The following is a 907,855-nucleotide window of genomic DNA, read 5'->3' as shown; positions in this document are numbered from 1 at the left end:
AGGTCCTGCACGGCGATGTCGCCGAGCACCGCAGGATCCAGCGCCCGCTCCAGCAGCTCGCCGCGCACGTGCGGGATCTCCAGGAGATCGGTGAGCAGCTCCGTCAGCTCGAGCACCTCGACGCCCTCGGCCCGCAGCAGGTCGGAGAACTCCTGGTGCTGGGCCTCGGCACGCCCGCGCCAGAGCACCTCGTCGAAGAGGAACTCCTCCCGCGAGTCCGGGGTGAGGCGTTCGAGCTCCGGGCCGGGCCGATGGACGATCACCCGGCGCAGATCAGAGATCTCGTCGTGCACTCCGGAGGGCGCGGTGGGCGCAGCGGACATAGAAGACTCTCCTCCTCGAGACGTCTGGGGGGTCCGCACGCTAACAGAGACCACCACCTGCTCCTCCCCCGGCTCTGATCGCTACGCTGGTGGTGTCCGCTCCCGACCTTCGCAGGAGGCCTCCATGAGCCCGCAGTCCGTTCCCGCTCTGTCCATCCCCACCACGTCTCTGGCCGACGGCTCCTCGTTCCCGCTGATCGGCTTCGGCACCAGCAGCATGAAGGGCCGCGGCGCGGTCGACGGGATCGCTGCGGCGCTGGGGGCGGGCTACCGCCTGCTCGACACCGCCGCGCAGTACGGCAACGAGGCGTCCGTCGGCGAGGCCGTGCGCGTCAGCGGCGTCGATCCCGACGAGGTGCTCGTGACCACCAAGATCGCCGGCGGGGACCAGGGTCGCGAGGCCGCCCGCACCGGGTACCTCGAGTCCCTGCGCCGCCTCGGGCTCGAGCGCGCCGCCCTGGTGCTGATCCACTGGCCCAATCCCTCGCGCGGACTGGCCCTGGAGACCTGGCGGACGCTGATCGACCTCAAGGAGGAGGGAAGGGCCCTGCACATCGGGGTCTCGAACTTCCGTCCCGAGCAGCTCCAGGAGCTGTTCGACGCCACCGGCATGTGGCCCGAGGTGAATCAGGTCCAGCTCTCCCCCGCGCTGCAGCGTCCCGAGGCGGTGGACTTCCACCGCGAGCACGGGATCCTCACCGAGGCCTGGGGCCCGCTCGGAGGCCGGGAGGGCCTGGATGCGCAGTTCGCGCTGCGTCGGGTCGCCGAGAAGCACGGCGCGAGCGCCTCCCAGATCTCGCTGCGCTGGGCGGTGGACCAGGGCATCGTGGTGATCCCGAAGTCCTCGGACCCGCAGCGTCAGCGGGACAATGCGACCCTGGACCACGTGCGTCTCGACGATGCCGACCGTGAACTGCTGGCCACGCTCGACCTCGGCGAGGACGCGGCCTGGGACTCGCGCGAGCACGAGGAGTGGTGAGGCCGACGGGCCGCTTCTCCCCCGGCCCGGAGCACCAGGAGATCGTCTTCCTCACCGGCTCGGGGATCAGCGCCCGCACCGGGCTGGGGACCTTCCGCGGGCCCGACGGGCTGTGGGCCCTGGAACCCGAGACGGAAGAGGCGATGCACGCCGAGCTGCTGCCGGGGTCGCTGCCGCAGCTGTGGAGTGTCTGGGGCCGGATGGCGCAGATCGCCGCGGAGCACGGCCCCACCCCGGGGCACCGGGCGATCGCCCGCCTGGGCGCGCCGGTGATCACGCAGAACATCGATGGTCTGCACCAGGCGGCCGGCAGCGAGGTCGTCGCCGAGCTGCACGGCAGTGCCCTGCACGCGGTGTGCCTCGACCCGGACTGCCGCTGGCGGGATCATCTGGTGCCGGGCACCGGGCCCCGCCCGGAGGATCACGGGGTGCCCGCTGCCTGCCCCAGGTGCGGCGCGCCCACCCGGCCGGACGTGGTGCTGTTCGACGAGATGCTGCCCCCGGACGCCCTCGAGCTGGGGATGCGCCTGGCGCAGCGGGCGGACCTGTTCGTCGCCGTCGGCACCAGCGGGACGGTCTTCCCGGCGGCGCAGCTGGCGCCCCTGGCCAAGGCCCACGGGGCGACGACCGTGCTGGTGGACGTCGCGCCGCCGCTCGATCCCTCCCTGCGCGCGGCCTTCGACCACGTGATCGCCGAGGACGCCCACGAGGTGCTGCCCGACTGGGAGCGCAGCCTGCACCACGTCGGCGGGACCTCCTTCCTCGACCCCTTCTGAGGGACTCAGATCCAGATCGCAGGATCCATCTGCTCCTCGGGATGGGCGGCCTCGATACGCACCGTCGCCGGGATCCCGACCGCGGTGGCGAGCGCCGGGACGTCCTTGACGACCACGGCATTGGCACCGATCTGGGCGCCCTGGCCGATCACGACGGGTCCGATCACGCGCGCGCCGGCACCGATCGTCGCCCCGTCCTCGACCGTGGGGTGGCGTTTGGTGCGCTCCATGGAACGGCCCCCGAGGGTCACGCCGTGGTACAGCATCACGTCGTCACCGATCTCGGCGGTCTCGCCGATCACCACGCCCATGCCGTGATCGATGAAGAAGCGGCGTCCGATGGTGGCGCCGGGGTGGATCTCGACCCCGGTGATCGACCGTGCCCCCTGCGCGATGACCAGCGCAGGGCGGGTCGCTCCACGCGCCCAGAGCCGGTGGGCGAGGCGGTAGGTCCAGATCGCGTGCATCCCCGGCGAGGTCAGCAGCAGCGCGAGGTCATCGGTGGCTGCCGGGTCGCGTCTGTGGGCCGCCGCGACGTCCTCCCGGAGCGTCGCGACGGTGCCCAGCACACGATCGGCGAGCGCGCCGATCAGCCCGCTCATCGCCGCGTTCAGTCCGCGTACTCGGCGAACAGCGGGGTGGAGAGGTAACGCTCGCCGAAGTCCGGCAGCACCACCACGATGGTCTTGCCGGCGAACTCCTCCCGGGCGCCGACCCGGGCGGCGGCCTCGATCGCGGCGCCGGAGGAGATCCCCACCAGCAGGCCCTCGCTGCGGGCCACGGAGCGGGCCCGCTCCATCGAGGTCTCGGCGTCGATGTCGACGACCTCGTCATAGATCTCGCGGTCCAGGATGGAGGGCACGAAGTTCGCGCCCAGGCCCTGGATCTTGTGCGGGCCCGGAGCCCCGCCGGTCAGGATCGCGGACTCCTCGGGCTCGACCGCGATGATCTTCACCTCGCCCTTGCGCTCCTTGAGCACCTGGCCGACGCCGGAAATGGTGCCGCCGGTGCCGATGCCGGCGACCACGACGTCTACCGCGCCTTCGGTGTCGTTCCAGATCTCCTCGGCGGTGGTGCGGCGGTGCACGTCCACATTGGCCGGGTTGTCGAACTGCTTGACCTGGACCGCTCCGGTCTCGGCGGCGATCTCCTCGGCCTTCTCGACCGCACCCTTCATGCCCTGGGCGGGCTCGGTGAGGACCAGTTCGGCACCGAAGGCGCGCAGCAGCATGCGGCGCTCCTTCGACATCGAGGAGGGCATCGCGAGGACGACCTTGTACCCACGGGAACTGCCGATCATGGCCAGGGCGATCCCGGTGTTGCCGCTGGTGGCCTCGACGATGGTGCCGCCCGGCTGCAGCTGCCCGGACTCCTCGGCGGCGTCGATCATCGCCGCGCCGATGCGGTCCTTGACGGAGTTGGCGGGGTTGTAGAACTCGAGCTTGGCCAGCACCGTGGCCTTGACCTCGTCGCCCAGCCGGTTGAGTCGGACCAGCGGGGTGCCGCCGACCAGCTCGGAGACGTTCTCGTACACAGGCATGCTTCCTCCTCGAAGGGCGGATCACGATCGGCGTGACCCAAAAGGTGCGCTTGGGATGATCATAACCGGCCCGGTCCGAGGGTCGTCCAATCGGGGTTCTCCCCCCGGACACCCGCCGACACGCCACCCAACTCTCGACGGAGGTCGAAGGGCTCCGGGCCACCTCCACCCTAGTCTCGGGGGTATGGCGTCCTCCCTCGTGACCCGCACCCCGCCGCTCGATCGGCTCCTCCAGCGATCGGGCGCGCTGCTCGCGCTGATCCTGGCCCTGGTGCTCGCGCTGCAGGTGATGCCGCCGCAGCCGGCGCACGCCGTCCCGCCGAGCTCGGTGACCGTCACCGACACCACCGGCGAGGTCGACCCCGAACTGCTCCAGGCACGCCTGAAGGAGATCGACTTCCGTGAGGACGTGCAGCTCGCGGTCGTGGTGCTCGACGTCACCGAGTACGACTCGGATCCCGCCCAGGACACCGCGCTGAACGATGCGGTGCTGGCCCATGCCCGTGACACCGCCCCCGAGCTGCTCTCCGAGGACGGCGAGCACTGGGCGGAGGGGACCGTGCTCCTCGCCCTGGATCCGACGCATCGGTTCCTGGGCACCTACGGCGGCGAGGAAGTGGCCCTCGACGAGGGTGGGTTCGAAGCCGTCCAGGATGCCATGCGCGACGACGCGGCCGACGGGAGATGGGCCGACGCCCTCGAGGCGGGGACCCAGAAGTACGCCGGTCTGCTGGATCGGCCGTGGTGGCGGCATCCCGCCGTGATGACGGTCGCCGCCGTGGTGGTCGGGGTCGTCCTGGTCCTCGGCGGCGGCGCCCTGGCCGGTCGGCGCACGGCCCGGCGCCGGGCCGACTCCGCGCTGGCCCGCTACGAGGACGTCCAGCAGCGGCGCGTGCAGACCGATGCCGCCGCCCGGTCGCTGCCGACGACCTCTCCCTATGCCCACGCGGTGCTGGTGGCCCACCAGGACTTCCAGCAGCGCCTGGAGAAGGTCGAGGAGATGCACGACCACCTCCCCGCACCTCAGCAGCGCGGATGGGCCTGGGGACTGGCAGGGACGGAGCGGAAGCTGGCCCGCAGCTTCGAGGGGACGGTCCGCCATCTCGATGAGGCCGACGACGACATCATCGCCACCAGCGACCTGCTGCGGCGCAGCGGTGGCTGGCGCACGGCCTGGGAGCGCGAGCTGCGCCCGCTGCGGGACTCCCTCAGCGCCCTCGATGGCGCGCTAGCCGGCGAACTGGCCGGGGAAGAGGTCACGGAGGACGAAGGGGGCGTCTCCGAGCAGGAGGCCGCTGCCGCCTCCGAGGTGCGCGAGCTCGGCGGGGACATCGCCGTCGAACTGGACTCGCTGACCGGCCAGCTGGAGGCGGACCGGATCGACCCCGACTCCGCCCTGGAGCGCCTCGACACCCTGACCCGGGAGCTCTCGGCGGCCGTCACCCGCCTGCGCAGCGGGCGCATCTCCCGGATGGCGTCCGACGACGAGGAGCGGGAGCTGCTGGAGGGGGCCGCGGCGGACGTCGAGGAGCGCGGCTACCGCTCGGTGCGCGGGCGGCGCCATGCGCTCGAGCACGAGGCGAGCGATTCCGCGGACGTCTTCTGGACCCTCAGCCCGCTGCTGTGGTATTCGAACTGGTCCACGCAGTCCGCGACGGCGCTGGAGACGCACCGCAATCCGTCGGCCGCGAGCGGCGGCGGCAGCACCGCGGGCTACTCGGCCGCCGCCGGCGGCTTCTCGGGGGCCGGCAGCTCGAGCCGGTTCTGAGGCCTGTCCCTGCCCGCCCCGCCGCACGGTCGGCACGCGTCAGCGGGTCAGTAGACCATCCCCATCACCTCGCGCACCCGTGCGAGCGTGGCATCGGCGACCTCGTTGGCCCGCTCGTTGCCCGCCCGCAGCACGGAGAACAGGTACCCGGGGTCCTGCTCGAGCTCGCGGCGACGCGCGCGGATCGGTGCCAGATGCTCGTTGAGCACCTCGGCCGTCATCACCTTCAAGGTGCCCGAACCCTTGTCGCCGATCTCCTCGGCGATCTCCTCGGGTGAGCGGCCCCGGCACTGGGCGGCGATGGTCAGCAGGTTCGCGACCTCCGGACGACCCTCCGGGTCGTAGGTGATCACGCGCTCGGAGTCCGTCTTGGCCTTCTTGATCTTCTTGGCGGTCTCCGCCTCGTCCATCCGCAGCATCACGGTGTTGCCACGGGACTTGCTCATCTTGCTCTCGCCGTCCAGGCCCAGGATCGTCGGGGCGTCGGACAGCAGCGCGTCGGGCTCGGCGAAGACCTCCTCGCCGCCCCCGTAGCGCTCGTTGAAGCGCCGGGCGATGACTCGCGTCTGCTCGAGGTGGGGCAGCTGGTCCCGTCCCACCGGCACCACATTGCCCCCGCAGAACAGGATGTCGGCGGCCTGGTGGACGGGATAGGTCAGCAGCAGCCCGCCCATGGCGGACTTCCCGGCCGCGGCGAGCTCCGCCTTCACGGTGGGGTTGCGCTCCAGCTCGGGCTGGGTGACCAGCGAGAGGAAGGGCAGCATCAGCTGGTTCAGCGCGGGCACCGCGGAGTGCGCGAAGAAGGTGGACCGCTCGGGGTCGAGGCCCACGGCGAGATAGTCGGTCAGCAGCTCGCGCACGGAGCCCGTGATGTCCCCGACCACCTCACGGTCGGTGATGACCTGGTAGTCGGCGACCAGCACCCAGGTCTCGATGCCGGCGTCCTGGAGGTGGACCCGGTTGCGCAGCGAGCCGAAGTAGTGCCCGATGTGCAGCGCGCCGGTGGGACGGTCGCCGGTGAGCATGCGCAGACCCGAGGGGTCGGAGGCGATCTTCGCCCAGACCGCGTCGCTGCGGGTCCTGGCGGTGTCATAGCTGCTGCGGGAGATGATCGGTTCGCTCACCCGTCCATGCTAGCGGCCGCGCGTCAGCGCTCGGCCGTCCGCGGCGTCGGACCGGTCACGCCGGAGCGCGGAGGGCGGGCTTCCTCTGCGGCCTCGCCGGGTCGCGCCGCTAGGATCTCGACCATGCGCTCGCCCTCCTCACCGGTCGACCCGGGGTTCGACGTCGTCGTCCTCGGTGCCGGGCTGAACTCCCTGAACCTCACCATCGCCTTCCACCAGCAGTACGGCATGCGGTGCACCACGGTGGTGCGGGTCCCGGTGGCGATGAACGAGCACACGGTCACCAGCGATCAGCTGGTGCTCGGGGCGGAGGCCTCCGACGAGGAGATGCGCGACGCCCTGCTGACGCTGGCGGCCCAGCGTCCCGCGGGACGGCCGGCACTGCTGCTGACCAATGCCGATTCCCTGATCGAGTTCATCGACCGTTTCCGCGGCGAGCTCGAGGAGCACTACGTGCTCGCTCAGGTGGACGGTGCGCTCCTCGCCCGCCTCGCCGACAAGGCGGACTTCGCGCAGCTCTGCGAGGAGCTGGGAATCGGCACGGTGCCCACCGTGACCGTCGACTTCTCCCGGGCCGAGGAGCCGGACTGGAACGGGGAGCGGGAGCTGCCCTGGTCCTATCCGGTGGTCGGCAAGGCCGCGAACACCGCCGAGTACCACCACGTGCATTTCGACGGCAAGCGCAAGGTGTTCTTTCTGGAGACCCCCGAGGAGCACCTCGACCTGGTGCGTCGCCTGCACGGGGCCGGCTTCACCGGCCGGTTCTTGTTCCAGGAGCTGATCCCGGGCGACGACACCGCCGAACGCTCGATCACCGCCTACCGCTCCTCGCGGGGGAAAGTCACCCTGCTGTGCGCCGCACAGGTGCTGCTGGGCGAGCACACGCCCGATGCGCTGGGGCGGCCCGCCGCGATGGTCACCGGTGATTTCCCGAGCCTCACCGCGGCCGCGGAACGGTTCCTGGACGCCGTGGACTACGTCGGCTTCGCCAACTTCGACGTGAAGGTCGACCCCCGCACCGGCCGGGAGTGCTTCTTCGAGATCAACCCGCGGATCGGCCGCAACAACTACTACGTGACGGCGGCCGGGGAGAGCGTGGCCCGTCATGTCGTCGCCGACCGCCTGGAGGAGCGGGACCTCGACCAGGTGGTGGTCACTCGTGAGATCCTCTACTCGATCCTGCCGGTGCGCCTGGTGCTGCGGTATCTGCGCGATCCCGCCCTGCGCGAGCACATCCGCCGCGTGGCGCGCACGGGGCTGCGCAACCCCTTCCGGTACCGTCCGGAGGGACTGTGGATGCGCGCGTACTCCGTCGTCTCCGGGGTGAATTTCGTGCGCAAGTACCGCACCGTCTATCCCCGCCCCACCGATACCGGCTTCTGAGCCCGGGAAGGATCCTGCCCGATGCCCGACACCCCCTCCCACCCCTTCGCCGCCGTCCCCACCCCGGGGGTGGACCTGGTGCTGCTCGGCGGGGACATCGGGATCTACGCCCTCGCCCGTGCCTTCCACGAGAAGTACGGCACGACTGCCACGGTCGTGACCCGCAAGGTCGCCGGCCCCGTCGCCCACTCCACGATCCTGCGCACCCACGAGCTCGGCATGGCCGCCACCGAGGGGCAGATGATCGAGGCGCTCGTGCAGATCGGGGCCGACAAGGCCTCCCGGCCCGGCGGCGCCCGCCCGGTGCTGCTGGCCAACGCCGACTTCCTGGTCGCCCTGCTGGCCGCGCACCGCGAGCGCCTCGGCGAGTACTACCACCTGCCCCTGCTCGGCGATGACGTGCTGCGCGCAGTCGCCGACAAGGCGATCTTCTCCGAGCGGTGCACCGAGATCGGCGTGCCCACCCCGCGCACCGTCGTGCTCGACTTCGGCGACGGCTCCGCACCGGAGGTCCCGGAGCTGGACCTGGGCTGGCCGCTGGTCGCGAAGGCCTCCCGCTCCTCGGCGTACAACGCGGTCTCCTTCCCGGGCAAGCGCAAGGTCTTCGAGATCGCGGACCGACCCCAGCTGGTGGACCTGATCGAGCGGCTGACCGCGGCCGGGTACCGCGACCGCTTCGTGCTCCAGGAGATGATCCCGGGGGATGACACGGCGATGCTGTCGGTGACCGCGTACGTGGACACCCGTGGCGAGGTGACCCTGCTGGGCGGGGCGCAGGTGCTGCTCGAGGAGCACACCCCCGGAGCCCTCGGGAACCCGGCCGCGATGTACACCACCGATCTGCCCGAGGTGTTCGAGCAGTCGGTGCGCTTCCTCGAGCACACGGGGTACCGGGGCTACGCGAACTTCGACGTGAAGATCGACCCGCGCGACGGCACGGCGAAGTTCTTCGAGGTCAACCCCCGCATCGGTCGTAACAACCACTACATGACCGCGGCCGGCGCGAACGTCGCCGAGCCCGTGGTCGCCGATCTCGTCGAGGACCGCGGGATCACCCGGATGGTGCCGCGCGAGGAGGTCCTCTACTCGATCGTGCCGTGGTTCCTGCTGCGCCGTTATCTCATCGACCCGGACCTGCGCGCGCGGGTCCGGGAGATCGGTCGTCGCCGTACCGTCAACCCGCTCGCCTATTCCGTCGAGGGGATCAGGCGCCGTCTCTACGTGCTCGCGGCGAAGGCCAACCAGGTCAAGAAGTTCCTGCAGCACTACCCGCGGCCGTCGGCCGACGGCTTCTGAGCCGCCGCACCCGGACCGTGCCGATCCCCGCGGCGGTCGACATCCTCCGGTGACGTCCCTACCCTGACCGGTATGAGCACAGCGACGTTCACCCTGACCTCGTCCGCGACCCCCGACGGCAGCGTGGTCGCTCCCCAGCAGCTGGTGGAGAACCTCGGCGGCGAGAACCTCTCCCCCGACCTCACCTGGTCCGGCGCCCCGGAGGGCACGCGCTCCTACGCGCTCACGCTCTTCGACCCGGACGCCCCCACCGGCTCCGGGTTCTGGCACTGGATCGCCTGGGACCTCCCCGCGGACACCACCTCCCTGCCGCTGGGGGTGGACCGCGACGAACCCGGCCTCCAGCAGGCCGTCAACGACTTCGGGAAGGTCGGCTACGACGGCCCCGAGCCGCCCGCCGGCCCCTCGCACCGCTACGTGTTCACCGTGCACGCCCTGCCGGTCGAGAGCCTCGGCGCCGACCCGGAGGCCCCGCACGTCGGCACCCGCTTCGCCCTGTTCACCCAGCAGCTGGCCTCCGCGTCGCTCACAGCCCATTACCAGGTGAAGGGCTGAAACACCAGGGGGGAACACTCCGCGACCTGTCGGGCGCGCCCCGTCGCCCCGCCCGACCTGCAGTCGTAATCTCGAACCATGAGGTCGACGACAATCCGCACGGAGTGCGTGGAGCGAGGATCAGACCGGAGGCTGACCCCGTTCATCCGCTCGGAGGACGCCGTGAGCGTCCACGGGTGCGAGTCTTCAGGGGTGAACCTGACCAGGATGCGCCCCGCCGAGCGGACCGGCACCCCGCAGCGCCCCGTGCGCGTGCTGCTGACCACCGATTGGTGGGAACCCGTCGTCAACGGCGTCGTGGCCTCCGTGGCGACGCTGCGGCGTGAGCTGCTCGCCCTCGGCTGCGACGTCCGTGTGCTGACCCTCTCGCAGGGGATGCGCACCCGCAGCGAGGAGGGCGTCTACCGGATCGGCTCCGTCTCGGCGGGGCTGTTCTACGACCGGGCGCGCATCGGGATGCCGGGCAGCCGCCGGGTGCTGCGCGAGATCGTGCGCTGGGGACCGGACGTCATCCATTCCCAGTGCGAGTTCTCCACGCACGTGTGGGCACGGCGGATCGCCAGGACCCTCGGGGCGCCGCTGGTGCACACGTACCACACGATCTACGAGGACTACACCCATTACTACTCCCCCAGCCGCACCGTCGGCCGGAAGGTCGTCGCGACCTTCTCGCGCCGCGTGCTGGCGGGGACCGACGCCGTCATCGCGCCGACCGCGAAGGTGGCGCGACTGCTGGACGGGTACGGGGTGCATCGTCCCCTCCACGTCGTCCCCACCGGGCTCGACCTGCAGCGCTTCCGCCCCGCCCGCTCCGCGGCCGAGCGCGCCGACGTCGCCGCGCTGCGCGAGCGCCTCTGCATCACCGCCGAGCAGAAGGTGCTGGTCTCCGTGTGCCGCCTGGCCAAGGAGAAGAACCTCGACGAGGTGCTGGACCTGGTCGCGGCCGCCGACCGTGAGGACACCGTGCTGGTGCTGGTGGGCGAGGGGCCGTATCGCGAGGAGCTCGAGGCCCACGCCGAGGCGCTCGGGATCGCCGATCGCGTCCGCTTCGCCGGGGTGGTCGATCCCGCCGAGGTGCAGCGCTGGTACCGCATCGGCGACGCCTTCGTCAGCGCCTCGCGCAGCGAGACCCAGGGCCTGACCTTCATCGAGGCCCTGGCCAGCGGCCTGCCGCTGCTGTGCCGTCGGGATCCCTCCCTGGCCAGCGTCGTGATCGCGGGACGCACCGGCTGGCAGTACGAGACCTCGGCCGAGTTCTCGGCCCGGCTCGAGACCTTGCTGGATGATCCGGCCCTGCGGCGCACGATGTCCGCGGAGGCCGCCGAGCACGCACGTGCCACCTGCGGCGCCTCGGAGTTCGGGCGCGCCGTGCTCGCGGTGTACCAGCAGGTCCTGCGGCGCCGCTCGCCGCAGATCATCGCCACGAAGGCCGTGGCGGCATGAGCACCCTGACCGGCTCCGTGCCCGTCGTGTCCGCTCCGCACCGCTCGGTGCAGGAGGCGCCCACCCGCACCACGCCGCGCGTCCCCGCGGAGCACGCTGCGCCGCCGCGTCGCGACCCCCTGCGCTTCGCGGCCAAGCTGTCGCCGCTGCTGGGCCTCGCCGTCAGCATCGGCCTGGTGGCCTGGGGTCTGCAGACCGGGGTGCTGCAATCGCTGGAGAACCTGCAGGCGTTCATCGATTCGCTGGGTGCCTGGGGCCCGATCGTCTTCCTCGTCGTCTCCGCCGCCTCGGTGGTGTTCCCCATCGTCCCCGGCGGCCTGCTGGTCATCGCCGGTCCCGTCCTGTTCGGCGCGGTCGAGGGGACGCTGTACAACTATCTCGCCGTGTGCGCCGGCTCCCTGCTGAACTTCCTCATCGCCCGCCACGTCGGGCTCGCCCTGATCGAGCGGATCTTCCCCACCAGGACGGTCGAGAAGTTCCTGGGCTGGACCCGCAACGCCCACTTCACGCGGGCCTTCGCGCTCGCGATCGCCCTGCCGATCGCCCCGGACGACCTGCTCTGCTACATCGCTGGCACCACCCGTATGCGCTGGCGCACCTATGCCCTGATCATCCTGCTGTGCAAGCCGTGGGCCCTGATCGCGTACGGCCTCGGGGTCAGCGCAGTCATCCTGCGCTTCCTGCCCTGGTGAACGGAGAACCACCATGTACATGAAGACCCGCGCCGTCAGGCGCCCCCGTCGGCCCTGGGAGCGTGCCGCGCGCCGGCTCGAGAAGACGCTCCATTCGGTGCTGCCGGGCCGCCAGCCGCGCCGCAACGTGCGCGCCGGCGAGCCGCTGCGGGTGCTGATGCCCCGCGGCCTGTCGAGCCTCGCCCGCGAGTCCGGCATCGGTGCCGCGATGCGCCATCAGGAGACCGCGGTGCTCTCCCTGGGGCACCGAGTGGTCACCAACCCCCTGCGCCCCTTCGACGTCGTACACCTGAACACCCCGTTCCCGGACACGCCGCTGATCGCGCGGTGGGCCCGAGTGTGGCGTCGCCCGGTGCTGATGTGGGCGCACTCGACCGAGGACGACTTCCGCGACTCCTTCCCGGGCGCCAATGCCCTCGCCCCCACCTTCCGCCGCTGGATCGCGCATCTGTACCGCCGAGGGGACGCCGTGGTGACCCCCAGCGAGTACTCCCGCGAGCTGATCGCGGCGCCGAAGTACGGCATCTCCGCGCCGGTCCACGTGCTCTCCAACGGGGTCGACACCACGTTCTTCCGCCCCGATCCCTCCGCCCGCGCGAGGCTGCGGGAGTCCCTGGGCCTCCCCGAGGACGCCACGGTGGTGCTCAGCGTGGGCATGCAGCTGGTGCGCAAGGGGATCCTGGACTGGGTGGAGGTCGCCCGCCGACTGCCCGAGGTGACCTTCGTCTGGTACGGGCGCACCGATGAACGGCTGCTGACGGCCGACGTCCAGCGCGCGCTGGCCACCGCGCCCGCCAACGCCCTGTTCCCCGGGTACGTCAGCGCGGAGCAACTGCGGGAGTCCTACTGCGGCGCCGACGCCTTCTGCTTCCTGACCAAGGAGGAGACCGAGGGGATCGTGCTGTGGGAGGCGCTGGCCTGCGAGGTGCCCGCGCTGGTGCGCGCGATCCCCCTGTACCGCGACCGGATGCCCGACGGGGTGCTCACGCACCAGGTCGCCGGGGACGGCCCGGGATTCGCCGGGGACGTCGCCGCCCACCTGTCGGCGCTGCTGGCCGGTGAGCTGAAGGATCTCACCGCCGCGGGGCGCCGGGCCGCCCAGGACGTGGACCTCGGTCAGGTCGCCCGGGATCTGCAGGAGATCTACCGGGTCACGGGAGTGCGCCCGCACCGGCGGACGCGGACCCTCAGCGCCGACGCTGGGGGCGCCACAGCACGAGCGCTCCCGCCTCGCGCCGCCGGGGACGCTCGCCCCGACGCAGTGCGCTGATCTCCCCGTCGCGGTCCGCGGCGAAGACGCGCCGTTGGGCGGGGGTCAGGGAGTCGAGGGACTCCTGGACGCTCTCGAGCTGCTCGGCGAGGTCGCTGACCTCGTCCTGCAGCTCGAGGATCCGCTTGATCCCGGCGAGGTTGATGCCCTCGTCCTGGGAGAGCCGCTGCACCTCGCGCAGTGCGGCCACGTCGCGCGCGCTGTAGCGGCGACCGCGGCCACGGGTGCGCTGCGGGGAGACCAGTCCGATGCGGTCGTACTGGCGCAGGGTCTGGGGGTGCATCCCCGAGAGCTCGGCCGCCACGGAGATGACGAACACGGGAGCTCGCTCGTCGATGCGGTGCTGGGCTGCCATGTCCGGTGCTCCTTCCTGCGTGTCGTGCGACCGCTGCCTGCGCCTTCCACTCTCCCACGTCGCGGGCCGCGGCCCGGTGAGATGACCGGGCCGCGCGTTGCGGAGCTCAGTGCGCCGCGGCCTCGGCGAGCCCGGCGCGCGGGTCCTCGTCGGCCAGCGCCTCGCGCAGGTCCTCGACGGCCTGCTTGGCCTTGCCCTCGACGTGTGTGGGGACGGCGACCTGCACGGTGACCAGGAGGTCGCCGGTGGTCTTCTTGGTGACCAGTCCCTTCCCGCGCACCCGCAGGGTGCGGCCGGAGGGGGTGCCCGCCGGCACCTTGAGGGTCACGGTGCCTCCGTCGAGCAGGGGCACGGAGACCTTCGTGCCGAGCACCGCCTCGTCGAAGGAGACCGGCAGCGTCAGGTGCAGGTTCGCACCCTCGCTGCTGAACACGGGATGCTCGTCGACGTCGAGGGTCAGCAGCAGGTCGCCCGCGGGGGCGCCACCCGGTCCGGGGCGGCCCTTGCCGCGCAGGCGGATCTTCTGCCCGTCGTGCACGCCGGCGGGGATCCGGGTGGTCACGGAGCGTCCGTCGACGTTCAGCCGGATCTCGGTGCCCAGCGCGGCGTCGCGGAAGCTGATGCGGGTGCGGGCCGAGAGGTCGGAACCCTTCGCGGGGGCGCCGCCGGAGCCGCCCGGGAAGCCGCCGCCCGCGAAACCGGCCGTGCCGCCGCCCTGGCCGAACATGCGCAGGATGTCGTCCAGGTCCGGGTTCGCCGCGCCGCCGGCCCCTCCGGGACCGGGCCGCGCGCCGCCCGGGAAACCTCCGCCCTGGCCTCCGAACATGGAGGAGAAGACGTCTTCGAAGCCGGCGCCGCCGGGGCCTCCCTGGCCCGCGGAGAAGCGGGCGCCGCCGGAGCCCATGGCGCGGATGGCGTCGTACTGCTCGCGCTGCTCGGCGTCGTTGAGCACCGAGTACGCCTCGCCGATCTCCTTGAACTTCTCCTCGGCCTTCGGGTCGTCGGCGTGATGGTCGGGGTGGTACTTCCTGGCCTGTGTGCGGTAGGCCTTCTTGATCTCCTGCGCGCTCGCGTCCTTCGAGACGCCGAGGACCGCGTAGAAGTCCTTGTCGAGCCAGTCCTGTGAGGACATGCGCGTCTCCTTCCGGGAGCGTCAGGTACTTCGTGGGGTCGTGGGGTTCAGCGGGTGCGGGGCCTGCCGGCCGGTCATCGGCCGGCAGGCCCCGCACCGCCTTGAGGGTGGTCGCGCTCGGACCGGGTGGATCAGGCGGGGCCGCGGGTCCCGACGCGGGCCGGGCGCAGCACCCGGTCGTTCATCGAGTATCCCGGCTGGATGACCAGCGAGATGGTCGCCGTCTCGACGTCCTCGGCCTCCTCGTGCATGAGCGCCTCGTGGAGGTTCGGATCGAACTCCTCCCCGACGGCGCCGAAGCGCTTGAGACCGTGGGTGGCGAGGGTGTCCTCGAGCTTCTGGGCGATCGCCTGGAAGGGGGTGCCCTCGGCGATGTCGCCGTGCTGGCGGCCCGCCTCGACGTCGTCCAGGACGCTGATGAGCGAGGTCAGGACACGGCCGACGGCCGCCTCCTTGCCGGACTCCGCCTGGGCCTCGATACGTCGACGGGAGTTGACGTACTCGGCCTGCTCGCGCTTGAGCTCCTCGGAGAGCTCGGTGACCTTGCCCTCCAGCTCGGCGACGCGCCCGGCATCGGCCGGGACGGGGTCCTGGCCGCCCTCGGCCGCCTGCTCGTAGAGCGATGCGGCCTCGGCGTCGATCGGATCCACCGGCTGCGCCGGATCGGCGGGGGTGTCCCCGGAGGGACGGACGGTGCCGTCCTCCGGGTTCACCTTCCGCTTGTCGGTGAAGGAGAACCTCGGCTCGTCCTCGGGGCGCTCGGCGTCATCCGGGGTGCTTCGGTCCTCGGTCATCACTTCTTCTCCTCGTCCTCGTCCACGATCTCCGCGTCGACCACGTCATCGTCGTCCGACGACGCGCCGGCCTCGCCCTCGGGAGCACCCTCGGCGCCCTCGGCACCGTCCTCGGCCTGCGAGTAGATCGCGGTGCCGACGGCCTGCAGGGCCTCGTTCAGGGTGTCGCGCTTGGCCTCGAGGTCGCTGGTCTCGGACTCCTCCTTGGCCAGCTCGTCCTTGGCCTCCTTGATCGCGTCCTCGGCCTTCGTCCTGTCGGCGTCGGCGATCTTGTCCTCGTTGTCCTTGAGCAGCTTCTCGCCCTGGTAGACCAGCTGCTCGAGGGTGTTGCGGGCGTCGGCGTTCTTGCGGCGCTCCTCGTCCTCGGCGGCGTGGGCCTCGGCGTCCTTCACCATGCGGTCGATGTCCTCGTCGGACAGGGCGGAGCCGCCGGTGATCTGGATGGACTGCTCGTTGTTCGTGCCGCGGTCCTTCGCGGTCACGTGCACGATGCCGTTGGAGTCGATGTCGAAGGTGACCTCGACCTGCGGGATGCCGCGCGGGGCCGGGGCGATGCCGGTCAGCTCGAAGGTGCCGAGCATCTTGTTGTCCCGGGTGAACTGACGCTCGCCCTGGAACACCTGGATCGCCACGGAGGGCTGGTTGTCCTCGGCGGTGGAGAAGACCTCGGAGGTCTTGGTCGGGATGGCCGCGTTGCGCTCGATGAGCTTGGTCATCACGCCACCCTTGGTCTCGATGCCGAGGGACAGCGGGGTGACGTCCATGAGCAGGACGTCCTTGCGCTCGCCCTTGATGACGGCGGCCTGCAGCGCGGCGCCGACGGCGACGACCTCATCGGGGTTGACCGACTTGTTCGGCTCCTTGCCGCCGGTCAGCGACTTCACGACCTCGGTGACGGCCGGCATGCGGGTCGAGCCGCCCACCAGGACCACGTGGTCGATGTCGGCGACCTTGATGCCGGCGTCCTTGATCACCTGGTGGAAGGGCGCCTTGGTGCGCTCGAGCAGATCCGAGGTCATGTCCTCGAACTGGGCGCGCGAGAGCTTCTCGTCCAGGTGCAGCGGGCCGTTCTCGGTCATCGACAGGTACTGCAGCGAGATGCTGGTGGAGGTCGAGGAGCTCAGCTCCTTCTTGGCCTGCTCGGCGGCCTCCTTGAGGCGCTGCAGAGCGATGCGGTCCTTGGACAGGTCCACACCCTCCTTGTTCTTGACCTGGGAGATCAGCCAGTCGACGACCTTCTGGTCCCAGTCGTCGCCGCCGAGACGGTTGTCGCCGGCGGTGGCCTGGACCTGGACGGTCGAGCCCTCGTCGTCCTTGCTCACCTCGAGCAGGGAGACGTCGAAGGTGCCGCCGCCGAGGTCGAAGACCAGGATCTGCTCGTCGTCGTTGCCCTTCTCGAGGCCGTAGGCGAGAGCCGCGGCGGTGGGCTCGTTGATGATGCGCAGCACGTTGAGGCCGGCGATGGTGCCGGCGTCCTTCGTGGCCTGGCGCTCGGAGTCGGAGAAGTACGCGGGGACCGTGACGACCGCGTCGGTCACGGACTCACCCAGGTAGGACTCGGCGTCCTTCTTGAGCTTGCCGAGGATGCGCGCGGAGACCTCCTGCGCGGTGTACTTCTTGTCGTCGATCTCCGTGCTCCAGTCCGTGCCCATGTGGCGCTTGACGGAGGCGATCGTGCGATCGACGTTGGTGACGGCCTGACGCTTGGCGACCTCACCGACCAGGACCTCGCCCTGCTTGGAGAAGGCGACGACCGACGGCGTGGTGCGCGAGCCCTCGGCGTTGGCGATCACCGTGGGCTGGCCGCCCTCGAGGACGGAGACGGCGGAGTTGGTGGTACCGAGGTCGATTCCGACGACACGGGACATGGGTGCCTGCCTTTCTGCGACTCAGGGGCCGCACGGTTTCCTGCGATGCCCGCCGACCCGGAGGCCGACGGCAAGACTTGAGCTGTACGCACTCAAGTAGAGAACTCGCGGCGAGCGTTGTCAATCCGAGGGCCCTCGAACTTGAGTACACCAGACTCAACCTTGCCGGGGCCAGGTTCATTCCCGGCCTCGCGCCGTGTGAGCGACGCCACGTGTACGCGTGTGGGTTCCGACCCCCGGACGGCCCCGCCCCGTCGTCGACCACGCACCCCGAGCCCTCCTGACTCGCCCCGATATCTTCCCGGTGGGTGTCTCCGGGCGACCACACCTCCGAGGATCGAGACCGCCCGCACGGCGGTGGGTGCTGAATCACAGAGCATCGTGCTCCTCGCGCTTGACCCCGACGTGACGTCAGGGCCTTCGCTGAACGCATGCCACTCGTCGCACTCGCCTATTACGCCTCTCATCTGCTGAGCCTGCTCGGCAACGGCATCGCCTCCGTGGCGCTGCCGCTGATCGTCCTGCAGACCACGGGCAGCCCGCTGGGCATGTCCGCCCTGGCCACCGCGACCGCGATCCCCTCCGTCGTGGTCGGCCTCCTCAGCGGGGTGATCATCGACCGGATCAACAGGCGCACGGCCTCGGTGGTCTCGGACGTCATCTCCGCCGTGGCGATCGCGGCGCTGCCGCTCGTGGACATGCTGTGGGGACTCGACCTGGTGTGGTTCATCCTGCTCGGCATCCTGGGCGCGTTCGGTGACGTGCCCGGCATGACCGCCCGTGAGGTCCTCGCTCCCATGGTGGCCCGGCACACCGGTCTGGATCTGCGGCGCGTGGTGGGCATGCGGCAGACCCTGACCTCCGTCGCCTTGGTGATCGGCCCCGCTGCCGCCGGCGTGCTGCTGGCCGCCGTCGACGCCATGGCCGTTCTGTGGATCACGGCGGCGACCTCCGCCCTCGCCGCGCTGCTGACCCGGATGCTGCCGCGTCGCCTCGGGAAGGTCGACTCCTCCCGCGGCGTGCGTCGGCCCCTGATGCGGGAGCTCGTCGATGGCCTGCTGTTCGTGGGCAGGAGCCGCTTCCTGCTGGGCACGACAGTCCTGGTCCTGGGTCTGGCCGTCGCTCTCGGAGGACTGCAGGGACTGGTGATGCCGGTGTACTTCGACCTCATCTCCCGCCCCGACCTGCTGGGCCTCGTCCTCACCGCCCTCGCAGCCGGGATGCTGCTCGGAGCAACGGTCTACAGCGCCCTCGGAGCCCGGTTGTCGTCGCGGGCATGGCTGTCGGCGGGTTTCGTCGTCACCTCCGTGGGGTTCGCGCTGATGGCCTCGCTCCTCTCCCCGGCGGTAGTGTTCGCCGGGGCGGCGGCCCTGGGGCTCGGCAATGCCGTGGTCGGTGCGGTCACCGGTGTCCTGCAGGTCCAGCACACCCCTGCTGCTCTCCTCGGACGGGTGCTCAGCGTCAAGACGGCACTGCTGACGGTTGCCGCGCCGGCGGGGATCGCTCTGGCGGGTGTGCTCGCCGAGCTCGGCTCGCCGCTGCTGGCCGGGGTCGGTGTGACCGGGGTGTGGATCGTGGTCCTGCTGGCCGTGATCGGTTCGCGTACCCTGCACGATCTGGATCCGAAGGAGATGGCCGATGCTCAGCAGTGAACTCGCCGACCTGGCCGGCGTCACCGTGCGCACGCTGCGCCACTATCACCAGATCGGGCTGCTGCCCGAGCCGCCGCGAACATCCGGGGACTACCGGCAGTACGACGTCGGCCATCTCGTGCGCGTCCTGCGCATCACACGGCTGACGGCTCTGGGCGTCCCCCTGTCCGCTCTCCCCGAGGTGCTGGACGATCCCACGACAGCCGAGACGCTGCTCGAGCAGCTCGATCGCCAGGCCGCGGCCGAGATCGAACGCCTCACCGCCCGCCGAGCCAGCATCGGCGTGCTGCGCAGCACCGGGGCCCCTCCAGACCTGCCGCCGGAGCTCTCCGCCTCGCAGGCGGCACCCGGTCCGGGCGTGCCCGATCACATGGTCAGGTACGAGCGTGAGCAGCTCATCCTGATCGCTCATCTGCTCGGGGAGAAGGGGACAGCAGGTCTGGCCGCCCTGCTCGATGTCCCGGACGACTCCAGAGCGGCCTTGGCCGCGCTGACCGAGCGTTTCTACGCCCTCGATGCGGACACCTCGGACCACGAGGTCGAGGCACTGATCGAGGAATGGGTCGAGCAGATCCGGCCGCTCCTGGAGACCGCAAAGGACTTGTCGTCCCCCGACCCTCTCGCCACCGAGCTGCTCGACCAGCTGGGCGCCCGCGACCTCCGCCCGGTGCAGCACCGCGCAGTGCGCGCCCTCCAGCAACGTCTGGCACCGGAACAGCCCCGCGCACAGGGGCTGCCGCGTCCATAGGCGAGGTCTGACTGGAAACCAGGCCATAGGTCAGGTCAAGCCGTCTCCGACCCGTGCGGCAGTCCCGCCCTCGAACTTCACCAGTCCCCGGATAACGTGTGGCCATGGGACGGAAGCAGTCGAATCCAGCCGAATTGCACGTATACGACCCCGAGTGGCCACGCCAGGCTCAACGTCGTCTCGACGTAGTACGCGAACGACTGGCAGACATTCCGGGCGCCGCCGACGCGCGCTACGACCACATCGGTTCCACCGCCGTGCCTGGACTTGCAGCCAAGCCGAACCTTGATCTCCAGATCCGCATCCTTCCATTGCCCGCGGACGACGCCTTGTCCGAACGTCTCGGAGACCTGGGATACGTGCGGGCTCGAGGGGCGCGCCCGGACTCCCCGGGCGTCTACCGCGACATCCCGCGCGGATCGGAGGTCGTAGACGATGCTGTCTGGGAGAAATCGATCTTCGTGCACCGGCCCGACCGAGTCATCGTGCACGTGCGGCGCTCTGATTCTCCCTGGGGGCGATACGCCGTCTGGTTCCGGGACTGGCTACGGGCACATCCCGGCCAGCGCGACAGGTACGAAGCGACGAAGAGACGTCTCAGCGAAGAGAATGCCGGCAAAGACGACTACGACGTTTACACCCGTGCGAAGACTGAGTTCTTCGACGAGGTCCAAGCAGAGTTCGAGCGTTGGGCACACCGTACTCGGGACGCCGAGGGATGAACAGAGGAGCGGCCCGGAACGGCGAAGTGACACGCTGGGCCGGTATGGACGGCATCGCACTGCAGGACATCGCCCGCACGCGCGCCGAGGAGCTGCCTGCCGCCGAGATCAGCCAACCCTTCGGGCCGGAGTACGACGTGGCGAAGGTGGTCGGCCGGATGTTCCTGCTGCTCACCGAGGTGCGAGGAGTCCCGGTGGTGGTGCTGAAAGCGGAACCGCGAGACTCCGAGGCGCTGCGCCAGAACCATCCGGACATCACTCCCGGCTATCACATGAACAAGCGCCACTGGATCACCCTCGAACCTGGCGGAGGCCTCGACGCGGAGTTCGTGCGGGAGCTCGTCACCGACTCATACCTGCTCGTCGTCGACGGCCTGCCCCGTGCGAAGCGACCCGTGGATCCGGACGCCTTCCTCGCCTCGGGTAGCGGCCCCGGATGACCTGACGAGACCGTCGTCGTGATCGCGTGCGCGATTCCGATCGTGCTGATCCCGAGAGAGCGTAGGTCCTGGCTGAAGAGGCCGTTATCGACTTCTCCGCCGCGCTCCCGGATCTCGTTCGTCCTGACGAGCGGCACTCACCGACCAGCAGGCGTCGTCCCCTCGGACATCGCCCGTGACCGGGCCCGTTCGAACAGCTGGTTCAGATCATGCTGATACCGGGCGATCAGATCCGGATCAGCCGCTTCGACCTGCTGACCGATCCGGTCCAGCGCCTCATCCAGCTCTTGCGAAAGTCCGTCGTGCCCGTGCGGAAAGATGGAGCCGACGGCCCGGTAGGCGGGCTCGGTGGCAGATGCTCCGTCCCAGTGGCCCACTGTGAGGCCGAGGGCCGCGAGTGCCGGGTCGTGGGTCGCATCGACCAGGAGCCATTGGCCCCCGAGAAGCACCTGGACGGCCGTGTGGACATCGGAATCGACGGACAGATCATGCTGCACTGCCACCAGGACGGGCAGTTCGTACTCCCAGGAAACCAGCCGGCACTCGATGCCGACATCGCTCAGCTCCTCGGCGAGCAAGTCAGCCTTGGCGACGCAGTTCCCTCTCCCCCGCTCGCGCAAGCTGGCTGCGTCGTGCGCGGCGGCCGTGTCATACGGCAAGTTGCGCACGGTCTCGTAGATCTCGACACGCTGAGCTTCATTGGTCACCACGCCATCCTGCCTCGCCTGCCCGGCGCCCGTGGGAAGCACTGTGATGCCTCGGGATACAGGCGACATGCAGCCCGATCGGATCCCGTCGTGTGAGCCTCCGACCAGCCGCAGTAGGGTGGCGCGATGACTCGGCTGCTCGCAGTGACCGCCTCCTCTCCCGGTGCGGGGAAATCCACCCTGTGCGACGGCCTGGTCGCTTGGCTGCGGGCGCAGGGCCTTCGCGTGGACCATTTCCGAGAGGAGGAGGTCCTCACGCGGGAGGCTTTCGCGCCCTTGGCGCAGGAGTTCAGTGCCGGTGGCGAGGTGCAGCTGTCCACGCTCCTCGACACCACGGAAGACTATTTGGGCCGACTCGATGCCCAAGGGGTCGATGTCGCGGTCACCGACGCGCTCGTGCCGTTCATCCCCTCACTGCGAGGGTGGGGCCACGACGAATCGGGGATCGCGGATTTCCTCCGTGACCTGGAGGCTCGCCTGATGGGATCAGATCCGATCGTGGTGTATCTCGACGAGGAACCGCCCCGTGCCCTGGCCCGCGCGATCGAGCGCGAAGGGCCTGCCTGGCAGGACTGGTTCCTGACCAAGCTCGGCTCCTATCCCGTCGAACCGCCGGTACGTGACCTCGAGGGCGCCCACGCCTACTTCCGGTACGAACGCACGGTGACACTGCGACTGCTGGAGGATCTCCCGTGGCAGGTGATCGTGGTCCCACAGTCGGATCCGCCGTCGGCGGCCGACGTGCTGCACACCGCCCGCCGACAGCTCGAGCCCCTTCTCGTGCCGCCGGCGAACCCTGGACCGTGATCCACGCGGCGCCGCTCTCCGACCGGCTCCGTCGGGAAGTCGCCGCCCGGGTCGGCCCGGACGGTCACGTGCTGGTGCTGGATCGTTCCGAGGTCGGGATCCGGCGGACTCGAGCCACCTGCGACGACGAGATCGCCGCCGGGATGCTCTCCACCTTGTGCGCTCCCGTCGAGGATTTCGAGCTCGACGCGTCCACTGCATCATTCGATCTCGCCTTCGCCTGTCGGGTCGGCGCGCTCGACGGTCGCCATCCGCATCTGCGTGCCCGTGCTCTCGCGAACATCGCACGTGCCCTCGTCCCAGGTGGCAGCTTGTATCTCGACACCGGGTCTCCGCTGAGGGCGATCACGCTCGGCTGAGTCGCACCGTCCGTCGCCCGGCGACGGCGTCTCCGCCGGCGCGCCCCCGGCGGACCATCTCGTCGATCCACAGCGGAGCGAACGGTGAGGTGCAGTTCGGCGGTGTCGGGTAGTCCTTGAGCACCTCGAGCCGTTCGCCGATGCCGCGGGCCCGCTCCCGCAGCTCGGGGTTCGTGATCCCGATCTGGGCGAGGCAGGTGTTCATCGCCCACTGCAACCGCTCGGGGGCGTCCTTCATCCTGGCCTCGATGAGGTCGAGCAGAGCGGACTGGTCGATGCCCTCGGGATTCTTCACCACGCGGTCGCTCGTCAGCGCCCAGCCGGCACTGGCCACCACGGGGTGGTCGTCGGCGAACCAGGCCTCGCGCAGCTCCTCGCGGTGAGGGCCCTTCAGGACGAGATAGTTGACGAGCTAGTCGTGCACCTTGGGGGACCCAGCGTCGCGGAGCATCCCATCGAGCTCGTCGCGGTCGTAATGCTTCGGGCGGGAGATCAGGATCGCAAGCAGCTTCGCCGCCGTGTCCTCGGTCGCCCACAGCTCGCGCGCCAGGTCTGGCCGGGCCTTCAGCCGCTTGGCCACGGCACGGAGCTTCGTGAGATTCACGCCGTGATCCTCGCCGTGCCGCTCGTTGACCGCGCGGACCTTCGGGTCCTCGAGCGCGGCCAGCTCTGCCATCACCCCGTCCCGTGACGTGGTGACGTCGGTGGTCTCCTGCGTCGTCGGCGCCATCGGGGCTCCTCCCCCTGGGTGTTTCCCAGTGTAGGCCGCCGGCTGCCTCCGGGCCCGGGAGGCGCTCCGCGCCGACGCGCCCCCGCGTGCCCTCAGCTCCACCCGGTGAGCTGGGCGAACATCAGGAAGCCGAGCGAGATCAGCACCCAGAGGCCCAGCAGCGGCGCGTAGAACCGCACCCAGCGGTTCCACGGCACCCGACCCACGGCGAGCGCCGCCATGAAGTACCCGGAGGTGGGGTAGATCAGGTTCGTCATGCCGTCGCCGGTCTGGTAGGCGAGCACGGCGCTCTGCCGCGTCACGCCCAGGAGGTCGGACAGCGGCGCGAGCACCGGGAGGGTCACCAGCGCCTGCCCCGAGCCGGAAGGGACGATCAGGTTGAAGACCGCCTGCACGAGGAACATCCCGACGACGAACAGCACCGGCGGCAGGAACCCGACCGATTCGCCGAGCCCGAACACGAGGGTGTCGAGGATGTTGCCGTCCTCGAGGACGATCGCGACGCCGCGGGCGACACCGACGATGATCGCCCCGGCGAGGACGTCGCGCAGGCCCTGGTCGAAGGCCTCGGCCATGTCGCTGGTTCTCATGCCGGCGACCAGGCCCACGACGATGGCGATCAGGATGAACATCCCCGCGAACTCGGGGAAGAACCATCCCTGGGTGATGATGCCCCACACCAGCACGCCCGCGAGCAGGAGCAGGGCGATGCCGGCGGCCTTCTGCCGGGTGGAGAACTGCGGGACGGCGTCGAGATCGAGCCGGTCCCGCTCCCGCACGGTGGTGTCGGCATGGCCGTGCAGCACGGATCGCGTCGGATCCGCGGCGACTCGCCGCGCATACCAGATGATGTAGCCGACGGCGGTGGCGAGATAGGCGAGGTACAGCGCGATGCGCAGGCCGATGCCGGAGAACGGCTCGAGACCGGCGATCTGCTGGCCCAGCCCGGTGTTGATGGGGTTGAGGAAGCCCGCTGCGAAACCGGCGCCGGTGCCGAGCAGCGCGACGGCGACCGCGACCACCCGGTCGTAGCCGAGGCTGAGGATCAGCGGCAGGATCGCCGGGATGTACACGAGCGAGAGCTCGGGCACCCCGATGAAGCTCGCGATCAGCGAGAAGACGACCATCAGCGCGGGAATGACCGCCACGCCGCGGCCGGCGAAGAGGCGGGCGACGGCCGCGAGGGCGACGTCGATCAGGCCGGTGCGCCGCACCACCTCGAACATGCCGCCGATGGTGAAGACGAAGAAGACGATCGCCCCGGCGTCGACGAGCCCGCGCGGGATCGCGGTGAGCAGCTCGATCGCGCTCACAGGTGACTGTTCGACGAAGGAGAAGCTGTCGGGATCGACCACCTCTTGGCCGTCCGGACCGGGGACGCGCTCGTACAGACCTGCCGGGACGATCCAGCTCAGCACCGCGGCGAGCAGGGCGAACAGGACGAGGATGACGTAGACGTGGGGGAAGCGATCCTTCGGCGCGGTCTCGTCGGTGACGGGCGCGTCGGCTGCGGGGGTGCTCATGATGCTCCGGTGGTGATCGACGTCGGTCAGGCGCTGGAGGGGTCGCCCGGCACGGTGCCCACAGCCCTCACCCATAAGGTGCGATACATGCTCACACAAGCACGAATGAGGGGTCAGGACACATGCTCCGCCGGCGACCGGATCACAGCGGGAGCTTGAACCCCACGTGGCTCGCGCGATAGCCGAGCCGTTCGTAGAAGCGGTGCGCATCAGCGCGCGACGTGTCGGTGGTCAATTGCGCGAGGGCCGCTCCGTGCTCCCGGCCCCAGTCGTGCGCCCAGGCGAACAGGGCGGCACCCAGTCCCTCACCGCGCATCGAGGCGTCGACCCGCACGGCCTCGATCTGGAGTCGGGTGGCACCGCCGCGCGAGAGAGAAGGGATCAGCGTGAGCTGCATCGTGGCGACGGCGCGCCCCTCACCGTCCCGAGCGACGATCAGGGATTGGCTGTCGTCACGGTCGATCCGCGCGAAGGCGCTCTCGTAGGGCTCCATCCGTCCGCTCTCCCGATCGCGCCCCAGGACGTCGTCGGCGAGGAGGGCGATGATCTCCGGCAGGTCGTCCACGGCGGCGCGGGCGATCGTGACGCGCCGTCCGGCGAGCTCCAGGGTGTGCATGCGAACCATTGTCCCCGGCGAGAGCGGTTCGGCGCGGGCGAACCTCGAGGACAATGATCCCATGTCCTCCACCGACCTCCCTCCTGCCTCGCGTCGCAGCGCGCAGCTGAGCGTCTCCGACCAGCCCGCGTGGATCGTCAAGGACGAGGTCGACGGCGGGTGGGTGCTGCAGATCGGTGGGGTCGAGCAGTCGCACGTGGACCTCGCCGACCCCACGCACATCGTCCACGAGTACCTGCGACGGATGGCGAACGTGCTGGATGCTGCATGGCCGACCCGTCGGCCGCTGCGTATCGCGCACCTGGGCGCGGGGGCGCTCACGCTGGCGCGGTACGTGCAGGTCACCCGACCCGCCTCGCAGCAGGTGGTGATCGAGATCGAGCGGGAGCTGCCCACGCTGGTGACCTCGGCGCTGCCGATGCCGGCCGGGACCGAGCTGGAGATCGTGATCGGGGATGCCCGGGAGCAGCTGGCGGCGATGGGAGCGCGTCGTTTCGAGGCGATCGTGGTGGACGTGTTCTCCGGCGAGTCCTCGCCCGCGCACCTCGCGACCCAGGACTTCTATCGCGAGGCGCTCGGCCAGCTGGAAGCCGACGGGATGCTGCTGGTCAACGTCGGTGACGACGCCGGGCAGCGATTCCTGGCCCGGCAGGTGCGCGAGCTCGAGGACGCTGCGGCCGAGGAGTGCCTGTCGGGGGTGTGGACGCTGACGCACGCCTCGCTGCTGACGCGGCCGGCCGACGGGAACATGGTGCTGCTGGCCGGCGGCGCGCTCTCCTCCCCCGACATCGACGAGTGGCGCCGGGCCTGGATGCAGGCGGGGCCGCATCCGGCCGCGGTGCTGGATCCGGCGGAGACGCTCGAGGCGTTCCGGGAGATCGGCGGGGGCCGCCCGCGGTGAGAAGAGTCTGACGCCCGCCCTCGTTGTATACAGACTGGGCCGAAATCGCCGCTCACCTGAGGGCACTCCCTCCACCTCCCGACGCGTGTGCATACACTGGCGGCATGCGAGCCAGCGACCGGGCCTACCTCTGCCTGCGGGAGGAGATCATCGACGGCACCCTCGCACCTGGCAGCGTCCTCGGCGAGGTGGAGCAGTCGGCCCGACTGGGCCTGTCCCGCACCCCGCTGCGCGAGGCGCTGAGCAGACTGGTCGCCGACGGGCTGGCCACCCCCTCCGGCCGCGGGATGGTGGTCACCGCGGTCTCCCTCGCCGAGGCGGCGCAGCTGTTCGACCTGCGGATCGCCCTGGAAGTTCTGGCTGCCCGACGCTGCGCGGAGAAGGCCGACACCGCCGAGGTGACCAACCGTTTCACCGAGCTCGCCGACCGTTTCACCGCAGCCGCTGCTCCGCTGGCCGAGGGCGCCGATCCCACCGGGTACTACGCGCTGACCCAGGAGCTGGACGCCGCCGTCGACTCGACCAGCGGCAACGACTATCTGGCCGACGCGCTGCGCGGCGTGCGGGTGCACCTGGCCCGCCTCCGTCGGCTCTCGCGCCACTCCCCCGCGCGCCTGGCCGATTCCGCCCGTGAGCACGCCGCGATCGCCCGCGCCGTGGCCGCCGGCGACCCGGAGCTCGCGGCGGCCACGACCGTCGTGCACCTGCAGCAGGCCCTCGCCCATCTGCGCTCCGACCCCACCACCGGCTCGAAGGAGACCACCGCATGAGAGACCACGACATCCGCGTCCACCGCTCCGAGGAGCACCTCCCCCGCACCGACCAGCTCGCCTGGGCGATGGCCGAAGTCGCCACCGACCCCGTCGAGGTCGGGCCCGAGGTCCAGGAGATGATCATCAACCGGATCATCGACAACGCCTCCGTCGCGATCGCGTCCCTGAACCGGGGCCCGATCGTCTCCGCCCGCGCCCAGGCGCTCAGCCATCCCGTCTCCACCGGTGGCCTCGGCGCGAGCATCTACGGGATCACGGAGAAGAGCTCGCCGGAGTGGGCGGCCTGGGCCAACGGGGTCGCCGTGCGCGAGCTGGACTTCCACGACACCTTCCTCGCCGCCGAGTACTCCCACCCCGGCGACAACATCCCGCCCCTGCTCGCCGTCGCCGAGCACACCGGCCGTTCCGGGCACGACCTGATCCGCGCCGTCGCCACCGGCTACGAGCTGCAGGTCGACCTGGTACGCGCGATCTCCCTGCACGCCCACAAGATCGACCATGTCGCCCATCTGGGCCCCTCGGCCGCCGCCGGGATCGGAACCCTCCTGGGGCTGGACACCGAGACGGTGTTCCAGGCGATCGGGCAGGCCCTGCACACCACCACCGCCACCCGCCAGTCCCGCAAGGGCGAGATCTCCACCTGGAAGGCCCACGCCCCCGCCTTCGCCGGGAAGATGGCCGTCGAGGCCGCCGACCGGGCGATGCGCGGGCAGACCTCCCCGGTGCCGATCTACGAGGGCGAGGACGGCGTGATCGCCTGGCTGCTGGACGGACCCGAGGCCCGTTACACGGTGTCGCTGCCCGGGCCGGGGGAGGCCAAGCGGGCCATCCTGGAGACCTACACCAAGGAGCACTCCGCCGAGTACCAGGCCCAGGCCTGGATCGACCTGGCCCGCAAGCTGCACCGAGAGCATCCCGAGGCCGCCGACCCCGCGCAGGTCGCCTCGATCCTGATCCGCACCTCGCACCACACCCACTACGTGATCGGCTCCGGGGCGAACGATCCCCAGAAGTACGACCCCACCGCTTCCCGCGAGACGCTCGACCACTCGATCCCCTATATCTTCACCGTCGCACTGCAGGACGGGACCTGGCACCACGTCGACTCCTACGCCCCCGAGCGCGCCGGCCGCCCCGACACCGTGGCGCTGTGGCGCAAGGTCACCACCGAGGAGGACCCGGAGTGGACCCGCCGCTACCACTCGCTGGATCTGCGCGAGAAGGCCTTCGGCGGCGCCGTGACGATCACCCTGGCCGACGGCACCGTGATCGAGGACGAGATCGCCGTGGCCGATGCCCACCCCCAGGGCGCCCGGCCCTTCGCCCGCGCCCAGTACGTCGACAAGTTCCGCTCCCTGGCCACCGGAGAGGTGGAGGAATCCGAGATAGAGCGCTTCCTGGAGACCGCGGCGAATCTGCCGGACCTGCCCGCCGGGGAGCTGGGCCGCCTGAACATCCGCGCCGCGACCGGCGTCGTCGACCTGACCGCCGGCCCGAAGGGACTGCTGTGATGCTGTACTCCACGAAGACCCCCGCCCAGAAGCGCCGCGCCCTCCGCACGCTGCTCACGCCCGGGGCCGCCCAGCCGTTCCCGGGCGCCTTCACCCCGCTGTCGGTCACCCTCATCGAGGAGAAGGGCTTCCCCGGGGTGTACATCTCCGGGGCGGTGCTCGCCAATGAGCTGGGCCTGCCCGACGTCGGCCTGACCAGCCTCACCGAGGTCGCGGCCCGCGGCGGCCAGATCGCCCGCTCCACCGATCTTCCCTGCCTGATCGACGCCGACACCGGGTTCGGCGAGGCGATGAACGTCGCCCGCACCGTCCAGGAGCTCGAGGACGCAGGCCTGGCCGGCTGCCACATCGAGGACCAGATCAATCCCAAGCGCTGCGGCCACCTCGACGGCAAGACCATGGTGGATCTGGATACCGCCACGCAGCGCATCCGGGCCGCTGCCGACGCCCGCCGCGATCCGGACTTCCTGGTGATGGCCCGCACGGACCTGCGCGCCACCTCGGGGCTGGACGCCGCGATCGACCGGATGAAGGCCCTGGTCGATGCCGGCGCCGATGCGGTCTTCCCCGAAGCGCTCGCGGACCTCACCGAGTTCGAGCAGGTCTGCGCGGCCCTGGACGTGCCGGTGCTGGCGAACATGACCGAGTTCGGCAAGTCCGAGCTCTTCACCCGCGCCCAGCTGGCCGAGGCCGGGGTCGCGATGGTGATCTACCCGGTCACGCTGCTGCGCACGGCGATGGGCGCGGCCGAGCGAATGCTGGAGACGATCCTTTCGGAGGGTACCCAGGCCCCGCGGGTGGATGAGATGCTCACACGCGCCCGGCTCTACGAGCTGGTGGACTACGAGGGCTACAACCGCTTCGATGCCTCGGTCTTCGATGTCGAGGTCCCCACCGCCCACCACACCCACACCGGCTCCGATCCCAGGAGGGACACATGAGCGAGACCAGCGAGATCCGCAAGGGTCTGAACGGTGTCGTCGCCGACGTCACCGCCATCTCCAAGGTCAACCCGGAGACCAACTCCCTGCTCTACCGCGGTTATCCGGTCCCGGAGCTGGCCGCTTCCCAGTCGTTCGAGGCGGTGGCGCACCTGCTGTGGACCGGGGAGCTGCCCACCGAGGAGGAGCTGGAGGCGACCGTCCGCCACGAACGCTCCCATCGCGCGCTGGCCCCCGAGGTGAGGACGGCGATGGATGCGCTGCCGCCCGACTGCCACCCGATGGACTCGGTGCGCACCGCCGTCTCCGTGCTCGGCGCACTGGATCCCGCCGCCGAGGACTCCTCCCCGGAGGCGGAGCTGGAGAAGGCCCGGCGCCTGTTCGCGCAGCTGCCGGCCGTGGTCGCCTACGAGCAGCGCCGCCGCCGGGCCGGCGGCCCCACCGAGCCGATCCCGCCGCGGGAGGACCTCGACTACGCGCGGAACGTCCTGTGGATGACCTTCGGCGAGGAGGCGGCCGACGAGGTGGTCGAGGCCTTCCGTGTCTCGATGGTGCTGTACGCCGAGCACTCCTTCAACGCCTCCACCTTCACCGCCCGCGTGATCACCTCGACCCTCGCGGACCTGCACTCGGCCGTGACCGGTGCGATCGGAGCGCTCAAGGGCGCCCTGCACGGCGGGGCGAACGAGGCCGTGATGCACACCTTCGAGGAGATCGGGATCCGTCCCGAGGAGACCGAGGCCGAGGCGAAGGACCGGGCGAAGGCCTGGATGGAGGACGCCCTGGCGCAGAAGAAGAAGGTCATGGGCTTCGGTCACCGCGTCTACAAGCACGGCGATTCCCGCGTGCCCACCATGAAGAATGCGATGGACGCGATGATCGCGTACGCGGACCGCGGCGAGATCCTCGGTCTGTATCACGGCCTGGAGCAGGCGATGGACGAGGCCAAGGGGATCAAGCCGAACCTGGACTACCCGGCCGGGCCCACCTACCACCTGATGGGCTTCGACACCGAGATGTTCACCCCGCTGTTCATCGCTGCCCGCGTGACCGGTTGGACTGCGCACATCAGGGAGCAGCGCGCCGACAACGCGCTGATCCGTCCGCTGTCGCAGTACGACGGGCACGACGAGCGGACGGTGCCCACGGACTGAGCCCGGACCTGCTTCCCTGGTGGGTCCGGCGGATTCCGCTACGCGCCCGGCAGGTCCGGGAGCGCGGCGGAGGCATCCCGGATGTGCTCGGCGGTGAGCTCCCCGGCCCGCTCGACCTGCCCGGCGGAGATCGCCGCCAGGATCCCGTGATGCTGCGCGCGCAGCATCGTCGCCATCGTCTCCCAGTCCGTGACCTTGGTGAAGGCCTCCAGGATGGGCGCGCGCAGGGACGCGCGGATCGCCCCGGTCATGTCGGAGAACAGGGTGTTGCCGCCCGCCTCGGCGATCGCGACGTGGAAGGCGGTGTCGGCGTCGTTGAACGCTTCGCGGCTCACACCCGGGTCGTCCATGACCGCCACCAGGTGCTCCAGCTCGGCCACGGCGTCGCGGTCGGCGCGTTCGGCCGCGAGGGAGGCGCTCGCGCGCTCCAGGATCACGCGCGCCTCGACCACCTCCTGGATCCGGAAGTTCGACAGGGCCACGTGGAGGCGGAGGAACCTCGCCAGGGCGGCGCTCGGCAGTGCGGCGACGAAGGTGCCGGCTCCCCGCCCGGAGCCGACGTCGGAGCGCAGCACCCCGTGGCCCTCGAGGACCCGGATGGCCTCACGCACCCCGGCACGGCTGACGTGCAGCCGGGTGGCGAGCTCGCGCTCCGGGGGCAGGAGGTCGCCGACGACGAGGGCTCCGGTCATGATCTGGTCCTCGATCGCCTCGATGACCAGCTCGTGCGTGCTGCTGCGGGTCACTGGCCGCCACGTCGCCTCGGACCCCGCGGGCCGTTGCACCTGCGGTCGGACCTCTTCATCGTCTGCGCTGTCGACCATTGCCCTGTTCTAGCACAGCGCACCTCCGAGCCCCCGGCGATCTTGCTCCCGACCGCTCGAGGGCCTAGTATCCCTCTGTGGTCAGACCACACGATGGTCTTCCACTCTTTCCTCACCGACTCACGAGGCACGACATCGACGGCGATGCTGTGCAGCACCGCGGCTGATGTGTGTCGGAGGTCCCCATGTACACCGCAGAACTCGCACCGCTGGCAGGCAGCCTGCTGTGGTCCTCGCTCATCGCCCTGCTGCCCCTGCTGACGATCTTCCTCACCCTGGGGGTGCTGCGGTGGAAAGCGCACTGGGCAGGGCTGTCCGCGCTCGGCGTCGCCATCGCGGTCGCCGTGCTGGCCTACGGCATGCCGGTGGATCTCGTGGCTCTCTCGGCCACCCAGGGGTTCGCCTTCGGCCTCTTCCCGATCATGTGGATCGTGCTCACGGCGATCTGGCTCTACGAGCTGACCGTCCGCAGCGGCCGGTTCGAGGATCTGCGGCTGGTCATCAACGCGATCTCGGACGATCCGCGGGTCCAGGCGATCATCATCGCCTTCTGCTTCGGGGGACTGCTCGAGGCGCTCGCCGGCTTCGGCGCGCCCGTCGCGATCACCGGGGTGATGCTGATGGCGATCGGCTTCACCGCGATGCGTGCCGCCACGGTGGTCCTCATCGCCAACACCGCACCCGTGGCCTTCGGTGCCATCGCCATCCCCATCATCACCGCCGGCAACCTCACCGGGATCCCCTACCAGCACATCGGCGCCATCATCGGACACCAGACGCCCTTCCTCGCCGCGATCGTCCCGCTGTTCCTGATCTTCCTCGTCGACGGCCGGCGCGGGGTGCGCCAGCTGTGGCCGCTCGCCCTCGTGGTCGGCGTCGTCTTCGGCATCAGCCAGTTCGTCTCCTCGAACTTCGTCTCCGTCGAGCTCACCGACATCATCGCTTCCCTGGCCGGCCTCGCCGCCGCCGTGATCATGCTGCAGGTGTGGAAGCCGCTCGGCGGCCAGGACGCGCTGGAGAACATGCGCCACGAGCGCGAGCACGAAGGGACCGGTGCCCCGGATGCCGGCGAGGGCACGGGATCCGTCGCCGTCGCCTCCCCGCCGCGCACCGAGACCCGCCTGACCCCCGGCCGCGTCGTCATGGCGCTGTTCCCCTACCTCCTGGTGATCGTGATCTTCTCGGCCTCCAAACTGGTGCCGGCGCTGAGCTCCTTCCTCGAGGCCACCGACGTCACGATCCCGTGGCCGGGGCTCGACGGCAACGTGCTCACCGCCGAGGGCCAGGTCTCCGCCAGCACCGTCTACGCCTTCCAATGGCTCTCCTCCCCCGGCACACTGCTGCTGATCACCGGCATCATCGTCGCGCTGGTGTACCGGATGTCGCTGCGCGACGCCGTGGACGTCTTCGTCACCAATGTCGTGAAGATGCGCTTCTCGATCCTCACGGTCGCCTCGGTTCTCGCCCTCGCCTACGTCATGAACCAGTCGGGCCAGACCATCACCATCGGCACCTGGATCGCCGGCACCGGAGCGGCCTTCGCCTTCCTCTCCCCGATCCTCGGCTGGCTGGGCACGGCGGTCACCGGCTCCGACACCAGCGCCAACGCCCTGTTCGCCACGCTGCAGCAGACCGCTGCCGAGGAGGCCGGTCTGGATCCGGCCCTCCTGGTCGCGGCGAACACCTCCGGTGGTGTGGTCGGCAAGATGATCAGCCCGCAGAACCTCACGATCGCCGCCACCGCCGTCGGCCTGCTCGGTCAGGAATCGGCCATCTTCCGCAAGGTGATCTGGTGGAGCCTCGGCATGCTCGTGGCCCTGTGCCTGCTCGTCGGCCTCCAGTCCACGGTGCTGTCGTGGATGATCCCCGCGCTCTGACCCGAGACCACCACCCACCCACCCATCCGCCCCTCACGCCGCACGACCCGACGAAGGAGACCCCATGGTCCAGCGACAGATCCCCCAGCCGGCCGAGCTCCTCGAGCTCATGACGTTCAAGAAGTTCGACCTCGACGCCAGGCGCCGCCGCCTCGGCTCGGCGCTGACGATCGATGACCTGCGCACGATCGCCAAGCGCCGCACGCCGGCGGCGGCCTTCGACTACACCGACGGCGCCGCCGAGGGTGAGATCTCGATGCGCCGCTCCGAGCAGGCCTTCGAGGACATCGAGTTCCACCCCTCGATCCTGCACGACGTCTCCCGGGTGGACACCACCGCCCAGATCCTCGGCGGCAGCTCCGCGCTGCCCTTCGGCATCGCCCCGACGGGCTTCACCCGCCTGATGCAGACCGAGGGCGAGACCGCGGGTGCCGGCGCGGCCGGCGCCGCCGGTATCCCCTTCACCCTCTCCACGCTCGGCACCACCTCGATCGAGGACGTCAAGGCCGCGAACCCGCTGGGCCGCAACTGGTTCCAGCTGTACGTGATGCGGCAGCGCGAGGTCTCCTACGGTCTCGTCGAGCGGGCGGCAAAAGCCGGCTACGACACCCTGTTCTTCACGGTCGACACCCCGGTGGGCGGGGCGCGCCTGCGCGATACGCGCAACGGATTCTCGATCCCTCCCCAGCTGAGCCTGGGCACCGTGCTCGACGCCCTCCCCCGGCCCTGGTGGTGGTGGGACTTCCTGACCACGGCGAAGCTCGAGTTCGCCTCCCTCTCCTCCACCGGCGGCACCGTCGGCGAGTTGATCGACTCCGCGATGGACCCGACGATCAGCTTCGAGGATCTCGCGGAGATCCGTGCGATGTGGCCGGGCAAGCTGGCCGTCAAGGGGGTCCAGACCGTCGAGGACGCGAAGAGGCTCGCCGACCTCGGGGTGGACGCGATCGGGCTGTCCAACCATGGCGGTCGTCAGCTCGACCGGGCACCGGTTCCCTTCCACCTGCTGCCGGAGGTGTCTCGCGAGGTCGGCAAGGACGTCGAGATCATCCTGGACACCGGCATCCGCAGCGGGGCCGACATCGTCGCCGCGATCGCCCTGGGCGCCGACTTCACCCTCATCGGCCGGGCCTATCTCTACGGCCTGATGGCCGGTGGCCGGGCCGGCGTCGACCGGGCGATCCGTATCCTCGCCGAGCAGGTGGAGCGGACCATGAAGCTGCTGCAGGTCCCGACCCTCCAGGATCTCGGTCCGGAGCACGTCACCCAGCTCAGCCGCTACGTCCGTCTCGGCACGGGGCACGACCGGTCCGTGCTCTGAACGGCGCAGTCCCTTCCACCCGTGCGAGGTCGAGGCATAGGGTCGGGCCATGAACGACGACACCTCCGCCCCTGCTCCTGGACCCGACATCAAGCCGCGCAGCCGCCAGGTCACCGACGGCCTCGGGGCCACCGCCTCCCGCGGGATGCTGCGCGCGGTGGGCATGGGGGACGAGGACTGGGCCAAGCCCCAGATCGGGATCGCGAGCTCGTGGAACGAGATCACGCCGTGCAACCTCTCGCTGGATCGGCTGGCCCAGGCGGCGAAGGACGGCGTCCATGCCGGCGGTGGGTACCCCCTGCAGTTCGGCACCATCTCGGTCTCCGACGGAATCTCCATGGGTCACGACGGCATGCACTACTCGCTGGTCTCCCGCGATCTCATCGCCGACAGCGTCGAGACCGTGATCCAGGCGGAGCGGCTCGACGGCTCGGTGCTGCTGGCCGGCTGCGACAAGTCCCTGCCGGGCATGCTCATGGCTGCCGCCCGCCTGGACCTGGCCAGCGTGTTCGTCTATGCGGGCACGATCATGCCGGGCCGCGTCACCCTCACCGACGGCTCCGAGAAGGACGTCACCCTCATCGACGGCTTCGAAGCGGTCGGGGCGTGCGCCCGCGGGCTGATGAGCCGGGAGGACGTGGGCCGCATCGAGCGCTCGATCTGCCCGGGAGAGGGTGCCTGCGGCGGGTACTACACCGCCAACACCATGTCGACCGTGGCGGAGGCGATGGGGATGTCGATCCCCGGCTCGGCCACTCCCCCGTCGGCTGATCGCCGCCGCGATGCCGACTCCCGCCGCGCCGGGGAGGCGGTGGTGGGCATGCTCCGCCAGGGGATCACCACGCACGACGTCATGACCAAGGCGGCCTTCGAGAACGCGATCGCCGTGGTGCAGGCCTTCGGCGGCTCCACCAACGCCGTGCTCCACCTCCTCGCCATCGCCCACGAGGCCGACGTCGACCTCACCCTCGAGGACTTCGCGCGCATCGGCGCGAAGGTCCCCCACCTCGCCGATCTCAAGCCGTACGGCCGGTACGTCATGAACGACGTCGACCACGTCGGCGGCATCCAGGTGGTGATGAAGACGCTGCTGGACGAGGGGTTGCTGGACGGGGACTGCCTGACCGTCACCGGGCGCACGGTCGCAGAGAACCTCGAGGTGCTGGCGCCGCGCCCGGCCGACGGGTCCGTGCTGCGGCCGGCCTCCGCGCCGATCGCCCCCACCGGCGGGATCACCATCCTGCGCGGGTCCCTCGCCCCCGAGGGTGCCGTGGTGAAGTCCGCAGGCTTCGAGGAGGACGTCTTCGAGGGCACCGCGCGCGTGTTCGAGCGGGAGCAGCACGCGATGGAGGCCCTCAACGACGGCACCATCACCCACGGCGACGTGGTCGTGATCCGCTACGAGGGCCCCAAGGGCGGGCCCGGCATGCGCGAGATGCTCTCGATCACCGGCGCGATCAAGGGCGCGGGCCTGGGCAAGGACGTGCTGCTGATGACCGACGGCCGCTTCTCCGGCGGCACCACGGGACTGTGCGTCGGCCACATCGCCCCGGAGGCGGTCGACGGCGGACCCATCGCCCTCGTGCGCGACGGCGATCGGATCCGGCTGGACGTGGGCAGCGGCGCCCTGGACCTGCTGGTCGACGAGGAGGAGTTCGCCGCCCGGCGCGAGGGCTGGGAACCTCTGCCGCCGAAGTTCACCAAGGGCGTGCTGGGCAAGTACGTGAAGCTCGTGAAGTCCGCATCCACCGGCGCCGTCCTCGGGGACTGAGATCGGCCGAGCAGGCGTTCCAGCCCCGGATCGCCCGCGAGAGGCCGGGGCCCGACGTCGAGGAGATCCTCGGCCGCCACTGCGTGGCGCTCAGCCGTCCCCGGCAGCTGGCCGCGGCGCTGCTGCCTCCTCTCCGCTGAGCAGGCCTCGCACCTGCCGCAGGACGTCCTCCCGGCTTCCCCGCGCGTCGATGCGCCGCGCGTGTGGACGCTGCGTGAGGACCTGCTCGATCGCTGCCGCGAGCTCGGCCGCGTCCTCGGGGCCGACGAAGCGGTCGTTGGCCGCTTGCTCGGCACGGTCGGGCGTCTGTCGCCGTGTGCGGAGGCGCTCGGCGAGGGTGTGCGCATCGAGGATCAGGGCGACCTCGACGAAGCGTGCCCCGCACTCCGCGGTGAGCAGTTCGAGCTCCTCGAGGAAGGGCGTGCGCGCGAGGTACTGGCCGACGACGACGTCGTGCCCGTCGCCCAGGTGCTGTCGGATCGTCGCGAGGGCCAGGCGGCGAGCCTGCAGCCCGGATTCCTGCAGGTCCTGCTCCCACCCGCCGAGCGCATGCTTGATCATGTCGATGTCCAGCGCGAGGGCGAGCGGTCGCTCGGCGGCGAGCAGCGCGGCGAGGGTGGATTTCCCGCTGCCCGGGGCTCCGTTGAGCAGCAGGAAGGTGGGCGCCGCGTCCGCTGCGGGTCTCATCGGGGCTCCGAGAGCACGAGCACCAGTGATCCCTCGTACTCGGGCCGGCCGCGCAGGTGCCCGTGACGCCTGTCCCAGGCCCCGGAGTCGAGATCCGCGGTCAGATCCCGCACGAACCGCTCCCGGACCCTGTCCTCGACGAAGCTCCAGGCGGAGCAGGACAGCCGCGCATCCGGGTCCAGCAGCAACTCGGGCCTGCCGTAATAGGCCTCATGGAAGCCGTCGCTGCAATCCAGCGGGATCAGGACGGGGCGGCTCACGGTGCCGCCGCCGAGGCCCGCATCGAGCACGTCGAGCCCCGGGTAGCGGCGCGCCTCGGTGGCCGTCACCTCGGGGGCGTAGTCAGTGAGCCAGAAGCGCTCCACCAGCGCAGGATCGCAGGTGAGGATCACGACCGGACCGCGCGTCACCCGACGCAGCTCACGCAGGCCGGCGGTGACGTCCTGCCACTGGTGCACGCTGAAGGTGGTCATCGCGGCATCGAAGGAATCATCCGCGAAGGGCAGCTGCTCGGCGGTCGCCTCCACGGCGGAGGGGAGATGCGAGGGGCGCTGTGCGCGCATGGCGGCCGAGGGCTCCACGGCGGTCACAGCGCGGGTCGAGGGTTCGTAGGAGCCGGCCCCCGCGCCGACGTTCAGCACGGTGCGCGCGTCCCCGAGCGCCTCGGTGAGCGCGCCGGCGATCCTCGGATCGGGGCGCCGGTATCTCGAGTACGAACCGCCGATCTCCCCGTAGTCCGCGTCACCTGCGCTGCCGTCGGATGTGCGCTGCACCATGGTCGTCAGCCTAGTCACCGCGCCACTCGCGCCGGGGTCAGGTCAACAGCGGCGGGCGGCGATGGCGGCATGGGGCCTGGCGCCGGGGTCCTGTCGATGCTCGACCTCGAGCCGCTCGAAGCCGGCCTGCTCGAGCAGTGTCACCATCTCACCCGACGGCCAGAACCGGGCGGGGGCGACGGCGTGGTCGAACTCTTCGTGGCGAGGACCGTCGAAGAACCCGAGCAGCAGTGTTCCCGTCGGCCGCAGCGCACCGTGCAGCACCGCGAGCGCGCCCGGGACCTCCGCGGGCGGCAGGTGGATCAGCGAGTACCAGGCGAGGATGCCTCCGTAGGAGTCCCGGCGACGACGCAGGCCCTCGAGGGCCCCGAGGTGGTACCGGACCTCGGGATACCGGCGGCGGGCGATCGCCACGAACTCCTCCACCGGATCCACGCCGTGGACGTCGTGCCCGAGTGAGGCCAGGTGCGCCGTCCAGTGGCCCGGCCCGCAGCCGAGGTCCAGGAGGGGCCCGTCGGCTCCGTCGGCCCAGGTCTCGATCCGACGCCGATCCGCGGGGGTCGTCGCCTCGAGCGTCCCGAGCAGCTCGGCGTACTCCTGGGCGCGGGTGGCGTAGGCCGCGGTGACCGTCATGGTGTTCAGACTACGCAGGCGGCTACTGTCTGAGCATGATGTCGAAGCCCGAGCAGCACCTGACCGGTGGCAACGCGACCGCCGGCGTGGTCCGCGTCGGGAACACGGTGCGCAAGCCGTGGGAGCCGACGACGCCTGCGGTGCACGAGCTGATGCGCGCGGTGGCCGCGGCCGGGGTCGACGTGCCCGAGCCTCTGGGCCGCGACGACCGGGGGCGTCAGGTCCTCGAGTTCGTCCCCGGGCCGCTGGCCATGGACTCCCCTGCCCTGAGCCTCGACGAGCTCGCGCGGGTGGGCGCGCTGATCCGCGGGATCCACGAGGCCTGCGAGGGCTTCACGCCGTCGGCCCCGGCGCCATGGGATCCGCTGATCCCGACGCCGGATGGCGCCGGGGATCTCGTGTGCCACGGGGACCTGGCCCCCTGGAACCTGCTCCTCGGCGAGCGCTGGGTGTTCATCGACTGGGACGGAGCCGGGCCGAGCAGTCGCTCGTGGGACCTCGCCTACTCCGCGCAGTCCTTCACGCTCAACGACGCCGAGGCCGAGCCGGAAGAGTCGGCCGTGCGACTGGCGGCGCTCGTGGACGGGTACGACGCCGACGCCGCGCTGCGGGCGCAGCTGCCGGAGGCGATGACGGCGCGCACCGAGGCGATGCACTCCCTGCTGGAGAGCTCCCACCGCAGCGGCCGGGAACCGTGGGGGACGATGTTCCTCGAAGGCCACGGCGCCCACTGGCGACGCGCGGCCGATCACGTCGCCCGCCATGAGTCACTCTGGCGGCGAGCCCTGCACCCCGCCTCCCCCGCCTGAACCGCCGGTGGTCCTGCTCGTCCGTCGGGACCCCTTCCTATCGTCGGGGCATGACTCCCACCGGATCGCTGATCGCACGCTCGGCCTCGGGCGACCCCGCCCTGCTCGAGCGCGAGCGGATCCGCGCGCTCCTGGTCCAGGGACGCCCCGAGCTGGAGGGACGGATGCAGCTCGGGCCCAGCGGGGCGCTGGTGATCCCGCTGCCGACGGGCCGCAGCATCGAGATCGGCCGGATGCGACGGCGCGGCTCCGCCCGCTGGGTGGTCGTGACCCCGCTCGGCGACCGTGCCCGACTCCGGGAACCGGCGACGCTGCACTCGGTCGCCCGCACCGCCCTGGCGGCACTCGAGGGGGACGAGGTGCGTCGCTGACAGCTGGCTCAGCGGGCTGTGATCAGATCCGCGAGCAGCGGCAGCTGACCCGCCAAGAGGTCCTCGCCGACGGCGACCGCGTCGGGTCCGAGCTGACCGAAGACGTGGGCGCTGATGATGCCGACCAGGCTGCTCCAGACCGCCAGGGCCCGCATCGCGGTGAGGGGATCGGTGTCCACGTCGAACTCGGGGAGGTTCTCCTCGAGCAGCGCAGTCACGGCGGGGGCCGGCGTGAGGTCAGCGCCGGAGGAGGGGCCCGTCCCCGTCGCGGCGGCATCGGCCGCGAGGGTGAGCACGTGCCCGATCACGCGGATCCCGGGGGCGATCGTGGTCTCGGCCGGTGCGTCGTACCCGCGCACCGGGGTTCCGTACAGCAGCGTCCACCGCTCCGGATGCTCGAGCGCCCAGCGCGTCATCGCCGCGCCGAGGGCGAGGAACTTCTCGCGCGGTGGGTCCCCGGCCCCCGCCACGGCGTCCTCCACGGTATCGGCGAGGTCCTCGTAGGCGTCGACGATCAGCAGGGTCAGCAGCTCGTCGCGGCTGCGCACGTAGCGGTAGATCGCCGAGGAGACCATGCCCAGGCCCCTGGCGACCTCGCGCACGCTGAGCTCGGCGGCGCCGTGCTCGGCGAGCTGCGCGTTCCCCAGCTCGACGATGCGGTGCATGGTCTGCTCACGGGCGAGGGCTCGCGGCGTGGACGGGCACTTCCCGGTCTCTCCTGGGCTCATGCCGCCATCCTCCCACAGAAGAGAGCACTGCTCTTGACGCACGGGCGAGAGCGGTGTTCACTGCTCCCACAACTGAGAGCACTGCTCACCTTTTGGAGGGTCCCCATGCATCACCTGGTCATCGGCGAAGGACAGATCGGTCGCGCCCTCATAGAGCGCACCCTGGCGGACGGCGACACCGTCACCGTGCTGCGCCGCACGCCCCAGCAGCTCGCCCCGGGCGTCCGACGCGTCACCGGTGACGTCCTGGACCCCTCCGCGCTCGCCGAGGCGTCCGAGGGGGCCGAAGCGATCCACGCCGGCTTCCACTCGGTCTACGACGCCCGCGTCTGGCGCCGAGAGCTCCCTCCGCGGGAGAGGGCCGTGCTGGATGTCGCCGCGGAGCGCGGTGTCCCCGTGGTCTTCCCGGAGTCGCTGTACGGATTCCAGGGCGAGGCCTCCGACCTGACCGAGGGCGCCGCGCCGTCCCCGCGGGATGCGAAGGGCGAGGTCCGCATCGACCTGCTCGCCCAACGTCGGGCGCATCCCGCACGCACCCTCAGCGTCGTCGCCTCGGACCTCATCGGCCCCACCGCCGTCGGCACCGGCTCGGCGGTCGCCAGCGCCCTGCTGATCGAGCCGGCCCTCGCCCGCTCCCGGCCGATCATCTTCGGCGATCCGGCCGCACCGCACACCCTGACCCACATCCCGGACCTCGCCGCCGCGATGCTCCACACCGCGCGTCACGCCGAAAGGCTGACCGCAGCTGCCGGTGACGCCGTGCTCCACGCCCCGTCGGCCCCGGCCCGGACCCAGCGGGAGCTGCTCACCGAGATCGCCGCGCTGACCGGGCATCGGCCCCGCCGGCCGCTGCGGGTCCCCCGCCTCGCGGTGCGAGCGGCCGCGAGCGTCAACACCTTCGCCCGCGAGCTCCACGGGATCTCCGGGCTCTGGTATGCGCCGTGCGTGATGCGCCCCGGGATCCTCGAGCTCGAGGAGTCCCTGGTGCCGACGAACTGGGAGGAGGCCGTCCGACAGACCGTCGAGCGAGCCCGGTCCGCGCAGGAGGCCGACGTGCAGAAGGGATCCGGGGCCGCACCTGTTAGCGTCCAGCCATGAGCGACTCCGCGGATCCCACGGACATCGGCGCCGTCACCGGCGCATCCCGCCACCTCGACGTCGTCATCGAGCGCCCCTGGCGCGCGGTGTACGACTACGCGGCCGACCCGCGCAACCTCCCTCACTGGGCGGCGGGTCTCGCGGGCGGCGAGGTCCAGCGCGAGGTCTCGCAGTGGTCGATGAGCTCCCCGATGGGGCGGGTGCTGGTCAGCTTCGTCCCGGAGAACCCCTACGGGGTCCTCGACCACACGGTCACGCTCCCCTCCGGTGAGGCGGTGCTGAACCCGGTACGGGTGATGCCTCTGGAGGAGGAGCGCTGCGAGGTGGTCTTCACGCTGCGTCGCGGCACCATGACCGAGGCCGAGTTCGAGGAGGATGCGGCGGCCGTCGCCGAGGACCTCGCGACGCTGAAGGCGCAGTGCGAGTCGGCGTGAGCCCTCAGCCACCGCGGCCCCGGCTCAGGCGCACTGCGCGAGAAGCCCCTCGAGCACGTCGTGGTCGGCCGGGGAGATGCTGAGGTCGTACTTCGCGGAGACCGACACGTAGGACGAGGCGTACTGGCAGGTGACGTCCTCGTTCTCGGGCATCCACTCCCCGATCGTGGCGTCGGACTTCGAACGGTTGTCCGAGGAGTTCACCGCCGCGAGCACCTCGGGGTCGTTCGCATAGGCGAGGCGCTCCTCATCGGTCCACTCCGAGGCCCCGGCGTCCCAGGCGGCCCCGAGGGGCACGATGTGGTCGATGTCGATCTGCGAGGAGCCCTCGGACTTCTCGAACTCGATGACGTCGCCGGAGTACGGGTCGTTCAGGACGCCGACGATGACCTCGCAGTCTCCGGTGCCCGGTTCGTACTCCTCGCTGCTGAGGTCGCGCGTGAGGATGTCGTTGCGGGTTATCTGCACTCTGACCATCATGCCAAGGCACATGAGGCACGACCCATGCGACACTCCGTGCCTCGGCGTTATCCCACAGTGGCGAGGCACAGGGCCCTAAGGTTTGCTTGTGCCTTGGCGTGTAGAACGTGCCGACTTCGAGGACGGTCGTAATGGCCACCTCATCATCGACGACGAGTCGTTCCAACCACACCCTGAAGCGATCGAGTTTGTCGCCGCGATGTACGCGACCGATCGCTCGCCCAACACAGTCCGGACGTACCTGCGCCCTGTTGCCGAGTTCCTGAACTGGGGCGAGTCGCAGGGCGTGGACTGGCGGCGCGTGACGATTCTCGACATGGCTCGCTTCAAGCGGTCCCTGGAGACGACCGCGACGCGTACCGGTCGGGTTCGGGCGCCGTCGACGGTCTCGGTTCACCTGACAGCCGTGTGCGAGTTCCTGAGGTACTGCGCCGCCGCCGAGTTGATCGCTTCTGAGGTGCCGATGCAGCTCGTGGAGCGCAAGTGGATGCCACGCGCTGCCGGGCACGGGCCAAAGATGGAATCTGGGTACGTTCGTCACGTCCGAGCCAGTGCGCTGCGGGTGCGACCTGTGGAGCACGCGCCGGAAACGCTGTCCAAAGACCAGCAGCAGGCGATGATCGACGGCACGTCCACCGCCCGAGACCTGTTCCTGTTTCGCTTGCTGCTCGACGCCGGATTGCGCATCGGCGAGGCTCTCGGGCTGCGCTGGGAGGACATGCACTTTCTGCCTGACTCCAGCTCACTGGGATGCCCGCTCCCAGACGCGCACGTCCACGTTCTGCGGCGTCCAGAGAACATCAATGGGGCCCTCGCGAAAAGCCCCAGGTCCCGCGCCGTGCCGGTCCACGACTCGCTCGTGCGTCTCTACCGCGACTACCGATTCGAGCGCGACGAGAAGCTGACCGAGATAGAGGTGTGCGGCTTCGTGTTCGTCAACTACACGGGGCCCCGAACCGGCCAGGCGATGTCGTACTCGAACGTCTATCAGTTCGTGAAGCGGCACGCCGCACGCCAAGGTTTCCGGGCAACCCCACACATGTTCCGGCACACCGCCGCGACCGGTTGGGTCGAGAGCGGTGTCAAAGCCGATGTCGTCCAAGAGCTGCTCGGGCATGCGCAGGCGAGCTCGACGAAGGTCTACCTGCACCCTTCACACGAGCGGATGCGGGAAGCTGTAAATGCGGTGTCAGGGAGTCGATGATGAGCTCGGTTGTCGCACTTGCCGGATGGCGAAGCCCGGCTGACGAGCCGCGGGTGCCATGGCCGCAGTTCCTTGAATCGAACCTTGACTTCGTCTGGCGCGAAGATGAGTGGGACCCAGAGGCGCTTGAGTTCACGGGCAACCCGACCAACCCGATGACCGGTGTGAACGTCTGCGCCACGCCCCGATGCACGACGTTGATCGACGGCAGCAAGGTCGGCCGGTGCCTCAAGTGCCGTCGGGAACGTCGGATCTGGACCGGCGGCGACTTCGACGCAGAATACGTCCCGGTCAGACAGCGAGTGGGCGGAGCTCCCGCAACCCCGCATACGTTCACGCTGGCCGACCTGACCTCGACAGCCCGCAACGAGGTGCTCGCCGGGTTGCAGTTCCGCGACCGTGAAGGCATCGAGCTGCAACCGGTCGTAGCGCGCTCCGTCGTGCGGATGGTCGAGGGGGCCGAGTCGGTGCTCGATGTCCGTGACGAGGGCGCGCCTGCCAGGACCCTCGGCCTATTGCGAGCGATCCAGGCCAACGCCAGGCGTCTCCGCGCCCGTCATGCGGGGCGCGACGGCACCGAAGGCGAGGTCTGGGATTGCGCGTTGGTCGGACTGCGTTCGGCACGCGATCGCCCGTACACCGCTGCCACGGGGTTCCTCGATTTCACCGTGGTGCGCCAGACGTGGTTGCGGCACATTCTCTTGGAGACGACTCGCGCGCTGAGACCGTCCGTCGCCGAGGTGCGCCACACCTTGCAGGCCGCATCTATCGCCTCCCTGTCGCTGGCGGGTAGACCCAACGGCGAGACCCCCTCGGCCTTGTCGATGGGCGACATGACGGCAATCTTCGATGCGTTCAGGCACGCAGTTAATCCCGCGACCACGAAGACCTATTCATCATCGCACCGTGTGTCGCTGTGGGGCGCGTGGCGGCGTCTGATCGAGACCGGCCGCCGAGCGGGTCTCATGGACGAGGTGCCTGGCACGTTCGCGATCCCGGACGACAAACGGATGCCAGTCCCGGCAGCGCGCGAGGACGAGCTCGGCTCGGCGATCCCCGAAGCTTGGATCGCGCACCTCGACGCCCATCTCGACGCACTTGGCACGTCGACTACATACACCGCCAATGAGTGGAGCGCCGGCGACTTCGCGCTGCTGTACCAGGCGATCTACCAGCTGCTGCGCGACACAGGGCGGCGGCCCAGCGAAATCACAGGATTGCGACGCGACCCCCTGGAGTTCAGCGGTGCCGAAGCATCGCTGATCTACGACAACCGCAAGGCCGGGCGACATGGCCGACGGCTACCGATCACCTCAAGCACCGTCGACGTCGTTCGTGCCTGGAGTAACCATCTGGGCACGCTCCAGGTTCCGGACGCGTGCGCTGACTTCCTGTTCCCCGCACCCGGTCCACGAAACCGTGCGCGGCGCGGGCACTTGTCTAGCGCCCAGTTCAGCAAGGTCTTCCGCTCCTGGGTGGAGGCGTTGGACACGCCTGTCGACCTGCCTCCTGAAGCGCGGGCCTTTGCGAAGACCGAGATCGGACCCTACGGGCTGCGCCACGCCTATGCGCAGCGTCACGCCGACAATGGCACCCCCGTCGACGTCCTGCGCGAGCTCATGGACCACGTCAGCATCGAGACGACGATGGGCTACTTCACTGTTTCGCTTCGGCGAAAGCAGGAGGCAGTGCGCCTCATGTCGCAGTACTCGATTGACAGATTCGGGCACCCGGCTCCGTTCGCGAACGACCTCGCCTACGAGCGCTCTAGCGTAGCTGTCCCCTTCGGTAACTGCACCGAGCCAACCAATGTCGCTGCTGGCGGCAAGTCGTGCCCGATCAGGTTCCAGTGCGCCGGATGCGGCTACTACCGGCCCGACCCGTCTTACCTGGACGCGGTCGCGAAGCAAATACGCAACCTACGTACCGACCGCGAGCTCGCCATCGGGGCCGACGCGGCACAGTGGGTCGTGACGAATCTCGACGAGCAAATAGCTGCGTTCGTCGGCGTAGCCGAGTCGTTGCAGGCGATGATCGCGGCCATGCCGCCGCAGGAACTGGCCAATCTCGACGAGGCGGGAGCAACGATGCGCAAGGTACGCCAAACGCAAGTGTTCATTCCCTTGGATGACGTGGGGCACCGAGAATGAGCACCCGCGAGGAACGGGTCGAGAGGTTGACCGAAACACGACGACTCGACAGCGCCTACAAGCGAACCGCTGCCCTGGATGCGGTCAAAGAGCTCATCCGGGCAGGCCAGCCGGTGACTTTCGCGGCCGTCGGGCGCGCTGCCAGCGTCTCGTCCTGGTTTGTCTACAACAACGTCACAGTCCGGGCCGCCATCGAAGCTGCCAGGTCGCGCCCCGAGACTCGATCAGCCCAGACGGCGTCCGCCACGCCAGCGGGTCTGCGCGCCGACCTGACTTTAGCTCGCGCAGAAATCAAGCAGTTGCGCGAAGAGCGCGACCGGCTCCTCGCACAGGTCCGTCGAGGCCTGGGCAGCGCTCTGGAAAGCCGTGACCGCGATGCACTCCTGGAGCAGGTGCGCGATCTGGAGCGACAGCGCAACCAACTCAACTCCGAGCTGTTCGCGGCACGGGCCGAACTAGCGAAATCGCAGGAAAGTGTCCAGCTCCTCGCCGAAGAACTCGACGCGGCACGCGGCGCGGTGCGCCGCATGATGCGCGACTCCGCAAAGACGCCACCTACCTAAGTTCCAGCGCGCAGCTGCTTACAGGCAGGCGGCTGTAGAGCTGGGGGTAGTTTTCAGGCCGGAAGGCGTCGCGAGTGATGACGAGGCCGAACAAATCGATCACTCGTGGATCTTAGGTCATCCATAGGTTGTTCATGTTTCGGCTCTGGGCAGCTGGCGGAGTGTTCGCAGCGGACTGAGCAGTGCGAACCCTGTGCCGGTCAGCATGACCAGGCTGCTGATTATCAACGTGCCGCGGAGCCCGACCACGGCGCCGAGCGTGCCACCCAGAATGGCCCCGATCGGCTGCATCCCGAAGACCAGAAAGCGCCAAGTAGCTTGTGTCCGGGCGAGAAGCGCAGATGGGACCAGGACCTGGCGAATGGTCTGCTGATTGATCCCATACAGCGTGGGTCCCCAGCCGCGCAGGAGCTGCGCAATGACCAGAACCAAGAGCACAAGGACTACTGGCCCTCCCGCAGTAGCCATCACGAGCCCGGCCAGACTCGACAGCGTCATGCCGAGGATGAAGGTGGGTCCGTTGCCGAGTCGCCCGGTGATCTGTACCCCGATGGCGGCTCCGACGATTCCAGCAACACCGGCAACAGCGATAGTCGCACCGACCAACCCGGCCGATAGGTCAAGTTCTCGGACCAGGAACAGCACCACGATCACCGCCTGCATCTGGCCACCCAGTGCGCCGACGGTGGCAGCGATCGTGGTCGCTCGCAGCGCCGGATGTCCAAAGAGGGCGACCCTTAGTCCAACCCGGATCCCCTTGAGCATCGAATCCTTCGGCGGCTCCGTGCCAGCCGATCGTCCCGTGACGGTGATTCGCGCCTTCGAAAGGGCGGACACGACAAGCATGACAGCATCGACCGCAATCGCTATCGGCGCAGTGAGCAGCTGGACCAGGGCACCGCCGATGGCATTGCCGCTGGTGGCGACGACGGAGCTGCTGAGCGCGAACGTGCTGTTGGCTGCTAGAAGTGCTCGCTGTGGGACCAGGCGCGGCATGAACGACTGGGACGCGATCGCGGCGAACAGACCGCAGGTCCCGGTGATCACGACGACGACGTACAGCTGCCACATCTGCAGCAACCCTGTCGCAGCGAGAATAGGCACGGCTGCCAAAGCGGCGGCGGCCAGCAGGTCGGCACTTACGATGACCCCACGGTATGAAGTTCGGTCCACCCATACTCCGGCCGGAAGGCCTAGGACGAGGTGAGGCAGGAATGAGGCCGCTCCCAGCAGACCCATCTGCATCGGCGATGCACCGAGGACCAGAACTGCGGTCAAGGGCAGGGCGACGGTGGTGACGCTTGAACCCAAGAGAGAGATTGAGCTGCCCCCGAACAGCCGCCGGAAATCGGGGTAGTCAGCGAGTACGCGCAACTGCACTCTCAACGCGCTCTACCCACCCTTAGATCGATGAACTTCAACAAGGAAGCCCGGCGGAGACGACCGGAGACGACTGTCCCGACTCCAATTGGCCGGCGTGAGGCATGACCGCGCCTGACGCTGATCCCTGGGATGGGCAAGTGGAGCTCCTCTGCTCTTCGATGGCACCGCTGCGCAAAAGGTTACGTGGCTCGGCCTCCACATTTGCGGACCCGCCGCCAATGCACCGAGAACCGCCAGCGCCCACTTTCACATGCTCAGCCGTCCCCGACTTCTCCGGTGGAGCTTTATGCGCGATGTACGACCCAAGGTCAACGCAGCTGCAAGAGGCCGAGGGAACGCCTCCAATGGCCCGTGCCACTCGTGCCAGCCACTTGCTCTCCGTGCTCGCCTTAGACGTCAGCGCAGGTCACATGCTCCGTTGGCCCGCCAGAGCCCGACTCAACTCAAGATAATGCGGGTATCGCAGTCGTTCCCGTCGAAGTCCTCCCAGGCCGAGCCGAATTCGTCGCGGTCGTACTCCTCGGAGGCACCGGGCTCGCGCACCTCGAGCCCCTCGAACTCAGCCTGGTCGATGGTCGCGGGCGTCTCGGCCGACCACGAACCGGTGGGAGCGTCGGGGTCGGCGGCCGACGCCGGCAGGACGGCGGCCCCCAGGAAGCCCGTCAGGAGCAGAGCGACGAGCAGGGTGCGGCGGAGGAGATCGAGGCGGAGCACGTCGCATCGGAGCAGGGCAGAGTGCATCTGGTGGTCACCTTCGGGTCAGGGGGATCGACCTCCACGACCCTAGCCAGTGCGAGCTGGCTCACACCAGTGCCGCGTCCGACCGCGCACAAGGCGTCACCGAGCGGAAACCTTCCCGCCACGAAGCACCGGAGCCCGTCTCTGCTTCTGTGCGCGCGGCAGGGCCACCGAGTCGGGTCGGGCTGAGATGTCGGTGGCGCGGCTGCGACCCCCGCTCTATGGTGGAGAGCTTTGCTCAGCCACCGAGGAGGCCCCGATGACGCTGCCCCATCCCGACTACCCCGCCGAGGTCATCCGTCGTCACGTCGACGGGGACGAGGTCGGACGCGCCGCTTTCGTCCGGGACGACTGGCCGCCGACCACGCCGATCGAGATCGTCGCCCCGGACCCGGCGTGGCCCGCACACTTCGAGCACCTGCGCGCGCGCCTCGAGGGTGCGCTCGGCGCGGTCGCCCGACGGATCGAGCACGTCGGCTCCACGTCCGTGGCCGGGCTGCCCGCGAAGCCGATCCTCGACGTGGACGTGCACGTCCAGGACACGGACGCCGAGGGGACCTACGTGCCCTCCCTCGAACGGATCGGGGCCACGCTGGTCATCCGGGAACCCTGGTGGAACGGGCACCGCATGTTCATCATGCCCGGCGGCGCAGCCAACGTGCACGTCTTCCCCGCCGATGCTCCCGAGCCCCTGCGGCACCTGCTGTTCCGGGACTGGCTGCGAACGCATCCGGCAGACCGTGAGCTGTATGCGCGCGCGAAGCGCGACCTCGCCGCGAGCACCGCCGAGAGCCCCGTGGACTACAACCTCGCCAAGAACGAGGTCATCGACGACATCTACACGCGAGTGTTCGCCGTGGAGCCCGCATCCCACCCGGCATGGCCCGACGGACCCCTGGTGCTCCGCTCCCCGCAGGGATAACGTGTCGAGCCAGGATGAGCCGCCCCCGATGAAGGAAGCCGCCATGTCCGATCCGTCCCCGCAGACCCCGGACCGTCCCGCATCCCCCAAGGCCCACCAGCCCTCCGCCGCCCCGCCGGTCGTCGACCGGGAGGACTTCGAGCGCGCCCTGGCCCAGCAGGTCGTCCTCGACAAGGAGGTCACCCGGGCGGGCGATCGCGCGGCCGCCGCGCGCCGGCGACTGCCGATGGTGGAGGTCCCCGACTACGAGTTCGCCGGGGAGGAGGGCCCGGTGCACCTGTCGGAGCTGTTCGGCGACCGCTACCTGCTGCTGGTCCAGAACGTCATGTTCGGCCCCGACTGGGACGAGGGCTGCCCCAGCTGCACCTGGGCGGTCGACAACCTGCCCACCCAGGGCGGCCGGCTGGGCGAGGAGGGCATCGCCTTCGCGATGATCTCCCAGGCCCCGATCGAGAAGCTGCGCGCGTGGCGCCTGCACCGCGGCTGGCCGCACACCTGGGTCTCCTCGGCCGGGACCACGTATCACGACGACTGGGGCTGGACCCTCCGCGGCGAGGACGGCGGTTACTCCGGGCCGATCCCCGGCTACTCGTACTATCTGCTGCGCGAGGGGCGAGTGTTCCTCACCTACGCCACGACGGCGCGCGGCACGGAGGCGATCCTGCCGATCGCCCAGATCATGGACCGCACCGTCTACGGCCGCCAACAGGACTGGGAGGACTCCCCCGAGGGCTGGCCGCAGCACCCCACGTACGGCTAGACCGGCCGGTTCGCCACGACGAGATGTCGGGCCAGCCCGACACCGTCCGACCCGGTGGCAGGATGGGGCCGACGAGAAGACGGCGCCACAGTGGGGACATGACCACCATGACCATGCCCGAGACGGCAGAGACCACAGCCCCGCAGCGCTGGTCCGTCGGCCGCTGGGCCGCCCGGATCGGACGCTTCCTCGCCTACGGGCTGATCGCTCTCGTGCTCGGCGCCGTCGGCTTCTCCCTCACGCTCGCCCTGCTCGCCGCGGGGGCGGGCACCGCCATCGTCTGGATCGGTCTGCCGATCCTGGTGCTCGGCGCGCTGGTCGCCCGCGGATTCGCGGCTGCCGAGCGCGCTCTCCAGCCCACCCTCCTCGGCGGTGAGCTGCCGACTCCGGCCGCGAAGCGCGCCCCGGAGGGTGCGGGGCGGATGCGGCGGCTCCTGGTACCGCTGACGGATCCGCAGACCTGGCTCGACGCCCTGTGGATACTCGTGAACTTCCTGCTGGTCCTGCTCACGTTCCCACTGGCACTGGCCTGGACGGTCGGTGCGATCGCCACCATCGGCGGACCGCTGGCCACCGTCGTCCTCGCGCAGGTGCTCCCGGGGGCGGACATGAACGGTCTGGGCGAGCTGCTGGGCTTCACCGGCTCCCTCGCCTGGGTCGTCGACATCGGCCTGCAGGTCGCGGGCGGACTGGTCTTCCTGCTCACCGTGGGGCCGCTGGTGCGCGGGCTCACCTCAGCGCACCGGGCGGTGGCCCGCGGGCTGCTGAGCTCGCGCTACGAGGACCAGCAGCGCCTGCTGCGCACCCAGGAGTCGCGCGCCGCGGGTCGCAGCGCCGAGTCCGCCGCACTGCGCCGTCTCGAGCGGGATCTGCACGACGGGCCGCAGCAGCGTCTGGTGCGCGCCTCCATGGATCTCGCGCGGGTCGAGGCACTGGCGGCTTCCGATCCCGAGAAGGCGCAGACGGTGCTGCGCGGGACCCGGGAACAGCTCGGCCTCACCCTCGATGACCTGCGTCGGCTCTCCCGTGGCATCGCCCCGCCGATCCTCGTCGACCGGGGGCTGGCCGCCGCCCTCACCGAGCTCGCCGCCATCGCCCCCCTGCCCACCACCGTGCACTGCCCGGATCTGGACCTGCCCGAGCACGTCGAGATCGGGATCTACTACGTGGTCTCGGAGTCCCTGACCAACGCCGCCAAGCACGCCCAGGCCGGGTCGGTACGGGTGGAGGTCGCCCGGATCGGGGATGATGCCCAGGTGAGGATCGAGGACGATGGGCGCGGCGGCGCCGAGATGCGCACCGGCGGGGGTCTCGCCGGTCTCGCCGGACGCGTCGCCTCCCTCGAGGGCAGGCTGGACGTGCTCTCGCCGAGCGGCGGGGGAACACGGATCGAGGCGGTGATCCCGTGCAGGTCCTGATCGCCGACGACTCCGCCCTGCTGCGGGAGGGGCTGCGCCTCCTGCTCGAGGACGCGGGGCACACCGTGGTCGGTTCCGCCGCTTCGGGCACCGAGCTGGTGGTGCGCGCCCTCGAGCTGCGCCCGGACCTCGTGATCTCCGACATCCGCATGCCGCCCAGCCACACCGACGAGGGCCTGCGGGCCGCGCAGGAGATCCGCGCGACCTGGCCGGAGGCGCCGATCCTGCTGCTCAGCCAGTACGTCGTGGTCGGGTACGCGACCGAGCTGATCGAGTCCGGCGAGCGCGCCACCGGTTACCTGCTGAAGGACCGCGTGTTCGACATCCGCGCCTTCCTGGAGTCGATCGAGCGGGTCGCAGGCGGCGGTGTGGCCATCGACCCGGACGTGGTGGGCCAGGTGATCGCCTCCCGGCGTCGGTCTCCGCTGGACGAGCTGACTCACCGCGAGCGAGAGGTCCTGGAGCTGATGGGAGAGGGGCTGACGAACGCCGGGATCTCGCAGCGGCTGTACATCAGCGGCGGCGCGGTGGAGAAGCACACACAGCGCCTGTTCGCGAAGCTCGGGTTGAGCGAGGACGCGAGCGTGCACCGTCGGGTCACCGCGGTGCTGACGCTGCTGGGGCGTTGAGGGTCGCAGCACCAGAAATTCACCGTTCCTCCCCACCGCATTTTTTCCACAGAATCGCGGGCGGGCTTGACACAGCATTCCGCACGCCCCCGGAGTCTGGTCCAGCACCCACACTTCCGGCATCTCGCGCGAACGGGCCCCTCTCACCCTTCAAGCAGCTCATGGCCTCGCGCGCCCCGAGCAGGCCTCGAGCTCGACGCGTCCACTCGCCTGGATTATTCCTCGCCATCCTTCCTCCACACAGGTGACCTTTCCACCATTCCATCCACACCTTCCAAGGTATCCACATAATCATCCCCGGGCCTTCCGCTTTGTTTCGAACGCGCGTACGCTCGAAGAATGGACACGACGCACAGCGGGGCCCGCCCCGACGAGGAGGACCCCCATCCCGGGGTCCCCACGTCGGCGGACGATCCCCTGTGCGCCGTCGCCGAACGATTCGCCGAGTTGGACGGCAGCCCCGAGGCCCGGATGGTGCTCGCCGAGCTCCTCGCCGCCACTCTCCAGGGCTTCACGAGGACGGTCTCCGTACGGGATCCTCTGCCCGAGACCGCTCCGGGCACAGCGCAGGAGGCGCTGGCCGTGCTCGGCGGTCTGGATCACCTGCGATCGGCCATGGCGTCGCTCGACGCCGTCTGGCAGGTCAGGGCGGAGCAGCGGATCCGTGAGTCCGACAGGCAGCGGGAGGCAGGTGCCGCAGAGCAGGGACAGGGCGCTGCGCACGAGATCGGGCTGGCCCGCCGTGTCTCCACGTCGTCTTCCTCCTTCTCCCTCGCCTCGGCGCGACGGCTGGTCCAGCAGATGCCGGTCGTCCACGACCTCCTCCGTGACGGACGGATGCCCCCATGGAAGGCGTCCACCCTGGCGCGCGCACTGTCCGACGCGGATGCGGACACCATCGCCCGCATCGATGAGCTCGTCGGTGCCGACCCGCTCTCCCTCAAGGGCACCGGCGATCGCAGACTCCGCGACGAGATCCAGCAGCTGGTCCAGCAGCTCGAGCCCGAGAAGTCCCGCGACCGGGCCGAACGAGCCGCCCGCAGGCGGCATGTGACGTTGACGCCCTTGGCCGACGGAATGGCCCGCGTGAGCGCCGTGCTGCGCGGGATCGATGCGGCCGGGGTGATGCGGACCCTCCACCGGGGCGCCGAGTCGCTGCGCGCCGCCGGCGCGAAGGACTCCGTCCCCGCGCTCGAGGCGGATCTTCTCGTGGAAGGCGCACTGGCCGGCGGCGCGCGCGACGATGGCGAGACGACACGCCCGCGCACGACGCCCGGCCTGGACGTCGGCATCGTCATCTCCGACACGGCGCTGCTCGGTCGCGGCGACGATGCCGAATGCGCTCGCCTCGAGGGCTACGGCGCGATCCCCGCCCATGTCGTCACCGACACCCTGCGCGGTACCCCGCCGGGCTTCCTGCGCACCTCCGAGGACTCCCACGCCGACGAGGAGGTGAGCGCCTTCTATCGGCGGTTGTACATGCAGCCGAGCACCGGTGAGCTGGTCGGCATGGAGTCCCGTGCTCGTGCCTTCCCCGCCGGTCTCGCCCGGATGATCCGCTGGCGGGACGTCACGTGCCGCACGCCGTGGTGCAACGCGGTCATCCGCCAGATCGACCATGTGGAACCGCATCATCGCGGCGGGCCGACCAGCTACGCCAACGGACAGGGACTGTGCGTGCGCTGCAACCTGCTCAAGGAGCTCGGCCTGTGGGACCTCGCGCCGCTGGGAGCGGAGGAGACCGCCGACGGCTCCGAGGGCGCGGAACCCTCACCCCGGGGCATCTCGCGGCCACGCGGCTAGGCATGGACCAGCCCTCACGGCGCCTACGGCGTCTCCCTCACTCCACGTCTGCTCGGCCCCACGATGACTTTTCTCGACCCGCCGGGCCCCGCAGTAGGGTCGGACGGGCCGGGGTCGCCGCCCGATCCGCAGTCCCCGTCCGCCCCGAGCGAGGAAGGAGCGACGTCCTATGAGCCGGTCTCTGAGGATCCGCGTCCTCGGCGCGGGCGTGGCCGGTCTCGCGGCGTCGATCGCCCTCGCCGCCGATGGCCACGACGTCGAGCTGATCGACGAACACTTCGAGGTCCCGTCCGTGGGGACGGCTCTGGGGATGTTCCGCTCGGCCCAGCAGGTGCTACGCCGGCTCGAGGTGCTGGACGCAGTGCGGGAGGTCTCGGCCGCTCCGCGTTCCGGCTCCCTGCGCGGGATCGATGGACGCGTGATCGTCACCGTTCCGGCGGGGGACACGCTCCTCGTCGCGCGCTCCGATCTGGTGCGGATCCTCCAGGAGGCGGTGCCCGGCACGGTCCGGACCAGCAGTCGTCGGGTCGATGACGTGCGCCCGCTGCGCGAGGACGCTGACCTGCTCCTCGGCGCCGATGGCGTGCACTCCTTGGTGCGCCGCTCCGGGTGGCCCGGTGCCGTCGCCCGGAGTCACGGGCTGACCGTGCTGCGCGGGACCGCCGACATCGAACCGCCCGAGGTGACAGAGACCTGGGGAGGCGGCTGGCTGGTGGGCATCACCCCGCTGGCCGGCACCGAGGGGGCCGGCACCAACTGGTTCGCCTGCGTCCCAGAGCACCGCACCTCATCGGTGACGGAGGATCTGGCCCACCTGCGTGCGGTCATCGGCGATCGCCGGGGCCCGATCGGCGCCCTCCTGGAGGCAGTGCGCCCGGAGACCACCCTCGTCCACGGCATCCACACCGCTCCGCCGGTGCTTCCGGTTCGGCAGGACGTGGCACTGCTCGGGGACGCCGCCCACGCGATGGCCCCCCATCTCGGGCACGGGGCGAACACGGCGCTCGAGGACGCCGACGCGCTCGCGGCGGCGCTCCGGGATCGTGGAAGTGTTCCGGCCGCCCTGCGCACCTATGCCCGGCGTCGCGCGCCGGTGGATCAGGCCTGGCGGCTCGGCTCGGCCGCCATGATGTCGCTGGCGATGGCGGACGAGCGCGCCGGTCTGCGCGACCGGGTGCTCAGGGGGTTCGCGCGTCTCAGCCCGCTGTGATCAGCGCAGTTTGCGCGCGAGGGTCGTGATGACGTGCCAGTGCTTCTTGTCCGCCAGGAAGCGGCCGTCCTCGTCCCGCACCGTGCGATCGATGATCTGGAAGCCCTGGAACATCTCGTCGATCTCGTGGAGCGGCAGCGTGGCGATGTCCGCGCGGCCCGCCCAGGTGTCGTTCGTCCCGAACATGTCGACCGCCATCACCCCGCCGCGCGGCAGTGCGGCGACCAGCTTCGCCCAGGTCTCGGGCAGAGCCGTCGGCCCGAGCAGACCCAGGGTGTAGGTCGAGTACACGATCTGCGCCGGAGGGAACTGTTCGACCTCGGCGATGTCGACGTGGTGGAACTCCACCGCACCGGGCATCCGCTCGTTCTCGACGAGCCGGGCGGCGAGGGTGTCGTCGGTGTCATAGGCGTGCACCGTCCACCCGCGGCGCGCGAACTGCAGGGAATCGGCACCGGCGCCGGCGCCGAGATCGAGGACGACGCCCGGTTGGCGGTCACCACCGGCCGCCGCGATCGCCTTCCCCACGAGGCGACGGGCAGGGCGGCCCGCCGCATGGGCGTTCAATGCCGCCCAATCCACCTTCTCGGCCGTATCCATGCAAATCAGGCTCTATGACACACCTGCGCCATTTCAACTTCCCGTGACACAGGACGCCCTCTGTTTCGTCACGGGCGAACAACTGCCCCCGGATCCGCCCGCCTAGGATGGCGGGTATGCCTGCCGCCGCTCTGCGCATCGCCGCGATCTCCCTGCACACCTCACCTCTCGAGGAGCCCGGCGGCGCCGATGCCGGCGGCATGAACGTCGTCGTCCTGGAGCAGTCCCGGGCACTGGCCCGCCTGGGGCACCAGGTGGACCTGTTCACCCGTCGTCACCACGCCGACGCCCCCGCCGTCGTCGAGATCGCCGAGGGGCTGCGCCTGCACCATCTCGACGCGGGCCCGGCCGAGCCGCTCGCCAAGAGCGACATGGAGCAGGCGATCACCCCGTTCCGGGACGCCCTCCACCCCCACCTGGCCGACGGCTCCTACGACCTCGTCCACTCCCACCACTGGTTCAGCGGCGTCGCGGCGCTCCCCCTCGCCCGCGAGCTGCACCTGCCCCACCTGCAGTCCTTCCACTCCGTCGCCGCACCGGAGAACGCCGAGGGCCTCGATGCCGGGGAGCCCGCAGAATCCTCCGGACGCATCCCCGGCGAGCAGTTCGTCGCCGCCGGCTCCGATCTGGTCGTCGCCGTCTCCGAGGCGGAGGCCCGCACGGTCTCCGAGCGCTACGGCATCCCCGGCGAGCGGCTCAGCGTCGTACGCCCCGGCGTGGACGTGGACCGCTTCCGTCCCTGCACCGACATCGGCACCCGGCGGCATCGCCCGACGCTGCTGTTCACCGCTCGGTTGCAGCCGCTCAAGGCCCCCGACCTCGCGCTCGAGGTCCTCGCCCATCTGGACCCTGCGCTCGGTGCCCGTCTGGTGCTCGCCGGCGGGGTCTCGCAGGACTTCGTGGACTACCTCACCGAGCTCCGGGACCGGGCGGAGCAGCTCGGGGTCGCCGATCTCGTGGAGTTCGTCGGCTCGCTGGGCCGGGACGAGCTCGCCGAGGAGATGCGCTGCGCCGGTGTGCTGCTGCTGACCAGCTGGTCCGAGACCTTCGGGCTGGTCGCCCTCGAGGCGCAGGCCAGCGGCACCCCCGTCGTCGCCTGGCGCTGCGCCGGCGGTGTGCAGGAGGCCATCGACCCCGGCGAGGGCGTGGTGCTGACCAGCCGCGATCCTGACGTGTGGGCCGAGTCCGTGCAGTCGCTGCTCGAGGATGCCGACCGCTACGACGCCGCCGTCCGCTCCGCCCGGGAGTTCGCCGCCACCCGGACCTGGGAGGCCGCCGCGGAGTCCCTCGCCGCGCTCTACGCACGCCGGCTCGAGGCCCACGGGAGCACCGACGGAGCCACCGCATGAGCACAGATCCCTGGCAGCTGCTCGACGACGCCGGAAAGGTGCTCGTCGTCCACGCCCATCCCGACGACGAGTCGCTCTCGACCGGTGCCCTGCTGGCCTCGCTCACCGCCGCCGGTGCCCATGTCGAGCTGGTGACCGCGACCCGCGGCGAGGAGGGCGAGATCGTCCCCGGGGCCATCGCCGAGGACGAGGATCGCCCGCTCGAACTGATCCGCGAGGCGGAGATCGACGCCGCCACTGCGCGCCTGGGCCTCGCCGCCCGCCACGTGCTCGGCACGCCGCCAGCCCTGGCCCCGGGCGCCGCGCCCCGCACCTACCGCGACTCCGGCATGCAGTGGATCCGCGAGGGCCTCGCCGGGCCCTCCGCGAGCGCCGGCTCCGACAGCTTCACCCACAGGCCGCTCGAGGAGGCGACCGAGGACCTGATCGCGCTGCTCGAGCACGTGCGTCCCGACGTCGTGATCGGCTACGACGACGAGGGCACCTACGGGCACCCCGATCACGTCCGTGCCCATCACGTGACCGCTGCGGCCTGCGCCCGCGCCGGCACCGTCATGCTCGAGGTCTCCAGCGCCCCCGAGCCCGCGGCCTCCGCCGGGTTCCACCGGCGCGACCATCCCGGCACGGCCGAGGCGGTCCGCGCGGCGGTGGACTCCTATCGCACGCAGCTCACCGTTCTCGGCACGGACGCCGAGGGGATCAGGATCCGGCACGTCGGCGGGCAGGACGACCTCGTGGCCCTGCGGACGGGACTGCGCGTCAGGGCGTGAGCAGCGACGTCACAGCGTGACGTCCAGCAGCGTCGGCAGATGATCCGACGCCTCGGCCAGGCGCTCCACCGGGACCCGGTCGCTCGAGGTCACTGCGTGCGCTGCTCGCACCCGGACGTCCTCGGTGGTCAGCACCGCGTCGATGCGGCGCACCGGGCCGCTCGCGGGGAAGGTGTGCTCGGTCTGCGCGGCGGGGTCGCTCAGCAGCGGCTCGAGCGCCTGCCGCGCCGCTCCGTCCGCGGTCTCGTTCAGGTCCCCGCCGATGATGGCCGGCGCCCCGGCCCCGCGCACCAGCTCGGCCAGCTGCGCGGCGTGGACCAGGCGGTTGTCCTCCTGCAGCGCCAGATGGGTCGAGGCGACGACGGCCGCCCCGCCACCGGGCACCGAGAGCCGGACCGCGGCGATCCCGCGCGGGTAGGTCGAGTTCAGGTCCGTGATCCGCTGAGGCACCGGCTGCAGACGGCGACGGATCACCTGGGCGGCGACGTCGTCAGTGGTGAGGACCGCCAGCCCCCGCCCGGCGAGGCCGCCGAGGAGCACCCTCCGGTCGATCTGCCGGGCGAGCCAGCTCAGCCGTGTCGTCGGCAGCACGAACCGGGGCGACTCCTGCAGCAGCAGCACGTCGGGCCGCAGGTCCTGGAGCGTCTCGACGACGGCGTGCAGGTCGCCCCGCAGCTCCCACAGGTTCCAGGCCATGATCCGCAGATCCCAGCCGCCGGTCTCGTCCATCGCGCTCAGCGCCCCTCGTCCTCGGGTGCGGCCATCGGCTCGAGCATCCGCTCCACCAGGCCCATCAGTTCGTCGATCTCGTAGCTCGGCCAGCCGAACAGCACGCGCCGCCACTCCGGGGGCACGGCCTTGGGACCGAGCGCGGCCCCGATCAGGGCGCCGGTGATGCAGGCGACGGTGTCGGTGTCGTACCCGGCGCGGGCCGCGGACTCCAGCGCCGCGACCAGGGTGTCGCGCTGGGCGAACTTCCCCTCCGGGATCGGGCCGACGCCGGTCACGGCGGCCCAGGCGGCCTGGAAGGCGCCGACCACCCAGCCGTTGCGGCGGAACAGCGCGGGGGTGCCGGTCTCCGCCTCCGCGATCCGCTCGGTCCACAGCTCCCGACGGTCCTCGGGCAGCCGGGACAGCCCGCGGCGGACGTCGATCCCCCCGGTGAGGATGGCGTGCCTCACCGCGAAGCCCCACAGCATGCAGGCCTCGGTGGTGTCGGGATGCACGTGTGTCAGACGGCACACCACGTCGATGCCCTCGGCCGCGTCGTCGTCCGAGGACAGCAGGTAGGGCAGCACCGCGGCGTGGGTGCGCATCAGCGATCCGTTGCCGGCATTGGCCGGGAGCTCCTCGTGCGCGGCGATCGCGGCGGCCCGGAAATCGGCCGCCCGCGGCGCGTAGTGGCCGGTGTCCCGGGCGAGGTCCGAGGCGCGACGGATCACGTGGGAGGTGAGCGTGCCGATGTCGGGAGTGCCCAGCGACCAGGAGTACCACTCGCGCGCGATCTGATCCTGCGCGGTCTCCATCCGCAGGTCATGGCGGTTCGACGTGGAGATCGCCGCCTCCAGCACGACGATCGCCATGGCGGTGTCGTCCGTCCACTCCCCCGGCTGCCAGCCGAGGACCCCGCCACCGATCATGTCGATGTCCTCGGAATCGACCACCGGGGCCTGGAACTCGTAGGGGGCGCCGAGGGCATCACCGGTCGCGGCCGCGACCACCGATCCGGCCGCACGTCGGCGCTGCTCGGGGGTCAGCCCCGTCTCCGTCGTCGTCGCAGCGTCTGTCGTCACGTGATCATCGTTCCACACCTGCGTCCGCACTCCCTGACCCCAGTACCCTGGTGACGACTTCGAAGGAGCCCCATGACCGACACCCCCGGCAGGTCCACGGACCAGCCCGCCGATCCCCACTGCGGGGACCCGCACGACCACAGCGATCACGAGCATCCGCCGACGGGCTCCGACCTGGTCCAGGACCTGGTCAAGGGCCTGTCGATCCTCACCCTGGTCCTCCCCGTGCTCGGCGTGGTCCTGCTGCTGGCGATCCTGCCGCTGGCCCCCACCAGCCCCACCGTGCTGCTGCTGGGCATCGGCCTGGGTGCGACGCACCTCGTGGCTCTCGTGCTGACCAGCCTGTTCGTCGCCCGCACCCGGAAGCAGCTGGCCGTGAACCCGGGTCTGCTCGCGGTGCGCAGTGCACTCGAGGAGGTGCTGCGCGTCGCCGCGACACTGCTGGCGCTGCTGCTGTGGCCCGGCGACATCCGCGCCGAGCTCGGCGTGTGGGTCGGAGCGGGTGCCGCCCTGGTGTGGCTGGCCCTGGCGACCGCGCAGACCGTCTCCACCCGGCGCCGGATCGCGCGTCCCTCGGGCTGGTCCCAGGACGCCGTCGCCACGCTGCTGGCCGAACGGGTCGGCGCCCGCTCCACCGTGGTGATGCGCCTGCTGGACGTCGTGGGCACGCTCACCTTCCAGGTCGGCGCGACCGTCCTGGTGATCCTCTCCCCGGTCCTGGTGATCGGCACCGCGGTGCTGTCCATCGGTTCCGGCCTGTCCACGCTGGTCCTCCAGCGCCGCGCCCCCGCGGAACGCTCCCGCTCGCCGTGGGCCTACGCACCTCTGGCGATCGGCCTGCTCACGCTGGCCCTCGCCTCGCTCGGGCTGCTCGCCCTCTGACCCGCCCCGAGCTCTCCGACCCCCTCCGATCACCCTGCAGGAGCCGACGATGACCACTGCCCCCTCCGCCACGTCCCCCTCGACAGCCCGATCCGGCCTCGCGCTGACCGAGGTCGATCCCGCCCTCCGGCTCCAGGACGACCTCTTCGGTCACGTCAACGGCGCCTGGCTGGACTCCCACGAGATCCCCGCGGACCGCTCCAGCGACGGCGCCTTCCACCAGCTGCGGGACCTCTCCGAGCAGCGGGTGCGCGAGATCGTCGAGGAGGCCGCGGCCGAGGTCGCGTCCCAGGGCCCCGGCCTCGCCCCCACCACCGACCACGGCCGTGTCGGCGCTCTCTACCGGATGTTCATGGACACCGAGGCGATCGAGCGCGCCGGCACCGCCCCGCTCGAGGACCTCCTGGCCACCGTCACCGCGAGCGAGGACCTCGCCGCGATCACCCGCACCATGGCCGCCCCCGATTCCGGCGCCAGCGCGCTGCTGGCCTACGTCTGGACCGACGACCACGACTCCACCAGCTATCAGGTCAAGCTCCACCAGGGCGGCCTGGGACTGCCCGACGAGTCCTACTACCGCGAGGACCACTACGCCGAGATCCGCGAGGCCTATACCGGCCACCTCGCGAACCTCGCCCGTCTCGCGCAGCTGCCCGGTCGCGCGGGGCTGCTGTCCGGAGACGCCGAGGCCCTGGCGGGCGCGGTGATGGACTTCGAGACCCGCCTGGCCGCCTGCCACGTCGACGTCGTGCGGCTGCGCGACCGCGAGAAGTCCTACAACCCGATGGACGCGGCCCAGCGTCGGGAGCTCGCCCCGTCCTTCTGCTGGGACGCCTACCTCGAGGGCTCCGGTGCGCCCGCCCGGGCCGTGGAGGTGGTCTCCGTCGGCCAGCCGGAGTTCGTCGCCGCCGCCGCCGGGCTGCTGGCCGGCGAGGACCTCGCGGTGCTGCGCACCTGGCTCGCCCTCCACACGGTCGCCGCCTACGCCCCGTACCTCCCCGCGGCCCTCGTCGAGGAGGACTTCGCCTTCTCCGGGAAGGTGCTCTCCGGTGCCGAAGAGCTGCGCGAGCGGTGGAAGCGCGCCGTCGCCTTCGTCGAGGGCGCCGTGGGCTTCGCCGTCGGCCGCGAGTACGTCTCCCGTCACTTCCCGCCGTCCCACAAGGCGCGCATGACCGACCTGGTCGACGCCCTCATGGTCGCCTACCGCCGCTCCATCACCTCCCTGGAGTGGATGACCCCGGCCACCCGCGAGAAGGCGCTGGCGAAGCTGGAGAAGTTCACCGCGAAGATCGGCTACCCCGAGAGCTGGCGGACCTACGACGGCCTGGAGATCGTCCCCGACGACCTGGTCGCCACCGTGCGCGCCTCCCGCCGCTTCGACGCCGACTTCGAGTACGCGAAGGTCGGTGGCCCGATCGACGAGACCGAGTGGCACATGACCCCGCAGACGGTCAACGCTTACTACAACCCCGGTCGCAACGAGATCGTCTTCCCCGCCGCCATCCTCCAACCCCCGTTCTTCGACGCCGAGGCCGAGGACGCCGTGAACTTCGGCGGCATCGGCGCGGTCATCGGTCACGAGGTCGGCCACGGCTTCGACGACCAGGGCTCGAAGTACGACGGTGACGGCAACCTCGTCTCCTGGTGGACCGACGAGGACCGGGAGGCCTTCGAGGAGCGCGCGGCGATGCTGATCGCCCAGTACTCCGAGCTCTCCCCGCGCGATCTCGACGACTCCCATCGCGTCAACGGCGCCCTCACCATCGGGGAGAACATCGGCGACCTCGGCGGGCTCTCCATCGCGCTGAAGGCCTACCGCGGCAGCCGTGCGCAGGACGAGGCCGATGCGGTCCTGGACGGCTTCAACGGCCTGCAGCGGGTGTTCCTGTCGTGGGCGACGGTGTGGCGGGGCAAGAACCGCCCCCAGGAGGGGATCCGCCGCCTCGCCGTGGATCCGCACGCCCCGATGGAGTTCCGCTGCAACACGGTGGTCTCGAACCTCGAGGAGTTCCACCACGCCTTCGACGTGCGCGAGGGCGACGGGATGTACCGCGCCCCCGAGCAGCGTGTGACGATCTGGTGAGACCGGAGGCCCCCTTCTACGTCGGCACCACCCGGCCCTCCGGGGTCGGGTGGACCCGCATCGGGCTGACCGCCCTGGCCGGGGTGATCGTCACCCTCCTGATGGCCAGCCGAAGCAGTCTGCTGGCAGGGCTCGTGATCGCGGGCCTGTTCGCCCTGCTGACGCTGTGGACCTGGATGGGCCAGCACTCCCGCTTCGTCGTCGACGAGCGCGGGGTGACCGTCTCCCTCGGCGGTTTCCTGCCGCGCCCCAGCTGGCCCCTGGAGGACTTCCGCACCGTGCAGTACCGCACGCTGGCGGCCAACACGGTCGGCGTGACCCTGGGCGGCTACGGCTGGCGTCGCGGCAGGGTCGCCCCCTCGACCCCCGCCGAGCTGACCCCCGTCGGGGACCGGAAGATCTTCACCACCGGCGAGCGGCAGCAGCCCCACCGGATGATGGTCACCCGGGCCGGCACCCTGGTCGAGATCATCGGCCGCTCCGGCACCAACTACGTGCTCTCCCCCGTGGACGTGGAGGGCACGGCGGAGGCGATCGATCAGGCGATCCGGGCCCGCCGCTGACGGGCTAGACTGGCGGGCGGTCATCCACTGACAGGGGAGCACCTCCACGGTGCTGAGAGTGCGCGATCCGGCGCAGACCCTCGAACCTGATCCGGCTCACACCGGCGTAGGGAGTCGGGATTTCCGTGGGGTGCCGTCGGCGTCCCGCGCCCCTTCCGCTCGTGGAAGGAGAAGTGATGACGCGTTTTCGCACCCTCGACCTGCTGGTCACCGTACTGATCGGGGCGGCCTTCGGGGTCGCCTTCCTGGGGTACGGCCAGCTGTACACCCTCATCGGGCCGCTGACGGCCGCGTTCAAGCCCGCCGAGGGCCTGCTGGCGGGGATCTGGTTCCTGCCGGCGGTGCTGGCGGCCCTGATCGTCCGCCGGCCGGGCGCGGCCCTGCTCGCCGAGATGGTCGCCTCGCTGCTGGAGATGCTGCTGGGCGGCCAATGGGGTTGGGGCACCGCGATCTCGGGCCTGCTGCAGGGCGGTGGGGTCGAGCTGGCCTTCGCCCTGTTCCGCTACCGTCGCTTCACCCTGCCCGTCGCGGTCCTCGGCGGAATCCTCTCCGGGGCCCTGGAATGGGTCTGGGAGCGCTTCGCCTACTACCCGGAGATGAGCTGGCCGTACGCCCTGATCCTGCTGGTCCTCTTCCTGCTCTCCGGCGCCGTGCTGGCCGGTGGCCTGGGCTGGGCGGCCTCCCGGGCGCTGGCGGCGACCGGCGCCGTGGACTCCCTGCCGTCGGGACGTGAGCATGTCCGCGCCACCGAGGCCTGAGGTGGCCGGGGAGCTCATCCTCTCCGGCCTCACCTGGCGGCCCTACACGCGGGCCGAGCCGACGGTCGCCGCTCTGGAGCTCGCGATCCCTGCCGGTCAGAGGGTGCTGCTGGCCGGGGCCAGCGGCAGCGGGAAGTCGACCGTGCTGCGCGCTCTCGCCGGTCTGCTCGAGGAGGAGGCCGGCGAGGGCACCGGCCTCCTGAACGCCCCCGAGCGACCCGGGGAGCGCGCTCTGCTGCTGCAGAACCCCGCCCACGCCCTGGTCTCGGCCACGGTCGCGCGGGATGTCGCCTTCGGGCCCGAGAACGCCGCTCTGCCCCGCCCCGTGATCCACGACCGGGTCGCGGCCGCCCTGCCGGCGGCGCGGGCGGACCTGGACCCCGGTCGGGCACCGCTCGAGGCCAGCGGTGGCCAGCAGCAGCGCGTCGCCCTGGCGGGATCGCTCGCGCTGAGTCCGGACGTGCTGCTGCTCGACGAGCCGACGAGCATGCTCGATGCGGCGACCGCCGCGCAGGTGCGGGAGGCGATCCTCGCCGCCGCCGAGGAGCGCACCCTGGTGGTCGCCGAGCACCGGATCGAGCCCTGGCTCCCTCGGGTCGACCGACTCGTGGTGCTCGGACCGCAGGCCCGCGTCCTGCTCGACGTCGATGCCGCCACCGCCCTGGACGCGCACCGTGCGGCGCTGATCGAGGCCGGGATCCTCGAGGGTCCCGTCGACGAGCCGCCCGCGCCGGTGGCTCCGCCCTCGAGCTCTCCGGGCCGCGCCGCGGAGGTGGTCGCCGCGCTGGACGGGGTCACCGTGCCCGAGCGGGGGATCACCCGGGCGGTCGACCTCGAGGCCCGCGCGGGCCGCCTGAGCGTCCTCACCGGTCCCAGCGGCGCGGGCAAGACCACCCTGCTGCGCGTCCTGACCGGGACGGCACGGCCCGCCCTCGGCACCGCCCGGGGCCCGGCACCCGACCATCTCGCGGTCGTGCCCCAGGACCCCGAGCACTCCTTCGTCGCCCCGACCGTGCGTGAGGAGCTGCTGGCCTCCCCCTGGGCCGAGGACGAGCAGCTGGCCGATCGGCTGCTCGAGCGCGCCGGGCTCTCCGCCCTGGCGCGGGCGAATCCCCACCGTCTCTCGGGCGGCGAGCAGCGCCGGGTCGCGATCGCCGCGGCCCTGGCGCAGGAGCCCGAACTGCTGGTGCTCGACGAGCCCACCGTCGGCCTCGACGCCCGGCGGCGCGCGGAGGTCCTGGACCTGGTGGGGGACGCCGCCGCGCGCGGCTGCGCGGTGCTGGCCGCCTCGCATGATCCCGCGCTGATCGCCCGAGCCGCCGAGCGCGTCGAGCTGCCGTCGCCCCCACCGGAGGATCCGGCGCCGCCCCGTCCGCGGCGGAGGATCCCGGCCGACGCTCTGAATCCGCTGACCCTGTGCCTGATCGGGATCCTCGCCGCGATCGGCTCCTTCGCGGTCCAGACCTGGCAGGGCGGCCTGCTCGCGCTCCTTCCCCTGGTGCTGCTGGGACCGCTCGCCGTCCGCTCCGTACGCGGAGGCCTGCTCCGCCTGGCACCGATCCTGCTGTCTGCCGCGTCCCTCGCCTGGACCACCGCGCTGCTGGGTGAGGCGCCGCCGCTGTCGGGCGCGGCCTGGCTGCTGGGCCTCAAGGAGGCCGCGCGGATCACCGTCTTCGTCGCCCCCGGCGTGCTGGCGCTGGGCAGCGTGTCCCCGACCGCCCTCGGCGATGCGCTCGGCGGCCGGCTCCACCTGCCCGCACGCCCGGTCGTCGCCGTGGTCCTCGCCCTGGTCAGAGTGGGTCATCTGGGGCGGCAATGGGAGATCATCACCCGTACCCGGATCCAGCGCGGGCTGGGCACAGCCCGGTCGCCGCGGCTGCTGGCGGGCGCGACCCTCGCCCTCCTCGTGGACACCCTGCGGGGCGCGGAGCAGCAGGCGCTGGCCATGGACGCCCGCGGCTTCGCCGCTGCCACGCACCGCACCTGGGCCGAGCCCAGCGAGTTCGGTCGGGCCGACGTGCTCGGTGTGCTGCTGGGGATCGCCCTTCTGGTCTGGCCCGCCGTCGCGGCCGTGCTGGTGGCGTGAGCAGACGCACGGGTGCATCCCCGGGAGCTGCGTCGTAGCCTGGGACCGTGAACGAGGACACCCGGCCCCAGCCCACCGCCGCCGAGGACGAAGCAGTGATCGCCCTGGCCACGACGATGCTCGAGGCGGCCCGCAGCGGCGACGCCGACACCCTGCTGTCACTGATCGACCAGGGCGCCCCGGTGAACCTGCGCGACGGCGGCGGCAACTCCTCGCTCATGCTCGCCGCCTACCACGGGCACGCGACCCTGGTGCGCGAGCTCGCCGCGCGCGGCGGTGACGTGGACCTGACCAACGACCGCGGGCAGTCACCGCTGGCCGGGGTCGCCTTCAAGGGCACCGCCGACGTCGCGCGGGAGCTGCTCGAAGCGGGGGCCGACCCGGATCTGGGCACCCCGAGCGCGGCCGAGACCGCGCAGTACTTCGAGCGCGAGGAGATCACCGCCCTCATCGCGCAGGCCCGACGCACCGAAGGCTGATCGCGGCCGGTTCAGTCGGACCGCGGGCGCAGCACCATCGGCACGTGCTCGATGCCCGCCTCGAGGAACAGCGCCCCGACCGGCTCGAAGCCGAGCCCCTGGTACCACCGCTCGAGGTATGCCTGGGCGTCGACGTGCACCTCCGCCTGCGGATCGATCTCGCGCGCGAGGGCGAGGCTCTCCCGCATCACGCGCCCGCCGAACCCGTGACGGCGCTCGGCGGCGCGCACCGCGACCCGGCCGATGCGCAGCGTGCCGTCGGCCTCGCGCAGCACCCGGGTGTGGGCGGCGGGCTCGCGCTCCAGCCCGGCCGCCTCCGCTCCCGGTCCCGCCACCTCGATCCACACCAGCGTGGTGGTCCCCTCCAGATCCCGCCCGTCGAGGTCCGGGTCGGTGGCGCCCTGCTCGAGGGAGAAGACGTCCTGGCGGAGCTTGGCGAGCAGGTAGAGGGTGCGGGGGTCGAGGTCGGCCACGGGGCCGCGTCGCAGCACCGCCTCGGAGTGGGTCACGGGGTCAGGCATGAGCGCCAGGGTACTCATCCACGGGAGGTGGCGGCCGCCTCGACCATCCGTGCCAGGGAGGTCCTCCACTGCGCGACCATGCCCGCACCACCGTGGCCCTCGTCCTCGAGGATGACCAGCTCGCTGCCCGGCCAGGCCCGGTGCAGCTCCCAGGCGGTGAGCGCGGGGCCCGAGACGTCCCGTCGGCCGTGGATCAGCGCGCCCGGGATCCCGGCGAGGCGGCCCATCCCGCCCAGCAGCCCGCTGCCCGGCGCGGCTCCCCACGGCGTGGCCCAGTCCGCGACGAAGCCGTCATGGGCCCAGTAGTGGGTGGCCAGCCGCACGAAGCCCCGCGCGTACTCGGTGACCTCCTGGTCCGCGGGCACCGCATGGGTGCCGGCGGCCCCGGGCGCTCCGAGGCGGATGTGTTCGTCCTCCCACGTCATCCACGCCCGCACGGCCCCGTCCTCGAGGGCAGGATCGCCCGAGGTGACCATCCGCCGGTAGGACTCGACCAGGCGCAGCCTGCCCGGTGACCGGTCGTGTCGGTCGTAGCCGTCGTGGGTCTCGGCGAAGCGCGCGAAGATGTCCCAGGCTTCGGGGTACAGAACCCCGACGCCCTCGGTGATCCAGTCGACCTCGCGGCGCGAGGTGCTGGTCACGGCGAACAGCAGCACGCCGAGCGTGCGTCGGGGATGCGCCTGGGCGTAGGCGAGGGCCAGCGTGCTCCCCCAGGAGGCGCCCTGGAGGATCCACGCCTCGATCCCGAGGTGCTCGCGCAGGACCTCGAGATCGGCGACCAGGTGCGCCGTGGTGTTCCTCCGGAGGTCCACCGGCCCGGGGGCACCGGCCGGCGGTGTGGAGCGACCGGCCCCGCGCTGGGACAGACCGATGAGCCGACTCTGCCCGGCCGGGGCATGGAGGCGGTATCCGGCGCCGAGCCGGCCCCCTGGCCCGCCGTGGAGGTACAGGACGGGCACGCCGTCCGCAGCGCCGCTGTGCTCCCAGTAGATCTCCTGGTCCTCGCCGACGGCGAGCAGGCCGCTGCGGGTCACGGCGGGCGGCTGGGTCGAGGTCATCGCTGGAGCTCCTCACGCAGCCCGCGCAGGGCGATGCGGTCGTCGGCGGTGCCGGTGTGAGGGGCGCGGAACCATCGCAGGTATTCCTCCACCTCGCTGAGCGTCCACTCGAGCGCGAACAGCTCGAGCATCCCCGGGTCGGCGCCCTCGGCGCGCTGGACGGCCTCCGGCAGCGCGGCGAGGTCGCGCTCCCGCGGGGCCGCGGCGAGGGTCTCCCAGTCCACCAGGATCAGCGTGCCGGCGTCCGTGAGCATCTGGTTGGCCCAGTGCGGTTCGCCGTGGGTCGGCACCCGGTGCGCGGACCGCGCCTCCTCGCGTGCCCGGAGCTCGCGGTAGCGCCGCTCCGCCTGCCCTATCCGTGCGAGACCGGCACGGAGCAGCCCTCGCGCCTCTTCGCCCAGCGGGCCCGACGTCCAGGGGCCGTCCGTCACGGCCTCGACCCGGCGTGCGAGATCGCCTCCGACGCGGGGCGCCCAGCGCTGCAGGGCACCGGGCGGCGGGGCGCCGTGGAGGGCCCTCAGCAGCTCGAGGGTGCGGGCCACGTGGGCCCCGCCGCGGGCCTCCCGTTCGGTGGGGGTGCGCCCGCTGTGCCACGAGGTCACGCTGAGCAGCCCGATCCCGACCTCCGTCAGGACCCGGCCGTCGACCGACTCCCGCGGTGCCAGGACACCGGCCAGGCCGGTGTCCTGGAGCGCCCGCGCCGCTTCGTAGGCGGCCTCGAAGGAGGCCGCCGAGCGGGTGGGCGAGGGCTCGTCGAGGGTGGCGAACAGCGCGGGTCCGCCCGCGGCCTCGATCCGCCAGTGGTGGGCGCCGAACCCCACGGGCAGGTGCACGGCCGTCTCCGCGCCCGGGAGCCAGTGCCGCCGCACCGCGTCCAGCACCTCGGTGGCCGACGGGGAGCGGGGCGGGGTGCGCATCGTCCTACGCTCTCACGAGGACAGCGCCCACGCGGCGGCGGGGTGCTCGCGGGTCCAGTTCGAGCGCCGGCTGCGCACACGCTGGCAGCGCGGGCACCAGAAGACGGTACGGGCGGCCAGGTCCTGCGAGCGCACCGTGGTGCCGCACAGGCGACAGGGCAGCGTCTGGCGGTGGTAGACGTAGAACGACTTCTCGCGCGGCACGACGCCGGCGTCCTCGTCACCGTTCTGCCGGGTGCCGCGCGAGCGCTCGAGGATCCGGGCCTCGAGATCACGGTGCTCGGGCTCGGTGGTGACGATCCGCCCGGTGCGGGCGCCGTAGGCCAGCAGCGCGACCAGGTCCTCCCATAGGTCCTCGAGCAGGAAGGCGCTGAGGTCCGTGCCCGGCACCTGAGGATCCAGCCGGGCGCGGAACAGGGCCTCGGCCCGGTAGATGTTCCCGATCCCGGCGATCACCTGCTGGTTCATCAACAGAGCACCGATCGTGGTGCGGGAGCGGCGCACCCTCTCCGCGAAGCGTCGCCGCCCCGCCCCGTCGGGATCGGGGCGCAGCGGGTCCGGGCCCAGCCGGTCCAGCACCGCCTGCCGGCCCACGGCGTCGAGCACCTCGCAGGTGGCGGGTCCGGTGAGGTCCGCGAGCCCGCTCGGCCCGGCGAGGCGCAGGCGCACCGTCGGGCGCGGCACCAGGCGGCGCCAGTCCGCACCGACCGCCTCCTCCTGCTCGCCCACGCGCAGGCGCGGTGCTCCGATCGCGTGGGCGTCGGCGAAGCCCGGGTCCCCGGCGAAGGTCCACGACCCGTACAGACCGAGGTGGATGTGCACGTGAAGCACCACCGGGGAGTCCGCTGCGACGTCGGCCGACGGCGCCAGCGGGAGGAACAGATGCTTGCCGACCGCCTCGGCGCCCAGCAGCACCAGTCCGTCCAGCTCGGCCGCGTCCGAGAAGCGGCCCTGGGGACTCGAGGCGCGCACCCGCTGTCCGCCGAAGCTGCGTTCGAGGGCCGCGGCGAGCCGGTGGACGGTGTGGCCCTCCGGCATTACGGCTGCGTGGGCGAGGCGGACCCGCCGTAGCCGCCCGTCTCCTCGTACCGGGCCATCAGGTCGATGCGGCGCTGGTGGCGCTCCTCGCCGGAGAACGGCTCGGCGAGGAACAGGTCGATGAGGTTCTCCAGCTCCTCCTCCGAATGCTGGCGTGCGCCGACGGAGATCACGTTGGCATCGTTGTGCTGGCGGGCGAGGCGGGCGGTGTCCTCGTTCCACACCAGGGCGGCGCGCACCCCCGTCACCTTGTTCGCGGCGATCTGCTCGCCGTTGCCGGAGCCGCCGATGACCACTCCGAAGGATCCCGGCCCGGCCACCACGGCCTCGCCCACGTCGGTGCAGAACGGCGGGTAGTCGTCGAGGGCGTCGTAGTGGTGGGCACCGTGGTCGGTGACCTCATGGCCCTTCTTCTGCAATGCCGCGACCAGCCGGTTCTTCAGCTCGAAGCCGGCGTGGTCGGTGCCGATGTGCACGCGCATGTCGGGGTGTCTCTCTCTGTGGTGGGGCGGGGACCGGGGCGGCGTCAGCTGAGGTCGACGCCGTCGGCCCGGGTGCGCTTGAGCTCGTAGAAGCCGTCGATCTCGGCCATGGTGGCCAGTGCGTCGAGCAGACGGCCGGCCTCCTCCCCCTTCGGGGCCGGGGAGACCACGGGGCCGAAGTAGGCCGTGCCCCCGCCGAAGGAGATCACCGGGGTGCCGACGTCCTCGCCGACGCGGGAGATCGCCCCGTCGTGCGAGGCGCGCAGCGCCACGTCGAGGACATCGCCCGCGACGGGCTCGTAGGCCTCGATCAGGGAGGCGGGCAGTTCGGCGGCGGCGAGGGCCTGCTCGGCGACGGCGCGACGATCCTCCTGTTGTCCGCCCACGTGATAACGCTCGCCCCAGGCGCTGTACCAGCGGGCGAAGGCCTCCGCGCCCTCCTGGCGGTGGATGGCGATCGACAGCCGCGCCGGGCCCCAGGCGTCATCGAGCATCCGGCGGTAGCCCTCATCGAGGTCGCGCCCCTCGTTGAGCACGGACAGGGACATCACCGAGAACGTCGGCGTGATGTCCCGGACCGCGGCGGCGTGCAGCAGCCATCGGCTGGTCATCCAGGCGAAGGGGCAGACGGGGTCGACGAACAGCTCGACGGATCTCTCGCTCATGGCAGCTCCTCGGGTCGGGGTCGGTCCGCTCATTCTGTCACCGTCGAGCGCTGCGGGGATCGGGGAGGAAAACACGTTGCACCTGGACCCCCGTCAGGGTTGGATCTATCAGGTGTCCGATACCTCGACCCTCGTGGAGCCGTCCACGGCAGCCGACCCTGCCTCCGAGTCCCGCACCCCTGCCGCGCGCCGGCCCGGGGTGCTGGCCTCCGTCGTGCGCAATCACCCCCGGATGCTCGCGGTCGTGCTGCCCCTGGCAGCAGTGTCCGAGGCCGCCGAGATGGTCATGCCGATCCTGCTGGGCATGGTCATCGACCGCGGGATCGTCGCCGGGGACCTCGCCGTCACGCTGATCGGTGCGGCGGTCCTCATCGGGGTGCGCCTGATCGGGATGCTGCTGTGGATCTACACCTTCGTCGAGAGCCAGAAGGCCTGCATGTACGAGCGCCACCGGCTGCGCGTGGGCCTGACCGGCGCGGTGCTCGACCCCCGCTCACGTCTGGTCCGGCGCCCTGCCGGCGAAGTGCTCTCGATCGCCACCTCGGACGCCGACAAGGCCTCCGACGTGCTGGACATGCTGCCGTGGCTCTTCCCCTCCGGCCTGGTCATCCTCGGGGCGACGGGCTGGATGGCCCTGCAGGACGTGTGGCTCGGTGCCGCGATGCTGGCCGGCATCGTGGTGATGGTCCTCGTGGTCCGCGTAATCACCCCGACCCTGTCCCGGCGCTACGACGCCCAGCAGAGCGAGGCAGCCGAGGCCGCCGCCACGGCCACCGACCTGGTCCACGGCCTGCGGGTGCTGCAGGGCCTCGGCGTGCAGTCGCGGGCCCGCGCGCACTACCGCCGCCGCTCCCGGGTGGCCCTCGAGGCGGCGCTGGTCAACGCCCGCTACTCCGGCATCTCCTCGGGTCTCACCACCCTGGTGACCGGGGCGATGCTCGCCGCCGTGGTGCTGATCGCCACCCTCCGCGGTCTGCAGGGAGAGCTCGGCATCGGAGCGCTGATCGCCGTGGTCGGCGTGGCCCGTCAGGTCATGGGGTCGCTCCAGGGACTGTCGAACATCCCGGTGTGGTGGGCGAGCATGTCCACCTCCGCCCGGCGTGTGCGCGACCTGTTCACTGATCTCGGGCGCGACGTGGACGACCCGGGCCTCACCCTGGACGCGCTCTCCGTCGCCCGCGACGACCGCGGGGACGGCGCCGGCGCCCCGCAGCAGCGCCGGGGCGGTGCCGGCGGACTGCACCTGCCCGAGTACGGCCTCAGCGTGCCCGACGGCTCGTTCGTGGCCGTGGCCTGCTCCGATGTACGTGACGGTGAGGCGATCATCGATGCCGTCAGCGGGCACCACGACGCCGGCGCCCTCGTGGGCACGACCGCGATCTCCCCGGTCGAGCGCGCGGGACTGCGCAGCGACCTGCTGGTCGAACCGCACGTGGTGGACCTCTTCGACGGCACCCTGCGCGAGCAGCTGGCCACTCGTGCCCCGGACGGCACGGCGACCGACGGCAGCGACGACGCCTGGGCCGACGCCGCCCTGCGCGCCGCGGGCGCGGAGGACATGCTGCGGATCCTGCCCGAGGGGTACGACTCGCGCATCCTCGATCGCGGCTCCAACCTCTCCGGCGGTCAGCGCCAGCGGATCGCCCTGGCCCGCGCCGTCGCGGCGGACACCCCCGTGATGGTGCTGCAGGACCCCACCACCGCGGTCGACGCGGTCACCGAGCAGGCCATCGCCGAGGCGCTGGTCGCAGCCCGCCGTCGCACCGACCGGGCCACGCTCGTGGTCACCCGCTCCCCCGCCCTGCTGCGGGCGGCGGACCGGGTGGTGCATCTGCGCGACGGCGGGATCGCCGCCGAGGGCGGTCACCTCGACCTCATGGAGCACGACGACTACCGGGAGATGGTGCAGCGATGAGCGACATCGACTGGAAGCGCCCGCTCGAGGAGGTCCTGGCCCAGGACGCCACCGCTCGGCGCCAGCTCGCCGAGCATGCGCAGCTGCTGCCCATCGCCGGCGCCGGGGCCACCCTCACCTTCATGCTCGGCAAGCTCCGCGAGCACTGGGGCGCCGCCCTGGTGACCGGCCTGGTCACCATCGGCGGTGCCGCCGCCGCGGCGATCCTCCCCCGGCTCATCGGCGCGGCGGTCGACGTGGTGGCGGGCGGGGGCGGCACCACCGCGGACGCCTGGCGGCTGGGCGCACAGATCCTGGGCGTGGGCCTGGTGCAGGCGGTGCTGGCCGCGGCAGGCTGGTCGATGGTCTCCGCCCTGGGCCAGCGGATCCTGGCGGGGATGCGCGAAGACGTCATCGACCGCGCCCTCGACCTGCCTGCGCAGACCATGGAGCGCACCGGCATCGGCGACGCCCTCTCCCGGGTGGCCGACGACGTCGACGTGGCCGCACGCGCGGTGAACAACCTGGTCCCCTCGCTTATCCAGATGGGCTTCTACGTCGTGGTGACGATGATCGGCATGGCGACGCTGTCGCCGTGGCTGCTGATCCTGGTGGTCACCGTGGTTCCTCTGTATGCGATCGCGACCGTCTGGTACCTGCGCCGCACCGCGCCCCTGTACCGCCGGGAACGGATCGCGATGGGCGCCCGCGCCCAGGGCCTGCTCTCGGCGATCCACGGCATCCCCACCGTCCACGCCTACGGCATCGAGCGGCGCGAGACCCGCCACGTCGCGGTGCTCTCGGAGACCGCCTCGGTGCTGAACATGCGGGTGATGTACCTGGTGGGCCGCCTGGTCGGGCTCATCAACATCCCCGAGAACCTCGCCCTGCTGCTGGTGCTGGTGCTCGGCTTCGTGATGGTGCACGTGGCGGGTGCGCCCATCGGTGTGGTCACCGCGGCCGGCATCTACCTGATCAGCCTGTTCTGGCCGATGATGGCCGTCATCTTCAACCTCGACGAGGTGCAGTCGGCGGTCGCGAGCGTCTCGCGCATGGTCGGGGTGATCTCCTCGATCGATCCGGCCGCCTCTCCCGGCGACGAGCGTCCCTCGGACTCCTCGATCCGTCTCGAGGAGGTCTCCCACGCCTACCGCACCGACGAGGACGGCGTGGAGCGCACCGTGCTGCACCCGATGGGGCTGGACATCGCTCCGGGCGAGGTGATCTCGCTGGTGGGGGCCTCCGGAGCCGGCAAGTCGACGCTCGCGGCGATCCTGGCCGGCACCCTCGTCCCCCGCCACGGGCGGGTGCTGCACGGCGGTGTCGATCTGGCCCACGCGGACATCGAGGCGATCCGTGCCCATGCCTCGATCGTCAGCCAGGACGTGCACGTCTTCCGCGGCACCCTGCGGGAGGACCTGCGCCTGGCCAGCCCCCGCTCCACCGACGAGGAGCTGTGGGCCGCTCTGCGCCGGGTCGATGCCGAGGTGTGGGCGCAGCGCCTGCCCCTCGGACTGGACACCGAAGTCGGGGAGAAGGGCGAGCGGCTCACGGCCGAGCAGTCCCAGCAGCTCGCGCTCGCCCGCGTCGCGCTGCGGGAACCGGCGGTGCTGGTGCTCGACGAGGCCACGGCCGACGAGGGCTCCTCCGGGGCCCGCGTGCTCGAGCGGGCCGCGCTCGAGATCGCCCGTGGCCGCACCACGATCATCGTCGCCCATCGGCTCTCGCAGGCGATGGTCGCCGACCGCATCCTGGTGATGGCCGACGGCCGCGTGGTCGAGCAGGGCACCCATGACCAGCTGGTCGCCCGCGGCGCCGTCTATGCCCGGTTGTGGGAGGCCTGGAGCGGATGAGCGCGGGTGAGCCTCAGCCCCGGCGCAGCCGCAGCACCAGCACGCCGGCGGTGCCGGTCGTCAGCGCCATCAGGGTGAGCAGGCCCGCCCCGACGAACAGGGCGATGCGGCCCAGGCCGCCGTCGATCCCGAGCAGGCCTGCCCGGTCCCCCGCCCCGGAGGTGGTCTCCCCGAGCTCGAGCACGGGGCTCTCCGCGGCGTCCTCGGCGACCTCTCCCTCGACCTCGAGGGTGAGGATGAGCGTGACGGGCTCGTTGCCCGCCGGGTCGGCGTCGGCCGCGCGCTGCAGGCGCTGGAGCTGGATGGTGTGGGTGCCCGGCACCCACGCGGTCTGCACCGCCTCGAGCTCGGAGCTGCGATTGCCGAGGTCGACCGGAGCACCCATGCCCCCGCCCGCGACCCGGTCGGAGCCGCTGAGCGGCATGGTGCCCTCACCGACCCACACCGGTGCGCGGGCGGCGTTGAAGGTGCGCAGCGAGAGCGTGCCCGCCTCCTGCTCCGGCGCGGAGGTCACCTCGGTGCGCCATCGCAGGCGCTGGCCCTCCTGCACCTCGATCCTGACCAGTCCGGTCTCGCCGGGCACCAGCTCGACCACGTACGAGCCGGGCTCGAGCGGGGCGGCCCCGGCGAAGGAGCGCCCCAGCGTGATCGGTGCGGAGTCCGCGGGAGCGACCGGGGAGGCCCCGGCGTCCTCGATCTCCTCGTCCACCACGGGACTGCCGCCGCCGAGCCCGGAGGGCTGGACGGCGACCTGGATCTCGATCGGCAGCGGCACCTCGGCCGACCTCGTACCGGCCCTGGTGACCTGCACGAACAGTTCGTCGCCCGAGCATCCGTCGGACCCGACGGTGGAGGAGACGGCCGTCGTGGTGATCGGGCCGTCCCCGGTGAAGGCCTCGCCCACGTCGTCGGTGCCGCTCTCCTCGCAGGCCTCTCCTCCCGCGGTGACGAAGGAGACCCCGGCGGCCAGCGGGCTGTCCTGTTCGGGCAGGCCCTCGGGGTACGGCGGCGCGGCGATGGTCGCTGCGGCGTGGACGCGCTGCCCGTCCTCGACGGCGACCCGGTAGTACTTCGTCGTCCCCTCGCCGAACTGCTCCTCGCCGCCGCGATCGAAGGTGTCGCGATGGATCCCGGGGACGATCGGCGCGGCCTGTGCGAGCGAGTCCCCACCGGCGATCTCCTGACCCTCGGCGGCATAGGCGTGCTGAGGAGGATCGCCCTGATCGGTGGTGGGGTCGGCGAGGGCGGCCGGGGCGACGCCGAAGAGCGCCAGGGCGGCCGCCAGCACCAGGGACAGTGGTGTCCACCGTGGTCGTCGGGTCATGCGCGCTCCTGGGGTGATGGGACCGTGCCCTAGCATGACCACCATCATGTCCGATGTCATCGCCGGCCGCATCGAGCTGCTCGATCCCCTCGCCCGGGGCGCCTCGGGGTCCCTGTGGCGTGCGATCGACCGTCGGTACGGAGCGGTCTGCGCGGCCAAGGTGATGCGTCAGCGCGACGGCGCCGAGGTGCTGCGCTTCGTGCGTGAGCAGACGGTCGGCTCGGCCCAGGGTCTGGGCGCGCACCCCCACCTCCTGCCGCCCTACACCTGGGTCGCGGAGGACGACACGATCGTGCTGGTGATGCCCCTCGTCCACGGTGGCACCCTGGCCGGGGCGCTCGCCGACCACGGGGCGCTCTCGCCCTCGCTGGTGGCCCAGCTGCTGCGGCAGCTGCTCGACGCCCTCGCCGCGATGCACGCGTCCCGCTGGTTCCACCGCGACGTCAAGCCCGCCAACCTGCTGCTGGAGGTCACCGGCGAGGACTCCCCGCACCTGCTGCTGGCCGATTTCGGCATCGCACTGCACGAGTCCGACGTGCGATTGACGGAGACCGGTTTCGTGCACGGGACCCCCGGCTTCATGGCCCCGGAGATCCTCGAGGGGCTCGGGACCTCCGCCGCCCAGGACGTCTGGGCTGCCGCGGCCTGCGCCCTCGAGGCCCTCGCCCCGCTGCCCCCACGGGAGCGCCTGGAGCCCGCCCAGCTCCCCCGGCGCGTCAGCGAGGTGCTCACCGGCGGCGCCGACCCGGCCATGGGGCCGCTGGGCGAGCTGCTGCAGGCGATGCTCGAGGCCGACCCGGCGGGCCGGCCCACCGCGGCGGAAGCCCGGGACCGGATCCCGCCGCCGACCGCCCCGGCCTCGGCATGGGCTCGCACCGCCGACGGCCGAGCCTTCGAGGTCCCCGACCGGGTCGAGGCGACGGACGCCCTGCCCCAGGTGCCGCTGGACGGCCCCGCCTCGCTCACCGGCCTCGCCCCGGGCCTCCACGAGCGGCTCACGGCCCTGTCCCGCTCGGCGAGCTCTCCCACCGAGCGCGCCGTCCCCGACCCGCCGGCCTCGCAACCGGCGCGTCGGACGGGAGGGACCTGGATCGGCGTGCTCCTGCTGCTGATCGCGCTGCTGTGCCTCGCCGGCGCCGCCGCCCTGCTGTGGGCGGCCCTGGCGTGAGCGCCCGTGACTGAGGGTCACTCCCCCGCGCGCACCAGCCCCGATTCATAGGCGGCCACCACCAGCTGCGTGCGATCGCGCAGGGACAGTTTGGTGAGCATGCGGGAGACATGGGACTTCACGGTCTGTTCGGCCATCACCAGCTCCTCGGCGATCTCCCGGTTCGCCAGACCCTGCGCCACCAGACGCAGCACGTCGAGCTCGCGGTCGGTGAGCGCGCTGAGACTGGCGTCGGGCCGCGGGGACCGCTCGGGACGGGCCACGAAATCGGCGATCAGGGCGCGGGTCACGCGCGGTGCCAGCAGCGAGTCACCCCCGGCGACCACGCGCACCGCCTGGACCAGCTCCTCGGGTGTGGAATCCTTGAGCAGGAACCCGCTCGCCCCCGCACGGAGGGCGGCGAACACGTACTCGTCGGCGTCGAAGGTGGTCAGCATGATGATCTTCGGTGGGGTGCCGGGCATCGCCAGCACCGTCCGGGTCGCATCGAGTCCGCCCACCTGGGGCATGCGGATGTCCATCAGCACCACGTCGGGGCGCAGCCGGCGGACGATCTCGGTGATGCCCGCACCGTCCGCGGCAGTGCCGACGACCTGGAGCCCTTCCTGGGCGTCCAGCAGCGCTTCGAAGCCCCCGCGGATCATCGACTGGTCGTCGACGATCAGCACGCGGATGTCGGCCTGCTCGGGTGGACTCATGGCGACACCGTATCCCTGCTTCCCGAGAGGTCGCCCCGGTGTTCCTCGTCCCTGACCGCCACAGTCTGCGCCGCCTCGGCCACGACCTCGCCCTGCTGCTGCCCGGGCTGGGCCTGACGCTGGTGGCGACGCTGGTGCTGCTGCCCTTGGCAGCTGTCTCGGCGGTGCTCGCGATCGCCTGGGTGGGTGTGCTGCTGTTCCCACTCACCCTGGCCCTGGCCTCGGGCTTCGCCCGGCTGGACCGTACCCGGCTGCGACATTGGGGACTCGAGGTGAAACGCCCCGCCTACCGGCCGCGCGGCCACGGTGCGGTCGGGCTGCTGCGCCTGATCACCGACGCACGACGCTGGCTCGACCTCGCGTTCGAGGCCCTGATCGCGCTCCCGGTCCGGGTGATCACGGTCTCGGTCACCCTCGCCTGGGCGGGCCTCGCGCTCGGCGGGCTGAGCTACTGGGCATGGGGGCGCCTGCTCCCGCCGGAGGACGCCCTGGTGCCCGGGCAGTGGTCGCTCGCCCTGGTCATCGGTCTCGCGCTCACCCTCTCCCTGCCCGCCATGGTCCATGCGCTCGCCCTGCTGGACGTCGTGGTGACCGCTCCGCTGCTGGGCGGGGCCGTGCCCGGCTCGCGGCGCACCGGCCGGCCCGCGCCGGCAGCCGCACCGACGATCGATGCCCGCCTGCGCGAGAGTGCCTGGATCAGGATGACGGTCGCCTTCGTCGGCTTCGTGCTGGCCGTCGTGGGATGGCCCGTGACCGCCTCCCTCTACGCGGTGCACCCGTCCCTGGCCATGGCCGTGGCGATCGCCGCCCCCGTCGCGGGTCTGCTCGCGGTGCGCTGGCCCTGGGCCGGTCTCTCGCTGACCGTCCTCGCCGCCCTCGGCACGATGCTGGCCACCGTCGGGGCCCATGCCGAGCTCCCCTGGCCCTGGCCGGTCACCGCCCTGCTCGCCCACTGCCTCACCCTGACCGTCCTGGCGGTCCTGCACCGCTGGTTCTGGGCGGTCTCCGCCTGGTCCGGCGGTGCCCTGCTGACCCTGGTTGCCCTGGTGATCGCCGAGCCCGCGGCGCGGGCCGACGAGTCCCTGCGGGCGGTCACCACCAACGGAGTGGTGCTGGTCGCGATCAGCGGCGGCGTGGTGCTGATGGGGCTCACGGTGCGGCAGTGGCTCCTGGTCAGCGGCCAGGTGGAGCAGGCGCAGACCCTCAGCGCCGATCAGGTGCGACGGCGCCACGAGCTCGAGGAGCGCAGCCGCATCGCCCGCGAGCTGCATGACGTGGTGGCTCACTCGATGTCCGTGATCACGGTGCAGGCCGGCACCGCGAAGTTCCGCCTGCCGGACCTGGACGACCGCACCGAGCAGGAGTTCGAGGACATCGCCGCCTCCTCCCGGCAGGCCCTCGGGGAGATGCGCGCCCTGCTGGCGACCCTGCGCACCGACGACACCCTCGAGGAGATGCCCATGCCCGGCCTCGCCGACGTCGCCGAGCTGGTCGCGGCCAGCCGGGCCGCGGGGGCCACGATCAGCACCGAGCTCGCTCCGGCCGAGGTGCCGCCCACCGTCGGACTGACCGGCTACCGCGTCGTCCAGGAGGCGCTGAGCAACGCCCTGCGCCATGCCCGCGGAGCAGCGATCGAGGTACGGATCGCCGTGGTCGAGGGCTCCCTGGCGGTTCAGGTCACCAACGCCCCTCCCGACACCGGACACGAGGCGATCCCCGGCTCCGGAATGGGGTTGGCGGGCGCCCGGGAACGGGTCACCGCGCTCGGCGGCACCGTGGAGAGCGGGCCGACGCCCGACGGCGGCTTCGTCGTCACCGCCCGGATCCCGGTCGCGGACCCCCTACCCCGGTAGGGGGTGGAGGTTCGCTCCGGCGGGGGACGCCGCACCGCACATCGTCCCCCTAGCGTCAGCGGCATGACGACCACTGCTGCTCCCCGCCCTGTCCGGCCTCGTGCGGCCGCGCAGACCAGGGACTACTTCGAACTCTCGCAGCGGGTGAAGGACGCCGGCCTCATGGGCCGCAACGTCCGCTCGTACATGCTGCGCACCGCACTGCTCGCGCTCGCCTTCGTCGGCGCGTTCGTCCTGCTGCTGACACTGGGGAGCACCTGGCGGCAGCTCGCCGTGGCGGCCCTGTTCGGGATCCTGTTCACGCAGGCCGCATTCCTCGGGCACGATGCCGCGCACCAGCAGGTCTTCTCCTCGGGGCGCCGCAACGAGTGGTTCGCCCGCATCATCGGGAACCTCGTGGTGGGGCTGAGCATCGCCTGGTGGACCCGCAAGCACAACAAGCACCATGCGAATCCCAACACGATCGGCCGCGACGGCGACATCGCCGGCGGCGTGCTGGTCTTCGTCCCCGGCGACGAGAAGGGCCGCACCGGGTTCATGGGCTGGCTCGCCAAGCGGCAGGGCTGGGCGTTCGTCCCGCTGCTCAGCCTCTTCGCCTTCGTCCTGCACTACGAGGCGATCTCCGCCGTGTTCACCAACGAGCGGGTCAAGCACCGCCGGGCCGAGGCGATCCTGGTGCTGACCCGCATCATCGGCTTCCCGCTGGTCGTCTTCGCCACCCTGGGCCTCGGCATGGGGGCGGCGTTCCTCGCGGTGCAGCTGGCGGTCTTCGGGATCTACATGGGGGGCTCCTTCGCCCCCAACCACAAGGGCATGCCGCTGATCGAGAAGGACCTCGAGGTCGACTTCCTGCGCCGGCAGGTGCTCACCAGCCGCAACATCACCGGCGGCCGCGCCATGAACTGGGCGATGGGCGGGCTGGACCTGCAGATCGAGCATCACCTGTTCCCACGCATGCCCTCGGCGAACCTGCGCAAGGTCCGCCCGATCGTCAAGGAGTTCTGCGCCGAGCGCGGGATCACGTACACCGAGACGAACCTGATCTCCTCCTACGGCATCATCATCCGGTACCTCAACCGGGTCGGGCTCGGCCATGCCGACCCCATGGAGTGCCCGCTGTCCGCACAGCTGCGCGGAGCCTCGATCGGCGCCTGAGCCGCGGGCACCGGCGGCGCGCCGCCCGCGCGAGGGGGTGGGAGGCGGTATGGTCGCCCCATACGCCTACCCCCTCACGGGCAGCGCAGCCCCGGCCCGGTGGCCGGACGGTACGGGGCGTCCGTGGAGGCCGATCCGGCCGGGATCACCACCATGTCTTCCTCCCCGCACTGGTCGCCCGGCGACCAGGTGACCTGGACCTACTACACGCAGCAGCACCCCACCCGCACCGTCCGCCCCGGCACCGTCGTGCTGGACGACGAGCGCGGCGTGGTGGTCTGGATCGCTCCCGGCACGGAGGTTCTGCTGCCCGTCCTCTCCTCCGGTGCGGCCCTGCGCCGTGCCGGTGACGAGGGCATGTTCACCGCACCCCGGTTGCAGTCCAAGCAGTTGTGGACCGGCAACGGCATCCTCATGATCGCGCTGCCGGAGAAGCCGTACTCGGTGTGGCTGTTCTACAAGGACGACGGTTCGCTGGGCTGTTACTACATCAACCTCGAGACGCCCTATGAGCGCACGGAGGAGGGGGTGTGCACCCGCGACCTGGTGCTGGACCTGGTGGTGCTGCCGCGCCGCGACTGGCACTACAAGGACGAGGACGAGCTCGAGGGCGCCGAGCGCACCGGCTACTTCTCCCCCGAGGAGATCGTCTCGATCCGTGCGGCGGGCCAGGAGGCTGAGCAGCACATCGCCGAGTGGACTTACCCCTTCTCCGCCGGCTACGAGTACTTCTTCCCGGACCCGAAGTGGCCGCTGCCGAGGCTTCCCGAGCACTACCGCTGGGATCTCGACCTCACGCGGCGGTGACCGGGATCAGGGGGCGCTGTAGGCCCGCACGAAGGTCTCGACGCCACGGTCGACGGCGCGACGCAGCGCCGCCTCGGAGACGTCGACCGTCTCCATCTCCGTGAGATCCTCGACCTCCGCGGTCGTCAGCGCGAGGAACTGCCGGGCCGCGACGATGGGATCCTCGATGGCCAGCAGCCCCGCGCTGCCCAGCATCGCCAGGCGCCCGGCGAGCGCCTCGATCAGCGGTGCGCGCGCGGCCCTGCGCACGGCCGCCACCGCCTCCGGATCTCGCGCGACCTCGGCATGGACGAGTCGGTCCAGACGTCGCGCGCAGTCGTCACGCCGGCACGCGGTCAGCGCCATGGCGACCTTGGTCAGGCTCCTGCGCCAGGAGCGCTCGCTGATGACCAGCTGCCGGATCACCTCCCCGCTGTCCTCGTTGAGCCGCCGGGCGGAGTCCGTGACGGAGGCGCGGAAGAGACCCTCCTTGCTGCCGAAGTGGGTGTAGACGGTCGGCTTGGAGACCCCGGCCGCCAGGGCGATCGCCTCGACGCTCGCCCTCTCGTAGCCCTGCTCGCCGAACACCGGCGCCGCAGCCTCGAGGATGTCCCGCTTCTTGTCCCGTCGGCCCGCCGGTGCGACCGCATCGCTCACTGTCATGGCCCGAGCATACCGCTGCGGACCTTACTCGATCCATCCTTGACATTTACTACACGGTGTAGTTTAGATTCTCGCCATGACAGTTCAGACCACGAACCCGAGCGGAGCCCCGACCTCATGGCGCCCGCGCCTCGTGCTGGGCGGGATGGCGCTCGCCGCGTTCCTCTCGGTCCTCAACGGCACCACGGTGACCGCATCGCTGGAGCCCTTGAGACTCGCGCTGGGCGGCAGCGTGGCCGCGATCGTCTGGATCACGACCGTCTATCTCGTCGCGGCCGCCGTCTCCCTGCCGCTCGTGGGCTGGCTGACCGACAGATTCGGGGCGAGGACGGTCATGCTGCTCGCCGTCGGGGGCTTCACCGCCGGCTCCCTGCTCTGCTCCCTGGCCTGGGACGTACCCAGCCTGACGGCGTTCCGCGTGGTCCAGGGACTGGCCGGCGGCATGCTCGAACCGGTCGCCATGTCGATCGCCGCGCTCTCGACCCCGGCGGAGCGGATGGGCCGCGTCATGGGCTTCATCTCGATGGTCATCAATCTCGGCCCGGTGGTCGGACCGGTCCTCGGCAGCGGGATGATCGCCGCCGGCGGATGGCAGTGGATCTTCCTCCTCAACCTCCCGCTCGGAGCGCTGGTGGCCTGGGTCGCATGGCGCCACCTCCCCCGGGGCTCCGGAGCGCGCGAGGGTGCACGCGTCGACGGCGTCGGTCTGGCGCTGCTGCCGCTGGGCTTCGTGCTGGTGCTGCTGGGGATCAATCGATGGGGTGCCCAGGCACACTGGATGCTGACGTGGCCGCTGGTGCTGACCGGAGGTGTGCTGGTGGCGCTGTACGTCCGGCACGCGCTCCGCAGCTCCGTCCCGCCGCTGCTGGACATCCGGCTCCTCACCATCCGCCCCTTCGCCGCGGGGATCGGCGTGATGTCCACGGTGGGGCTGACGATGTACATGCAGCTGACGATGCTTCCGCTCTTCGGTGCCCGCGAGCTCGCGGGCGGCGTGCTGGGGTCGGACCTGGGGCGCGCCGTGCCGGTGAGCGTGCTCGGAGTCGGCATGCTGCTCTCGATGCTGTGGGCGGCCCGGGCGAGCGACCGCCTGGGCACCCGCCCGATCGTGCGCGCCGGAGCGGCCGGCACCCTGAGCGTCGGGGTGCTGATCGCCGCCGCCCACACCTGGCTGCCCGGCGACCTCTCCCGCTGGCTCGTCCTGCTCCTGGTGCTCCTGATCGGACTGACGTTCGGCGCGATCGCCGCCCCGACGTTCGCCGGTCTGTACCGGGTGCTGCCCGCCGGATCCGTGGCACAGGGCAACACCTCGATGTTCGTGGTGGTCCAGCTCTTCGCCTCTGCCGGCGTGACGGTGATCGGCGTGCTGAGCGGCCTCGGCACGGCGGCGCTGGCGGCGACCTACCTGGTGATCGCCGCGCTTGCGGGAGTCACCCTGCTGCTCAGCGCCGCCCTGCCGGGGCGGGTCGAGGCCTGAGACGAAGGGGCCACGGCTGTTCCGAGTCAGCTGAGCTGTTGCGCGAAGATCTCCGAGAAGCGGGTCCCCGGAGCCGCCAGCTCCTCGAAGTCGCCGCTCTCCACGATGCGACCCTCGTCCAGGAGATGGATCCGATCCATGCCGCGCAGGGTCCATGCGCGGTGCGAGACGACGACGGTGATGTGTCCGGCGGCGGTCTCCCGCAGCTGCGCGAACACCTCCTGCTCGGCCTCGGCATCGATCGCCGACGTGGGCTCGTCCAGCACCCGGATCCCGGCACCGCGCAGATGGATGCGTGCCAGGGCGATCCGCTGCCACTGCCCGCCCGAGAGTCCGACCCCGTCGAACTGGGGGCCGAGCATCGTGTCGAGGCCGCCCGGGAGGCGGCGCACGAGCTCCCCCGCACGCGCAGCGTCCAGGGCCGCCCAGATCTCCTCGTCGGCGATGTCGGTGCGGGTGCTGCCGAGCGCCACGGCGTCGCGCACGGTCATCTCGTAGCGACCGAACTCCTGGGTGACCAGGCTGAAGCGGCTGAACCGCTGCGCCGCGGTGAGCGCACTCGCGTCGGATCCGTCGATCTCGACGGTCCCGTGGTCGAGATCGATGACGCCCAGCAGGGCGGAGACCAGCGTGGTCTTGCCGGCACCGTTGATCCCGACCAGGGCGATCGTCTCGCCCGCCGTGGCGTGGAGGGTGGCGTCCTGGAGAGCAGGTCTCTCCTGCCCGGGATAGGTGACGGACAGGGACGTGGCCTCCAGCCGTCGTACCTCGGCGACGACGTCCTGCTGCGGCGCTCCCGTCGGGATCTCCTCGAGCTCGCGGAATCTCGCGATGCGGGGAGCCAGGGAGATCACGTCCCCGAGGGCGTAACCGGCGCTGCGGGTGGACTGCAGGCCCGCGATCACTCCGAGCACGCCCGCGCTCAGTCCCGCCGCTCCCCCACCCTCGGCGAGGACGGCGAGAAGGGCGCCGCCCAGAAGCACGGCGGTGACCGCACCTCCGATGATGTCCCCGCGCAGCAGTGCCGCGTAGATCTGGTCGTTGATCCGGCTGAAGCGCGCGTGGGCGGCTCCGGCGTCGTCCGCGACCTTCGTCGCCGTCCCCAGCGTGGCCAGCTCGGTGGCCGTGCGTGCTCCCACCAGCTGATCGAGCAGATATCGGAAGCGGGCGCCGTGCGTCGCACCCTCCTCGAAGCGGGCGTCCTGCATTCCTGCCGCCCAGGCGAAGTTGACCAGGTTCGGAACCAGGGCCAGCACCACGAGCCCTGCGGCCAGTGGTGAGAACGGCCAGATCGCGGCACCGAGTGCGACGGCCGCCACGAGGGAGCAGACGGCATTGATGACGCCCCCGGGGCCTCGGGAGAGCAGGAACGTGCTCTCGCGGGAGCCCTCGAGCAGGGCATGGGTGCGCGGATCGGTGATCTGCCGGGCGTCCATCGCCGCAGCGGTCCGCGCCAGCCGATCGTTCATCCCGTGCATCAGGCGCACGCTCGCCCGCTGGCCCACGAGGTTCTCCGCGCTGCCCACGACCAGTCCGGCACCGACGAGCGCCGTGAGCACGAGGAGAGGGAGCGCTGCGGCGCGCACGCCGTCGTCCGCAGTCCCCACCAGCCATGCCACGGCGCGCACCTGTCCCGCGGGGACGAGAGCGAGCAGCAGGGAGGCGAGGAGCGAGAGCGCGAGCCAGCGAGGGTTCGATCGCGCGGCCTCGCACAGGCTCCAGACCGCTCCGCCGAGGATGCTCCGCAGACCGGTGGATCGCGGTGGAGCAGCGTCGGCCCCGGCCTTGGTCATGGCCGGACCCTATCGGGGCCCGGACATGATGTCCCGTCCTTTCTCCCCGCACGCAGCGGAATCTGTGGGGCCCGACCGGTCTCTGCGCGCCGTGGAGCCGCTCGGCAGCCGCGGTGGCAGGATGGGGCCCATGGCATCCGAGAATCTCACTCGCGACGAGGCCCGCCGCCGCGCTTCGTTCCTGTCCACCGACTCCTACGACATCCGTCTGGACCTCACGACGGGCCCGGAGACGTTCCGCACCGAGACCACGATCGTCGTCTCCTCCTCGACCGCGCAGGAGACCTTCGTCGACCTCATCGCCCGGTCGGTGCAGGAGATCGAGCTCAACGGCGAGCTGCTCCCGGATCCCGCCTCGCGCTTCGACGGCGCGCGCGTGCGCCTGCCCGCCCTGCTCGAGGGCGAGAACGTGGTGCGGATCGTCGCCGACGGGGTCTACATGAACACCGGCGAGGGGCTGCACCGCTTCGTCGACCCGGTCGACGACGAGGTGTACCTGTACACCCAGTTCGAGGTCTCCGACGCCCGCCGCATGTTCGCCTGCTTCGAGCAGCCCGACCTCAAGGCCACCTTCCGCCTGACGGTCACCGCCCCGGACCACTGGCGGCTCATCTCCAACGCCCCCACCCCGCAGCCGGTGCCGTTCGAGCACCGTCCCGACGTCGCCACCTGGGCGTTCGAGCCCACCGAGCGCATCTCCACCTATCTCGTCGCGCTGATCGCCGGCAACTACCAGGGCGGCACCGGGGAGATCACCGCCCGGGACGGCCGCACCGTGCCGATGGGCGTGTTCGCCCGCGCCTCGCTCGCCGAGCACGTCGACGCCCAGAACGTCATCGACGTGACGAAGCTCGGCATCGACTTCTACGAGGAGGCCTTCGACCAGGACTTCCCGTTCCGCAAGTACGACCAGGTGTTCGTGCCGGAGTACAACATGGGGGCGATGGAGAATCCCGGGGCGATCACCTACGTGGAGTCCTACGTGTTCCGCTCGGAGGTCTCCGACGCGATCCGCGAGCGTCGCGACCTCACGATCCTGCACGAGCTCGCCCACATGTGGTTCGGTGACCTGGTCACCATGCGGTGGTGGGACGATCTGTGGCTGAACGAGTCCTTCGCCGAGTACGCCTCGACGCTCGCCAGCGCCGAGGTCACCCAGTGGACCGACTCCTGGACCACCTTCGCCCTGTCCGAGAAGGGCTGGGCCTATCAGCAGGATCAGCTGCCTTCGACCCACCCGGTCGTGGCGGACATGGTCGATCTCGAGGCGGTCGAGACCAACTTCGACGGCATCACCTACGCCAAGGGCGCCTCCGTGCTGCGTCAGCTGGTCGCCTATGTCGGTCGTGACGAGTTCTTCGCCGGGGTCCGCGCCTACTTCGCGAAGCATGCCTGGGGCAACACGGAGCTCACGGACCTGCTGGTCGAGCTCGAGGCCACCAGCGGTCGCGACCTGGGCACCTGGGCCGAACGGTGGCTGCGGACCGCCGGGGTCAACACCCTGCGCCCGCTCATCGAGCGCGACGCCGACGGCGCGGTGACCCGCTTCGCCATCGAGCAGACCGCCCCGCAGGAGCACCCCACCCTGCGCCCGCACCGGCTGCAGGTAGGCGGTTTCACCGTGCGCGGCGGACGGCTGGAGCGCACGGAGTCGGTCGAGATCGACGTCGAGGAGTCGCTGACCGAGGTGCCGGAGCTGACGGGCAGGCGCGCGGACCTGTGGCTGGTCAACGACGGCGACCTCGCCTTCGCGAAGGTCCGCCTGGACGAGGCCTCGCTCTCCGTCGCCATGGAGCATCTGCGCCACCTCGAGGATCCGCTGGCCCGCACCCTGGTGTGGTCCTCCGCCTGGGACATGGTGCGCGACGGCGAGCTGCCCAGCCGCCGCTACCAGGAGCTCGTGTTGGCCCACCTCACCGGGGAGGGCTCCTCCTCCATCGTCCGCACCCTCCTGCAGCAGCTGGAGACCGTCGCCGGGCCCTACGCCGCCCCGGATCAGCGCCTGCTGCGCACCGAGACCGCGGCCGACGCCGTCTGGGCGCTGGCCGCATCGGCCGCCGCGGGATCGGACGCCCAGCTGCAGTTCGTGGAGACCTTCGCGCGCCTGGCCCGCACGGAGGCGCACCGGGAGACCCTCGAGGGCCTGCTGGGTGGCTCGGTCACCCTGGCCGGGCGCCCGATCGACACCGATCTGCGCTGGAAGCTCGTGATCTCGTTGGCGGTCCTCGGCGGGATCGACGTCGCCGGCATCGACGAGCAGCTCGCCTCCGACGACACCCAGTCCGGCCGCAAGAGCGCGCTGACCGCGAAGGCCGCCCTGCCCACGGAGGTGGCCAAGGCGAAGGCCTGGCGTCGCACGGTCGAGAAGGACACCCTGGCCAACGAGTCGATCACCGCGGTGATCCTCGGCTTCCGACGCGTCGTCGACGACTCGCTGATCGCGCCCTACCGCCAGCGGTACTTCGCCGCGATCTCGCAGGTCTGGCAGGAGCGCTCGACCGAGATCGCCAATCGCATCGTGGCCGGTTACTTCCCCTCGCACTTCGGTGGGCAGAGCGTGCTCGACGACGCCGACGCCTGGCTCGCCGATGCGGAGGAGGCCCCCTTCGGTCTGCGCCGCATCATCATCGAGGGGCGCGCCACGGTGGCGCGCCAGGAGCGGGTCCGCGCCGCTGACCTCCCGTGATCCGGGCGGGCGCTCAGGCCCCGAGCGCTCCCTCGATCAGCGGCACCATCTTCTCCACGGCGTACTCGGTCGCCAGCACCGAGCCGAGCGAGTAGGCCGAGGACAGGTCCCCGTCCATGACGATGGCCCGACCGTCGGCGACGGCGGGGATCTGCTGCCACTGCGGGTCCTCGGTGATCTCGGTGGTCTCCAGGAAGATGGGGAAGGCCACCAGGAGATCGGCGTCCAGCAAGTCCAGCTGCTCGGCGGAGATGTCCACCGAGAAACCGGAGGCGGAAGCCTCCAGCTCGGCGATCTCGGGCGATGGCGTGAAGCCGAGACGCTCGAGGAACTCCACGCGCTCGGTGCCGTCGATGTAGGCACCCCACCCCTCGGAGGTGCGGGTCGCCGCGGTCACGGTCAGCCCCTCCCAGTCGGGGTGCGCGGAGGCGGCCTGCACGAAGTGCCCGTCGATCTCGCGCTGCAGGGCGGTGGCGGCGTCGGCCGCTCCGAGCGCCGTGGCGATCATCTGCAGCTGCTGATCGGGCGTGGTGAGGTAGTTCTCGCCGCCCTCGGGCACCCCCACCGTGGTGGCGATCTGGCTGAGCCGGTCGTGACGTTCCTGGTCTCCGGAGCTCTTGACGTCCAGGATCAGATCGGGTTGCAGCGCCGCGATCGCCTCGTAGGAGGGCTCGAGGGTCTCGATCAGCGTCGGCGGCTCGTCGTACAGCCCCTCGGCCCAGGGCCCGACGCCCTCCCCACCGAAGTCGAGCCAGTCGGAGGCGCCCACGGGCTGGACTCCGAGCGCGAGCGCCGTCTCCGCATCGCCCCAGCCCAGTGCCACCACCCGGGCGGGGGCGGCCTCGACCGTGACGGTGCCGGCGGCGGTGTCGATCTCGGCGGGGAACGCCCCGCTGTCGGAGGCGCCGTCGGAGGCGCCCGAGGAGTCCTCCGCTCCGGAACCGCCGCCGCAGGCGGCGAGCGCGGACGTGGCGGATCCCGCGGCGAGGACCGCGAGCAGGCTGCGACGAGAGTTCATGGGGTGCTCCGTGTGAACCAAGAGGTGAGAGGCGGTCCCGAGCGGACCACAGGGAAGGCTACCCTTACCTTGCACGGGGCGAGAAGGCCCCACCACCTCTCGGAAGCAGACTGTGACCGGACGCTCACCCACCTCGACGACGGGCCGCCCTCGCCGGGCGGTCGCACTCTCCCTGGCGCTGCTCGCCCTCCTCGTGCTGAGCGCTCTCAGCCTCTACCTCGGCTCGCGCCTGGTGGCTCCGAGCACGGTCAGCCGCATCCTGCTGGACGCCGCCACCCATTTGGGATCGGGACAGGGGCCGCAGCAGCGGGCCGACGCCCTCGGGATCCCCGTCGCGGACTACTCGAGCGTGATCGGTCTGCGCCTTCCGCGCACGGTGATCGCCCTCGCGGCGGGAGCGGCACTGGGGCTGGCCGGGGCGCTGATGCAGGTCCTCACCCGCAACCCCCTGGCCGAGCCCGGTCTGCTCGGGGTCAATGCCGGGGCCGCCTTCGCCGTCGTCCTCGCGATCGTGCTGCTGGGAGCCTCCTCGCCCGCCGCCTTCGTCGTGGCCTGCCTGGTCGGAGCCTTCCTCGCGACCTTGGCCGTCTTCCTCATCGGCACCCTGGGTGCCGGGGTGATCACGCCCGAGCGGCTCACCCTGGCGGGGGTCGCGCTCGGGGCGGTCCTGGCCGGGATCACCTCCGCCCTCCGCCTGTCGAACCCGCGGGAGTACTCGATCCTGCTGATCTGGGAGAGCGGTGACCTCTCCCAGCGCGGCTGGGAGACGGCGCTGCCCGCCCTGCCGGTGGCCGTCCTCGGCGTGCTGCTCGCCCTGGTGCTGTCGGGGCCGATGAACGCGCTGACCCTCGGGGAGGACATGGCCGCCGCGCTCGGGGCGCACGTCCAGCGCACCCGCTTCCTGCTGGTGCTCGCGATCACGCTGCTGGCCGGTTCCGCCACGGCGCTGGCCGGCCCGATCGTCTTCCTGGGCCTGATGGCCTCGCACGTCGCCCGGTGGGTGGTCGGCCCCGACCAGACGCGGCTGCTGCCGCTGGCCGCTCTGCTCTCGGCGGTGATCATGGTGGCGGCAGACGTCATCGCGCGGCTGGTGATGTGGCCCGGTGAGGTGCCCGTCGGCATCGTCGGCGCCCTGCTGGGCGCGCCGGTGCTGATCATCCTGGTCCGTCGGCGACGGGCGAGCGGCATATGAGCGCCCCGACCACCGCCGACCCCACGACGAGGACGCGGCGGAGGCGCGGCGGCTTCGTCGTCGGCGTCCTGGTGGCCCTCGCCGTCGCCGTGACCCTCGTCTCCCTCTCCCGCGGCGACTACCCGATGGGCCCCGGGGAGCTGCTGCAGGCCCTGCTGGGCCGGGGCGAGTTCACCAGCACCATCGTCCTGCAGTGGCGCCTGCCCAGGGCCCTGGCCGCCGTCGTGTTCGGTGCGGCCCTCGCGCTCTCCGGCGCGATCTTCCAGACCCTCACCCGCAATCCGCTGGGCTCGCCCGACGTGCTCGGCTTCTCCACCGGTGCCTACACCGGCGTGCTGCTGCTGACCCTGGTGGCGCCCCCGGCGCTCGCCGGGGCACTGGGCGGTGCGGCCACCACCGTCGGGGCGCTGGCCGGAGGCCTGGGCGCCGCTGTCGTGGTGTACCTGCTGGCGCGGCGCGACGGGGTGCAGGGATTCCGGCTGATCGTGGTGGGCATCGCGATCGCGGCGATGCTCCATGCGCTGAACGTCTGGATCCTGCTGCAGGCCCAGGACGAGGTCGCGATGGCCGCGAGCATGTGGGGCGCCGGGACGCTGTCCCTGGTCGACTGGGCCGGGATGCTGCCGGTGCTGGTCCTGCTGCTCCTCGCCGTGCCCGCCCTGCTGGTCTGCATCCCCCTGCTGCGCCAGCTCGAGCTCGGCGATGACGTCGCCACGGTGCACGGCCTCGCGGTGGAGCGCACCCGGCGGCGGATCCTGCTGCTGGCGGTGGTGCTGGTCGCGGCGGTGACCGCGCTGTCCGGGCCGATCGCCTTCGTCGCGCTGTCGGCGCCGCAGCTGGCCAAGCGGCTGGTCGCCGGCACCGGCATCCCGCTCGGGGCGAGCGCCGCCATGGGGGCGGTGCTGCTGGGCGGGGCCGATCTCGTGGCCCAGCACCTGCTGCCCGCGTCGCTGCCCGTCGGGGTGGTCACGATCGTGCTCGGTGGGCTCTATCTCGTCGGCCTCCTGCTGGCCCCCGCTCTGAAGACACTGCGCACCGGTGGGCGTTAGGGTCGGGGCCATGCCTGAGGACCTCTTCGACCCCGGAACCCTTCTCGCCGACCCTGGCAGCGACCAGGCGCTCAGTCTGATGGACTCCCTGGTGCGCTGGCTGACCAGCGACGGTCTGATGATCGTGGTGATCCTGGTGGCCGCCGCCCTGGCCAGCATGGTGGCCAGCTGGCTGCTGCGACGCTTCTTCCGCACCATGGCGGAGTCCGGCACGAAGCTCTCGAGCGTGGCCGGTGCCGTCGTCAAGCGCGACGCCCGCTCCCAGAAGGTCGCCCAGACCCGCCGTGAGCAGCGCGCCGAGACCCTCTCGAACGTCGCCCGCAATGTGGCGCACATGCTGATCTGGGCAGTGGCGGCGGTGATGATCCTCGACAAGATCGGGGTGAACATCGCTCCCGTGATCGCCTCCCTCGGCGTGATCGGCCTGGCCGCCGGTATCGGCGCTCAGACGATCATCAAGGACGTGGTCGCCGGCATCGTCATGCTCTTCGAGGACATCATCGCCGTGGGCGACTACGTCGACGCCGAGTACGCCGAGGGCACCGTGGTGGGCATCAACCTGCGGGTGACCCAGGTCCGCGGCATCGACGGCGTGCTGTGGACCGTCCGCAACGGCGAGATCATCCGCGTGGGCAACTACTCCCGCGGCTACTCCAACGCCGTGGTGGTCCTGGACATCGACGCCGAGGCGGACGACGACGTGGTCACCACGGTGCTCAGGAAGGTCACCCTGGAGCTGGCGAAGGATCCCCACTGGTCGGAGATCATCCAGTCCCCGGCAGACATCAGCGGGATGCTGGACGTCGACGCCAACCGCTACCAGCGCCGCGTGATCATCCAGACCGCTCCCGGCGAGCAGTGGGGCCTGGAGCGGGAGCTGCGCGGTCGCGTCCGCGACGCCTTCGCCGAGACCGACATCTCCTTCGCCCTGCCCCGCTTCGCCGACTCCCTGCAGTCCTGACCCGAGGAGACCACGTGCCCTCCAGTGAGCAGATCTCCTTCTTCGAGGCCGTCGGCGGCCACGCGACCTTCGTGGCGCTCGTGGACCGCTTCTACGAAGGCGTCGCCGAGGACCCGCTGCTGCGCCCGCTGTACCCGCAGGAGGATCTCACCGGGGCCAAGGAGCGTCTGTGCACCTTCCTCGAGCAGTACTGGGGCGGGCCGAAGACGTACGGGGAGACCCGCGGGCATCCGCGACTGCGGATGCGCCACGCGGTCTTCCCCGTCTCCCCCGCCGCCCGCGACGCCTGGCTGCGGCACATGCACGACGCGGTCCGGACGCTGGATCTGGCGCCGCTGCACGCCCAGACCCTGTGGGACTACCTGGAGCGCGCGGCGCACTCGCTGGTGAACACGGTCGACGGCGGTCAGGCCCCGGCGGCCGGAGGGACCGTCCCGGACCACCTGACCTGATCAGCCGCGGAAGCTCAGCGGGTCCCCGGTGAACTGCTGGAGGTGGCCACGGGTCTCCCCGTCCAGCCGGATCGGGGCGCCGGTGGCGGCGTCGACCATGACCACCACGGTGCGGGCCCGCGCATAGGGCGCGTCCCCGGCGGGATCGTCGCGGGTGAGCACCAGGTAGTCCACGCTGAGGCTCGCTCCTCCGAGCCTCGAGAGCCACAGCCGCACCACTGCCCCGTCCCGGCGGTGGCCCATCGAGCGCACGTACTCGATGCGCTGGGAGGCGATCACGGTGGAGACCGGTGAGCCCGTCCCTCCGCCGGGGAGAGCGGCGGCGGGGGCCGGGGCACCGAGCGCGATCTGCTCCTCCGGCGCCTTCCAGAAGGCGCCGATGCGGGCCTCCTCCAGCAGCCGCACGATGGCGGCGTTGTTCACGTGCCCGTAGGCGTCCAGGTCGGTCCAGCGGACGGGCACGTCGATGTCAAGGTGGTGCGGCTGATCCATGCCGCCCATCGTAAGTCCCCGCATGACCAGTACGATCAACGACATGATGAGCCCCAGCCCTGACCCCTCCCAGATCGCGGCCGGTCTGATCGACCTGCTCGACCTGCGCGAGATCGAGACCGCCGCGGACTTCGCCACGCCCGCGACCGTCGCCGCCTTCGAGGGCGATTCCTCCCCGCATCCGGGCGGGCACGTGTTCGGCGGCCAGGTGATGGGCCAGGCCGTGACCGCGGTGGGCCGCACCACCCCCGCGGGACGGCGGATCCACTCGATGTACTCCTACTTCCTGGCTCCGGGGGATCCCTCCCATCCGATCCGCTTCCAGGTCGATGCCCTGCGCGACGGCGGCTCCTTCTCGGTGCGGCGCGTGCTGGCCACCCAGCCGGCCCGCTCGGCCGACGAGCCCGAGCGCACCATCCTGGCGATGACCGCGTCGTTCCAGGAACAGCAGGACGGACTCGAGCACCAGGAGCGCGCGCCGCAGGCACCGGACCCCGAAGGGCTGCCGACGACCGCCGAGGTGCTGCGCGGGATCGATCATCCGGTGGCCCGGTACTGGGCCACGCAGCGCCCCATCGACATCCGTCACGTCACGGACCCCATCTACCTCCGGCCCGACCCCGCTTCGGACACGGCCGACACGCAGATGGTGTGGATGCGCACCCTCGCCCCGGTCCGGGCCGACCCGCTGCTGCACGACGCGATCCTGGCCTTCGCGAGCGACTACACGCCTTTCGAGCCGATCCTGCGCCGGCAGGGGCTGAGCTGGATCACGCCCGGGCTGCGGATGGCCACGGTGGACCACGCGATCTGGTGGCACCGGCACGTCGACGCCAACGAATGGCTGTTGTACGTCCAGCGCTCCCCCTCCGCCTCCGGCGGGCGCGGGCTGACCCACGGCCAGCTGTTCGACCGCGCCGGGGACCTGGTGGCGACCGTCACCCAGGAGGGCATGATCCGGGTCAAACCTGCAGAGTGAGTGACGGGAGTCAGTGCTGCTCCGTGCGTGCCGCCTGCTGGGCTCGCGGGAGCGCCTCCTCGGCCGTCGCCTTCCCCTGGAAGATCGTCGCGATGACCGGCAGCGCGGCGCCGGTGCCCTCCGCCGAGCGGTTCCCGATCTCGGGCAGCGCGGGCTCGTCGGGGGCCGTGGTGAGCGCCGAGACGTCCACGCCCTCCGTCTCCCAGGCCTTCTGCCAGGTGGCGAGCAGCTCGCGGTGCGCGGGGATGCCCAGACGGCTCTCGGCCAGCGGCCGCTGGCCGTCGACGCCGCCGAGGAAGGTCAGCAGCTTCCCGATCGCGGCGGCACGGTCCTCGTCGTCCGGGTCGACACCGACCGCCGCGATCGCGTGCACCAGGGGGTGGGCGCCCTCGGGCCCGGCGACCACCGGATGCACCGACCACGGGAAGGAGTCCTCGACCGCACCGGCGATCGCGTGCAGGTCGTAGGTGCCCGTCTGCAGCAGTCCGAGCTTGCCTTCGAGGAAGAGGTTCTGGCACAGCGTGTCGTCGGCCACCGTCTCGGCGCCCGCGGGGGCGAGGTGCGCCGCGGCGAGGTCGGCGAGGTACTGGACGGCGGCCGTGCCCTTCGCGGAGGCGAAGGAGAAGGTTCCCTCCTCGTCCTGCCACGCGCCGCCCTGGCCGGCGATGAAGGGGCCCAGCACGGCGGTGCGGTCCGGGTGGGCGCTGAAGCCGAAGGTGGCGCGGTTCTCCGCCGCGAAGCCGTCGTCACCGGGGTGGAGGCCGCCACTGTCCGTCGTCAGGGCCCGGGCGAGGTCCCGCAGGGGGTCGCTCGGCGCCTCGGGATCGGCCGTCAGGGCGGAGGGGTCGCCGTCGGCCTCGGCGATCAGCTCGTCCTGGGCGACGAGCATGGACTGGTCCCACATCTGCGGCACGCCCCACAGCTCGCCGCCCACCCGGTACAGGTCCGTGGCGGCCTCCTCCCACTGGGTGGCCACGTCCCCGATGAGCGGGCCGACCTCGAGCAGCCGGCCGCTGGCGCGGGTGCCGGCGAGGTTCGCGGTGTTCATCCACAGCACGTCGGGCAGCGCCTCGTCGGCGATGTCCAGGGGGAGCTGCTTCCAGTAGTCGTCCCAGACCATCACCTCGACGTCGACATCGATGCCGGTGGAGCGGGTGAAGGCCGCGAGCGCGTCCTCGTAGGCCGCCGCGGCGGCGTCGTCCCAGACCCGCATCCGCAGGGTGTCGGAGGGTGCGGTGCCCTCGGGGCCGCCGCGGGTGCAGCCGGCGAGGGTCCCGGCCCCGGCCAGTCCCATCGCAGCGGTGGACAGCAGGATCTGACGACGGGTCGGCACAGGGAGGGGACCTTCCGGACGCTGCAGGGGGATCGGACGAGCGTCGATGGTCTCATCCTCCGCACCGATCGGACCCAGCGGCCGCGCGGGCGGCGGTGATCTGTGGGACGATCGTCACCTGCGAGGAGCGACAATGGTCGCCACCGCGTGGGGTACGGGAGGCGGGGAACTGCTCAGCACGCACGGAGGCGCCCGATGGGGAGCGACACACGGACGGGGGGCCCGTCGGGGATCCCGGAGGACACCGTCGATCTCGGGAACGAGCTCGATCCGACCCGCACCCTGCTGTCTCGCGCCTCCGCGGGCGACCGGAGCGCGGCGGCGGCCCTGGTCGACGTGCTCGGCCCGCGGATCCACGGACTCGCGGTGCATGTCACCGATTCCTCGGCGACCGCGGGACGACTGACGGTGTCGGTCCTGCGCTCCTGCCTGCGGGATGCGGCCGATCTCGCCGCGAGCGCGCTGCCCGGGGAGGCGGCGGTGCTTCACCGGGCCCGTCGCGCGGCCGTGGCCACTCGTCCCCGCGGGGACGTCCGCTCCCTGATCGCCCCCGATGCGACGCTCGATCGCACCAGTGACCGGCGGGAGGTGGAGGTGGTGCGCACCCTGCTGGAGCTGCCGTCCGCGCAGCGCGCCCTCGTCGAATCCGCCGCCCAGGGTCGGTTCGATGCCACCGGTCCCCAGCGCGGCGAGGCGGCCGGGGTGCTCGCCCGCGTGCTCGACCAGCTGGTGGCCTTCGGCGGGCCCCAGGACCCCGATCTCCGTGCCCTGGCCGCCCTGGATGCCCTGGCCCTGGCCGGCGAGCAGGAGCGTCATCGGCTGCGCGAGCTCACCGTCGATCCCGGGACGGCGGGCGTGCACCGCCACGCCCTCGAGGCCGCCGCCTCCCTGACGCTGCTGACCGCCGTCCCGCCCTCGCGCGATCTGCACCTCGCGGTGCTCGAGGGCTTCGGCGCCGCCCCCGAGGCCCTCTATCACGGCACCTATTCCACCCCGGTCCTGGGCACCGATTCACAGCGCCGGATGGTCGGCCCGCCCGCGGTGGCCGGCGCCGTCCACAGCGCCGCGACCCCCGTCTCCTCCTCGCCCTCCGCCGACGTCCCGCAGGGCGAGACCGGCCCGGCACCCTCGCCGGCCTTCGCCTTCCGCGCCGTGGACGAGAAGCGCAGCTCACGTCACGAGCGCCGCAAAGGGCGGCCCTGGATCTCCCGCTCCCTCGCGGTCCTCGCCCTGATCGGGGTCCTGGTGCTGGGCGGGCTCCTGATCGACGCGCGGCGGGAGCGGGCCGCCTCGGAGGCTTTCGCGAGCACCTGGGCGCAGTACAGCGTCGCTGCCGACGCCGAGCTCATCGACGGACTCAGCGACAACGGGGACTGGGCCGCGGTGATCACCCCCGACGGTCTCGCCGTACGGGCCGAGGGCGTGGTGGCCTACGAGGGGGAGGTGCTGCAGCTGTGGGGGACTTCCGACGGGGCCCGGACCGACCTCGGCGTCCTGGAGATGTCCCGGGACGGCCTGCTCCGCTTCACGTCCCCCGAGACGGCCGACTCCCTCGTCGTGACCCGTGAGATGGCGCCGCAGAACGTCTCCGGCACGCCGTCCTCCCGCATCGTGGCAAGCCTGGATCCCGCGCTCTCGGACACCCGGGCGGCCGGCTGAGCCGGGGCGCGCGATGCGCCCCGGCTCGTTCGCTCAGTCGCGGGTGAGGCGACGGTAGGTCACGCGATGCGGGCGAGCGGCGTCCTCGCCCAGGCGCGCGACCTTGTTCTCCTGGTACGCCTCGAAGTTGCCCTCGAACCAGTACCAGTTCGCCGGGTTCTCCTCGGTCCCCTCGTAGGCCAGGATGTGGGTGGCCACACGGTCGAGGAACCAGCGGTCGTGGGAGACGACCACGGCGCAGCCCGGGAAGTTCAGCAGGGCGTTCTCCAGGGAGCCGAGGGTCTGCACGTCCAGGTCGTTCGTCGGCTCGTCCAGCAGCAGCAGGTTGCCGCCCTGCTTGAGAGTGAGCGCCAGGTTCAGGCGGTTGCGCTCGCCGCCGGAGAGGACACCGGCCTTCTTCTGCTGGTCGGGGCCCTTGAAGCCGAACTGCGAGACGTAGGCGCGCGAGGGGATCTCGACCTTGCCCACCTGGATGAAGTCCAACCCGTCGGAGACGACCTCCCAGAGGTTCTTGTCCGGGTCGATGTTCTCGCGGTTCTGATCCACGTAGCTGATCTTGACGCTCTGGCCGACCTTCAGCTCCCCGCCGTCGAGCGGCTCGAGGCCGACGATGGTCTTGAACAGCGTGGTCTTGCCGACGCCGTTGGGGCCGATGACGCCGACGATGCCGTTCGGGGGCAGCGAGAAGGAGAGCCCGTCGATGAGCACCCGCTGGCCGAAGCCTTTCTCGATGTCGGACGCCTCGATCACCTGGTTGCCCAGGCGCGGCCCCGGCGGGATGGTGATCTCCTCGAAGTCGAGCTTGCGGGTGCGCTCGGCCTCCGCGGCCATCTCCTCGTAGCGGTTCAGTCGCGACTTGGACTTCGCCTGGCGACCCTTGGCGTTGGAGCGGACCCACTCCAGCTCCTCCTTGAGGCGCTTGGCGAGCTTGACGTCCTTCTTGCCCTGGACGGCCAGACGCTCCTCCTTCTTCTCCAGGTAGGTGGAGTAGTTGCCCTCGTAGCCGATGAGATGGCCGCGATCGACCTCGGCGATCCACTGGGCGACATGATCGAGGAAGTAGCGGTCGTGGGTGACGGCGATGACGGCGCCCTCGTACTGCTGGAGATGCTGCTCCAGCCAGAGCACGCTCTCGGCGTCGAGGTGGTTGGTGGGCTCGTCCAGCAGCAGCAGGTCGGGCTTCTCCAGCAGCAGCTTGCACAGCGCCACGCGGCGCTTCTCGCCGCCGGAGAGGTGGGTGACCTTCTCGTCGCCGGGCGGGCAGCGCAGGGCATCCATCGCCTGCTCGAGCTGGGAGTCGAGGTCCCAGCCGCCCGCGGCGTCGATGTCGGTCTGGAGCTTGCCCATCTCCTCCATCAGCGCATCGAAGTCGGCATCGGGCTCGGCCATCTCCTCGCCGATGGCATTGAAGCGCTGCACCTTCGTGAACAGCTCGCCCAGGCCCTCCTGGACGTTCTCCAGGACGGTCTTGGACTCGTCCAGCGGGGGCTCCTGCAGCAGGATGCCGACGCTGTAGCCGGGGCTGAGGCGGGCCTCGCCGTTGCTGGGCTGATCCAGCCCGGCCATGATCTTCAGGATCGTCGACTTGCCGGCGCCGTTGGGGCCGACCATGCCGATCTTCGCGCCCGGGTAGAAGCTCATGGTGACGTCATCGAGGATGACCTTGTCTCCCACGGCCTTGCGGGCCTTGTACATGGTGTAGATGAACTCTGCCAACTCGTGTTCCTGTTCAAAGGGGTGTCGGGGGATCTCACCGGCGTGCCTCTGACCGGCACCGCACGGGACGTCTCGCGATGTCCGACTCTACCCGCATCGGATCAGTCGAGCTCGACTCCCCGCTCGGCGAGGATCCGGCGGGCCGCCCGGGCCCCGTGCTCGAGGCCGTCGGCGCCCTCCTGCCCGTTGCGGGGCCACAGGTGCGCATCGATCCCCAGCGCCCGCGCGGCCTCGACGTTGTCCTCGCGGTCGTCGAAGAACAGCACGGCGGAGGGGATCGACACTCCCCCGGTCTCGTGGGCGAGGGCGCTCAGCAGGATCTCGTAGATCTCCCGCTCCGGCTTGACCACGCGCTCCTCGCCGGAGATCACGGCGAAGCTGAACGCCTCGAACCAGTCGGCCCGGCGCACCGCCTCGCCGAAGGCGACCGAGGCGTTGGAGAGCAGGACCAGGCGCACCCGGTGGCGGGCGAGGTCATGCAGCAGGGAGCGGGACGCCGGGTCCAGCTGCAGGAAGTAGCGGTTGTCCGCGTTCTGGAGCTCGGTGACCTCGAGCTCGCTGAGATGGTCGACACCGACGGCGGCGGCGACGGCCCCCCAGTACTCGGACGCGCTCAGCGCGCCGGCGTCGTAGGCGGGCCGCTGCGCCCACACGGCCTCGGTGAGCACGTCGGCATCCCCGCCGAGCAGCTCGTGCAGGTCGGGGACCGGGTCGTGCCCGGCACTGAGCACGCCGCCGAAATCGAGGGCCACGGTGGGCCGCGGCGGCGTACGGCGCGATCGGCGCTTGCTCATGAGTTCTCCTCCGTCTGGTCCGTCTGGTCCACGACCTCGTCACAGCTCGGCAGCCCCTCGGTGTCGCCGTCCTGGGCGATGGACTCGGTCGCCTCGACGGCGCCCTCGAAGTCGCTCACGGCGACCACGTCCAGCCCTTCGGGCTCGTAGCCCACGACCTCGTCGCAGTTCTCGCTCGGGGCCAGGAAGTACTCCGCGCCGGACTCGTGCGCCCCGACCATCTTCTGGCGGATCCCGCCGATGGGGCCGACCGCGCCGTCCGCGTCGATGGTGCCGGTGCCCGCGATCTGCCGGCCCTCGGTCAGGGCGCCCGGCGTCAGCTCGTCGTACACGGACAGGGAGAACATCATCCCGGCGCTGGGGCCGCCGATCTCGCCGACGGAGAGGTGCACGTCCATCGGGAAGTCGTAGCCCGGGGAGAGCACGACCCCCATGCGCGAGGAGCCGTCGACCGTCTCGGCGGGCACCTCGAGGTCGATCTCCTCGTCACCGCGGCGCACCCGCACGTCCACGTCCTGGCCGTCCTCGGTGCCGCGCACGAGCTCCTGGTAGCCGGCGACGTCGGTGGCGGTGGAGCCGTTCACGGAGAGGATCACGTCGCCGCCCTCGAGGGTGCCGTCCGCCGGGCCGTCCTGCTCGACGCCGGAGACCATCACCACGGGCTCGTACTCGATGCCGAGCTCGTCGAGGGCCACGGCCACCGCCCCCTGCTGCGAGGTGCTCATCGCGACGGAGTTCGTCAGGACGGTCTCCTGGCGCGTCTGCCCCTCGGGGAAGACGGCCTCGCGGGGCATGACGGCCTGGGTGCGGTCGAACCAGGAGGCGACCACCTCGACGGGGGTGACCCGGTAGCCGGGCCCGCCGTCGACCGAGACGGTGGTCATCATGAGCTCGCCGTCGGTGGGGTGGGTCTCGGCACCGTCGATCGTGAGGATCTGCTCGTCCTCGTACTCGCCGAGCACGTCGATCGCAGGGCCGGGCCGCTCGATGACGTACGGCACCGGCATCAGCGAGCCACCCAGGATCATCAGGCACAGCAGCACCATGGAGCCCAGGGCGAGCCGCGGGCGGGCGAGCTGCGCGTCCTCGACGGTCCGCGAGACCAGTGCACGGGCCCGCTGCGCGCGGGTGGGCGGGGACTGGTCGTCTATCACCCCGACATTGTGCCCCACATGCCTCGTTCCGCCCGTCATCCAGGCGCGCTCGGTACGCTGGAGGGCTCACGGACTGCTGGAGGTGGCCATGACCCATGATCCGATCCCGGGCGGACCCGGCGACATGGACGAGGAGGCGCTCAAGCGCTTCCTGAAGGAGACCTTCGGGGACGCCCTCCCCGAGGGCGCCCTCGACGGGCTGGACCTGTCCGCGCTCGCCGGGCAGGCGAATCTGCCGCAGGACCCGGCACAGCTGCGGGCCGCGGCCGCGCAGATGCAGCACATGTTCGCCGCCCAGGGGGACAACCCCGTGAACTGGGACATGGCCGAGGACATCGCCCGTCGCACGGCCGCCGGGACAGCCATCCCCGGCGCCCCGGAGCCGACCGGCTCCCCCGGCGACCCGGGCCCCACGAACGACCAGGTCGAGGAGCTGCGTCAGGCCGCCCAGGTGGCGCGCCTGTGGCTGGAGCCGGTGATCGCGGTCGACGTGCCCTCCACCGAGCTGGGCGTGTTCGGCCGCGGCACCTGGCTGCACCGCACGCTGCCGCACTGGAAGACCATCGTCGAGCCGGTCGCGAAGTACATGGCCGGGGCGATCGGCGAGGCCATCAGCTCGCAGATGGGCGAGCTCAGCGGGCTGGATCAGGACGCCATGGGCATGGCGGGTGATCCGGCCGCGATGATGGAGCGGATCGGCGGGACCATGTTCGGCGTGCAGTTCGGGCACGCGATCGGCTCGCTGGCGCGCGAGGTCTCCGGCACCACGGATCTGTCGTTGCCGCTGGGCCGCGACGGCGAGCCGGCGCTGGTCGCCGCCAACGTCGAGGACCTGATCTCCGCGCACTCGCTGGATCCCGGTGCCGCCCGCATCTTCCTGGCCGCCCGCGAGATCGCCCACACCGCGCTGTTCAGCGCCGCCCCGTGGCTGGGCAGGGCGCTGTTCTCCGCGATCGAGGACTACGCCCGGGGCATCACCCTGGACCTCGATGCGCTCGACGAGATGGTGCGCGGACTCGACCTCTCGGATCCGCAGGCGCTGCAGGCGCGGCGGCCGGAGGAGATGTTCGTCTTCACCCGGCGGGCCGCGCAGGAGCGTGCCCTCGAGGAGCTGGCCACGACCCTGGCGCTGATCGAGTCGTGGGTCGATCACGTCACCACGCAGGCGCTCGAGGGCAAGCTCCCCGAGCTCGAGGCGATGCGCGAGGTGCTGCGTCGCCGTCGCGCCGCGGGCGGACCGGCCGAGCAGATGCTCGCGGGCACCGTCGGCATCGAGCTGCGTCCGCGCCGTGTGCGCGAGGCCCTCGCCTGGTGGGACAGCGTACTGGCCACCGAGGGCGAGGAGGGCCGCGAGGCCAAGTGGGAGCATCCGGACCTGCTCCCCACGGCGGAGGTCCTCACCGGGCGCCCGCAGGCACCGCGGACCACCACGGAGGATCCGGACGACGCCCTGGCCGACGTCGAGATCCCCACCGACTTCGACGCCGAGCTGGAACGGCTGCTGCGCGGCGCCGAGAGCGACGAGAGCGATGACGGTGACGAGGACGGCCGGAGCGAGGACAGCGGGCCCGGTGACCGCTGAGGCCCCGGCCCCGGCGCTCGCGGAGCTGCGGGCGGCGGCCACCGCCGCCACCGGGCCGGGGGCTGCCGAGGACTACCTCGAGCTGCTGCGCGGCTCCCCCGGCGCCCTGTACCGCGGCGGCGGGCCGCACCATCTCACCGCCAGCGCGGTGGTGATCGACGCCCCGGCCGAGCACGTCGCCCTGGTGTGGCATCGCAAGGGTCGCTTCTGGGTCCAGCCCGGGGGTCATCTCGAGCAGGGCGAGACGAGCTTCGAACGGGCCGCCCGCCGGGAGGTCGCGGAGGAGATCGGTGTGACCGCCCTGGAACGTCTCGGTCCCGGACCCGCCGTGCTGCACCGGCACCTGCTGGATACCGCCTTCGGGGCCTGCGCCGAGCACTGGGACGTGCAGTACCTGCTGCGCGCCGACTCCCCGGCCGCCGCGCTGCCGCTGCATGCCAGCGAGGAGTCCCCCGAGGTGCGGTGGGTGCCGTGGCCGCTGCGCGGGGCGGGACCGGAGCGCTCGACCGATGCGCTGCCGGAGGGCACGGTGGCCGACATGCCGGGCAAGCTCGACGCACTCGCCCCTTATCTCATGCGCTACTCCGCCTGATCCGCCTGGTCCTCGTCGAGCCCTCCCTCCGGCAGGTTCTTCGCGAAGGAGACCCCGTCGAGGAATCCCTTCGCCTTCTCCGCCTGCGGGTAGCGGGCCATCAGCGCCTGGAACTCCGGTCCGTGACCGGACACCAGGAGATGGACCAGCTCGTGCATCATCACGGCGCGCACCACGTAGTCGGGCATGTCCTGGAGCTGGTGCGAGAGGCGGATGGTGCCGTCGGCCGGCGTGCAGGATCCCCAGCGCTGGTTCTGGCGGGTGGACCAGGTCACGGACGCAGGGCGGGCGCGGCCGTCCAGATGGGTCCGACTGATCTCGCGCGCCATCGCGGCGAGGGCGGTGTCGCTGCGTCGCCGCGGTGAGTTCTTCGCCTCCTTGCTGACCAGCTGGTCGACCATCTTGGACACCCAATCGCGCTCCTCGCGGGCGCTGAACGTCGCGGGGATGGCGATCACCAGGTCGCCCTCGCGCCGGGTGATCGAGACCGTGCGACGTCGCCGGGCGGAGCGGCGCACGAGCACCCGCTCGCCGCGGGGCCCGGCGACGTTCTCGTGGTGGACCAGATCTGTCATGACGGCAAGCCTGGCACGATCCGAGGTCAAAAAACTTCATCCACAGAGCCGGGACGCAGCGGCGTTCGTTACACCCCCGTGACCTGGGCTGACGAACTGCCCTCCACAGAGCTTGAGAGCACATCCCGAACCTGTCCACAGCCTGGGGCGAGTTGTCCACAGCCGGTCCCCGGGCACCCTTTGACCGGCCCGCCACCCAGGCGCTAGGTTTCCCTAGAACGTGGGACCCCGGGATAACTAGCAGGACGCACACGGGGAAGGTGCGCGTGGTGCTGAGCGCCCCCGGGGTCCCACGGCCCTTCAAGGCCTCACGACGCCTACGGGGCCTCCGATGTCGGCTCGTCGTGCGCACTTCCTCGGCCCCTCGCAGGGCCTCCTGATCCCGAAGCGTGCGACGGGCCGCCCCGGTCGGAGCACCGATCCCGATTCGGCACCTCGGCCGCTCCCCGCTACAGTGGCACGGTCCCTGACTCGCGGCACGAGCTGCGCGTCCGGAGAAGCGATCACCACCATCGATTCCCACAAGGAGCGGATATGGCCGACGAGACCTATGCCGGAGAGTTCTACTGCGTCAAGTGCCGCGAGAAGCGGGAGGCCGAGGGGGACGTCGTCGTCTCCAACGGCCGCCGCATGGCGAAGGCCGTGTGCCCGGAGTGCGGCACCAAGCTGAACCGGATCCTCGGTAAGGCCTGACGGTCTGCCCGACGCACGACGAGGGGCGGGGCACCATCGAGGTGCCCCGCCCCTCGTGCGTCCGGTCTCGGGCCGGCGGGGGTCATGCGGCGTTCTGGTCGCGGTTCTTCCGGGGACGGCCACGGCCGCGCTTGACGGCGATGATGCGGCCGGACTCGAAGATCGCACCGCCCCAGACGCCCCAGGGCTCCCCGCGGTCGAGGGCGCCCTGACGGCACTCCTGGATCAGGGGGCAGTCGGCGCAGAGCGACTTGGCCTGCTCCAGCTCGGCGGGGCGCTCGGAGAAGAACAGATCGGCCACGCCGGCGTCGTGGCAGGGCAGCATGTGACCCGCGGTCTCGGCGGGGTTCAGGAATGTGGTGAGTAGAGAAGTCATCGTCTCGCTGCTTCGAAGATCGTCGGGGGGACGAGCCCGTACGGGCGGAGGTGCGGCGGCGGTGCCGCACCAGCAGCGAGGTGGTCCTCGTCAGCTCGGGATGGGCACCGCGGGGGCATTGCCCCGTTCGCGCGGCAGAAGGGAGGGCGCGCCAAGGGGGCGCAGGCCTGCTCCTGCGAGATTCCTGATATCGATCACTGAGGCCACCCCCTTTCTCATGCGCGCGTCCCGGCTTCCCGGTCCACGACGTGGACGATTGACGCAGATGAGTCTACACACCATCCGCAGAACGCACATCTATTTTTTGACCTGCAGTTTCACTGCTCGACGCGGTGCCGGGCGAGAAGCTCGAGGAGCGCGGGGCCGAACCGCTCGGCCTTGCCCGGGCCGATGCCCGGGACCGCCAGCAGCTCCTGCTCGGTGCGGGGGCCCCGTTCGGCGAGCGCCTCGAGCGCCGCGTCGGTGAGCACCGCGTAGGCCGGGACCCCGTTCTGCCCCGACCGCTCCCGTCGCCAGTCGCGCAGCTCCTCCAGCAGGGCGGCGTCGGCCAGTGGCGGGCAGCCCTCGTGGCGGCCGCGTCGCTGGTCGCGCGGGGAGACCAGTCCCTGCCCGCACACACGGCATTCGGCGTACACGGTGGCGCTGCGGCGACCGGTGCGGCGAGGGCCGGCGCCCGGGCCGGTCCCCGGGGCGTCCGGATGCTCGAGCACCCCGTCCAGGAAGCGGGAGGCCTTGCGGCTGCCGCGGGCGCCCGGGGTGCGGGCGGCGGACCAGCTCACGGTGAGCAGGTCCTTCGCCCGGGTGAGGGCGACGTAGAGGAGCCGACGCTCCTCCTCGACCTCGGCGGCGGTGGTGGCCATCGAGATCGGCAGCAGTCCGTCGCTGGCACCGACCACGTACACGACCGGCCACTCGAGACCCTTGGCGGCGTGCACGGAGGCGAGGGTGACGCCGTCGACGACGGGGGCGGACTGCGCCTCGGCGCGCTCCTCCAGCTCGCGCACCAGATCGACCATGGTGGCAGCCGGCCGGGCGGTGACCGTGTCGGCCAGGCTCACCAGAGCGTTCAGCGAGTCCCAGCGGTCCCGGATCGCCCCCGTGGTCTCCGGGGGCTCCGAGGACCATCCCTGCTGGGCGAGGATGTCGCGGACGGCGCGGGCCGGGTCGAGCTGCTCGACCCGGGTGGCGGCCCGCAGCGACACCATCGCCCGGCGCACCTCCTGGCGCTCGAAGAAGCGATCGCCGCCGCGCACCAGGTAGCCGATGCCGCGTGCGGTCAGGGCCTGCTCGAAGGCCTCGGACTGGCCGTTGGTGCGGAACAGGATGGCGACGTCCGCGGCCGGCCTCCCCTCGGCGACCAGGTCCCGGATGCGATCGGCGATGCCGTCGGCCTCGGCGGGGTCGTCCGCGAAGGACTCCACCAGCGGGGGCGGGCCGTCCTCGCGCTGGGAGACCAGGGTGAGCCGGCTGGTCCTGGTCCGGCCGCGGGCGCCGTCCAGGACGGTGTTGGCCATCCGCACGATCTGCGGGGTGGAGCGGTAGTTGCGCTCGAGCCGGATGGTGCGGGCGCGGGCGAACTCCTTGCGGAAGTCGAGCAGGTAGGAGGCCCGCGCGCCGGCGAAGGTGTAGATGGTCTGGGCGGCGTCGCCGACCACGCAGACGTCGTCGGAGGTGCCCAGCCACAGCCGCAGCAGCGTGTGCTGGAGGGCGGAGACGTCCTGGTACTCGTCGACGAGGAAGTGCTTGTACTGGCCGCGGACCTCGCGGGCGACGTCGGCCCGCTCGGTGAGGAAGCCCACCAGGTGCAGCAGCACGTCCTCGAAGTCGATGACGCCGCGCTCCTTCTTGACCTCCTCGTACTGGGTGAGGATGCGGGAGACGGAGCGGGCGTCGAAGCCCGCGACGCCGGGGCGGCGGGCCTTCTCGGCCGCCTCCGGATAGGACTCGGGGGTGAGCATCGTCACCCGGGACCACTCGACCTCGGCGACGAGGTCGCGCAGCGCCGCCCGGTCCACGCTCATGTGCAGGCGCTGGCAGGCCTCGCCGACGCCCGGGAACTTGTTCGCCATGATCTCGGGCATCGCCCCGCCGACCACGCGCGGCCAGAAGTGGCGCAGCTGGCGCAGGGCGGCGGCGTGGAAGGTGCGCGCCTGCACGGCGGGCACCCCGAGGTCCCTCAGTCTCGAGCGCATCTCGGCGGCGGCCTTCGCGGTGAAGGTCACCGCGAGCACGTGGCGAGGGTTCAGCTGGCCGGTGGCGACGCCGTAGGCGATGCGGTGGGTCAGCGCGCGGGTCTTGCCGGTGCCGGCGCCCGCGAGCACGCAGAGGGGGGCGCCGAAGGTGCGCGCGACCTCCCGCTGCTCCGGGTCGAGGGCGTCGAGCATGCTCTCGGCATCGACGGGCTGGGCGGGGGTCTCAGGGTTGGCGGCGGTCATCACGACCCATCCTGCCAGCGACCCCCGACGGACCGAGGGGCGCTGTGGACGGCGGGGGCCTCACGCCTCGGCGGGTCCGCCGTACCAGTCGTCGATCAGGGCCCGGCCGAGCGAGGCGTTGTTCGGCAGCTCGACCTCCTCGGCGGCGAGCGCCGCCGCGAGCTCCTCCCGCGTGAACCAGCGGGCCTCGGCGATCTCGTCCTCCTGCAGCGTGAGCTCCACGGCGCCCGGGACCCAGGCGCGGTAGCCGATCATCAGCGAACGGGGGAAGGGCCAGGGCTGGCTGCCGACGTACTCGACCTCCTCGACCTTCAGCCCGACCTCCTCCGCGACCTCGCGGGCCACCGCGGACTCGAGGCTCTCCCCCGGTTCGACGAAGCCGGCCAGGACCGAGTGGAAGCGGCCGCGGAAGTTCGCGTTGCGGGCCAGCAGCAGCCGGTCCTCGCCGTCGCGCACGGCCATGATCACGGCGGCGTCGGTGCGCGGGAAGTGCTCGCTGCCGTCCTCCCGGCAGCGCAGCACCCAGCCTCCCACCTCGGCCTCGAGCCCCTGCCCGCACAGCGGGCAGTAGCGCATGGAGCGGTGCCAGGCGCCCATCGCCACCGCCGTCAGGGCGAGATCGGAGTCCGCGGGTTCGAGCATCTCCGCGACGCGCCGCAGGTCGCGCAGATCACGCCCGGGATCGTCGAGCTCGGCGCTGGGTTCGGTGACCTCGACGCCCAGGATCCGCAGGCCGTCCCGTCGGCCCAGCAGCACGAGCGGCTCGTGCGCGCCGCGCCGCGGGTCCTCGGTCTCCAGAGCGAGCCGGAGCGACCCGTCCTCGCCCTCGTCCAGGGCGGCCTCCCCGGCGCGGGTGATCAGGTAGCGGGCGTCCTCGCCGGGCGCGATCATCGCCGGGTCGATGCGACTGAGCGCGTCACGGTCGGAGCCGAGCAGGGTCAGGGGGGTGTGCAGATGCGGGCCGCGGAGCTTCGCCATGCCCTGAAGCCTACGCGGATCAGGAGGGTCCGCCGGGTACGGTGGACGGGTGCATCGCAACTCCTATTCCCTGGCTGCTCTGGCCGCGGCGGCGGTCCCCGGACTCGTCCCGGTGCGGACCACGCCGATCGCGACCCCGACCGAGGACCTCGACGTCGCCGGCGTCGTCGGTGAACAGGGCCGTCGCGTCATGGTGCTCTCGCCCTCCTCGACGGCCTCCGGGGTCCGTCTCGAGAAGGATCTGAAGGTGGCCGACGCCCTCACCGGCACCCCGCTGCACGGGGTGATCCCGCCGGTGTTGGGCTTCGTGAAGCTCTCCGAGGGTGGCCGCGCCGCCGTCACGGAGGCGCCCGTCGGTCGCCCGCTGATGCTCGAGGACCTGCAGGAGAGCCCGGATCTGGCCCGCTCGATGGGTCAGGTCCTGGCCCGCATCCACACCGTCCCGCGGTACGCCGCCGAGGCGGCCGGGGTCGAGTCGTTCACCCCGGAGGCCCTGCTCGCGGAGCATCGCGAGCGGGTCCTCGAAGCGAAGGAGGGCGGGCACCTGCCCGCGGCCGTGGCGCAGCGCTGGGAGGCCCTGCTCGAGGACGAGGAGCTGTGGCACGTCACCCCGCAGTTCATCCACGGGGACCTGTCCGAGGAGAGCATGTTCCACGCCGAGGAACGGATCAGCGCGCTGCGGGACTGGTCCTCCTCCCGGGTCGCGGACGCCGCGACGGACCTCGCCTGGCTGATCTCCACGCTCGAACCGGAGCGCTTCGACGAGCTCTACGCGGCCTACCGTCAGGAGCTGCCCACCGAGGTGCATCCGCGCCTGGTGGAGCGGGCGCAGGCGCTCGGCGAGTTCGCCGTGGCCGAGTGGCTCGCCCACGGGCTGGAGACCGGCGACGAGTCGATCGTCTCCGACGCGCGCGGCATGATCGCCGACCTCGACGCCGACCTCGCGCAGCTGGCGCGGGACGAGGCCGAGCGCACCTACGACGCGCTGAGCTCGCGCGACGAGCAGCCCTGAGCCCTCACCCCTGCAGCATCTGCGCCATCCGTTCGCGGGAGGGATGACGGCGCACCTCGTGGGTCACCCCGTCGGCCACGAAGTGGAAGGCGGTGCGGATCCGCGACAGCGGGAGCCCGGTGCTCTCGTGCCAGGCCAGACGGTACAGCGACAGCTGGAGGGAGCGCTCGCGCAGCTGGGCGGGGCGGGGCACGCGCCCGGTCTTCCAGTCCACGATGAGCACGCCGTCGCTGCCGTCGCCGCCCTCGGGGTCGGCGAAGACCGCGTCGATCACGCCGCGCACTGCGATCTCCCCCACCCGGGTCTGCACCGGCTGCTCGACGGCGAGCGGGATGCGATCGGCCCATGCGGAGGCGACGAAGGCCTCGCGCAGGGCGAGCTCCTCGGCCCGGTCACCGTCCTCCTCGGCCAGGTCCGCGAGGTCCGCGACGTCTTCCAGGTCCAGCAGCGTCGCGCTGTCGTAGCGGGACTCGAGCCAGGCGTGGAAGGCGGTGCCGCGGGCGGCGGCCGGGGACGGCCGGCGCGGCAGCGGCCGGAGCAGCTCGATCGCCGCGCCGCGGGGGTCGCGAGCCTGGTGGACCACCTGGGAGGCGGACAGTCGCGGAGGTGAGTGCACGGCCGGGGGCGCGGCCTGCTGCTCGAGGTCGCTGAGGGTCCGTCGCACGATCTCGGCGAGCGCGGGGTCGCTGCCCGCGAGCTCCTCGCCGTCCGGAGGGTTCTCCCCCACCGCCGCCAGGGTCTCGGCGGCGCGACGCCGTGCCGACTCCGCCTCCCCCTGCGCAGGCGGCCACTGGGCCCGGGGCCGCTCGGCCTCCAGCGGATTGGTCTCGGGCACCTCCTGCACGGTGCGGAAGCGGTCAGGGACCAGCGGCCCGGCCTCGACGAGGTAGCGGGAGCGCGGTCGGGCCGTCGTCAGTCCGGTGCGCCAGGCGGCGGAGGTCAGCAGCAGGCGCCGGCGGGCCCGGGTGACGGCGACGTACATGAGCCGACGGTCCTCGCGCAGCGACTCCTCCCCCTGGGCGAAGCGGTACTCCTCGACCAGGGACTCGGCGTCGACCTGCGTGTCCGCCTCGGCCCAGGCCAGCTCCGGCAGGGTGTCCGCATCGCCGCGCAGCGCGGTGGGCACCGCGGCCGAGGCCAGCGAGGACAGCCACCCGTTGTCGGGCACGCGCACCCGCCCGCTCTCATCGGTCTTCGCCCGCCGCAGGTCGTAGGAGGGCACGGAGCCCTCGGTGAGCCCGGCGACGGCCACCAGGTCCCACTCCAGACCCTTCGCGGAGTGCATGGTCACGATCGTCACCGCGGCGTCGGCGTCCTCCTGCGCGTCGGGCTCCGGCGCGGCGGTGACGGCGAGGCCCGCCTCCTCGTCCTCGCTGATCTCGAGCAGGTCGAGATAGGCGCCCAGTCCGCCGCGGCGGGCGGTGCGCTCGAAGGCGGCCGCGTGGTCCCGCAGCGCCTCGAGGTCCGCCAGCGCCCGTGAGGTCGGGTCCCGGGCGAGCAGGGTCAGGTCGACGTCCAGCAGTCGCACGGCGGCGGTCACGAGGTCCGGCAGCGGCAGCGGCAGCAGGCGCCGCATCTCGCGCAGCATCTGCTGGACCTGCTCGAGCCGGGCACGACCGGTGGCGGACAGGGAGCGCCCCGAGGGATCGGTCCAGTCCGTCGGCGGCAGGTCGTCGACGGCGTCGACGAGGGAGACGGTCTCGGCCTCGTCCTCGCCGCCGGGGGCGTCGGTGCGACGCCGCAGACGTGATCCCATGCGGTCCCGCCACCGTCCCAGCACGGACAGGTCGCGGGCACCGAGGCGGACTCGGGGCCCGGTCAGCAGACGCATCAGCGCATCGCCCCGACCCGGGTCGTGGGCGCATTCGAGGACGGCCCGGACGTCGGCCACCTCGGGGCGGTGCAGGAGACCGCCAAGCCCCACGACGTGCACCGGCAGGCCCGCCGCCTCGAGCCCCTCGACCAGGGCCGGGATCTGGCGGCGCGCACGCACCAGCACCGCGGCCGACGCCGGGGCGTCGGCGTGGACGTCCTCGGCGCGGCGGGCCCGGATCCACGCGGCGATGGCCCGGGCCTCGGCCCGTTCGTCGGAGGCCTCGAGGATCTCGGCGGCCCCCTCCCCCGCACCGGGTCGGGCCTGCAGCTCGGGGATGCTGAGACCGGCGTCCGCCTCCCGCAGCGGGGCGGCGAGGCGGTTCGCGACGGCCAGGACGGCCTCGTCGTTGCGCCAGGAGGTGGACAGGGTGCGCTGCAGGACGTCCTGCTCGGGGGTCGCGAAGGCCTCGGCGAAGCCGGCCAGCGAGGCGGCCGAGGCGCCGCGCCAGCCGTAGATCGCCTGCTGCGGGTCGCCCACGGCGCAGGCCGCGTGCCCGGGGCCGAAGAGGTCGGTGAGCATCCTCAGCTGCGCGACGGAGGTGTCCTGGAACTCGTCGAGCAGCACCACGCGATGCATGCGCCGGGCGAGGCGACCGGCGGCAGGCACCTCGCGCGCGACCCGCGCGGCGAGGGAGACCTGGTCGGCGAAGTCGAGGGCGGAGCTGTCGGTGCGGACCTGGGCGAAGCGCTCGAGCAGCGGGATCAGGGCGAGCCGGGACTCCAGCGCCCCCAGCACGGAGGAGACGGCCTTGGGGGTGGTGCGGCGCCTGCCCTCGACCTGGAGCGGGATCCCGGCGAGGTGGTCGCGGATCTCGGTGAGATGGGTGCGCAGCTGCTCGGGGGTGACGAGGTGGTCGGCGAGGGAGGAGGTCAGCGAGAGCAGGGCGGCGGTGAGGGTGGCCGGGGACGCCTCGAGGTCCAGGGAGTCGTCCCAGCCCTCGACGATCTCGTGCGCGAGCTGCCAGGTGGCGGAGGTGGACATCATGGTCAGCTCGGGATCGATGCCGACGGCGAGGGCGTGCTCGCGCACCAGGTCGAGGGCGAAGCCGTTGTAGGTGTGCACGAGGGGCCGCTGGCCGACCAGCTCGTCGCCGCCGCGCTCCAGCCCCGGCGGCAGGGTGAGGCCCTCGGTGCGCAGCGCCTCGGCGAGGGCGCCCAGGCGCGCGGTGATCCGGGCGGACAGCTCGTGTGCCGCCTTGCGGGTGAAGGTCAGCCCGAGCACCTGCCGGGGTTCGACGATCGCGTTGGCGATCAGCCACACGACGCGGGAGGCCATGGTCTCGGTCTTGCCGGAGCCGGCGCCGGCGACCACCAGCATCGGGGCCAGCGGCGCCTCGATGACGGCGGTCTGCTCGGCCGTCGGCGGGGGCTGCTCGAGCAGGGCCGCGAGGTGTGCGGCGCCGAGCGGGGTGGGATTCTTCGTCACAGCTGGTCTCCTTCGGGCTGCAGCGGGCAGCTGCTGCGCACCGCGCAGTGGGAGCAGTGGGCGTTCAGTCGCGCGGTGACCTGCCGGCCGGAGACCTCCTGGGAGACCTGGGTGACGAGGTCGTCGAACCAGGCGGGGTCCTCGGCGCGCGACAGGGCGCCCTGGCTGCGCACGGCCGCCTTCTTCGCGCCGGTGCCGACGTACACCAGCTGGGCGCCGCCCAGCCGCTCCGGGGCGTCCTCGCCGAGCTCCTCGCTCAGCGCGCCCTCCCGCACGGCGGCCTGATAGGCGGCCAGCTGCAGGTCGCCCTCGGCCGCGGCCGCGGACTTCGGCGTCCTGCCGGACTTGAGGTCCACCACCCGCAGGCCGGTCGCGTCGCCCTCGATCCGGTCGATGCTGCCGCGCAGCCGCACCCGGCCGAGGTCGACCTCGAAAGGTGCCTCGACGGCGAGCGGCTCGCCGGTGGTGCGCAGGTGCTCGGCCAGCAGAAGGGTCGCGTCCTCGGCGCGCCGCACCCGGCGGCGCCCGGACCAGGTGTCGGTGCCCGGGACCGAGCGCAGCAGTGTGTGCAGCTCGCCGAGCAGGTCCTCGGGGTCACCCTCGGGGCCGTGCGGATGGATCTGGGCGAGGTGATGCAGGGCGGTGCCGATGAGCTGGGCGGGGCCGCCGGTGCGGGTGCCCCCGGCGCGCTCCATCAGCCAGGACTGCGGGCAGTCCACGGCACGTTCGAGGGCCGACGGGGACAGGGCGATGGTCGCGCCCGCGTCGTGGAGAGGCTCGGTGCTGCTGGGGTCCTGGTGGTACCAGCGCTCCGGGTCGGTGCCCGGAGCGTCGGCCCGGGCCAGCGCGTCCAGGGCGAGGGCGGCCTCGCGGGAGCGGCGGGGGTCGTCCTCGCGCAGGCGGCGGCGCAGCGCGGCGACCAGGCGTCGCACGTCGGGTGCGGGACCCGGGTCCTGCCGGAGGGCCTCCAGGGTGATCCACGGCTCCCCCGCCCCCTCGGCGAGCGCGGCGAGCGCCTCGTGCAGCGCGGAGGGCTCGAGCTGCTCGTCCTCGACGGCGGTCACCAGCACGCGGGTGCGGGCGCGCGCCAGGGCACTCACGGCGAGGCGCAGCTCGTCGGCGATCACCTGCTCGCGCTGCAGCGCCCGCAGCGACTCGGGGTCGGCGGGCAGCTCGGTGCCGGAGCGGGCGCCGCCGAGCAGCGAGAGCTCGGCGGCACCGAACAGCGTCGAGCGCAGCCGCAGGTCCGGCCAGGTCCCCTCCTGGAGACGGGCGAGCACGACGGTGTCGCGCTGCTCACCGGCGAGCTGCGCGGGGGTCAGCACGGCGAGACGTCCGCGGGGCGCCGCGGCCGGGGCGAGCGTGTCCTCGACGACGGCCTGGGCACGGGTCTGCTCCACGAGGTCCAGTGCCCCGGCACCGGGGCGGCGGTCGGTGAGGCGCTCTGCCGCCGCGAACAGCTCGAGCAGGGCGTCCAGCCGGGTGCCGGCCAGCCGCGAGCGGGCCCCGTCGACGTCCCCGGGGGCACCGAGGGCGGCGCGTCGCCAGCCCCCGGCGAGCCCGGAGGCGTCCCAGGCGTGCCAGAGCACCTGTTCGGCATCGTCCTCGCGGTGCTCCCGCACGGACCGGATCATGGCCCGCAGCCGGTGCACGGGGGCGGCGGCGCGGTCGCGCGCGCCCTCCGGGGGCAGTCCGGGGACCTCCTCGTCCACCAGCGCACGGGCGAGCAGCTGTTCGCTGGGCGTCTCCGTGTCCGGATCAGCCGCGCGACGGGCACCCAGCAGCAGGCGGCGGATGCGGCGCAGGCGAAGGGTGTCGGCGTCGCCGAAGGGGCCCCGCAGCAGCTCGGAGGCGACCTGCGGATCCACCATCTCACCCTCCTCGGCACAGCCCAGCTCGAGGATCGTCAGCAGGTCGGCGATCGCGGGGACCTCGCGCAGCGGCTGCGGCCGACGGGGCGTGCGCACGGGCAGACCGGTGCGGGAGAGCAGGTCGGCCACGTCCGCGACGGCGGCGCCGGAGCGGCATACCACCGCCATGTCGTCATAGGCCACGCCCTCGCGGTGGTGGAGGTCGCGCAGGGCGGAGCCGATCAGGCGGGCCTCGTCGAGGGGGTCCTCCGCCCGCAGCACCGCCAGTCCCGGGCCCGCCTCGGTGCGCGGACGGCGCGAGTCGATGCTCGATCCCGCCAGCGGGAGCCGTCCGCGCAGGGCGTCGACGGCTGCGATGATCCCCGGGGCGGCGGCGGGGGCGCCGTCCAGGGTCACCTCGGAGACGGGGCGGCGCAGCAGTGTGCGCAGCCGGTCCGCCGCGTCCGGGAGGGCACCGCGGAAGGTGTCGACGGCGGCGTCGGGGCAGCTGCAGATCATCACCGTCGCCCCGGAGGCGGCGAGCGCGGCCACCAGCGCGATGCCTGCGGAGGTGAGGTCCTGGGCATCGTCGACCACCACGGTGCGGAAGGGGGCCGGGGTGCGGGGGTCCTCAAGCAGGCGGGCCGCGCGGCGGACCAGGCCCCCGGAGTCGAGGCGGGGACCGGCGTCGAGGGCGGCGGAGGCCTCGAGGTCCAGCACTCCGAGATAGTCGCGCAGGATCGCGGCGGCATCGTGCCAGGCGGGCCGGGCCCGCTCGCGACCCAGCTCCTCGAGGTCGCCCGGGGTCAGGCCCAGCTCCGTGGCACGGGTGACGAGGTCGCGCAGCTCGGTGCGGAAGCCGGGCAGGGTGCGGGCGCCGGGGTCGACCTCGAGTGCCCAGGTCTCCCGGTCGGCGATCAGCTCGGCGAGCAGGGCGTCCTGTTCCGCGCCGGTGACCAGGGTGGGCTCGCCGAGCCCGCGGGAGAGGGCGTCGGCGCGCAGCAGGGCATGCCCCAGGGCCGGCGGCGTCATCGCCCGGACCTCGCCGGCGCCGTGGACGGCGAGGGCGTCGCGCAGGCGTCCGGCGGCCGGCCGGCGCGGGGCCAGCAGCAGCGTGCCGGGCCCGGCACCGGCCGCGGCAGCGAGGGCCAACGCGGTGCGTCCGCTGCCCGGTCCGCCGTGCACGAGCACGTCCGACCCGGCCATGACCAGGTCCCGCGCCGTGCGCTGGCGGAGATCCAGCGTGTCCGGCTCCAGCACCGGCGGCAGCGCGGCGAGGTCGGGTCCGAGCAGACGGATCCCCTCGCCCGTTCCGGTCCCGTCGCCTCGCATACCCCTATTGCACCTCACCGGGGAGACGGGCGAAGCCGGGAGCGCGGCGGAGACGGGGCGGTAGAGTGCGGGGGATCACAGCGCCCCGTCATCTGCGAGGAGGCCGACGCCATGTCGCCGTCACCCACCCCCCGGATGCCCCGTGCGCAGCGACGCTCCCAGCTGCTCGAGCTCGCCACCCGGGTCTTCACCGAGAAGGGCTTCCAGGGGACGAGCATGGATGACATCGCCTCCGCCGCCGGGGTCACCAAACCGGTGCTCTACCAGCACTTCTCCTCCAAGGAGACGCTCTACGTCGAGGTCATCGACATCATCGCCGAGCGGATGCTGGGCGAGGTGCGCGAGATCGGCTCCTTCGAGGGGGACACGCCCCAGCGCGTGCGCCACGGGCTCGAGCGCTTCTACCAGCTGGTCTCGCTCGAGAACGCGCTGCGCCTGTTCACGGGGCACGAGTCGGTCTCCGAGGCCGTCCAGAAACGGGTCGACGCGGTGCTCGACAAGATGGCGATCGAGCTGTCCGGGGTGCTCGCCGCCTCCCGGCAGATGAGCAGCGACCAGGCGCGGATCATCGGCCGCGGGCTGATCGCCGACACCCAGACCACCGCCCGCCTGCTGCACGAGGCCGGCGGCGACGCCGAGCGCGAGGAGGTCCTCGAGGTCATGACGACCTTCATGGTGCACGGGCTGACCGGCTTTGCACCGCGTCGCAGACCCCGGGTCGCGGGCACCGTGCTGGGAGCGGACGGGACCGCACGGCCCGGATCCGACGGGTAGACTTCCCTCGCCCCGCACTGCTCGTCCCGCCTGTTCGGCGGAGGGAAGGACATCGCCATGGAGATCCGCATCGGCATCCAGCACTCGCCCCGTGAGATCGTCATCGAGTCCGAGGAGAAGACCGACGAGCTGCTCGAGCGTCTCGGCGCCGCGGTCGCCGACGGCTCGCCCGTCACCCTCGTCGACGACAAGGGCCGCACCGTGCTCGTCCCCGGCGCGAAGCTCGCCTTCGCGGAGATCTCCACCGAGGAGCCCCGACGCGTCGGCTTCCTCGGCTGATGCTCCGTGAGCGCCGTCGCCGGATCCGGCGGGTGCAGGCGCTCCACGTCACCACCACCGCCGTGGTCGCGATCCTGGGTGCGATCGTCGGCGTGCTGCTGGTCCCCGCGACCCGGGTCGACGTCGGCCCCCTGACCGCGAGCGTGCACCTGCGCCCTGCCCTCTCCTCGCAGACGGTGCTGCTGCTGCCGCCGGTGGGTGAGGTCGCGTTCGACACCCACGTCGCCCCGATGCGGATCGAGGCGCGCGTGCAGGGCGTGGACATCGACAAGGCCGAGGCGCTCTTCTACTCCGACGCGGGTCTCGGCGAGCTCACGCAGACGGCGCCCGAGGCGCTCACCACGGCCGCTGCCAAGAACGCGGTGCTCAACGCCCTGTTCGCGGCCGCCGGGGCGGGACTCGCGGTCGGGCTCACCTTCCGTCGCCTCCGTCGCGCCCTGGTCGCGGGCGGCAGCGCCGTCGCGCTGATGGGGGTGTCGGTCGTGGTGACCTCGGTGACCTTCCGACCCGACGCCCTGTATCAGCCGAAGTTCGACGGCCTGCTCTCCCAGGCGGCCTACGTCGCCGACATCGGGCAGGCCACGGTCGCCGACTACCGCGGCTACCGCGACACCCTGGCGGAGTTCGTCGGCCAGGTCTCCGCGCTGTACATCGCGGCGGACTCGCTGCCGGTGGGTCTCAGCGAGGAGAACCTGGTCACGGTCCTGCACGTCTCCGACATCCACGACAACCCACAGGCCTACGACGTCATCGAGCAGCTGCACACGCAGTTCGCGATCGACCTGGTCATCGACACCGGGGACATCGTCTCCTGGGGGACTCCCCTGGAGAACGAGCTGCTCGGCGCGATCGGTGAGCTGGACGTGCCCTACGTGTACATCAGCGGCAACCACGACGGCTCCGCGGCCGCGGCGACCATCGCCGCCCAGCCCAATGCGACCGTCCTGGACAACCAGGTCGTCGAGAGGGAAGGCCTCACCATCGCGGGCATCGGCGACCCGCGATTCGCGGCCGACGACGACTCCGACGCCGGTGGCTGGCAGGAGGGCAAGGACGCCGTGGCCTCGAGCGCCTTCCAGCTCGGCGACACCATTACCGACCACGACCGGGCGCATCCCGACTCCCCGGTCGACCTCGCCCTCATCCACGACCCGACCCAGCCGGAAGGGCTCGAGGGGCGCGTGCCGCTGGTGCTCTCGGGCCACATGCACACCTCGAACGTCGAGCTCGACCGTGACGGCTCCGGCACCGACTGGCTGACCGTCGGCTCCACCGGCGGGGCACTCGCCTCGGGCGGCGTCGCCCCGGTGCTGCAGGGCGACTCCCCGCTCGATCTGACCGCGCGGATGCTCTACATCGACCGCACCACGGGGGACCTCGTCGCCTACGACGACATCGTCATGGGTGGCCTGGGCCTGGTGTCGGTCTCGATCCAACGCACGCAGACGGACCCGGAGGAGGCCGCGCTCGAGGTTCCCGAGGGGGCCGAGACGCCCGAGGCCCCGATCCCCTCCGAGCAGGAGGTCGAACCCGGTGAGGGCCTGCCGGACGAGGATCGCGTCACCCCGACCGCCCCGAGCAGCCCGATCCCCGAGGTCAGCGACGGCGGCGCGGACTGACCTCGGGGGGCCGGGCGGCATGGGGGCTACGATGGAAGGGCATATCCGACATCAGAGAGTTGAACGGTGCCTGAAACCATCCCGCACACCGAAGAGGCCGTGTCGGCCTCCCCCGCCGTCGAGCAGAGCTCCGGCACCCCCGAGACGACAGCGACGCCCGAGCAGACCTTCGCGGATTTCGACGTCCGCGACGACATCGTCGAAGCCCTCGCGTCCAAGGGGATCATCCATCCGTTCCCGATCCAGTCGATGACCCTGCCGGTCGCCCTGCGCGGCCGCGACATCATCGGCCAGGCCAAGACCGGCACCGGCAAGACGCTGGGCTTCGGCATCCCGCTGCTGCAGGCCGCGGTCGCCCCCGGAGAGGACAACCCCGACGGCCGGCCCGTCGGCAAGCCCCAGGCCCTCGTGGTCCTGCCCACCCGTGAGCTCGCGGTACAGGTCGCCACGGACCTCGAGGCCGCTTCGGCGGGACGCCCCGTGCGCATCCTGACCGTCTACGGCGGCCGTGCGTACGAGCCGCAGATCGAGGCCCTCGAGAAGGGCGTCGAGGTGGTCGTGGGCACCCCCGGACGCCTGATCGACCTCATGCGTCAGAAGTACCTGGACCTGTCCCAGGTGCGCACCGCGGTGCTCGACGAGGCCGACGAGATGCTCGACCTCGGCTTCCTCGAGGACATCGAGAAGCTGCTGCAGGCGGTTCCGACCTCGCGCCAGACCATGCTGTTCTCCGCGACGATGCCCGGCCCCATCATGGCCCTGGCCCGCCGCTTCATGAGCCGGCCCACCCATATCCGGGCGCACGACCCGAACGACGGCGCACGCACCAAGGCCGACATCAAGCAGGTCGTCTACCGGGCCCACCAGCTCGACAAGATCGAGGTCATGGCCCGGGTGCTGCAGGCCCGCGGGCGAGGTCTGACGATCATCTTCATGCGCACCAAGCGCCAGGCGGACCGCGTCGCGGGTGACCTCGCCGATCGCGGCTTCGCGGCCGCGCCGCTGCACGGCGACCTCGGTCAGGGCGCCCGCGAGCAGGCGCTGCGCGCCTTCCGCAACGGCAAGATCGACGTGCTGGTCGCGACCGACGTCGCCGCCCGCGGCATCGACGTGACCGACGTCACCCACGTGGTGAACTGGAACTGCCCGGACGACGACAAGACGTACCTGCACCGCACCGGCCGCACCGGTCGGGCGGGCAAGAAGGGCACCGCGGTCACCTTCGTGGACTGGGAGGACCTGGCGCGCTGGGGGCTCATCGCCCGTCAGCTGGGGCTGGAGTCGACCGAGGCCGAGGAGACGTACTCGACCTCGGATCACCTCTTCACCGATCTCGACATCCCCACCGGGTCCAAGGGGACCCTGCCCAAGGACAAGCGCACCCGCGACGGTCTGGACGCCGAGAAGATCGAGGACCTCGGCGGCCCCGACCATTCCGGGCGCGGAGGTCGCGAGGACAGCCGCGGTGGTCGCGGCGGCCGCAGCAAGGACCGCGGGGAGCGCCAGGACCGCGGCGAGCGCGGCGAGGCCGCCCCCGAGCGTCCCCGGCGCAGCCGCAGCCGGTCCCGCACCCGCCGGGTCAACGGTGAGGTGGTCAGCGAGGGGACGACGCCCGAGGGCGGTGCCTCCTCACAGCGACGCCGCCGTTCCCGCCGGGGCCGCAGCGGCGGCAGCCAGGCAGGCGGCTCCTCGCAGGAGAGCTGATCCCCCACGCCCGCGGACCTCGGGTCGACCAGGTTCACTCAACGGATGACCTCGGTGGTGCTCGTCGCGCGGTGGGTGATCGCGGCCAGGACGTCCGGCTGCGTGAGGTTCTCCCCGAGCCGGTTGGGTTTGCCGGCGCCGTGGTAGTCGCTGCCGCCCGTGATCAGGAGGTCATGGGTCGTGGCGAACTCCCGCAGCCGCGTGCGTTCCGCCTCGTCGTGCTCGCGGTGACCGACCTCGATCCCGGCCAAGCCCGCCTCCACCATCTCCTCCAGCAGGTCCACCGGCAGATCGGCGTCACGGGTCACGGACCCGGGGTGCGCCACCACCGCCACGCCGCCGGCCGCCCGGATCGCACGTACGGCGCGGACCGGGGACGGCGCGTAGTAGGGCACGTAGTAGGGGCCCGAGGGGCTCAGGATCTCCTGGAAGGCGGCCGAGCGGTCGGGGATGGCGCCGCGGGCGACGAGCGCGTCGGCGATGTGCGGGCGGCCGATCACGGTCGAGTCCCCCGCGGCCTGCGCCCGCACGTCCTCCCAGGAGATCGGGTGGTCCCGTGAGATCAGCTCGACCATCGACCGGGCCCGCTCGATGCGCGAGGAGCGGGCCCGCGCCATCTCCTCGGCCAGCTCGGTGTCCTCGTCGGGGTCCACCAGCAGCGCCAGGACGTGGACGCTGAGGTTCTCGTGCTCGGCGGAGACCTCGATGCCGGGGACCGCGGCCACGCCGCTGGCGGCGACCGCACGGGGCAGCTCCGCCCAGCCCGCGACCGTGTCGTGGTCCGTCAGGGCCAGCACGTCCAGCTGCGCCCGGGCCGCGCGGCGCAGCAGCTCGTCGACACCGCACGTGCCGTCCGACCAGGACGAGTGGGTGTGCAGGTCGATGCGCTCACTCATACGCCCAGGGTAGACCGCGGCGTGAGACCATCGAGGGGTGAGCACCGAGAACACCGACGCCAGCCCCAAGGACCTCAGCAAGGACCTCGCCTCGCGCGGGGACTCCCGCAGTCAGCGCCCCACCAATGCGGCGTTCCGCGAGTTCATCGCCTCCGGCTGGGACGAGACGGTCCCCGACGCGGAGCGCCGCGCGGCTGCTGACGTCACCCCGGCCCGCCGTGACGCGCTCGTGCGGTCCCTGCCGGCGACACGCCTGGTGCTGCCCGCCGGTGTGCTCAAGGTGCGCTCGAACGACACCGACTACCCCTTCCGTCCCGACACCGCCTTCGCGTACTACGCGGGACTGGGCACCGACGAGGAGCCCGACAGCGTGCTGGTCGTCGAGCCGACGGCCGAGGATCCCGAGGTCGCGCGGGCGACCTACTTCTTCCGTCCCCGCGCGGGCTTCGACACCGCCGAGTTCTACGCCGACGCCCGCTACGGCGAGATGTGGGTGGGGCGCCGCCCGACCGTGGCCGAGGCCTCCCAGCGCCTGGGCATCGAGGTGCGCCACATCGACGAGCTGCGCGACCACCTCGCCAAGGACGTCGGCGCCCAGCTGTCGCTGTCGATCATGCCGGGAGTGGACGCCTCCGTGGAGTCGATGGTCGAGGAGATCCGGGGCCAGAACGGCCTGCCCGGCGGGGACGAGGCCGCCGCGGAGCACGCGGCGCTGAAGGAGGCGACCAGCGAGCAGCGGCTGGTCAAGGACGACTACGAGATCGGCCAGATGCGCGAGGCGGTCGCCGCCACCCTCCGCGGCTTCGAGGACGTCATCGCCCGCCTGCCGGAGGCCGTGGGCCACGCCCGCGGCGAGCGTGTCATCGAGGGCGTCTTCGCCGCCGCCGCCCGCGCGGAGGGCAACGGGGTCGGCTACGACACCATCGCCGCCGCCGGCGACCACGCCTGCACGCTGCACTGGACGCGCAACGACGGCGTCGTGCGAGAGGACGAGCTGGTGCTGATCGACGCCGGCGTCGAGGTCGACTCCCTGTACACCGCGGACGTCACCCGTACCCTGCCGGTCTCGGGCACCTTCTCCCCCACCCAGCGCACGGTCTACGAGGCCGTGCTCGAGGCCGCCGACGCCGCCTTCGCCGTGGCCCGCCCCGGACTGCGCTTCCGTGAGCTGCACGCTGCCGCGATGGAGGTCCTCGCCGGCCGGCTGGAGGAGTGGGGCCTGCTGCCGGGCACCGCCGAGGAGTCGCTGTCCCCCGAGGGGCAGTGGCACCGGCGCTGGATGCCGCACGGCACCAGTCATCACCTGGGCATGGACGTGCACGACTGCGCGCAGGCCCGTCGCGAGATGTACCTCGACGCGGAGCTCGCCGAAGGCATGGTCTTCACCATCGAGCCGGGCCTGTACTTCAAGGAGAACGACCTGCTGGTGCCCGAGGAGCTGCGCGGGATCGGGGTGCGGATCGAGGACGACGTCCTGGTGACCGCCGACGGGGTGGAGAACCTCTCGGCCGCCGCGCCCCGCCGCGTGGAGGACGTCGAGGCCTGGATGGCTGGACTGCGGCGGTGAGCTCCACGGTCCCGCCGCGTTTCTACGTCGCGCGTCTCGTCGGCACCACGGTCTTCGACCCGCTCGGGGACGTGGTGGCCAAGGTGCGCGACGTCGTCGTGGTGCCGCGGGCGCGGGAGGCGGCGCGGGCCGTGGGGCTGGTGGTGGAGGTCGCGGCCAAGCGTCGCGTGTTCCTGCCCGTCACCCGGGTCACCGCGATCTCCCCGGGGCAGGTCATCTCCACCGGCGTGCTGAACGTGCGCCGCTTCGAGAAGCGCACCGGCGAGCTGCTGGTGATCGGCGACCTGCTGGATCGCGCGGTCACCCTCGAGGACGGCTCCGGCGAGGCGACGGTGCTGGACATCGCCCTGGACCAGGACCGGCACAGGGACTGGAACATCTCCCGGCTGCATCTGCGCCGTCGCCGTCGCGGCAGCCCGCTCGGCCGCCTGGTCTCCCGTGGGGAGACGCTCACGGTCCCGGTCTCGGAAGTCGGCGGGCTGTACGGCACCCAGGCGGAGCAGTCCGCGCACCTCCTGGCCGCCTCCTACCAGGATCTCAACCCCGCCGATCTCGGCGAGATCATCCAGGAGCTGGACGCCAAGCGGCGGATCGAGCTGGCCGGCGAGCTGGCCGACGAGCGCCTGGCGGACGTCCTCGGAGAGCTGCCGGAGGACATCCGGGTCGAGGTCGTCACCGGGCTGGACGCGGCCCGGGCCGCGGACGTGCTGGACGTGATGGATCCCGATGACGCGGCCGACATCGTCGGCGAGCTGCCCGAGCAGGTCGCCGGCGAGCTGCTGGACCTCATGCGGCCGGAGGAGGCGGAGGACGTCCGCCGCCTGCTCGCCTACGACGAGTACACCGCCGGCGGCATGATGACCACGGAGCCGCTGATCGTCGCCCCGGAGACCCCGGTGGCGCACTGCCTGGCGATGATCAGCCGGGAGGCGCTGCACGCGGCGCTGGCCTCGACGGTGCACGTCTGCCGCTCCCCGCTCGAGACGCCGACCGGCCGCCTGCTGGGCATCGTCCACTTCCAGCAGCTGCTGCGGGAGCGTCCGGACCGTCCCGTCGGCGAGATCCTCGACGCGGACAAGGTCGCCGTGGCGCCGACGGCCCCGCTGTCCGGGGTGACGCGGGAGATGGCGACCTACAACCTGGTCTCGATCCCGGTGATCGACGACGACGGACGCCTGCTGGGCGCGGTCACCGTCGACGACGTGCTCGACCACATGCTGCCGGACGACTGGCGCGAGCAGGACGAGCCGGTGCCCACCACCGGGCAGATCGACCTGTCCCAGATCGCCCGGGCCACCGCCCGTGACGGTGCGAAGGAGGGCTGAGGATGGCCGAGCACAATCCGCCTCCGCTCGACGACCCTGCGCCCCGGCGGCGGTCGAGGTGGCGCAATCCGCTGCGCGGCGACGCCTTCGGCCGCGGCGCCGAGGGATTCGCCCGGATGATGGGCACCCCGGCCTTCCTGGTCGGGATGACGCTGTTCTGCGCGATCTGGCTGACCTGGAACTCGCTGGCCCCGGTCTCGGCGCAGTTCGACCCCCGCGCGCTGAACTTCACCCTGCTGACGCTGATCCTGTCGCTGCAGGCCTCCTACGCCGCGCCGCTGCTGCTGCTGGCCCAGAACCGCCAGGACGACCGCGACCGGGTCCAGGCCGAGCAGGACCGCCAGTCCAATGAGCGCAACCATGCCACCACCGACTTCATCACCCGCGAGATCGCTTCGCTGCGTCTCGCGCTGAACGACGTCGCCACCCGCGACTTCGTGCGCGGCGAGCTGCGCGATCTGCTCGAGGAGATCGAGCGCCCCGCCGGGGCAGGGGCCGCCGACGAGGCGCCCGCCGATCTCCGCACGATCCTGCGCGAGGAGATCGACGCGGTGCTGACCGAGCGCGAACACGCCGGCGCCCCCGACCGCCCGAAGGAGCAGGACACGCCGTGAGCTTCACCGACCACACAGAGCACGCAGAGCACACCGCCGCCGACGACCGCGTCGCCCGGATCCACGAGGCCCTGGAGACGGTGATCGACCCCGAGATCCACCGGCCGATCACCGAGCTGGGGATGGTCGAGGACGTGAGCGTCGACGCGGAGGGCATCGCCCGGGTCCGCGTCCTGCTGACCATCGAGGGCTGCCCCATGCGCGACCGGATCGAGCGCGACACCGCCGAGGCGACCGCGACCGTGCCGGGCCTGTCCCGGGTCGAGGTCGAGACCGGGGCGATGAACGAGGAGCAGCGCCGCGAGCTCACCGCGCGCCTGCGGCAGGGGCGCCGCCAGATCCCCTTCAACCAGCCCGGCTCGCTGACCCGCATCTTCGCGATCTCCTCCGGCAAGGGCGGCGTCGGCAAGTCCACCGTGACCGCGAACCTCGCCGCTGCTATGGCGGCCGACGGCCTGCGCGTGGGCGTCATCGATGCCGACATCCACGGCTTCTCGATGCCCGGCATGTTCGGGATCACCGATCAGCCCACCAAGGTCTCCGACCTGCTGATGCCGCCGACCGGTCACGGCGTGGCCGTGATGAGCATCGGCATGTTCGTCCCCGAGGGCCAGGCCGTGGTGTGGCGCGGCCCCAAGATGCATCGGGCGATCGAACAGTTCGCCTCGGACGTGTTCTGGGGCGACCTCGACGTGCTGCTGCTGGACCTGCCGCCCGGCACCGGGGACGTGGCGATCTCGGTGGCCCAGCTGCTCCCGAGCGCCCGGATGGTCGTGGTGACCACTCCGCAGCAGTCGGCGGCCACGGTCGCCGAGCGGGTCGGTTCGCTCGCCACCTCGACCGAGCAGGAGATCGCCGGGGTGGTCGAGAACATGGCGGGACTGACGCTGCCGGACGGCTCCGTGATGGACGTCTTCGGCTCCGGCGGCGGGGACCGGGTCGCGGCGACGCTCGGCGAGGCCGTCGGGCACAACGTGCCGGTGCTGGGGCGGGTCGGCCTGGATCCGGCGCTGCGCGAGGGCGCCGATCAGGGGGTGCCGCTGGTGCTGTCGGACCCCCGCTCCCCCACGGCGACGGCGCTGCAGGGCATCGCCCGCTCGCTCGTGCGCACGCCGCGCGGTCTCGGAGGGATGAAGCTCCCGCTCTCCGTCGCCAAGCACTGAGCCGGCAGGGGCTCAGGTGGCCTCGGGGTCGAAGGGCGCCCGCTTCGGGCCCTCGTCCTTGGCACCGCTCCTGCCGGCGGACTTCTTCGACGCCTTCGCGGCTCCGGCGCCCGCCCCGGTGGCGACGGCGAGGGACTCCTTGTCGGGCAGGATCTCCTCGAGGTCCGTGTCGCCCCAGGCCTCACGGATGATGCGACGCGGGTCGTACTGCCGCGGATCGTACTTGCGCAGATCCTCCATGGCGATGCCCATCTCGTCCTCGACCGTGGCCCGCGAGTCGTCGACCCATCGTCGGGCCTGACGCACCCACTGCACGAGCTGCCTGGTGAGATCGGGGAGGCGCTGGGGGCCGACGATCACGAGGAACACGACGAGCAGGATGACGAATTCCCACCCGCCGAGACCCATGAATCCGGTGCCGCCCATGTCCCACCTGTACGTGTCGTCGACTGATCTGCAGAGCCATTATTGCATCGCGGGCGCCAGGCGGTTCCCAGTCCCGGCGGCTTCCTGGCATAGTCTGGGCGCATTCGCACGGGCCGATCGGAAGGATGTACTCATGTCGTCGGGAAAGGTGGCCAGCTGGGCCCATGGTGAGGAGTTCGTCGACGAGGCGACCCTCTTCTCCGACGACGGCGTCCTGGCCCGCGCCCGGGAGCGGGGCAACGAGCTCGGCACCACGCCGGTCCTGCCGGGCGCCGGTGCGCTGATGCGTGTGCTCGCCGCCGCGGTGCAGGCCCGGGCGGCCGTCGAGATCGGCACCGGCAGCGGCGTCGGCTCCCTCTACCTGCTCTCGGGCATGCACCCCGACGGGGTGCTGACCACGATCGATCCGGAGGTGGAGAACCAGCGCGCCGCCCGCCTGTCCTTCGCCGAGGCGCAGATCCGCTCCCCGCGAGTGCGGACCATCGCCGGCAGCCCGCGCGAGGTCGTCGTCCGCCTCACGGACCACGCCTACGATCTGGTGAGCTTCCCCGCGCAGGTCCCGCACGCCCTGGACCTGCTCGAGCACGCCCGGCGCCTGCTGCGCCCCGGCGGGGTGCTGGTGATCCCCCATGCGCTGTACCACGACCGGGTCGCCGACCCCACGGCGCGGGATGAGCGGACCCGCTCGGTGCGCGAGGTGCTGAGGGCCGTCTCGGAGGCGGAGGACCTGGTCCCGGCGCTCTCCGGCGGCGGTGACGGGGTGCTGGCCGCCGTGCTGCGCCCGTCCCGGCGCTGAGGACACGAGGACAGCCCCGCACCACCGGGGTGCGAGGCTGTCGACGTGAGCCGCTCAGCAGGTCAGGAGGGGATCACGCCCTCCAGGGCGTCTCGAAGCTCCACGGCCTCCGACGCGGTGATCTCGACGACCAGCCGGCCGCCCCCCTCGAGCGGGACGCGCATGATGATGCTGCGTCCCTCCTCCACGACCTCGAGCGGACCGTCCCCGGTGCGCGGCTTCATAGCAGCCATGGCGTGCCTCCTTGATGGTGTCGCTGTCCCTGAGGGGCTCCCCCGGACGGGGCCTCGGACAGCGCGCGTACGGTGGCCATTATCTCAGGTTCCGCGAGCGGTTCGTACGCCGGCGTCCCGGACGGCGCCGCGGGAGCTCGGTCCCGTCCCCGATCCGTCCTCGGGCGAGCAGCACCATGAGCACCGCCACGACCACCGCGACCAGCAGCAGGAGCAGCACGATCGGGCTGACCGCGGTCATCGGTGCGCAGCCTCCCGGAGCACGTCGAGCGCCTCCTCGGCGGTGTCGACGACACGCAGCAGCTCGACGTCGCCGACGTTGATCGTCCCGCCGTCCAGCACGGCGCTGTTCAGCCAGTCGAGCAGCCCCTGCCAGTACGCGCGCCCCACCAGCACCACCGGGAACATGTCGATCTTGTGGGTCTGCATCAGGCACAGCGCCTCGAACAGCTCGTCGAAGGTCCCGAACCCGCCGGGCATCACCACGAAGCCGCTGGAGTACTTCACGAACATGGTCTTGCGCGCGAAGAAGTACCGGAAATCGACACCGAGGTCGACATATTCGTTCATGCCCTGTTCATGGGGCAGCTCGATCCCGAGGCCCACGGAGACACCGCCCGCCTCCTGGGCGCCGCGGTTGCCGGCCTCCATGATGCCCGGGCCGCCCCCGGTGATCACGGCGTAGCCGAGCTCGACGACACCCTTGGCGATCTCGACCGCGCAGGCGTAGAAGGGGTGGTCCGGGCCGAGACGCGCCGAGCCGAAGATCGACACGGCCGGGCCCAGCTCGGCCAGCGCCCCGAAGCCCTCGACGAACTCGGACTGGATGCGCAGCACCCGCCAGGGATCGGCGTGGACCCAGTCCCCGGGACCGGACTCCTCCAGCAGGCGCTGGTCCGTGGTGCGGGCGGGCCGCTGGTCACCGCGCAGCGTGATGGGTCCTTTGCGGTGGCGATCTCGTTCCTCGGGGGTCATGCTCCGAGCGTATCCGCTGGCGTCATGTGCGGACGTCGCAGGAGCAGGACCACCACGCCCAGGACGGCCCAGATCGCGCCGACGACCAGCGCCACCGGACTGGAGGCGGTCAGCACGGCGATCAGCAGCCCGGCGCCGAGCACGGGGATCACCAGGTGGCGCACGGGCCGGACCGCTCCCCCGCGCCGGCGCAGCACGAAGTAGCCGATCACGGAGGCGTGCACGAGCACGAATCCGGTGATCGCACCGACGTCGACCATCGAGGAGACCAGGTCCAGGCCGTCCCCTCGGGTCGAGGCCCAGCCTGCGACCAGGACGTTGCCGGCGGAGGCCACGAGCACGCCGACGACCGGGACGCCGGTGCGCGCGGAGAGGCGGGAGAACACGCGAGGCAAGGAGCCGGAGCGGCCCATGTCCCACAGGATGCGGCTGGCGGCGGCCTGGCCCACCAGGGCGCTGAAGATCGCCCCGATGCCCTTGGCGAGGGCGAGCAGCGCGTGCAGCAGCGGCGAGATCTGGGAGTCGACCATGGCGTAGTAGGCATCGCCCTGCAGCGAGGGGTCGGCCTGCAGCTCCGCGGTGGTCAGCGGGGACAGCAGCGCGCCCACGTAGGTCTGGGCGATGAACAGGGTGCCGGCGAGGACGAGGCAGATCAGCGTGGCCCGCCCGATGACCTTCACACCCCCGCGGGTCTCCTCGGCGAAGGTGGCGAGCGCGTCGAAGCCGAGGTAGGAGAGCACGGCGACGCTGACGGCCCCGAGCACGAGGCCCGCGTCCAGGCCCGCCGCCCCACCGGTGAGGGGGTCGAGCCAGCCGCGGACCGGGCCGACCCCCGCCAGCACCCAGATCCCGGCGACGAGCACGGCGGCCAGGACGACCACCTCGACCACCACCACCACGGTGGAGACCCACGCGGTCACCGTGACGCCGGCGAGGTTCAGCCCGGTGGAGATCACGACGGCGGCGATCACGTACACCCACACGGGGACCTGCGGGATCAGCGAGTGCAGGGCGATGCCGCTGAAGAGATAGGCGACCGACGGGATGAGCAGGTAGTCCAGCAGCATCATCCAGCCGCCCATGTGGCCCGCGGAGCGTCCGATGCCCTCGGAGGCATAGGCGAAGACGCTGCCGGCACGGGGCACCGCCGCGGACATCAGCGCGTAGCTGGAGGCGGTCAGCGCCATGACGATGGTGGCCACCAGGTAGACCACGGGCACCACGCCGCCGGACTTCGCGTCCAGCGTTCCCCACACGCCCACGGCGGCGGCCGGACCGATGAACACCAGCCCGTAGGCGAGCAGCTGCGGCAGGCCGAGACTGCGGTGGAGGGCGCCGTCGTTCATCGGGGGGTGACCGCCAGCCAGCGCCGCAGTGCCTCGAGGCTCCGGCGGAGGTCCTCGAGCGGCACGTGCTCGTCATCGGTGTGGGCCAGCAGCGCGTCACCGGGCCCGAAGTTGACCGCCGGCGTGCCGAGGGCGGCGAAGCGGGCCACATCGGTCCAGCCCTGCTTGGCGGCGACGCTCACGCCCTCTCCGAGGGCGGCCAGGAAGTCGCGCGCCGCCGGGTCCCCGAGGCCCGGCAGAGCGCCTGGCGAGGAGTCGGTGATCGTGATCTCGAGGTCGAGACCGGTGAGCACCTCGCGCACGTGCGCCTCCGCCTGCTCGACCGACGTGTCGGGGGCGAAACGGTAGTTCACCAGCGCCGAGGCCCGGTCCGGGATCACGTTGCCGGCGATGCCCCCGGAGATCTCCACGACGTTGAGGCACTCGCGGTACTCCAGAGCGTCGATCACGGCGCGGCGGGCCTCGTAGGCGGCCAGGCGCTCGAGGACCGGCGCCAGGTGATGGATCGCGTTCTCGCCCACCCAGTCGCGGGCAGAGTGGGCGGCGATGCCGCGCGTGGTGACCTCGAGCTTCATGGTGCCCTTGCAGCCGCCCTCGACGCCGGCCGAGGTCGGCTCGCCGAGGATCGCGAAGTCCGCGGCGAGCAGCTCGGGACGCTCGGCGGCGAGGCGGGTGAGGGAGTTGTCCGCGGCGGCGACCTCCTCGTGGTCGTAGAAGACCCAGGTGAGATCGACGGGTGCAGCGTCGGCCTCCACGGCGAGCTTGAGGAAGACCGCCACCCCGCCCTTCATGTCGCAGGTGCCGCGCCCGGCGAGCTCCTCGCGGCCCTCGCGGGTGCGGCGGACCGAGGGCAGGTTGCCGGCCAGCGGCACGGTGTCGAGGTGACCTGCCAGCAGCACCCGTCGATCGAGTCCGCGGTGGGTACGGGCGATGACGGTGTCCCCGTCGCGGATCACCTCGAGGTGCTCGGCGTGTCCGCGCAGGGCGGCCTCGACCGCGTCGGCGAGCATCGCCTCGTTCCCGGAGACGGATTCGATGTCGACGATCGCCGCGGTGAGATCGACGATGTCGGCCGAGGGGTCCAGGACGGGAGCTGTGGCGGTGTGCATGCAGCCATCGTGCCACTGACCGGGACCGGCCTGCGTCAGTCGTGAAGCGCCCCTCCGGCGCGGGCCAGGCGCAGTGCGACCGCCTCGGCGTGGCGCAGCAGCTGCGCGGAGGTGCCCGGCTCGGCGGTGATCGCCGAGCCCGGCTGGGCGGTGGACACCGGAACCCCCACCAGGAGGCGCCGCTCGTAGACGGTCTCGTCCACCCCGATCGGGGCGTAGAGCCCGTCCACGGCGATCGAGCCGGTCAGCATCCGGCGGCGGCTGCCACGGGATGCCCAGGAGTCCTTCTGGACCTCGCCGCGCTCCCGCCAGGCCCCGATCAGGGCGCTTCGATAGGCGGGCAGATCCACCGGCGGCAGGTGGGCCTCGAGCACGCCGTCACAGAGAATCGTCGGGCCGTCCGCCCCGCGCACCGCGAAGCGGCCCTCCTCGTCGTCGATGTCCAGGTGCATGCGGGGCCCGGCGAACTCGATCAGACCGGCCTCCTCGAGGGCGAGCAGCTGGCGCACACGCAGCACGGGCGGCCCCGAGGCCCAGGACGCGAAGGCGTTGCGCAGGTGCCCGTCGATGTCGCGGCGCACGGACTCGGTGGTGTACGCGCCCAGGTCGACGAGCCGGCCCACCTGGACCCGCATGGCGATCAGCACGCGGTAGACGAGCACCCAGGCGGGATCCGGGTCGGTGGCCGCGCGCAGCGAGATACGCAGCACGTCACGGGTGCGGCGGTGGGCGTCGGCCGTCTCGCCACCGCGGCGACCGAAGGGGAACAGCAGAGGGATCAGTGCCTCGTCGCTCGCGAGCTCGCCGTACCCGTCCCCGGCGAGCGCGCGCCGCAGCTCGGCGAGGATCAGCGGCATGACCTCACGCTCGTGGTCGACGCCGGCCGAGCGCACGGCCAGCTCGAGCACGCGTTCACCGGTGAGGACCTGTGGCGTGTACGGGGCGGGCAGGTCGTGCCCGAGGTCGGGCTTGGGCCGATAGACCATGCCGGAGCGGGAGCCGACGAGGAGGCGGGGCTCGCCGCCGCCGGGGAGGTACCGCAGCCCGGACGGCGCGTTCCCGTCGGTCACGAAGCGGCCCCCGGCGACGGTGGTGAGCATCCCGATCGCGTCATAGAAGTTCAGGCCCATGCCCTGCACGGCGATCCTCTCGCGGCCCAGCAGCGCGGCGTAGTCCACCTCGAGCGGGTTGGCGGGACCGAGATGGACCAGGTCGTGGCGCGCGGCGGCGTCGGAGAGCTGCTGGGAGCGGGGGCCGAGCGCGGTGGGCAGGTGACCGAGGGCGAGGGCCACCGCATCGGCCCGCAGCACGCGGCTGTCGCTCAGGCGCACGCGCTGGATCCCGTCGGCGGGGCCCGTGACGTCCACCGCCTCGGCGGCGTGCTGGACGATCCGCAGCCGGTCCGGGTCCGCGTCCTGCTCCGCTCGCTGGAGCACACGGGCGAGGTAGCGGCCGTGGGCGGCGCGGGAGGCGAAGTCCCCGGGCCCCAGGCCCTCGGCCGCCAGATGGTCGGCAAGGGTGTCGGTGTGCACGGGCGGCAGCACCGAATGGCAGCTGGGGTCGGGGTACATCGTGGTCTGGCAGGTCGTGGTGTTCATCAGCAGCACATCGGGCTGGTCCTCGCGCCAGACCCTGCCACCGTGGCCGACGTGCGGGTCGACGAGGTGCACCGTCAGCGGCCCGTGCCAGTCAGGGCACCGGGAGGCGGCGACCAGCCGCTCGATGATCGCCGTGCCCCGCGGTCCGGCCCCGATCACGGCGACGGTGCGAGCGAGGTCGGTGGCGGCGGTCATCTCCCCAGTATGGCGCCGTCGACGGCCTGGAACGATGGAGCCATGACGACCACGCCTCCGCCGCCGCGGCATCTTCCCCGGGGGGGGCGGCCGCTGTCCCGAGTGGACTGCTCGGGGCGAGGCAGGCCGCGCGGCTCCGCGCGCTCGCGGACTCGATCGTGATGGCTGCGTGGCTGACCGCCGCCCAGCGTGCGCAGTACGCGATCTCGCTGCGTGCGGGGTCTCAGGTCGAGGACTTCGTGGAGCGGCTCGCGGACGAGCGCCGGGTGGTGCTCGAGGAGGGCGCGGATCCGGTGGCCGACGAGCTCGGGACGGCCGCGGAGGCCGAACGCGCGGCGCGGCAGGTCCCGTTGAGGATCCTCGAGGCCGTGCTGCTGCTGGTGGCGCTGAGTCTCGTCATCGTCCGGGTGGCGCTGGGGCTGCGGACCGACGACCTCAGCCGCTCCTCCTTGCCGCCGTCCTCGGGTCCGTTCCTGATCGCGGTCGCAGTCCTGGTGATCCTCGCGGCGACCGTCGGGGAGGTCGCGACCCGTCGCCGGGACCGCGCGCTGCTGGGTTGGGCCGTCGCCCGGCCAGGTCAGCTCGGACGAGGTCTGCCGGTGCGTCGGGCGCTGCAGGGCCGCTCCGCCGGCCCCGCGATCCTGGGCTCGCTCGGCCCGGCGGTGCTGGTGGGGCTGGGGATCATCGCGATCTGCGTCGGCGCGGCCATCTTGCTGATCACCCTGCTGGTGGTGGGGCGCTCGCCCTGTTGCTCGCGATCCTGGCCGTCCAGCTGCGCGGGCGTCGTCTCGAGCAGATCGTGCGGCGCGCGCGGGCCGCGGAGTGGTTCGGCGTGGACACCGGCGACAAGGACCCACTCGACGGGGCCGGTCAGAACGGCGGTTGATCCTCGGGCGATGGCGCCGGTGCTCGGCGGCCGCGCTCTCTGTCGTCGTCCAGCAGCGGATCCACCGGCCCTTCCTCGCGGGCTAGGCGCTCGAACTCGCCGGCGGCGGCCATCGCGGCGATGTCGCGCTCGAACTCGTACTGCTCCCACCGACCTTGGAGGGCAGCGGCCAGCTCGGGCGTGAGGAGGTCGGTGTTCTGCGGCACCGAGGCGTGGGCACCGGAGCGGGTGGTCCAATGGGTGATCGTCCCGTCGGGCCCGCGCACCGGGTCGATCAGGCCGAGGGTCTTCAGCCGGTGGTGCCTCCAGCACAGCTGGTGGAGGTTCTCCGGGCAGGTCTGCCCGCCCTCATCGGGGTTCTCGTGGTCGTACTCCTGAATGTGGTCCGCCTCCGAGCAGCTCGAGGTGGGGCGGCCGCAGCCGGGCACCGCGCAGACCGGGTCCCGCAACCGCAGGTGCTCGCGCATCGCGACGCTCGGACGGTACTGCGAGGCGGCGACGGGGAGGAAGCTGCCGTCGACCGGATCGGTGAGCACCCGGAACCACACGCTCTCCTCGGCGGCGATCATGCGGGCCATGGAGGCGGGGACGGGGATCGTGCCGTCGAGCAGGGCCGGCGCGTTCGACTCCCCCATCAGGGACATCGCAGGCACCACGATGTTCAGCCGGAACTGCTCGCGAGGGACCTCGATACCGCCGGTGTCCAGGACGGACCGGGTTATCACCGCGTAGCGCAGGGAACGCAGCGGCAGGCGGCGCCCGGTCGTGGAGGCCGCGTCGTCGAGGTCGAAGGGCACCGGGGCACCGGCCTCCAGCGCGTGGCGCTGGGCGGACTGGACAGCACGTGCGGCGGCGTCGAGCCGGCGGGACAGCGCCAGGATCTCGGGGATGGGACCGGTGATGCGCAGGCACGCGGTGCCGTCGGCGACCGGGGACATCTCGACGTCGACGTCACGCCTCTCCTGCGGGCCGATCTCGGTCGCCGCGGAGGCGAACCAGGCCAGCAGCAGGCTCAGCGCGCGCCGGTAGCTGTCCGCGGGGAGCGAGGCGAGGTCCCAGCTCGAGACCCTCTCGTCGATCTGGGCACGCTGGAACGCGGTGAGGTCCCGCAGCTCGCGCAGCAGTCGGTCGAACCATTCGACCGGCATGTCACCCGCCTCGAGGCGGGCGAAGGTGGCCGGCAGACCGGTCAGAGCCAGGTGGGCATCACGCAGGAGGGTCGCGGCACGGGAGGTGGTGGTGCGCAGGGCGATCGCGACCGCGACGTCTGACTCCTCGCGGTCCTCGCGCAGGTCATCGTCGTCCCGCTCCACCCAGAGCTCGGCGATGTCTCGCAGATGACCGGCGTGCTCGCGAGAGGCGCTGCGTCCGCGCTCGAGGAGACGAGTGGCGGCACCGTGCTCGACCGTTCCCTCCTCGAGGTCGGCGCGATCGGCGAGCGACGCCGCGTCGAGCTCTCGCCGTGCGGTGACTCGGGGGCGCGGCGGTTCCACACGACGGGAGCCGGCCTCGGACGCGATCGTCTGCGACATGCTCCGCTCCTCCTCGGGTCCCTCGTCTGCCTCGTTCTCCAACTCTTCTGCCACAGTAGGTCGAAGGTGTGACACACGGCGGACCGTCGCGACGACGGTGGACGGAGCGGCTCTGTGGAGGAAGGATCCCCGCCGAGGACGTGACGGAGCCCCGACCTCACTCCTCGACGGCGAGGCCCTCCTCGCGGGCATGGAGCTCCCACTGCGGAGCGGTCGGGACCCGGCGCAGATCCGGCCCCAGCAGGCCCACCAGCGCACCCAGGGCCAGGACCGCCGCGAAGAGGAGCATGGTGGGCAGGGTGCCGGCGATCTCCAGCCCCCAGCCGGCGACCGCCGGGGCCAGGGGCATCAGCGCGGAGGAGACCAGCCGCATCAGCGAGCTGACCCGTCCCTGCATCGCGATCGGCGTGATGTGGGTGAAGAAGCCCTGGCTGGAGGCGTTGATCGCGGGCAGGCCGACCCCCAGCACCGCGTAGGCCGCGCCGATCCAGAGCATGCCGGGAGCGAACGGGAGGAGCACCCCGACCCCGGCCATCAGGAGGACCGGGACGATCGCGAGGGCCCCCGTCGGCACGGTGTCCACCAGGCGCGGCGCAAGGAGGGCACCGAGCAGTATCGCGCCGGCGAGCACGGTGTTCAGCAGGCCGATGCGCGTGGCCGGCACCCCCGCGGACGCGAGATCCAGCAGCACGGCGAAGATCAGTCCGTTGGCGCCGAGGTTCACGGCGGACGAGATCGCGAGCATCTGCAGACGGATCGGCTGCGAGAGCATCCAGGTGAGCGCTTCGCGCAGGTCCTCCCCCACCTTCGTGCGCTCCGCAGCCTCGGCCCGCGGGAAGTACCGCCGACGCATGGTGATCGTGGCGGCGACCGAGCCGAGGTTGCCCAGCAGATGGGCCAGCGGCGGGAACACGATCGAGAGGCCGAGCAGCGCGCCTCCGAGGGGACCGGAGGCCATCTCCACCGCGGCCTCGCGCCCCTGGTTGATCGAGACGGCTCGCGGCAGCTGCGGCGTCGGCACGATCTGCTTGAGCATGGCGTTCGAGGCGCTGCCCAGCAGGGTCCCGCGCAGCCGGTCCACGAAGGCGATCCCGGCCAGCACCGCCACGCCCGCCCAGCCGGCCAGCAGCACGCCGATCAGCGCCGCCTGGACGAGTGCTCCGATCGCTCCGGCGAGCAGCCGCAATCGGCGCCGCTCGTACCGATCGGCGAGCAGCCCGCCGGGGATCAGCCCGACCAGCGCCCCGAGCCCCTGGACCAGCGCCACCACTCCGGTGGCGCCCAGCGAGTCCGTGACCATGAAGGTCACGAGGGGGAAGGCGAACGCGCCGATCCCGGTGCCGATGTCGAGGAGGAGGTCCCCCAGCAGCCACCTGAGGTACTCCGGGTTGCGGCGCAGTGGCGTCCTCGCCGCAGGGTCGGTCATGTCCGTCGGCCCTCGGGCTCCGATGTGCTGTTCGCCCTGACCATTGGACTGGGCGTGCCATCGCGCCGTCGGGCTTCGTAGACTTCACGTATGACCACGACGACACCTGACTCCCCCGCCACCCAGGCCTGGGGCATCGCGCTCACCACCCTTGGTGCCGACGGCTCCGTCCTCGACGCATGGTATCCCGCGCCGCAGCTCGGCGAGGCGCCTTCTGCGGTCGAATCCCTCCCCCTGCACGCGCAGCTGAGCGCCGCCGCGCAGGCCGACGACGTGCGGGGCACCAGCCAGGAGGTCGTCGTGCGCGCGATCGAGCTCGCCGCCGCCCCGGCCGATGCGGCCGATGCCTACCTCCGCCTCCACCTGCTCTCCCACCGCCTGGTCCAGCCCAACGTGCAGAACCTCGAGGGCCTGTTCGGGACGCTCACCAACGTCGTGTGGACCTCCGAGGGTCCCTGCGCCGTGCCCGGTTTCGAGGAGACCCGACTGCGCCTGATCGCCGCGGGTCGCAAGCCCACGGTGCTCAGCGTCGACAAGTTCCCGCGCATGGTCGACTACGTCCTGCCCACCGGCGTGCGCATCGGTGACGCCGACCGGGTGCGCCTGGGCGCTCATCTGGCCGAGGGCACGACCGTCATGCACGAGGGCTTCGTGAACTACAACTCGGGCACCCTGGGCACCTCCATGGTCGAGGGCCGCATCTCGCAGGGTGTCGTCGTCGAGGACGGCTCCGACGTGGGCGGCGGTGCGTCCACCATGGGCACCCTCTCCGGCGGCGGCACCCAGCGCGTCCGCATCGGGAGGCGGTCCCTCGTGGGCGCCGAGGCCGGAGTCGGCATCGCGCTCGGCGACGACTGCGTGGTCGAAGCCGGGCTGTACATCACCGCCGGCACCAAGGTGATCGTGGTGGGTGAGCAGGGCGACGACCACGCCGCCGGCGAGGAGCCGCACGTGGTCAAGGCCCGCGATCTCTCCGGAGTCTCGAATCTGTTGTTCCGCCGCAACTCGCTGACCGGTGCCGTCGAGGCCGTGGCCCGCGAGGGGCAGACGGTCTCCCTCAACGCCGCGCTCCACGCGAACTGACGACGAGTACAGGGAACGGGCACGCGGTGGCGCGTCGCGGTAAGCGACACGGCTTCGCCCGTCACCTCGTGATCCCCCTGGTCATGGTGCTGCTTTTCGCCGGGATAGCGGGCGGGTCCTATCTCGCCCTGCAGCAGTACGGCTCCCCCGCCCACACGGGCACCTGCACCGCCTCCGGGCTGGGCACGAGCCACCGCTACTCCACCGATCGTGCTGCGAACGCCGCACTGATCAGCGCGGTCGCCGTGGATCGGGGCCTTCCGCCGCGGGCGGCCTCGATCGCGCTGGCGACCGCGTACCAGGAGTCGCAGCTGCGCAACCTCGACCACGGCGATCGCGACTCGATCGGGCTCTTCCAGCAGCGGCCCTCCCAGGACTGGGGCACCGTGGAGCAGATCAGTGACCCGATCTACTCCACCAACGCCTTCTACGACGTGCTCGAGAAGATCGACGGGTACGAATCCGCGGACATCAACGACGTCGCACAGCGGGTCCAGCGCAGCGGCCACCCCGAGGCGTACCGGGATCACGAGACCGAGGGCCGTCTGTACGCCTCGGCGCTGACCGGGCAGAGCGGCGCGAACCTGGTGTGCACGCTGGATCCGGTCGACGCGACCGTCTCTCCCGAGCAGGTGCGCTCCGAACTCGCCCGCCAGTTCCCCCGGCTGACCGGATCGGAGCGCGTGGGCACCACCTTGGCCGACGCGGGCGGCACAGCCCCGCAGCTGCCGGTCGACGCAGGAGCGACCGCCCTGGTCATCGACCCCCAGGGCGACACCGGCCTCGGCTGGGCGCTCGCGAACTGGGCCGTCGCGCGGGCAGCCGACGACGGCGTGGTCCAGGTGTCCTACCAGGGCCGGGTCTGGGACCGCTCGCTGCGCGGCGAGGACGCGAACAGCTGGTCGAGCGTCGAGGGCGGCGACGCCGATCGGGTGGTCGTGCTCGTCAGCGGGTCCTGACCGATCGCGGCGTAGGCTCGTGCCATGAGCGAGGAGGATCGCGAGCCGCCGGTCTGGGACGTCGCCGCGGCCCCGCCGGGCAGCGCCCCCGGGATCACGTCGATGGTCGGCTACCGTGCGCTCGCGGCCCCGGAGCAGCTCCACCGCGGGTTGCCGTCGTCCCGGCTGACCTTCATCCTCGCGCTCGACGACGGGGTGGAGGCCGCCGGCTCCGAGGCCGCGCTGGAGGAGGTGCGCCCCTGCCCCGTCATCATCGGCGGTCTGCACACTGCCGCCAGCTACGTGAAGCAGCGCCGCACCCAGGCCGGCGTCCAGATCGCCCTGCACCCGCTCGCCGCCCGCGCGGTGCTCGGAGCTCCCGCCGCCGAACTGCCCGTGAGCGATTTCGACGGTCGGGACCGTCTCGGCCGCTGGGCGATCGAGCTGCACCAGCAGCTGAGCGAGAGCGAGGACTGGGGAGCGCGGTTCCGCCTCGTGAGGGAGAGGCTGATCCGTCGCCAGGACCGCCACGGTCACCCGTCGTTGCGGCCGGAGCTGCTGGGGGCCTGGAACCTCCTCGAACGCTCACGTGGCCGGGTGCCCGTCGCGGAGGTCGCCACCACTGTGGGCCTCAGCTCCCGTCATCTGGGCACCCTCTTCCGCCAGGAGCTGGGACGCTCCCCCAAGCAGGTCGCCGGGCTGATGCGCTTCGAGAACGCCACGGCCTGCCTGGCGAGCCAGGTGCGCCGTCACGGACGCACCGACCTCTCCCGGATCGCCGCCGATGCCGGGTTCAGCGACCAGGCGCACCTCACCCGCGAGTTCACCCGGTACGCCGGGGTCGGCCCGAGCGCGTGGATCCACGAGGAGTTCCGAAACATTCAAGACGGCGCGTACCGGAGGACCGAGGATGGGGACCATGACTGAACACAGCGCCCCGAGCACCCAGAGCACCGACCGCAACCCCACCGTCTTCGTCACCCTGCAGGCCCGCGACGCCGCCGGCCTCATCGGCTTCCTCACCGACGTCCTCGGATTCGTCCTCACCGCCCGGTACGACGACGGTGACCGCGTCGCCCACGCCGAGCTGGTCCGGCCCGACGGCCGCGGCGGCGTCATGCTCGGCAGCCATACGGGGGACTCGACGTGGTCCCGTGAGCCCGGCAGCGCCGGGTCCTACGTCGTGGTCAGCGACATCGACGCCCTGTACCAGCAGGTCCTGGAGCAGCAGGCCGACGTGGTGATGCCGCTGGAGGGCACGCCCTACGGCAGCCGCGAGTTCGCGGTGCGGGACCCGGAGGGAAACCTCTGGTCCGTCGGCACCTACCCGGGAGAGCCGCTGCCGACGGCCGCCTCGTAAGCACTGCCCCCTGCGCGGAGGAGCATGGGCGGCATGAACGCTCCGCGCCCCCTCGCGCCGCAGTCCCTACGACTGTCCCTGCTCGCCTGGTCCGTGGCGATCGCCGCCGGAATCTTCGAGACAGCACTCTCGCTGACCGCCGAGGTCACCGCCGGAGCGACGGTCCCGGACCTGCTGCCCGCCCTCCTGTCGCGCGTCGCCCTCTACCTGGGCGCGAGCCTGCTCGTCCTCGCGCTGCGAGGAGGACGCCGTTGGGCCAGGACGGTGCTGACCGTCCTGCTGTCCCTCCTCGGCCTCGCTTCGCTCGCGGTGCCGCTGACCCTCGAGGCACTCGCCGGTCAGCTGCCCGCGCTGGAGTTCCTCACCGTGCGCCTGCTCCACATCGCTGCGGTGCTCATCGCGACCGCCTCGATGTACACCTCTGCCGCCACCGCATGGCTACGAGGTCGGTGACGCGGTGCTCAGTGGTCCAGGCGGTGCTCCTTGGCGAGCTGCTCCTGGTGCGCGCGACGCTCCTCCTCGAGCTCGGAGGCGAGCTGCTCGAGCCGCAGCTCGGTGGTACCGGTCCGGGTCTCCATCGGCACGTACTCGCGCTCGGCATGACCGGTGTAGATCTGCCGCGGACGGCCGATCTTCGTCTCCGGGTCGTGGACCATCTCCTGCCACTGCGCGATCCAGCCCGGCAGACGGCCGATGGCGAACAGCACGGTGAACATGTGCGTGGGGAAGCCGATCGCCTTGTAGATCAACCCGGTGTAGAAGTCGACGTTCGGGTAGAGCTTGCGCTCGACGAAGTAGTCGTCCTTCAGGGCGATCTCCTCGAGCTCCATGGCCAGCTCGAGCCGCTCGTCGTGCACCCCGAGGCGCTCGAGGACGTCGTCGGCGATCTTCTTGACGAACTTCGCCCGCGGATCGTAGTTCTTGTAGACCCGGTGGCCGAAGCCCATCAGGCGGATGCCGTCCTCCTTGTTCTTCACCTTCTCCATGAAGGCCTTCGGGTCGAGGTCCCGGGCCTTGATCTCGTCGAGCATCTCCATGACGGCCGCGTTGGCGCCGCCGTGGGCGGGCCCCGACAGGGCGCCGATGCCCGCGGAGATCGAGGTGAACAGGTTCGCCTGGGCGGAGCCGACCAGACGCACCGCAGAGGTGGAGCAGTTCTGCTCGTGGTCGGCATGGAGGATCAGGAGCTGCTCCATGGCGCGGACGACGACCGGGTCCGCCACGTACTCCTCGACCGGGAAGCCGAAGGTCAGCCGCAGGAAGTTCTCGATCAGCGAGAGGCGGTTGTCGGGGTACAGCAGCGCGTGCCCCTGGGCGATGCGATGGGCGTAGGCGGCCATCGTCGGCACCTTCGCCAGCAGGCGCACGGTCGACAGCCGGGTCTGCTCCAGGTCGAAGGGGTCCAGGGAGTCCTGGTAGAAGGTCGATAGTCCCGAGACCCCGGCCTGCAGCACCGCCATCGGGTGGGCGTCGCGCGGGTAGCCGTCGAACATGCGCTTGAAGCGCTCGTCCAGCAGGGTGCGCCGCTCGACCTGGGCCTCGAAGTTCTCCAGCTGACCCTTGGTGGGCAGCTCGCCGTTGATCAGCAGGTAGCTGACCTCGAGGAAGGAGGACTTCTCCGCCAGCTGCTCGATCGGATACCCGCGGTAGCGCAGGATGCCCGCCTCGCCGTCGATGTAGGTGATCGCGGACTTCGAGTTCGCGGTGTTCATGAAGCCGGGGTCGTAGGTGACCTCACCGGTCTCCTTGCGCAGCGGTCCGATCGAGATGCCGGAGTTGCCCTCGACGGCGGGGACGATCGGGAGGTCGAGGGACTTCTCCCCGACCGTGAGCTGTGCAGACGACGTCGCGTGATCCATGGGCTCTCCGTTGTGCAGTGTTCGGATCGGTGGGTGCGCTCGGGGCGCGGTCTCAGGGGCGCTGAAGGCGCCGGGCGGCGGCGGTGATCCGCTCGTCGGTCGCGGTGAGGGCGACGCGGACGACATTCCCGCCCCCCTCACCATAGAACATCCCGGGAGCGACCAGGATCCCGAGGTCGGCGAGACGATCGACCGTGGTCATCGCCTCCTCGTCGAAGCCGGTCCAGAGATACAGGCCGGCCTGGGAACCGTGGATCGTGCCCCCGGCCGCGCGCAGGGCCGGCTCCAGCACGGCCCGGCGGGAACGGTAGACCTCGCGCTGAGCGGCGGCCGCCTCATCGTCCCCGAGCGCGGTCGTCATCGCCTCCTGGACGGGGGCGGGGAGCATCATCCCGGCCTGCTTGCGCACGGCCAGCAGCTCTCCCACCAGCGCCGGGTCACCGGCGACGAAAGCCGCCCGGTAGCCGGCGAGATTGGACTGCTTGGACAGCGAGTACACGCACAGCACGCCCTCCAGCGAGCCGCCGTTCACCCGCGGATCCAGCACGGAGGGGACCTCGTCCACGGTCCACGGCAGCAGCGCGTAGCACTCGTCGGAGGCGACGACGATGCCGCGTCGGCGGGCCCAGGCGACGATCGCGGCCATCTGGCCGACCCCCAGCACCTCGCCGGTGGGGTTCGACGGAGAGTTCAGCCACAGCAGGCGCAGACGGGAGGCGGTGGCCGCATCGGGCAGGGCTGCGTCACCGTGCACCGCGAGCTCGGCCATGTCCAGCCTCAGCGTCTCGGCGCCGACGAACCGCGCGCCGATGTCATAGGTCGGGTAGGCGATGGCGGGGAAGGCGACGGCCTCGCTCGCCCCGATGCCGAGCTGGAAGGGCAGGTGGGCGACGAGCTCCTTGGAGCCGACCGTCGGCAGCACCCCGTCGACGTCGAGCTCGGCGGGAGCGGCGCGGTGGCGGCCGACGAAGTCGACCAGGGCCTCGCGCAGCGCCGGGGTGCCGACGGTGGTCGGGTAGCCGGGGCGGTCCGCTGCGGCGGCGAGGGCCGCCTGGACGGAGGCCGGCGTCGGGTCGACGGGCGTGCCGACGGAGAGGTCGACGATGCCGCCCTCATGCGCGGCGGCGCGCTGCTTCGCCGTCGTGAGGGCGTCCCAGGGGAAGGCGGGGAGACGGGCGGCGAGGCCGCGCCGCGCCGCGGGAACGGAGGTGACGGACATGGCTCAGTCCAGGGGGTTGGGCTGGATCGGCAGGGCCTCGATGATCGGGTGGTCCTTCTCGATCACGCCCATCTTGGCGGCGCCGCCAGGCGCTCCCAGATCGTCGAAGAACTCGACGTTGGCCTGGTAGTACTCGGCCCACTGGTCCGGGGTGTCGTCCTCGTAGAAGATCGCCTCGACGGGGCAGACGGGCTCGCAGGCACCGCAGTCCACGCATTCGTCGGGTTGGATGTACAGCATCCGGCCGCCCTCGTAGATGCAATCCACGGGGCACTCGTCCACGCAGGCACGATCCTTCACGTCGACACAGGGCAGAGCGATGACGTACGTCATGGGCAGCTTCCTTCCGACCGGGGAGACATGCCCATCCTCTCATCCCCTGCGCTGACCGGGCCGCCCTGGACGGGCCCGCGCAGCGGACGTGACGCGAGGAACACCCCGCCCGGGGATAGCCTCGATGCATGACGATGCGCGACGGACACCGGCAGCGTGCCGGGTGGGCTCGGTTCCTCCAGGTCGGCAACCGGGTGGTGCTGCGCTATGCGATCGACCGCGAGACCTCGCCGCACGGTGAATCGATGACCGATGCGCTGGGCACGATCCAGTCCGTCGACGAGGCCGAGCTGTGCGTGATGACTCGACGGGGCCAGGTGCGCGTCCCGCGGATGCTGGTCATCGCCGCGAAGGAGGTCCCTCCCCCGCCGACGCGGCGCGCGGTGCGCGAGACGCCCTGAGGATGTAGTCCGCGCCCGAGAGCACGTGCAGTCCCACCGCGATCCACACCAGCACCCGCCCGGCGCCCACCAGGTCCGGCGCCCAGGCCGCGGTCGCGACCAGCAGGAACACCGAGGTCATGAGCACAGCGGTGCGCACCTTCCCGAGGAAGGAGACCTCGATGCGGCCGCCGAGCGCGGCACCGGTGGCCAGGACGACGGTGGCGAGGTCGACGACGACGATGACCACGAGCGCCGCCCACGGCAGCAGGTCCGCCAGGGCGAGGGTCGCCGCGATCGCCGCGAGCCCCAGCCGGTCCGCGATCGGGTCGAGGATCTCCCCGGCCCGGCTGCGCTGGTCCAGGGCGCGGGCCAGCATCCCGTCGACCCAGTCGGTGCTCGCCCACACCAGCAGCAGGACGACGGCGAGGGTGCCCGGGCCGTCCCACAGCAGCACGCAGACCGGGGCGAGCAGGGCGAAGCGGGCGAGGGTGACCAGATTCGGGATCGTCGCCCACTCGGGCCGCGTCGCGGAGCTCATGGTCGCCGACGCCGCCACAGGGTGATGACCAGCACCGCCACGAAGGGGATGCCGACCCCGAGACCCTGCACGATCCAGCCGCCGAGCTGGAGCCGACCGGCGATCTCGGCGGGCATCAGCACGCCGCCGCCGGCGCCGTGGCCCAGGAACGGGAGGGCGATCAGCCCCCACAGGGACCCGACCACCACCAGGGGCAGCCGGGAGCCGGTCGCCGAGTAGAGGAACACGCAGGTGACGATCTGGAACGCGCCGCCGAAGACCGGGCCGACGGGGAGATCGACGCCGCCGAGAGCCACCTGCATCCGGTGGGTGGTGAGCATCAGCAGCACCGAGATCACGGCCAGCACGACCGCCATGACGCCCTGGGTGATCCGGGCGCTCAGGGAGGTCGTCTCGACCGTGGCCGGACGACGGCGCGTGTCCGTCACGAGATCACTTCCCGGACTTGGCCCTCGAACGGGCACGGTTGCGCTCGTTGGCGTCGAGGATGACCTTGCGGATGCGCACGATCTCCGGGGTGACCTCGACGCACTCGTCCTCGTTGGTGAACTCGAGGGACTCCTCGAGGGTCAGCCGCCGCGGGGGCACGAGGTTCTCGAAGGACTCCGAGGAAGCTGCGCGCATGTTCGTCAGCTTCTTCTCCTTGGTGATGTTCACGTCCATGTCCTCGTTGCGCGAGTTCTCGCCCACGATCTGACCGGCGTAGACCTCGCTGGTCGGCTCGACGAAGAACGAGCCGCGCTCCTGGAGGTTGATCATCGCGAATGGGGTGACGCTGCCGGCGCGGTCGGCGACCAGGGAGCCGGTGGCCCGGAACTCGATCAGCCCCATCCAGGGCTCGAAGCCGTCCGCGAAGGAAGAGGCGATGCCGTTGCCGCGGGTCTCGGTCATGAACCGGGTGCGGAAGCCGATCAGGCCGCGGGCGGGCACGGTGAACTCCATGCGCACCCAGCCGGAGCCGTGGTTGCTCATGGTCTCCATGCGGCCCTTGCGGGAGGCCATCAGCTGGGTGACAGTGCCGAGGTACTCCTCGGGAACGTCGATCGTCATCCGCTCGACCGGCTCGTGGACGGTGCCGTCGATCTCGCGGGTGAGCACCTTGGGCTTGCCGACGGTGAGCTCGAAGCCTTCACGGCGCATCTGCTCGACCAGGATCGACAGCGCCAGCTCGCCGCGGCCCTGCACCTCCCAGGCGTCGGGACGCTCGGTGGGCAGCACCTTGAGCGACACGTTGCCGACGAGCTCGGCGTCGAGGCGGTCCTTGACCTGACGGGCCGTGAGCTTGTGGCCCTTGGCGTTCTTGCCGGCCAGCGGCGAGGTGTTGATGCCGATGGTCATCGAGATCGCCGGATCGTCGATGGTGATCAGGGGCAGCGGGCGCGGATCCGCGACATCGGCGAGGGTCTCGCCGATCATGATGTCGGAGATGCCGGCGACGGCGACGATGTCGCCCGGACGCGCGGGGTGGGTCATCGGCTCGCGGGCCAGACCCTTGGTCTCGAGCAGCTCGGTGATCTTGACCTGCTTGACTCCGCCGTCACGGGTGCACCACGCGACCTGCTGGCCCTTGCTCAGCTCGCCGTTCTTGATCCGCAGCAGTGCGAGACGACCCAGGAACGGGGAGGCGTCGAGGTTGGTCACGTGCGCCTGTAGCGGGACCTCGTCGTCGTAGCTCGGGGCCGGGATCGACTCCAGGATGGTCTTGAACAGCGGCTCGACGGTCTCGTCCTCCGGGAGGGTGCCGTCGGCCGGCTGGGTGGTCGAGGCGCGGCCGGCCTTGCCGGAGGCGTAGACCACCGGGACGTCCAGCACCGCGTCGAGGTCGATGTCGTCGACCTCCTCGGCCAGGTCGGAGGCCAGGCCCAGCAGCAGATCGGTGGCCTCGCCGACGACCTCGTCGATCCGGGCGTCGGGACGGTCGACCTTGTTGACCACGAGGATCACGGGAAGCTTCGCGGCCAGCGCCTTGCGCAGCACGAAGCGGGTCTGCGGCAGCGGACCTTCCGAGGAGTCCACCAGCAGCACGACCCCGTCGACCATGGACAGCCCGCGCTCGACCTCGCCGCCGAAGTCGGCGTGGCCGGGGGTGTCGATGACGTTGATGGTGATGCCGTCCGGCTCCCCCGCCGCGGCCGCCGACGGCCCGGTGTACCGGATCGCCGTGTTCTTCGCGAGGATGGTGATGCCCTTCTCGCGCTCCAGCTCACCGGAGTCCATGGCCCGCTCGTCATGCGTGTCATGGTCGCCGAAGGCGCCGCCCTGGGTGAGCATGGCGTCCACCAGGGTGGTCTTGCCGTGGTCGACATGGGCGACGATGGCGACGTTTCGCAGGTCGGTGCGGAGGCGGGGAGTCATACGCAGGTGCTCGTTTCAGGTTGCGCGGCGGGTCATGGACCGAGCAGCGCCCGGCCGCACGGGGGTGCGGCCCGCTCCAGGGCCTCGCTGAGTCTATCCGTCCCGGCCGCGTCGGTCAGCGGCCCGCCGGTGAGATGTTCGACGCCCCCACCGGCGGCCGGGAGTGTTCGGGCGAGGTCTCAGACGTGCCCGGCCCCGGAGAACGGGTCGACGACGCCGTCATCTCCTCCGGCGGGGCCCCCGACCTCCTCCTCCACGGGCGCCTCGGGCGCCTCGACGTCGATGGTCTCCGAGCCAGCCAGCGGGATGGAGCCGCCGGGGATCGCAGCCAGCAGACGCTTGGTGTAGTCCTGCTGCGGAGCATGGAACACCTCGTCGGTGGTGCCCTGCTCGACGACCTTCCCCTTGTCCATCACCAGGGTGCGGTCGGCGATCTGACGCACCACCGCGAGGTCGTGGGTGATGAAGAGGTAGGACAGCCCCAGCTCGGACTGCAGGTCGTTGAGCAGCTCGAGGACCTGCGCCTGGACCAGCACGTCGAGCGCGGAGACCGCCTCGTCGCAGATCACGACCTCGGGATCCAGGGCCAGGGCCCGCGCGATGGCGATGCGCTGGCGCTGGCCGCCCGAGAGCTCGTTGGGGTACCGGCGCATCATCGCCGAGGGCAGGGCGACCTTGTCGAGCAGGTCCCGGACCTTCGCCTCCCGGCTCTTGGCATCCCCGATGCCGTGCAGACGCAGCGGTTCCTCGATGGTGCTGAAGATCGAGTACATCGGGTCCAGCGTCCCGTAGGGGTTCTGGAAGATCGGCTGGACACGTCGGCGCAGACGCTTCAGCGCGGCGCCGCGGATGTCCGTGATCTCCTCGCCGTCGTACCGCACGGTGCCGCGGGTGGGCGGCAGCAGCTTGAGGACCATCTGCGCGACCGTGGACTTGCCCGACCCCGACTCGCCCACGATCGCCGTGGTGGTGCCGCGGACGAGATCGAAGGAGACGTCGTCGACGGCGAGGAACGGCGTGGAGCGCCAGGGCACACTGCCGCGGATCGGGAACTCCTTGGTGAGGTTCCGGACGCTGATCACCACGTCGTCGGAGGCACCGGTCCCTGCCTCGCTCGAGGCAGAGGCCTCCTTTTCGCCCTCGCCGCCGGAGACGAGACGGCGGGAGGCCAGCGACGGGGCGGCGGCGATGAGTCGCTTCGTGTACGGGTGCTGCGGGTCCTGCAGCAGCTCGAGCGCCGGCCCCGCCTCGACGACTCGCCCCTTGTACATGACGACCAGATGCTGGGCCCGCTCGGCGGCCAGGCCGAGGTCATGGGTGATCAGCAGCACCGCGGCGCCGAGCTCGGCGGTCAGGGAGTCGAGGTGGTCGAGGATCTGCTGCTGCACGGTGACGTCGAGCGCCGAGGTCGGCTCGTCCGCGACCAGCAGCTTCGGGCGCGCGGCCAGGCCCATCGCGATCAGCGCACGCTGCTTCATACCGCCGGAGTACTCGTGCGGGTACTGGTTGGCGCGCCGCTCGGCGTCCGGCAGCCCGGCCTCCTCGAGCAGCTCCACCGCACGACGGGACGCCTCGGAACCCTTCGCCATGTCGTTGGCGGCAAGGGCCTCCTTGATCTGCGAGCCGACCTTCCACAGCGGGTTCAGGTTGCTCATCGGGTCCTGCGGGACCAGGCCGATCTCGTTCCCGCGCAGGGCCATGATCTCCCGGGTGGGGACGGAGGTGATGTCCCGGCCCTCGAAGCGGATCGAGCCGCGGGTGATCGTCCCGTTCGGCGGCAGCAGCCGGGCGACGCTCATGGCGGTGGTGGACTTGCCGGACCCGGACTCGCCGACGATCGCGACCGTCTCGCCCGGGTACACCGAGAGGTTGGCGGAACGAACCCCCTGGACCGGGCCCGAGGAGGTGCTGAAGGTGATCTCCAGGTCCTCGATCTCCAGCAGCGGATGGTTCTGGGAGGTGGCGGTCATCGCTTCTTCGCCTTCGGGTCGAGGGCGTCGCGGGCCGCGTCACCGAGCATGATGAAGCTCAGCACGGTGATCGCGAGGGCGACGGACGGGTAGAAGAGCATCATGGGCTGGGTGCGCAGGGCGCTCTGGGCATCGGAGATGTCCCCGCCCCAGGAGACCGCGGAGGACGGCAGACCCACGCCGAGGAAGGTCAAGGTGGCCTCGGCGACGATGAACACGCCGAGGTTCACGGTCGCGGTGACGATCACCGGGGCGATCGCATTGGGCACGACGTGCTTGACCAGGTTCGTGAAGCTGCTGGCCCCGAGCGCGGTCGAGGCGGTCACGAAGTCCTGGTTCTTCACGGAGATCACGGAGCCGCGCATGATGCGGGCGACGTTCGTCCATCCGAAGACGCCCAGCACCAGCACCACCACCCAGACGGTGACGTCCACGCGGTTGCCGATCACGATCGCGCCCAGGATCAGGGGGATGGCGAAGAACATGTCTGTGATGCGGGAGAAGATGGCGTCGACGATCCCGCCGAGATAGCCCGCGACCGCACCCAGCACGCAGCCGATCAGGGTCGACAGGATCATCGTGAAGAACCCGACGACCACCGAGGTGCGAGCGCCGTAGATGACGCGGGCGTACACGTCGTAGCCGAGTCGGGTGGTGCCGAGCAGATGCCCGTCCCCCGGGGGCTGGCTGGCGTCGGTCAGCTGGGCGTACCGAGGATCCTGGTGGGCGAGCAGGCTGGGGAAGGCCGCGACGAACAGCACCAGCAGGATCAGCAGGCCGGAGATGATGAAGACGGGATTGCGCAGCAGGTTGTGCAGCGCCTCCCCCCACATCGAGCGCGGGGTGGTCGTCGTGTCGACGGCGTCGACCGCCTGCAGCTGGGTCTCCTCCAGCGGGGCGACGAAGTGCTCGTCGCGGGGGCGCAGGGTACGGGCATCACTTGGCATAACGGATCCTCGGATCGAGCACGGCGTAGAGCAGGTCCACGATGAGGTTGGCGAGGAGGAAGATGATCACGAGCAAGGTCACCAGGGACACGATCATCGGGGACTCGCCATCCAGGATGGCCTGGAACAGGAGTGTGCCGACCCCGGGCACGTTGAAGATTCGCTCGGTGACGATGGCCCCGCCCATCAGGGCGCCGAGGTCGGCGCCGATGAAGGTGACGACGGGGATCAGGGAGTTGCGCAGGATGTGCTTGCTGACGACGCCGCCGCGGGTGAGCCCCTTCGCCGTCGCCGTGCGCACGTGGTCGGCGGTCGCGGACTCGATGACGGAGGTGCGGGTCAGTCGGAGCACGTAGGCGAAGGAGACGGCGCCGAGCACGAAACCGGGGGCGAGCAGGTTGATCCAGCTCGGATCCCGACCGACGTTGACGGGGATCAGGTCCAGGCGGACGCCGAAGACGAACTGGACCACGAAGCCCATCACGAAGGTCGGCACCGCGATCACGAGCAGGGAGGTCATCAGCAGGGCGGTGTCGATGACCGTGCCCTTGCGCAGGCCGGAGATGAGGCCGGCGGCGACGCCGAAGATCGTCTCGACGATGATCGCGATGATCGCGAGGCGCGCGGTGACCGGGAAGGCGTCGGCGATCTGGGTCCAGATCGGCCGACCGTTGAAGCCGATCCCGAAGTCCCCCTGCACGATGTTGCCGAGGTAGATCAGCCATTGCGCGAGCACGGGCTGGTCCAGGTTGTACTGGGCCCGCAGCTGCTCCTTGACCGCGGGGGACACGGGTTTCTCCCCCACGATCGCGGCGATCTGCGTCCCCTCCGATGACCAGAAGGCCAACAGGTAGACGATCAGGGTCGCGCCGAGGAAGACGGGGACCATCTGCAGCAGTCGCCGCGCGATGTACCAGAGCACGTCGGTCTCTTTCGGTCGGTGGTTCGGGGCGGGCACATCCGCTCAGGCGTGCGGACGGCCGACAGCGGGAACCGGCAGTGCCGGTTCCCGCTGTCCGAGGTGGTTCAGTGGGTCACTTGGAGACGCCGTAGTACAGCGGGACCGTGTCCCAGCCGTACTGGACGTCCTGGACGAGCTCGGAATAGCCGCCGAAGGTGTTCTGGTACCACAGCGGGATCGCCGGCAGGTCCTCCATGAGGATCGCCTCGGCGGCCTTGAACTTCTCCAGCGCGGCCTCCGAATCGGGAGCCGCCAGACCCTCCTTGAGCAGCTCGTCGAACTCGGGGTTCTTGTAGTCGCCGTCGTTGGAGCCGTTGCCGTCCGCGGCGGCGCTGGAGTAGAGCGGGCCGAGGAAGTTGTAGACCGAGGGATAGTCGGCCTGCCAGCCCGAACGGAAGGCACCCTTCATCGTCCGGTCGGTGATCTGCTTGCGGAACTCGCCGAACGCCGGGAACGCCTTCGGCGTCGCCGCGATGCCGAGGGTGTTCTTCAGGGAGTTGCAGACGGCCTCGACCCAGTCCTTGTGCGGGCTGTCCGCGTTGTAGGAGAGGGTGAACTCGCCCTCGAAGGCCTGGATCCCCTCAGCCTTCTCCCACAGCTCCTTGGCCTTGGCCTCGTCGAACTCGAGCACCTCGGCGCCGGGGATGTCGGTGGCTCCACCGCCCTCGATCACGGGCGCGACGAAATCGGTCGCCGGGGTGCGGGTCCCGTAGAACAGCGAGTCGCAGATCGTCTTGCGATCGATCGCCCGCGAGAGCGCCTGGCGCCGCAGCTTGCCCGCTTCGCCGGAGAAGTTCGGGTCGTTCTGAGCGATCGTGAAGGACTGGAACACGGCGCCCGGTTCGTTGACCGCGCGCTCGCCCAGCTCGTCCTCGAAGGCGGACAGGGCAGAGGTCGGGATCATGTCCACCACGTCGACGTTGCCCGAGACCAGGTCGTTGTACATCGTGTCGTCGGAGGAGTAGATCGTGAAGGTCAGCCCGGTGTTCGCCGCCTTGCGGGGACCGTCGTACTTCTCGTTGGGCACGCAGACGATCTCGCTGTCGTGGGTCCATGATTCGACCATGTAGGGGCCGTTGGAGACCGGCTTCTCCCCGAAGGCCTTCATGTCCTCGAAGGCCGACTCCGGCAGCGGCATGTACGCCGTGTAGCCCAGGCGGTTGGGGAAGTCGGACTGCTCGGAGACGAGCTTGACCTCGAGGGTGGTCTCGTCGACGGCCTTGAGGCCGGACATCGTCGCGTCCTTCGCGGCGCCGTCGGTGGCGACGTCGGCGAAGCCCTCGATCGGCTGGAAGAAGGACTGGCTCTTCTGGGCGTTGTTCACGTTCGCGCCGTAGTTCCACGCGTCCACGAAGCTCTGGGCCGTGACCGGGCTGTCATCGGAGAAGGTCGTATCCGGCGTGATCTTGATGGTCCAGGTGATGTTGTCCTCGGACTCGATCGATTCGGCGAGCTCGTTCTCCACCTTGCCGTCGGCCGTGTAGTACACGAGGCCGGCGAAGACGGAGGTCAGGACGCGACCGCCGCCGACCTCGTTGGTGTTGGTCGGGATCAGGGGGCTCTCGGGCTCGGTGCCGTTGGCCAGGACCGGATCGCCCGAGCCGCCGCCGGAGCCTCCCCCGGAGTCACCGCCGCCACAGGCGGCGAGAGAAAGGGTGGCCGCGCTGGTCGCAGCGGTGCCGAGCAGCATAGAGCGTCGGGTCAGAGCCATGGTGTCTCCTGTGCGGGAGGGGGTACGAATACACGGCGCGTCCTCGCGCCGGTTCCATCCAGTGTGCCCCACGCCTCGTCAAGAGTTGTCCATGTGTCGATAACTATTCTGTTTCGTTGCGTTCCGACCAGGCATTCCTTTCCGCACATCCTCAGCGCGCGTGGAGGTGTCGATGCCGTCGTGGCGGAGATGACGGACCTGCGCTCGGGGTGTTCAATGGTGATATGAGCGCCGCGAACACTGCCCCGATCGATCCGACGACGACCCCGGCCTGGGAGGCCCTCGAGGCGCACGACGCCGCGTTGACCGGGAGCCTGCGCGAGTGGTTCGCCGACGATCCGCAGCGTGCCGAGCACTTCAGCCACCGCGCGGGCGACCTGCACGTGGACCTGTCGAAGAACCTCGTGACCGCCGAGACCCTCGAACTGCTCCAGCAGCTCGCGCGCGAGGTCGGGGTCCTCCAGCGCCGCGACGCGATGCTGGCCGGGAGCCACATCAACACCACCGAGGACCGCGCCGTGCTGCACACGGCGCTGCGCCGCCCGGCGGGCGCCACCCCCGCGCTCGAGGTGGATGGTCAGCAGATCGATGCCGACGTCCAGGAGACCCTGCGCCGCGTGTACGCCTTCGCCCGGAAGGTGCGTTCCGGGGAATGGACGGGCATGACGGGCCGACGGATCGAGACCGTCGTGAACATCGGCATCGGCGGTTCCGACCTCGGTCCCGTGATGGTCTACGAGGCCCTGGAGCCGCTGGCCCAGGACGGGCTCCAGGCGCGCTTCCTGTCGAACATCGACCCCACCGACGCCTACCAGAGCACGAAGGACCTCGACCCCGAGACGACCCTCGTCATCGTCGCCTCCAAGACCTTCACCACGCAGGAGACCCTCACCAATGCGCGACTCGTGCGCGACTGGCTGCTGCAGGGCCTGCGGGAGAACGCGGGACTGACCGTCGAGCAGGAGAAGGAGGCGGTCGCCAAGCACTTCGTGGCCGTCTCCACCGCTCTCGACGAGGTCGCGGACTTCGGCATCGATCCCGCCAACGCCTTCGGCTTCTGGAACTGGGTGGGCGGCCGCTACAGCGTCGACTCCGCGATCGGCACCGTGCTGGCCACCGTGCTCGGCCCGGACGCCTTCGAGGAGCTGCTGGCCGGCTTCCACACGATGGACGAGCACTTCGCCACCGCCCCGGCGGAGGAGAACGTGCCCCTGCTGATGGGCCTGCTGAACGTGTGGAACGTGAACTTCCTGGAGGCGGAGACCCACGCGGTGCTCCCCTACTCCCAGTACCTCCACCGCTTCCCCGCCTACCTCCAGCAGCTGACGATGGAGTCCAACGGGAAGTCGGTGCGCTGGGACGGGACGCTCGCGAGCACCGAGACCGGCGAGGTGTTCTGGGGCGAGCCCGGCACCAACGGCCAGCACGCCTTCTACCAGCTGATCCATCAGGGCACCCGGATCATCCCCGCGGACTTCATCGCCTTCGCCACCCCGAACCACGCCCTGGCCGACGGCGAGCAGGACGTCCATGAGCTGTTCCTGGCGAATTTCTTCGCCCAGACCAAGGCGCTGGCCTTCGGCAAGACCGCCCAGGAGGTGCGGGCCGAGGGCACCGAGGGCGCCCTCGTCGCGGCCCGCGAGTTCTCCGGCGACCGGCCCACCACCTCGATCATGGCCCCGCAACTGACTCCCTCGGTGCTGGGTCAGCTGATCGCGCTGTACGAGCACATCACCTTCGTCCAGGGCGTGGTGTGGGGCATCAACTCCTTCGACCAGTGGGGCGTCGAGCTCGGCAAGCAGCTGGCCAAGGACCTCGCGGGAGCCGTGGCGGGAGACGAGTCCGCGATCGCGGCCGAGGACTCCTCGACCGCGGCGCTGATCCGCTACTACCGCGAGCACCGCGCGCGCTGAGCCCCGACGGACGCGGCGGTGCCCCGACGGACGCGGCGGTGCCCCCACGCGAGCACGCCGCTGCGGAGCCTCGAGATCGACATGGGGACCACTTTCCTGGCGTGAAAGTGGTCCCCATGTCGACCTCAATCAATGCATCGCGGCGGGAGGAGTCCCAGCACGTCGATCAGGCCAGGTAGTCGACCTCGCGGGTCTCGCTGCCGATCAGCAGGGCCACCAGCGTGATCACCGCGGCGAGCGCGAGATAGGCGCCGACCAGCCAGAGGGAGCCGCCGAGCAGCTGCCACAGCGCGATCAGCGCGTAGGGCGCCGGGGCCGCCCCGATCACCGAGGCCAGGTTGTAGCTCACGGCGCTGCCGGTGTAGCGGACATCGGCCCGGAACATCTCCGGCAGGAACGCGGCCATCGGCCCGAAGGTCAGACCCATCAGGGTGAATCCGACGATCAGGGCAGCCATGACGCCGGCGGTGCCGGACTGCATGAGGGGTTCGATCAGCAGGCCGTAGACGGCGATCGCGACGGTGACGACCAGCAGCAGCGGCCGGCGGCCGACGCGGTCCGCGAGCGGACCGGAGACCACGGTGAAGATCCCGAAGAACACGACGCCGATGATCAGCATGGTCAGGAACTGCGGTCGGTCGTAGCCCAGTCCGGGCACGAAGGTGGAGGCGTCGAAGGAGTTGCCGGCCGCCTCGGCGGCGGCGCGCGCGGTCTCGACGTCGGCCGGCCGGGTGCCCACCACCATGAGGAACGCCGTCATCAGGTAGAACAGGACGTAGGTCGCGACCATCGCGAGGGTGGCGAGGATCAGCGGGCGCCAGGCGGTGCGGACGATGCGGGCGATCGGGACCGCGGCCACCCGCTCCTCGTCGATCACCTTCTGGAAGGCCGGGGACTCCATGAGCTTCAGGCGCACCCACAGCCCGACGGCGACCAGGATCGAGGAGAGCAGGAAGGGCAGGCGCCAGCCCCAGGAGGCGAACTGCTCGGGGGTCAGCTGGAGGCTGAGCACCACGAACAGCAGGTTGGACAGGATGAAGCCGAGCGGGGCGCCCAGCTGCGGGAAGGTGCCGTACAGGGCGCGCTTGCCGGGCGGGGCGTTCTCGGTGGCCAGCAGCGCAGCACCGGACCATTCCCCGCCGAGGCCCACTCCCTGGCAGAAGCGCAGCAGCACCAGGATCGCGGGCGCCAGCACGGAGAACCCCGGCGTCGAGGCGCTGGGCAGCACACCGATGAGGAAGGTGGCGATGCCCATCACCAGCAGGCTGGCCACCAGGGTGGTCTTGCGGCCGACGCGGTCCCCGAAGTGCCCGAAGATCAGCGAGCCGAGCGGGCGGGCCACGAAGGCCACCCCGAAGACCGCGAAGGAGCTCAGCAGCTGGTTGGCCGGCGTCTGGGTGGGGAAGAACAACGCCGGGAAGACCAGCGAGGCCGCGGTCGCGTAGGCGTAGAAGTCGAAGAACTCGATCGTCGTGCCGACCATCGAGGCGGTGATGACGCGCCCGCGGGTGTTGGCGGGCGCTGCGGCGGGTGCCGAGGGGGACGGGGTTGGTGCGGTGCTCACGCCGCTCGACCCTAGACCTATCGTCCCGCCATGCGGACATGGGGGACAGATCGTGAGACGGACGGGAAATCGCGGAGGCGTGTCCGACATGACCGAGGGGGCCAGGCCGAGGGTACTCAGCGCTCCATCGTCGAGCGCGTGGCCCCGACCTCACCGAGCAGCATCTTCGCGTACGAGGTGTGCACGGACTCGTCGTCGGAGGGGTGGTACATCCCGGCGCGCACGTCGCGCGAGAGCCGTTCGAGCTCGCTGCGGCGGAAGAACTGGGAGCCACCGCTGGCCCGCAGCACCTGGTCCACGGCAGCGAGAGCGGTCTCCGTCGAGCGGGCCTTCACCCCGGAGAAGTGCAGGAACCAGTGCGCACCGTGGTCGGTGATCCCGGTGCCGCTCTCCCCCAGCCCCAGGGCGTCGAGATCGGCCAGGAGCTTCTCGACCTGCAGCACCGCGCCGTCCACGTTGATCGCGGCCGCGGCGAGCCGACGGCGGGTGGCGGGGTCGTCGGCGTGGACGATCCCCTGGGTGAGGCTGCGCCGCGTGGTCGCGATGTCCACCCCGACGGTGATCGCCCGCTCGGCGATCCCCGTGTACACCGAGGCGATCAGCAGCTCGAAGGTGCCGAAGACCCCCATCACGAAGGGGTCCGGGTTCGGGCCCACCGGGGTCTGGGTCAGCACCCGTCCCGGCTCGATCCGTGCCCGGTGCAGCCTGGTGGTGCGCGACTGGGAGGCGCGCATGCCATGAGTGTCCCAGTCGTCGAGCGTCTCGACGTCCTCGGTGCGCTCGAGCACCCCGAAGACCAGTCGCGGGTCCGCCTCGCTGGGCACGGCGACCCGACCGTGGACCACCAGGCGGTCCCAAACCGGGGCGAGGGAGGTGAAGATCTTCGTCCCGTCGACCCGGTAGCCCCCGTCGTCCTCGACCTCGGCGCTGGTGGCGGAGTCGAACAGCATGGCGTCGTTGCCGGCTTCGGAGATCCCGAAGGCGAACAGGCTCCCGGCGGCGGCGTCCTCGAGGACCGTGCGCACGCTCTGCTCGCCGAGCCGGTGCGCGTGCAGGGCCGCGCCGGTCACCACCAGGTGCATGTTCATCGCCAGGGCGGTCGCGGGGGCGGCCTGGGCGAGGCGGCGCTGGATCCGGCTCGCCTCGAGCAGGCTCGCACCGAGGCCGCCGAGCTCGGTGGGCACCAGCAGGCGCAGGTAGCCCCGCTCGCGCAGATCCTCGAGGTCGGCCGTCGGGAAGGTGTTCTCCCGATCGTGGAGCACGGCGCGCTCGCGGAGGGCGCGCAGCAGCCGCCCGGGGAGGAAGACCTCCGGATCGATCTCGTGGTCGGTGGGATCCGAGTCGCTCATGACCCCACGATAGAGGGCAGGCGGATCGTCGCCACCGTCGGTCGATGATCTGAGGCACGGCTGCGAGGGACCTCGAGGTCCGTCACCTCGAGCGCTCCGCGCACCCAGATCGAGTCGAGGCGTCGCAGCGGCCATCGCGCCGGGAATGTGGCCTGCGACGCCGACGGCCCGACGGGCAGGGCGGCGGCGAGCGCCGAGGTCAGCGGGGAACGGGCGCCGCGGCCCGTCGTCTCGGCGAGCGCCTCGCGCCATCCGGCCTCCGCGAGCGGGGCGAGCTCGGGCGCGAGGGGATCGGCGTTCAGGTCGCCGAGCAGCACCCTGGGGCCGTCGAGTGCGGCGGTGCGGTGGAGGATCCCCCGCACCTGGGCGGCACGGTGGTCACGATGCGCGTGATCCAGGTGGGTGACCAGGACGGTCAGCTCGGGGCCCGGCGTCCGCACCCGGGCGCCGAGCAGCCCGCGGGTTTCGTGCGGTGCCGCGAGGTGCGAGGCCCCGGGCAGGATCTCCGTCCAGTGCTCGAGGATCGCGCCCCGGGTCAGCAGCGCCAGACCATAGCGCGCGCGAGCGCCGTCGTCCGCGGGCCGGTCGATCGTCGCGGCGAAACGGGCCTCGTACCCCAGCAGCTCGGCGAGTCGCGCCGCCTGATCCTCGTGCCCGGAGCGGTCCCCGAAGCCGACGTCGACCTCCTGCAGGCCGATCACCTCCGCATCGAGCGCGGCGAGGGTCGCGGCCGTGCGCGGAAGATCGAGCTGATCGGCGCCGTCGGCCCCGTGGTGGACATTGTAGCTCGCGATCCGCAGCACGGTCATGGGCTCATTGGAGGCAGCCGGGGCCGAGCAGCGTCTTCAGCGAGGCGTACAGTGCCGCCGACGGGGCGACCGAGAGCCGCTTGTCCAGCTGCATGAGCGTGCTGCGGCCCGGCTCCTGCAGGCGCAGACGCACCTCGCTCGACCCCGGGTTGTCCTCGAGCACACCCCGCAGCTGCTGGGCGACCTTGGTGGTGGCGCGCATGGCGGGCAGCGCGATCACCACGGGGCCGTCGGGGCCGCCGCCGGTCTCGGGGATGGTCATGTCCATCACCTTGAGCTCCGGCATGCCCTTGGAGGTGTCCACGCGCCCCTTCATCGAGACGATGAGGTCCTCGGCGAGCTCGGTGGCGACGGTCTGGTAGGTCGAGGGGAACATCAGGCAGTCGATCGAGCCCTCGAGGTCCTCGACGGTCGCGATCGCCCACATGTCGCCCTTCTTGGTGGTCTTGCGCTGCAGGCTCGTGATGAGCCCGGCGATCGTGACCATGGCGCCGTCCTCGACGGCGCCGTCGTCGGCCAGAGCGCTGATCGCGGTCGACGAGTTCTGGGCGATGACGTGCTCAAGCCCGTACAGCGGGTGGTCCGAGACGTACAGCCCCAGCATGTTGCGCTCGAAGGCGAGCTTCTCCTTGCGGTCCCACTCGGGCAGGTCGGGGATCACGATGGTGGCCGCGGACCCGGTGGCGACCTCGTCCTGGCCACCACCGCCGAAGACGTCACCGAAGAGGTCGTACTGGCCCTGGGCCTCCTTGCGCTTGACGTCGACCACGGAGTCGACCGCATCCTCGTGCACGAGGGCGAGGGAGCGGCGGTTCGCCCCGAGGGAGTCGAAGGCACCGCCCTTGATGAGGGACTCGATGGTGCGCTTGTTGCACACGCTCAGCGGCACCTTGTCGAGGAAGTCGGTGAAGGAGGTGAAGGCGCCCTTCTCCTGTCGGGTCGTGATGATCTCCTCGACCACATGGGCGCCGACGTTGCGGATCGCCGAGAGTCCGAAACGGATGTCGTCGCCGACGGCGGAGAAGTACAGGTCGGATTCGTTGACGTCGGGCGGGAGCACGGTGATGCCGCGGTGGCGGCAGTCGCCGAGATAGAGCCCGAGGCGGTCGCGGTTCTCCTGGGTGGAGGTCAGCAGCGCGGCCATGTACTCGGTGGGGTGGTTCGCCTTGAGGTACCCGGTCCAGTAGGAGACCACCCCGTACGCGGCCGAGTGCGACTTGTTGAAGGCGTAATCGGCGAAGGGCAACAGGGTCTCCCACAGCGCCTGGACGGCGGCGTCGGAATAGCCGCTCTCCTTCATGCCGGCCTCGAAGGAGACGTACTGCTTGTCCAGCTCGGCCTTCTTCTTCTTGCCCATGGCGCGGCGCAGGATGTCGGCTTCACCGAGGCTGTACCCGGCGACCTTCTGCGCCGTCTGCATGACCTGCTCCTGGTAGACCAGCACCCCGTAGGTCTCGTCCAGGATCTCCGAGAGCGGCTCCTCGAGCTCGGGATGGATCGGGGTGATCTCCTGCAGCCCGTTCTTGCGCAGCGCGTAGTTGGTGTGCGAGCCCATGCCCATCGGTCCGGGGCGGTAGAGCGCGGAGACGGCGGTGATGTCCCCGAACTGGTCGGGCTTCATCTGGCGCAGGAGGGTGCGCATGCCGGAGCCGTCCAGCTGGAACACGCCCAGGGTGTCACCGCGCTGGAGCAGCTCGTAGGTCTTCTCGTCGTCGAAGGGCAGCGTCTCCAGATCCGGTGGCGTCTTGCCGTTGCGCGCCATGTTGTCGACCGCGTCGGAGAGCACGGTGAGGTTGCGCAGCCCGAGGAAGTCCATCTTCAGCAGGCCCAGGGTCTCGAGCGTGGGGTACTCGAACTGGGTGATGATCTGCCCGTCGGAGGGGCGGCGCATCATCGGGACGATGTCCACCAGCGGGTGGCTGGACATGATGACGGCGCAGGCGTGCACGCCCCAGCCGCGGGTCAGGCCCTCGACGCCCTTGGCGATCTCGACGACCTTCTGCACATCGGGGTCCTCGTCGTGGACCCTGCGGAACTCCCCGGCCTCGGCGTAGCGCTTGTCCTCGGGGTCGAAGATCCCCTTGATCGAGATGTCCTTGCCCATGACCGTGGGCGGCAGCGCCTTGGACAGGCGGTCCCCCATCGCGTACGGGTAGTCCAGCACGCGGGCGGCGTCCTTGAGGGAGTTCTTCGTCTTCATGACCCCGTAGGTGATGACCTGCGCGATGCGGTCGTCGCCGTACTTGCGCTCGACGTACTCGATGACCTCGCCGCGGCGGCGATCATCGAAGTCGACGTCGAAGTCGGGCATGGAGACGCGGTCGGGGTTCAGGAACCGCTCGAACAGCAGCCCGTGCTCGAGAGGGTCGAGGTCGGTGATGCGCATGGCGTAGGCGACCATCGAGCCCGCGCCCGAGCCACGGCCCGGGCCCACGCGGATCCCCTGCTCCTTCGCCCACTTGATGTAGTCGGAGACCACCAGGAAGTAGCCCGGGAAGCCCATCTGCAGGATGATGCCGACCTCGTAGTCGGCCCGCTGCTGGACCGCATCGGGGATGCCGGAGGGGTAGCGGTACTCCAGTCCCCGCTGGATCTCCTTGATGAACCAGGACTCCTCGTCCTCCCCCGCCGGGGTGGGGAAGTTCGGCATGTAGTTGGCGCCTTCGTCGGTGGTGCGGAACTCCACCTCGCACATCTCGGCGATGCGCAGGGTGTTGTCGCAGGCCTCGGGGAACTCGCGGAACAGCTCGCGCATCTGCGCGGCGGACTTCAGGAAGTAGCCGGAGCCGCCGAACTTGAAGCGATCGGGGTCGTTCAGCCGGGAGCCGGAGTTGATGCACAGCAGGACGTCCTGGATGGTGGCGTCTTGCTCGGTGACGTAGTGGAGGTCGTTGGTGGCCACCAGCGGTGCGCCGACGGCCTTGGCGACCTCGAGCAGGTCCTTGGTCACGCGCTTCTCGATGTCGAGCCCGTGGTCCATGAGCTCGATGAAGTAGTTCTCGCGCCCGAACATGTCCTGGTACTCGCCGGCGGCCTTGACGGCCTCGTCGAACTGGCCCAGCCGCAGCCGGGTCTGCACCTCGCCGGAGGGGCAGCCGGAGGTGGCGATCAGGCCGTCCGCGTAGGTCGAGAGGATCTCGCGGTCCATGCGGGGCCACTTGCCCATCTGTCCCTCGAGCGAGGCGGCCGAGCCCAGGCGGAAGAGATTGTGCATGCCCGCCGTCGTGCGCGAGAGCAGCGTCAGGTGGGTGTAGGCGCCGCGGGCCGAGACGTCGTCGCCGGCGAGCTGCTGCTCACGGGTCCCCCACTGCTGGCGGGTGCGGTCGTGGCGGCTGGTCCCCGGAGTCACGTAGGCCTCGATGCCGACGATCGGCTTGATGCCGGCGGCGGTGGCCGTCTTGTAGAACTCGTAGGCGCCGAACAGGTAGCCGTGATCCGTGATGGCCACGGCCTTCTGGCCCTGCCGCACCGTCTCGTCGACCAGTTTGTCGATCTTCGCGGCCCCGTCCAGGAGCGAGTAATCGGTGTGGACGTGGAGGTGCACAAAATCATCGGAGTCCGCGGGAGCCATGCGCTCCAGCGTAGCCAGTCGCAGTGACGGACGCGCCGCGGACCCGGGGTCGAAGAGGTCACCTCGGCGCGTCCGGCGTGTCGGGAATAGGACGGGGCCGGGTCCCGACGCCGGCGCGACCGCGCCGCTCCGCCGAGCCCCGCGTGTCCAGCTACGTCGCGAGACGTTCCACCGCAGCGGCACCTTTCACGGCGCCGGCTCAGTCCCCGTCGCCCTCCGCCTGCTGTTCCCGGCGCATTTCGGCCAGGAGGGTGTTCATGTAGTCGTGGACGTCCTCGTAGCTCAGGGAGCGTTCGTCGCGACGCGGCGGGATGCCGCCGACGAAGGCGCCGCCGTGCCAGGCCATCGACTCATCGGGCAGGGTCGGGTCGTCGTCGCGCCACAGCTGGATCGGGATCGCGTGGGCCGCGAGATCCCGGGCCACCTCATCGGCCTGCGCCGGGCTGCCGGAGCGCTGCAGCACGGAGACCAGCAGCGACTGCGCGGCCCAGGCGACGGCGTCGTCCTCGCTGTCCTCCCCGGGGTCCAAGGACTCCTGGACGAGGGCGATGTAGCTCGCGGCGAGCTCGTCGGCCCCGTCCTCGTAGTGATCCTTGGCCACCCGCAGCGCGACCCGCGGCACGAGGTCGCGCGCGTCCCACAGCACGGCGGCGCCGACCAGCGCCATGCCCACACCGGTCGGGAAGTCGGGGTCGAGCCCGATCGCGGTCCTCGGCGCGCGCCCCGCACGGCGGGCGTCGTCGGCCTCCAGGAACTCGCCCACGGTGCGGGAGATCGCGGCGCGGGCACGCTCATCGTCGCGCAGTGCCATCTCGGCCTCCGCGGGGTCGATGCCGAGCCGGCGGGCGACCCGTGTGAAGGGGAAGTCGGGGCGGGACAGGGCGGCATCGCGGGTCGGTGCCAGCGCGCCGGAGATCTGCTCATCGCTCATGGCTCGACGCTACCGCCTGCAAGACTGTCCTCGTGACGAGCCGCTCTGTGATCCTCCTGCGCCCCCTGAGCCTCGATGATGCCGAGACCATCTCCGACTGGGCGGAGGACCCGCTCTTCGTCGCCCACGCCGGTTGGACCCCCGGCGTGGAGCGGGCGACGGTGCTCGCGTTCTGGACACGCCTCGCCACCGCTCCCCCGCCGGATCTGCTGCGCCTCGCAGCAGTGCACGACGGCGAGATCGTGGGCTGCGTGGACCTGCACGGCAGCGGGCCGACGACGCGGGAGCTGGGCTTCGAGGTGGGCCCGAGCGCGCGCTGGGGCCAAGGGCTCGGCACCGCGCTCGCGCGCGCCGGGCTCGACCACGGCTTCGAGGAGTTGGGGCTCGAGGAGATCTGGGCGGAGGCCCTTCCTGCGAACGCCGCCTCGGTGCGGATCCTCGAGCGGCTGGGCATGCGCCGCACCGGCAGCGGGAACGACGAGGAGTTCCTTGGCGAGCCTGGCCGCTACTCGCTGCATCGGATCACGCAGGAGGAGCATGCACGGCTCAGGGACCGCGGAGCCGCTCCAACGCCTGCTGCAGATCCGCGGGGTACTGCGAGGTGAAGGTGACCTGCTGCCCGGTGGCGGGGTGGACGAAGGCCAGCTCCATCGCGTGCAGCCACTGACGGATCAGTCCGATGCGCTCGGCGAGCGTCGGGTCGGCGCCGTACAGCGGATCGCCGACCAGCGGGTGGTGCAGGGCTGCCATGTGCACGCGGATCTGGTGGGTGCGCCCCGTCTCCAGGCGCACCCTCAGCAGCGTCGCGCCGCGCAGCGACTCGAGGGTCTCGTAATGGGTCACCGAGTGCTTGCCGTCCCGGCGGACGGCGAACTTGTAGTCGTGGTTCGGGGAACGGCCGATCGCCGCCTCGATGGTCCCCCCGGGCTGGTCCGGGGCGCCCTGGCAGACCGCGTGGTAGACCTTGCCCACCTCGCGGGCGCGGAAGGCGTCCTTGAGAGTCGTGTACGCACGCTCGGTGCGAGCCACCACCATCAGCCCGCTGGTGCCGACGTCGAGGCGGCTGACGATGCCCTGGCGGTCCGGGTCGCCGCTGGTGCGGATGCTCACGCCGGCCGCGGCGAGGTGTCCGAGCACGGTGGGGCCCGACCAGCCCGGGCTGGGGTGCGCGGCCACGCCGACGGGCTTGTCGATCACGACGATGTCGTCATCCTGGTGGACCAGGCTCATGCCCGCGGCGATCTGGGGGCGGACCGGCGCGGCGGGCGCCGCATCGGGCAGCTCGACATCGATCGTCGTCCCGGGCTCCAGTCGCGTGGAGCGGGCCGGGACCTGCCCGTCGACCAGCACGTTCCCGGCCATGACGAGGTCCGCCGCGCGGGTCCGGGACAGGCCCAGCATCCGCGAGATCCCGACGTCCACGCGCTCACCGGCCAGCCCGTCGGGGACCATGAGGGTTCGGGAGGAGCTCACCGGGCCTCCCCGTCCTGCTCCTCGGCCTGCGCACCGCGCTCGGCCTCGGCGGGGTCAGGAGCGTGGCCGATCACGCCGAGCAGCACGACGAGGATCGCGCCGCCGACGACGGCCATGTCGGCCAGATTGAACACGGGCCAGTGAGGCAGCTCGAGGAAGTCCACGACCTCGCCGTGGAAGGGGCCCGGCGGGCGCAGCAGACGGTCGTGGATGTTGCCCAGCGCCCCACCCAGGATCAGGCCCAGGGCCAGGGTGTACCAGGGCGAGCGCACCCCACGCACCGCGAACACGATCACGCCGAGCACGATCACGATCTGCAGGCAGGTGACCACAGGAGTGGCGCCGGAGCCCATCCCCCAGGCCGCGCCGGAGTTGTACAACAGGGTCAGCTGCAGGAACTCACCGAGGAAGGGCTGGGGGTCCAGCAGCGGCAGGGACGCCTCGGCCCAGTTCTTGGTGATCTGGTCGAGGACGGCGATCACTGCGCCGACGACGGCCATGCCGCCGAGGACCGTGCCCCGGCTCAGACGGCGGCGAGCGCCGGACCCCGCGGGCCCGGCGCTCGTCGACGAGGGATCAGCGTGGTTCACAGACCGAAGTTCGCCTGCTTGTCCTGCGTCTCGCTCGTGTCGAGGTCGCGGAGCTGGTTCTCGAGGTAGTTGCGCAGCCGGTTGCGGTAGTCGCGCTCGAAGTTGCGCAGACCCTCGATGGTCTTGTCGAGGTCCGCCTTCTTGGTCTCGAGCTCGGCCAGCGTGGTGCGGGACTTCTCCTCGGCCTCGCCGACGATGCGCTTGTGCTCGTCGTTGGCCTCGGTGATGAGGCGGTCGCGCTCGTCCTCACCGTTCTTGACGTACTCGTCGTGCAGACGGTTCGCCAGGGCGATGATGCCGGCCGCGGACTCGTCCGGGGCCTGGGCGGCGGGGGCTGCGGCGGTCTCCTCGGCGGGCGCTTCCTCGACGACGGACTGGGGGGCCGTGGCGTCGGCCTCCTGCTCGGCCTTCGCCGAGACCGGGGTCGCGTCGATGACATCGTCCGACTCGGTCTCCTCCGTCTCGGAGGGGGCGTCCTCGGTGGCAGCGGCGGAGCCCGACTCGACCTCGGCGAGGCGGTTGTGCGCCTCCTCGAGCTCCTTGGTCAGCCGGTTGTTCTCGTCGATCAGCTCTTGGAGGCGCGGCAGGATGTCGTTGTCGAGGTAGTTGTCCACCTCGTCCATGTCATAGCCCTCGGAGAACCGAACCGGGGTGAACCGCTTGGACAGCAGGTCATCGGGCATCAGAGCCATGGGTCACCTTCTCGTCAGTCTGGGATCGAAATGCGCGGTGAGGCGCGGTGACGACAGCCTAGCGGATGCCGGGGGCGCCCCACGACGCGCTGGGGCCACGGTCACGCTCAGGCGGCGAAGGAGGAGAGCACCGAGAGCAGGATCCAGCCCACCACGAGCAGGATCATGAGGCTGAGGTCGAGGGCCACGGCACCCAGGCGCAGCGGCGGGATGATCCGCCGCAGACCCTTCACGGGAGGGTCGGTCAGCGTATAGACGATCTCGAACAGCACCAGGACGAATCCGCTCGGGCGGTATTCACGCGCGAAGGACTGGATCCACTCGAGGACCAGTCGCGCGATCAGCACGATCAGGTACAGCAGCACTGCGAGGTACAGCACTCCTGCGACGAGTTGCACGGAGGCGCTCAGCTCTGGTTGTAGAAGCTGCCCTCGTCGGCAGAGGTGTCTCCGTCGACCTGGACGAACTCCGGGGAGAGCAGGAACACCTTGGAGGTCACCCGCTCGATGCTGCCGCGCAGACCGAAGACCAGACCGGCGCAGAAGTCGACCATGCGCTTGGCATCGCCGTCCTGCATGTCCGAGAGGTTCACGATGACGGGGACCCCGTCACGGAAGGACTCGCCGATCGCCTTGGCGTCGTTGTAGGAACGCGGATGGATGGTGGTGATGCGGTGCATCGACTCCTCCACTGCCGGGGCCATGGCCACGACGTTGGACCGCTGACGGATCGGGGTCACCTGGGCCTCCCGTTCGGGAGCGGGCTCGGGGCCGCGCTCGGTGCGGCGAGCGGGAGCGGCGGCCTCGTCCTGACGGACCCGCTCGTCCTCGTAGTATTCGTCGTCGACCTCGTTGGCGAGGCCGAGTGCGACCATGGCGTTGCGCCAGTTGCCCATCGCAGATCTCCCAGATTGTTGTTCGCGCTGACCTGGGCTCCGGGGAAGCACGGGGAGTGCGCGGGAGCCCTTGCACGTTGAAAGTACCCCAGGCTTTTCCAGGACCCCGGGAGGTCGTCGGCGTGTCGTGCCCGTGTCGCGGCCGCATCGGGGCGGTCAGGCGCGGCGGACCACTCCGGCGAATCGCCCCGTGCTCGTGCTGCGACGGTAGGAGAAGCAGCGTGGGTCCTCGAAGGTGCAGGGGTGGGCGGCATCGATCGCGGCCGACGGGACCCCGGCGGTCTCCAGCACGCTGATCGCGCCGGCCCGCAGGTCCAGGGCGGGCGTGCCCCAGCGGGTGCGGGCGCGGGTGGCGGGCAGGTGGGCCGCGACCCGTTCGCGCATCTGCTCCGGCACCTCGTAGCAGGAGCCGCAGATTGAGGGGCCGATGCTCGCGGTGAGGTCCGCGGGGCGCGAGCCCAGCACGGCCATCTCCGCGATCGTCGCCTCCAGCACCCCGTCCAGCAGGCCGACCCGTCCCGCATGGGCGGCCGCGACCACCCCCGCGACCGGGTCCGCCAGCAGCACCGGCAGGCAGTCGGCGACCATGATCGCCAGCGCCACGTCCGTGCGTCGGGTGACCAGTGCGTCGGCCGTGGCGACGGGGACCGGGCCCTGCTCGTCGAGCACGTGCACCTCGGACGAGTGGACCTGGTCGACGAACACCAGCGAGGCTCCGATCTGCTCGGCGACGCGCTCGCGGTTGCGCTGGACGGCCCCGTTCTCGTCCCCGATGTGCCGGGCGAGGTTCAGCGAGGCGAGCTCACCCGTGCTCACTCCTCCCTCGCGCCCCGTGAACAGGGCACGGGCCCCGCGAAGTCGCGGGGCCCGTGCAGGAGGAGCTGTCGTCACTTGAGGAAGGACGGCAGATCGAGGTCGTCGTCGTCCGACGGCGGCTCCTCGATCCGCGGCGGCCGTGCCGGCTGCTGCTGCTCCGGGGCGCGGGGCGCGGGCTGCGGCGTGAACTGCGCCTGCTGCGGCGCGGCCTGGCCCGGCTGCTCCTGATCGGCTTCGGTCGATTCGAGCACCTCGGTCTCCGGCTCGGCGGATCCCTGCTCCTGGCGGGAGGGCGAGAAGGTCTGCTGCGGCAGACCCCAGGCACCCGGGGCGGCAGCCGCCCCGGAACCGGCCCCGACAGGGCGCTGCTCCGTGGAGGCCGCGCGGGGGGCCGGGGCGGGCTCCGGACGAGCGGCCGGACGCTGCTGCGGGGCGACGTCCTGGCGCGGGGCCGGGCCACCGCCTTCGAAGCCGGCGGCGATGACCGTCACCCGCACCTCGTCGCCGAGGGCGTCGTCGATGACGGAGCCGAAGATGATGTTCGCGTCCGGGTGCGCCGCCTCCTGGACCAGGCGAGCGGCCTCGGAGACCTCGTACAGCCCCAGGTCGCTGCCGCCCTGGATGGACAGCAGCACGCCGTAGGCGCCGTCGATCGACGCCTCCAGCAGCGGGCTGGAGACGGCGAGCTCGGCGGCCTGCAGAGCACGGTCGTCGCCCCGGGCGGAGCCGATGCCCATGAGAGCGCTGCCCGCTCCCTGCATCACGGACTTCACGTCGGCGAAGTCGAGGTTGATCAACCCTGGTGTGGTGATCAGGTCCGTGATGCCCTGGACGCCGGAGAGCAGCACCTGGTCCGCGCTCTTGAAGGCGTCGAGCATGGAGACCTGCTTGTCCGCGATGGACAGCAGGCGGTCGTTGGGGATGACGATGAGCGTGTCGACCTCGGCCTGAAGGCCGGCGATGCCCGACTCCGCCTGCGTGGAGCGACGACGCCCCTCGAAGGTGAACGGGCGGGTGACCACGCCGATGGTCAGCGCGCCGAGGCTGCGGGCGATCTTGGCGACCACCGGGGCACCGCCGGTGCCGGTGCCGCCGCCCTCGCCCGCGGTCACGAAGACCATGTCCGCACCGCGGAGCACCTCTTCGATCTCCTCGGCGTGGTCCTCGGCGGCACGCTTGCCGACCTCGGGGTCGGCGCCGGCTCCGAGACCACGGGTGATCTCCTTGCCGACGTCGAGCTTGACGTCCGCGTCGGACATCAGCAGCGCCTGCGCATCGGTGTTGATCGCGATGAACTCGACGCCCTTCAGGCCGGATTCGATCATGCGGTTGACAGCATTGACACCTCCGCCGCCGACGCCGACGACCTTGATGACTGCGAGTGAGATCTGGGTTCCGGCCACGTTTGGGGTCCTTGCTCTTGTCGTTCAACTGGGACGAGGGGCCTTGCGTCGTGCCTGGTCATCGACTGCCGAAACCCTCAACCTCGAGTTGAGGTTTGGACTTCGGAGCGCCTCTTCTTTCCTTTGACGCTAGGGACGCGGGCACGTCCACGCAAATACAAAGGGCGCGTGTCGGCCCTGAAGCGCGGAGGAAGGGTGGAAAGGTTCACCCACCCACCCTCAGCGGGTCACCGGGGCCACCGGGGAGGAGACGTCGATCTCGGTGCCGGGCTCGGCGACCAGCGCCTGCACGACCTTTCCCTTCAGCTCCGCATCGGCGGCGTCGCCCCACACGACCGTGCGGGTGCCGCCGTCCTCGAGGGAGAGGACGAAGCGCACATCGCTCGCGCTCGTGGCGGTCATCTTCTCCACCGAGCCCCGGAGGGACTCGGGCATGCTCGCCAGGACCTCGCTCATGGCCGCCGCCGCGCCCTCGGGGTCCGCGGCGCCGCCGTCGGCGGTCAGGGGCACCAGCTCCGACCCCGCTGCCTCGGACGCGGCCTCGGGCAGCTCCCGGCCCTGCGCATCGATCACCGCGGTGGAACCGTCGGTCCGGGTCAGCGTCCCCACCGGGGTGGCCTCGGTGACGCTCACGCGGACGCCGTCGGGCCAGGCCCGCTCGACCTTCGCGTCGCGGACCCCCGGCACCTCGGCGACGTCGGCGGCGATGTCGGAGCTGGGCAGCAGCAGCACGCTGTCGCCGCGGTGGGGCTCGATCGCCGCCTGCACGTCGCCCTCCTCGACATAGTCGAGGCCCGAGACCGTGACCTGCTGGACCTGGAGGGCCGGCAGGAAGACCGCGGCGGCGAGACCGGCGACGAGGACCAGGACCGTGGCGGCGACGGTGGCGAGGATCGCGCGGCGACGACGGCGCCAGGGCCGCCCGGCGACCAGCTCGCGGAAGCGGCCGGCGGCCTGGACCACGCGCCCGCCGCCACCGCCGCCGTCCTCACCCGGGTCGGGACCCGCGGCGGCGGGCTCGGACGGGGCGGGTGCCGGGCGCGCGCGACCGACGGGGGCGCCCCGCCGGGGTGCGGGGTCCTGCGGGGCGGGGGCCGACGTCGGGGCGGCCCGACGGGTGCCGGGCCGGGGACGCGGGGCCGTGGGACGACGGGCCATCAGGCCTGCTCCCGCGGGGCGTCCAGGGCGGCCATCACGGCGGGGGTGGTCTCGACGACGTCCCCGGCGCCGAGCATCAGCAGCAGGTCCCCAGGGCGGGCGACCTCGCGCACCGCGGAGGGTACCTGCTCGCGATCGCTCAGGGGGCGGACCCGGTGACCGTCGAGGTGATCGGTGATGGTGCGGGCATCGATGCCCGGGTCGGGATCCTCGCGGGCGGCATAGACCGGCATCACCCAGGCGCGGTCCGCGGTCGCGAGCGCCGCGGCGAAGTCCGCGGCGAAGTCGCGGGTGCGGGAGAACAGGTGGGGCTGGAACACCGCGAGCACGCGCCCTCCGCGCTGCTGCGCCTCGACGATGCCGTGGGCGGCGGCGAGGGTGGCGGAGACTTCCCGCGGATGGTGGGCGTAGTCGTCGACGACGGTGACGTCTCCCGCCACCCCGGCCACGTCGAAGCGACGGGAAGCGCCGCGGAAGGCGGACAGCCCCGCGGCGAGGGCGACGAGCTCAGTCTCCGGGACGGAGACGCTGGTGGCGGCCAGGGCGCCGAGGGCGTTGAGCACGTTGTGGTGACCGGCGACGGACAGTTCGAGGTGCAGGCGGCCGTGCGGGGTCTCCAGCTCGACCTCTGCGCCCCCGGCCCCGCCGCGCTCGCTCAGCACCCGCCAGTCGGCCTCCGCGTCGGCGCCGTAGGTGGCCACGGAGATCCCGTCCCGGGCGGCCCGCTCCCCCAGGCTGCGGGCCCCGGGATCGTCGGCGCACACCACGAGGGTCCCGCCGGGCCGGAGCTGCCGGACCAGCGCGTCGAAGGCGGCGGTGAGGGTGGCCGCGTCGCCGTGGAAGTCGAGGTGGTCGGGCTCGAGGTTGGTGACCACCAGGGCGCGCGGGGCGAAGGCGAGGAAGGAGCCGTCGGATTCGTCGGCCTCGATCACGGCGGTGCCCGCGATCGGGGGCGGCGGTCCGTCCGCTCCCGCCCCGGCGGAGAAACCGGCATTGCGGCCCAGGTCCGGGACTGCCGCGCCGAGAGCCCAGGCGGGGTCTTCCCCGGCTCCGCGCAGCGCCATCACCGCCATCCCGGTGGTGGAGGTCTTGCCGTGCGTGCCGGCGACGGCGACCAGCTCCCGCCCGCCGAGCAGTCCGGCCAGCGCCGCGGCGCGGTGGACGACCGGGATCCCCCGTTCGCGGGCGGCGAGCACCTCGGGGTTGTCCGCCCGCACCGCCGTGGAGACCACGACGACGTCGACGTCCTCGGCCAGCAGCGCGGCGTCGAAGCCGATCCCGATCCGGGCGCCCCCCGCACGCAGCGGGGCGATGAACTGGCCGTCCTGGGAGTCGGACCCGCTCACGGCCAGCCCCGCCTCGAGCGCGAGGCGGGCGACGGCGGACATGCCGGCGCCACCGATCCGGACGACGTGCACGCCGCGGACCTCACGGTCGCTGGGCCAGGCGGCCTGGGTGATGACGGGCCCGGGGCGCAGGATCGTGCGCGGCGTGGACGGGCCGGTCGGGCGGACGGGGGAGGTCATGTGTTCACCGTAGTCGGCAGATCTCGGGGGCCGGGTCAGGCGCGTCGTGCGATGCCGGTCACGACGTCCGCCATCACCTCGGCGGCGTCGGTGATGCCGAAGGCGCGGGCCGCCTCCGCCATGGCCCGGCGGCGCGGTTCGTCCTGGAGCAGCGGGAGCACGGTCTTGCGCAGGTGGTCGGCGTCGAGCTCGCCATCGGGCACCATCAGGGCGCCGTCCGCGGCCACCATCTCCTGACCGTTCAGGGCCTGCTCACCGTTGCCGATCGGCAGCGGGACCAGCACGGCGGGCAGTCCGACGGCCGTGAGCTCGCTGACGGTGCCGGCGCCGGAGCGGGTCAGGGCGAGGTCCGCGGCGGCGTAGGCGTCCTCCATCGCGCTGACGTACTCCACCACCCGGTAACCGGGGTGCTCGCGCACGCCCTCGGCCTTGCCGCGACCGGTGACGTGGAGGATCTGGGCACCGGCGACGGTGAACTCCTCGGCCGCCGCCGAGACGGCGGCGTTCAGCCGCTGAGCGCCGAGGGAGCCACCCGTGGCCAGCAGCACGGGCCGGTCGGGGTCGAGGCCGAAGCCTGCGACGGCGTCACGGCGGCGGGCCCCGCGGTCCAGGTGGGCGATGCCCTCTCGCATCGGCATGCCGATGCGGCGGGCCCCGGGCAGGGAGGAGCCGTCGAAGGCGGTCAGCACCGCGGCGGCCCGCCGAGCGCCGAGCCGGTTCGCCAGTCCCGGCCGGCGGTTGGCCTCATGGACCACCACGGGCCGCCGCGCGGAGAAGGCGGCAAGATAGGCCGGTGGGCACACGTACCCGCCGAAGCCGGCCACCACGTCGATCTCCCGCTCGCGCAGGATCGAGCGGACCTGACCCAGCGTGCCCGCGAACCGCCGCGGGAAGCGCAGCGCGGCCGCGTCCGGTCGCCGGGGGAAGGGGACCTTCTCGATCGTGAGCAGCTCGTACCCGGCGGCGGGCACCAGGTCCACCTCGAGGCCGTCCGGGGTGCCCAGCACGAGCACCTCGGCCTCCGGGGTGCGGCGGGTGATCTGGGCGGCGGTGGCGAGCAGCGGGGACACGTGTCCGGCGCTGCCGCCCCCGGCGAGCAGGATGCGGGGGGCCTCGGCGGTCATCGGGTCCTTCGGGACGAGGAGGGGCGGGTCGAGCGCTGCGCGCGCTTCGTTCTCCGGGCCGGCTTGGGTTTCTTGGCCGGCTTGCGCTTCGTGGCAGGCTTGGGCTTCTTCGCTCTCTTCGCACGCTTCGGCCGGTCCTCAGCAGCGGTGTCGCGGGGCGCGGGCAGGACGCTGATGGAGCGTCGTACGGAGCCCATGCGGGCGCTGATCGCCTCGGGTGCGCCGGGCTCGCGGCGCGCGAAGGAGAGCAGCAGGCCGAGGGCGGTCATCGAGGCGAGCAGGGCGGAGCCGCCGGAGGAGATGAACGGCAGCGGCACCCCGATCACCGGCATCAGCCCGGTGACCACCATCATGTTCACGAAGGCCTGTCCGAGCAGCCAGGCGCTGATGCCGGCGACGGTGATCTGCATGAAGTGGTCGTCGATGCGGGTGATCATGCGGAACATGATCAGGGCGAGCACGGTGAACAGGGCCAGCACGCCCAGGGTGCCGATGAGGCCGAGCTCCTCACCGATGATGGCGAAGATGTAGTCGTCCTCGGCCGCGGGCAGGCGCCCCCACTTCTGGCGGGACTCCCCGAGTCCGACGCCCCACCAGCCGCCCTCGGCCAGGCCCATCAGTCCCTGCTCCGCCTGGTAGCAGGAGTCGCCCTCGCAGGTGCCGTGCATCCAGTTCTCGATGCGGGACATGCGGTTGGAACTGGTGATGGTCAGTGCGATGACCCCGGCGAGGCCGGCGATGCCGGCGGCCATGAACCAGCGGCGCGGCACGCCGGCGACCCACACGGCCGCCGCCACCAGCATGGCCATCACCAAGGTGGTGCCGAGATCGTGCCCGAGGATCACCAGGCCGAGGGAGACCAGCACTCCCGGGAGCAGCGGGACGATCAGATGGAAGGGCTTGTGCAGCAGCGGCCGTTTGGTCGCCAGCAGGGCTCCCAGCCACACCGCCAGGGCGAGCTTGAGGAACTCCGAGGGCTGGAGGGTCTGCCCTCCGACCGAGATCCAGTTGCGGTTTCCGTCGACGGCGACACCGAGCGGGGTGTGCACCAGCGACTGGAGCGCGATGCCGAGCCCGAGCAGCGGCCAGGCGGCCTTGCGATAGAACGACGGGGGGAGGCAGGCGGTGACCACGAGCAGCACCAGCCCCATGGCCGCGAAGGTGCCTTGGCGCAGCAGCCCGGAGTAGCCGGAGTCACCGCGGGAGATGTTCAGCACCGCGGTGGAGGACAGCACCATCACCAGCCCGACGCTGATCAGCAGCGTCCCGATGACGAGGAGTCCGTAGAAGTCCAGCGCCGGTGACCGCAGCCAGCCCCCGACGCCCTCGCGCACGCGGGTGCCGATGTTGCCGAGGGGCTGCTCCTCGTCGGGGCGGACGACGCCGGTGGACCGTCGGGCATCGCGACGGGTCTCCTCGATCGTCATGTGCTCGCTCCTGGCAGTCGGGTGACGGCCGCCGCGAACAGGTCCCCCCGTTCCGCGTAGTCACGGAACTGGTCGATGGAGGCTGCGGCCGGTGCCAGCAGCACCACGTCCCCGGCGGAGGCGAGGGATCGTGCGGCCCGCACCGCGTCCTCCATGAGTCGGGAGCGCCCGGCGACGTCGCCAGTGTCACCCGGATCGATGCGGCGGACGGGGACCTCGGGGGCGTGTCGCGCCAGGGCGGCGGTGAAGGGCCGCTCGTCGGACCCGAGCAGCACCACCCCGACCAGGCGGTCGCGGACCGCCTCCACCAGTTCGTCGAGGTCCGCGCCCTTGGCGTCCCCGCCGGCGATCCACACGATCCGCTCGGCCGCCCGCAGCGAGGCGGCCGCGGCGGCGGGGTTGGTGGCCTTGGTGTCGTCGACGTAGGCGATGGACTCGTGGGTAGCGAGCAGCTGGGCGCGATGACTGCCCATCCGGTAGGCCCGCAGCCCGTCGCGCACGGCCACGGCCCGGACGCCGTGGGCGCGGGCCAGCGCGGCGGCGGCGAGGGCGTCGAGCACGACATGGGGCCCGGCGCCCTGCGGACCCAGGTGCGCGAGGTCCTCGAGGCTGCCGAGCTCGGCGGCGGAAGTGCGACGCTCGGTGAGGAAGGCACGGTCGACCAGCATCCCGTCGACGACCCCGATCTCGGAGAGCCCCGGCGGTCCCAGGGTGAGCCCGACGGCGCGGGCGCCCTCGACGACGTCGGCCTCCTCGACCAGTTCCCGCGTGATGGCGTCGGCGGTGTTGTAGACGCAGGCGGTGCGCACGCCGTCGAAGACTCGGCCCTTGGCACGGGCGTACTCCGCGGCGCCGCCGTGCCAGTCCAGGTGGTCGGCGCTGACGTTCAGCACGACCGCGGCCTCGCAGTCCAGGTGCCGGGTCCAGTGCAGCTGGAAGCTCGACAGCTCGATCGCGAGGACGTCGAAGCCCTCGGGATCCAGCGCGGCCTCGATCACGGGGAGCCCGACGTTGCCGCAGGCGACAGCGCGCAGGCCCGCGTGCTGGAGGATCGATTCGAGCATGGTGACCGCGGTGGTCTTGCCGTTGGTGCCGGTGACGGCGAGCCAGGCGGGGCCGTCGGCGCTCTGCATGCGCCGGGCGAGCTCGATCTCGCTCCACACCGGGATCCCGGCGTCGGCCGCTGCGGCCAGCAGGGGCTGGGCGGGGCGCCAGCCGGGCGAGGTGATCACGAGGTCGATCTCGCGGTCCTCCGGCAGGGCGAGAGTGTGCTCCACGCCCAGGCGCACCTCGACGCCGAGCACCTCGAGGATCTGGGCGCGCTCGCGGATCTCGGGGGTGTCGGCGCCGTCGACGGCGAGCACCCGGGCCCCGCGCTGCATGGTCTGGTCGGCCACCGCGTACCCGGAGACGCCGAACCCGGTGACCAGGATCCGCAGCCCGGAGACGTCGAGCCCGGGCCAGGGTCTGCGCTCGGCGTCCTGGCTGGTCATGAGGTGAGCCTCGGCAGGGCGTCGAGGTAGAAGATGCCCAGGCCGATGCCCGCGAGGATGCCGGCGACGATCCAGAAGCGCACCACGATGGTGACCTCGTTCCAGCCCTTGAGCTCGAAGTGGTGCTGCAGCGGGGCCATCCGGAACACCCGCTTCCCGGTGAGCTTGAAGCTGCCGACCTGGATGATCACCGACGCCGAGATGACCACGAACAGGCCGCCGATGATGGCGCCGAGGATCTCGGTGCGCGAGACGATGGTCAGTCCCGCGATCGCGCCGCCGAGCGCGAGGGAGCCGGTGTCGCCCATGAAGATCTTCGCGGGCGAGGTGTTCCACCACAGGAACCCGACGCAGGCGCCGATGATCGCGGCGCACAGCACCGCCGTGTCCAAGGGGTCCCGGGAGGCGTAGCAGTGCACCACTCCCCCGGCGTCGAGGTCGACGTTGCACACCTGGCGCCACTGCCAGAAGGAGATGACGAGATAGGTGGCCGTGAAGATGATGGTGGCGCCGCTGGCGAGCCCGTCGAGCCCATCGGTGAGGTTCACGCCGTTGGACCAGGCGGCGACCAGGAAGTTCGCCCAGATCGCGAAGAGGATGAAGCCGACCACCGAACCGCCGAAGGCGAGGTCGAGCCAGTCGATGTCGCGGACGAAGGAGAGCTTGGTCGAGGCAGGGGTGTTGCCGGTGCCGTCCGGGAACAGCAGGGCGAGCACCGCGAACGCGGTGGCCACCAGGAACTGGCCGATGAGCTTCGCGCGGGGCCGCAGACCGAGGCTGCGCTGCTGGGAGATCTTGAGGTAGTCGTCGAGGAAGCCGACGACTCCGAGGCCGACCATGAGGAACAGCACCAGCAGCACCGAGACGCTCGGCCAGGTCTGGGTCAGCAGGTGGGAGAGCCCGTAGGCGAGGAGCGTGGCCAGGATGATGGCCACGCCGCCCATGGTCGGCGTGCCGCGCTTGGTGGCGTGGGAGGTGGGGCCGTCGTCACGGACGAACTGGCCGTAGCGCTTCTTCACCAGCAGCCGGATGTACAGCGGGGTGCCGACGATGGACAGGACGAGGGCGGCGGCGCCCGCGATGATGATCGCGATCATGCGTCCTCACCCCGTCCCAGGTGCTCGATCAGGGGGCGTGCGATCTGCCGGAGGCCGGCGTCCCGGGACGACTTCAGGAGCACCACGTCGCCAGGGGCCACGACCCGTTTCAGCACGGCGAGCGCCTCGTCCACCGTGTCGAGGTACTCGGACTCACCGCCGAAGCTCCCCTCGAGGCTGGCGCCGTGGTGGATGGGGGCGGCGCCGTCTCCGACCACGTAGAGCTGGCCGATGTTCAGGCGCACCGCGAGGCGGCCGATCTCGTCGTGCAGGCGGACGGAGTCCGGTCCCATCTCGAGCATCTCGCCGAGCACGGCGATGGTGCGATGGCCGCGCCCGAGGTGAGCGAGGGTCTTCAGCGCCTGGCGCATCGAGTCGGGATTGGCGTTGTAGGCGTCGTCGATGACCAGAGCTCCCCCGGCGCGAAGCGCCTCCATGCGCTGCCCGGTCGCGAGCTTCGCACCGTCCAGGGCGGCCGTCGCGGCAGCGAGGTCGGCGCCCGCGCTGAGCGCGGCGGTCAGAGCGGCCAGGACGTTGGCGGCCTGGTGCTCGCCCAGCAGGTCCGGTCGGACCGGGAAGCTGCCGGCCCCGATCGGCTCGCCGCGCAGGGTCTGCAGGCCCTCGGGCACGACCAGGGTGAAGCTCACCCGGGCGTCGTCGTCGAGGGCGAGGTCCTGACCGCGCACGTCACCGGTGGTGAACCCCCAGGTGAGCACGGGGGCGGCGCTGCGGCCGGCCATGCCGGCCACCAGGCGGTCCTCGGCGTTCAGCACGGCGCGACCCTCGGGGGCGAGCGCCTCGACCAGCTCGCCCTTGGCGCGGGCGATCGCCTCGACGCTGCCGAACTCGCCGAGGTGGGCGCTGCCGACGTTGAGGACCAGGGAGATGTCAGGGCGGGCGATGTCGGTGAGTTGGGCGATGTGGCCGATCCCGCGAGCGCCCATCTCGAGGACGAGGAATCGGGTGCCGGCGCCGAGCCGCAGCACAGTCAGGGGCAGGCCCAGCTCGTTGTTGAAGCTGCCGGCGGGCGCGATCGTCTCCCCCGCGGTGCGCAGGATGGTGCCGAGCAGGTCCTTGGCGCCGGTCTTGCCGGCGCTGCCGGTGATCGCGAGGACCACCAGCTCGGGGTTCTCCTGCCGGGCGCGCTCGAGCTGCGCACGGGCGAGGTCCCACAGCGCGGTGCGGACGTCCGCGACCAGCACCGCGGGGACGGTGGTCTCGCGGGCGACGAGGGCGAGGGCCGCCCCGGCCTCTTGCGCGGCGCCGACGTAGTCGTGCCCGTCGACCCGTTCGCCCAGGAAGGCTGCGAAGAGGTCCCCCCGGGCGACGTCGCGGGAGTCGATGCGGGCCGTCCCGGTGACGAGCTCGTCCCCGGTGGCACCGGCCACCAGTCGACCGCCGGTGATGTCGGCGATCTCCCGTGCCGTGATCTGCAGCATGCTCAGCGTTCTCCGTCCGTGTCGTCGTCGCCCGTGCCGCCGTGGGCAGCCAGCGCGTCGCGCAGGCGGAGGCGGTCATCGAACGGATGGACGATACCGCCGATCTGCTGTCCCGTCTCGGCGCCCTTGCCGGCGACCAGGATGGTGTCGGACACGTCGGCCAGACGGACCGCCAGCTCGATCGCCGCGCCGCGCCCGTCGACCTCGTGGACCTGCGCGTTCGTGGTCGCAGGTATGCCCGAGCGCACGGCACGGCGGATCTCGGCAGGGTCCTCGGAGCGAGGGTTGTCATCCGTGACGACGACCACGTCGGCCAGGCGCGCGGCGACCTCCCCCATGGCGGGCCGCTTGCTGCGGTCGCGGTCCCCGCCGGCCCCCATCACGACGATCAGGTGCCGGGTGCCGGGCACGGCGCGCAGGGTGGTCAGGGCCTGGGCGAGGGCGTCGGCGGTGTGGGAGTAGTCGACCACGCCGCGGATCGGGGAGCGCGCGACCAGTTCCATCCGGCCGGGCACGGTCCCCGCCTCGGCGAGCGCGCGGGTGACCTCCGGGCCGCGCCGGCCGACGGCGGCGAGCAGCAGCTCGGCGGCGAGGGTGTTGGCGACATAGTGGCGGCCGGGCAGGCCGGAGTGCAGCGTGCGCCTCCCCTGCGGGCCCTCGACGGTGAAGGTGCTGCCGTAGCCCTCGGCCACGATCTCGCGGACCACGTGGTCGGCTTCGGCGTCGGGTGCTGTCGCGTAGGTGACCACGGGGACCTCCGCCTCACGGGCGAGGCGCCGGCCCCACTCGTCGTCCACGCAGACGATGCCGCGCGCGGCGTGCGCGGGCGTGAACAGGACGCGTTTGGCCTCGAAGTACGCCTCCATCGTGCCGTGGAAGTCGAGATGGTCCTGGGAGAGGTTGGTGAAGCACGCGACGTCGAAGACGACCTCGTCGGCCCGGTGCAGGACCAGGGCATGGCTCGAGACCTCCATCGAGGCCACCTGGACCCGGTCCTCGAGCATGCGGGCCAGGATGCCGTGCAGCTCGGGCGACTCGGGGGTGGTGCGCACGGTGGCGATCGCGTGGTCGCTCCCCCGCTCATCCCGGTAGGTGGTGCCGCTGGTGCCGATGACTCCGGCGGCGTCCCCGAGGGCGTCCAGGGTGCGGGTGACGACGGTGGTCACGGAGGTCTTCCCGTTGGTGCCGGTCACGCCGATCGTGGCCAGGCGCTCGGCAGGCCGTCCCTGGACCAGGGCAGCGGCGAGCGCGGTCGCCTCCCGCGGGTCGGGGACGACGAGGAGCGCCAGCCCCGCCTCACGGCAGCGCTCGGCACCCGAGGGATCGGTGAGGGCGAGGACCGCGCCGCGGTCTCGCGCCTGGGCGGCGAACTGCGCGCCGTGGGCGTTCGCCCCGGGCAGCGCGCACCACAGGTCCCCGGGGGCGACGCTGCGGGAGTCCAGGGTGACGCCCGTGACGGTGAGGTCCGCGGACGGCGGTTCGGCCCCGAGGGCGACGGCGAGGGCCGCCGCGCCCGCGCCGAGGGGGCGGCGCGGGCGGGCGGGTTCGGGGGTGGGGAGGTGCGGATCGCTCACCGGCTCGTTCACCATTCGTTCTCGAGCTCTCGGCCGGGGGTCCCGGTCGGGGGGATGCCCTGGTTCTGCAGGGTGAAGGTCATCAGCTCGGAGAACGCCGGGGAGGCGGCGCGGCTGCCGGAGATGAAGGTGTCCAGACCGAAGACGAACACGCCGACCACGATGTCCGGGTCGTCCGCCGGGGCGTAGCCGATGAAGGAGGCGGTGTACGTGCCGTCGGACACCTGGGCGGTGCCGGTCTTGCCGGCGGTGGCGTAGCCGGGCACCGCGGCGGGGTCCTTCTCCTCGTCGACGTCGTTGTCCATCATGGCGCGCATGGTCGCAGCGGTGTCGGAGGAGACCACCCGGGTGCTCTCGGGCTGGCCCGTCGGCCGCACCGTGCCGTCGTCCTGCCGGGTGCCGGAGACGAGGGACGGCTGGACGCGCACGCCGTCGTTGGCGAAGGTGCCGACGGCCGAGACCATCTGCAGGGCGTTGACGTTGTAGCCCTGCCCGAAGGCGGTGGTGTACCGCGTGCGGCCGTTCCAGTCCTCGGGCGGGTGCACGGTGCCGGAGGACTCCCCGGGCAGCTGCACCCCCGTGGGCTCCCCGAGGCCGAAGGCCCGCAGGTAGTCGTAGCGGACCTGCGGAGAGAGCTCCTCGGCGATCTGCACCGTGCCGACGTTCGAGCTGTTCTTCAGCACCCCGGCGAGCGTGAGCTTCTGATCCGGGTGGTAGTGGGAGTCCTTGATGCGCTCGCCCTCGAAGTACTGCTCGTAGGGGATCTCGTACTGGGAATCCGTGCTCGCCGTGCCCTCCTCGAGGGCGGAGGCGACGGTGAAGAGCTTTCCGGTCGAGCCCGGCTCGAAGACGTTCGAGATCGAACGGTTGCCGAGGAACTCCCCCTTCTCGTCGCCGGGGGCGTTGGGATCGTAGGAGGGGTACTCGGCCATGGCCAGGACCTCGCCGGTGCGCGAGTTCATGGCGACCGCGCTGCCGCCGTCGGCGCCCCACTTGTTCACGGCCCCGGCGACGATCTGCTGCGCTTTCCACTGCAGGTCGCGGTCGATGGTGAGCATCAGGTCGCTGCCGTCGACCGCGGGGGTCGTGTGCTGCTCGCCGGTCGGGATGATCTGACCGCCGGCGCCGCGCTCGTAGCTGGTCTCGCCGTCGGTGCCGCTGAGCACGTCGTCGAAGGAGTACTCGGTGCCGGCCAGGGCGCTGCCGTCCGCGCCGACGAAGCCGAGGATGTTGCCGCCCACCGAGCCCGAGGGATAGATCCGGTCGGCGACCCGATCGGCGCCGATGCCCGGGATCTTCAGGGCGAGGGCCGCGTCGCGCACCTTGGGCTCGACGCTCTTGGAGAGGTAGACGAAGCCGCGGTCGCCGGTGAGGGCCTTCTTTGTGTCGGTGACGGACCAGCCCAGCACGGGGGCGAGCTCCTGCGCGGCGGCCTCGATGCCCGTGGGGCCCTCGTCCTCCCCCTGGCGGTACTGACCGACCTGCTTCTGGTTGACCCACAGGTCGTAGCGTTCGACCGAGCTGGCCATCGTGGTGCCGTCGCTGTCCAGGATGTCCCCGCGCAGGGCGGGGATGGAGCGCGTCACCGTGCGCTGCTCGATGGCCTCCTGAGCACGGGCGCTGGCGTCCAGCCCCTGGACCCAGACCAGACGTCCGGAGATCATCAGCACCGCCACCAGGATCATGCAGATCAGCAGCCGGTGGCGGACCGCCGGTGCCCCGATCCGGGACGTGCTCCCGGTTCCCCGGGTGGTGCGGGACCGCGCCATGGTCAGGCTCCCTCGTTGCCCATGCCGTGATAGGTCGTGGGCTCGTCGTAGATCTCAGCCGGCGGGACGGCCTTCTCGGCGGGCACGTCCGCGAGCTCCGGATTGACCTCAGTCTGCTGTGCCGGGGATGTCTCGCCGAGGATCTCGCCCGTGTCGAGGTCGATATAGGCCGGATCCGTGACCGGGACCATGCCGATCTCCCTCGCCTCGCGCTCGAGCGACTGCGGGGTGCCCAGGCGCTCGTTGGTCTCGGAGAGCGCCTGCTTCTCCTCGGTCAGCCGCTGGGACTGGCTCTGGAGCCGGGTGATCTCGTAGCTGGTGTCGGACATCTGGATGTTCAGGTACAGCAGGGCCGCCAGGGTCGAGACCACGATCAGGGTGCACAGGAGCGTGAACGGCATCGCCCCGCCGGCGGCCCTCGGCGCCGCCACCAGTGTCAGGCGCGGGCGCGGAAGGGCGGCGGACCGGGACCCGCGGACGGGACGGACCGCGGGGGCGTGAACGGCTGACGTGCTGGCCATATCAGTGACCTCTCCGGGCGGATCGGGTACGGGTGAGTGCGCGCAGACGCACGGAGGCGGCGCGGGAGTTGCTGCCCCGTTCGGCCTCGTCGGCCTGGAGGGCGCCGCGCACGAGCGGGGTGAAGGTCGGCCGGTGCTCCTCGAGCTCGACCGGCAGTCCGGGCGGGGCGGAGGACCGGGTCCGCCGCGTGAAAGCGGTCTTGACCAGACGGTCCTCCCCCGAGTGGTAGGACTCCACGACGATGCGGCCGCCGACGTGGAGGCAGTCGAGGGCGGACTCGATCGCGGAGGCGAGGATCTCGAGCTCCTCGTTGACGGCGATCCGCAGCGCCTGGAAGGTGCGCTTGGCGGGATGGCCGCCGCTGGCCTTCGACGCGGCGGGGATCGCCCGGTCCAGCAGCGCGACCAGGTCACCGCTGCGCTCCAGGGGTGCCGTGGCGCGCTGCTCGACGATGCGGCGGGCGATGCGGCGGGCGAAGCGTTCGTCACCGAGATCGTGGAGGATCCGGGCGATCTCCGACTCCGGCAGGTCGCGCAGCAGGTCCGCGGCGGTGGGGCCGTCGGACGCGCTGTCCATGCGCATGTCGAGCGGGGCGTCGACGGCATAGGAGAAGCCGCGGTCGGAGGTGTCGATCTGGAAGCTGGACAGGCCCAGATCCATCATCACGGCGTGGGCGCCGGGCAGATCGAGATCCTCGAGTACCTCAGGGATCTCGTCGTAGGTGGCGTGGACGAGGGTGGCGCGGTCGCCGACGCCCTCGCGGTCCAGCCGCTGCCGGGCCAGCTCGAGCGCCTGGGGGTCCCGGTCGATGCCCACCAGGTGGGCCTGCGGGGCGGCCCGGAGCACGGCGGTGGCGTGCCCGCCCATGCCGAGCGTGGCGTCGACGTAGATCGAGTCCGGCTCCTGGAGCGCGGGCACGAGCAGCTCGACCGAGGTGGTGAGCAGGACCGGGAGGTGCCGGGCCTCCGCCGGCGCGCCGTCCGTCGTCTCGTCCATGTCACCCCTCCCCTGGGTCTCTCGTGTGCTGTTCCTGGGTGTCGGATCGCTCCGATCCCCTCGGCTCCGCCTCCTGGTCGCGGCGCCGTCCTGCCAGATTCCCCGTCGTTCCCGACCCGCCACCGGGGAAGTTGCATCGGGGCGGGAACGACGAGAGGTCTCACAGGACGGATGTCCGTCGAGCCGAACTCAGAACAAGCCGGGGACCACCTCCTCGGAGGTCTCGGCGAAGCCTTCTTCCTTCTGTTCGAGATAGGTCTCCCAGGCCGGGAGCGACCAGATCTCGAGTCGATCGAGTGCGCCGATGACGGCGCATTCCCGGTCCAGGTCCGCGTAACCGCGCAGATGACCCGGGATGGTGATGCGGCCCTGCTTGTCCGGGATGACGTCCTCCGCTCCGGACAGCAGCACGCGCAGGTAGTCGCGCGTGCGCCGATCGGTGGTGGGCGCCCGACGGGCCTCCTCGAGCTTCTGGCGGAACTCGGCGAGCGGGTACACGGCGATGCAGTGCTCCTGCCCTCGAGTCATGACCAGTCCCGAGGCGAGCTCGTCGCGGAACTTGGCCGGGAAGATCAGGCGCCCCTTCTCGTCGAGCTTGGGCGTGAAGGTGCCGAGGAACATCCAGGCCCTCCTTCACTTGCCGAGACTCGCGATCCGAAACCCATCTCCTCCCAACACGCTCCACTTTACCCCACTAGTCCCCACATCGTGCTACCCAAACACCTGATTCACCCCACATGCCCTCTGTCATCGCAGGTCACGAGGGTGGTGGAAGGTGGGGGAAAAATGGCGCGCGGCGCGTCGGAGAACGGTCCTGAGCACTGCGCAGCGCCGGGCCTCCCCCGCCACTCCGCGCCGTCACCAGAGGAAACATGCAGGTCACATCGCTTCAGTGCTCAGTGACGTCTCGAACGGGGTGAGGGTGGAGCGAAAGGGAGGGACCCGGTGGAGGGAAGTGGGGATTCCCGGGGAGCAGGAGGGGTACGGCGCGTTCGCCGCGTCCCGACGGCACCGAAAGACGGCGCGAACCGCCCGGTCGGCCGCGGGCTACCGTCCTCATCGGCGGCACCGGGGAGCGGACACGAAGAAACCCCGGCTCGCAGGAGCCGGGGCTTCCGGGGTCGTGGTACGCTGCGCGGCGCGGTCTCAGACTCGGGGGTCGTCCCCGGAGCGCTTCTCCCAGCGCGCCTCGAGCTTGCGCATGAAGGTTCCGCCGCCGTCGTCGTTGCGCGGTGTGCTGGGGCCGCTGCCCCCACCACCGCCGCCCGATTCGGACGGGCCCTGCTGCGCGGAGGAGCTCGGGGTGGTGACCGCGAAGACGGCACCGGCGAGCATCCCCAGGAAGGCGATGACGCCCAGCCAGACGGCTGGCAGGGAGACGGCCAGGATCAGGACGCCGAGACCGACGACGACGCCACCGAGGCCGATCGCGATCCGTCGCCCGCTGCGCCGGCGGTTCCTGCCCGGCGCGAAAGCCCGCGCGAGGCGTGGGTCATCAGCGAAGAGCTGACGCTCCATCTCGTCGAGCATCTTCTGTTCATGATCAGACAGCGGCATGATTCCCGCTCCTTGTCCCCGGTCCTCTCGCGCTGGTGAGCGCACCGACCGCCGATCGTGGTCCGGAGCCCCCATCGGCGTTGCCCCCAGTTTAGAGCCACTTCCTGAGTTATGGAAACTCTCGTCGTGACGCATCACGATCGCCGGATGGAGCTCAGGGCCGGTCGTGCTCGGACGGCGACGGGGCGTCGGTCCGCTGCGCCGTTCCCGGGGCTCCCGAGAGGGTCGATCCTCGGCTGAGGCTGGTAGTCCCGAAACGGTCCACGGCGCGGTCCATGGCCGCCTCGAGGTCCCGCCACTGCCCCGACCGCGCGGTCAGTTCGTGCTGGTACGGGGTGGAGGCCTCGGGCTCGAGGTGGGTGGCGCGGACCCCGGCCAGTCGGATCCGTCGGAGCCGGTGCCGTTCCCGCTCCCAGAGCGCCACCACATGCTCGCGCAGCCGCTCCCCGCTCGCGGTGGGCTGGTCCAGGGTGGAGGAGCGAGTGATGGTGGTCCCGTCCGGACTGCGCAGCTTGAGCACCACGGTGCGGGCGACCAGCTCCCCGCGGCGCAGCTGCCGGGCGACGTCGTCGGCCATCACCGTGATGCGGCGGCGCACCTCGTCGGCGTCGGTGAGGTCCTCGTCCCAGGTGCGTTCCGTGCCCAAGGACTTGTCGCGCACCCGGTGCCCCAGTCCGGTGCGGTCGCTGCCGTCGGCGAGGTGCGCGATCTCCGGCGCGCGGGGGCCGAGGGCGCGGGCGAGCGCGGAAGACGGGATCTCGCGGATCTGGCCGATGGTGTGCACACCAAACCGTTCGAGGCCGGCGACGGCCTTGGGGCCGATCCCGGAGACCGCGGAGACCGGCAGCGGCGCCAGGAACTCGGCGGTGCGCGCCGCCGGGACGATCAGCTGGCCGTCGGGTTTGGCCTGCGCCGAGGCGATCTTGGCGACCGCGCGCGAGACCGAGCCGCCCACGGAGCTGGGCAGGTCGAGCTCCTCCCTGATCGTCCGTCGCAGCAGCGCGGCGATCTGCTCGGGCTCGCCGAACAGCCGGCGCGCTCCCCGCACGTCGAGGAAGGCCTCGTCGACGCTGATCTGCTCGACCTCGGCGACGACGGAGCCGAGGATCTCCATCACCTGTGCGGAGATCTCGCGGTAGTGCCCGCCCCGCGGCGGGACGATGACGAGGTCCGGGGCCAGGCGCCGCGCCGTCGCCATCGGCATCGCCGAGCGGATCCCCCGGGTGCGGGCGGGATAGCTGGCAGCCGCCACCACGCCCCGGGCCCCTGCTCCCCCCACGACCACAGGAAGGCCTCGCAGACCCGGGTCGTCGCGCACCTCGACGGAGGCGAAGAAGGCATCCATGTCCAGGTGGAGGATTCCGGGGACCTCCGGTGGGGATCCCGTGCCCGTGCGTGCGTCCATCGGCACCTCCTTCGTGCTGGCACTGTACCTGGCACGGGCTGGCGGGCCGGCGGGCCGAGGAGGTCATCCGGCCAGGGAGGTGACGTGCTCCGGCAGCTCCGCGACCAGACGCCGGGAGACCTCGTCGAGGTGCCGGCCGGTGTCCCGCAGGTGCTCGTCGAGCAGCCGCGGGTCGGGACGCGCCGAGGGGTCGCGGTCCAGTCGCGCGCGCTCGGCCACCAGCGGCGGGAGGGCGCTCGCCCGCTCGGCCTCCTCACCACCGAGCCTCTCCAGCGCGGTCCAGACGTTCAGCGGGAGCCGGCGTCGACGGTCGCGATTGGCCCGGGCGACGAGGATTCCGGCGCCCCTCAGCGCTGCCCGGTGCACGAGCTCGAAGGCCTCGCGGGGATCGCTCGCCGCGACGTCGCTCCCCTGGCGGAGCAGGGTGCGGGCCCGGTCCAGGTCCGCCTGGTCCTGGTCGAGGTGCGCGAGCCGCAGGCGGAGGCCGCGGGCGTCGGCGGGGAGCTCCCGGGCCTGCCCCCGGCGGCGGGACGTCGTCGTGGCCATCGCTGCTCCTCCCTCTGTGGGCCCCGCCGCCCGTCCGGGGGCAGGAACGCCTCGACTGCTGATGCCCGAAACGCTAGGCGCCAGGTCCGACGGACGAACGGGGCGGGGGCCCGCGGTGGACGGGGAGGGGCTGGGGAGGAAGGTCGCGGCCTGGCCTCAGAGAGTCTCCTAGAGTGGGGCGATGCCCCGTCGCGAGCGTGTGCGCCACGCCCCTTTCGAGCACCTCGGTCCGCTCGGTGCCCAGATCCCGATCTCCACAGGGACCGCCCGCCTCACGCTCGAGAACGACGGTTCCGTCCTGCTCGACGTCAACGGCGTGCCCTCCTCGCACCTGCACCCGGACCCCGAGCATCTCGTGTTCGAGTACATGCGGTGGATGCTGCTGGCCATCGACCTCCATCTCGACCTCGAGGAGGGCCGGGCCCCGCAGCTCGCCCATCTGGGCGGCGGCGGATGCTCGCTGCCCCGGGCGATCGCTGCGCGTCATCCGCGCTCCCGGCAGATCGTGGTCGAGCTCGACGAGCTGCTCGCCGACCAGGTGCGGACCTGGTTCGATCTGCCGCGCTCGCCCCAGCTGCGGCTCCGGGTCGACGACGCGATGGACGCACTCGCGTCCTGGCGCGAGGACCGCTTCGACGTGCTGGTGCGCGATGTGTTCGCGGGGGCCACGACGCCCGAGGCGCTGACGTCGCTGCGGGCCGCCGAGCACGCGGCCAGGGTGCTGCGTCCCGGCGGGCTCTACCTCGCCAACTGTGCAGCACCGCCGGGGACCGGGCTGATCGCCGGCGAGGTCGCCACCCTCTCGGCGGCGTTCGCGCACGTCGGGGTCATCGCCGAACCCGCCCATCTGTCGGGCAGGCGCCGCGGGAACTGCGTGCTGCTGGCCTCGGACGGCCCACTGCCCCCGGGGATCGATCGGGCACTGCGCTCCGACGCGGTGTCGGTCCGGCTCGCGCAGCCCGCCCAGGTCCAGGCGCTGGCCCGCGCCGGGCGGGTCCGCGGACAGGGCTGAGCCCTCGACGCGGATCCGCTGCGTCCCGCGGACGACGACGGGCCGGGCAGGAGCTTCTGCTCCTGCCCGGCCCGTGAGATCTCGGGGTCCTCGGGATCAGAGAGGGCGGACCTGCTCGGCCTGCGGCCCCTTGTCACCCTGGCTGACCTCGAACTCCACGCGCTGACCCTCGTCGAGGGCGCGGTAGCCGTCCATGTCGATCTTGCTGTGATGCACGAAGACGTCAGCGCCGCCTCCGTCGATCTCGATGAATCCGTAGCCCTTTTCGGCGTTGAACCACTTGACCGAGCCCTGTGCCATACCTGTCACCTTCTGTGTCGTCCATCAACGATCGCGGTACGCGATCGCGGCGCCGCGTGAAGCCGTCCCCCGCCGAGGCGGGTGGCGTCAGGTGCAAGCCGTACTGCTGTGCCGAGGCACCATCGACGGACTGTCCTGCCGGACCTGCATCACCGCAACGCCGCCATTCTGTCATGACAGTGTCCTCGTTCACACGGAGTTCGGCGATCAGCGATCACGAAGCAGTAACAACTCGGCGCGACCGGCACCGCCGAGAGGTCACAGCTGACGGGGATCGTCCGGCCAGTCGCCGTCGTGATCGGCGAGGAACCGCTCGAAGTGCTCGCCGATCTCGTCCGCCGTCGGCAGATCCATCGTGGTCGCCAGCGAGGAGGCGGCCCCGCCCTCGCTCAGGGAGTCGTACTGCTCCTCGAGGGCGCTGACGATCTGCCGCACCTCCCCGTTCTGCTCGAGCGTCCCCTGCAGGGCGACGGTCGCCGCATCGGTGAGGTCGCCGAGGTGCACCAGCGGCAGGTCGAGCCCGGCGGCATCGCTGACCCGGCGCAGCAGGGCGAGTGCCCCGGCCGGGAAGTCGGTCCGCGTGAGGTAGTGCGGGATCTGGGCCGCGTAGCCCATCGCCGGGTGATCGGCGCGTCCGAGCTGGTGCTCGAGCAGAGCGCCGAACGCCGCCGGCACCACGATCTCGGAGCCCTCCTCGCCGTCGGTCCCCGGGGTGGTGCCGGGCGCCGGCGTCGGCCGCGCCCCGGGCCGCCCCAGCAGGGAGGGGTCGTTCGCATGGGCGATCAGCCCGATCGGACGGGTGTGCGGGACCGCCATGGGCACCGCCTGCATGCCCACCACGCGCTCCACGTCGAAGAACTCGACCAGATCGATGAGCGCCTCGGACAGGCGCCGCCACTGCAGGTCGGGTTCCGGCCCGTCGAGGAAGAGGAACGGACGGTCGGCCTCGTCGTACATGAGGGACAGGGTCAGCTCGGTGATGTCGACGCTCGTGTAGGAAGTGCCGTCGAACACCGCCTGCGGGCGGGAGCCGCGGTAGTCGAGCAGCTCGTCCATGTCGAAGGTGACCAGCCGCAGATGCCGCAGCTCGTCGCGCAGGTAGGTGGAGGCGATCCGGCAGGCGTTGCCGGCGTCGACCAGGCCCGGCAGGGCGTGGACCAGGGTCAGACCGGTGCGCGGCACCGCCGCCAGCACCTCGGCGTCCTCGTACCGGTACAGGTCACGTGGGTCACGCATCGGCGTCTCCTCCCTCGTGGCCGGTTGGGTGCCCCGGATGGCACGTGCATCCAGGCCTGTCCACCATAATGGACCACCGTGCTTCGCCGACCCCGGGAATCTCCTGGGCGGCGGGAGGATCAACCGTCGAAGGGGGCAGGTCCGTGGACGACGCGGAAGAGCAGATCGCCCGGGAGATCGCGCGCGAGCAGGCCTACGCGGACCGGCTCTACGCGCGGCTCGATGAGCTCATCGAACAGGTCGAGGGCAATCTGGAGCGGATCCAGGCCTCGCAGCACGCCTCGACACACCAGAACCGGTCCGAACGGGACTCGTTCATGGCGCTGTACGAGGACCGCCTGGCCCTGCTGCGCTCCGTCGCCCGCAGCGTCGTCTTCGGCCGGCTCGACACGGACGACGCCGCCCGCCGCTACATCGGCCGCATCGGACTGTTCACCGCGGATCGCGAGCAGCTCCTCGTGGACTGGCGCGCACCCGCCGCGGCCGCCTTCTACCAGGCCACCAGCACCGACCGGCTGAACGTCCGGCTGCGCCGCCACCTGATCAGCCGCGGACGCACCGTGATCGGGCTCGAGGACGACGTCCTGGACCAGACGGTGCTCGACGGCGACCACCACGACGTGGTGCTGCAGGGAGAGGGAGCCCTGCTGGCGGCGGTCTCCGGCCAGCGCACCGGGCGCATGGGCGACATCGTCGCGACCATCCAGTCGGAGCAGGACCGCATCATCCGCTCCACCAACCGTGGCGTGCTCGTGGTCCAGGGCGGCCCCGGCACCGGCAAGACGGCCGTCGCCCTGCACCGTGCGGCCTATCTGCTGTACACCCATCGCCGTCGGCTCGAGCACACCGGCGTGCTGATCATGGCCCCGACCCCCGGGTTCCTGCGGTACATCGAGCGAGTGCTGCCGAGCCTCGGGGAGTCCGGCGTGGTCATGCTGACCCCCGGCGAGCTGTTCCCCGGCATCGAGACCTTCCTCCACGACACCGACGAGGTGGCCCGCCTCAAGGGCGACGTGGCGATGGCCGAGCTGCTCGCGCGCGCGGTCAAGCAGCGCCAGATCGTCCCTTCCGCCGACATCGAGCTGCGGATCGACGGCACGCCGATCACTCTGACCCGAGACGCTCTCCGCGCCGCCCGGCGCGAGGCCCGCGCCACGCACAAGCCGCACAACGCCGCCCGCGCCGTGTTCGTGCGCGCCGCGATGGACCGCCTGGTCGAGGCCTATGAGGAGGCACTTGTCGCACGCGGCAGCACCGTCGTCCCCGAGGACCGTCCCGGCCTGTTGTCCGACCTGCGCCACGATCCCGAGGTCAAGCGTCAGCTGAACCTCGCCTGGCTCCCCTACACGCCGCAGGGATTCCTGCGGGTGCTGCTGGCGCGGGAGGACCGCGTGCGCGCCGCGGCGCCACCGGCCCTCGCCGATCGTCTCGATCTGCTGGTCCGCGCCAAGGACGCCCCCTGGACCGTCGAGGACGTCCCCCTGCTCGACGAGGTCGCCGAGCTGCTGGGCGAGGACGCCGCACCGTCCGAGGCCCGGGCGCGCGAGGCCGCCGACCGCCGGGAGGCCGACGTCGACTACGCCCGCAAGGTCATCGAGAACATCGACACCTCGGGCATCGTGCGCGCCGAGGACCTCGCCGACCAGGTCAGCCAGATCCGCGACGGCCGCACCCTCGCCGAGCGCGCCTCGGCCGAGCGCAGCTGGACCTACGGGCACGTCGTGGTCGACGAGGCCCAGGAGCACTCCCCCATGAGCTGGCGCGCCCTGATGCGGCGCGCCCCCACGAAGTCGTTCACCGTGGTCGGGGACGTCGCCCAGACCTCCTCGGCCGGCGGCACCTCGTCCTGGAGCGACGCCCTGGGCCCGTACATCCAGGACCGGCTGCAGGTCGAGCACCTGAGCGTCAACTACCGCACCCCGCGGCGGATCATGGACCGGGCCGTGGCGATGGCCCAGGCGCATCGGCTGCCGGTCACCGAGGTCAGCTCGGTGCGAGAGGGCGACCGCGATCCGCTCATCGAACGGGCCGGGCCGACCGAGCTCGCCGAGCGCACGGCCGAGGCCGTCGCTGCCGCGTACGCGGACAATGTCGGGCGGCTGGCCGTGATCACGATCGCCGAGCGCGTCGAGGCGGTCCTGGCGCAGCTGCACCGTCGCGAGGACGTGCCACGGGCGGGCGCCGGATCCTCCGGCGTGGACGACGAGGTCGCCGTCATGACTGCGCAGGAGGCGAAGGGGCTGGAGTTCGACGGCGTGATCGTCCTCGAACCGGCCGAGCTGCTCGAGGACCACGGCGCCGGCGATCTCTACGTGGCGATGACCAGGACGACCCATCATCTCGGCGTGGTCCATTCCCGCGATCTGCCCGAGGGGATCGCGCCCTCCTGAGACAGGGATCGGCGGCCGCGGCTTCCCCTCCGCGACCGCCGATCGGTCGTGCACTGCGTGAGTGCACGAGGGATATCTTATGCACAGCCGACGGCCCCTTCGAACCGATCTGTGAAGAATCCCGGAAACTATGGTCCTTTAGCCGGAATGCCCGACTCTCAGGCGCGGGCGGACGCCGACTCTGCCCGCAGTCGGGCGATCTCGCTCTCGAAGTCCTCGAGCGAGTCGAAGTCCTGGTAGACGCTCGCGAACCGGAGGTAGGCGACCAGGTCGAGCTCCTGCAGCGGTTGGAGGATCGACAGGCCCACCTGGTGGGCGTCGACCTCCGCCTGGCCGCTGGCGCGGATGGTCTCCTCGACCCGCTGGGCGAGCAGCGCCAGCTCGTCGTCGCTCACGGGACGCCCCTGACACGCCTTGCGCACGCCGGAGATCACCTTCGTCCGACTGAACGGTTCACTGACCCCGGAGCGCTTGAGCACGGACAGGGAGGCCGTCTCGGAGGTCGAGAAGCGCCGCGAGCAGTTCGGGCACTGGCGACGGCGCCGGATGGTCGCGCCGTCGTCGGACGTGCGCGAATCCACGACCCGGGAGTCAGGATGGCGGCAGAACGGGCAGTGCATCCGGTCAGGATACCGGCACGCCCCACGGTCAGCGCGCGAGGGCCTCCACGGCCGGCAGCTCGATCTGCTGACCGGCCGTGACCCGACCGGTGGGCAGCTGGTTGAGACTGCGCACCGCCGCGACGTACTCCTGCTCGCTCATCTGCGCGGGGGCGAACTGCTCGGCATAGCCCCACAGGGTGTCGCCCGCCTCGACCGTCACGGTCACGGGATGCTCCGGTTCGGAACCCGCGAGCGCGGTGGGCACGTCGAGCACCAGCAGCAGCGTGCCGGCGACGAGCAGACCGAGCAGGAATGCGACCAGAGTCAGCAGGGCGCGGCCCCGCCGGGTGGGCTCGAGTCGAACATCCGCTCGAGACGGCTGCGCATCGCGCTGGTCGTGGTGCTGCGGGAAAGGAAGGACCGGGGCGGTTTCCGTAGGCATGTCCGAACTCCTGTTCGATCGAATCTTTGTGCGACTGTAGCCGGAGGGCGGCGCGACACGCAAGAGGAATCTCGAACACCTGTTTGGCATCGGGTGCGCGCCGCCCTAGGCTGGGCGACAGGACAACGGAACCGCGAGGGTCCGACAGACGAAGCCAGGAGGCCCGCACGATGACGCCGAGCACCCCCCAGCCGATCCGGTCGCGGGGCGACGCCCCGGCCGATCCCGCCACCGCGGGACTCACCCGTCGCCAGCGCCTCGTCCTCGAGACCATCAACGATGCGATCGCCGATCACGGGTACCCGCCCACGATGCGGGAGATCGGTGACGCGGTGGGGCTGACCTCCTCGTCCTCGGTCTCGCACCAGCTCCAGGCGCTCGAGCGCAAGGGCTTCCTGCGCCGGGATCCGAAGCGTCCGCGGGCCATGGAGGTCGTGATGCCCGAGGACGACGGCGCCCCCGCGCCCGTGCCGGTGCCCGACATCGCCCCCGAATCCGTCACCGTGCCCGTGGTCGGCCGCATCGCGGCCGGGGTGCCGATCACCGCCGAGGAGCAGGTCGAGGACGTCTTCACCCTCCCCTCGCGTCTGGTCGGCGACGGGAACCTCTTCCTGCTGCAGGTCGTCGGCGACTCGATGATCGACGCGGCCATCTGCGACGGCGACTGGGTCGTGGTGCGCAGTCAGCAGGCGGCCGAGAAGGGCGAGATCGTCGCGGCCATGATCGACGGGGAGGCCACGGTGAAGACCTTCGTCCAGCGCGATGACCACGTGTGGCTCATGCCCCACAACCCCGCCTTCGCGCCCATCCTGGGCGACCACGCCGAGATCCTCGGCAAGGTCGTCGCGGTGCTGCGCGCGGTCTGACGCGTCACCGCGCCGCCGGGTCCCGCGCTCAGTTCCTCGGGCACGTGCGCCTCACGCCTCGGCGAGGCGGCGCAGGGCACCGAGGGCGACCTCGGGATCCGCCGTCGGCCACAGAGGCGGCATCGCCTCCCGCAGGAAGCCCCCGTACCGGGCGGTGGCCAGGCGCGGGTCGAGCACGGCGACCATGCCACGGTCCTCGTCGGTGCGGATCAGGCGGCCCGCCCCCTGCGCCAGCAGCAGGGCGGCGTGCTGCGCGGAGACCGCCATGAAGCCGTTGCCGCCGCGACGGCCGATCCGCTCCTGGCGGGCGGAGGTCAGCGGGTCATCGGGCCGCGGGAACGGGATCCGGTCGATGGTGACCAGGCGCAGGGAGCGACCCGAGACGTCCACCCCCTGCCACAGCGTGAGGGTTCCGAACAGGGAGGCATCCTCGTCATCGCGGAACTTCCGCACCAGGTTCGCCATCGAGTCCTCGCCCTGGACCTCGATCGTGAGGTCGAGACGCGCCCGCACGTGCTCGGCGGCGAGCTCCGCCCCGCGCCGCGAGGAGAACAGGCACAGCGCGCCACCGCGGGAGGCCTCCACGAGATCGGTGAGATGGTCGAGCATCGCCGGCGAGGGCCCGTCCCGGCCGGGCTGCGGGAGATGGCGGGCCATGTAGAGAATCCCCTGGCGGGGGTAGGCGAAGGGGCTGCCCACGTCGAGACCGGCCCAGGCGCCGGCATCGTCTCCCGGCGGCACCTGGTCCTCGCCCGTCCGATCGGCCCGGGCCAGCCCCACCTCGCCCGCCGCGGGTTCGAAATGGCCCCCGAGGGCGAGAGTCGCCGAGGTGAGCACGGCGGTGCGGTCCTCGAGGATCGCACCGCGCATCGCCGCGGCGACGCTGAGCGGGGCCACCTGGATGCTGGAGCGCCCGGTGGCCTGCGAGTGCGAGACGGAGACCACGTCGTCCTCCCCCGGCGCCGTGAGCCGTTCGCAGACGTCGATGATCTCCTGCAGGTTAGCCCGGACCGTCTTGCGGGTGCCGGCGGTGGCCGCGGAGCCGTCCTCGCCGGCGTCCTTCGCGTCGGAGTGGGCGGTTCGCGCCTGTACGCGCAGCTGCCCGATGGCATCGGCGAGGCGCTCGGGCAGGTCGCCGAGCACTCGGCCGTCCGGCGCGAGCTCGAGGGACTCGCGCAGCTCTTCGGAGGCGTCGTCCAGGGCGATCGCCGCGACCCCCAGGCTGCGCAGCTCGCGCACGGTCCCGCGCAGCATCCCCGGGGTGAGGACCTCGGTGACGGCGCCGGTGACGCGTCCGGTGAGGTCGTGCGCCTCGTCGAAGACCACGACGTCGTGGTCCGGGATGATGCCGTGTGAGTCGAAGGCGTCGATGGCCAGAAGGGCGTGGTTGGTCACCACGATGTCGACCTCGCGCGCGATCTCCCGACTGCGCTCGGCGAAGCAGGACTCCACCATCGGACAGGTGCCCCCCAGGCACTGGGATCCGGTGACGGAGACCTGCCGCCAGGCGCGGTCGGCGACGGGGTCCTCGAGGGAGTCGCGGTCGCCGCTTTCGGTCTCCTCCGCCCATTCGCGCAGGCGACGCACCTGGTCCCCCAGGCGTTCACTGCCGCCGCGGGCGGGATCGGCTGCGGCCTCGGCGAACAGCGCCCCGGGATCGATGTCCACCGGGTAACCGCCGTCGAGCTTGTGGCGGCAGAGGTAGTTCGCCCGCCCCTTGAGCAGCGCGAAGGTGGGCGTGCGCGGAAGGTGCGGGGCGAGGGATTCCACCAGGCGCGGCAGGTCCTTGCGCACGATCTGTGTCTGCAGCGCGATCGTGGCGGTGGAGATCACCACGGGCCGACGGCTGACCAGGGCGTGGCGCAGCGCGGGCACCAGGTACCCGAGCGACTTCCCGGTGCCGGTGCCGGCCTGCACGAGCAGGTGACGACCACCGGACATGGCCGTCTCCACCGCTTCGGCCATGGCCTGCTGGCCCGGCCGTCGGGTGCCGCCGATCGCCGAGACCGCCGCGTCCATGAGGGTCGACAGCTGGATGTCGGCGGCCCCCGGGGCGGCCTGGTGAGCGGTGGCGGTGGTCATCGGCTCAGAATATCCGCGCCGTCGCCCCCGCCTAGTCAGGCCGCGCCGTGCAGCTCTGCGGCGAGCGCCTCATCCACGCGGGCATGCAGATGCGTGCCCTCCATGACGTGCTCCTCGGTGATGACCTCGCCGGTGGTGTGCACCCGGGAGACCAGGTCGCCGCGGGAGTAGGGCACCACCAAGTCGATCTCGACCGCGGGCCGCGGCAGGCGCTCCGCGATCAGCTCGCGCAGCTCCTCGACGCCCATGCCCGTGCGGGCGGAGACGACCGCCGACTCCCCGACCTGGCTGCGCAGGCGCGCGAGGGTCTCGGGCTCGGCGAGGTCCGCCTTGTTGAGCACGACGATCTCGGGGACGTCGAAGCCCTCGAGCTCGCCGAGCACGGTGCGCACGGCGAGGATCTGTCCCTCGGGATCAGGATGCGAGGCATCGACCACATGCAGCAGCAGGTCGGCGTCCCCGACCTCCTCGAGGGTGGAGCGGAAGGCCTCCACCAGCTGGGTGGGCAGGTGCCGCACGAAACCGACGGTATCGGCATAGGTGAACTCGCGGCCGTCGGGGGTCTGCGAGCGGCGCACCGTCGGATCGAGGGTCGCGAACAGCGCGTTCTCGACCAGCACGCCGGCACCGGTGAGGCGGTTCAGCAGCGAGGACTTGCCCGCGTTGGTGTACCCGGCGATCGCGACCGCGGGCACCCGGTTGCGCTTGCGATCGGCGCGCTGGGCGTCTCGGCCCGGGGTCATCGCCGTGATCTCGCGGCGCAGCTTGGCCATGCGGTCGCGGATGCGGCGGCGGTCCAGCTCGATCTTGGTCTCACCGGGTCCGCGCGAGCCCATCCCTGCCCCGCCGGCGGCGACCCGGCCGCCGGCCTGTCGCGACATCGACTCGCCCCAGCCGCGCAGCCGCGGCAGCAGGTACTCCAGCTGCGCGAGCTCCACCTGGGCCTTGCCCTCGCGGGACTTGGCGTGCTGGGCGAAGATGTCCAGGATCAGCGCGGTGCGGTCGATGACCTTCACCTTGACGATGTCCTCGAGCGCGCGGCGCTGGCCGGGGCCCAGCTCGCCGTCGGCGATCACGGTGTCGGCGCCGTGCTCGGCGACGACCTCCGCGAGCTCTGCCGCCTTGCCCTTTCCCAGGAACGTGGCGGGATCGGGATGCGCGCGGCGCTGGAGCACACCGGCGAGCACCTGGGAGCCAGCGGTCTCGGCGAGCGCCGCGAGCTCGTGCAGGCTGGTCTCCGCCTGGGCGGTGTCGCCCGAGGTGTACAGGCCGGCGAGCACGACGTTCTCCAGGCGGAGCTGGCGGTACTCGACCTCGGTGACGTCCTCGAGCTCGGTGGACAGCCCCGCCACGCGGCGCAGAGCCTGGCGGTCGGCCAGGTCGTACTGCGCACCGTCGGAGTCGGAGCCGTAGGTGACGGCGGCGACCGAGTCGTCCCCGCGGGCGAGGATCCGCTCGGTCAGCGGGTCCCGTCGACGGGAGGTCGGGGCGGCATCTGCGGGCCGGGCACCGTCGGTGCTGTCGGTGTGCGCCGCGGCCCCGGTTCCTCCCGTGGTGGTCCCGTCGACGTCGGCGTCGGAGTCGGGTTCGGGATGGAAGGCGATGGGCACGATCGGGGCACTCCTTGCGTCGGGGACGAGCGGTTCCTCCACAATCCCACGCCGGGCCCCGGTGGTCGAGTGATTTTGCGCTGGGCGGAGCCGGCGGCGGGGCGGAGGCGACGGTGGGGTCCGTATCCTGCTGAGGTGGACGAGCACTACTTCACCCCTTCCCCGGCGACCGAGGACCGGCGCTTCCCGCTGTCGGTGCGATTGGCAGAGCGCGATCTCGAGCTGACCTCGAGCGCGTCGGTCTTCAGCGGGCACGGACTGGACAAGGCCACCTCCGTGCTGCTGGGGCGGCTCGATGTGCTCACCGAGCCGCCCGCGGGCGGTCGGATCCTGGACCTGGGCTGCGGCTGGGGGCCCATCGCCCTGACCGCGGCGCTCGTGCACCCCGAGGCGGAGGTGTGGGCGGTCGACGTCAGTGCACGGGCCCGGGCGCTGACCGTCGAGAACGCGGCGCGGGCCGGCGTCGCGAACGTGCACGTGGCGGCGCCCGAGGAGGTGCCCGGGGACCTGGAGTTCGAGGCGATCTGGTCGAATCCGCCGATCCGGATCGGCAAGCCGGCCCTGCACGACCTGCTGCTGCGCTGGACGGCGCAGCTGTCACCACAGGGCACCGCGGCCCTGGTGGTGGGGAAGAATCTCGGAGCGGATCCGCTGGCCCGCTGGCTCGGCGAGCAGCTTCCGGACCGGGAAGTGGCCAAGGTGGCCAGCGCCAAGGGCTTCCGCGTGCTGGAGGTCGGGCCCAGGCGCTGAGGCCGGGCGGTCTCGGTCAGGCGAGCAGGACGCCGTCGGCCACGAGCTCGGCCGGACCCGTCAGGGTCACGTCTCCGCCGTCGGTCCAGCCCACCTCCAGCGTGCCGCCGGGCACCTCGACGGTCCAGGGGCGGCCGGTCCGGTCGCCGGCGCGCTCTGCCGCGGCCACCGCGACGGCCGCGACGCCCGTCCCGCAGGAGCGGGTCTCGCCCACGCCGCGCTCGAGCACCCGCATCGCCACGTGACGGTCCCCCCGGGTGGTGACCAGCTCGAGGTTGGTGCCTCCGGCAGGCTCCGGGTCGAGGACGGGTCGGTGCAGCAGGTCGAGCTCCTCGAGCACCAGCTCCGGCGGCAGGAAGGCGACGGCGTGGGGGTTGCCCATGTCGACGTCGGCGGCCTCGAGCACGGTCCCGGCGATCTCGACGGTACGGGCGGCGGGTGTGAGACGGCCGGCCCCCATCCCCACGCGCACCGACCAGGGTGCTCCCTCGGTCGCGGGACGCTCGAGGACCTCGACGGTGCGCACGCCGGCCCGGGTCCAGATCGCGAAGCGGTCCTCCTCCACATGCCCGGCGCGCTGCAGGTGCGCGGCGAGCACCCGCACCCCGTTGCCGCACATCTCGGCGACGGAGCCGTCGGCGTTGCGGTAGTCCATGAACCATTCGGGAGCGTCCGGCGGGGCGTCGATGCCGGCTCGCCGGGTGCGGACGGCACGGATCACGCCGTCGCCACCGATGCCGGCGCGACGGTCGGCGAGCGCGGCGACCTGCTGCGCGTCCAGGTCCAGCAGCCCGTCGGGGTCGTCGAGCAGCACGAAATCGTTCTCGGTGCCGTGACCCTTGGTGAATCGGAAACTCTCGGTCATGGCACGAGCCTAGGACCTGTGCCGTCGCCGGGAGCCTCCGCCGTGACGCCCGCCTCGATCGCCTGCAGGGCCCGCTCGAGCACTCCCCCGTCCTCGCCGTGCACTTCCCCGAGCGCGTCGATCCATCGCACGCGGTGATCGCGGCGGAACCAGGTGTCCTGCTTGCGTACCAGGCGGCGCGTGCCGACGACGGTGGACTCGACGGCATCCTGGCAGCTCATGGCGCCATCGAGCACGGACAGTCCCTGCACGTACCCAATGGCGCGCCGCGCGGTCGGGCCCTGGTCGAGGCCCCGTCCGCGCAGTTCGCGGATCTCCTCGAGCAGCCCGCGGTCCACCATCCGGTGCACACGGTGGGCGATGCGGGAGTGCAGGTCGGCGCGCTCGAGGCGGAGTCCGATCTGGACGGTGCGGTCCTCGACGTAGTGCGGGCGGGGCAGGAAGGCGGTGAAGGGGCGTCCGGTGAGCTCGCCGACCTCGAGGGCGCGCACGATACGACGGGTGTCGCGTGGTCCGATGGTGGCGGCGGCCTCGGGATCGGTGCGGCTGAGCTGCGCGTGCAGCGCCTCGGGGCCCTCCTGCACGGCGCGGGCCTCGAGGCGGGCGCGGGTCACGGCGTCGGTGGGAGGGAACTCGATCGCGTCGAGCACGGCGCGCACGTACAGACCGGAGCCGCCCACCAGGATCGGGGTGCGACCCCGGCCGCGGATGGCGGCGATCGCCGCCCTCGCCGCGCGCTGGTAGGCGGAGACGCTCGCCTCCTCGGTCACCTCGAGCACGTCGAGCAGGTGGTGGGGGACGCCCTCGCGCTCGGCCGGCGTGACCTTGGCGGTGCCGATGTCCATGCCGCGGTAGAGCTGCAGGGCGTCGGCGTTGATCACTTCCCCGTCCAGGCGTCGGGCCAGGGCGAGGGCGAGGTCCGACTTGCCGGTGGCGGTGGCGCCGACGATCGCGACCAGCGGCGTCGGACGGGGCCGCGCACCGCGAGGGGCGGGGTGTTCCTCCATGCAGGCACTCTACCTGCGCGGATACCGAAGGTCAGGCGGATCACTCCTGGTGAGGGGCCGGATGCCAGGTCGAGGGAGTAGGGTGAGCCGCGGCTCGGGTCCTCCGGGTCGTTCTCATCTCCTACTGCGATGCCCGAGGTTGGAAGTGACTGCACCGAACGAGTCCTCTGCGATGCCGGACTCGGCCGATGGTCTGGCCCCGATGTCCCTGGCGAGGGTCGAGGAGAGCCTCACCCGTCATGGGTACGCCTTCGTCGAGGACGACGAGCACCCGGAGATCCTCCGCGCCCGCTTCGACGACTACCGCTTCCAGTTCATGCTCTCCGGCGAGGACCACGCCGTGATGCAGACCCGAGGTCGCTGGAACCACTCCGTGGACATCTCCCGCAAGGTGGAGATGGTCAAGCTGTGCAACGAGTGGAACATGAACCGTATCTGGCCCAAGGTCTATGTGCGCCGTGAGTCCGAGGGCCTGCTGGGCGTCTACGGCGAGCTCGCCGCGGACTTCCGCGCCGGCGCCCTGGACTCCCAGGTCGACAGCGCGATCAAGTGCGGGCTGAGCACGGTCATCGCCTTCTTCCACAGCCTCGAGGAGCGTCTGGGGCCGGAGCTCGACGAGCTCGACGGCTAACGCCTCCGGGCCCGGCCCGGGTCAGCCCCGGGGCAGGCTCGGCATCCCGAGGACGACCGGCCCTCCCGCCGCCGCGCCGCCGTACCCGGTGCCGCAGGCCGATCCTGCCTCCATCCCCTCCACGCCGGCCTCCCAGGCGTCGCCCGAGCGGGTGCGGCGCACCGAGAACTGCTCCGTGGTCGGCGTCGCGCCGGGGGCGGCAGCCAGGGCGCTGTCGGCGATCAGGTAGTGCGGGGCGGCCCGGGTGACGGTCGCGGTCACCAGGTCGCCTGGACGGGGACGCTCGGTCCCCGGCAGGTCACCGGGCAGGGACAGGTGCACCAGACGGTGATCGCGGGCACGCCCGGAGAGGCGCTGGGTGACGTCGTCGCGCTCCCCCTCGCCCTCGGCCACGAGGACCTCGACGACGCTGCCCTCGAGCTTCTGGTTCTCCTCGTACGCGATGCGGTCCTGCAGGGCGATCAGCCGCTCGTAGCGCTCCTGGACCACCTCCTTGGGGATCTGGTCCTCCATGGTCGCCGCCGGGGTGCCCGGGCGGATCGAGTACTGGAAGGTGAAGGCACTGGAGAAGCGGGAGGACTCGACGACGTCGAGGGTGCGCTGGAAGTCCTCCTCGGTCTCCCCGGGGAAGCCGACGATGATGTCGGTGGTGATCGCCGCCTCGGGGATCCGGGCCCGCACCTTGTCGAGGATGCCGAGGAACTTCCTGCCGCGATAGGAGCGCTTCATGCGGCGCAGCACGTCGTCGGAGCCCGACTGCAGCGGCATGTGCAGCTGCGGCATGACGTTGGGGGTCTCGGCCATCGCGTCGATCACGTCGTCGGTGAACATCGCGGGGTGCGGAGAGGTGAAGCGGACCCGCTCGAGCCCGTCGATCTCGCCGCAGGAGCGCAACAGCTTCGCGAAGGCTCCGCGATCGCCGAACTCGACGCCGTAGGAGTTGACGTTCTGCCCCAGCAGGGTGACCTCGTTGGCACCGGAGTCCACGACGTCGCGCACCTCGGCGAGGATCTCGCCGGGGCGGCGGTCCTTCTCCGTGCCACGCAGGGAGGGCACGATGCAGAAGGTGCAGGTGTTGTTGCAACCGACGCTGATCGAGACCCAGGCGGCGTAGACCGATTCGCGCCGGGTGGGCAGCGTGGAGGGGAAGACCTCGAGGGACTCCAGGATCTCGACCTGGGCCTCGGAGTTGTGGCGGGCGCGGTCCAGCAGGACGGGCAGCGAGCCGATGTTGTGGGTGCCGAAGACGACGTCGACCCAGGGGGCGCGCTCGACGATGGCGGCGCGATCCTTCTGGGCGAGGCAGCCGCCCACGGCGATCTGCATACCGGGGTTGGCGTTCTTGCCGGGGCGCAGCCCGCCGAGGGTGCCGTAGAGCTTGTTGTCGGCGTTCTCGCGCACCGCGCAGGTGTTGAACACGATGACGTCGACCTCGCCGTGGCGGGCGTCGGCCTCCGGCGGGGCGGCGACATACCCGGAGTCCTCGAGCAGGCCGGTCAGCCGCTCGGAGTCGTGGACGTTCATCTGGCAGCCGAAGGTGCGCACCTGGTACGTGCCGCGGGGCACGGACCCGCGCGGGGTGGGCGTCACGGGGTCGGTCGTGAGAGAGCTGAGGGACATAGTGCCTCCAGGATACGGCGCGGGCCGAGCTCAGTGCACCGCGGGACGAGCGGCCTCACGCAGCTCGGCGGCGATGACGTGGACCGCCAGGGAGCCCGGATACCCCTTGCGGGTCAGCAGCGCGTCCAACCGCCGGGAGAGGCGGCGACGATGGCTGCCGTCGCGGTCGGTGCGCAGGCGCTCGCGGTCCTGGGGGTCAATCCGGGAGCGGACCAGATCCCGGCAGCGGGCCTCCTCGTCGCTCCGGCCCGCGGCCAGCGCGTCCTCGATGAGCGCGTCGTCCACCGCGCGTGCCTCGAGTTCGCGGCGCAGCGCCTCGTCACCCAGGGAACGCCGCGCGCGGCGCTGCTGGACCCAGTCATGGGCGAAGGCGGCGTCGTCGAGGAGCCCGGCGCGGTCCAGGCGTGCCATGACCTCGTGGGCGATGTCTGCCGACACCTCGCGCCGGGCGAGGCGGGTGCGCATCTCCCCCGCCGAGCGCCGGCGCATCGCCAGCAGGCGCATCAGGTATCGGCACTCGTGCACGACGGCCTTCTCGCGTTCCCGCGCCTGCGGGTCCTCCGCCTCGCGGGGGGCCTCCAGGATCTCCCGGGTGCGTCCGGAGAGGTCGGCGCGGACCTCGGCGGCCGTGCGGAGGTGGCCCCGGACGACGGCAGCGGCAGCGGACGTCGGCGCGCTGCCGCTGTCGGCGGGACGAGGATCCACCATCGGTCAGATGGTGGCGGGGACGTCCTCGTCGAGGAACTCGTCCTCACCGAGCGCGTCCTCGCTCGCCGCGGCCGCCGGGGCCTCCTGCGCCTCCTGGTCGGTCGCGTACTTGCCGACACCGAGGGTGCGCAGGATCTTCTCCTCGATCTCGACGGCCAGGTCGGGATTGTCCTTGAGGAACTGGCGGGCGTTCTCCTTGCCCTGGCCGAGCTGGTCGCCCTCATAGGTGAACCAGGCGCCGGACTTGCGCACGACGCCGTGCTCGATGCCGAGATCGATCAGCCCGCCCTCGCGCGAGATGCCCTCGCCGTACAGGATGTCGAACTCCGCCTGCTTGAAGGGCGGGGCCATCTTGTTCTTGACGACCTTGACGCGCGTGCGGTTGCCGACGGAGTCCGTGCCGGACTTGAGGGTCTCGATGCGGCGGATGTCCATGCGCACCGAGGCGTAGAACTTCAGCGCCTTACCGCCCGTGGTGGTCTCGGGGCTGCCGAAGAAGACGCCGATCTTCTCGCGCAGCTGGTTGATGAAGATCGCGGTGGTGCCCGAGGAGGACAGCGCGCCGGTGAGCTTGCGCAGCGCCTGGGACATGAGGCGGGCCTGGAGGCCGACGTGGGAGTCGCCCATCTCGCCCTCGATCTCGGCCTTGGGCACCAGCGCCGCCACCGAGTCGACCACGACGACGTCGAGGGCGCCGGATCGGATCAGCATGTCGGTGATCTCCAGGGCCTGCTCACCGGTGTCCGGCTGGGAGACCAGGAGGGCGTCGGTGTCCACGCCGAGCTTCTTGGCGTACTCGGGGTCCATCGCGTGCTCGGCGTCGATGAACGCCGCGATCCCACCGTTGCGCTGAGCGTTGGCCACGGCGTGCAGGGCGAGAGTGGTCTTGCCCGAGGACTCGGGACCGTAGATCTCGACGATGCGTCCGCGGGGCAGCCCGCCGACGCCGAGGGCGGCGTCCAGCGCGACGGAGCCGGTGGGGATGACCTCGACGGGCGGGCGGGTCTCGTCGCCCAGCCGCATGATCGAGCCCTTGCCGAACTGGCGGTCGATCTGGGCGAGGGCGTTGTCGAGCGAGGAGCCGCGATCCTTCGAGGTGGTCTTCGGGGCTGAGGACTTCGGTGCAGGCATGTGCTTCGTTCCTTCCAGGGGGCCGGGTGAGCCGACGTGGTGACCGTGCGGCCACACTAAGCCGGGCCCCCGACATTCGCCGCCGCCCCGTCTCCGGTGTGGATGACCGGGGTCTGGGGAGGAACGGCGAGTTGGTGGACGTCGTGCCGGGGAGACCGTCGGCACCCACTATACCGAACACGCGTTCGAACACGCGAGGGAGGGGGCGTCTCACGGCGTGTCGCGGAGGCGGTGCCCCGGCGGCCGGAGGTCAGCGGCGTCGCTGCTCGAGGGGGACTTCCCAGCGTCGTCGCTCGGGCACTTCCATCGCGTCGCAGAGGGCGGTCCACACCGCACGGACCGGGACCCCGCGCTCGAGGGCCTGCTCGGCGGTCAGACCGCCGGCGTCCTCGAGCACGAGGTCCCGGACGTAGGTGCGGGCCAGGATCGGGCCGAACACGTGGTCGGCCAGCTCCGTGAACTCGCTGCGCCGCACCTCAGTGGGCGCCGACCAGCGGGCTCGCGTCGTCGGCGAGGCCCTCGGGCACGGTGTCGGGGATGGTCACGCGCTCCGCGACGGCGATCCGGTCGGACACCTCGCGCAGCACGAAGGACAGCGGGAGACCCAGGGCTTCGGTCACGGAGACCAGCAGCTCGCTGGAGGCCTCCTTCTGGCCCCGTTCGATCTCGCTGAGGTACCCCAGGGACACGCGGGCATCGGAGGACACCTGCCGCAGCGTGCGGCCCTGGGAACGACGCGCGTCGCGCAGCACGTCTCCGAGCTCCTGACGGAACAACACCATGGCCTTGCCTCCCTTCCTCTGGTTGAACTGGTGGAACACCTCGGGGGTGCGGTGCATGGAAGTCATCACGCCTAGGACAACGCCCCGACCCTCGAGAGTGTTCCCCAGAGTCTAGTGGCACGCCTCCCACAGCTGACCGGGAGATGTGCATGACGAGACAGCGGGGCGGAGCAGGGCCCGTCCCGCGAGGACCGGTGCCCCAGGTCAGAGGTCGAGCGCCGCCGCCAGATCATCGATCGCCGCAGCGACCGTCGCGGCCCGGATCCGGGCTCTCCCGCCGGTGAGATGCAGTTCACGCGTGAGCGCGGGGGCGCCGGACCGGGCCAGTCCCAGATGCACCGTCCCCGCGGGCACGCCGCGGGCGTCGGCCCCGGGCCCGGCCACCCCCGTGGTCGAGACCGCGAGGTCCGCGGCGTACAGGTCGAGCGCGCCCTCGGCCATCGCCGCGGCGACCTCCGCCGTGACCGCCCCGGTCTCCTCGAGCAGCGCGGCATCGACCCCCAGCACCCGGGTCTTCGCGGTGTACGAGTAGCAGGCCGCTCCCCCGGCGATCACCGCGCTGGCACCGGGAACGTCCACCAGGCGCGCCACGAGGGCCCCGGCAGTCAGGGACTCGGCCGTCGCGAGCACGAGCCCGCGCTGCGCCGCCCGGGCGATGATCGCCGCGGGGTCGGTGCTCACGAGGCGGGGCCCGCGAGGGCCTCACGGCGCAGACGCAGACCGTCCTTGAGGTTCACCAGGCCCGACCACACGGTCAGGACGACGGCGAGCAGCACCATGGCGAGTCCGATCCAGCGGGCCGGCCCCCACCACAGCTCGACGGGGATCAGGCAGAAGGTGATCGCGATCGTCTGGACCATCGTCTTGGCCTTACCGGCCATGTTCGCCGGCAGCGCCCCGTACTTGAGGATCGTGAAGCGCATGACGGTGATCCCGATCTCGCGCAGCAGGATCAGCACGGTCATCCACCACGGCACGTACTCCCACACGGAGAGCATGATCAGTGCCGCTCCCGTCATCGCCTTGTCGGCGATGGGGTCGACGATCTTGCCGAAGTCGGTGATCAGGTTGCGGCTGCGGGCCAGGTACCCGTCCAGGAAGTCCGTGATCATCGCCAGGACGAACACCCCGGCCACGACCAGCCTGCCGGGGACGGTGTCCGGGTAGAGGGCGGCGAGCACCACCAGCAGCGGAACCATCGCGCACCGCACCAGGGTGAGGATGTTCGCGATGTTCCAGAGCGGGACCGGCTCCGTGCGAGATGTGGTCATCGGTGCTCCTGGGTGGTGCGTGAGGGGTGGTGCCCGACGGGCGGACCTGGGTTCCGGGGTGCTCAGCGGCCGGTGAGGCTCCAGGCGTCCTCGCCGTCCTCGTCGTCGTCCTGGTCGTAGTAGTCGGTGGCGGGCTCGGAGCCGTCCTCGGCCAGCGGATCGGACCCGTACCGGTCCTCGACCTCCTCCCCGCCGCTCTGAGCGGCCGGGGCCTCGTCGAGCTCGACGGCCTGATCCGCGCCGTAGGGCTGGTCCCCCTCGCCGGCGGGGACGTCCTCGCCGCGGATCCGGGCGAGGGCCGAGCCGAGCTCGTCGGGATGCACCAGCACGTCACGGGCCTTGGACCCCTCCGAGGGGCCGACGATCTCGCGGGACTCGAGCAGGTCCATCAGGCGACCGGCCTTCGCGAAGCCGACCCGCAGCTTGCGCTGGAGCATCGAGGTGGAGCCGAACTGCGTGGTGACCACGAGCTCGGTCGCCTGCAGCAGCACGTCGAGATCGTCGCCGATGTCGTCGTCGATCTGCTTCTTGGCCGCGACGACCTGGACGTCCTCGCGGTAGTTGGGCTTCATCTGGCTCTTGACGTGGTCGACGACCTGGTGGATCTCGGACTCGTTGACCCAGGCGCCCTGCACGCGCATCGGCTTCGCCTTGCCCATCGGATGGAACAGGGCGTCGCCCTGGCCGATGAGCTTCTCCGCGCCGACGGAGTCGAGGATGACCCGCGAGTCCTGCAGGGAGGACGTGGAGAAGGCCAGGCGGCTGGGCACATTGGCCTTGATGATGCCGGTGACGACGTCGACCGACGGACGCTGCGTGGCCAGGATCAGGTGGATGCCGGCGGCGCGGGCCAGCTGGGTGATGCGCTGGATCGAGGCCTCGACGTCGCGCGGGGCGACCATCATGAGGTCCGCGAGCTCGTCGACGACGACCAGCAGGTAGGGGTACGGGGCCAGGCGCCGCTCACTGCCCGGGGGTGGGGTGATCTCCCCGGCGCGCACCGCCTTGTTGAAGTCGTCGATGTGCTTGTACCCGAAGGCGGCGAGGTCGTCGTAGCGGGCGTCCATCTCCTTGACCACCCACTCGAGGGCCTCGGCGGCTTTCTTCGGGTTGGTGATGATCGGGGTGATCAGGTGCGGGATGCCCTCGTAGATGGTGAGCTCGACGCGCTTGGGATCGACCAGCACCATGCGCACCTCCTCGGGGGTGGCGCGCATCAGGATCGAGGTGATCATCGAGTTGACGAAGCTCGACTTGCCGGCGCCGGTGGCACCCGCGACCAGCAGGTGCGGCATCTTCGAGAGGTTCGCGACCACATAGCCGCCCTCGACGTCTTTGCCGACGCCCATCACCAGCGGGTGCTCGTTGCGGCGCGCGACCGAGCTGCGCAGCACGTCGCCGAGGACAACGGTCTCGCGGTCGGTGTTGGGGATCTCGATGCCGATCGCCTTCTTGCCGGGGATCGGCGAGAGGATGCGCACGTCGGCGCTGGCCACGGCGTAGGAGATGTTCTTGTCCAGGGCCGTGACCTTCTCGACCTTGGTGCCCGGGGCGAGCTCGATCTCATAGCGGGTGACCGTCGGCCCGCGGGAGAAGCCGACCACCTCGGCGTTGACGTTGAACTGCTCGAAGACCTCGCCCAGTGCCGCGACGACCTGGTCGTTGACCTCGGAGCGGGTCTTGTGGGGCGGACCCTCCAGCAGGAAGGACGACTCGGGCAGGGTGTAGACGACGTCCCCGGCCAGCTCCAGCTGCTCCCCTGCCCGCGGCAGGTCACCCAGCGGCGGCGGCACCAGCTCCTGCTTCTCCTCGGCGGCCGCCTTGGTCGCAGCCGCCTTGGTGGGCGCGGGCCGGGTCGCCCCTGCGCTCTTGGCGGCGGCGGTCGGCATCGGGGTGGTCGCCCCGGCGCCGGCTTCCTCGGCACCCTGGGCACCTTGGGCGCCCTTGCCGGGGAACGTCTTGGCGCGGTTGTTCTCGTCCTCGATCACGTCGAAGACCTCGGTGGAGTCGGAGGGGGCGCCGCGCTGCGGGCTCTTCCTGCGGCTCTTCTTCGTCGCGGCCGTGGCGGCCGCCTCGTCGGCGACGCCCTGCTCGAACGCCTCGTCCCCGGCGTAGCCGAAGCTCTCGTGGTCCCGTCGGGCCGCCTCGTCCTCGGCCTTCTCCTTGCGGCTGCGGCGACGGGGCCGGCCGGCCGGCTGGGCCTCGGTGGCCTGCTCGTGGACCGCGGGATCGGGGCGGCGGGGCCGCAGGCCGAAGGCGACGCGCTCGGCGTCCTCCTCCTCGCTGTTGCCGACCATCACGTCGTAGACGCCGCGCAGGCGCGAGGGGATCGACTCCACGGGGGTCGCCGTCAGCACGAGGATGCCGAAGGCGATCAGCACGGCGTGGAGGACGACCACGGCGACCGGGGGCACGAGGGCTTCGAGCGGGGCGGCGGCGAGGAAGCCGAGCACGCCGCCGCCGCGGGCCAGGGCGTCGATGCCGTCGGCCGGGGCGGGCAGCCGCGCGGAGACGGAGGCGATCGCGGAGATCGCGGTGAGCAGCAGGGCGATGCCGATCGCGATGCGCGAGTTGGCTCGGACCTGGTCGGGCCGACGGAACATGCGCATCGCCCAGCCGGCGGCGAGCAGCGGGATCACCATGGAGGAGATGCCGAAGGTGCCGGCGACCACGGTGTGCACGGCCCCGAAGACGGGCCCGGCGGACTGCCACCACTCCACGACGGCGACGAGGGCCGCGATCAGAAGCAGGAACAGCGCGTAGCCGTCACGCCGCTGATCCTGGGCGACCTCCCAGCGCGCCACGCCGATCGAGCGGACGAGCCCGCCGGCCATGTGGGCGATCGCGAGATAGCCGGAGCGCACTGCGCGCACCGGCAGGGGGAGCGTCGACGGGTCGTGGGCCGCGGAGCCGGCGGTGCGGGATGAGCCGGAAGCCGAGGTCCGCGACGAGCCTTTCGACGCACGTGCGGGGGAAGACGTACGTGTCGCCATGGTTCCCAGGGTACCGCGTGCCCCTTCTCAGACCGAGGAGGCGGCGTGCTGCGGCCCGTCGCACCGGGCGCATCTCACGCCCGCCAGCGGTCGGGCCGCGCTCAGGCCTCGATCACGATCGGGATGATCATCGGGCGCCGGCGCAGGCGCTGCGACACGTAGCGGCCGATCACCCGGCGCATGACCTGCTGCAGCTGGTGGGTGTCGCCGCGGTTGGACTGGTCGGCCACGGCCTGTTCGAGGGCCTCGACGATCTCCGGGCGGATCTTGTCGAAGACCACGTCGTCCTCGGCGACGCCGCGGGCGTGGATCTCGGGACCGGCGATCAGCGCGCCGGTCTCGGAGTTGACCACCGCGAACAGGGAGATGAAGCCTTCGTCGCCCAGGATCCGACGGTCCTTCAGATCCGCCTCGGAGACCTCGCCGACGCTCGAGCCGTCCACGTACACGTATCCGTTGGGCACTTCCCCGACGACCTGCGCCACCCCGTCCCTGAGGTCGACGACGTGACCGTCCTGGGCGAGGAGGACCCGCTCGGGCGGGATCCCGGTGGACTCGGCGATCTTCCCGTTGGCGATGAGGTGGCGCACCTCGCCGTGGATCGGCATCACGTTCTTGGGCCGCACGATGTTGTAGCAGTACAGAAGCTCGCCGGCACTCGCATGGCCCGAGGTGTGGACCTTCGCATTGCCCTTGTGGACCACCTCGGCGCCCAGGGCCATGAGTCCGTTGACCACGCGGAACACGGCGTTCTCGTTGCCCGGGATGAGGGAGGAGGCGAGGACGACGAGGTCGCCCGGTCCTACGCTGACACGGTGATCGCGATTGGCGATGCGGCTCAGCGCGGCCATCGGCTCGCCCTGGCTGCCGGTGCACATGAGCACGACCTGCTCGTCGGGCAGGGAGTCGATCTTCTTGACGTCGATGACGGTGTTCGCGGGGATGTCGAGATAGCCCATCTCGGAGGCGATGCCCATGTTGCGCACCATCGAGCGCCCGACGAAGGCGACCTTGCGTCCATGGGCGGCGGCCGCATCGAGCACCTGCTGGACCCGGTGGACATGGCTCGAGAACGACGCGACCACGATCTTCTGCCTCGCCTTGGCGAAGATCCCGTCCAGCGTCGGACCGATCTCCTGCTCACCGACCGTGAATCCCGGGACCTCCGCGTTGGTGGAGTCGGTCATGAACAGGTCCACGCCGGCCTCGCCGAGACGGGCGAAGGCGCGCAGGTCGGTGATGCGACCGTCGAGGGGCAGCTGGTCCATCTTGAAGTCGCCCGTGTGCAGCACGGTTCCGGCCGGCGTCGACACGTGCACGGCGAGGGCGTCGGGGATCGAGTGGTTGACGGCGACAAATTCGCAGTCGAAGGGGCCGAAGCGCTCCTGCTCTCCCTCCGTGACCGCGTAGGTGTAGGGCTTGATGCGGTGCTCCCGCAGCTTCGCCTCGAGGAAGGCGAGCGTCAGCTGGCTGCCGACCAGCGGGAGGTCCGGCTTCATGCGCAGCAGGTAGGGCACCGCGCCGATGTGGTCCTCGTGCCCGTGGGTCAGCACGATCGCGGCCACGTCGTCGAGGCGGTCCCGGATGAGGTCGAAGTCCGGCAGGATCAGGTCCACGCCGGGCTGGGCGTCCTCGGGGAAGAGCACGCCGCAGTCGATGATCAGCAACCGCCCCTCGAACTCGAGCACGGTCATGTTGCGGCCGACGTCGCCGAGCCCGCCCAGCGGCGTGATCCGCAGGGAGCCGCGGCGCAGCGCCGGCGCCTGGTCGAGCCGGTGGGAATAGGCAGTGGTCACAAGGGCCTCCGGGCGGGATCGCATGAGGGGATGCCGTCGACCTCTTCCAGCGCCGCGGCGAGCGCCCGCAGCTGGTCGGCGTCGGCAGGGACGTGGGGTCCTCGCATGGCGGCGTGGGGAAGCACCCCCTGCAGGGCGAGGGCGGCCTTGGCGGCGACGGCCCCGGGGAGGTGGTTCATGATGGCCTCGACCACGGGGACGAGGCCGTGGTGGGCCTCGCGCGCGGCCACGAGGTCGGACCGGTCCACGGCCTCGACCATCTTGCGCTCCAGGTCACCGGCCACCTGGCCGACCACGGACACCATGCCGGAGGCGCCGATGCTCAGCCATGCCAGGTTCAGCGCGTCCTCGCCGGAGTAGTACGTCAGATCGGTCTTCTCCATCACCAAGGACGCCTGCTGGAGGTTCGCCTTGGCGTCCTTGACCGCGAGCACCTTCTCGTGCTCGCCCAGGCGCAGCAGCGTCTCGTAGGCGAGCGGGGTGCCGGTGCGGCCGGGGATGTCGTATAGCATCACGGGCAGGTCCGTGGAATCGGCGATCGCGGTCGTGTGCGCGATGATCCCGGCCTGGGTGGGCTTGGAGTAGTACGGGGTGACGACCAGCAGGCCGTCGACCCCGAGCTTCGCATGCTCCCGGGCGAGGTCGATCGAGTGCGCCGTGTCGTAGGTGCCCACCCCGGCGATGACCGTGATCTCGGGGCCGACGGCCGCACGGACCGCGCGGGCGAGCTCCAGCTTCTCGACATCGGTGAGGGTGGGGGCCTCGCCCGTGGTGCCGGAGACGACGATCATGTCGTTGCCGTGCTCGGTGACGTGCACCGCGAGCTGCTGGGCGGCGTCGAGGTCGATCCCATGGGCGTCCTCGGTCAGCGGCGTGACCATTGCGGTGCCCACCGTGCCGAAGGGCCGGGCGGGGCGCGGGTCGGTGCTGGTCATGGTCTCCTCCCGGAAAAGGTCTGCTCCCCGGAGCCTAGTCCAGCCCCGGCTGCGCTCAGCGCTGTGACGCGGCGCCGAGATCGACCAGGATCGCCAGCGGGGTGCGCTGGCGGCCCTGACCGAGGGGGTTGTCGGCGAAGGTCGCCTCGAGCCGCTCGTACGGGGTGGACACGTCCGAGCCCAGCACGTTGCGCCCGATGTCGTTGGCATCCATGACGACGGTGCCCACGAAGCTGTCGCGCAGCGCGGCGGGGATGTCAGCCCCGCGGATCGCCGCCGAGAGGGTGGCGGCCACCGCGTCGGGATCCTTCGGGGGCAGCTTCGCGGAGACGTTCGACGGGAACGCCGAGTAGGGCGTCGGTCCGTCGATCGCCCGCACGTTCGCGCCCACGACCTCGTAGAACAGGCCGCGCTTGCCGATGACCTTGCCGGCCGCGCCGGCCGCAGAGGCCGCCACCACCCGCGGCAGGCCGACCTCGCGGATCGCCAGCTCCATGGTGGTGGGATCGCCCAGCCCGATGCCGGCCGGGGTGCGGGTGACGAAGCGGCTGAGGATCTTCGCGGCGGGCCGGGGGCGGATCTCCCAAGTGAACCAGGAACGGCCCTGCGTGATCGCGATGATCTTCTCGCTGATCACGAAGTACCAGGGGGACCCGGTGGGCACGACGTCCGCGGGCAGGGTGGCGGCGAAGCGCTCGACCCGCTCGCGCACCAGGGTCTCGAGATCGTCCTCGCGCGCCACGAGCTCGGTCTGCAGGGGCAGACGGCGCCAGGTGTGGCGGTCCGAGTCCGAGACCAGGTCGAGCTGCTTGTCCGCATTGGCGTCGTAGTCGCTCTTGGGCACCTCGACCTCCGGCTCGGCGACCGGCGGGGCCGAGGCCTCGAGGGCGGCCAGCTCCTCGGCAGCGGCCTCGTCCCCGAGGGACCGCGAGGAGCTCTCGGTGTCGTCGAAGAAGGTGCGCATCCACAGCTCGACGTTCAGCAGGCGCCAGAACATCATCGTGCCGTGGTTGCCGGGATGGGCGATGTAGTCCTCGAACAGCGCGATGACGCTGGGCGCGTCGAAGTAGGGACGGGACGCGAAGGACTCGGAGGTGAAGATCTCCAGCAGCTCCGGGGCGATGGTGCGGAACCACTCCCCCTCCGGGGTGGTGAACCCGATCTTGTTGCGACGCCGGGAGATCGCATCGGGCAGGATCCCGTCCATCGACTCGCGCAGGATCCGCTTGTTCCAGCCGTCATGGATGATCGCGGACTCGTCGAGGGAGAACAGGAACTTCAGCAGCTCCTTGTCGACGAAGGGCACACGGCCCTCGATGCTGAAGCGCATCGTGTTCTTGTCCTCGTAGCGCAGCAGCGAGGGCAGCGAGGAGCGGAAGGTGTCCTCGAGCAGGCGCTCCTTGAGGTCGTCCTGCACGCTGGTGACCTTCTCGGCGCTGTGCTCGGCGACGAAGCCGGAGTTCAGCAGCGCCTCGATCGGCACCGAGGTGCGCCCCGAGTATTTCGTGCGGGCGAGCTTGCGCAGGATGTCGCGGGAGCCGACGAGCTCGCCGGCGAGCTCCTTGAACCGCTTCTGACGGCGCAGCTGGCGCAGGTACACATAGAAGTACGGGTTGTACCCGGCCATCATCTCGTCGGCGCCCTGGCCGTCCAGGAGCACGGTCACGTGGTCACTGGCCTCGCGCATCACCGCGTACTGCGCGTACGGACCGGTGGAGATGATCGGCTCCTCCTGAGTGCGCACGAAGTCGCGCACGTCCTCGAGGAACGAGGTCGGCTGCGGATGGATCTTGTGCGCGGTGATCTGACCGGTGTAGTCCTCCAGCAGCGCGTCGACGTACCGCTCCTCGTCGTTGGAGGAGTTGGGGAAGACCGCCGAGAAGGTGTTCTGGCGGGCGCCCACGGCGCTGAAGCTCTCGTCCTGGGGCTGCTCACGCAGGTGGCGGGCGATGACGGCGGCGACCGCGCTGGAGTCCAGGCCGCCCGAGAGCGAGGTGCCCACGGGCACCTCGGACTGCAGTCGCAGTCGCACGGCATCCTGGAAGCGCTCGCGGTACTCCGTGACGACCTCGGGGCCGTAGGGGCGGCTGGGGCGCCCCGCGATCTCGCGCAGCTCCTCCTGCAAGGAGGTGAAGGGGGTGATCGAGGTGCCCTCGGCGCTGATCTCGAGGACCTGTCCCGGCATCAGGCGGCGCACGCCGTGGAAGAAGGTCTGGGAGTCGTCGTCCTGGACGCGGAACTTCAGGTAGCGGTAGACCGCGCGGTCGTCGGGGGCGGCCTCGAAGCGCTGCGCGGCCAGCAGGGCGCGTATCTCGGAGCCGAACAGGACCTGGGGACGGCCCGCCGCGGCCGCCTCGGTTCTCGGATCGATCCAGTAATAGAGCGGCTTGATGCCGAAGTGGTCGCGGGCGATGGTGACCGTCCCGGTCTCGGCGTCGTGGATCGCGAAGGCGAACATGCCGTTGAAGCGGTCGTAGGCCGCTGTGCCCCATTCGGCGTGCGCCTCGAGGAGCACCTCGGTGTCCGAGGCGGTGCGGAAGGTGTGGCCGAGGGACTCGAGCTCGGCGCGCAGCTCCAGGTAGTTGTACGTCTCGCCGTTGTACACGATGGTGTAGCGGCCGTCGGCGGTGGTCATCGGCTGGGCGCCGCCGGCGACGTCGATGATGGACAGGCGACGGTGCGCCAGGGCCGTCTGACCGTCGACGAACAGTCCTTCGCCGTCCGGGCCGCGGTGGGCGAGGGCGCTGTTCATCCGCCGGGCGATGCCCTCGGAGTCGGCGCCGAATCCGTAGCTGCCGGAGATTCCGCACATGGGACGAGTCCTTTCGAGGGGGACGGCTCCGATCCGCGAGGGCATCGCCACAGGTCGCGCGGCACCGGGATCGGCCGCCCGAGCTTATCAACGCCGCCGCCCCGCGGAGCCCAGGCGCGGCGTGACGTTCAGCTACCGCGGCGGACCAGTAGCAGATCCTCACCGTCGACGAGGATCTCCAGGTCATCGAGCGAGGTGACCAGGGCGTCCGCCAGCGGGCTCAGCTCCGAGGCGGGCGTGGTGCTCGTCACGGCGACGGTGCGGGCCCCGGCATCGGCTCCGGAGCGCAGCCCGCCGACGGAGTCCTCGAGGACGATGCTCGCCATGGGCCGGACCCCCAGTCGCTCGGCCCCGAGCAGGTACGGCGACGGATCCGGCTTGCCGCGCTCCACCTGGTCGGCGGTGACCAGCTGCGCGGGCTCCGGCAGCCCCGTGGTCCCCCAGCGTGCCGCGAACAGCGGGCGGGTGCAGGAGGTGACGATCGCCCAGGTATCGCGGCCCAGCTGCTGGGCCGCGGCATCCAGCTCGCGCAACAGCCGCTGCGTGCCCGGCAGCGTCACGATGGAGTCGACGTCGGCGATCTCGAGCCGCTCGATGCGCGCGTGCGCGTCGTCGAGCTCCGCGGCGCTGAGCGCGGGCATCAACTCGGCGAGCACCTGACGGGCCGGCCGGCCGTGCTGGGCGTGCCCGAACTCGAGGTCGGTGTCGTACTCGTGCAGCAGCGTGTTCCAGGCACGCTCGACCGAGGGACCGGAGTCGATCAGGGTGCCGTCCATGTCCAGCAGGAGGGCCTGGGCGCGCAGCGGGAGCGCATCGGTGGACGAGAGCGCGTCGGAGGTGTCCTCGGGAGCCGTCATGGCCCCACGATCTCACATCGCAGCGCGGACACAGGCTCGGTGTCCGCCCTGGTGACCCGTACAGTATGGACCATCATGACGGCCGCTTCGCATCCCCAGGACCCCCCGGTCCGCGACGCCCCGGACCGGCTCGGCGCCCTGCGCCGCACAGGCTTCTCGATCGGGCTCGCGACGGGTCTGTACGGCATCTCCTACGGAGCCCTCGCCACGGCCTCGGGACTCGACGTCTGGCAGGCGATGGTCCTCTCGGCGGTGATGTTCACCGGCGGCAGCCAGTTCGCCTTCATCGGCGTGCTGGGCGGGGGCGGCTCCGCCTTCGGCGCGGCGCTCGCCTCCCTCCTGCTGGGGGTGCGCAACACCCTCTACGGGCTGATCCTCGCCCCGTCCCTCCCCCGACGGGGTTGGAAGGGGCTGGCCCGGGTGCAGCTGACGATCGACGAGTCCGCGGCGCTCGCGGCGAGCGGCACCGACGACGAGTCCCGGCGCACCGGGTTCTGGGCCGCCGGGGTGTGGGTCTACGTCTTCTGGAACGTGTTCTCCCTGGTGGGCGCCGTCGCGGGGCAGCACATCGCGGATCCGTCGGCCTGGGGGCTCGACGCCGCGGCGGCCGCGGCCTTCCTCGCGCTGCTGTGGCCGCGCCTGCGCTCCCACGACGCGGTCGCGATCGCGGTGGCGGCGGCCTTCGTGGCCCTGGTGACCACTCCGGCGCTTCCCGCCGGGCTGCCGGTGCTGGCTGCGGCGCTGGTCGCGGTCGTGGCCGGCCTGCTCCCGCGCGGAGCGAAGCAGGAGGAGACCCGATGAGCATCGTGTGGATCGCGGTGATCGCCGCGTCCGTGCTGTCCTTCGCCCAGAAGTGGGTGGGCTATCAGGCACCACCCGATGTGCTCGAGCGTCCCCGGATCGCCCGGATCACCACGATGCTCCCGATCGCCCTGCTGGGTGCGCTGGTCGCGACCCAGGCGGCGACCAGCGGCGTCGAGATCGTGCTCGACGCCCGGCTGGCCGCGCTCGGGGTGGCCGTCGTGCTGCTGGCGCTGCGCGCCCCGTTCCTGGTGGTCGTGATCGGGGCGGCCCTCGTCGCGGCCGGCCTGCGCGCCCTCGGGTGGGGCTGAGGCCACGGGGACCGGTCAGCTCTGGTCGGCGTCGATCGCGTGCCGGGTCGCCATCCGCGCCCCCTTGCGGTCGCGCAGGGCGTCATAGGCGAGGGCGAGGCGGAACCATGCCGCCCAGTCCTGGTCGCCGCCGCTCAGGACCGCTCCCCGGGCGGCCTCGAACTCGGCGCGCGGGTCGCCGTCGACGGCCTGGGCCGGCGGGGAGTACCGGCGCGAGAGCCCCGCGGCGCGCAGGCCGAAGAGCACCTCCCGCCAGATCACCCAGAGGGTCAGGGCCAGCAGGATCACGATGCCGAGCGCGAGCCCGTATCCCAGGGCGCCGCCGGCGCGCAGGAAGCCCCAGGCGATCCAGCCCAGGCCCCAGCAGTACGCAGCGCTGATCAGCACCAGCGCGGCGACGAAGATCTTCTGTCGCATCGTCCCGCCCGGCCTCAGCCGAGGTCCATGTAGCCGTCCAGGCCCACGGTGAGGCCAGGGTGCGCCGCGACCTCCCGCACGCCCAGCAGCACCCCGGGCATGAAGCTCGCGCGGTCGAAGGAGTCGTGGCGGAGCTGGAACTGCTCCCCGGGCCCGCCGAACTGGACCACCTCGTGCGCGACCAGGCCGCGCTGGCGCACCGCGTGGACGTGGATCCCGTCGACGACCGCGCCGCGGGCACCGTCCGGATCCTTCGCGGTGGCGTCGGGCACGGGGCCGAGCCCGGCGGCGGCCCGGCCGCGGGCGATGGCGGATGCGGTGTGTCGGGCCGTGCCGGAGGGGGCGTCGAGCTTGTCCGGGTGGTGCATCTCGATCACTTCGGCGCTGTCGTAGTAGCGGGCGGCCGCCCCGGCGAAACGCATGGCGAGCACGGCGCCGATCGCGAAGTTCGGGGCGATCAGCACCCCGACTCCCCCGACCCCCGCCAGCTGACTGCGCAGAGCCTCGAGGGACTCCTCGGTCCACCCCGTCGTGCCGACCACGCAGTGGATGCCGTGGTCGACGAGCCAGCGCACGTTCTCGGCGGTGACGGCGGGGACGGTGAGGTCGACGGCGACCTGCGCATCGGCCTCTGCGATCTTCTCCAGCGGGTCCTCGCGGCCGATCCGCGCCACCAGCTCGAGGTCCTCGGCCTCCTCGACGGCGCGGCAGGCCTCGGAGCCCATGCGGCCTCCGGCGCCGAGCACGGCGACGCGCAGCGGGGTGGGGTCGGTGGGGGTCATGGTGTTCTCCTGGGGTTCGGGGACGAAGGGGGTGCGGGTGCTCTCAGGCGTCGGGCCCGATCTCGACCCGGGTGCTGAAGGACTCACCGAGACGGGCGGCCAGGTCGCGCACGGCCGGTGCGTCGACCTGGGAGATCTTCGCCAGCGTCTCGTCGACGCTCGTGTATCTGCCGTGGACCAGTTCGATCGTGCCCAGGCGGCCCATCCGGCTGCTGGTGTCCTCGAGGCCGAGGGCGAAGGTCCCGGTGATCTGACCCTTCGCCCGGCTCAGCTCGTCCTCGCCGATGCCGTCCGCACCCATCTGCGTGAGCTCGGCGGCGAGCAGGTCGACCACCTGGCCGGTGCGGCCCGGACGGCAGGCGGCGTAGAGGCCGAACAGTCCGACGTCGCGGTACCCGGCGGTGAAGGAGTACACGGAATAGGCCAGTCCGCGCTGCTCACGGATGTGCTGGAACAGGCGCGAGGACATGCCGCCGCCGAGGACGGACATCAGCACCGACAGGGTGTGGCGGTCCTCGCTGACCGCGCTGATCCCGGGGCCGCCGAGGTAGATGTGGTTCTGCTCGGCCGGGCGCACCAGACGGTGCGGGGCGATCGCGCCGACGTCGGCGCCGACGGTGGGGGCGGGCCCGACGGCACCGGCCCCGCTCGGCCGGTGGGTGGGCAGGGACCCGGATTCCAGGGACCAGCCTCCCCGGCGCAGCCCCGCGCCCAACAGCTCGGCGAGCTCGTCGTGATCGATGTCGCCGACGGCGGTGACCACCAGGTTGTCGGGGCGGTAGTGCTCCCGGTAGTGAGCACGCACGTCCTCGATGTCCAGGGAGCTCACGTTCGAGACGGTGCCGCCGACGGGCCGGCCGACGGCGGTGTCGGGGCCCAGCACGTCGGACAGGAAGGTCTCGTAGCCGACGTCGGTGGGATCGTCCTCGGCCATGGCGAGCTCTTCGAGGATCACCTCGCGCTCGGTCTCCAGCGCCTCGGGGGTGAGCAGGCTCGCGGTGATCATGTCGGTGAGCACGTCGATCGCCATCGGGACGTCGGCCGAGCGCACCCGGCCGTAGTAGAGGGTGTGCTCCTTGGCGGTGACGGCGTTGGAGTCACCGCCGACCTCGTCGAAGGCGGTGGCGATGTCCATCGCGGTGCGACGTCCGGTGCCCTTGAACAGCAGGTGCTCGAGGGCGTGCGTGGACCCCGCGTGCTCGGGGCGCTCGTCCCGGGAGCCCACCGGCAGCCAGAGTCCGAGGGAGGCGCTGCGCACGCTGCGATCGGTCTGCGTCAGCAGGCGCACCCCGCCGGGCAGGACGCTGCGCCGCACCCCGGAGGCGGCATCGAGCATCACGTCGGAGGTGGGGTCGTCGAAGGCGAGGTCGGAAGGCATCGATCGATTGTTCCACGCCGGAGGAGATGGTGATCGCGGGGTTCGTCACCGGCGGACACCCACGCAGCAGGACGGGGAGGCACCGCGCGGCGCCTCCCCGTCCTGGGAGGAGAGCGGCCTCAGGCCGCTGCGAGACTCACTCCTGCTCGGAGGTGCCCTCCTCGGAGCTCGTCTCCTCGTCCTCGCTCACGGCCAGCGAGATCTTGCCGCGGGCGTCGATCTCGCGGATCTCGACCTCGAGCTTCTGGCCGACCTTGGCGACGTCCTCGACGTTCTCGACCCGCTTGCCGCCGTTCAGCTTCCGCAGCTGGGTGACGTGGAGCAGGCCGTCCTTGCCCGGGGTGAGGGAGACGAAGGCGCCGAAGTCGACCACGCGCACCACGGTGCCGAGGTAGCGCTCGCCGACCTCGGGGACCATCGGGTTGGCGATGGCGTTGACCGCAGAGCGTGCGGCCTCGGCCGAGGGGCCGTCGGTCGCGCCGATGTACACGGTCCCGTCGTCCTCGATGGTGATGTCGGCGCCCGTGTCGTCCTGGATCTGGTTGATCATCTGGCCCTTGGGGCCGATGACCGCGCCGATCTTGTCGACGGGGACGGTGACCGCGAGCACGCGCGGGGCGTGCGGGCTCATCTCGTCGGGCGCGTCGATCGCCTCGTGCAGCACACCGAGGATCGCCAGGCGAGCCTCCTTGGCCTGCGACAGGGCGCTGCCCAGCACGGAGGCGGGGATGCCGTCGAGCTTGGTGTCCAGCTGGATCGCGGTGATGAACTCGCTGGTACCGGCGACCTTGAAGTCCATGTCGCCGAAGGCGTCCTCGGCACCGAGGATGTCGGTGAGCGCCGCATAACGGGTCTCACCGTCGACCTGGTCGGAGATCAGGCCCATGGCGATGCCCGCGACCGGCGCGCGCAGCGGCACCCCGGCGTTGAGCAGCGCCAGGGTCGAGGCGCACACGGAGCCCATCGAGGTGGAGCCGTTGGACCCGAGGGCCTCGGAGACCTGACGGATCGCGTAGGGGAACTCCTCGCGGCTGGGCAGCACCGGCACCAGGGCCCGCTCGGCGAGCATGCCGTGGCCGACCTCGCGACGCTTCGGGGAGCCGACGCGGCCGGTCTCACCGGTGGAGTAGGGCGGGAAGTTGTAGTGGTGGACGTAGCGCTTGTGCTTGACCGGCGACAGTGCGTCGATCTGCTGCTCCATCTTGAGCATGTTCAGTGTGGTGACGCCCATGATCTGGGTCTCGCCACGCTGGAACAGGGCCGAGCCGTGCACTCGCGGGAGCACCTCGACCTCGGCGGAGAGCGCACGGATGTCGCGCAGGCCGCGGCCGTCGATGCGGACACCGTCCGTGAGCACCTTGCGACGCACGACCTGCTTGGTCAGCGCGCGGAACGCTCCGCTGACCTCCTTCGCGCGACCCTCGAGCTGCTTGTCCGGGCCGGCGAGCTCCTCGGTGACCTCGGCCAGCAGCGTCTCGGTGCGCTCCTCGCGCTCCGTCTTCGCGGCGATCGACATGACCTCGGCGAGCCGGTCGGTGGCGGCGGCGGAGACGACCTCGTAGGCGTCCTCCTGGTGGTCCAGGAACAGCGGGAACTCGCGGACCGGCTTGGCGGCGGCAGTGGCCAGCTCCTGCTGTGCCACGCACAGGCTGCGGATGAACACCTTCGCGGCCTCGAGGCCCTCGGCGACGATCTCCTCGGTGGGGGCGATCGCGCCCTGCTCCTTGACGAGGTTCCAGGAGTTGTCGGTGGCCTCGGCCTCGACCATCATGATCGCGACGTCCTGGTTGCCCTCCGCGTCATCGACGATGCGGCCGGCGACGACCATGGAGAACACGGCCTCGTCGAGCTGGCTGAAGGTCGGGAACGCGACCCACTGACCGCCCTGGGCGGTCGGCACGAGCGCGATGCGCACGGCGCCGATCGGCCCCGAGAAGGGCAGGCCGGAGATCTGGGTGGAGGCGGAGGCGCCGTTGATGCCGACGACATCGTAGGCGTCGTCCGGGCCGTTGGCCAGGACAGTCAGCACGACCTGGACCTCGTTGCGCAGACCCTTGACGAAGGCCGGGCGCAGCGGGCGGTCGGTGAGTCGGGCGGCGAGGATCGCGTCGGTGCCGGGGCGACCCTCACGCCGGAAGAACGAGCCGGGGATGCGGCCCGCGGCGTACATCCGCTCCTCGACGTCGATGGTCAGCGGGAAGAAGTCGAACTGGTCCTTGGGACGGTTCGAGACGGCGGTGGCCGACAGCAGCATGGTGTCGTCGTCGAGGTAGACGGCGACGGCGCCGGCGGCCTGCTGGGCGAGACGCCCAGTCTCGAAGCGGACCTCGCGGCGGCCGAACGAGCCGTTGTCGATGACCGCGGTCGTCGCGGTGATGTCAGGGCCTTCCATGGCCATGGGTGATCTCCTTCGTCAGGGGGTGCCCCTGCCGGTGCGGCCTTCGCCAGTCACGCGCGGTGCGCCGGGGAACCGGGAGCTCCCGGTTGCCGGACCGCAGGTCACTGCCGAGGACCGAACCTGGTCGGGGACGGGGGTCGAATCGCCCGCCGGAGGGCGGGCAGACGCAGCCGCCGCCCGCCCGGAGGGCGAGCGGCGGATGGTGTCAGCGGCGGATGCCGAGGCGCTGGATCAGCGAACGGTACCGCTCGATGTCGTTGCTCTGCAGGTACTTCAGAAGACGCTTGCGCTGACCGACCAGCAGCATCAGACCACGACGCGTGTGATGGTCGTGCTTGTGGGTCTTCAGGTGCTCGGTCAGGTACTTGATGCGGTGGGTCAGGAGCGCGGCCTGGACCTCGGGCGAACCGGTGTCGCCCTCGGCGGTCGCGTACTCCTTGATGATCTCCTGCTTGGTGGCGGTGTCGAAGGCCATGGCTCTCCTGAGGTCGTTGCGCGGCGCACCGGGACCTGCTGTCCCGGGCTCTCTGGACGAGCGTCACCCCGGCCTGCTGAGCACGCACGTCCTCGACGGATGCGGCAGATAGGGGCGGACGAACTCTCCGCGGCCGATTTTCACGGCCTGCGCAGGATATCAGTCGGTCATGGCGGGACGGGAGTGCACCGTCCCGAGAGTGCGGCGGGTCACCTCGACGTCGTGCCGCATCTCCTCGACCAGGGCGTCGACCGATTCGAAGGTGAGGGTGGGGCGCTGGAAGGCCACGAACTCGAGCCGGACCCGATCACCGTAGAGATCGAGGTCATGGGCGCCGTGGACGTAGGCCTCGACGGTCCGCCGCGGCGTGCCGTCGACCTCGAAGGTCGGGTTCGTCCCGATGGAAATGGTCGCGGGCGCCCCGGTCAGCGGCGGGGTCCCGGCATGGGCGGGATCCTGCGCGATGACGGTGAGGTGGCCGGCGTAGACGCCGTCGGCGGGGATCAGGCCGTCTGGCGTCGGTCCCAGGTTCGCGGTCGGGAAGCCGAGCTCGCGGCCGCGCTGGTACCCGTGGCGGACGGTGTCGGTCACGGTGTGGAGGCGGCCCAGGCCCTCCGCCGCGCTCTCGACGTCCCCGGCCAGGAGCTCGGCGCGGATCGCCGAGGAGGAGATGCGACCGCTGCCCTCCCCCTCCGGGCCGAGGTCGGCGACGGTCACGACCTCGAAGCCGTACCGCCGGCCGAGCTCGCGCATGGTCTCGATGTCTCCCGAGTTGCCCCGCCCGAACAGGGCGTCCTCCCCGAGGACCACGCACCGCGCACCGAGTCCCTCGACGAGGAAGATCCGCACGAAGTCCTCGGGCGCGTGCTGGGCGAACTCCAGGGTGTACTCGAGGTCGAGCACTCCCCCGACCCCGGCGAGCAGCAGGAGGCGGTCGCGGTCCGCGTGCCCGGTGATCAGCGGGGGTTCGGCGACACCGCGCATCACATGACGCGGATGCGGCCAGAAGGTGAGGGCGACCGGGGTGAGCGAACGGGCTTCGGCGTGGCGCAGCAGCTGATCGAGGACGAAGCGGTGGCCGCGGTGGATCCCGTCGTAGTTGCCGATCGACACGGCCGTCGCCCCGAGGTCGGCGGGCACGTCCTGGACGGAGTGCCAGATGGGGGTGCGGGTCACGGCGCGGTCATGTCCTTCCAGGGCCGGGTGCGCTCTCGCACCCACGGGCGACGCGCCGGTCGAGCACGCGCATCGGTGCCCGAATATCGCGTGACACCGGCACACACTGTAACGCCCGCCCGCGGGCGCCGTGCCCGCGGGACCGGCCGTCGACCCTCGTCGTGGCGTGATGCGCACGCCACGAGGTCGGCTCCCGCCGCCGTGGCGTGACCGAGCTGTGACGAAGGTCGGTGTCCGAGCCGTGTCTCCGCGCGTGCGCGCTCCGTTATCCTGACGGATAAGGCGGTGCCGGGGAGGGACCCCTGTGCCCTCCCGAGTTTCCTGCGGGGGCTGACACGACGGCCGCTGAGAACGGATCGATTTCCATGACGAACGTGACCGACCCGGCCGCGATGGGCGGCCCGTCCCGACCCACCGACCGCCACGGCCGTCGACGGGCGCTGATCATCCTCGGCGCCGTCATCGCCGTCCTCGCCGTCGTCCTCACCGGCGGCGCACTCGCCTATGCCAAGCAGTTCGAGGGAAAGGCCCTGCCGGGCACCACGGTGCTCGGACAGGACGTGGGCGGGAAGACCCCGGAGGAGATCGCCGCCCTCGTGGCCGAGCAGGGCGAGTCGGTGACCGTGACGGTCACCGCCGGGGACCAGGAGCAGGAGGTCTCCCTCGCGGATCTCGGGGTGAGCGTGGATGCGGAGTCCACCGGGAAGGCCGCGGTCGAGACCGAGGACTCCTTCGGCGAGATCATCTCCTCCACCTGGTCCGGCGAGCATCCCGTGGATCCGGTGGTCACCATCGACGAGGCCGCTGTCGCGGACTTCGCCACCGGGCTCGTTCCCGAGGACAAGACCCAGCCGGTCGACGCCGAGGTCACCTTCGACGAGGATGCGCAGGACTGGAAGGCAGTGCCCGGCACCGCGGGCCAGGGCGTGGATCCTCAGGTCATGGTGGACTCCGTGAAGAAGCAGGCACCCGCGCTGGAGGACTTCAGCGTGGAGCAGCCGATCGAGGACATCGCTCCGACGATCACCACCGCGGACGCCGAGGAGACGGTGGGCAGCCTCTCCTCCCTGCTCGAGCAGCCGATGTCGATCGAGGGTGCCGACGGCACCACCCACGACGTCTCCCCCGAGCGTCGCAGCAGCTGGCTCTCGGTCGCTCCCGACGACTCGGGCAAGGCCCTGGCGGTGTCGGTCGACGAGGACGCGGTGCGCGAGTGGGTCTCCACCCAGGCCGAGCAGGACTCCGTGGAGGTCAAGGACGGCATCGAGCAGGTCGACGAGGACGGCAAGGTCGTCAAGGTCGTCGCCGAGAAGCAGGACGGCCTGAAGATCACCAACTCCGACAAGGTCGCCGAGGAGCTGATCGCGGCGCTGACCGGCAGCTCCCCCCTCGAGGCCGCCTTCGAGACGAAGAAGGTCGAGGCCGAGGTCGAGGAGGTCGACTCCCCGTCGGAGGACAAGGACGGCAAGGACGGCAAGGACGACAAGGGCAAGGACGAGGAGTCCAAGGACGACGAGGACTCCGAGCAGGCCCCCGATCCCACCGGGGAGAAGTGGATCGACGTCGACCTCAGCAACAAGACCGTCACCGCCTACGTCGGCGACACGCCGGTGTGGGGTCCGCGCTCGATGGTCGACGGCAAGGAGGGCAATGAGACGCCCACCGGCTCCTACGAGATCTACCTCCGCCACGACCAGCAGGACATGACCAATGCCGCCTACTACCCCGAGGGGCACCCGAAGTACTACCTGACCGAGGACGTGCCCTGGGTGCAGTACTTCCATCACGGGTACGGCTTCCACGGCGCGCCCTGGCGCTCCTCCTTCGGGTACTCCGGCTCGCACGGCTGCATCAACCTGCCGGTCTCCGATGCCAAGTGGCTGTACGACTGGGCCTCGATGGGCACCCGCGTCGAGGTCCACACCTGAGGCGACCTCGCCCGGACCACCGAGAAGAAGGCCTCCCCCGCTCGTCGGGGGAGGCCTTCTTCTTCGCTGGTCGTCGCTGGTCGCCGCTGGTCGCCGCGGCGGCCGGTCAGCTGCGGGCGTCGGCCGGGACCACCAGCACGGGGCGCCAGTGCTCGCCCTGGGGACGCAGCACGGCGCACAGGATGCCACCGGGACCGAGAGCGGCGACCAGCTCGCCCTCCTCGTCCGCGCTGCGGGGGCCCCTGCGCGTGCCGGTGGGCGGCGGGGCCGGCTCGGCGGTGCGCGGGATGCGCCGGCCGTCGGCGAGATCACGGGCGCCCTGCTCGTCGACGTCGAGGGTGGCCAGCACCCGGGCCGCGCTGTCCCCCAGCCCGTGCAGCGGCAGCTCGACGTCGTCTCCCTCGCCGCGGGCGGGGACGTGCACGGCGTCCCGGGCGGCGAAGGGCCCGATGCGGGTGCGGCGCAGCGCGGTGAGATGCCCGCCGACGCCGAGTGCGGCGCCGAGGTCGCGGGCCAGGGCGCGCACGTAGGTGCCCGAGGAGCACGTGATCACGGCGTCGAGGTCGACGAACGGACCCTCGGTACGGCGGGCGGTGATCTCGAAGCGGGAGATCCGCACGGGCCGTGCGGCGAGCTCCACGTCCTCGCCGGCCCGCGCCCGGGCGTAGGCGCGCCGGCCGTCGACCTTGATGGCACTGACGGTGGAGGGGATCTGCTCGATGTCACCGCGCAGGGGCTCGAGCTGCTCCTGGATCGCGGCGTCGGCGAGTCCGGTCGCATCCCGGACCTCCCCGAGCTCCTCGCCCTCCTGGTCGTCGGTGGTGGTCCCACGGCCCAGCCGGATCGTGGCCACGTAGGTCTTGTCCAGGCCCACGAGATGGGTGAGCAGCCGCGTTCCCTGGCCGATGCCGAGGATCAGCAGACCGGTGGCCATGGGGTCCAGGGTGCCGGCGTGGCCGACCTTCTTGGTGCCCAGCAGCCAGCGCACCCGGGCGACGACGTCATGACTGGTGCGGTCCGGCGCCTTGTCGACCAGCAGGATCCCGTGCGGGGAGCTCACACGTCCTCGCGGCCGGACTCGTCGGAGGTGTCCTCGTCGTCCTCGTCGTGGGGGGTGCGGTAGGGGTCCGCCTCCCCGGCGTAGGCGGCACCCTCCTTCGAGCGGGCGAGCTCGGCGTCGCGGCCCCGGGCCTCGCTGAGGAGGCCCTCGATGACGCGCGCGTTCTCCGGAACCGCGTCCGCGATGAACTCGAGGGACGGGGTGAGGCGGACGCCGGTCTGGCGGCCCACCTCGCGGCGCAGCATCCCGGTGGCGCTGACGAGCGCGGCCGCGGTGCCCTCGCGCTCCTCCTCGGAGCCGAAGACGGTGTAGAAGACGGTGGCGTGCTGGAGGTCGCCGGTGACGCGCACGTCGGTGATGGTCACGAACCCGAGCCGGGGGTCCTTGACCCGGGTGTCGAGCATCGTCGCGACGATGACCTTGATGCGGTCGGCGAGCTTGAGGGCGCGGGGATTGTCGTTCATGGTCGGTCAGCCTCCTGGTCGGCGTCGAGAGCGGCGAGCTGCTCGAGCTGGGGGTGGTCGGTGGGGACCGCGAGCAGGACGTCGCGGTCGATGGAATGGTCCACGCGGTGGCGGAAGGCGCCGTCGTGGCTGAGGAGGCGGAGGCCGGCGTCGGCGAGCACCTCGCGCGCCGCGCCGTGGTCGAGGGTGCGTCGGTTGACGGCGAGGGCCAGGCCTGCTCCGTCGCGCAGCAGGCGGCGCCATCCCGCGGCGGCGGTGCGCAGCACCTCCAGCGGGGAGCGCTGCCAGGAGCCGCCGGCACGGGCGCCGTGCTGGACTCCGTAGGGCAGATCCGCCACGAGCGCGTCGATGCTGCGGTCCGGCAGCAGCTCGCCCAGGCGGGAGGTGTCGCAGCCGAGCACGGTCACCGTCTGGCCCCGCCCTGCCCGCAGGGCCTGCTTGTCGGGCGCGAGCTCGACGTCGAGGCGGGGGCCGAGGTGCTCGCCGTGCACGGTGAGCTTCGTGGCGGACAGGGTGTGCTTGTAACGGTGCTCTCTCAGCCAGGTGGACAGGAAGGCCCGGTAGGCCTCGTGGTCGGTGCGATCGAGGTCAGCTCCGCGCGGGCTGAGGCCGAGCCGCACGGCCCGGTTCAGCGTGGTGCCGCGTCCGCACAGGGGGTCGAGCAGGGACAGGGAGCCGTCGAACAAGCCGGCACGGCGCGTGCTCAGGGCGGCGGCGAGGTTCACCAGCAGTGCGGTGAACTGCTCGTTGGTCTTGCCTGGGTAGCGCAGGATGGTCTCCAGGTCCGCGGGGTGGTGGAGCACCTCGGGCAGGGACCGTGGTCGCAGCAGCGGGGTCTCGGGGTCGTCCTGGGCGACGTCGAGCACCCCGAGCGTCGCCGAGAGGGAGCCCAGCAGAGCATCGGTGACGGCCGCGTCCGCGCCGTCGGGCAGGCGGATCTCCAGGGCGTCCATGCCGCCCACGCATCTCTCCCGCACGTCGGCGACGGTCCCGAGATGAGCACCGAGGACCCAGCGGGTCTCCGCGCGGGCCAGCGGCCCGGCGGCGTCGGTGTAGACACGGTTGGCCGACGGGGCACGGAGGAGGAGGGACGTCGCGTGCATGCGCCTCTCCTCCCCCGCCTCGACTCCCGGGCGAGGTGCTCGCCCGAGAGTCGTCGGATCAGCTTCGGGGCTTCTCCTGCATCTCGTACGTCGTGATGACGTCACCGATCTGCAGGTCGTTGAACGACCCCAGGTTGACACCGCACTCGTAGCCCTCGCGGACCTCGGTCACGTCGTCCTTGTAGCGACGCAGACCGGCGATCTCGAGGTTCTCCGTGACCACGACGCCGTCGCGGGTGATGCGGGCCTTCCCGCCGCGCCGGATGAGGCCGCCGCGCACGATGGAGCCGGCGATGTTGCCGAACTTGGAGGAGCGGAAGACCTCGCGGATCTCCGCCGAGCCCAGCTCGACCTCCTCGTACTCCGGCTTGAGCATGCCCTTGAGGGCCTGCTCCACCTCGTCGATGGCGTTGTAGATGACCGAGTAGTACTTGATCTCCACGCCCTCGCGGTCGGCGTACTCCGCGTTGGGGCCCTCGGCCCGCACGTTGTAGCCGACGATGATCGCGTCCGAGGCGACGGCGAGGTTGATGTTGTTCATCGTGATCGCGCCGACGCCGCGGTCGATGATGCGCAGGTCCACGCCCTCGCCGACCTCGATGCCCAGCAGCGATTCCTCCAGGGCCTCCACGGCACCGGCGGCGTCACCCTTGAGGATGAGGTTGAGGGTCTCGACCTTGCCCTCGGCCATGGACTTGGTGATGTCCTCGAGGCTGACGCGCTTGCGGGCCTTGGACAGCGACGCGGCACGCTTGGCGGCCTCGCGCTTCTCGGCGATCTGGCGGGCGGTGCGCTCGTCCTGGGCGACCAGGAAGGAGTCACCGGCGCCGGGCACCGAGGTCAGGCCGAGCACCTGCACGGGCCGGGAGGGGCCCGCCTCGGTGACGGTGTCGCCGTTCTCGTCGAGCATCGCGCGGACACGGCCGTGGCCGATGCCGCACACGATCGCATCACCCACGTGCAGGGTGCCCTGCTGGACCAGCACCGTGGCGACCGGGCCGCGACCGCGGTCCAGGTTGGCCTCGATGGCCACGCCACGCGCGTCCTTGTCGGCGTTCGCGGTGAGCTCGAGGGCGGCGTCCGCGGTCAGCAGGACCGCCTCCAGCAGCGCCTCGATGTTCTGGTTCTCGCGGGCGGAGACGTCGACGAACATCGTGTCGCCGCCGTACTCCTCGGCGATCAGGTTGTACTCGGTCAGCTGCTGGCGGACCTTCTGCGGGTTCGCCTCGGGCTTGTCGATCTTGTTGACCGCGACCACGATCGGCACGTTCGCCGCCTGGGCGTGGTTGAGCGCCTCGATGGTCTGCGGCATCACGCCGTCATCGGCCGCGACCACGAGGATCGCGATGTCGGTGACGTCGGCGCCACGGGCACGCATGGCGGTGAACGCCTCGTGGCCCGGGGTGTCGATGATGGTCAGCGAACGCTCTACGTCCTCATGCTCCACCGGCACCTGGTAGGCGCCGATGTGCTGGGTGATGCCGCCGGCCTCGCCCGAGCCGACCGTCGCCTTCCGGATCGTGTCCAGCAGACGGGTCTTGCCGTGGTCGACGTGACCCATGACGGTCACGACCGGCGGCCGCGGGATGCGGTCCTCCGCGCTCTCCTCGGCGAGCTCGGCATCGAGGTCGATGTCGAACTGCTCGAGCAGCTCGCGCTCCTCGTCCTCCGGGGAGACGATCTCGATCTTGTATCCCAGCTCGGTGCCGAGCAGGTCGAAGGTGACCTCGTCGAGGGACTGGGTGGCCGTGGCCATCTCGCCCATCGCGAACAGGACCGTGATCAGTGACGCGGGGTTGACGTCGATGCGGTCGGCGAAGTCGGTCAGCGACGCACCGCGGCGCAGACGGATCGGGGTGCTGCCGTCACCGCGCGGGATGGAGACGCCACCGGGCGCGGGCGCCTGGTGCTGCTGCTCGAACTCCTGACGCTTCGCGCGCTTGGACTTGCGCGAGCGCGCGGGCTTCCCGCCGCGGCCGAAGGCACCCTGGGTGCTGCCGCGACCGCCGCGGCCGCGCGGGCCGCCGCCACCGCCGCCGGCAGGAGCGCCGCCACCGGGACGAGCGCCGCCGGGTCCGGGACGTCCGCCGCGACCGCGACCGCCGCCGCCGGCGCCGCCGCCGCCCGGGCGGGCATCGGCGAGACCACCGTGGGAGTGCTGACGCATGATGCCGGGGGTCGGCATCCCGGGACGGGGGCCGTCCGAGCCGGACCCGGCACCCTCGCGGGGCGGACGACCGGCGCCGGCCTGGTCGCCGCCGCGACCCTGACCCTGGCCCTGCGGGCGGGATCCGGGGCGGGGCATGCCCTGCGAGCTGGCGAAGGGGTTGTTGCCGGGGCGGGGACCGCCCGGACGCGGGCCGCCGCCGTCACGCTGCGGGCGTCCGCCGCCCTGGCCCGGCTTGCGGGCGCCGGCGCGGGGCATGCCCTGCGAGCTGGCGAAGGGGTTGTTGCCGGGGCGTGCACCGCCGGGCTTCGGGGCGGCGGGACGCTCGCCTCCGGGCTTCGGGGCGCTCGGACGTTCGCCCCCGGGCTTGGGGGCGCCGGGGGCCAGCTCCTCCGACGCGGGAGCGGACTCGGCGGGGGCCTGTGATGCCGTGGGCTCGGCCGGGGTCTCCGGCTCCTGCGACACGGCGGGCTTCTCGGTGGAGGGCTCCTCGGCGGCGGGGGCCGGGGCAGCGGGTTCCTCGTCGGCCGGCGCAGGGGCCGCGGCGGGCTTCGCGCCGGGCTTCGGCGCACCGCCGGGCTTGGGGGCGCCTCCGGGCTTGCGCGCCGGGGACGGCTTGCCGGAGTTGCCGGCGGACGTATCGTCCCCACCCTTGGCGGGGAGCTCCTCGCGCAGGCGGCGGGCGACGGGGGCCTCGATGGTCGAGGAGGCGGAGCGAACGAATTCGCCCATGTCCTGCAGCTTCGACAGAACGACCTTACTGGGGTGTCCGAGCTCCTTGGCGAGCTCGTGGACGCGGACCTTAGCCACTTTTCTCCTGTCTCGGTCCGGCCGACAAGAGGGCGCGGACCATTAGTTCCTGAGGGTGCTCATGGGTGAGTACTCATCGGATGTCCATGGGTTCTTCTACCTGTTCCACGTTCGGGTGAAATCGGGGCTCTCGAGCTCCCGGGCCAGCGGCCCGGTGTCGACCGCACCGCGGAAGGACCGGGCGAAGCCGCCCCGCCGCAGGGCGAGGTCGAGACATGACGTGTCGGGGTGGAGCCACGCACCGCGGCCGGCGGCCGATCCGGTGGGATCGGGACGGACCCGCGGGGCAGCGCCGCCGGGAGCGGACTCCCGGACCAGACGCACCAGCTGATCGCGCGGGGCCACCTGACGACAGCCCACGCACGTGCGTTCGGGACGGGAGGGGGACGAGTGGGTGACCACGCCTCCACCTCCGTTCCGAGCACCTCCGCCGTGGCGGGTGCAGGACCGCGGACGGTCTGCACGACACCTCGGCGAACAGCCTCCCCAGTGTAGCGGACCCGCTGCGACCCGCCGTCACCCGGGAGGTATGAGCCACACCTCAGGCTCGACCCGACCGCCTGATCGATCAGGCTTCGACCACCGTGCCTGCGGTCGGATCGCCCTCGGGGCGGATGTCGATCTTCCATCCCGTGAGCTTCGCGGCGAGGCGGGCGTTCTGCCCGTCCTTGCCGATCGCGAGCGAGAACTGCCCCTCGGGGACGATCGCACGGACCGCACGGCCCGCCTCGTCGATCACCGTCACGCTGGAGACCTTCGAGGGCGAGAGCGCATTGGCGACGTAGGTCGCGGGATCTTCGTCGAAGTCGACGATGTCGATCTTCTCCCCGGCCAGCTCGTTCATCACGGAGCGCACGCGCGCGCCCATCGGGCCGATGCACGAGCCCTTCGCGTTGACCCCGGGCACGGTCGCGTGCACGGCCATCTTGGTGCGATGCCCGGCCTCGCGGGCCAGGCCCGCGATCTCCACGGTGCCGTCGGCGACCTCCGGCACCTCGAGGGCGAACAGGCGGCGCACCAGGTTCGGATGCGAGCGCGAGAGCGTGATCTGAGGGCCCTTCGGGCCGCGACGCGCCTCGGTGACGTAGGCACGCAGCCGGCGACCGTGGGAGTAGTCCTCCCCCGGCACCCGCTCGTGAGGCGGCAGCACGGCCTCGACCTCGCCGAGATCGACGAGCACCATGCGCGGATCACGGCCCTGCTGGATGATGCCGGAGACGATGTCGTCGGCCCGGTCGGCGTACTCGCCGAGCACCGCGTCGTCCTCGAGGTCGCGGATGCGTTGGAAGATCACCTGGCGCGCCGTGGAGGCGGCCACGCGCCCGAAGTTCTCGGGGGTGTCGTCCCACTGCTCGAGGACGTTGCCCTCCCCGTCACGCTCCCGGGCGAGCACCGCGACCTCGCCGGTGGACTCGTCGATCAGCACCTCAGAGTCCCTCACGGGATGATCGGTGTGCAGGTAGGCGGCGTGCAGAGCCGAGCGGATCGCGTCCAGCAGGACGGGCAGGCGGATGTCCCGCTCGCGCTCGAGGGCCCGCAGGGCACCCATGTCGATGTCCATCTCAGCTCTCCTTCGATGCGGTGTGGTCGGCGTCAGCGATCAGCTGCGCGAGGTCGTCGGGCGGGTCGAACTCGATCTCCACCCGGGCCGAGTCGACCTCGGCACGCGGGATCTCGAGGTGCTCGGCGGTGCCTGCGGGCAGACGGCGCGGACGGCCGCGATCGTCCCGTCCCGGCTCCTGGCGCAGCAGCAGCACGTCGCCGGCGGTGACGCCGAGCAGGCGTGCGCGGTACTGCGTGCCCTCGGCGACGCGCAGGGTCAGCAGGCGGCCCCGGGAGCGACGGAAGTGCCGGGCGGCGGTGAGCTCGCGCTCCACACCGGGGGTGGTGACCTCGAAGACGACGGGATCGGGCCCGAGCAGGGAGTCGTCGGCGTCGATCAGCGCGCCCAGCTCCCGCGAGGCGGTGGTGACGGTGTCGAGATCGGCGCTGCCCAGGCGGTCCTCGGGGAGGTCCACGATCAGTCTCACCTCCGGGCGCGTCCGGGGGCCCGCCACCACGATCTCCTCGAGCACGAGGTCATGGGGCGCCAGGATCCCGGCCGCGGCCTCCCGCAGGGCGGTGTGGTCCTCGGGACCGTCGAGGTCGCTCATCGCTCGCTCACCTCCTCCTGCGTATGGATGCCTGTGCACACCGGGGGCGATGCCTCGGTGTGCTCCCAGGATAGTGGCCGCGAAGCCCCGGTGCCTCCCCGGGAGGTCCCGATGCGAGAATCCTCCTGTGATGCGTCCCGATCGCCCGTCTCGCAGGTTCCCTTCAGCCCGTCGACCGACCCGACGCCGGCTGCTGGCCTCGGGCGCCGTCGGCGCGCTCGCCCTGCCCGCCGTGCTGTCCGGCTGCGGGACGATCCGCCTCGGCGGGCCGGAGCGGTACACGCCCCCGCCCCCGGGGATCGACGACCTCTTCCGGACCGATCTGCTGGCGCTGCTCGACCGGGCCGTCGCCGGGCGTGACGCGCTGGCGGAGGCGACGGGCGGCACCGGCGAGACGGACCCCGCGCTGGCGACGGTGCTCGAGGACCTCGCGTCGGCCCTGCCCGTCCAGCGCACCGCGCTGCTGACCGGGGCTCAGCACGAGCAGGAGCAGCAGAAGGCCACGGATCCCGCGGTGCCGTCCTCGCCCGCTCCCCCGGACTCGCCGCAGGACGCGGCGGGACTGGTCGCCGTCCTCGTCGAGCTGCGGGAGACCGCCGCCGACGCCGCCCGGCAGGTCTCCGGGTCCCTCGCCCGGCCGGTGGCCGCGATCGGCGCCCGGACCGCCTGGAGCGTGCACGGCCTGCAGCGGGCGGCGCAGGCCGGTGAGGTGCCCTCCCTCCGCAACGCCGAGGAGATCACGCCGAGCCGCGAGGTGCCCGAGACGGATCCCCCGTCGATCGGCGCCGAGGTGGACTACCACTCCACGATCGAGCGGGCCCAGCAGCAGGAGTGGTATGCAGGGTACGTCCACGAGGTGCTCGCCGCCCGCACGGGCGGCGCGGAGCGCGAGGAGCACCTGACCCTCAGCGATCGCCATCGCCGGCGGGCCGAGACCCTGGGCGGGATCGCCGAGGAGGACGGTGCCCCGGTCGTGGCGCGGCAGGCGGTCTACGCGCTGCCGGGCGGCGAGCTCGACCAGCAGACGGCCGACTCTCTGCCCGCGCTGCTGGCCCGCGAGCTGCTGGTCGACCATGTCGCCCTGGTGGGGGCGGCTCCCTTCGCCCGCCGCCCCCTGCCCATCCTCGCGGCGATGCAGGAGGCGGAGGTGCTGGTGGGTCGCGTCGAGGAGATGCGGCCGCTGCCGAGCCTGGAGGCCGAGGAGGGCCCGGTCAGCGACGGCGGCTGAGCGACGGCCCGGCCACGGGGGTCAGGCTCCGTGGTCGCTCCCGGAACGGACCGCCGCGAGGACGGCCTCGACCACGTCGGTCGGTGCGACCTCCTCGAGGGACCCGCTCGCGCGGTCGCGGACCTCGACCACCCCGGTGGCCAGCCCTTTGCCGACCACCACGGAGGTGGGCACGCCGAGCAGCTCGGCATCCTTGAACTTCACACCCGGGGAGACCTTCGGACGGTCATCGTAGAGCACCTCGAGGCCTCGGGCCTCGAGCTCGGCACCGATCCGCTCGGCCTCCTCGTACACCTCCTGCCCCTTGCCGGTGGCCATGATGTGCACGTGCGCCGGGGCGATCTGGCGCGGCCACACCAGGCCCTTCTCGTCATGGTGGAGCTCGGCGATCGCCGCCACCGCCCGCGTGACCCCGATCCCGTAGGACCCCATCGTCACGACGACGGACTTGCCGTGCACGTCGAGGACCCGCAGGTCCAGCGCCTCGGCGTACTTGCGTCCGAGCTGGAAGATGTGCCCCATCTCCATGCCGCGGGTCAGGCGCAGCGGGCCGGATCCGTCCGGGGCGGGGTCGCCGTCGCGCACCTCCGCGGCCTCGATGTAGCCGTCCGGGGTGAAGTCGCGTCCGGGCACCACGTCCACGGTGTGCACGTCCGGTGCCAGAGCGCCGACGACCCAGCGGGTCCCCTCGGCCGCGCGCGGGTCGATCAGCACCTTCACGCCCGAGGGGGAATCCTCCCCCAGTCCGACCGGTCCGATGAACCCCTTGGTGAGCACGGGGTGGGCCGCGAAGTCCGCCTCGGTGAAGGGCACCGCTGTGGCCGGCGCGAGCGCCGCCTCGAGCCGCTTGGGATCGGCGTCGCGGTCCCCCGGGATCATCACCAGCAGCGGCTGGCTCGAGCCGCCCGGGTGATGGAGCATGTACACGAGGGCCTTGAGCGTGTCGGACCGCTCCCAGGCTCTCCCGTCCTCGCGCGGCTCCTGGGCGTTGAGGTGCTCCACGAGGCTCGCGATGGTGCCGGTCCCGGGGGTGGTGATGTCGCGCGCGGGCGGCAGCGCGGCCCTCGCCGCGGCGTCCAGCGGCGCGGGGCCGAGCGTGGTGACGGCCTCGACGTTCGCGGCGTAGCCGCCGTCGGAGACCACGAAGGTGTCCTCGCCGACGGTGGTCGGATGGAGGAACTCCTCGGAGCGGGAGCCGCCCATGGCGCCGGCGTCGGCCTGGCAGATCACCGTCGGCAGTCCGAGCCGGTCGAAGGTGCGCTGATAGGCCCCGCGCTGCTTCTCGTAGGAGACGTCCAGACCCGCGTCGTCGATGTCGAAGGAGTAGGCGTCCTTCATCACGAACTCGCGCGTGCGCAGCAGTCCCGCCCGGGGCCGCGCCTCGTCGCGGAACTTGGTCTGGACCTGGTACAGCATGGTCGGCAGGTCCTTGTAGGAGTGGAAGAGGTCCTTCACCGTCAGGGTGAACACCTCCTCGTGGGTGGGGGCGAGCAGGTAGTCGGCCTGCTTGCGGTCCTGCAGCCGGAACAGCGTCTGCCCGTACTCCTCCCACCGCCCGGTCGCCTCATAGGGCTCCCGCGGCTGCAGCGCGGAGAAGACCAGCTCCTGACCACCGATGCGGTCCTGCTCCTCACGCACGATCTGCTCGACCTTGCGCAGCACCTTCAACCCGAGCGGCAGCCAGGTGTACACCCCGGGGGCGCTGCGACGGATGTAGCCGGCGCGCACGAGCAGCCGATGGCTGGCGACCTCGGCGTCGGCCGGGTCCTCCCGCAGGGTGCGGACGAAGGACGACGACAAACGGATCATGGCGGGGCGGCCTCTCCTCGTGGACTGGAAGTCTCCGGAGGATCCTATCGGCGAACCGTCCGGTGCGCGTCCTTCCGCCGGCCGCGCCCCGGTGGCATCGTGGCGCGCATGAGCGAGAACACCACTGCCCTCACCCCTGCCGAGGTCGCCGCGGCCGGCCTCGCCGACTTCACGCCGTCGACCCCCGTGCTCGTGGCCCGCTACCGCACGGACGACTTCGCCTCCACCCTGGCCCTCGTCGAGCGCATCGGTGCGGCTGCCGAGGAGGCGAACCACCATCCCGACCTGACCCTCGGCTACGGGTCCGTGGGCGTCACCCTCACCAGCCATGACGTCGGTGGGATCACGGAGCGCGACCTCGCGATGGCGCGACGGATCAGCGAGCTCGCGGCCGAGGCCGGCGCGGTCGCCGCCGGCGACTGACCAGCTCCCCGGGCACGCCGCCCACCCCGCAGTACCCTGGGGGGATGCACCGGCCAGCAGCCCGGGAGACGCCCTCCCGCCGTCGCGTCCTGCGCGGCGCCGGAGCGCTGGCCGTGCTCGGTGCCGCCGGCGCGGGGGGCTGCACGCTCACGCGGGTGCTCTCGCCCCCCGTCGATCCCCGCACCGTCGTCCCCCTGTTCTCGCAGTCGGTCGCCTACGACGCCTCCGGGACCAGGCAGCTGGTCGGGGTCGAGGGCGCGAAGGCCTCCCTGGACCCCGGGACCCGGCTGCTCACGGCGGTCCCCGAGGACGCGCCGGCCCGGGAGCGGGCCGAGCAGTTCCTGACCGGCACCGCCGCGTGGTCGGAGCGGCTCGCCGCCGCTCACCCCGAGCGGCCCGAGCTGCACGATCTCGCCGGCTCGGCGCCGGCGGACCTGTGGGTGCTCACCGATCAGCTGGCCGCTCCGGTCGCCGGCTGGAGCCGCAACTGGCGCTTCGTCTGGCCGCGGGACGCGGCGTTCGCCGCGGTGGCCCTCGCCCGCATCGGGCACCCGGACCGGGCGGTGGAGATCCTCGCGCATCTGCAGTCCCTGCAGGCCGTGGACGGCTGGTACGAGGCACGCTATGTGCCCGGCACGGATCGCGCGCCGGATGACCGCGCACGCCAGTTCGACGGGACCGGGCTGGTGCTCTGGGCCGTCCAGGAGGTCGCGGGGACGCTGCCCGAGGACCGTCGCGTCGCGGTCACGGACCGTCTGGCGGCGCTGATCGGCACCTCCCAGCGGGTGCTGCTGGCCTCGACCGGGGACGGGGAGGTGATGCCGCCGGTCTCCCCCGACTACTGGGAGGTGCACGAGCGGTCCGTGACGCTCGGGATCATGGCGGCCACGCTCGCAGGCCTGCGGGCGGGGGCGGACCTCACCGGCGAGGGTCGCGCCCGGCGTGCCGCCGACTCCTTCACCACCCTGCTGACGGGGACCTTCGGGGCCCACGGCTACCAGCGCCACCGGCGCGGCGGGGGCGCCGACTCCGCCCTGGCCTTCCTCGACGCCACCGGCTGCCACGGCATCGTCCCGACCGCTCAGCTGCTCTCCCTGCGCGAGGAGCTCGCACGCCCGGCCGGCGGGATCGCCCCCGGCGCGTCCTGGAAGGACGACGGGATCAGCTGGACGCCGTCGACCAGCCTGCTCGCCCTCGCCCTCGCCCGCTCCGGGCGGCCGGCGGAGGCCGGGGACCTGCTGACCTGGCTCGCGCAGCACCGCACCGCAGCCGGCTCACTACCGGAGAAGGTGCTGTTCGACGGGCGACCCGCTGCCGTCGCCCCCTTGGCCTGGACGGCGGCGAACGTGCTGCTGGCGCTCGACGCGCTGGCGGGGAGCTGACCGGGGCGCACAGTCCCCTCAATCAGCGGTCGCGGCCTCGAGGATCCGGGTGACGGCCCCGTCCGGGGTGAGGGTGGTGAGGTCGAGCCCGAGGGCGTCCGCGGGCGCGGGCATCGCCGGCACCTCCAGCAGCTCCCGGAGGATGGCCGGGTCGGTGAGCTTGCTGCGCTCGGCGCGACCCGGTGCGTCGACGCGGCGCAGCAGCGCCTCCGGGGTCGCCGTCAGCCAGACCGGTACGAATCGTGCGCCGCGGCGCCGGGCGAGCGTCCGCAGCCGCTCGACGTGCGCGGCGTTCTCCGGGTCCTCGGGCAGCCAGTTGGTGAACACATGGCTCCGCGGCGCGGGGGCGGCCAGCGTCGCCTCGAGCACCACGTCGAGGACGCGGGCCCGCAGCGCGTCGGTGTCCGCGAGGGCGACGCCGCCGCGACCCAGCCCCATCGGGACGAACACGGCGTTGTTCACCAGATGGTTGTCGACGACGATCGCCCCGATCCGTCGTTCCAGCTCCCGGGCGAGGCGCAGCTTGCCGACGGCGGGCGGTCCGACGAGCAGAAACACCGTCGGGGCCATCGCGTTCCCCGGTCCCGGGTCCTCGTGCGCAGAAGAACTCATCGAGGCATCGTAGGCGCTCGCCGGGGCGTGATCCGCCGGGACCTCAGAACAGGATCGTCGAGAGCTCCCCGATCTGGTGGAAGCCGGAGGCCGCGTAGGCCCGCCGAGCGGGCTCGTTGAAGTCGTTGACGTAGAGCGTGACCTGCGGGGCGTGGTCCCGGCGCACTTGCCCCACCAGGTCCGCCATGGCCGTGCGGCCGAGGCCCTGACCGCGGTGGTCCGGGCGCACCCACACCCCGTGGATCTGGGCGACGGGGCCGAACAGGGAGCCGACGTCGGCCTTGAACAGCACCCGGTCGTCCTCGACCACGACGTAGGTGCGACCGTGCCGGATCAGGTCCCTCACCCGGTTCCGGTAGGACCGTCCACCGTCGCCCTGCAGGGGGTCGACCCCGACCTCCTCCCGGAACATCGCGACCGCTGCCGGGAAGACCAGGTCCGCCTCCTCCGGCATCGCGGGGCGCAGCCGGGACGCCCCGGCCCGGCCGGCCGCGCCCGCCACCAGCAGCGGCTGGCTCCAGCGGTATTCGCGCACGTCCCTGCCCCAGGTCTCCGCCAACGATTCCCAGAACGTCTCGATCGCCCGGCGCTCCCCCACCACCGAGCTGGCGCGGCGGGGGCGGGCGGCCATGTGAGAACCGAAGTCCTCCAGAGCCTCCGCGGTCGCCGACAGCGGTGAGAGGTTCACCCCGTGCCACAACAGCCCCCCGGGCAGCCTCTCGTCCCCGGCATAGGAGAACTCCTGGGAGACGGCAGGACTGCGGCCCACCTCACGCAGCCGGGCGCCCGCGAGCGCATTGGTCACCGGGTCCTTCAGGGCGTGCGTCAGTGCGATGTCGACGCCGCTCGGGCGGACCGGCCGGACCCGGCCCCCGCGCCGGAACATCGCCGCTCAGCCCACGGAGACCGAGAGAGCACCGCAGCCGGCGCCCACCTCGCCCTCCGGGTCGGCGTCGATCCGCCGGGCACCAGCCGGCGACGTCTCGGCAGCGGGAATGCCCGGGCTCACGGAAGTCACCTCTCCATTATGGGCGCCGAGTCCCGGACATGGGCCGCGACGTCAGGGGAACAGCGTGATGGGCTCGACGATGTCGGCGTACAGCAGCAGCACCGTCATCAGCAGGAAGACCAGGGCGACCGCGTTGGTCAGCGGCAGCAGGCGGGACATGTCCACCGGACCCGGATCGGATCTCCCGCGCAGGCGCGCGAGCAGTCGTCGTGCGCCCTCCGCCAGCGCCCCGGCGACGTGGCCGCCGTCCAGCGGCAGCAACGGCACCAGGTTGAACACGAACAGGGCCATGTTCAGCGACGCCAGCATCGAGACCATGGTGCCGACCTTCTCGCGCACCTCGAATCCGGGCTGATCGGCGGCGGCGACCTCCCCGGCCAGCCGCGACACGCCGACCACGCCCAGCGGACCGTCGGGGTCGCGCTCGGTGCTGCCGAAGGCGGCCTGTCCCACCTCGTACAGCCGCACGGGCAGCGTGAGGATCAATTCGCCGGTGCGGGAGAAGGTCGTCCACGCCAGCTCCGGCACGACGGCCGGGGACTGCGGCACCAGGTCGGGCGTGCCCGAGACCCCGAGGAAGCCGACCTGCTCGGTGACCAGCTCCCCCTCCGCGTCCCGCACCGCGGCTCCCTCCTCGTCGAGCACCGGGCGGGCGTCGACGATCGGGGTCGCCTCGAGGTGGAGCGTCTCCCCGTCGCGCTCGACGATGACGGGCACGGTGCGGTCACCGCTGGTGCGGACCGCCTCGGTCACGTCGGACCAGGCCTCGATCTCGTGGCCGTCGATGGATTCGAGGGTGTCCCCGGGCCGGATGCCGGCGGCGAGGGCGGGGGCCTCCTGTTCACCCTCGCAGTCGGCGTCGGCGGGGGCGTCGGCCGGCAGCACGCACTCGGAGACCGCCTGCACCGTCGGGGTGACTGCGGGCATGCCGATGCCGCAGGCCATCACGGTCATCAGCAGGACGGAGATCAGCAGGTTCATGGTCGGCCCGCCGAGCATCACCACGAGCTTCTTGGGCACCGACAGCGCGACGAAGGTGCGATGCGCGTCCTCGGGACCGTACTGGGAGGCCTCGTACGCCTTGGCGTCCGCGGAGATCTGGGACATCTGCTGCACCAGTCCGGTGGAGTCCTCGCGGATCGTGCCCTCGGGCTCGCCCTTGTGCGGCGGGAACATACCGATCATGCGGATGTAGCCGCCGAGCGGGAAGGCTTTGACGCCGTACTCGGTCTCCCCGCGGCGACGGGAGAGGACCGTCGGCCCGAAGCCGATCATGTACTGCGTGACCCGGACGCCGAACAGCTTCGCCGGGACCAGGTGCCCGAGCTCGTGCAGGGCGATCGAGATCGCCAGGCCCGCGGCGACGACCAGGACGCCGAGGACGAACAGCGCCGCGCTCATCGCACCCGCTCGGTCGAGGGTGCGGCGTCGGCGAGGATCACGGCACGGAGGCCATCACGTCCGCGACGTGGTCCAGGTAGACGTCCACCACGGCCTCGCGGTAGCCCTCGGCCCCGCGACGCCGGCGGAAGGCGGCCCGCCGCACGTCGTCGACGCTCATCGGCAGCCCGTCGGTGAAGTAGGCGACCAGCTGATCGCACAGGGCATCGACGTCGACCTTGTCGTAGGAAGGCTCTCCCTGCGCGGCCGGCGCGAAGCGGTCCCCGGCGGGGCGCTCGAGGCGCTCCTTGAGGGTCTCGGCGCGCTCGGTGAGCTGGGCGACCCAGACGTCCTCGCCCTGCTCGGCGATGGCGTCGTCCCGTGACTGCAGGGCGAAGGCGTCGGAGAGACGATCCAGCGCCTCGTCGACCACCCGCATGTCGTAGCCGCCGCGCTCGGTCCCGAAGCTGGCGGAGGTGATGTCGGCGCCGGAGAAGCCGGGGTCGCGTCCTTCGTAGGCGGTGCGGGCGCGGGCGAGGAAGTCGTCGACCTCGCGCATGTCGTATCCGACGCTGAAGCGAGAGACACGCTCGAACGATGTGCTCACCAGTGGATCCTTCCTCGGTGCTGTCAGTGCCCCACTGTAGCGGCGCGGGGGGCGGGGTTCGGGGAGGCGGGCGGCACGCTCACCCGGCGGTGGCTGCGACGGCCTCGACACGGGCGATACGCGCTTCGCGGTCCTCGCGGTGCTCGTCGGTCTCGATGACCTCGGCGGCCAGCTGTCCACAGGCGCCGTCGATGTCGGAGCCGCGGGTGTCGCGGATGGTCGCGGAGAGTCCGGCGTCGCGCAGGGTCTGGACGAACTGCTTCTCCACGAAGGGATCCGAGGCCGTCCACTTCGAGCCCTTGACCGGGTTCAGCGGGATCGGGTTCACGTGCACCCAGTGCGCTCCGCCCTTGGCGATCAGGCGGTCGGCGAGCAGCTGGGCCCGGTGCGCCTGGTCGTTGATGTCCCGGATCAGCGCGTACTCGATGCTCACCCGACGCCCGGTGGCCTCGAAGTACTCCCAGGCGGCATCGAGGATCTCGTCGATGTCGAAGCGGGTGTTGATCGGCACCAGCTCATTGCGCAGCGCGTCGTCGGGGGCGTGCAGGGAGACGGCGAGGGTGAGCGGGATCTTCTCGGCCGTCAGCTTGCGCACGGCGGGGGCGAGCCCGACGGTCGAGACGGTGATGTGACGGGCACCCATGCCGAAGCCCTCGGGGGCGGCGGCGTTCAGCCGCCGGCACACGGTGGCCACGGGCCGGTAGTTCGCCAGCGGTTCGCCCATCCCCATGAACACGATGTTGGAGACGTGGCCTGGGCCGCCGGGGAGGTCCCCGTCGGCGAGCAGCTTGTTCGCGATCCGCACCTGCTCGAGGATCTCTGCGGTGGAGAGGTTGCGGGTCAGGCCCATCTGTCCGGTGGCGCAGAAGGGGCAGTTCATGCCGCAGCCGGCCTCGGAGGAGATGCACAGGGTGACGCGGTCGCTGTAGCGCATCAGGACCGACTCGACCATCGACCCGTCGAACAGCTTCCACAGGAACTTCTGGGTCGCGCCGTGATCCGCGGACTGGCGCGAGACGATCGTGAGCAGCTGTGGGAAGAAGCGGTCCGTGAGCTCCTGGCGACGGTCCTTCGGCAGGTCGGTGAGGTCGTCGGGCTCGGTGGTGAAGTGCTCGAAGTAGTGCACGGACAGCTGCTTGGCACGGTAACCGGGCATCCCCATCTCCTCGACCGCCGCGATGCGCTCGGCGAGGGTGAGATCCGCCAGGTGCGCCGGCGGCTTGCCGCGGCGGGCGGGGCGCAGCTGCAGCTGCCCGGGAGCGAGGGCGACCTTCTGACCGGGCACGGCCTCGCGGGAGAGATCGGGGAGGTCGGCCGCACCGGCGGGTGGGGCCTTCCTGGGTGTCTCGTCGGTGCTGTTCATGGCAGCAGGACCTCCAGCATGATGTAGGTGGTGGGAGCGGCGAGCAGGATGGAGTCCACCCTGTCCAGCACACCCCCGTGGCCGGGCAGCAGATGCCCCATGTCCTTGATCCCCAGGTCCCGTTTCAGGAGCGATTCGGACAGGTCGCCGCAGGTGGAGACGATGACCAGGACGACCCCGAGGACGACCCCCGTCCACCAGGGCAGGTCCAGGGCGAGCATCCCCACCGTCGTCACCGCGCCGACGCCCATGAGCAGGGAGCCGGCGAAGCCCTCCCAGCTCTTCTTGGGGCTGATGCCCGGGGCCATCGGGTGCGAGCCGAACAGCACCCCGGCCACGTAGCCGCCGATGTCGTTGCCCACGGAGCCGAGCACGGCGAGTAGCACCAGCATCGGCCCCTGGTCCAGGCCGAACAGCAGCAGGGTGAAGCATCCCAGGAACGCGACCCACGCCAGGCAGAACACTCCCCCGGCGACGTCCCGCAGGGCGGTCAGCCCCATGGATTCGGAGACCCGCCACAGGATCAGCACGCAGACCGCGACGGCGGTGGCGGCCAGCAGTCCCTCGGCGTCGAAAACGACGGTCGAGACCGCCATGCCGATCACGCCGACCATCAGCGGCACGGGCGGCACCCGCAGCCCGCCCTGGGCCAGGGCCCGGGTGAGCTCGAGCACCGCGAGCACCATCACGACGGAGACCAGAACCGCGAACGCCTGGGGAACCAGGAACAGCGCGCACAGCAGCACGCCGCCCAGGCCCGCTCCCACGGCGATGGCCGCGGGGAGGTTGCGCCCCGGGCCGCGGCGCTTGGCATGCGCCGAGGGGCCCCCACCCGCACCGATGACCGCCTCGGCGGTTCTCGAGGCGGTCGTGGACGAGGAGGGGTCCGGGTCGGTGCTCACGGGCGCGGGCAGGAGTCGATCGGGTCAGATCGTCTCGAGCTCGGTCTCCTTGTGGCCCAGTGACTCGTCGATCTGCTCGATGTAGGACTTGGTCACGGACTCCAGCTCCTTCTCGGCGCGGTTGCCCTCGTCCTCGCCGATCTCCTTGTCCTTGACCAGCTTCTCGAGCGCCTTCTTCGCGTTGCCGCGGGAACCGCGCACGGCGACCCGGCCGTCCTCGGCCTTGGTCCGGGCGAGCTTGACGTAGTCGCGACGACGCTCCTCCGTGAGCGCGGGAAGCACCACCCGGAGGGTGTCGCCGTTGTTGGTGGGGTTCACGCCCAGGTCGGAGTCCCGCAGCGCGGACTCCACCTGCCCCATGGCGGACTTGTCGTAGGGGGTGACGATGACGGTGCGGGCCTCGGGGAACTGGAGCGAGGCCAGCTGGTTCAGCGGCGTCGGCGCCCCGTAGTACTCGACCGTGATGCCCTGGAACATCGCGGCGGTGGCCCGGCCGGTGCGGATGGAGGTGAACTCCTCCCTGGTGACGTCGACGGACTTGGACATCTTGGCCTTGGCGTCCTTCAGGATGCTGGCGGGGTCGTCGCTCACGACTGCTCCTCGGTTCTCGGTGTGTGGTGGATCCATTGTCCCGCACCGTCAAGCCAGGGCGGGCAGGTGGGGCCGGGGTCAGTCGTGCGAGACGACCGTGCCGATCCGCTCCCCGCGCATCGCGCGGGTGATGTTGCCGGGGGTGTCCAGGCCGAAGACCATCATCTGCTGCGCGTTGTCCATGCACAGGCTGAAAGCCGTGGAGTCGACGACCTTCAGACCGCGCTGGAGGGCGTCGTTGTAGGTGAGATGGTCCAGCCTGACGGCCTCGGGGTCCGTGCGCGGGTCGGCGCTGTAGACGCCGTCGACGCCGTTCTTGGCCATCAGGACCTCTTCGCAGCCGATCTCCAGCGCTCGCTGCACGGCGACCGTGTCGGTGGAGAAGTAGGGCATGCCGACGCCCGCCCCGAAGATGACCACGCGGCCCTTCTCCAGGTGCCGCACGGCGCGCAGCGGGATGTAGGGCTCGGCGACCTGACCCATCTCGATGGCGGACTGCACACGGGTGGTGACACCGCGCTGCTCGAGGAAGTCCTGCAGCGCGAGGCAGTTCATGACCGTCCCGAGCATTCCCATGTAGTCGGCGCGGCGGCGGTCCATCCCACGCTGGGAGAGTTCGGCGCCGCGGAAGAAGTTGCCGCCGCCGACGACGATGGCGCACTCGATGCCCTGGGCGACGCCCTCGGCGATCTCGCCCGCGATGCGGGAGACCACGTCGGGATCCACGCCGACGGCACCTCCCCCGAAGGCTTCACCGGAGAGCTTCAGGAGGACTCGACGTCCGTCCTCTTTCTTCGGGAGAATGGGTATCGGTGACGTGAACGTCTGGGTCATGTCGGTCCTTCCGCGCTGGGTCCTCGGCGATGATACCGGCGCGGCCCCGCACCGATGGTGCGGGGCCGCAGGTCGGTGGCCACGCTCACGCGCGACCAGGGAGGGCGCCCGCAGTCATCGAGCGCCGGCTCCCTCGGGGAGTCAGCCGCCGACGCGGAAGCGGACGAAACCGGAGAGCGAGCCGCCGGCCTCCTCGACGATCTTGCCGACGGTCTGCTTCGGGTCCTTGGCGAACGCCTGATCGAGCAGGACGTTCTCCTTGTAGTAACCGTTCAGGCGGCCCTCGACGATCTTCGGGATCGCCTTCTCGGGCTTGCCCTCGTTCTCCGCGGTCTCCTGGGCGATGCGACGCTCGTTCGCGACGATGTCCTCGGGGACCTCCTCACGGCTGAGGTAGGCCGGGGAGAACGCGGCGATGTGCATCGCGACGTCGCGCGCGACCTCGGCGGCGGCCGAGTCGGAGGCGACGAGCACGCCGACCTGCGGGGGCAGGTCCTTGTTGGTGCGGTGCATGTAGGAGGTGACGGCCTCGCCGGAGACGCGGCCGATGCGGCGCACCAGGATCTTCTCACCCATGGAGGCGCCGGCGGTGGTCAGGGCCTCACCGAACTCGGTGCCGGCGAGGTCCTCGGGCTCCTCGGCCCCGGACTCGACGGCCGCGGCCACGGCCTCGTCGCCCAGGGCGACGAACTTGTCGTTCTTGGCGACGAAGTCGGTCTCGCAGTTGAGCTCGACGAGGGTGCCGGTCCGGCCGTCCTCGCTGTCACGGATGTCGACGGCGATGAGGCCCTCGGAGGCGGTGCGGCTCTCGCGCTTGGCGATGCCCTTGAGGCCCTTGACGCGGATGACCTCGATGGCCTTGGCGCGATCGCCGTCGGCCTCGTCGAGAGCCTTCTTGACGTCGAGCATGCCCGCGCCGGTGCTCTCGCGGATCTCCTTGATGTCTGCTGCCGTGTACTTGGCCATGTTCCTCTTCCTTGTGGGAGCTGCGGGAGGGGCGGGAGGCGGAGTGCGCCTCCCCGTGGAGGGGCCCGGGAACGAGGTGTCGTCCCCGGGCCCGCGGGTCACTCGGCGGCGGGGGCCTCGGAGGACTTCTCCTCGGAGGACTTCTCCTCGGCGACCGCCTCGGCGGCGGCGTCCGACGCGGGGGCGTTGTCGGCCGCCTGGGCCGGAGCCTCGGCGGAGATGCCGGCCGGCTCCTCGGCGGTCTCTGCGGCCTCCGCGGCGACCGATTCCTCGGCCGGTGCGTCCTGCTGCTGGACCTCGGACTGCTTCAGCAGCTCCTGCTCCCACTCGGCCAGCGGCTCGGCGGCGACGGCGGAGACGTTCTTCTCCCCGCCCTCGGCGCCGGAGGCCTTGGCGTGGCGCTCCTGCAGACCAGCGGCGACGGCGTCGGCCACCACCCGGGTCAGCAGCGTGACGGAGCGGATCGCGTCGTCGTTGCCGGGGATCGGGTAGGCGATCTCGTCGGGGTCGCAGTTGGTGTCCAGGATCGCGACGACCGGGATGTTGAGCTTCTGCGCCTCGTCGACGGCCAGGTGCTCCTTGTTGGTGTCCACGATCCACACGGCGGACGGAGCCTTGCCCATGTCGCGGATACCGCCCAGGGTCTTCTCCAGCTTGTCCTTCTCGCGGCGCATCATCAGCAGCTCCTTCTTGGTGCGGCCGGAGGCGGCCACATCCTCGAAGTCGATCTGCTCGAGCTCCTTGAGACGGTTCACGCGGGCGGAGACGGTCTGCAGGTTGGTGAGCATGCCGCCCAGCCAACGCTGGTTCACGTAGGGCATGCCCACGCGGGTGGCCTGCTCCTGGATGGACTCCTGAGCCTGCTTCTTGGTGCCGACGAACAGCACGGTGCCGCCGTGGGCGACGGTCTGCTTGACGAATTCGTAGGCCTTGTCGATGTACGACAGGGTCTGCATGAGGTCGACGATGTAGATGCCGTTGCGCTCCGTGAAGATGAAGCGACGGACCTTCGGGTTCCACCGACGGGTCTGGTGACCGAAGTGGACGCCGCTCTCCAGGAGCTGGCGCATGGTGACGACTGCCATGTTGGTGTCCTCTGTTCTGGGCCTGGGCTCGCACGACTCGCCCGGGGGCGTCCGTGGTCGTCGCGCAGGACCTGCATACTCGGTTGTGTCCCCGACACCGGTCGGTGCGGGGCCTGGTGCCCGGGTGCCGGCCGCCTCGGGGATGCCCCGCACGCGAGGTGCGAGACGGCCGAGGACCGATGGCCGGCGAGCCCTGGAGGGCACGCGAAGTCATCCGGACGGACCGGATGCTGGTGGGAGTCTATCCGACGTCGCCGCGTCCGCCGGCGCCGAATACGTCACGCCGGGGTGTCGGCCGGGGTGTCGATCGCCTCCGGCGTCCGGACCGTGCCGGGTCCGGTCGTCCTTCCTCCCCAGCACCCCGTCGTCCACCGCCGCGTCCCGGCCCGGGACGGTCGCGGCACCGCCGGGCGAGGATGCCGCCATGGCTCCTCGTCACCTGTCCGTGAGCGCCCCGCCGACGCCGCGCCCCCTGCTGCGGGCGCTGCGCATCGTACTGATCCTGCTGTGCCTGCTGACCGCCCTCGCGGTCCCGGGTCCGGCAGGTGCCGACACCCCGCGCTGGCAATGGCCGGTCCCGTCGCCGCACCCGGTCATCCATCCCTTCGACCCGCCGGAGGATCCCTACGGCCCGGGCCATCGCGGCATCGATGTCGGCGTGCCCGGCGCCGGCACCGCGGTGCACGCGGTGGAGGCGGGGACGGTGCGATTCAGCGGGACCGTGGCCGGTCGCGGGGTGGTCTCGGTGCTGCACGCCGACGGGCTGATCTCGACCTACGAACCGGTCGCGGGCTCGCTCGAGAAGGGGACGCGGGTGCGCGCCGGTGAGGTGCTGGGAAAGATCGCGGGGCCTGGCGCCTCCCACTGCGAGGAGCAGGTCTGCCTGCACCTGGGGGCACGCAGGGCCCAGGGGTACGTGGATCCTCAGGTGCTGCTCGGGGCCCGGGGTCCCAGCGTGCTGCTGCCGTGGGCTGCAGGTGCGCAAGCGGTGGCCGGGAGCTCGGAGCCGCGAGTCGGGATCGCGTCGGCGGGATCCTCCGCACGCGCGACGACGGGGTCGCCAGTGGGCGAGCGGATCGCACTGCTGACGTGAAGCGCCCGCCGACGTGAGCGACTGCCCGCGGGAGCGGCCTCAAGCGCGGGGGTGGGCCTGGTCGATCGTGCGGCGCAGGCGCTCAGCGCTGACGTGCGTGTAGATCTGCGTGGTCGCCAGTGAGGAGTGCCCGAGGAAGTCCTGGACGCTGCGCAGGTCCGCCCCGCCCTCGACCAGGTGGGTGGCGGCGCTGTGACGCAGGGTGTGCGGGGTGACGTGCTTGGCGATGCCGGCCCGGACCGCGTAGCGATCGATCAGGGTGCGCACGGCACGGTCCCCGAGCCTGCCACCGCGCGCCCCCAGGAACAGCGCTCCTCCCCCGCCGCCGGCCTCCCGATGACGACCTGGATCCTGCGCAGCGGCCGGACGCCTCTCACGGGCGGCGAGGACGGGACGACCATCCTGCTCCCACCGCTGCACGGCATCGAGCGCGGGGATCCCGACCGGCACGATGCGCTCCTTGTCCCCCTTGCCACGGACCCGGACGGTGCCCTGGGAACGGTCGATGCCGGCGCGGTCCAGCGCGACCAGCTCGGAAACGCGCAGGCCCGAGGAGTAGAGCAGCTCGAGCACGGCGGCGTCGCGCAGCACGATCGCCTGCTGGACGGGGTCCTCGGCCGGGTCGGAACCCGCTGCGGGGTCGGGAACACGGCCCGCTGCCGGTCCGGCAGGGGGCTCCCCGGCCGCCTCGGCGTCGCGCTCCGGGGCGCCGGCCGCGTTCACGCCGTCAAGCAGGCCCGCGGCCTGGTCTCCGGAGAGCACGGTGGGCAGATGGCGGCCCCGGCGCGGCGCCTTCAGACGTCCACCGACGTCCTGCTCGATGCGTCCGGTGGTGGCGAGCCAGGTGGTGAAGGTGCGCGCTGCGGCGGCCGAGCGGGCCAGGGTGCTGGATGCGGCGCCGGTCTCCGAACGGGCCGCCAGCCAGGATCGCAGCGCGGCCACGTCGAGCTCCTCCAGGTCGAGGCGTTCGACGGTGCGCAGGTGCTCGAGCAGTCCCGTGGCCTCGCGGCAGTATGCCCGCACGGTGTGCTCCGAGCGGCCCCGTTCGAGACGGAGGTGCTCGGCGAAAGCGGACACCACCGCCGCCGGGGGCGGCTCCGACTCGCGCGTCATGCGGCCCATCCTCCCCCACACCGTCCCCGGGTCCGCGCGTCAGGGGGCCGGACGGGCGCGTCGCGCGCGGTCCCCCGCCGTCACCACCAGTCCCAGCAGAGCGAGGCGTGCCAGGGCTGCGTCGACCTCGGGCTGCGAGAAGCCGACCTCCCGAGCGATCCGGGCGATGCCGAGACTCGAGCGCGGCGGCACGGCGTCCAGGACCCGTCTATCGGACGCGCTGAGCAGTTCGAGCTCGTCCTGGACCGCGAAGCTGCCGTCCCCGGCGGCCGGACCGCCGGGCAGCAGGTCGAGCAGCTCGGACGGCTCGGTGACCAGCACTGCTCCCCGCTCGCGGATCACGCGGTGGCAGCCGGCGCTCGCGGCGGAGGTGATCGGCCCGGGCACCGCGCCGACCGGTCGCGAGAGGTGGTCGGCCAGGCGGGCGGTGGACAGCGCCCCGGAGCGCCAGGACGCTTCGACCACCAGTACGGCCTGGCCGAGCGCCGCGATCAGGCGATTGCGGGCCAGGAAGCGCCACCGGGTGGGGGCGGTCCCCGGAGGCGCCTCGCTGAGGACGAGGTGGCGTTCCCGGATGCGTTCGAGCAGATCGGTGTTCCCTTGCGGGTAGAGCCGGTCGAGCCCGCCGGCCAGCACGGCGACGGTCGCCCCGCCGTCCGCCGCGAGTGCGCCGCGGTGCGCGGCCGCGTCGATCCCGTAGGCGCCTCCGGAGACGACGGTGCCGCCACGGGCGGCGAGCTCCGCCCCGAAGGTCATGGCCGCGTCCTCCCCGTAAGGGGTCGAGGCCCGCGAGCCGACGATCGCGGCGCAGCGGGCGCCGACGAGCTCGTCGAGACGGCCGGGGCCCTGCACCCACAGGCAGTGAGGGCCCGTCTCCTGCAGGTCCTCGAGCGGTGTCGGCCACTCCGCATCCGCCGGGGTGAGGATGCGGATCCGGCGGCGTGCGGCGGCCTCGCTGACGGCATCGACGTCGACCTCGCCCAGGCGGGCTCGCCAGCGGGCCAGGGCCCGGCGCGACCGCTGGTGCGGGGCACCCGGCTCGGCGGCATCGGCGGGGAGATCGCCGCCGAGCCGGGAGGTCAGCTCCGTGTCCGTGCCCTCACGGGCGAGGACCAGGGCTTCGCAGGGGCCGAGCATGCTGCGGGCAAGGAGCGCGACCGGATCGGAGGGTTCGGCGATCAGCGACCAGGTGATCCGGGCCGTGCGGTCCGCCGCATCGTCCTTCGGCGTCGTGGACTTCGAGGGGGTCATCGCGGTTCTCCTTCGCGCAGGGTGAGGGCGTGGCCGATGTGCTCGGCATCAGGGCGGTCGGCTCCGTCGAGGTCGGCGAGGGTCCAGGCCAGGCGCAGCACCCTGTCGTGACCGCGCAGGGTCAGCCGTCCCTGCGCGACGGCATGGTCGAGCAGGCGGCGCTGGGACGGCTCCGGGGCGAAGTCGCGGCGCAGTCGTGGCCCGGGCAGGTGGGCATTGGTGAGCCAGGGCAGGCCCTCGAACCGCAGTCGCTGCCGTTCCCGTGCCGCGGCCACTCGGTCGGCGATCACCGCGGTGGGTTCGGCCTCCACCTCCGCCGTGCGGTGGAGATCCACGGGCCCGACCTGGACCTGCATGTCGACGCGGTCCATCACGGGGCCGGAGAGCCGCCCCCGGTACCGCCGCTTCTGCAGAGCCGTGCAGGAACACCCCGCGCCCTTGCCGACGGCCTGGCCGCAGGGGCACGGGTTGGACGCCAGGACCAGTTGGAACCGTGCCGGGTAGCGGGTCACCGCGCGGGCCCGGTGGAGGGTGATGTCCCCGGTCTCGAGCGGTTCGCGCAGTGCCTCGAGCACCCGGGCCGAGAACTCGGGGGCCTCGTCGAGGAAGAGGACCCCGGCATGAGCGCGGGAGATCGCCCCGGGCAGCGCGAGACCGGATCCTCCACCGACGATCGCGGCGGTGGTGGCGGTGTGGTGCGGGCTCTCGAACGGGGGCGTGCGGCACAGCCCGCCGCCGGCGTCGAAGCGGCCGCTGAGCGAGCGGATCGCCGAGACGGCCAGGGAGTCGTCGACGTCCAGCTCGGGAAGGACCCCGGGGATCCGGGAGGCGATCATGGTCTTCCCGGCCCCGGGCGGCCCGGTCAGCAGCAGATGATGCCCGCCGGCGGCGGCGACCTCGGCGGCCCGACGCGCCTGGGCCTGCCCGATGACATCGGCGAAGTCCGGCGGGGCGGCGGCGCGGGTCCGGTCGTCCTCGCTCGGCGGCACGGCCAGCTGGAGCGCCTGGCGCGCCGGGGAGGGTGGGACGTCGGCCCCGAAGCGGTGCAGCAGGCCGGTGAGGTCCGCGGCGCCGTCGACCTCGATCCCCTCCACGAGCCGTGCCTCCGACAGGTTCTGCTCGGGCACGACGGCGCGGGTGATCCCCAGATCGCGCGCGGCCAGCAGCGCCGGCAGCACCCCCGGGACGGGACGGACGCGCCCGTCGAGACCGAGCTCCCCCAGCAGCACCGTGTCGCCCGGGACGTGGACCAGGAGGTCACCCTGGGCGTCCACGACTGCCATCGCGATGGCGAGATCGAAGCCGGAGCCGCGCTTGGGCTGCCAGGCCGGGGTCATGTTCACCGTGATCCGTCGCTGGGCGAGACGGGCACCGCTGCGCGCGGCGGCGGCCCGCACCCGCTCGCGCGCCTGCAGCGTGGAGGAGTCGGGCAGGCCCACGAGAGAGAACGCCGGCAGTCCCGGGGAGACATCGGCCTCGACCTCGACCAGCGTCCCGTCGAGCCCGGTGAGGCTCACGGAGAGGGTGCGTGCGTGGCCCATCGTCACACCGCTTCGAGATGCTCGAGGGAGAAGGTCCCGTCGAGGTGCGCAAGGACAGCGACGACGTCGATGCGGACATCGCGGTGCGGGGTGGAGCGCTCCATGAGGTACTCCCCCGCGAGCCGTCGCAGCCGTCGCAGCTTCGCGGCGGTGACGGCGGCCTGCGGGACACCCGTGACGAAGGTGCGGCGGGTCTTGACCTCGACGAAGACGAGCGTCGTATGGGCCAGCGCGACGATGTCGAGCTCACCCTGGGACAGCTGCAGGTTGCGCTCGAGGATCTGCCAGCCGCAGGCCACGAGGTGCTCGGCGGCGAGGTCCTCCCCTGCCCGGCCCAGCTCTCTCGTGGTCATCTCGCCGACCCGGCACCGTCGAGGAGGCGCGGAGGGCCCGGCCACCGGTGGATCGGCCGCCGATCCCACCAGGTGCGTCTCCTCGGCAGGCGGGGCCGCCGGCTCGGAAGCCGTCCGGGCACGGCGGCGCGGAGGGCTGGCGGTCGCGGGGCGAGGGGCGTGGGCCGTGGAGTTCATGCCCGTCAGCGTGGCCGGACGCCGGCCTCGGCACAGCCGCGGCGGACGTTCTGGGGACGAGCACCCTCTGGGGAGGAAGGATGATCCCGGCGGATTCCGGCCGCCGCGCTCGGGCCGGCCCGCTGCTCAGGGCAGGGAGATGTCCGGCTTGTTGAGCTCCTCGATGTTGACGTCCTTGAACGTCACCACCCGCACGGAGCGGACGAAGCGGTTGGAGCGGTAGATGTCCCAGACCCAGACGTCGGCCAGCCGCAGCTCGTAGAACACCTCGCCGCCCCCGGAGCGGACCTGCAGGTCCACCTGGTTGGCGAGGTAGAAGCGCCGCTCGGTCTCGACGACGTAGGTGAACAGGCTCACCACGTCGCGGTATTCGCGGAACAGCTGGAGTTCGAGGTCGGACTCGTAGTTCTCGAGATCCTGCGCGCTCACCGGCGCTCCTCCTTCTGCTGCAGCGGCCACTGGTCGCCCCACAGTACGCCAGCGGGGCTGGATGCCGGCTCGACGACGACGGGTGTCGGGGCCGTGCCGCCCAGCCGCCAGCTGCGACGGTGGTGCTCGTGGGCGCCGAGACGCTCGATGGCCTCCCGGTGCGCGGCCGAGCCGTACCCCTTGTTGGACGCCCAGCAGTACTCGGGCGCGAGACCGTCGAGGCCGACCATGTGGGCGTCGCGCGCGACCTTCGCCAGCACGCTGGCGGCGGAGACGCTCGCGCAGTCCCGGTCAGCCGCGACCCGCAGCTCGACCCGCGGGGCCGGCCGGTCCGGGCGGACCAGCGCGGCGGAAAGCACGTCGGCGTCGCCGTCCAGGAGGATCGCATCGGGCTCGACGCCCAGGGACTCGAGGGCCCGCAGGGCGGCCCGGGTCAGGGCCCCGATGATGCCGACCTCGTCGATCTCGGCGGCGCTCGCCCACCCGACCGCACCGGCGTGCACCGCCGCGAGGATCGGTTCCACCAGCGCCTCACGGCGGCGGGCGGTGAGCGACTTCGAGTCGCGCACCCCCTCGGGCAGCGCGGGGGTGCGCCCGTCGACGATCTCGAGGGCACAGGCCCCCATCGCGACGGGACCTGCCAGGGCGCCGCGTCCGACCTCGTCGAGGCCGACGACGACGCGTCGGCCCGGCCCGCAGCGCATGGCCAGCGCGAGCTCGAGGTCGAGGGTGGGGATCGTCGGCGTCACGGCTGATCGGGCACGTCGGCGAAGCTGTCGCGGCCCTCGCCGAGGCCGCTCCACCGTGAGGCGGGCCAGAAGACGGCCTCGGCCTTGCCGGTGATGTTCTCCTCGGGGACGAACCCGTTCTCCCCCTGCGACTCGTGCCACGCGGAGTCCGCGGAGGCATGGCGGTTGTCGCCCATCACCCAGACCCGGTCCTCGGGCACGGTGACGTCGAAGGCGACCTGGCACGGGGAGGTGGCCTGATTGGTGTAGGGCTCGTCGAGCTCGACGCCGTTGACCGTCAGCGCCGCGCCCTGCTCCGCGCACACGACGTGGTCGCCGGGCAGACCGATCAGCCGCTTGACCAGATGGTCCTGTGAGGGATCCGGGGCGAGGCCGACGAGGCTGAGCACCATCATCACCCTCACCCGCGGAGTGGGGTCCTCGGTCGCGTCACCCGGGATCCAGTTGTCCGGGTCCTCGAAGACGACGACGTCGCCGCGATGCAGGTCGAACACCCCCGGGGTCAGCTTGGAGACCAGGATCTTGTCGTCCTCGAGCAGCGTCGGGTTCATCGACGCCGACGGGATGTAGAACGGCTGGATCAGGAAGGTCTTGACCAGCACCGCGATGATCAGCGCGATGACCATGGTGACCACCGTGTCCAGCCACAGCGGCATGCGCGGGCGGCGAGGGCGCTCCGAGCTGCGGTGCCGGCTCGGGGCGTTCTCCTCCGGTGCGGCGTCCTCGGAATCGGACACGGCACGGCGGGAGTCATCGGACGCGTTCATCGCGGCGATACTATCCGCACAACCTGCGTGTCAGAGCGAGCTTCGGCGAGTGAGAGGCCACACGATGCGCTCGACCTCGCCCACCACCCGGTCCACGGGGATCATCCCGCCGCCCGGAGCGCCGAGCAGATGCCGTGAATCGGTGGAGTCGGAGCGATTGTCGCCGAGCACGAACATGCGGCCGTCCGGCACTCGCAGATCGAACTCGATCTCGCTGGGCGTCGTGCCGGGGGCGAGATACGGCTCCTCGAGCGGGACCCCGTCGATCGTGATCGCCCCGTCGTCGTCGCAGCAGCTCACCCGGTCGCCGCCGACGGCGATCACCCGCTTGACCCAGTACCGGTCCCCGTCGGCCGCGGAGGGCGCGAAGTACCCGGTGCCGTCGAAGACGACCACCTCCCCGCGGGTCGCGGCTGCGCGGGTGGAGCGATCGGCCAGGATCACGTCGCCGGCGACGAGGGCCGGCTCCATGGAGGCCGACGGCACGCGGAACGGGCGGACCACGAAGTGCCGCACCGCCCCGGTGCCGACGAGGAGCAGCGCGACGCAGACGGCGGCGGCCACCACCAGGTGGGGCCGCCGCCGTCCGGACTGCGCGTCTCGGGTCATCCCGGGATCAGGAGTGAGTGCGCTTCTCCTTGATGCGGGCCTTCTTGCCCGTGAGGTTGCGCAGGTAGTACAGCTTCGCGCGACGCACGTCGCCACGGGTGACGACCTCGATCTTGTCGACGGTCGGGGCGTGCACGGGGAACACGCGCTCGACGCCGACGCCGAAGGAGATCTTGCGGACGCGGAAGGTCTCGCCGACGCCATGGCCCTGACGGCCGATGACGTAGCCCTGGAAGACCTGGATACGAGAGCGGTTGCCCTCGATGACCTTCACGTGCACCTTGACGTTGTCGCCGGCGCGGAAATCGGGGACGTCCTCGCGCAGGGACGCCTTGTCGAGCTCATCGAGCTTCTGCATGGTGTGTCTCCAGCCCTCCGCCTCAGGTCGGACGGCGTGTTCGTCGGGCGACCCGGGGTGACCGGGGCCCGTCATGAACCGTCGATCCGGCGAGGAGCGGACTCCCCGTACCGGTGTGCTGGGCCTCTGGCGGCGACTCCCGTCGCCACGGACCTGCCCGACCGCTGACTGCGTCCCTCCCCTGAGGCAGAGGCACGCACGGTGTGCACGAGCGCCCATTCTGCCAGCGCAGGAGCGCCTCGGCAAGCGACCGCCCCGATGACGACGCTGGTCAGCGGGTGCTCACGGTGTCGGATCCGTCACGCGGGGCGGCGAGGTCACCGGGTGCTCAGTCCGGGGCACCGTCCCCGTCGGCCGGTCCGAGCAGGTCCGGGCGCCGCCGCCCTGTGCGCAGCACGGACTGCTCGCGGCGCCAGGCGGCGATCCTGCCGTGGTCGCCCGAGAGCAGGATCCCGGGCGCCTCGCGCACGACGCCGACTGGGTCGTGCCAGGCGGCGGGGCGGGTGTACAGGGGGTACTCGAGCATCCCGTCGGAGTGGGACTCCTCGACCAGGGACTCGGCGTTGCCGACGACACCGGGCACCAGGCGCACGACGGCCTCGGTCATCGCGAGGACGGCGACCTCTCCCCCGTTGAGCACGTAGTCGCCCAGCGAGGCGAGAGCGATCTCGTAGCCGGCGTCGGCGAGGTGCTCGTAGACCCGCTCGTCGATGCCCTCGTAGCGGCCACAGGCGAAGACGATCCACTCGCAGTGCGACCACTCCTGGGCGGTGGCCTGCACGAACGGTGTGCCGGCGGGGTTGGGGAAGACGATCAGCGGCTCGACGTCGGCCCCCAGCCCCTCCTGACCCCGGTCGCGCACCGCGGCGAAGGCCTCCGCCCACGGCTCGGGCTTCATCACCATCCCGGCACCGCCGCCCAGCGGAGTGTCGTCGACGGTGCGGTGCCGGTCATGGGTGTGGTCGCGCAGGTCATGGACGACGAGATCCACGAGCCCTTCGCGGCGGGCCTTCCCGATCAGCGACAGCTCGAGCGGGGCGAGGTAGTCCGGGAAGAGGGTGATGACGTCGAGGCGCACGGCGGCCTCACTCCTGAGGCCGCGCGGGCGGCGCGGAGGTCTCGGGTTCGGGCCCCTGCTCGTCCTCCGGCAGCGCCTCGAAGAGCCCGCCGGGAGGATCTGCGACCACGATCCCTTCGGCGAGGTCCACCTCGGGCACCAGCTGCTGGACCAGCGGCAGCTGGACGCGCCTGCGGTCGCGGGTGCGGACCACCAGCAGGTCCTGGGCCGGGTAGTGGTCCACGCCCAGCACGGTGCCGAGCTCGTGGCCGTCGACGTGGCGCACGGTCAGACCCTTGAGCTGGCTGGGGTACCAGGCGTCGGGGTCCTCGTCGGCCTCCTCCGCGGAGTCCACGGCCAGTGCGAGATCCTTCCCGCGCAGCGACTCCGCATCGGTGCGGTCGGTGACCTCGTCGAAGGCGACGTACCAGCGGTCCTGCTGGAGACGGGTGCGCGTCACGGTGAGGGTGCGCGCTCCCCCGTCGGCCGGGACCTCGAAGGTCGTGCCGGGGCGCAGCCTCTCCTCGGGCTGATCGGTGCGCAGGGTCAGTGCGACCTCGCCGCGCAGGCCGTGGGCGCGCCCGATGGTGGCGATCGTGACGTCCAGGGTGTTCATACCAGTCCTCCGTCGTCCTCGGAGCTCTCGCCCTCGTCGAGCTCGCCGAGCTCCGGCGAGGAGTACCCGGCGGCGTCGCAGGCAGTCCCGAGCTCGGTCAGGGGGTCGCGCAGCCCGTCGGAGGTGGTGTCGCCGTCCAGGGCGTCCTGGAACGGGGCGCGCACGTGGGTCAGGGCCTCGCGGACCGCGTCGTCGTCGACCGCAGCGATCTCGGCGCTGAGCAGGTCGGCGGTCTTCTGCACGTCCTCCATGCGGTCGGTGGGGACGGTGCGCGGGCTGAGACCGACGAGCTTGAACATGTTCGAGGTCAGCACGTTGGCATTGGCGAAGTGGGACAGGGTGCCCGGGGTGTCGAAGACGTCCGCGCAGGTCAGAGCCGCGGGCTTGGTGCCGTCCTCGCCGGGGCCGAGGACCCATGAAGCGGCGACCGAGGAGCCCGCACAGGACTCGGCCACGCCGTCCCACGCGGTCGCGAAGGCCTCGAGATCGGCGTCGGTGCCCAGCTCGGGCTCGCTGCGGAACCAGTCCGCCAGGTCGCTCGCTGCGGCGAGCGCGCTCTCGGGGGCGCCCTCGAAGGCGGCCTCGATGTCGTCGCCGGTCATGGCATAGAAGAAGGGGTCCGAGGGGCCCGCCTCGGGGGCGGTGGCCGCCCGGTCGAGCACGACGCGGGACAGCGGCGCGGTGTAGTCGGGGTCGCCCCAGAACTCCTGGCAGGCGGCCGCGAGCTCGGGGGGTGCGGAGGTGGCCTTCTCGGTGGCCTCGGGAGCGGCGGCCGCGCTCTCCTCCGGGTCTCCCCCGCCAGTGGCGGTGCACCCGGCCAGCAGCAGGGTGGCGCCGAGCAGCGCCCCGGCACCGTGCGCACGCCGGCGGGTCGTGGAGAGCCAGGAGCGGCGCTGCACAGTCAGGTCAGCCATGGTGGACATGACTTCCCTGCCGGCAGCGCCGCTCCGGGAGATCGTACGAGGCACCTCAGCGCCGGTCGACGTCGACGATGTCGACGCGCACGTCGTCCTCCGACAGGGCCGCGGTGACCGTGCGCAGGGCACGGGCGGTGCGGCCCGACCGTCCGATGACACGTCCGAGATCGGCGGCGCCGACCCGGACCTCGAGCAGCGGGCCGCGACGCGTCGACTTCTCGGCCACGCTCACGGCCTCGGGATCGTCGACGATGCCGCGGACGAGGTGGTCGAGGGCTTCGGCGCGGGCGCTCATCTCAGGCCTCGTCGGTCGTCGCGGCCTCGGCGTCCTCGGTGGACTCACCCTCGGCGGGGGCTTCCTCGGAACCGGGTGCGACCTCAGCGGCCTCCTCGGACTTGGCCTTCTTGGCGTCGTCGCGGGAGGTGGACGCGGCCTTGTCGGCCTCGGCGATGAGCTCCTCGGCGCTCTTCTGGAGCTCGGAGGCCTTCAGCGTGCCGGCGGGGTCTCCCTCGCCGGTGTGCTTCGCCCAGTCGCCGGTGACCTTCAGCAGCGCGGCGACCTGCTCGGACGGCTGGGCGCCGACGCCGAGCCAGTACTGCGCACGCTCCGAGTCGATCTTGATGTACGAGGGGTTCTCGGTCGGGTGGTACTGACCGAGCTCCTCGATCACGGCACCGTCGCGCTTCTTGCGCGAATCGGCGACGACGACACGGTAGTGCGGTGCACGGATCTTGCCCATGCGCTTCAGGCGGATCTTGACAGCCACGTGGGTGGACTCTCCTTCAGGGATGTTCGGGTGAGTCCCGCCGCAGCCTGTGGGGTGATGCGGGCGCTGACGGTTCTCGAGGTGTCGTGCCCGGGCGGGTAGAGGGCCGGCCCGGACGCATACACCGGTGATTATGCCAGGGAACATCGCTCGGGCACCACCCGGGCCGATGTGCACCGGGGCACAGCGGGTGCGCGGAGTCGTCGGGACCGGGGCGCGGCGCGCTTCAGAGTCCCGCAATCGCTTCGATCAGCTGGTTCACGCCGAGGACCAGGAAGAGCAGCGCGACCACGCCGAGCACCAGGTTCAGCGCCCAGCCGTTGCGCCAGGTGGTCGGCACGTGCCGCGAGTTCAACAGGAACAGCAGGGTCAGTGCCAGGAACGGCATGAAGAAGGAGCCCAGCACGCCGTAGGCGACGATCACCTGCACCGGCTTGCCGAGCAGGAGCAGCAGCATCGGCGGGAACGTCAGCCACAGGATGTAGAACCGGTAGTAGCGCCCGCCGATCCCCCGGTCGCGGTGGCCCTCGGGCAGGCGGCGGGCCGCGCCGAAGAAGTCCGCGAACATGATCGAGACGCCGTTCCACACACCGAGGACGGAGGAGAAGGACGAGGCCCAGAAGCCGAGCAGGAACACCACGGCCATGAACTCGCCGTAGCGGTCGGCGAGCACGTCGGCGAGATCCACCAGGCCCTGGTCGTCCTCCCCGACGGCGATGCCGGCCGAGTACAGCAGCTCTGCCCCGACGATGAGCATGGCGATCACGAAGATCCCGGAGATGACGTAGGCCATCGTGTTGTCCAGCCGCATGACCCTCATCCAGCGCGGAGTGGACCAGCCCTTCTCCGTCAGCCAGTACCCGTAGGCGGCCAGGGTGATGGTGCCGCCCACGCCGCCGGCGATGCTCAGGGTGTACAGGAGCCCACCCTCGGGGATCCGCGGGATCAGTCCCGTGAGGACCTCGCCCAGGTTCGGGAGGGTGACCACGGCCGCCCCGACGACGGTCACGAACATGAGGCCGACGAGGGCGGCGATGATCAGCTCGAGCCGACGGTAGTGGCCCAGCCACACCAGGGCCGCGCCGATCAGCCCGGTCAGCACGGCGAAGACGCCCAGGGGGATCTGGGTGACGATCTCGATGTCCCCGATGACCGGAAGCTTCGGGATCAGCGCGACGATCGGCAGGGCGGAGGCCGACATCGCGGTCGCGCCGTACACGAAGCCCCACACCAGGATGTACGGGCCGAAGTAGAAGGAGGTCCAGCGCCCCAGGCGGCGCCAACCCTCGAAGATGGAGTGCCCGGTGGCGAGGGTCCAGCGTGCCGCGCCCTCCACCAGGAAGATCTTGATAACGACGCCGGCGACCGCGGCCCAGAGCAGGGCGTAGCCGAAGCGGGAGCCGGCGACGAGGGTCGCGACCAGGTCCCCCGCGCCGATGCCGGTCGCGGCGACCAGCAGCCCGGGGCCGATCAGCTTCCACCGGGGCGGGGGCTCCCCGCCGGCAGGGTCGGGTTCGCAGGCGGCACCCGTCGACGGGTTCCGAGCGTCATCGCGGGGATCAGGGCGGGAATCCATGACGGGGATGCTACGGCCCGGAAGGCGCCCTCCGCGCCGCGCGGACGTCGAGGGACGTCGCGGCGGGGTGTCCCCGACGGATCAGCGGCGGCTGATCACCTCTCCGCCCAGCACGATCTGCCGGAGATCGCGCAGCACACGGTGGTCCTGCCGCGGATCCTCGGGGACGACGAGGAGATCCGCCGGGGCACCGTCCTCGAGCCCGGGGACGCCGAGGAAGCGCCGGGGCGCCCAGGCGGCGGCCTCGAGGATCGCGGCGGCGTCGAGCCCGGCGAGAGCCAGCTCGTCGAGCTCGTCGTGGATGATGCCGTGGCCGAGCACTCCTCCGGCATCGGTGCCCACCAGCAGCGGGATCCCGGCGTCGTGGGCGGCGCGGGTGCGCTCGAAGCGGGAGGCCCGCAGCCGACGCATGTGGGCGGCGTAGTCGGGGAACTTGGCCTCGCCCTGGCTCGCGTAGGTCTCGAACTCGTCGACGTTCACCAGCGTGGTGACCACGGGGACGCCGGCGCCGGCGACCCGGCGGATCGTCTCGTCGGTCAGGCCGGTCGCGTGCTCGAGGCAGTCGAAGCCGGCGTCGAGGACGAGCGGGAGCGTCTCCTCGTCGAAGGTGTGCGTGGTGATGCGGGCCCCGGCCGCGTGGGCGGCGTGAGCGGCGGCCGCGAAGTCCGCGCCGGACCAGCAGGGGGTGAGGTCGCCGGCCTCGCGGTCGATCCAGTCGCCGACCAGCTTGACCCAGCCGTCGCCGCGCTGGGCCTCCCGGGTGACGGCGGCGGGAAGGTCCTCGGGCTCGAGCTCGTGGGCGTAGCCGCGCAGGTAGCGGCGGGTACGGGCGAGGTGCCGGCCGCAGCGGACAAGGCGCGGGAGGTCGTGCTGCTGCTGCAACGGGGAGGTGTCGATGATGGAGCCGGCGTCGCGGATCAGCAGCACACCGGTGGCACGGTCGGTCAGCGCCTGCCGGCGGGCCTGTTCGAGGGTGGTGCCCGCGCCGTCGTCGCCGATGCCGAGATGGCAGTGGAGGTCCGCGAGGCCGGGGAGCACGAATCCGTCGAGCTCACGGATCTCGGTCCCGGCGGGCAGCTCAGGCCTCTCGTGGTGCATCCGCCCGCCGACGACCCAGGCCTCGGGGATCTCCTGCTCCGGTCCGAGCAGGATCGGCCCCCTCAGGTGCAGGACGGACGAGGTGGAGCCCTGGGCCGCGCCGTCGTCACGGGTGATCGTCTCGGAGCTCATGACCCGAGCCTAACCTCGGCAGCGCGCCCGCCATCCGCCCGGCTGTGCTGCGATGTCACGGATCGCGATGAGCGGATGGGACATCGTCAGTCCCCGATGGGAGATGACCGGATCCGACGACGGCAGATGCGCGACGAGGAGACCTCCCGAGGTCCTGGCGGCATGTGGGCCCCGGCACTGGAGGGGAGCGCCACCTGCCCAGGTGGGGGCCTTCGGCAGCGGGAACCCGAACAGCTCGGCAGCTGTCTCGTGACTCATGACGGATCCCGGTCTCGCCGTCGTCTGGAGGAACACGGCGAGCTGCTCGAGGGTCACCTGCGCCTCCGCACGTACCCACCTTCCCGGCAGCACACGCCGCATCGCTGACGACGCGCGGTCCCGGCGATGCGTCCCCCGGCGCAGCAGATCGGTACGGCGATACACGGTATCGGTACGCAGGTCACGGGGATGGAGAGCCATAGCCGGATCGTACGAACTCACATGCTCGCAATCACCGGTGCGCACGACGGTGTGGACGGCGCCCCGGTGGGGAGGACGGGTGGTGCGGCGCCTCGTGGCAGAACCCCTAAGCAGCCGCGTCGCAACAGGTACCGGATAGTTGGAACCATTCGCGACGTGATTCCCGCACCATGCGGCCGCCCCCACCCAGCGACGAGAAAGGTACCGGGAAGGCGGCACCATTCGCGACGTGAAGCGACGCGCGTGACGTGGGGCGGCGCGCCTGACGTGAAGCGACGCGCGTGACGCTGCCATGGCGGCACCGCGCCGGGTAGCCCCGGCGCGCAGGCTCACTTCCCGCCGAGGAGCTTCTGCATCTCCGGCGGCAGCTGCTTGGGATCGAAGTCGGCGAGGTCCGGCGTGTCCTGTGCCTTGCCGCCGCCGAAGGCGGAGCCGCCCTGGCTCTGGCCCTCGCCGGCCGCGGCCTTCCGCGCCGCCTCGGCCTGCTCGCGCGCGGCCTTGGCGGGGTTCTTCGAGGACTTGGACTTCTTGCCCTGCTTCGGCGCCTGCTGGCGACCGCGCGACTTCTTGCCCATGCCCATCCCGGGGCCGCCCGGCATGCCCGGCATCCCGCCGCCGCCCATGCCCTGGCCCATGGTCCGCATCATCTGCTGGGCCTGCTTGAAGCGCTCGAGCAGCTGGTTGATCTGCTGGACCGTGGTGCCGGAGCCCTTGGCGATGCGGCCCCGGCGGGAGCCGTTGAGGATCTTGGGGTTGGTGCGCTCCTCGGGCGTCATCGAGCGGATGATCGCCTCGATGCGGCCGATCTCGCCCTCGTCGAAGTTCTCGAGCTGCTCGCGGTACTGGCCCATGTTCGGCAGCATCCCGAGCATCTTCTTGATGTTGCCCATGCCCTTGAGCTGCTGCATCTGGGCGAGGAAGTCCTCGAGGGTGAAGTCCTCGCCGGAGGCGAGCTTCTGCGCCGCCTTCTCGGCTTCCTTCTGGTCGAAGGCCTTCTCGGCCTGCTCGATGAGGGTGAGCACGTCGCCCATGTCGAGGATGCGATTGGCCATGCGGTCCGGGTGGAACCGCTCGAAGTCCTCGAGGCTCTCGCCGGTGGAGGCGAAGAGGATCGGACGCTGGGTGACGCCGGTGATCGACAGCGCGGCGCCGCCGCGGGCGTCGCCGTCGAGCTTGGAGAGCACCACGCCGGTGAAGCCGACGCCGTCGCGGAAGGCCTCGGCGACCCGCGCCGCGTCCTGGCCGATCATCGCGTCGACGACGAACAGGGTCTCGTGAGGATTGACGGCATCGCGGATGTCCCGCGCCTGCTGCATCATCTCCTCGTCGATGCCGAGCCGGCCCGCGGTGTCGACGATGACCACGTCGTGCTGCTGGAACTGCGCGGTGGAGACGCCGTTCATGGCGACCAGCACCGGATTGCCGACGCCGTTGCCGGGCTCGGGGGCGAACACCGGGACGCCGGCGCGTTCGCCGACGATCTGCAGCTGGTTCACGGCGTTGGGGCGCTGGAGGTCCGCGGCGACCAGCAGCGGGGTGTGTCCTTCGGACTTCATCCAGGTCGCGAGCTTGCCGGCGAGGGTGGTCTTGCCGGCACCCTGCAGGCCGGCCAGCATGATGACCGTCGGCGGGTTCTTCGCCCACTGCAGTTCGCCGGTGGCGCCGCCGAGCACCTCGACGAGCTCGTCGTTGACGATCTTGACGACCTGCTGGGCCGGGTTCAGGGCCTTGGAGACCTCTTCGCCCAGCGCGCGCTCTCGCACACGGCCGGTGAAATCGCGCACGACGGAGACGGCGACGTCGGCGTCGAGCAGGGCACGGCGGATCTCGCGGATCGTCTTGTCGACGTCCGCTTCGGTGAGGCGGCCGTGGCCGCGCAGACCCTTGAGCGACGCTGTGATGCGATCGGAGAGATTGTTGAACACGAAGCGCTTCCCCTTGGTCGTATGGACCGCCCCAGTGTAGTGGTCGCCCCCTGGTCCAGCACGCCGAAGCGGGCTCCGGGAGGCGAAGGGCACGCGGTCAGCTCTTCTCGGGCTCGTCCCTCCCGTGGGCGGTCTCCTCGGAGGCGGAATCGTCATGGTCCGCATCACCCTCGCGATCGGAGCCGTCGGGCCGCAGGCGGAGCGTGATCGGCCCGCCGTCGAGGAAGGACGGCTCCGCGCGAGGCTCGACCTGGCTTTCGGCCTGCGCTTCCTGCGCGATCTCGAGGCCCTCGACCTTCTCCTTCTCACCGGGGAAGAGTTCGGGGATCGAGGAGAGCCCTCCGGGCCGCAGCATGTCGCGCCGCCGCTTCTTCGCCATGGGTGTGCCCCTCCTCGGCGCTCCCCCTCACAGGAGCGATGCATCCTGCGACCGTAGCAGCGGCAGCGGTCGGACTCGGCTCCTGCGATATCAGGACGTCATCACGCTCGCCCCGTCCCATGTTCCCGGACACCGAGCGGGCGCGGCGCCGCCGGCTCAGGTCGCGGCGGCGTCCATCAGGGCGCCGACGATCCGGCCCACGGTCGGCGGATCGAGCGCCCGGGCGTGCTGATCGGTCAGGTACAGCACGTCCACGGCGCGCCGACCCAGGGTGATCACGTGGGCGCTGCGCAGCTGGAGGCCGTGCTCGGTGATCACCGCGGCGACGTCCGCCAGCAGGCTGGGACGGTTGCGGGCATTGACCTGGATCACGGTGGCCTCGCGGGAAGCGCCGGGCAGGACCGTGACCACGGGGGTGTCCTCGGTGGTGCGCGGCGGCGGCGCCGGCGGCAGCTCGAGCACCCGGGCGTCGGGGCGGTCCCGGTGGGCGAGCTCCCGGTCCAGCGCGCTGCGCAGCACGGAGGGATGCGGCAGGTCCGACGGCGCGGCCGCGACCCACCACGTGTTCAGGGCGATGCCGTCCCGGGTGAGGACGACCGCGCTGTGCACGTCCAGGCGCAGGCGCACCAGCACCCGGGCCATGGCCGCGAACACGCCGTCGCCGTCGGGGGCTCCCACGCAGATCTGGGAGATGGGCTCGTCCTCGGTGTGCGCCGGATAGATCACCTGGGCGCTGTCGCTGTCGCGCACCGCGGCGAGCACGGCCTCCTGCACCGGGCGCTGCGGGGCCAGCACGATCCGCGGAGCGGGCGCGGTCCCGCTGAGGGCGTCGCGCGCGAGGTCGGTGAGGTGGCCGACGAGATCGGCGCGCCAGGTGGACCAGGCGGCGGGGCCGGCGGCGATCGCATCGGCCTCGGTCAGGGCGCGCAGGAGCTCAAGGGTGTCGGGGTCCTGGTCCACGGCGCGCAGCAGATCCCGCAGGGTCGCGGGGTCGGCGAGGTCCCGTCCGGTGGCCAGACCCACCAGGGTGAGGTGTTCGCGCACCAGGAGCCCGATCGTCAGGACGTCCGCCTCCGCGAAACCGAGATGCCGGGCGGCGTTCTCGGCGAGCGGGGCGCCCTCGGCCGCGTGGTCGCGCCGGTCGGGTCGCTTCCCGAGGTCGTGCAGGAGGGCGGCGACCAGCAGCAGGTCGGGTCTGCTCACGCGGGGCAGGAAGCGCTGGGCCTCGAGCACGGTCTCGACCAGGTGCCGGTCCACGGTGAAGCGATGCACCGCCGAACGCTGGGGACGGTTGCGCACCTCCGCCCATCCCGGGATCCACCGGGCGAAGATGCCGGTGACGTCGAGCGCCTCGTAGACGGCGGCGAAGTGCTCCCCCGCCAGGGCGTCGACGAGCACATCGCGCTGGGCGGGCAACAGTGGTGCGGCCTCGCTCGCGGCCATGCGGGCGAGCGTGGCGTCGGCGAGCGGGAGGCCGGTGGCGGCCGCGTGGCGCACTGCCGCGAGGTCGCGGAGTCGGTCGCGCGAGCTCGGGTCGACCGACACCTCGCCCGAGGCGACGAGCACGCCGTGGGGCAGACGGGTCAGGGCGGGTCGACGCTCGGCGCCGGAGCCCCGGGTGGCGCTGCGGGCGCCGGCGGCCTCGGCGGCGCGGACGGTGCGGTGCAGCTCCCAGGTCACGGCGCGGGACGCCCCGGCGAGCACCGCATGGTGGTCGTCGGCCGTGGCATGGCCGGTCAGGGCCGCCACGGCGTCCTGGTCCGCCCGGCCCAGGCGGGTGCCGGCGGTCCCGGTCACCGCCTGCAGGGCGTCGCGGGCATCGGCCAGCGTGCGGGCGGCGGAGTCGACGATCTCGTGGTCGTGATCGGCCAGCCAGCTCTCGGCGAGGGCACGGATGACGGTGACGTCCCGCAGTCCTCCACGATCGGACTTGAGGTTCGGCTCGGTGGAGTGGGCGAGCGAGCCGTAGCGACGGGAGCGGCCGGTGGCGAGCTCGACCAGGTCCCCGACCCGGCGCCGGGCCTCCCGGCGCCATTGGGCGCGCACGCGCCGGGCCGTGTCCGCGACCAGCTCGGCGTCTCCGGCGACGGGGCGCAAGTCCAGCAGGGAGATCGCCGCCAGCAGATCGTCCCGGGCGACGTCCTCGCACTCGGCCGGGCTGCGCACGGCGTGGTCGAGAGAGGTCCCGGAGTCCCAGATCGGGTACCACAGCGCGCTCGCGAGACGCTGCGACCCCTCCGTGTCGACGGCGTCGGGGTCGAGCAGCAGCACCAGGTCCAGATCGCTGCCCGGTCCGAGGTCGCGTCGGCCCAGCGAGCCGATCGCGGCGAGCGCCGCTCCGGAGGCGGGGGCGTCGGCCGCCTCCCACAGCTCGGTCAGCCAGGCGTCGACGAGGGCTGCCTGGTCGAGGCGGCGTCGGGGTCCGGCCGTGGGGTCCGCGAATCCGTCGTGGAGCACCTGGGTGACCCGACGTGCGGACAGCGGCTCAGAGGGCATCCGCGTCGCGTTCTCCGGTGCGCACCCGCACGACGGTGCCGACGTCCGTGGTCCAGACCTTGCCGTCCCCGATCCGCCCGCTGCGGGAAGTGGCGGCGACGAGCTCGAGGATCGCGGCCTCGTCGGCCTCCTCCGCGAGCACCTCGACCTTGATCTTCGGGATCGTGTCGATGGTGTACTCGGCGCCGCGGTAGACCTCGGTGTGCCCGCCCTGGCGCCCGTACCCGGCGACCTCGGTGATGGTCAGGCCGCTGATCCCGTACTCGCGCAGGGAGTCGGTGACGTCCTGCAGGGCGTGCGGCTGGATGATGGCGGTGATGAGCTTCATCGCGGCTCTCCTGTGGTGACGGGCCGGGTGCCCGCCTCGGTGCTTCGGGCGTCGGACGGGGTCTCGAGGATCGGGGCCGCGTTGCGCGGTTCACTCGCGGCGGAGGCGGTGGAGGCACCTGCGAAGGCGTCGCTCCTCGGGGTGATCGTGCGGTCCCGACGGGCGGACGGGGCCCCGGCCAGATCGTATCCGGCCTCCGCGTGGTGGGTGAGGTCGATGCCGGCGCGCTCGTCGGCCTCGCTGATCCTCCAGCCCATCGTGTACTTCAGCGCCAGGGCGATCACGGCGGTGAGGACACCGGAGAGGATCATCGCCGCGACGGCCACCAGGACCTGGACGATCAGGAGGCTCACCCCGCCGCCGAGCAGCAGACCCCCGTCGGTGGCGAGGAAGCCGATGCCGACCGTGCCGACCAGGCCACCCACGAGGTGGACTCCGACGACGTCGAGGGAGTCGTCGATCCCGAACCGGTACTTCAGGCCGACGGCGAGGGCGCAGGCCGCACCGGCCGCGAGGCCGAGGACGATGGCGGTCAACGGGGAGAGAGCGGCGGCGGCCGGGGTGATGGCGACCAGGCCCGCGACGACGCCGGAGGCCATCCCGAGGGAGGTGACGTGCTGGTCGCGGACTCGTTCGATCACCGCCCAGCCCAGCATCGCCCCGGCGGTGGCGACGGTGGTGTTCACCCAGGCCAGTCCCGCGGTCCCGTCGGCCGTGCCGGCGGACCCGGCGTTGAAGCCGAACCACCCGAACCACAGCAGTGCGGCGCCGAGCATGACCAGCGGCAGGTTGTGCGGCTTCATCGCCTCCTTGCCGTAGCCCTTGCGCGCACCGACCACGAGGGCGAGGACCAGACCGGCGATACCCGCATTGATGTGCACGACGGTGCCGCCGGCGAAGTCGACCGGCTCGGCGATCGCCGCGAAGGGCCCGTCCGCGCCGAGCAGGCCGCCGCCCCAGACCATGTGCGCCAGGGGTGCGTAGACGATGAGGACCCACAGCAGGGAGAAGGCTATCCAGGTGCCGAGCTTGACCCGGTCGGCGATGGCCCCGGAGATCAGGGCGGTGGAGATGATCGCGAAGGTCATCTGGAACCCGGCGGCGACCAGGAAGGGCACGCCGCTGTCGGCGAGGATCGACTGCTCATCGGTGCCGGTGAGTCCGAAATGCTCCAGAGGGTTGCCGAACAGGCCGCCGACGTCGGTGCCGAAGGCGATGGAGTAGCCGGCGACGGTCCAGGCGATCGCGACGACGGCCATGGCGCTGAAGGACATCAGCATCATGTTCAGCACGGTGCGTGCCCGCACCATGCCGCCGTAGAAAAGGGACAGGCCGGGGGTCATCAGCAGCACGAGGGCGGCGCTGATCAGGATCCAGGCGGTCGCCCCCGTGTCGAGGGTGAAGGGCTCCATGGCGTCTCCGAACAGGAAGGGGGCCGACTCCGGCTCGCTCCTGCGATCCGAGGTCCGCACGACCGGGCGGGTCGTGCACCACAGCGTGCGGCCGACGCCCCTGTTCTCCTACGCCACGACGGCGCCGTGATCATTCCGTGACCTGACGTCCCGTCGGATGGACGGCGTCGGTGGCGCGCGCGAGCCCGCCGCCAGGCGTGTTCCGTCAGTCCCCCAGCAGGGCGTCGACGAAGCCGTGGGGGTCGAAGGGGGTGAGGTCGTCCACGCCCTCGCCGAGGCCGACCATCTTGACCGGGACACCGAGCTCGCGCTGGACGTTGACGACGATGCCGCCCTTGGCGGTGCCGTCCAGCTTGGTCAGGACGATGCCGGTGATGTCGACGGCCTCGGAGAACACGCGTGCCTGCTGCATGCCGTTCTGCCCGGTGGTGGCGTCGATGACGAGCAGCACCTCGGCGACCTTGTCGCCGTGCAGGCCCTTCTCCGCGACCCGGCGCACCTTGCCGAGCTCGTCCATCAGGCCCTTCTTGTTCTGCAGGCGGCCGGCGGTGTCGATGATGACCACGTCGACCTCCTGCTCGATGCCCGTGCGCACGGAGTCGAAGGCGACGGCGGCGGGGTCGGCGCCCTCGCGGTCGGAGCGCACGGTGTCGACGCCGACGCGGGACCCCCAGGTGGTCAGCTGCTCGGCGGCGGCGGCGCGGAAGGTGTCGGCCGCACCGAGGACGACGCTGCGCTCGGCGGCGACCAGCACGCGGGCGAGCTTGCCCACGGTGGTGGTCTTGCCGGTGCCGTTGACCCCGACCATCAGGATCACGGAGGGGAGGACGGTGCCGTCGGGGGCGTCGCGGCGGGTGGCGGCGAGGCGACGGTCGAGGGAGGGATCGATGAGGGTCAGCAGCTCCTCGCGGAGCGCTTCGCGGACGGCAGCCGGGTCGTCGGTGCCGAGCACCTGGATGCGCCGGCGGAGGTTCTCCAGCAGCTCGTCGGTCGCATCCGGGCCGAGGTCCGCCATCAGCAGCGTCTCCTCGATCTCGTCCCAGGTCGCCTCGTCGACGCCGCTGCCGCGCGTGAGCAGGCCGAGGATGCCGCGGCCGAGGGCGCCGGAGCGGGAGAGTCGCTCGCGCAGGCGCACCATGCGGTCGCCGGGGGCCTCGGGGGTCTCCAGGGCGGGAGCCCCGGGCTGTTCCGGCTCGGGCTCGACGGCGGGCTCCGCGGGCGCGGGCTGCGCCTCCTCACTCGCCGGGGCAGTGGCCGGCTCCGCGGGCGCCGTGGCGTCGGCCTCCTGCGCGGGGACCTGTTGCGTGGGAGTCTGCTGCGTCGGCTCGACGGCGGGCTCGGTGCTCGGCTCCGTCGGCGCCGCGCTCTCGGCAGGCTGCGAGGAAGGTTTCTCGGGCGGGGCTGCGAGGGTGTCGGCCCAGGTGGGGGCCGCCGGCCGGTCCTTGACAGCGGTCGAGCTCCGCGCCGGGTCGGCGCCGCCGCGCGTCGTGCTGCCAGTGGAATCGGTGGTGTCAGTGGTGTCAGTGGTGTCCTGAGAGGACTTCTTCCCGCCGCGGCTGCGCACATAGGCCCAGGCGCCCGCGCCGATCACGAGAAAAGCGCCGCCGCCTCCGGCGATCACGGCAAGGATGTCATTGGGGTCCACGGGTCACCTCCGGGGTCGGGGAAGCCGACGATGCGGCGCGGCCGTCAGCCAGTCTAGGACGCTCTCCTGCGATGCTCCCGACGGGGTCGGTCCCGGGCAGGGCGGGACGCTCAGCGCCCGGTGCGCGAGCTGTGGCGGCGCGAGCGGGCCGTCTTGCCCTCCTCGTCCTCCCTGTCCGTATCCCTGTCCGTATCGCGCAGGCGCAGGTGCGGCGCCGCGACGAAGACCAGGATGCCGACCGCCACCAGCAGGGCGAGGCCCAGGAAGAGGATGGTGACGAGGGGCAGTGCCATGTCCACATTGTGCACTGGGCAGGTGAGGATACGCTGTATCCGGTACTGCGGCGCGCCTCACGCCCCGGGGAGGGGCCGGGAGCCCCGCGGAGCTCAGCCGAGTTCGGGGAACCAGATGTCGATCTCGCGGGCCGCCGACTCCTCGGAGTCTGAGCCGTGCACGAGGTTCTGGATGACCGGGAGGTCCTTCTCGCAGGCGAGGTCACCGCGGATGGTGCCGGGGGCGGCCTCGGTAGGGTTGGTGGCGCCTGCGAGCGAGCGGAAGCCGCCGATCACGTTCACGCCTTCGGCGACGAGCGCGACCAGCGGCCCGGCGCCCATGTACTCGACGAGGCCGGAGTAGAAGGGCCGGCCCTCGTGCTCGGCGTAGTGCGCGGCGAGCTCCTCGGCGTCGGCGGTGCGCTGGGCCAGGGCGACGATGTCGTACCCCTTGGCCTCGAGACGGCGGATGATCTCCCCGCGCAGGCCGCGCTGGACGGCGTCGGGCTTGAGCAGGACGAGGGTGCGCTGTGCGGTCATGGCACCAGGGTACCCATGACCTGCGGCAGGTCCGAACCGGGATGATCCTGCCGTGCGGTCTCAGGACTCCGTGCTCGGGTCCTCACCGCGTGCCGCCCGCACCCGGGCGTCCACCGTGTCCTTCTCCCGGTCCAGCTGGTGGCCCTTGAAGGCCCCGTAGACGAACAGCGCCGCGAAGGCGATCCCGACCACCCACATCGCGCCGACCCGCAGACCGAGCAAGATGGTGGGGACCTGCAGGGCGATCCCGACCCAGTACGGCCAGGCCCCGCGGCGCAGCATCCCGGAGCATGCCACCAGGGCGAGCGCGGTGAGGATCCCCCAGACCCAGGTGCTGACCCGGGCATCGGGAGCGAGCTGATGGGCCACCAGCACCGCGAAGAACACGACGAAGGCCTCGATGACGAGGGTGGTCGCGGAGAACATCCGCTGGGCCCCGTGGGGGCGCGGGGACGGAGTCAGGTCCGGCGCCATGATCAGTCCTCCCGCGGCACGCCGAGCAGGTCCCGCACCTCGGCGGCGAGCGTTACGGAGCCGGCCACGACCACCCCGCCGAACTGGTCGCCCTCGGTCTCGGAGAGGTCGACGGCGACCTGGATCGCATCGGGCAGGCTGCCCTGCTCGAGCACCCGGTCCTCGTCCTCGAAGACATCGCGGGCGAGATCGGCGAGGACGTCGGTCGGGATCGCACGGGGTGAGGAGGACTGGGTGATCACGACGTGGTCCAGCAGCGGCTCGAGGACCGAGAGGATATCCTCGGCATCCTTCTCCTGGAGGATGCCGACGAGGCCGACGGTGCGGGTGAAGCGGAAGTTCTCGCGGACGGTCCCGACCAGCGCCATGGCTCCGGCAGGATTGTGAGCGGCATCCAGCAGGATGGTCGGCGACTGCCGGACCACCTCCGCGCGTCCCGGGGAGGTGATCGAGGCCAGGGCCGCGCCCAGCATCTCCCCGTCCAGCACGGTGCCCCCGTCACCGAGCAGCGCCTCGGCGGCCGCGACGGCGAGCAGGGCATTGCGCGCCTGATGCTCTCCCAGCAGCGAGAGGAAGACCTCCTCGTACCGTCCGGCGATCCCCTGGAGGGTCAGCATCTGGCCGCCGACGCCGGGAGTGCGGGCGAGCACGCCGATCTGCTGGTCCTCGACCGCGGCCTCGGCGCCGAGCTCGGTGATGCGTTGGCGTAGCACGTCGGCCGCGTCCTCGTACGGCTGGGAGGCGATGACCGCCGTGGCCTCGGCGGTGAGGATCCCGGCCTTCTCCCCCGCGATCTGCGCGATCGTGTCGCCCAGGTAGTCCTGGTGGTCCATCGAGATGGGGGTGACCACGGTGACGTCGGGCGCGGCGACGCCGGTGGCGTCCCAGGTGCCCCCGAGTCCGGTCTCGACCACCGCGATGTCGACCGGGGCGGAGGCGAAGGCCTGGAAGGACATCGCCGTGAGGTACTCGAAGTAGGTCAGGGGCACTCCGCCGGCGGCCTCGGACTCGGCGTCGACGATCGCGGCGAACGGTTCGACGTCCCGGTAGGCCTGGAGGAACCCCTCCTCGTCGATGGGGACACCGTCGATCGCGATCCGCTCGACCGGCGAGTGCAGGTGCGGGCTGGTGGTGCGGCCCGTGCGCAGACCGGCCTCGCGCAGGATCCGTTCGAGGATCCGGGCCGTGGTGGTCTTGCCGTTGGTGCCCGCGATGCGGATGGATCGGTAGGCGCGCTGCGGATCGCCCATCAGCTCCATCACTCGCGTGATGCGCGAGAGGTCCGGCTCGATCCGGTTCTCCGGTGCCCGCTCGAGCAGCGCGGCGTACACCTCTCGCAGCTCGGGAGACAGGGCCGGACGGGACGCGCCCGGGCGGGGAGAACTCAGCACGACGGCTCCTGGGGTGCATGGGGGCGGGCGGGGCGCTGATCAGTGTACGAGGGGCCGCTGGGCGAACGTTCCTCCCCAGGCGGTGATCATCCACATGGGGAGTTGTCCCCATGGGCCGATGACCTCCGCACTCATAGTCTCGGGAACATCACCTGCGCCGGCGGAGCCGGCCCGAGCACGCGAGGAGGACGGTCATGTCGCTGCTGGCCGCGAGCGTGGAGCAGGCGGCCCGCCGGGTCGTCGCGTCCACCCCGCTCCAGGACTGGAACCCGGTGTACCGGGCGCTGGTCCCCGATCCGGCTCACCTCGGTGCCGGAGTGGAGGAGATCGACGCCGACCCCGGCTCCGAGGAGATCCTCCGCCACCAGTTCTCCGCCCGTGCCCTCCTGGTCGCAGCCGTGAGCGAGACGTCCTCGACCGGGCGCCTGCGTCTCGGGCTGCACCCCGCGGGGACGACGGTCGAGTTCTCCCGGGACGACGCCCCGTCGACCTGGTCCGCCGTTTCTGCGGAGCGAGTGCCGACGCTGGTCGAGGAGCTGCTCGCCCCCGCCGGATACACGAGCGCCCCGCCGCGACTGAGCGTGCGGCAGGACGACGAGGGCCTGCGGCTCACGTCGGCGCAGATCGAACAGGTCCGTCAGGAGCTCGCCCGCGGCACCGCCGCGGCAGATGCCTTCGCCGTCGCGGACGATCTGGACCCGCGCCTGCTCGAGGCGTTCACGACGCAGGGGCCGCGGGTCGCGGTGTCCCTGACCCTGCACGACCCCTCGGGGGAGGTCGCGGAAGACCCGGAGACCTGGTCCCGGCTGTGGGTGCGCGGGGGCCGGGGGCTCTACCGCATGGACGGCACGGAAGCGGCCCTCGTCGCCGTCCACCCGGTCGAGGACGGGGACGTGCTGGGTACCGTGCTGCCGATCCTCGAAGAGTGTCTGCGCTTCGCGGCCGCGTGCTCCACCCGGGACGGCTCGCGATGAGCTCCTGGCAGGGGATGGACACGGAGGCGGTGCGGGCGCACGGCGAGCGGCTGCGCACCGTCTCCGGCGACGTCGACGGGCTGCGGGACCGACTCGACGCCTCGGTGCAGGGCGCCGGGTGGACGGGCCCGGACGCGGAGGCCTTCCGCATGCGATGGAACGACTTGGCCGCCTCCACGATCGCCTCGCTGTGTACGCAGCTGCTCGACGTCGGAGCGCACGGGATCGCCGAGGCCGACGAGCAGGACGCGGCCTCCGCGCAGGACGGCGGGCCGGCCCCGAGGAGCGGCGACCGCCACGACGAGGATCCCTGGCTCCCCGTCTGGCTCGAGGGGCACGTGGGCGGGGCCGCGTCCGACCTCGCCGGCCGGGCCTCCGACACCATCGGCTGGGGGTTCGAGACCGGAATCGACCTGCTCGAGGGCGGGCTGGACACCCTCGGGGTGAACACCGAAGGGATCGCGCAGTTCCAGCGCGACGCGGACCATCTCGGCGGGGTGCTCGAGGACTGGGCCACCGGCGAGCGCGTCCCGACCTTCGCCGAGCTCGGTGCCGCCGCGCTGCTGACGGCCGGCTCGGCGGGGGTCGGCGTGTACGAGGCGGTCTCCGGCGAGGACACCGCGCTCCTCGATGACCGCCCCGGGGGCATCGTCCAGGGGGTTCAGACCGTGGAAGGCCCGTCCTCCTCCCCTCAGGACCTGCAGGATCTGATCGCCCGGAACGACGGACTGCGGCGGGACAATCCGGGCCAGACCCCTCTGGAGGCCGGCACCATCGGTATCCAGGAGGTCCGCGGCGCCCACGGCGGGGACCCCGCCTACATCGTGCAGGTCCCTCCCACCGAGGGCGCGGCCGTAACCGAGGTGCCCGAGGCCTACGGGGGCCAGGGCAATTCCCGTGACTGGGGCTCGAACCTGCGCCTGGTGGCCGGGCAGCATCCGGCGGCGATGGACGACGTGCGTGCGGCCCTGGAGGCCGCGGACGTCCCTGCCGGGGCGGACGTCCTGCTCGTCGGCCACAGCCAGGGCGGGATCGTGGGGAACCACCTCGCCGCGGATCCGAGCTTCAACAGCTCCTCCGGGGAGCCCGGAACCTACAACGTCACCCATGCGTTCTCGGTCGGCTCTCCCGTACAGACCGTCGTCCCGGCGCAGGACTCGACCCAGTCCGTGAACGTCAACCACGAGGCCGGCATCGGGACCCGCGGCTTCAGCGGCGACCTCATCGCCGCGACGGATCTCGACGGCGCACAGCCCGGCGGGACGCATCTGAGCGCCCCCAATCGCCACGAGGTGACGCTGGATCCCTATCCCGTCACCGGGGTCGATCCCGTCCCGGTGCTCGAGGCCAACCACGACTCCATGGGGCCGGGCCATGACCCCGCCGGCGGCTACTCCGGATCCGTCGCCCGTGCGACGGCGAGCGATCCCACGCTGTCGACCCTGCAGAACGACCTGACCGGGGTGTATCTCGGGGACGGCACGTACGTCTCCCGGTCACAGGTGGTGACCGTCGGGCGCGGCGAGCCCTGAATCCGCACGAGCCCCAACCCGCACGGGCCCAGGAGCCCGAGGGCCCCTACTCGGCGAAGTCCGAGAGGAGCACCGCATCGAGCCGTCCCGCGGACTGCTCGAGGTCCGGTCGCAGATCCCAGATGCCGTACTCCTCGCCGTCCGAGCTCAGTGCGGTGATCGCCCCCACCACGCGTGACCCTTCGCTGTCCGCATCTGCCTGGGCATAGGCGGCATCGACCAGAGCGGTCATCACCTCACCGAAGATCTCCAGCACCTGCTCGCGCCGGGCGGCGGAGATCTCGACCCGGCCTCGGATCGCCCGCTGGAACTCCGCCCCCGTGACCGTCTCGAGCGCCGAGGAGGTGACGCCGTCGACGTTCCCGGCGGCCTCGTTCAGCGCCTCGTCCAGTGTCCTCCCTCGCAGGCCGCAGCCGCTGAGCACGGAGGCGCCCAGGGCGAGGCCCGCAGCGAGCACAGGTCGCCGTCCCATCATCGTCCCGTCCCTTCCCGACGCGGGTCACGTCTCTCGCCGTCGTGCGCCCGCGTCTCGAGGCAAGCATCCCATCACGGGGCCTGTTCAGGCCTTCGCCACCGACACCGTCACCGCCCCGCCGGAGACCTTCTCGCGCGCCGCGTGCGCGCCCTCGGCGGGTGCGGCGGGCACGGCCAGCTCCACGGCCAGCACCTCTCCGGCGACCAGCTCGCGGTGCGCGGCGACCGCCGCCACGACCAGCTCGTCGCCGTCCACGCTCAGGCGGACCCGGTCCGAGACGTCGAGTCCGGCCTCGCGGCGGGCGGCCTGGATGGCGCGCACGACGTCGCGGGCCGTTCCCTCGGCCTCGAGCTCGGGGCCGACGCGGGTGTCCAGTGCCAGGAAGTCGCCGCCGCGCAGCACGCCCACGGCCCGCCCTTCCATCGCCGCGGACTCCCCCGCCACCAGGTCCAGCGAGTACTCCCCCGCAGCGAGCTCGATGCCACCGGCGGTGACGGCTCCGTCCTCGTCCACCGTCCAGTCGCCGGACTTCGCGCCCTTGATGACGGCCTGGACCTGCTTGCCCAGGCGAGGGCCGGCGGCGCGCGCGTTGACGGTGAGCCGCTGCTCGACGCCCATGCCCTGGGCTTCCGGGCTCGCCACGTCCAGCAGACGCACGGCCTTGACGTTGAGCTCATCGGCGACGAGCGCGGTGAAGGCCTCCAACGAGCGCGGATCGTGGTGGACCACGGTGAGCTCCGCCAGGGGCAGCCGGGCCCGCAGCTGCTCCTTCTTGCGCAGGGAGTTGCCCACGCTCGCGATGGCGCGGACGTCGTCCATCTGCGCGACCAGCGCTGCGTCCTGCGGGAACCGGGCGTCGTCGGGCCAGTCGGTCAGATGCACGGAGCGTCCGCCGGTCAGCTGCCGGAAGATCTCCTCGGTGACCATGGGCAGCAGCGGTGCCGTGACCCGGCACAGGGTCTCGAGGCAGGTCGAGAGCACGTCGATGGCCTGCGTATCGCCCTCCCAGAAGCGGTCGCGGGAGCGTCGCACGTACCAGTTGGTGAGCATGTCGAGGTAGTCCTGGATCAGCTCGGCGGCATCGGCGATCGCCAGGGCGGTCATCCGTTCGCGCACCGCGCGCACCAGGTCACCCGTGCGGGCCAGCAGGTAGCGGTCCATGACGTCGTCGGACTCGTAACGGGGGCGGCCCCGGTATCCGGCCGGGCGACCGTCGGTGTCCTTCTCCCCCGCGGCGTTCGCGTACAGGCCCAGGAAGTACCAGACGTTCCACAGCGGCAGCACCACGTGGCGGGTGGCGTCACGGATCTTCGGCTCGTCGACCACGAGGTTGCCTCCGCGCAGGATCGGCGAACTCATGAGGAACCAGCGCATCGCGTCGGCCCCGTAGGTGTCGAACATCTCGCGCACGTCGGGATAGTTGCGCAGCGACTTGGACATCTTCTGCCCGTCCTCGCCGAGCACGATGCCGTGGCAGATCACCGAGGTGAACGCAGGCCGGTCGAACAGCGCGGTGGACAGCACGTGCATCACGTAGAACCATCCACGGGTCTGTCCGATGTACTCGACGATGAAGTCCGCCGGATTGTGGGACTCGAACCATTCGGTGTTCTCGAACGGGTAGTGCACCTGGGCGAACGGCATCGAGCCGGAGTCGAACCAGACGTCGAACACCTCGGGGATGCGGCGCATGGTCGAGGCCCCGGTGGGATCGTCGGGGTTCGGCCGGGTGAGCTCGTCGATGTAGGGGCGGTGGAGGTTGGCCTCGCCGTGCTCGTCGCGCGGGAGGGTCCCGAAGGCCTCCTCGAGCTCCGCGAGCGAGCCGTACACCTCGACCCGGGGGTGGTTCGGATCATCGCTCTTCCACACCGGGATCGGCGAGCCCCAGTAACGGTTGCGGGAGATCGCCCAGTCGCGGGCACCCTCGAGCCAGCGCCCGAACTGGCCGTCCTTGACGTTCCCGGGCACCCAGTCGATCTGCTCGTTCAGCGCGAGCATGCGCTGACGCTGATCGGCGACCTTCACGTACCAGGAGCTCACGGCCTTGTAGATCAGCGGGTTCCGGCAGCGCCAGCAGTGCGGGTAGGAGTGCACGTAGCTGGCCTCGCGCACGAGCCGGCCGCTGCGCTGGAGATTGCGGATCAGCGGACGGTTCGCCTCGAACACCTGCACCCCGGCGATCTCGTCGAGGTCGGTGCCGGCGAAGTAGTCCAGGAACTGCGCGCCGTCGTCGACGGAGACGATCACCGGGATCCCGTACTCGGCATTGACCTGCTGGTCGATCTCGCCGTAGGCGGTGGCCTGGTGGACCACGCCGGTGCCGTCGTCGGTCGAGACGTAATCGGCGACCGTCACGATCCACGCGTTCTGGGTGCCCCACTTCTCGCGGTCCTCGGAGTAGACCGTCCACAGCGGCTGGTAGGCGACGTGCTCGAGCTCGCGCCCGGCGAAGACGCGCTCCTCGACCGTGGCGAGGACGGCCTCGGCGCTCTCGTAGCCGAGCTCCTTGGCATAGGAGCCGATCAGGGCCGTCGCCATCAGGTACCGCCCCTCTCCTGCGGCGGTGCCGTCGGCCGCGCCGAGCGGTCCGGCCGGCACGACCGCGTACTCGAGCTCGGGGCCGACGGCGAGGGAGAAGTTCGTGGGCAGCGTCCACGGGGTGGTGGTCCAGGCGAGGGCCTTCACGCCCTCCAGCCCCAACTGCTCGGCCTTCTCCCCGGTGAAGGGGAAGGTCACGGTGACGGTCTGGTCCTGACGCTCCTGGTAGACGTCGTCGTCCATGCGCAGCTCGTGCGCGGACAGCGGCGTCTGGTCCTTCCAGCAGTAGGGCAGCACGTAATAGCCCTCGTAGGCCCGCCCCTTGTCGTACAGCGTCTTGAAGGCCCACAGCACGGACTCCATGAAGGTGACGTCGAGGGTCTTGTAATCGTTCTCGAAATCGACCCAGCGGGCCTGGCGGGTGACGTAGTCCTCCCACTCCTTGGTGTACTTCAGCACCGAGTTGCGGGCGGCGTTGTTGAAGGCCTGGAGTCCCATCTCCTCGATCTCCGACTTCTCGGTCATGCCGAGCTCCCGCATCGCCTCGAGCTCGGCGGGCAGGCCGTGGGTGTCCCAGCCGAACCGGCGGTCGACCTTGTTCCCGCACATCGTGCGGAAGCGCGGGATGACGTCCTTGACGAAGCCGGTGAGCAGGTGCCCGTAGTGCGGCAGCCCGTTGGCGAAGGGCGGCCCGTCGTAGAACACGAACTCCTCGGCGCCCTCGCGCTGCGCGATCGAGGCGCGGAAGGTGTCGTCGGTCCGCCAGAACTCCTGGACGGCGTTCTCGAGCGCGGGCAGGTTCGGCGAGGGGACGAGCGGGTCTCCGCTGACCGGGTAGACCATGGGGAGGGACCTCCGAGGGACGGGCGTCGGCACTGCTGCCCGAGGACGTCCGCCGGCACGGGCCGGCGACGCGGTACCACCTCGGTTGACCGCGCTCCCGCTGGCGGGTGCGCCGTCCCCTCGATCCTCAGCTGTGACGGGCTGGTCCCGGCGGGTTCTACTTACGTCCCGCGCCCTCGAGAGGGCGGAGGCGGTTCTTCCCGCGGCTCGCCGGTGATGGCCGGGTCGATGCCGTTGGCGGTCAGTGTACGCGGCGGCCCGGGGACCGTCACGCGCCGACGAGCGGAAGAGACACGGTGAACACGGTACGGCCCGGCCGGGAGGCCAGATCGATGGTGCCGCCGTGGGCCTCGGTGATCGCCCGCGCGATCGAGAGGCCGAGCCCGGTGGTGCCCTCGGCGCCCGAGCGAGCCCGGTCGGCTCGCGTGAAGCGGGAGAAGACCTCGGGCACCAGCCCGGGGTCGATGCCGGGGCCGGCGTCGGCGACCACCAGCTCGGCCCTCCCGTCGGCCTCGCGCAGTCGCACGTCGATCCCGGTCCCCGCCGGGGTGTGCTTGCGCGCGTTGGAGAGCAGGTTGACCAGGATCTGGGTGAGCTGACGGGGATCTCCGGGCACGACGACGGGGTCGTCGGGCACTCGCACGTCCACGGGATGGTCGCCGCCCGCGGCGCGGGCGTCCATGACGGACTCCATGACGATCTCGCCGAGGTCGACGTCCTCCTCGGGACGGGGCTCGTGCTCGTCGAGCCGGGTCAGCAGAAGCAGGTCCTCCACCAGCGCGGTCATCCGGGCGGACTGTACCTCGAGGCGATCGATCGACTGCAGGCCGCGCTCGCCGAGGTCCTCCGTCAGCCGCAGCATCTCGGCGTATCCGCGGATCGCGGTCAGCGGGGTGCGCAGCTCGTGGGAGGCATCGGCGATGAACCGGCGCATCGCCTCCTCGCTGTGCTGGCGCACCTCGATCGCGCCCTCGACGTTGTCGAGCAGATGGTTCAGAGCACGGCCGACGTCGCCGACCTCGGTGCCGGGGACCGTGTGTGCGGCGGGGACGCGGCGCTCGAGGCTGACGCTGCCGTGCTCCAGCGGGGTCCTCGCGACCTCGGAGGCGAGCTGCGCGACCCCGTCGAGAGGGCGCAGGGTGCGTCGGATGATCGACGAGCCTCCGATACCCGTGACGACGAGGGCGGCCGCCCCTGCGCCGAGCAGGGTCAGGTCCAGTCGCAGCAGTGTGGAGCGCATCCGGTCGGTGGGGAGGCCGGTGACGACCAGGGTGCCGTCGCCGAGGTCACGCGCCACCACCCGGTAGGTCCCGATCGACAGCGGGGCCGTGGTGGGAGGTCCGTCCCCCCGCTCGTCCAGCGCCTCCTCGAGGACCGTGACGTCCTCGGCCGACAGCGCGTGCACGGTTCCCTCCGGGTCCCGCCAGACCGCCTTGAGGAGCTCTTCGTCCTCGCCGTGCGCGGTCAGCTCGAACTCACCGCTCTCGGGCTCGGGGGTGGAGGTCCCGTCGCTGGGCGGGCTCGGCAGCGGCTCCGGGGCGCCTGCGGGCCCTCCGTCGGGGGCGGCGTGCTGCACCCGGTCGACGGCGCGGTCGGCGGCGCGGTGCAGTTGGGCGTCGAGCTCGGCGTCGAGCTGGGTGCGCAGGCTCGCGTGGGTGACGATGCCGACGGCCAGACAGACCACGGCGACCGTCGCGACCAGGACCGCGACGAGCGTGGTGCGCAGGTCACGCCGACGGCGGCGGGGCCGGGGGGCGGTCTCCGGGTGGGAGCGGGCCGGGGTGTTCATCGCGATCCGTCAGAGGGCCGGCTTGAGCACGTAGCCGGCGCCGCGCACGGTATGGATCATCGGTTCCCGCCCGACATCGATCCGCTTGCGCAGGTACGAGATGTACAGCTCGACGATGTTGGCCTGACCGCCGAAGTCGTAGTTCCAGACCGCGTCGAGGATCTGCGACTTCGACAGCACCTTCCGGGGGTTCTCCATGAGGTAGTGCAGCAGCTGGTACTGGGTAGCGGTGAGGGCGACCGCCTCGCCGCGCCGGGTGACCTCATGGGTGTCCAGGTTCATCACCAGGTCACCGACCACCAGCTCGTTGCTGCTCTCGGCGACCACCCCCGAGCGCTGGACCAGCCGGTGCAGGCGCAGCAGCACCTCCTCGATGGTGAAGGGCTTGGTCACGTAGTCGTCGGCCCCGGCGGCGAGACCGCCGATCCGGTCGGCGGCCGCATCCATCGCCGTGAGCAGGAGCGCGGGGATCTCCGGGTGCAGAGCGCGGAGGCGACGCAGCACCTCGACCCCATCGATCCCGGGGAGCATCCGATCGAGCACGAGCACGTCCGGGGTGCTCTCCCGCGCCAGCCGCACGGCTTCGAGGCCGTCCCCGCACGTGGTCACCTCCCAGCCGATCATCTCCAGGGGGAAACGCAGCAGGTCCGCGATGGTGGGCTCGTCCTCGACGACGAGCACGCGCACCGGGCTGCCGTCAGGGTGCTGGAGCGGCGGCAGCGCGGCGATGGCGGACTTGTCGGGCACGAAGAACTCCTGGTTCCAGTGGCGGTGTGCGCTCCGAGCGTAGCGCCGCCCGGCGCGTCGCCCCTGGGCGGAACGGCCTGACCGCCCTGATCACAGAGAACCCGATCCGCGTGCACAGCACCAGCACAGCTTCAGGCCCTGGGATGGGGTGCATCGGCAGACCGCCGCTGGTCCCTGAAGGAGGAACCGACATGGACGACGAGACCGACGCAGCGCCCCGCCCCTCGACGGCACCGGACGACGCTGCGCAGCGCGCGCAGCATTCCTCGGCCCTCGCCCCCTCAGCCGTTGCCCCCGTCGAGGAGCGAGGTCTGCGCGACCGCGCCACCGCCGGCGCCGCCGCCTTGGGTGCGGCCGCCCTGCTGGTGATGAGCTTCGGCCCTGCCGCCCTGGCCGTGAGCCCGTCCGGGACCGCCGAACCCTCGCACGACCGGGTCTGGGTCTCCCCGCTCGAGGGCGGGGACACGGAGGTCACTGCGCCGCCGCGGACCGAGGACGAGGACGTCGCGTAGGAGGACGACGCGTAGGAGTTCCGCGGACACGTCGTGCAGCGGGTCCGCGCCGCACCGATCGACCGCGAAGTGAGGCAGGCCTCACCTTCTCCCCGACGCCCCCTCGTGGGAAGCTGGGTGTCCCAGAATCCGCCTGCTCGGGCGGTCGACGCAGAAGGAGCGAGGATGTCGCTGTTCGGAGAGCCCTTCACCGCAAAGTGCCTCAAGTCCGGGATGACGGTCGAGGTCGCGGAAGGGCAATCTCTCCTGCAGGCACTCCTCGACGCCGGCGTCGACATGGACTACTCCTGCGAAGGCGGCGTCTGCGGCACGTGCGTGGTTCCCCTGGTCTCCGGGCAGGTCGAGCACCTGGACGAGTTCCTCATGGAGGACGAACAGGAGGATCAGATGATCACGTGCGTCTCCCGCGGCGAGGGCGAGATCGAGATCGACGTCTGATCAGAGGCGACTGATCAGCGAGGTGTGATCAGCAACGACCGGTCACAGACGCGGACCGGCCACTGCCCAGGCGATCCCGACCAGGCTCAGCAGCCCGCCGGCCGCGGCGACCGCGACCGGCAGCGTGATGCTGGGTCCGGCCACGAGCAGGCCCAGCACGCCGAGCGCGGCGATCGCGAGCAGGACGACGAAGAGCACCGGGCGGCCGACGGAGGGCTTGCGCTCGCGCTGATGCTGCGAGGAGGTGTCGGGGGGCATCGTCGTCATGATGACGTCCTGGAGGCTCGGGTGCGGCGGTGATCGCCCGATCCGCGAGCCGATTGCGCTCGGGCACCGGGTGATGACCCGATCCTCCCTCGGTCCGCGCCGGCGGCACATCGGGCCGCGGGAGGAGATCCGTCTACACCTTTGGTCGTAGACGGGGGCCGGGTCGCACGGCGTCGTCGGGCACGTTCGTCGTTCTCCCGCAGTGCCCCGCACACGACGCGTGACCCGCAGTCCGCGATCCGCGGCGGCCTAGATGTTGCGGGTCATGACGTTGTGGTCACGGCGTATGGGATGAAGGAACGGGCCCCTGGACTGCACGATGGGTGGTGTCTAAGCAACCGTCTCGCAGGAAGAGGCCCGTTCCATGCACCACCGTAATGCGCCGCTGACCGTCGTTGGAAGGCAGCGAGCTGTCGCGCAGGGGCCTGTCAATTTGTTTGTGTAAGCGGGGTGGTCACAGGTAGGGGTTGATTCGGTCGGGGTAGGCCGCGGCGAGTTGGGCGAGGGCTTGATTCCAGTTCGTGACGATCTGGCCCTCGACGAGTCGGCCCTGGGCTTTGCGCTGGCCGGCGGGCTTGCCGTGGTCCCGAGCGCGTTCGGCAGCGCGTTTGTCTTCGATGTTGCAGATCGCTAGCCAGAGCAGCTTCACCGCCGCGTCCGTGGAGGGGAAGTGGCCGCGGTTCTTGGTCACCTTCCGTAGTTGGAAGTTCAGCGACTCGATGCTGTTGGTCGTGTAGATGACCTTGCGGAGCATCGGCGGGAACTGCAGGAACGGAATGAACCGCTCCCACGAGTTTGCCCAGGTCGCAGCGGTTGAGGGGTACTTCTGTCCGAGGTCGGAGGCTTCGAACTCGGCCAGCGCCTGCCGGGCGACGTCCTCGCTGGGCGCGGTGTAGATCGGCTTGAGCGCAGCGGCGACTTTCTTGCGGTCCTGGTAGGCGACGAACCGCATCGAGGCTCGGATCAGGTGGACCACGCAGGTTTGGACCATCGAGTCCGGCCAGGTCGCCTCGATCGCCTCGGGGAGGCCTTTCAGCCCGTCGCAGCACACGATCAGCACGTCCCTCACGCCCCGGTTGGCGAGGTCCGCGCAGACGTGGGCCCAGAACGCCGATCCCTCGGTGTCCTGGACCCAGATCCCCAGCACGTGCTTGATCCCCTCGAGATCCACTCCGACGGCGATGTAGGCGGCGCGGTTGATCACCTGGTTGTTCTCCCGGATCTTGATCCGGATCGCGTCGAGGTAGATCACCGGATAGAACTCCTCCAACGGCCGTGACTGCCAGGCCAGGACCTCCTCGCTGACGGCATCGGTGATGTTGCTGATCGTCTCGTGAGACAGGTCCGTGCCGATCGTGGAGGCAAGGTGGTGCTGGATATCGCGGATCGTCATCCCACCCGCGTAGAGGCTGATGATCATGTCATCGAGCCCACCGAGGCGCCGCTGGCCCGTGGGGACCAGGCGCGGGATGAACGACCCGCCCCGGTCGCGGGGGATGTCCAACTCGATCGGCCCGACCTCGGAGGCGACCGTCTTCGGTGTCTTCCCATTGCGCGAGTTGGCGTGCTCCGACGCCCGCGCGGAGCCCTTCTCATAACCCAGATGGCTGGTCAGCTCTGCCTGGAGGCCCCGCTCGAGCGCGGCCTTGACCAGTGCTGGCACGAATCCACCGTCACCAGTGAGTTCGACATTTCCGTCATCGATCTGCTCGAACAGGGCATCGAGCTGTCCCGAGGCCTTCAGCTGCTCGACCAGGTCCTGGCCCGAGGGCTCGTCACTCGGCTGCTGCTTCTCATCGGTCATGGTCATGATTCTTACCGTTCCTCTCGGTACGGCTTACACAGACCATCTGACACGCCCTCGCGCAGGTCATCGACTCCGGTCGCCCGATCGCCCACGTCGCGGCCGAGTTTCACATCGCTCGCACCACGCTCTCGAAATGGGTCGGCCGCTACCGCGAGCACGGCGACCCAGGCCTGCAAGACCACTCCAGCGCGCCGGCGAACCGCCCCACCCGCCTCCCGATCTGGGTGCTCGAGCTGATCGAGTCCTGGCGGCGGAAGAGGAAGTGGTCCGCGCGCCGGATCGCCCGCGAGCTCGCCGACGGCCACGGGTTCGCGTGCTGCGTGAGGACGGTGACGAGGTGGCTGGACCGCCTCGGCTTGAACCGGATCCGCGATATCACCCCAGACGGTGAGAACCTGCGTTCACCAGGGAAGATCACCGCCCGCTACCCCGGCCACATAGTCCACATGGACGTCAAGAAGGTCGGTCAGATTCCCGACGGCGGCGGCTGGCGGGCCCATGGTCGTGGCAGCGAACTGGCCCTCGCCGGCAAGCGCGCCCACAAGCAAAAGGTCGGCTACACCTACCTCCACTCCATGGAGGACGGCTTCTCCCGCCTGTCCTACACCGAGTCGCTCGAGGACGAGAAAGCGATCACGACCATCGGGTTCTTCCATCGCGCCCGCGTGTTCTTCGCCGCGCACGGCATCACCTGGATCACGCGGCTGGTCACCGACAACGGCAGCAACTACACCGCCTCAGCGTTTCGGCGATCGACCTGCGCTTTCATCTCCCGGCACCAGCGTACGAGGATCTACACACCTCGCCACAACGGCAAGATCGAGCGCTACCAGCGGATCCTGGCCGAGGAGTGCCTCTACGCCCGCCCCTACGGCTCCGAGACCGAGCGGCGCGAAGCGATCGCGATCTGGGTCCATCACTACAATTTCCACCGACCCCACACCGCCTGCGGCGACCAGCCCCCGGCCTCACGACTTCACACCGGCGTCGACAACGTCATGACCAACTACACCTAGACCCCCTGGTGGCGCGCCACGCGATGGGCGGCAGCCTGCGCGAGCGGCCTCACGGTGACCAGATCGAGGTTGAGGTGATGCGGAGCGTTGAGCGCATAGGAGATCACATCGGCGCAGTCCTCCGCCGTCAGCGGGTTCTCGACCCCGTCGTAGACGGCGTCGGCCGCAGCCTGGTCGCCGAGCCGCACGAGGGAGAACTCCTCGGTGCGCACCATGCCGGGGGCGATCTCGATGACGCGGATCCGCTCTCCGTTGAGCTCGAGACGCAGGGCGGCGGCGAGCATGTGCTCCCCGGCCTTGGCCGCGTTGTAGCCGGAACCGCCGGGGTAGGCCTCCTGCCCCGCGACGGAGGTGACGAACAGCAGATCACCACGCCCGCTCTCCCGCAGGGCGGGCAGCAGGGCACGGGTCACCCGCACTGCCCCGAGCACGTTGATGTCGTACATGCGCTGCCATTTGTCGAGGTCGGCCCGGGCCGCGGGCTCGACACCGAGCGCGCCACCAGCGACATGGACCACGGCGTTCAGCGAGCCCTCGAAGAGTTCCTCGGCCCGCGCGACCAGCCGCTCGACGGATTCGTCGGAGGTGACGTCGACACCGAGCACCTCGCAACCGCTCTCCGCCGCGAGCCCGGCCAGGCGGTCCTCGCGACGGGCCACGGCGAGCACACGCCAGCCGTCGGCGACGAGACGGGCTGCGGTCGCGCGACCGATCCCGGAGGAGGCCCCGGTCACCACTGCGGTGAGGGGCGCGACCCCCTCGGCGGACGGTGCGACGGCGGACGGGGACGCGGACGAGTCGGTCATGACCTCAGGGTACGCGGACCGGAGGGCATCCGGTCCGCTCACGGGTTACCCGCACCCCGGCTTCTCAGACACCCTGCACCTGCGGATGTTCCCGATCCTCCAGGTCCCCGGACCCGCGCCGCTTGGACAGTCGCGTCATCAGTGCCGCGATCGCCCCGTCGCCGGTGACGTTGGTGGCCGTACCGAAGGAGTCGATCGCGATGTAGGCGGCGATCATCAGCCCGACCGCCGCCTCGCCGAAGCCGAGGATCGAGGAGAGCACGCCGGCGGCGGCCATGATCGCGCCGCCCGGCACACCGGGCGCTGCGATCATCACGACGCCGAGCATGAACACGAAGCCGACCAGCGCCCCGATGTCCAGCGGCATACCGGTGACGATCATGATCGCGACCGCGAAGGTCGTGATCTTCAGGGTCGAGCCGGCCAGGTGGATCGTCGCGCACAGCGGGATCACGAAGTCGGCGATCGCGTCCGGGATGCCGTTGCGCTTGGCGCACTCGGTGGTCACCGGGATGGTCGCCGCCGATGAGCTGGTGCCCAGTGCGGTCGCGTAGGCCGGAATCATGGTCCACAGCATCTTCAGGGGATTGCGGCCCATGGCCCAGCCGGCCACCCCGTACTGCGCCAGCAGCACCACCACCGTCATCGCGAACACCAGCAGGACCACGGCGAGGAAGGTGCCGATCACGGTCCAGATCTGGCCGTTCAGGGTCAGGCCCAGGAACATGCCGAAGATGTACAGCGGAAGCAGCGGGATGATGATCGCCTCGATGATGCGCACGATGATCGTGCGCAGCTGCTCGAAGGACTCCTGAAGAGCGCCGCGGCGCACGAGGGTGAGCCCGATGCCCAGGCAGAACGACAGGATGAGCGCGGTCATCACGTCGAACACCGGGGGCACGTCGAGCTCGAAGTAGGGCGCGATCGCGGAGTCCTCGGGGTTCTCGAGGGCCCCGATGGACTCACCGCCGAGCATCCGCGGCAGCAGCAGGAGGGAGAGGGCGAGCGCGAAGGCACCGCACAGGACCGTGGAGAGATAGGCGATGCCCGCGGCGGCCGCCAGCATCTTCCCTGCTCCGCGCCCCAGCTCTCCGATCGCAGGGGTGACCAGGCCGACGATGATCAGCGGGATGAGGAAGCCGAGGAACCCCGAGAACAGTCCGTTGAAGGTGGTGAAGACCCGGGCGACCGACTCCGGCATCACCAGGCCCAGCAGGATGCCCAGCACGATGGCGACGACGATGCGGGGCAGCAGGCCGAAGCGGGGGCGACCTGGCCTGGTGGTGCCGGGCGAGTCGGAGGCAGGGGCCACGCCGGAGGTGGCGGTCGCGCCGAGCGCGTCGGTGGCGGCCTGCGGGCCGACGCCATCCGCGGCGTCGGCAGCGTCGCCCGTCCTGTCGGAGGCCACGGAGTGGTCGACGGTGTTCATGAGAGATCCGGTTCTGCTGCGGGGTCGGGACCGGGTCAGAGTAGACGGGACGTCCCGTCCGCCGCGACGCGGCGCGAGCAGGACCTGCGCCACGTCACATCATTGGCCGCTGCACGGGAATCATTGTTCCTCCCCAGTGTGGGTTATCCACAATTTTGGGTGATCCTTGATCGGCTCTTGTGTGGAGCGAATACTGGTTCTAAACTGGTGTGAGTATTCGGGCACCAGTTCGAGTGTGTGGGTCAGAGTTGGACCTCGCACGGACCGGCAACGGGTGGCCGCGTGGGGTGTGTCGAGGGGGACAGGGTGGGTCTGGTGACGGCGAGAACCGAGGAGAACCCGGCCCGGCCTGCTGCTGGCCGGGTGGTGAAGCGCCCTGGGTTCCGTTCCGATCCTGATACGAGGAGGATTGGAACATGCCGAGCAAGTACCCACAGTCGTTCCGCGACCGTGCCATGCGCATGGTCGTGGACCGTATGGAGGCCGATGAAGGCCTGACGCAGTATCAGGCGATCAAGGAGATCGCGCCGAAGCTGAACATCTCGACGGAGTCGCTGCGGCGCTGGATCGAGCAGTCTCAGATCGACGCAGGGGCCAAAACTGGGCTCTCGAGCGAGGCCCAGGCCGAGATTCGCCGGCTCAAGCGTGAGAACGCGGAGCTGCGCAGGGCGAACGAGATCCTGAAGTCAGCGTCAGCGTTTTTCGCCGCGGAGCTCGACCGCCCCTCGACGAGATGATCGCCTACATCGATATGTATCGCGATCAGTTCGGGGTCGAGCTCATCTGCCGCACCCTCGCGGCGACCGAGGGTGGATTCATCACTTCACGCGGCTACCGCGCCGCGAAGACTCGACCGGCAAGCGACCGTGACCTGCGCGATCGCGTGCTTATCGAAGAGATCAGGCGCATCCATGCCGAGAACTACGGGGTCTATGGGGCGCGGAAGATCTGGCACGCGATGCGGCGTGAGGGCTGGGACATCGGTCGTGATCAGTGCGCTCGGCTGATGCGCAAAGCCGGGTTGCACGGTGTGATCCGCGGGCGGACGCCCCGCACCACGCAGCCCTCGCCGCTGCCCGATGGACGGCCGGATCTCGTGGAGAGGAACTTCGAGGCTCCCGCACCGAACCGGCTCTGGGTCGCAGACATCACCTACGTCCGCACGACCAGCGGATTCTGCTACACGGCTTTCGTGATCGATGCGTTCTCCCGCCGGATCGCGGGCTGGGCAACAAGGGCGACGATGCGGACAGAGGACCTCCCGCTCGAGGCCCTCGAACACGCTTTGATCGCAGCAAAAGACCAGGCCATCGGGGGTTTGATCCACCACAGCGACCGTGGCAGTCAGTACGTCAGCGTTCGATACACCGAGCACCTGGCCGAAGCGGGCATCGCTGCCTCTGTCGGCTCCCGCGGCGACAGCTATGACAATGCCCTGGCAGAGACGGTCAACGGGCTCTACAAAGCCGAGCTCATCCACGCCCGGCCCGCTTGGCCGTCGGTCACCGAGGTCGAATTCGCGACGATGAACTGGGTCCACTGGTGGAACCACCAGCGGCTCCACCAGGCCCTGGACTACTCGACTCCGATCGAGGTCGAGAAGGCCTACGCTCAGACCCGGGAGCCCTCAACGGCCCCCACATAGAAGCCGGAACGGAACCCAGGGCGCTTCATGGTGCCGTCTCGGCGGGTGCGGGCGCGGTCGGTGTTGACGGCGGAGTCCGCGGCTCGGCGGGGGAAGCTTGAGGCGGGGTCGGCGGATGCGGCCGCGGTGGGGCGGTTGTTGCAGATGCAGCGTGCTGCGTCGACGGCGCGGGCAGCGTTGTGGGCGCAGGTGGCGATGTTCTGGGTCGATCGGGATGACCCGGATCTGGTCGAGGAACGCCAGGAAGCCGATCTCGCGGTCGCGATCGCGTTACGGACCACGACCAGCAAGGTCGCCTACCTCGTGCGGGATGCGCATCTGGCCGTGACCGATCTGCCCCGGACCTTCGCCCGTTTGGCCGGTGGAGACATGCCGGTGGACTGGTTCGAGAAACTGGTGCGGGCCGTCCGCGATCTCTCGCCCTACCAGCGTGAGCAGATCGATGAGCTCGTCGCGGGCTGGGACCTGGCCTCGATCCCCGCCGACCGGTTCCTCGACGAACTGCGCCTGCTGCGGGCCTGGTTCGATGCCCGCGGTGCCCGGCCGAGTCCCGAAGCTGCCCGCGACGTGGCGGTGGAACTGTCCGGTCATGACGACGGGATCGCGTGCCTGCGGATCACCGGGCCGATCCCCGAGATCCATTCCCTGGCGGCCCGGTTGGAGGCGGCCTCTCGCGCGGTCCAGACCCAGCAGCGTCACGCCCTGGAGACCGGGGCGCCGGTCCGGGCCTGTCAATTTGTTTGTGTAAGCGGGGTGGTCACAGGTAGGGGTTGATTCGGTCGGGGTAGGCCGCGGCGAGTTGGGCGAGGGCTTGATTCCAGTTCGTGACGATCTGGCCCTCGACGAGTCGGCCCTGGGCTTTGCGCTGGCCGGCGGGCTTGCCGTGGTCCCGAGCGCGTTCGGCAGCGCGTTTGTCTTCGATGTTGCAGATCGCTAGCCAGAGCAGCTTCACCGCCGCGTCCGTGGAGGGGAAGTGGCCGCGGTTCTTGGTCACCTTCCGTAGTTGGAAGTTCAGCGACTCGATGCTGTTGGTCGTGTAGATGACCTTGCGGAGCATCGGCGGGAACTGCAGGAACGGAATGAACCGCTCCCACGAGTTTGCCCAGGTCGCAGCGGTTGAGGGGTACTTCTGTCCGAGGTCGGAGGCTTCGAACTCGGCCAGCGCCTGCCGGGCGACGTCCTCGCTGGGCGCGGTGTAGATCGGCTTGAGCGCAGCGGCGACTTTCTTGCGGTCCTGGTAGGCGACGAACCGCATCGAGGCTCGGATCAGGTGGACCACGCAGGTTTGGACCATCGAGTCCGGCCAGGTCGCCTCGATCGCCTCGGGGAGGCCTTTCAGCCCGTCGCAGCACACGATCAGCACGTCCCTCACGCCCCGGTTGGCGAGGTCCGCGCAGACGTGGGCCCAGAACGCCGATCCCTCGGTGTCCTGGACCCAGATCCCCAGCACGTGCTTGATCCCCTCGAGATCCACTCCGACGGCGATGTAGGCGGCGCGGTTGATCACCTGGTTGTTCTCCCGGATCTTGATCCGGATCGCGTCGAGGTAGATCACCGGATAGAACTCCTCCAACGGCCGTGACTGCCAGGCCAGGACCTCCTCGCTGACGGCATCGGTGATGTTGCTGATCGTCTCGTGAGACAGGTCCGTGCCGATCGTGGAGGCAAGGTGGTGCTGGATATCGCGGATCGTCATCCCACCCGCGTAGAGGCTGATGATCATGTCATCGAGCCCACCGAGGCGCCGCTGGCCCGTGGGGACCAGGCGCGGGATGAACGACCCGCCCCGGTCGCGGGGGATGTCCAACTCGATCGGCCCGACCTCGGAGGCGACCGTCTTCGGTGTCTTCCCATTGCGCGAGTTGGCGTGCTCCGACGCCCGCGCGGAGCCCTTCTCATAACCCAGATGGCTGGTCAGCTCTGCCTGGAGGCCCCGCTCGAGCGCGGCCTTGACCAGTGCTGGCACGAATCCACCGTCACCAGTGAGTTCGACATTTCCGTCATCGATCTGCTCGAACAGGGCATCGAGCTGTCCCGAGGCCTTCAGCTGCTCGACCAGGTCCTGGCCCGAGGGCTCGTCACTCGGCTGCTGCTTCTCATCGGTCATGGTCATGATTCTTACCGTTCCTCTCGGTACGGCTTACACAGACCATCTGACACGCCCGCCGGTCCCGTTCGACCTCGACGGCGACGTGGCCCGGAACCACACCACGATGTCGTTGAAAGCTCTGCAGTACGCGATCGTCCACCGCACCCTGCTCGAGACCGGCGGGATCGAGGTCCCGGAACCCGCCCACCGCATCAACGTGGTCGTGCCGGTGTTGACGTTGATGGGCCTCGATGACGCGCCGGCCACCTACGACGGGGTGACACCGCTGCCGGCACAGATGGCTCGCCGCCTCGCGGCCGGACAGAAGACCTGGTACCGGATCCTGACCGACCCCACCAGCGGGCAGTTCCTCCCGGTGCCGGCCGACCAGTACCGCCCCACCGCTGCCATGGTCGAACACCTCAGAGTGCGGGACCCGGTCTGTGCTGCGCCCGGCTGTTCCCGCAGCACCAGTCGTGTCGGGCAGAACGACCATATCGAGGAGTTCGACCACGCCCACCCCGCCCGGGGCGGGCCCACCAGCATCGACAACCTCCACCGCATGGACTTCGGACACCACGAGACCAAGACCGCGAAACAGATCGACCCCGTCCGCCACGCCGATGGTTCGACGACGTGGAGTATCGGGGTGCCCGAACGCGCCCGGATCACTCTCGCGCCCCGCCGCGACCTGCTGACTCCCACCATCGCGAAAGCCTTGAGCGAGGCGTGGGACCACTACCAATGGCTACTGGACATCGACGCCTACGAACGCACCGGCCAGATCGACCAGTTCCTCCGCGAAGGCGGCCCCGAAGACCCCCTCACCACCGGCGAGGACCCCCACCACCACGAGAACAACGCCGACCGGTGCCACCCCACCGACCCACCCTTCTAACCCCACCAGACCCGGCCCGACCAGGCCCGGCCAGACCTGCCCGGCCAGACCTGCCCGGCACATCCCCCGACCCCACGCCGCACAGACCCGGGCACGTCAATGCCGCTCGTCATCTTGTGGCCCGTCCCACATGTCGTTAAGATCGCGCGAGTGCCTACGTACTGGTCGATCGCCACGGCGTCCTTCCGTCAGTACTCGACCTACCGCATGGCGACGGCCGCCGGGGTCTTCACCAACACCATTTTCGGCCTCATCCGCGCGTCCATCATGATCGCTGCGATCACGACCGCCGGCGGCGAACTCAGCGGGTACACCGTCGCCCAGGCCGCGACCTACGTGTGGCTCGGGCAGGCTTTGCTCGCCCCCATCGAGGCCTTCGGCACCCGCGAGGTCTCCCAGCGGGTCCATCAGGGCGACGTGGCTGTCGACCTGCTGCGGCCCACCGCGTTCCTCGGCCTCTACTACGCCCAGAAGCTCGGCCGCTCCAGCTTCCTCCTGATGGGGCGCGGCGTCCCTCCCTTGGCCGTGGGGGCGCTCGTGACGGGCCTCGCCCTGCCCGATGATCCCCTCTCCTACCTGCTGGGCGCCGTCTCGCTCCTGCTGGCGATCACGGTGGCCTTCCTCGGCGACATGATGGTCAATCTCGCCGCTTTCTGGCTGCTGGAGACCCGGGGCCTGACCGTCGTCTACAACGCGGTCATGAACCTGCTCTCGGGTTTCCTGATCCCGATCCTGTGGTTCCCGGACTGGCTGCTGACCATCGCCCGTGCCACCCCGTTCCCCTCGATGATCCAGACCCCCATCGACACCCTCTCGGGCCGCGTCCCTCCGGCCGAAGCCCTCCCCCTGGTCTTCACCCAGGTGGTCTGGCTCGCGGTGCTCACGCTCGCGGCCCAGCTGATGCTGCGGGCGGGCGTGCGGAGCGTGGAGGTGCAGGGTGGCTGACTCCTCCCGCGCCCCGCGCCGCACCGACCGCACCGACCGGGCAGATCGTCCGGTCACGGCTGCCCGCATGGTCGCCACCCTGTACGGTTCGCGGATCCGTTCCCAGGCCACCTTCCGTGCCAGCTTCGCCGCCGACCTCGCAGGGCAGGTGCTCATCGTCGGCACGGAGTTCCTCGAGCTGTGGGTGATCCTCTCGCAGGTCAGCACCCTGGGTGGGATGACCCTTCCTCAGGTCGCGGTGGTCTACGGCCTGGGCGCACTGGCCTTCGGGATGGCGGACCTCTTCTTCGGGGAGATCGACGGGCTCTCGACCGCGATCAAGTCCGGCAAGCTCGAGACCCTCCTGATCCGTCCGGTGCCCGTGCTCCTGCAGATCTCGAGCCTTGACCTGTCGTTGCGGCGCATCGGACGGATCGTCGTCGGGCTGGCGATGTACGTGACCGCTCTCGCAATCGCCGGCTTCCAGCCCACTCCCGCCACGCTGGCGCTCGCGGCCCTCGCCCCGCTCGCGGGTGCTCTGATCTTCGGCGCCCTGTTCACGATGGCCGGTGCCCTCCAGTTCTGGCTCGTCGACGGTCGCGAGTTCGCCAGTGCCTTCACCTACGGCGGCAACTACGTCGCCACCACGCCGGGAGCGGTGTTCGCCCTGCCCCTGCGCGCCTTCTTCACCTTCGTCGTCCCGGCGACGCTGATCGCCTACGCCCCCACTCTCGCGCTGCTCGACCTGCCCGGTCCCCAGCTGGTCCCCGCCTGGGCCGGCTGGTGCGGGCTGCCCGCCGCGGTCCTCGCCTGGATCGTCGCCGGGGCGCTCTGGCGCGCGGGGGTCCGCAGATACACAGGAGCCGGCGGATGACCACGCCCGAAACACGCCCTACGTCCTCGACCGCGTCCGCGGCGGCCATCGAGCTGACCTCCCTGCGCCGCGACTACGTGGTGCGCTCGCCCCTGGCCGGCTCGCGTCGGCGCCGCCGCCAGATCGTGCGAGCGGTGGACGACGTGTCCCTGACCATCTCCCGCGGCGAGACCGTGGGCTTCGTCGGGGCGAACGGCGCCGGCAAGTCCACGACCATCAAGATGATGACGGGCATCCTGCGGCCGACGTCCGGGGGTCTGCGGGTGCTGGGTCGCGACCCCGTCCCGGAACGGCGCCACCTGGCCCGCGAGATCGGAGTCGTCTTCGGTCAGCGCTCCCAGCTGTGGTGGGACCTGCCCCTGCGCGAGAGCTACACGATCCTCGCCGCGATGCACCGCCTCACGCAGCGGCAGCGGGAGGCCCGCCTGGATCGTCTGGTCGACGGCCTCGACCTGAGCAGCTTCCTGGGCCGTCCGGTGCGGCAGCTCTCGCTCGGGCAGCGGATGCGCGGGGAGGTCGCCGCGGCACTCCTGCACTCCCCCGACCTCGTGGTGCTCGACGAGCCGACGATCGGGTTGGACATGGTCTCCAAGGAGGGATTGCGTCGATTCCTGCGCACCGATCGCGCCGAGCGCGGCACCACCCTCTTCCTGACCACGCACGACATGGGAGACGTGGAGCGACTGTGCGACCGGATCGTCGTGGTCAACGCCGGGACGGTCGCCTACGACGGAGAGTTGGACTCGTTCCGCGAGCACCTCGGGGCGCCTCGCGAACTGCTGGTCGACCTCGCCGAACCGGTCGCCGCCCTCACCCTGCCGGGCTCCGCCGAGACTGCGGCCGTGGAGGCCGAGGGGATCCGCCACCGGATCCGCTTCTCGGGAGCGGAGCTGACCGTGCCCGTCCTGCTGGCGGCGATCAACGCCCAGACCACGGTGCGTGACCTCGCACTGAGCGAACCCGCGGTCGAGGACCTGGTGCGGCAGATCTACGCCCGCGGCGGGATCGACTGAGCATGCAGGAGCGGAGCACCCCACCGTGCTCCCCTCCTCCCCGGTGAGCTTCCGCGTGCGAGATGATGAGGACATGGATACGCGCGAGGACAGCACGACGATGCATGGCGAGTACAAGGTCCGCGGCGGCAAACTGGTCTCGGTGGAGCTGACCACCCGGGACGGCCGGATCGCCGCACCCCACGTGTTCGGCGACTTCTTCCTCGAGCCCGACGACGCGCTGGAGGATCTGGGCGCCGCCCTGGAGGGGATGTCGACCGAGGCCACCGCCGCGGAGCTGGCCGCCTCGATCACCGATCGGCTCGAGGCCCGACCGGATCCCGTCGAGATGATCGGTTTCGACGCCGAGGCGATCGCGATCGCGACCCGCCGGGCGCTCGGACACGCCTCCAGCTGGGAGGACCTCACCTTCGACGTGATCCCGGCCGTCACGCTGCCGCCGGTGATGCACGTCGCCCTCGACGAGGTGCTGCCCCTCGAGGTGATCGCCGGCAGGCGCCGCCCCCACTTCCGGATCTGGGACTGGGACTCCTCGCTCGTGGTGATCGGCTCCTACCAGTCGGTGCGCAACGAGATCGATGCCGAGGGCGCGCGGAAGCACGGCATCGGTGTGGTGCGTCGGATCACCGGCGGCGGCGCGATGTTCATGGAGCAGGGCAACTGCATCACCTACTCCCTGGTGGTGCCCACCTCGCTGGTCGAGGGGCTCAGCTTCGAGCAGGCCTACGCCTACCTGGACGACTGGGTGATGGGAGCGCTCGCGGAGATCGGGGTGAAGGCGCGCTACGTGCCGCTGAACGACATCGCCTCCGAGCAGGGGAAGATCGGCGGCGCCGCCCAGCGTCGTTTCGCCGGCGGCGTGCTGCTGCACCACGTGACCATGTCCTACGACATCGACGCGGACAAGATGGGCGAGGTGCTGCGGATCGGCAAGGAGAAGCTCTCGGACAAGGGCACCCGCAGCGCGAACAAGCGCGTGGACCCGATGCGCTCCCAGACGGGATTGGCCCGCGAGCAGATCATCGAGGGATTCCTGGACCACTTCCGCGCCCGGTACGACACCGAGGAGTCGACCTACACCGAGGACGAGCTGTCGATGGCCCGTGAGCTGGTGGAGACGAAGTTCGGGACCGAGGAGTGGACCAACCGGGTGCCATGAGAGGAGACGGGGACTCGCCCTGCCGAGGGCTCCACGCCTGGCCCTCGCGCCGCCAGACTCTCAGCGCAGTCCGAGCGCCTCGTGGCGGCCGCGGTAGATGCCGGTGCGCAGTTCGATCGCCCAGGCCTCGGCCTCGGGCATGCCGAGCTGCCGGGCCACCGCGATCTCGGCCTCGATGTCATAGGGGACGCGCACGAACTGCACCCCGAAGGGGGCGGCGGCCTCCCCACCGGCGACGCCCTCGAGGATCGCGTAGGACGGCGTCGGCTCGTCCAGCGGATTGCCCACGCTGCCGACGTTCACGAGCGTGGCCCCCGGCTGCGCCGCGAGGTAGGAGTCGTGGATGTCGCCGTAGACGACGACATCGGCCCGACCTGCGTCGCCGGTGAAGGGTGTCGGCTCGAACATCATCGCGAAGGTCTCTTCGTCCGGCTCGCGGTGCACGCGGGTGAACTCGTCGATCGGCGAGGCGTGGAGCAGCCGCACGCGTCGGCCGGAGAATTCCAGATCCAGGCTGCCTGGCACGCCGATCAACCACCGGCGGTCCTCGACCGAGAGCTCCGAGCGCCACCAGGCCTGCCCCTCACCGTCGGGCTCGCCCTGGCCGGCGACGAACACCTCCCAGTTCCCGCGCACCGCGGCCTCGCAGCGCTCCCGGGTCAGGGCCGTGCACGCAGCACCGCGCGGCCCCTTTCCCACCACGTCCCCGAGGTTGATCACGCGGGTGATGCCGCGTTCGGCGATGTCGGCGAGCACCGCCTCGTAGGCTGTGAGGTTCCCGTGCACGTCGGAGACGACGGCGAGGCGCTGGCGTTCCATCGCCCCACCGTACGACGCGGCACGGTCGGCGCGAGGGCGCTCACACTGCCGGCGTCCGCATTGCACTGCCGCGCAGACCTGGAACAATGACCCCATGACCGATACCGCACCGCGCCCTGACCACGCCCTCCCCGATCGTCCCTCGCTCGAGGGTCTCGAGGAGAAGTGGGACGGTGTATGGAGCGAGCAGCAGCTCTACGCCTTCGACGACGACACCACGCGCGAGCAGGTCTTCAGCATCGACACCCCGCCCCCGACCGCGTCGGGCTCGCTGCACGTCGGCCACGTGTTCGGCTACTCGCAGGTCGACATGATCGCCCGCTACCAGCGGATGCGCGGCAAGAACGTGTTCTACCCGCTGGGTTGGGACGACAACGGCCTGCCCACCGAGCGCCGGGTGCAGAACTACTTCGGAGTGCGCTGCGACCCGTCGCTGCCCTACGAGGAGGACTTCACGCCCCCACAGGAGGGCGGCGACAACAAGTCCGCCAAGGCTGCGAACCAGAAGCCGATCTCGCGGCGCAACTTCATCGAGCTGTGCGAGCGCCTCACCGAGATCGACGAGAAGTCCTTCGAGGAGGTCTTCCGCACGCTGGGCCTGTCGGTCGATTGGAACCACAGCTACCAGACCATCAACGCGCACTCCCGCGCGACCTCCCAGCGCGCTTTCCTCGAGAACCTCGAGCAGGGACAGGCGTACCAGGCGGAGGCCCCCACGATGTGGGACGTCACCTACCGCACCGCGGTGGCCCAGGCCGAGCAGGAGGATCGCGATCGCGACGCCGCCTACCACCGCCTCGGCTTCACGAAGACCGACGGCACCGGCGAGAAGGTGTTCATCGAGACCACCCGCCCTGAGCTGCTGCCCGCCTGCGTGGCCCTCGTGGCCCACCCCGAGGACGAGCGCTACCAGGACCTGTTCGGCAGCACCGTCACCTCTCCCCTGTTCGGCGTCGAGGTGCCGGTGAAGGCCCACCCCCTCGCCCAGGCCGACAAGGGCGCAGGCATCGCCATGATCTGCACCTTCGGCGACTCGAACGACGTGATCTGGTGGCGCGAGCTGGAGCTGCCCACCCGCTCCGTGGTGGGTCGCGACGGCCGCTTCCTGGCCGAGGCGCCCTGGATCGCCACCGACGAGGGCCGGGCCCACTACGAGGAACTAGTGGGTCTGACCGTGTTCAGCGCGCAGAAGCGCGTGGTGGAGATGGTGACCGAGTCAGGCGACCTGGTCGGGGAGCCCGAGAAGATCTCCCACCCGGTGAAGTTCTACGAGAACGGCGACAAGCCGCTGGAGTTCGTCACCTCGCGCCAGTGGTACCTCACCAACGGCGGCCGCGACCAGTCCGAGGACGGTCTGCGCGACGAGCTCATCGCGCGGGGACGCGAGCTGATCTGGCACCCCGCCTACATGGAGTCCCGCTACCGCAACTGGGTCGAGGGGCTCTCCGGTGACTGGCTGATCTCCCGCCAGCGCTTCTTCGGCGTGCCGTTCCCGCTCTGGTACGCCGTGGACGCCGAGGGCGAGACCGACTACGACACCGTGCTCACCCCGCCCGTCGAGTCCCTCCCGATCGACCCGACGATCGACGTGCCCGCCGGCTACAGCGAGGCCCAGCGCGGGGTGCCCGGTGGCTTCGTCGCCGATCCCGACATCCTCGACACCTGGGGCACGTCCTCGCTGACCCCGCAGCTCGCGGGCGGCTGGAACTCCGAGGCAGAATCGGACGGGCTCTTCTCCAAGGTGTATCCGATGGATCTGCGCCCGCAGGGCCACGACATCATCCGCACCTGGCTGTTCTCCACGATCGTGCGCTCCCACCTGCAGCAGGATTCGCTGCCGTGGAAGCATGCCTCGATCAACGGCTGGATCCTGGATCCGGACCGCAAGAAGATGTCGAAGTCCAAGGGCAACGTGGTCACCCCGATCGGGCTGCTGCACCAGCACGGCTCCGACGGGGTGCGCTACTGGGCGGGCCGGGCCCGCCAGGGCGTGGACACCGCCTTCGACGAGGGGCAGATGAAGATCGGCCGACGGCTGGCGATCAAGATCCTCAACGCCTCGAAGTTCGCCCTCGGTTTCGGCACCGCTCCGGCTGATCCCGCCGGTCGCCTGGCCGCGGACCCGTCGGCCGTCACCGACCCGCTGGACCGTGCCCTGCTGGCGAACCTCGCCCGGGTCGTCGACCAGGCCACGGCCGCCTTCGACGACATGGACTACGCCCGCAGCCTCGAGGTCGCCGAGCCCTTCTTCTGGGCCTTCTGCGACGACTACATCGAGCTGGTCAAGGAACGCGCCCACGGCAACTCGCCGAGCGGCGAGACCGGGGCGGCCTCGGCCCGGGCGGCGCTCGCGATCTCCCTCGAGGTGCTGCTGCGCCTGTTCGCGCCGGTGATCGTGTTCGCCACCGAGGAGGTCTGGTCGTGGTGGCGCGGCGGCAGCGTGCACACCCAGGCCTGGCCCGTCGCGGGGCCGCTGCGCGAGGCCGCCGCCGGCCAGGAAGCATCCCTGCTGGACTCGGTCGCGCAGGCGGCGATCGCGGTGCGGCGCATCAAGTCCGATGCGAAGGTCTCGCAGAAGACCCCGATCCTCCACGTGAGGGTCCTCGCCCCGCAGGCCACGCTCGCCCACCTCGAGGCGGCGTCGGAGGATCTCACCGCACTGGGCCGGATCGAGTCGCTCGAGCTGGGCGCGGGCGAGAGCGAGGACATCCTCACCGAGGACGTCGAGCTCGGCGAACCGCCCGTGAAGAAGCCCCGGAGCCAGGGCTGAGCACGGACCCGAGATCCGGTCCGGGGGCGTTCAGTCGAAGGGGTTCATGCCGCTGACCGCATCGCCGACGGCGTCCTTCGCCCCCTCGAACGCACCCGAGGCGTCGCCGATCGCGTCGTCGAGGTCGTAGTCGCCGGGGGTGATGTCGTTGACGATCTCGTTCGGGTGGACCGAGAACGAGAGGTCCGCGTTGACGCCCAGGGCGGCGGCGACATCGCCGCCGACGGCGACGCCGACCTCATCGGTCGAGACCGTCCCGCCGAAGCTCCCGCCGACGCCCGCGCCCGCTTCCACGCCCGCGGACGCCGACGAGCTGAACCATCCCCCGGGAGAGGTCCCGGAGAAGTCCGCCTCGGCCTTCGCACCAGCGAACGCACCTGCATCGGCACCGAAGGTCCAGCCGTTGACGTCACCGTCCTCGTTGCGGGTGACGTGCGAGTACGCGTTCGCATGGGCTTCAGCACCGGCGTAACCATTCGCTCCGATGGTCTGGCTCGCCCCGTACGGCCCCGCCAGGGTCGCGCTGATGTCCCCGTAGACCCCGGCGCTGCCGGACGCTCCGGCGCTGAACCCGTCCGGGCCGTAGGTCACTCCCGCCTCGCTGTAGGCCTCGGCCCCGAGGCGACCGTCGGATCCCAGCGTGAACCCGCCGGGCAGGTTCAGCTGTTCCTCGTACCCGATCTCGGCGCCGGCCCGGGCTCCGATCGTGCGGGTCGTGTTCCCCTCGGCGTCCGTCGTGGTGTTGGCGCCGTAGCTGGCTCGCGTGTTCGCGTATCCGTCGACGTAGCCGGCATCGTTCTCGATCTCGCGACCGTCCCAGTGGGAGTCCCCGGCCGACTGGGCCCCGACCGGACGGGAGTCCGAGGCGGCGCCACCGGGACCGTATTCCTCATCGCCGTAGAAATACGGCCCCTCGCCGTCTCCGGGGACGGACCCTATGCCGAGCAGGTGCTGGAGAGCATCGATTCGGCTCGGCCCCAGCGGATCACCGGGGAACGCGGGCAGCGGCAGCAGCGGGCCGAACGGACCGCCGGGCAGCAGGTCGGCGATGATGTCGAAGAAGCCGCCGTCGTCACCGCCCGAGGTCTGGTCCTGCTGCTCGGCATGCTGCTCGAGCTCGCGAGCGCGGTGGTCCACGTCCTCGCCCCGCGCGAGCAGGTCGGGCATGACGGTGCCGTGCCAGCGCTCGCGGAAGGCGTCGGCGTCCGGACCCTCCCAGGCGGCGCCGTCGATCGCGGACTGCGCGGTCGAGACTAGGTCCGACAGTCTCTGCGCACCGCGCGTGCACGCCTGGGCGTGCCGGCGCATCTGCTCGGTGTCGCCTCCGTAGAACCCGGCCACGACCGCTCCCCTCGTCCGTTACTCCGCTGCCCCTGACGTGGAGATCAGAGTACGGCGATCGCGCCGTCGTGCCCATGGGGAGGACTACCCATAGGGTGGTCCTCGCGGACCGGTCGCGCAGCGCCTCCGGGTCCCGGATCCCGATTCACCCGTGCACGCGTCGCAGGAGGCCCCATGCAGCAGACCATCCGCGGCACCGGATCGCGCGTCAACACCGTGATCGTCGGGCCGATGGTGATGCTGATCGGCGTCGGAGCGGGGATCACGGCGATCGTGCTGTCGATCGTCCTGCAGGCCCCGGGCTTCCTCGCCCTGTTCCTGCCGGCCCTGCTCGCCCTCGGGGGCGGGGCGTTCGTGCTGTGGGGAGCCAGACGGTCCCGTCTGCGGGTCGACGAACACGGCGCCACCTGGTCCGGCTTCCTCGGCGCGACGCGCTCCCTGCGCTGGGACCAGGTCCATCGGCTGCTCCCTCCTCCCGCGGGTGACCCCCGCTGCGTGGCGATCGTGCAGCTGCGCGACGGATCGCACCGAGAGGTGCACGCGCTGTGGGAATCGCGGACCTCACCGGTCTCGCTGATGGGCGCCCCGGACCATTCCGCGGCGCAGAACGCGCTGCTGGCCGGGCACCGCGCCTGGCTCGACGGGCACCGCTGACCGGACCGCGCAGACGGTCCGGCTCAGCGCACGACCTCCCGGTGCCCCGGGTCGGGACGGCGGGTCCAGCCGCGGGCGTCGAGGTGCTCGAGCAGGGGGATCGCGATGCGCCGGGTGGTGCTCAGCGCCTGGCGGGCCTGCGAGGTCGTGAACGGCTGCGGCAGGCGGGCGAGCTCTCGCATGGCCAGGGCCGGTGCCGTGGGGAGCAGGATCACCTCCCCGGGAAGGCGCAGCAGCCGGCCCTGCCGGGCGGCGGCGGCGAGCTCACGCGGTCCCAGACCCAGGGCGAGGAGGTGATCGGCCTCGGGAGCCTCGAAGGGATGTTCTCCGAGGCTCTGCTCGAGCCGGCGCACCGCGGGCTCGGCCTCGCCCAGGGGACCGGTCTCGGCCGCCTCGCGCACGCGTCCCTCGCCCCGGTGCAGCCCGGCGGCGTCGACGACCGCATCCAGCAGGGCAGGATCGGGGAGGTCGAGGGCGTCGACGGCGGCCTTGCGCGGCAGACCCGGTGACAGCGGGTCGGCCTCCCGATCCGCGACGACGACTTCACGCAGACGACGCGACCAGGCCTGCAGCGCGGAGGTGTCCACGAGCCACTCGCCGCGGCGCTGCACTGGTGACGGGAGCGGGGCGGGGACGGCGATCCCGGCGCGGACCAAGGCGTTCTCGCGCATCGCCCTGCGGCGGGCCACCTCGGTGCGGACGTCTCCCTCCGGTGGCATCGCCTCGAGCGTGAGCGCCCGCCGGTGGCCGTCGCCTCGGCGATCGAGGCTCGGCGGGTCGACGTCGAGGACCAGCGCACCACCGCGCACCGCTCTGCTGCTGGTGGTTCGCAGGACCAGACGATCCCCGACCGCCAGCGGGAGCGGCCGGTCCAGGGTGAGGCGCGCGTGGTCGGCGCCCAGCGGTCGCACCCGCGCCGGGACGGCGGCGGTGCCGACATGGACCATGAGCTGCGCCGGCGTGTCGTCGTACCCCTCCCCGCTCGCGCGGCGCACGTCGAGCACCCCGCAGAGCTCCCACGCCCCCGGGGTGAGCAGAGCATCCCCACGCCCGATGTCCTCGGCGGGGGTCCCTCGCAGGTTCACCGCGGCGCGGCTGACCGGGCCGAGCGAGCCCACCGGCCCGCCGCGGGTCTGCAGGCCGCGCACCACGGCGTCTCGCCCGCGCCGTGCTCCGGCCAGCTCCAGGGGGTCTCCTCGGGTGAGGGTCCCGGCCGGTAGCGTCCCGGTGACCACGGTCCCGGCACCGGCGATGGTGAAGGAGCGGTCCACCCACAGCCGTACCCGCTGTGCAGCGGAGGGCTCCGGGGCGCGGCGCACGACCTCGTCGAGCAGGGCGCACAGCGCCGGGAGCCCGTCACCCGTCACGGCGGAGACGGCGACGGCCGGGGCGTCGGCGAGACCGGTCCCGGCCAGTTCGGCGCGAGCCTCGGCGAGAACGGTGTCCGCTCGCCCGGGGGCGAGGTCGGTGCGGGTGATCACGAGCAGACCCTGGTCGAGGCCGAGAGCGGCGAGAGCGTCACGGTGGTCGCCGGACTGGGCGCACCAGCCCTCGTCGGCCGCGATCACGAAGCACACGAGCGGAGAGGGGCCGAGACCGGCCAGCATGGTGCCCAGGAACCGCTCGTGCCCGGGGACGTCGACGAAGGACACCTCGCCGGACGGCAGCTCCATCCAGGCGAACCCGAGCTCGATGGTCAGCCCCCGCTGCTTCTCCTCGCCCAGACGGTCCGGGTCGGTGCCGGTCAGTGCATGGATCAGGGTGGACTTGCCATGGTCGACGTGCCCGGCGGTCGCGACCACCTGCTTCATCGCGGCGGCTCCGGGCGCGGGGACGCGACGTGGGCGCGGGCCGCTTCGACGGCGGCGATCACGGTGTCGTCCTCCTCCTCGGAGATGCACCGCAGATCGAGCAGGCAGGCGTCCTCGCGCACCGTGGCCACGACCGCGTGCTCGCCCGTGCGCAGCTCTCCGGCGAGCTCGGGCTCGAGGGCGACGGCCCAGCCGGGCAGCGGCACCTCGGCCCCTCCCCCGCCGCCGACGCGACCGTCGTGCTCGACGAGCCGTCCGCCCGTCCGCTCGGCGAGGCGGACGGTGCGCTCGCGCAGCTCCTCCGCGTCGAGGCGCAGGGCCGTGAGCACGGGCGGGGCGGGGCCGGTGACGGTGGCCTCGAGAGCGGCCAGGGTGAGCTTGTCCGCGCGGACCGCGCGGGCCAGAGGATGGCGGGCGAGGCGGGAGATGAGCTCGGAGCTGCCCAGCAGGATGCCGGCCTGGGGCCCGCCGAGGAGCTTGTCGCCGCTGGCGAGGACGAGGTCCGCGCCAGCGCGCAGGGCGGTATCGGCATCGGGTTCCGCGGGCAGGCGCGGCTCGGGGGCGAGCAGGCCGCTGCCGAGATCGGCGACCAGAGGGATGCCCGCGGTGCGGCACGGCCCGGCGAGCTGGGCGAGAGGGACCTCGCTGGTGAAGCCGATGATGCGGTAGTTGCTGGTGTGGATCCGCAGCACGCAGCCGGTGTTGGGCCCGAGCGCCTGCTCGTAGTCGGCCAGGTGCGTGCGGTTGGTGGTGCCGACCTCGTGGAGTACGGCCCCGGTGGAGGTGATGAGATCGGGCAGACGGAACCCGGCCCCGATCTCGATCATCTCGCCGCGGCCGAGCACCACCTCGCCGGTGCCGGCCAGAGCGGTGGTGGCCAGCACGAGGGCGGCGGCGCCGTTGGTGACCACGAGGGCGTCCTCCGCGGCGGGACATGCCGCCAGCAGCGCTGCCCGGGCGCCGGCGCCGCGGCGGGCGCGAGCCCCGGTGGCCAGGTCGAACTCGACGTCGGTGCAGCCCGCGGCGTCCTGCAGCGCGGCCCGGGCAGCGGTGGACAGCGGGGCGCGGCCGAGGTTGGTGTGGACGATGACACCGGTCGCGTTCAGCACCGGGCGCAGCGAGGAGGCGCAGCGCTCCCCGAGGGCGGTGAGGACCTCGTCGAGCACCTGCTCGGGGCTGATCTCGCCGGCCCGGGCGCGGTCCTGTGCGGCATGGACGAGGTCGCGCACGACCCGGTCGCTCAGGGTGCCGCTCGCGCGGGCGACCTGCGGATGGGCGAGCAGGTCATCCGTGCGCGGGATGCGGCGCCGCGGATCCCCGGTCGCGTCCTGGCCCTCCGGTTCCTGGATCACGGCGAACCTCCTCGGGCGGCGCGGAGTCGGCGGAGGCGGACGGGAATCGAACCCGCCAGACCGAGATGCTCGGTCTCACCGGTTTTGAAGACCGGGGCGCCCACCAGGACGCGTACGCCTCCATGCATCAATGGTGCCGGCCATGGCGATCTCGGAAGGAGCACCTCGAACCGGCAACGGTTCCGAGACTATCCGACTGTCCGCCCACATACCACCGTCCCACCTGCGGATTCGGGAAGGACCTCGTAGGCTCGGTCCATGAGCGACTCCCCGATCACCCCGGTCCCGAGCACACCGGCGATCCGTCTGACGACGATGGCCCACGGCGGCGGCTGCGCCTCCAAGATCCCGCCGGGTGAGCTCGAGGAGGTGGTCAGCGCCCTGGCCGGGCAGGAGGACGACTCCGTGATCGTGGGGCTGGAGGACGGGGACGACGCCGCCGCGGTGCGGATCTCCGAGGGCACCGCCGTGCTCTCGACCGCGGACTTCTTCACCCCGGTGGTCGATGACCCGTACGACTGGGGGCGCATCGCCGCCGCCAACGCCCTCTCGGACATCTACGCGATGGGCGGGGATCCGGTCGTGGCGATCAACCTGGTGGGGTGGCCGCGGGGCGTGCTGCCCCTCGAGCTGCTGCGGCAGGTGCTCGCCGGCGGTCTCGCCGTCGCGCAGCAGGCGGGTGTCCCCGTCGTCGGCGGCCATTCCGTCGACGATCCGGAGCCGAAGTACGGCATGGCCGTCACCGGCACCGCGGACCCGGACCGGCTGCTGCGCAACGATGCGGCGCGCCCCGGCCTCCCGCTGACGCTGACCAAGCCGCTCGGGGTGGGACTGCTGAACAACCGGATGAAATCCACCGGTGAGGTCTCGGCAGCCGCCGTGGAGACCATGACCGCGCTGAACCGCGACGCGGCGCGGGCCGCGCTGTCGGCCGGGGCGCGGGCCGCGACCGACGTGACGGGCTTCGGGCTGCTGGGCCACCTGCACAAGATGACCCGGGCCTCCGGGGTCGGTGCGGTCCTCGAGCGCGGGGCCGTGCCGCTGATCGACGGGGCCGCCGAGGCGCTGCGGGACGGGTACGTCTCCGGCGGGACCCGACGGAACCTCGACTGGGTCCGGGACCATGTACGAGCGGGAGCCGGCATCACCCAGGACGATCTGCTGCTGCTGGCCGATGCGCAGACCTCCGGTGGACTGCTGGTGGTCGGCGAGGTCCCCGGTCACCCGATCATCGGCGAGACCGTCGAGGGATCCGGCATCGAAGTGCGCTGAGCGGCCCGCCGCGACCGGTCGCGGTCAGCCGACGGTGGTGATCGAGTCGTCGGTCCGTCCGCCTGCCCGCCGAGCGGCCAGGCGGGCCCTCTGCGGCTCGATGACACGTCGCGGGTCCTTCACGGACTCCAGCCCCGCCTCGAGCACGCCGAAGCGGGTGAGCGCGGAGGCGGTCAGCAGGACGGCCCCGCTCGCCGCGGAGACCACACGGCTGCGCCCGCCGAGCACCGCGCCGATCCCTCCCGCGACGGCCAGCCGCTCCGCCCACCGCAGCAGGGTGCCGGGCCGGCCGATCTCGAGCGGCTCGGCCTCGAGGGGATGCATCGAGGCCTTCATCGCGCGCATCGACGTCACGTCGCCGACCACGCCGGCGGCCGCGAGCAGCCGGGCAGGGCGCGATTCGGCCACCGGGGCGGTGACCATCGCGGCGCCTCCCGCGGCGAGGGAGGCCGAGGAGACGAACAGCGTCGAGAGGTGCTTGCGGGAGGCGGCCCAGGTGGGGACCGCCGTGTCCCCGAGCAGGGCACCGGTGTAGGAGGCGAGGACCGAGCCGAGGGTGGCCTGGGCGAGCGCCGCGGGGGTCTCCGTGGCGCGCAGCAGCGGACGCAGGCGGCCCAGCGGGATCCGCCGGCCCGTGAGGTGGTCGGCCTCCACCGCTGCGACCATGCCCGAGGCGGCCCCGAAGCCGGTGAGGATCCAGGTGCCCAGGCTCATCGGCGAGGTGACCTTGACGGTGCGCATCATGTGCAGGAACCGCTCGGGGCGGCCGAGGTCCTCGATCAGCGCGACGGTGCCGACGCCCAGCGCGCCCAGCGCCACGAACCGGGAGTTGCGCCGCAGCGTCGGCCGACCGGTGAGCTGAGCGCCGGTGGCGAGCATCCCGGATCCGCCCGCGAGGCCGCCGAGGAAGAGGTACACGGCGATCGGGCCGCGCCACGGCGGCGCCTTGACCACGGGCCGGCCGTAGTACGAGTCGTGGGGGTCGACCTCGACGTCCTCGACGACGGCCTGCTCGCGCCCCCCGTCGGTGCTGCCGAGCCGCCCCAGGGTGCGGCGTCGTCGGCGGGTGCGACCGGTGCCGGAACGGGGTCGCCGGGGCTCTTCGGGCGGGCGGTCGGCATCGAAGGGGGTGATGCTCACCGGCGGCCTCCCAGGAAGGCGAGGGCGGTCGCCGCGAGCATGCCGGCCGCCGCGATCCCGGCCCGCGCGAACATCTGGGGCAGCTCCTTGGTGGGCACCTGAGGATCCGGAGGGAGCCCGTAGACCTCCGGCTCGTCCAGCAGCAGGAAGACCGACCCGGTGCCGCCGACGCCGTCCTTCGGATTCGCCCCGTACAGGCGGGCCTCGGTCATGCCCTGGTCGTGGAGGGTCCGCACGCGGTCCTCGGCATCGGCGACCAGGTCCTCGTGGTCCCCGAAGCGGATCGACTGGGTGGGGCAGGTGGCCGAGCAGGCGGGCTCGTCCCCGTCGACCAGGCGGTCGTAGCACAGCGTGCACTTGTTGGCGGTCCCGGCGTGCGGCACCTCCTCGTCACGCTCCACCTTCGCCGAGACGGTGCCGTCGTCGCGCCGCTCGATGACGCCGAAGGGGCAGGCCGCCACGCAGGTGCCGCAGCCGTTGCAGACGTCGTCCTGGACCACGACGGAACCGAACTCGGAGCGGAAGATCGCGCCGGTGGGGCACACGTCGAGGCAGCCGGCGTTGGTGCAGTGCTTGCACACGTCCGAGGACATCAGCCAGCGGAACTCCGGGGTCTGCGGCGGGGTGCGATCGGTGTCGCTGAGGTCCCCTGCGGGCGTCTCGCCGCGCGGGGGCCTCGGCCCGACGGTGGGCATGCCGAGGCTGACCAGCTGACGGCCGGATTCCCGGGCCTGTTCGATACGGTCCTGCTCCTGCTCGACGAAGGCGACGTGACGCCAGGTGTTCGCGCCCAGCGAGCCGGTGTTGTCGTAGCTCGAGCCGAGGATCTCCAGGTCGCCGTCGACGGGATTGCGGTTCCACTCCTTGCACGCCACCTCACAGGCCTTGCAGCCGATGCAGATCGAGGTGTCGGTGAAGAAGCCCTTGCGCTCGTGCTCGTGCTCGGGCCCCCAGCCGGAGGAGGCGGCGGGTCCGTGCGGTCCGGCGAGCAGGCTCATCGGTTCCTCATCTCCTTGATCGACGACTCCCCCGTGGGCATCGCGCTGGCCTCCTCGGGCCCGCGCATCTGGTGAGCGGAGTGCTCCTGGGCCGGACCCGGTCCGGGAGCGCCCAGACCACCATCCACCGGTGCGTCCTGTTCCGGGACCAGCCCCGCCCGTCGCCGGTACTCGGCGACCAGGTCCAGCCGGGCAGCGCCGCGGGGACGGCGCCCGGGGATGATCGCGCAGTCGTTGTTCTTGCTGTTCTGGATCTGCGTGTTCGCATCCAGCATCATGCCGATCAGGTCGTTGGCGCTGTCGCCCTCGACGACGGCGTCCGTGCCGCGGCCGAAGTGGAAGGGCATGCCGACCTGATGGAGGGTGCGGCCGCCGATCCGCAGGGGCTTCATCCGGCGCGTGATGAGCACCTTGGCCTCGATGGCGGAGCGGGCCGAGATGATCGTGGCCCATCCGTACGGGACGAGGCCCACCTCCTCGGCGAGCTCCGGGGACACTTCGACGTACATCTCGGGCTGCAGCTCGGAGAGGTAGGGCAGGAAGCGGCTCATACCGCCCGCGGTGTGGTGCTCGGTGATGCGGTACGTGGTGAACACGTGGGGGTACACCTGGCCCAGTGGCGAGGTGGCACCGGGCGACTGCAGGTTGTTCGGGTCGGTGAAGGTCACCCGCGTGGGGTTGGCTTGGACGGGGTACAGCGGGTTGGGCACCGTGGACTCAGGCCCTTCGTAGTGCGTCGGCAGCGGTCCGTCGACCATGCCGCTGGGGGCGAAGAGCCAGCCGCGGCCGTCGGCCTGCATGGTGAACGCGTCGGTGCCGGCCAGGGCGGCCACGCCACCCCGGGTCGGGTCCCCCGGGTCATCGGGACGTTTGGTCACCGGGAAATCCGGGATGTCGTGCCCCGTCCAGGCCCCCCGGGCCTCGTCCCACCACACGAGCTTCTTGCGCTCGCTCCAGGGCCGGCCCTCGGCGTCGGCCGAGGCCCGGTTGTACAGGATCCGGCGGTTCGCGGGCCAGGCCCATCCCCACTCCGCGGCGATCTCGTCCTGCTCCGCCCCGGGGGTACGGCGCCGGGCCTGGTTCACGCCGTCGGCGTACACCCCGGAGTAGATCCAGCAGCCGCCCGCGGTCGAGCCGTCGCTCTCCATCTCGGCGAAACCGTTCAGCGGCTGCCCGGCCCGCTCTCCGCGGAGGTGATGACCGTTGATCTCGGCGAGCACCGCCTCGGCCTCGACCTCGCCGTCCTCGTCGGCCGGGTAGTCCCAGGTGAGGTCGAGGATCGGGCGGTCCCGTGGATCCGTCGAGTCCGCCAGGCGTTCCCGGACCCGCAGGCCCAGCTCGACGGCGAACTGCAGGTCGCTCTGGGCATCGCCCGGCGGGTCCACCGCCTTGTCACGCCACTGGACCAGGCGCTGGGTCTGGGTGAAGGAGCCCGACTTCTCGGTGTGGTTCGCCGCCGGCAGGAAGAACATCTCGGTGGCGATGTCCTCGCTGCGCAGCTCGCCGGACTCGATCTCGGGGCCGTCCTTCCACCAGGTGGCGGACTCGATCAGCGAGAAGTCACGCACGACCATCCACTTCAGATGCGACATCGCCAGGCGCTGCATGCGTCCGTTCGCCGAGCCCACCGCCGGATTCTGCCCGAACAGGAAAAACCCGTCGACACCGTCCTCGAGCATCCGCATCACCGTCTGGTACGTGCCGTGGGCGCCGGTGAGGCGGGGAAGGTAGTCGTAGAGGAAGTCGTTCTCGGGCGTCGCCGCCTCGCCCCACCACGCCTTGAGCAGGTTCACCGCATAGACCTCCGAATCCGCCCAGAAGCCCTTCTGCTCGGACTTCCCGATCAGTCGCGCGTACTCCCGGAAGTCGTCCTGGCCGACCTTCGGCATCGGCAGGTAGCCGGGCAGGATGTGGTAGAGCGTGGGGATGTCGGTGGAGCCCTGGATGGTGGCGTGCCCGCGCAGCGCCATGACACCGCCGCCCGGGCGGCCGACGTTGCCCAGCAGCAGCTGGAGGACGCCCGCGGTGCGGATCATCTGGGCGCCGCCGACGTGCTGGGTCCAGCCCAGGGCGTAGGCGAAGCAGGTGGTGCGCTCGCGGCCCGAGTTCTCGACGATCGAGGAGGCGAGGTACTCGAACTCCTCGGCGGAGATGCCGCAGGTCTCCTGCACCATCTCCGGCGTGTAGCGCGCGTAGTGACGGCGGAGCACCTGGAACACGGTGCGAGGGTGCCGCAGGGTCTCGTCCCGCTCGGGGAGCCCTCGCGCCAGGTGCTCGGGGTCGCCCGCGTACGCCCAGGTGCCGTCGTCATAGGTGGCGGTCTCCGGGTCGTACCCCGAGAACAGCCCCTCGAGGTCCTCCGGGTCGCCGTACTCCTCGCCCACCAGGGAGGAGGCGTTGGTGAAGAGCTTGACGTACTCCTCGAACCAGAGATCGTTCTCGAGGATGTACCGGATCACGCCGCCGAGCAGGGCGATGTCGGTACCGCCGCGCAGCGCGAGGTGCCGGTCGGCGTTCGCCGAGGTGCGGGTGAATCGCGGGTCCACGTGAATCACGCGGGCACCGCGCTTCTTCGCCTCCATCACCCACTGGAAGCCCACGGGGTGCGCCTCGGCCATGTTCGAGCCCTGGATGACGATGCAGTCGGCGTTGGCCATGTCCTGGAGGGACTGCGTGGCACCGCCGCGTCCGAACGAGGTCCCCAGACCGGGAACCGTGGCGGAGTGTCATATGCGGGCCTGGTTCTCCATCTGGATCGCGCCCGCGGCGGTGAAGAACTTCTTGAGGAGGTAGTTCTCCTCGTTGTCGATGGTGGCGCCGCCGAGGCTGGCGATCCCCATGGTGCGCCGGAGCGGACGGCCGTGCTCATCGGTGTCCTGCCAGTGGTTGCGGCGCGCCTCGAGGAAACGGTCGGCGATCATGTCGAGCGCGGTGTCGAGCTCGAGCGGCTCCCAGTCGGTGCCGTGGGGCCGGCGGTAGAGCACGCTCGTGCGGCGCAGCGGGGTGTTCGCGAGCTGTTCGCTCGCCGCTCCCTTGGGGCACAGGCGCCCGCGCGAGACCGGCGAGTCGGGATCGCCCTCGATGTGGACGACGCGGCCGTCGCGGTGGAAGACGCGCTGGGCGCAGCCGACGGCGCAGTAGGGGCAGATGCTCTGGGCGACGCCGTCGGCGGTGGCGGTGCGCGAGGTGGTCTCGCGGGTCCGCTCGGACGTGACGGCGGTGCCGCGCCCGGTCGGGTCCGCTCCGCGCAGCTGCCGGAGGACCGGCCACTGCAGGAACTGTCCACGTGCCATGTGACGCACCTTACCAGCGCGCCCGGGCCGACGTGGAGGGTCGACCTCCGAGGTCAGGCGCTCTCGGGCCCCTGTTCGCGGATCCGCTCGTGATGACGGATCACCTCGGTGACGATGAAGCGCATGAACGCCTCGGCGAAGACGGGGTCGAGGCCGGCGTCATCGGCGAGGGAGCGCAGCCGGTCGATCTGCTCGTGCTCGCGGGAGGGGTCGGCGGGCGGCAGACCGTGGGTCGCCTTGAGGACGCCGACGCGCTGGGTGTGGGCGAAGCGCTCGGCGAGCAGGTGGACGAGGGCGGCGTCGATGTTGTCGATGCTGCGGCGCTCCTCGAGCAGCAGCTCGCGTGCCCGCTCGACGGCGTCGCGGTCGTCCCCCATCAGGCGGACCGGTCCTGCCGCGAGGGCTCGGACTCGCGGTCGCTGTCCTTGCCGGTGACCATCAGCGGCGCCCTTCCCTCGGCGATGACGCCCTCGGTGATGACCACCTTGACGACGTCGCTGCGCGAGGGGACCTCGAACATGACCTCCTGCAGGGAGTCCTCGAGGATCGCCCGCAGACCGCGCGCGCCGGTGCCGCGCTCGATCGCGCGATCGGCCACCGCCTCGAGGGCGCTGCGCTCGAAGTCGAGCTCGACCCCGTCGAGGGCGAACATCCGCTGGAACTGCTTGACCAGCGCGTTGCGCGGCTCGGTGAGGATCTTGATCAGGGCATCGCGGTCGAGGTTCGACACGCTCGTGATCACGGGCAGGCGTCCGATGAACTCGGGGATCAGGCCGAACTTCAGCAGGTCCTCGGGGACCAGTTTCGAGTACAGGGCCTCCTGCTCGAGCGGGGTGTGCAGCTCGGCGCCGAATCCGATGCCACGTTTGCCGATCCGCGACCCGATGATGTCCTCGATGCCGGCGAAGGCCCCCGCTACGACGAACAGCACGTTCGTGGTGTCGATCTGGATGAACTCCTGATGGGGGTGCTTGCGACCGCCCTGCGGCGGCACCGCGGCCACCGTCCCCTCGAGGATCTTCAGCAGGGCCTGCTGCACACCTTCGCCGGAGACGTCGCGGGTGATCGAAGGGTTCTCCGCCTTGCGGCCGATCTTGTCGACCTCGTCGATGTAGATGATGCCGCGCTCGGCCTTCTTGACGTCGTAGTCAGCGGCCTGCAACAGCTTGAGCAGGATGTTCTCGACGTCCTCGCCGACGTAGCCGGCCTCGGTCAGCGCGGTCGCGTCGGCCATCGCGAAGGGGACGTCGAGCATGCGGGCGAGGGTCTGGGCGAGGTAGGTCTTGCCGCAGCCGGTGGGCCCGACCATCATCACGTTGGACTTCGCGACCTCGATCCCGTCGCGCTCGGCCTCGGCATCCTCGGCCAGGGTCGCGGCGGCGTTCTTGCCCGGGGAGGCGGCGGACCCCTCGTCCTGGGCGCGCACCCGCTTGTAGTGGTTGTAGACGGCGACGGCGAGGGCGCGCTTGGCGGGGTCCTGGCCGATGACGTAGTCCCCGAGGAAGGCGAAGATCTCCTGCGGGGTGGGCAGCGGCGCCTGCTCCTCGGAAGCGGGCTGGGCGGCCTGGATCTCCTCGGCGATGATCTCGTTGCACAGCTCGATGCACTCTTCGCAGATGTACACGCCGGGGCCGGAGATCAGACGCTCGACCTGCTTCTGCGACTTCCCGCAGAACGAGCATTTGAACACGTCGGCCCCATCGCTCGTGCGCGCCATGTCCGTGTCCTTTCGTCGGGCCACCACCAGTGCGTTCGTCGTGCACCGCGGGTCCTCGACCCGCGATGCGCAGACCGTCCCACGGTACCCCGCCGTCCCGGTCGGTCGCGGGAGGCGGGCCCGGCGGTGGGGAGTGCGCCGCGTCCGGGAGCGAGGGACGCTGCCCGGACGCGGCGCGATGTCACTGGGTGATCGCGGCGCGGGGCACCTTGCGGGACTCCAGCACCTGGTCGACGAGCCCGTACTCCACGGCGTCGTGCGCCGTGAGGATCTTGTCGCGCTCGATGTCGGTGCTGACCTGCTCCTTGCTGCGTCCGGAATGATCGGCCAGGGTCTGCTCGAGCCATCCGCGCATGCGCATGATCTCGTTGGCCTGGATCTCCAGGTCGGAGGCCTGGCCGCCGCCGCCCTCGCCGCCCATGGCGGGCTGGTGGATCAGGATGCGGGCGTTCGGGAGCGCGAGCCGCTTGCCCGGGGCTCCTGCCGCGAGCAGCACGGCGGCGGCCGAGGCCGCCTGGCCGAGGCACACCGTGGTGATGTCCGGCTTGATGTACTGCATCGTGTCGTAGATGGCGGTCAGCGCGGTGAACGAGCCGCCGGGGCTGTTGATGTACAGCGTGATGTCACGGTCGGGGTCCTGGGACTCCAGGACCAGCAGCTGTGCCATGACGTCGTCGGCCGAGGCGTCGTCCACCTGCACGCCGAGGAAGATGATGCGGTCCTCGAACAGTTTGGTGTACGGGTCCTGACGCTTCATGCCGTAGGCGGTGCGCTCCTCGTACTGCGGGAGCACGTAGCGCGAGGTGGGCATCGAGCCGGCGTGGGCGGTCGGCAGGGCGCCGATGGTGCGGGGATCGAAGGTCACGGGGTCTCCTTGCTTCGAAGGTGTCTGTGGGGGACGGAAGGGGCGGTCAGTCGTCGGTGCCGCCGCCGCCCGTGACGTCACCTGCACCGGTGACGATCTTGTCGATGAAGCCGTACTCGAGGGCCTCGGAGGCCGTGAACCAGTGGTCGCGGTCCCCGTCGGCGATGATCTGCTCGATGCTCTTGCCGGTCTGCTCGGCGGTCAGCTCGGCCATCTGCTTCTTCATCGACAGGATGAGGTCGGCCTGGATCTTGATGTCCGTGGCGGTGCCGCCCAGACCGCCGAGCGGCTGGTGCATGAGCACGCGCGTGTGCGCTGTCGCGTAGCGCTTGCCCTGCGTGCCCGAGGAGAGCAGGAACTGGCCCATCGACGCGGCCATGCCCATGCCGATCGTCACGACGTCCGGCTGGACGTACTGCATGGTGTCGTAGATGGCCATGCCCGCGGTGATCGAGCCGCCGGGGCTGTTGATGTAGAGGTAGATGTCCTTGTCCGGGTCCTCGGCGGCGAGCAGCAGGATCTTCGCGCAGATCGCGTTGGCGTTCTCGTCACGGACCTCGGAGCCGAGCCACACGATGCGATCGCGCAGCAGGCGCTGGTAGACGTTGTCGTCCAGCCCCATCGGCACGTCGCCGGCCGCGGCGCGGGGCGAGGAGGGCTGGGTGCTCTGAGAAATCTCGGAGGTCACAGAGGTCACAGGGTCTCCTAAGTAGCGGGATTCGTCGATGGAACGACTCTATTGCCTGTCCCGGACACGACGGGGCGCTGTTCGCCGCAGGCGCATAGGACCCGATCCGCGAGCCCCTGGGACCTGGGAGGCCTCAGAGTCCGCGAGAGTCCGCGGAGGCCCCGGGGCCTGGGAGGTCCCGACGTCGGCCCTCACGCCGACCCTCATCGCCTTGACCCGTGTGGTCCAGCTCCCCCTCGCACGTCAAGTTCGACCGGGGTCAGGTCACGGTGACCCGTGCTCTCGCAAAAATAGCGTCAAGTCCCGTGCCGAGCTCTTCCAAGCCCGGGACCTGCAGGGGGACTCGCTCCTACGGTGGTGTCATCGCCCCGACGACGATCGCCCCGACGCGGTGATCACTCACCTAGCAGGAAGTCCCCGGCCCCTGGCGCCGGGAACGGAAGGAACGATTCGCACATCATGGCCAAGCACAACACGCACCGCATCCCCGGACGCGCCCAGAACCCGACCCACAACGCCCAGCGCGCCGCTCGCGGCCTCGGTGGGGCTGCCGTCCTCGGCACCGTCCTGGTCGGCACCGCGTTCGCCGGATCCGCGCAGGCCGCTCCGGCCTCCTCCCCCGCTCCGGCGGCCCCCTCCGCGCAGACCGCACCGGCCGCCCCGGTTCAGACCGCGCCGACCTCTCAGCTGGACACCAGCGAGAAGCTGCGCTGGGGCTCCGAGGGCTCCACGGTGGAGAACCTGCAGTCGACGCTCAACGAGAGCGGTGCCGACCTCTCCGAGGACGGCGTCTTCGGCCCCCGCACGCACGACGCGGTCAAGGATTACCAGGCGAACAACGGCCTGCAGATCGACGGGGTCGTCGGCCCGGAGACCTTCGGCTCGCTCAACGGCGGCTCGGTCCCCTCCGGCGGCACCGCCGTCCCGGCCTCGTCCTCCTCGGAAGGCAGCAGCTCCATCGTGGACGCCGCCCGCTCCGCCATCGGCACCCCCTACAGCTGGGGTGACTCCTCGCTGAGCGGCATGGACTGCTCCGGTCTGGTGAACTACGCCTACGAGGCCGCCGGCATCGACGTCCCGCGCACCAGCGGCGCGATCGCCGACGGCGGCCGCTGGATCTCCGAGTCCGAGGCCCAGCCCGGCGATCTCGTCGCCTGGGACGGCCACATCGCGATCTACGCCGGTGACGGCCAGATCATCGACGCCTCCGGCTCCAAGCAGGAGGTCGTCGAGCGCGGCATCTGGGGCAACCCGATCGGCTTCGTGACCTACCGCTGATCCACGCAAGCTCCCCGACGAGGGCCCGGTCTCCACACGGAGACCGGGCCCTCGTGCATGGGGCCGGTCATGCCAGCCGGCGAGGACGGAAGATCCGACCCCAGGAGGACACGCTGTCCGTGCGGGCCCGGACCAGCTCCCAGTCCACGCGCCGGCCTCCCGGGACGTCGAAGATGCGCGTCCCGTCCCCCAGGAACACCGGCGCCACGAACATCTGCAGCTCGTCGACGAGGTCGTGCTCGAGGGCCTGGCGAGCGATGTCCGCACTGATGATCTGCACGTCCCCCTCCCCGGCGATCTCCTGGGCCCGTCGGACCGCCTCGCGCACGTCGCAGTCCATCGGCACGATCGCGGGGTCCTCGGCGATCTCCTCGGGCCGGTGGGTCAGCACGATCTCGGTCCCCTCCCAGGCCCCGCCGTACGCCTCGGCGGTGAGCTCGCCGCGCTCCTCGGCCTGCGCTCGCGCCGCGTCGTAGCCGGCGCGCCCCGAGATGATGACGCCGACGGCCGCCGCCATCGCCTCGGTGGCCCCGTCGGCCGGCGGTGCGGTCTCCTCGAGCCACCGCATGTCGTGGCGCGGCCCGGCGATGAACCCGTCCAGCGAGGCGGTGAACCCCCACGCGACCTTACCCATGGCTCCTCCTCGAGCTGTCTCGGCACGGTCACGCTTCCACCCCGGCGGCCCCTGCACAAGCCCCGCCCCGGCACGACGACGGGCCGCCGCCCCGTGAAGGGGCGATGGCCCGTCGATGACTCACCCGGCCTCGAAGCCGGGCGGGAGGATCACTTCTCCGTGTCGTCGGCCTTCTCGGCGGCCGGCTCCTCGGAGACGGACTCCTCGGCGGCGGGCTCCTCGGCCTCGGACGTGTCCTCGGCGCCCTCCTCCGCGGCCGGGGTCTCCAGGCCGAGGTCCAGCGTCTCGCCGGCGGTGTTCTTCACGGTCACGTCCGCCAGGACGACCTCGAGCGCCTTGGAGCGCTGCACCTCGCCGAAGATCTGCTCGAGCTGACCGGACTGGGCCAGCATCTGCAGCAGCTGGTTGGACTCGATGCCGTACTGCGCCGACAACTGGGTCATGTAGTTCATGAGGTCGTCCTGCTCGACGCTGACTTCGCGGGTCGCGTTGATCTCGTCCAGCAGGAACTGGGCGCGGACGGCCTTGGTGGTGTCCTCGCGGATCTCCTCGCCGTGCGGGTCGCCCGGCTCCTTGTCCTCGTTCTCGAGATGCGAGTTGATCTCGTCCTCGACCAGCTGCTCGGGCACCGGGATCTCGAGCTCGTCCAGCAGCTTCTCGAGCAGGGCGTTGCGGGCCAGGGCCACGCGGTTGCCCTCGGCGTCGGCGGCGGCCTGAGTGCGCAGGTCCTCCTTGAGCTCGTCGATGGTGTCGAATTCGGAGGCCATCTCGGCGAACTCGTCGTCGGCCTCGGGCAGCTCGCGCACCTTGACGGACTGCGGGGTGACCGTGATCAGGGCCTCCTCGCCGGCGCGGTCGCCTCCGGCGAGCTTCGAGGTGAAGGTGGTGGTCTCCTCGGCAGAAAGGCCGATGAGGGCCTCGTCGAGGCCCTCGAGCATGTTGCCCTCACCGATCTGGTAGGACACGCCCTCGACGGTCTCGACCTCCTCGTCGCCGATGGTGGCGACGAGGTCGAGGGAGACGAAGTCGCGGTCCTCGGCGGGGCGGTCCACGCCCACGAGGGTGCCGAAGCGCTCGCGCAGCTCGGTCAGGCGCACGTCGACGGCGTCGTCGTCGACGGTGGGCTCCTCGATCTCGACCTCGACGGTCGAGAAGTCGGGCAGGTCGAGCTCGGGACGCACGTCCTGCTCGACGACGAAGACGAGGTTCCCCTCCTCGGAGCCGTCGAGGCCCGGGATCTCGCTGACCTCGACCTCGGGACGGCCGACGGGCTTGATCTCCGCCTCGGCGGCGGCCTGCTGGTAGAAGTCGGGAAGCGCGTCGTTGACGGCCTCCTGCATGATCGCGGGGCGACCGAAGCGCTGCTCGACGAGGCGGGAGGGGACCTTGCCCTTGCGGAAGCCGGGGATCTGCACCTGGTCGGCGATCTTCTTCGTGGCGGCCTCGACGGCGGGCTGCAGCTCGTCGAAGGGCACCTCGACGGTGAGCTTCACCCGGGTGGGGCTGAGCTTCTCGGACTCGGTCTTCACTGGTCAGGTCTCCCTGTGGATGGTCGGTCTATGGTCTGTTCTCACGGACGCCTCGGAGCTCGCACGCGGCGGCGACCCGGAGACGGAGTCGGGGTGACAGGATTTGAACCTGCGACTTCCCGCTCCCAAAGCGGGTGCTCTACCAAGCTGAGCTACACCCCGGAGGGCAACCCAGGGGATATTACCCGTTCCCCCTGCCGCCTGCCTGAATCGTCCTGGCGGGCTGTGAGCAGATGCATGTCTCCTGGCCCACGACGGATGTGCCATCGCGCCGGTGATCTGGTTGAATGGAGCGGTCCGCGGGCGTAGCTCAATGGTAGAGCCTCAGTCTTCCAAACTGATTACGCGGGTTCGATTCCCGTCGCCCGCTCCAGCTCGAGAGCCGCGGCCCCTCCCTCGGGGCCGCGGCTCTTCTGCGCCGGGGCTCATCGGGGTGCGGCTCATTCGAGGGCCCCGTCGCGGAGCGCCCGCAGCACCGCCTGAGTGCGGTCGCGCGCCCCGGTCTTCTGCAGGATCGTCGAGGAGTGGTTCTTGACCGTCCCCTCCGCCAGGTGCAGGAGCCCCGCGATCTCCCGATTGCTGTACCCCTCGGCGATCAGACGCAGGACGTCCAGCTCCCGCTCGGTCAGGGGCTGCACCGTCGTGGCGGGAACGTCGGCGGTCGGCTCCGTGGCCCGGACCACGCGCAGCAGACGATCGGTGAGGGACGGGGAGATCAACGTGCCCCCGTCGGCGAGCGTGCGCACGGCCCGGGCCAGCCGGTCGAGGGTGACGTCCTTGAGCAGGTAGCCGCGGGCGCCGGCGCGGAGCGCCCCCAGCACCAGCTCGTCGTCGTCGAAGGTGGTCAGGACCAGCACCGGGATCTCCTCGCCACGCTCGCGCAGCTGCTCCAGGACCCAGATCCCGTCACGGTGCGGCATCCGCAGGTCCAGCAGCACCGCGTCCGCGCGGTGCCGGACGATGGCCTCGATCGCCTCCTCACCGTCGGCCCCCTCGGCGACCACGTCGATCCCCGCCAGCTGCAGCAGGGTGCGAAGGCCCTCACGCACCAGGGCGTGGTCGTCGACCACGATCACGCGGGTCATGCCGCCTCCAGGTGCCCGGTCACGCGGAATCCCTCGTGCCCCTCGACATCGACCCCGCCGCCGAGGCCCTCGAAACGCTCCCGCAGCCCGCGCAGACCGTTGCCGAGCCGCACCTCTCGTGCCCCGACGCCGTCATCGGCCGCACGGAGCTCGACGGCGCCGTCGCGGCGACTGACGTCGATGCTCAGGTGCTCGGCCTGCGCATGCCGGATCGTGTTGGTCAGCGCCTCCTGCGCCAGCCGCACGAGGGCGAGCGCGCGCTCCTGATCGAGCTCGAGGCCCTCCTCGACCGTGATCTCGACCGCCAGTCCGGGCACGCCGTCCACCATGCGGGTCAGCGCGGTCTCGAGGTCCGACCCTTTGTCGCGCAGGGTGTCGACCGTTGAGCGCACGTCCCGCAGCAGTGTGCGCGCGACCTGGTCGGCCCGCTCGACGTGCTCCTCACCCGGCCCTGCCCCGAGATGCCGCGCGGCCTCGAGATTGAGGGTGAGCACGGTCAGCTGGTGGCCGATGAGGTCATGCAGATCGCGGGAGATGCGCAGCCGCTCGGCGGTGCGCGCGGATTCCTCGAGCAGAATGCCCGCGGCCTGGAGATCCACGTGCGCGCGGGCGAGCTCGGTGCGCATCCGTCTCTCCCGCAGCATGGTGGCGGTGCTGAAGATGGTGGCCAGCTGGATCAGCAGGTAGAAGCCGGTCAGGATCAGGACTTCGGAGGAGTCGGCCGATACCAGGCTGTTGTTGATCAGCACGACGACGGTGTTCGTCCCGGCGATGGCGAGGCTCACGGAGAGCGGCACGACATACACGCTCACGGCGGCCGTGATCACCACCAGCACGTGCAGCAGACCCATCGCGGGAACGGTAAGGACGAGGACCCAGACGGTGACCACTGCGGTCGCGAGCACCGCGCGAGAGGCGCGACGACGGGCACTCAGCACTCCCACGGCGACCACGGCCGCGAGCGCCACCACCAGCACCAGTGCCCACAGCGGGCGTGGGATACGCAGCGGGACGTCCCACAGCAGCACGGGAAGGGACACGGCCACGGCGACGATCATCATCGCCACACCCGCCCAGCCCTCCGTACCCAGTCGTCGCATGGGATCACCTTAGAGCTCGGTCACCAGTGCCACCCGTGCCGATGGTCACGGGTGGCACTGGTGACCGTCGGCACTGATCCGTACCCGTTCTCGGTGCCTAGCGTCGAGGTATGAGCAGAGCACCAGCCGTCGAGGTCGAGCACGTCGCCAAGAGGTACGGGAACACGGTCGCCGTGGACGACGTCAGCCTGAGCGTCCAGCACGGCGAGACCCTCGGGATCCTCGGGATCAACGGGGCCGGGAAGTCCACCACCGTCGAGATGATCGCCGGACTGCGGTCCCCCGACGACGGACACGTGCGCGTGCTCGGCCTGGACCCGCGCCGCGACCGCGCCGCGCTGCGGCAGGTCCTCGGGGTCCAGCTCCAGGACGCGCAGCTGCACGGCGCCCTGACCGTCACGGAGCTGATCCGGCTGTACCGCAGCTTCTACCCCGATCCCCGCTCCACCCAGGAGCTGCTCGACCTGGTCGAGCTGGGGCACCAGCGCCACACCCGCTTCGAGCGTCTCTCCGGTGGGCAGCAGCAGCGACTCTCGGTCGCGCTCGCCCTGGCCGGACGGCCCCGCGTGGTGATCCTCGACGAGCTCACCACGGGCCTGGACCCGGCGGCGCGGCGCCGCATGTGGCGCACGCTCGAGCACCTGCGCGAGGACGGAGTCACGATCCTCCTGGTGAGCCACACGATGGAGGAGGTCGAGCAGCTGTGCGACCGCATCGTGCTGCTCGAGGCGGGATGCGTGCTGACCACCGACTCCCCCGCCGAGGTCGTCGCGCGGGCCGGCACCTCGACCCTGGACGAGGCCTTCGTCCAGCTCACCGGACACGACCTGGAGGTCGCAGAATGAGCGCCAACGATGCCCGTGCCTCCGCGCCGCGCCGCAGCCGCAGGCCCGGCCTGCGCTCTTTGGCGGTCCTGGTCCTCAGCGAGGCGAAGATGGTCGTGCGCGACACCGCCGGCCTGATCGTCCCGCTCGGCCTGCCGCTGCTGATCCTGCTGACCAGCGCCGGTTCCAGCGGGGAGCAGGTGATCACCGCCGGCCGCACCGCTCTGGACCTGTTCGTGCTCCCGCTGGTGATCACCATGGTGCTCACGATGGTGGGAGTGCTGAACATGCCCAGCTTCCTCGCCTACTACCGGCGCAGCGGGATCCTGCGCCGGCTCGCCCTCACCCCGGCCTCCCCGGTGACGGTGATGGCGGCGCAGGTGATCGTGAGCATCCTGCAGTCCGTCCTCGGCATCACCCTGGCCCTCGTGGTCGCCCTGACCGTCTTCGGGGCCCGTCCGCCCGTTGACCTGCTTCCCGCGCTCGGGGTGCTGGCCCTGGCCGCCGCGGCGATGTATGCAATGGGGATGATCGTGGCGGCGACCGCCCCCACGCCGAACTCCGCGGTCGCGATCGGCCTGATCGGCTTCCTGCTGCTCGGAGCGACGGGCGGCATGTTCGGAGGACTCCAGTCGCTGCCGGAGCCGATCGCGCGGATCGGTGGCCACCTGCCCTTCGGTGCCACCGTCGAAGCACTCGGCGCCGCGTGGGCGGGGCAGCCCGTCGGCGCCGCACCGCTCCTCTCCCTCGTCGCGGCGATCGTCGTCGGCGTCACGATCGCCTCCTGGCTGTTCCGCTGGGAATGAGCGTAGGAACGGACGATCAGGCGGACTGCTGGATGCGCAGGAGATTGCCGGCGGGGTCGCGGACGGCGCAGTCGCGCAGGCCGTAGTCCTGGTCGATCGGCTCCTGGACGATGTCGGCCCCGGCCGCTACGAGGGCGGCGAAGGTCGCGTCGAGGTCGTCGGCGGCGAGGTTCGCCCCGAAGTAGGAGCCCTTGGCGATGAGCGCGGCCAATGTCGCGTTCTCCTCCGGTGTGATCCCGTTGCCCTCGAACAGCGGGTGCAGCACGATCGCGGTGTCCTGACCGGCCGGACCGACGGTGAGCCAGCGCATCTGGCCACCGCCGACGTCGAGCCGCACCTCGAAGCCGAGCACATCGCGGTAGAAGGCGAGCGAGGCCTCGGCGTCGGTGTGGGGCAGGAAGCTGGAGTGGATCGAGCAGGCGGTGGCGGAGCGGGTCTTCTGTGTCATACCTGGGAATCTAGGCCCCGCTCGGCGGCGGCGCTTCTCGTTTCCTGATCGGTCTGGTCACGCGTCGCGCGATGCAGGGCGGCATGGAGTCGAGCACCTCGACCCCCTGCTCGCGATAGACCGAGGGCGGGATCCCGAGCAGCTCCTTGAAGCGGGTGCTGAAGGTGCCCGGCGAGGAGAAGCCGACGGCCATGCAGATGTCGGTGACGGAACGGTCGGTGTGCCGCAGTAGGGCCATCGCCCGTTCGATCCGACGGGTCATGAGGTAGGAGTAGGGCGATTCCCCGTACTCCTCGCGGAAGCGACGGCTGAGGTGCCCGCCGGAGAGGTGCACCGTGCGCGCGAGCGTCTCGACGTCGAGGGGCTGGGCGTGGTCGCGATCGATCCGGTCCCGCACCCGTCGCAGCAGCACGAGGTCCGGGGCGGGACCGGCCGGCGAGGGGGCGGGCGCCCTGGCCGGCATCGTGGCGCGGAGGAGGGCGGTTTCCCCGTCCTCGCCGTCCACGGTCCCCAACTCTCCATAGGCACCGGTCCCGCGGGCGGCGGCGAGCGCGGAGGGTGCCTGGTCGCGGTGCATCTCGAGCAGCAGCACCCCGCCCGGGGCCAGCCAGTGCGGGGCCTCCTTGAGCAGGCGCCGCACCTCGTCCAGGCCGTCGTGCCCGGCGACGAGGGCGGGGACCGGTTCGTGCTCGCGCGCCTCGCGCGGCATCAGGTCCCACTGCCCGGCGGGGACGTAGGGAGGGACCGCGGCCAGGAGGTCCACCGCGCCCGCGAGCTCCGGCGGCAGGGGCCCCAGGCCGGTGCCGCAGTGCACCTCGGCCCCTGGCGGGAGGTTCTCCCGGGCGTGGACCAGCGGGCACGGATCGTGGTCGGTCACGTGCACCCGGGCGGTGGGCACCCGGCGCCCGATGATCGTGGCGAGGGGGGCGATGCCGCAGCAGGCCTCGACGATGACGGGGCGGCGACGCCGTCGGGCCTCGGCGAGCGCGGTCCCGATCAGCAGTGCGGTGCGCTGGCGCGGCACGAAGCAACCGGATCCGATGGACAGGCGCTCCCCGCAGATCTCGACGGAGCCGACCACGTGCTCGAGGAACTCCCCGGCCTCGCGACGGGCGCAGAGACGTTCCAGCTCGTGCGGATCGCCGGCGGCCTCCTCGAGGACGGCCGCCTCCTGCTCGGCGAAGACGCAGCCGGCGCGGCGCAACCGTGCCACGAGTGCCTCGTGACCCGCCGTCCCCGTCGTCCTTGATGTCCCGAGTGTCCCCATCGTCTCATTCTCGTCCGCGCGGGAGGTCTGCGCCAGGTCGCGGTGCCGTCATCACCACCTGCGCGCCGGCGCCGTCCTGCCGCGCTGTCCGATTTCCGCTGGTGCCCCAGGCCGCGGCGCGGTTCACTGGTGTCATGACCGTGATGACCGACGACGAGCGCTATGCCGCGATCCGTGCCCGGGACACCCGTTTCGACGGGATGTTCTTCACCTGCGTGCGGTCGACGGGCATCTTCTGCCGTCCCTCCTGCCCGGCCCGCACCCCGCAGCGCGGCGGCGTCGAGTTCGCACCCTCGGCCGCGGCCGCGGTGGCCGGCGGCTACCGCGCGTGCAAACGCTGCGGCCCGACGGCCCCGCCCGGCAGCCCCGACGATGATCCGCAGGGGTCGCTCGCCGGGAGAGCGCTGCGCCTGATCGACGCTGGCGTCCTCGACGACGAAGAGACGGTCCCGGAGCTCGCGCGGCGCCTGGCCGTCTCGGAGCGGACGCTGCACCGCGCCCTGCTGGCGGCGACCGGGGCCGGAGCCCTGGCCCACGCCCGGCTGCGACGCGCCCGCCGCTCGCATGAGCTGGTCGTCGGCTCCGACCTCCCTCTGGCGCGGATCGCGCATGCGGCCGGCTTCGGCAGCGAGCGCCAGTTCCACGAGACCTTCACCCAGGTCTTCGGTCACGCACCGTCGGAGGTCCGGGAGCGGGCGCTGCGCCCCCGTCGCTCCGCCGGCCCGCGCGAGGACGTCGCTCCCGCGGGGCGCGACGACGGTGCCGCCGTGGTGACCGGTCGGCTGGCGGTCCGTCGCCCCTTCGACGGGGCCGGCCTCGCCGCCTGGTTCGCCCACCGGGCCGTGCCCGGGGTCGAGGACGTCAGCGGTCCGGTCTGGACCCGGGCGGTGCATCTGCCGCACGGCCCGGGGACGGTGCAGGTCGATCTCGGCGCCGACGGTCCGCTGCCGGTGAGCATGCACCTGGCGGATCTGCGGGACCATGCCGCCGCGATCGCGCTGGTGCGCCGGCTGCTGGACCTCGACGCGGACCCCGTCGGCATCGACGAGGGCCTGATCGCCGCGCTGCCTGCCCTCGCTCCCCTGGTCGCGGCGCGTCCCGGGGTGCGCCTGCCCGGCGCGCCGAGTCTCGCCGAGGCGCTGCTGTGGGCGATCACCGGCCAGCAGATCACCACGACCCAGGCTCGCGAGCAGATCACCCGCGCGACAGACCTGTTGGAGGAGGCTCTGCCGGCGCCGCTCCACCTGGCCGGGGTGCACCGGGCGCCGGTGGATCCTGCCGCCGCGGCGCTCGCGGCGGAGCAGTGGTTCCGTGGGCCCCGCGCTCGCCGGGAGACCCTGAGCTCCGCCGTGCCGGCGATCGCCGAGCACGAGCTGGGACTGCCCCTGGCCGGGAGCGTCGACGAGCTGCGCGAACGCCTGCTCGCCCTGGCCGGCATCGGCCCCTGGACGGCCGACTACGTGCTGCTGCGCGGAGTGCGCGCGGTGGACGTCGCCCCCGACCGGGACGTCGTCCTGCTCGGGGCGGCCCGCGACCTGGGACTGGCCGAGGACCACGCCTCCCTGCGGCGGGTGCTCGCCGACGCCTCCCCCTGGCGCTCCTATGCCGTCGTCCACCTGTGGCAGCACCAGGCAGCGCTCCGCGCCGCCACCAGGTCCCGCTGACCCCTGACCCCGCTCACGACCCCATGGAAGGATCCCTGAGATGACCGACACCCACCCCACCCGACAGCTCCCGGCCGACACGTTTGCACCGGGGCCGCGCCACCGCCGGCTCCCCACCCCGCTGGGCACCTACGTGCTCGCCGCCGAGGGCGGGGCGGTCACCGGGCTCTGGCGTGAGGAGCAGAACCACTTCCCACCCCCGGCACGGCTCGGCGAGCCGGCCGCGGCGACCGATCCCCTGTTGGAGGCGGCCGGGGACCAGCTGCTCGCCTACCTGGCCGGCGAGCGCGAGGACTTCGACCTGCCGCTGGCACCACGCGGCACCGCGTTCCAGCAGGCGGTCTGGGCCCGACTGCAGGAGATCCCTCGCGGCGCGACCACCACCTACGGGCGGATCGCCCAGGATCTCGGCCGCCCCCGCGCCGCCCAGGCCGTGGGCGCGGCCGTCGGCTCCAACCCGCTCTCGATCGTGGTCCCGTGCCACCGCGTGCTCGGCACCAGCGGAGCGATGACCGGCTACGCGGGCGGGATCGAGACCAAACAGGCACTGCTCGTCCTCGAAGGGGCCCTGACCACGTGACACGATGGGGCGATGACCGTGCCCCAGACCTCTGCGCCGTACCGCTTCCCCGTGGCCGCCCGTTACGCGGGCATGGAGTCCTCACCGCTTAAGGACATCTTCGCCCTCGCCGCGCGCGAGGACGTCGTCTCCTTCGCCGGCGGCATCCCGGACCCGGAGCTGTTCGACCTCCAGGCCGTCGCCGCCTGCTACGAGTGGGTGCTGTCCCAGCAGGGCCACCGAGCCCTGCAGTACGGGGTCAGCGAGGGCGAGGTGGAGCTGCGCGAGCAGGCAGCTCGCCGGCTCAGCCGGGACCTGCCCACCGATGCCTCCCAGATCCGGGTCACGTCCGGCTCGCAGGAGGGGCTGTTCGTTCTCGCGCAGGCGCTGCTCGAGCCCGGTGACGTGGTGCTCGTGGAGTCGCCCACCTACCTCGCGGCCGTGCAGGCCTTCGCCGTGCACGGCGCCCGCATGATCGGTGTGGACACCGACGACGACGGGGTCGTGCCCGAGGCGCTCGAGGAAGCGATCCTCACCCACCGTCCGCGGATGGCGTACCTGATCCCCACCTTCCAGAATCCCACCGGGCGCACCATGCCGGTCGCCCGCCGCGAAGCCGTCGCCGACGTGCTGCTGCGCACCGGCGTGCCCCTGGTGGAGGACGACCCGTACGGGGCGCTGAGCTTCACCGGCGGCACCTGGGCCCCGATCGCGTCCCTGCCCGGGATGGGCGAGCGCACCCTGCTGCTGAACTCCATGAGCAAGCTCATGAGCCCGGGGGTGCGCATCGGCTGGATCCGCGCGGAGGGACCGGTGCTGGACACCCTGGCCGTGGCCAAGGCAGCGATCTCCATGCAGTCCTCCGTGGTGGACCAGCTGACCGTGGCCCGCTACCTCGAGACCGCGGACCTCGACGCCCACGTGGCGACGGTCAGCGGCGTCTACCGGGAGCGGCGCGATGCGATGGCGTCCGCCATCGCCCCCGTGCTGCCGCCCGGCGCCCACGTCACCCATCCCGACGGCGGCATGTTCCTGTGGGCCGCGCTCGGTGAGGGATACGACGCCCAGCGCATTCTGGCCGACGCGGTCGAGGCCGGGGTCGCCTACCTGCCGGGCTGGTCCTTCTTCGCCGACCACCCGGACCACTCGACGATGCGTCTGAGCTTCGTGACGCACTCACCCGAGGTCATCGAGGACGCCGTCGGGCGTCTGGGCGAGGTCATCGCCCAGCACCCGCAGCGCTGACCCCCGGGGCTCCGCTCAGGCGGTGAACTCCCCGGCGGCCGGCCGGTCCCAGCGCAAGGTCGCCCGGAAGCCCTCGCGTCGCCGGATCACGGCTCCGGGCAGCTCGAGCGCGGCGCTCTCGCGCAGCACGTCCAGCGACCAGGACGGGTCCCGGACCGGGATCGGGAGGGGCTCTCCCGCCTCGCGCACCGGCCGTGGATGCTTCACCAGGCCGATGATCGGGTTCGTCAGCGCATTCGCGACGTCCCAGACCTGGTCGAAGGCCGTGACCGGGGTGGTGAGGGTGACCACGAGCAGCCTGCCTCCCGGCCGCAGCAGCGAGCGGGCCTGACGCAGTGCTTCCTCGAGGTCCATGTGGTGCAGGGAGGCGACCATCGTGATCGCGTCGTAGGCACCGTCCGGCTCCGCGGCCAGCACCCGCGCGGCGTGCTCGGTGAGCGAGCGTCGGCGGATGCGCACCCGGGGGTCGTCCGCGCAGCGGGACGCGGCGGCGTAGGACATCTCCTGGTCGGGGTCGATCCCGTCGACCCGCCCCGTCCGTGCCGCCAGCTCGACCACCAGGTCGCCGCGGCCGCAGCCGACGTCGAGGACCCGGCTGGCGTCCGGAGGCAGCGAGCGCAGGATCCAGGGATGGAAATGGTGGTTGTGGCTCCAGGGATGGCGCGCGTTGAACTCCCCCAGGCGGCGGCCGGCCCACCGGACCAGGGGGTTCGGCGTGGTGCGGATGTTCATCCTCGGGTTCCTTCCTCTCAGTCCCGCAGGGCGCGCAGGCGCCCCCAGGTCATCAGGATCATCAGGGCGGTCTCAGCGGCGGCGGCGGCGAGCAGCCAGGGCGCGCCGTGCATGCTGACGACCAGCAGCAGGGCCCCGCCGGCCAGGGCGAGCAGCAGGGCGTCGGATTGCCACAGGAGCATCGTCACCACTGACAGGTCGCCCTGCGGGGTGGGCATCGGGGTGCTGAGCGCCAGCGGCATCGGTCCCTTCGCAGCGTCCCGGGCACGACCGGCGACGAGCACCGGAGCCAGGGCGACGGGCAGGAGCACGGTCCCGAGCACGGAGGTGCCCCCGCCGCCGGCGGCGATCCCCACCGCGCCGCCGCCGGCGACCCCGAGCACGATCAGCGCCAGCAGCGGGGCGAGCGAGTGCAGGATCGTCTGCATGCCGGCGGACTGGCCGAACAGCCGCGGAGCCCCGAGCGTGTGCACGCCATGACGCAGACCGTCCACGAAGGAGCTGCTCGCGGCCCACAGGGCGAGGGAGCCGACGAGCACCACGAACCAGGACAACGGCCCTGTGATCAGGGTGGCGCCGGCGAGGGCGGCGGCGGCCAACAGCGTCCCGAGGGCGCCGGTGACCAGGCGCTCCGGGCTGCGCAGCCAGGCGATCACGTCCCGTCGGACGTACTGCAGCGGGAGGGGGCCGGCACCGACCGCGCGCAGCCGGCGCCCGGTGCTGGGCGGGGCACGCAGCAGCCCGGCGGCACCGGCCATGTCCATGCTGGTCGCCGCCATGGTGGCGGAGTCCCATCGGTTCGCCTGCTCGCGGAGCACGGAGCCCCGCAGCCGGTCGAGCAGGGGCACGACCGCCCCGACGGCGAGGACGCCTGCCCCCAGCAATCCGAGGGCCGAGGAGCCCGGGAGCGTGCCTCCGGCCGGATACGCCCCGCCGAGCCCGATGCCGACGGGCAGCAGCAGCGTCCCGACCGCGACAGCGGCGAGCGCGGCGGCGAGGACCCGACGGACCCAGTCGCGGAGCAGCTGGCCGAGGAACCAGGCGACCGCGAGCAGGAGACCTGTCCCCGCGGCGGCGAGCGCGAAGGCGACCACGGCGTCCGTGCCCGCCTGCCCGGCGGTCGCCAGGGTGACGCCGAGCAGAGCGGCTGCCACCGCCATGCCCAGCGCCAGGGCCAGCAGGGAGCGGGCGAAGGGACGCCAGAGCACGGAGCGCCGGCGGATCCCGCTCGCGGCGAGGGTCGCGGTGAAGAACGGGGAGAGCAGAGCGGGACCGCGCACCGCGCCGAGGAGCACCAGTGCCGCTGCCGAGACCAGAGTGACAGCGTCGGTGACCTGCGGGGCCCGGTCCAGGAGCAGCACCGGGAGCACGTCGGGACGGGCCAGGGCCTCGCCGGCCGTCCCGAGCGCGGGGATCCCGACGATCAGCAGGGTGAGCACCACCACGTACACCAGGTAGAGGACATCACCGCGGGTGCGGGCCTCGGCGCGCTGCGCCCAGACCTCCCGGACGGGGCCGAGCGAACCGTTCACCCCTGCTCCTCGAGCAGCAGGCGGGAATCGGCGAGCTCCTCGAGCAGACGCGGACTGTGGCTCGCCAGCACGACGGCGGCACCGGCAGCGGCCCGCGCCCGGATCGCGGCGATCACCAGGGCCAGACGATCGGCGTCCAGGCGCTGCTCGGGCTCGTCCAGCAGCAGCACGCTGCACGGCCGGGCCAGTGTGAGGGCGATGGCGACGAGCTGGGACTGACCGCTGGAGAGCTCGTGCGGGAAGCGACCGCCGAGCGCCCCGATCTGCAGCTCCTCGAGCAGCTCCCCCGCCCGGGTGCGGGCTTCCTCCGCGCCGGTACCCCAGGTCGCGCCGATGAACTGCAGGTGCTCGAGCACCGTGAGATCGCGGGCCGTCTGCGGCGGTCCGATCAGCGCGGCGAGCGCGGCGCGGAAGGTCCGGTCGCGGTCATCAGGTGCGCGGCCGGCGACGCGGACGGTGCCGACGGTGGGGGCGATCAGCCCCGCGAGCACGCGCAGCAGGGTCGTCTTGCCGGAGCCGTTGGCACCCGTCACGGCGAGCACCTCCCCTGCGCGAGCGCGGCCGGTGGCTTCCAGCAGGAGCACGTTCCCGTCGGAGACGACACCGACGTCCTCGAACTCGACAGGCTGCACGGCGGGGGATGCTGCGCTCTTCTCGCGCCCTGCAGTACGACTCATGGGGGCGATCAGACCTCATCGCGACCCACCCGGGCATCCGCCTTCGGTCGACGATCTCGCCACGGTCGTCGACCGTCGTCCCTCCTCTGTCTCCGCCGTCTCCGCGCCCGCGCCTCGCGAGGCGCGTGATGTGACCGAGCCGGAAACGTCACGCTCTGGATATCGTGTCAGATCCATGAGACCATGGGCAAGCGCTGTCGTAGGTGCCGCCATCCTGTTCCCGCAGGTCGAACGGCACTCGAGCCGCCTCGATGCTGCTACTGGAGGGGTCTGACCAGGCCCTTGCACGGTCCCGAGTGCGGCCGCCCTGACCCCGAGGGGTCCGCGGTACCGACGGCGCACAGGTCCACCGAGGAGGTTCCCCCTTGTCCGTCGCCACTGCGTCCGTCGACACCGCTGCCCCGTCCCCCGGCGAGGTGCTCACCCACCCCGTCCACGGTCCGGTGCGCATCGTCTCCACCTGCACCCGCTGCGTCCGCGGGACCGATCGGGAGTACGTCGACATGGAGGTCATCGGCGACGAGATGCGCATCTCGGTGCCGGCCGACGGCAAGGACGTCATCGGGCTCCGGGCGGTGCTCGAGGAGAAGGAGATCGCCGAGCTCGTCGAGCAGCTCTCGGAGCCGATCGAGCCGCCGGCGAAGAAGGCCTCCTGGGCCCACCGCATCAAGTCCCTGACCATGCAGCTGCAGTCGGGCCGGCTCTCCGATCGCATCGACGTCATCCGCGGCATCCTCGGCGACTCGGGCGGCACCCCCTCCTCCCTGGCCGAGCGCAACCTGCTCAAGCAGGCGATCGCCCCGCTGGCCGCGGAGATCGCGATCGCCCGTTCGATCACCCTCGAGGAGGCGGATCAGCTGCTCCAGGACACGGCCGAGCGTGCGGTGGAGCTCGGCGCAACCGGCGACGCCGCCTGATCGACGTACTGGCGAGGAACGAGCCGGTAGGAGACCAGGCGATCCGGCACTGCTGATCGACGTACTGGCGAGGAACGAGCCGGTAGGAGACCAGGCGATCCGGCACTGCTGATCGAGACCCGCCCCCGCCTCAGCGCCCCCGGGTCCCTCCGGAGGGGGTGACGCGGGGCAGGATCCGCGCCATCCACGTCCCCCCGACCAGGCACAGGCCGCCGATCGCGGCCCCCGCCACCGTGATCGGCGCGAACAGGGCGACCCCGGTGACGACCAGCGGCGCCGCGAGGCGACCCGCTCCGAGCATGGTGTTCCACCAGGCGAGGTACCGGGTGCGGTCGTGGACCGGGGACACATCGATACCCAGGGTCATACCGATCCCCGAGCCCAGTCCGTTGCCGAGGCCGATCAGCAGACTGGGCACCAGCAGGGCGAGCACCGCGAGGGTCTCCCCCTGCCCGGCCCAGACCGTCCCCAGGAGCGCCAGCAGCAGGTAGCCGGCGCCCATCAGCACCGCACAGGGCACTGCCACGGCGGCGCGGCCGTGACGGTCCATGAGGGTCCCGGCCGGGAGCACCAGCAGGATCTCGAGCACGGCGCTGATGCCGAACACGATCGAGATCCACACCGAGTCGAGGCCCAGCGCAGCCCCCAGCAGCGGCACGATCACCGGACGGTTGACCCGGGCCATCATCACCGGGGTGAACCCGAGCCCCACCATCACCATCCGCGCCAGCACGGCGCCATGCAGCCGGCGACGCGCCGAGGTGCGGGGCAGGCGCCGGTCACGGGGTCGGGCCGAGCCCTGCCGCATCTCCCCCGGCGGCAGGAACACCGCGATCATCACGGTCCCTGCGCCGGCGGTCACTGCGAACAGCACGAACACCCCGGTGTCGGACCCCGTCGCCATGACCACGGCGCCGAGCAGCGGCCCGACTACCTGCCCGATCCGGATCACCCCGCCGAACAGCGTCATCCCGCGCGCGCGCATCATCGGTGGCAGCGCCGTGCCCAGGTACGCCTGACGGCCCAGCTGCCATACCTGCGTGTTCGTGGCCATCACCAGCAGCAGCACCACCAGGGCTACGCGATGGACGGGGGCGGCCTCGCCCTGGACCGCCGGGGTGAGCACCGCGAAGGCGACCACGTTCGCGATCACCAGCAGGCACCCGGTGGCCACCAGAGCACTGCGCGCCCCGACCCGGGAGATGAGGTGCCCGGCGGGGATCGGCCCGAGGAACGAGGTGAGACCGAAGATCGTCGTCAGCGCCGCCGCCTGCCAGGCGCTGAAGCCGAGGTCGAGGGCGAGCAGCGGGATCACCGGCATCAGGGCCGCCAGCCCGGAGAACTCCAGCAGGCTGGGGATGTACACGGACGGGGCCAGGGACCACAGCACCTGCTTCGACGAGCGGGGCCTCCCCCTCGGGGGCGAGGTCTCGGGGGTGGTCACTGCGCGAGTCTGTCAGCGGGTAGTGAGCCGGGGCAAACACTTCCCAGCCGTCGGGACGGGCCCCGCGGCCGGCTCCGTCCGGGCACGGACTCAGCCCAGGGAGATGCTCGTGGTCGCCCTCTCTCCTCGGCGCGCGGTGTCCTCGTCGACCCCGGCCGCGACGGCCTCGGCCGCCCAGCGCACCGACCAGGCGCGCAGCAGCTCGCGTCCCTCGGCACCGGCCAGCCACTGCGGAGTCGGCGTCGGCACCTCGGTGAGGCAGCTGGTGCGCCAGCCGTCGGTGACGGCGGCGAGCCCCAGCAACGCGATCTCCCAGTCCAGCGCCCGCAGGCCCGGGCCGATCCGGTCGAAGCGTTCGCGCTCGCTCAGGGTGGTGTGCCGCAGGCCCAGGGAGGTGGTGCCGTCGTCCTCGGGATCCAGACGGATCAGCAGCGGATCGACCGCGCCGTCCTGCTCCCAGGTCAGGAAGATCTGATGGGGCGGCTCGACCTGGATCACGCTGCCCTGGGCGCCGTGGGGCGCGGCGAAGCGGCCACCCTCGTGCAGCTCGCCCGTGACGGGACCGAACCATCGGGCGAGGTGCGCGGGGTCGGTCAGCAGCGGCCACAGCTGGGCCGGGGCCCGGGCGATGTTCGTGGTGAGGGTCGCCGTCGTGCGCACCAGAGTGCGTCCGACGTCGGCCTGCTCCTCGATCTCGAGCTCGCGACGTACCGCGTCGACCACGGTCAGTGACTGGGTGAGGGCCATTCTCTCCTCGGCAGGGGTCGGACCGCTCCGCACCGGCGCGCTCGCGCGGGCGCGGACCCTCGAAGACTAGTCGACCGGCGCAGAGGGCGCCACGGAGCGGGAGCGGCTGTGAGCGAACGCGCCCGTGCCCCGGTGTGCCGGGCGGGGCCCGTACGATGGCCGGCGTGACTGCCGAGGCCGCCTTCCGACCGTCCGACTTCTCCGTGCACCTCTTCGACCTCGACGGCGTCATCACGCCGACGGCCGAGGTCCACATGCGGGCCTGGGCCCGCATGTTCAGCGCGTTCCTCACGGGGCGCGGGATCCCGGAGCCCTACACCGATGAGGACTACTTCGCCCACGTCGACGGCCGTCCCCGCTACGACGGGGTGCGCTCCTTCCTCCTCTCCCGCGGTCTCGAGCTGCCGGAGGGGGCCGACGCGGACCCCGGCGACCAGCCGGTGGGCGAGGAGACCGTCCGCGGGCTCGGCAATCGCAAGAACGACCTGGTGCTGACCCTGCTGCGGAGCGAGGGCGTCGCCCCCTACCCGGGGACCCTCGCCTACCTCGAGGCCCTCGGGCCGGATGCCCGGGCCGCGGTCGTGTCCTCCTCCCGCAACGCCGAGGAGGTGCTGCGCGGCGCCGGGCTGCTGGGGCGGTTCTCGCCCCTCGTCGACGGGAACGTCGCCGCGCGCGAGGGCCTTCCCGGCAAGCCCTCCCCCGCCACGTTCCTCCATGCCGCCCACCTGCTGGGCGCAGAGGCCACCGAGGCCGTGGTCTACGAGGACGCCGTCTCCGGGGTGCGCGCCGGGGCCGACGGCGGATTCGGGGCCGTCGTCGGGGTGGACCGCGGGGTGGGGGCCGACGCGCTCACCGCGGCCGGTGCCACCCTCGTCGTGTCCGACCTGGAGGAGATCGCGTGACCCGTCTGCGCTCGCTGCCCGCCGACCCCGTCGACCGCACCCATCTGCCGCTGGACGAGTGGCGCCTCGTGGAGTCCCGCCCGGGCGGGGATCTCGGACTGCTGGAGACCCTGTTCACCACGGCCAACGGCTATCTCGGGATGCGCGGCACCCCCGCGGAGGGCCGCGACGTGGACAGCCACGGCACCTTCCTCAACGGCTTCCACGAGACCTGGCAGATCAACCACGCGGAGTCCGCCTTCGGCTTCGCGCGCACCGGGCAGACCATGATCTCGGTGCCGGACTCGACCGTGATGAAGCTGTACGTCGACGACGAGCCGCTGCTGCTGTCGATCGCGGATCTCGTCGAGTACGAGCGCTGGATCGACTTCCGCGAGGGCGTGCTGCGCCGCGAGCTGATCTGGCGCACCCCGGCCGGCAAGCGGGTGAAGGTCTCCACCTCCCGGATGGTCTCCTTCACCCAACGGCACCTCGCGCTGATGACCCTCCAGGTCACGATGCTCGACGGTTCCGCCCCGATCGCGGTGTCCTCCCAGATCATCAACCGCCAGGACATCACCGACGACTACGGCCGGGGCGTGGACGGGACGCCGCTGACCACCACGGACGACCCGCGCCGGACCACGGACTTCTCCCATCGCGTGCTCGAGCCGCTGCAGGACTGGCACAGCGAGCGGCGGATGCTGCTGGGATACCGGGCGGCCGACTCGGGCATGACCCTCGCCGTCGGTGCGGACCACACCGTCGAGTCCGACGCCGAGGTCGAGCAGCTGGTGGACACCAGCGCCGACCGCGGCCGACAGGTGTTCCGCGCCCACCTCGAGCAGGGGGGTTCGCTGACGGTCCGCAAGGCGGTCGCCTACCACTCCTCCCGCTCCGTGCCCCATCGCGAGCTGTTCGACCGCTGCCGGCGCACCCTGGACCGGGTGCGCGCCGTCGGGTTCGAGGCCCAGTACCGCGATCAGCACGCCTACCTCACCGATTTCTGGGAGCGTTCGGACGTGCAGATGCCGGGCATGCCGGTCGAGCAGCAGGCCACCCGCTGGTGCCTCTTCCAGCTCGCCCAGGCCGCGGCGCGCTCGGACCAGTGGGGTATCCCGGCCAAGGGGCTCACCGGCTCCGGCTACGAGGGCCACTACTTCTGGGACACCGAGATCTACGTCGTCCCCTTCCTGACCTTCACCGAGCCCAGCTGGGCCCGCAACGCCCTGCGCTTCCGCAGCAACCTGCTGCCCAAGGCGCGCGAACGCGCCCGGGAGCTCAACCAGCGCGGGGCGCTGTTCCCCTGGCGCACCATCAACGGGGACGAGGCCTCGGCCTACTACGCGGCGGGCACCGCGCAGTACCACATCAACGCCGATGTGTCCTATGCTTTCTCCCAGTACGTCGACGTCACAGGCGACGTCGACTTCCAGCACCGTGACGGGGTGCGGGTGCTGGTCGAGACGGCCCGGATGTGGGCCGATCTGGGGTTCTGGCGGCTGACCGCCGGGGGCGATGCCAGCTTCCACATCAACGGCGTGACCGGGCCCGACGAGTACACGACGGTGGTCAACAACAACATGTTCACCAACGTCATGGCCCGCCACAACCTGCGGCGGGCGGCCCGGGCCGTGCGCGAGCTGCGGGACGCCGACGAGGGGGCGCACCAGGTGCTGCTGGCGGAGCTCGACCTCGATCCGCTCGAGCTCGAGCAGTGGGACGCCTGCGCCGACGGCATGTTTGTCGCCAAGGACGAGTCCCTGGGCATCCATCTGCAGGAGGATCGCTTCCTCGAACGCGAGGTCTGGGACCTCTCCAGCACCCCACCCGAGGCCTTCCCGCTGCTTCTGAACTTCCACCCGCTGGTGATCTACCGCTTCCAGGTGCTCAAGCAGGCCGATGTGGTGCTCGCCCTCTTCCTGCGCGGCAGCGAGTTCAGCGCCGAGGAGAAGCGCGCCGACTTCGAGTACTACGACCCCATCACCACGGGCGACTCCTCCCTCTCGGCGGTGGTGCAGTCGATCATGGCGGCAGAGGTGGGCCACCAGAAGGCGGCGCTGGACTACTTCCGGGCCGGTCTGTTCGTGGATCTCGCCGACCTGCACGGCAACACCTCCGACGGGGTGCACGTGGCCTCCGCGGGCGGGGTGTGGAACGCTCTGGTGCACGGCTTCGGCGGCATGCGCCACGAGGAGGGGCGGCTCTCCTTCGACCCGCGCCTGCCCGAGGGCTGGCCGGAGCTGTCCTTCCCGCTGACGGTGCGCGGTTCCCGCGTCCGCGTGCGCGTGCTGCCCGAGGAGATCATCCTCACCCTCGAGACGGGTGCGGAGCTCGAGGTCACGGTGCGCGGCCGCAGCGTCGCGGTCACGGCCGCCGGCGCCTCGGTGCCGCTCGCGGACCAGGGCCCCGTGCTCGACGACGCGGTGCTGGCCTCCCCCGTCGGCCTCGGTGACCAGCGCGCCGACGGGACCATCGTGACCTCGTACGTACCCAAGGACCCCGAGGACCCGTGGGAGTACCCCGCGCTCACAGATCCCGATGACATCATCGAGGAGGCCTGAGCCGCGCCCGGGCCCTTCCCCGGCCCGGCATGGTCCCGGCATCCGATGCCCCGGTGGCATAGGCTCCGGGCGTCCTGACCTTCCTCCTCAGCCCGGAGCACGAGCACACGGTGACCGCACCCCGCCCCCGTCGGCCGAAGCCGGTGGTCGAGTACGTCCGACCTCGGCTGAGCATCCTGCATGTCCTGAATCGCGTGCGGATGCGACTGCTGGACATCCAGGTGTGGGACGTGGCAGGCACCATGACCTTCTACGTGGTGCTCTCGGTGTTCCCGGGTGCGGTCGCGGCGGTGTCGATGATGTCGCTGATCGGCATCGAGGCCGAGACCCTCAAGGCGTTCTCCGGGATGTTCCTGGAGATCTTCCCGACACTGGACCCCAGCCCGTTCCTCACCGCCATCCACGCCGTCTCCTCCACCAGCGGCGGGCTGCTGGGGCTGACGCTGGGCACCATCGGCTCGCTGCTGTCCGCCTCCAACGGGGTCGCCGCGTTCCACCGCGCCCTGCACCGCGTCTACGACACCCGCGAGGGCAGACCGTTCCTGTGGTTCCGCACCATCGTGTTCGGCGAGACGGTGCTGATGGTGGCAGTGGTGCTGCTGGCCTTCGGCATGATCATCGTCGGCGGCGAGGCCTCCCAGCGCATCGGTGACTTCATCGGCATCCCCCGCATCGCCTTCAACGCCTGGAACCTGGTGAAGTGGCCGATCCTGCTGGTGATCCTGATTCTCGGGGTGTCGCTGGCCTACTACCTGTTCCCCAACGTGCGCCTGCCCCGCTACCGCCTGATGTCCCTGGGCTCGATCCTGTCGGTGCTGGTGCTCTTCGGCGCCGCTCTGCTCGCCGGCCGGCTGCTGGTGTACGCGACCCGCGTCACGGAGGTGCTGACGGTGCTGAACGGACTGATCGCGATCCTGCTGCTGCTGTGGCTGGCCAACATCGTGATCGTCTCGGGCGCGGCGCTGGACGCCGAGTTCCTCAGGGCCCGGCAGATCGCCAGCGGATTCGACGCCTGGGACAGCATCGTGCTGGACTCCCATGCCACCCACACCCTGGATTTCCTGGCCCGGGACGCTGCCGAGGCCGAGGAGCTGGGCCGGGAGGTCGCCGCCTCGGCGAGGACCGGGGAGAGCCTGCACCGTCCGCGCGGACCGTGGATCGTCGATGCCCGCAATCCGCTGGCCGTGAACCCACCGACCGCATACCGCGTCTCCCCCGATCCCGACTCCACGGATCCTCCCGGGCCGACGGGCCCACCCGATTCCCCGAGCACAGGAGACCGCACCGCATGAGCGTCCGCCCGATCACGATCGTCGGCCACCGCGCCCTGACCCAGCGCACCCGCCGCGTCCGCGAGATCACCGACGACATCCGCGCCCTGGTCGCGGACATGTTCGAGACGAACGACGCGGCCGACGGCGCGGGACTGGCCGCTCCGCAGGTCGGCGCGCGCTGGCGGCTGTTCGTCTACTCCTGTGCGGATGCCGAGGACGTGGTGCGACGGGGCGTCGTCATCAATCCGCGGCTCGAGCGCTTCGGGGGAATCGAGCTGGACGAGGAGACGCTGGAGGGGTGCCTGTCCGTGCCCGGGGAGGGCTTCCCGACGGCCCGTCACCGCGGGGCACGCGTGAGCGGGATCGATCTCTCGGGCCAGGAGGTCACCGTCGAGGACACCGGCGGTGTGCTCGCCCGGGCCCTGCAGCACGAGGTCGACCATCTCGACGGCACCCTCTACCTCGACCGGCTCACCCCCGCCCGCAGGCGCGAGGCGCTCGACGCGGTGACGGCGCGGGGCTGGCGGGCCGAGGGTCTGCGCACCTGGGACCCGCGAGACGTCGAGGCCGCCGACGTGTGAGAGCGGCTCCGCTCAGCAAGGCTCGTTATCCTGGGGGGATGGAACGTCGTCCGTGCCTCTCCCGTCGTCTCGCCCTCCTGCTGCCCGCCTCCGCCGCGGGCCTCGGCACCCTGGCTGCCTGCGGCCCGGAGGGCGAGGGCAGCGACACCCCTGAGCCCGTCCGCGCCGAGGACGGGTCGGTCTCCCTGGACGAGGTCCCGGAGAACGCCTCCACCCTGGTCAACTTCGGCGGCCAGATGCCCTTCGTGCTGCTGGTGCGCGGCAGTGGCGAGGACATCGCCGCCTACTCCGGCTACTGCACCCATAACGGCTGTGCCCTGAGCCAGGTGCAGGAGGAGCTGGACTGCCCGTGCCACGGTTCGAAGTTCGACGCGTCCACCGGCGAGGTGCTGGCCGGCCCGGCGACCCGTCACCTGCCCGAGGTGGACGTGGTCGTCGACAACGGTGCCGTCCGCCGTGCCGGCTGAGGACCGGGCACCGAAGCCCCCTCGCGAGATCGTCTCCTTCGTCCGCCGCGGCGAGCGGCTCTCCCCGAGCCGGCAGAACGCCTGGGACCGGCTGTCCGAGGAGTACGTGCTCGATCCGCCGCGCGGCGAGCGCGACACAGTGCCGGCCCCCGGGGCGACCCTCGACCTCGAGGAGGTCTTCGGCCGTCGCGCGGAACTCGTCGTCGAGGTGGGCAGCGGCCTGGGTGAGAACATCGTCGCGGCCGCCGCCGAGAATCCCCAGCGCGATCACCTCGCCGTCGAGGTCTACCGGCCGGGGCTCGCCCAGACCCTCAGCCGGATCGACCGAGCGGGCCGCCCGCGAAACATCCGCCTGCTCCCGCTGGACGCCCAGCGGGGCCTGCCCGTGCTGCTGCCGGAGGCCTCGATCGCGCAGCTGTGGGTCTACTTCTCCGACCCCTGGCCCAAGTCCCGCCACCACAAGCGCCGCCTGATCAACCCGCCGTTCCTGGATGCGGTGCTCCCGCTGCTGGCCGACGGGGCGAGGTTCCGCCTGGCGACCGACTGGGCGCAGTACGCCCATCACATGCGGGCCCACCTCGATGCCCGTGAGGAGCTCGAGCTCCTGCACCCCGAGGGTCCACGACCCGGTGACCACAGCAGCGACACTCTCCCGGAGGGGATGAACGCCACCGGCTGGGCGCCGCGATTCGAGGGTCGTGTGAAGACCAGCTTCGAGGCCAAGGGACGGCGCGCCGGGCGCTTAGTATGGGACCTCGGGTATATCCGGCTGCCCCGGCATTCCGGACATTCCCCGGCCTAGATTCACAGGACCTCCGTCGCCACGGCGACACCGTGTGAGAGCGAGCCCGTATGAACGTCCCCGATGACGTGGACCTCCCCTCCGACTGGGAGGACGACGACCAGCCCGATCCGCGCCAGCGCCGCGGGCGTCGCTTCGCGCTGCTCGGTCTCGGCCTCGTCGCGGTGCTCGTGGTCGCGGTGGGGCTCGTGGTCGCCAACTATCTCCACGGCATCAACAGCTCCTATCAGAAGCGCACGGTCGTGGAGATCACCCGCGGCGCCTCCGACGGTGATCGACCCGAGGCCATCGAGGGCTCCGGGCGCAACTACCTGCTGCTGGGCTCGGACAAGCGCGCCCCCGAGGACGCCGCCTCGGAGGATGTCAGCGGCCAGCGCTCGGACGCGATGATGCTGGTGCACGTCTCCGACGACAACCAGAGCGTCTACATCATGTCGTTCCCGCGCGATCTCTACATCGACGTACCGGGCCACGGCAAGGATCGCATCAACTCCGCCCTCTCCTACGGCGGGGTGGGGCTCGCGGTGACCGCGGTCGAGAACTATGCAGGGGTCCCCGTCGACCATGTGGCGCTCATCGACTTCGAGGGCATCGAGGGCCTGGTGGACGCGCTCGGCGGCATCGACGTGGACGTCCCGCAGTCCTTCGAGGCGCAGGGCCACCAGTTCACCGAGGGCACCCAGACCCTCGACGGCGAAGAGGCCCTGGCCTTCGCCCGGGAGCGCAAGGAGTTCTCCGAGGGCGACTTCCAGCGCAACCGGAACCAGCAGGCGGTGCTCGAGGGCATCGCGAGCAAGCTGATCAGCGCCGACACGCTGAGCGACCCGGGCAAGCTGGCGAGCACCGTGGAGACGATCTCCCCGTACCTGACCACCGATGCGGGGCTGTCCGGCGGGACCATGGTGGAGCTCGGACTGTCGATGCGCGCGGTGAGCACCAGCGATCTCCACTTCCTCGCGATCCCCCACGGGGACCCCACGACCACCTCCGGCGGGGCGAGCGTCGTGGCCACCGACGAGGAGACGATGGACGTTCTGCGCGAGGCACTGCGCACGGACGACATGGGCACCTATTACGCTCAGTACGCGGGGACCTCCTGACCGGACGCCCCCGCGCCAGCTGCTGACCGACCGCTTGGAGGAATCCCGTGGCCAATCCACTCGTCAAGATCGCCGTGCCGGTGGCAGGAATCATCGCCTCCACGGTCGGGAACAAGGCCGCCAACGCGGGATGGGGCGCCGTCTTCGGGGAGGACGCCCCGACCCTGAAAGCCGCCAAGGCCTCCCAGAAGGAGACCCAGAAGCGCCGCAAACAGGCCAAGAAGGAGGGTCTGCCCGCATCGGAGATCGAGTCGATCAAGGATCCGGTCGATGATCAGCCGATCTGGAAGATGCTGCTGTGGGCGACGGTCTCCGGCGTCCTGCTGCAGGGGCTGCGGATGGCGGCCAAGCGCGGCGCCAAGGCGGGCACGGAGCGCCTGACCGCCCGGCGCCCCCGCGCCAACCGCGGCTGAGCCGCTCCGGGCGGTCTCAGAACTCGGAGACGTCCACGCTCTCGTGCAGCGTGTCCAGGGAGTCCCCGGTGACCAGGAAGCCCACGCGACGCACGAGCGAGACGGCGTGGTCGCCGATCCGCTCGTAGAAGCGGATCAGCAGTGTGAGGTCGACGATCTGGCCGTTGGAATAGCCCTCGCCGCGGGAGATCTCGCGGGAGATCTCCAGCATCAGCTCGTCGATCTCGTCGTCCTCCTCCTCGACCCGAGCCGCCAGCGCCAGGTCGCGCTCAGCGATGACCTGCGAGGCCTCGGCGAGCGCAGCGCCCGCGAGGGACGACATCCTGGCGATCTGCTCACGGTGCTGCTCGGGGACGGCCAGCCCCGGGTGCGTGCGCCGGGCCACCAGGGCCACGTGGGCGCACAGATCGCCCATGCGCTCGAGCGAGGAGCTCATCCGCAGGGCCGCGACCAGCAGACGCAGATCGGTGGCGACGGGGGCCTGCCGGGCGAGCAGCTCGACGGCCTTGGAATCCAGCTCGACCTGCCGCTCGTCGATGTGGGGATCAGCGGCGATCACCCGTTCGGCCAGCCCCAGATCGCCCTCGAGCAGCGACCGGGTCGCGTTCTCGAGCGCCGTCCCGACCAGGTCGGCCATGTCGACCAGGTCATCGACGATGTGCCGCAGGTCGCTCTGGTACGCCTCGCGCATGGTGGTTGCTCCTTCGTCCGACGGAATCCTCATCAGGGAGTATCGCAAGGCCCGGTGAATTCATGCCGCCCGCGGGTGAACACCGAGCGTAGTCCCCGTGAACTCCTCGCCCCCAGTGTCCCAGTCGCGGCGTGGAACGGCCAGGTCGGCGCAGCCCGGGGCCTAGGCTGTGGGGGTGCCCTTGACTGCCCTCCTCCTGCTCGCCGCGGCGATCGGTCTCGTGATCGGCTGCACCGCGACGCTGGCGTTCGTGCGGTCCGACCGTCGGCGCGCCGCGGCGCCGGCGACCGTGCAGCAGGGCGTCCCCGAGGCCACCGCCGAGGTGCTGGCGATCCTCTCCTCGGCCTACGTGGTGCTCGATGCCAGCGGTGACGTGCTGCGGGCGTCCCCGCTGGCGTACTCCTACGGGATCGTGCGCGCCGCCGAGGGCGACTACCCCCGCCTGGCCAGCGCGGAGCTCATGGAGCTCGCGGCCGACGTGGGGCGCAACGGGGGCTTCCGCGATGAACGGCTCACCCTGCGCCGCTCCAGCCAGCGCGACACCGACGCCGTGATCGACGTGCGCATCGGGGCGCTCGGCGAGCACGGCGCCCTGCTGCTGGCCGACGACCTCACCCGCGCCGTCCGCGTCGAGGAGACCCGCCGCGACTTCGTGGCCAATGTGTCCCACGAGCTGAAGACGCCCGTGGGGGCGATCACGCTGCTGGCCGAGACGATGGAGGACGCGGCCGAGGATCCGGACGCCGTGCGGCGCTTCGCCGAGCGGATGCAGACCGAGACCCGTCGGCTCTCCCACCTGGTGCAGGAGATCATCGAGCTCTCGCGGGTCCAGGGCAGCTCCTCCCTGCCGGACGCGAAGCCGGTCGAGATCGACGACGTGATCGCCGACGCCGTGTCCCTGAACCGCAATCTCGCGCTGGGCTCGAGCATCGAGCTGGCCACCGGGGCCCGCAGCGGCCTGCGCGTCTTCGGCTCGGCCTCGATGCTGACCACGGCGCTGTCGAACCTCATCTCCAACGCCATCGCGTACTCGGACCCGAAGACCCGGGTGGGGGTGTCGGTGCGGCGCGAGGGCGGGATGCTCGAGCTGTCCGTGAAGGACGAGGGCATCGGGATCACCAAGGAGCACCTGGAACGGGTCTTCGAACGGTTCTTCCGGGTGGACCGGGCCCGCTCCCGCACCACCGGCGGCTCGGGGCTGGGGCTCGCGATCGTCAAGCACATCGCCACCGATCACGGCGGCGAGGTCACGGCCTGGTCGATGCCCGGACAGGGCTCGACCTTCACGCTCCACCTCCCGGAGATGGGGAACACCGAGACGATCACCGTCCCGGCGTCTCGCTCCGGGGGCGCGGCGGAGTCCACGACACCGGCCGGGACGGGCACCGTACCGTCGGCCGAGAGCACCCCCGGAGCCCCTGGGCCCGGCGGGACGACACGCGCCGTGGCGACCGACCACGCGCCGGGAAAGGGAAGTTGACATGACGCGGATCCTGATCGTGGAGGACGAGGAGTCGTTCTCCGATCCTCTGTCCTACTCGCTGCGCAAGGAGGGGTACGAGGTCGCGGTCGCCGACAACGGCACCGACGGCCTGCGGATCTTCTCGGTGCACGGCGCCGATCTGGTGCTGCTGGACCTCATGCTGCCCGGGATGAGCGGCACGGAGGTGTGCCGGGAGATCCGGCGCACCTCGAGCGTCCCGGTCATCATGCTCACCGCGAAGGACGACGAGTTCGACAAGGTCCTGGGGCTCGAACTGGGCGCCGACGACTACGTCACCAAGCCGTACTCCTCCCGCGAGCTGCTGGCGCGCATCAAGGCCGTGCTGCGTCGCGGGCAGGACGCCGGAGAGGACGAGGAGGACACGACGCTCACCGCCGGCGGGATCATGATGGACGTCGAACGACACGTCGTGCAGGTGCGCGGGGAGGACGTCGCGCTCCCGCTCAAGGAGTTCGAGCTGCTGGAGATGCTGCTGCGCAACGTCGACCGGGTGCTCACGCGCGGCCAGCTGATCGACCGGGTGTGGGGCGCGAACTACGTGGGTGACACCAAGACCCTCGACGTCCACGTCAAGCGACTGCGCGCCAAGATCGAGGACGACCCCAAGAACCCTGTGCACCTGGTGACGGTGCGGGGTCTGGGCTACAAGTTCGAATCCGCCGGAGCGGCCGGCTGAGTCGCCCGGGGCGCCGTGCGTGCGAGCGGCGGCGGCGCGTGCCGTCGGCTCGGTCAGGCGTTCTGCGCCTCGGGGCCGTAGTGCTCCAGGGAGATCGGCATCACGGGCACGTTGACGGTGTTCGTCTCGCCCCCGGCGGTGACCTGGAGGCCGATGAGGTGGCCCGGCGAGGTGGGGATCCCCGTGATAGGGACCTGCTGCCTGCCCTCGGTCCGGCCGAGTTCCACCGACTCACGGGGGCCGACGGAGACGGAGGTCGCGAAGAGGGTGGTGTCCTCGGCGACGCCCTCGAGCTCGACGGTGATGGTCTCGTCGGTGTAGTTCACCACGGTCCCCGAGAACGCCGGGTCTCCCCCGCCCTCCTCCGCGACCACCAGCGCGTTGCGCACCCCGGCGTACAGGGAGCCTGCCTGATGGATGCTGACGTTGTTGCCGTCCCCGGCCTGGTAGAAGTCGTGCGTCTGCACCGGGCTGAAGTACGCGCATCCGGAGGCGGCGAGGGCGAAGCCCAGCGCAGCTGCGGAGAGCACGAGACGGCGAGGACGGCTCACGGAGGACTCCTGTTCGATGCCGCGGGGGACGGCGGGACGTTCTGGGGACGGCCCTGACAGGTTACCCCACCTCGGACGCGGATCCTGCCCTCGCTCGCGGCGGCGGGCACCCGCGGCGCCGGTGCGTTCCTGCAGCGTCCCGAGCGGAATCGAACTCCTCGTATTTCCCCCGTGAACAGCGGATTCTCTGAAGGGTGCGGATCCTAGCACGGCGCAGCGGTGATAGACTCGTCTGCGGAAAGGGGACCCACCACATGAATTTTGCTGTCGGCGAGACCGTCGTCTACCCGCACCACGGTGCCGCGCTCATCGAGGAGGTCAAGACCCGCACCATCAAGGGCGAGGACCGCACCTACCTCAAGCTCAAGGTCGCCCAGGGCGATCTGACCATCGAGGTCCCCGCAGACAATGTCGACCTCGTCGGCGTGCGCGACGTCGTGGACAAGGAGGGCCTCGACGAGGTCTTCGAGGTGCTGCGTCAGCCGTACACCGAGGAGCCCACCAACTGGTCGCGTCGCTACAAGGCGAACGTCGAGAAGCTGGCCTCCGGGGACGTCAAGAAGGTGGCCGAGGTCGTGCGCGACCTCTGGCGCCGTGACCAGGACCGCGGGCTGTCCGCAGGGGAGAAGCGGATGCTGGCCAAGGCGCGCCAGATCCTGGTCTCCGAGCTCGCCCTCGCGGAGAAGACCGACGAGGCCGACGCCGAGTCGATCCTCGACGAGGTCCTCGCCTCCTGAGCATCGCTCACCGACAGGACCCGCCCGCTTCGGGGGTGGGACCGCGGACTCGCCCGGCCACGTGCGGACCGACCCGTCCCCTCGTTCCCGGCCGCCAGGTCATGACAGAATCGACCGTCGCCGGGATGCCGATTCATCCCGCTGATCCGCACGCCCCGGGGCCGTCGACCGTCGCCCCGTCCTCGACCGCCCCAGGAGTTCGCATGCTCACCATCGCCATCGTGTGCGGCGCGGGGATCGCCACCTCCGCGCTGGTCGCGGACCAGGTGCGTGATCACCTCACGTCCCTCGGCCGCGAAGCCCACGTCGTACAGGCCACCGTGATGGACCTGCTCTCGCCCGACTTCCAGGCCGACCTGGTCGTCAGCACCGTCGGCCTGCCCCCCGCGTTGGGCATCCCGCAGATCTCCGGCATGCCCCTGCTGCTGGGCACGAACCCCCAGGTCACCTACGACGACCTCGACCGCGTGCTGGCACAGATCGACGGCGGCACCACGGCATGATCGTCGTCGCCGAGGAGGAACGATGAGCCTCGACGCCGCCGTGACGCCCCTGTCCGCCGAGGACGTGGAGGCCGCCGCCCAGCGGCTGGCCCCGGCGCTGCGGCGCACTCCGCTGCACCGCAGCGAGCGCCTCAGCGAGCTGGCCGGCGTGCCGGTGTGGCTCAAACGCGAGGACCTGCAGTCGGTGCGCTCCTACAAGCTGCGCGGTGCCCAGCTGCTCCTCGACTCGCTGGACCAGGAGGCACGGGAGGCCGGGGTGGTGGCGGCCAGCGCGGGCAACCATGCCCAGGGCGTCGCCCAGGCCTGCCGCACCCTCGGCATCCGCGGGCGGATCTACGTACCCGGCAGCACGCCGCGTCAGAAGCGCGAGCGGATCACTGCCATCGGTGGCGACCTCGTCGAGCTGGTGCTGGTGGGCGACACCTTCGACGACGCGGCGGAGGCCGCGGCCGATGACGTCGAGCGCACCGGCGCCACCCAGGTCCCGCCCTTCGACCACGCGACGGTCATGGCCGGGCAGGGCACCGTCGCCCTCGAGGCCGTCGAGCAGCTGCGCACCGAGCAGGGTCGCGAGGTCGGCACCATGGTGCTCCCGGTCGGAGGCGGCGGCCTGCTGGGCGGTTCCGGCGCCTGGCTGCGCGAGCGCGCCCCGGACGTGCGGATCGTCGGGGTGGAGCCCGCCGGTGCCGTGTCGATGGCGGCCGCGCTGCGGGTCGGGCATCCCGTGACCCTGGACGAGATGGACCGCTTCGTCGACGGCGCCGCGGTGCGTCGGGTCGGTGCGGAGCCGCTGCGCATGGTCCAGGCCATCGAGCCCGAGCTGATCGCGGTCGACGAGGGTGCGGTGTGCACCGAGATGCTGGAGCTCTACCAGATCGACGGCATCATCGCCGAGCCCGCCGGGGCCCTGGCCGCCACCGCCGTCGCCACCGGCGCGATCGAGCACCTGGGTCAGGCGACCGCGGATTCCCCCTCCCCCGAGGCGACGGGCGACATCGTGGTGGTCCTCTCAGGGGGCAACAACGACGTCTCCCGGTATCGCGAGATCGTCGAGCGGTCCCTGGTCCACGAGGGGCTCAAGCACTACTTCCTGGTGACCTTCCCGCAGGAGCCCGGGGCGCTGCGTCGTTTCCTGGACCGGGTGCTGGGCCCGCACGACGACATCGTGCTGTTCGACTACATCAAGCGCAACAATCGCGAGGAGGGGCCCGCGCTGGTGGGCCTCGAGATCAGCGACCGCGCCGACCTCGAGCCGCTGATGTCACGCATGGCGGCCTCGAACATGGAGATCGAGCGCATCGATCCCCACGACCCGATCTACCGCTACCTCACCTGAGCGCCGACCCGAGCCCTCGCACCCGCGGATTCTGTCGCAGGCCGGCGGACGGGTGGGCCGGGGTCGGCCTGATCAGGCCCCGGGGGAAGACACCTCGTCAGGGGCGACCGGCGCCGCGGCGGGCCTCGACGGCGGAGCGGACGATGTCGTCCAGGTCGTGGGTGCCCGTCCAGCCGAGCGCCTCCTCGATGCGGGTCGCGGAGCAGACCAGCCGAGCGGGGTCGCCGGCGCGGCGCGGGCCGATCTCCGGCGTGAGCTCGACGCCCCGGGCGCGGCCGATCGCGTCGAGCACCTCGAGCACACTGGAGCCCGTGCCGGTGCCGACGTTGAAGACCCGATGCGGGCGCTCCTCGCCGCGCAGGTAGTCCAGCGCGGCGACGTGGGCCTCGGCGAGGTCGAGGACATGCACGTAGTCGCGGATGCACGTCCCGTCCGGGGTGTCGTAGTCGTCGCCGAAGACGACCGGGTCCTTCCCCTGCTCGAGCCGGTCCAGGACGATCGGCACCAGGTTCATCACGGCGGTGTCGGCGAGCTCGGGCCAGCCGGCACCGGCGACGTTGAAGTAGCGCAGGGCGACGGTCCGCAGGCCGTGCGCGCGCTCGGCATCGGCCAGCATCCACTCGCCGACGTACTTGGTGGCCCCGTAGGGATTGATCGGCTGCGGGGTGAGCTCCTCGGTCACGAGGTCCACGTCCGGCACGCCGTACACCGCGGCCGAGGAGGAGAAGACCACGTCGCGCACCTCGGCGCTCGCGCAGGCGGCGAGCACGTTGGCCAGCCCCCCGATGTTGTCGTGCCAGTACATCTCGGGCTTCTCGACGGACTCGCCCACCTGCTTGTGGGCGGCGAAGTGGATCACCGAGTCGGCGCCGGCGGCGCGCAGTTGGAAGGCGAGCTTCTCGCTCGCGTCCGGCGCGGTCACGTCGAGCTCGACGAGCTCGGCTCCCGCCGTCCGCTCCTCGATCCCGGTGGAGAGGCTGTCGACGACGACCACCTTCTCCCCCTTCGTCAGGAGGAGTCGCACCACGTGCGACCCGATGTACCCGGCACCACCGATCACGAGAGTCGTCATGGCTCACAGCCTACCGGGACCCGGGCAGCGCTCCGGGACCCGTCCGCCGGGCGCTCAGGTCCAGGAACTGGCCAGCGGGCGGCCCTCGGCGTAGCCCGCGGCGCTCTGGAGGCCGATCACGGCCCGCTCCCGGAACTCGGCGGTGCTGGCGGCGCCGGCATAGGTGAAGGAGGAACGCACCCCGGCGGTGATCTCGTCGAGGAGGTCCTCCACGCCGCCTCCGCTCTCGGCCAGGAACATGCGCGAGGTGGAGATGCCCTCCTCGAACAGGCCCTTGCGGGCGCGGGCGAAGGCGTCCTCGTGGGCGGTGCGGTGGGAGACGGCGCGCTTGGAGGCCATGCCGAAGCTCTCCTTGAAGCGGCGGCCGTTCTCGTCGGTGCGCATCTGACCAGGGGACTCGTAAGTCCCCGCGAACCAGGAGCCGATCATCACGTTGGAGGCCCCGGCGGCGAGCGCGAGTGCGACGTCGCGGGGGTGGCGGACTCCGCCGTCGGCCCACACGTGGCCGCCCAGGCGTCGCGCCTCGGCGGCGCACTCGAGGACGGCGGAGAACTGGGGGCGGCCGACGCCGGTCATCATGCGGGTCGTGCACATCGCTCCGGGGCCGACGCCGACCTTGACGACGTCGGCGCCCGCCTCGATCAGCTCGCGAGTCCCCTCGGCGGTGACGATGTTGCCGGCGACCAGGCGCACCGGCGTGGACTCACGGGGCCCGAGCGCCTCGCGGGCGGTGCGCAGGGCCTCGAGCATCTTGTCCTGGTGACCGTGGGCGGTGTCCAGCACGATCACGTCGGCCCCGGCGGCGACCAGCTCCCGCACGCGGGTGTCGACGTCGGCGTTGATGCCGACGGCGACCGCGATCCGCAGCGCGCCGGTGGCGTCGGTCGCGGGGCGGTAGATGGTCGAGCGCAGCACCCCGGTGGCGGTGAGGACGCCGCGCAGCGCGCCGCCGTCGGCCTCTGCCTCCACCACCACCGCAGCGTCGTGGTGGGTGGCGGCGATGCGGGCGTGCAGCTCGGCGGGAGCGACCTCGAGATCCTCGGGGTGCAGGACGGGCACGTCCGTGCTGAGCACATCTCCGACGGGTGAGAAGGAATCGCGCCCGGCGATCTCCTCGGCGGAGATCGTGCCGAGGGGGCGACGCTGGTCGTCGACCACGACGACGATGCCGTGGGGACGCTTGGGCAGCAGATCGGCCGCCTGTCCGAGGGTGCCGTCGACCGTGAGGGTCAGGGGGTGGTCGACGAGCAGGTCGCGCCGCTTCACGGAGCGGATGATCGAATCGATCCGCTCCGGCGAGAGGTCCTGGGGCAGCACGGCGAGTCCTCCGCGCCGGGCCATGACCTCCGCCATGCGGCGACCGGAGACGGCGGTCATGTTCGCGGCGATCAGCGGGATGGTGGTGCCGGTTCCGTCGTCGCTGCCGAGATCGGCGTCGAAACGGGAGGTGATCGCCGAACGGGCGGGCAGGAAGAAGCAGTCGTCGTAGGTCAGGTCGGTCGACGGGGAGTGGATCAGGCGCATGGGTCCAGGATACGGATCCCCGTCCGTCATATGACCTCCACGATGTTCTCACAGGCTGATGCGGGACGATCCGTCCTCGTGAATCTAGGATGTAGCGCATGATGGACCCCTCCTCGGCCTCCCGGCGCAGGCGTCGTCGATCCGGCAGACACCAGGAGCCGGTCCGACGCCAGGAGTCGTCGCCCCTGCCTCCGGACGAGGCCCGCAGGAATCGCGACGCCGCCTTCGGCGCCCCCAAGAACCCCAAGCGCACGTGGCTCGGCGGGACGGCGGACACGTCCCCCTCCGCGGAGTCCGGCGCGTCCGCGCAGTCCGCCCCTTCGGCGCCCTCCCCCTCGGAAGGGCCCTCGGCCCCCTCGGACGACACCGCCCCTGCTGCAGGCGCCGCAACCGGTGCGGGCGCCACTCCCGCTGCCGGCGCGGGCCCTCCGTCCCGCTCCGCCTCGTCGACCCCGACGCCCGCCTCCACCCCGGCCCCTGCGTCGGACCCGGCACCGTCGCCTGCGTCGGAACCGAGCGGCGACGCCGTATCGACTGATGCGGCGGCCACGCCCACCCCGCGCCCCTCGTCGTCCTCGACCGATACGCCGCCGCGGCGCCCTCGCGGCCGACGGGCCGCCTACCCCCTGGCCGCTGACGGGACTCCCGCGGAGCCGGCCACGAGCGCCTCCACCGCGAGCGGGTCCTCCGCCTCGGAGCCGCAGCACAACGCCTCCTCCCCCTCGCGCCCGCCCCGCGGCAATGCTCCCGTGCACGATGCCTGGTCCCAGGAGCCTTCCCCCGCAGAACCCGACGAGCACGACGTCTGGTCCGGTTCACTCGCCCCGGCCTCCGCAACGGAGCCCGCCGCCCCCGGCGACGGCCCCACGGAGTCCGGCTCCCCGGCGGAGACCAGCTCTGTGGCAGAGACCGGCTCGGCCGGTGCCGCCGACACCCCGGCCGGGACCGACTCCCCCACTGCAGCCGCCCCGATCAGCACGGCCGCAGCCACCGGCACCGCCGCTGCGACCACCACCGCAGCCGCCGCTGGTGCCGGCTCCGGGGCCGGTCACGACAACGGCGACGATGACGGCGGCGACGACGGCGGCGGCGGCGGCGACGGATCGCTGCCGCGGGTGGCGTTCTGGACCGTGCTCACCTCACTGCTGCCGGGCTCGGGCCTGGTCACCACGCCCCTGCGCCGGATCGGCTGGGTACTGCTGGCCCTCCTGGTCCTCGGTGTCGTGGGCGTGACGGCCTTCCTGGTCATCGGCGACCCGCTGCGCAACGGCATGATGCTGCTGACCAATCGCGCCGTGCTGGTCGGGATCCTGATAGCCATCGGGGTCGTCGGCCTCGTCTGGGCGCTGCAGATCGTGGCGACGGCCCTCGCCCACTCGCGCCTCCAGCGTCTCGAGGGGACCAAGCGCTACATCGCCCTCGCCCTCGCCGCCCTCATGGTGGTGTGCGTCGCTCTCCCCTTCGGCCGCGGCGTGCAGTCGCTGTGGGCCGCCCAGGGGCTGCTCGGCTCGACGACGGTGTTCGGCGGGAACCACGAGAGCGGCGGATCCCTCGCGGAGGGCAAGGACGCCTGGGCGAACACCGAGCGCGTGAACATCTTGCTGCTGGGCCAGGACGCCGGGGACGACCGCACCGGCACCCGGCCGGACACGATCATGGTGGCTTCGGTCGACACCGAGACCGGGCAGACCGCCCTGTTCTCCATCCCCCGCAACCTCGAGAAGGTCGAGTTCCCCGAAGGCACCCCCGCGGCGGAGGAGTTCCCGGACGGCTTCGACTACTACGGTGAGAACCAGGACCTCATCAACGCCGTGTGGACGTGGGCGGAGGAGCATCCTGAGCTCTTCCCCGGCGATTCGAACCCGGGCCTGACGGCCACCCGCTGGGCGGTCGAGGAGACCCTCGGCCTGAACACCGACTACTACGCGATGGTCAACCTGAAGGGCTTCGAGGACCTCGTCAACGCCATCGGCGGCGTCGACCTGGTGGTGGAGCGACGCATCCCCATCGGCGGCGGTGCCGGGCCGATCGACGGCTACATCGAGGAGGGCTCGCAGAAGCTCGACGGGTACCACGCCCTGTGGTACGCGCGCTCCCGTGAGGGGTCCAACGACTTCGACCGCAACTGTCGTCAGCAGCGCATCGTGCGGGCCGTGGCCGAGGAGGCCGACCCCACCACGCTGGCCATGTCGGTCCCGCGCCTGGTCTCCGCCACGGAGGCGAACATCCAGACCGACATCCCGGTCTCGAACCTCGACGCCTTCGTCGACCTCGCCCTGCGGATCAAGGACGGCGGCTTCACCTCCTACCCGATCACCCCGGACGTGACGCCCTCGGGCAACCCGGACTACGAGTACCTCGAGTCCTGGGCGCAGGCCTCCATCGAGGACTCCATGAAGCAGGATCCCCCGGAGTCCGTGCTCGGCGAGACCGAGCCCGGTTCGACCGATCCCGCGGAGACCGGAGCCGCCCCTGAGGAGGAGAGCTCCTCCGACGACACCGCGGACTCCGAGGAGACCACCGAGGAGGAGACCACGACCGAGGAGGAGACCACGAGCGGGGACGCCTCCGACTCCGCCGAGGCGACCCCGTCGGACGATCCCGAGATCGATCACGACCCGCTGCAGTCCTGCCTGCCCGGCGCCGACGCCCAGCAGGGCTGAGATCCCGCCCGCCGGGATCGGTCCCGCAGCCGGAGCTCAGTCCAGCAGCTGGATCAGGGCGTTCTCGATCAGCTCCGGCATCGCCGGGTGGATCCAGTACTGGGTGGTGGCGATGTCGCGGGCGGTCTGCCCGGTGCTCATGGCCTGGATCATCAGCTGGACCAAGGTGGTGGCCTCGGGGCCGATGAGGTGGGCGCCGAGGATCTCGGTGGTCCCGGCATCGGCGATGAGCTTCACGAAACCGGTGGTGTCCTCCATCGCCCAGCCGTAGGCGATCGAGGCGTACTCCTGGACGGCGACCTTCACGTCGCGGCCGCTGCGGCGGGCGGTCTCCTCGTCGACCCCCACCCACGCCACCTGCGGGTGGGTGAACACGCCGCTGGGGATCGGCATCGTGTCGGCGCGACGCAGCTGCTCGGGGTGCAGGATGTTGTGCCGCACGATGCGCTGCTCATGGTTGGCGACGTGCTTGAGCTGGTGGGAGCTGGAGAGGTCGCCGAGGGCCCAGAGCCCCTCGAGCACCTCGCCGCCGCCGAGCACCCGCTGGTACGGGTCGACCGCGACGCGGCCGTCGTCGAGGGTGTCGATGCCGGCGGCGGAGACGTCCAGCAGGTCGGAGTTGGGGCGGCGCCCGGTCGCGACCAGCAGCTCCTCGGCATGCAGCACGACCTCGGCGCCGTCGCGCCTGCCGCGCAGCTCGACCCCCTCGACGCTGCGACGCACCGAGGTGGTCGTCAGCTGCGTCTCCAGGTGCAGCCGCTCACCGAGGATCTCGGTCAGCCGCGCCGAGACGTCGGCGTCGGCCACCCGCAGCACCTTCTCGGAGCGGGCGATGACGGTGACCTCGACGCCGAGGGAGGCGAACACGTGCGCCAGCTCCACGGCGATCACGCCGGAGCCGAGGATCGCGAGCGAGGAGGGCAGCTGGTCGATCCGCATGATCGTGTCCGAGGTGTGCGGGGCCGCCTCCGCGAGGCCGTCGATCGGCGGGAGCACGGGGCGGGAGCCGGCGCCGAGCACGAGCGTGTCGGCGCTGACGATGCTCTCGCCCCCGTCGGGTCGGGTCACCCGCAAGGTCTTCTCCCCGGTGAAGGCGGCGGTGCCGCGCAGCAGGGTGAGGTTGGCATTGTCCTCGTGATCACGCCGGTACTCCTCACCGCCGGCGGTGATCGGGTCGATACGGCCGAAGATGCGGTCGCGGATCGCGGGCCAGTCGACGTGGCGCAGCTGCTCGGTGAGACCGAAGCGGCCCGCCTCCGCGGGGGTGGCGGCGAGGTTCGCGGTGTGCACGAACATCTTGGTGGGGATGCAGCCGAGATTCAGACAGGTCCCGCCGAACACGTGGTCGGGGCCCACCCCGCGATCGATCTGCACGATGCGGCGATCGGCGAACTCGGGCCCCGGGAAGGAGTTCACGGAGCCGGAGCCGATCAGGGCGATGTCGAAGTGCGTCTCGTCGGTCACCGCCCCAGGCTAGCCGCCCCGTCCCGGACGTGGTCCGCGAGGGCGGCCGAGGCCTCCAGCAGGGCGATCCCCCGCGCCGTCACCCGCTCCCGCGAGGCCGTCAGGGCGGTGTGCACCGAGGAGTTCTCCCCCATCGTCCGCACCTGTCCGAGGATCTCGGCGATGTCCCCGAGCCGGTGACCGCCTCGGCGCAGCAGATGGACGAGCTCCGCGTCGTGCACGGTGCTCGGCGGGTAGAGACGGTGCCCGCTGACCCTTTCCCGGGACGGGGCGAGCAGGCCGAAGCGCTCCCAGTGCCGGAGGGTCGCCGGGGAGAGGCCCAACCGGGCGGCGAGCTCTCCGATCCACAGCGTTCGCGGTGGTCGTCCCCGGTCCTCCCCCTGCTCGAGGTCGCCGACGGCCCGCTCGACCACGGTGAGGGTGGTGCGGTCGCGCAGGAGCTGCTCATGCGCGCGGCCCAGCAGCGTCAGGGCCCCCTCGAGGTCCCCGCCATGCAGCGTGGACAAGAGGTCGAGAGCCGCTCGGTGCCCGACGGCACGTCGGAGTGAGAGGAAGGCCCGCAGCGCTCTCGCGTGGCGGGCGGTGTAGCGACGATGGCCCGCGCTGGTGCGCTCGGCCGGCGGCAGCGCCCCGGCGCTCTCGTAGTTGCGCACCGCCTGGGCGGACAGGTCGTGCCGGCGGGCCAGATCGACCGGACGCATCTCGACCACCTTTGAGGATTCTTCGGCGATGCAGGCAGGATCGCCTGCGTCAGGGTTCAACGGGAATCTCAAGGATACGATCGAGGACTGCAGCATCCGCTCCCTCTGACCCTGGACGCCCACCTCTGGAGGATCGATGACCACCGCCGCCGACGCCCGCCGCTCTGCCGACGCCCATGACGTGATCCGGGTGCGCGGTGCCCGCGAGAACAACCTCCGCGACCTCAGTCTCGATCTGCCCAAGCGTCGCCTGACCGTGTTCACCGGCGTCTCCGGCTCCGGAAAGAGCTCGCTGGTGTTCGGAACCATCGCTGCCGAGTCCCAGCGGATGATCAACGAGACCTACAGCTCCTTCATTCAGGGCTTCATGCCCTCCCTCGCCCGCCCGGACGTCGATGAGCTGCAGGGGCTGACCACCGCCATCATCGTGGACCAGGAGCGGATGGGCGCGAACGTGCGCTCCACCGTCGGCACCGTCACCGACGCGGGCGCCTACCTGCGCACCCTGTTCTCCAAGCTCGCCGCACCGCACGTCGGCGGGCCCGGGGCCTTCTCCTTCAACGTCCCCAGCGTCACCGCCTCCGGTGCCATGACCGTGCAGAAGGGCGCGAAGACCATCGCCGAGAAGACCACCTTCTCCCGGGTGGGCGGCATGTGCCCGCGCTGCGAGGGGATGGGCGAGGTCTCCGACCTGGACCTCACCGAGCTGTACGACGAGGACAAGTCGCTCGACGAGGGCCCGTTCACGATCCCGAACTACGCCGCCGGTGGCTGGTTCGTGAAGGTCTTCGCCTCCTCGGGCTTCTTCCCCTCCGACAAACCGATCCGCTCCTTCACCAAGCGCCAGCTCCACGACTTCCTGTACAAGGAGCCCACCAAGGTGAAGATCGACGGGGCGAACATGACCTACGAGGGCCTGATCCCCAAGATCCAGAAGTCGATGCTGTCCAAGGACCGCGACTCGATGCAGCCGCACGTGCGGGCGTTCGTGGACCGGGCCGTGAAGTTCATCGTCTGCCCGCAGTGCGAGGGGACGCGCCTGGCGGAGCATGCCCGCAGCGCACGGATCGACGGCGTCTCGATCGCCGACGCCAGCTCGCTGCAGATCACCGACCTGGCGGACTGGGTGGAGTCATTGCGCGCCCTGCACACGGGGCCGACGGTCGCACCGCTGCTGTCGAACCTCTCGGCCCTGCTGGACTCCTTCGTGAAGATCGGGCTGGGCTATCTCTGCCTGGATCGTCCCTCCGGCACCCTCTCCGGTGGCGAGTCCCAGCGCACCAAGATGATCCGGCACCTGGGCTCGGCGCTGACCGACGTCACCTATGTGTTCGACGAGCCCACCATCGGACTGCATCCGCACGACATCGCGACCATGAACCAGCTGCTGCTGGCCCTGCGGGACAAGGGCAACACGGTGCTGGTGGTCGAGCACAAGCCCGAGTCGATCGCGATCGCCGATCACATCGTCGACCTCGGCCCCCGGGCCGGCGTGCACGGCGGAGAGCTGCAGTACGAGGGCGACGTGGAGGGTCTGCGGACCTCCGACACCCTCACCGGGCGCCACCTCGACCGCCGGGCGCGGCTCAAGGACCAGGTGCGCGAGTCGACCGGCGCCCTCGAGATCCGCGGCGCGGATCAGCACAACCTCCGGGACGTCGACGTCGACCTGCCGCTCGGGGTGCTCACCGTGATCACCGGGGTGGCCGGCTCCGGGAAGAGCTCCCTGGTGCACGAGTCCCTGCCCCGCGACGCCGAGGTCACCATGGTCGACCAGGGCGCGATCCGGGGCTCGCGCCGCTCGAACCCCGCGACCTGCACCGGACTGCTCGAACCGATCCGCAAGGCCTTCGCGAAGGCCAACGGCGTCAAGCCGGCCCTGTTCTCCAGCAACTCCGAGGGCGCCTGCCCGGTGTGCAGGGGCGCCGGGATGATCTTCACCGAGCTCGGCTTCATGGAGACCGTCTCGACCCCCTGTGAGGAGTGCGAGGGCAGGAGGTTCCAGGCCGCCGTCCTGGAGTACACGCTCGGCGGGGCGTCCATCGCCGATGTGCTGGAGATGTCCGTCGAGGAGGCGCTGGAGCTGCTGACCTCCCCGGAGGCGAAGGTGCCCGCCGCGGCGAAGCTGCTGCGCCACCTCGACGAGGTCGGTCTCGGCTACCTGACCATCGGCCAGCCGCTGACCACGCTCTCCGGCGGCGAGCGCCAACGACTCAAGCTCGCCACCCACATGGGCGAGAAGGGCGGGATCCTGGTGCTCGACGAACCCACGACGGGCCTGCACCTGGCCGACATCGGCACCCTCCTCGCTCTGCTCGATCGTCTCGTGGACTCCGGCAAGACGGTGATCGTCGTCGAGCACCACCAGGCGGTGATGGCCCATGCCGACTGGATCATCGACCTCGGCCCGGGAGCCGGAGTCGACGGCGGCCGGGTCGTGTTCGAGGGGACCCCGGCCCAGCTGATCGCGGACGCCTCGACCCTGACCGCGACCCATCTGGCGCAGTACGTCGACCGCTGAGCCCACCTCCGCCGTGCGCATCCACCACCTCAACTGCGGCACGTTGCGCCCTCCGGGCGGCGCGATGGTGTGCCACGTGCTGCTGCTCGAGGTCGACGAGCGCCTGGTGCTGGTCGATACCGGGTTCGGGTCGGCCGACGTTCGTGACCCCCGCCGGCTGGGACCCCTGCGGCACGTGCTGAGGACGGCTCTGCGCCACGAGGAGACCGCGATCGCGCAGATCCGCGCGCTGGGCCATGACCCGGCCGCGGTCTCCGACATCGTCCTGACCCACGGCGACCTCGACCACGCCGGCGGGATCAGCGACTTCCCCGCAGCGCACGTTCATCTCACCGCGGAGGAGCGCCTCGCGATCCGCCGCCGACGTGGTCCACGGGAAGCCCTGCGGTACCGCCCGGCCCACTGGCCCCCTCGAGCGGACGTCCACGGCCATGCCCCGGGCGAGGGCCGCTGGTACGGCTTCGAGGGCGTCGTGGACCTCTCGCAGCTCGCCCCGGGCCTGCTGCTGGTGCCGCTCCCGGGCCACACCGCCGGGCACGCGGGCGTCGCGCTCCCCACCGAGGGCGGATGGTTGCTGCACGCCGGGGACGCCGCCCACTCCGCGGCCTCGCTGCTCCCGGGCGGCGCCCGGCCCGGCGTGCACCTCCGTCAGGGCCTGCTCGCCCACGACACGGGGGCACTGCGCCGCACCCAGCGGAGGCTGACCGCCCTCGCGACCGACGCGCAGGAGGTTCGGATCCTCACCGCGCACGACCGCGGCTCGTGGGAGCGCACCCGCGCGGGCGACTGAGCGGCCGCGTCCGGGGCGGGGCCGCGGATATCCTCAGGTGGTGCCCTCCGCTGTCCCCGCTGCCCTGCTCGACGTCCTCGACATCCTGCGCTGCCCGACCTGCGGTGGGCGCCTGGACCTGCGGGATCGGAGCTTGCACTGCCGGAACCGGCACACCTTCGACATCGCGCGCGCCGGCTATGCGTCGATGCTGGGTGGCAGCGGCGCCACCAGCGGCGACGACGACGAGATGGCGCGCGCCAGGGACCGCTTCCTCCGCAGCGGCGCCTATGCCCCGCTGTCCGCGGCGATCGGAGCCCTCGCCTCGGAGGTCGTCCCGAGGCTGAACGGCTCCGACGTACCGGCCCCCTCCCCCACGGCCGGGTCCGACCGTGCGGCGCCGACCGTCCTGGACATGGGCTGTGGCCCCGGCTACTACCTCGCCGGGCTCCTGGACCGCTTCCGGGGTGCCCGCGGGCTCGGCATCGACACCTCCGCGCGGTCCCTGCGCTTCGCCGCCCGTGCCCACGAGCGGGCCGCCGCCTGCTCCGGGGACGTCTTCGCGCCCTTCCCCCTCGCCGATGACTCCGTCGATCTGCTGCTCGACGTGTTCGCCCCGCGCCATCCTGCCGAGTTCGCCCGGGTGCTGCGACCGTCCGGTGCCCTGGTGGTCGCGCGTCCGGCCGCCGACCATCTCGCCGAGCTGCGGGCGGCGATCCCGGGGATGGTGGCGATGGACCCGCGCAAGGAGGAACGGCTGCACGAGGCGCTCGAGCCTCACGTCGAGCAGCTGGATCAGCGCACGGTCCGCTCGGAGCTCTCCCTGGACATCGCGCGGGCCCGTGATCTGGTCTCGATGACGCCGAGCGCGCGCCACGTCGCCGGGGAGGATCTCGACCGCTTGCTGGCCGGCCCCACGCTCCGCCCGGGCGGGCCGGAGCACGAGACCGTCACCGTCACACTCTCGGTGCTGCTCAGCGCGCACCGTCCTCGCTGACCGGGCGCTGCGCACCGAACGTGAAGGGTTCCGAGGGCTGACGAGTACCGCACACGGCGGGGCCCGCAGATCGTGGCGGGCGGCGGGCCACGACATACTGGGGCGGTGGCCGCCGAGGGCGCGCCGTCCCCATCCGAGAAGTCACGGAGGCTCCATGACCCCACGACGCTGCGTGTTCATCGATTTCGACGGCACCCTCGCCGAGCGGGGTGTGGTCCCGCGCGAGCACGCCGAGGCCGTCCAGCGGGCCCGGGCGAACGGTCACCTCGTGCTGCTGTGCACGGGACGTCCCGCCTCGATCGTGGCTCCTGAGGTCGCGGCCCTGTTCGACGGCGTGGTCGCGTCGGCGGGCGGCTATCTGCGCCTCGGTCAGGAGGTGCTCCATGATGAGCGCTTCCCCGCCGAGCTGGGACGGCGCACGGTCGAGGTGCTGGGACGGTACGACCCGGCTTTCGTGCTCGAGTCGCCGGAGGCGCTGTGGTGCACTCCGGCCTCCGCGAGGCGGATCCGCGCCCGGATGGGCGGGGATTCCCCGGCAGGCCCCGCCGGTATCGGGTCCGGGCCCGCCGACATCCTCGCCGCGGTACGAGTGCGCGACGAGCTCGCCGACCGCTCCTTCGCGAAGATCTCGCTCTGGGGCTCGCCGGTGCCGATCGAGCAGCTCGCCGACGAGATCGGACCGGAGGTCGGCGCGCTGCCCAACTCGATCACGACCGAGGACCTCAGCGCCGGGGAGCTGCACCTCAGCACCGTCGACAAGGCGGACGGGATGCGGCGGGTCATCGAGCGCCTCGACATGGGGGCGGGAGAGACCGTCGCGATCGGGGACGGCATGAACGATCTCGGGATGCTGCGGGCGGCCGGGACCGCCATCGCCGTCGAGGGCTCCCCTGCCGAGATCCTGGCCGCCGCGGATCTCGTGGTCCCCGGCCCGGCGGGGCTCGGAATCGTCCGAGCCCTGCAGCGCCTCGGAATGCTCTGAGAAGTCCCCTCGCCTGCGGTCGCCGCGGCCCCCGGGCGACGTCAGCTGCGGCGGTGCAGGCCGACCAGCACCAGCCCGGCGGCCGCGACCAGGGCTCCCACCCCGAGCAGGATCACTCCCTGCGGCATCACGTCGGTCGCGAAGAGCTGCTCGAACTCCCGGACGATGGGGCCGAGGAACGTGGCCTGATCGATCCGATCCGGCACCAGGCTCTCGAGACGCTGGGCGAGGGCCCAGGTCACGAGCCCGGCGATCATGGTGCCCAGGCCCGCCACGGTCAGCATCACGCGGCGATGGCCGGCGATCAGCAGCGCCAGCACCGCCAGGCCCAGCGCGATCGGGCCCGCCCGCTGCGCCCAGGGGTCAAGCACCGTGGCGTGGGTGAGCAGCGGGACGTCGGGGACGGTAGCGACCGTGACGGCGGCGGAGTCCGGGCGCGGGATCTCGAGCAGCGGCACCTGCTCCTCGACGGAGGTCAGCACCGAATCGATCACTGGCTCGAGGTCGACCTCGAGGTCGGAGGAGCCCGGGGTGAACAGTGCCCCGTGCAGCTCGACCATGGCGGCGTCCCACACGGGGGTGAAGGCCTCGCTGTCAGAAGCTCGGGCGGCCTGGTCCTGGACGGCCGGCTCGACCGAGTCGGCGATCCATCCGGGCACGGTCCCCTCGCCCAGGATCTTCTCGACGGCGCCATCGGTCAGGGTGCGCTGGAACGCGGGGTCGTCCGCGAGGGGCTGGGTGATGGCGAGGAAGCCGTCCTGGTCGACGACGTGCGACTCGAACCAGACGGCGGGAAGCCACAGGGAGGCGAGCGCCGTGGAGACGATCAGCAGGAGGACGGCGAAGAGATCACGGGCGGTGGACACGCCGCCCACGGTACCGGGAGCCGGCTTCCGGAGTTCCCAGGCTGCTGGGGAACGGGAACGGCCCCGTCCCACCGGTGTGGGACGGGGCCGTGCAGGCGGTGCGGGAGCGTGTCAGCCGACGCGGACGAAGGTCCAGCTGCCGGAGTAGATGTTGCGCTCGGAGGTGTCCACGCGGGTGTTGCCGGCGTCGACGAACTGGTTGCCACCGGCGTAGATGCCGATGTGGCCGGGCTTGTAGACGAGGTCGCCGGGCTGGGCCTCGGAGCGCGGGATGACGGTGCCGGAAGCTCCCTGGGCGTTGGCGCCGCGCGGGAGATCGATGCCGTGCTGGGCGTAGACCCACTGCACGAAGCCGGAGCAGTCCCAGCCCGACGGCGAGGTCCCGCCGAAGACGTAGGGGGTGCCGATGCCGGAGCGGGCGGTGGAGAGGATCGAGCCGCCCTTCGCAGCGGACGGCGCCGGCGCGGACTCCTGCTCGGCGGACTCCTCGGAGCCCTGGTCGCCGGAACTCTCCTCGGGGGCGTCCTCGCGATCGTTCGAGCGGCTCGAGCCGTCGTCCTCGCGGGTCTCGGTCTGCTGCTCGTCCTGGGCGGACTGCTCGTCCTCGGCGGCTTCCTGCTCCGCGGCCTCCTGCTCGGCGGCCTCCTCAGCGGCGGCAGCCTCGGCGGCGGCGATCTCCTCGGCCGTGGGGCCGACCTCGACGGAGATGTCGGTGGCGGCGGGAGCGATGGAGGGGGCCTCGGCGTCGTCCTCTCCGGTCTCGGCGGCGGGGAGCCCGACGGCGGGGGCGACCACGGGAGCGACGACGGTGGAGGATGCGTCGGCCTGCGGCGCGGCCGGGGCGTCGGCCTGCGGCTCGGACGGCTCGGCGGTCGCGGCGGCGGCACCGCCGAACAGCATCGCGGCGGCCATGGCGGCCCCGGCGGTGGCGCGTCCGGCACGGACGGCGGGGGTCATCGTGCGCATGGCGCGGCGGTGAGTGTTGTTCACAGTCTTCGACACGTTGTGGCTCCCGACCCCTGGGCATCCGCCCTCGCGCTGTGCGTCAGCTCCCTCTCCGGACCCGGTGCGCGGTGGGGTTCTCCAGGCGGAATACCGAGACCAGGACGCCTCGGCACATGCTCGACCCTAGGGGGTGCGACCCCCCGAAATCAGGGCGACAGAAAGCTCTGGGGGAGAGCTTGACGGAGCCTTTACCCGGCCGGAAGCGGGGTGACGTGGAGCTGGGCCGCCACAACCTCCGAGACCGCCACCTCGCCGCCGGAGGGGCCGCGCAGAACGAGGGTCCCCCCGAGGCGCTCAGCCTGCATCTCGGCCTCCGGGACAATGCCCTGACGTGCGAGTTCACCGAGGAGCTGGACATCGCTCTGGACCCGCTCCCCGATGCGCCGCAGCTGCACCCGAGCGGTCTCCCCCTCAGTGAGCACCTCGGTCAGCTCACGGGGCGGATTGGCCCGCCCTTTACCGTCGTCGGTGGTGTGGGTCTCGGTGATGCCGAGGGCCGCCAGCCCGGGGATCGGGTTGCCGTAGGGGTCGACGAAGGGAGGTTCGAGCTTGTCCGCGAGCCGCTGCTCGACCTCGAGGCTCATCACGTGCTCCCAGCGGCAGGCCTCCTCGTGGACGAGGGCGTAGTCCAGCCCGATCACGTCCAGCAGATGACGCTCGGCCAAGCGATGCTTGCGCATCACGTCCGTGGCGACCTCATGACCCTTGCCGGTCAGGCGGATGCGGCGCTGATCGTCGAGATGGAGCAGACCGTCGCGCTCCATGCGGGAGACGGTCTGGGAGACCGTCGGGCCGGAATGCCCCAGGCGCTCCGCGATCCGGGCGCGCATCGGTGCGATGCCCGCTTCATGGAGCTCGAACACCGTCTTCAGATACATCTCGGTGGTGTCGATGAGATCTCCGGTCACGGGTCCCCTCCTAGGTCGGGCGCACGGCAGGCTCCGGCCAGCTTAGTCGTCCGCCCGACAGCCCGCGTCCTCCTCGACCCAGCGGTCCCGTGCGCAGGGGGAACCTGCCGCGACACGTCGGGCGGACCCCGGAACGCACGAATGCGACGTCCGGAACACCTTCCGTCGGGGAAGGCGGTCCGGACGTCGCACTCGATCAGCGTGCGCCGACGGCTCGGCGACGAGACCCGCGCGGGGGTCACCTCGCCAGCTTCACGCCTGAGCCTTGACGATCTCGCGCATGAGATCGGCGGTCTCGGTCGGCGTCTTGCCGACCTTGACACCGGCGGCCTCGAGGGCCTCCTTCTTGGCCTGGGCGGTGCCCGCGGAGCCCGAGACGATGGCGCCGGCGTGGCCCATGGTCTTGCCCTCGGGGGCGGTGAAGCCCGCGACGTAGCCGACGACCGGCTTGGACATGTTGTCCTTGATGTACGCGGCCGCACGCTCCTCGGCGTCACCGCCGATCTCGCCGATCATCACGACGCCGACGGTCTCGGGGTCGTTCTCGAACGCTGCGAGCGCGTCGATGTGGGTGGTGCCGATGACCGGGTCGCCGCCGATGCCGATGGCGGTGGTGAAGCCGATGTCGGCCAGCTCGTACATCATCTGGTAGGTCAGCGTGCCGGACTTGGAGACCAGGCCCAGCTTCCCGGTACCGGTGATGTTCGACGGCGTGATGCCCGCATTGGAGACGCCAGGGGTGATGACGCCGGGGCAGTTCGGCCCGATGATGCGGGTGGTGCCCTTGGACTGGGCGTAGTTGAAGAACTCGGCGGAGTCCTTGACCGGGATGCCCTCGGTGATGATCACCAGGAGCTCGATGGCGGCGTCGATGGCCTCGACCGCCGCGCTCTTGGCGAACTTCGGCGGCACGAAGACCACCGAGACGTTCGCGCCGGTGGCCTCCATGGCCTCGGCGACGGAGCCGAAGACCGGGACCTCCTGGCCGCCCTCGAAGGCGACGGACTGGCCGGCCTTGCGCGGGTTCACGCCGCCGACGATGTCGGTGCCGGAATCGAGCATGCGCTGGGAGTGCTTCATGCCCTCCGAGCCCGTCATGCCCTGGACGATGACCTTGCTGTTCTCATCAAGGAAGATAGACATCTCGGGTGCTGCTCACTTTCCTGCGGCGGCGAGCTCGGCGACCTTCGCGGCGCCGCCGTCCATGGTGTCGGCCTGGGTGACGAGGGGGTGGGCGAAGTCCGCGAGGATCTTGCGGCCCTCCTCGACGTTGTTGCCGTCGAGACGGACCACGAGCGGCTTCGTGGCGGCGTCGCCGAGCTTCTTCAGGGCGCCGACGATGCCGTTGGCCACTGCGTCGCAGGCGGTGATGCCGCCGAAGACGTTGACGAACACGGCGGAGACCTGCTGGTCGCCGAGGATCACGTCGAGGCCATTGGCCATCACCTCGGCGGAGGCGCCACCACCGATGTCGAGGAAGTTGGCGGGCTTGACGCTGTGCTGCTCACCCGCGTAGGCCACCACGTCGAGCGTGGACATGACCAGGCCCGCGCCGTTGCCGATGATGCCGACCTCGCCGTCGAGCTTGACGTAGTTGAGGTCCAGGGCCTTGGCCTTGGTCTCCAGCGGGTCTTCGGAGGCGATGTCGACGAGGACCGCGTGGTCCTCATGGCGGAAGCCCGCGTTCTCGTCGAGGGTGACCTTGCCGTCCAGGGCGACGATCTCCCCGTCACCGGTCTTGACCAGCGGGTTGACCTCGACCAGAGAGGCATCCTCCTCCCGGTAGGCGTCCCACAGCTTCTGCAGCACGGGGGCGACCTTCGCACCGGTCTCGGCGTCGAACTTCGCGGCCTCGACGATCTCCTTCGCCGTCGCCTCGTCGATCCCGACGTTGGGGTCGACGGCCACGCGCGCCAGCGCCTCGGGGCGCTCGACGGCCAGCTGCTCGATCTCCATGCCGCCCTCGACGGAGCACAGGGCGAGGTAGTTGCGGTTCGCGCGGTCCAGCAGCAGCGAGAAGTAGTACTCCTCGGCGATGTCTGCGCCGGCGGCGACCATGACGCGGTGCACGGTGTGTCCCTTGATGTCCATGCCGAGGATCTCGGAGGCCTTCTGCTCCGCCTCCTCGGGGGACTTGGCGATCTTCACGCCACCGGCCTTGCCGCGGCCACCGGTCTTCACCTGGGCCTTGACGACGACGACCGGGGTGCCGAGCTGCTGGGCGGCAGCCTTGGCAGTGGCAGGATCTTCCGCGACGACTCCTCCGAGCACGGGCACGCCGTGCTTCTCGAAGAGATCGCGGGCCTGGTACTCATACAGGTCCACGGGGTGCTTTCCTCTCGATGTCGGCAGAGGGCGGCAGGCCACAGCGGCTACGATGCCACCCCTGGGAACCCAGTCAGCGTATCGCTTCCGACGTCCGTGTAGCGCCGCAGCGGCCGGGGTGCGCGCTGTCTCACGTCGGTGGTCCGCACGGCCCCGTGCACCGTCCGGTGCCCATCTCCCGCGGATAGGATGAGCGGATGAGCCGACGATCCCGCAGCCTGGCCCAGCGCGTGCGAGAGCACCTGGGCTTCAGCATCATCGCCATCGGGGTGCTGTTCGTGGTGCTGCGCCTGGTGGGGGTGCGCTCGACCGTCATGGGCTTCGTGATGTCCGTGGGCATCACCCTGGCTCTGAACGTCGGACTCTCCTACTACAACGACCGTCGCGCCCGGAACCCGCGGCCCCGGGTCGCACCGCGCGGCGGCGGGGACATCCGCTGGCGCGAGGACGATCGTCCGGGCGAGGACCGCTGAGGCGAGGAGACGCCATGGCCGACTGGAAGACCTACGCGAAAGCCGCCCGGAACACTGCCCGCAAGCAGGCGCCCGGCGCTCGCGACGCCGCGCAGCGGGCCACTTCGCGCGCGAGCGGCTACGTCAAGGCCGCCGGCCGTGCCGTCGACGAGGGTCGACGCGGCGACGACGCCCCGCGCCGTGAGGAGGACGCCTCGCGCCGCGAGGACACCGTTCCCCGTCGGCCCGAGACGCGGGCGGACGAGGAGGACCGGACCGCCGGTGACCGGGTGCGCGCCTCCGAGCCCGCGGACGGCGCCCGGCGGCGCCCGAGCGCCGAGGACAGCCGCGGGACCCGCGGCGCGAGCAGCCTGCGCGAGGACGCGAAGATCTACGCGACGGTCGCCGGCCGCACCGCCCAGCGTGCCGGCACCCGGGCCCGTGAGGCCGGGATCGGCGCCCGCATCCTCCGCGCCGTGCGCGATGCCCTCCTGATCGGCGGGTCGCTGTTCGTGATCTGGGGCGTGCTCTACCTGGCCGGGCTGCCGATCCCGTTCAGCGCAGTGCTCATCGCCGCGGCCGTCGTCGTCGCCATCGCCCTCGCCACCAGCCTGTACGCCCAGTTCAGGCGACGCCCGGGGGACGATGACCTCGACCACGAACCGGATGACGCGTGAGGTCGCCGTAGCACCGAGCTCACCGCCCGGCCGCGCCGGCGTACAGCCCGCGCACCCGCCACTGACGGCCGGAGCGGTCTAGAGCTTCGTCAGCGGGGCGTAGCGCAGCAGCAGCCGCTTCGTCCCGTGGGGCGCCTTGAACTGCACCTCGACCTGGGTCTTCTCCCCCTGCCCGGAGACCTCCGTGACCGCGCCCATGCCGAAGGTGTCGTGGGTGACGCGGTCCCCGATGCTGAGCTGAGGCATCGCGGAGGCGGAGACCGGTGCACGACCCGAGCCGAAACTGGGCCGCTTCACGTCGCTGCGACCGCCGCCGATCCCACCGCTGAAGGACGGGCCGTGCCCGCCCCCGGAGCGGGACCCGCCGCCGTATCCACCGCCGCCGTGACCGGCGGCTCCGGAGCCGCCGAAACCCGCCCCGCTGAGGGTGGAGCCGGCCCGCGCCACGTCGAGCACGCCTTCGGGGATCTCGTCGAGGAAGCGGCTGCCGGGCATGAACTGCGACTGACCCCAGGTGGTGCGCATCTGGGCGCGGGTGAGGTAGAGCCGCTCGCGGGCACGGGTGATGCCCACGTAGGCCAGCCGCCGCTCCTCCTGCAGCTCATCGGGATCCGACAAGGTGCGGTTGTGCGGGAAGGTGCCGTCCTCCAACCCGGTGAGGAACACGACCGGGAACTCCAGCCCCTTGGCGGTGTGGAGCGTCATCAGCGTGACGAACTGGTCCTCGCCACCAGGGAGCTGGTCGGCGTCGGCCACCAGGGAGACCTTCTCCAGGAAGCGGTCCACGAGGGACGCCTCGGGATCGTCCGGGGCGCTCAGAGCGGCATCGGGGTCGACGTCGGCGCCGACCGCCTCGGGGACGGCACCGGAGGCAGGAGCTTCGTCAGGCCGCGCGGAATCCGCCTCGTCCCCCGTCGCCACCTCGTCCTCGGCCACGTCGTCACCCGTCGCGTCGTCGTCACCCGTCGCGTCGTCGTCCGCGTCGTCCTCCTCGAACTCGCTGGCGGCGGCGTCGGCGGCCTCGATCTGCGCCTCGAACTCGGCGGCGACGCTGATCAGCTCGGCGAGGTTCTCCAGGCGCGACTCGTCCTGCGGGTCCTCGCTGCCCTGCAGCTCGGCGTAGTAGCCCGAGCGCTGCAGGATCGCCTCGAGCAGCTCGGCGGGGCCGTCGCCACGGGCGGCCATCTCCTGCAGGTCCTCGAGCATCGCCACGAAGCCGCGCACCGCGTTCAGCGAGCGGGTGGCGATCCCCGGTGCCTCCTCCGCCCGCCGCAGCGCCTCACCGAAGCCGATCCGTTCCCGCTCGGCCAGCATCGCGATCGTGGCCTCGGCCCGGTCGCCGATCCCCCGCTTGGGGACGTTGAGGATGCGCCGGAGGTTGATCTCGTCGGCCGGGTTGGCGAGAACCTGCAGGTACGCCATCGCGTCCTTGATCTCACGACGCTCGTAGAAGCGGGTCCCACCGACGACGCGATAGGGCAGCCCCACCCTGATCAGCTGGTCCTCCAGAGCGCGGGACTGCGCATTGGCGCGGTAGAAGATCGCGATGTCCCCGGCGCTGCGGCCGGCATCGACCAGCGCGTCGATCTGCCGGCCGATGTAGCGGGCCTCGGCCTGCTCGTCGTCGGCGACGTACAGGGTGATCTGTTCACCTTCGCCCTGGTCGGTCCACAGATTCTTCTTGCGCCGCCCCTGGTTCTCCTCGATGACGGAGTTCGCGGCGGACAGGATGTTCTGGGTCGAGCGGTAGTTCTGCTCGAGCACGATGGTGTGCGCCGAGGGGAAGTCCTTCTCGAACTCGACGATGTTCCGGATCGTGGCGCCGCGGAAGGCGTAGATCGACTGATCGGAGTCGCCCACCACGGTGAGATCCGCGCGCGGGTCCTCCCCCACCAGCTCCCTCACCAGCTGGTACTGGGCGGTGTTGGTGTCCTGGTACTCGTCGACCAGGAGATGGCGGAAGCGCCGGCGGTAGCCCTCGCGGATCGCCGGGTTCTCCCGCAGCAGCGTCACGGTGAGCCCGATGAGGTCGTCGAAGTCGACGGCGTTCGCCTGGCGCAGACGCTCGGTGTAGTTCGTGTAGATCCGCGCGAGGGTGCTGTCGAAGGGATTCTTCGAGCTCTCCGCCTGGTCGGCGAAATCGATCGGGTCGGTGAGGTCGTTCTTCAGCGAGGAGATCCGCGAGGCCAGTGCCCGCGGGGCGTGCTTCTTGGTGTCGAGCTCGAGGTCCTTGGCGATCGTCGTGATCAGTCGCAGGGAGTCGGCGCTGTCATAGATCGTGAAGGAGCTCTTGAGGCCGGCGGCCTGGGCGTCGCGGCGCAGGATCCGCACGCAGGCGCTGTGGAAGGTGGAGACCCACATGCTGCGGGCGACCGTGCCCACTAGTTCCTCGACGCGTTCACGCATCTCGGCGGCGGCCTTGTTGGTGAAGGTGATCGCGAGGATCTCCCCGGGCAGGGCCTCCCGCGCGCGCAGCAGGTGCGCGATGCGCCGGGTGAGCACCCGGGTCTTGCCGGAGCCGGCGCCGGCGACGATCAGCAGCGGGCTGCCGCGGTGCTCGACGGCCTCGCGCTGGGCCGGGTTCAGCCCGTCGGTGAGCTCGGCCAGGGCGGAATGGTCGACGGCGAACCCGCCGGGACGAGACGGGGCCGTCGGGACCGGTCCGGGCGGCACCTCATCGAACGGCGGCTCCTCGTCGTACGGCGGGGGCTCCTCCTCGGACGGCGGCTCCTCCTCGTGGGGCGGGCGCGGCTCGTCCCGGCCGGCGCCCTCGTGCGCGGGCGCGGAGGGCGACGGGGTGACCGTCACACCGTCCAGGCGGCGGAAGGCGTCGGGCAGGGAGAGGTCGTCGAAGAGTGAGCTCATGAGGTATCCAGGATAGGCACGGGACCCGACAGCGTGAGGGCCGGCGGGTCCCGTGTGGACGAGTGGTCGTGGCGGAGGGCGGCTCGCTCCCCCGGGCGGGTCAGCGACCGATGCCGAAGACCGCGATGATCACGTTGAGCACGATCGCGGTCGGGATGCCGTACCAGATGACCGCCGGAGTCTCCTCGCGGCGGTTGATCGCGACGAAGGAGAAAGCGGTCACGACGAGGGCGATCACCAGCTTCAGGGTGAACCACAGGTGACTGTCCGTCCCCATGGCCATCGACAGCCCCATCATGATGATGCCCAGCACCAGCGCCCCGCCCGCGGCGTGCGCCATGCCCTTCTGGGGCTGCTTGGTGCGGATCGCTGCCACCCACAGGCCGAGGCTGATGGCCCAGCAGAGCAGGTGCAGGACGACGAGGAGGGAGATCACGAAGGACATGCCCCCACGATACGGGCGGGGTCTGGGAGACCTCACTCCGTACCGTGCGAGAATCACCGCATGTCAGCGGCTCCCGACGGCTCTCCCGACTCCCCTGTTCCGGGGCCCGGCGCGACCACCGGCGAGGAGGCCGCCTGGGCGCCGTCGGATCTGGACCTGGAGCGCCGCCCGACCGTCCCGACCGGCAAGATCATCACGGGCGCCGTCTCGCTGCTGCTGGTGGTCGTGGTGCTCACCTGGGGGCTGCCCTGGGTGGTCGGCGCGAGCTGGTCGCAGATCGGCGCCGCGCTCGCAGCGGTCCCGGCCTGGGCGCCGGCGGCGATGGTCCTGCTCGGCCTTCTCGCCCTCGCCCTCGAGACGCTGACCGTGCGTGCCGCCGTGACCGGCTCCCGCTATCCCTCGGCGCTGCTCGGGCACACCGCCTCGACCGGCATGGGGCTCGCCCTGCCGGGCGGCTCCATGCTGGGCCTTGGTCTGCTGGGGTGGATCCTGCGCCGTGCCGGGGTCGCGGTGCCCGTGATCATCACCGGGATCCTCGCTGCTTCCCTGGTCGAGATGGCGATCACCTCGATCCTGGTCCCGGTGCTGGGGCTGGGCGCCTATGCCCTCTCCTCGCTGGTCGCCCCGACCGGCTTCACCCTCCCCGGAGCCCTCTGGGCCGCGCTGGTCGCGATGCTCGGCGCGGTCATCGCCCTGGTGCTGACCGTGATCGCCCTGCGCCGCACGGTGCTCGCGGGACTGCTCCATCAGCTCGGAGGTCTGGTCCCCTCCCACCTCGAGGCCGCGATCCTCACCCAACGGGACTCCCTGGTCCGCCTGCTGCGCCGACGTCCGCTGCCGCTGCTGCTTCCCACTCTGGCGGCCCGGGTGGTGCAGTGGGCGGCGCTGGTGCTGGCCGTCGAGGCGGTCGGCGCCGACGTGCCCCTGCTGCTGTCGACGGCCGTGTTCGCCCTGGGCCGGGTGCTCGCGCTGGTGCCCGTGACCCCGGGCGGGGCAGGTATCGGCGAGACCGTCCTGGCCGCGGCGCTGGTCGCCCTCGGAGTGGCGGCCGCAGATGCCGCGGCGGCGATGATGCTGATGCTGGTGGCCACCCTCGTCGTGCCGCTGCTCGCAGGGGCCCTCAGCATCGCCCTCTCGGCCACGCTGCCCGCCGCCCGGCGGGGTCACTCCGTCTCCGCGTCCTCGTCATAGGTCGGGGTGTCGATGCCGAGCGTGTGCGAGGGGTGAGACAGCAGACCCTCCCCGGCCGACGGGACCAGCGGGAAGCCGCCGATGCTGGCACCACTGGCCGTGCCCACGAACTCCGCGACCTCCCCCACGTGACGGTGGGCGTCGTCGCCGCGTCCCAGGAAGCCGGCACCCTGGTAGCCGCCCAGCCGCCGACCGCTGCTGCGCTCGCCGGCGATGGCGACCTCGTCGAGCCGCGAGGCACTGGTGCGCAGACCGGAGGCGATGCGGCCCAGTTCGGTGTACTGCTGATCCGTCCAGCACTCGCGGACCCGCTCACCGAGCCGCCGCGTGGCGGCGTCCTCGGAGCGGGTGACGTCGACGATGGTGTTGGCCAGGCGCAGACGCAGCAGGGTGAGTCGGTCGGCGCCGTGGCGGAGGGCGACGGCGTGCTCCCTCAGCTGGCGCGGGTCCGAGGTCATCCGGCATCTCCTTCTCACAGGTCCCGGTGCCGGCCGCGGCGCCCGAGGAGCCGACGACGGGCACAGCCATCGTAGGCGTTCACGGGGCGAGCGTCTCCAGCCAGTCGTCCAGGATCCGGATGGCACGGACCCGTGCGTCGGCATCGGAGAGGAACACGTCGTGGCGTGCGCCCTCGATCGGCTCGATGCGCACGTCGGGGCCGAGACGCCGGGCCGCACGGGCGAGGGTGTGCACGTCCAGCACGGAGTCCGCGCGCCGCATGTCCTCGCGGAAGGACGTTCCGAAGCGGCTGCGGGCGGAGTGCATCACGAGCACCGGGATCGTCAGCGGCCCCGCGGCCCGCAGCCGCTTCTGGCCCTCGAGCACGGCGGCGAGGGTCTCGGCCGGGAAGCGGTGCCCGCGGGCCGGCTTGAGAGCGAGGTCGTAGTCGTACATCCCGCCGAAGTCGCGGTGGATGGAGCGGGCGTAGTGCGAGGACCCCGACGGCAGGATGGGGCGGTGGCGCAGATGCTCGGCGAGCAGCCGCACGGGGGCCTGGGCGAGGGTGCGCACGCCCGAGCCCAGATGCATCTCGAGCCACGGCGAGTTCAGGGCGAGGGCGCGGACGGTGCGCGGGCGGCGCTGCGCCCACAGCGTCGCGGTGAGCCCACCGGCGGAGTGGGCCAGCAGCACCGGGGGCCGGTCCGGACCGATGATCCGCAGCGCCGCCTCGATCTCCCGGTCGTAGCGGCTGAGGTGGTCGACGGAGGTGGGCGTCTGGTCCGGCAGCAGGCTACGACCGTACTTGCGCAGGTCGAGCCCCCACACGTCGTGCCCGGCCTCGCCGAGGTGCTCCAGCAGCGCCCGGTCGAAGACGTAGTCGGACCAGCCGTGCATCATGAGGATCGGCGGCTTCTCGCCGCGGCCGGTGTGCTCCGGCATCGCCGGGACGGTCGGCTCCCGGTGCACGAGGGAGGCGACCAGCGGCCCCTCGCCATCGGCTCCCAGCTCGAGTCGACGGACGGAGTACCCCTCGCCGAGCACCGGGTCCGGGATCACGCGTCCTCGGTGCTGTCCCGCAGCAGCTCGACCACCTCGTCGCGACGGTAGCGCCGGTGCCCGCCCAGGGTGCGCATGTACGAGAGCTTCCCCGCCTGGGCCCAGCGCGTGACGGTCTTGGGATCGACATGGAACATCTTCGCGACCTGCGCGGGGGTCATCAGCTCCGCGTCCTGGTCACCGGATTCATGCGGACGATCCGTGGGTCCGTTGTTCATGCAGGGGCCTTTCCAGCGGTACAGCGGGGAGACAGTGCCACGAGCTCACGAGCGGACCCGTGTCCACGGACCGCATCGCCCCGACGAGTCCCGGGACGTCCGTCCCGGGGCCCGCAGCCGTCTCAGACTAGACGGTCGAGTTCGTGTCCCGGTCAACAGTACCCCTGGTTCCGGCCAAGTTCCTAGACGGTATCCTCCGCGCGTCCCGGCCCGACGGAAGGGATATCGAGCACGTCCGCGCCCTCGCGGTTCGCCGGAAGCGAGAGCATGCATGTAGGATCGGGTTCCGACACACTGCCATCTTCCGGGTCGACAAGAAGGCCCGGCAGCCGACGCACAGGGGGTCAGATCCATGGGTCGCGGCCGACAGAAAGCCAAGCACACCAAGGTGGCACGGGACCTCAAGTACTACAGCCCGCCGACGGACCTGTCGGCGCTGCAGCGCGAGCTGCAGACCGAGCGGAGCGAGAGCCCCGCGGAGGGCGACGACTGGGCCGAGGACAGCGACGACTGGGCGGACGAGAACGCACCGTCTGCCCGTCGGCGCTGAGGACCGAGAGACGACCCGCACACCTGTGACGTCCGGTGACGGACGAGCCGGAGGCGGGACGCGCGCACCGCAGCGGGCTCCGGACCGACCGACGCACGCAGGAACCGTGACCATGCACGAGGGCCGACCCAACGGGTCGGCCCTCGTGCTGTGTCAGCGGACATGAGAGGTCAGACCCAGCCCGGATGCTGACCGGCGAGCAGGACCGCTCCGCCCTCGACGCCCTTCGCGCCGATGACGACCTGTTCGAGCGGGGTGCCGGGCTCGGGCAGGTCCTCCTCCCCGACGACGTCGCCGATCACCCGGGCCGCCAGGCCGCGCTCGGAGAGCACTGCGAGGGTCGCATCGGCCTGCTCGGCGCCCACCAGAGCGACCATGCCGATCCCCATGTTCAGCGTGCCCTCGAGGTCGAGCTGCGGGACCGAGCCCCAGCGGGCGACCTGCGAGAACACCGCACCCGGCTCCCAGCTGCCGCGGTCGATGCGGGCCGCGAGGCCGCGGGGCATGACCCGGGCGAGGTTCGCGGCGAGACCGCCGCCGGTGACGTGGCTGAGCGCGTGGACGGCGTCGGTGGTCCGCGCGTCCTCGAGGACGGCCAGCACATCGGCGGAGTAGATGCGGGTGGGCTCCAGCAGCTCCTGGCCGAGGCCGCGGCCGAAGTCCTCGATGTGAGTGTCCAGCGCGATGCCCTGCGCAGCGATCACGGCCCGCACCAGCGAGAAGCCGTTGGAGTGGAGGCCGGAGGCGTCCATCCCGATCACCACGTCACCGCGGCCCACCCGGTCCGGCCCCAGCAGGGCGTCGGCCTCGACGACGCCGACCGCGGCGCCGGCCACGTCGTAGTCCTCGGGGGCCATCAGGCCGGGATGCTCCGCGGTCTCGCCGCCGACCAGCGCGCAACCGGCCTCCTGGCACCCCTCGGCGATGCCGCGGACGATGTCGGCGATCCGCTCGGGCACGACCCTTCCGCAGGCGATGTAGTCGGTCATGGCCAGTGGGGCGGCCCCGGCGACCACGATGTCGTCGACCACCATGCCGACGAGATCGCGGCCGATGGTGTCATGGACGTCCATCTCCCGGGCGAGAGCGATCTTGGTGCCGACACCGTCCGTGGAGGACGCCAGCAGTGGGCGGCGGCAATCCTTCAGCGCGCTGACGTCGACCAGCCCGGCGAACGCACCGATCCCGCCGAGCACCTGCGGTCCGTGGGTCGCGGCCACGGCCTCCTTCATGAGCTCGACGGCACGGTCCCCCGCGGCGGTGTCGACCCCGGAATCGGCGTAGGTGATCGCCTTCGCGGTGTGGCCCGCAGCGGCGGTCGGCTCCGTGGTGTTCATGCGTCCTTCCCGACGGCGATGGCTTCGTGCCCGGCCGAGGTCACGATCCCCTGGGCGCGGGCGACGGGATCGGGCAGCGAGACCGGGTAGACCCCCGAGAAGCAGGCGCTGCACAACGAATCGGGCGGCTGGTCGGTGGCGGCGATCATGCCCTCCTCGGAGATGTAGCCCAGCGAGTCCGCCCCCAGGGACCGGGCGATGTCCTCGATCCCGAGGCCGTTGGCGATCAGCTCGGCCCGGGAGGCGAAGTCGATGCCGTAGAAGCAGGGCCAGCGCACCGGCGGCGAGGAGATCCGGACGTGGACCTCGGCGGCACCTGCCTCCCGGAGCATCCGCACAACGGCGCGCTGGGTGTTGCCACGCACGATCGAGTCGTCGATGACGACCAGTCGCTTGCCGGCGATGACCTCCCGCAGCGGGTTGAGCTTGAGCCGGATCCCGAGCTGACGGATGGTCTGGCTGGGCTGGATGAAGGTGCGGCCGACATAAGCGTTCTTGACCATGCCCTGGCCGTAGGGGATGCCGGACTCCTGGGCGTAACCGATCGCCGCGGGCGTGCCGGATTCCGGGGTGGGGATCACCAGGTCGGCGTCGACGGGGTGCTCGCGGGCGAGCTGGCGGCCCATCTCGGCCCGCGACTCGTTGACGCTGCGTCCGGCGATCCGGGTGTCCGGCCGGGCGAGATAGACGTACTCGAAGACGCAGCCCTTGGGCTTCGGTTCCATGACCTGCTCGCAGCGCAGCCCGCGCTCGTCGATGACGATCATCTCGCCGGGGGCGACCTCGCGCACGAAGCTTGCGCCGCAGATGTCCAGTGCTGCGGTCTCCGAGGCCACCACCCAGCCACGTTCGAGGCGGCCCAGCACCAGGGGACGGATCCCCTGCGGGTCGCGGGCGGCATAGAGCGTCGACTCGTCCATCAGGGTGAAGCAGTAGGCGCCGTGCAGGCGCGGCATGATCTCGCGCAGCGAGTCCTCGAGCGGTCCTTCGACGTCGAGGAGCGCCGTGACCAGCGCCGTGTCGGTGGTGTTGCCACGGGCGAGCTCGCCGGTGCGGGGGGCGCCACGGCGCTGCTCGACGAGCTCCAGCAGCTCCTCGGTGTTGACGAGGTTTCCGTTGTGGGCGAGCGCCACGGTGCCGTCGGGTCGCGGTCCGAGCGTGGGTTGGGCGTTGGACCAGATGGAGCCGCCGGTCGTCGAGTAGCGGGTGTGCCCGATCGCGATGTGTCCCTGCAGCGCTTCGAGGGAGGCCTCGTCGAACACCTGGGAGACCAGTCCCATGTCCTTGTAGACGAGGATCTGCGAGCCGTCGGACGTCGCGATGCCGGCGGACTCCTGCCCGCGGTGCTGCAGAGCGTAGAGACCGTAGTAGGTCAGTTTCGACACGTCCTCACCGGGGGCGAAGACGCCGAAGACGCCGCAGGAATCCTGCGGGCCCTTCTCCCCGGGGAGCAGGTCATGGGTGAGCTTTCCGTCGCCGCGTGCCACGGCACCATGATGACACAGCGCACCCGGGTGCCGCGGCGGCGTCCGAGGTCGTCCGGAGCCCTCGCTCAGCGTCCCCGGGGGCCGCCGCGACGGTGGAGGAAGGCGTCGATCGCGGCGGCCACGGCAGCCAGCGGGACACCCACGAAGACCGCCGCGATCAGCACGAAGGTGACCACGCTGCTGACGTCCTGGAAGTCGAAGAAGGGCGAGATGATCAGGGCGACCACCATGGGCGCCACGAGCAGGACGGTGACCCAGAAGCCCAGCGTGGGCGTCCGGCCGTGACGCACGTACACGCTGGTGTTCCCGGTGTCCTCCGCGGCCTCGGACGGATCCCCGACGGGCGGCTCGGAGCCACCCTCGGAGGGCGCCGCCCCCTCGTGCTCGGAGGAGGCGATACCGGTGATGTTCGACTCGTCCGACGGCTCACCGGCGGGTGGGGCGGCCCGATCGACGCCCCCGGTCTCCGCGGGATGGCGCGGGATGCCTCCGGTGCTCTCCGTGTTCTCGGTGCTTCCGGTGTTCTCGGGATCTTCGGTGGCGTTCACTGCTCTCCTGCGGCGTCGACCGCGGCCGTGACGACGGCCGGGTCGGTCTCGGTGTCGGGGGCGCCCGTTTCGACGGGGGCCCCGGGGCGGCGACGGGCGGACAGGTGCACATCGGTGACGCCGGCCCGGGCGGCGAGGTCGGCGACGTCCGCGGGTCGGACCCCTCCCCCGGCGCACACGTCGAGCAGGCCCTCGGCCGCCTCGACCATCGCGCCGAGATCCTCCGCGCCCTCCAGCGCTCGGGCCGCCCCACCCGAGCTGAGCACCCGGTGGAAGCCGAGCACGAGCAGGTCGCGCACGGCCTGGGCGCGCTGCTCGCGACCGTCGAGGGCGTCCACGGCGCGGTGGAAGGTCAGGTGCACTCCGCGCAGTGCGGACTGCGCAGCCCTCAGCGCGGCGTCACGGACGGTTTCGATCGCGGGGACGTCCAGGTCGCCGTCCGCGGTCAGCGCACCGAGCACGACGCCGGCGGCCCCAGCGGTGACGGTCTCCTCGGCCTGGCGGGCCATCCGGGCGATCTCGTCGGAGGTGTAGGCGAACTCGGCGGGCCGCGCCAGGAAGTCGACCTCCCCGGCCCGGGAGCGGATCAGCACGTGGACGTCGAAGTGGGGCTTGGCGTCCCGGGCGGCGACGAGCCCCGCGGCGCGGACGACGCACTGCTCGACGAGGTCGGGCGGCGGCGTCAGACCCCCGCGGGCGAGGTCGGTGCACAGCTCCACCCGGTCCGCACCGCCCAGCGCCGCGACTTCGAGGCCCGCCACGTCCTGGACGGCGATCTCCACGGCGAGGCTCATCGCTCCCCCTGATCCCGAGCGGTCCGGACGACTCGACGCGGTTCGGGCAGGGGCAGCAGCTCCGCGAGGTCGCTGCGCTCGCCGCTGGCACGGACGCGTCCCGCGGCGAGGGCGTCGGCCCAGTCCAGGGCGCCGGTGACCAGCTCGAGCCAGGTCGCGGCGTCGGTCTCGACCACGGCGGGCGGGGTGCCTCGGGTGTGCCTGCTGCCGGCGATCGCCTGCACGGCCGCGTACGGCGGGACGCGCACCTCGACCGCTCCGCCGGGGAACTCCTCGGCGAAGGCCTCCAGGGTGTGGCGGACGGCAGGGGCGAGCACCGCGCGCTGAGCGGCCTCGGGAGCGCTCGCCCACTCGGCCAGGGCGCTGCGCCCGGCCACGGGATCGGTCCGGCGGGTCACCACGTCAGCGGGTCGTCCCCGGCAGCAGGTCGTGCACGGTGATGGTGTCGGCACGATCGGGACCGACGCCGATCACGCTGATCCGGCAGCCGGCGAGCTCCTCGAGGCGATGCACGTAGGCCCGGGCGTTCTCCGGCAGCTCCTCGAAGGTGCGGGCCCGGGAGAGATCCTCGGACCAACCGGGCAGCGTCTCGTAGACCGGTGTCGCGTGGTGGAACTCGGTCTGGGTCATCGGCATCTCGCCCTGGATGACACCGTCGATGTCGTAACCGGTGCAGATCGGGACCTCGTCGATGCCGGTGAGCACGTCGAGCTTGGTGAGCACGATGTCGGTGAAGCCGTTGATGCGCACGGCGTGGCGGATCATGAGGGCGTCGTACCAGCCGCAGCGTCGGGGGCGCCCGGTGTTCACGCCGACCTCGCCGCCGGTGGTCTGCAGGTACTCCCCCCACTTGTCCTCGAGCTCGGTGGGGAACGGACCGGCGCCCACGCGGGTGGTGTAGGCCTTGACGATGCCGATCACCCGATCGACCCGGGTGGGGCCGATACCGGCTCCCGTGCAGGCCCCACCGGCGGTCGGGTTGGAGCTGGTCACGAACGGGTAGGTGCCGTGGTCGACGTCGAGGTAGGTGGCCTGGCCGCCTTCCATGAGCACGACCTCGTCGCGGTCGAGGGCGGTGTTCAGCAGCTCGACGGTGTCGACCACCATCGGGCGCAGGCGGTCGGCGTAGCCGAGCAGGTCCTGCGTGACCTGCTCGGGGTCGACGTCCCGCCGGTTGTACACCTTGACCAGCAGCTCGTTCTTCTGCCGCAGCGAGCTCTCGACCTTCTGCCGCAGGATCGAGGCGTCGAAGAGATCCTGGACCCGGATGCCGAGACGGCCGATCTTGTCCATGTACGCCGGACCGATGCCGCGGCCCGTGGTGCCGATCGCGCGCTTGCCGAGGAAGCGCTCGGTGACCTTGTCCATGGTCTGGTGGAAGGACGCGACGACATGGGCGTTCGCGCTGATGCGCAGGCGCGAGGTGTCCACGCCACGCTGCTCGAGCATGCCGATCTCCTCGAACAGCGCCTCGAGATTGACCACCACTCCGTTGCCGATCACGGGGGTGACCTGCGGCGAGAGGATGCCGGCGGGCAGCAGCTTGAGCTCGAACTTCTCGCCGTCGACGACCACGGTGTGCCCGGCGTTGTTGCCGCCGTTGGGCTTGACCACGTAATCGACCCGTTCACCGAGGAGATCGGTGGCCTTGCCCTTCCCCTCGTCACCCCACTGGGCTCCGACGATCATGACGGCGGGCATGGCAACTCCTGGAAGCGTGGACGGGCAGGCGAGCGGGACCTGGGGATCCTACCAAGCACCGCCCGGACGCGACCTGGGCGGGGCCCGGCATCAGCCCAGCAGGCTGGGGTCCGCCTCGCGCAGGAACGCGGTCACCCGGTCGGCCTCCTCCTCGTCGCCGAGACGGCGCGAGGTCTCCCCCAGCATCGCCAGGGCACGCAGGAAGCCGCGATTGGGGGCGTGGGACGCCGGGATCGGGCCCTGACCGCGCCAGCCGGCCTTGCGCAGGGCATCGAGACCGCGGTGGTAGCCGGTGCGGGCGTAGGCGTAGGCGGCGACCTCGTCGCCGTCGGTGAGCGCATCCTGCGCCAGGGTGGCCCAGGCCATCGGGGACTCGGGGTGACGGGCCGCGATGTCGCGCGGTTCGCCGTCGGCGAGCTCCGCGGTCACCTGGACGTCGATGAAATCGTCGGGCAGCAGGGTCTCCGGGATGCCCAGAAGATTCCCGCTGGTGAGGTTATCGGTACGATCTGCCATGAAAGCATCGTAGGCGCTGGCGCCCGATGACCTCTCGGACCAGATTGTTACCCCATGTCACGAACGCAGGACGGCTCGGAGCTCCTCACCGGGTCCGGAGCAGGTGGCCTGCTCCGCTCTGCTGTCGGCAACTCCGGCGGCGTGCTGCACAGCTGGCAGCTGGATCATGTCGACCACAGGCCCGGCCGCAGCACGAAGGCGCTCTATCGGACCATGGTGTCCTGGCCCGAGCTCGACGGCCCGCAGGCCCCCGCCCGCGAGGAGCTGTTCGGCGCGAGCGCCCACATCGGCGAACGAGAGAAGAACCTCTACGTCGCCGAGCAGACCCTGGTGATGACCGACGGCGACATCAACGTGCGGGTCTGGCGCTACCCCCATGACCCGTGGCTGCCGATGCTGCCTCTGGTGTGCTATCCCGATGTCGTCGGCCGCACCCTGCACGACCTGGGCGTCTCCCTGGCCGCGGCACCGGAGGACCTCTCCGCTCCGATCGCGATCGACGTCGTCTCCTACCGTCCCGGGCGCCGCGCCGTGCTGCGCGCGAGTCAGGGCGAGAGGGCCGTGTACCTCAAGGTGATGCAGCCCCATCGCAGCGCAGAGATCGTCGACCGCCATGAACGGCTGCTGGCCGCCGGGGTCCCGGTCCCCGCGGTGATCGCCCACCACAACGGGCTGGTGGTGCTCGAGGAGCTGCCCGGTCGTCCGCTGGCCCGCGCCGTCATCGACGAGGGCGTCGAGGCGTGCTCTGCCGAGGATCTCGTCGCGCTGCTGGACCGGCTCCCCGCCTCCATGTACACGCTGCCGCTGCGGCCTCCCTGGACGGATTCCGTGGAGTTCTACGCCGGGATCGTCAGCTCCTCGGTGCCGTCCCTGGGACCCCGGCTCGACGCCCTGGTGCGCACCATCCGGGACGGCCTGGCCGCCCTCGAGCAGCGGATGGACATGCGACCCCACGACGTGGTCCACGGAGACTTCTACGAGGCCCAGGTGTTCGTCGAGAACGGCCGGGTGATGGGTCTGCTGGACATCGACACGGTGGGTCCGGGCCGACGGGCCGACGACCTCGCCTGTCTGCTCGCCCACCTCAGCGTGCTGGCCGACTACGGCAACGCCGGCCGGATCGACCGCGTCATGCAGGAGCGCGTCGAGGAGGCCATCCGCACCTGGCGCACGACCTTCGCGGACCGGGTCGACCTCACCGAGCTCGCCCTGCGCACCGCGGGCGTCGTGCTGTCCCTGGCCACGGGCCCCCACCGCCAGCAGGAGGCGGCCTGGGAGGCGGCGACCGAGGCGATCGTGAGGGTGGCCGAGGAATGGGTCTCCCGGGCTCGCGCCGCCGAGTCCGAGCGTCTCGCCGGGCAGGAGCCGCCGCCCCGTGCCGCCGCTTCGCCCTCGACCTCGGCCTCGGCGAGTGCTCCGAGCGGGCCCGCTCCCTACGGCGCGACGGGGCCGACCACGGTGCCGCCGGGCACGCCGGACACGACGGGTCACCCGCCCACCCAGCCGCGCTCCGTCGCCCCTGCCCGGCCCACCCCCGCCCCGGGGCAGCAGCCGGTAGCTCCCGCCCAGCCGGCAGCCGAGCCGCCCGCACCCGAGCCGCGGCACGACGACGCTCCGCGGCAGTCGCCGGGTCCGCAGCCCTCCGAGTCCCCGCCGGAGTCCCCGGGATCGACCCAGCCGCTGCCGCTGGCGGAACGGCCCGACCGGAGCGGCAGCGGCGACGACTCGCCCACCCAGGAGCGGCGGATCGACTCCATCCTCCCCGGCTGACTCCCCCGCCGGTCGGTGTCGCCCCTCCCCGGCCGGCCCCCGTCGCCGCAGGTGTGCCAGGATCGGGGCATGCGCGCAGTGCTCCAGCGAGTCGACGGTGCCCAGGTCGAGGTCGACGGCGAGGTGGTCGGCGCGATCGAGGGTGAAGGACTGCTGGCGCTGGTCGGCGTCACCCACGACGACGGTCCTGCGCAGGTGGCCACGATCGCGCGGAAGATCTGCGAGCTGCGGATCCTCGAGGGCGAGCGCTCGGTGCTCGAGACCGGCGCTCAGGTCATGGTCGTCTCCCAGTTCACCCTGTACGGCGATGCACGCAAGGGCCGTCGGCCCTCCTGGAGCGCGGCGGCCCCGGGCGCGGTGGCCGAGCCGCTCGTGGACCAGGTCGTCGACGCGCTCCGCGAGCGCGGGGTGGAGGTCTCCTCCGGCCGCTTCGGTGCGCACATGCGGGTCGGCCTCGTGGGCGACGGCCCCGTCACGCTCCTGCTCGAGGCCTGAGGCCCCGAGGTCCTGGGCCCGCCGACCGCCTGCTCTCCGCGCTCCCGCCCCGCGCCTCGAGCCGGGGCCCTCAGCGCAGCAGCATCTCCTCGAGTGCGTCGACGGTCTCCGCGCGCGGCACCTCCGCCTCCTGTTCGACACGGCCCCCGTACCCCCAGCCGACGAGCACCGCGGGCAGCCCGTGCGTCCGTGCGCCCTCGGCATCGTGGAGTCGGTCGCCGATCATCACGGCCGGCGCCCTGCCGGCGACGGCGCTTCCGGTTGCCGAGGAGGACGGCTCCACGCCGAGGCGATGCAGGACGCTTCCGATGACGGCCGCCTTGTCCTCCCTTCCCGTCGCCCGATCGGTGCCCCCGATCAGGGCGAGCTCACCGTCGAGCCCCTGGTGGGCCAGGAGGCGGCGCGCGGTGGTCTCGGGCTTGTTGGTCGCGACGGCGACGGTGCGGCCGGCCCGGGAGAGCCGGCGCAGCAGCTCGGGGATCCCGGGATAGGGCGGGGCCGTGAGGAGCCCGTTCGCGTGGTAGTGCTCGGTGTAGGCGAGCCCGAGCTGCTCAGCACGCTCGGCGCTCAGGCCGAGGGTCCCCTGGAAGGACTCCGCCAGCGGCGGCCCGACGAACGTGCGCAGCACCTCCGGCGAGGGCAGCGTCTCGCCGCGGACGGCGAAGGCGTGCTCGAGCGCGGCGAGGATCCCCGGACCGGAGTCGACGAGGGTGCCGTCGAGGTCGAGCAGGACGACCGGGACGTCGGCGAGGGCGCCGGATGCGACGGTGGACATGCGGTCGAGACTAATGCCGGGGCCCCTGTCTGGCGGGGCCGTGAGCCCGATATGCGCCCCGTCCCGGCTCCCGCGTAGGCTGGCTCCATGACCTACACACTCGTGCTGCTCCGCCACGGCGAGAGCGACTGGAACGCGAAGAACCTGTTCACCGGCTGGGTCGACGTGGCCCTCACCGAGAAGGGACGCCAGGAAGCCGTCGAGGGCGGCGATCTCCTGAAGGAGGCCGGCATCCTCCCCGATGTGGTGCACACCTCGCTGCAGCGTCGCGCGATCATGACCGCGAACCTCTCCCTGGACGCCGCGGACCGTCACTGGATCCCCGTCAAGCGAGACTGGCGCCTCAACGAACGTCACTACGGCGCGCTCCAGGGCATGGACAAGTCCGAGATCCGGGAGAAGTACGGCGAGGAGAAGTTCATGGCCTGGCGCCGCTCCTACGACACCCCGCCCCCGGAGATCGAGTTCGGCACCGAGTTCAGCCAGGACCAGGACCCGCAGTACGCGGACCTCGGCGATCAGCTGCCGAAGTCGGAGTGCCTCAAGGACGTCGTCGAGCGCTTCCTGCCGTACTGGGAGGAGGGCATCAAGCCCGACCTCGCGGACGGCAAGGTCGTGCTGGTCGCCGCCCATGGCAACTCCCTGCGCGCGCTCGTGAAGTACCTCGACGGCATCTCCGACGAGGAGATCTCCGGTCTCAACATCCCCACCGGCCAGCCGCTGGTGTACGAGCTCGACGAGAGCTTCCAGCCGGTCGAGACGGGCGGCCGCTACCTCGATCCGGTCGCCGCGAAGGCCGCCGCCGAGGCCGTCGCGAACCAGGGCAAGAAGTGAGCCCTTCCCAGGGCATCCCGCGGGGCTGACCCCCGGTCACCGTCGAGGGCCTCTCCGGCAGCTGCCGGAGGGGCCCTCGGGCGGTCACGCGTTCCGGCGCTACTGTGTGTACCCATGACGACCCGCCACGACGCACGCCCCCAGGTACTCGGTGACCCGCCGACCTCCGTCCGCTCCATCGACGAGCTCGCAGAGGCCGACGTCGCCACGATGCTGACCGCTCCGTCGGCCCCCGAGCTGCTCGAGCGGCTGGGGATCACGGGCCAGGACCACGAGGAGCTCGCGCCCCTGCTGAGCGCGGCGGTCGCCGACACCGAGATCCTCGCGGAGATCACGCGCACGGCCAATCTGCTGCGGGCCGGCGCAGGCCTCGACGTGCCGGAGGTGGACCTCGGGGCGCTCTCCGCGCGGCACGACGAGCTCCAGCACCGCCTCGTTCCCGGGGAAGGGCTGCTGGGGATCCTCGCCCTCGTGGTGAGCACGAGCACCGTGCGCGCCTGGCACGCGGAGCGCGGGCTGACGACGGAGCTGTCCTGGGAGGTGCTCGCCGATCTCGGCCAGCAGATGCGGGTGCACCGGCGCAGCAGCGGGCGGCTCGGGCTGCACCAGCTGCACTGGATGGTGCTGAACTGGCGCGGACGCCTGGTCCACCTGGGCCGGCTGCAGTTCGACCTCCACCGGGCCGAGAAGGGCACCGACCGGGAGCGCTGGGTGATCGGCACCCACATCCCGGCCCGCGGCCCGCTGACCCCTCGGGCCGTGGAGGACTCCTTCGCCCGGGCCACCGAGTACTTCACCACGCACTACACCGACCTCGGGACCGGTCGACCGCAGGATGCGCCCCGGTTCGGACATGAGTTCGTGTGCGACTCCTGGCTGATGAACCCGGTGCTGGTCCAGGAGCTCGGGACGACATCGAACATCGGAGGATTCGTCGACCGCTGGGAGATCCTCAGCACCTCCCCCGGTGCGGACGGCGCGGCCTTCTTCGTCTTCGGTGAGCGCCCGCCCTACGACGCCGCAGCCCTTCCGCGCAGCACTCGCCTCGAGCGGGTCGTCGCCGAGCGGCTGGCCGACGGGCGCGGCTGGGACAGCGGCCTCGGCCACCTGGAGCGGTAGACCCGCAGCGATGCGGAGCTCGTCGGCCGGAACCTCGAAGGGCGCGGGCCGGCCGGGCCGCGGAACCAGACCGAGATCGACATGGGGACCACTTTCAGGGGCCCAAAGTGGTCCCCATGTCGATCTCGATGACGAGGTCGGCGCGGCTCGCACGCTCACAGCACGTCGATCAGGCTCTGCCGCCCCACCTGATCTCCTGCCGCTCGCACGCTCACAGCACGTCGATCAGGCTCTGCCGCCCCACCTGATCTCCTGCCGCTCGCAAGCTCACAGCACGTCGATCAGGCTTCGATGATTCCCGAGTCGTAGAGGTCGGTGACCTCGTCGAAGGCGGCGAGCAGGTCGACGCCCTTGGCCATGGACAGCGCGAACGCACTGCGGGTCAGGGCGAAGCCCACCTGCACGGCGACCACGGCGCGGGTGCGGGCTTCCTCCCCGTCCAGGAACCCGGCGAGCACCTCGACCATCTCGGCCTGGACCTCGAGGAGACGGCCGGAGGAGATCGAGTGCAGCAGCGGCTCCTTGGCCATCACCTGCTTCTTCAGGTCGCGCAGCTCCGGATCCGCAGGGACCGCGGTCAGTGCGTCGCGCAGCACGGCACGCAGCGCCTCGCGGGGCGAATGCTCCTCGAGCTCGACGCGCAGCCGGCCGCTGATCTCGAGCGAATCGCCCGTGATGACGCCGAGCACCGCCGCGTCCTTGGTGGTCCAGTGGTTGAAGAAGGTCCGGGTGGAGACCCCGGCGCGCCGGGCGATCATCTCGACTGTCACCTGCGCGAAGCCGTGCTCGGCGACGAGCTCGAGCGCGGAGCGGTGCATGGCGATGCGGGTCTGGCGCTTCTTCAGCTCGCGCAGTCCGAGGCCTTCGGTCGCGGGATCGTCGTCATCGCCCGGCTCCGTCAGGGGTCGGGCGGGGGAAGTCTGTGGGTCAGTCACGGCTCCCATCGTAGGTCCGCGAGATCACAGAAACTGCAGTCGATGAAATAGTGCAGTGAACGCAACAGTTGGCTAGAATCGTCCGGTCGAGGCCCGATGACGCGCTGAGACCGTCGGACGAGTCCCTTCCCGCCCGAGAACGTCCGCCCCTCCGCCTTCTCACCGCCCCCGAGGAGCTCCATGAGCACTGCATCGACCTCTGCCTCGGCACCCGGCCCCACCGGTGCCGTCGCACCGTCCTCCACCCCTGAGGCCTTCGTCGGCCTGGACCGACGGAGCAAGCTCGTCTTCGTCGGCCTCATGCTGGGCATGCTCGTCGCCTCCCTCTCACAGACCATCGTCAGCCCCGCCATGCCGGTGATCGTCGCCGACCTGGGTGGGATGGACCACTACAGCTGGATCGCGACCTCCGCGATGCTGGTCTCCGCCGTCACCGTCCCCGTCGTTGGCAAGCTCTCCGACCAGTACGGACGCCGCGGGTTCTACCTGGCCGGCATCGCGATCTTCCTGCTCGGCTCGATCCTGGCCGGCTTCTCCACGAACTTCTGGTTCCTCGTCGCCGCCCGCGCCGTGCAGGGCCTGGGCATGGGCACGCTGATGCCGCTGTCGCAGACGATCATCGGCGACATCATCCCGCCGCGTCAGCGCGGCAAGTACCAGGGCCTGATGGGAGCCATGTTCGGCCTCGCCTCGATCGCCGGGCCGCTGATCGGCGGCACCGTCACCGACCACTTCGGCTGGCGCTACCTGTTCTTCCTCACGCTGCCGCTGGGCGTGGTCGCCTTCGGCTTCGTGCTGCGTTTCCTGCACCTCGACCACGTCCAGCGCCGCACCACCGTGGACGTGCTCGGCATCATGACCCTCACCCCGGGCCTGGTCATCGGCCTGCTGGCGACCTCCTGGGGCGGCACCACCTACGCCTGGGGCTCCCCGACCATCATCGGCATGTACGTCGCGACCGCGCTGCTGCTGGGCCTGTTCGTGCGGGTCGAGATGCGCGCCGAGGACCCGCTGCTGCCGCTGGGCATGCTGGCCCGTCCCGTGGTCGCGCTGTCGATCCTGGCCTCCTTCGCGGTCGCCGTGGCCATGTTCGGCGCGATCATCTACATCCCGGTGTACGCCCAGGCCGTCATGGGCGTCTCCGCGACCGGTTCCGGCGCGATCCTCATCCCGCAGTCGGTGTCCATGATCGGCATGTCGATCATCTCCGGCCTGCTGGTCTCCAAGTTCGGACGCTACAAGGAGATCCTCATCGTCGGCGGGCTCGTGATGCTCACCGGCTACTGGTTGCTCACCCAGGTCTCGTACGGGGACTCGGCCTGGCATCTCACGGTCGCGATGGTGGTGATCGGCCTGGGGCTGGGCATGATGATGCAGATCTTCACCCTCGTGGTGCAGAATGCGGTGCCGCAGTCCGAGCTTGGTGTGGCCACCGCCTCGGTGCAGTTCTTCCGCAACGTCGGCTCGACCGTCGGCATCGCGGTGCTGGGCACCGTCATGACGACGCGCATGCAGCCGGCCATCGAGAGCCACCTGCCGCAGGGAGCCTCCTCGATGATGGACAGCAGCGGCGGAAGCGGTGCCGGCGTCGGGTCGGTGCTCGACCAGAGCACGCTGGAGAAGCTGCCGGCCCCGATCGTCGACGCCATCCGCACCGGCATGGGCGAGGCGATGCACGACGTGTTCTTCACCGCGATCCCCTTCGTGGTCATCGCGATCGTGCTGTCGATCTTCATCCCGCACCTCACTCTGCGCGACACCCTGCAGGCGCACGAGCCGGCCACCAGCACGGGATCGGTCCCGGCGCTCGCGGTCGACGAGGACGAGATCCACGGCGCGGCCGACGCCGAGAGCGTCGACCGCGACGCGGAGCACCTGGCAGGCACCGCCGAGGCGACCGCCGGCGCCTCGGACCCTTCCTCAGCCGATCACCGCCCTCGCGACTGATCCCGGACGCGGGCTCCGTTCCCGGCGGATCACGGTTCCGCCGCCGCCCCGTGCGGCCCTGAGCACGCGTGGCACCATGAACGGGTGCCGCTCATCGATCACTTCCCGCCCCCGCTGCCCGCGTCGCTCGAGGCGACGCTGACCACACGTCTTCCCGTCGAGGCCGACGTCGGAGCGCTGGCGGAGCTGCACGTAGCGGCGCAGCGGGAGCACACGCCGGAGGGCGTCGTCGACGAGGACGCGCTGCGGTCCCAGCTGGTCGGGCTGAAGTCGTGGTCGCGTCGCCAGATCGTCGTCGTCCCCATCGCTGCCGACGGCTCCCCCACCGAAGACCGCGACCCGCTCGCATGGGTCGCCCTCGAGGATCGCGCCCGTGGGCGCTCCGACCTGCAGTTCGTCGTCTCCCAGGACGTGCCCGAGCGCGAGGCGCTGACCGCCGCGCTGCTGGACTGGGCCGTCGAGGTCGGCGGGTCCTTCGCCCGCCATCGCGGCGTGGAGAGCACGCAGCTGTCCTGCGACACGAACGAGCTGGACACCGACCGCGCCCGCGCGCTGGAGGCCGCGGGCTACGAGAAGGTGCGCACCTGGCTGCACATGCGTCGCCCGGTCACGGCCGACGACTCGGGCGCGGGCCCCGGGCCCCGGGAGGGGACGCGGATGCGGCCCGTGCATCGCCACGAGTCCGGGCTGCCCGTCGCCCAGGACGTCCGCACCGTCCACCGGATGCTCGAGGAGTCCTTCGCCGACCACTGGGGGTCCTACCGGGAATCCTTCGCCGAGTTCGTCCAGCGCCTCATCGAGACTCCCGGGGAAGCGGCCTGGGACCACTGGTGGATCGCGGAGATCGACCGCGACGGACTGTGGCTGCCCGCCGGCGGCCTGGTCGCGGCGAGGATGCCCGCGACCCCGACGCTCGGGGAGGGCACCTACCTCGAGTACCTCGGGGTCCATCGCAGCGCTCGCGGCCACGGCATCGCGAAATCCCTGCTGGGGGCGGCGATCCGGGACGCCGCCGGCCGCGGACGCACCCACGTCGACCTCGAGGTCGACGCGGACTCCCCCACCGGCGCCGACGGGCTGTACGGCTCGATGGGCTGGGAGACCTTCGAGCGCACTCGCTCCTGGCACTCCTCGGCGCCGGCGCACTCCTCACGCCTGCTCGAGCCACCGACGGCCTGAGAGCGCCGAGCTCGGCGCACCGAGCTCATGTCGCTCTCACCGGGTCGGGACGGGCTCGGCCTCGGGAAGGCGGCGGCGGATGGCCTCGGGCCACGCGAGCTGCACCCCCAGCTCGTCGGCCAGCAGCGCCTGCAGCTCGCGCGTGAGCTCGCTGCTGCTGTGCACGCCTGCCGGGTCGACGCCGTGACGCCCGCCGATCTCCGACAGCGCTCCCACGGCCTCTCCGATGGACCATTCCACGGGGTGGAGGCGGTAGGCGCCGTTGGAGATGTGGGTGGTCCCGATGTTCTTGTTCGCGGGCACCAGGTTCGCCACGTCCCGCGGGACCAGTGCACCCAGCGGGATTTGGAACGGGAAGCAGTCGATGTCGACGTAGTTCCGCCCCGCGGTCGAAGGGTGCAGGTCGATGCGGTAGTGACCGGTGCCGACCGCATCGGTGAACTCCTCCGAGCCCGCGAACTCGCCGCGCATCTCGCGACCGATGTGCTCTTCGGTGACGGTGAACACTGCGCGGATCCGTCGGGCCTCGCGGATGTACGGCCGGCGCGCCAGCCCGTCGGCGGTGCCGAGCACGTCGCCGCGCAGCCGCAGCTCGGGATATCCCGCTCCCCCGTCGCTGCGCGGCGCCTCGTGCTGCAGCCAGTGGACGAAGGACAGCGTGAGCTGGCGGGCCTCGTCCTCGGCGCGGTCGCGTTGCTCAGCGTCCACGCCGAGCAGCGGCGCGTCCCAGAAGTCGATCTGCGGCCAGTTCACGAGCGTCACGTCGCTGCCCGGAGTCCCCGGCTCCATCAGACGCTGGGCACGGATGCGCCGGTAGTGCCACATGTCGCCGGCCCCGTCGAGCCGTTCATGATCCGTCGGGTCCCCCTCGAAGATCGGCCGGGTGCGGCGCTCGAGAGTGATGGGGTGGACGTCGTCGAAGGACAGCTGCGGTCCCGGCCAGAAGTCCGGCACGACGCTGGCGAAGCGGTCGTACAGCGGGGGCCGGGCCACGAGGTCCCCGTGCCCCGGGGCCCACTCCAGCGCGCAGCACCAGGTGATGGCCTGCTGGTCCAAGGGATCGGGGCCCACGGGGGCGTGCAGCTCACCGTGCTCGGCGCGGCTCTCCGCCCCGATCACATGCTCGAGGTCTCCCAGGGCGAGCAGGTCTCCGAGCTCGGTCGCATCGACGAACAGCGGGGCGAGGAGCCGGCGCTCCGCCCCGGAGGAGGTCTCCCTCACGATCACCGCGGTGACGCGGTCCCCCGCGCGCTCCACGCCGACGGGCTCGTGCTCGCGCAGCCACTGGATGCGTCCGTCCGACAGCAGAGGGGAGAGCATCTCCTCGAGCACCAGGGCACCGATCCGCGGCTCGTGGCAGAGCCGGGAGACGAAGCCGGCTCCCGGGTTGAGGAACGGATCGCTCCGGGCGGCGTCCGTGAGCGGGAAGCTGCGCCGGTAGTGATCGCGCACTCGCTCGCGGAACTCCGTGTAGGAGGCGGAAGTCGGGTGGCTGTCGGCCCAGCGTGACTCGTCCGGGGGCACGGCCTGGACGGTCAACTGACCACCCAGCCAGGCGTCGGTCTCGGTGAGGATCACGTGTCGTCCGAGTCGCGCGGCGGTCAGGGCCGCCGCCACGCCGCCGAGACCGCCGCCGATGACGACGAGATCGGCGGTGGTCTCGGGGAGAGGGGCGGGGGTGCTCGACGTGGTCATGGGGGTCCTTCCTGGGTGGGTGGCCAGTGCGATGCGCCGTGGGAGACCTCATTCGCCGGTCGACGCGATCGTGCCGAGGTGGTGCGGCAGGCAGCGGATCAGTCCGTGGTGGTCCGTCGGGAGCTCCCCGTCGAGGATCGCGGCGAGCGCCCGCACGGTGCGGCTTCCCACCTCGTGCTTGGGAATCACCAGGTGCGACCACCCGGCGGTGCGGCCGCTGCGCAGCGGCCTCTCCAGGCATACGGCGGAGAGGTCGTCCGGGATCCGCAGCCCCGCCCGAGAGACGGCGGCCGCGAGGCTCTCCGCGACGGCCGGATTCTCCGCCACGACCGCGCTCACTCCGTCGCGCACCCAGTGCTCGACCAGCTCGCGGCTCAGCTCGGACGGCGTGACCCGGTGCGTCTCGTCCTCGGCCGTGGCGGCGGCGAAAGCCTCACGTCGGGCCTTCGACGGGAGCCGTTCGTCGTCGCCTCGGACGTAGGCGAGGCGGCGGTGTCCCGCTCCGTGGAGGTCCGCGAGTATCGACCGGACGGCCGCGGCATAGTCGACGGCCACCCAGGCCGCCTCCGGCACCGGGTCGTAGCCGCCCAGGCTCACGAAGGGGTAGCCGTCCGCGGCGAGCCGGCGCAGTTCGTCCTCGTCGCGCCGCTGGCCGAGGACGACGGACCCGTCCGCCACCTGGAGGCGGTTCGTCCCGCGGTCGTAGATGGTTCGGGTCCCGTCGGCCCGCTGCGTCGACGAGAACAGCACGAGGTCCCGCCCGAGCTCGGCGGCGGCGACCTCGATGCCGACCAGGAACTCGTGGAAGTAGTCATCGGGCGTCGCGGGGAAGATCGGCTCGTAGGTGAAGACCCCGATCAGGCCGCTGCGACCGCCTCGCAGCGACTGCGCGACGGGATCGGGCACGTATCCCAGGTCCACCATCGCCGTGCGGACCCGCTCCTGGGTCCGGGGCGAGACCCCGCCGTCGGAGGCGCGGCCGCTGACCACCAGGGACACGGTCGCCTGCGAGACCCCGGCTGCATACGCGATGTCGCGCTGACGTACTCGCACCGGCCACTCCTTGTTCGTATCAGTCCTGGCAACGACTGTAGACGCGGGATGCGCGATCCTCAAGGTCTCGCCCGCATTCCCTCGCCATCCGGGTCCAGGATCCGACTCTCACCTGGTCCAGCATCTGCGAGGACGACGGGCCGGCGCCGACGACTCCCTCGTGAAGCCCAGGAGCCCCCTTGACGGTGATGCACGCCATGCCTAATCTCTGATCAGAAACCTAATACGTAACGCCATCATCGGGACGAGAGCGTGCTCGTCCCGTCGGCCCGGGATCCTCGGACCCCATCGGCCGAACGCGGATGCGCGACGTCCTCGTCGCCGATGAGCGTTGACCATTCCTGCACGGAACGAGAGGTGCCCCTCGTGCTCCCCACCCGCAGACGCACGTTCCTGACGGCCGCGGCCGCCGCGGTCGCCGCGGTCGGTGCCCCAACACTGCTGTCGGGCTGCGACGGCGGCTCCGGCGGAGCCGGCGGTCCCGACGGCGACCTCGTCATCTGGTGGCCCGGCGTCCAGCCCACCGAACAGGACTTCGTCACCGAGATCCTGGTCCCCGCCTTCACGGAGAGGACGGGACGCGGCGCCAAGGTCACGTTCATCGATTGGCCGGACATGTCCCCGCGGCTCAATGCCGGATTCTCCTCGGGGACGGGACCCGATCTCTACGGCCACGGCCCCGCCGCGGTGGCCGATCTGGTGAAATACGGCCGCATCGAGCCCCTCGACGATCGCCTCGAGCAGATGGAGGAGGCCGACCGCGAGGACCTGAAGATCGGTCTCGAGAGCGGTGTCGTCGACGGCGCCCACTACATGTTCCCGATCGCCGCCACGGGACGTCAGGTGGCCTACAACGCCGCCCACTTCGAAGAGGCCGGGCTCGACCCCGACGCGCCACCGACCACCTTCGTCGAGCTGCGCGAGGCCGCCGACGCCCTCGCCGTGCGATCGGGCGGTTCTCTCGAGCGCGCGGGTATCGTGTTCAGCGCCGAACCACCGGGGATGCAGCAGGCCTACACCAGCCTGCTGTGGGCGAACGGCGGTGAGCTGCTGTCCGAGGACGGAACCACGGTGCAGTTCAACGGCCCGGAAGGCCTCGAGGCGCTCGAATGGTACGTGAGCCTCTACCAGGGAGACTCCCCCGTCGACAGCAATCTCGGCGGCACCTGGGACGCCCTGCCGCCCGCCCAGTCGCCGCTGGCCACCGAGGACTCCTCGATGCTCTTCACGGACCCGGCGACGCTCACCCAGATCATGGCCGCCGCCCCGGACCTCGACCTGCGCTTCATGGACGTGCTGCCCTTCGACAGTGAGGACGAGCCCGCCGCATTCGGCGGTGCGGCGACCGGCCTGCTGATCAACCCCGACAGCCAGAAGATGGACCTCGCCTGGGAGTTCATGCAGCTGATCGGCAGCAAGGACTACAACAACAAGTACGCTGAGGAGGTCGGGATCGTCCCGGCGCGCGCCTCCGCCGTCGAGAGCGATTACGTCCAGGAGACCCCGGCGATCGCCTCCACGGTGGAGAACTCCGAGTCCTTCCGCTCCAATCCCAACGTCGCGGGATGGACGCAGATCCGCGACACCCTCGCCGAGTACCTCGAGCAGGCGCTCAACGCCGCGCTGACGCCGCAGGAGGCGCTCGACCAGGCCGCCACCGAGCTCGAGCAGATCATCGCGCAGGAAGGGTGATCGCCATCTCCGACGCCATCTCGTCCTCGACGGGCCGCGCGGCGACGGAGGGCCCGGACGCCGCCGGCACCGGCCCGCGCACGGGGCTCGCGCGGTCTCCTCGACGCCGCGAGCCCTCGCACCGCCCGCTGCGCCGCTCGATGTCCCGGGCCGGCATGCTCTTCGTCGCCCCCGCAGCGGTGTACGTGCTGGTCTTCCAGATCGTTCCGGTGCTGTACGGCCTGGTGCTGAGCTTCACCGAGTACACGCCCCTGCAGCGCGGTGCCCCGACGTTCGTGGGCCTGTCCAACTACGGCGCTCTGATCGCCGACGGCGCCTTCCGCAATGCTCTGTGGGTGACGGCGCGCTACACGCTGCAGGTGCTCCCGCCGACCGTCGTGATCGCCCTCGTGCTGGCGATGCTGGCCAACCGCCCGTTCCGCGGGGTCGGGCTCTTCCGCTCGGCGCTGTACGTCCCGCACATCGTCTCGCTCACCGCCGTGAGCATGATCTGGCTGTGGATGTACTCGCAGAACGGGCTGTTCAACGACGTCCTCGAGGTCCTGAACCTCTCCCCGCAGAAGTGGCTCAACGACCCGGAGACCGCGCTGAACGGCGTCTCCGTCATGCGCATCTGGAAAGCGCTGGGGAGCAACATGGTGCTGCTGCTGGCGGGGCTGCAGACGATTCCGAGGCATCTGTACGAGGCGGCGAGCATCGACGGCGCCGGGCTCTGGCACCGCTTCCGCCACGTCACCCTGCCCGGGCTGCGCCCGATGCTCGTCTACGTGGTGGCGACCGACATCATCTACCTGTCCCAGAGCTTCGCCGAGATCTTCGTGCTGACCTCCGGAGGACCGATGAGCTCGACGACCACCGTGAACTACCTGATCTACACCGAGGCCTTCGAGTACAGCAGCATGGGATCGGCCTCGGCGATGGCGTTCGTCCTGTTCGCCTTCATCGCCGGCCTCACGCTGATCGCCCTGAGAGGAGGGCGCGAACGATGACCGACACCACCGCCGACCGGACGGCCCGGCGACCCCGGGTCTCCCGCAGCGAGCGGAGCAAAGCAGTCAACCTGGTCCTGCTGCTGCTCGCGACGATCGTCGTCCTGTTCCCCTTCCTGTGGATGGTCTCCCTGGCGTTCACCCCGGCGCAGGACGCCTTCCGCGAGGTGAAGCTCTGGCCGGACCGGCCGACGTTCGAGAACTTCATGACCGCGCTGACCGTCGGGAACCTGGGCCGCGCCTTCGTCAACTCCGTCATCGTGGCACTCGCCGCCGTGGCGTCGAACTGCGTGATCGCCGTGGCCGCGGGCTACGCCTTCGCGCACCTGCCGTTCCGGGGCAGCACGGTCGTCTTCTACATCCTGCTCTCCACGGCCGCCATCCCGGTGGCGGTGACCCTGATCCCCTTGTTCCTGATGGTCTCGAACGTGCCCTTCGCCGGAGGGAACGATGCCCTCGGGCGAGGCGGGAGCGGACTGACCGACACCCTCGGCGGCCTCGCCATCCCCTACCTGGTCGGGACGTTGAGCATCTTCCTGGTGCGTCAGTTCTATCTGGGCATGAGCCGCGAGCTGGCGGAGGCCGCCCGCATCGACGGGGCGAGCGAGTTCCGCATCTTCTGGACGGTCTACCTCCCGATCTCGAGGCCCATCATCGCGGTGGTCGCGATCTTCTCCTTCACGGCGGTCTGGGACGACCTGCTGTGGCCGCTGGTCGTCTCCTCCTCGCCCCGGAGCCAGACCGTGCAGCTCGCCCTGACGGGCTTCACCCAGAGCGGCAACATCCAGTACGCGCCGCTGATGGCGGCCGCGATCATCGTGACCCTGCCCGTGCTGCTGGTGTTCCTGTTCAACCAGAGGCACTTCATCTCCGGGCTCTCGGAGGGCGCCGTCAAGGGGTGAGGCGGCAGCGCGGACCCCTCAGCGCCGGCTCAGGACGAGCTCACTCCCACTCGATGGTCCCCGGGGGCTTGGAGGTGATGTCGAGGGTGACGCGATTGATCTCGCTGACCTCGTTCGTGATGCGCGTCGAGATGCGGCTGAGCACGTCGTAGGGCACCTTGGCCCAGTCGGCGGTCATGGCGTCGTCGCTGGTGACGGGACGCAGCACGACGGGGTGGCCGTAGGTGCGGCCATCGCCCTGCACGCCCACAGAGCGGACGTCGGCCAGCAGCACGACGGGGCACTGCCAGATGGTGCGGTCCAGCCCGGCGGCGGTGAGCTCGGCGCGGGCGATGGCGTCGGCGGCCCGCAGGATGTCCAGACGCTCCCTGGTGACCTCGCCGATGATGCGGATGCCCAGGCCGGGGCCCGGGAAGGGCTGGCGCCAGACGATGTCATCAGGCAGGCCCAGCTCGGAGCCGACGGCGCGCACCTCGTCCTTGAACAGGGTGCGCAGCGGCTCGACCAGCTCGAAGGAGAGATCCTCGGGCAGCCCGCCGACGTTGTGGTGGCTCTTGATGTTCGCCGCGCCCTCTCCCCCGCCGGACTCGACGACATCGGGGTACAGGGTGCCCTGGACGAGGAACGCCTTCGCTCCGGAGGTCGCCGTGTGCGTCCCGGCACCGTCTCCCTCCACGACGCCCTGCTCCCGCAGGATGTCCTCCTGCGCCTGCTCGAAGGTGCGGATGAACTCGTGCCCGATGATCTTGCGCTTGGCCTCGGGATCGGTGACCCCGGCGAGCGCGGCGAGGAACTGCTCCTCGGCATCGACCACGACCAGCTTCGCCCCGCCGGTGGACTCGCCGAAGGCCTTCTCGATCTGCGCGGACTCGTCCTGGCGCATCAGGCCGTGATTGACGTACACGCAGGTGAGCCGGTCGCCGATCGCGCGCTGCACGAGCGCGGCGGCCACCGCGGAATCGACGCCGCCGGAGAGGGCGCAGATGGCGGCGCCGTCGCCGACCTGGGCGCGTATCCGCTCGACCTGCTCGTCGATGACGTTGCCGGTGGTCCAGGACGGTTCGATCCCCGCGCCCCGGTACAGGAAGTTCTCCAGCACCTCCTGCCCGCGGTCGGAGTGGCCGACCTCGGGGTGCCATTGCACGCCGTAGAGGCACTTCTCGGGGTGCTCGAAGGCGGCGACGGGGCTCGCGGTGGAGGTCGCGACCACCCGGAACCCCTCGGGGGCGGCGGTCACGGAGTCGCCGTGGCTCATCCACACGTTCTGGTCGACGTCCTGCTCGGCCAGCAGGCGCGAGCTGCCGTCGACGGCCTCGAGACGGGTCGCGCCGTACTCGCGCACACCGTTGGCGGCGACGGTGCCCTCCAGCGCCGCGGCCATGGACTGGAAGCCGTAGCACAGCCCCAGCACCGGCACCCCGGCCTCGAGCAGGGCGCGGTCGAGGCGCGGGGCACCCTCGGCGTAGACGGAGCTGGGCCCGCCGGAGAGGATGATCGCGCGCGGGTCCTTGGCGAGGATCTGCTCCGCGTCCATCGTGTGGGGCACGATCTCGGAGTAGACCCGGGCCTCCCGGACGCGGCGGGCGATGAGCTGGGCGTACTGGGCGCCGAAGTCGACGACGAGGACGGGGCGCTGGTCGGTGTCGGTCACGTGGCCGAGTCTACGGGGGCGCCGGGCCGGACGGAGCCCCCGTCCGGGCGATGAGGGGGCAATCCTCGTCACCCCGGAACGCCACCGAGCACCCGACCCGATCCGCAGGCTCCCGCATCCTCGTGATCGAGGTCGCCGCGCCGTAGAAGGTGCCACCGAACCCGCACCTTTCTCGTCAAGACACCGACGAGTCCGCAGCGGACGGTGCGTTCAGGCGCCCGGCGCCGCCTCCGCCTCGTCCTGGAGGGTGGGTCGCTGCTGCAGGTCCACCTCCACCTGCTGATGGGTCCAGCGCTCCCCGAAGAAGGACAGCACCGGGACCACGCCGAAGAACATCAGCAGGAGCATCCTCGGCAGCGCCCAGCGCATCTTCAGCCACAGGTCGAAGCCGAGGATCACGTAGATCATGTAGATCAGCCCGTGGATCGGCGACCACACCGAGGAGACGTGCTCCCACAGCGGGGAGGTCGAGGTGAACCAGGCGTCGCCGCCGAACACGACGTAGCGCATGATCATGATGGTCACCAGCACGAGCAGCGCGATGCCCTCCACGATCGAGGCCACGCGGAAGCGGGCGAAGGAGGTCCTGCAGGCGACATCGTCCAGGGGGCGGGGGGTGGGCACGGGTCACACGTCCTTGTCGGGGGTCGGAGAAGTGGAAGCGGTGGGAGAGGAGGAGCCGGCGACGGCCGGCTCACGGGGGGTTCCGGACGCGGGGTCAGCAGACTCAGCGGACTCAGCGGGCTCGGCGGGCTCCGAGGACTCTGTCGGCCCGTTGCCCCGCAGGGACTCCTCCATCGCCTCGCGCCGCGCGGCGAGCTCGTCGAGGTACGCGGTGCGCACGGAGCGCCACCACAGGTAGAGGAAGAAGCCGCCGAACAGGACCCACTGGAAGGAGTATCCGATGTTCTGCCAGTTCAGCCCCTTGCTGAAGTCGGACTCGGCCTCCGGCATCGGCTGCAGCCCCGCGTTCGGGTCGACCTGTGCGAGGTAGCCGGAGTACATGGGTGATCCCCACTCGTTGACCAGCATCGGGGTGGCGATCTCCTCGACCACGCCGTTATCGACCCCGCCCGAGGCGGATTCGCTGGCCTCGAGCCGGCCGGTCACCTCGACCTCGCCCGCGGGCACCTCCGGGGCGAGCGTGGGATCGATCTCGCCGTCGGGCCCGGTGAGCTCGTCGGCCGGAACCCAGCCGCGTGCCACCGGCAGGCGGGCGGTGGAGCCGTCGGCGAGGTCGACCTGCAGGGCCGTGACGACGATGGCCGCGTCGGTGCCGTCGATGTTGCGCCCGGGAACGACGACCTGCTCATCCGGGTCGTAGTGCCCCGTCGCGGTGACGATGTCGCCGACGATCGCATTGGTGACCGCCTCGCCGACGTCGAGCACCTCCTCGAGGTCGCCGCGACGCTCGGCGCCGTCGGCCTCGTCGGTGATCGCCTGATGCGCCCGGTCCCACTGCCAGCTGGCGAGCAACCCGCACACGAGAGTCGCCACCACCATCAGGGCGAGCAGCCCGAGGAAGCGCGGGCGGAGGGCGGTGCGGAGCATGACCTCATCGTACGAGTCGCGCCTGGGACCGCACGATGGGCGATCGGTCACGCCGCCACAGTCCGCGGACTGTGACCGATCTGCCCGGGCCGACGGGACGCAGGTCCCGTCGGATCGCGGTGATCACGCCCGCACGCAGGTCCGCTCTGCTCGATCCCCTGTCGCTGAGCCCGGGCGCACCTATGCTGAGTGGCGTGACCCAGAGTGTGTATATCGCCAGTCCGGAGGGACGGACCGGGAAGTCGATGGTGGCTTTCGGTCTGCTCGAAGCCCTCGCCTCCCGCTCCGACCGCGTCGGGGTCTACCGCCCCGTCGTCAAGGCCGACCATGCCCGCGATTACGCGGTCGACCTGCTCACCTCGCACCCCGCCGTCGAGCAGGAGTACTTCGACGCCATCGGGGTGGACCACCAGCTGCTGCTGTCGGACCCGGACGCGGCGCACGAACGCATCCTGAGCCGCTACCGGGACCTGGCCGAGCGCTACTCGATGCTCGTCGTGCTCGGCAGCGACTACGACGACCTGGCCAACCCGACGGAGATGGCGTTCAACGCCGAGGTCGCCGCGAACATGGGCGCCCCCGTCGTCCTCGTGCTGTCCGGCCTGAACCGCAGCCCCGACCAGATCGCGGCCCTGGCCGCGGTCTCCTCCGGCGAGTTCGGCAGCCATCACGCCGCCCCGATCGCGGTGGTCGTCAACCGCGCAGAGGACGAGTCGCTCGAGGCGATCGAGGCTGCCGTCGGCACGAAGGTCGGCGGGGCGCTGGTCGCCGTGATCCCCGAGAATCCCGTGATCATGGCGCCGACCGTGCAGGAGGTGAAGGACGCCGTCGGCGGCACGCTCCTGCAGGGCAACCCGGAATGGATGGACCGCGTGGCCCTCGGCACCGTCATCGCGGCGATGAGCCTGCCCAACGTGCTCAGCCGCCTCACCGAGAACTGCACGGTGATCGCCCCCGGCGACCGCTACGACCTGCTTCCCGGCCTGGTCATGGCGCAGCAGTCCGGCACCTTCCCGTCGCTGTCCTCGATCGTGCTGACCGGCGGCTACGACGTCCCCGAGGAGGTCAGCCGCCTGGTCTCCGGCGTCCAGTAGGACCTGCCGGTCATCGCCACCGACCTCTCGACCTTCGACACCGCCCGGCAGGTCGACCTCACCCGGGGCCGTCTGTTGGCGGGCAGCGCACAGAAGATGGACGCCGCCCGGCGCGCCGTCGCCGAGCACCTGCCCACCTCCGAGGTGCTGGCCGCGCTCGAGGTGACCCGCAGCGAGGTCGTCACCCCGATGATGTTCGAGTTCGAGCTGCTGACCCGTGCCCGCGGCGAGAAGAAGACGATCGTGCTGCCCGAGGGCGAGGAGCCGCGCCTCATCGCGGCCGCCGAGGCGATCCTCGCCCGCGGCGTGGCGGACCTGATCCTGCTGGGCGAGGAGAACCAGATCCGATCCCGTGCCTCGCAGCTGGGTCACGACATCTCCGAGGCCCGGATCGTCTCCCCGCGCGATACGGAGCACGTCGAGCGCTACGCCGCCGAGTACGCCCGGCTGCGGGCGAAGAAGGGTGTCACCCTTGAGCAGGCCCGCGAGCGGGTCCAGGACGTCTCCTACTTCGGCACCATGATGGTGCAGATGGGAGAGGCCGACGGGATGGTCTCCGGCGCGACGCACTCGACGGCCCACACGATCCGTCCCTCCTTCGAGATCATCAAGACCAAACCGGGCGCGCAGATCGTCTCCTCCGTCTTCCTGATGGCCCTGGAGGACAGGGTGCTGGTCTACGGCGACTGCGCCGTGAACCCCGATCCCACCGCCGAGCAGCTGGCCGACATCGCCGCGCAGTCCGCCGAGACCGCTGAGCAGTTCGGCGTCGCCCCGCGGGTGGCGATGCTGTCCTACTCCACCGGCACCTCGGGGACCGGGGCCGACGTCGACAAGGTCCGCGAGGCCACCGCGCTCGTGCGCGCGGCCGCACCGCACCTCGACGTCGAAGGGCCGATCCAGTACGACGCCGCCGTGGACGCCTCGGTGGCCAAGACCAAGCTGCCGGACTCCTCCGTCGCCGGCCGCGCCACCGTGTTCGTGTTCCCCGATCTCAACACGGGCAACAACACCTACAAGGCCGTGCAGCGCTCCGCCGGGGCGATCGCCATCGGCCCCGTGCTGCAGGGCCTGAACAAACCGGTCAACGACCTCTCCCGCGGCGCGCTCGTCGACGACATCATCAACACGGTCGTCATCACCGCCATCCAGGCCCAGGCGGAATCGGCCCGCGCCTCGGCCGCCCCCGCCCGCTGATCCACTTCCAGGAGCTGACCGTCCCATGACCGACACCTCGTCCGACGCCCGCGTCCTCGTCATCAACTCCGGCTCGTCCTCGCTGAAGTTCCAGCTGCTGGCCCCGTCCGACGGGACGGTCGACGCGGCCGGCATCGTCGAGCGGGTGGGTCAGGACCAGGGCACCGCGTCGATCACCGCCGGCGAGCGGGAATCCGACGTCACCGGGCCCGTCCCCGACCACGTCGAGGCGATGAGGATCGTCCAGCAGCTGTTCGAGGACGTGGACCTGGCGCTGAGCGAGGACCGGATCCGCGCCGTCGGCCACCGGGTGGTCCAGGGCGGCGCCCGCTACGCCGAGCCCGTGCTCATCGACGACCAGGTGCGATGGGACATCCACGATCTCGGCAAGCTCGCCCCGCTGCACAACTACGCGGCCGTCGAGGGGATCGACGGGGCGAAGCAGTTGCTGCCGAACGTGCCGCACATCGCGGTCTTCGACACCGCGTTCTTCACGAGCCTGCCCGAGGCCGCCGCGAACTACGCACTGAACCGCGAGATCGCGACGGAGTACAAGGTGCGCCGTTACGGTGCCCACGGCACCAGCCACCAGTACGTCTCGGCCACCGTCTCCGAGCTGCTGGCGGCGCAGGGTCGGGACGTCGAGGGCCTGCGCCAGATCGTGCTGCACCTGGGCAACGGGGCGTCGGCCTCGGCGGTGCGCGGCGACCGGGCGGTGGAGACCTCGATGGGTCTCACCCCGCTGGAGGGCCTGGTGATGGGCACCCGCACCGGCGACATCGACCCGACGATCTACTTCCACCTCCACCGCCGCGCCGGCATCGGCCCCGCGGAGATCGACGACATCCTCAACAAGCGCTCCGGGATGATGGGCATGTGCGGGATGAGCGACTTCCGTGACATCACGGCCGCGGTCGAGGCCGGGGACGAGGCCGCGACCCTGGCCACCGACATCTACGTGCACCGTCTGCGCAAGTACCTGGGCTCCTACACCTTCGTCCTCGGCGGTCTGGACGTGCTGACCTTCACCGCCGGCATCGGCGAGAACGTCCCGATGGTGCGCGAGCGCCTGCTGACCGGCCTCGAGGAGCTCGGCATCGAGCTGGATCCCGCGGCGAACGCCGCCCGCAGCGCGGAGCCGCGCGTGATCTCGACGCCGGACTCGCGGGTGCTGGTGATGATCGTGCCGACCAACGAGGAGCTCTCGATCGCGCAGCAGGCCGCCGCGGTGGCCCGCGAGGGCGCCTGAGCGGCGGCGACGCCCCGTATCCTGCAGGGACCCGACCACGACACTCAGGGGGAACAGGTGGCATACCAGGCGCCCTACGGCACATACCAGGCACCTCGCAGGAAGCGGGGCATGAAGCGGATCGTCTTCGGGGCCCTGGGGATCATCGCCAACGGCATCGGGCTGATCGTGATGCCCTTCGTCGCCGGCCTCGCCGTCGCCGTCGTCGCGCTGCTGTCCGCGACCCCGGTGTCGCTCGGCGGAGCATCGGGCACCTTCGACGCCTCGGCGTCCTCGCTGCACTACGTGTACGTCCCGACGGCGGAGGCGGGCTCGGTCTCCTGCACCGCCGAGGGCGGTGCCGACGCGGTCTGGGAGCCGGAGGGGACCACCGTCCCCACGACGGTCGACGGCGCCGAGTACTCACCGGTCGGCAGCGTCACCGTCACCTCCGATCAGGAGGTCACCCTCTCCTGTGAGGGAGCCTCCGACGTCGCGGTGGCCGATGTCGGCATGATGGGGACGCTCATCGGCCTCGGCGTCGGTCTCGTGATCCCGATCGGGCTGGGCCTGATCGCGGTGATCCTGCTGATCTGGGGGATCATCGCGCGCGTGCGCTCCTGAGACCGCCCCGCGCGGGGTCTCACACCGTGGTGACGACCTCGATGCGCTGGAACTCCTTGAGGTCCGTGTACCCGGTGGTGGCCATCGCGTGGCGCAGGGCGCCGACCAGGTTGGTGGTGCCGTCGGCCCCGAGGGAGGGCCCGAAGAGGATCTGCTCGAGCGGGGCCGCCGTCGTCACGTCGACACGGTGGCCGCGGGTGAGGGTCGGGTGGTGCGCCTCGCTGCCCCAGTGGTGACCGCGGCCGGGCGCCTCCTCGGCGCGGGCGAGCGCCGCCCCCACCATCAACCCGTCGGCGCCGCAGGCGACGGCCTTGACGATGTCGCCCGAGCGACCGAGGCCGCCGTCGGCGATGACGTGCACGTAGCGGCCCCCGGACTCGTCCATGTAGTCGCGGCGGGCGGCGGCGACGTCGGCCACCGCGCTCGCCAGCGGCACCGAGATGCCGAGGGTCTCCTCGGTGGTCTGCGAGGCGCCGCCGCCGAAGCCGACCAGCACACCGGCGGCGCCGGTGCGCATCAGGTGCAGGGCGGCCGTGTAGGTGGCGCAGCCGCCGACGATGACCGGGACGTCGAGCTCGTAGATGAATCTCTTGAGGTTCAGCGGCTCCCGTCCCGTCGAGACGTGCTCGGCGGAGACGGTGGTGCCACGGATGAAGAACAGGTCCACGCCCGCGTCGACGACGGTCCGCCAGTGCTCCTGGGTGCGCTGCGGGGACAGCGACCCGGCGGCGGTGACCCCGGCGTCGCGCAGCTGCTGGATGCGGTCACGGATCAGCTCGGGCTTGATCGGTTCTGCGTAGATCTCCCGCATGACGTCGACGACCTGGTCGTCGGACGCCCCAGCGACCTGGTCGAACTGGGCCGTCGGATCCTCGTAGCGGGTCCACAGACCCTCCAGGTCGAGCACCCCGAGTCCGCCGAGCTGCCCGAGCTCGATCGCGGTCTCCGGGGACATCAGCGAGTCCATGGGGGCGGCGAAGATCGGGATGTCGAAGTGATAGGCGTCCACCTGCCAGGCCGTGGAGACGTCCTCCGGGTCGCGGGTGCGCCGGGAGGGCACCACCGCGACGTCATCGAAGCTGTAGCTGCGGCGTCCGCGCTTGTTCCGGCCGATCTCGATCTCGCTCATCACACGGGGAGTCTACCGTCGGCCACGAGGTCGCACGGCCCGGCTACGGTGAAGCGATGAGCCCCGTGCACGCCCCCGGCGACAGCGATCCGCGGGACGGCGCGCCGGCGAGCCCGTCGCTGGCCCCGCCCGTGCTCGTGGCGGCCCTGGGCGTGGGGGCGATGGTCCTCGAGGTCGTGCGCGTGATCGGGATCGACCCGGCCGACGGTCGGGCCCGACCGATGGCCGGCCTGGTCCTGGCGGCGGCCCTGGCTCTCGGCGGCTTCTCGGCGACGAGGGTGGCGCAGCTGCTGCGCCTGGCCGCCCGCCGCGCCGCCCGCGCGGAGGGCTCGGTCCCGGCGCCGTGGGCCCTCACCGAGGCGCACAGCCTGCACGCGGTCTGGGTGATCGGGGTCGGTGCCTCGGTCGCGCTGATGGGGCTGCTCGGCCTGTGGTCCCTGGCCGACGGGAACCCCTCGGGCCTCGAGCCGGGATGGCCGCTGCTGCTGGTCGGCGCCCTGATGGCGCTGCTGGCCCGGATGGCCTGGCAGCGCACGAGCCGGCTGTGGGCCGTCTCGGGCGACGGGATCTGAGGCGGTCCCGCTCAGAGCGGCCAGGCAGTACTGACGTCCGGCGTCTTGCCCTTCTTCCGGAGGAACTGGTTGAAGTTCTCCGCCCAGCTGAGGTGCCAGCCGATCTGCTCCCGGTGCAGATCCGGCAGGGAGGAGGCGCCGACCTTCGGATGGGCCAGGACGAGGGCGCGCAGCACGTCCAGCGTGGCCGAGACGTCCACGTCGGCCGTGTGCAGCCGGCCGTCCTGCTCGCACCCGTAGTGGGCGATGAGGTCGGTGAGGGTGCGCTTGCCCTTGCGGTAGCGGTCCACGCCGCGGTCGACCACCAGCGGGTCGATCACAGGCGCGATGTCGTGGCCGAGACGCGCGGCGAGGGTGGGGAGGCCGAGGCGGGTCAGCTCGTTCTCGAGGATGGCGAGATCGAAGCTGCCGTTGAAGGCGACCAGCGGGACGTCGAGGTGCAGGGAATCGGCGATCATCGTGACGACCTCCTCGAGGGCGTCGGCCGCCGCCATGCCGTGCACCCGCGCGTGCTCGGTGGTGATGCCGTGGACCCGCTGGGCGGGCTCGGGAATGTCGATCTCCGGGTCGATCAGCCAGGTCGCGACCGTCTCGTTCTCACGGCCCGGCCCGACGGAGTGCACGAGGGCGACCGTCACGATCCGATCGCTCGCCACGTTCGTGCCGGTGGTCTCGGTGTCGAAGCCGAGCAGAGGTCTGTCGATCCAGGTACTGGTCATGGATCCAGCGTATCGGCGCGGGCCGACGTCCGGCCCTCCCCCGTGGACGGCCCGTGCGGGAGCCCTCAGTGCGAGGTGTAGTTCGGGGCCTCCATGATCGCGGCCATGTCGTGGGGATGGGACTCCTTCAGCCCGGCGGGGGTGATCCGCACGAACTGTCCGCGCTCCTTGAGCTGGGTGACGGAGTCGGCGCCGACGTAGAACATCGACTGGTGCAGGCCGCCGACGAGCTGGTGGAGGACGGAGCCGAGCTGGCCCTTGTAGGAGACGCGGCCCTCGATGCCCTCGGGGACGATCTTGTCGTCGGAGTCGACGTCGGCCTGGAAGTAGCGGTCCTTGGAGAAGGACTTCTTGCCGCGCGAGGCCATCGCGCCCAGGGAGCCCATGCCGCGGTAGGCCTTGAACTGCTTGCCTCCCACCAGCACCACCTCGCCCGGCGACTCCTCGGTGCCGGCCAGCAGGGAGCCGACCATGACGGTGTCGGCCCCGGCGACCAGCGCCTTGGCGATGTCGCCGGAGTGCTGCAGGCCGCCGTCGCCGATCAGCGGGACCCCGGCCGGGCCGCAGGCCTTGGCGGCCTCATGGATCGCGGTGACCTGCGGGACGCCGACGCCGGCGACCACGCGGGTGGTGCAGATGGAGCCCGGTCCGATGCCGACCTTGACGGCGTCGGCCCCCGCGTCGACCAGGGCCTGCGCCCCGGCGCGGGTGGCGACGTTGCCGCCGATGACCTGGACGCCCTCGAAGGACGGGTCGTCCTTGATGGTCCGGATCATCTCGAGGGCGAGGCGGGCGTGCCCGTTGGCGGTGTCGACCACCAGGACGTCGACGCCGGCCTCGCGCAGCGCGGCGGCGCGCTCGAGGGAGTCGCCGAAGAAGCCGACGCCCGCGCCGACCAGCAGGCGGCCCTGGCGGTCCTTGGAGGCGTCGGGGAACTGCTCGGACTTCACGAAGTCCTTGACGGTGATGAGCCCGGTGAGGCGGCCGTCGGCGTCGACCAGCGGCAGTCGCTCACGCTTGTTGCGGCGCAGCAGCGCGGTGGCCTGCTCCTGGGTGACGTCGTCGGGGGCGGTGAACAGCTCGGTGGTCATGACGTCGACGATCCGGGTGCCCGACCATTCGGCGACGGGGATGAAGCGGAGGTCGCGGTTGGTGCAGATACCCAGCAGGAGCCCGGTCGGATCGACGACGGGCAGGCCGGAGACGCGGTACTGGCCGCAGAGCTCGTCGAAGTCCTCGAGGGTGGCGTCGGGGCCGATGGTGACGGGATTGGTGATGCGGCCGGTCTGGGTGCGCTTGACGAGGTCGACCTGATGGGCCTGGTCCTCGATCGAGAGATTGCGGTGGAGGATGCCGATGCCGCCGTGACGGGCCATGGCGATGGCCATCCGGGACTCGGTCACGGTGTCCATCGCGGCACTGGCGAGCGGCACCCGGAGACTGATCTCGCGGGTCAGCCGACTGGAGGTGTCCGCCTCGGAGGGGATCACGTCCGTCTCCCCGGGCAGCAGCAGCACGTCGTCGTAGGTGAGTCCGATGAAACCGAAGGGATCCGCGCTCGTCATGTACCGATGGTAGCGGCGCAGCTGCCGCACGCACAGTTCTGCTCGCCACTGTCCCGCCCCCGACCCGCTGCTCTGACCAGCACCGATTGATGAGGTGCGCGGAATCACGCCGCCCGGGGGGTCGCCGGGTGCATCCACCGACCTGCGGTCCGGCGGCCGGCAGCCCGGGCAGGGCCGCGTCGGATGGATGTCCCGGAACCCACCGCTCGTGGCCTACAGTGGCGACGCCCACCCGGAGGCCCGTGCACGGGTTCCGCCTCCGTCCCCGCCATCCCCGGAGCTCGACGATGTCCCGTACGAACCTCCAGACGCCCACTGACCCTCCGGTGACGACCGGGTTCCTGGGCGCTGACCGGAACTGGCACCTCGGTGCCGGCCTGATGACGGCGGCGACCGTGGTCGCCTTCACCATCTGGTCCTTCTCCCACGCCGGGGGTGACGTCAACGCCCTCCTGCTGATCCTCGCGATCGCGTTCGGCCTGTTCATGGCCTTCAACATCGGCGGCAACGACGTCGCCAACTCCTTCGGCACCAGCGTCGGGGCGGGAACCCTCACGATGAAGCAGGCGCTCCTGGTCGCCGCCGTTTTCGAGGTCTCCGGCGCGGTCCTCGCCGGGGGCTCCGTCACGGAGACGGTCCGCAGCGGCATCGTCGACATCGACGGCATGCACATGGACCCGCAGTCCTTCGCCTACATCATGATGTCCGCCCTGCTGGGCGCCGCCGTCTGGCTGCTGCTGGCCACCAAGATGGGCTGGCCCGTCTCGACCACGCACGCGATCATCGGCGGCATCGTCGGCGCCGCCGTCACCACCGGCATCGTGACGGGCACCGGCGGATTCGCGATGGTGCAGTGGAGCGAGATCGGGGCCATCGCGACCTCCTGGATCCTTTCTCCGCTCCTCGGCGGTGTCACGGCCTTCCTGCTCTTCGGCGCGATCAAGCGACACATCCTCGCCCCGGCCTCTCGCGCGATCGCGCTGGGCTCGCGCGGTTTCGACGACGCCGAGGACGATGACGACGAGGACGATGATGACGACGAGGAGGAGAACCGTCACGTACCAGGTTACGAGCGCGTGACCGAGCTCCAGCAGAGCGCCTTCGCCGAATCCGCGGCCCTGGATCTCACGCCCGGCGGGCCAGGCGCCGAGCTCGCCGAGCACGCCGCGACGCTCACGAAGAAGGAGCGCAAGGCCGCCCGCAAGATCGAGCGCAAGGCGGCCTACCACGCGCTCGAGAAGCGGGTCCCGCCGCTGGCCGCGGGCGCTGCCGTCGTGATCGCGGCGATGCTCGTCTTCAAGGGGCTGAAGAACGTCGGGTTCGAGGTCACGATCGGCGGCGGCCTCCTGCTGCTGATGATGATCGCGCTGGCCGTGTGGATGGCGGTGACCGTGTTCGCCCGTGCTCTGAAGAAGCAGTCCATCTCCCGCGCCACCTTCATCATGTTCAGCTGGATGCAGGTTTTCACCGCCTCGGCCTTCGCCTTCAGCCACGGCGCCAACGACATCGCCAATGCCGTGGGGCCCTTCGCGGCCGTGCTGGACGTGGTGAGGACGGGGGCGATCTCCGAGGAGGCCGCGGTCCCCACAGCGGTGCTCGTCGCCTTCGGCATCGCCCTGGTCTCCGGGCTGTGGTTCGTCGGCCGCCGGGTCATCGCCACCGTCGGCACGGGCCTGACCACGATGCACCCGTCCTCGGGCTTCGCGGCCGAGCTCGCGGCCGCAGCGGTCGTGCTGCTGGCCTCCGTGCTGGGCCTGCCGGTCTCCTCCACCCACATCCTGATCGGTGCCGTCCTCGGCGTCGGGATCGTGAACCGGGCGGCGAACTGGAAGCTCATGCGACCGATCGCGCTGGCCTGGATCATCACCCTGCCGGCAGCCGCGAGCATCGGGGCGATCGTCGTCCTGGTGCTGCGCGCCGCCTTCTGAGCCTCTCACCGGGTCTCCTGACCCGTTCAGTGCCCCCGGAGCTCACTGCCTCCCCGGATCACCCGGCCGGGGCCGCTCCTTGCCTCCGAGCACACGGCGGACCCGGTCGAACTCGGCGCGGAAGGCGAGCTCGTCGTGCTCGTACTCGGACCGCCACGGCATGCCGAGCCGCTCGGCCAGTTCGCGGTTGCTCGCCGCGACCCGGCGGCGGCGGTTCTCCCGCACCAGCTCCCGGCGGGGCGGGGCGGGGCGCAGCCCGGCCGCGGCCTGCAGCACGCGCAGGCCGTCGAAGGAGGCCGCGTCCCAGCCGACCTCCGGCACGATCCACTGCCGCAGCGTCCCGGAGCCGTCGTCCCCCCGGCCTCGCAGGCCGATCAGCGCCATGCTCCCCCGTTCCGGCTCCCCCACCGCGTGGTCGACGTCCGCGAGCGCTGCCCGGTCCGTGGTCCGCAGTCCCTTGCGCAGCTCGAGCGACGCCGCGGTCTCGTCGAGACGGATCACGCGATGGGTCAGCAGCAGCGGCACGATCGCCCACAGCGCGAACAGCGCCCACAGCAGCACTGCGCCGAGGAGGAGCTGCACCGCCGCGGGGGCCAGGAGCTGCTCGAGCAGGGTGTCGTGACCCGCTCGCACCCTCCCTGCGCGCCATTGCTGCAGCCCCGCCGCGGCGAAGGGCGACAGCAGCACCGAGATCAGCGGCAGACCGATGAGGGCACCGGGCCGGTAGCGGGCGAGGATCGTCGGCCCGATGAGCACCGCGCCGTCCCGGGTGCGCCGCGGCGCGGGCTCCGGCATGGAGGAGTCGGCGGGCTGCGGGGCGGTCACGGGGAAAGAGTACGGGGCGCCGCTGCACCTCGCCGTGGGATGCCCAGCTCCCGGGCGCTGAGGAATCGGCGCTCCTGCCCGGTCACGGGGTCGGTGAAGGCGAGCGAGCGGGCGAGCAGCTGGAGCGGTATCGGCGTGGCATCGACCGGTTCCGGATAGAGGTCTTCGCCCAGGATCGCCGCGCCTCGGGAGGAGAGCTGGAGGCGCAGCTGATGGGTGCGCCCGGTGAGCGGTCGCAGTCGCAGCAGCGCCGTGCCGTCCGCCTCGACCTCCGCGACCTCCAGGTGCGTCTCGGCGTTCGGCTCTCCCGGCAGCACCAGCGCCCGCAGGTGTCCGTGGCGCTTGCCCAGGCGGTCACGCAGCGTGGCGCGCTCCCCCGGCCTGGTCGGGATGCCCGCTTCCGGGTCGGGGCGCACGCGGGCCTCGTACTCCTTCGCCGCCTCCCCGTGGGCGAACAGCTGCTGGTAGGCGGGGCGATCCTCCGGGCGGATGCCGAAGGCGAGCACCCCGGCGGTGCGGCGGTCCAGGCGGTGCAGCGGCACCAGCGTCTCGATCCCGGTCGCCCTCCGCAGCCGCACCAGCGCGCTGGCCAGCACATGCGCACCGCGGGGCATGGTCGCCATGTCATGGGGCTTGTCGAGCACCAGCAGGTGCTCGTCGCGGTGCAGGATCGACAGCTCGGCCGCAGGGACGTCCTCGTCACGCAGCTCCCGATGGAACCACAGCTCGTCCTCGGGGCCGACGGCGTCACCGGCGTCCCAGGACCGCCCCTCGGGATCGACGACCTCCCCTCGTGCGAAGCGCTCGTGCAGAGGGGTCGCTTCCGGGTCGTCCAGGGCCGGGAATCGTGCACGCAGTGCGTCCAGGGCGGCGTCCTCCGCCGTCCCGGGTGGCACCACCCAGCGCACGGGGTCCAGTCCGTCCCGCTGGGGCAGCGGCGGAGCCCGACGCCGGGCCCGGCGTCGGGCCGCCCGGCCCGGCCTCCGCCCCGGCGGCGTCCCTCCGCCCGTGCTCACAGCCCCCACACGGCGAAGGTCAGCACGTTGTGGGCGATGTAGAAGGCCGCGAGCAGGAGCAGCAGCAGATTGGGGTGACGGTCCACGGAGCTCAGCGCCTGCGGCGCCTGGGCGCGCAGGTCAGCCGTGGTGATCGCGTCGATGTGGTCGATCCGCACTCCGGCCCGTCGAGCCCGGTGCAGGGTCATCTCCTGTGCGCGGGGCCCGAAGAAGCGACTGGAGACCGCGATCATCCGATGTCCCTGCGGGTCCAGCAGGTACACGCCGTCGTAGGCCGTCTCGGCGGCATCCAGCATCTCGGCGGGGGTCACGCCCCGGTCGATGTCGCGCACCGCGATCACCCTGCCCACCTCCTCCCATGAGGCCTTGCGGGTGCGCCGGGCCAGGCTGCGCAGCTCGAACCCCTCCTCGTCGATCTGCAGCCACGCGGTGAGGACCCGCAGGCACAGGAGGGAGGAGGCCACCGCCACCAGGACCCAGAGCAGCGCCGGCGCGGTGAACACGACGTCCCGCAGCAGTGCGGGGTGGTTCCACAGCCGCTGGCCGACGAAGCTGATGATCACCAGGAACTCGAGCACCACGACGAACACGAAGCCGGCCGCGAGGGTGCCGAGCACGACGCCCGCCGGCGGTCCGAAGGTGCGGGTGGGGCGGTCGTCGTGGTCCGGGGACCGCGTGGTATCGGGGCTACTGATCACCACTGCTCCTCCGACCGTCGACATCCAGGGACCTGCCCATATTAGTCCGCTGGTACGACGCTTCGGAGGGCTTCACCCCAGGTCGGCCCACGCGTCGCGGGCACGGGCCGACCCGGGCCTCGGGCACGCTCCCGGATCACTCGGGCGGGGCGGTGGGGAGGGTATCGATCGTGCTCGGGGTGAGCACGCTGGCACCACCCACCTCCGCCGCGTAGCTGAGGTACTGGATGTGGTTCTCGTAGCGGTCCAGGACGTCGTTGATGATCTGCTGGCGGGTCAGCGAGCCCACCTCGTACCCCTCCGCGCCCGTCTGGGTGAACACGTCCAGGCGCTGATAGGTCGTCCGCTCCTGCGCGACGCGGGCACCGAACGTCGGCACCGGGGTCTCGACCGGGGCGACGCGGTACATGAAGTCGCGCTCCTGTCCCATGTGGATGATCAGCGAGTTGATCGAGATGCCGGAGCCCCGTCGGTGACAGACGTCGTCTCCGCGGCGTAGCCCTGCTCGAGGAACTCTCGGCAGACGTCCTCGAGGGCGGGGCCGACGTTCTCCTGCGAGAACTGCACGACCGAGCGGGTGCTGGGGTAGGAGCGCAGGTTCGCCAGGCGCTGGCGCCACGACCTCTCCGGCGCGAATCCGCCGTGGACGGCGACGTCGGCACGACGCAGCACGCGACCCTCGCGTTCCGCTCGCTCCATCCGCAGCGCCTTGGAGAAGCTCACCATCACCAGATAGGCGACCACGGTGACGGGCAGGCCGAAGATCAGCGTGGCGTACTCCATCGTGGTCACGCCCCCCGGCGGTGAGCATGGCGATGGTCAGCAGCGCGGTGAGGATCGCCCAGAAGATGCGCAGCCACTTCGCCCCGTCCTGGCCGGGGTCGGGGATGGTCGAGGAGAAGTTGCTCATCACCAGTGCACCGGAATTGGCGCTGGTGAGGTAGAAGAGCAGCCCGGAGAGCGTGGCCAGACCGATGAGGAACGGGGCGCCGGGGAACATCTCCAGCAGCGCGTACCAGCCCTGCTCGGGGGTGTCGATCGCCAGCCGTGCGAACGCACGGGACGCGGGGGTGTCCTCGAGCACGACGGCCAGCGCGCTGTTACCGAAGACGGTGATCACCAACAGGTCGCACAGCACCGGGGCGGTGATGGCGGCGAGCACGAACTCGCGCAGGGTGCGGCCGCGCGAGATGCGCGCCAGGAACATGCCGACGAACGGGCCCCAGGCGAGCCAGAACGCCCAGAAGAAGAGGGTTGCTCCGGCCATCCAGTCCGAACCGCCCGGTTGGTACGCCATGGTGCGCTCCGGGAGCGTGGCCACGAAGCGGCCCACGTTCTCGACGATGGCGTTGAGGAGGAAGGAGGATTTCCCGGTGATCAGGATGTACAGCAGCATCGCCCCTGCGCTGTAGAGGTTCAGCTCGGAGATCAGGCGGATGCCCCTGTCGACGCCGGACGTGCAGGCGGCGATGGTCACCACGACGGCGACGAGCACCAGGGCGATCTGCAGGCCGAGCCCCTGCGGCAGACCGAACAGCCACGAGAAGCCGACGTTGAGCAGCACCACGCCGATGCCCATCGAGGTCGCCACCCCGAACACGGTGCCCACCAGCGCGAAGATGTCGATGACATCGCCTGCGGCGCCCCGCGCGCGCTTGCCCAGCAGCGGGTAGAGGGCCGCGCGGATGGACAGCGGCATGCCCCAGCGGTAGGCGAAGTAGCCCATCGCCATGCCGAGCAGCGAGTACATCGACCAGCCGGCCACGCCGTAGTGGAACATGGTCCACACCACCGAGTCCTGCAGCGCGGCGGCGGACTCCGGCGGGGCGTCCGGAGGTGTCAGGTAGTGCGAGATCGGCCCGGTGACCAAATAGAACAGCATGTCGATGCCGACGCCGGCCGCGAACAGCATCGCCAGCCAGGTGAAGAACCGGTACTCGGGGCGGGAGTGGTCCGACCCCAGGCGCACCCGGCCTTCCGAGGAGAACGCCACCCACAGCACGAACAGGATCACCAGGGTCACGGTGAGGACGTAGAACCAGCCCAGGTCCTCGGCGATCCATGTGACGACCTCCAGCATCGTGCCGGCCGCCATGTCGGGAGCGAAGATCGTCCACAGCGAGAAGGCCAGGATGATCGCGGAGGAGGTCAGGAACACGACCCAGTTCACCCGCGGTCCGCGAGCGCCGCCGACCTCCGCGGACCCCTTCTGGAGGTCGTCCCTGCTGACCGGGGAACGTCGCGATTCCCGCTCCTCGCGCACCTCGCGGCGCGTCTGCGCGCCGAGCTTCCCGCGAGCGATCTCGGCGGCCTCGCGCTCGCCGGCCCGAGCCGGGGCGCTCTCGTCCGCGCTCGCGTGCTGCTGGGATGGGTGCGAGGTGCGGTGCTCCGTCACGCAGTTCCTCCGATTCGGGTCGACAGGCCGGGAGGAGAACCGGATGAAAGCTCACGACCTCGGGCCCGAAGGGCGAACCCTGAGGATCCGGGTGGCGTGAGAGGCGTCGTCGTCCCACCGGTGCCCGGCGCACCCACCGTAAGTTGAAAACTGTCGCAATACCATCAGTGAGCACGCTGAGAAGGATCACCGCGCCCTGACCTGCGCAATCAAGCCCTTGCGCCGTCTTGCCCCGCGACCACCGGGGCCCGGGTTCGCGGGGCGGCCGGCAGCACGCCGGACATGACGACGGGCGGGCAGCCCGGGTCTCCCCGTGCTGCCCGCCCGTCGCGGACGAACGCTCCCGCTCACGGGCCGCCGTCCACGCTTACCTCGCGGACGGCGACGCGCTCACGGCACGCCGATCACTCAGCTCTCGTCGTCCTCGTCCTTCTTCTCGATCACGAGGGTCTCGGTGGTCAGGACCATGCCGGCGATCGACGCTGCATTGCGTAGCGCGGACCGGGTGACCTTGACCGGATCGATGATGCCCTCGGCCGCGAGGTCGACGTACTCACCGGTCGCGGCGTCCAGGCCGGTGCCGACCGGGGACTCCTTGACCTTCTCGACGACGACGTAGCCCTCTTCGCCGGCGTTCTCCGCGATCCAGCGCAGCGGCTCGACGACCGCCCGGGCCACGGCGCGCACGCCCACGGCCTCGTCACCGGAGAGACCGAGGTCGCCCTCGAGCACGGAGGACGCCTGGACGATGGCGCTGCCGCCACCGGCCACGATGCCCTCCTCGATGGCCGCACGAGTCGCGGAGACCGCGTCCTCGATGCGCATCTTCTTCTCCTTGAGCTCCACCTCGGTGTGAGCCCCGACCTTGATCACGGACACGCCGCCGGCCAGCTTCGCGAGGCGCTCCTGGAGCTTCTCGCGATCCCAGTCGGACTCGGTGTTCTCGATCTCGCCGCGGATCTGGGCCACACGATCGGCCACGGCCTGATCGTCACCGGCGCCGCCCACGATGGTGGTGGAGTCCTTGGTGACGACGACGCGCCCGGCATGGCCGAGCACCTCGGGGCCGACGGTCTTGAGGTCCAAGCCGAGGTCGGCGGTGACGACCTGAGCACCGGTGAGCACCGCGATGTCCTGCAGCATCGCCTTGCGGCGATCACCGAAGGCGGGAGCCTTGACGGCCGCGCCCTTGAAGGCACCGCGGATCTTGTTGACGACCAGCGTGGACAGGGCCTCGCCGTCGACGTCCTCAGCGATCACGAACAGCGGCTTGCTGCCCTCGACGACCTTCTCCAGCAGCGGCAGGATGTCCGCCACGGCCGAGATCTTGCCCTGGTGCAGGAGCACCTGGGCGTCCTCGAGCACGACCTCCTGGCGGTCCGCGTCGGTGACGAAGTGCGGGGAGATGTAGCCCTTGTCGAACTGCATGCCCTCGGTGAAGTCCAGCTCCATCGCCGTGGTGGAGGACTCCTCCACGGTGATGACGCCGTCCTTGCCGACCTTGTCGAACGCCTCGGCGAGCAGCTCGCCGATCTCACGGTCCTGGCTGGAGACGGCCGCGACGGACGCGATCTGCTCCTTGCCGTCGACCGGGTGGGCGATCTGCCCGAGCTTCTCGGACAGCGCCTCCACGGCCTGCTCGATGCCGCGCTTCAGGGCCGCCGGAGCGGCCCCGGAGGCGACGTTGCGCAGACCCTCGTGGACGATGGCCTGGGCGAGGACGGTGGCGGTGGTGGTGCCGTCGCCGGCCACGTCGTTGGTCTTGGTCGCGACCTCCTTCGTGAGCTGGGCGCCGAGGTCCTCGTAGGGATCCTCGAGCTCCACCTCACGGGCGATGGTCACGCCGTCGTTGGTGATCGTGGGGGCGCCCCACTTCTTGTCCAGCACGACGTTGCGGCCCTTGGGGCCCAGCGTGACCTTGACGGTGTTCGCGAGCTTGTCGACACCGCGCTCGAGGGCGCGACGCGCGTCCTCGTTGTAGATGATCTCCTTCGGCATAAGGCTCGTCCGCTCAGTTCTCGAGGATTGCGAGGATGTCGCGGGCGCCGAGAACGAGGTACTCCTCGTTGCCGTACTTCAGCTCGGTGCCGCCGTACTTGGAGAACACGACCTTGTCGCCGAGCTTGACGTCCATGGGGACGCGCTCGCCCTTGTCGTCGAAACGGCCGGCGCCGACGGCGACGACCTCGCCCTCCTGGGGCTTCTCCTTCGCGGTGTCCGGGATGACCAGGCCGGAGGCCGTGGTCTGCTCGGCCTCGAGCGGCTTGACGACGACGCGATCCTCGAGGGGCTTGATGGAGACCGGCATGCGGCTCACTCCTTCATGAAGAGATGACTCTGTATGAGTTCGGGGGTCCAGGGATCCCGATCCCGATCGTCGTCGCGGTGCCGACCGAGGAGGATCCCTCCGCAGCAGCTTCTGGCACTCTCGGCCATCGACTGCCAACGAGGACAACTCTAGGACCACGCTGGCACTCGTGCAAGGCGAGTGCTAAACCGCGGACGACCACCCGCCGGCCGGCGGCGGGGATCGCCCTGGGACCTTCGCCGCACCCGGCTTCTGCGCCCCAGGTCACACCCTTATTGTGAACCCGGCAACCAGAAACGAGCGACGTGCTGACACACGATCCGCGCGAGGGTAGAACGGCTGGTGTCGAACGTGCCGGAGCACCTGCGATCCAGGGCCCGCGCCTCCATCCCGCACCGAGCCGAAGGGGACAGACCGCCATGACCATCCTCCGCACCCTCGACTCCGCCCTGGGCCGCCTCGCGCACCGCTTGCAGGGCCAGGAGATCGAGCGCGAGAACGCGGTCGGCCGTTCCCGCCTCGGCGCCGACTACACCGCCATCATGAAGTCCCGCCAGAGCCAGGGCATCAGCCCCCTCGGCTTCGGCCGCTGAGCCCGCGGTTCAGCGTCCCGCAGCCTCCACGATCGCGGCGACCTGCTCCGGCCCGAAGTCGTAGACCGGGTCCCCCGGGTCACCGTCGGGATCCCCGGCATGGGGGAGCACCGAGGTGATCACCCAGGGAGCCCCCTCGCCGAGCTCCACCACGGAGACGCCGGAGAGCGCGCGGGCCTGCTCCCGCTCCCCCGCGGTGACCGGATCGACGACGTTCGTGACGCCCGGGACGACGTGGACCGGGATCCCGGCGATCTGGCCGGTCATCTCGTGGTGGTAGTGGCCGGACAGCACGAGGCGCACGTCGGAGCCCTCGAGCACCGCAGCGAGCTCCTCGAGGGCGTCCAGGTCGAGGGCCCGCAGCAGCGGAGTGGCCGCGACCAGCGGCGGGTGGTGCACAGCCAGGACGGTGCCTGCCGCGGCCGGTTCGGACAGGACCTCACGCAGCCAGGTCAGCTGCTCGGGATCGAGATGCCCGTACCCGGCACCGGGGACGCTCGAGTCGAGCACGACGGCGCGCCAACCGCCGGCCAGCGGGACCACGCGGTCCTGCACGGCGGTGCCGCGATCACCGAGGGCGATGGTCCCGCCGTAGACCCCGGAGACGTCGTGGTTGCCCATCGCGACGACCAGCTGCGCCCCCTTCGCGGCAGCGAAGGGATCGAGGATCTCGTGCAGCAGGCGGTAGCTCTCCGCGGAGCCGTCCTCCGAGGCGTCCCCGGTGTGGAGGATCGCGTCGAGATCCGTGATGGCCTCACACCGGGCGAGGAGCCCGCGCAGGGCCGCGGTGGTGTCGATGCGGTCGTAGTGCCGCGCCGAGGGATCGCCGTGGAGATGGGTGTCGCTGAGGTGGAGGATACGCATGTGAGCACCGTATCCACCGCAGGTGACGAGGCGGTGACGGGCAGGTGCTCGTCCCCGCCGCGCTCAGCTCTCAGCCCACGACCCCCAGCCCCCGACCCTCAGCCCAGGGCCCCGACCCATTCGCTCTCGCCGTCGTCGAACACCTGGTGCTTCCAGATCGGCAGGCGCTCCTTGACGGTGTCGACGAGGTCGTCGCAGGCGACGAAGGCCTGCTTGCGGTGCGGGGCCGCGACGGCGCAGACCAGCGCGCTGTCCCCGATCCCCAGCGGACCGTGGCGATGGGCGATCGCGACCAGGGTGTCGGGATAGCGCTCAGCGATCTCCCGGGCCACCTCGCCCATCACGCCCGCGGCGCCGGGGTGCGCGGAGTACTCCAGGCGGTCGACGCCGCGACCCCCGTCGTGATCGCGGACCACCCCGTCGAAGGTGACGATCGCCCCGCACCGCGGATCGGCGACTGCCTCGACCATCGCCGCGACGGAGAGGTCGTCCTCGCGCACCTCGGCGCGGCGCACCCGCTCCGCGGAGGGCCCCATCGACGGGTCCCCGGCGACGTGCAGCTGACCGGGCTCGCCGGTCAGCTGCGCCGCGCCGCGGGTCGGGTCGGTGCTCGCATCCGTGCTCGACGACCTGTTCGACGCCCCGCTCGACACCGTGCTCGACTCCTGGCCCGTCGCCCTCTCGTGCCCGCCGCCGTCGCGCTGGTCGAGGAGGTGGTCCAGCACCGGGTCGAGGACGGCGATCCCGTCGCGCACTCCCCCGCGTGATCCCGGCAGAGTGACCACGAAGCTGCGTCCGGCCATCCCGGCGATGCCCCGGCTGAGCAGTGAGGTCGGGGCCTTCTCGGCGCCCACTCGGCGCACTGCCTCGAGCACGCCGGGCATCTCGCGCTCGATCAGCGGCGCGACCTGCTCGGGCGTGACGTCGGTGGGACTGATCCCGGTGCCGCCCGAGGTGATCACGAGATCCGCTCCCGCCGCGATCGCCTCCCGGACGGCCGCGCCGACCTCGGGCCCGTCGGCCACCACCTGCTTCTGCACGGGCTCGAGCCCCCGTCCGCGCAGCCAGTCCTCGAGCAGCGGCCCGGTGCGGTCCTCATAGGTGCCGTCGGCCGCGCGGCTCGAGGCGATGAGGATCCGCGCGCTGCCGCGCAGGACCGGCGCCTGGAGCGGATTCTCGCGCCGGGCGCAGTCCGCGTCGCTGCGCCGGGCGGGCATGTCCTTCACGAGCGCTCCTCCGTCTCCGGACCTGGGGCGCTGCCGCGTTCGGCCGCGGGCATTCCTGTCTCCTCCTCGCGACGCCAGTCTCCGCTCTTGCCGCCGGACTTGGCCAGGACCTGCACCTGCTCGATGGTGGCGAGGTGGTCGACGGCCTTGATCATGTCGTAGACGGTCAGCGCGGCGACGGAGGCCGCGGTGAGCGCCTCCATCTCGACGCCGGTGACGCCCCGGGTGCGCACCCGGGCGATGATCTCGACGTGGTCCTCGCGAGGCGTGAGGTCGAGCTCGACGCCGCTCAGCGGCAGCGGGTGGCACAGCGGGACGAGGTCGCTGGTGCGCTTGGCCCCCATGATCCCCGCGAGGCGCGCGGTCGCGAGCGCTTCCCCCTTGGGCAGGTCACCGTCCGCGATCCGCGCGACGACATCGGGCCGGGTGCGCAGCACGGCGCGGGCGGTGGCCTCACGGGAGGTGGTGGCCTTGTCGGTCACGTCGACCATGTGGGCGGAGCCGTCGGCCCGCACATGGGACAGGTTCTCGGGGCCGTGGGTCATGAGTCTCCTCCGGGGATCAGCAGGGTCTCCAGGACGTCGCCGTCGCGGATCGTGTCGAGGCCGACGGGAACGAGGACCAGGGCGTCGGCGGCGGCGAGCCCTCCGATCAGGTGCGAGGACGCTCCCCCGACCAGTCGCACCCCGCCCGAGGGCAGCACCCGGGCCCGTCGGTACTGCTCGAGCGCCGGCGGCGAGGGCTCGGGCGCCTCCAGCCGCAGGGGCAGGCGCAGGCGGGTGCGGGGCGGGGCGCCGAGGGCCGGGCGGGCGATGAGCTCGCAGCTCAGCAGCGCGGAGACGGGGTTGCCGGGGAACGCGAGCCAGGGCACGCGGCGCTCGGGAAGGTCGAGGGTGCCGATCCCCTGCGGCCCGCCGGGCTGCAGGGCGACCGTGGGGAAGGCCATCGTCACCCCGTCGTCGTCGGCGGCGTGCCGCACCACCTCGAAGGCGCCGGCGCTGACCCCGCCGCTGCTGACGATCAGATCGGCGTCGTGGACGGCGACCTGATCGCGCAGCTGCGCGACCAGCGCCCCCACGTCGTCGGGCACGACACCGCGGGCGACCACCTCGGCCCCGGCCGCGGTGAGAGCGGCGGCGAGACCGGGCCCGTTGGCGTCGAACACCCCAGCGGCCTCGGGCACCGCGCCCCCGGCGGCGATCTCGCTGCCGGTGGACAGCACGATCACCCGCAGCGGGGCCTCGACCTCCACCGCGCCGGTGCCGCACGCGGCGAGGTGGGCGATGCGCGCGGGGGTCAGCGTCTGCCCCACCCGCAGGACGGTGTCCCCGCAGCGGGTGTCGGAGCCGCGGCGGCGCACGAAGCGCCCGGGGTCGAGGGCATCCGGGCTCAGGGTCACCGCTCCCACCTGCTCCGCTCCTGCCGCTCCCGCCTCGAAGCTGCCCGCGGCGCTCTCCTCGACGGGGATCACCAGGTCGGCGCCGGCGGGGATCGGGGCACCGGTCATGATCGGCCGCGCGGTGGCCGGGTCCAGCGTGCCCGGGCGGTCACCGGCCGCGATCGTCGGCCCCAGAGGCAGGGTCGCCGCGGCGCCGTCGCCACCGGCGCGACGTGCTGCGGCGAGGTCGGCGCTCGCGAGGGCGTATCCATCCATCTGGGAGTTGTCATGGCCGGGCACGTCGACGCGAGCGCGAGCCTCGGCGGCCGCCACCCGGCCCACCAGCTCCCGGTCCAGACCCACCGTCTCGCGCCGCCGCACGGGGGCCAGCAGGGCGAGGGCGTCGGCCACGTGATCGGCCAGGGGGATGCGTTCGGCACCGGACATCGTCAGAGGTCTCCCGTCGTCCTGGAGGTCGTGCAGGTCTCATGCGGCGCGGTGTGCGGCCACTCCCAGTATGGCGCGCGGGGCGAGGTCTCGACCCCGTCGCCGCCGGGAGGCCTATCCTGGACGGGCAACCGCGTCGCGTAAGGAGGACAGTGCCATGGCTTCCCGCCGTATCGCCCTGGGCATGCCCAAACCGCGCACGACGGACGAGACCGCCGATGCGCTGCCGGACACCTCCGACCGGCCGGCCACGCCGGATCTCGCGGACCGCTACGGTCGCGCGGCCACGGACCTGCGCCTGTCACTGACCGATTTCTGCAATCTGCGCTGCACCTACTGCATGCCGGCCTCGGGGCTCACCTTCCTGAACAAGGAGCAGATGCTCTCGGCCGAGGAGGTGGTGCACCTGGTGCGGGTTGGGGTCGAGCGCCTGGGCATCGAGCAGGTGCGCTTCACCGGTGGAGAGCCGCTGACGCGACCGGACCTCGAGGAGATCATCGCGGGCGTCGCCGCCCTCTCACCGCGCCCGGACATCTCGCTGACCACGAACGCGATCGGTCTGGACCACCGCGCCGAGCGACTGCGGGACGCGGGCCTGGACCGCATCAACGTCTCGCTGGACTCCGTGGTCTCCGAGACCTTCGAACGACTCAGCCGTCGACCCCTGCTGCACCGGGTGCTGGCCGGCATCGACGGTGCGCGGGAATCCGGCATGGACCCGATCAAGGTCAACTCGGTGCTGCTGCCGGGCGTGAACGACCACGAACTGCCGGAGCTGCTGGACTGGTGCCTGGCCCGTGATCTCCAGCTGCGGGTCATCGAGCAGATGCCGCTGGATGCGGATCACATCTGGGACCGCAGCTCGATGATCACCGCGGCCGACGTCCACGGCCTACTCGCCGAGCGCTACCTCCTGACCCCCGTCGACGAGGAGCGTCACGGCGCTCCCGCCGAGCTGTTCGAGGTGACCGACCGTGCGAACGGAGCCCACCGCGGTCGGGTCGGGATCATCGCCTCGGTCACCCGCCCCTTCTGCGCCGACTGCCGTCGCACCCGTCTGACCGCCGAGGGTCGAGTGCGCACGTGCCTGTTCTCCCGCGAGGAGACCGATCTGCGAGGCGCATTGCGCTCCGGGGGCGACGACGAGGCGATCGCGGAGACCTGGCGCGCCGCCCACTGGGGCAAGAAGGCCGGTCACGGCATGGACCAGGACGACTTCGTCCAGCCCGAGCGCCCGATGAGCGCCATCGGCGGCTGAGCAGGGAGAGACGATGCACGCGAGAACGGGAACTCCCTCAGGGACGGCGGACGCCGCCGGGACGGCAGGCGCTGCCAGGACGACCGACGCCGCCACGACCTCTCGCGACGCCCCTGCCATCGCGGTGCAGCTCTTCGCGGGGGCGGCCGCCGAGTACAGGGCCGACACCACGACCGTGCACGGCACGACGCTGCAAGAGGCGCTCGAGGATCTCCTCTCCGCCGCCTCCCCGCAGGCGGCCCAGGTGATAGGCCGCTCGAGCTTCCTGGTTAATGCGATCGCCTGCACGGACCGCGGCCGGGAGCTGGCCGAGGGCGACCGGCTGGACGTGCTGCCGCCCTTCGCCGGCGGCTGAGGAGCAGGTCCCGACCGCCCGGTAGCAGGCGCCCGGCGAGTCGCGGACAACTGTGCGGAACCTGCCGCATGCACAAGGACGCCGACGGCGCCACTGCTTTCCACGAGGCAAGGCGGCGCCACGGGGTTCCCGCGTGGGAGAGGCTGCATAACGATTAGGACATGGTGGTCCACACACGGTGGGGATGCGACGTGACGTGTCCTACAGTGCACGAACCTACTCGTCGGTCTCGCAACGTCGCCGGCCGTGCATCGATCATGTGAGGAACCCCCGTGCCGAAGTCCCCTCGCCCCTTCGTGCGCCGTCGCCCGGACGTGAAGCCCCCGGGCCGAGCGATGATGCACGGCGCCCTGCCGGTCGCCTCCGCACCCTCCGGGTCCGGAGGGCGTCGATGATCCTGTACGTCCTCCGTCGCTTCGTCAATTATCTGATCCTGACCTGCGTGGCGACGACGTTCTCCTACATGGCGGCGAGCACCTTCCTCAACCCGGCCAAGAAGTACCAGGGGGTGAACCCCCCGGTGCCCGAGGAGTCGATCGCGGCCCTGATGCGCAAGTACGGCGTCTACCGGGAGGACCCGGTCGCCCTGCGCACATGGAACTGGATCGAGAACATCGTCACCGCGCCGTTCCACGAGAAGCTCGGGATGAGCCTGTCGAACAAGTGGGTCATCACGGAGATGCTCGGCAAGCCCGAGAACGCCCTGACCTTCTGGCAGATCGAGTGGCTCGGCCGCGCCGGCGTCAGCCTGCGGCTGCTGCTGATAGGCAGCCTGCTCGGCGCGATCCTGGGCGTCATCCTCGGGGTGTGGGGCGCGGTGCGGCAGTACAAGTTCTCCGATCAGGTCATCTCCTACGCCTCCTTCATCCTCATCTCCACCCCGACCTTCGTCGGCGGCCTGCTGCTGATGATCCTGGCGACGCACCTGAACCGTCTGCTGGGGTTCCAGCTGATCAGATTCTCGGGGGCCTACTCACCGGGGTACGAGGGCTGGGGGGCGATCTGGGACCTCGGGATACACCTGCTGCTGCCGACGATCGCGCTGATGATGTTCGGCGCCGCCGGCTACTCCCGCTACCAGCGCGCGGTCATGCTCGACGTGCTGGGTTCGGACTTCATCCGCACCGCCCGCGCGAAGGGAGCGACCCGCACCCGGGCACTCATCAAGCACGGCGTGCGCGTCGCGCTGATCCCGATGTCCACGTACTTCGCCTACCAGTTCGGCACCCTCATCGCGGGCTCCACCTTCCTGGAGGTCATCTTCTCCTGGGCGGGGATGGGCCAGTACGGCATCCAGGCCGTCCAGACCTCCGACATCAACGCCATGGCGGGCGTCGTCTGCTTCGCCTCCGTCCTGGTCCTGTTCGCCTCGACCCTCTCGGAGATCCTGTACGCCGCCCTCGATCCGCGCGTGAGGATGTGACCCCATGACCATGCAGCAGCCTGCGGACATCGCAGAGGACCTCCCTCAGGACGTCGAACCGACCCAGGGGATCTCTCCGGAGAAGGAGCACAAGCCGATCTCCCGCCTCCAGCTGGTCTGGAGGCGCCTGAGGACCAAGCCCAACTTCTGGATCGGCGCGACGGTGATCGTCCTGATCGTGCTGTTCTCGCTGTTCGGGAACATCCCGAACATCTACCAGTACACGGACACCGATTCCTACAGCCAGAACTCCCCGCCGTCGGGGCAGCACTGGTTCGGCACCGATTCCGTCGGCCGCGACCTGTACGCCGGCATCACCAGCGGCCTGCAGATGTCGCTGCTGATCGGTTTCGTCGCCGCTCCCCTGGCGACCCTGCTGGCCGCGTTCCTCGGCTCACTGGCCGGATACGTGGGCGGTTGGACCGAGACCATCATCAGCTGGTTCATCAACCTGTTCCTGGTGCTGCCCGTCTTCTACATCCTGCTGCTGCTCTCCCCCGCCATCCAGGCGCCCGAGTCGCTCCCGGCCGGACTGCAGCAGCTGGCGAGCATGCCCAGCTGGCTGCTGATCGTGCTGGCCATCGCCTGCTTCGGCTGGATGATCATGGCCCAGATCGTGAAGAACCAGACGAAGTCCCTCAAGGAACGGGAGTTCGTCAAGGCCGCCCGCTACATGGGGGTCGGCACCTTCACGATCCTGCGGCGGCACATCATCCCGAACGTGGCCTCGCTGCTGATCATCGACGCGACCCTCGGTGTCGCCTACGCGATCCTCGCCGAGACCTCGCTGTCGTTCTTCGGGCTCGGCATCCAGTACCCGGACGTCTCCCTCGGCACCCTGCTGCAGAACGGCCAGTCGGGAATCATCTCCCGTCCCTGGTCCTTCTACTTCCCGTCCGTCTTCCTCGTCGCCCTGCTGACCGCTGTCGCCCTGCTCGGCGACGCCCTGCGCGACGCCATCGACCCCACCAGCGAGGTGAACCGTGCCTGAGCCGATCCTCGAGGTCAAGGACCTGACCGTGACCTTCCCGAACGCCACCGGCGGCGTCCGGGCGGTGCGCGGCGTCAACTATTCGGTCGGTGAGGGCGAGTTCCTCGGCATCGTCGGCGAATCCGGCTCCGGCAAGTCGGTCTCCTCCCTGGCGGTGATGGGTCTGCTGCCCTCCTCCGCACAGATCGACGGCGAGATCCTCTACCGCGGCCGGTCCCTGCTGGGGCTCGACGACAGGTCACTGTCCGCACTGCGCGGCAAGGACATGACGATGATCTTCCAGGATCCGCTGTCCGCGCTGACGCCCGTGTACACGATCGGCCAGCAGATCGAGGAGGCGCTGACCCTCCACGACAAGGGCCTCAGCGCCGACAGCGCGAGCAAGCGGGCCATCGAGCTGCTGAAGATCGTCGGGATCCCCGCCCCTGAACGGCGGGCGAAGGCGTTCCCCCACGAGTTCTCCGGAGGTATGCGCCAGCGCGCGATGATCGCCATCGCGATGGCGAACGATCCGACGCTGATCATCGCCGACGAGCCGACCACCGCCCTGGACGTGACCATCCAGGCCCAGATCCTCGAGGTCCTGCAGAAAGCCAAGGAGGTCACGGGCGCCGCCGTCGTGCTGATCACCCATGACCTCGGCGTGGTCGCCGGCAACGTGGACCGGGTGGCCGTGATGTACGCGGGCAAGCTGGTCGAGACCGGCCCCGTCGACGACATCTTCGCGACTCCGCGGATGCCGTACACCATGGGGCTGCTGCGCTCGGTGCCGAACATGCTGCGCGCCGGGAAGGACCGCCTGGTCCCCCTCGAGGGCCGTCCGCCGGTGCTCTCCGAACTGCCCCCGGGCTGCCCCTTTGCTCCGCGCTGCCCCGCCGTGCAGGACAGATGTCGCCGGACCGAGCCCGAGCTCGAGGTGGTCCTGGACACCGATCGTCGCGTCGCCTGCCATCGGGCCGACGAGATCGCCGCAGGCACCCTGTCGACCTCGGACATCTTCCCCCGCCCGCCGTTCGAGCCGCGCGAGGTCGGCGACCGCTCCACGCAGGAGCCGGTCGTCGCGGCACAGGGGCTGGTGCGGCACTTCCCATTGTTCAAGGGCGCGGTGTTTCGCCGGGAGATCGGCACCGTCCGCGCGGTCGACGGGGTCGACTTCGAGATCCGTCCCGGGGAGACCCTCGGCCTGGTGGGCGAGTCCGGCTCCGGGAAGTCCACCACCGCGCTGGAGATCATGGAGCTGATCGCGCCCCAGGCCGGCACGTTGAAGGTCTCCGGCAAGGACGTCGGCTCGCTGTCCACGCGCGACCGGCTCTCGCTGCGCAACGACGTCCAGATCGTCTTCCAGGATCCGATGGCCGCGGTCGACCCGCGGCTTCCCGTCGGCGACATCGTCGGCGAGCCGCTGACGGTCCACAAGGTCCCCAAGGGCGAGCGCGACGCCCTGATCAAGGAGAAGCTCGCCCTGGTGGGTCTGGACCCGCGGATGACCGACCGTTATCCGCACGAGTTCTCGGGCGGCCAGCGTCAGCGCATCGGGGTGGCCCGCGCCCTGATGACCGATCCCAAGCTGCTGGTCCTGGACGAGCCGGTCTCGGCCCTGGACGTGTCCGTGCAGGCGGGCGTCATGAACCTGCTGGCCGACCTGCGCGACCAGCTGGGGCTGTCCTACCTGTTCGTCGCCCACGACCTCGCGATCGTCCGCGAGATCTCGGATCAGATCGCCGTCATGTACCTCGGGCGCATCGTCGAGTACGGCCCGGTCGCGGAGGTCTTCGCCTCGCCCCGCCACCCGTACACCAGGGCCCTGATGTCCGCGGTGCCCGTCCCCGACCCGACGATCGAGCGCGAGCGCAACCAGATCATCCTCAAGGGGGACCTCCCGAGCCCCACCGAGGACATCCAGGGGTGCTCCTTCGCGTCCCGCTGCCCCCTGTACCTGCTCCTCGACGAGGACCGGCAGGCGCTCTGCCGCGCCGAGGACCCGACCCCCCGCACCCACGGTGCATCCCGCGTGGCCTGCCACCACGTGGACGCGATCGGCCGGCTCGATGCCATCGACGTCGGAACCAGCACGTCCGTCACCAGCGCGTGACGGCGGGCCCACGAAGAAGAGGGAGAACATCATGACCATCACCAGCACCCGACGCCTGTTCCTGGGTGGCACGGCCGTCGTCGGATCCGCCGCCGCGCTGTCCGCCTGCGGAGGTCAGAAGTCCGCCGAGGAGCAGCAGAAGGCCGCCGAGGAGGAGAACCAGAAGGCTGCCGACGAGCAGTCCCAGCTCCCCAGCACCGCGTGGGAGGTCGCCGAGTACGACGCCGTCGCCGACGGCGGCAGCCTCACCCTCGCGGTCTCCCAGCTGCCCAACAACTGGAACTCTGCGCAGACGGACGGCAACCTGGCCGATCTCACCGACATCCGCTCGCCGATGGGTTACGGCCACGAGATCCTGTACTCGGAGAAGGGCGAGAAGACGCTCAACCCGGATTACATCGAGAGCGCCGAGCTCACCAGCGAGGATCCGCAGATCGTGACGTTCACGTACAACAAGAACGCGGTCTGGGACAACGGCGACCCCATCGTCGTCGAGGACCTCATCTCCCTGTGGAAGGCCACCAACGGGAAGAACGAGGAGTTCCTCATCGTCTCCCCGATCGGCTGGGACCAGATCAAGGAGATCCGTCAGACCGATGACGAGTTCTCCGGCGAGATCGAGTTCGCCAGCCCGTTCGCGGACTGGATCACCGTGCTCTACCCGAGCATCCCGGCTGCGGTCTCCTCCGACCCGAAGACGTTCAACGAGGGCTTCACCTCCGAGCCCACCCCGTCGTACGGCCCGTACGTGGTCAGTGACATCGACTCCAGCGGCGGCGTCATCACGCAGAAGCGCAACGAGAAGTGGTGGGGTCGCGCGCCGAAGCTGGAGACGATCGTCTGGAAGGTGGTCGACCAGTCGCAGGCCCCGGCGGCCTTCGCCAACGGCGAGCTCGATGCCTACGAGATCGCCAACGGTGACGAGCTGGCGCAGGCGAAGGGTCGCCAGGACGCCACGATCCAGGTCACCAACGGGCTGACCTGGACCCACCTGACGATGAATGTCGAAGGCGGCGGTGGCGTCCTCAAGGACGTCAAGGTGCGCGAGGCGATCGCCCGCGGCATCGACCGCAACGCGATCGGCAATGCCGTGGTGGGCCCCCTCGAGGCCCCCATCGTGCTGGTGAACAACTTCGTGTACATGCCGGGGCAGGAGGGCTACGAGGACTCCTACGAGCCCCTCGGCAGCCTCGAGTTCGATCCGGAGGCCGCGAAGAAGCTGCTCGACGACGCCGGGTGGGCGGCCGCGAGCGAGGGCGAGGTCCGCGAGAAGGACGGCACGCAGCTCGCCTTCGAGATCATCGTCCCGGCCGACACCAAGTCGAACGAGGACCGCGCCGCCCAGGTGCTCACCAACCTCAACGCGATCGGCTTCAAGGTGGGCGTCAAGACGGTCCCCTCGGACGCGTACTTCGATGAGTACATCACTCCGAAGAACTTCGACGCCGTGACGTTCTCGTGGGTGGGTGGCCAGTTCCCGGAGTCCAACTCGGTGAACCTGGTCTACCCCAAGGACTCCGGCCAAAACCACACGAACTTCGAGGACGAGCGCCTGGCCGATCTCGACAACCAGCTCAAGGCCGCGTTCGACGAGGACGAGAAGCACAAGCTCGCCAACGAGGTCTCGACGATGATCGCCGAGTCCTTCGCGATCATCCCGTTCTACGCGACCCCGAACATCGTGGGCGTCAAGGACGGGATCGTGAACTACGGCGCCTCGCAGTTCCAGAGCTTCGACTGGACCACGGTGGGTGTGAAGGCCTGATCGACGTGCTGTGAGGAACGAACGGCAGGAGACCAGGCGATTCGACAAGGCCTGAGCCTGAGCTCCGGCACCGCTACACGACGGGAGGGCCCGATCGCCTCGAGGCGGTCGGGCCCTCCCGTGCGTCAGGACGCCCCGATCCCGCTCCTCGGCGCCCTCACAGCACGAGGGTGAGGACGTTGACGACGATCAGCACGCCGAGCACGAGGAGCACGGGCGTGTTCAGGGTGCGCTCGTACCGCACGTCGCGCCCCGGGGTCGCCGTCGACGCGGAGGCCTCGTCCCAGGCCTCCCAGCGCTCGCGCACGACGGCCGAGCGGCTGGCGCTCTGGTCCCGCCGCAGCCGCTCCCCCTGGGAGAGGGCGCGTCGTCGCTGGGTGCCCGTCGTCGGCCGCTGCTGGTCCGCCCCGCCGGACCTGCCGCCGGTGCGGCCCAGCGCTCCGACGTCCCTGCGGATGCCGGGCGCGTTCCAGGCGGTGAGGGTGCGAGGGCTGTCCGGGCCGTCGGTGAACTCGAAGCGGAGCATCGCTCCCAGTCGCACCGCTCTGATGAGCGGGAACGGGAGCCGGTAGGTGTGCAGGAGGTTGCGCACCTCGACCTCCTGGGCGTGCAGCACGACCCGCGGTGCCCAGAGCACAGCCCAGATCAGCGCGGAGATCAGCGCGAGCCCCGGGAGCACGACGAGGCCTCGCGCGCCGGCGGCGAGCACCGCCTCGAGCGCCATCGCCCCGAGGATGCACCAGACGAGGATGCTCAGGACGGTCGCACCGCGGGGGCGCAGGACGAGGGTGTTCCCGGCATCGGTCTCGGGGCTGTGCATGGCGGCCACCATATCGGCGGGGGCTCAGAGCCCGAGGACGAGCACGGTTCCGTCCGGCCCTTCCTCGGACTCGTCGGCCTCGCGCAGCACCATCGCGTCGGCCCGCCCGTACGGCGCGAGACGGCAGCCGGGCAGCAGCTCGACCCGCTCGGAGCCGTCTGCGTCCCGGCCCAGTCGGCCGGGCACCACGTGCAGGCCGCCCCGGTGCGCGTGACCCGCTCCCGGGTCGGCGTCCCCGAGACGGATCCGGCGCGGAGCGGCCTCGGCGCCGGGCAGCAGCGGGCGGACGAACAGGTGGTACCCGACCAGTGCACCGACCGGGGTGCCGGGGAGGTGGATGACGGGGGTGCCGTCCGGGAGACGACCGGCGCCCTGCGGACCGCCGGGGCGCAGGGCGAGGTGCTCGAAGCGGGAGGTGGCGCTGCCGCGCTCCCCCAACAGGGTCTTGACCACGTCGAAGGCGCCGTGGCCGATCCCGCCGGTGGTGAGCACCAGGTCGGACCGCTCTGCGGCCGTCTCGAGGGTGCTGCGCAGCTGGGAGTGGTCATCGCCGCTGTGCAGGGCGCTGGCCTCGACGCCGTCGCCGGCCAGCGCGGCCCCGAGCATCGTCCCGTTGGACTCCCGCACGGTGCCCGGGGCGGCGTCGTCACCCGCGAGCTCGTCCCCGGTGACGACGACCGCGACCCGCAGGGGTCGGAGGATCGGCAGCGTCCCCAGACCCAGCGCGCGGACCAGACCGATCAGTCCGCCGCCGACCCGGTCCCCGGACCGGGCGAGCACGTCGCCGCGCGCGACCTCCTCCCCCACGTCCCGGACATGGCGGCGCGGAGCTGGCACCTCCTGAAGGCGGAGGGCGACCGTGGCGGGGGCGGGGCCGTAGGGGTCGGCGTCGGTGGCCTCGACCTCGATCACCGCGTCGGCACCGGTGGGTATCGGCGCACCGGTCATGATGCGGGCGGCGGTGCCGGGGGCGAGGGCCGCGATCTCCCCGGGCCCGGCGGGGATCTCGGAGCTCACCGGCAGCGTCGTCGTTCCTGAGGCGAGATCCGCACGGCGCACGGCGAAACCGTCCATGGCGGCGATCGCCACGGCCGGGAAGGACTCGGGGCTGTGCACGTCGGCGCCCAGCACGGCCCCTGCGGCCTCGTGCACCGGGACCTCCGGGACCTCGCGCGGCAGCGTGATCTCCTGCTGCAGGAGGCTCCGCCACTGCCAGGGGTCGACACGGGTGACGGTCATGGTCCTCCTCGGGGTCCGCGCGGACGGGGCGCCCGCCCATGATCCCCCATCCACAGTGCGCGGAGCACCTGCCCACCGGCGGGTCCGCGGGTGCATGATGGGAGCATGCGCGAGATCCGTTTCGACCGCTTCGGCGGCTCCGAGGTCCTGACCCTGCACTCCGATGCCCCGACACCGGAGCCGGGGCCCGACGAGGTCCTGGTCCGGGTCTCCTACGTGGGCCTGAACCCGCTGGACTACAAGATCCGCGACGGCTCCTCCGGTCGGGCGGAGGATCTGGGGCTCCCGGCGGGCACCGGACGGGAGATGGCCGGCACGGTGCTCGGCGCGGGCTCGGCCCTGGACGACGCCGAGCTCGGATCGCGCGGCCTCACCGCCGGCACGCGGGTGTTCGGCATGCGGGCCCCGGCCGATTCGCGCGGCGTGGCCGCCGAGATCATCGCGATCGGCGCCGATGAGCTCGCCCCCATCCCGGACGAGATCCCCGAGGAGGATCTCCCCCGCTGGGCGGGCCTGGCCCTGGTGGGGCTGACCGCGATCGCCACCATCGAGGACACGGCGCGGATCGCTCCCGGGCAGACCGTGCTCGTCCATGGCGGCAGCGGCGGGGTGGGACAGCTGCTGATCCCGATGGCCCTCGAGGCCGGGGCGGCTCAGGTCTGGGCGACCGGCCGCGCGGCCAATGCCGACCGGATCCGCGACCTGGGGGCGACCCCGATCGCCTACGACACCGAGGACTGGCAGGCGGAGATCCTGCGCGAGACCGATGATCGCGGCGTCGACGTCGTCCTCGACACCCACTACCACTCGACGTTCCTGCCCAGCCTCGACATCGTCGCCGAGAACGGACTCGTGGTCACCCTGCCGACGCTGGCGGACCTCACCCCGGCGCACGAACGGGGGGTCGAGGCGCGTGTGCCGCGCATCCGTCCCGGGCGGGACCGCCTGGACCGCCTGGTGCAGGGGATCCGGGCGGGCCGCTACCCCCTCGAGGTCTCCCAGGTGCTGCCGCTGGCGGAGATCGCCCAGGCCCATCGTCTGCTCGAGGACGGCCACACCCGCGGCAAGCTCGTGCTCGACGCCGGGGCCTGAGCGGACCAGCAGGCCTCCTGCGCCCCCACTCGCCCGAACGGTGACGCCGGACACATGTCCAGCGGGTAGCCTGGTCGGCATGGTTCCGCGCCCCCTCGATGATCCCGATGCCGCGGTCCGTGCTCTCGAGCCGGTCCTGCAGAGCTCCGGCTGGGAGCTGCTGAACTCGCTGCCTCCCTATCGCGAGCAGGACGCCCTGCGCCAGGGCGCCCGACTGCGCGAGGCCGGTCATTCCCCGGAGCTGGTCTCCGCGGTGATGACGCAGTCGCGTCTGCGGGCCAGGGCGGCCGACAAGTTCGGCGAGTTCGCCTCGTCGATGCTGTTCACGCCGCACGGCCTCGAGCAGGCGACCCGCCTGCCGGTCGCGGCGATGCACGCGGAGCGCTTCCAGCGCGCCGACGTGGCCTCGGTCGCGGATCTCGGGTGCGGTATCGGGGGCGATGCGATGGCGCTGGCCGGCCTGGGCCTTCGGGTGCAGGCGGTGGATCGCGACCCGCTCGCCGTCGCCGTCGCCACCATGAACCTGCGCTCGTTCCCCGCGGCCACGGTGCAGCTGGGCCGGGCCGAGGGCCACGATCCCACCGAAACCGAGGGCGTCTGGCTGGACCCGGCGCGGCGGTCGCCCGCCCGGGGAGGCACCCGGCGGCTGCACGATCCCGAGGAGTACGAGCCGCCGCTGTCGACCGTCATCGATCTCGCTCACCGCCTCGGCCGTGACGGCGGGGCAGGACCGCTGGGGGCGAAGCTCGGCCCCGGCATCGACCGCGCCGCCCTGCCGAGGGGCGTCGAGACCCAGTGGCTCTCCTTCCACGGGCAGGTCCTCGAGGCCACGGCCTGGTTCGGTCCGCTCGCGAGGGAGGGCGTCACCTCCACGGCCGTGCTCATCGACCGCACGGGCGCGCACCGTCTGGACCGGGGTGAGGACGCCCCCGGCGACCCGGACCCCGGCCCCGTGGGCGATCACCTCTACGAACCCGACGGCGCGGTGATCCGCGCGGACCTCATCGGGCGCCTGGCCGAGGAACTGGGGGCGCACACGCTCGATCCGACCATCGCCTACCTCACCGGGGACCGTCGGCTCGACACGGCCTTCGCCCGCGGGTACACGGTGCGCGACGTGATGCCCTTCGGCCTCAAGCGCCTCACCGCGTATCTGCGCGAGCACCGCCTGGGAGTGCTCGAGATCAAGAAGCGCGGGACCGCGGTGGAGCCCGAGGAGCTGCGCCGCAAGCTGCGTCCGCGCCGATTCGGCGACGAGGCGGCGACCCTGATCCTCACCCGCGTCGCCGGCGAGCAGTCCATCATCATCGCGTCCCCGCACGGTGACCTCGGGACCCCCGACGGGGCGACCCCGTGAGCGGCAGAGAGCCCCGCGGCGGGAGCGCCGAGGCCGCAGTGGCGTCCGGCGGGGCGCACCGCCGGGTGCTCGCCGTGCTCCTGCTGGTCGCGGCCCTCGGCGGTATCGGTCTGGCCACCCTCGGCGCCTCCGCCGAGCGTGCCGGGGAACCCGTCTACGTCGGCGAGGCCACGCAGGAGCTGCCCAGCTTCGTCCAGCGCGAGCAGTACGAGGAGCCGGTGTGGGCCACTCCCAGCGCCCAGGAGCAGCCCCCGCGCCCGGACGGTCCGAACACCGGGGTGATCGCCACCCTCGTGGTGCTCGGGGTGATCCTCGCGATCCTCACCGCTTGGGTGGTGTACCGGATGCGCAGGCTCGCCCGCCCCGGACAGGAGATCGCGGGGGAGGCCGACGAGGACGAGCTCACCGTCACCCAGGCCCGTGCCGCCTTCGACGACGCCCGGGCCCACTTGTCGACGGTGGTCGATGCCCACGACGCGGTGATCGCGGCCTGGCTGGCTCTCGAGCGGGCCATCGCCGCGGCCGGAGTGCCTCGCCGGCCCTCTCAGACCACCCTCGAGTTCGTCGTGGCGGTGCTGGCGACCCTGCAGCTCGATCGGTCCGCGCTGGACCGGCTCGCCCATCTGTACCGTCGGGCGCTGTTCGACGCCCAGCCGCTCGCGGAGCCCGATCGCGAGGAGGCGATCGCGCTGCTCGACCGGCTCACCGCCGGCCTCGACGCCCGGATAGACGAGGACGCGCGATGATCCGGGACCTGCTGCCCCTGCTGTGGCGCCTGGGGGTCTGCGTCGGCATCGCCCTCGCAGCGGTCGGGGGCTTCGCCCTGTTCGATCTGCTGATCCCGCTGCCGGTGCCGATCGTCCTGGGCCTGGTGGGCGGGACGATCTGGTGGATCACCCGCTCCGGCGCGGCGCGCGCCGACCAGCTGGACGCCCCCGAGCTGGACCTGGACGTCGACTATGCCCTCCCCCACTCCCGGGACATGCGGGTGCGCCGCCTCGAGGACCTCCTGCACGGAGCTCAGCCGTCGCGCCGCATGACCTCGCGCGCCCTGGCCCGCACCCTCGGCGACATCGCCGACGAACGCGCCCACGACACCGGTGCGCCACCGCTCAGCGACGGATTGACCCGGGTGATCGGCCAGGCCCGCCACCCCGACGCCGAGGGTCATCCCGTCGGCCCCATCGACCGACGCACCCTGCACCGCTATCTAGGAGAGCTCGCCGCCGGCGAGGAGAGGGATCGATGAACCAGCCCACGCCCATGTCCCCTGCCGAGGCCACCGCCGCCGCCCGCCGCGTCCTCGACGCCGTCGAGACCGCCGTGGTCGGCAAGCGCGAGTCCCTCGAGATGGTGCTGACCGGGATCCTCGCCGGAGGCCACGTGCTGCTCGAGGACCTGCCGGGGCTCGGCAAGACCCTCGCCGCGCGGTCCTTCGCCCAGGCGCTCGGCCTGCCCTTCACCCGCGCCCAGTTCACCCCGGACCTGCTGCCGTCGGATCTCACCGGCGCCGAGGTGTTCGACCAGCGCACGGGCGAGTTCGTGTTCCGTCCCGGCCCGGTGTTCACGGGGCTGCTGCTGGCCGACGAGATCAACCGCACGCCCCCGAAGACCCAGTCGGCCCTGCTGGAGGCGATGCAGGAGCACCAGGTGTCCGTCGAGGGCACCACGCGCCGGCTGCCGCGGCCGTTCCACGTCCTGGCCACTGCGAATCCCATCGAGCACGAGGGCACCTACCCGCTGCCGGAGGCCCAGCTGGACCGCTTCCTGCTGCGGCTGTCCTTCGGCTACCCGACCGCGGAGCAGGAGTGGGACGTGGTCGCCCGCCGGATCGATCGCCGCCGGGAGGAACAGACGGTGGCCGAGGTGCTCGACGCCGAAGGGTTGCTCGGGGTCCAGGCCGCCGTCGAGGACGTGCACGTCGAGGACTCGGTGGGCCATTACGCCGTCGAACTCGTCGCCGCTACCCGCAGCCACCAGCACGCCCTGGTCGGGGCCTCCCCGCGTGGCACCCTCGCCCTGATCACCTGCGCGCGGGCGCTCGCCCTCATCCGAGGCCGCGGCTATGTGGTGCCCGAGGACGTCAAGTCCCTCGCGCATCCGGCGCTTGATCACCGCGTGACGGTCAAGCCTGAGCTCTGGCTGCAGAACGCCTCCGGGTCCGGCGTCGTCGATTCCGTGCTGGACCAGGTCCCGGTGCCGGCCGCCGCGGACGCCGCGCAGTCCCCGTCGGGCGCCCCGGCGTGAGCTCCTCCCCGGACCAGCAGCGGTCGGCGCCGACGGCCCCCACCGCGGCCCTGGTGCGTGCGGCGGTGATCGGCTGCGCCGCCCTCGCCCTGGCGGTGCTGACGGGGCGGCCGCTGATCATTCTGGCCGGGCTGCCGCTGCTGATGTGGACGCTGGTCGCCGTCGCCCGCCGCGTGGCGCGCGGCGAGGAGCACGGTTCGCCCTCACCTGCCGTGGTCTCCAACCGGCGCTCCCTCGAGGAGGGCGGCACCGCAGCCGTCTCGGTCACCACTGCGCCGGGTGTGCTCACGGCGGCCACGATCCCGCTGCAGCCCCATTCGCGCTTCTCGCCCCGGCACGGCTCCGCGGCGGGCGACGGGACACTGCGGCTGCGCGTCAGTGCCCAGCGCTGGGGCCGGATCCGGGTGGGTCCCGTGCATGTGCTGGTCGCCGACTCCCTCGGGGCGTTCCGGGCCCAGCACCGGCTGCCTCCGCTGGACGTGCAGGTGGTGCCGTCCTCGACGGTGCTGGAGGCGCCCGTCGAGGTGCCGACTCCGATCGGTGTCAGCGGCGTGCACCTCTCGCGTCGGCGCGGTGACGGCACCGCGCTGTCGGAAGTGCGGGCGTTCCGGCCCGGCGACCGGCTGCACCGCATCAACTGGCGCGTCTCGAACCGCACAGGGGTGCTGCACACCAATGCGACCTTCACCGAGCAGGACACCGACGTCCTCCTCGTCACCGACACCATCGCCGACGTCGCCGCGGCCCCGTGGAGCGGCGAGGACGCTCCCACCAGCCTGGACATGACGATCCGGGCGACCTCCGCCGTGGCCCGGCACTACCTGACCGCCGGGGACCGGGTCTCCGTGTTCGACATCGGGCACCTGATCGGCCCCATCCCGCCCGGCACCGGCCCGCGCCAGCTGCGCGTGCTCACCGACGCCCTCTCCCGGGCCACGCGGGAGGACGGTCGCGCCCGGCCCGCCCGCCGGCTGCGCACGATCCGGCCCGGCACACTCACCGTGGTGTGCTCCCCGCTGCTGCACGCCGAGTCCGTCACGCAGATAGGAGCGCTGGTGGCGCACGGGGCCGACGTCATCGTCGTGGACACCCTCCCGCCGAGCATCGGTGACGTGTCCGTGCTGAACGGGAAGCCACTGCGCCTGGAGGGCAAGGTCTCGGACCGTTTCTGGCCGGAGGCGTGGGCCATGCGCCGGATGCTGCGGCAGACGACCGTGCGGGAGCTGCGCGAGTCCGGGGTGCCGGTGACGCCCTGGGAGGGCCCCTCCTCGCTGGCGCCGGTGCTGCTGTCGCTGTCGGCCGCGCGGTCCGCGCCGCGGATGCGGAGGTCCTGATGCGACTGGGAAGTCTGGTCGACCCGATCGCGGGACGGCTGCTGGAGCTGCAGAAGGTCAGCGGCACGCAGTGGCTGCTGCGCCTGCTGGGCGCGGCCGCGACGCTGCTCGCCCTGTCCGTGACACTGCCGGGCGGTCTGGTACAGAATTTCGGTGCCGTGTTCGTGCTGCTGGCCGTCGCGATCTCGGTGTGCGTGCAGATGTTCCGTCCGGACAGCGATGTGGGGCTGCTGGCACCGGCGGTGATCCTCCTGGTCCTCGCCGGGCAGGGTGACCTGACCGCCCTGCGCGCCGCGGTGGTGGGGCTGGCACTGCTGGTGTCCCATTCCGCGTACGCCCTGGCCGCCACGATCCCGGTGCACGGAGTGTTCGAGCGCTCGGCGTGGCGGCTCAGCGGGCGCGGGCTGCTCATGGTGCTCGCGGCCAGCATCGTGGCGGGCCTGCTCGTCGTGGTGCTCTCGGGGATCCGGTTCGGGCCGTGGATGCTGGTCGTCGGCGCCCTCGCCGCGCTCGCGCTGTTCTACACGGTGCTTCCGCGGGCCCGGTGAGGGCGGCGCGGGCCCCGTGGAAGCGCGGCGCCCTTCACCGCCCCCAGTGCGGGCGCGGCGTCTGCGGCCCCTCGTAGGGCAGGTCCCCCACCTCGGTCTGCAGCTGGGCGAGGCGCCGCTCGAGGTTCGCGCGAGTCGCGGCATGGGCGGGGTCGTCTGCGATGTTGGTGAGCTCGGCAGGGTCGGCGGCCAGGTCGTACATCTCCCATTCCGGCTCCCGGAGTGCGTCGGAGGATCCGGGTGCCCCCATGCCGTCACCGTAGTAGTGGATCAACTTGTGGGTCTCGGTGCGGATGCCGTAATGGGCCGGCGCATCGTGGGAGGGGTCCTCGTGCTCCCAGTAGCGGTAGTACATGGCGTCGGGCCAGGACTCGCGGGTGGCGTCGTCCGCCGTCCCGTCCAGCAAGGGGAGCAGGCTGCGTCCCTGCTGGTCCGGGAGCGATGCCTCCGGGTCGAGGCCGCAGGCATCGAGCAGCGTGGCGGCCAGGTCGACGTTGGTGGCGAGCTCGTCGACGACGGATCCGGGAGCGATCTGCGCCGGCCAGCGCACCATCATCGGCATCTGCAGGGACTGGTCGAACATGAGTCGCTTGTCGAACCAGCCGTGGTCGCCGAGGAAGAAGCCCTGGTCGGAGGTGTACACCACGATCGTGTTCTCGGCGAGCCCGCGTGATTCGAGGTCGGCGAGAACCCGGCCGGTGGAGTCGTCGATCGCCTGGATGGTCTGGAGATAGTCGCGCATGTACAGCTGGTAGTTGCGGCGGGTGCGCGCCTCGCGGCGCTCCTCGCCCACGAGCTCGGGCGGCAGCGGCTGCTTGAGATCGTCCTCGGTGAGGTCGTCTGCGATGCTCATGCGCACGTCACGGACGGCGCGGCTCATGGTCGAGTGGTCGTCGAACAGGGTGTCCGGCTCGGGGATCGATCCGAGCGGGTACAGATCCGAGTGCCGGGGATGGGGGATCCAGTTGCGGTGGGGGGCCTTGTGGTGCAGCAGCAGGCAGAACGGGGCGTCGGGGTCCTTGTCCTGGGTGCGCTCGAGCCAGCCCAGTGCGAGGTCGGTGACGGTGTCTGTCGCGTAGCCGGGAACCGCCTCGTCCACGCGGTCTCCGGCGGCGTCGATCCCGTACATGACCGGGTCGTTGTACTCGCCCTGACCACGGTAGATCCGCCACTCGTCGAAGCCCTGCGGGTCGTTGCGCGTCTCGTGGCCGAGGTGCCACTTGCCGAACAGCGCGGTGCGGTATCCGCACTCGTGCAGGACCTGCGGGAACGTCCGCACCCGGTAGTCGAAGCCGGAGTAGATCGTGGCCGCCCCGTTCACGTGCGAGTAGGTGCCCGACAGGATCGTGGCGCGGCTCGGGGTGCAGATCGAGTTGGTGCAGTACAACGAGTCGAGCCGGACGCCCTGCGCGGCGATCCGGTCGAGGTTCGGCGTGGAGTTGAGCCGGCCCGAGTAGGTGCTGATCGCGTGGGCGGCGTGATCATCGGTGAGGATGAAGACGATGTTGGGGCGAGCCCCGCCGGCCCCCTCCGTGCTGGTGCTCGAGCGTGATCGCTCGGCGGCTCCGGGGGCATTGCTGCTGTCGTGCGGGATCGTCGTCGGCTCCATCGAGCCATTCTGTCATCGTCCCCGCGTACGACGGCGAGCCGATGCTCTGCCCCGGCACCCGTGGGGGCTTTCGTGCCCCTGGAGTCAGCCGGCCCGAGGCAGCGCGTCGCCGGGTTGGTCGTCATCGGACGGAGGCGAAGCGGACGGAGGCGAAGCGGGCGAGTTCGAAGCGGGCGGATGCGAGGGTGGACGCAGCGCGGGCGTGGTCGAGGTGTACCGGTGCCCGGTCGGGGTGGTGATCGTCAGGGTGCTCGCGGCTCCGTCGCCCCCGGCCTCCGAGGCGGTCTCCCAGCCGGGGATCTCCTTGACCAGGTTGAAGCGCTGGCAGTGCCCGATCCCGTTGCGAGTCGTCGTCTCGCCACCCTCGGCATGACGAGTGACGTGGTCGATGTCGTGGATGGCCGCGTCGCACCAGGGCGTGCGGCAGCGCTGATCCCTCAGCAGGATGAATCGGCGGATCGAGCCTCGGAACAGGCGCCGGCGCGGGTCGGCGGCGACCAGTTCCCCGGTGCGAGGATCGGTGTACAAGCGCCGGATCCATCGCGCGGCGTACGTGAGGTCCCGTGACGTGGGGCCCGAGGAGCCCGGTGGGCCCTCAGGGCGGGAACGTTCTTCCTGCGATGACGGAGTCGCCGTCGGCTCCTGCGGAGCTTGGTCGACCGCAGACGACACCCGATGAGCTCGGTCTGAGGACTCACCGCGGTCGACGCTCTCGGCATCGTCAGCGTACGACGGGCCCTCGCCCGCTCGGTCGCGGTGCTCGTGCTCAGGGCCGGTCAGGTCGGTGGCACTCGAGGCAGCGCTAGCCTGGTCGGTGGCAGCGGTACTCGGTTCAGGGGAGTTCCAGTGCGAGGCCGTCCGGATGCCTGCGCGGGTGGAGACGACTCCCAGAGCGATGTCGCGGGCGAGCCGGCCAGGGATCGGGTGACCGTCCATCCACGCCGTCTGATCGTCATCGTTCAGCAGCGTCGTGTCCGTCATCAGCAGGTTGACCTCGACCGGGATCTCATCGACCGTCGCGGCTCCGGTGACCCGCTCGACGAGGGTGTCGGCCATGATCTGTCCCTTGTTCCGCGCGTCACCGGAGCTCTTCGCCGACTTCGACGCCTCGGTCAAAGCCTTGAAGGTGGAGACACCCTCCTTCGTGGGCAGGACGGCGCGGAAGATCGACATGCCGTCCGGTGCCGGCCGCAACGAGGCGCGACGACCGGCCACCGCGCGCTTGGCCCGGACCACCGCGGCGACGGGGTCGAGCTCCTGAGCACGCGCTCGCGCGACCTGCCCGCTTCTCGTGGCGGTGAGCTTCGGGAGTCTCGTCTCCAGCTCCGCATCGATCAGCGCACGGTCCTCGTCATGGAGCACGACCACGTTCTTGGCGACTTCGTGCGCCGCCCATTCACTGATCTCACCGCGCTCGAGCAGACCGATGGTGCGCGGCAGGCTCTCGACGAGGACCCGATGCAGCGCCACCTGGTCGGAAGCCTGCTTCGGAGTGATGCGACGAGCGAGCCCGATCTGGTCGGCGACGCCACGACCCCGTAGTGCGCGCGCGACACCCTGGCGCCGCTGCAGCTCGACCTGCGAGTCCCGGAACGCGATCTCGGCGCGAGCCTGGGCGGCGCTGATCGCCCCCTTCATCCGCTCGAGTGCTCCGATGGAGTCGATCAGCTCCGCATCGGTGACACCCCGGAGGTCACCGCCACGGGGCGCGCGCTCACAGGCCCTGGCCAGGGAGGCGGTCCACTCCTGCAGTGCGGTCGCCATGGTCGCCTCCTCGTCATGTCCCGGGGCGATGCCCCTCGTCGAGCCTCTGTTCGTGCGTTCCCTTCCAGGGTCGTCCACGGCCAGGGGCGCGGCTATCCATCACGCGACGATGGGGATGAAGGGGCTGTGTGGAGGAAGGTCGGATCGATGTCTTCTCGGGGCATGGACCGCCGGAAAGCCCGCGGGCCTGTCAATTTGTTTGTGTAAGCGGGGTGGTCACAGGTAGGGGTTGATTCGGTCGGGGTAGGCCGCGGCGAGTTGGGCGAGGGCTTGATTCCAGTTCGTGACGATCTGGCCCTCGACGAGTCGGCCCTGGGCTTTGCGCTGGCCGGCGGGCTTGCCGTGGTCCCGAGCGCGTTCGGCAGCGCGTTTGTCTTCGATGTTGCAGATCGCTAGCCAGAGCAGCTTCACCGCCGCGTCGCCCTGCTCGTGCTGACCCCCACTCCTGCAATCCCCGCGCCTGCTATTCCCCCGCGCCGGCGCCTCGTGAGAAGCCTCCCTGCGCCCTCCCCTGTGGCAGCCGCCAGGACTAGCGTGTGCTTCATGTGGCAGATGATGGATCTCCTGTACGCGCACAAGAAGGACATGGTCGCGCCGGAGGACGCCCTGCCCGGCCGAGACCGCTACCCCTATCCCCTCGAGCGCGAGCATCTCGTGCTGGGTACCGACATGCTCGGCCCCGACTCCCCCACGGACCCCCGCCCCTGGCCCGAGGGCACCGAGGAGATCATCCTGGCGGGCGGCTGCTTCTGGGGGATCGAGCGCATCGCCTGGCAGATTCCCGGTGTGCACACGACGTCCTCGGGATACGCCGGCGGCTTCACGCCGCATCCCACCTACGAGGAGGTCTTCTCCGCGCAGACCGGCCACGCCGAGGCGGTGCGCGTCATCTACTCCGGTGGGGAGGAGACCCTTCGTGCCCTGCTCACACAGTTCTGGCAGCAGCACGACCCGACCACGGCGAATCGGCAGGGCAACGACGTGGGCACCGAGTACCGAAGCGCCGTGTACTGGACGTCGGACGCCCAGGCCGAGGTGGTCCGCGATTCCGTCGCGCGCTATCAGCAGGCCCTCGACGAGGCAGGTCGCGGCCGCATCACCACCGAGCTGAGCGCGCTGGCCGAGGCCGGTGACGGTGTCTACTACACCGCCGAGCCCGTGCACCAGCAGTACCTGCACGCCCAGCCCGGCGGTTACTGCAACCACGGTTTCAACGGCGTGGCCTGCTCCCTGGGCTGACCGCTCGGCTGGTCGCTCGCCTGGTCCCTCGCCTGATCGACCGGCCGCTCCCGGCCCAGCCCCTCACGTCAGCACCCGTGCCGCCGTGCGCAGCCACGCCTCGCTCTCCTCGGCGTATCCGAGACGGCCCAGGTGTATCCCGGTGGTGACGCGCTCCAGATGCGCCCAGGCCGCGATCCGCTCCGGTTCCAGCTCGAGCCGCCGGGCGAGTCGGCCGACGAGCTCCGTGTGCCACCGCCTGCCGGCCCCCGCACCCTCGGCCCGCTCGAGGTCGTCGATCCACTGCTGGTGGTCGCGCAGGACGACCCCGGCGTCGTACTCGGGCTCGCACCGGAATCCGTCCGGGTCGATCAGTACCTGGGCCCCCTCCCGCGCCAGGGCGTTCGAGGCATGCGGATCACCATGGACCACCACCTGGCGAGGGGCCGGGGAGGCCGCCAGCGAGAGCGCCAGCTCCCGGGCACGGCTGAGGACCGCGCCGTGGCGTGAGGAGGCGACCTGGTCGGGCGCAGCCTCGACGAGCTCGAGCAGAGATCGCGCCTTCTGATCCGGGGCGAAGGACGCCCCCACCTCCAGCGGCAGCTCCCAGGCCTGTTCGAGCAGCCCGGCGAGTACGTCGGTCTGGGCGACGGGATCAGGTGTCGTCTCCGCCAGCGTGGGTCCGAGGCGTTCCAGCAGCATCGCGCCCCGCGCGGGATCGTGGTCCAGCAGCCGTACGTAGCCGTGCCCCTCGGCCGCCTCCAGGATCCGTGCCTGCTGGTCGACGCCGGCACCGGCGCCGTCGAGCTTGAGGACCGCGCGGCGGCTCCGACCGCCGGCACCGCCCTGCAGCACCTCCAGCACCGGCAGCCCCGCGCCCGCCGGCAGCGCGCCGGTCACGGTCAGGTCCCAGCGCTCGCGCACCGCCTGCAGCCGCGCGGGGAACTCCGTGACCAGGTCCTGTGCCCACGGCGCAGCGGCCCAGGGACGCTCCTGGACCAGGGCCAGGATCTCGGCCTCTCTCACGAGAGGGCAGCGGTCCGTCCGGCCTCCGCGGCCGCGTCGAGGGTGCGCCCCAGCGGACGATAGTGCTCGTGGACGGCCGCGCGGTAGGCCTCCGCGTCACCGGCCTCGAGGGCCACCAGCATCGCCCGGTGGGCCTCGACGGTGTCCAGGATGTCCTCCGCGGGGGCGACGCCCAGCATCGGGACCGCGGTCGTGTGGATCTCCCAGAACGCCTGGGCGAGCTGACGCAGCAGCCCGTTGGGCAGATCCGCGAACAGGGCGCCGTGGAAGGCCGCGTCGGCCTCCGGGAACGGTTCGCCCTGTGCCGCCAGCTCCCTCATCTGCTCGACCAGAGCCTCGAGCTCGGGATTGACGGTGCCGCGGTAGAGATCGACGAGCTGGTCGGCGACGGAGAGGTCGATGGCGATGCGCAGCTCCACCACCTCCCGCAGGGCCCGCAGGTCGTTGCCGTCGTCCAGTCGCGCGCGGAAGATCAGACCGTTGACCAGCGGGGAGAGCGAGAGCTGCCCCACGAAGGTGCCGTGCCCGTGCCGCACCTCGACGATGTCCAGCGAGGCGAGCGTGCGCATCGCCTCGCGCACGGAGGAGCGCGAGGTCTCCAGCCGCTCGCACAGCGCGGTCTCGGTGGGCATCGGATCACCCGGCACGAGTCCCTCGGCCAGGATGAGCTCCTGGATGCGCTCGACGGCGCTGCTGCCCGCCCCCTTGATGCGAACCATGTCGTCTCCTCCCCGGCGCCCCGCCTCACGCGATGCGTCGCTCCATCGTGCCGTGTCCTGCCCGTGCGGGCCACATGTCGGCCACGACGGTCACCACGGGGACACGACGAGCGCCCAGCGGTGGCGATCACCGATCCCGTGATGTACTCTCACGAGTCATCAGACATCATACGTCTGATCTTCGCACTGCGGCGAACCCGGTCGTGCGCGAGGACGAGGTTTTCCCGACCTCGGCGCCCCGAGGCGCCGGGACCGACCCCCTGAAGGGATGTATCCACGGTGAACACGAACTCCATCGGCCGGTTCGGCCGACGCGGATTCCTCCGCAGCTCCGCCACCCTCGCCGGCGCCGCCGGGATCGTCGCGGGCATCGGTGCCTGCGCTCCGCGGGATTCCGGCTCCGGCGGCGAGGCCTCCGACGGTGGCGGCGCGCCCGCCGGCGAGGCGGACCCGAACGGCCACCTCACCGCCGCCATCAGTTACGAGCTGGGGACCAACGGCTACGACCCGATGACCACGTCGGCCGCCCTGACCGTCGCCGTCAACTGGCACGCCCTCGAGGGCCTGACCGAGCTGCATCCCGTCACCCGCGAGGTGTACGCGGCGCTGGCCACCGAGGTCCCCGGCGCCGACGGCACTAGCGTCGACGTCACGCTGCGCGACGGGGCTGTCTTCCACGACGGCTCCCCGGTGACCACCGACGACGTCGTCTTCTCCTTCGAGCGGGTGCTGGACCCGGACAACGCCTCCCTGTACGCGCAGTTCATCCCCTTCATCGAAGGCGTCGAGGCGAAGGACGACTCCACCGTCACCTTCTCCCTCGCCACTCCGACCGGCGTCTTCGCCGAGCGGCTGTCGACGGTGAAGATCGTGCCGCGGGCCGCGGTCGAGGCCGATCCGAAGGCGTTCGACTCCCGGCCCGTGGGCACCGGCCCCTGGACGATGACCGACGGCGGTGCCTCCTCCAAGATCGTCGAGTTCGAGCGCTTCGACGACTACACCGGCCCCTGCCCGCGAAGGCCGCCACCATGAGCTGGCAGATCATCCCCGACGCGGCCACCCGCACCAATGCGCTGCAGTCCCAGACGGTGCAGGTCATGGACTCGGTGCCCTACTTGTCGATCGAGCAGCTCGAGGGCACCGATGACGTCGAGTCCGTCGGCGGCTTCGGGCTGCTGTTCGCGATGTTCAACAATGCCCCGGGCAACCCCTTCCACGACGTGAAGAACCGTCAGGCATTCCTCTACGCGATCGACGTGTACAAGGTCATCGAGACCGGTCTGAGCGGGCAGGCGACGGCGGCGAGCTGCTTCGTCCAGCCCGAGCACCCGAACTACAAGGAGGCCTCCACGGTCTACTCCCTCGATGCGGAGAAGGCCAAGGCCCTGTTCGAGGAGACCGGGCTGACCTCCTTCCGGATGCTGGTCACCGACCACGGCTGGGTCCAGCAGTGCACGCCGATCATCCAGGAATCGCTGACGGCCCTCGGCATCGAGGTCACCTTCGAGCAGAAGCAGTCTGCCGACGCGTACAACACTATCGACACGAACCCCGATGCCTACGACGTGATGATCGCCCCCGGCGACCCCTCGGTGTTCGGCAACGACCCCGATCTGCTCATGCGCTGGTGGTACGGCAACGACGTCTGGACCGACAGCCGCATGCACTGGAAGGGCGAGGGCGCCTACGACGAGGTCCAAGAGCTGCTGACGCAGGGACTGGGCACCGCGGACGTCGCCGAACAGGAGAAGGTCTGGGGCCAGCTGTTCGACCTGCTCTCGCAGGAGGTGCCGCTGTACCCGCTGTTCCACCGCAAGTCGCCCACGGCCTGGGACGGCACCACCCTGGTCGACTTCACGCCGATCTCGCTGACAGGGCTGAGCCTGCTCGAGGTCGCCACCACCGAACCCGCCTGAGCAGCGCCGGGGCCGACCCGCCGTCGGCCCCGGCCCCGGGCGCTCCCGCCCTCTGTGTTCCCGTAGAACCGCCACCCACCGGAGGACCCCGTGTCCCAACTCGTCCGACTGATCGGACGGCGTCTGATCTCGCTGCCGATCATGATCCTCGGCGTCGCCCTGCTGGTGTTCGTCATCATGTCGTTCTCGCCCTCGGACCCCGCCCGCCTCGCGCTCGGGGAATCCGCCTCGCTGGACGCACTGGAGCAGTATCGCGAGCGCAACGGCCTGAACGATCCGCTCTGGCTGCGATACTTCACCTTCGTCGCGGGGCTGCTCCGCGGTGACCTCGGGACGACCAGCGGCAACGCCCCCGTCACCGAGGTCGTCGCCCAGGCCTTCCCGATCACGTTGCAGCTGACCTTCCTGGGCCTGCTCATCGCCATCGTGATCTCCGCCGTGCTCGGCGTGCTGGCGGCCCTGTTCCGCGACGGCTGGGTCGACCAGATCATCCGCGTCTTCTCCATCGCCTCGCTCGCGACGCCCTCGTTCTGGCTGGCCATCCTCATGATCCAGTGGGTCGGCGAGGTGCCCGGCGGTTGGGGGATGTTCCCGGCCCTGGTGACCAGATGGGTGCCCCTGACCGAGGATCCGGCCACCTATCTGCGCAACATCGCGCTGCCGGCGCTCGCCCTCGGGGTCCCCGTCGCCGGCTCGCTGATCCGCGTGGTCCGCACCGCGATGGTCGAGGAGCTGGACCGCGACTACGTGCGCACCGCGGTCGGCGCCGGCGTCCCCTACCCGATCGTGGTCAGCCGCAACGTGCTGCGCAACGCCCTGATCACCCCGGTGACCGTCCTCGGGCTGCGCGTCGGCTATCTCATGGGCGGCGCGACGATCATCGAGATCATCTTCAACATCCAGGCGATGGGCCAGCTCATCCTCGACGGCGTCACCCGCAACGACGTGTTCCTCGTGCAGGGCGTGACCCTCGTGGTCGCGATCGCCTTCATCGTCGTGAACATCGCCGTGGACGTGCTGTACGTCCTCATCAACCCCCGCATCAGGAGCATCTGACATGCGACCGAAGCTCGGATCCCGTCTCCGGGCCGTCAGCGGCAGCCCGCTGGCGCCCCTCACCTCCCTGCCCTGGCCCAGCCGCCTCGCCGTCGGCTTCCTGGTGGTGCTGGCCCTGGTGGCGCTCTGCGCCCCGCTCGTCGCGCCGTACAGCCCGCTGAGGAGCGGCACCCCCGTGCTGCCGCCGAGCGCCGAGAACTGGCTGGGTACGGACGCCATCGGCCGCGACATATTCTCCCGGATCGTCTACGGCGCCCGTTCCTCCCTGCTGATCGGCCTGGCCTCGACGGTGGCCGCCCTGATCGCCGCGATGGTGCTGGGCTCCTTCGCCGCCACCGCCTCGAAGCTGCCCTCCGAGATCCTGATGCGGGCGCTCGACGTGATCATGTCGTTCCCCGGCATCTCCCTGGCCGCCGTGTTCGTGGCCGTCTTCGGCACTTCGCTGCCGGTGCTGATCTTCGCAATCGGCTTCCTCTACGTGCCGCAGCTGGCCCGCATCGTCCGCGCCAACGTGCTCTCGCAGTTCGGCGAGGACTACGTGGCGGCCTCCCAGGTGATGGGCGCCTCCACCCCCTGGATCCTGGTCAAGCACGTGGCCCGCAACTGCATCGCCCCGATCATGGTGTTCGCGACCGTGCTGGTCGCCGATGCGATCGTGCTCGAGGCCTCGCTGTCCTTCATCAACGCGGGCGTCCAGCCGCCGGCGCCCTCCTGGGGCAACATCCTGGCCGACGGCAAGCAGCTGCTGCTGTCGGGCTACTGGTGGCCGACGTTCTTCCCGGGACTGGCGATCCTGCTGACCGTGCTCGCCCTGAACATCCTCTCCGAGGGGCTCACCGACGCCATGGCCAGCCCGCGGATCCGCTCGAAGGCCGACGTCGAGGCCGACGAGGAGGCGATGCTCGACGCGGAGGGGACCGCGGGAGCCGCGGGGCGCGACGGAGACGACGGAGCCGCGGGGGCCGACGGGGCCGACGGATCTGGCGGAGCCCCGCGTCACGAGGTGCTCGGGGCGGTCGGCGAGCAGACCTCGCACCGGCTGCTGGTCGACTCCCTCGCCGCCCTGCGCCGGGCGGAGCTCACCCGGCCGGAGCGCCCCGTGGTCGATGAGTCCCTGCCCCCGCTGCTGCGGGTCGAGGACCTGCACATCTCCTTCCCGGAGGCCCATGGCGAGATCGACATCCTCGACGGGATCTCCTTCGAGGTCCGTCCGGGCGAGACCATGGGCCTGGTCGGCGAGTCCGGCTCCGGCAAGTCCGTGGCCTCCCTGGCGGTGATGGGGCTGCTGCCCAGCACCGCGCGCATCAGCGGCACGGTCGAGCTCGATGGCGTCGACCTGCTGTCGCTGCCGTCGAAGCAGCTCAACGCCCTGCGCGGCCATGAGATCGCGATGATCTACCAGGACGCACTGAGCTCGCTGAACCTCTCGATGCTGATCCGCTCCCAGATGGCGCAGTTGACCCGCCGCGGCGGGACCCGCAGCGCCGAGGAGCTGCTCGAGCTGGTGGGGCTGGAGCCCGAGCGCACCCTGTCGGCCTACCCGCACGAGCTCTCGGGCGGCCAGCGGCAGCGCGTGCTCATCGCCATGGCCCTGACCCGCGACCCGAAGCTGGTGATCGCCGACGAGCCGACCACCGCCCTCGACGTCACCGTGCAGAAGCAGGTCGTGGACCTGCTGAACCGTCTGCGCGAGGAGCTCGGCTTCGCGATGGTCTTCGTCAGCCACGACCTGGCGCTGGTCGCCCAGCTCGCCCATCGCGTGACGGTCATGTACGCCGGGCAGGTGATCGAGCAGGGTGCCACCCACGAGATGCTCATCGACCCGCGCCACGAGTACACCCGGGGCCTGCTGGGATCGGTGCTGTCGATCGAGTCCGGGGCCGAGCGGCTCCACCAGGTCGCCGGTACCGTCCCGTCCCCGCGGGACTTCGCCGACGGCGACCGCTTCGCGCCTCGCTCGTTGGACCCGGCTGCCGATCCCACCCAGCGCCCGGAGCTGTTGGAGATCGGCACCTCCGGTCACCGCGTGGCCAGCACCGGGGCCGTCCCTGCTCCCCTCGAAGGAGACCTGCGATGACCGAGTCCACCCCCACCATCGAGCTGCGGGACGTGCACGTGGTGCACAAGCTGCGCACCGGCAGCATGCTGCACCCCGACACCATCCGCGCGGTCGACGGGGTGAGCGTGTCGGTGCGTCGCGGCGAGGTGCTCGGCATCGTCGGTGAATCCGGCTCCGGGAAGTCGACCCTGGCCCGGGTGATGACCGGACTGCAGAGCGTGACCAGTGGTTCCGTCCTGTTCGACGGTCGGCCCATGCAGCGTGGCCGGGCCCGACGCAAGGAGCTGGGCCGCACCGTCTCGGTGGTCTTCCAGGACCCCTCGACCGCCCTGAACCCGCGGCTGCCGGTGCGGGAGACGCTGATGGACCCGCTGCGTGTGCACGGCATCGGCACCGAGCGGGAACGGCTCGCCCGCGTCCAGGAGCTGCTGCACCTGGTGGGCCTGCCCCAGTCCGCCCTCGAGGTGCTGCCGCGGCAGATCTCCGGTGGGCAGCGCCAGCGCGTCGCGATCGCCCGCGCGCTGGCCCTGGAGCCGCAGATCATCGTCGCCGACGAGCCCACCAGTGCCCTCGACGTGTCGGTGCGCGCCCAGGTTCTGAACCTGCTGATGGACCTCAAACGCGAGCTCGGGCTGGGTCTGGTGTTCATCTCGCACGACATCAGCACCGTCCGCTTCGTCTCCGACTCGATCATCGTCATGAACCACGGGAAGGTCCTCGAGCACGACTCCGCGCAACGGATCTTCACCGATGCGCAGGACGAGTACACCCGCTCCCTGCTCGCCGCCGCGCCGTCATTGCTGTGACCGGTCCGACCGCCCCGTCCGCACCTCCCCCGATCCCGCACCCGTCCACCGAAGGAGCACCCCAGTCATGACCACCCCCACTCTCTCCGGCGTCGTCCCGCCGCTGCTCACCCCGCTGACCGCCGACGGGGACCTCGACCTCCCCTCGCTCGAGCGACTGGTCTCGCGTCTGCTCGACGCGGGCGTCGACGGTCTCTTCGCCCTCGGCTCCAGCGGCGAGGTGGCCTTCTTCGACGACGCCCTCCGCGCCCGGGTACTCGAGGCGGTCACCGGCCTCGTCGCCGGGCAGGTGCCGGTCATCGCCGGCGTCATCGACATGCAGACCCATCGCGTGATCCAGCACCTGAGCGCGGCCGCGCGCTTCGACCTCGCCGGGTACGTCGTCACCGCGCCGTTCTACGCGATCACCGGGCCCCAGGAGATCGACACCCACTTCCGGGAGGTCGCGGCCGCCGCGGACGCTCCGATCTGGGCCTACGACATCCCCGTGTGCGTGCACACCAAGCTCGATCCCACGCAGCTGCTGCGGCTCGGACAGGACGGCGTGATCGCCGGGGTCAAGGACTCCAGCGGGGACGACGTCTCCTTCCGTCGCCTGACGGCCTCGAACCGGGCGGCCGGCTCCCCGCTGACCCTGATGACCGGGCACGAGGTCGTCGCCGACGGCGCCTACCTCGCCGGGGCCGACGGCTGCGTGCCCGGCCTGGGCAACGTCGATCCGGCCGGGTACGTGCGGATGCATCGTGCCGCCGGCGAGGGCGACTGGGAGCAGGTGCGCCGGGAGCAGGACCGTCTGGCCGCGCTGTTCGAGATCGTCTTTCAGCCCACCGGCAAGGTGGGCCCGGCCGCGGGCGTGGGTGCCTTCAAGACCGCGCTGCGCGAGCTCGCTGTGTTCTCGAGCAATGTCATGACCTCCCCGATGTCGCCGATCGAGGGAGAAGCCGTCGAGCGGATCCGCGCGATCCTCGCGCAGACGGGGCTGCGGGACGGCGCCGATGCCTGATCCGGTCCTCGCTCTCGACCTCGGGGGCACCAAGATCCGTGCCGCCCTGGTCACCGGGGCGGGCACCGTCGACGGAGCGACGGCGACCCCGCGCCTCGAGCGCGTCGCCACCGTGCCCACACCCGCGGCCGACGGCTCCGCAGCGATCCTCGGTGCCGCCCTCGGCCTCGCCGAGCAGGTGCGCGACGGGGCAGCGATCGAGGCCGTGGGGATCTCCTCGGCCGGGGTGATCGACACCCTACGCGGCAGCGTCACCCACGCCACCGGATCGCTGGCCGGCTGGGCCGGGACGGCGCTCGCCCCGGTCTTCTCCGAGCACTTCGCGGTGCCGGTCGGCGTGCTGAACGACGTGCACGCCCACGGGATCGGCGAGGCCCGCTTCGGGGTCGGCCGCGACCGCGGTTCCCTGCTGCTGGTCGCCGTCGGCACCGGGATCGGCGGCTGTCACCTGATCGGCGGCTCCCCCGTGCTGGGCTCCCGCGGCGCCGCGGGGCACATCGGTCATCTGGCCGTGCCCGAGGCCGAGGGCGTGCCCTGCCCCTGCGGCCGCGTCGGCCACCTGGAGGGCCTCGCCTCCGGTCCGGGCATCGTGGGCCTGGCCGGACGTCTCGGGGCCGACGTCGCGATCACCGATGGGCACGGCCTCGCGCGGGCCGCGCGAGAGGGCGGCGAGGCGGCGCGGGAGGCCTATCGCCTGGCCGGCTTCGCGACCGGTCGTGCCCTCGGCGGGCTGCTCAACGTGCTGGACGCAGAAGTCGTGGCCCTGACCGGTGGGGTGAGCGAAGCCGAGAGCCCGTGGCGCGATGCCGTCGCGGACGGCCTCGCCCACGATGCCATGGACGTCGTGGCGGACACTCCGGTCCTGTCCGCTCGTGCCGGTACCCACGCCGCGCTGCTCGGTGCCGCTGCCCGCGCCATCGACGCGCAGCACCCGTCCTGACCCGCCCGTCCGACCGTCCGCTCGTCCTCGTCCTCGTCGTCCTTCGTCGTCCTTCGTCGTCCTTCGTCGTCCTTCGTCGTCGCGAAAGGTCCCCCATGCATCCTCTGATCGCCCCGCTCGAGGGCACGCTGATCGTCTCCTGCCAGGCCTACCCCGGCGAACCCCTGCGCGACCCGGCCACCACGGCCCAGATCGCCACCGCCGCCCAGACCGGCGGCGCCACCGCCATCCGCGCCCAAGGCCTCGAAGACATCCACGCCGTCAAGAACGCCGTCGACGTCCCCGTCATCGGCATCTGGAAAGACGGCACCGACGAAGTGTTCATCACCCCCACCCTCGAACACTGCCTCGCCGTCCTCGACGCCGGCTCCGACATCCTCGCCCTCGACGGCACCACCCGTCCCCGCCCCGACGGCCGCACCCTCACCGAAACCGTCCACGCCCTCCGCGAACACTTCGACGGCCCCCTCATGGCCGACTGCGACTCCCTCGACTCCGCCCTCGCCGCAGCCAACGCCGGCATCGAACTCATCGGCACCACCCTCGCCGGATACACCACCACCCGCCCCAAGACCACCGGACCCGACCTCGAACTCCTCACCGCCCTCGCCGAACACCTCCCAGAAACCTCCGCCCTGATCGCCGAAGGCCGCATCCACACCCCCACCCAGGCCGCCGCCTGCCGCGAAGCCGGAGCATTCGCCATCACCGTCGGCACCGCCATCACCCACCCCACCACCCTCACCACCTGGTTCCACGACGCCATCACCCGAGCCTGAGACCCGAAGGATCGACGAAGGAGCATTCGATGGAGAACCCCCTGACCCGACGCGGCCTGCTCGGCACGGCCGCTGCCATGACCGCACTCGGCGCCGGCACCGCCACCGCCGGTGCCCTGCCCCCGCCGAAGCAGAACGGCCGCCGCCACGGCGTCTACGAGGAGCAGGTCCTCGCCGCCCCCGGCGACTACGGCGTGGCCAACTTCCGCATCCCCGCCCTCGCCGTGGTCCCCAACGGCGATCTGCTCGTCGGGTACGACAAGCGTCCCGTCCACGGGGATGCGCCCGCCCCGAACTCCATCTGGCAGCGCCGCTCCCGGGACGGCGGGCGCACCTGGGACGAGCCCACCGTCGTCCACCAGGGCAACGAATCCGACGTCCCCGCGGAGAAGCTCGGCTACTCCGACCCCTCCTACGTCGTGGACACCGAGGCCGGGATCATCTACAACTTCCACGTGTTCTCCAAGGACACCGGCGTGTGGAACTCCGCCTACGGCAACGACGACGAGGACCGCCAGGTGCTCAGCGCCGCGCTCTCGGTCAGCCACGACAGCGGCGAGACCTGGGAGCACCGCTGTCTCACAGAGGTCGTCAAGCCCGCGGACTGCCGGGCGACCTTCGCCACCTCCGGTGCCGGTATCCAACTGCGCTTCGGGAAGCATGCCGGTCGCCTGGTCCAGCAGTACGCCGGGTTCTTCCGCGGCACCGGGGCCGACGAGATCGTCCAGGCGTACTCCGTCTACTCCGACGACCACGGCGCGACCTGGACCATGGGCACCCCCGTCGGCACCGAGATGGACGAGAACAAGGTCGTCGAGCTCTCCGACGGGACGCTCATGATGAACTCCCGCGAGCACGTGCGCACCGGACACCGCTGGGTGGCGCTCAGCGACGACGGCGGCAAGACCTGGGAGGGCCTGCATCGTGACCCGTCGCTCCAGGACCCGGGTAACAACGCGCACATCACCCGCGCGTACCCGGACGCCCCGCAGGGTTCGGACACGGCAGGGTGGCTGCTGTTGTCGCACGCGGACAACCCGCCCGACGAGCGTGTGAACGGCACGATCGAGCGCTGATCGTGTGCTGCGACGGGCTGAAAGGCCTCCCCGAGGCGATCGAGGCGACCTGGCCGGACTCGATGGTCCAAACCTGCGTGGTCCACCTGATCCGAGCCTCGATGCGGTTCGTCGCCTACCAGGACCGCAAGAAAGTCGCCGCTGCGCTCAAGCCGATCTACACCGCGCCCAGCGAGGACGTCGCCCGGCAGGCGCTGGCCGAGTTCGAAGCCTCCAACCTCGGACAGAAGTACCCCTCAACCGCTGCGACCTGGGCAAACTCGTGGGAGCGGTTCATTCCGTTCCTGCAGTTCCCGCCGATGCTCCGCAAGGTCATCTACACGACCAACAGCATCGAGTCGCTGAACTTCCAACTACGGAAGGTGACCAAGAACCGCGGCCACTTCCCCTCCACGGACGCGGCGGTGAAGCTGCTCTGGCTAGCGATCTGCAACATCGAAGACAAACGCGCTGCCGAACGCGCTCGGGACCACGGCAAGCCCGCCGGCCAGCGCAAAGCCCAGGGCCGACTCGTCGAGGGCCAGATCGTCACGAACTGGAATCAAGCCCTCGCCCAACTCGCCGCGGCCTACCCCGACCGAATCAACCCCTACCTGTGACCACCCCGCTTACACAAACAAATTGACAGGCCCCGCGCGCCGCATCGGAGCTGACGTCTTCCTACATCACCTGACCACATCCATCGACGAATCCTCCCGACGGGCCGAGATCCGCATGGAGTCGGAGTCGGCATTCTCCCATCCGGTGGACCGAGCCGGCAATGAACATCTGGCCGAGCTGCTCGAGGAGCCATCAATCGATGAAGGTCTGACAATCATCACGCACTGAACAGTGAGCTATCACCACAGGGCACCTGTACCTCGCATGAGCGAGTGCGTCATGAACGGTCGGTAGCAGGAGGCGCCTGCGGCCTCAGCCACTGCCAGATCCCCTGAGCCCGTCCTCCAGCAAGTCGCGCGAGAAGGTTCGCAACAGCCTCTTCAGGAGAGAGTGCTCGTACTCGTCGCCCACGCCTATTTGTGCAGTTGATGTTCCTGTCGAGGTGCTGCTAAGTCAGGTGTCGCCAGCCATCCGCCAGTGAGGAGGGTTGCGCATCGCGTGGGGGAGCCCAGGTGCTCCATTTCCTCTCTTCGTCGAGTCCGGCCGAGCTCATTGCCTCCGACAAAGTTTGCCCGACCTCGCGAATGCTCTCGGCTTGCTCAATGGTGTAGACCCCCTGGTCGACGAACCAATCAAGCTCGTCCTCATCCTTGAGCTTCACTTCCCAGTCGTCGGTTCCGGGCATGCCGTCAGCAACGACGTCGAGCGTCCAGTCCTGGGTGTCGTAGCCCATCTCAGTTCGCCTCCATGGCGCCTCCAGATTTCCGTACCAGGCTCGACTCCAGTCATGGCCGTCATGGAACCGCCAGATCGACCAGCACTGTCCGCGTTGATGAATCCTGACCACGGACTCGCCGTCCCAGACCCCGAGGGTGTAGGAACCATTCCAGAGCGAATCGATGATGTTGCGACCTCGCGGCCCCGCGCGCTCCCCAGCTCTCTCAGCTTTGTCCGAGCCTGAGATCGACGCGACCACCGTCATTTCATCATCGTCGTGCAGGACGACCCCGGCAACGGCGAACCCCACCGCGCGTCGCCCGGGGACACCTTCCACACTGCGGATCGTCACCTCGCTCCCGACCGGATGGGGCCCGGGCTCGAGATCGTCGTGGCCGACCCGTAGAGACTCCGGCGCTCCGTTTCGACCTACTCCGTTGTGTGTCATCCAAGCAATCTACCGTCCCAACCTTGTCTGTCGCCGGCGCTCGAGTGCTAGATGGATCTGCTGCGCCATTGAGGTATGAATCGCCTGTAAGTGTTCGTGGTGGCCGGCCCGGGGCTGGCTGGCAGGGTTGGTGCTGGTAGCCCGGCGCCCGTCGTGACTCCTGAATCGGCTGACCCCTACGGGGTGTCATTCCCGGGATCTGTCCGGCGGGGGCCGGGTGCCGGCGCCAGCCCTGGCCCACCACGATGGCTTGATCAGAAGCATGTCCACCGCCGGAATCACGATCCCGGCGGCGTGGCTCATTACAGGCCCGCCTCGTAGTGACTCTCATCCTGGGCCGACGCCGGCAACGACGTCCCGTCCCAGCGATTCGAGAGGAACATCGTCATGAACAGTCTGCCTGCCACCGTAGGGGACTTCTACCGATATGTCGTCGGAGTCGACACCCACGCCGCAACCCACTCCTACGCGATCATCAAGGCCCCGAACGGCGGTCTCATCGATCAGAACGTCTTCCCGACCAGCCCTGCAGGGCTGCGACGCGCACGAGACTGGATCTCACGCCGAACCGAAGGCGACCTCGACGATGTGCTGATCGCCGCGGAAGGAACTGGCTCCTACGGGGCAGTTCTCAGCGACGTGCTGCAACAAGCGGGGTACCGAGTCGTCGAGGCACCGACCCCGCGTCGTGCACGAGCCCGAAGCAAGACTGACGCCCTCGACGCGATGCTCGCCGCCCGATCGAGTCTCGTCATGCCGTTGACGAAGTTGCGAGATCGTCGCGCCGGTGAGCTGCAGTCGGCGCTTCAGGTGCTCACGGGTGCCCGCGACCAGCACAACGCCGACAGATTGCGGTGCATCAACGCGCTCACCGCCCTCGTTCGGACCCACGACCTCGGCATCGGCGCCCGCCGAGCCTTGACCGGAACGCAGATCGCGACGATCGTGAGCTGGCGTCGCCGCGAGGAAACACTCGGCGCAGCAACCGCCCGCGCTGAAGCGACACGCCTCGCGAAGCGGATCACGACGCTCGAGAACGACCTCGCCGAGAACCGTGAACAGATCACTCGCATCGTGGAGACCACGGCTCCCGAGTTGCTGGACTTGCCAGGAGTCGGCGCGGTTACCGCAGCCGTGATCTTGACGGTCTGGTCGCACCCCGGGCGAATACGCAACGAGGCCGCATTCGCCATGATCGGAGGAATCTGTCCGATCCCGGCTTCCTCGGGCAACACCACGAGGCATCGCCTCAACCGCGGTGGGGACCGACGGCTGAACCGCGCGCTGAACACCATCGTGCTCACCAGGATGCGCACCGACCCTGCCACCCGCGCCTACATCGAACGGCGCCAAAGCGAGGGCAAGACATCCAGAGAGATCCGACGCTGCCTCAAGCGCTACATCAGCCGCCAGATCTTCCGATCGCTCGCAGTTGCCCACCCCGCCCCGGACGCCGCCGCCGCGGCTTGACACAACATAGAAGCATCCCGGGTCTGGTGGAGGCTCTGAATCCACGGGAGGATGAGGAACATGGCAGCACCGAGGAAGTACCCGGACGAGCTTCGGGAAAGAGCCACGAGGATGGCTGTTCAGGCGCGACGGGATCCATCGACGAGGTCGGGCACGTTCCGTCGTGTGGGCGAGCAGCTCGGGATCAATCCCGAGACTCTGAGGAACTGGGTCGTGCAGGCCGAGGTCGACGAGGGATACCGTCCCGGAACCACGACTAGCGAGTCCCAGCGCTTGATCGAACTGGAGAAGGAAGTGCGTGAGCTGCGCCGGGCGAACTCGATCCTGAGGTCGGCCTCGGCTTTTTTCGCGGCGGAGCTCGACCGCCCACAGCGTTGATCGTGGAGTACATAGACCAGCACAAGCATGAGTTCGGCGTCGAGCCGATCTGTCGGACGCTGACCGCAGCGGGTACGCAGATCGCGCCGAGCACGTACTACGCGAGCAAGGCCCGCCCGCCCTCGAAGCGAGCACTGCGCGACGAGGAGCTACTGGTCGATATCGGCCGGGTCCACTCCGCGAACTTCAGCGTCTACGGGGCAAAGAAGGTCCATGCGCAGTTGCGGCGGGAGGGCATCTCGGTGGCGCGCTGCACGGTCGAGCGACTCATGCGCGTCGCAGGGCTACGTGGGATCAGCCGGTCCAAAGGCCCGCGCACCACGATCCCCGGTCGCGGTCCGGATTGTCGTCCTGACCTGGTCGAACGGGACTTCACGGCAACCGCTCCGAACCAGTTGTGGGTCGCGGACATCACCTACTGCCGAACCTTCGCCGGCTGGGTGTATGCGGCGTTCATCATCGACGTGTTCTCCCGCCGCGTGGTCGGCTGGCAGCTGTCGAAATCGCTGCGGACAGATCTTGCGCTGAACGCGTTGGAGATGGGCATCTGGACCCGCGATCACGCAGGCCAGGCCGTCACCGGGCTCACGCATCACAGCGATAAGGGCGTTCAATACGTCGCCATCCGCTACACCGAGCGACTTGCCGAGGCCGGCGCGGTCGCCTCGGTCGGTTCCACCGGCGACTCGTATGACAACGCCCTGGCCGAGGCCTTCAACTCGCTGTTCAAGGCCGAACTGGTCCGCAACCGCGGGCCCTGGAAGAACATCGACGACCTCGAGATCGCGACCGCAGAGTACATCGACTGGTTCAACCACCGGCGTCTGCACGGCGAGATCGGCATGATCCCGCCCGTCGAGCTCGAGGACACCTACCATCACAACCACCCCGCACCGGCACCCGCCGACGCGGCACTTGCGAGCCTCTAACAAACCCGGGATGCTTCTATGTTGTGTCAAGCCGCGGCGGCGGCGTCCGGGGCGGGGTGGGCAACTGCGAGCGATCGGAAGATCTGGCGGCTGATGTAGCGCTTGAGGCAGCGTCGGATCTCTCTGGATGTCTTGCCCTCGCTTTGGCGCCGTTCGATGTAGGCGCGGGTGGCAGGGTCGGTGCGCATCCTGGTGAGCACGATGGTGTTCAGCGCGCGGTTCAGCCGTCGGTCCCCACCGCGGTTGAGGCGATGCCTCGTGGTGTTGCCCGAGGAAGCCGGGATCGGACAGATTCCTCCGATCATGGCGAATGCGGCCTCGTTGCGTATTCGCCCGGGGTGCGACCAGACCGTCAAGATCACGGCTGCGGTAACCGCGCCGACTCCTGGCAAGTCCAGCAACTCGGGAGCCGTGGTCTCCACGATGCGAGTGATCTGTTCACGGTTCTCGGCGAGGTCGTTCTCGAGCGTCGTGATCCGCTTCGCGAGGCGTGTCGCTTCAGCGCGGGCGGTTGCTGCGCCGAGTGTTTCCTCGCGGCGACGCCAGCTCACGATCGTCGCGATCTGCGTTCCGGTCAAGGCTCGGCGGGCGCCGATGCCGAGGTCGTGGGTCCGAACGAGGGCGGTGAGCGCGTTGATGCACCGCAATCTGTCGGCGTTGTGCTGGTCGCGGGCACCCGTGAGCACCTGAAGCGCCGACTGCAGCTCACCGGCGCGACGATCTCGCAACTTCGTCAACGGCATGACGAGACTCGATCGGGCGGCGAGCATCGCGTCGAGGGCGTCAGTCTTGCTTCGGGCTCGTGCACGACGCGGGGTCGGTGCCTCGACGACTCGGTACCCCGCTTGTTGCAGCACGTCGCTGAGAACTGCCCCGTAGGAGCCAGTTCCTTCCGCGGCGATCAGCACATCGTCGAGGTCGCCTTCGGTTCGGCGTGAGATCCAGTCTCGTGCGCGTCGCAGCCCTGCAGGGCTGGTCGGGAAGACGTTCTGATCGATGAGACCGCCGTTCGGGGCCTTGATGATCGCGTAGGAGTGGGTTGCGGCGTGGGTGTCGACTCCGACGACATATCGGTAGAAGTCCCCTACGGTGGCAGGCAGACTGTTCATGACGATGTTCCTCTCGAATCGCTGGGACGGGACGTCGTTGCCGGCGTCGGCCCAGGATGAGAGTCACTACGAGGCGGGCCTGTAATGAGCCACGCCGCCGGGATCGTGATTCCGGCGGTGGACATGCTTCTGATCAAGCCATCGTGGTGGGCCAGGGCTGGCGCCGGCACCCGGCCCCCGCCGGACAGATCCCGGGAATGACACCCCGTAGGGGTCAGCCGATTCAGGAGTCACGACGGGCGCCGGGCTACCAGCACCAACCCTGCCAGCCAGCCCCGGGCCGGCCACCACGAACACTTACAGGCGATTCAGTATACCCCGTGCGACAGATGTGTCGCAAAAGTACACGTTCGAACCCTATTGGCAACCGCACGTCACTCGGCCGCAACTGTACCGCTGGGGTACCCATCTTCCGGACACGTCCGCTGGCGGCCTCGTGCGGTCAGCTGAGGCGCGTCCTTCTTTGGGGTGTTGCTGATGCACCTCGACTCCAACAGCGGCGGCATCAATCCCGGGACGGTTCGTCCTCCAGTGCTGCATCGTCGCCGACGACGAGTTCTCGACGGCGTGGGGCAGAGTTGTACCGGTCTGGCAGGCGAGGACTTCGATAGGCTTCTTGCATGAACTCGCCGACGAGGTCACCGAACATCCCAGATAGCCGAGCTCGCTACGACGGCCTCGCAGACTGGTATGACGCCCAGATGGCGGAAGGTCCCCACAGAGACGCGGTCTTGCGCGAGACCCTCCCGCGAGGATCCGGCACGTGCCTGGACATCGGGTGCGGCACAGGCAGGAACCTCGCCATCATCGAAGAACTCGGCTGGACCGCAACCGGCGTCGACATCTCTGAGGACCAGCTTCGCCTGGCGCGTCAGCGATGCCCCCGAGTACACCAGGGCGACGCCCAGGACCTCCCATTCGACTCCGAGTCCTTCGATCTGGTCATGAGCGCCTGGACGTCCACGGACGTCGACGATTTCAGCCGCATGGTCAGGGAAGCCGCACGAGTTCTGCGCCCCACGGGGATGTTTATGTTCTACGGAGTGCACCCGTGCTTCAACGGACCACATGTACACAGCCTCCCCGCAGGAGAGTTGGTCGTACACACGACCTATCGCGAGGCACGACGACATGAGTCTGCCCCCTGGTGGGGAGAGGGTGGCATACGGTACAAAGTCGGCGGCATGCGCCAAGTTCCCCTCGCGGAGTTTCTGAACGCCTTCGTCGACGCTGGCCTTCGGATCGACAGGGTCACGGAACCGGGTGAGAAGGACGTCCCGGTCTCCATCACCATTCTCGCTTCCAAGGACCGGGCGCTTCCTCCGCCCCGCTAGGAACCTGACGACATAGCGAGAAACCGCGCACTCGCCACGGCCGTCGAACCGCTGTTCACAGTGCTGCACGTCTGACAGATCGAGCGAGAATCTACACGGGTGCTGCGTTGACCGGTTGAGACCACCGTAGTTTGCGGCAGGGTGGACATGGTGCGACGAGGTCGGCAGGCCTTCGTGATCTTAGGACGTAGGGCTGCGCGTGCGACATGCTGGTCTCGTGTTCCGCGCCGTGATTTTTGACCTCGATGACACCTTGTTCGATCACGCCAGCTCCGCACGCCTAGGGGTTGCTCGCCTCGTCGAAGAGATGGGTGCCGAGGCGACCCCCACGGTCGTCGCTGCGTGGGAGCGCCACGCCGAGCGTCTGGCTGAACGGCGCGGCCTAGGGGAGATCGATGGACCCCAGTACCGGAGGCTTCGAGTTCGAGGACTACTGGAGAGCCTCGGTCCTGCTCAGAGCATCAGTGACCCAGAGTGCGATCGGATCTATGCGCGATTCGTGGAGCTGTACGAGCGCGAGTGGATAGGTTTCGATGACGCTGTACCCGTGCTGCGCGAGTTGCACCGCCAGGGCGTACGTTTGGCGATCCTGACCAATGGGCCGGAGGCGAGGCAGCAGCGAAAAGCCCACCACCTCGGAATCCGTGAGTACGTGTCCGGGGTGTGGACGAGTGAGGCTCTCGGTGCCGCAAAGCCGAGGCCCTCCACGTACCGGGCGGTGTGCGAGGCATTGGAGGTAGACCCTTCTTATGTGCTCCACGTGGGCGACAACGAAGACCTCGACCTCCGTGGAGCAACGCAGGCAGGGCTCCACGGCCTCCACCTCGACCGTGCGGAACGGCTGCCGAGGTCCCCACGACGTATTACCAGGCTGGTTGACGTGCTCCCGATCGTCATGTCCGAGTGAGTCTCCACGTTGCCAGAGCAGAGCATGCCGACCCGGCGTTCCCCGCGGGTCACGCCGGGTCGGCCTGCTCTGCCGGGCGGCCTTGGGAGTTCCGCTGGAGCTGGCCCCGTCGATCTGCCCCGTTGAAAACGTCACGACCACCTCCGGCCAGCATCATCCGGTGAGTGGTGCGTTGACCGGTTGAGACCACCGTCTTATGTGGACGGGTGGAACTGCTCCGTTGAGGTATACCCAGCCCGACAGAAGTGTCGCAAAAATGCGTTCTCGGGCCCTATTGGGAACCGTAAACGACCTGCGAGTAGCTGTCCTGGTGGGGTTCCCTAGTTCGAGACGTACCTGGCGACGCTGCGCGTGACACCGCTGTGCGTGTCAGTCCGGGGCTCGGTTATGGTGGTTCAGTGAGTTCTCCCGAAGCGTCCAAGGTCGAGCTGCCGGTACGCCGGTAGCTCACTACTTCGACGCCTTCCTCTTCGAGTGGGTGCGACTGCGCGACGTTGATCGCGGTCAGTGAGCACGCGTGCCGGTCTAACCCGACCGCCACCTCACTTCGAAAGACTCACCATGCCACTCGTTATCGTCCTGCTCGCTGTAGCGGTCTTCGCCCAGGGAACCTCCGAGTTCATGCTCGCCGGTCTTCTGCCGGAGATCGCGGAAGACCTCGCAATCAGCATCCCTCAGGCGGGCCTACTGACCTCAGCCTTCGCCCTCGGCATGATCGTCGGCGCTCCTGCCATGGCCGCCGTCAGTCGCCGCTGGTCGCCGAGGCTTGCCCTCTCGGTCTTCCTCGTCGTTTTTATCGCGATGCATGCGATCGGAGCCGTGACTGACAGCTTCGTACTCCTCCTCGCCACGCGCATCGTGGCCGCCTTGACCAATGCAGGCTTTCTCGCCGTCACGCTCTCCACAGTCTCGGCGCTGGTACCTCCCGGCCGCATTGCGCGTGCGCTGGCCGTGATCCTTGGTGGGACCACCTTGGCACTGATCGCAGGTGTCCCCGGCGGCGCCGTGATTGGATCTCTGCTCGGTTGGCGAGCAGCCATGTGGGCGGTAGCTGCCATCTCTGTGCCGGCTCTGGTCGCCGTGATGGTGGCGACCCCTCAGCGAGCGGTTGGCAGGCAGCGCCCTGTGTCGCTGGTGGCGGAGATCCGAGTTCTGCGCCGACCGGGACTCTTGATCCCGTTGGGGCTCGGGGCACTGATCAACGGTGCTACGTTCTGCGCCTTCACCTACTTCGCGCCAGTGATCACTGAGTCCGCTGGCCTCGCCGCGCCCGCAGTGCCTGCTGTGTTGGCGGTTTTCGGCGTCGGATCATGCGTCGGAGTATGGACAGCGGGACGGCACGGCGACGCTCACTCCACCCTCATCCTCGTCGCAGGCGGAGCGGCTTTGTTTGTCGGATGGGGATCCCTCGCGGTGTTCGCCACGGTCCCTGCCGCGGTGTTCACCCTCGCACTTCTTCAAGGAGCGCTGTCGTTCGCCGTCGGAAGCACCCTCATCGCCGCCTCGATCCGCGCGGCGGCATCTGCCCCAACTATGTCGGGCTCGTTCGCGACAGCATCCCTCAACATCGGCGCTGCTGCAGGCCCCATCCTCGGCGGGATCGCTTACGCAACAGCCGGAGCCACGGGGCCACTCGTAGTGAGCGCTGCTCTGGTTCTCACCGCCGCACTGACGTTCTTGGTCACGGCAAGGGCAGGGGTTTCGTGAGGGAAGTGTGGTTCACGCGGTGGAGATTCTGGTCGTTCGGCTCCGTGAGTGCGACAGCTGCTGCGCACCGTTACGACGTGGTCGACGCGGCGCCTGGGTGGGGAACGGGCCTCTGGCCGGAGCGGTGGGGGCTGGGTTCGCCCATCTCGCCGGACGAGGCCCGTTCCGTGACCCGAGTCGTTTAGCTGATCGCTGCCCGAGCGATCTCGGCGTCCTGTTCTGGGGTTCCTCCTGAGACACCTAGCGCACCGAGGAGTCGACCTGTGTCATCAGTGATCGGAACGCCGCCGCCCATGAGGAGCAGACCGCCGTTGGTGTGATCGAAGTGAGCGACCGGCTCACCGAGCTGTAAGGGCGCGTTCAACGCTTCGCTTGGTGCTTCGAACATGACGGAGGTACGTGACTTCGCCAGCGCCAGATCATTAGAGGCCAGCCAGGCGCCATCCATGCGCTCGAAGGCGACAAGGTTCGCCCCGGCGTCGAGGACGGCGAAGACGGCGTTCAGGCCGAGATCATGGGCCTTCTCCTGGCCGGCGTCGATGATGCGGCTGGCCGTTTCAAGAGTGATTGTGGGGTGTGACATGTGGTTCTGTCCTTTCCTTCTCTCTTGGTGTCAGGCCTTCTGGGTCCACTCGGTTTCCTGCCACTGCTTGGCAGCGTCGATGGTCTCCAGTGGCCGCATGGTCCGGTAGTCGGGATTGTCGGCGGTGATGGTCTCCACCATCGCGTCGACCATCTCCTGGGGGTCGGCCTGGTCGGCCAGCGATGGACCGAAGTCAGGCATCGGGACATGCGCGGTCTCGCCGTCGTACCACTGCACGTAGCTCTCGGCGCCGGTGTCGTTGAACCCGGTCCCGAACACTCCGGGGTTGATGGTGGCGACCTTGATGCCGAACTGCTCCAGCTCGGCCTTCATCGACCCGGCGACCGCTTCGATCGCGTGCTTGGTCGCGCAGTAGGCGCCTAGGAACGGGACGACGAGGATCCCGCCCATCGAGGAGGTCCAGATGATGCGTCCGCTCTTGCGAGCGATCATCTTCGGTGCGATGGCCTGGACCAGTTCGAGGTGCCCGAACAGGTTGATGTCGAACGACTCCCGCACTCTCTGCAGCGGGATATCGACCACGGACCCGCCCTCCATGACTCCGGCGTTGAGGACCAGAACGTCCACGTCGAAGGAGCCGGCGTGAGCGATGTCGATGGGGTCGAGCAGGTTGAGCTTGATGACGTTGAGTTCGACGCCGGCTGCGTCGGCATCCGCTCGAAGGCTGCGGACCTGGGGCCACGTCTCGGCAGCGGCAATCACATCGTGGCCCTGACGGGCAAGCTCGAGCGCTGCTCCTTGCCCGAATCCACTGCTGGCACCGGTGATCAAGATCTTCTGGGACATGGGCACTCCTTGGGTAACTATCTGGATGCTTACGACAGGGAGCCTGCCACGCCAGGACAGACAGGTCAATAACCAGGTGGTTACCTATAGGCTGAGGGGATGCCACCCGATGCCACGGAGACCAAACGTCGGATCCTCGACGCGGCGCGGGCCGAGTTCGCGCAGTTCGGCCTTGCTGGCGCGCGCGTGGACAGAATCGCTGAGACTGGGCGGGTCAACAAGCGCTCCATCTACGTTCACTTCGGACCCAAGGGCCAGCTGTTCGATCTTGTGGTGTCGGCCGCGCTGGCCGAGATGGCAGACGAGGTGCCATTCACTGCTGAGGACCTCCCTTCGTACGCCGCGGCGCTGTTCGACTACCTGACAGAGCGACCAGAGATCCTGCGCTTAACATCCTGGGCTGGACTTGAGCGGGAGGATGCATCGCCGGGCGAGGTCCAGGCGTACGAGCCCAAGGTGCGAGAGCTGTCAGAGCATTTCGATGGTGCGGCGGTCGATGTGCTCGCCTTGCTGCTTGGCCAGATCACGGCGTGGCAGTTCGCATCGTCTGGGCTTCGCGCGCACGCATCAGAGGGGCCCTGGTCTGATGACCGCCTCCAGCGGCACCGCGCCCTGCTGATCGTTTCCGTCGAGGCGCTCGTCAGCGCCGCGAGGGCCCGTGCTTGAGGGTCACCGTTCCGGACCTTCGGTTGCTTGTTCCAGTCGATGAGGGCTCCACCGTTCGACGGGGCGTCCTTGACTGTCTTGGAAGTCGGTGACGGTCTCGTCTGGATCAATGAGGATGATCTGGTGTCCCTCTTCGACGAGCTTCGTTGCCATGTCGGACGACGTGCGCCGGGCGACGGCATGCACTTCGTCGACTCGGCTCATGTCGAAGATGATGAGGTCGGTCTGCGGAGGATGCTCGATAATCTCGTGCACGAGGGATTCGATGGAGCTGAGCACCAGGTCACCTTGGAGGACATAGATCGTCGCTGGTTGTCCTTCGACGATGACGGTCCGTGTCTCGCGCAGTGAGGAGCGCGCTGGTCTTCCCGTGTCCATGAGATGCAGACCGAGGTCTTCTGAGAGCCGTTTCATCATCTCGATCCCACGGGCACTGTTGCCGTGTGGGTCGAGCCGGGGAGAGAAGACTGCTACCCCGATCTGCCCGGGCAGGACGCCGATGATGCCTCCGGCGACTCCGCTCTTGGCGGGGATGCCAACTGTGGAGAGCCAGTCTCCCGCCGCGTCGTACATGCCGCAGGACGCCATGACGCTGAGCACCTGTCTGGTCGTCTGTCGACGCAACACCTGCTCGCCCGTTTCAGGTTGCACGCCGGCGTTGGCAAGGGTTGCCGCCATTAGGGCAAGGTCACGCACGGTGACAGAGGCCGCGCATTGGCGGATGTACCCCTCGACCGCAGGCCCAGGCTCCTGCGCGAGCGCCCCGGCCGCGCGCAAGAGATGAGCGAGCCCGAGATTGCGATCGCCCGCACCAAGCTCCGATGCAGCGACTGCCTCCTCGATGTCGATCTGTCGACCCGTCAGCTGCGAGAACAACTTGAGCATCCGCTCGACCGACGACTCCTCGTCGCTCTTTAGCAGCGCGTGGGTCGCAATGGCACCGGCGTTGATCATCGGGTTGCGCGGTTTGCCGGTCTCTGGATCAAGGGAGAGCTCGTTGAAGGCCTCACCGCTGGGTTCGACACCGACGTTGTCGAGCACCGCGCCCAGGCCGTGGTCCTCGATCGCCAGGGCATACGCGAACGGCTTGGACATCGATTGGATACTGAAACGATGGTCGACGTCGCCGCTGGAATAGACCGTACCGTTGACCGTGCACAGGGCGATGGCCACGCGATCCGGGTCGGCGGCCGCGAGTTCGGGGATGTAACCGGCAACATCACCGGCGCTGATGTGAGCGGTCTCCTCGATGACCGTGTCGAGATAACCGAGAATAGGTGATCTCATCGCGTGCTCCTTTGCGTCAGTCTTGTCGCTTCAAGGGATCTTATGTCGGGGACGGCGAGGAGGCCCCCCGGCCTGCGCGGCGGCACGCCGTGCATGGCGGACATCAGGCGTGCTGCGCCCGACGGAGTCACGGGGGCAGCCCCGTCCGCGATCCGTGCGGCAGTCCCTGACGAACACGTAGAAGCCTCTCGTCGCCACCAAGGACTGCCCCGAGGGCGCCACCTCGAGCCAGATGCGTTGCCACAGCTTGAGACTCCCGCACAAACAGCTCTCCAAGCTTGTGGTTCCGAAAGGCTCTCTGCATACGAAGATGTGCTGCGCTCGCTCCGCGCGACTTCACTACGCGTCCACCACGAACTAGGGCGTGAAGCGCCCTGGGTTCCGTTCCGATCCTGATACGAGGAGGATTGGAACATGCCGAGCAAGTACCCACAGTCGTTCCGCGACCGTGCCATGCGCATGGTCGTGGACCGTATGGAGGCCGATGAAGGCCTTACGCAGTATCAGGCGATCAAGGAGATCGCGCCGAAGCTGAACATCTCGACGGAGTCGCTGCGGCGCTGGATCGAGCAGTCTCAGATCGACGCAGGGGCCAAAACTGGGCTCTCGAGCGAGGCCCAGGCCGAGATTCGCCGGCTCAAGCGTGAGAACGCGGAGCTGCGCAGGGCGAACGAGATCCTGAAGTCAGCGTCAGCGTTTTTCGCCGCGGAGCTCGACCGCCCCTCGACGAGATGATCGCCTACATCGATATGTATCGCGATCAGTTCGGGGTCGAGCTCATCTGCCGCACCCTCGCGGCGACCGAGGGTGGATTCATCACTTCACGCGGCTACCGCGCCGCGAAGACTCGACCGGCAAGCGACCGTGACCTGCGCGATCGCGTGCTTATCGAAGAGATCAGGCGCATCCATGCCGAGAACTACGGGGTCTATGGGGCGCGGAAGATCTGGCACGCGATGCGGCGTGAGGGCTGGGACATCGGTCGTGATCAGTGCGCTCGGCTGATGCGCAAAGCCGGGTTGCACGGTGTGATCCGCGGGCGGACGCCCCGCACCACGCAGCCCTCGCCGCTGCCCGATGGACGGCCGGATCTCGTGGAGAGGAACTTCGAGGCTCCCGCACCGAACCGGCTCTGGGTCGCAGACATCACCTACGTCCGCACGACCAGCGGATTCTGCTACACGGCTTTCGTGATCGATGCGTTCTCCCGCCGGATCGCGGGCTGGGCAACAAGGGCGACGATGCGGACAGAGGACCTCCCGCTCGAGGCCCTCGAACACGCTTTGATCGCAGCAAAAGACCAGGCCATCGGGGGTTTGATCCACCACAGCGACCGTGGCAGTCAGTACGTCAGCGTTCGATACACCGAGCACCTGGCCGAAGCGGGCATCGCTGCCTCTGTCGGCTCCCGCGGCGACAGCTATGACAATGCCCTGGCAGAGACGGTCAACGGGCTCTACAAAGCCGAGCTCATCCACGCCCGGCCCGCTTGGCCGTCGGTCACCGAGGTCGAATTCGCGACGATGAACTGGGTCCACTGGTGGAACCACCAGCGGCTCCACCAGGCCCTGGACTACTCGACTCCGATCGAGGTCGAGAAGGCCTACGCTCAGACCCGGGAGCCCTCAACGGCCCCCACATAGAAGCCGGAACGGAACCCAGGGCGCTTCAGCGTGTCTCCCATATGTGGAGTGGGGTGCGCGAGATGCTGGTGTGGTGAGGTCGACGGGTTCGCGGTATCGGGTGTTCACGGACGAGCAGTGGGGACGAATCGAGCCGTTGCTGCCCTCGAACGCGGGCAGGCGAGGTCATCCGTTCGGTGATGACCGGCGGATCGTGGAGGGCATCGCGTATCGGTTCCGGACTGGGATTCCGTGGCGGGATCTGCCTCGCGATCAATTCGGGCCGTGGCAGACGGTGTGGAAGCGACATCGCCGGTATGCCGGTGACGGCACCTGGGATCGCGTGCTGACCCAGATGCTCGCCGAGGCCGACGCTGCCGGGAAGATCGACTGGGCAGTGTCGATTGACGCGACGATCGCGCGTGCGCATCAGCACGCGACGAACACGACCCGCCCCGAGCAGGACACAGGGGGCCGCGTCGAATCACAAGAACCTCCCACTCGATGAGGTCGAACCGCCCGGCCATGGCATCGGCCGCTCTCGCGGCGGGTTGACGACGAAGATCCATCAGGCCGTCGATGGGCATGGCAGGCCCCTGGCGATGGTCCTCACCGGAGGGCAGCGCAACGACGGCGCAATGCTCGCCGACGTGCTCGGCGAGATCCACGTTCCCCGGGTCGGCCCGGGCCGGACACGGACTCGACCGGACGCCGTGATCGCTGACCGTGCATACGCGACCGGTGTGATCCGCAGGCAGCTGCGCCGCCGCGGCATCAAAGCAGTCATCCCCGACAAGCGAGACCAGATCGCCGCACGCAAGCGGCGTGGTAGCCAGGGAGGACGCCCGCCCGCACTCGATACCGACGCCTACCGTGGCCGCAACGTGATCGAGAGGTTCTTCGCCCTGGCCAAGCAATGGCGCGGCATCGCCACCCGCTACGACAAACTCGCCATCACCTACCGCGCCGGCATCACCCTCTGCGCCATCCTCACCTGGACCCGCCTACTAAAAGGCACGCCCTAGCCCATGTTCGTCATCCAGGCACCGGTCACATCGCGCGTGGCGGCAGGCTCGTTGCTCACGGTGGCGATCCCGGGGGCGGTCCGTGCGGGAGACGGGATCTGCTCATCGGTCCTGGTGATCCGTTCTTCGTCAGGGCACAAGGCCCGGATCTCACACTTGGCCGACCAGGCTCGCACCCTGGCCGCAAGAAGACTAGAATCGACGGCTATGAACCAGGACGCTCTCGGAAACTCGGTAATCAATATCCTGACGGAAATTGCTGAGCGACGATGCGACGGCGAGCGTTTCGACATTCGAGCGACTGAGGTCACCATTGAACGACCCCGCGACCGCGCCCACGGTGATTGGTCGACTAATGCCGCGATGAAGTTCGCCAAGAGGCTGGACTTGAATCCTGGTGAACTCGCGCAGGAGATCGCCGACGGTCTATCCCAAGTCAACGGCGTCGCATCGGCGGGAATCGCAGGGCCCGGTTTCGTCAACGTGCGCCTCAATGCTGCTGCGGCGGGGCAATTGGCGAAGACGATCGTGGACTTGGGATGCGAGTACGGGAATGGTGACGCATTTGAAGGCCAAAGGATCAATCTCGAGTTCGTTTCGGCGAACCCGACGGGACCGATCCATCTTGGCGGAACAAGATGGGCCGCCGTTGGTGATTCTCTCGCGCGACTCCTTTCTGCGCAAAAGGGCGATGTCACCCGTGAGTACTATTTCAATGACTATGGGACGCAGATTGATCGATTTGCTCGAAGTTTGGTCGCCGCCTATAAGGGTGAGCCAACCCCGGAGGATGGCTACGGCGGCTCGTACATCGACGACATCGCGCAGCGCGTCGTTCGCGTACACGAGCCAGGGTGCCTCGAAGACTTGACGCCCGAAGCACTACAGGAGACGTTCCGCGCGACTGGAGTCGACTTCATGTTCAGCGATATCAAGAACAGCCTGCGCAACTTCGGTGTCGACTTCGACGTATTTTTTCACGAGAACCAGCTGCATGAGTCGGGTGCTGTCGCGCGTGCCGTTGAAAGACTGCGCGACCTGGGGCAGATCTTCGAAAAGGATGGCGCCGTATGGTTGCGCACTACCGAGTTTGGCGACGACAAGGATCGTGTTGTCATAAAGTCTGACGGCCAGCCCGCATACATCTCGGGTGACATTGCGTATTATCTAAATAAGCGTGAGCGCGGATTTGACCGTTGTCTCGTCATGCTCGGGGCCGATCACCACGGTTATGTGCAGCGACTCATGGCGATGTGCTCAGCCTTTGGAGATGAGCCAGGAACGAATCTCCAAGTGCTCATCGGCCAGATGGTGAATCTGGTGCGCGACGGCCACCCCGTACGCATGTCAAAGCGGGCCGGAACCGTCGTCACGCTCGAGGACCTCGTCGAGGTGGTCGGCGTTGACGCAGCGAGATATGCCCTCGTGCGCAGCTCCGCTGATACGAATCTTGATATCGATCTGGGCATCCTCGAGAAGCGCTCGAACGATAATCCAGTCTTCTATGTTCAGTACGCTCACGCGCGCACGAGCAATGTTGCGCGAAAAGCGGCCGAAGGGGGCGTCACGCTCGCGGGATTCCGGCCCGAGCTGCTCGAGCACGAGACCGAGGCCGCCTTGCTCGGTGCCCTCCAAGAGTTTCCCCGCGTTGTTAGGTTCGCCGCGGAATCTCGCGAACCGTACCGCGTCGCCCACTACCTTGAAGAGCTTGCGGGGTTGTACCACCGCTGGTACGGAAATTGTCGTGTGATGCCGAAGGGCAACGCACCGATCGAACCCGTGCACCGCACTCGGCTCTGGCTGAATGAGGGACTGATGCACGATCAGGTGTCACATGATCTGTGGCGTCGTCGGGCAGGGCTGGGGTCCGATCCGCTCGGATGGGCCCCGGGTTCCACCTGGACCGGTGGATTCTGAGCGGACAGCGGCATCGCGGTGTGTGACGCCCTTGGAAGCCTTGGTCGGCCTCGATCACGATGCTCTGCTTGCAGCGTTCTCTCTGTACCTGGTACTGCAAACTTTGGGTCAGCATTCCGACTGACCCTCCTATGAACTGAGGAGTAGAAAGCCATGGCACGACCGATTACACTGTTCACCGGCCAGTGGGCCGATATGCCGTTCGAGGAACTCGCCCAGCGGGCTGGCGAGTGGGGCTATGACGGCCTTGAGATCGCCTGCTGGGGCGACCACCTCGACCCTAACCGCGCGGCCACTGACGATGACTATGTGGCTCAGAAAAAAGAAGTCCTTGAAAAGCACGGTTTGCAGGTATTCGCGATCTCGAACCACCTCAAGGGCCAGGCCGTTTGTGATGACCCGATCGATCAGCGTCACCGCGACATGCTCCCGGACTCGGTGTGGGGCGACGGTGACCCTGAAGGAGTGCGCCAGCGCGCCGCGGAAGAGTTGAAGAACACTGCTCGCGCTGCCAAACGCTTAGGCGTTAAGACCGTCACTGGCTTCACCGGATCGGCGATCTGGAAGTACGTCGCGATGTTCCCCCCGGTCAGCGATGAGTTGATCGAGGCCGGATACCAGGACTTCGCCGACCGCTGGAATCCGATCATGGACGTCTTCGATGAAGAGGGCGTTCGGTTCGCTCTCGAGGTCCACCCCAGCGAAATCGCATACGACTACTGGACCACGAAGAAGACTCTCGAGGTGATCGACCGCGACTCCTTCGGCTTGAACTGGGACCCCTCTCATATGGTTTGGCAGCAGCTCGACCCGGTGGGGTTCTTGCTGGACTTCTCCAACAAGATCTTCCACGTGCATTGCAAGGACACCAAAGTGCGCGTGGGTAACGGCCGTAACGGGCGGCTGTCTTCCCACCTGCCGTGGGCTGACCCGCGGCGCGGGTGGGACTTTATCTCCACCGGTCACGGGGACGTGCCTTGGGAGAACGCGTTCCGCGCGCTCAACCACATCGGATACGACGGCCCGCTGTCGGTGGAGTGGGAAGACGCCGGTATGGACCGCCTCGTGGGCGCGCCCGAAGCGCTGGAATTCGTACGTAAGATGAGTAAGTACGAGCCTTCCGAGGCAGCCTTCGACGCGGCGTTCTCCACCCATAGGGGTCAGTGACGTCAGCGCCAGCCCCGTTCGAAGTGAGATGCCTCCACTCGTCATCGCGTGGGCGAAGCATGAGACTGCGAGCTTCGCGGTTTCTGCTCTTGTGTGCCAGGAGGTCAACATGGCTCATCGCATTTGAGCGTGTAGCAGGGGTCTGAAGCCTCCTGATTGGGACTGTCGCACGATCAGGTCAAGATGTCACCTATTCGCGCGGCAGTCCCAAGGCACCCGGTGCGTCCGGTGAGACGCAAGCAATGAAGAGGGATTCGTTCCAGGATCCGCGGCACGGGGCCCCAGGTGGCCGCCTGGGAATGCGGTGCGCACTGCTGAACCTCTCGTCATGCGCGGGAGCGTGAGTGGCAGGGGTTGAAGGTTCGTCTCGATGGTCCACCCCCGCGGATCCGAAGACGTAGACGGCGGCACCTACGGCCGTGCATTGATACTCCCGCCGGTAGGCCCCCGGCTTCACGGGGGAGCCGGGGGCCTTCGGTGAGGGTGATCGAGTGATCAGGTTGCTGAGGACTCGATCTGCTGGGGAGTGTTCTGCGTGGTGATCTCGATCTTGCGGGGCTTGGCCTTCTCGCTGATCGGGATCGTCACGCTGAGCACACCGTTGTTGTAGCTCGCGGAGATGTGCTCGGTGTCCAGTCCCTGTCCGAGGCTGAGCTGGCGCAGGAAGGTTCCTCCCGTGCGCTCGCGAGTGATCCACTGCGCCTGTTCATCGGTCGCGAGGGTCCGCTCGGCGCGAATGGTCAGCAGCTGGCCGTCGACGTCGACGGATCCTGGATCGATGCCCGGCAGGTCAGCGGAGAGAACATAGTGATCGCCAGCGCGATACAGGTCCATCGGCATCTGCCGAGGGCCCCGTCGCCCGGTGTCGAGGAAGTTGCTCGCGAGACGCTCCATCTCACGGAACGGGTCGTAGATAGCCATGGTGTCTCCTTCCTGTCGCGGCCACCTCCTGGATCGGTGGCCTCCCAACCTTGAGTCCCTTCGACTCAACTACGAGCAGATTAGTACTCTCACTAGGAGAGTGCCAGCCTTGGATTGGTTCCTCCTGGGCGCCGCAACTGCCCTGCGGCAGGGCTGAACATCCCCTTGGTGCTCCTCGCTACGGAGGTCGACGAACAGGGCTATAGGCGCCCCGCTACACCCAGGTCGGAGGGTGTTGAGCTCGCCATGTCGCCGGTATACGTATTACGATATTGAGCATGAGGAAGATGCAAGGTAGTGAGGTCCCCGAGGAGCAGGTCGACGCCTGGGTTGCTGAGGCCGAGGCCGGCTACGACGTGGAGCAGCTGCGCAAGCGCGGGCGGCCTACTCGTGGTGAGCAAGCGGCGCAGGTGGTGCCGGTGCGATTCACCGACGAAGAGATTTCCTCGCTGATGCAGCGCGCTGATCGTGAGCACCTGAATCGCTCCGAGGCGATCCGTCGAGCCGTTCGTGAGTGGACGACCGCGTGAGGGTTCGACCCTCAGCACTCACGCACGACATCGCCCGCGAGGAGTCCATTCATGCGGCCAGCACTGCGGTGTACGTAGCGCCACTGGATGAGGAGAACCCGCAACGCGAGCTGCGCCTGGGCTTCGACACCCACGCCCGTCTTCTCGAGCTGGTGGTGTTGATCTGGGATGACGGCACCGAGGAGATCATCCACTCGATGCGCGCCCGCAAGCAGTACCTCACGCTCATCTCGTAATGCGAGTCCGCCGCGGTGCCGGCAGCCCCGGAGTGGGCGCACGGGCGGAGCCGCCTTGGGGGAGCCGTCCATCTAGTGCGCATAATCAAAATTATGCGCACTAGCGCGGGATGTCGCCACGGTTGAGCACCGACTGCGACCTACCGTGGTGGAATGAGCGAGCTCTTCCAAGATGCGGCGCGGGACTGGATCGCAGAACGCCGCGCCGTCGGACGCACCATCAGTGCCGAAACGGCCAAGGCCTACCGCGGGGATCTGGCCTTATGGCAGCGCTACCTCGAGGCCCAAACGGGCGCACCCGCGAGGGTGCAGGACCTGACGGGGCCCGTCATCAAGGCCGCGCTGGCCGAGATGAACAACGCTGGGCTCGCGCCGGCCAGCCGCCGGCGACTGGTGACGACGCTGCGAGGACTGTGCCGATACCTCGTTCTCGAATCCCGGCTCCCCGCGGACCCCACGGCCGGGATCCAGGCCCCGCGCGCCCCCTCGCGTCTGCCGGTGGCGTTCACCGACGGGCAGATCTCCGCCCTCCTGGAGACAGCGCAAACGGAAGATCCCCAGGCACGCCCGGCGGCGCCCCTGCTGGATGTGGCGATCGTGGTGATCCTGGCTGCCGGCGGACTGCGGGCCAGCGAGGCGGCCGGGCTCCGCCTTCTCGATTACCGGCCCGGTAATGAGCCCTCGCTGCGCGTTGTCGGCAAGGGTCGCAAGGCTCGCACCGTGCCGCTGGATCCGGGCATCGCTGCGCAGATCGACACCTACCTGCCCTGGCGGGCAGAACACGCCGTGGACGATGACGGCATGTCACCCCTGCTCATCCGGCCGGACGGCAGAGCGCTGACCCGGGACACGATCTCCTATCGGGTGACCCGGCTCTACGCGCGGGCCGGCATCGCCAAACCCGAGGGCGAAGCAGCCCACGCCCTCCGCCACACCTACGCCGTGTCGATGGTCGACGTCGGCATCCCAATCTCAGAGGTGCAGCAACTGCTCGGTCACGAGAGCATCGCCACCACCGGCATCTACCTCAAAGCCTCCGCCTCCCACCTCAGGACAGCGTCCGCGGCACCGTCAGCGGCTCGCCTGCTTGCCAGCAAGCTGACATGACGGCTCTCGCCAGAGCGCCTTGGACGCCGGCGCGTACCGGCCCGAGTTATCGCGAGACAGCAAAGGGGCTGGTGACGGCGTCACCAGCCCCTTCCTCATGCAATGGGCTCAGTGCGCGGCGCTGTACGCGTCACGAATCTCCGTGGGGATGCGACCCCGCTCGCTGACCTCGTAACCGTTCTCGTTCGCCCAAGCGCGAATCTTGCCAGCGTCGCTCGAGGAGCTCGCGCCTCGGGTGCCGCTGATGCGCCGACCTCCGACCCGGCGTGCTTTACCAGCCCACTCGCCCATCTGATCGCGCATCCGCTGGGCATTGTCCTCGCTGAGGTCGATCTCGTACGCGACGCCATCCAGCGCGAAGCTCACCGTGCTGGTGGCTTCGGAGCCGTCGATATCGTCGGTGAGGATTACCTGAGTCTTGCGCGCCACCGACGACGGCGCCACCTGGGTGCGCAAGCGCGCCTTCCAGCCCGGCGCCTGTCAGTACTCCGCCCTCCTCGCGATCGGTCGTGACGAATACGCGCTCCTGTACGAGGGGCCGGACGAGGCCATCACCTTCGCTTGCCTCGACCTGGACTGGATCCTCTCGCGATGATCTCCCTCAGTGGACCCCGGGCCTTGGCGGTTCCGGATCGGCGATCGTGAACTGCGGGGAGGAGAAGGTCTCCCAGTGGTCCGGGTCCTGCGGATCGCCCAGGGGCTTCAGCACCCGCATCTCCAGGACGTAGTCGCCGTTCCCGACGGTCTTGGACTTCTGGTTCTTCAGCGAGTAGTTGCCGTCCCAGCCGAACACCTCCGGCTGGGCCGAGCGGCCGAGGTGGTCGGAGGCGTCGATCAGCCCCACCGAGGGGTTGACGATCGTCATCGTCCCGGCCGGGTTGACCCGATGGGCACGCATCTCGAGCCGCTCGGCGGGGTACTCCAGGTAGTACGCGAGATAGGGGACGTCGCCGCCCTGCATGGTGTAGGTGTGGCCGCCGTCCGGGTCCAGCAGCACGCCGCCGGCGCCGTCGCTCACGCCGAGAGCGGGCAGTCCCATCCCCTGGTCATCGAGCACCGGCAGCGATTGGTAGTCCCCGGAGAGCCCGGCGTAGGGGACTGCGAGGTCCTCGCCCGGGCCGGTCAGGGTGATCCAGCCGCCGTAGATGAGGCCGTTCTCGCCGAGATCCTCCCCGAGCGTCACGGCCACCTCGGAGCTGCCGCCTGCGGGGACGGTCACGGTCTGCGAGGTGGGTTCGGCGATGCCATCGGCCGTGTAGAACATCGGGTCGTAGGTCGGTGCGCCGGTGGCGATGCCATGTCGGACACCGACGTCATAGGTGTGCCACGCATCATCGCGCCCGGGGATCCGGTGCACACCGGCATCACGCATTCCACCATGCGGATCCCGACCGCGTCGGCTGTATCGCGGGATTGCCCGGGCGCGGTCGGGTTCGGGTCGGACGTATACCCTCGCCTCCGTGACTCCCGCCGCCGACGCCCCCTCGACGCCGCCGGAGGTCGAGCGCCGCCCCGTGCGCGATCCCACCGCCGTGCGGCGCCTGGTCCCGCCGGTGCTGGCAGCACTGGCCGCCCTCGCCTACGGGCTGATGGGCAGCCAACAGTTCCACCGCCTCGTCACGCGGTCCTGGGACCTGGGGATCTTCACGCAGCTGGCGCGAGCCTACGGCGAGCTGCGTGCCCCGATCATCCCCATCAAGGGCGACGCCGTGAACCTGCTCGGGGATCACTTCCATCCGATCCTGGTGCTGCTGGCTCCGGTGTGGTGGGTCTGGCCCTCCGGGGAGGCGCTGCTGTGGACCCAGGCGATGCTGCTGGGGCTCTCGGCGATCCCGCTGACCCGCCTCGCGATCGATCGGCTCGGCCCCGGCCTCGGGTCCCTCGCCGGCGCGGCCTACGTGTTCTCCTTCGGCCTCCAGTCCGCCGCCTCGGTGCAGTTCCACGAGATCGCGTTCGCGGTGCCCCTGCTCGCACTGTCCCTGACCGCCCTGCTGCGCGACCGCCCGATGGCCGCCGTCCTCTGGGCGGCGCCGCTGGTGCTGGTCAAGGAGGACCTGGGGCTGACCGTCGCCCTGCTGGGGGGCCTGATCGCGCTGCGGGACCGCGCGCACCGCCGGGAGGGGCTCGGACTGGCGGCATGGGGTGCGGGATGGTTCGTGCTGTCCACCTTCGTGCTCCTGCCGCTGCTGAACAACGGCGGGCAGTACGACTACACGGACAACCTCGGATCCGCGCTGGAGGTGTTCTGGCCGCCGGTGAAGTGGGTGACCGTGGCGATGCTGCTGCTCGCTGCCGGCGTGATCGGCGCCCGCTCCCCGCTGATCCTGCTCATGCTGCCCACGCTGGCCTGGCGATTCACCGGCACCGTCGAGTTCTACTGGGAGTGGGGCTGGCACTACGACGCCGTGCTGATGCCGATCGCGTTGGCAGCCCTGCTGGATGCCCTCGGGGATCGCCGCACGGGACGCGCCACCTCCGCGCTGCGCCGGGACGTCCCCCGGCCGCGGCGCCGGATCCGAGTCCTGGCGGTCGCCGCCGGCGCCGCGGTCACGCTGCTGCTGGGGACGGCGATGCCGGTGCTCGACGTCGTCCGGCCCGCGAAGTGGGAGCCCACCTGGCGAGCCGAACCCGCCGCCGCGGCCCTGGAGGCCGTACCCGACGACACGGTGCTCGCCGTGGACATCACCCTGATGGCCCAGGCCGTCCCGGACCACGACGTGCAGTGGATCCACGGCCCCAACCAGCGGGTCCCCGACTGCGTGCTCGGCGACGAGTACGCCTTCTCCTGGGACGGACGCCCACCCCCGGACATCGCGGTATGGGCGGAGCAGACCTGGGGCAGGAGCTACGAGACCGTGTTCGACGACGGCGGGTTCACGGTGGCCTGCCGGGAATGACCGGCCGCTGAGGGTCAGTCCTCAGCGTGGTCCGGCCGTCCCGGGGTCCGGTCGTCATCGCCCGGTCGTGCCGGGGCCCGGCCATCGCCGTCCGGTCGTGCCGGGTCGAGGGTCGGCATCGGACTGGCTCGGGAGGGATTCAGTCGGCGTCCGGCTCTGCCGGGGTCTACGGCTGCGTCGGGGTTTCCGACTCCTCCGTGGGCTCGGTGGGATCGGCAGGAGCGCTCGTCGGTTCAGTGGGAGCGTCCGTCGGCTCTTCTGTCGGCTCGGTGGGCTCCTCCGACGGGTCCGTGGGGTCCTCGGCCGGGTCGGTCGGCTCCTCCGACGGGTCCGTGGGCTCCTCCGACGGGTCCGTGGGCTCCTCGGTCGGCTCCGTGGGCTCCTCCGACGGGTCCGTGGGCTCCTCGGTCGGCTCCGTGGGCTCTTCCGTCGGGTCGGCCGGCTCCTCCGACGGGTCCGTGGGCTCTTCCGTCGGGTCGGTCGGCTCCTCCGACGGGTCCGTGGGCTCTTCCGTCGGGTCGGTCGGCTCCTCCGACGGATCGGTCGGCTCCTCGGTCGGGTCCGTGGGGTCCTCCGACGGATCGGTCGGCTCCTCGGTCGGGTCCGTGGGCTCCTCGGTCGGGTCCGACGGGTCCTCTGTGGGCTGCGTGGGTTCGGTGGAGCCGTCGCCGGGGGTGGTCGGGGGCCCTGTCGGGTCCTCGACCGGCGGATTCGGTTCCTCCGGCGGGTTCCCGGGGTTCGGGGCCGGCGGGACCTGGCCGGGGTCGTCGGTCACCGGTGCTTCGGTGGGCTGGGACGTCTCGGGGGCGCCGGTCGAGGGGTCCTTCTCCGCGGACGTGGCGGGGTCGGTGGCCGGCGACGTGGTCTCGGGGGTTTCCTCCGCGGCGGTCTCTTCGGTGCCGGGCTCTTCCGTGGCAGTGTCCTCCGTCGAGGTCGCCTCGGTGCTGGGCCGCTCCGTCTCGACGTCCTCGGCCGTCGCTGCCGGCGTCCCGCCGCCGTCGGACGGGCCGGCCCCGCGCAGCGGGCTCATCACGGAGGATCCCGTGACCTGCGCGAGTGCGGCCAGTGGACCGACTCCCCCGATGCCGAACCCTGTCAGAGCGCCGACCACGGCGACGCTCCCCGCCGCCAGGGCCACGGTCGTTCGCGGCCGAGTCCGTACCGGCTCCGTGCTGCGGATGCCTGTCAGTCGCTTGCGCATCTGTCCCCTCCGACCGTTCTTCCGGGCGAGCGCAGTGGCTCGCGACCGGTGCACGAGGCACCGGCAGGTTCTCCCAGGGGCAAGGATAAGCGGCCAGCTCAGGAGATGGATACCCCCGTCCGCCTGTCAGTTCAGCCGGTGCGTGAGCGCGGAGGCATCAGTCCATCTTCACGTGGCGGGTGCGGCGGGCCCGCGGGTCGACCTGGGCCTGCTCGCGTTTCGCCTTCGCCGACTCCACCCACAGCCGCCACGGCGAGTAGCGCTCCGCGGCCAGGGCTATCTGCAATCCACGCGAGAGTGCCTGGTCCGTCGGCGTCGCCGGCAGTGCCGTGAGCTCCTCGGCGCGGGCGGGCAGCAGATGCGCCGCACCGCAGGCGCTCCAGCGCGCGGCGACCTGCGTGATCTGACTGCGGGTGTCGAGCATCGAATGGCCCCCACCGGGCACCTCCACCAGGTCCGCCCCCGGGATCCGCGCGACCAGGTCACGGGCGATCACCGGCGGGGAGACCAGGTCCTGGCCGCCCGTGAGCACGAGGGTCGGCGCGGTGATCGCCGGGGCGAGCTCGTGCAGATCGAACGCTTCACCGGTGAACCGCGGCACCGCACGGGCCTGCTCACCGATGATGACCAGTGGATCCAGCGCTCCACCGTCGGCATGATGGCCGCGGCCGAGCTCGCTGTGGGCGATCCGAGCGGTGAGGTCGTACTCCATCGCGTAGGGCGTGTTCTGCAGCCAGCCCTGGTTCAGCACCTGCCTCACGCTGTTCCAGGTCAGCTGCCCGCGGCCCAGGGCGAGCAGGTCCACCAGATCGCGCACCGCCGAAGGACCGCCGTGCTCGTGCACCGCGAGCACCACGGGGCCGGCACGACGGGCGTCGACCTCGCCCTCGGCGGCCAGTCGCCGCAGCGTGGAGGCGATGGTGGAGGTCGACGACTCGGTGCCGTCCCAGTACAGGGCGCGCAGGGCGGCCTGGGCCACGCGCTCGTCGTCGGCACCGGTCAGCGGCGAGTCGAGCACCAGTGAATGCACCCGGTCGGGGTGGAGGGCGGCGAGGGCCTGCGCGAGATAGGCGCCGTAGCCGACGCCGTAGACGCTGACCTGGTCGAGACGCGCATGGTCCAGCACCGCGAGCAGGTCGCCGAGCACCTCGCGCAGAGTGATCACGGAGGCCGGGAGGTCCTCCCCCGTGGCGTCCAGGCGGGAGAGCCCGACGCCGCGGTGCTCCATCATCAGCACGTCGAGGCCTCGTCCCGCGAGCGAGCGGCGCAGCACGTCATAGGGCAGCACCGAGCCCCGTCCCGGCCCGTCGGGGATCAGCAGCACGGGCACCTGCGGCGGAGCGGCCAGGCGGGCCGCGGGATCCGTCGCCTCGGGGTGCCCGTTCCGGCGCCGGACGCCCGGGTGAGGGCGGCGGGGCCCCCGGGCGACGGTGCGGGCGTAGCGCAGCGGGAACAGCCGTCGGTCCTCGGCGGAGAACTCGCGGTAGACCGTCATGAGGTCGTTGCGGATCTGCAGGAGGTCGTCCTGCGCGGGGCGGTCGAAGAGGTCGACGGATCGCACGGCGGCGCGGGTCACTCGCCGGTCCGGCCGTCCAGCAGTTCCGCGAGCACGTCGAGCTGGCCGGCGTGGCGGGCGGTCTCCTCCACCATGTGGATGAGCACCCAGCGCAGGCTGCGGAGGTGCTCACCGGCATGAAGCTCCTCGTCGGGATCCCTGCCGTGAAGCTGGGAGCGGGACAGGTCGATCGCGGCCGCGTAGTCGGTGAGCGCGGCCTCGAGGGAGGCGCCCTGCGCCACGGCCCACTCGCCGTGCGGCCCGGACTGCTCGTACCGGGTGTAGCCGACCTCCTCCGGCGGGACCCCGCCCACGATCTGGCAGAACCAGAAGCGTTCGGAAGTGGCCAGGTGCCGGACAACTCCCGTGACCGTCGTCGCGGATCCGACCAGACGCCTCGCCGCCTGCTCGTCGCTGAGACCCGTCACCTTCCGGACGACGGTGGCGCGCTGGACGTCGAGGAACCCCTGGAGGGTTTCCATCTCGCCGGCGACGGCCGGGGGTTCGGGGCGGTCCCCCGGGAGCGTTCCGAAGGCGTCATCGTCGCTCGCCGTCTCGAGTGCGGCCTGCTCGTCGGCGAGCCGGTCCACCAGGACGTCGAGCTGGTCCGGCGCACCCGGTGCCTCGGCCGCCGCCCGGTCGGCCGTCACCTCGGCGCCCTCCGGCTCCGCCCGGTGGTTCGGGCTCATGAGCTGGTCCCGCCGGCGTCGCCGATGGTGCTCCACAGGAACGCGTACATCAGGGCGTTCATGCGGGCGGCCTGCTCATTGGTGGCCGCACCGCCGTGCCCGCCCTCGGTGTTCTCCCAGGAGCGCACATCGGCGCCCAGCGACTCCATGGCGGCGGCGAACTTTCTCGCGTGGCCGGGATGGACGCGGTCGTCCCGGGTGGAGGTGAGCAGGAACGTCGGCGGGTACCGCACGTCCTCGCGCAGCAGGTGGTACGGGCTGAAGGTGCGCACGAACTCCCAGTCCTCGGTGTCCGGATCCCCGTACTCGGCCATCCAGGACGCCCCGGCGAGCAAGTGCGAGTACCGCTTCATGTCCAGCAGCGGCACCTGGATGACGACCGCGCCGAACAGCTCCGGGTACCGGGTGACCATGTTGCCGGTGAGCAGTCCGCCGTTGGAGCCGCCGCGCACGGCGAGATGGTCGCGGTCGGTGACACCGCGCTCGAGGAGGTCCCGGGCCACCGAGGAGAAGTCCTCGTAGGCCCGGTGGCGGTTCTCGGTCAGCGCCGCCTGGTGCCAGCGGGGACCGTACTCGCCGCCGCCGCGGATGTTGGCCAGCACGTAGGTGCCGCCGCGTTCCAGCCAGGCCTTGCCGATCGCTCCCAGGTACCCGGGGGTCAGGGAGATCTCGAAGCCGCCGTAGCCGTACAGCAGCGTGGGCACCGGCTCCTCGCTCTCGGCCCGGTCCACCCGCGAGATCTCGAAGTACGGGATGCGGGTGCCGTCATCGCTGGTGGCGAAGTGCTGGCTGACGTCCAGGCCCTCCGCGTCGAAGCGGGCGGGGGTGGACTTGATGACCTCGAGATCGCCCGGCTCGCCGCCCGCGGGGACCTCCGCGAGGTCGCCCAGGTGCAACGTGGTGGGCTCGAGGAAGCCGGTGACCGTCACCCAGACCCGGTCGTCGACGTCGGCGTCGACCGCCGCCACCCCGATCGAGCCACGTAGCTCGGGGTAGAGGTCGCGCCGCACCCAGTTCCCGTGCTCGTCGCGATGGTAGACCTCGAGTCGGTGCACCACGTCCTCGAGGATCGACAACACGATCGTGGAGCGCGTGATGGTCATGTCCGCCAGGGAGGTGGAGTCGGTGGGCTCGAACAGCATGTGCAGCTCGGGCTCGCCCGCTTGGAAGCGGGCGAAGTCGCCGACCACGAGCGATCCGGCGGGGAACGTCGTCCCCTCGACCTCCCAGTCGCTGCGTGGACTGAAGATGCCCAGGTCGCGGTGCGCGTTCGCCTCCAGGTCGCGGGGCACCTCGACGGTGCGCAGCGTCGGCTCCTGCGCGCTGCGGTCCACGACGTGGAGGGTGGTGTCGTAGAACGCGTGCGCCTCGATGATCCAGTCCCGCTCCCACTCGGGCGTGGAGTCGTGGGCGGCGAAGACGGCCATGTCGTCCTCGGCGATCTCGTGGACCAGCTGCGCCTCGGCCAATGGTGTGCCACGCCTCCACAGCCGCGCCTGCCGCGCGTACCCGGAGGTGGTCATCGTGCCCTCGCCGAAGTCCGTGGAGACCCAGACGGTATCGACGTCGATCCAGCTGAGGCCGCCCTTGGCCTCGGGGCGGACGAAGCCCCCCTCGGACTCGGGCACGAAGGAGAGCGTCTCGAGGTCGAACTCGCGGGAGACGTCGGCATCGGAGCCGCCGTGGGAGAGATCCACCAGGGCGTGCCGGTAGGGCTCCCCCTCGGCGAGGCCTGCCGGACGCAGCAGGCTCGCCCCGTGCCACACCCAGTCCTCGCCCTCCGCCTCGTTGAGAGCGTCGACGTCCAGCAGGATCTCCCAGTCGGGCTCCTCCAGGCGGTAGGACTCCAGCGTCGTGCGGCGCCACAGCCCGCGCTCGTGCTCGGCATCGGTCCAGAAGTTGTAGAGGTACTCACCGCGCATCACCACGCCGGGGATCCTGTCCTTGGCGTCGAGGATCTCGCGGATCTCCCGCTGCAGCGCCGCGGTGAGCGGTCCCCCGCCCGCATCCCGAGGGTCGACCACCTGGTCCAGCTCGGACTCCGCGCGGTCGTTGCGCTCGTGCACCCAGGCCAGGGCGTCCTCGCCGGTGACCTCCTCGAGCCACTGGTGAGGATCGGTGCTGCCGTCGGGCGCGGGCAGGGACACGGTCGCGGGATCCTGCGGGGCGGAGTCGTTCATCGGGTCTCCTTCTCGGCGGTGGCGGAGAAGTCGGTCAAGACCGACTTCCACGTGGTCTTCCAGGCATCGCGCGCCGCGGCGGTCGCGATCCTCTTGTGCTCGATCGCGAGAGCACTGCGATCAGCCCGGCCCGAGCGGTCCTTGGCGGTGATGTTGACGCTCAGGCTGGTCCCGTCCGCCACCGCGGCGCGCCAGTACCGCCACCGCTCGGTGTCGGTCAGGGCCGGCTCCTTAAGTCCCAGCTCCGCGCGACGGTGCGCGGTCATGAACGCGTCCCACAGGTCGCGCACGCGGTCCATGTCCCCGACGACGGTACGGGAGGCGGAGGCCGCGAAATCGCCCTCACTGCTCTGCCCGACGACGCGACGGCCGATGACCTGCTCGTAGGCGACGGTGACGCTCTGCGCCCACCACTCGGTGATCTCCCAGCGCACGGGCAGCAGGGACGCGATCGCGGTGTGGTCGAGGTCCCGGCCTCCGGCCTCGTCGATCCGCTGGACCCAGGTCTCGAGCGTGGTGCCGGTCGCGGTCTCGATCGCCGCCGCCCGCGGATGCTCGTGGGACGGGTTCTCGGTGCTCATGAGGCCAGCCTACGGGCCCGGTGGTGCGCCAGGTCACCGGTTCCTGGAGGTCCTTCCCGCGTGGAACACTGACGCCATGCGCCGACGACATCTCCTGGCCCTGGCCCCAGCGGCCGCACTCGCCGCCTGCACCGAGCAGGGCGAGGAGCCGCGGACCGACCCGGAGCGGACCGGCGCGGGCGATCCGGAGGACACCCGCGAGGAAACGGCGGAGGAGTCGTCCGAGGAGGCGACGACCGAGCCCACCACCGAACCCCCCACGGCGGCGGAGCTCCTGCTGAAGGACCTCTCTTCCCGTGAACTGGCCGGGCAGCTGGTGCTGGTCGGCATCGCCGCCGGCACCGAGATCCCCACCGAGGTGCTCACCGAGCATCACGCCGGCGGGATCTTCCTGCTGCAGGTGTGGCGCAGCGCCACCGCGGTGGAGGACACCGTGGCCGCCGCGCGCGTGGGCTCCCGAGAGGATCTCCCGCCGCTGATCGCCGTCGACCAGGAGGGTGGCGAGGTGCGGATGCTGCGCGGGAACGCCGCCCGGTCGACCCCGTCGGCGGAGGAGCTCGGCGCCGAGGGGCCCGATGCCGTCACCGAGGCGTACACCACCATCGGGGAGGACCTCGCCGCGCACGGCATCCAGGTGGCCCTCTCCCCCGTCGCCGACGTCGTCGATCCCGACCTCGCAGACGCCAACGAGCCGGTCGGCGGGCTCGACCGCGGCTTCGGCACGGACCCCGAGCAGGTGGGCCAGTGCGTCACCGCGGCGGTCGAGGCGCTCGAGGCCCAGGGAGTGGCCGCCACCCTCAAGCATTTCCCCGGTCTGGGACGGGTGGAGGAGAACACCGACTTCTCGGCCGAGGGCATCGAGGACCCGGTCACCGGGATGGAGGACCCCTTCCTCGATTCCTTCGCCGCCGGCATAGAGGCCGGGGCGGGCCTGGTGATGATGTCCTCGGCGATCTACCCGCAGCTCGAGGCGGACGTCCCCGCGATGTTCTCCTCCGTCGCGATAGAGGATCTGCTGCGGGACCGGCTCGGCTTCGAGGGGCTCGTGGTCACCGACGACATCGGCAACGCGGAGGCGGTCGCCTCCGTCCCCGTCGCCGAGCGCATCACCCGTCTGCTCGAGGCGGGCGGCGATGCGGTCGTCACCGCCGACCCCTCGCTCACGGGGCAGCTGGTCGACGCCGTCGAGGCCTGGGCCGCCCAGGACCCGGAGCACGAACAGCGGGTGCGCGAGTCCGCTGCCCGCATGCTCGCGCTCAAGGAGCACCTGGGGATGCTGTCCCGCTGAGCGGTGTGCCGGCCTCTACTTCTTGTCGAGGGTGATGAGGTGGTTGAGGGGGCGGTACCCGCCGCCGTCGCGGGAGACCTTCCACTCCCCGGCGTTCTCGATCGCGCTGGCGAGGAACTCACGGGCCGAGGCGACGATCGTGACCAGGTCGTCGTCGGCCCCCTTCTCGCCGATCTCGCCCAGCTCCCCGGCGCGCCCGAACTCCTCGATGCGGGCCAGCTGCGCGGCGATCGCGGCCGACAGCGTCGCCCCGGCCCCGCGCACGTGCCGCCCCGGCACCCGGTCCGCGCGCAGCAGATCTGTGCCGCCGGGATGGACCAGTACGTCGACCGCGTCCTCGGCCTCCAGCCGTCCCCCGGTGACCAGCACCGCGGACGGGCCCAGCGCCTGCAGCGCGAGCGCCTGCTCCCGCATCTCGTCGATCGAGGTGGCCAGCGGCCTGCCCAGCAGCTGGGCGGCCTCGGCCAGGTTCGGCGTCAGCAGGTCGACCAGCGGCACCAGGTCCTCGCGCAGCGCCCGGGCACCCTCGGCGGAGATCAGCGGCGTCCCGTCGCTGGAGACCATCACCGGATCGAGGACCAGACGTCCCAGGTGCCCCCGGTGCTCGCGCACCGCCCCGGCGACCGCCTCGACCACGGCGGCACTGCCCAGGGCGCCGATCTTGGTGACGTCCAGCAGCAGGTCCGCGGCGACGGCGTCGATCTGGCTGCGGACCACGTCGCCCGGGAGATAGTGGATCCCCGTGAGCTCATGCGTGTTCACCGCGGAGACCATGGTGACCGCACCGGCCCCGTAGACGCCCAGGGCGGTGAACGTCTTCAGGTCCGCCTGGATGCCGGAGGCACCGTCCGCATCGGAGCCGGCGATCGTGAGGACCAGGGGTGGGCGCATGCGGACTCCATCTCTCGGGGCTCTCGGCGCTGCGCAACGGGGCGGCGGGCTCCCGTGAGCGTGTGCCGGGAGAGTATCAAGGGGCGCCGGACGCCCCCTGGCAGGTCCCACTCGGGACGGGTGCGAATCCCTATCCTGGGTGGGCACGCATCGGACGGGGCGTGCGAGAATCACCCGGGGACGAGGGTCCCCGACGGGGGCACGGGGCCCTCCGCGCCGGGGAGGTGGCGATGACACAGGATCCGCACGGCAGCGATGAGCAGCCGACGGGCTCCTCCTTGCCCAGTTTGCCCAGTTTCAGCTCCGACGACCCCAGGTCGCTGCCGGATTACGAGACGGCCGAGCACGGCGCCTCCACCGGCGAGCCCGGCGAGCGCGCGCGTCACCGCACCCTCACCACGGTGCTGGCCGTCGTCGGCTCCGGTGTCGTGCTGCTCGCCGTGATCGCCCTGGTCCTCTCCCAGACGGTGTTCCGCTCGGTCCTGGAAGAGGGCGACCCCCAGGCGTACAAGACCGGGGAACGCTCCGCCGAGGGGCAGTCGGAGTACGTGCCGGACCCGCAGGATCCCGACATCGCCCCGCCGCCGCCGATCTTCACCGAGAAGCCCACCACCGAGTGCACGATGCCCTCCGACAACGCCTCGGCGGAACCGGCCGACCCCGGCACCATCCGCGGTGGCGACCTGCAGTACACGATCCCCGAGAGCTGGCAGTTCGCCTGGGGCCCCTCCTCCTTGCCGTACCTCACGGAGGTCGACGCCCAGGCGCGCAACGTCGAGGGCAACTGGTACAGCGTCGTCAACCTCGGGAAGGTCACCTGGCCGGAGGACGAGGGCGGCTACCCCGGGACGGAGAACGCCGCGGTCGCGCTGTTCCAGTGCTACGCGACGACGTCGGGCGTCATCGACTACTTCGGCGAGGAGCCGCAGGTCACCGACTACCGCTCCGAGGCAAGGACCATCGACGGTCAGTCGGGATGGATCGTGCAGGCCACTTACCACTTCGAGGACCCCGAGACCCTCGCCACCACCCAGGCCTCGGTCGTGACCTCGATCGTCGTGGACGGACCTGACGGCCCCAGTGCCCTGGTCAGCGACGTCGCCGCCGATCAGCCCGAGCACGTCCAGGATCTCGAGGACATCATCGCCAGCCTCGAGGTCGTCGAGTGATGACGAGGCGCCCCCGCCCCCGAAGGAGCAGACCGTGAGCACCGGACCGCAGTTCACCTCGACCCAGCCGCAGAGCCCCGGCCCGGGCGGCGGGCGCGGCGGCGCGCTGCTGATCGGAGCCATCGCCTTCGCCATCGTGTTCCTGCTGATCGTGGGGGCCACGGTGGGCTACCTCGTGCTGCGCCCGACCCTCACCGGCGGCTCCGGCGAGGAGACCACGGCGGCGGGTCCCGAGACCCCGCAGGACCCCGAGGCCACCGCCACCGACGAGCCGACCTCCGGGGAGCCGACCGACGTGGACGAGGAGCGGTGCTGGGCGCCGGAGTCCGAGCGGACCTCGAAGAACCCCTCGGGCAAGCTCCGTGGCGGCGGCCTCGAGTTCATCCCCCCGGCGGCCTACGGCGGGCGCGAGACCGGCGGCTTCGTCTACTTCCTGGGCGACAGCCAGACCGCCTACGGCGAGGTCGAGGACAGCTGGGTCTCGACGATGACCGTCGGCCAGGTCCAGTGGCAGCCCGGCGTCGAGTACCCCGGCCCCGAGATCGCCTCGCAGAAGATCGCGAAGTGCTTCTTCACCGACGGCAACTGGGGCGATCAGGCGCGCGAGCGCACCTGGGACGAGGAGACCACCAAGCCCGTGACGATCGGCGGGATGCCCGGGTACGAGACCCGGGCGGTGGTGAACTTCGGATCCGACGACCTCGAGAAGACCGACGCCAGCGAGATCGTGGTGGTGGTGCTGGAGACCGAGGAGGGCCCCAGCGCCTTCGTCACGGAGACCGCGGTGGGCGTCACCGAGCACGAGAAGGCGGCCGACGAGGGGTACTCCTCCCTGACGGGCCTGTCCGGCTGAGGGACCGCCGCTGCCGCCGGATCAGACGACCGAGGAGGCGAGACGGCAGAGGTTGTCCAGCAGCCTCATGGGCACCGGGCGCTGCTCCCATTCCTCCAGGGTGAGCTCCCGGCTGCGGGAGCGGTAGGCGTTCTCGACCTCGTGCATCTTGGCCATGAAGTCGGTGCCGCCGATCATCATCGAGCTCTCCATGTCCAACAGGAACGAGCGGATGTCCATGTTCGAGGAACCGATCACGGTCACCGAGTCGTCGATGGTCACGTGCTTGGCGTGCAGGATCGTGGGCGCCTGGTAGAGCCAGATCCGCACCCCGGCCTGCAGCAGCGCCGTGTAGTAGGAGCGCTGGGCGTGGAACACCAGGAACTGGTCCCCGATCTCCGAGACGAACAGCTCGACGTCGACCCCGCGGCGTGCGGCGGTCACGAGCGCCGCGAGCATCGACTCGTCGGGCACGAAGTAGGGACTGACGGCGCTGATGCGCTGGCCGGCCGAGTAGAACAGCTGGTTGAACAGCAGCAGGTTGTTCTCGAACACGAAACCCGGACCGCTGGGCACGAGCTGGCACTCGTAGGTGCCGGAGGTGTCCTCCGGAGTGGTCACCACGGTCTCCATCGGCAGCTGCTCGGAGGACTCGTAGTACCAGTCCGTGGAGAACAGCAGGTTCATCTCCGAGACGATCGGGCCGCGCAGCCGTGCCATCGTCTCCTGCCAGTGCAGGCCGCGCCGGATGTTCGCTCTCTTGTTGTAGTGCGCGGCGATCATGTTCTGGCTGCCCAGCCAGCCGATCTGCCCGTCCACGATCAGCAGCTTGCGGTGGTTGCGCAGGTCGGGACGCTGGAAGGCCCCGTCGCGGAACAGCTTGACCGGCATCATGGGGTAGTGCTCGATGCCGTGGGCGTCGAAGTGCCGCCGCATGGCCCGGTACACGGAACCGTGGGTGAGCGATCCCAGGTGGTCGTAGAGGGCCCGCACCTTCACGCCGCGGTCCGCGACTTCCGCGAGGGCCGCGAAGAAGTCCTCGGTGACCGCGTCGAGGGCCATGATGTAGAAGAGCACGTGGACCTCGTGCTGGGCGGTGCGGATGTCGGCGGCCATGCGCGCGAGCGAGGTGTCGTAGTCGATCTCGAGATCGGCGACGTTGTTGCCCGTCAGCGGGAACGCGCCGAGCTCGCGATTGAGTCTCACCGCGGACTGCAGCCAGCTGGGGGCGTCCTCGTCGAGCTCGCTGTCGGGGATGTCCTGCGCCCGCGCATGCATCAGACGATTGACGACCTTCTGCTTCTCGCGACGTTTGCGCGGCAGCTCGGCCTTGCCCAGCAGGAGGTACAGCGGGAACCCGACGATCGGAAGCACCATGATCGCCATCAGCCAGGCCAGCGCGGAACCGGGCCGGCGGTTGCGCGGGACCAGGATCAGCCCGAGGATCCTCAAGATCACGTCGATCGCCAGGAAGAGGTAGGTGATCACGACGACCCCGTGGTCGAGCAGCCACTGCCACACCTCGGCCATCGCAGAGCCCCTCTCTCCCGAATACGCAGCGGCGGGCCCCCGAGGAGGGGACCCGCCGTGTCAGCATACGGGCGCCGCCGAGGCGGCGCGTGATGCGCCCGTCAGTCGCCGCGCAGGATCGCGAGGATCCGCAGGATCTCGACGTACAGCCACACCATGGTGACCGCGAGCCCGAAGGCGCAGCGCCAGGCGTACACCCGCGGCATCCCGGAGTCCGCCGCCCGCTGGACGTCCTCGAAATCCATCACCAGCGAATACGAGGCCATGACCACGGCCAGACCGCCGATGATCAGGCCGACGACCCCGTCACGGAGGCTTCCGCCGGTCAGGAACACGTACCCGATGTTGACGATGCCGAACAGCAGGTAGGCCACCATCGCGACCATGAAGATCTTGTTGAGCACCGGCGAGGTGCGCAGCACGCCGAGGCGGAACATGACGAGCACGGCGCCCGCGACCGCGAGGGTCCCGACCACGGCCTGGAGGCCGATGCCGGGGAACTGCTGGCCGAGCATGGCGCTGAGACCGCCCAGGAGCAGGCCCTCGAAGGCGGCGTAGGCCAGCACCAGGATCGGCGACGGCTTCTTCTTGAAGATGTTGACCAGTGCGGTGACCAGACCGCCGACGAGGCCGATCACCAGCGCCGCCATGGTGACCACCATGCCGAGGGCGAGGCCCTGCTCGCCGGCGACGAGCCCCAGCGCGGCCGGGGTCACGCCGACCGCGAAGCCGACGACCACGATGGTGCCGAGGGTCGCCGTGATCGCGTTCAGGGCGTCCCGCATCGACATCCGGCCGGTGTCGTGGCCGGTCGCGGCGGGCCGGGCGTACATGGCCTCGAGCGGGTCGCCGCCCTGCTGGCCGAGGGTCTGCTGGCCGGCGGCCTGCCGGCCGGCGGCGGGCTGTCCGAAGTCGGAGGACCACTGGGTCCCGGGGGGCGGTCCGTCCTGCGACTGACCGAACTGGGGGGCGTGATAGTTCCGCCCCTGCACGGCCTGGTCACGGCCGAACACGATGTTGTGGCGTGCCATGGCGCTCCTCACGAGAGAAATGGTTGGCCGACGTCGAGGAGCGCGTAGGACGGTCCTCGGCGCGCCGACCCCTCCACTCTAACGGGGTTTCCCGTGCCCGGGCTGGAAGCTGCCCGTGACCTCACACGGAACCGATGACATCGCGGAAACGACGCAGGCGCGCGTCCTCGCTCCCGAAGAACTCCTCGGGGGTGCCGTCCTGGAGGATCCGTCCGTCCTCGAGGAACACGACGCGGTCGGCGACCCGACGGGCGAAGGCCAGCGAGTGGGTGACCACGACGAGGGTGCGGTTCTCGGCGGCGAGATCGGCGAGGACCGCCACCACCTCGGCGGCGAGCTCGGGATCCAGGGCCGACGTCGGCTCGTCGAACAGCAGGAAGTCCGGGTCCATGGCGAGGGCGCGGGCGATGGCGACCCGCTGTTGCTGGCCTCCTGAGAGCCGGTCGGGGTAGGCGTCGGTCTTGTCCCCGAGCCCCACCTTCTCCAGCAACTCACGTCCCCGTTCCTCGGCCGCGGGGCGGGGCAGCCCGCGCGACTCGATCGGTGCCAGGACCACATTGCCCAGCGCCGTCAGGTGCGGGAACAGGTTGAACTGCTGGAAGACCATCGTCGAGCGCGAACGGATGGTGCGCACCGTGCGGCCGGAGAGCTTCCCGCCCACGTCGATCGGTCCGTCGCCGAGGTCGATCTGCCCGGCATCGGGCTTCTCCAGCAGGTTGATGCAGCGCAGCAGCGTGGACTTCCCGGAGCCGGAGGGCCCCAGCAGCACGGTCGTGCTGCCCCGGCCGACCTCGAAGGAGATGTCGTCGAGAGCGACCAGGTCGCCGAAGGTCTTGCGGACCCCGAGGAGCCGGAGGGGCTCAGCCGGCACGGACATGGGCGGACACCTTCTTCTCCAGGACGTTCTGCCCGAGGCTCAGCAACGAGACCAGGGCGAGGTAGATCAGGGCGACCAGTGTGTACATGATCAGGGGTTCGTAGGTCGTGGCCGCCACCTGCCGTCCCACCTGGAACAGGTCGATCAGGGTGATCGCGAAGACCAGGCTGGTGCCCTTGACCAGGTCGATGAAGTCGTTCGCCAGCGGCGGCAGCACGATCCGCACCGCCTGCGGGGCGACGACCTTGCGGAAGGTCGTCGAGCGCGAGAGGTTCAGGGTCTGCGCGGCCTCGAACTGCCCGCGCGGGATCGAGAGGATCGAAGCGCGCACCGCCTCGGACGCATAGGCCCCCGTGTTCAGCGCGAGCGTGATCACCGCCGCGGTGAAGGCCGGCAGGCTGACCCCCAGGTTCGGCAGGCCGAAGAACACGATGAACAGCTGCACCACCAGGGGCGTGCCGCGGAACACCTGCACGTACGCCCAGGCCAGGAGCTTCAGGGGTGCGGGCGAGTACAGCCGGAGCAGTGCCACCGCGACGGCGAGGGCCAGGGCGATCGCGAAGGAGATCAGCGACAGCGGGACCGTGACCTCGACCAGCGCCGCGAGCATGCGCGGCAGCGAGTCGATCCACAGCTCGAGGACGTGGGACATCTGGTGCTCAGCCCTCCGGGGTGATGTCCTGGCCCACCCATTCCTCGTAGATGGTGGTCAGCGAGCCGTCGGCCTTCATGTCGGCCAGGATCTCGTCGACCGCGGCGAGCAGCTGCTCCTGCCCCTTCTGCATGATCACGCCGACGGTCACGTCGGAGGGCAGCTCCGCATCCAGCATCCGGAAGGCGGCATCGGGGTGCTCCTCCTGGTAGGTCTGGAAGGAGATGAAGTCGTTGGCGGTCGCGTCGACGCGTCCCTGGAGGACCAGGTCGATGGCTTCGGCGAATCCCTGGACCGGCACCACCTCCGCGCCGAGCTCCTCCATCTGCTGGGCCCAGTTGCTGGTGGCGGTCTGGGCGGCGCGCTTGCCGTCCAGGTCCTCGACGACCTCGAGGTCGGAGTCCTCCGGGACGGCGATACGCCCGATGGACTGCGCGTACGGCGCGGTGAACGCGTACTTCTCCTCGCGCTCCGGCGTGATCCCGACGTTGTTGATGACCAGGTCGTAGCGGTCGACGTCGAGCCCGGCGATCAGGGAGTCCCATTCGGTCTCGATGTACTCGGGCTCGACGCCGAGTCCTTCGGCGATGACATCGGCGATGTCCTTCTCGAAGCCGACCAGCTCACCGCTGACGTCGTGGAAGGCGTAGGGGCGGTAGGTGCCCTCCAGCCCGACCCGGACGGTCCCGGCCTCCTGGATGCGCGCGAGGAAGTCCTCGTCGCCGGAGCCTCCCGCGGAGGACCCGCCCCCGGCCCCGCAGGCGGCCAGGAGCGCGGTGAGGCCCGCGCCGCCGGTGGCGAGCGCGAGGCGACGGCTCGGTCGAGGAGTGCTGCTGGAGCGAGTCATGCGAGTCATGAGGGTCGTCCTTCGGGGGGTGGGGAGGGTCAGCGGGACGCGGAGCGCAGTGCCTGGTCGAGGTCCTCGAGCAGGTCCCGGACGTCCTCGATGCCGACGGAGAGCCGCAGCAGCTCGTCGGAGATCCCCGCGTTCGCGCGCGCCTGCGGGGTCATGGCCTCGTGGGTCATGGTCGACGGCCGACAGATGAGCGACTCCACGCCGCCCAGGCTGACCGCATAGGCGGGATAGCGCAGCGCCCGCAGGAACGCGACCCGGTCCAGCTCGGGGGCGAGCTCGAAGGAGAGCACCGCGCCGGTGCCGCTGGCCTGGGAGGCATGGATCCGTGCCTCCTCCTCGCTGTGGGACCCCGGGTACCGGACCTGGGAGATGGCGTCGTGGGCGCGCAGGTGCTCGACGATCGCGATCGCGGAGTCCTGCTGGCGCTCCAGGCGCAGCGGGAGGGTCTTGATCGCCTGGATCAGTCGGAAGGAGTCACCGGGGGCGAGCACCCCGCCCTGTGCCTTCTGGGCGAGGGCGAAGGCGTCGGCGAGGCGGTCGTCGTCGGTGGTGACGGTGCCGGCCAGCAGATCCGAGTGCCCGGCGAGGTACTTGGTGGCGGACTGGACGACGATGTCGGCCCCCAGCTCGAGCGGCCGCTGCAGCACCGGGGTCATGAAGGTGTTGTCCACGATCACGAGCGCGCCGTGGCGGTGGGCGAGCTCGACGAGGCGGCGCAGATCGGTGATCCGCAGCGTCGGGTTCGCGGGGGTCTCCATGAAGATCGCCTTGGTGGAGGGCGTGAAGTCCGCGTCGGTGAGCGCCCCGAGATCGTCGACGAAGCGCCCCGTGATCCCGCGGCCGGGCAGCACCAGGTCCACGAACCGGTAGGTGCCGCCGTAGACGCTCGCCGGCAGGATCACCTCGTCGCCCACCTCGAGGGTGGACAGGGAGGCGGCCGTGGCGGCCATGCCGGAGGCGAAGGCGAAGCCGTGCGCGGCGCCCTCGAGAGTGGCCAGCACGGTCTCCAGCTGCGCCCGGGTGGGGTTGGAGCCGCGCTGGTAGGCGTAGGCCCCGTCCTCGCTCGCGGGGTCCAGCTCGAAGGTCGAGGCGAGGTGCACAGGCGGAACGACGGCGCCGTGCTCCTGCTCCCTCAGAGCCTGCACGGCTGCGGTCTGGATGTGCACGTCGTCCTCCGGTCCTCGGCGCTGGTCGATGGCGCGCCCGGCTCCGGCGGCCACCGGGACTCCCCAGGGGCCCCGAGGGAGAGCCTAAGCTCCCCCGGGGGCCGGAGGATGCGGATTATGACGCCACAAGTCGGAGGGCCGCGCGACCGCTCGGGTGGGCCTCCCGGACTCAGACGCCCGCGGGGACCTTCGGGATCTGGCCGGTGAGGGTGTCCTCGTGGCGGGCCAGCATCGCCAGGGTGCGGCGGGCGCGCACCCGCAGGGCGATCAGCGTGACAGCGACCATCGCGAAGCCGGCGCTCGCCAGCACGATCGCGACCACCATCGGGGCCTCGTAGCCGAAGCCCGCCGCGATCACCGCGCCGCCGAGGGCGGCACCGAGAGCGTTGGCGACGTTGAAGGCCGCATGGTTCAGGGAGGCCCCGAGCACCTCGGAGCGGTGCGCGACCCGGATCAGCCAGGTCTGCATCGCGGGGTTCAGCGAGGCGTTGGCCGCGTTCATCAGGAAGAAGGCGATCAGCAGGGCGACCAGGGAGACGTCCGCGACCAGGAACAGCCCCACCAGCGCCGCGATGTACAGCGGGAAGCCGACCATCAGGGTGGCGCTCACGGAGCGGTCGGTGGTGGCGCCGCCGATGACGTTGCCGACGGTCATGCCCAGCCCGGCTGCGGCGAGCACCCACGGGACCGCGCTCGCGGAGGCGCCGGTGACGTTGGTGGTGATGTCGGCGACGTAGCTGAAGACGGCGAAGGCACCGGCGAAGCCGACCGCGGCGATCCCCATGATGATCCACAGCTGCACGCGGCGCAGGGCGACGATCTCGTCGGCCATACGGCGCCCGAGCACCTTCTCCTCCCGCGGCACCGTCAGGCGCAGTGCGGTGACGGTGCCGACGAAGATCAGGGCGATCAGCAGGTACACCGCGCGCCAGCCGGCGGCCTGGCCGACCGCGGTCAGGACGGGCACGCCGATGAGGTTGGCGACGGTGAGGCCGGACAGGGCCAGCGCCACGCCCTTGCCCTGGTTGCCGGGACCCATCAGCGAGGCGGCGAGCAGGGAGGCGACGCCGAAGTAGGCGCCGTGGGGGACGCCCGCGAGGAAGCGGGCGAGGATGGTGAGCTCGAAGGTGGGCATGATCCCCGAGAGCACGGCGCCGGCCGCGAGCGCGACGGCGAGCCCGACGATCATCGTCGAGCGGCTCCAGCGCACCGAGAGCAGGGCGAGCACCGGGGCGCCGACGACGACGCCGAGGGCGTAGGCGGAGATGGCCAGGCCGGCCCGGGCGATGCCGCCCTCGGGGTCGGTCGCCATCTGCTCGCTCAGCAGGCCGCCGGCGATGTCGGGCAGCAGGCCCATGGAGACGAACTCGGAGGCGCCGATGCCGAAGCCGCCCAGGGCGAGGGCGAACAGCGCCAGGCGGCGGCGAGCGGGGCTGAGGGTCGCAGGAGAGGTACGGGTGTCGTCGACGATGGTCATAGGTGGTCCTCGACTGGTCGGAGCGTGCAGAGGCGGGCGGGCTCCATCGACCCGACAACAAGGTAAGCAAACGCTGTTGCGTTACGTCAAGGGTGGGGACGGGACGATCCGCATCACATCGCGGGGCGAGGAACGCCGGCGGGTCGACGGACGGGCGGGTCGACGGGCGGTGCCGTCACGTACAGGGTGCGTGCGAGGATGAGCAGGTGAGAACGAGCTCCCCCCTGGACCGTGTGGCAGGCGCGCACGATGCCGCCGTCCTCGCCGTGGCGCGCCGGGGCGAACCCGTTTCACGGGCGGGGCTGGCCCAGGCCCTGCAGGTCACACCGCAGGCGATCTCGAAGATCCTGGGGCGGCTGATGGACCGCGGGCTGATCGCCGAGATGGGCACCGTCGCCGCCGGGCCCGGCAAGCCGACCACCTTCTACCGCATCGTCCCCTCCTCGCGCCGGGCGATCGGGCTGCACCTCACCCGCTCCCGCGTCCACGCGGTGGTGGTGGACCTCACCGGGGAGATCCTCGCGCGGCGCGAGATCGAGACCGGCCGGCTGCAACCGATCGACCAGCTGATCGCGACCCTCGCCGACCAGACCCGTGCCCTCGTCGATGTGGGCCCCGGTGAGCTGCTCGGGGTAGGGGTCGGGATGCCGGGGCCGGTCGACTGGTCGGAGGGCGTCTACCGCGGCACCTCCCAGCCGGACCCGTGGCGCGGTGCACCGATCCGTTCCCTGCTCGCCCAGGAGCTGTCCGTCCCGGTGCTGCTGGACCACGACTCCCGGGCCGCACTGGTGGGCGAGGCCTGGTCCCAGCCCGGGCTGCTGGACGACGCCGCGCTCGTGCTCGTCGAGGACGGCCTGGGAGCGGCCCTGTGCCTGGACGGGATGATCGTGCGGGGTGCGCACTCCCACGCCGGCGAGGCCGGGCACACCGTGGTGCGGATGGGCGGGGTCCCCTGCACCTGCGGACGACGGGGCTGCGCCCAGGCCGAGCATCGGGCCGCCCTGGAGGCCGGCGACGAGGAGCTGGCCGCCCAGGTGCTGGCCACGGTCGTGGTCGATCTGGTGCGGGTGGTCGACGTGGATCGGGTGGTGCTGGGCGGACGGACGGTCTACGCCCATCACGAGCGCACCATGGATGCGATCCGCGCCGCGCTCGAGGAGGGCCTGCGTGCCGAGCCCTGGGTGCATGTCGAGGTCATGCTCTCCACCCGGGGCACCGACCTGATCGCGGTGGGCTCGGCCTGCGAGGTGCTCGAGCACGAGTACGGCCTGCCGCAGGCGCTGGTCGGTCCGGCCTGAGGGTTCAGGGGCGGGCGCCGAAGAGGGCCGAGCCGACGCGGACGATCGTCGCGCCTTCCTCGACCGCGATCTCGAGGTCGCCGCTCATCCCCATCGAGAGGTGCTCCAGCTCAGGGAGCTCGAGCTCGGTGCGCACCTGGTCGCGGAGCTCGCGCAGGCCGCGCAGGGAGGCGCGCACCGCCGTCGCGTCGGAGGTGTTGGCACCGATCGTCATCAGGCCCACGGGTCGCAGGGTCCCACTCCCCCGCAGCCGCTCGAGGATCGGGCCCACGGCCTCGAGGGTCGGGGCGAAGCCGCCCTTGGACTCCTCACCGGAGGTGTTGACCTGCACCAGCACCTCCCGCACGAGGCCGGCCAGGGCGGCCCGACGCTCGAGGGCGTCGGCGATGTCCTCGCGGTCCACGCTGTGTATCGTCTGCGCGAAGGCGATGACGTCGCGGGCCTTGTTGGTCTGCAGGCGTCCGATGAAGTGGCGCGGGACCCCGTTGTCCGCGAGCATCGGGTCGGCGTGCTTGGCGATCTCCTGGGCGCGGTTCTCCCCCACGGCGATCCGTCGATCCCGTGCGCGCAGCAGGTCGACGACGACGGCGACCTCCTGAGGCGTGCGGGTCTTGGTGGCCAGCAGCAGGGTGATCTCGCGGCCGTCCCGGCCGGCGCGGGCGGCGGCGGCATCGAGGCGGGCGAGCACGTCGTCGAGGCGGGCGGCGAGCTGGTCGGCAGGGAGTTGGTCGGCGGCGGAGGTCCGGGTCATGCTCTCCATTGTGGCCCGGACGCGCATCACGGGCCGACCGCCCCGGTGCCCCCAGCGGGACTCGAACCCGCACTGTGCCGCTTTTAAGGCGGCCGCCTCTGCCGATTGGGCTATGGGGGCGTGCCGCGGGACGACACCGATGCCGCGGCCCACCCGGTGGCGAGCGGCCCGTGGTGTCCCGGGCAGCATCGCCACTTTATGCTGGATCCCATCATGGCCGCTGTGATCCGGTCCCTCGCGGACTCCCTGCGACGGTTCGGCGACGATCGCCTGGAGGCGCTGCTCGTCGCCCGACCGGACCTCGCCTCGCCGCTGCCCAAGGGGCTGGGCCCGCTCGCGGCCCGTGCCGCCGGTGCCACCTCCGCCCGTCGTGCGCTCGGGGCGCTGCGGCTGCCGGAGCTCCACCTCGTCGAGGCCCTCGCCGTGCTCGAGGACGGCACCTCCCCGTCGGACCTGGCCGAGGCGGTCTCCTCGGAACCTGCGACCATCTCCCCCGGCCTCGAGCGACTGACCACGCTCGCCCTGGTCTGGGGTGAGGACTCCCTGCACCTGATCCGCCCACTGCGCGACGGGCTGCGCGCCCCGGCCGGGCTCGCTCCCGCCTCCGCCGAGGACCCCTCGGCCGAGACCGCCGAGCGTCGGGTGGCCGCCGCACGGGCGTCGGTGCCCGAGGTGCTCGAGACCCTGGCCTGGGGCCCCGCGGCCGTGGAGGGCCAGGGGCGCCTGGCCCTCGAGCTCCGGGAGGCCGGCATCGTGGTGACCGGCGAGGACGGCACCTTGCACCTGCCCCGCAGCGTGCACCTGGCGCTGCGCGGTGGACGGGTGCGCCGGACTCACGCCGCCCGGTGCCCCGAGCCCGAGGGACCGGCGGTCACCGAGCGGATCCCCGGCTCCCGCTCCGCCCAGGCCGTCGAGCAGGCTTTCGAGGCCCTGCGTCTGCTGGGCACCGTCCGCGGCTTCGACGAGGATCCCCCAGGGGTGCTGCGCCGCGGTGGGCTGCCCCAGCGCGACCTCCGGCGACTCGCCGAGCGTGCCGGCGCTCCCCTGCTCACCTGTGCGACCGTCCTGCAGTCCGCCTGGCAGGCCGGGCTGATCGGCCACGACGGCCAGGAATGGCATCCCACCCGGGACTGGGACGCCCATCGCGTCCAGGCTCCCGAGCAGCGCTGGGCAGAGCTCGTACTCGCCTGGGCGCTCGGGCACCATCTCGCCGCCGTGGTGGGCACTCCGGACTCCTCCGGAACCGGTCGCGCCCTGCTGTCGGACCTCACGCGACGCGACGGGGTGCGCACCCGGCGCGGCAGCCTGTTGCGCACCCTGCGCACGTGCCCGGGCATCCACGCCACGCGGGAGTCCCTTGCACTGTGCCTGGCCTGGGCCTTCCCGCTGGTCCCGGCCGAGGTCATCGAGGAGGAGACCGGGGCGCTGCTGACGGAGGGCGAGGCCCTCGGCGTGCTCGACGGCGGGGCGCTGACCGTGCTCGGCCAGGATCTGGTGCTCGCGCTGGACGAGGACGTCACCGAGGCCGACGCCCGTCTCACCGGGGCGCTGCGCGCGGCGGCCCCGTCCCCGGTCGACGAGGTGCTGCTGGATGCGGATCTGACCGCCGTCGTCCCCGGCAGGCCGGCCGAGCGCCTGCTGCCGCTGCTGGACTGGGCCGAGGTCGTCTCCCGCGGGGGAGCCCTCACCCTGCGCTTCAGCACCACCTCGGTGCGCCGCGCGCTGGGCGCCGGACGCGACGCCGAGGCGCTGCTGGTGCTGCTCGAGGAGGCTTCCCGCTCCCCGGTCCCGCAGGCCCTGCGGTACCTGCTGCGTGACGAGCAGCGTCGTCACGGCCGGGTCCAGGTCTCCCGGGCGACGACGGTGCTGACCGCCGAGTCGGAGGTCCTGGATCTGCTGCAGGTGGCGCCCGAGGCGTCGGCCCTGACACTGCACCGCCTGGCCCCGACCGTCGCGGTGACCCTCTCCGACCCCGGCTTCGCCCTGCAGGTGGCACGGCAGGCGGGACTCTCCCCGCAGGCCGTGGGGCCCGATGGTCGCCCGGCGGGGCCCGAGCTGGCGCATTCGCTGCCCGGCGGACCGGTCGACCCGGATCTCGTCACCGTCGACGGCCCCGAGCTGCGCGTGCCGGCCGCCGAGGCCGTGGCCCGGATCCGGGCGGCGGAGGAGGGCGCGACGGACCTGTCGGTGACCGATCGGCTGCTGGATGCGATCGCCCAGGAGGGCGAGCTGCCGCTGGGCATCGTCGACGGCCGCGGCGGCGTGGTCGTCAAGCAGGTGCGGCCCCTCTCCCTCGAGGGCGGGCGGCTGCGCGCCCGCGAGCTGGGCCACGACGAGGAGTTCACGGTGCTCGTGCATCGGGTGACCCTGGGATAGCGGTCCCGCGCGACGTACCCGACGCGCCATGGGGAGTCCTCCCCATGGCGCCACCAGGGTGGCGTCCCGTTATGCTGTCCCCGACGCCGCGCGGGTCAAGCCTGCGGCGTCGACAGCACCCAGGGGAACAGATCCGCGGGACTTTCGGAGGGAATCACCATGACCGACATGAACTTCAACGCCCCCGGCGGCGGCGTCGGCGGGCAGGCCGGAGGCTTCGGCGGCAACCAGCCGGTGTCCAAGACCAAGTGGATCGTGCAGCTGGTCGTGTCGGTCCTCTGCCTCGGCAACCCCATCACGCTGATCCTGGCGATCCTCGGGCTGGTGAAGGCCGACACCGATCTCGAGAGCGCGAACAAGTACTACAAGTGGGGCTGGATCGTCTACGCCATCCTCGCGGTCCTGTGGGTCATCGGGATCATCCTCTACTTCGTCTTCGTCGGCGCCATGATCGCGAACGCTCCGACCGAGTACTGAGCACCCAGCGCCGAAGAAGGCCCGGACCCCGAAGGGGCCGGGCCTTCTTCCTGTCCGCGCGAGGACGCGGCGCGCCGAGAGGCCGCGAGGTCGCCCCGTGAGGGACGACCCCGGGCGGTGTCAGTCCTGCTCGGTCTCGCGACGGTCCTCGGACCACTCCACGTGGAAGGTGCCCGCGGCGTCGACGCGCTGGTAGGTGTGGGCGCCGAAGTAGTCGCGCTGGGCCTGGACCAGGGCGGCGGGCAGACGCTCGGCCCGGACCGCGTCGTAGTACGACAGGGTCGAGGCGAACACCGGGACCGGGTAGCCGCTGGCGGCGGCGAAGGCCACCACGCGCCGCCACGCCGGGATGCACTTGGCGATCTCGGAGGAGAAGTACTCGTCGCTCAGCAGCAGGGGCAGCTTCGCGTCGCGGCCGTAGGCCTCGGTGATGCGGTCGAGGAAGCGGGCACGGATGATGCAGCCCTCGCGCCAGATACGCGCCATCGCACCCAGGTCGATGTCCCAGCCGTACTCCTCGGCGCCGGCGGCGATCTCGTCGAAGCCCTGCGAGTAGGAGACCAGCTTCGCGGCGTACAGCGCCTTCTGCAGGTCGTCGATGAACTGGGCGGGATCGGCGATCTCGAGCGTCTGCGCCTCGGCGGAGAGGGTCCTGCGGCCGGCTTCCCGCTGCGGCACGGAGCCGGAGGTGGAGCGGGCGAAGGTCGCCTCGGCGATGCCGGTGACGGGGACGCCGAGGTCGAGGGCCGTCTGCACGGTCCAGGCGCCGGTGCCCTTCTGGGCGGCCTGGTCGAGGATGACGTCGACGAAGGGCTTGCCCGAGGTGGCGTCGGTGTGGTGGAGCACCTCGGCGGTGATCTCGATGAGGAAGGACTCCAGGTCGCCCTTGTTCCAGTCGGCGAAGACGTCGCCGATCGCGGAGGCCTCCATGCCCAGAGCCTTCGACATCATGTCGTACGCCTCGGAGATGACCTGCATGTCCGCGTACTCGATGCCGTTGTGGACCATCTTCACGAAGTGCCCGGCACCGTCGGCACCCACATGGGTGCAGCAGGGCAGGCCGTCCTCCGCCTCCGCGGAGATCTTCTCGAACATCGGGCCGAGGCGGTCGTAGGACGCCTTGGTGCCGCCCGGCATGATCGAGGGGCCGTTCAGCGCGCCCTCCTCTCCACCGGAGACGCCGGCGCCGACGAAATGCAGACCCTGCTCCCGCAGCGCGGCCTCACGACGACGGGTGTCCGTGAACAGCGCGTTGCCGGCGTCGACGATGATGTCGCCCTCCTCCATCAGGGAGGAGAGCTCGTCGACGACGGCGTCGGTGGGGCCGCCGGCCTTGACCATGATGATCGCGACGCGCGGCTTCTGCAGCGAGGCGACGAAGTCCGACATCGACTCGGAGGGATAGAACTCGCCGTCGCTGCCGTGATCGGCGATGACCTTCTCGGTCTTGCCGACGCTGCGGTTGTGGATGGCGACCTTGAAGCCGTTGCGGGCGAGGTTGCGGGCCAGGTTGGAGCCCATCACCGCCATTCCGGTGACGCCGATGTCCGCGACATCAGCGGGGGACGGAGCGAAGCTTGCCATGGGTTCTCCTCAGGTCAGGTGACTGTCGAGCCGGGCGTCGGATCGCCGAGCCGGTGGTGCCGGCCGAGGGCGGGATCCCGGCCCATCACGGACCATTCTAGGGAAGTCGGGCCCGTCGCGACCGGGTGTGCCAGTCCTTGCCGCCTGGAGGCGGCGTCACCGGGTGCTCGCCGAGGTGGTGCCAGGGTGGGGAGCGCGCGCTCGCCGACTCGGACCGGCACCGCGCGACGCCGGATCCGACGAAGGTCCGGGGCAGGGCTCCTGCGTTCTCACCGGTGGTCGGATGCCACACCGGGGCGCCCGGCACGTACCGTGGTGCCGTCCCCACGAGGGGGCACCCATCGACCGCCGGAGAAGCGTCGCCGAGCACGCGGCCCGCCCTCGCGAGAGTAGAGCCATCTGATGACTGTTCCCCCGCCCCCGCATGATCCGTACTCCCAGCCGACCCCGGCACCGGCCCCGGGGCAGCACTCTCCGCCGCCTCAGCCGGGGCCCTACGGCCAGCCCTCCCCATCCGGGAGCTACGGGCAGCCGTCGCCGTCCTACGGTCAGCCCTCGTCGTCCTACGGCCAGCCGTCGCCGTCCGGGCCCTACAGCCAGCCGGCCCCCGGCGCCGGACAGGAGGCCTGGGGCGGACCGACCTCCGCCCCTGCCGCAGCAACGGCCCCCGGGGCCGCCGGGCCGCCCCCGGGCACGGACCTGGCCTCCGATCTCGGCGCAGCCCTGAAGTTCGCTAGCAATTCCCTGCTGCGCAACCCGGTAACCTTCCTGGTCGTGGGACTGATCTACAGCATCATCTCGGTCGTGCTGATCGCCGGCGGTACCGCTGCCGCCGTCGCGATCACCTTCCCGCAGATGGAAGCGGCGGCCGTCTCCGAGGCGCCGCCGATCGGGCCGCTTCTGCGCATGTACGCGATCATGCTCGGAGCCATGCTGCTGTGCATCCCGTTCTCGGTGCTGTGGCAAGCAGGCTCGGGCCGCGCAGGCGGGGTCGTCCTCGAGGGCGGTCGCCCGCGCATCGGGCAGGCCATGGCCGGACCGATGCGCGTCATCCTGACGGTGCTGCTCGTCCTGGTGATCACCGTCGTCGGGTTCCTGCTGCTCTACGTCCCCGGGCTCATCGCCTCAGTGGCGCTGATGTACTCGATCCCGGCGGCGGTGCGGGGCGCTTCCCCGGTCGAGGCGATCAAGGAGAGCTTCTCCCTGGTCAAGACCAACCTCGGGACCTCGATCGTGCTGTTCCTGGTGGTCGGCGTGATCGGCTCGGTCGCCGGCACCCTGATCCTTCCGTACCTCGTCCTGTTCCCCTTCGTCATCCTGACCCAGTTCGGGATGTACGAGCGCCTGAGCGGGCGCGCGCTGCCCGAGCCGGCGCGCGGCTGAGGAGCCCCGTAGACCGGACCGTGACGGGAGCGGCACGCGCTGAGCCATGGGCTCGGCGGGTGCCGCTCCCGTTCCGTTCCCGCCGCGTGCGACCGACGGACGAGGCCCGGCTCACTCCCCCGCCCGGCCCCGCACCGTCGGCCCCAGCGTAGCCTGGCGGGATGAGCGACGGCCCCCTCATCGTCCAGAGCGACAAGTCCCTCCTGCTCGAGGTCTCCCATCCCCGAGCGCAGGCCGCTCGCGCCGCGATCGCCGCCTTCGCGGAGCTGGAGCGGGCCCCGGAGCACGTCCACACCTACCGGATCACGGATCTGGGGCTGTGGAACGCGCGCGCCGCGGGCTACGACGCCGAGTCCGTGGTCGCGGCGCTCGTGGACCACTCCCGCTATCCGGTCCCGCACTCGCTGCTGATCGACGTGGCGGACACGATGGACCGCTACGGGCGTCTGCAGCTGCTCTCGGACCCCACCCACGGGCTCGTGCTGCATGCCCTGGACCCGGCCGTGCTCGAGGAGATCTCCCGTACCCGGCGCATCCAGGGCATGCTCGGCGCCCGCCTCGACGAGGAGACCGTGGTGGTCCATCCCTCCGAGCGCGGCGCCCTCAAGCAGGCGCTGCTGAAGCTGGGCTGGCCGGCCGAGGACCAGGCCGGCTACGTCGACGGTGAGGCCCATGCCATCGCCCTGCGCGAGGACGACTGGTCGCTGCGGCCCTACCAGAACGAGGCGGTCGACGGATTCCGCCACGGCGGCAGCGGCGTCGTCGTCCTCCCCTGCGGTGCCGGCAAGACGCTGGTCGGCGCCGGGGCGATGGCGGCGATGGGGCGCACCACGCTGATCCTGGTGACCTCGACGGTCTCGGCCCGGCAGTGGAAGGACGAGCTGCTGGCACGCACCACGCTGACCGAGGACGAGATCGGCGAGTACTCGGGGGCGACCAAGGAGGTCCGCCCGGTCACGATCGCCACCTATCAGGTGCTGACCATGAAGCGCAACGGCGTCCACCCGCACCTGGAGCTGATGAGCGCCCGTGACTGGGGACTGATCATCTACGACGAGGTGCACCTGCTGCCCGCCCCGGTCTTCCGCATGACCGCCGACCTGCAGGCCCGGCGGCGACTCGGACTGACCGCGACGCTGGTGCGCGAGGACGGCCGCGAGGGCGAGGTGTTCTCGCTGATCGGGCCCAAGCGCTACGACGCCCCCTGGAAGGACATCGAGGCGCAGGGCTACATCGCCCCGGCCGACTGCACCGAGGTGCGGGTGGCCATGCCGGCCGACGACCGCATGGCGTACGCGATGGCCGAGGCCGAGGACCGACCCCGCCTGGGCGCGGCGCATCCGGCGAAGATCGGCGTGGTCAGGTCCGTCGCGCAGCGCCATCAGGGCGAGCCGATGCTGGTGATCGGGCAGTACCTCGACCAGCTCGAGGAGATCGCCACCCAGCTCGAGGCCGATCTCATCACCGGCCAGACCCCGGTCAGGCGGCGCCAGGAGCTGTTCGCCGCCTTCCGCACCGGGGAGGTCTCCCGCCTGGTCGTCTCCAAGGTCGCCAACTTCTCCGTCGACCTGCCGGAGGCGTCGGTCGCCGTGCAGGTCAGCGGCGCCTTCGGCTCGCGCCAGGAGGAGGCCCAGCGGCTGGGACGCCTGCTGCGCCCCAAGGCCGACGGACGGGCCGCGCACTTCTACACCGTGGTCATGCGCGACACCCAGGACCAGGACTACGCGGCCCACCGCCAGCGCTTCCTGGCCGAACAGGGGTACGCCTACACGATCGTGGACGCCGAGGAGCTGGAGGCCGCGCTCGAGGGCAGCTGACCGTCGCCGGCGGACGACGTGCCCGGTTCCCGGAAGAGGACGTCCCGGCCGTGCCGTGCGGGGAGCCTCCGGCCTGGGCGTTCTCCGAATCGTTACAGTGTGCTCAGCGGCGACCTTCCCCCGAAGGCCGCACGGGAGACATCCCGGCACCCCACACCGAGGAGCGAACATGAGCACCGGACCCGAGAACCCGGATCAGCCCACCGGCCGCACGCCCCAGGACGCCCCCGGCGCCGGCGGCCCCGCCGGGCAGGACGATGCCGCCGAGCAGGACCGTGCCTCCAGTTCCCCTGCCGGCCAGGACCGACCGGCTGGTCAGGACCGTCCCGCCGAGTCGGCCCGCGGCCGCCGCGCCGCCGAGCCCACGGACGAGGGCGCCGACGGCACCGGCCGGCGGACCGCTCAGCGACCGGAGCAGCCCCGGACCGAACCCGAGCCCACCGGTGGCGGGCGGACCGCCGGGATCTGGATCTCCCTGATCCTCGGCGCGATCGTGCTGGTGCTGCTGCTGATCTTCGTGATCCAGAACAGTGAGACAGCTCGCTTCGAGTACTTCAACGCCACCTTCGACCTGCCCCTGGGAGTCGCGATGCTGCTGGCGGCGATCGCGGGCGCCCTGGTGATGGCCCTGGTCGGCTCGGTGCGGATGATCCAGATGGGTTGGACCATCCGCAAGCTGCGCAAGCAGCAGGAGAAGATCCAGCGCGCGGCCCGCTGATCTCACCCAGGTGACGTCCAGGCGATTCCCAAGCATCAGGAGCACTGTGGGGTGATGACTACGAACGCTACGACTGACGATCAGGAATTCGAGGCCCGGCTGCTCGTCGTCGACGATGAGCCGAACATCCGCGACCTCCTCGCGACCTCCTTGCGCTTCGCCGGCTTCGAGGTGTTCACCGCCTCCACCGGCAACGAGGCGATCCGCGAGGCCACCGACCACCAGCCCGATCTCGTCGTCCTCGACGTGATGCTGCCGGACATGGACGGCTTCACCGTGACCCGGCGGCTGCGCGACCGCGGCGAGCAGTACCCGATCCTCTTCCTCACCGCTCGGGACGAGACCCAGGACAAGGTGGCAGGCCTCACCGTCGGTGGCGACGACTACGTCACCAAGCCGTTCAGCCTGGAAGAGGTCGTCGCCCGCATCCGGGCCGTGCTGCGCCGCACCCACGGCGGCCACGACGCGACGGTCGACAGCTCCCTGGTGGTGGGCGACCTGCGGCTGGACGAGGACTCCCACGAGGTCTACCGCGCGGACGTGACCATCGAGCTCTCCCCCACCGAGTTCAAGCTCCTGCGCTACCTCATGCTCAACGCGGGTCGGGTCGTCTCCAAGACGCAGATCCTCGATCACGTGTGGGATTACGACTGGTCCGGAGAGGTCGGCATCGTCGAGTCCTACATCTCCTACCTGCGCAGGAAGATCGACGTCATCGGCGACCCGATGATCCACACCAAGCGCGGCATCGGCTACGTGCTGCGAGCTGCCGAAGGTTCCTGACGATTGGCGTTGCCGACCCTGCGCACCGAACGGCCCGTGTCCCTGTGGACACGGATCGTCGCGCTCATCTCCCTGCTGCTGGTCGTCGGCGTCGTCATCACCGGGAGCCTCTCGCTGTTCCTGCTCAACCGGACCCTGATCCAGTCCGTCGACAACAACCTCCACTCGGGCATGGGCGAGATGCTCTCGCTGGCGCAGCACGAGCTCGCCGGGGACGAGGAGGACGACGTCCGCGGCAGCGTCTACACCCCGGTGGAGTACGCCGTGGAGATCCGCGACGAGCAGGGCGTCGCGATCGAGCAGGTGGTCGTCCACTACGGCAACAGCGACGTGAAGCTCCCGTTCCCGGACCTCTCCGACGAGCAGATCCTCCAGCGCGGCGGGAAGCCCTTCACCGTACTGGACTCCTCGGAGAACCGCTGGCGAGTGGTCGCCATGCTCAACTCGGGCCCGGACAAAGGCAGCGTGTACGTGGCGCTGCCGCTGACCGGCGTGGACCGCACGATGCACGAGATGGCGCTGATCATCGTCCTGGTCGGCACCCTCGTGGTGCTGGTCGGGATGGGGCTGGGCGGTTACATGACCCACCGCGCCCTCGAGCCGCTGCAGGACGTGGAGGCCACGGCCTCCCAGATCGCCGGCGGTGATCTCTCCCGCCGCGTCCCGGTCACCGACACCAGCCTCGAGGTGCACGCCCTCGCGCTGTCGCTGAACGAGATGCTGGTGCGGATCGAGCAGTCCTTCGCCGCGCAGTCGGCCTCCGAGGAGCATGCCACCCGCTCCGAGGCACGGATGCGCCGTTTCGTCGGCGATGCCTCCCATGAGCTGCGTACCCCGCTGGCCGCGATCCGCGGCTTCGGGGAGCTGTACCGGATGGGGGCACTGGGTTCCGACGACGACGTCGCCTCGGCGATGCGTCGGATCGAGGACGAGGCCCGACGCATGGGCTCACTGGTGGAGAACCTCCTACGACTGGCCCGTCTCGACGAGAACCCGGACCTCGTCCTCGAACCGATCGACCTCACCGACGCCGTCTTCGACGCCGCTCAGGACCTGCGCGCCCTGGACCCGGACCGGCAGGTCATGGTGGTCTCCCTCTCGGGGACCCCGGTGCCGGTCCACCCCCACCTCTCGCTCGGCGTCCTCGGCGACGAGGCCTCGTTGCGCCAGGTCATCCTCAACCTGGTGGGCAATGCGAACCGGCACACCCCCAAGGGCTCGCCGGTCGAGATCGCTGTGGGCTACACCGGAGAGGGGACGGTGCGCATCGAGATCCGCGACCACGGTGACGGCATCGACGAGGACCAGCGCGAGAAGGTCTTCGAGCGCTTCTACCGCACGGACTCCTCGCGGGTGCGCTCGGCCACCCAGGGCGGCGGCGCGGGCCTGGGCCTGTCGATCGCGGCCACCATCATCCAGCAGCACCGCGGCTCCATCGGAGTGACGCACACCCCCGGCGGCGGTGCCACGTTCTGGGCCGAGCTGCCCGGCAGCGAGGTCGAGGCGGAGCACCGCTCGCAGCCCGACCAGCTGCGCGCGCTGACGAGCCGGCAGACCCCGAACGGCTCCCCCGACACCCCCGGCGGGCCCGACTCCCCTCGCGGGCCCGGGTCACCCAGCGAGCCCGACTCCCCCCGCGGGCCCACACGGACCTGAGGGCGGCGTGGCCCGGCGACACGTCATCGCGCATCGATTCCGGCACCGAAGGGAACTGGGGCCAACGCGGCCCCAGTGGGTCACTCAGGTGCCGAGCTCCAGGACCTGGCCGGTGAAGCCCGCAGCGCCCGCGGCCCGCGCGAGCTCGTCCAACTGCGTCAGCAGCGCGATCGCGGCACGGCGTCCGCTCTCGTCGTGCGCCTCGATGCGCGGCGGGGCGGAGAGGTCGTCCCGGGTCATGCGGAAGGCGCCGGGGCGAGCTCGTCCCGGCGCCGGCAGCGGATCGACGTGACCGAGCAGCCCGACGATGAGATCCCGCGGCACCTCGGCCAGACCCAGCTGCGCCGCGTGCTCGGCGCTGCGGCGAACCCGGGCAGCGGGCCGGTCGACCAGCGGGATCCGCAGGCCGGAGCCGATCAGGGCCCGGGTCAGCTCCCGGTTGCCGACGAATGTGACCCCGGCAGCGACCAGCCGTTCCCGAGCGGTTCCGGGCCAGTCGTAGTGGTCGAGATCGAAGGAGCGCAGGGGGAGGTCGGCGCGTGCCGCGGTCTCGTGCAGCTCGGCGAGCGAGGTGTCGGAGATCAGGTGACCCCAGAGCATGCCGTGGCGCGGCCAGCGCGGGGTGTCGGCGTAGACGGTCACGGGCGGCCTCCGGGTGCTCGGCGCGCCGCGCTGGTCGGGACGGTCCCGCGGCGAGGCGTGCTCGAGCCTGCCAGACGTCGCAGCACCACCTCGAGCGGTCCGCGGTGCTCGCCGCGACGCAGGGCGACGGCGAGCGGGATCATCACCAGGTAGGTCACCACCACGATCACCGCTGCGCCTGCGATGCCGGAGCGTTCGCCGAGGTCCAGGGTGTAGGGCGGGAACAGGGCGTGGAAGACGACGGACTGTCCCACGTAGGCGCTCAGCGAGACCGCCCCCAGGGCCTCGATGCCGTGCACCACGCCGGCCAGCGGTCGTGCCTCCCGGTTCCGGACGTGCTCGGCGAGCAGCGCCGCGGCCGCGGCGAGGCCGAGCCCGCCGAGGAGACCCGTGTACTGGTGGACGAGCCCGAGGAGGCCGAGGACGGTCTCGGAGTCCAGGATCTGGTGCGCGGGGTCGACGACGAGCACGGCGGTCAGGGGCACCGCGCCCACGAGGCCGATCCCGAGCCCCCAGCGGGCCAGGGGCACCAGCACGTCATGGTTGGCGGCGGCCTCCTCGAACAGGCGCACCCGCGCCGCGAGCGCTCCGATCGCCATCGGGGCGAGCAGTCCGATATCGGTCAGCAGGCCGGTGGCCACCTCCGATGCCGCGGACTCGGTGCGCAGACGCAGACCGCTCAGGTAGTCATCGGCGGCGGCCGCCGCGTAGCCGTCCCCGGAGGACAGACCGATGATCCCGTCGGCCCAGCCCCACACGCCCAGCGCAGGCAGGGCGAGCACGCCCGCCAGCGGCAGCGCCGCGCGATGGCGGGTCATCAGCAGCACGCAGAGCATCCCCACCAGGGCGTAGGAGACGAGGATGTCTCCCTGGAACAGCAGGATCGCGTGAGCCACCCCGATCGCCAGCAGCACCACGTGACGTCGCAGCATGCGCATCAGGAAGCGGCCGGTGCGCTCTCCGTGCTCGCGGGAGCGGCGGTACAGGATGCCGAGGCCGTAGCCGAAGAGCATCGCGAACAGGGGGAAGCCGCGGTTGTCGGCCGTCAAGGCGATCAGCACGTCGGCCGCCCGGTCCCACCCGGCGGCGTCCTGCTGCTTCAGCAGCACGGTCCACTGCGAGCCGTGCAGCCAGCCGACGGTGTTGGCCAGGGCGATGCCGAGCAGCGCGAGGCCGCGTGCGAAGTCGGGTCCACCCGCGCGGCGGGTCAGCGGGACGGAGCCGACTGCCGGGATCGATGCCATCAGTGCCCGTCGGTCGGGGTGCCCTGGTGATGGCGCAGGAGCCAGCGGCCCTTCTCGCGCACCCACAGGGAACTGCGGGCGGCGGTGCCCCGTGGTCTTGTCGTCGTGTACCGCAGCAACACCACACCGGGCGCGATCTCCTCGGCGACGAACTCCTCGGCCCGCACGCCGGGGACGGGCGCGAGGTGGGCGAGGAGCGCGTCGCGGTCGTAGGTGCGCCCGCTCGCGCCGATCTCGGTGAAGGAGGGGTGCAGCAGCTCGGCGGCGCTGGGCGCGTCGGCGCGCAGGGCGTCGGAGAGAAGTGCCTGTTCGCGCGCGGTGACCTGCTCGAAGTCTGTCGCCCCGGGGGCATCGGCGGCCAGCACGGTCTCCTCGGAGGCCGTGGAGCAGCCGACCGGGGTCGATGCCGGCTGGTCGAAGAGGCTGAAGAGGTCGTCGGCGGGGGTGGTCGGCGCCGTGGCCGATGAGGGCTCGGCCGACGAGGACCGGGTCGACGGGCCCGCTGCCGACGGGGACTCGGGCAGCGCGTCGGTGCCGCGGGGGATGGGTGCGGTGACGGGTGTCGTGGACGAGCTGGTCGAGGAGCCGCCGTCGGCCGCCCGGTATCCGGGGCCGACCTGCGGGTCCTGCTTCTTTGAGTAGGCCGTCGCCGCAGCATTGGCGCGCCGGTCGGCAGCCTCGTTCATGGCGTGGCCGGAGTGGCCCTTGACCCACTCGAACTCGACGCTGCGGCCCGCCAGAGCACGGTCGATCGCCTGCAGCAGTTCGACGTTCAGCACCGGCTTGCCGTCCTTCTTGCGCCAGCCCTTGCGCTTCCATCCCGGCATCCACGTGGTGACCGAGTTGATGACGTACTGGCTGTCGCACAGGATCTTCAGGTGCTGATCGGCATCGACCGCGGTCGCCTCCAGCAGGTCCAGCACCGCCTTCAGCTCGCCCATGTTGTTGGTGCCGTGGGGCCAGCCGCCGGCGCGCCAGGTCGTCTCGTCGATGTACCAGGCCCAGCCGGCCGGACCGGGATTGCCCAGGGCGGAGCCGTCGGCAGCAGCAGTGAGGGTCATGGGGCAATCGTTCCACAGCCGATCGTCCGCTCCGGACGGGCCGCCGTCGCACGTCGGGCGATGCGGGGTACCTCTCCTCGAGTCACCGGGTCAGTCCGCCGGCACCCGGCGCACCGATCCGCGGGCACGGTATTCATCGCAGGCGTGCGACGGTCATCCCGGCGGTGGTGGGCGGGTGGTCCATGGCGCGCATCGCGGCCGGCAGCTCCTCGAGGGTGAGCAGGCAGCCAACGGTGGAGCCGAGGTCCAGCCGCTCTTCGGCGACATCGGCCAGCAGCTCGCGATACTCCTCGACGGCGAGGCCGTGGCTGCCGAGGATCTGCAGCTCCTGGGCGATCACGCGGCCCATCGGCAGGGAGGGGTCGGCATCCTCACCCAGCAGCAGGCCCACCTGCACGTGGCGGCCACGGGGACGCAGGGACTCGAGGGCCGCGCGGGCCGTCGCCGCGGATCCCAGCGCGTCGAGCGTGACGTGGGCACCTCCTCCGGTCATCTCGCGCACCCGCTCGACGATGTCGGGGCCGGAGGCGAGGGCGGTGGCGCCGAGCTGCGCGGCGGCGGCGAGCGCCTGTTCGGAGACGTCGACCGCGATCACCCGGGCGCCGGCGGCGAGAGCGACCATCACGCCGGCCAGCCCGAGCCCGCCGCAGCCGAACACGGCGACCGTCTCCCCCGCCGCGACCGCTGCCTGCACCTTCACGGCGTGATACGCGGTACCGACACGGCATCCGAGCCCGGCGGCGAGGGCCATGTCGATCCCCTCGGGCAGCGCAACGAGGTTGTGGTCCGCCTCGATCACCACCACCTGCTCGGCCCAGGCGCCGGGCAGGTCGAATCCCGGCTGCTGCTGGTCGGGACACACCTGGGGCGCACCGGCACGGCACTGCGCGCAGCGCCCGCAGGAGAGGATGAACGGCGCGGTCACCCGGTCCCCGGGCACGAAGCGCGTGACCTCCTCGCCCACGGCCTCGACCACACCGGCGAACTCGTGGCCCGGGATATGGGGAAGCTGCACGGACTCGTCGTGCCCCTGCCAGGCATGCCAGTCACTGCGGCACACCCCGGTCGCGTGCACGGTCACCACCGCACCGCGCGGCGGGCACAGGGGGTCGGGGGCCTCGACCAGACGGGGCTGCTCGCCGAAGTCGTCGTAGCGGACTGCTCTCATGGGGCCATCCTCGCTCAGTTCAGGCCGACGGCTCGAGCCGCTGGCGGGCCCCGGAGTCCAGCTGACGGATCCACGCGTGCATCCGGGCGCGCAGCAGCAGCGCCAGCAGGACGACCACGACGAGAAGACCCAGCGGCGCCAGGAGACTCGGCACGGTCTCATCGACCCCGAACGTCGTGAGCACCACGAGCGGGAGGGAGAGCACGGAGCCCCCGAGCACGGCGGTGAGGCCGAACAGCAGCACGCTGAGCACCGCCATCGACCGTCCCGGCCGATGCGTGAGGCAATCACCGCCGACCCAGATCCCGACCAGCAGCAGGATCACCGCCGCTCCCAGCGTGGTGATCACGCTCTCCAGGACGAGAGCGGCGCCGGAAGGGATCGCGGTGGAGGCCATGGTCCCGGCGAGGGAGCTGCCATTCCCCAGGGCCGTGGCGAGCAGGGAGGCGGCGCCTGCGACCAGGAGGATCACGAGGGATTCGAGCGCGATCAGCGTGACGCGCCCCCGCACCCGGTCGGCACGGGACATGCCCAGGCTCACCCGCAGCTCCTTCCGTTCCACGGTGTCCGCCCGCCCGTAGCGGTACCAGGCCAGAGCCGCCCACAGCGGGAGCAGGCCGGCGAAGGCGTCGGTGAGCACCACAGAGAGGAGCAGGAAGAGTCCGCACGTGACGAGCGTCCCGCCGAAGCGGTCGGCATTCAGCCGGAGATCGACCACCAGGGCCCGGCGCAGCGCGCGACGGCGTGAGGCAGCCGTCTCGGTTGGGGCCCCGGGGCGGGTGCTGGTGCTCATGCCGTGGTCCTCCTGGGGCTGGGCTCGAGGGGCCCTGCGGCGCGGAGCCAATGGGTGACCAGCTCGCTCACCGTCGGGCGACGCAGGTCGGTGCCGGGTGGCAGCCCGAGGACGTCCTCGGTGCCGACGAGGGCCCGCAGTCGCCCGCCGACCGTGCTCGGGCCGATCAGGGGAGAGCCCGGACCCCGTAACCCGTCCCCCACGCCAGCCGCCTCGAGGACGAGGAACTCCTCCCGCAGGGACTCCACGTCCCCTTCGAGCACGTCCTGCCCGCCGGCGATCACCACGAGATGGTCGACGAATCGCTCCATCCCCTCGAGATCGTGCGTGGCCAGCACCATCGCGCGCTCCTCCCGGGCCATCACCGTGCGGAGCCGATCGACGAGATCGGTGCGGGCCAGCGGATCGAGGCGGGCGAAGGGCTCGTCGAGGATCAGCAGCTGCGGATCCTGGGCGATGGCCGCGGCGACGGAGAGCTGGGTGACCTGCCCGCGGGAGAGCTCGCTGTGTCGACGATCGTGCGGGAGACCCTGCGCGGTGAGCAGAGCCGCGAAGGTGCGCACGTCGAAGCCCGGATCGAGCCGTCGCAGCAGCCGTGCCACGTCGTGGGCGGTCCAGTGGTCCGGATGGGCGGGGTCATCGGGCACATGGGCCGCCCGGGAGGGCAGCGGGACATCGGCCGGGCCCAGGGCGGTGCCGAGCACCTCGATGCTCCCTTCGGCGAAGGGCAGGGCGGTCGTGATCGCTCGCAGCGCCGTCGTCTTGCCGGCACCGTTCGCGCCGACCAGGGCGGTCACCTGCCCGGCGGGAGCGGTGAAGGTCAACCCCCGCAGCACCTCGACCGGGGCGGCGTAGACCTTACGCCGGGAGGGGACGTGGACACGGAGGTCACGGACCCGCACCGCAGGGGGTGCGGTCGAGGCCACGGGATCGAGGTGCGACGTGCTCATCGGTTCTCCTCATCGAGGGCGTGGGCGAGCCGGTCACGGAGCTCGTCGGCCCCGATGCCCCCGGTGCGGGCGGCGCTGACGGCGTCGGCGAGCGCGCTGTCGATGCGCTCCAGGGCGCGTCGGCGCACCTGGTCCCTCTCCTGGGCACGGACGAACACCCCCTTGCCGCGCACCGCGTCGACCAGGCCGTCGGCGACCAGTTCGTTGTAGGCGCGGGTGGTGGTGATGACGCTGACGCGGAGGTCGCGGGCGAGAATGCGGATCGAGGGCAGCGGATCGCCCGAGGCGAGATCACCGCGCAGGATCGCGTCGGCGAGACAGGCGCGGATCTGCTCGTAGATCGGCTCGGGGGCGGAGGGGTCGAGCGGAATGTGCATCCGCGCCCTCCTCCGTCACCGACCGACTGACTGCATCTACTGTACATAGTCACTATGGACAGCGGGCGCCATGGCGTCAAGGGGGCGGCGTCAGGCCACCGGCTTCTCATAGGTGGAATGGACGGCGTCCCGGGCGAAGCCCAGGGCCTCGTAGAGCCGGGTGGCGCCGGTGAGACTCTCGGCGTCGACCTCGAGCTCGGCGAGGGCGTACCCGGCCTGCACGGCGGCCCCGAGGGTGCGGGCGACGACGGCGCGGGCGAGCCCGCGACCGCGGGCTTCGGGACGCGTGCCGACCAGCGCGAAGTAGAGCACTCCCGGTCTCTCCTCTGCCGCGATCACGTAGGCGAGCACGGTGCCGTCACGGTCCACGGCGATCGTCGACAGCTCGCGACGAGCGGTGTGCGAGGACCACAGCATGTTCCAGCGCTCCTCGCCGATCGGGGCCGAGCCCCAGTGGTCGGCGAAGGCGGCGAGGTGGGCGAGGCGGGTGGCCTCACGCTCTGTGTCGGACGGGGCGCTGACACGCGCTCCTTCGGGGTCGGTGACGGGCAGCCCGGCGCCGGGCAGCTCACGGGTCATGGACAGCCAGCTTCGTACCCGTCGGTAGCCGCGGCGCTCGAGGAGCGGGCGCACGTCGGCGCCACCGGTCAGCGGGGCCGACGGATCGGAGTCCGCCTCGGGATCGCGGCCACCGGAGGTGCGGTAGACGGCAGGGGCGCCGGGGTGCCGTGCGGTCGCCAGTTCGGCGGCGCGGCGCTCCCCGTGCTCGAACAGCGCCGCGCCGAGGCCCTGACGGCGGTACGCGGGATCGACCGTCCCGAGCAGCTGGCAGCGCGCCCGGCCGTCGCGGTCGAGGCGGAGGTGGACGTCGGCCAGGGAGACGGCCACGAGGTCGTCCCCGTCACGCACGGCGAGAGAGTCCAGAGCAAGGTCCCGCCCGGGCAGGGTCAGCCACTCCCGGGTGCTCGGCTCCTCAGCCGGTTCACCGAGGTCATCAGCCTGATCAACGCGGTTCAGCAGCGCCGTCAGCGCCGGCACGTCCTCGAGGGAGAGCGGGGTCCAGGTGAGGGAGTTCGCGGTGGTCACCGCTCAAGTGTAGGGAGCCGGTAGACCGACACGTGGCTGCGGGAGTCGGCGGTGAACTCCGAGCGGTCCCAGCCGGCCCAGCGGGACTCGCGGGTGAAGCCGGCCAGCTGGGCCATGAGATCGAGCTCGGCGGGCCAGACGTAGCGCTGCGGGGTGCGGTCGATGCTCGCCTCCCGCGAGCCGTCGACCCGGGGATCGAAGCGCAGGTGATGGGAGACGAGGATCTGGGCGAGGGTGTCGTAGGTGTCCACCAGCAGGTATCCGCGCTCGGAGTGCTCGAGGGTGCCGCCGGTGCCAGGCGTGAGAGAACGCAGATCGGGCACCGTCAGCTCGATCACGAAGCAGCCGCCGGGGGCGAGATGCCGGGCGGCATTGCGGAAGCACTCGACCTGCTGTTCCTGGGTGAGGACGTTCCCGATCGTGTTGAACACGAGATAGACGAGCGAGAACCCCTCCCCTGCGCTCGCGGTGGTCATGTCACCCGCGACCACCGGCAGGGCGGCGGGATCGGCCTTCTCGCGCAGCCGCGCGATCATCGCCTCCGAGAGCTCGATCCCGGTGACCTCGACGCCGGCCTCACGCAGCGGGATCGCGACGCGGCCGGTGCCGACCGCGAGCTCCAGGGCGGCTCCGCCGGCGGCGAGATCGCGCAGGACCTCGACCGTCGGGCCCAGTACCTCCGGGGCGAACATCCCCTTCCCGGGGGTGTCGTACTCGGCGGCGGCGTGCGCGTCCCACAGGCGTGATTGATCGACCATGGGCTCATCGTGGACCAGAGCACCCGGGCCGTCACGGGAATTACCGTGGCAGCGACCTCAGGAGTCCCGCTCGTACGCGGCGGTCCTCTCCTGGACGGCGCGCAGGCGGGAGAGGTCCAGCTTGCGACCGCGGGCGAAGTCGACCACGCCGTTCTTCTCCTGGAACACGTCGGTGACCTGCGTGTAGCAGTAGCCGAACATGAGCGGGTCCTCGAGCAGCACGCGGGTGAGCCCCTCGAATCGCTCGTACAGCTCCTCCTCGCTGAGGATGCGCTGCCCGTAGCCCCAGGACTCGGCGGCGTTGTTCCCTGCGCGGTCCGCCTCCGCGGCCCGCTTCGCCTCCTCCTCGTTCCACCAGATGCCGCCGTACTCCGAGACGAAGTAGGGCTGACCGGCGTAGGGCAGGGAGAAGGTGCCGTCGGCGAAGGGGAACTCGTCGGGGCCCAGCTCGCGGCGGTTGGCGAAGGGCTCCCCCGCTGCCAGGCCGGACTGCTCCTCGCGGAAGCGCTCCGGATCCTGCTCGTAGGAGTGGGAGTCGTAGACGTCGGCGCCGCGCACGCGATGGCTGTACCCGGAGGCGTCGAGCACCGGCCGGCTGGGATCGGCGAGCTTGGTGGCGTCGTACATCGCCTGGGTCACCGCGTCGAGCTGGGTCAGCCGGTCGTGGAGGATCTGGTGGGTCTCGTTCAGGGGGCACCAGCCGACGATCGAGGGGTGGTTGATATCCCGCTGCAGAGCCTCGATCCACTGACCGATGAAGGTCGCGGTGGGCTGCTGGTTGTCGCCCGCCGGCCCGAAGCCCTGGACACCCCAGTCGCCGAACTCGCCCCAGGTGAGGTAGCCGTGCAGGTCCGACCAGAAGAGCATCCGCTGCTCGAAGACCTTCTGGTGCAGGCGCGCACCGTTGAAGCCGGCCTCCAGGGAGAGGCGGATGTCGGTGGTGAGCGAGCCGTCCTCGGGAGCGGTCATGAACGACTCCTCCCAGTACCCCTGGTCGAGCACGAGGCGCTGGAAGACCTTCTCGCCGTTGATCCGGAACTCATGGGCGTTGAGCGAGGTCGAGCGCAGGCCCGCATAGGAGCCGACCTCGTCGAGCACCCCGCCGTCGGAGTCCAGCAGGCGCACGCGGAGGGCGTAGAGCTCGGGCGCACCCGGGCCCCAGATGCGCACGGCGCCCTCGGGGACGACGAGCTCGAGGTGCGGGGCGAGGTCGAGACCGGCGCGCACCTCGGCGCGGGCCACCTCCTCGCCGCCGGGCACGGAGGCCACCACCTCGAGCCTGGTGCCCTTCGTGGTGCGCGAGAGCGGCACGTCGATCGAGAAGGAACGGCCCGCGAGCGACGGGAGGATCCGCAGGGAGCGGATCTCGTCGGTCGGGACACCCTCGAGCCACACGCTCTGCCAGATGCCGGTGGTGCGGTGGTAGTTCGCGGCGGTGGGGCGGAACTCGTGGGACTGCTTGCCGCGGGCCTGCGGCTCGTCGTGGGGGTCGCGGGCGCGCACCACGATCTCGACCTCGCGGCCGGGGCCGACGTCCGGCACCTGCGAGAGGTCCGCGGAGAAGGGGGTGAAGCCGCCGCGGTGGCGGGCCACCTCGACGCCGTTCGCCCAGACGGTCGCGTCGTGGTCGACCGCCTCGAAACGCAGGATCGGGCGCAGCCCCTCCCACCCGGCGGGAACGGTGACGCTGCGGCGGTACCAGACGGCCTCGAGGAAGTCGCGGTTCCCGATGCCGGAGGCCTCGGTCTCCGGCGCGAACGGCACCGTGATCGACTCCTCGAGCTCGCGCTCGAGCAGCCCCCGGTCGCGGCCGGAGTCGCCCTGGTCGATCTCGAACTGCCAGGTGCCGTTGAGGGTCAGCCAGGTGGGGCGGTGCAGCTGCGGACGGGGGTGCTCCGGACGCGGCACGTCGGTGATCGCCGACAGCGGGGCGTCGAGGTGCGCCGCGAGTTCGTCGGCCCGGGAGAACAGGGAGCTGAGGTGCTGCGGCAGGGCGGGGGACTGGGCGTTCACGAACGGCTCCTGGAGTCGGTGGGGCTCGGCGCTGAGTCACCGGCGCAGGGCGCCGGCACGGATCGGACAGGCTCCAGTCAAGCGCACCCCAGCTCGATGTGCAACGTGGGAAACGGAGGTGGTCAGGAGTTTCCGTCGGCCGGCGAGAGCGGGCGCGTGGACTCCCGCTCGATCAGACGATGCGCGATCACGGTCTCGGCGCCCTCGTGCGCCGGGCTCGTACCGCTGCGCTCCGTCCCGGAGATCGCGGCGTCGAGGGCGGCGGCGATGAGGGCGTCGAGGTCGGGGGCGATCGAGGTCAGCGACGGTCGGGTCCACGCCACTTCCGCGGTGTCGTCCCAGCCGACCACGGCGACGTCCCCGGGCACCTCGAGACCGCGGGCGTGCAGGGCGGCGAGCGCCCCGACGGCGAGCATGTCGTTGCCGGCCACCACCGCGTCGAACCGAGCCCCTTCCTCGAGAGCGGTCAGGACGGCGTCGCGCCCTGCCTCGCGCGTCCACTCCCCGACGCCGCGCACGAGAGAGGGGTCCTGCGGGAGATCGGCGAAGCGGGTCGCCGCACGGAAGCCCGCCAGCCGGTCCGTCCCGGTCGAGCGCACGGCGTCCTCGGCGCCCAGGAAGAGCAGCCGACGGTGACCGCCGGCGACCAGGTGGCGCACCACGTCGGCGGCCGAGGAGACGTTGTCGATCGCGACGTGGACCACGCCCGCCGCGGCCGGGAGGGTCTCCCCCAGCAGCACCACGGGAGGCCCGGAGGCCCGGTCCAGCAGATCCGCCGGGTCGAGGGCGGACGGGGAGATCACCACCGCGTCCACGGGCCGCGCGGTGCGGCCGCGCACGTGGGCGCGCTCGGTCGCGGCGTTGTGCAGGGAGACCTCGACGCTGACGGTGTAGCCGCGCTGCCGGGCGCCGGCCTGCATCAGCTCGGCCAGGCGGGCGAAGTAGGGGTTCTGCAGCTCCGGCACCACCAGGGCGATCGATCGGGTGGGGCCACCGCGCAGCTCCCGACCGACGTGGTTGGGCACGTAGCCGAGCTCCTCGATGGCGGTGAGCACCTTCGCGCGGGTGTCGGCTCGGACCACGGGGCGCTCGTTGACGACGTTCGAGACCGTCTTCCAGGACACCCCGGCTCGCTGCGCGACGTCCTTGATGCTCACCCTGCGCGCCATCACCGGCTCCTTCCGCCGTAGTCCCCGAGTCGTGCCCGGGCCCGCACCAACTGACCTCAGAACCTTATCCGCCACTCGGCCCGCCCCTGGGGCAGGTGTATCTCACATCCGAGGGGCCGATCGTTCCCCCTGGACAGAGCCGGGTCTACGGTGGACCCAGCGTGCCGTCGTCCCGCCGCGGCACAGGTCCCACCGCACGGTGGTGACAGCGAGGACCCGCAGCGATCGCCACGGCTGCGCTCGGGGACCAGACGCATCGGGCGGGATCTGCATCTTCAGAACGGATCTCCGTGACCTCCCCCGACTTCGCACGCCTCGGCGTGCCCTCCGCCCTGGTCGACGCACTCGCGCCCCGCGGCATCATCCAGCCCACCCCCATCCAGGCCGCGACGCTGCCGGACTCGCTGACCGGGCGCGACGTCCTGGGCCGCGGCCGCACCGGCTCGGGCAAGACCTACGCCTTCCTGCTGCCTCTGGTCGCCCGCCTGCTCGAAACGCCGCGCCGCCGAGCGGCCCGTCGCCCCCGCTCGCTGATCCTGGCCCCGACCCGTGAGCTGGCCTCCCAGCTCGCCGACTCCCTGAAGCCCCTCGAGGCCGCCACCGGCCTGCGCAGCGCCGTCGTCTTCGGCGGCGTGGGCCAGAACCCCCAGGTGAACGCCCTCACCGGCGGTATCGACGTGCTCATCGCCTGCCCGGGCCGCCTGCTCGACCTGATGGGTCAGGGACATGCGGATCTCAGCGCCATCGAGATCACCGTCATCGACGAGGCCGACCACATGGCCGACATGGGCTTCCTGCCGATGGTGCGCCGGATCCTCGAGGCCACGCCCAAGAAGGGGCAGCGGATGCTCTTCTCCGCCACCCTCGACTCCGGCGTCAACAAGCTGGTCAAGCAGTTCCTGCACGAGCCCGTCACCCATTCGGCGGACCCGGCCTCCAGCCCCGTCGGCACCATGGAGCACCACGTGCTCGAGGTCGATGCCGCCACACGCTTCGACGTGCTGCGCGACCTCGCCGCCGCCCCGGGCCGCACCATCATGTTCACCCGCACGAAGTACGGGGCGAAGAACCTCGCCCGCAAGCTCAGTGCCCGCGGGGTGGACGCCGTCGACCTCCACGGCAATCTCTCGCAGAACGCCCGCACCCGGAACCTCGAGGCCTTCGGCTCCGGCAGCGCGACCACCATGGTCTGCACCGACATCGCCGCCCGCGGCATCCACGTCGACGAGGTGGCCCTCGTGGTCCACGCCGATCCGCCCGTCGAGCACAAGGCGTACCTGCACCGCTCGGGCCGCACCGCGCGCGCCGGCGAGTCCGGCACCGTGATCACCGTGCAGACCCCGGAGCAGAAGCGCGACGTCAGCGACCTCATGCGCAAGGCCGGCATCAAGCCCGCCGTCCACCGCGACGTGGTCCCCGCCTCCCCCGTGCTCTCGCAGCTCGCCCCCGGTGAGCGCGTCGAGATGCACGAGCCCCGTGAACCCGCCCCGGCCGAGCGTCCGCAGCGCTCCGGCGGTCAGGGTGGCCGCGGCGGCCGTGGCGGCCAGGGCGGCGGCCGCGGACGCTCCGGCGGCCAGGGACGCGGCTCCGGTGAGGGCGGCGGCCGACGCAACGGCCAGGACGACCAGGGCCGGCAGGGCCGCCAAGGCGGCCAGGGCCGCTCCGGTGGCCAGCGGCGCTCCGGTGGCCGCGGCGGTCAGGGCGGCGAGGGTCGCCCCGCCCGCAGCGGCGGAGGACGCCGCGAGGGCGCTCCCGCGCGCTACTCCACGAGCTCCGAGGGCTCCCGGGGTGGGAACTCGGGCGGGGGCCTGGCGGCCTTCTCCTCGGGACGCAACCGGTGACCGAGGGCAACGCCGGTCGGCGCCGGGCAGAGGCACCCACGCGGCACAGCATCGACGAGATCCTCTCCGCCGCCCGTCAGGGCGTGGAGCGCGTCGAGGCGAACGATCTCCCCGCCCTGCTCGAGCAGGGCGGCCACGTGCTCGACATCCGGCCCGCGGCCACCCGTGAGGCCGAAGGGCACCTCCCCGGCGCCACCGTCATCGACCGCCTCGTGCTCGAGTGGCGGCTGGATCCGGCCGGCGAGCACCGCATGGACGCGGGCCCGGAGTACGACGACCTCGTGGTCGTGGTCTGCAATGAGGGGTACTACTCCTCGCTCGCCGCCCGCGACCTGCGCGATCTCGGGTTCCACCGGGCCACCGATCTGGTCGGCGGCTTCCGGGCCCATGCGGAGGCCGGCCTGCCCCTCGCGGAGGAGCCCACCCGCCAGGTGAGCTGAGCTGAGGGCCCGCGCGCTCGCGGACCCTCAGCGCAGCTCGCGCTTGAGGATCTTGCCCGTCGAGGTCATCGGCAGCTCGTCGACGATCACCACCTCGCGCGGATACTTGTAGGCCGCCATCTGCTCCGCGCCCCAGGCGCGCAGCTCCTCGGCGGTGAGCTCGGCGCCGTCCTCGAGGATCACGTAGGCCCTCACCTCCTCGCCGACGCGCTCGTCGCTGACCCCGACGACCGCGGCGAGCGAGACCTCCGGGTGGGAGATCAGCACCTCCTCGAGCTCGCGCGGATACACGTTGTACCCGCCGCGCACGATCATGTCCTTCGAGCGGTCGACGACGTAATAGAAACCCTCCTCGTCCTTCCGGGCCAGGTCCCCGGTGCGGAACCAGCCCTCGCGCATCACCTCCGCCGTCTCCTCGGGACGGTTCAGGTATCCGCTCATCACGTTGTGGCCGCGCACCGTCAGCTCGCCCACCGCGCCGGGGTCGGTGACCTCGGCCCAGTCCGGGTCGACGGGGTCGATCAGCCGCATCTCGACGCCCCAGACCGGCACCCCGATGGAGCCGGGTCGCGGCGTCTCGGCCAGGGAGAAGCTGGCCACGGGCGAGGTCTCCGAGAGCCCGTAGCCCTCCATGATCGAGACCCCGAGCCGTTCGCGCACGGCCTCGAGGATCTCGACCGGCAGCGGGGCCCCACCGGAGACGCCGAGGCGCAGGTGCTCGGAGAGGCCGCGCGCGTCGGCGCCGTTCTCGAGGGCGTGCAGCAGGCCCCACCACATCGTGGGCACGCCCGCGAAGCGGGTCACGCGGTGGCGGACCAGCAGCTCCAGCGCCTGCTGCGCCTCGAAGCGGGGCAGCAGCACCAGAGTCGCGCCCATCGAGAACCCGGCGTTCATGTCCACCGTCGCGCCGAAGGTGTGGAACAGGGGAAGTGCCACCAGATGCGTATCCGTCCCCGGCGCGGAGCGGAAGAGCCGGTTGCAGGTCAGGGCGTTCATCAGTTGGTTGGAGTGGCTGAGCTCGGCTCCCTTGGGCCGCCCCGTGGTGCCGGAGGTGTAGAGGACCACCGCGGTATCGGTCTCCTGCGCCTGCACCGTCGCGAAGGAGTCGGGCATCTCCGCGAGCGATGCGGAGAGGGTGGGCACGCCCTCGAGCGGAGCGGGGGCCGACGGGTCGGCGGTCATCAGCACCAGGTGCGGCGGGGCGGCCGCGGCGCGGGCCCCGTCATGCCCGTACCTCCCGATCGGAAGGTCCTCGCTGCCCTCGAAGCAGAAGAAGACCTTCGCTTCGGCGTCGTCGAGGAAGTAGGTGACCTCGCGGGCCTTGTTCAGCACGTTCAGCGGCACCACCACGGCACCGGCCTTGAGGATCCCGAAGTAGACGATCGGGAACTGCGGCAGGTTGGGACAGGTGAGCGCGACCCGGTCCCCGGGGGCCACGCCGAGGGAGACCAGCAGATTCGCGACCTGGTTCGCCGCCGCGTCGACCTGCGCATAGCTGAGGCTCAGCTCGCCCAGCACGAGCGCCGGATGGTCCGGGGCGGAACGGGCGCTGTCCTCCAGCACGAGGGAGAGGTTGTACATGGCGGGCTCCTTCGGACGACGGTGTCACGCTGGCCCCTCACGATAGGAGCCGGACCCGCCGGGGCATGCCGTTTCGGCGAACCCCGCGCGCCCCGAGCTGCGGCACTCCGACGCCGCCCATGTCACATCGACGTTTCGTCCCTTGCGCAACTATGCACATTGGGAAAGACTCGACGGCATGACCGTCCAGGAGAGCGCACCCGGCCCCGCCGAGGAGCCCACGGAGCTGCAGCTCGCCGCGGCGGCCGACACCTTCGCGATGCTGGCCAGCCCTGCCCGGCTGCACCTCATGTGGCGCATGAGCGCGGGCCGCGTCGACGTGGGCGAGCTCGCCGCGCACGTCGGTCTCAGCCTGCCCACCACCAGCCAGCACCTCAGCAAGCTGCGTCTGGCCGGAGTGGTCTCCGCCCGTCGCGAGGGTCGTCACAGCTACTACACCGTGGACGATCCCCACGTGCTGTCCCTGGTCGAGCAGATCTTCGAGCACATCGCCCCCGACGGCACCCTCGCCCCCGATCCCCCGACCGAGGACCACCGCGCATGAGCACCGCGCCCACCGATCCCCCCGCCCCTGCGACCACGACGGTCGATCTGCGCCGCTTCGCCTGGCTCTCGATAGCCACCGCCATCGCCACGATCACGCTGAAGGCGGGGGCGTGGGCGATGACCGGCTCGGTGGGCCTGCTCTCCGATGCCGCCGAGTCGACGGTGAACCTGGTGGCCGCCGTCGTCGCCCTGATCGCTCTGACCGTCGCCGCCCGGCCCGCGACCGAGCGCTTCCTGTACGGGCGGGCGAAGGCCGAGTACTTCTCCGCCGCCGTCGAGGGGCTGATGATCTTCGTGGCCGCCGCGGTCATCCTGGTCACCGCCGTCGAGCGCTTCGTGAATCCGCGCCCGCTGGAGAACCTCGACATCGGACTGGTCATCGTGGTGATCGCGTCGGTGCTCAACGGGGTGGTCGCCCTGGTGCTGATGCGCGCCGGGAGGGCGCACAACTCGATCACCCTGCGCGCCGACGGCAGGCACCTGATGACCGACGTGGTCACCAGCGCCGGCGTGCTGATCGGCGTGGGGCTGGTGGCACTGACGGGCTGGGAGCGCCTGGACGCGCTGGTCGCCTTCGCGGTCGGCGTGAACATCATCGTCACCGGCATCGGACTGCTCTCGGAGGCGATCTCCGGCCTGCTCGACAAGGCGCTGCCCGCCCGGGACCACGAGATCATCACCGACATCCTGCGCCGCCGCACCGACGGCACCGTCACCTTCCACGGCCTGCAGACCCGCGAGGCCGGGCAGGAGCGCTTCATGACCGTGCACGTGCTGGTGCCCGACGAGTGGACCGTCAAGCACGGTCACGACTACATCGAGGATCTCGAGGACGAGCTGCGGGACGCGCTGGGCTCACTGCGGGTGCTCACGCACCTCGAGCCGATCTCGGACCCCGCCAGCTACGAGGACATCCCCGAGGCGCACGTGCCGATCCACGGGGACGACCACGATCCGACGCGACCCCCGACCCACTGAACGCGGCCGAGGGATCCGCCTACGATGAGGGTCAGCCGCCCGATGAAGGGCGGCACCGGCCGAGCAGGGGGACCCATGAGCCAGATACCGCACGAGATGCAGGACCCGCCCGAGAACCGGCCGCCGGTGATCGCCGGTGAGCTGGTCGCCCAGGGGGCAGCGGACCCCGGGACGCGCAGCTACGATCCGTTCGCCGGGCGAACCGGCCCGCAGCACCCGCAGGCCGCTCCCCTGCAGCCGTACGGCCCGCCGCCCGGTGGGCCCGGCGCCGGGCCGGTGCCCGTGTATCTCACCCCGGAGAAGAGCGTGGGCGTGGCCTTCGTGCTCACCTTCTTCTTCGGACCGTTCGGGATGTTCTACTCGACCGTCGCCGGAGCCCTGGTCATGCTAGGGACCGGCCTCGGCGTTAGCCTGCTGGCGGGAGTGGTCGTCGGGCTGATCACCCTGATGACCCTCGGCCTCGGGGCGCTCCTGGTGGGACTGGCACCACTGGTCGGGCTCCCGATCTGGATCACGAGCATCATCTGGGGCTGCCTCGCCGCTTCGCGACACAATGAACGCGTCCGCGCGCAGCATGCGCAGTTCGCGCAGAACGCGCAGTACGCCGCCGGTGGGTACGGCCCTACCGGGTACTGATCCGTCCCGAGCGGACGTGACCCGCAGGCACCAGGAGCACCCGTGACCAGCACCGATCCCTCCGACGCCACTCCCGCAGCCGACGACCTCGCCGCCCGGTTGCGCAGGGAGCTCGGGCCGGAGGCCGTGCCCACCGTGCACGAGGCGCGCTACCGCGGGGATCGGGCGGTGCCCGGGGCCGCCGACCTGCGATTCGTGCTGGTCCTGCCCCGGGACGTGGCCGGAGTGCAGACCGCCCTGCGCGTGGCGCACGAGACGGGCACGCCCGTGGTACCGCGCGGCGGCGGCTCGGGCCCCTCCGGTGGCGCGACGGCCGTGGCGGGCGGGATCGTGCTGGGATTGGAGCACCTGAGCGCGATCCGCGAGATCGACCCGCTCGACGAGGTCGCGGTCGTCGGGGCCGGCGCCCTCACGGCCGATCTCTCGGCGGCCCTGGCCCCGCACGGCTTCTTCTACGCCCCGGACCCGGCCAGCGCCACGCTGTCGACGATCGGTGGCAACATCGCCACCAACGCCGGCGGTCTGCACTGCGCGAAGTACGGCGTGACCCGCGAGTCGGTGCTCGGTCTGGAAGCCGTGCTGGCCGATGGCACCCTGCTGCGCACCGGCCACCGCTCGATCAAGGGCGTGACCGGCCTCGACCTCACCCAGCTGCTGATCGGCTCCGAGGGCACCCTCGCCATCATCGTGGCCGCCACCGTGCGGATCCGTCCGCTCCCGGTGGCCCGTCGCACGGTGCTGGCCCGCTTCACCAGCTCCGTCGGCGCTGCCGCGGGGGTCGGAGCGATCACCCGCAGCCCCGTCCGCCCGGCCGCCACCGAGCTGATCGACGCCGGCGCCCTCGCCGACATCGAGGCGCACACCGGTGCCACGATGGCCGACGGTGACGGCGCCGTGCTGCTGCTCGAGCTCGACGGTTACGGCGTCGACGAGCAGACGGCGGATCTCCTCGACGTCCTGACCGGCGCGGGCGGGAGCGTGACGGTGATCGAGGACGAGGCCGAGGCCGAGCGCCTGTGGGAGCTGCGCCGCACCAGCCGCGCCGCCGGCGCCGGCAGGGCCCGCCTGGGCGAGGACGTGGCGGTGCCGAAGTCCCACCTGGCAGAGCTGCTGACCGAGCTGGAGGCGATCGGCCGCCGGCACGGCGTGCGCACCTCGGCCGTCGCCCACGCCGGCGATGGCAACCTCCACCCCGCGTTCTCGCTGCCCGGAGTCCCGGAGGATCCCGCCGGGCAGCTGCCGGCCCCGATCCTCGACGCGGCCGACGAGCTGGTCCGGGCGGCCCTCGAGCTCGGAGGGACCATCAGCGGCGAGCACGGCATCGGCACCGCCAAGCAGCAGTGGCTCGACCTCGAGCTCTCCCCGGCCTCCCGGGGCCTGCAGCGCCGGCTGAAGGATGCCTTCGATCCGCAGCACCTGCTCAATCCCGGCAAGGCGCTGTGACTCGGCTCTGCCGGGGTCGAGCTCTTCGGCGGCGCTGAGCCTCGTCGGCACGTCGTGCCGGTCCGCGGGTGCTCTTCCGCACAGCCGAGCCGATGCTTGTGAATTCTTATGTCCTTCACTACTTGCTCTTATGGCCGGTGTGGTCGCACGATGGGCGCGGACCACCACACGGCACGACCCAGGAGCACGCGTGACCAGTACTCTCCCCTCCCCTGATCTCACGTCGGCGCGCGAGGACCTCGCGACCGCCCTGCGCGCTGAACTCGGCGACGACGCTGTGTTCACCGACCCCGCGGGTCGGTACGTCGGCGACCGTGCGGTCCGCGCGGCTCCCGACACCCGCTTCCTGCTGGTCCTGCCCCACGACGTCGCCGGGGTGCAGGCCGCGGTGCGCCTGGCGCACGAGACGGGCACGCCCGTGGTGCCCCGTGGTGCCGGCTCCGGCCTGTCCGGCGGCGCGGTCCCCACCGACGGGGCGATCGTGCTGGGACTGGAGCGACTCACCGCGATCCGCGAGATCGACCCGCTCGACGAGGTCGCGGTCGTCGAGGCCGGCGTCATCACCGCCGAACTCTCCGATGCCCTGGCCCCGCACGGTTTCTTCTACGCCCCGGACCCGGCCAGCGCCACGCTGTCGACGGTCGGCGGCAACATCGCCACCAACGCCGGCGGTCTGCACTGCGCGAAGTACGGCGTGACCCGCGAGTCGGTGCTCGGTCTGGAAGCCGTGCTGGCCGATGGCACCCTGCTGCGCACCGGCCACCGCTCGATCAAGGGCGTGACCGGCCTCGACCTCACCCAGCTGCTGATCGGCTCCGAGGGCACCCTCGCCATCATCGTGGCAGCCACCGTGCGGATCCGCCCTCTGCCCGTCGCCCGTCGCACGGTGCTGGCCCGCTTCACCAGCTCCGCCGGCGCTGCCGCGGGGGTCGGAGCGATCACCCGCAGCCCCGTCCGCCCGGCCGCCACCGAGCTGATCGACGGCGGCACCCTTGCCGATATCGACGCCAACTCCGGCTCCGCTCTGGCCCGCGGCGAGGACGCCATCGTGCTGATCGAGCTCGACGGCTACGGCATCGAGGAGCAGACCGCCGACCTCACCGTCGCGCTGGAGGCCGCCGGCGGGTCCGTGCGCGTGATCGAGGACGAGGCCGAGGCCGAGCACCTGTGGGAGCTGCGCCGCTCGGGTCGCGGCACCGGGGCGGGCGGGCACCGGCTCGGCGAGGACATCGCCGTGCCGAAGTCGCAGTTCGCGGCGATCCTCGACCAGCTCGCCGAGATCGGTGAGCGTCACGGCGTCGAGACGTCCGCTCTCGCCCATGCGGGCGACGGGAACCTCCACCCGCTGCTCGCCCTCGCGCGCGAGGAGGGCGAGGACCCGGGCTCTCCCAGACCGCCGGTGCTTCTCGCGGCCGCCGACGACCTCGTCCGTGCCGCACTCGACCTGGGCGGCACGATCAGCGGCGAGCACGGCATCGGTACCGCCAAGCGTGGCTGGCTCGACCTCGAGCTGTCCAGGGACTCGCGGAACCTGCAGCGCCGCGTGAAGGACGCCTTCGACCCCCAGCACCTGCTCAACCCCGGGAAGGCTCTGTGATGACCGCGACCTCCCTCGATCCCTCCCTGCTCGCCGACGGCCTGCTCTCCCCTCTCGCCGCCCGGGAGGACCGTTCGCGGGGCTTCGGCAGAGGCGGGCAGACACTGCCCGGGGCAGTGCCCCTGTACGGCGGGGCCCCGAGCCCCGACCTGCTGCCCCTGACGGCGATCGGTCGCGCTTCCGCCGACCTCGCCGCCGACCCGTCGGCCCTCGCCGCTTCCCTCCAGTACTCGGTGCCCACCGGTATCGGGGAGCTGCGCTCCTGGATCGCCCGCCGGGAAGGGGTCGCGCCCGAGCGGGTGCTCATCACCAATGGTGCCTTCCACGGGCTGTCGCTGCTGTTCGACGCACTGCTGGACCGCGGGGACCAGATCGCCGTCGAGGACCCCACCTACCCGCTGATCTTCCGCGACCTCCAGCACCATGAGCCCGAGGTCCTGCCGCTGACCCTCACCGCGGACGGTTTCGACCTCGAGGCCCTGCAGGCACGGCTCGAGGCCGGTGCCCGCCCGAAGTTCCTGTACACGGTGCCCGATTTCCACAATCCGACCGGCTTCGTCACCCCCGCAGAGCAGCGCGCGCGGATCGTGGAACTCGCCGAGCACTACGGCTTCGTGATCGTCTCCGACAACGCCTACCACTCCCTCGGGTTCGAGGGCGTCGAGGTGCCCGCCGACTATCCGACCGACAGCGAGCTCGTCGTGCACGTGCGCACCTTCTCCAAGACCCTCGGGCCCGGGCTGCGGCTCGGCTGGCTGGTGCTGCCGACCTGGCTCGTCGGCCCCGTCACACGGTTGCGCGCCAATCAGGACCAGCACTCCTCGGCGCTCGTCCAGGCGATCGTCGCCCGGATCGTCGGCGCCGGCGACCACGCGCCCCTGGACGGCGGCCTCGCGGCCGTCGCCGAGCGCGCCCGCACCGCCTACGCCGAGCGCTTCGACCTCGTCACCGGGATCCTCAATGCTCAGGTGCCCGGTGGCATCGCGGTCGATCACCGCACCGGCGGCATCTTCGGGTGGGTCCGGGTGCGCGACGAGCGCATCGACCTCGCCGCCGCGCAGCAGCTCGCCCGGGCCCGCTACGGCACCGATGCGGTGCTGGGCCGCTTCTTCTTCCGCGATCGTCCCGAGGACGACCGCGCCAGGGTGCGGATCGGCATCAGCCACCTCGCCCCCGAGCAGCTGCGCAGCGGTGCCGAGCGGCTGGCCGCCTCTCTCGCCGATCCGGAGGCCCGTCGATGAGTCGACCCGGCTCCGGCCGATCCGTCGCCCGTCCGGCCCCCACCCGTCGCCACCTGCTGCAGGCGCTCGGCGCCGGCTCCCTGGGGCTGGCCGCTCTGCCCCTGGCGGGCTGCGCGCTGGAGGGCGCGAGCGCCGAGAGCACGGACGAGGACGAGCTCACCTTCCTCATCTCCAACCTCGACGGCGGCTGGGTGCCCTCCAAGAGCGCCATCTCCAGCTACGAGGCCAACGTCTGGCAGCAGCTGACGGACAAGCTCGTCCACACGGATCCCGAGGGGACGGTGACCCCCTGGATCGCGAGCTCCTGGGAACAGAACGAGGACTCCACCGAGTTCCTGCTGCATCTGCGGGACGGCGTGACCTTCTCCGACGGCACCCCGGTGGACGCCGAGGCGGTCGTCGCGAACCTGCAGTCCTGGGCACTGGGACGACCCGAGGAGGGGATCGCCCGCGTCGGCCTGTTCCCCGGCGGCACCTACGACGGGGCGGAAGCCGCAGGCCGGCTTAGCGTCCGGGTCTCCTTCACGGCACCGACCCTGTCGTTCCTGCCCACCCTCGGCTATCACGGGTGCCTGCTGCTGTCCCCGGCCAGCATCGCGGCCTCCCTCGAAGAGCAGTCGGACCTCGCCGTGCAGATCGGTTCCGGGCCGTTCGTGCTGGACACCTGGGCGGCGAGCGACCACGTGCGCCTGGTGCGTCGAGAGGACTACGACTGGGCACCCGAGGTGCTCGGCGCGAGCGGGCCGGCAGGGCTCGCGGCGATCACCTTCACCGTGCTGCCGGACGACTCCCTGCGGGCCTCCGCCGCCCGCGCCCGCCAGACCGACCTCTCCTACAACGTGAACCCGCAGGTGCTGGACTCCTTCACCGATGCCGGGTTCACCCTCGAGGTGCCCCGCTACCTGGGGTTCGTCCACGGCTACAGCCTGCGCACGAACGTGGCACCCTTCGATGACGTGCGCGTGCGCCGGGCCGTCACCCGCGGGATCGACCGCGCCGAGATCCTGCGCACCGTGTTCACCGATGCCTGGGAGCCCGCGACCAGCTGGCTGCAGACCGGGGTGCCGGAGACCACGGATCTCACCGAGCTGTTCTCCTACGACCCAGACCTCGCGTCCCGTCTGCTCGACGAGGCCGGATGGACCGCACGCACCGCGGACGGGTTCCGCGCCAAGGATGGGGTGGAGCTCGGCTTCACCCTCTATCCCACGCCGTATCTCACCGGCTCGGTGCCCGAGGCGGAGCTGATCTCCCAGCACCTGAAGCGGATCGGCATCCGGGTGAGCACGCAGAAGCTCGACATCCCCACCTGGACCGAGCGCGTGACCAACGACCCCACCCAGGGCGTCGCGGAGGTCACCCGCAGCTTCGTGGACGTCGGGACCGTCGCAGGGGTCATTACCGGAGAGGGTGAGGACTGGTTCGCGGTCGGCTCCTCCGATCCGGTGCTCGAGGACCTCCGCGACGGGGTCGCCGGTGCCGCGTCCCGCGCCGAGCGCGCCGGGCTGGTGGAGGACCTCTCGCGGCACGTGCTCGAGCAGGCGTACTTCATCCCGCTGGAGCAGAACGTGCAGCGCATCTACGTCCAGTCCCCCCAGCTGCGGGACATCTCGTTCAATGCGGTCGCGATCCCCTCCTACCACGCCACCACGAAGGAGGCCGCGTGAGCGCCGCCGTCACCGCCCCCGTCGCCTCGAACTCCGGCGCAGCCTCCCGCTCCGCTTCCACCGCCCGCCGCTACGGGACCTTCGCCGCTCGCCGCACGGGCCAGGCCCTGGTGGTGATCGTGCTGTGCTACGTGCTGGTGTTCCTGGTGCTCGCCGCGATCCCCGGCGACCCGATCTCCGCCCAGCTGGACAATCCTGAGGCCGGCTACAGCGATGCCGAGAAGGCGCAGATCCGCTCCTTCTACGGCCTCGACCGGCCCGTGCTCCTCCAGTTGCTGATCTCTCTGGGCAATGCGCTGCAGGGCCGGCTGGGCATCTCCCTGTCCACCTCGCAGGCGGTGACCGAGATGATCACCACCGCGATCCCCTCCACCCTGGCGCTCGCCGCGACCGCTCTCGTGCTCGCCGTGCTCCTGGCCGCGCTGCTGGGTCTGCTCTCCCAGCGTCTGCCGCAGGGGCGGCTGAACTCGCTGGTGCGCTCGCTGCCCACCCTGTTCCTGTCCACCCCGAACTTCCTCATCGGACTGGTGCTGATCCAGGTGCTCGCGGTGCAGCTCGGAGCGTTCTCCCTGGTGGACTCCGAGAGCGTCGGCTCCACGCTCGTCGCCTCGCTGACGCTCGCGATCCCGGTCTCCGCGCAGATCGCCCAGGTGTTCATCACCGCGCTGGACGAGTCCGCCGGGCAGGACTACGCGGAGGTGGCACTGGCCCGCGGCCTGCCGCCTACGCAGGTGGTGCTGCGACATCTGCTGCGCCCGTCCCTGCTGCCCACGGTGACCGTCGTCGGTCTCGTGATCGGCGAGGTGCTAGGCGGCTCGCTCATCACCGAGACGATCTTCGGCCGGGCCGGCATCGGCACCCTGGTGCAGAAGGCCGTGGCCGCCCAGGACGTCCCGGTGCTGCTGGTCACCGTGGTGCTCTCGGCCGCCGTGTTCGTGGTGGTGAATCTCGTGATCGATCTGCTGTACCCGCTCCTGGACCCGCGCCTGCGCGGCGCGGAGGCGGCACGATGACCGCCGCCGTCCTCACCCCCGGCCTGCGAGCCCGCGCGCGCGACCGCACGGCGGCGCGGAGCCGGCCGCCGGTCGGCGTCCTGCTCTCCGCGGTCGTCCTGGTGGTGGTGCTTGCCTGGTCGTGCGTACCGGGCCTGTTCACCTCCCACGACCCGGCGATCGGGATCCCGGCTGACAAGTTCACCGCTCCCGGCGGCCGGTACTGGCTGGGCAGCGATCATCTGGGTCGGGACCTGCTGACCCGCATCATCCACGGCTCCGCCTCCTCGATGACCAGCGCTCTGATCGCGGTCGCGATCGGTGTGCTCGTGGGCGGCCTGCTCGGTCTCCTCGGCGGCTATCTGGGCGGATGGGTCGATGCGGTGATCGGCCGGCTGGTCGACGTGCTGCTCGCGATCCCCGGCTTCCTGCTGGCCGTGGTAGTGGTGACGGCACTGGGCTACGACACCCGCAATGCGGCGATCGCGACCGGCGTCTCCGCAGTCGCCGTGTTCGCCCGGCTCATGCGCTCCGAGGTGCTGCGCGTGCGCACCAGCGTGTTCATCGAGGCGGCGCGGGTGAGCGGTGGCTCCGCCGCGTACGTGCTGCTGCGCCACGTGCTGCCCAATGCGCTGCGCCCCGTGCTGTCGCTGGCGATCCTGCAGTTCGGCATCGCGATCCTCGTGATCGCCGGACTCGCGTTCCTGGGCTACGGCGATCCGCCGCCCGCCTCCGACTGGGGTCTGCTCGTCTCCGACGGCCGCGAGCACCTCCTGCACGCCCCGTGGCTCGTGATCGCCCCGGGTCTGGTCATCGCCGTCGTCGTGCTGTCCGTCAGCCGCATCAGCCGCTGGCTCGATCAGGGGAGGAACAGTTGAGCACCCTCGAGAACACCGCGCAGTCCGTGCGCTCCACCGCACCCACCGCACCCCTGCTGCAGGTCAGCGACCTCAGCGTCGCCTACGGCCAGAAGGAGGTGGTCCACGGGGTGTCCTTCGCCGTGGGCGCCGGGAAGGCCCTGGCGCTGATCGGTGAGTCAGGGTCGGGCAAGTCGACCATCGCCCGCGCCGTGCTGCGTCTGCTGGGATCACGACGCGCTCGGGTGAGCGGCTCCCTGACCGTGCAGGGACGTGAGGTGACCGGGCTGCGGGAATCGGAGTTCCGGCCGTTGCGCGGTCGGGTGCTCGGCTTCGTGCCGCAGGACCCGGGATCCTCCCTGAACCCGGTGCGCAGCATCGGCGCCCAAGCCTTCGAGGCCGCCGCCCTGGTGCCGGGCGCCCGCTCCCGGGCCGACCGCGAGGCACTCGTCCGCGGCGCCTTCGAGCGGGTGGGGCTGCCGGATCCGCAGCGCGTCATCGGGTCCTTCCCCCACCAGCTCTCCGGCGGTCAGCTGCAGCGGGTGCTCATCGCGCTCGCGATCCTGCCCGGGCCGCGCCTGCTGGTGACCGATGAGCCCACCAGCGCCCTCGACGTGACCGTGCAGAAGCAGATCCTCGATCTGCTCGACTCGCTGCGCCGCGAGCTGGGCATCGGGGTCCTCCTGATCACGCACGACCTGGCGATCGCCGCCCAGCGGGCCGACGAGGTGGTGGTCCTCCAGGACGGCCGCATCCAGGAGGCGGGGCCCACGCAGGAGGTGTTCTCCCACCCGGGTGCCGAGTACACGCGCGCCCTGCAGGCCGACGTCCCGGGCCTGAACCCGGAGCGTTTCGCCGCGCTGCGGGCCGAGCGCGATGCGCGTCACCGGCTCGAGGACGCCCCGGTGCGCGTCGAGCTCGAGCGTGTCTCGCGCACCTTCCGCGGCCGCGACCACGAGGTGCAGGCACTGCGAGAGGTGTCCTTCACGATCCCGCGCGGGCGCACCCACGCGCTGGTGGGCGAGTCCGGGTCCGGGAAGTCCACGGCCGCTCGCGCGCTGCTGGGCCTGGAGACGATCGATGCGGGCACCCTGCGGGTGGACGGCCGTGAGATCCGCCCCGATGACCGTCAGCAGCTGCGGGAGGTGCGTCGGCACCTGCAGATCGTCTACCAGAACCCCTTCACCTCCCTGGATCCGCGCTTCACCGTCGGCCGGATCGTGCGCGAACCGCTCGACCTGTACCGCGTGGGCCGGCGCGGCGAGCGCGAGGAGCGGGTCGCCTGGGCGCTGGATGCGGTGCGCCTGCCGCAGGAGCTGCGCTCCCGTCGGCCCGGAGCGCTCTCCGGCGGGCAGCGTCAGCGGGTCGCGATCGCCCGGGCCCTCGCCCTGCGACCCGACGTGCTGGTGCTCGATGAGCCCACCAGCGCGCTGGACGTGACGGTCCAGGCGAGCATCCTCGAGGTGCTCGCCACCTTGCAGCGCGACCTGGGCCTCACCCATCTGTTCATCTCCCACGACCTCGGGGTGGTGCGGCAGTTCGCCGACACCCTCACGGTGCTGCGCGGCGGCGAGGTGGTCGAGTCCGGAACGGTCACGGAGGTCTTCACGGCCCCGCGCGAGGAGTACACACGGCGGCTCATCGCCTCGGTGCCCTCCCGGGTGGAGGCGGGGTCATGACCGCGACCGATGCGCAGGGCCCAGCCGCGGCCACGAGACACGCGCTGCCCGACGGGCGCCCCCTGCGCTGGGAGCGGACGGACTGGGACGAGGCGCGCGCTGCGTCATTGCGGGCGGCGATGGACGCCGAGATCGGCCCCCGCTACGCGGCCCTGCGCGGGGACTCCCCGCGACCCGCGCCTCCTACTCGCGAGGACGTCGCGGTGGTGCTGCTGGCGGTGGTGGACGGGGAGGTCGCGGCGACCGGCACCCTGCGTCGCCTCCCGGAGCGCTGGGAGGTCAAGCGACTGTTCATCGGGGCGAACCACCGCCGGTCGGGGCTCGCGAGCGCCGTGCTCGCCCGACTCGAGGACGAGGCCCGCGAGCGCGACGCGGCGGAGCTGTTCCTGCAGACCGGCAATCGCCAGCCCGAGGCGATCGCCCTGTACGAGCGCCAGGGATGGCATCGCGTCGAGGTTTTCGCGCCCTACGATCCGGCCGACGGCATCAGCGTGTGCTTCCGCAAGGAGCTCAACGTGGCCCTCCCCGTGGCCGGAGGGCAAGCCCTCTGATGCCATGGGTCGGCGGCGATCGTCCGGTTCCACTCGTCCCCTGCCTCACCCCAGCAGCGCCGAGACCCGGTGATCGGACTCGGCGAGGGCCTCGCGATCGGTGGTGGAACCGGAGACCAGCAGCTCGTCGGCGCCGGTGCGCTCCAGGAGCCGGCCGACCCGTTCGGTGATGGTGCGCTCGCTGCCCGCCCACATGTTCTCGAGGCCGTGCTCGAGGCGGGAGCGTTCGCGGTCGCCGATGTCACGAGCACGGATCCCGGCGACGTCCTCGAGCGGTGGGAACTCTCCGGTCTCGCGGGAGCGGACGATCGCCCATACCTCCGGCAGAGCGAGCTCGCGCGCCTCGGCGTCGGTGTCGGCGACCAGGACGTCTGCCGAGAGCACGACCGTCGGCGCGCTGCCGCGATGTGGGCGGAAGGCGCGACGATACGCGGCAAGACGGTCCTCGATCTCGTCGGAGAGCAGGACGGGCCCGCCGACCACGACGGGCAGCCCGAGCGCCGCGGCAGTGTCCAGGCCGCTGCCGGTCGCGAGCACGAACAGCGGCACCTCGCCCGCATCGCCCGGGCGCGCGGTGAGCGCCGCCGTGCCCTCGAGGTGCTCGCGGACCGCCGTGATCTCCTCGGCGAACTCCTCGGGTGTCGTGCGGCGGCGGCCGAGGGCCTCGCGCACCGGGGCGGTGAAGCCGAGTGAGCGTCCCAGGCCCAGGTCGATGCGGCCGGGGTACAGCGCCTCGAGCATGCGGAACTGCTCGGCGACCACGAGCGGCCGGTGATTGGGGAGCATCACGCCCCCGGAGCCGAGGCGGATCCGGGCGGTGCGGGCACCGATCGCGCTCAGCAGCACCGCCGGGGAGCCGCTCGCGATGCCCGGCACGGCGTGGTGCTCGGCCACCCAGAACCGGTGGTATCCCTGCTGCTCGGCGGCGATCGCCCGCAGGACGGAGTGCTCCAGGGCCGCTGACTCGGCCTGGCCCCGACGCGTGCGGGAGCGGTCGAGCAGGGAGAGCCTCATGCCGTGATCAACGCGGGCACCCCACGTGATCTTCCCTGTTGCGAGGTCGACAACGTCTCATCCTCGGCGCGACCCGCGAGCGCTCCGCGCCGATAGCCTGACGACCATGAGCGCACCGCACGTCCCCCTGTCGATCCTGGATCTCGTCTCCATCTCTGAAGGCATGTCCACCTCCGAGGCGATCACCGCCTCCATGGAAGGGGCGCAGGTCGCCGACCGCCTCGGGTACGAGCGGTACTGGTTCGCCGAGCACCACAACACCAACTCCCTCGCCTCGAGCGCCACCTCGCTGCTGATCGATCGCGCGGCCTCGATGACCGAGCGGATCCGCGTCGGCTCCGGCGGGATCATGCTGCCCAACCACTCCCCGCTCGCGGTCATCGAGCAGTTCGGCACCCTGGTGCAGTTCCACGGTGACCGCATCGACCTGGGTCTGGGCCGCGCCCCGGGCACCGACCAGCTCACCGCGCAGCTGCTGGCCCGCACCTCGGCGGAGCCGCAGGCCTTCGTCGCCGCGGTCGAGCAGATGCGGGACTGGTCGCGCGAGGAGTCCGCCGGCTCCCTGCCCATCACCGCCGAGGTCGCCCGAGGCACCGAGGTGCCGATGTGGATCCTGGGCTCGACCGCCAACGGGGCGCGGCTGGCCGCGCAGCTGGGGCTGCCCTTCTCCGTGGCGTCCCACTTCGCACCGTTCCAGTACCTGCAGGCGCTCGACGTCTACCGCGCGAACTTCGACCCGAGTGCCGCCTCCGCCCAGATCGCGGAGCCCCGCACCATGGTCGGGGTGAACCTGGTGGTCGCCGAGACCGACGAGGAGGCCCAGCGTCACTTCTCCACGCTCCAGCAGATGTTCCTGGGAGTCGTCACCGGGCAGCGGCAGAAGATCCAGCCGCCGACGCCGATCGAGGACGTCGCTCCCGATCACCTGCTGCAGCAGGTCGACCAGACGCTCTCGATCAAGGCCGTCGGCTCCCCCACCACGGTGGTGCGCCAGCTCGAGGAGATCGTGGCCGCCACCGGCGCCGACGAACTGATCCTCACCGCCTACTACTACGATCCGGCCGACCGTCTGAAGGGGCTCGAGCTGCTGGCCGAGGCCTGGGGCCTGGACGACTGATCACCTCCGCCCGCGACAGGTAAGCGATCGTCAGCGCGTCGTGACGACGGCTGCGACGGTGGCGTGATCGCTCGCGACCCGGCCCTCGAGCTCCGGGACGGACGCGGAGTAGGACTCGACGGTGACGTCGCGGGCGAGGATCCAGTCGATCCGCTCCCCGCCGACCACCGGCGCCCGGTAGTCCGGGAAGGTGCCGATGTCCTCGCCCTCCTGGGACACGGCGACGTCGTGCGCATCCTCGAACCCGGCGTCGCGCAGCACGCGCCAGGGGGCGCTGTCTCCGCCGGCGGCGTTGAAATCTCCCATCAGCACCACGGGTGCCCCGTCGGCCGCCTCCCTCAGGCGCTGGGCGATGATCATGGCGCCGCGCTCCCGCGCCCGGGGCCCGGCATGATCGAGGTGGGTGACCGCGAGGACCAGCTCGCCACCGCCGCGGCGGTCCCGCACCCGGGCCCACACCGCGATCCGTGGGCAGTGGCCGTCCCAGCCCACCGAACCCATCAGCGCCGGCTGCTCGGAGAGCCAGAACTGGTCCCAGTCGAGCACCTCGAACCGGTCCCGACGCAGGAACAGCAGGTTGTGCTCCCCGCGACCGCCGCCGTCCCGCCCGATGCCGAGCCGCAGATGGGTCGCCGCGAGGGCCCCGTCGAGCACCGGGACCTGGGAGGGAAGGACCTCCTGGGTGCCCACCACGTCCGCGTCGGCGGCGCGCAGCAGCTCCACCAGCACCGGGGCGCGGTCGCCCCAGTGATCGCTCTCGCCCGGCGAGGTCTCGGGCCGGTGCTGGCGGATGTTCTGCGTGAGCAGTCGAAGGGCGGTCGACGGTCGGTCCTGGGTTCTCGTCATGTCCCCATCCTGTCGCACGGCTCACGGGCGTGACGCTCCGTGACGCAGGATGACATCGTGAGTCGGGGGTCACGGGCGCTCCGGCGCCGTTCGGCGCATACTGCCCCCATGAGTGCTCTGGTCCTGCAGTCCGACTTCGGGCTCGACGACGGCGCGGTCAGCGCGATGTACGGCGTCGCCGTCGGCGTCGACCCCGCCCTGCGTCTCCACGACGTCACCCACAACATCCCGCCCTACGACATCTGGGAGGGCTCCTACCGCCTCGCTCAGGTGCTGCGGTACTGGCCCGAGGGCACCGTGTTCGTCTCCGTGGTCGACCCCGGCGTCGGCTCCTCCCGCCTGTCCGTGGTCGCGCGCACCGCCACCGGCCACTACGTCGTCACGCCCGACAACGGGACGCTGACCCATCTCGAGGACATCTTCGGGATCACCGCGCTGCGGGAGATCGACGAGACCCGCAACCGGCGCCCGGGCTCCGAGGAGTCCTACACCTTCCACGGCCGCGACATCTACGCCTTCACCGGCGCCCGACTCGCCTCCGGCGTCACCGCCTTCGAGGACGTCGGCCGCGAGCTCGACCTCGCACGGATGGAGCGGCTGCCGATCACGGCCCCGGCGCGATCGGAGGAGGCGGTGGTCGGCACCATCGACACCCTCGACGTGCGCTACGGCTCGCTGTGGACCTCCATCCCCCGCACCCTCTTCGCCGAGCTGTCGGTCGCGCCCGGCGCCCGGGTGACCGTGCGCGTCCATCACCACGACACCGTCGTCCACGCCGCGCAGGTCACCTACGCGCGCAGCTTCGCCGCCGTCGAGATCGGCGAGCCGCTGCTGTACGTGAACTCGCTGGATCGGATGGCCATCGCCATCAACCGCGGCCACTACGCTCGCGCGTTCTCCCTGGGCACCGGCGCCTCCTGGCGCGTGACCCTCGAGCCCGTGCGCTGACCTGTCCCTCCCCATGCCCGGAGATCCCATGACCCGCACCCATTCCCCCGTCACCCAGGTGGTCGCCATCGGCATCGGCGCGGCCCTGTTCTTCGTGCTCGGCCGCTTCGCCGCGATCCCGACGCCGATCCCCAACACCTCGATCAACATCCAGTACGCAATCCTCGCCGTGTTCGCCGTGCTCTACGGCCCGCTCGTCGGCGCCCTGGCCGGATTCATCGGGCACCTCCTCATCGACGTCACCGGATACGGCATCTGGCTCAGCTGGGAGCTGGCCTCCGGCGTGTTCGGCCTGGTCGTCGGGGTCCTCCTGGTGAGGCACGCGATCGCCGACGGTGAGTTCGGCCGGTCGGTCGCCGCCCGCTTCTGCCTCGCGGTCGTCGTCGCCCACGCCCTCGCCTGGCTGCTCGTCGCGCCGCTCGGGGACGTGCTGATGTACTCCGAGCCCGCGAGCAAGGTGTGGGCCCAGGGCTCGCTCGCCTTCCTCTCCAACACGATCACCGCCTGCGTCCTCGGGGTCGTGATCCTGTCGGTCTACGCCCGTACCCGGACCAGGACCGGGTCGCTGAGCCACGACCTGTGACGGCCCCCCACTCCCGCACGGTCGGTGTCGAGGAGCCGCTGATCGAGCTGGCCGGGTACTCCTTCCAGTACCGGGCGCAGTCCGAGCCGACTCTGCACGACATCGACCTCACGATCCGTCGCGGGGAGAAGATCGCGCTCGTCGGTGCCTCCGGCTCCGGAAAGTCGACGCTGATCAGCGTGCTGAACGGTCTGATCCCCCACCACCATCGCGGTTCCTCGACCGGCACCGTGCGCGTGGGCAGGAGGGATCCTTCCCAGGTGCCGCTGGTGGAGACCGCGGCCGTGGTCGGCACCGTGCTGCAGGACAGCAACAGCCAGTTCGTGGGTCTCTCGGTCGCCGAGGACATCGCCTTCAGCCTCGAGAACCAGCAGGTCCCCCACGACGAGATGCCCGCGAGGATCGCGCGCGCCGCCGAGCTCGCCGGGATCCCCGACCGCCTCGGCGATGCCCCGCAGGACCTCTCCGGCGGCCAGAAGCAGCGCGTCGCGCTCGCCGGCGTGCTGGTGGATGACGTCGAGGTGCTGCTGCTGGACGAGCCGCTGGCGAACCTGGACCCGGCGACCGGTCGGGCCGCGGTGGAGCTGATCGACACGCTGCACCGCGATCACGGCCGGACCGTGATCCTGGTCGAGCATCGCCTGGAGGATGTGCTGCATCGTGACGTCGACCGGATCGTGCTGATGGACGCCGGGCGCATCGTCGCCGATGCCGCCCCCGAGGAGGTCCTCGCCTCGGGCCTTCTGGAGGCGCATGGCATCCGCCCGCCGCTGCACGTGGCCGCCCTGCGATACGCGGGCGCGCCCGTCACCGCCGCGCAGCGTCCGCAGCGCAGCGAGGACATCGAGTTGACCGCGGAGCAGATCGAGGCGGTGCGCGACTGGGTCGCTGCCGGCTCCGCAGGCCGGGACGGGACGGCCGGGGAGGGTTCCGACGCGGCTGCGCTGGATCTCCATCGCGTGCGCTGCGAGCTGCCCGTCGGCCCCGGTCGCTCCCGGGCCGCGCTGGAGGGGGTCACCGCCTCCGTCTCCCGTGGGGAGATGCTCGGCGTGCTCGGCTCCAACGGTGCCGGCAAGTCCACCCTCGCCCGCGTGATCTGCGGCTTCGAGCAGCTCACCGGCGGCGAGGTGCTGATCGGCGGGATCGACGCGGACGGCTGGAGCCTCGCCGCACGCGGGGAGCGGGTCGGCTTCGTGCTGCAGGAACCCGGCCAGCTGCTCTCGCGGCCGCACGTCACCGAGGAGATCGCCCTGGGCCTGCGCGCCCGCGGGTTCGACGAGGACGAGATCGCCCGGCGCACCACCACCGTGCTGACGGCCTGTGGCCTGTCGCCGTTCCGCTCCTGGCCGGTCTCTGCCCTGAGCCACGGCCAGAAGAAGCGCCTGAGCATCGCCGCGGTGCTCGCCCTCGAACCCGAGATGCTGATCCTCGACGAGCCCACCGCCGGGCAGGACTTCGCGCACTACTCCGAGTTCATGGGCTTCCTGCGCTCCCTGCACACCGCCGGCACCACGATCGTGCTCATCACCCACGACATGCACCTCGCCCTCGAGCACACCGACCGGGTGCTGGTGCTCTCCGAGGGCCGCCTGCTGGCCGACGAGGACCCCGCCGCCGTGCTCACCGATCCCGAGCTCACCGCCCGCGCCGACCTCGTGACCACCGGGTTGCACGGGCTCGCCCGGCGCTGCGGGATCGCTGATCCTCGCGCCCTCGTGCACCGCTTCGTGGAGGCCGACCGAGCTGCCCGGGAGGGGACCGCATGAGCAGCCCGGTGCTCGGGTACATCGACCGTCCCGGCCCGCTCCATGCCCTCTCGGGGGTCTCGAAGCTCGCCCTGTCCCTCGGCGTCGTGCTCGGCGCGATGATCGGCTTCGACGTGCGCTTCCTGGCGGTGGTCTCCGTCGGCTCGATCGTGCTGTGGGCGCTGTCGCGGGTACGGGTGCGGGACCTCGCCGTCGTGCTGTGGCTGATCGTGGTGTTCGTGGCGCTGAACAACATCGGGATCTTCCTGTTCGGCCCCGGCTACGGCACCGAGCTGTTCGGCACCCGCCACCTGCTGCTGGACGGTCCGTGGCGCTGGGACGTCACCGCCGAGCAGCTGTTCTACCAGCTCGCCGTGACGCTGAAGTACGTCGCGGTGCTGCCCGCGGTGCTGCTGTTCGTGGCCACCACCCGGCCCCCGGAGTTCGCCTCCTCCCTGGCCCGGATCGGCGTGCCCTACCGGTTCGCCTACGCCGTCTCCCTGGCCCTGCGATACATCCCGGACGTGCAACGGGAGTTCCGCACCATCTCCCAGGCCCAGCAGGCTCGCGGCCTGGACACCACCGCCGGAGCGGGGCTGCGCACCCGGCTGCGGAACCTGACCTCGGTGCTGATGCCCCTGCTGCTGGGCACCTTCGACCGCATCGAGTCGGTCTCCGCCGCGATGGAGCTGCGCGGTTTCGGGCGTGGACGTGGCCGCACCTGGCTCGTGCGCACGCCGCTGCGGACCCCCGACTTAATCGTGATCGCCCTGGCCGCGGTGCTGGTGGCGGCCCCGATCGTGCTGCTGGTCGTCAACGGTGGACGGTTCTGGAACCCGTTCGGCTGACCCGGGGAGGCCTCGGGGCTCAGCGGCTCTCGAACAGCGCGCGCAGCGCCTCGAGCGTGGCCGGGATGCCGATCCGCGCGGCCTCCCGGCGCTGAGCGAGCTCCTCCTCGGCCCGCTCGCCGTAGCGCTCCGCGAAGACCTCGGCGATCATCGGCGTGGTGCGGGTGTACTCCGTGAGCTCGGTACCTCCGGGGACGGCGCGCAGGCGGAACCCCCATTCGACGCGGCCCGGGCCCACGGACCAGGCGAAGTGCTCAGCGGGGACGTCGGCGACCACCTCGGAGGTCGTGCTCCACTCCCGCTCGGGCGTGCGGTTGTACCCGGTGAAGCGGGCGCCCGGCCCCCGCGCCGAGGAGTCCCAGCGGCAGCGGTGGCACTGAGGGCTCCACTCCCCCGTGCGCGTCACATCGCTGACCACGGAGTACACCGTCTCGGGCGGGGCGGGGACGACGAGGGATTCCTGCAGCGTGTAGGTCATGACCCCATTCTGCGCCGTCCGGACCGCATGAGCTCTCTGCGGTCCACCGCCCCGAGGCGGTCACTCGCCCGACATGCCCAGGAGGTTCGGGATGAACATCGAGATCTGCGGGACGAACACGATCAGCAGCAGTCCGATCACGAGCGGCAGGTAGAACGGCAGCAGCTGCCGGATCACCGGCTCCACCTTCATCCTGCCCACCCTCGCCCCGACGAACAGGATCACGCCGACCGGCGGGGTGATCGTGCCCAGGCACAGGTTGAAGGTGATCATCAGACCGAAGTGGATCGGGTCGACGCCCAGCTCCAGAGCCACCGGGAGGAAGATCGGGGTGAAGATCAAGATGGCGGGCGTGGGGTCCATGAACATGCCGACGACCAGCAGCGCCAGCATCATCATCAGCAGCACGACCACCGGGGAGCTCGAGACGCCGAGCAGCGCCTGCGCGATGAACTGCGGGATGGTCGCGTACGCCAGCACCCAGCCGAGCACCGAGGACACGGCGATCAGCAGCAGCACGACCGCCGTGGTCCGCGTCGCCGACAGGATCACCGCCGGCAGCTTCTTCACGGTCAGCTCCCGGTAGATCAGCCCCAGCACCAGCGAGTAGACGACGGCGATGACCGCGGACTCGGTGGCGGTGAAGAACCCGGCCACCAGACCGCCGATGACGATCACCATCATGAAAACCGCCGGCACCGCACGGAGCAGGGTGCGCACGGCGAGGGCAGGGGTCAGGCCCGTCTGCGCGCCGCCGGCGTCCTTCCCCACCAGCTCCGGACGCCGCTTCGCGGCCACCCACACCATGGCGATGCAGGCGAGCATCCACACGAGGCCGGGGCCGTAGCCCGCCGCGAAGAGTGTCGCCACCGAGGTCGAGGACACCAGGGAGTACACGATGAGGGTGTTCGACGGGGGGATCAGCATGCCCGAGGGGGCGGAGGCGACGTTCACCGCGGCGGCGAAGGCCGGGTCGTACCCCTCCTTCCGCTGGCGCCGCTCGAGGATGCCGCCGACGGCTGCGGCCGAGGCGACGGCCGCCCCGGAGACGGAGCCGAACATGGCGTTGGCGACCACGTTGGTCTGGGCGAGGGAGCCGGGCATCCTGCCCACGAGCACCTTGGCGGCGTCGATCAGACGGCCGGCGACGCCGCCGGAGTTCATCAGCTGCCCCGCGAGGACGAAGAACGGTATGGCCAGCAGTGCGAAGGAGTTCGCGCCGGTGAACATGCGCTGGGCGGAGACGAACACCGCCGGTTCGATGCCGATCACGGCGATCAGCGCCACCACCGAGGGCAGTCCGATCGCGATCGCGACCGGGGCACCGATGGCGATGAGGACGAGGACGCCGATGATCAGGATGATTCCGGCCAGAACTGCGGGATCCACGGTCAGCGCTCCTTCGGGTCGTCGGTCGGGACGGGCGGTGCGCTGTGCGGACCCGCTTCCGAGCCCGTGGCGGCGGCCGCGGCGGCCAGCCCCGCATTCTCCGCGGCCTCGTCGTCGGTCCGCTCGAGCGGGACCAGCTCGTCACCACGCAGCGCGAGGACGAGGTCCTCCAGGGCGAGGAAGGCGATCATCACCCCGGCGACCGGCAGCGCGAGGTACATGTGGCCGACGGTGAAGGGGAACCCGGGGATCTCCTGCCCCCACGCCATCGACATGCCACGCACACCGCCCCACACCATCACCAACAGCGAGAAGCCCAGCGTGCCGATCTGCACCAGCACGATCAGCACCTGGCGCAGCGTGCCGGGCGCACGGGAGGCCAGCAGCTCGACCGCGATGTGGCCGCGCTCGCCGAACACGAGCGTCGCGGAGAACAGTCCGAGCCAGACGAACATGTACTGCGCCGTGACGGTGGTCCACGCGCTCGGAGCGCCCAGGACCTGACGGGTGAACACCTGCCACACGACGACCAGCACCAGCACCGAGAACAGCACGATGCACAGCAGCTTGAGCAGGGACAGCAGCCCCCGACGCCATCGCATCATCATCGCCCGCTCCCTTCGTCGCCGACGGCGCGGATCGCGTCGTACAGCGCGATGTCCCGTGGATCCTCGAGGATCGAGACGCCGGTCTCCTCGATGATCGGCGCGAAGACCTCGGGATCGGGCCGCGAGATCGCGACCCCCTGCTCCGTCATCTGCTGGACCGCCTCGTCGGTCTCCCGCTTCCAGATCTCCACGAACTCGCTCTGGGTCTCGTTCCAGGCATCCTTCAGCAGCCGGGCGTCCTGCTCGCTCATCTCCTCGAGGAGATCGGTGCTCGCCAGGAGGAAGTCGAAGCCGACGAGATGGTTGGTCATCGTGAAGTGCTTGGCGACCTCGTAATGGCGCTGGGTCACGTACGAGATCTCGTTGTTCTCCGCGCCGTCGAGGACCCCGGCCTGCAGCGCGGTGTAGACCTCGCTGTACGCCAGCGGCGTGGGGACGCCGCCGAGGTTCTCGATCAGACGGAGGAAGACCTCGGACTCCTGGACCCGGATCTTCAGACCCGCGAGGTCCTCGGGGGAAGCGATCGGGCCCTGGGCCGTGTACAGATGGCGGCTGCCCTGGGTGTATCCCCCGAGAACGGTCAGCCGCATCTGCGGTTCCAGCGAGGCGAACAGCTCGCCGACGATGGAGTCGTCGAGCATGACGCGATTCTGGTGGTCGATGTCGTCGAAGACACCGGGGAGATTCATCGGCAGGAAGCGCGCGGAGGAGTTCTCGATCTGGGTGCCCGAGATGACGGCCAGGTCGATCGCTCCGTCCGAGACCAGCTGGACGGTCTCCTGCTGGTCGCCGAGGGAGTTGTTCGCGTACACGCGTGCGCCGTAGCGGCCGTCGGTGGCCTCCGCGAGGCGCTCGCCGAAGGAGACCAGCGAGCCGTAGCTGGGGTGGGACTCGGTCTGGCCGAGTGAGATCGACAGCACGCGGTCGACTCCGGTGACGGCACCTTCCGTCGAGGCGCATCCACCGAGCACGGCGGCGGCGATGCCGGCGGCGGGGAGCGCAGTGAGCAGATCACGCCTGCCGATGCCCCTCCTCGCGGCCGCGCGGGGGCCGACGGCGGGATCGAGGACCCCTGGTCGACGGGACCGAGACGTTCGCACTGCATTCCTCCTCGAATGGAATGTTCCCGCGGGTTCTCCTGCACGAGGAGGCGCCACCGTGAGGGCTGTCCTCGCGAGACCGACCGGAGCGGGTCGTGGAACCTCCTGTCCGCAGGAGGTCCCGGGGCCGCACGGAGCGTCCAGGACGGGTCCGGGGCACCGTCCGCGCTGGTGGCAGCAGTGCCTGTCCGCATCTCCGTCGCGGCCTCGAACAGAGTGTCAGGCGACCCGCGACCCGCTTCACCCCTTGCCACCTGTTGCCGCTGGGCCGGCCAGACACCGCCCTCGCGCACAGCGAAGAGCCCCGATCCTCCGGAGAGGATCGGGGCCCTGAGCGCTCCGGGAGGAGCAGCAGGTGATCAGCAGATCACATCATGCCGCCCATACCTCCCATGCCGCCCATGCCGCCCATGTCGTCGCCGCCACCCGCGGGGGCCGGCTCCGGCTTGTCGGCCACGACGGCCTCGGTGGTCAGGAACAGGCCCGCGATGGACGCCGCGTTCTGCAGCGCGGAGCGGGTGACCTTGACCGGATCGATGATGCCGGCGGCGAGGAGATCCTCGTAGGCACCGGTGGCCGCGTTCAGGCCCTCGCCCACGGGCAGGGACTTGACCTTCTCGGCCACGACGCCGCCCTCGAGACCGGCGTTGACCGCGATCTGCTTGAGCGGGGCCTCGACGGCGACCTTGACGATGCTCGCACCGGTGGCCTCGTCCTCCGAGAGCGCGAGCGTGTCGAAGGTGTCCTTGCCGGCCTGCAGCAGCGCGACGCCGCCACCGGCGACGACGCCCTCGTCCACGGCGGCCTTGGCGTTGCGCACGGCATCCTCGATGCGGTGCTTGCGCTCCTTGAGCTCGACCTCGGTGGCGGCACCGGCCTTGATGACGGCCACGCCGCCGGCCAGCTTCGCCAGACGCTCCTGGAGCTTCTCGCGGTCGTAGTCCGAGTCCGAGTTCTCGATCTCGGCACGGATCTGGGAGACGCGGCCGGCGATGCGGTCGGCGTCGCCGGTGCCCTCGACGATGGTGGTCTCGTCCTTGGTCACGACGATCTTGCGCGCCTGGCCGAGCTGCTCGAGACCGGCGGTCTCGAGCTTGAGGCCGACCTCCTCGGAGATGACCTGGCCGCCGGTGAGGATCGCCATGTCCTCGAGCATCGCCTTGCGGCGGTCGCCGAAGCCGGGGGCCTTGACGGCCACGGACTTGAAGGAGCCCTTGAGCTTGTTGACGACGAGCACCGCGAGGGCCTCGCCCTCGACGTCCTCGGCGAGGATCGCGAGCGGCTTGCCGGCCTGGATGACCTTCTCCAGCAGCGGCAGCAGGTCCTTGACCGAGGAGACCTTGGAGGACAGCAGGAGGATGTAGGGATCCTCGAGCACGGTCTCCTGGCGCTCGGCGTCGGTGACGAAGTACGGCGAGATGTAGCCCTTGTCGAAGCGCATGCCCTCGGTGAGCTCCAGCTCGAGGCCCATGGTGTTGGACTCCTCGACCGTGATCACGCCTTCCTTGCCGACCTTGTCGAGCGCCTCGGCGATGAGCTCGCCGATGGCCGGGTCGGCCGCGGAGATTCCCGCGGTGTGCGCGATCTGCTCCTTGGTCTCGATCTCCTTGGCCTGCTTCAGCAGGGTCTCGGAGACCGCGGCGACGGCCTGGTCGATGCCGCGCTTGAGCGCGATCGGGTTGGCGCCCGCGACGACGTTGCGCAGGCCCTCCTTGACCAGGGCCTGGGCGAGGACGGTGGCGGTGGTGGTGCCGTCGCCCGCGATGTCGTCCGTCTTCTTGGCGACCTCCTTGACGAGCTCGGCGCCGATCTTCTCGTAGGGATCGTCGAGTTCGATCTCCTTGGCGATCGACACGCCGTCGTTCGTGATGGTGGGGGCGCCCCAGGACTTCTCGAGCACGACGTTGCGGCCCTTGGGGCCGAGGGTGACCTTGACGGCGTCGGCGAGCTGGTTCATACCCCGCTCGAGGCCGCGCCGGGCCTCCTCGTCGTAAGAGATGAGCTTGGCCATTGTGGAATCTCTCCCGTGTGGTGTGGTGTCCACCCGACCCTGTGCCCGCGACGGACGGTACCCCGCGCCGTGTTCATGTCCCACGGCGCCGGATCCCTCACGGGGCCGGAATGTTCGTGGCCGGCCGACGGTTCTCCGCCGACCGATCAGGCTCACGACGCCCGAGTGCGGCCTCGCCGTACGGCGCTGTCACTCTCGATCATCGAGTGCCAGATCATCATAAGCACTCGGGGCGGGAGAGTGCTAACTCCTCTCGCCACGGATCACGGGTTCCGCTGTGGGCCGACGACGCAGAACGCGCGCCGTCCGTCCCGGGAGGGAGGCCGGCGCGCGTCCGCGGCTGCGTGGGGCGGGGCGGATCAGCCCTCTCCGCCGCCGTCCCCCTCGCCGCCGCCGTCGCCGCCCTCGTCGGGCATCTCGACGGCCACGAAGGTGATCCGGGCGTCGTACTCGTCGCTCTGGCGCGCCTCCCCGGCGCCGACCTCGTCCGCCAGGGCCTGCGCGCTCTCCTGGTCGGCCTCGTCGCGGAAGAACACGACCGGCTCCTGCTGGACGTTGTCCGACGTGTTGAGGCTGACGTCCTCCCAGTCCGCGCCCTCGAGGTTCTCCTGCCAGGCGCCCGCCATGCCGTTGATGCCGCCCGCGTTGACCACGAGGATCGGGATCGACTTGTCGGCCTCGGGCGGCGCCTCGCTGGTCTCCTCCTCCGCAGGCGCGGAGCTGCTCTCCGAGGCGGCCGGGGTCGTCGGGTCCTCGGCGCGCTCGTCACCGCCGCCGCCCATGCCCCCGATGAGGAAGAGCAGCACGATCAGCATCACCAGCGCAGCGCCGATGATGACGATGTAGAGCAGGTTCTGACGCCAGAACGGTTCTTCGGCACGGTGGGCGCCATGGAAGGACACGGCGTCGGCCTCGTCGTCGAAACGGTCCGGCGGGTACGGATACTGGGAATCAGCCACGACCCCATTAAACCTGCTCCACCGGGTGCGGCGGCGGAGCACACGCCCCGGAGGTGGCGTCCGTCAGGCGACGCGGCCGGAGCCGTCGGCCGCATCGGGGCCGTGATCCGAGGTGCGTCGGCCCCGAAGGCGATTGACCACCGCGGGGGCCGCGCGCAGCGCCGCAGGATCGTCGAGCAGGGCATTGAGCCGCACGTAGTAGGCCACCTTGGAGATCCCGATCTCCTCGCGGATCGCGCGCTCCTTGGCCCCGACGTAGCGGAAGGTTCGCGACTCGAGCCCGAGGATCTGCCGGTCACGATCCGTGAGGGCCCCCTGCGGTCCCGGCAGTGACGTATCGGACATCATCGCGGGGGTGTCATCGGCTCCCGCGTCGGGCCCGGAGACGTCCTGCGTCGGGTCCGCGAGCTCCCGCGCGGTCCCGTCCGTCTCCGCGGAGCGCGCAGCGCCATCGGGGTGGCCGGCGGGACGAGAGGGCATGGCCCAGAGACTACGCGGCAGCCGGCGCCGCCCCCGGGACGGCTCGCCGCACCCGGGGCGACGATGGAAGACTGCTCACATGCCGAAGCCGCTCACCGAGATCATCAGTGCCGACTGGGCCCGGGCCCTCGCCCCCGCCGAGGATCGGATCCACACCCTGGGCGAGTTCCTCCGCACCGAGGTCGAGTCCGGCCGCGGGTACCTTCCCGCCGGGGACCGGGTGCTGCGCGCCTTCACCCGCCCGATGTCGCAGGTGCGGGTGCTCATCGTCGGCCAGGACCCGTACCCGACGCCGGGGCATCCGATCGGGCTCTCCTTCGCCGTGGACCACGACGTGCGTCCGCTGCCGCGGTCGCTGACGAACATCTACACCGAGCTCGAGAGCGACCTGGAGATCCCTCGCGCCGCTCACGGCGACCTCACCGCGTGGCAGGACCAGGGCGTGCTGCTGCTGAACCGGGTCCTGACCGTCACCCCTGGAGCGCCCGCCTCGCACCGCCGACGGGGCTGGGAGGAGATCACCGAGCTCGCGATCCGCGCGCTGGTCGAGCGCGGCGGCCCGCTGGTGGCCATCCTGTGGGGTCGCGACGCCCAGTCCCTGATCCCGATGCTCGGGCAGGTCCCGCATCTGACGAGCCCGCATCCGAGCCCGCTGTCGGCCTCCCGCGGCTTCTTCGGCTCCCGCCCGTTCTCCCGCGCCAATGCGCTGCTGGAGCAGCAGGGGGCGGCGGGCATCGACTGGCGGATCCCCGGCTGAGGCGCCGGCTGCGGGAGGGCCGGATCGGCCCGGACGGTCAGGTCTGTCAGGTCGGTCAGGCCGGGTCGGTCCAGATCCAGCTGTCCAGCATCGCGGTGATCTCGGGGGACACCTCCGTCGCACCGTGGCTCTCCACCATGATCTGCAGCACCTGGTCGCCGACGTCGGCGCAGTACATCTCCGAGATCGCCTCTCGGTCATCATGGGTCCCCAGGGCGCGATAGGCCGGCAGCTCCTTCCCGTCCAGGGTGAGAGGGTCGATCTCCGTCGGGTCCTCGACCTCGTCCCAGGAGAACCCGATCCAGGTGGCCTGGGAATCGCACTCCGCCTTCGCATGCAGATCCGAGTCGAACACGTACACGGCCAGGGAGTTGGTCGCCATCTCCTCGGCCTCGACCTGCTCGTCGCGGAGGTCGAGCACCATGCCGGTCTCCTTGTCCTCCTCGGTGATCTCGTCCTCGACCCAGTCCTTCGGGTACTGGAGGCCGAAGTGCTCCCCGGAGTACTGCGCCATCTCGGGAGCGGAGGACTCCGAACCCCCGCCACGGCCGACCAGATAGATCACGCCCCCGGTCACGGCGATCAGCAGCAACAGGATCAGCAGCACCGCACAGCCCAGCGCGATCCACATCCCGGTGCGCGAGCGCCGCGGCGGCGTCGGGTCCGGTGTGCCGGGCCCTTGCGCGAACTGTCCCTGCCCGAACTGCCCCTGATCCGGTTGTTGCCCCATGTCCCCTCCTGGCCTCTCGGCACCGTCCCTGGTGGGTGGCGTCGCCTGCCGGGCTCCGGTCCATGGTAAAGGAGCACCCGGAGGGCAGCACGGCGGGCGGCCTCGAGAGCGCCCCTCAGGGACGCGGCATCATCCCCGTGAGCAGGACGTCCACGATCGCGTCGGCCGTCTCCTCGGCGTCGATCCCGGGCCGGGCGCGCACCTGGGACATCATCATCTCGACCGCCCCCTGGTAGGTGAGGGCGAGGGCTCGCACGTCGGCCTCCCGGGCGATCGACCCCTCCTGCTGCCCCCGGCGGAGGAGACGTTCCTGACCGACGAAGGTCTCCTCGAAGTCCTCGATGCCGAGCACTGGGCGTCCGTGCTCGTCGCGCAAGGCGGAGACGATCTGCTCGAGCGCCGCGAGCTCGCGCTCGTGGGATCGCGCGAGACGGGCCGCCGCACGGACCGCGGACCGCAGCAGGTCCGGGACGGGCGCCTCGAGGTCCACCTGCCGGGCGACCTCCTCGCGCAGCCGGGCGAGCGCGGCGCGGGCGGTCGAGGCCATCAGCTCGTCGCGACCGGCGGCGTAGTGCGAGACGAGCGCTTTCGAGACCCCGGCTTGCACGGCGATCGCCTCCAGGCTCGCGGCGGCGAATCCCTTCGCGGCCACCGTCTCCAGGGCGGCCTCCAGAATCAGACCCCGGCGCTCCGCTGGAGGGAGTCGCCGCCGGGCCACCGGGCTCATGCCGCCTCCCCCGCCCGGTCGGCGCGGGCCGCCGCCCGGGCGACGCACACGAGGATCCCGGCCATGAGTATCGCGATCATGACCATCTCGAGACGCATCCAGGCCGGGAACAGCCCCGGGACCAGTGCCTCGATGACATTGGCGAGCAGCAGCACGGCGGCGATCAGACCGCTCGCGCGCAGCGCGGTGCGACGCCCCTGGCGAGCCCGCCGCAGCCGCAGCGGCAGGAGCACCCCGAGGACGAGCACGATCATCGCGTGGATCCACGCCTCCGCAGGGGCCTGCGGAGGCGCCGCGAGACTCAGCACGACGAGGGCGAGCACGGTCCCGCTGACGATCACGAGGTAGAGGGTGGTCAGGGAGCGGGCGATGTCGAGCGGAGTCGTGGATGCCGTCATGCGATCCACGCTATTGGCCGTTCGGTCAATAGGCAATGGGTCACAGCGAGAACCGCTGTGAAGGTCCCGGGCCGACGGAACGCGCCGTGCCTGTGATCGCCGATGCAGGTCCCCTTCTGCGGCTCCCGAGTTCCGTCCGGGCACGACCCAGTGATCGGCAGTCGCATGGAGTGCGTCACGGAGCAGAGGAGACCACGACGGCGACGCGGCACCACCTGCAGCCGGTGACTGCGCCGCTGGTCATCGGGATGCCTCTCGTCCTCGACGCCACCGCGAACCCGGAATCGACGGCGGCGGGAGTGGACCGTCGCGGGTCGTGGTGTCAGACTCTCGGGGTCCGCGGCACGCCTCGCACTGCTGCGGCGAGGTCCTGGGCGCGCCCGAGAGCCCGTGTCGACACCGAGGGAGACGTCTGTGGCAGAGCCACGATCAGCGGCAGAGGAAGCCCGCGATCCGCGTACGACGCCGGAGCGCCTGCTCGAGCTCACGGAGAAGCATCCGCAGCTGCAGAAGCTGATCGTGCTCAACCCGTCGTGCCCCGAGGTGGCGCGCCAGTGGATCCTCGCCACGAATCCCTGGGCCAAACAGGCCTACGAGGAGCAGGCCGGCGGCGATGCCGAGGGTGCTGATCTCGCGGCGGATCCCGATCCGGAGGCCACCGACGAACAGGAGGATGCGGCGGGCGGGCCCGCGACGGCGGCGCTCGATCCGGTCGACGCCCCGGGCGCCCCTGACGACGCTGACGACGCTGACGACGCTGACGACGCTGACGATCCTCCCGCCGGGAGCGGCGAGGACCGCGACCGCGATGACACCGCGGACGCTCCCGTCGCCGCCCCGGCCCCGTCCACGCAGTCGGCACCCCCGTCGGCCCCCGCGGAGCCCGAGGAGGTCTCGGTGTGGGGCGACTACCCCGACGAGGCGCTCTGGGGCACGGCCCCGGCCTCCGCCGCTCTGCCCGCCGTGGGCACGTCCGACCCGGCAGCGCCCGGTGGGACCAGCAGCGTCCGGGTGGCCGACGACGCCGGCGTGGTGCCGCTCGGCCCGACCGTCGCCGACAGTGGCGCTGCTGCTGGTGGAACTACTGCCGGTACGGCCGCGGCCTCCGGCGCGTTGCCTCCTGCCGACGCCGGTGACGACGGAGAGGACGAGGGCCGCTCCCGTCGCCGCACCTGGTTCGCCTGCGGCGGCTGCCTGCTGCTCGTGCTCATCCTGCTGATCGCCGGGATCTTCGCCGGCCGAGCCTGGTTCGGCGAGGACGAGGACGCCTACCAGCGCGACAGCTCCACCACGGCCGCGGAGTCCTCCGAGGAGGAACCGAGCGCGGAGCCCACCACCCCGGAACCGGACCCCGTCTCCCCCGCGCCCGAGGGCGCGATCGAGCTGAACACGCTCCAGTCCCCTTCCGGGAACATCTCCTGCACCCTGGAGGAGGACTCGGCCTCCTGCTCGCTGGAAGAGAGCAACTACTCCGAAGCCGATCTCGAGGACTGCGAGGACGGCCCGTTCTCGATCGCCGTCGGCGGCGAGGAAGCCGGCCTCGACTGCGGCTCGCCCTCCCTCCCTGAGGACGCACAGACCCTCGAGTACGAGCGCAGCGCGAAGCACGGCGACATGGCCTGCACCAGCCGCTCCGAGGGCATGACCTGCTGGAACGTCATGACGGGTCACGGCTTCATGGTGAACAGGGCGACGTACGAGACGTTCTGAGGGTCCGCTTCCCCGGGATGCGGCGGACGGGGCCCGCGATGCGTCACTGCAGTGAAGAGAGCTGGAGACGAGATTCGAACTCGCAACCGCCTGTTTTGCGAGGGTGGCCTACTGGGAGAAACTCGCTCTACCCCACTCCTCCCACTGACCTGCACGTAGGCCGCCTCCAGAGCCACCAGCGCATGCAACCCCTCGAGGCAAAGCGGTGACGAAAGCGGTAGCGGCACCACCGTCCACGCCTTGCCGCACTTCGAGTACACAACGAAGGCCCCTCCCAGCGACATGCCGGAAGAGGGCTTGCTTGCATTCGGGAGGAGGTGCGCCCTACTGCCAGCGCCCGTCGGCACCATCTGGCCGCCATCCCGACTCGAACTCGAGGCAGGCCTCAGTTGACGCGAAGCGTCGACATATGTTCAGGTTTTTGTGCAAGGTGTAGCCATCCGCCCACGACGGCGAAGGACGAGCATGGACCGGCGACTATTCTTCAGGACTGCGACCGTGCTCGCGTCGACAGCAGGGATCACAGCCTTCACCCCACCCACCTGGGCGCAGACCCACAAGGATGAGGAGTCGACACTTCGACCACTGACTGCCGACGAATGGCGACAAATCGAGAAGGCCGCGCTAGACGCGGGTGACAAGGAATCGGCAGATGCTGCAGCAGAGGCTGCAGCTCGGGCCGAATCCACTATCACCCCGCGCGTCATTCCCACCGCGATAAAGCAAGCTGCCAAGGCCGCTCTTCGCTATGGTCGCGGAGCAATTCCGAAACCCATCCGGCCATACACTGACAAGATCCTCGAGGGCCTCGACAACGCAAACGCCTGGACTGAAGCGGCCCTCACGACGAGCTTCATGAGTGCGGGGATCCCGCCGGACGTCTCGCAACAGGCGGCTTGGTGGCTCACCAATATTGTCGTCTGAACTCCCCATGAAGCTCCTTGCGGTGGTGACGGTCGCCGCACTGCTGTTCGGAGCAGTGACCGTCGCCATACTGCCGACCATCGGCGTTACGGGCCTGGCCCTCCTGATGGGCGTCCCCTTCCGCCTCGACTGGCACTGGACCTTGATCGCTGCCTGCGGAATCTTCATCCTGTGGTTCATCCTGTCGACGAAGTCGGATACGGCTATCCGCGCTGCTCTGAACAGAAAGTCACGAGCCCATCAGGAGATCGCTACCAATCTACTCTCCTTCGCACTTCTCGCACTCGGCTACAGCCTGATTGCTGAGAGCTTCTGGGCCGCGGGCCTCATGGCCGCTATGGTGTGCAGCATCTATATTGCTCTCCGGCCCGTGATAGATAAGGCTGAAGCTGCATCCCGAAGTCGTCGCCCGCAGAAGTGACGGAGCGTTCTCGTGGACGTCGGCGTGCGCGCCGTGCGGTGCCGATTTACCGGGGCCGCACACGCGGCAACGCGCGACCCGTTACTGGCCTGAAGTGAACAGGCTTGATGTGTCAACTCTATGATCACGTGTCGGGAGTCGTCAGTGAGCTCGGGGCTGGCGGTGAGCCCCTGCCCGGCAACGGTGATGGTGGCGTTCTGGAGCGGGCTCACATCACCACTGCTCGCGGCGTGATTGAGCATTTCGTGGCGATCTGGTCGCGATATCCCCGGAGCGTAGCTCCATCCGCGATTGCGCCAACATCCACACAAGTTCCGCAAGGCTCTCGATCACAAGGACGCGAGCCTCCCGTGGGCCATACCCCACGCTTTCCGCCGCACCTACGCGACGAACCTCCTCCTACAGGGCCAGTCCCCCATCGCCTGGCCGCCCTGCTGGGACACATGGACCCTTCGTTCACGCTCAAGGTCTACGGCGGCTGGAAGAGCACACCGGACATCGAAGGCCCCGTCCTCGAGGGGCCTGTTCGCCGTCACCGCGAACGCCAATCCGGTGGTGAAAGCGGTGACAGGGGTCAGCCTCTCGAAGCACTCCATCCATAACACCTGGTCATCGAGCTGGAGACGAGATTCGAACTCGCAACCGCCTGTTTACAAGACAGGTGCGCTACCGTTGCGCCACTCCAGCAGGAGGGGCCGACCGACGGATCGACCGGCCCCCTGAGGTCTAGCAGTCTAGACGAGCCTGCTCGGCCCGCGGACCTCGCGACGGCTCATCACTTGCCGCCGTCGGAGGCCGCTGCCTCCCCGGTCGCGGCCTGGACCGCTTCGGCCAGAGCGCCCTCAGTGGTCCACTCCTCGAACTTCGTGCCGTCGATCTCGACGTACGGAGTGCCGGAGGCGACCGACGAGGCGTAGGGGTCGGCCACCTCGCGCACCCAGCGCACATAGGCGCCGTCCTCGATCTTCGGCTGAACCGCCTCGGAGGCACCGGCCTCCTTCGCGTAGCCCCAGATCTCCTCGTCGCTGAGACCCGCGCTGCCTTCGGCGGGCTGGTTGGCGAACATCAGCTGCATGAACTTCAGGGCCACCGCGGGATCCTCCTCGTAAACGGCGGCCAGCGCGCTGGCCGCCCGGGAGGAGTAGTCCCCGGAGGAAGAGGCGGTGTCGAGCGCGTTGCGCGGCACCAGGTGGAGGGTGACCTCCTCCTTCTCGACCATCTCGGCGACGTCCTGGCCGTTGATCTCCTCGAAGGTTCCGCAGTGCGGGCACATGAAGTCGAGGTGCAGCTCGAGCTCCGGTTTCCCGGAGTCCTCGGGGGCGCCGAGGGAGAGGTAGGGCTGGTCCTCGCTCATCCCGGCGGGCACGGCGACCGGCCCCTCGGGCTGCATGGACTTGTAGATCAGAAGGCCGATGCCGCTGAGGATCACGAGGGCGACGACGGTGATCGCGGCGATCACCACGGTGCGCACCGTGCGCTGGCGCCGCTGCTCGGCCTGTCGCTGCGCGCGCAACGTCTCACGCTGGGCGGCGCGGCGCTCCTGCGCTGATCTCGACGGGGAGGACTTCGGCGAACCGGACGGGGCCATGGATTCTCCTCGCCCCGCTCCGGGGCTGCGGTGGGTGACAGGTCGGTGAGAGTTTAACGGTCCGCTCCTGAGCGGGGCCGGGACTCATGGGGCAGCTCACCACGAGGCTGCGGATCACAGCATCGCACCGGCTCCGCCGATCATCGCCTCCACAGCGCGATGTCGTCCAGCCGTGGCCCGCCGGGGAACGGGAAGTAGTCGACCGTCCCCTGCCGGGCGAGCAGCGTGAAGACCACCGCACCGACCAGCAGCAGGAGGAGCACCACGACGACAGCGGTCCAGACCGCGTCGGGCGCGGCGGCATCGAGCATCCGGTGCGCGCCGTTGCGGGTGGTGCGAGACCCGATCCCCACCCAGGTGATCAGCAGCGTCACCGCCATCGCGGCGGCGAAGGCGACACCGTCCGGCGGTGCCGCACCCTGCAGAAGGGTCCAGGCGGCGTCGATCGCGATCCCCACCAGGACGCCGAGGATCAGCGGGAACAGCGCCTGCAGGACGATCTCGAGCAGTCCCAGCAGGAACGTGAACGGGCTCGCCATCCCGGCGGCCCACAGCGGACCATTGCCCCGCGACCCGCGCAGGCGCTTCCCGGCCACGGAGCGGTGGGCCCGCTCCCAGGTGCGCGCGAGGGCGCCCAGCAGCAGGAACACCGTCAGCGCCACGTACGGCGCGACCGCGGCGAGGGTGACGATCAGCAGGTGCCCGATCCACACCAGCAGCGAACGACGGGGCGGCGGGGGCATCGGGTTCGCCCACGCACCGGGAGGAGCCATCGGCCCGTTCCCCGCCGCGGGGTAGCCCTGCTGCCACCGCGGGTCCTGTCCCGACGGCGCCTCCTGCTGCACCGGCTGCTGCTGCACCGGAGATGTCTGTGCCGCCTGCTGGCGCGGGGCCTGCTGAGGGGGCGGGGCGGCCTGCTGCGGGGCGCGCTGGACCGGGCGCCCCTCGCCACCGGGGAAGCCCGTCTCCGGGGGCGGCGCCGACGGAGGCACCACCGGCATCTGTCGGGTCGGCGGGCCGGTGACGGGCAGCGCCTCGGTCGGCGCATCCTCTGCGGCGTCCGTGCGCGGCAGTGCCTCGGTCGCCGGCTCAGCCGGGGAGTCCACTCGCGGCAGGGTCTGGGTGGGCTGCTCGGACGGGGTCGTGACCCGCGGCAGCACCTCGGTGCCCGGCTCCGCGCCGTCGTCGGACCCGGAGCCCTCGGGCTCCCCCCTGCTCCCTGTCGCCCCCGCAGTGGCTCCGGCGGCACCTGCGGCCGCGGCTCCGGCGGCGGCCGCACCGGCCGGCGCCGCCGCGGTGCGACCGTCCGCACGCAGCGCTTCCGTCGGCCCCGGGTCCTCGTACCGGCTGAGGTCGAGCTCGGCCAGGCGTGCGAGCAGGTCCTCCGGGGCGGGGCGCTCCGTCGGCTCCGACTGCAGGGCGGAGCGCAGCCAGTCACTGAGCTCGATGGGCACCCCGTCGATGTCGATCTCCCCACGCTCGGCGCGCAGGAAGACCAGGTCGGCGCGTCCGCTGCCGTAGGGCTCGCGACCGGTCGCCGCGAACGCCAGCAGCGCGGCCCAGGCCCACCAGTCCCCCGCCTCCCCGGTGTGGTCGGTGCGGATCACCTCGGGGTCGAGATAGGCGGCGGTGCCCATCACCAGACCGGTCGAGGTCAGTCGCGACTCCTCGGCCGCGATCGCGATCCCGAAGTCGATGATCACGGGATCCAGGCGGTCGCCGTCCGGGTCGAAGCCGGTCAGGTCCTCCTCGGTGGTCCCGCGCAGCAGCACGTTGCTCGGTTTGAGGTCACGGTGGATCACTCCTGAGCCATGGATGGCGCGCAGTGCATCGCCCATGGCCAACCCGATCTCGCGCACCGCCTCGGGGTGCAGCCCGCCGTGGGCGCGCACCGCGTCCTCGAGCGTCGGGCCGGGCACGAACTCGGTGACCACGAACGCGTCCGAGGAGTCCAGCTCCGCATCCAGGATCCGCACGATGTTGTCATTGCGCACCAGCTTCTGCGCGGCGACCTCGCGGGCCAGGCGCTCGCGCGCCCGGGGGTCGTCGGAGACCTCATGGCGCAGCAGCTTGATGGCCACGTCGCGTCCGTCGGCGTCCTGGGCCCGGTAGACGATGCCCATCCCGCCCGTGCCGATCTGGCCCTGGATCTCGTATCCGGACTCCTCGGCGAGCGCCATCAGCCGCGGATCGCGGCGGGCGCGGCGGGAGGAATGCGACTCGACCATGAGCACATGCTACGAGGCCCGCCGCCGCCGCCGAGGCCCCGGCTTCACCGCTCCCCCACAGCCTCCACGCCGATTCCGCGCTCGCCACCTCTCCCGAGCCTGCGCAAGGTCGTGAGACCATCGCGGGTGCGGCGCGGTGGGTGCCGCGGCGACCCGGGCCGGACCGGGCACCCGAGAGGAATGGGCCTCCATGCGCTCCAATCTGTTCGACGCGGCGAACCAGGAACGGCAGACCACCGACAGGTGGGCCCTGCAGTCCTCCAAGCTGCTGCGCTGCTCGCTGACCCCGCAGGCCCCCGAGATCGTCTCCGCTGCCGGCGCGATGGTCGCCTACCAGGGGCAGATGGACTTCGCCTACCAGGGCTCCGGCGGCGGCATGAAGCTGCTGAAGAAGATGGCCACGGGTGAGGGCGGCAACATGATGCGCACCACCGGCCAGGGCGAGATCTTCTACGCCCACCAGGCCGACGAGATCTTCCTGATCCAGCTCGAGGGCGAGGCCCTCACCCTGAACACGAAGAACATGCTCGCCTTCGACGGCTCCATCCAGTGGGACATCAAGTCCCTCGGCGGTGCGGGATTCATGGCCGGCGGACTGTTCAACCTGTTCCTGCAGGGCCAGGGGATGGTCGCCGTCACCTCCGACGGGCCGCCCATGCTGCTGGACTGCTCCCGCCAGCCCACCTTCGTCGACCCCCAGGCCGCGGTGTGCTGGTCGGCGAACCTCCAGCCGCAGATCAAGAACGACTTCAAGATGAGTTCGCTGGTCGGGCGCGGCTCCGGAGAGTCCTTCCAGCTCGGCTTCCACGGGCCGGGCTTCGTGGTGGTCCAGCCCTCCGAGGGGATGCCGGTGGTCACCTCCTCCTGAGCGCGCTCGCGGGACCAAGGTGCCTACCATGGTGCGGTGAGCATCGCACCACCGCAGGCCCTGGCCGCCGCGCTGACCGCGCTCGGCCCCCGGGGTCGGCGCCGGGCCGCGACGTCGGCGTCCGCGATGATCGCCGCCGACGTCTCCGTCGCCCCGCCCGTCGTCGATCCCGTCCCGGTCGTCCTCGACCCGGAGGACTGGGAGACGATCTCCACGGGCCTCGTCCAGCGGATGCGGCTGCTGGACGCCCTGTACGCGGACCTCTACGGGCCGCGCACCGTGCTGAGCACCGACGTCGCCCCGGTGTCCGAGCTCCTGCAGGACCCCGCCTATCTCCGCTCCGCGATCGGGATCCCCGCCCGCAGCGGCCACCACCTCTTCGCCCTGACCAGCACTCTCACCCGCACGCAGGACGGCTCCTGGGTGGTGCTCGAGGACGCGGTCGACGTGCCGGACGGTGCCGGGACCACCCTCGAGGTGCGTCGTGCGCTCTCCCGCTGCGCCCCGACGCTGTACCGCGCGACGGCGCTGCGCCGCCTGCACCCCTTCTTCGACTCCGTCCGCACCGCCCTGCACCACCGCACCCGCACCGACGGCCGCGCCGGACGGACCGTCGTGCTCACCGACGACGACGTCGAGGACCCGCTGCGTGCCTTCGACGACAGCTGGTTCGCGAACCTGCTGGGAGCTCCCGTGGTCTCGGCGGGTGATCTGCGCACCGGCTCCGGCACCCTGACCCTCCGCCTTCCGGGCACCGATGCCGATCCCGGGGACGCGGTCGATGCGCTGATCCGTCTGCTGCCCTCTGAGTTGCTGGACCCCCTCGACCTGGGGCCCACCCGGCTCGGCGGCGTCACCGGGCTGATCGAGGCCGCCCGCTGCGGCGACGTGGAGGTGCTCAACCCCTTCGGGGCGGGCCTGCTGGAGAATCCCGCGCTGCGCGAGGCCCTGCCGGACCTGTGCCGTCAGATCCTCCACGAGGACCTCCAGCTGCGCCCGTCCGTGCCGGCGTCCACCAGCGGCCGTGCGGGCTGGCTGTCGATGGACCCTGACGGCGGCGACGAGCTGGTCGAGCGGCCGGTGCGTCTGCGCGTGCTGGTGGTCGCCTCCGAGGACGGCTTCGAGGTGCTGCCCGGCGGGGTCGCGCTCACCGACGACGAGGGACCCGAGGCGCTCAAGGACGTCTGGGTGACCGTGCCGGAGACCTCCGCGCTGCCCGCCGGCCCCGGGGAGGAGCCGGACGCGGCCGAGCAGAGCGGGGCGGTCCCCGCGGTGCTGACCCGCGGTGTGCTCACGGCCTACCCGGCGATGACCCGGTCGATCGGCTCGGACCTGTTCTGGTTCGGCCGTTACCTGGAACGGGTCGACTCCACCACCCGTCTGTTGCGTACCGTGCTGGACACCTCCAACGACCTCGGCTCGGAGCACGGCCCCACCGCCCGCACCGCCCAGGCCGTGCTGCTGGGCGCGGTCACCGACGTCACCACCACCTATCCCGGATTCCTCGCCCGGGACCCCCATGACCCGGACGACGTGCGCACCGAGATCACGAGCCTGCTGACCGATGTCGGCCGCCCCGGCTCCCTCGCCCAGTCCTACGCCTCCCTCGCCCACACCACCCGCACCCTGCGTGATCTCATCTCCGACGACGTCTGGCCGGTGATCGCGCGCATGCGAAGTCGCTTCCACACGCTCGCCGGTCAGGACTCCCAGCCGCTCGAGCAGGGACTGACGGACATCGTCGACGGCTGCCTCACCCTCTCGGGCGCGGTCGCCGACTCCATGCCGCGCAATCTCGGCTGGGACCTCACCGAGATCGGGCGGAAGCTCGAGCGGACCATGGGGCTGTTGGCCCTGCTGCGAGCCACCCTGGGTCGGCGCCGCAGCCGCGCGGCCGAGGCCCGCATCGCCGGCGCGGTCGCCCTGATCACCGAGTCCGGGGCCTCCTACCGCCGCACGTACCACGCGGCGGTGCAGTCCGAGCTGCTGCTGGAGCTGCTGCTCAGCGACGCCACCCTGCCGCGCTCGATCGCCTTCCAGCTGGACCGGCTGCACTCGACGCTCGACCGGCTGCCGGAGGTGACCCCCTCCCCCGAGCTGCGCGCCCCGCTGACGGCGCTGCGCGGACGGATCGGCGCCTGGGAACCGCGCGAGCTGCTGCGCCCGGCCGACGGGGCCGATGCCTCCGACGGCGCCCCCACCGCTCTGCTCGAGGAGGCCGACGCCGCGATCGCCACGCTGCGCGAGCTCGCCAGCGCGCTCGAGAGCCGCTACTTCCGACCGTCCGAGTCCACCTCGCTGTGGGGGGTCGGCGATGTCTGAGTATCCCCAGGAGCACCCCGAGACGCCCTCCGGTCAGCCGGCACCCCGCGCCCTGCACGAGCAGTCCGCCCCCGATGCGTCGGGCGCACCATCCGCTCCGGTGGTCCCCCTGCGCCTCGAGGAGGAGGCGGCCGCCGAGGCGGTCGACTACCGGGTCCACCATCTGACCAGCTATCGCTATGCGAAGCCGGTCTCGCGCAACTACGGCCGCGCCCACGTCGAGCCCCGCGCCACCCCGCACCAGCGGGTGCTCTCGCACGAGGTGGTCGTGGACCCCTCCCCGGCCCGGCTGACCGCGCACACCGACTTCTACGGGAACTCCTCGACATATCTTCTGGTCGACGACGTCCATGACCGGCTCGACGTGCACTCCCACGCCCATGTGACCGTCTCGGTGCGCCGCTACGCCGCCGAGGCGATGTCACGGCCCTGGGAGCAGTGCACCGCGGAGAACTGGGGCCAGCTGCTGCCGGCCGAGGGCATCGACTTCGTCCATCTCTCCCCGCGGGTCCCGGCCCTCGCCGCCGCCCGGGAGCTCTCCGCGGCGGTCTTCACGCCCGAGCGCCCGATCGGCGAATGCCTGGCCGAGCTCACCGCCCTGATCCACAGCGATTTCACCTATGACTCCGGCGCCACCACCGTCACCTCCACCCTCGCGGAGGTGCTCGCCGCCCGTCACGGCGTGTGCCAGGACTTCTCGCACGTGGGCGTGGCCGCCGTACGGGCCGCGGGGCTGGCCGCCCGGTACGTCTCGGGGTATCTGCGCACGGCACCGTCGGCCGAGGGCGCGCTGGGCACGCGCCCGGCCGGGGAGATGATCGGCTCGGCCGCCTCCCACGCATGGCTCAGCGTGCTGGTGCCCGGCACCGGATGGGTGGACATCGACCCCACCAACCGCACCTTCGTCGACCAGCGCTTCGTGACCACCGCCTGGGGCCGCGACTACGCGGACGTCCCCCCGCTGAAGGGCATCGTCGTCGGCCCGCCCGGAGCGACCAGCACCCTGGACGTCGCTGTCGGCGTCGTGCCGGTGACCACCGGGGGCTCCACCCCGGAATGACCTGCCACATCGCGACCCCCGGATCCTGGGCCGCGGCGCCCCGCGAGATCCGTGCGACGACGTATGACGCACATCGACAGAGATGAACGAGAGGGCGGACGTGCTGGTCACCGGATCATTCGCCCTGCAGCCGGAGCTGATTCGGCCAGCAGCGGGTAGTCCGGCTCACACGGACCGTTCCGGTGATGAATTTCGCGTATACAGTGGTGCGGAAATCAGCGTGTGCTCGACGACGCACCCGACCCGGCGCCTCCGCGCCACGAGACCGAGGTGAGATGTCCTTCTCCCAGCAGCCCTTCCGCCTGGCCGTCATCGGTTCCGGCCCCGCCGGTGTGTACGCCGCCGAGACTCTGCTCCGCGCCCCGCAGGTCAAGAACGGGGAGCTCGAGGTCTCGATCGACCTGTTCGACCGCATGCCGACGCCGTTCGGGCTGATCCGCTACGGTGTCGCCCCTGATCATCCGCGGATCAAGGGCATCATCACGGCCCTGCACCGCATCCTCGGTCGCGGCGACATCCGTTTCCTCGGTGACGTCGAGTTCGGCACCGATCTCACGGCGGAGGATTTGCGCGCCCATTACGACGCGGTCGTCTTCGCCACCGGAGCCCTCAAGGACGCCGACCTCGACGTCCCCGGCATCGAGCTGGAGGGCTCCCACGGCGCAGCCGACTTCGTCGCCTGGTACGACGGCAACCCGGACTACCCCCGCACCTGGGAGCTCGACGCCGAGAAGGTCGCCGTGATCGGCAACGGCAATGTCGCCCTCGACGTGGCGCGGGTGCTGTCCAAGAGCGCCGACGAGCTGCTGCGCACCGAGATCCCCGCCAATGTCCACGAGGGCCTGCAGGCCGCGAAGACCACCGATGTGCACGTCTTCGGCCGCCGCGGCCCCGCGCAGACCAAGTTCTCCCCGCTCGAGGCGCGCGAGCTCGCCCACCCCCACGGCCTGCAGGTCGTCATGGACCCCCGAGACGTCGAGCAGATCACCGACGCCGAGTGGGAGGTCATCACGGCGGACAAGCGCACCGACCAGGTCACCCGGACTTTCGTCGGTTGGCTCGAGGAGCAGCAGCAGCGCGAGGAGACGGGCGAGGAGCCGACGGACAAGCACGGCGGCCCCGTCAACCGCCGCCTGCACATGCACTTCTGGCACCGGCCCGTCGAGGTGCTCGGCGAGGACGGCAAGGTCACCGGGATGCGCTTCGAGCGCACCCGCCTGGACGACGAGGGCCGCGTCGAGGGCACCGGCGAGTTCGTCGACTACGAATTGGGCGCGGTCTACCGTGCCGTCGGCTACCACGGCTCCGAGCTGCCCGGCATCCCTTACGACGCCGAGCGCGGCGTGATCCACAACGCCGCCGGTCGCGTCACGGGACCCGACGGCGCGGTCGTGCCCGGCATGTACGCCAACGGCTGGATCAAGCGCGGACCGGTGGGGCTGATCGGCGCCACCAAGTCCGATGCGATCGAGACGGTCACCTCGCTGCTCGAGGACATCGAGGCCGGCACGCTCACTCCCGCGCCCGAGCGGGACGGCGACGCGATCCTGCGCCTGCTCGAGGACAAGGGCGTGCCGTTCACGACCTGGGACGGTTGGATGTCCCTGGACGAGCACGAGAAGGCCCTCGGTGCCGCCGCGGTGGACGCCGACGGCGAGCCCCGTGCCCGCGTCAAGGTCGTCGAGCGCGAGGAGATGGTCTCCGTCTCCCGCTCCGGCATGCCGGAGCCCTCCCACTCCTGAGGCCTGCGCACCGCACGGCGCCCAGCCCTCACACCGTCCGACGTCTGCCCCACGCAGCGATGCACCCGCCGATTCCCTCGATCCGCTTCACTCATGGTGCGGATCGAGGGAACCGGCGTTCCCGGATCGCGCGTCGCGGGACCGCTGCCGGCCTCAGTTCTTGAGATCGGCGGTGTCCGCTGACCGGATGCTCTCATCCAGGAGGGCGAAGAAGTTTCGCGGGTCCCGATGGTCGTCCACGGTCATTCGCAGCACCGACCATCCCTCACGGTGCAGCAGCTCGTCCTTGCCATGATCCTTGCGCTTCTGCTCAAGGGTGAAGTGGTGCTCGCCGTCGTATTCGATGGCGATCTTCCAGTGCGCATAGGCGAGATCGATCCAGTACCGCGTGCCGGTGACGGGATCGCAGATCGGACGGTTGGTCTCGGGCTCCGGATACCCTCGGCGCACGAGCATCAGGCGAGTGGTGGTCTCCCGTGGGGAGTCGACCCAGTTCCTCGCCTCACGCACCGCGGCTCTCAGCGCACGGACGCCGGGCGCGTGCACGTCGTGACAGGCTGTTCGCACCGCGTCCACGGACAGCCGATGACCCCTGCGGAGTCGGGAGCCCAAGGAGTCGACGCAGGCCACGAGCTCGTCATGGGCGAGCAGAGGGGCGAGATCGAGGAGCACGCTGATCGGGTGCTCGATCCTGATCCCGTCATGGAGGAGCGAACGACGATTCCTGCGCACGTGGACGACGAGGCCACGCGATGAGGCCCTCTTGGCCTCGGGTCCGATGCTGCAATGGACCGGCGCGCCCTCGCCCCAGGTCAGCGGTCCGGGCAGCGGCAGACGCAGGAGCTCTGCCGCGGTGACGTGGCTGATGAGGCCCCCGGGGGACGACTCGCCTCTGCGCGACCCGTGCAACGTCTCGGAGCGGGGCGAGATCCTCGCTCACCGTGTAACAGCCGGGCAGCACCCTCCGGAACTCTGGCGAGGACAGACGACGCGTGCTCACGCCCATCCTGAGCAGGCCGGCTCGCGTGAACACCCGCTGTGGCGGCACATCGGCCCGTCGCCCCTGTCGTCTCCTGGTCATACGACGACGCTAGGAACAGCGCTCGACGCCGTGAACCTCCTCCCCTGCACTGTGGATGGGAGCCCCGTGTGGAGGACAGAGGTACCGAGGTCTCGCTCACGACGCTTCCCGCCAATTCACCTCAGTCCTGACAGCGCGCCGATTCCCTCGATCCGTATCACCTGTGCGCCGGATCGAGGGAACGGGTGGCGCCCGCCAGCGTGGCGCCTCGGAGAGCCGCCCGACAGGGGCAGGGCATCCCGTCCGCGCCGGAGCGCCCCGGCCCCGGCCCGCGGCCTCCGCACTCAGCGTCGGATGGAGGCGAGGTAGTCGCCGATGCGGTCCACGGCGTCCTCCAGCAACTCGACCGAGGGCAGCGTGACCAGGCGGAAGTGGTCCGGGGTGTCCAGATTGAAGCCGGTGCCGTGGGTGACCAGCAGCTTCTGGGAGCGCAGCAGGTCATAGGCGAACTGCTCGTCGTCCTCGATCGCGTACATCTCGCGATCGAGCTTCGGGAACATGTACAGCGCCCCCTTCGCCTTGACCACGCTGACGCCGTCGATCGCACTGAGCCCTTCGTAGGCGACGTCGCGCTGCTCGCGCAGGCGCCCGCCGGGCAGCAGCAGCTCATGGACGGACTGGTATCCGCCCAGCGCCGTCGCGACCACGTGCTGGGCCGGCACGTTCGGGCACAGGCGCATGTTCGAGAGCACGTCCAGGCCCTCGATGAAGCTGGTGGCGTCGTCCTTCGGGCCGTACAGCGCCATCCAGCCGGCCCGGAAGCCCGCCACCCGGTACGCCTTGGACAGCCCGTTGAAGGTGATCGACAGCAGATCGGGGGCGAGGGAAGCGATCGGGGTGTGGACCGCATCGTCGTAGAGGATCTTGTCGTAGATCTCGTCGGCCAGGATCATCAGGCCGTGCTTGCGAGCGACCTCGACGATGTCGCGCAGCACGTGCTCGGGGTAGACCGCGCCGGTGGGATTGTTGGGATTGATCACCACGATCGCCTTGGTGCGCTCGGTGATCCTGTCGGCGATGTCGGTGACGTCGGGCCACCACTCGGACTCCTCGTCACAGCGGTAGTGCACGGCGCGACCGCCGGCGAGGGAGACCGAGGCCGTCCACAGCGGGTAGTCCGGCTGCGGGACCAGCATTTCGTCACCGTCGTCGACCAGCGCCTGGCACACCATCTGGATCAGCTCGGAGACCCCGTTGCCGAGGTAGACGTCGTCCAGGTCGATGCCGGGCATGTCCCGGGTCTGGTAGTACTGCGCGACTGCGCGACGGGCCGCCGGGATGCCCTTGGAGTCGGAGTACCCCTGCGCGGTGGGCAGGTTCCGGATCATGTCGACGAGGATCTCGTCAGGCGCCTCGAAGCCGAACGGCGCCGGGTTGCCGATGTTCAGCTTGATGATCTGGTGGCCCTCTGCCTCCATGCGCGCTGCTTCGGCGGGGACGGGTCCCCGGATCTCGTAGCAGACGTCACGCAGTTTGGAGGATTGGGTGAAGATCATCGGGCGCTCCTGGCTCTCCTGTGTTGATCAGGGTGGGGGCCAGGGTAGCGCCGCGGACCGGATGCACGGTGCGGCGCCCGCGATACGCACGCGACCGCGCCCTCGAGTCAGGTGCGAGGCAGGGCCGGATCGGGGCGAGGCGAGGGTGGGGCGAGGCCGAGGCAGGGCCGGGCCGCGCGGGGGCGAGGCGGGCCCCCGCCGGGACTCGACACCCCCTTGACGTCCGCGCAACCCTTTAGTTTCATAGTTTCAGTTAAACGCGGCGGAGTGGCCGCCGGCACACGCTCCTTCGCCGCGCGCCGGCACCACCCGCTCCGTCCGTCCCGCCCCGGAGGTCATAGATGTCCCCACGCCGGCCCTCTGCCGACACCGTCGGCACCGCTGACGCCGCCGGCATCGCCGTGACCGCCCCCGCACCGGGAGCCAGCCAGCGCCTGCACCTCAGCGCCTCCGGGGTCTCGGCGGTCCTCGACGTCACCGACGGCCGCTGCCCGGCCCTGGTGCACTGGGGCGCGGAGCTCGGCGCCCTCGGCGCGGCGGGCCTGGACGCGCTCGTCGCGGCGAGCATCGAGCCGGTCCCCCACAACGCGGTCGACGTCCCGCTGCGGGTCGGGATCATCCCCCAGCAGTCCGACGGCTGGATCGGCCGGCAGGGCCTGACCGGCTCACGGCCCGACGGCACCGGCTGGTCGCCGCGCCTGGTCACCCACGAGATCACGCTCGACGGTCACCCGCTGACCGCCGCGCACACGGAGACCGGCGCCGCCCTGGTGCGCTTCGACCTCGCCGACGCGGAACTCGGTCTCGCCGTCGTGCTCGAGGTCGAGCTGCTCCCCACCGGACTGCTGCGCCAGCGCGCGAGCCTCACCAACACCGCCACCACGGCGTACACGCTCGAGGAGCTCACCGTGACCGTGCCGGTGCCGGGGGACGCCGAGGAGCTGCTCGACTTCGCGGGCCGCTGGGGCAAGGAACGCACGCCGCAGCGCAGGCAGTTCACCGTCGGCACCCATCTGCGCGAGAACCGCCGTGGCCGCACCGGGCCCGACGCCGCGCACCTGCTGCATGCCGGACGGCCCGGCTTCGGATTCCGACGCGGCGAGGTGTGGGCGGTGCACACCGCGTTCTCCGGCAACCATCGTCACGTCGCCGAGCAGATCAGCACCGGCACCCGCGTGCTCGGCGGCGGCGAGCTGCTGCTTCCCGGTGAGCTGGTGCTGGATCCCGGTGAGGAGTACGTCGGCCCGTGGCTCCACGGCTCCTACGGTGACGGGCTCGACGCGGTGGCCTCCCGCTTCCATCGCCACCTGCGTTCGCGCGCGCACCACGTGGACACGGCGCGCCCGGTGACCTTGAACGTGTGGGAGGCCGTCTATTTCGACCACGACCTCGCACGGCTCACCGAGCTCGCCGACCGCGCAGCCGCTCTCGGCGTGGAGCGGTTCGTGCTCGACGACGGCTGGTTCGGCTCCCGGCGCGACGACACCTCGGGGCTGGGCGACTGGGTGGTCTCCGCCGACGTCTGGCCCGACGGCCTGGGCCCCTTGGTCGACCACGTCACCGGCCACGGCATGGAGTTCGGCCTGTGGTTCGAGCCCGAGATGGTCAACGAGGACTCCGACGTGGCTCGCGCCCACCCGGAATGGATCATGGCCCCGTCCCCGGACCGCATGCCGTTGCCCTCCCGCCACCAGCAGGTGCTGAACCTGTCGATCCCGGAGGCGTTCGCCCACGTGCTGGGCCAGATGAGCGCACTGCTGGAGGAGTACGAGATCGGCTACCTCAAGTGGGATCACAACCGCGACCTGCTCGAAGCCGCCACCCGCGGCACCGGTCGCGCCGCAGTCCACGCCCAGACCCTGGCCGCCTACGCCCTGATGGACGCGCTGAAGGCCGCCCATCCCGGGCTCGAAATCGAGTCCTGCTCCTCGGGCGGCGCCCGCGTCGACCTCGGAGTGCTCGAGCGCACCGACCGGGTGTGGGTCTCGGACTGCATCGATCCCCTGGAGCGCCAGCAGATGAACCGCTGGACCGCGCAGCTGATCCCGCTCGAGCTCATGGGCAGCCACATCGCCTCCGGCGCCTCGCACGCCACCGGCCGCCTGCACACCCTCGATTTCCGTGCCGCGACGGCCCTGTTCGGGCACCTCGGCATCGAGTGGGACCTCACGCAGGCGAGCGAGGAGGAGCTCGCCTCCCTGCAGCGCTGGATCGAGCTCTACCGGGCCCGGCGCGAGCTGTTGTTCACCGGTGACCTGGTGCGGGCCGACCGCGGCGACAGCCCGCTGTGGCTGCACGGAGTGGTCTCCCCGCAGCGCGAGCGCGCCCTGTTCACGCTCGCCGCCGTCGGCCGTTCGGATCGTTCCCAGCACGATCGGCTCCGCTTCCCCGGCCTCGACCCCGAGGCCACCTACCGCATCCTGCCGCTGCCGTCGCGGGCCCGTACCTCCAGTCTCGTCCCGCCGCGCTGGATGCAGTTGGCCGAACAGGCCGCTGCCGACGGCGGCGCCCTCGTCCCCGGCACGGTCCTGACCCGCTCCGGTCTGGCCGCTCCCCTCCTCGATCCCGAGCAGGCCCTCCTGTTCGACATCACCCGCGTCGGAATCTCCTGATCTCCCGCGCCCCGCACGCACGGCGCCGGGTGGTCCGGCTCCGTCCGATGGAAAGAAGGTAGCCATGTCCACCGCGACGACGTCGACGCGGTCGGCCCCGACCCGACGCCGACGGAAGGACGACACGAAGCTGGCGCTGCTGTTCATCGCGCCCGCCTCGGTCGGCCTCCTGGTGTTCCTGGTGTGGCCGCTGCTGACCGGCCTCTACTACTCCTTCACGGAGTACACCACGCTCACCCCGCCCCAGTGGGTGGGCCTGGCCAACTACCAGAAGCTGCTGGCCGACCCGACCTTCTGGACCTCGCTGAAGGTGACGGTCCTGTACGTCCTGATCAACATCGGCGTGCAGACGGTGGTGGCCCTGGTGATCGCGGTGCTCATGCAGCGTCTGACCCAGTCCACCGTCCTGCGCTCGCTGGTGCTGGCCCCGTACCTGGTCTCCAATGTGGTGGCCGCGATCGTGTTCCTGTGGATCTTGGACACGCAGCTCGGCGTGTTCAACATCTTCCTGCAGTGGATCGGTTTCGACCCGATCGCCTTCTGGGCCAACGAGACCTGGGTGATCCCGACGGTCGCGCTGGTCAACGTGTGGCGCCACATGGGGTACACGGCGCTGCTGCTGTTCGCGGGACTGCAGTCCATCCCCGCCTTCCTCTACGAGGCGGCCCGCACCGAGGGGGCCGGGGAGATCGCGATGTTCCGTCGGATCACCCTGCCGCTGCTGCGTCCGATCCTGGCGCTGGTGCTGATCATGACGATCATCGGCTCCTTCCAGGTGTTCGACACGGTCTCGGTGACCACCCAGGGCGGCCCGGCCGACGCCTCGAAGGTGCTGCAGATGTACATCTACGAGAACGCCTTCGGGCAGTACCAGTTCGGCTACGCCTCGGCGCTGTCGGTCGCGCTGCTGCTGATCCTCATGGTCATCACGTTCGCGCAGTACTGGATGACCGACGCCGGCAAGTCGGACCTGGACTGAGGGGAGAGGGCACCATGACCACCACGACGCAGCCCGTCGCCGACACCACGCAGCGGCCCGAGATCCGGCGTCCGCGCCGCGCCGTCCCCTGGGGGAAGATCGCGGCCTGGATCGTGATGGTGATCTTCCTGCTGATCACCCTGTTCCCCTTCTACTGGATGCTGCGCACGGCACTGTCCAGCAACAACGCCCTGGCCACCGATCCCGGCAGCCTGCTGCCGGTGGGGTTGAACACCGGCGGCTTCGAGCGGGTCTTCGGTCTGCAGGACGTCGAGACCGCGATCTCCCAGGGCGGCTCGGGCGCCTCCATCAACTTCTGGCGCTACCTGCTGAACTCCGTGATCGTCGCGACCTGCATCACGGTCGTGCAGACCTTCTCCTGCGCGATGGCCGCCTACGCGTTCTCGCGCCTGCGCTGGCGGGGGCGCGAGACGGTGTTCATGATCTTCCTGGGCTCGCTGATGATCCCGCAGATCTTCACGCTGCTGCCCAACTTCATCCTGATCAAGAACCTGGGACTGGTGGACACGCTGCTGGGCATCATGCTGCCGACGCTGTTCATCTCGAGCTTCGCGATCTTCTTCCTGCGCCAGTTCTTCAACAACATCTCCCGGGAGGTGGAGGAGGCGGCGCTGATCGATGGCGCGAGCAAGTCGCGGGTGTTCTTCACCCTGATCCTGCCGATGTCCAGCGCCCCGCTGGCCACGCTCGCGCTGCTGACGTACATGACCGCATGGAACGAGTACTTCTGGTCGTTGATGGTCTCCTACACCGACCAGTCGCGGGTGCTCACGGTCGCGCTCGGCGTCTTCCGCGCCCAGTCCCCGGGCACCGGCCCCGACTGGTCGGGCCTGATGGCCGCCACCCTGGTCGCGGCCGCCCCCATGCTGATCCTCTTCGCGCTGTTCGCGAAGAAGATCGTCAACTCCATCGGCTTCAGCGGGATCAAGTGAGGTCAGCCATGCACATCCGACGACACGCACCCACCGCACCGTCCACGGCACGAGCCTCTGCACTGTCCCGACGTCGCCTGCTGCAGGGTTCCGCGGCCCTGGCCGCCGGCGCCGCCGGGGCCGCGACCCTGGGCTCGTGCGGAACCTCCGCCGCCCCGGCCGGCGCGACCACGATCGAGTACTGGATGTGGGACGCGAACCAGCTGCCCGCCTACTCCGCCGCCATCGATCTGTTCATGGAACAGAACCCGGACATCTTCGTGCGGGTCACCCAGCTGGGTTTCGACGACTACTGGACGAAGCTGACGGCGAGCTTCGTGGCGGAGGCCGGGCCGGACGCCTTCGCCGACCACCTCGCGCGCTACCCGGAGTTCCTCGACCTCGGGGTGATCTCCCCGCTGGACGGTCTGGGTGCGCTCGACGAGATCCCGGCGGAGCGCTTCCAGGAGGGCCTGCAGGAGCTGTGGACCGGCCCGGACGGCAAGCGCTACGGCCTGCCCAAGGACTACGACACCATCGCGGTGATGTTCGACCGGGCCCTGCTCGAGGAGGAGGGCCTGGCCCCCGAGGACCTCGAGGGCCTGGACTGGAACCCGCAGGACGGCGGCAGTTTCGAGAAGATCCTGGCCCGCCTGACCCTGGATGCGAACGGGGTGCGCGGCGACCAGGAGGGCTTCGACCCGAAGAACGTGGCCCGCTACGGCATGGCCGCCGACTCCGGCATCGACTACACGGGACAGACCAGTTGGTCCCCCTTCGCGCTGTCGACCGGGTGGACCTTCACCGATGCGGAGACCTGGGGCACGCACTTCACCTATGACGAGGAGCGGTTCGCCGCCACCATGGACTGGTACTTCGGTCTGGTCGACAAGGGCTTCTTCCCTCCCTTCGGCATGTTCGGGGACTCCAGCCCGACGCAGACCCAGCTGCAGACCGGGAAGGCGGCGCTGGCGCTGGCGGGCTCGTGGATGATCACGACGTTCGACAACATGGAGGGCATGGACCTGGGCATCGCCCCGCTGCCCGCGGGCCCCGTCGGGCACCCGGTCTCGATGTTCAACGGTCTGGGCGACTCGATCTCCGCCCAGTCGGAGCGCAAGGAGGAGGCGGCGCGGCTGATCGCCTTCCTCGCCTCCGATGAGGCCCAGCAGATGATCGGCGAGCGCGCACCGTTCTTCCCTGCGACCGACGTGGGCACGCAGGCCGCGATCGACGCGTACGCCGCGGAGGGCCTGGACGTCACGCCGTTCACCGAGAGGGTGGCCAACGGGGAGACCGGGCTGTACCCGCTGGTGGAGAACTCCGCCTCGATCATGCCGATCATGCAGCCTGCATTCGACCAGTGCTGGATGCGGCAGATCGACGGGGCGGACTTCGCCTCGTACAACGAGCGGGTCAATGCCCTGTTCGAGTGAGGAGCGCGGGCTCGGGGTCGGGTCCTAGGAGCCGACCCCGACGAACTCCTGGATGGCGATGACGGCTGCGCCCCGGGCCCATTCGTCGAAGTCGCCGCTGAGCACCCGCACCACGAGGTCCTGCTGGGCCGCGGCGACGGCACCGCGCAGGGTCTGCTCGAAGACGGGGCCGGCAGCACGCACCAGGTCCACGTTCTCCCCGCCGAGCACGATCGCCTCGGGGTCCACGATCGCGACCAGGCCGGCAGCGGCGGCGGCGAGCGAACGGGCGAGCTCCTCGGCCACCTCGAGCGCCGCGCGCTCCCCTGCCGCTGCCCGTCGGGTGAGGTCCTCGATGCCCTCGTCGGCGGCGAGCGCCGAGGTGGCGCGGGCACGGCGCACGATCGAATCGGTGCTCGCCACGTCCCGCAGCGGCAGCGGCGTGCCGTCGGCCCGTTGGCCGATGCTCTGACGCCCGGTGAGGCCCGCGACATGGTGGCGGCCCTCGACCAGTCGCCCGTCGATCACGGTGCTGGCCCCGATCCCGGCGCCGACGGTGAGCACGGCGAAGGAGCCGTAGGACCGGCCGATGCCGAACCAGTGCAGCCCGTTGACCATGGCGACCAGGTCGTTCTCCACCACCACGGGAAGGTCGAGGCGGGCCTCGAGCGCGGTGGCGAGGTCGAACTGCGTGGTCCACCCGAGCAGATAGGACGAGAGCACGACGCGCCGCTGTGCGACCGGACCGCCGAGGCTCACGCCGACGCCCGCGAGACGCGGATGCGCCTCGACGAGCGCCTCGACCGGCGCGAGGATGGTGTCGACGACAGAGGCGGGCGAGGTGTCCTCGAGCGGCAGCACCAGTTCCTCGAGGACGTTGCCGCGCACGGTGGTGACCACGGCGTGGACGTCGTCGGCGGTCACCTTCACCCCGATGAACCGGGGCCCGAGGTTCTCCTCGATGTCCAGCGGTTCGTGGGGGCGGCCCTTGGCGCGCACGACGGCCCCGAGCTGGTGCAGGCGGCCGGCGTCGAGCAGGTCGCGGGTGACTCGGGTGACCGTCGGGGCCGAGAGTCCCAGCCGGGTGGTCAGCGCGCTGCGCGAGCGGGGGCCGAAGCGCAGCAGGTCCCGGTAGACCGCACGGGCGCTGTCCCCGCCGAGCTCCGGCACGGCATCCATCCTCACGGCCCCCTGGTGCTCCTTGCCCGGCATGTCTCGAGCTTATCCGTCCCCGACCGAGCACCGTCGCGTGACCCGGCCGGTCGGCGGGATCTGCGCGGTCGGAGCGCCCCGACCCGATACCCTGGCCCGGACCCATCCGCCACCCCCTTCGGATATGCCGAGCCTTCACAAGACCTCATCGACGTCGATGCCCACTCTCCCGGCGGACCGCCCCTGGTGGCAGGACCGCCTGGGGGCCATCCCCGATCCCGACGGCAGCTGGCGGCCGGGGGTGAGTCGCGCGCCGGAGCATCCCGGGGTACGCGGCGAGATCCACCAACTGCTGCTGACCAGCTACGGCACCGAACTCGTCGCCGAATTCTTCCGGCCGACGTCGGTGCCCTCGACGGGTGTCGTGGTGGTGGTCCCGTCCTACGACACCCCGGCCCTGTTCGCCGAGCCGACCGAGCGCACCGCGCTGAGCGACCAGGATCCCGCTCTCGGCGCGCACGGCCTCCAGCTGGCCGAGGTCGGGCACGCGGTCCTGGCCGTGCCGTGGTGGTTCGAGCAGGTCGCGGCCGAGGATCCCGCCCTCGCCGCCGCCCGGGGCCCCGCCGAGCGCTATGGACCCGCCGCCGCGCGTCACCGACGCGAGCAGTCCGTGACACCGCTGGGACGCAGCATCGCGGACGTCATGCTCGCCGTCACGGCACTGGAGGGCTCCTCCCTCGCCGAGGGCGACCGCCTGGCGGCCTTCGGAGATGCCCTGGGCGGCAAGCTCGCCCTGCACCTCGCCGCCCTCGATCCGCGCATCGAGGTCGCCGCCGTGCACGAGGCGGGCCTCGGATTCGATCAGCCGGCCTGGGGCGACCCCTGGTACCTCGACGGCGACGTCCCCCGCGACCACGACCAGGACGAGCTGCTCGCCCTGATCTCTCCGCGTCCCTTCCTGGTCTCCGGCGGCGGGGACCGGGACGGCGAGCACAACCTGGAGCTGATCCGCACGGCCCGCCGGCACTGGCCCGACGAGCAGGGCCTGGACGTGCTGCTGCACGACAGCGGGCACGCCCTGCCGCGCTCGGTGATGGCGGGGATCCGGGAGTGGCTGCGCGAGCGCACCAGCTGAGTGGGATCCGGTGGAGCGGGCCCGCCCGATCTGACATCCTGCTTCCCAGACCCCCGGCCCGCGACTCGCGGCCCCGGGACGATTCCGACCCGCATCAGGGGAGCCCATGAGCGAGACGACCGCCGACGCCGCGACCGACGAGCAGGCCACGATCTACACCGCGTACGAGATCGACTTCATGCTGACCCTGCGCCCCACCGACAACGGTGCGATCACGCGTGAGCAGATCGGGCTGCGCCGTGCGCCGGAGGCCGCCCAGGAGTTCGTGACCGCGGCGGTCACCTCGGGGCTGCGGGCCCGCGGCAAGGTCGAGCGCTCGCAGGACGGCCAGTGGCTGCTCGGTGAGGAGGGGCAGGTCATCGCCACCGCGCTGACCGCCGCGGATCGCTGGCTCGGGATCGCCCTGGCCGAGGGCGAGGCGATGCGGATGGCCTTCGTGATCAAGGCCAACGAGGCGATCCTGATGCTCACCCAGGACGAGCTGGACTCCTTCGTGGTCTCCGCGCTGCCGGACCCCTCGCACGTCGCCGCCTCGGTCACCGACGTCATCACCGCCTTCCTCGAGGAGCAGCGCGGCCGCACCGTCTCGCTGCGACGCCGGGACGTCGAGGACGACGGCGAGGAGGTGCCGCTGATGTTCCACGTCGAGGAGGACGGCGCCTGGAAGCTCGGGCACCTTCCGCTGGATGGCGACGGCATCCTCAGCGTCTCCGACCTCTCCCGCGAGGACGTCTCCGCGGCGGTCGGTGCGCTGTGGGAGGACGGCTCCAGCCGCGCCCCCTCGGCCTCCGCCTCCTGAGCTGCGGGGCCCGCCCCGCCCGGTGGCGGAGCGGAGTCTCCCGGGTCTAGATCCGGGCGGCACTCGCCTTCTGGCGGCGGTGCAGCTCGGTGCGCAGGGCGCGGATGTCCTGGCCCGCCGGCTCCGAGTAGGTCCAGATGTGGCGGTCGAAGGCCGCCATCACCACCCGCGAGCCGCCGTGCAGTCGCAGCGCCGCAGTCAGCCAGTGCACCGGATGGACCGCCCGGGACTCGACGGCGAGGATCCGGTGCCAGGGCACGGTCCGGGAGCGGAGGGCGCCGACCACGTGCAGCCCCTCCTCGGTGATCTCCACCCGGGACCTCGCGGTGCCCAGCGCGGCCAGACCGAAGCGGAGTCCCAGCAGACCGATCAGGATCATGGCCCCGCCCAGCGGGAACATGACCAGCAGCAGCCCGATGCCCGGGGCGTGGCCGTCCTCGAGGGTGAGCCAGAGGGCCACGAGGACCACCGCGAGCACCAGTGCGGTGCCGAGCGCGAGAGCGGAGACCACGGCACGCACCACGGTGTCCCGAGTGGCGGCGCGGGGGACGAGCGTGCGCACGCCGGCGCCCCGGGCACCGGAGCGTCGTCCCGGAGCGCGGAGGTCCGAGACCATCCGCTCGACCGTCGCCGTGCTGCGCGAATAGTCGGGCAGGGCGGTGCGCGGTCCCGTCTCGGGTCCGATCTGTCGAGGGATGGTCATGTCCCCAGGCTAATGCGGCCCCGGCGAGGGGTCGATGAGGGAACCGACCATGCGGGAGCTGTGCGCACGGCCTATGCGCGCCGTCCCGGGCGGTGCGTAGAGTCGTCTGCATGCCCTCCTCCGGATCCTCCCCTCGCTTTCGTCGCCCGGCGCCGCTGTTCCCCGCCACCGCGGAGGCGATCCCCGGCGAACCGGATCCGTCGACGTCGACGGACCTGGCCCACGACTCGGCCCAGGCCCTCCTGGACGGCGTGTTCCACAGCTCCGATCCCGAGGTGGTCGACCGGGTGCTGCACCTGGCGGCCGCCGACGGGCTCTCGGACCTCGCCGCTCTGTGGTCCGGCTCCCCCGCGACCACGCTGCCCGGTGCGCTGTGGCGTCTGTACGTGCTGCACACCTGGGTCCAGCGCCACGGGGAGGACGTCGTGCACCGCTATCGCGCCGGCTCGCGCACCATCCCGGGTCTGCGCTACCTCTCCGGATTCGCGGAGCCGCCCGACGTCCGGCAGGTCCAGCGCACCATGGACGACATCCTGCGCGGCGCCTTCACCGGCAATCTCGGTCTCGCGCTGACCCGGGCCGGAGCAGTCGCCACGATCGTCGCCCACGGCACCGCCCAGCTCGCGGACGAGGACCGCGAGGACGACCGCACCCGCCAGGCGGAGCGACTGCTGAGCACCGGCGAGGAGCTGGCCGCGGCCGGCCGGCACGCGGAGGCCGGGACGCTCGGCTGAGGACCGCGGTCCCGGGGCCTGCCCTGTCGTCGGCCCCTGTGACGATCTCGGCCCCGACCTCGGGCCCGCTGTATTCCAGCATCGCACCCGACGTGGCACTTCCCATGTCACGTCCCCTCCCGGGTGGAACCGTCCGCGCCCCGTGCCCTACGATGATCGGGCGTCGGGCCGCGGTTGCCCCGGGCTCCAACATTTGCCGCTTCGAGCGGCCTTCGCGCCGACAGGCGCATCCCGGTCCGGCGCCCCAAGCATCACGAGAAGGCCGCCCCCTGGTCACCCCCGGGGGACGACGGCACCGGGTACGGCGCCCTCGGGCGTGAGGAGGGGGACCTGAGGTGGTGCAGCTCTTCCCCCGTCGCGTCGAGCGTCCGATGACCGACCTGTTCGGCGAGCTCGCCGAACTGCTGGTCCAGACCACCGACACCCACTCCAAGCTGCTGGGCCACGGTTACCGCGAGCGCACGCGCATCGCCCCGAAGCTGCACGAGGAGTCCACGCGCGCCGAGGAGCTGTGCCGGCGCATCTCCCAGCGCCTCGCGCAGTCCCTGATCACGCCGTACGAGGCCGAGCTGCTCTACGACCTGGCGCTGACCATCGCGGACACCGTCGACTCCATGGAGCACACGGCCGAGCTGCTGGTCCTCTCCCGCGTGGGCGCCCTGCCCACGCCGCTGCTCGAGGCGGCCAAGGGGATCGAGCGCGCCGCGGAACTGACCGTCGCGGCGACCTGGACCCTGCACCGGGTGCGGGACCTGGGCGAGTACTACCCGCAGATCCGCAAGCTCAAGCGCCAGGGCGACCGGCTGGTGCGCCAGAGCCTCGCCGAGCTCTACGGCCGCGGCGGCGCCGTCACCGAGCTGCTGCCCCTGCATGACATCACGGAGTCCATCGGCCGCACCATCGCCCTGCAGGAGCACATCGCCCGTCTCGCGGATCTGCTGCGGGTCAAGGACGCCTGAGTGACGCCGGCCTTACTCGTCCTGGTCGTCGTGCTGGCGCTGGCGATGGCGTTCTACAACGGCTTCCACGACGCCTCCAACGCGGTCTCCACCGCGATCACCACCCGTTCCCTGCGGGAGTCGACCGCCCTGGGGATGGCCGCGATCCTCAATCTGCTCGGTGCGCTGCTGGGCATGCTGCTGCTGAGCGTCACCGCCGAGTGGGCGCTGCGGCTGCTGGGGCTGGGTCATCTCGTGGAGACCACCTCCGGCGCCCCGGACGTGCTCGGCGTGGGCCTGGTCGCGATCCTGCTGGCCACGCTGGCCTGGGAGGTGCTGACCTGGTGGCTGGGAATGCCCTCGTCCACCTGGCACGCCTTCTTCGGGGCCGCGCTCGGCGCCTCGCTGGCTATCGGTGCGGCGGCCGCCTGGACCCACCTGGTGGCGATCCTGATCGCCTCGATCGTCGGCCCGCTGATCGCCGTGGTCCTGGCCTATTCGGTGATGCAGGGCATTCTCGCCCTGGCGCGCAGCGAGCGTCTGGGCGTGGCCCACATCCGTTTCGCCCAGACCGTCTCCGCCGGTGCGGTCGCCACCGGGCACGGTCTCAACGATGCGCGGCTCCCGCTGGCCGTGATCGTGGTGGCGACCTCGGCCTCGGGCCTGTCGGTCGGCTCCTCGCTGGCGATGATGACGGCGGTGGCCCTCGCTGTCGCGGCGGGCACCCTGATGGGCGGGCACCGGATCATCCGCACCATCGGCCGCCGGCTGACCGACCTCTCCGCCGCCCAGGGCCTGGCCGCGGAGACCTCGGCGGTGATGTCGATGTCGGTGGCGATCTTCGGTCTCGACTCCCCGGTGTCCACCTCGCACGGCCTCGCCTCGAGCGTGGTCGGTGCCGGCGTCGCCCTGGGTCCGCGCCACGTGCGCTGGGCGGTGGCCCGCACGATGGTGGTGACCTGGCTGGCGACGCCGATCGTGACAGCCGTCCTCGGAGCGGCCCTGGCCGGCGTGATGCTCGAGCTGGGGTGAGCCGCGCGGCCGCGGTCGCTCCCCGACGCTCGGGCTCCTCCCTGCCCCGGCGGCTATCCTGGGTCGGCCCGACCGCGAATGGAGTGCTGATGTCCGACGGCGAGTCCACGACGCCTGCCCCGAGGAAGCGCCCGACCTACGGGCGTCCCGGTCCGACGACGCCGCAGACGGGCGACCCGTCGGCCTCCCCGTCCGGTGCGCAGGGAGCACCTGGTGCGCAGGGAGAATTCGGCGCCCCGGGAGGCCCCGGTGCGCAGGGAGCACCCGGTGGCCCGGGAGACACCGGGGGCCCGTTCGCCCAGGACGCCTACGCCTCCACGGACCCGGCGGGCCCGTACGCCTTCGCCCCCGCCTCCGGTCCGCTCCCGCCGCAGCCGCCCGTCGCCGCGCCGCGTCGGCGCCGCGGGCTGTGGCCGTTGCTGATCGGGCTCGCCCTGCTGCTGATCATCGCCCCCGTCGCCACCGTCGGCGGCCTGGTCTGGGCCTTCGGGTCCCTGGTCGACGACGCCTCCTCCGGTCCCACCGTGATCGAAGGCGGCACCGGGGAGCGCGAGATGAACGCCAACGAGATGCTGATCCTGTACGTGCCCTCCGAGGACGCCGCCGAGGCGCAGTGCACGGCCGAGGGCAGCAGCTCCGGGGCGGTCACCGAGGTGCCGACCTCCGGCTCGGTCACCTTCGGCGACGGCACGCAGTACGACCAGGTGCTGGGCGTGGCTGCCCTCGAGGACACCACGGTGACGATCTCCTGCAGCGGCACCGACGCCCCGGCGTTCCTGGGCCCCTACAGCCTGCTCGGCGTCGCCGCGCCCATGCTCATCGGTCCGGTCATCGGCATCGTGTCGGGGCTCGTCGGCCTGGTGCTCACCGTCGTCGGCATCCTCCTGCTGGTGCGCAGCCGACGGGCCTGACCGGCGCCGTCTCAGCTGCGGGCGCCGCCCCCTCGCAGGGGCCTGCGCTGACCTAGAGTGGCCGCACTACCGCCCCCGAGGATGGAGTGATGACCATGCACCCCCGCGCAGGCCAGCAGGCCCTTCCGGAGGATCTCGTCGACGTCGACGCCCTCCTCGACGCCTACTACGATCTCCATCCGGATCCGGCCGACCCTGATCAGGCGGTCACCTTCGGCACGTCCGGGCATCGGGGCTCCTCGCTGGACACCGCGTTCACCGAGGACCACATCGCCGCGACCACCCAGGCGATCGTCGAGTACCGCGCCGGTCAGGGGATCCGCGGTCCGCTGTTCATCGGCCGGGACACCCACGCGCTCTCCCGTCCTGCCTTCGACACCGCGCTGGAGGTGCTGGTCGGCAACGACGTCGCGGTCCAGGTCGATGCGCTGGACGGGTACACCCCCACCCCGGCGATCTCCCACGCGATCCTCGTGCACAACCGCGGCAGGGCCGCGAACGACTCCTCGCGGGCCGACGGCATCGTGGTCACCCCGAGCCACAACCCGCCGCGCGACGGCGGTTTCAAGTACAACCCGCCGCACGGCGGCCCCGCCGACTCGGACGCCACCACCTGGATCGCCGACCGCGCCAACGAGCTGCTGGCCTCCGGACTGCGCGGCGTGCAACGCCACGGCCGTCAGAAGGCGCTGCAGGACGCGGGCCGCTACGACTTCCTGCACACCTACGTCCAGGACCTGGGCAACGTGGTGGATCTCGAGGCGATCCGGCGCGCGGGCGTCCGGATCGGCGCCGACCCCCTGGGCGGGGCGGCCGTGGACTACTGGGCCGAGATCGGCGAGATGCACGACCTCGACCTCACGGTGGTCAATCCCGAGGTGGATCCGCAGTGGTCGTTCATGACCCTGGATCGCGACGGGAAGATCCGCATGGACTGCTCGAGCCCGTGGGCGATGGCCTCCCTGCTCGAGAAGCGCGCCGAGTTCGATGTCGCGACCGGCAACGACGCGGACGCGGACCGGCACGGCATCGTCACCCCGGACGGCGGGCTGATGAACCCCAACCACTACCTCGCCACCGCCATCCAGTACCTGTTCGCGCACCGCCCGGAGTGGCCGGCCGGAGCGAAGGTCGGCAAGACAGTCGTCTCCTCGAGCCTCATCGACCGGGTCGTCGGCTCCCTCGGCCGGGACCTGTTCGAGGTGCCCGTGGGCTTCAAATGGTTCGTGCCGGGCCTGATCGACGCCTCCGTGGGCTTCGGCGGCGAGGAGAGCGCCGGGGCCTCGTTCCTGCGCCACGACGGCTCGGTCTGGACGACGGACAAGGACGGCATCATCCTCGCCCTGCTCGCCTCGGAGATGCTCGCGGTCACTGGCCGCTCCCCCAGCGCCCTGCATGCGGAGCTGGTCGAGGAGTTCGGCTCCAGCGCCTACGCGCGGCTGGATGCACCTGCGGACCGTGAGCAGAAGGCGAAGCTCAAGGCCCTCAGCCCCGATCAGGTCACCGCGACCGAGCTGGCGGGCGAGCCGATCCTCTCGGCGATCACCGAGGCGCCCTCGGGCGGCGCGATCGGTGGGTTGAAGGTCTCCACGGAATCGGCCTGGTTCGCCGCCCGCCCCTCGGGCACGGAGGACGTCTACAAGATCTACGCCGAGTCCTTCCGCGGCGAGGAGCACCTCGAACAGGTCCAGGACGCGGCCAAGACGCTCGTGGACGGCGCTCTCGCCGGCTGAGAAGTCCCTCGCCGGGAGCATTCCCGGCGTGTCACCGTGTCGCGACAGATGTTCGTCCTTCCTCCACATCGCGATCCCAGAGGGTCCGAGGGGAGGGCGCAGTGCACGCGGAGAACCGTTTGACCAGGTCGACAGTCAAGGAATCACCAAATCTGCTCCAACATCTCGTATGTCACCCCCACGTGGCGCCGTCCACACCCCCCTTGCGTACCTCCCCCGTGCGCCTGGACGATGACAGCAGAAGGTAAAGGATCGGTAGGGTAATATGCTCCGCCGGACCCACCAGAGATGACACCGACAGCTGCCGACCGGCATGCTCCAAGGAAAGGGGGGACCGCGCCTATGCGCCTGCGTTCACGCCTGTGCGCCTATTCCGCAGCCGTCGCTGTCGCGCTCCCTCTGACCATCGCGCCGGCCCTCTCGGCCCCGGAGGAATCCCCCACCACTGCCGCAGAGACGGCAGGGGGGCCCACGCAGCAGACGGAGCAGTCCCCGTCGACGGAGGACGCGCAGACGGACGAGACGCAGGACGACGGGTCGCAGACAGACGGCTCCGAGAACCAGGACACCGAGACATCGGAGGACTCCGCCGAGGAGTCCGATGCCGCGAACCCCGACGAGGGAAGCACGGGCGGGACCACGGATCCCGCGACCGGCGAGGGCGGCACCGAGAGCACCAGCCCCGTGGCACCCGAGGTCCCCGCCGAGGACGACTCCGGCTCCGGGAACGACGGGGAGAGCTCCGGCGAAGAGTCCGACCAGACCCCGGTCGAGCCGTCCCAGGGCGCCGACTCGAACTGCCACGGCGTCACCGGACTCCTGCGGACCATCTCCGGCGCGGAGTGCGCCGCAAGCGAGGACCACACGGATCCCGGTGATGGGGCCAGCAGCGACACGGGAACCGGCGGCGGAGGCAGCGCATCCTCGAGCGATTCGGCACCGAGCGGCTCGACGTCCCAGTCCACATCGGAAACTCCGCCATCGGAGGATCCCCCTCCCTCCGACGAAGGCACCGAAACCCCGACTGGCTCCGAAACCCCCACCGAGTCCCAGTCGGGGACGGAGACCCCGACTGACGACCCGACAGAGACTCCCACCGAGTCCCCGACGGAGTCCCCGTCGGAGACCCCCTCCGAGGATCCCTCGGACTCCACGACCCCGGAGACCCCGACCGAGGAGTCGGAGACCCCGACCGAGGAGTCGGAGACCCCGACGGAGGAGCCCACCTCCGATGAGGAGAAGGACCCCACGTCCGACTCCGAGCAGTCCGCGCAGGTCGAGCAGGAGACCAGCTCCCCCGAGAGCGTCGGGGAACCCGCTCCGCGCCGGCTGAAGACCACCTCCCCGGAGAAGTCGGCGCCGTCCACCACCGAGGACACCTCCGACACCCCGCGCGAGACGGCGACCGAGGACACCCAGCGCGAGACGGACAGCGGGACCTCGCAGACCGAGTCCTCCGAGACGGAGGCTGCTGCCCCCGTGGACAGCGATGACGATCCGCCCGCCATGGCGCCCCAGCCGGTCGCGGCCCAGCAGCAGGGCGGCCCGATCGTCAAGCTGCTCAGCACGATCTCCTCGCAGGACTCGGACTCCGCCTTCGGGCGGGTGCAGAAGGTGCTCGTGATCGCTCTCGGCATCGGGTTCCTGACGACTGCGGGCTTCGTCGGCGCCACCTGGCACAGTCGGCGCGCCGCCGGGCAGGGCTCCTCGAAGAACGGCAGCTGACCCGCCGGGCAGACGCTCTCCCTATCGAGCGCTGAGCATCTCCTGCACGTGCACGAGAAGCGCCGGGAGGCTCCGTTGCATCTGCACGACGGTGCGATCGAACGCCGATTGGCCCTCGTACCACGGGTCATCGACCGCGATCTCCGTCTCGGGCAGGTCCCCGGGCGTCTCCGGATCGAAGCGTCGCCACATGATGATCTCCGGGGCGATCTTCCCGTCGGGCGCCTGATCCGCCATCCGCCGGAGCCCCTGGGCCTGCTCGACGGTCATCGGCAGCACCAGGTCCCAGGCGAGCAGCTCGGTGAGGTGGATCGTGCGAGCAGTGTGCTCGAACGGCCGCACGTACCCGGCCCGCACCAGGGACAGCTCGGTGCGCTCATCCATGGGCATCCCCTCGGCCTCCCAGCTGGTGCCGGCCGAGCCCACTTCGACCCTCTCCCCCAGCCCGGCGCCGCGCACCGCCTCCCGCAGCATCACGGCGGCGGCCGGGGAACGGCACACGTTGCCGGTGCAGACGGTCAGGAGGCGCAGGGAGGACATGTGCCCATTGTGTCAACGATGCCGGCGCGGCGAGCATGGAACCGCCATGCCCTCTACAATGCTGGTGTCAGCGCATGCGAGGCCGCGTGCCCGCGCACGCACATTCGCCAGGTCGTGTTCGCCAGGGCATGATCGCCCGTGACCACGCAACGACGGCTCAGGAGGACAGCCATGGCCGAAATCATCCGTGCCCAGGACGACGACTGGTCGCTCGTGCGCGAGATCCGTCTCCGCTCTCTCAGCACCGACCCCGAGGCCTTCGGCCAGAGCTGGGAGAAGGAGTCGACCTACGAGGAGAAGGTCTGGAAGAAGCGCGTCCGCGAAGCGGCATGGTTCCTCGCGATCGACTCCGGTCAGCCCGTGGCCGTCGTCGCCGTCCGCCACGAGGCCGACTCCCCCGCCAACGAGCGTGAGCTGCAGGCGATGTGGGTGCTGCCGAGCTCTCGCAAGGCCCGGCTCGGCCAGCGCCTGGCCGAAGCGGTCCTCGAGTGGTCGAAGGAGGACGGTGCCGACACGGTCACGCTCTACGTCGGCCCCACCAACACGGCCGCCCGCGCCGCCTACGAGAGTCTCGGCTTCACCGACACCGGAGAGCGCTGGGAGGTCATCGAGGACGACCCCGACGGTGCCTGGCTGAAGATGTCCCGGGGCCTCTGAGGCCCGGTGTCGATCGCGCGTCGCGTCAGCGCCCGCGTCCCCTCGCCCCGCACCGTGCTGCGCACGGTCGGGGCGCGGTCGGATCAGGGGCGCCCCCACTGGGCCGCCCGGCTCGAGGACGTCAAGAACTCCACCGTCGGCCGTGCGCTGCGCCGGATGCACTGGGAGCTGCGGCTGCAGCCGTTCCACGGATACGGCTCCTCGACCCGGGTGCGGGTGCTGGCCAAGGTCCTCCACTCCTCGCCCGACACCCCAGCGGACTTCCACGACCAGCCGGTCCACGACATGCGCACGATGGCGGTGCGGGGCTGGCGGAACTTCGCCGGTCAGGTGGCCCCGTACAGCACGGTGCACGTGCTCCTGGGTGACCAGGAGTTCATCGTGCGTGCCGATCGCGGCGGCATCGTCGACGCCGAGCTCGACATCGACCTGCCCGCCGGCGACCACCAGGCCGTGCTGTGGACCGTCCCCGGCAACGAGGTCACCGCCGATATCACGGTCTTCCCCTCCGACGCGGCCGTCGGACTGGTCAGCGACATCGACGACACCGTGATGGTGACCTGGCTGCCCCGGCCGCTGCTGGCCTTCTGGAACGCCTTCGTGGTCCACCAGTCCTCCCGTCAGGTCGTGCCGGGCATGCCGATGCTCTACCAGCGCCTGGCCCGCCAGCACCCCGGGATGCCGGTGATGTACCTGTCCACGGGCGCATGGAACGTGTTCCCCGTGCTCAAGCGCTTCCTGTACAAGAACGGCTATCCCGATGGGGCCCTGCTGCTGACCGACTGGGGGCCCACCAACACGGGGTTCTTCCGCTCCGGACGCGCGCACAAGGAGCGGGCGCTGCGCCGGCTCGTCGCGGACTTCCCGGGGATGCGATGGGTCCTGGTCGGCGACGACGGCCAGCACGACCCGGCGATCTACGCGGACTTCGCCTCCGAACTGCCGGACCATGTCGAGGCCATCCTCATCCGGCAGCTGACCGAGTCCGAGCAGCTGCTCGCCCACGGCACACTGCGACCCCTCGACCAGGGGCACCGCGGGAGCCACGCTCCGCCGAGGGCCATGGCGGCGCCCGACGGGCACGGGCTGCTCGCCGAGCTGGAACGCACAGGAGTGATCTCATGACGACCCCGCAGAGCACCGACCTCCGAGTCCGCCCTGCCCGGAGCGCCGACGTCCCCGAGATCGTTGACCTGGTGCAGGCGGCCTACCGCGGCGAGGGCGGCTGGACGACGGAGGCCCACCTCGTGGCCGGTGCGCGCACGCACGACGAAGAGGTCCGCGGCATGCTGGCCGACGAAGCGGTGACCCTGCTGGTCGCCGAGCTCGACGAGACCGTCGGCGCCCCCGGACCCGTCGCCCGCGTCGTCGGCTGCTGCTACACGCGGCGGGAGGCACCGGATGCCGAGGGCCTCGTGCGGGCCGAGCTCGGCCTGTTCGCCGTCCACCCCACGGCCCAGTCCCGCGGGCTCGGCAGGAAGCTGCTCACCGCGCAGACGGAGCTGCTGGCCGAGGACGGGGTCGACGTGCTCATGATCCAGGTGCTCCAGTCCCGCCCGGAACTGCACGCCTGGTACGAACGGCACGGCTTCGTCCGCACCGGCATCGCGCTCCCGTTCCCCGGCGATCCCGATCGTCTGGCGGTGGCGGGTCTCGGGATGGACGTCATGGAGCGGTCGCTGCGACGCTGACCTGCGCCCCGCTGACGAGGAGTGGCGTACGCCACTAAACTGTCGCCATGAGCGTCGACACCTACCTCCCGTCCCTTTCCCGCTATGAGGGCACCCCCTACCGGCGGGTGGGCCGCTCCGGTCTGCTGCTGCCGCCGATCTCGCTGGGCCTGTGGCAGAACTTCGGCGAGGACTGCGATCCGCAGTCGCTGCGCGCCATCGTCCGCCGCGCCTTCGACCTCGGCATCACCCACTTCGACCTCGCCAACAACTACGGGCCGCCGCCGGGCAGCGCGGAGGCGCACGTCGGCCGGATCCTCGAACAGGACTTCCGCCATCTGCGCGACCAGCTCGTCATCTCCACCAAGGCCGGACACCGCATGGGCCCCGGCCCGTACGGCGACGGCGGCTCCCGGAAGTACCTGCTGACCTCCCTGGACCAGTCGCTGCATCGCCTGGGGCTGGGACACGTCGACATCTTCTATCACCACCGCGAGGACCCGGACACGCCGCTCGAGGAGACGATGGGGGCGCTCGACCAGGCCGTGCGCAGCGGCAAGGCCCTGTACGCCGGGATCTCGAACTACTCGCCCGAACGGACCGTGCAGGCCGCCGAGATCCTCGCCGATCTGGGCACGCCGCTGCTGATCCACCAGCCCTCCTACTCGATGTTCAACCGACACGTCGAGCACGGACTGCTGGGGGTCGCGGACGACCTCGGCCTCGGGCTGGCCGTCTTCTCCCCGCTGCAGCAGGGCCTGCTGACGAACAAGTACGCCTCGGGGGTGCCCACGGGGTCACGGGCCAGCAACACGGGAGGGAGCCTCACCGCGCGGCAGGTCCACGATGCCACCTACCAGGAGCGCATGCGCGGCCTCAGCGACATCGCCCATGAGCGCGGGCAGAGCCTCGCCCAGCTCGCCCTCGCCTGGACCCTGCGTCACCCCGCGGTCGCGACCGCCCTGGTCGGGGCGTCCACGGTGCGCCAGCTCGAGCAGAACGTCCTCACCGTCGAGAACCTCGGCTTCACCGCCGAGGAGCTCGTCCGCATCGACGAGTTCGCGATCGACGGCACCGCCCGTTGAGGGCCGCTCCCGAAGGAGGAGCAGCACCGATCCGGGCCCAACGCACCGGGCCCCCACACACCGGCCCACACACACCGAGATCGACCTGGGGAACACTTTCAGCGCGCAAAGTGTTCCTCAGGTCGATCTCGGTGCATCGACCTCGGGGCGTCGGGCTCGAGACCCGGGAGTCGGCTCAGCCGGTGTTCTTCAGGCCGGCCGCCACACCGTTGATCGTGGTCAGCAGCGCACGCTGCAGCTCCGGCGAGAGTTCCTCGCCGCGGGCCGTGGCGGCCCGGGCACGCTGCAGCATCGCGACCTGCATGTAGGAGATCGGATCCAGGTAGCGGTCGCGCACGGCGAGGGTCCGCTTCAGGACCGGCTGGTTGTCCAGCAGCTCCAGCACCCCGGTGAGGCGCTCGATCTCCGCGACCGACAGCTCGTACTCCGCCTTGATGCGGTCGAACAGCGGCCACAGCCGCTCCGGCACCAGCGAGTGGACGTAGTGCGCGGCGATCTGCATGTCCGTCTTCGCCAGCGTCATCTCGACGTTGCTGATCACGGTGCGGAAGAAGTGCCAGCTGCGCAGCATCTCGTGCAGGTCCGGCTCGAGCCCCGCCTCCCGGGCCGCCTTGAGCCCGGAACCGGCACCGAACCAGCCCGGCACGATCTGCCGCGACTGGGTCCAGCCGAACACCCACGGGATCGCCCGCAGCCCGTCGAGGCCCTTGTCCGAGGTGGTGCGCTTGGACGGGCGTGAGCCGATGTTCAGGTCCCCGAGCTGCTCCACCGGGGTGGAGGTCACGAAGTACTCGGGCAGGTCCGGATCGTCGACCAGCGTGCGGTACCGGGTGAAGGAGGCGTCGGAGACGGTCTGCATGACCTCGCCCCAGCGCTCCAGCTGCTCGGGCGTGGAGCGCGGCGAGGTGTGCAGGGCCGAGCCCTCGAGCACCGCGGCCAGCGACAGGTCCAGGTTCTCCCGGGCGAGGGTGGGCAGGGTGTACTTGTCGGAGATGACCTCGCCCTGCTCGGTGAACTTGATCTCGCCCTCGAGCACGCCGTACGGCTGGGCCAGGATCGCATCGTAGGTGGGGCCGCCTCCGCGGCCGACGGAGCCGCCGCGACCGTGGAACAGGCGCAGCGTGACCCCGTGGCGGGCCGCGACGTCGCGCAGACGCCGCTGGGCCTGGTGGATCTCCCACTGGCTGGTCATCACGCCGGCGTCCTTGTTGCCGTCGGAGTAGCCCAGCATGACCTCCTGGAGGTCTCCGCGCAGCCGGACGATCTCGCGGTAGGAGGAGTCGCTCAGCAGCTCATCGAGGATCTCCCCGGCGTGACGCAGCTCGGCGACCTCCTCCAGCAGCGGGGCGAAGCTAATGTCGGCGCGGTTCTCCTCGCCGCCGGGCAGAGTCACCAGCCCGGCCTCGCGGGCCAGCAGGGCGACCGCGAGGATGTCGTCGGCCCCGTGGGTCATCGAGACAATGTAGGTCTCGATCGCGGACGTGCCGTACTGGCGGTGGGCGTCGCGGATCTCGTCGAACACCCTGTAGGTGGTGCGGGTGGCGTCGTCGAGGATCGCCTCGTCCTCGCTCAGCGCCGAGCCGACCAGCGGACGGCGACTGGCGAGCTCGGCCCCCAGCACCGTGGTGCGCTCGGCACGAGTGAGCTCCGCGTAAGGACGGTCCAGTTCTCCGACACGGTCGAACAGCCGTGAGAGCACCTCGTGGTGCTTCTCGGAATGCTCGCGCACGTCGAGGATCGCCAGGTTCAGCCCGGAACCGGCCAGGACCTGCTGGGCGATCGCGATCGCCCCGTCGGCCGCGCGCTTGCCGCCGTGGCGGGACAGCGCCGCGCGCAGCACCGAGAAGTCCTCCTGCAGCTCATCGCTGTCGCGGTAGTCCTTGCCGTGCACGTGCGGCTCCCCGGTGAGGATCCGCTCCCGGGTCGCCTTGAGCTTCGCGCGCATGGTGCCGAGCTTGAGCCGATAGGGCTCCTGCTCGTACATCGCCTGCTGGACCTCGTCGATCTCGGACTCGAACTCGAGGTCGGCGGCCACGCTCGCGCGCAGCTCCTCGTCGTCGCCAGTCAGCGCACTGGAGATCGACAGGTCCGCGATGAGCTCGGAGATCACGTCGATCGCGAGGTCCACGGCGGTCTCCGCCTGGAGCTGCAGCACCTCGCGGGTGACCTCCGCGGTGACGAAGGGGTTGCCGTCGCGGTCGCCACCGATCCAGGAGCCGAAGCGCAGCGGCACCTGGCGCTCGGTCAGGTCCGCGCCGTGGGCGCGCAGCTCCTCACGCAGGTCGTCGAGGAAGTCCGGCATGGTCTGGCGGTACAGCTGGCGCAGGTAGTACAGGACATTGCGCGCCTCGTCCTGCGGAGTGGGGCGCTGGCGGCGCAGCTCGTCGGTCTGCCACAGCGACTCGATGAGCTCGGAGAGGGCATGGTCCTGGCGGCGCCGCTCGGCGGTGCCCTCCTCCGTGTCCGTCTCCAGGATGTCGGAGATCTTGCGGAGCTTGGTCAGCACCGCCCGGCGGGACGCCTCGGTGGGGTGGGCGGTGAAGATCAGGCGCACGTCGAGGGAGTCGACGGCCTCCTGCAGGCCCGTGGCGCCGACCTCCTCGTGGACGTCCGCGACGGTGCGCGGCACCCATGACTCCGAGGCCGGGCGATCGTTCAGCGCCCGCACCCGGTACACCTGCTCTGCGGCGTTGGCCAGCAGGAAGTACTGGGCGAAGGCCCGGGTCAGCTCGGTGGCCTGCTCGATCGGCAGTTCGGCCAGGCGGTCCTGGACATCGCGCGCCCCGCCCTCGGACTCCGAGGACTTCGCGTCCTTGGTCAGCGTGCGCACCTGCTCGACGAGCTCGAGCAGCTCCTGGCCGTGCTGGTCGGAGAGGGTGCGCCCCAGCAGCGTCGAGAGTCGACGGACGGTCGCGCGCAGGGGCGCATCGATGTGGGGATCATCGCCGACGACGGGGAACTCGCTCGTCAAGGTCGGGACGGCAATGGCGTCGGATTCTGGCACGGGGCCTCCTGAGGTCGGCGGCGCCACACAGCGGCCGCCGACAGCTGGGGCGACCGCTTCGGCGCGGAACGAACGGGCACACACTACCGCGACGTGCCGTCACGGCATCCGGTAGGACGGTCCGCGGACGGACCGGTCCCGGCCCCGGGGCCGACGGAGACGGTCTCCGCCGGGCGGACCCGGGGGCCTCGCGGATCAGAGCACGGCCCGCAGGAAGTCCTGCGTGCGCTGGTGCTCCGGTTCGCTGAAGATCTTGTCGGGCCGTCCCTCCTCGACGACGGAACCCTGGTCGAACATCATCACGCGGTCGGAGACGTCGCGGGCGAACTGCATCTCGTGGGTCACGATCAGCATGGAGATGTCGGTCTCGGCGGCGATGTCCTTGAGCACCCCGAGCACGTCCCCCACCAGCTCCGGGTCCAGGGCGGAGGTGACCTCGTCCAGCAACAGCACCTCGGGGTCCATGGCCAGCGCGCGGGCGATCGCGACGCGCTGCTGCTGCCCGCCGGAGAGCTGCGAAGGGCGGGCGTCCTTCTTGTCCGAGAGCCCCACCTTCTCCAGCAGGCCCTCGGCCTTGCTGGAGGCCTCCTCCTTGCCGAGGCCCATCACGTGGATCGGGGCCTCGACGATGTTCTCCCGCACGGTCATGTTGGGGAACAGGTTGAAGTGCTGGAACACCATCCCGATCTGCTGGGTGGTGCGCCGGCGCTCCTTGTCCGGGACCCGCACCCGCTTGCCACCGGACTCCTTGTACTGCAGCGGGATGCCGCCGACGTGGATGTACCCGCCGGTGAGCTCCTCAAGGGTCATCACCAGGCGCAGGATCGTGGTCTTGCCCGATCCCGAGGGGCCGATCAGGGTGACGCGCTCCCCCTGCGCGACGGTGAAGTTGAGGTCGTCCAGCACGGTGTTGGACCCGAACCTCTTGATCACGTCGCGGAATTCGATGTGCGCCGTCCCGGGGCTGCCGGGATGCTGAGTGTTCTCAGGCAAGTTTCTTCTCCAGTCGTCGGATCAGGACGGAGGTCGGGTAGCTCCCGGCCAGGAAGATGAGGCCGGCGAGGGTGATCGCCTCGGTGTACCGGAACGTGTCCCCGCCATAGGTCTGGGCGTTGCGCACCATCTCCGGGATGTAGATGACCACGAAGAAGGGAGTCTCCTTGAACATCGAGATCGCGTAGTTGCCCAGGGCGGGCAGGGTGTTGCGGATCGCCTGCGGGACGACCACCGAGCGCCAGGTGCGTGCCCGGGGCAGCGACAGCGCCGTGGCGGCCTCCCACTGCCCCTTCGGCACCGAGTCGATCCCGGCGCGGTACACCTCCGCCATGTAGGTCGTGTAGTGGATGCCCAGCACCCAGATGCCGATGACGAGGGTGCTGTCGATGTAGGGCGACAGCGCGAGGTTCGCGAAGACCAGCTGGATCACCAGCGGGGTCATGCGGATGAACTCGACGACCCCCGTGACCGGAGCGCTGAGCACGCGCGGCGCGCTGCGCCGGATCAACGCGACGACCAGGCCGAGCACCAGGGCGATCAGGGTGCCGAGCACCGTGGCCAGCAGCGTGATCTTGAAGCCGTCCAGGAGCACCGGGAGGACCGCGACGGCGTGGTCCCATTCCCACCAGGAGGGGTTCATGGCAGACCACCTCCTGTCGGAGTGCCGGCGTGGAAGGCGGCGCGATCACGGACGACGCGCGCCGACCGCCCCCCTCCGGGAGTGGTGCCGGGCGCCTGGAAGAGTGAGCGCCAGGACTCGGACAGAGCAGGGCCGCGGCCGATCCTGTGCTTGGCGCGCACCTCGAGCCCGTTCATCACGATCACGATCACCCAGGCGATGAGGAAGTAGGCCAGCAGCGCGAAGAGGTACGCGAACCAGGTGCCGGTCCGGTCACGCAGCTGTTCGACCTGGAAGAAGAGGTCGTACAGCAGCACCGTGGAGACGATGGCGCTGCCCTTGAGGAGCTGGATCCACAGATTCGACAGCGACGGAAGCATCAGGGCCCAGGCCTGGGGGATCACGATCCGGAACATCCCGCGCATCGGGCTCAGGCTGAGGGCGCTGATCGCCTCGTACTGGCCCGTGGGCACGGAGCCGATGGACCCGCGCACGACCTCGGCGGCATAGGCCCCGTAGTTCAGGCCCAGCGCGATGACGCCGATGGCCAGCGGTGTCAGCTGGAACCCGAAGGGGTAGGGCAGCTGCGGGAGCACGAAGGACAACCAGAACAGCTGCACCACGAGCGAGGTGCCGCGGAAGAACTCCACGAAGATGCGCGCGAGGATCCGAACCGGGGCGAGCTTGGCGACCTGGGCGATCCCGAAGACGAAGGCGATCAGCAGCGCGACCAGGGCGCCGAGCACGGTCGCCAGCACGGTGACGAGGAAACCGTCGAGGATCGCCGGCATCCGCTCCAGCAGCAGCTGGATGTTCGGTCCGAGGTCCTGGACGAAGCCGATCACACCATCCATCGGCTGCTCACCTCCTGGGCGAGCACGGAGCCGGCGCGCCCCGCCGAGGGACGCGCCGGGTCGAGCTCATCGCTGTGGCCGAGGATCACTGCAGGGACGACAGATCGTCCGCGCACAGGATCTCGGTCGTCATGTCCTCGGGCGGCAGCTCCTCCTCGGTGAAGCCGAAGTCGCCGACGATCGAGAGGTAGCGCTCCGGATCGGCGATGATCTCGTCGAGCTTCTCGTTGTAGGCATCCAGCAGGGAGGTGTCGTCCTTGCGGAACACGGTGCCGCCGGCACCGAACTGCTTGACGTCGTTGATGTTCGCGACGAAGCTCTCGGTCACCTCGACGCCGTCGACGGTGTTGTCCGCCAGCCAGTTCAGCGAGATGGCGGTGAGCGCGAAGGCGGCGGCGTTGCCGGCCTTCAGCGCGTCCACGCCGTCCTGCGGGCCGCCGACCTCGATGCTGTCCAGTTCGAGATCCGCGGCGTAGGTGGACTCGACCGCGCCGGACATGGTGGCGACGGTCAGGCCGGAGTCGACGAAGGACTGCATGTTCTCCAGTCCCTCGGGGTTGCCCTCGGGGACCATCAGCGCGGTCGTGTACTGGAACTCGGGGTGGCTGAAGGCGGCCTCGGCGCAGCGCTCCGGAAGGATCGACATCCCGGCGCTGACCGCGTCGAACTGGTTGCTGTTCAGGCCCGGGATCAGCGAGTTCCAGTCGACGAGCTTGCCCTCGACGGTGTCGATGCCCAGCTCACCGAAGATCTCGCGGTGCATGGCGACGGACGCACCCTGGAGCTCGCCACCGTCCTCGAAGCTGTAGGGCGCCTCGCCGGCGAACCCCACCGTGATGGTGCCCTTGTCCTGGAGCTGGGAGAGGAGATCGCCCCCGCCGCCGTCGCTGGCTCCGCCGCCTCCGCCGCCGGTGTTCTGACTGGTTCGGCTGCAAGCGGCCAGACCGCCCAGCGCCGCAGCCGACAGGACGAGACCGCTCCCGCGGACGAAGGTTCGGCGATTGTGCATGGGGTGCTCCCTCTCACGTGCTCTCGATGCACGACGACCCTCGCGGTTGTCGGACAATCGGACGTCTGGATATCGGATTACCGTCCACGTTATCGGGGAGTCGAGCCCTACGATCGGGACGGAGACGTTTCGTGATCCGGTCGTGACCCCGCGCCATGGGATCGTGATGCCAGGGACTGCAGGACGAGCGAGCTGCGAGGATCACGGACGGGGCGTACGAGCTACGTCGCACCGCCCGCACCGTTCTAGGATGTCGCGGCGCGATGTGCGCCGCGCACGAGCGCACAGGAGCAAGGAGGACGGCGATGACGACTCGCCATGAAGGTGTGCAGCTGCCGATGATGCAGCCTCTGCGCCGGCCCTCGATCATCGATCAGGCCGAGCTCGAGCTGCGCAACGCCATCTACTACGGCGACCTCCGTCCGGGCGATGCGGTGCCCGAGGTGCAGGTCTCCCGCCAGATGGGCATCTCCCGCTCCTCGCTGCGCGAGGCCTGCCAGCGCCTGGTGCGCGACGGCCTGCTCACCCAGATCCCCGGCCGCGGCCTCTTCGTCACCCGCATGGACGCCGAGACGATGTCGGACTTCATCGACTACCGCCTGGGCATCGAGATGCAGGCCGCCACGATCGTCGCCGAGCAGGTCACCCGGTTGCGCGCGAGCGGCCAGGACGCCCAGGTCGACCACCTGCTCGCCCCGCTGCGGGCATGCCTGGAACGCAGCCGCGCCTCGCTGGAGGCCGAGGAGGTCATCGAGGCCGGCAACGCCGACCTGGACCTGCATCAGCAGCTCGCCGAGCTCTCCCGCAACCGTTTCCTGGCCACCTCGATGAACACGATCGTGATCCTCACCCGGATGGGCAGCTTCTCCGATCCGCTCGGCTTCGGCGTGCGGGCCGACATCACCTCCACGCACGAGGACCTGCTGGAGGCCCTCTCGCGCGGCGACGCCTCCCGGGCCCGCGCCCTGCTGCGCGAGTCGCTGCAGGAACTCGCCGCGCGCCTGCGCTCCGGTGACGAGGCCGACGAGGACACCGAGGTCGTGCGTGACCCGGATCTGCTGGAGTCCACCGCCCCGGAGTGGCCCTCCCTCGGCGAGGGCGGCCCGACCAGCTGAGCCGCCCCGCGCCCGGCGTCGCGAGCAGCCACTGCGAGGACTGCGAGACTGCGAGGACTGCGAGAAGGCCCCTGGTCTGCGATGTCCTCGCAGGCCAGGGGCCTTCTCCGCGGCGGAGACGAGAGGATTTGAACCTCCGAGGCGATTTTGGTCGCCTACTCCCTTAGCAGGGGAGCGCATTCGGCCGCTCTGCCACGTCTCCTGGTGCCCGGTCCGGGCACGCCGATACAGCATACGGGAGCGCGGGGAGTGCTCCAAAGCAGGAGCGCGCAGATCACGTCACATCCGCGCGGGGCCGCCGCACCGAGAGCTCAGAGCCCCAGCTTCTCCTGCAGCAGCGCGATGTGCTTCGGGGTGCCCACGCGATATTTCACGAAGGTCAGCACGCCCTCGGCGTCGATCGCGAAGGTCGAGCGGATGGTGCCCTCGACCGTCCTGCCGTACATGTTCTTCTCGCCCCACGCGCCGTAGGCCTCCATGACCTGGTGGGACTCATCGCCGGCGAGGGTGTACGGCAAGCCCTGCTGCTCGACGAAGCGATCGAGCTCCGCGATGGGGTCCGGAGAGATGCCCACCACGCGGTACCCGGCGCCCGTGAACATCTGATGGTTGTCGCGCAGGTCGCAGGCCTGCTTCGTGCACAGGGAGGTGTTCGCGGCGGGATAGAACCAGAGCAGGGCCGGGGCGCCGCGCAGTGCGGCGAGGCTCACCCGGTCGCCGCCGGCGGTGGGCAGGTCGAACTCGGGGGCGCGGTCGCCGACGGCGAGCTTCACGGGGGCGGGCATGTCTCTCCTGGGTGCGATGGGGGCGGGGCGGCGCATCGGGAGCACCGACGGCTCGTGGACAGGCTATCGGGGTGGGCCGACGCGGCCGGTCGGCCGGGGCCGGCGACGCCGCAGATAGGCCTCGCGGAAGAGCCGCTCGGCGTGGCGGTCCCCGAGCAGCAGCAGCTTGCCCGGGGAGGAGGGGACGGACTCGGTGTCGTAGCTGAGGGTGCCGTCCTCGTCGGCCACCGCGACGATGTGGCAGCCGGTGCGGCGGTGCACCTCGGAGTCGCGCACGGAGCGGCGCACCAGCGAGGACGGGCGCGGCACCAGGAACAGCTCGTTGCCCTCGGCCACCAGCACGCGATGGCTGAGCCCGGCGTGGTTCCACAGGTCGGTGGCGCCGATGGTGGCGTAGGACAGCACCCCGTCGGCCCCCGCGCGGTACAGGGTGGCCACGTTGCGCTCGTAGGTGGCGCGGGAGACCACCTGGAGCTCGGGCCGCAGGCGCCGGCAGAACAGGGTGAGGTAGACGTTCAGATCGTCGTCGCGGGGCGTCACCAGCACGGCGGAGGCGCAGTCGAGTCCCGCACGACGCAGGATCCGCTGGTCCGCGGCGTCCCCGTCGACCACCGAATAGGAGGCAGTGCCCTCGAGGGCCGAGTAGGAGTTCTCCACCCGGCCCGGGAGCTGCTCGACGATCGTGTTGGGCACCCCCTGGTCGGTCAGCTCACGGGAGGCGGAGCGTCCCACCCGGCCGCCGCCCAGGACGATCACCGGGTCCTCGGACTGCTCCTGGGCCTGGAACTGCTCGTCGTAGGCGGCGAGCTCCTCCTGCTCCCCGGCGAGGATCAGCACCGTCGTCTCCGTGATCCGCAGCTCGGGCTTCAGCGGGCGCAGCCGACCCTTGCGCAGGACAGCCAGGATGCGCACGCACGGGCGCAGCTCCGCGAGGGCCTCCCCCAGCGTCATGCCCACCAGGGCGGTGCCTCGGGCGGCCGCCTCCGCGATGAAGGTGTCCCCGAAGCTGCCGATGCGGTGGACCCTGCCCGTCGAGCCGAGCACGCGACCGGCCATCTCCCGGCCCAGCACGGCACCGAGCTCGAGCACGTGGTCGGATCCGGCCAGACCCAGCACGTCGACGGACACGGGCTTGCTCGCGGTCACCGCGACCGGGACGTCCCCGGAGACCTGCCGGACGGTGAACGCGACGTTCGTGTTCGCGGTGTCCGACAGGGTCGAGACCACCAGACGCGCCCGGTCCGCACCCGCGTTGCGATAGGTCATCGCGGAGTCGAGCGGGCCGACGACGACCTGCCGCCCCTGGTCATGGAGCTGACCGGCCTCGACGGGGTTTTCGACGACGAGGACCGCGGGCACCTGCGAGCGCTCCGCCCGGGCGGCGAAGGCCTGGGTGACGGCGTCGGAGCCCACCAGCAGGACGTGGTCGCGCAGCGGGGCGGGGACCTTGCGCGGCGTGCGCGAGGTGCGGCGCCGGTCCAGCCAGGGCGTGACGATGTACTGGATGACGAAGAAGGGCAGCAGCACGAGCATGTAGACGACACCGCTGAGCAGGACCCACAGGGAGAACAGCCGCCCGGCGTCGCTGTCGAAGGTGATGTCCCCGTAGCCGAGAGTCGACATGGTCGTGATCGCCCAGTAGACGGCGGCGACGACGGAGTACTCCCGCCCCTCCAGCGCCATCAGCACCAGGAACCCGGCGGCGTGGGCCAGGACCATCACCGCGCCGATCACGACGATCAGCACGCCGGCCCGCGAGCGCCGACGCACGATCGGCACGCGCTCTGCACGCCGCAAGCCCTCGGGCAGATCCATGGCTCTCCTCCCCGCTCCTCTCGATGGCGCCCATCCCCGGCGAGGGCCGTGGGCGCCACGCGGCATCGTAGGCCGGTCCGCTCGGCCCCGCCGGGCGGCACCGCCCGGGTGAGTGCGAGGCCACCCTGCCGGCCACGTCACATCCGCGCGTGACCAGGGCGGCAACTCGTGGCAATCCTCCTTGAGGCGCGTCACATCGTCCGCCTCCGACCAGGTGGTCCCCGCGGAGCACCCTCGCGGCGGGCGTAAGTTCCCTCGCGGAAATAACCGATCCCGGGCCGGAGCACTCGCGCACCGCCCCCGGAGCCGAGGAGACTGCGGAGGCCCCCATGGAATGGCTCCACATCGTGTGGATCGCCCTCGGCATCGGACTGATGCTGTGGCTGAACATGAAGTACAAGCTCAACGCGATGCTCGCCCTGCTGCTGGCGGCGCTCCTGATCGGTGTGGCCGAGATGGTGTCGGTGCTGGCCGGGTGGATCCCGGGCGAGGAGATCACCCTCGGATCCCTGATGGAGACGATCTCCACGGGCTTCGGCAGCACCCTCGGCTCACTGGCGATCATCGTGGTCTTCGGTGCGGTCATCGGGAAGCTGATGGTCGATTCCGGGGCCGCCACCCAGACCGCCCAGACCCTCATCCAGCGGCTGGGACTGCGCTGGGTCAAGGTGTCGCTGGTGGTCTGCGGCACCGTGTTCGGTCTCGCGATGTTCTACGAGGTCGCCTTCATCGTCCTGGCCCCGCTGATCATCGCGGTCGCCCACGAGGCGAAGCTGCCCTTCATGAAGCTCGCGATCCCGGCGGTCGCGGCCACCACCACCGCGCACTCCCTGTTCGTCCCGCAGCCCGGCCCCGTGGCACTGGTCGACGCCTACGGCGCCGACACCGGCATGACCTACATCTACGGCATCCCGATCGCGCTCGTCACCGTCGCCGTGACCGGCTGGGTCCTCCCGCGGTTCCTCGGCAACCTCGAATACGCGGTGCCCGCGATGATGCAGGCCTCCGAACAGGTCCCGCCCTCGGAGCGCCCCGGCTTCGCCGTCTCGATCCTCACGCCGCTGATCCCTGCCGCGATCATGATCGCGGCGACGATCGCGAACCTCTTCCTCACCGAGGGCACCTGGGCGTACGACGTGGTCAACTTCGTCGGCTCCTCCGAGGTCGCCATCACCGTCGCGATGATCGCCGCCTTCTTCCTGTTCGGCACGCGCCGGAACCGCGACTTCTCCTGGGTGATGGACAAGTTCGAGGAGGCGGTCAAGGCGATCGCGATGGTGGTGCTGATCATCGGCGCCGGCGGTGCACTGAAGCAGGTCATCATCGACACCGGCATCGGCGACTTCATCGGCGGCCTGATGACCGGTGTGGACGCCAACCCGTACCTGATGGCCTGGGCGATCACCGTGCTGATCCGTCTGGCCACCGGCCAGGGCGTGGTCTCGGCGATGACGGCCGCCGGCATCATCGCCGCGGCCGTGGTCGACCCGGCGACCGGCGAGATGGCCGCCGGGCTCGACCCGGCCCTGCTGGTGATGGCCACCGCCGCCGGCTCCAACACCTTCACCCACGTCAACGATGCGTCGTTCTGGCTGTTCAAGGGCTACTTCGGACTGTCGGTCAAGGACACCCTGAAGACCTGGGGCCTGCTGCAGCTGTGCAACTCCCTGGTGGGCTTGGGGATGGTGCTGCTGATCTCGCTGTTCGTCGGCTGATCAGCAGGTGCCGGGATCGGTCTCCCAGGCGTGGGCGACCAGCTCCCCCAGCACCTCGACGTCGATGTCCTCGAGCTTCTTCACCCAGACGCAGCCGGTGCCACGGCGGTGCCTGCCCATCCGCTCCAGTAGCTCGTCGCTGCGCGGGAGGCCCACCAGCCCGTACAGCGCGAGATCCGCCCTGCGGGGACTGAAGCCGACATGGAAGGTGTCCCCCTCGCGGCCGCTCGCGTACACGTAGTGGGTCTCGCCGTAGCCGATCATGCTGGGTCCCCACATGGTCGCCGGGGCACCGGTCGCCTCACCGAACAGCTCCAGCAGGAACCGGCCCTCGCGGCTGCGGCGGGCACCGAGCGATTCCACGTACTGCGCAGGATCGACCTCCGTGGCGTGGGTGACGACGTCCTTCGCGGTCGTCCCGGTGTGCCCGCGGGTGACCGTGGCGGTACCGCTGGGCGGTGCGGGCGGGTGCTGCAGGGTCCCGCCGTGCTCGGCGAGGGCCGCCTGCAGCCGACGCCCCGCAGCGGGGCCGACGCCGTGCAGCTCGGACAGCTCCTCCCAGTCCGCTCCGTCGAGGGAGGCCAGGGTTCTCAGCCCGTGCTCGGCGAGGGCGCGCACCGCCGGCCGCCCGACGCCGGGGACGTCCGCGAGGGGAGTGCTCAGGTCGCTCATGGGCGCACACTACTGGCGGGAGGCGACCTTCGCGGTCGATCCGCGGGGCACGAACTCGGTCGGCAGGCCGATGCGGGCCCGCCCGGCGACGGGCAGGGCCCCGTCCCCCGGTGCCGCGCCGCGCTCGTGGAGCAGATCGACGGCCTCCGCCCCCATGTCGTAGCGCGGGACGCGCACGGTGCTGAGCCCCGGGGTGACCAGGGCGGAGAACTCGATGTCGTCCCAGCCCACCACGCTGAGGTCGCCGGGGACGTCGACGCCGAAGCCGCGCAGGCGCTCCATCAGGGCCAGCGCCATCACGTCGTTGTAGACGAGCACGGCGGTGACGTCGGTGAGCAGCACCGCCTCGGCGCCGCTGCGACCGCCGTCCACGGAGGGCGGATAGGCGCCGATGTCCGTCCACTCCAGCCCTGACTCGGTGCAGATCCGCTCGATCACGGTGCGACGGGCCGCGTCGGACCGGCTGATGCTGGGCCCGCCGACGTAGCCGATCCGGCGGTGGCCCATGCGGTGCAGGTGCCGCACCGCCGCGGGGATCCCCGGGGCGGGGTCCGCGAAGACACCCGGCAGCACCGGGGAGACGCGGTTGACGAGGCTGAGCCGGGTCATGGTCGCCGCCTCGCGCAGCGAGTCCTCGTCCATCCGGCTCGAGCACAGCACGATGCCGTCGACCTGGGCGGCGAGGGTGCGCACCAGCGGCAGCTCCCCCTCCGGCACCTCCCCCGCGTCGGTGATCAGCAGCTGCGAGCCGAGCTGGTGGGCACGGGCCTGGGCGCCCTTGAGCACGGCCGGGAAGAAGGGGTTCTCCAGGTCCGGCACGATCACGCCGTACACACCTGCGCGGCCGGTGATCAGCGCGCGGGCGCTGCGGTTGGGGGCGTATCCGAGCTCGTCCGCGGCGGCGAGCACCTTCTCCCGGGTGAGGGCACCGACCAGCTCGGGCCGCTGGAACGCTCGCGAGGCGGTGGCGACCGAGATGCCCGCTCGCGCCGCCACATCCTTCAGGGTCATGGCCATCGCCTGCTTCCTCTCCCTCGTCTCCTTGGGCTCCCGCGTCTCCCTCGCCCCGGCACGCCGACCCTCTCCCCCAACTACCCCTGCAACTTTTGCACACTCCGGGGATTCTACGATACGGAACAGGATTCACCGCAGGCATCGCGTATGCAATCGTTTACGATAGTGGAGGTCGAGGTCGCCCATGGCAGCGGGAAGAGGAACGGCATGAGAGCACTGCAGGTGACGGCACCGGGCACGGCCGTGGTCGTCGACGTCCCTGCGCCCCGGCCCGCCGCCGGGGAGGCGCTGCTGCGCGTGCTCCACGCCGGCATCTGCGGCTCGGACGTCCAGACGTACTGCGGCACCCAGCCCTTCGCCTCCTACCCGCGCGTTCCGGGCCACGAGTTCTCCGCCGAGATCGTCGAGCTCGGCGGCGAGGGCGCGGGAAGGGACGGAGCAGGAGGAGCCGGCGCCGGTTTCCGGATCGGCGACGTGGTCACCGGGGTCCCCTATTTCCAGGACGGCACCTGCTACTCCTGCCGCCGCGGCCTGATCAACGCCTGCGTGCACAACGAGACGATGGGCGTGCATCGCGACGGTGCGTTCCAGGAGCTGCTGACGATGCCGCTGGAGCGCCTGCACCGCGCCGAGGGCGTCGACCCCCGCGATCTGGCCCTGGTCGAGCCCTTCTCCATCGGCTACCACGCCGTGCGCCGCGCTGCCGTCGCAGAGAGCGAGCGCGTGCTGGTGCTGGGCGCCGGCGCGATCGGCCTGCTGACCATGCTCTCCGCCCGGCTGCACGGCGCCCGGGTCTGGATCGCCGACGTCGTCCCGGCCCGCCTGGAGCTCGCCACCTCTCTCGGCGCCGCCGGCACCGTCGACCTCACCGCCTCGACACTCGGGGACGTGGTCGAGGCGGCCACCGACGGTGACGGCTTCGACGTCGTCTGCGAGGCCACCGGGCTGCCGGTCTCCTTCCTGAACGCGATCGAGGCGGCGGCCTTCGGCGCCCGCCTGGCGCTGATCGGCAACGGCACCGCCGAGGTCACCCTCAACCAGTCGCAGCTGATCAAGAAGGAGCTGACGGTGGTGGGGTCCCGCAACAGCCGCGACGTCTTCCCCACCCTGATCGCACTGCTCGAGTCCGGACAGGTCGACCTCTCCCCCCTGCGCACCCGCACCGTGCCCCTGGCCGAGGCCGGCGCCGCCCTCGAGACCGCCGCCGCCGGCGCGAGCGGCGACGTCAAGGTGCTCCTCGACGTCCCCCGTGCCTGACCCGTCCGTACTCGTCCATCCATCCCACCCCGATCGGAGAATCCCATGACCCTGCGCAACGACTCCCTCGAGGCGAGCATCCGCTACGACGGCCCCGCCCGCTCCCTGCAGCTCGCCGCCGCCTCGGCCGATACGCTCGCCGGCTTCGAGGGCGAGGCCGCCGCGAGCGGCGACGACCACGTGCTGACCGGCCCGCTGTCCACCGCCAACGCCCGCGCGCTGCAGGCCGCCTTCCCGGTCCTGCGCCCGCAGCTGATCAGCGGACATCGCACCTCCGTCGGCACCGGTGACCGCACCGGGCTCGCCACCCCCGGCCAGGCCCGCGCCTTCGGCGCCGCGGGCGCCGGCGTGATGCCGGTGCTCGCCCAGCAGTCGATCCGCGAGATGGACCGCCTGGGTCGCAGCGCCCGGTCGGTCATGGACGACGCCGTCTTCGGCCTGGTCGAGGCCGGCTGGGAGAGCGGCTTCGGGGCCGACTGCGACCACATCAAGACGACCGAGGGCATCGACCGCGGCCTCGAGGCCGGCTTCACGATGTTCACCCTCGATCCGGGCGACCTGGTCGCCGATGTCACCGCGGGCGTGACCGCGGCCGACGCCGCGGCGCTGCCCTGGGACCAGCTCGAGGACACCCTGGAGGACCTCACGAAGCGCTACGTGGGCACGACGCTGGACGTCGGCCACTCGCAGCTCGAGGTCACCGAGCGCGACGTCCTCACCGCCGCGGTGAAGTACGGCCGCGCCGTCGTCGAGGCGATGAGTCTGTACCGCCACCTCACCGAGGCCGCGCAGCACGAGGTGGAGGTCGAGTTCGCGGTCGACGAGACGGCGTGGCAGACCTCCTTCTTCGAGCATTACTACCTGGCCTCCGAGCTGCAGCGGCTGGGGGCCTCCTGGTTCAGCTTCGCGCCCCGCTACGTGGACGGTTTCGAGAAGGGCCTGGACTTCCTCGGCGACACCGAGGAGTTGCGCACGAACCTCGAAGCACATCACGCGATCTCCGAGCAGTTCGGCGGGTACCGGATCTCCCTGCACTCCGGCTCGGACAAGTTCTCCATCTACCCGCTGTGCGTCGAGGCGACCCAGGGCCACGTGCATCTGAAGACCTCCGGCACCAGCTACCTGTGCGGCGTCGAGATCGTCGCCGCCGAGGACCCCGAGCTGTTCGCCGCGATCTGGGACATCTCCCGCGCCTCCTACGTGAAGGCACGAGCGAGCTACCAGGTCTCCGCCCAGGAGAACCGCACCCCGACCTCGCTGGCCGGCGTGGACCTGGTGGACCTGATCCGGTCGGCCGACGCCCGCCAGATCCTGCACGTGGGCTACGGCGACTCGCTGAACGGGAAGGACGCCGCCGGCGCGTCGATCCACGACCGTTTCCTCTCGGTGGTCGCCTCCCACCAGAAGGAGCACACCGCCGTGGTCGAGGCCCACATCGGCCGCCACCTCTCCCCCTTCGCCGCAGCGCCCGTCGGGCGCTGACCCCTCACCCGCGGGCGCGTCGGGCCACCCGGCGCGGGACCAGCACCAGCAGCACGAGCATCACCAGCAGCAGCGCGGCGCCGGTCGCGAGCGCGGCCGGGCGGGTCACCACCACGTCGACGACGAAGGCGGCCACCCCGCTCAGCAGTAGCCCGAGCAGCAGGATCGCGGCGCGCAGCAACGCGTTCGCGACCAGGACCATCTCGTCCTTGACCCGTTGGCGGAACAGACGCCGGTGCATGCCCACCGGCGTCAGCAGCAGCGCCACGATCACCAGTGCGAGCAGCAGCAGGCCCAGGTACCACCCGGTCTGGACCACGTCGAGATCCTCGAACCGGTCCTGGAAGGGCAGCACCACCAGGAAGCCCGCGAGGATCTGCGAGCCGGTCTGCAGCACGCGGATCTCCTGGAGCAGCTCGTTCCAGTTGCGATCCAGTCGTGCGGCGGCGCTCTCCTCGCGCTCGTAGCCGGGCTCCGGTGCGCCCTCGCCCTGTCCCATACCTCGACAGTCTAGGAACCTCTCGGGCCGATGGGCTGACAGGATGGGCAGGTCGGATCTACGAAGGGACGTCGGATGCTGGGTGCGATGGTCGGGACGGCCTTCTGGTGGGGCCTCTATCTGCTGGTCTTCTCCCGGGACCGGCGTCGGGTGCGCAACGGCGTGCTGCTGCTGATCGCCCTGTACTCCTCGGTCGCCCTCATCTCGCGGCTGGTCTCCACCACGCTCCCGCTCGGCGACCTGCTGGTGCTGGTGGCCGCCTTCGTGGTCCTGCTCGGCATCATCACGCTCGGGGTGCTCATGGTCGCCAACGGTCTGACGATGGCCCGCAAGGAGGGTCGCTCCCTGGGCAACCTGCTTTCCGGGATCGCCGGACTGGCTCTGCTGGGCACACCGGTGGCCGCCGTGGCACTGGTGCTGACCATGAACCCGCTCGGCATCGGCGCCGGCGCCCTGCTGACCCTCGTCGCCCTTCACATGGGCATCGCGTTCCTGGTGTTCCTGGGCGCCTCGATCCCCTACCAGCTGTTCCCGAAGCAGCTGCGGACCACGGGGCTCATCGTGCACGGCTCGGGCCTGATCGACGGCCGGGTCACCCCGCTGCTGCGCGGCCGGCTCGACCGGGCCGTGGCCGAGCGGGAGCGTCTGCTGGCCGCGGGCGTCGACCCGCTGCTGGTGCCCTCGGGCGGTCAGGGCGAGGACGAGATGCGCGCGGAGGGCGAGGCGATGGCCGAGTACCTGCTCGAGGAGGTCGGGATCCCCGCCGACCGGGTCCGGGCCGAGACCGCCTCCCGCACCACCCGGGAGAACCTCACCTTCTCGCACCGGCTGCTGGACGAGGCGGGCCATCAGGGTCCCTACATCGTCGCGACCAGCAGATATCACGCCTTCCGGGCCGCGCTGCTGGCACGCCGGCTGGGCTATGCGGACGAGGCGATCGGCGGCAGGACCACCTTCTACTACGTGCCCAGCGCCACGCTGCGGGAGTTCCTCGCCGTGATGTCGTACCACAAGGTGTGGATCACAGTGCTGTTCCTGCCCTCCCTCGCCTTCGTCGCCCTGCTGGTCAGAGCCGCCGCCCTGGCGGGATGAGCACCTCGTCACCGGAGGCCGTCGAGCCACCCTGCCGCCACGCCACCCGCCGTCGCCCCGGAGCGACCCCACCCTGCCGCCGCCCCGACGGCGAATCCCTCGATCCGCCCCGAGATTGAGACGGACCGAGGGATTCGAGGGAGGTCGTGCGGCCTGGCACGCGCTCAGCGGCGTGGCGGGCGCTCAGCGGCGCTCGTCGAGGGTGCGCACTCCGCGCCAGGCCGCCGGGATCAGCACCGCGGCGAGGGCCGCCTTGACCAGACCGCCGGGCAGGAAGGGCCACAACCCCGCGGCGAGCACGCCGGTCAGGCCGAGGTCGGCGCCCATCACGGCATTCACGATCATCGCCAGGTACGGCACGCCCACCAGGAAGGGGACGGCGCTCGCGGCGACGAAGCCGACCATGGCCAGGACCGGGCGGCGGTCCCAGGCGCGCTCGGCGAACCAGCCGGCCACGAAGGCGGCGGGGAGGAAGCCGAGGACGAAGCCGAAGCTCGGGGTCAGCACGGCCGCAGGCCCGCCGGTGAACTCGGCGAAGACCGGGGCGCCGGCGAGGCCGACGAGCAGGTAGGTCAGCATCGCGACCGCGCCGCGACGGGAGCCGAGGGCGGCGCCGACCAGGATCACGCCCAGGGTCTGCCCGGTGATGGGGACCAGCGGCAGCGGGATCGTGACCTGCGCGAGAAGGGCGACGACGGCGGTTCCGGTCAGCACCAGAGCAGCATCCCGGAGGCGGCTGCGGTGGGGGGCGAGAGCATCGGCCAGGACGGGACGACGGGCCGGGACGGCGAGCGCGGACATCGGACTCCTCGGAGGGTCGGGACGGGAGGGACCAGCGTAGATCAGTCGCGGCCGGTCCCGGAGTCGGGGTCCACCCGGGCGATCACGCCGAGATCGGTGCGCATCCACCATTGGCCACTCGTGCGCTTCTCCTCGGCGGTGGCGTAGCGGTACCGGAAGTACTTCACCCGCAGCCCCGTAGGTGCGGCGCCGTCGAAGGGGTCCGTGCGCAGCAGACGGCGGATCCCGGGATCGCCGTCGCGCAGCTTCTCCAGCAGCGCCACGAACCAGTCCTGGGCGCCGGGCCGCAGGGCGAGGAACCACATCTGCCAGTCCAGCCGCAGGTGGTACGGCGCGAACTGTCGGGAGCGGCGGCGCAGGTCCCCGGGCTTGCCCGGGAACTCGTAGGGGTGCCAGGCCTCCTCGTCGGCCGCCTCGGGGTCCGGATCCTGCGTGCCCTCGATGATCACCTCGTAGCGGTACCTGGTCATGGAGCCGAAGGCGCCGTAGGCGTTGACCAGGTGGAAGCGGTTGAAGCTCGCGTTCATCAGCTGATGGGAGGAGAACAGGTTCCTCAGCGGCCTCCAGCTCAGCACCGCGAGGAACGCGACGACGGCGAGGATCAGCAGGTGCCACCCCAGCGGGGAGACGGTGCCGCCGAGCTCCGGGTCGCCGAGGACGGGCCACCGCTGCCAGCCCCACTCCGGGAACGGCCCCCCGGCCAGCCACCGCCAGAAGGGGTCGCTGATCGCTGCTGTGGCGACGAGGATCGTCAACCAGTTCAGCCATGCGTAGTTGCCGGTGACCACGAGGAACAGCTGGGTGAGGATCACCAGTGACGCTCCGATCGAGGCGATCGGCTGGGGCAGCAGCACCAGCCAGATCGCACCCAGCTGCACCGCGTGGCTGCCGAGCACCTCCATCCGATGCCACCAGCGCGGGCGCAGGTGCGCGAGGCGGCTGAACGGGCCCGGCATCGGCTGCGTCTCGTGGTGGTGGTCCATGGCGGTCAGATCGCGCCAGGAGGGGTCGCCGCGCATCTTGATCATCCCGGCACCGAACTCCAGACGCAGCAGCATCCAGCGCAGGAACCACAGCACCAGCAGCGGCGGAGCGACCTGGTGGGAGCCGAGGAGACCGACGAGGAACCCGCATTCCAGCAGCATCGACTCCCAGCCGAATCCGTAGAAGATGCGGCCGACGGAATGGATCGAGAGGTACAGGCCCCACATCACCCAGAACACCGGGATCGTCGTCCACCCGGGCCCCTGCTGCGGCAGTCCGAGCAGGACGGACACCCCGAGCGCCATCCCCACCGCGCACACGATCCGCAGCAGTCGGTCGCTGTAACCGACCCGCCGCCAGTGGAACAGGCTCGGCCCGCCGAGCCCGGCGGAGCGTTCGAGGTACTCGGGCGTCGGCAGCAGGCCCCGCTCCCCCAGCAGCACCGGGAACTGGCGGTAGGTGGAGGCGAAGGCGAGCACGGAGACGGCGGCGACGCCGCGCTGGATGATCTCGCGCGCGATCGTGTAATCGTGCGCGTCCAGCAGCGCGAGCCAGCTCGTCCAGTCCATGGCGATCCACCTCCTACGGTCGGGCCCGCCTCCGATCATCCGCCGACGGCGCACGCCTGTCACGCCGCAGACGGACCGGACGGGCGGCCGCTCGTCCCGCCCTGCTCACCCCGTCCGGGTGCGGGACAGCTCGAAGGCCTCGACCCACTGGGCGAGCACCACGTCACGCGGCAGCGTGCGCGGCGAATAGCCGTGGCGGTCGCAGAAGCGACGGGCGGCTCCGGCCGGGAGGCCGCCGCCGCGCCGCAGCATCTGTTCGAGACCGCGCCCGGGACCGGTGAAGACCCCGCGGACGAACTGCTGGTAGGCGCGACGGTCACGGCGTGCCAGGTGCGGCTCACGGCGGCGCTCCAGGAGCAGCAGCCCGGAGTCCACGGCGGGACGAGGACGGAAGGCGGAGGCGGGGATGCGCCCTTCGAGAGTGGTCTCGACCCACGGCCACCACTGGGCGGTCATCATGGTCGCCCCGCCGACCCCGGCGCGCTTCCGGGCGACCTCCCACTGGGTGACGAGCACGGCGCGGGACCAGCCGTCGGACCTCAGCAGATGGCGCAGGGCGGGAGTGGTCAGATGGTAGGGAAGGTTGCTGACCAGCGTGGATCCCGGCGTCGGGGCGTGGCGCAGGATGTCGCCGCGGCGCACGGTGACGTGCGCGCCGACCCGTCGGGTCAGCGCTCGGACGGCGCGCGGGTCGATCTCGACCGCCTCGAGGGGTCGGCCCAATGCCGACAGCGGCAGCGTCAGGGCGCCGTCGCCGGCGCCCCACTCGACGATGTCGCCGTCGGCGCGGGCGACCAGGTCGACGATGCGATCGATGGTGCGGCGGTCGCGCAGGAAGTTCTGGCCCAGCTCATGGGCTCCGGGAAGGTGTCGGGGCACGGGTGGCTCCTCGGGGACGACGGGAGCCGGGCAGCAGGACGCGCCGCCCGGCGGTGGACCGGGGGCGGCGCGGAGTCGTCAGAGGATGAGCGGGATCCGCGCCGTCAGAGGCGGCGGATCCGGACGAAGATCGAAGCGTTCATGATGCCCACGTCGAGCACGGTACGGACGGCCCGACCGGCGGGCAACGTCTTTTCGCACTCGCGGGCTCGGGTCTCAGGCGCCGCCGAGCACGTGTGGCGCCAGGGCGGTCCACGCCCACCAGCTGCAGGCGGCGAGCACCGCCACGTACATCAGGTGCCAGATCCACGTCGGCACGCCGGTGAGCTGGGCGAGCTGGGCGGGATCGTCGCCGCGCGAGCCCCCTGCGATCACCGCTCCCAGGTGCCGCCAGGCGCCGAACAGGAGGAACACGGCGGCGGCCAGGGCGATCAGCGCGGTCACCGCCGGGCTGCCCCACCACCACACGGCCCCGAGGACGGCCGCGGTCGCCAGCACCGCGAGCACGGTGTGCAGGGAACGGGTGAACACCAGGGAGGTCACGAGCACGAGGACGGCGGCGAACAGGGCGGTGGGCGCCCAGCCGTGCAAGGCGATCTGGACCAGCACGGCGCCGAGGATCGCCGGCGCAGGATAGCCGGCCCAGGTCGAGGCGATGCGTCCGATGCCGCGCCGGGGGCCGACGGTCACGGCGTGGCCGGACATGTCGGCGCTGACCACGAAGCCGGTGAATCGGCGGCCGGCGAGGATCCCCACCAGCGCGTGGCCGAGCTCGTGCACGATGGTCACGGCGGGGCGCACCAGGTGCCACAGGGGCGGCAGCACGACCACCGCGAGCGCAGCGGCCAGGGCCAGCAGCACCCACCAGGCGTTCTCCGGTGCGGCCGAGGGCGTGATGCGCTCCCACACCGCGCGGACGAGGCTCTGCAGATCCATCAGCTCATGGTGACAGGTGCGGGCTGGGAGCCTCGCCTGGCCGGCCCGGGGTCGGGATCATGCCACACTGACCCGACTTGTCGACGACGACCCGAGGAACCAGGTAGCCCGCGATGACGGACATCGACCCCACGCTCGCCCGGTGGATCACCGCCCCGGGCGAGGATCCCCAGAACCCGCTGCTGCGCACGACGTTCGAGCTGCCCTTCCCCCCGACCGCGGCGCGCCTGCAGGTGACCGGCCTGGGGGTGTTCCGGGCCTTCGTCAACGGTGAGCCCTACCGGTCCTCGGTCCTGGACCCGGGCCTGACCGATGCCCGCCACCGGGTGCTGGTGTGCGAGGCGGACGTCGCCCCCTTGCTGCGAGCCGGGACGAACGTGCTGGGCATTGCACTGGGGCGAGGGTTCCATGCGATGACCACCCCGAACGTCTGGCGCTGGGAACAGGCGCCCTGGCGGGGCCCCGTGCGCGCCTGGGCGCATCTGCGCATCGAGCTGGCCGACGGCAGCTCGCACGCCGTGACCACCGGCGAGGGATGGCGGACGGCACCGGGACCGATCTCCGCCGACTCGATGTACGAGGGCGAGGTGTTCGAGGGCGGGGCCGATCCCGAGGCCTGGCTGCACGCCGGCTTCGACGACTCCCGGTGGTCCGAGGCCCTCGTGGAACGCTCCGGCACCGGCTCGCGTCGGGGCGACGCCGCCCCCGGCCCGCGGATGCAGCTGCAGGTCCAGGAACCGGTGGTGGTCCGCGACGTGATCACGCCGCAGGTGCACTCCCGCGAGGAAGGACGGGTGGTGCTGGACATGGGCCGGGTCATCGCCGGATGGTGCCGCTACCGTCTGACCGGGTCGGCGCCGCTGGAGTTCTCGGCCGTCCACGGCGAGAAGCTGCACCCGGACGGCCGCGTCGATGCGGACAACGAACACATCCACGCCCGTCGCTTCCAGGAGGACCTGGTGCGCCTGGAGCCGAGCGCACCCGCCTTCGCCCCGCAGTTCAGCTACAAGGGCTTCCGCTACGTCGAGCTCGAGGCCCGACAGGGCTCGCTCGCGGACCTCGAGGTCACCGGCGAGCTGGCACACGCCGATCTCACGGTCGCCAGCACGCTGTCGAGCTCGGACCCCTTCCTCGAGCGCTTCGATCAGGCGATGCGCGCCTCGCTCGCGAACAACATGCACCATGTCCCCACCGACACGCCGATGCACGAGAAGAACGGCTGGACCGGGGACGCGCTGACGGGGCTGGCGGCCATGTCGGCGAGCTTCGACCTGCGCGCGATGCTGCGCAAGTGGGTCGCGGACCAGGTCGACGGGCAGCGCGCCGACGGGTCGCTGTCCGTGATCGCACCGAACCCCGGCTGGGGCTACGAGGAGCTCTCGCCCGCCCCCGAGTGGACCTGCCTGCTGCCGGTGCTGCTCGACGAGCTCGCCACCGAGTACGGCGAGACGGACGTGGCCCTCGAGCACGGGGCGGCCGCCGTCGCGTATCTCGACCACGAGCTGGGGCGCCGCGACCAGGACGGCCTGATCTCCGGGGTGCTCGGCGACTACCTGACCCCCGGCAGCCCGGGGCCTGCCCCGGAGGACAAGCGCCTGACGGGAACCCTGTTCGTCGCGAAGGGTCTGCGCGCCCTCGCCCATGCGGTCGAGCTGCTCGATGTGCCCGACGAGCCCGACGACCCCGACGCGACGAGGGGCCCCGACGGTCTCCCCTCCCCCGCGCGCCTGCGCGAGGACGCCGCGACGCTCGAGACGGCGGTGAACACGGTCTTCCTGGACCGCGAGCGCGGGGTGTACCGCGACCCGGACTCCCCGGCCTACCGCCAGACCAGCAACCTGCTGCCGCTGGCCTTCGACATCGTGCCGCCGGAGCAGATCGACGCCGTGCTGGAGCACCTGGTCGCCGAGATCACGGCGCGCGGAGACCACCACGACTGCGGGCACATCGGGGTGCGCTACCTGCTGCCGGTGCTCTCGGCGCACGGCCACGGCGCGCTCGCGCTGCGGGTGCTCTCGAACCCGACGGCGCCGGGCTGGCGAGCCTGGCTGGAGGCGGGGAACTCGACGTTCATGGAGATGTGGGAGGACCCGCGCTCGTGCTCCCACTACTTCATGGGCACGCCGGCGACGTGGATCCACGAGCACGTGGCCGGGCTGCGGCGCGGGCCCGACGGGTGGCGGGAGTTCCAGGTGGCCCCCGACCCGGACGTCCCCGTCGGCCGCATCGAGCTCGCGCGCACCACCATCCACGGCGAGATCGTGCTCGAGGTGGACCGGGACTCGGCGACCGTGACCCTCTCCGTGCCCGAGGGGACCAGCGCGCGGGTGGTGGTGCCCAGCGGCGAGCAGCTGCTCGAGCCCGGGATGCACACCGTCACCTGGTGACCGCGGGGGCACGACGACGCCCGCCGGTCCCGGCACGTGGCCGGGCCCGACGGGCGTCGTGGTCATGACCGGGATCCGCGAGGCGGATCGTGCGGTCTCAGGGGCCGATCAGCAGATCGGCCGGTGTGCTCAGATGGAGCGGATGTTCACTGCCTGCATGCCCTTGGGGCCCTGCTCGGTCTCGAACTCCACTCGCTGGTTCTCCTCGAGATCGCGACGACCGGTGCCGGCGATCGCGCTGAAGTGCGCGAACACATCGGCGGAGCCGTCCTCGGGAGCGATGAAGCCGTAACCCTTGTCGGAGTTGAACCAGCTGACGATGCCAGTAGCCATGGCGATATTCCTTCGTTGTCGTGAACCACGTTCGTGGCCCGGGTATCCACGACGGCTCCGCCGCGGATGGGATGCACCCCGAGTACGGGGTGCGGGTGCGGCCTCCAGGGCCGCCTGAGCCGCGGCCAGCGACGCGAAGTCGCCGATGCGGCCGGAGAGGGGCCCGTAGGCCGTGTGGACCGGCAGGTCAGCGGGAGCGCTGACCACGTGTCCGGCGAACTCCCCGGCGAGCGTGGCGACGAGGACGTCGTCATCGGCTCGGAGCCAGGAGAGGGTGGGGTGCGCTGCGACGGCCTGGGTGGCGGCCATCGGCGCGGTCGAGAGGGGTGACGTCGCAGCGTCGTCGTGCGTCAGCAGTGCGGAGGTGGTGATGAATACTCAGTTTCGTAGGTTGTTCTGCGCGACCGTCGTCGGTCGCCTCCGAAAGAGGCATCCAGCGCCGTGCGACCGTCCACTCCGAGCACCCGGGCTCCGCGACCCGGAGGTGCGGCGTGTGCTGCCCCCGCCGTGGCGAGGTCGTGGACGACTCCCAGGAGACTACGGCATCGGCGAGGGTGCGCGGGACCCGATGTGATCCACCGGACGGACGCTGGAGCGCCGGAGGGCGGGAGTACTGCGCAACATCGGCACTGACCTGCGTGGACGGGACGATTCGTGAGCTCCTCGATCCCCGGGGTCCGCGTCTCGCGACCGCTCGGTCCGGGCCCGCGGGCGGCCGGCGATCATTCCTCGGCGCGCACGTCCTCGACGTCCTTGTCGGGGCGCCATCCGCGCCAGACGGGATGGCGCAGCCGGCCGTCCTCGGTGCGTTCGGTGTGCTGCACCTCGCCGACGAGGTCCGCGCGCACCCACTCGGCGTCGCGCCGGTCGGCGGCCGGCACGTCATCGACCGGTGGGGTCTTGCGGCTGCGTGAGCGCAGGCGCGTCGCGATGTCCTCGAGGTCCTGGTCGCTGAATCCGGTGCCGACGCGCCCCGCGTAGTGCAGTGTGCCCTCGGCATCCGGCACCGCCAGCAGCAGCGAGCCGATCGTGCCGGAGCGCCCGCCCTTGCCGTGCCGCCATCCGATGACGACGACCTCCTGGTGGCGAGCGTTCTTGATCTTGATCCAGGTGCGTGCGCGCTTCCCGGGACGGTAGATCCCGGTCTCGGTCTTCGCCATGACGCCCTCGAGCTGCAGCCGGTGCGAGAGCTCGATCGCGTGGTCCACGTCGCCGTGGTCGGCGTGCGGCAGCTGAACGTGCTCAGCGGTCCCGACCGTCTCGAAGAGGGCGTCGCGCCGTTGCCGGTAGGGCGTGCGCAGCAGGGACTCTCCCCCGCGCACCAGCAGGTCGAAGACCATCATCTGCACCTCGACGTCCTTCCGGGCGCGCTCGACGTCCCGCTCCTGGGTGAGGCCGAGGCGCTGCTGGAGCCGGGAGAAGGAGGGCCGGTCCTTGCCGTCCAGCGCCACGATCTCCCCGTCCAGCACCGTCTCGCCGGCGGCGAGCACCTCCGGGTCGACCGCCTCGCGCAGCCCGTCCAGCTCGGGGAAGGTCGCGGTCATGTCCTTCCCGTTGCGGCTGGTCAGGCGGAGTGCGTTTGGCGTGACGGCGGCGATCACGCGCACGCCGTCCCACTTCATCTCGAAGGCCCACTCGTCCTGGTCGCGGATGTCCTGCCGGCTGCCGAGCGTGGCGAGCATGGGGGTGATCGGCTCCCCGAGCGGAGCCGGGTCCGCCGCTGTCCCGTCGCTCGTGCCGGTCCCGTCGGCCCCGGGCTGGTCCTTCATGAGGTGCAGCAGCCAGTTCGAGGCGGCCTTCTCCTTCGCGGCGGCGGTCTTCCGCGCCCCGCCCATGCCGCCGGTGTGGAGGAACGCGAAGCGGCGCGGCACCCCGCCCAGCCCGCCGTCCTCGCGGCCGTGGAAGACGGCGATGACCTCCTCGCCCTCGCGCCATTTCTCGATCTCGAGGGTGCCGGTGTCCCAGATGGTCACGTCGCCGCCGCCGTACTCGTCCTTAGGGATGCTGCCCTCGAAGGTGCCGTACTCGAGCGGATGGTCCTCGGTCTGCACAGCGAGACGGTTCACGTCGACCTCGAGCGGCGGCCCCTTGGGCACGGCCCAGGAGACCAGCACCCCGTCGTGCTCGAGGCGGAAGTCCCAGTGCAGGCTCGAGGCGTGATGCTCCTGGATCACGAACATCGGTTCCTCGGCCTCCAGCGCCTCATGGGCATCCTGCGCGGCCTCGCCGTCGTCCTCCGTCCCGGGCACCGGTTCGGGGGTCCGCTCCGGGTCGCGCTTGGAACGGTAGACCTCGAGCCGGTCACGGGCCTTCGCAGCCGCCGGGGCGTCCTCGTCCGAGCCCAGTCCGAGCGGGGCGATCGGATCCTGCCCGTCCTCGACCCGCTCCAGCACCTCCTCGAACTCGAGCTGGGCGAGGTGAGGGTCCCCAAGCTCCTCCCAGGTGCGCGGTGCGGCGACGGTCGGGCGCACCCGGCCGCGCAGCGAGTAGGGGCACACCGTGGTCTTGTGCCCGTTGTTCTGCGACCAGTCCACGAGCACCTTGCCGGTGCGCAGCGACTTCTTCATGTCACTGACGACGTCGTCGGCGTGGTCCTGGGCGAGGGCCCGGGCCAGCTCGTGGGCGACCTCCGTGACCTCCTCGGCGGTGCTGGTGCCGTCCAGGGGCGCATACAGGTGGATCCCTTTCGACCCGGAGGTGAGCGGGTAGGCCTCCAGGTCCATGTCCGCCAGGATCTCGCGGCACCACTGCGCCACCTGCGCACAGTCCGACAGCCCGGCGCCCTTGCCCGGGTCGAGGTCGAGGACCAGCCGGTCGGGGTTCGCGGGCTCGAGGTCCTCGTCGAAGCGCCACTGCGGGGTGTGGATCTCGAGTGCCGCCAGCTGGGCGAGCCAGGCCAGCACCGCCGTCTCGTCGACCAAGGGGTAGGTGGAGACGCCGTCGCTGTGCTCGAGGTCCGCCCGAGGCACCCAGTCCGGGGCGTGGTCCTCGAGGTCCTTGCGGAAGAAGACCTTCCCGGGGTTCTTCTCGGTGCCCACGCCGTCCACCCAGCGCTTGCGGGTCGCTGGCCTGCGCGTGGCCTGCGGGATCATCACCCCGGCGATGCGCCGGTAGTAGTCGATCACCTCGCCCTTGGTGGTGCCCGTGGACGGGTAGAAGACCTTCTCGAGGTTCGACAGCTTCAGGGTGCGACCGTCGACCTCGACCTGCTGCTCTCCGGTAGCCATGCGGCCACTGTGCCCCCGATCACGCGATCCGTCACGGGTTCGGCCTACCGAATGTTCCTGGTCGCCACGGGGCGCCGCGTGGTGTCATGGGGCATGCGCGCGATATGGAGCGGTGAGATCACCTTCGGGCTCGTGAACGTACCGGTGAAGCTGTACGGCGCCACCCGCTCGCACGACCTCTCCTTCCACCAGGTCCACGACGAGGACCACGGACGGATCCGCTACGAGCGCCACTGCGAGGTGTGCGGCCGCGAGATCGACTTCGACCACATCGAGAAGGCCTACGACGACGGCGACAAGACCGTGATCCTCACCGACGACGAGCTCGACTCGCTGCCGGCCGAGGACAACGACGAGATCGACGTGGTGCAGTTCGTCCCCGACAAGCAGATCGAACCGATCCTGCTGGGCACCTCCTACTTCCTCGAACCCGTCGGCCGCTCCGCGAAGGCGTACGTGCTGCTGCGCCGGACGCTCGAGGACACCGAGCGCACCGCGGTCGTGACGTTCACGCTGCGCACGAAGACGCGGCTGGGCATCCTTCGCGTCCACGACGACCTCCTGGCTCTGCAGACCCTGCGCTGGCCGAATGATCTGCGCGAGGTCGACTTCGCCCCCTCGAGATCGAAGATCTCGGCGAAGGAGCTGGACATGTCCGCCGCGCTGGTCGAGCAGTTCAGCGGTGAGTTCGAGCCGGAGCAGTTCACGGACGAGTACCAGGCGCAGCTGCAGGAGCTGGTCGACGCCAAGCTCGAGGAGGGCGAGTCCGTCGACACCGACGAGACCTTCGGCGAGGAGCACACGGAGAAGGAGTCCGAGCAGAGCGGCAAGGTCATCAGCCTCATGGATGCGCTCGAACGCAGCGTCGAGAAGCGGCGCGGAGGCGAGGAGTCGTCGACGGGATCGGGTTCCTCGAAGAGCTCCGGCTCCTCGAAGAAGTCCGAGAGCACCAAGAAGTCCGGCGGCACGAAGAAGTCAGGCTCGACGAAATCCGCCTCAACGACGACGCAGTCCGGCGCGAAGGAATCCGCCACGAAGACCTCGGGATCGAAGAAGTCGACAAGTAAGTCCGGCAAGACGTCCGACAAGAAATCCGGCAAGAAGTCCGCGTAGCGGGCCACCGGCGCACGGGTAGCGTGGGGCAGGTGAGCGCTCGAGACGATCTTCGGCCCACGGCCATCGAGGTGCGCGGTGCCCGCGTGCACAACCTCCGCGACCTCGACGTCGACGTGCCGCTACACCGGGTGGTGGGCATCGCGGGCGTCTCAGGCTCCGGGAAGTCCTCACTCGCCATGGGGGTGCTGTACGCGGAGGGCTCCCGCCGCTACGTCGAGGCGCTGTCGACCTACACCCGTCGCCGCATGTCCCAGGCCCCGCGAGCTGACGTCGACGAGGTCACGCACGTGCCGGCCGCTCTCGCCCTGCGCCAGCGCCCCGGCGTTCCCGGCATACGCTCCACCTTCGGCACCGCGACCGAGCTGCTGAACGTGCTGCGACTGATGTTCTCCCGCCTGGCCTCCCACCTCTGCCCGAACGGGCACCGGCAGGCCCCGACCCTCGACGTGGCCGCCGAAGTGCCCTTCGACTGTCCTGAGTGCGGCGAGCCGGTGCAGGCCCCGGGTGCGGAGCAGCTCGCCTTCAACGCCGAAGGCGCCTGCCCGCGCTGCGAGGGCCTGGGCATCGTGCGCACCGTCGACGACGCGACCCTGGTTCCCGTGACGACGAAGACCCTCGAGGGCGGCGCCGTCGTGCCGTGGAACATGTTCGGCTTCAACGTGCAGCCGGACATAGCCCGCGAGTTCGGCGTGCGCACCGACGTGCCCTGGCAGGACCTCGAGGAATGGGAGCGCGAGCTCGTCCTCGACGGTCCCGAAGAAAAGAAGCACATCACCGTCACCACGAAGAATGGCGTGCACGAGCTCGACTTCACCTTCCGCAACGCCCGCCTCACGGTCACCGAGGAGCTGGCTCGCGCCGACACCGAGAAGCGCCTTTCCCGCGTGGGCCGCTTCCTCCGCGAGAGCACCTGCCCAGACTGCGAAGGCACCCGCCTCTCCCCCGGCGCCCTCGCCCCGCGGATCGCGGGGACCACTCTCGCCGGGGCCACCGCGATGACGCTCGAGGACCTGATCACCTGGGCCGCGGGCATCATCGAACCGCTGCCGACGGACCTGCACCCGATGGCGACAGCCCTCGTCGATCAGTTGCGGGAGATGGCGGACCGCCTGACCCGCCTCGGCCTGGGATACCTTTGCCTGGACCGCTCCGGCAGCTCCCTGTCCACCGGTGAACGCCAGCGCGTCCAGCTCGCCCGCGCCGTCCGCAATCGCACCACCGGCGTGCTGTACGTCCTGGACGAGCCCAGCATCGGACTGCACCCCTCGAACATCGACGGGCTCCTGGCGCTGATCGAGGACCTGCTGGCCGACGGCAACTCCGTCGTGCTCGTCGACCACGACGTGCAGGTGCTGCGCGCGGTGGACCACCTCATCGAGATCGGTCCCGGCTCGGGACGCGACGGCGGCGAGGTGGTGACGTCGGGGACGGTCGAGGAGATCGCGGCCTCCACCGTCTCCCGCCTGGGCGGTTTCCTCGACGGCCGTGAGGACGTCCTGGTGCGCGAGCGCGCCGCCACGGACGACGTCTTCTCCCTCGGGCGCCTCATGCTCCGCACGACGCCCGTGCACACCGTCCACGCCCTGGACGTCGAGATCCCCCGTGGTCGCCTCACCGCGGTCAGCGGGGTCTCCGGCTCGGGCAAGACCACGATGGTCCTCGAATCCCTGGTCCCTGCCCTGATCGCCCGCCTCGACGGGAGCAGGCCGCCCCCGCACGTCGAGCACCTCGGAGGTGAGGGGATCAACCGGGTCCATCGCATCGACGCCACCCCCATCGGCCTGAACGTGCGCTCGACCGTCGCGACCTACAGCGGAGTGCTGGACGATCTGCGCCGCGCCTTCGCCCGCACCGACGACGCACGCGAGCGCGGCCTGCGGCTCGGCGACTTCTCCTACAACACCGGCTCCCTGCGCTGCCCCCGCTGCGAGGGCACCGGGGCGGTCTCCCTCGACGTGCAGTTCCTTCCCGACATCGACATCGACTGCCCCGACTGCGGCGGCAGCCGGTACGCGCCGGCGGCCGATGAGGTCACCCGAGCGCGCGCCGACGGGCCGGGCGGGATCTCGCTGCCGCACCTGATGTCCCTGACCACCCGGGAGGCGCTCGAGGCGGCCGGGGACATCCCGGCCGTCCGCAAGCGCCTGCAGGCGCTGGTCGACCTGGGCCTGGGCTACCTCACCCTGGGCGAGGACACCCCGGCGCTCTCCGGCGGAGAGGCACAGCGCCTCAAGCTGGCGGGGCAGATCGACCGCCGCCAGGACGACGCGCTGTTCGTGTTCGACGAGCCGAGCGTCGGCCTCCACCCGCGCGACGTGCGCACCCTGCTGGCCGTCCTGGACCGACTGGTCGACCGCGGCGGGACCGTGATCGTCATCGAGCACGATCTCGACATGATCGCCAACGCCGACCACGTCCTCGACATGGGACCGGGCGGCGGTGTCGCAGGTGGCCGCCTCGTCGCGACCGGCACTCCGGGACAGCTCGCCGCCGACGACGCCGGGGTGACCGGCCGATACCTCCGGGCGCATCTGCGGACGGGGCCCTGACCTCCCCCGTCACCGAGGGTGATTGACGTCACCCCGCGCCGGGCCTACCCTCCCGGCGTGTCGAATTCACCGGAGAACGATCCAGAACAGGTCGGCGACACCCCCTCGGAGCACACCGACCCCTCCTCCGCCACCGATGCCGGTCCGCCGGGCGGCGGCGTACTGGCCGCCCTCGACAGCCGTGACGTGCGCGGGCTGTACCTCTACCTCGCCCTCCTCGCCACCATCGGCGGCTTCCTGTTCGGCTTCGACTCCTCGAACATCGGCTCGGCCCTGGTGTTCCTGCCCTTCGACCTCGGTGCCTGGGGCACAGGGATCACGGTCGCCGGCGCCTCGCTCGGCTCCTGCGCAGGCGCGCTGCTCGCCGGCCCGCTGACCGACCGCTTCGGGCGCAAGTCGCTGCTGCTGGCCGACTCGGCGCTGTTCGCGATCGGCTCGCTCGTCTCGGCGCTCGCCCCGGAGGCGACCACGCTGATCATCGGCCGCATCATCATCGGCCTGGCGATCGGGGCCGACTCGGCGATCGCGACCGCCTACATCGCCGAGTTCGCCCCGAAGAAGCGCCGCGGCGCGCTGTCGATCATCCAGCAGTGGATGATCACGATCGGCATCCTCGGCGCCTACGTCGTCGCCGTGATCCTGCTGCAGGCGTTCCCCGATTCCGCGACCACTGTCGACTGGCGGATCATGCTGGGCGTCGGCTTCATCCCGGCGGTCGTCTCCCTGCTGCTGCGCGCTCGGATGCCCGAGTCGCCGCGCTGGCTGCTGGAACGAGGGCGCGAGGAGGATGTGCGCACCGCGATGCGCAAGCTCGACATCGAGGTGACCGCCGCGCAGGTCCACGCCGAGGCCCTGGCCGTGCAGGAGCGCGTGCGGCGCCTGGCGAACACCACGCTGTGGACCCCGGCGGTGCGCCGCGCCCTGGTCGTGGTCTGCGTGTTCTTCGTCTTCCAGCAGATCACCGGCATCAACGTCGCCTTCTACTACGGACCGGAACTTCTGGGCCCGTACTTCGGCACCGAGGGCGGCGATCCCGTCCAGGCCGAGATCGCCGGGGTGATGGCGGCCGGCGTGCTCGCGATCGTCAATGTGGTCGCGACCTACTTCGCCTTCCGCTACATCGATACCTTCGGCCGCCGCAAGCTCGCCATCGGCGGCTTCTCGTGCATGCTCGTGTTCCTCGTCATCGGCGCGATCGGGAACGCGACCCTCACGGGGACGCCTCAGCTGATCATGCTGATGGTCACCTTCGCCCTGTTCATCTCGAGCTTCGCGATCGGCGTCGGCGGCACCGGCTGGCTGATCCAGGGCGAGATCTTCCCGACCGCGGTGCGCGGCCGGGCCGCGGCGATCGCAGCGTCCGTGAACTGGTTGTCGAACTACGCCCTGGTGCTCTTCTTCCCCGTGCTGCAGGAGGGGCTCGGGCTGTCCTGGGTGATGATCATCTTCGCCGTGCTGTGCCTGCTGGGGGCCGTGTTCGTGCGCCGCTTCCTGCCGGAGACCAACGGCAAGGCGGCCGACGAGACCATCCTGCTGTTCGAAGGTCCCGTCAACCGCGAGGACCCCTCCCAGCCGTCCGTGGCCCCGTCCGCCCTGCGCTGAGGACCGTTCCCGCTCGAGCCGAGCTCCGGCGGAACCCGCGATCGGTCTGCGCGCGCCGCCTCGCACGCCTAAAATCCCTCATGTGGCTCCTGGGAGGATCAGGAGGATCGCCGACGCGAGCACCGCCGCGCACCGCCGAAGGAATGAGGCCCGATGACCGACGCGCACGTCACCCCCCGCTTCCACTGGTTCCTGCCGCCGCGCGGGGAATCCATGGCCCCCGGGCCCGTCGCCCGTGAGCGCGAGGCCACGACCGAGCACGGCCTGGTGGACTTCCTGACCGAGGTCGCCCTGGCCGCCGAGCAGGCCGGCTTCCACGGGGCCCTGACCCCCGTCGGCATCGGCTGCCCGGACCCCTGGGTGCTGTGCTCCGCGATCGCGGCCCGCACCGAGCACCTCTCCTTCATCGTCGCCCTGCGGCCCAGTCTGCAGTCGGCCACCCTGGTGGCGCAGCAGGCGGACACCTTCCGCCGGCTGCACGACGGACGGATCATCCTCAACGTCGTCACCGGCGGGAACCCCGCCGAGCAGGCCGGCTACGGGGTGCACGTCCCGCACGACGAGCGCTACGACATCACCGAGGAGGCGCTGCAGGCGATCCGTCCGCTCCTCCAGGGCGAGCAGGTGGACATCGAGGGCCGCCATCTGCACCTGGTCGGCGCGCAGCTGGTCGAGCCCGGCACCTCCCGGGTCCCGCTGTTCTTCGGCGGCGCCTCCCCGAAGGCCGTCGAGGTCGCGGCCGCCCAGGCGGACACCTACCTGCTGTGGGGCGAGCCGCTCGCCGACATCGCCGAGCGTATCGGCACGGTCCGCACCGCCGCCGCGGCGGCCGGACGCGAGCTCGACTTCGGGCTGCGCATCCATGTCATCTCCCGCGACACCGCCGAGGAGGCCTGGCAGGTCGCCGCGGACATCCAGTCCGGCTTCGACGCTGAGGCGGTGGCCGCGGTGCAGCAGCACAAGGCCTCGATGGACTCCGTCGGCCAGGCCCGGATGGGCGCGCTGCACGGCACCGAGCTCCCCCAGGACGTCTCGGATCTCGTCGTCGGCCCGAACCTGTGGTCCGGGATCGGGCTCATGCGCGAGGGCGTCGGCACGGCGCTGGTGGGCTCGCACGACGAGGTGGCCGAACGGCTCGTGGAGTACGCGGAGCTCGGCATCGACGAGTTCATCCTCTCCAGCTACCCCCACCGGGACGAGGCGCTGCGAGTGGGCCGGGAGGTCATCCCCCGCGTGCGCGAGCGTCTGGGATCCACCGCCCCGCTCGCCGCCGAGGCCTGAGAGCCCCGACCCGCCCGTCGCTCCCGCCTCTTCCGTTCTCATTCCCCGCTCGGAGACCCCATGACCCCTGCTCAGCATCTCCCCTCGCCCGGTCGCGGCCCCGGCCGCCGCAGCGTGCTCACCGCACTCGGCGCGGCCGGCACCGGCGCAGCCCTGGCGGCCTGCGGCGGGCCGGGCAGCGGCTCCGGCGGCGCCACCGCCGCCCCGGATCCGGGTGGCGACGTCAGCGGCACCGTGAACTTCTACCACTGGCGCAGCGAGGACAAAGCGGTGCTGGAGGAGCTCGCCGCCGAGTTCTCCGCGCAGCACGACGGGGTCACCCTCGAGCAGACCATCGATCCCTCCGAGCAGTACCAGTCGACCGCCGCGCAGAAGGCCCGTGACGGCGAGATCGGCGACGTGCTCACCGCGTTCCGCGGCACCCAGCTGGACCAGTTCGCGGACCTCGGCATCTTCACCGACATGTCGGACGTGCCGTACCTGGAGGACTACCAGGGGGATCTGATCGGTCCCGGCCAGTACGAGGGCACGCAGCTGGGCCTGCCCTACCAGCTGGTGTTCAACATGCCGCTGCTGAACATCGACCTCGCCGAGAAGGCCGGCGTCTCGGAGGTCCCGGGCGACTGGGACGCCTACCTGGACCTGCTGGACAAGCTCGCAGGGAGCGGGGTGACCCCGATCGCCTGGCCGGGGAACGACCCGGCCAGCGCCTTCCAGATCATCAACTCGCTGGTCATGAACAACGGGCCGGATGCGGAGATGTTCGCGAAGATCGAGTCCGGACAGTACCGGGCCACCGACGACTGGTGGATCACCTGCCTCACCCAGTTCCAGGAGCTCTCGGGCTACTTCCAGGACAACTTCTCCGGCTCCGGGATCGACGGCGTGCTGTCCCTGTTCACGCAGGAGAAGGCCGCGATCCTGCCCACCGGCAGCTACCAGATCGGCCAGGTGCGCTCCGCCGGCGCCGAGTTCGCCCTCGACCTCTCCCCGGTGATGACCAACGCCGCCGGCGAGGAGCCCACCTACGAGGGCATCTTCAACTCCACGTTCATCCTCGGGGTGAATTCCCAGGCGAAGAACCCCGAGGGGGCGGCAGCCTGGATCGAGTTCCTCTCCGACCCGGTCCACGCCGCCGCCTACGGCGACGGCACCACACAGCACGTCACCGTCAAGGACGTCGAGTACGAGAACCCCGACCTGCAGGCGCTGGCCCCCTGGCAGACCCGCAACACACTGCTGGCACCGCGATTCCAGTTCATCGACCTCGACATCCGCTCCGCCGTCGAGAACTCCCTGGTCGCGGTCGCCACCGGGACCAGCCCGGAGCAGGCGGCCGAGGAGGCGCAGGCGCTGGTCGAGGAGAAGCTCTGAGCCGGGGGCACCGCCGTCGGCCGTTCCGGCGCCTGGACCCCACGCTGATCGCGCTGCTGATCCCGGCGGCCGTGGTCTACGTCTGGTTCGTGCTGTGGCCGACGGTGCAGGCCTTCCAGTTCTCGATCACGGACTGGGACGGGCTCTCGGCCGACTTCTCGTGGGTGGGGCTGGAGAACTACCGGACCTTGATCACGGGCGATTCGGTCTTCGCCCGGGCGGTCGGCAACTCGCTGGCTTTCATGCTGGTGGTGGTGATCGGACAGACGATCCTGTCCCTCGCGCTGGCGGTGGCCCTGCTGCGCAGCACCCGGATCTCGATCGCCCTGCGCGCGTTGTTCTTCTTCCCCACCGTGCTGTCCTCGGTGGCGGTCGCCTTCATCTGGAGTTTCGTCTACGACCCGACGTTCGGGCTCGCCAACCGTCTGCTGCTGGCCGTGGGGCTCGGTTCGTGGCAGCAGCCGTGGCTGGGCGATCAGCAGATGGCGATCTACTACCTCGCCCTGGTGCAGATCTGGTTCCACGCGGGGCAGATGATGGTGGTCTACATCGCCGGCCTCCAGCAGATCCCGCAGGAGCTCTACGACGCCGCGGCCCTCGACGGTGCCGGACGCTGGCAGAAGTTCCGCCACCTCACCTTCCCGCTGGTGCAGCCCGCCACGGTGATCGTCGTCGCCTACACCACGATCCAGTCCTTCAAGGCCTTCGACCTGATCATCGCCTCCACCGGCGGTGGCCCGAACCATGCCACCGAGATCCTCGCGACGTTGATCTACGACTCGGCCTTCCGCAACTTCGAGATGGGCTACGCGGCGGCGCAGTCGGTGATCTTCATGGTGATCATCGCCGCGATCACGCTCCTGCAGCGCCGCGCCGTCTCCCTCGCCTCGGGAGGCAGCAACCGATGAGCCCCGCCCCCACCGCACCCGACACCCCCAGGCCCCGCAGGGAGCGTCGGCGCCGCGTCCTGCTCGACTGGTCGGGTCTGCCGCGCGGGCTGCTGCTGGCCGTGTACGCGCTGCTCGTCGCGGTACCGCTGGTGGTCGTGGTGCTCACCGCGCTGAAGACCTCGCAGCAGATGTACGCGGACCCCTTCGGTCTGCCGCCGAACCCGTCGCTGGCGAACTTCACCGAACTGCTGCGCGGCGGCCGGATCGGCATCAGCTTCGTCAATTCGGTGCTGGTGACCTCCGTGTCGGTGGTGACCACGCTGGTCGTGGCCAGCTGGGCGGCGTTCTCCATCGCCCGGATCGGCGGCCGGCTGGGCCTGGTGCTGTTCGCCGGGTTCTCCCTGGGGCTGGCGGTGCCCGCGCAGGTGGCGATGATCCCGCAGTACGTGATCTTCGATCAGCTGGGCCTGACCAACTCCCTGCTCGGGTTGATCCTCATCAACATCGCGGTGACCTGCTCGGTGGCGATCTTCATCCTCACCGGTTTCTTCCGCACCCTGCCCGGTGAGCTGTTCGAGGCGGCCGAGATCGACGGGGCGAGCACCTGGCAGCTGTACTGGCGGATCGCGCTGCCGCTGTCCACCCCGTCGCTGGCGGCGGTGGCGATCTTCCTGTTCGTCATGCACTGGAACGATCTGCTGTACCCGTTGCTGTTCATCTCCGACCCGGACAAGGCCACGCTCCCCAAGGCGCTGCTGGACTTCAAGGGCGAGTACACGACGAACTACCCGGTGCTGTTCGCGGGCGTGATCATCGCGTCGATCCCGATGATCGTGGCGTACGTGCTGCTGCAGCGCTGGTTCGTCGCAGGCATCACCGCCGGCGCGGTGCGGGGCTGATGCGCAGCGTCCGCCTCCCGTGGTCCTGCGTGCACCGACGTCACCGGGCTTGGTAGTTTCGGAGCCCCGAGCAGAAGGAGTCCCTGATGACCGTCATCGTCACCGCCGTGTTCTACCCCGCCGAAGGCAAGAAGCAGCAGCTCGCCGAGGCGATGCGCCGCGGCATCGAGGCCGTCCACGGCGAGCAGGGATGCGAGCTGTACTCCATCCATGACGCCGAGGACGGCACCATCACCATGATCGAGAAGTGGACCAGCGCGGAGGACCTCGACGCCCATTCCGTCGGCGAGGCCGTGGCGACCCTCAATGCCGACATCGAGGGCTTCGTCGAGAAGCCGACCCTGGTCACGCGCATGTCCCCGCTCCCGGCGGGAACCGCCGAGCAGGGCGCGCTCTGAGCGGCGGGACGATCCGATGAACGCCGCCGGCGAGACCGCCTGGCAGGAGTTCCGCCACCGCCGCGAGGAGGCGCTCGCCGCGCGCCACGGCGTCCTGGCCCAGGTGGCGCTGCACTGGATCGAGCCGGCCAAGGTCGAACGATCCGTCGAGGGCCTGCCCGGCCAGTACCGCCTCGAGGGTGGACGGCTCGGCGTCTCCGGGGGTACCGAGGAGCTCGAGGTCCTGGACGGCAGCCGTGAGGACCTGCGCCTGGCGCGATTCGGCGACGACGTGCAGGTCGAGGTGATCCATCGCGGCGGACGCACCGGGCTGCGCCTCATGAATCCCGCGGCCCCGCGCCGCACCGGGTTCACCGGGGTCCCCACCTACCCCTACGATCCGGCGGCTGTGCTGGAGGGCACCTGGCGGCGGGAGCCCACCACGGTCACGGTCGGCTCGGCTCTGGCGTGGCTCGAGCAGGAGCTCCCCTCCCCCGGCATCGCCACCCTCGAGACCCCGAGCGGCCCGGTCGAGATGACGCTGACCGGCGACTCCTCGCTCCTGTTCACCGACGGGACCTCCGAGACCGACAGCGCCGACTGGCGCCAGGTCACGGCGGAGCTCGACGGGTCCCGGATCCGCGTGGACCTCAACCGGGCGCTGAACTTCCCCTCGGCCTTCAGCCTCTGGGGCACCTGCCCGCGCCCGCCCGCGGGCAACCATCTACCCTTCGCGGTGCGCGCCGGTGAGCGGCGGGTCGAGCCGACGGAGCGCTGAGCCCGACATAGGGACCCCGGCGTACCATTTCCCTGATACGGTTTGTGTCAGTCAACTGATACGGATCGAGGGATCTCATGTGGTACCTGCTCGCTCCCACGCTCGTGGGCATCGTCTGCGCGGTGCCGTTCTGGCTCGCCGGGCGCGCGAGACGCCCTCGCCTCGATCGCCGCCACGCGGTGCTGACCGCCACGGCGGCGGGGACGTCGTCACTGGTGATGACGGCCTTCACGCTGTCCGCGATGGCCGCGGTCTTCGTGATCCCTATCCCTGCTTACCCGTGGGACGTGTTCTCGGCGATTCGCTATCTCCTCCCCGTGCTGCTCGGAATCCTCGTGGTCCTCACCCTCGGGATCCCTTCTCGCAGCGGGCGTTCCAGCGGTGCCCAGCTGACTCCGCGCACCTGGTTCTCGTTCCTCGACCGGATCTGGATCGCGATCACCCTGATCGTGCTGGGTATCGTCGTCGCCGTCACCGTCGCTGCAGGTCTCGCCTCGGAGCGCGACGAAGCCGGTCAGTTCACGCGGTACGTGATCGAACTGGGCCCTGGAGGTTCCGCGACCAACATCTACGGATGGCACCACTCCGTGGGTCCGTTGATCGCTGTCATCATCCTGCTCGCGGCCGCAGTCGCCGCGCTGGCCGGCATCGCCCGCCCTCCCCACACCGAGGACGTCGAGGCGGACATCGCCCGGCGCCGATTGCGGAGCACGAACGTCGCCCGCATCGCGACCGGAGCCCTGCTCCTGCACCTCGCGACGGTGCTCAGGTCACTGGAGGTGACCTCCTCGATGAGCCTCACCGTGGGAGCCGCGTCCGGTGAGAATTTCCGGTCCGGAACCTCCTTCGCCGCGCTGACTCCCGTTCTCGGGGGCGGCGCGCTGCTCGCCGGGTCGATCGGGCTGGCGCTGTGGATCGTCACCGCGCTCAGTTCTCGGAGCCGGCCGACCCAGTCGGCGCGCGAGAAGGTCCCGGCATGATCATCGAGATCTCCCCGACCGGCGGGAACCCGTCCGAGCAGATCCGTGACCGGATCACCGGACTGATCACGACCGGAGCGCTCGCCCGCGGGGATCGCCTGCCCTCCGTCCGGCAGCTCGCGACGGACCTGCAGGTCGCCCCGGGCACCGTCGCGAAGGCTTATCGAGCACTGGAGTCCGACGGGCTGATCGTCTCCCGAGCGGGCTCCGGGACCCGGGTCAGCGACCAGGCGTCCCCGGTCTCCCCCGCCGTCGCCCGATCTGCCCGCCGCCTCGCCTCCGCGGGGCGTCAGGACGGCCTCGATCTGGAGGACGCGATCCGAGTGCTCCGCGCCGTGTGGTGACGGCGCTGAGCAGGCGCTGAGCCCGACGTCGGCGCGTCGGCTCAGATGGTGAAGCCGGCCGGGAACGGGTCGGTGGGGTCGAGCATCAGCTGGGCGGTCGCCGTGATCCAGGCCCGGCCGGTGATGGTGGGGACGACGGCCACGTGGTCGCCCACGCTCGTGCGCTCGATGAGGCGCCCGGTGAAGGTGGTGCCGAGGAGGGACTCGTTGACGAAGTCGGTGCCCAGGTCCAGGTCCCCGCGGGCGTGGTGCACGGCCATCAGCGCGCTGGTCCCGGTGCCGCCGGGCGAACGGTCCATCCAGCCGGGATGGTTCACGAGCGCATGCCGCGCCCGGCGGGCGTCGGAGCAGGGGGCCAGGAACACCACGTGCTCGCAGCCCTCGAAGCCGTTGAGGGGGTGGCGCACGGGCAGCTGCTCGTTCACCGCGGCCATGATGTCGCGCCCGGCGACGATCAGCTCCTCGGCCGCCGGCCGCTCGACGACGAGCCCCAGGCTCGCGGCGTCGACGAATGCGTAGAAGTTGCCGCCGAAGGCGAGGTCGACGTCGATCTGGCCCCGGCCGGGCACCTCGAGGTGCTGGTCGCGGGCCTGCGCGTAGGAGGGCACGCCCGTGATGGTGACGGACTCGGCCCGGCCCTCGCGCACCCGCACCTCGGCGGTGATCAGCCCGATCGGGGCGTCGAGCCGTACGGTCGTGACGGGCTCGGTCACCTCGACCATACCGGCCTCGACCAGGGCGGTGGCCACCGCGATGGTACCGGCGCCGCACACCGGCAGCACACCGGTGACCTCGATGAACAGCACGCCCCAGTCGGCGTCCTCGCGAGTCGAGGGCTGCAGGATCGCCCCGGACATCCACCCGTTCCCCCGCGGCTCGCACATCAGCAGAGTGCGCAGGTGATCGGAGTTCTCCAGGAACCAGCGGCGGCGCTCGTCCATGGTGCGGCCGGGCATGGCGGGCACGCCGCCGGTGACGACCCGGACCGGCAGCCCCTCGACGTGGGTATCGATGACGGGGAGGACGCGACTGCTCCTCATCGCTGCTGCTCCTGTCCCTGCGCGGCGCGCAGCATCCGATAGAGGTCCTCGGGCAGCTCGACCTCCGTGATCGGGGGCCGGGGTCGTCCGAAGCCCGCCGCGTGCTCACGGCGGAGCCGGTCCAGATGCTCCGCCAGGCGTCCGGCGTACCCGGGGTCGAACGCCTCGGGGTCGACGGCGAGGACGAACAGTCCCAGCCGGGGCGAGCGGGAGCCGCGGTCGAAGGGAGCGGCGTCCAGGGAGAAGGATCCACCGGAGAGGGCGGCGAGCATCTCGATCATGAGCGCGATGTTCGCGCCCTTGGTGCCGCCGAACGGCAGCAGGGCTCCGGCCAGTGCCTCCTCGGCGTCCGTGGTGGGCTCGCCGGTCCCGTCCAGCGCCCAGCCTGCGGGAATCTGCTCGTCCGCTCGGGCAGCGTCCCGGACCCGCACCCAGGCCGTCGCGCTGCTGGCCTGATCCATGACCCGGGGCCCGTCGGGATGCGGCAGCGCGAACGCGAGGGGGTTCGTGCCGGTGACCGCCTCGCGCGCCCCGTGCACGGCCATCAGCGCCGGGGAGTTCGCGCAGGCCAGGCCGATCAGCCCCTGTTCCGCCATCTGCGCCGCGTAGTGGCCGAGCTCGCCGGCGCTGAACGCCTCGTGCATCGACAGCACCGCCACACCGCAGCTGCGCGCCGCGTCCGCGAAGGATTCCAGCGCGTGCTCGAAGGCCAGCTGGGCGATGCCGCCGCGGGCGTCGACGGCCAGCGCCGCCGCGCGCCGGTGCTCGAGACGCGGGACAGCGTGCCCGTCGATGCGGCCGCTGCACAGGCCGTCGAGGTAGTCGGGCAGGTGCGCGGCGCCGACGGCGCTCCGGCCCCGACGCTCGGCGGCACAGGTCGCCCTCGCGAGCGCCGCCGCCGTCTCGCGCGAGCCGCCGGCGGAGAGGACCGCCGCGGCGCACAGCTCCTCGAGCTCGGGCAGGGACAGGCGACGGGTGGCGGGGGCGGCAGACATGTCCGACCAGGGTATCGGAGCCGCCGCGGGGCCTTGCATGGCTAGACTGCCCTCACGCCGACGGAGCAGCTCCTCCGACTCATGCCCGGGGTCGCCCCGCACGGCCGCAGCGCGTCACCCGGCGCGTGCCGTCGCCCCCGGAGCCCGCGGGCCCCCGGATGTCACCGAGGACGTCTCATGAGCACAACCACCGAGGCCAGGAGCGGTTTCAGCCCGCGCGTGGCCCTGCAGAAGGTCGGCACCTCCCTGTCGAACATGGTGATGCCGAACATCCCGGCCCTCATCGCCTGGGGCATCATCACCGCCTTCTTCATCGAGGACGGCTTCACGCCCGTTCCCGCCCTCGGCGGTTTCGAGGACGCCGCCGGCAATCCCCACCTGGGGATCGTCGACCCGACGATCCACTACCTGCTGCCGCTGCTGATCGCGAACACCGGCGGCCGGATGATCTACGAGGCGCGCGGCGCCGTCGTCGGCGTCGTCGCGACGATGGGTGTCATCGCCGGCTCCGACGAGCTGGTGACGATGCTCAACCTGACGCAGCCGTCGGACGAGCAGATCGGTCAGATCCACATGTTCATCGGCGCCATGATCATGGCGCCGCTGGCCGCCTGGCTGATGAAGAAGCTCGACCAGCTGTGGCAGGAGAGGATCCCGGCCGGTTTCGAGATGCTGGTCAACCTGTTCTCCGCGGGCATCTTCAGCTTCCTCATGGCCCTCATCGGCTTCTACGGTCTCGCGCCCATCGTCAACGGACTGATGAACCTGCTGGGCGCCGGCGTCGAAGGACTCATCAGTCTCGGCCTGCTGCCCCTGGTCTCGCTGCTCATCGAGCCCGCGAAGGTGTTCTTCCTGAACAATGCGATCAACCACGGGGTGCTGACGCCGCTCGGACTCACGGAGGCCTCGCAGAACGGCAAGTCGGTGCTGTTCCTGCTCGAGGCGAACCCCGGCCCGGGCTTCGGCATCCTCCTGGCCTACAGCTTCTTCGGACGAGGCGCCGCCCGCGCCTCCGCCCCCGGTGCGGCGCTGATCCAGTTCGTCGGCGGCATCCACGAGATCTACTTCCCGTACGTGCTCATGAAGCCCGCCCTGATCCTCGCCGCCGTCGGCGGCGGTATGACGGGCGTCTTCCTCAACGTCCTGTTCGACACCGGTCTGCGCGCCCCGGCGGCGCCGGGATCCATCATCGCGATCTTCGGCAATGCGACCACGGACTCGTATCTGGGCATCGCCCTCGCGGTGATCGGTGCGACGGTCGTGAGCTTCCTGATCGCCGCGCTGCTGCTGCGGATCGGCAAGCAGGAGGAGGGCGACATCGCGGCCGCCACCGCCAAGATGGAGGAGATGAAGGGCAAGAAGTCCTCCGTCGCGGGCGCGCTGACCGGCGCCGGCGCGGGAGCCGCCGGCGCCGCTTCTGCGGCCGACGATTCCGGCCACACCGGCCGCATCGAGAAGATCGTCTTCGCCTGCGACGCGGGCATGGGCTCCTCCGCCATGGGCGCGACGGTGCTGCGCAAGAAGGTCCGGGCGGCCGGCTTCGACGACGTCGAGGTCACCAACAAGGCGATCTCGAGCCTGTCCGACGAGTGGGACGTGGTCGTCACGCAGAAGGAGCTCACCGACCGCGCCCGCCAGCGCACCGGCTCCGCCGTCCAGGTCAGCGTGGACCAGTTCATGAACTCCCCGCGCTACGACGAGGTCGTGGAGCTGGTCCAGCAGCGCAACGATCCCGAGGCCGCGGAGGAGGGCACGGGGTCCGAGGCGGCTGCGAGCACCGCCGCAGGCGCAGGCGTCGGCGTGGGAACGGGTGCCGGGGCGGAGCCGTCGGCCGACGAGGGACCCGGTTCCGCGACTGCGCCCGAGATCCTCTCCCCCGAGAGCATCGTGCTCGCCGGAAGCGCCACCGATTCGGCCTCCGGCATCGACGAGGCCGGGGCCCTGCTGGTAGCCGCGGGCGCGGTCGACGAGGGCTACGTCGAGGCCATGCACGACCGCGAGGCGACGGTCTCGACGTTCATGGGCAACGGCCTGGCCATCCCCCACGGCACCAATGAGGCGAAGTCGTCCATCACCCGCTCGGCGATGTCCTTCGTGCGCTACCCCGAGGACATCGACTGGAACGGGAACCCCACCAGGTTCGTCATCGGGATCGCGGGGGTCGGCGACGAGCACCTCGAGCTGCTGCAGAAGGTCGCCATGGCCTTCTCCGATCCCGCCCAGGTCGAGCGTCTGGAGCAGGCCACCACCACCGACGAGATCCGCGCGATCCTCGGCGACGAGAAGGAGTCGGACGCATGACGGCAGTGCATTTCGGAGCAGGAAACATCGGCCGCGGGTTCGTGGGCCTGCTGCTGCACGAGGCCGGGTACCAGGTGGTGTTCGCGGACGTCGCCGAGGCCCTCATCGCGCAGCTGCAGGAGGCGGACTCCTACGAGGTCCGCACCGTCGGCCGGCACCCCACGCGCACCGTCGTCGACGGCTTCTCGGCGACCGACTCGACGAAGGACCCGGAAGGGTTGACGGAGCAGATCGCCGCAGCCGAGGTCGTCACCACGGCGGTAGGTGCCCACATCCTGCGCTTCGTCGCGCCGAACATCGCCGCCGGCATCGCCGCCCGCCCCGCCGGGTCTCCGCGCCTGGTCGTGATGGCCTGCGAGAACGCGATCAACGCGACCGATCTGCTGGAACAGGAGATCCGCGCCAACTATGCCGGGGACGACCTCGAGGACAAGGCGCTGTTCTCGAACACCGCGGTGGACCGCATCGTGCCGGTGCAGGCCGAGGACGCGGGGCTCGACGTCACCGTCGAGGACTTCTACGAATGGGCGGTCGACCGCACTCCGTTCGACGGTCAGGAGCTCGACGTCCCCGGCATCACCTGGGTGGACGACCTCGGCCCGTACATCGAGCGCAAGCTGTTCACGGTCAACACCGGGCACGCCACCACGGCCTGGGACGGCTGGGCTGCCGGGCACGCCACGATCGCCGAGGCGATCGATGACCCGACGGTGGCCGAGAAGGTCTCCGTCGTGCTCGACGAGACGTCGTCCCTGCTGGTGGCCAAGTACGGATTCGCCGAGGAGGAGATGGCCTCGTACCGCTCGAAGGTGCTGGGCCGCTTCGCGAACGCCGCCCTGCCCGACCCGGTCGAGCGCGTGGGACGGGCCCCGCTGCGCAAGCTCTCCCGTCACGACCGCATCATCGGCCCGGCCGCAGAGCTCGCCGAACGCGGGATGGGTCACGAGGGCCTGCTGGCCTCCTTCGCGGCCGCCCTCGCCTTCACGCCGAACGGCGACGAGGAGGCGGACCGCCTGCAGGGGATCCTGCGCAGGCAGGACGCCGATGCCGCCACGGCGGAGATCACCGGCCTCGAGCCGCCCCATCCCCTGTACGCGGCGGCACGGGGAGCGGTCGCGGCCCGGCAGGCCAACGGCTGATCCCGGGTATATTCCTCAGCGAGACCGTACGAACCCGGCGCGGGCGACCGCGCTCAGAATCCGCCGCGAGCAGTGCGGCGGTCCGTCGAAAGGCACACACCATGGCAGAGCGCACCGTCACCATCGCCAGCGCCTCCGGGCTCCACGCGCGCCCCGCGGGAATCTTCGCGCAGGCCGCCGGCGAGCAGTCCGCGACCGTCACCATCGAGAAGGTCGGAGGCAGCCCCGTGCAGGCCTCCAGCATGCTGATGCTGATGACGCTCGGGGCCGGCAAGGGCGATGAGGTCACCCTGCGCGCCGAGGGCGAGGGTGCCGACGAGTCGGTGAGCGCTCTCGCTGACCTGCTCGAGAAGGATCTCGACGCCGAGGAGTGACCCGGCTGGGCCCTCGCGCACCCCTCTGACGCACCGAATCCCCCGATATGCCCCGTGAACGGGACGTATCGGGGGATTCGGCGTCCGTGCCGAGCGGCACGGGGTTCGGATCGGGCGCGGCGGGGTGAAAGGCGCGCCCCGACGCGTCCGTGGCTCAGCCGCTCACAGCCCCAGCTCGCCCAGGACCGGCAGCCCGGCGCGCACCGCGTGCATGGCCTCCTCGGCGGTCCGGGCGGAGACGGCCGCGGCGGCGAGCTCCCGGGCCTGCCCGGGGGTGACGGTGGAGAGCACCTTCGCGACCGCGGGCAGCGAGCGCGGGGTCATCGACAGGCTGTTCACCCCGAGGCCCACGAGCACCACCGCGAGGCCCGGGTCGCCGGCGGCCTCGCCGCACACGCCCACGGGTTTGGCCGCCTTCTCCCCGAAGGCCTCGGGATCGCCACCGGCAGCGCGAGCGCCGTCGCAGGTGGCCTTGACCAGGGCCAGGACGGCGGGCTGCCACGGGTTGTTGAGATGGGCGAGCGAGCCCAGCTGGCGGTCGGCAGCCATCGTGTACTGGGTGAGGTCGTTGGTGCCGATCGACGCGAAGTCGCAGGCGAGCAGATGACGGTCCGCGGTGATCGCGGCCGAGGGGGTCTCGACCATGATGCCGGAGGGCTTCAGGCCGCGCTCACGGCACAGGTCGGCGAAGTCCTCGGTCTCGGTCACCGTGGAGATCATCGGGGCCATCACCCAGGGCGTCGCCTCCGAGGTCTTCGCGGCGGCGGCGATCGCGTCGAGCTGGTTGGTCAGCACCGAGCGCTTCTCCCAGGAGGTGCGGTAGGCGCGCACCCCCAGGGCGGGGTTGGGCTCGTCGGCGTCGGTGAGGAAGGGCAGCGGCTTGTCGGCGCCCGCGTCAATGGTGCGCACCACGACCTTCTTGCCGGGCAGGTGCGCGAAGGCCTCCGCGTAGGCCGCGGTCTGCTCCTCGATGCTCGGCTCGTCCTCACGGTCCAGGAACAGGAACTCGGTACGGAACAGGCCCACACCGTCGGCGTTCGCGGCCGCCGCCTTCTCGGCGTCGGCGGCACCGCCGATGTTGGCCAGCAGCTGCACCCTGGTGCCGTCGGCCAGGACACCGCCGCCCCCGTCGTAGGTCAGCGGGTTCCGCTGCAGCTCGGCCCAGGCCGCGGCGAAGCGGTGATGTTCGTCGGTGACCTCATCGGTGATGGTGCCGAGCCCCGCGTCGACGAACACCTCGGTGCCGTCGGCGAACTCGTGGATGCTCTTGGCGGCCACGATCGCGGGCAGCCCCAGCTGACGGGCCAGGATCGCGGTGTGCGACTGGGGGCCGCCGTCGGAGGTGATCAGTGCGATGACCCGCTCCGGATCGAGGGTGGCGGTATCGGCCGGGGCGAGGTCGATGGCGGTGAGCACGAAGGGCTCCTCGACATCGGGAATGCCGGGAGCCTGCTCCCCACGCAGCTCGGCGACGATGCGGGCGCGCACGTCGCGCACATCGGTGGCGCGCTCGGCCATGTAGCCCCCGAGGCCCTCGAGCATGGTGGCGACCTGGTCGCCGGCCTCCCAGACGGCCCGGGCCGGGGACTTGCCGCCGGAGAGCACGAAGCCCTGGGCGGTCTGGGTCAACGACGGGTCGGCCGCCATCTGCGCGGTGGCCTCGAGGATCTTCTTCCCGTCGCCGGCGGCGCGCTCCGCCAGACGGGTCAGCGCCGCCTGCACCGCTGCTGCCGCGGCCGGGATCCGCTCCGCCTCCGCCGCGGGATCAGCACCCTCGGGCAGCTTCTCGTTCGCGGCGGGCTCTGCGACCGGCGGTGCCATCGCCCGGATCGTGCCGACCACGCGGCCGGGGCTGACTGCAACACCTGTGTACTGGGCCATCGCTGACTCTCCTCGCGGGGATCCGGGCAATGTCGACGGGGGCGCGACGACATGCTCATGCTACGCGGGGCGCAGGCCCCTCGAGGGCGGCCCCTAGGATGGCGCGATGAACGCCATGGAGTGGGAGCACCTGCGCAGACCCGACCTCACCGGGCGCACCGTCGTGATGACCGGGGCCAGCGACGGCCTCGGCCGGGAAGCGGCCCTGCAGTTCGCGCTGTGGGGTGCGGACCTGGTGCTGGCGGTGCGCGACCGGACCAAGGGCGAGGTGGTCGCCGGGCGGATCCGGCGCGAGACCGGGCGTGCGCAGGCGGCACGTCTGGTCCACCTGGACCTCGCGGACCTCGATTCCGTCCGCCACGGCGCCGAGGAGATCCTGACCACCGTCGGCGAGCACGGGATCGACCTGCTGATCAGCGGCGCGGGCGTGGTCTCGCGACGCCGGGAGGAGACGGCCGACGGTTTCGAGCTGATGACCGGTGTCAACGCGCTCGCCCCGATGCTCCTGACCGAGCTGCTGCTGCCCGTGGTGCGGGAGCGGGTCGTGGTCGTCACGTCGGACGCGCACACCTTCGGTGCCATCGATCTGAGCGACCCCCACTTCCGGCGGGGCGGCTGGTCGCTGCGCGCCGCTTACGGCCGCTCCAAACTGGTGACGATGCTGTGGGGCCTCGACCTCGCCGACCGGTTGCGGGACCAGGACGAGGACGAGGACGGTCGCGCGAGGGACCTGCAGCTGGTGCATCCCGGATGGGTGCTGACGAACCTGCAGAACGCGACCGGATCGGCCCGCCTCGACCGGCTCGTCACCGCCCTCTGCCGTCCCATCGCGATGCCCGCGACGCAGGGCGCTTCCTCGGTCCTGTTCGCTGCCACCCAGCCGCTGCCCCAGGGCTCGTACATCGGGCCCGACGGGCCGCGCGGCCTGCGAGGCCGGCCGACGTTCCGGCGCCGCTCCCCCGCGGCATCGGATGCGGACCTGGCCCGTGAGGTCGTGGGGTGGGTCCGCGAGGAGACGGGCCTCGGCGCGAGCTGAGGCGGGGACCTGGCCCTGCCCCGACGGCGGAGGGTGCGGGATTCGAACCCGCGGTACGGGGTCACCGCACAATGGTTTTCAAGACCATCTCATTCGGCCGCTCTGACAACCCTCCCGGTGCCCGGAGGCACCCGAGAAGTGTACCGGGAGCGTGCGGGCTCACCGCACCTGGGTGCGGCGCACCAGCAGCAGCCACGCTCCGGCGGCGAGCAGCCCGATCAGGGCGATCACCGCCATCCACGTGCCCCAGCCGACGGTGAACAGGTCCAGTAGTTGCTGCCCGAAGCCGTCGATCAGCACGATGCCCGCGAGGAGCGCCACGGCGATGACGGCCAGGAGACTGCCGCCGACCCAGAGAAAGGACTGGCCGAAGCGCTGCACGGCGGAGGTGATGGCGGCGCCGAGGAACAGCACGGTCGCGATCAGCAGGAAGGTCTGGACGAAGGTCTGCCAGGAGGCCCCGGTGCCGGTGTAGAAGACGTCGAAGAATCGGATCCGCAGCCCGAAGCCTTTGGTGGCGGCCTCGATGGTCTTGCCGACCGTGACCAGCACCGAGTAGGCCACGGCATTGCCGATGAACACCACACTCAGTCCGGCGGCGAACTCCCGCCGGGTCAGCCCGAGCCCCAGGGCGAGCGGGAAGTACTGCCCCATCGAGACGAATCCGTAGCCGATGAGCGGGCCGAGCAGGGAGAAGATCGCCCCGTTCCAGGTCAAGCCCCGGTACAACCCGGCGCTGGCCTCGGCCCCTAGGGAACCGACGATCGCGCCGATGGCGAGGACGATCGTGAGCGCGAAGGCCATCACGAGGAGCGGCCACCCGAACGCCTGCATGCGGTTGACGAGGTGCATATTGATGACGCTGCGGTATCGCATGGCGGGATTCCTCTCAGTGGGCCGCGTCGACGGCCGCAGCCGTCGTGCGGTGGACGATGTAGTTCTGCAGCGAGACCGGGGCGATCTGGAGTCCTGCCGCGCGAGCGGCCGCCGCGGTCCGATCGCCGTCGACGAGGATCGTGGCGGTGGCGAGGGAGCCGATCCGCGACAGGTGCAGCACCTCGGCGGCGGCAGTGAACTCCTCGACCTCGGTGGTGCGCCCGGAGATCTCGATCGCAGCTCCCTGCAGTGCCTCGGTCTCGTCGTCGACCATGACCCGGCCCTCGTCCAGCAGCACCACGTGCTCGAGCAGGTTGGAGACCTCGTCGATGTGGTGGGTGGACAGGACGATCGTGCGGGGATGCTCGGCGTAGTCGGCCAGCAGCCGGTCGAAGAACAGTCGCCGGGCGACGGCATCCAGTCCCAGGTAGGGCTCGTCGAAGAACGTCAGCGGTGCCCGCGAGGCGAGCCCGATGATGATGCCGACGGCGGAGAGCTGCCCGCGCGAGAGCTTGCTGATCACGCGCTTCTCGGGGAGTCGGAACTCGGCCACCAGATCCCGTGCCAGCTCCCTGTCCCACGACGGGTACAGGCCCTGCGCGATCTGCAGTACGTCGCGGGGCCGGAATCCGTCAGGATACTTCTGGCTTTCCTGGATGAAACAGGTCCGCGAGAGGACCCCGGCGTTCTCCACCGGGTCCTCCCCCAGCACGCGCATGCTGCCGGAGGTGGCGAAGATCTGAGCCGTCAGCAGCTTCATCAGGGTGGTCTTGCCTGCGCCGTTACGGCCCAGCAGGCCGTGGACGCGATTCTCCTCGAGGGAGATGCTGACGCCGTCGATCGCGGCGACGTCTCGATAGTGCTTGCTGAGGTCCCGGGTCTCGAGGGCGTTCATCAGGACGCCTCCTTCGTGATCATCTGCGCGAGTTCGCGAGGGGTGATGCCCAGCTGTGCGGCTTCCCGGAGCAGCGGGGCGAGGTAGTTCTGGGCGAAGGCCTCGCGCCGTCGCCGGCGCAGGAGTTCGACCGCCCCGGGAGCGACGACCATCCCGAGTCCGCGCCGCTTCTCCAGGACGCCCGCATCGACCAGGCGGTTCAGGCCCTTGCCGGCCGTGGCGGGGTTGATGCGGAGGAAGGCGGCGAGCTCATTAGTCGACGGGACGGTCTCGCCCTCCACGTATGTGGCATCGAGGATCCCGTCCTCGATTTGTTCCGCGACAGCGAGGAAGAGCGGCTTCGACTCGTCGAGCACGGGATCTCCTGAGGTGGTTCCACGGTTGTTTGGTGTGCTACTGGTTGCTTGGTTCGTTACTCCACTAATGAACCATGGAACTGGGTGCGGCGTCAATCCCTGTCGCAACGAGCCGCGGAACTTCCGGCGGCGGGACGCAGACGCCCCACGTCGGGACGGGCGCACTAGGCTGGGCAGACCTGCACTCGAGCGAGAGGAGCGCGTCCATGCGCGCCGTACTGATCGATGCCGAGGGGGCCGACGCCCGCCTCGTCGAGGACGCCGACGAGTCCCTGCTGACCGGCCCCGTCGAGCTGGACGTGCTCTTCTCCAGCTACAACTACAAGGATGGTCTGGCGATCGCGGGCACGGGCATCGCGCGCCGGTTCCCGCTGATCCCGGGCATCGACCTGGTGGGGCGGGTGACCGGTTCCGAGGTCGCGGAGTACTCGGCCGGTGACCTGGTGGTCCTCAACGGCGACGGCATCGGCGAGTCCCGCCATGGCGGCTTCGCCACCCGGGCCCGCGTGCGTCCCGAGGCCCTGGTGCGACTCAGCGCCGACCTCTCCCCCGAGCGGGCTGCAGCGATCGGCACCGCCGGGTTCACGGCGATGCTCTCGGTGCTGCGCCTCGAGGACGGCGGCGTCGCCCCCGACAGTGGTGACGTCCTGGTCACCGGCGCCTCCGGCGGGGCGGGGTCGATCGCGGTCGCGCTGCTGGCCGGCCGCGGGCACCGGGTGGTGGCCTCGACCGGTCGAGTCGAGGAGAACACCGAGTACCTCCGCGAGCTCGGGGCCGCCGAGGTGATCGACCGTCGTGAGCTCGGCGACGAGGTCGGCAAGCCCCTGCAGTCACAGCGCTGGGCCGGGGCGATCGACGCCGTGGGCAGCACGACGCTGGCCAACGTCCTCGCCCAGACCACCTGGGGCGGCACGGTCGCGGCCTACGGGCTGGCCCAGGGTATGGACCTGCCGACGTCCGTGATGCCGTTCATCCTGCGCCACGTCTCCCTCGCCGGGGTGAACTCGGTGGACGCGCCGTCGGCCCTGCGCGAGCGAGCCTGGGACGCGCTGGTCCGCGAGCTCGACCTCGACCTGCTGGACTCGCTGACCACGAGCATCGGGCTGTCGGAGACGATCCCCATCGCCCAGCGGATCCTCTCCGGTGAGATCCGGGGCCGCACCGTCGTGGACGTGACCCAGTGACCATGCGCGCGATCACCATCACCGCCGAGCACGAGCTCGCGCAGGTCGAGCTGCCCGAGCCCGTGGCCGCCCCCGGCGAGGTGCTGGTCGACGTGGCCGCCGCGGGCGTGAACCGGGCCGACGTCGCCCAGGCCGCCGGGAAGTACCCGCCGCCGACGGGAGCCTCCGAGCTGCCCGGCCTCGAGGTCTCCGGGTATCGCCGCGACACCGGCGAAGCCGTCGTGGCGCTGCTCGCGGGCGGTGGTTACGCCGAGGTGGTCGCCGTCCCCGAGGGCCAGCTGCTGCCCGCTCCCGAGGGCATGGACCTGGTGGACGCCGCCGGTGTCGTGGAGGTCTGCGCGACCGTGGTCTCCAACCTGGTGCTCGAGGGCCGCCTGGCCGAGGGCGAGACCGTGCTGATCCACGGCGGCACCGGCGGCATCGGCACCGTCGCGATCCAGCTGGCGCGGCACCTCGGCGCGCGGGTGCTGACCACCGTCGGGTCCGACGAAGCGTTCGACCGGGTGCGGGAGCTGGGTGCGGACGCCGTCTGGAACCGTCGGACCGCCGATCTGCTGGAGGCGGTGCGGGAGGCCGGCGGGGCAGACGTCGTCCTCGACGTCGTCGGCGGGTCGGCACTCGCGGACAACGTGGGGATGCTGCGCGAGCACGGACGGCTGGTCATCATCGGCACCCTGGGTGGTGCCACCGGCGAGCTGCCGATCGGGATGCTCATGGGCAAGCGCGGCCGGGTCATCGGCACCACGCTGCGCTCGCGCCGCACCGAGGGCAAGCGCGAGATCCTGGAGGCGACGTACGAGCTGGTGTGGCCGCTGCTGGCCGACGGGACACTCCGCGTCCCCATCCATGCGCGCCTGCCGCTGGAGAAGGCGTCCGACGCCCACGAGGTACTGCGCGTGGGCGGGCACGTCGGGAAGGTGATCCTGGAGCTCAGCCGCGGGGGTCCTTGATCTCGTGGGCGCCGGGGAGGACGTGCATGATCGCCTCCCAGGCGGTGATCGAGGGGACAGGCACCATGTCGAGGTCCTCCCCGTCCTGGACGAGCACGAAGTAGGCTTCGCCCGCGCGGAGGTAGACCGCGAGGTCCTCGGTGGGTTCCCCGCCGGCCCGTAGCACCACGGGGAGTCCTCCCCATCGATGGCGTCCGAGCGTGGGATGAGAGACTCGGCCCCTGGACGATCAGGTGGTCATCCGTCTCCTCGTCTCCGCCGGGCTCGCGCTGGTGGGGGTCGCGCTGCGCCGGCGCTGAGGGACCGGGATCAGCCCCGCAGCGCCTCCAGCACCAGCACGGTGCCGTCCTCGAAGATCGAGTCGGTCACGACGTCGGCCGTGTCCTTCACGCCCTGCGGGGCCTGGCCCATGGCCACGCCCACGCCGGCCCAGGTGAGCATCTCGGTGTCATTGAACCCGTCGCCGACGGCCACGGTATGGGCCGCGTCGATGTCGAGCTGCGCACGGATCTCCTCGAGGGCCGTGGCCTTGGAGACGCCCGGGGCGGCCATGTCCAGCCACGCCGTCCAGCCGATCGAGTACTCCACGCCGTGCACACCGGACTCGGCGATGACCTCGCTGAACTCCTGCGGGGACAGGTCCGGCACGTGGACGACCACGCGCACCGCCTCGAGCTCCATCAGGTCATCGAGCGGGCGCTCCCACGCCTCGACGCCGAAGCTGGCGTCCTGGAAACCGGTGGTGGCGTGGAAGCCGCCGTCGGCCGTCTCGACCGCGTAGTGGGCATCGGGCTGGACCTCACGCAGTGTGCGCAGGGCGTGGCCGGGCTGGAAGGAGCGGGTCTCGACGATGCGGTGGCCCCCGTCGGCCTCCGGATCCATCGCGACGGTGACCGCGCCGTTGGAGCACACCGCGTAACCGCGGGTGATGCCGGCGGCCTCGACGATGGGGAGGGTCGCGCCGATGGAGCGGCCGGTGGCGATGACCACGACATGCTGCTCGGCGGCTCGCTGCAGCACCCGACGCATCGGCGGGGACATGACGCCGTCGTGGTCGACGAGGGTGCCGTCGACGTCGAGCCCGAGCAGCAGGTCCTCCCCCACCAGGTCATCGAGGTGCTCCTGGAGCCGGGTGCGGGTCGCGTCGTGGTCGGTCAGGGAGGTGGGGGCCGTCATGCCGTCAAGTGTTCCAGCGCCGTCTGACATCCGGGTGAACCGGCGGCGACGCACTGCGCCCAGCAGTCGTCGCAAGCGGGGCCACGAGGTCGTGTCGGTCATCTCAGGCCGAGACCTCGAAGACCTCACGGCCGCCGAGGTATGGGCGCAAGCCCTCGGGGACCGCCACGGAACCGTCGCCCTGCTGGTGGTTCTCGAGGATCGCGGCGATGAACCGCGTGGTGCCGAGGGTGCCGTTCAGGGTCGCGACCGGGCGCAGGCCGTCCTCGGTGCGCTCGCGGATGTTCAGCCGGCGGGCCTGGAACTGGGTGGTGTTCGAGGTGGAGGTGAGCTCGCGGTAGGTGTCCTGGCTGGGCATCCACGCCTCGCAGTCGTACTTGCGGGCGGCGGACGTGCCGAGATCCCCGGCGGCGGTGTCGATGATGCGGTAGGGCACGTCGATGCGCGCCAGCATCTCCCGCTCCAGGTCCAGCAGACGCTCGTGCTCCGCGTAGGAATCCTCGATCCGGCAGTAGGAGAACATCTCGACCTTGTGGAACTGGTGGACGCGGATGATGCCGCGCGTGTCCTTGCCGTAGCTGCCGGCCTCGCGGCGGTAGCAGGCGCTCCAACCCGCGTAGCGGATCGGCCCGCCGGACACATCGAGGACCTCGCCCTTGTGGTAGCTGGCCAGTGCCACCTCGCTGGTGCCGACGAGGTACAGGTCGTCGTCCTTGTCGAGGTGGTAGACCTCGTCGGCGTGCTCGCCGAGGAACCCGGTCCCCTCCATCGACTCCGGCAGCACCAGCGTCGGGGTGATCATCGGCGTGAAGCCGGCCTTCGTGGCCTGGTCGATCGCCGAATTGAGGATCGCGAGCTCGAGCTGCGCGCCGATACCGGTGAGGAAGTAGAAGCGGGCGCCGGAGACCTTCGCGCCGCGGGCCATGTCGATCGCCTTCAGCCCTTCGGCGATCTCCAGGTGGTCCTTGATCGCGTGGTCGAAGGCCGGTGTCGCGCCGACGGTCTCCCGCAGAGCGAAGTCGTCCTCGAGGCCTTCCGGGGCGCCCTCGGCGAGGTTCGGGATCGCGCGCAGGGCTGTGTCGCGGGCGACGATGGCCCCGCCGGCCTCGGACTCGAGACGCTTGACGTCCGCAGCGAGCTGCCTGACCTCGGCCAGCAGTTCCTGCTTCTCCTCCCCCGTGGCCTGGGCGACCTTCTTGCCGAACGCCTTCTGCTCGGCGCGTGCGGACTCGTAGGAGGTGGTCGCCTCGCGCCAACGGGAATCGGCCTCGAGCACCGCATCGACGGTGGAGGGGTCACGGCGACGCGCTCGCTGGGCGTCGCGGACGGCGTCGGGATTCTCGCGCAGGAGCCGCAGATCGATCATTGCCCCAGGGTACCCGCGACGCGAGGCGTTCACGGCGGTCACCGCGCTCAGTAGGCTGTGCGCATGGATCAGACCCTCCTGCTGCTGAGCATCGCGTCGATCGTCATCATGGTCGTCGCGATCGTGCTGCTCGCCGTGGTGCTGCGGCATCTGAGGCGGCACCGGCGGGAGATCGCGGAGCTGCGCAGGACGACCGAGAGGTACGAACGACAGCTGCGCGAGGCTGCAGGCACCGAGGACGCAGCCGACAGCGGCGCGGCGCAGAGCGAGGTCGCGGGGGCCGACAGCGCAGGTACCGACGGCCCGGCCCTCTCCCCCGACCGGGTTCGGAAGGTCGCGGTGGTGCTGAATCCCTCGAAGTTCGACGACGCCGAGCGGTTCCGCTCACGGTTGCGCGAGATCGTCGAGGAGCTCGAGGGGGCGGAGGTCACCTTCTACGAGACCTCGATCGAGGACCCGGGCCGTGGCCAGGCGCGCCAGGCCCGCCAGGACGACGCGGACCTGGTGATCGCCGCCGGTGGGGACGGCACAGTGCGCCTGGTCGCCTCCGTGCTGGCCGGGACCGACACCCGGATGGGGATCATCCCCTCGGGAACCGGGAACCTGCTGGCCCGCAACCTGGACATCCCCCTGGAGGACCCGCCGGCGGCGATGATCGCGGCCCTGACCGGGCACGACCGGCAGATCGACGTCGGCTGGTTGCGCACGGGCGGCTCGATCGACGAGGCGGCGACGTCAGCGGAACAGATCTTCCTGGTCATCGCCGGGTTCGGCGCCGACGCGGAGATGATCGGCCACACCGATCCGCAGATGAAGAAGCGTCTCGGGTGGATCGCCTACGTGCTCGGTGGGGTGCGCACCATCCTGGGACGGTCGATCGACGTGGTCCTCGACTTCCCCGACGGCACCCGCCACGCGCACAAGGCGCGCACCGTGCTGCTCGGAAATGTCGGGAAGCTGCCCGGTGGTTTCGTGCTCATGCCCGAGGCGACCGCGGACAACGGGCGGCTGGAGATCGTGGTGGCCGGCTGGAGGGGTGCCGCCGGCTTCAGTCAGGTGCTCACCGAGGTGGTGAACCCCAGGCTCGTGCCGAAGGGCAGGTTCGCCGAGACGACGAGGATGTCCTCGATGGACCGCTATCAGGCCACCGAGGTGCGGGTCGCGACGACGAAGGCGCAGCCGGTGCAGCTGGACGGCGACACCGATGCCGAGGCCACGCATCTGATCGCCCGGATCGACCCGGGGGTGCTGCGGCTGCGGGTCCCCGCCGGCACGGACGTCTCGAGGATCTGAGAGCGACAGCTTCCCGGCAGGGCATGGCCCCGCCCGTGAGAAGCAGGCTCTCCGGTGGAGTGCGGCCGCCGTCAGATCCCGGCGGAGGTCGGGGCGACCATCCCCGTCAGCTTCTCGATCCACTGGTGCGCTTCGTCGTAGGTCTCGTCGGAGAACTCCTCGGGGAGCGCCGGGCGCGCACCGTCGAGGCGGGGGTAGGAGCCGAGATAGTGCACGACGGGGCAGACGCGGTGCAGGGCGCGGAGGGACGCGGCGACCCGCCGGTCCTCGATGTGACCCTCGACGTCGAGGGAGAAGGAGTACCGGCCCAGGAAATCTCCGATGGGGCGCGACTCGATCCGCGACAGGTTCACGCCGTTGGCGCTGAACATCTCCAGCGTCTCGAGCAGCGCTCCGGAGCGGTTGTGCGGCAGGTGGACGACGAGGGTCGTCTTGTCGGCGCCGGTGCGTGCGGGGATCCGGCCCTCGCGAGTGACCAGGACGAAGCGGGTCTGGGCGCCGGCGTTGTCCTCGATCTGCTGGGCGAGGACGGTCAGCCCGAAGTGCTCCGCGGCCAGCGGAGAGCACACGGCGGCGCGGCCGCGAGCCTGTTCGGGGCTCAGGGCGGCGAGGTCCCGGGCGGCTGCGGCGGTCGAGGAGGCCGTCGCGACGTGCGCTCCCGGGAGGTTCGTGCGCAGCCAGCCCTGCACCTGGGCTTGAGCGTGCGGGTGGGAGGAGACCACGTCGAGGTCGTCGAGCGCGGTGTCCTCGCGGGCGGCCAGCACGAAGGTGACCTGGACGATCTGTTCGGCGACGATGGTGATGGAGTCGGTCGCGGCCAGCACGTCGAGAGTGCCGGAGACGCCGCCTTCGACGGAGTTCTCGATCGGGGCGATGAGCGCGTCGATGTCGCCGGCGAGGAGGTCGGTGGTGGCGGTCGCGACGGCGGAGAACGGGACCTGCTCCACCTGGTCGGCGAACTCGCGCGGCATGACCTCGAGAGCCTGCAGGAGCGCCTGGTGGGTGAAGGTGGTCTCGGGACCCAGATATCCGTACCGCATGGGAGCCAAGGGTACTGCGCAGTCGCGCGCTCTCGCGGATCGGTTCGGACTGGGGTGCTTCGGTGCTCGTCGGTGCTCATGACGACGCTCGTCGGCACCCGGGTCTGTGCGGCCTGGGGTCGGGGGATGTGCCGGGCAGGTCTGGCCGGGCAGGTCTGGCCGGGCCTGGTCGGGCCGGGTCTGGTGGGGTTAGAAGGGTGGGTCGGTGGGGTGGCACCGGTCGGCGTTGTTCTCGTGGTGGTGGGGGTCCTCGCCGGTGGTGAGGGGGTCTTCGGGGCCGCCTTCGCGGAGGAACTGGTCGATCTGGCCGGTGCGTTCGTAGGCGTCGATGTCCAGTAGCCATTGGTAGTGGTCCCACGCCTCGCTCAAGGCTTTCGCGATGGTGGGAGTCAGCAGGTCGCGGCGGGGCGCGAGAGTGATCCGGGCGCGTTCGGGCACCCCGATACTCCACGTCGTCGAACCATCGGCGTGGCGGACGGGGTCGATCTGTTTCGCGGTCTTGGTCTCGTGGTGTCCGAAGTCCATGCGGTGGAGGTTGTCGATGCTGGTGGGCCCGCCCCGGGCGGGGTGGGCGTGGTCGAACTCCTCGATATGGTCGTTCTGCCCGACACGACTGGTGCTGCGGGAACAGCCGGGCGCAGCACAGACCGGGTCCCGCACTCTGAGGTGTTCGACCATGGCAGCGGTGGGGCGGTACTGGTCGGCCGGCACCGGGAGGAACTGCCCGCTGGTGGGGTCGGTCAGGATCCGGTACCAGGTCTTCTGTCCGGCCGCGAGGCGGCGAGCCATCTGTGCCGGCAGCGGTGTCACCCCGTCGTAGGTGGCCGGCGCGTCATCGAGGCCCATCAACGTCAACACCGGCACGACCACGTTGATGCGGTGGGCGGGTTCCGGGACCTCGATCCCGCCGGTCTCGAGCAGGGTGCGGTGGACGATCGCGTACTGCAGAGCTTTCAACGACATCGTGGTGTGGTTCCGGGCCACGTCGCCGTCGAGGTCGAACGGGACCGGCGCCCCGGTCTCCAGGGCGTGACGCTGCTGGGTCTGGACCGCGCGAGAGGCCGCCTCCAACCGGGCCGCCAGGGAATGGATCTCGGGGATCGGCCCGGTGATCCGCAGGCACGCGATCCCGTCGTCATGACCGGACAGTTCCACCGCCACGTCGCGGGCAGCTTCGGGACTCGGCCGGGCACCGCGGGCATCGAACCAGGCCCGCAGCAGGCGCAGTTCGTCGAGGAACCGGTCGGCGGGGATCGAGGCCAGGTCCCAGCCCGCGACGAGCTCATCGATCTGCTCACGCTGGTAGGGCGAGAGATCGCGGACGGCCCGCACCAGTTTCTCGAACCAGTCCACCGGCATGTCTCCACCGGCCAAACGGGCGAAGGTCCGGGGCAGATCGGTCACGGCCAGATGCGCATCCCGCACGAGGTAGGCGACCTTGCTGGTCGTGGTCCGTAACGCGATCGCGACCGCGAGATCGGCTTCCTGGCGTTCCTCGACCAGATCCGGGTCATCCCGATCGACCCAGAACATCGCCACCTGCGCCCACAACGCTGCCCGCGCCGTCGAAGCAGCACGCTGCATCTGCAACAACCGCCCCACCGCGGCCGCATCCGCCGACCCCGCCTCAAGCTTCCCCCGCCGAGCCGCGGACTCCGCCGTCAACACCGACCGCGCCCGCACCCGCCGAGACGGCACCACCCGGCCCCCAGACCCCGCAGACGCCGCGACCCGGCCAGCAGCAGGCCGGGCCGGGTTCTCCTCGGTTCTCGCCGTCACCAGACCCACCCTGTCCCCCTCGACACACCCCACGCGGCCACCCGTTGCCGGTCCGTGCGAGGTCCAACTCTGACCCACACACTCGAACTGGTGCCCGAATACTCCCACCAGTGTAGAACCAGCATTCGCTCCACACAAGAACCGATCACGGATCACCCAAAACTGTGGATAACCCACACTGGGGAGGAACAACGAAGCTCCGCCGACGCAAAGAGCAGTCCCGGTCTCGCCTTCACGAGTACGTCGGACCTCGAATTTCACGAGCCGACACGGCGAACCTCGACCTTCAGGAGCCGGCGCTTCGAAGGTCGGACTTCAGGAGCCGGCTCCTGGAGCGGTGACCCCTGATGACGCCTCATGGCCGCGGTGGCCGCTCCCCGTCACCGACCCAGAAGCGCAGCTTCCCGTCGACGGCGTTCTCCAGCTGCCCACCTGCACCCTCGATCACGCGGCGGGAGCCGACATTGGTCTCGTCGCAGGTGATCAGGACCGGGGCGATGCCGAGGCCGTGCGCCTCCTCGAGACCCAGCGCGAGTGCCGCGCCGGCGATGCCCTGTCGCCGGGCCGACGGGCGTACGGAGTATCCGATGTGTCCGCCCAGGTCGAAGAGGAAGCGGTTCAGGCGGTGGCGGATCGCCAGGAATCCCAGGACCGTCCCGGACCCGTCGGCCGGCACGATCCAGCGGCTCGTGCAATGCACCCACGGCTCCTCGAGCACGGTGGCCGGATCCTCCTGGGCGAGGCGCGCGGTCACGAAGTCGTTCACGGCGGCGTCGCCGACCGGCGGGGCAGCAGGATTGAAGACGCTGGAGCCGTCCATCGCTGTGCCGGAGAAATCGGCGAGGCACTCGAGGAAGGCGGCGCGTCGAGAGACCGACGGGGGCACGAGACGGATCTCCGGTGGCATCTGCTCAGGATGCCAGGCCGCGACCGTGGACCATCGCACTCGAGTCACATAAGCCGCTCCGAGCCGCGTGTTGCAGCCCCAGCCGGCCAGGCCACCGACCTTCTCGAATCGCACCGCATATCCGCTACCTTGTGAAGAATGCCGACCCGGGATCAGATCATCGCGTTCGACGACAGCCCACCTCCGCCCGGCGCCGACCCGTGGGTCGAACCCGCAGTATCCGAACCGATCGAGATCCGAGAACACGACCCGGCCTGGGCGTCGTGTGCGGACGAGGTCGGCCGGCAGCTGCGGAACGCCCTCGGCGGCCGGGCTCTGCAGGTCGCGCACATCGGGCCGACCGCGGTCCCCGGACTCCCCGCGAAACCGCTGCTCGATCTCGACCTCACCGTCGCGGACCCGGATCGGGAGCAGGAGTGGCTGCCTCAGCTGGTGGCGGCCGGGTTCCGCCTCACCATTCGCGAACCGTGGTGGTACGGGCACCGGATGGTGGCCCTCCGCGCCCCCGCGGCCAACGTGCACGTCTTCGGGCCGGACAGTCCGGAGCCGCTCCGTCATCTCGTCTTCCGCGATCATCTACGCCGGCACGATGCGGATCGACGGCTCTACGGTCAGGTCAAACGCGATGCAGCCGCGCACGCGAACGCTGCTCAGGAGCTCGTCATGCAGTACAACGCCCGCAAGGAGCAGGTGCTCCGCGCGGTGTATGCCCGTGCCTTCGCGGCAGCTGGTCTTCTTGACGACGCATGAAGCCCGACAGGAGCGCCGTGGCCGACAGGAGCGCCGTGGCCGACAGGAGCTCCGTGAACCTTGATGCTCCACGCGTCACGAGGGCGCCAGGTCCAGGAACCACCGCACGGCGACCCGCCTCGCGTCGGCCGGGTGCCGTTCCTCGCGCCCTGTCGATTCAGCGCCGAGACCTCGGGCGATCGCCTGGGACGCGGAGTTGTGCGGGGCGATCCAGAGGATCAGACGGCTGATCCGCGCGTCGGCACGAGCGGCCTCCGCGAGTTCGGCGGCGATCGCCGCCCCGTGCCCCCGGCCCCGCTGCGCGGCGAGGACCCAGTAGGTCACGGCCGCCTCACCGGCCTCGAGGCCCGAGGCCATCCGGTTCAGCCCTCCACCCCCGCACAGGGTCCCGTCCGGGCCGACCATCGCGGCGTATTCACGGATCGGTCCGTCGAAGCGCCAGCGGGAGCATCGGGCGAGGAAATCGGTGAGCAGGCCGGGTTCCCATGGCCGGCCGACGATCTCCTCGGCGAGCAGTTCGTCCTGGCCGGCGAGAATGCCGTCGGCGTCGGACGGCTCGAGCGGTCGGAGGTGGATCATGACGTCGCCTCGACCCGCAGGGAGCGAAGCCTCCCGTCACTCCCTGCCTCTGCCGACCTCACGCGCCTGCGTCGGCGAGGGCCTGTCGGACCGCGGCCATGATCTCCACCTCGCCGTGCCCCCGTGTGCGGGCCTCGCCGACCGGCCCTGCCAGCAGCGCCACCAGGGTCGGATCGGCGGTGGCTCCGGCTTCGCGCTCCGTCGTCGCGGCGGATCGCTCGCTCGCGGCGACCGCGCCCGGGGCGACCGTGGTGCCCGCGCCGCGCCGGGTCACGATGATCTCGGCCTCCTCGAGGAGCTTGTAGGCGCGCGCGACGGTGCCGGGGGCCAGGCCCAGGTCAGCGGCGTAGACGCGGATCGCCGGCAGCTTGTCCCCCGGCGCCAGCTCGCCGGAGCGGATCTGCTCGACGACCTCGCGTCGGACCTGTTCGTAGGGTGGGGTCGGAGTGCTCATGAGGACCACGATAAGCGGCCCGGAGGTGCGGCCGATCGGCAGGTCCCGTGGAGGCGGTGAGAGAAGGGTGGAGGCCCTGCGCATCCTGCCGGGAGCGTCCGGCAGGGGCCCGTAACATCGGGGCGTGCCTCAGGATCCCGCTGCCCCGTCCGCCGCCCGCCGACTCCGCGCACTGCCGGGCGTGCTGCTCACCGTGCTGCTGGGGGCGCTCGTGCTGGGCCTCTCCCCCGCCGCGCAGGCCGACGGTCCGGACGCCCCCGAGGACCCGGTGCGTCTCGTGATCGCGACCGCGGGCCTGGGCTGGGAGGACATCTCGGCCGAGTCGACCCCGAATCTGCAGTGCGTGGCCGACCGTTCCGGTGCCGGGGCGATGAACACCACCTCCACCTCGGTGGTCTCCACCCAGCGGCAGGGCATGGAGACGCTGCACACCGGGTACCGCGGCCTCGCCGAGAAGGCCCCGCGCACGGCCGGGATCCCCGCCCCGCCGACGGATCAGTGGCAGCGGCTGGGCGTCGGGACGGCCGCGATCGACGCCTCCGCCGACGCCAGGGCGGCCGGCCCCGAGATCTCCGACGCCCTCACCGCCGGCGACATCGTCCAGGTCGACGCCGGATCGCTCCCCGACCACGACGATCCCGGCCGCGCCCAGGCCGTCGCGGCGCTCGATCAGCGCGTCGGCGCCGTGCTGGATGCCGCCGGCGGCTGCGAGGCGGAGGAGCTGCCGCGCACCCTGCTGATCTCCGTCGCGGCCACGGATCCGGCCGACCCGGACGAGATGGAGCGCACCGGCGCCGTCGCCTCCCGCAGCGTCGGCCTGCAGGTCGCCCTCGACTCCGCCTTCCCCGGGCAGGCCCTCACCAGCGGCGCCACCAAGCAGAACGGGGTGGTGGTCCTGACCGACGTGCTGCCCACGATCCTGGACTCCTACGACGCGACGGCCGACGGGCTCGTCCCCGGCCAGCCGTTCCGCGGCACCGCGCACGATGATCCGCAGCAGCTCGCCGTGGACCGCTCGCAGGCGGCCGCGCAGGTCGACGCCGCGACCGTCCCGGCGCTCGGGTCGTGGCTCGCTCTCGGCGTGATCGGCATCGTGCTCTCGCTGGTCCCGCAGTTCGCCCGTCGGCCGCGGGTCGCCGCCGTCGGCCGGGCCCTGGCGGCGATCGCGCCGCTGGCCCTGCCGGTGGGCCTGTTCGCCTCGATCGTGCCCTGGTGGCGGGCCGATGATCCGGCGCTCGCGCTGACCGGGGTGGTCTGGGGCGGCTGCGCGCTGCTGTCCCTGATCGCGCTCGCGGGCCCCTGGCGCCGCCACCGCCTCGGTCCCCTCGGGATCTGCGCCGCCCTGGTCGCGGTGCTGATCCTGGGCGAGTCCGCGATGGGGTCACGCTTCCAGCTCTCGTCCCCGCTGGGGGCGCAGCCGATCTCCGGCGGACGCTTCTACGGGCTCTCCAACCACCTGTTCGGCATGGTCCTGGCCGCGGCGCTGATGGCACTGCTGTGCTTGTTCACCGTCGTGCGCAGGCCGCGTGCCCGGGTGGTGTGGACCCTGGTGGTCGGGGTGCTGGTCGCCGGCGTCTGCGTGGCCCCGTCGATGGGGGCGGACTTCGGGTCGATGCTCGCCACCATCCCCGCCTTCGGTCTGCTCGCTCTGCTGGTCTCGGGGATCCGTCCGCGGGCGTGGCATGTGCTCGCGCTCGGCGTCGGCGGTGCGGTCGCGGTGCTCGGGGTGTCCTTCCTGGACTGGCTGCGGCCGCCGGAGCAACGCACCCATCTGGGGCGCTTCATCGACGAGCTGCTCAGCGGCGAGTTGGTCTCCGTCGTGGTCCGCAAGCTGGCTCAGAACATCGCGATGACCACCGGGTACTGGGCGCTCGCGGTGGTGATGGTGCTGGCGCTCGCAGCCTCGATCGCGATCCTCATGCCCCGGCGTCTGCGCTGGACCCGCCTCGCGACTCTCGACGCGCAGCATCCCGCCTCGTACGCGGTGCGGGTCGCCCTCGTGGTCGGTGCCTGGGTGGGCTACGCGGTCAACGACACCGGCCCGGTCCTGGTGGCCGCGATCCTGGGGATCTGGCTCGCCCACCTGCCGGCCGCACTCCCCGCGCCGCGCCCGTCGGGGGCCGGCGACGCCGTCAGCGCCCCGGCATCTCCTCGGTGATCCGCCGCAGGGTGCTGCGCCCCAGGGTGCTCATCTCCGGCAGGGACTCGCGGTAGTACCAGACGAGGCCGACCGCCTGCTCGAACGCCCAGGCCAGGGCGCGTCGCCACGCGGTCTCCTCGGCTCCGACGCGCCCGCGGAACACGGTGCGCGCGGGTGCCTCGAGCAGGTGCAGGCCGACGATGAGATCGAGTGCCTCGTCGGCCGCGCCGTAGCCACCGGTGTCGATCACCCCGACCAGCCGCCCGCCGCGGACCAGCAGGTTTCCGGGGATGAGGTCCGTGTGGCTCATCGCGAGGCGGTCGGTCGCCGGGGTCTCGCGCAGCTCCGTCCAGAGCCCGCGCAGACGGGGGACGTCGAGCAGGCCCTCGCTGCGCTCGAGGCATTCGCCGACCCAGTCGTCGTGGTCGGTGAGCGCTCCCCCGCGCCCGTGCCCGCCGAACGTGCGTCCGGCGGTGTCGACGGCGCGCAGGGCGAGCACGAGGTCGGCGAGGTCCTCCGCGAACCGCGGCGAGTCCGCGAGGCCGTCCGGCGTCGCGACGTCACCGGGGACCCAGGTCTGCAGGGCCCAGGCATGCCCGACGCCGTGGCCCGGGGTGCCGATCCCGCGTGGCTGCGGGCACGGCACCGGGCTGATCTCCGCGAAGGCCTGCTGGGTCACGGCCTCCTGGTGCAGCTCTCGTGCGATCTGCGCCGGGTCGTCGACCTGCAGCGGGAAGCGCGCCACCAGGTCGGGCCCGACGGCGAAGATCGCGTTGACGGTCCCGTTCGTCCGCAGGGCGCGGACCTCGAGTCCCGCGTATCGCGGGAACTGCTCCTCGATCAGCCGGCGCACGGTGGCCACCGTGATCGCCGACGGCTCCCACGTCATGCCCTCAGGCGTTCTCGTCCGGATCGGCGTTGCCGGCGTCGACCGCGGCATGCACCACGAGTGAGGTGTACTCGTCGGCGCTCAGCGGGGGCCGGATCGAGCCGGGCAGCTCGGGCTCCGGGACCGCCAGGTGCGAGGCGACGATGACCGCGTGCTCGGGCTCGAAACGCCCCTCGACGGGAGCCGACCGGAGACGGGCAGCGAGAGCGTCGAGGTCGATGCCCGCGAGATAGACGACGTCGTCGGGGGCGAAGGAGCCGTCCACGGGCAGGGCGCGCAGCCGACGGTCGAGCGCCTCGACGTCCTGGTCGCCGAGTGCCCGGGTCTCCTCGTCCGAGAAGTGTCCGTCCACGGGGAGGGTGACGAGCCGCTCCCGGCGGCGCTCCGCACGGGCGGCGTCGTCCTCGAGGGGAGGGGGCTCCTCGGCGAGGTCGGGGACGGAGGGTACGTCGCTGGAGGGTTCTGTATCCGGCTGCTGGGCATTCGCGACCTCGGGCACCACCGACCAGACGTCCGCCTCGTCGACAGCCGCCTCGGGCTCGTCGTCCGCAGCCCGGTGATCCTCGTGCTCGTCGCTCCCGTCGGTCTCGTTGATCTCATCGGTCGTCGGGGCCGCGTTCGGCTCGTCCTGCTCCGCCGCGGGCTCGGGCACCGTCTCCGCCGTCGCGAGCGCCTCAGGCGGTTCGAGCACCTCGAGCTCCTCGTCGGCGGGTTCCTCGGGCAGCACATGGCGCTTGCGGGCCAGGGCGCGCACCACGTCGCGCAACTGGGCGGCACGATGCAGGCGGCCGCGCAGATCACTGCCGGTGGCGCGGTGGCGGAGCTCGGCGTGGATCTCCTTGACCCAGAACCCGCCGGTCAGCGCGTCGATGGTCAGGGAGGTCTCGACACCCCAGCCCGGGGCGAGCGGCTGGCACTCGTCCCAGGTCTCACGGGTGATGCAGCGGGTGCCGGACAGCGGCTGCGTGGCCGTCCACCCCGTGGCCCGCTCGATGCCGCGTCGCGCCGTGCCGACCACGATGCCCATGCCGCCGGCGCCGGCTTGCGGCGGCAGCAGCGCGATCGCCATGTCGACCCCCTCGCCGAGCACCGCGTCGACCAAGGGCTGTGCGGCGGTGGCGGAGCCCTCCATGTCGGCGTCGAGGAACAGCAGGGCGCGCGGCGGCGGCGCATCCCCGTCGATCACGGGCAACGGTCCGGTGTGGCCCGGTGCGCGCGGCTCGGCGTGGAGCTCCTCGGAGAATCCCGCGCCGCCGTCGGCCCGTTCGGCGTTCTCGCGCAGCGCGATCATCTGCGCGCCGGTGGCCATCGCCGCCGCCTTGCCCTGATTGGTCTTGTGGCGCACGACGAGGGCGTCGGCCCCCATCGCGACGGCGGAGGTCGCATCGGAGGACCCGTCGTCGACGACCACCACCAGGTCGACGCCCGTGATCGCCTGCGCGGCACCGATGGTCGCCTCGATCCGCTCCGCCTCGTTCTTGGCGGGGATCACGACGGCCACCCGCTCGGGGCGGTGCGCCGTCAGCGGCCCCGCTGCGCTCATCGCAGGGTCACCTGTCGCGCCACGATGCCGCCGCGGGCACGCCGCTCGAGCGTGGTCAGCGGCTCCTGGGTCTCCAGGGCCTCCTCGAAGCGGGTGCGGAACGCCTCGGCCTCCGCCTCCACACCCGCGGCTCCGAAGCCCTTGGGCAGGTCCCACACCGGGATCGCGAGGCCCTCCGCCCGGAAGGATCCGACGTACTTCGTGCCCTCGCCGAGACCGGACTCGCGGCGAGCATGGAGCCGGGTGACCGCGTCGATCACGCGCTCCTCGTCGGCGTCCAGCACCCAGCGCAGGTGCTCCTTGGGGCCGGCGTCGACCCAGTAGGCGTGCGGGAGGCCCTCGATCGGGCGGGTGGGCATGATCGACTCGTTCGCCTGCTGGATCGAGGACTCGATCTCCGCGGTGCGCTCGGCGCTCGGGTCGAGCCAGAACTCGAAGGTGTCGTGGACGGCGATCTCGAAGTCGGCGTCCAGGTCCAGGATGTCCTGCAGGCGCGGGGCATCGTCGTCGAGGGTCACCGTGGTGATCGGGTTGCCCGGCTCGAGGGCGAGGGCCTGCTTGATGGCCTGGCCGATGCCGCGGGAGAGGTCGCCGCCGGGGAAGCCGGCCTGGATGCCCACGGTGATCGAGCCGTCGGTGCGGCGCACGGCGGGCCACGCCATCGGCAGGATCGTGGCGATCTCGACCTCGACGGCGCCGTACTCGGCGTTGGTCTTCGCGGACATGGTCGCCGCGGGGATCAGCTGGCGCATGGCCACCAGGTCACGCTCGTTCGGCAGCCCCTCGAAGGGGCGGAGGACCAGGGCGTCGTGCGAGGTAGGACTCATGGTGGAAAGTCTACCGATCTCGGGACCCCTCCCGGCGGACCCGGGCCCCTTCCCGGCCGGACCGCGGCGCGGGGTCCGCGTCCGTCGTCCTGGTCGCGGCCCGGCGCTCCATGAGCAGCTCGGCGTCGTCCTCGGGATTGCGGCCGACGACGCCGAAGCCGCTGCCCGTGTACAGGGCGCGCGCCGGGGCGTTGGACTCGACGACCGCCAGGCGGAGGCGCGTCGCCGGGTGATGGACGGCGAGGTGGTCGACGGCGGCGGCGACGAGGGCATGGCCGACGCCCCGGCCGCGGCTCTCGGGAGCGACCCAGAGCGAGATCAGCTCGGCAGTGGAGGCGGGCTGCGCGGGGAACATGAGGCGGGCCATCCCCGCGCCGATCCCGTCGGTCTCCGCCACGAAGGGGACCATCGGCGCGCTGACGCCGGCGCGCCAGTACAACTCGGCATCGCGCGCGAGCACCTCGGCCAGGGTGCTGCCGAAGGCGGAGGGGGACTCCTCGAGGGCGCGCAGTCGCAGCGCGCGCCAGAGCGGCCACTCACCGGGGTCGAGGACTCGCACGCTGGTCATGGCCGGAAGAGTGTCAGCAAATCCTCCGTGTCACAACCGTGTTCGGCACCCGGCGACCCCGTCTCACGGGTGCGTGCCGACCTCCATCAGCTCCTGCGCCCGCTCCTCGAGGTCCCTGGGCTCGACCCCGTCGAGCATGTGCAGGACATAGTCGGTGCTGAACCGCTCGAAGAAGAGGGTGCCGCGCACCGAGGTGCCGTGCGCGTCCAGCTGCGGGGCGTAGCTGGCGAGGCCGTAGCGGGAGGGCAGGCCCGCGATGATCCCGCCGCCGACGCCGGACTTCGCCGGGAGGCCGACATCGCTGACCCAGTCACCCGCGTTGTCGTACATGCCGCAGGTGAGCATCACCGAGAGCACCTTGCGGGCGGCGACCCGGGAGAACACCTTCTCGCCGGTCAGCGGGTTGGTGCCGCCGGAGGCGAGGGTCGCGGCCATCACCGACAGGTCCGAGACCGTGGTGAGCAGCGCGCACCCCTCGGTGTACCCCGTGACGACCTCCTCGGCGTTCTCCAGCATCGACCCGGCCGCGCGCAACATGTAGGCGAGCGCCAGGTTGCGATCGGCGGTGGCGAGCTCCTCGTCCATGGTCTGCTGGTGGAGCTCGAGCCGGCGGCCGGCCGCCGCGTCGAGCACCTCGCGCAGTCGCTCGGTGCGCTGGGCCTGGGTGCGGCCGAGCATCGCATGGGTACGGATCGCCCCGATGTTGACCAGCGGGTTCTTGGGCTTCTTGGTGTCCGCATCGAGGCTGAGGGCATTGAACTCCTCCCCCGTCGGCTCCTCGTCGACGATCGAGTTCACGTACTCCATGCCGTGCTGGTCGATCGCGGCGCCGTAGGCGAAGGCCTTCGAGATCGACTGCACGGGGAAGGCGTGGTCGGTGCCCGAGAGTGTGATCTCCCCGTCGATCGAGCACAGGGCGACCCCGAGATGCTCCTCCTGCGCACCCGAGAGGCGCGAGAGCTCGGGGATGGTCCCGTCCGAGCCAGCGGTGGACAGGGCGAGGGTGAGGCGATCCAGGTACGTAGTCAGGGAGCTCGTCACGGCTCCGACCGTACAGGTCGCCCGGCACGCCGGGCTTTCTCGCCAGGCGATGACGCTCGTCCCGCTCCTCGCGAGTGCGGGATACCGTGAAGCATGACCGCCGCACCGCCGCTCGACACCGATGTCGTCGCCCGCCATGCTCTCGCCCACGACGCCTCGCACTATCTGTTGCTGCCGGAGGCCGTGACCGCTCCCGAGGACGAGGCACAGGTGGTCTCGCTCCTGCGCGCGGCCACCCGGGACCGTCGTCCGCTGACCTTCCGCTCCGGCGGCACCAGCCTGTCCGGTCAGGCGCAGACCGACGCGGTGCTCGCCGACGTGCGCAGGCACTTCCGCACCGTCGAGGTGCTCGAGGGCGGCGAGCGCGTGCGCGTCGGCCCCGGGGCGACGCTGCGACAGGTCAACGCCCATCTGCTGAGGCACATGCGGCGGCTCGGCCCGGACCCGGCCTCCGAGGTCGCCTGCACCATCGGCGGCGTCATCGCCAACAACTCCTCCGGCATGGCAGCAGGGATCGCCGAGAACTCCTACCGCACGCTCGAGGCCCTGCGGTTCGTGCTGCCCAGCGGCACCGTGGTCGACACGGGCCTCGAGGGGGCCGACGCGCGCCTGCGGCGCGAGGAGCCGGATCTGCACGAGGGCCTGGTGCGCCTGATGCGTCGGGTGCAGGACGACGCCGAGGCCACCCGCGTGATCCGCGAGCGCTTCGCCCTGAAGAACACGATGGGCTACGGCCTCAACGCTCTGCTGGACTTCGAGACCCCGGCCGACGTGCTCGCCCATCTCGTCGTCGGCTCCGAGGGCACCCTGGCCTTCGTCTCCTCGGCCACCTTCCGCACCGTGCCGATCCAGAAGCACATCACCACGGGACTGATGGTGCTGCCGTCGCTGCAGGCCGCGACCGCGGCGCTGCCCGAGGTGGTGGGAGCCGGCTTCGCGACCGCCGAGCTCATGGATGCGCGGTCCCTGATCGTCGCGCAGGGACTGACCGGGGCTCCTCAGGAGATCCTGGGCCTGGAGGTCGACTCCCATGCGGCGCTGCTGGTCGAGCACCGCAGCGACGATCCCGCCGAACTCTCCCGGCAGGCCGACTCCGCGGTCTCCCTGTCCGAGGGGCTGGGGCTGGCGGTGCCGCTCGAGATGACGACCGACACGGCGCGGCGCGCGGCGATGTGGACCACCCGCAAGGGTCTGTACGCCGCGGTCGCGGGGGCACGGCCGGCGGGGTCGACGGCGCTGCTGGAGGACGTGGTGGTGCCGGTCCCCGAGCTGGAGGCCACCTGCCGCGGCCTGCAGGGACTTTTCGACCGGCACGGGTACGCCGAATCCGTGATCTTCGGGCACGCCAAGGACGGCAACATCCACTTCCTGCTCAACGAGCAGCTCGGGGAGTCCTCCACGCGGCTGGAGGCCTTCACCGAGGACATGGCCGACCTCGTGCTGGGCCATGGCGGCAACCTCAAGGCCGAGCACGGCACCGGTCGCGTCATGGCCCCGTTCGTCGAGCGCCAGTACGGGCCGGAGCTGTACTCGGTGATGCGCGAGATCAAGGCCCTGGTCGATCCCGCCGGGATCCTCAATCCGGGCGTGGTGCTGACCGACGACCCCTCGGCCCACATGCGCGATCTCAAAGAGGTCACCGAGATCGAGGAGGAGGCGGACCGCTGCGTGGAGTGCGGGTACTGCGAGCCGGTGTGCCCCAGCAAGGACCTCACCCTCACCCCGCGCCAGCGGATCGTGCTGCGGCGCGATGCGAAGCTCACCGAGCAGCGTGGGGACCTCGCGACCGCCGCCGCGATCCGGAAGGGCTACGAGTACCAGGGCCTGCAGACCTGCGCGGTCGACGGCATGTGCGTGACCGCCTGCCCCGTGGACATCAACACCGGTGACCTGGTGCGCCGACTGCGGGCGGAGGATGCCGGGAAGGCCCCGAACGCCGCGTGGGGCGCCGCCGAGGGCAGCTGGGACCTGGTGACGCGGGGGGCGTCCGCCGCGATGGGGGTCGCCGGTGCCCTGCCCCCGGTGCTCCCCCGGACCGCGACGGACCTCGGCCGCGCCCTGCTGGGCTCCGACGTGGTCCCGCAGTACCGCAGCGAGCTCCCCCGCCACGGAGGCGCGGTGCGACGGGCCGGGGGCCGCGGTCGGGCCTCGGCCGACGACAGCGCCGTGTACCTCCCGGCCTGTGTGCACACCATGTTCGGTGCCGCCGAGGAGCCGACCGGGCGCAGCTCCGGGGGCTGCGGTGGCGACTGTGCGTGCGGGAACGGTGACGGCGGGAGCGCGACCACCACTGGGCCTCGTACCTCCGACGGGGTCCCCGCCTCGCTGACCCTGCTCGCCCAGCGCGCCGGGGTGCGCCTGGCCGTGCCGGACGACGCCGCCTCACTGTGCTGCGGCACGCCCTTCTCCTCCAAGGGCATGACCCGCGCGAAGGAGCAGATGCGCGAGCGGGTGCGCACCACCCTGCTCGCGGCGACCCACGGCGGCGAGCTGCCCGTGATCGTCGATGCCGCCAGCTGCACCGAAGGGATCCTCGGCGCCATGGAGGGCACGGGGGTCGAGGTCATCGATGCGGTCACCTATGTGCGACGGCATCTGCTGCCGCACCTGCCGGTACGGGCCCCCGCCGCCTCGGTGACGGTGCACCCCACCTGCTCGACCACGCATCTCGGGGCGAGTGAGGACCTGGTGGCGATCGCCGAGGCGTGCGCGCAGGATGTCGTGGTGCCGGTCAGCTGGGGCTGCTGCGGCTACGCGGGCGACCGCGGCATGCTGCACCCGGAACTCACGGCCTCGGCCACCGCGGAGGAGGCCGCCGAGGTCGCCCGTCGGGAGACCGACTGGTACGTCTCCGCGAACCGCACCTGCGAGCTGGGCATGCAGGCCGCCACCGGGAAGGCGTACCGGCACGTGCTGGAGCTGCTGGCCGCGGTGACCGGCTGAGCCCCGCCGCCCTCGGCTTTGCCCCGCCCTCGCCGTCGCGGTAGCGTCTGGCCAGTTGTGAGGCGAGCAACAATGAGGTGAATCGTGATCAGCACTGCTCTGAAGGCAAACCCTCCCGCAGTTCGGCCCGTGACCCGCGATGGTGCCTCCGCATGACCACCGCGCCGTGGTCCCCGACCGATGTCGCCTACCAGGCTCGGCTGCTGCGCGCCCATGAGGACCTGCAGGCCGCGACCGATCCCCGGGAGGGCGACGGCCTCGTCCGCGAGGCGGTCCTCTCCTCCTGGCGGCGCTCCCTCGCCTCCCTCCCCGAGCACGGTGCCACGTCGGCACGCCCCGTTGTCGTCGGGGAGGAGCTCGAGGAGTTCCGTCGCCGGCACGTGTTCGAATCGGTGCTCCCCCTGTTGCGATCACGGCTGATCGACCCTGCCGTCGACGCGGGCCTGGTGGTCGCGCTCGGCGATGCGCACGGCCGCCTGCTGTGGGTCGAAGGCCGGTCCCGCGAGATCGATCGCGCGGAGGAGATGGGCTTCGCCGCCGGAGCCGACTGGTCCGAGGGTGCCATGGGCACCTCCGCGCCGGCCCTGGCCCTGGCCACGAGCTCCTCGATGCAGGTGGTGGGCGCGGAGCACTTCCACGAGGCCGTGCATTCCTGGAGCTGCAGCGCGGTGCCCGTGCTGCACCCGCACACCCGGGAGCCCCTCGGCGTCCTCGATGTCACCGGGAGCACGGACGCCGTCGCGCCCCTCGTCCTCCCGCTCCTCGAGGCGACCGCCCGCGCCGTGCAGGAGCACCTGCACACCGTGCTCTCCTCGCCGGGGCCCCGCCCCGGGCCGTACCGGGCACGCCCCGCGGCCCTCGACGGGGCGTGCGAGCTCGAGCTGACCGGGCGGCGGATCCCTCTGCTGCATCAAGGAGACCACTCGGTCGAGCTCACCGCCCGCCATGCCGAGCTCCTCACCCTGCTCCACCTGAGCCCGGGCGGCATCACCGGCGCAGAGCTCGCCGAGGAGCTGCACGGCAGCGAGAGCGCCGAGGGCACGGTGCGCGCGGAGGTGGTCCGCCTGCGCAGGATGCTGGCCGGGTTCGCCGACGGTGGGCCCGCCGTGGAGGTCACCTCCCGCCCGTACCTCCTGGTCGGGGGGCTGGACAGCGATCTGCTCCGCACCCGGGAGGCGCTCGCCCGCGGTGATGTCCCCGCCGTCCTGCGGCACTATGCCGGAGCCGTCCTGCCGCTGTCGCAGGCCCCGGCGATGGAGCACCTGCGTCGCCGCACGAGCGCCCACGTGCGCGAGCTCGTCCTCGACGCGGGGACCCCGGAGCAGCTCTGGGCCTATGCGCAGCTGCCCGAGGCGGAGCACGATCTCGACGTGCTCATGGCCGTGCTGGAGCTCGCCGCGCCGGACGCCCCCGAGCGGGCCGCGGCCGTGGTGCGCGCCCAGGCCCTGCGCGGCGAGGTCGCCTGACCCGGTGCAACGTGCGCGCAACGTGACGCGCAGTACGGTTCGGGCATCCGACGACGTCGTCGGGATCGCAGACGCAGCGTCGGCGACCGGCGACGGAGCGGACGTCCACGACCGCACCGAAGGGAACGTCATGACCGTCTATGCACGCCCGGGCACCGAGGGGTCGAAGGTCACCTTCGCGCCCCGCTACGAGAACTACATCGGCGGGCAGTGGGTCCCGCCCGTCAAGGGCGAGCACTTCGAGAACCCCACCCCCGTGACCGGTCAGGTGTTCACCGAGGTGGCCCGCTCCACGGCGGAGGACATCGAGCTGGCGCTGGACGCTGCCCACGCCGCCGCCCCCGCCTGGGGGACGACGTCGGTCGCCGAGCGAGCCGTCGTCCTCAACCGGATCGCCGACCGCCTCGAGGAGAACCTCGAACTGCTCGCCGTCGCCGAGACCTGGGACAACGGCAAACCGATCCGCGAATGCCTGAACGCCGACCTCCCCCTGGCCGTCGATCACTTCCGCTACTTCGCCGGCGCGATCCGGGCTCAGGAGGGCGCCCTCTCCCAGATCGACGACGACACCGTCGCTTACCACTTCCACGAACCGCTCGGTGTGGTCGGTCAGATCATCCCGTGGAACTTCCCGATCCTCATGGCCGTGTGGAAGCTGGCTCCGGCGCTCGCGGCCGGCAACTGCGTGGTGCTCAAGCCCGCCGAGCAGACGCCCGCCTCGATCCTCGTCCTCGCCGACCTGATCAGCGACCTGCTGCCCGACGGAGTGCTGAACATCGTCAACGGGTTCGGGGCCGAGGCCGGCAAACCCCTGGCCTCGAACAAGCGGATCTCGAAGATCGCCTTCACCGGCGAGACCACCACCGGGCGGCTGATCATGCAGTACGCCTCCCAGAACCTGATCCCCGTCACCCTGGAGCTGGGCGGCAAGAGCCCCAACATCTTCTTCGGCGACGTCGCCGCCCAGGAGGACGACTACTACGACAAGGCCCTCGAGGGGTTCGCGATGTTCTCGCTGAACCAGGGCGAGGTGTGCACCTGCCCCTCGCGCGCCCTGGTGGAGTCCTCGATCTACGACTCCTTCGTCGCCGACGGCATCGCCCGCGTCCAGGCCACGAAGCAGGGCGATCCGCTGGACACCGACACCATGATCGGCGCCCAGGCCAGCAACGACCAGCTCGAGAAGATCCTGTCCTACCTCGACATCGGCAGGCAGGAGGGCGCCAAGCTGCTCACCGGCGGCGAGCGCGCCGATCTCGGCGGTGACCTCTCCGGCGGGTACTACGTCACGCCCACCATCTTCGAGGGCACCAACTCGATGCGGATCTTCCAGGAGGAGATCTTCGGCCCCGTCCTCGCCCTGACCCGCTTCGACGGGTACGACGAGGCGATCTCGATCGCCAACGACACCCTCTACGGGCTCGGCGCCGGCGTGTGGTCGAGACAGCAGAACACCATCTACCGCGCCGGTCGCGCCATCCAGGCCGGCCGCGTCTGGGTGAACAACTACCACTCCTACCCGGCGCACTCCGCGTTCGGGGGGTACAAGTCCTCCGGCATCGGCCGCGAGAACCACCTCATGATGCTCGACCACTACCAGCAGACCAAGAACCTCCTGGTCTCCTACTCGGAGCAGAAGCTCGGCTTCTTCTGATCGGCGCGGCTGACGGGGGCGGTCGGGTGCGGCGCTGCCGGTAGGCTCGTCCCCGGCCCTCCTCCCCGGTGACCTCGAGTGTCCCACCAGCGGCTTCGTCCGCTTCCTTCCCCTGGTGAGGCCACTCGATCGGCTCCCGAGGAGGATGCCCATGATGGGCGGACATCACGCGATCAGCGGCACCGCCGCGTGGATGGCGCTGACCGGATCGGTCGAGGTGCTGGACCGTCACGTGGGTCTGGGCCTGTGGAGTCTGGACGGCGCTCAGGTGCTCTCCGGCGCCCTGGTCGCCACGGGCGCTGCACTGCTGCCGGACATCGACCACCCCGGCGCCACCGTCTCCCGCTCCGCGGGGCGACTGTCCAAGCTCCTCACCCGGAGCGTCGGCGCCGTGGCCGGCCATCGCGGAGCGACCCACACGCTGCTGGCCGTGCTCGCCGTCACCGCCCTGGCGGTGCTGGTGAGCGGGCTCGACCACCGAGCCCGCGTGCCGGTCCTCGGCGAGATCCCCACCGGTCCGGTGGTCCTGGTGGGCGTGATGTGCGCCCTGGGCACGCGGGCGCTGAAGGTGGTCGAGGGCGTGCTGCTCCCCTGGCTCGTGGGACTCGCCTCCGCCCTGCTGATCGCCGTCATCGCCCCGGAGGTGTCCATCTGGCTGCCGGCCGCCGTCGCCGTGGGCACGTTGACCCACCTCGTCGGCGACCTGCTCACCACGGACGGGATCCCGTTCCCGACGTGGCCCCTGGTGGTCCGGCCCCCGCGGAGTCTCGCCTCGGCGCTCTGGCAGCGCAGCGGCGACATCGCCCTGCCCCTGCTGGGCAATGCCGGCAGCGCGCGGGAATGGCTCGTGTGCACGGCGCTGACCGCCTACGCGTCGGTGGCCATCGTCGTGACCCTGACGGGCACCCCCGGGCTCCTGACCGGCTGAGGGATGGGACCTGCTGCTCAGCGCAGGACGGAGCTGAGCAGCAGGCTGGTCTCGCTGTTGACGACCCCGTCGATCGAGCGGATGCGGCGCAGCACCTCGTCGAAGGCGGGAAGATCCGGGCACGCGATCTCGGCGACCAGGTCCCAGCCGCCGTTGGTGGTGTGCAGGGCCTGGATCTCGGGGAAGCCACGCAGGCGTGCGATCACCCTGCCCGTGGTACGCCCTTCGACCTCGATGAGGGAGGTGGCACGCACGGTGGCGGTCTCGGCGTAGTCCCGTACCCGCACGGTGAAGCCGACGATCACACCGGCGGCGGTGAGCTTGTCCAGACGGCTGGAGATTGTCGCGCGGGAGACCCCGAGTCGGGTGGCGAGGGTCGCGATCGGGGCGCGGCCGTCCTTGCGCAGCGCCGCCAGCAGCCGTTCGTCGAGATCCGAGATCCGCTCCATGGGCACAATGATAGCTCCCTTCGCGCAGAGTGCGCAGTGGGTGCGCAGATCTTCTGCGATCTGGCTCTACCGCCCGCCATCTGCGCACTCTACGCTGGGAGCACCAGCGCCGGCGAACCCCGCGACCGGTCCCGCGACCAGGAGGTTCAGTGATGACGCAGCTGCTCGATGTCGCGAACATGGCCCGGTGGATCCGGCGCGACGGCGCCGAGAGGATCCTCGTGCGGATGACCGAGTACCTGGAGGCGGACTTCCGCCGCTGGGAGCGCTTCGACAAGACCCCGCGGATCGCCAGCCACACCCCGCTCGGCGTGATCGAGCTGATGCCGACCTCCGACGGGGAGACCTACTCCTTCAAGTACGTCAACGGACACCCCTCCAATCCCGCGCGCGGCTTCCAGACCGTCACCGCCTTCGGGGTGCTGGCCGACGTCGACAACGGCTATCCCACTTTCCTCGCCGAGATGACGCTCCTGACGGCGCTGCGCACCGCCGCGACCTCGGCGCTGGCGGCGAAGGTCCTCGCCCGGCCCGACTCGCGCACCCTGGCGCTGATCGGGGCCGGCTCGCAGTCCGAGTTCCAGGCCCTGGCCTTCCGTGGCGTGCTCGGCCTCGAGGATCTGCGGGTGTTCGACGTCGACCCCGCCGCGGTCGAGAAGGTGCGGGGCAACCTCGAGCCGCTCGGCTTCCGCGTGCACCCGGCGACCTCTGTGGACGAGGCGGTCGACGGGGCCGACATCATCACCACCTGCACCGCCGACAAGGCACGCAACACGGTCCTGGATGCCGACCAGGTGCGCCCCGGCGTGCACGTCAACGCGATCGGCGGAGACTGTCCCGGCAAGACCGAGCTGGACGCCGCGATCCTCGAGGCCGCTCGGGTGGTCGTCGAGTTCACGGCCCAGACCCGCCTCGAGGGCGAGATCCAGCAGATGGACCCGGACTTCCCCGTCACCGAGCTGTGGCAGGTGCTCACCGGGACCGCCCCCGGCCGCACCGGCCCCGAGGACGTCACGGTGTTCGACTCCGTCGGCTTCGCCATCGCCGACTTCTCCGCCCTGCGCTGCGCGCGGGACGCGACCGCGGGCTCGGATCTGCAGTCCGAGGTGGACCTGGTGGCACAGCCCGACGACCCCAAGGACCTCTTCTCACTGGTGGGCGTCCTCGCCCCGGTGAGCTGACGATGGCCGGGCAGGCACTCTCGCAGGTCACCCCGGTCCACCCCCACCGCTTCCGCCCGAACCCGGTCGCCGCTGCCGCCACCGCTGCCCCCACCGATGCCCCGCCCCGTTGCTCCGCCCCGTTAGTGTGCGAATTTCAGCCACTTCCAGACCGGAACCGGCTGAGAACCTGACAAAGACGGCAGAGGACTGCTCAGCTCGCAGCCAAGTCCGTGAGCACACGGGTGACCATCTCCTCCGCGGAGAGCTCCTCCCCGAGCACGGTCTCGCCCGGCACGCCGAGCACATCGTGCACCCGGTACCAGGACGCGACCTCGTCGGCGCGGACCTCGTGCGCGATGGGCTTGCCCGCGTGGCGGCGCAGCGTCTCCTCGAGACTCACGTCGAGGTAGTAGACGAGGTGCGGGCCGTCGTGCGCGGCCAGGAGCTGCGCGAACATGTCGCCGTAGCGCTCGCGGCCGAAGATCCCCTCGACCACGGTGGTCCGCCCGACGCGCAGGCAGTGCTGTGTCATCGCGGTCACCAGGCCGATGGTGTCGCCCTGACCGACTTCGTGCTCCCACAGCAGCTCGCGGCGCACATGGTCCAGTCCGATCATGGCGACCCGCCCCCGCGGCAGCGCCCGTTGCACCTGGCGCGCGACGGTCGACTTCCCCGAGGCGGAGTTGCCCCGGAGGATGACGAGCGCGGGCGACGCCTCCGCCCTCTCCTCGGCCGGGGAGTCGGCCTCCACGGCAGAGTCGCTCATGGCCCTGATTCTCACACGCAGGAGCGATCGGCATCGCCTCAGCGCTCGAGCAACCACAACTGCAGCACCCCGCCCCATACCGCCACCGGCCCCCTCCTCGTTTGTGGGCGATTCTCGGCCACTTCCAGACCGGATATGGCTGAGAATCTGACACAAACGGCAGCGCGCGGCGGGGCGCGGCGCGGCGGCGGGGTGGCGCGGCGGCGGGGCGCGGCGGGGCGGTCGCCTGGCTTAATCGCGCGGGGTGTTCCCTTCGCTCGCGACTACCTCGGCCGGCTCCGACGCCGTGACCTCGGTGCCGGTGGCGCGGCCCAGCCGATCCATGAGGTGGTAGACGAGCAGGGCGGCGATCGTGCCCAGGGCGATGCCGGTGAGCTGGACGCCGCCGAAGGTCCAGGTGACGTTCGCGATGCCGATGACCAGGGCGACGCCCGCGGTGATCTGGTTCTTGGGGCGGGAGAAGTCGACGCGGCCGTCGACCCACATGCGCACGCCGACGATGCCGATCAAGCCGTAGAGCACGAAGGTCACGCCGCCGAGGACGCCCGGCGGGATGGTGAAGATCAGCTCGCCGATCTTCGGGGACAGCGAGAGCAGGATCGCGACGATGCCGGCCACCCAGTAGGCGGCCGTCGAGTAGACGCGGGTCGCGCTCATGACGCCGATGTTCTCGCCGTAGGTGGTGGTCGGCGACCCGCCGAAGCCGGCCGAGAGCGCGGTGGCGATCCCGTCGGAGGCGAGGGTGCGGCCCACCATGTGGTCGAGGTTGCGGTGCGTCATCAGCCCGACGCTGGTCACGTGTCCGACATTCTCGGCCAGCAGCACCAGCACCACGGGCAGGAACATCGGCAGCAGGGCCAGGTCGAACGTCGGGTGGTGGAACTCGGGCAGCCCGATCCAGGGCGCGGCGTTCACGTCGTCGAAGACCACCTCGCCGCGGGCCACCGCGACCAGGTAGCCGATCAGCACGCCCAGCAGCACGGAGACGCGACCCAGCAGGCCCTTGAACGCGGCGGTGCACAGCACCACGGCGAGCAGGGTGACGGTCGCGGTGACGGAGGAATCCTGGAAGTTCTCGTACGCCTTCGGGGCGAGGTTGAAGCCGATCAGCGCCACGATCGAGCCCATCACCACCGGGGGCATGAGGGTCGAGATCCAGGCGGTGCCGATGCGCGAGACGAGCAGGCCCAGCGCCGCCAGCAGCAGCCCTGTGATCATCACGCCGCCGAGCGCCGCCCCCATCGACTCCGCCTGGGTGGAGGCGGTGATGGGGGCGATGAAGGCGAAGGAGGAGCCGAGGTAGCTGGGCACCTTGTTCCGCGTGATCGTCAGGAACAGCAGGGTGCCGATGCCGGAGAACAGCAGCGTGGTCGAGGGCGGGAATCCGGTGAGCAGCGGGACCAGGAAGGTCGCGCCGAACATGGCGATCACGTGCTGGGCGCCGATGCCGATGGTCAGCGGCCACGCCAGGCGCTCCTCGGGCAGGACGATCGCGTCGGCGCCGATGGTGCGGCCGTCGCCGTGCAGTCTCCAGCGGAACATGATGCTCCCAGGGGTGAGGAGGGCGGTCGGCCGCGGGGCGGCCGGAGGAGTCGGGCGGCCGACGCGGTCAGCTGCCGGGGAAGGTCTTCTTGCGTGCCGTCTCCTCGGTGACGTCCGGCACCAGGGAGAGCAGGGAGACGCTGCCGGCGTCGCGGGCACGGAAGTCGGCGAACATGCGGGAGATGTCCGGGGCCCCGAACTCGTCGCGCACCGGGGCGGGCACGGTGAGCATGAGGGCCGCCGCGATGCCGATCGCCAGGGCGCTCCCGCCGGTGACCAGGCCGGCGCCGGCGCCGGTCGCCAGCGAGTTCACGATGACGTCGAGGAAGCCGACGACGACCAGGATCAGCCCCGCGACCACCCCGTTGGCGCGGGCCACGAGCGCGGGACGGGACAGCAGCGAGGTGCGCGCGAACAGGGAGACGGCGATGAAGCAGAGGCAGACGGCGGCGTCGATGAGGTGGAGGACGGGCCCGCCCGGGGCACGCCCGGTGGTGGCGGCGATCGCGGCCAGCAGGTGCCAGACCACGGCCGCGGTGTGCATCAGGACGCTGAACTCGAAGGCCCGCACCGTGTAGACCAGCCAGTCCGTACGGCGGAAGGAGATCGGCATGGTCCGCACGAAGGACCGCGAGATCATCAGACCGAAGGCGGCGAACAGGAAGGGCAGGTAGACGAAATCGGTGGCGAAGCTCAGGGGCGCCGCGAACTGCAGCTCCAGCGTGTTGTCGGCGAGGGCGGCGAGCACGAGGGCGCCCGCGGCGCCGGTGGCGAAGACGTACCAGGAGCGCTCCCGGCGAAGCGCCGACAGCAGCACGAGCGCCAGCAGCAGCGTGGACAGCACGGCGTCGGCAAGGGTCATCAGGGAGTAGTCCCAGCCGGTGGTGAACAGTCGGCCGACGATCATCACCAGTGCGACCAGCAGGGCGGCGGCGGCCGCGATCCCCACGGCGACCAGCAGGATGCGGGCGATGCGCCGGGCACGGGCCTGCGGCAGGTATCCCTCGTGGGCGCGCGGCTCGATCCCGATGATCGCACCGAGCAGCAGCAGCGACACCCCGACGCCGAGCCCGATGGGCGGGCCGTCGGGCAGGGACGCGAACAGCACCGGCAGGGATTCCACCAGGTCGGCGACGATCACCCCGAGGGGCACCAGCAGCGCGGGAGCCAGGCCGAGGACCCGGACCACCCGGATCGCGGCCAGCGGCGGCTGCTTCGGGATCCAGCGCAGCAGGTGCACGGCGACGAGAGCGGCCAGGCCCACGCCGATCGCGGCCTTGCCGATGCCGTCCACGAGCGTGCTGTGAGCCACCGTGAAGGTGGTGGTCATGGCCGTGGCCATGCTGATCAGGGCCAGCACGTCGCGCAGCGCGTCGAAGAGGCCGAGGTCCCGGAACCGGTCCGGGAGCACGAACCCGTTGATCGCGTTCTCCGGCGCCTGGTCGTGCTCGGCGTTGGGGGTGGTGCCGGAGCGGGCGTAGGAGACGTCGCGCGGAGCCCGCAGCGCCGCCGTGGTCCCGGGGTCCGACGCCTCGTCCTCGGCCGACTCCCCGGCGGTCGGATCCTCGCTCCCGGCGCCGTCGGCCTCGTGCCCGGCCCGTTCGTCGTCCTCCGGATCCGTCGCCGGGATGGCACCGGTGACCGCATCGGGCTCGGAGCCGGCGCGCAGCTGCTCGGGGTCGAGGCTCGAGAGGTCGACGGTCTCGTGCTCGCCGGGCGGCAGGGCGGCCTCGGCGCGGCGCCGCGCGAGCAGCGGGGCGGAGTAGCGGTCGAACTCGGCCCGATCGGGCAGACGCTCGGTGGGCAGGGTGTGCGGGTCGTCGCTGGCGAAGATCCAGTCCGCGTCCTGGTTCTCGTCGCTGGAGCGATCCCTGTCCATCAACCTACTCTTCCGTGGTCTCTCGTGCACCGGGCGGTCGGGTTCGACCGGAGCCGCCGGCGCAGATGCGCTCCCGATCATAAGGACGCGGGAGCCGCTGCCCCCTGCGGCGCGCCGCAGCGACTACAGGTGCAGCCGCTTGGCGAGCTCATGGCGGGTCTCCGCACCGCGGGAGAGCTGCAGGAGCACCAGCGCGGCCACGCTGAGCGCCCCGCACACGGCCGACGGCAGCGGCGTGCTCACCCAGCCCAGGCCGAGGAACACCAGCGGGGTCAGGCCCAGCAGCACGACCAGGCCGCTGTAGACGATGTGCTCACCCACCTCGATCCGCATCACCCGCACGATGATCATCAGCGCGAGCAGCGAGGAGGCGCACAGGATGGGCACCGCATAGGTCAGGGACCATGCGCTCCACCCCAGCAGGTAGTCCCAGTACACGCTCACCAGACCGACCAGCACCACGAGGTACACCGTCGACTTGGCGAGATTGCGACGCTTGCGCACCGCCATCAGCACCACCAGCCACAGCGCGGCCACCGCCAGCCACACCGAGCGCAGTACGCCCAGCCCCGGCACGCCCGGGGTGATCAGCAGCTGCACGGCGAATGAGGCGAGCACGACGCCGAGCGAGGTGAGCACCAGGGCGCGCAGCAGGCGCCGGCGTGAGAACCGCAGCGGCACCGGGGGCAGCGGTCCCGCCACGCGGTCGCCGCCGAGCGGCCCGTCGCACAGCGGGCAGCGGGTCCACTCGCCCTCGACCTCGAGGTGGCAGGCGGGGCAACTGCTCATGGGACCGCCGCCCCCGCCTCCGCGAGCTCCTGCTCGGTGGTGCGCGCCGCGGCGACGGAGACGTCGACCCCGGCGGCGGTGAGGATCCGCGCGAACTCCCGGACGTGGTCGGTCTCCAGGAACGGGGAGGTGAAGGAGATCGTGAGCACCCCGCCGTGGGAGACGGCGGAGATCTGGGGCCGCACGGCGGAGACGTGGAACAGCAGGCGGTGGACATGGGAGGCGGCCGGCTCCGGCAGGGCGACGCGGCCCAGATTGGAGACGGCGACGGTGAGCCCGCGGTTGGCGACCCGGTTCACCAGGGACAGGATGACGTCCTTGAGCGGGCGTGGCACGACGCGCAGCACGGGCATGCGCTCGAAGCGGAGGAAGCGTCGCAGCTTGTGCTCGAGGTGCCCCGCGGAGGCCTTGGCGCGGAAGTCGCGCTCGAGCTCCCTGCAGACCGCGCCGAGGGAGTCCTCGCCCTCGGCGTAGGTGTGCTGGACCCGGGTGGTGGCGAAGAAGTTCCGCGCCGAGGTGGAGGGGAAGGACTGCCGCAGGTTCACCGGCACCGAGGCGGCGAGGGTGCGGGCTTCCCCCAGCCCGCCCGAGGAGCGCCGGACGGCCTCGAACAGCACCGCCGTGAGGTACATCGTCAGCGCAGCTCCCTCGGCGCGAGCCAGGTCGAGCACGGGAGCGACGGGCATGGTCAGCTCGACCAGTCGCGGGCGGTCGTCCGGGGTGCGGGTGCCGCGGACCCGATGCACCGGCGTGGCCGGTAGCGTCGGTCGCTCCTCCCGGGCCGCCGGCGCGTCGTCTGCCCCGACGCTCTCGGCGATGGTCAGCGGAGCCGGCGCCGCTTCCCGGCTGAAGGCGACCCGTTCCGCCCACGCGTCCGGCCGTCGGCGTCGGCGGCGGAAGTAGTGGACGAAGTCGTCGGTGGTCAGGTGGTGCACGGGCTCCTCGGCGGCCTGCTCGGACTCCGCCGCCGGGCCGGGCTCCTCCCGGCTCCGCTCCGGCTGCTCCGGCTGCTCGGGGAAACGCCGTCGCGCGTACTCTCCCACCAGGTCGGTGAGGAATCCCAGGGCCCCGGTGCCGTCCGACAGCGCGTGGAACACCTCGAGGCTGATCCGCCTCCGGTGGTGCATCACGCGGAACAGCAGCGTGCGCCGGTCGGCCTGGTAGATCGGGGCGCACGGCGCGGTCTCCTCGGCGCTCACCTGCGGATGCAGGTCGCTGTCCTGCAGGTAGTACCAGAACACGCCGCGTCGCAGCACCGCGTGGTAGAGCCGGTAGCGCTCGTAGGTGGACTCGAGCGCGGCCTGCAGCAGCTCCGGGTCCACCTCGTGGTCCAGTTCGGCGCTGAGGCGGAACACCTTGGGGTCGACGTCGCTGCGGGCGGCCAGGAAGATGTTCGAGGCGTTGTCGAGCCGCACCCAGGCCCTGCGGGTCACGTCGGCTCCTCGAGGAACTCCTCGATCACCCCGTAGGCGTCCCGCAGGGACCGGGAGAAGCGCGGCAGGGTGATGAATCCGTGCAGCGCGCCCGGGACGCGGTGGATGCGCACGCTGCCACCGGCCCCGGCGAGCGCCTGACCGTAGGCCTCCCCCTCGTCCCGCAGCAGGTCGAGCTCCGCGGAGATCACCAGCGTGCGCGGCTGCGCGGAGAGGTCCGCGGCCATCAGCGGGGACACCCGCGGGTCCTTCCGGTGCGCCGGGTCGGGGACGTACATCTCCATGTAGTCCTGGACCTCGGTGGAGGTCAGGCGGTAATCCGCGCCGTGATCGCGCACCGAGGCGAAGGGCGAGGTGGCCGGGTCGTGGTCCCAGTGCGTCACCGGGTACAGCAGGATCTGCCGGCTCACCCCGGCATGGCCGTGCTCGCGCAGCTGCAGGGAGACCGCGGCGGCCAGGTTGCCGCCGGCGGAGTCCCCCACCAGCACGATCCGACGGGCATCGTCGATCCCGGCCCGGCCCGGCTCCTCGAGCAGCAGGCGCACCACCTGGTAGCTGTCCTCGAGGCCCGCCGGGAAGGGGTGCTCCGGGGCGAGACGGTAGTCGACCGAGACCACGACGCAGCCGGTGAGGTCCGCCATCGTGGCGCAGGCCGGGGTGTAGCTCTCGATGTCGCCGGTGACCCAGCCGCCGCCGTGCAGGAACAGCAGCAGGTCCTCACGCCGCTTCTCACGGGGTTGGAAGACCCGCACCGGCACGTGGGAGCCGGGGTCGCCGGGAACGGTGCGCCAGGAGGCGGCGCGGTACCGGGTCCGCGGGAGCGCGGCCAGGTGACGCTGGAGGCGACGGACCTTCTCGTAGTCCGCGCGCATGTCGAGTCGCGGCGCGGCGAACGCCCTCAGCAGCGGTCGCAGCAGTGGCTTCACGCGCGGCCGGGAATCGTCGTCGGGACGTGGCGTTCCATCGCCCCAGCATAGAGGCGTCGTCGGGACGATCGGCACGGATCCGCGCAGGAACCGGGCGGGACCGCCGTCAGCGCAGCTCGTGCTTCTCGGCGGCGAAGCGCACCGCGGGGCCGGCGTCGAGGCGGCCCTGCCCCATCTCCACGACGGGACCGATGAGCAGGCGGTGGGTCGCGGCGTCGACGGCCTGCTCGAGACGGATCGCGAAGTGGGCGAGGGTGCCCGCCAGCACGGCGTCCCCGTCGGCCGTGCGCGTCACCTCGAGACCGCTCAGCAGTCCGACCAGCGGTGTGGCGGGGGTGCCGAAGCGGTCCGCGAGGTGCTGCTGGTCCTCGGCCAGGACGTTGAGGCAGAAATGCCCGGACTCCTCGGCGGCCTCGGCGATGCGGGACATGCCGTACAGGGCCACCAGCATCGTGGGCGGGTCGTAGGACAGGTCGAGATAGGAGTCGACGGTGACGGCGACGTCGTGGCTGCCCTGGCGGGTGCTCACGATCGCGAGCCCCGCCGCGATCAGGTCGCTCAGCCGGCGGTAGTCGGCCTCGTCCACGGCGGGGCCGGGCCCGGTCGTGCTCTGCGACACCGGTCAGCGGGCCGTGGGGAGCATGCGGGAACGGGCCGAGTCGGAGCCCATGACCTCCTTGCCGAAGGGGAAGCAGGTGACAGGGATGAGCTTGATGTTCGCCCAGGCCAGCGGGATACCGATGATGGTGATCGCCTGCGCGACGGCCGTGAGGACGTGGCCGATCGCCAGCCACCAGCCCGCGATCACGAACCAGATGACGTTCCCGATCGCGCTCGCGGCGCCGCCGCGGTGGGTGTCGACCACCTCACGGCCGAAGGGCCAGATCACGAAGCCCGCGATCCGGAAGGAGGCCAGGCCGAACGGGATCGTGACGATGAAGATGCAGGCGATGATCCCCGCGAGCACGTAGCCCAGGAACAGGGACCAGCCCGCGGTGAGCAGCCAGATGATGTTCAGGATCAGGGAGATCAGGGTGCGCATGACGCCACCCTAAGCACCGCATCGCGACGCGGCCAGGGGGCCAGCCCCCGGTGCAGGCTCGCCGCCTCGGCTCCGACGAGCATCACGCTCACCGCGCGGGACCCGCCGGGTCGACGCGACTACCCTGGTCGCATGCCTGCTCCCGAGATCGCGCTGACCGAGCGCTTCCAGTCCGCCTTCGCCGCCGCCTTCGGGCCCGAGTACGCCGATGCGGACCCGATCATCCGACCGTCCCAGTTCGCGGACTTCCAGTGCAACGCCGCGATGGGCCTGGCCAAGCGACTGGGACGGAAGCCGCGCGACATCGCCGCCGACATCCTGGCGGCCGTCGACCTCGAGGACATCGCCGAGGCCCCCGAGATCGCGGGCCCGGGCTTTCTGAACATCCGCCTGCGCACCGGGTGGATCGCCGCCCAGGCCGGCCGGTTGAGCGAGGATCCGCTCCTCGGTGCCCCCGTCCCCGAGCGCGCGGAGACCGTGGTGGTCGACTACTCGGCACCGAACGTCGCCAAGGAGATGCACGTCGGTCATCTGCGCACCACCGTCGTGGGGGACTCGATCGCCCGCACGCTGGAGAAGCTGGGCCACACCGTGATCCGCCAGAATCACATCGGCGACTGGGGCACGCCCTTCGGCATGCTCATCGAGCACCTGCTCGAGGTGGGCGAGGACAGTGCCGAGGCGGAGCTGCTGAAGACCGACCCGAACGCCTTCTACCAGGCCGCTCGCGCCAAATTCGACGCCGGCGGCGACTTCGCCGCCCGTGCCCGGCGGCGGGTGGCGACGCTGCAGTCCGGCGACGGCGAGTCCCTGCGGATCTGGACCGATCTGGTGGAGCTGTCCAAGCAGTACTTCCACCGCGTCTACGACATGCTCGGGGCGACGCTGACGGACGCCGACCTCGCCGGGGAGTCGACCTACAATCCGCTGCTCGAGATCGTCTGCAAGGACCTCGAGGCCGACGGGATCGCCCGGATCTCCGACGGCGCCCTGTGCGTCTTCCCCGAGGGGTTCACCGGCCGCGACGAGCAGCCGCTGCCGCTAATCGTGCGCAAGTCCGACGGCGGCTACGGGTACGCCACCACGGACCTCGCCGCGGTCCGCCACCGGGTCCGCGACCTCGGCGCGGACCGCATCGCCTATGTGGTCGGCACCGCGCAGGAGCTGCACTTCCAGATGGTCTTCACCGCCGCCCGCGAGGCCGGCTGGCTGCCCGAGGAGGTCGAGGCGACCCACGTGAAGATCGGGTCCGTGCTCGGCGAGGACGGCAAGATCCTGCGCACCCGCTCGGGAGCCTCCCTGCGGTTGTTGGCGCTGCTCGAGGAGGCCGTCGCCGCGGCCCGCACCGTGATCGACGAGCTGCGTCCGGACCTGCCCGAGCAGGAGCGCGCACAGATCGCCCACGACATCGGCATCGGCGGGGTGAAGTACGCGGACCTCTCCACCGCGCACGACTCGGACTACACCTTCGACCTGGACCGCATGCTGGCCCTGACCGGGAACACCGCCCCGTACCTGCAGTACGCGGTGGCGAGGATCCGCTCCATCGGGCGCAAGGCGGAGGCGCAGGGCATCGTCGCGGCCACGGCCCCGCGGGTCGAGAACGACGCCGAGCGGGCCTTGGCCCTGCAGCTGCTGGACTTCGGGCCGACGCTCGCCCAGGCCGGCGCCGCGTACGAGCCGCACCGGCTGTGCGCGTACCTGTTCTCCCTCGCGCAGGCGTTCACGTCCTTCTACGACGCCTCCCCGATCCTCAAGGAGTCCGACGAGGGGCTGCGCGCCGGGCGGCTGGCCCTCGCGCAGCTGACCGAGAAGGTCCTCGTCGAGGGACTCGATGCGCTCGGTGTGAACGCTCCGCAACAGATGTGACGGGAGATGACGGGGCCCCGAGATCGGTGCCCAGGATGCCCGTTTTCCTCCGCTCCGTGACGTCCTCGTGCCGTGTCGTTACCCAACCGTGCCCGTCACCGGGGAGAATGCCCTGGTCCGAGCGACGGGGGCTTTCTAGCCTGGACCAGTGCCGCCGATCAGAACCGCTCACGTCGTCCTCTGGGTGACCTATGCCCTTCTCGTCGCGGTCCATGTCAGCTCCTTGCTGACGGGCTCCGAGATGCTCCAACGCATCACGCAGCCGATGTTCGCGCCGCTGCTGATCGCCGTCGTGCTCACCGCGCTCCCGCGGCGCACCCGCACCAGCGCCCTGTTGGTGCTGGGGCTGGTGTTCGCCTGGGCGGGCGACAGCCTCGCCGGACTCGCCGCGAATGCCATGCAGCTGATCGCCGTGCTGAGCTTCCTGTGCGCGCTGGTCTGCTACTCGGCGGCCCTGGTGCCGCTGTGGAACCGCACCCGTGACACGATGCGCATCGCCCTCGCGATCCCCTACGGCGGGGTCGTCATCGGGCTGTTCGTGGCCTGCGCGGACGGCGCCGGGTCCATGTTGCCCGCCGTGGCCGCCTATGCGGTGGCGCTGGCGACCATGGCCTTCCTCTCAGCGGGCGGGAACGGGCTGACCTGGACCGGTGGGACGCTGTTCCTGCTGTCCAGCTCGATGCTAGCGATGGACTGGTTCCTGCCGGGCGCTTCGATCTCGTACAGCGGGGTGTGGGTGATGGTGTCCTACACGGTCGGCCACGCGCTGCTGATCGCCGGCATGCTCCAGTCGATGCCGGCACGGCGCTGGACCGCCTGCCGGCCCGGCGCCGCCCTGGTGATCGTTGAGAACTGATCGACGTACTGCGAGGGACGAGCGGTAGGAGATCAGTAGATCCACAGAGAACTGATGGGGGGCCCATCGTCACGAGTCGGCGGCGAAGACCCTCTCGATGACGTCGGCCTGCTCGCGGTGGACCCGCTCGATGTCCTCGCCCTTGCGCACGAGCAGCTGCAGGCCGAGCCGGCCGCTGACCTCGCGGTAGGACAGGTCGACCCCGTTCTCCTCGAGCTGCAGCTTCGCCACCCGCACATCGGAGAGGAACAGGTCCCGCATCCCGACGCTCAGGTGCACCGGCGGCAGGCCCTCGAGGCTCGCGTTGATCGGCGAGAGGTCGGGGTCGTCCAGCGGTGCGCGCCCCGCGTAGCGGCGGGCCGCGTCCCGCAGGAGACGACGCTCGTGGACCGGGTCGACCTGGTCAGTCTCGGTGATCCCGGCGTTGGACAGCTCGAGGTCCAGCCACGGGGACATCGCGATCAGCGCGGCCGGGGCGGGGATATCGGTGCCGCGCAGTCGGCGGGCGACGGAGAAGGCGAGCCCTCCCCCGGCGTGCTGACCGGCCAGCACCCACGGCTGGTCGGCGAGACGACCGTCGGCGACCAGCGCGCCGAGGGCCGCCTCGGCGTCGTCGAGAGCGACGGGGTGCTGATGGTCCGGGGCGTTGCGGTAGTCGATCATCAGCCCCGCGCAGCCGCGGGCGTCCACCTGGCGGGACAGCCAGGCCCAGTCGCTCGCGAAGGGACCGGAGACGTAGGCGCCGCCGTGGAGGAAGATGATCAGCCCGAGCTCGGCGCGGTGCCGGTCGAGCCAGACGGTGCGGGTGCGGCCGATCATCTCGTCCTCGACCGCGTGCGTCTTCTGCACGTGGCTGGGCGGCTGAGGACTGCGGGCCTCGCGCAGCGCCTGGTGGGACAGGGTCGAGGGGATGGGGATCCGGCGCACGGCCCGCGCTCCCGTGACCACTGCCTCTCGAACTCGACCCATGACTGCCTCCTACCTGCGACCCTCAGGACGCTTCGCTGCCGATGGCGTTCACGCGAACTGGATGACGCGGACACCGGATGACGCGGACCCTGCCAGCCTAACGAACGGGCCTGGGACCTCGGGACGCGGGCGCGCGCCGATATCCTTCCGTCATGACGACGGCCTCCCGCGCTCCGACCGGACCGCTCCTGGTGCTCGCCGCGATGGCGGAGGAGGCGGCCCCGCTGACCTCCCGGCTCACCGGGCCGAGGACGCTCGAGACGCCCTTCTCGGACGGCGTCGCCGCGGTGCGGGGCTCACTCGCCGGCCACGACACCGTCGTGGTCACCACGGGGATCGGGATCGCCGCGGCCACCGCGGCGACCACCTGGGCGATCCTGGCGCACTGGCCCCGCGTCGTGGTCGCGGCCGGTTCCTGCGGCGGCCTCGCGGCCGACGTCGAAGTGGGCACCCTGATCGTCGGCGAGGCCTTCACCTATTCGATCGCCGACGCCACCGCCTTCGGCTACGCCCCGGGGCAGGTGCCCGGCGGCCCCGAGCGCTTCGTGGCCGAGGAGCCCTGGGTCCGGACCGCCGAGGAGGCGGCCCGTCGCGCGGCGGGCCCCACGGTGCCGGGCGGCACGCAGGGGCCCGGACACCGGCGCGGGCTCATGCTCTCCGGGGACGCCTTCGTCACCGCGCCGTTGGCCGAGCCGATGCGCGAGCGCTTCCCCGCCGCGCTGAGCGCCGACATGGAGACCACCGCCGGTGCCCGCACCGCCTCCGTGCTGGGAGTGCCCTTCGTGGCCCTGCGAGCGGTCTCTGACCTCTGCGGTCCGGTCGCCGGGCAGCAGTTCCACCTCGAGCTCGACGTGGTCGCGGAGATCTCCGCCCGGGCCGTCGAGGAGTTCGCGAGGTCGCTGGCGGCCTGAGCCGTGCCCGCTCTGCCACCAGGAGTCCTATGGCGGAGCGGACATGACCACTACGGTGCACGGGGCCCGTTTCATGCCCGCCGCGCTCCGAGAGGACCGTCGAGATCGCGAGGATGGCACGGGGCCGAGCCCGTGAACCCCACCAGAACGAGGAACCGTGTCGTCACCGACCGCCCAGAACCCTCCCCCACCCTCGACGGAGAATCCGGAACCTGACGGCGGCTACGCGCTGTCGAAACCGGTCTTCTTCGTGGCGGGCGGGGTCATCGTGCTCGCCGTGGCCTTCGCCCTTCTGCTGCCCGGCGTCTTCAACTCCGTCATCTCGACGCTGAACTCGACCGTGGTCGCCTCGATCGGCTGGTATTACGTCCTGGTCGTGACCGGCTTCGTGGTCTTCGGCCTGGTCCTCGCTGCCAGCCGCATGGGCAACATCCGGCTCGGCAAGGACGACGATGTCCCGGAGTACAGCCTGTTCTCCTGGTTCGCCATGCTCTTCGCCGCCGGCATGGGCATCGGGCTCGTGTTCTGGGGCGCGGCGGAGCCGCTGACCTTCTTCGCGGACACCGCCGCCCCCGGCATCCCGCCGAATGCCGACGGTCTGGAGGCTCCGGAGCGGGCCGAGCGCGCCCTGGGACAGACCTTCCTCCACTGGGGCCTGCACGCGTGGGGGATCTACGTCGTCGTCGGCCTCGCCGTGGCCTACGCGGTGCACCGCAGGGGCCGCCCGGTCTCCATCCGCTGGGCGCTGGAACCGATCCTCGGCAGGCGCACGGACACCTGGATCGGCGACCTCATCGACATCATCGCCCTGGTCGGAACCTTGTTCGGCATCGCCACCTCACTCGGCTTCGGCGTGAACCAGATCGCCGCCGGGCTCGACCATCTCGGTGTGCTGCCGAACTCCACGCTGATCCAGGTGATCATCGTGGTCGTGGTGACGGGGCTGGCGACGCTGTCGGCGGCGAGCGGCGTCGACAAGGGCATCAAGATCCTGTCGAACCTCAACATGGGCCTGGCCGCACTGCTGCTGATCGCCGTGCTGATCCTGGGACCCACACTCTTCCTGCTGCGTGATGTGGTCTCGAACATCGGCTTCTACCTGCAGAACATCCTGCAGCTCTCGTTCCAGACCCTGCCGTTCCGCGGCGACGCCGGCGAGACGTGGCTCGGCAGCTGGACGACGTTCTACTGGGGTTGGTGGATCTCCTGGTCCCCCTTCGTGGGCGTGTTCATCGCCCGCATCTCCAAGGGCCGCACGATCCGCGAATTCATCACCGGCGTGCTGCTGGTGCCGACCGCCCTGACCTTCCTGTGGTTCACGATCATGGGTGGCACAGCGCTGTACGAGGCCGTCTTCCGAGGCGTCGACTTCACCGGCGGCACCGGTGCGATCGACCCGAACACCGCGCTGTTCGACACCTTCAACAACTTGCCCGGTGGTGCAGTGCTGTCCGGCATCGCCGTCGTGCTGGTGTCCATCTTCTTCATCACCAGTGCCGATTCGGGCGCTTTCGTCATGGACATGATCGCGCACAAGGGCGATCCGAATCCCCCGCGCATCACGCGGGTCTTCTGGGCCTCCGCCTCCGGTCTCATCGCCGCGTCGTTGATCTGGGCGAGCTCGCTGTCCGGGGACGGCGAGGCCTCGGGCATGACGGCGCTGCAGTCGCTCGCGCTGTTGTCCGCACTGCCGGTCTCCGTCGTGATGATCGGGATGTGCATCTCCTTGTGGCGCTCACTGTCCCACGAGGTCAAGGTGATCGAGCGGCTCGAGCAGCGGCTGCGCCAGCGCGAGTTCATCGAGCGCTACTCCGACGAGCTGACCGACCAGGTCACCGATCGCGTGGAGGAGAAGGTCACGAGCGGCATCGGCGGTCACGTCGAGTCGCACCTCGAGGGTGAGTACGGGCAGCAGTTCCAGGCCCACGTGGGCCAGCAGGTCGAAGCCCAGGTCGCCGAACAGGTCGAGGCGCAGGTCGCCGAGCAGCTCTCGACCTTCACCGCCGAGCAGCCGATCGTCCCTTCCGAGGACGGCGAGTCGTCCGACTCCTCAGGGGCCGACCGTGGTCGAGGCGCCCGGTGGAATCCGTTCGGCAAGGAGCGGTGAGCACCTCAGCGCGCGGCGGCGTGCAGGATCTCGGTGCCCTCCACGAGGGCGCGCACGTTCGTGCTGATCCGCTCGTCGGCCCCGACGGGGCGGCCACCCGCACCGTGCGGCGTGATCAGCAGGCGCGGGGCGTCCCACAGCGGGTCCTCGGCGGGCAGCGGCTCCGGATCGGTGACGTCAAGCCCGGCGCTGCCGAGAGTGCCCGCCTCGAGCGCCTCGCGCAGGGCGACCTGGTCGACGGTCGCGCCGCGGCCGACGTTGACCAGGACCGCGTGGTCCGGCAGGGCGGCCAGCACCTCGCGACCGACTGCCCCGGCGGTCTGCTCGGTGGCCGGGAGGATGTCGATGAGCACGTCGACCTCGCCGAGGGCGCCGAGCACGTCGTCCTCGGCGATGACCTCGTAGCCGTCGCGGGTGCCGGCGCTGCGGGCGACCCCGCGCACCTCGGCGCCGAGGGCCGTCAGCGTCGGGGCGAGGGTCCGCCCGATCTGTCCGAATCCCCAGATCAGCACCTTCGCGCCGATCAGGGTGGTGATCCGTCCCTCGGGGTGCAGCGGCTGTAGCCCGCCGAGCTCGGTGGACCACTCGTGTCGGGACTGGGCCTCGCGGGCCTCGGGCAGGCGGCGCAGCAGGCTCAGCAGCAGGGCGAGGGCGTGCTCGCTCACCGTCAGCGAGTGCAGCCCGGCACCGGCGGCGATGACCACGTCCTCGCGGAAGCCGGCGGCCAGGATCCCGTCGATGCCCGCGGACAGCGACTGCACCAGTCGCAGGTGCTGCAGGTGCTCCGCGGCGGAGTCGAGGTGACGACGGGAGGCGCCCCAGACCACCAGCACGTCGGCGTCATGGTGCTCGGCGGGGATCTCGGCCCGGGCATCGAGGGTGACGGCCTCCCAGCCCTCGGGCAGAGTCGGGTCCAGCGGCATGGTGTCAGGGAGCAGGATCTTCATGATCCCAGGCTACGGTGCCCGCCAGATCGGCGGTCAGGATGCTCACGGCCCTCGCCGCGCCCGTCCGTCCGGGGCCGTCCGATACGATCGTGACCATGCGATCTGGCTCCGGAGCGTCCTCGACGAACCTCGGGCGAACTCTCGGTGACGCCGCACGGATCGTGCGCACCGCGTCCCGGCGCACGGAGCGCCGGGTGCGGCGCACAGCGATCGCGAAACCGCTGTCCACCGGCGGGTTCCTCGGCGCCTCGATCGCCAGCTGGATCTCGACCTCGCCGAGCATGCTGCCGCGCACCTGGTGGATGTGGACCGTGAACTTCGGGCTCTCGCAGATCTACGGCTACGCCAGCGGGGTGCTCTGGGAGAAGGTGGTCCATCGGGTCACGGGCACCCTGGGGCTCCAGGTGCGCATCGCCGCAGATCGTCGGGAGCGGGCACGCTGGCTCGGCGCCGGGGCCCTGCTGAGCATCTCCGCCTACTCCTGGGTGCGCGGGGTGCTGCGCCAGCGGGAGATCAGCCATCTCGTCCAGGCCGACGCCAAGAACCTCGCCACCCACGTGGTCGGCACGGCCGGCGGGCTGTCGGCCTCCTTCGGCGCGCTGGCGGTGGTGCGCGGTGTGATCGCCACCGCGCACCTGTACCGGGCGCTGCTGCGCCCCTACCTGCCCCCGCGGGTGGTCGGCGCCGTCTCCCTGGTCCTGACCGCCGCGACCGTCACCGTGCTCGCCGAGCGCCTGCTGCGCGGCCGCGTGCTGGAGCAGATGATCGAGCGGGCCGAGGCCGCGAACCGGCTGATCTCCCCGGACGTGCCGCGTCCGGACTCCCCCTTGCGCTCGGGCAGTCCGGAATCGCTGGAGACCTGGCAGTCCCTGGGCGCCCCCGGCCGCAAGATCGTCTCCGCCGGACCCTCCCCGGAGGCCATCGCGCGCGCCACCGGCGAGGAGGCGATCGAGCCGATCCGGGTGTACGCCGGCAAGTCCACCTCGCGCACCCTCGAGGACACCGTCCAGGCGGTGCTGGCGGAGCTCGACCGCACCGGGGCGTGGGACCGCGAGGTGCTGGTGCTGTTCACGGGCACCGGCACCGGCTGGCTGCAGGAATGGTCGCTGTCCGCGATCGAGTTCCTCACCGGCGGCCGCTGCGCCACCGCCTCCCTGCAGTACTCCGTGTACTCCAGCGCCCTGAGCTACATCCTGGACCGCCGCACCCCGCGGCGCGCCGGCCATCAGCTGTTCGACGCCGTGCGGCGGCGCCTGGACGCGATGCCCGCCGCTTCCCGGCCGCGCCTGTTCGTCGCCGGGGAATCGCTGGGCTCCTTCGGGGGCCAGGCGGCGTTCCGGGACCTGCAGGAGATGCTCACGAAGGTCGACGGTGCGGTGTGGACGGGCACTCCGAGCTTCACCCCGCTGTGGCGCGAGCTCGCCTCCCGCAGCCGTTCCGGCGCCCCCGCGATCGCCCCGATCCTCGACCACGGCCGCCATATCCGGGTGGTCACCCGTCCACGGGACCTGGAGCTGAACTACTTCGGCGGACTGTACGAGCCGTGGCAGAGCCCGCGAGTGGTCTACGCCCAGCACCCCTCGGATCCCGTCGCGTGGTGGCAGCCCTCGCTGATGTGGGAGGAGCCGGCGTGGCTGCGCCAGCGCGTGGGGCACGACGTCACGCCCGCGATGCGCTGGTTCCCCTGGATCACGTTCTGGCAGATCGCAGCGGACATGCCCCTGTCGATCAGCATCACCGGCGGCCACGGGCACGCCTACCACGAGGAGATGGTCCCGATCTGGGCCGCGGTGCTCGGCCAGGACGGGACGGATCCGCACCCGCGGCGCCGCCGTCACCAGGCAATCGTCAAGGCCATCCGGGAGTCGAACCCCAAAGCCTGAGCGCTCAGGGGTTCGCGCCGGTGGCGACGGGGCGGCCCGGGTCGGCGCTCCACTGCGACCAGGAGCCGGGGAACAGCCGCACCCGCGGGAAGCCCGCCCGCTGCAGGGCGAGGACGTCGTGGGCGGCGGTGACACCGGAGCCGCAGTAGACGATAGCCTCCTGCTCGGGCCGCACTCCGGCGGCCTCGAAACGGCGGCGCAGGTCCTCGGGAGCGAGGAAGGTCCCGCCCTGGTCGAGATTGCCGGTGAAGGGCAGGTTCACGGCGCCGGGGACGTGACCGGCGCGGGGGTCGACGGGCTCGCTCTCGCCGCGGTAGCGCTCGGGGGCGCGGGCGTCGATGACCAGGGAGGTGCCGGCGGCCACCTCGTCGGCCGTGGCGATCTGCGTGGTCGGCCACTCGCGGGCCTCGACGTCGCCCGGGGCCGGCCGCACGTCGTCGGTCTCCAGCACGCCGTCCCAGGCGTCCAGACCCCCGTCGAGCACGGCGGCATCGTGGCCCAGGGCGCGCAGCATCCACACCAGGCGACCGGCCGGTGCGCCGGTGGTGTCGTCGTAGGCGACCACGCGGGAGCCGGCGGTCACGCCCGCGCGGCGCAGCGCGGCGGCGAAGTCCGCGGGGGCGGGAAGGGGGTGCCGCCCGGCCTCGGGCCGGGCAGGGGCTGCGAGCTCGGTGTCGAGGTCGACGTACACGGCACCCGGCAGGTGCCCGGCGAGGTAGGTGCCGTGGCCCTTCGAGCCGTCCAGGGCCCATCGCACGTCCAGCAGATGGAGCGGGGCCGACGCGGAGGGGTCGCCGTCCAGCAGCTCGTGGAGGCGGGCGACGTCGATGATCGGGGCGAGTGCAGCAGTGGCCATGGAACGAAGCCTACGCGCCCGCGATCAGGGAGTCAGGACGTGACCTGCAGGTCCACCCGCACCAGGCGGTGGTCCGAGGTGGGGAACGGGTCTTCGCCGGTCAGCTCGCTGCCCGGGGCGCCCTGCGTCGGCCAGTACACGGCGGAGGAGACGACCTGGAGGGTCTTGTCGGGCAGCACGTAGTCCACCCGCAGGTTCCCGGGACCGTCCGGGTCCGCGAAGTCCGCGGTGTCGAGGTGGGCCTCACCCTGGTGCTCGGCGTCGGTTCCTGCCTGCAGCTCGGCGGCCTCGACGGCCCCCGCACTGCGGGGCTTGGTGTCGCGAACGCGCGGATGCTCCAGGAGCTGATCGATCGCGCCCGGCCAGGAGTCCCCGTCGAGCGGATCGGAGTTGTAGTCCCCCAGGATCACGAACGGCTCGCTGGGGTCCAGGCCACCCTGGATGCCGGCGTCGTCCACGATCCACTGCGATCGCCGGCCGGGGCTGAGGTAGTCGGCCCACAGGCGGATCTCGTCGCTGTTGCGGCGCTGGTTGCGCTTCTCGGGGCCGTCGAAGCTGGGGGGCGTGGGGTGGGCGGCGAGCACGTGCAGCGTCGAGGTGCCGATGCTCACCGGGACGTCCCAGTGCGACTTCGAGCTCAGGCGGAGAGCGGCGGAGTTCTCGACGCCGTAGAACTCGGTGGGCAGCAGGTTGCTGGGCATGTCGGCCCAACGCAGCTTCTGGAAGGTGCGCACCCGCTCGGTGAGGATCGGGTGGCGCGAGAACACGACCATCCCGTACTGACCGGGGAACTCGCCGAAGCCCCAGGCGTCGTCGGCACCGCCAACCACGCCGTCGCCGTTGAGGTCGAGGCCGCTGGGCACACCCGTGTTCACCGGGGCCGTGAAGGCGTAGGGATAGAAGACGGGGGTGCGCCCGTTCTGGCTCACCTCGAGGTAGTTGCGGCGCAGCAGGTCGATCCCGGCGCCCTTCTCGTCGAGGTCGAACTCGTTGAGCAGAATGATGTCAGGGTTGTTGACCTGGATGACCTCGGCGACCGCACGGATCTGCTCGTCCTCGCCGGATTCCAGATCGCGCAGCAGCTCACCCTCCTCGGGGCGGTTCAGCGAGGCGTTGAACGTTGCCACGCGGAGGTTCTCGAAGAGCCCGCCGCGGTACGCCGGATTCGGAGCGGCGTGGGCGGCGGTCGGCAGGGCGAGGCCCGCGGCGGTCGCGGCGACGAGCGCTCGGCGACGGGTGATGCGCGATGACATGGCTTCCATTGTGCAGTATTCAGCGAGGGCAGGACAACTGCGAGAACGTCGACTGTGAACGTTCTCGGTCAGGGTGCGAGACTGGTCGGTATGAGAATTGCGTTCCTGGGCACCGGCCGCATGGGCACCGAATTGGCCCTCCACCTAATCCACGACCACGAGTTGACCGTCTGGAACCGCACGACGGAGCGCACCGCCCGCCTCGCCGAAGCGGGTGCCGACGTGGCCTCCGACCCTGCCGAAGCAGTCGACGGCGCCGACTTCGTGGTCAGCTCTCTGTTCAGCCCGGACGCCGTGCGAGAGACCGTGCTCTCGCCCGGACTGGTCCCGGAGCGAGTCCCGTGGATCGACACCACCACCGTCGCTCCCGCTGATGCGGACGAGTTTGCCGCGGCAGTCCCCACCTACGTGGGCGTGCCGGTCGTCGGCTCGCTCGGGCCGGCCCGTTCCGGCTCCCTCGGCGTCTATGTCGGCACGGCCGACGAGCCCCTGCGCCGACTGGTGATGGACCTGGTGGCTCCGTGGGCGGACCCGGACCGCCTGCGCGGCGTGGACTCGGGTCGCAAGGCGGCCACCGGGAAGCTGCTCGCGAATCTGGCCCTCGCGGTGAGTGCGCAGGGCCTGCGCGAAGCGCTCGCGCTCGGCGAGTCGGCCGGGACGTCGGCCGAGGAGACCCTCGAAATGCTCAGCGGCACCGGCCTCGCGTTCATCGCCGGAATGAAGGGGCCCTTCGTGCGCGGGGAGCGCAGCACCGAAGGCGGGGATTTCACAGCGGACGCGATCGCCAAGGACGCCTACCTGATGATCGATACCGTCGAGGCGGCTCTCGATGACGCGGGCCCCCGCCCGGGCGCTGACCTGCCGGCACTGCGCGGGGCCCTGGCGTCCCTGAACGCAGAGATAGCGGCCGGCCACGGCAACGACGACTTCTCGACGATCCTGCGGAAGGAGGCCGAGCATACCGGGGAGTGATCGCTTCGCGCAGAGCCCCGGGCTGAGCGGTGTAGCAGTCGATGCGGCCCCGACGGCCGCCCGCGCTGAGACGGAGGGGCCGCGGAATCCGCGACTGCCCGCACTGTTGTCACTGGGCCCACCGCCTCGCTAGGTTCGCACGAGGTGAGGCGGGCCATATCGAGCGCTCGTCCGCCCCGTACGAAGGAGTACCGATGAGCCGTCCTGTCCGCCGCCGCAGCCTCTTCGCCGCCGGGAGCGCCCTGGCCGCCACCGCCACGGCCCCCGCGGCCCTCGCCGCCCCTCCCGGGGGCCGCACCGCACCCTTCACGCTCGACGCACTTGTCCTCGACGGCGGGGAGCAGGTGGTCTCGGTGACGATCTGCGCCTCCCGGCGGGGTGGCCTGCCGACGGGCGAGCTGCCTACCTCGACCTTCACCGTCCACGCCCGGGGCACCAACCCGCTCACCGGTGCCGTCGCCTTCGACCTCGACCGCTCCGTGACCGCGGCCCATGCGGACCACCGGGGCGCCATCACGCTCGAGCTCGAGCACGGCTACGAGGTCGAAGGGGCCACCACCCTCGACTATCTCGACGACTTCGAGCGCAACGTGCGGCTCGACCTCGAGTACACGATCACCCAGAACGCGCCGCTGCCCACCCGCAGTGAAACGCACGCGAGAATCGACTCCTTCGAGCAGGGCGAGCTCGTGAACCCCGAGGTCGACGCCTTCACCTCCCACGTCTCGGCCTCCGGCACCAACTACCGTCTGTTCAGCCCGCCGCGGCACGGGCGGCACGCCGAGCTCCCGCTCGTGGTGTGGCTCCACGGCGGCGGCGAGGGAGGGATCGGCGAGGGCGGGTCGGAGTACTACGACAACGAGACCCACCTGCGCGCGAACCGGGGAGCGCTGGGCCCGGCCACCGAGGCGGCCCAGGAGCTCTTCGGCGGCATCTACGTCGTGGCGCCGCAGTGCCCCTCGGCGTGGATGCTCGACGGGCCGGCCTTCGAGCCGCTGATCGAGGAGATCCTCGAGGAGGTCGCCGCCGTGCACCCCGTCGACCGCGAGCGCGTCCACGTCACCGGCTGCAGCAACGGCGGATACATGACGCTGAAGATGGTGGTCGAGAACCCGGGAGTCTTCGCCTCTGCGGTACCGATCTGCGGCGTGGTCCAGGAGTACTACGACTCCCCCGGCCCGCTGATCAGCGACCAGGAGCTGCGGGACATCGCCGCGCCGACCTGGCTGATCGCCTCGGCGGACGACGACACGGTGGACCCCCAGGCCAACACGGTGCACGCCCACGAGCTGATCGAGAGCTCGATCATGACGCTGTACGACACGGTGACCTGGGAGGGTGTGCGCTACCCGGGGCACTTCTCGTGGATCTACGCCGCCCGCAACCACCCCTCACTCGACGGGCTGAGCCTGTGGGAGTGGATGAGCACCCAGGAGCTCTGAGGCGACCCGCCGCTCAGATCCGGGCGGCCTCGAGCACCGCGCGGGCGGTGGCCGGCGGATCCTCCTGGATCGGGACCTGCACGTCCTCGCCTCCGGCGTCGTCGAGGATCGCGGTGAGCTCGTCGAAGCGGGCGAGATGCCACGCCAGACCCTCGGGGTCGAGCTCGTGGCGGTGGTGGAGGCGCTCGCGCACCAGGTCCCGCGGGGCCATCAGGCGCACCACCGTGACCGGGCACCCGAAGGCGGCCTCGTAGTCGGGCCGATCCTCGCCCCCCTCGATCACCCCGGCGGCGACGAGGACCTGTGCCCCGGCGCTGCGGTGGACCTCGACCACCGCCTGCAGGGTGGCGAGCTCGAGGCGGTGGTGGAAGGGGTCGTCCGCCGGAGTGGGCCAGCTGCGCCGCAGCCAGTCCAGGTCGAGGGCGCTGCTCGGGATCCCGCGAGCCGCCAGCTCCTCCCCGACCGCGTCGGTCACCGTGGTCTTGCCCACCCCGACTGCCCCGGTCACCAGCAGCGCGCAGGGCCCGTCGGCGCTCATCGCAGGTCCTCCAGCACGCCGCGCGCCGCTTGGCGACCGGAGAACAGGCAGCCGCCGAGGAAGGTGCCCTCGAGGGCGCCGTGGCCGTGCATCCCGCCGCCGCCGAAGCCGCCGGCCTCGCCCGCCGCGTACAGACCGGGCAGCCCGCCACCACCGTTCTCCGGGCCGCGCTGCGCCCTGCCGCCGAGGTCGGTCTCGAGACCTCCGAGGGTCTTGCGCAGCAGCACGTGCAGCCGCACCGCGATCAGTCCCCCGGCCTTCGGATCCAGCAGGCGGTGCGGGGCGGCAGTGCGGAGCAGCCGGTCGCCGACGTAGCGGCGCGCCCCGCGCAGCGCCGTGATCTGGGTGTCCTTGGAGAAGCGGTGCGTGATCTCGGCGTCGCGTGCCCGGATGGTGCGCTCCAGCTCTCCCGCGTCGACGAGATCCTCGCCGGCCAGCGCATTCATCTGTGCCACCAGCTCGGGCACGCTGCCCGCCTGCAGGAAGTCCTCGCCGTGGTCGAGGAAAGCCTGCACCGGGCCGGGCGCTCCGGGCCGCACCCGCGCGAGCACCTGCCTCCACTCCTTGCCGGTCAGGTCCGGGTTCTGCTCACTGCCGGAGAGCGCGAACTCCTTGGCGATGATCGCCGGGGTGAGCACGAACCAGGAATGGTCGTGCCCGGTGGTGCGCAGATGCCGCAGGGTCGAGGTGGTGTCGAAGCCTGGATACGCGGGGGCGGGCAGGCGGTGACCACGGGCGTCGATCCACAGCGAGGAGGGGCCCGGCAGGATACGGATCCCGTGGCCGCGCCAGATCGGGTCCCAGTTGCGGATCCCCTCGGTGTAGTGCCACATGCGGCCGGGATGGATCCAGTGCGCTCCGGCCCGCTGCGCGGCGAGCATCCCGCTGCCGTCCACGCTCGCGGGCACCCCGTGCACGAAGTCCTCGGGCATGGTGCCCAGGTCCGCGGGCCACAGCTGCCGCACCAGGTCCTCGTTCCCGCCGATGCCGCCGGTGGCGACCACGACCGCGCCCGCCCGGTGGGCGAACTCGCCGGTCGCCTCGCGGGTCGAACCCGCGCCGCGTTCGGTGTCGTCCGCGGCAAGCACATGACCGCGCACGCCGGCGACGCGATCGCCCTCGACCAGCAGCTCCTCGACCGCGTGGCGGGTGGCCACGGTGATCATCCCGCTCTCGCGGTGGGCGGCGAGGGCCCGGGCGAAGGGCTCCACGACGCCGGGGCCGGTGCCCCAGGTGAGGTGGAAGCGGGGCACCGAGTTGCCGTGCCCCTCGGCCCGGCCGTCGCCGCGCTCGGCCCAGCCGACCACAGGGAAGAACCGCATCCCCTTCTCGTGCAGCCAAGCCCGCTTCTCCTCCGCGGCGAACTGCAGGTACGCCTCCGCCCAGCGGCGCGGCCAGTGGTCCTCCGGGCGGTCGAACGCGGCTGTGCCCAGCCAGTCCTGGCGGGCGAGGTCGAGGCTGTCACGGATGCCGAGCCGACGCTGCTCGGGGGAGTCGACGAGGAACAGCCCGCCGAAGCTCCACCAGGCCTGGCCACCGAGGTCCTGCTCCCCCTCCCGTTCGAGCAGCAGCACGCGACGGCCGCCGTCGGCGATCTCCGTGGCCGCGACCAGGCCCGCGAGACCCGCCCCGACGACGATCACCTCGCTGCGCTCCCCGTCCCCCGGCGCGGTCACCTCACTTCACCGCGATCCGGCGGACCCGCTGGAGATGGTCGGTGGAGTTGTCCCCGCTCATGGTGCGGGACTTCTGGCGGTTGTTGGAGCCGACCTTGCGATCCTGGCTCCGGAGGTTGCCGACGGCCACGTCGGTCTCCCGCTCGAAGCGATGGCGCTTGTCGGTGTTGCGGTAGTAGCGGTAGATGCCGCCGTAGACCGCCGCGAACACCGCCGGCCCCGCGATGAAGGGGAAGGCGATGCCGATGGCCCCGTCGCCGGAGTCCGCCAGCAGCATCGGGGCGACCGGGTCGGCGGCCAGCTCAGCCAGCAGTGGGAACATCGTCCTGCCTCCGTTGTTCGTCTCTCGCGCGCACCGACGTCCTCCTCATCCCGCCAGGAACCAGCCGAAGCCGACCACGGCGCCGATCACGGCGGCGACCGAGCCCGCCATGCAGGCCACCGCGAAGATCTTGGGGTGGGAGACCGGCACCGAGCCCATCGTGTTGCCGTTGCGGGCGTTGACCGCGATGTAGTGGACCAGCGAGCCGTCCCCCTTGGCCGAGTCGGCGTAGCTGTACAGCCACACCGGCACGTACACCGAGACCCAGCGGGTGCCGTGCACGGCCACGCCCTCCTCCGTCCAGCGCACGCCGCGGTCGTACCGGCTGAGCGTCGGCAGCGCCTTCGCCCGGGCGATCGCCAGGAACTTGTCCTCCACCACGTCGTCGACGTCGCGGATGTTGAGGTCGCGCCGCTCGGACGTGAAGTTCTTGAGGTAGTTCGAGTTGTAGGCGACCGCGTTCTCGACGTCATACGGTCGCACGGCGCCCAGGATGTTGTTGGTCGCCTGCGAGCTGTCGTGGATGTCAAAGCGCTGCGCGGACTCGACCGTGAGGTCGTCGACCAGCAGGTCGAAAGCCCGCTGGACGGAGAAGACGTCCGCGTCGTAGAAGGTCTCCGAGCGGGCATTGTTACCGCTGCCGGTGCGCACCGTGTACCGCCGCGTGGTGATCTCGCCGCGGCCGCCGACGACGGCGTGCATGTTGCCGTCGACCACCAGGTACGGGATGTACACGCCCATCACGTTCTCGGGGACGAACTCCTGCTTGAAGCGCCCCTGGGCGAAGGCTTGGCGCTTGCCGGCGAAGGCGTCGATCCGCTCGATCGCCTCCTCGCGGGTGAGCTGGAAGGGAAGCACCGCATCGGGGACCGCGCCGTTGGGGATCTGGGAGTTCACCGACAGGGTCTGGCGGCACCAGTGGCAGCGGGCCTGCAGCTCCTGCTCGACGTTGATGACGACCTCCGCCCCGCAGCCCTGGCACTTCAGGGTCATCACCGTGAGGTCCTCGCGGACGTCGGCTGTGCCGGAGGCCATGGTGTGGCCGCGCAGATCGGCGATCGAGGAGTCCAGCCCGAAGGCCTCCTCGGCGTTCTCCTCGTTCCACTGATGGCGGCAGTACGCGCACACCAGGGCCTTCGCGCTGAGCGAGTACTGGATGTCCGTGCCGCCGCACCGGGGACACTTGCTCAGACCGTCGGCTTCTCCCGAGCTGGTGTCGATGATGCGGTCGGAGGAGTGCTCGCGCGCGGCCTGCGCCGCACCGTCGACGGACTCCTCGCCGAGCATCTGCGGATTCTGTCCCGACCCGCCCTGCTCCCCGGGCCACTGGGGCAGGGAGCCGGGCGCCGAGCTCGCCCCGGTGGAGGGCTCGAAGCGTCCGTCGGCCGACGGGGGCGGGGACGGCGGCGCCCCGGCAGCATCGTCACGGCCGTCCTGGGGCGGCCGGGCAGGTTCTGGTGGCCGCGCCCAGGGCGCGTCCTCGGGAGGCTGGGTCATGTCAGGTCAGAGGCCGAGCGCGGCCTTCTTCGCCGCCTCGTAGTCCTCGTCGGTGATCAGTCCCTGCTCCAGCATCTGCTTGTACTGGGCGAGCTTGGCCACCGGGTCGTCCTGGGCCGGCGCCGCCTCTTGCGCCGGGGCGGCCTGCTGCGGAGGCTGACCCTCTTGCTGAGGCTGACCCTCTTGCTGAGGCTGACCCTGCTGCGGAGGCTGACCCTGCTGCGCGGGCTGGCCCTGCTGCCCCGGCGGGGACCACGGCTGGGCCGGATTGACCATGCCGCCGGCCGCGCCCATGCCCGCGCCGAACATGGCCAGGCCCGCACCGCCGCCGGTCTCCCCGGCGGACTGCACACCGCGGGCCGCGGCCTGGTTCATGAAGGACTGCGACCGGGCGCCGGAGAGCGCATCGGCCTTCTGCACGTCGACCAGCAGCTCACGGGTGTGCTGGTCGTACTCGATCGAGACGATCGCCGTCTTCACGATTGCGAGGCCGCGGTCGCTGGACCAGCGGTAACCCTCCTCGACGGCGGCCGACAGCGACTGCGCGAAGCCGACCGAGTCGCCCTGGATGCGGGAGATCCGGTTGCCCTTGTCGGGATCGTTCGTGTAGCGCGAGAAGGCGGCGGCGAGTGAGCCGACGACCTCGCGGAACAGCTGCGACCCGGCGGCGTTGTCGACGTCGGAGAAGTCGAACACCGGCGCGTTCGCGGAGATGAAGGTGGCCGGCACGAAGTTGTGCACGAACAGCAGCGGGTCGATGATCCGCAGCGTGTAGGAGCCCCGGCACACCGCGCCCACCTGGGCGTTGAGGTAGGCGTCGTCCCAGTAGATCTCCGACTGGGTGCCGAACTTGTTGTCCGGGATCTCCTTGAGGCTCACGAAGAAGGCGAGCTGTTGGGAGGAGGGGCGTCCGCCGAACTTGAAACGCTCCCAGGAGGTCCCGACGGTGGAGGCCAGGAGCTCGTCCCCGGCGAAGACGGACTGCGCGTCCGGCGACTGGTCGTTGAACTCGTAGCCGCCGGCCTCGGTGATCAGGCCCGTGGCGCGGCCGTCGACCACGGTGATCAGGCCGTACCCCTGGGGCACGAGGATCTTGGAGCCGTTGGAGATGATGTTCTCGGACCCGCGGGTGTTCGAGCCCCGCCCCGCGTTGGTGCCGCGCGGGACCGCCGGGAACAGGGCCGCCGTCTGCGGGAGCCCGTCCGGAACGGTCAGGAAGTCCTTCCACTGATCGGCGAACATCCCGCCGACAGCGCCCTTGAATGCCTGGATGAATCCCATATGGTCTCCTTCGTCGCCCCCGAGCGTGTGGTTTCGGCCATGCTATCGCGGACGCCCCGAACGCCCCCTGGATCCGCGCAGTACGGTGGCCGGACATGGAGCAGAGGCGATACCGGGACGTGCTCGAGCGCCACCAGGTGCCGATCTACCTCGGCGCGATCGCGCTCGGCGTCGGCCTCGGGGCGCTGCTGCCGGGCGCGGCAGGCGCGCTGGAGATCGCCGTGGAACCCGCGATCGCGGCGCTGCTGCTGGTCACCTTCAGCGCGGTGCCGCTGCGTTCCCTGGGCGCCGCCCTGCAGGACCGGCGTTTCCTGCTCACCCTGCTGGCCGCGAACTTCGTGGTGGTGCCGCTGTTGGTCCTGGTGCTCACGCGGCCGCTCGTCGGCTCCCCGGAGCTGCTCGTGCCCGCCCTGCTGGTGCTGCTCGCCCCCTGCGTGGACTACGTCCTCGTGTTCACGGCCCTCGCGGGTGGGGCGATGGAGCAGCTGCTCGCGGCGACCCCGCTGCTCCTGCTCGCGCAGATGCTCGCCCTTCCGGTGCTGGTGCCGCTGCTGAGCGGCCAGGGTGCGACCGAGCTGTTTTCCGCCGGCCCCTTCCTGCGGGCGCTGGTGCTGCTGATCCTGCTGCCGCTGCTGGCCGCGGCACTGATCCAGCACCTGGCTCCGGGCCTCGACCTCTCCCCCGCGATGGTGCCGCTCATGGTGCTCACCCTGCTGAGCGTGGTCGCCTCGCAGGTGCCGCGGGTGCTGGGGGGCGGGGTCGCGCTGCTCGCCCTGGTCCCCGTGTACGTCGCCTTCCTCGTCCTCGCCACCGCCGCCGGGATCCTGATCGCTCGCCTCGCACGTCTCGGGGCGTCAGCGGCGCGCGCGCTGACCTTCTCCACCGCGACCCGCAATTCGCTGGTGGTGCTGCCGCTGGCCCTCGCCCTGCCGCTGCCGCTCGCGCCGGCCGCCGTGGTGATCCAGACCCTGGTCGAGCTGCTGGGATTGGTGGTGCTGGTGCGGATCCTGCCGCGGCTGCTCAGGGACGGGTCGCGACCACCAGCGCGGCGGTGACCGGGAAGGCGAGCCGCCCGCCGTCGGCGTCGTCGGCGTACTCGCTCCACAGCTCGCGTGCCCGCGCCTCGATGTCGGCGCGCACGCGGTCCGTCTGCGCGAGGTGCATCCGTCCCGGGCCGGCGACCCCGCCGGCGATCCCGGCCATCAGATCATCGGCCGCGATCCGCCAGGTCCAGCGCAGCTCCTCGGCGCGCTCGACGTGCAGCCCCGCCTCCTTCGCAACAGTCGCGAGTCCGTCCGGGGACCGCGGGAAGTCGAGTTCGGGCGCCAGGCGCGTGCTCGGCACCGCGACGGCGCCCGCGGCACGGGCGGCCTCGCCGTAGGCCGCAAGGTGCGGGCCGGGGACGGCGGGCCAGATCGTCAGCGCGATGGGGGCCGACGGGGCGGCGACCCGTGCGAGGTCCCGCATCGTCGATCGGGGATCAGGCACGTGGTTGACGACGAAGTTCGCGGTGATAGCGCCGGTCGAGGAGTCCGCCAGGGGCAGGGCGGGCGCACCCGCCTCGAGCACCGAGGCCTCCGGCGCGAGGGCACCGGCGATCGCGATCATCTCCGGGTCGGGATCGACGGCGGTGACCCGTCGGCCACGGTCGACGGCGGCGAGCGCGAGATCGCCGGTCCCGCAGCCGACGTCGAGAAGGTCGGTCCCGGGCGCGGTCGCTTCCAGCAGCGCCGGGATCGCCCCCGCGCACAGGGTCGCGAAGGAACGACGGTAGGCCTCGGCGACCCCGCGGAAACTGCTCATGAGCCGATGTCCGGCAGCAGCACCGTCGCCAGGCCGAGCCGTGGCTTCTGCTCGCCGTGGTCCTGCCGGTAGGGAGCGAGCAGCTTCTCCAGACCGGCCTGGATGGCCGCGAGATCCTCGACGTCGGCGTACACCGCGCCGCGCCCGAAGCCCAGCAGCTCGCGCAGGTCCGCGTCGTCGCTGTCGATCACCCGGTCGAGATCACCGGCGAGCTGCCCGAGGAACACCAGGAAGGCGGAACGCAGCTGGGCATCGCTCATCGCGCGCAGTCCTTCCTGATCCACGTGCGCCATCTGCTCCCCGAGTGCGAGCGTGCGCTCGACCGCGCCTCGCACCTTCCGTTCCTCGACGACGGCGAGCATCCCGGCCTCCAGCAGGGCGGAGACGTGCCGATAGAGCGTGGCCTGCGTGACCTCGGGCAGCGCCTCTCGCAGCTCCACGGTCGTCAGGTTGCGGCCGCCGATCTGCTGAATGATCCGCAGTCGGACGGGATGCGTGACGGTCTCGACGATCGCCGATCGACCGGCGGTCGTACTGGCAGAGGTCGTGCCGTCAGAGGCCGCGCCGTCGGAGGTCGTGCCGTCGGACATAAACCCTTCCCTAACCATTCTCACACTGATAATGTTCGCAATACGGAGACCATCCTACGAGCAAGGAGCCCGCGATGACGCAGGTCGGATACGACGGAGAGAACCTCCGAATCGACTTCCCCGGGTGGGAAGCGCTCATGACCCGGCGCGGGAGCATCGAGATCCCTGCCGGCGCGATCGGCGCCGTGCAGGTCGAACCCGGCTGGTCCTCGGAGGCGCTCGGCATCCGCTCGGGCCTCGTGATCTCCGGATACCGCAAGGTGGGCGTCTTCCGCCACCTCTCGGGCACCCGCCGCCTGGTCTCCATGAAGCGGGGGCTCCCCCTGCTGCGCATCCGCGTGAACCGCGCGGTGACCGGCGTCGACGAGGTGCTGGTCAGCACCGCCGAGGCCGAGCAGATCGCCGGCGCGCTCCCGAGCGGGCCCGTCGGATCCGACCCGGGCCCGGCCCGACCTGACCTCAGCCGGTGATGTCGAACTTCGCGAGGCGGCGGCTGTCCCCGGAGCTCTGCAGATCCAGCAGCTGGGCGTAGATGCCGCCGGTACCGGCGAGCTCGGCCGGAGTGCCGATCTCGTCGATGTTCCCGTCGCGCAGGGTGACGATGCGGTCCACCTCCGCGATCGTGGACAGCCGGTGGGCGATGATCAGCGAGGTGCGCCCGGCCATGAGCTCGTCCAGACCCTTCTGCACCTGGATCTCGGCCTTGGTGTCCAGCGCCGAGGTGGCCTCGTCCAGCACCAGCACCGGAGCGTCCTTGAGGATGGCCCGGGCCACCGCGATGCGCTGGCGCTGCCCGCCGGAGAGCTTCAGTCCTCGCTCACCGATCACCTGCTCGTAGCCGTCGGGGAAGCGGAGGACGAAGGCCTCCGCGTTGGCGCGCCGGGCCGCCTCGACCACCTCCTCGTCGCTCGCCCCGGGACGGCCGTAGGCGATGTTCTCCCGGATCGTGCCGGAGAACAGCGAGGCGTCCTGGAAGACGACGCCGATCCGCGAGCGCAGCTGCTCCAGCGGCAGGTCGGCGCTCGGGCGCCCCACCACCTCGACGCTCCCCTGCCGCGGCTCGTAGAGCCCCAGCAGCAGGTTCACGATGGTGGACTTGCCGCCGCCGGACTCGCCGACCAGGGCGATCTTCTCCCCGGGGTCGACGTGGAAATCGATCCCGTGCAGCACGTCCTCGCCGTCCTCGTAGGCGAAGTCGACCTCGTGGAAGGAGATCACGGGTGCGCCGGGCACCGGCTCGACCGGTGCCTCGGCCGGCTCCCCGTCGGCCCGGCCGTGCGCGCTCTGCAGGACGATGCGCGGATCCACCGGCGTCTCCATCACCCGGAAGTAGTCGCGGGAGCCGGCGAGCGCGCGCTGCGCGGAATCGATCACGAAGCTCATCGACTCCACCGGGGCCTTGGCCATGCTCATCAGCTGGACCAGCAGCACCATCTCGCCGAGCGTGAAGGCACCCTGGACCGTGCGCACGAAGATGATCACGTAGATGCCGAAGAAGACGAGGTTCAGGAAGGCCCGCCGGATCACGTCCATGCGGTGCCAGTGCGAGGACTGCTCACGGGTGGTCGCATCGGTGGAGCCGAAGCGCTGCGTGAAGTCCGTGAGCTCCCGGCGCTCGCTCACGAAGGACTTCACCACCCGGATCTGCCCGACGACCTCGGCGAACCGCCCCGAGGCGATGTCGACCTGCTCGTTCTTCTCCGCCTCCAGCCGCTGCCATTTCACCGAGGTCAGCGAGGTCAGCCAGACGTACACGGGGAAGACGATCAGCAGCAGCAGCGTCAGCGGCCAGGCGTACCAGGCACTGATGGCCAGCACCGCGACCGTGGTGATCAGCATCGAGGCGAAGGAGTTCGACATCATCTTCGCGAAGTTCGTGATCTCGGTGATCGACCGGTTCAGGCGGGCGACGATGGTGCCGGTGATCTCGCCGTCGAACCAGCGCTGGGGCAGGTGGAGCAGCTTGTCGTAGTAGCGCACCGAGAGGATCGTGCGCATCCGGTTGCTCATGACGTCGCCATACCAGCCGCCGACGTTCGAGACGACGGTGGTGAACAGCTCCGCGACGAGCACTCCGGCGGCGATCAGCACGACGGTGCGCACGGCGGCGGAGGTCGGGGTCTCGCCGCTGACCGCACCGGTGACGGTGTCGGTCGCGTGGCCGATCAGGAAGGGGACGGCCAGACCTGCCGCGGCGGTGAGCACCGAGGCGAGGATGACGGCGGTGTACAGCGGGGCCAGGGAGCGGGTGAACCGGATGATGCGCAGCAGGGACGACACGCCCCAAGACCTTATGCGCCGGGGGCCGTGCCGGACAGGGGCAGCGGTGACGCCCAGAGCGAAAGCGGTGAGAACCAGCCGCAGGGTCCCGTCGGATCAGCCTCTAGTCGGATTTCGGGCCCACCACGCCCAGCAGCACCCCGAGCGTGGCCCGCTCCCCCTGGCGACGGCGGCGCCTCACCCCGGTGGCCAGGGCGTAGGGCACGAGCATCACGAAGCCGACGGCGCTCAGCAGCAGGATCGCCACCACGATCGAGTCGTCCCCGCCACCGGTGCGGGCCACCAGCAGGGCGGCGGCGATGTTGCGCTGGCTGGTGAGGATCGCGGGACCGTCGGGGACGGTGAGGGTGCTGCCGGCGAGGTCGCCGGCGATGCGCCCCGCGACGAAAGCGAGCGCCACCAGGCCCACCGCCACCAGCATCACCGGGGAGAGCAGCAGCTGGACCACCAGGCCGGAGTTCGAGCCGAAGCCGGAGAGGAACATGAGCACGGCCGCGATCGCGGCGACGCTGCCGGCGATGCGGGCGAACTGATCGGCCCGCTGGGGGAACACCGCCGCGATGACGATGCCGGCGATCATCGGGGAGAGCATGGTGCCCAGCAGCAGCCGCGCCACGGCCCAGCCGTGCACCTGGACGTCCTGGAGCAGGAACGGCACCACCAGCGGCATGAACACGATCGAGCCCAGCAGCAGCACGGCCATCGGTCCGGCGGTCTCGCCGTAGGGGATGCGGGCCATCGCACCCAGCTGCAGGACGAACGGGGCGCCCGCGGCGCACAGCGCGATGATGAACCCCGCCCCGATCTGGTGCGGGAGCAGCGGGCCCAGGATCCAGATGACCAGGGTGCCGACGGCGGGGACGACGACGAAGTTGGCGCCCAGCACGGAGAAGACGGTCTGTCGGTCCCGCAGCTGGTTGCGGAAGGCGCGCAGCGGGGTGCGCAGTCCCATGGAGAGCATCGAGGCGATCGCGAAGACCGGGACGCTGATATGGATCAGCAGTCCCAGCAGGGATTCGATCGTGTGCACCCAGGCAGGGTACGCGTCCGCGCCGAATTCATGTGCGAGCGCTCAGATCCACCCGTTGTCCGAGGCGGTCCTGACGGCCTCGGCCCGGTTGGTCACCCCCAGCTTCCCGATCGCCGCGGAGACGTGGTTGCGCACCGTGCCCTCGCTGAGGAACAGGGTCACGGCGATCTGCGCGGTGGTCCCGCCCCTGGCCGCGGTCTGCAGCACCTCGGTCTCCTTGGCCGTCAGCGGGCTGGGGCCGACGGCGAGGGACTGCGCGGCGAGTTCGGGGTCCACCACGCGCAGTCCCTGGTCCACCCGTCGGATCGCGTCGACCAGATGCTCGACGGGGGTGTCCTTGACCATGAATCCCTGGGCGCCCGCCTCCATGGTGCGGCGCAGGTAGCCGGCGCGGCCGAAGGTGGTCAGCACGATGATGCGGGGTCGGGGCCCGTCCTGGCTCCCCTGCTGCAGCGCCTGGGCCACGGCGATGCCGTCCGCCGGTCCCGCGGTTCCGTCGGCGGTGTCCCCGGCGGGCATCTGGACGTCCAGCAGGAGGACGTCGGGCGCGTGAGCGGCGACGGCCGCGAGGGTGCTCGCTGCGTCGGCCGCCTCCCCCACCACCTCGAGATCGGGTTCCAGGCGCAGCAGGGCCACCAGGCCGGAGCGCAGGATCGCCTGGTCGTCGGCGACCACGAGGCGGATCATGTCACCGGCCCCATCGTCGCGGTCACCCGGGTGCCCTGCTCGTCCGAGGTGGTCTCGAGGCGGCCGCCGGCGACGGCGACGCGGGCCTCGAGACCCCGCAGACCGGAGCGGGCGGCACCCTCGGGGATGCCGACGCCGTCGTCCGCGATGCTCACGGCGTCCTCCGCGACGGTGATGCTCGCGCGGGAGGCGCGGGAATGGCGCACCATGTTGGTGACCCCTTCACGGATGACGTAGCCGAACAGTTCGGCGCGGTCGTCGGACAGCGGGGGCAGTGCGGTGGGCACCACGGCCTGGATGCCGACGGTCGCCAGCACGGTGCGGGCCGAGGCGATCTCGGTGGCCGCGCGCACGTGCTGCATGCCGCTCGCGGTGGCACGCACGTCCGAGAGGGTCTGGCGGACGGTCGTCTCGATGTGCTCGAGCTGCTCGCGGGCGGCGTCGGGGTCGGATTCCAACAGCCGGCGAGCCAGTTGCGCCGAGATCGTCAGCGAGGTCAACGAGTGGCCGACGAGATCGTGGAGGTCGCGGCCGATGCGCTCGCGCTCGGCGGCGACGGCGAGCACGGCATTACGGGACTCGGCGGCTTCGAGCTCCTCCTGCAGGACCTGCTGGCGGATGCCGTAGCCGATGCCCCAGGACATCAGCATCCCCATCCCGGCCAGACCCGCGGCGATGTACACCCCGAGCACGAGGGCGATGACGAACACCGCCAGGCCCATGGCGACCATCGTCGGGAGCGCCCACCGCCACGGCAGCAGGAGCACGTGCGTCATGGCCTGGAACATCACCATGTACAGCACGTTCTCGCCGAGGATCGGGATCAGTGCCAGGAGCAGCGCGGTGCACGCCGTGAACCAGGCCAGGCGCACGGGCTGCGGATAGAGGCCGATGCCGGTGCAGTAGACGAACAGCAGCCCGTAGACCAGCATCGCGACGGTCACGAGAGCGGCCCAGGGGCCGGGGTCGCTGATCCAGGCGAAGGCGATCGGGATCGCGACGAAGACGACCGGGGGGAGGGCGAAGGCCAACCCTCCGGACTCGACGGCGGCGCGATGGATCGCGCGCGGGGTGAGAGGCCGGGCCGCGGCGGTCCCCTCATCGCCGCGCGCCCGGGTCCCCCAGGCCGGTTCGTCGCCGGTGATCATGAACGACATTGTGTCAGCGTCGCCTCAGCGCCGGCTCAGGCCGACGGCGCGGGACATGCTCAGCGAGCAGACCAGGGCGAGGGCGAGGGTCCAGGCGCCGATCACCAGCAGACCGGTCACGGGCAGGTGACCGCCGTACAGGGCCCATTCGCCCAGTGACGAGATCCAGTAGGTGGGGATCACGCGGCCGGCCGCCTGCATCCAGTCCGGGAACATCTCCAGCGGCATCCACAGCCCGCCGAAGATCGCCATCACCATCATGGTGACCACCCCGCCGGCCATCGCGGCGCCGCCCTTGAGCACCATGCCGAGCACGATGCCCACCAGGATCGTGGGCAGCAGCCCGACCCACAGCACCGCCAAGGAGGCGACGAAAGCGGCGGGGCTCGCCTCGACGCCGGTGGCCAGGCCGACGAGCCCGACGGCGAGCAGGGCCGGGACGATGACGGCGCTCGCGGCCATGACGGAGCCGGACAGGAAGGAGCGCGGGGACAGCCCGGCCACGATCAGCTGGCGCAGGAAGCCGTTGCGCTGATCCTCCTGGATCTGGGTGCCCGCGGTGATCGCGGCGCCGAGACCCCCGTAGGCGGCCATGTTGACCATGATCATGCCGCGGGTCTGCCCCTCGGCCTGGTCGCCGAACATCATCGAGAACAGCAGATACATGCCCACGGGCATGGCGAGGGTGAACACCATGAACAGGACGTTGGTGACCGTCATGCGGGTGGTGTGCAGGGCGTAGCGCACGGTCCGCGAAGCGGACGACGGAGAGGCTGACGGAGCGGCGACGGAGGGGGTGGGGGGAGCGGCAGCGGTACTCATCGGTCGGTTCCTTCCGGGGACTCGGTCTCGGTGTGGTCGGTGATGCGCAGGAACGCCTCCTCGAGCCCCGGCGCGGAGACCAGGACCTCGTGGACGGCGGGAGCCAGCGCCCCGGTGAACAGGGCGGCCAGCGCCGCATCGGAGTCCGAGCAGACGGCCCGGACCCGTTCGGGGTCGAGCTCGTCGGCCCGTGCGCTCTCGACCCCGGGCAGCTGCGCGACCTCCCCGGCGTCGGCGCCGCGCAGCGTGATCACGCGGCCCGCCACGAGGGCGCTGACCTCGGCCCCGGTGCCGTCGGCGACCACGCGGCCGCGATCCATGACGATCACGCGGGCGGCCTCGCGCTCGGCCTCGTCGAGGTGATGCGTGGCGAACACGATCGTGCGGCCGGTGGCGGCGACGGCGCGCATCCGGTCCCAGAAGGCGCGGCGGGCGCCGACGTCCATGCCGACGGTCGGCTCATCCAGCAGCAGCACCTGGGGGTCGCCGAGCAGGGCGATCGCGAAACGGACCCGCTGGGCCTGACCGCCGGAGAGGGAGCCGATCCGGCGGGTGAGCAGATCGGTGATCTGCGCCTGGTCCGCGACCTCCGCCAACGGCATCGGGTGGGCCTGCAGGGCGTGGAGCATCCGCAGCATGGAGCGCACTGACTGGTCGGGCAGCAGCGCCCCGCCCTGGAGCATGGTGCCGATCACCCCGGTACGGGTCGCGGTGACTGGGTCGGTGCCGAGAATCTCCACCGCGCCGGAGTCGGGCCGGGCTAGCCCGACCATCATCTCCATCGCGGTGGTCTTGCCGGCACCGTTGGGACCCAGCAGGGCGACGATCTCTCCGGGCCGGATCTCAAGGTCGAGAGCGTCGAGGGCCCGGACCTGCCCGTAGGACCGGGTGACGCCGCGCACGCTGATGGCGGCGGGTCGGGCTCCGGCGGCGGAGGGGACGTCGGCAGCGGAGCGGGCGCCCGGGACGGCTGAGAAGGTCGTCGTGTCCATGGCCTCGAGCCTTCCGTGGCGCGTCCGTCGATCCCAGGGCCGACGATCATTGCTGACCCATGACAGCCGTCACGGCGGCCGCTCGCCCGGCTACTCTGGATCGGTGCTGATCAGACAGGTGCGGCCGTTCGACGCCGCCGCGGAGGGGACCCCGTGCCGTCCCGTGGACCTGCGGCTGCGCGACGGGATGATCGCCGAGATCGGTCCGGGCCTGGCACCGGCCGGCGGTGAGGAGGTCCTCGACGGCGGCGGGGCGCTCGCGCTCCCGGGGCTGTGGGACCAGCACGTCCACACCGGGCAGCTCGCGCAGGCCCACTCCCGTCTGGACACGGCCGGGGCCGGAAGCGTCGGCGTGATCCTCGAGCTGGTGCGCGCCGAGCTCACCGCGCGGCGCGAGGCCCGCACCGCTACGCAGCAGGCACTGATCGGCTTCGGGCACCGCCTGGTCGACTTCGCGGTGCCGCCGACGGTCCCTGCGCTCGACGAGGCCACCGGCGCCGTCCCGACGGTGCTGATCGGGGGCGACGCCCACCACGCCTGGCTGAACTCGGCGGCCCTGGAGCGGCTGGGGGTGCCCCCGCGCGACGGGATCGTCGCCGAGGAGGAGTGGTTCGCCCTCGCACCGCGGCTGACGGAGCTGCCCGGGGTGGCCGAGACGCTCGCGACCGGAGCCGCGATGATGCAGCGCCAGGCGCTGGAGCGCGGCGTCGTCGGCCTCGTGGACATGGAGTGGGGCCGGCCCTGGGAGGTCTGGCGCTCGCGCGGCGCGCGGATGCGGATCCGCACCGCGGTCTACCCTGCCGAGCTCCCCCACGCCCCCGCCCCGACGGGCACCGTCCTGGACGACACCGGCCTGGTGACGATGGGCCCGCTGAAGGTGATCGTCGACGGGGCGCTCGGCTCCCATTCGGCCTACACCCGCGAGGCGTACTCCGACGGCCACGGCTATGCCGGACGCGGGGTGCTGAGCGTCGGCCCCGCCCAGCTCACGGCCGTCCTCGCCCGGGCGCGCGAGCAGGGACTGACGGCCGCGGTCCATGCGATCGGCGATGCCGCCGCCCAGATCGCCCTCGAGGCGATCGGGCAGATCGGGATCGCCGCCCGGCTCGAGCACGCGCAGATGCTCACCGACGACGACGTGGACGCCCTGGCCGCGCTCGGGGTGATCGCCTCCGTGCAGCCCGCGCATCTGCTGGATGACCGCGACGCCACCGAGAGCGTGTGGCCTGGCCACGGCGATCGGGCGTTCCGGCTGCGGGACCTGCTCACGGCCGGGGTCCCGCTGGTGCTGGGCTCGGATGCGCCGGTCGCGCCGCTGGACCCGTGGCTCGCCATGGCCGCCGCCGTGCATCGCAGCGCCGACGAGCGCGCCGGCTGGCACCGCGAGCAGCAGCTGCAGCCGCGCGAGGCCCTCGCCGCCTCGACCGACGGGGTCGGGCGGCTCGCGGTCGGGGGCCGGGGTGACGTGGTGCTGCTCGAGGAGGACCCCTTCGCTGACGTGCCGCTCGACGGCGACGCCCTGATGGTCGAGTCGGCCGCCCGGGAGGCTGCGCTACGCCTGCGGGAGACGACGGTGCTGGCGACGGTGGTCGCCGGGGCCCTCGCCGCGCAGCGCTGAGCCCTCAGCGGCGCACGCGTCCGGGCAGCTCGCCGGTGTCCGTGACGTCCTGAGCGATGACATGGAGCTTGCGGTTCAGGCGGTTGCTCGCGTGGCGCAGCAGCTCGAAGGCCTCGGTCTCGGTGACCTTGTGCGCCGCCATCAGTATCCCCACCGCCGCGCCGATCTGACGACTGGTACTGAGGGCCGCACTCAGGGTGGCCGCCTGGTGGGCGCTGTCCGCATGCGCCATCATCGCGGAGGCGTGCGTGGCGAACAGGGCTCCGGTGGTGACCGCCTCGTGGTCGAACGCCCCCGCGGTGCTCGAGTAGAGGTTCAGCGCCGTCGGCGCCGGCGAGTCCGTGAGATGAAAGGACAGCACCCCGAGCACCGGGGTCTGCTCGAGGGCCACCTCGCAGAAGCGCGGCCATCTGGTCTCGGTCGTGAGGTCGGGCGTCAGCACGGGCTCCTCGGTGCGCGCCGCACGCACGCACGGGCCTTCCTCGCAATGATGCTGGATCTCGTCGATCAGTCGTCCCGTGTCGTCGCTGCTCGCCACGCTGCGCGGCGGCACGCCCTGCGGATTCGTGGTGATCCCGGCCCACTCGCATCCCGGGACGAACAGGCAGGCGAGATCGACGAGGCGCTGACGTGCCGCGGCAGGTGATCCACCGGTGTGGAGGAACTCGCTGAGCTGCCGGAACTCGAGCGCCAGGTCATGCACGGACTTGCCAGGCATCCCCAGGATCCTCCTCCTCGTGACGCCACGACAGCCCGACCAGGTCGAGCACTGTCTGCGTCGGCGTGCCCGTGGCACTGATCAGATCGAGCCGGTGGCCATGCATCGCCAATCTCTCCCGCATGCTCAGGAGCACGCGCACTCCCGCACTGGCCAGCAGGTCGACTTCGGTCAAGTCTACGACCAGCGGACGCAGACCACCACGGCAGGCTGCGTCCAGCTGATCGGTGAACGCCCGGATGGTGGTGATGTCGATCTGACCCGCCACGTCGACCCGAGGAGGCAGACCGCCGGCCACCGTGAGATCGAGATCGGATCGTTCCGGGCGAGCGGGCACGATGTCCGATCGCGACGTCACCTGGGCCGGCTTCCACAGTCGCCGGCGAAGCGTCACCGTCGTGCCGCCGGTGCGCGCATCGCCGTGCACGATCGACATCCAGTCCACGAGGGATTCCGCGATCCACAGACCGCGCCCACCGATCGCGTCCGAGTCCATCGGCGCGCGCCATCGCCCGCGATCCGAGACGAGCAGGCGGAGGGTCCCGTCACGGGCCAGATCCGCGCTGACGCTCACCGGCCCCTCTTCACCCGCGGGATAGGCGTGCTCGAGGACGTTGGTGATGAGCTCGATCGTGGCGAGATCCAGATCCTGGCACTCGGTCGGCGATGCGCCCAGCCCCGCGAGCCAGGCACCGACCCCTTCCCGCAGGCTGGGCACGGAATCGACGGTGGCCATCACCTCGTCGTGGTAGCCCCCGTTCGGCGCGTCAAGACGCTGTGCCGCGAGCACCGTGGCGTCGTCGTCGGTCCCGGGCGCGGCGAGGAGCTCGACGGAGAGCTGACAGACCCGATCGGGAGCCGAGACCTCGCCGCCCTCGGCCGGTTGCGCCTGACGGGCCGCGTCCTGCGCGACCCGGGTCAAGGCCGCCATCCCGTCGGTGAGCGTGCGGCCCGAGCGCTCGATCAGTCCGTCGCTGTAGAGGATCACCATGTCCCCGACGTCCAACCGAACGGTCGAGGCCCTCGGTGCGGTGCCCGTGCCGAGCGGGGTGCCGCCCGTGGTCGGCAGGTAGCGCGAGGTCCCGTCGGCCCCGATCACGAGCGGAGGCGGATGGCCGCAGGTGATATAGGTCAGTTCGCCGCCGGCCGGATCCAGCACCGCGATGCACAGGGTGCTCGCCCGCATCTCGACGGTGCGCGTCGCGAGCCGCTCAGCATGGCTGACTGCCTGGTCGAGGTCGCCGGTCCGCGTCAGAACGTCTTCGAGGACGGCCCGGAGCCGGCCCATCGCGGTCGAGGCCGCGACGCCGTGGCCGACCACGTCCCCGACGCCGAGGGCGACCCGTCCGTCGTGGAGCACGGTCGCGTCGAACCAGTCACCCCCGGCGGCCTGCCCATGCTCGGCCACTCGATACCCCGCCGCGAGGCGCACCTGCGGGAGGGTCGGCAGAGCGGCGGGCAGCAATGCCTCCTGCAGCTCCAGTGCGACCTCACGAGCCTGTCGGTAGCGCAACTCGGAGGTCGCCGCCGCCACCTCCGTGTCCCGGCGGTCCGCTCGTTGCTGCGTGACACCGGTCAGCTGGATCAACACGCCCGTCACCTGAGAGTCCTCGCCCCGCTGGGGCACGAGCACCAGGTCGAACCACGCGTCGCCGTCGGTGCTGTCGGGCCGGGAAGCAGCGGCCTGGCGCCGTTCGCGCTCGGTGACCGGCCCGCCGCCTCGGCGGACCCGGTCCACCAGCTCGACGAGCCCACCGTCCACGAGCTCCGGGCACGCCTCGCGAAACGGCGCTCCGACCACATCCGGTCGGCCGATGAGCTCCCGATACGCGGTATTGGCCGCCACGATGCGCAGATCGTTCCCGCGCACGACCGCCACCGCGGCAGGCAGGTCGTCGAAACCCTGCCGCGCCGCATCGATCTCCTCAGCGGTGACGACCATGAACACTCTCCTGCCCGAGAGGGTAAGCCCGCCGTCGCCATGGCGTGAACCCCGCGAGCTCGCCCTTGCCATCCGGTGCCCTCCCCCGTATGTTCGAAGCAGGTCCAGCCAGTGGCCGAGGAAGCTCCACTGCGCGCGAAGGACCACCCCCATGAAACACACCCTTTCGGTGATCGTCCGCGCCGACATCGGCGAGGACGAGATCCGCATCGCCGTCGAAGGCTGCGTGACCGACCAGAGCCAGAACGCTCTGCACTCCGTTCTCCGCCGTGCTCGAGAGCTCGACCCGGAGTCCCCGGTCATCCTCGACCTGCGCGCGACCCAGCACTGCGAGCCCTCGGCCATCGCTCTGCTGCAGATGACCGTCGACGAGATCGACCCCTATCACCGCACGACCCACATCCTCGCGCCCGACCCGTTACCGCACTGCGCGGTCCCTGTCGGCGCCGACATCGGGAGTGATTACTGATGACCATCCACATGTCCCCTATGTCCACGGTCGAGAAGCGGACGCAGGGCGTCGCGGACGTCCCGCCCCGGGCCCCCAGGCAGCCACGAGCCAATCGACGCGAGCAGATCCTCGACGGTGCGTCGGAGCTGTTCAGCGAGTTCGGCTACTACGGGGCCAGCCTGCGGGACATCTCGCGACGGGTCGGCATCTCCCACCCCGGCATGCTCCACCACTTCGCCTCGAAGGAAGACCTCCTCAGCGGGGTGATCGACCGCCTCGAGGAGCACGCCCAAACGGCGCTCGATCGCCAGGACGAGTGGTGCACCGACGGGCAGGCGCTGCAGCGGGCCCTGGTCGACACCTGGAACCCGACCTCACCCGTGATCCAGCTCCTGGCGACGCTGGACGCCGACTCGACCAGCACTGACCATCCAGGTCAGTTCCGCATGGCCCGGCTCCGCCGCGTGCACGAACACATCCTCGAGCACTGCTTCCAGAACCTCGCCGCTCAGGGACTGCTGCGCGAGGACGTGGACCCCGTCTTCGCTGCGCGCGTCATGCTGTCGTTGATCCTCCGGGACGCCGTCCGTGAACGGACGGTGCGAAGCCTGCAGCGCCCGAACGACGAGGACGCCCCGCAGAAGGACCTGTGCGTGCTGACCCGCACCTTCCTGAAGAGCTGATCGCCCGACCGGGATGGCGCGCCCCGCCCCCATGTTCCGGAACACTTCTCGGCTAAGGAGATCTTTGCGGTGACCTCGTACGACTATCTGATCGTCGGTGGAGGCCAGGTGGCCGACGACGCTGCCCGCGCTTTACGTGAACAGGACCCCGAGGGCTCTGTCGGCATCGTCAGCTCCGACGAGGATGCTCCGTACACCCGGCCCGCTCTGACCAAGAAGCTGTGGATCGACCCGGACTTCGGCGAAAACGCCGTCCCGCTGAACACGGCCGAGGACACCGGTGCCGAGCTGCGCGTGCGCACGGTGGCCACCGCGATCGACCGAGCGGGGAAGCAGGTCGAGCTCGACAGCGGGGAGCGACTCGGCTACGAGAAACTGCTGCTGGCCACCGGCTCCGAGCCGCGCCGGCTCGAAGGACCCGAGGACGAGCGCATCATCCACTTCCGCAGCTTCGCGGACTATCGCACCCTGCGGCACCTGATGACCGACGGGGCCCGAGCCGTGGTCGTCGGCGGCGGGTACATCGGCGCCGAGATCGCCGCCTCCCTCTCGCTGAACGGCGCCCACGTCACCCTGGTCTTCCCCGACGACGTGCTCGGCGCCTCGCAGTTCCCTCCGAGCATCGCGGAGCGCTACCAGAAACTGTTCACGGACCACGGCGTCGAACTGCTCCCCGGCCGGCGGGCCGAGCGCCTGACCGTCCAGGACGACGCGGACGTCGGCATCACGCTCGATGACGGCACCGTCGTCGGCGGGGACGTCGTGGTGGTCGGTCTGGGTGCTCAGCCCCGTCTCGACCTGGCCCGCGCGGCGGGGCTCGAGGTCTCCGAGGGCGTGGTGGTCGACGAGCACCTGCGAACCACCGATCCCTCGATCTGGGCGGCCGGCGACATCATCGAGTACCCCGACGCGATCCTCGGCCGCACCCGCATCGAGCACGTCGACCATGCTCGCGAATCCGGCGCGGCCGCCGGGCGATCGATGGCCGGCGCCGAGGCGCCCTACGAGCACACCCCTTATTTCTACTCCATGGTCTACGGGGTGCGCTGGGAAGCGGTGGGCACCCTCGATCCCTCCCTGGAGATCCTGGAGGTCCATCACGACACCCAGCGCAGCGTCGTCTACTACCTGGACGACCAGCGACGTCCGGTCGGAGTGCTGATGTGGCAGATCGACGGGGCTCGGGACGCCGCACGCACGGTCATCGCCGACTCGATCACCGACCGGGATCTGCTGCGAGGGAGCATCGGCTGATCACGGACCGGACATCACCGGCGCCTAGGCGCTGATCACCGGGCCCGAGGAGGTCGCACCGGGTGAACCCGGCGGAGCATGTCGTGCCTCTGTCCCCGAACGGAGGTCCGCCTCGCGGTTCGCCTGAGTGGTTGCCGTGCTGGGCCGGCCGTCCACCCGGAACGCAACCCCATCTTGCTCGACGCCTCAACGTCAAGCTAGACTTGACACATGCAATCATCATTGACATCTGCGATGCGAGATCTGAAGGCTCACATGGACGCGCTCCTGGCGGCGCGCGTTCTGACGAGCAGCGATGACTGGGCGGTCTCGATAGGGCGCGCAGTGAGCATCCAAACCGCCGCCGATGACGTGATGCGTGCCGTCGTAGGACAGGCCCGCCAGGAGGGTGCCTCGTGGCAAGCTGTCGGGGACGCCCTCGGCGTGAGCCGGCAGGCAGCGTTCCAGCGCTACGGCAAACCGACTGATCCCCGAACAGGGGAATCCATGACCTCTCCCCCGCTTCCCGACGCCGCCGAGCTGGCCGTCGCAGTTATTGAAGATCTGGTCGCGGGGCGGTGGACTCCTATCGCGGAGCAGTTCGATCCCGCCATGCGCGATGGCCTGTCGGAGGATGCCCTCGCGGCCGCCTGGACACAGGTCGTCGGCCTGTCGGGAACTCTGGAGAGCCACGGAGAACCGGAGGTCCTCCGAGCTGGTGACGTGACGATCGCGAACACGGCACTGTGGTTGGAGGCCGGCGACTACACGGCACGGATCGCGTTCCGGGACGACCGGACCATCGCGGGCCTGCACCTTGTTGAAGGGAAGGCGTCATGACGCTCGACTCCGGAGCGGAGCGGGCCGCGCAGCGGCCCCGCAGGGGGGACTATGGGCTGTGGTCCGTCGGTGTGTTCGTCGCACTCGCTTTCGTCCTCGCCTGGCTCGTCGCACTTCCGCTCTGGCTCAGCGATGGCCTCGCCTCCCCGTGGTTCCCGGTCGTCTCGATCGCCATGATGATGACTCCGACGATCGCCGCCTTGGTGGTCGTGTTCTTCGTGGAGCCTTCACAGCGCAAAGCGGCGACGCTCGGGATCTGGCCCCTGAGACCGGTCCGGAGATTTGTCGGTTACGCGGTGCTGGGAATCTTCGTGTCCATCGCGCTGGTACTGGTGGCGCTCCCGGTCGGCGCCCTGTTCGGGGTCTATCCGGCCGACTTCGTGAACTTCTCCGCGTTCCAACAGACCCTCGACGAGCAATCAGGGGGCGCCGAGCTCCCCCTTCCGATCGGCGTGCTCATCGCCATCCAGCTCATCACGATTCCCGCTGCGGCCCTCCTCAACGTGATTCCTGCCCTGGGTGAGGAACTCGGATGGAGAGGATGGCTGCTCCCGAAACTGATGCCGCTCGGCACGCTCTGGGCGTTGCTGATCTCGGGCGTCATCTGGGGCCTCTGGCATGCGCCGCTGATTCTGCTGGGATACAACTACCCGAGCGCACCCGGCTGGCTCGGCGTGACTGCGATGGTCATCATGTGCATCCTCGTCGGTGCCGTCTTCAGCTGGCTGAGGCTCCGGTCCGGATCAGTATGGCCCCCGGCCCTCGCGCATGCCGCATTCAACGGCGCGGGCGGGAGCTACCTTCTCTTCGCTATGGCAGGAGAACACATCGACACCACGCAGGCGACGATCCTCGGCTGGAGCGGGTGGATCGTGCCGTTCGCGCTCGTCGTGCTCCTCGTGGCCACCGGACAGTTCACGCCACGTGGCACCCGGACAACCGGAGCTGACGCGCAGGAAGACGTCAGGAACTGATGCGGCACATTGCTGGAGGAAGAACCGGGGCAGTAAGAGAACGTCTACTTCGGTGCGTGGGCGTCCCTGTACATGGACGACCGCTACGCCGAACGCATGCTGGCAGCGTGTTCCGCATGAGTGATGACATCACCGACGCCCATCCAGAGGTGATCCGGTGCCCCGGTGGCCCCATGCTGCTGCGCGGTGAGCATGTGGTGCAGGACGAGGAGGGGAACGAACACCGCACCTGGCGAGCGGTCAGCGCCGTCTGCATGTGTGGGGGTTCGGCCATCAAGCCCGTGGTGCGACGGCACCCACAAGGTGATGCGGAAGAAGCGCGCCTCCCGCTGAGCAGCAATTGATCCGCGCCACTCACGGCTCGGCGCCCTCGGGGTCACCTGTGAGCTGGGCCCGCGTCAGCCCTTCATGCCGGAGTGCGCGAGCCCCTCGACGACACGGCGCTGCAGCACGATGAACAGGATCATCAGGGGCAGCATGGCCATGAAGCTGGCGGCCATCATCACCGGGTAGTCGGTGGTGAACTGCCCCTGCATCGTCGACAGCCCCACCGCGAGCGTGGTGCGATCGTCGTAGGTGGCCACGATCAGCGGCCACATCAGGTCGTTCCACGAGGCCAGTGCGGTGAGGATCGCGACGGCGCTCAGCGACGGACCGCTCAGCGGGAACATGATGCGCCAGAACGTCTGCCACGGGTTGGCTCCGTCCAGGCGCGCCGCCTCCTCGAGCGAGCGTGGCATGCCCAGGAAGTGCTGGCGCATGAGGAAGGTGCCGAAGGCGCTGAAGATGCCGGGGGCGGCGATGCCGGCCACTGTGTTCAGCCATCCCAGCTCCTGGACGATCTCGTACTGCGGGATGAGGTAGATCTGGTAGGGCACCATCAGGATCGACAGCACCAGGGCGAACAGCACGCCCTTGCCGCGGAACTCCATCCGGGCGAAGGCGTACCCGGCCATCGCGCACAGCAGCAACTGGCCGACGACACGTGCCACGGTGACCGCCGCTGTGGTGACGAACTGGTTCCAGAACGGGACCTGCTCGAACACCGCCGGGTAGTTCTGCCACTGCAGCTTCTCGGGGACCCAGGTGGGCGGCACGGAGGTCACCTCGGCGTGCGTGGACAGCGACATGATCAGCTGCCACGCGAAGGGGAAGACCATCACCGCCCCGCCGATCAGCAGCGCCGCATGGGTCGCGTAGCGGGGGCGCGTCGTGCGCTTGTCAGTCATAGTGGACCCACCTCTTCTGCACTCGGAACTGCAGCAGGGTGATCACGCCGATGATCGCCAGGATCAGCAGCGCGATCACCGAGGCGTAGCCCTGATCGTGCTGTCGGAAAGCCTCCGAGTAGAACAGGTAGACCAGCGACTGGGTATCGGCCATCGCCGGGTTGGCCTGCCCCATCATCGCGAACAGCAGGTCGAACAGCTGGAAGCCGTTGATCGCGGTGATGATCATCAGGAAGAAGATGCTGGGGGTCAGCAGGGGCACCGTGACCGACAGGAACTGCCGCAGGGCGCCGGCCCCGTCGAGCTGGGCCGCCTCGTACAGCTCGCGGGGGATGCCCTGCAGCCCGGCCGACAGGATGATCACCGCCAGCGGCAGGCTCGACCAGAGGCCGACGACGGACACCGCCAGCAGCGACCACCACGGGGCCGTGACCCAATAGGGGCCGTCGATGCCGACCAGGGACAGCGCCCAGTTGACGACGCCGAACTCCTGGTTGAAGATCATCCGCCACACCAGCGCGACGGCCACCGGCATCGAGACCGCGGGCAGGAAGAACAGCACCTGGTAGAAGCGGGAGAACCGCAGGCCCTTCTGGGTCAGCAGGGAGGCGACCCCCACGGCGATGGGGATGCCCAGCAGCACGATCGCGGTGTACACCGCGGTGTTGAGGACCGCCCGGGGGATGAAGGAGTCGCCCAGCAGCGTCCGGTAGTTCTCCAGGCCGGCGAAGGTGCGGCCGCCGAACGGGTCGAAGCTGGCGAAGGAGTTCAGGACGGTCGACAGGATCGGCCAGAAGTAGAAGGCGACCACGCCGATCATGAGCGGCGCGAGGAAGACGATCGGCCAGTAGCCGTCGCGACCGCGCCCGCGGCGTCGCCTCGGCGGTGCGGTGTCATGACTCATCGGCGAGCACTCCGTTCATCCTCGCGGCGAGATCCTGTGCGTGCTTCTCGAGCTCCCCGTCCCCGCTCAGGATCTTGGGGAACAGCAGCTCCTCCAGCTGCAGCCAGGCGGAGGTGTTCTGCGAGGCCGGGTACTGCCGCGCGGTCTCCGCCGCGTCCACGAAGACGTCGAGGGAGAACTCCGGCAGCGCCTCGATGTAGGCGTCGTTGGTGCCGACGAAAGCGGGGTTGGCGGCGCCGGCCGCGCCCTGGATGCGATGGGCCTGCTCGGACCCGAGGAAGGACAGGAAGGCCGAGGCTGCCGGCTTGTTGCGGCTGCGAGCGGACATCGCGTACCCGATGCCGTGGATGACGTTGGCCTCCTCGGCCCCGTGGATCAACGGCGCGACCCCGAGGTGCTCGCGCACCGGCGAGTCCTTCAGCAGGGCCGCCTGCCAGTTCCCCGACTGGTACAGGGCGGCGCGCCCGCTGCTGAACAGGTCCTCGGGCTTGTTCTCCGTCGTGTACCGGACGTCCGGGGCGGTGCCCTCGCGGATCATGCCGTCGAGGAAGGAGAACGCCTCGATCGCTGCGGGGCTGTCGTAGCCGGAGACGGTCTTCTCCTCGTCGAGGATGAACCCTCCGGCCTGCATGATCAGCGGGTAGATGTAGGCCTGGTTCGCGACGCCGCCCGGATTGCCCCAGATCTGCTCGGCGCCGAGGGTCCGCGTCACCGCTGCGGAGGCGTCGCGGTACTCCTCCCAGCTCCAGCTGCCGGTGGGCTCGTCGATCCCCGCACGGTGCAGCAGATCGCGGTTGTACCACAGGGCGATGGTGTCGAAATCCTTCGGGCTCGCGTACGGCGTCCCCTGGTAGGTGTAGAGCTCGGTGAGGTTCAACGGGTAGTTCGCCGGATCGAATCCCTCCAGCTCGCCGAGGTCCTGCAGCATCCCGTACGAGGCGTACAGCTCGAAGTTCGGCCCGTTGATCCAGAACACGTCCGGCAGGTCGTCACCGGTGGCCTGGATGCGCAGCCGCTCGAAGTAGGTGGCGAAGGCGGCGGAGGACATGGTCACGGTGATGTCCGGGTACTGCTCGCGGAAGGCGTCGATGATCTGCTGCATCGCCGGTTCCTGAGCCTTGTCCCAGATCTGGAACGTGATGGCCCCCGAGTCCTGGGGACCGGCGGGGGCACCGAGAGCCGGATCGACGTCGGACTCACCCGCGCACGCGGCGAGAAGGCTCGCCCCCGCGATACCGGCGGCGCCGAACAGGGAACGTCTGGGGATCACGGGCACTCCTTCGGACCGACCTGACGGACGGCCGCCCACGGTAGAGCATGTGGGAGCGCTCTCCCGTGAGTGTCCACGACCCGGGAAGAAGGGTCGCCGTGCTCAGACGCTTCGTGCCACGTGCAGCGCCTGCGCGATGAGGACCCCCTGCAGCGGCAGGCGACCGTACGCGATCACCCGCTTCCGCGGACGGGCGTGACGCCAGTCGTAGGCCATCTGGATGTTCGCGGGGAACACGGCGATGAACAGGGCCGTCGCTGCGAGCCCGCCCAGACGCCGAGTGCGCGGGATCGCGAGCAGTCCGGCCACGCCGAGCTCTGCCGCCCCGGAGGCGTAGGTGTAGCCGCGGGCCGAGCCGGGCAGCGCGGGCGGCACGATGCTGTCGAACGGTGCGGGCCGGGCGACGTGCAGGAGGCCTGCACCGCCGAGCAGCACAGTCAGGAAGCCGGTGGTCCCCCGGGCGTCGCTCACGACGCGGGGCCAGGAGCCGGCAGCAAGCAGAACTCGTTGCCGGAGGGGTCCTGGTACACGCGCCAGGGCAGGTCACCCCAGTCGGGATGGAGCTCGCGGCCACCGCGCCGCTCGATCTCCGCGGTGATCTCATCGGCGTCGTCCTCGGCCTCGAGGCGCACGTCGAGGTGGATGGGGTTCTTCGCTCCGGGCCGCTTCGGTTCGGGTTCCTCGCACAGTGCGAGCAGCGGCCCTCGCCCCGACGGATGACGCAGGGTGCGAGGGCCGGTGCCCGGTGCGTCGACCCAGCCGGTCAGCCAGGTCCAGAAGTCGCCCTCGCGCCGGGGATCGGCGACGTCCAGCGGCAGAGCGGCCAAAGGGCCGGTGTCGCGGTAGGCCTCGCGGTCCTCCATCACGCAGAACGGGGTGCCCTCGACATCGCCGAGCACGATCCAGGGCACCTGGCCCTGGCCGATGTCGAGGTCTCGCGCCCCGAGCTCACGCAGACGCTCGGCGATCTCGAGCTGGCGCTCCCCGCCGCGCAGGTCGAAGTGCAGCCGCAGGGGCGCCGTGGGCGGCTGCGGCACCCGGGGGAAGCACAGGTCCAGGTACGCCTCGCCGTCGATGTCCAGGCGGGTCTCGTAGATGTCGGGCTCCGCCGTCAGCACGGTGGTGCCCAGCGCCGCCTCCCAGAAGCGGCCCACGCGGATCGGGTCGACGGCATCGATGCCGAGGTTCTCGAGAAACATGCGGTGAGTCTACGGAAGGGCCGCGGGGACAGCGGCTGTTTCGTGTGCCCGAGGATCTCCTGCGCAGCGCCGACGGTCCGGAAGGCCAGTGGTGCCTCGGGATGGGCATGCTCGGCATCTGAGCACAGGAACCGACGACAGCTCCGTGACCATCCACAATCCTCTGATCAGGAGGCTTTCACGCCGCGCCGCGTGCGGCCTGCCGGATCCACGGGGTCGTCGTCGAGACCTTCACGAGCCCCGAGCGCTCGAGGACGGGACGCGAGAACTCCGTCGAGTCGCTGTGGACGAGCGTGAAGCCGGCCTCGAGCGCGGCGCGGGCACGTGCCGCGGTCAGCGCCCGATAGATCCCGCGATGCCGGTGCTCCGGCAACGTCGCCCCACCCCAGACCCCGACGAACACGGTGCCCGGGACGGGCACGAGACGGCCGGCGGAGACCATCTCTTTCTCGACCTCGGCGACCCACAGCTGAGCACCCTCGGCGCGGCCGAGGGTCGCGACGAGGGCATCGGCCCGCTCCTCAGCGGCTTCCCGACCCGTGGCGCGGTCGGTCATCGCGCTCACCGCACGCACGTCCTCCTCCTCGAGCACGCGGCGGAGACGCACCCCGTCGGGCACCCGGGCACCGCCGACGAGCGCGGTGAGCGGTCCGATCATGATCGACTCCGGATCCTCGGCCATGAACCCGTGCGCGGCGAGGGCCTCCTCGAGACCGGGGGCCCGGTCGTGCCCGCGGGTCTTCCATTCGATCTCGGCCACGGCCGGATCAGCCGCGAAATGCGCCACGGCCTCGTCGACAAGTCTCCGGATCGCCGCGGCGTCGGACCCGTCGAGATCGCGGTAGGTGACCAGACCGCGCCCGCCCTCGAAGGTCGCGAGCCACAGCGGTCCGCATCGCCTCACCGCGAGGGCGTCGGCGACCTCCGAGCGCTCGCGCAGCTGCCCGTCGTAGGCCGCGAGCAGTCCGGCCGGTCCCGGCGCCTCCGTCACGCGGTACGCCCGAGCAGATCGAAGTACTCGTCGGTCGTCATCATCGGCTCCTGGGGCGAGGTGGGTGTCAGCAGGGTATCGACGCCGGTGCACCGCGGGAACCCTGGGCCCCGAGCCGATAAATCGCTGGACGGACCGACGGCGGCCGCCCTAGCGTGGTCGCAGTCACCGGCTCCGCCCACGGAGCCCTGAGGGAAGGAGGAGCTGATGGTTGTCGCCGCGCTGACCCCTGTCGTCCTCCCTTCCATCTCGACCTGCTGAGCCGCTCGCAGGTCCTCCCTCAGGAGACCCCCATGACATCGTCCTTCGACCGGGACGCCTTCTTCGCCCGCGCCATGTTCACCGCGACCGTCGCCGAGCTCGATCCCGACCAGCGCTGGTCCACCTGGCCGGAGACGGCCCATACCCTCGATCGCGGCCCCCAGCCCTTCCCCGACTGGGTCGTCCAGCACGACGGAGCGATCGACACCGAGCTCGGCGTGCTCAAGACGGGTAAGGAGGCCGACGCCTTCCTGCTCGAGCGCGCCCTGCCCGAGGAGCACCTCACCGGTGCCCCCGGCGAGGCGACCCTGATGGTCGCCAAGCGCTACCGCTCTCCCGAGCACTCCAGCTTCCATCGCTCCCACCAGTACACCGAGGGTCGGCGCACCAAGGATTCCCGCGAGGCCCGCGCCATGGCCAAGGGCACCGCTTTCGGCCGCCAGGTCGCCGCCGCGCAATGGGCCCGCGCCGAGTTCGACGTGCTGGGTCAGCTGTGGTCGGCCGGGCTGCCCGTGCCCTATCCGGTGCAGATCGCCGGCACCGAGGTGTGCATGGAGTTCGTCGGCACCGACGACGAGGACGGGGCCGTCGCCGCGCCCCGGCTCCAGGAGACCAGCCCGGATCCCGAGCAGGCCGAGCGCTGGGCCCGCGTGCTGCGCGAGGTGGTGCTCGGCTTCGCCGAGCTGGGACTGGTCCACGGTGACCTCTCTGCCTACAACATCCTGATCGACACGCGCCAGGAGGAGCCGGACCCGGTGATCATCGACGTCCCGCAGGTCATCGACCTGATCGGGAACCCGAACGGCCCGGAGTTCCTGCGACGGGACTGCACGAACGTGTGCACCTGGCTGCAGGCGCGCGGAGCCTCGGAGTCGGCCGCGGACCCCGGGGAGTGGTTCGACGCTTCCCTGCGCACGTGCGAGGCCCCGTGATCAGCGACGAGCAGCTCCTGGAGATCGCCGAACGGGTGGGCTCGGTGCCCGGCATCCGGGCCGTCACCCTCGGCGGCAGCCGCGCCCGCGGCACGCATCATCCGGACTCCGACGTGGACCTCGGTCTCTACTACGACGCCGACACGCTCGACCTGCCCGCCCTGCGCCAGGCGGCGAGCGGGATCCTCGGCGCTCCGGTCGACGTCGCCGGCCCCGGTGGCTGGGGCCCCTGGGTCGACGGCGGGGCCTGGCTCACCGTCGACGCCACGGCGGTGGATCTGATCCTGCGCGAGTGCGCTCGAGTGCGCGAGCAGCGGGATCGCGCGATCCGCGGCGAGTTCGCGGTGCACCAGCAGACCGGGCATCCGCTCGGATTCCTCGACGTGGCCTACGCCGGCGAGGTCGCCACCTGTCGCCCGCTGGTCGACGCAAACGGCGTGGTCGAGGAGCTGCGTGCGGGTCTGTCCCCGTATCCCCGTGCGCTGCGCGATGCTCTGGTGGCGCACCTGGTGAACGCGGAATTCATTCTCGGCGGCGCGGCGAAGGCGACCGGGCGCGGCGACCTCGCCTACCTGCAGCTGTGCTGCACGACGGCCCTCATGTGGTGCGCCCATGCCTGGCATGCCGAGGCCGGGACGTGGGTGACGAACGAGAAGGGCGTCGTCACCGGGGTCGCCCGCCTCCCCCTCGACACCCAGGATTTCGCCGCGCGCGCCGCGGACGCGCTCGCGCGTCTCGGCCCCGACCTGTCTTCCGCCGCCCTCACCGCGGCGGTGAGCGCCGTGCACGACCTGGTCACCGCTACCCGGGCATCCCTCGCCTGAGTGGCCTGCCGGCCCTCGTCAGCCCCGGCGCCCAAACGGCCACCATCGGGGCCAGCGCCGGCGCTCCTCGGCAGGTTCGGCGCGCACCGGCTCGGCGTCGGCCGTCGCGGCCCGCAGCTCCCGCCAGCGCGCCACCGCGTCGTCGGCGTCGATTTCGGGAGCCATCATCCGCGCGAGCGGGTTCGCGCGGCGGTCGTCATGGACGCGCCGGGTGAAGTCGGCGGCGTACTCGCGCACCAGATGCTCCTCCGGCAGCGCGGCGAGGGTCTCCTCGCGCTGGTCGTACTCGCGGCGCAGCAGCACCACGACCGGCAGGAGGGCGTCACGATCCACATCGCCCTCGGCGAGGCGCTGCTTGATCCACCAGTCCGGGTCGTGCGTGGGCGGCAGGTCCAGCGGCTTGCCGGCCCCGGGCAGGTCGTCGAAGTCACCGCGGGCGATGGCCTGCTCGATGGCGGACTCCACCCGCGCCTGCTCCGGCTCCATAGGGGGCCCGAACTTCTCGCCCCCGGAACCCGCGGACCCGGAGGTCATGAGCCGCCGTTCCTCTCCGCGAGCAGAGCCAGCCGATCGATCGAGGCCCGCAGAGTGCCTGCGGTGAAGGAGCGCGCCTTGGCCAGGCGCTTCTCCTCGTTCAGCTGCGAGAAGTCGTAGGTGTGGGTGACGAGGGTGCGGTCGCCGTCGAGCGCCTCGAGCTCCCAGCCCCACCGGTGCCCGGGCACGACCTCTCCCTGCGGCGCCGGCATCCAGGCGATCTCCCGCCCCTCGGCGAAGGCGACCACGTGGTTCTCACGCACCCCACCACCCAGGTTGGTCATCACGAACACGTCGCCGACGGCACGGATCCGCTGGCCGGGCGCCGCCTCGGCGAGATTGTCGTTGCCGTCCCAGCGAGGCTGCTCGGCCGGGTCGGCGATGAGCGCGAAGATCCTCGCGGCGGGTGCGGCGACCTCGCGGGAGGCGCGGAGGACGCGCTCCTCGCGCGGGACGGGTTGGGCGGGAGCCATGTTCACATCATCTCCTCGGCGGGGGTGGTGTCGTCGAAGACGTCGATCGACCCCGCATAGTTGGCGACCCAGACGCGCCGCTGCGTCGGCTCGTAGGTGATGCCGATCGGGTTCTGCCCGACCTCCACCTCCTGGATCTCCTCCATGGTCTCGGTGTCGAACTTCGAGACCGTGTTCCCGTAGTAGTTCACCACGTACAGCGCGAGGCCGTCGGGCGAGATCGTGATCGAGCGCGGTTCCCGACCGGTCTCGGCCACTCGCAGCACCTCGGCGGTGGCGGTGTCGAGCTCGAGAAGCCGGTCCGAGCCGGATTCGGTGAGGTACATGCGGCTCGCGTCGGGCGAGAGCATCAGATGACGCGGTTTGCGGCCGGTCTCCAGCACCTTCTCGCTCTTTCCGGTGACCAGGTCGAGGCGATACAGCTCGTCGGCGAACATCGCGGCGACGTAGGCGGTGCGGTCGTCCGGCAGGATCACGCTGCCGCGCGGGGCGGAGTCCACCTCGATCTGCCGCACCTCGCGGCCCTCGGCGAGGTCGAGGACCGACACGCTGGAATCGCACCAGTTGGAGACCAGGGCGATGCTGCCGTCGGGGGAGATCGAGAGGAACTTCGGGACCCTGCCCACCTCGATGACCTGGTCCCACTGTCCGCTGTCGACGTCGAGGCGGAACACGGCGGAGTTGCCGATGCCGTCGCCGTGACGGCAGTCGTCGGTCGCCGTCTCCCCGGCGCCGGGCCCTTTCAGGGAGTACTGCGAGACGTAGGCGTGCTCGCCGTCGGGCGAGAACACCGCTTCGACGGGGGCGCCCCTCGTCTCCCCGGCGCGGTCGGCGAACCCGAACTCCGAGAGGTCCACGGCGTCGGAGACGGTGCCGGTCAGCTCGAGGGACTCGGCGTCGTAGAGCGTCGAGGAATGGCTGTACATCATGTTGTTCGCGATCACCGTGCCGTCGGGGCCGGCCACGACGGATTTCGGGGTGATGTCACCGGTGATCCGCCGACTGTTGTCCAGGCGGGTGGTGTTCGACGGCTCGCCCGGAGGGATCCTGCTCTCCTGGACCGATCGGGACTCGGGCGCGGTGGTGCTGGTCAGCAGTCCGCTCAGCATCCCGCCGGACATGATGACCGCCGTGATCGCGATCGCGATCGTGAACTGCTCGTGCGGCCGCGACGGCCGCAGAGGCTTCCTGTGATGCCTTGCCTGCACGCCCACACCCCCTCGGCCTCTGGGCACGAACCTAGGCCGACCGGGCCCCGGTGGTCGGGAGGGGAGGCGTCGTGGCGTGTCGGGCGCGCGAGGGCGTCAGAGCTGGGGACGGCCCTGGAGCACGAGCTCGCGGTAGGTGATCTCGTAACCGAGCTTCTCGTTGATGGCGATCATCCACGGGTTCACGTGCGAGTTCCAAGTGACCAGCGCCCGCAGTCCGGGAGCCTGCTCGCGCAGCAGGCGATGGGTGGCGACCTTGAGCGCGAGGCCGAGACGATGCCCGCGGTGCTCGGGCATGACCAGGGTGTTCTCCTGCCAGCCGACGGTCGTCCCCGGCGTGCGCCGGACGTGCACCTCTGTGTTGCCGACGAAGCTGCCGTCGGGCGCGATCGCCACCGCGATGAGGGCCCGCGTGCCGGCCTCGCGACGCCGCCGCTCGGAGGTCCGTATCCGCTCGGGGGTGTAGTCGGGGGCCTCGTGCTCGACGTCCCCGTCGGGCTCATCGAGCTCGAGCTGGCGCATCAGCAGCCCGTAGGCCGCCAGATGCTCCTCGGGAACCTCGTCGTCCCACAGCTCGATGGCGTACTCCCCGAGCTTCTCCTCGGCCTCGGCCTGCAGGTCATCCAGCAGCGCCTCCTCGAGCGGGAGCGCCAGGGTGCGGCACACCGCGACGTTCTTCCGGGTGACGCCCAGGCGTGTGGCCAGGCGGTTGACGGGCTCCGCCGGGTCGTCGGGGTCGCCGTCGGCCGAGATCTCGCCGATAGCCTCGACGAGGCCGCGCCCTGACTCCCGGATCGCGGGGATCAGCGCCTCCTCGACCAGCGCCGTGGCGATGCCCCGGCCGCGGTGGGCAGGATGCACGGAAGCGCCGACGGCGATCGTCTCGAGGTTTTCCTGCAGCGGGACGAACACACCCGCCCGGCCGACGATCATCTCGCCGCCCTCCATCGGTTCGGTGACCGCCACCCAGCGCTGGGTGCGCCAGTACGGACTGTCGGTGAGGGAGGCGCGGCACTGCGCAGCAGTCTGGACCTCGCTGCCCCCGAAGGCGGCCTCGTCCAACGCCGCATCCAGGGCGCTGTACTGGGCGATGTCGAGGTCGGAGGTGACATCGAGCGGTCGGATCGTGACGTGCATACCGGAAGTCGACCACAGGCGGATCGCCGCGGGCGACAGATTTTCCGGGGCGCGCTTGACCCTTCCCCAGGGACAATCCGGAACGTGGGCGATGCCGGGACGGACCCGATGCCCGGGAACCCGGGCGAGGCACGACGGAGGACCGCATGGACGAGACGCTGCTGAGCATCGGCGAGCTGGCCGCCGCGAGTGGGCTGAGCCCCAAGGCGCTGCGCCTGTACGCCGAGTCGGGCCTGCTGCCGCCACGGCAGGTCGATGAGTTCACCGGCTACCGCTCCTATGGGATCGACCAGGTCGAACGGGCGCGGCTGATCGCCGCTCTCCGGGGCGTCGGGATGGGGCTCGCCCGCATCCGGGTGATCTGCGACCTGGACGCCGCAGCGGCCGTCTCCGAGCTGCGGTCCTGGTGGCGCCAGGAGGAGGCCGACGTCTTCTCCCGCGGCGCCGCCGTCCAGTACCTCGCCCGCGACCTCGGGGGACTCCTCCAGGAGGAAACCACCATGACCACATCCACCACGTCCCACGACAGCGGCCCGCTGCAGGTCGCCACCACCGCCCATCGCGGGCTCGTCCGCGCCGCCCAGCAGGACGCCGTGCTCGCCCGCGAGCTGTCCGGCGGCGCCGCCCTGCTCGCGATGGCCGACGGGTTCGGCGCCGACGACGCGCTGTCCTCGCGGATCCTCTCGGCCTTCGCCGATGCCGTCGGCGAGGACCCGTCGTCCGATCCGCTGGCGGCCCTGGAGACCGCGTGGGCGGATGCAGAGTCGCTGGTCCCGGCGACGGGCCCGGACGGCAGCACCCTCACGGCGGCACTGATCCACGCGGGACGGCTGTACATCGCGCACATCGGGGACACCCGGGTCGCGCTCGTGCGCGGCGACCGGATCGACCTGGTCACGCAGGATCACACCCGCCTGCGCTCGCTCGCCGCGGCCGGCCGGCTCTCCCCCGAGGAGGTCGCCGCCCATCCGGACCGGGCGGTGCTGAACCGGGCGCTGGCGGCCGTTTCCCCGACGGCACCGGACCTGCTGGTGCGCCGGCTCGAGCCGGGGGATCTGGTGCTGCTCGCCTCCGACGGGCTGCATGCCGTGGTCGACCCGTCGGTCCTCGCCGATGCGCTCACCACGAAGGAGGAGGGCGTCGCGGCGCTGGCCGAGCAGCTGGTGGAGCTGGCACTCGCGGCGGGCGCACCGGACAACGTCGCCGTGGCGCTCGCACGGGTGTGAGTCAGGCGGTGCGCGCGGCGCGGACCAGGCGGATGATCCCGACGACGACCGCACCGATCAGCAACCCCACGCCGAGAGTGATCAGTGCGCCGCCGTCTCCACGCAGCACCGACCGGGCGATGTCGAGGTAGATCACCTGCAGGCCCAGCAGCGTCCAGACCATCATCCGCTCCCCCTCGCGGTAGATGGCCTGGGCGCCGCGCTCGGCGATCTCGGTCGGGTAGTTCAAGGCCCGCGGCCTGGTGGACAGCGCCGCGAGCGCGAGCGACAGCACCACCATCACCGCGGCCAGCACCAGCACGGACGCCTTGCCGCCCCAGCCGTCCGCCTCGCCGCCGAGGCCGAAGTGCGTCGCGATCGTGTCCGGCAGCTCCGCGTAGCTCAGGACGATCCATGCCGTGATCACGAGCGTCGCCAGCACGGACAGCAGCCGCAGGACCCTCGTGACCGGGCCGGTGGCGTAGTGGCGTGCGGGTCGTTGCGAGGTCCCCATCCCGGTGCTCATGGTGCCGCCCACCGTAGCGGGATCGTCGCGCCGCCGCCTCATCCTAGAGCCGGGGAGGGCGTCGTCCGCGATGGGAGCGGGTCAGTCCCGTGCCCGGCTCCGTCGCCGCACCCTCTCGCTGCTCGTGCAGCAGCGCATCACCCAGGTAGGGCAGGGCGAACTCGACCAGGCCCCGGCCGGCGGACCGGATCAGCTCGTCCTCGAGCAGCCGCTCGCGGTAGGTGGACTGGTTGCGAGGGTCGATGCCCATGCGCTGCGCGATGTCGCCGACGTTCGACGGTCCCTCGTCGACGAGCATCGCGAGGAGGTACTCGCGCTTGCGGGCGCTGAGGCCGCGCAGGGCCGGGCCGTGGACGTTCTTGATCATCGCGGCGACCACGGCCTCGCGGCCTCCGCGGACGTCCTCGATCTCGATCGTGTCCGCGTCGCCGCTGTTCTGCCAGGCCTTGGAGCCGATGAGCTGGATCAGGTACGGGTAGCCCTGGGAGATCTCGCCGGCCAGCACCGCGGCCTCGGGAGTGATCGTCTTGGCGGTGTCGGCGATGGTCATGCGGATCGCCTCGGCCGCGGTCCCGACGTCGACGCTGCCCACCTCGATCCGGTGGGCGCGGCGCAGGAAGGTGGTGCGCTCGTGGTCGAGCAGGGCATCGACCCCGGGGCGGACCCCGGCGGCGAGGAAGGCGACGGCGTGACCGGAGCCGATGAGGTCCTGGACGTGCTGGGTGATCGCGTGCAACTGGTCGCGGTCGACCGACTGCAGCTCGTCGAGCGTGATGAGCAGTCCGCCGCCGTCCTGGTCGGTGAGCCCCGCCAGTCGGTCCAGCACCGTGGTCAGCGGCTCGTGCTCGTCCTCGTAGCGCCGGAGGACCTCACGGCTGGCGCCGGTGCCCGAGACCCTCGCCGAGGTGAGACGGGAGGATTCCGCGTCGGGGTCCTGTTCCTTCAGCTGTGCGATCGCCGTGCCCCGCAGCTCGTCGACCAGGGAGGACGAGGACGTGTGCACGCGCAGATCGGTCCAGCCCGCCTCGAGGGCGAGCTCCTTGAACTCGGTCAGCAGCACCGTCTTCCCGGAGCCGCGGGCGCCGGAGATGAGGATCGCGCGGGCCTCGGGGACGCTGCCCTGGAGCGCGGCCGCGAACTCGTCGATGGCGACCGCGCGGCCGGCGAGGATGATCGGGGTCAGACCGAATCCGGGAGTGAACGGGTTCGCACCGCCCTGGGTGCCGAGCTCGGCGCTGCGCTGGTCCATGCGTGGTCCCGTCTGCGGAGGGGTGATGAGGTGTGGCTCGATTCTGCCTCGTATGTATTTGTGTGTAAAGGGTGGGTTCCGGGTGTCGGGTAGCGTGTTCACCACCACACAGTGCAGCGCCGCGCCAAGCTCGCGAACGGCGGTCGCGATGACCGGAAGGGGACATCATGCAAGGTCGACTCAGCACGCAACGGAAGGCCCGGACGGGACGCGGAGCACTCCTCATGGTGGCGGCCGGGGCACTTGCTCTGAGCGGGTGCGGTTCCGATCAGACACAGGACGAACCCGCACCGGCAGGAGAGGGCGACGGCACCGCCCTCGCCACCGCGCAGGTGCAGGACGGGGACGGCAACGAGGTGGGGACCGCGGAGTTCACGGAGGCCGAGGACGGTCTCCGGATCAGCGTGAACCTCAGCGACCTGGAGCCCGGCCACCACGGTCTGCACGTGCACGAGGCGGGTCTGTGCGAGCCGGACAGCGCCGCCCCCGATGACCCGTCGGAGACCGGCGACTTCCTCTCCGCGGGAGGCCACATCGGTGCCGGTGAGGTTGAGCACCCGGACCACCCGGGGGACCTGCCGTCGCTGCTGGTGAACGAGGACGGCACCGCGACCATGACGTTCGTGACCGACCGGCTGTCCGAGGAGGACCTGCTGGATGACGACGGCGCGGCGCTGATGGTCCACAGCGGTCCGGACAACTTCGCCAACATCCCCGAGCGCTACGCCCCGGACGGTCCCGACGACGACACCACGGGCGCCGGCGACGCAGGCGATCGTGCCGCCTGCGGCGCGATCGAGGCCGCGAACGGGTGACCTCCGCCCCGGGCGCCGTTCACACGTCCTCGATGCTCACCCCACCGGCCGCCAGTTCCTGCTCGAGTCGACCGATCCCGTCCGGATGCACGGCAGCGGTCAGCGAGCGCAGCACGCGCACCGATGCCGCGCCACCCGCGTCGGCCGCACCGAGCGCCGTGGCGCGCACGCAGAAGTCGTAGGCGAGACCGACCACGTCGATCTGCTCCCACTCCCTGTCCGCGATCAGCGCCTGGACGCTCTCGCCGGTGGCGACCACCTGCCCTTCCAGTGCGCTGTAGGACGGCACGCCGTACCCCTTGTGCACCACCTCGAGCCGATCCCCCAGGTCAGCAGCCAGCGTCTCCATCTCCGGGTGGAACGCGGCACCGGCGGACCCGGCCACGCAGTGCACGGGCCAGGTCTCCTCGAAGTCCGGCTCCGTCGGCGGCGTCGCGAAGTGCCCGCCGTTGTCCGTGTCCCCGCGATGCCGGTCCTTGCTGGCGAGAATGCGGTCGTACTGATCACCGGTGCGACGTACGTGCTCGGCGATCCGCGCGGCGACCCCGGCGCCGCCTCCGACGCCGAGAGCACCGCCCTCGCAGAAGTCGTTCTGGACGTCGACGATGACGAGCAGCCGCGAAGACATGGGTTCCTCCTCAGTCCGGTGGCATGATCACCGCCCAGCCTACGGAGCGCCCCGTCCGCACCTCGCCATGCCCCCTGGCAGAATCGGCGCATGCCCACGCCGCTTCCCCACCCGACCGGTCCGCGCACGTATCCGGCCCTGCTCTCGCCCCTGGACCTCGGCCGGTTCGAGGTGCGCAACCGCATCGTCATGGGATCCATGCACGTCGGGCTCGAGGACCGTCCGGCCGATGCGAAGAAGCTCGCGGCCTATCTCGGCGAGCGCGCCCGCGGCGGCGCCGGACTGATCGTCACCGGTGGCTTCTCCCCCGACCGCACCGGTCGCCTCACCCCACGCGGAGCCCAGGCCACCGACCGCGCCCTGCGCGCCCACCGGATGGTCACCCGCGAGGTCCACGAGGCCGACGGGCGCATCCTCCTCCAGCTCCTCCACGCCGGACGCTACGCCTTCCACCCGCTGGGAGCCTCGGCGGGCCGCGCGCGCTCCCGCCTCTCGCCCTTCCGCGCCCGCCGCCTCACCCGCCGCGGGGTCGGCCGTACCGTCGACCACTTCGCCGAGGCCGCCCGGCGCGCGGTCGACGCCGGTTACGACGGTGTCGAGATCATGGGTTCCGAGGGCTACCTGCTCAACCAGTTCCTCGCCCCGACCACCAATCGGCGCCGGGACCGCTGGGGCCGCGGCGCCGAGGGCCGCCGGGCGATGCCGCTGGCGATCGCTCGGGCCGTGCGTGAGGCGATCGGCGAGGACGCCCTGCTCAGCTACCGCATCTCCCTGCTCGATCTGGTCCCGGGCGGGCAGACCTGGGACGAGACGGCAGCCCTCGCCAGCGGCCTCACCGAGCGCGGCGTGGACGTGCTGTCCACCGGCATCGGCTGGCACGAGGCCCGGGTGCCCACGATCGTCACCTCCGTGCCGCGCGCCGCCTTCGTCGAGCAGACCGCCCGCCTGCGCGAGCACGTCGAGGTCCCCGTCGTCGCCTCCAACCGGATCCACGATCCCGAGGTCGCCGAGCAGGTCCTCACCGACGGTCATGCCGACCTGATCTCCATGGCCCGCCCGCTGCTGGCCGACCCCCACCTGCCTGCGAAGCTGGCCGACGGTCGCGCCCCGCAGGTGGTCGCGTGCATCTCCTGCAACCAGGCCTGTCTGGACAAGGTGTTCGAGGGCGAGCGGGCCAGCTGCCTGGTCAACCCCCGCGCCGGGCACGAGACCGAGCTGGTGCTGCGGCCGGTCACGCAGCGCCGTGCCCGCAAGGTCGCCGTCGTCGGCGCCGGCCCTGCGGGGCTCGAGGCGGCGCTGTCGGCCGCCGAGCGCGGCCATGTGGTCACCCTGTTCGAGGCCGGCGAGGAGATCGGCGGTCAGCTGCGCCTGGCCGCCCACATCCCCGGCAAGGAGGACTACGCGCAGGCGCTGCGCTCCTGGCGGATGCGGCTCGCCGCGGCCGGCGTGGGGATCCGCCTGGGAACCCGCCCGGCCGCGGATGACCTGCTCGGCTTCCACGACGTCATCGTGGCCACCGGTGTCGTCCCCCGCGTCATCGATCTGCCGGTCGACGGCGGCCCCCAGGTCATCAGCTACGCGGACCTGCTCGAGGGCCGCGCCGAGCCGGGCGAGCGGGTCGCGATCATCGGCGCCGGCGGCATCGGGGTCGACGTCGCCGAGTACCTCACCTCCCCGCGCCCCTCCCCCACGCTCGAGACCGCGCGATGGACGACGCACTGGGGTGTGGTCGAGGCCGATGAGGAGCATCGCGGCGGCGTCACCACCCGCCCGCCCGGCTCGGCGGACGACGGTCGCCTGGCCCGCGAGGTGCACCTGCTCCAGCGCAAGGAGACCCGCATCGGCGCCGGCCTCGGGCGCACCACCGGATGGGTGCACCGGACCGAGCTGCGCCACGCCGGCGTCATCCACCATCGCGGGGTCACCTACCGGCGGATCGATGCCGACGGCCTGCACCTGATCGAGGACGGGGCCGAGCACACCCTCGCGGTGGACACCGTCGTGGTCTGCGCCGGGCAGGTCAGCGCGAACGACCTGGCCGACGAGGTCCGCGCCGCGCGCCAGGGCCGCACGCCCCGGGTGCACGTCATCGGAGGGGCCGACGTCGCGGCCGAGCTCGACGCCGAACGGGCGATCCGGCAGGCCGTCGAGGTCGCCGCCGGGCTCTAGAGGCTGGACCGCACGGGCGCGATCCGGGAGGATCGGACGTCATGAGCGACCTCACCGACCTCGACCACCTCGCCCGGGCCGTCGACCTCGCCACCGCCAACGTCACGGACGGCGGCGGGCCCTTCGGCGCGGTCCTGCGGAGGGCCGACGGTGGACTGGTCGAGGGCGTCAACCAGGTCACCACCGCCCACGACCCCACCGCCCACGCCGAGGTGATGGCGATCCGCACGGCCTGCGCGCAGCGGGAGACGCACGAGCTGCCCGGCGCCGTGCTCTATGCGAGCTGCGAGCCCTGCCCCATGTGCCTGGCCACCGCGCTGTGGGCGCGTGTGGACCGGGTGGTGTTCGCCGCCGGGCGGGACGACGCCGCCCGGGCGGGCTTCGACGACGCCACGTTCCACGAGTACTTCGAGACACCGGGCCACCACCGGCTGCTGCCCACCGAGCAGACCCGGACCGTGCAGGCGATCGCCCCGTTCGAGGCCTGGCGCGCCCACGAGAGGCGCATCGCCTACTGAGTCATTCTCCGTGGGCGCCCTCGAGCACCTCGCGGGCGATCGGTCCGGCGGTCGTCGAGCCGTAGCTGCCGTCCTCGACGAAGGCCGCGACGACCAGGTCCCCCTGGGCGACGATCACCCAGGAGTGGAGCTTCAGCTCACCGTCCTCGTCGGTCCACTCGGCGGTGCCGGTCTTGCCGATCACCGGATCGCCCGGCAGATCGGCGAAGGCGTCGAGGCTGCCGCGGGTGACGACCCCGCGCAGCAGATCCTGCATCTGCGAGGTCTCGTCCTCGGTCAGTGGCTGATCCACGTCGACCGGGCCGGACTCGTCGTCGGCGAGGATCCGGGGGTGGACGGTGTGGCCCTGCTGGATGCTCGCGAGCACCACCGCCATGGACAGCGGTGAGGCCTGCACCCGGCCCTGGCCCATCAGCGCCGCGGCGTGCTGGGCGCCCTCGTCCTCCGGCGGGACCGAGCCCATGAAGGCGTCCAGCCCGGTCGGTGCTTCCTGGCCGCTGCCCAGGGTGGTCGCGGCCTCGGCGAGCGCCTGCTGGGAGACGGTGTCGTGCTGGAGCAGCATCGCGGTGTTGCAGGAGTGCGCGATGGCGTCGCTCAGCGGCATCGGCCCGAACAGGCTCGGGTCCAGCGAATCGGCGTTCTTGAAGGTGACCCCCTCGACGGTCGCCGTCTCGGGGCACTGCAGCGTGGTGTCCGGAGTGACGCCCTCGCGCAGCAGGCCGAGCGCGGTGACGGCCTTGAAGGTGGAGCCCGGCGCGTACCGGCCGACGAGCCCCACCGGGTAGGACTGTCCGGTCGGCCCCAGGGCCGCAGCGAGCAGGTCCCCGCTCGAGGGCTGCAGGGCGATCACCGCGCTCGGGGAGTCCTCGTCCGCGATCGCCTCGGTGGCCAGATTCTGCAGGTCCTGATCGAGCGTCGTGGCCACGTCGGTGCCGTCGGTCGGCTCCACCCGATGCAGGGAGCGCTGGGTCTCCGCCTCGTCGTCGACGGCGAGGACGTTCACACCGGTCTCGCCGACCAGCGCGTCCCGCCGCGCGGCGAGCACGCCACCGGTGCCGACGAGATCCCCGGCCACGATCTCTCCGTCCGAGCCCTCGATGTCCTCCTGCGTGGCCTCGCGCAGGGAGCCGAGCACACCGGGGGCGAAGTCGCGCTCGACGGCCAGGGGCTGGGTCTGCTCGATCGCGCGATACCCGGTGAGGTCCGCCGCCTCCTCGAGCGGGTAGTCCCCCAGGTCGTCCTCGCGGACGGTGAGCGCGGGGACGAAGGCGTCGGGGCCGTACCCGGCGACGGTCTCCACGTAGCGATCCGCGTCGATGCCGAGCACCCCCGCGAGCTCACGGGCCTCGTCCTCCTGGGTGTCCTCCTCGAGCTGGGTCTTGTCGAGCCCGAGCACGCGCACGGCGTGCGGGCCGTACAGCGCGGTGCCGTCGCGATCGGTGACCTTGCCGAGCTGCGGGTCCAGCGGCGCGATCTCCAGGTGCTCCCGGTCGGTGAGGTCGGGGCCGAGCACGGCGGGCTCGAGCTCCGCCGCCCAACCCTCCTCGGTGCGCGTGAGCGTGGCCTCGGTGGTGTAGCTCCAGGTCCCGGCCTCGTGCGGGAGGGTCCAGGTCCACTCCATGGTCGCGGTGCGGGTGCCGTCCTCCACGCTCCCGGCGTCGGCCATCTCCACCGTCGGCTGCTCCCCCGTTGCCTCGAGCATCTGCCCGAGCACGCGTTCGTGCTCCTCCGCGGCGGCGTCGGCCGAGAGGCCCTCGAGCGGCACCTCGGCGAAGTCCCCGCTGGCCAGAGCCGCGGCGAGGGCCTCGGCCTCCTCCGCGCCGTCGCCGAAGCGGTCCCGCCACAGGAGGACGCCGACCACGAGGGCCGCGATCACGGCGAGGGCGATGATGATGATCACGGGGCCGCGGCGGCGCGTGCGGAGGGGAGCTTCGTCCATGGGGTCATGGTCGCGGGCCGACAGTGGCCGCGTCCACCCCGACGCCTAGACTCGGCGCCATGCCCCGCGTGCTCCATACCGCCCAGGCGCTCGTCGACGTCGTGGTCGAGGTGCCCGAGCTCCCGCCGCGCGGTGGGAACACCAACGCCACCAGTGAGGACCGTTACGCCGGCGGAGCGGCCACGATCCTGGTCGCTGCCGCTCGCACCGGGGCCCCGGCCGTCCATGGCGGTGCGCACGGCACCGGCCCGAACGGGGACCTGGTGCGCAGGGCGCTCGCGGCCGACGGGGTCGACGTCTCCGATCCGCCTCGAGCCCAGAGCGATACCGGGTACTGCCTCGTGTTCGTCGAGCCCTCGGCGCAGCGCAGCTTCGTGACCGTCTACGGCGCCGAGCGCGAGATCACCGCGGACTCACTGGCGACCCTCTCGCCGGAGCCCGGCGACCTGCTGTGCATCTCCGGCTACAGCCTGTTCGAGCCCACCCGGGAGCCGCTGCTGGAGTTCCTGGACACCGTGGAGGACGGCGTCGAGGTGGTGCTCGACCCCGGCGAGCCCTTCGCCTCCTTCGACTCCCGGGTGCAGGACCGCGTGCTCGCCCGCACCACCGTGTGGACCTCGAACGCCGACGAGGCCCGCGCCCTGACCGGCCTCGACGCCCTCGAGGACACCCCGGAGGCGCTGCGGCGCCGTATCGGCTCGCATGCCGTGGTGCTCGTGCGCGACGGTGAACGGGGCTGCCTCGTGTTCCATCACGGCCGCGGCACCGAGATCCCCGCCTTCCCGCAGCGGGCGGTGGACACCAACGGTGCCGGCGACACCCACACCGGCGTGCTGCTGGCCGAGCGGGCGCTGGGCGCGGACTGGGAGTCAGCGGCCACCCGGGCGAACGCCGCCGCGGCCATCGCGGTGACGCGCCGCGGACCCCAGAGCGCTCCCCCGCGCGCCGAGGTCGATGCCTTCCTCTCCTGAGGAGGGACGTATTCTGCTCGGATGGACACCAGGAACGAGGTTCAGCAGTTCCTCACGGCCGCGAGGGGCCGAGTGACGCCCGAGCGCGCGGGCATCGCGACGTACGGCATCCGCCGGGTCCCCGGGCTGCGCCGCGAGGAGGTGGCCCAGCTCGCCGACGTGTCCATCGCGTACTACACGCGGATCGAGCGCGGGGACCTGCGCGGGGTCTCCGAGAGCGTGCTGGAGGGCCTCGCCCGCGCGCTGCATCTCGACGCGGCCGAGCGCGACCATCTCCACCACCTCGCCCGCGCTGCCACCGGCGGCGGGCACTCGCGCCGGGTGCGGGCCGACGACACGGTGCCCGAGCGCGTGCACCAGCTCATCGAGACCATGCAGGACGTTCCGGTGATCGCCTCGAACCATCTGCGCGACCCCCTCGCCTCCAACGCGCTGGGCCGCGCGCTGTTCCCGCACCTGTTCCCCGCGGACTCGGCGCCGGTGAACACGATCGAGTACACCTTCCTCGACCCGCGGGCGCGCAGCTTCTACCCCGACTGGGAGACCGTTGCCCGCGGTGCGGTCTCGAGCCTGCGGCTCACCGCCGGGCAGCTCCCCGACGACGAGGCGCTGAGGTCGCTCATCGATCGACTCCTCGCCGAGAGCCCGCAGTTCGGCACCTGGTGGGTGGGTCAGACGGTGCGCACCCACACCCACGGCGCGAAGCGCATCGTCCACCCCGTGGTCGGCGAGCTCACCCTCGGCTTCGAGGTGCTCGAGGTGCCGTCGGCCCCCGGGATCCGCCTCGCGACCTATCAGGCCGAGCCCGGGACCCCCGACGCCGACGCCCTGGACCTGCTGCGCAGCTGGACCGCGCAGCCCTCCGCCGCGGAACCCGTCCCCGGGGGTCACCAACGGTGACTCCCTCGCGGGAGTGAGCGCGTCTACGGTCGAGCTCATGAGCACCTTCACCCTGAACAACTCCGTCGTGATCCCCACGCTCGGGCTCGGCGTCTTCCAGACTCCTCCCGAGGACACCGCGGCCGCGGTGCGCACCGCCCTCGAGGTCGGGTACCGCCACCTCGACACCGCCGCCGCCTACGGCAACGAGAAGGAGGTGGGGCAGGCGCTGCGCACCTCCGGCGTCGACCGCTCCGAGGTGTTCGTCGAGACCAAGATCTGGATCAGCGACTACGGCAGCGAGGAGACCCTCCACGGCGTCGAGAAGAGCCGCGCCAAGCTGGGCGTGGACCAGATCGACCTGCTGCTCCTGCACCAGCCGCTGCCCACCGCCTTCGACCGCACCGTCGCCGCCTACCGCGCCCTCGAGCAGGTGCTCGAGATGGGCACCGTGCGCGCCATCGGCGTGAGCAACTTCCTGCCCGAGCACCTCAGCGACCTGCTGGAGCGCACCGACGTGGTGCCCGCCGTCAACCAGATCGAGGTCCACCCCTACTTCCAGCAGCGCGAGGTGCAGGCGCTGAACGCGCAGCACGGCATCCTCACCCAGGCCTGGTCGCCGATCGGAGGCATCACCTCCTACCGCGAGTCCGCGCGGCGCAGCTTCGAGGATCCGGTGCTGCAGGCGATCGCCGGCGCGCACGAGGCGACGACCGCCCAGGTCATGCTGGCCTGGCATCTGCAGCAGGGCCGCCAGGTGATCCCCAAGTCGGTGCGCCCCGAGCGCATCCGCGAGAACCACGAGGCGCTCCGGGTCACGCTCACCGACCCGGAGCTGGCCAGGATCGACGCCCTGGAGACGGGGGTGCGCGGCGGGCCCGAACCGGCCGACGTCACGCTGGAGAGCTTCGGGCGGGAGATCCCCGAGGCGTGACGCTCCGAGTCCTCATCCCCTCGACGGCGCTGCTGTGGGGGCTGCAGTTCGCCTTCCTCAACCCCGCCCTCGCGCTGGTGCTGACCACCCTGTACGACGCCTCCACCACCGAGCTCGGCTGGGCGCTCGCGCTGTACAACGCCAGCGCTCTGATCGCGACGACGCTGATCCCGGCCCACGCCGACCGCACCGGCCGCTACCTGCGCCCGATGCTGGTCAGCGCCGTGCTGACGATCCTGCTGTCGGCGCTGCTCGCGCTGGCCGCCTCCCTGCCGCTGGCGATCGCCGCCCTGGTGGTGCTCGGCGGCCCTGCCGGGGTGGGCAGCACGATGCTGTTCGCCCACCTGCGCCACTCCGGGGCGGACAGCACCCAGATCATCAACACCCGCGCACTGTTCTCCGTGGCCTGGGTGGCGGGTCCCCCGATCGCGACCTTCCTCATCGGTGCCTTCGGTGAGCGGGCCGCTCTGCTCGCGATCGCGCTCACCGCGGTGGGGAGCTTCGTCGCGACGGCCCTGCTGCAGTCCCACGGGGCCCGCGCCGCCCCCGAGAACACGAGCGACGAGGAGCCCGACCCCGGTCCGCTGCCCGGCCGCGCCGGCGTCGCGATCATCGTGATCGGCTTCGTGCTGCTGCAGGCCGCGAACGCGAGCGCCATGTCGTTCATGACCGTCTACGTCACCCAGTCCCTCGGTCTCGACGTGGTCTGGGCGGGCATCGCACTGGGGGTCGCCGCCGGGCTCGAGGTCCCCGCGCTGTTCGTGCTGGGCAGGCTGAGCCGGCGGTTCTCGGCGCAGGGGTTGATCATCACCGGCTGCACGCTCGGCGTGGGCTACTACGTGCTGCTGGCGATGGTGGAGACCCCCGTCGGCCTGATCGGGATCCAGGTGCTCAACGCCTGGTGCTTCGCGACCATCGCCGGGACAGGTCTGACCCTGTTCCAGCAGATCATCGTCCGCCCCGGGCTCTCCACCAGCCTGTACATGAACGCCCGACGCGTGGGCGCGATCCTCTCCGGCGGGGTGATCGCCCTCGGTTCGATGACCGCGTTCGGCCAGGCGGGCATCTACCTGGTGTGCGCTGCACTGACCGCCGGCGGCATCGTGGCGATCGTGATGGCTCATCACCGGAGCCCGCGCACCGTGGTCGGCTGACCAGGCGATCCTCAGCCGGCCCTCCTACGATGGCAGGGTCGGCGAGAGGACGGAGAGCATGGACGCCACCACCTTCCACGACTTCTGCGCGACCACCATCGACGGGGAGCGCCAGGATCTGAGCGCCTACCGAGGGCTCCTGGTGCTGGTCGTCAACACCGCCACCCAGTGCACCTTCACCCCGCAGTTCGAGGGTCTGCAGTCCCTCCAGGACCGCTTCGCCGAGCACGGCTTCACGGTGCTCGGCTTCCCCTCGGACCAGTTCCACCAGGATCCCGGCAGCGACCAGGACACCAAGGACGCGTGCACCTCCGCCTACGACATCACCTTCCCGCTGATGGCGAAGATCGACGTCAACGGCTCCGGCGCCCATCCGCTCTGGCAGTGGCTGCGCGAGCAGAAGGCCGGCGTGATGGGCGGGCGCATAGCCTGGAACTTTACCAAATTCCTCATCTCGCCCGAGGGCCGGGTGCTGCGCCGGTGGGCACCACCGGTCCCCCCGGCCCGGATCGCCCGCCGGATCGAGACGGAGCTCGACCTGCACTGATCAGCGCATCCGGCCCTGTCCTTGGTAGCGTGGGTCACAAGACCTGACCATCTGAAAGGGGTCCTCATGGAAGGCGCCGTACTCTTCCTCGTCATCGCCGTCGTCATCATCGTCGTCCTGATCATCCTGGCAGCTCTGCTGTTCGGCGGTCTGCGCACGTCGCTGATGTTCACGGTCCACTCCCGGGAAGCGGTGATCGTCGAACGGTTCGGCAAGTTCCGTCGCGTCGCCCAGGCCGGACTGAACTTCAAGGCGCCGTTCATCGACGGCACCACCCGCCCCATCTCGCTGCGCGTCCAGCAGCTCGAGGTGAACATCGAGTCCAAGACCAAGGACAACGTGTTCGTGAACGTCCCCGTGGCGGTGCAGTACGTGATCAAGGAGGAGCAGGTCGTCGACGCGTACTACAAGCTGTCGAACCCTGAGGCGCAGATCCGCTCCTACGTGTTCGACACCGTGCGCTCGGCCCTGTCCGCGCTCGAACTGGACCAGGCCTTCGAGTCGAAGGACGACATCGCCAGCAGCGTCGAGCGGACCCTGTCGACCCGGATGGCGGACTTCGGCTTCAACATCATCAACACCCTGGTCCAGGACATCTCCCCCGACTCCCGGGTGCGTGACTCGATGAACTCCATCAACGCCGCCCAGCGCGACCGCGTCGCGGCGCAGTCCCTCGCCGAGGCCGACAAGATCAAGCGCGTCACCCAGGCCGAGGCGGAGGCCGAGTCCAAGCGCCTCCAGGGTGAGGGCGTCGCCGCCCAGCGCAAGGCGATCGCCCTGGGCATCGCCGAGCAGTACGAGATGCTGCGCAAGGTCGGCATCGAGAACTCCGCGGAGCAGCTGTTGCTGATGACGCAGTACTTCGACACCATGCAGGACGTGGCCCGCAACGGCCGTTCCAACGTCCTCTACCTGCCCTCGAACCCGGGCGCCGTGGGCGGCATGGGCGACGAGATCCGCACCGCCATGCTGCAGGCCCAGGCCGCGCACGAGGCCGAGAAGGACGGCGAGCGCGACCAGGCCCGCATCTCCGCCGACGAGCTGCGGGAGCAGGAGCAGGACCGCGCCGACCGAGCCCGCTCCGAGGCCGAGCACCGTGCCCGCGACGCACAGCAGCAGGCCAAGCGGGCCGCGGAGGACGACGCCCCGCCGTGGGCGCACTCTGGCTCCGCGGACCAGCTCTGATCCGGGACCCTGCACGGTGATGCGGGCCCGCCTCCCACCCGGAGGCGGGCCCGCATCACGTGGGGAGCAGTCCCGCCGTCGACTCGCGCTCGAGGAAGCGCCACGGGAACGTCCATCCCTCCGTGATCTGCGACCCGCTGCGCGCCGCCTCGGCGAGTGCGGAGAAGACCTGGGTGTAGTCGGCCCCGATCGCCCCGAGGGTGCTGAGGGGCACGGACATCTCGGCCCCCTCCGGGATGTCCCCTCGACCGACCACTCCGACCGTCCGGCCCAGCCCGATCCCCCGCCGTGCGCACTCCGCCGCGATCTGGATGGCCAGCCGGTCGCTGAGGCACATGACCACCACGGGGCCGTCGGCCGGCGCTGAGGCCAGGCGGTCCCACGGCAGGGCCGAGAGGTCCGCGCCGATGCGATACGGCATCTCCAGGACCTCGACCTCCGCGACCCCGGCCGCCTCCAGCACCCCGAGGATCGGCGCGGTGAAGATCCGGTCGTGGTGACCCGGGCCCGCGGGCCCCTCCTTGACCAGCACGAATCGCCGCACCCCGCGAGCGACCAGTGTGCGCGCCGCCGCCTCGGCCGCCTGTTCGTAGCCGTGCCGCACCTTGGCCACGCCGTCGAAACCGCTCTCGGCGAAGGCGAGGGCGGGGATCGTGCAGTCCGCCAGATGGCTGGGATCGTCGTCGTCCTCGAGATGGACCGTGAAGCAGGCATCGACCGCGCGGCGGTCCAGCAGGTCGGTCACCCGGTCGAGGGCGGCACCCGGTCGCACGTCCGGGAACACCACGAGATCCAGGCAGTGCCGCGAGAGCTCCTCCTGCGCGAGCGCGATGAGGTTCTCCCGCCACGGATTGCTCGGCGTCGAGACGATGGCGCCGACCAGCCCCGTCCGCTGCCGGCGCAGAGCCCGGCCGGCCCAGTTCGGCCGGTAGCCGAGCTCGGTCATCGCGGCCTCCACCCGGGCGCGGGTCTCGGCGTTCCCGGTGCCTCTGCGGTCGGCGCGACCGCTGAGGATGTGCGACACGGTCGCGGTCGAGACTCCCGCGAGCCGGGCGACGTCCGCCTGGGTGGGGCGAGCCGGGGAAGGGCCTGGCCCCTCGTCCCTCGTCCCGCTCTTGACAGTGCTGCTCACGTCACTCATCGTAGGCCATGGTTAATCGAAATACCACGGCATGCCCGGAGATGCGAGGAGGCATCCATGCCCGACGACGACGCCCGCACCACGTTCCGCCGACGCTCCGTGCTCGGTGCCACCGCTGTCATGGCCACCGGATTGAGTGCCTGCTCCGTCGAGACGGGTTCGGAGTCAGGGACGGAGGGGAGGACCTCGAGCGACTTCACGTTCGAGTTCGACGCCGACGCCACGGATTCCACGCAGCTGACCTGGATGGACTCCGGTGATCTCAAGGCCCTGTTCATCGAACCCGTGATCGCGGAGTTCGGTGAGCAGCACCCCGACATCACCACGAAGTACGACGGGGCCGGGTGGGAGCAGGTCAACCAGGTCGTCCCGCTCGGGATCCGCAACGGCTCGGCACCCGACGTCTTCGCGCTCCCCGAGAACGTGCCGCCGGAGACGGCGATCGGGGAGGACTGGGTGCGGCCGATCGACGACGTCATCCCCGACTTCGAGCAGTGGCGGGCAGGGTTCCCCGAGACCGCCCTGATCAACGGCATCCACGTCTTCGACGGCAGGGTCTACAGCTGGCCGCTGAACTCGACCCGACGCCTGGACATCACCCAGTACATCTCCCACGAGGCGGCGTCGGCCGCCGGCGTCGAGGTCCCCGTCGAGTCCGTCTCGACCTGGGAGGACCTGAGGTCCCTGGCGCAGGAGATCACTGCGACGGGAACCCCGGGCATCCTCTCCACCGCCGACCACCTCCACTACGTGGTCGCGAACCTCGCGAACACGGCGGGATGGCTGGGCAACTCCGACGGCATGAACATGCGGACCGGGTCGTTCGAGTACTCGGCCCCGGAGTACCTCGAAGCGCTCGAGTTCATCCGGTCGATGATCGAGGACGGCTCCTTCGTACCCGGCTATCTGACGCTCAAGGACGCCGACGCCCGGGCGCAGTTCCCCACCGGACTGGCGGGGATCTCCTTGAACGGGCCCTGGGACATCGTCCCGTGGGACGAGGACCACCCGGACTTCGAGTACACCATCCTGCCGCTGCCCTCCCCGGACGGCTCCTCCTACACGATCCCCTACCGCGAGACCGGCTCCAACATGGCCTGGCTCTACGCGGACAGCCCGAACACCGACGCCGCGGTGGCCGTCCTGAAGTTCATGGGGACCCTGGAGGGGCAGCGGGCGATGGTCGAGCTCTCCGGTGGGTTCCTCGTCTCCACGATCGAGGAGGCGAACACGTCGGCCGACCCCGAGCTCCTCCATCCTCAGGCGAAGAAGGTCACCGACATGGCGATCGAGTACATGCGCGCCTGCCCGCAGTTCGAGATCCGCAATCCCGATGCCGGCGCGGTCACGCTGCAGCTGGAACCGGCGAACCCGGGCATCTCCGCGACCATCGAAGGCATCCTCACCGGGCAGCTGCCGGACGCCGGCGCCGCGCTCGAGGACCTCGACGCACGACTGACCGAGGCCATGGAGAAGGCCTTCGACGAGGCCCGGGCCGGAGGCGCGGAGGTCGACATCGGCGAGCTGCAGTTCCCGAACTGGGACCCCGCCCGGGACTACAGCGCAGACGACTACGCCGCGCTCGGGGAGTGAGCATGGCTGTCGCGCCCCCACCCGCCCGGGCATCCCGTGCCCGGCGGAAGGACTTGCTGTGGATCTACCTGTTCATCCTGCCCGGCTTGGCGCTGACCAGCATGTTCATTTTCTACCCGATGGGTGCGTCCTGGTACTTCTCGCTGACGGAGTGGAACGGGTTCAGCGATGCGAAGGCCTTCGTCGGCCTGGCGAACTACCGCGAGCTGATCGGTGACGGCTTCTTCTGGGGCTCGTTCGGGCGGTCGATGATCTTCGTCCTGATCGGGGTGCCGCTGCGGGTCGGGTTGGCGCTCATCCTCGCGATCGTGCTGAACAACGTCATCCGAGGGCGGCTGTCGACCTTCTTCCGCACCGTGTTCTTCCTGCCCGTCATGGCCGCCGCATCGGTGATCGGCGTCGTGCTCACCTTCGTCCTCTCCCCCGGCAACGGACCGATCGCGCTCCTCCTCGAGACGACGGGGCTCACGGACACGCCGGTGGAGTTCCTCTCCGACCCGGACCTCGCGCTGTGGAGCACGCTGCTGCTGCACACCTGGAAGAACTTCGGGATGACGCTGATCTACTGGCTCGCCGCCCTGCAGACCGTCCCGCCCGAGTACTACGAGGCCGCCGAGGTCGACGGTGCCGGAGCGGTCCAGCGGCTGATCCGGATCACGCTGCCGATCCTGCTCCCCTTCGCGGTCATCATCATCGTCCTCACCGCGAACGAGAACCTCCACGCCTTCGCACTGATCCAGGCGCTGACCGGAGGCGGGCCGTACTACGCCTCCGAGGTGGTCGAGGTGTACATCTTCCGGACCGCCTTCGCCCCGGACGCCGCCGGAGGCGTGCCGAGACTGGGATACGCCTCGGCCGCCGGATGCTTCTTCGGGATGGCGACACTGATCATCGCCCTCCTGCAGGCATGGGCCTTGAAACTCGTCGCCGCCCAGAGAGCGAGGCTCGATCGATGACCACCGCCGGCCCGACCCTGCGAACGAGCACGTCGGTCCAGGAGGCCGACGGCGCCCGCCCGCCGCGGCCACCGCGTCGCCTCAAGCGCTCCGAGAAGATCGCGATGGCGCTCGGGGTCCTCGTCCTGCTGCCGATCGCCCTGGTGTGGATCTATCCCTTCGTCTGGGTGTTCTCGAGCTCCCTGCAGTCCAATGCCGAGATCTTCGCCTCGCTGAACCCGTTCACCTCGACCCTGCAGCTGGACAACTACATCCGCGCCTGGACCGAAGCGGACATGGGCCGCTACTTCCTGAACACGATCTTCGTGACCGGGGTGTCGATCCTCCTCTCGGTGACCGTCAACGCCCTGCTGGGCTACGTCCTGGGCCGGTACGTCTTCCCCGGCAAGCGGCTCATCTACGTGCTGCTGGCGCTCGTGGTGTTCCTGCCCGAGGGGTACACGGTGATCCCTATCTTCGACCTGATCGACAACCTCGGGCTGTCCGGGAGCCTGTGGGGCATCGCCCTGGCCGAGGCGGGCGGCGTCAGCGTGATCGTCGTCCTGCTCTTCACCGGCTACTTCGCGCAGCTGCCGAAGGAGCTCGAGGAGGCCGCGAAGATGGACGGGGCGGGATTCCTGCGGATCTTCGCGCGCATCTACCTGCCGCTGGCCAGACCGGTTCTCGCCACCGCCGTGATCCTGCAGTTCATGCACGCGTGGAACGACTTCCTGCTGCCGCTGGTGCTCACGCTGTCCCAGCCGGACCTGCGCACCCTCGCCGTGGGGATCTACAGCCTGCAGAACCAGTACTTCAGCGACTGGGGAATGATGTCGGCGGCCTCGACGATCGCCCTGCTGCCCATCATCCTCGTCTTCATCGCCCTCCAGAAGTACTTCATCGAATCGTTCTCCGGTGCCGTGAAAGGTTGAGCCGACCATGACCTCCCCGACGACCCCGTCCTCCCCCGCGGCCCCGAACATCGTCCTGGTCTGCGTCGACCAGATGCGAGCCGACGCGATGGGCGTGGCGGGCAACGAGCACATCGACACCCCGAACCTCGATGACCTCGCACGGGGCGGGTACCGGTTCACCCGTGCCTATTCGGCGACCCCCACCTGCGTGCCCGCCCGGGTCGCGCTGTTCACCGGCAGATCGCCGGCCTCGCACGGGCGCTACGGGTACCGGGAGGGCATCTCCTTCCCCGACGCCTACCCCGTGACGCTGCAGTCCACCCTGGGAGCGGCCGGGTACCAGACCTACGGTGTGGGCAAGATGCACGTCTTCCCCGACCGGGCGCGGTGCGGCTTCGACGAGGTGCTGCTGCACGACGGTTTCCTGCACACCTCGCGCCGGCTGAGCCGCGGTCCCTCGGCGGCGATCGACGACTACGTCGAGTTCCTGCGCCGGGAGACCGGGGATCCGCGGGCCGACTACCAGGAGACCGGGATCGGCTGCAACGCGATGACCGCGCGGCCGTGGGAGCGCGAGGAGCGGCTGCACCCCACGCGCTGGGTGGCCGATCAGTCCTTCCGCTTCCTCGAGCGCCGCGACCCCTCCCGCCCGTTCTTCCTGTACATGTCCTTCCACCGGCCCCATGCGCCGTTCGATCCGCCGGCATGGCTGTGGGACAAGTATCGCGGGCGCGAGTTCCCGGACCGGCCGATGGGCGACTGGGTCCCGGAGTTCGACGAGCACCGCAATGACCGCGCCTCCGAGGCCGAGTTCGGGGCGCAGAAGGAGTCCACGCACCAGCAGGTGCGGGCCGGGTACTACGGCTCGATCGAGTTCATCGACCTGCAGCTGAACCGGCTGCGCGAGACGCTCTACGACCACGGTCTGGCCCAGGACACGGTGATCATGTTCGTCTCCGACCACGGCGACATGATGGGCGACCACGACATGTACCGGAAGTCCGTGGGTTACGAGGGCTCGGCCCGGATCCCCGCCGTGCTGCACGTGCCGCCCCGGTGGCGCGGGAGTTGGGGCGACCCGCGCGAGGTGGAGGCGATCACCGAGCTGCGCGATGTGATGCCGACGCTGCTGGACCTGGCCGGCGTCGAGGTGCCCGACGGCGTGGACGGTGTGAGCCTGCAGGCCGCCACGCGGGGCGCCGAAGGTCGCGAGCACCTCCACGGCGAGCACCTGATCGGCTCCCTGGGGCGCCACTCGATGCAGTGGATCCGCTCGCAGCGGCACAAGTACCTGTGGTTCTCCGGCAGCGGCCACGAGCAGCTGTTCGACCTCGAGGCCGATCCGCAGGAGAGCCACGACCTGGCCGGCGATCCCGCGCTGGGTGAGGAGCTCGCCCGGCATCGTGCACTGCTGGTCGCGTCGCTGCGCGGGCGGGAGGAGGGCTTCGTCGACGGCGAGGAGCTGGTGCCCGGCCGCCCCTTGGTCTCGGAGGCGGGCTGGGTGCGCGAGCACGCGATGCTCTGAGCTCCCGTTCGCGCGCCGCCCTGGCCCGCCCCTGTGTCGTCCTGTTCTGCCCCTTCTCCACCCGGGGCCACCCTGTTCCGCCCCTGCTCCGCCCCGGAGGCACCCTCGGCGGTCGAGAACTGGCGCTATGGCATGCGCTCTGGCGATATGGCCACAACACATGCTCCAGCGCCAGTGCACGACCGTCGAAAGTCGGACGTCGTAGCGCTCGAGGGCGGATTGTGCCCGGCCCGGTGGTGCGCTGAGGTAGGGGCATGACTGGATCCGAGGTTCTCCCCGACGCCGAAGCCGACTCCCCAGACACCGACGCTCCTCACACCGACGCTCCCGACGCCGACGCCGACTCCTATGCCACCGAGAAGCGGATCGGCCGTCTGGTCGCGGTGACGCTGGGCTGGTGGGCGCACGGCGGCGTGCGCCTGGCGCTGGCCCTGGTGCTGATGTACTACGGCGCGGCGAAGCTGGTGCTAGGTCAGTTCGGTGTGGCTGATCCCGGGGACGCACTGATCACCCAGGGTGAGATGAGCCCGATGGGCCTGCTGTGGCGGATGGTCGCCTTCTCCCCGCTCTTCCAGTTCCTGGGCGGGCTGGCGGAGTTCGGGGCCGGGCTCGCGCTGCTGTGGCGGCGCACCGTGCCCCTGGGGGCGGCGATCGGTGCCGCCTCCATGTCGCTGGTGCTGGTGCTGAACATCGGCTACGACGTGATGGTCAAGACCCCCTCGCTGATCTACATCATCCTCTCGCTGATCGTGCTGATCCCCTGGATGCCGCGGCTGGCCAGGGCGTTCCTCGGCCATGGCGAGATCGGCCGCGGGCCCGTGCCCACGCTGATCCCCTGGCGACCGCTGGCGCGGGTGACCAACATCCTCGGCCCGATCGCCGCGGCCGCTCTGGCAGTGCTGGTCCTCTGGGGCGTCTCCCAGATGTATCCCCCGCGCAGCACCGACGAGTCGCTCCCGGCCGGGGTCTGGGCCGTCGCGGAGGACACCGCCGAGCCGGCCGCCCAGCTCTCCGAGGACACCCGCTGGAGCGCGATCGCCTTCGGTGACACCCTCTCCGGGGAGACCTCACAGGTGCAGCTGCGACGGGCCGACGGGGAGTTGGTGACAGGCACCTACCAGCGCACCGGCGAGGGGACGGTCGAGCTGGAGCTGCACCCGCTGCGCGAGGAGGGCCAGCCCGTGGGCGAGTACCTCGAGCAGGACACGCGCTCGCTCTCCCTCGCCCTCGAGGAGCGCCCCGACGGGACGCTGCACGTCACCGGGGAGGGCCAGGACCTGGTGCTGGCCCCCGACGAGTCGGGCTCGACGCTGTTCGATCGCGGCTTCAGCTGGGGGATCCGACCGGACGATCCCTTCAACCGCTGAGACGACCGCCGGCCCTTGGCGGGCCTCCGAGATCGATGTAACGTTCCAGCGTGTTCGAATCCGATGTCCAGGACATCCCCCAGCACGCCCTGACCGGCGAGCTGCCCGCCGAGCCCCGCGTCACCGCGCTCCTGAACCAGGCGCACGCACGCTGGGCCGAGGTGACCGCGGGCGAGGTGGCGGACTACATCCCCGCCCTGGCCGAGGCCGATCCCGCCCTGTTCGGACTGTCCCTGACCGAGGTCGACGGCACCGTCCACCGGGTCGGCGACACCGCGGCCGCCTTCACGATCCAGTCGATCTCCAAAGCCTTCGTCCTCGCCCTGGTCTGCGAGGCGATCGGGCACGAAGAGGTCCACCGGATCGTCGGCGTGAACAACACCGGGCTGCCGTTCAACTCCGTCATCGCCCTCGAGCTCAACGACGGCAGCCCGATGAATCCGATGGTCAACGCCGGCGCCATCGCCACCACCGCGCTGATGCCGGGCACCAGCGCCCAGGAGAAGTGGTGGACCCTCCACGAGGGGCTCAGCCGATTCGCCGGCCGCTCCCTCGAGCTCGACGAGCGGGTCCTGCGCTCCGAATCCGCCTCGAACCACCGCAACCAGGGGATCGCGGACCTGCTGACGTCGTACGACCGCCTGTACGCGGATCCCGCGGAGATGGTCGACGTGTACACGCGCCAGTGCTCGCTGCTGGTGACGGCCGACGATCTCGCGACCATGGGCGCGACCCTCGCCGACGGCGGCATCAACCCCGTGACCGGCGAGCGGGTCGTCACCCCCGAGGTCTGCCGCGACACGCTGTCGGTGCTCGCCGCGTGCGGCATGTACGAGCTGTCCGGGGAATGGCTGTTCGAGATCGGCCTGCCCGCCAAGTCCGGGGTCTCCGGCGGCATCGTCGCGATCGCCCCCGGCAAGGGCGCGCTCGGAGCCTTCTCCCCTCCCCTGGACAGAGCCGGGAACAGCGTGCGCGGCCAGCGCGCCTGCGCCGCGCTCTCCCGCGCGCTCGGCCTGAATCTCTTCGCGTCCCGTCCCCACCCCGCGCAGGAGGCAGATAGCGATGCATGAGACCACCCCGCCCGCCGCACCGACCGCCGCCCGGACCTCGTGGACGCCGATGATCGGCCTGTTCCTGGCCCAGGTGCTGATGTCCTTCAACGTCGCGGCGCTGCCGATCTCGCTCGGCGGGATGGTCGAGGACTTCTCGGTGCCGCCGACGGTCGCCAGCTCCACCATCGTCGTCTACGGCCTCGCGGTGGCCGCGCTGGTGATGACGGGCGCGAAGCTCGGCCAGCGCATCGGCTGGACCCTCATCTTCCGCTCCGTGCTGGTCGTCTTCGCCGCCTCCTCGCTGGCGATGATCCTCTCGCCCACGGTGACCTGGGTGATCATCGGGCAGCTGCTGGCCGGGGCGGCCGCCGCGATCATCGTGCCGTCCCTGGTCGCCCTCATCGCGGAGAACTACCGCGGGGCGCAGCAGGCCACCGCCGTCGGCTCCCTGGGCTCCGCTCGCGCCTTCTCCGGCGTCAGCGCCTTCCTGATCGGCGGCACCCTCGGCACCTTCGTCGGCTGGCGGCCGATCTTCCTGATCACGCTGGCCCTTGCGATCGCCGTGTTCGTCCTCAGCTTCAGCCTGCGGTCCGACAAGGGTGATCCCTCCGTCCGCATCGACCTGGTCGCCTCGGTCCTGATCGGCGGGGCGGTCGTGGCGCTCACCCTGGGGTTCAACAACCTCAATGGCTGGGGCGTGCTGCAGGCCGAGGAGGGAGCGCCGTTCACGGTGCTGGGGATCTCCCCCGCTCCCGTGCTGGTGGTGCTCGGGCTCGTGCTGGGTCAGCTCTTCTTCGCCTGGACCCGGCGCCGGATGTCGCAGGGCAAGGTGCCGCTGGTCGATCTCAGCGTGCTGGGCAGCCGCCAGGAGCGCTCGGCGGTGTACGCCATGTTCATCATCGTCTCGATGGAGGCGGCGGTGAACTTCTCGGTGCCGATCTACATCCAGGTGGTGCAGGGACGCACCCCGCTGGACACCTCGCTCGCGATGATGCCGTTCAACCTCACCGTGTTCGTCACCGCGACGCTGATCGTGCGCTTCTATCATCGCTTCGCGCCCCGCAGGATCGCCCTGTTCTCCTTCGCGCTGACCACGATCGCGCTGGTGTGGCTCTCGGCTGTGGTGACCAACAACTGGGAGACGCTGCCGACGATCCTGGGGCTGATCGTCTTCGGCATCGGCCAGGGCGCCCTGGTCACTCTGGTGTTCAACGTGCTGGTCACCGCGTCACCAAAGCATCTGGCCGGGGATGTCGGCTCCCTCCGCGGCACCACCCAGAACCTGGCCTCGGCGGTCGGCACCGCGGTGATGGGCGCCGTGCTGGTGATGGTGCTCGGCGTGGGCGTCGGGCGCGCCGTGGTGGATCATCCCGACCTGCCCGAGGAGCTGGTCGCGCAGGTCGACCTCGACCAGGTCAACTTCGTCAGCAACGACGAGCTGGACGAGGTCCTCCAGGGCACCACCGCCACCGATGCGCAAGTCGAGGCCGCGGTGCAGCTGAACGAGGAGCAGCGTCTGCGCACCTTGAAGACGGGCTTCCTGATCCTCGCCGGGATCAGTGCCGTCGCCGCCCTGCCGGCCTCGCGGCTGCCGAAGTACGTCCCGGAGGAGATCCCCGACCCCGAGAAGTCCTGAGAGTCCTGAGAGTCCTGAGAGTCCTGAGTTGCCCGGTCGTCTCAGGGCTCCCCTACTGTGGTCCATGACGTGCACCCACGTGAGGGAGGAGCCTCGATGCGGATCGAGTTCGGCTGGTCGCTGGACGGTGCCTCCTGGGCCGACGCAGGGTCCGGCGGGTCGACGGGTCGGGTCCGGCAGGGGCCGCGCGGGCTCGTGGGCCTGCTGCAGACGAGGCTGGGGCTGACGCATCCCGCGGTCGAGGAGGCGGTGCGGGTCGCCCAGTACCTGCGGCTGATCGAGCGGCATCGGGAGGCGCTGCCGGTGGACGCCGCCTTCTGGCCCGCACGCTCCTTCGCGCTGGATCCGTGGAGCACCGCGCGGCAGCTGCTGCGCTGGCGGGATGCCGCCCTCGAGGCCGGGTGGCGCACCGGCTCGGAGAGGGCCCGGACCGCTCTGCCGCCGCGACTCGCGGCCCTGGCCGACCTCGAGGACCTCGCCGTGGTGGGGGTGCCCGGCACCGCGGACCCGCTCGGCCGCCCCGCGACGCTCTCCCCCGGCGCGGCGGATGATCTGGTCGAGATCGTGGAGCTGCTCACCGCCTTCGCCGACGCCGGCAGGACCTGGCCGCTGGGGATCACCGAGCTCGTCCTGCAGGAGGAGCCCTCCGCCCTTCCCGGCCGCTGGCCGGAGCTGCTGGCCCTGCTGGCCGGCGCCGGCGTCGTCCTGTCGGGCCCCGGCGAGGACCTGTCGCGCCGCCCCGAGCTCGAGGTCGTCCAGTGCCTCGAGGAGTGGACCGCGGCGGACGTCGCCGCCCGCTTCCTCGCCGCCGCCGGCGAAGAACCGCTCACGGTGCTCGCCGCCTCCGACACCGACGTCCTGGACCGGGCCCTGCACCGGCGCGGTCTGCCGGCGCTGGGGCATGTCGCGCCCTCGACCGATCGGGCGCATCACCAGGTCCTCGGCCTCTTCCTCGACGTCGCGACCGCCCCCGTCGACGTCCACCAGCTCGCCGCCCTGCTCGATCTGCGTCTCCTGCCCGGAGCGGACGCGGACGCCGAACCCGTCGGGCTGGTCCCCGCCCCCGCGCGGCGCGCCCTGCTCGGCGGCCTCACCCGCGAGCCCGGCATCGGCGGTCCCGCCTGGCAGGCCGCGCTCACGCACCTCGCCCACACCGAGGGCGGCGCCGGGCCGGTCCTCGACGCAGCCCGGGAGATCGACTCCCTGGTGACCGATCCGCTGGCCTCCGACGACCTCCGTCCCGAGGCGATCGCCCGGCGGCTGGGCTGGCTCGCAGGCCGTCTGCGCGGCGTCTCCCGGGGCCGCGGCGACGTGCTCACGAGCCTCGCCCAGGTGCAGACCCTGCGCAGCGTCCTGTCGATGCTCGACCCGGGAACGGCGCTGAGTCGTCGCACGCTCCAGCAGATCATCGACGCCTGCGGCGGCTCCGGCCGCTCCCCGCGCGCCGGGGCGGAGGTCTCCCCCTGGTCGGTGACCACCCGTCCGGCGCAGGTCCGCGCCGGCGGAGGCACTGTGCTGTGGTGGGGCCCGGCGGAGACGGGCTCCACCCCCGTCAGCTGGGACCCCGCGGAGATCCGCGCTCTCGAAGCCGCCGGCGCGCGGCCGCTGAGCTCCGAACACATGGCGTCTCTGCAGGTCGACGCCGCGCTGCGCGGGCTGCGATCCGCGCAGCGAGTGGTCGCGGTGCTCCCGGGGCGACGTCTCGAGCAGGCCCCCGCCCCGAGCGGGCTGCTGGCCCACCTGGAAGCCGCCCTCGGCCGTGGGGAGGAGGACCGTCGCGCCCCGCAGGACCTGATCACGGACGGCACCTGGTCCCTGGCCGGTCGCTCCCTCCCGGTGACGGCCCCGGCTCCGGAGACGTTCGCGCCGCCGGCCTCCGGCCCCGTGAGGATCGGCGACGCCGCGCATCTGCTGCCCGAGAAGCTCTCCTTCTCCCAGGCCTCGACCCTGATCGGCTGCCCGCACCACTGGGTGCTCGAGTACGCCTTCGGCATCCGGCCCGCGCAGGTCGCGGCCCTGCCCACCGGTCCACCGATGATCGGCACCCTGGTGCACGCCGTCGTCGAGCATCTCGTGCAGGAGATGTTCGACGAGGACCTCGGCGGGGTGCCGCTGTCCGCGCCGCCCGACACCCGGATCCGCGAGGTCTTCGACGCGCTGGTCCCGCAGTTCGCCTCCGAGCTCGACCTCCCCGGACGCTCCGCCGAGCGAGAGGACATCCGGTCCCGTGCCGTGCGCTCCCTGCACGAGTTCTTCCGTCGGATGGCGGAGGCCGGGCTGCGGATCACCGGCACCGAGAGCTCTTTCACCCGGCCCCTCGAGCTGCCGCTCGCGCGAGGGCCGCTCACCGTCGCCTTCGGCGGCAGCAGGGACGTCGACGCTCGTGACGAGCGCGGCCGCCCGGCCGTGATCGACCTGAAGTGGGCGCGCAGCCGCACGGGGTACGACGACCTCTACGACACCTCCGAGGCGATCCAGCTCGCCTCCTACGCGTGGTCGCTCGGGCTCGAGGAATCACCCACCGTCGGCTACTACCTGCTGCGCACCGGCGAGTTCGTCGCCGGGGACCGCGCGCTGGACCCGCGCGGGCGCGCACCCATGGACGTCCCCGGGGCCTGGGGGCGGACGGTCGAGGCGATCACCGCCGTCCTGGACGAGATCTCCGGCGGCACCGTGCGGGTGGGCTGCCGCGGACTGCTGGAAGGGGCGGGGCTCGATCCGGGCGCGCCCTACACCGCCCAGGCGAAGGCCTGGGACAGCGCCCGCGCCGCGGCCCGCGCCGAGGGCGGGCTCGTGGTCAAGAGCTATTGCGCCGGCAGCGACCATGCCCAGCTGTGCGGACTCACAGGAGACTGGCGATGACCTTCACCCTGATCAACGCGTCGGCCGGCTCCGGCAAGACCTACACCCTCACTCACCGGATCGCCGACGAGGTGCGGGCGGGCCTGCAGCCCTCCCAACTGATCGCGACCACCTTCACCAAGAAGGCCGCCGCGGAGCTCTCCGACCGGGTGCGACGCACCCTCCTCGAGGAGGGCATGCTGGAGCAGGCGCGCGCCACCGACAGCGCCCTCATCGGCACCGTCAATTCCGTGTTCGGCCGGCTGCTGCAGGAGTTCGCCCTGGATGCCGGGATCTCCCCCGAGGTGCGCGCGCTCGACGAGGAGCAGCAGAAGTCGGCGTTCACGGCAGCGATCGCCGAGACGGCGGCCGCGGCGGGCGGCCCGGCGAGCGACCTCCTGGCCCGCACCGAGCAGGACGGCCCCGACGACCCCGAGCCGAACCGCGGGGAGAAGCCGTCCTGGCGCCTGGCGGTGCGTCGTCTCGCCGAGGCCGCCCGCACCAATCTGATCGGTGCCCAGGAGCTGCGTGAGGCCGCGGAGCAGTCCTGGCAGGAGCTGCGGGACACTGCTCTCCCGGAGCCCGGGGAGGACCTCCGGGCAGGGTGGATCTCGCGCCTGGATCTCGCCCTGGCGGAGCTGCGCGGCGCCATCGCCGATGCGGAGAACCCCGACGTCGCCTCCACCATGACGAAGACGGAGCTGACGGGGATCGCCTCGGCCGCGAAGAAGCTGCCCGGTCTCGAGCAACTCCGGCGCACCCTGGACCGCGCCGAACGGGCGCCGTGGAGCGAGTGGACGCGGATCGCGAAGATCGCCGAGGCGAAGCTCGGCAGCGGCGTGAAGACCTCGTACGAGTACGGACAGGTCATCGACCACGCCCTCATCTCCCTCGCCCAGGACGTGCAGGACTCCCTGCTGGCTCTGCCCGCGCTGCAGGCGGACATCAGGACGCTGATCGAGCTGGTGATGGGCACCGCGGCGGACTCCCTCGACGCCTACGCCCGGTACAAGCGGGACCTGGGACTCATCGACTTCATCGACCAGGAGGTGGGCGCGCTCGAGCTGCTGCGCGGCAGCGAACGCGTGCGCGAGGTGGTCCGCTCCCGGTTCCGCCTGCTGGCCGTCGACGAGTTCCAGGACACCTCCCCCGTGCAGCTCGCCCTGTTCCTCGAGCTCAGCCTGCTGATCGAGGACAAGGTCTGGGTGGGCGACCCCAAGCAGGCGATCTACGGGTTCCGCGACGCCGATCCCAGCCTCATGCTCGGGATCATCGAGCAGCTGGAGGCGGGGACGACCGCGCTCGGCAGCGGCCGGATCGAGAACCTCGAGCACTCCTGGCGCTCCCAGGACGAGGTCCTCGCCCTGGTCTCGGAGGTCTTCCCCCGCGTCTTCACCGACTCACCGCGCGAGCGCGTCGTCCTCGGCGCGGCCCCCGCCGCCCGCGCCCGCCGGGCGGAGGCCGGGCACGAACCGGGTCGGCTCGAGGCCTGGACCACGCCGCCGCAGCTGTTCAAGAACGGCAATCGCAAGCCGCCCACCGTCGCCGAGCGCACCGTCGCGGTGGCCGACGGCATCGCCGAGCTGCTCGCGGAGCCGGGCACCCGCCCGGGGGACATCGCGGTGCTGGTGCGCAAGAACAGCGATCGCAGTGCGGTGGTGGACGCCCTCGCCGCACGCGGGATCCCGGCCTCCGGGGAGGGCGTGCCGGTGCTGGCCTCCCGCGAAGGACGGATCGTGCGGGCCGGCCTCGCCGTCGCCCTGGACCGGCGCGACACCCTCGCCCTCACCGAGCTGGTGGACCTGCTGCCCGATCACCGGGCGCACGGCCAGTGGTTCCAGCAGCTCGCCGCCGCGGCCGACCGGGCCGGCAGGGAGGAGGTGTTCGAGAGCTGGTGGCGCGATCCGGCGCTCGATGAGCTGCGGGCCCTGCGCGAGGAGTGCCTGGCGCTGACCCCGGTCGAGATGATCACCGCGCTGGTGGACGCCGTCGACCTGCCGGAGAGGATCCGCGCCTGGTCCGATCCGGAGCAGCGTCTGCGTACCCTCGACGCGCTGCGCAGGGTCGCCGCGGACTACGCCGATCGCGCGCGGGCCGCCTCCGCGCCCATCACGCTGACCGGGCTGCGCGGGGAGCTCGATGCCCTGGATCGCGGCCCCGACCTGGAGGGCCTGCCGGACACCGTCTGGGTGGGCACGATCCACAACGCCAAGGGCCTGGAGTGGTCCCGGGTCGTGGTGCTGTTCGAGCCGGATCCGAAGGAGCGCTCCCAGACCTCCGGATCCTTCATCGTCCCGGCGCCGCGGCTCGACGTCACCCAGCCGCTGGCCGGTCGCTCGGCTCGCTACTGGCCCGCCGTGCTGCCCCGCTTCGCGCCGCTGCAGGACACGCTCGGCGAGGCCGAGCACGCCCGGCGCCGCGCCGTCGCCGAGCGCGAGGAGTCCGGCCGCCTGCAGTACGTCGCCCTCACCCGCGCGAAGGACATCACCGTGCTCGCGGGCGACGGTCGGGCTCCGGTGCTCGACGCGCTCGTCGCCCCTGCCCGAGGCACCTCCGACGAGGACCCCGAACCGCTGCTGAGCTGGGAGGGTGGCGCCTCGCGGATCCGCGTCGCCGGCGGCGCGGATCTGCCCGCCCGGATCCGCACCCTGCGCACGCTGGCTCCCGCGGACGAGTCCTACGACTCCGGGCGCTCGCGGCTCGCGGCCTCCGATCTGCCGCCGGGACGCCGGCTCTCGGCCACGGTGACGTCAGCCCGTTTCCAGGCCTCCTCCGTCGCGTCCGGGCAGGAGCTCGGCGACGTGCTGGCACCGGTGCGGATCGGCGCACCTCTCGTGGAGCACGGGGGCCAGGGCTGGGAGCGCGTGGGTGAGGCCGTGCACGGGTATCTCGCGCTCCCGCTGCGGGCGCTCGATGCGTCGCAGCGGGAGCTCGCGGCGCATTCCCTGGTGCAGCGGTGGAGCGTGGAGCGTGGCCTCGGAACCGAGGCGCTGCTCGGCGCCGGGCAGGCGTGGCTGGACCATCTCGACGCTCATTTCCCCGGATCCGAGCAGCTCACCGAGCAGCCGATCACCTGGTGGAACGAGGACGCCCAGGTCATGGAGGGGTGGATCGACACCCTGCTGCGCCGTCCCGACGGGGCGATCGTGCTGGTGGACCACAAGTCCTATCCCGGGGACGACCCGGTGGGCCATGTGCGCCGCGAGTACCTGGGGCAGATGTCCACCTACTCGCAGGCGCTGACCGCCGCCGGCATGACCCCCGACCGGATCCTCATGCACCTGCCGCTGCGGGGCGAGGTCATCGAGGTGCGCCTGCATGAGCATGCACGCTGAGGCGGCGCTCGACGCGGCGCGGGTGCTGCTCGATGCGGCGCTGCGGGAGGGCGGCCGGCGGTTGCTGGGGATCGCGGGCGCCCCCGGGGCGGGGAAGTCCACGCTCACCCAGCTGCTGGTCGAGCGCCTCCCTGTCGGCTCCTGCACCGTGGTGCCGATGGACGGCTTCCACCTGGCGGACGTGGCCCTGGGGCGCCTGGGACGGCTCGAGCGCAAGGGGGCCCCGGACACCTTCGACGCGGCCGGCTACGTGGCGCTGCTGCAGCGGCTGCGCACCGCCCGCCCGCAGGACCCCCCGGTGTGGGCACCGATGTTCGAGCGAGAGCTCGAGCAGCCGATCGCGGGCGCGATCGAGGTGCCCGGCGACGTGCCGCTGGTGATCACCGAGGGCAACTATCTGCTGGCCGACGACGGGGCCTTCGCCCAGGTGCCCGCGATGCTCGATGCCCGCTGGTTCGTCGAGGTGCCCGAACCGCTGCGCCACCGGCGCCTGATCGCCCGCCACGAGTGCTTCGGCAAGACGCCGCCGCAGGCACGCGAGTGGGCGCTGGGGCCCGACGAGACCAACGCCCGCCTGGTAGCGGCCACCAGGGGGCGGGCCGACGCCGTGGTCGAGCTGAGCTGACCGGCCGCGGGTCAGCCGGCCATCACGGCGCGGGCGAAGGCGACGGAACGCTCGCGCAGCCCCTCGATCCGCAGGTCCCGGTGATAGGCGATCAGCGCCTCGTCCTCCGTCTGCATCTCGAACGCCGTCGGCGCCCGCCGCACGTTCTTCGAGCAGCGGAAGTCGGCGCACAGCGAGGTGCCGATGGTGTTGCCGCGCCGTCCGCCGGCGCCGCCTCGCGGGGCGGCGAACGAGACCGCGTGGACGCCGTCGATGATGTCCTCGCACCAGGCGCACATCATCTTGCGGTTCGACGTGGTCCCGGTGCCGCGCAGCAGCAGGCAGACGACCTCGTCGTCGACCTCGAGGGCTGCGTAGTGCAGCAGCGGCCGGCGGGCGTCCTGCCAGCCGAGGTAGTCCAGTTCGTCCCACGCCACGGCGGCGAGGTCCGGGAGCACGGCGCGCTTGGCGTCGCCCTTGCTGGCGTTGACGAAGGAGCTGCGGATCTGATCGTCGGTCAGGGGTCTCATGGGGTGTGTCCTCACGACGGGCGCGCGGCAGCGCCCCGCTGCTGGCGGGGGTCACGGCGCGCGGAAGAGGGTCAGGAAGGTGTCGTGGCGGCGTGCGGGCACGCCGGGGTCACACCGAGCAGGCCGAGCCGGCCGCCCCATTTCCTGCATGCGTGGTCAGCATGCTGATCTCCTCTCCTGTCATGGACGCCGACAAACTACGCCCGTCACGCAGCGGAGGGCAACGCGTTATCGCTCACCCTCCGGGGCCGGGTGAGGGGTCCTCAGGCGATGATCCGGTTCAGCTCCTCGAGCTCCTCGCTGGTGAGCTCCAACGTCAACGCGCGCGCCGAGTCTGTGATCGACTCGGGGCGGCTGGCGCCCGGAATCGGGACGACGTGATCACCCAGGGACAGCTCCCAGGCGAGGACCACCTGCTGAGCGCTCGCTCCGTGGGCGTCGGCGATGCGCTGGATCCGGGGGAACCGCTCCCCCACGGCGCTCGCTCCACCACCGGTGCCGCCGAGCGGTGACCAGGGCACGAAGGCGATTCCGTGCTCGGCGCAATGGCGCAGCTCGCGCAGGCTGGTGTGGAAGAAGGCGGGCGAGAACTCGTTCTGCACGGCGGCGAGACCGCCCTCGCCGAGCACCTCGCGCGCCACGTCGATCTCCTCGACGTTCGCGTTGGAGATGCCGATCTCCCGGATCAGACCCTCCTCCTTCAGCGCGGCCAGCGCCTCGACGCCCTCGGCGTAGCGGATGCTGCGGTCCGGGCGGTGCCAGTAGTAGAGGTCGACCACGTCGGTGCCGAGCTCCGTCAGCGACTTCTCGAGCGCGGAGCGCAGGTAGGCGGCGGAGCCGTCCCGGCTGGGCCCCTGCTCGGAGCGGGTGATGCCGCCCTTGGTGGCCACCACGACGGAGGAGCGGTCGCCGTCCCAGGTGCGCAGCCCCTCGGCGACGAGCTTCTCGTTGTGCCCCATGGTGTCCCAGCTGGGGGCGTAGATGTCCGCGGTGTCGAGGAAGGTGATGCCGGCGTCGAGGGTGGCGTGGATCGTGGCCATCGCCCGATCGTGCGGGGCGGGCTCCCCGCGCCCCTGGGACAGGGGCATGGCGCCCATTCCGAGGGCGGAGACGATCAGGGATCCGATGCGGCGGGTGGGTGCGCTCATCCGGCAAGCGTATACCGATGGCGCTTGTTCACGGGGCGGACTCCGCGATCGGGACACCGACGGCTCAGCCGAACACTGCCGGTCATGACGTCTTCTCCGACCACTGGGTGAACACCGCGTCGAGGCCGGTGCGGTGGGTGGTGTCCGCGACCGTGCGCGCGATCGCGCCGGGTGCCTCCAGGTGGAGCACCACGGGGGCCGGGTGACCGTCGGTCTCGACCGGATCCGTCGGGCGGCGGCCGAGCAGGATCACTGAGTCCAGAACGCGGTGGGCACCGACCACGCCTACGGCGGGACGCCTGCCGGAGAGGTCGAGGTCCTCGAGGTGCAGCGGGGACCCTCCGGTGTTGCGGGCGCGCAGGCGGCTGCGGATCTCGCCACCGCGCTCCCCGGTGCGGCCCAGCACGAGAGTCTCGCGCAGGCAGAGCGCCGCCCCGGCCCCGAGCTCCACCGTCATGTCGCGGTCTACGGCGGCGCCGTCCGCGATCACGAAGGGATGGGCGCGCCACACGAGGGTCGCGCCGTCGTCCACCCGGATGCGCACGTCGAAGCGGCTGCGCCCATTCTCCGTCGGATAGGCGACGGCCCCGCCGACGTCCTCCAGGTCGAGGGCGCACCCAGACCCGACGTGGACGTCGACGCCGACGTGGTCACCACCGACCAGCATCGCTCCGCCCGCGACCAGCGCGACGTGGGCGCCGGTCCCGTGGCGCCCGACGAGGCGTGCCTGGAGCATCCCCGGGGTGATCGACACCTGCACCGGGCCGCGCTCTGCGCGCGTGATCTCGATGCGTGTCATCCAGCGGGGACGTGGTCGTGCGAGTGGGTTCGATCGTGGTCGTGCTCCTCGTTCTCCACATGGAAGTGCGGGGCCATCGGCCCGGGGTCCTGGGGGGCGTGGGTGCCCGCGGTATGGGCGGCCAGGATCTCGAGCACCCAGCCACGCAGCTGCGCGACGGTCTCCTCCTGATCGCGCGATACCCCCAGCACCGGACCGCCCTCCCGGGCCTCGGTGGCGTCGGCAAGCATCAGCGCGAGGTCCACGCCGACGTAGGGGGCGAGATCGACCTTGTTGACCACCAGCAGGTCGGCGCGGCCGATGCCGGGCCCGCCCTTGCGGGCCACGTCGCCGCCGCCGGCGACGTCGAGCACGAAGATCTGTGCGTCCACGAGCGCCGGGGAGAAGGTCGCGGTGAGGTTGTCTCCCCCGGACTCGACCAGCACCAGGTCCAGCGGATCGAAGTCTGCCTCGAGCTCCTCGACGGCGGCGAGGTTGGCGGTGACATCGTCACGGATCGCGGTGTGCGGGCAGGCACCGGTCTCGACCGCCCGGATGCGCTCAGGATCGAGCACCCCGGCCGAGCGCAGGTAGCGGGCGTCCTCGTCGGTGTAGATGTCGTTGGTGATCACGCCGATGCGGATCTCACCGGCCAGGGCGCGGCAGATCGTCGCGATCAGCGAGCTCTTTCCGGTGCCGACAGGGCCGGCGATCCCCAGTCGCAACGAGCGCTGCGGGGCGACAGATGATGGGACGGTGTTCTCAGGCACGAAATAGCCTCCTCGGCAGTGCGGACTGGGCCTCTGCCCAGCCCTCGGTCAGGGGTGCCCCGGCGCACGGGATGTCCGTCGGGTCCTCGAGCGCGGCGAGTTGCGCCACACGGGGTTCCAGGAGCGCGCAGGCCTCGAGCACGAGAGCGGCCGCGCCGCGCGGGTCGTCGGGTTCGAGCTTGAGCAGCGCCGCGGCGACGGTCTGCGCGTCGTCGTAAGCGACCAGGCGCACGAGGTCCTCGGCCCCGAGGCCCGCCGTCGCCGCGACCAGGCCCAGGACGATCGGACGAGGCCAGGGGCGGGTCATCGGCGGGGGGACGGTCCCGGGCCACAGCACGTCGGCGAGGCGTCGCAGCCCGTCCCCGAGGGCCGAGCCGACCTCCCGCTGAGCCCTGCTCGGTGTGCGCGCGGCCCATTCGACGCGCAGATGCTCCACCTTCGCGGGATCGGGTGCGCCACCGGCGTCGAGGGGGACCTTCCGCGCCACGAGCGCCGTCCCCGCCTCGACCGGGACCACGGTGCGCATCCGGGTGGCAAGGTACTCCGCGACGGCCGACGGCGCGAGCCCGTCGCGCAGTGCTGCCTCCAGAGCGTTCGAGGTGACATGCGCACCGGCGGGCAGGCGGGAGTCCGCCAGCAGCATCGCGATCGTCGTGGAGGCAGCCGGGATGGTCGAAGCTGGGGTGGTCGGCATGCGGCTCAGAACATCTGGTAGAGCTGGGCGAGCGGCAGGACGCCGGCAGGGCGGGGCTCGACGAGCTCGCCGTCGATGCGGATCTCGAAGGTGTCCGCACGGATGTCGATCCGCGGCAGGGCGTCGTTGTTGCGCATATCGGCCTTGGTGACCCTCCGTGTCGGAGCAACGGGAACGAGCTCCCGGTGCAAGCCCAGACGCTCGCGCAGCCCGTCGTCGATCGCGGAGGGGGCGACGAAGGAGACCGAGAGGTCCGCGCCGATCGCGTCCCCGAACGTCGAGCGCATGAGCACGGGCTGCGGAGTGGGGATCGAGGCGTTCGGATCACCGAGGGCGGCCCAGGCGATCGCGCCGCCCTTCAGCACGAGAGAAGGCCGGACCCCGAAGAAGCGCGGGTCCCACAGCACCAGATCGGCCATCTTGCCCGCCTCGACGGAGCCGATGTGCGCGTCGACGCCGTGCGCGATCGCAGGGTTGATCGTGTACTTCGCGACGTAGCGTCGGGCGCGCTCGTTGTCCGCCGGCGAAGTGCCGCCGAGGGACCCGACGCGCTCCTTCATGACGTGCGCGACCTGCCAGGTGCGGGTGATGACTTCGCCGATTCGGCCCATTGCCTGGGCATCGGAGGACGTGACCGAGAGGGCGCCCAGATCGTGCAGAAGGTCCTCGGCGGCGATGGTCGAGGCGCGGATGCGGGACTCCGCGAACGCGAGGTCCTCGGGCACGGACGCCTTGAGGTGGTGGCAGACCATGAGCATGTCGAGGTGCTCGGCCACGGTGTTCACGGTGTGCGGGAGCGTCGGATTGGTCGACCCGGGCAACACATGGGGCAGGGAGGCGATCTCGAGGATGTCCGGGGCGTGCCCGCCGCCGGCGCCCTCGATGTGGAAGGCGTGGATCGTGCGCCCGCCGAGCGCGGCGATCGTGGACTCGACGAAGCCGGACTCGTTGAGGGAGTCCGAATGCAGGGCGACCTGCAGGCCGTGCTCGTCTGCCGCCCACAGCGAGGCGTCGATCGCGGCGGGCGTGGCACCCCAGTCCTCGTGGACCTTGTAGCCGGCGGCTCCCGCGAGCGCCTGCTCGGCGAGGCCCTCGACGCTGACGGTATTGCCCTTGCCCAGCAGCAGCACATTGACAGGCAGACGGTCGAGTGCCTTGTGCATCGTCCCGAGGTGCCAGGCACCCGGGGTGGCTGTGGTGGCGCGGCTGCCCTCCGACGGGCCGGTCCCTCCCCCGCCGACGGTGGTGATGCCGGTGGCGAGGGCCTCGTGGATCTGCGACGGGGAGAGCAGGTGCACGTGGGTGTCGAAGGCCCCGGCGGTGAGAATCTTGCCCTCGCCGGCGATGATGTCGGTCGACGGACCGATCCGCAGGTCGGGGTGGATCCCGTCGGAGACGTCAGGGTTGCCGGCCTTGCCGAGGGCGACGATGCGCCCGTCGCGCAGGCCGACGTCGGCCCGGACCACGCCCCACCAGTCCAGGATGATCGCGTTGGTGATGACTGTGTCCGGAGCGCCCTCGGTGCGGGTGGTCGTTCCCTGACCCATGGATTCGCGGATCGACTTGCCGCCGCCGAAGACGGCCTCCTCGCCACCGAAGGTGCGATCCTCCTCGACCTCGATCCACAGGTCGGTGTCCCCGAGCCGGACCTGGTCGCCCGTGGTGGGGCCGTAGAGCGCGGCGTAGCGCGCGGAGCCGATCACTGCCATCTGCGCTCAGGCCTCCCTGATCTGGATGCCGGGAACGCGCGCAGCGCCACCGAGGCGCACCAGCGGCAGCTCTCGCGAGGCACCCGGCTCGAACCGCATCGAGGTGCCGGCGGGGATGTCGAGACGGAAACCCTCTGCCGCCTCACGGTCCAGGGCGAGGGCCGGATTCACGTGGGGCAGATGGATGTGCGATCCGATCTGGATGGGCCGGTCCCCGGTGTTCTCGAGGACCAGCACGAGGTGGTCCTCCGCCCGCTCACGCGTGTTGAGCACACGGTCGCCGGGGCGCACCCGGATCGCGCCGGGTCCCGGCCTCTCGTCGTCTCCTACGGACATGGGGTCCTCTCAGTCGATCGGGTGGTGGAGCGTGACGAGTTTGCGACCGTCCGGGAAGGTGGCCTCGACCTGCACGTCGGCCAGCAGGGCCGGCACGTCCTCCATGACCTGGTCGCGGCGCAGCACCTCGCGGCCCGTCACCATCAGCTCATCGACGGTGTGGCCGTCCCGGGCGCGCTCGATCACCCAGGTGGACAGCAGGGCCACCGCCTCAGGGTGGTTCAGCCGCACGCCGCGCTCGAAGCGGTCGCGGGCCACCATCCCTGCGACGGACAGCATCAGCTTCTCGGTGTCACCGGGCGTGAAGCGCATGGATCATTCCTTGGGGAGCACGTGCTCGCCCGTGCGGTCGGTGGCCAGGGCCAGGGAGCTGAGGTACTGCTTCTCCCCGCTCGGTCCGGGCTTCGCGGAGGCGATCATGTCGGGTCGCTCGAACTCCAGGCCGGTGACGCAGCAGCGCAGGGTCTCGCCCGAGGGGTTGCCGTGCTCGTCGTACATCGGCAGGTCGATGCCGTCGTCGATGCGACGCAGGTAGTAGCGGCCCTGGGTGATGACGGCCATGAGCGGGGTGGCGACCACGGCGATGCCGACGGCGAACAGCGGGGAGTACGGCTGGATGCCGGCGCCGAAGGCACCGAAGTAGATCGCGATGGAGATGCCGCCGGACAGCGCCATCGCCACGAGACCCACCGGGTTCCAGTCGTAGAGCATGCCGCGGCGGAACTCGGGCTTCGTCGGGGAGAGCTTCAGCAGGTGCTTGTTCAGGACGATGTCCGTGGCCACCACGCAGATCCAGGACATGGCCAGATTCGCGTAGAAGCTGAGGATCCCGTTGAGGAAGTCGAACATGTTCGCCTCCATCAGCACCAGGGCGATACCCAGGTTCACGGCGAGGAACACCAGGCGTCCGGGATAGCGGCGGGTGACGCGGGTGTAGGCGTTGGTCCAGGCCAGCGACCCGGAGTAGGCGTTGGTGACGTTGATCTTCACCTGCGAGATGACCACGAGGACCACGGCGAGCGCGAGGGCCAGCCAGGCCGGCATGAGCTGCTCGTAGGTGACCAGGAACTGCTGGACGGGCTCGTTGGCGAACTCGCGGGCCCCGGGCACGGTGGAGACCAGGTAGATCGCCAGGAACATGCCGAGGATCTGTTTGGTGGCCCCGAACAGCACCCAGCCGGGTCCACCCAGGATCGTCGCCGCCCACCAGGTGCGCCGATTCTTCTCGGTGCGAGGCGGCATGAACCGCAGGTAATCGATCTGCTCGGCGATCTGCGCGATGAGCGACAGGCAGACACCCGCGGCGAGCATCGCGGAGGCGAAACTGACGCCCCCGCCGCCCTCCCCGGTGTGCGCGAAGAAGTTCTGGACCGACTCGGGGTGGGAGAGCACGAGGTAGACGACAGGGATGACCATGAGGATCAACCACACCGGGGTGGTGGCGACCTGCAGTTTCGCCAGCGTCTTCATGCCATAGATGACCAGCGGGAAGATCAGCAGCGTCGATATCAAGTACCCGATCCAGCGCGGGATCCCCAGGCCCAGGAAGAGGCCCTGGGCCATGATCGAACCCTCGAGCGCGAAGAGGATGAAGGTGAACGACGCGAAGATGACGTTGGTGATGACCGAGCCGTAGTACCCGAATCCGGCGCCCCGGGTGATGAGGTCCAGGTCGAGGTTGTAGCGGGCCGCGTAGTAGGCCAGCGGGAACCCGCTGAGGAAGATGACCGCAGCGGCGACGAGGATGCCGATGATGCCGTTGAGCGTGCCGTGGGTCAGACCGATGTTCGCCCCGATGGAGAAGTCCGCGAGGTAGGCGATGCCACCCAAGGCGCTGGTGGCGACCACTCCGGGGCCCCATGTGCGGTACGAGCGCGGGGCGAAGCGCAGGGTGTAGTCCTCGAGGCTCTCGTCGGTGCTGGAACGCGCGTCGGTGGAGACTCCGGGGGCATCGGGGATGGGTTCGGCGTCAATGCTCACGGCAGGGGCTCCGTTCCGGCGGGGGCAGGCTGAGGTGAGCCTGTTGGGGACACCGGAACAGTAGGAAGGAGCGGGCACGGGATGCTTCCCCGGGCAGCGACGAGACCTTTTCGTGACCTGCCGTCTCATCACCGCGAGGGGCATGGACAGAACCCTGATCCCTCGGGATCAGGTCCCGTCGAGATCTGTTCAGCGCGGCAGGGTCGACTCGCGCTCGATGATCCGCGAGCGCAGCAGCGTCGTGGAGGGCTCCTCGTCGGGGTTCGCCATCCGCTGGCCGAGCATGCGGGCGGCGGCGCGGCTGGTGGCCCGCACCGGCTGGTGGACCACGGAGACCGACGGGGTGACGAGGCGGGTCCACAGGTCGTCGTCGGTGGCCAGCAGCGCGGGCGCGTCCTCGACGCCGCGCATCGCTTCGAAGGCGCCGGCGGACATGCGGTTGTTGGTGACGTAGACGCAGTCGGCCTCGCCGGCCTCGAGGATCTGCGTCATCATCGCTCGTCCGGAGTCGACGTGCAGGTCGCCGCGGGCGATGGCGGAGTCGTCGACCGGCACCCCGAGCTCGCGCCAGGCGGTGCGGTAGCCGGTGACGCGGTCCTCGGTGGTACGCAGCTGCGAGGGCCCGGCGATCACGGCCGGTGCCCGGAACCCGCGTGCGTGCAGATGCCGGGCGGCCTGCCGTCCCGCGTCGAGGTTGTCGGTCGCGACCAGGTCCGTCCCGGCACCTTCGATCCAGCGGTCCACCAGCACCACCGGGATCCCGGCCTCGGTGAGCAGGGACAGGTCGGTGTGGGTGCTGTGGACCGGGACCAGCAGCACCCCGGAGACATGGCGGCCCACCAGCTGGGCGAAGCAGTCCCGCTCGATGTCGAGATCGTCCTCGGTGTGGGCGACGGTCACCGAGTAGTGGTCCCCGCGGGCGATCCGCTCGACCTCGCTGATGATCTGCGTGAAGTACGGGTTCTCGGCGTCGGGGGCGACCACCGCGATCTGCGAGGTCCCGCCACGGCGCAGGGAGCGGCCCATGGCGTTGGGGACGTACCCCGTCGACCGCACCGCGGCCCGCACCCGTCGCGACATCTCCTTGTCGACGGTCGAGGCGCCGTTGATGACGCGGGAGACCGTCGCCGAGGAGACCCCCGCGGTGCGCGCCACGTCCATGATGGTGGGCCTCGGCGACACCATGGGCCTCTCCCCTCTCAGTACGGTGTTGGTCGTCGCTCAGTCCTCGACGATCACGGCGTCGCCGCACAGGTGCACGGTCACACCGAGACGGTGGAACAGCGCGGCCTTGGCCGTCAGCGCCCGGTCGGCCGTCGCCGCATCATCAGCGTAGACGAGCTGGGCGTGGTTGGCCTTGTGCCGTCCCATGAACTGGTCACGGCTCACGCCGTGCAGCACGACGTGCGCGATCGGCCACTCCGGGTTGGTGGACTCCTTGCGGCGACGGGTCTCCTCCTCGGGCAGCTCGACGACGCTGCCGCGGCCGATGTCGACGTGCAGGGCCCCGTCGGCGACGTACACGCGCGACCAGACGATCTCGCCCGGCTTGGAGACACCGTTGAGGGTGGAGCCGCCCGCCGGGAAGAACTCCGGGCCCTGGCGCCAGCCCTCGGCGTCGGCGTAGCCGCCCGCGAAGTGGCTGGGCGGGACGGAGCCGGAGATCTCGTAGACCCACACGAACCGACCGTCGAACTCCTCGCCCCAGCGCACGTCGTGCAGCGTGGTGGCGGGGTCCATGCCCATGGCGGTCCAGAGCCGGTTGGTGACCAGGGCGTCGACAGCGACCCCCTCGTCGACCTCGTTGAAGTTCGGCAGCGCCTCGCCCTCCCACAGCACGCGGGAGCCGTCACGGCTGGTCACCGGCGGGCGCTGGACGTTGTTCAGCAGCCCCTCGACGAGGTCGGAGGCGGCGGTGACGTCCTTGAGGCCCTGCTGGTACTGGATGCCCACGGCGTCCAGGCCGAAGTCGTCGCTGAGGCGCAGTGCGGCGATGTACATCGCGTACTGGCTGCGCAGCTGGGCCTCGGTGAGCTCGGTGGCCTCGTCGGTGCCGAGGCGGAAGGTCATCCCGGCCTCCGTCAGCCAGGTCCCGACGGCGTCGGCCTCCTCGTCCGTGACGGTCTGCATCTCGGCCCACAGGGCGGACTGCGAGAGCCGCTCCTTGTAGATGCCCAGGGGGTTCAGCATCTCGTCGTCGATGATCGCGTTATACATGCCCATGCAGCCCTCGTCGAAGATCCCGATGATGGCCTTGTCGTCCAGCAGCTGGTCGGCCAGGGCCCGGCCGAGCTCGACCTCGGCGGTGCCCGGCAGATGCGGCAGGGGGCGCACGTGGGACGCGTCGTGGGTGAGGGTCCCGGTCTCGATCCACGTGGCCAGACCCTCGCGGAAGTAGTCGTCGCTGCCGTCCACGGTCCACAGCGTGGAGTACTCGCGGTTCATCTTGGTCAGGCCGCCGTTGAGGTTCAGCAGACCCACCAGGCCCGGCCACTCGGGGGCGAAGTTCGCGACCGTGAGGATCGGGCCGCGGTGGGTGCGCAGCCCCGCGAGCACGTGGTGGCTGTACTGCCAGTTGGCCGTGGCGACGATCAGCGGGGCGTCGGCCGGGATGTCCTTGAACACCTCCAGGCCCATGCGCTGGGAGCGGATGAAGCCGTGGCCGAGCTCGGGGTCGGGCGCGAATCCGCGCTGCACCGTCCAGCCCGTCGCCTCGACGGCGTCGGTGACGATCCGCTCGAGCTCCTGCTGGAAGGGCCAGGCGGGGACGTTCGCGCTCTCGCGGAGGTCGCCGCTGGGGATGAGGTAGACGGTCCTGGCGGGGGCGGTCGCGCTCTCGCGCGCCGCGGGCATCTGGTACGGGACGGTGGCGGTCATGGGTACTCCCTGGTCGTGACGGGTGGCGTGGGGTCAGCGCTGCGCGGGGCCGACGGGGCTGTGGGGGCCGGGCCCGGTGCCGAGGTGGATCTCCATCGAGTCGAAGGTCGGCGCCGCGGGCCGCGTGGTCGCGGGCCGGTCGAGGTAGAAGATCGCGGTGGAGGCGATGTCGTCGCGCAGCGGCAGGTAGCGCCCGGCGCTCTTCCAGCCCAGCGCCTGGATGTCCACGCGCGGCAGACCGGTGGAGAAGTGGATCGGATCGGCCACGTGCCAGCGGTACATCCCGAAGCGCTGCTGGGCGACGTAGAGCCCGTCGGGCCGGATCACCTGCGGCATGCCGAGGTACGGGGTGGAGAAGGCGGTGTATCCCTCGCCCGGGACGTCGAAGTTCCAGGCCCCGCCGAAGTAGTCCTCGGTGCCGGTCCCCGCGATGGTGGGGAAGCCGCCGTCCGGCCGGTCGTCGTCGAGGTAGAACTTGATCTCGCCCTCGCCCCACCAGCCGTTGGAGTTCACGCCCCAGGCCAGGTAGGTGCCGACGTACTGGCCCTGACCCTCGATGCCCTCGAGCAGCACGTGCTCGGTCGCCTCGGGCAGCGGGTTCGACCGGCGCCACTGGGCGTGGAAGTAGGCGTCCTCGCTGTGGTCGCCGCCCAGCTCGTAGGTCACCTGGTAGTAGACGCGGGCGTCGGTGTCGGAGGTGTTCTCAAGGGTGAGGCGGGCACCCTCGCGGAACGGCATCGGCCAGTAGGAGTTGAAGCCGCCGTGCGGGTTCGCAGCGACCATCTGGGAGTCGACCTGGGAGAACACCCCCCAGCCGCTGGCGAAGAAGTCGCCGTAGGGCACCTCGACGGCCGGCTCCTCGGCGCCGTCCCAGTAAGCGCGCACCACCAGCTGGCGCCAGTGGTCGGTGTGGGTGGTGATCCAGATATGGGTGATCACGCCGGCGGAGTCGATGTCCGCGAGGGTGAAGGTCTCCCCCGCCTTCACGTCGACGCTGGGCGAGACCTTCCACCCCTGGCCGAGGTCGCGGGCGGCCTCGGCGCCGGTGCCCTCGGTGGCGCGCCCACCCCCGCCGACGGCACCGTCGAAGTTCTCGGGACTGATGGAGCGGGTCTGCACGGGGCGCAGTGCGGCGAGCGAGGCGAGGGGACGGGCAGGACGACTCACGGGGTACCCCCTGAAGGAGATCGACGATGATCAGGAAACGTTTACCGGCACCTTACGGAACCGGAGGCGGGCCGTCAACATGCCCGGCGAGCGGCGCCCGACGCCCCGCAGATCGGTGCCCGACGTGGGGGTTACCTGCAGGCGTCAGGGCTGATGCCATGCCGGCGAGGCGTGTCCGGACGCCTCGGATCATGGCGCATGGTTGACTCCGCACGGTCGACCTCGTACGGTTCCGGTAAATCGATTACTGGCCCCTTGCCCCTCGATGTCGCGGGAAGTGAGCATGAGACCCCACCCCTCCAGCGGACCCACCGGTCTGGGCAGGCGAGACCTGCTGCGCGCCGGTGCCGCGACCCTCGGCGGCGTCGGCGCCGCCTCAGCCCTCGCCGGCTGCTCCGCCGGCGGCAGCGCCGATCCTCTCCAGTTCTGGCAGTTCTACGCCCCCGTCGCCCAGCAGGACCCGAACCTGCTGGCCCAGAGCGAGTGGTTCCTGAGCATGATCCGCCGCTGGGAGGAAGCGGGCGGGCGCCCCATCGACCCGGTCTACATCCCGGGCTACACCGACCCCACCAACACCCGGCTGATCACCGCCTTCGCCTCCGGCGCGGGCCCGGACATCTTCCTCATCTCCCCCGGCGACTTCCTGCGCTACTACAACGGCGGGGTGCTCGAGGACCTCACGCCGTACATGGAGCAGGAGGCGATCGACGACTTCTCCCCTCAGGCGCTGGCCACCCGCACCGTCGACGGTCACGTCTACGGGCTGCCGATGGAGCAGGAGCCGCTGGCGATCTTCTACGACGTCGCCGCTTTCGAGAAGCAGGGACTGTCCGAGGCCGACCTGCCCACCACGTGGGAGCAGATGCTCGAGCTCGGGCGGCGGATGACCGGCGGTGAACGGGCGGGGCTGGTGTTCGAGACCCTGCCCGGCTACTACCAGAACTTCACCTTCTACCCCTGGCTGTGGCAGACCGGCGCCGACGTCATCGACACCGACACCCAGCGCCCGGTCTTCGACAGCGAGGGAGCGGTCCAGGCCCTGCAGCTGTTCCAGGACGCCATCGCGACCGGGGCGGCGCCCCGCACCCGACCTGCCAACGGCGACATCGTCAGCGCGATGACCGGCGGCTACGCCGCCATGTGGCAGGGCGGGATCTTCGACGTGGCGGCCCTGAGCCAGAACGCCCCGGACTACGAGTACGGCGTGTTCAACCTGCCCGCCCCGCCGGGTCGCGACCCGGTCACCTGCCTGGGCGGCTGGGCCTGGTGCGTCAACGCCCGCGGCAAGGACCCCGAGGCCGCTGCCCGGTTCACGGTCGAGGTGATGGGCTCGATGAGCCAGGAATCGATCGACGCCGGCGTCGAGTGGAACGGGGTCGCCAAGGGGAACATCCCCGCCCGCGCCTCGGTCACCGAGGCGATCGGGAACGACGGCGCCTTCGAGAACCCGATCCTGCAGCAGTTCCGCGACGAGATCCTGCCCGTCGGCCGCGCCGAGCCGCGCTTCCCGCCCGTCATCTACAAGGCCGTCTCCAACGCGATCCAGTCCACCATGCTGGGCGGCGCCGACCCCGCCGAGCAGGCCGAGGTCGCCCAGGGAGCCCTCGAGAGCTATCTGGAGACCTACGAAGGAGGGCCGCTGCTGTGAGGACGGTCGAACTCTCCCGCACCGCGGGCACCCGCGCCGGCTCCGACCGGATGCGTCGCGAACGGCGCGCGGCCTTCTGGTTCCTGCTGCCGGACACCCTGGGCCTGCTGGTCTTCGTCGCCGTCCCGATGGTGCTCGCGATCATCCTGGGCTTCTTCCGGGTAGACGGCTTCGGCTCCTTCGAGTTCATCGGCATCGACAACTACGTGCGCATGGTCGGGGACCCGCAGTTCTGGTCCAGCGTGCGCATCACCTTGATCTACCTGGTGGCGGTGGTGCCTCTGATCTTCGTGATCGGGCTGGCCCTGGCGCTGCTGGTGCAGCAGAAGCTCCCCTTCATCGGACTGATCCGTTCCGCGCTGTTCGTCCCCTACGTGGTCAGCCTCGTGGTGGTGGCCATGGTCTGGCAGTTCATGCTGGCCGACCGTGTCGGCATCCTCAGCCGGCTGCTGGGCCTGCTCGGCTTCGAGGGCATCTCGCCGCTGGGCGAACCGTCGCTCGCCCTCGGCACGGTGGTGCTGGTGACGGTGTGGTTCCAGATGGGCTACTACATGATCATCTTCCTGGCCGGGCTGCAGGACATCCCCGGTGAGTACTACGAGGCCGCCCGGATCGACGGAGCGAGCGCCTGGCAGCGATTCCGCCGGATCACGCTGCCGCTGCTGCGGCCGACGAGCTTCTTCGTCCTGGTCACCGCGACGGTCGCGGTGATGACCGGTGGGCTGGACCTGATCTTCGTGCTCACCGGCGGCGGCCCCGCGGGCGCCACCTCGCTGCTCATCTTCTACATCTACGAGCAGGCGTTCCTGTTCGGGGAGCTCGGGTATGCCGCCGCCGTCGGCTCGGTGCTGGTCGTGGCGATGCTCGCCTGGTCCCTGGCGATGTTCGCCCTGACCAAGGGAGGTCGTTTCGAATGACCGCACTGCGACCCCGCAGGCGCACCCGGTGGACCCCTCAGAAGGTCGCGCTGCTGGCGCTGGGCATCGTCCTGGCGCTGGCGACGATCTTCCCGCTGGTGTGGATGATCACCGGCGCCTTCAAGCCCGCCACCGAGGTCAACGGCTCGGCGATCCTGCCCTCGGAGCCGACGCTGGAGAACTTCGCCTACGTGTTCACGCAGGTGCCCTTCCTGCGGTACATGTTCAACAGCTTCGTGGTCTCGGCCGCGGTGACGGTGCTGGCGCTGTGGTTCCATTCCATGGCCGCCTATGCGCTGGCGCGGCTGCGGTTCCCCGGGCGCGAGACGATCTTCCTGCTGATCTTCTCGACCATGCTGGTGAGCCTGCCGGTGATCCTGATCCCCACCTTCGTGGTGGTGCGGACCCTGGGAATGGTGGACTCCTACGCGGGCCTGATCGTGCCGGCGATCTTCAACGCCTTCGGCATCTTCCTGCTGCGACAGTTCTACGTCTCGCTGCCGGGGGAGCTCGAGGAGGCGGCGCTGGTGGACGGCGCGAGCTACTGGCGGATCTACCGCAGCATCATCCTGCCGCTGAGCCGGCCGATCCTCTCGGCCCTGACGGTGTTCTTCTTCCTCACCAACTGGAACTCCTTCGTCTGGCCGCTGACGATCACCTCGGACCCGAACCTGCGGGTGGTCCAGCTGGGAATCGCCACCTTCCAGCAGCAGTACGCCGCGGACTGGAACTACGTGCTCGCAGCGGCGACCGTCGCGGCGATGCCGACGCTGCTGATCTTCTTCTTCTTCCAGCGTCAGATCGTGGAGTCGATCAAGTCCGCCGGGTTCAAGTAGCCGCGAGCCACTCGTCGTACGTCGGGCCCGCGAGGATCGCCTCCGGGCCCGGCAGCATCCCGCCGCGCCGCATGGACTCGCTCGCCGCCACGCCCACCACGGGGGTGTCGTCCCCGCGCACCGCGAGCAGCCGCCGGGCCTGCGCGAGGGTGTTCTCCTCGCGCGGCCCGGCGATCTGGGCGAGCGGCTCGGGGTCCGCGGCCAGGGCCTGGACGAGCAGCAGTTCGGCGACGGCGGGGGTGTCCACGCTCTGCGAGGGCACGTCCATGACCTCGTAGTGGTCGCCGGCCCGGCGCAGCTTCGAGCCGACGAAGTCGTGGAACTGCGTGGCCCGCACCAGCACCGCGCCCGGGCAGTGCGTCCGCACCGCGTCCTCGTGGAGGAGCTGGGCGCGGTAGAAGCCGTAGTCCAGCATCCGGTCGATGCCGACGATCGAGATCGCCACGGTGCGCGCCACCCCAGCGGCCGCGGCATGCTCCCCCAGGTTCCGCGCCGCCGCCTGGAACCACGGCCCGGCGGTGTCGTCGAGCTGCGGCGGCTTGAGGCACTCGACGAGCGCGTCGACCCCGGACAGTGCGGCCTCGAGCCCCTCCCCCGTGAGCACGTCGATCCTGCGGGAGCGCGCGATCTCGCGGACCTCGTGCCCGTCCCGGCGGGCCGCCTCGACCACGGAGTGCCCGAGCGTCCCCGTCGCCCCGGCGACCGCCAGCGTCGTCGTCCTGGAGCCCATGCGTCCTCGCCTCCCGCTCGCTCTGCGCGCCCTGCTGCGGCCACCGTAGACCCGCTCGCGCCCGCCCGCTCCCCTTACCGAATCGTGACCTGCGCCAGTGCTCGGGAGCGTTGACACCCCGGCACCCCCGGGCTACCTTGACGCGTAATCGATTACTGGCGGGGGCGATGGAGTCTTCTCGCCAGAGATCGACCGATCCACCCCAGCACCCTCGACGACGACGGCGCCGCCGCGGACCGATCCCGATGCCCGCGGCCACGATCAGGCATCGATGCCCGACGCCCCGCGCTCCAGGGAGCTGACCCGGCAGTTCTCCGATCCGGCACGACCGACCTCAGGAGCAGCATCATGAAGCGCCGTACCCTCCTCTCCGCAGCAGCAGCCTCCGCCACCGCCGCCGGCCTCGCCGCCTGCGGCAGCGGGACCCCGGGCCAGCAGGCCGAGGACCCGGCCGCCGAGGGCCGCACCCCGGTCGAGTTCTGGGGAAACGTGTTCACGACTCCCGAGAATGCCTGGTACGAGAAGATCGTCGAGGACTTCAACGCCGCCCAGGAGGACATCTACCTCAACTACCAGGTGGTCCCCGCCGACGCCTGGGACCAGAAGCTCAAGGCGGCGCAGGCCGCCGGCACCGCCCCGGATCTCTACATCCAGGCCGGCCGGCTCGACACCGCCGCCCGCACCGGGCTGCTGATGCCGTTGGACGACCTCCTCGAACCCGACCTCCTCGCCGGCGTCACGGACCCTGCGAAGGAGATCTCCCAGTACCAGGGGCAGTTCTACGGCTTCCCCCTGCTCGTCGAACCGCAGATGACTCTGTACTGGAACCGGGACCTGTTCGAGCAGGCGGGCCTGGACCCCGAGGCGCCGCCGACCTCGTGGGAGGCGATGTACGACGCCTGCGAGGCGCTCGCCTCCGTGATGGGCAACGGGGAGTTCCCGCTGAACACGGCCGTGGATTCCGACACCTTCGGCTGGACCACCGTCGCTGCGCAGATGCACGTGGCCGGCCACCTTCCGATCTCCGAGGACTGGTCCACGGCCGACGCCGAGGACGCGAAGTACGAGGACCTCATCACCTTCTACAAGACCCTCCAGGACGAGGGGTGGATCCCGCGGCAGCCCCTCGGCGGCGGGAACTCCGCGCAGGCATTCGGCGAGAAGAAGGTGGCGATGATGTCGCAGGGGTCCTGGGGCATGTCCGAGCTGGGGGCCGACTATCCCGAGGTGGCCTCCGTGACCGGGGTGGCCCCCTGGGTGCAGAACGACGGCGACCTGACGCACTCGATCTCCACCATCGGCAACATGAAATGGGTGGTCGACGCGAAGGCGAAGGAGCCCGAGGCCACAGCCCGCTTCATCAGCTGGGCGCTGGGCGGGGACCCCGAGGTGCTGGGGCCCTTCTTCGTGGACACCCAGTTCACCAAGGCCCCGGCCCGCGAGGAGGTCGCCGAGGTCGTCGGCGCCGATCCGGCCGCCGCGGACGCCCCGTGGTCCGAGGTCGTGTTCGAGGACGTCGTCCCGCACTGCATCCCCGAGGCGCAGTATCCCTGGGACATCAATCTCGCGATGGGCGACGCCCTCCAGGCCGGGATGCTCGGCGAGGTCTCCCCCGCCGAGGCGCTCAGCACCGCGCAGAAGGAGATCCAGAAGATCATCGACCGCGAGGGTCTGGCGGAGATCCGCGCCGAGATGGACGCCTGAGCCGGGGCGAGGAGGGAGGAGACCCATGGCGATCAGCGCACCGGCCGCATCCCGCCGACGAGTGCACCCCAGCCGCCGTCAGGACACCTCCATGGCCTACATCATGCTGGCCCCGGTGCTGATCCTGCTGAGCATCTTCGTGCTCTGGCCCGCGATCCAGGCGGTGTACCTGAGCTTCTTCGACTGGAGCTTCTACACGGACTCCGAGTTCGTGGGGTGGAAGAACTTCCACGACGTGCTGGTGGACGACAAGTTCTGGGACGCGGTGCTGCGCGGTCTCCAGTTCGTGCTGATGACGGTGCCGGTCAGCATGGTGCTGTCCTTCCTCGTCGCCTCGCTCGCGACCTCCGTCTCGCGCCGCGTCTCCACGGTGCTCAAGGTCAGCATCTACATCCCCTCGGTAATCTCCGGCGTCATCGCCTCGATCACCTTCGTGATCATCTACGACTACTCCGGCGGACTGCTGAACGCCCTGATCAACATCGTCGGAGTCCCCAATCAGGCCTGGCTGGGCGACCCGCGCTGGGCGCTCGCGGCGATTGCGGTGCCGGCCGTGTGGCTAGGCCTGGGGATCTCGACCCTGATCATGATCGCCGCGATGCTCGACATCCCGGATTCCTTCTACGAGGCGGCCCAGCTCGAGGGCGCGAACTGGTGGCAGCGGACCGTGTACATCACGATCCCGCAGATGAAGAATGTGCTGCTGTTCCTGCTGGTGACCGGCTTCGTCGGTTCCATCCAGCAGTTCGAGCTGCCCCTGGTGATGACCGGTGGTGGCCCCCACGGCGCCACCGAGCTCCCCAACCTCTTCATCTTCAACCACTTCCGGGGCGATGCGTACGTCGGCTATTCGCTCGCCGCGGCCCTGCTGCTGTTCGTGGTGCTGGGGACGATCTCGTCGGTCATCTTCCGCATCGTCAACTCCGAGAAGCTGGTGGACTGACATGGCCGTGCTCACCGAGACCGCCGCCCCCACCACCGCCCCCGCCGACCGTCGGACGGCCCGACGGCGACGGATGCTGCAGCCGCGCTGGATGCTGATCGTCGCGTTGAAGGCGCTGGTCAGCCTGGCCATCGTGGCGCTGGCGCTGTTCCCGCTGGCCTGGATGATCATCTCCGGGTTCAAGATCCGCACCGAGGTGGTCTCCACCCCGTTCCAGTTCTTCCCCGAGGTGTGGCGCTGGCAGAACTACACGGCGATCCTCTCCGATACCGCCTTCCTGCGCACCCTGGCGATCACCGGGTTCGGCGCGGTGATCTTCACCGCCGGGTCGATCGCTGTGAACTCGATGGCGGCCTACGCCTTCGCCCGGCTCGAGTTCGCCGGCAAGCGCTACGTGTGGCCGCTGGTGCTGATGACCATGTTCATCCCCGGCATGACCATCTTGCTGACCAGCTTCATCGTGGTCACCGACCTGCACATGCTGGACACCCTCGCGGTGCTGATCATCCCCGGCATGGCCACGGCCGCGCACATCTTCTTCGTGCGCCAGTTCTACCTCAACATCCCCTCCAGCCTGGAGGAGGCCGCGGTGATGGACGGCTGCGGGCGCTGGGGCGTGTACCTGCGGATCTTCCTGCCGCTGTCGAAGGCGCCCTTCGTGGTCGTGGGCATCACGAGCTTCATGGCGTACTGGAACAACTTCGTGTGGCCCGTCATGACGATCACCAGCCCGGAACTCTTCCAGGTCCAGCAGTACCTGGCGGCCTTCCGCGGCGAGCGCGCCTCGGAGCTGGGGCTGCTGATGGCCGGCTCCGCCTGCGCTGCACTGCCGATCATCGTCCTGTTCCTCGTCTTCCAGCGGCAGATCATCGCCAACATCAAGATGGCCGGGCTGAAGTGAGCCGTGGGCGGCGCGGGCTCAGAGCTCGAGCAGCCCGGCCGTCGTCGCCCGGAAGAGACCGGTCGCGAGATAGAAGGGCGAGACCTCGGCCTCGAAGTCGACGTGCAGCCATTCGGCGGGGCTGTCCCGGCACTCCTGAACCGCCCGGACCACCAGCTCGTGCCCGATCCCGGAACCCTGGTGGTCGGGGTGGACGACAGTGTCGACGAGGAAGGCGTGACGGCCGCCGTCGGTGACCACGTTGCAGAAGCCGATCAGCGCCCCGTCGCGCCGGGCGGTCCCCCAACCCAGCGAGTGCCGCTCCAGTCGCAGGTTCCAGGCCTCGACCCTGTCCTCGTGGTCGAAGGCGAGGGCGTGCAGCGTGGAGACCTCCTCGTCGGTGATCTCCGCCCGCCAGGCGTAGGTCAGCGTGTGCGCAGGTTCCATGCGTGTCAGTGTCCCGCGGCCGTCAAGCGCGGGCCCAGGCCGAAGCCGGGGGCGTCGGGGAGGGTGAGGCGCCCGTCCACCAGGGTGTAGCCGGAGGCGTCGACGCCGTCGGTGGTGCCGGGCACCGCCTCGACGACGGGCACGTTCCCGAGTCCGGCGGCGAGCTGGGCGGCGTAGAGGGTCTTCAGCGGGTGCCCCCAGGCGTGCGGCGAGGCGGCGACGCCGATCTCGCGAACGGTCGGCATGAGGTGGCGCCAGGCGGTGATCCCGATGGAGAGCACGTCCATCAGCAGCACGTCCAGCAGACCGTCGCGGGCGAGGTCGAGGACCTCCTCGAGGTCGGGCTCGAACTCGCCGTCGGCCACCAGCACCGGCGAACCGGGGCGACGACGGTGCTCGCGCACCCGGCGCAGTCCCTCGGCGTGCTCGGCGAAGGGCTCCTCGATCCAGAACAGGTCGCAATCGGCCACTGCCTCGAGGTACCGCACACTCCGCTCGGGGTCGTAGCCGTCGTTCATGTCGACCAGCACCCGGGCTGCGGGGTAGGCCTCGCGCACGGCCCGGGTGACCTCGACGTCCCGTGCAAAGCCGGCCTCGGGCGTCATCCAGAGGTTCCCACGGCCGATCTTCAGCTTGAAGGCGCGGTAGCCGCTCGCCCAGTCCGCGGCGCAGGAGGCGAGCACGCCGTCGATGCCGCGCGGCGCCTCCTCGGGGTCGAGGTCCTCGAAGTAGATCGCGCCGGAGTAGCAGGTCACCGGGGTGACACCATGCCCGCCGAGCATGACGTGCACGGGCACCCCGAGCAGTCGGGCGGCGAGATCGTGGAGCGCCGCGTCGAGCGGGAGCGCCGCCGGGTCGAGGACGCCGTGGTCCGGGTCGATCACCTCCTCGAGCGGCCGGCCCACGAGCGTGGCCGGATCGGACTCGGGGCCCTCGGCCATCCCCCATCCGCTGGCGCCATCCTCGGTACGCACGGTGACCGCCCAGGCCGTCGGGCCGTCACCGTGGGCGCCGAGACGAGCGTTGCGGCCGATGGTGCGGGGGTAGCGGCTGCGCAGCGGCGTGCTGGTCACCTCGGAGATCCGGTGCCCGGACAGGGCGTTCATACGAGCTCTTCCTCGCGGACATCGGGAAGGATCTCCAGGGGGCGGATCGTCAGTCCGCCGCGGTCCCAGCCGCCGCCGGTGATCCAGGTGCGGCCCCCACCGGCGGGATCGGCCACGATCTCGGCGCAGTGCTCATCGAGGTCGACGTCGAGCAGGCCGCTGTCCCCGAAGCGCAGCGGGTCGGTCGAGAAGTAGGCGAGAGTGCGGTCGTATTCGGCGGATTCGCAGACGAACAGGATCCAGCCCTGCCCGGCGCGGACCACGAACGAAGACTCCGTCGGCCCGCCGTAGGTGCCGAAGATCGTGGACTCGTAGGCGACGCTCGGCTCCGACCAGGTCAATAGATCCGTCGACGAGCGCACGGCAACCTGGTGGGCGCCGCCGTCCGGCGCGGAGGTGCGGGTGTAGTACATGTACCAACGCTGCCCGTGGCGGATCACCATCGGGTCGCGGGCGTCGAAGCCGTCCTCGAACAGCACCGGCTCGTGCGGGGTCCAGGTGAACAGGTCCTCGCTGGTGGCGAGCGTCATCCGGTAGGCGGTGTGGTCGGCGGTGCCGCCCGCGTAGAACATCCAGTAGCGGCCGTCGTGGGCGATCACGTGCGGGGCCCACACGTGGGTCTCGCCGATCTCCCCACGGGCGTGCAGCACCGGGTCGTGGACGGTCCAGGGGGCACCGGTGAGGTCATCGGCCGAGGCATGCAGGAAGCGGTCCTCGCCCAGCGGGTCCGCAGGCTCGGGATGCCAGATCCCAAAGGCGTGCCAGCGGTCGTCGTGGCCCCGGATCAGGGTGTGGTCGTTGACGTACCAGGGCTCGGCGGCCGACGGGGAGGCGTCGAGCAGGCGGCGCTTCGCACCGGGGCGGAGGATCACGGGGGCAGTGGGCACGGGGGCTCCTCGTCGAGCGGTCCGGTTCAGGGCGAGGGAACGATTGCTCACCGCTGTCGACCCTAGCCTCGGTGTCCCCGGAGGTAAACGGTCCGCGCGGTCAGGTGAGGCGGGACTGCAGTGCGACGGAGGTGAACACGACGCCCTGCTCCTCGCGGGCGCGGTAGACGTACTCCTGGTCGGTGACCACGCGGCCGGAGCCGCCGGCCTCGATGACCTGCACCTCGTCGCCGATCACGATCTCGAGGGCGCCCTCGACGACGTGGATCATCACGCCGGGCGAGGGGACGCCGGACCCGTTCGGCTTCTCGTCGGCGCCCACCAGCTTCCACTTCCAGGTCTCGACCGAGAGGCGATCGGTGTCGATCGCGTCCAGCAGCACGGACCAGCTGCCGCCGTCGGTGGACCAGACCTCCACGCCGTCGGGCGCGGCGTCGGCGCCGACTCCCATCAGGGCGGCGAAGGTGGTGCCCAGGCCTGCGGCGACGCGGTCCAGGGTCGCGACCGAGGGATTGGCCTGGCCGAGCTCGATCTGGGTGAGCATGCGGCGGCTGACGTCGCTGAGCTCGGCGAGCGCGCCGACGCTGAGGTCCTGCTCCTGGCGTGCGGCGCGGATGCGATCACCGAGCTGCTCGATCACCGCCGGGCGCATTCCTCCGGTCATGACCGTGAGCCTACCGGGAGTGATGAGAACTATATTGCGCACTCATGCACCTGCGCACTATGTTGCGCAGGGCGGCTCGGCGCCTCCCGGGCCGCGCACTTCCCGCCTCGTGCCCGTTCTTCCCCGTCACGTCCCGCCCCTCAGGAGGTTCCTGCTCGTGCCCCGCCTCCCCGCCGGCCCTCTGCTGCGCTGGTTCGCCTCCTACGGCTCCTTCGCCATGCCTCAGGCCGCCGCCCCGATCGCCTTCGCCCTGATCGCGCTGCCGCTGACCGGCGATGCCGCCAGCGGCGCGGCGATGATGTTGGCGATGACGAGCGCGCAGGTCATCGGCGCGGTGCCGATCACGCGCGCGGGGCGGCGATTCTCCCCGATCCCGTTCCTGCGCGTGCTGATCGGCCTGCGCACCCTCGCGCTGGTGGCGATCGCCGTGCTCGCCACACTCGGAGCGCCGTTCGCTCTGGTGGTGGCCGGGGCGGCCCTGGCCGGTCTGGTCAACGGCGCGGCTTACGGGACCCTGCGCTCGACCCTGAACCATCTGGTGCCCGCCTCCCGCCTGCCGCGGGCCCTCGGGGTCGCGGCCACGGTCAACGAGGTCACCTTCGTCTCCTCCCCCGTGCTCGCCGCGGCGCTGGGCAGCCTCTCCCCGCAGGCGGCGATCTGGGCGATGGTGCTCCTCGGCGCGGGCCCGATGCTCCTGCTGCCGCGCCTGGCCACGGCATGTCCGCCAGGGCCCGAGCAGCGCCGCGAGCACCTGCGCCTGACGCCGATGATCATGCTGTGGCTGGTGTGCGGCGGGGCGAGCGCGGCCGCGATCTCGGCGATCGAGATCGGTGCGGTCTCCCTGGCCGTCTCCTTCGGGCTGCCGGCCGCCTGGGGCGCGGTCTTCCCGGTCGCCCTGTGCGTCACCTCGATCGGGGGCGGGGTCTGGGTGAGTGTGCGGAATCGGGTGCCGCGCCGGCGCACCGTGCTGGCCTGGCTCGCGATCACCGCGCTCGGCGTCGCCTCGGTGGGGCTCGGGCACTCGGTGACGGCGACCCTCGTCGGCGCCCTGCTGGTGGGGTCCGTGCTGGCCCCGCTGGCCACCTACTACTCGTTGGTGCTGGACCAGCTGGTGCCGGCGGTGCATCGCGCCGAGGTCTTCGCGCAGCTGCGCACGGCCAACGCCCTGGGCATCATCACCTCGAGCGCCCTGATCTCGTTGGTCTCGCTCCAGGCCACCTACGCCGTGGTGATCGCGCTGATGACGGTGGTGCTGGCGGCCGCGGGGAGCGTGTTCACCGTGGGCTGGGTGCGGGCGCGGCGACGCAGTATCGCGCGGGAGGCCGCGGCCCGGCGGACGCTCGACGCCGTGGATCGTGCCGGCGGCGAGCATTCCGCGGGGAGCAGCTCGGCACTTCCGCGTGAGTAAACGATTGCTCTCCGCTCCCGGACTCCGTAGGGTGGTGCGGGAACCTGCGCGATGAGGCCGTCGGCGCGACGCCGCGGCCCCATCGCGACCCCGCCCGTCGATGCGCGGGGTCTCCGAGGACCCGAGGAGGTCCACCATGCTGTCCCGATCCACTTTTCTGCGCGGCTCCGGTGCTCTGGCCGGCGTCGGCGCCCTGACCGCCGCGTGCGGGGTCTCCGACGCCTCCGGCACGGACCCCGACGCCGACTCCGAGGACGCCTGCCCCCGAGTCACCCGGATGGCCGCCATCACCGGTCCCGGCGTGACCACCCGCTTCCGCATGGAGGCCACCGACCTCGGCGCCCCCGCCGTGACGCCCGACGGGCGGATCCTGTTCGTCTTCGGCGACACCTTCGAGGAGGCGAAGGTCGGCAGCGGCTTCTGGCGCTCCCCCGTCGGCCTCTTCGCCGATCCCGAGGTGCCGCTGGATGACGGGATCACCTGGACCACGGCCGTCGGAGGCGAGACCGCCGAGCAGCTGGTGCCCTATGAGCACGACGAGGACCCGGTCTCCACGATCCTGCCCGGCGACGTGCTCACCGTGGACGGGATCATGTACCTGTGGATGATGGTCAATCACGGCTTCGGGAACGTGGCCGGCACCGAGATCTGGACCTCGGCCGATTCCGGGGAGACCTGGGAGCGCACCGCCGAGATGTTCCCCGGGGACCACGCCGGCGGGCTCATGCAGCAGTGCACCTGGTGCGCCCACCCCACCGACGGCTACGTGTACGTCCTGACCACGGGCTTCCAACGGGACAAGGGCGTGCTGCTCTCCCGAGTCCGGGCCGAGTCGATCCTGGACCCGGCCGCCTACGAGACCTGGTCCGGCGCGGACTCGTGGGGCGGTGAGCCGGTCACCGTCGTTGGAGGGGAGATCGGCGAGATGTGCCTGCGCATGGTCGAGGACCAGTGGGTGCTGACCTACTTCGACTCCGGCAACTACCGGGTCGACATCCGCGCCGCGGACTCCCCCATCGCGCTGGCGGACGCCGCCGCGGGCACCCTGCTGCACGGCGGGGAGTGGGGGCAGGAGGCGGACGACGTGGTCGCCCAGCTGTACGGGCCCTACATCGTGCCCGGGTCGACCCTCGAGGTGATGCACCTGGTGTGCTCGCAGTGGCACACCGGTCCGGACTGGCCGTACCACGTCGAGCAGTTCCGCATCGAGGACCCGCTGGGACGTGGCTGCGGGGAGTGACGACGCCCGGTCCGGCTCAGCGCAGGCCGTGGCCGAGGGGGAAGGCCTCCCCGGTGCCGTCGGCGGTGGGGATCGGGACCGGGAGCCTGCCGGTGGTGTGCACGGAGCCCGCGACCGCGCCCGCCACGGCGCGCAGGGAGCACGCGGAGTCGCCGTAGGCGGCCAAGGAGGCGGCGACGTCGCCGACGTGCACGACGTCGTAAGGGTTGTGCAGCGAGGCATGGAGGACCGGGGTGCCGGTGGCGACGAGCGCCGCGACCAGCTCCACCTGCGCGGCCGGCGTCTCGAAGCTCGTGGACGAGGTGAACACCAGCGCCGCCTCGACGTCCTGCGCCGCCGCGGCCGCCTGCACGGCGGTGGCACCGGCGAGGGTGGTCGCCTCCAGGCCCTGCTCGGAGAGCGCCTCCGCCGCGGTCTCCAGCCGCCCCTCCGTCGCCTCCCCGGTGACCAGCACCGAGGTGCCGCGGGCCAGCGGCAGGGTGTCCTGGTCGGTGAGCAGGGTGATCGAGTCGTCGGCGATCTTCTGCGCGGCGCGGCGTGAGTGCTTCGTCCCGACCCGCTCGAGGGCGCGCCGGGGATCGACGCTCGCGTCCTCGAACAGGCCCCGGCGCAGCTTCTGGGCGAGGATGCGGCGCACCGAGGCGTCCAGACGCTCCTCGGTGATCTCGCCGGCGGCCACCGCCTCGCGCACCCCGCCGATCGCGACGGCGAGATCCGGGGGCATGAGCATCTGATCGGCGCCGGCGAGGATCGCCTCGACCGGCACCCGGTCGTCCTCGAACAGGGTGCGCACGCCGTCCATGGCCAGCGAGTCGGTGACGATCACGCCCTCGTAGCCCAGCTCCTCGCGCAGCAGTCCCGTCAGGATCGGCGCGGAGAGCGTGGCCGGGCGCCCGGAGTCGTCGAGCTCGGGCACCACGATGTGCGCGGTCATGATCGCGTCGACGCCCTCCTGAATCGCGGCGCAGAACGGCGGCAGGTCGATCTCGTCGAGCTCGGCACGGGTGTGGTCGATGACCGGCAGGCCGACGTGGGAGTCGGTGGCGGTGTCGCCGTGGCCAGGGAAATGCTTCGCCGCGGCCGAGCAGTCCTCGCGCTGGAGACCGGCGATCTGCGCGGCCACCAGGCGGGAGACGGCCTCGGGCTCCGCGCCCGGGGAGCGCACCCCGATCACGGGATTGCGCGCCTCGATGTTCACGTCGGCCACCGGGGCGAAGGCCTGGTCGATGCCGCAGGTGCGCAGCTCGGACCCCACGATGCCGCCGGCCGTGCGGGCGTGGTGGCGGGAGCCGGTCGCCCCGAGCGCCATCGCGCCGGGCAGGGGCGTGGCCGGGGCCGGCAGTCGGGTGATGTCGCCGCGTTCCTCGTCGGTGCTGATCACCAGCGGGATCCCACCCGAGGCGCGGGCCGCGGCCTGCGCGTCGTTCGAGAGGGCTGCGACCTGCTGGACGTCCTGGAGGTTGTCAGACCAGGAGAAGTAGATCAGTCCGCCGACGTGATGGGTACGGACGATCTCGGCGATGGTGTCGACCCCGGCGGAGGTGGTGTTCGAGGAGTGGGGCGCATCGGCGCTCGCGCCGTAGCCGACGGCGACGAAGAGCTGTCCGATCTTCTGCGCGAGGCTCATCCCCGCCAGCAGCTCCTCGATGCGTCCCTCGTGCTTCCCGCCTCCCGTCGCGTGGGCGGCGGCCGGCAGCGCGACGGCGCCCGAGGCCATGGCGAGAGCGCCGAGTCCGCGCCGGGTGAGACCGGCGGACGGGGTGTTCGTGGAGTTCATCGGGCTCTCCTGCTCAGTAGATCCGGTACTCGCGGGCGGTGCGCACGAACTGCTCCAGCTCGTCGTGCCAGGCCTCGACGATGTCGTCAGCAGGATCCCCGGCCTCGAGCATCGCGCGGGTGCGCTTGGTGCCGGAGAGCTTGTCGATCCAGCACACGTCGTCCTGGCTGCGGCATTCCTCGCCCTCGCGCCAGTCCACCTCGGGGACGTGGCGGAACAGGGCGGCGAGCAGGTGCACACCGGTGCGCACGCCCTGGTACTCCCCGGCGTCGGTGACGTGCAGCTGGAGGCCGCCGCAGAACTCGCCGGCCTGCTTGGAGGTGGTCGGGGTGGCGAACATGGGCCGGGCCAGGAGACCGGGCAGCTTCGCCTCCTCGAGGTCGGCGATGATCGCCTCGGCCTGCGCCAAGGTGATGAACGGGGCGCCGCACCACAGGAACGGGGTGGTGGTGCCGCGGCCCTCGGAGATGTTCAGCGCCTCGATCAGTCCCGTGCCGGCGTAGGCGAGCGCGGTGTCGGGGGTGGGGACGTTCGGCGAGGGCAGCACCCAGGGCAGGTCCGCGTCACGGGGATCCTCCGGGTCGTAGCCGCTCATGGCGATCACCTCGAGATCCACGGCGCCGCCCAGGAACTCGCCGTCGAAGAGGCGGGCGAGCTCGCCGAGGGTCAGGCCATGGCGCTGCGGGATCGCCTGGAGGCCGACGAAGGAGGACAGGGCCGGCTCCAGCAGGAAACCCTCCGCGTCGGTGCCCAGGGGGTTCGGGCGGTCCAGGACGATGAGCCGCTTGCCGTTCTCGGAGGCGGCCTCCATCGCGTAGTAGAGCGTCCAGATGTAGGTGTAGAAGCGGGAGCCGATGTCCTGGATGTCGACGATCAGGGTGTCGACGTCGGCGATCATCTCGGGGGTCGGCTTCTGCGTCTCGCCGTACAGGGAGCGCACCGGCAGTCCCGTCTTCTCGTCGATGTAGTCCTCGACCTCGCCGCCGGCGGGCTCGGCGCCGCGCACGCCGTGCTCGGGGCCGAACAGGGCGACCAGCGTGTAGCCGCCCTTCTCCTCGCTCTCGAGGAGCAGGTCGATCGTGGAGGCGAGCGAGCTGTCGGTGCCGGTGGGGTTGGTGATCAGGCCGACCTTCGCGCCCTCGAGCGTCCTGGTGAGCGTACGGGGGTGCAGGAGGTTCTCCACGCCGAGCGCGAAGCGGCCGTGCCCTCCGCCCCTGCCGTCTCCCCGCTCGGCGGGGGCGGCTGCGGCGCCGGCGGCGGAGCTCAGCACCGCCCCGGCGGGCAGTGCCCCGAGCGAGGCGAGGACGCGCCGCCGGCCGGATCGAGCCGCGTCCGTCTCCTGGTCGTGGTCCGTGGGCTGGGGTGCTGGGTGCGTCACGGCGCATTCCTCCGTCGTCATCGTCGGATCGAGGCGTGCTCGGCAAGCATCTCAGACCTCAGCTCTCGTCGTCGCCGACCACTCCCTTGCGCAGCATGAGGCAGCCGTACTTGCGGGTCTCCAGGGTGCGCACGACGGCGAAGACCTCGCGCCCCCGCTCGTAGAAGTCGAAGCGGTCGATCCATTCCCGGCGATCGGCGCGGGCGGCCGCCGCCTCCTGCAGCTGGGCCTGGACCTCCTCCCCGGTGCCGGGCTCCGGGGTCATGAGCGTGACCGAGGGCTCCGCATACATGTCCACGGGCAGGACGGTGCGGATCGCGCGCACCGCCTCCGGGGACGTCGTGGCCAGGTCGATCACCGTCACGCCCATCGCGTGCGAGGGGTAGTGCGCGTCGGCGATCAGCACGGTGTCGGCGTGACCCATGTGGTCGAGGATCCGCAGCAGGTCACCGCTGAGCAGGGGATCGATGCCGTGGAGCATGTGGGGGTTCCTTCCGGGAGCAGGGGGGATCAGGGGATGCCGGGTACCGGCGGCAGGAGCTCAGGGGCGTCCCGCAGGCTGTCGGCGGATTCGAAGGCATCGGCCGCGCCGTCGGTCGCCTCGCTCACGAGCATCGCCGCGAGCACCTCCGGGGAGGCGGTGACGGCGGTGATGCCGCGGGCGACCAGGTCGACCACATCCCGCGGGGAGCGCAGGGAGGCGGCGAGCACCTCGGTGCCCGCGCCGCCGACGATCTCCTGCATCCGCGCGATCTCCTCGACGCCGCCGATCCGGGCATCGCGCATGCGCCCGAGGTACGGGGCGATGTAGCGCACCGAGCTGGAGGCGGCGGCGAGCGCCTGCGCGACGGTGTACACCCCCGTCAGCAGCACGGGCGCGCCCTCGCGGGAGAGGGCTGCGGCGAGGGCGAATCCCTCGGCGGTGGCGACGATCTTGACCACGGCCCGCTCCCCGAGGTCGAGGATCTGGCGAGCACGGTGCTCGGTGGCCTCGCGGTCCGCTCCCCAGGCCTGGACGAAGATCTCCCGGGCTCCGAGCCGTTCCCATTCGGCGTACAGCGCCGGGATCTCGCCGGCGCTGCGCCCGGCCCGATCCAGGATGGTCGGGTTCGTGGTGACGCCGTGGACGAGGGAGTCGCGCAACAGCGGCGCGACGGCGGCCGTGTCCGCGGAGTCGACGAACAGGCGTGGCGTCCTCACCGAGAAATGCTCCTCACGGTCCTCATCGCACCGGGTCCGGTTAATGTAATGACAGGCTGGACGGCGTGTCAACGAACCCGCCGGAACGGAGCGCACCTTGACCGCACAGGATTCCCGACCCCCGCACGATGCCACTGGAGTGCTGGTCATCGGCTCGGTGACCATGGACGTCACCACCTTCTCCTCGCGTCTCCCCCGCCCCGGGGAGACCTTCCTGGGCGACGCCTTCACCCTGGTGCTCGGCGGCAAGGGCGCCAACCAGGCGGTGGCCGCGGGACGCGCCGGTGCCCCGATCCGCTTCGTCGGCTGCGTGGGCGAGGACCTCTTCGCGCCGCTGGTGCGCCAGGGCCTCACCGACGCCGGCGTGGACATCGGCCACCTGCGCGAGGTCCCGGGGCAGACGGGCGTCGCCCACATCCGGGTCGACGCCTCCGGCGAGAACGACATCGTCATGGTGCCGCTGGCCAACGCCGAGCTCACCGCGGAGCAGATCGACTCCGCGCTGGAGGAACTCGCCCCCACCAGCGAGGTGCTGCTGACCCAGCTCGAGATCCCCTTCGCCCTGACCATGCACGCGATCCGCGGTGCCCACGACAAGGGCCTCACGGTGGTCCTGGACCCCGCCCCCGCCCACGACCTCGAGGAGTCGATCTGGCCGCTGGTGGACGTGGTCACCCCCAACGAGACCGAGGCCTCGCTGCTGACCGGGATCGAGGTCGACTCGCGCGAAGCCGCCGTGCAGGCCGGGCAGTGGTTCCTCGACCGCGGTGTCACTCATGCCCTGATCACGATGGCCGGCGCCGGCTGCGTGCTGGTGGGCACCGGCAGCGTCCGGCACGTCCCGGCTCATCGGGTCGAGGTCGTCGACACCACCGCGGCCGGCGACGCCTTCGCCGGCTACCTGGCAGCCTCCCTGGCCGCGGGCGAGGACCTTCCCCGCGCGATCAACCGCGCCGGGGCCGCCGGGGCGCTCGCGGTCACCCGTCGGGGCGCCTCCCCCAGCCTGCCCCGCGCCGCCGAGGTCGACGCCCACCTCGCGACGCTCGCAGGCACCCAGGATCCGGCCGACGGGAGCGGAGGGGACGAGGGCGATCATCCATGAGCGGCCCTCCCCCGCGGGAGCGCCGGTCCGCGCCGCCCCTGTACGACCAGCTGCAGCGCTCGCTGCGGCGCAGCATCGAGGACGGCACGCTGGCGGCGGGCGATCCGCTGCCCGGGGAGCACCGGCTGTGCGAGATCCATGCGGTCTCCCGCACCGTGGTGCGGCAGGCGCTGGGGATGCTCGAGCACGAGGGCGTGATCGTGCGCATCAAGGGCAAGGGGACGTACGTCGCGCCCGGCAGGAGCTCCGAGCTCCCTGCCTCGCGCCTGCGGGGCCTGCGCGAGGAGATGGCCGCGCAGGGCGGGGAGGTCACGGGCGACGTGCTGCGCCACGAGACCGTGCCCGCCCCGTCGCAGGTGGCCGGGCAGCTGGGGCTCGCGCCCCAGGAGGACGCGACCGTCCTGGAGCGGCTGCGCCACGTCGACGGGGAGCCGTGGTCGCTCTCGGCCACCTGGCTGCCCCCGCGCCTGGGCCGCCTGCTCGACGGCGCCGACCTGGCCATCGCTTCCCTGTACCAGGTGCTCGAGGAGCACGGGGTGCGGGCGGTCAGCGGCGAGCGCGCGGTGGAGGCGGCCCTGACCGACGAGCGCGAGGGACGGCTGCTGCACCTGGGCCCGCAGCGCCCGGTGCTGCGGATGACCAGCACCACCGCCGACGAGCGAGGGCGGCCGATCGAGCATGTCGTGGCGCTGCACCGTGGGGACCGCAGCCGTTTCGTCGTCCCCGTCTTCCGCGGGGCCGAGACGGGGCACCTGGTCCACGGGGACGGGTGAGGCCGTCGACCTAGAGGTAGATGGCCTCCTGGACCTCGTCGGAGGCGAGGTTGTCGGCGTCGTACCAGAGGAAGCCGGTGTCGATCATCGGCTCGACCTGCGCGTCGCGGATCGCGGCCAGTACGGTCTGCACCGTGATGCGCCCCATGGCGACCGGGTTCTGGGTGACGGCCCCGGCCATCTCGCCGTCCCGGATCGCCTCGACCTGGGCTCTCCCCGAGTCGAAGCCGACCACCGCGAGGTCGTCGCGTCCGGACTCCTGGACCCCGCGGAGGATGCCGATCGCCGAACCCTCGTTGGTGCCGAACAGCCCCTTCAGCTCCGGGTTCGCGGAGACCATAGCGCGGGCGATGTTCGCCGTGACCGCCTGGTCGCCCTCCCCGTACTGGGTGGGCAGCAGTTCGATCTGCGGGCCGAACTCCTCGATCCCGGCGATGAAGCCGTCGCGCCGGTCGGTGCCCGAGAGGGAGACCTGGTCGTGGGCGATCACCCCCACCTGCCCCTCGCCGCCGACCAGCTCGGCCATGTGCTTGCCGGCCTCGCGGGCGGCCGCCGCGTTGTCGGTCGCGACGGTGGAGACGGGGATGTCGGATTCCACCCCGGAGTCGAAGGCGACGATCGGGATCCCTTTGGCCTGGGCCTCCTGGAGCGCACGGGCCGCGGCCCGGGAGTCCAGCGCCGCGAGCGCGAGCCCGTCGGGATGACGGGTGACGGTGTTCTGCAGCATCGTGATCTGCGCTTCGATGTCAGTCTCGGTGGGCGGGCCTTCGAAGGTGAGCACCACGTCGTGGGCCTCGGCCTCGGCGTCGGCCCCCTTCTTGACCGCCTGCCAGAACTGCTGCTGGAAGCCCTTGGAGACGATCGCGACGTGCAGGGCGTCCTCCTGCGATCGCCCAGTGCAGGCGGCGACGGGCAGCAGCAGGGTCGCGGCCGCCGCCGTGAGGACGGTACGGCGAGCGGCGATCATGAGGTGCGTCCCGAGCGCTTGCGCAGCCGGTCGATGAACACGGCCACCAGGATCACCGCCCCCAGCAGGACGTCCTGCCACTCCTGGGGGATCGACAGGATCTGCAGGCCGTTGGTGAGCGTGGAGATGATCAGCGCACCGATCATCGTGCCGACGATGGTGCCGCGTCCGCCCGAGAGCGAGGTCCCACCGATCACCACGGCGGCGATCGCGTCCAGCTCGTAACCCATGCCGGTGGCCGGCTGGGCCGATCCGAGCCGTGCGGAGATCATGACGCCGGCCAGGCCCGTGAACAGGCCGCCGACCGTGTAGACGATCATCAGCCACTTGGTGACGCCGACCCCGGCGAGCTCGGCGGCCTCCCGGTTCGCCCCGATGGCCATGGTGTACCGCCCCAGCACGGTGCGGGACATCAGCACCGCGGCGATCACGGCGCCGACCAGCAGCACCAGCACGGCATTGGGCACGGACGGGATGAGGCTGCCGGTGGAGACCCACATGTACGAGGGGGCCTCGAAGTAGATCGGGGCGGCTCCGGAGAACACCAGGGCCAGCCCTCCGGCCACCATCATCATTGCGAGGGTCGCGATGAACGGCGGCAGGTCCAGGATCGCCACGTTGATCCCGTTGACCAGTCCCACGAGCCCTCCGAACAGAATCGCCAGCAGGATGCCGACGGGGACGGGCAGGCCCCAGTTGACGATGAACAACCCGCTCATGACGGCGCAGAGCGCCATCGCCGTGCCGACGGACAGGTCGATCCCGGCGGTGGTGATGACGAAGGTGGCCCCCAGGGCCAGAAGCCCGATCACCACGGTCGAATAGAGGATCGTGACGATGTTTCCCCAGGTCGGGAAGATCTCGGGACTCGCGATGGAGAAGGCGATGAAGATCAGGACCAGGGTCCCGGCCGCGAGCATCTGCTGCAGGCGACTGCGCCAGGAGGGTCCGCGCCGTGCGCTCTGCCGCTCCTGGTCGGCGGCGGTCGCGGTGGTGGTCGTGCTCATTGTTCACCTGTTCTGTCATCGGTGGGGATGCTGTCGGTGCGCTCATCGCGCGTCACGTCGGTGGACACGGCGGCTTCGGTCTCGGCGGTGGCGAGCGCCATGATCGATTCCTGATCGGCCTCGGCCGCGCCGAGGACGCCGGTGATCCGGCCCTCGCTCATCACGGCGATTCGGTGGGACATCCGCAGCACCTCGGGCAGGTCGGAGGAGATCATGATGATCGACTTCCCGGCGGCGGCGAGCTCGTCGATGAGCTCGTAGATCTCCTCCTTCGCGCCGACGTCGATGCCGCGGGTCGGTTCGTCGAAGATCAGCACGTCGCAGTCCTTCAGCAGCCAGCGGCCGATCACGACCTTCTGCTGGGTGCCCCCGGAGAGGTTCTTGACCAGCTGTGCGACGTCGGGCGTCTTCACCCGCAGCTGCCGGCTCTGGTCGACGACGGCGTCGTGGGAGGCGCGGTCCTGGACGAAGCCTGCCGTCTGGAAGCGGTCCGACAGCGCGGACAGCTCCATGTTGCGCTGGACGGAGTGGTCCAGCAGCAGCCCGAGCTGCTTGCGGTCCTCGGAGAGGTATCCGATCCCGAGCCGGGCAGCATGGGCGGGGCTGCGGAACTGGACGGGGCGGCCGCGGTAGCTCACGGTCCCCGCCTGGCGCGGGAGCGATCCGATCAGCGCGCGAGCGGTCTCGGTGCGCCCGGCCCCCATCAGCCCGGCGAGACCGAGGATCTCTCCCTCGTGCAGGTCGAAGGTCGCCTCCTTGACCCGTGGCTCGCTGCGCAGCCCGTGGACCTCGAGGATCACGGGCCGCCCGGTGCGGACGTCGCGGGGTCCGGTCCCGGTGTCCACGCTGCGACCGACCATCTTGGTGATGACGTCCTCCAGCGTGGCCTCCGCCATCGGCAGGCTGTCGACGTACTCCCCGTCCCGGATCACCTGGACCCGATCGGCGATGCGCCTCAGCTCCTCCATGCGGTGGGAGATGTAGATGACCCCGGTGGTGGGCGTGATGAATCGACGGATCAGCTCGTGCAGGGACTCCGTCTCCCGCTCGTTCAGCGCCGCGGTGGGCTCGTCCATGATCAGCACGCGGGCGTCGTAGGACAGCGCCTTGGCGATCTCGACCATCTGCTGCTGGGCGACGGACAAGGTGCTGACCTCCGCCATCGGGTCCAGGTTCATGCCGAGCCGGTCGAGCAGCTCCTGCGCCTGCGCCCTGAGGCGGGTGGGGCGGGTGAGGAAGCGGGCGACGGCTGGCTCGCGTCCGAGGTAGATGTTCTCGGCGACCGTCAGGGTCGACATCAGGTTCAGCTCCTGATGGATGATCGCGAGCCCTTGCTCCGCCGCGTCGCGCGGACCGTTCACCGTCAGCGGCCGCCCCAGGTACCGGTACGTGCCGGCGTCCGGGGAGTACACCCCGGCCAGCAGTTTCATGAGGGTGGACTTCCCTGCGCCGTTCTCGCCCACGAGGGCGAGGACCTCGCCCGCGCGCAGGTCGAGATCCATCTGCGACAGGGCCCGTACTCCCGGGAACTTCTTGACCGCTCCTCGGACCTCGAGCAGCAGCTCGGGATCGGCGCCACCTCCGTGGCCGGGGTCAGCGTCGTGCTCTTCCAGCGTCATCGCCTCCGCACATCATTGTCGTGCTTGCGCCAGTAATCGATTACACGCTACAGGGGGTGGTCGAGGGGGTGTCAAGTCCCGGAGGTCAGGGCTCCCCTGGCGGATGCAACGCACCTCCCGACGCGCCACGGGCCCCGGCATCCCCGTCGCTCCGGCAACCCGCCGGCGCTGGTCAGGCGGCGGGGGCCGGAGCCGGCCCGGCGGGCGGCGCGGACGGGAGGACCGGGAGTGTCGCGCCCGGTTCAGGCGGCGCGGCGCCCGGTGGCGAGGTCGAGGAGGTGGTCGAGCACCCGCTCACCGCTGGCCCGCAGGCCGTTGTGCTCGTACTCGCTGGTCACCCAGGGCGTCACGCCGGAGAGCAGGTCCGCTGTGGCCAGGGAGTACTCGCGCGGGACGTAGGCGTCGTCGAAGTAGACGGCCGCCGCCCCGGGCACGTCCGCGGCGCGGAGGGACTCCTCGTCGTACAGCGGTGGCCAATGGTGCGCCGCGAGCAGGTCGGCGGCCTCGGCCCAGGGGGCGAGCTCGGGGTCCTCGGCGAACAGGTCGCGATGGATGTGCTCGCCGGCCAGCAGCGTCGGGTCCTCGTGCACGGCCTGCGGCATGGTGCGGTCCCCGGCCCAGTGCGTCGCCGTCCCGTCGGCCCAGCAGCTCTCGTGGATCACCGCGTACAGAGGATTGCGGCCGCTGAAGGGCAGGGCGGCGGCGAGGTCGTGGGCGAAGGCCGGAGCGGCGGGATGGAGGTCCAGCAGGTAGTGGAGGCGCTCGGCCCCCTGAGAGGCACCGAGCAGGTGGCCGAGGCGACGCAGCCGTTCCACGCCCACGCGCTGCCCGTCGGCCAGGCGCAGCCGTCCGTCCGCGGCGAGGTCGGCCAGGCGGCGCATCCGGTCCCGGTCCGCGGGGAAGCGGCTCCAGTGCTGCTCGCTGCGGGCGATCATCCCGTGCCAGGTGGTGGTGTAGACGGCGTCCATGCCCGGGCCGAGCGTCGGCAGCCCGCCGGTGAACAGTGCCTTGTCCACACTGTCGGCGTGGGCGCTGAGGTAGCGCAGGGCGGTGAACCCGCCGAAGGACTGCCCCAGCAGCGACCAGGTCGCGACGCCGAGGTGCTCGCGCAGCAGCTCGGCGTCGCGGGCGATCGCGTCGGCCCGGAAATGGGTGAGATAGGCGGCCTGCTGGGCCGGGGTAGCCTCACGCAGCGTGCTCGCACCGTCGACCGCTCCGGCGGGCAGGGGCGCGTCGAGACCGACGGGGGTGGAGCGCCCGGTGCCGCGCTGGTCGAGCATGACCACGCGGTGCTCACGCAGGGCGCGCGCCAGCCACCCCGGGGAGGAAGCGTCCAGCGGGCGGGGAGCCTCGGCGCCGGGACCGCCCTGCAGGTAGACGAGGAAGGGGAGGTGCTCACCGCCGGGTGCGCTGACGATGCGGGCGAACACCTCCAGACGCGGGGAGGCGGGATCGGAGTGGTCCAGCGGGACGGGCAGGGTGATGTCGTCGAGGTGCAGGCCGGGCAGGGTCCAGGGGGTGTGGGTCATCGGGTTCGATCGTCCTCACGGGTGGTGGAACCGGGGAAGAACTCCCAGTCGAAGGAGTGCAGTCGACCGGGACGTTCCTCGCGGTCTCGGGCGGCGTCGATCACCACGGCGGAGATCCGGGCGAACACGTCGTCCACCCCGTAGTAGCTGATCGGCTCGAAGTACTCGGACTCGGACGGCACGTCGCCGATGGAGATGATCTCGAGGTCGCCGGGGATGTCCAGACCCCACCTCTCGGCGGCGAACTGCAGGGCCACGGCCTGGTAACCGGTGAAGCAGATGACGGCGTGCGGCCGGTCCGGGCCGGCGAGCCATTCGAGACTCGCACGGTAGGTGTCCCGGCTGCTCTCCGGGGTGATGCGCACGAGATCCTCGGGGCGGTCCTCCCCCAGCTCGCGCGCGGCGTCGAGGAACGCCTGGGTGCGGGGGTGGGTGAGGGTGGTGGGGACCCGGGCCGGCAGCTGCGGGGCCAGCAGCTGCACCGTCCGGTGGCGTCCGCGGAGCCGCCGGTAGGCGTGGGCGATGGCGCGATACGGAGTGGAGGCGATGACGTCGAACCCGTCGGGCTCCATCTCGGCGGTGAAGGCGACGATCCCGGTCTGGGTCGCCGCACTCAGCCGGCGCACCCGTTCGGGCCCGTCCCGGACGAAATCGACGCTGGTGATGAAGGCGGCGTCGGCGGACGCGCCGGAGAGGTACTCGAGCCAGCGCTCGTCGGCGAGCACCAGCGTGGACAGGTCGTGCGGGAGGGCGTCGTGGCGCACCTGGTTGGCCAGCTGGACGCCCCAGGGGTCCTCCAGGGTGCCCAGCGAGAGCACGATCCCGCCGCCGCGCCCGGTGCGCATGGCCTGCGCGTTGCGGTTGGGGACGTAGCCGAGCTCCTCCGCCGCGGCGCGCACCTTCGCCTTGGTCGCCGGAGACCCGGCCGAGCGGCTGCCACCGCGTCCGGAGAGCACGAACGACGCGGTGGCGATGGAGACCCCTGCCTTGCCCGCGACGTCCGCGAGGGTGACGGCGGTGCGCTGGGGGGGGCCGGCGACGTCGCTGCTCATGTCGGCTCGACCTCCTGGTTCGTCACGCGCGGCAGGTCTGCGCGGGGCCCGGTGTCGGCATCGTACCGTTTCCGCTGCTGGCCAGCCCACGCCGGGGCGGTCGGTCAGTCGGCCCCGGGACGCAGCAGTTGGTCGAGATGTCGTCCCAGCGCGACGCGGGCCCGGTCGGTCGACAGTCCGCCGGCCTCGAGGCATCGCAGCGTCAGCCCGTCCAGCAGTGCCGCCAAGCGGTCCGCCTCGACGTCCTCGTCGATCCCGTCCCGCAGCACCCCGGAGCGAGCCGCCCCCGCCAGCACGCGCTCGATGACCTCGTGCATCCCGCGACGCAGCCGGGCGACGTACGGGGCGAACTCCTCGTCGGTGCGGGCGGCGACCGAGAACTCCAGCCACACCGCGGCCTCGTCCCGTCGAGCCCGGTCCAGCGGCAGGAACTCCTCGAGCATCCGGGTGAGCAGGTTCCGGCGCGAGAGGGTGCCGGCGCGCACGGCCTCGAGGTCCTCCAGATGCCCCCGGAAGCGCGCCTCGAATCCGCGGGTGAGCTCCTCGAGCGCCATCTCGCGGATCTCCTGCCGGCTGCCGCAGTAGTGGCGGACGGAGCCGGTCGCCAGCTCGGCCTCGGCGGCGATGCTGCGCAGGGAGGCGTGCGCGGCGCCGTCGCGGGCGATCACGCGGAAGACGGCGGCGACGATGTGGCGCCGTCGCTGCTCGGGGTCGACGATCTTCGGCATGCATTTTTTATAGCACACCCTTGCCATCTCGGGGGTGCGTCTCGTAACGTTTTTAGCACACACATGCTACGAAGCCGGTGGAGTCACCTCCGTCCGGTGCGGGCGCAACCGCCCGGGGGAAGGAAGTCATGGTCCGCATCATCGAGATCCTGGGAGTCGTCTCACCGCTGGCGGCGCTCGTGCTGCTGGTCGTCTACCGGCGACCGATCCCGACGCTCTCGCTGGTCCTGGGAGTGATCGGTTGCGTGCTGGCGGCGCTGAACGTGCTGGTCGGCTTCGTCGGCAAGCGGTTCGTATGGTTCGGGTCGACCGACGGCGGGGGCGTCGAGGGCATGCTGGACTGGCTCGGCACCGTGGCGGCGCTGCGCCTGGGGCTGCTCATCGTCGCCGTCCTCCTGCTGGTGATCGCCGCGTTCCACGGACGCTCCGAGCCCGCGCGGGTGCTGCCCTGGGTGCTGGGGGCCGTCGTCCCGCTCCTCATCGGACTGGTGACCCCACTGGTCGTCGGCGAGGTCGAGCACGAGCTGCTGGCCCGGGGCATCGACTGGCTCGCCGTGATGGCGACGCTGCTCGGGGAGGCCGTGCAGTTCGCGGCGCTCGGGCTGGGCGTGCTGGCGCTGGCCATCGCCGTCACCACGGGACGGCGCAGCGCCTCCGCGCCGGAGCGCGACTCGGCCGTGCTGGTCCGGGACACGGCGCAGCGAGCGTGGGCCGCGTACCAGAGATACTCCCGCGACCGTCGCCGGAAGTACGGGCAGAGCCAGGGCCGGAGCATCCTGCCCTGAGCGCGCACCTCGCGGCCCGGTCGCCGCCCTCGAGCCGACTCCCGCTCCTCAGGACGAGGAGACCGATCCCCCGGTCAGCAGCTCCAGAGCCGGCCCGATCGTGTTGAGGGCGATGAGCGCGCCGACGATCCCGACGGCCCAGGAGAAGGCGCTGGTCGCGTTCTTCACGGCCCAGTCGTGGGCGCGGTCGAGGAAGGCATCGGCCCGGGCCCCGAGCGCGGCCCGGATCCCGGCCAGGAGCGCGCCCGGCAGGATCATGACCGCGCAGTAGCCGACCAGCACGAGAGCGCCACGGCCCAGTCCGATCCCCATGTCGGCGATGATCCCCATCGCAGCCAGGTACGGGATCATCGAGGCGGCCTCGATGACGCCGGCCAGCAGGGCGAGGCCGACCAGCAGCGAGGGACGACCGGAGGCGCGGCGGGCTCGGGCGGTCCACTTGCGGGCGGAGGCCTCGGGATCGCCGCCCCGCTTGGCGATCGCCTTGGGATCGATGCGGAAGGAGTACAGCACCAGCCCTACCCCGATCACCGCCAGCACCAGCATCACCACCGGGGAGGACAGCAGGTGGCCGAAGGATTCGATCAGCGGCAGCAGCCCGGCCAGCAGCGCGATGCCGAGCACCAGGTAGAACACTCCGATCACGAGGAGATAGAGCAGGGTGCGCCCGGCGATGCGCAACGCCCCGCCCTGGCCCACGACCAGCAGGATGACGGGGATGACGAGCGTGCCGATCGACGTGGAGTCCACGAGGGCGAGCACGAGCAGGGCCAGCGGGCCTGCGAAGTCCGGGAGCGATTCCATGTCCTCCATCGTTCCCTGCGACCCGGGCCACGGTCCTCCTCCCAAGGTGCGAAGTGGGCCCGCACCGGGATGGCGTGCGCCACGGCCGCGTAGCCTCGGAGCATGTCCCCTGATCCGGTCGAGCGCCCGGAACGCGCAGCGATCGACCGCCGTGACGTGATGACGGCGGTCGGCTACGCGGCCGTCGTCGTGTTGCTCGCGGTCTCCGGCGCCCGCAACTCCGGCTTCGTCGGTGGTTCGCTGCAGTGGTCGCCCTGGGTCTCGGTGGTGATGATGCTGGTGGCGTGCACGAGCCTGCTGTGGCGCCGTCGCCTCCCCGTGCTCGCGCTCGTGGTGGCCGGACCGCTGGCTGTCGCGGAGATCATCGTCGGCGGGCAGATCTCCGCCTACTTCCTGCTGTTCGAGGCGCTGTTCACCCCGGTCATGCACGGCAGCCTCCGCCTGGCCCGCGTCACCACCGGCCTCGCCATCTGCGTCGCGATCGCCGCTATCCTGGTCGCGGTCGCGCTAGGGGTGAGCTGGCCGATCCTGCTGGTCGTGCTGCTGGTCTCGACGCTGGTGGTCTCGACACCGCTGCTGTGGGGCTGGGAGGTGCGCCATCACCGCAGCGCCCGCTTGGTGGCCGAATCCCTCGCCGACGTCGAGCACGAGCTCGCCGTGACCCGCGCCGCCCACGCCGTGGAGACCGAGCGGCGCACCATCGCCCACGACCTGCACGACGTGATCGCCGGTCACCTCAGCGCCGTCTCCCTGCACACCAACCTCGCCTCCTCCCTCGAAGATCGCGAGGCCCGCGACCGCTCCCTGACCACGGCGCGCGAGTCGGCGCACGCGGCGCTGCGGGACCTGCGCTCGATGATCGGGGTGCTCTCGACCGAGGAGTCCGGCACCCTGCCCTCGGTCACCCTGGACTGGCCCTCGCTGAGCACGCGGCTGCGAGGCCGCGATGCGGAGGCCCGGATCCGGATCGACCCGGCGGCCACCGATCCCGCCCGGCTGGAGCCGTCGGTGCAGGCCGCGCTGCTGCGCATCGCCGCGGAGGCCTCGACCAACGCGGTCCGCCACGGTCAGGCGCCGATCTCACTGTCGGTCCAGGTCAGCGGCGACGCCGTGATCCTGGATCTGCGCAATCGCCGGACGGGAGCGGCGGTGCCCGGCACGGGAGTCGGCCGCGGGGCGATCTCGCATCGGGCGACCGCAGTCGGCGGCAGCGCGACCTCCGGACCCGCCCCCGAGGATTCCGCCGAGGCCGGGACCTGGCGGGTGCTCGCCCGCCTGCCGGTCCGGGCCGACAGCACCGCGCCACCCACCGACCCACCGGATGGCACCGACAGTTCCGTCCCGTCCACGATCCAGGAGGCCCGCCCGTGACCGATGCACCCGCCCGCGAGCCGATCCGCGTGCTGGTCGCCGACGACCATCCCGCCGTGCGCTCCGGCCTGGTGGCGCTGCTGGACTCCGCCGAGGACATCACCGTGGTCGCGGAGGCGTCCGACGGGGCCGCCGCGATCACCGCGGCCCGCGAGCACCACCCCGAGGTGGTCCTCACCGACGTGCGCATGCCCGGGGCGACCGGGATCGAGATCACCCCCCAGCTGCGGGAGACGGGCGCGCACGTGCTGGTGATCTCCGGGTTCGACCTCGACGACTACGTGCTGGGGGCGTTGGCCGCCGGGGCCGACGGATATCTGGTCAAGTCCGAGGACCCGCAGCGGATCCTGGCCGCCGTGCGGGACGTGCATCGCGGGGACGCAGTGCTGTCCGCGGCGGCGACCCGGGCGGTGGTCGGGGCGCTGCGCGGACGACAGTCACCGGGCCCGGGCCAGGAGGCGGAGGCGTCAGGAGCTCCGGGGGCGACCGGGACGGCGGGCGCGGGCCTGGCGATCCCCGTCCCCGAGCCGGCCTTCACGCGGCGGGAGGAGGAGGTGCTCGCGCTGGTCGCGCAGGGACTGTCGAACCAGCAGGTCGCCTCGCAGCTGTTCGTCGAGATCACCACGGTCAAGTCCCATCTCTCGCACGTGCTGGCGAAGCTGCAGGTGGACTCGCGGGTGCAGGCCGCCCTGTGGTGGCAGCAGCATCGCGGGTGAGGTCAGTCCGAGGCGCCGGGCGGGCTGGAGCGCCGGCGCCGGGCCCGGCGCAGGCTCGGCACCACGGCGAGCGCGGCGCCGACGAGTGCGCTGAGCGGGAGCAGCAGCGGCAGGACGGCCAGGCCGAGAGCGCTCACCTCTCCCCCGCGCACCAGCAGCGGCGCGAGCACGTCCTGCAGGACGATGCCGACCAGCAGCCCACCGAGCAGGCCGAGCAGGGCCATGCCGAGATGTCTCATGCATGCTCCCGGGAATCCGCCCCACGCGCACGCTGCAGCAGCAGGGCGAGGGCACCGGTGAGCGCGCCCCAGGCACCATTGGTGAGCAGCATGGGCACCAGGGCGATCGGGTGGGCGAGCGGCCCGGTGAGGTGGCCGAGCAGCAGCGGGGAGAGGATCCCGCTGAGGAGGATCGCGCACACCGCATAGGCGAGTCCCGTCAGGATCAGGGTCAGGACGGGTCGCGGGGTGCGGGTCAGGCCCACCGCCCCGATCCAGAGCAGGGAGATGAGCAGCGTCCAGGCCAGCGGGACGGCGGCGCCGAGGTCGAGGCCGGTCTGGTCGAGGACGATGTTGCTCAGCGGCCGGGCGAGCCCGGCGAGGCCGAGGCCGAGGATCAGCGGCCATCTCAGGGGCTGCGCGGCGGTGTGCGCCGTGGCGTCGGGGGGTGGGACGACCTGGGGTGCGTTCATGACCTCGACCCTAGGATCGGGGCGCTGACCTGGGAATCCGCCCGAAGGCGCGGCGATGGTCGCGTGCGGTCGGCTGCCGCGTACGTCGGGAGGCGACATCGGCCGCCGCCTCGGGGCGCAGGCGCGCGGAGCGGGTGCCTCCTACTCTGGCCATGTGACCGTCCCTGCCCCTACCCCACCCGAGCGGACCTCGCCGCGCACGTTCGACGTCGTGCTCGCGCTCGTGGTCGCCCTCGCCCTGGCAGGTGTCGTCACGATCCAGCAGGCCGCGGCGGGCGAGAATCCCGATCCGCTGGCCTACCTCTTCGCCGCCGGGTTCGGGGCGCTGCAGCTGCTGCGCCGCAGCCTGCCCGTGGCGATGCTGGTGCTCAGTGTGCTGGGCACCTTCGCCTACTACACCCTTCAGCTGCCCACGATCGGGGTCGCCCTGCCGGTGGTCGCCGCGCTGTACTCCGCTGCGGAGCGGGGGCTGCTGCGATGGGCGATCAGCGGGGGCGCCGTGGTGTTCACGGTGGCGCTGGCCTTCCGCCTGCGGGATGATCCGCAGCCGCTGGGGTACCTGCTGGGCAGCGACGCGGTGACCAACCTGGCCCTGATCGCCGGCGCGATCGCACTGGGCAGCGCGGTGCGCTCGCATCGACGCCAGATCGCCCAGCGCGAGCAGATCTCCTCCCTCCACGAGGAGCGGACCCGGCAGGACGCCCAGCTGCGGATGCGCGCGGAGCGGGAGCGGATCTCGCGAGATCTGCACGACACAGTGGGCCACTCGCTGTCGGTGATCTCCCTGCACACGGGGGTCGCACGGGATGCCGTCGGCGTCGATGACGCCGCGGTCACCGAGGCCCTGGAGCAGGTGCGGGGGCAGGCCACGCAGTCGCTGCAGGAGCTGCGCGCGATGGTGCACCTGCTGCGCACCGACCAGCTCGAGGGGGACGACGGAGCGGACGTCGACGCGGGACAGGGCGACACCGCACGGCAGGTGCGCTCCCTCGTCGACGTGTCCGCTGTCCTCGCCCCCGCCCGCGACGCCGGACTCGACGTCCGGGCGCGGGTGGACGTGCCCGCGGGGGCCCTCTCGGTGCCCGTGGACTCCGCCGCCTACCGGGTGGTGCAGGAGTCGGTGACCAACGTGCTGCGCCATGCCACGGCGAGCACCCTCCGGGTCGAGGCGGGAATCGAGGGCGGGCAGCTGCAGCTGGTCGTCGCCGACGACGGCCGCGGCACCGACGGGGTCGCCGGATCGAGCGGGGTCGGGCTGGTGGGCATGCGCGAGAGGGTGCGGCTGCTCGGCGGCACCCTCTCGATCCGCTCCGCACCCGGGGAGGGGTTCCGCATGGAGGCGAGCATGCCGGCACGGCTGGATCGGACCGAGGAGCTGCTCGAGCCGGGCCGGGCGGAGAGACTAGGCGGGACGGAGAGGCCGAGATCATGATCCGCATCGTGCTGGTGGACGACCAGGAGCTGGTCCGCACCGGGCTGCGCACCCTCGCGCGGCGCGACGGCGACATCGACGTGGTCGGTGAGGCCTCCGAGGGGGCGGCCGGCGTGCGGCGGGTGCGCGAGCTGCGCCCGGACCTGGTGCTCATGGACATCCGCATGCCGCAGCTGGACGGCATCGCTGCCACTGCTCAGATCGTGGCCGATCCCGAGCTGGCCGACGTGCGCGTGATCGTGCTGACCACCTTCGACGAGGACGAGGACGTCCTCGCCGCGATCCACGCCGGAGCCGCGGGGTACCTGCTCAAGGACGTCAGCCCTGCCGCTCTGCGCAGCGCGATCCGTACGGTCGCGGGCGGCGACTCGCTGCTCTCGCCGTCCGTGACGACCACCGTGCTCGATCAGCTCGGCGCTCGTGCGGCCGCCTCGGTGAGACCCGAACTGCTGGAGGGGATCACCGCCCGGGAGCGGGAGGTGCTGGCGTTGGTCGGCCAAGGGCTCAGCAACGACGAGATCGGTGCCGCGTTGTTCCTCTCCCCCGCCACCGCCCGCACCTACGTCAGCCGCCTGCTGGCCAAGCTGCGAGCCCGCGACCGCTCGCGCCTGGTGGTCATCGCCTACGAATCAGGGCTCATCACCCCGGGCGGCGGTGCCTAGGCGCCCCGCCGGATACGTCACTATTGACGAGCTCAGAACGTGCACCGTGTGAAAGAATCTCCGTGGTCGCGGGCCGAGGCCGGCGACCCCACCGGATGGTGACCTGGCCGCTCTGCTCGCGGCGGCGTGGGCCCCGGCCTTCCGGTCCCTCGACGAAGAAAGCACGTCACCACTATGTCCTCCACCCGCCAGCCCACGGGCGAGTTCCCTGCGGTCGAGTCCCCCGGGATCGTCGCCGGAGGGTCCGCCTCCGCGGAGGCCGAGGCCGCCACCCGCGACGGTGCCGATGATCCCGGCACCACCGTCGTCGGCGGCGCCCCGGCCGCCACCTCCAAGGTCACCCCGATCATCGCGGTGCTCGTCGTCTCCGCCTTCGTGATGATCCTCAACGAGACCCTGCTGTCGGTCGCACTGCCCACGCTGATGGAGAGCCTGTCCATCTCGGCGGTCACCGCGCAGTGGCTCTCCACCGGCTTCATGCTCACCATGGCCGTCGTCATCCCCACCACCGGCTTCCTCATGAAACGCCTGTCGGTGCGCACCGTGTTCACGGTCGCGATGACGCTGTTCCTGGCCGGCACCGTGTTCGCGGCCTTCGCCCCGACCTTCCCGGTGCTGCTCGCGGCCCGCGTGGTGCAGGCCGCCGGCACCGCGATGGTGCTGCCTCTGCTGATGACCACCGTCCTGGCACTGGTGCCGATCAGCGCCCGCGGCCTGGTGATGGGCCTGGTGGGCGTCGTGATCTCCGCGGCCCCGGCCCTCGGCCCGTCGATCTCCGGGTTCATCCTCGAGCACTGGTCCTGGCACTACCTCTTCGTGATGATGCTGCCGATCATCGTGGTCGCCCTGATCATCGGCCTGCTGTTCATGCGCAACTACACCGAGCCCGAGGCGGTGCGGCTGGATGTGGCCTCCGTGATCCTCTCGGCGATCGGCTTCGGCGGCGTGGTCTACTCACTGTCCTCCATCAGTGCGATCGTCGAGGGCAGCAGCCGTCTGGTGCCGCTGCTCATCGCCGCGGTCGGCGTGGTCTCCCTCGCCCTGTTCTCTGTCCGCCAGGTGCGCATGCACGCCCGCGGCGGCGAGCCCCTGTTGGACCTGCGTCCGCTCCGGGTGCGCACCTTCACGGTGTCCGTGCTGGTGATCCTGATGGGCTTCGCGACCATGCTCGGCACCGTCGTCGCCCTGCCGCTGTACATGACCGGTTCGCTGGGGATCTCCTCGCTCCAGGTGGGCCTGACGATGCTGCCCGGCGCGGCCGCCTCCGGTGTGCTCGGCCCGCTGGTCGGCGCGCTGTACGACCGCGTGGGCCCGCGCCCGATCGTGGTGCCCGGCATCACACTGATGGCGATCGTCTGCTGGCTCGAGGTGCTCCTGCTCGACGCCGACAGCACCCAGGGCCTGGTCATCGCGCTGAACATCCCGCTGGGGCTCGGCATGGCGATGGTGATGACCCCGCTGATGGCGCTGTCCCTCGGCGCACTGCCGCGGGAGCTGTACGGGCACGGCTCGGCGATCCTGAACACCCTGCAGCAGCTGGCCGGGGCGCTGGGCACCGCGGTGTTCATCGCCCTGCTGACCCTCGGCGCGCTCTACTCCACGGAGTCCGGGGCCGCGCCGGAGGTCGCCCAGGCCGACGGCAGCACCTGGGCGTTCGCCTTCGGTGGCGTGTTGACCACCCTGGCCGTGGGCCTGGCCCTCACGCTGCGGGCGAATCCCGCCGATCCGGAGCAGGCCGGGGACTCCCAGGAGAAGGTCCCGGCCGACAGCGCCGTCTGAGCGGCGGGCCCCGGGGGTTCCCTCACCCTCGGGGCCGCGCCGTTCCGGCCTCGGAACCACCCCCGGCGACGACCGGAATTGTGGTGACACGGCCGTGTCACCACCGTGACCCCATGCCGAAGCTGATCGACCATGCCCGTCGCCGCGAGGAGCTCGCCGAAGCCGCTTGGCGCGTCCTGCTCCGCGAGGGCGTGGGCCGGGCCTCGGTGCGCAATGTCGCCGCAGAGGCAGGCCTCACCGTCAACTCGCTGCGCCACGTGTTCTCCACCCAGGACGAGCTGCTGGGGGCGTTGGTACTTTCACGACTGTGAGAACACAGTCGTACCACCATCCCCCGGCCGCGCTGCGTTGGTTGCTGGTCGGCGTCGGCGCCAGCATCGTGCTGCTCGTCGGCCTGCCTGTGCTCATGGTCGTCAAGAGGCCCGAACTGGTCGCCTCGATCGAGCGCGAGACCGCGGGCACCCTCAGCGAGGAGTGGATGGCACGGGTCGTCGTGTTCTCGATCGTCTATGCGATCGTGCTGCACCTGGTCGACGTGATCCTGCTGCTCTGGCTCACGCCCAAGGTGATGCGCGGGAGGCAGTGGGCACGGATCACCCTGACCGCGTACCTGGTGGTCGCCGCCGCCGGGAGCCTGTACTCGGCGGGGATGGGCGGGATGTACCTGGCCGTCGTGATCCCCACCGATGTGCTGCACGTGGCGATGGTGGCGCTGCTGTGGGCGCCGCCGAGCGTGCGGCAGTTCTTCGCCGCGCACCGCGGCGCCGCGCGGGGCGCCCACAGCTGAACCGCGGGCCCGTCAGTCCACCGGGGCGAGGCGGATGCGGTTCCCGTCGGGGTCGGCCACGACGGCGGTGAGACCGAAGACCGCCTCGTGCGGGGGTTCGAGGACGGTGACACCGAGGTCGGTCCAGGTGCGCAGCTGCGCCTCGAGCACCTCGGGCCCGCCGGAAAGGCACACGCAGACCTCGCTGGTGCGCGTGGGGTCGCCGGCGAGTGCGTCGTCGTGCCCGGACCACAGCGCGAGATCGACCCCCTCGCCGAGCGCGAAGGTCGCGAAGCCCGGGCTGGGGAAGAACTCCGGCGCGATGTCGAAGAGCTGTCGGTAGAAGTCGACGGTACGGGCGACGTCGCTGACGTACACGATGAACATGTTCGGGCTGGTCATGAGGATCATGTCCTTCCATCTCGGGGTTGCGTGGGTCCAGGATCCTTCGCCCGGACGACAGCGGTGTGTCGGTGTTTTCGCGGCAGTTCTCCCGCCTGGGGCGCGGGCTTCGTAGGCTGAGGCGATGCGACGCAGCGAACGGCACCACGCCTTGCTCGACGTGCTCCGGGCCAATGCCGAGCGTCCCGTCTCCGTGCCCCGCCTGGCCGCGCGGTTCGCGGTGAGCACCCGCACCGTCGAGCGGGACCTGCGCGCCCTGCAGGACGCGGGCGTGCCCCTGTACGCGATGCCCGGGCGCACCGGCGGGTACGCGATCCGCCGCGACTACTCGCTGCCGCCGCTCGCCTTCACCCCGGCCGAGGCGACCGCGGTCGCGGCAGGGCTGAGCGTGATGATGGGCTCCCCTTTCGCCGAGGACGCGCACCGGGCGCTGGACAAGGTGCTCGCGGCGATGCCGCCTGAGCGTCGGGAGCGCGCCCGGGGCCTGGCGGTGCGGGTCGCGGCGATGGCGCCGGAGGCTCCGACGGAGCCGGACATCGCCGAGGTGGTGCGGGAGGTGCTCGACCGGCCCCGGGTCGTCGAGCTCGAGTACTCCTCGCACGAGACCGGCGAGTGCACTCGTCGGACGGTCGAACCGCTGGGCCTGATCACGGTGCGCGGCGGATGGATCCTGGTGGGGTGGTGCCGCCTGCGCGAGGGGGTGCGGGGTTTCCGCACCGACCGCATCCTCGCGATCGAGCGGACCGACGAGGTGCCGCCCGAGCGCTCCCCCGACCCGCTGGCCGCGGACCTCTCCCGCTGGGACTTCCGGGGCCTGGACCGGTGAGGGCCGAGGGGCCCCGGCCCGAGCTCAGGCCTCTTCCGGGTCTCGGGCCGGAGCGAGGGACGGGAGATCGGCGAAGGAGTAGGGCGGCCACGGCCCGAGGAATCGGATCCCGATCCCTCCTCGCGAGTCACGGATGTCGGCCAGCTCGACGCCCAGGGCCTCGACCTCGGCATCGGCGACGAGGACGGCCACGTCGAGGACGGGAACCGTCCCCTCCTCGGTGCGCGAGCGGCGGTTCTCCACGATGTCGACGGCGTGCTGGAGGATGCGGCGGCGGAAATCCGGGTAGAGCGAGTCCGCGAGGCGATCGCTGACGTCGCGTCGCCTCGTCTCGAGCTTCTTGCGGTACAGCCGCTGGACCCCTTCCGGCTTCGAGGACATCTCGCTCAGGAGGTGGTCGATCTCCGGTGCGTCGGCCGTGACCTCGCCGACGTCGACGCCGATCTCGATCCGCAGCTCGGCGTGCCCCCTCAGCGCCGAGAGCTTGTCCCCGACGGTCCCCGCGTTCTCCCGCAGCCACTGCCGCAGGGCGTCCTCGGCCGTGGACTCCTCGCGCGGGGCGACGATCACGTTGAAGGAGACGGGCAGGGCGGTGCCGGCCGTCTGCCAGGCACGGTCGATGACCTCGCTGTGCTCGAGGACCCAGCGCCGCACGTCGTCGTCCGGGCCCTCGAAGGGGGTGGTGTCCTGCCGGTGCACCAGCGCGGCGATCCCGTCGCCGCCGTCGATCGCGACGACCTCGCGCCCGTCGATCCCCGTCCCGGGAGCGGTCGTGGCCGAGCGGGGGACGATCGCGTAGACGTACAGGGCCGGATCACTCATCTCTCGGGGTCCTCGCTCTCTTCCGCCCAGCGCTGCGGATTGATCAGCTTATCCACCACGTCGTCGACGACGTCGTCGAGACCGCGATGCAGGTCGGTCACGGAGCCGGTGATCCCGTTCTGCGCCTTGATCTCGCGCATCGCCTCGTCCAGTTCGAGCAGGGCGTCCCCGAGGCGCTCCTGCTCCTCCTCGGTCAGGTCGCCGCCCTCGAGCCGCCGCATCGCCTGGGTCTCCAGAGCCTCCTGGATGATCTCGACGAGCGTCACGACCAACGTGAGCACGCCGTGCTTGAGGCTGCTTTCATCGATCTCGAGGCCCATCGACCGGCTCCTTCCCGTGGGGGTCCGACGCGACGCGAGCGGCGAGGTCCTGGAGGGGGTTCCTCCACTGCGAGAGGTCCCCGGAGAGCACGATCTCGCCGCTGACGGTCTCGAGCCGCATCACGGTGCTCTCCCCGGAGGGCACCTGAGCGTCTTCGAGATGCACGGCGCTGAGCTCTCCGGGACGGAGGCGGATCGCCGGGCGCGCGTCCATGGCGTTCTTCCAGGTGAATCCGTGCTCGTCGAGTCGTCCGGTGCCGCCGCGCCAGGCGGACCGCCCGGCCAGATCCTCCCGGTACCAGAGGTGCGACTCCACCAGCAGGGACGTCTCATCGGCCTGCGGCGCCGCGGGCCGAGCATGATCGCCCTCGGGGCCGGCGAGCTCCCGCCGGGCCGACGGGGCCTGCTGCAGTACCATCTCCCCCAGTCGTCGCGGCGCCGAGGCGGACAGCACCGCGTCGTCGTCCTCGGTGAGCAGGTGGAGACGGTCCAGCTTCTCGCCGCCGACGGTGGTCTCCGGCCGCACGGCGAGGGATCGGATGCTCTCGAGGCTGGTCTGCCAGAGCACCTCGCGCGGATCGCGGCGGAAGACGAGGACCCGGTGGGTGGTCAGATACACGCTTCCCGGCCGCCAGTCGCGGTGGAAGCCGTCGTCGTGGAAGTAGCCGCCGGCCATCTTCGCGAGCAGCTCCTCGTCGTCCTCCAGCGGTAGGTCCCGCGCCGACGTCCGCTGCACCCAGGCGCGGGTGCGCTGGTCCCAGTCCCGCATCATGCCGTACTCCAGCATGGTCTCCATCCCCGCCAGCGTCGCGCGGAGGTTCAGGCCGATCAGCGGGATGTCCGCGACGGAGATGATGACGTCGAGGTTGAGGTACAGCCCCCGGTCGAGCAGGGTGTCGACGAGGTCGACCAGTGTGACCCGGGGGTCGCGCACCGGTTCGAGCCCCGCGCGACCCGTCGGGCCCGCGGTCTGCTCGGCGGGTGAGCGGGTGGTCATCCGTCGACCGGCTCCTGCCGGGCGCGGGATCGGGTCGAGGACCGGTCGTTCTTGGTGCCCTTCGCGGCGGGCGACGTCGAGGACTCGCCGTCGGCCTGGTCGGCCTCGGAGAGCTCGCCCGTCGCCTCGCCGTCCTGTGAGGCGCCTTCCCGCAGGGCGTAGGCGCTCTGCCATCCGCACCACGGGCAGTACTCGCGCATGAGGCTCTCGAGCGGCGCTCGCTTGCCGCACTCGGGGCAGGTCTCCTTCTGCTCGATGGCCTCCCGCCAGGCGACGGTGCTGGTGTCGGTGCCGGCGGGGAACTCGAGCCCGTACCGCGCCGCGGTCTCGAAGGAGGCCAGGGCGGCGCGCAGCCGGATCCCCAGCAGTTCGACGCCCGCGACGGACACCATGATGTCCGCGTTCAGGACCAGTCCCTTGTCGAGCAGGGTCTCGACGACGTGGATCAGCGTGCCCTCGCTCTCGCGACGGGGCTCCATCCCCTTACCGGATCTCGGGGCGACGGTCATCGTGGCGGGCTCCTTCCGTGGGCTTCGGACCGGTCGCGGGCATCAGCCGTCGACCCGTCCTCGGGTGTAGCGGGACTCGCGGCGGTAGCCCGTGAGCTCTCCGCGGTCGTCGATCTGCGCGGTGTACTCGGCGAGGATGTCGGTGGTGTCCGGGATCCGCCGGGACTCGACGAGCTCCAGGGAGACCTTCCAGCCGTCGTCCTCGCGCTCCACCGCGATGACACTCTCCGGTGTCCGTCCGAGCAGCTCCTCGAGCTGGTCGATGGATCGGCGTATCGCGCCCTTGGCGGTGAGGACCTTCCGCTTCCCGTGTCCGTCGGAATTCTGTTGATCCTCGTCGGAGGAGTCGTGCTCCTCCTGCGAGGGCTGCTCGTCCTCGAGCTGTGAGTCGTCGTCGGACTGCTTGCGCTTCTGCGTGCTGTCTGTCATGTCAGGTTCCCTCGTTCCGGTCCGCTCGGATAAGTCGTGCCACGAGCTCTCGTTCGGCCGTGTCCGCCTCCGCCTCGTCGATCGTCCCCTCGCGGCGGGCCTCGGCGATCTGTTCGAGCTGCCGCCGGATGACCGCGGGGTCGTGGAGCTCCTTGTCCGCCTCGTCACGCACCTGCTCCGCCACCCAGACGGTGCCGCGCAGGGGCGCGAGCGGGAGCGTGATCAGTCCGCTGAAGATGCCCATCACTGCCCGCCGTCCACGAAGTCGTACGGCGCCTGGGGTCCCAGGAGCCGGTACTTCATCCGGGGATGATGGCGCTCCGCGGCCGCTTCGACGGCCGCCTCGAACCGTTCGGTGTTTTCGCGGGGAACGAGGAGCGCGACATCCACGACGTCGTCCGCCTGGCCTCCCTCGTGCGTCGCGACGTCGCGCACGAGCGGCTCGAGAGCATCGAGCAGCTCCTGGGCGTCGGGACCGCGCATGGCCTCGTAGTGGCCCACGACGGCCTCGCCCAGTGCGATGCGCTGGGTGCGGGTCTCGTCCTCGGTCGTGCCGGCGATCTCCTCCCGCAGTAGGGCCAGGCGGGGATCCGCACGGAGGATCTCGGGCAGGACGACGTCCTGCTCGTATCGCACGCGCACGGTGTACTGCACGGCCCCCTCGAGGGAGTTCAGGGTCTCTGCGAGCCGCTCGGGATCGGCCAGGACCTCCTCGTGGACCGCCTGCCCGGAGGGCAGCACGGTGCCGAATCGCGCGGGGAGCACCGTGGTGGTCCGGGCGATCTCGTCCAGCACGGTGGAGTGCGCGAGAAGGTCCTGAGGCGTCCCGAAGTCGGCGTCGTCGGGGAGGTCGGAGACGACGGCCGCGAGGCCGCCGTCGTCCTCGTGCAGGTGCGGAGTCGTCGCGACGACGCCCACCAGGGCCTCCGGGAGCCGGGCCCCCGCACGGACGATTCCGTACAGGTAGAGCCCGGGCTCGGCGGAGGAGCCGTCCTGCGCGGGGAGCGCGCTCATCATCATCACGATGCCGAGGCCTCGGCCTTCTTCGAACTCCTCGAGCTCTTCGAGCTCTTCTCGTCGTCTTCTTCGGAGTCGTCATCGTTCGAGGTCAGTGCATCCTTGGCGCCTTCGAGGGCGCCGCCGACCTTGCCCTTGGCACCCTGCTCCTGGGTCGCCCCCATCACCTCGGTGATGTCCTTGCCACCCTTCTGCTCGAGATCGAGCCGGTTGGTGGCCTCGGCGAACCGCAGATAGGTGTCGACGCTGGCGATCACGATGCGGGCATCGACGGTGAGGATCTCGATGCCGACCAGGGAGACCCGCACGAAGGCATCGATGACGAGGCCCTTGTCGAGGATGATCTCCACGACGTCGGCGAGTGAGCTGGAGGAGGGACGGTCGACGTACCCGCCCCGGGAGCGTTGCTGATTCACGGCGGTGCTGGTCATGATGTGCCTTTCGTGGTCTCTGACTCGTCGTCGACGTACTCGAAGTCATCGTCCTGGTCAGGGCCATGGGAGTCGTCGGCTTCCTCGGAGTCGTCCTTCTCGTTCTCCGAGGTCTCCTGATCCTGCGCAGTCCCGGAATCCGGGTCGGAGTCGTCTCCGTCGGCGGAGGCGTCCTCCTCGGTCTCGCCCTCGTCCGTGTCGTCCTCCTCGGTGTCGGCGGTGTCCTCGGTATCGGTGTCGGCAGGGCCCTCGGCGTCCTCCTCCGAGGCGTCCGGATCGTGCTCGGTCTCGGCATCCAGATCGGATTCCGGTTCGCCGGCCTCCTGGTCGCCGCGATCCGCTTCCTCCTGCTCGGCCTCGAGAGCCTCCTCGTGCGTGCGCACGACCTCGCTGTCACGGATCTCGCCGCGCCAGCCCTCGACCGCGTCCTCGTCGAGGATCGTCGTGGTCATGACATAGCGGGCGAAGAGCCGGGACTCCACGCGGATGCGCTTGCCGACCGGGCGTCCCATGTTCCCGACCTTCTCGACGAAGCCCTGCGGGTAGTAGTTGACGATGATGAGGATCCGGGTGAGCCGCGGTCCGATCTCGTGGAACGTGACCGCTCCGTCGAGATGGCCCTTCTCGCCCTTCGACTCCCAGACGATCTGCTCGTCGGGGACCTGCTGCACGATGGTGGATTCCCAGGTGCGGTGGGAGAGGAAGACCTGTCCCTTGAACTCCACCTTCTCCTCGGAGGACTGCTCGGCGTTCTCGACCTTCTTCATGAAGCCGGTCCAGTCCTGGAACTGGGTCCACTGGTTGTAGGCGACCCTGACGGGGACGCCCACCTCGATCGACTCGACGATGTTCGAGAACTTCTTGACGTCGGAGGAGCCTCCCGAGGAACCGCTGGAGGATCCCCCGGATCCGGGGGTCAGCTTCTCCTTGGCGCCGGTCGCGAGCGCCGACGCTCCCGCCGAGACGGGGCTCTTGCCCTCGGCGAGCTTCTCGGCGCCCTTCTTCAGCCCCTCCCCGGAGGCACCGCCGTCGCCGTCCGGCGTCAGCGAGTCCGACAGGCCGTTGAGCTTGTCGGTCAGGGTGGAGGAGCCCTTCTCGGCCAGAGCCTTCGCGTAGTCGGTCGCCTGCGACTTCAGGTCATCGAACGGAAGATCGGCGAGAGCTTCCTTCCACCAGGGCTGGTCCGTGGTGTCCTCTGTGGTCTTCTCAGCCATTCGAGTCGCTCTCCTCGTCCTTGGACGTGCTCGCGGACTTCTTCCCGGTGGTGCTCTTGTGGGATGCTGACGTCTTCGACGTCGACGGCGATTTCCGCGTGGAACTGCTGGTCGACCTGCTGGACGACTTCCGGGTGGACTTCGCGGGCGACTTCCGGGTCGACGTCTTCGCGGAGCCCTCGGCCTTCTCAGGCTTCTCCTCGGAGTCCTCCGACTCCTCGGGCTCCTTCTCGCCCGCGGAATCCTCGGGCTCCTCCTCGGAGTCCTTCTCGTCCGCGGAATCTTCGGGCTCTTCCTCGGAGTCCTCGGCATCGCTCGTCTCGTCGTCCTGCGAGGCGGATTCCGATCCGCCCTGCAATTGCGCGGTGCGCTCCTTGAGACTCGAGCTCACGCTGTGGACGCCCTTGGCGGCGGCGGCAGTGGCCGCACCCTTCGCTGCCACGCCGAGTCCCCCGGTGAGCTGCTCGACGAAGCCCTTGGCCTCGTCGGACTCCATGAGAGTGGACTTCGCGGCGCTGAGCTGCTTTCCGCCCTGCTTCAGGACGACATATCCCAGAAGCGGCAGAACAAGTTTCGACTTCTTGCCGCGGCCCAGGACGTACCCGCCCAGAACACCTAGCGCGACCTTCGACTTCGCATCCATATCTGCTCTCCTCACGAGAGGCGATTCATCGGTGCTCGATGGTGTTGCAAGTGTCGACCCGGCCGATCAGCCGGTCAACGAGAGCCCGGGCCGAGGCCGGTCCGCCGAACCCGATACATCACCACCACCTGGGGCGCGACCGGTCCGAACGCCCGATGGCGGGCGAGCTGAACGCCCGGTCGGGAGAACGTGATGTCGGGTCGACCCGAGGTGAAGAACACGCTGATCAGGCCCACGCAGCCAGAAGGGCCCTCCCCGGCTTGCGGGCCCACCCCTCCGCTCGGCCGCATTCATCCTGACCCGTCTCGACGGGCGGGAGCTGGATCGGAATGACCTGACCTCCCACCGAATGCCCTACCGAGAAGACCATTTTTGACGTCGACCCGGAGAACAGCCACCAAGGGCGGATCTCTCACCCCGAACACTCATTCTGCGAAGCACTTCTCGAGCGACGATCAGGCTTTCGCCAGCGCATCGCGAGAACGGTGGGCATGGCGCCGCGAGGGCCACTCCTGACCGGCCCACCGTCCGTCCTGGTGCACGGGTGCACCCGTCCTCACAACTGACGGGCGAAACGCTCCAGCGCGGCGGGCCCGACCACGTCCTCCTCCCCCAGCGGGATCTGCTGCAGCGGTACGTCCGGCAGGGCCGCGCGGAGGGTGGCAAGGTGCTCCTCCTCGACGGCGCGGCGCCGGGCCAGGAAGTCGCCGCGGCCGGACGGCGAGCGCTTGTTGACCACCAGGGCACCGACGTCGACACCGGTGCGGGTGAGCTCCTCGTGCAGCGAGATGCTCTCCAGCACGGGCAGTCGTTCGGCGGCGAGCACGATCGCGAAGGAGGCCTCCTCGGCATCGGTGAGCACCTCCCGCAGCCCGGCCAGCCGGTCGCGGCGGCGCAGCAGGATCGCGCGGATCTCCTCGTCCCGCTCCTCCACGGGGTCGCGCGGTGCGCTCGAGCCGAGCACCGACCGTCCGCGGTCCCCCTCGAGCCCGCGCATCGCCGCGCCGAGCCTCTGGGACTTCTCGCGGCGTGCCAGCAGCCCGTCGGTCCAGGCGGTCATCAGCTCGGGCAAAGCCATCAGCCGAGCGGTGTGCCCCGAGGGCGCGGTGTCGAAGACGACCAGGTCGAACTCCTCCCTGCCGGTCTCGACCAGCTCCGTCATCCGTTCGAGCACGGCGGCCTCGTGAGTGCCCGGCGAGCGTCGGGACAGCTCCATGTGCTTGTCGACCTCGCCGGCGAGGTTCTCCGGCATGAGGCGGCGCAGCGTGCGTCCCACGTCCCGCAGGTGCTGGTCCGTGGTGGCGTCGGGATCGATCTCTATCCCGCACAGGCGACCGTCCGCACCGTCGCCGAGGCGGGTGACCCGGTCGCCGACCCGCTGGTCCCACAGGTGGCCGAGGTTGTGGGCGGGGTCGGTGGAGACCACGAGGGCGCGGCGGCCCTCGCGCGCGGCAGAGAGGGCGAGGGCGGAGGCGACGGTGGTCTTGCCGACCCCGCCCTTGCCACCCAGGAACAGCACGCGGCGGCGGGTGGCCAGGTTCAGCAGCATCGGTAGTTCTCCAGCGGGGAGCGCTCCATGCCCATCCGTCGGTGCCAATCGTGGAAGCCGTCGTAGAGCACCGGAAGCAGCTCGGCGGTGTAGTAGGAGGCGGGGTTGGGCACCCCGAGCATCTCGCTCATGACCAGCAGGCGGAACAGGTCGTCCTCGTCACGGCGGGCCCGGGCGAAGGTGCGCCGGTAGGGGGCGACGTAGAACTCGTGCAGGCCTGCGCTGAACGCCCGCCAGCGTTCGCGCAGGGTCGACAGGGAGCGGCGGCGGGGAACCGCCCCGTCGGCGGGGTCGTCCGGGGACCCGCCGGCGGGGCGGCGCTGTGGGGCGGAGGTCACTCCTGCGAGCCCCCACCGGTGACCACGGAGTCGCGCTCGTCCTCGTCGTCGGCCTCGGGCGTTGCGGTGCGGGCGCGGTTCAGGGCGACCGCGGACTCGACGATCACCCAGACCGCGGCGATCAGGATGATCACGTCGAGCACCAGCAGCAGCCAGTTGCCCTCGGCGAGGAACCCGCCGAGCTGGATGATCAGGGCGTACACGCTGATGAACAGCACGAACACGAGCGGGATCAGGATCGGCAGCACCGGGCGGCGCTTGCGCACCAGCATCACCGCGAGGATCGCCAGGGTCAGGCCCGCCAGGATCTGGTTGGTGGTGCCGAACAGGGGCCAGATGATCATGCCGCCGGACCCGTCGGCCCCGGCGCTGAAGGTCAGTCCCAGGCACACCACCAGCACGATCACGGTCGCGATGACGGTGCCGAGCTTCACGCCGATCACGTCGCCGATCTCCTGGACCACGAAGCGCTGCAGCCGCACGCCGGTATCCATGGTGGTGGCCGCGAACAGCACCGCCATGGTGGCCAGGATCGTCGCCGACAGCGAGGTGGGGATGCCCAGGCCCGCGTTGAGGATGGACCCGCCGCCGGTCACGAACGCCGCGACACCGCCTTCGTTGAACGCGCTGTACACCTCCTCCCAGTCGGCCAGGGTGCGGAACCCGGCGGTGGTGGCGATGATCGCACCGAGCGCCAGCAGGCCCTCGCCGACGGCGCCGAAGTAGCCGACGAAGCGGGCATCGGTCTCCTTGTCCAGCTGCTTGGCGGAGGTGCCGGAGGAGACGATCCCGTGGAAGCCGGAGACGGCGCCGCAGGCCACGGTCACGAACAGCAGCGGCATGATGCCGGGCGTCCCCTCGGGCACGTTCGTGTTGAACGAGGGGGCGACGACCTCGGGGCGGAAGATCAGTACCGCGCCGTACAGCAGGCCCAGACCGATGAACAGCTGCAGACCATTGATGTAGTCGCGCGGCTGCAGCAGCACCCACACCGGCAGCACCGAGGCGATCGCCGCGTAGACGAACAGCACGATGATCCAGAACGCCTCCGGGGACAGGCCCAGCACAGTCTCCGGCAGCACCACAGGGACCCGGTCGCCCAGCAGGATCAGCGAGTAGAGGGCGGCCACGCCGACGGCCGAGACCAGAGGCAGGTTCCACTTGAAGCGGTAGATCGCCTGGCCGATGAGCACGGCGACCACGAGCGCGCCCCAGGTGGGGATCACGGCCGTCGGGGTGGAGACCAGCAGGCCGGCGATGACCACGGCGAAGGCGGCGTTGACCATGAGCAGCAGCAGGAAGATGACCACCAGGAACAGCCTGCTGCCGCGGGCACCGATGTAGCGGGCGGAGAGGCTGCCGATGGACTGGCCGCGGTTGCGCACGGACGCCCACAGGGCACCGAGATCGTGCATGCCCGCGAAGAAGACGGTGCCGAGCGTGACCCAGAGGAAGGCGGGCAGCCAGCCCCAGATCACCGCGACCGCGGGGCCGACGATGGGGGCGGCGCCGGCGACCGAGGTGAAGTGGTGCCCCCAGAGGATGAACTTGTTGGTGGGGACGTAGTCGACGCCGTCCTCGAGCTCATGGGACGGCGTGCGGAAGGTCGCGTCGAGCGTGTAGACGCGACGGGCGAGGAAGCGGGAGTACAGCAGATAGCCGGCCATCATCATGCCGACGCCGACCACTGCGAGGATCAGGGAGTTCACGGGCTTTCCTGTCGTGGGTGGGGAACGGTCCACGGCGAGTCCACGATCTGGCCGCCGACCGCCCTCGGTCCTCGGCACCGGTCGCGTCACCATCGCGCGCGATGCAGTCACCGTAACCGACTCCCGGCCGCCGTGTGGCCGCTGCCCGGGCCGCGCGGACGGGCGGCCGGACACGTCATCGGCTGGGTACCCTCGGGCGATGAGCTCCGCACCCTCTCTCGAGTCGCTGTTCGGCCTGGACGGGCGTACCGCGCTGGTCACCGGGGGCAGCTCCGGGATCGGCCGGGCGATCGCGATCGCCCTGGCAGGCGCCGGGGCGCGGGTGCTGATCGCCGCCCGCACCGACGCGACGATCGCCGCGACGGTCGGGACGATCCGGGCCGGTGGGGGCACGGCCGACGGGATCCGCGCCGACCTCTCCACCCGGGCCGGTTCCCATGCCCTCGCCGACTCCGCCGGGGACGTGGACATCCTGGTCAGCAGCGCGGGGATCAATCTGCGGCCGCCGCTGGCGGAGCTGGACGAGGGCACCTGGGACGCCACCATGGCGGTGAATCTGGAGGCGCCGTTCGTGCTCGGCCAGCGCCTGGCGCCGGCGATGGCGGAGCGCGGCTTCGGCCGGCTCATCCATCTCAGTTCGCAGCAGGCACATCGGCCCTTCGCCGACAGCGGCGCCTACGGGGTCTCGAAGGCCGCGGTGGAGGCGCTGGCCCGTTCGCAGGCGGAGGCCTGGTCACCGCAGGGCGTGACCGCGAACGTGCTGGTCCCGGGGTTCGTGCAGACCGCGCTGAACCGTCGGCTCAGCGCGGATCCGGCGCGGGTCGAAGCCCTCGCTGCGCGCACGCTCTCCGGTCGCAACGGGGAGCCGGAGGACTTCGCGGGTGCCGCGGTGTTCCTCGCGAGCCCCGCCTCCGCGTACGTCACCGGGCAGTCGATCGCTGTCGACGGCGGGTTCTCGGTGCACTGATGACCCCTATCGCTCTCGACCGGTCAGTCCCTCAGCCCGAGTTCCTCGACCACTGCTCGTACCCGGTCGCGGTCTGATCCCGTCAGGCCGAGCAGCGGTCGGGGCAGGCACGGCTCCTGGACCAGTTCGAGGTGCCCGGCCATCGCAGCGGCCACCCGCAGGCTGCCGAACTCGGCGATCAGCTCCCATACCGGGCGCAGCCGCTCGGACCCGGCGAGCGCGCTCTCCTCCTCGCCCGCCAGAGCCGGGCGTGCGATGGCCGCCATCGCCTGCGGGAGGATGCCGCCGAGGGAGCTGAACCAGGCATCGCAGCCGGCCAGTAACCCGGTCGCCGCGAAGCCGTCCCCGGAGATGCCGAGCCGGACGTGCTCGGGGATCACGGCGCGAATCGCCTGGATCCGCTCGCGCACTTCCTCCACGCTGCCGGCGGTCGGGGGGATCTTGATCCCCTCGACGTGCGGGAGCGAGGCGATGTGCGCGTAGAGGTCGAGGGAGAACGTGAAGTGCGTGGTGCCGGGGTTGTCGTAGACGACCAGGGGCACCGAGAGCTCGGCGGTGACGTCCTCGTAGAGGCCGGCGACATCGTCCTCGGTGAGCTCCTGGTAGCTGACCGGGGCGAGCAGCACGGCGTCGGCCCCGACCTCCTGGGCGTCGGCGGCCAGCGCTCGCACCTGCGAGGCGCGCAGGGCACCGATGCCGATGAGCACCGGGACGTGGCCCGCGTGCTCGACGGTCGCGGCGGCCACTGCCCGTCGTTCGTCCCGGTCGAGATAGGCGTAGGAGCCGGTAGAGCCGAGAGCACCGATCGAGCCGACCTCGGCCGCGCCCAAGCGGTCGATCAGTCGTGTGTAAGCGGCGAGATCGACCTGGTCGTCACGCAGCGGGGTGAGCGGGAAGGCACTGAGGCCGGTGAACATTCGGCTCCTGGGTGGGGATCAGTCGACGACCGCGGCGAGGGCTTCGATCTCGACGAGCTGGTGGTCGTAGCCGAGCACGGTGACGCCGACGAGGGTACTGGGCACGTCGTGCTCCGCGAACCCGTCGCGCACCACGTCCCAGGCCGCGACGAGATCGCTCTGCCGGGTGGTGGCGACGGAGACTCGTGTGCTGAGGACGTCCTCGATACCGGCCCCGGCGTCGGCCAGGGCGGTTGTCATGTTCTCGAGGCACTTCGCGGTCTGTGCGGCGTAGTCGCCGATGCCGTGGGTCGAGCCGTCCTCGTTCAGCGGACAGGACCCGGCGAGGGCGATCAGGCGGGCGCCGGCAGGGGCGGTGGCGGCGTAGGCGTACTCGGCGACGTCGGAGAGGCTGGTCGAGCGGATCAGGCTGACGGGCATGGCGGGCTCCTTACGGGGCGGACGAGCTGGACAGGGCGCTGAGGTAGCGACGGGTGATGAGCTCCTGGATGATCCGGGCGGCGGGCGCGCCGAGCCGGGCGTACCAGGTGGCGGTTCTCGAGACGGCATCGAGGTGGACGCGCACGAGACCGGTCGAAGTGCGGGTCACGGTGAACTGCTCGATGCCGGATTCCGGATGGCCGGGCAGTGTGCCATAGGCGAATCCCTGCCGGTCCGGCTCGTCGATCACCTGCAGCACCCGACACGGGGCGCTGATCGTGAACGGGGCGATGCCCAGTCGCAGTCGTGCTTCCGTGCCTTCCTCGAGCGGAGAGTGCGAGGCGAGGACCCCTATGCCCGCGCGGCGCTGCAGCGTCCAGGTCAGCACCGCGGTGGCGGCTTCCTCGAAGTCCATGCCCGTCACCACGGCGCTGCGGTGGAGGCGGCGGTACCCGGCAGGCACGTTCTCCAGGGCGTCGAGCGGCGCCGTGATCTCCGGGTCGTCGCGGACGTACGGGCTCGAGGTCGCCGTCGCGGAGTACCCGGGGCGGAAGCGGTCGATCCGGGCGGCGAGGGGAGGCGGGAGGGCGTAGACGACGGCATCGAGCAGGCGCGTGGGCCAGGGCTCGCGCAGCATCTCGTGGGCCCAGGCGATGTCCCCGGGATCGATCGGCTCGCAGAGCGGTCGCGGGGTCCAGTTCTCCGCCCAGGGCTCGGCAGTGATCTGCATGGACGCAGGGTCCCCCTCGGCACGTCCATCCTCCTCGACACCGAAGGACGTGCGTCGTGAGGTGCCCCCTGCCGTCGTGACGACCTCGAAGGATCCGTCGACGATCGAGAGGATCGTCCGGTCGAGGTCCTCGAGCAGATCGCCGGAGCCGTCATCGCAGGCGTCGCAACCGCAGACCGGCGTGGTGTGCACCGGCACCGCGGGCTCACCGAGGCCGACCACGAGGCCCGGGACATCCGGCTCCTCACCGCGCAGATCCGGGCCGGCGACAGCATCGTCCGGGAGCGTCCGGGCGAGCACGAGAGGCTCCGCGCCCCGCCGGCGAGGGCGCAGCACGGTGGCGCGATGGGGCGTCACGAACAGCGGCGAGGTCCAGTCGAGCTGCCCGCCGTCCTCGACGCCGGCCGGACCGGCCCATCCGCGGGCGGTGAGCACGCGGGTCCACGCCTCGGCGCGGGTCCACAGGATCCGGAACCTGCCGGGGTCGTGGCAGCGGCCGTGCTCCTCGTCGCGGCTGTCGCGGGTCCCGCCGTCGGCCTGCAGGTGCGGGTCCTCCCACGAAGGGATCTCGGTGCCCGTCTCGGCGAACGCAGCCTCGACCTCGGCGAGCAGCGCGATGATGTCGTCGGAGAGCATCGCGGCGGCCAGCGACGGGTCGTCACGGGCGGCCGCGAGCAACGAGTCGTTGTGCAGGTCCCACCACGTAGGCTTAGTTGTCGAGGTCATGGTCAGCGACGGTACAGCGGAGCGGTCCTCCGGTCCCGCGGAATTGCACACGGCCCCCGGGCCTCGAGTCAGTACTGGGGTCCTCGCCCAACTCGACTGCTGATGGCTTCCGACGCGGCACGGAGCGGGCCGAGGCACGCGTTCATCCGCTCCTCGGTGAATCTTTCGGAGGGACCGGAGGCCGACAGTGCGGCGGTGATCCTGCCGTGGGCGTCCCGCACCGGAGTCGATACCGAGCTCACATCGGCGATCGCCTCGTCACTTGCCATCGCGTATCCGTCCCGGCGGATCCGACGGATCTGCTCCCAGGTCTCCTGAGCACTGAGCGGCCTGTGCACGGGTCCGCCGTCGCTGAAGGAGTCGAGCACACGCTCGATCTCTACGTCAGCCAGATCGCTCAGCAGCAGTCTGCCGTTCGCCCCTGACCACAGCGGGTAGAGCCGACCCATCTCCGAGGCGAACCGCAGTTCGAACGTGCTCTGCACCTCGTCGATGAAGATGCGCGAATCCCCGACAGCGACGGAGAGGCCGACCGTCTCACCGATCTCGTCACGGAGACTGACCATGTGGGGTCTCGCCACGGCCAGCAGAACGCTCCCGGCGTTGTACCCCAAGCCGATGATGAGTGCCTGCGGACCGATCCTGTACTGCTGGGTCGCCTCGTCCTGAATGACCATCCCGCTCGCGCCGAGTGAAGCGAGCAGACGTTGTACCGTGCTGCGCGGCAACCCGGTGGTCGAAGCGAGGGCCCGCGCACCGGCTCCGTTCTCGGCGCCCCGCAGCGCGTTGAGAACCGACACGGCCTTACCGATGCTGTTGTCGGCGCTTGTTCGCTCCACGAGATCAGCGTAGCCGCTCACTCCGAGGGCAGGCCATTGCCCCGTTCCTCGTACAGGGCGAGCACTCGCTCACGAGGAATGACGCCGCAGCGATCCGCCCATGCCTGATACTCGGTCGAGAACTCTTCGACGATCTCCGGATGGTGCAGAGCCACATCGTGCAGCTCCGTGCGATCCTCCTCCACGTCATAGAGCTCCCATTCCTCGCCGTGCTTCTTCACGAGCTTCCACGCACCCCGGCGCACGCCGCAGTTCCCCTCGTGCTCCCAGTACAGGAATCGCCCTTCATCGGTGGCTCCGTCGTACAAGGTGGGCAACATGCTGATGCCCTCCAGCGGCAGCGGCTGGCGGTCCCGGCAGTGGCTCGGGTATTGCGTCCCGGTCGCGTCGAGGATCGTGGCCATGATGTCGGTGAGCTGGTGAGGTTGCGTCCGCAGCACACCCTCCGGCACCGTCCCGGGCCAGGAGACGATCAGCGGAGTCGCGATACCGCCCTCGTGGATCCAGTGCTTGTACTCGCGGAAGGGGGTGTTGGAGAGGTTCGCCCATGAGCGGCCGTACGTGCTGTACGTGTCCTCGCCTCCCGGGGTGATGCTGGGGTCGTTCCCCGGGCGAACCGGGCGTCCATCCCGAGAGGTCTCGTCGAAGCTGACGTAGGTGGTGACGAAATCCCGCGCGGACTCGATCGGCATTTCTTCGGCGCACCCTCCGTTGTCGGACAGGAAGATGATCAGCGAGTTGTCGATCTCGCCCTGCTCCTGCAGTTCCTCGACGACGCGCCCGACACCCTGGTCCATACGGTCGACCATCGCGGCATACACGGCCATTCGGCCGGCCTCCCATTCCTGGTCCTCGACATCGTCCCAGGCGGGGACGCGGGGGTCCCGATCGGTCAATGGCCACTTCTCGGAGATGATCCCCGAGGCGACGAGCCGCTCCAGGCGTTCCTTGCGCAGCTCGTCCCAGCCTGCGGAGAAGCGGTCCACATACTTGGCAATGTCGTCCTCACGTGCCTGGAGGGGCCAGTGAGGCGCTGTATAGGACAGATACAGGAAGAAGGGGTCATCCGAGTGTTCCTGTGCGTGAGCGCGCAGGAAATCCACTGCGTTGTCGGTGATGGCGTCGGTGTAGTAGAAGTCCGGGTCCTCGAACTCGTGCTCGACGTTGGTCTCGTTCCGGGTGAGGGTCCGCGGTGTGAAATAGCTGCCCGCGCCTTCGAGGGTCCCGAAGAACTCATCGAACCCGCGCCGGGTCGGCCAGGCGTCGGTCGGGTTATGGATGTCGCCCGCCATGTGCCATTTCCCGGACGCGTAGCTCCGGTAGCCGGCGGGGCGGAGCGCTTCGGCAATCGTCACGCAGTTCGAGTTGAGGTTCCCCGGATACCCCTCAGGGGAGTCGTCGTAGTTGAGGATCCCGATGCCGGTCTGGTGGGGATGCAGACCTGTCATGAGCGAGGCGCGGGACGGACTGCATCGGGCGGTGTTGTAGAACTGGCTCATCCGCGCGCCACCGGCGGCGAGAGCATCGATGTTCGGGGTCTCGACCTCACCGCCGTAACACCCGATATCGGAGAAGCCCATGTCGTCGACGAGGACGAGAACGACGTTGGGGGCGGAGACGGATTCATCGGTCATGCGAAGGCACCTCTGGCGAGTAGGGACGGAGAGGGATGGAGTGGTTCAGCGGGCTGCGCGTTCTGTCTCAGCACGGCCGATGCCCGGGGCGTGCAGGTCGCCGTCGATGTCGTCATGAGCCGTCTCTCTCGCAGCGCGGAGGCCGATCAAGGAGATGAGGGCGGCGAGCACGACGTACGCGGCAACGGGCCAGGCCGACCCGGTGAGGGAGACCAGCCACACGGAGAGTGCGGGAGCGATCGCTCCCGAGGGGAGTACACCGAGCTGGTAGACGATGGACATACCTGAGTAGCGGACTCGTGCGGGGAAGAGCTCGGCGATGAAGGCCGCCTCCGCTCCGAACATCGTGCACGCCCCGAGCGCCCATCCGAGAACGATCGCCAGCCAGATCAGAGGGGCGAGGCCGGTGTCGATCAAGGCGAAGATCGGGAAGGCGGTCACGGCGGCGACTGCCGCGCCGATCGCGAAGACCGGGCGGCGGCCGATGCGGTCGGAGAGCCTGCCCGCGAACGGGATGATGACGACTCCGAAGATGCTTGCGATCAGCAGCCCGTTCAGTGCGTGCTTGCTCTCCAGCCCTAGCACTTGGGTCGTGTAGGTCAGCACGAAGGCGTTGAACACGTTGAACGTCACGCTTTCCCCGAAGCGGGCGCAGAACCCGACGACGAGCTGCTTGGGGTACTTCGTGATCACCTCGAACATCGGTACGCCGGCCCGGTCGTCGTTCTCGACCATCTTCCGGAACGCAGGTGGCTCGGTGACATTCAGACGGATGACGAGCCCGACGATGACGAGCACGATGCTGAGCAGGAAGGGGATACGCCATGCCCATGCGAGCAGGGCCTCGTCTCCCAGCATGCTCACGGCGTTCACGAGCAGCGTCGAGAGCATGAGACCGAGGGGAACCCCGGTCTGCGGCCAGGAGGAGAAGAATCCCCGCTTGCCCTGGGGCGCATGCTCGAACGTGAGGATCGCGGCACCGCCCCATTCGCCGCCGAGCCCGATCCCTTGGAGCATGCGCAGCAGCAGGAGCAGGATCGGGGCAGCAGCACCGACCGACTCGTACGTGGGCAGGATCCCCATGCAGAACGTCGAGAGACCCATGATGAGCATCGTCGTCACCAGGATCTTCTTGCGCCCGAGCCGATCTCCGAAGTGACCGAAGATCAGTCCGCCGATCGGCCTGGTGACGAATCCCGCGGCGAAGGTGCCGAAAGCGACGAGCGTCCCGATCAGGGGGTCGAACGAAGGGAAGAACTGCGAGTCGAAGACGATCGCGGCCATCGTCGCGTAGAGGAAGAAGTCATACCACTCGACCACGGAGCCGATCACGCTTGCCACGACGGTGTTGCGCTCGTTCCTCCGTGTGCCTACCGCGGCTGAATGCGTCATTGGATTCCCTCCGAGGGCCGATCAGCCGTCGTCCCATTTAGCGGGACGGCGTCCCATTTACCTCGAACAACGTACGGCTCGGCTGTAGGCGCGTCAAGGACCGATCACCCCAGAGATCCCGTTGCGTCAGGGAAAAACCCAAATGACCAGCAGTGTCATCTCATCCAACGAACATCCGCCGTGGCCTGTCATGCCGGTGCCCGCACGGCATCTGCGCGTGCGCAGTGCGTCTCGAGGCGTTGATCGTGTTCCGGCTCCGGGGGAGCTTCCCTCCTCCGCGCAGGATGCAGCGCAGTGTCGACAGAGGCGTCACGCTCCGGTGGACCGCCCCGCGGCCGAGGCGATGCCGAGCCAGGTGTGGCGGTTGTTCCACCAGCACCAGCCGAGCTTCGGGGCGTCCTTGCGCTCCTTCCCGTCGCGTCCGGTGCCGTTCGAGATCCACAGCGCCGGCGTACGGGAGTCGAGCTTGCCGGTCGCCTTCATCAGCCGCGAGCCGATGGTCATGAAGCAGTGGTTGCGCTCGAGCACCTCCGGCTGCTGGAGCACCCAGTGCAGCCCCTCGGTGAGCAGCAGCGGGCTGCGGTCGCGGGCGGTGAGCTCGGCGAGCGCCTCGGCGGGCGAGGCGTTCTCGAACTCGTCCCCGCGGGCGATGCCCGTGACGAGATAGAGCGCTTCCCCGGGGAGCTCGAGGCCGGTGGGCGCGAAGCGGTCCACGTCGGTCATGTCCTCGACCACGAACCCGGGCTTCTCGCCCCGTCGCATGAGGGGGGCGAGGGTCGACGGGGGCGCGAGGTCCGGACGGAACACGAGCAGGGCGTCGGTGCGCTCGCTCCCCCACTGTGCGACGGCCGCCCGCATCGCCTCCGTAGAGAGGCCTGCGAGGGAATGGACGTCGAGGTCGATGAGGCGCTGTGCCTGCGCGGCGAGAGCCGGGAGGACGACGGCGGACGAGCTCGTGAGTGCAGTGTGCTCGGTGATGGCTTCTCCTGGGAGGGGCGGCGGATCCTGCGCGGACCGCTTGTCAACGTCCCCGTGCGCTGCGGTATTCCCTCACCAGGGCCGACCGGGCCGGCAGCCGCCCACCGACCACTGATGCCCTTCGGGGTCGAGCATCTCGACGCGATGGTTGCCCCAGGGCGTCGTCTCCGGGGCGTGCAGGGTGCGGACACCGGCGGCGCTGTCCCGCTGTGCACTCCCACCGCAGGAATATGCGAGGACAGATCCTGCCCGGAAAGGCTCGCTGAGGTCCCGGAATCCGATTGAGCCCTTCGGGCCCCTCTGACAGTCTCTGCCGCATGCCCCAGAACTCCAATTCCTCGGACCTCGACCCGGCGCTGCGCGCCTGGCTCTCCCCCTTCGTCGGGGAGGTCTCGCTGGTGCGTTCGCTGGTCGGCGGCATCACCGGGCAGATGCTGCAGGTGCGGCGCGCGGACGGTCGCGGTGACGTCGTCGTGCGGCGCTGGTCCGGGGACGGGAGCTGGCAGCACGACATGGTCCGCCGTGAGGCGGCTGGGCTGGACGCCCTGGCCGATGCCGGTCTGCCGATCCCTTCGCTGCTCGCCGCCGATCCCGAGGGAGCCGCTTCCGGGCTGCCGACCACGCTCACCCGTTTCCTGCCCGGGCAGGTGGAGCTCGCGCCGTTCGACCTGCGCGCCTGGGTGCGCCGGCTCGCCGCGATGCTGGCGCGGATCCACGCGGTGCCGCCGCCGGTGCTCGGCCCCTGCGAACTGTGGGCGTCCTCCGAACTGTCCTGGCTGGAGCAGGGCGGCGACCCGGGGCTCGCCCGCACCGCCCGCGAGCTCGCCGCTCGACCCGCGGATCCTGCCCGCGCCGTGCTCAGCCATGGCGACTACCAGCACTTCAACGTGCTCTGGCAGGGCGGGAGCATCTCGGCGGTGGTGGACTGGCCCACCGTCGGCCTCGCGGACCGTGGTCTGGACGTGGGCCATTGCCGGCTCAACCTCGCCGTGCTGTTCTCCGCCGACGCCGCCATGTGGTTCCTCGACGACTACGAGGAGCTGGCCGGGGTGAGGGTCGACCCGGCGTGTGACCTCCAGCGCCTGCTGAACTTCGGCCCGAACTGGCCCGAGTTCATCCCGCTCCAGGTGGCCGGCCGCGCCCCCGTCGACGGCCCCGGGATGGCCGGCCGGGTGCGCGAGACGATCACGCGCACGCTGCGCCGGGCGGACTGAGGCGGCCCGGCGCGCTCTTCGGGCAGCACATCAGGGACGTCAGCGGCAGGAGCCGTCGCGGTGCGTCGCGTCGTGCCGCTCCTGTCCCTCGTCTGCGGTGCGCACCCACCAGGACCCATGATCACCTCGCCGCCGCGACCCGACGCCGCTGCACTCCCCCGGCGAGCCCGCGCAGCACCTCGTCGGTGACTTCCCAGTCCATGCACTTGTCGGTGACGGACTGCCCGTGGACGAGTCCGGCGGGCCCCGCGTCGACATCGAGCGTCTGCGCGCCGGCCACGAGGTTGCTCTCGAGCATGATCCCCGCGATCGCCTCCCCGTCGACGGCGACCTGGTCGGACAGCGCGGCGGCGACCTCCGCCTGCCGTCGGTGGTCCTTGCCGCTGTTGCCGTGGCTGGCGTCGATGATCAGGCGCGGCACGAGGCCCTGCTCGGTCAGGCGCTCGGCGGAGGCGCGCACGGGACCCGGGCCCCAGTTCGCTCCGGTGGATCCGCCGCGCAGGATGAGGGAGACGTCGGGGTTGCCGGTGGTGGAGACCAGGCTCGCGCGCCCGTCGGCCCCGATGCCCAGGAAGGCCTGCGGGGTCGAGGCAGCCGCCACCGCATCGAGTGCGACCTGGATGGCGCCATCGGTGCCGTTCTTGAAGCCGATCGGCATCGACAGCCCGGAGGCGAGCTGGCGGTGGATCTGGCTCTCGGTGGTGCGGGCACCGATCGCGCCCCAGCTGATGATATCGGCGATGTACTGGGGGCTGATCGGCTCGAGGAACTCCGTGGCGCAGGGCAGGCCGAGAGCCGTGACCTCGCGCAGGAAAGCACGCGCCCGGCGCAGTCCGGTGGCGATGTCGTGACTGCCGTTCAGATGCGGGTCGTTGATCAGGCCCTTCCAGCCCACGGTGGTGCGAGGCTTCTCGAAGTACGTGCGCATCACCAGGAGCAGGTCATCACCCAGCTCAGCCTGCGCATCCGCGAGCAGGCGCGCGTACTCGAGGCCGGCGTCGGGGTCGTGGATCGAGCAGGGGCCCACGATCACCAGCAGGCGGTCGTCGGTGCCACGGAGGGTGGAGCGCACGGCCTCCCGATGCTCGGCGACCAGCTCTGCGTGCTCGGGATCCATCGGCAGCTCGGCGCGGAGCTCGGCCGGGGTGGGCAGCGGCGTGAAGCTCGCGATGTGGCGGTCGCGCGCGGTGGTGGGGGCCGCGGAACGCACGGCGGACGCTGCGGCAGGGGCGGAGTCGAGAACGGTCATGGGTCCTGTCCTGGGGTCAGGGCGGACCCGCTGCAGAGCCCGCCGGAAACGGCGAAGGGCAGAGCATCTGCTCTGCCCGTCGGCTCTGAAGGGTTGGTGACGCTATGCCGTCGCCGGCCCCTCCAGGGCCGACTGCGCATAGGTAAACCAACGGTTCGTCATTCCAGGACCGTACCCCATCTCCCACCGCGTGGGTGCGCCGGTCCGAGTTCGGGCTTATGGTGGCAAGAGGTCCGCCGCCGGACCGGCGCCGGGCCGCAATCCTCTGGAGGGCAGCCCCGTGGCACGCAACGTCGCACAGAAGCTCATCGCCGAACACCTCGTCGAAGGCTCGCTCGAGCCCGGCTCCGAGATCGGCCTACGTGTCGATCAGACCCTCACCCAGGACGCCACCGGCACCATGGTGATGCTCGAGCTCGAGGCGATGGGCCTGGAGCGGATCCGCACCGAGCTGTCGGTCCAGTACGTCGACCACAACCTGCTGCAGACCGACGAGAAGAACCCTGATGACCACCTCTTCCTGGAATCCGCCGCGCAGCGCTTCGGCCTGTGGTTCTCCAAAGCCGGCAACGGCGTCTCCCATCCTGTCCACCAGGCCCACTTCGGACGCCCCGGCACGCTGCTGATCGGCTCGGACTCCCACACCTGCGCGGCCGGCGCCCTGGGCATGCTCGCGATCGGCGTCGGCGGTCTCGAGATCGCGATGGCGATGGCCGGCCAGCCGCTGTACGTCTCGACCCCGGAGATCTGGGGCGTGGAGCTGACGGGATCGCTGCCGGACTGGGTCAGTGCCAAGGACGTGGTGCTGGAGATGCTGCGTCGCCACGACGTCAAGGGCGGCGTCGGCCGCATCATCGAGTACCACGGCGAGGGCCTGAAGCAGCTGACCGCGATGGACCGCCATGTCATCGCGAACATGGGCGCCGAGCTCGGTGCGACTGCGACGGTGTTCCCGGCCGACGACGCCGTGCGCTCCTACCTCGAGTCCGTCGGCCGCGCCGGGGAGTTCGAGCGCTGGGAGGCCGACGAGGACGCCACCTACGACGTCACCGAGCACATCGATCTCTCGCAGCTGGAACCGCTGATCGCGAAGCCCTCCTCCCCCGGCAACGTCGTCACCGTCGCCTCCGTGGCCGGCGAGGACGTCTCCCAGGTGGTCGTCGGCTCCTCCGCGAACCCGGGGCTGCGGGACTTCGCGGTGGTCGCCGAGATCCTCGACGGCCACCAGACCGGCCCCGGGATCTCCCTCGACATCAACCCCACCTCCCGGGAGGTGCTGGCCGATCTCATCGCCGGCGGCTGGCTCACCTCGCTGGTCAGCGCCGGTGCCCGGATCCACCAGTCCGGTTGCATGGGGTGCATCGGGATGGGGCAGGCGCCCGCGACGGGCCGCAACTCCCTGCGCACCATGCCGCGCAACTTCCCCGGCCGCTCCGGCACCGAGGAGGACGCCGTGTGGCTGTGCTCCCCCGAGACCGCCGCGGCTGCCGCGCTGACCGGGCGGATCACCGACCCCCGCACGCTCGAGAGCAGCCACGACCTGGCGTACCCGCGGCCGACGATGCCGGAGTTCTACTCGACGGTGGACGACATGCTGCTGCCGCCGCTGCCGCCCGAGCAGGCGGCGGGCGTCGAGCTGGTCAAGGGGCCGAACATCTCGTCACTGCCGGAGTTCGCACCCGTCGAGGACCACCTGGCGGTGCCGGCGCTGCTGGTGATGGGCGACAACGTCTCCACCGACGAGATCATGCCGGCCGGCTCGCGGGTGCTGCCCTTCCGCAGCAACATCCCCAAGATCGCCGAATTCTCCTTCACCCGGCTCGACGGGACCTACCCGCAGCGCGCCCGGGAGGCCGAGGGTGGGCACGTGGTGATCGCCGGGGACAACTACGGGCAGGGCTCCTCGCGCGAGCACGCCGTGATCGCCCCGCGCTACCTGGGGCTGCGGGCGGTGATCGCGAAGTCCTTCGCCCGGATCCACTGGCAGAACCTCGCCAACTTCGGGATCCTCGCCCTCGAGTTCGACGACCCCACCGCCCACGACGGCCTCGCCCAGGGCGACGAGGTGGTCCTGGACGGGATCCACGACGCGCTGCGCGGTGGCCGGCAGCTCACCGCGAGGATCGGCGGTCGGGAGGTGGGCCTGCACCACCGGCTCTCGCCGCGGCAGGTCGACATGGTCCTCGCCGGCGGGCGGATCCCGCTGACGGCACAGGAGATGTGAGGGGAGGGGCCTCGCCGCACCGGCGGGTCGACGCCGACCAGCCGGTCGCCGTTCCTTTACGCGACAGGAGCCCGACCGCACGATGGAGATCCACGTGCTCGCCCCCGTGCACGACCCGGCCGCAGGAGATCGCTCATGACGCGCCACGTTTTCCTCCTCGGGCTCGACCACCGCAACCTGGAGATCCTGCGCCGTCTGCCCGGCGCCGCCGAGCTCGAGTTCCACCGGCTGCTGTCCCTCGAGGAGCTGCAGGGCGCGCACATCGACATGCCGACGCTGCTGCACCGGGCCGAGGAGGAGCTGGATACCGCCGGTGTCGCGGTCGATGCGATCGCGAGCTTCTGGGACTTCCCGATGGTGACCATGGTGCCGATCCTGTGCGCCCGCCGGGGCCTGCCGTCGGCCGATCTCCTCGCGGTGCTGCGCTGTGAGCACAAGTACTGGGCCCGCGTCGTCCAGCGCGATGCCATCGACGAGATCCCCGGCTTCGGCCTGCTGGACCTCGACATCCCCGCACCGGTCCTGCCCGAGAGGATGCAGTACCCGGTGTGGATCAAGCCGGTCAACGCCGCCTCCTCCGCGGGCGCGTTCAAGCTCGAGGACGACGCGGACCTGCGCCGGCACCTGCCTGACGTGCGCGCGGTGATCGACCGTCTGGGCCCGCCCTTCCAGCAGGTGCTGGACATGGCCGAGCTGCCCGGGGAGATCGCGGACGTCGGTGGCCGGGCGTGCCTGGTGGAGGAGGCCGTCAGCGGGCACCAGATGACCCTCGAGGGCTTCAGCCACGACGGTGAGGTGGTGGTCTACGGGGTGGTCGACTCCTTCGACTATCCCGGCACCTCCAGCTTCCAGCGCTACCAGTACCCCTCCAGCGCACCGTGGGGCGTGCGCGAACGCATCGGCGACATCTCGCGCCGCGTCGTCGAGGCCTCCGGCCTGCGGGAGTCGACGTTCAACATCGAGTTCTTCTGGGACGAGGCCACCGACGCGATCCGCCTGCTCGAGGTCAACGCCCGGCACTCCCAGGAGCATGCCCCGCTGTTCGAGATGGTCGACGGTGCCTCCAACCATCAGGCGATGATCGACATCGCCTTCGGCCGCACCCCGCAGCTCCCCCACGGCGCCGGGGGCCACGCGGTGGCCGCCAAATGGTTCCTGCGGCACTTCGGCGACGGGATCGTGCGCTCGGTGCCGACCGGCGAGCAGATCGCCCGGCTCGAGCAGGAGCTGCCCGGCACCAGCATCCACATCCGGGCCCTCCCCGAGGAGCAGCTCTCGCAGCGCTTCTACGAGGACGGCTACAGCAGCATCCTGGCCACCGTCTACACCGGCGGGGCCGACGAGGAGGAGATCGCGCAGGCCTACCGCCGCTGCGCCCAGACCCTGGAGTTCGAGATCGACGAGGTGAGGACCCCATGAGGACCGTCACGACCTTCCCGCACGAGATCGACGAGACCGAGCACCTGTGGATCGAGATGTCCGACGGGACGCACCTGGCCGCCCGCCTGTGGCGGCCCGTCTCCGCGGACGCGGATCCGGTGCCCGGGGTGCTGGAGATGATCCCCTACCGCAAACGGGACCTGACCGCCCAGCGCGACTCCCTGCACCACCCGTACATGGCCGGGCACGGCTACGCCTGCCTGCGCGTGGACCTGCGCGGCAGCGGCGACTCCGAAGGGGTGCTGACCGACGAGTACCTCGAGCAGGAGCTGCAGGACGCCGAGGAGGTGCTGGCGTGGATGGCCCGGCAGCCGTGGTGCTCGGGCCGCACCGCGATGATGGGCATCTCGTGGGGTGGTTTCAACGCGCTGCAGGTCGCAGCTCGTCGACCCCCGAGCCTGGGCGCGATCATCACGCTGAGCTCGACCGACGACCGCTACACCGACGACGTCCACTACATGGGCGGGTGCCTGCTGACCGACAACCTCTCCTGGGCCTCGACCATGTTCGCCTACACGGCCTGCCCGCCGGACCCCGCGCTGGTCGGCGACGCCTGGCGACAGATGTGGCAGGACCGGCTGGAGAAAAGCGGCCTGTGGCTGGAGACCTGGTTGCGCCACCAGCGGCGCGACGACTACTGGCGTCACGGCTCCGTGGTCGAGGACTACAGCGCCATCGAGGTGCCGGTGCTCGCCGTGAGCGGGTGGGCCGACGGCTACTCCAACGCCGTCTTCCGCCTGCTGGCCGGATTGAGCTCCCCGGTGCGGGGCCTGATCGGGCCCTGGAGCCACAAGTATCCGCACCTGGGCGAGCCCGGCCCCGCGATCGGCTTCCTGCAGGAGGTCGTCGCCTGGTGGGACCACTGGCTGAAGGACGACCGCGACAACGGGGCGATGGACGGCCCCGCACTGACGATCTGGATGCAGGACCACGCCCCGCCCGCGACCACCTACGAGAACCGTCCGGGCCGCTGGGTGGGCGAGGACTCCTGGCCCAGCGACCGCATCGTCCCCACCAGCTTCCCGCTGGGCAGGTACCGGATCCATCCACCCGGCACGGAGTCCGACAGCGCCCCGCAGTCCGTGCGCTCCCCGCTGTCGGTGGGCCAGTTCGCCGGCAAGTGGTGCTCCTACAACGCGCCGCCGGACCTGCCCTACGACCAGCGTGAGGAGGACGGCGGCTCCCTCGTGTTCACCAGCGAGGAGCTGAGCGAGCCGCTCGAGATCCTCGGCGCACCGCTGATGAGCGTGGACATCGCGGTGGACCAGCCGGTGGCGCAGGTGATCGTGCGACTCTCGGACGTCGCGCCCGACGGGGAGGCCACCCGGGTCACCTACGGCGTCCTGAACCTCACCCACCACAGCGGCTCCGCGCAGCCGACGGCACTGACCCCCGGCGAGCGCCGCACCGTGCAGGTCCAGCTCAACGGCGTGGCGCAGCGCTTCCCCGCCGGGCACCGGCTCCGCGCCTCGCTCTCGACCTCGTACTGGCCGGTGGTGTGGCCCCCGCCGGAACCGGTGCGTCTGACCGTCCACCCCGCCGGGAGCGAGCTGACGCTGCCGGTGCGGCCCGTCCCGGAGGACGAGACCTCCCCGGTCTTCGAGGACCCGGAGGCGGCCGCACCGATCGCCACCACGCAGCTCGCCGCCGGCGAACAGGCCTGGCAGGTCAGCCGCGACCTGGTGGACCTCACGGGCCGGCTCGACGTGGTCAAGGACCTCGGGATCGTGCTGCTGGACGACATCGACCTCGCCGTGCGGCGCGATGCCCGCGAGGCCTACACCTTCGACGCGGGCGACGTCAGCTCGGTGCGCGGCGAGACGCTGTGGAAGATCGGCTTCTCCCGCGGCGCCTGGGAGGCCGGCGCCACCACCCGCACCGTGCTCACCTCGAGCGCGAGCGATTTCCATCTCTACGCCGAGCTGGACGCCTGGGAGGGTGAGGAGCGGGTGCATTCGCAGACGTGGAGCACCACGATCCCGCGCGACCACGTGTGAGCGGGGGCGCCGGGACCCGGACGACGACCATCGGGTGCCGGCAAGTTGACCGTCTCGTCGTCGGGGCCTTACTCTCGAGCGTTCGCAGGATTGTGACTCGACAGAGGCAAGACCTGGCCACCCCGTTAACCCCTGGGGTCCCCCATGTCCTCCTCCCCGTCCACTGCCACCCCCGATGCTCCGCGCACAGTGCGCGAACGTCTCGGCGCTCCCTTCAAACAGGCCCAGAAGGTCGGCAAGGCCTTCATGCTGCCGATCGCGATCCTGCCCGCCGCCGGCCTCCTGCTCGGCGTGGGCGGCGCGTTGTCGAACCCGACCACGGTCGCCACCTACCCGGTGCTGGACACTGCGATCCTGCAGACCGTCTTCACCGTCATGTCCGACGCCGGCTCCGTCGTCTTCGGCAACCTCCCGCTGCTGCTGTCGATCGGGTTGTGCATCGGCCTGGCCAAGCGGGACAAGGGCACTGCCGCCCTGGCCGGCATCGTCGGTTACCTGGTGATGACCGGCTCGACCGCCTCACTGCTGGGGATCTTCGATCCCGAGGGAGAAGCGATCGACACCGGGATCGTCGGGGCGCTGGCGATCGGCGCGCTCGCCGTGTGGCTGCACAATCGGTACCACAACATCCAGCTTCCGCAGGTCCTGGGCTTCTTCGGCGGCTCGCGATTCGTGCCGATCATCGTCTCCCTGGTCGCGATCCCGATCGGTGCGCTGTTCTTCCTGATCTGGCCGCCGATCCAGGGTGCCCTGGTCTCCGCCGGCCAGGGCATCGCAGGGCTCGGCCCGGTGGGGACGTTCCTGTACGGATTCCTGCTGCGTCTCTCGGGCGCCGTCGGCCTCCACCACATGATCTACCCGATGTTCTGGTACACGCCGCTGGGCGGGACCGAGGCCGTCGCCGGCTCCACCGTCTCCGGGGCGCAGAACATCTTCTTCGCCCAGCTCGCCGATCCGCACCACAGCGGTCTGTACACCGAGGGCACCAAGTACTTCGCCGGACGATTCGCGACGATGATGTTCGGACTCCCGGGGGCCTGCCTGGCGATGTATCACTGCGTGCCCAAGGGGCGGCGCGCGAAGCTCATGGGTCTGTTCCTCGGCGTCGCGCTGACCTCGTTCGTCACCGGCATCACCGAGCCGATCGAGTACATGTTCCTGTTCGTCGCTCCGCTGCTGTACGTGTTTCACGCCGTACTCGACGGGCTGTCGTTCCTGATCGCGGATCTGCTGCAGATCCGCATCGGCAACACCTTCTCCGGCGGCGTCATCGACTTCCTGCTGTTCGGAGTGTTCCAGGGCGAGAGCCGTACCCACTGGCTGTACGTCATCCCCATCGGGCTGATCTGGTTCGGCCTGTACTACGTCTCGTTCCGCTTCTTCATCACCCGTTTCAACCTCAAGACTCCAGGGCGGACCGACGAGGAGATGGTCGAGGATGCCACCAGCGCGAAGGGTGCAGCCCCCACCAGCACCGCGACCGGCATCGACGCGCCGACCGCGGACAGGCAGGCCGGTGCCCGCGAGACCTCCCGGCAGATCATCGACGCGCTGGGCGGTCAGGAGAACCTCGAGGACGTCGATGCGTGCATCACCCGGCTCCGAGTCTCGGTGCACGACGCCACCAAGGTCGACAAGAAGACGCTGAAGGATCTCGGAGCGGTCGATGTCTTCGAGGTCTCCGGCGGCGTCCAAGCCGTGTACGGCGGAAAGGCCGTCATATACAAGAGCCACATCAACGACATCATCGGTCACGACGACTGATCAGGACTGACCAGGATTGATCGACGTGCTGACGAGGAACGAGTCGGCAGGAGACCAGTCAATCCCCTCGAGACTGATCGACGTGCCTCTCCCCCACCCCACGAAGGAGCCTCCCATGTTCGGAATGCACCGCAAGAAGAAGGCCGCCACCCCCGGCGACCTGGTCGCCGCGCCGGTGCGCGGACGCCTGCTGCCGCTGGACCAGGTCCCCGACCCCGTGTTCTCGGGCGGGCTGATGGGGCCCGGCTTCGCTGTCGATCCCTCCGACGGGCGCATCACCGCCCCCGTCGCCGGAACGATCGTCATGGTCCCCGAGACCCTCCATGCCGTCGGACTGCGCACCGCGGCCGGAACAGAGATCCTGATCCATGTCGGCATCGACACCGTCACCCTCAAGGGCGAGGGCTTCACCGCCCACTGCGCCGTCGGCGACGACGTCGAGCCCGGTGCCCCGCTGCTCGAGGTCGACCTCGAGACGGTGCGGGAGCACGTGCCCTCGATGATCACCCCGGTCATCGTCACCAATGCCGCCGAGCGCGCCGTCGGCGAGGTCGATCTCGAGGCCGCCGCCGGGGCCCCCGTCCTGACGATCACGGGACCATGAGCGTCAGGGCTGATCGCTTCGTCGTCCAGCGCGTGCACAACAACAACGTGGTGCTCGCGCTGGACGGCAGCGACCGCTCCGTGGTGATCACCGGGCCCGGCGTGGGCTTCGGCATGAGCCGCGGCACGGTGCTCGACCCTGGGCGGATCGAGACCGTGTACGTGCCCGAGAACGCCGCTCGCGCTCAGATCGCCGCCGATACGCTGGCCGCGATCCCGGTGCCGGTGCTCGAGACCGCCGCAGCGATCGTCGACGCCTTCGACCATTCCGCAGGCCTCACTCATTCGGACGTCCTGCTGGTGCCCGTCGCCGATCACCTCCACCAGGCAGTCCGACGGGCGGAGCAGGGGATCGAGATCGAGATGCCCCTGGTGTGGGAGGTGCGCAACCTCTATCCGCGCGAGACCCGCATCGGCCAGGAGGCCCTGGAGATCATCGCGGAGCGACTGGGGACCCGGTTGCCCTCGCAGGAGGCCACCGCCTTCGCGCTCCACTTCGTCAGCGTGAGCTTCTCGCAGAAGGTCATCGACCGCACCGTGCTGATGACCCAGTCCCTGACCGAGATCTTCTCCCGCATCGACGCCTACCGCGGGGAACCCTTGGATCGGCAGGGCGCGGCCGCCGCTCGGTTCGTCACCCACTTGAGGTATCTGTTCACGCGCCTGGCCGAGGGGCGCGAGGTCGCAGATGCTCCAGCGCTGCTGCATGACGCTCTGGAGACCGGCCTGCCGGATGCCATGCGCATCGCGCGGGACATCTCCGCGCTGCTCGAGGAGTCCTGGGGGCACACCCTCAGCTCGAGCGAGTCCGCGTACATCGCGCTGCACGTCCATCGCCTGCTCGCCGAGGCCGGCGACTCGCCATCCTCCTGAAAGGTTCCCCATGCATCCTCTGATCGCCCCGCTCGAGGGCACGCTGATCGTCTCCTGCCAGGCCTACCCCGGCGAACCCCTGCGCGACCCGGCCACCATGGCCCAGATCGCCACCGCCGCCCAGACCGGCGGCGCCACCGCCATCCGCGCCCAAGGCCTCGACGACATCCACGCCGTCAAGAACGCCGTCGACGTCCCCGTCATCGGACTCTGGAAAGACGGCACCGACGGAGTGTTCATCACCCCCACCCTCGAACACTGCCTCGCCGTCCTCGACGCCGGCGCCGACATCCTCGCCCTCGACGGCACCCAACGCGAAAGACCCGACGGCCGCACCCTCACCGAAACCGTCCACGCCCTCCGCGAACACTTCGACGGCCCCCTCATGGCCGACTGCGACTCCCTCGACTCCGCCCTCGCCGCAGCCGACGCCGGCATCGAACTCATCGGCACCACCCTCGCCGGCTACACCACCACCCGACCCAAGACCACCGGACCCGACCTCGAACTCCTCACCGACCTCACCACACACCTCCCCGAAACCTCCGCCCTGATCGCCGAAGGCCGCATCCACACCCCCACCCAGGCCGCCGCCTGCCGCGAAGCCGGAGCATTCGCCATCACCGTCGGCACCGCCATTACCCACCCCACCACCATCACCACCTGGTTCCACGACGCCATCACCCGAGCCTGACCGGCAGGTCGGTGGCGGCGGCGCCGTGGGTCCTATGCTCGGCGGACCGGACGATGTCCGTCGTCACATCACCGCCAGGAGGCACCGATGAGCAGCGAAGAGAAGTTCGAGAACTCGAAGGACAAGCTGGGCGGCGAGGCCAAGGAAGGCCTCGGCAAGCTGACCGGCGACAAGGAGACCGAGGCCGAGGGCCGGGCCGAGCAGGGCAAGGCCGCTCTCAAGGGCAAGGCCCAGGATGCCCGGGACAGCGTCAAGGGCGCGGTCGACGGCATGTTCGGGAACAAGGACAAGACCGACTGACCCCGACGCGCGTCGACCCGTGACCGCCGCGGCCCCGCGTCGGGTGCCGGTCACGAGTCGATGCCCCGCTTCCCCTGGATACCCGTCCCGGCCCGCGGTAGCGTATCCACGAGCACGGCGGTCGCGGCGTCCACCTGCTCGACCCGTCGGGCCGCTACCTGGAGCTGATCACCCGGCCGTACCTGTGACCCCGCGTCGACGGATGGCCCGTGCGGGGGCGTGATGGGGCGGGCAGGTCGTCCAGGATCTCCTTCAGGAAGTGCGCGATGACGCAAAGAGTCCGAGTCCAGAACTTCACCGTCTCCCGTGACGGCATCGGCGCCGGGGAGGATCAGAGCCTCGAGCAGCCCTTCGGGCACGTGAACCCTGGTGAGCTGATGGCCTGGGCGCTGGAGACCGCGTCCGTCCCCGCCCGTGCCGAGCCGGGCGGTACGCGCGGGCTCGAGGACTACTTCACCCGCGACTTCGCCCACGGCATCGGTGCCGAGATCATGGGTCGTCACAAGTTCGGGCACCAGCGCGGTCCCTGGCCCGACGACGGCTGGATCGGCTGGTGGGGAGAGGAGCCCCCGTTCCACACCCCGGTGTTCGTGCTCACCCACCATCCGCACCCCGATCTCACCCTCGGCGAGACGACCTTCCACTTCCTCGACGCTTCCCCGCAGGAGGCGCTGGCCCGTGCGAAGGACGCGGCCGACGGGAAGGACGTGCGCATCGGCGGCGGCGTCACCACGCTGCGCGAATTCCTCGAGGCGGACCTCGTCGACGAGATGCACGTGGCGATCGCTCCGCTGGAGTACGAAACGGGACTGCGCCTGTGGGAGAACCCGGAAGAGCTCACCGACCGCTTCCATCTCGAGCAGATCACGGCTGCCAGCGGGGCCACGCACTGCTTCTTCTGGCGGCGCTGAGCGGGCTTCCGCCGTCCTCTCATCCGACCGGTCGGGCTTCTTGGGCGGAAGCACCCCGCGGGCCTACGGTGGAGTAGGAGGGAGCCGCGATCATGCGATTCAGTGCCAGGCGTCACGCCAACGCGTTCCCCGTGCAGTGCGAGGTTCGGGGTTGCAGGTCGATGCCGCAGGAATGGTTCGAGTTCGACCACCACTCCTTCGACGTCTGCTCCGCGCACGGGCTGCAGCTGCGCGCGGGTGAGGCGCACTCCGTCCAGGACGACGAGCTCCTTGTCGGCCCGGAGGCCGCCTCAGAGCTCCTCGACCTCCACATCTCGACGACTCCCACCGGCACGGTGCTCACCCTCTGGCTGGGCCATCACGGCTTGGTCGATCAGGAGGTCCCCCTGAAGGTCACGCCGACGCTCCGGGCCTCGATGCGGGACATGCTGAGGGACGAGGACGATCCCGAGGCGGGCCCGGCATAGACGGAGCGGCCACCCGGCGGTCAGCCGAGGGTCGTGACGGCCTCCTCGACGGCCGCCCGCGCCTGCTCGTCCGGCGCCTCGATCGACATCCTGCAGGTCCCGGACCGCACGCCGAGCAACTCGTAGGCGTAGTGCATGCGCCCCACGTCGCCGGCGATCGCGCTGACGGCCTGGTCGACGTCGGCCTGGACCTCGTCACGACTCCGCGCCCCCTCTGCGGCGGCCCGGAAGGGCTTCGGCAGCACCGAGGAGACGCCGGAGACGACGCCCTGCGCACCGTGCTCGCTTACCCCGAGGAGGTCCCGGTCCGCGCCGGTGTAGAGAGTGAAGTCCTCGGGTACCACGTCGCGGTATTCCCCCAACAGAGAAAGCGGCTCCTCGCTCACCTTCGCCCCCGCGATGTTCGGCAGCCTCGAGAGGTCCTGCATCACGCGTGGGGAGACGGCATTGTTCGACCTCTTCGCGTAGACGTACACGAATACGCGCAGCCCCGACGAGGCGCGGTCGACGGCTGTGAAGAAGTCGAGCAGCGCCTGGTCTGTGATTGGGAGGTAGTAGGGGGTCAGCACTGCGATCTCCCGAGCGCCCGCCTCGCGGGCCTGCTCGATGTGACGAAGCACCTCGAAAAGGCTGGCCGCGCCGACGTGCACGATCACGCGCATGTGGGGGCTGAGGACTTGCACGGCCAGCGCGGCGAGCCCTCCCCGTTCCTGTCGACTCAGTGAGGGGAACTCACCTGTCGTGCCGAGCGGGAAGGCGCCTTCGTTCCCGGAGGCGGCGACGAACTCGAGGATAGCGCGCGAGGCCTCGAGATCGACCTCTCCGGTGGGGGTGAATCCGGTCGGTACGGCCGTGATGACCTCGGGGCGGTAGTTCTGTGTGGCCATGGGTGTCGTGCCTCCTGGGCATGCGTGGATGGGTGCGGGAACTGTCAGGTGGGGGGCCCGTGGTGCTGCTGCGCGTCGGCGGGGTCGTCCGACTCGGCGGCGCCGGGCTCCGGAACCACCGTGGTGCGCCTCTGCAGGAGTGGCACCAAAAGGGACAGAGCTGCCAGGGCGAAGAACCCGAGAGCGACTGGACTCCACACCCCGAAGAAGCCGGAGTCGCCCTGGAGCACCAGGGTGCGGGCGAGGTTCTCCTCGGCGATCGGTCCAAGCAGCAGGCCCAGCACGATCGGTCCGGCGGGGATCTGCAGGCGTTTGAGGACGACGCCGACCACCCCGGCGATCAGCATGATGACCACCGTGAAGATGCTGTTCGTGGTGGCGTAGGTGCCGACCATGCAGAACACCAGGATCACCGGCCACAGGTAGTGGTTGGGGGTGTCGAGGAGCTTCACCATCCCGCGCAGACGCAGCAGACTCGCGACGAGGGAGAGCGCCACCGCGATCACCATGATCGCGGTCATGGTGACGACCAGGTCCGGTCGCGAGGTGAACAGTCCCGGCCCGGGATTCAGTCCCCATACGAGCATGGAGCCGATCATCACCGCCATCACGGAATCGCCGGGGATCCCGAGCGCCATGGTCGTCGTCAAGGAGCCACCGAGCGTGGCGCTCGAGGCGGTGTCCGAGGCGACCACTCCTTCGTAGTTGCCGGTGCCATAGGTGGCGCCGTTCTTGGAGGCGCGCTTGGCCCGGTCCCATCCGATGAGGCCCGCGATGTCCCCGCCTGCAGCGGGTATCAGTCCCGTCACCAGCCCGACCACGGCCGAGATGCCGAAGGGCTTCGCGGAGCCGCGGAGCTCGGAGCGGTTCGGCCACCACCGGCCGAGAGAGGAGATCGGCTTGGTCCGGCTCGGAGCGTACGTGAGCATCTGGTCGAAGAGCTCCGCCACCCCGAAGAGGCCGATGATCACAGCGATGAACGGCACCCCCTCGTTGCTCGCGAGCTCTGGGATGCCGAAAGTGAACCGCTGGTCGCCTGTCGCGGCGTACAGCCCGACGGTCCCCAGCAGCAAGCCGATGATGCCCGCGAACATTCCCTTGAGCACCGACTTCGAGGAGATGCCGATCATCACGGTCAGGCCGAAGACGACAAGGGCGAACAGCTCCGGGGAGCCGAAGTAGTCGCGTGCGAGCGTGGCCACGGGCACCGCCACGGTCGCGAAGACGACCATGCTCAGGAGGATGGCGGCCGCAGAGACGAAAGCTGAGAGCGTGAGGGCGATGCCGGCCTGGCCCTTCTTCGCCATCGGATACCCGTCGAGGGTCGTCGCGATGGACGCGGGAGTCCCAGGGGTGTTGATGAGGATCGCGGGGATGCGGTCGCCGAAGTTCGCGGCGACATAGATCGTCAACAGGACGCAGAGGCCGGCGACCGGGTCGAGGCTCAGGGTGAAGCCGGAGGCGAGCGCCACGGCCATGGTGGCTGTGACCCCGGGGAACGCACCGACCAGGAGACCGAGGCCGAGGCCCAGGAAGAGGCACAGCACGGCTTCCCACGAGGCGAGAGCGGTCAGCCCGTCAGCGATGACGCTCATAGCGGGATCCTCAAAAGGATGCCGAACAGGAGGTAGGTGCCCAGCGCCAGCGGGATCGGGAAGAGCACGAAGGGCTTCCAGCCGCGTGCCCCGTGCAGGGCGAGGAGAGCGACCAGATACACCACCATGGCGATCGGGAAGAGCTGGATCCGATAGCCGACCAGGACGACCTCTCCGACGGACCAGACCGCCACGAAGGCGGCCGTGATGAGCAAGGTCAGAAGCACCCGCCGGAATCCGCCGGGCCGGCGAGCGTCGAGGTCACGCCGCTCCTCCGGCGCCGCGATCGTCGACGTGATCAACCGGCCGACCGCGATCACCAGTCCCGTCCCGGCCAGCAGCGTCGGCCAGAACCGCGCATCGATCTGCCCGGGAGCGGCCTCTGCGCGCAGCGGCAGGGTGATAGCGAGGTAGAGCACCCCGCCGAAGACGAGGACCGTACCGAACGAGACGCCGATCTCCAGGGAGCGGGAGGGAGCCGGGCCGGCGGGTCGGTGGTCGTCGGCTTCGGTCGGGCTCGTCGTCCCTTCGCTCGCCGGCTCCGGCGTGAGCTCCGCAGGGGTCATGATCGCTCCTTCCTCGTGTCTCGTCTCCGATGTCGTCACCCCAGCAGCTCCTGGAATTCCTCGAACTGCTTCTGGACGAAGGTCGTGAACTCCTCGGCGTCCTTGTGGACCACGAGATTCCCCGCGTTCTCCTGGAACTCCTGGTAGGAGTCCGATTCGACGGCGGTCCTGACCGCTGCCTCGAGCGTGGCCAGGACGCCCTGGGGAAGGTCGGCGGCGGTGTAGATGCCACCCCATCCGCCGAACTGGATGTCTTCGCCGATCGCCTCCGCGAAGGTGGGTGTGTCGGGAAGATCGGGCATCGTCTCGTCGTGCATGATCCCCAGGATCCGCACCGAGTCGCCTTGGGCGATCGCCTCACCGGCGCCGGAGACCGCTGCGTCGGTCTCCCCAGCGGCCGCGGCCGCAACCGCGGGCGCTCCCCCGTCATATGGCACGGGGCTGAACTGGGTGCCGGCCTGGGAGTTCACCCCCAGCGTGGCGGCCTCCCAGATCGATCCTGCCCCTGCGGTCCCCACGGTCAGGGCCTCGGAGGCTCCGGCCTCGATGAGATCCTCGAGCGTCGCGTAGGGGCTGTCGGCCGCCACGCTGATCACACCGGGAGCGAGCATGATCTGCCCGATGAAGGTGTAGTTCTCCGGCAGCACGTCTGCGTTCTGGGTGGTGTTCAGCATGGCGATCTCGACCGGGCAGAATCCGATGACGTACCCATCCGCCGGCTGCTCGCCGACGTACTCCATGGCGATGGCACCGGCTGCTCCCGGCATGTTCTCGGGGACCACCGAGACGCCGAGCTCGGACTCCATCTCCTTCGCGAGGGCGCGGCTGGAGAGATCCGAGCCGCCGCCCGGGTCCGCCTGAATGATCAGTCTGAGGTCATCGGTGGGGTAGTCCGCACCCTCCTCGGACACCTTCGAGCAGCCGACGAGTCCGGCCAGGACGGGTGCTGCGATCAGTGTGGATCTGCGGGAGACCTTCATGGTGGACACTCCTTCGTGTTCGGTGCACTGGCGGAACTGGAGCCGCATCGTCGGGATTCCGTGACGGGCGCGGGGGCGGCGCCCGGGACGCCGGCGGGTCGATCAGTTCGAGGTCGTCGGTGCCGCGTCGGGTGACGTGGGGGCGACGTCGTGGTAGCGGCCGTAGGCGCTGAGCATGCGGCGTCGGGATCCTTCGAGGTGGTCCTCCAGCAGCGCGACGGCGCGGTCCTCGTCGCGGGCGATCACCGCGTCGAGGAGGACTTCGTGGTCGTGGAAGGTCGGTGAGAGGTCGCGGTCCTCGGCGTTGGTCACCTCGAGCATCCCGGCGAAGGTCGGTCGGTACTGCTGCCAGATGTTCTCGAGACGGCCATGGCCGGCGAGGGTGTAGAACGCGCTGTGGAAGTCCAGGTCCGCCTTGGCGAACTCACGGGCACTCTGCGCCGCCTGCGCGGATCGCATGTTCTCCAGTGCCTGCCGAGCAGGGTCGACGTCGATCCGCTCGGCGCTCATGCACCGCAGGAGAGTGTCCCGCTCGATGAGCTTGCGCAGGGAGTACAACTCGTCGATGTCGTCGATGCTGAGACCTCGGACGTAGGTGCCGCGCCGACGCGACTCCACCAGCCCCTCTTCGGTGAGCCGCTGCAGGGCATCGCGGACGGGACCGCGGCTCACGTCGAACATCTGTGAGAGACGGGCCTCGACCAGGTGCGTGCCCTGGCCGAGCGAGCCACTGATGATCGCGTGCCGCAGTTCGCGCGCGACATGTTCGCCGAGCTTGGGCGCGCTCGGCGCCGAGGTGACCGGTGCGGTCCAGATCGATGAGTCCATGCTCGAGAGTCCTCGCCGTCGAGGGGTGCCTTCGGATCGTCGGTCGACGTTTGGTTGACGGTTAACCGTCAACCGCCGAGAACGTAACACGGATCACGGCGGGCGAGAAGGGACGAGTTCGCGATGGGCGGTCTGCGCGCGGCCTAGGGCACGACGATCAGGCGCCTACTTCTCCCCGTCCACCGCGGCATGCAGAAGTCCTCACTGCGCCGCCACCCTCAGAATCTTGTCGCCCTCCTCGGCAGGATCACCACGACCGTCGGTGGTGTTGGTCAGCACCCAGAGCGAGCCGTCGGGGGCGACGACCACGTCGCGCAGCCGCCCGTGCTCCTCGACCAGCAGCTCCGTGGAGGTGGACGGGTCGGTCAGAGGCACCACCCGTAGCCGCTGCCCGCGGAGGTTGGCGAGATAGAGGTGCCCGCCGGTGATGGCGATGCCGCTGGGGCTGGCCTCCTCGGGGCGCCACTGCTGGAGCGGATCGCGGTAGTCCTCCTGGTCGGCGACCCCCTCGACCGCGGGCCAGCCGTAGTTCCCACCGGCCTCGATGCGGTTCAGCTCGTCCCAGGTGTCCTGCCCGAACTCACTGGCGTACATCGCATCATCCGCGGCCCAGGCGATCCCCTGTGAGTTGCGGTGGCCGAGGCTGTACACGAGCGAATCGGGGAAAGGGTTGTCCTCGGGCACTCCCCCGTCGGGCGTCATCCGCAGGATCTTCCCGCTCAGTGAGCCGGGGCCCTGGGCGCTGTCGCGGTCCCCGGCGTCACCTGTGGTCGCGTACAGCATCCCGTCGGGCCCGATGGCGAGGCGGCCGCCGTTGTGGACCCCGGCCGACGGGATGCTCTCGAGCACGACGCGGGACTCGCCGAGTCCGTACGACCCGGCCGATCCGGTCAGCGTCCGACGCTCGATCCGGTTCTCGCCCTCCGCGGTGTGGTACGTCAGCAGCTCCCCCTCATGCACGGCGAGACCGAGCAGACCACCCTCCCCGCCGGGTGAGACGCCGTCGATCTCGCCGATCACGCGGGTGCTCCCGTCGGCGGAGAGTTCGAGGACGCGGGCGGTGTCGCGTTCGCTGATCAGCGCGGTCTCGCCGGCGAAGGCGATCGACCAGGGCGCCTGCAGGCCGGTGGTGAGGACCTCGGCCCCGGAATCGCCGGGGCTCGCGCCGGCATCGGGGTCATCGCCCGGCTCGGTGCAGGCAGCGAGGAGGGCGGCCGCGGGTACGGCGACCCCGAGCGCGGTGAAGCGTCGTCGAGTGATCACGTCAGCGCCCCCTGATCCTGGAAGGTCCGATACCTCGATCCTCTCAGGGTCTTGCCGTCCCGGTCACCGAGCGGGCGGGCGCAGCGGGCCCGCGGGCAGAACCCGTCAGGGTCGACGGGGACGCCGACCGCGGTGAGGATCCTCCGTCGTCGCGGTGGCCTTCCGCAGGATCCCAGGAGTGAGGCGACGGTGGACCGGCGACAACGTTGTCCACACCAGGCGGCCGACGAACCGCACGTACTGGAGGAACGTCGTCAAGGAGACCGAGTGCTCGGTGACGTGGATGACGAGCTCGGCGCGCACCGCCCAGGACGACGTCTCCAATCGGATCCACTGCTTCTCCCGCCGGGCGATGTGCCAGCCTGCGACGGTGGACGGGGACGGACCCGGACGCAACCGGAGCTGGAGCAGACCCTGCCAGATCAGACGCTCGCCGCGATCGGGCACATCGCCGAACATGGCCCGCGCCCAGCTTTCCGACGTCGCGCGGGTTCCGGTGGCAGTGGTGAGCACGAAGTGGTCGACGTAGTCGATGCGTGCGAGGCCGCAGCGGGCGAGAGCTCGATCCTCGACCTCACCCGTTCCGAGCATCTTCTCGATGCGGAGATCCTCGATGGAGGGTGACGAGCTCGGTGTGCGATCGGCCGGGCCGTCGGCCTGATCCTGGCGGGACATCACGTTCACCTCTGATCTATACGGCAGAGTATATAACATCGACCGTAGCATCATATGTACGGTCACGTATAGTTCACCCGGACGGCAGGAGGTGACCGGTGGCCGGCACGATGCGCACACCCCGTAGGAGATGGATCGATGAGGGTCTCAAGGCCTTGGCCGACGGAGGCCCCGATGCGGTGCGGATCGAGACGCTCGCGACGCGACTCGGGGTCACCAAAGGTGGCTTCTACGGGCACTTCACGAACCGCGAGGCACTGCTGCAGGAGATGATGGAAGCGTGGGAACACGACGTCATCGACGACGTGCTCCGCACCGTCGACGCAGAGGGCGCCGACGGGCCTGCGAGAGCCGTACGGGCGGGCAGGCTCACCTTCTCCCCGGAACGGCTCCCCCTCGATCTCGCCATCCGCGAGTGGGCGCGGAAGGAGCCGAGCATCGCCGAGCGGCTGCGACGCGTGGACGATCGACGGATGAATCTCCTGCGAGAAGCTTTCGGCGAGCATTTCTCGGACCCCGCCGAGGTCGAGGCACGCAGCCTGCTCGCATTCAGCGCCGCCATCGGCACACATCTGATCATCGCCGACCACGGCCAGTACACGCGTAGGGACGTCCTCGCCCGAGCGAGCGAACTGCTCTTCGACCCCTCCAGCTCATCCGGGGCGTGAACCCGGGCGCGCCCTCGAGAGTGCTCCTGGAGAGCACAGACGACTCAGGTGACCGGGGCACGCTTCCTTGAGACAGCCGCAGGCGATTTCCCGCCGACCACCCCACGAAGGAGATTCCACATGAGATGTGCACTGGTCACGGGAGCGTCCCGCGGCATCGGGCGAGCCACGGCGATCGCGTTGAGCGAGCGGGGAGAACGCGTGGCTGTCCACTACGCCTCGCGTCGGGCGGACGGCGAGGAGACCGTCTCACTGTTGCACGGCGAGGGCCACGTGCTCGTCGGCGGCGACCTCTCCGACCCCGAGACCGCGCGTCGCGTGGTCGAGCAGGCAGAGGCCGGGCTCGGACAGCTCGATGTGCTGGTCAACAATGCCGGGCTCGCCCCGGGGGCGAACACGGAACACCGTGTCGACGAGGTCGATTACGAGACCTGGCAGCAGCGGTTCACGCGGATGATCGACGTCGATCTGACGGCTCCGGCGAACGTGAGCTATCTGGTGGCGCGGTCTCTCATCGCCCGCGGGGCGCCGGGCGTCATCGTCAACGTGGGCTCGCGCGGGGCGTTCCGCGGGGAGCCCGACACCCCTGCCTACGCGGCGGCGAAGGCAGGTCTGCATGCCCTCGGCCAGTCCCTCGCGGTCGCCCTCGCCCCGCATGACATCGCGGTCGCCTCGGTCGCTCCCGGCTTCGTCGCCACCGAGCGCCAGCAGCCGAAGCTCGCGAGCGCGGCGGGTGAGGACCTGCGGGCGCAGAGCCCCTTCGGACGGGTGGGGACGGCCGACGAGATCGCCGCGGCGATCCTCTACCTCACCTCGCCCCAGGCGCAGTGGGCCTCCGGCACGATCCTCGACCTCAACGGGGCCTCCCACCTGCGGACCTGACGCTCACACCGGGCCATAGCCGCGGCATCGCAGGGCCGGTGTTTCGCTCAGAGCTCCCGCGGGAACGCCGCCCGCAAGGCGTCCCGGACCTGTCGCGCGGCGGCGCCGAGCGCGGCATCGGCCGCCGGCTGCTCCCCCGCCGGCACGCGCGAGGCGCTCAGCGCGCACAGCACGAGGGCGGACCCGTCCTCCTCCTCGAGCGTCCCCACCTCGTGGCGGAGGTTCAGCAGCGTGCCGGTCTTCGAGGCCCAGCGCGAGGCGTCGGAGGCCAGGTCGGGCGCGAGCCGCTGCCGGTGGACGTTGGCGTGCAGCAGCTCCCTCAGCCGGGCGGCCACCGGCTGCGGCATCGCGGTGGGCCGCCAGATCTCGGTGAGCAGCGTGGCGAAGGCGCGGGCGGTGCCGATGCTCGCCCGTGACCGGTCGAACTCGGGCATCGCGTGGTGACCGGACGCGGAACCGCCGCGCTGGGCGAGGACGTGGGTGCGCCGCGTGTGTTCGGCGGAGTTCCCGTCGGGCGCTCTGGCGTGCAGGGTCGACAGCGTGTGCCGCACCCGGATCTCCGCGAGACCGGTCTCGCTCAGCCACGCGTTGACCTGCTCCGGGCCGACGACGGTGAGCAGGGCGTCGGCCGCCGCGTTGTCGCTGACGGTGATCGCGAGCGTCACCAGATCCTCGACGGCGACGCGCGCCTCGTGACGGAATCGCGTGGTGCCGGCCGGACCCGGCACGGAGATGCCCTGCGGGGCGACGGCGACCGGTCGGGCGGGATCGAGCTCTCCGCGGTGGATCTGCCCGAGGACGAAGGCACCCAGCGGCAGCTTCACGAGGGAGGCCGCCGGGAAGGTCCGGTCCGCATCCAGAGCGATCTCCACCCCCGTTCCCAGGTCGCGGGCGAGGATCGAGGCGCTCAGCCCGGCGGCGTCCAGCTCTTCGCGGACGCGGCGGGTGACCTCGTGGAACTCGCTCCCGACTCTCATGAGGGCTCGTTCTCGAGGACGGCGCCGAATGCCTCGCGCACGAGGTCGGTCCTCTCGCCGAGGCTGCTTCCCACCCCGAGCTCGAGTCGCGAGGTGCGGTGCAGGTCGATCCCGTCGAGGGGACGCCAGGTGCATCCGATGTCCCGCGCCTCGCGCGCGGTGCACAGCAGCAGGTCTCCGTGCAGGGCGAGATCCGCCAGTGCCCGCGCACGATCACCTCTCGGTGCGAGCTGATCGGCCGCGAGCCCGTGCATGTCCATCGCCTGCTCCAGCCGACCCCGCACATGCGCCACCTCGTCCTCCTCGTCGAGCAGGATCCGGGTGCGTCGGACGGTGGTGCGCCGGGGCCGCAGCTCCTCCAGGTGCACGCTCCCGTGCTGGGAGTGGGCGGTGGCGAGTCCGAGCGGTTGTCGCCAGGCCTCTTCGTCGGGGGCTGCGGGGAGGAGGGCCGCGTCGGCTCCCCCGTCCTGCAGGGCGTCGAGGCGGTCGGTCGGAGCGGCCCGGTGGAGGTCGATCTCGGGAGCGTCCGGTCCGAGCGCGGTCAGGAGCCGAGCGGCGTCGAGGTCGCTCCAGGTCCGCGGGATGCCGAGGCGCCAGGGACGGCGGCGCGCATGGGCGGCCTCGGCCTCGAGGGCAGCCGCGGCCTCGAGGAGTCGTCGGGCGGTCGGCAGCAGCGAGCGTCCGACGGCGGTCGGCCGCGTGCCGCGTCCGCCGCGTTCGAGCAAGCGGACCCCCAGCTCCTCCTCGAGGTGGAGCACGCGGCGGCTCGCGACCGGCTGGGCGAGGGCGAGGACGTCGGCCGCGGCACTGATGCTGCCGTAGTCGTCGACGGCCACCACCACCTGCCATGCCTGCACGACGTCCACCCGGACGAGGGTACCCAGGCATCCGGTGAAGAGCCATGCAGGAATGACATGCTCCATGCCGATACCGTCCTGGTCCCAGGGCGTCGGACGGTGAAGGGTGCACGCACAGATCCTGAGGAGGTCACCGTGACGACACCCGTCTCCCGCCGTACCGTCATCCTGTCCGCCGCGCCTCTTGCGCTCACCGTCTGTGCCGCGGGGCCGGGTCGCGAGGCCGCGGCTGCCGCCCCCGCGTCCGCCACCGGGGAGGCCGCTTCCCTCGGCGCAGCGTTCTGCGCCCTCGAGAGCCGCTTCGCCGCCACCCTCGGCGTGTTCGCGCTCGACACCGGCAGCGGCGCGAGGATCGAGCACCGGGCCGAGGACCGGTTCGGCCACGCCTCGACCCTCAAGGCCCTCGCCGCCGCCGCGGTGCTCGCCTCGGATCCCGACCTGGAGGCTCCCGTCCCGGTGGAGGCGGAAGACCTCGTCGAGTACTCGCCGATCCTCCAGGAGCACGTCGGAAGCACGATCGCCCTGGGCGAGGTCGTGGACGCCGCCGTGCGCTACAGCGACAACACCGCGGGCAATCTGCTCCTGGTCCGGCTCGGCGGCCCCGCAGGGCTCGAGGCCGCGCTGCGGGCGATCGGTGATCGCACCACGAGCGTGGATCGCTGGGAGCCGGACCTCAACGACGTCTCTCCCGGCGATGACCGCGATACCAGCACGCCTCGTGCTCTCGCGTCGTCCCTGCGGGCTTTCGTGCTCGACGGCGGGCTCGATGCCGGCGAGAGCGAGCTGCTGACCCGGATGCTCACGACGACGACCACGGGCGACACGCTGATCATGGCCGGCGCTCCCGAGGGGTGGGAGGTCGGCAGCAAGTCCGGCGCCGCCGCGTACGGGACCCGCAACGACCTGGGCATCGCGTGGCCGTCGGGAGACGGCGCGCCGATCGTGATCGCAGTGATGTCACACCGCGACACGGCCGACGCCGAGTACGACGACCGGCTCGTCGCCGAGGCGGCCGCGGTCGCGTTCCAGGCGCTCCTCGAGGAGCGCTGACTCGGGCGGGGCGCGCCGGCGACGGGCCGCCGAGGTCGCTGCTGCGCCGCGCTCCGGGGATGCCCGCCTCGGTTCAGGCGGTCTCGCGCAGCCGCTCGCCCAGCGCCCGGGCGGTGGCGGCGTCCATCGGTAGGCCGAGGTCCGCGACGGCGTCGAGAACCTGAGCTGGGTCGAGCTCCTCGTGGACGGTCCGCTGCCCGGGGCGGCGGACCGTACGCGCGGCGCTGGTCACCGTGACGTGCCCGCCGTCGGTGAAGCGGCTGAGGATGAGCATGGTCCGGAAGGGGCCGGCGCCCGGCATGGTCGAGGTGATGTGGTGCCCGCTGCGCACGTCGGCCGGCACCACGGGAAGCAGGTCGGTGACGTGCTGGACGTCCTCGCCGCGCCGCAGCTCCCACTGCTGGACGTCGCCCGTTCCGCGACGGTGCATCGACAGGGTGCCGAACCATTCCTCGCGTCGGGCGCCGTCCTCGCGCGGGAGCGGCCCGGTCAGGGAGAGGCCGAAGCCGGGGTCCATCACCCACCAGCGGCCCTCGAGCTCGGCGTCGAGGGTCATGTGGGTGCGGGTGTTGGTCGGTGAGTGGACGCGGCCGAGGCAGCGACGAACCGTCATCCCGAGCCGTTCGAGCACGCCGGCCATCAGCTGGGCGTGCTCGAAGCAATAGCCGCCCACGCCCTCGTGCAGCATCCGGGTCGCGACGATCCCCGGGTCGACGCCGGGGTGCCGACCCAGCAGCACGTCGACATTGCTGAAGGGGAAGGTGCGCACGTGAGCGAGGTGGATGCGTTCCAGGAGATCGAGGTCGAGCGCGCCCGGAGGGTTCGGCGCGACGCCGATCCGGTCCAGGTAGAGGGCGGGATCGAAGGCCTCGATGCCCCAGTCGGACTCGCCGGTCGGCGCGGCCGGGCTCATCGCTCGCCCCCGTCCTCGGAGGCCACGAGCTCCCGGAAATGGTCCTCGAGGCGGCGCTGTCCGTAGGGCGGGGCAGCAGCGTCCAGGATGCGCAAGGAGGTGGCAGGAGGCGGTGTCTCACTCATGGCTCCAGCATGCGCGTGCAGCGAGGCGCACGCCAGGTCGCACCCGTCAGGCCATCAGCGGCTGCCCGAGCGGCAGCCCCGCCTCCCGCGCCTGCACCCACCGCTGCAGGTGCGCGGTGAAAGCGGCCGGGTTGCACAGGCTCGAGGGGTCGAAGGAGTTGGGGATCAGGTGGAACTCCGAGTGCGCCAGCGCGTCATGAGTGCGGACCATCATCGATTTCGCGAGCTTGGAGTGGTCGCCGGCCAGGCACAGCGTGGGCGTCTCGCACTCGTGCAGCTTCTGCTCGAAGTGGATCCGGTTGACCACGCGCCGCTGGGTGACGAGGTCGTCGAGGTACGCGGTGAGGAACACCTGAGCCATCGCCTCGCCGGCCTCCGGCCAGCGCGGATAAGCGGCGCGGGTCGCTCTCGCGAGTGCCCGACGGGGGATCGCACGGAGCATGGCCGGCTGCGCCCGGGCGGGCCAGAACTGCAGCCGCTCGCCCAGGGTGCGCGCTCCGGTGTCGCACAGGCTGTCGCAGATGACCGCGGACCGGGCGAGCTCGGGATAGCGGATCAGGAACTGCTGCACCACGGCACCGCCGTAGGAGATGCCGACGAGGTGGGCGCTGTCGACGTCGCGCTCGCGCAGCGCCGCGGCGATGTCGGCGGCCTGGAGGGCGAGCACGTCATGCTCCGGGACCCCCTGGAGACCCGGCGAACGACCGGTGCCGCGCAGGTCCACCGCCAGGCAGCGCATGCCCTCGAGCATCTCGAGCTGGGGCCGGTACATGGTGTGGTCGCACCCCAAGCCGGGCACCAGCACCACGGCCGGCCCGGTGCCCTGGTCGAGCAAGTACATCGCTGCCTCCTCGTCGGCGTCGTCGCGGGTCCCACCCTAGAGGGCGCGGAGTACGGCGGACAGCGGAACGTCCGGTCGAATGACTCGTCTGGGGTCGGGACGAACAGGTCGGGGACGACCCCGTCGGCGTCCTCCCCGTTGTCGGCCGAATTGTCAGCATGCAGGAGCTGTGCGATGCCGTGCGTGGGCAGCGGCGGAGAATCACTGGTTTCCACCATGCAGGAACGCGTCGGTACTCATCTGCACCTCATGGGCACGGCGACGCAGCGATCATGTCGGCCCACCGCCTCAGCGGTCGTCGGTGTAGAGGAGGACGCCCTCGGGGTACGTCGCATGTGTGCTGGTCACCGGGGCCAGCAGTGGCTCGACGTCTCCCCCGCCCTCCACCGTCCGCCGCAGCCGGTCAGAGCCCCACAGGCGATCGATCGCGTAGCCCCACTCGGGGGCGTCGACCCGCTCCCCGGGCACGAGGAAGTTGAAGTGATCGGGATGGAGCCGCGCCAGTGTGGACAGCATCAGCACGCCGGTGCGCACGGGATCGAACTCCCTGCGATCGGTGACGTGCAGCTGCACCCCGCGACAGCTCTCCCCTGCGTGCTTGTGGAAGGTCGGGACGAACCAGGTCTCACGGAACAGCACCCCGGGCAGCTCGAGTGCTCGCAGTGCCTGGATCAGGGAACCGTCGACGTACGGGGCGCCGATCGTCTCGAAGGGACGGGTGGTCCCGCGGCCTTCGCTGACGTTGGTGCCCTCGAACAGCCCCGTGCCGCAGAAGGCGTGGGCGGTGTCAGAGGTGGGCATGTTCGGCGAGGGAGCGACCCAGGGCGTGCCCGCCCGCTCGACGTCGTCACTGCGGCGCCAGTCCGCCATCGGCACGACCTGCAGGTCGGCCGCGGTGCCGAGGCGCTCGGGAAGGACGTGCCCGTTAGCGTATCTCGCGAGCTCCCCGACGGTCAGCCCGTGGCGGAGCGGCAGGTCGATGCGACCGACGAAGCTCTCGCAGTCCTTCTCGACCCCGGGCCCGGCGACGGCGATGCCGGTCAGCGGATTGGGCCTGTCCAGCACGACCAGCCGCACGCCGGTGCGGGCCGCGCTGAGCAGGCAGTCGTACATGGTCCACACGTAGGTGTAGAAGCGCACGCCGATGTCCTGCATGTCGAAGAGCAGGCCGTCGACCCCTGCGTCGACGACCAGCTGGTCCAGCTCGTCAGGGGTCTTCATGTACGTCTCGTACAGCGGCAGGCCCGTGAGCTCGTCGACGGCGCTGGATTCGGTCTCCCCCGCCTGCACGCTCCCCCGCAGTCCGTGCTCCGGACCGAACAGGGCCGAGACCCGCACCCCGGCGTGCCGCAGGGCCTCGATGTTGCGCGTCATGTCCGCCATGACGCCGGTGAAGTTCGTGACCAGCCCGTAGTTCCCGGCCGGGATGAGGCCGGGGTCAGCGCACAGCGCCTCGACCCCGAGAGAGGTTCGTTCCGGCATGGTGGCCCTTCCGTCGTCAGCGGTCATCGCGCAGGGCGCTCACGGTGTCGTAGGTCGTCCTCAGGGCCTCGACGGTGGCGTCGAAGTCCTTCCGCGCGATCCCGACGAACAGGTAGTCGACCACGGTCAGCTGCGCGATGCGGCTGGCCATGGCGCCGGAGCGGAAGGTGGTCTCCCGCACGGCCGTGGGCAGCACCTCCTCGGCGTGCGCGGCGAGCGGCGGGTCGGCGGCGTTGGTCACCGCGATCGTGAGCGCGCCGGCATTCCGCGCTGCACGCAGCACGGCCACCGCCTCGCGGGTGGTGCCGCTGTGGGAGAAGACGACGGCGACATCGTCCTGGCCGAGGAGCGCCGCGGAGACGAGCGCGTCGTGGGCGTCGGTGAAGTCGAGGGCGGTGACCCCGATCCGCAGCAGCTTCTGGGCGAAGTCGCGCGGTGCTGCGCCGCTCGCGCCGACGCCGAACAGCAGCACCTTGCCGCAGGAGCGGATGCGATCGGCGATGCGTTCGATCGCGTCGATGTCCAGCTGCGCCATGGTCTCCTGGATGCCGAGCACCTCGGAGCGCGCGACCTTGACCACCGCCTCGGCCAGGGAGTCCTCCGCGCTGATGTCGGCGCCGTGCTCCGAGGGACCGAACTGGGCCGTCTCGGTCGCGAGCTCTGCGGCGAGCTCGAGCTTGAACGGGGCGAATCCGCTGAACCCGATGCTGCGGCAGAAGCGCACCACCGACGTCTCCGAGGTCGAGCACTCGCGGGCCAGCTCGCTGATCGTGGACTGCAGGACGGTGTGCGGATGGGCGAGGATCGCAGAGGCGACACGCTGCATCGAGGGCGGGTAGGACTCCAGCTTGGCCTGGATGCTGGTCTGAATGCTCACGATGACCCCTGACAGGAACGTCGACTGTTCGTCGGTGCGCGAGTTCAGCTCTCCACGATCTCCGCAGTTCCCCGGGCACCCCCGGGGACCGACACCTCTGGACAGACGCTAATGGGTCACCAGAAGTAGGTCAATAAGTTCCACACTCTCGACACGATATGTAAACGTGTTACGTTGGCGAGGGCGACGCCCTGGCGGGAGCCACCCTCCTCCCTCGTCGCACCGACCTGACCCCACGAGAGGTACGCCATCCGTGTCTGACTCCGCCGCTCCGATTGATCGAGCCGCCCTGCGCAGCGAGCTCGGCACGCTGACGACCGAATCGGTCGACGCCTCGCTGCACGACCTCGACTTGCGCTCCACGGAATCCCTCGTGCACCTGATGAACGAGCAGGATCAGCAGGTGCCGCGGGCGGTGCACGCCGCGGCCCCGGCCATCGTGGAGGCGGTCGACGCGCTCACCGCGCGACTGCGCGCCGGTGGCCGACTCCTCTACGTCGGCGCCGGCACCGCCGGGCGCATGGGCGTGCTCGATGCGAGCGAGTGCCCGCCGACCTTCGGGACCGACCCTTCGCTGGTGCAGGGGATCATCGCCGGCGGGCCGACGGCGCTGCGCTCCGCGGTCGAGAACGCGGAGGATGGTGCCGGGGAGCAGGATCTGCGCGAGGTGGGGGTCGGCGCACTGGACGCGGTGGTCGGCATCTCGGCGTCGGGCCGGACCCCGTACGTCGCCGACGCTCTCACCCACGCCCGGTCCGAGGGGGCACTGACCATCGCGGTCGCCTGCAACGCCGGCAGCCGCATCGGCGAGCTCGCGGACATCGCCATCGAGGTCGTGGTGGGCCCCGAGCTCATCTCCGGATCGACCCGGTTGAAATCGGGCACGGCGCAGAAACTGGTGCTCAACATGCTCACGACGCTGACGATGGTGCGCCTGGGCAAGACCTACGGGAACATCATGGTCGATCTGCGGGCCACCAACGAGAAGCTGCGGGCCCGCGCCGAGCACACCGTCATGATGCTGACGGGCGCCGACGCCGAGGCCGCGGCCTCCGCGCTGCGCAAGGCCGACGGCTCGACGAAGCTCGCTCTGCTGATCCTCGCCACTGGACTGCCCGCGCAGGACGCACGGGACGTGCTCGAGGCGCAGGATGGACATCTGCGTCGAGCCCTGGAGTCGCAGTCGGCCGAGCTGCTGCTGTAGTCCGCTGGGCCGAGCCAGCTGGTCCGGGCCCGGGCTGCGGATCCCGGGACAAGCCGGCCGGTTCCGGGTTTCTCGGCCAGCGTGTGGGGCGTGAACATCGGCGGGGCTCGCTACTTTGTGGATGCCTCCGGGCTCCGCCGCACCACACCAGAGGAGTCGGACGATGACCGATCAACGATTCTCCCGCCGCACGCTCGGCGCCGCGACGGCCGTGGGTCTCACCTCCACGGCCGTGCCCGCCCTGGCCGCACCCCCGGAGAGGAAGCCCGTCCTCGACATCGGGCGCGCCGCCCCGGCGCAGGCATTGATAGATGCCCTGAACCGCTACGGCGATCGCGGCCCAGGATGGTCCGGGGGCGATTCGACGTACTCCGTCCCGCTGACGGGCCGGACGAGCGCCCTCATCTTCTCCGACACGTTCCTCGGCCCGGTCGCCGCGAACGGGACCCGGTCGAGGAAGGCCCCGTTCCTCAACAACTCGATCGTGCTCACCTCCGGAGCCGGCACCGATCGCTTTCGGTTCTCCACGGTCACCGGGCACCGCGACGAGGATCCCGCGGCCCTGGTCACGACCGAGGACACCGCGACGAACTGGTACTGGTTCGGCGCCGGAACGAAGCGATCCGCGCGGGAGATCCACGTGATGGCGCTCCTCCTCGAACGCACCGGGGACGGCCCGTTCGACTTCGCCTGGGCATCTACCGCGGTCGCCCGCCTCGATGCCCAGAAGGGCACCCTGCATTCACTGCGCGAGGCGCCGAGCGAAGCCGACATCCAATGGGCGTCCTGGATCGAACGGATCGGACCGTGGCTGTACGTCTACGGCGTCCGGGACCGCGGCGCCGACAAGCGCCTCTTCCTGGCCCGAGTCTCCCGGGCGAGCCTCGGTGACCGTTCGGCATGGCGCTTCTGGACCGGCCACGCGTGGTCTCGCGCGGAGGGGGATGCACAGGAGATCGCCTCGGCCGTGGCGAACGAGGTGAGCGTCGCCGCCTTCCACGGAGGCTACCTGCTGATCACGCAGGACACCTCCGTCGCCCTGAACACCCAGGTCGTCGCGTCCTGGGCGAAGCACCCCGAGGGGCCGTTCACCGAGAAGACGCCCCTGTTCACGATGGACACGAGCGGGACCAGGGGCACGCAGGTGTACGCCTACAACGCGCACGAGCACCCCCAGTGGCGTCGCGGACACACCGTTCTGGTGAGCTACAACGTGAACTCCTTCGACAGCGAGGAGCTGTACGAGGACGCCGCGATATACCGTCCGCGGTTCGTCCGCATCCCCGTGCGAGTTCGCGGCGGAGCCCAGGGCGACGGCGCGGGTCGGTCCCAGGGCCGGTGACGAGCTCGAACGCGGGTGCGCCGCCGAGGCGCCGGGGCGGACCGTCGGCCTTCAGTGCCGAGCGGTGGTGCCGGGCCAGGCGGGGTCGCGCCCGGTCAGGCCGATCAGACGGTCGAGCGGAGGTGCCGCCTCCGGCACCGGGACGGGCGGAGCGAAGAGGCCCTCGACCTCCTCGATCGGGGGCAGCGAGGACAGGAAGCGGATCAGGCTGAGCACGTCGTCCTCACGAGCGCTGAAGGGCTGCTCGGTGGAGCGGGCCAGCTCCCAGCCGTGGACGATGAGCTCGTCGAGCACGAACATCCCGGCCGCCGAGGCCAGCAGGGGCACCCCGCCCTGGAGCGTCTCGCCCTCCCAGGCGGTGGGCTCGGCCCAGGCCCGGGCGAGCTCGGTCAGCTGGGCGGGGAAGCGCTCGCGCCAGTCAGGTCGCAGCTGGGCGGCGTCCCCATCGCGCAGCTCCTCCTCGGGAACGGGCTCCTTGCGCGCGGAAGCCTGCAGTCCGGTCGATAGCCCGTCGATGTGCTCGATCAGGTCGCCGACGAGGTAGTCCGACGACGGCGTCGGGCGGCTCAGGGCGTCCTCGGGCACGCCGGTGAGGACGCTCGCCATCGCGTCGGCGGCGGGACGGAGGTCTCGGGGTTCTGCCATGGCACCACAGTCGCAGAGACGGCCATGCGGCGCAGGGTTTCACGCAGGATCCGCGGCGTCGGCCCCTACTCCGAGGCGTACTGCGCGACCACGTCCATGTCCACCTCGACGCCGAGGCCGGGGCCGTCCGGCACCGCGACGCGTCCGCTCTCGAGCGTGAAGGGCGTGGTCAGCAGGTCGTCGCGGAGGGGGTTGCGGGTGCGGTCGAACTCGATCACGGGTTCGTTCTGCAGCGGCACGGGGCGGTGCGTGTAGGGCACCAGCGGCAGCGTGCTGCACACCTGCAGGGCTGCGGCGACGGCGATGCCCGAGCCCCACACGTGCGGGATGGTGCGCAGATGGTGGGCCGAAGCCAGGGCGACGATGCGCTGGACCTCGGAGATCCCTCCGGCGACGCAGAGGTCGGGCTGGATGATGTCGACGCAGCCTGCGTCGATGAGGTCCCGGAAGCCCCATCGGGTGTACTCGGCCTCTCCCCCGGCGATCGCCAGGTCCAGCCGGTCGCGCACGCGGGCGTATCCCTCGCGGTCCTCCGGCGGGACGGGCTCCTCGAAGAAGGCGACATCGTGCTGCTCGAGAACGCGGCCCATGGCGATCGCGGTCTGGGAGTTGTAGGCGTGGTTCGCGTCGGCGGCGAGCACGATGCCGTCGCCGAGGCGCTCGCGCACGGTGGCCACGCGCAGCGCGTCCTCGGCGATCGGGAGCAGTCCGATCTTCATCTTGAGCATCCCGAAGCCCTGTGCGGCGTGCTCGGCCACGCTGTCGCCGAGCCGGCGCAGGTCCCGGTCGGGGTCGAAGGCGACGGAGGAGTAATAGCCGCCGGTGCCGTAGGCGTGGACGCTCTCGCGGTGCCGACCGCCGATCAGCGCGCTGATCGGGGCGCCGAGGCGTTTGCCGACGAGGTCCCACAGGGCGATGTCGAGCGCGCTGAGCGCCTCGAGGTAGGGGCCGCGCTGGCCGAAGTCGCGGGTGCGGGCATAGAGGAGGTCCCAGACCACGCCGGGCGAGGCGTCGCGCATCGCGAGCAGCTGCGGGGCGAGCACGTCCTCGAGGCAGGAGCGGACCGGTTCCGCCGGGCCGTACTGGCCTCCCTCACCCCAGCCGACTTCACCGTCGGTGGTGGTCAGTCGCACGAGCAGGGACGTGCGTTCGGGGAACTCGGCCTGGGAGGAGTAGAAGCGATCGCTGCCCAGGGGCGCTGTGAGGACGAAGGTATCTAGGTGGGCGATCGTGAGCATCGGTGGTCACTCCCCGGCATCGGCTACTGGCACCGACGATAGCGGGACTGTTGCACGGCTGGCTATCGGGCAGCCATTCCCGTATCACCGGTGATACACTTGGTGAATGAACGGCGTGACGATCAGGGACTTGCGTAATCGCAGCGCGGAGGTGTTGCGGCGGGTCAATCGCGGCGAATCGCTGACCGTGACCCGTGACGGCGAACCTGTAGCCACTGTCGCTCCCCTCCCCCGGCGCACGGTGCAGGTGGAGGAGCTGATCCTCCGCCGGCGTTCTCTGCCCGTCATCGATGCAGACAACTTGAAAACCGATGTCGACGAACTGATCGACCCCGAGCTATGACGCACCCGAGCCTTCATGGCGTGTTTGACACGTCATCCCTGATCGACCTGGCCCTCCTGGACCCCTCCTCCCTACCGAGCGAGCCGAGCATCACCGCGATCACCCTCGCAGAACTCTCGGTAGGTCCTCACACTGCACGGACCGATGAGGAGCGCGCCGCCCGCCAGGCCCATCTGCAGCAGGCCGAAGCAGACTTCGAACCGATTCCCTTCGATGACGCCGCTGCTCGGTCTTTCGGAGTGGTCGCCGCGTCTCTGAGGGCCTCTGGTCGGAAACCGGCAGCTCGCGCCTATGATGCGTTGATCGCAGCCACCGCACTGTCCCGTGGCCTGCCCCTCTATACGGCGAATCCGAAGGATTTCGCCGGCATCGACGGGCTCGCGGTGCATACGGTGCGGCGAGCCTCGGATCGCTGATCACGGGCCGCGCGGGAGCGGGAGGTCGACTGGCAGCAGCAACAAGCTCACTGTTCGTCGCGCAGAGGGAGCCTGCAGACGTCGCGATCGCCTCGTCAACTCAATTGGTGCTCACCAGGTCGAGGTGAGCGCCGATGTATCCCACGTAGACCGTGCGCGTACCTGCGGTGTCGACGTAGAAATGCACGCGGGAGTTGGCGATCTTGATCTTGGCCAGCCCCAGGTGCGACCACATGTGCACCTACCTGTCCTCGCAGGGCTCCTCCGACATCGGGAGAAGTCGCTTCACCTTCAGCTTCGTGCGGTACCCGGGCGCGTCCTTCCGCCACCGCCGGCACCGGCGGAAGAAGGTCTGTTGGCGACCGCCATCCTGGCCCTCGCAGACTGATCGGGACCTGCCACCCGACAGAGAGGTCCCGCGATGTCGGCATCGCTCGCCCAGCTGATCACCGAGGACCATGTCGTCCTCGGTGCGTCGGCTGATACCTGGCAGGACGCCATCCGCCAGGCCGCCTTCCCCCTTCTCCGTTCGCGCGCCGTGACGGAGGAGTACGTGAGCCGGATGATCGACGTGGTCGAGACATTCGGCCCGTACATCGTGCTCGCTCCCGGGGTGGCGCTCGCGCACGCTCAGCCCGACGGCACCGTCTCGCGCACCTCGATGAGTGCGATGACGCTGGCCGAGGGCGTCGCCTTCGGCAACGCCGAGCACGACCCCGTGCGGCTCGTGCTCTGCCTCGCCGCCTCGGACAGCACCTCGCACCTCGAGGCGCTGAGAGCCTTCGTGCAGATCATCCGCACGCCCGAATCCGTCGAGCGCCTGGTGACCGCAGCCTCGCCCCAGGTGTTCCTCGCGGGCCTGGTCCCGGCGGACGCCTGACCCCTCCCCTCCCCGGCCCCTCTTCCCAGGGGCCCTCCCCCGTACTGCCCGCACATCGCGAGCACCTTGCAAAGGAGCAACTCCCATGGCACAGAATCCCACCATCTACTTCATCTGCGGCGCCGGACTCGGCAGCAGCCTGGCCTGCCAGATGGAGACGGAGGAAGTGCTGGTCGCGCACAAGATCCGCGCCAAGCTCGAGCACGAGTCCGTCTCCTCCGTCGCGGGGCTGAAGACCGACGTGATCGTCTCGGCGGAGAGCTTCCGCCCCCAGATCGAGAAGTACGAGATCGACCCCTCCGTCACGCTCGTCTACCTGCACAACATCGTCGACAAGACCGAGATCGCCGAGAAGCTCCTCCCGGCGCTCGACGGCCGCGGAGCCTGACATGGCGGTGCTCGACTGGATCATCTCCAACATCTTCACGCAGGCGGGGATCATCATCGCGCTCATCGCGATGCTCGGACTGCTGCTGCAGCGCAAGGATGCCGGAACCGTCGTCTCCGGCACCTTCAAGACGCTGCTGGGCTTCATGGTCCTCGCCGCCGGGTCCGCGGTCCTGGTCTCGACGCTGACCTACTTCGGAACCCAGTTCGAGGCCGCCTTCAACCTCACCGGGATCGTCCCCTCCATCGAGGCGGTCAACGGGTTCGCGACGAACGACCTTGGACTCGGCGGCCCGATCGCGATCACGTTCCTGGGCGTCTTCGTCGTGAACATCCTGCTGGCCCGCTTCACCCCCTGGAAGTACGTCTTCCTCACCGGCCAGGCGCTGCTGTGGATGGCGACCATGACCGTGGTCTTCGGCTCGGCCGTGGGCCTCAGCGGCATCTGGCTGATCGTGCTCTGCAGCCTCGTGGGCGGCTTCTTCTGCGTGGCGATGCCCGCGATCGCCCAGCCGGTCGTCCGGAAGATCACCGGGAACGACGCCATCGCCCTCGGCCACTTCTGCACCATCGGCTACATGGTCGAGTCCGGCGTGGCCTACCTGGTGCGTGATCGTCGGCCCGACCGCAAGACCACCGAGGATCTCAAGCTCCCCCGCGCGTTCGAGTTCCTCCAGGACACCTACATGTCCCTCGCCGTGGTGATGATCCCGCTGTACCTGGTCACCGCCCTGTTCGCCGGGCCCGCCTCCTCCGCCGAGGCCGCCGGCGAGACGAACTACCTGGTGTTCGCGTTCATGCAGTCCATGCAGTTCGTCGTGGGCGTGTACGTCCTCATGGCGGGTGTGCGCCTGCTCCTGGGCGAGATCGTCCCCGCCTTCCGCGGCATCTCGATGAAGCTCGTCCCGCACTCGAAGCCCGCGCTGGATGCGCCGGTCCTGTTCCCCTACGCGCCCAACGCCGTGATCATCGGCTTCCTGACCACCACGATCGGCACGGTCATCGCGATGTTCGTGCTGCCCGTGCTCGGATTCGCCGTGATCGTGCCCGGCATGCTCACGAACTTCTTCGCGGGCGGCACTGCCGGGATCTTCGGGAACGCCGTCGGCGGCCGACGCGGCGCCGTCATCGGCGGCGTGGTGCACGGCATCTTCATCACCCTCCTGCCCGCGCTCCTCGTGGGCACCTTCCAGAGCCTCGGCTTCCCGAGCCTCTCCGCCACCGACGTCGACACCATCGTGGCAGCGCTGCTGTTCGCGTGGATCGTCGGCCCCCTCATGAAGGCCTTCTGAGACAAGGAGCAGCAATGGGATTCTTCGACCGCCTGCTGGGCAGGCACCCCGACGAACGGCGCACCTCACCCGGCGCGACCGACGCGGCCGATGACGCCTCCTCGAGCGGCGCCGCTGATCTCACCGACGCGGAGCGCGAGGAATCCGTCGCGCGCATCGCGCAGCTCCAGCAGCTCCTCGCCCAGGGCGAGGACGCCGGCGAGAGCCCGAGCTGGCAGCTGCACGAGGAGCTCGGGATCCTCCACGAAAGGTTGGGCGATCTCGACGCCGCGATCACGGCCCACGAGACGGCCCTCGCCGAGCACACGCGGTACGGCGAGTCGTACAACCAGCTGATGACCCTCTACAACACCAAGCTCGCGCAGTCCTCCGCCGCAGGGGACGGCGAGGCCATCAACCACTGGATGTCGAAGATCGACGAGCTGCTGGCCACCTCCAAGCGCATCATGCGCGAGAACTACTGACACCGGGAGTCACCATGTACGTCACCCTCACCGAAGTCCTCGGCGAAGCCGAGAAGATCGGCTCCACCGTCGGCGCCTTCAACGCCCACAACCTCGAGATGATCCCGGCGATGATCTCCGCCGCGCGCGACGCCGGCAGCCCGATCATCATCCAGACCTCCGTCGGCACTGCCCGGTACATCGGGATGGAGAACCTCGTCGCGCTGTGCCGCGGCATCGGCGAGCGCGAGCCGGTCGACGTGGTGCTGCACCTGGACCATGCCACGAGCCTGGACGACATCCGCGACGCGATCGACGCCGGGTACAGCTCGGTCATGTTCGACGGCTCCTCCTTCCCCTACTCGGAGAACGTGCTGAAGACCCGCCGGGTCGTCGAGTTCGCCCATGGCCGGGGCGTCTCGGTCGAGGGCGAGATCGGCACCATCGGCGGGACGGAGGAGGGAGTCTCCGTGAAGGAGGGGGCGCTCACCAAGCCCGAGGAGGCCCGCGACTTCCACGACGCCACCGGAGTCGATGCCCTCGCGGTGTCCATCGGCACCCACCACGGCTCCTATCTCGGGAAGACGGAAATCGATCTGGACCTCATCGCGCGGATCCACACCGCGGTCGACGTGCCGCTGGTCGTCCACGGGGGCACCGGCGTCGACGAGGCCGACTACGCCCAGCTCCGCGACAGCGGGGTGCGGAAGTTCAACATCGGCACCGAGCTGATCGTCGGGTGGACCCGCACCGCCAAGGAGACCTTCGGGTCGACCGAGCTGAACGCCTCGCTGCGCAAGAACATCGTGCCGGCCAACACGGCGGTCGCCGAGATCGTCGCCCGCAAGATCTCCCGCATGCTGCCGACCGTGGTGGGCTGAGCGGCCGATGAGCACCGATCGGGTCCTCCTGCTGGTCGCCGGCTTCCCGGGCACGGGCAAGAGCCGCCTCTGCACCCTGGTGCAGGAGCGGCTCGGTCCCTTCCTCGCCCTGACGCTCGATGACCGCAAGGAGGAGCTGTACGACCTCCACGGCTTCGCCGACGCCGCGGCCCGCGACCATCTGGACCGGGCGGCACTGGAGATCTTCTTCGCCCAGGTGCGCACCGCCATGGACGACGGGCGGCCCCTCGTGGCCGAGTACCCGTTCAGCGAGAAGCAGCGGGCGCAGCTCGACGCGGCCTGCCGCGACTACGGGTATCGACCGGTGACGGTGCGCCTGGTGGCCGACTTCGAGGTTCTCTACGCCCGCCAGCGACGACGGGACCTGGACCCGAGCCGCCACGTGGGACATCTCGTCGACGCCTACCGCCCCGGCGATACGCTCGATGACCGCCTCGGTGCGCCTCAGCTGCTGACGCGAGAGACCTTTCTCGACCGATACCTGCACCGCGGCTACGGAACCTTCGCCCTCGGGCAGGTGGCCGAGATCGACACGACGGACTTCGACCAGATCGACGACGACGCCGTGATCGCCAGGGTCACGAGCCTGCTCGAGAGGGAGAGGACATGACAGCTTCGATGACCGAGCGACGCCGTGAGCCCTGGGAGACGACGCGCCAGCGCGTGCTGGGGGCACTGGTCGAGGCCGGCGCCGATCCTGTCGGCGCCGACGTGCTCTCACGACGCCTCGGCGTCTCCACCCGCAGCGTCCGCACCTACATCTCCCGGCTGAATCGCGAGCACGGGCGCGACGTGGTCTCCTCCTCCCACGAGGGATACGCGATCGACCATGCCGCGCTCGCCGCCGCCGGCGAGGGCACTCCGGCGCCCGGCAGGCGGGTTCTCAGCCCCGGCGAGCGACTGTCCTCCCTGCTGCGCTCGCTGGTCACGGCCGACGACGGCGCCGACGCCTACGAGCTGGCCGAGGAGCTGCGGGTCAGCGATTCGACGCTCGAAGCGGACCTCACCAAATGCCGTGCGCTGCTGATGCTCCATCAGCTCACGCTGGAGCGTCACGGGCCGTCCCTGCGCATCTGCGGCACAGAGTCCGCCAAGCGCCGTCTGGTGCGCCAGATCATGACCGATGCCGCCCGCTCACGCACCCAGTTCGTCTCCGTCCGTGAGCTCGCCATCGAGGCCTCCGAACCGTCGCTGCTGACCTTCCGGGAAGGGCTCACGCGCCTCCTCGCCGACCTCGGGCTGCTCGCCACCGAGAACAGCCAGCATGCGATACTCGCGCACGTCGCCGTGATGGTGGGCAGGGTGCGCCAGGGCCATGAGCTCGAGTCACCCGAGGCCTCCCCCACCGGCGACGAGCTGCGCCACGTGGCGGCCCGGCGCATCGCCGAACTGGTCGAATCGACCTTCGAGCTGCGGCTGCCCGCCGGCGAGGAGGACTACCTGGTGGGCCTGCTGGATGAGAACACGACGCCGGAGGACCTCTCGCTCGTGGTCACCGAGCGGCTCGCCGCCCCGGAGGACGTCGACCACGTGGCCGTGGTGCGCCAGATCGTCGACCAGGTGGGAGAGAACTACCTGATCGACCTCGACAACGAGCGCTTCATCGGGTTCCTCAGCGTGCACGCCCGCAACCTCGTGCGCCGCGCGCACCGGAGACAGAGCGCGCACATCCCGATCGGTCAGTCCATCAAGGACACCCATCCCCTGATCTACGAGATCGGGATCTTCATCGCGCGTCGCCTGGAGCTCGCGCTCGGCATCGAGATCCGCGCCGACGAGATCGGACTGATCTCGTTCCACGTGGGATCGCACTTCGAGAACGTCTACGTGCGCGAGCAGGGGGTGAGGATCGCGCTGATCTCGCCGACCTATCTGGACCTGCAGGATTCGGCCCGCGCCCTGCTGCAGTCGACCATCGCCGGCTTCGGGGAGATCGAGCTGGTCGCCGTCGACGAGGCGGAGCTCTCCCAGGGCCTTCCCGGCCCCGACCTGATCGTCTCGACGGTGCCCCTGATCGGGCTGCCGCAGACCGTCGACCGTCCCCTGGTGCAGGTCGGGGCGCTGCCCAGCGCACAGGACCTCGAGCGGGTCCGGCAGGTGGTCCTCGAGATCTCCCAGGACAAGCGCCGCGCCCGCGTCGGCTCGACCCTGGTGAATCTCATCGAGCCGCAGCTGTACCTCGACCTCACCGCGACCACACGAGACGAGGTGCTGGCCGAGATGGCGGAGGCGCTGGGCCGCGCCGGAGTCGTCGACGGGGAGTTCCATCGGGGCGTGCTCGAACGAGAGGCGATGGCGACGACGTCACTGGGCAGCGGGGTCGCGATCCCGCACTCGATGATCATGGGCGCGCACGCCTCCTCGATAGCCGTGTTCGTCCCGCACGAGCCGATCGACTGGGGCGGTGACCAGGTCTCGCTCGTGGCGATGATGGCGTTCAGCAAGGACAGCCGCGAGGAGTTCGGCGAGCTGTTCGAGTCGCTGATCCGGGTGCTCTCCAAGCCGCGGAACGTCGAGCTGCTCGCCGACCACGGAGGCTCCTACGAGGACTTCATCTCGACGCTGCTGGGCGTCATCTGACGAGGCTCGACCCATTGTCGACGGCCATGTCTTCGTCCCGGTGCCCGTGACGCGGCCCTGCCCGTCGCGGAGCTCGCTCGGTGACAGCTGGTCTCGGGCCAGCAGTGGTCCGGTAGCGTTCGCCGCAGACGCGTCGCCCGCCGTGGCGCACCGACTCCCACCGCACGGTGGCAGCCGCCCTGGACGCCCTTCGGACGGGCCGCGTCGATCCCAGGCGATCCCACCTCAGGAGGAATGACCGTGGACCGAACCGGCCGGACCCGAGAGACGACGGTCCTCGAGTCGCTGCAGTCCGACCCCGTCATCGCCAGCGTCAAGGACGAGACGGCGTTGAGCGCTGCACTCGCGTCCGAGCACGAGGTTCTCTTCCTCCTCTACGGAAGCCTGATCGACATCGAGCAGACCGTGGAGAGGTGCAAGGCCGCTGGGAAGATCGTGCTGGTGAACCTCGATTTCATCGACGGGCTCTCCTCGCAGGACATCGCGGTCGAGTGGCTGAAGTCCCACACCGGCGTGGACGGGATCCTTTCGTCCAGACCGAGCGTCGTGCGCGCAGCTCGTCGGGCCGATCTGGCTGCCGTGCAGCGGTACTTCCTGGTCGACTCGATCTCCTATCACCAGCTGGAGAGGGTCCTGAAGCAGGGTGACCCCCACTTCGTGGAGATCCTGCCGGGATGCATCCCCCGGGTGATCGAATGGTTGCGCACTGACTTCTCGACTCCGGTCATCGCCGGCGGCCTGGTCTGCGAGCGCGGTGACGTCATCGCCGCGCTCGGCGCCGGTGCCCTGGCCGTCGCGACCTCGGACCAGCTCGTGTGGGACATGTGAGCACCACGAGGCACAGGCGACGTTCTCGCGGGTCGGCTCGAGGCTCGGAGCGCCCGATCCGGGCCGCACTCTGACGAGTTGGACACCGCGAGTGCTCCGTGGGTAGAGTCCTTCGAAACTTCATAACTCCGGGTTCTCCCGGACGTCACGACAGAGACCAAGAGATCAGTGGCGTCACTCCCTTCGGGGGGTGACTGCTTGCTGGTCTCTTTTTCTATGCCCGAAACTCGCCGCCGCCGACCTGGTCGCGGCGGCACCCCGACTCCGGGCCCATCCACGAAGGAGTGGTTCCATGACTCGAACGCGGAGGTTGACAAGCTTCCTCATCCTCGCGATGACCGGTGGCGTCGTCTTCCAGGTCGCCTATCTACGATTCCTGTTCCTCAGCGACGGCGCCAAGGCGCTGGGACTGACGTTGCAGGAGTACGGCACCGTCACGTCCGTCTTCGGCGCGGTCGCCGTCGTCATGTACTTCGTCGGCGGCTGGTTCGCCGACAAGTTCTCTCCGAAACTCCTCATCGTCGTCGCGATGGCCGGCACCGGGGTGCTGGACCTGTACGTCGCGACAGCTCCGGGATACTGGGCGGTGCTCATCGTGCACGTGCTGTTCGCCGTGCTCGGGACGGGCCTGTACTGGCCGGCGCTGGTGAAGTCGATCAGTCTGCTGGGCAGCGAGGGCGAGCAGGGACGCCTCTTCGGCTTCCTCGAAGGGATCCGCGGGCTGACGACGACGATCGTCGGCCTCGTCGGCTCGGCGATCGTCGCGCAGGCCGTCGTGGCCAGCACCGGTGTGACCACCTTGATCCGCATCTACGGCGTGCTCGCGCTGCTGCTCGCCGTCCTCGTGCTCTTCATCGTCCACCAGGGGAAGGACGAGCTGGACAAGGCGGAGCGCCAGGCGGTCGGCCTCCGGCAGCTGCTGGAGGCCGCGACGAACAAGTACACCTGGCTCATCGGTGGAACCGTGATGATGATGTACTCCTTCTACACGTTGATGGGCTACCTCTCGCCGCTGCTCCAGGACGGCTTCGGAGTCGCCGCAGGCATGATCGGTGTCCTCGGCGTCATCCGTACCTACGTGTTCCAGTTCATCGCCGGCCCCGTCGGTGGCGTGCTGGTGGACAAGATCTTCCGATCCACGCCGCGGTTCCTGCGCCTCACCTTCGTGATCGTGGGTCTCACCGCCGTCGGCTATCTCGTCCTGCCGCAGAAGCCAGGTCTGCTGTGGATCGCCGTGACGTTGATGATCGTCATGAGCCTGGCCGTCTTCGCCGCCCGCGGCGTGTTCTGGGCGTCCGTCGGCGAGCTCGGCATCCCGGTGGCGCAGCGAGGCGGCGTGATCGGTCTCGCCTCGGGTCTCGCGTATCTGCCGGACGCCTTCCTCCCGGCCGTGGCCTCCTGGTGGATCGGCGACCCGGCTCGCGGGGTCCCCACGCAGGGCGGCGGATTCTCCGCGATGTTCACCGTTCTCGTCATCGCTGCCGTGATCGGCATGGTCCTGTGCACCGTGACGATGCGCGTCCGTGCGCGCGAGACACGCAGCTCCCAGCGTGCCCCCGTTCCCGCATGAAACCCGGGCGACCCGCCCCCGCCGACCACGCGGCGGACCGTTCCCGCACTCCAGCCCCTCACTCCGAAGGAACATGACCATGGACATCACGAACTTCTCGCTCGACTTCTTCTCCCTGGAGGGGAAGGTCGCGATCGTCACCGGAGGGAACTCCGGTCTCGGCCGGGCGTTCTCTCTCGCCCTCGCGAAGGCCGGGGCCGACGTCTTCGTCCCCAGCATCGCCGAGGACGACGGCACCACCCGCTCGCTCCTCGAGGACACGGGACGCCGGTACGAATTCCTCGAGGTCGACATCACCACTCCCGGAGCCCCGGCCCGCGTCGTCGCCGAGGCTCGTGAGCGTCTGGGCGGCCTCGACGTGATCGTCAACTCCGCCGGGATCTCACAGCTCGGCTCCGTCGAGGAGTTCGGTCGCGAGAAGTGGGATCCCATGGTGGATCTCAACCTCACGGCACCCTTCGCGCTGTCGCACGCAGCGGTCGAGCATTTCGTCGAGCAGGGGTCCGGGAAGATCATCAACATCGCCTCGCTCTTCGCCTTCCTCGGCGGCCAGTCCTCCCCCGCCTACGCGGCGACCAAGCACGGGATCGTCGGCTTCACGAAGGCGTACTGCGACGAGCTGGCACAGCACGGGATCCAGGTCAACGCGATCGCCCCCGGCTACTTCGCGACGGCGCTGACCGCGACGACCCGCTCCGACCCTGAGGCCAGCCGGCGAATCCTCGAGCACGTGCCGGCTGGACGCTGGGGAGAGGTCTCGGACCTCATGGGCGCAGCCGTGTTCCTCGCCTCCAAGGCCTCCGACTACGTCAACGGGCACGTCCTGACCGTCGACGGCGGCTACCTCGTCCGCTGAGCGTTCGCACGTCCCCCGCCCCGTCGCCGGTTCGCCGGCGCCCGACCACCAGACCTGGCCCCCAGTCGCCCCAGACACCGACCACACCGGAAGGACCCTCCACGCCATGATCGAATCGCGTTCCCCCCTGACCCGCAGCCAGATCCTCGACCAGCTCCGCTCGATCCTGCCCACCGCACTGATCGAGACGGACGAGAACACGCTCAAGGAATCCAGCGTCGACCGGTTCAAGAAGTACCAGTCGGCGCACGGAATCTTCACGGCGCCGCTCCCGGTCGCGATCGTCTACGCCACGTCCACCGAGGACGTGTCCGCGGTGCTCGAGTTCGCCGACGAGAATCTCGTCAACATCGTGCCGCGCAGCGGACGCACCGGCACCGAGGGCGGCCTGGAGACCAGCGTCGCCGACACGATCGTGCTGGACGTCTCCCGTATGGATCAGGTGCTGTCCATCGATCCTGAGAACATGCAGGTCACCGTCGAAGCGGGGGTGACGCTGCAGTCCCTCGAGGATCAGTTGCGCGCCCAGGGCCTGACGACGGGGCATTCTCCGCAGTCCAAGCCGCTGGCCCAGTACGGCGGCCTCGTGTCCACGCGCAGCATCGGCCAGTTCTCCACGCTGTACGGCGCGATCGAGGACATGGTCGTCGGCCTGGAAGCGGTCTTCCCCGGTGGCCGTATCAGCCGGATCAAAGCAGTCCCCCGGCGCGCGGCCGGCCCCGACATCCGGCACATCGTGATCGGCAACGAAGGATCCTTGTCCGTGATCACCGAGGTCACCCTCAAGGTCTTCCGCCACTACCCGGAGAACAACGAGTTCCATGGGGCCCTGGTGGACGACATGCGCACCGGCATCGCCATCCTCCGTGAAGTGATCACCAACGGCTTCCGTCCCTCGGTGGCGCGCCTGTACTCCCCGGAGGACGCCAATCAGCACTTCTCCCACTTCAGCCAGGGAAAGTGCGTGGTCGTCCTCGTCGCGGAGGGTCCTGAGAGCCTCGTACGGGCCACGAGCGAGGAGATCACCCGGGTCATCGATCAGCATGAGCACGACACCGTCGATCCGACGCTCATCGAAGCCTGGTTCGACGCTCTGAACTGGGGCCCGGAGAAGATCGAGGCGGAGAAGGCCGCGATGCTCGACTCCCGGCATCTGGGGTACACGACGGAGGTCTCGGCCGATTGGTCCCAGGTCGCCGATCTGTATGACGCCGTGATCCGACGCATCCGCGAGGAGTATCCGTATGCGGATGACCTGACGATGCTCGGAGGCCATTCCTCGCACAGCTACCAGACCGGGACGAACATGTACTTCGTGTACGACTACCGGATCGACGCCTCGCCCGAGGAGGAGATCGAGAAGTACCACGTGCCGCTCAACGCGATCATCGTCGAGGAGGCGCTGCGGTACGGCGGCTCGATGGTGCATCATCACGGCATCGGCAAGTACCGCACGCCCTGGACGGAGCAGGAGCACGGCAGCGCCTACCCGGTGCTCGCGGCTCTCAAGGGAACCTTCGACCCGAACGGGATCATGAACAAGGGAACGATCATCCCCGCGGACGGCGCCATCCAGCCGGCCGCCGCACGCCCGGAGCCGCAGCGCCCCCAGCGGGACGGCGGAGCCGAGGGACCCGCCTCATGACGAGCTACGTGGTCGGGATCGACAACGGCTCGCAGTCCTCCAAGGTCACCGTCTACGACGGGAACGGTCGCACCTGCGCCGTGGGTCGCGCACCGCTGCCGGCGAACGACACTCCCCGTCCGGGCGTGGTCGAGTATCCCGACGATGTCCTGTGGGAGTCGATCGCCGACGCGTGCCGGCTGGCCATGGCCGACTTCGACGGTGACCCTCACGAGATCGTCGGGATCGGGCTGTGCACGATCCGGTTCTGCCGAGCAGTGCTCCGCGCCGACGGATCCCTCGCACAGCCCGTACAGAGCTGGATGGACGAGCGGGTCGGCCGTCCCTACCGCGCGGAGACCATCGACGCCGCGTACGTCACGACCTCCTCCGGGTACATCACCCACCGGATGACCGGGAACTTCACCGACACCGTCGCGAACTATCAGGGCATGTGGCCGATCGATGCCGCAGCCTGGGCATGGTCCTCGCACGAGCAGGACTTCCAGCGCACCGGGATGTCGCGCGACATGCTGTTCGACCTGGCCATGCCGGGAGAGGTGCTCGGCACGCTGACATCAGGCGCTGCTGCGGTGACGAGCTTGCCCCAGGGGGTGCCCGTGGTCGCCACCGCGAACGACAAGGCGGTCGAAGCCCTCGGTGCGGGACTTCGGGATCCCGGGACCCTCCTGCTGTCGCTCGGCACCTACATCGCGGGGATGTCCGTCGGCGATGCCGGCAGGACGGGCACGACGTCCTTCTGGACGAACTTCGGCTCGGAACCGGGAAAGCACCTGTACGAGAGCGGCGGGATCCGTCGCGGGATGTGGACGGTGAGCTGGTTCCGCGATCTGCTCGGCGAGGGCACCGCGCGCGAAGCCGAGGCGCGCGGCGACACCGTGGAGGAGATGCTGGGCCGGGAGGCCCTCGGCGTGCCGGCAGGGTCCGACGGGTTGCTGACCGTGCCCGACTGGCTCGCTCCCCCCGAGGCGCCCGCCCGTCGGGGCAGCATTCTCGGATTCGACGGGCGGCAGGGCCGGGCGCACCTGTTCCGGTCGATCCTCGAAGGCATCGCCATGACCATGAAGGAGCGGACCGACGAGATGGCGGACGAGCTCGGCACGACCTTCGAGCGAGTGGTCGTGACCGGCGGTGGGGCCTCGTCGGACCTGATGACCCAGATCGTCGCCGACGTCTTCGGCCTCGAGTGCGTCCGGTTGGACGGTGGCAGCTCCGCCGGGCGTGGCGCAGCGATCTGCGCTGCCGTCGCCACCGGCCTCGTGCCGACCTTCCATGAGGGGGTGGATCGTTTCGCCGTCGTGAAGGACCGCACCGCCCCGATCTCCGGGAACACGAGGATCTATCAGGAGCTCGCAGAGGTGTACCGGGACGTGCGTTCCACCACGGACCAGATCTATCGGCGCTCTCGCGCGATCCTCGGGTGACGAGCACGCCTCGGACGTTCTCTGCCTCCTCAGGACCGCGAGCCCGCCAGGGCGCCGCCGCGGTCGATCATGACCGCTCAGGCACCCACCTGGTAGTCGACCGCCGCCAGCCAGGCGCGCAGGTCCAGCACCTCGGGGTCGATGGCCTTCACCTGGGCGAGGTCGGCCTGGTAGGCCGGGGTCTCGGCGAACCAGCGGAACATGGCCTGCATGTCGTCAGAGCCGTCGAGCACCGAGATCGGCAGCGCCTCGTACCGTGCCGGCATGCCGGTGTGCTCGGCGAAGGCCGCGGCGATCTGGGAGCCGGTGAGCTCGTCGCCGGCGATCTCGATCGCGCCTCCGGGAATGGCCTGCGGCTCCAGCAGGGCGGTCGCCGCGACGGCGCCGATGTCCTGGACGGCGATCATCTGCAGACCGATGTCGTCGGGGAAGGGGAATCGGACCACGAGCTCGTCATTCTCGAGCGAGGGTCCCATGCCGTGGAGGTTCTCCAGGAAGAACACGGGGCGCACGATCGTGACCTGCAGGTCCAGGGTCTCGAGATGCTCCTCGACGCGGCGCTTGGACTCGAAGTGGGGGATCCCGCTCTCGCGTTCGGCGCCGCCGACGGAGCTGAACACGATGTGGGGCACGCCGGCCCGCTGCGCGGCATCGGCGAGCGCGATGCCTTGCCGGGTCTCACCCTCGGTGTCCTCGCTCTGCATACCGCCGGGAGGTGAGGTCATGAAGAACAGCGCCTGGGCACCCTCGAGAGCGGCGGTCATGCTCTCGGGGTCATCGGCGTTCGCGGTCGCGAGCTCCACCCCGCGCTGCGCGAGGGCCTGCGCCGTCTCGGAGTCGGGAGTGCGCACGGGGGCGCGGACGGTGGCGCCGCGGGCGAGCAGCGCATCGACGACGGCGCCGCCCTGCTGGCCGGTGGCTCCGTAGACGGCGAGAGTTCCTGCAGTGGTCATGGGGGGACCTTTCCTCGGTGGTGCGGTGCGGTGATGCCGCCGGACGGGTCGCCGCGGCGGTGGTGTGTGGGGGGGGGGCGGGTCAGTGCCCGGACGCGCCCGGCGCCGTGAGCGGTGCGAGCAGGTAGTCCAGGGCGCGCGAGAGGCGGGCGCGGTCCATGCCGGCGCGGATGGTCAGCTGGAAGCCGGAGAACGAGGTGACCAGAGCGGCGGCCGCGTCGCGCGGATCGACGTCGGGGCGGATCGTCCCGTCGTCCTGGCCCTGGAGCAGGTGCTGGGCGAAGGCGTCCTCGATCTGCTGGTGGTCGTCACCGACCCGACAGCGCACGTCCTCGTCCTGCGCGCCGAGCTCTGCGGCCTGGTTGGTGCTCATGCACCCGAAGCGCTGCATCTCGTCGGGCGCCCCGGTGATGATGCGCTCGAAGAACCGGCGGATCCCCTCGGGTGCCGCAGCGGTCCCCAGGTCCGCGAGCAGAGCCTGGCCCTGCTGCGCGCGGTAGCGATCGTAGGCGGCCAGGAAGAGGTCGTGCTTGCTGCCGAATCCGGCGTACAGGCTGCTCTTGCTCAGCCCGGTGGCGGTGAGCAGCTCGGCCATCGAGGTGCCCTCGTAGCCGTGTTCCCAGAAGGCGCCCATCGCGCTGGTGAGCACGGCGTCCCGGTCGAACTGTGCAGTCCTCGCCATGGCCTCGTCCCTTCGTCCGGGGTGACTCCGAGGAGCCGACCCTGATCTGGACCATTCGGTCCACAGAGGCGACCCTACGCGTCCTGGACCGTCCGGTCCAGTATCGAGCGGACAGCGTGCGCTCCGCGTCCGCCACTCGTTGACTCGCAGCCCTGTCAGAACACGACGACCCGAGAGCGCCCTACCGGCCTCTGATGACACCGCTCATGGGAAGATCGGCGCATGGCCGACCGCTCCAAGTTCCGAACTCTGGTGGATGACCTGCGCCGCGAGATCGAGGAACTTCCCGTCGGCTCCTCCGTCCCCAGCGAGCGGGCCCTGGCGGAGGAGTCCGGGGTCTCACGGATGACCGCGCGCCGCGCCCTGGACGAGCTCACGCGGGAGGGCCGCCTGGTCCGGGAGGTGGGCCGCGGGTCCTTCGTCGCGCGCCCGGCCGTGAATCTGCCGCTGCACCTGACGGGATTCACCGAGGACATGGCCTCGCGCGGGATCACGGCGAGCTCGCGCGTGCTGCGGATCGCCGAGGAGCCGGCCGATGCGCGCACCGCGGAGAGCCTCGGCCTCACGGAGGGCTCCCCCGTGGTCCGGCTGGACCGGGTGCGCCTGGCCGTTGAGCGCCCGATGGCGATCGAACGCACCACGCTGGACGCGAGCGTGGTGCCCGGTCTGACCGACGTGGACTTCGCCGGCAGGTCCCTGTACGGCGAGCTCGAGCACCGCTACGGAGTGCTGTTCGATGCCGGCGAGCAGACCATCCGGGCCGCGATCGTGCGCCCGGAGGACGCGGCGGAGCTCGGGGTCGACGAGGGGTCGGCGGTGCTCGAGTTCGTGCGCGTCTCCGGCCGCGGCGGGCGCTCGATCGAGCGCACCGTCTCGACCTATCCGGGCGACCGCTTCGAGCTGTCGGCGCAGATCGCCCCGGTCACAGCTCAGGGATCCGGGGGCCGAAGCGCTCTACGAGCGCGGCGTTGACCTCGTCGCCGCCGGCCACGTTGGCACTGGTCCAGCGCGGGGCGTCCGGGGCGAGGGTGTCGACCCGTCGCAGGATCGCCGCCCATAGCGAGGCAGTGAGGATCGTGGAGGCGGGAGCGGTCACCGGTGCCTGCGGCGGCCACGTGACGTCGCCGGCGGGCACCGCGGTGTCCAGCACGATGTCGGAGATCTCGAACAGGCGATGACCCGCCCGCTTCGGGGCCGACGCGCTCGCATCCACCGAGGTCATCGCGATCACGCACGCCCCGACCTCGTGAGCATGCTGGGCGATCTCCACCGGGTAGGGGTTCACCCCGGAGTTGGAGAAGATCAGCACGGCGTCCGCCTCCGTGATCCCTGCCCGCTGGGCGACGTCGGTCCCCAGGCCCGGTTCGCGCTCGGCCGCCGTCGAGGCGCGCGCCCCGGCGAGCGGCAGGATCGAGTGGTCCCACAGCGGGCGCACGAAGGCGAGCCCGCCGGCGCGGAAGAACGTCTCCATGACGGCGGCCAGGGAGTGCCCGGCACCGGCGGCGTACAGCAGCCCGCCGCTGCCGCCGGAGGCGGCGATCGCGTCGGCGGCCTCGTCCAGCGCGTCGTGGTTGCCCTCGACGACTCGGCTGACCAGTGCGGTGAGGTCCTCGATCATCGCCATCCCTCCTTCTTCAGGGCCTCGAGCATTCGGCCTTCGACATGGTCGACACTGACGAAGTTGTCGATCGGGACCATGACGGGGGCGATGCCTCCCAGTTCGTCGAGGTAGCTCTGCTGGGCGATCACCACGTCGGGGTGCTCGCTGCGGGCGGAGCCGACGTCGGCGTGACGCAGGCTCGCCGGGATCTCCAGGCGTTCGAGGGCCTTCTCCGCGGTGGTGCGCAGGATCAGGCTCGATCCCATGCCGGCGCCGCAGACGGCGAGGACGTCGAGCGTGGCGGGGCGGTCGCTGGAGGACAGCGTCGTGCCGGCGGGCTCTGTGAGGGCACCGTCGCCGGCGACGGCATGGGCCGGGTCGGCGCCGTCGGCGGCCGGGACGCGCTCCTCGGCGGGCTGCTCCGCCGCGGCGACGTCTGCGGGCCGGCGGCGGCCGAGCGCCACGAGGACGACGACGGTCACGACCAGCACCGCCCCGGCGAGCACCCAGATGGCCCAGGTACCCAGCGGTTCGAGGAGCGAGCCGAGGCCGATCAGGGCCCATCCGATCGCGTACCAGTCGGCGTCGGCGAGGGTCGCGATCTCGGGGGCGGTCCCTGCGTACAGGCCCCAGCCGATCGCTTGCCCGACGGCCAGCACGACGCCGTTGAGGACGCCTCCGAAGATCGCCCCGCGCCATCCCGCCACGGCGTTGCCGAACACGCCGCCGGCGCCGCCGCCGAAGAACAGCATGATCATCGGGGGCACCAGCACGAACCAGCCGGTGGCGGCGAAGATCAGCATCAGCACCAGGAACACGAGGGTCGAGGCGAGGAAGCCGATCATCACCGAGGTGGGGGCGCGGGTGAAGGTGACCGGGAGGTCCAGGGCGGGCTTGGTGCCCGGCAGCGCCTTCTCGGACAGGCCCTTGAACGCCGGGACGATCTCGGCGAGGAACATGCGCACGCCGAACAGGAGGATCGCGATGCCGGCGGCGAAGCGCAGCGCCTGGAGGATGGCCCACACCCCGGGCAGCACGGTCGCCTCGCCCATCTGCTCCTGGACCACTCCGGAATCGGCGAACAGGACCGCGACCAGCATGATCACGCCGATGATGGTGGCGGTGGAGACGTTGATGTCCTTGAAGAAGGAGACCGGCTTGGGCAGGCGCACCTTCTCGGAGTCGTGCGCGACGGGGTCACCGAGCTTCAGCGCGCGGGCGCCGTAGCCCGAGGCGACGGCGATCAGGGAGTCGGTGTGGCCCAGGCCCACCTCGTCATCCCCCATCACCTTGCGCATGAGCGGACCGGTCCACAGCGGCTGCAGCACCCAGTAGCAACCGATGAGGATCGAGCCGACGGCGGCCAGCACCCACCGGTTCACGTCCCCGAACGCCTCGACGAGGCTCGCGGAGATCACCACGCTCATCCAGTACATGAGGTGGCCGGTGAGGTACACGAACCGGGCAGCGGGGAAGATCCGCACCAGCACCAGATGGACCACGAAGCCGCCCGCGATGATCAGCGGGACCACCGAGCCGGCGCCCGCCGTGAACTCGCTCAGGGTGGAGGTGGATTGCGGCGCCTCGAGGCCCATGGCGCTGGAGACGATGACCTGGAAGCTGGACAGTCCGCCGGTGAAGATCTCGACGCCGATGTTGAGGATGACCACGCCGATGGTGGCGCGCAGCGCGCCAGCGACGACCTCGTCGAACGGCTTGCGCTGGAGGATGAGACCCACCAGCGCGATCAGCCCGATGAGGATCGAGACCTGCGCGAACAGGTTGTCGGTGATGACGCGTACGACGGATTCGAAGGTGTTCATGGGCGAGCTCCCGGACGACGTGGCGGCAGGCGGTGCCGCACCTGGGGGAATGGTATAGCCCACTTGGCGTGGGCGGCAATCAGCCCGCTCTGACGAATCTGTCGGCCTGAGCTCCGACGACGCGCGACTCGCGGCGGGACCACTTCTTCGTACGCCTCAGCATGCACCGTCATCGCCACGCTGATCGATTTCCACCGTGATGTTGGTTTTCCAACATGGCTGCGGTAGCGTGACGCCGTCGGTGATGCGGCGCACTCTCGCGGAGCGCATCACTCTCCGTCACCGGACCGGAGCTCAGGGCGATCGCCGGGCAGGCGCTGCATCACGATGAGCCGCCAGCAGCTCCCGCAGAGACGCAGGATCGATCCATGGAGGTCAACGATGGCTCCCCCACTCACCCGTCGCCACTTCACCACCGGTCTCGGCATGGCATTGGCCGGCGCACCTCTGGCGGCCTGTGGCGCGGCCACTGCCGCGGACGACGCGGAACGCACCCTGAGGCTGGGCATGGTGGCCGCCGAGGGGAGCGTGCAGCACCGGTCCGCCCAGCTGTTCGCGCAGGAGGTCATCCGCGCGACCGAGGGACGCCTGTACGTCGACGTCTTCCCCTCCGGCCAGCTCGGCAGCGACGAGACGTTGGGGCAGAGCCTCGCCATGGGTGGCCTCGACCTGGCGTTCATCAACCAGGGGTCCATGGCCGGCCTTGATCCGATGCTCGACTTCCACTATCTGCCGTACATCGTGACCGACTACGACGAGGCCGACCGGATCTTCTTCGGCGACGGCCTGATCCCGCGGCTGATGACCGAGACCCTCGCGAGCCACGACATCCGCGCCCTCGGCTGGTATGAGCTGGAGTTCCGCGGTGTCTCCACCCGCGACGGCCTGGCACGCTCCCCCGAGCAGCTCGCCGGGAAGAAGATCCGAGTTCCGGGTTCCGCGGCCATCGGCGCCTTCTTCGAAGCAGCCGGGGCAGTGGCCGTGACGGTCAGCATGCCCGAGCTCTATTCGGCGCTTCAGCAGGGAACGGTCGATGGCCAGGACAACGGCATGATCATCACCTACGACAACCGCCTCCACGAGACGAACCCCTTCTACACGCGCACGAAGCACGTCTACGCCACCGGGACCATCGGGATGAGCGAGAAGGTCTGGCCGTCCCTTTCCTCGAGTGATCAGGACGCGCTGCTCGCCGCCGCGCGCACGGCACAGGACTGGGAGGTCCGGGCGGAACGGGAGCTCACCGAGGAATACGTCGCGAATCTCCGCGACGACGGTGCGGAAGTGGTCGAACTGACCGACGCCGAGCTCTCGGAGTACCGGGAGCTCGGCCTGGCGATCTGGGATGACATGACGTCCATCTACGGCGAGGGAAACATCGCGGCCCTCCGCGACGAGGTCGCTGCGCTCTGACCACGGCCCGACGATGCGGTCGGGCACGAACAGAAGGTTCTGACATGGAGAAACTCGAGAAGCTGGAGAGCGCGGTGGCGGCCGCGGAGAAGGCCGTCGTCACGATCTGCCTCACCCTGGCGTTCGCCTCGGTGCTGATCCAGATCGCACGCCGCGTCTTCGACCTGATGTGGTTCCCGGACGTCTACGACCTCGCCCTGGTCTGTGCAGCGGTCATGACGTTCCTCTGCGTGGGGCTGCTGACCTACACCCAGGGGCACATCGCCATCGACCTCACCAGCTACATCCCCTCGCCCACGCTGCGACTGCGGCTGCTCACCGCCTCGGTCGTCGCGGTCATCGTCTTCGTCGCCATCTTCGGGAAGCTGGCCATCGATCTGTTCCTGTTCGGTGTACAGAGCGGCTCGCACACGGTCCAGCTGAAGATCCCGCTGCTCATCCCCTATGGCGCACTCGTCCTCGGCCTCGCGCTGTGCTTGTTCCATTCGCTCATGCACTGGAACCGGATGCGGAAAGACCCCGAGAAGATCGGAGCGAGCGAAGACGGCCTCTCCGACGCAGTGACGGGGGAGGTCTCCTGATGATCATCGGTCTTGTCATCCTGTTCCTGATCATCGTCCTGCTCCTCGGCCTCCCGATCGGTCTGGCCTTCGCTCTGGCGGCCCTGGTCGGGGTCGTGTTCACCGACCTTCCCCTGGCCTCCCTCGGCGGCACGGCCTATCCGGCGGTCGCCACCATCCCGCTTCTGGCGATCCCCTTCTTCATCCTGGCCGGCGAGATGATGAACCGCGGCCGCCTGATCGACCGGCTGGTCGACCTGGCCGACAGGGCACTGTTCTGGCTCCCCGAACGCATCGGCCACGTCACGGTCGTCGCCAGTGCGTTCCTCGGTGCGATGACGGGATCCTCGGTCGCGACCGTTGCGGCGGTCGGCACCGCGGTCGGCAAGCGGATGACCCGGATGGGTTACAAGAAGGGATACGTCGGGGCGCTCACCGCCTCGAGCGGCCTCCTCGGCGTGCTCATCCCGCCCTCGATCCCCCTGATCGTCTACGGCGCCGCCGTCGGCGTATCGGTCTCCGACCTGTTCCTGGCCACGATCATCCCGGGGATCGTCATGGTCATCGCGTTCATGGCTGTCCATGCGATCACCGGCCCCCGTGCACAGGTGGCGACCGCATCCAGCGGCTCCGTCGGCGAGTCGTCGCCCCGCCTGAGGGAGGCCGCCGGCGACGCCCTGCGCGGGTTCCCCCGCACGTTGTGGCGGAGCCTGCCGGCGCTTGCCCTTCCCGTCGTCATCCTGGGAGGCATCTACTCCGGCCTCACCACGGCGACCGAGGCCGCAGCCGTCGCCGGCCTCTACGCCCTGATCGTGATCCTCGTCGGTCGCATGGTCACACCGGGCCAGGTCCCCAGCATCTTCTACAAGTCCGCGCTCTCTGCCGGGGCGATCTTGGTGATCATCGCATTCACCGCCGCGTTCAATCGCCTGGTGACCCTGATGCGCGTACCCCAGTCGCTGGCGGAATCGGTCACCGACTTCACCAGCAGCCCCATGGTCTTCCTGATCCTGGTGAACATCCTGCTGTTCCTCGTCGGCATGTTCATGGAGACCAACGCCGCCGTGCTACTCATGGCCCCTCTGCTGTTCCCCTCCGCGATGTCGCTGGGCATCGACCCGGTGCACTTCGGGATCATCCTGGTCACCAACATCGAGATCGGACTGATCACGCCTCCGCTCGCGGCGAACGTCTTCGTCGCCGCGCGGACGACGGACATCCCCTTGCCGCAGATGCTCCCGTACATCTGGCGTTTCCTGGTCGCAGCGATCGCCGTTCTCCTGCTCATCACCTATGTCCCCGCACTGTCGCTGTGGTGGCAGTGAGCAGGAGCCCGCACACCACCCGAGAGAAAGAGGATCCAATGCACGGCAGACTCGCCTCCATGGCCGGGGTCAGGAAGACCGAGATCCAGAGCCATGAGATCCCGGAGCCGACGCCAGGACAAGTCGTCCTCGACATCACCCGCGCCAACATCTGCGGGACGGACGTCCACATGTGGGAAGGCAAGCACCTCTTCAAGAACCATGTGATGGGCCACGAGATGGTGGGCACCGTACGAGCCCTCGGCGAGGGGGTGCAGAGTGATTTCGGGGGCCGGCCCGTAGGCGTCGGCGACCGCGTCGTCCCCGTGTATTACCGCACCTGCATGCGGTGTGCCCGGTGCCGGGACGGGCTGTTCAACATCTGCGACCGCGGAAGTGATTTCCAAGGAGCCCCCGCCAAGGACTACCCGCACTTCACCGGCGGCTTCGCGACGCAGTACGTGATCCAACCCGGCCAGTACTTCTACCGGGTCCCCGACAACGTCTCCGATGAGGTGGCTGCCGGGGCCAACTGCGGGTTCACCCAGATGTTCTACGCCCTCGACCAGGTCGGGAGCATCGCGAACAGACGCGTGGTCGTGCAAGGAGCCGGCGGCCTCGGGATCTACGCATGTGCCATCGCCTCTGCTGGTGGGGCCCAGGTCGTGGCGATCGACTCGGTCCCCACCCGTCTCGAGGCGATCCGGGGGTTCGGGGCGCTCGGCACGGTGGACATGTCGGTGCACACCGACGTCGAGACCCGGAAAGCGCGGGCGACCCGGATCCTGGGCTCGGAACCGGACCTGGTCATCGACCTCACCGGTGTGCCCTCCGCGCTCGCGGAATCGATCGAGCACTGCAGGCCCGGCGGGACAGTCCTGGAGCTGGGCAACGTGAGCGTGGATCCGAGCATGACCACGACTCTCGTGCCCGGTCTCATCACCCGCAAATGCCTCACCGTCAAGGGTCTGCTCCGGTACCAGCCCTGGTACCTCAGTGAAGCCCTCCAGTTCCTGTCGAGGACCCGCGAACGGTTCCCCTTCGACGGGATGACCGACCGCGAGTACTCCCTGGACGAGACGCAGTTGGCTCTCGAACGCACGGCAGCCCGGCAGGTGACACGTGCGGCCATCGTGCCGTCCGCACCGCAGGTGTCCTCCGATGAGTGACGCCGCGGCCACGACTCCGCGGAGTGATCTCCGATCGATCCGCGTGATGCTCTACGTCCCCGCGGATCGGGCGCGGATGGTCGCCAAGGCCCAGCGGCTCGATGCGGACGCCGTGATCCTCGACCTCGAAGACGCCGTGGCGCCGGATCAGAAGGACGAGGCCCGCAGAGCAGGTCTGGCTGCGGCGCTGGACTGGCCCCTCGACGGTCCTGACCTGTGGATCCGGGTGAACGCCTGCGGCACTCCCGAGGGTGCAGAGGATCTCCGCAGTCTGGTCGGGTCGGGCCTGCGCAGCGTGGTCCTGCCGAAGATCGATGCCATGGCGGCCGAGGCCCTCACCGAGACTCTCGGGGAGCTCGGCCGCACCGGGGACAACCTACGCGTCATCGGCCTCGTCGAGTCCGCACGCGGTCTCGTCGACGCGCCCCGTCTCGCCCGCCGACTTCCTCAGCTGGTCGGCCTCCAGCTCGGTGCCGAGGACTTCACGGCCGACATGGACATCGAACGGACCGCGGAAGGTGAGGAGATCCGCTACGCACGCTCCGCTCTCGCTGTCGCTGCCACAGCTCAAGGACTCAGCGCGATCGATACCCCGATCACGGAGTACCGCGATCTCGAGGTGGTCCGCCGGGACGCACGAATCGCCCGTCGAGCCGGGTTCACCGGGAAGGCGTGCATCCACCCGGCGCAGATCGGCACCGTCGTCGCCGAATTCTCTCCGAGCGCCGAGGAGATCGACCACGCACAGCGGGTGGTGGAGGCGTTCGCCGCATGCCGTCGTCACGGCCACGGGGCCACCTCGGTCGACGGCCGCATGGTCGACGCACCCGTCGCCGAGCGGGCCGCCGCTCTCCTGGCCCGATCCAGGGCCGATACCCACTCCCCCCAACGGAAGGAAGCACACTGATGGAGAACTCCACTACCCATCACGAGATCGTCGAGAAGGTCGATCGTGCACGCACGGCGATGGAATCCATCGTCGGATACGACCAGGACCAGGCACTCGACCTTGTGCGCGCCGTCGCCCGCCTCGCCATCGACAACGCTGAACGCTGGGGGCGCATCGTGCTGGACGAGACCGGCATGGGCAACGTCGAGAGCAAGACGAACCGCACCCGGACTCGCGCGAGGGGGCTGCTTCGCGACTACCTCAGCGCTCGGACGGTCGGGGTCATCGAAGAGGACACCGCCCTGAACCTCCTCAAGATCGGCAAGCCCGTCGGCGTGGTCGCCTCGGTCGTGCCGACCACCGTGCCCGAGGGAGTCGTGTTCATGGGAGCGATGAACGCTCTGCTCGGTCGCAACGCCATGATCTGCTCACCCCACCCCCGGGCGAAAGTCTCCACCGCACGGGTCGTGGAGGACATCCGCGAGCTGCTCAGCTCGCGCGGTCTCCCGGCCGATCTGCTGCAGGTGATCACCGAACCGAGTCTCGAGCACACCAACCACCTGATGGCACAGTCCGATCTCGTCGTCGCGACCGGTGGAGCCGGGATGGTCCGCGCCGCGTACTCCTCCGGCACCCCCGCCTACGGCGTGGGCGCGGGGAACTCCGTGGCAGTCGTCGATCGCGGGGCCGACCTGCACCACGTCGCCTCCGAGCTGCGTGACTCCCAGATGTCCGACTACGCCATCGGCTGCTCGACCGAGAATGCGGTCGTCCTGCTGGACGAGGAATACGACGCCGGCCTCCAGGCGATGAAGGAGACCGAGGCACACGTCTGCACATCCGATGAGAAGCGACGCCTCCAGGACGCTCTGTTCGCCGGCGGCCACCTGAATGCCGACCTCATCTGCCGTTCGGCCGAGACCATCGCCGAAGCCGCCGGCATCGCTGTCCCCGCGGGCACGAACTGGCTGGTGGTCGAGGAGGACGGCGTGGGTGCGGAACACCCCTTCTCCGGGGAGAAGCTCTCGGTCGTCGTCGCCGCGTACCGCAGCAATTCCTTCGAGGACTCGATCGAACTCGTCAACCGCATCCACGCATACAGCGGTGCTGGACATTCCTGTGGGGTCTACTCCGATTCCCGGGAACACGTCCTCGAATTCGCCGAGCGCACGTTCACCACGCGGGTGGCCGTGAACCAGGCGACCACCAAGTCCAATGCCGGAGGCTGGACGACGGGCATGCCGTTCACGATCAACCTCGGCTGCGGGACCTGGGGCGGGAACGTCCTGTCCGCGAACGTGACGTGGCGGGAATACATCAACACCACGTGGGTCGCCTCGCCCGTCGAGCCGGTCATCCCGGACGACGACGTGCTCTTCGGTCACGTCGCCTGACGCCCGCACGAGCTGTGGCCGGGAGAGTGGCCCGCTCGCGCGAGCTTGCCCACTCCCCCGGCCCAGCCGCACCACGTGCGCTACAAAGGAGGGCACGATAGGGCCGGCAGGCTCGGAACCAGAAGGACTGATATGACGAAGCGCTCCGTCGCGGTCGGCACCAAGCGTGCCTTCGAGCGCCGCGATGCGATCCTGTCGCTCCTCGAGCAGTACGGGTACGCGACGATCACCGACCTCGCAGGTCGGTTCCAGGTCTCCGATATGACCATCCGCCGCGACGTGCGCCAGCTGGTCGACGACGGGCGCGTCGCCAGCGTGCACGGCGGGGTCCACCTCCCCTTCGGGCTCGACTTCGGCCGACGCGATGAACGTGCCCGAGCGGCGAAGCGACAGCTTGCACGGGCTGCCATGGACCTGGCACCACGGGAGGGCACGCTCCTGCTGGATGCGGGCACCACGGTGCTCGAACTGGCGCACGCTCTTCCCGGGTCGTTCACGGGCCACGTCTTCACTCATTCGATCGCCGCCGTGAATGCGCTCCTGGAGGAGTCCGAGATCGACTTGTTCCTGCTCGGGGGTGATGTCCGTGCAGGTACCCGCTCGTGCGCGGGCCCGTCCACTGTCGCGGCGATGTCCGAGATCCGCGCCGACGTCGGCTTCCTGGGTGCGGCCGGAGTCGGCCCCGACGGGGTCTACGTCGCCAACGACATCGAGCAGGGGACGAAGAACGCTCTGATCGAAGCGTCAGCGCGAAGCGTTCTTCTCGTCGACGGCACCAAGTTCGAGCACGGCGGCCGCTACAGACTGTGCGGGTTGAACGATGTCGACGTGATAGTGACTGACACACAGCCCCCACCGGAAGTTCTCGACGCGTGCAGTGCGCTGGAGGTCGACCTCCGGATCGCCGACGCGAGCAGCGCCGCCGCAGCACTCTGACCGCGCCCCGGTCACCGCCTGCGTCGTCTCAGCCGTCGTGGAGCACACATACACAGTCCGCCAGGCCGAGAACCGCCCTGGACAGCGCTATCCCTGCGGAACTATGCTCCCGCCACGCCTGGCAGTTCCTGAGGTCGACGACGCTCGAAGGAGACCACGATGCACACCGCCACGCTCCACCGCGCCTTCACCCCGCCCCGCGCGCTCCACACCGGGACGCCGGCCGGACCGCACTGCGCGACGGAGCTCACCCAGGGGTCGCGGACGTCCCTGCTGGGCATCGCCGGGTGCGGCGCGCGGCTCCGAGGCACCGCCGATGCCCAGAACACCTTCACGCGGCTGCTGAGCGACGTCCGATTCGGGACGACGACACCGAAGGACGCCGCGGAGGCGACGATCACCGAGGTGAACGGAATGGTCACGAGCTGATGCCCCGTCCCGCCGGCCTCCGCTCGAAAGACCCTGCACCGCGGGCGTCGACGCTCGGCCCGACGTCGGAGAGGGTGCTGTGCCGCGACATCGCCGGCCGCATCCACCTGGTCCCGCCGGAGGCGCTCGTCGACCGCACGTCCGTGTACGGCCTCGCGTTCCGCGCGGGCGAGGTGCTGTTGGTCAAGGACCGCCAGGGCGACGGCGACTGGGACCTGCCCGGCGGCGGCGTCGAGGACGGGGAATCGCCGCTCGAGGCGCTCGGTCGCGAGCTGCACGAGGAGACCGGGCTGACCATGGAATCCGAGCCCCGTCTGCTGTGCCAGTTCGAGGAGCACTTCTTCGAACGGGAACGCCAGGAGGCGTGGCGCTCCCGCCGCTGCTTCTACCTCGTCGAGACACAGGGCACCGTGCGCACGGACGGCAATGACGATGACATCGAGCGCGCGGCGTTCCTCCCCTGGACCGAGGAAGATGTGGCGCCTGTCGCCCTCGCCGTGATCGAGGAAGCACTGGAACGTACCGGCGATCGATGATCGCGCCTTTCTCACTGAAGGAGCATGAATGTTCACTCGACGTCGACTTCTCATCTCGGCAGGTGCCCTCGGGGCGTTCGGCACCATGGCGGCATGCGGCCCCAACGCGGACAGCGGCGATGACTCCGGAGGGGTCCGGATCTACTGGTGGGGAGGTGACCTCCGCAATGGCATGACCCGCGAGGCGCTCGGCCTGTTCTCCGAGTCCCATCCCGACCTCCCGGTCTCGCCCGAGTACAGCGAATGGACCGGCTACTGGGACAAGCTCGCCACCCAGACTGCCGGTGGCGACGCCCCGGATGTGATCCAGATGGACGAGGCGTACATCGACTCCTACGGGACCCGGGGCTCTCTGCTCGACCTCGAGAGCGTCTCGGACCTCCTGGACCTCAGCGACATGGACGAGGACATGCTCGAGACGGGACGCCTGGCCGACGGCACCCTGGTCGGCGCCCCGTTGGGCATCGGCATCTTCTCCGTCGGCGTGAACCCGGACGTCCTCGATCAAGCCGGTATCGAGATGCCCGACGACACCACCTGGACATGGAAGGACTTCGGCGCCCTCTGTGCGCAGGTCAGCGAGTGGGCCGCCTCAGCTGGCGAAGACATCGTCGGCCTCGATTTCCTCGGGACGGATGCGGCAGAGCTCGGGATGTGGGCCCGCCAAAGCGGCCAGCAGCTCTTCCCCCGCGAGGACGAGACGCTGATCAGCAAGGACACGATCACCTCCTTCCTCGAGTACGCCAGGGAACTGATCGAGACCGATGCGGCCCCCCAGGCGGCGGCGCAGGTCGAAGACGCGGCCGCCGGCGTCGAGCAAGGCCGATTCGCCACCAACCGCTCCGCCTTCCACTTCCAGTTCCACACCCAGATCCAGACGTTCCAGGCCTCCTCGGGCTCCCCGCTGAAGCTGCTGCGGGTGCCGGCTCGCACCAGCGGCGATCACCAGATGGTCAACAAGGCCTCGATGTACTGGTCGATCTCGGCCGCCACCACGAATCCGGACGACTCCGCGACTCTCATCGATTTCCTGTTGCGTGACCCGGAGGCGGCGAAGGTTCTCAAGATCGAACGCGGAGTCACCGCCTTCCCCGAGCTGCAGACCGAGATCGAGTCCGTGCTCACCGAGAACGAGATGGTCTCTCTCGACTTCGCGCGCGACATGCAGGCCGAAGTGGTGCGGCCTCCGCTCGTCACACCCACCTCAGGCGTCGGCTTCGGCGACGAGTTCAGCCGCCTCGCCGAGGAATCCTTCTTCGGCAACCGGCCCCCGTCGGACGTCGCCGACGAGATCCTCACCCAGCTCGAGGGCATGCAGCCCGAGGCGTGAGCGACCGGATCCCACGCACGCACCGCACCCACGAAAGGCCTTCCTCATGTTGAACGTCGGCATCATCGGCACCGGCAACATCTCCGATACTCACCTCCGCGCCTACCTGGATGCCTCCGACGAGGTGCGCATCGTGGCCCTGAGCGACCTCACGCTCGAACGAGCTGACGCGAAACGCGAGGCGTTCGCACTGACCGAAGCCCGCTCCTATGCGGACGTCGAGGAGATGCTCGGGGCCGAAGATCTGGATCTGGTCAGCATCACGACGCCGCCATCGGCTCATCGCGAGGTCGCCGTGCGAGCCCTCGAGGCCGGGGTCGACGTCATCGTCGAGAAGCCGATGGCACCCTCGCTCGAGGACTGCGACGCCATGCTCGATGCCCAGCGGCGCAGCGGAAGACTGCTCTCGGTGATCGCGCAGAACCGCTTCCGGGACGAGATGATGGTGCTCAAGGCGGTCCTGGACTCGGGAGAGCTCGGGCCCGTCTCCCACGCTCGCATCGCCTCCGAATGGTGGCGAGGGCTGTCCTACTACGACCTGTGGTGGCGCGGAACGTGGGCCTCCGAAGGTGGCGGCTGCACGCTGAACCACGCGATCCACCACATCGACCTCGCCCTGTGGCTGCTGGGCAGCCCGCAAGCGGTCGCCGCGATGATGACCAACGCACAGCACCACAACGCCGAGGTCGAGGACCTCGCGGTCGCGATCCTCCAGTACGAGCGCGGCCTCGCCGAGCTGACCAGTTCGGTCGTCCATCACGGTCAGCAGCAGGAGATCGTGGTCCAGGCCGAGCGCGCCCGCATCTCCCAGCCGTGGTCCGTGGTGGCGGAGACCGCGCAGCCCAACGGCTTCCCCACCTCGGAGGGCGACAGCGCCTTCGTGGCGGAACTCGACGCCTTCGCCGAGTCGCTGCCGCGGTTGGAGCACACCGGCCATGCCGGCCAGCTGCGCGACGTGATCGCCGCGATTCGGGACGGACGCGACCCGCTGATCAGCGGCGAGGACGGCCGACGAGCCCTCGAACTGGTCACCGCGATCTATGCGGCGGCGATCGAGCGCCGCACCATCGACCTGCCGATCCCGGCCGAGGATCCGTACTACCGCGCCGGCACCCTGGAGGCCAGGGCCCCGCACTTCTTCGAGAAGACCGCGTCGGTGGCTTCCCAGGACGGCGGGATCACCGTCGGCGGGTCGTCGGATACCGTCGCGCCACCGGCATCCGCCACGGCCTGAGTCCGACCCTCTTACCTCGCCTGGCTCGAATCTTTCTTCCTCTGCGGTCCGGTGCGCAGCAGGATCCGTCGCGGAGCTACGCCGTGAGGACGAGGGCGAGCTGAGTCCCGAGCGGCACGAATCCCAGGCGCTTCCCGACGATTGCCGACGCGGCGTTCTCGCCCGCGCTGCGCCACTGCGGAATCGTGCCGTGGCCCAACGCGTCCTGCACCGCAGCGGTGGCCACCGCTGCGCCGAGGCCTCGTGCGCGGTGGCGGGGTGCCACAGCGAGCCCGACGTGCGCGATGGCTTCGTCCCAGATCTCGTAGCCGGCAGCGGCCATGGGCTGCCCAGCCGGTGCATCCACCACCCACCAGGTCTCCATCTCCAACAGCCCGCTCTCCTCACGCTCCTCGGCGGAGCACGCCGAGGCCACCGTCTCGACGTCGGCCAGAGAGGCTTCCCGTGTCCTCGATGTCCGGCGCGGGGTGAAGGTCCCGGAGTCCGCGAACGAGAGCTGCGCCGTCCCGATGAGCCGCGTCCTCTCCGCGTCGAGGGCAGCCTGCAGCGCCGGCGCTTCGAGAAGCTGGTGGGCGGGCAGCTGACGCAGAGAAGCGAGGCTCTGCTCCGGCGCAGCCACCACGGTCGTGGCTCCGAGACGCACGACGACCACCACGGGATGGGGCGCCCGGTCCACGAAGACGAGCTGGTCGCTCGCAAACACGTCCGTGGACACGCCCAACCAGCCCGCCCACGCACGGCGGATCACGCGCAGAGCTTCATCGGACAGCGTCGTGTTCACCCCTGAAGCGTAGTCAGCACCCTGCGATTCGGCCGTGCCTCACCTCAGGAGCCGTGCGAAAGTGGACAGGTCGGCGCGCACTGCACTCGCCCGGCTCCTCTCCCTGAAGACCAAGGCCGGATACACGCATCGCCGCACGAGCGCAAGCGACGTGCTCACGACGGAGAACGCGCTGGCGCGACTTCTCGACATCGCCGGCCGCTGGGCGCTGTAGCGCTCATCGGCCACGGACATCGGGCTCCCACGTCGACCTCGGCCACGAGTTCCTGGCCGGCACGTCGCCACCCTCTCCTCGACGACTCGCGCCCTCCCCGCTCTACTGATCGGAAGGGTTGACCCTCCATATCTGCGTTGGTACGTTGTGTGAAATCGATTACCCGTTGCGCCGGTCCGACCACCGCTGACTCGGACTTGGTACCAGCTCCGCACCGCCCTGGCATCAGCTGACCTCTGAACCAGGTGGCCAGAGGTCCAACCACATACCACTCAGTCTTTCGACGACGAATGGACAGGAGTCACCATGGGACCCGACAACCTCCTTCAGAGCCCGTCCCGACGCTCGCTGCTGGCGGGAGGAGTCGCAGCCGGCCTCGGAATCGCCGCTGCCGGCTGCAGTCCCCCCGAGGAGAGCAACCACTCCGGACTCATCACGATCCCCGACCCGGCCGTCACCCTCCCCGATGAGGACCTCACCTTCCGTGTGGTCGACAGCGGCGACACGAAGGCGAACTACTGGAACGAACTGCTGGCGACGTACAGCGACAAGCATTCCCACATCACGACCGAGTACGACGCCCTGCCCTGGAACGAGATCGAGGAGCTCGTCCCGCTCGCGGTGCGCAACAAGACGCTGCACGATCTGGTCCAGCTTCTACCCGGGCCCTTGCTGAACCAGGCGATCAAAGCCGAGTGGATACTCCCGCTCGACGACGTCATGCCGGGTTTCGAGGAGTGGAAGTCCCAGTACCCCGAGAACGTCCTGTTCGAGGGACTGCACATGCATGGGGGAAAGACATATACGTTCCCGGCGACGGCCGACAACCGGTACGAGATCTGCCTCCTGTACAGCAAGAGACTCATGGACGAGGCCGGCTTCGATCCGGAGTCCGAACCGCTGACGTGGGACGACTACCGCGAAGCGGCCCGGAAGATCACGACGGCCGGGAACGGGCAGGCATACGGCATCGTCCTCGAGGGAGCCCAGGAGAACCGCCTGGACTTCTGGATCAACGGACTGGCCCAGATGGGTGGCGGCTACGGATCGAACCCGGCGAACGGGGAGTTCGACTACGCCTCGGATGCCTGGTACGACGCGTTCGAGTTGCTGCAGTCGCTGCTGGCGGACGGCAGCATCTTCCCGGGGTCGACCTCGCTGACAGCCCCGCAAGCATGGCCGCGCGTCGCGACCAGCTCCGCCGGCATGGTCACGGCGGGGCCGTGGGTCATCACCACCTGGGAGAACGAGTCACCGGAGTTCGAGTTCGGGGTCGCGGCGCACCCGCGGCCCAGCGCCGAGGCCCTGCCGATCGGCTACGCCCCCGGGAAGATGTCCGACGTCATGTTCGTGTATTCGGGCACGACGTCCCCGGAGGTCGCCGGCGACCTCATGGCATACCACGGGAGCATCGAGGCGGCGAAGGCATGGACGCAGATCGTCGGCCCCGGCAGCCCCTCCCCCTACCCCGAGGCGGTGGAGGCCGCGAAGGAATCCGTCTCCGCCGCCGGGCGCCGTTCCCTCGAACTCGCCGAGGAACAGGTGCTGATGCCGAGCTCCGTCGTGCGGAATCCCGACGTGGCCCTCGCCGACCAGCAGATGGAGGCTCTGACCCCGAGCCTGGGAGAGATCGTCAGCGGCGTCATCGACGGTTCGATCACCGACGTCAGGAGCGCGCTCCAGGACCTCAGCGATCGCTCGAACCGGCAGCGCGACGACGCCATCGAGGCCGCTCGCGCGGCGGGCGCGGAGGTCTCCCGCGAGGACTGGGTCTTCCCCAACTTCACCCCGGGCGAGAACTACACCCAGGACATGTACGGGGAGCTCTGAGCGATGACCACCGCGCAGCTGCCCCTCTCGGACCGGAACGCCTCGCGAGGCCGACGGTTCGCGCGCACCGACACCCTGTGGTGCTACGTCTTCATGCTCCCGACGATCCTCCTGGCGTCGGTGTTCACGTTCTATCCCGCGATCGCCTCGTGGGTGATCTCCTTCCAGGACTGGAACGGCTTCGGGGGCGACCGCACGTTCGTCGGCCTCCGGAACTTCCGCGAGGTCATGGGCGATCCGTACTTCTGGTCGGCCTTCGGTCGCACGGCGCTCTTCGTCGTGATGACCGTGCCCGCCTCCCTGGTGCTCGCCTTCGGCTTCGCTGTCGCGCTCAATGACGCGTCCTATCGGCTCAGGCCCTTCTTCCGGGCCGTCTTCTTCCTCCCGGTGGTCACCACCACCGCCATCGTCGGGATCGTGTTCACGATGGTCCTCAATCCCTTCGACGGCCCCCTGAACTCTTTCCTGCTGTCGATCGGGCTGATCGATCAGCCCATAGATTTCCTGGGCGATCCGACCCTCGCCCTCGCGTCCGTCTCGGGCGTCTTCGTCTGGAAATGGACGGGGATCTCGATGATCTACTGGCTGGTCGCACTCCAGACCGTGCCCAAGGAGCTCTACGAGGCCGCCGAGGTCGACGGCGCGAGCCTCTGGCGTCGTCACCGGCACCTGACAGTTCCGATGATCCTGCCCTTCGCCGTGATCATCACCCTGATCGCGGTGGTCGGCTCGTTCCAGACCTTCCCCCTGGTGCAGGCGATGACGCAGGGCGGCCCGAGCTTCTCCACCGAGCTGGTGGAGCTGTACATCTACCGGCTCGCCTTCGCCGCGGAGGGAGAGCCACGGCTCGGCTACGCCTCGGCCGCTGCGGTGATCTTCGGTCTGGGCATCCTCCTGTTCACGGCACTCCAGGCCTGGGGCGTGCGACGGATCCAGCTCGCACGGAAGGAGCGGTGATGAGCTCGACCGCAACGGACAGCTTGCCCTCGCGGGCTCCCCACGAGAGCCAGGTGCGCGCCGTGCGGCCCCGGCGCGCACGACCACGGCGCCGGCGGAATCGACGGCGGGTCGTGCGTCACACGCTGCTCACGGTGGTGCTCGGTGTCATCGGGTTCGCCTGGCTCTATCCGATGCTGTGGATGGTCTCGGCCTCGTTGAAGGACAACATCACCGTCTTCACGGACATGTCGCTGCTCCCGAGCGCCCCGGAGTTCGAGAACTACGCCCGGGCGTGGTGGACGGCGAACATGGGGCGGTACTTCTGGAACACGGTGATCGTCACCGTGGCCACGGTGACGATCACCCTGCTCACGACATCGACGATCGGCTACGTGCTGGGCACGTACAGCTTCCCCGGCAAACGCATCGTCATCGGCGCGATCATCGCCGTGGTCTTCCTGCCGGAGGGCTACACGATCATCCCCCTGTTCGAGGTGATCAGCGCACTGGGCCTCAGCACGTCCCTGGCCGGCCTGATCCTGGCCGAATCCGGCGGAGCGCAGATCATGATCATCCTGCTCTTCGCCGGCTACTTCCGGCAGATGCCGAAGGACCTCCTGGAGGCCGCTCGCATCGACGGCGCGGGCTTCCTGCGCTCCTTCTGGTCGATCATGCTCCCCCTCGCCAAGCCCGTCATGGCCACCGCCGTGATCATGACGATCATGCGGGTGTGGAACAGCTTCCTCATCCCGCTCGTGCTGACCCTGTCCCGCCCCGACCAGCGCACGCTCGCCGTGGGCGTCTACGCGTTCCAGGGCGAGAACTCCACCGACTGGACCGGCATGGCTGCGGCCTCCACGATGAGCATCCTGCCGATCGTCATCGCGTTCCTGCTGCTCCAGCGACATTTCGTGGAAGGCATCGCCGGCGCGGTGCGGGGATGACCCGCGCCCGTCTCAGATCCACGCCGCACGACCGGACCCGACGCACACCCCTGGGAGAGATTCATGCTGTACGGCATTTCCTACTACCCCGAGTACATGCCTTACGACCGCCTGGAGCAGGACGTCCGCATGATGCGCGATGCCGGCATCAACTATGCCCGGATCGGGGATTCCGTCTGGGCGATGTGCGAGCCGGCACCGGGACGCATCGATGTCGACCTGCTCGGACCGACGCTGGAGGAGCTGCACCGTGCCGGGATCCAGGTCGTGCTGTGCACACCGACATACGCGATCCCGTCGTGGCTGTCCCTCGAGCATCCCGAGGTGATGAACTCTCGCGCCGACGGCACCCCGTGGCCCTACGGGGACCGTCAGAACGCGGACTTCACGCAGCCGGCCTACTTGTTCTACGCCGAACGCATCATCCGTCGGATCATGGAGCGCTGGGCCGATCATCCGGCGGTGATCGGAGTCCAGGTCGACAACGAGACCGGGGGCCGGGCCATCCACTCCGAGGCGGCGACGCGAGAGTTCGTCCGGCGACTGGAGGAGAAGTTCGGGGGCATCGAGAACCTCAACGAGGCGTGGGGACTGAACTTCTGGTCGCACCGCCTGACCGACTACGCGCAATTGTGGTCCCCGGGCGACCGCGCGCAGGGCGGCGGCAACTCCAATCCCGGGTACGACCTGGAATGGCGCCGGTACCAAGCCGATCTCGTCACCGAGTTCCTCGCCTGGCAGGCTGGCATCGTGCGCGAGTACCTGCGCGAGGACCAGTTCGTCACCCACGACTGCGTGGGCGGGCACGGACTGCCCCACTCGAACAGGAAAGCGGTCGGGGAGGTCGTCGACGTGCCGGCGGAGAACTTCCCGCATCACACCCAGGAGGCGCTGTCGCATCCGCCCCGCGGCGGGCATCCCCCCACCTACCACGACGCCTCCGGGATCCACGGCGCGTACCAGCTCTTCCAGCGCGGGGACATGGCGCGGGCGAGCGGGCACCGCAACTTCCTGGTGACCGAGATGAACCCGATCAGCGTCGGCGGGCCCGCGCACAACTTCCCCGCCTACGACGGCCAGTGGCGGCTCGCCGCCTACACCTGCATCTCCCGCGGGGCCAACGCCGTCGCCTACTGGCACTGGCACAGCACCCATCACGGGTCGGAGACCTATTCGCACGGGGTGCTCAACCACGATCTCGAGGAGAACCGCAACCTCACCGAGGTGCGGCGCATCGGCCATGAGCTCCAGCGTGCCGGTGATCAGCTCACCGACCTCGAGGCCGAGGCCGAGGTCGCCTTCCTCTACTCCCCCGATTCCCGCTATCTGCTCGGCTTCGAACCGTGCCTGGCCGTGCCCGGCACGGCGCAGGGCGACCGATGTTCCTACGAGCGGATCTTCGACACCTTCTACCGTGCCTTCTTCGACGAGCGCGCGCAGGCGACGGTCACCCACTCGCTCGAGGACCTCGAGAAGTACCCGGTGGTCGTCGCGCCCAGCCTCTATGCCGCCGCCGACGAGTCGTTCGACCGCCTGCTGAACTATGCGGAGCAGGGCGGCCATCTGGTGCTGGGAATCCGCTCCGGGTACATGGACGACCTCGGGCGGGCCCGCTGGGAGCGAGCGCCCGGTCCGCTGCGACCGGGAGTCGGAGCGGGATACAACCTGTACTCGAACCTCGAGTCCGCGATCCCGGTGACGTCCGTCGACGGGCTGCCGCTCGACGAGGGCGCGGCCGGCGAGGGGTGGATGGACGAGTTGGTGCTGGAGGGTGCGGAGGCCCTCGCCGTCTACGACCACCACGAGTTCGGACGGTTCCCGGCCGTGGTGACGAACCGTTACGGGAAGGGACGCGTCACCTACGTGGGCACACTGCCGAACGCGGCGCTGGGTCGCTCCGTCGCGCGCTGGGTGCTCGCAGAGGCCGAGGTCCGGCCGCTCGGGGCCGACCTCCCGGAGTCCGTGCGGTGCACCCGCGCCCGCCGGCCGGACGGCAGGCTGCTGCGGTTCTTCACCAACTGGTCCTCGCGCGCCGCCACCGTCCCGGTTCCGGTCGCCGGCCGTTCGGTGCTGTCCGAGGAGGCGGTGGCGATCGGCGAGGAGATCGAGCTCGGACCGTGGGACGTGGCCGTCCTCGCCGAGGAGGGTTCGCGATGAGCCACGTGCTCACCCGCGCCGCGGAGAAGAGGTGTTCGCCATGAGTTCTGGAACCGGGTTCGACGGGAAGGTCGCTCTCGTGACAGGAGCGGCCCGCGGCATCGGCCGAGCCGTCACCGAGGCGCTCGTGAGCCGAGGATGCGCCGTGACCGCGGTGGATCTCGACGGGCCGGCTCTGCGCGCGCTCACCGAGGGCTTCGGCCCGGACCGCTGCCGCGCCGAGGTGATCGACCTGTGTGACCGGGAGGAACGGGGCCGCGTCGTCGGACGGACCGTCGACGCATGGGGCCGGCTCGACGTGCTCGTGAACAATGCGGCCCACCTCGGTCGCCGGGAGCCGTTCACCCGCCTCGCCGACGACGACTGGGATCGGGTCCTGGAGACGAACCTCGCAGCGTCCGTGATGCTCGCGCGCGACGCCGCTCGCGTCATGGATGCCGGAGGCTCGATGGTGAATGTCGCGAGCATCCAGGAGCACTCGCCGCTGGCGCAGCACGCGGCCTACGCCATCAGCAAGGGCGGCGTCAGTGCTGCCACCCGTGCGCTGGCGGTCGAGCTCGGTCCCGTCGGCATCCGGGTCAACACCGTCGTCCCGGGCGTCATCGAGACACCGGGGATGGCGGAGATGAGGAGCGACATCTCAGTCAGCCCTGACAGCTCCTCGCCGTCACTGCTGCGTCGTCAGGGGCGTCCCGAGGAGGTCGCGGAGGCCGTCGCGTTCCTCGCCTCGGACGCCGCCTCCTTCGTCACCGGCTGCTCAGCCGCCGTCCCGATGCCTTCGCCGAGGGTTGGGCGGCCGACGGTGAATGACCGGATCGCTGCCGTACGTTCGCAGAGAGTCGCGCCCCGCTGGATCTTCGTGCGCGTCGACACCGAGGACGGGATGACCGGGTGGGGCGAATCCATCCTTCCCAAGCGCGCGAATGCCGTGCAGGGCGCGATCCAGGATCTGGCCGAGAACATCCGCGGAGAGGACCCGGACCAGATCGAACTGCTGCGGCTCCGCATGCGCCGAGGAGGCTTCTTCCGCGGCGGGCCCGTGCTCGCGACGGCGGCCGCGGCGCTCGAATGCGCCCTCTGGGACATCCGGGCCCGCCGACTCGGCGTACCGGTCCACGGACTGCTCGGCGGAGCGGTCCGAGACCGGATCACGAGCTATGCGTGGGTGGGCGGGGACCGACCCGCCCACCTCGGGGCGGATATCGCGGCCCGGCGCGATCAGGGCTATTCGATGGTCAAGATGAACGCGACCGAGGAGTTCGACGAGATCGAGACCTCCGCCGCGATCGACGGTGTCATCGAACGCATCGGAGCCGTTCGGGACGAGTTCGGGACCTCGATCGACATTGCTCTGGACTTCCATGGGCGCGTGCACCGGTCGATGGCCCGGACCCTCGTGCGAGAGCTGGAGCAGTTCCGCCCCGCCTGGATCGAGGAACCTCTGCCGCCCGGCCACGAGGCGGCCTACGGCGAGCTCTTCGGTCGGGACCGCACGGTTCCGATCGCCACCGGGGAACGCATGAGCGAGCTGAGGGAGTTCATGCCACTGCTCGAGGCTCGGGTCGTGGACGTCCTGCAGCCCGATGTGTCCCTCACCGGAATCACCGAGCTCGTGACCATCGCGCAGGTGGCGGCGGCCTACGACGTCGCGGTCGCCCCTCACTGCCCCAACGGACCCCTCTCGCTGGGCGCATCACTCCAGGTCGCAGCCTGCTCGAACAACGTCATCGTCCAGGAGCAGTCGCTCGGCCTGCACTACAACCGCGGCTACGCCGACCTCCCCGAGGCGGAGATGTTCGAGTACCTCCGTGATCCGGACGTGCTCCGTCCGAACGATGGGTACCTCGACGTTCCGGCGGGCCCGGGCCTCGGTCTCGAGATCGACGACTCGGCGGTCGCCGCGTCGCAGGAGTGGACCCTGACGAATCCGGATTGGCGGCTCCCGGACGGACGGAGCGCGGAATGGTGACGACACGGACGATCGAGAACCGGCCGGCTACGCGACAATCGACGGATGGGACAGTCCGAGATGTGGGAACCGCTCAGCACCAGCCACGTGTCGACGCAGGTCACCGAACAGATCCAGAACGTGATCGGGAAGAAGCGTCTCAAGCCCGGTGATCGGCTCCCCGCCGAGCGGGAGCTCGCCCAGATCCTGCACGTGAGCCGAACCTCCGTCCGCGAGGCGTTCAAGAGTCTGCAGGCTCACGGCGTCGTCGACATCCGGCATGGTCAGGGCGTCTTCGTCGCCGAACCGCATGCCGCGGTCTCCCTGCGAGCAGCGCTGATCCAGCGCGAGATCGGCGTCGAAGAGCTCTTCGCGATGCGCGCGGTGCTCGAGCTGCCGGCCGTGGAATGGGCGGCCCAGCGCCGGGACCCCGACGGCCTGGACGAGGTGACGCAGACCTTCACCACGCTCGACGACTACTCCCGGTCCGACGAGATCGACTTCGATCACCTGCGCACGCTCGACACCGCGTTCCACCTCAGCATCGTCTCTGCGGCGGGCAACCGTTTCCTGCAGCAGACGACGATCGTCCTCCACGAGATCCTGGCCTCCGGCATGGAGACGACGCTGCGAGCACCGGGCCGGGTCGAGAAGTCCCGCACCGATCATCAGAAGATCTATCAGGCGATCGTCGCGGGCGATACCGAGGAAGCCCGACGAGCGGTACAGACCCATATCGACGGAGCTCGGGAGGCCGCCATGTCCAGCATCTCGGCGCCGGAGGAGGCAGGTGGCCGATCCGCTCGGCCCGGCACGGCAGAGCGCTCAGAGCAGTAGCTGTGCCTCGATCGCCCAGATCTCCTTGACCTCCGGGGCGCGCGGTGTCCAGTCGGCACCACGGTCACCGACCGTGAGTATCCGGTTGCCGCCGAGCGGGACCAGGGAGCCGTTCCCGGAATTCATGTAGTCGACGGTCACCGGTGAGGTCCACGACCGTCCCTCACCGTCGGGTGAGGCGAGGAGGGACTGGCCGGGACGCCCGATCCACAGCACCACGGTGCCGTCGGGCATCGACAGCAGGTCCGGGAACACCCCGACGACCGGGGTCTCGTCCAGGCCGGCGACGACCTGTCGCAGGTGAGTCCAGGTGCGGCCCCCGTCGCTCGAGGTCGCCTGGTACAACGGCTGATAGTTGCCGGTACGCATCACCGCGAGCAGGTCGCCATCGCGGGTCGCGGCGATCCCCGCCTCGCTGAAACCCTCGTACCGCGGGTGGTCGGAGAGGTCGGGGTCGACGGCGATGGTCCCGCGGACGTCCCAGGTGATCCCGCCGTCGGCCGAGGCGAGGATGATCTGCCGGTACCGTTCGTCCTCCTCGTAGTATCCGTACCCCGACTGGTAGAGCGTGCCGTCGAGCTCCTGCACCGAATGGACGAGGACGAAGCCCCCGAGCTCGTGACCGGGACGGCTCGTGCCGTCGGAGATCGGTCTCATGGCCGTCGGCGCCGTCATGGTCCCCTCACGATGTGTCCAGGTGCGGCCGCCGTCGGCGGAGACAGCGGTGGGGACGATCGCCTCCGTGCCGCTGGAGCCGTCCACCATGAAGGTGTGGAAACTGACCGCCAGCAGATCACCGTTGCTGAGGGTCGACAGATAGAACGACTGCTCATCGGGGTAAGGGTTGCGCTCGTCGACCCGCGACCAGGTGGGGCCCTCGTCGGTCGAGGCGGCCAGGGCTGTGCCGGTGTCGTGCGTGGCATCGCCGTGGACCGGATAGCCCACGAGCACCTCCTGACGGCTGTCAGCCGTGGTGTGCACGGTCGCGGTGTTGGGCATCTGCATCAAGCCCTCCGCGGTCGAATCGACCGTGACCGGATCCCCGATCCGGAACGTCCGCTCAGGTGGCGCCTCGGTCACGTGGCGGCCATCAGTGAAGGTCAGGTCGTCGATCTGGACTGATCCGCCGGCTGCCACGTGAAAGCCGGTGATCGAGTCGACCGGGCTCACTCCGACCGGGCCCATCGGGCCGATCAGCTCGTGCGGGCGGGGACGTGCGCCGAGGTGATCCCCGACGTACACGAGGGCTCGTTCCATGCTCGGCGGAGACTGCAGGGCGAGGGTGTTCCATCGGCCGGCGACCACGCTCCCGGCGGCTCCGACCTGCGTCCAGCCCAGGGAGTCCTGCTCGAGTCCGTCGAACCACCACAGGGAGCCGTCTGGCCGGATCCCGAGGTGGAAGACGGAGGCGTCCGTGTCATTCCACCCGTCGAGGCGACCGAGCAGCGTGAGATGAATGCCGTGGCTCAGGTCGTCCGTGCACAGTCGCATTCGAAGATCGGCGCCCTGCTGAGGCGGGACGGCCCGTGCGATGGTGCTGGCACGGCCGCCGTCGGCCGTGGCCGGCGCGGATGCTGTCATGAGGGCGGGGGCGAGGACGCCGGCGAGGAGGAGTGAACGCCTGCGGAGGTGTCGTCCGGACGGCGAGCTGTCAGTCATGTGCGCTCCCAGAGCTGTGGTGACCGCGAGTCAGTACTCACGGGATGGCGGGATGGTCCTCGGTGTGCCAGCGGTACCAGCACCGAAGGCCGTCCCGGTCCGGCACCTCGCGCACCGGATGGGCACCGTCCAGGTAGGAGAACGCGACCGCCGAATGTGCGACGGGGCGCAGACGGTCGGGGTCCCAGGGATTGCGGAAGCGGAACCTCAGGGTGGAGTCGAACCAGATCGCGTCGGTGTCGTGGAAACGGTAGAGGCTCACTGCACTGTCGAGGGTGTCCTTCAGGAGGACTCCGTGGTCGGGACCGATCACCGTGCCCTCGCGGAAGTACCAGCCTCCGAGGAAGTAGTCCTCCATGCCGGTTCCGATGATCTGCTCGCCATCCACGTCGATGTGTTCGGGAGCCTCCAGATAGCTCAGGTAGGAGCGTGGTTGCGCCTGCAGCGACAGCAGGGTCCCCACGTACCGGCCGGGACCGGTGGTCTCCAGCAGCGTGAGGGGATCCTCGCCCTGGTGCCGCCCGGTGGAGAAGGACCCGTGCAGGACCGGGACCTCCGGTGGCAGATCGGCCAGCTGGTAGAGACCGTTGAGGAACAGGTCCACGCGCTGGTCGGGGTCGCGGTTGTCGATGTCGATCCGCAGCGAGCGCCGGAAGGGCATCGGCAGGGTCAGGTAGAAGCCACCGGAGGAGGCCCCCACCCAGCGGCTGGCGTAACTGCGCACTCGCGCGAGGCCGAGCCCGAAGAGGTCCGCGATCGGCGCGGCGATCTGCGGCTCCTCGGAGTCGTCGACGTGGATGCGCACCACCACGTGCTTGAGCACCGCCGGATCCACGGGCCGGTCCGGTTCCCAGTGAGCCCAGAACCATCCCGGCAGGGTCAGCCACAGTCGGGCGAGATACCCCGAGCCGTCGATCCGGGCGACGGTGCGGCTCTCCCCCGGCTCCACGAAGGCGACCTTGAGGCCGCTGTCCGGTTCGAACGTCGTGACCTGCCGGGTCCTATGAGGTCGCGGAAGATTCAGCATGACGGCCCCCTTTCACGCCCTCTGGGCGAGAGCTTCTTGCAGCTCGTCGCGGAGCGAGTCGCCGCCCTGCTTGCGCCAGTCGGTGCGGAACGTCTCGAGATCGCTCATCGGCCGTCGGCCCGAGACCAGCCCGTTGACGTAGTCGGTCTGCAGGTCGTCGAGCAGCCCCGCCACCTCCGCCGACGAGGGCGCGAAGAGTCCGACGGTGGGATCGACGATGCTGTTCTCGGTGTAGTCGATGCTGTCCTCGACGTGCTGGGGGTCGGGATAGTAGAGCACGACCGGCACCAGCCCGGTGTAGAACATCGCGTCACGGTCCGCCGGTGCCGGCGAATCGGGGACCGATTCGGGGACGCCGTTCTCGCCGTACCGGAAGTGGACGTCCTCGAGGCCGTACCGCAGGAAGAACCCTTCCTCGCTGGGGATCGGCGCCCGCAGGTAGTTCATGATGGACAGCAGCTCGTGCAGGCGTTCCTCGTCCCCGGCCGCTTCGGCGGAGATCGCGATGATCGCGAAGAAACCGGGGGTGGCCGGGAAGGCGTACTCGCCGCCGTCGTGCCCGAAGGGGAGCAACATCCGGGGCCGGGCTCCCTCGTTGCGGCCCCGCAGACGGTCCAGGGCGCCGGAGAGGTACCAGTTGTCGGTCGATGCCACCTGCCATCCGGTGTGCCCCTCCTCGAACAGGGCACGGTCCTCGGCGCCCTTCTCGGACAGGCTGAGGGCGTCGGGGTGGAAGGCTCCTCCCTCCCACAGCCGACGTTGGAAGAGCAGTGCCTGCTCGAACTCGTCGGTCTCGAGATAGCTGGTCAGCTCGCCGTCGGCCTCGCGCCAGGTGTTCGGCACCCGGAACATGGCGTTGACGAAGGCGCCCAGGCCGTCGCTCAGACCACCGACCCCGTACTGGTCGGTGCCGAGCCGGGCCATCTCCGTCATGAGTTCGTAGAACTCCTCGGCGTCCTGGGGCGGGGCGTCGAAGCCGATCTGCTCGGCCCAGTCCTGGCGGTAGACATGCAGGCTGTTGACGTACCCCAGATCGCTGGGGATGCCGTAGATGCCGTTGCTGATCGCGGAGTTGCGCCACTGGTGCTCGGGCACGTGCGCCAGGTTCGGATACTCGAGGATCTTGTCACCGCCGAGCACCTCCGACAGCTCGGCGAAGGCGCCGTCCTGGATCGCCTGCTGAGCATTGGCGGAGTGCGTCTGCAAGAACACCATGTCGGGAACGTTTCCGCTGGCCAGCATGGTGGCGAGGCTGGTCTCGTAGGCGTCGGCGGAGTTCAGCGTCGGCTTGTAGTCGACATTGAGTCGCGTGTTGAACTCCTGCCAGTACTCGTTCTCCCCGTACGGACTCGGGGGCGTGCCCCAGTTGATCTGGAAGGTGGTGAACGGCCCGCCTTTCCCCGGCGTGCCCTCGGTGGACTTCGGCAAGGGGTCCGGCATCGAGGTGAGTCCCATGGGGACCCCGGGGATGTCGCTGATGATCGCGCCCTCGACGTCCGGTGGAGCCTGATGGGAGGGGATGGTCAGACCGGCGTTCTCCCCGAAGCTCGAGGAGTTGCTCGTGCCGCAGCTCGCCAGCGCGGTCGCGCCGAGGGCCGTGACGCCGAGGCCGACGGCGGAGCGGCGCGAGATGGTGGGAAATCGTGACGACGTCGTCATGGGAATCTCCTTCTGGTGGTGAGGATGCGTGCGGTGCTCAGCCCTTGATCGCGCCCGTGAGCACGCCCTTGGTGAAGTAGCGCTGCACGAACGGGTAAACCGCGAGGATCGGCAGCATGGCCAGGACCACGACGGCCATCTGGATCGACTGGAGCGGCGGGGTGAGTTCGGGGTTCTCGATCTGGCTGAGCGGTGAGCCCTGCAGGACGTAGGAGTTGAGCACCAGCTGGACGGGCCACTTGGAGGAGTCATTGATGTACAGCAGCGCATTGAAGAAGTTGTTCCAGTAGCCCACCGCGTAGAACAGCCCGACCACGGCGATCACCGCACGGGAGTTCGGCACCACGATCGACCACAGCACCCGCCATTCGCTCGCCCCGTCGATGCGTGCGGCATCGAGCAGGTCCTGCGGCAGCTCCATGAAGAAGTTGCGCACGACGACCAGGTTGAAGGCCGAGATCAGCGTGGGCAGGATCAGCGACCAGTAGGAGTCCAACAGCCCCAGCTGCTGTACCAGGAGGTAGTTCGGGATGATCCCGGCCGTGAACAGCATGGTGGCGAGGATGCCGAAGAAGAGGACGCGGCCACCGGGCATCTCCCGGGTGGTCATCAGCCCGAAGGCGAGCAGCACGGTGAAGAAGAGCGACAGGAAGGTCCCCACCACGGTGACGCCCGTGGAGACGATGAGGGATCGGGTGACCACCCCACCGCTGAGCAGGGACCGGTAGGCGTCGAGGCTGAAGGACTCCGGGACGATCTGCCCGCTCGATCCCGGCGCGGCGAAGCTGGTCACCACGATGTAGGCGAACGGGACGGCCATGACGGCCACGATCGCCGTGATCACCAGGGCTTTGAGCACCTGCACCGGAAGCGGTGCGGGATGCATCCACGGTGGACGATCGGTCCGGCCCCGGCGCGGGCCCCGGACGGGAAGGGAGGTGACGTCATGCTGGGCGACCATCAGAACAACCCCTGACTGCCGAGCTTCTTGGAGAACCAGTTCGCGACGATCACCAGGACGCATCCGACCACGCCCTTGACCAGACCCGCGGCCGCGGCGAGGCCCCAGTCCCCGCCGAGCACGCCGCGGAAGTACACGAACGTGTCGAGCACCTGGGCCGCGTCCCGGCCCACGATGTTCTGCTGCAGCAGGATCTGCTCGAATCCCACGGTGAGCACGGTGCCCAGGCGCAGGATCAGCAGCAGCACGATCACCGGCATCAGGCCCGGCATCGTGATGTGCCACATCCGGCGCATCGATCCGGCACCATCCACGGCTGCCGATTCGTAGCGCTCGGTGGGGATGGTGGAGATGGCCGCGAAGAAGATGATCGTGCCCCACCCCACCTCCTTCCAGACCACCTGCGCCGTGACCAGGGCTTTGAACGTCTCCGGGCTCGTCATCACCGAGATCGGCCCGCTGCCGACGATCGCGAGAAGGTCGTTCACGACGCCCGCTCCGCCCAGCACCTGCTGCCAGATGGCGATCACCACCACCCAGCTGATGAAGTGGGGCAGGTAGACCACCCCCTGCACCAGTCGCTGGATCCGCACCGAGATCAGGCTGTTCAGAAGCAGTGCGAGGGCGATCGGGGCGGGGAACGCGAAGAGGATCTGCAGCGCGCTGATGACCACGGTGTTCTGGATCGTGCGGAGGACCTCGGGGTCCTGGAAGATCTCTGCGAAGTTCGCCAGGCCGACGAACGGCGAGCCCTGGATGCCCCGGAACGGCGAGAAGTCCTGGAACGCCACGACGTTCCCGGCCAGCGGGATGTAGGCGAAGATCAGGAAGAAGAGCACCCCGGGAGCGATGAAGACGTAGCTCCATCGGTACCGGTAGAGACGTTGCGCCAGCGAGCGGCGACGCGGCGTCGGCGTCTCGGCCCGGGCCCCGGGGGCCCGGGCGGTGGGCCTCACCGCCGTGCTCACCGATCGCACCCGCCGTCCTTGTCGGGTCGCGAGTGCGGCCGGGCGACGTCGCTGATCCCCTTGTACTCGTACGGGTCCTCACCGGCCACCATCACGATGTCCCGGAAGTCGTGCTTGCCGATGTGGCTGCCCTCGGGCATGCCCTGCCACGGCAGCAGCGACTCGGCGCTCATGTAGTGGTTCGTCAGGGCGCGCCGGTACCCGTGGCGGCCGGAGTTCTGCAGGGAGCGGTGCAACAGGTACCCGTTGAAGATGATCGCGGTTCCGGCCGGGATCTCGACCGGCACGGCATCGGATTCCTCCCAGGGGAAGTCGTAGGCCTCGATCGAGCAGTCGAAGGCGGGGTCGAACTGTTCACGATCCGGATACAGCACGCCCCGGCGATGGGATCCGGGCAGCACCCAGAGGCACCCGTTCTCGATCGTGGCGTCGTCCAGAGCGATCCAGGTCGCCGTCAGCGATCGGTCACGGGTGGGGATGAAGTACTCGTCCTGGTGCCAGGCCTGGCCGGGCTTGCCTTCGGACTTGATGAACAGCATCGACTGCATCGCCTTGACGTTGGGGCCGATCACCCGCGTGAGGACGTCGAGCATCCGCGGGCCGCGGAGTGCTTCGAGCGCGGCCTCCGAGATCTTGTGCGGGTAGTGGATGCACAGGAACTGCCGCATCAGCTCCTCCGTATCGGTTATCGCCTCCGCCCCGGCCGGCGGCGCGTCGATCTCTCCCAGATCGCCCCGGCAGATGCGGGCGGCGTCGCGCTTGAGAGCTTCGACGAGATCGGGATCGATGGCGTCCTCGAGGATGACGAATCCGTCGCGCGCGTAGTCGTCGGCGAGATCGGGGTGCTGGGGATCGGAATGCGTTCCGGCGACAAACTGTGTGGTCATGGCACATCAGTACACCGAAGGACCGCACATGTGGTCCATGTCACGTTCTTGCGGTTTAATGACTGATCATGACTCTCGCCGATCTCACGCTGACCGAGTCCCGGCCCGCGCAGCTCGCGGACTACCCGGCCGGGGCCAGCTACGGCCCTCGCCGGCTCCCGGACTTCGAGCTGGTCTGGCTCGTCACGGGGTCGGCTCGGCTCACGCTCGAGCCGGGGCCGGCCCGTGCAGATGCGTATGGCTGCACCCTGCTTCCCGGCGACCTCGCGATCACCCGGCCCGGGGACCGGGACCACTACGCCTGGGACCCCCGAGTGCCGAGTCGACATGCCTATCTGCACTTCACGGTGGACGCACTGGGCCATCTGCCCGACCCGATGACGTGGCCGCCGATGCGCAGCTTCTCCGACTTCCCTGTTCTGGAGTCCCTGTGCGACTATCTGCTCGCCCTGGCGGGCGATGACGGGGCATCCGCCCGGCAGCGCAGCTCTCAGGTGCTCCACTGGCTGGTGGACCTCTATGTCACCGGGCCGCTGCCGAACGACCCGATGGCCGGACTCCCCACCTCCGTGGGCGAAGCGCTGGAGCGAGTGCGGGAGATCTGGACGCGGGAAGGGCTGCGGCTGATCCACGTGGGCGAGCTGGCCGACGATGCGCATGTCTCGGCGGCGCACCTCCACCGCGTGTTCAAGGCTTCTCTCGGAACCGGGCCCGCGCGATGCCTGGAGCTCGTGAGGCTCTGGCAGGCAGCGACGGCGCTCCAACGCAGCAGCGCCACCGTCAGCGACGTGGGAGCGCTGTGCGGATACCCGGATCGTTTCCATTTCTCGCGCCGATTCCGCCACCTCTATGCGATGTCGCCCCGGGAGGCCCGGTTCGAGAACGGGGCCCTCGATCCTGCCGGGCCCCTGCGACGCGCCGGGCTGCTGGGGCTCGCGCAGAAGCTCCTCGCGCCGACGCGGCCGACCTGACGGCCTCGTGACCGCGCAGTAGGTCGCGGGCGCGGGACCTCCTACCCTTCGGAGCTGTAGCAGCGGATCTCGTACACGGCGGCCGAGGGGTCGCCGTGGGTCGCGTGCACCACGACTCGCAGGGAGGCCGTCCTGACCGCTTCCGGCAGCTCGTGGACCCGCCGCGGCAAACCGTTCCCCTGCACGGTCAGCACATCGACCCATCCCCCGTCGGTCTTCGCCCTGATCGTGTAGTCACGAACGGTCTGCGGATCGGCCCACAGCTCCGGGGTCTGGTCGAACTCCCGCAGGAGGTGTCCCGCGAAGGCGATCTGGAGGACACGAATCTCCTGCGCCTCGTCCCAGTCCAGCTGGATCCATTGCTCAAAGGGATGTCCTGGGTCAGAGCGCCAGAGGTTCGTCGCCTCGTGGGGGCGGGCGGCGCCGGAGACGACGCTGCGGGGAGGGTATGCGTGCTGGGCGGGCTCGACCCGGTGGCTCATGGTCACGCCGGCACCGAAGCGACGCATACGCCCGGTGGCCATCTCGAAGGCGGAGACGGCACCGGGAAGGATGCGCCCCGCGCGCAGCCACTGCACCTCCGGTGAGGCACCGAGATCGATGCGCACGTACTGGCCGCCCGCCTCCTCGCGGCGCAGGGTCTGCGGGCCGACGTCGACCGTCCAGTCGATCCAGTGCTCTCCGGACTCCACCGTCAGTTCCGTCTCGGCTAGCACCGGTCCCGTGTCCACGCGGTAGTCCCAGATGTGGTCGACCTGCTGGAGCCGTGCGGGGATCTTCACTGCGGAGTTCCCGTCGTTCTGCAGGAGAACACTGACACTGCGCAGCCCGGGCGCCTCGGGACCCGTCTCGAGCGGAATCCACTGACCGCGCAGAGCAGTCAGCTGGTCTCCCACCCGCCGCCCTCCCTCTCGCAATCCGCCGTCGACCCAGCGGTCACCGGGGGACGCGCCGAGATACAGGGCCTGCGAGGAGGCTGAGACGCGGGCTCGCCGGGCATGGTCGGCAGGGTCCGCGTTCACCGCATGGGGCAGGAAGCAGCCGTCCTTGAGCAACTGCTGCTGGACGGCTCCCGCGGCGCGGGTGGGGAGGTCGTGGACGGGGAGGTCCCTGGTCAGCGCGACCGCAGCCGCCGTCCCCGCGGCCTGCCCCATGATGGCCGTCGTCGCCTGCACCCGGACCGATCCCAGGCCGACGTGTGTGGCCGAGACGTTGCGGCCGGCCATGAGCAGGTTGGTCACGTCCTTCGCGATCAGGGAGCGCAGCGGGATGCCGAAGGGCCCCACATAGGCCGTCACCGAGGCTTCGGAGCGGAGGTCGTAGCCCGCTGCCGCCGTCGGCTCGCTGGTCTCCGCGAGCAGGCCGCCGGGGGTATGGAGGTCGATGTTCCATCCGCCGTAGGCGACCTCGTCCTCGAAGGCGTCCTCGCGGAGCAGATCGTGCTCGGTGAGGAGATGCAGGCCGACGATGCGGCGGCTCTCCCGCTTGCCCGGCACCTGGCCGAGCCAATCCAGGGCGAGGTTCTCGGTCTGCTCGCGGGTGCGGGGATCCTTGTTCTTGATCCAGTCCCACACACCCAGGGTGCGACGGGTCAGCTCGTGCCGGATCGTCTCGGCATCGTCGATGGTGTCCCAGGGCTTCCCGAGCTCGATCCACCAGTAACCACCGCGAACGCCCTGGGGAAAACGGCCCTGCTGGTAGAAGAAGTCGGGGTCGTCGTACTCGACCGCCCATTCCGGCAGCTGGAACTCGGTGGGACGGCCGACGTCCTTGGTCTTGAAGTGGAGCGAATTGCCCATCGTGTCCTTCGAAGCGGCACGGGGTGCATGCGGTTCGCCGAACTCCGAGCGCGCTTCCTCTCCGTACCGGTACTCGCACCCTGCCAGCGCCGCGACCACGCCGTCCCCGGTGCAGTCCAGGAAGATCGTGCCGGTCACCTCGGTCACCGTCTCCGCAGTGGCCGTCCAGCACTCGACCGCCGTGAGGCGCCCGTCCTCCACGGACACCGCCGTGACCGCCGTGTTCAGCAGCAGGTCGAGATTCTCGGTTCGCTGCGCGATGTCGTACAGCGACAGGTCCCAGATGCTGTTCGTCCAGCCGTTCTCGAAGATCGGCTCATGGTTCCGCAGGCGCTCGCCGGCCATGAGCTCCGCCAGCACGCCGCCCTCCCGTGCGTACGCGTGATATGTGCTCGCGCCCCGCGGGGACACCCGGATCTCCGAGGAGCTGTTCCCTCCCAGCACCGGACGATCCTGCACGAGACAGACCGTCCGGCCCATGCGGGCAGCCGAGACGGCCGCCGCGAATCCCGCCAGCCCTCCCCCGCAGACAACGATCTCGTACTCCGCTGCAGCGTGTTTCATCGCTACCTCTTCCTCAATTTACTCGGTCTGGTCGATCAATTCTTTGCGAGCACGTCGATGCGCCCGGCTGAGGACGGCCCGGATCGGCCCTCACCCCTTCAGGCCCGTCGTCGCAATACCCTCGATGAGGCGGCGCTGGAAGATCATGAACACCACGAACACCGGCGCCAACGACAGCGCGGTCATGGCGAAGAGCTGACCGTAGGACGATTCACCCATGCCGTTCATGAACATCCTCAGTCCCAGCGGCACCGTGTAGCGGTTGATGTCGGCCAGATAGATGAGGGGCCCCATGAAGTCTTCATAGGACCAGATGAACGTGAAGACCGCGGTGGTGGCCAGAGCCGGCGTCATGAGCGGGAGCAGCACGCGGGAGAATCTCTGGAAATGGCCGCACCCGTCGATCTCCGCGGCTTCGTCCAACTCGCGGGGGATGCTGCGCATGAACTGCACGAGCAAGAAGATGAAGAAAGCATCCGTCGCGAGGAACTTGGGTATGACGAGCGGCAGGTAGGTGTCGACCCAACCGATCGCCGTGAAGATCGTGTACTGCGGGATGAGCGTCGCGTGCACGGGGATCATCACCGTCGCCAGCATCGCGGCGAACCACACTCGCTTCAGCGGGAACTCGATGCGTGCGAAGGCGTACGCCGCCAGCGTGCAGGCCGCGAGGTTCCCGATCACCGCGCCCATGGAGACCACTGCGGAGTTCACCAGGAAGCGACCGAAGCCCGGAGGGTTGGCACGCCATCCCTCCGGGTAGTTCTCGGCGACGATCTCCGTCGGCAGCAACGTGCCCGGGGAGAAGATCTGCTCCTCCGGCATGAAGGAGCTGCGCAGCATCCACAGGAGCGGGTACAGCATGCCGAGGCAGACGAGCACCAGGAACGCATGCAATGCCACCCGCTTCAGGTTCACCCCGCCACGTTCCTTTTCTCGGGGCCGAACTGAGTGCAAGCCCCCGCGTGATGTCACCTGCATGTGACCGTCACCGCCCTTCGTCCGCATAGAAGACCCACCGCCTCGAGCTGAGGAAGGCGACCGCGGTGACGGCTGCGATGATGGCCACGAGGATCCAGGCCAGAGCCGACGCGTAGCCCATCTCGAACTCGGTGAACGCCTTCTGATACAGATACAACGTGTAGAAGAGGGTGGAACCGACCGGGCCGCCCGTCCCATTGCTGATGATGAACGAGGGCGTGAAGGCCTGGAACGCCACGATGGTCTGCATGACCACGTTGAAGAAGATGATCGGGGTCAGCAGCGGGATCGTGATGGAGAGGAACCTGCGCAGCGGTCCCGCCCCGTCGACCAGAGCGGCTTCACCCATCTCGGGCGGGATGTTCCGCAGCCCGGCGAGGAAGATGATCATCGGCGACCCGAACTGCCATACGGCGAGCACGATGATCGTCATGAGCGAGTAGTCGGGGTCCGCTATCCAGTTCGGCCCGTCGATCCCGAACAGGCCCAGGAACTCGTTGACGGCTCCGTCGCGGCCGAACAGCTGGCGCCACAGCACGGCGACCCCCACGCTCCCTCCGAGCAGGGAGGGCAGATACATGACGGAGCGGTAGAAGGCCATGCCTCGCAGGGTCCGGTTGAGGACCACGGCCAGCGCCAGGGCGAACAGGAGTCGCAGGGGTACGGAGGCGAGGACGTACGTGAACGTCACGCCCACGGATTGCCGGAACTCGGGATCGGACCCGATGATCTCCGTGTAGTTGGAGAGACCGACCCACTGTGCGTCGGTGAACAGGTCGTACTCGGTGAACGACAGATAGGCCGAGGCGAGCATCGGCCCGAGCACCAGACCGAAGAGGCCGAGGAACCACGGCAGCAGGAACAGGTATCCCGCGAAGGTGGCCGACCGTCGGCGCGGAGACCACCTGCGCCTCCCTGCACCTCGCGTGCGCTCGGCAGACGCTCTGCCCGGAGGGTGGCTCCCGGCCGCTCCCGGGCCACGTGCCCCTGCCTCGTGCGTGGTGGCGTTCATGTGAAATCGGTGGCGGTGGTGAAGAACTGATCCACGGCGTCCGGGATCGAGAGATCCCCGAAGGCGACGGCCTCGTTGAGGTCGCCCAGCAGCGTGCGCAGCTCGTCGAATCCTGCCGGCCAGAGCCTGTTCAGCGGGGTCGACACCTCGGCGACGGTGCTCATGTAGTCCATCGCGATCTGCTCCTCGGCGGAGAGCGACCCCGTCAGCTGCTCGCGCGCGGCCTCCGAGGGCGGGATGCCCAAGGAGATCCCGAGTGCCTCGATCGCCTCGGTGCTGTTGGTCAGCTGGTTGATGAGCTCCACGGCCGCGTCGGGAACCGAGCTGGTGGAGGAGACTGACCAGAGGCTCGCGGCATTCATCCAGAGGCTGGGGGTCGCCGGCACGTGCGGGGGGAGGTGGAGCGAGAGGCTGCTGTCGGACAGGCGGGCGTAGGCGACATAGTCCTGGGTCCATCCGAACCCCATGGCGGCCCTCCCCTGCGCCAACGCGGTGTTCGGCAGTTCGCCCTGACCTTCTGCGGTCACGTCGGCCGGCGGTGCCCCGCCGGCGTCTCTGAGGTCCTGCCAGTACTGGAGCCATGCCGTGAGGTCCTCCGGCGTCGCGTTGAGGGTGCCGTCGTCGGCATAGAACTGCCGGCCGTCGTCACGGACCTTCATGACGAACAGGATCAGGTCGCCGCCGC

Annotated in this window: 839 protein-coding genes, 7 tRNA genes, 5 pseudogenes, 1 riboswitch and 3 other annotated features (2 of these 855 cut by a window edge); of the genes and pseudogenes, 385 read left to right on the top strand and 466 right to left on the bottom strand. The window is 70.9% G+C overall.

The window, feature by feature from the left end; genetic code table 11:
* Window positions 1–323, bottom strand: partial view of an arginine deiminase gene (locus JOF43_RS11530; RefSeq protein WP_209902155.1) — the beginning only. The gene continues 910 nt to the left of window position 1, outside the view; only the first 323 of its 1,233 coding nucleotides appear in the window; the start codon lies at window positions 321–323; its stop codon lies off the left edge, out of view.
* Between the two features lie 124 nt (window positions 324–447).
* Here JOF43_RS11530 and JOF43_RS11525 point away from each other — a divergent pair, with 124 nt between their 5' ends.
* Both JOF43_RS11525 and JOF43_RS11520 read left to right on the top strand, forming a co-directional pair.
* A complete protein-coding gene (locus tag JOF43_RS11525; protein ID WP_209902153.1) occupies window positions 448–1,302 on the top strand; it encodes an aldo/keto reductase in 855 nt (284 codons plus the stop codon).
* Entirely contained in the window at window positions 1,299–2,078 is a 780-nt protein-coding gene (locus JOF43_RS11520; RefSeq protein ID WP_209902151.1) for an SIR2 family NAD-dependent protein deacylase, read from the top strand. Before JOF43_RS11525 ends, JOF43_RS11520 begins: the two co-directional genes overlap by 4 nt.
* Before the next feature lie 5 nt (window positions 2,079–2,083).
* Here the strand turns inward: JOF43_RS11520 and epsC are convergent, their stop codons facing one another.
* Together epsC and cysK are read right to left on the bottom strand one after the other, a co-directional pair.
* A complete protein-coding gene (gene epsC, locus JOF43_RS11515) occupies window positions 2,084–2,680 on the bottom strand; it encodes a serine O-acetyltransferase EpsC (protein WP_209902149.1) in 597 nt (198 codons plus the stop codon).
* 8 nt (window positions 2,681–2,688) lie between these two features.
* Window positions 2,689–3,618: a cysteine synthase A gene (gene cysK, locus JOF43_RS11510; RefSeq protein WP_209902147.1), complete on the bottom strand. Its 930-nt coding sequence runs from the start codon at window positions 3,616–3,618 to the stop codon at window positions 2,689–2,691.
* Between the two features lie 184 nt (window positions 3,619–3,802).
* Between cysK and JOF43_RS11505 the strand changes: the two genes are divergently transcribed.
* Window positions 3,803–5,386, top strand: a complete 1,584-nt coding sequence (locus JOF43_RS11505) for a DUF5129 domain-containing protein (RefSeq protein ID WP_209902145.1) — start codon at window positions 3,803–3,805, stop codon at window positions 5,384–5,386.
* Window positions 5,387–5,433: 47 nt separating this feature from the next.
* Here JOF43_RS11505 and trpS read toward each other — a convergent pair whose 3' ends face one another.
* Window positions 5,434–6,510: a tryptophan--tRNA ligase gene (gene trpS / locus JOF43_RS11500; protein WP_209902143.1), complete on the bottom strand. Its 1,077-nt coding sequence runs from the start codon at window positions 6,508–6,510 to the stop codon at window positions 5,434–5,436.
* Between the two features lie 123 nt (window positions 6,511–6,633).
* Here trpS and JOF43_RS11495 point away from each other — a divergent pair, with 123 nt between their 5' ends.
* The 6 genes from JOF43_RS11495 (at window position 6,634) to JOF43_RS11470 (ending at window position 13,149) form a co-directional block, all read left to right on the top strand.
* Window positions 6,634–7,893 carry a carboxylate--amine ligase gene (locus tag JOF43_RS11495; RefSeq protein WP_209902141.1) on the top strand — a complete coding sequence of 420 codons (1,260 nt, stop codon included), beginning with the start codon at window positions 6,634–6,636 and terminating at the stop codon, window positions 7,891–7,893.
* A gap of 21 nt (window positions 7,894–7,914) precedes the next feature.
* Window positions 7,915–9,189: a carboxylate--amine ligase gene (locus JOF43_RS11490; RefSeq protein WP_209902139.1), complete on the top strand. Its 1,275-nt coding sequence runs from the start codon at window positions 7,915–7,917 to the stop codon at window positions 9,187–9,189.
* Window positions 9,190–9,261: 72 nt separating this feature from the next.
* Window positions 9,262–9,744: a YbhB/YbcL family Raf kinase inhibitor-like protein gene (locus JOF43_RS11485; protein ID WP_209902137.1), complete on the top strand. Its 483-nt coding sequence runs from the start codon at window positions 9,262–9,264 to the stop codon at window positions 9,742–9,744.
* Window positions 9,745–9,936: 192 nt separating this feature from the next.
* A complete protein-coding gene (locus tag JOF43_RS11480; RefSeq protein ID WP_342592158.1) occupies window positions 9,937–11,187 on the top strand; it encodes a glycosyltransferase family 4 protein in 1,251 nt (416 codons plus the stop codon).
* On the top strand, window positions 11,184–11,879 hold the full coding sequence (locus JOF43_RS11475; protein ID WP_209902135.1) for a TVP38/TMEM64 family protein: 696 nt from the start codon (window positions 11,184–11,186) through the stop codon (window positions 11,877–11,879). The genes JOF43_RS11480 and JOF43_RS11475 overlap by 4 nt, the downstream gene beginning before the upstream one ends.
* Window positions 11,880–11,892: 13 nt before the next feature.
* On the top strand, window positions 11,893–13,149 hold the full coding sequence (locus tag JOF43_RS11470) for a glycosyltransferase (RefSeq protein WP_245354085.1): 1,257 nt from the start codon (window positions 11,893–11,895) through the stop codon (window positions 13,147–13,149).
* Here JOF43_RS11470 and JOF43_RS11465 read toward each other — a convergent pair.
* The 4 genes from JOF43_RS11465 to dnaK form a co-directional block, all read right to left on the bottom strand.
* Complete coding sequence (locus tag JOF43_RS11465; protein ID WP_209902134.1) at window positions 13,067–13,504, bottom strand: heat shock protein transcriptional repressor HspR; 438 nt, start codon at window positions 13,502–13,504, stop codon at window positions 13,067–13,069. The genes JOF43_RS11470 and JOF43_RS11465 overlap by 83 nt on opposite strands.
* A 106-nt stretch (window positions 13,505–13,610) precedes the next feature.
* Window positions 13,611–14,636 (bottom strand): DnaJ C-terminal domain-containing protein, encoded by a 1,026-nt coding sequence (locus JOF43_RS11460; protein ID WP_209902132.1) that lies wholly within the window; start codon window positions 14,634–14,636, stop codon window positions 13,611–13,613.
* A gap of 131 nt (window positions 14,637–14,767) precedes the next feature.
* Window positions 14,768–15,430, bottom strand: coding sequence for a nucleotide exchange factor GrpE (locus JOF43_RS11455; protein WP_209902130.1), 663 nt, complete (start codon window positions 15,428–15,430; stop codon window positions 14,768–14,770).
* On the bottom strand, window positions 15,430–17,298 hold the full coding sequence (dnaK, locus tag JOF43_RS11450) for a molecular chaperone DnaK (RefSeq protein WP_209902128.1): 1,869 nt from the start codon (window positions 17,296–17,298) through the stop codon (window positions 15,430–15,432). The genes JOF43_RS11455 and dnaK overlap by 1 nt, the downstream gene beginning before the upstream one ends.
* 431 nt (window positions 17,299–17,729) lie before the next feature.
* Here dnaK and JOF43_RS11445 point away from each other — a divergent pair, with 431 nt between their 5' ends.
* From JOF43_RS11445 to JOF43_RS11430, 4 genes are all read left to right on the top strand, one after another.
* Window positions 17,730–18,950: an MFS transporter gene (locus JOF43_RS11445; protein ID WP_209902126.1), complete on the top strand. Its 1,221-nt coding sequence runs from the start codon at window positions 17,730–17,732 to the stop codon at window positions 18,948–18,950.
* Window positions 18,937–19,698, top strand: a complete 762-nt coding sequence (locus tag JOF43_RS11440) for a MerR family transcriptional regulator (RefSeq protein ID WP_209902124.1) — start codon at window positions 18,937–18,939, stop codon at window positions 19,696–19,698. The genes JOF43_RS11445 and JOF43_RS11440 overlap by 14 nt, the downstream gene beginning before the upstream one ends.
* A gap of 104 nt (window positions 19,699–19,802) precedes the next feature.
* On the top strand, window positions 19,803–20,420 hold the full coding sequence (locus JOF43_RS11435) for a GrpB family protein (protein ID WP_209902122.1): 618 nt from the start codon (window positions 19,803–19,805) through the stop codon (window positions 20,418–20,420).
* A 44-nt stretch (window positions 20,421–20,464) separates the two neighbouring features.
* The gene (locus JOF43_RS11430) at window positions 20,465–20,860 is read left to right on the top strand and encodes an MmcQ/YjbR family DNA-binding protein (protein ID WP_209902120.1); all 396 of its coding nucleotides are present in this window, start codon (window positions 20,465–20,467) and stop codon (window positions 20,858–20,860) included.
* A 137-nt stretch (window positions 20,861–20,997) separates the two neighbouring features.
* Here the strand turns inward: JOF43_RS11430 and JOF43_RS11425 are convergent, their stop codons facing one another.
* Window positions 20,998–21,567, bottom strand: a complete 570-nt coding sequence (locus tag JOF43_RS11425; protein WP_209902118.1) for a transglutaminase-like domain-containing protein — start codon at window positions 21,565–21,567, stop codon at window positions 20,998–21,000.
* Between the two features lie 126 nt (window positions 21,568–21,693).
* On the opposite strand from JOF43_RS11425, the gene JOF43_RS11420 reads away from it, so the two are divergent.
* Window positions 21,694–22,374 (top strand): hypothetical protein, encoded by a 681-nt coding sequence (locus JOF43_RS11420; RefSeq protein ID WP_209902116.1) that lies wholly within the window; start codon window positions 21,694–21,696, stop codon window positions 22,372–22,374.
* Complete coding sequence (locus tag JOF43_RS11415) at window positions 22,371–22,733, top strand: class I SAM-dependent methyltransferase (RefSeq protein ID WP_209902114.1); 363 nt, start codon at window positions 22,371–22,373, stop codon at window positions 22,731–22,733. Before JOF43_RS11420 ends, JOF43_RS11415 begins: the two co-directional genes overlap by 4 nt.
* Here the strand turns inward: JOF43_RS11415 and JOF43_RS11410 are convergent.
* The 3 genes and pseudogenes from JOF43_RS11410 to JOF43_RS11400 all read right to left on the bottom strand — a co-directional run bounded on the left by JOF43_RS11410 (window position 22,720) and on the right by JOF43_RS11400 (window position 25,602).
* Window positions 22,720–23,463, bottom strand: a pseudogene (locus JOF43_RS11410) (DNA alkylation repair protein). The gene JOF43_RS11415 and the pseudogene JOF43_RS11410 overlap by 14 nt on opposite strands.
* 92 nt (window positions 23,464–23,555) lie before the next feature.
* A complete protein-coding gene (locus JOF43_RS11405; protein WP_209902112.1) occupies window positions 23,556–24,986 on the bottom strand; it encodes a YfcC family protein in 1,431 nt (476 codons plus the stop codon).
* 142 nt (window positions 24,987–25,128) lie between these two features.
* On the bottom strand, window positions 25,129–25,602 hold the full coding sequence (locus JOF43_RS11400; RefSeq protein WP_209902110.1) for a GNAT family N-acetyltransferase: 474 nt from the start codon (window positions 25,600–25,602) through the stop codon (window positions 25,129–25,131).
* Between the two features lie 61 nt (window positions 25,603–25,663).
* Here JOF43_RS11400 and JOF43_RS11395 point away from each other — a divergent pair, with 61 nt between their 5' ends.
* The 5 genes from JOF43_RS11395 to JOF43_RS11375 all read left to right on the top strand — a co-directional run bounded on the left by JOF43_RS11395 (window position 25,664) and on the right by JOF43_RS11375 (window position 30,882).
* A complete protein-coding gene (locus JOF43_RS11395; RefSeq protein ID WP_209902108.1) occupies window positions 25,664–26,503 on the top strand; it encodes a spermidine synthase in 840 nt (279 codons plus the stop codon).
* A gap of 104 nt (window positions 26,504–26,607) precedes the next feature.
* A complete protein-coding gene (locus JOF43_RS11390; RefSeq protein WP_209902106.1) occupies window positions 26,608–27,273 on the top strand; it encodes a GntR family transcriptional regulator in 666 nt (221 codons plus the stop codon).
* The gene (locus tag JOF43_RS11385; protein ID WP_209902105.1) at window positions 27,270–28,787 is read left to right on the top strand and encodes an MmgE/PrpD family protein; all 1,518 of its coding nucleotides are present in this window, start codon (window positions 27,270–27,272) and stop codon (window positions 28,785–28,787) included. Before JOF43_RS11390 ends, JOF43_RS11385 begins: the two co-directional genes overlap by 4 nt.
* Complete coding sequence (gene prpB / locus JOF43_RS11380; RefSeq protein WP_209902103.1) at window positions 28,787–29,728, top strand: methylisocitrate lyase; 942 nt, start codon at window positions 28,787–28,789, stop codon at window positions 29,726–29,728. The genes JOF43_RS11385 and prpB overlap by 1 nt, the downstream gene beginning before the upstream one ends.
* A complete protein-coding gene (locus tag JOF43_RS11375; RefSeq protein ID WP_209902101.1) occupies window positions 29,725–30,882 on the top strand; it encodes a bifunctional 2-methylcitrate synthase/citrate synthase in 1,158 nt (385 codons plus the stop codon). Before prpB ends, JOF43_RS11375 begins: the two co-directional genes overlap by 4 nt.
* A 38-nt stretch (window positions 30,883–30,920) precedes the next feature.
* Here the strand turns inward: JOF43_RS11375 and JOF43_RS11370 are convergent, their stop codons facing one another.
* Window positions 30,921–31,628, bottom strand: coding sequence for a FadR/GntR family transcriptional regulator (locus JOF43_RS11370; RefSeq protein WP_342592157.1), 708 nt, complete (start codon window positions 31,626–31,628; stop codon window positions 30,921–30,923).
* Window positions 31,629–31,891: 263 nt separating this feature from the next.
* Here JOF43_RS11370 and JOF43_RS11365 point away from each other — a divergent pair, with 263 nt between their 5' ends.
* The 3 genes from JOF43_RS11365 to ilvD all read left to right on the top strand — a co-directional run bounded on the left by JOF43_RS11365 (window position 31,892) and on the right by ilvD (window position 36,675).
* Window positions 31,892–33,583 carry an L-lactate permease gene (locus JOF43_RS11365; RefSeq protein WP_209902097.1) on the top strand — a complete coding sequence of 564 codons (1,692 nt, stop codon included), beginning with the start codon at window positions 31,892–31,894 and terminating at the stop codon, window positions 33,581–33,583.
* 64 nt (window positions 33,584–33,647) lie between these two features.
* Entirely contained in the window at window positions 33,648–34,904 is a 1,257-nt protein-coding gene (locus JOF43_RS11360; RefSeq protein ID WP_209902095.1) for an alpha-hydroxy acid oxidase, read from the top strand.
* 49 nt (window positions 34,905–34,953) lie between these two features.
* Entirely contained in the window at window positions 34,954–36,675 is a 1,722-nt protein-coding gene (gene ilvD, locus JOF43_RS11355; protein ID WP_209902093.1) for a dihydroxy-acid dehydratase, read from the top strand.
* 90 nt (window positions 36,676–36,765) lie between these two features.
* Here the strand turns inward: ilvD and JOF43_RS11350 are convergent, their stop codons facing one another.
* From JOF43_RS11350 to JOF43_RS11340, 3 genes are read right to left on the bottom strand one after another with little or no spacing between them, the layout of a single operon-like run.
* Entirely contained in the window at window positions 36,766–37,362 is a 597-nt protein-coding gene (locus JOF43_RS11350; protein ID WP_209902091.1) for a P-loop nucleotide/nucleoside kinase family protein, read from the bottom strand.
* Window positions 37,359–38,138, bottom strand: coding sequence for a class I SAM-dependent methyltransferase (locus JOF43_RS11345; RefSeq protein WP_209902089.1), 780 nt, complete (start codon window positions 38,136–38,138; stop codon window positions 37,359–37,361). The genes JOF43_RS11350 and JOF43_RS11345 overlap by 4 nt, the downstream gene beginning before the upstream one ends.
* 42 nt (window positions 38,139–38,180) lie before the next feature.
* Window positions 38,181–38,771, bottom strand: coding sequence for a class I SAM-dependent DNA methyltransferase (locus JOF43_RS11340; RefSeq protein ID WP_209902087.1), 591 nt, complete (start codon window positions 38,769–38,771; stop codon window positions 38,181–38,183).
* Window positions 38,772–38,806: 35 nt separating this feature from the next.
* Between JOF43_RS11340 and JOF43_RS11335 the strand changes: the two genes are divergently transcribed.
* Together JOF43_RS11335 and JOF43_RS11330 are read left to right on the top strand one after the other, a co-directional pair.
* Window positions 38,807–39,580, top strand: coding sequence for a phosphotransferase (locus JOF43_RS11335; protein WP_342592156.1), 774 nt, complete (start codon window positions 38,807–38,809; stop codon window positions 39,578–39,580).
* Window positions 39,581–39,630: 50 nt separating this feature from the next.
* Window positions 39,631–39,951, top strand: coding sequence for a hypothetical protein (locus tag JOF43_RS11330; protein ID WP_209902085.1), 321 nt, complete (start codon window positions 39,631–39,633; stop codon window positions 39,949–39,951).
* A gap of 8 nt (window positions 39,952–39,959) precedes the next feature.
* Here JOF43_RS11330 and JOF43_RS11325 read toward each other — a convergent pair whose 3' ends face one another.
* Window positions 39,960–40,679, bottom strand: coding sequence for a TetR/AcrR family transcriptional regulator (locus JOF43_RS11325; protein WP_209902083.1), 720 nt, complete (start codon window positions 40,677–40,679; stop codon window positions 39,960–39,962).
* Window positions 40,680–40,784: 105 nt separating this feature from the next.
* On the opposite strand from JOF43_RS11325, the gene JOF43_RS11320 reads away from it, so the two are divergent.
* Both JOF43_RS11320 and JOF43_RS11315 read left to right on the top strand, forming a co-directional pair.
* Window positions 40,785–41,777 (top strand): NAD(P)H-binding protein, encoded by a 993-nt coding sequence (locus JOF43_RS11320; protein WP_209902081.1) that lies wholly within the window; start codon window positions 40,785–40,787, stop codon window positions 41,775–41,777.
* A complete protein-coding gene (locus JOF43_RS11315; RefSeq protein ID WP_209902080.1) occupies window positions 41,774–42,211 on the top strand; it encodes an SRPBCC family protein in 438 nt (145 codons plus the stop codon). The genes JOF43_RS11320 and JOF43_RS11315 overlap by 4 nt, the downstream gene beginning before the upstream one ends.
* Before the next feature lie 24 nt (window positions 42,212–42,235).
* On the opposite strand, the gene JOF43_RS11310 is transcribed toward JOF43_RS11315, so the two are convergent.
* Complete coding sequence (locus JOF43_RS11310; RefSeq protein ID WP_209902078.1) at window positions 42,236–42,679, bottom strand: HNH endonuclease family protein; 444 nt, start codon at window positions 42,677–42,679, stop codon at window positions 42,236–42,238.
* A 100-nt stretch (window positions 42,680–42,779) separates the two neighbouring features.
* On the opposite strand from JOF43_RS11310, the gene JOF43_RS11305 reads away from it, so the two are divergent.
* The 3 genes from JOF43_RS11305 to JOF43_RS11295 are packed head-to-tail and all read left to right on the top strand — an operon-like array spanning window position 42,780 to window position 46,608.
* Complete coding sequence (locus JOF43_RS11305) at window positions 42,780–43,895, top strand: tyrosine-type recombinase/integrase (RefSeq protein ID WP_209902076.1); 1,116 nt, start codon at window positions 42,780–42,782, stop codon at window positions 43,893–43,895.
* Complete coding sequence (locus JOF43_RS11300; protein ID WP_209902074.1) at window positions 43,895–46,045, top strand: tyrosine-type recombinase/integrase; 2,151 nt, start codon at window positions 43,895–43,897, stop codon at window positions 46,043–46,045. The genes JOF43_RS11305 and JOF43_RS11300 overlap by 1 nt, the downstream gene beginning before the upstream one ends.
* Complete coding sequence (locus JOF43_RS11295; protein WP_209902073.1) at window positions 46,042–46,608, top strand: DUF6262 family protein; 567 nt, start codon at window positions 46,042–46,044, stop codon at window positions 46,606–46,608. The genes JOF43_RS11300 and JOF43_RS11295 overlap by 4 nt, the downstream gene beginning before the upstream one ends.
* Window positions 46,609–46,740: 132 nt before the next feature.
* On the opposite strand, the gene JOF43_RS11290 is transcribed toward JOF43_RS11295, so the two are convergent.
* On the bottom strand, window positions 46,741–47,988 hold the full coding sequence (locus JOF43_RS11290) for an MFS transporter (RefSeq protein ID WP_209902071.1): 1,248 nt from the start codon (window positions 47,986–47,988) through the stop codon (window positions 46,741–46,743).
* Window positions 47,989–48,429: 441 nt separating this feature from the next.
* Window positions 48,430–48,732, bottom strand: coding sequence for a hypothetical protein (locus tag JOF43_RS11285; protein ID WP_209902068.1), 303 nt, complete (start codon window positions 48,730–48,732; stop codon window positions 48,430–48,432).
* A 256-nt stretch (window positions 48,733–48,988) separates the two neighbouring features.
* Here JOF43_RS11285 and JOF43_RS11280 point away from each other — a divergent pair, with 256 nt between their 5' ends.
* From JOF43_RS11280 to JOF43_RS11255, 6 genes are all read left to right on the top strand, one after another.
* Entirely contained in the window at window positions 48,989–49,651 is a 663-nt protein-coding gene (locus JOF43_RS11280) for a GrpB family protein (protein ID WP_209902066.1), read from the top strand.
* 43 nt (window positions 49,652–49,694) lie between these two features.
* Window positions 49,695–50,411, top strand: a complete 717-nt coding sequence (locus tag JOF43_RS11275; protein WP_209902065.1) for a DUF899 family protein — start codon at window positions 49,695–49,697, stop codon at window positions 50,409–50,411.
* Between the two features lie 98 nt (window positions 50,412–50,509).
* Window positions 50,510–51,829 (top strand): sensor histidine kinase, encoded by a 1,320-nt coding sequence (locus tag JOF43_RS11270; protein WP_209902063.1) that lies wholly within the window; start codon window positions 50,510–50,512, stop codon window positions 51,827–51,829.
* Window positions 51,817–52,458 (top strand): response regulator, encoded by a 642-nt coding sequence (locus JOF43_RS11265; RefSeq protein ID WP_209902061.1) that lies wholly within the window; start codon window positions 51,817–51,819, stop codon window positions 52,456–52,458. Before JOF43_RS11270 ends, JOF43_RS11265 begins: the two co-directional genes overlap by 13 nt.
* 339 nt (window positions 52,459–52,797) lie before the next feature.
* On the top strand, window positions 52,798–54,261 hold the full coding sequence (locus tag JOF43_RS11260; protein WP_209902059.1) for an HNH endonuclease: 1,464 nt from the start codon (window positions 52,798–52,800) through the stop codon (window positions 54,259–54,261).
* A 169-nt stretch (window positions 54,262–54,430) separates the two neighbouring features.
* On the top strand, window positions 54,431–55,471 hold the full coding sequence (locus tag JOF43_RS11255) for an FAD-dependent monooxygenase (protein WP_245354083.1): 1,041 nt from the start codon (window positions 54,431–54,433) through the stop codon (window positions 55,469–55,471).
* Here JOF43_RS11255 and JOF43_RS11250 read toward each other — a convergent pair whose 3' ends face one another.
* A complete protein-coding gene (locus JOF43_RS11250) occupies window positions 55,472–56,071 on the bottom strand; it encodes a class I SAM-dependent methyltransferase (RefSeq protein WP_209902058.1) in 600 nt (199 codons plus the stop codon).
* 116 nt (window positions 56,072–56,187) lie between these two features.
* Between JOF43_RS11250 and JOF43_RS11245 the strand changes: the two genes are divergently transcribed.
* Together JOF43_RS11245 and JOF43_RS11240 are read left to right on the top strand one after the other, a co-directional pair.
* Entirely contained in the window at window positions 56,188–57,420 is a 1,233-nt protein-coding gene (locus JOF43_RS11245) for a glycosyltransferase (protein WP_209902056.1), read from the top strand.
* Window positions 57,417–58,190 carry a PIG-L family deacetylase gene (locus JOF43_RS11240; RefSeq protein ID WP_209902054.1) on the top strand — a complete coding sequence of 258 codons (774 nt, stop codon included), beginning with the start codon at window positions 57,417–57,419 and terminating at the stop codon, window positions 58,188–58,190. The genes JOF43_RS11245 and JOF43_RS11240 overlap by 4 nt, the downstream gene beginning before the upstream one ends.
* Before the next feature lie 9 nt (window positions 58,191–58,199).
* Here the strand turns inward: JOF43_RS11240 and JOF43_RS11235 are convergent, their stop codons facing one another.
* Complete coding sequence (locus JOF43_RS11235; protein WP_209902052.1) at window positions 58,200–58,919, bottom strand: endonuclease/exonuclease/phosphatase family protein; 720 nt, start codon at window positions 58,917–58,919, stop codon at window positions 58,200–58,202.
* A gap of 5 nt (window positions 58,920–58,924) precedes the next feature.
* Window positions 58,925–59,983: an ADP-ribosylglycohydrolase family protein gene (locus JOF43_RS11230; protein ID WP_342592155.1), complete on the bottom strand. Its 1,059-nt coding sequence runs from the start codon at window positions 59,981–59,983 to the stop codon at window positions 58,925–58,927.
* Between the two features lie 72 nt (window positions 59,984–60,055).
* On the opposite strand from JOF43_RS11230, the gene JOF43_RS11225 reads away from it, so the two are divergent.
* From JOF43_RS11225 to JOF43_RS11200, 6 genes are all read left to right on the top strand, one after another.
* Window positions 60,056–60,865 carry a hypothetical protein gene (locus tag JOF43_RS11225; RefSeq protein WP_209902048.1) on the top strand — a complete coding sequence of 270 codons (810 nt, stop codon included), beginning with the start codon at window positions 60,056–60,058 and terminating at the stop codon, window positions 60,863–60,865.
* Between the two features lie 49 nt (window positions 60,866–60,914).
* Window positions 60,915–62,948: a M13 family metallopeptidase gene (locus tag JOF43_RS11220; RefSeq protein WP_209902046.1), complete on the top strand. Its 2,034-nt coding sequence runs from the start codon at window positions 60,915–60,917 to the stop codon at window positions 62,946–62,948.
* Window positions 62,945–63,511, top strand: a complete 567-nt coding sequence (locus JOF43_RS11215; protein ID WP_209902045.1) for a hypothetical protein — start codon at window positions 62,945–62,947, stop codon at window positions 63,509–63,511. The genes JOF43_RS11220 and JOF43_RS11215 overlap by 4 nt, the downstream gene beginning before the upstream one ends.
* Window positions 63,512–63,533: 22 nt before the next feature.
* Window positions 63,534–63,641, top strand: a riboswitch (TPP riboswitch).
* Window positions 63,642–63,687: 46 nt separating this feature from the next.
* Window positions 63,688–64,269 (top strand): ECF transporter S component, encoded by a 582-nt coding sequence (locus JOF43_RS11210; RefSeq protein WP_209902044.1) that lies wholly within the window; start codon window positions 63,688–63,690, stop codon window positions 64,267–64,269.
* The gene (locus JOF43_RS11205; protein WP_209902043.1) at window positions 64,247–66,355 is read left to right on the top strand and encodes an ATP-binding cassette domain-containing protein; all 2,109 of its coding nucleotides are present in this window, start codon (window positions 64,247–64,249) and stop codon (window positions 66,353–66,355) included. Before JOF43_RS11210 ends, JOF43_RS11205 begins: the two co-directional genes overlap by 23 nt.
* 47 nt (window positions 66,356–66,402) lie before the next feature.
* Complete coding sequence (locus JOF43_RS11200; RefSeq protein WP_342592154.1) at window positions 66,403–66,834, top strand: ankyrin repeat domain-containing protein; 432 nt, start codon at window positions 66,403–66,405, stop codon at window positions 66,832–66,834.
* 11 nt (window positions 66,835–66,845) lie between these two features.
* On the opposite strand, the gene JOF43_RS11195 is transcribed toward JOF43_RS11200, so the two are convergent.
* From JOF43_RS11195 to JOF43_RS11170, 6 genes are read right to left on the bottom strand one after another with little or no spacing between them, the layout of a single operon-like run.
* Window positions 66,846–67,355 carry a GNAT family N-acetyltransferase gene (locus JOF43_RS11195; protein ID WP_245354082.1) on the bottom strand — a complete coding sequence of 170 codons (510 nt, stop codon included), beginning with the start codon at window positions 67,353–67,355 and terminating at the stop codon, window positions 66,846–66,848.
* A 14-nt stretch (window positions 67,356–67,369) separates the two neighbouring features.
* Window positions 67,370–68,413, bottom strand: coding sequence for an alpha/beta fold hydrolase (locus JOF43_RS11190; protein ID WP_209902041.1), 1,044 nt, complete (start codon window positions 68,411–68,413; stop codon window positions 67,370–67,372).
* The gene (locus tag JOF43_RS11185; protein ID WP_209902040.1) at window positions 68,410–69,330 is read right to left on the bottom strand and encodes a phosphotransferase; all 921 of its coding nucleotides are present in this window, start codon (window positions 69,328–69,330) and stop codon (window positions 68,410–68,412) included. The genes JOF43_RS11190 and JOF43_RS11185 overlap by 4 nt, the downstream gene beginning before the upstream one ends.
* A 12-nt stretch (window positions 69,331–69,342) precedes the next feature.
* Window positions 69,343–70,368 carry an Fpg/Nei family DNA glycosylase gene (locus tag JOF43_RS11180; protein ID WP_209902039.1) on the bottom strand — a complete coding sequence of 342 codons (1,026 nt, stop codon included), beginning with the start codon at window positions 70,366–70,368 and terminating at the stop codon, window positions 69,343–69,345.
* Complete coding sequence (locus tag JOF43_RS11175) at window positions 70,368–70,850, bottom strand: ribose-5-phosphate isomerase (RefSeq protein WP_209902038.1); 483 nt, start codon at window positions 70,848–70,850, stop codon at window positions 70,368–70,370. Before JOF43_RS11175 ends, JOF43_RS11180 begins: the two co-directional genes overlap by 1 nt.
* A 44-nt stretch (window positions 70,851–70,894) precedes the next feature.
* A complete protein-coding gene (locus JOF43_RS11170; protein WP_209902037.1) occupies window positions 70,895–71,515 on the bottom strand; it encodes a mycothiol-dependent nitroreductase Rv2466c family protein in 621 nt (206 codons plus the stop codon).
* A 112-nt stretch (window positions 71,516–71,627) separates the two neighbouring features.
* On the opposite strand from JOF43_RS11170, the gene JOF43_RS11165 reads away from it, so the two are divergent.
* Together JOF43_RS11165 and JOF43_RS11160 are read left to right on the top strand one after the other, a co-directional pair.
* Window positions 71,628–73,430 carry an ABC transporter transmembrane domain-containing protein gene (locus tag JOF43_RS11165; protein WP_342592153.1) on the top strand — a complete coding sequence of 601 codons (1,803 nt, stop codon included), beginning with the start codon at window positions 71,628–71,630 and terminating at the stop codon, window positions 73,428–73,430.
* Window positions 73,427–75,262 carry an ABC transporter ATP-binding protein gene (locus JOF43_RS11160; protein ID WP_209902034.1) on the top strand — a complete coding sequence of 612 codons (1,836 nt, stop codon included), beginning with the start codon at window positions 73,427–73,429 and terminating at the stop codon, window positions 75,260–75,262. The genes JOF43_RS11165 and JOF43_RS11160 overlap by 4 nt, the downstream gene beginning before the upstream one ends.
* Before the next feature lie 13 nt (window positions 75,263–75,275).
* Here JOF43_RS11160 and JOF43_RS11155 read toward each other — a convergent pair whose 3' ends face one another.
* Entirely contained in the window at window positions 75,276–76,586 is a 1,311-nt protein-coding gene (locus tag JOF43_RS11155) for a hypothetical protein (protein WP_209902032.1), read from the bottom strand.
* A gap of 34 nt (window positions 76,587–76,620) precedes the next feature.
* Between JOF43_RS11155 and JOF43_RS11150 the strand changes: the two genes are divergently transcribed.
* The gene (locus tag JOF43_RS11150; protein WP_209902030.1) at window positions 76,621–77,754 is read left to right on the top strand and encodes a serine/threonine-protein kinase; all 1,134 of its coding nucleotides are present in this window, start codon (window positions 76,621–76,623) and stop codon (window positions 77,752–77,754) included.
* 17 nt (window positions 77,755–77,771) lie between these two features.
* Here JOF43_RS11150 and JOF43_RS11145 read toward each other — a convergent pair whose 3' ends face one another.
* A complete protein-coding gene (locus tag JOF43_RS11145) occupies window positions 77,772–78,452 on the bottom strand; it encodes a response regulator (RefSeq protein ID WP_209902028.1) in 681 nt (226 codons plus the stop codon).
* A 38-nt stretch (window positions 78,453–78,490) separates the two neighbouring features.
* Between JOF43_RS11145 and JOF43_RS11140 the strand changes: the two genes are divergently transcribed.
* From JOF43_RS11140 to JOF43_RS11130, 3 genes are all read left to right on the top strand, one after another.
* Window positions 78,491–80,305, top strand: a complete 1,815-nt coding sequence (locus tag JOF43_RS11140) for a sensor histidine kinase (RefSeq protein ID WP_209902027.1) — start codon at window positions 78,491–78,493, stop codon at window positions 80,303–80,305.
* A gap of 63 nt (window positions 80,306–80,368) precedes the next feature.
* Window positions 80,369–81,460 (top strand): fatty acid desaturase family protein, encoded by a 1,092-nt coding sequence (locus JOF43_RS11135; RefSeq protein ID WP_209902025.1) that lies wholly within the window; start codon window positions 80,369–80,371, stop codon window positions 81,458–81,460.
* 123 nt (window positions 81,461–81,583) lie between these two features.
* Window positions 81,584–82,267 (top strand): ribonuclease FAU-1 family protein, encoded by a 684-nt coding sequence (locus JOF43_RS11130; RefSeq protein WP_342592152.1) that lies wholly within the window; start codon window positions 81,584–81,586, stop codon window positions 82,265–82,267.
* Window positions 82,268–82,273: 6 nt separating this feature from the next.
* On the opposite strand, the gene JOF43_RS11125 is transcribed toward JOF43_RS11130, so the two are convergent.
* Complete coding sequence (locus JOF43_RS11125; protein WP_209902023.1) at window positions 82,274–82,909, bottom strand: TetR/AcrR family transcriptional regulator; 636 nt, start codon at window positions 82,907–82,909, stop codon at window positions 82,274–82,276.
* Between the two features lie 76 nt (window positions 82,910–82,985).
* Between JOF43_RS11125 and JOF43_RS11120 the strand changes: the two genes are divergently transcribed.
* Window positions 82,986–84,386 (top strand): MFS transporter, encoded by a 1,401-nt coding sequence (locus JOF43_RS11120; protein ID WP_209902022.1) that lies wholly within the window; start codon window positions 82,986–82,988, stop codon window positions 84,384–84,386.
* A 26-nt stretch (window positions 84,387–84,412) separates the two neighbouring features.
* Here JOF43_RS11120 and JOF43_RS11115 read toward each other — a convergent pair whose 3' ends face one another.
* Window positions 84,413–86,179 (bottom strand): ATP-binding cassette domain-containing protein, encoded by a 1,767-nt coding sequence (locus tag JOF43_RS11115; protein ID WP_209902020.1) that lies wholly within the window; start codon window positions 86,177–86,179, stop codon window positions 84,413–84,415.
* A 130-nt stretch (window positions 86,180–86,309) separates the two neighbouring features.
* Here JOF43_RS11115 and pepN point away from each other — a divergent pair, with 130 nt between their 5' ends.
* Complete coding sequence (gene pepN, locus JOF43_RS11110) at window positions 86,310–88,865, top strand: aminopeptidase N (protein WP_209902019.1); 2,556 nt, start codon at window positions 86,310–86,312, stop codon at window positions 88,863–88,865.
* Between the two features lie 13 nt (window positions 88,866–88,878).
* Here the strand turns inward: pepN and JOF43_RS11105 are convergent, their stop codons facing one another.
* Entirely contained in the window at window positions 88,879–89,883 is a 1,005-nt protein-coding gene (locus tag JOF43_RS11105; RefSeq protein ID WP_209902017.1) for an ABC transporter substrate-binding protein, read from the bottom strand.
* A gap of 112 nt (window positions 89,884–89,995) precedes the next feature.
* Between JOF43_RS11105 and JOF43_RS11100 the strand changes: the two genes are divergently transcribed.
* Genes JOF43_RS11100 through JOF43_RS11085 form a run of 4 tightly spaced genes read left to right on the top strand, consistent with a single transcriptional unit; the run spans window position 89,996 to window position 93,537 of the window.
* Window positions 89,996–91,075, top strand: a complete 1,080-nt coding sequence (locus tag JOF43_RS11100) for a FecCD family ABC transporter permease (RefSeq protein ID WP_209902015.1) — start codon at window positions 89,996–89,998, stop codon at window positions 91,073–91,075.
* Window positions 91,072–92,124 carry a FecCD family ABC transporter permease gene (locus tag JOF43_RS11095; RefSeq protein WP_209902014.1) on the top strand — a complete coding sequence of 351 codons (1,053 nt, stop codon included), beginning with the start codon at window positions 91,072–91,074 and terminating at the stop codon, window positions 92,122–92,124. The genes JOF43_RS11100 and JOF43_RS11095 overlap by 4 nt, the downstream gene beginning before the upstream one ends.
* Window positions 92,125–92,134: 10 nt before the next feature.
* Entirely contained in the window at window positions 92,135–93,085 is a 951-nt protein-coding gene (locus JOF43_RS11090; RefSeq protein ID WP_209902012.1) for a mechanosensitive ion channel family protein, read from the top strand.
* A 14-nt stretch (window positions 93,086–93,099) separates the two neighbouring features.
* A complete protein-coding gene (locus JOF43_RS11085; protein ID WP_209902010.1) occupies window positions 93,100–93,537 on the top strand; it encodes a globin in 438 nt (145 codons plus the stop codon).
* On the opposite strand, the gene JOF43_RS11080 is transcribed toward JOF43_RS11085, so the two are convergent.
* A complete protein-coding gene (locus JOF43_RS11080) occupies window positions 93,538–94,029 on the bottom strand; it encodes an acyl-CoA thioesterase (RefSeq protein ID WP_245354081.1) in 492 nt (163 codons plus the stop codon). It abuts the gene before it with no gap.
* Between the two features lie 43 nt (window positions 94,030–94,072).
* On the opposite strand from JOF43_RS11080, the gene JOF43_RS11075 reads away from it, so the two are divergent.
* Window positions 94,073–95,008 (top strand): acyl-CoA thioesterase, encoded by a 936-nt coding sequence (locus tag JOF43_RS11075; protein WP_209903265.1) that lies wholly within the window; start codon window positions 94,073–94,075, stop codon window positions 95,006–95,008.
* A gap of 10 nt (window positions 95,009–95,018) precedes the next feature.
* Here JOF43_RS11075 and JOF43_RS11070 read toward each other — a convergent pair whose 3' ends face one another.
* Window positions 95,019–96,341, bottom strand: coding sequence for an ABC transporter substrate-binding protein (locus JOF43_RS11070; protein WP_342592151.1), 1,323 nt, complete (start codon window positions 96,339–96,341; stop codon window positions 95,019–95,021).
* A 195-nt stretch (window positions 96,342–96,536) separates the two neighbouring features.
* On the opposite strand from JOF43_RS11070, the gene JOF43_RS11065 reads away from it, so the two are divergent.
* Window positions 96,537–98,000 (top strand): hypothetical protein, encoded by a 1,464-nt coding sequence (locus JOF43_RS11065; RefSeq protein WP_209902008.1) that lies wholly within the window; start codon window positions 96,537–96,539, stop codon window positions 97,998–98,000.
* 33 nt (window positions 98,001–98,033) lie between these two features.
* Here JOF43_RS11065 and ettA read toward each other — a convergent pair whose 3' ends face one another.
* The 3 genes from ettA to JOF43_RS11050 form a co-directional block, all read right to left on the bottom strand.
* Complete coding sequence (gene ettA, locus JOF43_RS11060; protein WP_209902007.1) at window positions 98,034–99,716, bottom strand: energy-dependent translational throttle protein EttA; 1,683 nt, start codon at window positions 99,714–99,716, stop codon at window positions 98,034–98,036.
* Window positions 99,717–99,817: 101 nt separating this feature from the next.
* Entirely contained in the window at window positions 99,818–100,510 is a 693-nt protein-coding gene (locus tag JOF43_RS11055; RefSeq protein WP_209902005.1) for an HAD-IA family hydrolase, read from the bottom strand.
* Window positions 100,507–101,664 carry a YlbL family protein gene (locus tag JOF43_RS11050; RefSeq protein ID WP_342592150.1) on the bottom strand — a complete coding sequence of 386 codons (1,158 nt, stop codon included), beginning with the start codon at window positions 101,662–101,664 and terminating at the stop codon, window positions 100,507–100,509. Before JOF43_RS11050 ends, JOF43_RS11055 begins: the two co-directional genes overlap by 4 nt.
* 88 nt (window positions 101,665–101,752) lie before the next feature.
* On the opposite strand from JOF43_RS11050, the gene JOF43_RS11045 reads away from it, so the two are divergent.
* Window positions 101,753–103,246, top strand: a complete 1,494-nt coding sequence (locus JOF43_RS11045) for a zinc-dependent metalloprotease (protein ID WP_209902002.1) — start codon at window positions 101,753–101,755, stop codon at window positions 103,244–103,246.
* Window positions 103,236–103,838 carry an NUDIX hydrolase gene (locus tag JOF43_RS11040; RefSeq protein WP_342592149.1) on the top strand — a complete coding sequence of 201 codons (603 nt, stop codon included), beginning with the start codon at window positions 103,236–103,238 and terminating at the stop codon, window positions 103,836–103,838. The genes JOF43_RS11045 and JOF43_RS11040 overlap by 11 nt, the downstream gene beginning before the upstream one ends.
* Here the strand turns inward: JOF43_RS11040 and JOF43_RS11035 are convergent.
* Window positions 103,826–104,413: a M48 metallopeptidase family protein gene (locus JOF43_RS11035; protein WP_209901999.1), complete on the bottom strand. Its 588-nt coding sequence runs from the start codon at window positions 104,411–104,413 to the stop codon at window positions 103,826–103,828. The genes JOF43_RS11040 and JOF43_RS11035 overlap by 13 nt on opposite strands.
* A gap of 534 nt (window positions 104,414–104,947) precedes the next feature.
* On the opposite strand from JOF43_RS11035, the gene JOF43_RS11030 reads away from it, so the two are divergent.
* The gene (locus JOF43_RS11030; protein WP_209901997.1) at window positions 104,948–105,106 is read left to right on the top strand and encodes a DUF5679 domain-containing protein; all 159 of its coding nucleotides are present in this window, start codon (window positions 104,948–104,950) and stop codon (window positions 105,104–105,106) included.
* An 82-nt stretch (window positions 105,107–105,188) separates the two neighbouring features.
* On the opposite strand, the gene JOF43_RS11025 is transcribed toward JOF43_RS11030, so the two are convergent.
* From JOF43_RS11025 to nudC, 3 genes are all read right to left on the bottom strand, one after another.
* The gene (locus JOF43_RS11025; protein WP_209901995.1) at window positions 105,189–105,482 is read right to left on the bottom strand and encodes a WhiB family transcriptional regulator; all 294 of its coding nucleotides are present in this window, start codon (window positions 105,480–105,482) and stop codon (window positions 105,189–105,191) included.
* 317 nt (window positions 105,483–105,799) lie between these two features.
* Window positions 105,800–107,917: an ATP-dependent DNA helicase UvrD2 gene (locus tag JOF43_RS11020; protein WP_209901994.1), complete on the bottom strand. Its 2,118-nt coding sequence runs from the start codon at window positions 107,915–107,917 to the stop codon at window positions 105,800–105,802.
* A gap of 60 nt (window positions 107,918–107,977) precedes the next feature.
* Window positions 107,978–108,895, bottom strand: coding sequence for an NAD(+) diphosphatase (gene nudC, locus JOF43_RS11015; protein ID WP_209901992.1), 918 nt, complete (start codon window positions 108,893–108,895; stop codon window positions 107,978–107,980).
* Between the two features lie 49 nt (window positions 108,896–108,944).
* Between nudC and JOF43_RS11010 the strand changes: the two genes are divergently transcribed.
* Window positions 108,945–109,907, top strand: coding sequence for a phosphotransferase (locus tag JOF43_RS11010; RefSeq protein WP_209901990.1), 963 nt, complete (start codon window positions 108,945–108,947; stop codon window positions 109,905–109,907).
* A 4-nt stretch (window positions 109,908–109,911) separates the two neighbouring features.
* Here JOF43_RS11010 and JOF43_RS11005 read toward each other — a convergent pair whose 3' ends face one another.
* Together JOF43_RS11005 and JOF43_RS11000 are read right to left on the bottom strand one after the other, a co-directional pair.
* Entirely contained in the window at window positions 109,912–113,208 is a 3,297-nt protein-coding gene (locus tag JOF43_RS11005; RefSeq protein WP_209901989.1) for an ATP-dependent helicase, read from the bottom strand.
* Entirely contained in the window at window positions 113,205–116,390 is a 3,186-nt protein-coding gene (locus tag JOF43_RS11000; protein ID WP_209901987.1) for a UrvD/REP family ATP-dependent DNA helicase, read from the bottom strand. The genes JOF43_RS11005 and JOF43_RS11000 overlap by 4 nt, the downstream gene beginning before the upstream one ends.
* A 111-nt stretch (window positions 116,391–116,501) precedes the next feature.
* Between JOF43_RS11000 and JOF43_RS10995 the strand changes: the two genes are divergently transcribed.
* The 4 genes from JOF43_RS10995 (at window position 116,502) to JOF43_RS10980 (ending at window position 120,766) form a co-directional block, all read left to right on the top strand.
* Window positions 116,502–117,164 (top strand): TetR/AcrR family transcriptional regulator, encoded by a 663-nt coding sequence (locus tag JOF43_RS10995; RefSeq protein WP_209901985.1) that lies wholly within the window; start codon window positions 116,502–116,504, stop codon window positions 117,162–117,164.
* A 57-nt stretch (window positions 117,165–117,221) separates the two neighbouring features.
* Window positions 117,222–117,443, top strand: a complete 222-nt coding sequence (locus JOF43_RS10990) for a DUF3107 domain-containing protein (protein ID WP_209901984.1) — start codon at window positions 117,222–117,224, stop codon at window positions 117,441–117,443.
* A complete protein-coding gene (locus tag JOF43_RS10985; RefSeq protein WP_209901982.1) occupies window positions 117,443–119,062 on the top strand; it encodes a metallophosphoesterase family protein in 1,620 nt (539 codons plus the stop codon). Before JOF43_RS10990 ends, JOF43_RS10985 begins: the two co-directional genes overlap by 1 nt.
* 66 nt (window positions 119,063–119,128) lie before the next feature.
* Window positions 119,129–120,766 (top strand): DEAD/DEAH box helicase, encoded by a 1,638-nt coding sequence (locus JOF43_RS10980; RefSeq protein ID WP_209901981.1) that lies wholly within the window; start codon window positions 119,129–119,131, stop codon window positions 120,764–120,766.
* Window positions 120,767–120,804: 38 nt separating this feature from the next.
* Here JOF43_RS10980 and JOF43_RS10975 read toward each other — a convergent pair whose 3' ends face one another.
* Window positions 120,805–121,662 carry a PHP domain-containing protein gene (locus tag JOF43_RS10975; RefSeq protein ID WP_209901979.1) on the bottom strand — a complete coding sequence of 286 codons (858 nt, stop codon included), beginning with the start codon at window positions 121,660–121,662 and terminating at the stop codon, window positions 120,805–120,807.
* A gap of 37 nt (window positions 121,663–121,699) precedes the next feature.
* On the opposite strand from JOF43_RS10975, the gene JOF43_RS10970 reads away from it, so the two are divergent.
* Genes JOF43_RS10970 through JOF43_RS10955 form a run of 4 tightly spaced genes read left to right on the top strand, consistent with a single transcriptional unit; the run spans window position 121,700 to window position 126,331 of the window.
* Window positions 121,700–123,229: an aminopeptidase P family protein gene (locus JOF43_RS10970; protein WP_209901977.1), complete on the top strand. Its 1,530-nt coding sequence runs from the start codon at window positions 121,700–121,702 to the stop codon at window positions 123,227–123,229.
* Window positions 123,226–124,554 carry a magnesium transporter MgtE N-terminal domain-containing protein gene (locus JOF43_RS10965; RefSeq protein WP_209901975.1) on the top strand — a complete coding sequence of 443 codons (1,329 nt, stop codon included), beginning with the start codon at window positions 123,226–123,228 and terminating at the stop codon, window positions 124,552–124,554. Before JOF43_RS10970 ends, JOF43_RS10965 begins: the two co-directional genes overlap by 4 nt.
* Before the next feature lie 2 nt (window positions 124,555–124,556).
* Window positions 124,557–125,168: a DUF1003 domain-containing protein gene (locus JOF43_RS10960; protein WP_209901973.1), complete on the top strand. Its 612-nt coding sequence runs from the start codon at window positions 124,557–124,559 to the stop codon at window positions 125,166–125,168.
* Window positions 125,165–126,331 carry an Mrp/NBP35 family ATP-binding protein gene (locus tag JOF43_RS10955; protein ID WP_209901971.1) on the top strand — a complete coding sequence of 389 codons (1,167 nt, stop codon included), beginning with the start codon at window positions 125,165–125,167 and terminating at the stop codon, window positions 126,329–126,331. The genes JOF43_RS10960 and JOF43_RS10955 overlap by 4 nt, the downstream gene beginning before the upstream one ends.
* A gap of 12 nt (window positions 126,332–126,343) precedes the next feature.
* On the opposite strand, the gene JOF43_RS10950 is transcribed toward JOF43_RS10955, so the two are convergent.
* Window positions 126,344–126,757, bottom strand: coding sequence for a twin-arginine translocase TatA/TatE family subunit (locus tag JOF43_RS10950; RefSeq protein ID WP_209901969.1), 414 nt, complete (start codon window positions 126,755–126,757; stop codon window positions 126,344–126,346).
* A gap of 133 nt (window positions 126,758–126,890) precedes the next feature.
* Here JOF43_RS10950 and JOF43_RS10945 point away from each other — a divergent pair, with 133 nt between their 5' ends.
* Window positions 126,891–127,553 carry an O-methyltransferase gene (locus JOF43_RS10945; RefSeq protein WP_209901967.1) on the top strand — a complete coding sequence of 221 codons (663 nt, stop codon included), beginning with the start codon at window positions 126,891–126,893 and terminating at the stop codon, window positions 127,551–127,553.
* A 62-nt stretch (window positions 127,554–127,615) separates the two neighbouring features.
* On the opposite strand, the gene JOF43_RS10940 is transcribed toward JOF43_RS10945, so the two are convergent.
* The 6 genes from JOF43_RS10940 to JOF43_RS10915 all read right to left on the bottom strand — a co-directional run bounded on the left by JOF43_RS10940 (window position 127,616) and on the right by JOF43_RS10915 (window position 133,009).
* Window positions 127,616–127,786, bottom strand: a complete 171-nt coding sequence (locus JOF43_RS10940; protein WP_209901965.1) for a DUF3117 domain-containing protein — start codon at window positions 127,784–127,786, stop codon at window positions 127,616–127,618.
* Window positions 127,787–127,865: 79 nt separating this feature from the next.
* Window positions 127,866–128,027 carry a hypothetical protein gene (locus tag JOF43_RS10935; protein WP_209901963.1) on the bottom strand — a complete coding sequence of 54 codons (162 nt, stop codon included), beginning with the start codon at window positions 128,025–128,027 and terminating at the stop codon, window positions 127,866–127,868.
* Window positions 128,024–128,761: an LOG family protein gene (locus JOF43_RS10930; RefSeq protein WP_209901961.1), complete on the bottom strand. Its 738-nt coding sequence runs from the start codon at window positions 128,759–128,761 to the stop codon at window positions 128,024–128,026. The genes JOF43_RS10935 and JOF43_RS10930 overlap by 4 nt, the downstream gene beginning before the upstream one ends.
* Window positions 128,758–130,107 carry an APC family permease gene (locus JOF43_RS10925; RefSeq protein ID WP_209901959.1) on the bottom strand — a complete coding sequence of 450 codons (1,350 nt, stop codon included), beginning with the start codon at window positions 130,105–130,107 and terminating at the stop codon, window positions 128,758–128,760. Before JOF43_RS10925 ends, JOF43_RS10930 begins: the two co-directional genes overlap by 4 nt.
* The gene (gene dapE, locus JOF43_RS10920; RefSeq protein WP_209901957.1) at window positions 130,104–131,216 is read right to left on the bottom strand and encodes a succinyl-diaminopimelate desuccinylase; all 1,113 of its coding nucleotides are present in this window, start codon (window positions 131,214–131,216) and stop codon (window positions 130,104–130,106) included. The genes JOF43_RS10925 and dapE overlap by 4 nt, the downstream gene beginning before the upstream one ends.
* Window positions 131,217–131,251: 35 nt before the next feature.
* Window positions 131,252–133,009 (bottom strand): FAD/NAD(P)-binding protein, encoded by a 1,758-nt coding sequence (locus JOF43_RS10915; RefSeq protein ID WP_209901955.1) that lies wholly within the window; start codon window positions 133,007–133,009, stop codon window positions 131,252–131,254.
* Between the two features lie 748 nt (window positions 133,010–133,757).
* On the opposite strand from JOF43_RS10915, the gene JOF43_RS10910 reads away from it, so the two are divergent.
* Window positions 133,758–133,895 (top strand): hypothetical protein, encoded by a 138-nt coding sequence (locus JOF43_RS10910; protein ID WP_209901953.1) that lies wholly within the window; start codon window positions 133,758–133,760, stop codon window positions 133,893–133,895.
* Here the strand turns inward: JOF43_RS10910 and JOF43_RS10905 are convergent.
* Together JOF43_RS10905 and JOF43_RS10900 are read right to left on the bottom strand one after the other, a co-directional pair.
* The gene (locus JOF43_RS10905) at window positions 133,880–135,427 is read right to left on the bottom strand and encodes an HNH endonuclease signature motif containing protein (protein WP_209901951.1); all 1,548 of its coding nucleotides are present in this window, start codon (window positions 135,425–135,427) and stop codon (window positions 133,880–133,882) included. The two genes, JOF43_RS10910 and JOF43_RS10905, sit on opposite strands and share 16 nt — an antisense overlap.
* A 157-nt stretch (window positions 135,428–135,584) precedes the next feature.
* Window positions 135,585–136,853, bottom strand: coding sequence for an MFS transporter (locus JOF43_RS10900; protein ID WP_209901950.1), 1,269 nt, complete (start codon window positions 136,851–136,853; stop codon window positions 135,585–135,587).
* Between the two features lie 90 nt (window positions 136,854–136,943).
* On the opposite strand from JOF43_RS10900, the gene dapD reads away from it, so the two are divergent.
* From dapD to JOF43_RS10875, 5 genes are all read left to right on the top strand, one after another.
* Window positions 136,944–137,936, top strand: a complete 993-nt coding sequence (gene dapD, locus JOF43_RS10895) for a 2,3,4,5-tetrahydropyridine-2,6-dicarboxylate N-succinyltransferase (protein WP_209901948.1) — start codon at window positions 136,944–136,946, stop codon at window positions 137,934–137,936.
* A gap of 83 nt (window positions 137,937–138,019) precedes the next feature.
* Complete coding sequence (locus tag JOF43_RS10890) at window positions 138,020–138,895, top strand: hypothetical protein (RefSeq protein ID WP_245354433.1); 876 nt, start codon at window positions 138,020–138,022, stop codon at window positions 138,893–138,895.
* A gap of 24 nt (window positions 138,896–138,919) precedes the next feature.
* Window positions 138,920–139,801 (top strand): helix-turn-helix domain-containing protein, encoded by an 882-nt coding sequence (locus JOF43_RS10885; protein ID WP_209901946.1) that lies wholly within the window; start codon window positions 138,920–138,922, stop codon window positions 139,799–139,801.
* Entirely contained in the window at window positions 139,794–140,234 is a 441-nt protein-coding gene (locus JOF43_RS10880; protein ID WP_209901944.1) for a VOC family protein, read from the top strand. Before JOF43_RS10885 ends, JOF43_RS10880 begins: the two co-directional genes overlap by 8 nt.
* A 33-nt stretch (window positions 140,235–140,267) precedes the next feature.
* Window positions 140,268–140,687, top strand: a complete 420-nt coding sequence (locus JOF43_RS10875) for a hypothetical protein (protein ID WP_209901942.1) — start codon at window positions 140,268–140,270, stop codon at window positions 140,685–140,687.
* An 8-nt stretch (window positions 140,688–140,695) separates the two neighbouring features.
* On the opposite strand, the gene JOF43_RS10870 is transcribed toward JOF43_RS10875, so the two are convergent.
* From JOF43_RS10870 to fdxA, 3 genes are read right to left on the bottom strand one after another with little or no spacing between them, the layout of a single operon-like run.
* The gene (locus tag JOF43_RS10870; RefSeq protein WP_209901940.1) at window positions 140,696–142,093 is read right to left on the bottom strand and encodes a citrate synthase; all 1,398 of its coding nucleotides are present in this window, start codon (window positions 142,091–142,093) and stop codon (window positions 140,696–140,698) included.
* Between the two features lie 52 nt (window positions 142,094–142,145).
* Window positions 142,146–143,312, bottom strand: a complete 1,167-nt coding sequence (dapC, locus tag JOF43_RS10865; RefSeq protein ID WP_209901938.1) for a succinyldiaminopimelate transaminase — start codon at window positions 143,310–143,312, stop codon at window positions 142,146–142,148.
* Between the two features lie 3 nt (window positions 143,313–143,315).
* Window positions 143,316–143,645, bottom strand: a complete 330-nt coding sequence (gene fdxA, locus JOF43_RS10860; protein ID WP_209901936.1) for a ferredoxin — start codon at window positions 143,643–143,645, stop codon at window positions 143,316–143,318.
* Between the two features lie 128 nt (window positions 143,646–143,773).
* Between fdxA and JOF43_RS10855 the strand changes: the two genes are divergently transcribed.
* A complete protein-coding gene (locus JOF43_RS10855; protein ID WP_209901934.1) occupies window positions 143,774–144,046 on the top strand; it encodes a putative acetyltransferase in 273 nt (90 codons plus the stop codon).
* On the opposite strand, the gene JOF43_RS10850 is transcribed toward JOF43_RS10855, so the two are convergent.
* The 7 genes from JOF43_RS10850 to JOF43_RS10820 all read right to left on the bottom strand — a co-directional run bounded on the left by JOF43_RS10850 (window position 143,985) and on the right by JOF43_RS10820 (window position 152,510).
* Window positions 143,985–144,566, bottom strand: coding sequence for a CDP-alcohol phosphatidyltransferase family protein (locus JOF43_RS10850; RefSeq protein WP_209901932.1), 582 nt, complete (start codon window positions 144,564–144,566; stop codon window positions 143,985–143,987). The genes JOF43_RS10855 and JOF43_RS10850 overlap by 62 nt on opposite strands.
* Complete coding sequence (locus JOF43_RS10845) at window positions 144,563–144,994, bottom strand: hypothetical protein (RefSeq protein ID WP_209901930.1); 432 nt, start codon at window positions 144,992–144,994, stop codon at window positions 144,563–144,565. Before JOF43_RS10845 ends, JOF43_RS10850 begins: the two co-directional genes overlap by 4 nt.
* A 4-nt stretch (window positions 144,995–144,998) precedes the next feature.
* Window positions 144,999–146,921 (bottom strand): translational GTPase TypA, encoded by a 1,923-nt coding sequence (gene typA / locus JOF43_RS10840; RefSeq protein WP_209901929.1) that lies wholly within the window; start codon window positions 146,919–146,921, stop codon window positions 144,999–145,001.
* A 179-nt stretch (window positions 146,922–147,100) separates the two neighbouring features.
* Window positions 147,101–148,891, bottom strand: coding sequence for an ABC transporter ATP-binding protein (locus JOF43_RS10835; protein ID WP_209901927.1), 1,791 nt, complete (start codon window positions 148,889–148,891; stop codon window positions 147,101–147,103).
* Window positions 148,888–149,838, bottom strand: a complete 951-nt coding sequence (locus tag JOF43_RS10830) for an ABC transporter permease (RefSeq protein ID WP_209901925.1) — start codon at window positions 149,836–149,838, stop codon at window positions 148,888–148,890. Before JOF43_RS10830 ends, JOF43_RS10835 begins: the two co-directional genes overlap by 4 nt.
* The gene (locus tag JOF43_RS10825; RefSeq protein WP_209901924.1) at window positions 149,828–150,760 is read right to left on the bottom strand and encodes an ABC transporter permease; all 933 of its coding nucleotides are present in this window, start codon (window positions 150,758–150,760) and stop codon (window positions 149,828–149,830) included. The genes JOF43_RS10830 and JOF43_RS10825 overlap by 11 nt, the downstream gene beginning before the upstream one ends.
* Before the next feature lie 112 nt (window positions 150,761–150,872).
* Window positions 150,873–152,510 (bottom strand): peptide ABC transporter substrate-binding protein, encoded by a 1,638-nt coding sequence (locus tag JOF43_RS10820; RefSeq protein WP_209901922.1) that lies wholly within the window; start codon window positions 152,508–152,510, stop codon window positions 150,873–150,875.
* 224 nt (window positions 152,511–152,734) lie between these two features.
* Here JOF43_RS10820 and pgi point away from each other — a divergent pair, with 224 nt between their 5' ends.
* Window positions 152,735–154,423 (top strand): glucose-6-phosphate isomerase, encoded by a 1,689-nt coding sequence (pgi, locus tag JOF43_RS10815; protein ID WP_209901920.1) that lies wholly within the window; start codon window positions 152,735–152,737, stop codon window positions 154,421–154,423.
* 166 nt (window positions 154,424–154,589) lie between these two features.
* On the opposite strand, the gene JOF43_RS10810 is transcribed toward pgi, so the two are convergent.
* The 5 genes from JOF43_RS10810 to JOF43_RS10790 all read right to left on the bottom strand — a co-directional run bounded on the left by JOF43_RS10810 (window position 154,590) and on the right by JOF43_RS10790 (window position 162,647).
* A complete protein-coding gene (locus JOF43_RS10810) occupies window positions 154,590–155,987 on the bottom strand; it encodes an MFS transporter (RefSeq protein WP_342592147.1) in 1,398 nt (465 codons plus the stop codon).
* Between the two features lie 116 nt (window positions 155,988–156,103).
* Window positions 156,104–157,336 carry an acyl-CoA dehydrogenase family protein gene (locus JOF43_RS10805; RefSeq protein ID WP_209901916.1) on the bottom strand — a complete coding sequence of 411 codons (1,233 nt, stop codon included), beginning with the start codon at window positions 157,334–157,336 and terminating at the stop codon, window positions 156,104–156,106.
* Entirely contained in the window at window positions 157,333–158,145 is an 813-nt protein-coding gene (locus JOF43_RS10800; protein WP_209901914.1) for an endonuclease/exonuclease/phosphatase family protein, read from the bottom strand. Before JOF43_RS10800 ends, JOF43_RS10805 begins: the two co-directional genes overlap by 4 nt.
* A gap of 4 nt (window positions 158,146–158,149) precedes the next feature.
* The gene (gene dnaE / locus JOF43_RS10795) at window positions 158,150–161,716 is read right to left on the bottom strand and encodes a DNA polymerase III subunit alpha (RefSeq protein WP_209901912.1); all 3,567 of its coding nucleotides are present in this window, start codon (window positions 161,714–161,716) and stop codon (window positions 158,150–158,152) included.
* 199 nt (window positions 161,717–161,915) lie between these two features.
* The gene (locus JOF43_RS10790; protein ID WP_209901910.1) at window positions 161,916–162,647 is read right to left on the bottom strand and encodes a hypothetical protein; all 732 of its coding nucleotides are present in this window, start codon (window positions 162,645–162,647) and stop codon (window positions 161,916–161,918) included.
* Between the two features lie 32 nt (window positions 162,648–162,679).
* Here JOF43_RS10790 and JOF43_RS10785 point away from each other — a divergent pair, with 32 nt between their 5' ends.
* Window positions 162,680–163,252 (top strand): GNAT family N-acetyltransferase, encoded by a 573-nt coding sequence (locus JOF43_RS10785; protein WP_209901909.1) that lies wholly within the window; start codon window positions 162,680–162,682, stop codon window positions 163,250–163,252.
* Here JOF43_RS10785 and JOF43_RS10780 read toward each other — a convergent pair.
* The 22 genes from JOF43_RS10780 to JOF43_RS10675 all read right to left on the bottom strand — a co-directional run bounded on the left by JOF43_RS10780 (window position 163,194) and on the right by JOF43_RS10675 (window position 186,149).
* Window positions 163,194–164,120, bottom strand: coding sequence for an RluA family pseudouridine synthase (locus tag JOF43_RS10780; RefSeq protein WP_209901907.1), 927 nt, complete (start codon window positions 164,118–164,120; stop codon window positions 163,194–163,196). The genes JOF43_RS10785 and JOF43_RS10780 overlap by 59 nt on opposite strands.
* Complete coding sequence (gene lspA, locus JOF43_RS10775) at window positions 164,117–164,710, bottom strand: signal peptidase II (RefSeq protein WP_209901905.1); 594 nt, start codon at window positions 164,708–164,710, stop codon at window positions 164,117–164,119. Before lspA ends, JOF43_RS10780 begins: the two co-directional genes overlap by 4 nt.
* Entirely contained in the window at window positions 164,707–165,402 is a 696-nt protein-coding gene (locus JOF43_RS10770) for a DivIVA domain-containing protein (protein ID WP_209901903.1), read from the bottom strand. The genes lspA and JOF43_RS10770 overlap by 4 nt, the downstream gene beginning before the upstream one ends.
* Window positions 165,403–165,509: 107 nt before the next feature.
* Window positions 165,510–165,800 (bottom strand): YggT family protein, encoded by a 291-nt coding sequence (locus JOF43_RS10765; protein ID WP_209901901.1) that lies wholly within the window; start codon window positions 165,798–165,800, stop codon window positions 165,510–165,512.
* Between the two features lie 8 nt (window positions 165,801–165,808).
* On the bottom strand, window positions 165,809–166,297 hold the full coding sequence (locus JOF43_RS10760) for a cell division protein SepF (RefSeq protein WP_209901899.1): 489 nt from the start codon (window positions 166,295–166,297) through the stop codon (window positions 165,809–165,811).
* Window positions 166,298–166,453: 156 nt separating this feature from the next.
* Window positions 166,454–167,113, bottom strand: coding sequence for a peptidoglycan editing factor PgeF (pgeF, locus tag JOF43_RS10755; protein WP_377784612.1), 660 nt, complete (start codon window positions 167,111–167,113; stop codon window positions 166,454–166,456).
* A 71-nt stretch (window positions 167,114–167,184) separates the two neighbouring features.
* Window positions 167,185–168,516 (bottom strand): cell division protein FtsZ, encoded by a 1,332-nt coding sequence (gene ftsZ / locus JOF43_RS10750; protein WP_209901895.1) that lies wholly within the window; start codon window positions 168,514–168,516, stop codon window positions 167,185–167,187.
* A 219-nt stretch (window positions 168,517–168,735) separates the two neighbouring features.
* On the bottom strand, window positions 168,736–169,674 hold the full coding sequence (locus JOF43_RS10745) for a cell division protein FtsQ/DivIB (protein ID WP_209901893.1): 939 nt from the start codon (window positions 169,672–169,674) through the stop codon (window positions 168,736–168,738).
* Window positions 169,674–171,200: a UDP-N-acetylmuramate--L-alanine ligase gene (gene murC / locus JOF43_RS10740; RefSeq protein WP_209901891.1), complete on the bottom strand. Its 1,527-nt coding sequence runs from the start codon at window positions 171,198–171,200 to the stop codon at window positions 169,674–169,676. The genes JOF43_RS10745 and murC overlap by 1 nt, the downstream gene beginning before the upstream one ends.
* Before the next feature lie 35 nt (window positions 171,201–171,235).
* A complete protein-coding gene (locus JOF43_RS10735) occupies window positions 171,236–172,324 on the bottom strand; it encodes a UDP-N-acetylglucosamine--N-acetylmuramyl-(pentapeptide) pyrophosphoryl-undecaprenol N-acetylglucosamine transferase (RefSeq protein ID WP_209901889.1) in 1,089 nt (362 codons plus the stop codon).
* Window positions 172,321–173,751, bottom strand: a complete 1,431-nt coding sequence (ftsW, locus tag JOF43_RS10730) for a putative lipid II flippase FtsW (protein ID WP_209901887.1) — start codon at window positions 173,749–173,751, stop codon at window positions 172,321–172,323. The genes JOF43_RS10735 and ftsW overlap by 4 nt, the downstream gene beginning before the upstream one ends.
* Window positions 173,748–175,244 (bottom strand): UDP-N-acetylmuramoyl-L-alanine--D-glutamate ligase, encoded by a 1,497-nt coding sequence (murD, locus tag JOF43_RS10725; protein ID WP_209901885.1) that lies wholly within the window; start codon window positions 175,242–175,244, stop codon window positions 173,748–173,750. Before murD ends, ftsW begins: the two co-directional genes overlap by 4 nt.
* On the bottom strand, window positions 175,241–176,341 hold the full coding sequence (mraY, locus tag JOF43_RS10720; RefSeq protein ID WP_209901884.1) for a phospho-N-acetylmuramoyl-pentapeptide-transferase: 1,101 nt from the start codon (window positions 176,339–176,341) through the stop codon (window positions 175,241–175,243). The genes murD and mraY overlap by 4 nt, the downstream gene beginning before the upstream one ends.
* Window positions 176,338–177,780 carry a UDP-N-acetylmuramoyl-tripeptide--D-alanyl-D-alanine ligase gene (locus tag JOF43_RS10715; RefSeq protein WP_209901882.1) on the bottom strand — a complete coding sequence of 481 codons (1,443 nt, stop codon included), beginning with the start codon at window positions 177,778–177,780 and terminating at the stop codon, window positions 176,338–176,340. Before JOF43_RS10715 ends, mraY begins: the two co-directional genes overlap by 4 nt.
* Before the next feature lie 2 nt (window positions 177,781–177,782).
* Window positions 177,783–179,354, bottom strand: coding sequence for a UDP-N-acetylmuramoyl-L-alanyl-D-glutamate--2,6-diaminopimelate ligase (locus tag JOF43_RS10710; protein WP_342592146.1), 1,572 nt, complete (start codon window positions 179,352–179,354; stop codon window positions 177,783–177,785).
* 8 nt (window positions 179,355–179,362) lie between these two features.
* Window positions 179,363–181,123, bottom strand: coding sequence for a peptidoglycan D,D-transpeptidase FtsI family protein (locus JOF43_RS10705; RefSeq protein WP_209901879.1), 1,761 nt, complete (start codon window positions 181,121–181,123; stop codon window positions 179,363–179,365).
* A gap of 2 nt (window positions 181,124–181,125) precedes the next feature.
* A complete protein-coding gene (gene ftsL / locus JOF43_RS10700) occupies window positions 181,126–181,644 on the bottom strand; it encodes a cell division protein FtsL (protein ID WP_209901877.1) in 519 nt (172 codons plus the stop codon).
* A 1-nt stretch (window position 181,645) separates the two neighbouring features.
* Window positions 181,646–182,641 (bottom strand): 16S rRNA (cytosine(1402)-N(4))-methyltransferase RsmH, encoded by a 996-nt coding sequence (gene rsmH, locus JOF43_RS10695; protein WP_209901876.1) that lies wholly within the window; start codon window positions 182,639–182,641, stop codon window positions 181,646–181,648.
* Window positions 182,642–182,830: 189 nt separating this feature from the next.
* On the bottom strand, window positions 182,831–183,262 hold the full coding sequence (gene mraZ / locus JOF43_RS10690) for a division/cell wall cluster transcriptional repressor MraZ (protein ID WP_209901874.1): 432 nt from the start codon (window positions 183,260–183,262) through the stop codon (window positions 182,831–182,833).
* Between the two features lie 525 nt (window positions 183,263–183,787).
* Window positions 183,788–184,198 carry a DUF3040 domain-containing protein gene (locus JOF43_RS10685; RefSeq protein ID WP_209901872.1) on the bottom strand — a complete coding sequence of 137 codons (411 nt, stop codon included), beginning with the start codon at window positions 184,196–184,198 and terminating at the stop codon, window positions 183,788–183,790.
* Between the two features lie 154 nt (window positions 184,199–184,352).
* Window positions 184,353–185,603 carry a DNA polymerase IV gene (gene dinB, locus JOF43_RS10680; protein WP_209901870.1) on the bottom strand — a complete coding sequence of 417 codons (1,251 nt, stop codon included), beginning with the start codon at window positions 185,601–185,603 and terminating at the stop codon, window positions 184,353–184,355.
* 63 nt (window positions 185,604–185,666) lie between these two features.
* The gene (locus tag JOF43_RS10675; RefSeq protein ID WP_209901868.1) at window positions 185,667–186,149 is read right to left on the bottom strand and encodes an SAV_6107 family HEPN domain-containing protein; all 483 of its coding nucleotides are present in this window, start codon (window positions 186,147–186,149) and stop codon (window positions 185,667–185,669) included.
* A 181-nt stretch (window positions 186,150–186,330) separates the two neighbouring features.
* Here JOF43_RS10675 and JOF43_RS10670 point away from each other — a divergent pair, with 181 nt between their 5' ends.
* Window positions 186,331–187,161, top strand: a complete 831-nt coding sequence (locus JOF43_RS10670) for a spermidine synthase (protein ID WP_209901866.1) — start codon at window positions 186,331–186,333, stop codon at window positions 187,159–187,161.
* 96 nt (window positions 187,162–187,257) lie between these two features.
* Here the strand turns inward: JOF43_RS10670 and JOF43_RS10665 are convergent, their stop codons facing one another.
* Together JOF43_RS10665 and JOF43_RS10660 are read right to left on the bottom strand one after the other, a co-directional pair.
* Window positions 187,258–187,461 carry a cold-shock protein gene (locus tag JOF43_RS10665; protein WP_010551414.1) on the bottom strand — a complete coding sequence of 68 codons (204 nt, stop codon included), beginning with the start codon at window positions 187,459–187,461 and terminating at the stop codon, window positions 187,258–187,260.
* A 258-nt stretch (window positions 187,462–187,719) separates the two neighbouring features.
* A complete protein-coding gene (locus tag JOF43_RS10660) occupies window positions 187,720–188,697 on the bottom strand; it encodes a PAC2 family protein (RefSeq protein ID WP_209901864.1) in 978 nt (325 codons plus the stop codon).
* A gap of 143 nt (window positions 188,698–188,840) precedes the next feature.
* On the opposite strand from JOF43_RS10660, the gene JOF43_RS10655 reads away from it, so the two are divergent.
* Window positions 188,841–191,087, top strand: coding sequence for a HelD family protein (locus JOF43_RS10655; RefSeq protein ID WP_209901863.1), 2,247 nt, complete (start codon window positions 188,841–188,843; stop codon window positions 191,085–191,087).
* 158 nt (window positions 191,088–191,245) lie between these two features.
* Here the strand turns inward: JOF43_RS10655 and nrdR are convergent, their stop codons facing one another.
* Both nrdR and JOF43_RS10645 read right to left on the bottom strand, forming a co-directional pair.
* On the bottom strand, window positions 191,246–191,707 hold the full coding sequence (gene nrdR, locus JOF43_RS10650) for a transcriptional regulator NrdR (RefSeq protein ID WP_209901861.1): 462 nt from the start codon (window positions 191,705–191,707) through the stop codon (window positions 191,246–191,248).
* A 28-nt stretch (window positions 191,708–191,735) separates the two neighbouring features.
* Window positions 191,736–192,131 (bottom strand): LysM peptidoglycan-binding domain-containing protein, encoded by a 396-nt coding sequence (locus tag JOF43_RS10645; RefSeq protein ID WP_209901859.1) that lies wholly within the window; start codon window positions 192,129–192,131, stop codon window positions 191,736–191,738.
* 170 nt (window positions 192,132–192,301) lie between these two features.
* Between JOF43_RS10645 and lexA the strand changes: the two genes are divergently transcribed.
* Window positions 192,302–192,997 (top strand): transcriptional repressor LexA, encoded by a 696-nt coding sequence (lexA, locus tag JOF43_RS10640; RefSeq protein ID WP_209901857.1) that lies wholly within the window; start codon window positions 192,302–192,304, stop codon window positions 192,995–192,997.
* 51 nt (window positions 192,998–193,048) lie between these two features.
* Here lexA and JOF43_RS10635 read toward each other — a convergent pair whose 3' ends face one another.
* On the bottom strand, window positions 193,049–195,079 hold the full coding sequence (locus tag JOF43_RS10635; protein ID WP_209901855.1) for an ATP-dependent DNA helicase: 2,031 nt from the start codon (window positions 195,077–195,079) through the stop codon (window positions 193,049–193,051).
* Window positions 195,080–195,114: 35 nt separating this feature from the next.
* Window positions 195,115–196,689 (bottom strand): GTPase HflX, encoded by a 1,575-nt coding sequence (hflX, locus tag JOF43_RS10630; RefSeq protein ID WP_209901853.1) that lies wholly within the window; start codon window positions 196,687–196,689, stop codon window positions 195,115–195,117.
* A 135-nt stretch (window positions 196,690–196,824) separates the two neighbouring features.
* On the opposite strand from hflX, the gene JOF43_RS10625 reads away from it, so the two are divergent.
* Complete coding sequence (locus JOF43_RS10625; protein ID WP_209901851.1) at window positions 196,825–197,439, top strand: class I SAM-dependent methyltransferase; 615 nt, start codon at window positions 196,825–196,827, stop codon at window positions 197,437–197,439.
* 16 nt (window positions 197,440–197,455) lie between these two features.
* Here the strand turns inward: JOF43_RS10625 and dapF are convergent, their stop codons facing one another.
* Both dapF and miaA read right to left on the bottom strand, forming a co-directional pair.
* The gene (gene dapF, locus JOF43_RS10620; protein ID WP_209901849.1) at window positions 197,456–198,304 is read right to left on the bottom strand and encodes a diaminopimelate epimerase; all 849 of its coding nucleotides are present in this window, start codon (window positions 198,302–198,304) and stop codon (window positions 197,456–197,458) included.
* Window positions 198,301–199,311, bottom strand: coding sequence for a tRNA (adenosine(37)-N6)-dimethylallyltransferase MiaA (gene miaA, locus JOF43_RS10615; protein WP_209901847.1), 1,011 nt, complete (start codon window positions 199,309–199,311; stop codon window positions 198,301–198,303). The genes dapF and miaA overlap by 4 nt, the downstream gene beginning before the upstream one ends.
* A 145-nt stretch (window positions 199,312–199,456) precedes the next feature.
* Here miaA and JOF43_RS10610 point away from each other — a divergent pair, with 145 nt between their 5' ends.
* Window positions 199,457–199,942 (top strand): YbjN domain-containing protein, encoded by a 486-nt coding sequence (locus tag JOF43_RS10610; protein WP_342592145.1) that lies wholly within the window; start codon window positions 199,457–199,459, stop codon window positions 199,940–199,942.
* A gap of 21 nt (window positions 199,943–199,963) precedes the next feature.
* Here the strand turns inward: JOF43_RS10610 and miaB are convergent, their stop codons facing one another.
* From miaB to JOF43_RS10550, 12 genes are all read right to left on the bottom strand, one after another.
* Window positions 199,964–201,562, bottom strand: a complete 1,599-nt coding sequence (gene miaB, locus JOF43_RS10605; RefSeq protein WP_209901846.1) for a tRNA (N6-isopentenyl adenosine(37)-C2)-methylthiotransferase MiaB — start codon at window positions 201,560–201,562, stop codon at window positions 199,964–199,966.
* Between the two features lie 30 nt (window positions 201,563–201,592).
* Complete coding sequence (locus JOF43_RS10600) at window positions 201,593–202,270, bottom strand: regulatory protein RecX (RefSeq protein WP_209901844.1); 678 nt, start codon at window positions 202,268–202,270, stop codon at window positions 201,593–201,595.
* 3 nt (window positions 202,271–202,273) lie between these two features.
* Entirely contained in the window at window positions 202,274–203,401 is a 1,128-nt protein-coding gene (gene recA / locus JOF43_RS10595; RefSeq protein ID WP_209901842.1) for a recombinase RecA, read from the bottom strand.
* A gap of 250 nt (window positions 203,402–203,651) precedes the next feature.
* Window positions 203,652–203,876, bottom strand: a complete 225-nt coding sequence (locus JOF43_RS10590) for a DUF3046 domain-containing protein (RefSeq protein ID WP_209901841.1) — start codon at window positions 203,874–203,876, stop codon at window positions 203,652–203,654.
* A gap of 1 nt (window position 203,877) precedes the next feature.
* Complete coding sequence (locus JOF43_RS10585) at window positions 203,878–204,183, bottom strand: helix-turn-helix domain-containing protein (RefSeq protein ID WP_209903260.1); 306 nt, start codon at window positions 204,181–204,183, stop codon at window positions 203,878–203,880.
* Between the two features lie 204 nt (window positions 204,184–204,387).
* Complete coding sequence (locus JOF43_RS10580; RefSeq protein ID WP_209901839.1) at window positions 204,388–204,864, bottom strand: nicotinamide-nucleotide amidohydrolase family protein; 477 nt, start codon at window positions 204,862–204,864, stop codon at window positions 204,388–204,390.
* A complete protein-coding gene (pgsA, locus tag JOF43_RS10575) occupies window positions 204,861–205,454 on the bottom strand; it encodes a CDP-diacylglycerol--glycerol-3-phosphate 3-phosphatidyltransferase (protein ID WP_209901837.1) in 594 nt (197 codons plus the stop codon). The genes JOF43_RS10580 and pgsA overlap by 4 nt, the downstream gene beginning before the upstream one ends.
* A gap of 62 nt (window positions 205,455–205,516) precedes the next feature.
* Window positions 205,517–208,447, bottom strand: coding sequence for a DNA translocase FtsK (locus JOF43_RS10570; protein WP_209901835.1), 2,931 nt, complete (start codon window positions 208,445–208,447; stop codon window positions 205,517–205,519).
* A 101-nt stretch (window positions 208,448–208,548) separates the two neighbouring features.
* A complete protein-coding gene (locus JOF43_RS10565; RefSeq protein ID WP_209901833.1) occupies window positions 208,549–210,267 on the bottom strand; it encodes a ribonuclease J in 1,719 nt (572 codons plus the stop codon).
* Window positions 210,240–211,178, bottom strand: a complete 939-nt coding sequence (gene dapA, locus JOF43_RS10560) for a 4-hydroxy-tetrahydrodipicolinate synthase (protein ID WP_209901832.1) — start codon at window positions 211,176–211,178, stop codon at window positions 210,240–210,242. The genes JOF43_RS10565 and dapA overlap by 28 nt, the downstream gene beginning before the upstream one ends.
* Window positions 211,179–211,233: 55 nt before the next feature.
* Window positions 211,234–213,990 carry an asparagine synthase (glutamine-hydrolyzing) gene (gene asnB, locus JOF43_RS10555; RefSeq protein ID WP_209901830.1) on the bottom strand — a complete coding sequence of 919 codons (2,757 nt, stop codon included), beginning with the start codon at window positions 213,988–213,990 and terminating at the stop codon, window positions 211,234–211,236.
* Window positions 213,991–214,118: 128 nt separating this feature from the next.
* Window positions 214,119–214,847, bottom strand: a complete 729-nt coding sequence (locus tag JOF43_RS10550; RefSeq protein ID WP_209901828.1) for an HAD-IA family hydrolase — start codon at window positions 214,845–214,847, stop codon at window positions 214,119–214,121.
* A gap of 75 nt (window positions 214,848–214,922) precedes the next feature.
* On the opposite strand from JOF43_RS10550, the gene JOF43_RS10545 reads away from it, so the two are divergent.
* Together JOF43_RS10545 and JOF43_RS10540 are read left to right on the top strand one after the other, a co-directional pair.
* Complete coding sequence (locus JOF43_RS10545) at window positions 214,923–215,648, top strand: AzlC family ABC transporter permease (protein ID WP_209901826.1); 726 nt, start codon at window positions 214,923–214,925, stop codon at window positions 215,646–215,648.
* Window positions 215,645–215,959: an AzlD domain-containing protein gene (locus JOF43_RS10540; protein WP_209901824.1), complete on the top strand. Its 315-nt coding sequence runs from the start codon at window positions 215,645–215,647 to the stop codon at window positions 215,957–215,959. The genes JOF43_RS10545 and JOF43_RS10540 overlap by 4 nt, the downstream gene beginning before the upstream one ends.
* 15 nt (window positions 215,960–215,974) lie before the next feature.
* Here JOF43_RS10540 and JOF43_RS10535 read toward each other — a convergent pair whose 3' ends face one another.
* From JOF43_RS10535 to JOF43_RS10510, 6 genes are all read right to left on the bottom strand, one after another.
* Window positions 215,975–216,376 carry a hypothetical protein gene (locus JOF43_RS10535; protein WP_209901823.1) on the bottom strand — a complete coding sequence of 134 codons (402 nt, stop codon included), beginning with the start codon at window positions 216,374–216,376 and terminating at the stop codon, window positions 215,975–215,977.
* A gap of 14 nt (window positions 216,377–216,390) precedes the next feature.
* Entirely contained in the window at window positions 216,391–217,158 is a 768-nt protein-coding gene (gene dapB, locus JOF43_RS10530) for a 4-hydroxy-tetrahydrodipicolinate reductase (RefSeq protein WP_209901821.1), read from the bottom strand.
* Between the two features lie 43 nt (window positions 217,159–217,201).
* Window positions 217,202–218,536, bottom strand: coding sequence for a M16 family metallopeptidase (locus JOF43_RS10525; protein WP_209901819.1), 1,335 nt, complete (start codon window positions 218,534–218,536; stop codon window positions 217,202–217,204).
* Between the two features lie 136 nt (window positions 218,537–218,672).
* On the bottom strand, window positions 218,673–220,928 hold the full coding sequence (locus JOF43_RS10520; RefSeq protein ID WP_209903258.1) for a polyribonucleotide nucleotidyltransferase: 2,256 nt from the start codon (window positions 220,926–220,928) through the stop codon (window positions 218,673–218,675).
* Between the two features lie 211 nt (window positions 220,929–221,139).
* Complete coding sequence (rpsO, locus tag JOF43_RS10515) at window positions 221,140–221,409, bottom strand: 30S ribosomal protein S15 (RefSeq protein WP_209901817.1); 270 nt, start codon at window positions 221,407–221,409, stop codon at window positions 221,140–221,142.
* A 159-nt stretch (window positions 221,410–221,568) separates the two neighbouring features.
* Window positions 221,569–222,585 (bottom strand): bifunctional riboflavin kinase/FAD synthetase, encoded by a 1,017-nt coding sequence (locus JOF43_RS10510; RefSeq protein WP_209901815.1) that lies wholly within the window; start codon window positions 222,583–222,585, stop codon window positions 221,569–221,571.
* A 365-nt stretch (window positions 222,586–222,950) separates the two neighbouring features.
* Here JOF43_RS10510 and JOF43_RS10505 point away from each other — a divergent pair, with 365 nt between their 5' ends.
* Window positions 222,951–224,513: a L,D-transpeptidase family protein gene (locus JOF43_RS10505; protein ID WP_209901813.1), complete on the top strand. Its 1,563-nt coding sequence runs from the start codon at window positions 222,951–222,953 to the stop codon at window positions 224,511–224,513.
* Window positions 224,514–224,619: 106 nt separating this feature from the next.
* On the opposite strand, the gene truB is transcribed toward JOF43_RS10505, so the two are convergent.
* From truB to JOF43_RS10470, 7 genes are all read right to left on the bottom strand, one after another.
* Window positions 224,620–225,573 (bottom strand): tRNA pseudouridine(55) synthase TruB, encoded by a 954-nt coding sequence (gene truB, locus JOF43_RS10500; protein ID WP_342592143.1) that lies wholly within the window; start codon window positions 225,571–225,573, stop codon window positions 224,620–224,622.
* Window positions 225,570–226,037 (bottom strand): 30S ribosome-binding factor RbfA, encoded by a 468-nt coding sequence (gene rbfA / locus JOF43_RS10495; protein WP_209901811.1) that lies wholly within the window; start codon window positions 226,035–226,037, stop codon window positions 225,570–225,572. Before rbfA ends, truB begins: the two co-directional genes overlap by 4 nt.
* Complete coding sequence (locus tag JOF43_RS10490; RefSeq protein ID WP_209901809.1) at window positions 226,034–227,140, bottom strand: TRM11 family SAM-dependent methyltransferase; 1,107 nt, start codon at window positions 227,138–227,140, stop codon at window positions 226,034–226,036. Before JOF43_RS10490 ends, rbfA begins: the two co-directional genes overlap by 4 nt.
* Before the next feature lie 58 nt (window positions 227,141–227,198).
* Window positions 227,199–230,117 carry a translation initiation factor IF-2 gene (gene infB / locus JOF43_RS10485; protein WP_209901808.1) on the bottom strand — a complete coding sequence of 973 codons (2,919 nt, stop codon included), beginning with the start codon at window positions 230,115–230,117 and terminating at the stop codon, window positions 227,199–227,201.
* Between the two features lie 96 nt (window positions 230,118–230,213).
* Window positions 230,214–230,519: a YlxR family protein gene (locus JOF43_RS10480; RefSeq protein ID WP_209901806.1), complete on the bottom strand. Its 306-nt coding sequence runs from the start codon at window positions 230,517–230,519 to the stop codon at window positions 230,214–230,216.
* Window positions 230,520–230,685: 166 nt separating this feature from the next.
* Window positions 230,686–231,678: a transcription termination factor NusA gene (gene nusA / locus JOF43_RS10475; RefSeq protein WP_209901804.1), complete on the bottom strand. Its 993-nt coding sequence runs from the start codon at window positions 231,676–231,678 to the stop codon at window positions 230,686–230,688.
* Window position 231,679: 1 nt separating this feature from the next.
* Window positions 231,680–232,270: a ribosome maturation factor RimP gene (locus JOF43_RS10470; protein WP_209901803.1), complete on the bottom strand. Its 591-nt coding sequence runs from the start codon at window positions 232,268–232,270 to the stop codon at window positions 231,680–231,682.
* A 130-nt stretch (window positions 232,271–232,400) separates the two neighbouring features.
* Here JOF43_RS10470 and JOF43_RS10465 point away from each other — a divergent pair, with 130 nt between their 5' ends.
* Window positions 232,401–233,498, top strand: coding sequence for a DUF4439 domain-containing protein (locus tag JOF43_RS10465; protein WP_209901801.1), 1,098 nt, complete (start codon window positions 232,401–232,403; stop codon window positions 233,496–233,498).
* 21 nt (window positions 233,499–233,519) lie between these two features.
* Here the strand turns inward: JOF43_RS10465 and JOF43_RS10460 are convergent, their stop codons facing one another.
* Window positions 233,520–235,307, bottom strand: coding sequence for a proline--tRNA ligase (locus JOF43_RS10460; RefSeq protein WP_209901799.1), 1,788 nt, complete (start codon window positions 235,305–235,307; stop codon window positions 233,520–233,522).
* A 108-nt stretch (window positions 235,308–235,415) separates the two neighbouring features.
* Here JOF43_RS10460 and JOF43_RS10455 point away from each other — a divergent pair, with 108 nt between their 5' ends.
* Together JOF43_RS10455 and JOF43_RS10450 are read left to right on the top strand one after the other, a co-directional pair.
* Complete coding sequence (locus tag JOF43_RS10455; protein ID WP_209901797.1) at window positions 235,416–235,730, top strand: 4a-hydroxytetrahydrobiopterin dehydratase; 315 nt, start codon at window positions 235,416–235,418, stop codon at window positions 235,728–235,730.
* A gap of 44 nt (window positions 235,731–235,774) precedes the next feature.
* Entirely contained in the window at window positions 235,775–237,112 is a 1,338-nt protein-coding gene (locus tag JOF43_RS10450) for a hypothetical protein (RefSeq protein WP_209901796.1), read from the top strand.
* Between the two features lie 18 nt (window positions 237,113–237,130).
* Here the strand turns inward: JOF43_RS10450 and JOF43_RS10445 are convergent, their stop codons facing one another.
* The 11 genes from JOF43_RS10445 to rpsB all read right to left on the bottom strand — a co-directional run bounded on the left by JOF43_RS10445 (window position 237,131) and on the right by rpsB (window position 246,461).
* Entirely contained in the window at window positions 237,131–237,724 is a 594-nt protein-coding gene (locus JOF43_RS10445) for a P-loop nucleotide/nucleoside kinase family protein (RefSeq protein ID WP_209901794.1), read from the bottom strand.
* A 43-nt stretch (window positions 237,725–237,767) separates the two neighbouring features.
* Window positions 237,768–238,529, bottom strand: a complete 762-nt coding sequence (locus JOF43_RS10440; protein ID WP_342592142.1) for a GNAT family N-acetyltransferase — start codon at window positions 238,527–238,529, stop codon at window positions 237,768–237,770.
* An 87-nt stretch (window positions 238,530–238,616) separates the two neighbouring features.
* Window positions 238,617–238,742, bottom strand: a complete 126-nt coding sequence (locus tag JOF43_RS22995) for a hypothetical protein (protein WP_281065029.1) — start codon at window positions 238,740–238,742, stop codon at window positions 238,617–238,619.
* A gap of 42 nt (window positions 238,743–238,784) precedes the next feature.
* Window positions 238,785–240,134: a M50 family metallopeptidase gene (locus tag JOF43_RS10435; RefSeq protein WP_209901790.1), complete on the bottom strand. Its 1,350-nt coding sequence runs from the start codon at window positions 240,132–240,134 to the stop codon at window positions 238,785–238,787.
* Between the two features lie 37 nt (window positions 240,135–240,171).
* Window positions 240,172–240,720, bottom strand: a complete 549-nt coding sequence (locus tag JOF43_RS10430; RefSeq protein WP_209901788.1) for a DivIVA domain-containing protein — start codon at window positions 240,718–240,720, stop codon at window positions 240,172–240,174.
* Between the two features lie 79 nt (window positions 240,721–240,799).
* A complete protein-coding gene (gene rlmN, locus JOF43_RS10425) occupies window positions 240,800–242,083 on the bottom strand; it encodes a dual-specificity RNA methyltransferase RlmN (protein WP_209901786.1) in 1,284 nt (427 codons plus the stop codon).
* A complete protein-coding gene (locus tag JOF43_RS10420) occupies window positions 242,080–242,985 on the bottom strand; it encodes a phosphatidate cytidylyltransferase (RefSeq protein ID WP_209901784.1) in 906 nt (301 codons plus the stop codon). Before JOF43_RS10420 ends, rlmN begins: the two co-directional genes overlap by 4 nt.
* Window positions 242,986–243,009: 24 nt before the next feature.
* Window positions 243,010–243,576: a ribosome recycling factor gene (gene frr / locus JOF43_RS10415; protein ID WP_209901782.1), complete on the bottom strand. Its 567-nt coding sequence runs from the start codon at window positions 243,574–243,576 to the stop codon at window positions 243,010–243,012.
* A gap of 78 nt (window positions 243,577–243,654) precedes the next feature.
* Window positions 243,655–244,410 carry a UMP kinase gene (gene pyrH, locus JOF43_RS10410; RefSeq protein ID WP_209901780.1) on the bottom strand — a complete coding sequence of 252 codons (756 nt, stop codon included), beginning with the start codon at window positions 244,408–244,410 and terminating at the stop codon, window positions 243,655–243,657.
* Window positions 244,411–244,551: 141 nt separating this feature from the next.
* The gene (tsf, locus tag JOF43_RS10405; protein ID WP_209901778.1) at window positions 244,552–245,376 is read right to left on the bottom strand and encodes a translation elongation factor Ts; all 825 of its coding nucleotides are present in this window, start codon (window positions 245,374–245,376) and stop codon (window positions 244,552–244,554) included.
* Between the two features lie 98 nt (window positions 245,377–245,474).
* Complete coding sequence (gene rpsB / locus JOF43_RS10400; RefSeq protein ID WP_209901776.1) at window positions 245,475–246,461, bottom strand: 30S ribosomal protein S2; 987 nt, start codon at window positions 246,459–246,461, stop codon at window positions 245,475–245,477.
* A 424-nt stretch (window positions 246,462–246,885) separates the two neighbouring features.
* Here rpsB and JOF43_RS10395 point away from each other — a divergent pair, with 424 nt between their 5' ends.
* Window positions 246,886–247,554, top strand: coding sequence for a murein hydrolase activator EnvC family protein (locus JOF43_RS10395; protein ID WP_209901774.1), 669 nt, complete (start codon window positions 246,886–246,888; stop codon window positions 247,552–247,554).
* A gap of 39 nt (window positions 247,555–247,593) precedes the next feature.
* Here JOF43_RS10395 and JOF43_RS10390 read toward each other — a convergent pair whose 3' ends face one another.
* From JOF43_RS10390 to JOF43_RS10265, 26 genes are all read right to left on the bottom strand, one after another.
* Window positions 247,594–248,667 carry a tyrosine recombinase XerC gene (locus tag JOF43_RS10390; RefSeq protein ID WP_209901772.1) on the bottom strand — a complete coding sequence of 358 codons (1,074 nt, stop codon included), beginning with the start codon at window positions 248,665–248,667 and terminating at the stop codon, window positions 247,594–247,596.
* Window positions 248,668–248,706: 39 nt separating this feature from the next.
* Window positions 248,707–249,918, bottom strand: a complete 1,212-nt coding sequence (dprA, locus tag JOF43_RS10385; RefSeq protein WP_209901770.1) for a DNA-processing protein DprA — start codon at window positions 249,916–249,918, stop codon at window positions 248,707–248,709.
* The gene (locus JOF43_RS10380) at window positions 249,915–251,459 is read right to left on the bottom strand and encodes a YifB family Mg chelatase-like AAA ATPase (protein WP_209901768.1); all 1,545 of its coding nucleotides are present in this window, start codon (window positions 251,457–251,459) and stop codon (window positions 249,915–249,917) included. Before JOF43_RS10380 ends, dprA begins: the two co-directional genes overlap by 4 nt.
* A gap of 2 nt (window positions 251,460–251,461) precedes the next feature.
* Window positions 251,462–251,812 (bottom strand): YraN family protein, encoded by a 351-nt coding sequence (locus tag JOF43_RS10375; RefSeq protein ID WP_209901766.1) that lies wholly within the window; start codon window positions 251,810–251,812, stop codon window positions 251,462–251,464.
* A 303-nt stretch (window positions 251,813–252,115) separates the two neighbouring features.
* Complete coding sequence (locus JOF43_RS10370; RefSeq protein ID WP_076810501.1) at window positions 252,116–252,418, bottom strand: DUF2469 domain-containing protein; 303 nt, start codon at window positions 252,416–252,418, stop codon at window positions 252,116–252,118.
* The gene (locus JOF43_RS10365) at window positions 252,415–253,167 is read right to left on the bottom strand and encodes a ribonuclease HII (protein ID WP_342592141.1); all 753 of its coding nucleotides are present in this window, start codon (window positions 253,165–253,167) and stop codon (window positions 252,415–252,417) included. The genes JOF43_RS10370 and JOF43_RS10365 overlap by 4 nt, the downstream gene beginning before the upstream one ends.
* Window positions 253,164–253,934: a signal peptidase I gene (lepB, locus tag JOF43_RS10360; protein WP_209901764.1), complete on the bottom strand. Its 771-nt coding sequence runs from the start codon at window positions 253,932–253,934 to the stop codon at window positions 253,164–253,166. The genes JOF43_RS10365 and lepB (JOF43_RS10360) overlap by 4 nt, the downstream gene beginning before the upstream one ends.
* 30 nt (window positions 253,935–253,964) lie before the next feature.
* Window positions 253,965–254,543 (bottom strand): signal peptidase I, encoded by a 579-nt coding sequence (lepB, locus tag JOF43_RS10355; RefSeq protein ID WP_209901762.1) that lies wholly within the window; start codon window positions 254,541–254,543, stop codon window positions 253,965–253,967.
* 7 nt (window positions 254,544–254,550) lie between these two features.
* Window positions 254,551–254,901 (bottom strand): 50S ribosomal protein L19, encoded by a 351-nt coding sequence (gene rplS / locus JOF43_RS10350; RefSeq protein ID WP_209901760.1) that lies wholly within the window; start codon window positions 254,899–254,901, stop codon window positions 254,551–254,553.
* 328 nt (window positions 254,902–255,229) lie between these two features.
* Complete coding sequence (trmD, locus tag JOF43_RS10345) at window positions 255,230–255,979, bottom strand: tRNA (guanosine(37)-N1)-methyltransferase TrmD (protein WP_209901758.1); 750 nt, start codon at window positions 255,977–255,979, stop codon at window positions 255,230–255,232.
* A 7-nt stretch (window positions 255,980–255,986) separates the two neighbouring features.
* Window positions 255,987–256,574, bottom strand: a complete 588-nt coding sequence (gene rimM / locus JOF43_RS10340) for a ribosome maturation factor RimM (protein WP_209901756.1) — start codon at window positions 256,572–256,574, stop codon at window positions 255,987–255,989.
* Entirely contained in the window at window positions 256,571–257,488 is a 918-nt protein-coding gene (locus JOF43_RS10335; RefSeq protein WP_245354079.1) for a hypothetical protein, read from the bottom strand. Before JOF43_RS10335 ends, rimM begins: the two co-directional genes overlap by 4 nt.
* A 55-nt stretch (window positions 257,489–257,543) precedes the next feature.
* Window positions 257,544–257,786 (bottom strand): KH domain-containing protein, encoded by a 243-nt coding sequence (locus JOF43_RS10330; RefSeq protein ID WP_209901754.1) that lies wholly within the window; start codon window positions 257,784–257,786, stop codon window positions 257,544–257,546.
* A gap of 1 nt (window position 257,787) precedes the next feature.
* Window positions 257,788–258,258, bottom strand: coding sequence for a 30S ribosomal protein S16 (rpsP, locus tag JOF43_RS10325; RefSeq protein ID WP_209901752.1), 471 nt, complete (start codon window positions 258,256–258,258; stop codon window positions 257,788–257,790).
* A gap of 226 nt (window positions 258,259–258,484) precedes the next feature.
* Entirely contained in the window at window positions 258,485–259,834 is a 1,350-nt protein-coding gene (locus JOF43_RS10320; RefSeq protein WP_209901751.1) for an Nramp family divalent metal transporter, read from the bottom strand.
* 81 nt (window positions 259,835–259,915) lie between these two features.
* A complete protein-coding gene (locus tag JOF43_RS10315; RefSeq protein ID WP_209901749.1) occupies window positions 259,916–261,064 on the bottom strand; it encodes an amidohydrolase family protein in 1,149 nt (382 codons plus the stop codon).
* 788 nt (window positions 261,065–261,852) lie between these two features.
* A complete protein-coding gene (ffh, locus tag JOF43_RS10310) occupies window positions 261,853–263,448 on the bottom strand; it encodes a signal recognition particle protein (protein WP_209901747.1) in 1,596 nt (531 codons plus the stop codon).
* Between the two features lie 97 nt (window positions 263,449–263,545).
* Window positions 263,546–263,827, bottom strand: a complete 282-nt coding sequence (locus tag JOF43_RS10305) for a hypothetical protein (protein WP_209901745.1) — start codon at window positions 263,825–263,827, stop codon at window positions 263,546–263,548.
* A gap of 156 nt (window positions 263,828–263,983) precedes the next feature.
* Complete coding sequence (locus JOF43_RS10300) at window positions 263,984–266,323, bottom strand: HD domain-containing protein (protein ID WP_209901743.1); 2,340 nt, start codon at window positions 266,321–266,323, stop codon at window positions 263,984–263,986.
* The gene (locus JOF43_RS10295) at window positions 266,313–266,651 is read right to left on the bottom strand and encodes a P-II family nitrogen regulator (protein ID WP_209901741.1); all 339 of its coding nucleotides are present in this window, start codon (window positions 266,649–266,651) and stop codon (window positions 266,313–266,315) included. Before JOF43_RS10295 ends, JOF43_RS10300 begins: the two co-directional genes overlap by 11 nt.
* Window positions 266,648–268,063, bottom strand: a complete 1,416-nt coding sequence (locus JOF43_RS10290; RefSeq protein WP_209901739.1) for an ammonium transporter — start codon at window positions 268,061–268,063, stop codon at window positions 266,648–266,650. Before JOF43_RS10290 ends, JOF43_RS10295 begins: the two co-directional genes overlap by 4 nt.
* A gap of 205 nt (window positions 268,064–268,268) precedes the next feature.
* On the bottom strand, window positions 268,269–269,708 hold the full coding sequence (gene ftsY / locus JOF43_RS10285) for a signal recognition particle-docking protein FtsY (protein WP_209901737.1): 1,440 nt from the start codon (window positions 269,706–269,708) through the stop codon (window positions 268,269–268,271).
* Window positions 269,709–269,818: 110 nt separating this feature from the next.
* Window positions 269,819–270,001 carry a hypothetical protein gene (locus JOF43_RS10280; RefSeq protein ID WP_209901736.1) on the bottom strand — a complete coding sequence of 61 codons (183 nt, stop codon included), beginning with the start codon at window positions 269,999–270,001 and terminating at the stop codon, window positions 269,819–269,821.
* A gap of 93 nt (window positions 270,002–270,094) precedes the next feature.
* Window positions 270,095–270,520, bottom strand: a complete 426-nt coding sequence (gene ndk, locus JOF43_RS10275; RefSeq protein WP_209901734.1) for a nucleoside-diphosphate kinase — start codon at window positions 270,518–270,520, stop codon at window positions 270,095–270,097.
* Window positions 270,521–270,580: 60 nt separating this feature from the next.
* Entirely contained in the window at window positions 270,581–270,994 is a 414-nt protein-coding gene (locus tag JOF43_RS10270; RefSeq protein WP_209901732.1) for a DUF4233 domain-containing protein, read from the bottom strand.
* Between the two features lie 2 nt (window positions 270,995–270,996).
* A complete protein-coding gene (locus tag JOF43_RS10265) occupies window positions 270,997–272,385 on the bottom strand; it encodes a bifunctional folylpolyglutamate synthase/dihydrofolate synthase (protein ID WP_342592140.1) in 1,389 nt (462 codons plus the stop codon).
* A gap of 194 nt (window positions 272,386–272,579) precedes the next feature.
* Between JOF43_RS10265 and JOF43_RS10260 the strand changes: the two genes are divergently transcribed.
* Together JOF43_RS10260 and JOF43_RS10255 are read left to right on the top strand one after the other, a co-directional pair.
* On the top strand, window positions 272,580–273,359 hold the full coding sequence (locus tag JOF43_RS10260) for a hypothetical protein (protein WP_209901729.1): 780 nt from the start codon (window positions 272,580–272,582) through the stop codon (window positions 273,357–273,359).
* Window positions 273,311–274,891 (top strand): WXG100 family type VII secretion target, encoded by a 1,581-nt coding sequence (locus JOF43_RS10255; protein WP_342592139.1) that lies wholly within the window; start codon window positions 273,311–273,313, stop codon window positions 274,889–274,891. The genes JOF43_RS10260 and JOF43_RS10255 overlap by 49 nt, the downstream gene beginning before the upstream one ends.
* A 46-nt stretch (window positions 274,892–274,937) precedes the next feature.
* On the opposite strand, the gene JOF43_RS10250 is transcribed toward JOF43_RS10255, so the two are convergent.
* The 4 genes from JOF43_RS10250 to JOF43_RS10235 all read right to left on the bottom strand — a co-directional run bounded on the left by JOF43_RS10250 (window position 274,938) and on the right by JOF43_RS10235 (window position 281,283).
* Window positions 274,938–275,366 carry a hypothetical protein gene (locus JOF43_RS10250; RefSeq protein WP_209901727.1) on the bottom strand — a complete coding sequence of 143 codons (429 nt, stop codon included), beginning with the start codon at window positions 275,364–275,366 and terminating at the stop codon, window positions 274,938–274,940.
* 84 nt (window positions 275,367–275,450) lie between these two features.
* Window positions 275,451–278,747, bottom strand: coding sequence for an isoleucine--tRNA ligase (gene ileS / locus JOF43_RS10245; RefSeq protein ID WP_209901725.1), 3,297 nt, complete (start codon window positions 278,745–278,747; stop codon window positions 275,451–275,453).
* A 268-nt stretch (window positions 278,748–279,015) separates the two neighbouring features.
* Entirely contained in the window at window positions 279,016–280,536 is a 1,521-nt protein-coding gene (locus JOF43_RS10240) for a sensor histidine kinase (RefSeq protein WP_209901723.1), read from the bottom strand.
* A 9-nt stretch (window positions 280,537–280,545) separates the two neighbouring features.
* On the bottom strand, window positions 280,546–281,283 hold the full coding sequence (locus JOF43_RS10235; protein WP_342592138.1) for a response regulator transcription factor: 738 nt from the start codon (window positions 281,281–281,283) through the stop codon (window positions 280,546–280,548).
* Window positions 281,284–281,474: 191 nt separating this feature from the next.
* On the opposite strand from JOF43_RS10235, the gene JOF43_RS10230 reads away from it, so the two are divergent.
* The gene (locus JOF43_RS10230) at window positions 281,475–281,795 is read left to right on the top strand and encodes a hypothetical protein (RefSeq protein WP_209901721.1); all 321 of its coding nucleotides are present in this window, start codon (window positions 281,475–281,477) and stop codon (window positions 281,793–281,795) included.
* Window positions 281,796–281,960: 165 nt separating this feature from the next.
* A complete protein-coding gene (locus tag JOF43_RS10225; protein ID WP_209901719.1) occupies window positions 281,961–282,233 on the top strand; it encodes a 2Fe-2S iron-sulfur cluster-binding protein in 273 nt (90 codons plus the stop codon).
* Between the two features lie 42 nt (window positions 282,234–282,275).
* On the opposite strand, the gene JOF43_RS10220 is transcribed toward JOF43_RS10225, so the two are convergent.
* Complete coding sequence (locus JOF43_RS10220) at window positions 282,276–282,500, bottom strand: hypothetical protein (RefSeq protein ID WP_209901717.1); 225 nt, start codon at window positions 282,498–282,500, stop codon at window positions 282,276–282,278.
* Between the two features lie 454 nt (window positions 282,501–282,954).
* The gene (locus JOF43_RS10215) at window positions 282,955–284,304 is read right to left on the bottom strand and encodes an IS256 family transposase (RefSeq protein ID WP_209898137.1); all 1,350 of its coding nucleotides are present in this window, start codon (window positions 284,302–284,304) and stop codon (window positions 282,955–282,957) included.
* Window positions 284,305–284,357: 53 nt separating this feature from the next.
* On the opposite strand from JOF43_RS10215, the pseudogene JOF43_RS10210 reads away from it, so the two are divergent.
* A pseudogene (locus tag JOF43_RS10210) lies at window positions 284,358–285,323 on the top strand (IS481 family transposase); the annotation flags it as partial.
* Here JOF43_RS10210 and JOF43_RS10205 read toward each other — a convergent pair.
* Together JOF43_RS10205 and JOF43_RS10200 are read right to left on the bottom strand one after the other, a co-directional pair.
* Window positions 285,320–286,129, bottom strand: coding sequence for an SDR family oxidoreductase (locus JOF43_RS10205; RefSeq protein WP_209901715.1), 810 nt, complete (start codon window positions 286,127–286,129; stop codon window positions 285,320–285,322). The pseudogene JOF43_RS10210 and the gene JOF43_RS10205 sit on opposite strands and share 4 nt — an antisense overlap.
* A gap of 64 nt (window positions 286,130–286,193) precedes the next feature.
* A complete protein-coding gene (locus JOF43_RS10200; protein WP_209901713.1) occupies window positions 286,194–287,558 on the bottom strand; it encodes a dicarboxylate/amino acid:cation symporter in 1,365 nt (454 codons plus the stop codon).
* Window positions 287,559–287,974: 416 nt separating this feature from the next.
* Here JOF43_RS10200 and JOF43_RS10195 point away from each other — a divergent pair.
* Window positions 287,975–289,203, top strand: a protein-coding gene (locus JOF43_RS10195; protein WP_209901451.1) for an IS3 family transposase whose coding sequence is annotated in 2 segments (ribosomal slippage) — window positions 287,975–288,266 and window positions 288,266–289,203 — 1,230 coding nt in all. Because the reading frame shifts where the segments join, the coding sequence is not laid out codon by codon here.
* Window positions 288,253–288,355 (top strand) — a sequence feature (AL1L pseudoknot). It overlaps the preceding gene by 103 nt.
* A gap of 144 nt (window positions 289,204–289,347) precedes the next feature.
* Window positions 289,348–289,977, top strand: a complete 630-nt coding sequence (locus JOF43_RS10190; protein WP_209901711.1) for a DUF222 domain-containing protein — start codon at window positions 289,348–289,350, stop codon at window positions 289,975–289,977.
* Here JOF43_RS10190 and JOF43_RS10185 read toward each other — a convergent pair.
* On the bottom strand, window positions 289,961–291,310 hold the full coding sequence (locus JOF43_RS10185; protein WP_209898137.1) for an IS256 family transposase: 1,350 nt from the start codon (window positions 291,308–291,310) through the stop codon (window positions 289,961–289,963). The two genes, JOF43_RS10190 and JOF43_RS10185, sit on opposite strands and share 17 nt — an antisense overlap.
* Before the next feature lie 106 nt (window positions 291,311–291,416).
* On the opposite strand from JOF43_RS10185, the gene JOF43_RS10180 reads away from it, so the two are divergent.
* The 5 genes from JOF43_RS10180 (at window position 291,417) to lplAB (ending at window position 296,160) form a co-directional block, all read left to right on the top strand.
* Entirely contained in the window at window positions 291,417–292,190 is a 774-nt protein-coding gene (locus JOF43_RS10180; RefSeq protein ID WP_209901709.1) for a hypothetical protein, read from the top strand.
* A 150-nt stretch (window positions 292,191–292,340) separates the two neighbouring features.
* A complete protein-coding gene (locus JOF43_RS10175) occupies window positions 292,341–293,135 on the top strand; it encodes an ABC transporter permease (RefSeq protein WP_209901707.1) in 795 nt (264 codons plus the stop codon).
* Complete coding sequence (locus tag JOF43_RS10170; protein ID WP_342592137.1) at window positions 293,128–293,988, top strand: ABC transporter permease; 861 nt, start codon at window positions 293,128–293,130, stop codon at window positions 293,986–293,988. Before JOF43_RS10175 ends, JOF43_RS10170 begins: the two co-directional genes overlap by 8 nt.
* Complete coding sequence (locus tag JOF43_RS10165) at window positions 293,985–295,001, top strand: ABC transporter ATP-binding protein (protein ID WP_209901705.1); 1,017 nt, start codon at window positions 293,985–293,987, stop codon at window positions 294,999–295,001. Before JOF43_RS10170 ends, JOF43_RS10165 begins: the two co-directional genes overlap by 4 nt.
* Before the next feature lie 100 nt (window positions 295,002–295,101).
* Window positions 295,102–296,160: a lipoate-protein ligase LplAB gene (lplAB, locus tag JOF43_RS10160; RefSeq protein WP_209903240.1), complete on the top strand. Its 1,059-nt coding sequence runs from the start codon at window positions 295,102–295,104 to the stop codon at window positions 296,158–296,160.
* A 60-nt stretch (window positions 296,161–296,220) separates the two neighbouring features.
* Here the strand turns inward: lplAB and JOF43_RS10155 are convergent, their stop codons facing one another.
* Window positions 296,221–296,979, bottom strand: coding sequence for a metallophosphoesterase family protein (locus JOF43_RS10155; protein WP_209901703.1), 759 nt, complete (start codon window positions 296,977–296,979; stop codon window positions 296,221–296,223).
* 94 nt (window positions 296,980–297,073) lie between these two features.
* Here JOF43_RS10155 and valS point away from each other — a divergent pair, with 94 nt between their 5' ends.
* Window positions 297,074–299,749: a valine--tRNA ligase gene (valS, locus tag JOF43_RS10150; RefSeq protein ID WP_209901701.1), complete on the top strand. Its 2,676-nt coding sequence runs from the start codon at window positions 297,074–297,076 to the stop codon at window positions 299,747–299,749.
* Between the two features lie 30 nt (window positions 299,750–299,779).
* On the opposite strand, the gene JOF43_RS10145 is transcribed toward valS, so the two are convergent.
* Window positions 299,780–301,090, bottom strand: a complete 1,311-nt coding sequence (locus JOF43_RS10145) for a WXG100 family type VII secretion target (RefSeq protein ID WP_209901699.1) — start codon at window positions 301,088–301,090, stop codon at window positions 299,780–299,782.
* Window positions 301,091–301,264: 174 nt separating this feature from the next.
* Between JOF43_RS10145 and JOF43_RS10140 the strand changes: the two genes are divergently transcribed.
* Entirely contained in the window at window positions 301,265–301,744 is a 480-nt protein-coding gene (locus tag JOF43_RS10140; RefSeq protein ID WP_209901698.1) for a hypothetical protein, read from the top strand.
* Between the two features lie 23 nt (window positions 301,745–301,767).
* Here JOF43_RS10140 and selB read toward each other — a convergent pair whose 3' ends face one another.
* The 3 genes from selB to JOF43_RS10125 form a co-directional block, all read right to left on the bottom strand.
* Window positions 301,768–303,555: a selenocysteine-specific translation elongation factor gene (gene selB, locus JOF43_RS10135; protein WP_209901696.1), complete on the bottom strand. Its 1,788-nt coding sequence runs from the start codon at window positions 303,553–303,555 to the stop codon at window positions 301,768–301,770.
* Window positions 303,552–304,907, bottom strand: a complete 1,356-nt coding sequence (gene selA / locus JOF43_RS10130; protein ID WP_342592136.1) for an L-seryl-tRNA(Sec) selenium transferase — start codon at window positions 304,905–304,907, stop codon at window positions 303,552–303,554. The genes selB and selA overlap by 4 nt, the downstream gene beginning before the upstream one ends.
* A 30-nt stretch (window positions 304,908–304,937) precedes the next feature.
* A tRNA-Sec gene (locus JOF43_RS10125) sits at window positions 304,938–305,029 on the bottom strand.
* 136 nt (window positions 305,030–305,165) lie between these two features.
* Between JOF43_RS10125 and selD the strand changes: the two genes are divergently transcribed.
* Window positions 305,166–306,179: a selenide, water dikinase SelD gene (gene selD / locus JOF43_RS10120; RefSeq protein WP_209901694.1), complete on the top strand. Its 1,014-nt coding sequence runs from the start codon at window positions 305,166–305,168 to the stop codon at window positions 306,177–306,179.
* A gap of 24 nt (window positions 306,180–306,203) precedes the next feature.
* Here the strand turns inward: selD and nrfD are convergent, their stop codons facing one another.
* From nrfD to JOF43_RS10080, 7 genes are all read right to left on the bottom strand, one after another.
* Window positions 306,204–307,319 carry an NrfD/PsrC family molybdoenzyme membrane anchor subunit gene (nrfD, locus tag JOF43_RS10115; protein WP_209901692.1) on the bottom strand — a complete coding sequence of 372 codons (1,116 nt, stop codon included), beginning with the start codon at window positions 307,317–307,319 and terminating at the stop codon, window positions 306,204–306,206.
* Entirely contained in the window at window positions 307,316–308,317 is a 1,002-nt protein-coding gene (locus JOF43_RS10110; protein WP_209901690.1) for a 4Fe-4S dicluster domain-containing protein, read from the bottom strand. The genes nrfD and JOF43_RS10110 overlap by 4 nt, the downstream gene beginning before the upstream one ends.
* Window positions 308,314–311,610, bottom strand: coding sequence for a formate dehydrogenase-N subunit alpha (gene fdnG, locus JOF43_RS10105; protein WP_245354078.1), 3,297 nt, complete (start codon window positions 311,608–311,610; stop codon window positions 308,314–308,316). Before fdnG ends, JOF43_RS10110 begins: the two co-directional genes overlap by 4 nt.
* A gap of 53 nt (window positions 311,611–311,663) precedes the next feature.
* Entirely contained in the window at window positions 311,664–311,987 is a 324-nt protein-coding gene (locus JOF43_RS10095) for a chorismate mutase (protein ID WP_209901687.1), read from the bottom strand.
* A complete protein-coding gene (clpX, locus tag JOF43_RS10090) occupies window positions 311,987–313,327 on the bottom strand; it encodes an ATP-dependent Clp protease ATP-binding subunit ClpX (RefSeq protein WP_209901685.1) in 1,341 nt (446 codons plus the stop codon). The genes JOF43_RS10095 and clpX overlap by 1 nt, the downstream gene beginning before the upstream one ends.
* A gap of 181 nt (window positions 313,328–313,508) precedes the next feature.
* Window positions 313,509–314,138, bottom strand: a complete 630-nt coding sequence (locus JOF43_RS10085; protein WP_209903233.1) for an ATP-dependent Clp protease proteolytic subunit — start codon at window positions 314,136–314,138, stop codon at window positions 313,509–313,511.
* A gap of 100 nt (window positions 314,139–314,238) precedes the next feature.
* Window positions 314,239–314,814 (bottom strand): ATP-dependent Clp protease proteolytic subunit, encoded by a 576-nt coding sequence (locus tag JOF43_RS10080; RefSeq protein WP_209903231.1) that lies wholly within the window; start codon window positions 314,812–314,814, stop codon window positions 314,239–314,241.
* A gap of 525 nt (window positions 314,815–315,339) precedes the next feature.
* Between JOF43_RS10080 and JOF43_RS10075 the strand changes: the two genes are divergently transcribed.
* Entirely contained in the window at window positions 315,340–316,158 is an 819-nt protein-coding gene (locus tag JOF43_RS10075) for a C40 family peptidase (RefSeq protein ID WP_209901683.1), read from the top strand.
* Between the two features lie 67 nt (window positions 316,159–316,225).
* Here JOF43_RS10075 and JOF43_RS10070 read toward each other — a convergent pair whose 3' ends face one another.
* The 3 genes from JOF43_RS10070 to JOF43_RS10060 form a co-directional block, all read right to left on the bottom strand.
* A complete protein-coding gene (locus JOF43_RS10070) occupies window positions 316,226–316,792 on the bottom strand; it encodes a dihydrofolate reductase family protein (RefSeq protein ID WP_209901681.1) in 567 nt (188 codons plus the stop codon).
* Between the two features lie 149 nt (window positions 316,793–316,941).
* Complete coding sequence (gene tig, locus JOF43_RS10065) at window positions 316,942–318,321, bottom strand: trigger factor (protein ID WP_209901679.1); 1,380 nt, start codon at window positions 318,319–318,321, stop codon at window positions 316,942–316,944.
* A gap of 88 nt (window positions 318,322–318,409) precedes the next feature.
* Window positions 318,410–318,483 (bottom strand) — tRNA-Pro (locus JOF43_RS10060).
* A gap of 137 nt (window positions 318,484–318,620) precedes the next feature.
* Here JOF43_RS10060 and JOF43_RS10055 point away from each other — a divergent pair.
* Window positions 318,621–318,694 (top strand) — tRNA-Gly (locus JOF43_RS10055).
* Between the two features lie 67 nt (window positions 318,695–318,761).
* Here the strand turns inward: JOF43_RS10055 and JOF43_RS10050 are convergent.
* Both JOF43_RS10050 and JOF43_RS10045 read right to left on the bottom strand, forming a co-directional pair.
* Window positions 318,762–319,406: a response regulator gene (locus JOF43_RS10050; RefSeq protein WP_209901678.1), complete on the bottom strand. Its 645-nt coding sequence runs from the start codon at window positions 319,404–319,406 to the stop codon at window positions 318,762–318,764.
* Window positions 319,403–320,506, bottom strand: coding sequence for a sensor histidine kinase (locus JOF43_RS10045; protein WP_245354077.1), 1,104 nt, complete (start codon window positions 320,504–320,506; stop codon window positions 319,403–319,405). The genes JOF43_RS10050 and JOF43_RS10045 overlap by 4 nt, the downstream gene beginning before the upstream one ends.
* A gap of 110 nt (window positions 320,507–320,616) precedes the next feature.
* On the opposite strand from JOF43_RS10045, the gene JOF43_RS10040 reads away from it, so the two are divergent.
* Window positions 320,617–321,351: an ABC transporter ATP-binding protein gene (locus JOF43_RS10040; protein ID WP_209901676.1), complete on the top strand. Its 735-nt coding sequence runs from the start codon at window positions 320,617–320,619 to the stop codon at window positions 321,349–321,351.
* Window positions 321,348–322,136 (top strand): ABC transporter permease, encoded by a 789-nt coding sequence (locus tag JOF43_RS10035; RefSeq protein WP_209901674.1) that lies wholly within the window; start codon window positions 321,348–321,350, stop codon window positions 322,134–322,136. Before JOF43_RS10040 ends, JOF43_RS10035 begins: the two co-directional genes overlap by 4 nt.
* A gap of 16 nt (window positions 322,137–322,152) precedes the next feature.
* On the opposite strand, the gene JOF43_RS10030 is transcribed toward JOF43_RS10035, so the two are convergent.
* Window positions 322,153–322,584, bottom strand: coding sequence for a VOC family protein (locus tag JOF43_RS10030; protein ID WP_209901672.1), 432 nt, complete (start codon window positions 322,582–322,584; stop codon window positions 322,153–322,155).
* A 10-nt stretch (window positions 322,585–322,594) separates the two neighbouring features.
* The gene (locus JOF43_RS10025; protein WP_209903227.1) at window positions 322,595–323,047 is read right to left on the bottom strand and encodes a helix-turn-helix transcriptional regulator; all 453 of its coding nucleotides are present in this window, start codon (window positions 323,045–323,047) and stop codon (window positions 322,595–322,597) included.
* 938 nt (window positions 323,048–323,985) lie between these two features.
* Here JOF43_RS10025 and JOF43_RS10020 point away from each other — a divergent pair.
* Genes JOF43_RS10020 through JOF43_RS10010 form a run of 3 tightly spaced genes read left to right on the top strand, consistent with a single transcriptional unit; the run spans window position 323,986 to window position 327,319 of the window.
* A complete protein-coding gene (locus JOF43_RS10020) occupies window positions 323,986–325,515 on the top strand; it encodes a DNA-3-methyladenine glycosylase 2 (RefSeq protein ID WP_209901671.1) in 1,530 nt (509 codons plus the stop codon).
* Window positions 325,516–325,555: 40 nt separating this feature from the next.
* Window positions 325,556–326,095: a methylated-DNA--[protein]-cysteine S-methyltransferase gene (locus tag JOF43_RS10015; protein ID WP_209901669.1), complete on the top strand. Its 540-nt coding sequence runs from the start codon at window positions 325,556–325,558 to the stop codon at window positions 326,093–326,095.
* Window positions 326,096–326,107: 12 nt separating this feature from the next.
* On the top strand, window positions 326,108–327,319 hold the full coding sequence (locus JOF43_RS10010) for an aminotransferase-like domain-containing protein (RefSeq protein ID WP_209901667.1): 1,212 nt from the start codon (window positions 326,108–326,110) through the stop codon (window positions 327,317–327,319).
* Between the two features lie 15 nt (window positions 327,320–327,334).
* Here JOF43_RS10010 and JOF43_RS10005 read toward each other — a convergent pair whose 3' ends face one another.
* From JOF43_RS10005 to JOF43_RS09995, 3 genes are read right to left on the bottom strand one after another with little or no spacing between them, the layout of a single operon-like run.
* Entirely contained in the window at window positions 327,335–328,051 is a 717-nt protein-coding gene (locus JOF43_RS10005) for a class I SAM-dependent methyltransferase (protein ID WP_209901665.1), read from the bottom strand.
* 17 nt (window positions 328,052–328,068) lie between these two features.
* Window positions 328,069–329,583, bottom strand: coding sequence for a DUF6297 family protein (locus tag JOF43_RS10000; protein ID WP_209901664.1), 1,515 nt, complete (start codon window positions 329,581–329,583; stop codon window positions 328,069–328,071).
* Window positions 329,580–330,260 (bottom strand): ABC transporter ATP-binding protein, encoded by a 681-nt coding sequence (locus JOF43_RS09995; RefSeq protein ID WP_209901662.1) that lies wholly within the window; start codon window positions 330,258–330,260, stop codon window positions 329,580–329,582. The genes JOF43_RS10000 and JOF43_RS09995 overlap by 4 nt, the downstream gene beginning before the upstream one ends.
* Window positions 330,261–330,625: 365 nt before the next feature.
* Between JOF43_RS09995 and JOF43_RS09990 the strand changes: the two genes are divergently transcribed.
* Complete coding sequence (locus tag JOF43_RS09990) at window positions 330,626–331,177, top strand: CarD family transcriptional regulator (protein ID WP_209901660.1); 552 nt, start codon at window positions 330,626–330,628, stop codon at window positions 331,175–331,177.
* Between the two features lie 130 nt (window positions 331,178–331,307).
* Here JOF43_RS09990 and JOF43_RS09985 read toward each other — a convergent pair whose 3' ends face one another.
* A complete protein-coding gene (locus tag JOF43_RS09985) occupies window positions 331,308–332,621 on the bottom strand; it encodes an MFS transporter (RefSeq protein WP_342592135.1) in 1,314 nt (437 codons plus the stop codon).
* Window positions 332,622–332,711: 90 nt separating this feature from the next.
* Complete coding sequence (locus JOF43_RS09980) at window positions 332,712–333,368, bottom strand: SRPBCC domain-containing protein (RefSeq protein WP_209901658.1); 657 nt, start codon at window positions 333,366–333,368, stop codon at window positions 332,712–332,714.
* Between the two features lie 155 nt (window positions 333,369–333,523).
* Between JOF43_RS09980 and JOF43_RS09975 the strand changes: the two genes are divergently transcribed.
* The 8 genes from JOF43_RS09975 (at window position 333,524) to JOF43_RS09940 (ending at window position 341,450) form a co-directional block, all read left to right on the top strand.
* Window positions 333,524–334,270, top strand: a complete 747-nt coding sequence (locus JOF43_RS09975) for an HAD family hydrolase (protein WP_209901657.1) — start codon at window positions 333,524–333,526, stop codon at window positions 334,268–334,270.
* Window positions 334,267–336,813, top strand: coding sequence for a glycoside hydrolase family 65 protein (locus JOF43_RS09970; RefSeq protein ID WP_209901655.1), 2,547 nt, complete (start codon window positions 334,267–334,269; stop codon window positions 336,811–336,813). Before JOF43_RS09975 ends, JOF43_RS09970 begins: the two co-directional genes overlap by 4 nt.
* 110 nt (window positions 336,814–336,923) lie before the next feature.
* Window positions 336,924–338,105, top strand: coding sequence for a YihY/virulence factor BrkB family protein (locus JOF43_RS09965; RefSeq protein WP_342592134.1), 1,182 nt, complete (start codon window positions 336,924–336,926; stop codon window positions 338,103–338,105).
* On the top strand, window positions 338,102–338,668 hold the full coding sequence (gene def / locus JOF43_RS09960; RefSeq protein WP_209901653.1) for a peptide deformylase: 567 nt from the start codon (window positions 338,102–338,104) through the stop codon (window positions 338,666–338,668). The genes JOF43_RS09965 and def overlap by 4 nt, the downstream gene beginning before the upstream one ends.
* A gap of 38 nt (window positions 338,669–338,706) precedes the next feature.
* Window positions 338,707–339,135 (top strand): QcrA and Rieske domain-containing protein, encoded by a 429-nt coding sequence (locus tag JOF43_RS09955; RefSeq protein ID WP_209901651.1) that lies wholly within the window; start codon window positions 338,707–338,709, stop codon window positions 339,133–339,135.
* Window positions 339,125–339,937 carry a tRNA (guanosine(46)-N7)-methyltransferase TrmB gene (trmB, locus tag JOF43_RS09950; RefSeq protein WP_342592133.1) on the top strand — a complete coding sequence of 271 codons (813 nt, stop codon included), beginning with the start codon at window positions 339,125–339,127 and terminating at the stop codon, window positions 339,935–339,937. Before JOF43_RS09955 ends, trmB begins: the two co-directional genes overlap by 11 nt.
* Before the next feature lie 50 nt (window positions 339,938–339,987).
* Window positions 339,988–341,037 carry an LCP family protein gene (locus JOF43_RS09945; protein WP_209901647.1) on the top strand — a complete coding sequence of 350 codons (1,050 nt, stop codon included), beginning with the start codon at window positions 339,988–339,990 and terminating at the stop codon, window positions 341,035–341,037.
* A 47-nt stretch (window positions 341,038–341,084) separates the two neighbouring features.
* Entirely contained in the window at window positions 341,085–341,450 is a 366-nt protein-coding gene (locus tag JOF43_RS09940; RefSeq protein WP_209901645.1) for a DUF4235 domain-containing protein, read from the top strand.
* A gap of 16 nt (window positions 341,451–341,466) precedes the next feature.
* On the opposite strand, the gene phoU is transcribed toward JOF43_RS09940, so the two are convergent.
* Window positions 341,467–342,141 carry a phosphate signaling complex protein PhoU gene (gene phoU / locus JOF43_RS09935; RefSeq protein WP_209901643.1) on the bottom strand — a complete coding sequence of 225 codons (675 nt, stop codon included), beginning with the start codon at window positions 342,139–342,141 and terminating at the stop codon, window positions 341,467–341,469.
* A 175-nt stretch (window positions 342,142–342,316) separates the two neighbouring features.
* Between phoU and JOF43_RS09930 the strand changes: the two genes are divergently transcribed.
* Complete coding sequence (locus JOF43_RS09930) at window positions 342,317–343,621, top strand: sensor histidine kinase (RefSeq protein ID WP_209901641.1); 1,305 nt, start codon at window positions 342,317–342,319, stop codon at window positions 343,619–343,621.
* A 1-nt stretch (window position 343,622) separates the two neighbouring features.
* Window positions 343,623–344,321, top strand: a complete 699-nt coding sequence (locus tag JOF43_RS09925) for a response regulator transcription factor (RefSeq protein WP_209901640.1) — start codon at window positions 343,623–343,625, stop codon at window positions 344,319–344,321.
* 53 nt (window positions 344,322–344,374) lie between these two features.
* Here JOF43_RS09925 and JOF43_RS09920 read toward each other — a convergent pair whose 3' ends face one another.
* Complete coding sequence (locus JOF43_RS09920; RefSeq protein WP_209901638.1) at window positions 344,375–344,872, bottom strand: hypothetical protein; 498 nt, start codon at window positions 344,870–344,872, stop codon at window positions 344,375–344,377.
* A gap of 254 nt (window positions 344,873–345,126) precedes the next feature.
* Here JOF43_RS09920 and JOF43_RS09915 point away from each other — a divergent pair, with 254 nt between their 5' ends.
* The 3 genes from JOF43_RS09915 (at window position 345,127) to ilvA (ending at window position 347,448) form a co-directional block, all read left to right on the top strand.
* On the top strand, window positions 345,127–345,609 hold the full coding sequence (locus JOF43_RS09915) for a CarD family transcriptional regulator (RefSeq protein WP_114856532.1): 483 nt from the start codon (window positions 345,127–345,129) through the stop codon (window positions 345,607–345,609).
* A gap of 203 nt (window positions 345,610–345,812) precedes the next feature.
* A complete protein-coding gene (locus JOF43_RS09910; protein ID WP_209901636.1) occupies window positions 345,813–346,112 on the top strand; it encodes a PTS sugar transporter subunit IIB in 300 nt (99 codons plus the stop codon).
* 22 nt (window positions 346,113–346,134) lie between these two features.
* Window positions 346,135–347,448, top strand: coding sequence for a threonine ammonia-lyase IlvA (gene ilvA, locus JOF43_RS09905; protein ID WP_209901634.1), 1,314 nt, complete (start codon window positions 346,135–346,137; stop codon window positions 347,446–347,448).
* Window positions 347,449–347,545: 97 nt separating this feature from the next.
* Here the strand turns inward: ilvA and galE are convergent, their stop codons facing one another.
* Window positions 347,546–348,520 (bottom strand): UDP-glucose 4-epimerase GalE, encoded by a 975-nt coding sequence (gene galE / locus JOF43_RS09900; RefSeq protein WP_209901632.1) that lies wholly within the window; start codon window positions 348,518–348,520, stop codon window positions 347,546–347,548.
* 54 nt (window positions 348,521–348,574) lie between these two features.
* Window positions 348,575–350,044 carry a GuaB1 family IMP dehydrogenase-related protein gene (locus JOF43_RS09895; protein ID WP_209901630.1) on the bottom strand — a complete coding sequence of 490 codons (1,470 nt, stop codon included), beginning with the start codon at window positions 350,042–350,044 and terminating at the stop codon, window positions 348,575–348,577.
* A gap of 98 nt (window positions 350,045–350,142) precedes the next feature.
* On the opposite strand from JOF43_RS09895, the gene JOF43_RS22990 reads away from it, so the two are divergent.
* Window positions 350,143–352,707: an LCP family protein gene (locus JOF43_RS22990; RefSeq protein ID WP_209901628.1), complete on the top strand. Its 2,565-nt coding sequence runs from the start codon at window positions 350,143–350,145 to the stop codon at window positions 352,705–352,707.
* A 36-nt stretch (window positions 352,708–352,743) separates the two neighbouring features.
* On the opposite strand, the gene JOF43_RS09885 is transcribed toward JOF43_RS22990, so the two are convergent.
* A complete protein-coding gene (locus tag JOF43_RS09885) occupies window positions 352,744–354,171 on the bottom strand; it encodes a mycothione reductase (protein ID WP_209901626.1) in 1,428 nt (475 codons plus the stop codon).
* Window positions 354,168–354,872 carry a MerR family transcriptional regulator gene (locus tag JOF43_RS09880; RefSeq protein WP_209901624.1) on the bottom strand — a complete coding sequence of 235 codons (705 nt, stop codon included), beginning with the start codon at window positions 354,870–354,872 and terminating at the stop codon, window positions 354,168–354,170. The genes JOF43_RS09885 and JOF43_RS09880 overlap by 4 nt, the downstream gene beginning before the upstream one ends.
* A gap of 136 nt (window positions 354,873–355,008) precedes the next feature.
* Between JOF43_RS09880 and JOF43_RS09875 the strand changes: the two genes are divergently transcribed.
* The 4 genes from JOF43_RS09875 (at window position 355,009) to JOF43_RS09860 (ending at window position 360,141) form a co-directional block, all read left to right on the top strand.
* Complete coding sequence (locus tag JOF43_RS09875) at window positions 355,009–357,393, top strand: ATP-binding cassette domain-containing protein (RefSeq protein WP_209901622.1); 2,385 nt, start codon at window positions 355,009–355,011, stop codon at window positions 357,391–357,393.
* A gap of 13 nt (window positions 357,394–357,406) precedes the next feature.
* The gene (locus JOF43_RS09870; RefSeq protein WP_209901620.1) at window positions 357,407–358,183 is read left to right on the top strand and encodes an MBL fold metallo-hydrolase; all 777 of its coding nucleotides are present in this window, start codon (window positions 357,407–357,409) and stop codon (window positions 358,181–358,183) included.
* 40 nt (window positions 358,184–358,223) lie between these two features.
* Complete coding sequence (locus tag JOF43_RS09865; RefSeq protein ID WP_209901618.1) at window positions 358,224–359,159, top strand: methyltransferase domain-containing protein; 936 nt, start codon at window positions 358,224–358,226, stop codon at window positions 359,157–359,159.
* A gap of 154 nt (window positions 359,160–359,313) precedes the next feature.
* A complete protein-coding gene (locus JOF43_RS09860; RefSeq protein ID WP_209901617.1) occupies window positions 359,314–360,141 on the top strand; it encodes an HAD family hydrolase in 828 nt (275 codons plus the stop codon).
* Between the two features lie 41 nt (window positions 360,142–360,182).
* Here JOF43_RS09860 and JOF43_RS09855 read toward each other — a convergent pair whose 3' ends face one another.
* From JOF43_RS09855 to sucC, 5 genes are all read right to left on the bottom strand, one after another.
* Complete coding sequence (locus JOF43_RS09855; RefSeq protein WP_209901615.1) at window positions 360,183–361,007, bottom strand: hypothetical protein; 825 nt, start codon at window positions 361,005–361,007, stop codon at window positions 360,183–360,185.
* Window positions 361,008–361,118: 111 nt separating this feature from the next.
* Window positions 361,119–362,009 carry a C40 family peptidase gene (locus JOF43_RS09850; protein ID WP_209901613.1) on the bottom strand — a complete coding sequence of 297 codons (891 nt, stop codon included), beginning with the start codon at window positions 362,007–362,009 and terminating at the stop codon, window positions 361,119–361,121.
* A 191-nt stretch (window positions 362,010–362,200) separates the two neighbouring features.
* Window positions 362,201–362,920 (bottom strand): metal-dependent transcriptional regulator, encoded by a 720-nt coding sequence (locus tag JOF43_RS09845; protein ID WP_209901611.1) that lies wholly within the window; start codon window positions 362,918–362,920, stop codon window positions 362,201–362,203.
* Between the two features lie 252 nt (window positions 362,921–363,172).
* Window positions 363,173–364,063: a succinate--CoA ligase subunit alpha gene (gene sucD, locus JOF43_RS09840; protein ID WP_209901609.1), complete on the bottom strand. Its 891-nt coding sequence runs from the start codon at window positions 364,061–364,063 to the stop codon at window positions 363,173–363,175.
* A 12-nt stretch (window positions 364,064–364,075) separates the two neighbouring features.
* Complete coding sequence (sucC, locus tag JOF43_RS09835) at window positions 364,076–365,245, bottom strand: ADP-forming succinate--CoA ligase subunit beta (RefSeq protein WP_209901607.1); 1,170 nt, start codon at window positions 365,243–365,245, stop codon at window positions 364,076–364,078.
* A gap of 197 nt (window positions 365,246–365,442) precedes the next feature.
* On the opposite strand from sucC, the gene JOF43_RS09830 reads away from it, so the two are divergent.
* Both JOF43_RS09830 and JOF43_RS09825 read left to right on the top strand, forming a co-directional pair.
* The gene (locus JOF43_RS09830) at window positions 365,443–365,718 is read left to right on the top strand and encodes a hypothetical protein (RefSeq protein ID WP_209901605.1); all 276 of its coding nucleotides are present in this window, start codon (window positions 365,443–365,445) and stop codon (window positions 365,716–365,718) included.
* Between the two features lie 14 nt (window positions 365,719–365,732).
* The gene (locus tag JOF43_RS09825) at window positions 365,733–366,374 is read left to right on the top strand and encodes a hypothetical protein (RefSeq protein WP_209901603.1); all 642 of its coding nucleotides are present in this window, start codon (window positions 365,733–365,735) and stop codon (window positions 366,372–366,374) included.
* A 78-nt stretch (window positions 366,375–366,452) separates the two neighbouring features.
* Here the strand turns inward: JOF43_RS09825 and JOF43_RS09820 are convergent, their stop codons facing one another.
* A complete protein-coding gene (locus JOF43_RS09820) occupies window positions 366,453–369,239 on the bottom strand; it encodes a UvrD-helicase domain-containing protein (RefSeq protein ID WP_209901601.1) in 2,787 nt (928 codons plus the stop codon).
* Between the two features lie 100 nt (window positions 369,240–369,339).
* Entirely contained in the window at window positions 369,340–369,684 is a 345-nt protein-coding gene (locus tag JOF43_RS09815; RefSeq protein WP_209901599.1) for a hypothetical protein, read from the bottom strand.
* 60 nt (window positions 369,685–369,744) lie between these two features.
* Here JOF43_RS09815 and JOF43_RS09810 point away from each other — a divergent pair, with 60 nt between their 5' ends.
* Window positions 369,745–370,875 carry a lysylphosphatidylglycerol synthase domain-containing protein gene (locus tag JOF43_RS09810; RefSeq protein ID WP_245354076.1) on the top strand — a complete coding sequence of 377 codons (1,131 nt, stop codon included), beginning with the start codon at window positions 369,745–369,747 and terminating at the stop codon, window positions 370,873–370,875.
* Here JOF43_RS09810 and JOF43_RS09805 read toward each other — a convergent pair.
* The 3 genes from JOF43_RS09805 to JOF43_RS09795 all read right to left on the bottom strand — a co-directional run bounded on the left by JOF43_RS09805 (window position 370,848) and on the right by JOF43_RS09795 (window position 372,590).
* Window positions 370,848–371,333: a hypothetical protein gene (locus tag JOF43_RS09805; protein ID WP_209901597.1), complete on the bottom strand. Its 486-nt coding sequence runs from the start codon at window positions 371,331–371,333 to the stop codon at window positions 370,848–370,850. The genes JOF43_RS09810 and JOF43_RS09805 overlap by 28 nt on opposite strands.
* A gap of 79 nt (window positions 371,334–371,412) precedes the next feature.
* Window positions 371,413–372,372 (bottom strand): alpha/beta hydrolase, encoded by a 960-nt coding sequence (locus JOF43_RS09800; protein ID WP_209901595.1) that lies wholly within the window; start codon window positions 372,370–372,372, stop codon window positions 371,413–371,415.
* On the bottom strand, window positions 372,369–372,590 hold the full coding sequence (locus tag JOF43_RS09795) for a BldC family transcriptional regulator (protein WP_209901593.1): 222 nt from the start codon (window positions 372,588–372,590) through the stop codon (window positions 372,369–372,371). Before JOF43_RS09795 ends, JOF43_RS09800 begins: the two co-directional genes overlap by 4 nt.
* 352 nt (window positions 372,591–372,942) lie before the next feature.
* Between JOF43_RS09795 and JOF43_RS09790 the strand changes: the two genes are divergently transcribed.
* The gene (locus JOF43_RS09790) at window positions 372,943–373,140 is read left to right on the top strand and encodes a DUF3073 domain-containing protein (protein WP_209901591.1); all 198 of its coding nucleotides are present in this window, start codon (window positions 372,943–372,945) and stop codon (window positions 373,138–373,140) included.
* Between the two features lie 170 nt (window positions 373,141–373,310).
* Here JOF43_RS09790 and purM read toward each other — a convergent pair whose 3' ends face one another.
* The 7 genes from purM to JOF43_RS09755 all read right to left on the bottom strand — a co-directional run bounded on the left by purM (window position 373,311) and on the right by JOF43_RS09755 (window position 379,523).
* Window positions 373,311–374,477: a phosphoribosylformylglycinamidine cyclo-ligase gene (gene purM, locus JOF43_RS09785; protein WP_209901589.1), complete on the bottom strand. Its 1,167-nt coding sequence runs from the start codon at window positions 374,475–374,477 to the stop codon at window positions 373,311–373,313.
* Window positions 374,474–375,964, bottom strand: a complete 1,491-nt coding sequence (gene purF, locus JOF43_RS09780; RefSeq protein ID WP_209901587.1) for an amidophosphoribosyltransferase — start codon at window positions 375,962–375,964, stop codon at window positions 374,474–374,476. The genes purM and purF overlap by 4 nt, the downstream gene beginning before the upstream one ends.
* Before the next feature lie 65 nt (window positions 375,965–376,029).
* A complete protein-coding gene (locus JOF43_RS09775) occupies window positions 376,030–376,512 on the bottom strand; it encodes a hypothetical protein (RefSeq protein ID WP_209901585.1) in 483 nt (160 codons plus the stop codon).
* The gene (locus JOF43_RS09770; RefSeq protein WP_209901584.1) at window positions 376,509–377,306 is read right to left on the bottom strand and encodes a copper homeostasis protein CutC; all 798 of its coding nucleotides are present in this window, start codon (window positions 377,304–377,306) and stop codon (window positions 376,509–376,511) included. The genes JOF43_RS09775 and JOF43_RS09770 overlap by 4 nt, the downstream gene beginning before the upstream one ends.
* Window positions 377,303–377,707, bottom strand: coding sequence for a sterol carrier family protein (locus tag JOF43_RS09765; protein ID WP_209901582.1), 405 nt, complete (start codon window positions 377,705–377,707; stop codon window positions 377,303–377,305). Before JOF43_RS09765 ends, JOF43_RS09770 begins: the two co-directional genes overlap by 4 nt.
* 1 nt (window position 377,708) lies before the next feature.
* On the bottom strand, window positions 377,709–379,007 hold the full coding sequence (locus tag JOF43_RS09760; RefSeq protein WP_209901580.1) for an adenylosuccinate synthase: 1,299 nt from the start codon (window positions 379,005–379,007) through the stop codon (window positions 377,709–377,711).
* A 90-nt stretch (window positions 379,008–379,097) separates the two neighbouring features.
* Window positions 379,098–379,523 (bottom strand): DUF3151 domain-containing protein, encoded by a 426-nt coding sequence (locus JOF43_RS09755; protein ID WP_209901578.1) that lies wholly within the window; start codon window positions 379,521–379,523, stop codon window positions 379,098–379,100.
* Between the two features lie 54 nt (window positions 379,524–379,577).
* On the opposite strand from JOF43_RS09755, the gene JOF43_RS22985 reads away from it, so the two are divergent.
* Window positions 379,578–381,293 carry a phosphotransferase gene (locus JOF43_RS22985; protein ID WP_209901576.1) on the top strand — a complete coding sequence of 572 codons (1,716 nt, stop codon included), beginning with the start codon at window positions 379,578–379,580 and terminating at the stop codon, window positions 381,291–381,293.
* 69 nt (window positions 381,294–381,362) lie between these two features.
* Window positions 381,363–381,788, top strand: a complete 426-nt coding sequence (gene dtd / locus JOF43_RS09745) for a D-aminoacyl-tRNA deacylase (protein WP_209901574.1) — start codon at window positions 381,363–381,365, stop codon at window positions 381,786–381,788.
* Between the two features lie 70 nt (window positions 381,789–381,858).
* Here dtd and JOF43_RS09740 read toward each other — a convergent pair whose 3' ends face one another.
* Window positions 381,859–382,563, bottom strand: coding sequence for an HAD hydrolase-like protein (locus JOF43_RS09740; protein ID WP_209901572.1), 705 nt, complete (start codon window positions 382,561–382,563; stop codon window positions 381,859–381,861).
* Between the two features lie 87 nt (window positions 382,564–382,650).
* Between JOF43_RS09740 and JOF43_RS09735 the strand changes: the two genes are divergently transcribed.
* Window positions 382,651–383,397, top strand: coding sequence for a phosphoglyceromutase (locus JOF43_RS09735; protein WP_209901570.1), 747 nt, complete (start codon window positions 382,651–382,653; stop codon window positions 383,395–383,397).
* 114 nt (window positions 383,398–383,511) lie between these two features.
* Window positions 383,512–384,516, top strand: a complete 1,005-nt coding sequence (locus JOF43_RS09730; RefSeq protein ID WP_209901568.1) for an acyltransferase domain-containing protein — start codon at window positions 383,512–383,514, stop codon at window positions 384,514–384,516.
* A gap of 281 nt (window positions 384,517–384,797) precedes the next feature.
* Here JOF43_RS09730 and JOF43_RS09725 read toward each other — a convergent pair whose 3' ends face one another.
* Complete coding sequence (locus JOF43_RS09725) at window positions 384,798–385,451, bottom strand: TetR/AcrR family transcriptional regulator (protein ID WP_342592132.1); 654 nt, start codon at window positions 385,449–385,451, stop codon at window positions 384,798–384,800.
* Between the two features lie 180 nt (window positions 385,452–385,631).
* On the opposite strand from JOF43_RS09725, the gene JOF43_RS09720 reads away from it, so the two are divergent.
* Both JOF43_RS09720 and JOF43_RS09715 read left to right on the top strand, forming a co-directional pair.
* Window positions 385,632–387,398 carry an MDR family MFS transporter gene (locus JOF43_RS09720; protein ID WP_209901565.1) on the top strand — a complete coding sequence of 589 codons (1,767 nt, stop codon included), beginning with the start codon at window positions 385,632–385,634 and terminating at the stop codon, window positions 387,396–387,398.
* Window positions 387,399–387,482: 84 nt separating this feature from the next.
* Window positions 387,483–388,577, top strand: a complete 1,095-nt coding sequence (locus JOF43_RS09715; protein ID WP_209901563.1) for a GNAT family N-acetyltransferase — start codon at window positions 387,483–387,485, stop codon at window positions 388,575–388,577.
* 36 nt (window positions 388,578–388,613) lie between these two features.
* Here JOF43_RS09715 and JOF43_RS09710 read toward each other — a convergent pair whose 3' ends face one another.
* On the bottom strand, window positions 388,614–390,272 hold the full coding sequence (locus JOF43_RS09710; RefSeq protein WP_209901561.1) for an FAD-dependent oxidoreductase: 1,659 nt from the start codon (window positions 390,270–390,272) through the stop codon (window positions 388,614–388,616).
* A 48-nt stretch (window positions 390,273–390,320) separates the two neighbouring features.
* The gene (locus JOF43_RS09705; RefSeq protein WP_209901559.1) at window positions 390,321–391,325 is read right to left on the bottom strand and encodes a LacI family DNA-binding transcriptional regulator; all 1,005 of its coding nucleotides are present in this window, start codon (window positions 391,323–391,325) and stop codon (window positions 390,321–390,323) included.
* Between the two features lie 366 nt (window positions 391,326–391,691).
* On the opposite strand from JOF43_RS09705, the gene JOF43_RS09700 reads away from it, so the two are divergent.
* Genes JOF43_RS09700 through JOF43_RS09690 form a run of 3 tightly spaced genes read left to right on the top strand, consistent with a single transcriptional unit; the run spans window position 391,692 to window position 394,908 of the window.
* Window positions 391,692–393,017 carry an ABC transporter substrate-binding protein gene (locus tag JOF43_RS09700; protein ID WP_209901557.1) on the top strand — a complete coding sequence of 442 codons (1,326 nt, stop codon included), beginning with the start codon at window positions 391,692–391,694 and terminating at the stop codon, window positions 393,015–393,017.
* A complete protein-coding gene (locus JOF43_RS22595; protein WP_209901555.1) occupies window positions 393,014–394,006 on the top strand; it encodes a carbohydrate ABC transporter permease in 993 nt (330 codons plus the stop codon). Before JOF43_RS09700 ends, JOF43_RS22595 begins: the two co-directional genes overlap by 4 nt.
* Window positions 394,003–394,908, top strand: coding sequence for a carbohydrate ABC transporter permease (locus JOF43_RS09690; RefSeq protein ID WP_209901553.1), 906 nt, complete (start codon window positions 394,003–394,005; stop codon window positions 394,906–394,908). The genes JOF43_RS22595 and JOF43_RS09690 overlap by 4 nt, the downstream gene beginning before the upstream one ends.
* A 40-nt stretch (window positions 394,909–394,948) precedes the next feature.
* On the opposite strand, the gene guaA is transcribed toward JOF43_RS09690, so the two are convergent.
* The 3 genes from guaA to JOF43_RS09675 form a co-directional block, all read right to left on the bottom strand.
* A complete protein-coding gene (gene guaA / locus JOF43_RS09685; RefSeq protein WP_209901551.1) occupies window positions 394,949–396,559 on the bottom strand; it encodes a glutamine-hydrolyzing GMP synthase in 1,611 nt (536 codons plus the stop codon).
* A gap of 210 nt (window positions 396,560–396,769) precedes the next feature.
* Window positions 396,770–397,183 carry a DUF3817 domain-containing protein gene (locus JOF43_RS09680; protein WP_209901549.1) on the bottom strand — a complete coding sequence of 138 codons (414 nt, stop codon included), beginning with the start codon at window positions 397,181–397,183 and terminating at the stop codon, window positions 396,770–396,772.
* A gap of 3 nt (window positions 397,184–397,186) precedes the next feature.
* Window positions 397,187–398,110 (bottom strand): SURF1 family protein, encoded by a 924-nt coding sequence (locus JOF43_RS09675; RefSeq protein WP_209901546.1) that lies wholly within the window; start codon window positions 398,108–398,110, stop codon window positions 397,187–397,189.
* A gap of 182 nt (window positions 398,111–398,292) precedes the next feature.
* Here JOF43_RS09675 and pta point away from each other — a divergent pair.
* From pta to JOF43_RS09660, 3 genes and pseudogenes are all read left to right on the top strand, one after another.
* Window positions 398,293–400,401: pseudogene (gene pta, locus JOF43_RS09670) on the top strand (phosphate acetyltransferase).
* Window positions 400,402–400,426: 25 nt separating this feature from the next.
* Window positions 400,427–401,650: an acetate/propionate family kinase gene (locus JOF43_RS09665; RefSeq protein WP_209901544.1), complete on the top strand. Its 1,224-nt coding sequence runs from the start codon at window positions 400,427–400,429 to the stop codon at window positions 401,648–401,650.
* A 111-nt stretch (window positions 401,651–401,761) separates the two neighbouring features.
* Window positions 401,762–402,253 carry a hypothetical protein gene (locus JOF43_RS09660; RefSeq protein ID WP_209901542.1) on the top strand — a complete coding sequence of 164 codons (492 nt, stop codon included), beginning with the start codon at window positions 401,762–401,764 and terminating at the stop codon, window positions 402,251–402,253.
* A gap of 19 nt (window positions 402,254–402,272) precedes the next feature.
* Here the strand turns inward: JOF43_RS09660 and JOF43_RS09655 are convergent, their stop codons facing one another.
* Entirely contained in the window at window positions 402,273–403,382 is a 1,110-nt protein-coding gene (locus JOF43_RS09655) for a GuaB3 family IMP dehydrogenase-related protein (RefSeq protein ID WP_209901541.1), read from the bottom strand.
* 56 nt (window positions 403,383–403,438) lie between these two features.
* Here JOF43_RS09655 and JOF43_RS09650 point away from each other — a divergent pair, with 56 nt between their 5' ends.
* Window positions 403,439–403,954: a hypothetical protein gene (locus JOF43_RS09650; RefSeq protein WP_209901539.1), complete on the top strand. Its 516-nt coding sequence runs from the start codon at window positions 403,439–403,441 to the stop codon at window positions 403,952–403,954.
* A gap of 11 nt (window positions 403,955–403,965) precedes the next feature.
* Here JOF43_RS09650 and JOF43_RS09645 read toward each other — a convergent pair whose 3' ends face one another.
* Both JOF43_RS09645 and guaB read right to left on the bottom strand, forming a co-directional pair.
* Window positions 403,966–404,673 carry an exonuclease domain-containing protein gene (locus JOF43_RS09645; protein ID WP_209901537.1) on the bottom strand — a complete coding sequence of 236 codons (708 nt, stop codon included), beginning with the start codon at window positions 404,671–404,673 and terminating at the stop codon, window positions 403,966–403,968.
* Window positions 404,674–404,738: 65 nt separating this feature from the next.
* Window positions 404,739–406,238, bottom strand: coding sequence for an IMP dehydrogenase (gene guaB / locus JOF43_RS09640; RefSeq protein WP_209901535.1), 1,500 nt, complete (start codon window positions 406,236–406,238; stop codon window positions 404,739–404,741).
* A 287-nt stretch (window positions 406,239–406,525) separates the two neighbouring features.
* Between guaB and JOF43_RS09635 the strand changes: the two genes are divergently transcribed.
* The gene (locus tag JOF43_RS09635; RefSeq protein ID WP_209901533.1) at window positions 406,526–408,166 is read left to right on the top strand and encodes an inorganic phosphate transporter; all 1,641 of its coding nucleotides are present in this window, start codon (window positions 406,526–406,528) and stop codon (window positions 408,164–408,166) included.
* A gap of 42 nt (window positions 408,167–408,208) precedes the next feature.
* Here the strand turns inward: JOF43_RS09635 and JOF43_RS09630 are convergent, their stop codons facing one another.
* The 6 genes from JOF43_RS09630 to groES form a co-directional block, all read right to left on the bottom strand.
* Window positions 408,209–408,991 carry a hypothetical protein gene (locus JOF43_RS09630; RefSeq protein ID WP_209901531.1) on the bottom strand — a complete coding sequence of 261 codons (783 nt, stop codon included), beginning with the start codon at window positions 408,989–408,991 and terminating at the stop codon, window positions 408,209–408,211.
* Window positions 408,988–410,007 carry a pseudouridine synthase gene (locus tag JOF43_RS09625; RefSeq protein WP_342592131.1) on the bottom strand — a complete coding sequence of 340 codons (1,020 nt, stop codon included), beginning with the start codon at window positions 410,005–410,007 and terminating at the stop codon, window positions 408,988–408,990. Before JOF43_RS09625 ends, JOF43_RS09630 begins: the two co-directional genes overlap by 4 nt.
* Complete coding sequence (locus JOF43_RS09620; protein ID WP_342592130.1) at window positions 410,004–410,705, bottom strand: hypothetical protein; 702 nt, start codon at window positions 410,703–410,705, stop codon at window positions 410,004–410,006. The genes JOF43_RS09625 and JOF43_RS09620 overlap by 4 nt, the downstream gene beginning before the upstream one ends.
* A gap of 136 nt (window positions 410,706–410,841) precedes the next feature.
* Window positions 410,842–413,100, bottom strand: coding sequence for a BCCT family transporter (locus tag JOF43_RS09615; protein WP_342592129.1), 2,259 nt, complete (start codon window positions 413,098–413,100; stop codon window positions 410,842–410,844).
* Between the two features lie 408 nt (window positions 413,101–413,508).
* Complete coding sequence (groL, locus tag JOF43_RS09610) at window positions 413,509–415,098, bottom strand: chaperonin GroEL (RefSeq protein ID WP_209901527.1); 1,590 nt, start codon at window positions 415,096–415,098, stop codon at window positions 413,509–413,511.
* A 13-nt stretch (window positions 415,099–415,111) separates the two neighbouring features.
* Complete coding sequence (gene groES / locus JOF43_RS09605; protein WP_209901526.1) at window positions 415,112–415,408, bottom strand: co-chaperone GroES; 297 nt, start codon at window positions 415,406–415,408, stop codon at window positions 415,112–415,114.
* Window positions 415,409–415,827: 419 nt separating this feature from the next.
* On the opposite strand from groES, the gene JOF43_RS09600 reads away from it, so the two are divergent.
* Window positions 415,828–416,001 (top strand): hypothetical protein, encoded by a 174-nt coding sequence (locus JOF43_RS09600; protein ID WP_209901524.1) that lies wholly within the window; start codon window positions 415,828–415,830, stop codon window positions 415,999–416,001.
* Window positions 416,002–416,010: 9 nt separating this feature from the next.
* Here the strand turns inward: JOF43_RS09600 and JOF43_RS09595 are convergent, their stop codons facing one another.
* The 4 genes from JOF43_RS09595 to JOF43_RS09580 all read right to left on the bottom strand — a co-directional run bounded on the left by JOF43_RS09595 (window position 416,011) and on the right by JOF43_RS09580 (window position 419,916).
* On the bottom strand, window positions 416,011–416,865 hold the full coding sequence (locus JOF43_RS09595) for a metallophosphoesterase family protein (RefSeq protein WP_209901522.1): 855 nt from the start codon (window positions 416,863–416,865) through the stop codon (window positions 416,011–416,013).
* 98 nt (window positions 416,866–416,963) lie between these two features.
* A complete protein-coding gene (locus JOF43_RS09590; protein ID WP_209903218.1) occupies window positions 416,964–418,082 on the bottom strand; it encodes a molybdenum cofactor biosynthesis protein MoaE in 1,119 nt (372 codons plus the stop codon).
* A 5-nt stretch (window positions 418,083–418,087) separates the two neighbouring features.
* On the bottom strand, window positions 418,088–418,636 hold the full coding sequence (gene moaC, locus JOF43_RS09585; protein ID WP_209901520.1) for a cyclic pyranopterin monophosphate synthase MoaC: 549 nt from the start codon (window positions 418,634–418,636) through the stop codon (window positions 418,088–418,090).
* Window positions 418,633–419,916, bottom strand: a complete 1,284-nt coding sequence (locus JOF43_RS09580; RefSeq protein ID WP_209901518.1) for a molybdopterin molybdotransferase MoeA — start codon at window positions 419,914–419,916, stop codon at window positions 418,633–418,635. Before JOF43_RS09580 ends, moaC begins: the two co-directional genes overlap by 4 nt.
* A gap of 157 nt (window positions 419,917–420,073) precedes the next feature.
* Here JOF43_RS09580 and moaA point away from each other — a divergent pair, with 157 nt between their 5' ends.
* The 6 genes from moaA to JOF43_RS09550 all read left to right on the top strand — a co-directional run bounded on the left by moaA (window position 420,074) and on the right by JOF43_RS09550 (window position 427,800).
* Window positions 420,074–421,174, top strand: a complete 1,101-nt coding sequence (gene moaA / locus JOF43_RS09575; protein ID WP_209901516.1) for a GTP 3',8-cyclase MoaA — start codon at window positions 420,074–420,076, stop codon at window positions 421,172–421,174.
* Between the two features lie 13 nt (window positions 421,175–421,187).
* Window positions 421,188–421,529 carry a MoaD/ThiS family protein gene (locus tag JOF43_RS09570; RefSeq protein ID WP_209901514.1) on the top strand — a complete coding sequence of 114 codons (342 nt, stop codon included), beginning with the start codon at window positions 421,188–421,190 and terminating at the stop codon, window positions 421,527–421,529.
* 391 nt (window positions 421,530–421,920) lie between these two features.
* Window positions 421,921–422,952, top strand: a complete 1,032-nt coding sequence (locus JOF43_RS09565) for an ABC transporter permease (RefSeq protein ID WP_209901512.1) — start codon at window positions 421,921–421,923, stop codon at window positions 422,950–422,952.
* Window positions 422,953–422,956: 4 nt separating this feature from the next.
* A complete protein-coding gene (locus JOF43_RS09560) occupies window positions 422,957–423,943 on the top strand; it encodes an ABC transporter permease (RefSeq protein ID WP_209901510.1) in 987 nt (328 codons plus the stop codon).
* Window positions 423,936–426,035 (top strand): dipeptide ABC transporter ATP-binding protein, encoded by a 2,100-nt coding sequence (locus tag JOF43_RS09555; protein WP_209901508.1) that lies wholly within the window; start codon window positions 423,936–423,938, stop codon window positions 426,033–426,035. The genes JOF43_RS09560 and JOF43_RS09555 overlap by 8 nt, the downstream gene beginning before the upstream one ends.
* A 31-nt stretch (window positions 426,036–426,066) precedes the next feature.
* Entirely contained in the window at window positions 426,067–427,800 is a 1,734-nt protein-coding gene (locus JOF43_RS09550) for an ABC transporter family substrate-binding protein (protein WP_209901505.1), read from the top strand.
* 157 nt (window positions 427,801–427,957) lie between these two features.
* Here the strand turns inward: JOF43_RS09550 and JOF43_RS09545 are convergent, their stop codons facing one another.
* The gene (locus JOF43_RS09545) at window positions 427,958–428,620 is read right to left on the bottom strand and encodes a PH domain-containing protein (protein WP_209901503.1); all 663 of its coding nucleotides are present in this window, start codon (window positions 428,618–428,620) and stop codon (window positions 427,958–427,960) included.
* A gap of 24 nt (window positions 428,621–428,644) precedes the next feature.
* Window positions 428,645–429,859 carry a molybdopterin molybdotransferase MoeA gene (locus tag JOF43_RS09540; RefSeq protein WP_209901501.1) on the bottom strand — a complete coding sequence of 405 codons (1,215 nt, stop codon included), beginning with the start codon at window positions 429,857–429,859 and terminating at the stop codon, window positions 428,645–428,647.
* Window positions 429,860–429,964: 105 nt separating this feature from the next.
* On the opposite strand from JOF43_RS09540, the gene JOF43_RS09535 reads away from it, so the two are divergent.
* From JOF43_RS09535 to JOF43_RS09505, 7 genes are all read left to right on the top strand, one after another.
* Entirely contained in the window at window positions 429,965–430,951 is a 987-nt protein-coding gene (locus tag JOF43_RS09535; RefSeq protein ID WP_209901499.1) for an NADP-dependent oxidoreductase, read from the top strand.
* Window positions 430,952–431,030: 79 nt separating this feature from the next.
* Complete coding sequence (locus JOF43_RS09530) at window positions 431,031–432,308, top strand: class I SAM-dependent methyltransferase (protein WP_209901497.1); 1,278 nt, start codon at window positions 431,031–431,033, stop codon at window positions 432,306–432,308.
* Complete coding sequence (locus tag JOF43_RS23155; protein ID WP_209901495.1) at window positions 432,305–433,054, top strand: DUF4129 domain-containing protein; 750 nt, start codon at window positions 432,305–432,307, stop codon at window positions 433,052–433,054. Before JOF43_RS09530 ends, JOF43_RS23155 begins: the two co-directional genes overlap by 4 nt.
* Window positions 433,051–433,557 carry a hypothetical protein gene (locus JOF43_RS09520; protein ID WP_209901494.1) on the top strand — a complete coding sequence of 169 codons (507 nt, stop codon included), beginning with the start codon at window positions 433,051–433,053 and terminating at the stop codon, window positions 433,555–433,557. The genes JOF43_RS23155 and JOF43_RS09520 overlap by 4 nt, the downstream gene beginning before the upstream one ends.
* Entirely contained in the window at window positions 433,554–434,555 is a 1,002-nt protein-coding gene (locus tag JOF43_RS09515; RefSeq protein ID WP_209901492.1) for an AAA family ATPase, read from the top strand. The genes JOF43_RS09520 and JOF43_RS09515 overlap by 4 nt, the downstream gene beginning before the upstream one ends.
* Window positions 434,552–435,889: a DUF58 domain-containing protein gene (locus JOF43_RS09510; protein WP_209901490.1), complete on the top strand. Its 1,338-nt coding sequence runs from the start codon at window positions 434,552–434,554 to the stop codon at window positions 435,887–435,889. The genes JOF43_RS09515 and JOF43_RS09510 overlap by 4 nt, the downstream gene beginning before the upstream one ends.
* On the top strand, window positions 435,889–436,437 hold the full coding sequence (locus JOF43_RS09505) for a hypothetical protein (RefSeq protein WP_209901488.1): 549 nt from the start codon (window positions 435,889–435,891) through the stop codon (window positions 436,435–436,437). Before JOF43_RS09510 ends, JOF43_RS09505 begins: the two co-directional genes overlap by 1 nt.
* Window positions 436,438–436,471: 34 nt before the next feature.
* On the opposite strand, the gene JOF43_RS09500 is transcribed toward JOF43_RS09505, so the two are convergent.
* The 3 genes and pseudogenes from JOF43_RS09500 to JOF43_RS09490 all read right to left on the bottom strand — a co-directional run.
* Complete coding sequence (locus JOF43_RS09500; RefSeq protein ID WP_209901486.1) at window positions 436,472–438,046, bottom strand: sulfatase family protein; 1,575 nt, start codon at window positions 438,044–438,046, stop codon at window positions 436,472–436,474.
* Between the two features lie 84 nt (window positions 438,047–438,130).
* Entirely contained in the window at window positions 438,131–439,810 is a 1,680-nt protein-coding gene (locus JOF43_RS09495; RefSeq protein WP_209901485.1) for a 13E12 repeat family protein, read from the bottom strand.
* A gap of 216 nt (window positions 439,811–440,026) precedes the next feature.
* Window positions 440,027–440,230, bottom strand: a pseudogene (locus tag JOF43_RS09490) (IS256 family transposase); the annotation flags it as partial.
* A 123-nt stretch (window positions 440,231–440,353) separates the two neighbouring features.
* On the opposite strand from JOF43_RS09490, the gene msrA reads away from it, so the two are divergent.
* Complete coding sequence (msrA, locus tag JOF43_RS09485) at window positions 440,354–441,049, top strand: peptide-methionine (S)-S-oxide reductase MsrA (RefSeq protein WP_209901483.1); 696 nt, start codon at window positions 440,354–440,356, stop codon at window positions 441,047–441,049.
* 63 nt (window positions 441,050–441,112) lie between these two features.
* Here the strand turns inward: msrA and JOF43_RS09480 are convergent, their stop codons facing one another.
* Together JOF43_RS09480 and JOF43_RS09475 are read right to left on the bottom strand one after the other, a co-directional pair.
* Window positions 441,113–442,054, bottom strand: a complete 942-nt coding sequence (locus JOF43_RS09480; RefSeq protein WP_209901481.1) for an aminoglycoside phosphotransferase family protein — start codon at window positions 442,052–442,054, stop codon at window positions 441,113–441,115.
* Window positions 442,051–442,773, bottom strand: a complete 723-nt coding sequence (locus tag JOF43_RS09475) for a FadR/GntR family transcriptional regulator (protein ID WP_209901479.1) — start codon at window positions 442,771–442,773, stop codon at window positions 442,051–442,053. Before JOF43_RS09475 ends, JOF43_RS09480 begins: the two co-directional genes overlap by 4 nt.
* Before the next feature lie 279 nt (window positions 442,774–443,052).
* Between JOF43_RS09475 and JOF43_RS22980 the strand changes: the two genes are divergently transcribed.
* The 11 genes and pseudogenes from JOF43_RS22980 to JOF43_RS09425 all read left to right on the top strand — a co-directional run bounded on the left by JOF43_RS22980 (window position 443,053) and on the right by JOF43_RS09425 (window position 453,236).
* Complete coding sequence (locus tag JOF43_RS22980; protein ID WP_342592128.1) at window positions 443,053–443,805, top strand: ABC transporter substrate-binding protein; 753 nt, start codon at window positions 443,053–443,055, stop codon at window positions 443,803–443,805.
* A complete protein-coding gene (locus JOF43_RS22975; RefSeq protein WP_281065028.1) occupies window positions 443,802–444,689 on the top strand; it encodes an ABC transporter substrate-binding protein in 888 nt (295 codons plus the stop codon). Before JOF43_RS22980 ends, JOF43_RS22975 begins: the two co-directional genes overlap by 4 nt.
* A gap of 90 nt (window positions 444,690–444,779) precedes the next feature.
* Entirely contained in the window at window positions 444,780–445,745 is a 966-nt protein-coding gene (locus JOF43_RS09465) for an ABC transporter permease (RefSeq protein WP_209901477.1), read from the top strand.
* A 1-nt stretch (window position 445,746) separates the two neighbouring features.
* Window positions 445,747–447,822 (top strand): dipeptide/oligopeptide/nickel ABC transporter permease/ATP-binding protein, encoded by a 2,076-nt coding sequence (locus JOF43_RS09460; protein ID WP_209901476.1) that lies wholly within the window; start codon window positions 445,747–445,749, stop codon window positions 447,820–447,822.
* A complete protein-coding gene (locus JOF43_RS09455) occupies window positions 447,819–448,610 on the top strand; it encodes an ABC transporter ATP-binding protein (RefSeq protein ID WP_209901474.1) in 792 nt (263 codons plus the stop codon). The genes JOF43_RS09460 and JOF43_RS09455 overlap by 4 nt, the downstream gene beginning before the upstream one ends.
* Before the next feature lie 67 nt (window positions 448,611–448,677).
* On the top strand, window positions 448,678–449,613 hold the full coding sequence (locus JOF43_RS09450) for a dihydrodipicolinate synthase family protein (protein ID WP_209901472.1): 936 nt from the start codon (window positions 448,678–448,680) through the stop codon (window positions 449,611–449,613).
* Window positions 449,606–450,553, top strand: a complete 948-nt coding sequence (locus JOF43_RS09445) for an ROK family protein (protein WP_209901470.1) — start codon at window positions 449,606–449,608, stop codon at window positions 450,551–450,553. The genes JOF43_RS09450 and JOF43_RS09445 overlap by 8 nt, the downstream gene beginning before the upstream one ends.
* A gap of 95 nt (window positions 450,554–450,648) precedes the next feature.
* Window positions 450,649–451,332 carry an N-acetylmannosamine-6-phosphate 2-epimerase gene (locus JOF43_RS09440; RefSeq protein ID WP_209901468.1) on the top strand — a complete coding sequence of 228 codons (684 nt, stop codon included), beginning with the start codon at window positions 450,649–450,651 and terminating at the stop codon, window positions 451,330–451,332.
* A gap of 29 nt (window positions 451,333–451,361) precedes the next feature.
* Complete coding sequence (locus tag JOF43_RS09435) at window positions 451,362–452,408, top strand: sialidase family protein (RefSeq protein WP_209901466.1); 1,047 nt, start codon at window positions 451,362–451,364, stop codon at window positions 452,406–452,408.
* A pseudogene (locus tag JOF43_RS09430) lies at window positions 452,405–453,007 on the top strand (IS256 family transposase); the annotation flags it as partial. The gene JOF43_RS09435 and the pseudogene JOF43_RS09430, both read left to right, overlap by 4 nt.
* Window positions 453,008–453,029: 22 nt before the next feature.
* Window positions 453,030–453,236, top strand: a complete 207-nt coding sequence (locus tag JOF43_RS09425; RefSeq protein ID WP_209901464.1) for a hypothetical protein — start codon at window positions 453,030–453,032, stop codon at window positions 453,234–453,236.
* Window positions 453,237–453,456: 220 nt separating this feature from the next.
* On the opposite strand, the gene JOF43_RS09420 is transcribed toward JOF43_RS09425, so the two are convergent.
* Window positions 453,457–454,173 carry a ribonuclease FAU-1 family protein gene (locus tag JOF43_RS09420; RefSeq protein ID WP_209901463.1) on the bottom strand — a complete coding sequence of 239 codons (717 nt, stop codon included), beginning with the start codon at window positions 454,171–454,173 and terminating at the stop codon, window positions 453,457–453,459.
* A gap of 387 nt (window positions 454,174–454,560) precedes the next feature.
* Between JOF43_RS09420 and JOF43_RS09415 the strand changes: the two genes are divergently transcribed.
* Window positions 454,561–455,643 (top strand): IS110 family RNA-guided transposase, encoded by a 1,083-nt coding sequence (locus JOF43_RS09415; RefSeq protein WP_209901461.1) that lies wholly within the window; start codon window positions 454,561–454,563, stop codon window positions 455,641–455,643.
* Window positions 455,644–455,703: 60 nt separating this feature from the next.
* Window positions 455,704–456,950, top strand: a protein-coding gene (locus JOF43_RS09410) for an IS3 family transposase (RefSeq protein ID WP_245354072.1) whose coding sequence is annotated in 2 segments (ribosomal slippage) — window positions 455,704–455,989 and window positions 455,989–456,950 — 1,248 coding nt in all. Because the reading frame shifts where the segments join, the coding sequence is not laid out codon by codon here.
* Window positions 455,982–456,110, top strand: a sequence feature (AL1L pseudoknot). (Overlaps the previous gene by 129 nt.)
* A 26-nt stretch (window positions 456,951–456,976) precedes the next feature.
* Here the strand turns inward: JOF43_RS09410 and JOF43_RS09405 are convergent.
* Window positions 456,977–458,059, bottom strand: a complete 1,083-nt coding sequence (locus JOF43_RS09405) for an IS110 family RNA-guided transposase (RefSeq protein WP_209901461.1) — start codon at window positions 458,057–458,059, stop codon at window positions 456,977–456,979.
* Window positions 458,060–458,679: 620 nt separating this feature from the next.
* Here JOF43_RS09405 and JOF43_RS09400 point away from each other — a divergent pair.
* From JOF43_RS09400 to JOF43_RS09390, 3 genes are all read left to right on the top strand, one after another.
* A complete protein-coding gene (locus tag JOF43_RS09400; protein ID WP_209901459.1) occupies window positions 458,680–459,393 on the top strand; it encodes a class I SAM-dependent methyltransferase in 714 nt (237 codons plus the stop codon).
* 217 nt (window positions 459,394–459,610) lie between these two features.
* Entirely contained in the window at window positions 459,611–460,300 is a 690-nt protein-coding gene (locus JOF43_RS09395) for an HAD family hydrolase (RefSeq protein WP_209891539.1), read from the top strand.
* Between the two features lie 561 nt (window positions 460,301–460,861).
* Window positions 460,862–462,007, top strand: coding sequence for a Cmx/CmrA family chloramphenicol efflux MFS transporter (locus tag JOF43_RS09390; RefSeq protein ID WP_209901457.1), 1,146 nt, complete (start codon window positions 460,862–460,864; stop codon window positions 462,005–462,007).
* A 181-nt stretch (window positions 462,008–462,188) separates the two neighbouring features.
* Here the strand turns inward: JOF43_RS09390 and JOF43_RS09385 are convergent, their stop codons facing one another.
* Together JOF43_RS09385 and JOF43_RS09380 are read right to left on the bottom strand one after the other, a co-directional pair.
* Complete coding sequence (locus JOF43_RS09385) at window positions 462,189–462,590, bottom strand: GlcG/HbpS family heme-binding protein (protein WP_209901455.1); 402 nt, start codon at window positions 462,588–462,590, stop codon at window positions 462,189–462,191.
* 30 nt (window positions 462,591–462,620) lie between these two features.
* Window positions 462,621–463,397, bottom strand: a complete 777-nt coding sequence (locus JOF43_RS09380; protein ID WP_209891524.1) for an SDR family oxidoreductase — start codon at window positions 463,395–463,397, stop codon at window positions 462,621–462,623.
* Window positions 463,398–463,496: 99 nt separating this feature from the next.
* Here JOF43_RS09380 and JOF43_RS09375 point away from each other — a divergent pair, with 99 nt between their 5' ends.
* Complete coding sequence (locus JOF43_RS09375; protein ID WP_209891521.1) at window positions 463,497–464,063, top strand: TetR/AcrR family transcriptional regulator; 567 nt, start codon at window positions 463,497–463,499, stop codon at window positions 464,061–464,063.
* Between the two features lie 3 nt (window positions 464,064–464,066).
* Here JOF43_RS09375 and JOF43_RS09370 read toward each other — a convergent pair whose 3' ends face one another.
* Window positions 464,067–465,350: a glutaminase gene (locus tag JOF43_RS09370; protein ID WP_209901453.1), complete on the bottom strand. Its 1,284-nt coding sequence runs from the start codon at window positions 465,348–465,350 to the stop codon at window positions 464,067–464,069.
* A gap of 414 nt (window positions 465,351–465,764) precedes the next feature.
* Between JOF43_RS09370 and JOF43_RS09365 the strand changes: the two genes are divergently transcribed.
* The 4 genes from JOF43_RS09365 to JOF43_RS09350 all read left to right on the top strand — a co-directional run bounded on the left by JOF43_RS09365 (window position 465,765) and on the right by JOF43_RS09350 (window position 471,081).
* A protein-coding gene (locus tag JOF43_RS09365; RefSeq protein ID WP_209901451.1) for an IS3 family transposase occupies window positions 465,765–466,993 on the top strand; the annotation gives its coding sequence in 2 pieces (ribosomal slippage) (window positions 465,765–466,056 and window positions 466,056–466,993; 1,230 coding nt in all).
* Window positions 466,043–466,145: a sequence feature (AL1L pseudoknot), on the top strand. It overlaps the preceding gene by 103 nt.
* 70 nt (window positions 466,994–467,063) lie before the next feature.
* A protein-coding gene (locus JOF43_RS09360) for an IS5 family transposase (RefSeq protein ID WP_209901449.1) occupies window positions 467,064–467,997 on the top strand; the annotation gives its coding sequence in 2 pieces (ribosomal slippage) (window positions 467,064–467,441 and window positions 467,443–467,997; 933 coding nt in all).
* A 207-nt stretch (window positions 467,998–468,204) separates the two neighbouring features.
* Window positions 468,205–469,914 (top strand): arginine--tRNA ligase, encoded by a 1,710-nt coding sequence (gene argS, locus JOF43_RS09355; RefSeq protein ID WP_209901447.1) that lies wholly within the window; start codon window positions 468,205–468,207, stop codon window positions 469,912–469,914.
* A gap of 153 nt (window positions 469,915–470,067) precedes the next feature.
* Window positions 470,068–471,081: a sugar phosphate isomerase/epimerase family protein gene (locus tag JOF43_RS09350; protein WP_209901445.1), complete on the top strand. Its 1,014-nt coding sequence runs from the start codon at window positions 470,068–470,070 to the stop codon at window positions 471,079–471,081.
* 495 nt (window positions 471,082–471,576) lie between these two features.
* Here JOF43_RS09350 and JOF43_RS09345 read toward each other — a convergent pair whose 3' ends face one another.
* Window positions 471,577–472,002 carry an Hsp20/alpha crystallin family protein gene (locus JOF43_RS09345; RefSeq protein ID WP_209901443.1) on the bottom strand — a complete coding sequence of 142 codons (426 nt, stop codon included), beginning with the start codon at window positions 472,000–472,002 and terminating at the stop codon, window positions 471,577–471,579.
* A 278-nt stretch (window positions 472,003–472,280) separates the two neighbouring features.
* On the opposite strand from JOF43_RS09345, the gene JOF43_RS09340 reads away from it, so the two are divergent.
* From JOF43_RS09340 to JOF43_RS09330, 3 genes are all read left to right on the top strand, one after another.
* The gene (locus tag JOF43_RS09340; RefSeq protein ID WP_377782937.1) at window positions 472,281–472,532 is read left to right on the top strand and encodes a ribbon-helix-helix protein, CopG family; all 252 of its coding nucleotides are present in this window, start codon (window positions 472,281–472,283) and stop codon (window positions 472,530–472,532) included.
* Window positions 472,529–472,768 carry a hypothetical protein gene (locus JOF43_RS09335; RefSeq protein WP_209901442.1) on the top strand — a complete coding sequence of 80 codons (240 nt, stop codon included), beginning with the start codon at window positions 472,529–472,531 and terminating at the stop codon, window positions 472,766–472,768. Before JOF43_RS09340 ends, JOF43_RS09335 begins: the two co-directional genes overlap by 4 nt.
* Window positions 472,769–472,921: 153 nt before the next feature.
* On the top strand, window positions 472,922–473,875 hold the full coding sequence (locus tag JOF43_RS09330; protein WP_209901440.1) for a tyrosine-type recombinase/integrase: 954 nt from the start codon (window positions 472,922–472,924) through the stop codon (window positions 473,873–473,875).
* Between the two features lie 108 nt (window positions 473,876–473,983).
* Here JOF43_RS09330 and JOF43_RS09325 read toward each other — a convergent pair whose 3' ends face one another.
* Window positions 473,984–474,304: a histone-like nucleoid-structuring protein Lsr2 gene (locus tag JOF43_RS09325; RefSeq protein ID WP_209901438.1), complete on the bottom strand. Its 321-nt coding sequence runs from the start codon at window positions 474,302–474,304 to the stop codon at window positions 473,984–473,986.
* On the opposite strand from JOF43_RS09325, the gene JOF43_RS09320 reads away from it, so the two are divergent.
* Window positions 474,294–474,470: a sialidase family protein gene (locus tag JOF43_RS09320; protein WP_209901436.1), complete on the top strand. Its 177-nt coding sequence runs from the start codon at window positions 474,294–474,296 to the stop codon at window positions 474,468–474,470. The two genes, JOF43_RS09325 and JOF43_RS09320, sit on opposite strands and share 11 nt — an antisense overlap.
* 6 nt (window positions 474,471–474,476) lie before the next feature.
* Here the strand turns inward: JOF43_RS09320 and JOF43_RS09315 are convergent, their stop codons facing one another.
* Window positions 474,477–475,247, bottom strand: a complete 771-nt coding sequence (locus tag JOF43_RS09315) for an Fn3-like domain-containing protein (RefSeq protein ID WP_209901434.1) — start codon at window positions 475,245–475,247, stop codon at window positions 474,477–474,479.
* Window positions 475,248–475,335: 88 nt separating this feature from the next.
* Here JOF43_RS09315 and JOF43_RS09310 point away from each other — a divergent pair, with 88 nt between their 5' ends.
* A complete protein-coding gene (locus JOF43_RS09310) occupies window positions 475,336–476,772 on the top strand; it encodes a DUF2079 domain-containing protein (protein WP_342592127.1) in 1,437 nt (478 codons plus the stop codon).
* 166 nt (window positions 476,773–476,938) lie between these two features.
* Here JOF43_RS09310 and JOF43_RS22970 read toward each other — a convergent pair whose 3' ends face one another.
* The 5 genes from JOF43_RS22970 to JOF43_RS09285 all read right to left on the bottom strand — a co-directional run bounded on the left by JOF43_RS22970 (window position 476,939) and on the right by JOF43_RS09285 (window position 482,978).
* A complete protein-coding gene (locus JOF43_RS22970) occupies window positions 476,939–477,973 on the bottom strand; it encodes a hypothetical protein (protein ID WP_209901431.1) in 1,035 nt (344 codons plus the stop codon).
* 157 nt (window positions 477,974–478,130) lie between these two features.
* Window positions 478,131–479,549: an alpha/beta fold hydrolase gene (locus tag JOF43_RS09300; protein WP_342592126.1), complete on the bottom strand. Its 1,419-nt coding sequence runs from the start codon at window positions 479,547–479,549 to the stop codon at window positions 478,131–478,133.
* A complete protein-coding gene (locus JOF43_RS09295; RefSeq protein WP_209901429.1) occupies window positions 479,546–480,217 on the bottom strand; it encodes a DinB family protein in 672 nt (223 codons plus the stop codon). The genes JOF43_RS09300 and JOF43_RS09295 overlap by 4 nt, the downstream gene beginning before the upstream one ends.
* On the bottom strand, window positions 480,214–482,397 hold the full coding sequence (locus JOF43_RS09290; protein ID WP_209901427.1) for a prolyl oligopeptidase family serine peptidase: 2,184 nt from the start codon (window positions 482,395–482,397) through the stop codon (window positions 480,214–480,216). The genes JOF43_RS09295 and JOF43_RS09290 overlap by 4 nt, the downstream gene beginning before the upstream one ends.
* Window positions 482,394–482,978 (bottom strand): hypothetical protein, encoded by a 585-nt coding sequence (locus JOF43_RS09285; protein ID WP_209901425.1) that lies wholly within the window; start codon window positions 482,976–482,978, stop codon window positions 482,394–482,396. Before JOF43_RS09285 ends, JOF43_RS09290 begins: the two co-directional genes overlap by 4 nt.
* A gap of 76 nt (window positions 482,979–483,054) precedes the next feature.
* Between JOF43_RS09285 and JOF43_RS09280 the strand changes: the two genes are divergently transcribed.
* Window positions 483,055–484,266 carry a glycoside hydrolase family 3 protein gene (locus JOF43_RS09280; protein WP_209901424.1) on the top strand — a complete coding sequence of 404 codons (1,212 nt, stop codon included), beginning with the start codon at window positions 483,055–483,057 and terminating at the stop codon, window positions 484,264–484,266.
* 15 nt (window positions 484,267–484,281) lie between these two features.
* Here JOF43_RS09280 and thiD read toward each other — a convergent pair whose 3' ends face one another.
* Window positions 484,282–485,157 (bottom strand): bifunctional hydroxymethylpyrimidine kinase/phosphomethylpyrimidine kinase, encoded by an 876-nt coding sequence (thiD, locus tag JOF43_RS09275; protein ID WP_209901422.1) that lies wholly within the window; start codon window positions 485,155–485,157, stop codon window positions 484,282–484,284.
* 230 nt (window positions 485,158–485,387) lie between these two features.
* Here thiD and JOF43_RS09270 point away from each other — a divergent pair, with 230 nt between their 5' ends.
* Both JOF43_RS09270 and JOF43_RS09265 read left to right on the top strand, forming a co-directional pair.
* Window positions 485,388–486,326, top strand: a complete 939-nt coding sequence (locus JOF43_RS09270; protein WP_209901420.1) for a hypothetical protein — start codon at window positions 485,388–485,390, stop codon at window positions 486,324–486,326.
* A 34-nt stretch (window positions 486,327–486,360) separates the two neighbouring features.
* On the top strand, window positions 486,361–487,179 hold the full coding sequence (locus tag JOF43_RS09265; RefSeq protein WP_209901419.1) for a hypothetical protein: 819 nt from the start codon (window positions 486,361–486,363) through the stop codon (window positions 487,177–487,179).
* A 21-nt stretch (window positions 487,180–487,200) separates the two neighbouring features.
* Here the strand turns inward: JOF43_RS09265 and cls are convergent, their stop codons facing one another.
* From cls to JOF43_RS09230, 7 genes are all read right to left on the bottom strand, one after another.
* Window positions 487,201–488,688, bottom strand: coding sequence for a cardiolipin synthase (gene cls / locus JOF43_RS09260; RefSeq protein ID WP_209901417.1), 1,488 nt, complete (start codon window positions 488,686–488,688; stop codon window positions 487,201–487,203).
* A gap of 101 nt (window positions 488,689–488,789) precedes the next feature.
* Window positions 488,790–489,719 carry a Bax inhibitor-1/YccA family protein gene (locus JOF43_RS09255; RefSeq protein ID WP_209901415.1) on the bottom strand — a complete coding sequence of 310 codons (930 nt, stop codon included), beginning with the start codon at window positions 489,717–489,719 and terminating at the stop codon, window positions 488,790–488,792.
* 121 nt (window positions 489,720–489,840) lie between these two features.
* Entirely contained in the window at window positions 489,841–490,596 is a 756-nt protein-coding gene (locus JOF43_RS09250; protein WP_209901412.1) for an amino acid ABC transporter ATP-binding protein, read from the bottom strand.
* Complete coding sequence (locus JOF43_RS09245) at window positions 490,580–491,248, bottom strand: amino acid ABC transporter permease (protein ID WP_209901410.1); 669 nt, start codon at window positions 491,246–491,248, stop codon at window positions 490,580–490,582. The genes JOF43_RS09250 and JOF43_RS09245 overlap by 17 nt, the downstream gene beginning before the upstream one ends.
* 7 nt (window positions 491,249–491,255) lie before the next feature.
* The gene (locus JOF43_RS09240) at window positions 491,256–492,104 is read right to left on the bottom strand and encodes a transporter substrate-binding domain-containing protein (RefSeq protein ID WP_245354069.1); all 849 of its coding nucleotides are present in this window, start codon (window positions 492,102–492,104) and stop codon (window positions 491,256–491,258) included.
* 29 nt (window positions 492,105–492,133) lie between these two features.
* On the bottom strand, window positions 492,134–493,270 hold the full coding sequence (locus tag JOF43_RS09235; RefSeq protein ID WP_209903209.1) for a trans-sulfuration enzyme family protein: 1,137 nt from the start codon (window positions 493,268–493,270) through the stop codon (window positions 492,134–492,136).
* A 169-nt stretch (window positions 493,271–493,439) separates the two neighbouring features.
* Window positions 493,440–494,747 carry an MFS transporter gene (locus tag JOF43_RS09230; RefSeq protein WP_209901408.1) on the bottom strand — a complete coding sequence of 436 codons (1,308 nt, stop codon included), beginning with the start codon at window positions 494,745–494,747 and terminating at the stop codon, window positions 493,440–493,442.
* 206 nt (window positions 494,748–494,953) lie between these two features.
* Between JOF43_RS09230 and JOF43_RS09225 the strand changes: the two genes are divergently transcribed.
* Entirely contained in the window at window positions 494,954–496,045 is a 1,092-nt protein-coding gene (locus JOF43_RS09225) for an ROK family transcriptional regulator (protein ID WP_209901407.1), read from the top strand.
* A gap of 4 nt (window positions 496,046–496,049) precedes the next feature.
* On the opposite strand, the gene JOF43_RS09220 is transcribed toward JOF43_RS09225, so the two are convergent.
* Both JOF43_RS09220 and JOF43_RS09215 read right to left on the bottom strand, forming a co-directional pair.
* Window positions 496,050–496,796, bottom strand: coding sequence for a YggS family pyridoxal phosphate-dependent enzyme (locus JOF43_RS09220; protein WP_209901405.1), 747 nt, complete (start codon window positions 496,794–496,796; stop codon window positions 496,050–496,052).
* A 46-nt stretch (window positions 496,797–496,842) separates the two neighbouring features.
* A tRNA-Leu gene (locus tag JOF43_RS09215) sits at window positions 496,843–496,916 on the bottom strand.
* 93 nt (window positions 496,917–497,009) lie between these two features.
* Here JOF43_RS09215 and JOF43_RS09210 point away from each other — a divergent pair.
* On the top strand, window positions 497,010–499,172 hold the full coding sequence (locus JOF43_RS09210; RefSeq protein WP_209901404.1) for a helicase-associated domain-containing protein: 2,163 nt from the start codon (window positions 497,010–497,012) through the stop codon (window positions 499,170–499,172).
* 159 nt (window positions 499,173–499,331) lie between these two features.
* A complete protein-coding gene (locus tag JOF43_RS09205; RefSeq protein WP_209901402.1) occupies window positions 499,332–499,649 on the top strand; it encodes a hypothetical protein in 318 nt (105 codons plus the stop codon).
* 120 nt (window positions 499,650–499,769) lie between these two features.
* Here JOF43_RS09205 and gndA read toward each other — a convergent pair whose 3' ends face one another.
* Window positions 499,770–501,233, bottom strand: a complete 1,464-nt coding sequence (gene gndA / locus JOF43_RS09200) for an NADP-dependent phosphogluconate dehydrogenase (protein WP_209901401.1) — start codon at window positions 501,231–501,233, stop codon at window positions 499,770–499,772.
* A 402-nt stretch (window positions 501,234–501,635) separates the two neighbouring features.
* Here gndA and JOF43_RS09195 point away from each other — a divergent pair, with 402 nt between their 5' ends.
* The 5 genes from JOF43_RS09195 to JOF43_RS09175 all read left to right on the top strand — a co-directional run bounded on the left by JOF43_RS09195 (window position 501,636) and on the right by JOF43_RS09175 (window position 507,590).
* The gene (locus JOF43_RS09195) at window positions 501,636–502,616 is read left to right on the top strand and encodes a DUF7847 domain-containing protein (RefSeq protein WP_245354068.1); all 981 of its coding nucleotides are present in this window, start codon (window positions 501,636–501,638) and stop codon (window positions 502,614–502,616) included.
* Window positions 502,617–502,777: 161 nt separating this feature from the next.
* On the top strand, window positions 502,778–504,433 hold the full coding sequence (locus JOF43_RS09190) for a DNA repair helicase XPB (protein ID WP_209901399.1): 1,656 nt from the start codon (window positions 502,778–502,780) through the stop codon (window positions 504,431–504,433).
* Window positions 504,434–504,602: 169 nt separating this feature from the next.
* Window positions 504,603–505,151 (top strand): LapA family protein, encoded by a 549-nt coding sequence (locus JOF43_RS09185; protein ID WP_209901397.1) that lies wholly within the window; start codon window positions 504,603–504,605, stop codon window positions 505,149–505,151.
* A 54-nt stretch (window positions 505,152–505,205) separates the two neighbouring features.
* Complete coding sequence (locus JOF43_RS09180; protein ID WP_209901395.1) at window positions 505,206–505,934, top strand: response regulator transcription factor; 729 nt, start codon at window positions 505,206–505,208, stop codon at window positions 505,932–505,934.
* A gap of 3 nt (window positions 505,935–505,937) precedes the next feature.
* Window positions 505,938–507,590 carry a sensor histidine kinase gene (locus tag JOF43_RS09175; protein WP_209901393.1) on the top strand — a complete coding sequence of 551 codons (1,653 nt, stop codon included), beginning with the start codon at window positions 505,938–505,940 and terminating at the stop codon, window positions 507,588–507,590.
* An 84-nt stretch (window positions 507,591–507,674) separates the two neighbouring features.
* Here JOF43_RS09175 and JOF43_RS09170 read toward each other — a convergent pair whose 3' ends face one another.
* The 11 genes from JOF43_RS09170 to JOF43_RS09120 form a co-directional block, all read right to left on the bottom strand.
* Entirely contained in the window at window positions 507,675–508,232 is a 558-nt protein-coding gene (locus JOF43_RS09170; protein WP_209901391.1) for a DUF4031 domain-containing protein, read from the bottom strand.
* The gene (locus tag JOF43_RS09165) at window positions 508,229–509,476 is read right to left on the bottom strand and encodes a DUF418 domain-containing protein (protein WP_209901389.1); all 1,248 of its coding nucleotides are present in this window, start codon (window positions 509,474–509,476) and stop codon (window positions 508,229–508,231) included. The genes JOF43_RS09170 and JOF43_RS09165 overlap by 4 nt, the downstream gene beginning before the upstream one ends.
* Window positions 509,476–510,537, bottom strand: a complete 1,062-nt coding sequence (locus JOF43_RS09160; protein ID WP_209901387.1) for a ribonuclease HI family protein — start codon at window positions 510,535–510,537, stop codon at window positions 509,476–509,478. The genes JOF43_RS09165 and JOF43_RS09160 overlap by 1 nt, the downstream gene beginning before the upstream one ends.
* 133 nt (window positions 510,538–510,670) lie before the next feature.
* Window positions 510,671–511,705, bottom strand: coding sequence for an alcohol dehydrogenase catalytic domain-containing protein (locus JOF43_RS09155; protein ID WP_209901385.1), 1,035 nt, complete (start codon window positions 511,703–511,705; stop codon window positions 510,671–510,673).
* A gap of 19 nt (window positions 511,706–511,724) precedes the next feature.
* Entirely contained in the window at window positions 511,725–512,498 is a 774-nt protein-coding gene (locus JOF43_RS09150) for a hypothetical protein (protein WP_209901384.1), read from the bottom strand.
* Window positions 512,495–513,448 carry an ATP-binding cassette domain-containing protein gene (locus JOF43_RS09145; protein ID WP_209901382.1) on the bottom strand — a complete coding sequence of 318 codons (954 nt, stop codon included), beginning with the start codon at window positions 513,446–513,448 and terminating at the stop codon, window positions 512,495–512,497. Before JOF43_RS09145 ends, JOF43_RS09150 begins: the two co-directional genes overlap by 4 nt.
* Window positions 513,445–513,825, bottom strand: a complete 381-nt coding sequence (locus JOF43_RS09140) for a GntR family transcriptional regulator (protein WP_209901380.1) — start codon at window positions 513,823–513,825, stop codon at window positions 513,445–513,447. The genes JOF43_RS09145 and JOF43_RS09140 overlap by 4 nt, the downstream gene beginning before the upstream one ends.
* A 90-nt stretch (window positions 513,826–513,915) precedes the next feature.
* Window positions 513,916–514,911, bottom strand: a complete 996-nt coding sequence (locus JOF43_RS09135) for a GNAT family N-acetyltransferase (RefSeq protein ID WP_209901378.1) — start codon at window positions 514,909–514,911, stop codon at window positions 513,916–513,918.
* Entirely contained in the window at window positions 514,908–515,669 is a 762-nt protein-coding gene (locus JOF43_RS09130; protein WP_209901375.1) for a class I SAM-dependent methyltransferase, read from the bottom strand. Before JOF43_RS09130 ends, JOF43_RS09135 begins: the two co-directional genes overlap by 4 nt.
* A gap of 57 nt (window positions 515,670–515,726) precedes the next feature.
* The gene (locus JOF43_RS09125; RefSeq protein ID WP_209901373.1) at window positions 515,727–517,682 is read right to left on the bottom strand and encodes a glycoside hydrolase family 2 protein; all 1,956 of its coding nucleotides are present in this window, start codon (window positions 517,680–517,682) and stop codon (window positions 515,727–515,729) included.
* Between the two features lie 122 nt (window positions 517,683–517,804).
* Window positions 517,805–518,851 carry a LacI family DNA-binding transcriptional regulator gene (locus JOF43_RS09120; RefSeq protein WP_209901371.1) on the bottom strand — a complete coding sequence of 349 codons (1,047 nt, stop codon included), beginning with the start codon at window positions 518,849–518,851 and terminating at the stop codon, window positions 517,805–517,807.
* A gap of 290 nt (window positions 518,852–519,141) precedes the next feature.
* Here JOF43_RS09120 and JOF43_RS09115 point away from each other — a divergent pair, with 290 nt between their 5' ends.
* Together JOF43_RS09115 and JOF43_RS09110 are read left to right on the top strand one after the other, a co-directional pair.
* The gene (locus JOF43_RS09115) at window positions 519,142–520,692 is read left to right on the top strand and encodes a DEAD/DEAH box helicase (RefSeq protein ID WP_209901370.1); all 1,551 of its coding nucleotides are present in this window, start codon (window positions 519,142–519,144) and stop codon (window positions 520,690–520,692) included.
* Entirely contained in the window at window positions 520,689–521,132 is a 444-nt protein-coding gene (locus JOF43_RS09110; RefSeq protein WP_209901368.1) for a rhodanese-like domain-containing protein, read from the top strand. The genes JOF43_RS09115 and JOF43_RS09110 overlap by 4 nt, the downstream gene beginning before the upstream one ends.
* Before the next feature lie 27 nt (window positions 521,133–521,159).
* Here the strand turns inward: JOF43_RS09110 and JOF43_RS09105 are convergent, their stop codons facing one another.
* Entirely contained in the window at window positions 521,160–522,713 is a 1,554-nt protein-coding gene (locus tag JOF43_RS09105; RefSeq protein WP_209901367.1) for a long-chain-fatty-acid--CoA ligase, read from the bottom strand.
* Between the two features lie 178 nt (window positions 522,714–522,891).
* Here JOF43_RS09105 and JOF43_RS09100 point away from each other — a divergent pair, with 178 nt between their 5' ends.
* From JOF43_RS09100 to JOF43_RS09050, 11 genes are all read left to right on the top strand, one after another.
* On the top strand, window positions 522,892–523,257 hold the full coding sequence (locus JOF43_RS09100; RefSeq protein ID WP_209901365.1) for an ArsR/SmtB family transcription factor: 366 nt from the start codon (window positions 522,892–522,894) through the stop codon (window positions 523,255–523,257).
* Window positions 523,254–524,237, top strand: a complete 984-nt coding sequence (locus JOF43_RS09095) for a cation diffusion facilitator family transporter (RefSeq protein WP_209901363.1) — start codon at window positions 523,254–523,256, stop codon at window positions 524,235–524,237. Before JOF43_RS09100 ends, JOF43_RS09095 begins: the two co-directional genes overlap by 4 nt.
* Before the next feature lie 75 nt (window positions 524,238–524,312).
* Window positions 524,313–524,873 (top strand): hypothetical protein, encoded by a 561-nt coding sequence (locus JOF43_RS09090; RefSeq protein WP_209901361.1) that lies wholly within the window; start codon window positions 524,313–524,315, stop codon window positions 524,871–524,873.
* 42 nt (window positions 524,874–524,915) lie between these two features.
* Complete coding sequence (locus JOF43_RS09085; RefSeq protein WP_209901359.1) at window positions 524,916–526,316, top strand: FAD-binding oxidoreductase; 1,401 nt, start codon at window positions 524,916–524,918, stop codon at window positions 526,314–526,316.
* A gap of 190 nt (window positions 526,317–526,506) precedes the next feature.
* Window positions 526,507–527,913, top strand: a complete 1,407-nt coding sequence (locus tag JOF43_RS09080; RefSeq protein ID WP_342592125.1) for an FAD-binding oxidoreductase — start codon at window positions 526,507–526,509, stop codon at window positions 527,911–527,913.
* Window positions 527,913–529,154, top strand: coding sequence for an aminotransferase-like domain-containing protein (locus tag JOF43_RS09075; protein ID WP_209901355.1), 1,242 nt, complete (start codon window positions 527,913–527,915; stop codon window positions 529,152–529,154). The genes JOF43_RS09080 and JOF43_RS09075 overlap by 1 nt, the downstream gene beginning before the upstream one ends.
* Entirely contained in the window at window positions 529,151–530,821 is a 1,671-nt protein-coding gene (locus JOF43_RS09070) for an ABC transporter substrate-binding protein (RefSeq protein WP_209901353.1), read from the top strand. Before JOF43_RS09075 ends, JOF43_RS09070 begins: the two co-directional genes overlap by 4 nt.
* Window positions 530,818–531,834 carry an ABC transporter permease gene (locus JOF43_RS09065; protein ID WP_209901352.1) on the top strand — a complete coding sequence of 339 codons (1,017 nt, stop codon included), beginning with the start codon at window positions 530,818–530,820 and terminating at the stop codon, window positions 531,832–531,834. Before JOF43_RS09070 ends, JOF43_RS09065 begins: the two co-directional genes overlap by 4 nt.
* On the top strand, window positions 531,831–532,691 hold the full coding sequence (locus JOF43_RS09060; RefSeq protein ID WP_209901350.1) for an ABC transporter permease: 861 nt from the start codon (window positions 531,831–531,833) through the stop codon (window positions 532,689–532,691). Before JOF43_RS09065 ends, JOF43_RS09060 begins: the two co-directional genes overlap by 4 nt.
* Entirely contained in the window at window positions 532,688–534,349 is a 1,662-nt protein-coding gene (locus JOF43_RS09055) for a dipeptide ABC transporter ATP-binding protein (protein WP_245354067.1), read from the top strand. Before JOF43_RS09060 ends, JOF43_RS09055 begins: the two co-directional genes overlap by 4 nt.
* Window positions 534,346–534,900: a GNAT family N-acetyltransferase gene (locus JOF43_RS09050; protein ID WP_209901348.1), complete on the top strand. Its 555-nt coding sequence runs from the start codon at window positions 534,346–534,348 to the stop codon at window positions 534,898–534,900. Before JOF43_RS09055 ends, JOF43_RS09050 begins: the two co-directional genes overlap by 4 nt.
* A gap of 45 nt (window positions 534,901–534,945) precedes the next feature.
* Here the strand turns inward: JOF43_RS09050 and JOF43_RS09045 are convergent, their stop codons facing one another.
* Window positions 534,946–535,914: an MsnO8 family LLM class oxidoreductase gene (locus JOF43_RS09045; protein ID WP_209901346.1), complete on the bottom strand. Its 969-nt coding sequence runs from the start codon at window positions 535,912–535,914 to the stop codon at window positions 534,946–534,948.
* Window positions 535,915–536,020: 106 nt separating this feature from the next.
* On the opposite strand from JOF43_RS09045, the gene JOF43_RS09040 reads away from it, so the two are divergent.
* Window positions 536,021–537,031: an LLM class flavin-dependent oxidoreductase gene (locus tag JOF43_RS09040; RefSeq protein ID WP_209901344.1), complete on the top strand. Its 1,011-nt coding sequence runs from the start codon at window positions 536,021–536,023 to the stop codon at window positions 537,029–537,031.
* 30 nt (window positions 537,032–537,061) lie between these two features.
* On the opposite strand, the gene JOF43_RS09035 is transcribed toward JOF43_RS09040, so the two are convergent.
* Window positions 537,062–537,877 carry an endonuclease/exonuclease/phosphatase family protein gene (locus JOF43_RS09035; RefSeq protein WP_209901343.1) on the bottom strand — a complete coding sequence of 272 codons (816 nt, stop codon included), beginning with the start codon at window positions 537,875–537,877 and terminating at the stop codon, window positions 537,062–537,064.
* 108 nt (window positions 537,878–537,985) lie between these two features.
* Between JOF43_RS09035 and JOF43_RS09030 the strand changes: the two genes are divergently transcribed.
* Genes JOF43_RS09030 through JOF43_RS09015 form a run of 4 tightly spaced genes read left to right on the top strand, consistent with a single transcriptional unit; the run spans window position 537,986 to window position 542,001 of the window.
* A complete protein-coding gene (locus tag JOF43_RS09030) occupies window positions 537,986–538,825 on the top strand; it encodes an SAM hydrolase/SAM-dependent halogenase family protein (protein WP_209901341.1) in 840 nt (279 codons plus the stop codon).
* Window positions 538,826–538,853: 28 nt separating this feature from the next.
* Window positions 538,854–539,408: an ECF-type riboflavin transporter substrate-binding protein gene (locus JOF43_RS09025; RefSeq protein ID WP_209901340.1), complete on the top strand. Its 555-nt coding sequence runs from the start codon at window positions 538,854–538,856 to the stop codon at window positions 539,406–539,408.
* Window positions 539,405–541,174, top strand: coding sequence for an ABC transporter ATP-binding protein (locus JOF43_RS09020; protein WP_209901338.1), 1,770 nt, complete (start codon window positions 539,405–539,407; stop codon window positions 541,172–541,174). Before JOF43_RS09025 ends, JOF43_RS09020 begins: the two co-directional genes overlap by 4 nt.
* A complete protein-coding gene (locus tag JOF43_RS09015; protein ID WP_209901336.1) occupies window positions 541,171–542,001 on the top strand; it encodes an energy-coupling factor transporter transmembrane component T family protein in 831 nt (276 codons plus the stop codon). The genes JOF43_RS09020 and JOF43_RS09015 overlap by 4 nt, the downstream gene beginning before the upstream one ends.
* A 19-nt stretch (window positions 542,002–542,020) precedes the next feature.
* Here the strand turns inward: JOF43_RS09015 and JOF43_RS09010 are convergent, their stop codons facing one another.
* From JOF43_RS09010 to JOF43_RS08980, 7 genes are all read right to left on the bottom strand, one after another.
* Window positions 542,021–542,479, bottom strand: a complete 459-nt coding sequence (locus JOF43_RS09010; RefSeq protein WP_209901334.1) for an SRPBCC family protein — start codon at window positions 542,477–542,479, stop codon at window positions 542,021–542,023.
* A 60-nt stretch (window positions 542,480–542,539) separates the two neighbouring features.
* Window positions 542,540–543,868 carry a TRAP transporter large permease gene (locus tag JOF43_RS09005; protein ID WP_209901332.1) on the bottom strand — a complete coding sequence of 443 codons (1,329 nt, stop codon included), beginning with the start codon at window positions 543,866–543,868 and terminating at the stop codon, window positions 542,540–542,542.
* 2 nt (window positions 543,869–543,870) lie between these two features.
* Window positions 543,871–544,476: a TRAP transporter small permease gene (locus JOF43_RS09000; RefSeq protein WP_209901330.1), complete on the bottom strand. Its 606-nt coding sequence runs from the start codon at window positions 544,474–544,476 to the stop codon at window positions 543,871–543,873.
* Window positions 544,473–545,576 carry a TRAP transporter substrate-binding protein gene (locus JOF43_RS08995; protein WP_342592123.1) on the bottom strand — a complete coding sequence of 368 codons (1,104 nt, stop codon included), beginning with the start codon at window positions 545,574–545,576 and terminating at the stop codon, window positions 544,473–544,475. The genes JOF43_RS09000 and JOF43_RS08995 overlap by 4 nt, the downstream gene beginning before the upstream one ends.
* A gap of 367 nt (window positions 545,577–545,943) precedes the next feature.
* Entirely contained in the window at window positions 545,944–547,587 is a 1,644-nt protein-coding gene (gene groL / locus JOF43_RS08990) for a chaperonin GroEL (protein ID WP_209901328.1), read from the bottom strand.
* Window positions 547,588–547,946: 359 nt separating this feature from the next.
* Window positions 547,947–548,546: a LytR C-terminal domain-containing protein gene (locus JOF43_RS22965; protein ID WP_209901326.1), complete on the bottom strand. Its 600-nt coding sequence runs from the start codon at window positions 548,544–548,546 to the stop codon at window positions 547,947–547,949.
* A gap of 63 nt (window positions 548,547–548,609) precedes the next feature.
* The gene (locus JOF43_RS08980; RefSeq protein WP_209901324.1) at window positions 548,610–549,026 is read right to left on the bottom strand and encodes a DUF3263 domain-containing protein; all 417 of its coding nucleotides are present in this window, start codon (window positions 549,024–549,026) and stop codon (window positions 548,610–548,612) included.
* Window positions 549,027–549,105: 79 nt separating this feature from the next.
* On the opposite strand from JOF43_RS08980, the gene JOF43_RS08975 reads away from it, so the two are divergent.
* Complete coding sequence (locus tag JOF43_RS08975; RefSeq protein WP_209901322.1) at window positions 549,106–549,783, top strand: uracil-DNA glycosylase; 678 nt, start codon at window positions 549,106–549,108, stop codon at window positions 549,781–549,783.
* Between the two features lie 55 nt (window positions 549,784–549,838).
* Here the strand turns inward: JOF43_RS08975 and JOF43_RS08970 are convergent, their stop codons facing one another.
* The 3 genes from JOF43_RS08970 to JOF43_RS08960 all read right to left on the bottom strand — a co-directional run bounded on the left by JOF43_RS08970 (window position 549,839) and on the right by JOF43_RS08960 (window position 551,638).
* On the bottom strand, window positions 549,839–550,513 hold the full coding sequence (locus tag JOF43_RS08970) for a hypothetical protein (RefSeq protein WP_209901320.1): 675 nt from the start codon (window positions 550,511–550,513) through the stop codon (window positions 549,839–549,841).
* Window positions 550,514–550,628: 115 nt separating this feature from the next.
* Entirely contained in the window at window positions 550,629–551,240 is a 612-nt protein-coding gene (locus JOF43_RS08965) for a TetR/AcrR family transcriptional regulator (RefSeq protein WP_209901318.1), read from the bottom strand.
* Complete coding sequence (locus JOF43_RS08960) at window positions 551,237–551,638, bottom strand: hypothetical protein (protein WP_209901316.1); 402 nt, start codon at window positions 551,636–551,638, stop codon at window positions 551,237–551,239. Before JOF43_RS08960 ends, JOF43_RS08965 begins: the two co-directional genes overlap by 4 nt.
* Before the next feature lie 414 nt (window positions 551,639–552,052).
* Between JOF43_RS08960 and JOF43_RS08955 the strand changes: the two genes are divergently transcribed.
* From JOF43_RS08955 to JOF43_RS08945, 3 genes are all read left to right on the top strand, one after another.
* Window positions 552,053–553,348, top strand: coding sequence for a variant leucine-rich repeat-containing protein (locus JOF43_RS08955; protein ID WP_209901314.1), 1,296 nt, complete (start codon window positions 552,053–552,055; stop codon window positions 553,346–553,348).
* Window positions 553,349–553,813: 465 nt separating this feature from the next.
* Window positions 553,814–554,272, top strand: a complete 459-nt coding sequence (locus JOF43_RS08950; protein WP_209901312.1) for a hypothetical protein — start codon at window positions 553,814–553,816, stop codon at window positions 554,270–554,272.
* A gap of 7 nt (window positions 554,273–554,279) precedes the next feature.
* Window positions 554,280–554,693, top strand: coding sequence for a hypothetical protein (locus tag JOF43_RS08945; protein ID WP_209901310.1), 414 nt, complete (start codon window positions 554,280–554,282; stop codon window positions 554,691–554,693).
* 615 nt (window positions 554,694–555,308) lie between these two features.
* Here JOF43_RS08945 and JOF43_RS08940 read toward each other — a convergent pair.
* The 3 genes from JOF43_RS08940 to JOF43_RS08930 form a co-directional block, all read right to left on the bottom strand.
* Window positions 555,309–555,380, bottom strand: a tRNA-Thr gene (locus JOF43_RS08940).
* An 88-nt stretch (window positions 555,381–555,468) separates the two neighbouring features.
* Window positions 555,469–556,281, bottom strand: a complete 813-nt coding sequence (locus JOF43_RS08935; protein WP_209901308.1) for a DsbA family protein — start codon at window positions 556,279–556,281, stop codon at window positions 555,469–555,471.
* A gap of 140 nt (window positions 556,282–556,421) precedes the next feature.
* Window positions 556,422–558,509: a serine/threonine-protein kinase gene (locus tag JOF43_RS08930; protein WP_209901306.1), complete on the bottom strand. Its 2,088-nt coding sequence runs from the start codon at window positions 558,507–558,509 to the stop codon at window positions 556,422–556,424.
* Between the two features lie 190 nt (window positions 558,510–558,699).
* Here JOF43_RS08930 and JOF43_RS08925 point away from each other — a divergent pair, with 190 nt between their 5' ends.
* The 4 genes from JOF43_RS08925 to JOF43_RS08910 all read left to right on the top strand — a co-directional run bounded on the left by JOF43_RS08925 (window position 558,700) and on the right by JOF43_RS08910 (window position 564,501).
* Window positions 558,700–559,377 (top strand): AIM24 family protein, encoded by a 678-nt coding sequence (locus JOF43_RS08925; RefSeq protein ID WP_209901304.1) that lies wholly within the window; start codon window positions 558,700–558,702, stop codon window positions 559,375–559,377.
* 36 nt (window positions 559,378–559,413) lie between these two features.
* Window positions 559,414–561,699: a circularly permuted type 2 ATP-grasp protein gene (locus JOF43_RS08920; RefSeq protein ID WP_209901302.1), complete on the top strand. Its 2,286-nt coding sequence runs from the start codon at window positions 559,414–559,416 to the stop codon at window positions 561,697–561,699.
* A complete protein-coding gene (locus JOF43_RS08915; RefSeq protein ID WP_209901300.1) occupies window positions 561,692–562,759 on the top strand; it encodes a transglutaminase family protein in 1,068 nt (355 codons plus the stop codon). The genes JOF43_RS08920 and JOF43_RS08915 overlap by 8 nt, the downstream gene beginning before the upstream one ends.
* Window positions 562,760–563,034: 275 nt before the next feature.
* Entirely contained in the window at window positions 563,035–564,501 is a 1,467-nt protein-coding gene (locus JOF43_RS08910) for an FAD-dependent oxidoreductase (RefSeq protein ID WP_209901298.1), read from the top strand.
* A gap of 153 nt (window positions 564,502–564,654) precedes the next feature.
* Here the strand turns inward: JOF43_RS08910 and JOF43_RS08905 are convergent, their stop codons facing one another.
* Window positions 564,655–564,957 carry a DUF559 domain-containing protein gene (locus tag JOF43_RS08905; RefSeq protein ID WP_209901296.1) on the bottom strand — a complete coding sequence of 101 codons (303 nt, stop codon included), beginning with the start codon at window positions 564,955–564,957 and terminating at the stop codon, window positions 564,655–564,657.
* Window positions 564,958–565,086: 129 nt separating this feature from the next.
* Between JOF43_RS08905 and JOF43_RS08900 the strand changes: the two genes are divergently transcribed.
* Window positions 565,087–565,257 (top strand): hypothetical protein, encoded by a 171-nt coding sequence (locus tag JOF43_RS08900; protein ID WP_209901294.1) that lies wholly within the window; start codon window positions 565,087–565,089, stop codon window positions 565,255–565,257.
* Between the two features lie 609 nt (window positions 565,258–565,866).
* Here the strand turns inward: JOF43_RS08900 and JOF43_RS08895 are convergent.
* A complete protein-coding gene (locus JOF43_RS08895) occupies window positions 565,867–567,078 on the bottom strand; it encodes a pyridoxal phosphate-dependent aminotransferase (RefSeq protein ID WP_209901292.1) in 1,212 nt (403 codons plus the stop codon).
* Between the two features lie 341 nt (window positions 567,079–567,419).
* Between JOF43_RS08895 and JOF43_RS08890 the strand changes: the two genes are divergently transcribed.
* The 4 genes from JOF43_RS08890 to JOF43_RS08875 all read left to right on the top strand — a co-directional run bounded on the left by JOF43_RS08890 (window position 567,420) and on the right by JOF43_RS08875 (window position 573,037).
* Window positions 567,420–569,690 (top strand): alpha-galactosidase, encoded by a 2,271-nt coding sequence (locus JOF43_RS08890; RefSeq protein WP_209901290.1) that lies wholly within the window; start codon window positions 567,420–567,422, stop codon window positions 569,688–569,690.
* Between the two features lie 64 nt (window positions 569,691–569,754).
* Window positions 569,755–570,669, top strand: coding sequence for a carbohydrate ABC transporter permease (locus tag JOF43_RS08885; RefSeq protein ID WP_209901289.1), 915 nt, complete (start codon window positions 569,755–569,757; stop codon window positions 570,667–570,669).
* A 14-nt stretch (window positions 570,670–570,683) separates the two neighbouring features.
* Complete coding sequence (locus JOF43_RS08880; protein ID WP_209901287.1) at window positions 570,684–571,622, top strand: carbohydrate ABC transporter permease; 939 nt, start codon at window positions 570,684–570,686, stop codon at window positions 571,620–571,622.
* 8 nt (window positions 571,623–571,630) lie between these two features.
* On the top strand, window positions 571,631–573,037 hold the full coding sequence (locus JOF43_RS08875) for an ABC transporter substrate-binding protein (RefSeq protein WP_209901285.1): 1,407 nt from the start codon (window positions 571,631–571,633) through the stop codon (window positions 573,035–573,037).
* Between the two features lie 24 nt (window positions 573,038–573,061).
* Here the strand turns inward: JOF43_RS08875 and JOF43_RS08870 are convergent, their stop codons facing one another.
* Entirely contained in the window at window positions 573,062–574,228 is a 1,167-nt protein-coding gene (locus tag JOF43_RS08870) for an ROK family transcriptional regulator (protein WP_209901283.1), read from the bottom strand.
* Window positions 574,229–574,385: 157 nt separating this feature from the next.
* On the opposite strand from JOF43_RS08870, the gene JOF43_RS08865 reads away from it, so the two are divergent.
* Window positions 574,386–575,303, top strand: a complete 918-nt coding sequence (locus JOF43_RS08865) for an alpha/beta hydrolase (protein WP_209901281.1) — start codon at window positions 574,386–574,388, stop codon at window positions 575,301–575,303.
* Window positions 575,304–575,409: 106 nt separating this feature from the next.
* Window positions 575,410–576,102, top strand: coding sequence for a hypothetical protein (locus JOF43_RS08860; protein WP_209901279.1), 693 nt, complete (start codon window positions 575,410–575,412; stop codon window positions 576,100–576,102).
* Window positions 576,103–576,148: 46 nt separating this feature from the next.
* On the opposite strand, the gene JOF43_RS08855 is transcribed toward JOF43_RS08860, so the two are convergent.
* Window positions 576,149–576,805, bottom strand: a complete 657-nt coding sequence (locus tag JOF43_RS08855; protein WP_209901278.1) for a PH domain-containing protein — start codon at window positions 576,803–576,805, stop codon at window positions 576,149–576,151.
* 110 nt (window positions 576,806–576,915) lie between these two features.
* On the opposite strand from JOF43_RS08855, the gene JOF43_RS08850 reads away from it, so the two are divergent.
* The 6 genes from JOF43_RS08850 (at window position 576,916) to JOF43_RS08825 (ending at window position 583,878) form a co-directional block, all read left to right on the top strand.
* The gene (locus JOF43_RS08850; protein WP_209901276.1) at window positions 576,916–577,539 is read left to right on the top strand and encodes a hypothetical protein; all 624 of its coding nucleotides are present in this window, start codon (window positions 576,916–576,918) and stop codon (window positions 577,537–577,539) included.
* 335 nt (window positions 577,540–577,874) lie between these two features.
* Window positions 577,875–578,498: a DUF47 domain-containing protein gene (locus tag JOF43_RS08845; protein ID WP_209901273.1), complete on the top strand. Its 624-nt coding sequence runs from the start codon at window positions 577,875–577,877 to the stop codon at window positions 578,496–578,498.
* Window positions 578,499–579,509 carry an inorganic phosphate transporter gene (locus JOF43_RS08840; RefSeq protein WP_209901271.1) on the top strand — a complete coding sequence of 337 codons (1,011 nt, stop codon included), beginning with the start codon at window positions 578,499–578,501 and terminating at the stop codon, window positions 579,507–579,509.
* A gap of 89 nt (window positions 579,510–579,598) precedes the next feature.
* The gene (locus tag JOF43_RS08835; protein ID WP_209901269.1) at window positions 579,599–580,420 is read left to right on the top strand and encodes a hypothetical protein; all 822 of its coding nucleotides are present in this window, start codon (window positions 579,599–579,601) and stop codon (window positions 580,418–580,420) included.
* 95 nt (window positions 580,421–580,515) lie between these two features.
* Window positions 580,516–582,153, top strand: a complete 1,638-nt coding sequence (gene pgm / locus JOF43_RS08830) for a phosphoglucomutase (alpha-D-glucose-1,6-bisphosphate-dependent) (RefSeq protein ID WP_209903202.1) — start codon at window positions 580,516–580,518, stop codon at window positions 582,151–582,153.
* Between the two features lie 342 nt (window positions 582,154–582,495).
* Complete coding sequence (locus JOF43_RS08825) at window positions 582,496–583,878, top strand: hypothetical protein (RefSeq protein WP_209901267.1); 1,383 nt, start codon at window positions 582,496–582,498, stop codon at window positions 583,876–583,878.
* A gap of 21 nt (window positions 583,879–583,899) precedes the next feature.
* Here JOF43_RS08825 and JOF43_RS08820 read toward each other — a convergent pair whose 3' ends face one another.
* Entirely contained in the window at window positions 583,900–584,418 is a 519-nt protein-coding gene (locus JOF43_RS08820; protein ID WP_209901265.1) for an arsenate reductase/protein-tyrosine-phosphatase family protein, read from the bottom strand.
* Window positions 584,419–584,589: 171 nt separating this feature from the next.
* Between JOF43_RS08820 and JOF43_RS08815 the strand changes: the two genes are divergently transcribed.
* Genes JOF43_RS08815 through JOF43_RS08800 form a run of 4 tightly spaced genes read left to right on the top strand, consistent with a single transcriptional unit; the run spans window position 584,590 to window position 587,830 of the window.
* Window positions 584,590–585,075: a GNAT family N-acetyltransferase gene (locus tag JOF43_RS08815; RefSeq protein ID WP_209901263.1), complete on the top strand. Its 486-nt coding sequence runs from the start codon at window positions 584,590–584,592 to the stop codon at window positions 585,073–585,075.
* 6 nt (window positions 585,076–585,081) lie between these two features.
* On the top strand, window positions 585,082–586,200 hold the full coding sequence (locus tag JOF43_RS08810; protein WP_342592122.1) for an App1 family protein phosphatidate phosphatase: 1,119 nt from the start codon (window positions 585,082–585,084) through the stop codon (window positions 586,198–586,200).
* Window positions 586,197–586,766 (top strand): GNAT family N-acetyltransferase, encoded by a 570-nt coding sequence (locus JOF43_RS08805; protein ID WP_209901261.1) that lies wholly within the window; start codon window positions 586,197–586,199, stop codon window positions 586,764–586,766. Before JOF43_RS08810 ends, JOF43_RS08805 begins: the two co-directional genes overlap by 4 nt.
* Window positions 586,767–586,813: 47 nt before the next feature.
* Window positions 586,814–587,830 carry an aldo/keto reductase gene (locus tag JOF43_RS08800; RefSeq protein ID WP_209901259.1) on the top strand — a complete coding sequence of 339 codons (1,017 nt, stop codon included), beginning with the start codon at window positions 586,814–586,816 and terminating at the stop codon, window positions 587,828–587,830.
* Between the two features lie 175 nt (window positions 587,831–588,005).
* On the opposite strand, the gene ppc is transcribed toward JOF43_RS08800, so the two are convergent.
* The 5 genes from ppc to JOF43_RS08775 form a co-directional block, all read right to left on the bottom strand.
* Window positions 588,006–590,834: a phosphoenolpyruvate carboxylase gene (gene ppc, locus JOF43_RS08795; protein ID WP_209901257.1), complete on the bottom strand. Its 2,829-nt coding sequence runs from the start codon at window positions 590,832–590,834 to the stop codon at window positions 588,006–588,008.
* Window positions 590,835–591,029: 195 nt separating this feature from the next.
* Entirely contained in the window at window positions 591,030–591,827 is a 798-nt protein-coding gene (gene ehuA, locus JOF43_RS08790) for an ectoine/hydroxyectoine ABC transporter ATP-binding protein EhuA (RefSeq protein WP_245354066.1), read from the bottom strand.
* Entirely contained in the window at window positions 591,820–592,470 is a 651-nt protein-coding gene (gene ehuD, locus JOF43_RS08785; protein ID WP_209901255.1) for an ectoine/hydroxyectoine ABC transporter permease subunit EhuD, read from the bottom strand. Before ehuD ends, ehuA begins: the two co-directional genes overlap by 8 nt.
* Window positions 592,467–593,303: an ectoine/hydroxyectoine ABC transporter permease subunit EhuC gene (gene ehuC / locus JOF43_RS08780; protein ID WP_209901253.1), complete on the bottom strand. Its 837-nt coding sequence runs from the start codon at window positions 593,301–593,303 to the stop codon at window positions 592,467–592,469. The genes ehuD and ehuC overlap by 4 nt, the downstream gene beginning before the upstream one ends.
* 85 nt (window positions 593,304–593,388) lie before the next feature.
* A complete protein-coding gene (locus JOF43_RS08775) occupies window positions 593,389–594,312 on the bottom strand; it encodes a transporter substrate-binding domain-containing protein (protein ID WP_209901251.1) in 924 nt (307 codons plus the stop codon).
* Between the two features lie 305 nt (window positions 594,313–594,617).
* Between JOF43_RS08775 and JOF43_RS08770 the strand changes: the two genes are divergently transcribed.
* Window positions 594,618–595,427 (top strand): GntR family transcriptional regulator, encoded by an 810-nt coding sequence (locus JOF43_RS08770; RefSeq protein WP_209901250.1) that lies wholly within the window; start codon window positions 594,618–594,620, stop codon window positions 595,425–595,427.
* Window positions 595,428–595,540: 113 nt separating this feature from the next.
* On the opposite strand, the gene JOF43_RS08765 is transcribed toward JOF43_RS08770, so the two are convergent.
* The 3 genes from JOF43_RS08765 to JOF43_RS08755 form a co-directional block, all read right to left on the bottom strand.
* Window positions 595,541–595,629: transfer RNA gene (locus tag JOF43_RS08765), tRNA-Ser, on the bottom strand.
* Between the two features lie 109 nt (window positions 595,630–595,738).
* Entirely contained in the window at window positions 595,739–596,212 is a 474-nt protein-coding gene (locus JOF43_RS08760) for a peroxiredoxin (protein ID WP_209901248.1), read from the bottom strand.
* Window positions 596,213–596,275: 63 nt separating this feature from the next.
* The gene (locus JOF43_RS08755) at window positions 596,276–598,027 is read right to left on the bottom strand and encodes a potassium channel family protein (protein WP_209901239.1); all 1,752 of its coding nucleotides are present in this window, start codon (window positions 598,025–598,027) and stop codon (window positions 596,276–596,278) included.
* 329 nt (window positions 598,028–598,356) lie between these two features.
* Between JOF43_RS08755 and gntP the strand changes: the two genes are divergently transcribed.
* Window positions 598,357–599,742 (top strand): gluconate permease GntP, encoded by a 1,386-nt coding sequence (gene gntP, locus JOF43_RS08750; RefSeq protein WP_209901237.1) that lies wholly within the window; start codon window positions 598,357–598,359, stop codon window positions 599,740–599,742.
* On the opposite strand, the gene JOF43_RS08745 is transcribed toward gntP, so the two are convergent.
* Window positions 599,743–600,414 carry a helix-hairpin-helix domain-containing protein gene (locus tag JOF43_RS08745; RefSeq protein WP_209901235.1) on the bottom strand — a complete coding sequence of 224 codons (672 nt, stop codon included), beginning with the start codon at window positions 600,412–600,414 and terminating at the stop codon, window positions 599,743–599,745.
* Between the two features lie 9 nt (window positions 600,415–600,423).
* Window positions 600,424–601,431, bottom strand: coding sequence for a LacI family DNA-binding transcriptional regulator (locus JOF43_RS08740; protein WP_209901233.1), 1,008 nt, complete (start codon window positions 601,429–601,431; stop codon window positions 600,424–600,426).
* Window positions 601,432–601,635: 204 nt separating this feature from the next.
* Here JOF43_RS08740 and JOF43_RS08735 point away from each other — a divergent pair, with 204 nt between their 5' ends.
* Window positions 601,636–602,685, top strand: coding sequence for a zinc-binding alcohol dehydrogenase family protein (locus tag JOF43_RS08735; RefSeq protein WP_209901231.1), 1,050 nt, complete (start codon window positions 601,636–601,638; stop codon window positions 602,683–602,685).
* A 45-nt stretch (window positions 602,686–602,730) separates the two neighbouring features.
* Window positions 602,731–604,167: a tagaturonate epimerase family protein gene (locus tag JOF43_RS08730; RefSeq protein ID WP_209901229.1), complete on the top strand. Its 1,437-nt coding sequence runs from the start codon at window positions 602,731–602,733 to the stop codon at window positions 604,165–604,167.
* 4 nt (window positions 604,168–604,171) lie between these two features.
* Here JOF43_RS08730 and JOF43_RS08725 read toward each other — a convergent pair whose 3' ends face one another.
* Window positions 604,172–604,666 carry a DUF6328 family protein gene (locus JOF43_RS08725; protein WP_209901227.1) on the bottom strand — a complete coding sequence of 165 codons (495 nt, stop codon included), beginning with the start codon at window positions 604,664–604,666 and terminating at the stop codon, window positions 604,172–604,174.
* 87 nt (window positions 604,667–604,753) lie between these two features.
* Between JOF43_RS08725 and JOF43_RS08720 the strand changes: the two genes are divergently transcribed.
* Window positions 604,754–605,758, top strand: coding sequence for a YdcF family protein (locus JOF43_RS08720; protein ID WP_209901225.1), 1,005 nt, complete (start codon window positions 604,754–604,756; stop codon window positions 605,756–605,758).
* A 183-nt stretch (window positions 605,759–605,941) separates the two neighbouring features.
* On the opposite strand, the gene JOF43_RS08715 is transcribed toward JOF43_RS08720, so the two are convergent.
* The 4 genes from JOF43_RS08715 to JOF43_RS08700 all read right to left on the bottom strand — a co-directional run bounded on the left by JOF43_RS08715 (window position 605,942) and on the right by JOF43_RS08700 (window position 609,927).
* The gene (locus JOF43_RS08715; RefSeq protein WP_209901223.1) at window positions 605,942–606,559 is read right to left on the bottom strand and encodes a biotin transporter BioY; all 618 of its coding nucleotides are present in this window, start codon (window positions 606,557–606,559) and stop codon (window positions 605,942–605,944) included.
* A gap of 41 nt (window positions 606,560–606,600) precedes the next feature.
* Window positions 606,601–608,112 carry a lipase maturation factor family protein gene (locus tag JOF43_RS08710; protein ID WP_209901221.1) on the bottom strand — a complete coding sequence of 504 codons (1,512 nt, stop codon included), beginning with the start codon at window positions 608,110–608,112 and terminating at the stop codon, window positions 606,601–606,603.
* A 105-nt stretch (window positions 608,113–608,217) separates the two neighbouring features.
* A complete protein-coding gene (gene erm / locus JOF43_RS08705; RefSeq protein ID WP_209901219.1) occupies window positions 608,218–608,991 on the bottom strand; it encodes a 23S ribosomal RNA methyltransferase Erm in 774 nt (257 codons plus the stop codon).
* A gap of 216 nt (window positions 608,992–609,207) precedes the next feature.
* Window positions 609,208–609,927 carry a M50 family metallopeptidase gene (locus JOF43_RS08700; protein ID WP_209901217.1) on the bottom strand — a complete coding sequence of 240 codons (720 nt, stop codon included), beginning with the start codon at window positions 609,925–609,927 and terminating at the stop codon, window positions 609,208–609,210.
* Between the two features lie 113 nt (window positions 609,928–610,040).
* On the opposite strand from JOF43_RS08700, the gene JOF43_RS08695 reads away from it, so the two are divergent.
* The gene (locus tag JOF43_RS08695) at window positions 610,041–612,314 is read left to right on the top strand and encodes a family 78 glycoside hydrolase catalytic domain (protein ID WP_209901215.1); all 2,274 of its coding nucleotides are present in this window, start codon (window positions 610,041–610,043) and stop codon (window positions 612,312–612,314) included.
* Window positions 612,315–612,443: 129 nt separating this feature from the next.
* Here the strand turns inward: JOF43_RS08695 and JOF43_RS08690 are convergent, their stop codons facing one another.
* Together JOF43_RS08690 and JOF43_RS08685 are read right to left on the bottom strand one after the other, a co-directional pair.
* Window positions 612,444–612,647, bottom strand: a complete 204-nt coding sequence (locus JOF43_RS08690; RefSeq protein ID WP_209903196.1) for a cold-shock protein — start codon at window positions 612,645–612,647, stop codon at window positions 612,444–612,446.
* A gap of 722 nt (window positions 612,648–613,369) precedes the next feature.
* Entirely contained in the window at window positions 613,370–615,874 is a 2,505-nt protein-coding gene (locus JOF43_RS08685; RefSeq protein WP_209901213.1) for an ATP-dependent DNA ligase, read from the bottom strand.
* A gap of 93 nt (window positions 615,875–615,967) precedes the next feature.
* Between JOF43_RS08685 and ku the strand changes: the two genes are divergently transcribed.
* The 11 genes from ku to JOF43_RS08630 all read left to right on the top strand — a co-directional run bounded on the left by ku (window position 615,968) and on the right by JOF43_RS08630 (window position 628,064).
* Window positions 615,968–616,987, top strand: a complete 1,020-nt coding sequence (gene ku, locus JOF43_RS08680; protein WP_209901211.1) for a non-homologous end joining protein Ku — start codon at window positions 615,968–615,970, stop codon at window positions 616,985–616,987.
* Between the two features lie 32 nt (window positions 616,988–617,019).
* Window positions 617,020–619,539 carry an excinuclease ABC subunit UvrA gene (locus JOF43_RS08675; protein ID WP_209901209.1) on the top strand — a complete coding sequence of 840 codons (2,520 nt, stop codon included), beginning with the start codon at window positions 617,020–617,022 and terminating at the stop codon, window positions 619,537–619,539.
* A 57-nt stretch (window positions 619,540–619,596) separates the two neighbouring features.
* Window positions 619,597–621,141 carry a sugar porter family MFS transporter gene (locus JOF43_RS08670; protein WP_209901207.1) on the top strand — a complete coding sequence of 515 codons (1,545 nt, stop codon included), beginning with the start codon at window positions 619,597–619,599 and terminating at the stop codon, window positions 621,139–621,141.
* 153 nt (window positions 621,142–621,294) lie between these two features.
* A complete protein-coding gene (locus JOF43_RS08665) occupies window positions 621,295–622,422 on the top strand; it encodes an LLM class flavin-dependent oxidoreductase (protein ID WP_209901205.1) in 1,128 nt (375 codons plus the stop codon).
* Between the two features lie 60 nt (window positions 622,423–622,482).
* Window positions 622,483–623,796, top strand: a complete 1,314-nt coding sequence (locus JOF43_RS08660; RefSeq protein WP_209901203.1) for an ABC transporter substrate-binding protein — start codon at window positions 622,483–622,485, stop codon at window positions 623,794–623,796.
* Between the two features lie 71 nt (window positions 623,797–623,867).
* Window positions 623,868–624,704, top strand: coding sequence for a carbohydrate ABC transporter permease (locus JOF43_RS08655; RefSeq protein ID WP_209901201.1), 837 nt, complete (start codon window positions 623,868–623,870; stop codon window positions 624,702–624,704).
* Window positions 624,701–625,585, top strand: coding sequence for a carbohydrate ABC transporter permease (locus JOF43_RS08650; RefSeq protein WP_209901199.1), 885 nt, complete (start codon window positions 624,701–624,703; stop codon window positions 625,583–625,585). The genes JOF43_RS08655 and JOF43_RS08650 overlap by 4 nt, the downstream gene beginning before the upstream one ends.
* 86 nt (window positions 625,586–625,671) lie before the next feature.
* Window positions 625,672–625,983: a putative quinol monooxygenase gene (locus JOF43_RS08645; RefSeq protein ID WP_209901197.1), complete on the top strand. Its 312-nt coding sequence runs from the start codon at window positions 625,672–625,674 to the stop codon at window positions 625,981–625,983.
* 16 nt (window positions 625,984–625,999) lie between these two features.
* Window positions 626,000–626,740 carry a DUF1684 domain-containing protein gene (locus JOF43_RS08640; RefSeq protein WP_209901195.1) on the top strand — a complete coding sequence of 247 codons (741 nt, stop codon included), beginning with the start codon at window positions 626,000–626,002 and terminating at the stop codon, window positions 626,738–626,740.
* Between the two features lie 77 nt (window positions 626,741–626,817).
* The gene (locus JOF43_RS08635; RefSeq protein ID WP_209901193.1) at window positions 626,818–627,720 is read left to right on the top strand and encodes a hypothetical protein; all 903 of its coding nucleotides are present in this window, start codon (window positions 626,818–626,820) and stop codon (window positions 627,718–627,720) included.
* Entirely contained in the window at window positions 627,717–628,064 is a 348-nt protein-coding gene (locus JOF43_RS08630; protein WP_209901191.1) for a GntR family transcriptional regulator, read from the top strand. Before JOF43_RS08635 ends, JOF43_RS08630 begins: the two co-directional genes overlap by 4 nt.
* Window positions 628,065–628,105: 41 nt before the next feature.
* Here JOF43_RS08630 and JOF43_RS08625 read toward each other — a convergent pair whose 3' ends face one another.
* Window positions 628,106–629,104: a proline racemase family protein gene (locus JOF43_RS08625; protein ID WP_209901189.1), complete on the bottom strand. Its 999-nt coding sequence runs from the start codon at window positions 629,102–629,104 to the stop codon at window positions 628,106–628,108.
* Window positions 629,101–630,099: an Ldh family oxidoreductase gene (locus JOF43_RS08620; RefSeq protein WP_209901187.1), complete on the bottom strand. Its 999-nt coding sequence runs from the start codon at window positions 630,097–630,099 to the stop codon at window positions 629,101–629,103. Before JOF43_RS08620 ends, JOF43_RS08625 begins: the two co-directional genes overlap by 4 nt.
* Before the next feature lie 177 nt (window positions 630,100–630,276).
* Here JOF43_RS08620 and JOF43_RS08615 point away from each other — a divergent pair, with 177 nt between their 5' ends.
* The 3 genes from JOF43_RS08615 (at window position 630,277) to JOF43_RS08605 (ending at window position 633,913) form a co-directional block, all read left to right on the top strand.
* Entirely contained in the window at window positions 630,277–632,400 is a 2,124-nt protein-coding gene (locus tag JOF43_RS08615; RefSeq protein ID WP_209901185.1) for a PTS mannitol transporter subunit IICBA, read from the top strand.
* Complete coding sequence (locus JOF43_RS08610) at window positions 632,397–633,539, top strand: mannitol-1-phosphate 5-dehydrogenase (protein ID WP_209901183.1); 1,143 nt, start codon at window positions 632,397–632,399, stop codon at window positions 633,537–633,539. Before JOF43_RS08615 ends, JOF43_RS08610 begins: the two co-directional genes overlap by 4 nt.
* 101 nt (window positions 633,540–633,640) lie before the next feature.
* Window positions 633,641–633,913, top strand: coding sequence for an HPr family phosphocarrier protein (locus JOF43_RS08605; protein ID WP_209901181.1), 273 nt, complete (start codon window positions 633,641–633,643; stop codon window positions 633,911–633,913).
* Window positions 633,914–634,075: 162 nt separating this feature from the next.
* On the opposite strand, the gene ptsP is transcribed toward JOF43_RS08605, so the two are convergent.
* Window positions 634,076–635,794, bottom strand: a complete 1,719-nt coding sequence (ptsP, locus tag JOF43_RS08600) for a phosphoenolpyruvate--protein phosphotransferase (protein ID WP_209901179.1) — start codon at window positions 635,792–635,794, stop codon at window positions 634,076–634,078.
* A gap of 106 nt (window positions 635,795–635,900) precedes the next feature.
* On the opposite strand from ptsP, the gene JOF43_RS08595 reads away from it, so the two are divergent.
* On the top strand, window positions 635,901–636,830 hold the full coding sequence (locus tag JOF43_RS08595; protein WP_209901177.1) for an SDR family NAD(P)-dependent oxidoreductase: 930 nt from the start codon (window positions 635,901–635,903) through the stop codon (window positions 636,828–636,830).
* A 27-nt stretch (window positions 636,831–636,857) separates the two neighbouring features.
* Here the strand turns inward: JOF43_RS08595 and JOF43_RS08590 are convergent.
* The 4 genes from JOF43_RS08590 to JOF43_RS08575 all read right to left on the bottom strand — a co-directional run bounded on the left by JOF43_RS08590 (window position 636,858) and on the right by JOF43_RS08575 (window position 638,957).
* Window positions 636,858–636,945: transfer RNA gene (locus JOF43_RS08590), tRNA-Ser, on the bottom strand.
* Window positions 636,946–636,989: 44 nt separating this feature from the next.
* Complete coding sequence (locus JOF43_RS08585; protein WP_209901175.1) at window positions 636,990–637,706, bottom strand: hypothetical protein; 717 nt, start codon at window positions 637,704–637,706, stop codon at window positions 636,990–636,992.
* 13 nt (window positions 637,707–637,719) lie between these two features.
* On the bottom strand, window positions 637,720–638,601 hold the full coding sequence (locus JOF43_RS08580) for an ABC transporter ATP-binding protein (RefSeq protein WP_209901173.1): 882 nt from the start codon (window positions 638,599–638,601) through the stop codon (window positions 637,720–637,722).
* On the bottom strand, window positions 638,601–638,957 hold the full coding sequence (locus tag JOF43_RS08575) for a GntR family transcriptional regulator (protein WP_209901171.1): 357 nt from the start codon (window positions 638,955–638,957) through the stop codon (window positions 638,601–638,603). The genes JOF43_RS08580 and JOF43_RS08575 overlap by 1 nt, the downstream gene beginning before the upstream one ends.
* Window positions 638,958–639,163: 206 nt before the next feature.
* On the opposite strand from JOF43_RS08575, the gene JOF43_RS08570 reads away from it, so the two are divergent.
* On the top strand, window positions 639,164–640,141 hold the full coding sequence (locus JOF43_RS08570) for an MDR family oxidoreductase (RefSeq protein WP_209901169.1): 978 nt from the start codon (window positions 639,164–639,166) through the stop codon (window positions 640,139–640,141).
* Window positions 640,142–640,143: 2 nt separating this feature from the next.
* Window positions 640,144–641,091 (top strand): NAD(P)H-quinone oxidoreductase, encoded by a 948-nt coding sequence (locus tag JOF43_RS08565; protein ID WP_209901167.1) that lies wholly within the window; start codon window positions 640,144–640,146, stop codon window positions 641,089–641,091.
* On the opposite strand, the gene JOF43_RS08560 is transcribed toward JOF43_RS08565, so the two are convergent.
* The 3 genes from JOF43_RS08560 to serS form a co-directional block, all read right to left on the bottom strand.
* On the bottom strand, window positions 641,072–641,260 hold the full coding sequence (locus JOF43_RS08560; protein WP_209901165.1) for a hypothetical protein: 189 nt from the start codon (window positions 641,258–641,260) through the stop codon (window positions 641,072–641,074). The genes JOF43_RS08565 and JOF43_RS08560 overlap by 20 nt on opposite strands.
* A 140-nt stretch (window positions 641,261–641,400) precedes the next feature.
* Complete coding sequence (locus JOF43_RS08555; protein ID WP_209901163.1) at window positions 641,401–642,267, bottom strand: HAD family hydrolase; 867 nt, start codon at window positions 642,265–642,267, stop codon at window positions 641,401–641,403.
* 103 nt (window positions 642,268–642,370) lie between these two features.
* Window positions 642,371–643,633, bottom strand: a complete 1,263-nt coding sequence (serS, locus tag JOF43_RS08550) for a serine--tRNA ligase (protein WP_209901161.1) — start codon at window positions 643,631–643,633, stop codon at window positions 642,371–642,373.
* Between the two features lie 63 nt (window positions 643,634–643,696).
* Here serS and JOF43_RS08545 point away from each other — a divergent pair, with 63 nt between their 5' ends.
* Complete coding sequence (locus tag JOF43_RS08545) at window positions 643,697–644,926, top strand: diacylglycerol/lipid kinase family protein (RefSeq protein WP_209901159.1); 1,230 nt, start codon at window positions 643,697–643,699, stop codon at window positions 644,924–644,926.
* Between the two features lie 71 nt (window positions 644,927–644,997).
* On the opposite strand, the gene pheA is transcribed toward JOF43_RS08545, so the two are convergent.
* From pheA to JOF43_RS08530, 3 genes are all read right to left on the bottom strand, one after another.
* Window positions 644,998–645,966: a prephenate dehydratase gene (pheA, locus tag JOF43_RS08540; RefSeq protein ID WP_209901157.1), complete on the bottom strand. Its 969-nt coding sequence runs from the start codon at window positions 645,964–645,966 to the stop codon at window positions 644,998–645,000.
* Between the two features lie 189 nt (window positions 645,967–646,155).
* Entirely contained in the window at window positions 646,156–647,550 is a 1,395-nt protein-coding gene (locus tag JOF43_RS08535; protein ID WP_245354065.1) for a DUF222 domain-containing protein, read from the bottom strand.
* A gap of 550 nt (window positions 647,551–648,100) precedes the next feature.
* A complete protein-coding gene (locus tag JOF43_RS08530; protein ID WP_342592121.1) occupies window positions 648,101–648,766 on the bottom strand; it encodes a GNAT family N-acetyltransferase in 666 nt (221 codons plus the stop codon).
* A gap of 24 nt (window positions 648,767–648,790) precedes the next feature.
* Here JOF43_RS08530 and JOF43_RS08525 point away from each other — a divergent pair, with 24 nt between their 5' ends.
* The gene (locus JOF43_RS08525) at window positions 648,791–649,402 is read left to right on the top strand and encodes a GrpB family protein (protein WP_209901155.1); all 612 of its coding nucleotides are present in this window, start codon (window positions 648,791–648,793) and stop codon (window positions 649,400–649,402) included.
* A gap of 75 nt (window positions 649,403–649,477) precedes the next feature.
* Here JOF43_RS08525 and JOF43_RS08520 read toward each other — a convergent pair whose 3' ends face one another.
* Both JOF43_RS08520 and JOF43_RS08515 read right to left on the bottom strand, forming a co-directional pair.
* The gene (locus JOF43_RS08520; protein ID WP_209901154.1) at window positions 649,478–649,981 is read right to left on the bottom strand and encodes a GNAT family N-acetyltransferase; all 504 of its coding nucleotides are present in this window, start codon (window positions 649,979–649,981) and stop codon (window positions 649,478–649,480) included.
* Window positions 649,982–650,039: 58 nt separating this feature from the next.
* Entirely contained in the window at window positions 650,040–650,435 is a 396-nt protein-coding gene (locus JOF43_RS08515) for a GntR family transcriptional regulator (RefSeq protein ID WP_209901152.1), read from the bottom strand.
* A 124-nt stretch (window positions 650,436–650,559) separates the two neighbouring features.
* On the opposite strand from JOF43_RS08515, the gene JOF43_RS08510 reads away from it, so the two are divergent.
* Window positions 650,560–652,593: a hypothetical protein gene (locus JOF43_RS08510; protein WP_209901150.1), complete on the top strand. Its 2,034-nt coding sequence runs from the start codon at window positions 650,560–650,562 to the stop codon at window positions 652,591–652,593.
* On the opposite strand, the gene JOF43_RS08505 is transcribed toward JOF43_RS08510, so the two are convergent.
* The 5 genes from JOF43_RS08505 to glsA (JOF43_RS08485) form a co-directional block, all read right to left on the bottom strand.
* Window positions 652,568–653,464 (bottom strand): phosphotransferase, encoded by an 897-nt coding sequence (locus tag JOF43_RS08505; RefSeq protein ID WP_209901148.1) that lies wholly within the window; start codon window positions 653,462–653,464, stop codon window positions 652,568–652,570. The two genes, JOF43_RS08510 and JOF43_RS08505, sit on opposite strands and share 26 nt — an antisense overlap.
* Window positions 653,465–653,468: 4 nt before the next feature.
* Window positions 653,469–655,007: a glycosyltransferase family 2 protein gene (locus tag JOF43_RS08500; RefSeq protein ID WP_209901146.1), complete on the bottom strand. Its 1,539-nt coding sequence runs from the start codon at window positions 655,005–655,007 to the stop codon at window positions 653,469–653,471.
* Window positions 655,004–655,834 carry a DUF5926 family protein gene (locus JOF43_RS08495; protein WP_209901144.1) on the bottom strand — a complete coding sequence of 277 codons (831 nt, stop codon included), beginning with the start codon at window positions 655,832–655,834 and terminating at the stop codon, window positions 655,004–655,006. Before JOF43_RS08495 ends, JOF43_RS08500 begins: the two co-directional genes overlap by 4 nt.
* A gap of 10 nt (window positions 655,835–655,844) precedes the next feature.
* Window positions 655,845–656,402 (bottom strand): GNAT family N-acetyltransferase, encoded by a 558-nt coding sequence (locus tag JOF43_RS08490; RefSeq protein WP_209901142.1) that lies wholly within the window; start codon window positions 656,400–656,402, stop codon window positions 655,845–655,847.
* 63 nt (window positions 656,403–656,465) lie between these two features.
* On the bottom strand, window positions 656,466–657,443 hold the full coding sequence (gene glsA / locus JOF43_RS08485; protein WP_209901140.1) for a glutaminase A: 978 nt from the start codon (window positions 657,441–657,443) through the stop codon (window positions 656,466–656,468).
* A 93-nt stretch (window positions 657,444–657,536) separates the two neighbouring features.
* On the opposite strand from glsA (JOF43_RS08485), the gene JOF43_RS08480 reads away from it, so the two are divergent.
* From JOF43_RS08480 to JOF43_RS08465, 4 genes are all read left to right on the top strand, one after another.
* A complete protein-coding gene (locus JOF43_RS08480) occupies window positions 657,537–660,386 on the top strand; it encodes an FAD-binding and (Fe-S)-binding domain-containing protein (RefSeq protein ID WP_209901138.1) in 2,850 nt (949 codons plus the stop codon).
* A gap of 152 nt (window positions 660,387–660,538) precedes the next feature.
* Window positions 660,539–661,852: a helix-turn-helix domain-containing protein gene (locus JOF43_RS08475; RefSeq protein ID WP_209901136.1), complete on the top strand. Its 1,314-nt coding sequence runs from the start codon at window positions 660,539–660,541 to the stop codon at window positions 661,850–661,852.
* Window positions 661,853–661,982: 130 nt separating this feature from the next.
* Window positions 661,983–663,506, top strand: a complete 1,524-nt coding sequence (gene adh, locus JOF43_RS08470; protein WP_209901134.1) for an aldehyde dehydrogenase — start codon at window positions 661,983–661,985, stop codon at window positions 663,504–663,506.
* Between the two features lie 151 nt (window positions 663,507–663,657).
* On the top strand, window positions 663,658–664,434 hold the full coding sequence (locus tag JOF43_RS08465; protein WP_209901132.1) for a metal-dependent hydrolase: 777 nt from the start codon (window positions 663,658–663,660) through the stop codon (window positions 664,432–664,434).
* A 17-nt stretch (window positions 664,435–664,451) separates the two neighbouring features.
* Here the strand turns inward: JOF43_RS08465 and JOF43_RS08460 are convergent, their stop codons facing one another.
* Window positions 664,452–664,883: an Lrp/AsnC family transcriptional regulator gene (locus tag JOF43_RS08460; RefSeq protein ID WP_209901130.1), complete on the bottom strand. Its 432-nt coding sequence runs from the start codon at window positions 664,881–664,883 to the stop codon at window positions 664,452–664,454.
* 152 nt (window positions 664,884–665,035) lie between these two features.
* Between JOF43_RS08460 and JOF43_RS08455 the strand changes: the two genes are divergently transcribed.
* Entirely contained in the window at window positions 665,036–666,064 is a 1,029-nt protein-coding gene (locus JOF43_RS08455) for an ornithine cyclodeaminase (protein ID WP_209901128.1), read from the top strand.
* A gap of 193 nt (window positions 666,065–666,257) precedes the next feature.
* On the opposite strand, the gene JOF43_RS08450 is transcribed toward JOF43_RS08455, so the two are convergent.
* From JOF43_RS08450 to JOF43_RS08415, 8 genes are all read right to left on the bottom strand, one after another.
* Window positions 666,258–666,812, bottom strand: a complete 555-nt coding sequence (locus tag JOF43_RS08450) for an AAA family ATPase (protein ID WP_209901126.1) — start codon at window positions 666,810–666,812, stop codon at window positions 666,258–666,260.
* Window positions 666,813–667,043: 231 nt separating this feature from the next.
* Window positions 667,044–668,354 (bottom strand): uracil-xanthine permease family protein, encoded by a 1,311-nt coding sequence (locus tag JOF43_RS08445; protein ID WP_209901125.1) that lies wholly within the window; start codon window positions 668,352–668,354, stop codon window positions 667,044–667,046.
* 67 nt (window positions 668,355–668,421) lie between these two features.
* Complete coding sequence (locus JOF43_RS08440; RefSeq protein ID WP_209901123.1) at window positions 668,422–670,233, bottom strand: DUF7937 domain-containing protein; 1,812 nt, start codon at window positions 670,231–670,233, stop codon at window positions 668,422–668,424.
* A 123-nt stretch (window positions 670,234–670,356) separates the two neighbouring features.
* Complete coding sequence (locus tag JOF43_RS08435; protein WP_209901121.1) at window positions 670,357–671,022, bottom strand: DUF6320 domain-containing protein; 666 nt, start codon at window positions 671,020–671,022, stop codon at window positions 670,357–670,359.
* A complete protein-coding gene (locus JOF43_RS08430; protein ID WP_209901120.1) occupies window positions 671,019–672,455 on the bottom strand; it encodes an alcohol acetyltransferase in 1,437 nt (478 codons plus the stop codon). Before JOF43_RS08430 ends, JOF43_RS08435 begins: the two co-directional genes overlap by 4 nt.
* A complete protein-coding gene (locus JOF43_RS08425; RefSeq protein ID WP_342592120.1) occupies window positions 672,452–673,381 on the bottom strand; it encodes an alpha/beta hydrolase in 930 nt (309 codons plus the stop codon). The genes JOF43_RS08430 and JOF43_RS08425 overlap by 4 nt, the downstream gene beginning before the upstream one ends.
* Before the next feature lie 106 nt (window positions 673,382–673,487).
* Window positions 673,488–674,000, bottom strand: coding sequence for a flavin reductase family protein (locus tag JOF43_RS08420; RefSeq protein ID WP_209901118.1), 513 nt, complete (start codon window positions 673,998–674,000; stop codon window positions 673,488–673,490).
* 3 nt (window positions 674,001–674,003) lie between these two features.
* On the bottom strand, window positions 674,004–674,423 hold the full coding sequence (locus JOF43_RS08415; protein ID WP_209901116.1) for a YccF domain-containing protein: 420 nt from the start codon (window positions 674,421–674,423) through the stop codon (window positions 674,004–674,006).
* 132 nt (window positions 674,424–674,555) lie between these two features.
* Between JOF43_RS08415 and argS (JOF43_RS08410) the strand changes: the two genes are divergently transcribed.
* The gene (gene argS / locus JOF43_RS08410; protein WP_209901114.1) at window positions 674,556–676,292 is read left to right on the top strand and encodes an arginine--tRNA ligase; all 1,737 of its coding nucleotides are present in this window, start codon (window positions 674,556–674,558) and stop codon (window positions 676,290–676,292) included.
* A gap of 148 nt (window positions 676,293–676,440) precedes the next feature.
* Window positions 676,441–677,148 carry a lysoplasmalogenase family protein gene (locus JOF43_RS08405; RefSeq protein ID WP_209901113.1) on the top strand — a complete coding sequence of 236 codons (708 nt, stop codon included), beginning with the start codon at window positions 676,441–676,443 and terminating at the stop codon, window positions 677,146–677,148.
* A 69-nt stretch (window positions 677,149–677,217) separates the two neighbouring features.
* Here JOF43_RS08405 and JOF43_RS08400 read toward each other — a convergent pair whose 3' ends face one another.
* Window positions 677,218–678,117 carry an alpha/beta hydrolase fold domain-containing protein gene (locus JOF43_RS08400; protein ID WP_209901111.1) on the bottom strand — a complete coding sequence of 300 codons (900 nt, stop codon included), beginning with the start codon at window positions 678,115–678,117 and terminating at the stop codon, window positions 677,218–677,220.
* A gap of 152 nt (window positions 678,118–678,269) precedes the next feature.
* Between JOF43_RS08400 and mtnN the strand changes: the two genes are divergently transcribed.
* Together mtnN and JOF43_RS08390 are read left to right on the top strand one after the other, a co-directional pair.
* The gene (gene mtnN / locus JOF43_RS08395; protein WP_209901109.1) at window positions 678,270–679,028 is read left to right on the top strand and encodes a 5'-methylthioadenosine/S-adenosylhomocysteine nucleosidase; all 759 of its coding nucleotides are present in this window, start codon (window positions 678,270–678,272) and stop codon (window positions 679,026–679,028) included.
* A gap of 157 nt (window positions 679,029–679,185) precedes the next feature.
* Entirely contained in the window at window positions 679,186–681,135 is a 1,950-nt protein-coding gene (locus tag JOF43_RS08390; protein WP_209901107.1) for a BCCT family transporter, read from the top strand.
* Between the two features lie 5 nt (window positions 681,136–681,140).
* Here JOF43_RS08390 and JOF43_RS08385 read toward each other — a convergent pair whose 3' ends face one another.
* A complete protein-coding gene (locus JOF43_RS08385) occupies window positions 681,141–682,082 on the bottom strand; it encodes an NAD(P)-dependent oxidoreductase (protein WP_209901105.1) in 942 nt (313 codons plus the stop codon).
* 95 nt (window positions 682,083–682,177) lie between these two features.
* On the opposite strand from JOF43_RS08385, the gene JOF43_RS08380 reads away from it, so the two are divergent.
* Entirely contained in the window at window positions 682,178–683,965 is a 1,788-nt protein-coding gene (locus JOF43_RS08380; protein ID WP_209901103.1) for an alpha/beta hydrolase, read from the top strand.
* Window positions 683,966–683,969: 4 nt separating this feature from the next.
* Here the strand turns inward: JOF43_RS08380 and JOF43_RS08375 are convergent, their stop codons facing one another.
* Window positions 683,970–684,821 (bottom strand): sulfurtransferase, encoded by an 852-nt coding sequence (locus tag JOF43_RS08375; protein WP_209901101.1) that lies wholly within the window; start codon window positions 684,819–684,821, stop codon window positions 683,970–683,972.
* A gap of 32 nt (window positions 684,822–684,853) precedes the next feature.
* A complete protein-coding gene (locus JOF43_RS08370) occupies window positions 684,854–686,074 on the bottom strand; it encodes an endonuclease/exonuclease/phosphatase family protein (protein WP_209901099.1) in 1,221 nt (406 codons plus the stop codon).
* Window positions 686,075–686,164: 90 nt separating this feature from the next.
* Between JOF43_RS08370 and JOF43_RS08365 the strand changes: the two genes are divergently transcribed.
* Together JOF43_RS08365 and JOF43_RS08360 are read left to right on the top strand one after the other, a co-directional pair.
* The gene (locus JOF43_RS08365; RefSeq protein WP_209901097.1) at window positions 686,165–687,046 is read left to right on the top strand and encodes an NAD(P)-dependent oxidoreductase; all 882 of its coding nucleotides are present in this window, start codon (window positions 686,165–686,167) and stop codon (window positions 687,044–687,046) included.
* A gap of 194 nt (window positions 687,047–687,240) precedes the next feature.
* On the top strand, window positions 687,241–688,488 hold the full coding sequence (locus JOF43_RS08360) for a prolyl oligopeptidase family serine peptidase (protein WP_209901095.1): 1,248 nt from the start codon (window positions 687,241–687,243) through the stop codon (window positions 688,486–688,488).
* 13 nt (window positions 688,489–688,501) lie between these two features.
* Here the strand turns inward: JOF43_RS08360 and JOF43_RS08355 are convergent, their stop codons facing one another.
* Genes JOF43_RS08355 through JOF43_RS08335 form a run of 5 tightly spaced genes read right to left on the bottom strand, consistent with a single transcriptional unit; the run spans window position 688,502 to window position 693,802 of the window.
* Complete coding sequence (locus JOF43_RS08355) at window positions 688,502–689,026, bottom strand: AAA family ATPase (protein WP_209901093.1); 525 nt, start codon at window positions 689,024–689,026, stop codon at window positions 688,502–688,504.
* On the bottom strand, window positions 689,023–690,702 hold the full coding sequence (locus tag JOF43_RS08350) for an FAD-binding dehydrogenase (RefSeq protein ID WP_209901091.1): 1,680 nt from the start codon (window positions 690,700–690,702) through the stop codon (window positions 689,023–689,025). Before JOF43_RS08350 ends, JOF43_RS08355 begins: the two co-directional genes overlap by 4 nt.
* A 1-nt stretch (window position 690,703) precedes the next feature.
* Complete coding sequence (locus tag JOF43_RS08345) at window positions 690,704–691,024, bottom strand: hypothetical protein (RefSeq protein WP_209901089.1); 321 nt, start codon at window positions 691,022–691,024, stop codon at window positions 690,704–690,706.
* Window positions 691,025–691,069: 45 nt separating this feature from the next.
* Window positions 691,070–692,521, bottom strand: a complete 1,452-nt coding sequence (locus JOF43_RS08340; protein ID WP_245354064.1) for a TFIIB-type zinc ribbon-containing protein — start codon at window positions 692,519–692,521, stop codon at window positions 691,070–691,072.
* Between the two features lie 6 nt (window positions 692,522–692,527).
* Window positions 692,528–693,802, bottom strand: a complete 1,275-nt coding sequence (locus JOF43_RS08335; RefSeq protein ID WP_209901087.1) for an SPFH domain-containing protein — start codon at window positions 693,800–693,802, stop codon at window positions 692,528–692,530.
* A gap of 95 nt (window positions 693,803–693,897) precedes the next feature.
* Here JOF43_RS08335 and JOF43_RS08330 point away from each other — a divergent pair, with 95 nt between their 5' ends.
* Complete coding sequence (locus JOF43_RS08330; RefSeq protein ID WP_209901085.1) at window positions 693,898–694,857, top strand: arsenic resistance protein; 960 nt, start codon at window positions 693,898–693,900, stop codon at window positions 694,855–694,857.
* On the opposite strand, the gene JOF43_RS08325 is transcribed toward JOF43_RS08330, so the two are convergent.
* Together JOF43_RS08325 and JOF43_RS08320 are read right to left on the bottom strand one after the other, a co-directional pair.
* Complete coding sequence (locus tag JOF43_RS08325) at window positions 694,823–695,605, bottom strand: class I SAM-dependent methyltransferase (RefSeq protein WP_209901083.1); 783 nt, start codon at window positions 695,603–695,605, stop codon at window positions 694,823–694,825. The genes JOF43_RS08330 and JOF43_RS08325 overlap by 35 nt on opposite strands.
* Entirely contained in the window at window positions 695,602–696,195 is a 594-nt protein-coding gene (locus tag JOF43_RS08320) for a helix-turn-helix domain-containing protein (RefSeq protein ID WP_209901081.1), read from the bottom strand. The genes JOF43_RS08325 and JOF43_RS08320 overlap by 4 nt, the downstream gene beginning before the upstream one ends.
* Window positions 696,196–696,269: 74 nt before the next feature.
* Here JOF43_RS08320 and JOF43_RS08315 point away from each other — a divergent pair, with 74 nt between their 5' ends.
* A complete protein-coding gene (locus JOF43_RS08315; protein WP_209901079.1) occupies window positions 696,270–696,665 on the top strand; it encodes a hypothetical protein in 396 nt (131 codons plus the stop codon).
* On the opposite strand, the gene JOF43_RS08310 is transcribed toward JOF43_RS08315, so the two are convergent.
* The 6 genes from JOF43_RS08310 to JOF43_RS08285 all read right to left on the bottom strand — a co-directional run bounded on the left by JOF43_RS08310 (window position 696,655) and on the right by JOF43_RS08285 (window position 703,154).
* Window positions 696,655–698,475, bottom strand: a complete 1,821-nt coding sequence (locus tag JOF43_RS08310; protein WP_209901077.1) for an ABC transporter ATP-binding protein — start codon at window positions 698,473–698,475, stop codon at window positions 696,655–696,657. The two genes, JOF43_RS08315 and JOF43_RS08310, sit on opposite strands and share 11 nt — an antisense overlap.
* Before the next feature lie 103 nt (window positions 698,476–698,578).
* Entirely contained in the window at window positions 698,579–699,505 is a 927-nt protein-coding gene (locus JOF43_RS08305; RefSeq protein ID WP_209901075.1) for a bile acid:sodium symporter family protein, read from the bottom strand.
* 42 nt (window positions 699,506–699,547) lie between these two features.
* Complete coding sequence (locus JOF43_RS08300) at window positions 699,548–700,192, bottom strand: response regulator transcription factor (RefSeq protein ID WP_209901073.1); 645 nt, start codon at window positions 700,190–700,192, stop codon at window positions 699,548–699,550.
* On the bottom strand, window positions 700,189–701,349 hold the full coding sequence (locus tag JOF43_RS08295; RefSeq protein WP_209901071.1) for a sensor histidine kinase: 1,161 nt from the start codon (window positions 701,347–701,349) through the stop codon (window positions 700,189–700,191). The genes JOF43_RS08300 and JOF43_RS08295 overlap by 4 nt, the downstream gene beginning before the upstream one ends.
* A 15-nt stretch (window positions 701,350–701,364) precedes the next feature.
* Complete coding sequence (locus JOF43_RS08290; protein WP_209901069.1) at window positions 701,365–702,162, bottom strand: ABC transporter permease; 798 nt, start codon at window positions 702,160–702,162, stop codon at window positions 701,365–701,367.
* Entirely contained in the window at window positions 702,159–703,154 is a 996-nt protein-coding gene (locus JOF43_RS08285; RefSeq protein ID WP_209901067.1) for an ABC transporter ATP-binding protein, read from the bottom strand. Before JOF43_RS08285 ends, JOF43_RS08290 begins: the two co-directional genes overlap by 4 nt.
* Window positions 703,155–703,257: 103 nt before the next feature.
* Here JOF43_RS08285 and JOF43_RS08280 point away from each other — a divergent pair, with 103 nt between their 5' ends.
* Complete coding sequence (locus JOF43_RS08280; RefSeq protein WP_342592119.1) at window positions 703,258–704,772, top strand: amidohydrolase; 1,515 nt, start codon at window positions 703,258–703,260, stop codon at window positions 704,770–704,772.
* A gap of 4 nt (window positions 704,773–704,776) precedes the next feature.
* On the opposite strand, the gene JOF43_RS08275 is transcribed toward JOF43_RS08280, so the two are convergent.
* Both JOF43_RS08275 and JOF43_RS08270 read right to left on the bottom strand, forming a co-directional pair.
* On the bottom strand, window positions 704,777–705,490 hold the full coding sequence (locus JOF43_RS08275) for a GAF and ANTAR domain-containing protein (RefSeq protein WP_209901063.1): 714 nt from the start codon (window positions 705,488–705,490) through the stop codon (window positions 704,777–704,779).
* Window positions 705,468–707,432, bottom strand: a complete 1,965-nt coding sequence (locus tag JOF43_RS08270) for a SpoIIE family protein phosphatase (protein WP_209901060.1) — start codon at window positions 707,430–707,432, stop codon at window positions 705,468–705,470. Before JOF43_RS08270 ends, JOF43_RS08275 begins: the two co-directional genes overlap by 23 nt.
* Window positions 707,433–707,583: 151 nt before the next feature.
* Here JOF43_RS08270 and JOF43_RS08265 point away from each other — a divergent pair, with 151 nt between their 5' ends.
* The 6 genes from JOF43_RS08265 to JOF43_RS08240 all read left to right on the top strand — a co-directional run bounded on the left by JOF43_RS08265 (window position 707,584) and on the right by JOF43_RS08240 (window position 711,957).
* On the top strand, window positions 707,584–707,901 hold the full coding sequence (locus JOF43_RS08265) for a hypothetical protein (protein ID WP_209901059.1): 318 nt from the start codon (window positions 707,584–707,586) through the stop codon (window positions 707,899–707,901).
* Entirely contained in the window at window positions 707,901–708,566 is a 666-nt protein-coding gene (locus JOF43_RS08260) for a TetR/AcrR family transcriptional regulator (RefSeq protein WP_245354063.1), read from the top strand. The genes JOF43_RS08265 and JOF43_RS08260 overlap by 1 nt, the downstream gene beginning before the upstream one ends.
* A gap of 69 nt (window positions 708,567–708,635) precedes the next feature.
* The gene (locus tag JOF43_RS08255; protein ID WP_209901057.1) at window positions 708,636–709,820 is read left to right on the top strand and encodes an NAD(P)/FAD-dependent oxidoreductase; all 1,185 of its coding nucleotides are present in this window, start codon (window positions 708,636–708,638) and stop codon (window positions 709,818–709,820) included.
* A gap of 486 nt (window positions 709,821–710,306) precedes the next feature.
* Complete coding sequence (locus tag JOF43_RS22575) at window positions 710,307–710,639, top strand: DUF3887 domain-containing protein (protein WP_245354062.1); 333 nt, start codon at window positions 710,307–710,309, stop codon at window positions 710,637–710,639.
* Between the two features lie 173 nt (window positions 710,640–710,812).
* Entirely contained in the window at window positions 710,813–711,613 is an 801-nt protein-coding gene (locus tag JOF43_RS08245) for a CPBP family intramembrane glutamic endopeptidase (protein ID WP_245354061.1), read from the top strand.
* Window positions 711,614–711,729: 116 nt separating this feature from the next.
* Window positions 711,730–711,957: a CDGSH iron-sulfur domain-containing protein gene (locus JOF43_RS08240; RefSeq protein ID WP_245354060.1), complete on the top strand. Its 228-nt coding sequence runs from the start codon at window positions 711,730–711,732 to the stop codon at window positions 711,955–711,957.
* A 54-nt stretch (window positions 711,958–712,011) separates the two neighbouring features.
* Here JOF43_RS08240 and JOF43_RS08235 read toward each other — a convergent pair whose 3' ends face one another.
* From JOF43_RS08235 to JOF43_RS08210, 6 genes are all read right to left on the bottom strand, one after another.
* Window positions 712,012–712,842: a carbohydrate ABC transporter permease gene (locus JOF43_RS08235; RefSeq protein ID WP_209901051.1), complete on the bottom strand. Its 831-nt coding sequence runs from the start codon at window positions 712,840–712,842 to the stop codon at window positions 712,012–712,014.
* A complete protein-coding gene (locus tag JOF43_RS08230; protein WP_209901049.1) occupies window positions 712,835–713,746 on the bottom strand; it encodes a carbohydrate ABC transporter permease in 912 nt (303 codons plus the stop codon). The genes JOF43_RS08235 and JOF43_RS08230 overlap by 8 nt, the downstream gene beginning before the upstream one ends.
* Complete coding sequence (locus JOF43_RS08225) at window positions 713,736–715,016, bottom strand: ABC transporter substrate-binding protein (protein WP_209901047.1); 1,281 nt, start codon at window positions 715,014–715,016, stop codon at window positions 713,736–713,738. Before JOF43_RS08225 ends, JOF43_RS08230 begins: the two co-directional genes overlap by 11 nt.
* A 102-nt stretch (window positions 715,017–715,118) precedes the next feature.
* Window positions 715,119–715,487, bottom strand: a complete 369-nt coding sequence (locus tag JOF43_RS08220; RefSeq protein ID WP_209901045.1) for a DoxX family protein — start codon at window positions 715,485–715,487, stop codon at window positions 715,119–715,121.
* Window positions 715,484–716,215: a VOC family protein gene (locus JOF43_RS08215; RefSeq protein ID WP_209901043.1), complete on the bottom strand. Its 732-nt coding sequence runs from the start codon at window positions 716,213–716,215 to the stop codon at window positions 715,484–715,486. The genes JOF43_RS08220 and JOF43_RS08215 overlap by 4 nt, the downstream gene beginning before the upstream one ends.
* A 178-nt stretch (window positions 716,216–716,393) precedes the next feature.
* Window positions 716,394–717,206: a GNAT family N-acetyltransferase gene (locus JOF43_RS08210; protein WP_209901042.1), complete on the bottom strand. Its 813-nt coding sequence runs from the start codon at window positions 717,204–717,206 to the stop codon at window positions 716,394–716,396.
* A 293-nt stretch (window positions 717,207–717,499) separates the two neighbouring features.
* On the opposite strand from JOF43_RS08210, the gene JOF43_RS08205 reads away from it, so the two are divergent.
* Both JOF43_RS08205 and JOF43_RS08200 read left to right on the top strand, forming a co-directional pair.
* Window positions 717,500–718,399, top strand: coding sequence for a serine protein kinase RIO (locus JOF43_RS08205; protein ID WP_209901040.1), 900 nt, complete (start codon window positions 717,500–717,502; stop codon window positions 718,397–718,399).
* The gene (locus tag JOF43_RS08200) at window positions 718,384–719,223 is read left to right on the top strand and encodes a nucleotidyltransferase domain-containing protein (protein ID WP_342592117.1); all 840 of its coding nucleotides are present in this window, start codon (window positions 718,384–718,386) and stop codon (window positions 719,221–719,223) included. The genes JOF43_RS08205 and JOF43_RS08200 overlap by 16 nt, the downstream gene beginning before the upstream one ends.
* 18 nt (window positions 719,224–719,241) lie before the next feature.
* On the opposite strand, the gene JOF43_RS08195 is transcribed toward JOF43_RS08200, so the two are convergent.
* The 4 genes from JOF43_RS08195 to JOF43_RS08180 all read right to left on the bottom strand — a co-directional run bounded on the left by JOF43_RS08195 (window position 719,242) and on the right by JOF43_RS08180 (window position 722,575).
* Window positions 719,242–719,757 carry a DnaJ family domain-containing protein gene (locus tag JOF43_RS08195; RefSeq protein WP_245354059.1) on the bottom strand — a complete coding sequence of 172 codons (516 nt, stop codon included), beginning with the start codon at window positions 719,755–719,757 and terminating at the stop codon, window positions 719,242–719,244.
* Window positions 719,754–720,230: an SRPBCC family protein gene (locus tag JOF43_RS08190; protein ID WP_209901038.1), complete on the bottom strand. Its 477-nt coding sequence runs from the start codon at window positions 720,228–720,230 to the stop codon at window positions 719,754–719,756. The genes JOF43_RS08195 and JOF43_RS08190 overlap by 4 nt, the downstream gene beginning before the upstream one ends.
* Window positions 720,231–720,232: 2 nt before the next feature.
* Window positions 720,233–721,438: a YncE family protein gene (locus tag JOF43_RS08185; protein ID WP_209901036.1), complete on the bottom strand. Its 1,206-nt coding sequence runs from the start codon at window positions 721,436–721,438 to the stop codon at window positions 720,233–720,235.
* Window positions 721,439–721,534: 96 nt separating this feature from the next.
* A complete protein-coding gene (locus JOF43_RS08180; RefSeq protein ID WP_209901034.1) occupies window positions 721,535–722,575 on the bottom strand; it encodes a GNAT family N-acetyltransferase in 1,041 nt (346 codons plus the stop codon).
* A 146-nt stretch (window positions 722,576–722,721) separates the two neighbouring features.
* Here JOF43_RS08180 and JOF43_RS08175 point away from each other — a divergent pair, with 146 nt between their 5' ends.
* Window positions 722,722–723,801 (top strand): MerR family transcriptional regulator, encoded by a 1,080-nt coding sequence (locus JOF43_RS08175; protein WP_209901032.1) that lies wholly within the window; start codon window positions 722,722–722,724, stop codon window positions 723,799–723,801.
* 1 nt (window position 723,802) lies between these two features.
* Here the strand turns inward: JOF43_RS08175 and JOF43_RS08170 are convergent, their stop codons facing one another.
* Together JOF43_RS08170 and JOF43_RS08165 are read right to left on the bottom strand one after the other, a co-directional pair.
* On the bottom strand, window positions 723,803–724,306 hold the full coding sequence (locus tag JOF43_RS08170; RefSeq protein ID WP_209901030.1) for a DUF1648 domain-containing protein: 504 nt from the start codon (window positions 724,304–724,306) through the stop codon (window positions 723,803–723,805).
* A gap of 43 nt (window positions 724,307–724,349) precedes the next feature.
* Window positions 724,350–725,555 carry an ATP-binding protein gene (locus tag JOF43_RS08165; RefSeq protein ID WP_209901028.1) on the bottom strand — a complete coding sequence of 402 codons (1,206 nt, stop codon included), beginning with the start codon at window positions 725,553–725,555 and terminating at the stop codon, window positions 724,350–724,352.
* Window positions 725,556–725,722: 167 nt separating this feature from the next.
* Between JOF43_RS08165 and JOF43_RS08160 the strand changes: the two genes are divergently transcribed.
* On the top strand, window positions 725,723–726,370 hold the full coding sequence (locus tag JOF43_RS08160; RefSeq protein ID WP_209901026.1) for a superoxide dismutase family protein: 648 nt from the start codon (window positions 725,723–725,725) through the stop codon (window positions 726,368–726,370).
* Window positions 726,371–726,389: 19 nt separating this feature from the next.
* Here the strand turns inward: JOF43_RS08160 and JOF43_RS08155 are convergent, their stop codons facing one another.
* Window positions 726,390–726,998 (bottom strand): isochorismatase family protein, encoded by a 609-nt coding sequence (locus JOF43_RS08155; protein ID WP_209901023.1) that lies wholly within the window; start codon window positions 726,996–726,998, stop codon window positions 726,390–726,392.
* Window positions 726,999–727,088: 90 nt separating this feature from the next.
* Here JOF43_RS08155 and JOF43_RS08150 point away from each other — a divergent pair, with 90 nt between their 5' ends.
* Together JOF43_RS08150 and JOF43_RS08145 are read left to right on the top strand one after the other, a co-directional pair.
* Window positions 727,089–729,167 carry an NADPH-dependent 2,4-dienoyl-CoA reductase gene (locus JOF43_RS08150; RefSeq protein ID WP_209901021.1) on the top strand — a complete coding sequence of 693 codons (2,079 nt, stop codon included), beginning with the start codon at window positions 727,089–727,091 and terminating at the stop codon, window positions 729,165–729,167.
* 41 nt (window positions 729,168–729,208) lie between these two features.
* Window positions 729,209–729,685: a nucleoside deaminase gene (locus JOF43_RS08145; protein WP_209901019.1), complete on the top strand. Its 477-nt coding sequence runs from the start codon at window positions 729,209–729,211 to the stop codon at window positions 729,683–729,685.
* A gap of 1 nt (window position 729,686) precedes the next feature.
* Here JOF43_RS08145 and JOF43_RS08140 read toward each other — a convergent pair whose 3' ends face one another.
* A complete protein-coding gene (locus tag JOF43_RS08140; protein ID WP_209901017.1) occupies window positions 729,687–731,624 on the bottom strand; it encodes a penicillin-binding transpeptidase domain-containing protein in 1,938 nt (645 codons plus the stop codon).
* A gap of 59 nt (window positions 731,625–731,683) precedes the next feature.
* On the opposite strand from JOF43_RS08140, the gene JOF43_RS08135 reads away from it, so the two are divergent.
* The 6 genes from JOF43_RS08135 (at window position 731,684) to JOF43_RS08110 (ending at window position 737,294) form a co-directional block, all read left to right on the top strand.
* A complete protein-coding gene (locus JOF43_RS08135; RefSeq protein ID WP_209901015.1) occupies window positions 731,684–732,595 on the top strand; it encodes a PfkB family carbohydrate kinase in 912 nt (303 codons plus the stop codon).
* Window positions 732,596–732,616: 21 nt separating this feature from the next.
* Entirely contained in the window at window positions 732,617–733,495 is an 879-nt protein-coding gene (locus tag JOF43_RS08130; RefSeq protein WP_209901013.1) for a helix-turn-helix transcriptional regulator, read from the top strand.
* Between the two features lie 37 nt (window positions 733,496–733,532).
* Window positions 733,533–734,408: an aldo/keto reductase gene (locus JOF43_RS08125; RefSeq protein WP_209901011.1), complete on the top strand. Its 876-nt coding sequence runs from the start codon at window positions 733,533–733,535 to the stop codon at window positions 734,406–734,408.
* Entirely contained in the window at window positions 734,405–735,562 is a 1,158-nt protein-coding gene (locus JOF43_RS08120) for an MFS transporter (RefSeq protein ID WP_209901009.1), read from the top strand. The genes JOF43_RS08125 and JOF43_RS08120 overlap by 4 nt, the downstream gene beginning before the upstream one ends.
* Before the next feature lie 58 nt (window positions 735,563–735,620).
* Window positions 735,621–736,109 carry a glutathione peroxidase gene (locus tag JOF43_RS08115; RefSeq protein WP_209901007.1) on the top strand — a complete coding sequence of 163 codons (489 nt, stop codon included), beginning with the start codon at window positions 735,621–735,623 and terminating at the stop codon, window positions 736,107–736,109.
* A 66-nt stretch (window positions 736,110–736,175) separates the two neighbouring features.
* Entirely contained in the window at window positions 736,176–737,294 is a 1,119-nt protein-coding gene (locus JOF43_RS08110) for an SPFH domain-containing protein (RefSeq protein WP_209901005.1), read from the top strand.
* A gap of 55 nt (window positions 737,295–737,349) precedes the next feature.
* Here JOF43_RS08110 and JOF43_RS08105 read toward each other — a convergent pair whose 3' ends face one another.
* The gene (locus JOF43_RS08105; RefSeq protein WP_209901003.1) at window positions 737,350–738,426 is read right to left on the bottom strand and encodes a LacI family DNA-binding transcriptional regulator; all 1,077 of its coding nucleotides are present in this window, start codon (window positions 738,424–738,426) and stop codon (window positions 737,350–737,352) included.
* Window positions 738,427–738,492: 66 nt separating this feature from the next.
* Between JOF43_RS08105 and JOF43_RS08100 the strand changes: the two genes are divergently transcribed.
* From JOF43_RS08100 to JOF43_RS08055, 10 genes are all read left to right on the top strand, one after another.
* A complete protein-coding gene (locus JOF43_RS08100; protein WP_209901002.1) occupies window positions 738,493–740,028 on the top strand; it encodes an ABC transporter substrate-binding protein in 1,536 nt (511 codons plus the stop codon).
* Between the two features lie 2 nt (window positions 740,029–740,030).
* Window positions 740,031–740,984: a carbohydrate ABC transporter permease gene (locus tag JOF43_RS08095; protein ID WP_209901000.1), complete on the top strand. Its 954-nt coding sequence runs from the start codon at window positions 740,031–740,033 to the stop codon at window positions 740,982–740,984.
* Window positions 740,981–741,895: a carbohydrate ABC transporter permease gene (locus JOF43_RS08090; protein WP_209900998.1), complete on the top strand. Its 915-nt coding sequence runs from the start codon at window positions 740,981–740,983 to the stop codon at window positions 741,893–741,895. The genes JOF43_RS08095 and JOF43_RS08090 overlap by 4 nt, the downstream gene beginning before the upstream one ends.
* Before the next feature lie 7 nt (window positions 741,896–741,902).
* A complete protein-coding gene (locus tag JOF43_RS08085; protein ID WP_209900997.1) occupies window positions 741,903–743,402 on the top strand; it encodes an arylsulfatase in 1,500 nt (499 codons plus the stop codon).
* Between the two features lie 254 nt (window positions 743,403–743,656).
* Window positions 743,657–744,769, top strand: a complete 1,113-nt coding sequence (locus JOF43_RS08080; protein ID WP_209900995.1) for an SLC5/6 family protein — start codon at window positions 743,657–743,659, stop codon at window positions 744,767–744,769.
* Window positions 744,770–744,819: 50 nt separating this feature from the next.
* Entirely contained in the window at window positions 744,820–745,839 is a 1,020-nt protein-coding gene (glsA, locus tag JOF43_RS08075) for a glutaminase A (RefSeq protein ID WP_209900993.1), read from the top strand.
* Window positions 745,832–747,457, top strand: coding sequence for an MFS transporter (locus JOF43_RS08070; RefSeq protein ID WP_245354057.1), 1,626 nt, complete (start codon window positions 745,832–745,834; stop codon window positions 747,455–747,457). Before glsA (JOF43_RS08075) ends, JOF43_RS08070 begins: the two co-directional genes overlap by 8 nt.
* 96 nt (window positions 747,458–747,553) lie before the next feature.
* Window positions 747,554–750,319 (top strand): PD-(D/E)XK nuclease family protein, encoded by a 2,766-nt coding sequence (locus tag JOF43_RS08065; RefSeq protein WP_209900991.1) that lies wholly within the window; start codon window positions 747,554–747,556, stop codon window positions 750,317–750,319.
* A complete protein-coding gene (locus tag JOF43_RS08060) occupies window positions 750,316–753,633 on the top strand; it encodes a UvrD-helicase domain-containing protein (protein WP_209900989.1) in 3,318 nt (1,105 codons plus the stop codon). The genes JOF43_RS08065 and JOF43_RS08060 overlap by 4 nt, the downstream gene beginning before the upstream one ends.
* Entirely contained in the window at window positions 753,617–754,258 is a 642-nt protein-coding gene (locus tag JOF43_RS08055; RefSeq protein ID WP_209900987.1) for a nucleoside/nucleotide kinase family protein, read from the top strand. The genes JOF43_RS08060 and JOF43_RS08055 overlap by 17 nt, the downstream gene beginning before the upstream one ends.
* Before the next feature lie 11 nt (window positions 754,259–754,269).
* Here the strand turns inward: JOF43_RS08055 and JOF43_RS08050 are convergent, their stop codons facing one another.
* From JOF43_RS08050 to JOF43_RS07995, 12 genes are all read right to left on the bottom strand, one after another.
* Window positions 754,270–754,767, bottom strand: coding sequence for an FBP domain-containing protein (locus JOF43_RS08050; protein ID WP_209900985.1), 498 nt, complete (start codon window positions 754,765–754,767; stop codon window positions 754,270–754,272).
* Between the two features lie 263 nt (window positions 754,768–755,030).
* Window positions 755,031–755,915, bottom strand: coding sequence for an aldo/keto reductase (locus JOF43_RS08045; protein ID WP_209900983.1), 885 nt, complete (start codon window positions 755,913–755,915; stop codon window positions 755,031–755,033).
* 82 nt (window positions 755,916–755,997) lie between these two features.
* Complete coding sequence (locus JOF43_RS08040) at window positions 755,998–756,714, bottom strand: urease accessory protein UreD (protein ID WP_209900981.1); 717 nt, start codon at window positions 756,712–756,714, stop codon at window positions 755,998–756,000.
* Window positions 756,711–757,463 (bottom strand): urease accessory protein UreG, encoded by a 753-nt coding sequence (gene ureG, locus JOF43_RS08035; RefSeq protein WP_209900979.1) that lies wholly within the window; start codon window positions 757,461–757,463, stop codon window positions 756,711–756,713. Before ureG ends, JOF43_RS08040 begins: the two co-directional genes overlap by 4 nt.
* On the bottom strand, window positions 757,456–758,157 hold the full coding sequence (locus tag JOF43_RS08030; protein WP_209900977.1) for an urease accessory protein UreF: 702 nt from the start codon (window positions 758,155–758,157) through the stop codon (window positions 757,456–757,458). Before JOF43_RS08030 ends, ureG begins: the two co-directional genes overlap by 8 nt.
* A gap of 5 nt (window positions 758,158–758,162) precedes the next feature.
* The gene (locus JOF43_RS08025) at window positions 758,163–759,866 is read right to left on the bottom strand and encodes an urease subunit alpha (protein WP_209900975.1); all 1,704 of its coding nucleotides are present in this window, start codon (window positions 759,864–759,866) and stop codon (window positions 758,163–758,165) included.
* 6 nt (window positions 759,867–759,872) lie between these two features.
* Window positions 759,873–760,202 (bottom strand): urease subunit beta, encoded by a 330-nt coding sequence (locus tag JOF43_RS08020; RefSeq protein ID WP_209900973.1) that lies wholly within the window; start codon window positions 760,200–760,202, stop codon window positions 759,873–759,875.
* Window positions 760,203–760,211: 9 nt separating this feature from the next.
* Window positions 760,212–760,514 carry an urease subunit gamma gene (locus JOF43_RS08015; protein ID WP_209900971.1) on the bottom strand — a complete coding sequence of 101 codons (303 nt, stop codon included), beginning with the start codon at window positions 760,512–760,514 and terminating at the stop codon, window positions 760,212–760,214.
* A gap of 3 nt (window positions 760,515–760,517) precedes the next feature.
* Window positions 760,518–762,182 carry a purine-cytosine permease family protein gene (locus JOF43_RS08010; RefSeq protein ID WP_342592115.1) on the bottom strand — a complete coding sequence of 555 codons (1,665 nt, stop codon included), beginning with the start codon at window positions 762,180–762,182 and terminating at the stop codon, window positions 760,518–760,520.
* Window positions 762,183–762,371: 189 nt separating this feature from the next.
* Window positions 762,372–763,367, bottom strand: coding sequence for a LacI family DNA-binding transcriptional regulator (locus JOF43_RS08005; RefSeq protein ID WP_209900969.1), 996 nt, complete (start codon window positions 763,365–763,367; stop codon window positions 762,372–762,374).
* 36 nt (window positions 763,368–763,403) lie between these two features.
* Window positions 763,404–765,059, bottom strand: coding sequence for a fucose isomerase (locus JOF43_RS08000; RefSeq protein WP_209900967.1), 1,656 nt, complete (start codon window positions 765,057–765,059; stop codon window positions 763,404–763,406).
* Window positions 765,060–765,092: 33 nt separating this feature from the next.
* The gene (locus JOF43_RS07995; protein ID WP_209900965.1) at window positions 765,093–766,226 is read right to left on the bottom strand and encodes a glycoside hydrolase family 172 protein; all 1,134 of its coding nucleotides are present in this window, start codon (window positions 766,224–766,226) and stop codon (window positions 765,093–765,095) included.
* Window positions 766,227–766,509: 283 nt separating this feature from the next.
* Here JOF43_RS07995 and JOF43_RS07990 point away from each other — a divergent pair, with 283 nt between their 5' ends.
* The 3 genes from JOF43_RS07990 to JOF43_RS07980 are packed head-to-tail and all read left to right on the top strand — an operon-like array spanning window position 766,510 to window position 769,627.
* Entirely contained in the window at window positions 766,510–767,874 is a 1,365-nt protein-coding gene (locus tag JOF43_RS07990) for an ABC transporter substrate-binding protein (protein ID WP_209900963.1), read from the top strand.
* Window positions 767,871–768,791, top strand: coding sequence for a carbohydrate ABC transporter permease (locus tag JOF43_RS07985; RefSeq protein ID WP_342592114.1), 921 nt, complete (start codon window positions 767,871–767,873; stop codon window positions 768,789–768,791). The genes JOF43_RS07990 and JOF43_RS07985 overlap by 4 nt, the downstream gene beginning before the upstream one ends.
* Entirely contained in the window at window positions 768,788–769,627 is an 840-nt protein-coding gene (locus JOF43_RS07980; RefSeq protein ID WP_209900961.1) for a carbohydrate ABC transporter permease, read from the top strand. The genes JOF43_RS07985 and JOF43_RS07980 overlap by 4 nt, the downstream gene beginning before the upstream one ends.
* Here JOF43_RS07980 and JOF43_RS07975 read toward each other — a convergent pair.
* Window positions 769,620–770,357 carry an SDR family oxidoreductase gene (locus JOF43_RS07975; RefSeq protein WP_209900959.1) on the bottom strand — a complete coding sequence of 246 codons (738 nt, stop codon included), beginning with the start codon at window positions 770,355–770,357 and terminating at the stop codon, window positions 769,620–769,622. The two genes, JOF43_RS07980 and JOF43_RS07975, sit on opposite strands and share 8 nt — an antisense overlap.
* A gap of 348 nt (window positions 770,358–770,705) precedes the next feature.
* On the opposite strand from JOF43_RS07975, the gene JOF43_RS07970 reads away from it, so the two are divergent.
* The 3 genes from JOF43_RS07970 to JOF43_RS07960 are packed head-to-tail and all read left to right on the top strand — an operon-like array spanning window position 770,706 to window position 773,905.
* Window positions 770,706–772,061: an ABC transporter substrate-binding protein gene (locus JOF43_RS07970; protein ID WP_209900957.1), complete on the top strand. Its 1,356-nt coding sequence runs from the start codon at window positions 770,706–770,708 to the stop codon at window positions 772,059–772,061.
* A 25-nt stretch (window positions 772,062–772,086) separates the two neighbouring features.
* On the top strand, window positions 772,087–773,004 hold the full coding sequence (locus tag JOF43_RS07965) for a carbohydrate ABC transporter permease (RefSeq protein ID WP_209900955.1): 918 nt from the start codon (window positions 772,087–772,089) through the stop codon (window positions 773,002–773,004).
* Window position 773,005: 1 nt separating this feature from the next.
* The gene (locus JOF43_RS07960; protein ID WP_209900953.1) at window positions 773,006–773,905 is read left to right on the top strand and encodes a carbohydrate ABC transporter permease; all 900 of its coding nucleotides are present in this window, start codon (window positions 773,006–773,008) and stop codon (window positions 773,903–773,905) included.
* 18 nt (window positions 773,906–773,923) lie between these two features.
* Here JOF43_RS07960 and JOF43_RS07955 read toward each other — a convergent pair whose 3' ends face one another.
* The 4 genes from JOF43_RS07955 to JOF43_RS07940 all read right to left on the bottom strand — a co-directional run bounded on the left by JOF43_RS07955 (window position 773,924) and on the right by JOF43_RS07940 (window position 776,988).
* Window positions 773,924–774,331, bottom strand: coding sequence for a GNAT family N-acetyltransferase (locus JOF43_RS07955; protein WP_209900952.1), 408 nt, complete (start codon window positions 774,329–774,331; stop codon window positions 773,924–773,926).
* Between the two features lie 5 nt (window positions 774,332–774,336).
* Window positions 774,337–775,437 (bottom strand): mandelate racemase/muconate lactonizing enzyme family protein, encoded by a 1,101-nt coding sequence (locus JOF43_RS07950; protein WP_209900950.1) that lies wholly within the window; start codon window positions 775,435–775,437, stop codon window positions 774,337–774,339.
* Window positions 775,434–776,324 carry a glycoside hydrolase family 32 protein gene (locus JOF43_RS07945; RefSeq protein ID WP_209900948.1) on the bottom strand — a complete coding sequence of 297 codons (891 nt, stop codon included), beginning with the start codon at window positions 776,322–776,324 and terminating at the stop codon, window positions 775,434–775,436. Before JOF43_RS07945 ends, JOF43_RS07950 begins: the two co-directional genes overlap by 4 nt.
* Before the next feature lie 100 nt (window positions 776,325–776,424).
* Window positions 776,425–776,988, bottom strand: coding sequence for an XRE family transcriptional regulator (locus JOF43_RS07940; protein ID WP_245354056.1), 564 nt, complete (start codon window positions 776,986–776,988; stop codon window positions 776,425–776,427).
* Window positions 776,989–777,145: 157 nt separating this feature from the next.
* On the opposite strand from JOF43_RS07940, the gene JOF43_RS07935 reads away from it, so the two are divergent.
* Window positions 777,146–778,396 carry an MFS transporter gene (locus JOF43_RS07935; protein ID WP_342592113.1) on the top strand — a complete coding sequence of 417 codons (1,251 nt, stop codon included), beginning with the start codon at window positions 777,146–777,148 and terminating at the stop codon, window positions 778,394–778,396.
* A gap of 136 nt (window positions 778,397–778,532) precedes the next feature.
* The gene (locus JOF43_RS07930) at window positions 778,533–779,636 is read left to right on the top strand and encodes a glycoside hydrolase family 183 protein (RefSeq protein WP_209900946.1); all 1,104 of its coding nucleotides are present in this window, start codon (window positions 778,533–778,535) and stop codon (window positions 779,634–779,636) included.
* Between the two features lie 16 nt (window positions 779,637–779,652).
* Here the strand turns inward: JOF43_RS07930 and JOF43_RS07925 are convergent, their stop codons facing one another.
* From JOF43_RS07925 to JOF43_RS07910, 4 genes are read right to left on the bottom strand one after another with little or no spacing between them, the layout of a single operon-like run.
* The gene (locus tag JOF43_RS07925) at window positions 779,653–781,413 is read right to left on the bottom strand and encodes a glycoside hydrolase family 3 protein (protein ID WP_245354055.1); all 1,761 of its coding nucleotides are present in this window, start codon (window positions 781,411–781,413) and stop codon (window positions 779,653–779,655) included.
* A 13-nt stretch (window positions 781,414–781,426) separates the two neighbouring features.
* Entirely contained in the window at window positions 781,427–782,791 is a 1,365-nt protein-coding gene (locus JOF43_RS07920) for an exo-beta-N-acetylmuramidase NamZ family protein (RefSeq protein WP_342592112.1), read from the bottom strand.
* A 58-nt stretch (window positions 782,792–782,849) separates the two neighbouring features.
* Window positions 782,850–783,272, bottom strand: coding sequence for an RbsD/FucU family protein (locus JOF43_RS07915; RefSeq protein ID WP_209900941.1), 423 nt, complete (start codon window positions 783,270–783,272; stop codon window positions 782,850–782,852).
* 29 nt (window positions 783,273–783,301) lie between these two features.
* On the bottom strand, window positions 783,302–783,991 hold the full coding sequence (locus tag JOF43_RS07910; RefSeq protein ID WP_209900939.1) for a transaldolase family protein: 690 nt from the start codon (window positions 783,989–783,991) through the stop codon (window positions 783,302–783,304).
* Between the two features lie 97 nt (window positions 783,992–784,088).
* Here JOF43_RS07910 and rbsK point away from each other — a divergent pair, with 97 nt between their 5' ends.
* The gene (gene rbsK, locus JOF43_RS07905) at window positions 784,089–785,093 is read left to right on the top strand and encodes a ribokinase (protein ID WP_245354053.1); all 1,005 of its coding nucleotides are present in this window, start codon (window positions 784,089–784,091) and stop codon (window positions 785,091–785,093) included.
* On the top strand, window positions 785,090–785,866 hold the full coding sequence (locus tag JOF43_RS07900) for a GntR family transcriptional regulator (RefSeq protein ID WP_209900938.1): 777 nt from the start codon (window positions 785,090–785,092) through the stop codon (window positions 785,864–785,866). Before rbsK ends, JOF43_RS07900 begins: the two co-directional genes overlap by 4 nt.
* Before the next feature lie 10 nt (window positions 785,867–785,876).
* Here the strand turns inward: JOF43_RS07900 and JOF43_RS07895 are convergent, their stop codons facing one another.
* From JOF43_RS07895 to JOF43_RS07870, 6 genes are all read right to left on the bottom strand, one after another.
* The gene (locus tag JOF43_RS07895) at window positions 785,877–786,833 is read right to left on the bottom strand and encodes an ABC transporter substrate-binding protein (RefSeq protein ID WP_209900936.1); all 957 of its coding nucleotides are present in this window, start codon (window positions 786,831–786,833) and stop codon (window positions 785,877–785,879) included.
* Window positions 786,830–787,840, bottom strand: coding sequence for an ABC transporter permease (locus tag JOF43_RS07890; protein ID WP_209900935.1), 1,011 nt, complete (start codon window positions 787,838–787,840; stop codon window positions 786,830–786,832). Before JOF43_RS07890 ends, JOF43_RS07895 begins: the two co-directional genes overlap by 4 nt.
* Window positions 787,837–789,459 (bottom strand): sugar ABC transporter ATP-binding protein, encoded by a 1,623-nt coding sequence (locus JOF43_RS07885; RefSeq protein ID WP_209900933.1) that lies wholly within the window; start codon window positions 789,457–789,459, stop codon window positions 787,837–787,839. Before JOF43_RS07885 ends, JOF43_RS07890 begins: the two co-directional genes overlap by 4 nt.
* Before the next feature lie 242 nt (window positions 789,460–789,701).
* The gene (locus JOF43_RS07880) at window positions 789,702–790,988 is read right to left on the bottom strand and encodes an alpha/beta fold hydrolase (RefSeq protein ID WP_209900931.1); all 1,287 of its coding nucleotides are present in this window, start codon (window positions 790,986–790,988) and stop codon (window positions 789,702–789,704) included.
* The gene (locus tag JOF43_RS07875; RefSeq protein ID WP_209900929.1) at window positions 790,985–792,040 is read right to left on the bottom strand and encodes a LacI family DNA-binding transcriptional regulator; all 1,056 of its coding nucleotides are present in this window, start codon (window positions 792,038–792,040) and stop codon (window positions 790,985–790,987) included. Before JOF43_RS07875 ends, JOF43_RS07880 begins: the two co-directional genes overlap by 4 nt.
* A 104-nt stretch (window positions 792,041–792,144) precedes the next feature.
* Window positions 792,145–792,768 carry a TetR/AcrR family transcriptional regulator gene (locus tag JOF43_RS07870; RefSeq protein WP_209900927.1) on the bottom strand — a complete coding sequence of 208 codons (624 nt, stop codon included), beginning with the start codon at window positions 792,766–792,768 and terminating at the stop codon, window positions 792,145–792,147.
* A gap of 128 nt (window positions 792,769–792,896) precedes the next feature.
* Here JOF43_RS07870 and JOF43_RS07865 point away from each other — a divergent pair, with 128 nt between their 5' ends.
* The gene (locus tag JOF43_RS07865) at window positions 792,897–793,553 is read left to right on the top strand and encodes a hypothetical protein (protein ID WP_209900925.1); all 657 of its coding nucleotides are present in this window, start codon (window positions 792,897–792,899) and stop codon (window positions 793,551–793,553) included.
* A gap of 48 nt (window positions 793,554–793,601) precedes the next feature.
* On the opposite strand, the gene JOF43_RS07860 is transcribed toward JOF43_RS07865, so the two are convergent.
* Window positions 793,602–794,357, bottom strand: a complete 756-nt coding sequence (locus tag JOF43_RS07860; RefSeq protein ID WP_209900923.1) for a GAP family protein — start codon at window positions 794,355–794,357, stop codon at window positions 793,602–793,604.
* A 102-nt stretch (window positions 794,358–794,459) separates the two neighbouring features.
* On the opposite strand from JOF43_RS07860, the gene JOF43_RS07855 reads away from it, so the two are divergent.
* Both JOF43_RS07855 and JOF43_RS07850 read left to right on the top strand, forming a co-directional pair.
* Window positions 794,460–795,728, top strand: a complete 1,269-nt coding sequence (locus JOF43_RS07855; protein ID WP_209900921.1) for a sensor histidine kinase — start codon at window positions 794,460–794,462, stop codon at window positions 795,726–795,728.
* The gene (locus tag JOF43_RS07850; protein ID WP_209900919.1) at window positions 795,725–796,444 is read left to right on the top strand and encodes a response regulator; all 720 of its coding nucleotides are present in this window, start codon (window positions 795,725–795,727) and stop codon (window positions 796,442–796,444) included. The genes JOF43_RS07855 and JOF43_RS07850 overlap by 4 nt, the downstream gene beginning before the upstream one ends.
* Window positions 796,445–796,446: 2 nt before the next feature.
* Here JOF43_RS07850 and JOF43_RS07845 read toward each other — a convergent pair whose 3' ends face one another.
* Window positions 796,447–796,683 carry a hypothetical protein gene (locus JOF43_RS07845; RefSeq protein WP_209900917.1) on the bottom strand — a complete coding sequence of 79 codons (237 nt, stop codon included), beginning with the start codon at window positions 796,681–796,683 and terminating at the stop codon, window positions 796,447–796,449.
* Window positions 796,680–797,135, bottom strand: coding sequence for a hypothetical protein (locus tag JOF43_RS07840; protein WP_209900915.1), 456 nt, complete (start codon window positions 797,133–797,135; stop codon window positions 796,680–796,682). Before JOF43_RS07840 ends, JOF43_RS07845 begins: the two co-directional genes overlap by 4 nt.
* Before the next feature lie 154 nt (window positions 797,136–797,289).
* Here JOF43_RS07840 and JOF43_RS23150 point away from each other — a divergent pair, with 154 nt between their 5' ends.
* The 5 genes from JOF43_RS23150 (at window position 797,290) to JOF43_RS07815 (ending at window position 801,795) form a co-directional block, all read left to right on the top strand.
* Entirely contained in the window at window positions 797,290–798,567 is a 1,278-nt protein-coding gene (locus JOF43_RS23150; RefSeq protein ID WP_342592111.1) for a sensor histidine kinase, read from the top strand.
* Window positions 798,564–799,229 carry a response regulator gene (locus JOF43_RS07830; protein ID WP_209900911.1) on the top strand — a complete coding sequence of 222 codons (666 nt, stop codon included), beginning with the start codon at window positions 798,564–798,566 and terminating at the stop codon, window positions 799,227–799,229. Before JOF43_RS23150 ends, JOF43_RS07830 begins: the two co-directional genes overlap by 4 nt.
* Before the next feature lie 174 nt (window positions 799,230–799,403).
* Window positions 799,404–801,008, top strand: a complete 1,605-nt coding sequence (locus JOF43_RS07825; RefSeq protein ID WP_209900909.1) for an MDR family MFS transporter — start codon at window positions 799,404–799,406, stop codon at window positions 801,006–801,008.
* Window positions 801,009–801,121: 113 nt separating this feature from the next.
* A complete protein-coding gene (locus tag JOF43_RS07820) occupies window positions 801,122–801,319 on the top strand; it encodes a TetR family transcriptional regulator (RefSeq protein ID WP_209900906.1) in 198 nt (65 codons plus the stop codon).
* Complete coding sequence (locus JOF43_RS07815) at window positions 801,316–801,795, top strand: hypothetical protein (protein WP_209900905.1); 480 nt, start codon at window positions 801,316–801,318, stop codon at window positions 801,793–801,795. Before JOF43_RS07820 ends, JOF43_RS07815 begins: the two co-directional genes overlap by 4 nt.
* A gap of 12 nt (window positions 801,796–801,807) precedes the next feature.
* Here the strand turns inward: JOF43_RS07815 and JOF43_RS07810 are convergent, their stop codons facing one another.
* On the bottom strand, window positions 801,808–802,176 hold the full coding sequence (locus JOF43_RS07810; RefSeq protein ID WP_209900903.1) for a VOC family protein: 369 nt from the start codon (window positions 802,174–802,176) through the stop codon (window positions 801,808–801,810).
* 124 nt (window positions 802,177–802,300) lie between these two features.
* Here JOF43_RS07810 and JOF43_RS07805 point away from each other — a divergent pair, with 124 nt between their 5' ends.
* Entirely contained in the window at window positions 802,301–803,002 is a 702-nt protein-coding gene (locus JOF43_RS07805) for a helix-turn-helix transcriptional regulator (RefSeq protein ID WP_209900901.1), read from the top strand.
* A 24-nt stretch (window positions 803,003–803,026) separates the two neighbouring features.
* On the opposite strand, the gene JOF43_RS07800 is transcribed toward JOF43_RS07805, so the two are convergent.
* The 13 genes from JOF43_RS07800 to JOF43_RS07740 all read right to left on the bottom strand — a co-directional run bounded on the left by JOF43_RS07800 (window position 803,027) and on the right by JOF43_RS07740 (window position 812,980).
* Window positions 803,027–803,824, bottom strand: a complete 798-nt coding sequence (locus tag JOF43_RS07800; protein ID WP_209900899.1) for a GvpL/GvpF family gas vesicle protein — start codon at window positions 803,822–803,824, stop codon at window positions 803,027–803,029.
* Window positions 803,821–804,144, bottom strand: a complete 324-nt coding sequence (locus JOF43_RS07795) for a gas vesicle protein K (RefSeq protein WP_245354052.1) — start codon at window positions 804,142–804,144, stop codon at window positions 803,821–803,823. Before JOF43_RS07795 ends, JOF43_RS07800 begins: the two co-directional genes overlap by 4 nt.
* On the bottom strand, window positions 804,125–805,141 hold the full coding sequence (locus tag JOF43_RS07790) for a gas vesicle protein (protein WP_209900897.1): 1,017 nt from the start codon (window positions 805,139–805,141) through the stop codon (window positions 804,125–804,127). Before JOF43_RS07790 ends, JOF43_RS07795 begins: the two co-directional genes overlap by 20 nt.
* On the bottom strand, window positions 805,138–805,650 hold the full coding sequence (locus JOF43_RS22960) for a gas vesicle protein (RefSeq protein WP_281065027.1): 513 nt from the start codon (window positions 805,648–805,650) through the stop codon (window positions 805,138–805,140). The genes JOF43_RS07790 and JOF43_RS22960 overlap by 4 nt, the downstream gene beginning before the upstream one ends.
* A gap of 42 nt (window positions 805,651–805,692) precedes the next feature.
* Complete coding sequence (locus JOF43_RS07780) at window positions 805,693–806,079, bottom strand: gas vesicle protein GvpO (protein ID WP_209900895.1); 387 nt, start codon at window positions 806,077–806,079, stop codon at window positions 805,693–805,695.
* Between the two features lies 1 nt (window position 806,080).
* Window positions 806,081–806,323, bottom strand: a complete 243-nt coding sequence (gene ccmI / locus JOF43_RS07775) for a c-type cytochrome biogenesis protein CcmI (RefSeq protein WP_209900893.1) — start codon at window positions 806,321–806,323, stop codon at window positions 806,081–806,083.
* The gene (locus tag JOF43_RS07770; RefSeq protein ID WP_209900891.1) at window positions 806,323–807,093 is read right to left on the bottom strand and encodes a GvpL/GvpF family gas vesicle protein; all 771 of its coding nucleotides are present in this window, start codon (window positions 807,091–807,093) and stop codon (window positions 806,323–806,325) included. Before JOF43_RS07770 ends, ccmI begins: the two co-directional genes overlap by 1 nt.
* Window positions 807,094–807,098: 5 nt before the next feature.
* Window positions 807,099–807,527 (bottom strand): gas vesicle protein GvpJ, encoded by a 429-nt coding sequence (gvpJ, locus tag JOF43_RS07765; protein WP_209900889.1) that lies wholly within the window; start codon window positions 807,525–807,527, stop codon window positions 807,099–807,101.
* The gene (locus tag JOF43_RS07760) at window positions 807,524–808,741 is read right to left on the bottom strand and encodes an SRPBCC family protein (RefSeq protein ID WP_209900887.1); all 1,218 of its coding nucleotides are present in this window, start codon (window positions 808,739–808,741) and stop codon (window positions 807,524–807,526) included. Before JOF43_RS07760 ends, gvpJ begins: the two co-directional genes overlap by 4 nt.
* The gene (locus tag JOF43_RS07755) at window positions 808,734–809,384 is read right to left on the bottom strand and encodes a hypothetical protein (protein ID WP_209900885.1); all 651 of its coding nucleotides are present in this window, start codon (window positions 809,382–809,384) and stop codon (window positions 808,734–808,736) included. The genes JOF43_RS07760 and JOF43_RS07755 overlap by 8 nt, the downstream gene beginning before the upstream one ends.
* 556 nt (window positions 809,385–809,940) lie before the next feature.
* Window positions 809,941–810,933 (bottom strand): ArsA family ATPase, encoded by a 993-nt coding sequence (locus JOF43_RS07750; protein ID WP_209900883.1) that lies wholly within the window; start codon window positions 810,931–810,933, stop codon window positions 809,941–809,943.
* Window positions 810,924–811,181 (bottom strand): cory-CC-star protein, encoded by a 258-nt coding sequence (locus JOF43_RS07745; protein WP_245354332.1) that lies wholly within the window; start codon window positions 811,179–811,181, stop codon window positions 810,924–810,926. Before JOF43_RS07745 ends, JOF43_RS07750 begins: the two co-directional genes overlap by 10 nt.
* An 86-nt stretch (window positions 811,182–811,267) precedes the next feature.
* The gene (locus JOF43_RS07740) at window positions 811,268–812,980 is read right to left on the bottom strand and encodes a carbon starvation CstA family protein (protein WP_209900881.1); all 1,713 of its coding nucleotides are present in this window, start codon (window positions 812,978–812,980) and stop codon (window positions 811,268–811,270) included.
* Between the two features lie 199 nt (window positions 812,981–813,179).
* On the opposite strand from JOF43_RS07740, the gene JOF43_RS07735 reads away from it, so the two are divergent.
* A complete protein-coding gene (locus JOF43_RS07735; protein ID WP_209900879.1) occupies window positions 813,180–813,947 on the top strand; it encodes an SDR family NAD(P)-dependent oxidoreductase in 768 nt (255 codons plus the stop codon).
* A 23-nt stretch (window positions 813,948–813,970) separates the two neighbouring features.
* Here JOF43_RS07735 and JOF43_RS07730 read toward each other — a convergent pair whose 3' ends face one another.
* The 7 genes from JOF43_RS07730 to JOF43_RS07700 form a co-directional block, all read right to left on the bottom strand.
* Window positions 813,971–814,864, bottom strand: coding sequence for a dihydrodipicolinate synthase family protein (locus JOF43_RS07730; protein WP_209900877.1), 894 nt, complete (start codon window positions 814,862–814,864; stop codon window positions 813,971–813,973).
* 18 nt (window positions 814,865–814,882) lie between these two features.
* The gene (locus JOF43_RS07725) at window positions 814,883–815,284 is read right to left on the bottom strand and encodes a RidA family protein (protein ID WP_209900874.1); all 402 of its coding nucleotides are present in this window, start codon (window positions 815,282–815,284) and stop codon (window positions 814,883–814,885) included.
* A 10-nt stretch (window positions 815,285–815,294) separates the two neighbouring features.
* A complete protein-coding gene (locus JOF43_RS22560; RefSeq protein ID WP_245354051.1) occupies window positions 815,295–816,740 on the bottom strand; it encodes a DUF1990 domain-containing protein in 1,446 nt (481 codons plus the stop codon).
* A 68-nt stretch (window positions 816,741–816,808) separates the two neighbouring features.
* Window positions 816,809–817,579: an IclR family transcriptional regulator gene (locus JOF43_RS23145; protein ID WP_209900872.1), complete on the bottom strand. Its 771-nt coding sequence runs from the start codon at window positions 817,577–817,579 to the stop codon at window positions 816,809–816,811.
* Between the two features lie 17 nt (window positions 817,580–817,596).
* Window positions 817,597–819,213, bottom strand: coding sequence for an arylsulfatase (locus JOF43_RS07710; RefSeq protein ID WP_209900870.1), 1,617 nt, complete (start codon window positions 819,211–819,213; stop codon window positions 817,597–817,599).
* Between the two features lie 45 nt (window positions 819,214–819,258).
* The gene (locus tag JOF43_RS07705; RefSeq protein WP_209900867.1) at window positions 819,259–820,554 is read right to left on the bottom strand and encodes an MFS transporter; all 1,296 of its coding nucleotides are present in this window, start codon (window positions 820,552–820,554) and stop codon (window positions 819,259–819,261) included.
* 360 nt (window positions 820,555–820,914) lie between these two features.
* Window positions 820,915–821,508, bottom strand: coding sequence for a DUF5701 family protein (locus tag JOF43_RS07700; protein ID WP_342592187.1), 594 nt, complete (start codon window positions 821,506–821,508; stop codon window positions 820,915–820,917).
* 392 nt (window positions 821,509–821,900) lie between these two features.
* Here JOF43_RS07700 and JOF43_RS07695 point away from each other — a divergent pair, with 392 nt between their 5' ends.
* Window positions 821,901–822,797, top strand: coding sequence for a phosphotransferase family protein (locus JOF43_RS07695; protein WP_209900865.1), 897 nt, complete (start codon window positions 821,901–821,903; stop codon window positions 822,795–822,797).
* A gap of 121 nt (window positions 822,798–822,918) precedes the next feature.
* Here JOF43_RS07695 and JOF43_RS07690 read toward each other — a convergent pair whose 3' ends face one another.
* Window positions 822,919–824,046, bottom strand: a complete 1,128-nt coding sequence (locus tag JOF43_RS07690) for a 3-deoxy-7-phosphoheptulonate synthase (RefSeq protein WP_209900863.1) — start codon at window positions 824,044–824,046, stop codon at window positions 822,919–822,921.
* 280 nt (window positions 824,047–824,326) lie between these two features.
* Between JOF43_RS07690 and JOF43_RS07685 the strand changes: the two genes are divergently transcribed.
* The 10 genes from JOF43_RS07685 (at window position 824,327) to JOF43_RS07640 (ending at window position 835,319) form a co-directional block, all read left to right on the top strand.
* Entirely contained in the window at window positions 824,327–826,270 is a 1,944-nt protein-coding gene (locus JOF43_RS07685) for an aconitate hydratase (RefSeq protein ID WP_209900861.1), read from the top strand.
* A gap of 135 nt (window positions 826,271–826,405) precedes the next feature.
* Window positions 826,406–827,689 (top strand): ATP-grasp domain-containing protein, encoded by a 1,284-nt coding sequence (locus tag JOF43_RS07680; RefSeq protein ID WP_209900859.1) that lies wholly within the window; start codon window positions 826,406–826,408, stop codon window positions 827,687–827,689.
* Window positions 827,686–829,707, top strand: a complete 2,022-nt coding sequence (locus tag JOF43_RS07675) for a CocE/NonD family hydrolase (RefSeq protein WP_209900858.1) — start codon at window positions 827,686–827,688, stop codon at window positions 829,705–829,707. The genes JOF43_RS07680 and JOF43_RS07675 overlap by 4 nt, the downstream gene beginning before the upstream one ends.
* A 144-nt stretch (window positions 829,708–829,851) precedes the next feature.
* A complete protein-coding gene (locus tag JOF43_RS07670; RefSeq protein WP_209900856.1) occupies window positions 829,852–831,471 on the top strand; it encodes a PTS transporter subunit EIIC in 1,620 nt (539 codons plus the stop codon).
* 115 nt (window positions 831,472–831,586) lie between these two features.
* A complete protein-coding gene (locus tag JOF43_RS07665) occupies window positions 831,587–832,075 on the top strand; it encodes a PTS sugar transporter subunit IIA (RefSeq protein ID WP_209900854.1) in 489 nt (162 codons plus the stop codon).
* The gene (locus JOF43_RS07660) at window positions 832,072–832,947 is read left to right on the top strand and encodes a PRD domain-containing protein (RefSeq protein ID WP_209900853.1); all 876 of its coding nucleotides are present in this window, start codon (window positions 832,072–832,074) and stop codon (window positions 832,945–832,947) included. Before JOF43_RS07665 ends, JOF43_RS07660 begins: the two co-directional genes overlap by 4 nt.
* A gap of 10 nt (window positions 832,948–832,957) precedes the next feature.
* Window positions 832,958–833,641, top strand: a complete 684-nt coding sequence (locus tag JOF43_RS07655; RefSeq protein WP_209900851.1) for an N-acetylmannosamine-6-phosphate 2-epimerase — start codon at window positions 832,958–832,960, stop codon at window positions 833,639–833,641.
* Between the two features lie 87 nt (window positions 833,642–833,728).
* Window positions 833,729–833,941 (top strand): CsbD family protein, encoded by a 213-nt coding sequence (locus JOF43_RS07650; protein ID WP_209900849.1) that lies wholly within the window; start codon window positions 833,729–833,731, stop codon window positions 833,939–833,941.
* Between the two features lie 266 nt (window positions 833,942–834,207).
* Entirely contained in the window at window positions 834,208–834,852 is a 645-nt protein-coding gene (locus JOF43_RS07645; RefSeq protein WP_209900847.1) for a dihydrofolate reductase family protein, read from the top strand.
* A gap of 161 nt (window positions 834,853–835,013) precedes the next feature.
* Window positions 835,014–835,319 carry a hypothetical protein gene (locus JOF43_RS07640; protein ID WP_209900845.1) on the top strand — a complete coding sequence of 102 codons (306 nt, stop codon included), beginning with the start codon at window positions 835,014–835,016 and terminating at the stop codon, window positions 835,317–835,319.
* Window positions 835,320–835,339: 20 nt separating this feature from the next.
* Here JOF43_RS07640 and JOF43_RS07635 read toward each other — a convergent pair whose 3' ends face one another.
* The 7 genes from JOF43_RS07635 to JOF43_RS07605 form a co-directional block, all read right to left on the bottom strand.
* A complete protein-coding gene (locus JOF43_RS07635) occupies window positions 835,340–836,206 on the bottom strand; it encodes a dihydrodipicolinate synthase family protein (RefSeq protein ID WP_209900843.1) in 867 nt (288 codons plus the stop codon).
* Between the two features lie 44 nt (window positions 836,207–836,250).
* Window positions 836,251–837,801: a tripartite tricarboxylate transporter permease gene (locus tag JOF43_RS07630; RefSeq protein WP_209900841.1), complete on the bottom strand. Its 1,551-nt coding sequence runs from the start codon at window positions 837,799–837,801 to the stop codon at window positions 836,251–836,253.
* Window positions 837,798–838,367, bottom strand: coding sequence for a tripartite tricarboxylate transporter TctB family protein (locus tag JOF43_RS07625; protein WP_209900839.1), 570 nt, complete (start codon window positions 838,365–838,367; stop codon window positions 837,798–837,800). Before JOF43_RS07625 ends, JOF43_RS07630 begins: the two co-directional genes overlap by 4 nt.
* 35 nt (window positions 838,368–838,402) lie before the next feature.
* Window positions 838,403–839,347: a Bug family tripartite tricarboxylate transporter substrate binding protein gene (locus tag JOF43_RS07620; protein ID WP_209900837.1), complete on the bottom strand. Its 945-nt coding sequence runs from the start codon at window positions 839,345–839,347 to the stop codon at window positions 838,403–838,405.
* 102 nt (window positions 839,348–839,449) lie between these two features.
* The gene (locus JOF43_RS07615; RefSeq protein WP_209900835.1) at window positions 839,450–840,175 is read right to left on the bottom strand and encodes a GntR family transcriptional regulator; all 726 of its coding nucleotides are present in this window, start codon (window positions 840,173–840,175) and stop codon (window positions 839,450–839,452) included.
* 201 nt (window positions 840,176–840,376) lie between these two features.
* Window positions 840,377–841,438, bottom strand: a complete 1,062-nt coding sequence (locus JOF43_RS07610; RefSeq protein ID WP_209900833.1) for a PQQ-dependent sugar dehydrogenase — start codon at window positions 841,436–841,438, stop codon at window positions 840,377–840,379.
* Window positions 841,439–841,543: 105 nt separating this feature from the next.
* Window positions 841,544–842,113 (bottom strand): hypothetical protein, encoded by a 570-nt coding sequence (locus JOF43_RS07605; RefSeq protein ID WP_209900831.1) that lies wholly within the window; start codon window positions 842,111–842,113, stop codon window positions 841,544–841,546.
* 98 nt (window positions 842,114–842,211) lie between these two features.
* On the opposite strand from JOF43_RS07605, the gene JOF43_RS07600 reads away from it, so the two are divergent.
* Both JOF43_RS07600 and JOF43_RS07595 read left to right on the top strand, forming a co-directional pair.
* Entirely contained in the window at window positions 842,212–842,781 is a 570-nt protein-coding gene (locus tag JOF43_RS07600) for a TetR/AcrR family transcriptional regulator (protein WP_209900829.1), read from the top strand.
* Window positions 842,782–842,901: 120 nt separating this feature from the next.
* Complete coding sequence (locus JOF43_RS07595) at window positions 842,902–843,663, top strand: SDR family NAD(P)-dependent oxidoreductase (RefSeq protein ID WP_209900827.1); 762 nt, start codon at window positions 842,902–842,904, stop codon at window positions 843,661–843,663.
* A gap of 47 nt (window positions 843,664–843,710) precedes the next feature.
* Here JOF43_RS07595 and JOF43_RS07590 read toward each other — a convergent pair whose 3' ends face one another.
* Window positions 843,711–844,640 (bottom strand): serine hydrolase, encoded by a 930-nt coding sequence (locus tag JOF43_RS07590; RefSeq protein WP_209900825.1) that lies wholly within the window; start codon window positions 844,638–844,640, stop codon window positions 843,711–843,713.
* Entirely contained in the window at window positions 844,637–845,506 is an 870-nt protein-coding gene (locus JOF43_RS07585; protein WP_209900823.1) for a LysR family transcriptional regulator, read from the bottom strand. Before JOF43_RS07585 ends, JOF43_RS07590 begins: the two co-directional genes overlap by 4 nt.
* A gap of 126 nt (window positions 845,507–845,632) precedes the next feature.
* Here JOF43_RS07585 and bla point away from each other — a divergent pair, with 126 nt between their 5' ends.
* Window positions 845,633–846,547: a class A beta-lactamase gene (gene bla / locus JOF43_RS07580; RefSeq protein ID WP_342592109.1), complete on the top strand. Its 915-nt coding sequence runs from the start codon at window positions 845,633–845,635 to the stop codon at window positions 846,545–846,547.
* Window positions 846,548–846,620: 73 nt separating this feature from the next.
* Here bla and JOF43_RS07575 read toward each other — a convergent pair whose 3' ends face one another.
* From JOF43_RS07575 to JOF43_RS07560, 5 genes are all read right to left on the bottom strand, one after another.
* Entirely contained in the window at window positions 846,621–847,460 is an 840-nt protein-coding gene (locus JOF43_RS07575; protein WP_209900819.1) for an arylamine N-acetyltransferase family protein, read from the bottom strand.
* A complete protein-coding gene (locus JOF43_RS22950) occupies window positions 847,457–847,585 on the bottom strand; it encodes a hypothetical protein (RefSeq protein WP_281065025.1) in 129 nt (42 codons plus the stop codon). Before JOF43_RS22950 ends, JOF43_RS07575 begins: the two co-directional genes overlap by 4 nt.
* A gap of 46 nt (window positions 847,586–847,631) precedes the next feature.
* Entirely contained in the window at window positions 847,632–848,426 is a 795-nt protein-coding gene (locus JOF43_RS07570) for an alpha/beta fold hydrolase (RefSeq protein ID WP_209900817.1), read from the bottom strand.
* 288 nt (window positions 848,427–848,714) lie between these two features.
* The gene (locus JOF43_RS07565) at window positions 848,715–849,908 is read right to left on the bottom strand and encodes an exo-beta-N-acetylmuramidase NamZ family protein (RefSeq protein ID WP_209900815.1); all 1,194 of its coding nucleotides are present in this window, start codon (window positions 849,906–849,908) and stop codon (window positions 848,715–848,717) included.
* Window positions 849,909–849,924: 16 nt separating this feature from the next.
* Window positions 849,925–850,785 carry a MurR/RpiR family transcriptional regulator gene (locus tag JOF43_RS07560; RefSeq protein WP_209900813.1) on the bottom strand — a complete coding sequence of 287 codons (861 nt, stop codon included), beginning with the start codon at window positions 850,783–850,785 and terminating at the stop codon, window positions 849,925–849,927.
* Between the two features lie 253 nt (window positions 850,786–851,038).
* On the opposite strand from JOF43_RS07560, the gene murQ reads away from it, so the two are divergent.
* On the top strand, window positions 851,039–851,989 hold the full coding sequence (gene murQ / locus JOF43_RS07555) for an N-acetylmuramic acid 6-phosphate etherase (RefSeq protein WP_342592107.1): 951 nt from the start codon (window positions 851,039–851,041) through the stop codon (window positions 851,987–851,989).
* Between the two features lie 163 nt (window positions 851,990–852,152).
* Window positions 852,153–853,331, top strand: a complete 1,179-nt coding sequence (locus JOF43_RS07550; RefSeq protein WP_209900811.1) for a DUF4185 domain-containing protein — start codon at window positions 852,153–852,155, stop codon at window positions 853,329–853,331.
* A gap of 51 nt (window positions 853,332–853,382) precedes the next feature.
* Here the strand turns inward: JOF43_RS07550 and JOF43_RS07545 are convergent, their stop codons facing one another.
* Both JOF43_RS07545 and JOF43_RS07540 read right to left on the bottom strand, forming a co-directional pair.
* Complete coding sequence (locus JOF43_RS07545) at window positions 853,383–853,976, bottom strand: TIGR03086 family metal-binding protein (protein ID WP_209900810.1); 594 nt, start codon at window positions 853,974–853,976, stop codon at window positions 853,383–853,385.
* Window positions 853,977–854,041: 65 nt separating this feature from the next.
* Window positions 854,042–855,214 (bottom strand): mandelate racemase/muconate lactonizing enzyme family protein, encoded by a 1,173-nt coding sequence (locus JOF43_RS07540; protein WP_209900808.1) that lies wholly within the window; start codon window positions 855,212–855,214, stop codon window positions 854,042–854,044.
* A 106-nt stretch (window positions 855,215–855,320) separates the two neighbouring features.
* Here JOF43_RS07540 and JOF43_RS07535 point away from each other — a divergent pair, with 106 nt between their 5' ends.
* Window positions 855,321–855,557: a type II toxin-antitoxin system Phd/YefM family antitoxin gene (locus JOF43_RS07535; protein WP_245354048.1), complete on the top strand. Its 237-nt coding sequence runs from the start codon at window positions 855,321–855,323 to the stop codon at window positions 855,555–855,557.
* Window positions 855,558–855,577: 20 nt separating this feature from the next.
* The gene (locus JOF43_RS07530; protein WP_342592106.1) at window positions 855,578–855,973 is read left to right on the top strand and encodes a type II toxin-antitoxin system VapC family toxin; all 396 of its coding nucleotides are present in this window, start codon (window positions 855,578–855,580) and stop codon (window positions 855,971–855,973) included.
* A gap of 100 nt (window positions 855,974–856,073) precedes the next feature.
* Here JOF43_RS07530 and JOF43_RS07525 read toward each other — a convergent pair whose 3' ends face one another.
* Window positions 856,074–856,214, bottom strand: a complete 141-nt coding sequence (locus tag JOF43_RS07525; protein WP_209900804.1) for a hypothetical protein — start codon at window positions 856,212–856,214, stop codon at window positions 856,074–856,076.
* 180 nt (window positions 856,215–856,394) lie between these two features.
* Here JOF43_RS07525 and JOF43_RS07520 point away from each other — a divergent pair, with 180 nt between their 5' ends.
* From JOF43_RS07520 to JOF43_RS07465, 12 genes are all read left to right on the top strand, one after another.
* Window positions 856,395–856,853, top strand: coding sequence for a PTS sugar transporter subunit IIA (locus tag JOF43_RS07520; protein WP_209900802.1), 459 nt, complete (start codon window positions 856,395–856,397; stop codon window positions 856,851–856,853).
* A gap of 85 nt (window positions 856,854–856,938) precedes the next feature.
* Entirely contained in the window at window positions 856,939–857,241 is a 303-nt protein-coding gene (locus JOF43_RS07515) for a PTS sugar transporter subunit IIB (protein WP_209900800.1), read from the top strand.
* Between the two features lies 1 nt (window position 857,242).
* Window positions 857,243–858,532 (top strand): PTS sugar transporter subunit IIC, encoded by a 1,290-nt coding sequence (locus JOF43_RS07510; protein WP_209900798.1) that lies wholly within the window; start codon window positions 857,243–857,245, stop codon window positions 858,530–858,532.
* Between the two features lie 14 nt (window positions 858,533–858,546).
* Window positions 858,547–858,996 (top strand): hypothetical protein, encoded by a 450-nt coding sequence (locus JOF43_RS07505; RefSeq protein WP_209900797.1) that lies wholly within the window; start codon window positions 858,547–858,549, stop codon window positions 858,994–858,996.
* Between the two features lie 14 nt (window positions 858,997–859,010).
* Entirely contained in the window at window positions 859,011–859,856 is an 846-nt protein-coding gene (locus JOF43_RS07500) for a class II fructose-bisphosphate aldolase (RefSeq protein WP_209900795.1), read from the top strand.
* 7 nt (window positions 859,857–859,863) lie between these two features.
* Complete coding sequence (locus JOF43_RS07495) at window positions 859,864–860,487, top strand: P-loop nucleotide/nucleoside kinase family protein (protein WP_209900793.1); 624 nt, start codon at window positions 859,864–859,866, stop codon at window positions 860,485–860,487.
* On the top strand, window positions 860,484–862,457 hold the full coding sequence (locus tag JOF43_RS07490) for a BglG family transcription antiterminator (RefSeq protein WP_209900792.1): 1,974 nt from the start codon (window positions 860,484–860,486) through the stop codon (window positions 862,455–862,457). The genes JOF43_RS07495 and JOF43_RS07490 overlap by 4 nt, the downstream gene beginning before the upstream one ends.
* 234 nt (window positions 862,458–862,691) lie before the next feature.
* Window positions 862,692–863,285 carry a glycerol-3-phosphate responsive antiterminator gene (locus tag JOF43_RS07485; protein ID WP_209900790.1) on the top strand — a complete coding sequence of 198 codons (594 nt, stop codon included), beginning with the start codon at window positions 862,692–862,694 and terminating at the stop codon, window positions 863,283–863,285.
* Window positions 863,286–863,577: 292 nt separating this feature from the next.
* A complete protein-coding gene (locus JOF43_RS07480) occupies window positions 863,578–864,855 on the top strand; it encodes an MFS transporter (protein ID WP_209900788.1) in 1,278 nt (425 codons plus the stop codon).
* A 79-nt stretch (window positions 864,856–864,934) separates the two neighbouring features.
* Window positions 864,935–865,711, top strand: coding sequence for an SDR family oxidoreductase (locus JOF43_RS07475; RefSeq protein WP_245354047.1), 777 nt, complete (start codon window positions 864,935–864,937; stop codon window positions 865,709–865,711).
* 106 nt (window positions 865,712–865,817) lie between these two features.
* Window positions 865,818–867,356: an FAD-binding oxidoreductase gene (locus JOF43_RS07470; RefSeq protein WP_209900784.1), complete on the top strand. Its 1,539-nt coding sequence runs from the start codon at window positions 865,818–865,820 to the stop codon at window positions 867,354–867,356.
* On the top strand, window positions 867,353–868,780 hold the full coding sequence (locus JOF43_RS07465; protein ID WP_209900782.1) for an FGGY-family carbohydrate kinase: 1,428 nt from the start codon (window positions 867,353–867,355) through the stop codon (window positions 868,778–868,780). Before JOF43_RS07470 ends, JOF43_RS07465 begins: the two co-directional genes overlap by 4 nt.
* A 77-nt stretch (window positions 868,781–868,857) precedes the next feature.
* Here the strand turns inward: JOF43_RS07465 and JOF43_RS07460 are convergent, their stop codons facing one another.
* The gene (locus tag JOF43_RS07460) at window positions 868,858–869,733 is read right to left on the bottom strand and encodes an NmrA/HSCARG family protein (RefSeq protein WP_209900780.1); all 876 of its coding nucleotides are present in this window, start codon (window positions 869,731–869,733) and stop codon (window positions 868,858–868,860) included.
* An 82-nt stretch (window positions 869,734–869,815) separates the two neighbouring features.
* A complete protein-coding gene (locus JOF43_RS07455) occupies window positions 869,816–870,415 on the bottom strand; it encodes a TetR/AcrR family transcriptional regulator (RefSeq protein ID WP_209900778.1) in 600 nt (199 codons plus the stop codon).
* A 222-nt stretch (window positions 870,416–870,637) separates the two neighbouring features.
* Between JOF43_RS07455 and JOF43_RS07450 the strand changes: the two genes are divergently transcribed.
* Window positions 870,638–871,387 (top strand): GntR family transcriptional regulator, encoded by a 750-nt coding sequence (locus JOF43_RS07450; RefSeq protein WP_209900776.1) that lies wholly within the window; start codon window positions 870,638–870,640, stop codon window positions 871,385–871,387.
* Here JOF43_RS07450 and JOF43_RS07445 read toward each other — a convergent pair.
* Complete coding sequence (locus JOF43_RS07445) at window positions 871,338–872,039, bottom strand: sugar isomerase domain-containing protein (RefSeq protein WP_209900774.1); 702 nt, start codon at window positions 872,037–872,039, stop codon at window positions 871,338–871,340. The two genes, JOF43_RS07450 and JOF43_RS07445, sit on opposite strands and share 50 nt — an antisense overlap.
* Complete coding sequence (locus tag JOF43_RS07440) at window positions 872,030–873,838, bottom strand: PTS ascorbate transporter subunit IIC (RefSeq protein WP_209900772.1); 1,809 nt, start codon at window positions 873,836–873,838, stop codon at window positions 872,030–872,032. Before JOF43_RS07440 ends, JOF43_RS07445 begins: the two co-directional genes overlap by 10 nt.
* A 381-nt stretch (window positions 873,839–874,219) precedes the next feature.
* On the opposite strand from JOF43_RS07440, the gene JOF43_RS07435 reads away from it, so the two are divergent.
* From JOF43_RS07435 to JOF43_RS07385, 11 genes are all read left to right on the top strand, one after another.
* Entirely contained in the window at window positions 874,220–875,251 is a 1,032-nt protein-coding gene (locus tag JOF43_RS07435; protein WP_209900771.1) for a TRAP transporter substrate-binding protein, read from the top strand.
* A gap of 44 nt (window positions 875,252–875,295) precedes the next feature.
* Complete coding sequence (locus tag JOF43_RS07430) at window positions 875,296–875,832, top strand: TRAP transporter small permease (RefSeq protein WP_209900769.1); 537 nt, start codon at window positions 875,296–875,298, stop codon at window positions 875,830–875,832.
* A complete protein-coding gene (locus tag JOF43_RS07425; RefSeq protein WP_209900767.1) occupies window positions 875,832–877,136 on the top strand; it encodes a TRAP transporter large permease in 1,305 nt (434 codons plus the stop codon). The genes JOF43_RS07430 and JOF43_RS07425 overlap by 1 nt, the downstream gene beginning before the upstream one ends.
* A gap of 38 nt (window positions 877,137–877,174) precedes the next feature.
* The gene (locus tag JOF43_RS07420; protein WP_209900765.1) at window positions 877,175–878,284 is read left to right on the top strand and encodes a zinc-binding dehydrogenase; all 1,110 of its coding nucleotides are present in this window, start codon (window positions 877,175–877,177) and stop codon (window positions 878,282–878,284) included.
* Window positions 878,277–879,191: an HpcH/HpaI aldolase/citrate lyase family protein gene (locus JOF43_RS07415; RefSeq protein ID WP_209900763.1), complete on the top strand. Its 915-nt coding sequence runs from the start codon at window positions 878,277–878,279 to the stop codon at window positions 879,189–879,191. Before JOF43_RS07420 ends, JOF43_RS07415 begins: the two co-directional genes overlap by 8 nt.
* Window positions 879,191–880,567, top strand: coding sequence for an aldehyde dehydrogenase family protein (locus tag JOF43_RS07410; RefSeq protein ID WP_209900761.1), 1,377 nt, complete (start codon window positions 879,191–879,193; stop codon window positions 880,565–880,567). The genes JOF43_RS07415 and JOF43_RS07410 overlap by 1 nt, the downstream gene beginning before the upstream one ends.
* 132 nt (window positions 880,568–880,699) lie before the next feature.
* A complete protein-coding gene (locus JOF43_RS07405) occupies window positions 880,700–881,503 on the top strand; it encodes a DeoR/GlpR family DNA-binding transcription regulator (protein WP_209900759.1) in 804 nt (267 codons plus the stop codon).
* A gap of 159 nt (window positions 881,504–881,662) precedes the next feature.
* The gene (locus JOF43_RS07400) at window positions 881,663–881,932 is read left to right on the top strand and encodes a hypothetical protein (protein WP_209900757.1); all 270 of its coding nucleotides are present in this window, start codon (window positions 881,663–881,665) and stop codon (window positions 881,930–881,932) included.
* On the top strand, window positions 881,932–882,468 hold the full coding sequence (locus tag JOF43_RS07395) for an NUDIX domain-containing protein (RefSeq protein WP_209900755.1): 537 nt from the start codon (window positions 881,932–881,934) through the stop codon (window positions 882,466–882,468). The genes JOF43_RS07400 and JOF43_RS07395 overlap by 1 nt, the downstream gene beginning before the upstream one ends.
* A 28-nt stretch (window positions 882,469–882,496) precedes the next feature.
* Window positions 882,497–883,798 carry an ABC transporter substrate-binding protein gene (locus JOF43_RS07390; RefSeq protein WP_209900753.1) on the top strand — a complete coding sequence of 434 codons (1,302 nt, stop codon included), beginning with the start codon at window positions 882,497–882,499 and terminating at the stop codon, window positions 883,796–883,798.
* 46 nt (window positions 883,799–883,844) lie between these two features.
* A complete protein-coding gene (locus JOF43_RS07385; protein ID WP_209900751.1) occupies window positions 883,845–885,032 on the top strand; it encodes a Gfo/Idh/MocA family protein in 1,188 nt (395 codons plus the stop codon).
* A gap of 76 nt (window positions 885,033–885,108) precedes the next feature.
* Here JOF43_RS07385 and JOF43_RS22945 read toward each other — a convergent pair whose 3' ends face one another.
* Complete coding sequence (locus JOF43_RS22945; protein WP_209900749.1) at window positions 885,109–885,813, bottom strand: GNAT family N-acetyltransferase; 705 nt, start codon at window positions 885,811–885,813, stop codon at window positions 885,109–885,111.
* Window positions 885,814–885,874: 61 nt separating this feature from the next.
* On the opposite strand from JOF43_RS22945, the gene JOF43_RS07375 reads away from it, so the two are divergent.
* The 7 genes from JOF43_RS07375 (at window position 885,875) to JOF43_RS07345 (ending at window position 894,682) form a co-directional block, all read left to right on the top strand.
* A complete protein-coding gene (locus tag JOF43_RS07375; protein WP_209900747.1) occupies window positions 885,875–886,027 on the top strand; it encodes a hypothetical protein in 153 nt (50 codons plus the stop codon).
* Between the two features lie 306 nt (window positions 886,028–886,333).
* On the top strand, window positions 886,334–887,857 hold the full coding sequence (locus tag JOF43_RS07370) for an ABC transporter substrate-binding protein (protein WP_209900745.1): 1,524 nt from the start codon (window positions 886,334–886,336) through the stop codon (window positions 887,855–887,857).
* Window positions 887,858–887,860: 3 nt separating this feature from the next.
* Window positions 887,861–888,814 (top strand): carbohydrate ABC transporter permease, encoded by a 954-nt coding sequence (locus JOF43_RS07365; protein WP_209900743.1) that lies wholly within the window; start codon window positions 887,861–887,863, stop codon window positions 888,812–888,814.
* Window positions 888,814–889,740, top strand: a complete 927-nt coding sequence (locus JOF43_RS07360; RefSeq protein ID WP_209900742.1) for a carbohydrate ABC transporter permease — start codon at window positions 888,814–888,816, stop codon at window positions 889,738–889,740. The genes JOF43_RS07365 and JOF43_RS07360 overlap by 1 nt, the downstream gene beginning before the upstream one ends.
* 63 nt (window positions 889,741–889,803) lie before the next feature.
* Window positions 889,804–891,897 carry a beta-galactosidase gene (locus JOF43_RS07355; protein WP_209900739.1) on the top strand — a complete coding sequence of 698 codons (2,094 nt, stop codon included), beginning with the start codon at window positions 889,804–889,806 and terminating at the stop codon, window positions 891,895–891,897.
* Between the two features lie 40 nt (window positions 891,898–891,937).
* Complete coding sequence (gene dgoD / locus JOF43_RS07350; RefSeq protein ID WP_209900737.1) at window positions 891,938–893,866, top strand: galactonate dehydratase; 1,929 nt, start codon at window positions 891,938–891,940, stop codon at window positions 893,864–893,866.
* A gap of 45 nt (window positions 893,867–893,911) precedes the next feature.
* The gene (locus JOF43_RS07345; RefSeq protein ID WP_209900736.1) at window positions 893,912–894,682 is read left to right on the top strand and encodes a FadR/GntR family transcriptional regulator; all 771 of its coding nucleotides are present in this window, start codon (window positions 893,912–893,914) and stop codon (window positions 894,680–894,682) included.
* Here the strand turns inward: JOF43_RS07345 and JOF43_RS07340 are convergent.
* From JOF43_RS07340 to JOF43_RS07315, 6 genes are all read right to left on the bottom strand, one after another.
* A complete protein-coding gene (locus tag JOF43_RS07340; RefSeq protein WP_209900734.1) occupies window positions 894,671–896,341 on the bottom strand; it encodes a sialidase family protein in 1,671 nt (556 codons plus the stop codon). The genes JOF43_RS07345 and JOF43_RS07340 overlap by 12 nt on opposite strands.
* A 37-nt stretch (window positions 896,342–896,378) precedes the next feature.
* Window positions 896,379–897,368: a DUF2961 domain-containing protein gene (locus JOF43_RS07335; RefSeq protein WP_209900732.1), complete on the bottom strand. Its 990-nt coding sequence runs from the start codon at window positions 897,366–897,368 to the stop codon at window positions 896,379–896,381.
* A 12-nt stretch (window positions 897,369–897,380) separates the two neighbouring features.
* Entirely contained in the window at window positions 897,381–899,027 is a 1,647-nt protein-coding gene (locus JOF43_RS07330; RefSeq protein ID WP_209900729.1) for an extracellular solute-binding protein, read from the bottom strand.
* Between the two features lie 37 nt (window positions 899,028–899,064).
* Window positions 899,065–899,913: a carbohydrate ABC transporter permease gene (locus JOF43_RS07325; protein WP_245354046.1), complete on the bottom strand. Its 849-nt coding sequence runs from the start codon at window positions 899,911–899,913 to the stop codon at window positions 899,065–899,067.
* Between the two features lie 74 nt (window positions 899,914–899,987).
* Window positions 899,988–900,965: an ABC transporter permease gene (locus JOF43_RS23140; RefSeq protein ID WP_209900725.1), complete on the bottom strand. Its 978-nt coding sequence runs from the start codon at window positions 900,963–900,965 to the stop codon at window positions 899,988–899,990.
* Window positions 900,953–901,843: a phytanoyl-CoA dioxygenase family protein gene (locus tag JOF43_RS07315; RefSeq protein ID WP_209900723.1), complete on the bottom strand. Its 891-nt coding sequence runs from the start codon at window positions 901,841–901,843 to the stop codon at window positions 900,953–900,955. Before JOF43_RS07315 ends, JOF43_RS23140 begins: the two co-directional genes overlap by 13 nt.
* A 68-nt stretch (window positions 901,844–901,911) precedes the next feature.
* On the opposite strand from JOF43_RS07315, the gene JOF43_RS07310 reads away from it, so the two are divergent.
* Window positions 901,912–902,814 (top strand): helix-turn-helix transcriptional regulator, encoded by a 903-nt coding sequence (locus tag JOF43_RS07310; RefSeq protein ID WP_209900722.1) that lies wholly within the window; start codon window positions 901,912–901,914, stop codon window positions 902,812–902,814.
* Between the two features lie 41 nt (window positions 902,815–902,855).
* On the opposite strand, the gene JOF43_RS07305 is transcribed toward JOF43_RS07310, so the two are convergent.
* From JOF43_RS07305 to JOF43_RS07290, 4 genes are all read right to left on the bottom strand, one after another.
* Window positions 902,856–905,177 carry an FAD-dependent oxidoreductase gene (locus JOF43_RS07305; RefSeq protein ID WP_209900720.1) on the bottom strand — a complete coding sequence of 774 codons (2,322 nt, stop codon included), beginning with the start codon at window positions 905,175–905,177 and terminating at the stop codon, window positions 902,856–902,858.
* Between the two features lie 90 nt (window positions 905,178–905,267).
* Window positions 905,268–906,095 carry a carbohydrate ABC transporter permease gene (locus JOF43_RS07300; RefSeq protein WP_342592105.1) on the bottom strand — a complete coding sequence of 276 codons (828 nt, stop codon included), beginning with the start codon at window positions 906,093–906,095 and terminating at the stop codon, window positions 905,268–905,270.
* A gap of 70 nt (window positions 906,096–906,165) precedes the next feature.
* Window positions 906,166–907,170, bottom strand: coding sequence for a carbohydrate ABC transporter permease (locus JOF43_RS07295; protein WP_209900715.1), 1,005 nt, complete (start codon window positions 907,168–907,170; stop codon window positions 906,166–906,168).
* Window positions 907,167–907,855 carry the 3' portion of an ABC transporter substrate-binding protein gene (locus JOF43_RS07290; protein WP_209900713.1) on the bottom strand. The gene runs 514 nt beyond the window's last position, so 689 of the gene's 1,203 nt are visible here — the last part of the coding sequence; its start codon lies off the right edge, out of view; its stop codon occupies window positions 907,167–907,169. Before JOF43_RS07290 ends, JOF43_RS07295 begins: the two co-directional genes overlap by 4 nt.

Origin of the sequence: Brachybacterium sacelli (assembly GCF_017876545.1) — a bacterium.
In the GTDB taxonomy this organism is placed as follows: Bacteria; Actinomycetota; Actinomycetes; order Actinomycetales; family Dermabacteraceae; genus Brachybacterium; species Brachybacterium sacelli.
Note: the sequence above shows the minus strand (reverse complement) of the source record. Positions and strands in the feature narration are given on the sequence as shown.

Bases quoted from the DNA above. Each gene is read 5' to 3' on its own strand.
- JOF43_RS11525 (WP_209902153.1), top strand. From the start codon at position 448: ATGAGCCCGCAGTCCGTTCCCGCTCTGTCCATCCCCACCACGTCTCTG.
- epsC (WP_209902149.1), bottom strand. From the start codon at position 2,680: ATGAGCGGGCTGATCGGCGCGCTCGCCGATCGTGTGCTGGGCACCGTC.
- cysK (WP_209902147.1), bottom strand. From the start codon at position 3,618: ATGCCTGTGTACGAGAACGTCTCCGAGCTGGTCGGCGGCACCCCGCTG.
- JOF43_RS11505 (WP_209902145.1), top strand. From the start codon at position 3,803: ATGGCGTCCTCCCTCGTGACCCGCACCCCGCCGCTCGATCGGCTCCTC.
- JOF43_RS11495 (WP_209902141.1), top strand. From the start codon at position 6,634: ATGCGCTCGCCCTCCTCACCGGTCGACCCGGGGTTCGACGTCGTCGTC.
- JOF43_RS11490 (WP_209902139.1), top strand. From the start codon at position 7,915: ATGCCCGACACCCCCTCCCACCCCTTCGCCGCCGTCCCCACCCCGGGG.
- JOF43_RS11485 (WP_209902137.1), top strand. From the start codon at position 9,262: ATGAGCACAGCGACGTTCACCCTGACCTCGTCCGCGACCCCCGACGGC.
- JOF43_RS11475 (WP_209902135.1), top strand. From the start codon at position 11,184: ATGAGCACCCTGACCGGCTCCGTGCCCGTCGTGTCCGCTCCGCACCGC.
- JOF43_RS11470 (WP_245354085.1), top strand. From the start codon at position 11,893: ATGTACATGAAGACCCGCGCCGTCAGGCGCCCCCGTCGGCCCTGGGAG.
- JOF43_RS11465 (WP_209902134.1), bottom strand. From the start codon at position 13,504: ATGGCAGCCCAGCACCGCATCGACGAGCGAGCTCCCGTGTTCGTCATC.
- JOF43_RS11460 (WP_209902132.1), bottom strand. From the start codon at position 14,636: ATGTCCTCACAGGACTGGCTCGACAAGGACTTCTACGCGGTCCTCGGC.
- JOF43_RS11455 (WP_209902130.1), bottom strand. From the start codon at position 15,430: ATGACCGAGGACCGAAGCACCCCGGATGACGCCGAGCGCCCCGAGGAC.
- dnaK (WP_209902128.1), bottom strand. From the start codon at position 17,298: ATGTCCCGTGTCGTCGGAATCGACCTCGGTACCACCAACTCCGCCGTC.
- JOF43_RS11445 (WP_209902126.1), top strand. From the start codon at position 17,730: ATGCCACTCGTCGCACTCGCCTATTACGCCTCTCATCTGCTGAGCCTG.
- JOF43_RS11440 (WP_209902124.1), top strand. From the start codon at position 18,937: ATGCTCAGCAGTGAACTCGCCGACCTGGCCGGCGTCACCGTGCGCACG.
- JOF43_RS11435 (WP_209902122.1), top strand. From the start codon at position 19,803: ATGGGACGGAAGCAGTCGAATCCAGCCGAATTGCACGTATACGACCCC.
- JOF43_RS11430 (WP_209902120.1), top strand. From the start codon at position 20,465: ATGGACGGCATCGCACTGCAGGACATCGCCCGCACGCGCGCCGAGGAG.
- JOF43_RS11420 (WP_209902116.1), top strand. From the start codon at position 21,694: ATGACTCGGCTGCTCGCAGTGACCGCCTCCTCTCCCGGTGCGGGGAAA.
- JOF43_RS11405 (WP_209902112.1), bottom strand. From the start codon at position 24,986: ATGAGCACCCCCGCAGCCGACGCGCCCGTCACCGACGAGACCGCGCCG.
- JOF43_RS11400 (WP_209902110.1), bottom strand. From the start codon at position 25,602: ATGCACACCCTGGAGCTCGCCGGACGGCGCGTCACGATCGCCCGCGCC.
- JOF43_RS11395 (WP_209902108.1), top strand. From the start codon at position 25,664: ATGTCCTCCACCGACCTCCCTCCTGCCTCGCGTCGCAGCGCGCAGCTG.
- JOF43_RS11390 (WP_209902106.1), top strand. From the start codon at position 26,608: ATGCGAGCCAGCGACCGGGCCTACCTCTGCCTGCGGGAGGAGATCATC.
- JOF43_RS11385 (WP_209902105.1), top strand. From the start codon at position 27,270: ATGAGAGACCACGACATCCGCGTCCACCGCTCCGAGGAGCACCTCCCC.
- prpB (WP_209902103.1), top strand. From the start codon at position 28,787: ATGCTGTACTCCACGAAGACCCCCGCCCAGAAGCGCCGCGCCCTCCGC.
- JOF43_RS11375 (WP_209902101.1), top strand. From the start codon at position 29,725: ATGAGCGAGACCAGCGAGATCCGCAAGGGTCTGAACGGTGTCGTCGCC.
- JOF43_RS11365 (WP_209902097.1), top strand. From the start codon at position 31,892: ATGTACACCGCAGAACTCGCACCGCTGGCAGGCAGCCTGCTGTGGTCC.
- JOF43_RS11360 (WP_209902095.1), top strand. From the start codon at position 33,648: ATGGTCCAGCGACAGATCCCCCAGCCGGCCGAGCTCCTCGAGCTCATG.
- ilvD (WP_209902093.1), top strand. From the start codon at position 34,954: ATGAACGACGACACCTCCGCCCCTGCTCCTGGACCCGACATCAAGCCG.
- JOF43_RS11350 (WP_209902091.1), bottom strand. From the start codon at position 37,362: ATGAGACCCGCAGCGGACGCGGCGCCCACCTTCCTGCTGCTCAACGGA.
- JOF43_RS11345 (WP_209902089.1), bottom strand. From the start codon at position 38,138: ATGGTGCAGCGCACATCCGACGGCAGCGCAGGTGACGCGGACTACGGG.
- JOF43_RS11340 (WP_209902087.1), bottom strand. From the start codon at position 38,771: ATGACGGTCACCGCGGCCTACGCCACCCGCGCCCAGGAGTACGCCGAG.
- JOF43_RS11335 (WP_342592156.1), top strand. From the start codon at position 38,807: ATGATGTCGAAGCCCGAGCAGCACCTGACCGGTGGCAACGCGACCGCC.
- JOF43_RS11330 (WP_209902085.1), top strand. From the start codon at position 39,631: ATGACTCCCACCGGATCGCTGATCGCACGCTCGGCCTCGGGCGACCCC.
- JOF43_RS11325 (WP_209902083.1), bottom strand. From the start codon at position 40,679: ATGAGCCCAGGAGAGACCGGGAAGTGCCCGTCCACGCCGCGAGCCCTC.
- JOF43_RS11320 (WP_209902081.1), top strand. From the start codon at position 40,785: ATGCATCACCTGGTCATCGGCGAAGGACAGATCGGTCGCGCCCTCATA.
- JOF43_RS11315 (WP_209902080.1), top strand. From the start codon at position 41,774: ATGAGCGACTCCGCGGATCCCACGGACATCGGCGCCGTCACCGGCGCA.
- JOF43_RS11300 (WP_209902074.1), top strand. From the start codon at position 43,895: ATGAGCTCGGTTGTCGCACTTGCCGGATGGCGAAGCCCGGCTGACGAG.
- JOF43_RS11295 (WP_209902073.1), top strand. From the start codon at position 46,042: ATGAGCACCCGCGAGGAACGGGTCGAGAGGTTGACCGAAACACGACGA.
- JOF43_RS11285 (WP_209902068.1), bottom strand. From the start codon at position 48,732: ATGCACTCTGCCCTGCTCCGATGCGACGTGCTCCGCCTCGATCTCCTC.
- JOF43_RS11280 (WP_209902066.1), top strand. From the start codon at position 48,989: ATGACGCTGCCCCATCCCGACTACCCCGCCGAGGTCATCCGTCGTCAC.
- JOF43_RS11275 (WP_209902065.1), top strand. From the start codon at position 49,695: ATGTCCGATCCGTCCCCGCAGACCCCGGACCGTCCCGCATCCCCCAAG.
- JOF43_RS11270 (WP_209902063.1), top strand. From the start codon at position 50,510: ATGACCACCATGACCATGCCCGAGACGGCAGAGACCACAGCCCCGCAG.
- JOF43_RS11260 (WP_209902059.1), top strand. From the start codon at position 52,798: ATGGACACGACGCACAGCGGGGCCCGCCCCGACGAGGAGGACCCCCAT.
- JOF43_RS11255 (WP_245354083.1), top strand. From the start codon at position 54,431: ATGAGCCGGTCTCTGAGGATCCGCGTCCTCGGCGCGGGCGTGGCCGGT.
- JOF43_RS11250 (WP_209902058.1), bottom strand. From the start codon at position 56,071: ATGGATACGGCCGAGAAGGTGGATTGGGCGGCATTGAACGCCCATGCG.
- JOF43_RS11245 (WP_209902056.1), top strand. From the start codon at position 56,188: ATGCCTGCCGCCGCTCTGCGCATCGCCGCGATCTCCCTGCACACCTCA.
- JOF43_RS11240 (WP_209902054.1), top strand. From the start codon at position 57,417: ATGAGCACAGATCCCTGGCAGCTGCTCGACGACGCCGGAAAGGTGCTC.
- JOF43_RS11235 (WP_209902052.1), bottom strand. From the start codon at position 58,919: ATGGACGAGACCGGCGGCTGGGATCTGCGGATCATGGCCTGGAACCTG.
- JOF43_RS11225 (WP_209902048.1), top strand. From the start codon at position 60,056: ATGACCGACACCCCCGGCAGGTCCACGGACCAGCCCGCCGATCCCCAC.
- JOF43_RS11220 (WP_209902046.1), top strand. From the start codon at position 60,915: ATGACCACTGCCCCCTCCGCCACGTCCCCCTCGACAGCCCGATCCGGC.
- JOF43_RS11210 (WP_209902044.1), top strand. From the start codon at position 63,688: ATGACGCGTTTTCGCACCCTCGACCTGCTGGTCACCGTACTGATCGGG.
- JOF43_RS11205 (WP_209902043.1), top strand. From the start codon at position 64,247: ATGTCCGCGCCACCGAGGCCTGAGGTGGCCGGGGAGCTCATCCTCTCC.
- JOF43_RS11195 (WP_245354082.1), bottom strand. From the start codon at position 67,355: ATGCCTGACCCCGTGACCCACTCCGAGGCGGTGCTGCGACGCGGCCCC.
- JOF43_RS11190 (WP_209902041.1), bottom strand. From the start codon at position 68,413: ATGACCTCGACCCAGCCGCCCGCCGTGACCCGCAGCGGCCTGCTCGCC.
- JOF43_RS11185 (WP_209902040.1), bottom strand. From the start codon at position 69,330: ATGCGCACCCCGCCCCGCTCCCCGTCGGCCACCGAGGTGCTGGACGCG.
- JOF43_RS11180 (WP_209902039.1), bottom strand. From the start codon at position 70,368: ATGCCGGAGGGCCACACCGTCCACCGGCTCGCCGCGGCCCTCGAACGC.
- JOF43_RS11175 (WP_209902038.1), bottom strand. From the start codon at position 70,850: ATGCGCGTGCACATCGGCACCGACCACGCCGGCTTCGAGCTGAAGAAC.
- JOF43_RS11170 (WP_209902037.1), bottom strand. From the start codon at position 71,515: ATGAGCGAGAGATCCGTCGAGCTGTTCGTCGACCCCGTCTGCCCCTTC.
- JOF43_RS11160 (WP_209902034.1), top strand. From the start codon at position 73,427: ATGAGCGACATCGACTGGAAGCGCCCGCTCGAGGAGGTCCTGGCCCAG.
- JOF43_RS11155 (WP_209902032.1), bottom strand. From the start codon at position 76,586: ATGACCCGACGACCACGGTGGACACCACTGTCCCTGGTGCTGGCGGCC.
- JOF43_RS11150 (WP_209902030.1), top strand. From the start codon at position 76,621: ATGACCACCATCATGTCCGATGTCATCGCCGGCCGCATCGAGCTGCTC.
- JOF43_RS11145 (WP_209902028.1), bottom strand. From the start codon at position 78,452: ATGAGTCCACCCGAGCAGGCCGACATCCGCGTGCTGATCGTCGACGAC.
- JOF43_RS11135 (WP_209902025.1), top strand. From the start codon at position 80,369: ATGACGACCACTGCTGCTCCCCGCCCTGTCCGGCCTCGTGCGGCCGCG.
- JOF43_RS11125 (WP_209902023.1), bottom strand. From the start codon at position 82,909: ATGACAGTGAGCGATGCGGTCGCACCGGCGGGCCGACGGGACAAGAAG.
- JOF43_RS11120 (WP_209902022.1), top strand. From the start codon at position 82,986: ATGACAGTTCAGACCACGAACCCGAGCGGAGCCCCGACCTCATGGCGC.
- JOF43_RS11115 (WP_209902020.1), bottom strand. From the start codon at position 86,179: ATGACCAAGGCCGGGGCCGACGCTGCTCCACCGCGATCCACCGGTCTG.
- pepN (WP_209902019.1), top strand. From the start codon at position 86,310: ATGGCATCCGAGAATCTCACTCGCGACGAGGCCCGCCGCCGCGCTTCG.
- JOF43_RS11105 (WP_209902017.1), bottom strand. From the start codon at position 89,883: ATGAACTCTCGTCGCAGCCTGCTCGCGGTCCTCGCCGCGGGATCCGCC.
- JOF43_RS11095 (WP_209902014.1), top strand. From the start codon at position 91,072: ATGAGCGCCCCGACCACCGCCGACCCCACGACGAGGACGCGGCGGAGG.
- JOF43_RS11090 (WP_209902012.1), top strand. From the start codon at position 92,135: ATGCCTGAGGACCTCTTCGACCCCGGAACCCTTCTCGCCGACCCTGGC.
- JOF43_RS11080 (WP_245354081.1), bottom strand. From the start codon at position 94,029: ATGGATCAGCCGCACCACCTTGACATCGACGTGCCCGTCCGCTGGACC.
- JOF43_RS11075 (WP_209903265.1), top strand. From the start codon at position 94,073: ATGATGAGCCCCAGCCCTGACCCCTCCCAGATCGCGGCCGGTCTGATC.
- JOF43_RS11065 (WP_209902008.1), top strand. From the start codon at position 96,537: ATGGGGAGCGACACACGGACGGGGGGCCCGTCGGGGATCCCGGAGGAC.
- JOF43_RS11055 (WP_209902005.1), bottom strand. From the start codon at position 100,510: ATGAGCAAGCGCCGATCGCGCCGTACGCCGCCGCGGCCCACCGTGGCC.
- JOF43_RS11045 (WP_209902002.1), top strand. From the start codon at position 101,753: ATGACCCATGATCCGATCCCGGGCGGACCCGGCGACATGGACGAGGAG.
- JOF43_RS11035 (WP_209901999.1), bottom strand. From the start codon at position 104,413: ATGACAGATCTGGTCCACCACGAGAACGTCGCCGGGCCCCGCGGCGAG.
- JOF43_RS11030 (WP_209901997.1), top strand. From the start codon at position 104,948: ATGGCCGACGAGACCTATGCCGGAGAGTTCTACTGCGTCAAGTGCCGC.
- JOF43_RS11025 (WP_209901995.1), bottom strand. From the start codon at position 105,482: ATGACTTCTCTACTCACCACATTCCTGAACCCCGCCGAGACCGCGGGT.
- JOF43_RS11020 (WP_209901994.1), bottom strand. From the start codon at position 107,917: ATGACCGCCGCCAACCCTGAGACCCCCGCCCAGCCCGTCGATGCCGAG.
- nudC (WP_209901992.1), bottom strand. From the start codon at position 108,895: ATGGCGAAGCTCCGCGGCCCGCATCTGCACACCCCCCTGACCCTGCTC.
- JOF43_RS11000 (WP_209901987.1), bottom strand. From the start codon at position 116,390: ATGCGAGGCGACGGGACCGGAACGGGCGAGGGGATCCGTCTGCTCGGA.
- JOF43_RS10995 (WP_209901985.1), top strand. From the start codon at position 116,502: ATGTCGCCGTCACCCACCCCCCGGATGCCCCGTGCGCAGCGACGCTCC.
- JOF43_RS10990 (WP_209901984.1), top strand. From the start codon at position 117,222: ATGGAGATCCGCATCGGCATCCAGCACTCGCCCCGTGAGATCGTCATC.
- JOF43_RS10985 (WP_209901982.1), top strand. From the start codon at position 117,443: ATGCTCCGTGAGCGCCGTCGCCGGATCCGGCGGGTGCAGGCGCTCCAC.
- JOF43_RS10975 (WP_209901979.1), bottom strand. From the start codon at position 121,662: ATGAGTGAGCGCATCGACCTGCACACCCACTCGTCCTGGTCGGACGGC.
- JOF43_RS10960 (WP_209901973.1), top strand. From the start codon at position 124,557: ATGGCCGAGCACAATCCGCCTCCGCTCGACGACCCTGCGCCCCGGCGG.
- JOF43_RS10950 (WP_209901969.1), bottom strand. From the start codon at position 126,757: ATGGGCGGCACCGGATTCATGGGTCTCGGCGGGTGGGAATTCGTCATC.
- JOF43_RS10945 (WP_209901967.1), top strand. From the start codon at position 126,891: ATGTCGTCGGGAAAGGTGGCCAGCTGGGCCCATGGTGAGGAGTTCGTC.
- JOF43_RS10940 (WP_209901965.1), bottom strand. From the start codon at position 127,786: ATGGCTGCTATGAAGCCGCGCACCGGGGACGGTCCGCTCGAGGTCGTG.
- JOF43_RS10935 (WP_209901963.1), bottom strand. From the start codon at position 128,027: ATGACCGCGGTCAGCCCGATCGTGCTGCTCCTGCTGCTGGTCGCGGTG.
- JOF43_RS10930 (WP_209901961.1), bottom strand. From the start codon at position 128,761: ATGACCCCCGAGGAACGAGATCGCCACCGCAAAGGACCCATCACGCTG.
- JOF43_RS10925 (WP_209901959.1), bottom strand. From the start codon at position 130,107: ATGAACGACGGCGCCCTCCACCGCAGTCTCGGCCTGCCGCAGCTGCTC.
- dapE (WP_209901957.1), bottom strand. From the start codon at position 131,216: ATGCACACCGCCACAGCTCCCGTCCTGGACCCCTCGGCCGACATCGTC.
- JOF43_RS10915 (WP_209901955.1), bottom strand. From the start codon at position 133,009: ATGACCGCCGCCACCGACCTCGCTCGCACCGTCGCCGTGATCGGGGCC.
- JOF43_RS10905 (WP_209901951.1), bottom strand. From the start codon at position 135,427: ATGTCGCAGACGATCGCGTCCGAGGCCGGCTCCCGTCGTGTGGAACCG.
- JOF43_RS10900 (WP_209901950.1), bottom strand. From the start codon at position 136,853: ATGACCGACCCTGCGGCGAGGACGCCACTGCGCCGCAACCCGGAGTAC.
- dapD (WP_209901948.1), top strand. From the start codon at position 136,944: ATGACCACGACGACACCTGACTCCCCCGCCACCCAGGCCTGGGGCATC.
- JOF43_RS10890 (WP_245354433.1), top strand. From the start codon at position 138,020: ATGGTGCTGCTTTTCGCCGGGATAGCGGGCGGGTCCTATCTCGCCCTG.
- JOF43_RS10885 (WP_209901946.1), top strand. From the start codon at position 138,920: ATGAGCGAGGAGGATCGCGAGCCGCCGGTCTGGGACGTCGCCGCGGCC.
- JOF43_RS10880 (WP_209901944.1), top strand. From the start codon at position 139,794: ATGACTGAACACAGCGCCCCGAGCACCCAGAGCACCGACCGCAACCCC.
- JOF43_RS10875 (WP_209901942.1), top strand. From the start codon at position 140,268: ATGAACGCTCCGCGCCCCCTCGCGCCGCAGTCCCTACGACTGTCCCTG.
- JOF43_RS10870 (WP_209901940.1), bottom strand. From the start codon at position 142,093: ATGGATCACGCGACGTCGTCTGCACAGCTCACGGTCGGGGAGAAGTCC.
- dapC (WP_209901938.1), bottom strand. From the start codon at position 143,312: ATGTCCGTCACCTCCGTTCCCGCGGCGCGGCGCGGCCTCGCCGCCCGT.
- fdxA (WP_209901936.1), bottom strand. From the start codon at position 143,645: ATGACGTACGTCATCGCTCTGCCCTGTGTCGACGTGAAGGATCGTGCC.
- JOF43_RS10855 (WP_209901934.1), top strand. From the start codon at position 143,774: ATGACGATGCGCGACGGACACCGGCAGCGTGCCGGGTGGGCTCGGTTC.
- JOF43_RS10850 (WP_209901932.1), bottom strand. From the start codon at position 144,566: ATGAGCTCCGCGACGCGGCCCGAGTGGGCGACGATCCCGAATCTGGTC.
- typA (WP_209901929.1), bottom strand. From the start codon at position 146,921: ATGACTCCCCGCCTCCGCACCGACCTGCGAAACGTCGCCATCGTCGCC.
- JOF43_RS10835 (WP_209901927.1), bottom strand. From the start codon at position 148,891: ATGACCGCCACCTCCCAGAACCATCCGCTGCTGGAGATCGAGGACCTG.
- JOF43_RS10830 (WP_209901925.1), bottom strand. From the start codon at position 149,838: ATGCCAAGTGATGCCCGTACCCTGCGCCCCCGCGACGAGCACTTCGTC.
- JOF43_RS10820 (WP_209901922.1), bottom strand. From the start codon at position 152,510: ATGGCTCTGACCCGACGCTCTATGCTGCTCGGCACCGCTGCGACCAGC.
- pgi (WP_209901920.1), top strand. From the start codon at position 152,735: ATGAGCGCCGCGAACACTGCCCCGATCGATCCGACGACGACCCCGGCC.
- JOF43_RS10805 (WP_209901916.1), bottom strand. From the start codon at position 157,336: ATGAGCGACTCGGATCCCACCGACCACGAGATCGATCCGGAGGTCTTC.
- JOF43_RS10800 (WP_209901914.1), bottom strand. From the start codon at position 158,145: ATGACCGTGCTGCGGATCGCGAGCTACAATGTCCACCACGGGGCCGAC.
- dnaE (WP_209901912.1), bottom strand. From the start codon at position 161,716: ATGGCTCCCGCGGACTCCGATGATTTTGTGCACCTCCACGTCCACACC.
- JOF43_RS10790 (WP_209901910.1), bottom strand. From the start codon at position 162,647: ATGAGCGATGAGCAGATCTCCGGCGCGCTGGCACCGACCCGCGATGCC.
- JOF43_RS10770 (WP_209901903.1), bottom strand. From the start codon at position 165,402: ATGGCTCTGATGCCCGATGACCTGCTGTCCAAGCGGTTCACCCCGGTT.
- JOF43_RS10760 (WP_209901899.1), bottom strand. From the start codon at position 166,297: ATGGGCAACTGGCGCAACGCCATGGTCGCACTCGGCCTCGCCAACGAG.
- JOF43_RS10745 (WP_209901893.1), bottom strand. From the start codon at position 169,674: ATGGCCCGTCGTCCCACGGCCCCGCGTCCCCGGCCCGGCACCCGTCGG.
- murC (WP_209901891.1), bottom strand. From the start codon at position 171,200: ATGACCTCCCCCGTCCGCCCGACCGGCCCGTCCACGCCGCGCACGATC.
- JOF43_RS10735 (WP_209901889.1), bottom strand. From the start codon at position 172,324: ATGACCGCCGAGGCCCCCCGCATCCTGCTCGCCGGGGGCGGCAGCGCC.
- ftsW (WP_209901887.1), bottom strand. From the start codon at position 173,751: ATGACGATCGAGGAGACCCGTCGCGATGCCCGACGGTCCACCGGCGTC.
- murD (WP_209901885.1), bottom strand. From the start codon at position 175,244: ATGACCAGCCAGGACGCCGAGCGCAGACCCTGGCCCGGGCTCGACGTC.
- mraY (WP_209901884.1), bottom strand. From the start codon at position 176,341: ATGATCGCGATCATCATCGCGGGCGCCGCCGCCCTCGTCCTGTCCATC.
- JOF43_RS10715 (WP_209901882.1), bottom strand. From the start codon at position 177,780: ATGCTGCAGATCACGGCACGGGAGATCGCCGACATCACCGGCGGTCGA.
- JOF43_RS10705 (WP_209901879.1), bottom strand. From the start codon at position 181,123: ATGGCGCGGTCCCGCACCACCCGGGGAACCGGGAGCACGTCCCGGATC.
- ftsL (WP_209901877.1), bottom strand. From the start codon at position 181,644: ATGGCCAGCACGTCAGCCGTTCACGCCCCCGCGGTCCGTCCCGTCCGC.
- rsmH (WP_209901876.1), bottom strand. From the start codon at position 182,641: ATGGACGAGACGACGGACGGCGCGCCGGCGGAGGCCCGGCACCTCCCG.
- mraZ (WP_209901874.1), bottom strand. From the start codon at position 183,262: ATGTTCCTCGGCACCTTCACGCCCAAGCTCGACGAGAAGGGGCGCCTG.
- JOF43_RS10685 (WP_209901872.1), bottom strand. From the start codon at position 184,198: ATGCCGCTGTCTGATCATGAACAGAAGATGCTCGACGAGATGGAGCGT.
- dinB (WP_209901870.1), bottom strand. From the start codon at position 185,603: ATGGACGCACGCACGGGCACGGGATCCCCACCGGAGGTCCCCGGAATC.
- JOF43_RS10675 (WP_209901868.1), bottom strand. From the start codon at position 186,149: ATGGCCACGACGACGTCCCGCCGCCGGGGGCAGGCCCGGGAGCTCCCC.
- JOF43_RS10670 (WP_209901866.1), top strand. From the start codon at position 186,331: ATGCCCCGTCGCGAGCGTGTGCGCCACGCCCCTTTCGAGCACCTCGGT.
- JOF43_RS10665 (WP_010551414.1), bottom strand. From the start codon at position 187,461: ATGGCACAGGGCTCGGTCAAGTGGTTCAACGCCGAAAAGGGCTACGGA.
- JOF43_RS10660 (WP_209901864.1), bottom strand. From the start codon at position 188,697: ATGCGTGACCCACGTGACCTGTACCGGTACGAGGACGCCGAGGTGCTG.
- nrdR (WP_209901861.1), bottom strand. From the start codon at position 191,707: ATGCACTGCCCGTTCTGCCGCCATCCTGACTCCCGGGTCGTGGATTCG.
- JOF43_RS10645 (WP_209901859.1), bottom strand. From the start codon at position 192,131: ATGCCTACGGAAACCGCCCCGGTCCTTCCTTTCCCGCAGCACCACGAC.
- lexA (WP_209901857.1), top strand. From the start codon at position 192,302: ATGACGCCGAGCACCCCCCAGCCGATCCGGTCGCGGGGCGACGCCCCG.
- JOF43_RS10635 (WP_209901855.1), bottom strand. From the start codon at position 195,079: ATGACCACCGCCACCGCTCACCAGGCCGCCCCGGGGGCCGCCGACATC.
- dapF (WP_209901849.1), bottom strand. From the start codon at position 198,304: ATGACCGAGAGTTTCCGATTCACCAAGGGTCACGGCACCGAGAACGAT.
- miaA (WP_209901847.1), bottom strand. From the start codon at position 199,311: ATGGAGGAACACCCCGCCCCTCGCGGTGCGCGGCCCCGTCCGACGCCG.
- miaB (WP_209901846.1), bottom strand. From the start codon at position 201,562: ATGTCCCTCAGCTCTCTCACGACCGACCCCGTGACGCCCACCCCGCGC.
- JOF43_RS10600 (WP_209901844.1), bottom strand. From the start codon at position 202,270: ATGGTGGATCCTCGTCCCGCCGACAGCGGCAGCGCGCCGACGTCCGCT.
- recA (WP_209901842.1), bottom strand. From the start codon at position 203,401: ATGCCTGCACCGAAGTCCTCAGCCCCGAAGACCACCTCGAAGGATCGC.
- JOF43_RS10585 (WP_209903260.1), bottom strand. From the start codon at position 204,183: ATGGTGTTGTTCCGTCAGGAGCTCGGAGACGTGCTGCGCGACGCGCGT.
- pgsA (WP_209901837.1), bottom strand. From the start codon at position 205,454: ATGACCACATCTCGCACGGAGCCGGTCCCGCTCTGGAACATCGCGAAC.
- JOF43_RS10570 (WP_209901835.1), bottom strand. From the start codon at position 208,447: ATGGCGACACGTACGTCTTCCCCCGCACGTGCGTCGAAAGGCTCGTCG.
- JOF43_RS10565 (WP_209901833.1), bottom strand. From the start codon at position 210,267: ATGCGATCCCGCCCGGAGGCCCTTGTGACCACTGCCTATTCCCACCGG.
- dapA (WP_209901832.1), bottom strand. From the start codon at position 211,178: ATGACCAGCACCGACCCGCGCCCCGCCCGGCCCTTCGGCACGGTGGGC.
- asnB (WP_209901830.1), bottom strand. From the start codon at position 213,990: ATGTGCGGAATCTCCGGCAGCTACGGATTCGGCGCCGACTCCGAGGGC.
- JOF43_RS10550 (WP_209901828.1), bottom strand. From the start codon at position 214,847: ATGACGGCTCCCGAGGACACCTCCGACGCGCTCTCGTCCACCGATGCG.
- JOF43_RS10545 (WP_209901826.1), top strand. From the start codon at position 214,923: ATGACGGCCGCTTCGCATCCCCAGGACCCCCCGGTCCGCGACGCCCCG.
- JOF43_RS10540 (WP_209901824.1), top strand. From the start codon at position 215,645: ATGAGCATCGTGTGGATCGCGGTGATCGCCGCGTCCGTGCTGTCCTTC.
- JOF43_RS10535 (WP_209901823.1), bottom strand. From the start codon at position 216,376: ATGCGACAGAAGATCTTCGTCGCCGCGCTGGTGCTGATCAGCGCTGCG.
- dapB (WP_209901821.1), bottom strand. From the start codon at position 217,158: ATGACCCCCACCGACCCCACCCCGCTGCGCGTCGCCGTGCTCGGCGCC.
- JOF43_RS10525 (WP_209901819.1), bottom strand. From the start codon at position 218,536: ATGCCTTCCGACCTCGCCTTCGACGACCCCACCTCCGACGTGATGCTC.
- JOF43_RS10520 (WP_209903258.1), bottom strand. From the start codon at position 220,928: ATGGAAGGCCCTGACATCACCGCGACGACCGCGGTCATCGACAACGGC.
- rpsO (WP_209901817.1), bottom strand. From the start codon at position 221,409: ATGGCCTTCGACACCGCCACCAAGCAGGAGATCATCAAGGAGTACGCG.
- JOF43_RS10505 (WP_209901813.1), top strand. From the start codon at position 222,951: ATGACGAACGTGACCGACCCGGCCGCGATGGGCGGCCCGTCCCGACCC.
- rbfA (WP_209901811.1), bottom strand. From the start codon at position 226,037: ATGAACGACAATCCCCGCGCCCTCAAGCTCGCCGACCGCATCAAGGTC.
- JOF43_RS10490 (WP_209901809.1), bottom strand. From the start codon at position 227,140: ATGCACGCGACGTCCCTCCTCCTCCGTGCCCCGTCGGCCAACCGTGTC.
- nusA (WP_209901804.1), bottom strand. From the start codon at position 231,678: ATGGACATCGACATGGGTGCCCTGCGGGCCCTCGAGCGCGAGCGGGAC.
- JOF43_RS10470 (WP_209901803.1), bottom strand. From the start codon at position 232,270: ATGAGCGACCTCGACGGTCCCGAGGACCACACCGCCCTGCGGGAGGCC.
- JOF43_RS10465 (WP_209901801.1), top strand. From the start codon at position 232,401: ATGCGTCCCGATCGCCCGTCTCGCAGGTTCCCTTCAGCCCGTCGACCG.
- JOF43_RS10460 (WP_209901799.1), bottom strand. From the start codon at position 235,307: ATGATCCGTTTGTCGTCGTCCTTCGTCCGCACCCTGCGGGAGGACCCG.
- JOF43_RS10455 (WP_209901797.1), top strand. From the start codon at position 235,416: ATGAGCGAGAACACCACTGCCCTCACCCCTGCCGAGGTCGCCGCGGCC.
- JOF43_RS10450 (WP_209901796.1), top strand. From the start codon at position 235,775: ATGCACCGGCCAGCAGCCCGGGAGACGCCCTCCCGCCGTCGCGTCCTG.
- JOF43_RS10445 (WP_209901794.1), bottom strand. From the start codon at position 237,724: ATGAGTTCTTCTGCGCACGAGGACCCGGGACCGGGGAACGCGATGGCC.
- JOF43_RS10435 (WP_209901790.1), bottom strand. From the start codon at position 240,134: ATGAGCGCGGCGCTGTTCGTCCTCGGCGTCCTGGTCGTCGCCGCGGGC.
- rlmN (WP_209901786.1), bottom strand. From the start codon at position 242,083: ATGAACAGCACCGACGAGACACCCAGGAAGGCCCCACCCGCCGGTGCG.
- pyrH (WP_209901780.1), bottom strand. From the start codon at position 244,410: ATGACCCAGACGTTCACGTCACCGATACCCATTCTCCCGAAGAAAGAG.
- tsf (WP_209901778.1), bottom strand. From the start codon at position 245,376: ATGGCCAAGTACACGGCAGCAGACATCAAGGAGATCCGCGAGAGCACC.
- rpsB (WP_209901776.1), bottom strand. From the start codon at position 246,461: ATGGCAGTCGTCACCATGCGCCAGCTCCTGGAGAGCGGCGTCCACTTC.
- JOF43_RS10395 (WP_209901774.1), top strand. From the start codon at position 246,886: ATGGCTCCTCGTCACCTGTCCGTGAGCGCCCCGCCGACGCCGCGCCCC.
- JOF43_RS10390 (WP_209901772.1), bottom strand. From the start codon at position 248,667: ATGACGCGCGAGTCGGAGCCGCCCCCGGCGGCGGTGGTGTCCGCTTTC.
- dprA (WP_209901770.1), bottom strand. From the start codon at position 249,918: ATGACCCCCTCGAAGTCCACGACGCCGAAGGACGATGCGGCGGACCGC.
- JOF43_RS10380 (WP_209901768.1), bottom strand. From the start codon at position 251,459: ATGGGCCACGCACGCACCCTCTCCGTGAGCCTCACCGGGCTCGACGGG.
- JOF43_RS10375 (WP_209901766.1), bottom strand. From the start codon at position 251,812: ATGACCACGAGAGAGCTGGGCCGGGCAGGGGAGGACCTCGCCGCCGAG.
- lepB (WP_209901764.1), bottom strand. From the start codon at position 253,934: ATGAACGCGTCCGATGACTCCCGCCGTGCCGTGTCCGATTCCGAGGAC.
- lepB (WP_209901762.1), bottom strand. From the start codon at position 254,543: ATGACCCGAGACGCGCAGTCCGGACGGCGGCGGCCCCACCTGGTGGTG.
- rplS (WP_209901760.1), bottom strand. From the start codon at position 254,901: ATGCAGAAGCTCGATGAGCTCGACAAGGCGTCCCTGCGCGAGGACGTC.
- rimM (WP_209901756.1), bottom strand. From the start codon at position 256,574: ATGAACACCCTGGACGTCACGATCGCCACCATCGGGCGCGCCCACGGC.
- JOF43_RS10335 (WP_245354079.1), bottom strand. From the start codon at position 257,488: ATGGCTGACCTGACTGTGCAGCGCCGCTCCTGGCTCTCCACGACCCGC.
- JOF43_RS10330 (WP_209901754.1), bottom strand. From the start codon at position 257,786: ATGAGCGCCCGCGCCGAAGCCCTCGACCACCTCGTCCGCGGCATCGTC.
- JOF43_RS10320 (WP_209901751.1), bottom strand. From the start codon at position 259,834: ATGGATTCCCGCCCTGATCCCCGCGATGACGCTCGGAACCCGTCGACG.
- JOF43_RS10315 (WP_209901749.1), bottom strand. From the start codon at position 261,064: ATGAGCTCCGAGACGATCACCCGTGACGACGGCGCGGCCCAGGGCTCC.
- JOF43_RS10305 (WP_209901745.1), bottom strand. From the start codon at position 263,827: ATGGCGAAGAAGCGGCGGCGCGACATGCTGCGGCCCGGAGGGCTCTCC.
- JOF43_RS10300 (WP_209901743.1), bottom strand. From the start codon at position 266,323: ATGCCCTCTGAGCCGCTGTCCGCACGTCGGGTCACCCAGGTGCTCCAC.
- JOF43_RS10295 (WP_209901741.1), bottom strand. From the start codon at position 266,651: ATGAAGCTCATCACCGCCATCATCCAGCCGCACGCCCTGCAGGACGTC.
- JOF43_RS10290 (WP_209901739.1), bottom strand. From the start codon at position 268,063: ATGGAGCCCTTCACCCTCGACACGGGGGCGACCGCCTGGATCCTGATC.
- JOF43_RS10280 (WP_209901736.1), bottom strand. From the start codon at position 270,001: ATGGCACTGCCCCTCGTCACCATCCTCTTCCTGGGCCTCGCCCTGCTG.
- ndk (WP_209901734.1), bottom strand. From the start codon at position 270,520: ATGACCGCACAGCGCACCCTCGTCCTGCTCAAGCCCGACGCCGTCCAG.
- JOF43_RS10270 (WP_209901732.1), bottom strand. From the start codon at position 270,994: ATGGCGCCGGACCTGACTCCGTCCCCGCGCCCCCACGGGGCCCAGCGG.
- JOF43_RS10260 (WP_209901729.1), top strand. From the start codon at position 272,580: ATGTCGCTGCTGGCCGCGAGCGTGGAGCAGGCGGCCCGCCGGGTCGTC.
- JOF43_RS10250 (WP_209901727.1), bottom strand. From the start codon at position 275,366: ATGATGGGACGGCGACCTGTGCTCGCTGCGGGCCTCGCCCTGGGCGCC.
- ileS (WP_209901725.1), bottom strand. From the start codon at position 278,747: ATGGTCTACCCGGTCAGCGGAGACCCGCTCGTCCCCTCGCCGAACCTG.
- JOF43_RS10240 (WP_209901723.1), bottom strand. From the start codon at position 280,536: ATGAACACCCCGGCCCGCTCCCACCCGGAGACCGCCCCCCGGCCCCGC.
- JOF43_RS10230 (WP_209901721.1), top strand. From the start codon at position 281,475: ATGGACGACGAGACCGACGCAGCGCCCCGCCCCTCGACGGCACCGGAC.
- JOF43_RS10225 (WP_209901719.1), top strand. From the start codon at position 281,961: ATGTCGCTGTTCGGAGAGCCCTTCACCGCAAAGTGCCTCAAGTCCGGG.
- JOF43_RS10220 (WP_209901717.1), bottom strand. From the start codon at position 282,500: ATGACGACGATGCCCCCCGACACCTCCTCGCAGCATCAGCGCGAGCGC.
- JOF43_RS10215 (WP_209898137.1), bottom strand. From the start codon at position 284,304: ATGACCGATGAGAAGCAGCAGCCGAGTGACGAGCCCTCGGGCCAGGAC.
- JOF43_RS10205 (WP_209901715.1), bottom strand. From the start codon at position 286,129: ATGACCGACTCGTCCGCGTCCCCGTCCGCCGTCGCACCGTCCGCCGAG.
- JOF43_RS10200 (WP_209901713.1), bottom strand. From the start codon at position 287,558: ATGAACACCGTCGACCACTCCGTGGCCTCCGACAGGACGGGCGACGCT.
- JOF43_RS10190 (WP_209901711.1), top strand. From the start codon at position 289,348: ATGCAGCGTGCTGCGTCGACGGCGCGGGCAGCGTTGTGGGCGCAGGTG.
- JOF43_RS10185 (WP_209898137.1), bottom strand. From the start codon at position 291,310: ATGACCGATGAGAAGCAGCAGCCGAGTGACGAGCCCTCGGGCCAGGAC.
- JOF43_RS10180 (WP_209901709.1), top strand. From the start codon at position 291,417: ATGTCGTTGAAAGCTCTGCAGTACGCGATCGTCCACCGCACCCTGCTC.
- JOF43_RS10165 (WP_209901705.1), top strand. From the start codon at position 293,985: ATGACCACGCCCGAAACACGCCCTACGTCCTCGACCGCGTCCGCGGCG.
- lplAB (WP_209903240.1), top strand. From the start codon at position 295,102: ATGCATGGCGAGTACAAGGTCCGCGGCGGCAAACTGGTCTCGGTGGAG.
- JOF43_RS10155 (WP_209901703.1), bottom strand. From the start codon at position 296,979: ATGGAACGCCAGCGCCTCGCCGTCGTCTCCGACGTGCACGGGAACCTC.
- valS (WP_209901701.1), top strand. From the start codon at position 297,074: ATGACCGATACCGCACCGCGCCCTGACCACGCCCTCCCCGATCGTCCC.
- JOF43_RS10140 (WP_209901698.1), top strand. From the start codon at position 301,265: ATGCAGCAGACCATCCGCGGCACCGGATCGCGCGTCAACACCGTGATC.
- selB (WP_209901696.1), bottom strand. From the start codon at position 303,555: ATGAAGCAGGTGGTCGCGACCGCCGGGCACGTCGACCATGGCAAGTCC.
- selD (WP_209901694.1), top strand. From the start codon at position 305,166: ATGAGCGACTCCCCGATCACCCCGGTCCCGAGCACACCGGCGATCCGT.
- JOF43_RS10110 (WP_209901690.1), bottom strand. From the start codon at position 308,317: ATGAGCCTGCTCGCCGGACCGCACGGACCCGCCGCCTCCTCCGGCTGG.
- JOF43_RS10095 (WP_209901687.1), bottom strand. From the start codon at position 311,987: ATGGGGGACGACCGCGACGCCGTCGAGCGGGCACGCGAGCTGCTGCTC.
- clpX (WP_209901685.1), bottom strand. From the start codon at position 313,327: ATGGCGCGCACGAGCGATGGGGCCGACGTGTTCAAATGCTCGTTCTGC.
- JOF43_RS10085 (WP_209903233.1), bottom strand. From the start codon at position 314,138: ATGCCCACCTCGCGCTACGTGCTCCCGCAGTACGAGGAGCGCACCGCC.
- JOF43_RS10080 (WP_209903231.1), bottom strand. From the start codon at position 314,814: ATGGGGCTGGACGACAACGTCTACCAGCGCCTGCTGCGCGATCGCATC.
- JOF43_RS10075 (WP_209901683.1), top strand. From the start codon at position 315,340: ATGGCCAAGCACAACACGCACCGCATCCCCGGACGCGCCCAGAACCCG.
- JOF43_RS10070 (WP_209901681.1), bottom strand. From the start codon at position 316,792: ATGGGTAAGGTCGCGTGGGGGTTCACCGCCTCGCTGGACGGGTTCATC.
- JOF43_RS10050 (WP_209901678.1), bottom strand. From the start codon at position 319,406: ATGACCCGCGTGATCGTGGTCGACGACCACGCCCTGGTGCGTGAGGGC.
- JOF43_RS10045 (WP_245354077.1), bottom strand. From the start codon at position 320,506: ATGCGACGACTGGGTACGGAGGGCTGGGCGGGTGTGGCGATGATGATC.
- JOF43_RS10040 (WP_209901676.1), top strand. From the start codon at position 320,617: ATGAGCAGAGCACCAGCCGTCGAGGTCGAGCACGTCGCCAAGAGGTAC.
- JOF43_RS10035 (WP_209901674.1), top strand. From the start codon at position 321,348: ATGAGCGCCAACGATGCCCGTGCCTCCGCGCCGCGCCGCAGCCGCAGG.
- JOF43_RS10030 (WP_209901672.1), bottom strand. From the start codon at position 322,584: ATGACACAGAAGACCCGCTCCGCCACCGCCTGCTCGATCCACTCCAGC.
- JOF43_RS10025 (WP_209903227.1), bottom strand. From the start codon at position 323,047: ATGCCGGCCAGGGCGCCCGCCCCCTCGCCGGCCGGTCCCGCCCCGGAC.
- JOF43_RS10020 (WP_209901671.1), top strand. From the start codon at position 323,986: ATGACCGTGATGACCGACGACGAGCGCTATGCCGCGATCCGTGCCCGG.
- JOF43_RS10015 (WP_209901669.1), top strand. From the start codon at position 325,556: ATGACCGACACCCACCCCACCCGACAGCTCCCGGCCGACACGTTTGCA.
- JOF43_RS10010 (WP_209901667.1), top strand. From the start codon at position 326,108: ATGACCGTGCCCCAGACCTCTGCGCCGTACCGCTTCCCCGTGGCCGCC.
- JOF43_RS10005 (WP_209901665.1), bottom strand. From the start codon at position 328,051: ATGAACATCCGCACCACGCCGAACCCCCTGGTCCGGTGGGCCGGCCGC.
- JOF43_RS09995 (WP_209901662.1), bottom strand. From the start codon at position 330,260: ATGAGTCGTACTGCAGGGCGCGAGAAGAGCGCAGCATCCCCCGCCGTG.
- JOF43_RS09980 (WP_209901658.1), bottom strand. From the start codon at position 333,368: ATGGCCCTCACCCAGTCACTGACCGTGGTCGACGCGGTACGTCGCGAG.
- JOF43_RS09975 (WP_209901657.1), top strand. From the start codon at position 333,524: ATGGCCGGCGTGACTGCCGAGGCCGCCTTCCGACCGTCCGACTTCTCC.
- def (WP_209901653.1), top strand. From the start codon at position 338,102: ATGAGCGTCCGCCCGATCACGATCGTCGGCCACCGCGCCCTGACCCAG.
- JOF43_RS09955 (WP_209901651.1), top strand. From the start codon at position 338,707: ATGGAACGTCGTCCGTGCCTCTCCCGTCGTCTCGCCCTCCTGCTGCCC.
- JOF43_RS09945 (WP_209901647.1), top strand. From the start codon at position 339,988: ATGAACGTCCCCGATGACGTGGACCTCCCCTCCGACTGGGAGGACGAC.
- phoU (WP_209901643.1), bottom strand. From the start codon at position 342,141: ATGCGCGAGGCGTACCAGAGCGACCTGCGGCACATCGTCGATGACCTG.
- JOF43_RS09925 (WP_209901640.1), top strand. From the start codon at position 343,623: ATGACGCGGATCCTGATCGTGGAGGACGAGGAGTCGTTCTCCGATCCT.
- JOF43_RS09915 (WP_114856532.1), top strand. From the start codon at position 345,127: ATGAATTTTGCTGTCGGCGAGACCGTCGTCTACCCGCACCACGGTGCC.
- JOF43_RS09910 (WP_209901636.1), top strand. From the start codon at position 345,813: ATGCTCACCATCGCCATCGTGTGCGGCGCGGGGATCGCCACCTCCGCG.
- ilvA (WP_209901634.1), top strand. From the start codon at position 346,135: ATGAGCCTCGACGCCGCCGTGACGCCCCTGTCCGCCGAGGACGTGGAG.
- galE (WP_209901632.1), bottom strand. From the start codon at position 348,520: ATGACGACTCTCGTGATCGGTGGTGCCGGGTACATCGGGTCGCACGTG.
- JOF43_RS09895 (WP_209901630.1), bottom strand. From the start codon at position 350,044: ATGCGCCTGATCCACTCCCCGTCGACCGACCTGACCTACGACGACTGC.
- JOF43_RS22990 (WP_209901628.1), top strand. From the start codon at position 350,143: ATGATGGACCCCTCCTCGGCCTCCCGGCGCAGGCGTCGTCGATCCGGC.
- JOF43_RS09880 (WP_209901624.1), bottom strand. From the start codon at position 354,872: ATGCGTCCGGTCGATCTGGCCCGCCGGCACGACCTGTCCGCCCAGGCG.
- JOF43_RS09875 (WP_209901622.1), top strand. From the start codon at position 355,009: ATGACCACCGCCGCCGACGCCCGCCGCTCTGCCGACGCCCATGACGTG.
- JOF43_RS09860 (WP_209901617.1), top strand. From the start codon at position 359,314: ATGACCCCACGACGCTGCGTGTTCATCGATTTCGACGGCACCCTCGCC.
- sucD (WP_209901609.1), bottom strand. From the start codon at position 364,063: ATGTCTATCTTCCTTGATGAGAACAGCAAGGTCATCGTCCAGGGCATG.
- JOF43_RS09830 (WP_209901605.1), top strand. From the start codon at position 365,443: ATGAGCCGACGATCCCGCAGCCTGGCCCAGCGCGTGCGAGAGCACCTG.
- JOF43_RS09825 (WP_209901603.1), top strand. From the start codon at position 365,733: ATGGCCGACTGGAAGACCTACGCGAAAGCCGCCCGGAACACTGCCCGC.
- JOF43_RS09820 (WP_209901601.1), bottom strand. From the start codon at position 369,239: ATGAGCTCACTCTTCGACGACCTCTCCCTGCCCGACGCCTTCCGCCGC.
- JOF43_RS09815 (WP_209901599.1), bottom strand. From the start codon at position 369,684: ATGTCCTTCGTGATCTCCCTCCTCGTCGTCCTGCACCTGCTCTGCTGG.
- JOF43_RS09810 (WP_245354076.1), top strand. From the start codon at position 369,745: ATGTCAGCGGCTCCCGACGGCTCTCCCGACTCCCCTGTTCCGGGGCCC.
- JOF43_RS09805 (WP_209901597.1), bottom strand. From the start codon at position 371,333: ATGACCTCGGACCCGCGCCAGCTGAGGGAGCACGCCGTCGCCCTCCGC.
- JOF43_RS09795 (WP_209901593.1), bottom strand. From the start codon at position 372,590: ATGAACAACGGACCCACGGATCGTCCGCATGAATCCGGTGACCAGGAC.
- JOF43_RS09790 (WP_209901591.1), top strand. From the start codon at position 372,943: ATGGGTCGCGGCCGACAGAAAGCCAAGCACACCAAGGTGGCACGGGAC.
- purM (WP_209901589.1), bottom strand. From the start codon at position 374,477: ATGAACACCACGGAGCCGACCGCCGCTGCGGGCCACACCGCGAAGGCG.
- JOF43_RS09770 (WP_209901584.1), bottom strand. From the start codon at position 377,306: ATGAGCCTCGCCGTGGAGATCGCCGTCCAGGACGTGGCGGGCCTCGAA.
- JOF43_RS09760 (WP_209901580.1), bottom strand. From the start codon at position 379,007: ATGCCCGCCGTCATGATCGTCGGAGCCCAGTGGGGTGACGAGGGGAAG.
- JOF43_RS09755 (WP_209901578.1), bottom strand. From the start codon at position 379,523: ATGGCAGATCGTACCGATAACCTCACCAGCGGGAATCTTCTGGGCATC.
- JOF43_RS22985 (WP_209901576.1), top strand. From the start codon at position 379,578: ATGTCACGAACGCAGGACGGCTCGGAGCTCCTCACCGGGTCCGGAGCA.
- dtd (WP_209901574.1), top strand. From the start codon at position 381,363: ATGCGCGCAGTGCTCCAGCGAGTCGACGGTGCCCAGGTCGAGGTCGAC.
- JOF43_RS09740 (WP_209901572.1), bottom strand. From the start codon at position 382,563: ATGTCCACCGTCGCATCCGGCGCCCTCGCCGACGTCCCGGTCGTCCTG.
- JOF43_RS09735 (WP_209901570.1), top strand. From the start codon at position 382,651: ATGACCTACACACTCGTGCTGCTCCGCCACGGCGAGAGCGACTGGAAC.
- JOF43_RS09730 (WP_209901568.1), top strand. From the start codon at position 383,512: ATGACGACCCGCCACGACGCACGCCCCCAGGTACTCGGTGACCCGCCG.
- JOF43_RS09720 (WP_209901565.1), top strand. From the start codon at position 385,632: ATGAGCACTGCATCGACCTCTGCCTCGGCACCCGGCCCCACCGGTGCC.
- JOF43_RS09710 (WP_209901561.1), bottom strand. From the start codon at position 390,272: ATGACCACGTCGAGCACCCCCGCCCCTCTCCCCGAGACCACCGCCGAT.
- JOF43_RS09690 (WP_209901553.1), top strand. From the start codon at position 394,003: ATGACCGACACCACCGCCGACCGGACGGCCCGGCGACCCCGGGTCTCC.
- JOF43_RS09675 (WP_209901546.1), bottom strand. From the start codon at position 398,110: ATGCTCCGCACCGCCCTCCGCCCGCGCTTCCTCGGGCTGCTCGCCCTG.
- JOF43_RS09665 (WP_209901544.1), top strand. From the start codon at position 400,427: ATGACCGACACCTCGTCCGACGCCCGCGTCCTCGTCATCAACTCCGGC.
- JOF43_RS09660 (WP_209901542.1), top strand. From the start codon at position 401,762: ATGAAGCGGATCGTCTTCGGGGCCCTGGGGATCATCGCCAACGGCATC.
- JOF43_RS09655 (WP_209901541.1), bottom strand. From the start codon at position 403,382: ATGAGCGAGATCGAGATCGGCCGGAACAAGCGCGGACGCCGCAGCTAC.
- JOF43_RS09650 (WP_209901539.1), top strand. From the start codon at position 403,439: ATGAGCCCCGTGCACGCCCCCGGCGACAGCGATCCGCGGGACGGCGCG.
- JOF43_RS09645 (WP_209901537.1), bottom strand. From the start codon at position 404,673: ATGACCAGTACCTGGATCGACAGACCTCTGCTCGGCTTCGACACCGAG.
- guaB (WP_209901535.1), bottom strand. From the start codon at position 406,238: ATGACGAGCGCGGATCCCTTCGGTTTCATCGGACTCACCTACGACGAC.
- JOF43_RS09635 (WP_209901533.1), top strand. From the start codon at position 406,526: ATGTCCCGTACGAACCTCCAGACGCCCACTGACCCTCCGGTGACGACC.
- groL (WP_209901527.1), bottom strand. From the start codon at position 415,098: ATGCCGAAGGAGATCATCTACAACGAGGACGCGCGTCGCGCCCTCGAG.
- groES (WP_209901526.1), bottom strand. From the start codon at position 415,408: ATGCCGGTCTCCATCAAGCCCCTCGAGGATCGCGTCGTCGTCAAGCCG.
- JOF43_RS09600 (WP_209901524.1), top strand. From the start codon at position 415,828: ATGACCATCCTCCGCACCCTCGACTCCGCCCTGGGCCGCCTCGCGCAC.
- JOF43_RS09595 (WP_209901522.1), bottom strand. From the start codon at position 416,865: ATGCGTATCCTCCACCTCAGCGACACCCATCTCCACGGCGATCCCTCG.
- JOF43_RS09590 (WP_209903218.1), bottom strand. From the start codon at position 418,082: ATGCCCGCCCGGCGCAGCGACGCGGACTGCGCCCGGCGCGAGAATCCG.
- moaC (WP_209901520.1), bottom strand. From the start codon at position 418,636: ATGACCCACGGCCCCGAGAACCTGTCCCATGTGCGGGCCGACGGCTCC.
- JOF43_RS09580 (WP_209901518.1), bottom strand. From the start codon at position 419,916: ATGTCCGGTGCCGAACGCATCCCCCTGGCCGATCACGTGGCCGACGCC.
- moaA (WP_209901516.1), top strand. From the start codon at position 420,074: ATGGCTTCCCGCCGTATCGCCCTGGGCATGCCCAAACCGCGCACGACG.
- JOF43_RS09570 (WP_209901514.1), top strand. From the start codon at position 421,188: ATGCACGCGAGAACGGGAACTCCCTCAGGGACGGCGGACGCCGCCGGG.
- JOF43_RS09565 (WP_209901512.1), top strand. From the start codon at position 421,921: ATGATCCTGTACGTCCTCCGTCGCTTCGTCAATTATCTGATCCTGACC.
- JOF43_RS09560 (WP_209901510.1), top strand. From the start codon at position 422,957: ATGACCATGCAGCAGCCTGCGGACATCGCAGAGGACCTCCCTCAGGAC.
- JOF43_RS09550 (WP_209901505.1), top strand. From the start codon at position 426,067: ATGACCATCACCAGCACCCGACGCCTGTTCCTGGGTGGCACGGCCGTC.
- JOF43_RS09545 (WP_209901503.1), bottom strand. From the start codon at position 428,620: ATGCACAGCCCCGAGACCGATGCCGGGAACACCCTCGTCCTGCGCCCC.
- JOF43_RS09540 (WP_209901501.1), bottom strand. From the start codon at position 429,859: ATGACCGTCACCCGTGTCGACCCCTGGCAGTGGCGGAGCCTCCTGCAG.
- JOF43_RS09535 (WP_209901499.1), top strand. From the start codon at position 429,965: ATGCGCGAGATCCGTTTCGACCGCTTCGGCGGCTCCGAGGTCCTGACC.
- JOF43_RS09530 (WP_209901497.1), top strand. From the start codon at position 431,031: ATGGTTCCGCGCCCCCTCGATGATCCCGATGCCGCGGTCCGTGCTCTC.
- JOF43_RS09520 (WP_209901494.1), top strand. From the start codon at position 433,051: ATGATCCGGGACCTGCTGCCCCTGCTGTGGCGCCTGGGGGTCTGCGTC.
- JOF43_RS09515 (WP_209901492.1), top strand. From the start codon at position 433,554: ATGAACCAGCCCACGCCCATGTCCCCTGCCGAGGCCACCGCCGCCGCC.
- JOF43_RS09505 (WP_209901488.1), top strand. From the start codon at position 435,889: ATGCGACTGGGAAGTCTGGTCGACCCGATCGCGGGACGGCTGCTGGAG.
- JOF43_RS09500 (WP_209901486.1), bottom strand. From the start codon at position 438,046: ATGGAGCCGACGACGATCCCGCACGACAGCAGCAATGCCCCCGGAGCC.
- JOF43_RS09495 (WP_209901485.1), bottom strand. From the start codon at position 439,810: ATGGCGACCGCACTGCAGGAGTGGACCGCCTCCCTGGCCAGGGCCTGT.
- msrA (WP_209901483.1), top strand. From the start codon at position 440,354: ATGTGGCAGATGATGGATCTCCTGTACGCGCACAAGAAGGACATGGTC.
- JOF43_RS09475 (WP_209901479.1), bottom strand. From the start codon at position 442,773: ATGGTTCGCATCAAGGGGGCGGGCAGCAGCGCCGTCGAGCGCATCCAG.
- JOF43_RS22975 (WP_281065028.1), top strand. From the start codon at position 443,802: ATGAGCTGGCAGATCATCCCCGACGCGGCCACCCGCACCAATGCGCTG.
- JOF43_RS09460 (WP_209901476.1), top strand. From the start codon at position 445,747: ATGCGACCGAAGCTCGGATCCCGTCTCCGGGCCGTCAGCGGCAGCCCG.
- JOF43_RS09455 (WP_209901474.1), top strand. From the start codon at position 447,819: ATGACCGAGTCCACCCCCACCATCGAGCTGCGGGACGTGCACGTGGTG.
- JOF43_RS09450 (WP_209901472.1), top strand. From the start codon at position 448,678: ATGACCACCCCCACTCTCTCCGGCGTCGTCCCGCCGCTGCTCACCCCG.
- JOF43_RS09445 (WP_209901470.1), top strand. From the start codon at position 449,606: ATGCCTGATCCGGTCCTCGCTCTCGACCTCGGGGGCACCAAGATCCGT.
- JOF43_RS09440 (WP_209901468.1), top strand. From the start codon at position 450,649: ATGCATCCTCTGATCGCCCCGCTCGAGGGCACGCTGATCGTCTCCTGC.
- JOF43_RS09435 (WP_209901466.1), top strand. From the start codon at position 451,362: ATGGAGAACCCCCTGACCCGACGCGGCCTGCTCGGCACGGCCGCTGCC.
- JOF43_RS09420 (WP_209901463.1), bottom strand. From the start codon at position 454,173: ATGACACACAACGGAGTAGGTCGAAACGGAGCGCCGGAGTCTCTACGG.
- JOF43_RS09415 (WP_209901461.1), top strand. From the start codon at position 454,561: ATGAACAGTCTGCCTGCCACCGTAGGGGACTTCTACCGATATGTCGTC.
- JOF43_RS09405 (WP_209901461.1), bottom strand. From the start codon at position 458,059: ATGAACAGTCTGCCTGCCACCGTAGGGGACTTCTACCGATATGTCGTC.
- JOF43_RS09400 (WP_209901459.1), top strand. From the start codon at position 458,680: ATGAACTCGCCGACGAGGTCACCGAACATCCCAGATAGCCGAGCTCGC.
- JOF43_RS09390 (WP_209901457.1), top strand. From the start codon at position 460,862: ATGCCACTCGTTATCGTCCTGCTCGCTGTAGCGGTCTTCGCCCAGGGA.
- JOF43_RS09385 (WP_209901455.1), bottom strand. From the start codon at position 462,590: ATGTCACACCCCACAATCACTCTTGAAACGGCCAGCCGCATCATCGAC.
- JOF43_RS09380 (WP_209891524.1), bottom strand. From the start codon at position 463,397: ATGTCCCAGAAGATCTTGATCACCGGTGCCAGCAGTGGATTCGGGCAA.
- JOF43_RS09375 (WP_209891521.1), top strand. From the start codon at position 463,497: ATGCCACCCGATGCCACGGAGACCAAACGTCGGATCCTCGACGCGGCG.
- JOF43_RS09370 (WP_209901453.1), bottom strand. From the start codon at position 465,350: ATGAGATCACCTATTCTCGGTTATCTCGACACGGTCATCGAGGAGACC.
- argS (WP_209901447.1), top strand. From the start codon at position 468,205: ATGAACCAGGACGCTCTCGGAAACTCGGTAATCAATATCCTGACGGAA.
- JOF43_RS09350 (WP_209901445.1), top strand. From the start codon at position 470,068: ATGGCACGACCGATTACACTGTTCACCGGCCAGTGGGCCGATATGCCG.
- JOF43_RS09345 (WP_209901443.1), bottom strand. From the start codon at position 472,002: ATGGCTATCTACGACCCGTTCCGTGAGATGGAGCGTCTCGCGAGCAAC.
- JOF43_RS09340 (WP_377782937.1), top strand. From the start codon at position 472,281: ATGAGGAAGATGCAAGGTAGTGAGGTCCCCGAGGAGCAGGTCGACGCC.
- JOF43_RS09330 (WP_209901440.1), top strand. From the start codon at position 472,922: ATGAGCGAGCTCTTCCAAGATGCGGCGCGGGACTGGATCGCAGAACGC.
- JOF43_RS09315 (WP_209901434.1), bottom strand. From the start codon at position 475,247: ATGCGTGATGCCGGTGTGCACCGGATCCCCGGGCGCGATGATGCGTGG.
- JOF43_RS22970 (WP_209901431.1), bottom strand. From the start codon at position 477,973: ATGCGCAAGCGACTGACAGGCATCCGCAGCACGGAGCCGGTACGGACT.
- JOF43_RS09295 (WP_209901429.1), bottom strand. From the start codon at position 480,217: ATGAGCCCGAACCACCGGGCGGAGCCGGAGGGCGCCGAGGTGACGGCC.
- JOF43_RS09290 (WP_209901427.1), bottom strand. From the start codon at position 482,397: ATGAACGACTCCGCCCCGCAGGATCCCGCGACCGTGTCCCTGCCCGCG.
- JOF43_RS09285 (WP_209901425.1), bottom strand. From the start codon at position 482,978: ATGAGCACCGAGAACCCGTCCCACGAGCATCCGCGGGCGGCGGCGATC.
- JOF43_RS09280 (WP_209901424.1), top strand. From the start codon at position 483,055: ATGCGCCGACGACATCTCCTGGCCCTGGCCCCAGCGGCCGCACTCGCC.
- thiD (WP_209901422.1), bottom strand. From the start codon at position 485,157: ATGCGCCCACCCCTGGTCCTCACGATCGCCGGCTCCGATGCGGACGGT.
- JOF43_RS09270 (WP_209901420.1), top strand. From the start codon at position 485,388: ATGACACAGGATCCGCACGGCAGCGATGAGCAGCCGACGGGCTCCTCC.
- cls (WP_209901417.1), bottom strand. From the start codon at position 488,688: ATGGCCGAGGTGTGGCAGTGGCTGCTCGACCACGGGGTCGTCGTGATC.
- JOF43_RS09255 (WP_209901415.1), bottom strand. From the start codon at position 489,719: ATGGCACGCCACAACATCGTGTTCGGCCGTGACCAGGCCGTGCAGGGG.
- JOF43_RS09250 (WP_209901412.1), bottom strand. From the start codon at position 490,596: ATGTCCGTGCCGGCTGAGCCCCTCCGGCTCCTCGGGGTCCGCAAGACC.
- JOF43_RS09245 (WP_209901410.1), bottom strand. From the start codon at position 491,248: ATGTCCCACGTCCTCGAGCTGTGGATCGACTCGCTGCCGCGCATGCTC.
- JOF43_RS09240 (WP_245354069.1), bottom strand. From the start codon at position 492,104: ATGACTCGCATGACTCGCTCCAGCAGCACTCCTCGACCGAGCCGTCGC.
- JOF43_RS09230 (WP_209901408.1), bottom strand. From the start codon at position 494,747: ATGACCATCGTCGACGACACCCGTACCTCTCCTGCGACCCTCAGCCCC.
- JOF43_RS09220 (WP_209901405.1), bottom strand. From the start codon at position 496,796: ATGACCCGGACCTCCGCCGCCGACCAACTCCCTGCCGACCAGCTCGCC.
- JOF43_RS09210 (WP_209901404.1), top strand. From the start codon at position 497,010: ATGGCCGCTGTGATCCGGTCCCTCGCGGACTCCCTGCGACGGTTCGGC.
- JOF43_RS09205 (WP_209901402.1), top strand. From the start codon at position 499,332: ATGACCGACATGAACTTCAACGCCCCCGGCGGCGGCGTCGGCGGGCAG.
- gndA (WP_209901401.1), bottom strand. From the start codon at position 501,233: ATGGCAAGCTTCGCTCCGTCCCCCGCTGATGTCGCGGACATCGGCGTC.
- JOF43_RS09195 (WP_245354068.1), top strand. From the start codon at position 501,636: ATGACTGTTCCCCCGCCCCCGCATGATCCGTACTCCCAGCCGACCCCG.
- JOF43_RS09190 (WP_209901399.1), top strand. From the start codon at position 502,778: ATGAGCGACGGCCCCCTCATCGTCCAGAGCGACAAGTCCCTCCTGCTC.
- JOF43_RS09185 (WP_209901397.1), top strand. From the start codon at position 504,603: ATGAGCACCGGACCCGAGAACCCGGATCAGCCCACCGGCCGCACGCCC.
- JOF43_RS09180 (WP_209901395.1), top strand. From the start codon at position 505,206: ATGACTACGAACGCTACGACTGACGATCAGGAATTCGAGGCCCGGCTG.
- JOF43_RS09165 (WP_209901389.1), bottom strand. From the start codon at position 509,476: ATGGCATCGATCCCGGCAGTCGGCTCCGTCCCGCTGACCCGCCGCGCG.
- JOF43_RS09160 (WP_209901387.1), bottom strand. From the start codon at position 510,537: ATGACCCTCACTGCTGCTGCCGACGGCTCCGCCCTGGGCAATCCCGGT.
- JOF43_RS09155 (WP_209901385.1), bottom strand. From the start codon at position 511,705: ATGAGAGCAGTCCGCTACGACGACTTCGGCGAGCAGCCCCGTCTGGTC.
- JOF43_RS09150 (WP_209901384.1), bottom strand. From the start codon at position 512,498: ATGAGCACCAGCACCCGCCCCGGGGCCCCAACCGAGACGGCTGCCTCA.
- JOF43_RS09145 (WP_209901382.1), bottom strand. From the start codon at position 513,448: ATGAGCACGTCGCACCTCGATCCCGTGGCCTCGACCGCACCCCCTGCG.
- JOF43_RS09140 (WP_209901380.1), bottom strand. From the start codon at position 513,825: ATGCACATTCCGCTCGACCCCTCCGCCCCCGAGCCGATCTACGAGCAG.
- JOF43_RS09130 (WP_209901375.1), bottom strand. From the start codon at position 515,669: ATGGTCGATCAATCACGCCTGTGGGACGCGCACGCCGCCGCCGAGTAC.
- JOF43_RS09120 (WP_209901371.1), bottom strand. From the start codon at position 518,851: ATGGCGCGCAGGGTGAGCATCAAGGACGTCGCGCAGCGAGCCGGGGTG.
- JOF43_RS09105 (WP_209901367.1), bottom strand. From the start codon at position 522,713: ATGTACAACCTCTCCCTCGTGCTGGAGGACAGCGCCCGTTCCGCCCCG.
- JOF43_RS09100 (WP_209901365.1), top strand. From the start codon at position 522,892: ATGACCGTCCAGGAGAGCGCACCCGGCCCCGCCGAGGAGCCCACGGAG.
- JOF43_RS09095 (WP_209901363.1), top strand. From the start codon at position 523,254: ATGAGCACCGCGCCCACCGATCCCCCCGCCCCTGCGACCACGACGGTC.
- JOF43_RS09090 (WP_209901361.1), top strand. From the start codon at position 524,313: ATGAGCCAGATACCGCACGAGATGCAGGACCCGCCCGAGAACCGGCCG.
- JOF43_RS09075 (WP_209901355.1), top strand. From the start codon at position 527,913: ATGACCGCGACCTCCCTCGATCCCTCCCTGCTCGCCGACGGCCTGCTC.
- JOF43_RS09070 (WP_209901353.1), top strand. From the start codon at position 529,151: ATGAGTCGACCCGGCTCCGGCCGATCCGTCGCCCGTCCGGCCCCCACC.
- JOF43_RS09060 (WP_209901350.1), top strand. From the start codon at position 531,831: ATGACCGCCGCCGTCCTCACCCCCGGCCTGCGAGCCCGCGCGCGCGAC.
- JOF43_RS09050 (WP_209901348.1), top strand. From the start codon at position 534,346: ATGACCGCGACCGATGCGCAGGGCCCAGCCGCGGCCACGAGACACGCG.
- JOF43_RS09045 (WP_209901346.1), bottom strand. From the start codon at position 535,914: ATGAGGCTCTCCCTGCTCGACCGCTCCCGCACGCGTCGGGGCCAGGCC.
- JOF43_RS09040 (WP_209901344.1), top strand. From the start codon at position 536,021: ATGAGCGCACCGCACGTCCCCCTGTCGATCCTGGATCTCGTCTCCATC.
- JOF43_RS09035 (WP_209901343.1), bottom strand. From the start codon at position 537,877: ATGACGAGAACCCAGGACCGACCGTCGACCGCCCTTCGACTGCTCACG.
- JOF43_RS09030 (WP_209901341.1), top strand. From the start codon at position 537,986: ATGAGTGCTCTGGTCCTGCAGTCCGACTTCGGGCTCGACGACGGCGCG.
- JOF43_RS09025 (WP_209901340.1), top strand. From the start codon at position 538,854: ATGACCCGCACCCATTCCCCCGTCACCCAGGTGGTCGCCATCGGCATC.
- JOF43_RS09015 (WP_209901336.1), top strand. From the start codon at position 541,171: ATGAGCAGCCCGGTGCTCGGGTACATCGACCGTCCCGGCCCGCTCCAT.
- JOF43_RS09010 (WP_209901334.1), bottom strand. From the start codon at position 542,479: ATGACCTACACGCTGCAGGAATCCCTCGTCGTCCCCGCCCCGCCCGAG.
- JOF43_RS09000 (WP_209901330.1), bottom strand. From the start codon at position 544,476: ATGATGATGCGATGGCGTCGGGGGCTGCTGTCCCTGCTCAAGCTGCTG.
- groL (WP_209901328.1), bottom strand. From the start codon at position 547,587: ATGGCCAAGCTCATCTCTTACGACGAGGAGGCCCGGCGCGGCCTCGAG.
- JOF43_RS08980 (WP_209901324.1), bottom strand. From the start codon at position 549,026: ATGCCCTCTCGTCCCGCCGGCCACCCCGATGGCGCTGCGCGCTCCGCG.
- JOF43_RS08975 (WP_209901322.1), top strand. From the start codon at position 549,106: ATGCCGAAGCCGCTCACCGAGATCATCAGTGCCGACTGGGCCCGGGCC.
- JOF43_RS08970 (WP_209901320.1), bottom strand. From the start codon at position 550,513: ATGGGGCAACAACCGGATCAGGGGCAGTTCGGGCAGGGACAGTTCGCG.
- JOF43_RS08965 (WP_209901318.1), bottom strand. From the start codon at position 551,240: ATGAGCCCGGTGGCCCGGCGGCGACTCCCTCCAGCGGAGCGCCGGGGT.
- JOF43_RS08960 (WP_209901316.1), bottom strand. From the start codon at position 551,638: ATGACGGCATCCACGACTCCGCTCGACATCGCCCGCTCCCTGACCACC.
- JOF43_RS08950 (WP_209901312.1), top strand. From the start codon at position 553,814: ATGGACCGGCGACTATTCTTCAGGACTGCGACCGTGCTCGCGTCGACA.
- JOF43_RS08945 (WP_209901310.1), top strand. From the start codon at position 554,280: ATGAAGCTCCTTGCGGTGGTGACGGTCGCCGCACTGCTGTTCGGAGCA.
- JOF43_RS08935 (WP_209901308.1), bottom strand. From the start codon at position 556,281: ATGGCCCCGTCCGGTTCGCCGAAGTCCTCCCCGTCGAGATCAGCGCAG.
- JOF43_RS08930 (WP_209901306.1), bottom strand. From the start codon at position 558,509: ATGGTCGAGTCGCATTCCTCCCGCCGCGCCCGCCGCGATCCGCGGCTG.
- JOF43_RS08925 (WP_209901304.1), top strand. From the start codon at position 558,700: ATGCGCTCCAATCTGTTCGACGCGGCGAACCAGGAACGGCAGACCACC.
- JOF43_RS08915 (WP_209901300.1), top strand. From the start codon at position 561,692: ATGTCTGAGTATCCCCAGGAGCACCCCGAGACGCCCTCCGGTCAGCCG.
- JOF43_RS08910 (WP_209901298.1), top strand. From the start codon at position 563,035: ATGTCCTTCTCCCAGCAGCCCTTCCGCCTGGCCGTCATCGGTTCCGGC.
- JOF43_RS08905 (WP_209901296.1), bottom strand. From the start codon at position 564,957: ATGCTCGTGCGCCGAGGGTATCCGGAGCCCGAGACCAACCGTCCGATC.
- JOF43_RS08900 (WP_209901294.1), top strand. From the start codon at position 565,087: ATGACCCCTGCGGAGTCGGGAGCCCAAGGAGTCGACGCAGGCCACGAG.
- JOF43_RS08895 (WP_209901292.1), bottom strand. From the start codon at position 567,078: ATGATCTTCACCCAATCCTCCAAACTGCGTGACGTCTGCTACGAGATC.
- JOF43_RS08890 (WP_209901290.1), top strand. From the start codon at position 567,420: ATGTCCCCACGCCGGCCCTCTGCCGACACCGTCGGCACCGCTGACGCC.
- JOF43_RS08885 (WP_209901289.1), top strand. From the start codon at position 569,755: ATGTCCACCGCGACGACGTCGACGCGGTCGGCCCCGACCCGACGCCGA.
- JOF43_RS08880 (WP_209901287.1), top strand. From the start codon at position 570,684: ATGACCACCACGACGCAGCCCGTCGCCGACACCACGCAGCGGCCCGAG.
- JOF43_RS08875 (WP_209901285.1), top strand. From the start codon at position 571,631: ATGCACATCCGACGACACGCACCCACCGCACCGTCCACGGCACGAGCC.
- JOF43_RS08870 (WP_209901283.1), bottom strand. From the start codon at position 574,228: ATGCCGGGCAAGGAGCACCAGGGGGCCGTGAGGATGGATGCCGTGCCG.
- JOF43_RS08865 (WP_209901281.1), top strand. From the start codon at position 574,386: ATGCCCACTCTCCCGGCGGACCGCCCCTGGTGGCAGGACCGCCTGGGG.
- JOF43_RS08860 (WP_209901279.1), top strand. From the start codon at position 575,410: ATGAGCGAGACGACCGCCGACGCCGCGACCGACGAGCAGGCCACGATC.
- JOF43_RS08855 (WP_209901278.1), bottom strand. From the start codon at position 576,805: ATGACCATCCCTCGACAGATCGGACCCGAGACGGGACCGCGCACCGCC.
- JOF43_RS08850 (WP_209901276.1), top strand. From the start codon at position 576,916: ATGCCCTCCTCCGGATCCTCCCCTCGCTTTCGTCGCCCGGCGCCGCTG.
- JOF43_RS08835 (WP_209901269.1), top strand. From the start codon at position 579,599: ATGTCCGACGGCGAGTCCACGACGCCTGCCCCGAGGAAGCGCCCGACC.
- pgm (WP_209903202.1), top strand. From the start codon at position 580,516: ATGCACCCCCGCGCAGGCCAGCAGGCCCTTCCGGAGGATCTCGTCGAC.
- JOF43_RS08825 (WP_209901267.1), top strand. From the start codon at position 582,496: ATGCGCCTGCGTTCACGCCTGTGCGCCTATTCCGCAGCCGTCGCTGTC.
- JOF43_RS08820 (WP_209901265.1), bottom strand. From the start codon at position 584,418: ATGTCCTCCCTGCGCCTCCTGACCGTCTGCACCGGCAACGTGTGCCGT.
- JOF43_RS08815 (WP_209901263.1), top strand. From the start codon at position 584,590: ATGGCCGAAATCATCCGTGCCCAGGACGACGACTGGTCGCTCGTGCGC.
- JOF43_RS08805 (WP_209901261.1), top strand. From the start codon at position 586,197: ATGACGACCCCGCAGAGCACCGACCTCCGAGTCCGCCCTGCCCGGAGC.
- JOF43_RS08800 (WP_209901259.1), top strand. From the start codon at position 586,814: ATGAGCGTCGACACCTACCTCCCGTCCCTTTCCCGCTATGAGGGCACC.
- ehuD (WP_209901255.1), bottom strand. From the start codon at position 592,470: ATGAACCCCTCCTGGTGGGAATGGGACCACGCCGTCGCGGTCCTCCCG.
- ehuC (WP_209901253.1), bottom strand. From the start codon at position 593,303: ATGGATGGTGTGATCGGCTTCGTCCAGGACCTCGGACCGAACATCCAG.
- JOF43_RS08775 (WP_209901251.1), bottom strand. From the start codon at position 594,312: ATGCACAATCGCCGAACCTTCGTCCGCGGGAGCGGTCTCGTCCTGTCG.
- JOF43_RS08770 (WP_209901250.1), top strand. From the start codon at position 594,618: ATGACGACTCGCCATGAAGGTGTGCAGCTGCCGATGATGCAGCCTCTG.
- JOF43_RS08760 (WP_209901248.1), bottom strand. From the start codon at position 596,212: ATGCCCGCCCCCGTGAAGCTCGCCGTCGGCGACCGCGCCCCCGAGTTC.
- JOF43_RS08755 (WP_209901239.1), bottom strand. From the start codon at position 598,027: ATGGATCTGCCCGAGGGCTTGCGGCGTGCAGAGCGCGTGCCGATCGTG.
- gntP (WP_209901237.1), top strand. From the start codon at position 598,357: ATGGAATGGCTCCACATCGTGTGGATCGCCCTCGGCATCGGACTGATG.
- JOF43_RS08745 (WP_209901235.1), bottom strand. From the start codon at position 600,414: ATGAGCGACCTGAGCACTCCCCTCGCGGACGTCCCCGGCGTCGGGCGG.
- JOF43_RS08740 (WP_209901233.1), bottom strand. From the start codon at position 601,431: ATGGCCATGACCCTGAAGGATGTGGCGGCGCGAGCGGGCATCTCGGTC.
- JOF43_RS08735 (WP_209901231.1), top strand. From the start codon at position 601,636: ATGAGAGCACTGCAGGTGACGGCACCGGGCACGGCCGTGGTCGTCGAC.
- JOF43_RS08730 (WP_209901229.1), top strand. From the start codon at position 602,731: ATGACCCTGCGCAACGACTCCCTCGAGGCGAGCATCCGCTACGACGGC.
- JOF43_RS08725 (WP_209901227.1), bottom strand. From the start codon at position 604,666: ATGGGACAGGGCGAGGGCGCACCGGAGCCCGGCTACGAGCGCGAGGAG.
- JOF43_RS08720 (WP_209901225.1), top strand. From the start codon at position 604,754: ATGGTCGGGACGGCCTTCTGGTGGGGCCTCTATCTGCTGGTCTTCTCC.
- JOF43_RS08715 (WP_209901223.1), bottom strand. From the start codon at position 606,559: ATGTCCGCGCTCGCCGTCCCGGCCCGTCGTCCCGTCCTGGCCGATGCT.
- JOF43_RS08710 (WP_209901221.1), bottom strand. From the start codon at position 608,112: ATGGACTGGACGAGCTGGCTCGCGCTGCTGGACGCGCACGATTACACG.
- JOF43_RS08700 (WP_209901217.1), bottom strand. From the start codon at position 609,927: ATGGATCTGCAGAGCCTCGTCCGCGCGGTGTGGGAGCGCATCACGCCC.
- JOF43_RS08695 (WP_209901215.1), top strand. From the start codon at position 610,041: ATGACGGACATCGACCCCACGCTCGCCCGGTGGATCACCGCCCCGGGC.
- JOF43_RS08690 (WP_209903196.1), bottom strand. From the start codon at position 612,647: ATGGCTACTGGCATCGTCAGCTGGTTCAACTCCGACAAGGGTTACGGC.
- JOF43_RS08685 (WP_209901213.1), bottom strand. From the start codon at position 615,874: ATGGCTACCGGAGAGCAGCAGGTCGAGGTCGACGGTCGCACCCTGAAG.
- ku (WP_209901211.1), top strand. From the start codon at position 615,968: ATGCGCGCGATATGGAGCGGTGAGATCACCTTCGGGCTCGTGAACGTA.
- JOF43_RS08665 (WP_209901205.1), top strand. From the start codon at position 621,295: ATGACCGACGCGCACGTCACCCCCCGCTTCCACTGGTTCCTGCCGCCG.
- JOF43_RS08660 (WP_209901203.1), top strand. From the start codon at position 622,483: ATGACCCCTGCTCAGCATCTCCCCTCGCCCGGTCGCGGCCCCGGCCGC.
- JOF43_RS08650 (WP_209901199.1), top strand. From the start codon at position 624,701: ATGAGCCCCGCCCCCACCGCACCCGACACCCCCAGGCCCCGCAGGGAG.
- JOF43_RS08645 (WP_209901197.1), top strand. From the start codon at position 625,672: ATGACCGTCATCGTCACCGCCGTGTTCTACCCCGCCGAAGGCAAGAAG.
- JOF43_RS08640 (WP_209901195.1), top strand. From the start codon at position 626,000: ATGAACGCCGCCGGCGAGACCGCCTGGCAGGAGTTCCGCCACCGCCGC.
- JOF43_RS08635 (WP_209901193.1), top strand. From the start codon at position 626,818: ATGTGGTACCTGCTCGCTCCCACGCTCGTGGGCATCGTCTGCGCGGTG.
- JOF43_RS08630 (WP_209901191.1), top strand. From the start codon at position 627,717: ATGATCATCGAGATCTCCCCGACCGGCGGGAACCCGTCCGAGCAGATC.
- JOF43_RS08625 (WP_209901189.1), bottom strand. From the start codon at position 629,104: ATGAGGAGCAGTCGCGTCCTCCCCGTCATCGATACCCACGTCGAGGGG.
- JOF43_RS08620 (WP_209901187.1), bottom strand. From the start codon at position 630,099: ATGTCTGCCGCCCCCGCCACCCGTCGCCTGTCCCTGCCCGAGCTCGAG.
- JOF43_RS08615 (WP_209901185.1), top strand. From the start codon at position 630,277: ATGAGCACAACCACCGAGGCCAGGAGCGGTTTCAGCCCGCGCGTGGCC.
- JOF43_RS08610 (WP_209901183.1), top strand. From the start codon at position 632,397: ATGACGGCAGTGCATTTCGGAGCAGGAAACATCGGCCGCGGGTTCGTG.
- JOF43_RS08605 (WP_209901181.1), top strand. From the start codon at position 633,641: ATGGCAGAGCGCACCGTCACCATCGCCAGCGCCTCCGGGCTCCACGCG.
- ptsP (WP_209901179.1), bottom strand. From the start codon at position 635,794: ATGGCCCAGTACACAGGTGTTGCAGTCAGCCCCGGCCGCGTGGTCGGC.
- JOF43_RS08595 (WP_209901177.1), top strand. From the start codon at position 635,901: ATGAACGCCATGGAGTGGGAGCACCTGCGCAGACCCGACCTCACCGGG.
- JOF43_RS08585 (WP_209901175.1), bottom strand. From the start codon at position 637,706: ATGCGATACCGCAGCGTCATCAATATGCACCTCGTCAACCGCATGCAG.
- JOF43_RS08580 (WP_209901173.1), bottom strand. From the start codon at position 638,601: ATGAACGCCCTCGAGACCCGGGACCTCAGCAAGCACTATCGAGACGTC.
- JOF43_RS08570 (WP_209901169.1), top strand. From the start codon at position 639,164: ATGCGCGCCGTACTGATCGATGCCGAGGGGGCCGACGCCCGCCTCGTC.
- JOF43_RS08565 (WP_209901167.1), top strand. From the start codon at position 640,144: ATGCGCGCGATCACCATCACCGCCGAGCACGAGCTCGCGCAGGTCGAG.
- JOF43_RS08555 (WP_209901163.1), bottom strand. From the start codon at position 642,267: ATGACGGCCCCCACCTCCCTGACCGACCACGACGCGACCCGCACCCGG.
- serS (WP_209901161.1), bottom strand. From the start codon at position 643,633: ATGATCGATCTGCGGCTCCTGCGCGAGAATCCCGACGCCGTCCGCGAC.
- JOF43_RS08545 (WP_209901159.1), top strand. From the start codon at position 643,697: ATGGATCAGACCCTCCTGCTGCTGAGCATCGCGTCGATCGTCATCATG.
- pheA (WP_209901157.1), bottom strand. From the start codon at position 645,966: ATGCGGTACGGATATCTGGGTCCCGAGACCACCTTCACCCACCAGGCG.
- JOF43_RS08535 (WP_245354065.1), bottom strand. From the start codon at position 647,550: ATGCAGCGTGCTGCTTCGACGGCGCGGGCAGCGTTGTGGGCGCAGGTG.
- JOF43_RS08525 (WP_209901155.1), top strand. From the start codon at position 648,791: ATGCCGACCCGGGATCAGATCATCGCGTTCGACGACAGCCCACCTCCG.
- JOF43_RS08520 (WP_209901154.1), bottom strand. From the start codon at position 649,981: ATGATCCACCTCCGACCGCTCGAGCCGTCCGACGCCGACGGCATTCTC.
- JOF43_RS08515 (WP_209901152.1), bottom strand. From the start codon at position 650,435: ATGAGCACTCCGACCCCACCCTACGAACAGGTCCGACGCGAGGTCGTC.
- JOF43_RS08505 (WP_209901148.1), bottom strand. From the start codon at position 653,464: ATGACGTGGGAGCCGTCGGCGATCACGGTGGCCACCGTGCGCCGGCTG.
- JOF43_RS08500 (WP_209901146.1), bottom strand. From the start codon at position 655,007: ATGAGCGCAGCGGGGCCGCTGACGGCGCACCGCCCCGAGCGGGTGGCC.
- JOF43_RS08495 (WP_209901144.1), bottom strand. From the start codon at position 655,834: ATGAGTCCTACCTCGCACGACGCCCTGGTCCTCCGCCCCTTCGAGGGG.
- JOF43_RS08490 (WP_209901142.1), bottom strand. From the start codon at position 656,402: ATGACCAGCGTGCGAGTCCTCGACCCCGGTGAGTGGCCGCTCTGGCGC.
- JOF43_RS08480 (WP_209901138.1), top strand. From the start codon at position 657,537: ATGACCGCCGCACCGCCGCTCGACACCGATGTCGTCGCCCGCCATGCT.
- JOF43_RS08475 (WP_209901136.1), top strand. From the start codon at position 660,539: ATGACCACCGCGCCGTGGTCCCCGACCGATGTCGCCTACCAGGCTCGG.
- adh (WP_209901134.1), top strand. From the start codon at position 661,983: ATGACCGTCTATGCACGCCCGGGCACCGAGGGGTCGAAGGTCACCTTC.
- JOF43_RS08465 (WP_209901132.1), top strand. From the start codon at position 663,658: ATGATGGGCGGACATCACGCGATCAGCGGCACCGCCGCGTGGATGGCG.
- JOF43_RS08460 (WP_209901130.1), bottom strand. From the start codon at position 664,883: ATGGAGCGGATCTCGGATCTCGACGAACGGCTGCTGGCGGCGCTGCGC.
- JOF43_RS08455 (WP_209901128.1), top strand. From the start codon at position 665,036: ATGACGCAGCTGCTCGATGTCGCGAACATGGCCCGGTGGATCCGGCGC.
- JOF43_RS08450 (WP_209901126.1), bottom strand. From the start codon at position 666,812: ATGAGCGACTCTGCCGTGGAGGCCGACTCCCCGGCCGAGGAGAGGGCG.
- JOF43_RS08445 (WP_209901125.1), bottom strand. From the start codon at position 668,354: ATGTTCCGCTGGAGACTGCACGGCGACGGCCGCACCATCGGCGCCGAC.
- JOF43_RS08440 (WP_209901123.1), bottom strand. From the start codon at position 670,233: ATGGACAGGGATCGCTCCAGCGACGAGAACCAGGACGCGGACTGGATC.
- JOF43_RS08435 (WP_209901121.1), bottom strand. From the start codon at position 671,022: ATGAGCAGTTGCCCCGCCTGCCACCTCGAGGTCGAGGGCGAGTGGACC.
- JOF43_RS08415 (WP_209901116.1), bottom strand. From the start codon at position 674,423: ATGCGCACCCTGATCTCCCTGATCCTGAACATCATCTGGCTGCTCACC.
- argS (WP_209901114.1), top strand. From the start codon at position 674,556: ATGCCTGCTCCCGAGATCGCGCTGACCGAGCGCTTCCAGTCCGCCTTC.
- JOF43_RS08400 (WP_209901111.1), bottom strand. From the start codon at position 678,117: ATGGGTCGAGTTCGAGAGGCAGTGGTCACGGGAGCGCGGGCCGTGCGC.
- mtnN (WP_209901109.1), top strand. From the start codon at position 678,270: ATGACGACGGCCTCCCGCGCTCCGACCGGACCGCTCCTGGTGCTCGCC.
- JOF43_RS08385 (WP_209901105.1), bottom strand. From the start codon at position 682,082: ATGAAGATCCTGCTCCCTGACACCATGCCGCTGGACCCGACTCTGCCC.
- JOF43_RS08380 (WP_209901103.1), top strand. From the start codon at position 682,178: ATGCGATCTGGCTCCGGAGCGTCCTCGACGAACCTCGGGCGAACTCTC.
- JOF43_RS08375 (WP_209901101.1), bottom strand. From the start codon at position 684,821: ATGGCCACTGCTGCACTCGCCCCGATCATCGACGTCGCCCGCCTCCAC.
- JOF43_RS08370 (WP_209901099.1), bottom strand. From the start codon at position 686,074: ATGTCATCGCGCATCACCCGTCGCCGAGCGCTCGTCGCCGCGACCGCC.
- JOF43_RS08365 (WP_209901097.1), top strand. From the start codon at position 686,165: ATGAGAATTGCGTTCCTGGGCACCGGCCGCATGGGCACCGAATTGGCC.
- JOF43_RS08360 (WP_209901095.1), top strand. From the start codon at position 687,241: ATGAGCCGTCCTGTCCGCCGCCGCAGCCTCTTCGCCGCCGGGAGCGCC.
- JOF43_RS08355 (WP_209901093.1), bottom strand. From the start codon at position 689,026: ATGAGCGCCGACGGGCCCTGCGCGCTGCTGGTGACCGGGGCAGTCGGG.
- JOF43_RS08345 (WP_209901089.1), bottom strand. From the start codon at position 691,024: ATGTTCCCACTGCTGGCTGAGCTGGCCGCCGACCCGGTCGCCCCGATG.
- JOF43_RS08340 (WP_245354064.1), bottom strand. From the start codon at position 692,521: ATGACCCAGCCTCCCGAGGACGCGCCCTGGGCGCGGCCACCAGAACCT.
- JOF43_RS08335 (WP_209901087.1), bottom strand. From the start codon at position 693,802: ATGGGATTCATCCAGGCATTCAAGGGCGCTGTCGGCGGGATGTTCGCC.
- JOF43_RS08330 (WP_209901085.1), top strand. From the start codon at position 693,898: ATGGAGCAGAGGCGATACCGGGACGTGCTCGAGCGCCACCAGGTGCCG.
- JOF43_RS08325 (WP_209901083.1), bottom strand. From the start codon at position 695,605: ATGAGCAGTTTCCGCGGGGTCGCCGAGGCCTACCGTCGTTCCTTCGCG.
- JOF43_RS08320 (WP_209901081.1), bottom strand. From the start codon at position 696,195: ATGTCCGACGGCACGACCTCCGACGGCGCGGCCTCTGACGGCACGACC.
- JOF43_RS08315 (WP_209901079.1), top strand. From the start codon at position 696,270: ATGACGCAGGTCGGATACGACGGAGAGAACCTCCGAATCGACTTCCCC.
- JOF43_RS08300 (WP_209901073.1), bottom strand. From the start codon at position 700,192: ATGATCCGCCTCGTGGTCGCCGACGACCAGGCGATCCTGCGCTCCGGC.
- JOF43_RS08295 (WP_209901071.1), bottom strand. From the start codon at position 701,349: ATGTCGTTCATGATCACCGGCGACGAACCGGCCTGGGGGACCCGGGCG.
- JOF43_RS08290 (WP_209901069.1), bottom strand. From the start codon at position 702,162: ATGAGTACCGCTGCCGCTCCCCCCACCCCCTCCGTCGCCGCTCCGTCA.
- JOF43_RS08285 (WP_209901067.1), bottom strand. From the start codon at position 703,154: ATGGACACGACGACCTTCTCAGCCGTCCCGGGCGCCCGCTCCGCTGCC.
- JOF43_RS08275 (WP_209901063.1), bottom strand. From the start codon at position 705,490: ATGCCTGGCAAGTCCGTGCATGACCTGGCGCTCGAGTTCCGGCAGCTC.
- JOF43_RS08270 (WP_209901060.1), bottom strand. From the start codon at position 707,432: ATGGTCGTCACCGCTGAGGAGATCGATGCGGCGCGGCAGGGTTTCGAC.
- JOF43_RS08265 (WP_209901059.1), top strand. From the start codon at position 707,584: ATGAAACACACCCTTTCGGTGATCGTCCGCGCCGACATCGGCGAGGAC.
- JOF43_RS08260 (WP_245354063.1), top strand. From the start codon at position 707,901: ATGACCATCCACATGTCCCCTATGTCCACGGTCGAGAAGCGGACGCAG.
- JOF43_RS22575 (WP_245354062.1), top strand. From the start codon at position 710,307: ATGACCTCTCCCCCGCTTCCCGACGCCGCCGAGCTGGCCGTCGCAGTT.
- JOF43_RS08245 (WP_245354061.1), top strand. From the start codon at position 710,813: ATGATGATGACTCCGACGATCGCCGCCTTGGTGGTCGTGTTCTTCGTG.
- JOF43_RS08240 (WP_245354060.1), top strand. From the start codon at position 711,730: ATGAGTGATGACATCACCGACGCCCATCCAGAGGTGATCCGGTGCCCC.
- JOF43_RS08235 (WP_209901051.1), bottom strand. From the start codon at position 712,842: ATGACTGACAAGCGCACGACGCGCCCCCGCTACGCGACCCATGCGGCG.
- JOF43_RS08230 (WP_209901049.1), bottom strand. From the start codon at position 713,746: ATGAGTCATGACACCGCACCGCCGAGGCGACGCCGCGGGCGCGGTCGC.
- JOF43_RS08215 (WP_209901043.1), bottom strand. From the start codon at position 716,215: ATGTTTCTCGAGAACCTCGGCATCGATGCCGTCGACCCGATCCGCGTG.
- JOF43_RS08205 (WP_209901040.1), top strand. From the start codon at position 717,500: ATGACATCGTCCTTCGACCGGGACGCCTTCTTCGCCCGCGCCATGTTC.
- JOF43_RS08195 (WP_245354059.1), bottom strand. From the start codon at position 719,757: ATGACCTCCGGGTCCGCGGGTTCCGGGGGCGAGAAGTTCGGGCCCCCT.
- JOF43_RS08190 (WP_209901038.1), bottom strand. From the start codon at position 720,230: ATGGCTCCCGCCCAACCCGTCCCGCGCGAGGAGCGCGTCCTCCGCGCC.
- JOF43_RS08180 (WP_209901034.1), bottom strand. From the start codon at position 722,575: ATGCACGTCACGATCCGACCGCTCGATGTCACCTCCGACCTCGACATC.
- JOF43_RS08175 (WP_209901032.1), top strand. From the start codon at position 722,722: ATGGACGAGACGCTGCTGAGCATCGGCGAGCTGGCCGCCGCGAGTGGG.
- JOF43_RS08170 (WP_209901030.1), bottom strand. From the start codon at position 724,306: ATGAGCACCGGGATGGGGACCTCGCAACGACCCGCACGCCACTACGCC.
- JOF43_RS08165 (WP_209901028.1), bottom strand. From the start codon at position 725,555: ATGGACCAGCGCAGCGCCGAGCTCGGCACCCAGGGCGGTGCGAACCCG.
- JOF43_RS08160 (WP_209901026.1), top strand. From the start codon at position 725,723: ATGCAAGGTCGACTCAGCACGCAACGGAAGGCCCGGACGGGACGCGGA.
- JOF43_RS08155 (WP_209901023.1), bottom strand. From the start codon at position 726,998: ATGTCTTCGCGGCTGCTCGTCATCGTCGACGTCCAGAACGACTTCTGC.
- JOF43_RS08150 (WP_209901021.1), top strand. From the start codon at position 727,089: ATGCCCACGCCGCTTCCCCACCCGACCGGTCCGCGCACGTATCCGGCC.
- JOF43_RS08145 (WP_209901019.1), top strand. From the start codon at position 729,209: ATGAGCGACCTCACCGACCTCGACCACCTCGCCCGGGCCGTCGACCTC.
- JOF43_RS08140 (WP_209901017.1), bottom strand. From the start codon at position 731,624: ATGGACGAAGCTCCCCTCCGCACGCGCCGCCGCGGCCCCGTGATCATC.
- JOF43_RS08135 (WP_209901015.1), top strand. From the start codon at position 731,684: ATGCCCCGCGTGCTCCATACCGCCCAGGCGCTCGTCGACGTCGTGGTC.
- JOF43_RS08130 (WP_209901013.1), top strand. From the start codon at position 732,617: ATGGACACCAGGAACGAGGTTCAGCAGTTCCTCACGGCCGCGAGGGGC.
- JOF43_RS08125 (WP_209901011.1), top strand. From the start codon at position 733,533: ATGAGCACCTTCACCCTGAACAACTCCGTCGTGATCCCCACGCTCGGG.
- JOF43_RS08115 (WP_209901007.1), top strand. From the start codon at position 735,621: ATGGACGCCACCACCTTCCACGACTTCTGCGCGACCACCATCGACGGG.
- JOF43_RS08110 (WP_209901005.1), top strand. From the start codon at position 736,176: ATGGAAGGCGCCGTACTCTTCCTCGTCATCGCCGTCGTCATCATCGTC.
- JOF43_RS08100 (WP_209901002.1), top strand. From the start codon at position 738,493: ATGCCCGACGACGACGCCCGCACCACGTTCCGCCGACGCTCCGTGCTC.
- JOF43_RS08095 (WP_209901000.1), top strand. From the start codon at position 740,031: ATGGCTGTCGCGCCCCCACCCGCCCGGGCATCCCGTGCCCGGCGGAAG.
- JOF43_RS08090 (WP_209900998.1), top strand. From the start codon at position 740,981: ATGACCACCGCCGGCCCGACCCTGCGAACGAGCACGTCGGTCCAGGAG.
- JOF43_RS08085 (WP_209900997.1), top strand. From the start codon at position 741,903: ATGACCTCCCCGACGACCCCGTCCTCCCCCGCGGCCCCGAACATCGTC.
- JOF43_RS08080 (WP_209900995.1), top strand. From the start codon at position 743,657: ATGACTGGATCCGAGGTTCTCCCCGACGCCGAAGCCGACTCCCCAGAC.
- JOF43_RS08070 (WP_245354057.1), top strand. From the start codon at position 745,832: ATGCATGAGACCACCCCGCCCGCCGCACCGACCGCCGCCCGGACCTCG.
- JOF43_RS08065 (WP_209900991.1), top strand. From the start codon at position 747,554: ATGCGGATCGAGTTCGGCTGGTCGCTGGACGGTGCCTCCTGGGCCGAC.
- JOF43_RS08060 (WP_209900989.1), top strand. From the start codon at position 750,316: ATGACCTTCACCCTGATCAACGCGTCGGCCGGCTCCGGCAAGACCTAC.
- JOF43_RS08055 (WP_209900987.1), top strand. From the start codon at position 753,617: ATGAGCATGCACGCTGAGGCGGCGCTCGACGCGGCGCGGGTGCTGCTC.
- JOF43_RS08050 (WP_209900985.1), bottom strand. From the start codon at position 754,767: ATGAGACCCCTGACCGACGATCAGATCCGCAGCTCCTTCGTCAACGCC.
- JOF43_RS08045 (WP_209900983.1), bottom strand. From the start codon at position 755,915: ATGAGCGCACCCACCCGCCGCATCGGATCCCTGATCGTCTCCGCCCTC.
- JOF43_RS08040 (WP_209900981.1), bottom strand. From the start codon at position 756,714: ATGACACGCATCGAGATCACGCGCGCAGAGCGCGGCCCGGTGCAGGTG.
- JOF43_RS08030 (WP_209900977.1), bottom strand. From the start codon at position 758,157: ATGCCGACCACCCCAGCTTCGACCATCCCGGCTGCCTCCACGACGATC.
- JOF43_RS08025 (WP_209900975.1), bottom strand. From the start codon at position 759,866: ATGGCAGTGATCGGCTCCGCGCGCTACGCCGCGCTCTACGGCCCCACC.
- JOF43_RS08020 (WP_209900973.1), bottom strand. From the start codon at position 760,202: ATGTCCGTAGGAGACGACGAGAGGCCGGGACCCGGCGCGATCCGGGTG.
- JOF43_RS08015 (WP_209900971.1), bottom strand. From the start codon at position 760,514: ATGCGCTTCACGCCCGGTGACACCGAGAAGCTGATGCTGTCCGTCGCA.
- JOF43_RS08005 (WP_209900969.1), bottom strand. From the start codon at position 763,367: ATGGTGTCGCCGAGGCCCACCATCATGGACGTGGCGCGCACCGCGGGG.
- JOF43_RS08000 (WP_209900967.1), bottom strand. From the start codon at position 765,059: ATGACCGCCACCGTCCCGTACCAGATGCCCGCGGCGCGCGAGAGCGCG.
- JOF43_RS07990 (WP_209900963.1), top strand. From the start codon at position 766,510: ATGAGACCCCACCCCTCCAGCGGACCCACCGGTCTGGGCAGGCGAGAC.
- JOF43_RS07980 (WP_209900961.1), top strand. From the start codon at position 768,788: ATGACCGCACTGCGACCCCGCAGGCGCACCCGGTGGACCCCTCAGAAG.
- JOF43_RS07975 (WP_209900959.1), bottom strand. From the start codon at position 770,357: ATGGGCTCCAGGACGACGACGCTGGCGGTCGCCGGGGCGACGGGGACG.
- JOF43_RS07970 (WP_209900957.1), top strand. From the start codon at position 770,706: ATGAAGCGCCGTACCCTCCTCTCCGCAGCAGCAGCCTCCGCCACCGCC.
- JOF43_RS07965 (WP_209900955.1), top strand. From the start codon at position 772,087: ATGGCGATCAGCGCACCGGCCGCATCCCGCCGACGAGTGCACCCCAGC.
- JOF43_RS07960 (WP_209900953.1), top strand. From the start codon at position 773,006: ATGGCCGTGCTCACCGAGACCGCCGCCCCCACCACCGCCCCCGCCGAC.
- JOF43_RS07955 (WP_209900952.1), bottom strand. From the start codon at position 774,331: ATGGAACCTGCGCACACGCTGACCTACGCCTGGCGGGCGGAGATCACC.
- JOF43_RS07950 (WP_209900950.1), bottom strand. From the start codon at position 775,437: ATGAACGCCCTGTCCGGGCACCGGATCTCCGAGGTGACCAGCACGCCG.
- JOF43_RS07940 (WP_245354056.1), bottom strand. From the start codon at position 776,988: ATGACCGGAGGAATGCGCCCGGCGGTGATCGAGCAGCTCGGTGATCGC.
- JOF43_RS07930 (WP_209900946.1), top strand. From the start codon at position 778,533: ATGCTGTCCCGATCCACTTTTCTGCGCGGCTCCGGTGCTCTGGCCGGC.
- JOF43_RS07925 (WP_245354055.1), bottom strand. From the start codon at position 781,413: ATGAACTCCACGAACACCCCGTCCGCCGGTCTCACCCGGCGCGGACTC.
- JOF43_RS07915 (WP_209900941.1), bottom strand. From the start codon at position 783,272: ATGCTCCACGGCATCGATCCCCTGCTCAGCGGTGACCTGCTGCGGATC.
- JOF43_RS07900 (WP_209900938.1), top strand. From the start codon at position 785,090: ATGAGCGGCCCTCCCCCGCGGGAGCGCCGGTCCGCGCCGCCCCTGTAC.
- JOF43_RS07895 (WP_209900936.1), bottom strand. From the start codon at position 786,833: ATGATCGCCGCTCGCCGTACCGTCCTCACGGCGGCGGCCGCGACCCTG.
- JOF43_RS07890 (WP_209900935.1), bottom strand. From the start codon at position 787,840: ATGAGCACGACCACCACCGCGACCGCCGCCGACCAGGAGCGGCAGAGC.
- JOF43_RS07885 (WP_209900933.1), bottom strand. From the start codon at position 789,459: ATGACGCTGGAAGAGCACGACGCTGACCCCGGCCACGGAGGTGGCGCC.
- JOF43_RS07880 (WP_209900931.1), bottom strand. From the start codon at position 790,988: ATGACCCACACCCCCTGGACCCTGCCCGGCCTGCACCTCGACGACATC.
- JOF43_RS07875 (WP_209900929.1), bottom strand. From the start codon at position 792,040: ATGAGCAGCGACGTCGCCGGCCCCCCCCAGCGCACCGCCGTCACCCTC.
- JOF43_RS07870 (WP_209900927.1), bottom strand. From the start codon at position 792,768: ATGCCGAAGATCGTCGACCCCGAGCAGCGACGGCGCCACATCGTCGCC.
- JOF43_RS07865 (WP_209900925.1), top strand. From the start codon at position 792,897: ATGGTCCGCATCATCGAGATCCTGGGAGTCGTCTCACCGCTGGCGGCG.
- JOF43_RS07860 (WP_209900923.1), bottom strand. From the start codon at position 794,357: ATGGAATCGCTCCCGGACTTCGCAGGCCCGCTGGCCCTGCTCGTGCTC.
- JOF43_RS07855 (WP_209900921.1), top strand. From the start codon at position 794,460: ATGTCCCCTGATCCGGTCGAGCGCCCGGAACGCGCAGCGATCGACCGC.
- JOF43_RS07845 (WP_209900917.1), bottom strand. From the start codon at position 796,683: ATGAGACATCTCGGCATGGCCCTGCTCGGCCTGCTCGGTGGGCTGCTG.
- JOF43_RS07840 (WP_209900915.1), bottom strand. From the start codon at position 797,135: ATGAACGCACCCCAGGTCGTCCCACCCCCCGACGCCACGGCGCACACC.
- JOF43_RS07830 (WP_209900911.1), top strand. From the start codon at position 798,564: ATGATCCGCATCGTGCTGGTGGACGACCAGGAGCTGGTCCGCACCGGG.
- JOF43_RS07825 (WP_209900909.1), top strand. From the start codon at position 799,404: ATGTCCTCCACCCGCCAGCCCACGGGCGAGTTCCCTGCGGTCGAGTCC.
- JOF43_RS07820 (WP_209900906.1), top strand. From the start codon at position 801,122: ATGCCGAAGCTGATCGACCATGCCCGTCGCCGCGAGGAGCTCGCCGAA.
- JOF43_RS07810 (WP_209900903.1), bottom strand. From the start codon at position 802,176: ATGACCAGCCCGAACATGTTCATCGTGTACGTCAGCGACGTCGCCCGT.
- JOF43_RS07805 (WP_209900901.1), top strand. From the start codon at position 802,301: ATGCGACGCAGCGAACGGCACCACGCCTTGCTCGACGTGCTCCGGGCC.
- JOF43_RS07800 (WP_209900899.1), bottom strand. From the start codon at position 803,824: ATGAGTGATCCGGCCCTGTACGTCTACGCGATCGTCCCCCGCTCGGCC.
- JOF43_RS07795 (WP_245354052.1), bottom strand. From the start codon at position 804,144: ATGGGCCTCGAGATCGATGAAAGCAGCCTCAAGCACGGCGTGCTCACG.
- JOF43_RS07790 (WP_209900897.1), bottom strand. From the start codon at position 805,141: ATGACCACCCGCTCACCCGCCGAGCAGACCGCGGGCCCGACGGGTCGC.
- JOF43_RS22960 (WP_281065027.1), bottom strand. From the start codon at position 805,650: ATGACCGTCGCCCCGAGATCCGGTAAGGGGATGGAGCCCCGTCGCGAG.
- JOF43_RS07780 (WP_209900895.1), bottom strand. From the start codon at position 806,079: ATGACAGACAGCACGCAGAAGCGCAAGCAGTCCGACGACGACTCACAG.
- ccmI (WP_209900893.1), bottom strand. From the start codon at position 806,323: ATGGGCATCTTCAGCGGACTGATCACGCTCCCGCTCGCGCCCCTGCGC.
- JOF43_RS07770 (WP_209900891.1), bottom strand. From the start codon at position 807,093: ATGAGCGCGCTCCCCGCGCAGGACGGCTCCTCCGCCGAGCCCGGGCTC.
- gvpJ (WP_209900889.1), bottom strand. From the start codon at position 807,527: ATGACCAGCACCGCCGTGAATCAGCAACGCTCCCGGGGCGGGTACGTC.
- JOF43_RS07760 (WP_209900887.1), bottom strand. From the start codon at position 808,741: ATGGCTGAGAAGACCACAGAGGACACCACGGACCAGCCCTGGTGGAAG.
- JOF43_RS07755 (WP_209900885.1), bottom strand. From the start codon at position 809,384: ATGGATGCGAAGTCGAAGGTCGCGCTAGGTGTTCTGGGCGGGTACGTC.
- JOF43_RS07750 (WP_209900883.1), bottom strand. From the start codon at position 810,933: ATGCTGCTGAACCTGGCCACCCGCCGCCGCGTGCTGTTCCTGGGTGGC.
- JOF43_RS07735 (WP_209900879.1), top strand. From the start codon at position 813,180: ATGAGCTCCGCACCCTCTCTCGAGTCGCTGTTCGGCCTGGACGGGCGT.
- JOF43_RS07730 (WP_209900877.1), bottom strand. From the start codon at position 814,864: ATGTTCACCGGCCTCAGTGCCTTCCCGCTCACCCCGCTGCGTGACGAC.
- JOF43_RS07725 (WP_209900874.1), bottom strand. From the start codon at position 815,284: ATGCCCGTCAGCCTGATCCGCTCGACCAGCCTCTCCGACGTCGCCGAG.
- JOF43_RS22560 (WP_245354051.1), bottom strand. From the start codon at position 816,740: ATGACCTCGACAACTAAGCCTACGTGGTGGGACCTGCACAACGACTCG.
- JOF43_RS07710 (WP_209900870.1), bottom strand. From the start codon at position 819,213: ATGACCGATGAATCCGTCTCCGCCCCCAACGTCGTTCTCGTCCTCGTC.
- JOF43_RS07695 (WP_209900865.1), top strand. From the start codon at position 821,901: ATGCCCCAGAACTCCAATTCCTCGGACCTCGACCCGGCGCTGCGCGCC.
- JOF43_RS07690 (WP_209900863.1), bottom strand. From the start codon at position 824,046: ATGACCGTTCTCGACTCCGCCCCTGCCGCAGCGTCCGCCGTGCGTTCC.
- JOF43_RS07680 (WP_209900859.1), top strand. From the start codon at position 826,406: ATGACGCGCCACGTTTTCCTCCTCGGGCTCGACCACCGCAACCTGGAG.
- JOF43_RS07675 (WP_209900858.1), top strand. From the start codon at position 827,686: ATGAGGACCGTCACGACCTTCCCGCACGAGATCGACGAGACCGAGCAC.
- JOF43_RS07670 (WP_209900856.1), top strand. From the start codon at position 829,852: ATGTCCTCCTCCCCGTCCACTGCCACCCCCGATGCTCCGCGCACAGTG.
- JOF43_RS07665 (WP_209900854.1), top strand. From the start codon at position 831,587: ATGTTCGGAATGCACCGCAAGAAGAAGGCCGCCACCCCCGGCGACCTG.
- JOF43_RS07660 (WP_209900853.1), top strand. From the start codon at position 832,072: ATGAGCGTCAGGGCTGATCGCTTCGTCGTCCAGCGCGTGCACAACAAC.
- JOF43_RS07655 (WP_209900851.1), top strand. From the start codon at position 832,958: ATGCATCCTCTGATCGCCCCGCTCGAGGGCACGCTGATCGTCTCCTGC.
- JOF43_RS07650 (WP_209900849.1), top strand. From the start codon at position 833,729: ATGAGCAGCGAAGAGAAGTTCGAGAACTCGAAGGACAAGCTGGGCGGC.
- JOF43_RS07645 (WP_209900847.1), top strand. From the start codon at position 834,208: ATGACGCAAAGAGTCCGAGTCCAGAACTTCACCGTCTCCCGTGACGGC.
- JOF43_RS07640 (WP_209900845.1), top strand. From the start codon at position 835,014: ATGCCGCAGGAATGGTTCGAGTTCGACCACCACTCCTTCGACGTCTGC.
- JOF43_RS07635 (WP_209900843.1), bottom strand. From the start codon at position 836,206: ATGGCCACACAGAACTACCGCCCCGAGGTCATCACGGCCGTACCGACC.
- JOF43_RS07630 (WP_209900841.1), bottom strand. From the start codon at position 837,801: ATGAGCGTCATCGCTGACGGGCTGACCGCTCTCGCCTCGTGGGAAGCC.
- JOF43_RS07625 (WP_209900839.1), bottom strand. From the start codon at position 838,367: ATGACCCCTGCGGAGCTCACGCCGGAGCCGGCGAGCGAAGGGACGACG.
- JOF43_RS07620 (WP_209900837.1), bottom strand. From the start codon at position 839,347: ATGAAGGTCTCCCGCAGATCCACACTGATCGCAGCACCCGTCCTGGCC.
- JOF43_RS07615 (WP_209900835.1), bottom strand. From the start codon at position 840,175: ATGGACTCATCGATCTGGACCGCACCGGTCACCTCGGCGCCGAGCGCG.
- JOF43_RS07605 (WP_209900831.1), bottom strand. From the start codon at position 842,113: ATGTCCCGCCAGGATCAGGCCGACGGCCCGGCCGATCGCACACCGAGC.
- JOF43_RS07595 (WP_209900827.1), top strand. From the start codon at position 842,902: ATGAGATGTGCACTGGTCACGGGAGCGTCCCGCGGCATCGGGCGAGCC.
- JOF43_RS07590 (WP_209900825.1), bottom strand. From the start codon at position 844,640: ATGAGAGTCGGGAGCGAGTTCCACGAGGTCACCCGCCGCGTCCGCGAA.
- JOF43_RS07575 (WP_209900819.1), bottom strand. From the start codon at position 847,460: ATGAGCCCGGCCGCGCCGACCGGCGAGTCCGACTGGGGCATCGAGGCC.
- JOF43_RS22950 (WP_281065025.1), bottom strand. From the start codon at position 847,585: ATGAGTGAGACACCGCCTCCTGCCACCTCCTTGCGCATCCTGGACGCT.
- JOF43_RS07570 (WP_209900817.1), bottom strand. From the start codon at position 848,426: ATGTACTTGCTCGACCAGGGCACCGGGCCGGCCGTGGTGCTGGTGCCC.
- JOF43_RS07565 (WP_209900815.1), bottom strand. From the start codon at position 849,908: ATGCCGGAACGAACCTCTCTCGGGGTCGAGGCGCTGTGCGCTGACCCC.
- JOF43_RS07550 (WP_209900811.1), top strand. From the start codon at position 852,153: ATGACCGATCAACGATTCTCCCGCCGCACGCTCGGCGCCGCGACGGCC.
- JOF43_RS07545 (WP_209900810.1), bottom strand. From the start codon at position 853,976: ATGGCAGAACCCCGAGACCTCCGTCCCGCCGCCGACGCGATGGCGAGC.
- JOF43_RS07540 (WP_209900808.1), bottom strand. From the start codon at position 855,214: ATGCTCACGATCGCCCACCTAGATACCTTCGTCCTCACAGCGCCCCTG.
- JOF43_RS07535 (WP_245354048.1), top strand. From the start codon at position 855,321: ATGAACGGCGTGACGATCAGGGACTTGCGTAATCGCAGCGCGGAGGTG.
- JOF43_RS07520 (WP_209900802.1), top strand. From the start codon at position 856,395: ATGTCGGCATCGCTCGCCCAGCTGATCACCGAGGACCATGTCGTCCTC.
- JOF43_RS07515 (WP_209900800.1), top strand. From the start codon at position 856,939: ATGGCACAGAATCCCACCATCTACTTCATCTGCGGCGCCGGACTCGGC.
- JOF43_RS07510 (WP_209900798.1), top strand. From the start codon at position 857,243: ATGGCGGTGCTCGACTGGATCATCTCCAACATCTTCACGCAGGCGGGG.
- JOF43_RS07505 (WP_209900797.1), top strand. From the start codon at position 858,547: ATGGGATTCTTCGACCGCCTGCTGGGCAGGCACCCCGACGAACGGCGC.
- JOF43_RS07500 (WP_209900795.1), top strand. From the start codon at position 859,011: ATGTACGTCACCCTCACCGAAGTCCTCGGCGAAGCCGAGAAGATCGGC.
- JOF43_RS07495 (WP_209900793.1), top strand. From the start codon at position 859,864: ATGAGCACCGATCGGGTCCTCCTGCTGGTCGCCGGCTTCCCGGGCACG.
- JOF43_RS07490 (WP_209900792.1), top strand. From the start codon at position 860,484: ATGACAGCTTCGATGACCGAGCGACGCCGTGAGCCCTGGGAGACGACG.
- JOF43_RS07485 (WP_209900790.1), top strand. From the start codon at position 862,692: ATGACCGTGGACCGAACCGGCCGGACCCGAGAGACGACGGTCCTCGAG.
- JOF43_RS07480 (WP_209900788.1), top strand. From the start codon at position 863,578: ATGACTCGAACGCGGAGGTTGACAAGCTTCCTCATCCTCGCGATGACC.
- JOF43_RS07475 (WP_245354047.1), top strand. From the start codon at position 864,935: ATGGACATCACGAACTTCTCGCTCGACTTCTTCTCCCTGGAGGGGAAG.
- JOF43_RS07470 (WP_209900784.1), top strand. From the start codon at position 865,818: ATGATCGAATCGCGTTCCCCCCTGACCCGCAGCCAGATCCTCGACCAG.
- JOF43_RS07465 (WP_209900782.1), top strand. From the start codon at position 867,353: ATGACGAGCTACGTGGTCGGGATCGACAACGGCTCGCAGTCCTCCAAG.
- JOF43_RS07460 (WP_209900780.1), bottom strand. From the start codon at position 869,733: ATGACCACTGCAGGAACTCTCGCCGTCTACGGAGCCACCGGCCAGCAG.
- JOF43_RS07455 (WP_209900778.1), bottom strand. From the start codon at position 870,415: ATGGCGAGGACTGCACAGTTCGACCGGGACGCCGTGCTCACCAGCGCG.
- JOF43_RS07450 (WP_209900776.1), top strand. From the start codon at position 870,638: ATGGCCGACCGCTCCAAGTTCCGAACTCTGGTGGATGACCTGCGCCGC.
- JOF43_RS07445 (WP_209900774.1), bottom strand. From the start codon at position 872,039: ATGGCGATGATCGAGGACCTCACCGCACTGGTCAGCCGAGTCGTCGAG.
- JOF43_RS07440 (WP_209900772.1), bottom strand. From the start codon at position 873,838: ATGAACACCTTCGAATCCGTCGTACGCGTCATCACCGACAACCTGTTC.
- JOF43_RS07435 (WP_209900771.1), top strand. From the start codon at position 874,220: ATGGCTCCCCCACTCACCCGTCGCCACTTCACCACCGGTCTCGGCATG.
- JOF43_RS07430 (WP_209900769.1), top strand. From the start codon at position 875,296: ATGGAGAAACTCGAGAAGCTGGAGAGCGCGGTGGCGGCCGCGGAGAAG.
- JOF43_RS07425 (WP_209900767.1), top strand. From the start codon at position 875,832: ATGATCATCGGTCTTGTCATCCTGTTCCTGATCATCGTCCTGCTCCTC.
- JOF43_RS07420 (WP_209900765.1), top strand. From the start codon at position 877,175: ATGCACGGCAGACTCGCCTCCATGGCCGGGGTCAGGAAGACCGAGATC.
- JOF43_RS07415 (WP_209900763.1), top strand. From the start codon at position 878,277: ATGAGTGACGCCGCGGCCACGACTCCGCGGAGTGATCTCCGATCGATC.
- JOF43_RS07410 (WP_209900761.1), top strand. From the start codon at position 879,191: ATGGAGAACTCCACTACCCATCACGAGATCGTCGAGAAGGTCGATCGT.
- JOF43_RS07405 (WP_209900759.1), top strand. From the start codon at position 880,700: ATGACGAAGCGCTCCGTCGCGGTCGGCACCAAGCGTGCCTTCGAGCGC.
- JOF43_RS07400 (WP_209900757.1), top strand. From the start codon at position 881,663: ATGCACACCGCCACGCTCCACCGCGCCTTCACCCCGCCCCGCGCGCTC.
- JOF43_RS07395 (WP_209900755.1), top strand. From the start codon at position 881,932: ATGCCCCGTCCCGCCGGCCTCCGCTCGAAAGACCCTGCACCGCGGGCG.
- JOF43_RS07390 (WP_209900753.1), top strand. From the start codon at position 882,497: ATGTTCACTCGACGTCGACTTCTCATCTCGGCAGGTGCCCTCGGGGCG.
- JOF43_RS07385 (WP_209900751.1), top strand. From the start codon at position 883,845: ATGTTGAACGTCGGCATCATCGGCACCGGCAACATCTCCGATACTCAC.
- JOF43_RS07370 (WP_209900745.1), top strand. From the start codon at position 886,334: ATGGGACCCGACAACCTCCTTCAGAGCCCGTCCCGACGCTCGCTGCTG.
- JOF43_RS07365 (WP_209900743.1), top strand. From the start codon at position 887,861: ATGACCACCGCGCAGCTGCCCCTCTCGGACCGGAACGCCTCGCGAGGC.
- JOF43_RS07360 (WP_209900742.1), top strand. From the start codon at position 888,814: ATGAGCTCGACCGCAACGGACAGCTTGCCCTCGCGGGCTCCCCACGAG.
- JOF43_RS07355 (WP_209900739.1), top strand. From the start codon at position 889,804: ATGCTGTACGGCATTTCCTACTACCCCGAGTACATGCCTTACGACCGC.
- dgoD (WP_209900737.1), top strand. From the start codon at position 891,938: ATGAGTTCTGGAACCGGGTTCGACGGGAAGGTCGCTCTCGTGACAGGA.
- JOF43_RS07345 (WP_209900736.1), top strand. From the start codon at position 893,912: ATGGGACAGTCCGAGATGTGGGAACCGCTCAGCACCAGCCACGTGTCG.
- JOF43_RS07340 (WP_209900734.1), bottom strand. From the start codon at position 896,341: ATGACTGACAGCTCGCCGTCCGGACGACACCTCCGCAGGCGTTCACTC.
- JOF43_RS07335 (WP_209900732.1), bottom strand. From the start codon at position 897,368: ATGCTGAATCTTCCGCGACCTCATAGGACCCGGCAGGTCACGACGTTC.
- JOF43_RS07330 (WP_209900729.1), bottom strand. From the start codon at position 899,027: ATGACGACGTCGTCACGATTTCCCACCATCTCGCGCCGCTCCGCCGTC.
- JOF43_RS07325 (WP_245354046.1), bottom strand. From the start codon at position 899,913: ATGCATCCCGCACCGCTTCCGGTGCAGGTGCTCAAAGCCCTGGTGATC.
- JOF43_RS07315 (WP_209900723.1), bottom strand. From the start codon at position 901,843: ATGACCACACAGTTTGTCGCCGGAACGCATTCCGATCCCCAGCACCCC.
- JOF43_RS07310 (WP_209900722.1), top strand. From the start codon at position 901,912: ATGACTCTCGCCGATCTCACGCTGACCGAGTCCCGGCCCGCGCAGCTC.
- JOF43_RS07305 (WP_209900720.1), bottom strand. From the start codon at position 905,177: ATGAAACACGCTGCAGCGGAGTACGAGATCGTTGTCTGCGGGGGAGGG.
- JOF43_RS07295 (WP_209900715.1), bottom strand. From the start codon at position 907,170: ATGAACGCCACCACGCACGAGGCAGGGGCACGTGGCCCGGGAGCGGCC.